Origin of the sequence: Rheinheimera sp. (assembly GCF_030690345.1) — a bacterium.
Classification (GTDB): domain Bacteria; phylum Pseudomonadota; class Gammaproteobacteria; order Enterobacterales; family Alteromonadaceae; genus Alishewanella.
On the sequence record NZ_JAUYGV010000006.1, the window covers coordinates 57,672 to 980,417 of the forward strand.

The following is a 922,746-nucleotide window of genomic DNA, read 5'->3' on the forward strand; positions in this document are numbered from 1 at the left end:
TATGTTCACTTATGCGTTACTGGCATTGGTTTCGGCCGTGGCGATGGCCAGCAGTGGCATTATTGCCCGCTTTAGTGGCTTGGCGGCGGCTGAGTTAACCTTTTACCGGCTGGCGGTTGGTGGCCTGTGTTTACTGCTGTTTGTCGGCTTAACCGGCCGTATCAGGCAACTTAAAGGCAAACCGGACTGGCGTATGGCGGTAAACGGCGTACTGCTGGCGGGGTTTATGCTGAGCTTTTTAAGCGCTATTGAGTATATCAGCCTGGCCAACGCCATTATGTTGGTGTACCTGGCACCGCCGCTGTCGGCCTTTATTGCGCACTGGTTATTGCAAGAACGGCTGGATTTGCCCGACAGCAGCCTGATAGTACTGTCGTTTCTTGGCTTTGCTATGTTGCAGCAATTTAAGTTTGATTTGGTGTTAGATACAGCGCAGCTACCCGGCTTGCTGCTGGGTTTATTGTCGCTATGTGCTTACAGCAGCTTTTTACTGCTAAACCGCCGTTCCTTGCCGGCGCATTCACAGCTGCAGCGCACCTTTTATCAGCTGCTAATCGGCGCTTGTTGTGTACTGCCGTTTTTAACCGGTATCAGCTTACCGCAGCCGGACGCTCTTATCTGGATAGCGCTGGCCGGCATTTTCCCCGGCTTTATCGCTATTTACTGCGCCATAGTGGCGCTGCAACATTTGCCCACCCGGGTGTACGCCACCCTGGCCTATCTGGAACCGGTTACGGTAATTCTGGCCGGCTGGTGGCTGTTTAACGAAAGCTTAAGCATGTTGCAACTGGCAGGCGTGCTGCTGATTATTCTTACCGGTTTGCTGCTTGCGCTGCGGCATAAACCGGCCCCTGCCGTGATTGTATTGGCTGAGCGTGCTCAGTTGTAATTGGCCGGCTGCTATAGTTACGTCACGGTTAACTAACGCAAAAACGGAGAACGGATGAAACCACTGCTGCTGGCAATAATGCTGCTTTGGCTGCCGGGTTATGGTCTGGCTATGCAGCAGAACGATGCTGAAGCGCCAATTAAAGTGGTTAATACTACAACCGATCAGGCAATTGCCGAACGGTTAAGCGCTATCACCGCGGCGATAGCCGGCATGGAGCTTATCGAAGTCAGTGTGCAGGCCGGCGTGTTGACGCTGAGCGGCGAAGTGGCCAATACCCAACTAAAAAGTGAAGCTGCCGCCATTGCCAGCCGGTTGGAAGGGGTGGTGTATGTACAAAACCGCTTGCAGGAACAGCTGGCGGTTCGGTCGCGGTTGGCGCCGGCGGCGGAAAAGTTCAGCGAAATGCTGACCACCACAGTGCAAATGCTGCCGCTGTTGTTAGTCGCGTTAGTGGCCCTTGTCAGTTTTTGGCTGCTCGGGGGCTGGGCGGCAAAACGTGGTGCCTGGTTACGCTATATTGGTTTGACAGAGCTGGCGTCTAATTTGGGTATGCGTTTTGTCCGTGTGGCTATCAGCGGTATCGGCATACTGATAGCTCTGGAGCTGCTGGATGCCACCGCCCTGGTTAGCGCGGTGCTGGGGGTGGCCGGGGTAATTGGTATTGCACTGGGTTTTGCTTTTCGCAATATTGTGGAAAATTATCTGGCCGGTGTTTTGCTTAGTACACGTAATCCGTTTGCCATCGGCGATTTTATTCAGATCGACAATATGAGCGGCAGCGTGGTGCGCTTAACATCGCGTGATACGGTGCTGATGACGCAGGACGGCAACCACTTACGTATTCCTAACAGCCAAATCATTACCTCGCCGATGACCAATTTCAGCCGCAACCCACTGCGCCGGTTTGAATTTAGCGTTGGTGTATCGGTAGATCTGGACCTTAATACGGTACGCCAGTTGGCCATTGCCACCTTACAGCAAATGCCGGGTATTTTAACTGACCCGATGCCACGGGTACTGGTGCAGGAATTGGGCGACAGTACTGTTACCGTGCGCGTACTGGCCTGGATAGACCAACGCGAAAGCGACTTTTTAAAAGCCCGCAGCGAAGCCATCCGGCTGGTAAAAGCTGCTTTTGATGACGCGGGTATTGAAATGCCGGAGCCGATTTACCGCATTCATATGGCTGACAAACCGGCGCCGCAAGTGCAAAGTGCCACATCTGCCGCGACCGCGCAACAGCCCGGCCACGCAGAACCTGCGGCGGCAGATGTCAGTACTGATAACACTATTGAACAGCAGGTGCAGGCAGAGCTGCACCATTCGGATGAAGAGAACTTGCTACCGGATAGCAAAGAGGCAACCAGGCCGGTGTCAGATTAGCTGGCCTAACTCCGTGGCACAAAATCCAGCACCGTGGCGTTAATGCAGTAGCGCGGCCTGCCGTTAGGGCCGTCGTTAAACACATGGCCTAAATGAATGCCGGATACTTTGGCGCGAATTTCAGTGCGTCGCATGCCGTAGCGGTTGTCCGGTTTTTCAATTACTGCGCCGTTAACGGCTTTGGTAAAAGACAGCCAGCCGGTGCCGGAGTCAAAGCGGTCGCGGGTGTCAAACAGCGGCGCGCCACTTAACTTGTCGGTAAACACGCCGTCCGGGGTGTTTTTGAAAATCTCATATTGCTGACAAAAGCGGCCGTCGGTACCTTCATCAAAGGCGACGTTAAAGGCTTCGCTGTCACCTAGTTTAAACTTGCCCAGCAACAGGTAAAATTCGGCCGGGCTTAAATAGCCCTGGCGGCCAAACACTTCTTTGCCGTTCTCAAGCAATATAATAGTCGGCGTAGCCCAGGTTGGTGAGCTGATACTCAGGCCCTGCAACTGACTGGCGTAGCGGTAATGCAGTGAAATATCGCCGCTGTAGCTGTTGCCTACATCAGCTTTAAATTTTTCGCAGTACGGGCAATAGCTCTCTGAATCTATCACCAAAATATGTTTACCGCTGAGCAGGGCGCTGTTATCCACCGCTGCGGTTTGCAGCTTGTTGTCGCTGGCAAAACGCACACCGGTACTATGATCCGGGCAATAACCGTTGGGGTTTTTCGCAATATAGTCTTGATGGTATTGTTCGGCCGGAAAAAACTCACGCAGCGGTTTTATCTGCGTGGTAATGGCGCCATAGCCGGCTTTAGTCAGCAGTGGTTGGTAAGCGGCCAGCACTTGTTGTGCGGTGTCATATTGCGCCTGGCTGTTGGTTAAAATAATTGAGCGGTACTGAGTGCCGATATCATTGCCCTGACGGTTTAATTGGGTGGGGTCGTGCATTTCAAAATAACGCTGCAACAAGGTGGTCAGGCTAATCACCGCCGGGTTAAAGCTGATTTTGACCACTTCGGCGTGGTTATTGGGATTGTGCTGATTACGTCGCTGCGTAATGGCGCGGTACGTCGGTTCTACGCCGGTGCCGTCTGCATAGCCGGACACTGCATCGGCGACGCCGTCCATAGCTTCAAAGCGCTTTTCCACGCCCCAGAAACAACCGGCACCCACTACTATTGAATCCAGATGCGTGGTGGCCGGCATAGCGTCGGCTTTTGCCTGCACTGTGGTACCAACAGTGCTGCCCAGCAGCAATGCGCCGGCACACAATTTTAATAAGGAAGATATGGCCATAGTTACCTCTGCCTGCTATCACGTGGTTAGTTATACGCAATAGACAGGCAAAGGGCGCAATTGCTTTCAACGGCAGCATAAGAGTCGAACCGGTTTACACACGCCAACACGCCGTGAACCCATCCATGCGTTCAACGGTTGCCTTAGCGTAAGCCGGTTCTCGTTAAGGTTGTTCAGCAAACTTTGCTACAGCCTGCAGCGCTTGCTCAATATCGGCGCTGCTGATATCCAGGTGACACACCCAGCGCACACGCTTTATCGCGCCGTCTGTACTCTGATAATTGCTGGCAGTAAGCCTGATGCCGCAATCGGCCAGATAAGGTAACAAGCGCTCAGCCAGCGCAAGGCTGATATCGGTAAACAAGATATTGGTTTGCACCGGTAATACGCTCAGTTGCCCCTGTAAGGCAGGAGTTTGCGTGGCCAATATGGTTAAACCATCGGCTAAGCGGCGGCAGTTGGCGTGATCATCGGCCAGCCGGTTAATATTGTTTTCCAGCGCATACAAGCCGGCAGCGGCTAAGATGCCGGTTTGGCGCATACCACCGCCGAGCATTTTGCGTACTCTTTTCGCGCGGCTGATAAAATCATTAGAGCCCAGCAGTAAAGACCCCACCGGGCAACCCAGGCCTTTAGATAAGCACAGAGATACCGAGTCATAGCCCGTGCACAGCTCGCGCGCCATCAGCTGCGGTGTTAAGCCATGTAAGGGCGCCAATGCCACAGCGGCGTTCATTAAGCGTGCGCCGTCGATATGGCAGTTTAAGCCTTTGTCTTTCGCTAATTGGGCGACATCGCGCATATATTGCAGCGGCAGTACTTTACCGCCGACACTGTTTTCAATCACAACCAGCCGGGTGCGGGCAAAGTGCGGGTCGTCCGGCTTTATCGCTGCGGCAATATCACTCAGCAGCAAAGTACCGTCGCTTTGCAGTTCCAGCGGTTGCGGCTGTATCGAGCCTAACACCGCCATGCCGCCACCTTCCCATTTGTAGGTATGCCACTGCTGGCCAACAATGGCTTCATCGCCGCGCTGGCAATGGCTCATCATGGCAATCAGGTTGGTTTGGGTGCCGCTGGGCGCAAATAATGCCGCTTCAAAGCCGAGCATATCCGCGGCATAGCGTTGCAACTCCAGCGTAGTGGGGTCGTCGTTAAACACATCATCGCCCAGAGCGGCGCTTAGCATGCGCTCTTTCATGGCAACAGAAGGTTGGGTTACGGTATCGCTGCGAAAATCCGCCATGTTGCACTCCATAATTATGCTGCTGACAGACTAAGGCGGCATGGAAGGTTGCGCAATCAGAATGGGTTAAATAACCGGATTTGTCGCCGGAATAAAAAAGGGCAGCTTAAGCTGCCCTTTTTTATTGCATCAGCGATTAATAAAAGCTGATTTTAAAGTCGACACCAAAGGTACGTGGTTCGTTAACAAAACCGGTCAGGTTGTTGAAGTCGACCGCGCCTTTTACATTGTCCTCGTCAGTAATATTGCGGCCGAATAAACCGACTTCATAGTTACCGTCATAGTTAATGTAAGCCACACGTAAACCCGCTTCGTGCTGGTTGTTGGTGCGGAACTCAGCCGATTCATACAAGAACAGGTTGGTTTTACCCTGTAGCGCGAAATCGGTATAAACATAGATTTCACCACTGGTAACCGGGTAGTCATAGCGGGCGTTTAACGTCAGAATAGTTTCCGGTGCCTGGGCAAAAGGGTTACCGTCAATAAACGGCCGGCCTTCGTTATTAACCGGATCCAGAATGGTACAGTTACCAAAGCCACAGCCACCTACTACAGTGTTGTTGTCTTTAAACTCGGTTTTGTTGTAGCTAAAACCACCACCCACGCTTAGGTTTGGCAAAACACGATAATCAAAATCTGTTTCGAAACCGTAACCTACACCTTTGTCGGCGTTATCCAGTGTATTGCCGTTCAGCTCACCGCCAATTACTGATATTTGCATATCGTCAATGGTGTAATAGAACACAGCGGCATTCAGGCGCAGGGTGTTATCCAGTAAGTCGCTTTTCACGCCAAACTCGTAGGACATAATAGTTTCTGCATCTGCTACTGTCGCGGGTTCTGCAAAAGCGATATTACGACCTTGAATAGACTGGGCGCGGAAACCATCTGCAATACGGGCAAACAGACTGGTCTTGTCAGTTAAGCGGTAGTTAGTGCTAAGCTCCCAGCTGATCTGATCATCTGATACCTTCAACGATTCATTGCCCGGCACTGTAGTGCTGAGAGTTTTAACATCATCGGTATAACGAATACCCGCAGTAACATTCCACTTGCTATCTATTTGGTAAGTACCCTGACCAAATAACGCCCAGCTGTTGTTGCCGTGAAATACCATGGCCGGATCAATTACGCCGCCAACAGTGTTTACGCCGAAGGTGGAATCGAAATAAAATCCGCCCACCTGCCAGCTAAGGGCATTGCTGGTATCACTGGCTAAACGAATTTCCTGAGTGTGCTGCTTTAAGTTACGCAACTCGTCCATGGTGTTGGACGGAAACATAATAACGCCGGGGCCATAGGTATCGGGGTCAGGGTTAACGAACAAACCACCATAACCGCCGTCTATATCACCACGTGAGAAGCCGGACGCTGTTTCATAAGCCGATATACTGGTTAAGGTCATGCCGTCCAGCATAAAATCAAGTTTCAGTGAACCGCCCCAGCTGTCGTATTCTTGCGGGTTATTGCTGGTGGCGTCGTAGTACACGGTATCACGGTCATAGTTCTCGTTCAGGTTGTTGCTACCTTTTGTGAACACATTGGCGCGAAATACCGAGGATGTGCCCTCATAATTGCGGCTGTGTAGATTCAGTAAGGCATTAACATCAGCGGTTTCATACAAAAATTGTACGCGGCCGGCACGTTCCTGATAACCACCCATGGCATCGCTCTCGCCCAGATAGGCATTATCAATCCAGTCGCTGCGGTTTTGTGATAACAGTGAAATACGCGCGGATAATTCATCAGTTAAACCGCCGCCTACAGCACCTTCAAGGTTAAACATGCCTAAGGTGCCGGCAGTGGTTTTAACATAAGCATCGAAATCCTGGCGAGGCTTTACACTGTCAAATTTAACGATACCGGCAGTAGTGTTACGGCCAAATAAGGTACCTTGCGGGCCACGGATCACTTCAACCTGCTGCACATCAAACAGCGGGAAGCTTTTTAAGATCACGTTTTCCATTACCACCTCATCCATGATAATGGATACCGGCTGTGAAGCGGCTAAGTCAAAATCGGTGTTGCCTAAACCACGGATATAAAAACGTGGGGCTACCCTGCCGTTAGACGATTCTGCGTAAAGGCCCGGCACCTTAATGGCCAGTGCGGTAATGTCGTCACCGGAGGAAAAAATCGCGTCCAACTTTTCGCCTGATAAGGTAGCGATAGAAATCGGCACTTCCTGGATACTTTGGCTGCGTTTTTGTGCGGTAACGGTGATGGTTTCCAGTTCCTGTTCTTTCGCATTTTGACCTTTGTCACTTTCCTGCGCTAATAACGCCGGAGAAAGGCCAACAGCTGCACTAAACAGGCCGGCCTGAATGGCCGCTGACAACACTGACTTAGTATATGGCTTCATTAAGGTGAACCTTATATTGATGATTTACGATGATTTGTGTGTGTTATGTAACGATTAGTTTGCTGGAGTGACCACAGCGAATCGTTTGGACAAACGTGGGCTAATATAGCAGTTTGTCGCACAAAATGCTCAACCTGGCGTAGTTTTGTCATCATTCTGTCAGCAAGATGAGCTAAAGCCGTGTAGTCTCGTATGGGTATTTATTCGCCAACCGTTGAGAGTGTTATGCGTAGTGTGATTTTTTTGCTGCTGTGCTGCAGTGTGCTCATCCCGGCCCATGCCGCCAGCAGTGGTTGGCAAACTGCAAAACATTTGCAGGCAGAGCTTATCAGTGAGTACCGGCAGGTGAGTGCCGGCCAGCAGTTGCAGTTGGCGCTGCATTTTGTGCCGGATGAACACTGGCATACCTACTGGCAAAACCCCGGTGATTCCGGTTTAGCTACCAGCTTAAGCTGGCAATTGCCGGACGGTGTTACAGTGGGCGATATTCAATGGCCGGTGCCGCAAGCGATAGCGGTGCCGCCGTTGATGAATTATGGTTTTGCAGGCGCCACTGTGTTGTTGTCAGATCTCAATATTGCGCCGGATTACGCCGCCAGCAGCATTGATATTCAGCTGCAGGCCGACTGGCTGGTGTGTGAAGAAGTATGCATTCCGGCCGAAGCGCAGCTTAGCCTGACCCTGCCGGTTGGCAGCAGCGCCGTAGTGGCGGCAGATTACGCGGCGCTGTTTCAGCAGGCGCGGCAGCAATTGCCGCAGACACTGCAGGCCAACGGCCGCTTTGATACCTCCGGTGGTGCTTTTTCTGCCACTGTCGACTTGCCACAACCGCTACAGATAGAGGCGTTTTTTGTCGCCGCGCCGGAGCTGGTCGATCACGCGGCGTCGCAGCAAATCAACCTGCAGGGCAACCAGCTGTTATTGCAACAGCCGCTGAATACGTATTTTTCCGGCGTAGCGCCGCAAATTGAATTGGTACTGGTCACCGCCGATGCGGCTTACAGTGTACAGCTGACACAGGCCGGGCAGGGGGCGGCAGAAATTCTGGTGACGCAGGGGCAGCAGCGCGACAGCGCGTTATGGCTGATCTTGCTGATGGCCGGCGCCGGTGGCCTGATCCTGAATTTAATGCCCTGCGTATTTCCGGTACTGTCGCTAAAAGCGCTGAGCATTGCAGCTAACAGCGCACAACAGGCACAGCAGCAACGTGATGCACTGTTTTACAGTGCCGGCGTGGTGCTGAGCTTTGTGTTGTTAGCACTACTGCTTATTGGCTTGCGCGCTGCCGGTGAAGCGGTAGGCTGGGGTTTTCAGTTGCAAAACCCTTACCTGGTGGCGCTGTTGGTGTATTTGCTGTTTGCGCTGGGGCTGAGTTTGTCCGGTGTGGTGCAGTTTGGCCTTGGCCTGATGAACACCGGCGGTGCCTTGGCCACGGCTAAAGGTGGTAAAGGCTCGTTCTTTACCGGGGTGCTGGCCGTGGTGGTCGCCAGCCCCTGTACTGCGCCCTTTATGGGCTCGGCTTTGGGTTATGCGGTAGGCCAAAGTGCGCCGGTGGCGCTGCTGGTGTTTACAGCACTGGGGCTGGGTATGGCGCTGCCGTTTTTACTGCTGGCTTTTGTGCCCGGTTTTGCCAAGGTGCTACCCAAGCCCGGGGCCTGGATGGATACACTGAAACAGTGGTTGGCATATCCGTTATATTTAAGTGCAGTATGGCTGCTGTGGGTGTTTGGCCGACAGGCCGGGGTGGATGCGCAGGCGCTGTTGTTAATCGGCGTGGTATGTGTGGCAGCAGCATGCTGGTTGTGGGGCCGCCGGCAATTGACGCAGCAAGGTGCTGCAACTGCCATCGCGGTTTTGTTGCTGCTGATAATTGCGCTGGCGTTACCGGCGCTGGCGCCGAAACCGACAGTTGATAACGCAACGGCGCAGACGCAAACGGCCGCTGCGCACTGGCAAAGCTGGTCGGCAGCCACCTTGCAGCAGTTGCGCTCTGAAGGCAAACCGGTGCTGGTGAATATGACAGCCGACTGGTGTATTACCTGCCTGGTGAACGAACGGGTGGCGCTGAACACCGACAGCAGCAAGGCGGCGCTGGCGCTGTATGATGTCACCTATTTAAAAGGTGACTGGACACTGCGTGATGCGGCTATAACAGAGTATCTGCGTTTGTATCAGCGCGATGGTGTTCCCCTGTATGTGTTGTATTGGCCGGGGCAGCCGCCACAAGTGCTGCCGCAAATTTTAACGCCCGATACGTTGTCGCAAACTCTGGCGCGGCTGAGTCGGCAACCGCAGTCTTAACGTTAACGGTCATAAGACCGATACTCAACAGGAGCAATACAGATGAAATTACATCAACTGGTACTGGCTGCATCGGCAGCTTTGTTGTCACTGGGGTTAGCTGCCGCGCCGCAAGTCGGCGCGCCGGCACCGGATTTCAGCGTGGTAGACTCCAAAGGGGCTAACCATAAGCTAAGCGATTTTGCCGGCAAAAATGTGGTGCTGGAGTGGACTAACCATGACTGCCCGTTCGTGAAAAAACATTATCAGGGCAATATGCAGGCGCTGCAGGCCGAAATGCAGGCACAGGATGTAGTATGGCTTAGTGTGATCTCATCCGCGCCCGGCAAGCAGGGCCATGTCAGTGGAACAGAAGCGGATGCGTTAACGGCCAGCCGCAGTGCACTGCCTACCGCTGTGGTATTTGATGAAAGCGGCACAGTGGGACAAGCCTATGACGCTAGAACCACACCGCATATGTATGTAATAGATAAAGCTGGCGTACTGCAGTATATGGGCGGTATCGACAGTATTCCGTCGGCTAAAGTGGACGATATCGCCAAGGCGACACCGCACTTTGCCAATGCTGCTAAGGCTGTGCTGTCGGGTGAAAAGCCGGACCCGGCGATAACCAAGCCTTACGGCTGCAGCGTAAAATACTAACTACCACGTTAAGGCTGGTCTTGCTGTCGCCGCTACCCGGCCGGCAGCAGGGCTAAGCTTGTTTGCGGTTGATATCACCTTGCTGCTGCGGCGCATTAAGCTGCAGCCAGCTGCCAAATTCCGCTATCGGCATGGCTTTGGCAAAATGCCAACCCTGGCCTAATTCAATGCCCAAAGCGCGCAGCAGGCTGGCCTGCGATAAGTTCTCTATACCTTCGGCAACGATGCTGTAATTTAATAACCTGGCGATATCGCGGATTTTCGGGATCAGCGTCGATTTAATGCTGTCAGCTTCCATGTCCTGGATAAAGCTTTTATCAATTTTCAGGTAGTCGGCATTTAGTGAACGCAAGCTGGTCAGGTTGGAGTAGCCGGTGCCAAAATCGTCTATTGACAGTTGCAGGCCGGCGGCTTTCAGCTCGGCCAGATGTTTGGTGGCACTGCTGAAGCTGAGCTCTTGTTGTTCGGTAATTTCCAGCACCAGCTTAATGCGGCGCTGCTGTACTTCCGGCAGCTGCAATAACTCCAGGATCTGGCCGCTGGCAATGTCATGCGGATACACATTCAGCGATAAATGAAACTGCTCAGGCAAGTCCTGTAATTGGCTGAGCTCTGTCAGCGCCTGTTTGGCAATAAAGCAGGTGAAACGGCCGCTTAAGCCCAATTGGCTTAACACCGGAATAAACTGCAGTGGGCACAAAGTGCCCAGCGGATCGCGGTAACGCGCCAGCACTTCACAGCCAATAAGACGGTTATGCTGTAAATCCATAATGGGTTGAAATACAACGGAAAAATAGTCTCTTCGCAGGCCGCTGCGTACGCGGTAACGCAAGCTGTGGCGGCGCACGGCCAGTTGGCGCCAGCCAAACCAGGCCAGCACACTCAGGGCGAGAATGGCCAGCAGCACAATAGCGCTTTGCAGCGGGTAGCGTTGCGCCAGGGTATAAAAGCTGAACTGTTGGCTCAGGCAGAAGCGCGAGTAGCTACTGCATTGCTGATAAAAATAATGCGGCCAGGCCAGCCGGGCCAGCGTAGTTTGCGTGGCAGAGGCAATATATAAGCCTGTGGTACCGGCAATATGGGCTGGCGTGCTGCCGGCAATATTCACCGTTTGCCAGCGCACATCGGAGCGCGGCGGGGCGCGGTCGATATCACTGACAATACTGACACTGTAGCGTTTTTGCCGCACCACTGTGCCGTTAACTTGTTGGCTGAAGTCGCCCAGCGGCTGATCCAGCCAGATGCTGCTGTTTTGCAGTGAATAAAAGCTGGGTTCACCGTGCGGTTGGGCCAAATCGAGCTTGCCGGAGCTGGCAGAACATAAAGCGCCGTTATCGCCATAGTAGCTAATATCGCGAATGTAGCGTGCGCTAATCAGCAAGCGGCGCATGGCGGCTAAATCTACTGCACTACAGTTGTGCGGCTGCCTTTGATTTAACTGATCCAGCGTGAGCTGGCTTTCGCGGGCAATGGCGTCCACTTTAAGCAGATAGCTGGTAGCACTTTGCTGCAGGCTGAAATGCACCGCCCGGCTCACGGCAAATGCCAGCAAGCAACTGAGACACAACGCTGCAGCCAGAGCAACAATGCCGGCAAAATACCTGTGATATACCCAGTGTGCCAAACTTACCTCAAACCACCAGCGGCAATCATAGTTGCCGCAGCTTATCTTGCTACTGCCGTTAGGGTACAGCGCTTAAGTGTAACTAACTGTTCACTACAATACTGTTCACTACAATATGTGCGCTGACGTCTCTGGAAGGTGTGCAACCATTGTTAGCAATAAGCGACATCTTATGATGTTTGCTTTAATTTTGTTGTTACTTCAGGTAACGCAGCAGGGTTATCAACTGATTTATACTGCTGAGCTCATGCCGCTGCATAATCAACTCGCGGCCCAGCTGCAGGGCTTTGCGCTCGCTGTGCGACCGGGTAGTGGTGTCAGTTATCTGCGTGAAATCGGCAACCTGTGCCAGGCCAACCGTACGGCGGATCAGTTCACAACCGGCGTACCCCAGACTGTCGGCTAAAATTTGCTGCATAAAGCGCTGCTGATACAGGCTGTTTTGCAGTGCCGGTTCACGGCATTCGTTGCTAAGCAACTGTTTAAACTGCGCTGCAAACTGCTGCCACAAGGTTTCAATCTGGTTAAGCAGGTAGTTTTGCTGTTGTTCGCGCTTGCTGTTGTCGGCGGTTAAGCCAAAATGACCAAGGTAGTTCAGCAGTAAATTACCGAGCAAGCTGCCAACATCAAAGCCAATCGGGCCGTAAAAGCCAAACTCGGCATCTATTACTTTGCAGTTGTCATCATTAACAAAAATACTGCCGCTGTGCATATCGCCATGCAGCAGCGCCTGCGGTTTAGATAAAAAGTCGGCTTTGAGCTGTGCCACTTCGGCCTGTAAGGCTTCGTCATGCCATAACTGCTGCGCCTCGCTGCGTATTTCGCCGCTGATATTATTACGCTCATGGTTGCAGTAAGGGTCGGTAAAGAACAAATCTTCGGTGATCAGACACAGCTCGGGGTTTAAAAAGCGGCCCACCTGCTGTTTTTTGTTCGGCCCGGTCAGCGCAAAATCGCTGGTGTAATACAGGGTGTTGGCCAGGTAAGTTGCTAACTGCGGCGCCAGATGCGGATATTGCTGCCCCGCCACCAATTCAGCGCGTAAAATGCGATAGTCTTTTAAATCTTCCATTAAAATAGCCGCCTGCACCGGGTCGTAATGCAGCACTTCTACCGTATGTTGCTGGCACAGTTTACGGTGGGCAATTAATACTTCAGCTTCAATCCGCGCGCGCTCTATGGTCAGCGGCCAGCTTTCTCCCACGCAGCGGGCATAGGGCAGGGCTTGTTTTACAATCAGACTGGTGCCTTTATCATTTTCGACCCGAAATACCAGATTCAGATTACCGTCACCAAACTCCTCACAGCTTAATTTACTGTGATCGCCAAATAAGCCGCTGTGCTCATCGGCAAAACGCATTGCATCATCAGTGGTAAAGGTGTGGTATCCGGCCATAGTGTGGTCTCTTAACTTGTGTTGAAAATAGCTGGGCTGCATAATCGCAAACCTGATAGACGTCTGCAACGCCAAACAGGAATAAGCTATGAAAAACTTAACCGCCTTAAGTCTGAAAACCGTACAGGGTGAGCTGTATGTGCTGGATCAGACGCAGTTGCCGCAGCAGCAATTGTGGTTACTCTGCCAAACGGTAGCGCAGATGGTTAGCATGATCAAAGCTCTGCAACTGCGCGGCGCACCTGCCATTGGCATCGGTGCCTGCTTATTACTGGCCTACCGCGCCGGTGTCGGCGACAGCCGCGAGCAATTGTTGCTGGATGCTGAAGTGCTGCGCGCCGCCAGGCCCACCGCGGTAAACCTGATGAATAACCTCGATAGCATGATAGCGGCGCTGCAGCAGCAAGATTTTAAAACCGCCGCCATAGCCTGTGCAGAACAGCTGTTTGCCGAAGATGTGGCACTGTGCCAGCGCATGGCGGCCCATGGCGCGGCCTTGGTGCAGGAAGGCGAGCAATTATTAACCCACTGTAATACCGGCGGCCTGGCGACTGCCGGTGTCGGCACGGCGCTGGGGGTCATTAACCTCGCGCATCAGCAAGGCAAAAATATCCGCCTCTGGGTAGATGAAACCCGGCCACTGCTGCAAGGCGGGCGCTTAACGGCGTGGGAGTGCCAACAACTGGGCATTCCGTATCAGCTGATCTGCGACAATATGGCGGCGATGTTAATGGCGCGCGGCCAGGTCGATCGCATTTTTGTCGGCTCCGACCGCATCGCTGCCAATGGCGATTTTGCTAATAAAGTAGGTACTTACTCGCTGGCGGTGTTGGCGCATTATCATAAGGTACCGTTTTATGTGGTAGCGCCGCACACCACGGTAGATTTAGCCTGCAGTGACGGCAGTGCTATCCCGATAGAGCAGCGTCATGCTGATGAAGTGCGGGGTGTTAGCGGCGGTTTTGGCAGCGCAATATGGGCACCTGAACAAGCACCGGTATTTAACCCGGCTTTTGATGTTACCCCAGCAGCGCTGGTAACCGGCTGGGTACTGGACAGCGGCGTGTACTCACAGGCAGATATCGTCAGAAGGGCGCTGGAACGACATATCTTATAAGTACACCCAACCTTGATAAACCTTGTTTATGAATTTGCAGATAACTGCGCTATTGATTTTGACCATCCGGAAAGTACTGGTTTTTTAATTTATCCAGGCTGCCGTCAGCAGTTATTTTTTGCCATGCCTGTTGTAGTTGCCGCAATTGCGGCAGCGTGACACTTTGTTTACTAAACGCAAAGTAGACTGAGTTCTGATGCAGAGTGAACGCAAGCTTATGTTGCTGAGGGTTTAATACACCTTCAAGATATAACTGCTGCAGATTGAGACTATCTTCGAAAGTAAACTGAACCCGTCCTGCAATAAATAAATCAAGTTTTTGCTGACTGGAGCTTACGTATATTAAGCGTTTAGACCAGTCTGGGTCCCGTGCAAGGGCTTGTTCAAACTGTTCGCCATAATAGATGCCCTGCATTACAGAAATGGCTTGCCCGCTTTGTAGTAACGCGGATAAATCTTTTACCAAGTTGGCCCCCGGGCTGTTGCTCAGTACCAAAATACGTTCTTGTTGGTGTGGGCCAACGAAATATGCATAGCTATCGCGCTCTGGGTTATGTGACATATTGCTCATGGCATCCAGCTCACCTGACGCTAATAGCTGTAAGGCCCGCCCCCAAGGCACTTCTATATAGTTGGCTTCACAGCCTGAATTTTTGGCTAGCAGATGGAACAATTCTGCATTAAATCCCTGCCAATACACTTTGCCGTCTGTATTCTGTTGTTTAATAAATCTGGGAGGATAATGCTGTGCCTGTATGCTGAGTTGGCAACTGGTAGAGGCAGATATCGCTGCTGGTAGCAGAATAAAAAATATGCTGAGGACTTTGAGCATGGTGTGCTACCCAGACTGCGGTATATTAATTATGCCGTTAAATCAAGTTCTGGCAACCTTGTTTTAGTTCAAGCCGGGGGCGTGTTATGCCGTGCGGGTTAAATATGCATCGCCAGTACTAATATTATGCAAATATCTAATAGGTGTTAGGTTGGGGTTGACATGACAATCAGTAAAATTGGGGAAACCAGTAACAAAAAAGCAGAGTTACACCGGGGAGTAGTAACTCTGCAGACACACGGGGAGGTGTAATCTTAACTAAACCGGCGTGGGTGCTTACTCCACACCGGGTAACTCAGGTAACAGCAGGCGCTTACTCTGCCGCTACCTTTAACGCTGTATCAGCAGGCGCTTACTCTGCTGATACTCTTTACGCTATATCCGCAGGAGTTTACTCTGCTGATACCATGGCAACATCCAGGCCGCTGTTGGCGTTGTTTAACGCCAGCTCTAAGCGTTGCAGGTTGTGCTGACTTACATCGCTGCGGTTTAATTCTGCCGCGCGTTTAAAGTCGGCCAATGCCGCCAGGTTGTTGTTTTGTAGTAAACGCAGTACGCCACGGTTAGTCAGGGCGTATGCGCGCATTTCGCGCTTGTCGCTGCTGCTGACATGGTGGAACTGCTGGGCGGCAGATACTGCGCTGTCGCATGCACTGCTGGCCTGCTCAAGTTTGCCGCTTTTGGTAAAACCAACGCACAGGCTCATTTGGCGGGAGAAGTTATCTACTTCTGCGCTGTTGCTGGCCAGTGTTTCACTGATACCCTGGTCAAATTGACCTGCCTGCAAGGCGGCCACGCCAGGTGTATCTTCAATCAGTACCATTTTATAGCCGTTGGTGGTGGCTGATGCGAGGAATGAACCTGAGGCCATCAGCATCAACGCCAAAGAACTGCCTAATTTAATTGCTCTCGCTTTCATAATGTGTTGCTCCCAATTTCCCATCCAGGCAGCCGCTATCGGTCTGCAGGTGTAAGTTTGAGCAAAAGCACTAAATCTGACAAACGATAAAAAAACACCTGATAAGTGAAATAAATTCATTTATCAGGCGCTAATGTTTTTCATATACGCAAGATCGCAGAAAATTACTTGTCCAGATGAAAGCTTTGCAGTATCCAGTCGATCAATAATTGAATTTCTTCGCGGTTGGCGTCATCGTCGTGCCGTACCAAATAGTAGCGGTCGCGGCTGAGCAGTTCCTGCTCAAATAAACGCTGCAAGCTGCCGTTGCTGAACCAGCTGCTGCTGATGGGCAGCGGAATGAGTGCCACCCCTAAACCCTGCTGCGCCGCGCGGGCTACGCTGAACATGCTGTCGAGCTGCATAATTTGTTTTGGTTGAAAATTATGGTAACCCACGTGCTCAGCCCATTGATGCCAGGCATGTGGCCTGGCCTGGTGCAATATCAGCGGCACCTGTTCTAAAATGCGGTAGCCTTTGCTATGCCATTTGTTGTACTGCGCGCTGTTGCAGGCCGGCACATAGCTGATAGGGAATAAATCGTAAGCGACGGCTTCTTCCGGCTTTTTACCGGACAGTATGATCGACAAGTCAGTGTACTTAGGGCTGTCGCGGCGTGATTTTACCGTTTCCAGCGTCAGGTTAATGTTCGGATATTGTTCTGACCAGCCAATTAACCTGGGCACAAACAGCTCGCTGGCAAAAAACTCCGGCATTGAAATGCTGACTTCCAACATGCGCTCTGCCTGGCTGAACTCGCCGATAGTGGTGGCTAATTGCTGCATCAGCGGCGCTATCGCCTGATAAAAGCGTTTACCGGTTTCGGTCAGCACTATGGCGCGGGTTTTACGCTCAAACAAGGCTAAATTAAGGTTGTCTTCCAACTGTTTAATCTGATGGCTAACGGCAGACGGCGTTAAATACAGCTTTTTGGCTGTCTCTTTAAAACTTAAACATTCGGCAGCGACACAAAAACAGCGCAGGCCGCGCATTGGTGTGTGCAGTGGTAACATAAATTATCCGCTTAACTGGCTAAAAAGTGGCAGCTGTAGTGTTACAGCCGAATATGACAAGCTTAAGCAATAGTTACACCAGCGCAACTGCTGTGGGTAATTAATTGAAAATAAACTTGTTATATCATGCAATTTTGCAGCTGCCATGGCGTATTGCACCAGCTGGGTGCAACCGGCGTGATGTTTACGTCAGCTGTTTACATTAATAACGGAAAACGCGTGGCAATATCACTACCACTGAAGTTAGCGACCCAACCATCGGGGTTATTGAATAAACGTATGGCACTGAATTCCGGTTCGCTGCCCATATCAAACCAATGCGCAGTGCCTGCAGGTATGCTGATTAGATCATTCTGCTGACACAGTACCTGATACACCTTGCCGGCAATATGCAGGCAAAACAAACCCTGACCGCGGACAAAAAAGCGTACTTCATCTTCACTGTGGCTATGTTCAGCGAGAAATTTCTGCCGCAATGCGGTTTTGTCCGGGTGATTAGCGCTTAACGAAATCACATCGACGGTAATATAGCCTCGTTCAGCTTTTAACCGGTTAATGTCGGCTGCGTAGGCTGCCAGAATCTCAGCCTGGCTGCTATGCGCGGTTAGCGGTGCATCAGCCTGCCATTGTTCGAAGCGAATACCGGCTTTGGCCAGCACAGCGCTGATTTCGCTGCTGTCACTGCTTTCAAACAGTGGTTGTGTGGCGGTATCCGCCGCAAACAGGCGTAAATGGCTCATTACTGCGGCTCCTTAATTTGTGTAAAACTGCTGACCGCAGGGTGTTCAGACGGGCTCTGGCCGTCGCGGATTAACTGCACCGTAGCGATACCCAGGACTTTGGCGGCATCCAGTTCGGCCGTCACATCAGATAAAAACAGCACTTGTTTTGGTGGCAACTGCAGCTGCTGCAAAATAGCGGCATAAGAGGATATATCGCGCTTGGCGCCAATGCGGGTATCAAAATAGCCACTGAACAGCGGTGTCAGATCGCCAAAATCACTGTATTGAAACAATAACTGTTGTGCCTGCACCGAGCCGGAGCTGTAAACATACAGCTTGATACCTTGCTGCTGCCACCGGGTTAAGGCGGCAAAAGCATCCTGATACAGATGGCCGCTAAAGGCGCCGCTTTGATAACCTTGCTGCCACACCATGCCTTGCATTGCTTTTAATGGCGTGATTTTCTGATCTTCCGCTATCCATTGCTGTAACTGCTCAATAATAGCGTCAACAGTGGCATCAGGCTGCTGCATCAGGCTGCGGCAAGCATCCAGCTCTGCGGCGACTGCTGCTTCGGTGGCGTTGGCGCGGATAAAACCCGGCAACTCGCGGGCGGCGTAAGGAAATAACACCTCTGTGACAAAGCTGATACGGCTGGTGGTGCCTTCAATGTCGGTAATAATGGCAGAGTACTTCACGGCTTACCTTGTTAGTTTTAATCTTTCCAGCTCGCAGTTTATAAGAAACTCCCAGCCTTCTAAATGCCTTTTTGCCTCATCCAGGCTATAACCCCACACATAGAGGCCATGGCCGCGCACTAATAAGCCAAAGTTTAAGCTCTGCCCGGCCCAGCGCTGCGCCACCTGTTGCGCTAATGCCGGTATGTCTTGGGTATTGTCAAATACCGCCAGCGGGCAGGGCGCGTCGTGAGTATTATTGCCGCGGATGGCTTTTTGCATTTCATAGCCTTGAAACAGGTAGCTGTCGTCGCTGATCAGCCGGGAAAACACCGTCGCCTGTACCGAGTGGGTATGCAGCACCGCCTTGATAGCCGGATCCAACTGATACAGCTGTGCATGCAGTGCGGTTTCTGCCGAAGGCTTACCGGGGCAGCTTAAACTGCCGTCTTGCCAACTTACCGGTAGCAAATCTTGCGGGCTCAGCTCGCCTTTATCTTTGCCTGAGGCGGTAACCAGGGCGCTGTGCTCTGAACTTCGGATAGAAAAATTACCGCCGGTGGCCGGTACCCAATGCCGGTTGGCGATCCAGCGCCCCAGCGTGCATAAAGCGATGGCGTTTGGATTAAGCTGATGCAGTTGGGCAGTATTATTCATAATAAGATAAACCTGGTTGCTATACGTTTGAACGTTTAGATGTCTATACATAAAACGGGCTAAATGATAGCATTCAAGCCGGTTTTAGCAACTTTTTCTTGCCGTTATGACACTCAAAAGCAAACTGCCAGGCGTTGGCACCACTATCTTCAGCCAGATGTCGCAACTGGCAACTGAGCAGCAAGCAATTAATTTATCTCAGGGTTTTCCGGATTTTGCCGCCAACCCGCGGCTGGTTTCGGCGCTGGCTGAATACAGCGCGCAGGGCCTGAATCAATATGCACCTATGCCGGGAATCGCGGCATTGCGGGAGCAAATTGCCGTGCTGGTACAACGCTGTTATGGCCGGGCTGTCTGTCAGGCAGAAGAAATTACCGTTACCAGCGGCGCAACCGAGGCGTTATTTGTTGCCATCAGTGCCACCGTAAACCCGGGCGATGAAGTGATTATTTTTGACCCGGCCTACGACAGCTACGCGCCGGCGATTCAGTTAAACGGTGGCAGCGCCGTGCATATAGCGCTGAATGCGCCGGACTATCGCGTTAACTGGCAACAAGTGGCCGCTGCCATCACACCGCGTACCAAGCTGATTGTGGTGAATAGCCCGCATAACCCAACCGGTATGGTATTTAGCCAGGCTGACTGGCTGGCATTACAGCAACTGGTATCGGCGCATAATTTGTACTGCATCAGCGATGAAGTGTACGAGCATATGGTGTTTGACGGCGCGGTGCAGCTAAGCGCCAACAACTTTGCTGAGCTCGCTGCGCGCAGCTTTATCGTGTCGTCCTTTGGTAAGACGTTTCATGTGACCGGCTGGAAGCTGGGTTATTGCGTCGCACCGGCGGCGTTGACGGCAGAGTTTCGTAAAATTCATCAGTACGTCACCTTTTCCAGCTTTACCCCGGCACAATATGCTATTGCCGATATGCTGAAGCAGCACAGCGAGCAGGTGCGCAGTTTGGCGGCATTTTATCAGCAAAAGCGCGACAACTTCGCCACGCTGCTGGCCAATAGTCGTTTTAAGTTGCTGCCCTGCCAGGGCACTTATTTTCAGTTAGCCGATTACAGCGCGATAAGCGAGTTGGATGATGTTGCCTTTTGCCGCTGGTTAACGATTGAGCACAAGGTGGCGGCGATACCCTTATCGGTGTTTTATCAAACGCCGCCGCAAAGCCGCATTATCCGTTTTTGCTTTGCCAAACAACACAGCACCTTGCAGGCTGCGGCGGAGGCGTTATGTCAGCTGTAAAGCCGCTTCGGGTAGCGTTGCTGCAAACAGAGCTGGTATGGCAGGATGCGCCGGCTAACCGCCAGCAACTGGCATTGCAGATAGCACAGCTTGACGCCGATCTGATTGTACTGCCGGAAATGTTTAGCAGCGGTTTTTCCATGCAAAGTCAGGATATTGCTGAGCCTGAAGCTGACAGCCTGGGCTGGCTTAAGCAGCAGGCGGCGCAAAGCGGCGCTGCCCTGTGTGGCTCGGTGGCTACCCGCACGCCGCGCGGCTGTGTTAACCGCTGTTATTTTGTTACGCCGGACGGCAACGTGAGTGTTTATGATAAAAAACATTTGTTCCGCATGGCCGGTGAGCATCAGGCCTATGTTGCCGGTGAGCAGCGGGTGGTAGTGCAGTACCGCGGCTGGCGCTTGTTGCTGCAGGTATGCTATGACCTGCGCTTTCCGGTATTCAGCCGCAACCGCAACGATTATGATATCGCGCTCTATGTCGCCAACTGGCCGGCTGCCCGTGCGCATGCCTGGCGCACCTTATTGCAGGCACGGGCAATAGAAAACCTGGCCTTTGTGCTGGGCTGTAATCGTGTTGGCAGCGATGGCAATGGCGTGGCTTACAGCGGTGATAGCCTGATTGTCGATTATTGCGGCCAGCCTGTCGCAGAATTGGCCCCGCAGCAAGCCGGTGTACTGTGTGCTACGTTAGACTATGCACAGCTGGTGCAGTACCGGCAACAATTTCCGGCCCATCTGGACGCTGATCCGTTTCAACCGGGCTAATCTTTTCCTACTTCTGCATTGTTAACATACCGGCATTAACGAGGAGCGGCTATGTCGCGCTTACACCCGACTGCGGTGATTTTCAGCGGTTTTTTCTTATTAGGTAACCTGATTATTCTCTGGGGCATGTTGCTGCCGGATATGGCCAAAAACTTACAAATGGCTCCGGCCATTAGCGGCGCGTTTTTCAGTTTAATGTCTGCCGGCACTATTATCGGTGCTGTTATCGGCGGCAAGTATGTGCAGAAGTTTCATTTTTTGCGTTTATTCGCGCTGTTGGCCATCAGTGAAACACTGCTGTTGCTGTTGCTGTCGCTGGTGCACAGCTGGCAACTGTTACTGCCGCTGATTTTGCTGGTCGGCCTGACTTATTCCATCATGTTTACCATAGGTCACACGCTGATCGCGCGGCTGTTTGCCAACAAACGCGCCGCCATGATGGGCTTAATGGATTTTATGTTTAGCCTGGGTACGTTAACCGCGCCGTTATGGGTGGTGATGCTGTATTGGTGGCTGGATGACTGGCGCTGGCCGGTGCGGATTATTGCTTTGTGTTTGTTACTGGTGGGCCTGTACAGCTGGTGGGTGGCGCAATTGCAGCCGGTGCTGGCGCCCGCACGCAGCAATAGCGGCCAAAGCCTGTCTTACGTGGCGGTGCTGCGCCAGCCGCTGTTTTTTATTATGCTGTTGGTGATGATAGGTTATGGTGCGGCGGAGTGGGGCCAGGGCAACTGGTTTGTTAGTTATGCCGTAGATGGTTTGGGCTATCAGGCCGAAAGTGCCCGCTTGTTGCTGGCGTGGTTTACCGGCGGCATGGTGTTAAGCCGGCTGGGCTTTGCGCTGTTGCTGCGCTGGCTGCAGCCCGGTCAGCTAATGTTGCTGCTGGGTAGTTGTGCGTTGGCTGGTGCTTTGCTGCTGATGTTGACACAGGGTTATGTGCCGGTGGCGCTGGGTAATTTAGCCCTGGGTTTAGGCATAGGTGGCTTGTTTCCGCTGATGTTATCTACCGCTATGGATCTGGATGCCGACAATGGCCCGGTGCTGTCAGGGCTGGCCAGTATCGGCACTTCAATAGGGTTTCAGTTTGCCGGTTTGGCAACCGGTGTTTGGGCGCAGCACTCTGGTATAGCACAAGCTTTTTGGCTGGTGCCGCTGGCGTGTGGCTGGCTGTTAGTGATGTTGTGGCTGTTTAGCCGCATGCTGCAGCGGCGCCGGCTGGTGTAACGGTATAAGCAATAGCGGCTGTTACGCCGCGCCTGCCTGGTCGCGGCACAATAGCCAAAGCCGGGTGTCCAGCTCCAGCTGGTGGTAAGCCGGCTCCATATGCTGACACAGTTTATAAAAGGCTTTATTGTGATCTTTTTCTTTAAAGTGAGCCAGTTCGTGCACCACTATCATGCGCAGAAATTCGGCCGGTGCGTCTTTAAACAGCGCGGCGACGCTGATGCTGTTATGCGCTTTGAGTTTATTGCCCTGAACCCGGGAGGCAAAGGTATGCATACCCAGCGCCTGCTTTAATACATTAAGCTTGCTGTCGTAGCGCACCTGGCTTAGTGGCGGGCTATTGCGCATAAAGCTGTTTTTCAGCTCATTAACGTACTGATACAGCGCTTTGTCACTTTGCACCTGATGCGGTTGCGGGTATTTGCTATCCAGGTACTGTGCCAGCTTACCACTGCTGAGTAATTCGGTTGCCTGTTGCTGGATCGATTGCGGATAGCCGGCCAGATAATTAATAGTGTGCAAAATGTCATCCCGGTTTAATGTCCCGGCCATTATAAGCCGTATTAAAGCCGGCGTCAGCCGCGACAGGCTTGACGCTGCCGCTTTTCGCAGTAACACTGTATGCCCATTACTAACATGAGTTTAACCAGTGAGCGAAATTAACTGGGTTGCCCTGCAACAGGCAGCACAACAAGCCGCCGCGCAGGCTTATGCGCCTTATAGCAAGTTCCCCGTCGGTGTGGCCGTGTTGGCCGACAGCGGCAAAATTTATACCGGCTGCAATGTTGAAAACGCTTCTTATGGCGGCACCGTGTGCGCCGAGCGTAATGCCATTGGTGCGGCAGTAGTGGCCGGCGAGCGCAAATTTACCGCGCTGTTGGTGTATACACCGCAAACCATGTTAACGCCGCCGTGTGGTATTTGCCGCCAGGTCATCGCTGAATTTTTCACACCTGATGCGCCGATCGCCAGTTGTAATCACTTACAGCAACAGCAAAATTGGACGCTGGGCGAGTTATTGCCGGCCGCTTTTACGCCTACTTATTTAGCCAACAGCACAAAAGTTGGAGCTTAACAGATGATCCCGCAAGAAATTATTAAAACCAAACGTAACGGTGGCTCTTTAAGCCAGGCAGAAATTCAGCAATTTGTTCGCGGCTTAACCGACGACAGCTTCAGCGAAGGCCAGGTGGCGGCGCTGGCAATGGCGATTTATTTAAACGGTATGCAAACCGACGAAATTGTTACGCTAACGTTGGCGATGCGTGACTCCGGCACAGTGCTGAATTGGCAGGGCAAGTTAAATGGCCCGGTGGTAGATAAGCACAGCACCGGCGGTGTCGGCGACAAAGTCACCTTAATGCTGGCGCCGATGGTGGCCGCTTGCGGCGCTTATATGCCCAGTATTGCCGGCCGCGGCCTGGGCCATACCGGCGGCACGGTAGATAAACTGGAAACCATTCCCGGTTACAGTTGTACCCAGAGCTTGGAAAAAATTCAGCAGTTATTGCCGCAACTGGGTTGCGTTATTGTTGGTCAGAGCAGCCAGCTGGCGCCGGCCGACCGGCGCTTATATGCCATTCGTGATGTTACTGCCACGGTGGAGTCTATTCCGCTTATTACGGCCTCTATTTTATCGAAAAAGCTGTCTGAAGGTTTAGATGCGCTGGTCATGGACGTAAAAATTGGCAATGGCGCCATTATGCGCACTGTGGATGACGCCTCGGCGCTGGCTACCAGCATTGTCAATGTCGCAAATGGCGCCGGGGTGCCAACACGGGCACTGCTGACAGATATGAACCAGATTTTAGGCAGCACAGCCGGCAATGCGCTGGAAGTGATGGAGACGCTGGATTATTTAACCGGCAAATACCGTGAGCCACGTTTGCATCAGGTTACGCTGGAGCTGGGCGCCAATATGCTGCAACTGGGCGGACTTTATCAGGACAAAGCCAGTGCGGTAGCCGCGCTGGAGCACAGTTTAAGCTCAGGCAAGGCGGCAGAGATTTTCGCTAAAATGGTAGCGGCTTTAGGTGGCCCGGCTGATTTAATGGAAAAGCCGCAGCAATATCTGGCCGCAGCGCCGCTGGTGCAGGATATTGTGGCGCCGCAAAGCGGCTATCTGCAGTACCACGACACTGTTGGTCTGGGTATGGCGGTAGTACGTTTGGGTGGCGGTCGTTCACACCCCAGCCAGCAAATTGACCCTGCAGTAGGCTTTAGCCATATTCTGCCGGCAGGTAGCAAGGTACAGCAGGGTGATGTGATTGCCAAAGTGCATGCCGCCAACACTGACGCTGCTGCAATAGCGACAAAGGAATATCTGGCGGCACTAAATGTGGCAGCCGCAGCAGAGCCCTGGCCGCTGGTACATCATACTATTGGCTGAATGCATGGCTGAATGAGCGGCTGATTGAGTTGTGCCCCGTTTTTGGCTACAGTTAAGGCAATTCATTTCGGGGCACAGCCATGTTACTACGTTGTTTGCTACTGCTGTTGGCCGGCAATGCTTACGCCAAGCCGCAACTTACCTGGCTGCAAACCGACTGGCCGCCGCATCAGATTGTCAGTGGGCCGTTTCAGGGCCAGGGTACCTTTGATTTGTTGTTACAGCAGCTCAGCACAGCGATGCCGCAGTTCGAACACCAAACGCGGTTGGTTAACCTGGCACGACTGGAACAGGCATTCTTACAGCAGGAGCCGGCGCTTTGTGCACTGGGGACCTTATACTCGGAACAGCGCGCGCAAAACCGGCTGTTTTCTGTGCCTTTGGCGGTAGGGCCGGCACTGGCAGTGGGCTATATTACCGGAAAATTAACGGCACATCCGGCGATGCAGGACAATGGTGCCGACATACATAAATTGGCGCTGGACAGGACCCTGACCGGAGCTTACCAACCCAACCGGCTTTATCCTGAGATTATTGAGCCGCTGCTGCGCCACCCTGATAGCAATCTGACCAGCCATGCCTTTACCAGTGAGGTGAATGCGGCCGGCTTGCTGGCCGGTAACAGGGTAGATTATGTGGTGGAGTATCCGGAGCGGATGCAGTACTACAATCTGTTGTTGCCGCAAGCGGCGACCCTCGAGCATCGGGCGATAGCAGGCGCCAATGTTGCCAGCGTGTCTTATATTACCTGTAGCACAGATGAGGTAGGGCAGGCAGCAATAACCGCAGTGAATCAGCTGTTACCGGCGTTGTGGCAACAGGCTGAGTATATACAGGCGATGCAGCGCTGGTTAGATGACAGTGCCCGGCGACGGCTGAGCACTGACCTTGAGCAGTTGCAACAGCAGGCGTTAATGCAGCTTAAGCCGCGGCCGGACGATGCGGTTGATGCGGGCCACTAAACTGATCACCAGCATTTTTATCCAACCGTGCAGCGCTACCTGATGCATGCGGTACAGCGAAATATAGGCCAGTCGTGCAATGCGGCCTTCTATCATCATGGCGCCGCCGACTAAGTTACCCATTAAGCTACCCACAGTACCAAAACGGCTGAGTGAAATCAGCGAACCGTGATCTTTATAATGAAAGTCCCGCAAGGCTTTACCGTGTAACTCCGCCACTATATTAGTAGCAACCAAGCTGGCCATCTGATGCGCCGACTGCGCCCGTGGCGGCACCCATTTATTATCCGCCAGCGGGCAGCCGGCACAATCACCGATAGCATAAATACGGTTATCCAGCGTGGTTTGCAGCTTGCTGTTTACCAGCAACTGATTGATACGGTTGTTTTCCAAGCCATCGAGCTGATGCAAAAAGTCCGGTGCTTTAATGCCGGCGGCCCACACCATCAGCTCGGCATCCAGATGCTCGTCGCCCAGTTGCAAACCAAGGGTGTCGGCAGCGGTAACTTTAGTGCTGGTACGAACTTTAACGCCGAGTTTTTGCAGCTCTTTTAAGGCAGCATTGGCGATACGCTCCGGTAGCGCCGGCAGAATACGCGGGCCGGCTTCTATTACACTGATATTTAACCGGTCTTTACGTAAGTCGGCAAAACCGTACAGGTTAAGCTCCGCTGCAGCATGATACAACTCGGCGGCCAGCTCAACTCCGGTAGCACCGGCACCCACTATCGCTATGTTCAGTTTATCTTTCGGGTGTCCCGGTGAATTCAGCTTTAAATAAGCATCCAGCAAATGGCGGTGAAAGCGCTGCGCCTGAGCCGGACTGTCTAAAAAGATACAATGTTCGGCGACCCCGGGTGTATTAAAGTGGTTAGACACACTGCCGATGGCCAGCACCAGGTAGTCATAGGCCAGCTCGCGCGCCGCCAGTACTTCTTCGCCATCATCGGCATACATTGCTGCCAGAATAACTTTTTGCTGCTGCCGGTTCAGGCCGTAAAAGCTGCCCAGCTGAAAGTCAAAGCCGTGTGTGGCGGCATGGGCGCGATAGCTTAGTTGGTCTATTTCTACGTCGAGGGTGCCGGTGGCCACTTCGTGTAATAAGGGTTTCCAGATGTGGGTATGGTTGCGATCTACCAGGGTGATATGGGCTTTGCCTTTACGGCCCAGTTTATTGCCTAAGCGGGTGGCCAGCTCAAGGCCTCCTGCGCCGCCGCCAATAACCACTATGCGCGGGCGTGTCATATGCTACTTCCTTCTGTGAAAAATAAAGCAGTGCAACGTCTTGCCGGTAACTAACAGGCAAGAAAAAACCGGCGCGAGGGCCGGTTTGGTCAGTTAACTCTTTTGCCGTTTCATGGCATCGAAGAACTCGTCGTTGGTTTTGGTCATCAACAGACGGTCTATCAAAAACTCCATACACTCGGTTTCATCCATCGGGTGCAGAATTTTGCGCAGGATCCACATTTTCTGCAGCTCTTCTGCCGAGGCCAGCAGCTCTTCACGGCGGGTGCCGGAGCGGTTAAATTCAATGGCCGGGAATACGCGCCGTTCAGCAATTTTACGCGACAGGTGCAGCTCCATATTACCTGTACCTTTAAACTCTTCGTAAATCACTTCATCCATCTTCGAGCCGGTGTCGACCAGCGCAGTAGCGATAATGGTTAAGCTGCCGCCTTCTTCAACATTACGTGCTGCACCAAAGAAACGCTTTGGTTTATGCAGGGCGTTGGCGTCAACACCACCGGTTAATACCTTGCCGGAGCTTGGGATCACGGTGTTGTAAGCACGGGCTAAGCGGGTAATAGAATCGAGCAGGATGATAACGTCTTTTTTGTGCTCAACAAGGCGTTTGGCTTTTTCAATTACCATTTCAGCCACCTGAACGTGACGGCTGGCCGGTTCATCGAAGGTAGAGGCAATCACTTCGCCTTTAACCAGACGCTGCATTTCGGTAACTTCTTCCGGCCGCTCGTCAATCAACAATACCATTAGCACGCAATCCGGGTGGTTGGCGGCAATTGACTGGGCGATATTTTGCAGCAAAATGGTTTTACCGGCTTTGGGTGGCGCCACGATTAAGCCGCGCTGACCTTTACCGATAGGTGAGGCTAAATCTAACACCCGGGCAGTGATATCTTCACGGCTGCCGTTACCACGCTCCATGCGCAAACGTGAGTTGGCATGCAGCGGGGTTAAGTTTTCAAACAGAATTTTATTACGTGCCTGCTCCGGGCGGCCGAAGTTAACTTCGTTTACCTTTAACAGCGCAAAGTACCGCTCGCCTTCTTTTGGCGGGCGAATTAAACCGGAAATGCTGTCGCCGGTGCGCAGGTTAAAACGGCGGATTTGGCTGGGCGAGACGTAAATGTCGTCCGGGCCGGCTAAATAGGAACTATCGCTGGAGCGCAGAAAACCGAAACCATCCTGCAGGATTTCCAGACAACCATCACCGAAAATTTCTTCGCCGTTCTTGGCGTGGGATTTTAAAATGGCGAAAATAATATCTTGTTTGCGCAGGCGGGCCATATTTTCCTGGCCCATAGACTCAGCCAATTCAACCAGCTCGCTAATTGGCTTCAGTTTCAGTTCTGTTAAATGCATATTGATTGGGTTTCTTGTTGATATATAAACAGGGCAATGCTTATCGGTTCGATAGTATAAGGTTTGGAAGTGGTTTTTCGACAGACAAGCGTGGTTTAGAACGTTTTATTGGCTACACAATAGCAGTTGACTACAGGTGCGTCCAGCGATGAAACAGAAAAAGGCGTATAAAAATACGCCTTTTTTCAGTTTATTCAGATGTTACCGTCTAAAAACTCTTTTAACTGGGTTTTAGACAGGGCGCCAACCTTAGTTGCAGCAACCTGGCCATTTTTAAATAACAGCAGGGTAGGAATACCACGAATGCCGAATTTTGGCGGCGTGTTCGGGTTGTGGTCAATATTTACTTTGGCCACAGTTACCTTACCGGCATATTCTTTTGCCACGTCTTCCAGAATAGGAGCGATCATTTTACATGGACCACACCACTCCGCCCAGAAGTCGACCAGTACCGGTGCGTCGGCTTTCAGTACGTCGGTTTCAAAACTGTCGTCAGAAACCTGTAAAATTTGTTCGCTCATTTATGTCTCCGCTAGTGCTATGCAGCCTTGCTGCAAAAAAGTGTTATCAATTTAAACGTGGCTGTTCCTTATTGCAAGCGTAACGGTTATGCTTAGCGCCGTATGAATAAAACACACTTAACTTCGCATAAATTCGCCGATTTCGCATTGGCGCCACAGGTTCTTGACGCGTTAACCGCGCAAGGTTACGGCTATTGTACGCCCATTCAGGCCCAATGTTTACCACTGGCACTTGCCGGGAAAGATATTGCCGGCCAGGCCCAAACGGGTACGGGTAAAACACTGGCATTCTTAACAGCCACTTTCCACCATTTGCTTACCCATGAACCCAAAGGTTCTGGTCAGCCGCGTGCCATTATCATGGCACCTACGCGTGAGCTGGCGGTACAGATCCATCAGGACGCAAAAATACTGGCTGACAAAGCCGGTTTACGTCTTGGCTTAATTTATGGGGGCGAGGGGTACGATACTCAACGCCAGCTGTTGGAAAATGGCGTAGATATTTTAATTGGTACCACAGGCCGCTTAATAGATTACTTAAAGCAAGGCTTGTACGACTTATCACAAATTCAGGTAGTGGTGCTGGACGAAGCTGATCGCATGTTCGATTTGGGCTTTATTAAAGACATCCGCTTTATGTTCAACCGTATGCCGCCGGCGACAGAGCGCTTAAGCTTGTTGTTCTCAGCTACCTTGTCTTATAAGGTACAGGAACTGGCGTTTGAGAAAATGAACCAACCGGTGCATATCCATGTTGCGCCGGAAGAAATGACCGGCAGCCAGATCAGTGAAGAGCTGTTTTATCCGTCAGACGAGCACAAGCTACCGCTGCTACTCACCTTGATGGAAGAAGAGTGGCCGGATAAAGCTATAGTTTTTGCTAACACCAAACATTGGTGTGAAGAAGTGCATGCCTGGCTGGAGGCCGATGGCCACCGCGTTGGTTTACTAACCGGTGATGTGATCCAGAAAAAGCGCCTGCGCATTTTAGAGGATTTCACCAGCGGCAAACTGGATATTCTGGTGGCTACTGATGTTGCCGCCCGCGGTCTGCATATTCCTAAAGTAAGCCATGTGTTTAACTATGACTTACCGGACGACTGCGAAGACTACGTACACCGCATTGGCCGTACCGGCCGTGCCGGCGAAAGCGGTAAAGCCATCAGCTTTGCCTGCGAACGTTACGCGCTTAACCTGACGGCGATTGAAGATTATATCCGTCATCCGGTACCGGTAAGCCAGTACGACGCCAGCGTGTTGCTGGACGATATTAAAACGCCCAAGCCGCGGGTACGTCGTCGCGCTGGTCAAGCCAGAACCGGCAGCCGTAGTGGCCCGGGTGGACGTAGCAGTAATGGCGCAAGATCTCCTCGCAACCGCCCTCGTTAATCCGGCCCTTACTGCCGGCCAATCACCGCATCAGGATATCTATGCGGTGATTGATCTTGGCTCCAACAGCTTCCATATGTTGATGGTAAAAGTGGTGGGCGGCTCGGTGCAGGTTATTGGCCGGGTAAAGCGCAAAGTACGCTTAGCCGCCGGCTTAAATGAAAATTTAGTATTAAGCCGCAAAGCCATGAAACGCGGTTGGGAATGCTTAGCGTTATTTGCTGAGCGCTTGCAGGACATCCCACCGCAAAATATCCGTATTGTCGGCACCGCTACGTTGCGGCTGGCGAAGAACGTAAAAACCTTTCTCAAAGAAGCTGAAGCCATACTGGGGCAAAAAGTTACCGTGATCAGCGGTGAAGATGAAGCCCGTATTATTTATCTTGGCGTAGCCCATACCTCAAACAGTGACAGTAACCGGCTGGTGATCGATATCGGCGGCGCCAGTACTGAAGTAGTGATTGGCGCCGGTTTTACTCCCTTGCTGCTATCCAGCCTGAATATGGGTTGCGTAACCTATCTGGAAAAGTACTTCAGCGATGATGAGTTGAGCGAAGACAATTTTAGCCAGGCCATAGCAGCAGCAGAGCAGCATACTCAGTCTATTGCACAGCAATATCAACACACCGGCTGGCAACTGGCGGTAGGTGCGTCCGGCACCGTGCAGGCAATGCAGGAGATTCTGGTAGCCCAGGGTAAAGATGAGGTGATTACGCTAAGCCGGCTGGAAGATATTATGCAGCAGGCGCTGGCGTGCGGCCGCATGGAACAGCTGAATATTGTGGGTCTGGCCCAGGAGCGTAAACAGGTGTTTCCGTCCGGGCTGGCGATTTTAATTGCCTTGTTCCGGCGCTTAAACATCAGCGGTATGACCTTGTCCGGTGGCGCGCTGCGCGAAGGCGTGTTGTACAGTATGCTGCCGCAACTGCAAAACAATGATGTGCGCCACCGCACAGTAAACAGCCTGATGGTGCGCTACTTTATTGACCAACGCCACGCCGGGCGCGTTGCAGAAATGGCCTGTGAGCTGGCGGAACAGTTGCAAAGCCGTTGGGATTTACACAAGTTTGAAGGCCACAGCATGCTGAAAAGCGGCGCTTTGCTGCATGAGTTGGGCTTATTAATCGAGTATAAAAATCATCACCATCATGGTGCTTACATTATTAACCACTCTGATTTACCCGGTTTTACCCGCGCTCAGCAGCAACTTGTGATGGCCTTGGTGCATAACCATCGTGCCGATATCAGCCGCGAGATTATTGCCCGCCAGACTATGACATCAGTACTGCTGACGGTGCGTTTAACGCGTATTTTGCGGCTGGCAGTGATTTTATCGATGCGTCGCCGGCACGAAGTGCTGCCGCAGGTGACTATCAGCAGCAAAGGCGAAGCGTTACTGTTGCAAATGCCGCCCGGCTGGCTGGAGCAGCATCCGCTGATGCGGGCGGAACTGGAACAGGAAGTACAGTATCAGCAACAAGCCGGCTGGGAGCTGACGATAAAGTGACACCGGGGCTGTTGAACGGGTAAATATTACCGCTGTGCTGTGTAATTTTTGCTTAGCAGCCCGCTGCCACTGCGTAGTGACAACGGGCTGTGCTGCATAACGTCGGTAGCTGCTTACTGCACGACGCCACACGCAATTGGAGCCCCGCTGTCGCCGGCCGGGTCTGTGCTGTAATCATCGGCGCCCTCGTGCACCACCAGCGCGCGGTTTTTTACATCATCCAAGCTGAGCTGTTTGGCGACAACGTCTTGCTGCAAGGCGTTATCTGTTATGCGTAGCCTGGGTAAATCACCAGGATGGCCATTCCCGTCCGGACCTGCATGCCGGTTAGTGTTGGCCGGATCGAAATGGCTGCCGGCGCCCGCTGCAGCTTGAGGTTTACCCTCTTTCATGGCGGGTTCACAACTGGGGTTTTCATGCAGATGAAAGCCATGCTCACCCTGCGCCAACCCTTGCAACGCGGGCGTAAACACCAATCCGCCCGGCATTTCAACAATGGTAATGCTGCCGGCACTGTCGCCCACGCCGTCAGCGCTGACTTTGTTCATTTGTACGGTAATGCTGTTACCACGCTGCTGAGCTGCCGGTGCAGGCGCAGCGACCGGAGAGGTTTCGCCCTTAGGTGCGCCCGGCGGCTTAGGTTGTGGATCGCAGCCTGACAGCAAGCCGGCAGTGACTATGGCCAAAATATACAGTTTCATAATACCTCCTCAGTTTTAACTCAGTGAAACAGCTGCTAAGCCAGTGCAAGTTCGGCGCCAGAACTGACAGTGGCAAGATGGCATGCGCTTTGCGTTTCATTTTTCAAACGCACTTTGCCAACGGAGTTTATAAATGCCTTACGCCAGGTTATCTGAGCTGCCAGATCCAGTTAAAGACAATTTGCCCAAGCACGCGCAGGAGATTTATCAGGCGGCGTTTAACAACGCCCGGGATGAATACGATGAGCCGGCTAAGCGGCGTGGCGAACAGAGCCGGGAAGAAGTTGCGCATAAAGTGGCTTGGGCGGCGGTGAAAAACAGTTACCACAAGACGATATCGGGTAACTGGGTAAGAGCGAGCGACAGGAGTACGTCAACGTGATACCCGGCACAGTACAGGAAACTAAAACAGCAGCTAGTGACGCAAAACCGCAGCGCAAAAGATCGGCACTGCTGGGGATGCTGGTCAGCGTGGTTTTTGTTACCGCTGCGCTGGCGATACTGGTGTATTTTGATGTGCACGAATACGTGTTGCAGTTACTGGAATGGTTTAAACAACAGGGGCCATGGGCACCGGTGCTGTTTATGCTGATTATGGCATTGGTTGTTATTTTACTGCTGCCGGGGGCGTTATTCACTATCGGCGCTGGCTTCGTCTTCGGCGTACTGCCTGGTTCGGTCTATGTGCTACTGGGCACCACTTTGGGCGCTGTAGTGGCGTTTTTGCTTGCGCGTTATTGTTTTGGGCAGCGGGCCAAAACATTTGTTATGGCCAGAGCAAAGCTACGGCTGGTAAGTGATGAGCTGACGCCAAATGGCTGGAAGATTGTGTTGTTAACCCGGCTGATCCCGTTTTTCCCCGGCAAAATTTCTAACTATTTTTTTGGTTTAACCCAGTTCCCGCTGCGGGGGTATATTGCCGGTTCCTTGCTGGGGTTTATCCCCTTTACCGTGCATAACGTCTATCTTGGTTCTTTGATTGCCGATATCTCCGGTTTTGATCTGACCTCGCGCCAGCGATCCGTCTGGGAGTGGGGCTTATACGCCGGCGGCCTGGTCGCTGCTGTGGCAATCATTGTCTATCTTAATCATCTGGCCAGCCGGGCATTGGCCCGGTACACCGACCAAAGCATGGATAAGGAGCCTGAGCAATGACCTGGTTAAAATGGCTGCCCTGGCGCTATGTGGTGCGTTATGTCGCCCACAAGCATGGTTTTATCGACCCCATAGCGTTACTGGCGCGGTTGCATAACTTCGCTCAGCCGTCAGAAGTGGGTGAGCCGATCGAGCTGCTGCGCGCCGGGGTGGTATTTCATGCCCGCGGCCTGATTAACAGCCGCGTGATCCAGCATAATTTAGACTGGGTTTGGCCTTATTGGATTGAGCGGCAATTTGACCCTTACGACGCCTCGTTTATTCCGCGGGCCTTTTCCATTACCCATATCAACCTGACGCACCGCAACTGGACGGCAATAGGGTGGCCGGACTGTGCGGAGTTACCGATAGTGGACCCCAGAGGCTTGCTAACCCCGTTTTTGGACGGCTGGTCGCTGGATGCGTGGATCATGCCCCGGCAGGGGGAATGTCTGCTGCCTTCCAGAGCACTGCAGTGTCAGCAGCAACAACGCATGGCCGGTAATGTTAGCATCCGCACAGAAACCTCGCTACAGGGCATGACATTGATAAGCCAGGCGTCGGTCGAGCTCGAAGACGGCATCGCGGTGTGCAAGCTGCGACTACGGGCAAAGTCAGACCGCGAAGGTCATCTGATCCTGGCGCTGCGGCCGCAGAACCCGGAAGGGGTCAGCTTTATTCATCGCGTAAAGCTAAATGCGCAACACACTGGCTGGCAGGTGGATGACAATAAACGGGTGTTGTTTAGCCGGGCGGCTGAGCGGCATCATATTTCTACCTATCAGCGCGGCGATGTCTATATTCATCTGAACGATGCGCAGGACCAGACCGAAGGGGTATGTGATGTCGGTATGGTTACCGCAGCAGCGCTGTTTACGCTGCCGGCTGACGAATGGCAGGAACTGGAGGTTTCTGTGCCGTTGACGGCGCAGCGCAACGCACAGCTGCAAGCGGACGCCTGGTCGCGGGAACAGCAGAAAAGCTGCAAGCTGATTTGCCCCGATAAGCACTATCAGTTTTTATATGATGCCGCCATTACATCACTCATTTTGCACTCACCGGACGATGTTTACCCCGGCCCTTATACCTATAAACGCTTCTGGTTCCGTGATGCCGCCTTTATTATTCATGCTTTGCTCTGTGCCGGCCTGACGGAGCGCGCCGAACGGGCTCTGAATCAATTTCCGCCACGACAGACTTTGCTGGGGTATTTTCGCTCGCAGGAAGGGGAGTGGGATGCCAACGGTGAAGTACTGTGGATCCTCAAACGCTATTTTGACATGACCGGCCGGCAACTGCCGGCAGACTGGCATAATCCGGTACAGAGCGGTGCCCGCTGGATTATCCGTAAACGGCTGTCCGATACACTGGATGCGCCGCATGCCGGCTTGCTGCCGGCCGGGTTCAGCGCTGAACACCTTGGCCCGAATGACTATTACTACTGGGATGATTTCTGGGGTGTCGCCGGTTTAGACGCGGCTGCAGCCTTGTTCGGTGCCACAGATTTGCGCCTGCAGCAGGAGTTTGCCAACGCTGCCGGCAGTTTTAGTACAGCGATAGACAACAGCCTGGCCCAATGTGCTGCGCGCTTAAAGCGGCCCGGTATGCCGGCTTCGCCTTACCGGCGAATGGACGCCGGTGCCATCGGCTCACTGGCCGCCGGTTATCCAACGCAGTTGTGGGCGCCGCACGACCCGCGGCTGCTGGATACGGTGGAGTTTCTGCTGCAGCGCTGCTTTGTTAAAGATGCGTTCTACCAGGATATGATCCATTCGGGTTTAAATGCCTATTTAACGCTGCACGTGGCACAGGTGTTGCTGCGGGCGCAGGACCCACGCTATCTGACCTTGATGGACGCGGTAGCCGCGCTGGCGTCGCCCACCGGACAATGGCCGGAAGCTATTCATCCGGCTACCGGCGGCGGTTGCATGGGCGATGGCCATCATGTCTGGGCAGCCGCAGAATGGTTGCTGATGCTGCGTAACTGCTTTGTACGCGAGGAAGGCCAACGGCTGGTATTAGGTAGCGGCGTGCCGCAGCGCTGGTTGGAGCAAAGCACCCCGATACAGTTTGGCCCGGCGCCAACCAGCTTTGGCAGTATCAGTATCAAGATCATCACTGATGCAGAGCATGGCCTTGTGGTGAACTGGCAAGCAGATTGGCATAACGACACTCCCCCTGCGTTGGACATTGCCCTGCCGGGATACCAGGCGGTCACTGCACAAGCTGCTCAGGGCTCTGTCACCTTAAACAGACTGGAGACATAAGCTATGAATATTGCCATCTTCACCAATACCTTCACCCCGCATGTTGGTGGGGTTGCCCGTTCGGTTGAAGCCTTTGTGGCTGAGTATCGCAAGCTGGGCCATAAGGTGTTGGTGGTAGCACCTGAGTTTGCCGACATGCCGCAGCATGAAACCGATGTGGTGCGTATTGCGGCAATTCAGAATTTCAATGCCAGTGATTTCTCCGTTGCCTTGCCGATCCACGACCAGCTCAGTGAGATACTGGATGCGTTTGCACCGGCCATTATCCATTCACAGCACCCGTTTCTGCTTGGCATGACAGCATTGCGCACGGCCCGTTACCGTAAGCTGCCGCTGGTATTTACCCATCACACCTTATATGAGCAGTATACGCATTACGTGCCGGGAGATTCGGCCACTATGCAGCGCTTTGCTATCGAGCTGGCTACGCGGTATGCCAATTTATGCGACCAGGTTATTGCACCCAGCCAAAGCATTGCTGAACTGCTGTCGCAGCGCGGCGTTGTTACGCCGGTTGAGGTGATCCCAACCGGTGTGTACCCGCAGCGTTTTGCACAGGGTGATGGCCAGGCCGTGCGCCGGCAACTGGCTATTCCTGCAGATGCCTTTGTGATTGGCCATATGGGACGGTTAGCGCCGGAGAAAAACCTGGAGTTTCTGGCGCATGCCGTGGCAAATGTCGCAGTTGAGCGCGACGACGTGCACTTTCTGGTAGTGGGCGCCGGCCCTTCTGAGCAGGCGATACGGGCTATATTTGCTCAGGCCGGTGTCAGTGACAAATTGCATATGGCCGGTATTTTGCAGCAACAACAGTTAACCGATGCGCTGCATGCCATGGATATTTTTGCTTTTGCCTCCGGCAGTGAAACCCAGGGCATGGTGCTGACAGAAGCCATGGCGGCCGGCCTGCCGGTGGTGGCATTGGATGCGCCCGGCGTGCGCGAAGTGGTAAAGCACGGCGATAATGGCTTGCTGCTGTATGACGACACCCCGCTGGCGTTCAGCGCAGCGCTGCGACAGTTGATTGATGCTCCGGCGCAACAACTGCTGGCCTTACAACAGAGTGCCCGGGCGACAGCTGAGGCTTTTTCCATGCCGCGCTCTGCCGCTAAAGCCCAGCAGTGTTTTCGCATGTTGCTGGACAGCCAGCCTGCCAGCGCGGGTGCGGAGCGTGACTGGGAAGATGTGCTGGCTTGGGTTAAAGCCGAGTGGGATATCCTGCGCAGCGTGGCGGGCGCGGGCTCCACTGCAGTCGGCAGCAGTTTGTTCGCAGACAGTGTAGAGTAGTAATGCTTGCCTGCTTACGTGGTCAATACGTAGCAAAACGGGAGGCTTATGCTTAGTCGGATCGAAGTCTGGTTGCGCTGGCTCCGGCGCAGCCTGAGCCGCAGCCATTGGCTGGCAAGGCTGTTGCAACTGCCTGTATCCCAAGGATCGGCGGTAAGGCCGGGGCTTATTATGCTGCAAATTGATGGCTTGTCGCAGCCCGAGTTGCAGCGGGCTTTAGCACGCGGTGAAATGCCGTTTTTACAACGTCTGTTAAAGCGTGAGCATCACACCCTGCATGCACATTACTCAGGTTTACCGGCGACAACGCCGGCGGTACAGGCAGAGCTGTTTTATGGCATTAAAACTGCGGTGCCGGCTTTCTCATTTTGTGACCACTGTTCTGGCCGTATCGTCAGGATGTTAGAGCCTGATGCTGCCGCTCAGGTAGAACAGCGGCTGACAAAAATGAGTGATGAGGCCTTGCTACAGGACGGCAGCGCCTATGCGAATATTTATACCGGTGGTGCGGCTGAGCCGCATTTTTGTGCGTCAGCACTGGGCTGGGGGCCGGCTCTGCGTAGCGCCAATCCGCTGGTGCTGGCGGTGCTTATTATTACTAATTTATACAGTGTGTTACGTATTATCGGTCTGTTTTTTTTCGAACTTGGCCTCGCGCTGAGCGACTTTGTCCGCGGCTTAGTCAAAGGACAAGATTTTCTCAGTGAGCTGAAATTTGTGCCTACCCGGGTTGCCATTTCTATAGTGTTGCGCGAGCTTTGTGTTATCGGCGGTAAAATTGACCTCAGCCGCGGTATGCCAATCGTGCATATCAACTTTCTTGGCTACGATGAGCAGTCACACCGGCGCGGCCCGTCGTCGCGGTTTGCGCACTGGACATTAAAAGGCATTGACGACAGCATCGCGCGGCTGTGGCGCGCGGCTAACCGTTCAGAGTGGCGCCGATACGAAGTGTGGATCTATTCCGACCATGGCCAGGCGAAAGTACGTCCTTATCATCAATTACAGGGCTATCCGTTACAGCAGGCGGTAGAGCAAAGCTTTGATAAGTTAAAAGCGCGCCCGGCCGCTGTCCGGCAGCAGATGGCTGACAGCATCCAAACCCAACGTGTCAGATTACTGGGTGGTAACAAGGTTCAGCGCTTGTTTGCGGTGCGTGATAACAATGCCAACGCAGCTAAAGATGGCGCAGTCAGCAATAGCGCCACCAAAGACAACGCAGCTGATATAGCGGCCATTCAGGTTGCAGCGCTTGGGCCGGTGGGGCATATTTACGCCCCGGCGCCACTGACTGCACAAGACAGTCGTTTTATTGCCACTGCTTTGGCGACAGAGCACAAAGTGCCGGTGGTGCTGGTACTTGAAGCTGTGGATCGGCTGCGGGCGACAACGGACGAAGGTGATTTTTATCTGCCGCAAGATGCTGCGCGATTATTCGGCGCTGAGCATCCGTTTCTGGATAGTCTAAGTGAAGACTTACTGAGGTTATGCCAACATGCTGATGCCGGTGATTTTGTCGTTATGGGCTGGCGCAACGGGGTAACCGCGCAGTCTTTTGCTGATGAGAATGGCGCCCACGCCGGCGCCACACCAGAGGAAACCAACGGCTTTGCCTTACTGCCGGCTGATGCCCCCTTATCCTCTGCCGTTAACAGCTATTTACGACCGGGCGATTTGTATAACGCCGCCCTGCATTATCTCGGGCGTAAGCAGCAACCGCCTGCGGAGCGCCGTTCTGCTGTGCGGAGCGAACAAACTGACATCTTACGGGTGATGACTTACAACGTACACAGTTGCATTGGCCTGGATGGTAAAGTGGATGTAGAGCGTATCGCCAGAGTGATTGCGCTGGCCAATCCGGATGTCGTTGCACTGCAAGAGCTGGATGTCGGGCGTGATCGCAGTTTTGGTTTGGATCAGGCTCAGCTGATAGCGCGCTATCTGGAAATGGAATTTCATTTCCATCCGGCGATGCATATGGAAGAGGAGCGCTACGGCGACGCCATTTTAACCCACCTGCCGTTACGGTTAGTCAAAGCCGGCCCTTTGCCGGGGCTGGCGGACAAACCGGAGCTGGAGCCGCGCGGCGCGATCTGGGTAGCGGTAGAGTGGCATGGTCAGGAGGTGCAAATTATTAATACCCATCTGGGTTTAAATAGTCGTGAGCGACTGGCACAAATTAATTGCTTGTTGGGACAAGACTGGTTACGCCACCCGGATTGTAACGGACCAGTGATACTTTGTGGTGATTTAAATGCGCAGCCAACCTCAGTGTTATGCCGCCGTCTTGGGGCTCAATTACAGGATGTGCAAACGGCAGTGGCGCAACACCGGCCCGCAGGCACCTTTCCCAGCCGGTTTGCCGCGCTGCGTATTGATCATATTTTTGTCAGCCAGGCTGTGGCGGTAACCGCCATTGATATACCCGGCTCACAGTTGGCAAAGGTGGCATCAGATCATTTACCCTTGCTGGCGCAGCTGCATATTCAGCGCCGCGGGAGCTAACGTTGCTGTAACCAGATCGCCGCTTTTTTTGCGAAGTAAGTTAAAATACCATCGGCGCCGGCGCGTTTAAACGCCAGTAAGGATTCCATAATTACCGGCTGCTCAGAGAGCCAGCCATTTTGAATAGCCGCCATATGCATCGCGTATTCGCCACTAACCTGGTAAGCAAAAGTCGGTACACCAAATTCATCTTTTACCCGCCGCACTATATCTAAATACGGCATACCGGGTTTTACCATTACCATGTCGGCGCCTTCTTCCAGGTCTTGTGCTACTTCGTGCAGGGCTTCATTGCTGTTGGCCGGGTCCATCTGGTAGGTTTTTTTATTGCCGCCTTTCAGATTACCAGCCGAACCTACTGCATCACGAAACGGACCATAGTAGCCAGACGCATACTTAGCGGAATAAGCCATGATGCGGGTGTTAACAAAGCCAGCGTCTTCCAGCGCTTCACGGATAGCGCCAATGCGACCGTCCATCATATCAGAAGGTGCTACGACATCGGCACCGGCAGCAGCATGCGACAATGCTTGCTTTACCAGTGCAGCGGTAGTGATGTCATTCATGACATAGCCGTTATCGTCAATAATGCCGTCCTGACCGTGAGTGGTAAAAGGGTCAAGCGCGATATCAGTAATAATGCCAAGTTCCGGCACATGTTGCTTTAACAGGCGCACGGCACGTTGTGCCAGGGCATCAGGATTCCAGGCTTCTTCGGCCTGCAGCGACTTTTTATCGGCAGCGGTGACCGGAAACAGCGCTATAGCCGGAATACCCAGTGCCGCGAGTTCTTTGGCTTCGGTCAGCAATAAATCCAGGCTCAGCCGTTCAATACCCGGCATAGAGGCGATGGCTTCGCGCTTGTTGTCACCTTCGATAACAAACATCGGGTAAATTAAGTCATTCACCGTCAGCTGATGCTCTGCCATTAAGCGACGGCTGAAATCGTGCTCGCGCATACGGCGTAAGCGGCTGGCGGGGAAAAAGCGGTTAGTGTTCATCTACGTCTCCTGTAACTGCTTCCGGTTGCTGCGGTACAGTGATGGGCGGATAGCTTTGCACCTGATCGCGGCCTGCCGCTTTAGCGCGGTACAGGGCTTTGTCGGCAAAGCCTATATATTCGTCGTTGTCGCTGTCCGGCCCCGGCACAGCGGCGTAACAGCCGGCGCTAAGGGTAATGGTCACGGCTTGCTGATTACATAGCAGCGGTGATGTCGCCAGTTGCTGACGGATCTGCTCAGCCAGCTGCACTGCGCCTTCCTTGCCGGTATTTGGCAGAATTAACGCAAATTCTTCACCGCCATAACGGCATAGCTTATCCGCCGGCCGTTTCAATTGTTGCTTAATCAGCTGCGCCACAGCGGTAATGGCCTGATCGCCGACCAGATGGCCGAAGTTGTCATTCAGTCGCTTAAAATGATCAATATCCAGCAGTACCAACGCCAAAGTGCGTAATTCGCGCCGGCTGCGCTTCAGCTCAGCACGCATCTGGCGGTCGAAATAAGCGCGGTTATATACCCCGGATAAAGCATCGGTCAGGCTTTGTTGTTCTAATTGCAGGTTCTTTTCTGCCAGTTCATCCAACGTAATTTGCAGCTCAAAACTATGTGAGCGCAGCTGGCATTCCAATTCTGCCGCGGTTTTCTGCCAGCGCAGTAATTTAATGGCAGCAGCTATGCCGGTCAGTGCAGCGCCGGCCACTATTCCTGCCAGAAAGTAGGGCAATATATCAGCCATGGCTCAGGCTCCTTTGCAACACATCGTCCGGCAGAGTGTTAAACAAACGCCGGCAGTTTTGCCATTGCTGCTGTGCCAGTTGGGTGATATCAGTTTGTCGCAACTGCGCTACCATGGCGGCGATGGCAGGCAGAAAGGCTGGCTCATTGCGCCGGCTGGCGGGTTTGGGAGCCAGATTACGTGGCAGCAAATAGGGGGCGTCGGTTTCCAGCAGCAGGCGATCGGGCGGAATATAGGCTACTGCATCGCGCAGTGCTGCGCCACGCCGCTCGTCGCACAGCCAGCCGGTAATGCCAATATACAGGTCTAAGTCGAGCCAGGCTTTTAACTGGCTGATATCACCGGTAAAACAATGTGCAACACCCTTAGCCGGCGGCTGTTCGTGCAGCATGGCTAACTGCGTATCAAAAGCATCGCGCTCGTGCAAATATACCGGCTTATTGGTCAGGCTGGCCAACTGTAACTGTTCGGCAAACACCGCTTGTTGCTGTGGTCGCGGCGAAAAGTCACGATTAAAGTCCAGGCCGCACTCGCCAATGGCAACCACTTCAGTTTCGTTGAGTAAAGCAGATAACTGCAGTAGCCAGTCCTGCTGCACCTTAGCGGCCTGATGCGGATGCACACCGGCGCTGCTAAAGCAGCCGCTGTGCTGGCGGCAAAAAATAACGTTTTGTTTGCTCTCGTCAATATCACTGCCAATTAGCAGCAACTGGCCAATGCCGGCCTGTGCTGCGCGTTCAAGCACCTCAGCGCGATCCTGATCGAACTGATTGCTGAACAAATTGACACCGATATCACACCAGATCATTTTTCGCGCCGTACGCGGATAGTGCGGTTACTGTTGTCGTTACCGAGGAAGAACGAGCTCAACACGCCTCGCTTAACATAATGCTGCTCGCCGGCGGCAATTTTATAGTACTCAGTACCGTTTTGCCGCCATACCTGGCCGTTATCAAACTCGACAATCAGTTCTTTGCGCGGGCTATACTGTACGCTCTTAACCTGCAGATAAATTTGCTCCGGTGCGCCTTCAGCGGTTTTACGGTGTTCGATACCAAAGTCGGCTTCAGCCGTAGTTGGTGCATCAGCTGCGGCAGCAACAGGCGCTGCCGTTGCCGGAGTAACCGGTGCTGCCGGCTTAGCACGGCTTGCAGCCGGGATAGCGGTTTCTGTGGCAGTAATAGCATCGTAGCAAGTAAGACGGCGCAGTGCATTTTGCTCAGCGCGGCACAGCTCCAGCGCCTGCTCAAGCGGGATGGCGGCGCCGGCACTTAGCGGCAGCACGGCAATAACAAAGCAACCGGCTAAAAAACGTTTCATAACTGTTCTTCCTGTTTTTCGGTATCTTCTGTCGAACGGGGTTGGTAAAACCGGCTTAATACTAAGCCCAGCTCAAATAACAACCACATGGGTACTGCTAACAAGGTTTGTGACAGCACATCCGGTGGTGTTAACAGCATGCCCAGAATAAAGGCGCCGACCACGATATAGGGCCGTTTCTCTGCCAGGGCATCGCGGGTGGTTACTCCGGTCCAGACCATTAACAGGATAGCGACCGGGATTTCAAACGATAAACCAAAAGCAAAAAACAGCTTGAGGACAAAATCTAAATAGTTGCTGATGTCGGTGGCGACGGTGACGCCTTCGGGCGCCACGCTGGTAAAAAAGCCGAAAATAATCGGGAATACCACAAAGTAAGCAAAGGCTATACCGCTGTAGAACAGCAGGGTGCTGCTGATCACCAAGGGTGCCATCAGGCGTTTTTCGCGACGGTATAACGCCGGGGCAACAAACTGCCAAACCTGGTACAGCACATAAGGAATTGCCAGGCAGATAGCCACAATAAAGGTCAGTTTAAACGGCGCAAAAAACGGAGCTGCAACATCGGTGGCGATCATACTGCTGTTTTCCGGCAATACTGCCATCAGTGGCTGAGCCAGCAGATGGTAAAGCTCCTGGGCAAAAGAAGCCAGGCCGGCAAATACGATGATTACCGCAATTACGCAGCGCAATAAGCGGTTACGCAACTCAATTAAATGCCCGAGCAGGCTGTCGGGGCTGGCGTTAAGACTCATGCTTTTTTTCATTACCGCTAGTGGATAAAGGCGCATTCACATCAGCTGCGGCTTGCTTTAATTCATCCAGTGCGGCTTGTTCCTGCGCCGTCAGATTAAGCAAACCCTTAGCTTCTGCATCTTTCAGTTTCTGGTGCAGCTCATGTGCGCGCAGATCAGAATTCAGCTCGGCCTGCATTTGTTGACCGAATTGCTTCACGCTGCGCACGGTTTTATGTACCGAGCGGATGGCACCGGGTAGCCGTTCAGGCCCCAGTACCAACAGGGCGACTACGCCAATAACGACCAGCTCCCAGAAGCCCATAACTTAGACTTTATCTTTTGTTGCAGTTTGCTGCGTAGCCGCGGTTTTACCGGCGTCAGTTTTGGCTTGTTCAGATAGCTGCGCCGGTGGCTCGTCATTGTCTTTGTCCGCGTCATCTTTGACTGAGCTGCGAAAGCCTTTGATAGCTGAGCCAAGATCTGAGCCGATGCCGCGAAGCTTTTTTGTGCCGAACAGCAGCACGATAATGGCTAACACAATAAGTAACTGCCAAATACTGATATTACCGAACATGGTTTATCCTCATTGAATACTAAATAACGGCGTAATCGCCACTGCTACTGTATGTCTTTATTGTGACAATCCGGTTATTTTCCTGCAGCTTTAATGCCGCAAACTACACTGAATAACAGCAAAGCGGCAGCCGTTAGTTGACTGCCATGAATGAACACTATACTAGCACTGATCAGGCCGGCGGCAGCAAAGGTTGCCGCAACTATTTGTGTTTTTGCCTGCTGCTGTTGCTGTGTCAGTTGTTGCAGCTGCAGTAGCAACTGACGTTGTTGTTTCGGCCCCTGTTCCAGATACTGATGCAGCAGATTAGGCATTTGCGGCAGCTTTTCTGCCCAAAACGGTAAATTGTCTTTTACCTGGCGCCATACGGCCGGTAAACCTACCTGCTGTTTGACCCAGTTTTCCAAAAAGGGTTTCGCTGTTTTCCACAGGTCAAGCTGCGGATACAACTGCCGGCCCAGGCCTTCAATATACAGCAGGGTCTTTTGCAGCAATACCAGTTGTGGCTGTACCTGCATATCAAAGCGTCTGGCTGTGCTGAACAGGTTCAGCAATACATTGCCAAATGAAATCTCTGCCAGCGGTTTCTGGAAAATCGGCTCACACACGGTGCGGATAGCACTTTCAAACTCTTCAACCTTGGTATGCGCCGGTACCCAGCCGGAGTCGACATGCAACTGCGCCACTTTTTTATAATCACGGTTAAAAAAGGCGACAAAATTCTCTGCCAGATAACGTTTATCTTCGGCGTTCAGCGTGCCGACAATACCACAGTCGATACCAATATACTTAGGGTTGGCCGGGGTTTCACGCGAGACGAAGATATTGCCGGGGTGCATGTCAGCATGAAAAAAACTGTCGCGAAATACTTGGGTAAAAAACACTTCCACGCCGCGTTTGGCCAGTAATTCCATATCGGTGCCCTGGGCTTGCAAGGCGGCAATATCGGACACCGGAATGCCGTAAATGCGCTCCATTACCATGACGTTGCTGCGGCTGTAATCGCTGTAAACAAATGGAATATACAATGAGTCTGAGCCATCAAAGTTGCGCCGCAGCTGAATGGCGTTAGCGGCCTCGCGTTGTAAATCCAGCTCATCGAGAATGGTTTTGCGATACTCTTGCACTACTTCACGCGGGCGCAGCCGTTTGCCGTCCGGCAAAAAGCGCGCGGCCGCATCAGCCAGGGTTTCCATTAATGCTAAATCGGCGAGGATTTGCCGTTTTATATCGGGCCGGATCACTTTAATAACCACATCCGCCAAACTGCCATCGGCCAGCGGTAATTGTGCCGTATGCACCTGGGCAATAGAGGCGGAAGCCAGAGCAGTTTGCTCAAATCCGACAAACAGCTGATCAATACTGTCCAATTCCAGCGCTTGCTCAATCAACTGCTGTGCCAGCCTGCCATCAAACGGCGGTACTTTGTCCTGCAATTTGGCGAGTTCATCGGCCAGGTGGGCGGGGAATAAGTCGCGTCTGGTAGACAACATCTGGCCGAACTTCACCCATACCGGGCCCAGGCTTTGTAATGCCAGCCGCAGGCGCTCGCCTACGGTCTTATCCCTGTGGCGGTTACGCAGCCAGAACAGGCTGTGGCGTAATACTTTGCCATACCAGGGCTGCCATTGCGGCGGAATGAGTTCGTCCAGGCCATATTGCAGCAAGGTTTTTTGAATGTGATAAAAGCGGCTGATACGCACTATGACTCCTGAGACTGTTGCCAGCGTTGCAGCAGCACATCAACTTGTGCCGCCAGCTGACTGACTTGCGTACTAAATTGCGCCATTTCAACGGGGGTGGGGCTTAGCTTCAGCTCGTCCTGGGCCAGTTCAGTGCCAAGCTGTTGCAAAGCGCTGCCTTTGCTGGCCAGGTACTGTTGCAACTGGCGCAGACTAAGGGCAATTTTATGTGCGGCGGCATCGCCAACATAGCCAGATAAGGTTTGTTGCCAGTCCGGATCCAGCTGTTGGAAAAAATGACTGTATTGCTGCGCGACCTGAATATCGCCGTCTATTTGCAATGCGTCGGCTTTGATCAATCTGGTTAGCTGGGCAGGCTCGCGCAGCAGCCGCAGGCTGGCCAGGTCGGTTTGAATGGCACAGTCGACGCTGTCGTCATGCTGGTTGAACAAGATAGTGTCAGCAGTGGCGCTTAATACCAGCGTCAGCGGCCATTCGCGGATGCGAAAAGATAGCTGCTTGCCCTGCAATCGCGCCAAGCCGGAGGCAGCCTGCGGGTCCATGGCAATCAGGCGTGCCACGGTTTTTTCTGCCACGGCGCATAGCAGCTGAGGCAGCAGCGGCAACATCAGAATTTATAGCCTCTGTGCAGCGCGACTATGCCCCCGGTCAAGTTATGGTAACTGACCTCGGCAAAGCCGGCATCCTGCATCATGGCTTTTAACGTGTCCTGATCCGGGTGCATGCGGATAGATTCAGCCAGATATTGATAACTTTCTTTATCATTCGCCACCAGCTGGCCCATAGCCGGCAGCAGCTTAAAGGAGTACAGATCGTACACTTTGCTCAGCCACTGTTGTTCCGGTTTGGAAAACTCCAGTACCAGCAGCCGGCCGCCCGGCTTTAACACGCGAAACATTGAGCGCAGGGCGGCGTCTTTGTCGGTCACATTACGCAAGCCAAAACCAATACTGATAATGTCGAAACTGTTATCGGCAAACGGCAGTGCCTCGGCATTGGCCTGCACGTACTCAATATTATTCACCAAACCTGAGTCGCGTAGTTTGTCGCGGCCCACATTCAGCATAGAAGCGTTGATATCGGCCAGCACTACTTTACCGGTTGGCCCAACCCGCTTGGAGAACAATGCCGTGATATCGCCGGTGCCGCCTGCCAGGTCCAGTACCTGATGACCGGGCCGCACACCGCTGCAGTCGATAGTAAAGCGTTTCCATAAGCGGTGAATGCCCAGCGACATCAGATCGTTCATCAGATCGTATCTGGCGGCAACAGAGTGAAATACATCTGCCACCATCGACACTTTTTGCTTTGCGTCGATAGTTTTAAAACCAAAGTGGGTAGTATTGTTGTTTTGCTCTGTCATGCAACTGGCCTGTAGGCAAATAAATGCGGCTAGTGTAAAAGATAACGGCGCAGTCGCCAACTTATCTGTTAGCTTTTCCCGCGTTTAGCCTGTCAGCATGGCTTCACTGGTTACCTGATTGCGGCCCAGTTGCTTGGCCAGTTGTAATACCTCTGCGGTGCGGCCGAGAAACTGATACCAGTTTTCGCTGTGCTGAAACAGTGACACGCCAAGCGAAATGGTTACTTTAGGTAAGGTTTTCTTGTTGCGGGACGACACAAAGCGCAGTTTTTCCACGCCGCGGCGCACTTGTTCGGCAATTTCGCCGGCGGTGCGCAGGTCAACGTCGGGCAGTAAGATTAAAAATTCTTCGCCACCGGAGCGCACCGGTAGGCCACTACTTTGCACATAACTGCTGATTTTTCGCGCCACTTTGGACAAAATCACGTCGCCGATAGCATGGCCATACTCGCGGTTAAAGCTGCTGAAATGATCTAAATCAACGGCAATAGCGGCAATACGCCGCTTCGGCTGCTCACTGAACCAGATATCCAACTGGTTTTGCATGGCCAGCCGGTTATATAAACCGGTAAGCGGGTCAAGTAAGCGTTGTTGTTTTAACTGTTCCAACTCGTGCCGTAGCTGGTGGCTTTGTTGGTGGGTTTGTTGTAACTGTTGTAAAAGCTGCTGTTGGCTCAGGCGAAACCCTGCAGTGAGTTGCTGTAATTGCTCCAGTGCCGGTAAGGCTGGTTCGCCATGTGTGGCGCAATGCTGCATCTGTGCTGTGCTGTGGTCTAATTGCTGCAGGTAATCTTCTAACTGCTCGGCCGCGATATCGCTGTAACCTGCCATACGACTTACCATGCTTGCAGCATCGTGCAGCAGCTGTTCTTGTTGCATATTTGCCGGGGTTAGAAAGCGGCTGTATAAATCCGCCATCACAAAATCGTCCAGCGGCACTTTTGCCAGCAGTTTCTGCTCAATGGTCCGGCACAACTCCGTGTTGTGGCCACTGACATATTCATAGCAAACGGCATAGTTGACCGGATGGGCAGCCAGCGCAACACGTTGTAAAAACGCTTTTACCTTCAGCGCTTTTTCGCCGGCTTGCTGCAGTGAATCCTGATACTTCATAAGACCACTTATAACTCCATTTGCCTTGCAGCAAGGCTGCTGCAAGGCATGATGTTAAGCTGTATAGACAACGCCATACTACGCGAATATTTATTACTGGCAACCGCTCTGTATCAGCAGTTACGTAAAGCGGCGAAAATGCCGGCAAAACGCCTGCTTTATCAGCACCACGCCTTATATGAGGGGGGAAAGCCGTGCCGGAAAAAACAAGATCAACGGCCAGGTTGGCCGGTTAAGTCTGCTGTACTCTGTTTGCAAAGCGGTTACAATCGACAGAGGTTTAACCGTGGAAGAACCAAAATGAAAAACACAGTTACAACACAAAAATTGCTGATTAACCTGGCTTTTGTACTGCTGTTATCCGGCTGTGCGTTGAGCCGGCACAACGCCGATCAGAATTTTACCGAACTGGCACAACAGTTATGGCAAGCAGAGCAGCAGCTGGCTGAAGCCGGGCCGGGAGAGTTACAGGATATGTCTGCCGCGGCATTGGAACGCCGCCAACAACAGCGCTTGGGCTGGCAGGCTAAGTTGCAAAAACTGGATGTAAGCGCACTGTCGGAACAAAACCGTATTAACTACGCCATTTTGCAGTACCGCTTAGCTGATGCCATTGACGAGTACCGTTTTGGTGCGCATTTGATGCCGCTAACGGCTGAATCCGGCTTTCATACTAACCTGGGCTTTTTGCCACAACGCAGTGTGTTTCGCAGCGTAGAAGATTACCGCCACTATATACAAAAGCTGGCGGCGATACCGCGCTATATGCAGCAGCAAACGGACTGGATGCAACAAGGCCTGGCCAGCGGTGTAACACAGCCCAAAGCCGTGCTTAAAGGCTTTGAGCAAAGCATTATCTCTTACGTAGTGGCTGACCCGACACAAAGCGTGTTTTACCGGCCGTTTTTACGCCAACCGGCTTTTATCAGCGATGCAGATTGGCAGCAACTGAGTACGCAGGCGGCAACGCAAATTCGCACAGCGGTAAATCCGGCCTATCAGGCATTTTACGACTTTATGCTGCAACAGTACCTGCCCGGCGCCCGTGACAGCATCGCTGCCGGTGAGTTACCCAACGGTGCAGCCTGGTACCAAAACCGGTTGGAACATTACACCACCTTAGCGCTGACACCGCAGCAGGTGCATGATATCGGCCTGAACGAAGTAAAGCGTATCCGCGCAGAAATGCAGCAGGTGATCGACGAGCTGGGCTTTAGCGGCAGTTTTGCTGACTTTGTGCAGTTTTTACGCACCGATGCGCAGTTTTATGCCAAAACACCGGACGAGCTGATGCGCTATGCGGCTTACTTATCTAAAAAGGCAGATGCAGAACTGCCTAAACTGTTTAAAACTTTGCCGCGTACTCCTTATGGCGTAGTGCCGGTGCCGGCAGAAATTGCGCCCAAATACACCACAGGCCGCTATTCCGGTGCTTCACGTGATGACCAGGCTGGTTTTTATTGGGTGAATACCTACGCGTTGGACCGGCGGCCGCTGTATGAAATGGAAGCACTAACCCTGCATGAGGCAGTGCCGGGCCACCATTTACAAATTTCGTTATCGCGCGAGCACAGCCAGCTGCCGGATTACCGGCGCAGCTTCTACACCTCGGCATTTGGCGAGGGCTGGGGCCTGTATGCAGAATATTTAGGTCTGGAAATGGGATTTTATCAGCAGCCGTACAGTAATTTTGGTCGCTTAACTTATGAGATGTGGCGCGCTGCACGTTTGGTTGTCGATACCGGTATGCACAGTATGGGCTGGAGCCGGCAGCAGGCGATAGATTTTCTTGCGGCTAACACCGCGTTGTCGATGCACAATGTGACCACTGAGATTGACCGTTATATCAGTTGGCCGGCCCAGGCGTTGTCTTATAAACTGGGCGAGATCACCATTAAGCGTTTAAGAGCCGAAGCAGAGCAGGCGCTGGGTGAGCGTTTTAATATTCGTGAATTCCACGATGTGGTGCTGGGTAACGGCAGTTTGCCGTTAGCGGTACTGGAGCAACAAGTACGGGCTTATATTGCGCAACAGCAGGCAGATAAGACAACAAAATAGAACATGGCGCTACGGCTGTCGTGTTCCGGATAACAATAAAGGAATCTACACAGCATGATCTGGATGTTGTTGATCGGCTTAATCGTAGTAGCCATGTTGTACATCCTGTGGCAGATGGAACAAATTGGCAAAACCAACAAAGCGCTGCAAGTTAAGTTACGCCTGCGGGACCAGGAGTTATTGAGGTTACAGCAGGCGGCATTTCAGCTGGCGGAGCAGCAAAAGTCTATGTTGGAGCAGCAGTTGCCGCAGTCAGAAGCGTCTTCTGTGCTGAATAAAGCCGAGCTGGAAGCTGTGCGGGTGTTGTGCCAAAACTTACCGCTGGTGGTAAAAGAATGTTGCAGCAGACCGGCGACACCACAGCAGGTGCTGAACAGCCAATTACGGCGGCAAAAAGGCATAGAGCCGGCGCAGATTGAGTTGATGATGAAAAAGCACAGCCGGTTAACACCGCTGTGGCAAAACAACAGTTTGATGTCGTATCTGCAGCTTTGCAGCGTAGCAGTAACTTTGGCCGGCGAACCGCCGGCCAAAGTCAGTAGTCTGTAGGTATTTGTCAGTGCCTTAGCACGACGGCAGGCTCTATATCGATTTGACCTTCCATATCTATGGCGGCCATTTTGGCACCGGCCGCCAACACAGCAATGCTGCCATTGGAAATGTGACGAACAAATAACAAATCGTAACCGAACCGTTGCAGTTCAGCGACGGAAAATTTTTGTGCCAGATTCAGATCGTCCCAGAAAAAGTGTATATCCTTATCCATCTGGCGCCTTTCGTTTGTCATAACAGGCTCCAACCATCAGGGATAACAGGTTTCAGGCGCAATCGGTTTGCCGGTTAATCCAGCGCCAATATTACTTGCCACTGTGTTTCAGTTACCGGCATAACAGAAAGTCTGCTGCCTTTTTGTACTAAAGGCAGCTCATTGAGCTTAGTCGAGCTTTTAAGTTTGTCCAGTGGCAGCAGCGTTGGCAGCTTTTCGACAAACACCAGGTCTACAGCTACCCAACGCGGTTTATCCGCCGCAGATTTAACGTCGAAATAAGCACTATTGCTATCAAATTGGCTGGGATCCGGGTACGCCTCGCGTACCACTTTAGCGATGCCGGCGATGCCAATCAACTTGCAACTGGAGTGATAGATAAACACCAGATCATGTTTTTTTACGTTATCGCGCAGCATATTGCGCGCCTGATAATTGCGTACCCCTTCCCACACCACTGGGGTATGCGGCGCGCGGGCAAAGTCATCGATACTGCACTCAGACGGTTCCGTTTTAAATAACCAATACGCCATCTTTGCTGATCTCCGTAGTTTGCGGCAGAATACCATTATAATTCAGCCAAACGAAACAGAGGGCGCGGCAATGCAGGTACTACAGAATTTACTGGCGTTATTAAAGCTGGAAACCATAGAGCAGGGGTTATACCGCGGCCAGAGCCAGGATTTAGGCTTTAAGGCGGTATTTGGTGGCCAGGTGATGGGCCAGGCGCTGTCGGCGGCCAAAGAAACTATTGCCGAAGATCGCAAAGTGCACTCGTTTCACTCGTACTTTTTGCGCCCTGGCGATGCCGCCAAACCTATAGTGTATGAAGTAGAGAATATCCGTGACGGTAAAAGCTTCAGTACCCGCCGCGTTAGCGCCATTCAGTTTGGTAAACCGATTTTTTATTTAACGGCGTCGTTTCAGGCTGAAGAAACCGGCTTTGAGCATCAGGATGTGATGCCACAGGTACCGGGCCCTGAGCAGTTAGTGTCAGATCTGGAATTTTATCAGCAGCATGCTGAGCTGATCCCCGAGAGCCTGCGCAGTAAGTTTATTTGCGAAAAGCCGATTGAAATGCGCCCGGTGGATTTTCAAAACCCGTTTAAGGCCCAGGTAAGCGCAGCGAAACGCTATGTTTGGTTTAAAGCTAACGGTGCTATGCCGGACGACCTTCGGGTACACAAGTATTTGCTGGCCTATGCCTCCGATTTTAACTTCCTGCCTACGGCGTTGCAGCCGCACGGCAAGTCGTTTATGGCGCCGAATATGCAGGTAGCAACCATTGACCATGCCATGTGGTTTCACCAGGACTTTCGCTTTGACGACTGGCTGCTGTATGCGGTAGACAGCCCCAGCGCTTCCGGCGGCCGTGGCCTGGTGCGGGGCCAGTTTTACACCCGCGACGGCAGGCTGGTAGCCTCGACTATTCAGGAAGGCGTGATCCGCTCTTACCCCACCAGCCGCTAAGCAGCGGCTGTAGGTAAAATGCTGTGAATACTTTGCACTACTTCATTGCGCAGCAGTTGGCTGACCGTATCATTCAACTGCTGTAACTGCGCCGTGGCGCTGACGCGGCTTTGCTGATCGGTGTGGGTGTAGCCGTTGTCTTTCAGCGCATTTACCAAAGTCGCAAACAGCTGTTTGTCGTAATATTCCGGCGCCGTAATACCGTGCAGCTGCAACAGGCGCTGGGCCAGCTCATGGCTGTGTTTTTCCAACTCGCCGCGGCTTTGCGGGCCCTGGCTGGTAATAAGTTGCAGCACCATGGCATAACGTTGCAGTGTGTGCTCGGCATTGTGTGCCAGCAAGCTCAGCATAAAGTAACCTTTACTGTGTTGTGCCGGTGCGCGGTAACTGTCGCCGTGCTGTTCGGCCAGGCCGCCGGCAGTCAGCTGCTGTAATATCGCCGCGCAGTAAGTGTCCACTGAACTAAGCTGCAGAAACAGCTCGTGTTGCAGTATCGGATACAGCTGCTGCACTATGGTGGTCAATTGCGCCAGGCTCAGGTTACGCTGATGCAAGATCGCACTGGCGACAATAGCCGGCAGCATAAACACATGCAGAATATTATTGCGGTAGTAACTGAGTAAAATGGCGTTATCATCACTCAAGCTAATCAAACTGCCGAAACTGTCGTTATGTTGTTGTACTTTTTGCAGGCTCAGCGCATGGTCTATCAGCTGCTCAGCGTTGTCTTCCGGCAGTGTTACCTGGTGGTGGTATGGCACTGTGCGCTGCAAGTCGAGATAAAAGCTGATTTGCTCTGTCAGCTCGGCGCGGGTTAGCGTATGTTTGTCTGTTGCCAGCAAACACAGCGCAATCAGGTTTATGCTGTTTAATGCTGCCGCTTGGTTTATTCGCTGCATCATCTGTTCAGCCAGCTGCGCCACCACCGGGTTAAGCCATTGCGGTTTTTGCACTTCCAGCGGATGAATGTCTTGCTTCCAGTCCGGCACTTGCTGGCTTAAGTAATTATTCAGCGTAACCGGCTCGCCGAAATTGACATAACCATAGCCATAATCCCGCAGGTTACGGATCGCTTTTAACACGCCCCACACTGATTCTTTTTGCTTACCTGAGCCTTTGAGTTCACGCAGGTAAGTGTTCACTTCCATTACATGCTCGTAGCCAAGGTATACCGGCACCAGGGTCACCGGGCGCTCTATACCGCGCAACATAGATTGCAGCGTCATCGCCAGCATGCCGGTTTTTGGCTGCAGCAAACGGCCGGTGCGGCTGCGGCCGCCCTCGCTGTAATATTTTATCGAATAGCCTTTACTGAACAGTTGGCACAGGTACTCACGAAACACGGCAGAATACAGCTTATTGCCACTGAAACTGCGGCGGATAAAAAAGGCGCCGCCACGGCGGAAAATAGGTCCTGCCGGCCAGAAGTTCAGATTTATACCGGCAGCGATATGTGGTGGTGCCAAGCCTTGCTGGTAAATAACATAGCTTAGCAACAGATAATCCATATGGCTGCGATGGCAAGGCACATAAACGATTTCATGGCCTTTTTGCGCCAAGTCACGCAGCATATCGGCATTGTTCACCTTGATGCCGGTATAGAGTTTATGCCACAACCAGCGCAATACCCTGTCGCCGACACGCAGGGTCGAAGCGCGGTAATCGGCCGCTATCTCCAGCAGTAGTTTACGCGCTTCCAGCCGTGCCGCCTTTACAGAAATGCGCTTACTTTTAGCTTCATCGTCAATGGCTTTTTTCAGCGCCGGCGCGGCCAGCAGTGAATTAAATAACTGCGCGCGATTGACCAGCTTAGGCCCGGTAGCCGCCAGGCGCTGGCGATAAAAGTGAAAGCGTGACATGCGCAGCAGCTTGTGGGCAGTGGCCGCTTCGGCGCCAAACTGGGCCGCCATTTGCTGCAGCGACACCGCCCGGCTAAAACGCACTAAGCTGTGACGGCCGGAAATCAGCACAATTAACAGTTTTGCCAGCCAGTTTGGTGCATGTGCTTCACCCAGCAACCACTTAATACTGTTCTCTTTACCCGGTGCGCGGCCCCATAACAGCGCTACAGGTACCAGTTGAGCATTTAACGCCGGATCTTGCAGGTGCGCCTGCAACAACGCCTGGCCTTGTGCCAGCGCTGTAGTCTTGCCACGCTTAAATAATAAGGTGTGCGGCTTTTCCAAAAATAACGTACGCGGGTGCTCAGTGCCGTTCAGGCTGACGTCGGCTGCCGGATCCGGTAAGTCCAACGCCGCGCAGACACGGCGTATTGTGGCCAAATCGGCGGCAGACTCTGTGCTGCAGACATAAAATAACGGGCGGCTTTTATCCAGCGCCAGTTCTTCAACCGGTTGTTCCGGCACTACTTTATACTTCAGTAACGGCCATAATGGCCATTTTAATAAAGCTGCAAACAATTTAACCGGCCGCAACATCGCCTCTACCCCCACTAAAAAAGGTGCTAAGCATAACACGGCAAAACCCCATGGAAAATTGCCTGACTACACAGAAACTTGCAATTGTAATACGCCTGTATATACTCACAGTATTCACTGTACAGGTAAACAGCACTATGAGACCACTAACGCCACGACAGGCAGAAATTTTACAACTGATTAAAGACTATCAGCTGGACACCGGCATGCCACCCACCCGCGCTGAAATTGCGCAGCAACTGGGGTTTAAATCGGCCAATGCGGCGGAAGAGCATTTAAAAGCGCTGGCGAAAAAAGGCGTCATTGAAATGATGCCAGGCACCTCACGCGGTATTCGTCTGATGGACAACGATGTGCCCGAGCAACTGGGTTTACCGCTGATAGGCAAAGTGGCTGCCGGCCAACCGATACTGGCGGCAGAGCATGTGCAGGATCATTATCAGGTAGATGCCAATCTGTTTAAGCCGCATGCCGACTTTTTGCTGCGGGTGCAGGGTATGAGTATGCAGGACATCGGCATCCTGGATGGTGATTTACTGGCAGTACATAAAACCAGCCAGGCGCAACCGGGCCAGGTGGTGGTAGCGCGGGTAGACGAAGATGTTACGGTGAAACGCTTCCAGCGCGACGGTAATACAGTGTTATTGCAACCGGAAAATAAAGATTTTGATGTGATCAAAGTTGACCTGCGGGCGCAACATTTTGCCATTGAAGGCTTAGCTGTGGGCGTGATTCGCAACGGAAGTTGGTTATAATTTGTACTAACCTCAATAGGTTAATTGTTAATAAGCGCTGGTATGACCACTAAGGTTTGCCGGCGCTTTTGCTATTTAGGGGTTTACACTGACCACAATTTGGATGATTCTTAGGCTGAAACTGATTAAAAAATAACAACAGGGTCAGTTTTGGTTTCAGCGCTAGCCCCGAAACCACAGGTAATAATAACAATAATAAACTGATGAAACTTCAGACATAGGTTCGGTGTGGGTGTGTAAGAACCGTGTAGTACTGTGTACTTGGTTTCTGCAGTTTGCTTTGCAAAATGACAGAGGAGAAGTCCAGTGACGAAAACGCGTAGTCTTCGTTGGTCGCTGCCAACCCTGCTTTTAGCTGCAACAGCTAATGCAACGGATATGCCCCTGAATATGACCAAAGGGGTAACGGAGATCAGTCAGCAGGTATACGACCTGCATATGACGATATTCTGGATTTGTTGTGCTATTGGTGCAGTGGTGTTCGGGATCATGTTTTGGTCCATCGTTCGCCATCGAAAAGCGCGTGGGGTGCAGCCAGCCCAATTCCATGAAAGTACCAAAGTAGAAATACTCTGGACTGCTATACCGGTAATCATTCTGATTATTATGGCCATTCCGGCCACCAAAACCCTGATTGCGATGGAAGACACCACAGAGGCCGACGTCACTGTATTGGTTACCGGTTCGCAATGGAAGTGGCATTACAAATACCTCGAGCACGATGTGGAGTTTTACTCGCTGCTGGCGACACCGAAAGAGCAGATCATTAACAAGTTTGCCAAAGGTGAAAACTATCTGCTTGAAGTAGACCGGCCTTTGGTGATCCCCACCGGCAAAAAAGTACGCTTTCTGATGACCTCTGACGATGTTATCCACTCCTGGTGGGTGCCGGCTTTTGCGGTGAAAAAAGATGCTAACCCGGGCTTTATTAACGAAGCCTGGACCCGTGTTGACGAGCCGGGTACTTACCGTGGCCAATGCGCAGAGCTGTGCGGTAAGGATCATGGCTATATGCCGGTAGTGGTAATTGCTAAAACGCCTGCCGATTTTGAAAGCTGGGTAAACGGTGAAGCTGAGCGTATTGCCAAAGCTAAAGCAGAAGAGCAGGAGCTGTTGGCAATGAATATGAGCCTGGAAGAGCTGATGAGCGTCGGTGAGCGCACCTATACCGCGTACTGCGCCGCTTGTCATCAACCGAATGGTGAAGGTTTGCCCGGTATTTTCCCGGCGCTGAAGGGTAGCGCCATGGCGTTAAATGATATGCCCGGCCATATTGATATAGTGCTAAACGGTAAAGCCGGTACCGCCATGCAGGCCTATGCTAAACAGCTTAGTTTAAAAGAAATTGCTGCGGTAATTACCTATGAGCGTAATGCCTGGGGCAATAGTACCGGTGAACTGGTGCAGGCGGCAGATGTGCATGCTGTGCTGCAAGGTAAAGGGGAATAACGGATGAGCGCAGTAGTTACCGATCATGAACATGATCACGAGCATCATGACCACAAGCCCAGCGGCATAAAGCGCTGGTTCTATACCACTAACCACAAAGATATCGGCACCATGTACCTGGTGTTCGCGCTGGTGATGTTTTTTATCGGCGGTGCTATGGCGATGGTGATCCGTGCTGAACTGTTTCAGCCGGGCATGCAGTTTGTTGAGCCGAACTTTTTTAACCAAATGACCACAGTGCACGGCCTGATCATGGTGTTCGGTGCGGTAATGCCGGCCTTTACCGGGCTGGCAAACTGGATGATCCCGATGATGATTGGTGCGCCTGATATGGCGCTGCCGCGAATGAACAACTGGAGCTTCTGGATCCTGCCGTTCGCTTTCCTGATTCTGCTGATTTCACTGTTTATGCCAGGTGGCGGCCCCAGTTTTGGCTGGACCTTCTATGCACCGCTATCCACCACCTACAGTGGCGACAGCACCGCATTATTTGTGTTTTCCGTGCATATCATGGGTATCTCGTCGATTATGGGCGCGATCAACGTTATCGTTACCATCTTCAACCTGCGCGCGCCTGGTATGACATGGATGAAAATGCCGCTGTTTGTCTGGACCTGGCTTATCACAGCATTTTTGCTGATTATGGTAATGCCGGTGTTAGCCGGTGCCGTAACTATGGTACTGACTGACAAATACTTCGGCACCAGCTTCTTTGATGCTGCCGGCGGCGGTGACCCGGTACTGTTTCAGCATATTTTTTGGTTCTTCGGACATCCTGAAGTGTACATTATGATCTTACCGGCCTTTGGTATTGTCTCCAGTATAGTGCCTACCTTTGCCCGGAAACCGTTGTTTGGCTATGCCTCTATGGTGTATGCCACCTCCAGTATCGCCTTGCTGTCGTTTCTGGTCTGGGCGCACCATATGTTTACCACCGGTATGCCGGTAGCGGGGGCCTTGTTCTTTATGTACTGCACCATGCTGATAGCTGTGCCGACAGGGGTAAAAGTGTTTAACTGGGTGGCGACCATGTGGCGCGGTGCCATGACCTTTGAAGTGCCGATGATGTTTGCGCTGGCCTTTATTGTGTTGTTTACCATTGGTGGTTTCTCCGGCCTGATGCTGGCGATTACCCCGGCCGATTTTCAGTATCACGACACCTACTTCGTGGTGGCGCATTTCCATTATGTGCTGGTGACCGGGGCGGTGTTCTCCATTATTGCTGCCGCTTACTACTGGTTGCCAAAGTGGACCGGCCATATGTATGACGAGAAGTTGGGCCAATGGCATTTCTGGTGCTCATTAATTTCTGTCAACCTGCTGTTTTTCCCGATGCACTTTGTCGGTCTGGCCGGTATGCCGCGTCGTATTCCGGATTATGCACTGCAGTTTGCTGATTTTAATGCCTTTATCAGTATTGGCGGTTTTCTGTTTGGCGCCTCGCAGCTGATCTTTGTCTGGCTGTTGGTGAAATGTGCCCGTGGCGGTGAAAAAGCTACAGCGCAGGTGTGGGAAGGGGCCGAAGGTCTGGAATGGGAAGTGCCTTCACCGGCGCCTTACCATACCTTTGAAACCCCCCCCGTGATTAAGTAGGAGCAGGCAATGGCACTGAAACATCAACCGTTAACCGTTAAATTAGCCGTCATTGCACTGGCAATGTTTGGTTTTGGTTTTGCTTTGGTGCCCTTGTATGACGTGTTTTGCGACCTGACCGGTTTAAATGGTAAAACCGCAGTAACTGCAGCAACAGCAGAAGCTGCGCAGATAGATACCAGCCGTGAAGTGGTGATTGAGTTTATCGCCCGGCCTAATAAACAGATGCCGTGGGTGTTTAAACCAGAAGTAACCCGCATGACGGTACATCCGGGTGAAATTCATATTATGAATTATCTGGCACAAAACCCGACCAGCCGCATGATAGTGGGTCAGGCTGTGCCGTCGGTATCACCTGGTCAGGCTGCATTATACTTTCACAAAATAGAGTGTTTTTGCTTTACCCAGCAGCAGTTAGCCGGGGGCAAAGATATGCTGATGCCGTTACAGTTTTATGTGGATCCGGCGCTGCCAAGCCAGTTTAGTACCATTACGCTGTCGTACACCTTATATGACGTAACCAGCGCATGGACCGGCGACAGTGCAGAGCCATCCCAACCCGGGGAATAACATGAATAAAACCTATGAAAAATATTATGTTCCCGCCCAAAGCCCATGGCCTATTGTGGGTGCGGTGGCGTTATTTTTAATTGCCTTTGGCGCAGGCAACTATGTCAACGAAGTGACGAAACAACAACCCGGTTTTGGCGGCTACATGCTGGCAGCCGGTTTTGTGGTGCTGATTTTTATGCTGTTTGGTTGGTTTAAAAACGTTATTGATGAATCGATGAGTGGCTTATACAGCGCCCAGATGGACCGCTCTTTCCGCCAGGGCATGAGCTGGTTTATTCTGTCGGAAGTGATGTTTTTTATGGCGTTCTTCGGCGCACTGTTTTATGGCCGGGTGATTGCGCTGAACTGGCTCAGTGGCGGCAGCAATAACGCCATGACCTTTGAGATCCTCTGGCCTGGCTTTGAAGCCATGTGGCCGTTACTGAAAACGCCGGGCGGTATTGAAACCCAAGCCATGCCGGCTACCGGTTTGCCGCTGATTAATACGGCGATTCTGGTGATTTCCTCTATTACCCTGCACTTTGCTCACACCGGGCTGGAACAGCAAAAACGTGGTCAGTTAAAGCTGATGTTACTGATCACTTTATTGCTGGGCGCAGTTTTCCTGAGTTTACAGGTATATGAGTATATCCATGCTTACCGTGACCTGGGGCTAACCCTGGCGTCAGGCTTTTATGGTAATACTTTTTTCCTGCTTACCGGCTTTCACGGTATGCACGTAACATTGGGCGCCATTATTTTGCTGTTTGTGTTCTTCCGCGTGCTAAAGGGGCATTTTACGCCGGAAAAACACTTCGCCTTTCAGGCCGCAGCCTGGTACTGGCACTTTGTTGATGTAGTGTGGCTGTGCCTGTACGTGTTTGTGTATGTGATTTAACGCTTAGTATGGCCTGGGGTTCGGTTCAATGAGCCCCAGTGCCTGAGCGATAAAGATCAGGATTAACACTACAGCAGAAAACAGCACGCGCCGGCCGAGATAACGCGACATTTTTACCTCAGGTTGCGGTTGTCTGACCATCACCAGCCCGGCACGAACCAGATTAATAACAATAAACAGTAGTAGTGCGATGACAATGAGTTTAATCAACATCTGCAACAGGCTCCGGAGTTTTACTGATGCGCATTAAACTGGCGAACCAGATTTTTGCGTTGAACAGAGTATGGTTGCTGCTCACTTTGACTGCTTTTGCCATATTAATCAACTTGTCCTGGTGGCAGCTGAATCGCGCCGCCGATAAAACCGCACAGTTACAACGCCTGGCCTCACTACAAGCTGCCGGCGCGCTGCAGCCGTCGCAATTAACCTTATTAACTGCAACTGATATTGATGCGGCCCCGCTGCAAGGCCGTGGTCGCTGGTTGGCACCTTATATCTGGTTACTGGACAATCAGATTGTCCGCGGCAAAGTAGGTTATGACGTAATAGTACCGGTACAGGCTGCGGGGCTGGCACAGCCGCTGCTGGTCAACTTAGGTTGGTTGGCCGCGCCTGAGCGGCGCGATAGCTTACCGCAGGTTGAAATAGCCGCAGAGTTTAACCTGGATGGGCTACTGCGTACCAAAGTAGATGGTTTAATGTTGCTGGGGCAAAACGCCGAAGACAGCGGCCAATGGCCAATGCGTATTCAACAGGTCAATTACGCACAGTTATCAGAGCAGAGCGCACTGCAATTGTATCCGGCGTTACTGTATCAGCAGCACGACAGCGCTTTTATCACGCATTATCAGCCGGTGGTATTGTCGCCGGAGAAACACCGTGGCTATGCGTTGCAATGGTTTTTACTCGGCATTGCGGTTTTGGGTGTCGCACTGGCGGCCAGTCATCAGGGAAAAGCAAATTATGAATAAGAAAAAATTTCTGTGGTTATTTGTGCTGTGCTGCGTTTTGCCGTTACTGGCCGCTAAGTTAGTGCTGGAATTCGGCTGGTTTAACCGTGGAGTATCGAGTAACGGCGAGTGGCAACAAAACGAGGTGTTTCTGCTGGCCGCCACCGCTGAAAAAGCCCATTGGCGTATTGGCGTGATGCCGGCAGCTGAGTGCGCACAGTTGTGTCTTGGTGCTTTGCATACTGTGCAGCAACTCTATGTAGGCTTGGGCCGCAAACAAGTGCAGGTACAGCCGGTATTTATCAGTACACAGCCGGTTGCAACAGAATTTGCTGCTTATACGCAGCAGCCGGCCATAGCTGTGGCGCCCCAAAATTTGCAGGACAAAATACTGCTGATTGATCAACAAGGCCTGGTGTTACTCAGCTACCCGATGCCGGCGGCAGAAGCGGATATGGCCGCCACCGCCAGAGCCATCCGCCAGGATTTACTTAAACTGCTTAACTATGATCGGACCAGCGTATGAAAACACCCGACAAGCGTATGAAAACGCAACAATGGCTGGCGACTATCGCTATTTTTCTCACTATGGGCGTGATCTTACTCGGCGCTTATACCAGGTTAACCGACGCCGGCTTGGGCTGCCCGGATTGGCCGGGCTGTTACGGCTTCTTAAAAGTACCGCAGCAGGAGCATCATGTTGCCGCTGCGCTGGAAGCGTTTCCGGAGCGGCCATTAGAGCCGCATAAAGCCTGGAACGAAATGATCCATCGCTATTTTGCCGGCAGTTTGGGCGTGTTAATTGCCGCTATATTTTTTATCGCCATGTTTAGCCGGCAAAGCGCTAAAGCAGTGCCGGCAGTATTGCTGGCGCTGGTGGTATTTCAGGCTGCACTTGGTATGTGGACCGTTACATTAAACCTGTTGCCGCTGGTGGTAATGGGGCATTTGCTGGGCGGTTTTACCTTATTAAGTTTATTGGCGCTGCACTGGCTGCGGCTACATCCGCAATACTACGTACATGAACCTGAATTAGCACCGTTAAAGCCGTTTGCTATGCTGGCTATTATAGTGCTGCTGGGGCAAATAGCCCTGGGCGGCTGGACCGCAGCCAACTATGCTGCGCTGGCCTGTATTGAGCTGCCCATTTGTGAAGCCGGTTGGCAGCAGCGGTTGAATATCAGTGAGGCTTTTGACTTACATCTGGGCCATGATGACTACGAATACGGCGTGATGTCGGCCGAAGCGCGGCAAACCGTGCACGTGTTTCATCGTATCGGTGCTGTGGTAACCCTGCTGGTGCTGGCCGGCTTTTTGCTACAGCTGTGGCGCCGTGCCGGCAGTAAAATATTAAAACGCCTGACACTCGGTGCGGCGGCGTTATTGCTGCTACAGTTTAGTTTGGGTGTGCTTAATGTCGTGCTGCATTTACCGTTGGCCAATGCGGTGGCACATAATTTTGTTGCAGCAAACTTGTTAATGTTGCTGGTGGTAATTTATCTGCAGTTACGCCACAGCAGTAAAACGACAAGCAAGGAGAGCCTATGACCGCCATACTCAGATCACAAACCGGCATCAGCCGCGCACGGGATTACCTTGAGCTAACCAAACCTAAGGTGGTGGCATTGCTGGTGCTGACAGCTTGGGTCGGCATGATGCTGGCGGTGCCCGGCTTGCCGGATTTACTTACCTTAGTGGCAGCAACCTTTGGTATCGGCTTGTTATCGGCGGCGGCGGCGGCGATGAACCATGTGGTCGATCAGCGTATTGATGCGCAAATGGCCCGCACTTACAGCCGGCCGGTGGCAAAAGGCCGTATCAGCACGGCGCAGGCCACCAGCTTCGCGTTTAGCCTGGCGTTATGCGGCTTTGTGCTGCTGTATCTGTCGGTAAATGCATTAACGGCCTGGTTAACCCTGGCCAGTTTATTTGGCTATGCCGTGGTATATACCATGTTTTTAAAGCGTGCCACGCCGCAGAATATTGTTATTGGTGGTCTGGCCGGCGCTATGCCACCGCTGTTGGGTTGGACAGCCATTACCGGCGAGATCCATGGCCACGCGCTGTTGCTGGTGATGATTATTTTTGCCTGGACGCCGCCGCATTTCTGGGCATTGGCGATTCACCGCCGCGATGACTATGCCAAAGTAAATATGCCGATGCTGCCGGTAACGCACGGTATTGAGTTCACTAAAAGCGTGATCTGTCTGTACACGGTGTTGCTGTTTATTGTTTGTTTAATGCCGTATCTGGTGGGCATGAGTGGTGCCATTTATCTGGTTGGCAGTGCGCTGTTAAATCTGCGCTTTATGCAGTATGCCTGGAAGCTGAAATTTAATGCCGATAGTGGCACGGCGATGGCCACCTTTAAGTTTTCTATCGTGCATTTAATGCTATTGTTCCTGTTATTGCTGGTTGATCATTATTTTAAGGTGTCGCCGATTTATGTTCCGTAACCTGAATATTATTCTGCTTGCCGCTGCCGCGCTGATTGCCGGTGTGCTGTTGTTCCGTGTCACACAATACAATGCTGAACCCAAATTGGCACTGGTTTATCCGCAGGCCAGGGTGCTGGCTGATTTTAACCTGACCGATCAGTTCGGCGAGGCAGTAAATCGCGAACGCCTGTACGGCCAGTGGACGCTGGCGTTTGTCGGTTATACCTATTGCCCGGATATCTGCCCGCTTACGCTGGCTAAGCTGGCCGGGGTGCAGCCGGAGCTGGCTGCGATGGTAGATCAACCGTTAAAAGTCTGGTTTATTTCAGTAGATCCGAAACGCGACAACACAGAGCAGCTGCATAACTATGTCAGCTACTTTGAACAGGAAAATGTGCTGGGTATGACAGCCGGGCATGAACAGCTGTTTCCCTTTGTGCGTCAGTTGGGCTTGATGTACGCCTTAAGCAGCACCACGGCAGAGGATTATCTGGTTGATCACAGTGCTTCAGTGGTGCTGATAAATCCGCAAGGCCAACTGGTGGCGATGTTTAAACCGCCGATGCAACCGGGTGAGCTGCCGGTGATTGATACCGAACAGCTACTGGCTGATTTTCCGCTGGTGTTGCAAAAGCTTAAGGCTGGTTAAGCCACGGCTGTGAATACCAATAGTAATAACCTTTTTTGCTAACCGAGGGCGCGGTGCAGTTATAGCGGCTGCGGCCTCTCGGCACGGGCTTTGTTGCTGTCACGCTAAAAGTGCTGTCATTCAGCCACTGCGGCTTAATTACCTCGCTGCCGGCAAAGCACTGCAACTGTGCCGGGTGAAAGTCTGCCACCTGCATTGATAAGGTCAGGGTTGGCGGGTTAGCAGTGCTAATCACCGGGTCAACCTTATGATCATCGGTAATATGAAACGCCAGTGTTTTGAGCTTTTGTGCTAAGTCTTTTAAGTTGGCATATTGGCCTGCTGCCGGAAAGCGCGGGATCCGCGTTAATACTGTGTGGTTGCCAATGGCACCGGATTGCTGGCCAATGCCGATAAAGCCTAATTCACTGACCAGCTGTTCCAGTTCGCGACTGTATTCACCATAAGGGTACGCCAACCACTGATGGCGTTGGCCGGTGTGGCGCTCTATCGCATCTTCAGCCTGCAAAATGCTCTGTTTCATCCGCTCACGCCACTGCTGAGCGCTTTCACCGGCATCCGGTTTGGCCATATGCTCATGCCACATCGCATGGTTAGCTACCAGTACGCCGTCGTCAGACATTTGTTTTACCTGGGCCCAGCTCAACAAGGGGCCATCGCGCTTATCTATACTGCCGGGGCTGATAAAGATGGTATAGGGGTAGCCGAATTCCTGCAAAATGGGGTGGGCAGTGCTGAAGTTATTTTCATAGCTGTCATCAAAGGAGATCACCAGTGCATTATCGGCAATGGCTTCGCCCTGCTGTAACTGACGTATTAATACATCCAGGCCAATGACCTGAAAATTATGGTCTTTAAAGTACTGTAAATGGCCACGCAGCTCGTCTGCTGTAACACTGCTAACCCGTGGTGTGTCGCTGGCAACATGATGATAAATCAGCATTACCGCAGCCTGAGCCGGCAGCAACAGGCTGAGCATGACAACACTGAATAAGGTGGTGATTTTCATAAGCAGTGACCCGCAAGCTAATAAAACAACGCGGTTTTATAACACAAGCGGGCACTAAACGCAGCTTTAGTCAGGTATAGCTTAGTAGTAAGAGTGTTCGCCGCGCTGATGTTCGGTAATATCGCGCACGCCGTTTAATTCACCGCTGAAGCGGTTAAGCAACTCTTTTTCGATACCTTCTTTTAAGGTTAAATCAACCTGCGAGCAGCCGTTACAACCGCCGCCGAATTGCAGTACTGCCACGCCATCCGGTGTCAGCTCCATTACCGACACGCGGCCGCCATGGTTAGCCAACTGCGGGTTAATTTCACTGTCGATAACGTACTGTACGCGCTCTATTAAAGAGGCGTCGTCGTTCACCTTACGTACTTTGGCGTTGGGCGCTTTTAAAGTCAGCTGAGAGCCCATTTGATCGGTAACAAAATCAATGTCTGCATCCACTAAGAACGGCTGACTTTCCTGATCAACAACAGCATCAAAGCCGGAAAAGTTCAGCGTTAGATCGGTGTCTTCCACGGCATCCGGTGGGCAGTAAGATACGCCGCATTCGGCTTGTGCCGTGCCCGGGTTGACCACAAACACCCGAATGTGCGTGCCGGCCGGTTGCTTCGACAACAGCTTGGCAAAATGCTGCTGTGCCTGTTCGGAAATCGTAATCATAAGAGTACCTGACTAAATTACTAGGTTAATAGCTATAATACTCCTCCTGTTTCGTTGATGCCAGCCCCGCTTGAGTTTTGCGCGTGATCTGGCTAACTTAGCGGCAGCTTAGAGGAATTAAACTATGAAATATTGTCTTTCGGTGGCGCTGTTGCTGCTGAGTTGTTTCGCCACTGCAGACATTACATATGTGCCGCAGGTTAAAGATTCAACCCTGCCGGCACCGCAACAGGTGTTGGGTTTTACGGTAGGGCAATGGCATGCGCGGCATGATCAGATCCAGCGTTATTTTGAGCAGTTAGCGCAAAGCTCAAACCGCGCGCAGTTAGAAGTGATCGGCTACAGCCATGAGCAGCGGCCGCTGTTGCAGTTAGTGATTTCGTCAGAGCGGAATCTGCAACGGCTGGAGCACATCCGCAGCCAGCATTTGGCTGCAGCCCGCGCCGGCAAGCCTCGTCAGGCAGATGCGCCGGTAATTATCTGGTTGGGCTACAGCGTGCACGGTAATGAACCCAGCGGCGCCAACGCAGCCCTGTTGCTGGCGCATTATCTGGCCGCGGCCGACAATGCCGAAGTGCAGCAATGGCTGGACAATGCGGTTATTTTACTGCAGCCCAGCCTGAATCCGGACGGTCATGACCGCTTTGCCAATTGGGTCAATATGCATAAAGGCGCCGCGCCGGTAGCCGATCCGCAACATCGCGAGCACAACGAGCCCTGGCCCAATGGCCGGCCAAACCACTACTGGTTTGATTTAAACCGCGACTGGTTATTGCTGCAACATCCGGAAAGCCGCGCCCGTATCGCGCAGTATCAGCAGTGGTTGCCCAATGTGGTGGCGGATTACCACGAAATGGGCACCAACAGCAGTTACTTTTTTCAGCCCGGCATTCCCAGCCGCAATTATCCGCTAACACCACAGCGTAACTTCGAGTTAACCGCGAAACTGGCCGGTTATCATGCAGCTGCTTTTGATCAGGCACAGCAACTGTATTATACCGAAGAGAGCTTTGACGATTTCTACGTTGGTAAAGGCTCGACCTACCCGGATGTCCAGGGCAGTGTCGGTATTTTGTTTGAACAAGCCAGCAGCCGCGGTCATTTGCAGGACAGCATTAACGGCCCGCTAAGCTTTGCCGACACCATTCAAAATCAGCTGACGGCGTCGTTGTCGACTATCCGCGGCGCCGTGGCTGAGCGGGACGCGCTGCTCAGTTATCAGCAGGAATTTTACAGCAGCGCCCGGCAACAGGCGCGTGGTGATAAGATCAAAGGCTATATGCTGACAGAAACGGCCGACAGCAGCCGCTTGGCGGCGTTGCTGGACGTGTTGCAGCGCCACCATGTTGAAGTATTGCAACTGAACCGCGACTGGCAGGATGATGACAATAAGTTTGCTGCCGGCAGCAGCTACTATATACCGCTGCAACAGCCACAATACCGGCTGATAAAAGCGATGTTCAGCACAGAGAAAACCTTCCCGGATAACACCTTTTACGATGTGTCGGCCTGGACGCTGCCTTATGCTTACAATATTGCTTTTACTGCGCTTGGCCGTGAGCCGGGCAAAGGCCAGCTGACCACGCAGTGGTTACCCGCCACAGCAAACCAGCTGCTGCCCGAAGGCGCCTATGCCTATGCCTTCGACTGGCGTGATCAACGAGCACCGGTATTGTTGCAGGCACTGTTGGCAGAGCAATTACAAGTGCGCGCCGCGCTGGATGATTTTACCGCGCAAACCAATACCGGCACTGTCAGCCTGGCTGCCGGCGCTATGCTGATCCCGGCGGCGCTGCAACAGCACAGCGATTGGTTTGCCAGGCTGCAACGGGTACAGCAAGAATTTAACCTGCCGCTTTATGCCATTAGCAGTGGCTTAACAGTGCAAGGCAGTGATCTGGGCAGCCATAAATTTACCCCGGTGACATTGCCGCGGGTGTTATTGCTGGCGGGGCCGGGTATCAATTCAACCGAAGCCGGCGAAGTTTGGTATAACCTTGAGCGCCTGGCCGGTATTTCACCGTCAATGGCAGAGCCGCAGCGCTTGCGTCGGTTAGACCTGAGCCATTACAGCCATATTTTGTTGCCGGACGGCAATTACGCCGACTGGCAGGACACAGAAATTAACCAACTAAAAGCCTGGCTGGAGCAAGGCGGTGTGCTGTGGGGCCATAAACGCGGTGCAGCCTGGCTGGCAAAAGCCGGTTTGTTAAAAGCGACATTGTGGCAGCCGGAGGAAATGAGCAGCCTGATCAGCGCAGATAACCTGCGTTATGCTGATAAAGAACTGCTGGCCGGCAAGCAACGCATCGCCGGAGCCATTTATCAGGCAGAGCTGGATCTAAGCCACCCGCTGACATTCGGTATTACCAATTCCAAATTACCGGTGTTTAAAAACAGCACCCTGTTACTGCAACCGGCGGGTACTGCCTTTGTGAATGTGGCCCTATACAGCCGTGCTCCGCAACTGGCGGGCTATACTGCCGCTGAATATATACCGCGCATTAGCCAAAGCGCGCTGTTGCTGGCGCACAATGTCGGCCGCGGCCGGGTTATCGGCATGACCGACAACCCGGTATTCCGTGGCTATTTTTATGGCTCCAGCCGCTTGCTGGTTAATGCGCTGTACCTGGGGAGCAGTTTCAGCACCAAGGCAGATTAATCAAACAAGGTTACGGCGACTGTCCATAAGCTAATATGGCGGGCGCCGTGACGGCGCAACAAACGGCATATTTCGTTAGCTGTAGCGCCGGTGGTAACAACGTCATCCACCAGCGCAATGCGCTGCGGTAACACTGTGGTTTTCGGCAGGCTAAAGGCGGCTCTGAGGTTGCGCTGGCGTTGTTTACGGCTTAAGCCAACCTGTGCAGTTTGATATTGCCGGCGTTGCAGCAGCGGTAGTATGGGTAATTGCAGTTGCCGCGCCGCTACCCGTGCTAACAATTCTGCCTGATTAAAGCCGCGTTGCCGTAATTTACGGCTGTGCATCGGCACATACACAATGGCCTGCGGCAATGTATTTTGATGTTGCCGGTATTGCTGCAATAAGACCGCAAATTGTTGCTGCAGCAAATCTCCGGCGCTATAGTCGCGGGCAAATTTCCAACGTTGCAGCCAATGCTGATAAGGCTGGTGGTAATAGCTGACGCTGAGCAGCTCATCAAACCGGGGTTTTGTTAAACCGCGCGCGACCTGCGGTAGCCACAGCAAGTTGTAATGACACAATGCCAGTGGCAATTGCGGCAGTGCTTGCTGGCAAGCAGTGCACAGCTGGCGGTCAAACTGTTGCACCGGTAAACTGCACCACAGGCAGGGCGTAGGCAACAGCAGGTGCCACAGTTGTTGCAGCTTACGCATTAAAGCACTAAGCAAACCAAAGTCCGTTTTAATTTACATTTTTGTAACTATGGCAGGGAAAATGAATTCCGACAAACCAACGCTGGTGTTGCTGCATGGCTGGGGGGTAAACCAGGGCGTATGGCAAAGTATTGCAGAGCAAATAGCGGATAAGGTGCAGCTGCTGACGCCGGATCTACCGGGCTTTGGCCGGCAGCAAAACTACCCGCAGCCTTATCAGCTGGATGTGGTGGCCGAAACGTTGGCCGCGCAAATACCGCGGCAAAGTTATGTCTGCGGTTGGTCATTGGGCGGGCTGTTGGCGATAGCGATAGCCAGGCATTACCCCGACAAAGTGCAGCAGCTTGGCCTGGTTGCTGCCTCACCCTGTTTTATCGCCCAGCCGGGCTGGCCCGGGATGGCAGAGCAGGTAATGCAGCAGTTTGCCCGGGCTTTGAGCGAAAATCTGCCACAAACGATTGAGCGCTTCTTAGCTATCCAGGCAATGGGTAGCAGCAGTGCCCGTGCTGATACCAAAGTACTGAAGCAGGCGATAATGGCTTATCCGATGGCGCAACCGGCGGCCGTGGCCGGTGCTTTGCAGTTGCTGAGTCAATCCGACTTACGCGCAGATTTCGCTGCTTTAACGCAGCCGGTTAGCGGTATTTTTGGCCGGCTGGATTCTCTGGTGCCGGTGGCTGCGGTCGCTCAACTGCAACAATTGCAGCCAGATGCCGACTTTATTGTGCTGGCGCATGCGTCACATGCGCCCTTTATTTCGCATCCGGCAGAGTTTTTGCAATGGCTGCAGCAGTGGTTAGGTCTGTCGGTTAAGCAAAGCTAAGGCTGTTAAAACCTTTTAGCCTAAGGCGGCGCTTCCTTTTAGCGGCGTTTTGGTTAATAATTAACCGGTATTTGCTAAGGTTACCGGAGTTGTATCATGGATATTCAATCTGCTTTGTATTCAGGTATGCAGGGTTTCTCCCGCGCCAGCGCCGGGGTAACGGATGCTACGCTGGATATCAACCGCCAAACCCGTGCCAACCGGCAAAATGAAACTGAGCAAGCTGTAGCGCAAACCGCAGCAGCGGAGCAACCCCGCACTGTGCAAACCGCGGAACAACCGGGGTCTTTAACCAACAGCTTAATACAGCTGGGGCAAGAGCAACGCAATGCCCAGGCCAATGTAAAAAGCATTCAAACTGCCGACGAAGTGCTCGGTAGCGTGATTGATATTCGCGTCTGATGACTATGCTGGTATCAAATTACCCTAATGTCAGTATCAATACGGCGAATCCGCCGACTGAAATGGCGCGGCGTGATGCGCTGCGCAGGGATTTATTTGAACCGGTAAAAGAACTTGAAAAATCGTCTGCAGAAAAGCCACTGGTTAGCGATGAAAAAGTCCGCAGTGCTAATGGTAGCCAGACCCAGGTAAATTTATATGACGCTAACGGCAAAGAAACCGAAACACAGCAAGCGGTAGAAGGTCGTGGCGATGAATCTGCAGAGCAGCAAGACGCTGAGCGTGAACAGCAGGATGCAAAACAACAGCAGGCAGAGCAGCAACAGGCCGAACAACAAGAACAAGCAGAAGTACGCGAGCTTAAAGCGCGCGATCAGGAAGTAAAAACCCACGAACAAGCTCATGCAGCCGTGGGAGGGCGTTACGCCGGAGCCCCGTCTTACTCCTATGAATTAGGCCCGGATGGTAAACAATATGCTGTCGGGGGGGAAGTATCGATTGATATTTCACCAGTAGCCGGCGATCCGCAGGCCACGGTGCAAAAAATGCAACAGGTGCGGGCAGCGGCATTGGCGCCGGCAGAACCGTCCTCTGCAGACCGCCGCATAGCTTCCGAAGCCGCGCAGCGGCAAATTCAGGCACAAGCTGAGCTGGTGCAACAAACCTCAGCGCCAGCGCAAACTAAGCCTGCTGATGCTAAATCGGTTGATACTGAGGCAACGGATACGGCTGACAGCGAAAGTGGCCGGGCCGGCTTTGCAGAACAAGTGCAGCAAACAGAAATAAGCTACCGCGTATCAGATGACAGCGGCAGCAATGCTATTGTCTACCCGCAACGCGATACCCTTGCCATCAGTGCGCAAATGCAGCTGCGGCGTGATGTTATTGCCGGTTTTTATCAGCGCGCTACCGAACCGCAAATCAAACAATCACTGCAGCAGGCTTAACAGCCGCTGCAGCTATGTCCGACAGCCGGTTTACTTCTTCAGTTTGGCAAAAGCCTCGGCAAAAGCATTACCCATAGCGGCATTGTTGTCGGCCGGTTTGGCCGGGCGTGGCGCTGCGGGTCTGTTACTTTGCTGGCGCGGTGCGGTTTTGTCGGCTGCTCTGTCGGCATTTTTCGGCGCCGGTTGTTCGTCCATCCGCATGGTTAGCGCAATACGTTTGCGTTCAATGTCCACATCCAGCACTTTTACTTTTACCACATCACCGGCTTTCACGACCTGGTGCGGATCACTGACAAATTTGTCGGTCAGTGAGGAAATATGCACTAAACCATCCTGATGCACGCCGATATCAACAAAGGCGCCAAAGTTGGTCACGTTGGTCACGACGCCTTCAAGCAACATGCCGGCTTGCAGATCTTTTAGCGTTTCCACTCCGTCTTTAAAGCTGGCCGTCTTGAACTCGGGGCGCGGGTCGCGGCCGGGTTTATCCAGCTCTTTTAAGATATCGGTGATGGTGGGTACACCAAAATGCGCATCAGCAAAGGCTTTAGCGTCAACACTGTTTAAAAAGCTGCTGTTGCCAATGATTTGATCAACGCTTTTCTGATGTGCGCGCAGTATTTTCTCGACCAGCGGGTAGGCTTCCGGGTGAACACCAGATGCGTCCAACGGGTTGCTACCGTTATTGATGCGTAAAAAGCCAGCGGCTTGTTCAAATGCCTTTGGCCCCAAACGTGGCACTTTAAGCAGTTCTTTACGCTCATTAAAACGGCCATTAGTGTCGCGGTGAAATACAATATTTTGTGCCAGGGTTTTATTTAATCCGGCCACCCGCGCTAACAGCGGCACAGAGGCAGTGTTTAAATCTACGCCGACGGCGTTTACGCAGTCTTCCACCACGCCATCGAGCGATTTGGTTAACAGGCTTTGGTTTACGTCATGCTGATATTGGCCCACACCTATGGCTTTGGGCTCAATTTTAACCAGTTCAGCCAACGGATCCTGTAAGCGACGGCCAATAGATACTGCACCGCGCAGCGATACATCCAGATCCGGAAACTCCAGCGCTGCCAACTCAGAAGCGGAATAGATTGAAGCGCCGGCTTCAGACACCATAATTTTCTGCAGGCTTTGCGCTGGCAGGGCTTTGATGACCTCGGCGGCCAGTTTATCGGTTTCACGCGAGGCGGTGCCGTTGCCAATGGCAATCAGCTCCACTTTATGTTGCTGACAAAGTGCCACGAGGGTACGCACAGACTTATCCCACATATTCTGTGGCGCATGCGGAAAAATAGTGTTCTGGCTTAGCAGTTTACCGGTTTCATCTATCACGGTAACTTTAACGCCGGTACGCAAGCCGGGGTCCAGTGCCAGGGTGGTGCGCATGCCGGCCGGTGCAGCCATTAACAAGTCTTTTAAGTTACGGGCAAACACTTTAATGGCTTCTTCTTCGGCCTTTTCACGCAGCTCGCTCAGCAGATCGTTTTCCAACTGCAAGTGCAGTTTTACTTTCCATGTCCACTGTACGGCGGTGCGTAAAAAGGCGTCGGCGGCACGGCCTTCGTCTTTAATATTAAAGTGGTTGGCGACCATTTGCTCGCACACACTGTGTGCTGTGGTTTCGTCTGCATCCGGCAGCAATTGCAGTTGTAAGAAGCCTTCATTACGGCCACGGAACATCGCCAGTGCGCGGTGCGACGGTGTGGTTTTCCAGCTTTCACTGTGGGCAAAGTAGTCACGGAATTTGGCGCCTTCCTGCTCTTTACCTGCCACCAGAGTGCTTTTTAATACGGCGTTTTCTGCCAGGTGGCGACGTAAGCGGGCCAGCAGGTTGGCATCTTCGGCAAAACGTTCCATTAAAATATATTTGGTGCCATCCAATACTGCTTTGATGTCGGCAAAGCCGGCTTCGGCATTGAGGTAAGCAGCCGCCTCGGTTTCAGGGTTCAGTGCCGGGTTAGCCTGCAGCGCATCTGCCAGCGGCAACAGGCCGGCCTCAATGGCAATCTGGCCCTTGGTGCGGCGTTTGGCTTTGTACGGCAGGTATAAATCTTCCAGCCGGGTTTTGTTGTCCGCCGCCAGAATGTCCTGTTTCAGTTCCGGCGTTAGTTTGCCCTGCTCATCAATGGTTTTTAAAATCACCAGCCGGCGATCTTCTAACTCACGCAGATAAATTAAGCGCTGGTCCAGATGACGCAATTGCGTATCGTCCAAACCACCGGTAATTTCTTTGCGGTAGCGGGCAATAAATGGCACGGTCGCACCTTCGTCCAGCAGCGCTATGGTAGCGGCAACTTGTTCTGGCCGCGCGGCAATTTCAGTGGCGATTTGTTTCACAATAATAGACATAAAAAGAAAGTTCCTGCTTTAAAAAACACCCGTTCGGCTATTAACCCTTAGAGTAAAAAACTATGGCAGACTGATTGTCCCCTGTACGTGAAAAAAAATCCAATCTGCGCCTTAACTATTTGCGGTTAGCTTAAAAGAGCATTTACATAATTTTTAAACCGTTAAGCACGGCGTTCAAGTTTATACATCTGATATGTTGAGATAATTTAATTTTTCTTTGCGACGGTTGTCATTTTATCTGAAAAATATTATTTCTTTCATCGTTGTGGTTATTCTGTGTATTCTCCTGTGAATTAAATGTAGACATCTGTGTATAACTAAGAATAAAATCTGCGCTTTTGTATGTGCTGTAACAACAAGCGTCGTATTGTTTTACTTGGTGGAAATAAAAATGCTGAGATGGGTCAAAGGATTGCCGCTTTCGCTTGCGAGTGTTTACTTCGTTACAGCTCAGTGTTTAGCGTCTCCGCTGCTGGATATTCGCGCAGACAGGCCATTGTCTGCTGATGCCGAGTGGCAATTTAGTTTCTCAGTGACTGATTGCCCCGCCATTGCTGAGGTGCAACTGGTTGCACAACCAGCAGTGAGTTTACAGCCGGTGCATGAAGATGTTGCCGGACTGCGTTGTGCTTACCGCTTCAGTTGGCCGAGTGCAAATAACCAGCCCACAGTAAATGTGATCTGGAAAGATGGCACCTCACAACACTACAGTGAACAATTCAGCGCTGAAACCAATAGCCCCCGCCTGCAGATCGTGCAGGTAGCAATAGAAAACGAAACCTCGCAACAACTGGTTGTCCGCTTGCTCGCAGAAGACGATAGTGACATTGCTTATGTTGCGGTAGACGTTGCCGGTATTACCGCGTCGTCGCTACGCCAGGCCGGTGGTGTGCTGGGGTTGGCAAAAAGCAGCTCTTTTGCTTCCAGTCAGGGTGTGCAGCGTTTATATCCTCAGGCCAATCAACAGCAAGAGTTTGAAATCCGCCTGCCGTTGTCTGCCAGCCTCAGTGCCGAGCAAATCGCCCGTGACGGTTTAGTGTTAATAGATGCCTACGCGATGGACGCCTTTGGTAACAGAGCGGCTGTGTCTTCAATTGAATATACCGGTGATCAGGTCAGCGAAACGCCGCTTAGTTGGCGGGTATTCCCTGAGCAGCTGGTGATCAATGATGTGCTGCAATCCATGACGATATTGCCGTACATCAACTATGAGTTTCGTGGTGAAACTCTGGCAGGGGGTGCCGGAGTAGGTGTCAGCTACAGCTCGTCACTGCCGGACAAAGTGAAAGTAACTGCTGACGGTGTAGTGTATGTCAGCTCTGATGTTGGCAACGTACAGGCAGATATCACCGTACAATATTACGGCTTGCCAGCGCTGACTGTGCCGGTAACGGTCGACTTGACTAAACGGCTGTCAGGTCTGAAGTTTGATACCGGCAGTGAGGGCGTTGCCCTGGCCAGCCTGAATAAGGCCTATACTTTGCCGCCACTACTGGCATTGTTTGATGATGGCACTACGGCGGCGCTGGGTGACCGTTACCCGGTAACGCTGTCACTGCCGCAAACAGCGCGGGGTTTACTGAAACTGCATGCTGATAGCCTGACAGCGCTGCAACCAGTCAGTAGCGACGCACCTTTTATGCTCAGCGCTGAACTCTCTGCCAATCCGCAAATTCGTGGTGAAGTTGCCGTTTCTGCCAGCGATGCCATACCGCAGTTGCAGCTTAACGTACCGGCTAAGGTTGAAGTGGATAGCCGGCTGGTGCCTGAGATTACGGCGCTGGATGATGTGGCAATACACAAAGTTGAAGTGTTTTTAAATGAGCTGTCAATTGCGCAGCTTTATCAAGCGCCGTATCAGGTAACGATACCGGTATCGCAAGACATGCTGGGACAAAGCCTTAAATTCTCTGCGATTGCGACCGACAGTGCCGGCCAGCGCTCAGTGATGGCACGGGCAGAGGCTCAGGTAGTGCTACCGGAAGCTGCACCAATACCAGACTATCAGTTTGAATTTCCAACCGAGAATCAGCGGCTGGTAGAACAGTCGCCGATGCGCTATCAGCTGGCGATACCTTTAGGGCCAATTCGCACTGCAGATGTTAACACCGGCATAGTCCGGGTTGAGTATTTTCTCGATGGCAACAAAGTAGGTGAGGCGGCAAGGCCAACCTTTGTGATCCGCGAGGTAGCAACCGGTCCGGGTAAAACCGAAGAACATATGTTCCAGTTATGGCAACTGGACGATCAGGTACCCTTGTCGTCATTGCAGCTAACCTCCAGAGCGGTGTTTGCCCGTATTCATATGAGTAATAATCAGGCTGACAGTGCAACCCGGTTGATCCGTATTCAGCAAAATCAGCCACCGACGCTGGTGTTACAAACGCCACAGCAGGATCAGGATGTGGTAGCAGGACAGCCGGTGAACGTGGTGCTGACCGTCAGTGATGATACTCTGCTGGCGGGTACGCAAATAAGCGCCCGTTTTAACAATAGCGAAGTATTTACCAAGCGCATTCAGGACCCTATCGCAATTGAGCAGTCTGCAACCAGCATAGCGGCGCAGCAAGTAAGCTTTGCGCTGAATATCCCACTTGAGCTATTGGGCTCGGTGCAATCGTTACAGTTAATCGCGACTGATTTTCATGGCCGGGAAACGCAGACAGAGCCGGTGCGGCTAAAAATCAAAACGGATCAACCGCCCACCGCGGCTATTACCCAGCCGGTTGCGGGCAGCAGCTGGGTGGCTGGCTTGCCGATTGAAATTATGGCCGCGGCAGCAGATGACATCGCAGTAAAATCCGTTGAATTCTATGTAAACGGCCAAAAGCAAGGTACGGCAGTGGTACCACCGTATCGCTATGTTTATCAAAGCCCGCAATTGCAGGGCAGTGCCCAACCTTTGCGTTTACACGTAGTGGCGACAGATGGCGCCGGCCAGCGTGCACAAAGCCAAACGGTAGAAGTCACCCTGAGCCAGGATGAGCAACCTCCCGTGACGCAGTTTGTCTCACCGGCGGTGAACCGGCGTCAGGGCGAAGTGGCGGTGTCTGAAGTTATTGAAGGCAAGCAGATTGCGCTGAAGGTATCAGGTTATGACAATGTCGGTGCCGTGGGGTATCAGATCAGTGGTTTACGCAAACAGGGCAACCGTTTTGCGCTGACCGGCAACGCCGCCGATGTGGTGTCGGCACAGGATGTGGCGTTGCAGCAAATCCCCGGTGGCAGCAATGCATTTTCTGTGTTGCTGCTGACCGAAGTACCGGCCTATAGTCACCAGCAGCAAGGGCCGGATCACTATGACGTCAGCGTCAAAGTCTGGGATCAGCGTGGCAATGAAAGTCAGGACCTGCGTCGTATTGCTGTAATAGCGGATGCCGCACCGGAAGTGACCGAATTAAGTAGCAGCCGCCAACAACTGACTGCTGCTGAGCAACTGACATTTTCGGTATTTGCCGTTGACGATATCGCTGTGTCTGCGCTGGCATTAAGACTGTTAAACGCCGACGGGACTGTATTGTGGCAGGCTGAGCAAAACGCTGACAGTGGCCTGGTTGCAGCGAATCGCAGCTTGGCACAGTTCAGTGTCGACTTTAGTACACTGGCATTGGCCAATGTCCAACAAAGCCTGACTGTTGAAGCCACTGCAACCGACAGCGCCGGCCAGACATCTGCTGCGCGCACTATGCCACTAACACTAACAGCTGATAATGACGGCCCGCTTAGCAGCATTAATGCACCGGTTCCGGGCAGCGTATTAACGGCAGAGCAGCCGATCAATATCCAGTGGGCGGTAAAAGATTTAAGCCCGATCAGCAAAGCCTCGCTCAGCGTTAATGGCGTAGTGCAGAAAACCCTGACCGGCCAGGCCAATAATTTTACCGAGACCACCAGCTATAGCGTCGGCAAGGTGGAGCAGCTAACACTTACACTGCATGCTGAAGATAAATTTGGTAATCGCAGTGAGCGGCAGTGGCAATACGCTGTGACAGCCGCCAGCGCGCCTGAAGTGAGTATACTGTCGCCGGCATCCGGCACGGCACTGATGGAGGGGGAAGCATTTGCAGTTAGCGTAAACGCTGCCGATCAGGGCTATGTGAAGACGCTGACGGTAGAGCTACTGGCTGATCAGCAACTGCTGCTGAAAAAAACGCTGAACAATACCCCTAACCCGTCTGATGCAGGCAAAGAAACCAGCCGTTTTGATCTGGATCTGCGTTTGCCGCATGTACCAGATGGCAAGGCTTTAACATTAAAAGCAACGGCAACCAATAACTTTGGTGTCAGCAACAATGATATTGCTGAGCTAACAGTCATCAATGACACCACAGCACCAGACATAGTGCTGCAAGCACCGACAGAGGCACAGGTATTACTACAGGGTGAGACATTCAGCGTGCAGGCGACTGCCAGCGATGATGTCTATGTGCGTGATGTCCGCCCGGTACTGGTTGATGCTGATGGCCAATATACTGCCATAGCGTGGCGCGGTTTAAGCCAGAAACGCAGCGTACGCTCGGTAACCGTGCCTAATCCGGTTACTATCGGCACTACCATAGTACGCGAGATAGCGGTGCTGGAAGTAAAAGGTGAGCTGGAGATCCCGCCTGCCTTATGGGGTGCCCAAGACAGGCAATACCGCTTTATGTTAATTGCCGACGATGAGGGCGTTAACAGCACTGAGTCAGCGGCTATTGATGTCAGCTTGCTGGCAGATCGCCAAGCACCACAAATCCAGCTGCAGTCGCCGCTGGGGAATCAGGTTGAACGGCAAAAAGTGTCGGTTAAGGTTGATATCAGCGATAATCTGGCGGTGGCCGGTTACCGTATTTACTGGCCCGGGCAGGCAGATCAGCCACTGGCAGCTGCCGAAGGTCTGGCAGTCGCCAGTATCAGCGTGGTGCCAGAGAACGATCAATCTGCACTAATCCTTGATCTGGCAGATTTTGCGCCGATCCCGCAGCAAGGCAAAGACATCCGGCTGGAAATAGAAGCCTGGGATATCAATAACAACCGCAGCAGCAAAACGCTGAGCTTTAGCATAGTGCCGGATCAACCTGCCCGCATCAGCCTGCAACGTGCTGTGCCGGTGCAACCGGTTCGGGGTGGCTACAGTTATTACCAATTATTACTCGAAGACGATTACGCCAGCAGCCAGCAGCCGGTACTCGGCGCAGCTTTACTGACTTCGTTATCTGGTATCGGCCAGCAGCGCAGCGTCACGGCTGACAAGGTACAGCAAAATAATCAAGCGAGCCTGAATTTCAATATCAGTTATCCCGAAGCAGACAGCAGCTGGCAGTTGCTAAGCAACGACAAGCTGTTGCTCAGTGTTGATGCGCAGCAGTTAAGTGCGCAACCGGCCGGGTTGGCCAATTTGACGCTGGGCAGTACCTTGCGTTTGCAGCAAGCCGGCGACTGGCAATTTGTGCTGCGTTGGCTTAATCGCAGTCAGTGTCCTGCTATGTGGCAGGAACACCGGGTGAGTGCTGCCACTGGTTTGCTATTGCAACAAGTACTAAGCGCCGACACAGCTGAGGCCATGCTGAGTATTGAGTCGCTGGCCGGTGTGCCCCACCCGCAGCTACAAAAGCTACATTTGTCGCTGAACAATCAGCAGACTGTCGACAGTGTAGTTGATGGTGTCAGCCTGCAACCTGTGAGTAGCCGTTCTGTGCGGCTGGGTATAGAGCTGGCAGATAGTCTGTCCGCCAGTGGCAGTGCCTTTATCGCCTTCAGTGCCTTGCACAACTTTACCGGCGAGCACAACAATACCGTGTATCAGGTGACCAACGAACTGGTGCCATTAACGGCGCTGGCGCAGCACCTGCAGTTATTTGCCGTGGCACTGGATCGCAATTTGGACAGCGTGACCTTGCAGACGCCGTTACTGAATACGCCAGTGGCGGTAGACAGTGAAGTACCTGAGTTACAAATCAGCCAGCCCGGGCTCGAATCTGTGGTTATTGCCGGGCAAAAATTATCGCTACAGGCTTTGCTGGGTGATAATGCACAACATCTGGCTGCATTGGAATTACAACTTAACGACGAGTTGGTATCGCAACATGGCGTAGCCTTATTTAGTGAACGTCAACAGCAAAAAGTGCAGTTGCCAGCCACGCTGGCAGCGGGCAGTGAGTTGTCATTGCTGTTAACAGCCACTGATCGCATGGGGCATCAGACTCAGCAGCAGCTGTTGTTACCGGTACTGGAGAATTTGCCGCCCGAACTGGCGTTAAAGCAATTCAGTGCCCACCGTGACATTATTGACCGGGCCCGGCTGGAATATGCTGAATTTTGGGTGCGCTCCGGTGCCGACTTTAGCATGACATTTCAGTTGCAGGATGATACCGGCCTGCAGCACTTTGTTATTGACCGTTTGCTGGCTGATGGCGGTCGGGTGAATGAGTTCAACCAGCATTTTGCCGTCAACTGTGACGCCGATCTGATCACCAGTGCAAACAGCAAGCCCAAGCTACGCTTTAGTTTTAACCAAAGCCAGGAATATGAAGCTGTGGTTACTGACAATACCGGCCAGCAGCGCAGCTTCCGTTTTATCGTACATCCGCAGGCCAATGTGGCACCTGGCATTAAAATTGTCAGCCCGGCCGAACAGCAATATATTGCCGCAGGTAGCTTTAACCTGCTGGTGCGCATGCTGGCCACTGACGATCGCAGTTTAGAAAAACAGCCGGTCACTATTTTTGCCGACGGCGTGCCAATGCGTATTCTCAGCGCCAACGCAACGGCATTCAATAAACTGCGTGACAGCGACCGGGTGGCGCTGGAACAGATTTATGATGATTACGAAGCACGCTATGGCACGGCCATCGCCGATGAGTTTGCCACCAGCAACAGCCCGCACATTCGTATTATCGAGGCGGTGCTGGAACTGCCTACCACGGTGATTAAAGCTAACCAGCAAGTGCGGCTAACCACGCAAATTACCGATACCGAGCAGGCAACCGGCGCTGACGAACTGCACTTCATCGGTGCCGCGGATGACATTAAGCCGCAGGTAGCATTGTTGTCGCCCGGTGCCGGCGCTCTGTTAACGGAAGCCAGCACGGTGCAGTTCGACTTCCGCGCCTTTGACAACGTTAAGGTCGAGCGGATAGAGCTATACCAAAGCTATGGTATGCGTAGCGCTTCCCAGTACCGTAAATTAGCCTATAGCAGTACGCCGCAACGGATTATTGACAATATTCCGGCCTTTGACTTTGAAGCGGTCACCACACTAAATATTGATACGCCGCTTTATCAGCAACCGGTAACTATTCCGCGGCTGGCGCAGCTGTATGCCATGTTTGATGGTGCTGTGGTTAATGACGCCGATAAGTTTGATATCTGGCTGTCGTTGGTGGCCGTCGATGTATCTGGCAATCGTTATCAGCTGGAACAGGCGTTTCAGCTTAAAATTGATGAGCGCCCGGTAGTCGATATTGTCAGCCCGCTACCGCAAGCGGCAGTAGTAGAGCACAGCCGTATTGCCGTTAATGTGCATGCCTATGACGATGTTGGCATTGATTCGGTAAGAGCCACGCTGCTGCGCGGCGATGAAGTGGTTAGCACACGACGCCTGACTGCGGCACCATACAGCTACGTGTTCGAAGCCCCGGCATTATCGGACAATGCCGCACTAAATCAGTTGAGTATTAAAGTGGAAGCGCTGGACAGCTATGGCGCGCGCTTTAACGATCCGGATAAGCATACCGCAATCGAAACAGTGAGTTTGCGTTTGGTCGGTGACGAAGTGCCGGTAGCCGAAATCGCCACGCCACTTAACGGCCAGCAGTTTATCGAAGGCCAGAATGTGCTGGTGCAGGTGAATGCAGTAGACGATATCGGCATCGCCAGTGTCAGCCTGACTGTGAACGGTTTGGTTACCGGGCCACTGACACTGAGTGATGTGCGCTGGCCATACGAATTCTTAGTTAAACTGCCTTATGGCCAGGCCGGACTAGATCTGCAACTGAGCGCTGAGGCGACTGAACTGCGTTATCAGGGTACGCCCCGAATAGTCCGTACGCCGGCGGTTAACCTTAGCGTGGTGCAGGATAGCCAGGCACCGGAGTTGATTATCCGTCAGCCGCAAAATGCGGCCATGGTGTCTGAAAATGGCCAGCTACCGTATTATCTCGAGGTGCTGGATAACGTCGAAGTGGGTGTAATTAAGCTGGGGCTGCAGATAGACAAAAATCGGGATAACCAATTTAGTGCTGAAGAAGTGATCAGCCAGCAGTTTCTGCTGACGGCGCCCTATTCTGGCGCCATAGATGTCGGCAGCTTTGCTCAATATGGGGTTACGGACGACAGCGTGCAGCAACTGGCTATGCGCTTACAGGTGGAAGCCAGTGATGGCGCCGGTAATAAGGTATCGGCTGCGGTAGACGCTGTGCTGCGGCGCAACAGCCCGCCGGTGGTTGACAGTATTATGTTGCTCGACAGCCGTGGCTTGTCGCTGGGCAATACCACGGAACTGACGCAGGGCCGTCGCTTCGTTGTCAGCGTTAACGCCACTGACGCGGAAAAAGGCGTGGATAAAATCCGGTTATTTCGCGCGGTAAATCCGCAAACCGAACAGGACTTCAAGCCGGTAGCAGAAGATGCCAGTGCGCCCTTTACCTTTGCCCAGGACAGCCAGCAGCTTAGTCCGGGCGATATCTTAGTCTATCGCGCCATCGCCACTGATATTGATGGCTACCAATCGGCATTGTCTGCCGAACGACGTCTTACTGTGGTGGCCGACACGCCGCCGCAGGCACAGATTGTGCAACCGGCCAATGACAACAGCTTTGTTATTCGCGGCCAGACGCTGGATGTGTTTATTGAAGTGACTGATGATCTTGGTTTGGAAGGCATCGATAGGGTACAGTTGCTGATAAATGACCGGCCTTATGTCACCCTAACCCAGAGTTATCAGGGCGGTGATGGCCAAAGCGGTATTAACAATCTGTTTTATGCCTCAGTAGCACCGCCGACAGACGCCGCCGGTATAGTGTTGCAAGCGGTTGCTTACGATAAGTTAAATCAGGCTGGCTATTCCCTGCCGGTACATATCGGTGTGGTAGAAGACACAGTGGCGCCGAAAATTGTCAATATTAGCCCTGTAAGCGGCGATATTATGCCGGCGGGCAAAACTGTCGTTAGTATGGTGACAGTGCAGGATATTGGCTCGGTTACCGAGCGTCGGGTGAGTCAGATGTGGACCCGTGAATATCAGGACAGCGCCGGTAACTGGATTACGCTGGCGCAAAATGAGCGCGAGCTAAGCTACGATGATCAGGGTGGCGCCCAGCTGGGGCTGGCGCCGAGTGATCCGGCGCGCCATACCTATGTGTACTGGAGCAGCTTTGCTGATGGCAATATCGTTAGCCGCCAGCAAAAACCCAATGAGCGGGTGCGGGTTGATACCCAAGTGCAGGCCGGTGCGCATACTGCTACGTATCGGGCAGTGTATGAAGTGTCGCTGGCGCAGCGCGAAGCCAGGTTCTGGCAACCAACGCTAAAAGCGCCGCTGCCATTGGAAGCGATGCCAAAAGATGCAGCCCGGCAGGTGTATTACAGCAAGCTGGCACAATTTGCCACCGGTGCCCAGCAGCAAAGTCTGGTTGCCGCCTGGTCGGTGCATGCGCCCTATAGCCAGGATCCGCTGCTGTCACCGTTAACCAGGGAGCAACTGACATATAAACCGCAGACCGGGCTATTCCTTGCCGATTATTACGAGCTGGAGCAACCTGCCGAACAAGGCTTGCGCTGGTTACACTCGCCACTGATTAATGGCAGTGCAGAAATTTTTGCCGGTACTATTACCGGGTTGGCTGCTTCCGACGGCATAGTCGTGGCGGCTAAAGCGGCCGATACCTGCGTAACCTGCCGTAACGAAGTCGATTTCTCTAAGCAATTGCAGCGCGATATGGCAGATTTCCCGGATACCGGCGCGCTGTATCAGGACAAAGCCGCTCAGCTGTTACTGTTCCACAAGCGTAATGAAGATGAACAGTTTGGCTTACCCTATGTATTGACCGGTCAGGTCGATTTACCCTACAGCGATACTTACAATGTCACCACCGCCGGTCAGCTGGCGCTGATTGCCAATGGCGCTGGAGGTGTGCAGGTAGTGAATATTGCCGACTTACAGGCGCCCTACCATGTCGGCTTTATCAAGCCTGATGGTTTTGTGCGTGATGTGCAGGTAAAAGGCCGCTATGCCTTTATAGCCGCCTCTTATCAGGGGCTGGTGGTGGCTGATCTGGCCAGCCCGGGACTACAAATAGTCGCAACGCTGGATACCGCCGGCATTGCCAATCAAATGACCATTGTTGGCGATAGCTTGTACCTGACCGATATGGCCGCCTGGCAGGGCAATGGTGCTCTGCATGTGGTTAATATTGCAGACCCACTGCAACCGCGCTTACAAAAAACCATAGAACTGCGTGCCGGGCGCAGCGATTACAGCAATGGCGGTGCCGGCAGTGTTGAAGTGGTTGGCAACAAAGCCTATGTCACCACCTTTTATCGCGACCAGGAAGGTATCGCGGTGGAAGGCTTGGCAGAAATCATTGATCTGGCGGTGCTAAATCCAGCCTTAACGGATAACAGCATACCGGTGCTGACGCACCGGCCGACCGCTGCTGATGACTTTGTCGCCACTGACGTGCAGTTTGCGCTGGGCCGGATGCAACTGGCTGCAGGCCGTCAGGGGATTATTGATGTCGACTTCCCTGAACTGACTGTCACCGGCCATACCCCGGCGCGGGATGCGCAGCAGGTTGATACAGAACAGCTTAGCATCCGGTTGGAATTCTCTGCTGCTCTGGCAGAAGGGCAGCAGTTAGCTGAGCTGGTGCGCTTTAGTCAGGGCCATCCTGATATTGGCCAGCAACTGGCAGAGTGGTTTGCCTGGCGTTTTGCCTTAAACCCGGATGGCAGTGACAATAAACGCATTATTATTGGTGAGCTGGTGGCCGGCAAAACACTGCAAAGCAGTGCCGATTATTATGTCACTGTTGTCGCCGGTACCAAGCCGTTAACCGGCTACCCGCTGCAGGCCGATTATCAGTTCCGCTTTATGACGCAACATGCCGAAGCGGGTTTAACACCGGAGTTTCTGGCGCTGACACCAGGCCAGGGCGATATCGGCGGTGGCACCGAGATTGAAATTCAGGGCCGTAACTTCTCGGCCGATATGCAGTTGGAGCTGGGCGGCCAGCCACTGCGGATTACCCGTTTTGTTGCCGCAGCGACAGCGCAAGATACTGACCTCATTACTGCCGTAACAGTACCGAATTATCCTGGCCCGGCCGCGCTGGTGCTGAAAAAGCCACACAGTGCAGAGCTTGTCGTGCCCGGCGCCTTTATTTATGTCGATATGCTGAAACTGACGCACGTCACACCGCCTTTTGTCAGCGCGTCGCAGCGCGGTGAAAACGATGTGGTTGAGCTGGCCGGTTACGGTTTTAGCCCCACTGTGGTGCTAACCGCCAGGCGCCATGACGGTCTGGGGCAGGCGATAACACAGCGGGTTGATAACGATCGGCTACGGTTATACAGCGCCCAGCGCATGCAGCTGCGAGTGCCGGACTTTGGCCAGCAATTCCGTGGTTTTGTTGATTTACAGCTGACTGACGAGCGCGGTCGCAGCTCGGTACTGCCCAAGGCGTTGTTCTACGGTGGCCTATCGGTTAACCGTCTGCTGGAAACCCGCCGCCCGCTGACGATGGAGCAAATTCAGGATTATAACAGCGGTAAACAAACCAACTATATTGACCCCTTGTTGCTGCCGCCGGGGCGCATAGCGGCACTGGCCAGTGACGCCAGACTGGGCTTGGCCTATGTACTGGGCAATGGTGTTAACGCTGAGATGGTGGACAGTCCGGAAGAAGTTACCGAAGCCAGCTATGTCAACCGTTACTATGCGCCGGGCTGGCTGGCGCTGGTGCATTATCGCCCTGATGCGTTGCAGGACGCGGCGCCGATGCACGGCCTGGGTTACTACAATTTCCCGCAAAGCCTGCAAGTACAGACACTGGCACTGGGAGCTGAACATGTTTATGTCAGCGCTAAGGGTGCTACTTTCCCGTTTATTGATTACCCGTACGAGAGCGATGTCTATTTGCTGGTGCTGGATCGGGTTAATCAGCTGCCGGATGGCGAGGGCGAAGACAACCGTGCCGTGGTTAACAGCATCAGGCTGCCATTAGAGGAGGCGCCAAAACAGCTGCTGGTAAAAGATAACCTGCTATTGGCGGTAACCGATAACAGCGTACTGGTTATCAATATCAGCGCGCCGGCTGAACCCTTTATCAGTGCGGTAATCGACAAAATTACGCTGGACGGCACTGTGTATACGCCACAGATCCGTCAAGCCAGCATCGCCGGCCACAGCCTGGCGCTTAGCGGCAGCTTTAATCTTGGTATAGCCTCACGTACCGGTACAGTGCTGCTGGATTTAAGCCGGCCGGAATTGCCGGTGCTGGGCTTTTCGGCATTAACACCGCAGGTTGCCAGCCGTTGGTTGTCAGAACACTATCTGGATGGCAGCGACCAGCTTAGTAGCTGGCGGCCAAGCGCGGCAAATAGCTGGCGCAAGGACAAATCCTATCAGGCGTTTGGCTTTAACCTGCCGGGCAAAGCTATGCAACTGGCCGCCGGTGAAACCACCGCGCTGCAGTTTATTAATACGCAAAAAGGTGGCGATCCGAACAATGGCTATCTGGCACTGTTTGATTTAACCGATCCACAGCGCTTGCCGCTGCAGGATGTGATGACATTATGTGACGCTGGCTGTAACTGGCAAACCGCGCTGCTTAGCCAGGATGCGGTGGCCGTTGCCAGCTATGACAAAGGCAATAGGCTGGCGTTGATTGATACCTATCTGCTGGATCTGGTGCACAGCTATCCACAGCCTGATGCAGCGGCAGTGCCGTTGGATGCGGCTATTCGCTTGCAATTTAACCGGCCACTGCCGTTTGCCGGCGAGGCAGATGCACAGACATTCCTTACCCAGTATGCGCGCCTGTACTGGCAAGACGGTACTGAGCAAGGCCAGCTAACGGCAGTGCAATACCAGTGGTCGGCACAACAGCCAGCCCATGTCAGCTTGATCCCGCAACAACCGTTACAGCCTGAGCAGCAATACCGGCTGCAGTTATCACAGCAGCCACTGAGCCGGCGCTCGGCAGGCTTGATGGACTATCAGCTGAACTTTACCACGGCGCTGGACAGCGGTAACGAGCCACAGATCTTGTCGATTGAACCGCACCGGGTAAGTACCGAAGGTGGTGAAGTGGTTGTCACCCTGCTTGAAGCTGCACAGCAGCCGCTATTTAGTATCGCCGGCCGTGCCGGCCGGGTGGTGTCGCAGCAGGGCAATAGTTACCGGGTTGCGGTGCCAGCCGGTAAAGCCGGCGCAGCCGCCATGCAGCTGCGCGACCAGCGTGGCTTTGTCACGCAAAAATTAGCCGCAGTTCAATATGTGGAACCACTGCGGCTAACGGCGGTGACACCGGCTGTTGGCGGCGTCGGCGGTGGCACTAAGGTGACGATCAGTGGTAAGGGGTTTGAGCCAGGTACTGAGCAGCTGCAACTGTGGTTTGGTGAGGTAGAAGTGCCTGCCACCAGTATTAAAGTGCTGGATACCGGGCGGCTTGAAGTGATTACGCCAGCCGGCTCGCTGGGTAAGGTGGATATCAGAGTGCGCTACCGCGATGGACGTGAACAACGGTTGCAGCAGGCATTTGAGTACCGGATGCTGGGCGCTTATCAGCTGGACGGTAAAGGTGCTATCTATGATCAATACCTTGACCCCAGCGCCAGCTACCTGTTTGCCGCTGCGGGTACGCGTGGCGTGTTGCTGTACAACTTACAGCAGGCACAGCAGGGCGAACCGGCGCTGGTAACTGAGTTGGCACTGCCAGATAGCCTGGCGGCCTTGGGGATCGACGGTTATTTTGAACGTGGTTACGATCGTATTTTTGTCAGCGCCGCCCGTTTGGATGCTGACGGCCAGCCTGAGGCTGGCTCGGCACAGCTACTGGTTTACGCCATTGACAACGATGATATAGCCCGGCTCACGCTGGTAAAAACGCTGCCGCTAGGCGCCCGTTTTGCTAAGGGGCTGTTGGCAGAAAACTATGCCGTAACGCTGGCCGCAGCAGAAACGGGCCTGGCACTGGCCGACGCTTATTTACATAACAAGTTATATATTGCCCAACAGGCTGCTTTGCCGGCACAGCATAGCGCCTTAGATGTGGCCGCAATCTGGCTGGGTGAGCAACAGCGCTATACGCTGGTTGCCGCCGGTGACTATGATTTCAGCGCCAGAAAATTACGCAGCAGCGCCGGTAGCAGTGGCGGCGTGTATTTATTTGCTCATCATGCAGAGCGCGGTTTACAGCTGGTATCCAGCGTCAACCTGCCTGGCAGCCGGGTAGTAGTGCAAGGCCAACTTGCGGTGGTAGCCGCCGGTGATGCCGGCGCCCTGATTATTGATTATGCTAACCCGCGTGAGCCGGTGGTGCTGGCCAGACTGGCTGAGTACGGCCATGTGTATGATGTGGCGTTAAATGGCAGCCTGCTGTATCTGGCACTGGGTGAAAGCGGTATTAAAGCCTTTGATATCAGCAATGCGAAGGCGCCAAAAGTGCTGCCCGGGCTGGTCAGCGAAGGCGCTGATATTCGCGTACTCACCGCCAGCTCTTACAGTGTTTTAGCTGCAGGCAGCCAGGCACAAGGCAGTCAGCACCGTATTCTGAGCTTTAACGATGTGGCGCTGACGGTAATTGGCCTCAGCCCGCTGTCGCGGCTGTTGGGCGCCGACGATATTATCCGGCTGCGGTTTAACAAAGCCATTGATTTATGGCCGGACAACCTGAACAAGTTTGTTGTCACTGATGAGCAGGGCCAGCGCATTGCGGCGCAGACGACTATTGTGAATAACGATGCTGAAATCCGCCTGACCGCAAACAATCTGCAATCTGGCCAGCTGCTGAATTTAACGGCACAAGCTGGGGTGAAATCGGTAAAACCATTAGGCGGCGACCGTTATCTAACCTTATACGAAATGACCAGCCGCCAGCAGTTCCGGTTGCGCTATGCCGGTGTGCAGCTTGAAGCGTTAGTGTTGCAGGATGTGCTGCCGCGCCGTGCTCAGGCTGGCATTGCTACGGCAATGACTTTGACTGTCAGTGGCTGGCCGCAGCGGCATGATACGCCACAGATCCGTGTTGGCGGTGTGGTTGCAGAACAGGTCAGCGTGCAGCGTAGTGAGCAAAATGAGCGTCTGGCGCTGTTGCACTTTAGCTTGCCGGCATTGCAACAACCCGGCTTGTACGATCTGGATATTAGCGTACCGGTGCAAGGTGTGGTACTCACCGGCCGCATGCAGGGTGCTGTAGTGGTAGATGCTGCCCTGACGGCAACCGGCGTCTTACCGCTATGGACCGATGTTAAAGGTGGTGACTGGATTGACTTATACGGCAGTGGCTTTGAGCCGGGTAACAGCGTGCAGCAAGGCACCAGTGTTACTGTAGGCGCCGTTAAAGCGTCAGGTGTACGGGTATTATCGTCAAACTGGCTGCGCTTTGTCGCACCGCGTAACCCATCCGGCCGTCACCGTATTACTGTCACCAACCGTACCGCCGAGCAGCGTGTTACCGATGAATCCCTGACTTTGGGTTACGGTATGGCACGGTTGTCTGGCGTCGCGATGGCGAACACTTCGCCGCACAAGCTGCTGCTGGATGCCTCGAGCGGCCTGGCATTTGCCGACGGCGGTTATTTTTCCCAGGGTTACAGCAACGAGACCTTTAATGGCTATACGCTGCCAGACAAGGTGCTGGCGATGAGTGTGGACATGAATAACCGCCACCAGCCGTTGCTGGTGGGCGGTGTGCCCTCTATTAACTTTACTAAAGCCGAGCAGGAGCAATTTGCCAAAGATCTGTTGAAGATGGCGCTGTTACGTAAGCAACTGTTGGGCGATCCACTGACTGAACAGGAAGAGGCGATGCTGGCCGAAGGCATTACGCCGCGCGCTTACAGCTTTGATGCCTTAAGTTTGCAGCAGTATCATCAGCCGTTGGCAGAGGCCGGTGAGCGGCGCAATTCAGTGTTAGTGGCAACCGGTAACGGTGGTGTATATCAGCTGGGTTCCGACGAAGCTAATGGTATGCCGATCCTGATGCGTGAGTTACTGCCGAAGCGCGGTGGCGAGCCGTTAACCTCAGCCGTTGCCGGACGGGATTACGCGGTTTTTGCTGCTGGCTTAACGCCGGGGGCCTCAACAGCCGATATTCCGGAGTGTGCTAATGTTACCGTACCGGCTGAGCGTGCTGCGTTAAATATGCTGAGTATGCTGGACAGCGCTGATCCGGTGTTATTGGGCGAAAAACTGGCAATACCTGGCTCACACAGCCTGTATCTGGCCGATGACGGCTGGTTGTACGCCGGTGGTTTGTATCAGGCGCTCGAGTGGCAACCGGCAGCCGGTTGTGAACTGCTGGATTTCAATACCATAGCGCCCGGCATAGACAATGCCGGCCAATTACATCAGGTGCTGGGTATTAACCTGTTCGACCCGCTATTGCAACGCTCGTTGCTGCTGGACAGCAACGTATACGACATGGTGTGGTTTGGCGATTACCTGCTGCTGGCCGCCGGTAGTAAAGGTGTAGCGCTGGTAAAACCAGAACGGCCGGAGCAGGTACGTTATCTGCAACTGACCAGCGCGGACCAGGCCCAGCCAGGCCGGGTAATCGGATTGGAACTGCTGGGCTCCAGCTTATTGGTCGCCAATGACGCGGGCGGGGTACTGCTGTTTGACCTCAGTGATCTTGACCGGCCACAATTGTTATCGGCCGGCACCCAACTGCAGGCGAAAGATCTCGCTGTGTTTAAAGACCGCGTAGTAGTGGCTCAGGGGCAGTCAGGCATTAGTATGCTGGATTTACCCGGCGCGCTGGTCACCTCAGCTTCGGTGGCAGAGCAGGGCATATTGGGTAATAACGTGCCGTTGCAAATTCAGTTTAATGAACTGATGTCAGTTGAGTCATTGCAACAGGCATTTAGCCTGCAGGATGTCACAACAGCAGAAACTGTCAGCGTGCAGTTGCTGGCAGATGATCTGCAAAATGGCGCCGCTTCACGCTTTACGCTGCAATTTAGTGCGCAAGATAATCATCAATATCGTTTATTGCTCAATACCGGTAAGAATGCCCGTGGTGGCCAGTTGCTGGCGCCGTTTGGTTTGCAATTCAGTTACCGTGATACGCCGCAGCCACTGCTTCATGCCAGCCGTAACGGTGCCGTGCGCCGCGGTGTGCCGGGCGAGATCAGTCTGCAGGGCGCCGCTATCCAAAGTGATGCCACGCTGTGGCTGGGCAGTTATCAGGTGCCCTTTAGCTGGCATGATGACAGCCATATTACCGTGTCCAGTCAGGCACTGGATATGTTGGGTATGGCACCGGGCAGCTACCCGGTTAAGTTGGAGCAAAACGGCTTAACGGCAACACTGTTCGGTGCTGTGATGCTGGCCGACAGTTATAGCGAGGCCAAGGTTAAACTCAGTGCTGAGTCAGGGCCATTAAACGGCGGCAACACGCTGACTATCAGTTTCGATAAAGCAGCACTGCTGCCGGGTACTAAGGTTATGCTGCAAAGCCGCTCCGGCAAGGTGGTGGAAACCGAACAAGCCGACGACGGCTATTATCTGGTCAACCTTGAAGATGACGTGCTAACGCCACACAGCTTTAGCTTCCGCTTGCCAATGAGTTTGCAACCAGAAGTCTATGATGTGTATCTGCGCCATGGCACTGAGCTGTTTAAAGCCGGCGAGTACTCGTATCAAATACAGCGTGGCCGCCTGATTGACTTGCCGAATTATCCGCCGATGACTATTGGTGCCATGGCCGTAAGGGACGAGCTGCTGTATGTCGGTGTCGGCCAGGGTGCTAACCCCAGCGCGGCTAACCCGTATTTAATGCCATATGGCTTTGAAGTCTATGATGTAAGCTTGGCAGAATTCCCGGTGCGGTTGGCACAGCTGCCGCTGAGCAGCAGTGTAACCGGTATGGTGTTAGCCGGCGAGCTGGCGGTGCTGAGTGCCGCTGAGGCGGGCGTATTGCTGATTGACATCGCTGATGCCAGCCAGCCGTATCTGATTAAAACCTTGCCACTTACCGGCTACCGCGCCAACGGTATAGCGCTCAATAGCGGCCAACAACTGATTGCTGTTGCGGCGGCCAGTGATTTGGGCGACGGCTTTATCCGTTTCCTCGATTTGCATTCGACTGAACTGGCACCGAAAAGCGGTTTTGCCACTATCCACTTTAATCAGGGGGAACTGCAGGGCCGGCCATTGCAATTGCAATGGCTGAACGATGAGCTGTATGTGGTATTTGAGCGTGACGGCCAGTTATATCTGGCGATATTTGACGGTTTTGGTGAGCAACTCAGCTACCGGGTGCAGGCAATCGATCGCGCCAGCTATGAGGGCGGAGCGGTGCAGCTGCTGGTGCAGCAGGATGGCATAAGCCTGAGTATGCAAGGTCGTTTGCTGCGGCTGAGCCGGGCAGAAGATGGCCGTTTTGTGACCAGTTATTGGGAAACGCTGCCAAACGGTGGCAGCCTGATGCAACACAACGGCTTTAGCTTTATTGCTACTGAACATGGCTTCCAGCAACTGATCACGCCGGGGCTGCGTCTGGTTGCTATGACGCCGCAAGCGGGTGCTGTGGTGGTACCGCATGATGTGCTGCGGCTGGATTTTGACAACTTTATCGTCACCAATGCGGCCGAACTGGCAGCTTGGGTCAGTATCACTGACAGTGCCGGTCAGCCATTGGCTGGCTATAGCCTGGAGGGCATTAATACGCTGACCGGTGGCCAGCTGTTTATTACCCTGCCAGACAGTTGGCAGCCACAGGACATCGTGCTTAAGCTTGATGCCGCATTGCAAAACCTGAATGGTCAAACCCTTGGCCGTCAGCTTAGCTATGGTTTCCAATACCGGCAGCAACTGCGGCCACAGTTACAACAAGTGCAACGACTGGACAGCAATGGCAAGCCGGTTGGCCGCTATTTCCATGCCGACGGCAGCGAACTGGCGGTACTGCAGGGCCGGGGTTTTGGCAGCGACGCGACAGCTGTGCAAGTGCGTATTGCTGGTCAACTTATCCCTGCTGACGCCATTACTGCGATTAACGACCAGCAGATCACGCTGCAAATGCCGAAACTGTATTTGGCTGAACCTACAGCGCCGATAACGGTAGCGGTGGCACGCTCTGACATTGTCAGTGAGTTGGTTGGTGCGGCGATAGTGATGCCTGCCGTCACGCTGCAGGACATATCACCGTTAACCGGCCCACCACAAGGTGGCAACTGGGTATCGCTGCGCGGCTATGGCTTCACGCCGCATACTCAGGTAACTGTCGGGGCTAACCCTGTCAATGCACTGCGGATCCGCTCGGATTATCTGCTGGAAGTGATGATGCCAGCCGGTCGTTTTGGTTATGCTGACATTTTGGTGAATAACCCGCAGTTCCCGGATGAATGGGCGGGCTTTGATCAGGCCTATTTCTATGCTGATGCCGAACTGGCCAGTGTCGACCTGGCCGACGACGCAGAAAACCCGGTCGCTGCCATGCTGGTGCGCGACCAGCTGTTGTACGCGGTTACAGGCGGTGATTACAAACTACTCGATACTGATGGCAAGCTGATCCGTCAATTTAGTACCCAAAATAGTGAGCTGCTGGTGCTGGATTTAACCGACCCGCTTAAGCCTGCAGTGATCGAGCGCGAATTTGCTAATGCCCGTTACAGCTACCATTTCAAAACTAAGCTGGCACCACAGGGCTTTGTTGCCATGGCGGCGTATGAACACTTCCTGTTTATTGCCGGTGATCGCAAACTGTATCAGTTCGACATCAGCCAGGGTGCTATGCCGGTGCTGTTGCAGGAATATCAGCTGGCTTCGCCGGTTAAAGCGCTGGAAGTCAGCAAAGGCGCGCTCTATGTCGCGACGACCACCTCAGTTGACGTACTCACCTTTACTGACGCCGGTGAGCTAAGGCTACTGACCCGGTTGAATAACAGTGCCCTGGGTGGCTGGGTGTCGCGTCTGGTGCTGACCGAGCAGCAGTTGTGGCTGTTGCAGCCTTCACAACGGCAGGTGCTGGCGCTGGAGCTGGACAGCGGACGTTTTGATATCGTGAAACGCATTACACTGACTGACCGCTTTAACAAGCGTTTGCCGGCAGCCGACATTTTGCCACTGGGCGATATCTTGCTGGTGTCTACCGCAGAGCAAGCCACAGTCGAAGTGTTTGATACCTTCTCTGGCCAGCATCTGACCGGGTTAAAGCTGGCCTATCTGCTGCGTAATGGTGAGCTGCATGCCGGCCGGTTATTACGGCAGGGCCAGCAGCTGTATGTGGCCGCCGGCCACGGTGATTTGCAGCAGTTTGACATTAGTGACTGGCTCAACGGCCGCTTTAACCGCGATATTGCACTGGGTAATTACTTTGCAGTCACCGGTGCGGTGAAAGAGGTAGTGGCACGGCCAGATACGCTGTTTGCCGGTGTGGCCTACCTACGTGACAATAAAGGCCAGCCGCAGGAAAGCCCGCAGCAACGGCCGTCAACTGCCAGCCATATTGGTGGTGGTGTCTATTCGTTCCGGAACGACAGCCTGCAGGTGCTGCAGCATCAACCGCTTGGTAACGGTATTTTACATCAGCAGCAAAGCTTACAGATCCAGTTCAACCGTCTGTTGGATAACCAGCAACTGACCGGGCAGCGTGACAGCCTGTTTGAAGTGACCTTAAGTGGCGCCAAAGTAGCGGGCCATTGGTATAGCGAGGTGCATCAGCTGGGTAGTTTGCTGCGCTTTGAACCGGCGCAGGGTTGGCAACATGAAAAAGAATATCAGGTCAGGGTGCGTGCTGTACTGCGTGATCTGAACGGCCGCACGCTGGGCAACGATTACCGTTTCCGTTTCCGCTATGATGACGCGCCCAAGCCGGTAATAGACTATCTCGAACCGGCTATTGGCAGCTGGCGTGGTGGTATGCAGGTTAAGCTGCATGGCCAGGGGCTGACAGCGCACACTGCGGTGGAAATTGGCGGACAACAAGTCGCGCCGGCAGATATCACCGTAGTGAGCGAGCAACAATTGTTGCTGAAATTACCGGCCTTAGCGGAAAAACCGGCACAGAACCGCGTGGTTGGCGCCCGGGTTAGCACTGGCTTGTCCAGTACCGTACTACCGCTGGCCTTTACTTATGTTACCGATCCGCTTATTGAGCGTGTTGGCCGCTATCAGGCTGGCAGTGGCCAGGTTAACAGTGCCGATCAGCAATTTGTGCTAAACGAAGACGCTATGCTGGGCATAGTAGGTCAGGGCTTTAGCCGTTACAGCCGGGTATTGATTAATGGCCTGCCGCAGGCTGATGTGCAGGTGAAATCTGATCAACTGCTGGTGCTGCCACTGCCAGCAGATATCTTAGGTACGCTTAATGTCAGTATCAATAATGAGTTTGATAAGCTGACGACAGCCAGCAATCAGCAGCTTAGCGTGGTGATTGGCCAAAGCGATCAGCAGCAAGGCGTTAAGCTGATGGCACGTTCCGGCCAACTGCTGGCATTGGCCAGCGCCGATCAGGTGCAGCTGTTTGGCCTGGGGGCGCAGCGGCACTATATTGGCCAGATTGCGCTGCCACACAGTGTCAGTGCGCTGGCGCTGGATCAGCACTGGTTGCTGGTACAAACCACAGATGGCAGCAGTAGCTTATATGATTTACGTGACCCTTATCTGCCACAGCAAGTTAATCGTCTGCAGCATGAGGGTATCAGCGGAGGCCAGTTGCAACTGGCCAGCGGCAACCTGTTGTGGAAGCTGCCGGAACAACTGCGACTGGGTAATCTGTATGCGCAGGATCTATTGGTTATCGATGGTCATTATCTGGATGCGATATTAAGCGCCGACCAGCTGATCGTGCTACGTAGCGACAAGCTGCAGGTCTATCGCTTGTGGCAACTGGAGCAACCGGTACAGGAACTGGCGCTGCCAATGCTGCAAAGCGGCCGCTTACAGCGCGATGGCAACCGCTTGTGGCTGGTCAGTGATCAACTGTTGAAACTTTATGATCTGTCGCCGCTGCCTGAGCAGGCACCAGGCGAAACCGGCAGTATGGCGCTATCGCCGGCACTGCAAATGTTACAGCTAAGCGGTGAGCTGGCGCTGGCGCGCAGCAATAACAGCTGGCAGTTATATGACATTGACTTATCCGGTCAGCAGTTAAGCTTACGGCCTCTGGCGGGCTTTGATTTTAGCCAAGCGCTGCAGCAGGTAAGTTTCAGCACCGATCTGGTGGAATGGTTGGATAGTCGTGGCTATGGTGCTGCGGCGCTGCCACTGGCTAATGCCTCGGCCTTTATGCCGCTACAGGCTCAGCATAATTTGCAGACCCTGCAGTTACAGTTGTCACTGTGGCGGCAGGACTGGCGTAATGTCAGTTTGCAACTGAGCGATCAACTGGCGCAACCGTTGCCTGGCTACACTGACTGGTTTGATCAAAGCCTGCTGTTTGAACCCTACAGCCCTGGCTATGTACTGGGCAACCGCTATCAGGTGCAATTACAAGGCCTGCCGCTATCTGCTGTTGCCGGCGCCGATGTCAGTTTCGACTTACCCTGGGCCTTTAGTACGCATACCAGTTTTGCGCAAGGACCGGCTCAGGCACAAAGGTTGATCCCGGCCAATACCATTGCCGGCCGGCAAACCAGCTTTACCGTGCAGGGCGTTAATCTGCACACCTTAACGTCACTGCAGTTGGGGCCGCTCACTGTGGACAGCAACAGTTGGCAGGTCAATGACAACGGTACTGAGCTGCAATTTAGCGCGGCGCTGGCACAAGCTGGCTTATTCAGCCTGCATTTGTATCAGGCACAGGCGGAGAGCTTCCTGCCAGCCGCTGTGCTGGTGGCCGAGGCGCTGGCAGTTGACAGCGTTGCGTCTGACAACGGCCGTGGTACAACGCTACTGTCAGACAGTGGCGGTAATACTCTGACGGTGCAAGGCAAGGGCTTTAGCGGTGATTTAACTGTGCACCTGCTGGCGCCGGCACGCTTTGATCAGCCCGGCCGGTCAAATCAGCTGAGCTACCGGATGGAAAACGGCCGGTTATTGGTCAGTACGCCGGCAACTGAGCCAGGGCTGAGTTATCAGCTGCATATTATTAAAGCCAGCACTGGCGAAGCGGTAACGGCTGATGTCAGCTTCACTGCTATCGATGATACGCCACCGCGCATCAGCCAATGGCAGGCGTTTGATTATAATAACGGCCTGACGTTGCATGGCTCTGAGCCACTGCGGGCGCAGCAGTTTAGCGTACAGCGGCAGATGCAGGACTACAGTGGTGCTGCAGCGGAAAATATCAGTGCCGATTTTGAGCTGGTTAGCCTGAATAACCGGGTAATACTGCGCTTAAAAGAAGGCCGTCAGCTGCTGCACAACGCCGTTTATCAGCTGACGATCAGCGGTATCAGCGATTTGGCGGATAACCTGGCTTTACCACTGAACAGCAGCATAGCGCCGTTGTTCAGTGCCGATGGTGCGGTAGCGCAAAGCTTTACCAGCCGCGATACGCTGGCGCCGCGTCAGTTACAACTGACATTGGCCGATGGCCGTGCCGCCACACCGGCAGTGAGCCTGACCCGTGGTCGCAGTTATAGCTTTATCGCCCAGGCGCTGGACAATATTTCTGCTAACAATCAACTGAAGTACAGCTACCGTCTGTCGCGCGATGGTGGTGTGCAGTTTGGTGCTTATCAGCCATTCACGGCCGGCTTTAACGTGCACATTGACAAAGATGTCAGTCAGTTAGTGCTCAGAGTCAAAGTAGTGGATGCTGCTGCCAATGTAACCGAACAGGACTACAGCCTGGCCGTGGTTGACCCGGTAGTGAATATCGGTGCGGTACAAACCACGCCGGCACAGGTAGAAGAGCTGACTGCGGCGACGATCCGCCTGCCGCTAAGCGGTGACACCGATCTGATCAGCGAGGTTAACCTGCAGCTGAATGGCCGCTGGTACCGGGCGCAATTACAACCGGGTGCTACCGAAGCCAGCGCCTCACTGTTGTATATGCATCCGCGGCTGGCCGAGCTAAATGGTAACGACCAGATGCAATTGCTGACGCAGGTTAAGTTTGGTTATGGTGCCAGCAAACAACAAGCCGACAGTTATCAGCTGTATCTGGATGTGACACCGCCGGAAGTGGCGATAGTGTCGCCGAAACAGGGCGATCGCTTACCGATTGGCGAACCTGCCGAAGTGTTGCTGAAAGTGTTTGACCGCTACGGCATTGAAACGGTTGAAATGGCCGTAAATGGCGGTGCCTTCCAGAGCCTGGCGCAAAGCAACCGCTTTAGCTTTACGCCGACGTCAGAAGATGCGGTAACCTTGCAAGCCAGAGCACAGGATCCGAACGGTAATATGGCGGTGTCAGAGGCCGTGACGATCAGGCCGTTTGATGCCAGCCGTGGCGAACCTGAGCTGGCGATCCTTAGCCCGGAAAATGGCAGCCAACTGCGCTCCGGTCAGCGTATTACGCTGGAACTGATGCTGCGCAATCTGCAGCAGGCCAGCCTGTCACTGCAATTGGGCGCAGATCCACTGCATCCGGCTAACCCGGCTGTGATTCAGCTAAGCCGCACCGAGCAGGAACCTGAGCGCTTTATGCTTGAGGTAACGTTACCGCAAACGGCAGAAGATGCGGTGGTATTGCTGTTGCTGCAAGATGGCGCACTGAGCGCACGGCGCTTTATCAATTTAGTGCCGGACGATGGCGTTAATGAACAAGCGCAGTTACAAACGTTGCCGCAGCATAAAGTGCTTAGCGGTACCGGTTTACGTGTTACTGGCGAAGTTCCGGCCGATATGGCCGATTACAGCGACCAATCAGAGCTGATTATCAGCGATAATGGCAGCCTGCATAGCTTACCACTGGCACCGCTGGCCGACATTGTAACGATACAGCCGCATGACGTTGCGGTTGCAAGCGGCGTGACGCTGCAAAGCGTGCTGCGTGATTTATCGGGCAATGAAAACCGTCAGCAAAGCGCGTTAGATTTACTGCCTTATCTGCAAGATGAGGCTGAACTGGCCGCAACCCAGCCGGCGGCAGATGAACAGTTGGTGCAACTGCTGCCGGTTCGCTTTGACGACCGGTTGGCGATGTTGTCACTGTATCAGCAAAATAACGGTGGCTACCGCCTGGCAGACGAGACCGGCCAGTGGTGGCACAGCAATAATGGCGCCAGACTGGAACAGGTGTTCGCCGGACGCAGTGCCCTGTTTATACAGGATAATCTGCAAGGCCAGCGCCGTTTGCTGCAGCTGCCTTATCAGGCGCAAGCACAGGCCACTGAACAGCCATTATTTGGTGAGCTGGTGGGCAGTATCGGTGACCACGCCATAGTGCAATATGGTCGTCTGTTAACACTGCAACAGCCAGATAATCCGCAACACCAGCTAACCGGCTATCAGTTTGACGATGACATTACTGCGGTAGCACAGTGGCAACACCAGATCTGGGTATTGGCGGGCGATACACTGCAACTGCTGCACTTGGATGCGCAACACAATGCACTGCGTGCGGTGGCCAGTTATACAGTGCCTTATAGCGACGGTCTGGCAGTACATGATGGCCAGCTGTATCTGTGGCAACAGCAATCACTGCAGGTATATCAGCAGGCTAATGCGGACTCACTGGCATTATTGTCCGAGCAGCAGCTACCCGGTCAAGTTGTGCAGTCGAGCGCCGAACAGGATTATGTCTGGCTAAAACTGCTGGATCCGGTACTGGGCTACTATTGGCTGGCGTTTGAGCAGCAAGATGTTGTTGCTGTGTTGCCGTGGCAACAATCGCTGGCCTTCGGTCATCAACAGCTGTATCGCTTTAGTGCCGGGCAGTTGTGGCAACAGCGCAAAGTTACAGCGGCAGCACCAGAGCCGGAAGATATAAACCTGCAAGCCTCCGCCACTGAGCTGGTATTGCAACTGCCGTCTGGCTGGACAGATGATTACCGGCTGCGCATCAGTAATGCGCAAGGCGATACCCTAAGCAGCCGCTGGCTGGACGTTGATCAACTGGCGGTACAGCGCCAGCACGCCGGCTCGACACTGACAGTACAGCTACTGACAGAAGCTGGCGTTGAAGTACAACAACAGCTTGTACTGGATAATTTGGCCTTTACTGCGCCAGCGATGTTGCAAAGCGCACTGCCGTCACGTCTGGCGCAAGGCGCGCTGGTACCCTTGTCACTGCAACTGTCAGATGAGGCCAGATTACTTAGCAGCAGCCTGGCCGATGGCAGCCCGTTATTGCGACTGGCCAATACCCTGCACAGTACCTACGCGGTAGCGGAGCAAGATGGTAGCGCAGAGCTAAGCTGGCAGCTAAATCAGCAAACTTTCGCCGCTCAGGTTGAACGGGTTGCCAATGACCCGGCACAAAGCCGTATTACCCTGCTGCAGCCGGACAACAATAGCGCCGTTGCCGGAGGTAAGCCGCTGCAGCTGCGTTATCTGGCCGAAGGTGTGGCAGAACACGAGCTGCGCTTTATTGAACTGGCGCTTACCGATGTAAACGGTACTGTGCTTAGCCGGCTGCTGAGTGATAAAACCAGCGGCGATATCAGCCTGCGTCTGCCGGTGGTGACTCAGGCATCTGCCTTCTATTTGCGTGCCCGGGTGTATTTTGGCACTGAGCATTATTACGCGCAGGACCGGGTAGGTATCCGGGTACAACCACAGCGTAATCCGTTGCAATTTGGCCTGCAGGGCATAGGCGACAGAGTCTATGCCGGCAGCACCGTTGAAGTAACGGCAGACCGTTCACTGGCCGCTGGCCAGCGCCTGACATTAACTGCTATAGACGCTGACGGTAACGTGCTGGCCAGCGCCGAACAACGCCTGCGCTTGCTGGTGCCAGACACCAGTACGCTACAGATCCGTGCCAGCCTTAGTGATGCGGCCGGCAATCAGCACCAGCTAGATAAACAGGTGCAGGTACTGCGTGCTTACAGCTTTAGCCAGGCCCCGGCGGGCCAGCCGTTTAGCCAGGTGCTGCAGACGACGGATGCGCTGTATCTGACCCAGCGCGAGCGCCTGTTGGATCAGCAGGGCACCTTGTTGCACCGCTTTAACGCCAGCGTCGATGCCCTGATCCCATTACAGGACCGTTGGCTGGTAGCACTGCGTGGCATGGGTTTGCAGTTTATTGACCCTGAGCAGCAGTATCAGGTGCTGGGGCAGTACAACAGCCAGCAACAGTTTACGCAATTAGCCAGTCTGGGCGAGCTGGCCTGGGCGGCAGATACTGCCGGTAACCTTGAGCAGTTTAGTGTGCAGGGTAATTCACTGCAGTTGCAGCAGCAACTGACGCTTGGTCAGGTATATCAGCTCAGCGCCGGTTTAGATGGCGTGCTGGCATTGACTGAACAGGGGCTATATCAGCTGCCCCTGGATGGCCAGAGCCAAAGCCGCTTGGTACTGGCAAACAACGCTCAGTTTAGCCACTTTGCGTTGCAGGACGAGGCAATCTGGTTAGCCGGCAACGCTAAACTGGTACGTATCGACCAGCAGGGTGAAACCCAGCAGTGGACTATGCCGTGGTCAGAGGCGCAAGCCTTGCTAAGCCGTGATAACGAGCTGTGGCTGTACGATGGTGCCAATCTGTTGCAGCTGGATATCCGCAGTGCACGCCAGCCTTATGTTATTGGCCGCTTCCCGCTGGCGTTCACCATGCCACTGCAGCTGAGCGCGAACAGCTTGCTGTCGGGCGATGGGCGTCAGCTGTCACTAACAGCACTGCCGGCAGAGGCGCGTAGCCTGTTTAAGACCGCACAAGCCAAAGGCAATACCCGGCAAGTGGCGATACAACATGGCCACTATCTGGCGGCTGCGCGCGGCTATGCGGTACAAAGCTATTATGACCTGCCGGCGCTGGATAAAACCGGCTTGTATCCGTCACCTTACAGCAGCGATTACCGCTTATTGCGCACCACCGCCAATGGCGTCTGGGGTTATGACGATATCAGCGGTAACCTGACTGATTTAAGCCAGGCGCGTTTAGTGTTAAAACAGCCGCAACTCAGCGATTTTGCTGCCGATGCACAGCGCCTGGTAATGGCAGTGGGTGATGCGTTACGTATTTACTCAGCCGATGGCAAGCAGGCGATTACTACTATTACTGTGAGTCAGGGTGATAATATCCGCGCGCTGGCGCTGTCTGAGCAGCTTATCTATGTGCTGACCGATGCCGGCACAGTATATGCGGTACAAACGGGACCCATGCCGTTTGACGAGTTTAACCTCGAGATCAAAACCCTGCTGGCATCAGCACAGCAAGCGCATACTATAGTACTGGCTGGTGACTATCTGCTGCTGGCATCTGCAGCGGGCTTACAGCGTTTGTCATTAGTGGACGCTGAGGTGCAGCCGTTAACGGTGGGTGCAGTGCAGGCGCTGGCGTATGATCAGGGCCGCGTCTGGTTTAGCCAGGGCAGTAAACTGTATCAGCTGCGCCTGGATAGCTTTAGCCAGCCACAACTGATGTATCAAGCGGCGCAGGATATTCCGGCCATTGCACTGGATAAAGGCGAAGTGTTGTTAGCCCAACAATTGGCCGGTATTGAACTGCTGTGGCTGGGCAATAACGCTGTTACGGCCTTGCCACAGATGCAAACGCCATTTAGTGGCCAGGTGTTCCAGAATGGCCAGCTGATCAGCTTAGCTGTCAGCGAAACAGATGCCCTGCAGGCGGTAGACTATCTGGTTAACGACGAAGTTGTCAGCCGTACGTCAGCGCCACCTTTCGATGCGCAAATTCTGGTGCCGTCTACTTTACACAATGGTAAAGCCTTTACTGTGCGCAGCCGTGCGCTGACGCAACAGGGTGAGATAGTGTACTCCTTGCCACGGCGGGTGATGCTGCAAAGCGACAACCTGCCAGTGCATGATTTCACTGTTGATTTGGCCTTTAACAACCCAAGTTATGTACCGACACCGCTGCGGGTGGTGGCAAACGTTAATAACGCCAGCTTGCCGTTGCAGCAGGTTGAGTTTTATCTGGCCGAGCAAAGCGATGGGCCCTACACCTTGATGCGCAAGCATTACGGCCCGGACTTTATTGTCCGGCTGGACTTAGCCCAATCAGCACAGCCGCGTTATATCAAAGCGCGGGCGGTTGATATCTATGGTAATCAGGTAGAGTCAGCGTCAATGCCAGTATCCCGTCTGGCCGATCAGGCCGCACCGGTGGGACAACTGACATTGCAGTCGACAATAGATGCACAGGACCAGGTGCCGGACAGTCAGCCGTATGCGATTGCGGTGACAGTGGCAGATATTGGCAGTGGCACCGAACAGGCCTTACTGAAACGCAATGGTCAGGTGATCTGGGCCGGCTTTGATAATGGCAGCTCTGTGGTTAATCAGGCTAAGCCTGTCTTAGGTCAACAGTACCTGTATCAGCTGGAGATGCGTGATAACGCTGGCAATACGGCCACGACCAGCCTGACGGTTGATGTGGTGGCAGACGCATATCCGCAACTGCAACTGCTTAACAGTCCGGCGCAAGTGCTGGAGCAAAGCGAATTTAGCGTCACTCTGGTACAAAGCGATGATGTCGGGTTGGCTAAGGTTAAACTGAGCTGGCCGGGCTTCGAGCGTGACTATGTGCTGGCAGGTAAAACTCAGCAGCAGACCTATCGCATTGCGGATCTGCGGCAGGACCGGTTACAACAAGCCGTGAACCAAACGCTGACGCTAACGCTAACCGATAATATCGGCCAGCAAACCACGCTGACGCAACCGATCCAGGTAGTGCCGGATTTACCGCCACAGCCGCAGCTGATGCAACTTAGCGTGCCACAAGCCGCAATTTACGGACGCAACCTGCCGCTGTCGTTGCGTGCGTTGGATCAGGTCGATGATGCCGGTGCCCAACAACTGGATACCCGCTTATTAGTTAGCTACAACGGTAGCGTACAGCAAGAGCAGCAGCTATGCCGGCCGATGCCAGGTCCACTGTGTTCAGCAAATATGTCCAGTCAGTTAGCCATGCCGGTAACTGAAGTACAGGGCGATCAAGTGCAACTGCAAGTCGCCTTTACCGACCGCATGGGCCAGCGCAGTGTCAGTGAGGCCGTCAGTATTAACCTGACACAGAAGCCTAACCTGATTGAGTTCTCTGTGGCGGGCGAGCCGGGTATTAACCCTGCTGAGCTCGACAGTGGTGCCTCGGGCAGTTATCAGGTGCGGGTGGCCGATATTGCTCAGCGGCCAGTAGCATTGCAACGGGTTAACTGGTTCAAGCTGGCGCCGGATGGCAGTGAAACCTATCTGGCAAGCAGCGAAACCGACGCTGCTGGTCTGGCGCGCTTTAGCTGGCTGACGTTGGGCGAAAAAGTGGGTGCTTACCAGCTTCTCACTAAGCTAGTTGACCACAACGCCATTCAACCGGCGGTGCACAGTGTGGCTATTTTGCCGGGTATGCCATTTGCGTTACAGGTATCGCACATAGCGCCGGTGCAGGCAGCTAAAACGACGCAGCTGCAACTGGAGCTGGTGGACGCGGCACAAAACCTGATTTACAACCGTGATGATTTCAATGTCACGCTGGGCTTTGATGCGCCTGGCTTCCACTTTGCCTTTGCCGATGGCCTGCAACTGCGTCAGCGCTATGATGACCAGGGTGTCTATCTGGGCGAAGCAGCACAGATCCGTCTGTTTGCTGGTAAAGCCGCTGTTGAAGTAACGGTGCCAGAACGTGCTGATGTCTATCAGTTGCAACTGCTGGCCAGTGAGCCGCCGGGTCTGCAGTTGCATTACCAGCCTTATCTGGCGCAGCCGCAATTCTCTGAGGTAGAGCAGATCCCGCTGCAGGTTATTGCTGCCGAGGCAGCGCTGCTTGAACTGAGTATTGCGCAGCTGGATAACCATCCGCTGGGCCGCCAAGATGTGCTGGAAGCCGGCGAACAGGTGCATGTTGCAGTGCAACTGACTGATAACTACGGTAATGCGGTTAGCCATGTTGTCGCCGACGGCCAGCCACAGGATGCCAATTTAACACTGCAGTTTGGTGTAACCGGCACCGCTTTATTTGCTAATGGCAGTAACAGTACTGAGCTGACGTTAAACGCCGGTTCCGGCCGGTTAACGCTGGGCAGTGAGCAGGCAGAGCAAGTGATAGTTAGCCTGCTATCAGAGCCGGGCTTTGCCATTAACGCCTTTGCTGAGCTGACGCTCGACTTTGTTAAACGCTTGCCGGCAGTGCAGCAGGTGATACTGGAAGCGGCGCATCAGAGCGAAATCACACCAGTGCTGTTGAGCTTTACTGAAGCGGTTACCGCACCCGTTGACAGCCAGTGGTTACGTATTACTAATCCGAATGGTGAGCTGGTGGCCGGCGAGTTTAGCCAGGATACGCCACAGCAACTGCGCTTTGTACCGGCACAGCCACTGACCTTGTATACGCAATACCGCTTTGATACCACAGCGTCAGCGCTGCTGGGCGAGCTGGAGTCCGATCCGGTACTGCCACAACAAGGTTCGTTCTTAACGGCTGCTATGTCGCTACCAGAGCAACAACAACCGTACTTATTGTCCGAAATACAGCAGCAACTGACAGTGAGCATAGGACAGGATGTGCCGTCGCGGCAACAGGTTCAGTTAGAGCTGCACATTGATGGTGAGCCGCAGAGCTTTAATGCGCAACAACCGCAGTATTTGGCACCGCGGACCAGCATTGAGCAGGAAGGCGAGTTGGTGATACTAGAAATACACGAGCCCGCTGTATTGCAACCTTGGGCAGTTGCTGCTGAGCAGCAACAAAGTCTGTTGGTAGCCAATACAATTGCTCTACCACGTCTTAGTCTTGAAGGTGATTATGATGCTGACGGCTTACCAAACCTGTTCGAGCATCAGTTGGGTTTAAATCCAACGCGGCGCGACAGCGATGGCAATGGTGTCGACGATGGTGATGAAGACTATGACAATGATGGCCTGAGCAACCTGCTTGAGCTTGAACTGGGCACCGACGCGCGCAATCCGGACAGCGATGATGACGGCCTTAGCGATGGTGCCGAATATCAATTAGGCACAGAGCCGTTGTTAAAAGACAGCGACGGGGATGGTATACCGGACGCGGTTGAAGTGCATTTTGGTTCTGACCCTACCCGGGCCGACAGCCGTGCCGTTGACCCGGCAGCGGTAACTGCCATCACCGTGACGCCAAAAGAGCTGGTGTATAACCTGAATCAGGACAGCGGCGACGTCTATCTGACGGTAAAAGCCCGCGTGTTGGTGGCAGGGCGCAGTTATGACATTGACGTCAGTGATGTTGGTTACTACGCGTTGCAACTAAGCTCGGCCGACGAAGCTGTTGCCTTGCCGGGCTTTGATGGTTTCACCCCGGTTGGCGCCGGTATCAGTACCTTAACTGTCGGCTTTGGTTTGCACAGCGATACGGCCAGGTTAACGGTGCTGCAGCGCAACTCCATGGGTGATGTCAGCTGGCAGGATGAAGATCCACAGTTTGACAGTCCCATCTCGGTGGACAATATGACTGCCAGTGGTCGGGTGAACCTGACTGTTGCCGGTGATATCACTGTTGATGGCAACCTGCTGCTGGAAGCCGATACTGAGCTGATGATTGAAGCTGACAGCCTGACTATTGAGGGCGATGTAATACTGCAGCCTGGCAGCAGGCTGCTGCTGTTGCTGAAACAAGATCTGGCCATAGCGGGTAGTGTTACCCAGGACAACGCGGTGATCGAACTGGCGCAATTTAACATTGATATTGGCGGTTCGTTGCAAATCAGCGGCGACAGCGAGCTTTATGCCCGCAAGCTGACAGTGCGCACGGATTCGGCGCTGTTGCCTGGCAGTTATCTGCTACTGGCGCTGACCGACGGCTGGCACACCACCGGTGATCAGTGGCTGTACGGCAATATTGAGGCTGCCCGTGCTGATGCAGAGTTACAGCAACTGTATCCGCTAGCCCTGCATGTCGGCCAGAAACTGACAGCTACCGGAGCTATCGATGCCGCAGGTGCCGGTTATCCGGCCGGTTATGGCGTCGGCTTTATTGAAGGCCGCTGTCTGGGCCGTCATGCCGATGACAAAATGCAGCAGCATGAAAGCGACAATGAAGAATACCGTCAACTGCAAATGGCCGGTATCAATGACATAGCAGCGCAGCGTGACTGTGCCTATGGCAATTACCGCCAGCCAATGTTGGCGGGTGCCGGTGGCGTGCAAGGTGCCGGCGGCGGTGCAGTGCATATCACTGCAAATCGCCTGTCGCTGGACCGGGACGATTACCGGGACTGGATCAACATCGCCGGTGGTACTGATGCTGCCGATGGCAGTGCCTTTATCGATGTCCACGAGCTGCAAGTGCTTAATGTCGGCAAGATGGTGCGTGGTAAAGAGATTTATGATTGGGACGAGCGCGATACTGCCGGTGGCGCCGGCCGGGCAGCGGTTAAGGCCGAGCTCTGGGATATTCAGCTGTCAGATGATGACTGTGATGGCTGTGAGCCACCGCCACTGATGCCGCAACGTAATACCACTGAGCTTGCCTCAGAAAGTGGCGCGCAACGGCAAAGCATCAACTTAGCTGCGCAGACTGAAGCTGATGTCGTTGTGGCGGCTAACAAGGTGTTAGGTCGGATCAGGCAAGCGGTTGAGCATTGTTATGAAGGTTGTGAACCACTTTCTGCAGGTACTGCGTTTGTTCAGGCCCCGGAGGATATTAGCCTGCTGGCAGTTGGTAAACAGCAGATATTTGCGCAACCGACATTAATGGGTCTGCAAAGCAGTGTTGCGCAAAAAGCTACAGTGTCAGCCAGCGCAATCACCCAGTCTGCTCAATCACTGGATGACTTACTCGATATAGCCGCAGATTATCTGCCAAGCCGTACCCGGTTATTAACTGTAGGCAAACACCAACTGCAGACAGTTACTGCACTGGGCGAAGGCCGTTGGCAGCTGCACGTTGACGGCCAGCCATGGCTAAGCAACAGCGTCGAATACGGCCGTGCTTTGACCGGAGCGACAGTGCGCTTAACTGACAGTCAGCAGCAAAGTCTGGATTTAACCATCGAGGCCAACAGCGCGAACAGCCTGACAGTGCACAGTGCAGAAGACCTGACCTCCTTTGGTGCGGCTCAAATTCAGGGTGTGCATAAACTGACAGAGCTCTGGCTGGATGGAACCTTGGATCTGGCTGATGACTTGCTCGAAGTTGGCCAGTTGTGGCCCGGTTACAATGCGGCACTGCGAGCGAGTCTGAGCAGCGAACACGTTCAGGGGTTACTTGACAGGGATGACATTACCGATTTTCTGCTGGCTACCGATCAGCCGTTGCTGCTGAACAGCGTACCGTCATATAAAAGCTTCACCCTCGTTGCACCAGTCATACGTGTCCTGAATGAGGTTGATTTGGCGCATGTACGCTTGATTGCCTCAGAGTTATTGCAGTTTGACCAGTCAGTAACCATTGATTCCTATGCCAGTGTCTTATCACAGGGTGATATCAGCATCGGCGGCGATTTGCATTATCAAAGCTGGACTGCAGAAAACTTTAGGTTGGCAGGCAAGCTAATTGTTGCCGGCGACGCCAATTTGTTTGGGCCAGTAACCTTTGATGGCGCCCTGGCAAAATCGGCTGTGCCGCTTAATGCTCAGGTTGAAGTCGGCGGCAAGCTGTATCTGGAGAGCTGGAGCGGCGATATTCGGGTGATCAATGGTGGTGGTAAGCCGATGACGACCGATGATGCTGATGCAACCTTGGCGGGCTGGCATGCCTCCGCGCCGATACCGGCAACAGAGTCAGCGCAGTCAATAGGTAACTACCGCCGGCCGCAGTCTTTTGGTTATGGTGCCCTGCTCAGTGCTGATTGCCATAACGATGCTTGTCCTGAGGGCGCCTATGGCGGTGGCCGTTTGCACATTAAAGCGGCAGAGCTGGAGCTGAACGGCAGTATTTCAGTAGATGCCAGTGCACAAGAGTGGTATCAACCATCAATGGTGCGTGCTTCTTTAGCCGGTAGCGACAACGTTAGTGCTGGCAACGCTGAAGCTAAACCAGAGCCGGCAAGTGCCGACGCAGAAACGACCGTGTTGCTGCCATCTGCTGGCGGCTCTGTGTTGATCGAAACCGGCCTGTTCAGTGGCGGTAGTAATGGCAGTATCACTGCCTATAGCACAGATTACTCAGAGCAAACCCCATTGGGTAGCGGTGGCCGTATTGGCATACTGGCAACTGAGAATCAGTTCGACGGTTACATAGGTATTGTATCCGATGCGAACACTAGCTTTACCACTGGCACCGTATTTATGCAGTCGGCGACGCAGCAATATGGTGAATTACAGCTGAAGGGTGTTTGGAATGACAGCGAGACGCCGTGGTTACAGCTTCCGACAGTAGGTCAGCATGCTATTAGTGGCGTTGAAAGCCTGCCGGCGCAGCAGTGGCGTATTACTGCCGCCGCGGCCAACTGGCCGCTAACACTAGATAACCAGCATGTCGGTCTGGCCGGTGCCTATGTAATGCTGGATGCCGCCCAAGCCGATGCAGCGCTGTATAAAGTGCTTAGCAGCACGGCCGATAGCCTGCTGGTTGAATCTGCAGCCGACCTGTCCGGTTATCACGGCAAAACCCTGCAGGGCGTACATGTATTTGACCGGATTGAGTTGGGTGATGCGGTACGGCTGGATATTGGCAACGACAGGTTGTTAGTGCTGGATATCGAAGGGTCCGAAATTGGCAACTATGTCAAATTGGTAGCAGCCGATGTCGCACCTGAGCTGGTACAGCGAATTCAGGATAATAACGGGGCAGTAATGCCGCGTAACCTGACATTAGACTCACTAACTTTGTTGAGCGGTAGCGAGCAAATCGCCGCCCGTCATTTAGTTATTAATGGCGATATTCAACTGCAGGGCGGTGCGCAGTTGACTAGTAAAGCCACCGACAGTCTAACCATAAACGGCAATGTGATCCTGTCTGATGATTCGAGCTGGCAACAGCAAATCGCTGGCGCCAAACTAAAAATTAGCGGCCAGGTACTGTTAACGGGAAATAGCCAATGGTTAATGACAACCTTGTTGCACAGTGTGGAATTGGAACAGTCGGTAACACTGAGCAATGCTGCCAGGTTGGTAATGTATGCTTCTGAGACTATTGAGCTAGCGGCAGATCTTGTCGTTGCCGGGCAGGCGTCAGCCCGCATAGCCACGCTAACTGATATTCATATTGCCGGTGGGCTGCAGATTAGCTCAACGGCAGATGACTCAGCCCTCCGGGCAGACCGGCTGACGGTTGGCGACGACCTGAGCTTGTCAGCGAACAGTAATCTGGGATTGGCTATACAACACGACACTCAGGTAACCGGCAATGTGTTACTTAATACCGGTAGTACCCTGGCGCTGTTAGACAGTCTGGGTGCAAATGAGGAGCAAGGCTTTGCTGCAGGAGAACCAACAAAGCTGCTTAAATTGGTGGTGCAAGGCAAGGTAGATATAGCGTTGGCCGCAAATGTTGATGCGAATGGCAAAGGCGACAGTTGGAGCGATAGCGATAAGCAGCGTTGCCATGCCGGTTTTACAACGCCCGCGACAATGTTCTGTAGCTTGGGTAGTTATGACCAGGCGTTAACTGCCGGCACTTCGGCAACGGGCAATAGCAAAGGCGGTGGCGTGGTCACTGTTAGCGCTGCCAGCATTCAACTTGATGGCAATATCAGTGCTGTTGGCGTAAATGGCAATAACAGCAATGCCCGCCTGGCCTATGGTAGTGGTGGCTCAGTCCGGCTGGAAACGCCGGTGCTGACCGGCGCGGGCCAAATTAGCACTATTGGTGCTCAGGTTGACCGCAGTGGTTTTGCCGGCTACGAAAGTGGCGGGGGGCGTATTGCGGTATTTAGCCCGGATAACCAGTTTAGTGGCCGCTATTTAACAGCGCCGGATGCTTTGGCAACCCAAGCTGCCGGTGCCGGTACTGTATATCTGGCCAGCAATGCTCAGTCAGCAGGCCAGCTGTTAGTGGATAATGGCCAACAAGCTACGTCGCTGGCCGCAGGGGCGGGCACGGCTTTGGCACAACCCATCGGTCGTTGGCAATTGGGCTGTGTGCGGCAGGAAGCCGGCAATCAGTGGCGTCTAATACCACAGGACTACTGTGATGGCGAATATGGCGATCTGTGGCCGGAAAATAGCCTGGAAAATCGCCAGATTAGCACCGATGCCGACAATAATGATGCGCCATTACTGCGTATTATTGCTAACAGCCGCACCAGTTTACTGGTTGAATCCGGGCAGGACCTTAACTACCTGGTGGGTAATTATATTGTTGGTGTCTATCAGTTCAGCAGCCTGCAGCTGTTAAACCACGCTTACCTGCAATTGGGTGAAGACCATCTGCGTGTACTGGATACGGCCAGCAGTGTGGTACACAGTAGCAGCCGTCTGGTGCTGGGTGGCGCCAATACGCAACTGCGCGATTTACTGGCCCAATCTGGTGCTGATGTACGCTATCTGGAGCAAGGCTGTGCAGATATCTACCGTGACAGCTATACCGGCTTACCAGACGAACTACGGATCGGTAGTCAGCAATATTATTCTGTCTCAATCAGTGATAATAACCGGCTGTTTAGTTTAAATGTGCAACCGGACACTGAATTTTTCAGTCTGTTAATCAGAGGCAGCCGAAACAGCTGGTATACGCCTTATAGCGATATGTATGTACGCTTTGGAGAGGCGCCAACTACTGCAGCCTATGATTGCAAAGCGGGCATCAGCACCAGTGCTGCCGAGCGCTGTCCTATAAATAATCCGGTTGCGGGTACCTATTACATTTTAATCAATGAAAGATCATCATCAACCTCCGGCTATTTAACGGCAAATGCCTATATTACTGGCTGTAAACAGTAAGTGTGGGTATTTAATAAATAGTTGTTGAAGGTGGGTTGGTGGTTAAATAGAATGAGCGGTTTGAAAAAACCATGTTGTATGATACTGGGGTAAGTATTTAATGAAAACGGTGATATTCAAAGTAGTAGTAGTACTGGTGCTGATCCAGATCAGTGGCTGCAGCAAGAAGTCAGAAAATTTCGCCACTGTAGGTGAACAGGATGTCACAGTTGCAGAAGTTAACGCTTATCTGGCCTATAAACGTATTGATGCCAATAATGTTGAACTGGCGGGCAAAGCCGCACAACATTATTTAAATAATCTGGCGTTGGTGCATGCAATAGAGCAGCAGGATAGTGTTGATATGCTGCGGATTAATGCCGAACTTTCTGAGCTGAAGAAAGATTTGTTGCTGAATACTTATTTACAACAGTATCTGGAACAAGCCGTGACTGACACTGCGATGCGTAATTACTACGCAGACAATCAGCAAAACTATCAGCAGCGTAGTGCCAGGGCCTCACATATCTTATTGCGGGTAACGCCGGAAATGACTGAAGCCGAGCGGCAGGCTAAATACAGCAAAGCGCTGGAAGCTTACAGTAAGGCCCGCACCGGTGAAAATTTTGCCGAGTTAGCTAAGGCATATTCTGAAGACAGTATTTCTGCCGCTAAAGGCGGACAGCTGGGTTGGTTGCAGCAAGGCGCAGTATCGCCGCTGTTTTCGGCACAGGTATTTGACAAACTGGCGGCAAATGAAGTGTCAGAGCCGGTGCTGACCGAGTTTGGTTATCATCTGATCAAACTGGAACAGGAACCCGGCATTGTAAAACAATCCTTTGAAGCCGTAAGCGGTGATATTCGTCGTATTCTGCGCGCCATGGCTAAAGATGCTGAGCTTGAGCGGCTGCGCCAGAGTGTTGCCGTTACCCTGCACGCTACTTCGCCATGAAGCGCCTGATCCCGCTACTGGCTGCAACGCTGTGGTTATCGGCGTGCAGTGATACGTCGGTGCAACAACCCGCGGCAGATACCGACCCTATATTGGCCCGCGTTGGCACAGACAGTATTAGTCGTCAGGAGCTGGATATTGCCATCAGCGACAATATTGGCCCATATGCCGCTTTGCATCTGGGGCCGGACGGCGAGCAAAAGGTGTTGCAAAGCCTGGTGATGCGCAAACTAATGAGCCAACAGCAGCTGGCGTTGTTAGATGCAGACGCCAAAGCGCTGTTGGAACTGCAGGTAAAAGCCTATCGTGAAGAACTGTTAACCAAACAATATGTACAACAACAATTGACACCAGAGCCGGTATCGGAGCAAATGGTGGCAGACTATTATCAGCGCTATCCACAGGAGTTTGGCGCCGCAGAGTACGCGAACTATCAGTTAGTGCGCGCTGATAGCGGTCAGGATGGCAAGCAGCGCCAGCGTGTGCTGTGGTATTTGGAGCAACTGACTGCAGCAGCTGACTGGCCTGAACTGGCTGCTCAGGCGCGTCAGGAAGGACTGGCATTTTATCTGGTAACAGGCACCAGCTCAGAGCAGGGGCTGATCCCGGAATATCAGGCATTAATAACACCGTTGGCCAGCGGACAAATATCGGCAGTGGCCGGGCTAAACAACCGCTTGGTTAAAGTAAAAGTGGTTGAACGTCATCGTATTGCTGCCAAACCCCTGGCTGACGTACGTGACGATATCAGAAAAAAGCTGGCCCCAATGCAGTTAAAGCGGGCCATTGAACAGGCAACGGACAACCTAAAGGCAAGCACGGATGTTGAAATTTACCCTATTCCCAACTAGCCGCAGTGTTGGCCGGGTTTGCAGTTGGTTACTGTTATCTGTTGTTGCCCTGTTAACAGCCTGTTCGGATAATTCAGCCCCACCCGAGCATATTAATGCCGTGCGTTACGCCTTGTACAGTGAGGCTAACCCACAATTAGATCAGCTGGCTCAACCCGACTATCAGGGGCTGGCGCCCTATATGACAGCGCAGCTGGCAGGGGCGCAGACTTTTAGCGCCGTTAGTTACGAAGGTTACTTTTTTAATCCACGACGCCAGCTGATTCAGTTACGCTGGCGGGCACCTGGCGCAGCACGCTTAACCTTAAATGGCCGTGAAATAAACAATAAACAGCTGATTAATATGGAAAAAGGTCAGCAATTGCTGAATTTTTCCCATTTGGCGCTGGCCGGGCAGAGCCCGGTAGTAGAATTACTGTTCATTGACACCGGCAAGACAGTGACGCTAAGTCAGGGCCAGTTATACCTGCCGCTATCCGGGTTGGCAGCCAGCGCGGCCACTGCGCCTGCACAAGGCACAGTTGGCTGGCATTATCGCTATGTTGAACAAGCCGCGCTCAGTTTCGCCGACTTGACACAGCTGACGGCTGTTGAATCGGGCAATATCAGTTCGTTACAACTGTCAGAGCGTAACCGGACCGAGGGTTATGGTTTTGTCTTTAGCAGTTATTTCAGCGCCCGGCAGGACACCCTCGTTAGTTTGCGGCTTAACAACAGTATGCCGGTCAGGCTGTGGCTGAACGATCAGTTGCTGCTGGACAACCCGGCAAGCAGTTTAACCCCGCAATTGGCATCGGCCTATATCAGCGCCGGTCAGCATAAGGTGCAAGTAGAAGTGCTTGGCCAACATGCCAGCGACACTATTGGCTTACACCTGGCTTTTGCTGACGCGCAGCAAGGTGCAATGCAGTGGCAAAACATTGATCAACTGGCCTTGCTGGCAGAAATTGCGCAGATGCCGGTGGTTGCACCGGCCGAGCCAGCGGCAGAGTTGGAAGCGGGCTTCAACGTACAATTATTTTCGCCGCAAGTCCAACCCGCAGCACAAACAATGCAAACCGCTGCCAGTACTGCAATGATGCCAAACTATGCCTTACGGGTAACACAGCTAAATGAGTTGAGCAGTGTTGAGCTGGCGCCACCGTACCGGGTACAAATTGAAAGTATGTTGCAGGTGCAAGATGCCGGCACTTACGTACTGTATTGGCAATATACCGATCCGGTTGAGCTACAACTGGCAGATATACCGGCAGAAGTATCGGCGAAGGGCCAGATAGCGCTGTTCCTGCAGCCTGGTTTATACCCATTTCGGCTTAGTTACCCGGTGAGTGCGCTGCCGGCTATAATGCCCACTTTGTTTATCGCGCCGCCGGGTCAACCCCGTCAGTCTATCAACACCTTTGTTTGGCTTAGTCCGATGCTAAACATTTCCACTGACCGCGATGGTGATGGCGTGCCTGATACCGACGATGCGTATCCGGATGACCCAACGCGCTGGCAGTTAACGGAGCCGGAGCCGGAACCACCCTTGAGTATTGCATTAACGCTTCAGGCTGCCAGTGACAGTGTTACGCTGTCCTGGCCGCGCTTTAGCCATGCCCGTATGACCCGTCTGCAAATTTTACGTAGTGAAGATAGTTTTCCTCTACAGCATTTAACTGATGTTCATCGTGGGTTCCAGTCGCAGTATAAAGATACCGGCGTTTTGAATGGACGTTACTACCGTTATCAATTACGTGCACTGGCTGCGGATGGCGAAATACTTGCGCAGTCGGCGGTGCTATCCGTCTGGCAGACGTACAATACGGCCAAGCTGTTTGGTTTTCAGCTCTCCAATCTGGATCAACAGGTAACATTGAGCTGGCAGCCGCCGCTGGTAGGCCAGGTGCTGATTGAACGACAGCAGGCCGGGCAGCCGTGGCAGACGTTACAAGACAATGCACAACCCGGATACACCGATACAGGTTTATTGCGGGGAGAGCAGTATCAATACCGGGCGCGTATCCGGCGTTATTTTACTCATCCTGTGAGTGGTGAAAGCCGCGCTGTTGACGGGCCTTTCACCCCTACTGCAGTGGTAACTATTCCACCGGCAATGCAGTTACGGCTGACGAACGCTGTTGAACAAGATGCTGATCACTTTATTCTGCGGGTGAACCCGCAACAGACCGCGCAGCAAGTTAGCGGTGAGGTAGCCGCCGCCGTCGGATCCGTGCTGTTGTACTGGCAACAACAGGAAACGGTTATTCAGCAACAAGCTGTCAATGGCGCTTTTGACACCGTTTTGCCGCTTAACAGCGACAACTCAGACTGGCAACTGTATGCAGAAAGTACCGCAGGCAACCAACGTCAGCGCAGCCGTTTGATTACCTTACAGTTGATTGCAGATGATGCACCGCCGGTTATTGTGCTTGAGCAAAGCAGTTTTACGACTGATACCGATCGCTTTGTATTGTCAGGTCACGTTGTGGATGACAGCTTACCGGTGACTCTCGTGCTAAGGTCTCTGTCGCCGTTGATGCCGGATGTACAGCTATTGCTGGACGAGCAAGGGTATTTCAGCACTGAGGTACAGTTAACCGGGTTGCAGCACAGTTTGGTATTTATCGGCACTGATGCTGTGGGTAATGGTGCCGAACTGCAGGTGCAACTGGAGCGTCAGCCGGCGTTGGCGCCGGAACTGCAGATCAACAGCCATCGGGATGGCGAGATAGTTACGCACCGCGATATTTTCGTAACCGGTTATATCTTTGGTGACAGTGCAGATATGCAGCTGACGCTGCAACCGGGCAATCTTACTACCGTTGCCGAACCTTTGTTTGCCGGAAAATACAGTTTCCGTTTCCCGGTACTGGCACTGCAAAGTGGCGATAACCTGCTCCGGGTTGAGCTGACTTCTGCTGCCGGGGTGGCACAACAGGTGCTGAAACTGGTATATCAGCCATTAGCAGACGTAGAGCCCCCGGCCATTTCGATCAGCACGCCGTTAGATGGCAGTTGGTTAAATGAGCGCCGGTTTGTATTAGGCGGAGAAGTTGTATCACGGGTGCCGCCGACATTGGATATTGACGGCAACGCTGCCGCACTGATAAGCATCGGCCAAAACCGCTACCGCTTTAGCCAGACCTTACTGCTACCGGCAGGGCAAAGCGAGGCCAGCTGGCAATTAACCGCCAGCAATGAAGCCGGTAGTGATAGCAAAAGCGTGCAATATCGCTTTGACGCCACGCCACCGCAGATCCAGATATTTGGCAACTTGGTGCCAGCCCCCGAGATAAATCAGCTGGTTAGCAATGCCCTGACGCTAAGTGGCCAGGTGTCAGATCAACAGCCGGTTACGCTGACTGTGGATGGTGCGCCGGTGTTATTACAGCCTGCCGATCAGTCTGGCCATTATCGCTTTGATATCTCTTTGCCACTGCCGGTGGCACAAACGCGCGATGTACAATTTGCCGCCCGCGATATGGCGGGAAATATCAGCCGTATCAGCTATCGGTTTGAAAATACCTCCGCCGCCAGTATCGAGCTGATAGCACCGGCAATGGATGCCAGCTTTATTACCGGGAATAACCAACTGGCCTTGCAATTGGTTGCCCGGGTGCAGCATCAGGCCAGCGCCCCGCGGCTAATGTTGCGCGTTAACGACGCTGCACCACAACAGCTGTCGTTAGTGGGCAATCTTGTTAACACCACTATCCCGCTTACCGGTATCTCGGGGCCGCAACGCTTATGGCTGGGATTATACGATGACAATAACCAGCTGACCGCCCAAACCGAGGGGCGCTTTAGCGTTACGGCGCTGTCTGATGTGCCGCTGACTGTGGTACAGCACGAACCACTGCATTTAGCCGAGCATATTGAGCGCAACGCCGCTGTGGCCTTATTTTTTAATAAAGCGCTGGACCCGGCGTTATTAACGGTAGAAGTGCGCCAGACGTTAAATGGCAAAAGCTATGTTAATACCGCCGCGCCCGGCGCCATGCTAACCGATCAGGCCGGCGAAACCTTGCAGCAGGTAAATCTGAATAACGAGGTGGTAGCAGGTGGCGTGTCGGTATTACCCGGCAATCACAGCTTTGCCTTTTACCCACAGCAGCCATTGGCTTATGGTGCCGGGGTGCGGGTAACAGTGCGTTATGACGGTGCCGAGCTTAAGCGCTTTAGTTACCGTGTTAGAAAACTGCCTACCCTGGTAGATGGTGCTCTGGCTGATGCCTTTGGCGAAGAATTGCCCGGCATACGGGTGGCACTAAAACCACTGGGCCGGCAGGAGGTTAGTGGCGACGGCGGCATTTTCTCTTTTGGTTATGTCGGTAGTGGCGAGCAAAATATCGCCTCGGGCAGTTACCAGCTTGAGATTAACCCCGGTATGGAAAACCCGGCCTTTAGTAATCTTATCCGTCATATCAGCCTGACCGAAGGTAACCGGCATGATTTGGGCCAGTTCAGACTGCTGCCGGTAAACAAGGACGTGGCGTTTACTAATATAGCCTCGGGTCAGAGCAAGGCTATTGCAGCCAATGGTGATGTTGAGCTGAATTTATCTGCTGCCAGTGTCAACTTTGGTCAGGGTCGCACTGAGGGGACAGTGCAAATCAGCCTGATTCCGTTTGAGGCCGTCAATGCCAAGGTGCGTGGCAATCTGGCACCACTATGGGCTTATGCGGCGGTGCCACAGGGCGTTACTGTTAATGGACATATTACAATGCGATTAAAAGCGCCTCGCCTGTACGGTGGTTACGACTATTTGCCCAACGAACAAGAGTATATGGTGCTGCTGGGCCGCCCTACCGGTACTGACGAACTGGAGACGGTTGGTGTGATACGGCGCCAGGGCAACTGGCTGGTGTCTGAAGGGCCGGTGGCGCTACAGCAACTGGATTATCTGAGTGTTGGCCGGGTGCATTTTATGCTGCAACCCAAAATGGCCGCATATGCCAAAGGAGAGCTGGCGTTAGTCCAGCTGCAGGCAGCATTAATGGCGACGAATTAAGCTATGAAAACTTCTTTTTATTTTGCTGTGGTATATCTACTGAGTTTGTTGTTGTCGCTGCCTGCCCATGCCTGGGGCTGGCTGGATATCTGGAAGTTTCAGCACGGCCATGTACTGGCACGTGGTCTGGTAATGGACGATAACGGCCAGTTGCAATACGTTGAATATGCTGAAGATGGCACCTTAGTTGAGGGGTGGTCACATAATGCCTCAGCGGATAACCCGGCTTATGTATTACCCGCTGCAGAGGTTGATGCTTCACGGCAAATGCTTAGCCAGGTACAGGAAGAGTATCAGGGCCAGGCCCGGCTGATGACAGCAGAAGAGTTTAACAGCGCTCAGTTTAAAACGGTAAGCGGTGCGGCGATCCCGGGTTTCAGTTTACCCCGCACTTACAAATCGGTGCTGGTTAAACCACAAAACCGCCTGCTAAGCCCGAATGATAATCCGGTGTTGTTATTGGCCAAATTTAACCTGAAAAGTGTTAGCAGCCCGTCTGGTTCAATCCGCTCTATGCTATTTGACCGCGGTGGTAATCTTATCCATCAGTCACCGTATAATATTGCTTTTAAATCAGCCTACTATGAAGGGCAAGATTTAACCGATCCACAAAAAGCGCAAATTCCGTCTACCTTTGTCCGGCTAAATGATAAGAAAAAATATGCGCCGGTAAATGCTGCCCTGGTCGAAGTGGAAACCGGTTATGTGCCGGGTATTACCAATACCGATCAGGACGGTAAATTTTTCGTCCGTTATGCCCATGTACCCTGCCCGTGTTTTGATTTTCACTACGACTTCTGGCTGACGATGAAGTATTACTACTCGCAGTTTACATCAACCGGCGTCAGGCCTGTGTTTTCTTATGGTATGAAGCAGGTGTATGACAGTTGTATTGGTTATGACGCTTGCCCTTTTGATCTCAGCCTTGGTGGGCAAATGGCTCGTGTCGCTGTTATTGGCATTCTGGCTGCTGCTCCTACACCCGCTGTACCGCCGATGAATTTTTATGTCGACACAGGCTTTATTGCCGGTGCCGGTTTACTGCAAAACCCCGACGGGGCTGTCGGTATTGGTGGTGCCACCCAATATGTGTATAAGGCGCCGGATTTAACACCCACAACGCAAACCAAATATGACTTTGATGGTGATGGTAAATTTGAATACAGCTTGTTGGGTAATTTGGTTGAAGGCCAATTTGTCTGTGTTGAGTCGGGAGCAGATGCTGAATATCAGGGCGTGTATTTTAGTAGCCTGCATAGCACTGTGCAGCATAGCTGTGCTGACAGCGACCCGGAGTTAACCCAGCCTGATGTATTACGCCTGGCCGATACCGCGCCTGATTTTAGCCCACAAGGCTTAGTGGGCCAGATTGCTACTGCCGATTTGCAGGACACCGATATTTTTGTATTTCGCGAGTCAACCGGCATGCTGATCACCCGGCGTCAGGGTATTACCGCCGGTGAATTAGCCAACAACAGTAGTTATTATGGTGTTGATGGCGATGCTTTTAATTATCAGATAATGATCCGCGCGCCAGCCGCTACGGCATTTCATGCCAGTTACCGCGGTGAAGAGGGCTTTGCTAAGTTTCAAAGTGCGGCCATGATGAACCCCGAGCTGCACCGGCGTGCGGCCGATCACTTAAAGCCAAGTGAAGCGATAAAAATCGTACTGCTGAACCGTAAAACCGGCTACATCGGCACCAAGCGTACGTCTTATGCCAATATTTATTCCAATTCGGTTATCAGCTTTCCGATAAACAACATCATCATGCAGCCCCCGAACCTGAAAATTTCGGTAGAGCGCCGTTTCAGTGTGCAGGAAGGCATGAGCAAAGACGACCCGCGTAATCATCTTATCGCTTACGAAAGCAGTGCCATGAGTAACGACGATATGCTGGTGTTGACGACCGAATGGTATGACGCTGATGGCACGCCTTTGCCCGATGCATTGGCTGACTACGGCTTTACCGGCCGCTTAGCGCGGGTAGCCGGGCCGGGGCAGCTGACTACCGGCGGCCAGCTGGGACATTTTGCTATTCGTCCTGGCAAACACATCGAGCATATCCGCTTGCAGGACGACGCCTTACCTGCCGATCACTATTATGTGCAGGTAAGCGGCCAGCCGTCGCACCAAAGCCCGGATTTCTCCGGCAGCGGTGCCGGTAATGGCCCGTTAGCGCAGCGTCCATCACACTATGTACCCTTTCTGGTGCCGGTGCTGGACGAAGCGGTAACCTTAGAGCAAGCCTGGTTGTATAAAAAACTTAAAGAACAGGGCCAGGCCAACGACATACCCAAACCCGAGCCGGTGTATCGCTGGGTGTACCGGCCGGAGCTGCAGTTTTCCACTTATCAGCTAAAGGTGCAGGACATTCTGCGTGAGCAAAGCGATGGCTTAAGCAGTAGCCTGTACGGCAACAGCGTGCCGATGATTGCCACGTCCGACAATCTGGTGCGGTTAATGTATGGCTTGCTGCAAAGCAACCAGCAGGCACTGGCCTTCCTCGGCGCCGGCCAGCAACTGGTGTTTGCGCTGGGTGAACATGAAATTAAAGTACGGATGGGCGATGGCCAGCAGCTGATATTCGACAAGCTGGAGCACTTGGCGTCGCTGGATGTCGCTGATTTTGTCACCTTAAGGCTGTACAACAACAATGACCCCACCAACGTGCTGTGGGAATACGCCTTTGAAACCCTGGCAGCTGATACCCGTACTGCAGGTGGCGACAATATTGATGAAGACGGCACCTACTATGTCAGCGCTGATGAGCCGGTAGTGCCGCTGCAGGCGGTGATCCTCGGCTATGCCAACCGCGAAAACAAGCAACCGCTTAATGTTAGCTGGACGGCCGAAGGCGCCGGTGCCATTAGTAATGTTGACTTGCAGTACAAAGAGCAGGGTGTGTTTCCGGCCGATATTGAGCTAATGCCTATTACCGGCTCACGCGCTGTGGCCAGCGCCGGGCTCGATGCCGGCAATCAGGTTAAGTTGCCGCCCTTTGTGGTGGTACCCGGTAAGCCCGCCAATATGCACGTTAGCTTATCTTCCGACAGCGTGCATATGCGCGGACATCAACAAATCAACGTGCAGGTGAGTGTTAAAGATGCGCATGGTAATGCGGCTGCCGATGGCACTTCGGTCAGTTTTGCGCTGGAAGGGCACGCGGTACTAACACAAAGCGATGAAGGCACTCAGGGCGGGGTGGCTCACGCAGTGATTATCGGCGGTAACCTGCCGGATAACGAAAGCGCGCTGATAGTGCGTGTAGCTGAGATGGAGCAGCGCCTGCCGTTTAGCGTTAAACCGCTGCAGGTGCAGCTGGATACTTATCCGCAGCAAATGCAGGCGCAGCAAAGTTATCCGGTAACGGCCACCGTAACCGATAGCGGCGGTGCTGCGGTGGGTGGTATCGATGTGATGTTTGTCGCCTCTGCCGGCCGTTTTGCCAATGGCATGCTAACCACCGATGGCAGCGGGCGCGCCGAAGCCCGTTTGCACAGTGGTTTTCATAATATCGCTAATGTAGAAATCGTCGCCATGGTTGGCCCTATAGTGTCGCAAAGCGCTACCAGCAGTGTGCGGCCAGAGGGTGATAACTACGCGCAAACCCATGAAACGGTGGTAATAGGCGATGAGGCAGCCTCTGGTATAGCCGAATATGAGCGTTTCGACGGCTTGCGTATGGGTATACCGTTTGAAACCCGCGCCGAAGTACAACTGATAGGTAAAGCCGGCGATACGCTGCAATTAGAGTTGGGTAGCTTAAGCGACCCCAACCTGCAACCCATCGCCAGTTACAACATGTCAGACTTACATAACGATGACGTTACCGAGCTAAATGGTTTGCATGGTGGTGTGGCCCGGCATATAACCTTAGTAGAGGACAACCCAACCCAAACCGGCAGCAGTTACCGTTTTGCCGCTCAGGCGTATTTAAACGTACTGGATGCCTGGGAAAGCAGCAGCATTAGCGTGCCAGCCAGCCCGCGTTTAAAACCGGCTAACAGCAGTGGTTTCAGGCTTGATATGAAGCTGGAGCAAGCCGGAGGCAGTATTTTCAGCCTCGAAGGCGGCGTGCAGCAGTTGCAGGTGTTGGAAAACGGCAGCCTGGAATACACGCTGTACACCAGTGCAGGCAAACAGACCGTAACGACCGAGCCACTGCAAAATGGCAAATGGTATACCGTAGCCGGGCGCTACAAAGATAACCGCCTCGAGCTTGAAGTAAGCGACCTGGGCCACTATCACACCGCGGCAACCGGCGGGCTGAAATACAGTATTAGCCAGCGCGGTTTAACCATTGGCGAAGGGCTTAGTGGCAACCTGTCGGCACTGAAGTTTTACAACTGGGACAGCGCGCCGCTGTTAACCTTTGCCGATGGCAGCACCCGTTTAAATCACACGCTGCAAAGTGTGGAAGACAGCATTGAAGTAGTAAGCACAGGTGCACTAAACCAAAATAGCGAACAACTGCAAATGCTGCGGGTGGGCTTTAGCGCCAACCAGCAGCAAAGTTTTGTTGGTGTGGTGAGTAAAGACTTCTTCAGTGAAATGATGGTGTTTTACGCCGAAACCAATAAGCCAGACGGTTACCCCGACTATGGCGCCTACAACCAGCGCTATACGCCGTTCCCGTTTATTGGTGTGGCAAACGCCTGGGGCTGGGATTACCTGATGGAAAAAGCCGGCAGTGTGCTTATTGCCGCTATTGGCTTAGCTATTCCGTATCAGGAAGCGATAGCGCTGTATAAACAAATCCGCGCGCTGGCCAAGGGCGAAGATGTGGATTATATGGACATGACGCTTAATGCACTTGCCGTTATTTCGGTCGTGCCGGGCGCACAGTTGCTGCGGCCGTTATCGAAGGGCCTGAAAGCCTTCTTGCCGACACTGCGCGCTAACCGCAAGTTCTTCAAAGCCATCGGCGGTGTTTTAAGCAAAATTGGCGACGATGTATTAAACCGGCGTTTTGATACAGTGATGACGTTATTGCCGTTTTTACTGGTGATTGGCGAAATGGTCGCCGACAGCGAAGCACGCGAGGGGGCGATGCTAATGTTTAGCTCCATCGCCAGTGCCGATGATATTTTAGCCTGGGCCGAATATTTCAGCCTGCCCGCCGACGGCTGGGACGGCGACGGCGAACCGCCAAAGGTAGATACCGACGGCACTGCAGCAGTAAGCCCGCACTTTGCCTATCCGTTTATGGGGCAGGCGTATGCGGCGAAGAAGTTGTCGCCGAACCGCGTTCGTGGTTTAGCTGTTGGCAAAGCGCTGCTAACCGTAGTAAGAAGAATACCCGGTATTGCGAATAATCCTGGCGCAGTTGCTCAGGCAATAAAAGGTTTGTCTAAAGGTGCAAAAGGAGCTCAAAATTTAACGATGCGCAAAATTATTCACAGCAATTTTGCGATGCTGGCGGCTGTTAAAGTGACGAATAATTTGCGCGGCGATGTCAGAGCGCTAATTGTAGGCCGCCCCGATCAAAGAGTTCGGCCTGAATTGATACTGGCTTCCATTTTGTATCTTGAACTAAACCGAGACGAGCTGTTTGCCGGCTCGCCGGAGCGGGATAAAAGTTTAAACGCCATGCTTAGTGTTTATTCCAAGCTATTTGTAAAACGCACTGACGAGTTTGGTGAAAAGCAGTATCACGGCGCCGCATTTCATTTATTAATGCTGGCGTTTTATCAGATGCAAAGTCAATTCGATGGTATGCCGAAGGCTAAGGCGATTGAGTCAATTCAGAGGATGGATTACGAGTCGGGTTTCAAATATCAACGCACAGTGGACATTCTGCTTGAAGCTGCTGGCGAGAAAACTATTGTTGAATTGAAGTCCTTTAAAGATTCATACGTGAATAAAGCTAGCCATAAAATTTGGAGTGGTAACAGTTCCGATAATAGGGCCCACTTGCACAAAGAGTTTTTCACCGATGTGCTGCATTCTCATGATGTGAATGCAGGTGATATAAAAATGCAGTGGCGCTTTCAAACCTTTGTCAGTAAAAATAAGGTAGCGCGGGGGCCGAAGGCAAATCAAATTCCGCCTTTAGTTAAACATCTGTGCCAGACGGCAACAGGTATTTCCAACAATGAGATTAAAGATAGAACAGGCTTAACCAAGACTGCTTTAGAAAGCAGCTGTGAACAGAACAGTAATGTAGCCTTGCAAAGTATGCGAACCTTAACACGAGACTTTATCCGAAACGGTTTATTTATGCAGATTGATGAAGAGAAACTGCAAGAGCTGTTAAATGACCTTGCTTCAGAGTGATAAAAATATGCCGGATATAAATAACTACTGGCTTGTTGATGACAAAAACTGGTTAGCACAACGCAAAGCGAGCTGGGATGCCTTAAAGGCGACCATCAAACACCATTACTCCGATGACTTCAAAAGTAAAACGTTGAAGGCTGCTGAGCGTTATTTTATCCGCGGTGAGGTGATAGCAGATGATTACGATGAACCATTAATAGATTGGTTTTTCCAAATTGCATGGCACCCAAGCGATGATGAGCAAGTGTGGCTGGCATGGCTACTGCAGTCTTGCCGGCAATTTGATCCTAAAGTGCTATCGAGCTTTTGGACCACCACTTTTTTTAATACCGCCATTATCAGGCCGGAAAAGAGCGATGTGGGTAACTCGTTATTTGTCGGACGAGAGCAGCATCTGGTTAGTTTTTTATTTGAAAACGAACAGCTTGAGGAGAAACTGACAGGTTATGCGCTTGGAGAGCTGCGAAAGCAAATTATCTTGAAGCTGATAAAAGATGCTGCTGATCTTATCAAAAAGTTTAGTTTAGGTTTGCCAGCGCCCGAGAATGGTAGTTGTTATTTTGCCAGCCTGCCGGTTCATGCTTTAAGTCACGCGCACAACATATACAGCTCAACACTGTATCTGGAAGCACAAAAGAAGAACTGGCGGTATTGGCAAATCCAACTAGACACTAATGCCGAAGTGTATGCAAACCTACAACGCTACACAGCACAGCAGCAACAAGTGGTTGAAACATGGGTAGCGCAAATAGAACAAAGTGCCCCAGAGTGGCAGGCGGCTTGGCGTGAGGCGAAAAAGGCCGCGCTTGCATTAGCTGAATCTGTAACAGAGTCAGCCGCTGAGTCCGATAGCGCTGCTATTGCTGAAGTTGCCGTCGCTGAAATACCACCACAGCGCAAGGCCGGGAAGCCAAGCGCTGATGACCTCAAGATACAAGCGTTGAAAACCCGGCTGATGGGTATGGGGTGCCCCGCATCAGTGCAAGCTGTAGACAATACCTATCCGGATGTACTGGAGGCCGCCGCTGCGGGTAAAACGTTTTTCCCTTTAACCTCAATTAATGAAAATGATGGCGACGTCGAGCCGCCCTATACCAACATGTTGCAACCATTGCGACTGTTATGCGAATGGCGCGGTGGACACGAAGTTAGTTACCGCTGCAAAAATGACAAGGTATTGATACTTCTTGATGGCGAGCCATTTGCCAAGGTGGATTTGACCGATGAATTTGATATAGGTGTGCTCCGGTTTGCTGCAGATGTTGTTGCACTGGCGCAACAGTGGTTTACGGGGCAGGTGTTTTGCAGCTTGCGAAGTGTTTATATATTACCTGCTGATCTGGTGCAGCACCTCGAGCAAGACTTTGCCGATATCAACGACGGCTTAGATTATTATGCCAAACAGCTAGCGGAAGAAAGTGAATAGAATTAACGCTGCGTTTAGTAGATAGACATCCTGCCTCCTGTGCTTGAAGAGCGTTTTGTATGACGATTTACGCATTTCTGGCGCTGGCTGCGGCGATGTGCACTGTGGGTGTAACCATAGGCAGGGCTGAGGCTGGCGGCGTTGCTGAGCCGTCTGAGCGTATGCGCTTACCCTTGATATCACTGGGCTTTTCTGCGGGGCTACTTAGCCTGCTAACTGGTTTGGCGCGTAAACGCCTTACTTAATCAGCTGCTACAGCGTAGCGAATGCTGTTGATAAACCACAATTTACTACCGGACGGTGTCGGCACCAGTGCTTCGTCATCTACGGCTTTTTTCAACAGCGCCCGTGCCATCGGTGAGTCGATAGAGATGTAATCTTTGCGGCCGTAGATTTCATCCGGCCCGACGATACGAAATGTCAGCTGTTCGCCTTGTTCGTTCTCAATTTCCACCCGTGCGCCAAAAAATACCCGGCCATCTTGCTGCGGTGAATAATCGACAATTTTCAGCACCTCCAGCCGTTTGCGTAAAAAACGAATGCGGCGATCGGTTTCGCGCAGCAGCTTTTTATTATATTGATAATCGGCATTCTCACTGCGATCGCCAAGGCTGGCGGCCCAGGCGACTTTAGCGGTGACATCGGGGCGTTTTTCACGCCATAAATAGTTCAGTTCTTGCTGCAGGGCTTCAAAGCCTTCGCGGGTAATTAAATCGGTGCGCATCTTTTACAGGGCTATATCAGGGTGAATTCCGGCCTGAATGGTAGCAGTTTTTACGTAGTTACTGCTATGTAGCCGTCATAAGTTTGACGACTTCGTTACCGGGTTAAGGCTGCTTAAATAATTAAATTGAATAAAATCAACTAATTAAAAAATTTATGAAATATTTCAGCACTGTCATTTAGGTGTAACAAAAATATGCTAGCCCACGGGGCCGCTCCTGGCTATAGTTGGTTTACCAGATAAAAGAGGTAACAGCGCATGAAAACAAAATTATTTAGCCTGGCGGCGTCACTGCTGATTGTTGCACTGGCCGGCTGTTCAACCGCGCCGGCAAAATATACTTACGTAGTTGACCCGGATTTAACCGAACAAGCTGACAACCTTACCCGCACCAGTGCCCATAACGGCCACGTAGTGTGGGTAAATCCGCCGATGAAACGGGTACCGGTAAGCGAACAAAAATAAACTGACAAACTTTGTAACATAAAGAACTGCCGTGGTTTTTCGCCAAGGCAGTTTTTTCGTTTATAGTGGAGCAAATATTATGGAGACTTCACTATGGCCGGTTCAGAAACGCCGAAAATTCTGGTTGTAGACGACGATATGCGCTTACGCGCTTTGCTGGAACGTTACCTGGTTGAGCAAGGCTATATAGTACGCAGCGTAGCGAATTATGAGCAAATGCAACGTCTGATGGAGCGGGAAAACTTCCATCTGGTGGTGCTGGATTTAATGCTGCCCGGTGAAGACGGTTTATCTATCTGCCGCCGGCTGCGCCAGCAGGAAAATGAAATCCCGATTATTATGCTTACCGCCAAGGGTGACGAAGTCGACCGTATTATCGGCCTGGAAATGGGCGCCGATGACTACCTGCCCAAACCCTTTAACCCGCGCGAGCTGCTGGCGCGCATTCGCGCCGTAATGCGGCGCAAAAGCAAGGAGTTACCCGGAGCGCCCAGCCAGGCGGAAAGCATGGTGGAATTTGGCCCGTTTAAATTTAACCTCGCCACGCGCGAGATGCGTAAGGGCGATGAACTGTTGCCGTTAACCAGTGGCGAATATGCGGTGTTAAAAGTGCTGGTAAGCCATCCGCGTGAACCGTTATCACGCGATAAGCTGATGAACCAGGCGCGTGGCCGCGATTACTCCGCCATGGAGCGCAGTATCGACGTGCAGGTCTCGCGCTTGCGCCGTATGCTGGAAGATGACGCCGCTAACCCGCGCTACATTCAAACGGTGTGGGGCCTCGGTTATGTGTTTGTGCCGGATGGCAGTGTGACGTAGATGCGCTGTTTTCCGCGCAGTGCCTTTGGCCAAACCGTATTCCTGATTGGCTTGTTGTTACTGATCAACCAACTGGTGTCCTACCTGTCGGTGGCGTTTTATGTGATAAAACCCACCACCCAACAAATTAACCACCTGATTGCCAAGCAAATTAAAGTGGTGTTTATTGATGTCGGCCATCAGCAATCGGTGCTATCAACCGAGCTGACAGAGCGTTTTCAGCAGGCCACCGGCATTGAGGTTTATACTGAACAGCAAGCATTGCAGCAGGGGCTGGCAGAGGCCAGTTATTATGCTTATTTTTCTGATTTAATGTCACGTGAGCTGGGCGGCGAAGCTGAAGTGCGGGTGGCGCAGGGCGCTACCTATGCCTTTTGGGTGCGGCCGCCACAAGCGCCACAGTATTGGGTAAAGGTGCCGCTAACCGGGCTGGATGAAACTGACTTTTCGCCGCTGACCTTTTACCTGCTGTTAATTGGTGTGCTCAGCGTTAGCGGCGGTTGGCTGTTTGCCAGGCAGCTAAACCGGCCTTTGAAAAGCTTACAGCAAGCTGCATTACAGGTAGGCCGCGGCGAATTTCCGCCGCCACTGGCTGAACATAAAGGCTCAACCGAAATTATTGCGGTAACCAAAGCCTTTAATTATATGGCGCGCGGTATCCGGCAATTAGAGCAAGACCGGGCCTTATTAATGGCCGGGGTATCGCACGACTTGCGCACACCGCTTACGCGAATCCGCTTAGCGTCTGAAATGATGCAGGAGCCGGATAACTGGATCCGTGACGGCATTATTAATGATATTGATGATATGAACGCCATTATCGACCAGTTTATTGACTACCTGCGTCATCATAAAGAAGAACCCGGCCAAAAAGAAAACCTGAATATTTTAGTTCAAGAGCTGATGCAGGCCGAACATTTACAGCAGCGGCATATTTCTGCTGATTTGGCAGAAAACCTGCCGGACACTATATTGCGGCGTATCGCTATTAAACGCTTATTAAATAACTTGCTGGAAAACGCACTGCGTTACAGTGACGGCGATATTGAAATTTCCACCGGCTTTGAGCGTAACCGTAAGCGTATTTACCTGCAAATTCGTGACCATGGCCCGGGCATTCCGGATGATCAGATGAAAGCCATGTTTGAACCCTTCACTCAGGGCGATGTTGCCCGCGGCAGCGGCGGCTCAGGCTTAGGCCTTGCCATTATCAAGAAAATTGTCGATATGCATCATGGTGATATTACTTTGCACAACCACGCCTATGGTGGATTGGTTGTAACAGTGTATTTGCCGGTGCGTTAACACACTTCGTTGTTGTGTTATGTCCAATGCAGCTTGCTACACGGTTGAACAACAATTGTTACCACTATTTTAAACGTAAAGTTGCAGTCTTAGTTATATATTAAGGTTGCTCTGTCAGAAAAATTTACTTTCAATAGTTACATTTCTTTACAGTTGTGATAATAGAGTAATGGCTCACGTAAAAAAATATATAAGTTGAGCTTTCGTATTATCAAGTTGAAGTATTGGAGTAGAACATTTTGAAAGAAATTAAAACAAGTGTAATCGCAACAGCGGTAGCGATGGCAATTGCAGGTCCCGTCTCAGCCGCTACCATAGATCAATTTCGTATGGGCGCAAAAGTATCTGTTTATGGTTCTGATCGTCAGGTATCTCTGTTACAAGGCCAGGATATCAAGCAGCAGCCTTCCGCGTATTTAGTTCAGTTACATACGAAGCCAACCAGTTCTGTTTTGTCCGGTTCAAAAGATAGTGTGCAGCGTGTACAACAATTAAAGCTTGAAATTGCCAGTGCTCAGCAGCAGGTGTCGACAAAATTATTTGAGCTGGATACGCAAGCTCAGGTACTGACTAAAACCAAACATCTGGCGGCCGCTATCGTAGTTAAAGCTGACGATGGTGCGCTGCAAGAGTTGAAAAAGCATCCTTTGGTAAAGCAAATTCTGCCGGTGTATGACAGCAAGCCTTTAGTTGTGGAGAGTCAGCAATATATTAATGCCAGCCCTATAGTGTCTGACGGTATTGCAACGGGCAACGGCATCCGTGTTGCGATCTTGGATACGGGCATTGACTATACTCATGTTGCTTTGGGAGGTGCAGGTACAGAGCAAGCGTATGCTAACGCCATGAGTAATCAGGGCAATGTGAGCTGGCCACAAGGAAAAGTTGTTGGTGGTTTTGATTTTATCAATAACGACCCTAACCCGATTGATCCGAGTGACGAGGGGCATGGTACAGCTGTTGCGAACTCGGTAAATGGTATAGCACCGGATGTTTCTTTTTATGGCTACAAGGTTTGTGCACCTGCTCCCGTTTTATGTACTGGTTTAGCACAAATTAATGCGCTGGAAGCAGCGATGGATCCAAATGGTGATGGCGATCTGTCTGACCGTGTAGATGTGATTAATATGTCTTTGGGTGGCGACTTTGGTTCTACTGATACCAGCAGTGGTACTCAATTGCTTATCCAGCGCGCAGTTGAGCTTGGTGTCAGCATGGTAGTATCTGCCGGCAATGATGGACCGAATCCGTTTATCGTTGGTGGCCCCAGTACCACACCAAATGCGTTATCGGTGGGTGCTATGACACATCCCACTGCAGCCTCTGCTGTGTTGCGTAATAGCAGAATTGCTGGTGAAGATGTTGAAATCATTGCTGCTGGCTTTAATCCTGTGTCTGTCTTTAGTTTCACCAATATTACTACACCTTTGTTGTACATCGCAGAAAACGGTGAAGCATGTGATGCTTTTGCTGACGACATCGACTTTACCGGTAAAGCTGTATTGGTTGACCGGGGCAGCTGTAATTTCACCCAAAAAGTACTGAATGCACAGGCCAAAGGTGCAGAGTTCGTTATTATTGCCAATAACGCTGCGGAAGCCGGCGCGGTTAGCGCAGGCGGCGCTGCCGACGGCCTTGAGATTCCTGCGGTTGGCATCTCGATGGAAGTTGGTGACCTTATAAAAGCCGCTCTGCTGGAAGATGGCGTAGTTGAATACAGTATTTCGTCGGAATCGTTGGTTACTGCAGGTGCTATTGCTGATTTTACCTCGCGCGGACCAGCTGTTGACGGCTTACTGAAGCCTGAAATTACTGCGCCAGGTGTTGCTATTATGGTGGCCTCAGCAGGTGCAGGCGATGGTTTAGCACCTGCCAGCGGCACATCTTTCTCTGGTCCTATTACAGCTGGTGCAGTGAGTTTGTTGCGTGAAGCGCGGCCTGAACTCAACGCTTTTGAAGCCAAAGCTATACTAATGAACACTGCTAATCTGGATGTTACCGCGCTGCCAAGAAGCATTCAGGCGGACGCACCCCTTGCCCCTATCAGCAGCATTGGAGCGGGTTTGGTTGATGTGCAAAAGGCCATTGCCGCTCCTGCTGTTGCCTGGGTATATGACGCTACCTTTGATACAAAGCAAGCCGCACTGTCATTTGGCTTGCAAACACTGACAGAAAGTACTCAGCTTACTAAAACGGTAACCCTGAAAAACTTCAGTGCGCAGGCACGTACTTACGCGTTAGCCTTACAAGATCGCTTCAGCAATGATACAAGCAGCGGTGCGTTAAACTGGGATATGCCACAGACTGTGGAAGTTGGTGCCGGACAGACTGTACAGTTTGATGTCACTCTGACAATTGACCCAACTAAGTTGCATAAATGGCAGCTGGCTAATGGCGGCGTAGCTGCTGAAAAGAACGATATATTGACCCTGCTTGAATATGATGGCGCCATTGTTCTGAATGACAGCGCCACAGATGCCGAAAGCGACCTGCACCTTGTGTATCACATTTTACCTAAAGCTAATGCGGATCTGAAAATCCGTTCTGACATTACCGAAGAGGGTATTCAGTATGTGGTGCGTAATGATGGTGCGATAGCGGCACAGCCTTTTGCGGCTCAGCTGGTGGCCACTTCTGCTAAAGATGATGTAGCCCATGACATTCGCGCTGTTACACTGGATGTGTTGGATATTAGTACAGACTATTGTGCATCAGGATATATGCTGGCTGCCGGTTTCAGGCTGGACAAGCCGTTAAGCCATATGCCGCAGGCGAGCTTTAGTGTCATTTTAGATATTAACAGCGATGACGCCTGGGACTACGAAATAAACAGTTTGTTGTTAAGTCGTTTGGGTAGTTACGCAGATAATCCGGCTTTCACCGGCTATGTCGGCAGTTTTATTACCGCTTATGACACTTTAAATGGCGCAGTAGGTGATGCTATTCATGTGTCAGGACAACGGAATGTGACTCTAACCAGTTGCCTGGATGATGTTGGCCTGACTAAAGCAGACTTAGGCAAATCTATCAAAATAGCCTATGCCACCTTTAATGACGGCTCTGCTATTGGTGTAAATTGGGGCTCGCCGATTGATGATTTGATAGTTACGTCGACTGCACTTTCCCTGGCACCTGAGGTTTTGATAACTGATGTTGAAGGCAAAGCTATAGATTCTCTTGCACCTGGCGAAACCGCGAAACTGTCGTGGGATAATGTTGGCGGCAACGGCTTTGTATTGTTGTCTGAATCTGGCGACGGCGTAGCGGTAGCAAATCTAACCCAAGGCGATCAGGCACCTGTTGTATTGTCGGAGCAAGTTATTTCTGTCGAAGAACATACTGCAACCGGCACTATTATTGGCAAAGTGGATGCAGAAGTTGATTTTTCTTCTCCGGTATCAGAGTTTGTTTTGGTTGCCAGTAGCTCCAATACTGTGGCTGTGTTAAGTAACGGCGACGTCGTTGTAAGTAATAGTGGGTTGTTAGACTATGATGCCGGCTTGACGGAGATACAGCTTGAAGTTATTGCGTTAGATACTGACGGCAATATATCTGCGCCTGAATTGGTTAGGGTTCAGGTAGTTAATATCGCTGATGAAGCCCCGGAGGTGAGTTTGACAATGAACCACACTAAGGTAGACGTAGGTACAGCGATTGGTAAAGAAATAGGTACTGTTGCTGTTGTCGTCAAAGAAGCAGATGCAGAGCTGTCAGGGGTACAAACTAGCAGTGATTTATTTACAGTGCAGGGCGATAAGCTAGTACTTAGCCGCGTACCGACTAAAGCAGATGCCAAAATACATAGTGTTGTGGTAACTGCGACCGATACCTCCGGTATGACGGGTTCTGCGACGGTAAGCATCACCGTAAACAAGCCCTCCGGTGGTAGTTTTGGTTGGTTCAGTTTGTTTATGCTGCCATTGCTGCTATTGCGTCGTAAACGTGCGTAGCAATTAACGCCGCTTCGACAAAAAAGCAGAGCTAATAACTCTGCTTTTTTCTTGACCTCAAGTTAACTTAAGATATTAGCCTTGCTTTTGTATTTTACTACTGCCAGCTTCTGGCAGTGGTTAAGCTAGACTAACAGCTACAAAGTGCTAAACAGAGGGGGCAAAGTGCAATCTATTATTCAGGTAAACAACTTAAGCAAAACTTATCCGTCCGGTTTTCAGGCGTTACAGCATATTCAGCTGGATATTCGCCGGGGTGAAATCTTTGCCTTACTTGGCCCGAACGGTGCCGGCAAAACCACCTTAATCAGCATTATTTGCGGCATTGTTAACCCAGGCGAGGGCACTGTGTTGGTCGATGGCCAGGATATAGTGCAGCAGTATCGTCAGGCCAGGCAGCGTATCGGCCTGGTGCCGCAGGAGTTGTCGGTGAGTATCTTTGAAACAGTATGGGATACCGTTAGTTTCAGCCGTGGCTTATTTGGTAAAGCAGCTGACCCGGCTTATTTGCAGCAACTGCTGCGCGACTTGTCACTTTGGGATAAAAAAGACAGTAAAATTATGACGTTGTCCGGTGGCATGAAACGCCGGGTATTAATTGCCAAAGCGCTGGCGCACCAGCCGCAAATTTTGTTTCTGGATGAACCCACCGCCGGGGTGGATGTAGAGCTGCGCCGTGATATGTGGCAGATGATCCGCAGGCTGCGCGACAGTGGTGTGACTATTATTCTTACCACCCATTATATTGAAGAGGCCGAAGATATGGCCGACCGCATTGGCGTGATCCGCGCCGGTAAACTGATATTGGTAGATGATAAAACCAGCCTGATGCAAAAACTGGGCAAAAAGCAGTTACTGTTGCAGTTGGCCGTGCCTTTAGCGCAAATCCCGGCTGCGCTAAAGGCTTATCAGTTACAGTTGTCCGCTGATCACAACCAACTTATTTACACCTTTGATGCGCAGCAGGATCAGGCCACTATTGCCGGTTTGTTACGTCAGCTTAATAGTCTGGACATAGAATTCAGTGATCTGCATACCAGGGAAAGCTCGCTGGAAGATATCTTTATCAGCCTGATGGGGGATGCCGCATGAATTTCTACGCCATTAAAGCCATTTACCTGTTTGAGTTAGCCCGCACCTGGCGCACGCTAATGCAAAGTATCGCCTCACCGGTGTTATCTACCTCGTTGTATTTTATTGTGTTTGGCTCTGCTATTGGTTCCAGGATGGTGGCCATAGACGGTGTCAGCTACGGCGCTTTTATTGTGCCCGGTTTAATAATGCTGACTGTGCTGACAGAGAGTACGTCGAACGCTTCTTTTGGCATCTATATGCCAAAATTCTCCGGTACTATTTACGAGATTTTATCGGCACCGGTATCGGCAGTAGAAATTATCCTCGGTTATGTGGGCGCGGCAGCCAGTAAGGCTATTTTACTGGGGTTAATTATCCTGTTTACGGCGCAGTTTTTTGTCGATTTCAGCATAATGCACCCGCTATGGATGCTGACATTCCTGGTGCTTACCGCCATCAGCTTCAGCTTGTTTGGTTTTATTATCGGCGTGTTGGCCAATAGCTTTGAACAGCTGCAAATTGTGCCGCTGATGGTGATCACGCCGCTGACCTTTTTAGGCGGCAGTTTTTATTCCATCAGTATGCTGCCGCCGCTGTGGCAGCAAATTACGCTGTTTAACCCGGTGGTGTACCTGATCAGTGGTTTTCGCTGGAGTTTTTACGGCGTAGCCGATGTGAATGTCGGCTTTAGCCTGGCGATGATCCTGCTGTTTATGGCCAGCTGTATTGCCGTGATTTGCTGGATTTTTCACAGCGGTTATAAGGTTAAGGTGTAAACCCGTTAGCAGCTGGCAGTAAGGCTGTCAGCTGCGTATTTAGTGCCGTGATAACCTTTTTTTCCTGCCAATACTGGTTATGCGACAACGGGTTCCAACTGGCGGCGAGCCAGCCAAAAAAACCGCCGCCGGCGTTCACTTCAATATCGGTTACCAGTGCCGCATAACCGGGTGATAAATCGGCCAGTGGCCAGCCCAGCACATCGTCTTTGTCGTAGTAGTTATGCCAGACAAAGTCGCGGTGCGGTTTGTTAAACGGCACAATTTGCTCCATGGCATGAGCGGCAACAAAGATCGGAATATTACAGCCGGTGGTAATAAGGCTTAGCAGCCGATCGCCACGTAAAAACGCGATATCCTCGTCTGTCAGCGGGTTATCGCCGCTGATGCCGGCCTGATAGCGTTTGATATCCCGCCAGATGCCGGCGGCGGGTTTAATGCCGGCTTTTGCTTGCTGCGCATCCCACAAGTAGCAGGACAACACATGGCAGCCTAACGAATGTGCCAGCAACACCAGCTTACCATCGGCCGTTAACTGCTGTTTTGCCAGATACAGCGCCCGGGCAATTTTCAGCTGGCTGTAATGGTACAGACTATGTGGTTGTTCTTTGCGATGCTCCAGTGCCGCGGCATCGGCAAAGCCAAATAACATAAAACGCCGCAGTTTGCTCCAGCGTAAACGTGAGCCCACCGCTTGCCACACCCGTTGCTCGTTATACAGCAACAAATCCTGATAATACACAGTGCCGCAATACAGCTGTGATGCATCAGCGCCAAGCCCCTGCCGCAACTGATTAAACAGTTTATCAGCATAGTCCGGGCGTGTTTCTCCCATGCCGTGAATACACAACAGTGCCACGTGTTTCATCTGGTTAAGCCATATTGTTCTGAACTTGATTGTTACTCAAGATAACGCTGCATCAACGTCAGGACAACAACTATGATGCAGCGGACTCAGTTTTAAGGTCTTAATTTCAATAACCTGATGGTATGTGTTTTAACGTCTTGTTCAGTAAAGCGTACAGGTTGCCAGTGTTGTTCGCTGAACTTCAGTGTTTGATCGACAAAATGTGGCGAGGCCGGATCGTGTGACTGGCTATAGGCATGCAGCATTTCTGCACGGGGGCCGGCCGGGGTAAACTGCAGGGCCATAACAAAGCTTGAACCGGAGTTTAACGTATAGCCGTGGCGTTCCTGCCCATCGACTGTATGAGCTAACAAAGGGGAGTCTGGTCGCGCTGCGCCGGTAATATTGTTCGCCAGCTCAGAACTACTACGGGATTTTGCTCCACCTTCGGCCATATTAAATGCGCCTTCATAAGAATAACCGCCGGCCATGGCTATGGGGCCGCTGTCTTGCGCCTTCAACAAATATTGTATCGACGCCAAAGTTGCATCCGGCGTTATGTTTGCTTCTGCTAACCGCTTTACAGCTGCAGCTAATGCCAGCAGAATCGGATCTTGTTCCGGCAACGCTGTCAGTTGCGCCAACTGGCCGGGCGTAGTCGCCGGGTATTCTGCAGAGAAAGGTTGAGCGAACAAGGTATCGGCCAGCTCGCGATGGTCAGGCACCCGAAACGCTGCCAGAAACTCACGCATGATGTGCGCGCCGCGGCTGTGCTTATTGTAACGGCCATCCCATTGCGCCAACGCCGAACAAGCAGGAGCTAAATCAACGGTTTGGTTGTCTACTTCAAGCTGCGGGAATTGACTGCAGCGGGCCACCAGTTGCTCGCGAAACTCATCAGCGAACAGACTGCCGTTATAATTGAACACTTGTTTTAACTCGTCGCGGCTAAAACGGTTATCATCACCGGCAATCCGGTCGCTACTGATCAACTGTGCGTTATAGCGGCTACGCGGGCTGCGAATGCTGCGCTCGGGCCCATACATCAGGCTAAAGCCCTCTAATGGTTGCTCAAGATTCCCCAGCCAGTGGCTGCTGTTGGCGTTAAACAGATAATCTGCCCGGCTCAGTTGTGGTGCCTGTTGCAACGGCACTAAACCCGGTGTAACAGTATTACCGGAATCAACCCACTCGAAAACAGGCTCACTACCGGGCAGCAGCACGGAACCGTCACCGCTTTGCCAAATTGGGCTCAGCTCCGGGCTTTGTGATGCCCGGGCCCAATAGGTCTCAGCAACGGGATGCAGTTGTGGCACCTGGCTCGCATCAATGTAATGGGCATTGCCCTGGTCATCACTAAGTAAAGTGTTGACCCATGGTATGCCCTGGTGCTGTTCCAAAGCCTGATAAAACTGATGCTTCGAGGTAGATTTCCCCAACGCCAGCCATTGTTGCAGCATGCGATAGTTGCCGGCGTTTGCATCGCGGAAAGTGACGGCTGACGCAGCGTTCCAGCTGAGTGCCGGCGATAACATCCCCAGCTCAAGCATCGGGCCGTAATGGCTGCTGTATAAGGTTTTCTCCAGCGGCACTAAGCTGCCATCCGGCATTTTTACCTCTATAGTGACATTTCTGGCGGTCATATCACGATATTCAGTGCCATAGCGATAACGCAGCGGGTTTTGCGGATCCAGCTCTAACTGGTAAAAGGTAAACCGCTTAGATTGCGATACAGTATGAGTCCAGCCAAGATGTTTATTAAATCCAATCAGCACTACGGGTAAACCAATAAAGCTGACACCGGTCACATCCAGCTCACCGGGTATGGTTAGATGTTGCTGAAAAAAGCGCAGCTCGCCGTCCCAGGGAAAATGCGGGTTGGCTAACAGCGAGCTGATAGCGCCCTGTGTTTTCTCGTGTCCCAAAGCCCAACCATTGCTGCCCAAACCTTTAGAGGTAAATACCTGTTCAGCGTCAAGCTGCGGCAGAACACGCATTTCTCCTGTTGCCTGTGGCGGCTGTGCTACGGCCATTGGGCTAAGCAAGTTACGGCTGCTGGCAAGTGCTGCCAAATCAAGATGATATGCCAGTACATCTGTAGCGCTAATGGGTTGAACCCACTGCGCATCCCGGCAGGGGGTTGGATAAGTTGCCGGCGTCAATTCTGACAGTCGCTGGTTATAGCCTGCAGCATATCCGGCTAACAAATCTTGAGGATCTTGTTCCAGCTCAGGAAAGAACAATACAGCTTGTGCAGGAAAATCCAGCGCTTTATAGCCCAGGTCTGACAGGATATTAGCCTGATCAGTGCCTGGGCCTAAGTAGCGTGATTTCTCCGACTTTAATTTCATTATCTGTTCGGCCAGTGTGCATAAGTTTTCTTCTGCATGAACATAGCCAACACCATAACCCAGCCCTTTATGGGAGCCGGAGGTGATATGAGGTACATTAAATTCGGTGTAGCGAATAGTTACATCATCTTTACAGCCATTGAGCAGAATCAGGCTGGTGAGTAATAATGGCGCAGTGCGAAGCATCCTTAACCTCTCTTGCGTTGTGTTATCCCTTTACAACTAAGGCGGGGCCTGTTTCGATTATGTCGCTAAAGCGGGTGTTTCGCCAACAAAAATTTTCCAAGGGTTAATTTTGCATTATAAATATGTATTTTTAGGTGCCTGTCATCAGTGCACTCGTATTAGTTGGCTTGCTGGCGCTGCTGCTCCAGATACGCATACAGCTGCTCGGTAAAAAAGCCGTGCATTAAAAAGCGCTGGCCTAAATTCCAGGGCCCGACTAAATAATGCGGGTATTTGTTATAGGCCATTTCGCTCAGAGACTTATCGCCAAGCAGATCGCCAACGCGGATAGCAATGGACTGGTCAAGGTTAAAACCGTTAATGGCATCGCGGTATTCCTCCCGCGTTAGCAGCAGGCAGAATAAGCACATAAACAGCGCATGGGCGCTTTCAAAATCCAGCCATTGCGTGCGTTTCTCAGTAAATTCAAACTGTGCCATATCAATGCTTTGCCAGTGCTGCCAGTTAAGCTCGTTTGCTGTTAACGGCTGCTTTGGGTGGTGCCAACTGCCCAGCTCCGCGAACAAGCGGAACAGCTGTTGGTCATGCTCGACAAAGCTGGCGTGTTGCATATCGGCAATGCTTTTGGGATACAGCTGCACCGGGTTAAAACCGCTGCCCGGGCTATTGGCAGCAAGAAAATTCAGCACATTAGATTCAGTAGCATAGTGGCGCAAAATCAGTAAATTGGCTTCTTTGCTGACAAAGTGAGTGCAAAACCAGCAAATCAGCTTTTGTAAGCTGTTGTGCGCACTAAACTGTGGCAGGGGTAAGCGCTTAAAAAACCAGGTGATATGCAGCAAAATAGCAAAGATAAACTGCAGCAGTGGCCGTACGCCCCAGCGCAGCGGGTTTTGTAAGTCTTTTAACCATAGATCCAGCGCCGCCTGCTCGATGGGCAGTGAGTTATCGTTAGCAATGGCTTTTAAATAAGCGCTTGGGCCGCGGCTGTTGCTGTTATGACGCTCAGTAGTCATGCTCAACCTCTTCCAGTTGCAGGCAGTATAACCTGGCGGTAACGCGGGCGGTACGTACTATGGCCGTTAGCTGCGCCGGGCTTTGGCATAAGCGGTCTATCAACTGATACAGCTTCTGCATATGGTCGTCATCATTAGCGCCGTGGTAGCGCATAAAGCGGGTATAGCTGCCATCACCGCCGCTAGTTTTGTCAATTTGCGCGGCCCAGTCGTTGGCCATTTTCTGCCCCAGGCCTTCAATGATCCACATGGCGCCGATTAAATCGACCGGATTAGGCTGACCGGCGCGATACATTAAAAAGCCGTGCAGTGCTTCGGTGCCGATATTGCGCGGCGCCTGCTGAATGTCGTTTAAGTTGCCACCGGCAGCAACATAATCGCGCTCCAGCATTTCATAGTCGCGGTGCTCTTCGCGGGCATGGCCGATGATGGTTGAACGCACGTCGCTGTAATCGCGATCGAAGCTGGAGGCGCAGCGGCTGATCCAGCGCGAGCCCTCTATCACCTGCTGGCGCCAATTCAGCAGCAACTGGCAATAGTCGGCTTTACTAAACTGGCCGCGCTCCAGCCGTTGCAACAGCGGCACGCGGCCCAGCTGGCGCTCAAACTCAAACCACACCCGCATCAGCGCCTGTAAACATTGTTGGCCCTGCGGGCTTAATACGTGCTCTGTCATTCAGGCCTCCACTACGGTCAGTTGCATATAAGCATTATTAAAGCGGCCGCTCTCCGGTACCATGCATACTATGGTATCGCCGGTTTTATAGTTTTGCGTGCGGCGAAACTCGTCCAGCATAATAAAAATTGAGGCACAGCCGGTATTGCCGCGGCTGTACAGGTTGGAATACCACTTATGTTCAGCGATGCCAACGCCGGCGCGCTGCAGCATATCGAAGATTTTGCCGCGAAAATAATGCGATGAGTAATGGCACAATACGTGGTCGACCTTGTCCGGTTGCACGCGGCCCTCACTGATTAAACGCAGGTAACCATCGACCCCCAATTTAACGATATTTTCCAGCAGGCGCACATCCTGGCGGATTAACAAGGCGCCGGCGGCTTCGGCTTGGGCATAGGTAGCGTAGTCCTGCCAGCTTTGGCTATGGTTGCTATCCGTTGGGTAACCTACGCTCATACACACCGGATAGGCATCGGCATGCGAAAAACTGCGGATCCAGTCAATACGAAAACACTGGCCGCGCGCTTGGGTTTCCAGCAGCAGGGCACCGGCGCCGTCGGATAACATCCAGCGCAGAAACTCGGCGTTAAAATCCAGTGCTGTGCCAGCGGCCTCATAACGGCTGGCTTTAAATAAGCGCGAGGTTAATTCGCTGGCCACCACTAACGCATTGGGCTGCTCGCCGGCTTTCAGGTTCGTAAAAGCCGCTTTTAGCGCCATCATACTGCCGGAGCAAATACCGTGGCTGCTGTGCAGTTCTATATCGCTTAAGCCCAATTCAGCCTGCAGCATAGAGCCAAAGCCCGGCAGCACCACATCGCCCTGGCTGGTGGCGGCGCTGAGCATCTTAATCTGGCGTTTGCCGATAAAGCTGTCGGTTAAGCAATGCTCTGCCGCCCGCGCTGCCATTGCGGCGTTAGATATGGTGGTGTTGTGGTTGGCATCGATAGCATAGTGCCGCGTATGAATACCGTTAGATTGCAAAATACGCCGTTTTAACCGGCTGGGTTTGCCATGCACTAAACCTAACAGCGGCTCCATTTCGTCATTGCTGATAGCCGGGCCGGGTAAAAAGTGGCCTGTGCTGTTGATATACACACTCATGCGTTCACCTTGCGCTGCTGCAGTGCTGCCTTTAAGCAGCGCAGGTTTTCTTCCATATAGGGCAGCACGCACACCAGCGCCATAAAACCCAGATAATACGGCAGGTAAGTGTCGCCGCCATGGGCGTAAGGCATGCGCTGAAAATAAAATTCGCCCTGCCAGTTAAATGTCAGCAGTTTCACCACCACCGGGTAGTTAATCACGGCAATTAACAGCAACATATACAGCGGCAAGGTGGCTAAATAATTATGTGCATGCATCTCCCACAAGCTGATATGGCGCTTGGGGGCGGCGTAATGCACGTCGTAGTGGGCTACGGCTTCATGTGCCAGCCAGGCGGCAATGCAGATCAGCATTATCAGCACATTTACCTTAAACAGCAGGCAAAGCAAAATCGGCACTGCCATCTGGATGCCCATTAACGAGTGAATAAGCGACTCTTTTAAACCCGAGGTATGTTCAATCCGGGTGGCGCGGTGGCAGCACCAGTCAATAAACCCGGCAATACCCCACAATGGCAGAAACACATACAACATTAACTGAATAAGCAACTGGCTGGTTTGCAACACCGCACTCCTTCTGGTGCTAATACTGCGGCGTACTATAGCGCAAGGTTAATGGTTTGTAGATTAATTTGTGCGGCTTGCCTGGTGGCGCGCCAGAAAATACAGTGCAGTACCCAGCAGCACAAATAAGCTTGTCGCCAGAATGGCAGACCAGCTGACCTGCAGTGCCAGCCAAATACAGGCAGTAATACCCAACAAGGGTATGGCGTAACCCAGCGGCAGCACAAAGCTGTCGCTGCCGGCCAGTTTGGGCCTTAGCAGCGGCACGGCGGCGCAGGTCAGGCCATACAGCAACAAGCGTGACACTACCGTTGCCGCGGCCAGCCATAAAAATGAGCCATATAAGGTTAACAGCAGCGCCAGGGCGCCAAAAAACACAATAGAGTTAGCCGGCGTTAAAAAGCGCGGTTGTACCGCTGCAAACCAGCGCGGCAGGCTGCCATCTTCTGCCAGCGCGAAGCTGGCGCGCGGTGTGGAGAATATTGCGCCGAGCAGGTTAGCGGCAACTGAAGCCACTACGCCCAGCATCAGCACTATAGCGCCCACCGGGCCAAACAACGCGGCGGCGACATCCAGTAACGGGCTGGCGGCGCGGGCAATATCCGGCACCGCCGCCACACTCACCAGCTGAATGCCGATATATAGCAAAGTCACCATTAACAAGCCGAAGATTAAAGCGCGTGGCATATCCCGCGCCGGGTTTTTCGCCTCCCCGGCTGGTACCACTACCGATTCAAAGCCGACAAAGGCGTAAATCAGCAATAAGGTGGCGCCGCCGATATCGTACGGGCTGCTAAGTACCGTCAGCGGATTAAACGCCGGCAGCAGTTCGCTGCCCAGCAAGGCTGCACCGGCAATCACCAGTAGCAACAGTACGGCAAATTTAACCAGGGTCAGCAGCGCCAGCGAGCGCATAGCGCGCACAGAACCCAGCACGTTAATTAACGTCAGCCCGGCGACAATGGCGCTTAACAGCACAACACGGGGTAAGCCTGTAGCCGCTGCCGGCCAGAAATAGCCAATACTGTCGACCAGCAAGGCGGTATTGGCGGCAAAAGATACTAAGCGGGCTATGTAGTACAACCAGCCGGCCTGAAAGCCGATAAAGGGGCCAAACGCTGCTGTGCCATAACGCACCGGGCCGCCGCTGCCGCGAAAGTAGCTGGCCAGCTCGGCCATACACAGCAATATGGGCAAAATCAGCAAAGCACAAAACAGATAAATTAACGGGCTGTACTCACCGGCTAATTTTGCCGCCCCGCCCGGCAGACCAAAAATGCCGGCGCCGATCAAGCCATTAACCACCAGCAACCACAGGCCGAGCAAGCCCAGATGGCGCGGCAGAGTGCGCTCAGATACAACAGTGTTGGCGTCAGGCATAACGGTTATCCGCAATTAACAAGGCCTTACTATAGAGTGAAACCCACTGACATGCACCCTATGCGCGCTGACGCACCGACCCTGGCTTAACATCAGGCTACAGTAAGCTTCCCGCCAGTGTAGTTCGCTACCGGCGCTACCTTCTAACGCACTAAAGGAAGACGAACATGCAAACATTAAACCGCAAGTTATTACTGGCCACGGCAATAACATTGGCGCTGGGCAGCAGCACATTGCTGGCCGATGACAAAATGGCTGCGAAAGAGCAGACCGGGCCGATCGTTAACGCCAGGCAGGAAGCGCAAATATGGACCACCTATGCGCTGAGCCCTTACCTCAGAGCCAATGACATCAGCGTTACTGTGCTGGATGGCAAGGCAACTTTAACCGGTAATGTGGCAGAAGATGTGCACAAAGACCTGGCCGGCGCCATTGCTGAAGGCGTCAAGGGTATTGATGATGTTGATAATCAAATCAGCGTAGATGCTGATTATAAAGCGCCGGATCGCAGCACCACCCGCGGTTACGGCGATGTGGTGGATGATGTCACTATTACCACCGCCGTGAAGTCTAAGCTGCTGTGGAGCAAGCACACCGAAGGCATGGACACTAAGGTGGAAACCAACAACGGCAAGGTTGAGCTAAGCGGCACTGTAGCAACACAGCAGGCGAAGCAGCAGGCAGAAAAGCTGGCGAAAAATACTGACGGCGTGCGCTCGGTAGATAACAAGTTGCGTGTCAGTGATAAAACCGCTGACGGCAAAAGCTATAAAAAAGCCGATGCGGAAAAAGGCACAGTGATCGCCGACAGCTGGATAACCACTAAGGTTAAATCCACCTTTTTGTATTCCAGCAATGTGGCCGGTGCCGACATTTCTGTTAACACCAGCAAAGGCATTGTTACGCTGGCCGGTAAAGTAGACAGCGGCGTGGAGCAGGCGCTGGCGATTGAGCTGGCGCAGAATATCCGCGGCGTAAAAAGTGTCACATCAAAGCAACTTATTTTCTGATTTGTTTCTTTTTAATCATCAATGTGTGCTAGCGCACATTGTTGTGTGACATTTCGGGTTAAGTTGGCTGCTGCAATTTAACCCGGCTGTTATTTATTCTACCTGAACTGCAAAAAGAACGGAGGCTGTTATGAATGAACCTCAGCATGCTAATCCGCATATAATGCGCCATACCGTATTGCAACTGCATTTTGATGCGCTGAGCTTTGAAATGGTGCGAATGCGCTGCGAAGTATTGTTGCAGCAGAATATCTGGAATGAGCAACAACAAAAATTACTGCGCGATAACCAATTGTTGTCTGTCGCGCTGTTGCAGGCCGGTGCCATGAATGCCAATACCAGTGCCCAACTGCAGCAACTGGCGCTGAGCAGCCAATGCGACGCGCTGACGCAAACCCTTAACCGCAGCATTATGCTGGACCGCATTAGCCAGGCTATCAGTATGGCAACACGCCAACACAGCCGCTTTGCGGTGCTGTTTATTGATTTAGATAACTTTAAGCCGGTAAATGACCACTATGGCCATGCCGCCGGTGATGCCGTGCTACAGCAAGTCAGTGCGCGTTTAACCACAGCAATACGTGACAGCGATGCGGTTAGCCGCCATGGTGGCGATGAATTTTTGCTGCTGCTTAACAATATTAAGCACGACCGTGATGCCGCGCTGTTTGCCGGCAAATTAGTGCAGCTGCTGGCACAGCCGTATCAGCTGGCGCAGGGCACGGTATCGTTGTCAGCCAGCATTGGTATTGCACAGTACCCCTTTGATGCCGACAATGCTCAGGCACTGATCAGCTATGCTGATGCCGCTATGTATCAGGTGAAGCAACAAGGTGGTGCCGGCGCGCGTTAGGGCGTCCGGCTGCTCCGCCGCTAAAATTCCGGCCGCTATGCGCGCCAGCGCACCGATAACCCGGCAGTACTGCGCCATAGTAGCGCAGGGCGCACCTTTGCTGCAGCCCGGTATCAGCAGGAGCTTCAGATGAATATTTCCATCAGACAAACCAAAATACTGCCTTTCACCAGGTTGCAACAGCGCGCTGTGCTGCTACTTAGCTCAGTAGTGTTAATGGCCGCCTGCGCCTCTGCGCCTGAGGCCCCGACAGCTGAATTGCTGGCCGCAGAGCGGGCTATTGCCAACGCTGAGCGGGCGCAGGTGATCCGCTATACCAGCATTGAACTGAACGCCGCCCGTAACGAGTTGACTGCCGCCCGCAGTGCCGTTACCGCGGAAAATATGCCGCAAGCACAGCGCTTAGCCATACAGGCTCAGCTAAGTGCTGAATTGGCATTGGCGCGGGCTGAACTGCTTAAAGCGCAAGCGGTAAACCAGGATATGCAGCAAAGCATTGATGCCTTGCAGCAGGAAGCGCAGCGCAACCTGTCAGGAGTAAAACCATGAAAGCACCTAAATACTTTACGAAAAACCTGCTGGGCATGAGCCTGGCCACGGCGTTACTGGCCGGTTGTGCGGCCGCGCCGAAGAGCCCCGATGGCGCCGCCAATGTGCGCATGCAGTTAACACAGCTGCAGGCCGATCAACAACTGGCTGTGTTAGCACCGCTGGCGATTAAAGATGCTGAAGAGGCGGTCCGGCTGGCTGAACAACCGGAAAAAAACAGCGCGCTGGCGGCGCACCGTGTAGTAATGGCGGAGCGCAAAGTCAATATGGCCGGCACGCAGGCGCAAACCCGGCAGTTGGAATTACAACGTGATGCGCTGAGCCAAAAACGCGATGATGTGCGGTTAAACGCCCGTACCCGCGAGGCTGCCAGTGCTCGGGCCGACGCCAGTGATGCCCGCAGTGACGCAGAATTTGCGCGGTCGCAGGCCAGCAGCGCCAGAGCCGATGCCAGCAGTGCAAGGTTGGCAGAAACTGCCGCGGTAGGGCGTGAAAGTGCAGCCTTATCTGCAGCTGCCAGCGCACAGCAACAAGCCGCTACATCAGCAGCTACCGCAACCGACTTACGGGCACAAATAGCCGAGCTGAATGCCAGGCCGACAGATCGTGGTTTGGTTGTTACCCTGGGCGACGTATTGTTTGATACCGGCAAGGCCGGGCTGAAAAACGGCAGCAGTAAACATCTGGATAAGCTGGCATTGTTTTTAAATGCCTATCCTGAGCGCAGCGCGCAAATTGAGGGCCATACCGATGATGTCGGCTCTGACGCGGCCAATATGCTGTTATCGCAACGCCGTGCTGATACGGTAAAAGCATTTCTGGTGGCGCAGGGCATTGCTGGCAGCCGGCTGGATGCATCCGGCAAAGGCGAAACGACGCCGCTGGCCAGCAATACCATGCCGGACGGGCGTCAGCAAAACCGCCGGGTAGAAGTGATTATTGCTAATCCGGAAAAATAGCTATTGGCGGCTAAGCGCGCTGGCGCACCGAATAACGCCGCAGCTGCAGGCATAATGCAGGTAAGACAACTGCAATCCGGCGGTTGTCGCTTATCAGCGGATTAATTATGGACAAGCCAATAGACACAAATACGGCCAATAACGCTTTTAACCGTGGCGTGGACGTTGCGTCCACCACTATGCACAACGCCATTAACAGCGCGTCTGATGCAGCATCACCGGCACTGAAGCAGATGGCAAACAGTGCTCACAGCACGGTGGATAAAATGGCCAATGGTGCCCACCATGCAGCAGAGGCCATTTCCACAAAGGGGGCACAACTGCATCAGATGCAACAGCAGTTGGCCGGCAACACCCGCACGCAAGTACGCAGCCATCCCCTGTTAGCGATTGGTATCGCATTGGCCGGTGGTGCGTTATTTAGCTGGTGGTTAAGTCGCCGCACTGTGCCGCGTGATGCATCCGGCCGTGACGCCGGTTAAGCCAAATGACACACCCGCAGCTGCGGGTGTTTTTTTGCCCTGCTGCTACACTAAGGCACGCTTTGCTGCAGTAACTGTTTAATATCGTCTTCTGTGCGGGGCTGTCCCAGCACGCTAAGGTATTCATCCAGCCCGGCCTGATAACATTCGCAGGCCACATTTTGCAGAGCCTGGCGATCTAAAATACTGATCATGCCTCTGCTGTAACTGATAAATTGTTGTTGTTGCATAATGCCGGCGGCCACTGTAACGCCGCTGCGACGTACGCCGAGCATATCTGCCAGAAACTGATGCGTCAGATAAAACCGGCTGCTGTGAGCGCGATCATGGCTCATCAGCAGCCAGCGCGCCAGCCGCGGGCTTAGTTCGTGAAAGTGCGCACAGGCAGCACTTTGCGACAGCTGGGCCAGTTGCACAAACAGGTATTGCTGCAGCACATGCTGTAACTGCGGACACAACAATAAAAATTGCTGTAAGTCGGCAACATCTATACGCCAGGCGGTACCTTTGCCTTGCACTACAGCCTGCATCGGCGCTGTGGTCATGCCCAGTGCCAGCGTTACCCCCAACATGCCTTCGTTGCCTATCAGTCCCATCTCCAGTGGCTTGTGCCCGGCCAGTTTGGTCACTAAGGAAATAAAACCACTGAGCGGGAAATACAGATAACGGTAGCGCTGATTCGGCTCGCACAAAATATCGGCAAACTGCAATTGCACCACGTCGCAGTATTGCAACAGGATGTGGCGATCTTTGCTACTGAGCAACTGCAACAGATGATTGGTGATAAGTGGTACGGTTGAAACAGACATAATATGAGCCCCCGGCACTGGCGTTGCCACTATGGCGCAAGACAGGTGCCGTGCAGCCTTGAACTGTCAGCATAGTAGGCGCCCGGGGCAGCGTCTGTGCGCTAAGGCACTCATTGCCAACACTTAAGCACTGAGCTTATTCCAGCTAAGCTGATGCGGCTTATCATCCAACGCCAAAGCTATGCAGTTGGCACTGATAAATACTGCTGAGTCAGCAGCAATCTCTTCACCATCCAGCGTCAGTGCCGCTTGCTGCGGCGCCAGGTTAGCCTGTTGGTTAATCTGCAGCGCATACCGGCTGCTGCCAATTGTTACCACAGCGCTAAAACCAGGCCAGTGTGGCGGCAGGCAGGGCGCAAGATGAATATGGTTGCCATGCCTGGTTAACCCCAGCAGGCTTTCTACGCCGGCGCGGTACATCCAGCCGGCGGCACCGGTATACCAGCTCCAGCCGCCGCGGCCAATATGTGGCGCCACCGAATACACATCAGCCGCCACCACGTAAGGCTCCAGTTTGTAACGGCTAACGTCGGCGGGAGTTAACGCATGGTTGAGCGGATTTAACATGCTGAATAACTGCTGAGCCTGGTCCGCCTGGTCCAGTTTGGCAAAGGCCATTACTACCCACATAGCGGCATGGCTGTACTGGCCGCCGTTTTCCCGCAGCCCGGGCGGATAACCTTTAATGTAACCCGGGTTGTGTGTGCCGGTATCAAACGGCGGGGTAAACAGCAGCAGCAACTGTTGCCGGCGTTGTACTAAGTGCTGCTCGACTGCCGCCATCGCTGTAGCGGCGCGCTGCGGGTCGGCCATGCCCGACAGTACGGCCCAGGACTGGCTCAGTGAGTCAAGCTGACACTCGTCGCTGTGCTGACTGCCCAGCCATGTGCCGTCATCATAGGTCGCGCGTTTGTACCAGTTATCGTCCCAGCCATAGTGCTCGATGGCGCTGAGTAACATATCGCTGTGGTGTTGCCATACGTCAGCGCGCGGGTCGCCGCGTGTTTGTGCCAGCGGTATAAAGCGGCGTAACGTGGTAAGCAGCAGCCAGCCGAGCCAGATACTTTCGCCTTTGCCTGCGCTGCCAACCTGATCCATGCCGTCGTTCCAGTCACCGCTGCCAATCAGTGGCAAACCGCGCGCACTGCTCAGGCTGATTGCCTGATCCAGGCCGCGGGCGCAGTGCTCATACAAGGGCGCGGCAGCGTCGGTGGGCATGGGTTGGAAAAACGCATCATGTTGGCCGGGCTCTAACTGCGGGCCCTGCAAAAAGCTGACGCTCTCATCCAGTACCGCGCTGTCGCCTGAAGTATCCAGATAGCGCACACAGGCAAAGGCCAGCCACACTCTGTCGTCAGAAATGCGGCCGCGCACGCCCTGGCCGCTGTGTGGCAGCCACCAGTGCTGAACGTCGCCTTCAACAAACTGGCGCTGTGCCGCACGCAATAAATGCGCCCGCGTCAGCTCCGGTGCGGCAAAACTCAGTGCCATCGTATCCTGCAGCTGATCACGAAAACCATAAGCGCCGCTGGCCTGATAAAAGGCAGCGCGGGCATAGATACGACAGGCAATGGTTTGATACAGCAGCCAGCCGTTGAGCATAATATCCATGGCGCGATCCGGGGTGGTTACCTGCACGGCCTGTAACAGCTGTTGCCAATGCTGCTGTACCTGTTGCAGCTCTGCCACTAAATCAGCCGCGCGATACTGCTGCACCAGCGCCAACGCGCTGGCTTTATCGTCGGTTTGGCCGAGAAAAAACACCAGCTCAATTTGCTCGCCGGGCGCCAGGCTAACGCTGTGCTGTAACGCGGCGCAAGGGTCCAGTGCGGCGCCAACCGCAGCGCTGAGCTCCTGCTGCTGTACCAGAGCCTGCGGGCTTTGCGTACTGCGGTTGCGGCCGAGAAACTCTGTACGGTCGGCGGTCCAGCCCGACAACGGCGTGTCAGCGCCCAGTGCGGCAAAAGCCACCTTGCCGGCAAAAGCGGTTTGCCACGGGTTTTGTACCAGCAATACCGCAGCTTCGTGCTCAAACTCACTGATTAAATAGGGCGCGCAGGCCGCACGGTCACGGCCCAACACCCATTCGGCATAGGCGGTTACCTGCAACTGCCGGCGTTTATCTGAGGTATTGCGCAGCGTCAGGCGGGAAATTTTAACCGGTTGCTGCAGCGGCACATATTGCAGCAGGCTTAACTGAATGCCCGCCGCCTGATGTTGAAACCGGCTGTAGCCAAAGCCATGGCAGGCGCTGTAATGGCCGCCGTCGTTGAGCGGTGCGCTGGTGGCGGTAAACAGTTGGCCGCTTGCCACGTCCTGTACATAGATGGCTTCGGCACAGGGGTCGGTAACCGGGTCGTTTGACCAGGGCGTCAGCTGGTTTTCACGGCTGCTTTGCGACCAGCTGTAACCGCTGCCGCTGGCGGACACCTGAAAGCCGAACTGCGGATTGGCAATCACATTCAACCAGGGCATGGGTGTGCGCTGGTTGTCGTTTAGCAAGGTTACATATTCGCGGCCGTTATTGGCAAAGCCGCCCAGGCCGTTAAAAAACTCCAAATTGGCACTGACATAATCCATGTACTGGTTATCGCTACTGCCGCTATTGCCGGCGGCGCTGTCTTTAACCGCGTTGGCAACTGCTGCGGGCGGCAAAGGTTGTGCAGTGGCTGTTGTTTGCGATAACGCCGGGGCCCGTGCCGGCATAGCAACCGACAGTGGTGCCAAACGCTGTAACTGGCGTTGTAAAGTGCCGCGTCTGGCATGCAGCACGACTCTGGCAATAGCAGCCAGCAAGCTGCGGCTGCCGACGCTGATTAAATCGGCGCGCAGGGTGTAGACATTACCGCGGGTTAATTGCGGACCATTGACCGTTTGCGGGCCGCTGGCTGTTTGTGGCGTCGGCCGGCTGCGGCTGCTGCGTACCAGAGCTTCTATTGCTTGTTGCAAGTCCTGCACGTAAGAGCTGGCGCGCTCGTTAACAATCACCAGATCAACCGGCAGCTGTTTCAAATGCCAGTATTCGTGCGCCCGCAGTAGTTGGCGTACGCTGTCGATATCTTCAATGTCGTCGATATGCAGCAGCAGTATCGGCAGATCACCGGATATACCGTGTTGCCATATGCCCGACTGCAGGCCGGCGCCACGACGAATAGCGGCCGGCGGAGAGCGAAAACGGCTGTCGTTGTGCAATAACGGTCCGGTAAGGCGCTGAAACAGCGCTGCTTCAGCCACCGTGATGGCCAGATAACGCAACTGCACCTGCGCCAGCGTCCAGGCCAGGGTGGCGGCGCGTTCAAAGGCGCTGTATTCGTTATGTTGGGTGATCAGTTGCAACAGTTCGTCACGCGAGCCGGCCAGCAAGGTCCAGAATGCCACTTTCAGCTGTTTGCCTGCGGCCAGGGTTACTGTCGGGCGCAAACACAAGATCGGGTCCAGCACGGTACCGCGGCTGTTGCTTAATGGCTGATGGCGCTGCATCGCCTGTGCCTGATGCAGGCTGGTGCCGCTGCCGAAGAACTGCGCGCGGTCGGTTTCATATTGCAAGGCTGTGCTGCTACCGCCTTCTACCACGGCAAAATGTGCCAGCCACAGCGGTGTTTCGTGCGGGGTCCGTGGGCGCCGGGTAGCAATAATGGCACCGCACTCGCTGACAAACTCCGTTTGCACAAACAACTTGGAAAATGCCGGGTGGGCGTTGTCAGCGGCGGCGTTGCCAAGCACCAGTTCGGCGTAAGAGGTTAGCTCCAGTTCCTGATCGCGCCGGCTATGGTTGCATAAGGTCAGGCAGCGTACTTCACCATTGTGTTCAGATGATACCACCACACTTAGCCGCGCGCTGATCTGCTGTTGTTCACCGAACTGCATACTGAATTCTGCCGCCTCTTCGCTAAAGGTTACCGCATGGCCGGAGGGTGGTGCGGCGGACGTTGCCGGCTGGCTGAGGGCACAAGGTTGCAGGCTGGTGGCGTAGAACTGCTTACTATTGCGCTCGCGCAGCAAAATATAGCTGCCGTAATTGTCCAGGCTGCTGTCGGCGCGCCAGCGGGTAATGGCAACACCGCGCCAGTGGCTGTAGCCGCTGCCGGCAGCGCTTAGCATTACACTGTAGTGACCGTTACTGAGAATGTGCGTATGTGGCGCCCCGGCGGCGGCCGGGTCGGGGCTGAGTTCAATCAGCGATTCGTTGCTGCTGCCGGCGGCAACAGTTACTGCTTCTGCTCTGGGGTGGGCATTGAGGACATCGCGCGGTACCCGCTCCTGCAGCAACAGTTCGCAGGCACTGATCATCGGTTCGCGGTGAAAACGGCTGCGCATCAGGCCCTGTTGCAGGGTGTTAAGCACGGCTACCAGCGTCATGCCCTGGTGGTGTGCCATAAAACTTTGTACCAACACCGGTTGGCCGGGGTCGGGTGAGCGCGATGGCGTATAATCCAGCGCTTCAAAAAAGCCGTAATCGCCCAGCGCGCCCAGTTGCTCCAGCCTGGCAAAGTTGCGGCAAGCCGCTGGTGCATCGACCATGCCGGCCAGCGCTGTAGCGTACGGCGCTATGACCAGATTTTGCGCCAGGCCGCGTTTTAGCCCCAACCCGGGCACGCCAAAGTTAGAATACTGGTAGGTTAAATGCAGATCGCGGGCATTGTAGGCCGATTCAGAAATACCCCATGGGATATTGTGCTGCCGGCCGTATTGGATTTGCCGCGCCACGATCAGCCGGTTGCTTTGCTCCAGCAGGCTGCCGGCCGCGGCGCGCATTACCAGTGACGGCATCAGGTATTCAAACATTGAACCCGACCAGGACAACAGGGCCGCTCCCTTACCCAGCGGTGTGGCGCCGCGACCCAGGCGGAACCAGTGTTTGCTGTCGATATCGCCCTTAGCAATAGCAAACAGGCTGGCAAGACGGGCTTCTGATGCCAGCAAGTCATAACAGCTGCTGTCAAGCTGGTTGTCGGCGACGGTGTAACCGATGGATAATAAATTACGTTCGGTATTGAGCAAAAAGGCAAAGTTCATTTGCAGTGCCAGCGCGCGGCTGTCTGCTGCCAGGTTGGCAAAGCGTTGGCGCAATTGCTGCTGCGCCGCAGTGTCGGCGAGGTTATCGTGCTGATGCTGCTGCAACGCATGCTGTAAGGCCTGCAGATAAAACTGCAGGTTGTCGCAATGCGCTTGTTCTGTTGCGCCGGCCGGTTGTTGGGCGGCCGCGCTTTGGTATTCTGCGTGCGCCTCTGCGGCCAGCTGAACTAACGCTTTATGCAGCGGCGCCGGGCGGTGCGTGGCATGCAGTAACTGCGACATTTTATCCAGCTTACTGCGCAACTGCCGGTTATGTAACAGGCTGTGGTCACACAGCCGCAGGCTAAGCTGCGCCAACGCCAGGGTATCGTTCAGCCCCTGCAGTGCCAGTGGCGCTGATAATTGTTGCTGCCAGTCCTCCAGGCTGTTGGCCAGTGCCAACAGATGCCCGGCCAGGTTGCCGCTGTCCACCGACGAGATATACGCAGGTAGCAAAGGCTGCAGCGTCTGCGTATCGTACCAGTTAAAAAAGTGGCCCTGATGGCGGCTGAGTTGGCCCAGGGTAACAAAGGTTTGCTCCAGTTTGCCGGCAGCGGCATGGCTACCCAACCAACCAAAATCCCGCGCGGTAACAACCGACAGCAGATACATACCAATATTGGTTGGCGAGGTGCGGTGGGCAATCACCGGCAGTGGCAGTTGCTGAAAATTATCCGGCGGCAGCCAATTGTCATCACTGCTGACGAAACGCTCGAAAAAACGCCAGGTGCGGCGCGCCACCAGGCGCAGGTTGTCTGCGTCGGGGCCTTGCAGTGGCTGCGTTTGCCGCAGGTTAGTGGGCAGGCTAAGCCAGTACATCAGCGCCGGTGCCACTTGCCACAGCAACAACAATGGCGCCAGTAAAGCCAGATTATGCGGCGCCAGCCACAGCACCAGCGCGCCGGTTAGCCAGGCCAGTATTAGTCCCGGCAGCATTTGGCGGTAATAGCCGGCCAGACTAAGTGGCCGCTTAGCGCTGTTTTGCGCCGTGGTAACCCATTGCAGCAAGTGTTTCCGGCTTAGCAGTAAGCGCCATAAGGTAACACCAATGGCGTGGCTCATGCGCCAGGCCTGGTCGGCCAGTAAGATAATTTGCAGCAGGCTTTGGCTCAGCGTTTGGCCCAGGTCTGCCAGCAGGTTGCCATATAAACTGCGTAGCTGAATTGCGCCGCCATGCTGCAAAATGCTGTGGCGGGGCAGCACACTGAAGCGGCGCATCAGTAACACAGGCAGCAGCAATGCGGCCAGTAGCAACAAGGTGGCGTTAAGTGCCGTCGGCCAGGGCAGCAGCAGTGCTGCGGTTAAGGCAACAAAGCCGGCGGGGGCCAACAAGGATCGGCGCAGGTTATCCAGCATTTTCCAGCAGCCCAGCAATGGCAGCTTCGCCGTTGCAGCCTGATGGCTGTTAACCGGGGCGCGGCCAACTATGGCGGGATCTGCTATGGCGCGATCGACTATGGTACGGCACAGCCACGGCAGTAACTGCCAGTCGCCGCGGGTCCAGCGATGCTGGCGTTTCACAGCTACGTCGTAGCGGGTGGGGAAATCCTCGACTACTTCGATATCCGACGCCAGACCGGCGCGGGCAAAGATGCCTTCAAACAGATCGTGGCTTAGCATGCTGTTGTCCGGTACTCTGCCGCTTAAGGCGGCGCTGAATGCATCTACATCGTAGATGCCTTTGCCGGTGAAGGAGCCTTCGGCAAATAGATCCTGATATAAATCCGATACTGCGCCGGCGTAAGGGTCGATACCGGCCGGGCCGGAGCTTAAGCGCAAATAGCGTGAGCCTTGCTCTGCCAGTGCCAACGCCGGTGTGACCCGCGGCTGCAAAATACCATAACCGGCAATAATACGTTGCTGCTGCGGGCAAAATTGCGCTTGGTTCAGCGGATGCGCCATTTTGCCAACCAGTTTAACGGCTGCATTGCGTGGCAAGCGCGTGTCGGCATCCAGCGTAATAACATAGCGTACCTGTGACGGCACAGCGTTGGACAACTGCGGATACTCTGCACTGGCGCCGGAAAAAGGCTTTGGCCCGCCGTTATTGCTGGCGGCATCTGCATTGCTGCGCAGGGCAGCGTTTAAATCACTCAGCTTACCGCGTTTGCGCTCTTTGCCCATCCAGCAGAGCTCCGTGGTGTTGTAGGTGCGCTGGCGATGCAATAATAAAAAACGCGGCCCTGCCGGGCCTGCGCCATAGTGCGTATTTAAGCTGGCAATACCGGCTATTGCCTGTTGCAGCAGCGCTTTGTCGGTGGGTAATTGTTGCAGCGGTGCGTCGGAAAAGTCAGACAGCAGAGCAAAGCTGATATCGCCGTTGCCGGCAGCCAGATAATGTTCTTCCAGCCGTTGCAGGTGCTGGCGCAGTTCAGTGGCATCGCTGAGCAATACCGGCACGGCAATTAAGGTACGCAGTTCGGTCGGAACGCCGTGTTGCAGCGCCAGCGCCGGTAACACCCGGGCTGTGCTGTAGCGGTTGGTAATATTTTGCAGCAGGGCGCTGGCCAGCTCGCTTAGCGGTACAGCGGCCAACAACAGTAACCATAGCCAGCCGGCAGCGCTGGCATCCAACAGCGCGCCCGCTACCAGCAGTAGAGCAACGCTAAGCAGCATAAACAGACTGATATAGCCCTTAATACCGCGACTGCTGATGCCATGGCGCAGCCGGTAACCGGTGCTGTGTTTTATGCCCAACTGCTGCTCAAACGCCGGCCGGCCATTGCCGAGTAAATGGTAACCACAGTCGGCTTCGCGCGCTGCCTGTACCGGATTATCGCAACCTGCGGCGGCACTATGCGCCGCCTGCAACACTGCTGCGGTAACCGTCAGTTCGCTGCACTTAGCGCGCCGGGCCAGATGTTCAATGGCGGTGCGGTAAAGGTTGCGGCTGGCAAAGTCCATTTCGCTAAAGCGGCTGCCGCCGGCCAGTTGCTGATCTACCAGGCTGACGCTCTCAAACAATTCTGTCCAGTCGATGGCAGACATCAGCCGCATGCTGGTTATAACATTACGTACGCTGACATTGGACGCGCCCAGCCGTTGTTGTGCCCGCAGTACCACATCATCAATATTATCATCCTGTGCGCTCAGTTGCCGGTTAAGCCAGCTTAACGCCGGCGTTACGCCAGGGTCCTGGTCGCGCAGGCGTTTGGCCAGCTGGGCGGCAAAATTATCAGTTAAGGTGCTGCTGTAGTTGGCTACAGCATGTTGCCAGTCTGCGCCGTTTAATTCTGTGCCGTTCAGTAAGGTATCGGCCAGTTGGTCGGCATCTGCGCGCTCGCGCAGACCTAAGCTGATTTGGTCGGTTAAACGGCGCAGATTCTCAATCAGCACAATGCGCAGCGTAATTGCCACAGCCCACAGCTCGCCAATACTCAGCGGCTGTACTTGCTGATAAGCGTTGAGAAAGCGTCGCAAAATAACCGGATCAAAATGGCTGTCGGTGTGGGCGACATAAGCCCAGGCGATACCCAATACCCGTGGGTAGCCGCGAAAAGGGCCGTTGGCCAGTTTCGGCAACTGGCGGTAATAACCCGGCGGTAAATCATCACGGATTTCACGAATTTGCTGCTCAACAATATGATAGTTATCCAGCAGCCATTCTGCGGCAGGTACTATACTGTGGCCGGCCTGCAATTCAGCCGCGCTGACGCGGTAAGCGGCCAGCAGGGTATCGGCGTTAGCGGTTAACCGGCGCTGTAATGCCGGCCGGCAATACTGGCGTAGCTGCTGTAACAGCGTAGTATCGCTGACAACAGGTTGCGCCGTTGCCAGGCTGAGCGCATGCAGTTCAAGCCGCTCAACACTAAACAATTCGGCCCGCACCGGCCGGGTTTGCTGCCATAATTCAGCAGAAAACCAGCTGTCGGCACCCCGGCGCAGCTTAGTCAACGGCGTTAACAAACGGCCGGAAATAACACGGCAAAAAGTACGATAAGTGGTACGGAAAAATAACAACACTGAAACAGACATAGCAACCTGCAGTATGGCTTAAGCGGTAGTGGCTTAGCCTATAGGGCGGTTAGTCTGTTGTCGGTGCGATGTCGTACATAAGCAGGGCCGGGGCGGGAGTTCAGTTTAACTGGTTGGTGCTAAGCGTTTTCTCACATTCCGGTTGCTGTTTATACAGCGGCAGCAAGCGGTCAGTTTCTGTTTTTACCACTTCATAGCATTCACAACTTAGCCGTTCCAGCTTTGGCCGGTTGGTTACCACTATATGGCCACGGCTGTAGTTAATCACACCTTGTTTATGCAGCCGGCCGGCGGCTTCGGTAACGCCTTCGCGGCGCACGCCAAGCATATTGGCGATCAGCTCCTGGGTCATCACCAGATGGTTATCTTTCAGCCGGTCCAGCGACAACAATAACCAGCGGCATAACTGTTGATCAATACTGTGATGGCGGTTACATACCGCGGTTTGCGCCATTTGCGTAATTAACGCCTGGGAGTAGCGCAGCATTAAATGCAGCAGCTCGCCGTGGCGGTTAAATTCGTCTTTCATGCGTTGGCCCAGTAAGCGATAAGCAAAGCCGGCACTTTGTACCAGCGCACGGCTGGTGGTGCTTTCGCCGCCCATAAACAACGCTACGCCAATTAAGCCGTCATAGCCGACTACTGAAATTTCAGCCGACGAACCGTTTTCCATCACATACAGCATGGACACTATGCAATTGGTTGGGAAATACACATAACGCATCACATCGCCGGATTCATATAACACCTTACCCAGCGGCATTTCTACCAATTCCAGGTGCGGGAATAAACGTTGCTGCACTTCAACTGACAGGGCATTGAGTAAATGGTTTTGCGTTGGTTGATGTTGCTTAGTGGACCTGCTTTGCAATGATGCCGGCTGCGGCATAAGGTTATCCTTATCATGGTATAAGATAATTATCAGTATAGTTGAACAGACTGTTAACTCTGTGCGTTAGCGCACATAGCGACAAAGACGCTATTTTACCTGCATCGCATTTTTTACTGAGGTAACGCCGGTAACTTCACGTGCTACCCGCATAGCGGTATTAATGTCGTCAGCTGAGCTGACAAAACCGCTTAGCTGCACTGCGCCTTTAAAAGTTTCAACATTAATTTCACTTACCTTAAGTGAGGCGGTGTTCAAAATAGCCGCTTTTACTTTAGTGGTGATTACCGTGTCATCAATATATTCACCGGTACCTTCACGGGTGCTGGTGGCGCCGCAGCCCGCCAGCGTCAGGCCGAACAGGCCGATAAAAATCAGAGCATAGATATTTCGTGCTGTCATGGTTAGATCCTCATTGGGGGTTGAAGTTCAAGCTTAAACCAGCGTGGCCGGCAGTTCTGTGCGTCAGCGCACGCAGCTGCAGTTTTGCCCGCCTACCTCTTACTTACGCGGTTTTTTTATCTGTTGTGTTGTGTAGCGCACATACAACAGTGCAACCCTGTCGCATAGTTAACTCCCTTATACCGTTAACAGGTAGAACCTTATGTTAGAAACCATCATTGTACTGCTGATTATTCTATGGGCGCTTGGGCTGGTGTCTTCCTACACCATGGGCGGCTTTATTCATATATTGCTGATTATTGCACTGGTGATAGTGGCCGTGAGGTTAATTCGCGGCCGCAGGATTTAAGCAGGAGAGCGGATATGCAGAACAAAGCCGGGGCTATCAGTCATATTCACTGCATGCTGCCGCAGCAGCCAAAAATACTCAGGCCGCCGCGGCGCAGCTATGCCGAGTTGCAGCAGGCGTTACAACGGGCAGAAAGCATAACCGAACGCACCTTGTGTGAATTGCTGGCGCTACGGCAAAGCCAGCAGTCGGGCAATGATGCCGATGCATCGGACACGTTGCAGGCAGAGCAATTGCTGCGCTTTATGCTGAAGCAGGCTAAGCGTTACAACAAAGGCTTTGCAGTGCTGTTTGTGCAATTGGACCATTATAAGCCGATCCGCGACAACTATGGCGCGCAGCTGGCCAGGCAGGTGAGTGACCTGGCGTTGGCGCGGTTGACTGCAGTAGTACGTGATTGTGACAGTGTGTGCCGGCAAGCTGATGATACGTTTTTACTGCTGATAAGCGATGTAACCCGTATTTATGATGCAGTACTGGTGGCAGAAAAGGTGATACAAAAACTGGCGTTGCTAAACGGGCTGGTTCAGGAGCAGCTGGCACTGTCGGTTAGTATCGGTATCAGCCGTTATCCGGAAGATGGCACTGAAGCGGCGTTATTAATTGAAAGAGCAGCCGCAGCCCTGCTGCATGCGCAAAGCTGTGGCGGCAATCAGTTTTCGTTGCTGCGTTAGCTGACATAACACTTAGCCTTATTAACGTAAGAACTTCTGCACATACGAGCAACTGGCATTAAGCTGATATTGCTGCGCTTTAGCCCACGCCAAACCGTGGCGTACCAGTTTTTCTGCCAGGCCTTTGCCGCGAAACGCCGGTGGCACAAAGGTATGATGAAAATTAATGCTGTTGCCGCTCAGGCTGTAATCCAGTACGGCTTCTGTGCCATCTAATTGCAGCACAAAGCGCTGCTGCTCAGTCTGATGTTGGATCAGCGGCGCTGTCATACGTCATCCTCCAGCCAGGGCGTTTGCGGCAGCTGTGCCAGATGGGCGGCATAACGGTCTAAATTAAAGCTCTGCTGGTGTTCAATTACATCCACCATTTCCGGTGCCAACGCACAAGCTATCAGCTCTATGGCATCTTCGCGGCTATGGCCGGTCATTCGCAGCCGCAGCAGGGTTTCGGTAACTTGTTTCGGGTAATTGTCAGCCAGTTGATTCTCTACCACTTCAAATAACATGGCCTGGTCGAGCAGGTCGTCGCTCATAAATGCCTCAGTGTTGCAATGCCGTAGCGCCAGTATGAAAGAATTGCCGGCGCTTGCCAATCATCAGCAGAAAATAGCTTACGCCAATAGTATTTAACCGGCGCTTTGGCTAAGCTGGAGCACAGTAAAAATAACCATACAGAACAATAACTATGCAACAACAATACAGCGGCTGGCGTGGCCGCCTGCAGGCACTTGGCCCCGGGGTATTAATGGCAACGGCCGCTATCGGTGGCTCGCATCTGGTGGCGTCGACTCAGGCCGGTGCCCTATTTGGCTGGCAGTTGGCTTGGTTGATCTTGCTGGTCAATGTGCTGAAGTATCCGTTTTTCCGTTTTGGTGTGGAATACACCCTGACACGTAAAGAGAGCCTGCTGGCCGGGTATCAACGCAAGGGCCGCGGTTATTTTTACAGCTTTATTGTGCTGAATATTATTGCTGCTGTGGTTAACACCGCAGGGGTGTTATTGCTGACCGCCAGTTTGCTGCAATACGCACTGCCGGGTAATTCATCCGTGACTTTATTGTGCTGGCTGATTCTGGCGGCCTGTTTGCTGATCTTGCTGCTGGGCCACTATAAAGCGCTGGATAATGTCGCCAAACTGATCATGCTGTTGCTGACTGTTACCACAGTGATTGCAGCCGTTATCGCTTGGCAAAACGGCGCTCAGGCACCGGCCGGTTATGTTGGTCCGTCGCCCTGGACCCTGGCCGGTTTAGGCTTTCTGGTGGCATTAATGGGCTGGATGCCGGCGCCGATAGAAATCTCCGCCATCAGTTCCTTGTGGCTCAAAGCCAAACAACGCCATACGCATATTACCCGCGCTCAGGGTCTGTTCGATTTTAATCTTGGTTATTGGCTTACTGCCGCCTTAGCGCTGGTGTTTTTGTCGTTGGGCGCTCTGGTGCAATACGGCAGCGAGCAGCCGATAGCACTGGCCGGCAGCGCCTTTGCTCAGCAACTGATGACAATGTATGCCAGCACCATAGGTGACTGGGCCAGACCTTTAGTGGCGTTAATTGCGTTTTTATGCATGTTTGGCACTACCATTACCGTGCTGGACGGCTATGCCCGCACCCTGCACGCCTCTTTTGAACAACTGGGCTGGATTAAACATAAATCGGCGTTGAACTACTGGCTGCTGGCGCAAGCCGGTTGCGGTATGGCGCTAATCTTGTTTTTTAAAGCCGCACTATCGCCAATGTTAACCTTTGCCATGACATTGGCATTTTTAACCACGCCGGTATTTGCCTGGCTTAATTACAGCCTGATGCGCGGTGATGGCGCCATAGTGCTCAGCACGCCGCTGAAATTACTGAGCTGGCTTGGTCTGGCGTATCTGATTGGCTTTGCGTTGTTGTTTTTATGCTGGTACACCGGCTTACTCAGTTATTAATACAAGGGTCCTGTTGATGTCTTTTAGTGCTGTGATGCTGTTCTTACTGCAATTGTTGCTGATATTACTGGCAGCGCAGTTGATGGGCCGGCTGGCCCGTTTTATAGGCCAGCCCAAAGTGGTCGGCGAAATGATCGCTGGTGTCCTGTTGGGGCCGTCATTGTTTGGCTGGCTGGCTCCTGAGCTGCAACAAAGTATTTTTACACCTGATACGCGCAGTTGGCTGTATTTTGGTGCTCAGCTTGGCGTGGGCCTGTACATGTTTCTGGTAGGGTTGGAGTTTAATACCCGGCTCTTTAAAACACATGCCAAAAGCGCAGTTAGTGTCTCGCTTGCGGGTATGATTGTGCCTTTTATCACTGCGGCTGTTCTTTGTCTCTGGTTGGTGGATGTGCCGGGGTTATTTGCCGAGGGTATATCCTACTACAACGCCGCACTGTTTCTGGGGGCAGCCATTGCCATTACGGCGTTTCCGATGTTGGCGCGGATCATTTATGAGCGTGGGCTGGCCGGTACGCCTCTTGGCACCATGGCACTGGCCGCAGGTGCAGTCGATGATGCTGCAGCCTGGTTGGTACTGGCGTTGGTGCTTGCCAGCTTTGGCGGTGGCAGTGAGCTGTTGTTTAAAGCATTGATAGGAGGTGGCTTATATGCGTTTTTAATGCTGACGAAAGTGCGGCAGTGGCTGCAACCGCTGGCGGATAATATTGCCCGCCACAATCGGATGAGTTACCCGCAATTTATTGGCATTATGCTGTTATTTGCGCTGTCGGCCTACAGCATGGATTGGGTGGGGCTACATGCGGTATTTGGTGGCTTTTTACTGGGTATTGCTATGCCACGTGGCATTATTGTAGAGCAGTTGCGTAAACGGCTGGAGAAAGTCACTATTCTACTGTTGCTGCCGATGTTTTTTACCTATTCCGGCCTGAATACCCGGCTGGACGTATTGGCTTCTGCTCAGGTATTTGCTGTAGCGCTACTGATTTTGGCGGCATCGGTGTTTGCTAAATTCGGCGCCTGCTGGGCGGCGGCGCGGTTAAATGGCTCAGATAACAGCACCGCGATGGCGGTGGGCGCGCTGATGAACGCTCGCGGCCTGATGGAGTTGATTATTATCAACATTGCCTTGAGCTATGGCGTGATCCAGCCCGCTTTGTTTTCGATTATGGTGGTGATGGCCATTGTAACGACGCTGATGGCATCGCCACTTTTTCACTGGGTCTATGGCAGACATCAGCCAAAAGCCGGGCCCGCCTGAGACGGCCCGGCAGAGTGCGGATTTACAGCGCCAGGGTTTTCTCACCGCGGGCGATGCCGGAGGCGCCACTGCGCACCACTTCCAGGATCGGCGTAGTGCCAAGTGCCTGAATAAAGGCATCCAGTTTGTCGCTGGTGCCCACCAGTTGGATGGTGTAGGTGCCAGGCGTCACGTCGATAATCTGGCCGCGGAAAATATCGGCGCAGCGTTTTACCTCTTCGCGCTGGTTGCCATTGGCTTTTACTTTTACCAGCATTAGCTCGCGTTCAATATGCGCCGCTTCACTGATATCTGACACCTTGACCACTTCAATCAGCTTATGCAGTTGCTTGCTGATTTGCTCAATCACCTGATCATTGCCCTGGGTTACCAGGGTTAAACGTGACAAGGTTGCATCGTCGGTCGGTGCTACGTTAAGCGAGTCAATGTTATAGCCGCGCTGGGCAAACAGGCCAACCAAACGTGCTAAAGCGCCGGATTCGTTTTCCAGCAGAACAGAAATAATATGTCGCATGTTAAGTCCTCTCTGTCTTGCTTAAAAACATATCGTTCATAGCACCGCCGGGTACCTGCATCGGGTAGACGTGCTCTTTCGGGTCGATATGAATATCTAAAAATACCAGCTGATCTTTCAGCGCAAAAGCGCGCTCCAGCGCCGGTTGCAGCTCTTCCGGTGTAGTCACGCGGATACCGACATGGCCGTAGGCTTCGGCCAGTTTGACAAAGTCGGGCAGGGAATCCATGTACGAGCTGGCATAACGTGACTCGTAGTTCATATCTTGCCACTGTTTAACCATACCTAAATAGCCGTTATTCAGGTTGATAATTTTTACGCCTAAGCCGTACTGCTTGCAGGTAGACAGCTCCTGAATATTCATTTGAATAGAGCCTTCGCCGGTTACGCACACCACGTCAGCATCGGGGTAATTCAGTTTTACCCCCATCGCTGCCGGCAGGCCAAAGCCCATGGTGCCAAGGCCACCGGAGTTAATCCAGCGGTTGGGTTTGTTAAACGGATAATACTGCGCAGCAAACATTTGGTGCTGGCCAACATCGCTGCAGACATAAGCCTCACCTTTAGTAATTTTACTTACCTGTTCAATCACATACTGCGGCTTTAACAGCGGAGCAGTGGTGTCGTAACGGCCGCCGTGCACTGCGCGCCACTGTTCTATTTGCTGCCACCAGCTTTGCAGCGCGGCGCTGTCCAACTTTTTCTTTTTCTGCTTCAGCAATGCCAGCATATCGCTTAGTACCGGTTGCACCAGGCCAACAATCGGAATATGCGCATTTACCGTTTTACTGATGCTGGCCGGGTCGATATCAATATGGATAATGGTGGCGTCGGGGCAGAACTTTTTCGTGTTATTGGTTACGCGGTCATCAAAGCGCGCACCAACGGCCAGAATAACATCGGCGTGGTGCATGGTTTGGTTGGCTTCATAACTGCCGTGCATACCCAGCATGCCGATAAACTGTTTATCGCCGGCCGGATACGCGCCCAGGCCCATTAGTGTATTGGTTACCGGCAGGTTCAGCAGTTGCGCCAGCTCGGTTAGTTCATTGGACGCGCCGCCCATAATTACCCCGCCGCCGGCGTATAAAATGGGTTTCTTCGCGCCGAGTAATGCTGTTACGGCTTTTTTAATCTGGCCGCTATGGCCCTGCTGTTTTGGCTGATAGGAGCGCAGGTTAATCTCAGTAGGGTAATGGTACGGAAACTTCTGGTTTGGCATGGTCATATCTTTGGGGATATCCAGCACCACCGGGCCCGGCCGGCCACTTTGCGCGATATGAAAGGCTTTTTTGATTAAATACGGAATATCTTCCGGGCGGCGCACAGACATATTGTGCTTACAAATTGGCCGCGAAATGCCGAGCATATCGGTTTCCTGAAACGCATCACCGCCAATTAAGTGGCTCATTACCTGGCCGGTTAATATCACCATAGGGATCGAATCCATATAGGCGGTGGCAATACCGGTAACAGCGTTAGTAGCGCCCGGGCCGGAGGTTACCAGTACCACCCCGGCCTTGCCGCTGGCGCGGGCGTAAGCATCGGCCATATGGGTGGCGGCCTGCTCATGGCGCACCAGCACATGCTTAACTTTATTTTGCTGAAACAGGGCATCGTAGATGTGCAGCACCGCACCGCCTGGGTAACCGTAAAGGTATTCCACACCTTCATCGGCAAGGGCGCGGATCACCATGGCGGCACCGGACAACATTTCTGTGCTGCGGTTTGGGTTGGCTGACTTATCGTCTGGCTGGGTCTGGCTGGTCATTTTCTGTGTCTCATAGTTTGCTGTGGCAAATAAAACAGGTCACGGCTTTGCTGGCAAAGTCGCGGCTTAATGTCACTAAAAGCGGCTTTGCAGCGGCTTTATACTGTTTGCTACGTGGACGGGTTAAACAGGCAAGGCTGTAAAACTCAAACTATGGCGCTATGGTTATTCGCTGCTGTGCAGTCATTTTTTTATGCGCAGAGTTAATTTACGTGATAGACGGCCGGATGTCGATGCTTTTTCCGCTGAATTTGCTGCTTTTGTCAGCATTCACAAGGCTTGCAAAGCCATGGCGGAGCCCACATAGTAATAGCTGACTGATTTTGATTACCCCAGCACAGGATTTACCTTTTTATGCAACACGCTATCGTTGATGTGTCACTAAATAACGCCCGCGAGGTGCTGGATGCCTCGATGCAAAAACTGGTGCTGTTTCAGTTCTGGTCGGCGCGCAGCGAAGGCTGCAAACAATTAAGCCCACTGCTGGAGCGTATAGTGCAGCAGTATCCGCAACAACTGCTGTTGGCGCGGGTCGATTGCGACAAAGAGCCGGATCTGGCGATGCAGTTTGGTGTGCAGTCGTTGCCAACAGTAATGATGATTAAACAAGGCCGGCCGGTAGATGGTTTTGCCGGGGTAGAAACTGAGCAAGCCATTCGCGACAAGCTGGCGGCCTATTTGCCCAAGCCGGAAGATGAATTACTGGCGCAGGCCGAACAATTATTGGCCGCGCAGGACTATGCCGGCGCTTATCCGTTGTTAAAAGACGCGCTGGCATTAGCGCCACAGCGCACAGAAATAAAATTGTGGCTGGCCGATGCCGCGGTAAGCTTAGGCCAGCTGCCGCAAGCGGAAGCCCTACTTGGCGAAATAAAACTGGCTGAGCAGGATGCGCTGTACAAAACGGTACTGGCGAAACTGCAGTTGGCCAAAGAAGCGGCAGATACGCCGGAAATTAAAGCGTTAGAAGCGGCCCTGGCGGCAGAGCCGGCCAATAACGAGCTAAAAGAAAAACTGGCATTGCAGTACCAGGCAGTACAGCGCAGCGAAGATGCGCTGGCGCTGTTACTGGGTATTTTGCAGCAGGATTTAAACTTTGGCAGTAGCAAGAAGTTGTATCTGGATATTCTGGCGGCCTTGCCCAAAGGCGACAGTGTTGCCAGCTTGTACCGGCGCAAATTATACAGCTTACTGTACTGATTTGGCCTGGTAGAACACGGCCGGGTTATTGCTGAAAGTCAGACCAGATCTGCCGGATTTGGTCTGACAGTGTCATTGGATCAAAGGGTTTTACCACCACATCAGCGGCGCCCAGCGCTTTATAAGACGCCACTTCGTTGCTTTGTACCTTGGCGGTCATAAACACCGCCGGTACCTGGCTCAGGTCATATTGCTGCTGCAATTGTTGCAGGGTAGTGGGGCCGTCCATTCCGGGCATCATCACATCAAGCAAAATCAGTTGCGGCGCAAAGGTCTGGTAGTCGGTCAACGCTTGCTGGCCGCTGCTGCAGGTATGTACGGTAAAGCCACCTACCGCCTCCAGGGCTATTTTCGCCACCTGTTGAATGGAAGGGTCATCTTCTACATGCATAATGCGCTGTAATTCTGTCATAGCGTTAGCTCCGTGGTGTCTGCAGTACTGATCAGTGGCAATAATAAATAAAACTCTGCGCCCTCGCCGGGTTCTGAATGAAAGCCAATTTCACCCTGCATCCGCGTCATTAATTGTTTACTGATAGCCAGCCCCAGTCCGGTACCGCCTTTGCTCTTAATATCAGAACTGTCTGCTTGGGAGAACTGATCAAAAATATACGGTTTAAAGGCTTCGCTGACGCCAGGGCCGCGGTCAATTACCCGCACCACCGCCTGTTGGCCTTGCTGCTGTACCTTAATAGTTACCGCCGCATCCGGCGGTGAAAACTTAGCGGCATTAGATAACAGATTGGCCATTACCTGCTGCAATCTCATACTGTCAATATTTACCCATAAATCAGCGTCGTCAACCTGCAATTGATAGCTTACCCGGTATTGCCTGGCATAGCTTTGGTTGTCGGCTAAGGATTTTTCAATCACCGGCAGCAGCGGTTGCGGCTGAATATCAAACTGCATTTTGCCGGCAATCAGTTTATCCATATCCAGCAGGTCGTTAATCAATATCTGCAACTTCAGCACATTAGCTTGCGCCAGTTGTGTCATCTGCGTGGCCTGCTGCGGTAAAGCACCGAATACTTCGCCATGCAGTAAACCAATGGCGCCGCTGATGGCGGTCAAGGGTGTGCGCAGTTCATGGCTAACGGTAGAAACAAACTCGTCTTTTAAGCGTTCAATTTTTTTGCGCTCGGTAATATCGCTGATAAAGCCATGCCACAGCACGCTGCCGTCGCTTTGCAACTCCGGCACTGAACGGCCGGTAACCCAGATCACTTCACCATCGCTGTAGCGGACGCGGTAATCCAGTTTCCACAACGACAGTTGCTGTGCCGACAGGCTTATGCTGTCTTCTACCCGCTGTAGATCGTCCGGGTGGATCAGGCTAAACACCGGTTGTGCACTGTGCTTTACCTGCTCCGGCGTTAAATGGTAAATATCCCGGATGCCGTCACTGCAATACGGAAAGCTGGCGGTGCCATCCGGCGCCAGTTTAAATTGAAACACCATGCCCGGTAGTTGGCTGGCAATTTTAGTCAGCAGTGCTGACGCTTTACGCTCTTCGCTGTATACCGTGTTTTGCTGTTGCAGAATTTCACGCATCAGGCGTCGGGTAACGCGCTGCATATCAGACAGTAACAGCAACAGCAGTAGTTCACTGACCAAAAAAGCCAGCGCCCATTTTTGCAGGACATCGGTTTCCTGCAGCCGCTGATAATCCAGCCAGCCGAGCCAGCCGAACAGTGCCAGCAGCAGCAGGCTGCCAAACCAGGTGATAAAATTGCTGGTACTGCTGACGCGTTGAATTATCATAGCGGCCTTAAATTAAGCGACAGCCTTACTATAAAGCACAAGCGCAAGCCTGGCAAAACGGCGGACAGTTATTTATGGGCACTTCGTTACAGCAGCAGTTTGAGCAACTCAGCGCGCTGTTGCAGCAGTACCGTCACTATTGGCAGTTGCTGCCGTTTGGCTGCAACAGTCTGCCGTGGCCGGATAGCAAGCTGCAGCAATGCCTGCTGGCCCTGGATGAGCAACAAGTAAAGCAGATTGATAGCAGCAGTGCACTGCAGCAGCAATACTTTGCAGATTTTTTTCCGGCCTTATTTGCTTTGCCGGATTTAACGGCAACGCCGCACAGTAAAGCGGTAGCGCCGTTACCATTTTGGCTGGAAAACGGTATTGGCGGGCGAAAACTGCAGCAAATAGATGCGCTGTGCCGGCAGTGGCCGGACACGGCTTTGCCGGTGCTGGAGTGGTGTGCCGGTAAAGGCCATTTAGGCCGTATCTTAGTACATCGCTTCGGCCAGCCGGTAACCAGTGTGGAATGGCAACAACAGCTGTGTGATGACGGCAGCGCTCTGGCGGCGAAGTATGAACTGCCACAGCAGTTTGTTTGCGCCGATGTATTAGCCACACCGCTAACTGCGGTGTTGCAACCACAGCAGCATATAGTGGCGCTGCACGCCTGCGGCCAGTTGCATATTACTATGCTGCAACAGGCTGTGCAGGCCGGTTGTCAGCAATTGCATCTGGTGCCCTGTTGTTATCATTTGATCCCGCAAGCGCAGTATCAGCCGTTGTCCGACGCAGGGGCAAAGCTGGATTTGCAACTGAACAAAGATGATTTAAAACTGGTGGTGCAGGGCCAGGTCACTGCCGGCGAACGCATTGAAAAGCTGCGTGCCACCGAAGTATTGTGGCGCCTGGCTTATGATGAGCTGCGTGCTGAGCTTAGCGCGCAGCCGCACTACCGGCCGCTGGCGTCGGTGGCTAAACACTGGTTCAGTGCTGACTTTGCCGCCTTTGCGCATTGGGCTGCAGAGCAGCATCAGTTGACGTTACCGGCGCAGGTGAATTGGTCGCATTACCTGCAACGGGCGACACAGCGGGCCGCGCTGGTGCAGCGTATTGAACTGGTGCGGCATTTGTTTCGCCGGCCGCTGGAACTGTGGTTGGCGTTAGACAAAGCGCTGTACTTACAGCAGCATGGTTATCAGGTTAGTATCAGTGCGTTTTGCGATTATCAGGTGACGCCACGCAACTTGCTGCTGCGGGCGTCAAAACAGCTTTAGTGTTTAACCGGCAGTTCCTGGCGCGAGCTGATACGCTGAAAGGCCGCTAAGTCAAACACCGGCAGAATAGCAAACAGCTTATCAAAAATATCTGCCTGAATGGCTTCGTAATTCAGCCAGTTTTTGTCGGCACTAAAACAGTAGATCTCAACCGGCAAACCTACTTCGGTTGACTGCAACTGGCGCACCATCAGTGTCATTTGTTGGTTAATCTTTTCGTGCCGGCGCAATATCCACTGCACATAAAAGCGAAACAGCGCAATATTGGTTACGTCGTCGCTGGCCAGCAAATCCAGCACTTCCTGTTGCTGAAAAAAGGTTTGCAGGCGGCGTCTTTGTTGCAATTGCTCCAACTCGTCCGCTTTAATAAAGCGGATGGTGCCGATATCAATATTAATCGCTCTTTTAATGCGCCGACCGCCGGATTGCTGCATACCGCGCCAGTTTTTAAACGAGTCAGAAATCAGCGCATAGGTAGGAATAGTGGTAATGGTATTGTCCCAGTTACGCACCTTCACTGTGGTCAGGGCAATTTCCAGTACATCGCCGTCGGCACCGTACTTGGGCATTTCTATCCAATCGCCGACATTAACCATATTGTTTACGGCGATCTGAATGCTGGCGACAAAGCCAAGAATGGCGTCTTTAAACACTAACAACAGCACGGCGGTTAACGCCCCCAAGCCGCTTAGCAGCAGGGTAGGCGATCGGTCCAGCGCAGTACTGACAATAAGAATGCTGAACACTATAAAAGTCAGCAGTTTCAGTAATTGTGAAATGCCCTGATACGGAATAGTAGGGTTAGGTGCCAGGTAAGCATAGCCTTTGGCGATCAGGGTAATAGCGGCGGCAATAGCCAGGCCAATAAACAGGTACAGATAGAGCCAAACTACCACGCCAAGCACAACGGCAAAATGCTCCGCCTGATTAAACAGTAACGGCGACAAGGCTTGCAACACCAGCGCCGGCACCAAATGTGCCATATGGCTGGCCAGTTTGCGCCGCTCGCGGGCCGTTTCATCTGTAAGGCGGCCGTCCAGTTTATCCAGCAGCTGTGCCAGCACCGGCCTTAGCCAGGCGCGGCTGAGCAGGAAACACACCGTTACCACAGCAATTGCCAGCAGCATATTGCAGCCCAGCAGAAACACGGCATGCCATTGCTGCGGCAATTGCAGTGCATGCGCCAATTGCGTCAGAACGTCGGTTAACATGGCAATTGCTCCGTACTGCGCTCAGGACTATCTGTCTGCAGGTAATGCAGCAACATGCGGTCTTTTTGCAGCCAGCGCTGGTTAAGCCATTGTTGAAATTGGTCGCGAAATTGCTCATCGTTAAAATAATCACCGATAACCTGCTGGTCTATCGGCAGCACTTCTATCTGCACAACCACCCGTTTCAGCTTACCCATTAACATATCCATGGCAACATGCTGTGGGTTGTCCGGGTACAACAGGGTGAAATCTAAAATGGCATTAAACTGCTCACCCATACTGGCCAGCGTAAAAGCAATACCGCCGGCCTTGGGCGGCAGCAGATACTGAAACGGGCTCTGTTTCTGTACTTTTTTATCTGCGGTAAAGCGGGTGCCTTCAACAAAATTAATAATAGTGGTGGGCACGGTTTTAAATTTCTGACATGACAAGCGGGTAGTTTCTATATCTTTGCCTTTTAACTCCGGGCGTTTGGCCAGTACCGCCGGGCTGTAGCGTTTCATAAAGGGCATATCTAATGCCCAGCAGCCGGTGCCTAAAAACGGCAGCCATTTTAACTCGTCTTTTAAAAAGAACTTCGGCTCGGGAATACGGCTGTGTGCCACTGTGCTGACAATAGGAATATCCAGCCAGCTTTTATGGTTTGAAATTAACAGGTACCAGCTGTGTTTATCCAGACTTTGCGCGCCGCTGACTTGCCAGTCTACCTGATTAAACAGGTTGATCAGGGCGGTGTTTACCGCAGTCCAGCCGCGATAGCAGCCTTTACCGGCATACGCCAACAAACGTTGGGCGGCGCTGAACGGCAGCAGCAGCTTCAGCAGCCCCAGCGGCGTAACCAGCAAGCCCCACAGGGCCAGATTTAACGCAAACAAGCTAAAACTGAACGGCAATAACAACCAACCGGGTAGAAAATGTAACATTACTGCTTAACTCCCTGCTGCAACTGCACCAGCTGTTGATCTTTTTGCTGCCACAGTTGATTTATCCACTGTTGAAAGCGCTCGCGGTACTGTGCATCGTTGTAATCACCCAGCAGCTCCGGGGTAATAGGCAAAACGTTAATCTGTACTGTTATATCACGGACCTTGCCGGAGATATAATCCCAAAAGCTGGGGATCCCTTGCGGATAGTGAATGGTAATATCCAGAATTTTATGCAGTTGTTCGCCCATGGCGCCCAGCACAAACGCTGCGCCGCCGGCCTTTGGCTTTAGCAAATGCGCGAAAGGCGACTGTTGCTGGTTGTGCTTTTCCACGGTAAACCGCGTGCCTTCAACAAAGTTCATAATGGCCGATGGTTTAAAGCGGAACTTGCGGCAGGCCTTACGGGTGGTTTCAATATCTTTGCCCTGTAATTGCGGATTGCGCTGCAAAAAGGCTTTGCTGTAGCGCTTCATAAAAGGGAAATCCAGTGCCCACCAACATAAGCCTATAATTGGCACATAAATCAGTTCTTTTTTCAGAAAGAACTTAATAAATGGAATTTTGCGGTTAAACACCTTTTGCAGCACCAGGATATCGGCCCAGGACTGGTGGTTGGCCAGTACCAGATACCAGTCTTTGCGTGACAGTTTTTCCAGCCCCGCCACATGCCAGCGGATGCGGGTAAATAAGCGGGTGGTAAAGTTATTGACGCTGATCCAGGACACCGCGCAGGCATCCAGCAGATAGGTCATCCAGCTTTGCCAGCGCGTTACCGGCGGCAGCTTCAAAATTGCTAGCAGCATTACCGGCACAAACCAAAACAGCGTATTAACGATATACAGCAGCAGAGAAAGCGCACCGGTTAACGGGCGGGGCAAAAAATGCAACATAATAAGTACCTGATATCTGTTACCGGTGTTGTTAGCGGCCGGCAAAAATAATAACAGCAGGCGAGCCTGCTGTTAACACATCCGATCAGCTACCAGTTTACCTTAATCTTCAAAATAGGTGTAACCATAAACGCCGGCTTTCAGTTCATCCAGCATTTCGTCTTTCTTGCTGTCGGTCATCTCTAACTTGGCCAGCTGCCGTGTGTAAGACGCTATCAGCTTATTCGCATCAAACTGCACGTAGCGCAGTACATCGGCTACCGTATCACCTTTGATAATGTTGGTCAGCTTGTAGCTGCCATCATCGGTCAGTTCCACATGCACCGAGTCGGTATCACCGAACAGGTTATGCAGGTCGCCGAGAATTTCCTGGTAAGCGCCCACCATAAACATGCCCAGCAGGTATTGCTGGTCTTCTTTATACAGCGGCAGTGGCAAGCTCGACTCAATACCATTGCCATCGGCGTAGCTTTTCAGCTGGCCGTCGGAGTCACAGGTAATGTCCTGAATAATGGCGCGATGGTTCAGCGGCTCGTTCATCCGCTCCAGCGGCATCACCGGAAACAGCTGGTCAATACCCCAGGCATCCGGCATGGACTGAAACAGCGAAAAATTAACAAATAACTTATCGGCCAATTTTTCATTCAGCTCATCGTGAATAGCGCGGTGTGACCTGGCGGATAAATCCAGATTGGCTTTTACGCGGTTGATGGTAGCAAAGTAAATTTGCTCCAATAACGACCAGTCCTGTAACGTCAGCAAGCCATGCACATACTGAGCATGCGCATCAGTAAAGTAATGCACAGCGTCGTGGTACGCTTCCACCGCGGTGCGCGGCGTAACATTTTGGTACGCTTCCCACAGGCCGAGGATCACGGTGGGGGAGTCTTCGCCAGGCTCCGGTAAGTTTACCAGGCCTGGCGCGCGTTCAATATCAATTGCATCGGTTACCAGCACAGCGTGGTGCGCTGTCATGGCGCGGCCGGACTCGGTAATAATGTTCGGGTGCGGTAAGTCGTACTCGTCACAGACTTCTTTTAAGCCGTTGACCACATTACGCGCATATTCGTACATGGTGTAGTTCATTGAACAGGCTGAGCGTGATTTCGAGCCTTCATAATCCACACCTAAACCACCGCCGACATCAACAGTAGTAATAGGCACACCTAAAGTGCGCAGCTCGGCGTAGTGGCGGGCACATTCGCGAATAGCGTTATGAATGTCGCGGATATTGGCAATTTGCGAACCTATATGAAAGTGCACCAGTTGCAACAACTCAAGCTTGCCGGCGTCGCGCAGTATATCAATGGCTTGCAACACCTGGGTGGCGGTTAAACCAAACTTGCCTTTCTCGCCGCCGGTGTTTTGCCACTTACCTTTACCCACAGAGTTTAAGCGGATGCGGATACCAATCCTTGGCGCTGTGCCTAAGTTATCAATTTCACGCAGCAGGGTTTTTAACTCAGACAGTTTTTCTACTACTACATACACCGTATGGCCCATCATTTGTCCAATAGTGGCTAAGCGTAAGAACTCGCTGTCTTTATAACCGTTACAAACAATTTGCAGCGGCTGATCGGTCACACCCAAAATAGCCATCAGCTCCGGCTTACTGCCGGCTTCCAGGCCCACTTTGCCGCTGTCATGGCTAATCAGTCGTTTTACCACCGAGAATTGCTGGTTTACTTTAATCGGGTAAACCGCGGTGTACTGGCCCTGATAATCTTTTTCTGCTTTGGCCCGCTGGAACGACTTAATCAGCGTATCAACGCGGTGCTGCAGAATATCAGTAAAGCGCACCAGCACCGGCAGGGTTAAGCCTTCATCTTTAAAACGTGCAGTAAGCTCAGGAAAACTGATGCCTGGTTTACTGTGGTCCTGATCCGGATAAGCCACCAGATCACCATCAGTATTAACATCAAAATACCCTTCACTCCACACTGCTACGTTATAGATAGAGCGTGCTTTTTCAGTACCCCAGTCGGCCATTGTCGTTCCTTTAAAATTAAGATGTGCATAGTTTAAAGCCAATGCTGTAAAGCTGCAGCAAAAAACGTCGAAATATTTGTCCTTGGCGGCGCAAGAGGGCAAAATATGCGGCTAATTTGTTTTGAGGGTAATACTATGTCTGGCGACAACACTTGGTTCACTGAAATTTTCGCTCCCAGCGGCAGCGCTTTTGGCCTTGCCATCACCAAAAAACTGGATGAAGTGCAGTCGCCATTCCAGCATATCGAAATGTTTGAAACTACTCACTTTGGTAACCTGATGGTAATTGACGGCGTTATTATGCTCAGCAGCCGTGACAATTTCCTTTACCATGAAATGCTTAGCCATCCGGTGCTGTTTACCCACGCTAACCCGAAGAACGTGGTAATTATCGGCGGCGGCGACTGCGGTACCCTGCGCGAAGTGTTAAAACACCCCGGCGTAGAAAGCGTGACGCAAATTGATATTGATGAGCAGGTTACGCGGATGGCAGAAAAGTACTTCCCGGAGCTGTGTGCCTCGAACAATGATCCGCGCGCTACGTTGAAGTTCGATGACGGCATTAAGTTTATGCGTGAAGCGGCGCCGGAGTCGGTGGATGTCATTATTGTTGACTCCACCGATCCTATAGGTCCGGGCGAAGGCTTGTTTAATCGTGCATTCTACGACAGCTGCCGTAAAGCGCTGCGCCATGGCGGTATTCTGGTGCAACAGAGCGAGTCGCCATTGATCCATATGCCACTGCTCAAAGACATGCGCGGCGCTATGCTGGATGCCGGTTTTGATGCCCTGCAAACGCTGCTGTTCCCGCAAATGGTGTATCCGTCCGGTTGGTGGACCTGCACCCTGGCACGTAAAGGCGCAGCCTTTAACGGTTTCCGTGAAGCAGATGCCGCTGTCGCGCCATTCAGTACAGAATATTACAATGTCGAAGTGCATAAAGCCGCTTCTGCCTGGCCAAATTTTATGAAAAAGGCGTTATTAGCTTAAATGTGCCGGACACCTTTATCAGCCTGATGAAACTGCTACACTAAATTTGCAGCTGAACAAAGAAATAAATTGCGAAGCCAGCTTGCGTATTTGGCAAGCTTTCTGTACATTTATTGCTCATAGGTGGGGTGAAAAATGATGAAATACTGTTACTTGTTGTTTTTAGGTGCATTTTCCGCGCAAGCTGCGGTGTACAAGTGTGAGCAAAACGGCGTAGTTGAGTTTAGCCAGTTTCCTTGTGCTGATGAAGCCGAGCAGGTAGACATGCGGCCACTCGGTACCGCGATGATAGGCACCCGCAGCGAATTTAAACAACAGGTAGACGCGCTGAAACGTCAGGGCCGTTTTGTTGAGTTTCAAATCAGCAAGCTGGAGCAGGAAAAACAACAGCAGCTGGATTTACTTAAGTCAGACTTGTACAAGTTGCGCCGTAGCTTCCCTAAAGCAGAAGAGCTTGCCACTTTACAGCAACGGATTGACCGGACAGAGCAGCAGTACGACGAGAAAATTCAGGCCGAGCGCAGCAATCTTGCCAGTCTGAAGTTAAAAACCGGTAACCTGGAACGGCAATACGCGCAAAACTAAGTATCCCCCTTCGACTAAAAAGCCCCGCAATGCGGGGTTTTTTGTTTCTATAATGGTTTCAAATAAGCATAAATTTATCATGATGATAAATTTATGCTTGCGATGTTAATTTTTGGCTATTTGTGCTAAACCTTGATTGCTGCTTAAGCAGTTGATGACTATACAAATAACAAAAAGGATGCATATGAAAACGTCATTTAAATACTCACTTTGTGCGCTGGCGGTAAGTTCTCTGGGTTATAGCAATGTCTCCTTCGCTCAGCAGAGCGACGAACAAACTGCACAGGTTGAGCGGATCGAAGTTACCGGTTCGCGCATTAAACGCAATGATTTGGAAGGTGCGGCCCCCATCGATATTATTAACCGCGATGAAATTGCGAAATCGGGTTTTTCTAATTTACAGCAGTTGCTGGAGCGTACGCCGGTTGCCGGTACGGGGACTTTCTCTACCCGCGGCAATAACCAGGATTCTACGGCGAATGGTGGCGCTGCCATTAGCTTACGTGGCTTTGGTTCAGACGCTACGTTGGTGTTAATAAACGGTCGTCGCGTGGCGGTCAGTGCTTTTGCCGAGAATATCGCCAACTCTTTTGTGGATATTAACTCTATTCCGGTTGCGGCAATTGAGCGGGTTGAAATTCTGAAAGACGGTGCCTCGGCGGTATACGGCTCAGACGCTGTAGCCGGTGTAGTAAATATTATTTTGCGTAAAGATTTTGATGGTGCAGAGCTGAGCGTAAGCCACGGTGGCACTACCGGGCCATCTTATGATGAAACCTCTGCCAGTTTAGTTTGGGGCACGGAAACGGACGATGCTAACGCTACGTTAATTCTGGATTATTTTAAAAATACCGTCATTACCGGCGCGGAAATGGGCCGTTTTGGTACGGCAGATCAAAGCCCGTACGGTGGCCAGGATTTACGTTCATCGCGCGGTTTCCCCGGTAATTTTATTGTTAACGGCGAAACCCGTATTGACCCCGGTTGTCCGGCCGCTCAGACTTTTGGTGAAACCTGCGTATATGATTATGGTCCCTCAGGTATGGTTATCCCCGCTGCGGAGCGGGTTGGCGCTATTTTCCAGGCCAGCCAGAGCTTTACTGATACCGTTGAGGGCTATGTCGAGTTATCAGTTCAGCATAACCGCTCGCAAGCCGCCGGTGCCGCGACACCTTTAGATGGCGATGCCGGGCTAACAGTGCCGGGCACGCATCCCAACAACCCCTTTGGTGTGGATATAGCGATAAACCGCTTCCGCACTGTCGATGCCGGTGCCAGGGTATGGGACATTGAGTCAGACTCTTTACGCCTGGTTGCAGGCCTGCGTGGTCAGCTAAAGGGCTGGGACTGGGATATCGCCGCGCAAAAAGGCCGCAGTGAATCTATGCAAACCGGCAGCAAGCAACAAGGCTGGGTGCGCACAGATTTCCTGCAGGAACAAATTAACCTGGGCAACTATAACCCTTTTGGCGGCACCTTTAATTCAGCTGAAGTAATTGATGCCATCACTACATCACTGGTGCGTCGTGGCGAGTCACATATTACTGCATACGACGCCAGCATCAGCGGAGAAGCTTTTGCCTTGGGTGATCATATGGTGTCAGTAGCGGCGGGTGTGGAATACCGTGAAGAAGATGCTTTTGACCAACCGGATGACCAGTTTCAACGCGGTCTTATTTTCGGTACTGAATCGGTGTCTGCGCAGGCACAGCGTGATCAATATGCAGCGTACGTCGAATTGCTGATCCCCGTGGCTGACGAGCTGGAATTTACCGTAGCCGGCCGTTACGACCATTACAGTGATTTTGGTTCTACCACTAATCCGCAGTTAACCATGAAATGGCGGCCCGTAGATAACTTCACCATGCGAGCCTCTTTTGGTCAGGGCTTCCGTGCACCGTCTTTGGCACAAATTGGCCTGGGCCCCTCACAGGAATCGGTGTTTTTCACCGACTCTTTCCGCTGTCCGACAGCTGATGCCGGCAACCCTGCCTGCGCGGCCACAGATTACACTATAGTGTTTGTAGGTACTGAGGGCCTGCAGCCGGAAGAATCAGAAACTTTCAACCTCGGTGCGGTATGGCAGGTTACTGATGAATTTGATGTCACAGTGGATATGTGGAGTATCACGCAAGACGGTAAAATAGATAAAAATGACTATGAAAACGTGTATAACGCAGAGTGTAACAATCAAAGCAGTACTGTTTGTCTGCGCTTGGCACCCTTGCCCGGCCAGACGCTGGGTGAGCTATCCAGATTGTTTAACAGCTACGTTAACATCAGCTCTCAGGAAGCCACCGGTATCGATTTATCTACATCTTACCGCTTAGCATTACAGGATATGGGGCAGGTGCGGTTCAGCCTGGATTGGTCTTATATCAGTAAGTTTGAAAAAGACGGTATTGATTACGCCGGTGAGTACAATTATCCGCAACACCGTTGGTTAGCGGCTGCAGACTGGAGCCATGGTGATTGGGGCGTGGTAACCAGCCTGAGCTATGTCGGCGAGTTTGAAGATTATGCTGCACCTGATGTAGTAGAGTCGACAACAACCCGCAGCATTGATGCGCAAATGCTGTTAGATGTGCAAGCCCGTTATAACGTTACTGAAAAATTGCAATTGTCGTTGGGGGTTAACAATTTACTGGATGAAGATCCGCCGTTTGCTATCGGCGATGGTGACGCTGACTTATATGGTTATGCCTCCAGGGTACATAACCCGCGCGGCCAATATGTTTATGGCAAAGTCAGTTATCGTTTCTGAGCATAAAACAAAAACAGCGCCAGGTGGCGCTGTTTTTTTCGGCGAGAGCTTATTCCACTATCGGTTCTATATGAATCTCTACCCGACGGTTTGATGTACGGTTGGCTTCTGAGGTATTCGGCACTACCGGGTAATTCGGGCCATAGCCCTGGGTTTCAACCCGAATAGGCTGTACATTTTGGGCAACTAAATATTGTTTTACACTATCGGCCCGTGCTTGCGACAAGTTCATATTGTATTGATACGGCCCGGTATCATCAGTGTGGCCGGCAATTACCAGCATGGTTTTTTCGTAGTCGCGCAGCACTTTGGCAATATCATTAAATACCGGATACAAATTAGAGCGGATATCCGAGCGGTTAACATCAAAAGTCAACTGAGCCGGAATATCCAACCGCAGTTTGTCGCCTTCACGCACTACTTTAACGCCACTGCCGCTGAGTTCTTCGTTCAGCGCCTTTTCCTGTTTATCCATATAACTGCCAACGGCAGCACCAGCTAACGCACCTACCGCTGCGCCGATAACCAAACGCTTGTCTTTGTGGTTGCCGGTTGCCTTGCCGGCCACGGCCCCTACCACTGCACCAATGGCGGCGCCTTTAGTGGTGTTGGAGTATTCATTGGATGCACAGCCTGCAATAACCAGGCTGGCAGAGACTAAAGAAATTAATAATGAGGAACGGCGCATATTACACTCCGGAAGGTTGGTTATAGCCAGCTTAGTTTAATCAGCTGAATTCGTGCTGAACTATAACGGCTTTGGCTTTGCTGTTTTGTTGTTTTTTTGTATATTTTTGTATGATTTGTTCACTTTACCAGCTTTTTTTTGTATTGTAGGCCGGTTTAGTTGCGCTCAGCATAGCTGAAGCGAATAAAAGGAATTGAATAATGAAAATAATAGCGCGCTTTTTAGTAGTGCTTGGCAGTGCTTGCATGATGCAACCTGTTGTAGCAGAAGTATATAAATGTACAGACAGCAGCGGTGAAGTGATATTTCAGGGCGAACCGTGCCGCAGTGGTGATGAAGTGAAGCTGGATATCCGCTTCGCCGAGCAACCGCAGCAAAGCGTGAATAATCTGATCGCCGGCAGTTGGTGCGAAGTAGGTACCTCAGATGTGCCGGATGGCGTGGTACAGCAAGATACCGCAATGCGTAAGACCTGGATTTTCAGCGAGCGCCAAATGGTGCAGCACATTAGCCAGGAGCAGCGGATGGACACCTTTAAATATCCTATCCGCCAGGCTCCGGGCTCTTTTGTGATCGACCACCCGGCTTTTGGCAGTGGCCAGGTAAGCTGGCAAGTAAAAAAACTGACCGATGAGCAGCTGGTGCTGGCCGCTTATGGTGGCTTTACCCACTTGTCCGCCGGCAATTGCGAAATTGCCATGGCCCGGACAAAGAATTGAATAGACATATAGACGCCCAAACTTTAAGCTGCTGACAATACCGCAGCGTAAAGGTGTGTCTATGTTGAATTCAGCCTGGCGGCGCATTGTTATTAAGGTTGGCAGTGCGCTGATTTCCCCCGATGCCAAAGGGTGTTCTACCCGCTACTTATTGGCGATTGCCCGTTTTATCAGTGAATGTCGCCAGCAAGGTACCGAAGTGGTGTTGGTGTCATCCGGCAGCGTTGCCGCCGGCCGCTCTGCTATCGCCTTTGCCCATCAGCCGTTACCGATCAATATCAAGCAAGCCATGGCTGCGGTGGGGCAAACGCAGATGATGGCGGCCTGGAGCCATCTGTTTGATTTTCGCTGTGCGCAAATTTTACTGACGCATGACGATTTAGCCGACCGCCGGCGTTACCTGAATATTGATAATACCTTACGTACCCTGTTAGCCAACCGGGTGCTGCCTATCGTCAATGAAAACGACAGTGTGGCTACGGTTGAACTAAAGGTAGGCGACAACGACAACCTGGCGGCGATGGTGGCGGTGCTGGTGGATGCCGATGCGCTGATTATTTGCTCGGACATTGACGGCCTGTACAGTGCCAACCCCAGAACCACGCCTGATGCCCGTTTTATCCCCAGAGTCGCGCAGATAGACGCCGGCATTTATGCCATGGCCGGTGGCAGCCATCATGCTATCGGTACCGGCGGTATGCTAACGAAGATTCAGGCCGCAGAAAAAGCCACTAAGCTGGGCGTCGATACCTTGATTATCAATGGCCAGAAAGCCGAAAGCTTTGATGTGTTGTTACGTGGCGAACAGGCCGGCACCTTGTTTGTCCGTCAACAGGACCGGCTTAGCGCAAAAAAGCATTGGTTGCTTAACAGCTTAAAAAGTCAGGGCAGTATTATGCTCGACAGCGGCGCCGTGCAGGCCTTGCTGCACAAAGGCGCTTCGCTGTTGGCCAGGGGCATTACTGCGGTGGACGGCCGTTTTGACAAAGGTGATGCTATTTGGCTGTGCGACAGCGGTGGCAAGCAGTTGGCCAAAGGTATTTGTCAGTACAGCGCGACCGAGCTGCAGTTAATCAAAGGCTTACACAGCCAGCAGATTGCTGATACGCTGGGTTTTTGTCCCAGCGAAGAAGTGGTACACCGGGATGATATTGCGCTGACAAGCTAAAGGCAGGTAGCGAATGAAAATTGCGGTAATTGGTGGTGGCATTAACGGTTTAAGCAGTGCCTGGCAATTGGCGCTGGCCGGGCACGAGGTTAGCTTGTTTGAGCGCGACAGCCTGATGCAGGCCACCAGCAGCGCATCATCTAAATTACTGCATGGCGGCCTGCGCTATCTCGAGCAGGGCGAATTTCGTCTGGTGCGTGAAGCGTTGCAAGAGCGGCGCTGGTGGCTGAAAAAAGCGCCACAGTTAACGCGGCGCTTGCCGATTTTATATCCTTTCTATAACGATTCACGCCGTGCCCGTTGGCAACTTAAAATTGGCCTCTGGCTGTACGACGCCTTTGCCGGTAGAAAAGGTATTGGCCGCCATCGCTGGTTAACGGCGCAGCAGGCGCTGCGCTGCTCGCCGCAGTTAAAGGCGGAGGGTTTAAGCGGGGCTTACCTGTTTTTTGATGGCCAGATGGACGACCAAAAGCTGGGCCTGTGGATGGCAGAGCAATGCACTAAAGCCGGCGTTGCGTTGTTTGAGCATAATCCGGTGCTGCAGGTGGCGGCTGATGCGCGGCTATTGCTGCACAGCGGCTGGCAGCAATTTGACCGTGTTATTAACGTGGCAGGGCCCTGGAGCCAGCAATTGCTTAAGCAATCCGGTTTAGTTCAGCAGCCGCTGGATTTAGTGCGCGGCAGCCATCTGTTATTGCCGCCAATCAGCCGCTATGGCCATATGCTGGAAGTGCCGGGCGAAGCGCGCATAGTGTTTGTGCTGCCGTATCAGGGTAAAACGTTGCTCGGCACCACTGAAGTGCGCCAGCAGTTAGATGAGGCGATTAAATGCTCTGCCGCAGAGCGCGATTACCTGCTTGGCGTATATAACCATTATTTTCAACCGCCATCTTCTGTTGATACGGTGTTGGCCGATTTTGCCGGGGTGCGGCCGTTACTGGGCGGCACTGCCAATGCCAGCAAAGCCAGTCGTGAATATCAGCTTAACTGGCAGGGCCGGCTGTTAACCGTGTCCGGGGGTAAATGGACCACGGCACGGGCGTTGGGGCAGCAGGTTAGTCAGCAAGTGGCGCAGTCAGTAGGGAAACGCTAAATCCTGCGGCAGCGCTTGATCCGGCCGGGTGTAATCACAAACACCAGCCGGAAAAACCGCCCGCAACTGTACAGCATAGGGTTGCATGTCCAGCGGTAAATAGTCGCCCCGGGCTATGGCAGCATCTACGCCGATTAAGGCACAGTTAAACATCAAACCATGTGCGGGCGCTCCGGCCTGTAACCGGCTGTTACGCAGCGGTGGATAGGCCAGTGCGCACGGCTGACCGGCTTGCCAGACTGTGGCACCGCCGGCAATAACATGGCCATCGGCAGCGAAACATTGATCTGTTGCCCCGGCCGGTTTTTGCTGTTGGCTCAGCCATAGATCCATCAACGCTATCGCCTCCGGTACCGGAGTATAGTCGGGGTGGCTGACCCAGATCAGCTGATTATCAGCATGGCCGTTGCGCTGTTGCAGGCGCTCACGTGCGGCAAATGACGGCTCAAGGTGATGCATATCCAGCTGCGGATCTAAATAGTGGCGCAAATCTAAAATGGGTTTGTCTGTCATGCCAAGAAACAGCTGGCCATAGCGGTAGGCGCGGCTAATGGCATCGCGGTTGGCCGCAAAGCGCGGCGCTGTGGCGTTGTCGCCGGAGCTGACAATATTATGCCGGCTAAAGGCGCTAAGCCACAGTGGCGCATCAAGCAACGGCAGGTAGCGAATGTGTTCGGCCTGTTTCTGATGTTGCGGCCGCCAACTGCCAATGGCACGATTTAATGCGATAAAGTCAGCGGGGCTTAATTGGCCGCTGGTTAAAGCGGTTAAACCATATTGCACACCGTTGTTATCCCACAAACTATGGCCAAAGCCATGTTGGTCTTTGCCATAGATGCCGGCCAGATCGCCCCAGTAACTCCAGTTTACCTGCGGCAGTAAGGGATCTGCAGTCAGCCGTTTCAGCTTGCCCTGCGTCGGATTATGCACCAGCGACGATAACCCCAGCCAGGCATTGTGGCACTGCGTAGCGCCGTCCGGCAGTGCCGGCCAAATACCGCTGCTAAGTTGCGCCAGTGCTACTTGCGGGCTGAACTTCAGCGAATACGCAGCAGAGACGCTTAAGCCCTCAAGCAACTGCCGCTGCGTTACCGATTGCCAGCGATCTTTGTCCGCGGCGCTAAAGTAGTAATAGTTATGCAGCAGGTCGCAGTCCAGCGCATACAGGGTTTGGCTGAGCATATCCGGATAGCTGTACAAAGCGATACCGCCATCGAGCAGCTCCGGGTGGTTTTGCAATAACAAATACTGCGCAATGCCGCCGCCGGAGCCGCCAATACCCAGGGTGTAGTCCGGCTGGCCGTACAGGCTGACAAACTGGCGTTTAACGCGGCTGGCGGTATCTTCAGCCAGTAAAAAATTATAGCCATAGCTGGTTTTATTAATGCTGGCGCTGACAACAGCAAAACCCTGGCGCAGCTCGGCCAGCCGGTCGCGGATCAGCCGCTCCGGTCGCAGATAACCCTGGCGGTAGCCAATGCCTACGCCGCCATAAAACTGGTAAATCAGCTTACGGTTCCATAGCGTGGCGCTGTTACGTGTCGTGGTTTCTGCTGCCTGCACCGGCATAAGCAGGTAATAAAAATGCCGGTTAATAGTGCCAAGCTCAAGCCGTACTAACAAATCGCTGGCGGCCGGCTGTTGTTGCCGATACCGGCTGATGCTGCCATCGGCACTAACATAAAAATACATTAGCTGCGCCGGGTGCAGGCAGTCCTTGCTGTAGCCGGCAATTTCACCCTGCTGTGTTACAGCTATGCCAAAACCTTGTTGGTTGTCGACCAGCGGCGCATCCAGCCCCTGCCTGACAAAATCACAATACAGCGGGTAGCTCAGGCCGCCGCTGTATAGCGGCATTAGCGGTCCGGGTTCGCCAAGTGGTATTGGATAAGGGTAGGGATCTTGCGGTCTGGCGGTAAAACGAATATGGCCGTTAATCTGTAATAACGGTCCGGGCTGCGCCGGCGCTATGCTCTGCACCGGGTTGGGCTCACGCCAGCGCTCGCCGGGGCTGGCGCTGTTGTAGTACACCAGGTAGAGCGGCAGCAATAGCAATAGCAATAGCAATAGCAATAGCCAGCCGGCTTTATAGCGTTTGAGTGAAGAAAGCATCTGACAGCTCCGTTGCCGGCTGCGGTCAGTTAAGCTTAGCTAAAGAATGTGCCGGCTGCCGCGCCATAGCCGCGCAACCGGCAGGGTGTTACAGGGTGATGGCGAGAATTTTTGAGCGACGCTGATAGTTATACAGCTGCTTTTTCTGTGCCGGTAAATCATCTACTGTCAGCAGTTCAAAACCCTGCTCTAAAAACCAGTGAATACTGCGTGTGGTTAAGGCAAACAGCTTGTCGTATTTGCGTTGTCGCGCTTGCTGGATCACCGCTTTGAGCAAGATGCTGCCGCGGTCGGCATCACGGTAGTCCGGATGCACCGCTAAGCAGGCAAATTCGCCGACATTTTCTTCCGGAAACGGATACAAGGCGGCACAACCAATAACCAGGCCGTCGCGTTCAATTAAGGTAAACTGGTTAATTTCCATTTCCAGTTGCTCGCGTGAGCGGCGCACCAGCAAACCTTGTTGCTCCAGCGGCCGGATTAAATCCAAAATACCGCCGATATCAGAAATGCTGGCGGCACGCAGTTTTTCCGCCGACTCGGTAACAATCTGCGTACCGATACCATCGCGGGAGAACAGCTCTTGCAGCAAGGCGCCGTCTTCATCGTAACTGACCAGGTGGCAACGCGGTACGCCCGCGCGGCAAGCAGTAATGGCAGCATGTAAAAACGCCAGCGTGCCGGGGCAGGCATCAGGTTGCTGTTCCATCTGCAGCATAATTTTTTCTGCCGCGTTGGGCATCAGTTCGGCGGTGATGTCGCCATTTTCACCAACAATGCCGCCAATTTCACTAAAGCCAATCATCTTGTCGGCTTTCAGCTTTACCGCCACTTGGGTAGCAATATCTTCGGCGGTTAAATTAAAGCTTTCACCGGTTACCGAGGCGGCTATCGGCCCCATTAATACTATGCCGTTGTTATCCAGCTGGCGGCGGATACCGGCAGCGTCAATGCGGCGTACGCGACCGCTGTGGTGGTAGTCTATGCCTTCATCTACGCCCAGCGGCTGGGCGATAACAAAGTTACCGCTGACCACGTTAATTTGCGCGCCCTGCATCGGGGTATTGCTTAAGCTCATCGATAAGCGCGCAGTAATATCCAGTTGCAGGGCGCCGGCCACCTGTTTTATCAGCTTGAACGAGTCATCATCGGTAACCCGCACACGGTTGTGGTAAGTGGGTTCCAGCCCGGCTTGCTGCAGCGCGGCGTTAATTTGCGGCCGTGCGCCATACACCAGTACCACTTTGATGCCCAGGCTGTTTAGCAGAGCAATGTCATTAATAATGCTGCGAAAGCCACTTTGACTAATAGCCTCACCACCGAGCATCACCACAAAGGTTTTGCCGCGGTGAGCGTTAACATAGGGGGCAGACTGGCGAAAACCGGAAACAAGTTCAGTAGTGCGCACGGGCGTTGGGCTTCCTTTTGATAAGACAATAGCTATATAGGACATAAAGATGGCAGCTGTATGACAAAATGCCAACTATAGCTGCGGCAAAGGCGGCATTTTAGGTGATGAGTGGGTTTATATCCACTTTTAAAGAATATTTATTCCGTATTATTGTGGTGTATTCTGGCCCGCTTGAATTGCAGCTGTCGACTGCTTATTGTAAAACGATGTAATTATGTTTTCACCGCTCGCTTAACCTCTGCAGAGCAGGAGCAACGGATGCAAAAACAACACAGTAAAGGCAGTAAAACGCCGGTCGGGGGTATCGCCAGTAACAATAGAACCGGTTACAAGGTGATGCTGGCTATGGGCGCGGTCTTTTTTGTTGTCGGTGTGCTCATCAGCTATCCGGCGCTGACTGAAGAGCTACCCAAAGCCAATTATGCGGTATTGCTGGTACTGCTGTTTCCGCTGGTAGGCGCCTTGTTGCTATGGCAAGGCCGCCGCAAGCTGCAGCACTGGCAGAAAATTGGTAAAACACCGTTTTTTGCTGAGCCTTTCCCGGGTAATGCCGGCGGTCAGGTAGGTGGCTACTTTACGCTGCAGCATGGCCGCTTTACACAGATGCCGCAAGCAGAGCTCAGTTGTCTGCATGTATATCGAAGCGGCAGTGGCAAAAACCGCACTACCCACCGTCAGCCGCTGTGGAGCGGGCAATGCGGTGTGTTCCGTATGGTAGACGGCAAACACTGGCTGATACTGGACGTGCCCGACACGCTACCGGCCACCGGCAAAGACCCGCGTTACAAAGGCCGGATAGAATGGCAGCTAAGCTGCAAAGGTCAGCTGCAGCAAAAGCAGGAACAGCTTGAATTCAGCCGGCAATGGACACTGCCGGTGATCGCAGGTAACGCACGTTGTAGCTGGCAGCCCGCTGCTGCAGAGCTTGAGTTGCAGCAACAACAGCGGCAGGTCGCGGCTTTTGACGCTGCGGCCAGTCAGATCCAGCAACAGGTGCAGGGCGATACCTTGTACTTAGTCAGCAAGGCCGGCCGCCATACCGGCACCGCTTTGTCGCTGATGTTATTTGGTGGCATTTTCACCGCCGCCGGCGTGTTTCTCACTTTTGAGGCACTCAGCCAGGGCGGTATGCTATGGCTAATGGCACTGGTGTTTACACCGATAGGCCTGTTGATTTTATGCTTTGGCCTGTTTTGGCTCGGCCGCAGCCTGCAAGCCAGTGTCGCACCCGGCGAAATACGGATGCTGCGTACTATGTTCGGACTCCGGCTGTATCAGCGCCAGGCAGCATTAACCACCCCGGAACAGCTACAGATTAAACAGACGATGGTGTCGACAAATGGCGAAGGCGAACGCACCGAATACTATCGGCTGCAAGCTGAGGTAGATGGTAAAACCCTGGTACTGGCAGAAGGCATAATCGGCCGCGATGCGGCTGAGGCGTTAAAGCAGCAGGTGCTTGAGGCGTTGCTGCGCTGATTATTGCAATGAGAACAGGCCGCGACTGCGGCCTGTGTTATTTCTACGTTATTAGCTTTATAAAGTAATTACCAACTACATAACTGCGTCCAGCTGCTGTCGCTGCCGGGCAAGCTTTGTGTCCACCAGTTGGCTTGATACAGCGCGTTTTGGTAAATCAGCTTATCGCTGGCAGCTGCATGGCTGGGTTGGCCTTGCCAGTCTGATTGCGGCCAGTTCGGGTAGCTGTTAATTGTGCTCAGGTCATAACCCGGGCAATTGCCTGGTGGATTATCACCGTCATCATCGCCGCCGTTATCAGCAGCCGGGCGCAGGTCGAGGTTATAAAAATGGCTGTTATCCCGCGCATAGGCGCGATTTGCTGCTAAATCACTGCTAAATTCCACATTATCGCCACTTAACAGCCCAAGTTGCAGCAGGTTGCTGTATTGGCTGTTTACCTGCGCTGCCAGCTTGGTGGCCCACAGCGCATTGCCGATATTGGCGTTGGTAATTTGCCAGCTTTCGTCGATAAGCTCCTGGCCATCGGCATTAAACAGCCGCAGCCGGGCATAACCGCCGACTTCAGCCGGCGTTTGCAGGTTAACGTAAGCGCCTTTATCAAACCACAGCGGCGCCGGCGTATCGCCGCCGCCATTCACCAGCTCTATGTCGGAGCAGTTATAAAAGCCTTCACCGACCACGTCGACCCGTTGCCAGCGGGTATACAACACAGCCGGCCCGCTGCGATCAGTTGGCAGTGGCACTTGTAAGGTGTAATAACCGGTGTCGGCGGGCACATCACTTTGCTGGTAAATCAGTTCCAGTTGGTTCCAGCTTAATGGAGTCGCTGCGGCATCGAAGCCGGGTTTGCTTAAGTAAATTTGCCAGAAACTGGGGTTATGCGGCGTAGTGGCGCGAAAGCGCAGCGTGAGCTCACTGCTTTGCGCCAGATCGATAGTGGTGCGCTGCCATTCGGCTGACGGAATATCGATACCGCTTTTGTTACTGTCGCCGGCGGCACACAGGCTGCCGTCACTGACTACGTTTTGCACTGCTGCCATATTGCGGTAGTCGCCGACGTTAGCGGAGAATTCGTGGTGTTGCGTTAGCATATAACCGCCGGACTCTTGGTAGGCAGCGCGGCAGGCGGCATTAGGCATACCACTGCCATCGGCCGGCCACCAGTAGCCACCGTCGTCTTTACAAATTTGCTGCCGCGCTTTGGGGTAGTCGACATAACCATGGCTGCTAGCCTGCAGACTGAACAGCAACGCACTGGAGGTGAGTAGTATCGGGAGTAGATTTTTGCTTTGCATAGTGGTTTCTCTTGGTTATCAGGCAAGGCGCTCCGGGTCGAAGTCCTTCTCAGGCTCGCCACAGCAACTCGCCCGCACTGGCGTGCGGACTCAGACACTCTGTGGCGCCCTGATAAGGCATCGACCCTCGCAAGGAAAAGCGGTAAGTTTGCGGCTCACCGTTTTGCGCTCTGTCGCACGTTATAAATTACAAATAAAACTCCAGCTGCCATCACTACCGGGCACCGAATTAGTCCACCAGTTGGCTTTATACACGCCACCCTGATACGACAGATGGTCGCCGCCGCTGGCATGGCTGGGGTTACCGGCCCAGTCGGTTTGCGGCCACTGCGGATAAGGGTAGATAGTGGCAGTAATACCACCGCAGCTGTCGCCGCCATCACCACCATCACCGCCGTCGCCGTCGCCGCCGTCACCAATGTCCACCAGCGGCAACTGTGGGTACTCTTCGGCAAAGGCATACTCGTTGCCGTTAGCGGTTAGCACCCAGTTCGACGGCATTGGCATCGGCAGCTGATAATTCAGCGTTACCGTAACGCTTTCCCCACTGGCAACTGTTAAATAAGCCGGCAGGGTAAAGGCGACGCGGTGCAGGTTATTCTCCAGGCCACCGATATTGTTGCCACTGGCGTTACGGCCACTTTCTATTACCGTTAAGCCAAAACCACTTTGATCGCTGATGCTATCCGGTATCGCGGTTGGCACATCAAAGCTGATACTGCTGCCACCCGGAATGGTGCTGTCGCTGTGGTTGGTAAGTGTAAGCTTGGGGTTGATCGGAAAGTTTTGATCGCCCAGTTTAAAGTCGCTGATACTCAGGCGGATATCTGCCGCCTGCGTTGGCATAGCGCGTTCAGCTTTTACCGCACCATAAGGGCTGGCGCCGTTAAAGCTGTTATAAAACTGCGTGGTTAGCGTATTGCCGATAAAGTACTCGCCTTTGGCAGCATCCCAGCCGTAGTCGCCGGCCAGCTCCCAAAACATTACACCACCAATGCCGTTGTCTATCACGTACTGTGCTTTGGCGGCGATGCTTTGCTCGGTTTCTACCGATAAAAACACCTGCTTTTGCGCGTTCCACAACCAGGGCGCCACCGCGGTAGCATCGTAGTGGCGGCTGTAACTGCCGGTCAGCTGATGCTCCGGGTTAGTCGGGTCCAGATCATACAGGCTGAAGTAGCTGGCGCTGATGCCTTCAGCCAGGTTCATGGTGTGCCACAATGGGTTTGAGCCGGCCGGCATTTCGCTGCCCATGGTGTTTTTGTCGTGCCACAGGTTGTCGATGCCGACGGCGCCGTTACCGCATTTGCTTACTGTGCTGCCGCCGGTGCCGGGTGGGCACTCATTCTGGTTCGGTAAGGCCGCGCTGCCCCAGAGGCCAAAGTTGCCGCCCTGCACATCTTTCCAGCCACGGCTGTAGTACGGAATACCAATGTTAATCCGGCCGGCCGGCATAGTGCCGCGGAAATAACGGTAAGCCCAATCGGTATTCAGATAACCGATATTTTGGTATTGCGCGGTATTGTAGTAGTTCCAGGCCACTAACTCGGCGTCTTCACCGGTATCGAACAATGCGGCGTTATGGCCGACAAACTGGTTCCAGGCGCCGTGCAGGTCGTAGCTCATAATGTTAACGTAATCCAGGTATTGGGTAACCTGAAACGCTTCCATACCGCGCAGCAGATAGCCGGAGGACGGTGAGGCGATGGTCAGCAAATAGTGCTTGCCGTCAGCCGCACCGGCGGCGTCCAGTTTCTGCCGCAGTACCTTCATCAGCTCAACGTAAGAGCGCATTAAACCACCGCGCAGGCCGTTGGCCAGGGCAAAGTCGTCCGGGTTACCGGCATCGTTCATGCTGGTAGGATATTCGTAATCAATATCGACACCGTCAAAGCCGTATTGGCGGATAAAGGCTACGGCCGAGTCGGCAAAGGTATTAATACCCTGATTATTAATGCTTAGGTCGCTGTTGGTGGTCATAGTATAAAAACCGCCACTGGCAACCCGATCACCGTCGGCGTCAAAATAGCCGCCGCTTTCTGCCCAGCCGCCAACTGAAATCAGCGTTTTAACATGCGGATGCTGCTGTTTGTACTTATTCAACAGGTTAAAGTGGCCTTTATACGGCAGGTTAGGGTCGAGCTCAGCGCCGGCAATACCGGGCCATTCCATACCGGTAGAGGCATTGTCGGGGGCGGCCGCATCGCCAACCGAGATTTGATTGGCGCCATTAACATGGGCAAAGGCGTAGTTTATATGGGTGATTTTATCCCACGGAATATCGGAGGCTAAATAGGCCGGCTGGCCGTTTTTGCCATGGCGCCAGCTGGTAAAGTAGCCAATAATGCGCCGTGGATGATCCGGGCTGATGATTTCACGGCCGTCGGCATCATACACACTGCAGTAAGGTACATTAACGCCGGGCGTTTGATACAGGCCATCGGGCCGGCAGCTGTTATCACCAGGTACGCCCGGACCGGGCTCAGGTTCGGGGTCTGGTTCAGGCTCAGGGTCTGGCTCGGGTTCGGGTTCAGGTTCCGGGTCGGGCTCTGGTTCCGGCTCTGGCTCAGTACCATCACAGCTGCCGAGTAAGCTCCATTCCTGGTACGGCGCAGAGTGGCTGAGCGGGTCCTGGCCCTGATTCCACCAGTTAGCCTGAAAGGCCTGTTGTTGCTGTTGTACCTGAGCGCCGCCGCTATAGGCCGCGTCGTTTTGCCACTGCGCCAGGCTACTGCAATCAACTGCGTGGGCAGAAAAAGCCGCTGTGCTGGCTAATGCCAGCAGCGACAAGGTAGTAGTTAGTTTCATATCAAAGTTCCTGCAAAATGCCGGCATACCCGTCGTGCTTGAAGCTGCAGCTTTGTTGACTTCGCTTGCTCGCCCCAATCACATAGTTTGTCTATGCTCATGGGGTCTCGCTCACTCGTCGCCTCACTGCAACTCCAATCACTTAGGCTATAGAGCCCGAGCCAACTGAGTAGCACAGGGCCGCGGCAATATTAGTTATTGCTGCGTATGGCCTAAGCCTTCGTGCATCGCGTTTAAAATATGGCCGTTGTCGGCATCGATTTCCCAGGCGAAAATACCGCCCAACTGATGCTGCAGAACATAGGCGCCTTTCTCGCGTACTGAGCGCTTGGTATCAATACTGATCAGCGTATTGGTAGCCGGGTTCCAGACATAACTGGCCTTGGCCGTGTCATCCCAGCCTACGGTAAAGCCGTTCACGCCACTGGCCTCCGGTCCGCCCATAAAATCGGCCTCGATTTTTTTGTAATCCATAATGCCCGGTTCCCAACCGCCGCTGATGCCCGCACTCCCGGTGCCGCTAAACGGATTATTGCCGGATACACCAGACACATTTTGCCAGCCGCGACCGTACATGGCGGCGCCCAAAGCGATCTTGCCAGCCGGTACACCACGGTTTAGCAGATACTGCACGGCTTCATCGGCACTAAAACCAACAATAGGTGAGTTTGGCGAAGGATACAGACCGGTTTGGTGGCCAAGTACACCATTCCAGGCGCCGTAGTAGTCGTAGGTCATCAGGTTGATGTAGTCCATATGCGGTGCGGCATCTTCCCAGTCCACCACGCTGAGTTTTTCCACGCCACCAGACATGGCTGCGGCCAGCTCGTATTCGCGACCGGTTTCCACTTCCAGTGCATCCAGCGCAGCGCGCAGTTCCTGCATTAAGGTGGCAAAGCCGGCGCCATCCTGTGGACTACCCAATTCGGGTGTGGCACCGCCGCCGCCCGGGAATTCCCAGTCGATATCAATGCCGTCAAAGAAATCGTAGGTGCGGATAAAATCGATAATGGAATCAATAAATACCGCCCGCGCTGCCGGGTTTACGCCAACCTGATACAGCGGATCGGATAAGGTCCAGCCGCCAACGGAAGGCAGAATTTTTACGTGCGGATGCGCTTGTTTCAGCCGGTACAGCTCAGCAAAAATACCGCGAATTGGCTGGTCCCAAACATCACCAGGATAGCCTTTTTCCAGTGCGGCAAACTTGTCGTGCACCACAACCGAGTAGTCCGGCTTACCGGCGCATTGGCTGTTCAGCGCGGCATAACCTTCCGGATTCGCAGCCTGGAGTGACGGGTTATCGCCACACAGCGGGATAAAACCATAGTAAATATGCGTCAGGTTTTGCGCCGGAATATCAGCCGGATTAAAAGCGCGGCCATAGATACCCCATTCAACAAAATATGCTCCGACTTTTTTACCGCTGGTGTTGTTATAAGCCACGTTATTTTGCTTTAACGGATGTGGCCAGGCGGTCATATCCAGATCGGTCCATGGGTCGAAGCTACCATCGCCGTCGCCACCATCACCACCATCTCCACCGCCAGAGCCTGCCGTTACTGCCACGGTTTTTACATCGCTGTCGGTGCACAGCAGGGCATCGCTGCTTTGCTGGCACAGACTAACAACAAAGTTGTAGTTGCCGGTGCTGCTGAAGTTAACGCTGGTGCTGCCACTTTGCGCGGCCGGGCTGGCGCTGCTGAGGCTGGCGCTGTGTACTACCACACCATTTTGTTTTAACTGCCACAGATTGCCGTTAGTGCCCCACCACATATTCCACGCCAGGTTCAGGCTGGCGCTGCCACCGTTTAACGTTACGCTGTTTTCGCTCCAGGCAAAAGCCGGTTTAGCAGGTAGCGCCGGGTCAGGTTCGATAGGGTCCGGGTCTACCGGATCGGGGTCAACAGGATCCGGGTCGACTGGATCAGGTTCTACCGGGTCGGGTTCGCCGCCGGTGCCGCTGATGTTTACGGTGGTAACGCCACTTTGCGCGCATTCTTCCGTGCTGCCGCTCACCTGACACAGGCTGACTTGCAGCTGATAGCTGCCGGGCTGGTTAAACGTCAGGCTGGTGCTGCCGCTTTGCGCATTCTGGCCATTTGCTGTCAGTGCAGCTTCAAAGACAACGCTGTCATTTTGATGCAAATACCACTTGTTGCCGTTGGTACCCCACCACATATCCCAACTTAGCGGTACTTGTACGCTGCCGTTTTGTAGCTGGTAATCGGCTGCCATCCAGCTGAGCACCGGGGCATTGGGTGTGGCCGCCTGAACACTGGCTGCCAGCAGTAGTAGCGAAACGCCACCACAGCTTTTAACTGCTTGTTTAAACATAACTTCCTCCAATGGTGTTGCTTATTTTGTTATCTTTTTTATTGAGGATGCGCTGCAAGTTACTGCAGTATGGCAACGCATTGCTTGGCACATTTTATTTGTTGTCGGCCTGACGCTACTGCTCCGTGTCGTTTAGAAAATGAGCGGTATTGACTATGGCAAAAATGACAGCGTTGTCAAAAATAACGTTGGATTTTTTGATGATAATTTTTTGATTTACACTTAAATGACTGAAGTAAGACGGAATTTTTTTACAGTATAGTGCCCGGTTCTTTTACATATTATCGGGCCAAAAATGGCGTTTATCGGGAAGAATGTTAAAGTTGCGCGAAGTGCTGTAACGGGCACTCCGCGCAAAATGGCAGCTTAGTCGAGAATAATATGCGGCAGAAAGCGTGAGCTGTCTTTGGTGATCAGGCTGTTATCTTCGCGGATGCAAATGCCGGCGGCACTGTCGCCAACTACCCAGCTGCCAATCAGCGTGTAGTTATCGCCAAATTTCGGCAACGCTGCCAGTTGCTGATGAATAAAGCCGCTGTCGTTGTAAGGGCCGTCTTGTTGTAATGCCTGGCCTTCAGCGGTAACTAGCTGAATATTAGCGCCTTCACGCGATAACAGTGGTTTGCGTACCCAGCCGTTTTGCAAGCTACTACCGTCATCAAAAAACGCCGGCAACAGGTTGGGGTGGCCCTGATACTTTTGCCACAGCAGTGGCAATATACCTTTGTTTGACAGCAGGCATTTCCATAGCGGTTCAATAAACCGGGTTTGACTGGTTAAAATAGTGCCGGCGAAGTCTTCCTGCAGCATAAACTCCCACGGATACAGCTTAAATAAGCCGTGAACAGGAAAGCCGTCTAAATCGACCAGTTGGCCATCGATATCGCCCAGTTGCTCCAACTGAATATAGCGGCAGTTAAGCCCGGCCTGCAGTGCGATATCCATCAGGTAATCTACTGTGCCTTTATCTTCTATACTTTCGGTCACACTGGCAAAGTAGAACGGCTGTGGCAGGTTAAGCTCGCCAAAGGCTTGCTGCAGCTTGTCTTGCAACGAGTTAAACTGATCGGCGCCTTGCGGTAACTCGCCGCGCATTAACTGATCTTCTAACCACACCCACTGGAAAAAGCCGGTTTCATACAATGAAGTTGGCGTGTCGTAGTTCAGCTCCAGCAGCTTGGCCGGGCCGCTGCCGTTATAGCTAAAATCCATCCGGCCGTACAAGTGCGGTTCTTTTGCGCGCCAACTGGCCAGCACGGCATCCCAAAACTGCGGCGGTATGGCCAGTTGCTGCAGCTTTTGCTCATCGCCAACGATATCGTCTACCAAGTCCAGCGCCATCTGATGCAACTCTTCAGTGGGCTGCTCGAGATCCTGCTCTATCTGCTCAAGGCTGAACTGATAATAAGCGCTTTCATCCCAATACGGCTCGCCGTCAAAGGTATGAAAATTAAAGCCAACGCTCTCGGCGAAGGCTTTCCAACCCAGCCTGGGGTTACTGTTAATACGTTTCATCAGCTATTAACCACCATAGCTGCCAACACTGCGCTTAGCCGCCTGAGCGCCAAAGCCGCCACGGCGTGCCATGCTGGCAGGTTTGGGTTGCACCGCCGACGGACGGATACTGGCGGCGCCGGGCTGTGAAGCAACCGGCGTGTTGGTGGCAGTGCGAAAGGTGCCGCGATCATCACGCGATTTATACAGTGGTTGGTTGGCAACCGGGCTGCGCGTGGCGTTAGCCGTTTGCTGCTGCGGTGCACCGGCCATACCACCGCGGTTTAGCATTTGACCGGCCATAAAGCCCATCATCATCGGCATAAAAAAACCGCTGCTTTGCTGGCTTTGTGGCTGAGTTTGCTCAGTGCCGTTTACTACTGCGGTATTATTTGCCGCCAGCACAGGGGCTGTTTCGCACTGGCCGCTACCAAAGTCGGTTTCACATTCCTGTTTGCTGGCATAGCGCGGGGCTACCTGCGGGTGCAATGCTTCAGCCTCGGCAAAAGCCGCTTTACATTCGGCTGGTGGATTGTAATAGGCGGCACATTCGTCCGGGGTATTAAAAACCTGTACTTCAACCGGTTTTTCACCACAGCCAGCCAACACCATACCTGCGGCGGGCACCATCATAATCAGCCTGGCAGTTTTGCTGCGCTTAAAAGTTTTGCTCATGCAGTACTCCTTAATAACTCATACAGGCGGCGTTTAGCATACCGACAGTAACAGAACAGGCGGCAGAGAAAATGCCGGCAGCCAGCTCGCCTTGCGTAATACGTTGTGGCAGCTGTTTTAGCGCGGCGCTGCTGATAACAAAAGTCAGCACCTGCACCACCAGGGCCACGCCGCCCCAAATGGCGCAATCGAGCAATGACATCGAATGCGTAATGGCGCTGGCAAGTGGCCAGGCAAAACCGATTAGCGCACCGCCAAAAGCAATGGCTGCGGCAGGGTTATTGGCGCGAATAAGGCCAAACTCGTCATGTGGTGTTACCCAGGTATACAGGCGGATAAACAACAGCAATAACACGATGGCCAGCGCAAAGTAGGCGGCAAAGGCGGGTAAACCGGCAAGTGAAGTTAAAGCAGTATCTAACATGGTAAGTCCTGTAGTTAAAACGTCTGGCGCTGATCCTGCGCAAAAACACTACGTAGTTCAAGTTAAATCGGCCGTTAACGCGCGGTTATTTATCGCAGCCAGCCTTGTGCTTAACGGCTATTGGCTGGACAGCGCTGATCCGCGCCCTACACTGGTGCGGTACTCAATAATAACAACTATGTTTGACCTAACCAGGAACCCAAAATGAAAAAAATCACCTCAGTCGCGCTAAGCGTAGCGCTGGCATTGAGTGCTGTTGGCTGCTCTAACAGCACAACATCGGCTGCCAATACCGCCGCAGAGCAAACTACCGCCAAACAGAGCCCAGCTGGTTTAAGCTCGGGCATTACACTGAGCAATATGGATACCAGTGTGGCGCCACAACAGGACTTTTTCCGTTATGTTAACGGCAATTGGTTAGAAAACACCGACATTCCGGCTGATAAAGCACGCTGGGGCAGCTTTGATGAACTGCGTGAAAACGCCGAAAAGCAAGTGTTGGCGATAGTACAGCAACTGGCTGCTGAGCAGCATGTTAAAGGCTCTGACGGGCAGAAAATTGCTGATTTATATCAATCGTTTCTGGATGAACAGTTAGCTGAGGTGCTGGGTTTAAATCCGCTACGCGGCGAGCTGGCAGCAATTGAAAACGTAAGTAACCATAAAGAATTAACCGCCTTGTGGGGCAACTGGCAGCGATATCGCGTCGGCACGCCGGTGGCGGTATATGTCGGCCAGGATCAGAAGCAATCAGATCAGTATATTACCGGCGCGTCACAAGCCGGTTTAGGTTTGCCGGACAGAGATTACTACTTAAAAGATGATGCCCGTTCAATCGAGCTGCTGCAAAAATATCAGGCGTTTATTGCCAAGCTGTGGACCCTGGCGGGTTTTGATAACGCAGAACAAGCTGCAGCCGATATCGTCGCGCTGGAAAAACAGCTTGCGACAGCGCAGTGGAGCAGAGTACAAAACCGCGATCGTAATGCCACCTATAATAAGCTGACTGTAGCAGAGCTGGCCAAACTGGCACCGGGCTTTGACTGGCAGACGTTTTTAGCTGCGGCAGATTTGGGCGACATTGAGCAACTGGTGGTGCGTCAGCCTACGTATTTTACCGCCTTTGCCAAACTGCAGACGCAAACATCAGTTGAGCAATGGCAACAGTATCTGAAGTTTCATTTACTGCGCAGCAATGCCAATAACCTGAACCAGGCTTTTGTTGATGCCAGCTTCGACTTTTACGGCAAAACCTTAAACGGCCTGCAGGAGCAGCGTAGCCGCGAAAAACGTGCCGTCAGTCTGGTAGATAACAACCTCGGCTTTATGGTGGGTAAAAAGTATGTCGAACAGTACTTTAAGCCGGAAGCCAAAGCGCGGATGGACCAAATGATTGAAAACCTGCGCGGCGCCTTTCGCCAGTCGATAGACGAGCTGGAATGGATGAGCCCGGTAACGAAAAAACAGGCACAAATTAAACTGGCCAAATTTAACACCAAAATTGGTTATCCGGATAAATGGCGTGATTACAGCTGTGTAGAGATTACCCCTGCCGATTTAATTGGTAATTTGCGCCGCAGTGCCGAATGTGAATACCAGCGCACTACAGAGCGTTTAGGTAAGCCGGTAGACCGCACCGAGTGGGGTATGACGCCGCAAACGGTTAATGCCTATTACAGCTCTACCATGAACGAAATTGTGTTTCCTGCGGCTATTTTACAGCCGCCGTTCTTTAACGTGGCGGCAGACGACGCCGTGAACTACGGCGCTATCGGTGGTGTTATTGGTCACGAATTTACCCACGGCTTTGACGACCAGGGCCGCCGCTCTGACGGTGACGGCAACCTGCGTGATTGGTGGACAGAGCAAGATGCCGCACAGTTTCAGCAACGGGCACAGTTGATGGTTGATCAATACAGTGCCTTTAATCCGATAGACGATTTACACCTGCAGGGCGCACTGGGCCTGGGTGAGAATATCGCCGACTTAGGCGGTTTAACGGTGTCGTATAAAGCCTATCAAAACTCACTGCAAGGTAAGCCGGCTGCGCTGATTGATGGCTTTAGTGCCGAACAGCGTTTCTTTATGGGCTGGGGCCAGGTATGGCGGATTAAATTCCGTGACGAAGCACTGCGCCAGCAGGTCATTACCGGGCCGCATTCGCCGGGCATGTACCGCGTACTGGGCACGCTGTCGAATATGCCGCAGTTTTACGATGCGTACGATGTAAAACCGGGCGATGGCATGTACCGTGACGACAAAGTACGGGTAAAAATCTGGTAAAGCCGACAATCTGGTAAAGCTGACAGTAAAAAGCCGCGATAAACGCGGCTTTTGTTTTAACGCACAGTTAGAATCTTACGTTTACACCAACCCAGAAGTTACGCGCTTTATCTTTATTGTTGTAGTCATCAACAAAGCTGGCGGAGTAACCGTTTTCACCATTATCATCGCGCACACAGCTGTCGGCTGTTTCGCTACATTCGGTAAAGGCGATGTTGTAGGTAGTAAAATCACGGTCCAACAGGTTGTTTATCCGCGCATTAAAGGTTACCGACTCGCTGGCTTGGTAAGAGGCACCTAAATGGAACACGTTGTAGGCTTTGTAATATAACGCTTTATCGTTCTCGACATCCCATGAACGGTAGCGCTTGGTGCGGTATTCTGAAGTCAGGAAGACGTTCAGCGCATCAGTTGCGTCCCAGCTTAAGGTCAGGTTGGCCATATGTTTGGCACTGCTGCCCAGTGGCCGGCCTTTGTTGGCACCGCTTTTTTGCTCGCTGTCGGTATAGGTGTAGTTAGCGCGCACTGCCAGGCTATCGGTGGCTTGCCAGCGTCCGGCCAGCTCTGCGCCCTGAATGGTCACTTTATCAATGTTGACGGTTTTGCTACTGGTGGCATAGCCAAGATCAGCATATTCACCGGTTGGCGCACATTCAATGTTGGTGCCGGTGCCACAAGGCTGCGAAGCGATTTTATCGTCAAAATCGTTCTTAAAGATGGTGGCATTGAAGTTATGGCCGTTCTGGTGTTGCCAGTAGGCGGCAATCTCGCTTGATATGCTGGTTTCTGCTTCCAAGTCCGGGTTGCCGAACATTGGCGAGGTACCCTGACCACCAAAACCAATTACACCGTTGTACAGTTGGGTGGTTTTCGGTGTTTTGTAACCGGTACTGACGCCACCTTTAATAGTCCAGCTTTCGTTTAGGGTGTATACACCATACAGCCGCGGACTGAGTTGGCTGCCGAACACTTCATGATCATCACGGCGCAAGCCGGCGGTAACAGAGAAATCTTGCGTAGCATCCCAGGTATCTTCAGCAAATACCGACCACATATTGTGTTCTTGTACAGCACCAGGTGTACCGCTTTCCATGCCAAAGACACCGTCTTCCAGCTCACCGCGGATCACCTGAGCACCTACCACCGCAATATGTTGGCCTGCCAGCTCAAACGGCATATCCAGTTTAGCATCCAGCGTATACTGATTGCTGGCCATAACCCGCTTTGCCCGCGGTAAGAAGGTGGCTTCAGCTAAGTCTTTACGCTCTTCTTCACTGATATCAGCATAAACACCGGTGCCATCAAACATCGCCAGCAACAACTCACGCTCTGCTGTAGTAAAGGGCAGGGTACGGCCATGGTTTTGTGTATCAACATAAGATAACGACACAAAGCTGTTACCAAAATCCCATTTACCTTCGTGCGTTATTGACCAGGTATCACGGCTGAACTCTTGGGTTGGGCTGTAACCGATACGTGGGTTAGCACGGCGTGCCCATTCTCCACCGGCATCAATACAGGCTTGCTCGTTTCGGCCTGCGGCACCTTTACAAAAATTAGCGGCAGCCCAAACGCTGTCGATATTATCTACGGTACCCACCGGATATTGTCTGGAACCATCGTCGTTAATCACCGGGGTGTTGTCGTACTGCTGCGTTGAAGTTTCAATATCAAACCAGATGCTTTGGTTGCTGGCCGGAGTCCAGCTTAAGCGACCGCCGAACACTTCATTGTCGTTGTCGACGGTTTTACCGCCGCTACCAAAACCCAGTGGGCGGTTACGTACTTCGCCATTAGGATATTCAATAGGCGCATACTGCGGCGTTGATGCCATACGGTTGTAAAAACTGCCGCGCAGTGACATACCCAACACACCCGGGATCAGCGGACCCATTACGTTAAAGTCAGTGGTAATATCTTCACCAAAGGCGTCATCGGTTTGCACGGTGCGGCTGTGGCTGACAGAGCCCATCCATTTATCGGTAACTTTTTTGGTAATAATATTGATAACGCCGCCCAAAGCATCTGCGCCGTATAAGGTAGATGCCGGGCCGCGGATCACTTCAATGCGGTCTACCGCGTCCAGCGGTGGTATATGGCCAAACTGGTTGCCGCCAAAGTTATTCGGGTAAATATCGCCATGGTTATTTTGCCGCTTACCGTCCACCAGTATAAGTGTGTAGTCTGACCCCATACCGCGCATACTAATGCTGCCCTGGCCGGTTTTATCACGGGTTTCACCTATATCCACACCTTCCAAATCGCGTACCGCATCCAATAAGGTGGTGTAAGGCCGTTTCGCCAACTCTTCCTGTGTAATAACCGAAATACTGGCTGGCGCATCCACCAGTTTTTGCTCGAAGCCCGAAGCGGTAACCACGATAACTTCCATATTGTAATCCGGCGCAGCGGCAGCAAGGTTAGCGTTGGCTGAAGGTAGCGCAAAAACAGCGGCCATGGCGCACGCCAGGGTGGTGGGGCGAAACAACATTTTTAACTCCTTTAACAGTGTTATTCAGGCAGGGATGCCGGGCTGGAACGTAAATTATTGTAAATAGTGTGGCGAATGATAATTATTATCATTGGTAAGATCAATCAATATATGCATTACCAATAAAATCTGCAGTTAGCAGCTGGCTGGTGCCATTGCGGGTTCTCAAATAATTAACGCAAATATTCAGCACAGAAATGCTCTGTATCCCCTATAGAAACAAGATATGAATACGATTGATTCGTATTTTTTACTATGTTCTAATTGCGCTACTTTGAGCATTTTGTTAAAAAATGGAGTTTGTATGGCCAAATTATCCCTGAGTCTGCTTTCAGTGGCAGTGGTATCGGCATGCACTGTGGCAGCAGAAGCAGAGCTAAGCACTATTGAGCGCGTTACCATTTTAGGTTCTCAGCAGGCAGCCGCTACTGTGCCTGGCTCAGCCAGCTATATTTCACAACAGGAATTGGAACAGTTCAGCTATACCGATATATCACGGGTACTGGCCACTACGCCGGGCGTTTATGTGCAGGAAGAAGACGGTTATGGCCTGCGACCGAATATTGGTATGCGTGGCACCGGCACCGGCCGTAACGACAAAATTACCGTAATGGAAGATGGTGTGCTGATCGCGCCTGCGCCCTATGTGGCACCTGCAGCCTATTATTTTCCTACTACGGGCCGGCTGGAAGCGGTAGAGATTATTAAAGGTTCGTCTTCGGTAAAATACGGCCCACGCAGCACCGGCGGCGTAGTAAACCTGGTATCACGCAGCATTCCGCAGGCAGCATTGGCCGGCCGGATTGACGGCGCGCTGGGTGAAGATGGTTTTCGTAAGCTGCATGGTTTTGTTGGCGGCGAGCGCGATAACTTAGGCGCCGTGATCGAAGGTTACCACTACGGTGCCGACGGCTTTAAAGACTTGTCCAATGGTGCCGACACCGGCTTTGAAAAAACTGATCTGCTGGCCAAGTTTGCCGGCCGTTTTGGCGCTAATGATGCACACAAGTTACAATTAAAGTTAAGTTATGCTGATGAAACTTCAGATGAAACTTATGCCGGCTTAACTGACGCCGATTATCAGGCGACACCTTACCGGCGTTATGCCGCCTCGCAAAACGATGTAATGAACACCGAGCATAAAGGCTACCAGTTAAATTATCAGTACGACCTGGCCAATGGTGCTCAATTCAGCACCACTGCCTACTTAAATGATTTCAGCCGCAACTGGTATAAAGCCAATCAGGTGGGGTTAGCTAATTTGCAGGCCTATTCTGCGTTTGAAGCTAGCCCCACAGCGGAAGGCATAAATGTCAGCATTCGGGCAAACAACCGTAATTATGAATCCAGCGGGATTCAATCCGAATTTACGCTGCCGCTGGCTAAGCATCAGCTGACCTTTGGTGGTCGTTTGCACCAGGATGAAGAAGACCGTTTTCAGTGGGATGATATTTACCTGTTACAGCAGGACCTGAGCATGACGCTAACCAGCGCCGGTGTGCCGGGTACCCAGGATAACCGTACGGCATCTGCGGACGCTTTAGCGTTATATGTACATGACGAGTGGACTATCGATAAGCTGGTCCTCAGTGGCGGCCTGCGCTATGAAGATATCGACACCGAAACGTCAAACTGGAACCGTGCACCGGATCGTAACGGTGCTGCCACTGTGCGTAAAGCCAGCGGTTCTATGCTGTTGCCGTCGGTTGGTATGACGTACCGCCTGAATAACACTATGGTGCTGTTGGCTGGTGTACAGAAGGGGTTCTCTCCGGCGGCACCGGCTAACGCCGAACAGGAAGAAGAAGAAAGTCTGAACGCCGAGCTGGGCCTGCGCTATCAGCAAGGCAGCCGCCGGGCGGAAGTGGTGCTGTTCAGCTCGCACTACGACAATATGCACGGCAACTGTCGGGCCAGCACCGGCTGTAATCCGGACAACATCGGTGATCAGTATAATTTTGGTGAAGTGCTGGTTAATGGGGTGGAATTCAGCAGTTATCATCAGTATCAGCACCAGCATTACCTGATACCGATAAAACTGAGCTATACCTTTACGGATAGCGAATTTCAGTCTGATTTTGACAGTGATATTTTCGGCTCTGTCGAAAATGGCGATAAGATGCCGTATGTGCCGCAGCATCAGGCCAGCCTCGAAACCGGTATGGTGGCAGAACGTTACTCTGTGTTGGCCCGGCTCAGCTATGTCTCATCGTCACATGCCAGCCTGGATGATGCCGGCTTAGATGCCATTGACAGCCGCACCGTGCTGGATTTGTCAGCTAAGTACAACCTGACCCCTAATCAGCAGCTGTATGTTAATGTTGATAACTTGCTGGATAAAACCTATATCGCTAACCGGGCTAACGGTGGTATCCAGCCGGGTAAACCACGCACCTTATCGGTAGGTTACCGGTTAGACTTCTAAGCCGGTTGCATTAAAAAAGCCCGTAAGGGCTTTTTTAATGCTCAACGCTGCGGCGGGCCGTAAATTTGCTCGGCAGTGTTAAACAAGATCCAGCTGGTTAAAATGTATTTATCGTTCGATACCGGGATACAACCGCGATGGGTGTGAGTAAAGTAAGCCGGTGCTATTACCATACTGCCGGCTTTGGGCGAAATACTTCTGTTCTGGTAATAAAACTCTGTTTGGCCTCCCTCGGCTACATCATTTAAATAGAACATAAACAACAAGGTACGGTGCAGCGGCTCGGTACTGCCCTGTTGTGGATACACTTCGCTGTGCCAATAACCGTAATTACCTAAACCGGCCTGGTACTTTTGCGCCTGAATATTACCCAGGCGAAATAAGGCGCGGATAAAGTCCATGGTTTTCGGCTCGCCCAACTCGGCAAAGTTATCGTGCGTAATAGCAACAGGTTGGCCGGTTTGCGGGTGGGCGATGGTTAAACCCAGCGGGCCAATCAGCGCAAAGTGGTACTTTTTAAAGTATTCACACGCATAGCGCGTAGTGGCTTCCCAAATAACCTTTAAAAACGGCTGGTACTCCGGGTGCTGATACAAATACAAGTCAGTACTGATTTTTTTACTGGTATCTACGCCAGAACCTGTGCGGCCGGCGGTGGTATGCGGGCTGGCATCAAAGGCATTAATCAGCTGTTGGCAAAACTCGCTGCTTAACGCATTATCGTACACCTCAATAAAATCAGTCATCAGGTAACCTTGTTATGTGGCAAGACATTTTCTCTCCGCGTTTTTCTGACACGGATGCGCTCGGGCATATCAACAATACCGTGTTTGCGGTGTGGTTTGAAGGCGCCAGGCAAGGCGTTTTCGAAATTTTTACCCCGCAGCTTAATTTAAAGCAGTGGCCGCTGATTGTTGCCAGTGTAAAACTGGATTATCACGCCCAAACGCACTACGGCACAGCGGTAGAAATACGCACCTATATCAGCCGTATTGGCGGCAGCTCATTTGATGTGTATCAGGAGGTCTGGCAAGCCGGTGTGAAAACCGTGTCGGGTACCGCGGTAATGGTACAGTTTGATTATGCCGGTAATAAGGCCGTAGCCATTACGGCTGAACAAAAACAACAGCTTAATCAGCACTTGCTGAATACGTAAACATCGCAGGCAGCGTTTCACTGGTCGTAAAGCTCTGGTATGGTACGTCGTGGCTGAGTATGGTCAAGATAACAAAAATAACGGAGTCTGCTATGAAAAGCCTGTTTATCGGTGTTGTTACCGGCTTAAGTTTGGTAATGACCACAGTGGCGCACGGCTATGACCGTATTACCGGTGCGGATTTTGCCAGCCGCTCTGAAGTTATAGCGCCTAATGTAATGGCGGCCACCAGCCAGCCGTTGGCAACCCAAATTGCGCTGGATATTATGCGCCGTGGCGGCAATGCCATTGATGCAGCCATTGCTGCCAATGCCGCGCTGGGCTTGATGGAACCCACCGGCAACGGCATCGGCGGCGACCTATACGCCATAGTGTGGGATGCCAAAACACAAAAGCTGCATGGCTTAAATGCCTCGGGCCGCTCACCACTGAGTTTAAGTTACGATATGCTGGCGCATGAGCTGCAAAAGCTTGGCCGCACCGATCTGCCGCCGCACGGCATGTTACCGATTAGCGTGCCCGGCGCCGTTGACGGCTGGTTTGAGCTGCACCAGAAATTCGGCAGTTTACCGATGGCTGATATTTTGCAACCGGCTATTGGTTATGCTGAAGCCGGCTTTCCGGTCAGCGAATTAATTGCTTATTACTGGGACCGCAGTGTGCCGGTGTTAAGTCCGCAACCGGGCGATTTTGCCGGTACCTTTACCCTGAATGGCAAAGCGCCGGCCAAGGGCGAAATGTTTAAAAACCCGGCGCTGGCCAATACGCTGAAACAGCTGGCCAGCAAGGGCCGTGATGCCTTTTACAAAGGCGATATCGCGGTAGAAATCGACCGCTTTATGCGCGCCAACGGTGGCTATTTGCGCTTTGCCGATTTTGCCAATCACCGCTCCAGCTGGGTTGAACCGGTAGGGGTCGATTACAAAGGCTATACCTTGTGGGAGCTGCCACCGAATGGCCAGGGCATAGCGGCGCTGCAAATGCTGCAGATCCTGAAGAACTTTGATTTAAAAGCCAGCGGTTTTAATACACCGCAAAGCCTGCACCTGTTGGTGGAAGCAAAAAAACTGGCCTTTGAAGACAGAGCCAAGTTTTATGCTGACCAGGATTTCAATAAAGCACCGATCCGCGGTTTGATCTCGGCAGAATACGGCCGTGAGCGCGCCAAACTCATTACCGATAAGGCCGCAAAACGCGTTGATGCCGGCAATCCTAATCTGTACGAAGGCGATACTATCTATATGACCACTGCCGACAAAGACGGCAATATGGTGTCATTAATTCAAAGCAACTACCGTGGTATGGGTTCAGGTGTGGTGGTGCCCGGGTTGGGTTTTGTGTTTCAGGATCGCGGCCAGCTGTTTTCGATGGATAAGCAACACGCCAATGTGTACGAACCCGGCAAACGGCCGTTTAATACTATTATTCCGGCTTTTATTACTAAAGACGACAAGCCGCTGGTGAGCTTTGGTGTAATGGGCGGCGCTATGCAGCCACAGGGCCATGTGCAAATTTTGATCAATATGGCCGATTACGGCATGAACCTGCAGGAAGCCGGCGACGCCGCGCGCTGGCAGCACCTGGGCAGCACCGAACCCACCGACGGCAGTGAGATGTACCTGCAAAACGGTGGTTACATTGAAGTAGAGCGCGGTGTGCCTTATGAAACTGTGCGTGAACTGATGAAAAAAGGCCACGATGTACGCTATGGTTTGGGCGGTTATGGTGGTTACCAGGCCATTATGCGCGACCATGCCAACGGTGTTTGGGTGGGCGCATCGGAATCACGTAAAGACGGCCAGGCAGCAGGTTACTGAGTATGACACTGGATTTGGCCGCGCTGCCGTCACCGCGCGAAGTCAGCGGTGTCACGGCCGCCAATTTCGCTGCTGAAATAACCGATATTTATCAGCCGGCAGTGCTGCGCGGTTTTGCCGGCCACTGGCCACTGGTGCAGGCGGCACAGCAGTCAGATGCTGATGCCGGCCGCTATTTACAACAGCACAGCCTGGATAAGCCTCAGGCATTGTTGCAGTTGCCGGCCCACCTGAATGGTCGCTTGTTTTACAATGACAGCTTAACCGGCATGAATTTCAGCGGTAGCCAGACGCGTATGACGGCAGCGATAGAACGGATGTTGCAGGCAAAACCCGACGGAGATCGCTATTGCCTGCAATGCGTGCCGGTGCGGGATAACTTTGCCGGACTGGCGCTGGATAACCCGTTGCTGAGTGCTGATACTAAATCGTTTATCTGGCTGGGCAACGGCATTACAGTGCCGGCGCACTTTGATGAAGCCAGCAATATCGCCGTGGTCGTAGCCGGCAAACGCCGTTTTACCTTGTTTCCACCGCAGCAGCTGGCCAATTTATATATTGGCCCGCTTGACTTAACCCCGGCCGGCCAGCCGGTGAGTATGGTAAATATGTTGCAGCCAGATTTAACTGCCCACCCCAATTACCCCAAAGCCTACGCTGCCGCACTATCGGTAGAGCTATACCCTGGCGATGCTATCTATATTCCGACACCCTGGTGGCACCATGTACAGTCGCTGTCGGCGTTTAATGTGCTGGTAAATTACTGGTGGAGTAATGTCTATGTCGCCAGTGCGTTGCCGTTTCCAATGCTGCTGCATGCGATCCTGGCATTCAAACATCTACCGGACGGCCAACGCCAGGCCTGGCAATATATGCTGCAGCACTACCTGTTTGCCGAAAACGGTGACCCGGCAGCATATTTGCCAGCTCAGGCGAAAGGTATTTTAGGCGAGATGACGCCACAACTTGCGCAGGGCCTGCAGCGCTGGTTAGCTGCGCAGTTGAAATAGCCTGATACAGCGCTAAGCCAGCTGCACCTGCACCTGATAATCGCGGCTTATCTGCGTTATGGCTTGCTGCATATCGCCGTCAAAATCGGCGCATAATTCGGCGTAGCTGTGGCGTAGTTTTAGCCGTTGGGTGGTTTTAACAAAGCGCAGCACTTCTTCTTTGCTGGTTAAAATCAACCGTGGCACCCTGGCATTATTGCCCAGTTCATCTTTGGCAATCATCGTAAAATACGATGAATTACAATGCTTTACTTTGCCGGTTTGAATATTTTGCGCTTCCACCCGAATACCCACCACCATCGAGCTGTTGCCGACAAAGATCACTGAGGCTTTCAGTGTTACCAGTTCACCTACTTCAATCGGGTTAAGAAAATCAACGCGGTCTACCGAGGCGGTAACACAATATTTGCCGCTGAACTTAGAGCCGCTGGCAAAGGCAATTTGATCCATCAGCGATAATAAATAGCCGCCGTGAATTTTGCCGCTGAAGTTAGAATGTGACGGCAGCATCAGCTGCGACAAGGTAACACGGGAGCTGCTGCTCTTTTTATACAGATCTGCCATAGTCTGTTTGCCTTTTAGTACAATAGGTTAGCTTCAGTGTAGCAGAGCTTTAGTTCAGCTCGTTAGGCAGCGGTTTATGCTGCACCAGCACCCAAGGCGAAATCACCACTGCCCACAGCTCGGTTTTATTATCAAACCATAGCTGCGCCTGCTGCTCTGTAGTGCGGCCCAGCATGCCAGCGGCCAGCCAGTCGGCAACGCGGGCTTTATCATCACAGCTAAAGGCAAAAGCAGCTTCAACCAGATCCAGTGCAGGCTCTACACTGATCACTGAGCCGGCGGCATAAAATTTTTGCAATTCCAGCCAGTTAATCCGTGCGGTTTCACTGACAATTTTTGCTTTTATCAGCTCGGGGTTGTGCTCGTCATCAATAAGATGGGCATCGGGTGGTGTGGTTATCGTCATAAAATGGCTTACTCAGTTTCATCGCCTTGCTCAGCTACCTGGGCGGCGCTGAGCTCATGCTTTTTCAGTAATTTATAAAAGTCGGTACGGTTGCGTCCGGCCAGCTCGGCGGCGCGGGTAACATTGCCTTCGGTCATTTGCAGTACCCGTATAAGGTATTGGCGCTCAAACTGATCACGCGCTTCGGTCAGGCTGGGCCAGTAGCTGCTGTCTTGTGACAGGGCTTGCTCTACCTGGGCAGCGCCTATTACCGGGCTGTGTGTCAGTGCGACACATTGCTCTACCACGTTTACCAGTTGGCGCACATTGCCGGGCCACTTGGCGGTAGCCAGCAACTGCATGGCATCATCGGAAAAACGCGTAACATCTACCTGGTGGCGCTCAACGCTTTGCTGCAATACATGGCGTGCCAGCAAAGGGATATCTTCCGGCCGTTGCTCCAGGGTGGGCAACTGCAGGTTAACCACATTTAACCGGTAGTATAAATCTTCGCGAAAGCTGCCGTCGGCCATGGCTTGTTGCAAGTCGCGGTGCGTGGCTGATAACACCCGTACATTGATCGGCAGGGTTTTGGCACTGCCCACCGGGCGGATTTGCCGCTCTTGTAAGGCGCGCAGCAATTTAACCTGCAACGATACCGGCATATCGCCGATTTCATCTAAAAACAGCGTGCCGCCGTCGGCCTCGCGAAACAGGCCGCCATGTTCGGTTACTGCCCCGGTAAAGGCGCCTTTGGTATGGCCAAATAATTCTGATTCCAGCAAATGCTCCGGCAGGGCGCCGCAGTTTATTGCGACAAAGGGTTTGCCGGAGCGCGGGCTGGCGTTATGAATAGCTTTGGCCAACAGTTCTTTACCGGTACCGCTGGCGCCGGTGATCAATACACTGACATCACGCTGTGCCACGCGATAGCTTTGCTCCAGCACCTCTTCCATCAGGCGCGAGCGGGTAATAATCTCAGCGCGCCAGCCGGCTTGCTCCGGTACGGATTGATGCACCGCATTTTGCAGAATATCGCGCAGTTCGTTGGTATTCAGCGGCTTGGTTAAAAAGCCGAATACGCCGCGCTGAGTCGCTGCCACCGCCTCGGGAATAGAGCCATGCGCTGTCATCAGCACTACCGGTAAGCCGGGGTAACGCTTGGCTATCTCGTCAAACAGGCTCATGCCGTCCAGCCCCGGCATACGCAGGTCGCTCAACACCACATCGACGCTGTGTTTGCTTAATAGCGGCAAGGCGGCTTCGGCAGAGTCGGCGCTGATCACCTGATAACCTTCACCTTCGAGGCGCAGTGTTAACAGCCGCAGTAAGCTGGGGTCGTCATCAACCAGCAGTAAGCGTGGTTTAGGGCTGGCCATTGTTGTCCTCCGGCTCTGGTACCTGTACCGGTTGATTAAGCTGGGCTTCAATTTGTGTCAGCGCGTCTATCTTCTTCTGTAACTCCCGGTTGGTCTTTTGCAAGCGTTCCAGGTTGTCATGTTGCTGGGCATTCAGCCGTGTCAGCGCGCTTACCGCCGACTCCGCTTCCAGCAGCTTTTGGTTAAACGCCAGATCCCAGCTTAGTAATGCGGCTAACGGTGCCGGCAGTTGTGCTAATTGCTCAGCCGATTGCATTTGTACCCGCAGCCGGGTTAAATAGGGTGTGTCGGGGTGCAGTTGCAATATAGTGCGTTTCAGTGCCCATATCTCGTCTTGTTCAGTATCGGCCAGCAACACGTCGCGCTCTTCGTTCATCCGGCCTAACATAGCGCCGCGGTAGTTTACCCAGGCTTGCAGGGTGGCGGCATCGTCGGCAATCGCCAGCGGCGCGCTAACCGGTTCCGGTACCGGTAAGGTTACCGGCGGCGGCTCCAGTGAGGTAACCGGCTCTGCCGGTGTTTCAGCCGGCGGCGCAGGTGGCAGCAACTGACAGCCGTTCAGCAGCAACAGCAAGCTAATAATGAGTCCGGTTTTCATCCGCTTTTTTCCTCTAACAAGGGTAGCCGCACCCGAATACAGACGTCGGCATAAATTACATCAACAATGTCGGCATGGCCGCCCAATAGCCTGGCGCAGTCTGCCACTATAGATAAGCCTAAGCCGGAGCCTTGCACCGCATCAAAGCGCGCTGTAGTGCCGCGTTGAAACGGCTCAAACAATTTCTCCCGCATTGCGGTGGGGATCGGGTTGCCGTTATTGGCGACATCCAGTACAAGTTGGTGCTCCTGCTGGTACAGTTTTACCCATACCGGGCTGTCCTGGCCGCCATAGGCCTGCGCATTGTTGATCAGGTTATCCAGTATACGCCGGAACAAGGTGGCATCGGTATAAATTGCACTGAGCTGACAACTGAGTTCTATGCTTTGACCGCGCTGTTGCAGTGATAACGCATGGTCGTTAAAGCAGTCGCTGAACAGTTGCTGTGGTGAGTGCCAGTCGGGCTCTGGCTTGGCTTGTTGCAGCAGGCGGTTGTAATCCAGCAGTTGTTCGGTCAGCACACTTAAGCGGTCGGCACTGCCGTTGAGCAGGCCCACCACTTCCAATTGCTGTTTATTTAACGGGCCAACCAGCTGTTCACTCAGTAAAGAGCAGCCTTCGCGGATGCTGGACAGCGGGGTTTTTAATTCGTGTGAGGCATGGCGCAGTAAAATCAGCCGCAGCGCTTCCAACTGTTGTAACCGTGAGCTGAGCCAGCGTAATTGTTCGCCCAATTCGGTCAGCTCGCGCGGGCCGGTGAGCTTTTCATCGGGGAACTGATGCTGCTGGCCAATAGCGCGGATCATCTTATCCAGCTTGCGCACCGGCGCGGTAATGCGGCCCGATGCCCACAACACCAGCAGCAGTGTCAGTAGCACCAGGGCTACCGTTTGCCACGCCAGTTGCTGTTGGCTTTCCACCACAAAGCGTTGTTGCTGCTGCAGGTTTTGCTCCAGCAATAACCAGATTTGTTGCGTCAGTTGTTGCTGTTGCTGGCGAAACTGCTGTACCACCGGCTCCAGTTGCGCGCCGCTGAGGCTGGCAAAGTTATCCAGTAGCAGGTTGAGCTGGTATTGTTGCTGTTGGCACAACTGTGGCTGGCCAATGTTGTCGCACACTTGTTGTAGCAAGGTGCCGTAGCTGTCTAGGTGGCTGCGGGCCACCCGTGCCAGCGCATCGGTTTTTACCACTGCATGCTGGCGCACCGCACGCTCAATATCCACCACCAGGTTTTGCATATTTTCGGCGCGGCGTACGCTGGCAACAGAAGCCTCCGCTTCAACCACCGCATTGCGGCTCACGCCGCTTAAAGCTTTATGGCTTTGCCACATTAATACCGCTACCGGAATTAAGGCAAGAAAGAAGCTCAGCAATACCAGTTGGCGTAACGAAGCCGTTTGAATCGAAAAGCGCATAATGTTCTGTCTTAGCCGCAGGGCTGCTAAGCATACCCTATTTTTGCGGCAAAAAAAAAAGGCCGGTGGGGTTCCGGCCTTACAAAAATTCAGCGGGATCCGCTGAACTCATGGGATCGTTAGCTAAAACAGCTTAGGCCGCTTTAGCCATATAGTCCGGTTGATACTGGCTAACCGGACGCGGTTGCACATAGGCCGGTTGGGTTGCTGCGATTTGAGCCTGTTCCCATGCCAGTACACTGTCATTGTTCAGGTTAACACGGCCCAGCATGCGAACTACTACAGCAACATTAGCCAGTAAAAATAACACTGTACCAAGTAAGAATAAGTCCATAACAACCTCCGTAGGGTGCAGCCTTTACTTCATTTTGCTGCGTTAAGACGGTTCAGAGGAGAATGTGGCAAAGGCAGCTTGCGGTGTATCTGGTTGCGCTTGCGACATTCTCCTGTAGCGTCGCTTGCTATAACATATACAAGGCCTGTGCCAACTTTTATAATTGTATTATTAACGTTATTAATCAACGGTTTAATTGTTTGTTGTGCGGCGTGAGGTGCAAGGGGGGCGATTAACTGTCGCTGTTTGGCGACAGTTAATCTGTTATAAATAAAATAATGATAATTTTCAATGGCTTATTGTGTAGGTGTTTTGCGACACCAGGCTTATCTGTTTGATTTTAATCAGATAAAACCATAACGTTTTGCTACGCGGTCAAAATACTCCAGGCAGTGCTTGGCATATTCGCGTTTCTCCACGTAAGTGCCGGGGAAAAAGCTTTTCTTAAAACCGTAGGCGACAATATCTTTTAACCGCTTCAGCGGAATATCAAAGTTATCCAGCGCCAGTTGGTATTCCTTGCTTACCGTGGTATTCGATACCAGCCGGTTGTCGGTGCAAATTACCGTAGCAATACGATTATCCAGCATATCTTTAAACTTGTGCTGGCTGATGTCAGTAATGGCCGGGTTGGTTTGCAGGTTACTGGTTAAGCACACCTCTACCGCTATGCGTTTGTCGGCAATATAGGAAGCCAGGTTACGGATATAGGCGGCTTTGTCGATGATGTCAGGGTGCGAAATCATTTCAGGGATAAACATCGAATAGCCATGGCCAATACGGTCGGCATAGCATTCGGTAATGGCTTCAAACACGCTTTCGGCGCCATAGGCTTCACCGGCATGCAGGGTTTTCAGCAAAAAGTGCTGGTGGGCATATTCGTACACTTCTTTAAACTTACCGGCCGGATAACCGGATTCCTGGCCGGCTAAATCCAGCCCTACTATCGGTATGCCTTCTTCGTCGCGCAGCCGCACACTGGCACGCACCAGTTCCATCGCCGCCAGTTTAATTACGTCTATCGGGGCAAAGTCGCGCATCAGCTGAAACAGGTTGGTGTAGTAGGGCGAAAAGCCCTTGTCGCCAAACATGCGCATGGCGCAGTTAATAATGCCATAGGCAAATGGCGGTTTCTGGCCGCTCATCACCACTTCGCTGCGGTTATACTCACTCATCGCCTGCTTTAAACCGTTATTAACCGCATGCATAACACGATCAAAATCGATACCGTTGGGCAGGTCAATTAACAGCTGCGGCGCAAAACGCACTTCAATATAGTTAACGCCTTCCAGCTGGTTATCTATTGCCAGCTCATAAGCGGCACGTTGCAGGTTTTCCATATCGCGCAACACCGCACAGGTGTATTGAAAACAATGCAGGTATTCACCCAGGTTGTTGTATTTGTCTTTAAACACCAGCTGCTTTAAGCCATCCACTGTGTCTGCCGGCAGCTTGGTACCGGTGCGTTTGGCCATCTCAATTAAGCTGCTAAGGCGCAGGCTGCCATCCAGATGCAGGTGTAAATCAGACTTGGGCATCTCTTTAATAAATTCAGCAGAATAACGTGGCATAGCGACTCCTTAACAAATACTTGCTGCTAAGTGTATCGCAATTTGCGTGGTTTTCGTTGGCAAAGCGGTTAGCCGGCGGCATATTTATTTAAATTGGCAAAGGCCATCAGTATGTCTTTGGCGTAGCTGACTCTGGGGTGTTTCAGTGCGCCCTTGCGCCAAACTAAATAAATAAAGTTTTCCGGCCCGGGCTCGCCAATGTGCACCAGCTCGCCGGCGGCTATGGCATCGCGGCATAAGTAATCCGGTAGCACACTGTAACCGATACCGGCCTTCACTATGCCGGCAATGGCACGAATGTCGGGGCAAATGGCAGCGATCGGCGACTGACAACTTTCATTAAACACGGTATTAAAGTAATGCCGGATCAGTGGCAGGGTTTGGTCATAACTGACCACCGGATACAGCCGCAGCCGCTCTGCACTAACGGCTTGCTGCGACAAATGTGCACCGGTAAAGCGGTTGGCCACCAGCATCAGTCGTTCGCTATCAATAATCTGGTAGTCATAGACTGCCGGATCCGGAGTTGAAGCAGTAATAGCCAGCTCTGCGGTGCCGTCGGCTAACAGCTGGTAAATACGCTCTTTATTGCCGATATGCACTACCAGATTTACCTCACCGGCTTGCAGTAAGTTCGCAAACTGCGCTCCGGCAATATGGCTGATATATTCCGCCGGGCCGGCAATATTTAAGGTGCCGTATACAGCATTGCTGCGGTTACGCACCGAGGCCAGTTTTTGCTCTACCGCATCCAGATGAGCGGACACCTGCAGCGCTAAATCGTGTGCCGCCGGTGTGGCTTCTACGCCGCGCGCTTTGCGTTCAAATAAAGCAAAACCCACCAGTGATTCTATGCTTTGAATATGTGCCGTCGCCGCCGGTTGCGACAAGCCTAAGTTAGCGGCGGCTTTGGTAATAGTGCCGCAGCGATACACTTCCACAAAGGTACGTAACTGCACAAAATACGACATAAAGCCCCAAGCCATCAGAAATGTGATGGCTGATAGTAAAAGAGCTGAGTTCTAACTACAAGCGAAACGGCCTAAGCTGGCCACCGTTATCCAGCGCTGAGCGTCAGCTTAGCCCTACCCCTGATGAGGAAAAATTGATGATTAAGCAAACTCTGTTAGCAGTGGCCCTGCTGGGCACTTTTAGTCAAACGGTTGTCGCGGCCGACAGCAAAGGCCAGATTTTGGTGTTGTTATCCAGCGAAAGTCAAATGCAACTGCAGGATGGCAAAACCCTGTCTACCGGCTACTACCTGAATGAATTTGGCGTACCGGCCGATGCTTTTATTAAGGCCGGCTACGAGCTGGTATTAGCCACGCCAAAGGGTAACGCGCCGGTGGTAGATGCAAAGTCGGTAACGGTGCAGTATTTCGCCGGTGATGTAGCTGAAATGCAACGTATCAGCCAGGTCGTTGCAGCTATCCCTGGTATTGACGATACGCTGTCATTAAAAGAGGTAATCGACGGTGGTTTGGCGCAATATGAAGCGGTATTTATCCCGGGTGGCCATGCGCCCTTGATCGATCTGGCCAACAATCCTCAGGTGGGCACTATTCTGACGCATTTTAATGCTGAAGCTAAACCTACCGCAGCCATTTGTCATGGCCCGATAGCGCTGTTATCAGCGCAGCAAAATCCGCAAGCTTTTCAGCAGGCGTTGATACATCAAAGCGAGGCTACGGCCAATAACTGGATTTATGCCGGCTACAAGATGACGATTTTTTCAGACGCCGAAGAAACCGTATTTGAAGGCTCATTAAACGGCGATAAGTTGCAATATTACCCGGGTAAAGCCATGCAACAAGCCGGTGGTGCTATGCAATACAGCGAAGCCTGGACACCCAATGTAGTGGTGGACCGCGAGCTGATCACCGGGCAAAACCCGTTTTCAGATAAAGCGTTGGCGCAAGCTGTGCTAGCGCAACTGCAACAACAGCGTTAATTGCCTAAAGCGAATACCGGAGTAGCTATGTTGAATTTTAATTTTAAAAATCAAACCGAAATCTTATTTGGCAAAGGCCAGATTAAAGAAGCGAAAAGCCGTTTAGCCAAAGATGCCAAGGTGTTGCTGTTATACGGTGGTGGCTCAATTAAACGTAACGGTGTGTACGACGATGTGGTAACGCTGCTGGATGGCGTTAGTTATCACGAGTTTGGTGGTGTTGAACCCAACCCGACACTCGAAACCCTGATGCAGGCGGTAGAGTTGGTGCGGGCGGAACAGCTTAACTTTATTCTGGCGGTTGGCGGCGGCAGTGTAATTGACGGCGCCAAGTTTGTTGCGGCAGCAGCGCATTTTGACGGCGAGCCGTGGCATATTCTGGCCAAAGGCGCTGCTTTTACCAGCGCGTTACCTATTGGTGCTGTGTTAACCCTGCCGGCCACCGGCTCAGAGAGTAACGGTAATTCAGTCGTTACCAACAAAGCCACGGCACAAAAGCGCGCCTTTGGCTCTGATCTGGTGCAACCGGTATTTGCCGTGCTCGACCCGGTGTACACTTTCTCGTTGCCGCTAAAGCAAGTCGGCAATGGCGTGGTAGATGCCTTTGTGCATGTCATAGAGCAGTACCTGACCTACCCGGTAAATGCGCCACTGCAGGACCGCTTTGCCGAAGGTATCTTGCAAACGCTTATCAGTGAAGGGCCAAAAGCGCTGGCCACGCCGGAAGATTACGACGTGCGCGCCAATGTAATGTGGTCTGCTACCATGGCGTTAAATGGTTTAATTGGTAAAGGCGTGCCGCAAGACTGGGCCACGCATATGATTGGCCACGAGCTAACGGCATTGTTTGGCTTGGATCACGCGCAAACGCTGGCCATCGTATTACCAACTTTAATGTACGTGCAGCGTGAGCAAAAGCGCAAAAAGTTGCTGCAGTTTGGCCAGCGCGTATTTAATATCAGCAGTGGCACTGAAGATGAGGTTATCGACAAAACCATTAAAGCCACCCAGGACTTTTTCGAGCATATGGGTGTAAAAACCCGGCTGTCGGATTACAACCTGGCAGAGGCCGATATCGATAAACTTATCGCCAACCTCGAGCGCAACGGCATGACTGCGCTGGGTGAGCATAGCGACATTGATTTAGCCAAAGCCCGGCAAATTCTCACTCTGGCGCTGTAACAACAGCCCGCGTAATCTCGTTCTACTAAAAGCGGCCATTACTGGCCGCTTTTGTATTCCGGGAAAGTAAGTTATTTGGGGGCAAATTTACTTGTTTTCGCCGACCTGGCGCCATATTTGCGCTGTCGTTGACTTGCGCCTTTCGGTTATCTGGCTTACAACAGATAAAACAACAAAAACAGGGGATTCAGATGAACGTGCATATTGCAGCAGTTGTATCAGCACTGCTTACAATCGGTGTCTGCCAGGCGAACACTGCAAGTTTTGCTCAGGGACGGCAGTTGGTAACAGCAGACGACTATCAGGTACTGTCGCCGCGCCAGCGCATAGCGCCGGAAAACCAGATCCTGAACCAGCGACTGGAGCAGCTGTTGCCACAACTGATGGCCGAATCTGAGCTTGATATGTGGTTGGTGATTAACCGCGAATATGCAGAAGACCCGGTGTATTTTACCCTGGTGCCGCAACCTGCCTTTGCCGCCAGGCGCACTACTATGCTGCTGTTTAGCCGTCAGGCCGATGGCAGCGTAGAAAAATTATCAGTAAACCGGTATCCGCTGGGGGCGCCTTATCTCCAGGCATGGGCCGGTGGTGACTTAGCTCAACAGTGGCAGGCACTGGCAGATGAGATTGTAAAGCGGGCGCCAAAACGGTTGGGTATAAATGTGTCTGAACACTGGCCGGTAGCCGATGGCTTAACTTCCGGCCTGCATCAGCAATTGCTGAAGGTACTGCCTGCGGAGTACCACAACCGTTTGGTGCCGGCAGAAAAGTTGGTGATCCGCTGGCTGGAACAGCGAACAGATGCCGAGTTAGCGCTGTATCCGCAGGTGGTGAGTTTGGCCCGCGCAGTAATCGCTGAAGCCTTTAGCAACAAAGTGATAACGCCCGGCGTAACCAGCACAGACGATGTAGCCTGGTATATCCGTGAGCGCTTTGAGAAACTGGATTTGCCGGTCTGGTTTATGCCATACGTTAACCTGCAGCGCGCCGGCCAAGCCTGCGAAGCCGATAGTCCGTCTTGCGGCGGTAGCGGCATTATTCAGCGTGGCGATGTGCTGCACACTGATGTCGGTATTTGTTACCTTAAGCTGTGCACTGACACCCAGGAAATGGCATACGTGCTGAAAAACGCCGAAACCGATGCGCCAGCCGGGCTGAAAGCCGCACTGGCCACGGGTAATCGCTGGCAGGACTTGTTAACCGGCGAATTTAAAACCGGCCGCAGCGGTAATGCCATTCTTGCCGCTACAAACAAGGCGGCTGTTCAGGCTAAAATAAACCACAGCACCTACACCCACGCACTGGGTTTTGTCGGCCATGCCCCCGGGCCAACTATTGGCATGTGGGATAACCAGGGCGACACCCCGGTGCAAGGTGATTGGCCGTTGCACGCTAATACCGCTTATGCCATAGAAGGCAATATTAAGCAGGCGGTGCCAGAGTGGAGCAAGCAGCTGGTACAAATAAAGCTGGAACAAAGCGCTTATTTTGATGGCAAGCAGGTTATTTACCTGGCCGGCCGGCAAACGCAGTGGCACCTGATCCGCTAAGTTAGTCTGCAATGTAAATATTGATATCAGCGGCTGTTCAAAAGACAAGTCTATCGCCAATCTCGAGCGCAACGGCATGACCGCCTTAGGTGAACATGCTGATATTGATTAGCCAAAGCACGGCAAATTCTAACGCTGGCGCTATAACGGCAGTTTGCTTGCAAGAAAAAAACCGGCGGCGTAGTGCCGCCGGAGTTTTAGTCAGTCTAATAGCTGGCTTGAGTGGGCTGTACTATCAGCTCATCCACATTAACATCGTCCGGCTGCGCAATCGCATAGGCAATAGCGTTAGCAATAGCCTCGGGTTTTAGTGCCACTTTACGAAAATCTTCCAACCAGGCTTTTGTTGCGCTATCTGTTGTGGTGTGGGCCAGCTCACTTTCCACTACGCCGGGCGAAACGGTGGTAACCCGCACCTTTTTCGTCTCTAAGCGCAGGCCGTTTGAAATGGCGCGCACCGCAAATTTAGTGGCGCAATACACCGCAGCGGTGGGGAACACGTTATGGGCAGCGATAGAGGCCACATTAATAATGTGCCCGCCGTGCTGTTCCATTGATGTTAAAACAGACTCAATGCCATTTAGCACACCTTTAATGTTAACGTCGATCATCTGGTTCCATTCGTCTGCTTTCAGCGCTGCCATCGGTGACAGTGGCATTAAACCGGCGTTGTTAACCAGTACCTCAATCGGGCCGAATTCCTCTGTTACCGCAGCAACCACCGCTTTGAAATTGTCGCGTGATGTCACATCCAGCGCATAGGCTTTGGCAATGCCGCCATCTTGCTTAATTATCCGGGTAAGTGCTTCAAGCCGATCAATGCGACGGGCGGCAACAATAACCGTATGCCCGGCTTTTGCCAGCACTTTAGCAGTGGTTTCGCCGATGCCACTGCTGGCGCCGGTGATCAGAATTACTTTGGCTTTATTAGTTGTCATAACAAGACTCCTTTATGGATAAACAGGAAATACTGCTGGTTAAATACGGGTTGCCCCGATGCCTGTTATGCTAACGGTATGAAGTGCTGTTATGGATACCCAAAGTTACGGTATCATTGCCTGATTATCCAACTTGTGCAGGTGAAAGACATGGAGGACGCTATGCTGCGGCAAAAACTGTTACAGCTGGTGCAGCAGGTTGCAGTGAACGAAGGCTTAAACAGCACAGCTATACCGAATGTGCTTTGCTATAAAATCTGCCGCCCCGGGGTTACGATGCCGGCAGTTTATGAACCTTGCTTGTGTATTATTGTGCAAGGCCGTAAAAACGTGCTGCTTGGCACCGATATGCTCAGTTATGGCGAACTGGAATTTCTTATCGCGTCAGTAGACTTGCCGATCCTTGGCACTGTGATGGAAGCGTCAGAGCAGCGGCCGTATTTTGTTATTCAGATAAATATTGATGTCCGGCTGCTTTCAGAGCTGCTGCTGCAAATGCAACATCTGGCTGTCGCCAACAAAACGGCGAAAAGCGGCCTGTTTATCGGCCGGGTAGATCGGCAAATGGGCGACAGCCTGCTGCGCTTATTTGCGTTACTGGAAGAACCCGACGATATTCCGGTGTTAAGCAGGGCGCTGATCCGCGAGATGCACTACCGCATGCTGCGCAGTAATTATGGCCGGGAAATTGCGCAGATTTCGCTAAAAGGCACACCGACCCAACGTGTCTCTGTCGCCATTCAAAAGCTGCGCCGTGATTATGCGCAAGCGGTAAAGATAGAGGAGCTGGCGGACCTTGCCGGTATGAGTGTGTCCTCTTTTCATGTGCATTTTAAATCTGTAACAAATATGAGCCCGTTGCAGTTTCAAAAATCAGTCCGGCTGGTGGAGGCGAGAAGCTTAATGATCTCACAGCAGCTGGATGCTGCCAGCACGGCGTATAAAGTCGGTTACGAAAGCCCGTCTCAGTTCAGCCGCGAATATGCGCGCATGTTTGGTAACCCGCCGGCACGCGATATCGCCGGAATAAAGCTGTGACATGTTGGCGCGCCAGCTCCGGTCGGTACCATTTGCTCTGTTGCATAGGGCAGCTATATCGTCTACTCTCTGAGACTCTGCATATTTAATAATCAATGTTGTAAATCTCCAAACGAAGTTTGCCCGAAAAACAATTAGTTCAAGGATATATCCATGACGAATAAACTTATAACAGCCAGCATCCTGAGTATGATGTTGATCTTCGGTCTGGGCCAGGCAACAGCAGGGGTATACAGTTCAGAGCAAGTTATTGCTGACCAACAGCACCATTACAACAAACAACAGGTATTGGCTTTTGTCGACACTGCAGAAGTACAGAGCAAGCTGATGGAACTGGGTGTAAGCCCTGATGATGCGAAGCAACGTATTGCCGCCATGACTACGGCAGAGTTGGATGCCTTAAACAACGAGCTTAACGATATGCCAGCAGGTGGTATTGTGGGTGTTATCGTAACTGTGTTAGTGGTAGTGGCACTGCTGGACCTGATGGGTATTACTGACGTTTATCCTTTTATCCGCCCAATCGGTTCGTAGTTTTTTATGCGTTTCCTATGGCAGGCCGGCCTGTTGGCTGGTCTGTTACTTACCCTGACAGCTTGTCAAACCCCACCGCAAACTAAACAATTATTGGCCGCACCGCCTGATATTGTCCGCCAGCATGTTATTGCACAGGTACCGTTTTATCCTCAACAGCAATATTTTTGTGGCCCGACTACCCTGGCTGAAGTGGCCGGTTTTTATGGTCTGGAGAAAAGTCCGCTCGATATTGCTCCGGGCACTTTTATTCCCGGGCTGGAGGGTACGCTGCAAATTGAGATGGTAGCCGCTACGCGGCAACTTGGCTTGGTAGCATATGAGCAAAAGCACGCCAACATGAGCCAGTTGTTAAGCCTGGTGGCAGATAATATTCCGGTGATTGTACTGCAAAACAATTCTATTGCCTGGTTGCCGCAGTGGCATTATGCCGTGGTAATTGGTTATGACATTGATACTGCTGAAGTGATTTTACATACCGGAGTCACACAAGCGCACCGGCTTAATTTTGCTACCTTTGAGCGCACCTGGCAGCGCGGAAACCATTGGCTGTTAGCCATGTTACCCGGCGACAAAACCAGTGCGCAGCTTGATCCCTTCTTATTTACTAAAGCCTGCCAGGATTTACTCAGCACCCGGCAATCCGACGCTGGCGTTGCGGCGTTGATAGCCGCAACCAGACAATGGCCGGACTACTGGTTACCCTACTTTTTACTGGGTAATCATTATTTTTCCAGCCAGCCTGTCATTGCAGCCCGATGGTTTGCTCAAGGCCTGCCTTTTGCGCAGCAAGAAGTGTCGTATCTGAATAACTACGCCGTGCTGTTAACTGAGCTTGGTTGCCACGCTAAAGCCACAGAACTGATTGTCGCGGCACTGCAGATAGCGCCGCAAGACAGCAATTTGTTGGATAGCGAACAGCAAATTCACGCGGCTAAGGCCCGGAATAGTAAAAATGAGTTTTTGTGTCAGGTAGAAACCGGCGACTGGAAATAAAGCGGATAAATGGTGCCCGGGGCCGGACTTGAACCGGCACGCCCTTTCGAGCGAGGGATTTTAAATCCCTTGTGTCTACCGATTTCACCACCCGGGCAGAGTCGTTCGCGTAAATGCGCTTGGTAAGACGGCGCGCATCTTATGTAACCTTGCAACAATATGCAAGTGATTTTCTACTTCAGGTATTAGTGTTAACTACTAATGCCGCATTTTTGTTAGTTATATTTCAAAGCTTTATTGATTTGCGCTGCTATGCTTATTTTCACAAGTTGTGTTTAAGTCGCAGTCGGTTAACGTCGCGTTGCTACTAAAACTTTGTCGTCCTGCCTGCATCTGATGGAGCAACCATGCACCAATTTAAACTGCGTACGGTATTTATTGCCTTTGTTGGCCTGGCGTTGGCGTTGCTAACGCTGGTTGCCACGCTGATCAATATTAACCAGTTTTCCGGCCTGTATTACGGCCAGACAGAAACCGAATATTTGCCTAACAGTGTCGGCCGTATTGGCGAGCAGGTGCGGTCAGAGCTGATGTACCCGATTACCTTGTCGGAAAACCTGGCCGGCAACAGCTTATTGCACCACTGGATGCGTGAAGGCGAAACCGCCGCGGCGAATCATGCTCAGGTATTGCGCTACTTTAAGCAGCAGCAACAGGACGCCGGCGCGTCGACGCTGTTTTGGGTGTCGGACTACAGCAAAACCTATTACACCGAAGGCGGCGTGTTTAAGACTATTTCAGCCAGTGAGCCACGTGACAGCTGGTTTTTTACTTTTTTAAACGGCAACGCTAACCGCGAACTGGCGATAGATGCCGATGAGCGCAGCGGCAAGCTGACGCTGTTTGTCAATGCTGCAGTTAAGGTAGAGGGCAAACGTGCCGGTGTGGCCGGGCTGGGTTATGACGTCTCGGCCATCGCCAGCCTGGTATCGGGCTATAAACTGGGCCAAAACGGCTTTTTGTTTTTGGTCGACGCCAACGGCATGATAGTGGTGCACCGCAACCTGGCGCTGGCGCGGCAAAATATTCAGCAGTTGCCGCAATATCAGGCTGTGGCGCAACAAATTAAGCAGCACAGCACCGGCTTTAGCCTGCAGCAAACCGAACTGGATAATGAGCCGGTGTATATCGGCGTACAGGATATTCGTGACACCGGGCTTAAGCTGGTGGCGGTGTTGCCGTCGGCGGAAATCAGCGGTGCCATTAACAGCGTGATCTCGTTTTCGGTACTTGCCAGTATTGTGCTGGCCGGCATATTTATTGCGCTGACAGTGGTGTTTGCCAACTCGTTGAGCAACTCGATTCGGCAAGTGGGAGAAAACCTGCTGCAGATGTCGGGTGACGGCGGCGACTTAACCAAACGACTGGACGACAGTCACGACAACGAGCTGGGTCATTTAGCTAAAGGCTTTAACGCCATTATTGGCAAAATCCGTGAGCTGGTCGCCGAGATACAGCACACTGAAACCGCAATGAAAGCCGGTATTGAACAGCTGGCGCAGCTGGCCAACGACACCTTTAGCTCGACTGAATTACAGCGGGCGCAAACTGATCAAGTGGCCACTGCTATTACTGAAATGGGCCAGACTATTGCTGAAGTGTCCGGTATTGCCCATCGCACCGCCAATGATACCGAAGCCGCTGTGCACGACACTCACAGTACCAATGACAATATGGCGCTGACATCGCGCACCATGCAGCAGCTGAATACGGTAATGGGCGATATTGAAACAACCATTGTCGATTTTGCCAACCAGGCGGCCGCCATTAACTCGGTGGTTGAAGTGATTAACGCTATCTCGGAGCAAACCAACTTACTGGCATTGAACGCGGCAATAGAAGCCGCACGCGCCGGAGAGCAGGGCCGGGGTTTTGCCGTGGTGGCCGATGAAGTGCGTAATCTGGCCAAACGTACTCAGGAGTCGACGCTGGAAATTCGCGACCAAATTACGCGGCTGCAGCAAACGGCACAGCAATCTACCGCAGCTATTCAGCAGGGCACGGCCAGCAGTAAGCAAGTTGCAGAGCGTACAGAACAGTCGGCCGCAGCACTGCTGAGTATTAAACAAAAATTTGAAGCGATCAGCGCCGGAAATCATCAGGTTGCGGCCGCGACAGAAGAGCAGGGTACAGTGGTAGAGCATATTAACGAGTCGGCACACTTAATCTCCGACAGTGCCGCCAGCATCCACCATAACGCCGAACAACAACTTAAAGCCATTAGCTTGCTGCAACAGCGGGCAGAACAACTGCGTACTCTGGTTACGCAGTTTAAGGTGTAAGAATGAAAACACATACTGTATTACTGCTGGTCGTGTTCAGTAGCCTGCCACTACAGGCTGAGGTGCTATGGCAGGATTTCAGCGTGACTTATTTAAACGGCAGCAACTACCGCGTTGATGGCCCGGATAAACAGGTGCTGACCTTTGAGCATGTTGCCGGTGCCAGCTGGGGCGACAGTTTTTTCTTTCTCGACCATCTGCGTGGCGATAACGGCAGCCGCAGCAACTATGCCGAGTGGTCGCCCAGGCTCAGTTTGGGCAAACTGCGCGATAAACCAATGCAATTTGGCGTGATCAAGGACGTGCTGTTTACCAGCACAGTGGAGATGTCGTCACTGAGCACGCATTTATTATATGGCGTTGCCACCGATTTAACCGTGCCGGGGTTTAATTACCTTAACCTGAATTTTTACCGCCGCAATAACGATGGTGTAGCTGACAACTGGCAGCTTACCACTACCTGGGCGGTGCCATTTAGTTTGGGCAAGCAGCAGTTTTTATTTGATGGCTTTATGGACTGGAGCAGCGCTACACAGGAGCAGAGTGCCAGTATGAATATGACATCGCAACTAAAATGGGCGCTGCATCCGTTGTTTAACTGGAAATCTAAACTGTATGTCGGCGTGGAATATGTCTATTGGCGCAATAAATACGGTATTGCCGACAGCCCGCAGTTTCGCACGCACGAGTCGAATATCAACCTGCTGGTAAAGGCGCATTTTTGATTATTTTTCCATTTAGCCATCTATACTGTTGCAGTTAAAAAATAACCATGCTATTACTATTGGCGTTTTGCTAACCAAAGTAACCAACAGAGCAATCAATGAATTTAAACCGTCGCGTTTCTACAATTAGCCTCCTCGTGCTCCTCACCGGCGCGCGGGGTGTCGCTTATTGGTAAAAACGTAACGAACCGATAAAGCTAAAACCCCGTGCCACTGGCCGGGGTTTTTTGCATTTTAAGCCCCCGCCACAGGTTGCAACCTAAACCGAGATAACGGAACAGGACAAACACGATGAGCGGCGACAATAAAATTTGGATCTTTGACACCACCTTACGCGACGGCGAGCAGGCCTTGCGCGCCAGCTTAAGCCAGAAGCAAAAAATTCAACTGGCGCATGCTATTGCCAGGTTAAATGTCGATGTAATGGAAGTGGGCTTTCCGGTCTCCAGCCCGGGTGATTTTGACTCAGTGCAGCGCATTGCACGCGAAGTAAAAGGCCCGATAATATGCGGCCTGGCCCGTGCTGTCAGTGCCGATATCGAGGCCTGTGGCGAAGCGTTAAAAGATGCAGAGCGCCGGCGCATTCATACCTTTATCGCCACCTCGCCGCTGCATTTACAGTATAAACTGCGTAAAACCCTGGCCCAGGCCAGTGAGCAGGCGGTGGCGGCGATTAAACTGGCCAGCCGCTATACCGACGATATCGAGTTTTCCTGTGAAGATGCCGGCCGCACGCCAATTGACGATTTATGCTGGATAGTTGAGCGCGCCATTGCTGCCGGTGCTACCACCATCAATATTCCGGATACCGTCGGTTACACCATCCCGAACGAATTTGCAGCCATTATCAGTACCCTGCGTAACAAGGTGCCGAATATCGATAAAGCCCGCTTAAGCGTGCATTGCCATAACGATTTAGGCTTGGCAGTGGCTAACAGCATCAGTGCTATTCAGGCCGGCGCGCGGCAAATTGAATGTACGGTAAATGGTATTGGTGAGCGCGCCGGTAACTGTTCGCTGGAAGAAGTGGCGATGATTATCAATACCCGCAAAGACGTGTTGGCGCCGCTGTATACCGATATTAAAACTACTGAAATTTACCGCAGCAGCCACCTGGTTAGCCAAATTTGTAATATGCCAATCCAGCCGAATAAAGCCATTGTCGGTGAGAACGCCTTTGCCCACAGCTCCGGCATTCACCAGGACGGTGTGTTAAAAGCACAAAACACTTATGAAATTATGGCACCGGAGCAAGTCGGCATTCGCCAGAACGAGCTGAACTTAACCTCGCGCTCGGGCCGGCATGTTATTTCACACCGCTTAGCCGAATTAGGTTATACCGACGGCGATTATGACTTAGAAGCGGTATACAAAAGCTTTGTTGCGTTGGCCGACCAAAAAGGCCGGGTGTTTGATTACGACTTAGAGGCGCTGGTGTTTTTTGAAAACATGCAGGAGCAAAACGACTACTACGCGCTGGAGTTTTTAAGCTCGTCCACCCATACCGGCCATGTGGCAAGCGCTACTGTGGGCCTGCGCTGTGGCGATAAAGTTTTTACTGAAGCGGCTACCGGCAATGGCCCGGTTGAGGCGGCCTTTAGTGCTATTGCCCGCATCAGCAAACTGAATATTAAGATGGTCGACTTTAACCTACAGGCCAAAGGCAGCGGCGAAGATGCGCTGGGGCAGGTGGATATTATTGCCGAGCATGAAGGCCGTCGTTTTCATGGTGCCGGTTTGGCTACCGACATAGTGCGCAGCTCGGTGCTGGCCTATGTGCATGTGCTGAATATGATCCAGCGTGCGCAAACCATTGACGCCCATAAACACGCCCGTCAGAACACCAACAAGATTGCCGCAGGGGAATAGTAATGAGTACACAGAGCAACAAGCATTATAAAATCGCGGTATTAGCCGGTGATGGTATAGGCCCGGAGGTAATGGCCGAGGCGGAAAAAGTGTTACAGGTAGTGGCGGATAAATTCCAGTTTGGCTTAACGTTAACACCGGCGTTAGTTGGCGGCGCTGCCATCGATGCCACCGGCGAGCCCTTACCGGCGCAAACCTTGTCGGTATGCCAGCAAAGCGACGCCATTTTATTTGGCTCGGTCGGCGGGCCAAAGTGGACCGGTTTAGCCCCGGATAAACAGCCTGAACGCGGCTCCTTGTTGCCACTTCGTAAAACCTTCGATTTATTCTGCAATTTGCGCCCGGGGCAAATTTACCCGGCCTTTGCCGACTTATCGCCGCTGCACCCGCGTGTCAGCAGTTTAGGCATGGATGTACTGTGCGTGCGCGAGCTGACCGGCGGCATTTATTTTGGCGAAAAAGGCCGCAGCGATACTGATGCCTTTGATACCCAGCGTTACAGCGTGGCGGAGATTGAACGTATTGCCAAAGTAGCCTTTGAAGCAGCAACAAAGCGCAGCAATAAGGTCACTTCTATTGATAAAGCCAATGTGCTGCAAACCAGTATTTTATGGCGCGAAACCGTAGAGCGGGTGGCGAAAGACTACCCGGGCGTAACGCTGGAGCATATGTATATCGATAACGCTGCTATGCAGCTAATTCGCAGCCCACAGCAGTTTGATGTATTGCTGTGCGACAACCTGTTTGGCGATATTTTATCTGATGAAATCGCTGCTATTGCCGGTTCGCTGGGCCTGTTGCCTTCGGCCAGTTTAAACGGTAACGGCTTTGGCTTGTACGAGCCGGCCGGTGGCAGCGCGCCGGATATTGCCGGCAAGGGCATCGCCAACCCGATAGCACAAATTTTAAGTGCCGCTTTAATGTTGCGCTACAGCTTTGGCGAAGAAGACGCCGCCCGTGCTATTGAGCAGGCGGTGCAGCACTGCCTGGAGCAGCACATAGTTACGCGCGATATTAATCCGAAATCCACTTATGGCACGGCAGCGGTTGGCGCTGCCATTGTTGCCACTTTGCGCCAGGAGCAAAACTAATGGCCCATGATTCTTTCGCAAAAACGCTATATCAAAAAATCTACGCCAGCCATGTGGTGGGCAAGCTAAACCCCAGCACCGACCTATTGTATGTTGACCGGCATTTAATTCATGAGGTCACCTCACCGCAGGCGTTTTCCGGTTTAAAGCTGGCGAACCGCAGCGTGCGCCGGCCGGATTTAACCTTTGCTACTATGGACCATAATGTGTCAACGCAGCGCCGCAGTATCGACGCCGCCGGTGAGACTTCGCGCAAGCAGCTGGAGGCCTTAGCCGCCAACTGCGAAGAAAACCGTATTCCGCTGCTGGATTTAACCCATCCGGATCAGGGCATAGTGCATGTGATTGGCCCCGAGCAGGGTTTAACCCAGCCTGGCATGATTATCGTCTGTGGTGACTCGCACACCTCTACCCACGGCGCCTTTGGCGCGCTGGCCTTTGGTATTGGTACTTCAGAGGTAGAGCACGTACTGGCGACGCAAACACTGCCGCAGCAGCAGGCAAAAACATTAAAAGTGGAGATTAATGGCGAGTTAAGCGCCTATGTTACGCCAAAAGACGTGATCATGGCGGTAATAGGCAAGCTGGGTACTGCCGGTGGGAATGGTTTTGTCGCTGAATTTAGCGGCAGTGCTATCCGCGCCATGAGCATGGAAGGACGGATGACGCTGTGCAATATGAGCATTGAAATGGGCGCTAAAGCCGGGCTGATTGCACCGGATCAAACTACTTTCGATTACATCAAAGGCAAGGCGCATGCGCCCCAATCACAGCATTGGGATGCCGCCGTACAGTATTGGCAAAGCCTGTATTCCGATGCCGATGCGCTGTTTGATCAGGTGGTGAAGATTGATGCCGCTGCTATTACGCCGCAAATTACCTGGGGCACTAACCCCGAGCAGGTAATGGCAGTGGATCAAAGCGTACCCTCACCAGATAGTTTTACTGATGCCACCAAGCGCGACGCCGCTGAACGGGCGCTGGCCTATATGGGGCTGGAGCCCGGGCAAAAGCTGACCGACTGCAGCGTGGACGTGGTGTTTATCGGCAGTTGCACCAACAGCCGGATTGAAGACCTACGCGCTGCCGCAAGTGTGGTGCAGGGCAAAAAAGTCGCTGCCGGCGTGCGCGCCTTAGTAGTACCGGGCTCAGGCGTGGTAAAACGCCAGGCTGAGGCTGAAGGCTTAGCCACGATTTTTAAAGACGCCGGTTTTGAATGGCGGGAACCGGGTTGCAGCATGTGCCTGGGTATGAATGATGACAGAGTGGAAGCCGGCCAGCGCTGTGCTTCTACGTCAAACCGTAACTTTGAAGGCCGTCAGGGCCGCGGCGCGCGCACCCATCTGGTTAGCCCGGCGATGGCCGCTGCAGCGGCGATTGCCGGTAAGTTTGTTAATATTGCCGCTGTTGCCAATGCAAAAGGAGATCAGGCATGAGTAAGATTTTTGCACAGGGCCTGGTGTGCCCGCTGGATAAAAACAACGTCGATACCGACCAGATTATCCCCAAGCAGTTTTTAACCAGTGTCAGCCGTGACGGCTTTGCCGAGGCAATGTTTTATGACTGGCGTTATCTGGCCGATGGTGCGCCGAACCCGGATTTTGTTGTTAACCGGCCGGAGTATAAAGGCGCCAGTATTTTGCTAACGCGGGCTAACTTTGGCTGTGGCTCCAGTCGCGAACACGCGCCCTGGGCGATTAAACAGTATGGCTTTACCGTGATTATTGCCGAAAGCTTTGCCGATATTTTCTTTAATAACAGCGTTAATAACGCCATGTTGTTAATTCAGCTGAGCAAAACCAATATCGACTTACTGTTTAACCGCTGCCAGCAAGGCCCGCAGCAGTGGCAAATTGACTTAGCCAGCCAGGAAATTATGTTCGGCAATAACGCGGCGATGGGCTTTAATATCGACGCCGATATTAAACAGCGGTTGTTATCCGGGCTGGATTTTATCGGCAGCAGCGAGCAGTTAAATTCGCAAATTGCCGACTACGAACAAAGCCGCAAAGCCAGCCAGCCCTGGTTGGGGTAAGCGAATGCTCTGTCAGCTGCGATCCAACGGGCTGACAGTTAACAAAAACACCTCAGCGGCATATCTGCCCTGAGGTGTTTTTTTATATTGTTGCCTGTGCTATCTACCTGCTATAAATTAGGGACTTAAAGCCGCGTTGCGCAGAAATATCACGCACAACCGCCGAAATATAGTGCATGCTTGTTTTTCCAGACTGTGACAATGGAAGTTGAAGATTTATGGTTATTTTTCAATAAATTATCAATTTCTGCTCCCTCTATCGGAATTGAGAAAACGAGCATGCTCAAGAATAAAATGTTAGGCATTCAGGAGGCTTCATGGTTGATTTGCAGTTTAAAAAATTTATGGCGTTTGTCAGATTGCAATCTAATAAAAAACTGCCAACTATCGGTGGGAAAAGTACATTTACTGTTGAAGTGGTTGGTGATGGTTTTGTGTTTACTCCAAACAGTTCGGGGACTCGCAGAAAATCAAGTAATGCCAAACTTTTTTTTGAGCGACATCGAGCGAATGGCTCATATAAAACAACAGATTACTCAGAGAAATCTGTAAATGCATCTTACTATTTATCACTGCTGAAAAGCTTTTATGCAGATAATAATAAAGTTGTAGAATTTGATAGTGTTAATTCCCCTAAAGCGATAGAAGGCTATCTGATAGATTTCCAATACTTTGAACGTAAGAGGAATAAAAACTTAGCTGATGAATGCAAGAAGAGGGATGATTATAAATGCCAAGCATGTGGATTTAAGCTAAGTGTTAATGGTAAATATGCAATTGAATGCCATCATAAGTTTCCACTTTCAGAGTCTGGGGAAACTACAACTCAACTAAGTGATTTGATATCACTATGTCCAACATGTCATCGTTTAACTCATTTACGACAACCAGCACTGTCTATAACTGAGCTTAAAAGGATGCTAAAGCATGCCTAACAATCGGCTGTTGTCGCGCCTTCGGCGCTGGGACGGCCTTTCCGCTGCGGCGCGGCTACAAGTCCGCCCCAAAGCCGGGCGTTATTTACCCGAGTTACCCATGAAGAATTTCTATTTTAGAAAGACAAATATACCTGAATTAAGCCTTTACTCTCAAAGTCAGCAGACTGAGATTCTAAAATCTATTGAGCCTCATTGGTTGGAGGTTGTAATTTTTTATACAGGTATAATTTTAACAATGTGGCTTGGTAAAGTAGTAGGTTTGATTGTATTTTCAAATACGAGCAATTATTGGTTGGCTGCAATCGCAAGCGGCTCTGCTGTTGCCGCTTTTTACTTTTTCTACGAGTTTATTTTATTGAATTTTTTCACTCGCCAAAGGGTTCTGGCAAAACTTGGCAACTAACAGAGGTTATCAGAGCCTCGCCCTTTGGGCGCTCGACTTGCAACAAGTAGCTCGCGCGTGTGGCGGGCGTTAGCGCTAAAATCGTTTCAAGTTCTAATCGCGGGTGACATGTTCAGTTTTTAAAATTAAACGGAATAATAATGAAAAAAACAATTTTTGCTTTAATGCTGCTTATTTTGGGGATCCACTGCAGTACTTGGGCAGCGGGGAATTACACTGAAATTCAACAGCTGGTGATTGACAGCACGGTGCTGGCAGAACAGCGTAACCTGGTGGTGTATCTGCCTGCGGGTTACCAAAACAATAAAGACCGTTTTCCGGTTTTATATATCACCGATGGCGATATACAAGGGCCTCATACGGCCGGCACTTTAGATTACCTGGCAAAATTCGATCAAACGCCAAAGATGATCGTCGTGGGTATTGTGAACCCGCCGCAGACTCGTGTCAGAGATCTGACTGTTACGGGTGCAGATAAGCAAAACACACAGCAGTTAGACAATGCAGATCGGTTTTTAGCCTTTATTGAGCAGGAAGTTATCCCTTTAGTTAAACAGCGATACCGTACTCTGGATTATCAAGCGCTGTCCGGCACCTCACATGGTGGTCAGTTTGCTATTAATGCACTGGTAAAGCGACCCGGGTTGTTCAATGGTGTTATAGCTATCAGCCCGTCTTTATATTGGAATAAAAATCAAATGCTTGGGTTGTCAGAAGCTGCTTTGAAGAGCCGGCAGCTGCAGGGGCGTTTATATGTTTCTATTGCCAATGAAGAGTCGACAATGACAGAACCCTTTCAGGGATTTGTCGAATTGACGCAACGTTACCCAACTGAAAAGCTGGCAGTGGTGAGCCAGACTTTTAGCAACGAAACTCATAACACAACAGTGTTGCAAGGGCAGTACTATGGTTTAAAACACTTATTCTCAGGTTGGGCCATCCCTGAATCGCCGCAAACCTTAGCCGATTTGCAGACTAACTTTGAGAAGCGTTCGAAGCTGCTAAATACTCCGATGGCTATTCCTGAAGACAGAGCCGCTGGATATGGCCAATGGTTACAATACTTAAACCGGCAGGATGATGCGTTGGCACTGCTCAAGTGGAATCGAAAAACTTATTCTCAATCCTTAAACGCACATGCCGCCTTAATAAAGGCCTACCTGCATTTTAAATTAGCGGATGATGCTAAAGCAGCACTTGAAGATGCAATTAAATCTATCGATGGGCTAAGCGCTGAACAAAAAGCACAGCTTGAAGGTTTATTTACTTAGCATGGCAATACCCTGTCAGCTTTGTATACTTAAGGCCGGTTTATGTTAGCGGCGGGGTAAATATATGCGTAGCAAAAACACGGCAATTACGGTTATCAGCGCTCTGGCGGCGCTACTGCTTTGGTTACCTGAAGCAGCAGCCCACCACGGTTGGAACTGGACCGAAGACAAACAAACAGAAATGACCGGCACTATCACCGAGGTTTTTATCGGGCCGCCTCACCCCCGGCTGATGATTGAGACCGATACCGGCCGCTGGCAGGTGGATTTAGGTAACCCGCGGCAAACTAAAAGTGCCGGTTTTGTTGAAGGTGAGGCCAAAACAGGCGACCAGGTACTGATTCGTGGCCACCGCTCTGCCAACAAAGCTGAACATATTATCAAAGCGGTACGTGCCACTATTAATAACAAGCAATATACCTTTTATCCGGAACTGCTGCGTGAGGACTAAGCTGTAATGCTGACGGCGTTGTTTCTGAGTTTGGCAGATACAGCATTAGCATCGGCATTGCGTCAGTCGGACATCGGCTATCCGCTGGTAGCCTCAGCACATATTCTGGGCCTGGCTTTGCTGGTAGGCAGTATCGTCACGCTCGACTTACGTATTTTAAACATCATTAAGCGTGGCAGCCTTAGCGAACTGGCACCCCTATTAAGCTCGGTTGCTGCGGGCGGGTTTATGTTGGCAATACTAACCGGGGTGCTGTTATTCAGCGTGCAGCCGGCACACTATCTGGGCAACAGCGCCTTTTTGCTAAAGCTGGCCCTGATCAGTCTGGCGCTGCTTAATGTGGCACTGGTACATAACCTGGCGTGCTGGCGCGCTATTCTGGCTGGCCAGCCAGCCACTTTACCGCTGAAACTCAGCGCCTTTATCTCGCTTACGCTATGGCTTGCCATTATCACTGCCGGCCGTTGGATCGCCTTTGTTTAGCGTTGACGCTAGATGCCGATTTGCAGCCGGGAAGGAGCTGTACCTTCGCCCAGTGCGGCAGTAAACTTATCGCACTCAACACTCAACACTCAACATTCAACACTGAGCAAGGTTAACCATGGCCAAACTATTCTCTTACGGCACTTTGCAGCAAAAAAACGTCCAGTTAGCCAACTTTGGCCGCGAGCTAAGCGGCAGTAAAGATATTCTGCAGGGCTATATTATCGGCGAAGTTGAAATTACTGACGAACGGGTGCTGCGCGAAAGCGGCAAGGCATTTCACCCGATTCTGCGATTTAGCGGCAATATTACCGATGAGGTGCCCGGCACCGTATTTGAGCTAACCGATGCTGAATTAGCGCAAGCAGACGACTACGAGGTTGATGCTTATGTGCGGGTAAAAGCGACGCTGAAGTCCGGTACTGAGTGCTGGATTTATGCGGCGGCTGAGCATGCTTGACGATGTACGGTGCTGCAGCTTGTGTGCAGCGCATTTACCGCTGGGGCCGCGGCCTATTTTGCAGTGGCACCCGCAAGCCCGCATTTTAATTGCCGGCCAGGCGCCGGGGCTAAAAGCACATGAGGCCGGTGTGCCCTTTACCGACGCCAGTGGCGAGCGTTTACGTGGCTGGCTGGGCTTAACGGCGGAGCAATTTTATAACCCACAGCTGGTGGCAATATTGCCAATGGGCTTTTGTTTTCCCGGTAGCGGCAAAAGTGGCGACCTGCCGCCACGGCCGGAGTGTGCGCCAGCGTGGCGCCAGGCGCTGCTGCAGCCGTTAAAAAATCTGCAACTGACGCTTGTGATTGGTAAATATGCGCAGGCCTGGCATTTGCCTGATAATAAAACATCGCTTACCCAAACCGTGGCGGCCTGGCAGCAATATTTACCGCATATCATCCCGCTGCCACACCCCAGCCCGCGTAATAATATCTGGCTGAAACGCAACCCGTGGTTTGCAGAGCAGCTATTGCCAGAGCTAAAGGCGAGAGTTAACGCTGTGTTGTCATAGCCGGCCGGTGAGTTGTGCCGGCCTGCACGGGAGACTCAACGTCATGGCGCTATAATGTTGTCGTGCTAAACTGGCATTGGTCGCCGGCCAGAAAAGCAGTCATTGTGCCGGAAAAGCTGTTTTATAGCTTGGTTATATGAATTTTACGCTAAGGAAGTCACATGAAAAAATTGATTGCAGGGATTTTATGTCTGGTAATGCATACGTCAGTTTATGCTGAATCAAGCAACAGGCAGAGCATAGAAGAGCTGCTGCAGCTAACGAACGCAGATTCAATGCTTGACGGTATCTATACCCAAATGGATCAAATGTTTGCTGGTATGGGACAGCAGATTGGCGTAAAGCCGTCTGAACAGGATATTTTTGATAATTTTATGCAGCAAGTTGGCGCTGTAGTTAAAGAAAAGATGTCTTGGGCAAAAATGAAAGACCCGATGATAGATATATATTTAAAGCACTACACTGAAAAAGAAGTTCAAGACATGCTGATTTTCTATCGTTCTGCAACGGGACGTTCACTGGTGGAAAAAATGCCGGCAATAATGAGTGAATCTATGATGCTTTCGCAAAAGATGATGAAAGATGTGATGCCGGAAATTCAACAACTTAGTGCTGAACTTAAACAAGAGCTGACGACGCGTCGTAGTAAAGAACAAAGGTAAAACTCTGCATAGGCGCCAGATACCACTAAGCGCAGGGTAACAGTGCGCTTAGCGGTAACAAACTTATAGCTGCATAGCAGAGTCTTCCGGTTTGATACTGCCGGCTTAGTTAGCTTTCAGTTGCAGGTTGGCGTATTCGATAATGGCTTCCGGCGTATCCAGCCCGGCTATCGGTTCACCGGTATACAGCTTTTCAAACTGTAACGGCTCGGCAAAGTTAAAGCTCAGTTCCAGCTTGCCGGGGTTATTGACAAAGGCTGTCAGGCTGTCTTTCATGCTCTGTGGTAATGGCTCCAGCATGGCAATATTCATCAGTGCCATACCTTTAATGGTGTCCAGATCCGGTGCCTGACCTTGCTCTGCGGCCATGGCAACGGTGCGCTCAATAAAGCCGTTGTTTTCAATAGTAACCGTGCCTTTGCTTAGTGCGCCGGTAACCAGTTTGGCCAGCATTTGCTCCATATAGGCATCATCGCCTACCAGTTCTTGTTGCTGCTCCGGCGGTAACTCGCTCAGCTCGCGCGCGTATTGCCAAAACTGCTGCATTTGCGCCAGGGTAAAGTCATAGCCGAGGCTGAATTCGTCGTTAATACGGGTTTGTTGGCTGAATAACAGCTGGCCGTCGGCCTGATATTCGTAGCTGTAATCACCATGCAGCGCCACGCTTTGCAAAAAGGCGCTGGCTTGCGGGGGCAGCATTTGTAACACGGCCGGGGCGGCTTTGGCGCCAATCATTTGCATGCTGCCTTTATCGGCCAGGCCCTGCGGTTTAACGCCTTTGGCAGTGATCAGATCGACGGTAGCAACAGTGCCCATTTCACCGAAAGATACCTCCAGGCCGCTGATGCTATAGCTGGACGTCAGCACGTTGGCCGATACATCCTTATAGTTCAGTTCAATTTGCGGCATCAGCCCGCTATCGGCCACGTCGCGGTAGCTTTGGTTAGCTTGTGCTATTTGCTGCTTGATGGCGTTTTCTGCCTGGCCATTGGCATAATACAGAGCGCCGCCGGCAGCTGCCGCTACTACAACCAACGCTATCACTGACTTGTTCATACTCATCCTTTAGGTGTGTTTGTTAATAAAACGGCAAAATGTTAACACATGCGGCGCTGGCCGAATAGTAAACACAGCGGCTTTTTTATAGTAAGGCGGCCTATTTACGCTGTTTCTAAAGCCTGTTAATTTGGCGGCTTAAACTAAGCGGCGGCGGCAGATATGGAACACTATTTTCATTGGTTTGATTTACTCGGTATCGCCGTCTTTGCCGTGTCCGGCACTCTGGCCGCCTGGCGCAAACAAATGGACGGTTTTGGCGTAATAGTATTGGCCAGTGTCACCGCTATTGGCGGCGGTACGCTGCGCGATTTAATCCTTAATGTCCCGGTGATCTGGATCAATAATAACAGCTACTTTTACGCTATCTTTATCGCTGCCGCAGCCACCATCTTACTGGTGCGCAACCGCTTAACCATACCGCATAACACCCTGCAATTGTTTGATGCGCTGGGGCTGGCGTTCTTTGTCATTATGGGCACGCAAAAGGCGCTGGATCACGGTACTTCCACCATGGTGGCCATTTTGCTCGGCACCATGAGCGGTGTCTGTGGCGGTATGATCCGTGATGTATTGTGCCGCGATATCCCGATGGTGTTTCGCGGTGAGCTATACGCGGTAACCTGCATCTTCGGCGGCGTGGTGTACACCGGCCTGCTGGCATTAGGTGTTGCGCAGTTGCCGGCCATGCTCAGCGGCATGGCAGCACTGTTGCTGCTGCGCTTAGCGGCGATGAAATGGCAGCTAACCATACCGGTATTCAGCAAGCATCATAACGAGCTGAACGAGCCTTAAGCCGGCGCCAGCTGAACAACAGCCCCAATAGTAATAACGCCAGGCTAAGCACGCCGGTTAGCAGCAACGCCAGCTGATACAAGGTGCCGCCCACCGCAGCGATATGCAGCGGGTAAAAAATGTTACGCAACCGCTCTGCCATTGCCAGCTCTGCCGCCGGCACGGCGTACAGCACGCTGTTATCCAATGGGTTAAGCTGCAGCACGCCACGGCCATTCGGGTGCCATTCGTCGCGGGCTTTGGCGCGAAAACTTATCGGATCAGTGTTTTTTTGCCGCAGGCTTACCAGCCGCAGTGCCTGCACGGGCCAATGCTGCTGTGCGCTTTGTAAGGCGGCGGTCCAGTTGGTGGCACTAAGCGGTGCCGGCGCAATATTGCGCAGCGGTTGTGCCGGCGGGGCAGAGGGCGGTACTAAGGTATGCAGTACGCTTTGCGTTTGCTTACTGAACACCATCATGGCGCCGGTGGCACTGGTTAGCAGCAATAGCGGCAACAGCAACAGTGCCAACACACTATGGTACTGGCGTAAGCTGCGCAGGTTGCTGTCCGGGCGTGGCAGATAAAACAGGCGGCGGCTGAAGCGGCGCGGCCACCATTGCCACAGGCCACTAAGTAACAGCAGCAGGCTAAACAGGCCGATCACGCCGTTTGCGGTATGGCCGGTTTCGCCGCCAAGCAAATGCAAATGAAAGTCGTACAGCCAATCCAGCCAATCGCTGTGCACGCGGCGGGTTAACAGCAGCTGGTGCTGCTGATTGTAATAGTGACGCTGGTTATCGAACGTCACGGCTTCCAGCCAGAGCGCATCAGCGGCGGGGAATTTTACATAACGAAACTCTGCATCTTGCTGCAACTGGTTAAGCAGCGGCCCCCAGTGGCTGATATCGGCCACCGCTTGGATCTGCTGCAACTGCGGATATTGCCAGCGCAGCAGCGGGTTTTTATACAACAACACCGCGCCGCTAACACAGAGCAATACCAGCCAGATGCCCAGCACCCAGCTTAGGTAGCGATGCAGCCGTGCCGCGGTGAAGGCCATTTAAAATAAGCCCATTAAAAGCTGTGGCTCCAGCTTAGGTTCAGCGTACGGCCAATACCGGCAAAGTAACGGCCATTGGCCGGCGTACTTTGGGCATAATAGGTAAAGTACTGTTTGTCAGCCAGATTTTCTATACCCAAGGTCCAGCGGCCGTAAGCGGTGTCGTAGCTGCTGCTGAAATCCAGCGTGGTATAGCCGTCAAATTGCTCATATACAGGTTCACCAGTAATTGGATTATTACCGATATGCAAGGTGTGGCTAAGCAGCACATTCGCCTGCAGCCGGCTGCTCAGTGTCGGTAGCCACTGCTGCTGCCAGTATAAATTCAGCCGCTCTGGCGCAATGTTTACCCCGCCTAAGTCTTTATCAACCACATTGTCATCGTTACTGTCGTAACGGCCATTAGTGCGGGCATAACTAAAGCCCAGCTGGCTGTCTGTGCTGAAATAATACTGGCCTTCAGCTTCAATACCGTCTATTTCCGTTTTCTCGCGCATTACGCTGTAAATACCGTCGGCATCGGGTTGCAAACGCGAGCCTAAATCAGAATCCGAGCGATAGGCGCTGGCGCGCAGTTGCCAGTTATCAAAGCTGAATTCCAGCCCCAGCTCCAGATTGTCAGAAATGACCGGCTGCAGGGTTAAAAAGCTCTCTACCGATAACCCCGGAGTGTTGATATCCCGCAGCACGCGGCCAACATCCGGCATACTAAAGCCTTCGCTGTAGCTACCGTACAACCTCATATTAGGGTGAAATTGCCATACCACACCGGCATTGCTCAGCAGCTCGTTAAAGTCCGGTTCGCCGCCCGCAACAAAGGTACTGTTGTATGACGCCAGGGTAGTAAAATCAGCGACTTTTAATTTGCCGTATTCATAACGGCCACCAAAGCTGAAGGTCCAGTCGGTTATTGCGCTGTAGCGTAATTGAGCAAAGGGCGCGAGATTGTTAAATTTCGCCTCCGGCACCCAGTTGCGGCCGGTCAGCGCCAGTTCCTGATAGGTTTCATCCTGTAACCAATCAAAGCCGGTGCTTAAGTCCAAGCCGCGTAATGCCAAATCAGGCTTAAACCAGGTTAAGCGGCTGCCGTACTTGGTGGATTTATTCTGTGATTGGTCATACAGGTTCTCACCGTAAGCCGGGTCCTGAAAGGCGTCGAAGGTGCCGCCGCCATACAAGGCGGCAAAGTCCTGTAAAAACAGTTGCCAGCTTAAACTGCCGCCCAACACGGCCTGGTGCTGGTAGTCCAGCGTAGCGGTAGTCACTTTATTTTGTGGTGCCCGGCCTTGCGTTTCACCGCGTACTGAAGTGGCCGCTACACCCAGTTTCACATCACCGGCAACCTGCACATAGTCGCCGTTACCGCGCAACTTATAATGGTTTACCATCAGCTGCAGGCTTTGATCGCTGCTTAATTGCTGCCGCGCTTTGATAAATACGTCAATACTGCGCGAGTCCATGGTATCGCCCTGGGTGCCGTCAACACCAATCAGCTTGCCGTTGCCATCGCGGTACATACCGGTATCGCTGGCCGCTACGCCGGCCACCAGATTAAGGTCCTGCTGCTGATAACTGTGTAAGTAACTGGCTTTATAGCTTTGGCTGTCGCTGCCGCCGGCCGTTGGCGTGGTAAAGCCGGCGCTGAGCTGATGGCGGTTGTCAGCGGCCGACTTGGTAATAATATTAATAATGCCGCCGCTGGCGCCCATACCCTGGATGGCATTAGCGCCGCGGATCACTTCAATGCGCTCTATCATTGCCGGATCGATGGTTTTACCATCGCGCGAGCCGTTACGCAGCGGGTTAGACTGTGGCACACCGTCAATCATATACAGCGGCTCACGGCCACGCAGGGTTTCACCGGCCGAGGTCAGCTTTTGCCGGCTGGGGGAAAAGCCCGGTAACAGGTTGCCCAAAATGGCCGAAATGTCCTGGGTAAAGGCCAGCTGACTGGCAATTTGCTCCTGCGTGATCACGGTTATGGTGGCCGGCACTGTGCTCACCGGCGCACTGCTGCGCGTGGCGCTAACCTGGATATGCTCGATGACATCCTCGTTGGCTTGCAGCAGCGGGCTGCATAATAACAATGCCAAAGCGATGCGGGACGGAGTAAAGCGGGGCAGTACAGACATAACCAACCTTGTTAACATGAAATGCAATGAGAATGGTTCGCATTTATAATGCTGTTGTTAACAAAAGTCAAGTTAACTGGATAGCAACCATGCCGGCTGCGATAGTTAACGTGGCTGAGCGCGACTTAGCGCTGATTGCCGCAGCCGGTGGCGCAGGCAAGGGCTGTCAGCACTTACGGTAGCTGCGCTCGGGCCGGCCGATGGCGCCGTAGTTTTGATCGACCATCAGCTCTGTGCTTTCCAGTAAGTACTCCAGATAACGCCGCGCGGTAGAGCGGCTGATGCCCAGTTGCTCGCCAATGCGCTGGGCGGTGTAGGCTTGCCCGGGTGTGGCACTGAAAACCTGTCGTACTTTTTGCAGCGTCAGGCTGTCAACGCCTTTGGGCAGGCGCACATTGGTATGGTCTTTACCGCTGTCTTTGGCATTGTCGGCTGGGTTTAAAAACAGCGCATCCACTACCGATTGGGTGACTTCTTGTGCGGCCGATAAATGCAGTTGTTTTTCTTCAAACCGGCTTAATGCCTGGTCCAGCCTGGACAACATTATCGGTTTGACCAGAAAGTCGCAAACGCCCAATTGCATGGCTTTTTCCAGCACCTGTACTTCTTTGGCGGCGGTTAGCAGCATAATTTCGCTGTTGGTATCGCGGGCGCGTAGCTCCGACAGTAAGGTCAGGCCGCTGCCATCTGGCAGGTACACATCCAGCAGGATCAACGCCGGGTTTAGTGCCGATAACACCGAGCGGGCCGTGGCCAGATCGCCGGCAATGCCCAGCACCTGATAGCGCGGAGCATTGTTACGGCGCTTATCCGGTGTCAGTAAGTATTGCGCCAGCAATTGCGCTACTTCTATTTCATCTTCCACTATCACAACGCTGTAGGTCATGCGTTTTGCCTGCCGAGTTTAGGGATAAACACACTGAGCCTGGCGCCGCCAAGATCAGACTTGCCCACTTCTAACGTGCCGTGGCAGGCATCAAGGTGGGTTTTTACCAGGTACATACCAATGCCGTGCCGGGCGTCGTCTTTGGAACTGTACTGCGGTGTGAAAATGGTGTCCAGATCGGCAGCCAGGCCAAAGCCGCTGTCTTCGACATCAAAAATCAGGTTAGTACCGACATCATCCAGCGTTACCCGCACTGCCGGGGCCCGAAAGCGCACCGCATGTTGCGCTGCTTCCAGTGCGTTGTCGATCAGATTGCCCAGAATAGACACCAGTTCTGCCATGTCTTTGCGCTGGATCAGCGCCAGCTGGCTGTCACTGCTGACTTCAAAGCGGATATTCATCTCGCGGGCTTTATGGTGTTTACCCAGCAGCAACCCGGCAATCAGTGGTTCGCTGACATGCTCGAGCAGGTTATGAATTTGTGCCTGAAAGCCTTGCGATTCCTGGCCAATCAGCTCTATGGCTTTATCGTAAGCGCCCATCTGGATTAACGCGCCCAGAGTGTTGAGCTTATTGGCGTAATCATGGGTTTGCACCCGCAGCAGCTCGGCAAATTCCTGCAATTTGGCCAGTTGCTGGCTTAAGTATTCCAACTCATCTACCGGGCGCATGCTAAGCAGTACGCCGTCGGTTTGGCCCTGTACCTGTAATACCGAGCGGCCCATTACAATGCGTTTACCGGCGGCAAACAGTTCGAAGCCACGGATCGGCAGGTGCTGATCGGCCAGCAAATAAGCGCTGTGGTCGGGCAGTACGTCATGCAGGCTGAGTTTGCCATTATGCCGTGCCGGCGCCAGTTCGAGGATTTCACAGGCGCGCTGGTTCAGCTTACGGATGCGGCCATCCGGGTCTACGGCAATAATGCCGGAGCGTACAGTGTTTAATATGGCTTCCTGTTCGGCAAATAAGCGGCCGATTTCATCCGGCTGTAAGCCAAAAATAGCATGGCGTACGCGGCGGCTGATCCATATAGAGCTGAATACGCCCAAGGCTACCAGTAACAAACCCAGCAGCAGTAACTGTAAGCCGTGGCTGTACAGCAAAGGCCGGATAGATTGCTGCAAATAGCCTACCGACACCAAACCAATAACAGCGCCGCTGTCGCTTAGCACCGGTACCTTGCCACGGACAGACAAACCTAAACTGCCGGTGGCTTCCGAGATATAGCGCTCACCGTTTAATGCACGCCGGCTGTCATCGCCTATCATAGCCAAGCCAATTTTGCTGTTGTCCGGGTGGATCAGCCGCCGCTGTAAGGTATCGCCAAGCACAATAAAATCGGCTTGGGCCAGCTGGCGTAATTGCTCTATAGCGCTAAGCAGGCGGCTGTCGGCATAGCCCAGTTGAAGTGCGCGTTGCACATCGGGCCGGCTGGCCACGGCGCTGGCCAGGGTGAGCGCGCGTTCGCCGGTTTGCTGCTGCAGGTTTTCTGCCAGCAGCGCATACACTATGCTGCCAAATACCAGCAATTGCAGCAGGCACAGGCCGGTAACCCAGAGAATTAACCTTGTTTCGAGCTTTTTAGGTCGTTTCATGCTGCTCCTGCTGTATATCCGGTTCTTTGTTACTACACCGCGGCCTTACGTAAGCGCAGAAAGCTTAGCAACGGCATGGCCAGTACTATTATGGCCAGCAGCATAATACCCAGTGTCAGCGGCTTATCCCAGAAGATACTCAGTGAACCGTCTGACGTCATCATGGCGCGGCGAACGTTACTTTCTATCATATCACCGAGGATAAACCCCAGCAGCAGCGGCGCCATCGGAAACGCCAGCAGGCGCAGCACCAGCGCAATCAGCGCAAAGCCAATCATCATAAACAGGTCAAAGGTATTAAACGACACCAGATAAACGCCAATCAGGCTGAAAAACAGGATCATCATGGTGAGGATAGCTTTGGGCATAATCAGTACCCGCGCCAGATACGGGATCAGCGGCAGGTTAAGAATAAGCAGTACTATATTGCCTAAATACATACTGATAATTACCGCCCAAAACACATCCGGGTTGTCCTGCATCAGCATTGGCCCTGGCTGAATACCATAGGCGATTAACGCACCCAGCATAATAGCCGTGGTGCCGGAGCCGGGAATACCCAGGGTTAGCAGCGGTACAAAAGAGCCGGTACAAGCCGCGTTATTGGCAGACTCCGGTGCAGCCAGGCCGCGCAGTGCGCCTTTGCCAAACTTTTCCTGCACGGCTTTGGGTGCCAGATTACGCTCGGCAGCATAGGCCATAAAGCTGGCAATGGTAGCACCGGCACCGGGCAGTACGCCGATAATAAAGCCCAGCAACGACGAGCGGCCAATAGTAGGGCTGATTTCTTTTACTTCAGCTTTGCTTAAACGGATAGAGCCAATTTGCATCGGTTGCTCGCTGTTGCCCTGTTTTACTTCCGGCTTCAGTACATTACTCAGGGCTTCAGCCAGTGCAAAGGTCGACATCGCAATCAGTAAAAACGAGATGCCGTCGAGCAAGTCGGTATTGCCAAAGGTAAAGCGCTCGGTGCCGGAGGATGGATCTATGCCTACGGTGGATAACGTCAGGCCGAACACTGTCATCATCATGGCTTTTAAAAAGGTGCCTTTGTTAGAAAACGCCGCTATAGCAGTCAGGCCCAGGCACATTAGCGCGACATAGTCGGCCGACTGAAAGCTCAGCGATACTTTTGCCAGCGTGGGTGCGGCCAGCATCAGCAATAACGCACCGATAGTGCCGCCGGTAAACGAGGCCCAGGCTGCAATGGCCAGTGCTTTGCCGGCCATACCTTGTTTCGCCAGCGGATAGCCGTCAAACGATGATGCTACTGTGCCGGCTACGCCGGGTGCGTTAATTAAAATAGACGAGGTAGAGCCGCCGAAAATAGCACCGTAATACACCCCGGCCATCAGGATCATGCCTGAGCTGGGGTCAATGCTGTAGGTGATGGGGATCATCAGCGCAATAGCGGTAATGGGCCCAAGGCCGGGTAGCATGCCGATAAAGGTGCCGACAAAGCAACCGGCAATAACGTACAGCAGATTTTGCCACTGCAGCGCGGTCGACAGACCAAGTAAAATGCCATCTAACATAAGTTAACTCCACAGCTCGCCGGGTACCAGATAGATCCCCAGCAACTTTGTCATGATCAGCCAGAACACCACGGCAACCGGCACCGAAGCCAGTAGCAACACGCGCCAGCGGCGTTCACCCATAATAAAAAAGCCGGCAGACAAAAACACAGAGGTAGCCAGCAAAAAGCCGATAGGTTCCAGTAAAGCGGTATAAACCCACATTAACAGCAGTAATACTGCGGTTTGGCCGATACTCCTGAGGTTAATCTGTGGCCAGCCTTCGCCGCTGCTATGCTGGCGCTTAATAGCTTGTGCCAGCAGTGCCAGCAGGCTGAACATCAGCCCCAGCACGGCATAAACTTTGGGGATAGACGCCGAATTAACGGCGTCCATTTCTTCAAATGGCAGCAACGGAATTTGCCAGGCAAACACCGCATAAGCGGTAAAAAATGCCAGAAAAATCAGTGCGCCTAACGTGTCGCGATTTAACATTGCTGCCTCTGACGGTTAGTTACGGATAAAACCCAGGTCCAGCATGACCTGCTTAAGTTCCTGCTCTTGTTCGGCCAGTGCGGCGGCAAACTCTTGTGGCCCCTGATACAGATTGAGCCAGCCGTTACGGGCGCGCACGCTTTCCCATTCCGGTGTTTGCAGCATTTTCTGCAGGGTGGCGTTGTAGGCTGCTATTTGCTCTGCCGGGGTGCCGGGCGCGGCGAAAAAACCACGCCAGTTAGTAAAGCTCATGTCATAACCCAGTGATTTCAGCGTAGGTATATCCGGGTAATCAGCCACCGGCTGCTCTGCGGTCATCGCCAGAATGCGCGCCTGGCCGCCGTTGGCCAGCTCCAGCGCTTCACTTAGCCCGGTAGACAGCAGCTCTACTTCACCTGACAGCAAGCCGGCTTTTGCCTGGCCGCCGGCATCATAGGGGATATAGCGCAGGTTACGGCCCGGAATACCGGCTGCAGCAATTGCCCGGGCTGCCACCAAATGGTCCATACTGCCGCGCGCCGAGCCTCCGGCAAATTTTAAGCCGGCCGGGTTAGCTTTCAGCTGTTCAATCACCTGCTGCCAACTGGTCAGGGGCGAGTCGTTACGCACCACAAAGGCACCATAGTCGGCTATCAGATTAGCTACCGGGGTCAGGTCGCGGTGGCTGTAGGGGATAGCGCCGGATAGCGCGCGGATCACGATAGGGGTAGAGTTCACCATCAGAATGTCGTTTTTCTTGTTACCTATTTCAATCATATAGGCAATGGCGCGGCCGCCACCGCCGCCGGACATATTCTGAAATGAGGTGCGGCTTTCCAGGCCGGATTTCATTAAGGCTTCACCTACACTGCGCGCTGTGGTATCCCAGCCGCCGCCCGGGCCGCCTGGAATAATAATATGCAGTTCGGCCAGCGCGCTGTGGCAAAAGCCGGCCAGTACCGCCGCCAGGGCGGATTTTTTCAGTAAGTTGATTATGTTCATCTTAAGGTTTCCTAGAATAAGTACTGGACGCGGGCGGCAAAACCGGTGCCGCTGTCTTCATCGCCGCTAAGTGCTTGCTGGCCAGCGCCGGACACACTGCTGTGCAGCAGGTTGGCCATAAATTTTACTTTCGGGTTCAGGTAATAAGCGCCACCGACGGTGTAAGTGGTGACATCGGTACCCTGGCCGGCGTTGGCGGTGTTAAGCCGGCTGACACGGGCGATCAGCTCCCAGGCGTTGCGGATGTCTTTCGGCTGGCCAAATACGGCTGAGCCGGCGCTGTAGGGGCGCTGCTCGCCACCGGGGAAAAAGCTGGCGTTAAGGTAATAACCGCTGTGGTCGGTGCCATCGAGCAGGCTGGCATTGTCGACGGTATCCAGGGTACGCATTGCGTATTCCGCTTCCAGCGTCAGGCTGCGCAGCTGGTAAGCCAGCTCCAACCCCGACTGGCGTAAACTGTCCAGCGCGACCACCTCGCCTCCGGCGGCATAATCAACCAGCCGTACTGCCGTTTCCCGCAGCTCACCACGGGCAACCCGTGCTGCCAGCTCATTGCCGGCCATATCGCGCTGCGAATGCCAGGCACCCAGATGCCATACCTGATCGGCAGAGGTGTTCGACCAGGTTAAGCGGCCAGTGTAGGCCAGCGCTAACTTACCGCTGTCGTCTTTACCATCGGCGCCAAAGGCATCGTTTTTATATAGCCCCAACGCCCAGCGCAGGCCGTTGTTTTTATTGTACTGATACGCCGAGGCGCCCCAGCGGAAGTAAGGTGAGAAGGTATCGGCCAAACTGCTGCGCTCTATCAGGCCGGTATTTTTGCTGCTGGTTAGTGCGTTAAGCGAGATATCTTCGCGTAACTTACCAAATTGCAGGCGCAGGCCATTGTCGAAACCGGAATAGCGCACCCGCGCCATAATAATTTCGGCCGTACCTTCGGCAAATTCCAGCAGTAAGCTGTGGTCCCAGTGTTCAAATTCTGAAGCTATCGCCGCCCGCACACGGCGTGGAAATAAATCACTGCCGCTGCTGCCGTTTTCATTAGCGTTGTAGGCACCGTTAAACCAGTTGTAATCCAGCTGCACGCGGCCGCTCAGACTAATAGCCGGGGAGTCGGCCTGTTGTTGTAATTCAGCTACCTGCGCGCTGAGTTTGGCAAGCTGTGCTGCTAAATCTTGTTCAGTTTCAGTGGCGTGCAGTGTTGGTGTCAGGCATGACAATGCCAGCACCGGCAAAAGTGTATTATATGGTTTCATCTATCCAGCCCTGTTGATCATAGTTTTAGTTTTTGTCGCGGCTGAACAGCAAATGAACTCAGGCCGCAGCGCAAGCCTGGAAGCAAAGGCAGTTTTGCTCAACATTGTGTGCTTAAGCTGCAATTAGAGCGTTTTGCTGATTTTGTGCATTTTGTGCATGCCCTTTAAGGGTTTGTTATATCCGGCGTGACGTTGCCCGGATAAGAACAACTTAACCAGCTGTTTTTCAATTGTTTGTTGTGTTTTCAATACAAATTAAAGATACTTTCTGTTCACTAAACTAAAACGAAACAGCAGCTGTTTTCACGCCTGTCGTTTCAGCAGGTTGTTTATGCAGCGTTTGCCTCAGCTCGATATCATTCGTGGTTTTGCCGTTTTGGGCATATTGCTGATGAACATTTTTGCCTTTGCTTATCCAATTGACTATGCGCACAACCTGATCTGGCATGAGGCCGGTGTCAGCTTAGCGGATACCGGCTTATATAATTTACAGACCCTGTTAATATCCGGCCGTTTTTTGACGCTATTTAATTTGCTGTTTGGTGTCAGTATGTGGTTGATTTTTCAACAGTATGGCCAAGGTTATCTGCAGCGACGGCTGTATTGGCTTTGCCTGTTCGGTGTGTTGCATGGTGTGTTACTGTGGAGTGGTGATGTTTTACTTTGGTATGCGCTGACAGGGCTTATTGTGCTGCAGCGGGGGTATTTACAACTGGATAGTGGCGCCTTATGGCGTAAAGCCGTGCAGTTTTTTGCTTATGGTTTGGTTTTGCCGCTGTTATATGTCGTTTATTTGTTGTTTGCTCAAGCTGAACCGCTGCTGCCTTTAACTGCTGAAATGGTAGCCGCTGAGCAACAGTTTTGGGCCGGGCCTTACCTTGAGCAGGTAATACAGAATGTGATTTATGCCGTGCTTATGCTGATAGCATTTGCATTGTCTTTGTATTGGCTGATGGCAGCAATAATGCTGTTTGGTGTTTCGCTGTATAAAAGTGCGTGGTTTGAGACAGGCTATAGCGCGGCAACGACAAAAATACTGTTCTGGCTTGCGTTTGCTATCAGCAGCGTCACCGTTCTGTCAGACCATGTTACCGGATATGGCTATGGCCTGAACACCGCACTGCCGTGGGAACAGATTGCTATGTTGTTAATGGCGTTGTCGTTTGCCAGCGTATTAATTCACCGGCGCGAAAATGCCTGGCTGCAACGATGGTTAGCGCCCTGCGGCAGGATGGCTTTTTCGCTTTATATCGGCCAAACGCTGTTGATGGTATTACTGTTTCGTGTAATACGGCCGGATTGGTTCGCCAGCCTCGATCGTGCTGCGTTGCTGGGCATTGCTATAAGCATGATTGTGCTGCAACCGCTGTTCTGCCGCTGGTACTTCAGCCACTTTAACCTGGGGCCATTAGAATGGTGCTGGCGCACCTTGAGTAAGAAGCCGGCAATAACCGACTAAGCCAGCGTTTTGCTGGCGTTTGTAACCATTCCGTGGATAATAACCGGCAATATTTGATACCCACCGCGCGCAATTTAAGCTTACAACAGCGCGGCTGACAGGATGCGCTATGTCTCAATTACTTCGTATTGTGCTGTTGCACACTCATCTGCCCGGTGTGGTGGAATTGCAGCTGGATCAGCACACTAATATTTGCGGTACCAATGCCTCGGGTAAAACCACACTGCAACGGCTGGTGCCGGTATTTTATGGCGAGCAGCCAAACCGCGTGGTACCGAAAACCCGTAAAAAGTTTGATGAATTTTATCTGCCGTTTTCCAACAGTTATCTGATTTACGAATATCAGCGCGAAGACGGTGCCATCTGCCAGGTGGTGTTAACGCGTAAAAGCGATGGTGGCGTGGATTACCGCTTTGTCGGCGCGCCCTACCAGAGTGATTTTTATCTGACGCAAAGCGAAGATGGCGTCAAAGCCATGAGCTACAGCGACTGGGCCGCCAGCATGCGCAGCCGGCCCGAGGTGCAGGTGTCGGCCAAAATCAGCGCTACCAGTGAATATCGCAGTATAATTCAAAACGATGCCGCTGCGCTGCGTGGTAATAATGCCGACAGCGTGAAATTACGCCGCTTAGCTGCCGGTTTTAGTTTGGTCAGCAGCGGTCATAAGCTGCGCCACATTGAAAAGCTGGTTAGTGCCGTGCACGCCAAAGAAGGCAAAATGGACACGCTAAAAGCGATGCTGGCGGCCATTTTTGAAGAAGACGGCGTCACCCTGCCGACGACGAAAGTGAAAAACACCAAGGCGCGCGAGTGGATCCTGCAAATGCGCCAGTCAATGCGGTTAGACAAACTGCAGCACGACTTTGAGCGCTTGCAACAGCTGGCGCAGCAACTGGACGCCAGCGAGGCGCAGTTAGCGGCCTTACTGCCGCTGTTACAGCAGGATGAAAGCGCGCAAAAGCAACGCAAAGCCGACGCCGAACAGCAGGTTAATACGCTGCGCGGTGAGCTGCAAAGTTTAAAAGAGCAATTCAGCCAACAGCAGCTGGAGCTAAACAGCAGCCTGGTAAAGGCCGAAGCTGGCTTACACGAAACCGGTGCGCGCTTAGATCAACTGCAGCAGCGCTATGACGACTTTGACAGCAAAGATATGCCGAAATTGCAGCGCGACAGCGATGCCTTGCCGCTGTGGCGCGAGCAGTTGGAAGAAACGCTGGAGCAATACCAGTTGATGGTAGAGCAGCATGGCGACTTAGAGCGCCAGCTGGAGCAGCGCAAAATCAAGCTGGCCGAGGCCTTTAACCGCTTAAGTGAGCAGCACCGCGGTAAAGCCCGCCAGCTGCAGCAGCAAAAAGATGCTACCCGCGAGCAACAAGACAACAAGCTGGCCGCGCTGGAGCAGGCGTTTCAAAGTCGTTTGCAGCAGGCGCAGCAGCAGTTTGCTGATCAGCTAAGCAGTATCAGTAGCAGCATAGCGGTACTGCAAAGCCAGTTAGCCGCATCACAGCTGACAGAAGAGGAGTTAGAACAGCAGCGCAGTGCTGAGCTGCGCCTAGAGCAAGCCCAGCAGCAGGCACAGCAACAAGGCCGCCAGTTACAGCAGTTACAACAGCAGCATCAGCACGCCCGCACTGCGCGGGATAATACTGATCAGCAGCTGGAGCACAGCCGCAAAGCGCTGCACAGCGCCTCGTATCAATTGCAGCAGCTACACCGCCAGCTGACGCCGGAGCAGGGCAGTTTGCGCCATTTCCTGCGCCTGCACTACAACGGCTGGGAGCAAAAGCTGGGTAAGGTGCTGGATGAGCGCTTATTAGAGCGGCAGGATTTACAGCCGCATTTGGCAGCGCTAACCGACAGCCTGTATGGCCTGCAACTTGAGCTGGCGGCAATAGACACGCCGGACTATGCCCAGGATGAAGCCGCTATTCGCCACCGTATTGCTGCAGCCGAACAGCAGCTGGCACAAGCTACCGCTAATAAAGCTGAGGCAGAAAAAGCGCTGCAACAGTTGCATGAGCAGGCTGAGCTTAGCCGTGGCCAGCTGGAACAGGCGCAGTGGCAGCTGACCCAGTATGAGCAGAATATCGAATACGCCCGTGATGCACGCAACCGGCTCCAGGCACAGCAGCGTGAACTGGTGGCAACACGCCAGGCCAGCGTTAAGACAGAGCTTAGCGCGCAGCAACAGCAGCTGGAGAAACTAAAACAGCAGCAACAGACCGATTTACAGGCACTGAAAGCCGACCATAACAGCCAGAAACTGGAACATAAAGCCGACTGGCAGGCCGAACTGCAGGTGTTTGACGAGCAAATCGACGAGCTGGAGCGCCAGTTGGAGCATAAGCGCGACGACAATAAAAACCAGATCAAAGAACTGCAACAGGCGTTTAACGAAGAGTTATCGGCCAAGGGTATCGATCCACGCCGGTTAACCGAGCTGAAGCAAAAGCAGGAACAGTTAAAAACCGGGATTAAAGCGGTAGAAGCGCGCCAGGATGAACTGACTGCCTGGCAGAAATTTATCGCGCTGGACTGGCAGCAATTACGGCCGGAACTGCTGGGCAAAGAAACTGAGTTAAAACAGCAGCTGCGTAGTGTAAAACAGGCATTGGAGCAGCAGAAAACCGATTACAGCGCTAACCAGAAAAAGCTCGAAGAGCAAAAACGCCAACAGCAGGAGCTGATGGCTCAAGCCGAGCAGTTACTGGCGCAGTTGCGGCCGGTGTTTGCCCGCTTTAATGAGTTGCATTTGTCCGATGTCAGCCCGGCCGGGTTTACTGCCCCGGGCGATATTATCGAACGTCTGGCCCGTGCCAACGAAGCGCTGGAGCAACGCAGCAAACTCGACAGTGCGTTAAAAACCGCGCTGGAGCAGTTTGAAACCATGCTGAGTAAAGATGCCGGGCCGGAGTTTTTAGACCGGCTGCAGCACGAGCGGCGACAACTGCCGGAATTTGCCGGTAAACGCCGGCAATTACCGATATTGCACAGCCTGCTGCAAATTTTAAAAGATGCGCAGCAGCAGTTGTTGGAGATGGGCGAGAATATTGGCGGCGATCTGAAAAAGTTCTTCACGGTGTTCAGCGATATTAACCGCCGTATAGCGCTGCAAAGCCGGCGTTTAAGCGAAGCGGTAGCCGATGATTTAGTGCTCGAAGGCATCAGCCGCTCTGAAGTACGCATTTTATCCACCATCGACGAGCTGGGATTCTGGCAGCCGTTAAAGCATTTCGCCAAACTGTATGACGACTGGGCCGCCTCGGGCAAAGCCTTGCCGTCGGAGCACTACCTTAATGCCCTGGCCGATGTGGTCGAGCTGCTGCGCGCCGATGAGCAATACAGCATTGAGTCTTTGCTGCGCCTTGAGCTGCATTTAAGCGAAGGTGGCTCTGAGCTGGTAATTAAAAATGACCGCCAATTACTTGAGTCGTCCAGCCATGGTATGGCGTACCTGATTTTATGTAAGTATCTGCTGGCCTTTACGCGGTTACTGCGTGGCGATGCCAAGGTGGCGATCCACTGGCCGATAGATGAAATTGGTACCCTGGCTTATCACAACGTGGAAAAGCTGTTTGCCGCCTGCAGCAGCAACAATATTGTGATTGTTGGCGCTTTCCCTAATCCGGAGTCAGACGTATTAATGCTGTTTTCGCACCGCTATTTAATTGAGCCCAGCCAGCAAGATCCCGGCAAGCGGCAGTTAAAACGTATTCAACCTAAAATCAGCCGCTTAGCCGAGCGATTGGCCGGCAAACAGCAGGAGGCAAGCTGATGTTGCAACACGGACCTTTACTTGAGCGCCTGCTGGCCGGCGATTTTATTTGCCAGGTCAGCGACGAAGATGGCTTTCGCCGGTTAAGCATTGAGCAAACCCAACAGGAGATTAACCACTACCTGCGGCCGTTAAACCGCCGCTTGGTGGCTAATGATGACAACAGCGTGTTTTTTCTTGGCTATCACGAGCTGACCAAAGAAGCACGCGAGCAGCTAAGCAGCCAGTTTGCCTTAACGGTGCAGTCGTTGCTGCCGCTGTTGGAGTGGTTGCAACTGGTGCAGGAAACCATGGGTCGCGATAGCGCCTTAACCGCCGGTGATACCATTAAGCTGCAGGAATTTATCCTGCGCACTGAGGATAACCAAAGCCTGCGCCAGCGCCTGAACCAGTTGGCCGGCGACCGCTTTTTTAACAGCCAGAGCGAGCAGCTGGATAACCAGATCAAGCTGATTTTCCGCCGCTTAAAAGAGCATGGCTACCTGCTGCAGCCACACCACGACCGGCAGTACTATATTGTTACCGGCAAGATTGATTATTTAATTGATGTTATCCGCTTTATCCGCGATGAAGAGCATCTGCCGGTGGACGATACGCCAACGCAGGAGGCGTTAATCTGATGGCGCCGACCGATTCGGGCAGCAGCACAAGCACAGCCTCTAACCTGTTTACTATCGGCGCCGAACGCTTAGCCTTATTGGGCAAGCACCACAAAGCGCTGATGCAGGGCTACTTAGATGGTTTTATTGATGAAACCGCCTTTAGCGAAGGCGCACTGAAAAAACTGATCGCGGCGCGGATTTTATGGCGGCCGGACGAGCAGCAAGCGCTGGCGCTGCGGCCTTTGGTCAGCGAGCTGATTGCCAGCATGGTGGCCGATGAAAACCGCCGGCAGATTAATGCTGATGTCGCCGAAAAGTTAGAGCAAATCCGCAACCGCGTGCAGGCTTACCGTGATGCGCAGTACAAAGGCGATTACAGCGTGGCTGAGCTGCAGCTACAGCGCTTAACCGAGCATGTGCACGATTTAAGTGGCCAGTTTGAAGAGGCGATAGACAGCTTATGGCACCGGCTAAACAGCGATTTTGGTTTTGTCGCCAGCCTGGATGATAAAATCCGCGAAAACGAGCGGGCACAAAAGCAATTGCGCCGTTTGCTCGATGGCTTGGTGCTGCTGGATTTCAGCGAATTAATTGAGTTGGCCGAGGGCAACAACCATCTGCGTAAGCTGCTGGTAAGTCAGCTGCAAAATCAGCTCAGCTCGCATCACAGTAGCTTATTAGAAGTGCAAAAGCGTTTAGTCGAGCTACTGGCCAAATTCCGCCAGCAGCAAGCGCGCTCAATGTTAATTACTAATATGGCGGCGTTTTTGCGTCAGCATCCGAAATACCAACCGGCGGATTACCCCAACCGCAGCGAGTTGCCACAACTGTTTAATCAGGCCGCTGCGATTAAGCCGCAGGCAGCGATAGCACTGGATAAAGCCAGCGAGCGGCAAATATTGGCTGAATTAGTGCGCGCGCTGCCACGGCATAAGGCGGTGCAGCTAAGCGACACCCCAGCGGCCAGTTTTGGCCAGCAATGGCAGGATGAAGCCATCGCCGCGCGGCAGCAGGCACTGAAAACCGACGTGGAGAACTTTTACCTGCGCGTTATCGACCACGGCGGCAAGCTCAGTGCGCTGGAGTATCTGGCGCAGCAGCAACTTGAGTGGGACAGCGAAATCTGGCTGTATCAGATCATCGCCGAATACCAGGCCCTGCCGCAGGAGGAAAAGCAGATGTTTGCTATAATCCGCGACGAAGCGCCGGCCAGCAGCATGAACCAGCTGTTGCTTATCCGTGATATCAGTTTGGGTTTAAAGGCAGCCTGATGAGTTACCCGCTAAGCGCCCGGGCGCTGCGCTACTTGCAGCAACTGCAACAGCGGCTGTGTCAGCAGTTAAAAGGGCTAAGACAGCAGAATATGCAGGGGATGACGCTTAAGCTTATTTCAATATGCTAACTACCATTGAAAATAACTGTAAAACTCTATTTTCAAATAAGTGACGTTATTGTATTTTGCCTCCTTAATTTTGTGCCGTTGGCACAGGTGATATTTGTATACTTCGCTAAATTGATTTGTGGCAAGTAGGGTCTTAAGGAATAAATAGTGGCGCCAAAGGATAGCAAAGTCAGGAAAGTATACCCCACGTTCACCTTTGCTTGCGGGCCAAAAAGCGCGGTGCTTTTTATACTTTTACATACTGCAACCATCATCCTGCTATTTCAGTATGGTTTAGTCTACTTCCCTAATGAATATGTAGAAATCGGGTTAAAACGGTTTTCTGATATCGACAAGCTTATATTTGCAGGATTGGCATCTTTGTTTGGCTACTTGCTATTGGAGTTATTGCTAACAGTTTTGTTTATAAAAAAATTAAGTAAACCCCTGATCTTAGGCAGCGATTATCTGATTATTCCTAAGTGGGCGATACGGAACTCGACTATTGGCAAAACCAAACAATCTCTGCGAATTGCAGTTGATGATATCTCTGATATAGAAACACGTTTTTCTGATGCATCAAAAGTGCCATTTTTACGGCACCTTATACCTCATCCGATGCTTCTAACCTTAGCAATGGGCACCAGCAGTGTAACTCTTGATCTAAAACACGTCGGAGTTTTTCAACCGATTAATGGCTGGCTAAAACTTATCAAGGTTCCGATGGGTAGAGGTGCATCAAATCTGCAACCGCACTTAAAGCACGCCAGTTTTAATAGTGTTATTTTGGCCTGTGTCAGCCTGTCTCTAATGGTGGCTTTTGTTATGCCGTTATTACTGTGGTCATTTAGCCCATAATTGTTTGTCAGCTGCATTAATTCACTTCAATACTGCCGTGCTTATTCTGGGTGTAAAGGGTGTAAGGCAATACCACGGTATCGGCGACTAATGAAAAAGTGCCATCAATGACGAAAAACGGAATATTGTTGAAAGAGTCACCAAGGTTTTCCTGTCGACTGGGCTCACCGTGCAGCTTGCATAAGTTGTAACTAAAGCCGCTGTATATCCGGGGTATGCTCTGACAGTAACTGCGCTTGCCGTGGTGCTCAATATTGACATGGGAGGTGGTTACAGGCAGAGTTTTTACTGTAGCACAGGCCGTCAGGCTCATTATCATCGCGAGTAAAAGCAACTTCATTGTCCGGTGTTCCTGCAGTAAAATTTGGCCGGAGTTTAATTTACTGTTTTACTAAAGTAAATTTTTATGCGCTGCGATGCCGGTTTATTCTGCGATAAAGCAGATAATCAAGGCAATGTTTGTCAGTACCATGCCCTGGCCGATGCGCAACATGGTGAGGTGGCCGGTTTGTTTCGCTTGTTTGGTGTAATCGCCGGTGAGCACTTTCCACTGTAAAGCAAGCGATAGCGGTATCATCATCAGCCCTCTGCGGTCGAGGCTGATTAGCCAATCCAGCTTTTTTGAGCCGTATGTTATTTGATCAGGGTAAAGGCTTGGTAGCAACATAAAGACAAGATAAAGCACTAGAATAGGCCAGTTAAACAAACCAAGAGCTATCAGCCAAGCCGTTTTTGTTGATGTCATTTCAGCTGCTGGCGCAGCCCCTTTAATACTAAAAACCTGTAAAGTGCTGCAGTTTTGTTGGCAAACTATGCCGCGCTCCGGCATCAGATAAAGCGTTAACTCAACGCCGCGAATTGTGGTAGCACGAACCTGGATGATTTTTTTCGGCATATAAAAATCTGCAAATACGTGCTGCAGCAGATTGATATTTAGTAGTGCTCGCTCGTGGGAGTCTAAACGTTTGGCGCTGACAGCCGTAAAAAAATCTTGCTGCATCTGTGTGGTGTCATGCATCAGGTGGCGCGCAGCTATCGAGAAAGGCCGGTTTAGTGCGTCAATCCATTGCTGGCCGGCAATAGGCGATAATCGATGGCCAGATGTATCACAATTAAGCTGGACTGATTTAAGTAAGAGTTGATTTTGTATTGTAGTCAGAGCTTGCGGAGGCAAATGTCTACAGTCTGCAACAGTTGCCTGTATCTGATACGCTGTAAATACAACAGTTAAAAAAGCAAAAAGCTGAAAGAATCTAATGATGTCGGCCATCCATGCCCCGTAAACTAACTTCAATTACAACGCGGGCGAGGATACAGACTGTTTACAAAAATCTCCAGCAATAATGGCAGCCTTTAAAGGTTTTGGTTGTTTGGTAATGCTAATTTTTGCTCTGCAATCACCTGCCGAAACCGCTCTGAAGTAGTAGCCCAGTCGACTAAATCGACTTTCCACGGCAGGTCTGACTCGCTAAAGGCTTCGGCTACCTCAGCCAGCAGCGCTAACGGCAGAGGTGTATCACTGATAATAGCTAAATCTAAATCCGAATAGGGTTTGGCATTACCTTTTACCCTAGAGCCAAAAGCCCATACTTCGTATTGCGACAGGTAGCGCTGCAAGATAGCGCTGACTTGCTGCCATTCACTATCGCTGATCTGTAACCCTGCAGGTTTAGCCACGAGCCAGGCGCTCTGTTAATTGTGATGCCAGAAACTGTGCCTCAGCAAGAAAAGCCGGTATGCCGGCTACAACCTGCAACGCAATATCTTCATCATAGGTGTGGCTGGTTTTGCTGCGCATATCGCGATAGCTGCGCCAGGTCGGCCAGTCGCCTTGCAGCAAGCCTTGCTCATTGGCGCTGCGGATCAGATCAGCAAAGGGCATTTGGTCGAACTGCTCTGGCGAAGTTGCGCTATGCTCCAGATAGTGTTTCAGCATCTTGTGGCTGATTTCATAGGCAACTTTAAAGCGCTGCACCAGGCCATCGCGGATCTGAATATCGCTGATATCCTGCTGATAACGCTGCCAGCCTTCTTGCAGCCGGGCAATAGCATTAAGTAACGGGCTGATATCTAATGACATGGTAATCCTGTATACGGCAAAGCGGTTTGCCGCTTAGCTTAACGCTGAGCTGTTGTGCTTGCCAGTGGCACTGCCTAACAACACTACGCCCAGCCAGCTAAACCAAATAAGCTGCGTGATGCCAAAAGCATCTTTCAGATAAGGCACTGTATGCAGCACAGTCAGGATACCTAAACTACCGACGACCAGCCCCAACAGATGCAACGCTTTGGCAAAGCGCTGCTGTTGCAGCCCGGCGATGCTAAACAGTAGCACCCACAGGCCTCCGACCAGCTCGATGCCGCCGCCCAGGGCGTTGGTTAACAGGTTGCCGGCGTTATAGAGCGCCAGTGCTTGCTCAGTACTGGTGTCGAGCAGGCGCAATGTCATATTCATACCAACTAACGCCACCATACCTGATGCCAGCATCAGCACCAGCCAGACATTGCCAAAGCGTTCAGCTAGCGCGGCGATGACCGGCTGGTTTTGCGGCATAGCCTGGCGTAATGCCTGCAGCAAAATCGCCAGCAGCACACCAAACAGCAGGTAACCAATGCCATAACCTATGGAAACCAGCAGGTATTGCTGCTGCAGGTAAAACTGCAACCGGCCAAGGCTATCCAGCCCCGGCGGCACAGTTAACAGGCCAAAGAAAATGACTGCCATGCTGATATAGCAAAGCGCCATACCAATGGCAGCATAGCCACCACTACGAAAAAGAGCCGGATTGGGTAACGCTTTGCTTGTCATAATAGCTACCTGCAGTGATAGGTTGTGCGGGAAAGACTATAAGATAGCCTGTTGTTTAACCGTTGGTTGTTTCTGGTTGTATCAAGGTGTGTTTAGCCGGGCCAGCACTGTCGCAGGCTGTGTTAGCGGTAGTGCGACAATAACCGCTTCACCGGAGCGCGGAAAGATGCCGGTAAGGGCGGTGAAATTGACCTGATGGCTGACCAGCACTGCCGGCTGTGCCAGCTGAGCTGAGGCAAATTGCAGAACTAAGGCCTGAGTTTGTTTATCGCCATCACCGCGGCCGGCAAAGAAGGAATTTAGCGCGGGTAAGGCGACCGGCCCGGCGCTATTCATCAGCCGGGCGGTATCCAGACAGCGGCACCACTGGCTGCTGTATATTGTTATTGCGCCGCTGTATTGCGTACGCAAAGAATCGCCCCAGCGTTTTGCCTGCTGCTGTCCTTCGCTATTCAGGTTACGCTGGGTGCTGCAGTCTTCTAATACAAAACCGGCCGGGTCACCGCTGCCGGGCGCTAAGGCATGACGCATGATCAGCAGCGCTTCGCCCTCGCGCCAAGCCTGCCAGGCGCCATCATCGGCAAAACCGGACGTTGGTAGCAATAACATTAATAGTACGCCTAACATTTTCATCTGGCCGGGTTCCGCTAATGTTGTGCTGCTTACTCTGTTGCGAATTATTACGTGGCGAAACAGCAATAAGTTTAGTCTGTTGTTACCCGGTCACTATTCAGTTTGCGCTGGTTAGCATTTGGCCCACTAGCGTAAAAACGAATTGAAATGATGCAAAAATTTCCGCGCATCGCCTCTACCGCGTCAGAAAATGCTGCGTTTACTCTTGCCAACGTTTATGAACAACTAAATTACGGCAAAAAAGTTGTTTAAAATTCAATTAGTTAATTCTTTCAGTTTAGTACGGATGTCTTTTTGAGTTGAACCTTTGGTGGTTAACTCTAACGCTTGTTGGTAACTCTTTATGGCAGTTTCTTTATCCGCGATATTGCTGTTGAGCTGGGCATAAAGCATTAAATAATCGACGTATTGCTCATCTTTTACTTTATCTTCGCTGAGTAATAAAGTGAGTGCTTCAAGTGCTTGGTGTTTGTCACCATAATCTTGTAATGCAAGATAGGCTGAAGACAGACAAGCCTCCTGCCACTGAGGGAGTTGTTCTGCTGCACTGGTTTTTACTTTACAACTATCCACAAACAATTGCTGAGCTTGAGGTTTTTCAGAAAACGTCCACAATAAATTTGCCGCGCGATTTAACAACACCATGTCATCATTAAACTCAGATCGGATAGTAGTGACCGTTTTTTTCGCGTCCTCTGCATCTTGTGTATTCTGCAAGTAATCCATCAACGCAAGGTAGTAACTGCGTTTATCCAGTTGTGCCAATTTGTCTACAATGGCTTTAGAAGCTTTTTTTTCAGCATCAAAAAAGCCACTTTTAATAGCAAGTGCTTTTGCGGCCTCAACGAGATATTGCGGATTTTCAGGCTCTAATTTCGCTGCAATAATATAGTTTTCGTTAGATTTACCCACCAGCCCGAGCTTATTAAAAAGGTTCGATTGCTGTTTTATTTGGTACCAAAGCTTACCTGCAACATAGCGTACTTGTGCGGTGTCAGGATGACGCGCTATCAAGGCTTCAAGTTGCGCTTCTTTGTCTTTTTGATTTGTGGCAACAGCGAGCGCAACCTGAAGAATTTCTATTCTCACATCTTTGCGGTTGAGCGTTTTAAGTTTACCGGCAAGGAAACTATATTGTCTGTGATAGTAAGCTTGCTCCAGCTCGTCATAACTCGTTTCAGCGGGGGCTGTCTGGGCAATTGCAGTGAAACAAATAGGTAGAACACAAGCTATTAATCTGGCTATATTATTTATCATCTTCTTTTCCTTAGATAATATTCAAGGTATCAATAGAGTGTTGCTAGTGCCTAGCAATAGCTCTTGTACCAGCTGTTGCTGTTGTGGCTTAACCTGCGCCTGTAGCGCCCGGACAAAATCCATCGAGGTGGCGGGTGTTTTTGGGTAAGCATGTTGCTGCCATAGCTGCCGCAGCGCCTGGCTGATTACGGCGTCACCCAATTGCTGACGCAAAATGGCAAACACTAAGGTAGCGCGGGAATATAAATCATGGCTTGCCGTGGCATCGACCAGAGCAGACCTTTGTTGTGTGCTGCGCCTGACGGCCAGCGCAAATCGCTCACGCTCATACTCTACCAGCGCTTGCATTGCTGCACTGCCATAGCGCTGTTCTATCAATACCAGCTCAACATATTTTGCCAGTGACTCGACTAAAAAGGCGCTGTCGGCCAGCACGCCGTTGCCAATATCATGGCCAAACCATTGATGTGCTGTTTCGTGCACGGCGCGCCGGTAGCGCTGATCAAAACCGGCATCTGCTGAGGGTTCTGCACGAAAGCCTACCCGGTGGTTGATCATAATCAGCTGTGGCAGGGCGTAGCCGGTTGCGCCCATATCGGGCATCGCCAGCAAACTGAGCGCTGTGCCGCGATAGGGCGCAATATGTTGCGTCATCCAGTCCAGCGTGTCCTGCATTGCCTGCATATTCAGCTCAGCTGCAGCGTTAATGAGCGGGCTGTACAGCGTAAGGCGGGTAGCGCCGTGTTGCCGGCTCAATGTCTGACCGGAAATAGAGTACCAGGCCAGAGCATTGCGGATGGGCCCGCGGGTTTGGAACTCGGCATATTGCCGGCCGTGCTGTTGCCACTGCCTTACCAGCTCGCCTTGTGCCAGCGGGGTCTGACCGATGTCGGTCGACACCACCGAGTGCAGGTTGACCCAATCGTACTGTGCAGTTGCTGCCGGGTGAACAGGCGCGATTCCCTGCGCTACGGCAAATAGCCGGGACGGTTTAGTCAGCTCCAGTGGTGCCAGGCCATATTGCTGGCGCAGCTCGGGGTTTCGCAACTGGTACTCAGTCTGAAAGCCAAGTGTTGGCAGCAGCGGTATGCCACGCAGATAACTAAAAGACGGTTTAACCAGCTGTGGCAACACTGCCGGCCAGTAGCTGGGTTGTCTAAAGTTCAGTTTACTGTGCATTTGCACTGTATCGCCGGGTGCCAGTGGCTGTGTTAACGTCAGTACGTATTGGCCAAGTTGCTGATCTGCCTCAATACTGTGTGGCACCGACAGGCGAAGCCCGGCAATAGTGCTAGCTGAGTAATTGCCTACCAGTAGTTTGCTAACCGGCTCAGCTGTGCGATTTTGCAGCGTGTAATTTAACGTGAAAACCGCCTCGCCCTGCTGCGGATAAATATCCACCTGCGCATCAATATGGCTGATACCAGGCTGGGCCACGGCTGCCCAGCTGGCATAGCGTTGTTCGTAATTTGCCCGCCATTGTTCACGCAGATCGGAGCTCATCAGTGGCCGTTCGGCGATGATATTAAGGTGCAAATGCACACCGCTCATTACCGCCAGTATCAGCAGCAGGCTGCTGCTCAGATTTAGCGTCCAGCGTTTGGCGTTAGTAAAACTGCCGCTGCGATGTGACCAACGCGCCGCCAGCCACAGCAGGCCAATGCTCAGTAACAACCAGAATGTCATAAAGGGCCAGAATACCGACTGGCTTTGCTCAAAGCGCCAATAGGCATCGGCCGGCTGCAGCGGAGAGCCGGCGATATTCCACATAGTATGGGTTAAGCCTAATTTGCCGCTAAGTGGCGTATATTTCAGCAGCAAGGTAACAACACAGCAGGCGGCAGCCGTTAACGGCGAGCGGCAAATGGTATGAAACACGCTAAACAGGGCACCAAGTAAGGTTAAAGGCAGCGCGACCTTGCCAAGCACCTCAGGGTAAAGACGGAGGTTAATTTCGCTGTTGGCCAGCCATTCTGCCGCCAGGCAAGCCAGGGCACTTAGCAGCATCATTAACAGAATCAGCGCGGTTAAGGCCAGCATATTGCCCGCCAGCAATATGCCAGAGCGTACCGGCGCAGCGGCAATCAGCTCGGCCATGGCGCTATGGCGGTTACGCCAGTTAAGCTGGTAGCTCCAGAGCAAGGTTAGCAGACTGCCGAGAAAGGGCAGCACATCATCGGCAATGCGATTAAGCGCATCCAGGCTGGTGGGATGAAGCACCGCCAGCGGCTCGGCATAGTTAATGCCAGACAGCACTTCGTTGCCCAGCAGTAAGGTCCAGCCCAGCAGGATAAATTGGTTTAGTCGCTGTTTAAGCAAGGTTGTTAGTGCCGTCCGCGTAAGCTGCCATAGCTGAAGCGCACCGACGGGTTTGGCTGTTACCGCGCGATAAGGCTGTTGTTGTACCAGCTGATGGCTACTACCGTCTGGCAGTGGTTTTACTCTGTCTTGATAGGGTTTTAGCCGTAGGCTGAGATAAAACAGCCCGGCGGTTAGCAGGCAATACAGTAGCCGGCTCAGATAAAAAATGCTGTCACCGTACAGTTGTGGTGGATTGTGCTGATACAGGGCAATCAGCGCGGTATTGCCAAATGGGTCCAACAGACGCATAACATTAAACAGTGCATCGCTGTTAATAGTACTGCCGGCTAACATGGGCGCACCGGTCATGCTGGCCAAAACCAGATACACTAACCACAGGCCGGCAAATACGGCGTATAGCACCACATTGCTGGAAAAACGCTGCGTCAGACAGCCGGCCAGCATGGCATAAAAGGCGCAAGCAGGCAGGGCCATAAAGGCAAAGTCCCACAGGTTTAGCCGCAGCAACGAGGCCTGAAAACCGAAATGCTGGCACAGCAGATAATAAATGATGCTAAAGCCAATCAGCATTAAACCGGCAAAGAGCAATGTTAATACAGCGGCCCGGGCCAGCAAGCGCTGAGCCAGCGGCACTGGTGTGCTGTGGATAAGCTCCGTCATGTCGTGGTTTTGATCGCGCAGCAACATCAATGGCGCCAGCGCGCCGCACAGCAAAGGCAGGTAGAACATCAGCAGGGTCATATGTAAGGCTTGCAGCCGTTTGTCGGCGATAGTGTCTATGCCGGTAATGCCGGTCGCAAAAATATAGGCTGCTAATGGCAGCAGTATTAACGCCAGCCACAGCAGCGGTTGGCGTATCAGGTAGCGCCATTCATTATGCAGCAGTTTAAGTAGCAACATTGTTAGCCGCCTTGTTGGTCAGTTCAAAGAAATAGCGATCTTGCAAAGTTGCCTCTACCGGCACTGCCGCGGCGCAGGGTTGTTGCTGGCTTAGCAGCCGGTATGTTGGGACACCAAAGCGGTAGCTTTCACTGAGCAGGACACTGCTGTCATCCGGTCGCAGCGGGCTTTGCCAGATCCGGCCTTGTAACGGCGTGAGCAGGCTGGGCACCGGGCCGCTTTGCACAATCTGCCCTTGATTGATTAACGCGACAAAAGGGCAGAGGTTTTCAATGTCCTCCACAATATGCGTCGATAGCAGAATAAGCTTGTCGTGGCTGATAGTGACCAGTAGAGCGTGCAAACGCTCGCGCTCGGCCGGATCCAGCCCGGCGGTGGGCTCATCCATAATCAATAACCGTGGGTTACCCAGCAGGGCCTGGGCAATACCAAAGCGCTGGCGCATACCGCCGGAAAAGCTGGCGACCTGTTTCTTCGCCACTGCGCTAAGGTTGGTCAGTTGTAGCAGAGTGTCAATCTGTTGTTGTTGCTCGGCTTTATTATGAATGCCCTTTAACACCGCCATATGCTGCAGTAACGCAATGCAGCTGATATGCGGATAGACGCCGAAATACTGTGGCAGGTAACCCAGTTGCTGACGCAAACTATCTGGTTGTTGTAGTACATCCAGATCAGCAAATCGTATCTGGCCGCTATCGGGTTTTTGTAGCGTAGCCAGGGTGCGCATTAGTGTTGATTTACCGGCGCCATTGGCGCCCAATAAGCCTACCATACCGGCGGGTAACTGCAGGTTAATATCCTGTAATGCTTTAGTGCCATCTGGGTAGGTGACGGAGAGTTGGTTAATTGTCAGCATAAGCGGTTCCTGTTAAAGAATTATGCTTCAGGCTAGGCAGTGCAAAGCTTCGCGACAATCAAACAATGACAAACTGGCTGATTAGGAGGACAAAAGACGCTAACGGCTTAACATGGCGGGCAAATTTACTTTCGTCAGCAAAAGCGCTAACTTCGTCATTCACTGGCTGACACTTGTGTCCTGTTGCGCCACGCTATGCAAAACTCTGGCAGGAAAACACCATGCGTAACCCGGCTGTTGCCAAAGCTAAACAAACACTTAATGCTGTCGCCGAGAATCAACTGGCGCTTGTGGCTGCGCTGTTGCTGGAAGCTTCTATCCGGCACTTTTCGCTGCATAGTCAAAGTGCAGCGGAGTTTTTACGCATTGTGCTGCAATTGCTGTTTGAAAGCTCGCCGCTGCTGCTGGCGCATTATTTTGCCGCGCGTGTCGCTGCCTGCACTAGCGCACAGCGGCGGCGTTGGGGGGCGGGCCTGATCTGGGCTGCTGGTTTTGTACTGTACCCGCTATGCTTGTTCTGGCTGGCAGAGCAGTGGCAAGCTTACGCTGTTTGGACTTTATTCTCTGTGCAAGGCTGGCTATTGTTACTGCTGGCCAGTAGTGGTTATGGCCTGAGTCGCTGGTTGGCGCAGCGCAATGCCAGTGCACGTTTTCAACTGATCTCCCGTTTGTTTTCCCTAAATTCCGTGCTGATTTTGCTGATGACAGCATGGGCAGTTGTTTGGGCGGGTATCTTTGCCTCTACCGACGATCCGGTGCGCAATCAGCCGCTGCAGGCGGTTATTAATAGCCATACTGTTATCGTTAATTTTGAGTATTTCCTGCACTACTTATGGCAATTTTTGCTGCTGGGCAGCTGTGTTTTGCTGATCTGTTGGCTCAACCGCTATTTGCTGATCCGCCAGTTGCTCGCCCGCAACGGCGTGTTTGCCTATATAGCCGGCTGCCTGATTAGCATTATTCTGCTGACGCCGTTATTGTCGGCCGTAGTGTTATGGCTACCGATGAATATTGCCGAATTTACCTTCCTGCCATCACAGGATTACAACATCTTTGCCGCAGATAATTTTCGCTTTTGCTTTGTGGTTTTACTGATCAGCACGCCGGTTATTTTGGCGTTTGAGCGCCAGCAACAAGAAAAAGCCCTGGCTGAAGTGGCGCAGCGGCAAAGTCAGACCGAACTGCAACTGTTGCAGCAACAGATTAATCCGCATTTTTTATTTAATACGTTAAATAACTTATATGCCCTGACTCTGGCAGGCTCTGCGCAAGCGCCAACACTGGTGCTGCAATTGGCCAACCTGCTGCGTTATACGGTATACGAGGGGCAAAATGCGCGGGTAAGCCTGGCGCAGGAAATTCAGTATCTGCAGGATTTTCTCGCGCTGCAGGCTATTCGCAGCGCTGATAAATGCCAGCTTGATGTTGTCTGGCCAACGCAGGCAGAGCAATGGCAGATCGCGCCGTTACTACTGATTACTGTGCTGGAAAACGCTTTTAAACATGGCGTAGAGCCAAGCCAGTTGCGTTGCAGCATCGAACTGAGCATCAGCGTGGAAAGCGGCTGGCTGCAGATGCGTTGTGTTAATAGCGTGCCAGCAACAACCGGGCAGCACCCGCCAGGTATCGGGCTGGATAATTTGCGCCGCCGCTTAAGTTTGTTGTATGCCGGTAAGCATCGTTTTAGCACAACTGGACAAGCTGGCATCTGGCGCACTGAACTGACACTGGAGCTGGAGCCGTGTTAAAGACACTGATAATCGATGACGAACCACTGGCGCATCAGGTGATTAAGCATCACCTGCAGGGCTGTGACGATATTAGCGTGCTTGCCAGCTGCTACAACGCGACAGAGGCGCTGCGCTATCTGGCGCAGCAGCAGGTAGATTTACTCTTGCTGGATATTAATATGCCGGCGCTTAGTGGTATTGAACTGCTTAGGGTGCTGCACAACCGGCCGGCGGTGATTATTATCAGCGCTTACAAAGAATACGCCGTTGAGGGCTTTGAACTGGACGTGGTGGATTACTTAGTAAAGCCGGTAAGTCCTGAGCGATTGTTTGCCGCGCTAAACAAGCTTCGGCGGCGCCTGGTGGCAGTGAAACCAGCGACAGAGCCTTATATCGCGCTGAAAGTGGACCGCGAACAACGTAAGTTCCTGCTCAATGACATTAGCTTATTGGAAGCCTACGGTAACTATGTAAAAGTATGGCAAGGTGAACAGGTGACCCTGGTGAGCAGCACCTTAAAGCGATTGCTGCAACAGCTACCGGGTCAGCAGTTTGTGCAGGTGCATAAATCCTTTGTGGTTAATAAAGGCAAAGTTTTAGCCGTAGAGCATGAGCTGCTTCGGCTGGATGGTGATCAACAGGTTAAAGTGGGTAAGCTCTATAAGCATCAGCTAATCGGCTTGCTGTAAGGTCTGCTGTTTGCCGTATTCACCGCAGCTTGGCGGTAAACCATAATGCTATCGACAGCATTAGTTACGACAGCAGTGGTGATGGCGATATTTTGCTGAAAAGTGGTCAGCAACTGGCGCTGTCGCGCCGGTATAAAGAGACATTCAGAGCGGCATTACAGCCGGTGCAGTCGGGCTGACAGTGCGCTGTAAAGTGCCGGCCGTGGTAAATTAAGGCCCGGGCCTTGCCAGATCTGCAGTAAAACAGTAGTGTTATCAGCCACATCGGCAAAACATCTGCTGATGTATTTTAAGGAGCGTTAACATGGCTACAGCTTATAAAGAATACAAAGTTATCCATATTGCCGAAGGCGGCTGTGGCACTATTTTTCTTGGTGCATCGGGCTTACCGCTGAAAAAAGTGGAGGCGGAGCTGAATGCTCAGGCAGCACAGGGCTGGCAGGTGGTGTTTCAGGTGATTGAGCATAAGCGCTTCTGGTTGTTCTGGAGCCGCGAAGCCATGATCGTTACGCTGGGGCGTTAACATGCAACGCCTGCTGTTGTGGGCGATAAGCCGGTATCGTAATACCGGCGGCGGTATGCGCTGGTTTGGCATTGATTGCAATTTCGAACCCAGCTGTTCTGCCTATACCTATACTGCCATTGCGCGCTTTGGCGCACGACGTGGTGTGGTGATGGGCTGGCAGCGCATTAAACGCTGCTCGCACCGTGACAGCTTTTGTAAATGTATTGAACCCGTGCCGGAGGCCGAAGATGTTGGATCAGCAAGCCGTTGATGCCGAAGAAGAACGCTTGCGTGAATTGGCGGCAGCCTTGCCGGACCTGCAGCGTCAGCAGTATTTCCAGCAATTAAAGCGGGAACTGCGCGACCCCGATACCTATGCGGCCCTGAACTGGTGTTTTCTTGCCGGCTTGCACCACTTTTACCTTGGCCAGTGGCGGCGCGGCTTAGTTAACCTGCTGGTGTTTCTTGCCGGGCTGGCATTGTTATTCAGCCCCTGGCCCTGGCTGGGCGTAGTGCTTATTGTGTTGATCAGCGTGGCTGAGCTGTGGGCCTTGTTTCGCTCACAAATTATTATTCAACACTGGAACAACCAAATTATGCGGCGCTTGCTGGAAGACACACAGCAGCGCTGAGTTATCAGCGCTGCAGAGCAACAATTAACGGCCGTCGTTAATTCGTGTGATCACCTTGGCCTGCATGGCCGGGTTGTCAATCTGCAGTTCAACTTCCTGCTGAAGAATAATGTTGCCTTCAACTACCGCATCGGCAGCGATATACAGTGTTGGCTTGGTATTATTGCTCCAGCCAAAGAAGGAGTTTTTCTTACCGCGTGGTTTATATACCAGGTCACCTTTTACTACGGTGTTGCCGCTTAGTTTAATATCGCCGTTTACGGTGCTGACATCCTGGCCTACTTCGCTGCTATTCAGCACAATGTCACCGTTCACAGTTGCAACGTTACCGCCAATTACTGCTTCAGCGCCCGGCAGAATTTTCCCGTTCACGGTGCTCAGTTCACCTGCTACCTGTAAACCCTTGCCGCTTTCAATACTGCCGTTTACGGTGCTGGCGCTTTGCAGTTTTACGTTATCGCGCAGGTCAATACTGCCGTTAACCACCGACACGGTTTTGGCACTGCTGTTGCTGGCCATCTGAATACTACCGTTTACCAGTGATATATCGCCGTAGTGCTGGTTGCTGCCTACTACGGCAGAGCCCAGTACTTTATCAATACTGCCATGCTCTGCAGCATAAGCATTAAGCAGACAACCTGATGCGATAACTAAACTTACTGTGGCAACAAATTGAGATAATTTCATGGTGATGTCCTTTTTATAGTTAGCTTGCCACAGGTTTTGCAAAAGTTTTGCCAGTTTTAATTTATTGAAATATATCAATTTATTCTATATTGGCACGGCGGCTGGCAGCCATTTTCGCCACATTGTAGCGAAAATGACTAATTGCTGACTGCGATGGTTTTACAAATGACGGGTTTCTGCCGGTGGTTGCCACCATAGGTTATCGCGGCCGTTAGCATAACGCACTTCAGCGCGGATCAATTCTTCCGGCTCAACATTGTCTAACGTCGCCAGTTGTACTGAAACGAAGTCACCGCCGATTTCTTCAACATAGCCTTTGCTAAACGGATGAATGCCACAGTGACGACAAAACAGATGATGGCAGGACTTGCCGGCAAACTGATAATCGCTCAGCGCGTCTTCGCCGCTTAGCAGGCGAAAGTCGGCTGGTTTAATCACCGCATTCCAATTGCGCATCTTGGTGCAGATAGAGCAGTTACATTTACCGCTGCCGGCCGTTAAATCAATATCCGCTTCGTAACGTACGGCGTTGCAATGACAACTGCCGGTATAAGTTTGTTTCATCGGTATGCCCTCAGTCAGGTTTAGGTTGGCGGCTCTTTCGCGCGGAAGGACATCAGCCGGGTGTTATGTTAGCGACACCGTACTGACAGAAGATGTCAGTAATGGACCTGCGAACAGTAAAAACTTATTACTTGAACCGACGTTATTTATACTCTATTTTGTTACTTAGTTTTTACGTTATGTTTAATTTTGCTGCTTTATCAGTGGTCAGTAGCATGTTCTGGCAAAGGAAATGTTTACCATGTCTCTAGTTCCAACCGATATTGATACCAATCTGAATCAACATATCAGCCATCTTTGTCCTTTCAGTCTCGGCAAAAATAATGGCCAAAACCACTGCGCACACTTTGTTTCTCATGTGATGGGGTATGAATTTTCGGGGCCAACCTGTAAAAACTTTACCTGGGACGATAAGCAAAAAGCGGACGCGGGTGCCACTATCCGTGTAGACGATATATTTAAGCGCTCACAGCAGACCGGCTTACTGGAAGATAAAAGTGCTGCTATGACTGAATGTCTGATTTTTGTTACGCTGGCGTCTAATGTAAGTAAGGTGGGTGGCTCTTTGGTGATGGGCAACCATCCGCGCAAGCATATTGGTATTTTATCGCGCGGTAAGGTGTGGAACTACAGTAATACCGGCAACAAGGTCGTAGCGGATACACTGGAAGCTTTTAAAGTTAAGTTTACTAACGCCTACAAAACTGCAGGCACTACGGTTGAATTTTATTACGGTAAATTTATATGAAAAATGTCGTTTTGCTTGCGCTGTTGTTTACCACTTGCGCCTGTGCCGGATCTGCAGCAGTAACACCGCCATCGGCAGAGCAGGTGTTTCAGGTGTTTATGCAGAACATGGCATTATCACTGAGCAGCGAGCCGAATTGCCAGCAGACTTCTGCTGCTAACCCGGCGCATAGCCTGACATTAGGCCAGCATTTCGCCACCAACTTATCGGTGAGTTATGGCAGCGATAATAACGTTAGTTTGAAGTCATCTTGTGCGGCTTCAAAGTTTGAGCAGGAAAATGGCCAGCTAGAGCCGGTATGGGATTGCAAGATAGAGCTGCAGGAGCAAGACACAAAGGGCGAATTTATTTCCAGCTCTATGACAGCATTTTACTTAACGGCAGACAGCAAAACCTTGTTACCGGGATCTCTACGCTGCTTTTAGCCAATACCATATAGCCGAAAAGCAATATATTTGCTCATGGCAATATGCAGGGTAAATTTGCCGTGTGCCGATTTACCGGCATGGCCCAGCAGAATAAAGTCGGCGCCGCTCAGGGCATCTAAGTCAGTCAGGTTAAAGCGTTTTACCAGGCTGCGACGCAGATCGGCGTCGATAAAAATGCTTGGTTCTTTGCGGTAATCACCGATATTCAGCCACAGCTCATCGTCATCAGGGTTGTCAAATTCGCGCTCGTTAACGTTATTGACCCGGCCCCAAAAAATATACAACGCTTCTAAATGCTTATCGCTGATGTCATTTACATGCACCACATAATCGGCCAGTTTGCCGGCCATCAGCTCGCGGCCGGAGGCAGCCAACACCTGCAGTTTTTGTCCCTGAACGGCAAAATCCGCATTGCGGCATAGATGGCTTAATAACTGCCGCAGTGCGCTGTTTACCTCGTAGCCGTCACTGCCGCCCAGTTGCGGCGCACTAATGCCTTGCCACAAGCCGGTCGGGGTATAACGGGCCGCGGGTTCCCGCAGGCTGTCAGCTTTTTTGCCGGGGCTTGCGTTATCTTCTGCGTTCAGGCGCAAGGTGGCGGCCTCGCAGCCGTGCTGATGGTGGGCGCCAAAGCAGGCGGCACGATTTACGTTGTCGCTGTTCACCGCTTTGATAAACCAGGCCTTTTCACCGCACAGCGGGCACAGCAACAGGCCGCGGTAGTGCTCTGCCGTGCTGAGGTAGTCTGTGGTAGTAATTAAACGCTGATCGCTAAGAAAACGGGCCTGCTGCAAAATAGTGTCCTGGCGCTGGTACGTTATTTAAGCTAAACATAAATGCGCTGCCAGGCAACAGCTTTGCGGAGGTTAGCCGTGGGTGTTAATCATCCTGCTCCAGCGCGCGCGCTTTGCGCTCTTCGGCTTCGGCAAAGGCGGCTTTTATTTGCTCTAATACGGCATCGACATCGGTTTCGCTGGTGTCGGCAATAAACTCGCCGCTCAGCTCCACTTCCGGGTGTAATTCACCGGCTTCATACAGCGCCCAAATTTCTTCAGCGTAGTTAGTGCTAAGCAGTGCCGGTGCATACTGGCCGTAATAATCGCGCATATTGTTTACATCGCGGCAGAACATCCATTTAGCGTTGTTGTTGGCGGCGGCATCAACCGCTTGCGGTAAATCAATCACTACCGGGCCGTGATCATCCACCAGCACGTTAAATTCCGACAAATCGCCGTGCACCAAGCCTTCGCACAGCATAATGACAATGTAGTGCAACATAGTGGCGTGGTCATTGATAGCTAAGTCGGCATCCATCGCGACATCAGCCAACCTTGGTGCCACCATGCCTTCGTCGTCGCACACCAGCTCCATCAGCAGGACACCGTCATAGCAGCCAAAGGGCTGCGGTACGCGCACGCCGGCTTTGGCCAGTTTAAACAGCGCGTCTACTTCGGCATTCTGCCAGCTTTCTTCCTGTTGCTTGCGGCCGAACTTCGAGCCTTTCTCCATCGCACGGGTGCGGCGGGTGCTGCGTACTTTACGGCCTTCCTGATATAACACCGCTTGTTTAAAGCTGCGTTTGTCGGCTTCTTTATATACTTTAGCGCAGCGGATATCCTCGCCACAGCGGACGATATACACAGAAGCTTCTTTGCCGCTCATCAGCGGGCGGATAACTTCATCCACCAGGCCTTCGTCGACCAGCGGCTGAATACGTTTCGGTATTTTCATTGCGCCGTTATACCTTAGTTAACGGCGCATAGAAATAGCTGCAGGGGGGCCGGGCCGGAAAATAATTGCTGTAATACAACGGCGCTGATCAGGCTAAGGTGTGGCGTAAAAAATACAATACAAGAATTGCCAGTGCAGACAATAATATAACGCCGAATGTCAGTAACATGCCAACCATGCGGTATTTCAGCGGCTCTTTTAGCTGGCGCACGCCCCAGGCGTGGCTTAACCGGCCCAGCAGTAATGCTATACCTAATATATGCAGGTACAGCGGCGCTAAACCGCTGTATTCGGCCAAAAACATCAGCAGCAATGCAAAGGGTACATACTCAGCAAAATTACCATGCACACGAACAGCGCGCTGCAGAGCCATTTCGCCCTTGCTGCCAATGCCAATCTGAAACTGCCGGCGTTTAGCTATCACTTTAATACTTAACGCAATAAACATCAGCCCGAGCAGGGCGGCATACAAAGCAGTGATCATAGTATTTCCTGTTAAAAAAAGCCCGTTCTACCGGAACGGGCTTTAGCATAGCGCTGTTTAAACCAATTTACAGCAACTTACTGCGGGCAGGCGCCGGGTTGCCAGTAACCACTGCTGGTTGAGGACAACAGGCTGATGCCCCAGGTAGAACCGCTTAGCGCTGCATTGCTGCCGCTGGCAAAGTAGTCCGGTGCATAAGGATTGCCGGTGCTGTAGGCACGCCCTGCCAGCTTATGGCTGTAGTTGTTAGTGCTGAATTGCACGCAGTCTGCTGCTGCCGGCGGTTCTTCTTCGCCGCCATCACCGCCAGCAGTGCTGCAGCTTTGGCCAGGGCCAAAACAGCTACCGTCATCGTCCTGCCAACGGCATTGGCCGCCGCTTAGCGCTTGTTCGCGCAAAATAAAGCTGGCTGTGCTGTATTCCAGATAACAGTTAGCGTAATTGGTGTAATCGAGCCGGCCGGCGCTGATATGCTGGTCCAGGGTCGCATTTTGCCCCGCGTCGATAGTAAATGTCAGTTGCTCTGTACTGAATAAACCGCCCAGGTCCAGCGCTGTTATCAAGGCGCTGTTTGCACCGCCTTGCAGGTTACATTGCTGTGCACTGAACACATCACCGCTTAAAGTAGCGCTGACAGTCGCAGTGTCGAATTCAACCGTTACCGACGCCAGATCACGGTTAACATCAAATACGCTGCCGCTTACCGTGGCGCATTGGCCGTCAATGTCTATAGCAAGATCGCTCAGCTGTGGCGCAGCTGCCGCCGGTGGCGGGCCAAGCAGCACCGACGTGCTGTACACCTCGCTGACCAGACCATTGCTGTCGCTGGCACTGACACTCACCTGATACCAGTCATCGGCCAGCGCCGGGCTGCTCAGGCTGAAATCACCTGAAGCGTCAGGTGTGCTGTTGGCGGTTTGCGTCTGGTTAAGGCTGTTAGTAAAACCGGCTTGGATACTGATGCTGTCGTCATCAGCATCGGTAGCGTTGCCGCTGATGCTGATCTGACTAGCCGCCTGGCTGATGCTGATATTACTCAGCTCTGGTGCACTGTTGCGGTTAACTCTTTGGTTATTATCACGAAAGTACTGCCCTAAATAGCTGGCGTAGTTAATGCTGCTGCCATTGATATAAGAGCCGCTGGCGCCCTGACCGCCGGACCAGGCGTGGTCGACACTATTAAACCACAGCATCGAGACCCGGCCGTCCTGCCACAGCGTTTCGTCAGCGCTGCGGCCGGCGCCTTCGCTAATCAGGTTTTCGCCGTTAATCCGCGCTACGTTATACAAACCGGCCATGCCGGTGGCATTTTGCTCGTTGTAGCACAGGTTTACCGTAGTATCGCTGCGGCCATGGGCAACAGAGGCAATCTGGCTGCTGAAGTGGCTGGCGTAGCTGCCGGCGTACTGGGCACAGCGTGCGGCTACGTCGGCGCTTTCGCACGGGCCAATCGCACCACTTGAGCTGGTGCCTATGCTGGGTCCGGCACTAATGCCCATACCGGCAAAAATATCCGGCGCCAAACAGGCGGTCGTATTTGCAAAGGCAGCGCCGGAGGATAGCCCGGCGATATACACCTGGTTCGGGTCGATCTGATAACTGCTGTTGGCAGTTAAGGTCGTGGCCAGGTTAATCAGGTTTTTGTAGTCGCCTGCCGTGCGGGCTTTGGTGCCTTGCCAGTAAGACCAGCAGCCAAAGCCGGCTTTGTTCATCGCGTCCGGTACCGCGATAACCAGGCCATATTGCTCGGCAGCCTGCGCGAGGTTAGCCGTTAAATAGGCATCGACCGATTGAGTGCAGCCATGCAGCACCAGCAGTAAGCCGCGACCCTGGCCGACAGCGGATACCGAATCCGGAGTATATAAATGCACTTTGTTAAAGCCGCCAACGGCGACATTTTGCTGCCAGCTACCGGCCAACACCGGGGTGGCCGCTATACCCAGTGCCAGGATAGCGGCCAGGTTGTAGTGATGTTTTTTCACGTCGTCTGTTCCTTATCATTATTGTTGTATTGAACACCGAAGCGACGCAGCCTCTCCCTGTCTGTGTTATGGCAACCGCAGCAGCAGGCCTCAGCGTGGTAAAAACTATAGGCGCCTGATAGCAAAAGTGGTTTAGTACTTTAGTGCAGCATGGTGCTGCAGCGGCCAATACGTTAAGGTAGGTTTTGACGGCGGCATGAGGTTGAATATGCAAAAAATATATCTGCTATGGCTGTGTTGGTATCTGGCAGGCGCGGGCACGGTGATGGCCGCACCTTTCAGCTGGCCAAATGGCGCTAAAGCAGCTGTCAGCCTGGCTTATGACGACAGCCTGGCTACGCAGCTGGATATTGCCCTCCCGGCGCTCAATGCTCATGGGCTTAAAGCCAGCTTTTACCTGCAATTATCCGGCCCGCTGATTAGCCAACGTTTAGCTGATTGGCGCGCGGCGGCAGCGCAGGGCCATGAGCTGGGTAACCATACCTTGTTTCATCAATGCTCGGCCGCCAAACCCGGCCGCGACTGGGTAGCGGCAGAAAATGATCTGGATAACATCAGCGCGGTACAACTGGTGCAACAAATCCGGCTGGCTAACAGTATGTTGTTTGCCATCGACGGCCAAACCGAACGCACCTTTACCGCCCCGTGCGGTGACGAGCTGGCTGGCGGGCAGGCCTATCTGCCACTTATTTACAGTGATTTTGTCGCGATAAAGGCCAAAACAGGGCCGATCATTACGGATATGACAAAGCTGAATGTGCATGCCGTAGAGGTAATAGCTCCGGTGGGCAGCAGCGGCGCTGAGCTTATTGCGCTGGTAAAGCAAGCCGCGCAGCACGGCACTATGGTGAATTTTACCTTTCACGGCATCGGTGGCGATCACTTAAGTGTGTCGGCACAGGCGCACGCCGAACTGCTGGCCTATCTGGCTGCCAATCGCGATATTTACTGGACGGATACTTTTCTGAATATTATGCAGTATGTAACAGCACAACAGGCTGGTGACTCTGCAGAGCGCTGATAAAGGCAAATAACAGATACGACGTTGTGGTAGCGGCAGTAACCACAACATTTATTGCCTCCAGTGCGCAGACCATGGCAGAAACCAGCAGCTGCAAACCGCCGGAATGGGGCATCAGCCGGATTGTTGCAATGTTGCGGTAACGCTGCCCGCGCCTATTAACATCGAGCCGCTAATTTTATTAAACACTTTCTGCACCTGTACGGACTTAATTTTGCTACGCAAGTAACCAGAAAATATTGAATAAAATGCCGCACTGAGAGCAGAAGCCATCAGGAATGACAGTGCCATAATGAGCATTTGTGGCAATACAGCTTTATCGGCGTCGATAAATAATGGAAAAAAGGCAATAAAGAAGATTATGCCTTTTGGGTTTAACGCAGTTACGACTAACGCCTGTTTGAATATTTTTCCGTTCCTGCCCAAAACGGGGTCTACATTCTCCACATCAAGCTTGCTGCGCCAGGTTTTAAATCCAAGATAAATTAAGTATGCTGCAGCTACCCATTTGAAAATACTAAATAAAACGGCAGATGTTGCCAGTAAGGCGCCTAAACCCAGCAAGGATATGCTCATGGCAATAACGTCGCCGGACAACACTCCGGCAACTAATGGAATGACGGATGTTTTGCCGTGACTTAATGATTGCCCCATAACCAGAAATACCGTTGGTCCGGGAGAGAAACACAATATCATCGAGGCCAATACAAATGACAGCCATACGTCAGTACTCATAAATACTCCTTGTTTGCCGGATAGTGCGATGGCGGCGCCGCAGCTATCGTTCGGGCAGTCGGCACTTCTGTAAGTTATTTGTTAGTAACTCTGCATGCATTTGGTGGGTAATTCAAGCCAAGATTGATTCTGATTTTATCCCAGGTCACTTCGCTGAATCAGATCACGCTTCGACGCGAGCAATGTAGGTAGCGAGGTTGGCAAAAGCTATAGAAACCACGAAGCCCGGCCACAGTAGAAGATGGTATTACATACTACTAATTGAGCAACAAGGAAACCGCCGCCGGTGCCGGCAATACCTGAGAATAACAAAGCTAATAGCCCAGTCATATGACGGTACCTGGCAACTGCTGCTGCAGCAAGTGCACCGGTCAGCGCACCAGGTAGAGATAAAAGATGACCGAGGCCAAGCATCCCTTCAGGCCTTGGCGAAAACCAGTTAATCGACAGATAGCTGATAAGAGATAGCGTAATGGCGATATTTACCCCCAGCAAAAACAGTGGTGCGGGGCGAAACAGGGCGCACAGGCCGGTTAGAGTTAAGGGCACTGCCAAATAGTACCAAAGACCAATGTAGAGAACGTCGCCCTTGACCATGATAGATACAACCAACAAAAGCAGTATTACGGCGATTGCGCTTAATTCAAAAATGCGAAAATTCATTGTCTTATATCGTTGGTCAGCCTGTAGATAGCATGCATATTAAGCAATATTTCTAACCCGGCACACTGTTTATTATTTGTTAGCAACTCTGCATGCTTTGGGCTGGTATTTCAATACAAGAGCAGCTTTGGCTTCCCGGCACTGATGCTGGCAAGGCTGATCGCAGTTAGCGCCAACGGCAGCGTTGATTTGCCTGTTAAATATGAATATAGCTTGCTTTTAGTTGTTGCTAAACGGTGCTTAATTAATGTATCTGTGTGCATCGGCAGCCGCATACGGCACAAGAGCTTTAGTACTACGGGTAATTACTATGGAATTGCATTTTTCAATCAGCGCTGCTCAGCTGGACGTTTTGGCCAGCCGCAGTAACGCAAAGCGTATTGCGGCAAATACACGTATGCAGTTGGGGTTACAAGCCTTTGTTGAGCGCGGCTTAATGTTATGGTTGCCACTGCTGGCGCCGTTGATGCTGCTGTACTTTTTCCCCGAAAAACGCCTGCCTGAAACTTATATCGCCATACTGATCTGCGCCGCGGCTTACTATGCAATATGGACATTGTATATAAAAAAGCAGTTGGCAAACCGCAGCAAGCCGGTTGCCCTGCAGCAAACTGCGCTGGACAGTGCCCTTGCAACTACAACCAGGCACAGGCTAAAGGCACTGGAAGGCAATTATGTTGCCGTACTTACCGCTGAAGCGCTCACACTAACCACGCCCTATGCAAAACAGAAAACTATGCCCTGGTCTGGCTTTTATCAGGTACAGCAAGATGATGATTTTTACTATTTATCAAACCGTTATATGCGGATATTCAGCACTGTTTATCTGATAGCAAAGCACGCTAAGGATACTGATACTGTGGCCTATCAAGCGGGGCTGGCTTATATGTTGTCCCGGCTTAGTGGCTACTTAGACCAGCCGTCAACAGCTGATAATGCATGAAGGCATACCGGCTTTTGCCGGGCTATTTTTTTATAAAGCGGCACATGCCTTTACCAAGTTCGGTGCCGTCCCGCTCAACAAAACCGTAGCGGCGGTAAAACGGCTCTTTGCCTTTGGCTGCTAATAGCCCAACGGTTGCACCGGTTGTGCATGCTGTGGCCAAATAAGCTTCTACTCTGGCCATAATTGCATGACCGATACCAAGGCCCTGATAGTCAGGGTCAACAATAACGTCCTGAATATAAAAATACATAAAGCCATCACCGACAACGCGCGCCATACCGATTAGTTGGCCATCGAGCCGCACTGTGGTGCTAAACAGAGAGTTATTCAGGCTGCTTTGTGCAATCTTATACTCCACGTTGTCCCAGCCAATTTTGCCGCGCAGGGCAATATACTCAGCGGCAGTGGGTGGCAGGTCACTGATAATATAATCAGATCTCAGCGATTCAGACGAAGGGTCAATATTTACCAAGGCTTACTGCTTATGTAAGGTAAACAATGTCAGCCCATGGCTTTCAGAGGGCTTGGCTGACAATATCTTGTAGTAACCCATAGCAATACCGTCTTTGGCAAAGGCATAGCTTAGTGTGTTGCTCTTTTTCGGGAATACCGTGCTTTCTTCAGCATACGGCAATTCAATATTTATCAGTTCTTCGTATATCCGCAGCGACGCCGGGGTTACCGCTAAACCATCAATGTGAATACTGTCCATCGTCACGTATCCTGTATATGCGGTGCAATTGATGCTGTTTATTATTTGTTTGCAACTCTGCATGCTTTTGGTGGGTATTTCAACACAGATCAGCTTTTGGCTTTTCATCGGGATGGTAATTTATTGATGAATAATGGTTAATTAATGGTTATTATGCCGGCTTTGTAACAGGGAATTGTGTATGAAAAAACTATCTGTGCTGGTGTTAATTGGCAGCTTAGCGGCTTGTGCCGCGCAAGCTACAACGACCTTGTCGTTTAGTGCTGATTTTAAAATTGCTTTACCGGCGTCGGTATTTGCCGGCGCTACGGTGTTTGCCGCTGATGAGCTGTCAGTCAAGACCGCGTCCGGCCAGTTGTTTTCCGGCAAAGTGCTGTCGGCTGAGTCTGAACAGTTACCGGCCGACTTTGATATGCAGCTGTATCCGGAATATGTGCTGAAAATCAAAGCTGTCAGCGGCTTAAGCGCACAGAACGCACAGCTGTTTAGCAACACCGCAGAAGAGATTAATTACAGCTTCGATTTGTCCGATGTCAGCACTGAACAACTGCAGGGCTGGACACTTTACAGCTTATGCAAAGCGCAGCGCTGCCTGGCATATGTGGTAAAACACAAAGCATCTGAATACATTTTGACCGTTCATGCCAATGGCATGAACAAAACGGAATTCACCGGTTTAGTAAAAGGAGGGTTGCAGTAACTAACGCTGCCATAACTACTTGCCGCCATTTAATTTTTTTTTCTGGCCCTGATTAATTTCAGACGCATTGAGGCTATACACCAGAGTTGTGTCGAAACACTGTTGGGTTTGACTCCCGAAGCAGTATGCGAATTTTAAACAAAGGAAGTAACATGAAACGAATTTTCGGTGCACTACTTATTGTTGGGCTGCTGACAATCAGCACCGGTAGTACCGCGTCTGAACCAAGGTGCTCAAAAGAGGCTTTTGTACAAGCTAAGAAACTGCTCGCCTTCCACTTTGGTGAGGATGACAGGATTGAAATCAGCCCTGTAGCCGATGAGCTGCCTTCTATCCGTAACCCGGTAAACAAGCAACAAAAATTTCAGGTGCTGCAGGTTGGCGGGCTAATATACCGTGCGGAATATCGCATGCGCTTTATTTATTACCACCTCGATAATAGTTGCCTTCTGATGGGGCAGGAAATATTGTCGCTTGCAGATATATAAGGCTCAAGCGGCCAGTGGCGCTTGTTAAATTTAAATGCGCTTGGTGTGCAAGTTTTGGAGATTAAATGAATAAAATAACGGCGTTTGTCTTTGCTATCGCGACCTTTCCTTGTTTTTCGCCACTTGCTTGCGAGCTGCCTGAGGCATTGTGTAGCGCGTTAACAGAGTATGAGTTGGCTGATAGTGAACTAAACAACACCTATCGCCGGATTATGCAAAAAATAGCGGCAGATGAATTTGAAGGCTACAGGGTTGCTAAAGCAGATATAAAAGACAGCTTAGTAAAAGGCCAGCGGGCGTGGTTAAAATATCGGGATGCCAATTGCGAGGCGTATTACACCTTGTTTAGCGGCGGTACATCGCGAAACGTCGACCGGACGCAATGTCTGACTGAAATGACTAATACCAGAGTGCTGCTGTTAAAGAAAGTGTATCTATGATTTCACCTTACCCCGCCGTGGCCAGTATAAATATGTAGTGTATTCCAGTATAAGCAATGGCGATTGGTTAGCTGATGGCATGCGCGACAAGATACAGCGGGCAGGGGTCTACGTGATTAAAAATGAGCGTGTGCTGGCGGATATACAATGCAAAAGCTTTGCCGGTAATAATTTTATCGGGCCGCTGGCGCCGCATGAAGAGCAAGAGTTCCAATACTACGAGTAGTCATCATGCAACTGCAGTTTTCAATCAGCGCCACTCAGCTGAACGTGTTGGCCGGCAGCATTACAGAAAACTATGCCCTGGTCTAGTTTTTATAAAGTACAGCAAGATGATGATTTTTATTATTTATCAAACCGTTATATGCGGATATTCAACACCACTTATCTGATAGCAAAGCACGCTAAGGATACTGATACTGTGGCCTATCAAGCGGGTGTGGCGTATCTGTTGTCTTGTGTTAGTGAGCTTTAGCGGTTAATGCGGCAATAAAGGAATGCTATTGATATCTATACGAAAATCCATTACAGACGCCCTCAAATGCATACAGTGCAAATCAGCTGATACAACTGAGTCTGCTCTGGCATTGCAGGCTTTGCTGATGCCTTAATCACTTGATCCAACTCGAAAAGAAAGCCCTTTCCAGGTGGAAAACGATCGCTCTCAAGGCCCTCTGCGATTATGTTACGCCAATAGGTCAGCTGTTCGCCTGCCATATAATATTCAACAAAACGCGACATCGCTGTATAACAGTCTTGCGAATTGGGCCATTGCATCATCAACCAGGCCGTTTATTCATGGCTGCCGCAACTGGTGGTTACAAAGTGGGAATAATCCAGCAGCACGTCCATGCTTGGATCATTAAACTCAGTGCGATAGGTACGGTTGAAGAGGTTCGCCAAATCCAGGGATGACTTGTTCGTTGTGCTATTGCTGGTGCCGAGTATCTGAAAGATCTCCATAATATTCGCGTACAGGCACTCAGCTTCCGGCTCTCTACAATACTGTGTCAGTTCCTCGCGGGCATTATTATTGCTGCTGCCGTTGGCGGTGGCCAGAAACCGAAGTACGCTAATATAGCGGACCATAACGCGCTGCGGATCATCTGGCACCGGTTCCATCGCGTCCAATACGGCATTGGCCTTATCGAAGTCACTAATGTTTTGGGTTTTAGCGCCGCGCAGAATTAAAAACCGCGCAATATTATTACCTACGAAATATTCGTGTTCGTCGCCGATTTTACGCACAGCGGCGAGCGCTGCATCTGCCCCGCTGGTGTTGTAGTGATACTCTGCACTGCAGATTTGTTCGTGCATACGGGCGTTATTATCGCTGCAAGCGGCGAGGAGGGTAACAAGGGACAGAACGAAGAGTTGCCGGTAGCGCATACAGGAATCCATTTTCTTAGTTGTCGCGGGCGCTTATAAGCGCCGTGCCAGTGTGTTGTCGGGGCAGCAAACTTATATGCGGTGCAATTGATGCTGTTTATTATTTGGTTGCAACTCTGCATGCTTTGGGCAGTGATTTCAAGAAAGACTTGTAGAACTATCAGCTGAGAAATGAGTGTAATGAAACTTAATTTATTGTCAGGGTGCCATACAAAGCAATTGCTACCTGCTGATTGCCGTGCTGGAGAATGCGCATCAAACCTATAGGTCAATGCCACTTTATCCGGTCGAACTTGGCGATGTTGCAGAGAAATAGCTTTCTACCTGCAGAGCTGAAAGATCATTTTGCAAAACAGCAATTATTGTTTAAAAACCTGATGGCAGAACCGTTGCAGCATTACCAGCTGTGATGGACTGTTTGCCAGTTCGGTGCATTAGCTGCTGATGGCCAAAAGAGCTGCTTAAAAATCACTTGAAACAATTGGAGTTGACCCTAAGTGTCCAGAGCTTGGTCAGCCATTTTTCTGTATTTGTTTATTTCTTTGTAATGACTAAAGCAAAACGGCTGTTTTGTATCCTCATCTTGATTCTCTTCGGTTAAAAATAAGCAAAGAACTCCTTGATCCAACTCCCCTTCAAAAACAGCTGCTTTATCTGTGCGCTCCCCTTCGTCTATGAAATGAGCAGTAACTTGGAAGCTGCGTTCTTTACTTTTGAAGCTATCTACTTTAAGCAATAGTCCAGCTTCTTCGCCATTAACTGCAATAAAAACACCATTGCCTTCTGAGTCAAAGGAGAGCAGCCCATAGGAGAGCACTTTGCCTAAATTCAATGCTTCCCATTTTCCCTGTATGTCGCCCGGTTGCGGATTTTCCACTCGGGTGTCCATTTGCTGACACCCAACCAGAAATAATACAAACAATAATGTTGATAGCTTTTTCATGGCTTTTTATGCATAACCTTTAGTTAAGGGGGGCCTTTAGCCCGCACCAGTGAGCGAAACGAGCACTTTGAATCCATTGTTACCGGCCAATTTACTGGCTGGCTTGTAAACCATAACCCGTCGGCTTATAGCCTAAGTTCCACTCGCGCTTGCCGCTAACGAATGGGTTGTCGTGGCCCATATGTTGGCTGATACGTTGGTTTAGCTCGTGCTCTTGCGCGGTTACCGGGTCTTGCTTGTGCCAGGCGATAAACAGCTGTTGCTGGGCGCGGGACAGGTTTAGGTTGTATTTGTCGGCCATGTAAAAGTAGATACGTGCTATATCACCACGTACCGGCGGGGCGGGCTCGAATACCTGTTGTTTAAAATCGACCTTTACCGGGCAGGCGCCATGCCTGGCCGGGGTGGAGGGTAATACACCAAAGCGGTAGTTGCTGCGATCGCCGTTTACTTCGCCAATGGCCGGTACCAGGTTGTATAAATCGGCCTCCATGGCGCGAAATACGCTGTCGGTTTTTACGCAGTTTTTCCGCCCGCCATCTTGCCAGCACTGGCGCTGGTGGCCAAAGTGATGCGCTGGCATAATGTGTTCCCACTCGATGCGGTTGGCGCGCGGGCCGTTTTTACGCACCTGATAACCACAGCCGGTTAAATCCGGTATGCCTTTTTTACCTTGCCAGCGAATGTCGCAGTCGCAATAAAAGCTTTTTGCCTCGGGGGCGTGAATACGCTGGGCTAAACGTTTGGCCTGGTCAAAATTGGCGGGGGCGGCTAACGCAAATACAGAAAACAGCAGCAAAAAGCTGCCGGTACAACAGGATAAAAACTTCATTCACTACCACTTACTTCAGTGAGAACAGCGGTGTAGCTGCTATGTTAATTTGTCTTTGCCGCTCAGCTTACTCAGCCGCGCTGAACAACCGCTGACTTAATGCGTTTTACCGGCATTTTGTTCAATATCCTGCTGCAGCGGTTTGCGCAGGCCGAGTTTAAAGCTCAGTTCGGCGACAATAAACAACGGGCCAACCAGCAAGCCAACTAAATCATCGACAAAGGCCGGCTTTTTGCCTTCGTAATAATGGCCGATAAACTGCAGTACCCAGCCCACGACAAATAACGCGATTGAGCTGCCAAGCCAAAGCCAGAATGGCAAAGCTGCCAGTTGCGCCGCCAACAGCAGGCTAATGCCGCTAAACAGCAGCATTATCAGGCCAAAACGCAGGTCCAGCCGCAGGTAGAACGCCATACCGCCGATAAACAGTACTAACGCCGGGGTAATAACAACACCGGCCAGGCTGAATAACGGCCAGTACAGCAGCGAAAATACCGCCACCAGGATCAGCGGTATACCGGCATAGTGGGTAAGAATATTGCGCTCGTCTCTGTGGTAGCGTGCGTACTGGCTTAAATGTTCGGTCAGGTTTTTCATGCTTATGTCACCTGCAGCTTTACGATATAAAGTAAGTAATTACTAAGCCTAAATCCACTGTGGCACGGGGTCAATGAGATACTTTGTTCCCGTTGTAGCTAAGTTGTAAATTTGGCGTATATGGGCAATAAATTGTGCGGTTAAAGGCGTAGGCTGATTGTGTGTTAACGGAGCCGGTAGTCAATAACACTTAGTGGTGCTGCTATCAGCGCACTGCTGCTCACTCACGGATGACTTGCATAAACTAATGACAATAAAGGATAGACTCATGCAAGTAATCAGTACCTTGTTACAGCGCCGGCTGGTATGGCTGGCACTGCTTGTTAGCTCAACGCTATTTACACCTGCCGCCAGCGCCGATGCAATTTTGCATGCCTTCGACTGGCATTATGATGAAGTGGCCGCCAAAGCCGGGGAAATAAAAGACTTAGGCTACAAAGCGGTGCTGGTGGCGCCGCCGCTTAAATCCAATGCGGCTAACTGTGCCTGGTGGCAACGCTATCAGCCGCAGGATATCCGCGTGATTGACCACTGCAAAGGCAATAAGCAGTCGTTTGTAAATATGATTAATGCGCTGAACGACGCCAACCCGGCGCGTAAAGTTGATGTGTACGCCGATATAGTGCTGAACCATATGGCGAATGAGCGCAATGGCGCTACGGATTTTCCGGGTCAAAGCACGGTTAATGACTATGGCAATAACAGCAGCTACTGGAACAACCAAAGCCTGTTTGGCAATTTAAGCCAGGGCTTGTTTGGTAGCGGCGATTTTAATCCGGCCAATTGCATCAGCAATTATAACGATGTGTGGCAGGTACAAAATTATCGCTTGTGTGGCGGTGGTGGTGATACCGGTTTGCCGGATCTGAACCCGAACAGCTGGGTAGTGCAGCAGCAACGCAGTTACTTAACCGCGCTGAAAAATCTGGGCGTTACAGGCTTTCGCGTGGATGCCGCCAAGCACATGACCATTTGGCATCTTAATGAAATTTTCACCACCGGTATTAAAAGCGGCATGTATTTGTTTGGTGAAATTATTACCAGCGGCGGCGCCGGTAATAACGAATACGACAGTTTTTTAGCGCCTTATCTGGCTTACACCGACCATAAAGCTTACGACTTCCCGCTGTTTAACAGCATTCGCAGTGCCTTTGGATTCGGCGGCAGTTTAAGCCAGTTGGTTAACCCGCTAAGCGCGGGCCAGGCGTTGCAAAACAGCCGCGCGGTCACCTTTACCGTTACCCACGATATTCCTACTAATGATGGTTTTCGTTATCTGATCATGGACCCGACCGACGAATATCTGGCCTATGCCTATGTGATGGGCCGTGATGGTGGTAAACCGCTTATTTTCAGCGACAGCACCGGCACCGATAACGGCCGTTGGGTTAACGCCTACAAAGCAGACCATATCGCTAAGATGCTGAACTTTCATAACCGTATGCAGGGCCAGGGCATGGAAATGCTGGCGTGGAATGATTGCGCCATCTTATTCCGCCGCGGCCAGGAAGGTGTAGTGGGCATTAATAAATGCGGCAGCAGCCAGAGCTTTAATGTTAATACCCATGGCCGCTTTTACTGGTACCGCAATTACCGCGACGTACTAAGCGGCGCCAACCTGGTGTATATCAACGGCGGCAGTTACAACTTCAGTATTCCGGCACGCCAGGCCAGAATGTGGTACGCCGATTAACACCGTGCTTCAGCGTTAGTCTGCACTAAACAGCGTCAGTAAGTCGTCGGCGCTGCCTTGCCACGGCTGGCCTTTGCCTCCGGCAAACAGCTGATCAGCCAGCTGGCGCTTATGTTGCTGTAGCAACTGCACTTTTTGCTCTACCGTATTGCTGGCAATCAGCTTATATACAAACACGGCTTTTTTCTGGCCAATGCGGTGGGCGCGGTCGGTAGCCTGGGCTTCAGCAGCCGGGTTCCACCACGGGTCGTAATGAATTACCGTATCGGCGGCAGTGAGGTTTAACCCGGTGCCGCCAGCTTTTAAGCTGATTAAAAACACCCGTGTTTCGCCGTTTTGAAACGCATCTATTTGCTGTTGGCGGTGCTTGGTTTGGCCGGTCAGTTTACTGTAGCTGATACCCAGCGCGTGCAGCTCGTCTTCTATCAGGGTTAGCATGCTGGCAAACTGGCTGAATAATAAAATATTGCGGCCTTCTTCCAGCATTTCCGGCAGGGTGTCGCGCAGCCATTGTAACTTGGCATTGCTTTGCACCGAACGGGCATGTTCTACCGGCACCAGCCTGGCATCGCAACAGGCCTGGCGCAGTTTTAGTAACGCATCTAAGAACTGAATTTGGCTGGCCGCCACGCCTTTTTGCACAAACAGCTCGCGCACCTTGGTTTCCATCACCAGCCGGATGCTTTCGTACAGGTTGCGCTGATCGCTCTCCAACTCCAGCAGCTGAATGATCTCGGTTTTATCCGGTAGCTCGGCAGCCACCTGGCTCTTGGTGCGGCGCAACATAAAGGGCGCAATACGGGCCTTTAACGCATGGGCGCGCTCAGTATCGCCGTGCTTTTCAATCGGTTTGCGGTACACCTGGTTAAAGTGGGCGTCGTTACCCAGCAGGCCCGGCAGTACAAAATCAAAAATCGATTTTAACTCGCCCAAATGGTTTTCCAGTGGCGTACCGGACAGTGCCAGTTTCATATCGGCTTTTAACAGCCGCACTGCCTTGGCGGCCAGGCTGCCGGCGTTTTTAATATGCTGGGCTTCATCCAGAATGACTGCGCTAAGCGGCTGGTTTTGATAGTACTTATGGTCGCGCACCACCAGCGGATAGCTGGTCACCAGCAGGTCGTAATTGGCCAGTTCATTAAACAGCGGTTGGCGTTTATTGCCGTGAATTTGCAGTACCCGCAGTTGCGGCGTAAAGCGGGCGGCTTCGGCCAGCCAGTTACCTAATACGCTGGTGGGGCAGATGATCAGCGCCGGGTGTTGCAGCTCACCACGCTGTTTTTGCAGCAATAACAAGCTTAAGGTTTGCAGCGTTTTACCCAGGCCCATATCGTCGGCTAAAATGCCGCCCAGGCCATATTCGCGCAGAAAATTCAGCCAGCTTAAGCCCTGCAGCTGGTAATCACGCAGCGACGCCTGCAGGCCCTGCGGCACCAGGCAGGGCGTAATGCCGGCAAAATTGTGCAGCAAATTGCTTAAACGTTGCACCCGCTGCGCATTTAAAAATTGGATGTCTTTGGCGGTTTCCGGCGGCAATAACGCCGCTTTAAAGGCCGGTAAGTCGAGGCTGAATTGCGGTTTATGCGGGTTTAACAGCTCAATAATGGTATCGATAAACGGCTGGATCAGCGCCAGCGGCAGGGCCAGTTTGCCCTGGGGTAACGATAACCAAATCGGTTTATCCGCGTCCGGCAGGCCGTGCTGGCGCAGCCATTGGCTGATCAGCGGCAGCAGCGGCACCTGGGTGCCGTCGATATCGACCTGTATCGCCAGCGCAAAGCCACCCACGGCATTGTCCTGCACCTGTAAATACGGGTTACCGGTTAAAATATCGAGATTAAAATTCTCATCACGTGCGATATGCCAGCCTTGTTGCTCCAGTTGCGGCAGCGCATCCAGCAGCGGTTGCCACAACAGCGGGTTATCCGGGCCTTCGCCGACAGCAAAGGCGCTTTGTTCGGCATAAGGCGGCGGCAGCGGCGGCAGTTGTAACAACTCCAGTTGCAGCAGCTGCTCCAGCGCTGTGGTTTCTGTGGCGCGGTCGCGTTTAATAAAAATGGTGTTGCTGTCGCGCGTCAGCTCGGTTTGCGCTTGGCTTAAATCCAGCGGCAGCAAATAGTCGGCATACTGAAACTGCAGCACGGCGGTGGGCTCGCTGCGGCCTTTGGCTTTGTGCGGCAGCATTTTCAGCTGCAATACCGGCTTGGGCGCGGTGCTGACTTGCTTGATGCCGGCTGCTTTGGGCAGCGGCAGGCTGGTTTGGTTAAACAACTGCTGTAAACGGCTGATGCCGCCGGCTAAGGCCTGTTGCGGAATAGGCGGAATTTTATTCAGCAACTTAAGCTGCTGGCTGCTAAGTGTAGTGTCCAGCTCGCCCAACTGGTAATAACTGGTGTCGAGGTAACACGGCGGATCGGTGTATACCAGCTCAAAATCGCGCTCGTTATCATCCAGCTGCCAACCCAGTTGCTGGCCGCCGGCGCTGTCCTGCCAGTTAAAGCTAAGCACTCGTTTCGGTCCGCGCTCCACCGCATAGCGCGCTTCAGAGAAAAAGCAGCGGCCGCTTTGCAGCAATTGTTGCAGCAACTGGTAACCCCAGTCGCCTTCCAGCAGCGGCAAATCGCGCAGGCTTTGGGCGCGGAAATAACTCAGCAGGCGGTAATCCTGCTCTTCTATCCAGTAAGGCACGCTGGGGCTGACTAAGTCGTATTTGCCAATGGCCACGCCCTTGGTAAAGCCGCCTTTTTTGCTCTCGCGCACGCGGCGCGGGCTCAGTTGTAACCCGGCCTGGCCGTAAGACAATAAGTACAACACTATGTCTTTATCTTGCTGCGGCGGTGCCAGCGATTGCTCTACCTGCTCAAACCATTGGTTAAGTGCTCGCAGCGGTTGCTGCTCCAGTTGTAATTTATGTTGTTGGTAGTCGCGCTGCAGCCGTAACAATACCGCCAGCACATGCTTGCAGTTGGCGCCCACCGGGCAGGTACAGCGGTTTTGCAGTTGCCAGCCGTCGCTGTGCTGTTTCAGGCTGATATATTGCCGGTACGGCGTAAAAGCGGCGCCCCACACCTGGGCGCTGATATCGGACAAGTCGCTGTTGTATTCCAGCTTTACCACTTTACCGGCCTGCAGGTACGCCTGAGCACGGTGAAAAGTCACCGCGTCAAACCAGAGTTCCAACTGTTGCTGGCTAAGGGGGAATGCTGTATCTGTTGTCATAACGCCTGAATGTTAAGCACAAAGGCGTAATGCTACCGCAGTTTTGCCTTAAGCCAAATGCGGTAGCGTGAAATAAACAAAATTTGTCTGGTTAACCGGCTTAATCGTTAATTTTTACCGGGCCGTTAATGGCATTCAGCTTTAAACCACCGGAGCCGCTGTCGAGAATGGTCAGGCCGCCGGCACCGTCTACGTTAATATCGCCGGAGCCGTCATCAATAGTGACGATACCACCCACCGCGCTGACGAAGATATCGCCGGAACCATCTTCAATGGTTACATCAGCGGCAACACGGCGAATGGTCAGATCACCGGAACCGTCATCTACCGTCAGTTTGCCGCTGACCTGTTCAATCAGTAAATTGCCGGAGCCATCTTCCACCTTTACGTTGGCACCGCCACTAATGCGTAAATCGCCGGAACCATCTTCTACCTGCAAATCGCCCTGCAGGCCATTGATGTCGGTATCGCCGGAGCCGTCATCCAGCGTCAGGCCGAAGTGTTCAGGTACCTTAACAACCACGTCGATATAGGGGCTGTTGCCGTTATAAAAGCTTTTGTCGAACCCGGCTTCCAGTACCGCACTATTGCCACTGGTTGTCAGGCTCAGGCGAATATCGTCAGCCTTGTAATAATAAATGTTGGCGACCATTTCTATTTCGCTGCGGCCGGCTTCACCGATAATATCCAGTTTACCGGCGCCGGTATCTGCCTGCAGTTGTTTTAAGCCAGCGCCGTTTAATGTCAGTTTGCGCTCTTCATGTTGTAAGTCACCGGCGTGACCGTTGCCAACATAAATAACACAGCCACTGAGTAAGCTGGCAGCGAGTACAGTAATAACAGTGCTTTTCATATGATGTCCTTGTTGTTTTTCTGGTTTATTCAATAATGGCTAAGTTTGCCAAAGCGCTTAACAAAAGCACTGCAAAATAAATGCCTTAATTTAAGTTGTTGTATTTAAACATTTATATTTTAAACTGGCGCTGGCGCCTGGCGGTTGTGACCACTATATGGCTGAATTGACGACACAAATAACGCTTTTGCTAACAATAACAGCCATCGCTGGAGTGTTAACAAAAATCGGGCTATGTTTAAGCGGGCCGGGTTTAAACAGGCGGCGTTTAAACAAAGGGTAACAGCGCCATCAGGCATTACAGCAGAATAATGCCGCAGCATAATAAGGATTGCTCACTATGTTAAAGAAAGTACTGATTGTGGTGTTAGCGTTGTTGGCGGTCCCCTTGCTGGCGGCATTGTTTGTGAAGCAGGATTATCAGGTTGAAGCCAGGGTGCAGATTGACCAGCCGGTAATGCTGGTATTTGACTACGTGCGCTTTGTCAGTAATCAGCAAAACTTTAGTGTCTGGGCAGCGCTGGACCCGAATATGCAAACGGCGTCGCGTGGCGTGGATGGCACTGTGGGTTTTGTCTCGTCCTGGCACAGTGACAACCCGGATGTCGGTACCGGTGAGCAGGAAATCATCGCCATTACCGAAGGCGAGCGGATAGAGCTGGAACTGCGCTTTTATGAGCCTTATAGCGCGGTATCGCCGGCCTATATGCAAACCGAAGCGATAAGCGACAGCCAAACCCGGGTTAGCTGGGGCTTTGCCGGCCATATGCCGTATCCGATGAATTTAATGCTGCTGTTTATTGATGTTGAAAGCATGATAGCTGACGATTTACAGCAAGGGCTGAATAACCTGAAACTGATTTTGGAAAGCCCCGCGCCTTGATGCCCGGCTAAGTAACACAAAGCCAGCGCAGTTATCCGCTCTGATGCGGCAAGCTGTGTTATTTTTTGGCAGCACGGTGTAATAAATGCTTCGTTTACTTGCATATATTTAACAATTGAATAAATATTAATTATCTTTTGATTGATAGCGGAGACAGGATGTCACTGGCCGTTGTTTACAGCCGCGCCCGCCACGGCCTGGATGCCCCCCTGGTTACGGTGGAAGTGCATATCAGTAATGGCTTGCCGGCATTTCAGTTAGTCGGCTTGCCGGAAACCTCAGTAAAAGAATCACGTGACCGGGTACGCAGTGCCATGGTGAACAGTGGTTTTGCCTTCCCCGACCGTAAAATTACCGTGAATTTAGCCCCGGCCGACTTACCCAAAGAAGGCGGCCGTTTTGATTTGCCTATAGCGCTGGGTATTATTGTCGCCTCCGGCCAGTTGGCAGAGAAAAGCCTGCACGGCTATGAGTTTTGCGGCGAGTTGGCGCTGTCCGGCGAGATCCGCAGCATAGTAGGGGAAATCCCGGTAGCCATAGCCTGCCGGGATGCCGGCCGCGAAGTGGTGCTGCCAATGTTAAATGCGCAGCAGGCACAACAAGTGCCTAAGGTGGCGGTGCATGGCGCAGAGCATTTGCTGCAGGTACACAGTTTTTTACTGGCACAGCAACCGTTGCCTTTGATCCCGGCGTTACCGGCGCGTGAACAACAACATTTACCGGATTTGGCCGATGTAAAAGGTCAGGCTCATGCCAAGCGGGTGTTAGAAATTGCCGCTGCCGGTGAGCATAACCTGTTAATGCTGGGGCCGGCCGGAACCGGTAAGTCGATGCTGGCGCAGCGTTTGCCCGGCATTATGCCACCGCTGACCGAGCAGGAAGCACTGGCCACAGCAGCGATTTACTCTATTGCCGGGTTAAAGCGTAATTTAACTGATTGGCAGCAACGGCCGTTCAGATCGCCGCATCACACCAGCTCTGCGGTGGCGTTGGTGGGTGGCGGTTCTGTACCCAGGCCGGGCGAAATATCGTTGTCGCACCATGGTATTTTATTTTTGGACGAGTTACCGGAATTTCCGCGCAAGGTGCTGGATGTGCTGCGCGAGCCGCTGGAAACCGGAGTGGTACATATCAGCCGCGCAGCGCGCCAGGCCGAGTTTCCGGCCCAGTTTCAACTGGTGGCAGCATTAAACCCCAGCCCAACCGGGCACCATCAGGACGGCCGTGCTACACCTGAGCAGGTAATGCGCTATTTAAACCGCTTATCCGGGCCTTTTATTGACCGTATTGAATTGCAAATTGAAGTGCCGCTATTGCCCAAGGGCATGTTAAGCCAGCAGACGCAGGAAGAAAGTAGTGCCAGTGTGCGTGAGCGGGTGCTGGCTGCCAGGCAGTTGCAGTTGGCGCGCCAGGGTAAGGCCAATGCCCGCTTAAGCGGCAGCGAAATTGCCGATTTTTGCCCGTTACAGCGAGCTGATGCGCAATTTTTGGAAGATACTATTCACCGCTTTAAGCTGTCGGCACGTACCTACCATAAGATTATTAAAGTTGCGCGCAGCATTGCTGATTTACAGCAGCAAGCGCAAATAAGCCGCGCGCATTTAATGGAGGCACTCAGCTACCGCGCACTGGAGCGGCTGCTGAGTTATTTAAAAAACTGAGCAAATCATCCAAACCGGGGAGAACAGTAATCGGTTTGCTCACGCCAACACGCCGTAAATACGTCCCTGTAGGCTCGATTCGGCCATCCTGGCCTGCAACGGTTAGCTTAGAGCAAACCGATTCCTGTCAATTGGAACATCAGTGTTACACCAATTTCCAGTTTAAGGTTTCGCCGGCATAAAACGGTACTATCGGGTTACCGTTTGGCAGGGTAATTTCATTCGGTACCTGCCACTGCTGTTTTTGCAGCGTTACCGTACCGCTGTTGCGTGGCAGGCCGTAAAAGTCGGCGCCGTAATGGCTGGCAAAGCCTTCCAGCTTATCCAGGCAACCCAGGTCATCAAATACCTGGGCATACAGCTCTATTGCGCTGTGGGCGCTGTAACAGCCGGCACAACCACAAGCAGATTCTTTGCGGTGTTTTTCATGCGGCGCGGAATCTGTGCCTAAAAAGAACTTAGTCGAACCGCTGGCTACAGCAGCACGCAGGGCTTCCTGGTGAGTGCGGCGTTTTAGTACCGGCAGGCAGTAGTTATGTGGCCGCACACCGCCAACCAATAAATCGTTGCGGTTTAACAATAAATGCTGCGGTGTAATAGTGGCCGCGACATTGGCTGAGGCCGTGGCAACAAAACTGGCGGCATCTGCGGTAGTAATGTGCTCAAACACCACTTTTAATGTCGGCAGTCGCGTAACAATATGCTGCAGATAGCGGTCGATAAATACCTTTTCGCGGTCGAAAATATCAATGTCGTGATCGGTTACCTCGCCATGCACTAACAACAACATGCCTTGCTCTGCCATGGCTTCAAATACCGGATACAGGCTGCCCAGCGCGCTTACCGCATCGCTGGAATTGGTCGTGGCACCGGCCGGATACAACTTGGCGGCTACCACACCGGCTGCTTTAGCAGCGCTGATATCGGCGGCGCTGGTTTTATCGGTTAAAAACAGGGTGACCAACGGCTGAAAGTCGCTGCCGGCCGGCCGTGCCGCTAAAATCCGCTCGCGGTAGGCAACAGCCATGGCGGCCGTGGTTACCGGCGGCACTAAGTTTGGCATCACAATAGCGCGGGCAAACTGGCGTGCGGTGGCTGGTACGGTTTCGCGCAGCATATCGCCGTCACGGAAATGTAAGTGCCAGTCATCCGGGGTTTGTAGGGTAAGCGTGGTCATAAGATGCTCCTGCAACTGCTGCGGCGAAAAAAGTGGCGCTATGATATCAAGTAACGGCCGCTAAGTAATTAGCGTCGTGCCGCTGACCAGGGTAGCAACAGCTGATAATAAGCCGGCGAGCGGCTTTAGTCTGCCGCCGGCCTTTGCTACACTAAGGGCGTTTAACAAAGGGCGTGTTTAACGCAGGAGAAATACAATGTCTGAGCTGGATTTTGATTTGGATCATCTGGACTTTGCTGCCGCTGAGCAAAATGTAGAACGTCAGCAGCAGGATGAACTTAACCGTGCTGACGCTCCGCAATATGGCGACGAAGACGACGAGTGCAGTGGGGGCGCCTGTAAGATTTAATCCGTTGTGGCGCTAACCGGTTGCTCTGCCGGTTTATGCCACAACTGACTTACCGCAATACACAATACGCCGGCCAGCATCAGTAATGAGAACGGCAGGGGTGTGCCGTTGTAAAACAGTGCCAGCAAGGGCCCGGCCAGGGCGCCGATGCCAAAGCGCAAGGTGCCGATAACCGCCGTTGCCGTGCCACTGTTATCCGGAAATTTCATCAGGATCATTGCATCGGCATTGGTGGCAATTAAACTTAAGCTGGCCATCAGCGGGGCAATCGACAGCACGGTGTATACCAGACTTAACTGCCAGAAATTAAACAGCGTTAACGCGCTTGCACTGACTATTGCCACGGCCAGGCCGGCGCGCAGCATACGTTGCGGTCCTAAACGGGTTACCAGCCGGCTGTTAATAAAATTGGCCAGCATCAGCATCAGCACGTTAAAGCCAAACAACAGGCTGAACAGCTGCTCGTCTACGCCGAAAAATTTGATATAAACAAACGGCACTGCGGTTAAAAAGCAAAAGAACGAAAACGAGGCGAACATTGAGGTGGCAATATCCGGCCGTGCAGAAACACGGGAAAATACCACCTTATAACCGGCAAAAAAGGCCATTTTTTGTACTGTGCCGGCTGGCTTAATTTCCGGTAAGTAGCGCCAGCTCAACAGCAAAATAACAACGCCGTACACAGCCAATGAGACAAAAATCATCTGCCAGTTCGCCAGCCACAGCACGCCGCTGCCAATGGCCGGTGCCAACAAGGGCGCCAGCATCATGATCATCGACACATAAGACATACCCTTAGCGGTATGTTCCTGATAAATATGCCGTACTATGCCTGGCACCACTACCGTTGCTGCCGCGCCACACAGCGCTTGCAGCGCACGCCAGAACAAAAACCACTCTATGGTACTGACTAAACTTAAGGCTATGCTGGCCAGCACAAAACCGGTTAAACCAAAAATAGCCAGCGGCCGGCGGCCGAAACTGTCGGCCAGTGGGCCGCAGATCAGCATGCTGATACCAAAGAAGGCGAGGAAAATACTCAGCGATTGCTGCACCATACCAATAGAGGTATTCAGTTGCTGTGCCATAATTGGCATTGCAGGCAGGTACATATCTATTGCCAAAGGGGTGGTAGCAACGACAGCGGCCAGTAATATAATGATCCAACCGGCGGGTTTTTGGGGCATGGGCATCAGGCTCTTAGTTCAGCGGCGCTATATAATACGCGGTTTTGCTGCCGCCGCCTAACGGCGCAATGTAAAAATGGGTTACTAAATATGTCTGTACCGGTCAGCGTAATTTGCATTTGCCGGCCCAAAGCAGTGTAATGCGATTAAATTAGATAAAGCTGTTGTGCCTTTATGAAATGTTGCCGCTACCTGATGATGCTGGTCATGTTATTGCCGCTTACGTTACTGCAGGCGGCACAGCCACTGCGTGTTGGCTTGCATTTATCCGCGCCCTGGTCGTTCTTTAATGCGCAAGGTGAGCCGGACGGCTATGAATATCGGCTGGTGTCACGTATTTTTGCTGAAGCCGGCTATCAGGTGCAGTATGAGTTTCACAGTTACAGCCGCTTGCTAAAGCAATTTGCCGATAAAAAACTTGATTGCGCTTCACCGGTGGCGATACCGGTAGCGGGCGCCAGCTATACAGAATCTTATTTACCGTTTCAGGATGTTGCTATTAGCCGGCAAGATGCCGGCTTGACGGTAAATAGCCTGCATGATTTGCGCGATAAGCGTATCGCCGCCTACCAACAGGCACAGCAGGTACTGGGCGCAGATTTTGCGCAAGCCGTCAGTACGGCGGCTTACCTTGAACTGGCTGAGCGGGAGCTGCAACTGGAATTGCTGTTCAGTGACAGAGTGCAGTTGGTGGTGGGGGAGCAGCGGGTGCTGCTGTATCTGGCGGCTAAGCTGGCGCCGCACATCAGCCTGACTATCCATCCGATATTTGCTGCCAAATCTTACCCCGCGGCTTGTTGGCAGCCGGAGCATACAGCGGCGTTTAATCGCGGACTGGCGCAGTTGGCGCAAAACGGCGCGTTAACCGCTATTCTGCAGTGGCCCGCACCTGCCGCTACAGTAGGAACAAAATAGCTTAACGAAGCGCATTGCGCTTATACTAATGTAACTAAGCAGGTTAGGATGCCACAATGAAAAAAACCAAAATAATTACTACAGATGAAATACTGCTGACACTATGTCAGTCTGTTACCAAGGTGCTGTCCGGTGCCGGTAACCATAATGTTGCTTACTCGCCGATGGTACAAAAAATTCAAAAAACCTGTCTGCGGCCTGATCTGGGCTGCTTTGTGTTGTTTGACGGCGGTTTCTCCGGGTTGGTGATTATTAATTTTACTGCCCAGGCGGCGATGGAAATTTATAAAAAATACCTGATGAGCATGGGCATGCCGGAAGAGGAACTGGCGCAGTTTCATACCTCGGACGAGGTCGGTAACGTAATGGGCGAGCTGATGAACCAGATCGTCGGCGACTTTACCAACACCGTGCGTTACGACTTACAAACCTCGATTAATCAGAGCCAGCCGAAAATGATGGCAATCAATAAGCAGGTGCAAATTCTGATTAATACCCAACTGGACCAGCCGCAGGCGCGCCGTGTGACTTTCAGCACGCCGGAACATAATATTTTTTATCTTGAGCTGGCAATGGATAAAACCGAATTTATTCAATTGCATGACTTTGACAAAGCCGAGCAGGAGCATCCGGACGACATTCTGGCCAATGCGCAGCAATACAAGCCGGAAAATACTGTTAGCGTTGAGATGGATGTTGACGACGACTTTATGAAGAACCTGGGTTTATAACTGAGCGGGGCGCCGCTGTGGCAGGCTAAGCACAAAACGGGCACCGCCCTGCGCTGACTCTGCCACTGTGACACTGCCCTGATGCCACTGCATTACCCGCTGTACTATCGCCAGGCCTAACCCAAAGCCGCCGCCCTGTTTATTGCGGCTGGCTTCAATGCGAAAAAACGGCTGTAAAATTTGTTGCCGCAGTTCTGCTGCTATACCCGGGCCGTCATCGTCCACTGTAATTTGCCAGTGTTGTTTATGCAGTGCCAGGCTTAAGCAGATATGTTTGTTAGCATATTTTTTCGCATTCACCAGCACGTTTTGCAATGCCCGCTCCAGATAATGGCCATCGGCGTACAGGATGGCACTGTCGGGCAGCTGTAAGCTGATATCGGCACCTGGCAAGGGCGACAGTTTTTCCCGCACATTGTTAATTAACTCAATTAAGTTAATTTGCTGCAGTTGCAGCGGCAACTGGCCGGTTTCCAGCCGTGCATAATCCAGAATTTCATCGACCAACTGTTGCAGCTCGCGCACGTCCTGTAGCATTAATTGCCGCTCTTGTGCCGGCAGTTGCTCCGCCATTTCCAGCGCAAAACTCAACCTGGCGATAGGGGTGCGCAGTTCGTGCGATACTGCATGGGTCATTTCGCGCTGCAGGTTCAGCAAGTCGCGGATGCGCGCACTCATATCGGCAAAGCTTTTTGCGATGGGGGCAATAAAGGAGCGCGCCGGCAGGGTTAATTCAATATCACGGTTGTCGGTAAAGCGCTGTAAACTGTGTTGCAGGCGGCGGATATCACGGGCTACCGGCCCTAACCATAGGGCGACGGCAATGGCCAGCAACAGAAAAAACAACAAGGTAAACCAGGTAGCGCCGTCGTTTTGCGTTAACGGCAAGGGGCCGAACCGCCAGAGCTGCTGTTGCTGCAGATAATAAAAATATACCTGGTTATCTTCAAACAGTGCCAGTACTTCACCGCGTTGCAGTTGTTGTTGCTCTTGCTCCAGCCAGCCAATACTGTTTGCTGCTATGGCAGTGTAAGGCAGTTGAATGGTAGCCGGCCAGCTGGTTTGTGGTTGCTGTACCTGCTGCTGCAACAAGCTGGTGTAGCTGGCAAGCCAGGGCGGCGCCGCGGCCGGTTGCCATTGCTGCCACAATTGCTCCACGGCCCAGCCAATACCCAGCAGCACCAAAAATAAAAATAAATAGAAATGCCAGAACAGCCGCTGCATATTATTGGTTTACACCGTGCTAGTGCCAGGCATCAGCAACAAACAAATAGCCTTTGCCCCACACGGTTTTGATCCGGAACGGTGTTTCAGCGTTGTCGCCGAGTTTACGGCGTAAATGTGAAATGCGTACATCCACGGTGCGATCAAGGCCGTCGTACTCACGGCCGATAATTTGCTGGTGAATGGCCTCGCGCTTAACCGTTTGGCCGGCGTGCTTCGCCAGCATCCAAAGCAAGTCAAATTCGTAACTGGTCAGCTCCACCCGCTCGTTATCGTACCAGGCTTCGCGCGAGCGCTGCTTTAACCATAAGCGGTTAAATTGCAGCTCTTGTTGCTCAGTCTTGCTGGCAGTTTGGGTACGGCGCAATAAGGCGTTAATACGTGCTACCAGCACCCGCGGCTCCACCGGTTTTATTACATAGTCGTCGGCACCCAGTTCCAGCCCCAGCACCTGATCAATATCGCTTTGTTTGGCAGTTAACATTAATACCGGGCCCTTGAACCAGGGGCGGATCTGGCGGCATACACCAAAGCCATCCAAGCCGGGCAGCATCAGATCCAGCACAATTAAATCCGGTTGAAACTGGCGGCAATGCTCTGCCACGGCATCGCCCTGGCTTTGCAGTTGCACCACAAAACCGTGTTGGGTCAAAAAGCTTTGGACTAATGAGGCCAGGCGGATATCGTCTTCGACCAACAGTATTTTTGCCATCAAAATATACTCCATGGGCTGCTTAATCGGCGTCGGGCGGGTTTGCGGCTTAATACCTGTAGATCGGTATGTAGCAGTACCCGGTTATCAGCAGTACGCAGTGTTAAGGCCGCGTTTTGCCAGGCCAACAGTTGTTGCCAGTGGCCAACAGTTTCGTCGTGCCAGCAATGCAGTTTTTGCTCAGCCAAAAATAAACAGGCGCTAAGCGGGGTATGGCTGTGCCAACTTAATTGTAGTTGGGTGCGGCAGCTTTGATCGCGTTGTTCTGTGACGCAAACTTGCGGGCTGACATCCCAGCATATCGCTGTGGCACAAGCAGCCGCCGGCACTTGTGGTGTTACGCCGTTAAGTAGCAACAACAACCAAAATCCGGGCATTAATAAAACCGGTAGCTTATGCCAAGAAACCAGGTAGTAACGTTGTCTGATTTAACCAGCGGGCTGTCAGTCATGGCATCGTCCAGTGATAAATAGCGCAAAAAGGTTAGCAGGCTGACACGCTCAGAGAGTGGCTTTTGCCAGCTCAGGCGCAATTCCGGTTGCCAACTGGCCTTGCCGTTGTAGCGCGGCAGATAGAAAGGCTCATTATTATCAATGCCATAGTAAGTATCAATCAGTTTGGCGCTTTTCCAGTGCAATTTAGCGCCCAGTTGCCAATTGCCAAACCGGCTTTGCCAGTTTCGCGCCATACTGACAGTGGCATGCTGGCCCTGATAAGTGTTGCTGACATCCTGCCACAGCACAGCTTGCAGCTGCCAATTAGTAGCAAACCAGTCCAGTTGCAGGCCCAAATCAAAGGCGGTGGGTCTTTTACTGATTTCCCGCACTGAGGCTTGCAGCGGGCCATAGCGCTCATCGGTAATACTGGCACTACCAGGCGTGGTACTGCTGAATTGAAACGCATTGCCGCCAAACCATTTTTGGAAATAGCCTTTTTCCTGATTAAACTGGCCTAGCAAGCTCAGGTGCCATTGCTCCGACAGGGCCCAGCCGGTACCCAATTTGCCGTTATCAAAAAACCAGTGTTCGGCGTAGTAATAAACATCGGGCAACACTACCAGCGGTAACTCTTCCCCGCCATATAATGGATTGCTGCGCTGACCGTAGCCCAGCGCAAAGCTTAAATGCAGTTCTTGCTCAGTCGCACACAACGATTCCTGATCGCAGCCAACTGTTGTATCGGCTGTATCGGCATTGGCCGTGATACTCAGCAGACAAAGTAGCAGTAACAAATATGGCAAGGTGCACCTTTTTTCAGACAGAATTTCAGCTGTGGGAGTGTAGCAAGTTGTGCCGCCGGACATAAGCCGGCATAACAATGTTTCACAATTTGCAGTGATTAAACAGACTAAGGCAAATGCTGATCTGGCCGGCATGTAATATGGTATAACTGCAGGTGGCAGGCACAGAACGAAATTGAATCCAGCGTCAATTCCCTCTATGATACCGCCATAACAATTATAAGGCGCTTGTCAGAGCTCGATCCGACTGCGCTGTATTATGCAGTAATTTCGCTGTCACAGCAGAGCACTCAGATGAAAGACAAAGCCACTTCATTCGACATTGCTTATATGGCCGGTGTGTCGCAGTCCACCGTATCACGGGCGCTGCGTAACAGCCCGCAGGTAAATAAAGCCACCCGCGAAAAAGTGCAGGCGATAGCGCGGCAACTGAATTATAAAGTCGATAAAAATGCCAGTAACCTGCGCCAGCAGCGCAGCAGTACCCTGGCCTTGCTGTTGTTTGAAGATCCCACCACAGATGAGTCGCTGATTAACCCGTTTTTCTTATCTATGCTTGGCAGCATTACCCGCGCTTGCGCCAAACGTGGCCAGGATTTACTGGTGTCGTTTCAGCAGCTAAGTGACGACTGGCATGCCGACTACGAAGACAGCAATAAAGCCGACGGCATTATTTTGCTTGGCTACGGTGATTACAAAGATTACGAAGAAAAACTGGCCAAGCTGCTGGCACAGGAAACGCATTTTGTTTGCTGGGGCGCTGAAGTGCTGGGCCATCCCGAGTTTACCCTGCGCAGCAACAACCGCGAAGGCGGCCGCTTAGCCGGCGAGCATTTATTGGCTACCGGGCATAAAAAATTCGCTTTTATCGGCAATGCCTCTGAGGGCAGCCCGGAATTCAGCGCGCGTTATCGTGGGTTTATTGATGCGTTAAATATGGCCGGTATTGACGAGGCTCAGGTACCGCATTTTGATGCGATATCAACCGAAAGCGCCGGCGATAGCGCCACCGAACATTTATTAGCCGCCGGCCATCAGGTGGATGCGATTTTCTGCGCCAGCGATCTTATCGCTATCGGCGTAATGCGCTGCCTGAAACGGCGTAATCTGCGCGTGCCGGAAGACATCGCTGTGATGGGCTTTGATGATATTCCGGTGGCGTCTTTTGCTACCCCGGCGCTGACCACGATTCAACAAGATACCACCCAAGCCGGCGAGTTGCTGGTGAATAACCTGCTGCAATTGATCAACAACCAACCTATCAGCGTCAGCCAGATCGAACCCAAACTGATTATCCGCCAGTCTTGTGGCTTTCATCTGAGTTAAGTGGCCGGCCGCTGCGGCCGGCGCGGCAATATTTACTAAATAATAACCCTGCTTACCTTGCTGCAGCTTTGTGTTAATATTCCGCGCCGGAATATTCAGTAAATCAGGAACAAAAGCATGCCCGCCCGTTTTTACTCTGCTGTACTACTGCTGTGTCTGTTTGTCAGCGCACCGTCCATAGCCAGCCAAACCTTAGCCAACCGGATGCTGGATGTACGCCAGGTTGAAGGCGTCGACGTGTACTATAACCTTAGCAACGGCTTGCCGCTGCAGGGCGAATACCGTCTGGTACGCGATAGCCAGGGCTATACTCTGGCCACCTTTGACCAGGGCCTGGTGCAGGGTAGCTGGCAGGTGTTTGATCAACGTAACCAACCTGTGCTTAGCGGTCACTATCAGGCCGGACGGCAGCATGGGCAATGGCAGTACTTTGCTGTCGATGGCAGCATTGAGCAAATTGAGCATTATGAAGCAGGTGTTGCCAGCGGTGAGTGGCAACGCTTTAACAGCCAGCGCCAGATAGTGGAAACCAGCCGCTTTGAGCGCGGTGAAAAAATTAATGTCAGCCGCTTTTATGATAACGGCAAGCTACAAAGTGTCGAAACCTACCAAAACAACCTGCGTCACGGCTCCTGGCAAACCTTCCACCTGAACGGCGCAGTAGCCGAGCAGTGGACCTATGCCAATAACCAGTTAACCGGGTTGTATCAAAGTAACGATGAGCAGGGTAACGTGTTGTTGCAGGGTGAATACGATGCACAGGGCCAGCAACACGGCCAGTGGCAGCAGTTTCACGCCGCCGGGGTGCCGGCTGCAAAGGTTAACTATGTCAGCGGCAAGCGTCATGGCAGCAGTGAGCAGTTCAGCACCGACGGTACTTTGGTCAGCAGCTGCAATTATCAGCATGGGGCACAACACGGCGAGTGCCGCGAGTTTCATGCTAACGGCCAGTTGATTGCGTTATCGTTGTATCAGCAGGGCAAATTGCACGGCGAACAGCAACGGCTGAGCGCAGAGGGACAACTGCTGGAAAAGCTGCATTATATTGACGGTATGCAAGCCGGCGAGCAATTGCATTATCACAGCAACGGTGAACTGGCGCAGCGCATTAACTACCACACCTCAGAGCGCAGTGCTAACGGTCAATTCCCGCTGCATGGTGTATTTCAGCGTTATCAGGACAATGGCCAGGCAATAGAGTTATCCGGCTATGTTATGGGCGAGCGTGATGGCGTGCATCAGCGCTTTCAGGCTGACAAGCTGGTAGAAGAGTCGCAGTATAAAGCCGGTAAACGCCATGGTTTGAGCAAAACCTTTTATTCCTCCGGTGAGCCGCGCGAGCAAAACAGCTATGTTGACGGCCAGTTAAGCGGGGCCTTTAAGAGCTGGCATATTAACGGCACCCTGCGCGAAGAAGGTGAGCGCAAAGACGGCCAACTTACCGGCCGTTACCAAAGCTTTTACGATAGCGGTAAGCCGCAAAAGCTGGAACATTATGCCGTTGAGAAAAAGCCGTCAGAGTATAAGTTTGCCCTGCACGGCAAATACCAGTATTGGGCCGGTAATGGCGATCTGACCGAAGAAGGCAACTACGTTAATAACAAACGTCATGGTAACTGGATCAGTTATTCGCAGGGTGAAAAAAGCAAAGAGCAGGAGTTTGTTGACGGTAAAACCGAAGGCCGCTTTGTCACTTATTATCAGGGGCGGCGCCGCAACAGTGGTTACTACCAAAACAACCAGAAAACCGGAGAATGGCTGGAATACTATTATCAGGCCGATGATCCGACGTACGGCTTTATTCCGGAAGGCACCATCAGATACAGAACACACTGGCTGGCCAATAAACAACACGGCAAGGCGGAGTTTTACACCGCGAAAAACATTTTGCATAAAGCTGAACAGTGGGAAAACGGCGAAAAAAGCGGTGACTATCAGGAGTTTTACGTTAGCAACGGTGAGCCGAAAATTGCCGGTAAACTGCAAAAGGGCGAGTGGTTTGGCTTGTGGCAGTCGTGGTTTGAAGACGGCACTTTAGCGCAGGCGGTACACTACGATGCCAGCCGTAAGCATGGTTTAGCGCAGGAATATTACGACAACGGCCAGCTGAAAAGCGAAATTGAGTACGAGTACGACAAGCCGCATGGCAACTACAAGTTGTTCCATTTAAACGGCCGGCCGCAGCAACAGGAACACTATGTTAAAGGCTTAAAAGAAGGCAAAGCCGAATACTTTCATCCGAACGGTAAACCGCTGCAGCAGGGCGATTACCTGCGCGATCGCAAAGAAGGCGAGTGGCTGGAGTACTGGCCCAACGGCCAGGTACGTACTCAGGGCGGCTATATCAGCAACCGTCCGTCCGGTGACTGGCAGTACTTTGATCAGCACGGCAAACTGATTAAAACCGAGCATAAAGGCTAACACCGCCAACGCTGCTGCCGGCAATGGTAGCAGCGTTTTGCCGCACAGTTTTTAGTTCAATTCCATTGTAATGGTAATTGTTATCATTTACACTTCGCAGCCTGTTTAATTCCTCTTGCGATACAGGTTGTACTATAATGTTGCCTTTTTCTGCTATAAGTCTGCGTCTCTCTGCTGTCAGTTTGCTCTGCGCCACGGCATTCTCTGCTGCTACTTACGCCAATACTGAAGCCACGACCGGCGCGGCGCTGGAGCACATCGAAGTAAAAGGCCGCGCACAAACCCTGTACCGGGTTAACTCTTCCAGCCTGGCCACCCGCACCGATACACCGCTGGATGAAGTGCCGCAAAATATTCAGGTATTGCCCGAAGCCCTGATCCGCGATCAGGCGGCGCGGCAAATTACCGACTTATATCGCAGCATGAGCGGGGTTAGCGGCTTTAGTTATTCCGGCGTGACCTTTCGTGGCTTTCGCCAGGACGAAATTTTATATGATGGTGTACGCGGCGACCCGTTTAACGGCTTCGCGGTGCCACAGCTGTTTAACGTAGCGGAAATTCAGGTATTAAAAGGCGCCGCCGGTGCGTTGTACGGCAGTATGGCGCCGGGCGGCTTGATCAACTACAGCACAAAAAAACCGACCGCCTTACCGGAGCGGCAGTTAAAGTGGGCACTGGGTAACGACAGTTTTTACAGTGGTTCGCTGGAGCTGAGCGGCCCGTTAACCGACGATGCAGCGCAGCGTTATCGTGCTGGTGTTTACAAAGACAGCGAACAGCCGTTCCGGCAAAATACCGACGTGGAAAACCAGATCCTCGATTTTGGCTATGCTATCGACCTGACGCAGGATACTACGCTGACACTGCAATACACCGACGTAGAGCAAGACTACGGCGGTGCCCGTTTACGCGGGGTGGTGGTGGATGACAACGGCAATTTTCTCACCGACCGCAGCTGGAACCATAACGAAAGCAGCGACTTTCAGCTGTTAACTGCCGAAGTGTACCAGGCCCGGTTAGAACAGCAGGTAAATGCCTACTGGAGTACCGATGTTACCGTGCGCGGTTATCAGAACCAGGAGCTGCAAAACTACCATGAACCGTTTTGCAGTTTTGATACTGATGACGATGGTGTGATCGATTACTGCGGCCGGCAGTTTCGTGACCAAAACCGCGAGAATGATTCGGTTAGCCTGACCTGGAATAATATTGTTGAGCTAAGCACCGGTGATATTCAGCATACGTTGCTGATGGGGGCCGATTACCTGCAGCAGGATTCCTTTTTCTCCGGCCGCAATGCCCAGCCGGTTGAAAGCGGTGGCGTGGTGCCGGGGCTTAGTCTGGTTAACCCGCAATACGGTTTAACCAGTGGTGCGGCTTATAACCTTGACGCCGTTACCCCTAACATTACGGATACGCAAACGGAGCGTAAAGGTGTGTATCTGCAGGATCAGCTGACACTGTCAGATAACTGGAATCTGTTGTTGGGCCTGCGCTGGGACAGCTTTGAAGACACTAATCAGCGTAATGGCAGCACAGTATCGGGTAACGATACTTCATGGCGGTTGGGTACTACTTACCAGCTAACCGATTATGCCCGCGGTTATCTGGTAGCCGCCACCGGCTTTGTGCCGCAGTCGGCGTCGTCGCAGGCGCCGGAAGTGGGTGGGCCCTTTGCGGCGGAAACCTCACGTTTATATGAAGCCGGGGTGCGTTTTTCGCTGTTAAATGACAGCGTGCGGCTAAATACGGCGCTGTATCAGATAACGCGGAAAGATATTTTGCAGGCGGACCCGCGCGGTGATGTCGGCAATGATGGCCGCGATGATTTACTGGCATTGGGCGAAGTACGCAGCCGCGGTTTTGAACTGGATGTGTTAGGTGATCTTACCGACAATTGGGTAATGAACCTGAACTACGCCTATAACGATACCCGGGTCATGCAGGACAGCAGCGGCATTACCAATGCGTTTAACGGCCGCTTTGCCAATGCTCCGCGGCATCAGCTTGGCCTGTGGAGCCGCTATGAATTGCCGGCACTACACTCATCTTTTGCCGCCGGTGTCGACTATGTGGGTGAGCAACAAAGTATTGGTGGCCAGCCGGTAAAAGCCTATACGGTGTTTGATATCAGCTGGCAAACTGAGTGGCAAAGCTGGCTGGTGCAACTGAACGTGAAAAACCTGTTTGATAAAACCTATGCCAGCAGTGGCTTTATCGACCGCACCGGGCATTTTCCGGGCGAGCCGCGCCGGCTGTATCTGACTACCACCTACAGCTTCTGATATGACCAACCGGCAATGGTTTGCGCTGCATTCCTGGGCAGGTTTTGTGCTCGGTTGTTTGCTGTTGTTGGTGTGCGTCAGCGGGGTGCTGGCGACGCTCAGCTATGAAATTCAGTATCTGAGCGATAGCAAATACCGCGCCCTGACACCACGCAGCGCGGCGGTAAACTGGGCACAGTTAGAGCAAAACCTGGCGGCGGCCTACCCGGACAGCCAGCTGATCAGTGCGCAGGTGCATCAGCAGCGTTACCTGGCCGGCGAAGCTGCGCTGGCCACGCCTACGGGTTTTCGCTTTGCTTATTTTGATCCGGCCAGCGGTGCCTTAACCGGCAGTGGTGACTGGGGCCGGTTATCACGCTTTTTGCGTAATCTGCATATGTATTTATCGATGGGCAGCAGCGGCAAAGTGATTGTGACCTCGCTGAGTTTTTTGCTGTTGATCTCAGTCATTTCCAGCTTTTTTGTCTACCGTAACTGGTGGCGGCAATGGTTTCGTCACCCGGGTACATGGCGCTGGGCGGTGCGTAACAGTTGGGCGTCGTGGCATAAGCTGATTGGCCTGTGGAGCTGGTGGTTTGTGCTGCTGATGACCGTTACCGGGTTGTGGTACTTTGCCGAGCATTGGTTGTTGCGCTCTGAGTTGGCGTACTATCCGCCGCCACCCACAGCGGCGCTCAGCGCCGCGCCGCCGGCAACGGCTGCTAACAAGCCTTTATCGCTGGCTGGCATTACTGCCATAGCACAGGCACAGCGGCCGGAGCTGGACATCCGCGCTGTGTTATATAACAGCCATGTTAAAGCGCCGATAGTGTTGAGCGGCCAGGATGACACTGTGCTGGTGCGCGATCGCGCCAACCGGATCTATCTCGACAGCAGCGGGCAACTGCTGGGCCGGCAATATGCCGCTGAGCTGGGCCTGTTGGCGCGGTTAAGTGATATGGCCGACCCGCTGCACTTTGGTAACTTTAGCGGCCTGACCGTTAAGCTGATCTATTCATTGTTTGGCAGCGGCCTGTGTATTCTGGTGGCCGGCGGTATGCGTATGCATTGGCTGCGGACTAAGCATAAACAGCCGCATTTAGCGCGTTGGTTAGGGGTATTTGGTTGGCTGGCACTGGCGTTGGCATTAAGCAGTATTGTTTGGACAGCGGCAACCTTTTCTAAGCGTGAGCTTAACCGGCTGCCGTTATCACCGCTGCTGGGCAGCGTATTACAGCAGCCGGCGGCTCAGCCGTCCTGCTCGTCCACCGCTGCGGCTTGCTGATACAGCACCTCAAGCGCTTCGCGTAGCGTCGGGTAAAAGCTCAGTACGCCCGGCAGTGGCTTAACCCCGGCGCGGGCTAAGGTTTTCAGCGGTTGGAATTGTAGATCGGCGATCAGCAGTTCGGTGTTATTTTTTGCGCATTTGCTGATCAGTTTATTCAGCGCCGCCAGGCCGCCGGCGTCCAGCAGCGGCACGCCGTCCATATACAACACTATGCCGCGGCTATGGCCGGTTAAGCGGGCGATATCGGCAAAAATGCGCTCGGCAGCGGCAAAAAACAGCGGTCCGCTGATTTTCAGCACCTGCCAGCCGTCGGGTATCGGCTGCTCTACCTGTTTACGGTTATTGCTGATATCGGTCACCTTGCTCATCTCAGCAATTTCTTTAACGAATAACAGCGCCGCCAGCAGAATACCGGTGGTAATGGCAATCACCATATCAAACAGCACGGTAAGGCTAAAGCAGGTGATAAACACCCAGATATCGCTGCGTGGTGCGGTTTTCAGCAGATGCAGCGCTTTGGGCGCTTCGCTCATATTCCACGCCACCATTAGCAGTAAGGCGGCCAGGGCTGCCATCGGCACATAGGACAACAGCTGCGCCAGCAACACCAGACCGAGTAATACCACCAGCGCATGAACGATGGCGGCAACGGGCGATTGCGCGCCGGCTTTATAATTCGCCGATGAGCGTGCCAGCGCCGCTGTGGCAGTAATGCCGCCGAAAAACGGCGTAATAATATTACCTAAACCCTGACCGAATAATTCGCTGTTAGCGCTGTGGCGCCGGCCGGACATGCCATCCAGCACCACCGCACACAATAGCGATTCAATCGCCCCCAGCATCGCCATGGCAAAGGCGGCGGCGAGTAAGTCTTTTACCAGCTGCCAGCTAAAAGCCAATACCGCGCCATCCGGGCCAGGCCGCAACCAGGGCCAGTCGAAATAGGGTAAATAGGGTGGAATGCCGCTGCCACTGCTGCCATCGGGCATGGTGTAACTAAAACGCGAGCCTATGGTGTCCAGCTCAGCACCGAAATTAAGCAACAACAACGCCAGCAGTGTGCCGATAAACAGCGCCGGTAAATGCGCCGGGATCACCGTTTTAAGTTTCGGCCATAACAACATCACCGCCAGGGTAACAGCGGCAACCAGCAGGGCGGGTAAGGATAACTGCGGTAAATGCTGCGCCAGCACAACAACTTTCCCGGCATAATGCTCAGGCATATCGGCTATCGCCAGGCCAAAAAAGTCTTTAATTTGCAAGGTAGCAATCACCACGGCTATGCCGGCGGTAAAGCCCAGGGTAACGGATTCGGGGATATACTCAATTAAGCGGCCTAATCGAAACATGGCCATCAGTAGCAGCATAAAACCGGACAATACCGTGGCCATTAGTAAGCCGCTTAGACCGTACTTTAACGCCACCGGGTATAGAATCACCACAAAGGCGGCAGTAGGGCCGCTGATACTGTAGCGCGCGCCACCGGTGAGTGCGATAACAAAACCGGCAATAATAGCGGTGTATAAGCCGTATTGCGGTGCGACGCCGGAGGCAATCGCCAACGCCATCGCCAGCGGTATGGCAATAATGCCGACGGTAATACCGGCCAGCAGGTCTTTACTGAGTTTATTCAGATCATAGCCTTCGGCCAGCACTTCGCGCAGCGCATGGCCCAGGCGTAGGGAAAACAGGTGGGAACGGTCAGACACAACAACTCCGCTACAGCAGAACAGTTGGCGTTAGTTTAGCAAATTGGTGTGCCGGCCGGTATGCGCTATTAGTCTGACAAATAACTATTTTTTTGCCGCTGTAGTTGGTTGCTACAGCGGCAGAATGGCTTACAGGTATTGTTTTAACCAAGCTGCAGTTTCCGCATCGGCTTCAGCGCGGTTTGGGTATAAGCCATGATCGGCGCCCGGATAGACCACTAATTTATGCGGATGGCCTTTTTCAGCCAGTGCTTTAGCTAAATCTTGCGATTGGCTTACATCGACCCGCCAATCTTTATCGCCATGCACCAGCAGTATCGGCAGCTGGGGTGGTAATTTGTCCAGCCAGTGCACAACCGATCTTGCCTGCAATTGTGCAGTTTTGTCTGTAGTGTAATTAGGGATAAACTTGGCCAGGACATTCTCCATTGTTGGGCGTACGGCGAGGGTGGCTTCTAAATCGGCAACACCTGCAGCAACAATCAGCGCTTTGAGCTGCGGCATATCGCGCGCGGCCAGATAACTCATCATGCCACCGCGACTGGCGCCTTTCATCGCAATCCGCTCGCTATCAGCATCGGACATACCCTGAATAATGGGTAGCAAATTCTTGATGTCATTGACATCATCACCACCAAACTGATCGAATTGAATTTCACCTGTTACCTTGGTTGGAAAGGCTTTAGCACCGCGATACTGGCTGGCTATCACAATATAGCCAAGCTCCGCCAGTGGCATCAAGTTGTGCTGAATAGCGCCATACACCAAGGTGCCACCCTTCGCATTGCCACCGCGGTTGTATATCACTACCGGCAATTTTGCATTTGCCGCAGTATTTTTCGGGCGCACCATTACGCCTTCTACCAGAATGCCGTCGGATTCATAAGTGAATACCCGGCAATCCAGCGTCTGCTGGCGGCGTTCAACATCGGCTCTGGGCAAGCGTTGGCTAAACATTTCAGCATTAAACTTTGGGTTTTTGCTCATCATAGCCAGCCAGCTGTCGTAGCTTGAAAACGGGCCACCATAGCAGCTGAAATTTTCCTTTAACGAGCTGGCGCTGGAAAACGCCGGTAATAACTCCGGGCCGGTTTTAGCTTTTGCCGGCTCAGCTTGTGCAGTAGCAGCCAGTAGTAAGCCACTGAGTAAAATCAGAAAAGGTTTCATGCACACTCCTTGTTAATTTCACAGGTACAATAAGTTAACAAGGATAGCTTGGCAAGCGGTAAAGAAAAAACCGCCGCTAAGCCAGCCGGCGGTTTCAGGGAGAACTTTGGTTATACACAAACTCAGGGGGCGCTGTGCAGTAGCAGTAAGCCGAATGGCGCCAGGGTATTGCCGTCCAGATCAAAGGCCCAGCTGGCGCTTAGACCGTCGCGGTTAATAGCACTGATATCGGCGGCGCTGTCGGTTAAATTCAACACAAACAGCGTTTTACTGCCGTTAAGCTCGCGGCTTATCTGTACCACACCGTTATCCAGCTGTTTAACATCATAGCTGCCATCGGTGCTAAGCTCGGGCCGTTGTTTTTTCTGTGCTATTAACAGCTTGTACAGCTGCCAGATTGAATCCGGCTGCGCTTGCTGTGCGGTGACGCTGCGATCTTCGGCCTGCAGTTGCCCGCTAAGAAAATCCGGGTACCAGTTCGGGAAGTCAGCGCCAAATAATTCCAGCTGTTCTACCCAGCTGTTATCTGCCGCAGTAAAACCTGCCTGTTGGCTGTTATCCCACAGCATAGGCGCACGTTTGTACACATCGTGGCCGGTACCGCCCTGGGTTAAGCCAATTTCTTCACCGTAGTAAATGTACGGTGTGCCGGGTGAGCTGAATAACATCGCTGCTGCCAGCTTGGCTTTGGCATCGTGCTGCGCCAGCTGATAAGCAATCCGCTCCTGGTCATGGTTAGTTAAAAACGGCGCGAAAAAGCTTAGCGGTGCGACAGAATCGCTGCGCTGCTGCACATTCTGCTGCAGCACCGTCGCATCAGCGACCTGCTGTGCGTTTGATTGCCCATTAGTCCGCATGGTACCAAACTGCGCCTCGCCGCTGGCGTCGGGTTTCAGCAGGCCAAGAATTTTATAGCCGACTTCAAAATCAAAGCCCTGGTCCAGCCCGGAGCCGTCGCCGTAGTAGCGCGCGGCAACCGGAATATCGACCCAGGCTTCACCCACAAGGTAAGCTTCAGGGTTGATGCTTTTGACAAACTGGTTAAAACTCTGCCAGTAAGCGATAGTTTCGTCTGTGTCAGCTTGTTCAAGCGGCCCGCCTTCCATAGCAAAGCGCACCGCGTCTAAACGGAAACCCGCCACGCCTTTATCGAGCCAGAATTTAGCCATTTTTTCCATCTCTGCCACCACATCCGGATGGCGTAAATTTACATCCGGTTGGCTGGCGCCAAAGGCGGCATAGTAGTAAGCGTTGCGGGTTTCGTTGTAATGCCATACTGCATCAGGCTTGTCGTTATCGCTCCAGGCATGACCCCAGCCGCTGCCGGTTTTTGGCATATCATCGCGCCAGATAAAGTAGTCTTTGTACGGTGTTTCGCCGGCTGCCGAGCGTTTAAACCAGTCATGTTCGCTGGAAATATGATTGATCACCAAATCCAGAATTACCTTCATGCCTTTGGCGTCGGCGGCTTTGATAAAGGCTTCAAATTCGGCCATAGTGCCGTAGTCGCTCTCTACCTGATAAAACTCTGTAAAGTCATAACCATGGTAGGACGGCGCTTCAAACATTGGTGTTAACCATAAGGCGTTAACGCCTAATTCGGCCAGATACGGTAATTTGGCAGTCATACCGTTAAAATCGCCGTGGCCATCGCCATTGGTATCATAAAAGCTGCGCGGCCAGATTTGGTAAAACACTGCATCCTGCCACCAGCTGCTGGCAGCTTCGTTCGCTACCTGAGTAGCGGCAGGGCTGACTTCTGCTGCAGATGAACTGGTTTGTGGCTGGCTGGTTTGTGGTTGGCAAGCGGCCAGTAACAATGACAGCGCTATGGCGCTTAGGCTAAAGGTTTTCATGTCGTCCCCGTGCTAATTATTGCGTGCACCATATTAACGCGCGGATGCACTGCTATGCTGATTAAGCCTTGGTATTAACGCCAAAACAGTGCGACAACAAGATGAATACGTATGCACAATTTTGCGCAAAATGGCCGCTATCGTGTAGCTTAGACCGATCTGTGCGCTTACACAGAATAATAAAACCATCCGGGGAGCGGATATGAAACAACCTAAGTTATCCTTCTGGCAGATCTGGAACCTCAGCTTCGGCTTTTTAGGCGTGCAGATAGGCTTTGCACTGCAAAACGGCAACGTTAGCCGGATTCTGTCAGATTTGGGCGCCGATTTATCGTCGCTGTCGTTATTCTGGCTGGCGGCCCCCATTATGGGCCTGCTGGTGCAGCCTATTGTTGGCGCGGCATCCGATCGTACCTGGAATAAACTCGGCCGCCGGCTGCCCTATATGCTTGGTGGCGCAGTCGTGGCGGCTGCGGCAATGATGCTGTTGCCCAATGCGTCGATGGTAGTGGCCTTTATTCCACCAATGTTATTTGGTCTGGTGATTTTCGCTATTAAAGACGCTGCCTTTAACGTTACTTTTCAGCCGTTTCGCTCTTTAGTATCAGACATGGTGCCGCCGGAGCAGCGTAATATTGGCTACTCGGTACAGACCTTACTGATCAATATCGGTGCGGTATTCGGTTCTATATTGCCGTTTGTGTTAACCAATGTGGTCGGGCTGGAAAACGCCTCTAAAGCCGGTGAAGTGGCGCCGTCCGTGATCTGGGCATTTTATATCGGCGCTACTGTGCTGCTGGGCTCTGTGCTGTGGACAGTGTTTCGCACCAAAGAATATGCGCCGGCACAATATTACGCTTATAAAGGCCTGGATGCCGAAGCGCAAACTCTGGCTGAGCAGGTGCGTAAGTCGCGCTCGTTGGGCGAGAAACTCAGCGACTTCTGGCAAACCATGCTAAGCATGCCACGCATTATGAAACAGCTGGCGCTGGTGCAGTTTTTCTCCTGGTTTGCGCTGTTTATTATGTGGACCTATTTCCCCGCGGCCATTGCACAAAATACCTGGGGTGTCGGCGTAGAGTGGTACGACGGCAGCTATATTGCGCAAATGGGCGGCGTACCGGCACATATTGCGGCCGCCAAAGGCGCGGCCGGTGATTGGGTAGGTATTTTATACGCCGGTTACTCGCTGTTTGCCGTGCTGTTCTCGTTAGTGATGGCCAAACTGGCTAACCTGTTTGGCCGCAAGTTGGTGTATTCGTTCTCGTTGTTAGCCGGCGGTTTGGGCTATATCAGCTTTGTACTGTTTACCGACCCAAGCATGACGCACGTAAACCTGCTGATCACTGAAGTAGAAATACCCAAAGGTGCACTGGGGCTAATGCTGCCGATGATCGGTGTCGGTATTGCCTGGGCTGCTATATTGGCCATGCCGTATGCGATATTGGCTGGCGCCTTACCGCCGGAGAAAACCGGTGTGTATATGGGCATTTTTAACTTTACTATTGCCGCACCGCAGATTGTGTCCGGGTTAATTGCCGGCTGGATCTTAGGCTCGGTATTTCAGAACCAGGCGGTGTATATCGTGATGCTGGCCGGTGCGGCTATGGTACTGGGTGCGTTGTCGGTATGGCTGGTAAAAGAGCAGGACGTAACAGTTACTGAGTAAAGCGGCTGGCTAACTTAAGTACTAACGGGCGTAATAAAAAGTAACGGTATTGCGCCCGTTGCGTTTTGATTCATACAGCGCTTCATCCGCCTGCTTTAGCAGGGTCTGGAAATCCATGTGGCTAAACTGCTGCACATAGATTGCGCCAATACTTATGGTCAACCCCAGCACCTTGCCATCAACAATACGCGCTTGCTGTTCAACTTGCTGGCGCAAACGTTGGCTGATCCTTTGTGCTTCGGCTTCTGCAGTATCGGGCATTACTATGGCAAATTCCTCACCGCCAAGACGACCGATAAAATCCGTCTTGCGCAGCTGCTGCGCCAAAATGGCGGCCACCTGTTGTAAGGCGACATCGCCGACGGCATGGCCAAAGTTATCATTAATGGCTTTAAAATGGTCCAGATCCAGCATCATTATGGATAGCGGCGCATCTGCCCCCTGCAGGCTAAGATAAGCGGCAGACTCGCGCAAAAAATGCCGCCGGTTTGGTAACAGCGTCAGCTCGTCCAGGTCGGCTTGCTGCATCAGCAGTTGTTCGCGGCTGATAAAAAACAGCAGTGGCAGCAGCACGGCGGCCATTGTGGTTAACAGTAAATGGCTGAGTAACATTAACTGCAGCAGCATTGCCGCTTGCGGCGGCAGTGCGCTGTGCCAGTGGCTCAGGTAAAGACCGATTTCGGCCAACATGGTTAGCGCATGCAGTGCCAGCACGGCTTGCAGCAGCCGGTTGACAAACTGTGGTTGCTTCACGCTTTGCAGCAACACCACGCACCAGATACACGCGGCAGCAATGGCCGCAGCATTAAGTAGCGTGGCGCTGTGTGACAGCGGGTAGCTGATGCTTAACAAAAACAGATAAATTGCAGCGCAAAAGCCTAAGGGCCTGAGCGGCAGTTGGTAGTGCGGGCCGTGAATAAAGTGAGCCAGGCCGCTGCCAACCAGCAGCGGCGGCAGTGCCAGCAACGCATGCGCAAGTACCACGCTGAGCAACGGCGGCACCTGATACAGCCGGCTGGCGGCTAACACACTGGCCAGCACAAAAATAAAGCATGACAAGGCCCAATGCCGGAAGGCTGTCTGTTGTGGCTGCAATTTCGCTAACAACACCATATAAGCAGCCACCAACAGGTTGATCACCAACGTCAGGGCAATTAATGTGGTTAAATCCAGCGTGGTTAAATCGATGTCCGGCATAGCCTGTCTGAAACGCGTAAAAGGCTTTCAGTGTAAACAGCCGGCTAACATTTAGCCAGCGTTTCTGTTGCAGGGGCAAAATATAATAGTGCTGTATATCAGCAATTTATGTTATTTCAGCGCTGCTGATCCAACATGATCTGGTTGCCGTCCGGTCTGGTAAGTGCTTCAGCTTATTTTTTTGCGCGATAATGCGCCACCAGCGCATTGGCGTGGCCATGGCCAATGCCATGTTGCGTCTTTAAAAACGCCACCTGAGCCATATGTGGCTGCTCCTGCACGTTATCCAGCAAGGTTAGCCAGTGTTGTATGCTCTGGCCGTATTTCTGTTCAATGGACGGGAAATAAGACGCCGGGCCTTTAACGGTTGCTGCTGTGCTCATAAGTATCTCCTGTTAGCTGAGTGTTGGCTGAGTGTTAGCTGAGTGTTAGCTGAGTGTTAGCTTAGTCATATCATAGTTTAGTCGTATCACAGCTACAGTATTCGACATCGCAATACAGCATTGGCAGTAAATAGTGCTGACAGCAAATATGCAACCATATGGTTGCATATTTGGTTGTGCTGTGCTTTTATTAAACCGCAGTGAAGATAAACTCAGCTACGGAGCAACTTATGCAAAACACTATTCAGCGCGAACTGACTATCAACGCCAGCGCAGAGCGCATATACAATGCCATCGCCACGCCGGAGCAGGTAATAAAGTGGTTTCCTGATAAAGTCGAAGGTGATTATCAGGTCGGTGGCCAGCCGGTATTCAGCTTCGGTGAAAAACACAGAAACAGCGTGTTTATACAAGACGCCATACCCAACAGCTATTTCGCTTACCGCTGGGTGCCCGGTGGTAACGACTTTATCGGTGATGTGCGCACCGTGCCCAATACCCTGGTTGAGTTTCGTATTACCGAACTTGCACCGGGCCGCTGTAAAGTCAGCTTAACCGAAACCGGCTTTGCCGATTTGCCGGTGGAAATTGCCGCAAGCAGCTTGCAACAAAACAACAACGGCTGGGATATTATGCTGGTGCGGTTGCAGCAATATTTCAGTATGGAGGCCAAATGAGTCAGGCTGCTGTAGCACAGCTGTTTAAAGCGTTGGGTGACCCCGTGCGGTTGCAAATAGTGCAGCGGCTGTCACAGGGCGCAGCGCTGTGTATGGGCGAGCTGTCAAAAGATCTCGGCATTTCCCGCCAGGGCGCGCGTAAGCAAATTCAGGCGCTGGTGTCGGCAAAAGTAGTACAGCTGCACCCGGCCGGGCGTGAAGTAAAGGTGCAGCTGGATACCGCTGCACTGCAACAAGGGCGCGATTTTATCGCTGCGCTGGAAGCACAGTGGGATCAACGCCTGCAGGCCTTAAAGCAGTTTACCGAGCAGTAAATGCCTGGTTTACGCCGCGCTGGCAAAAGGCAAAGCCTATTGGCGCAATATCTTTGTCAGTTCGTCTATCAGTTTGCCCAAATGTTGTAACTGCGTTGACTTTCCTTTGACAACATTACACAGAGTAAAGCACTTATGAGTTAAGAGGAAAGCTCACAGCTTTATTCAGGTTTGATGTTTTAATGCAAATTTGCCAGTGAGGTATTTATACCTTCCCAGAAATAATCTGGAGTAATACTCCATATGAAAATTTAATGTGACTCAGCATTGCATTGCCACATTAAATTTAAAGTATTTCTCTTAATGCTCAGATATCAAGCTGTAATTTATAGCTCTTGGCATTCAGTGCAATATGTGTATTTACATATCCAGCTACAATGTGGATTTCCAGCTATTGCGGCTGTTGAAGCTAATGCCGCAACTGCTGCAAGTGCAACTAAGATTTTTTTGCTACGTTTCATAAAAACTCTCCTTAGTTAAAATATTGAGAACATTCAAAAGCCATTTGCAATTGAACTGCATCGAATTTACACAGGGCAAATCCCCCGAACAATGCAAAGTTATATTTATCATATATTTATCAATTTTTCGTGAGTGTAACTGTATATGCCATGTAAAACTCGAGGGTGGCGTTTACTTTATTTGACTATTTTTCTTTGTTTTATAAGGGTTTTTGATTAAAAGCGCAGCATGTCAGTCCGCTTTACATCTGAAAGCTGTCAAACAATGAACCGCATCCATTTGATTGTTGCTATAGCTAAATTCTGTGGGGGCTTAAAGTCTTGTATGTGGTGGTGCTTGGGTTTACAAAAAATTTGATCCACTTTGCTCTTAGTGTAGTTTTTGCGCTTCGCTTTTTGTACATACAGCGGATAAGCTTTGGCAAAAGCCATACTGAAAATACGCTGTTCGGTCATTGATGCTGTCCTGTTATGGCAGTTACAACTGGCGCTCGCTGCATCAGACGCGGATCAGGTTGCCCTGGCATGGCCACATTTCAGTGGGCATTCACAGCTCTGATATAAAGCTTTGGGGTAATTCGGGTTTAGCGTAAGAAATTAACTAACGGTGCCCTTTTGCTGTTACGTGTTATATCGCATTTTCAATGAATTACTATATTCCCTGCCAGGCAGCACAATGCTTTAGTCAACCGACCACTAAACTCAAATATAAAGGACAGGATTATGACTCTGCATATTGACCTTATCCCGGTACTCTCCATTGTTGCCGGCATTCTGATACTGATCCGGCCTAAGATCTTAAACTATGTTGTGGCTATTTATCTGATCGCCGTTGGCGTAATCCAGATTTTTGATTTGCAAATTTGATTAGCGGGGCCAGATTATAATTAAATCTATAAAGATACTGATTTTAATTTGCTCTGGCCGTTTGCTCTTCATTCCAGCTGTTGCCACTTACAAAAGTGGACAGATCATTGCTTCTTACCCCCTGTTCACGCAGCACCTTAAGGACTTTTCCGGCCACCAGTTGGCGTAGATAGAATGGCTGATGCACCACAAAATGATGGATAGTATGGGTACTGCCAAAGTTACAACAAAATAGCTGCAGCGGCATAAAATACCAGCGATCCAGAATTTGGGTCTGCTGCAGCAAGTTATGTACGTTGCCGTAATAATGCATATGGGAAGTGATAAAGTTTAAGCAGGCTGAGCGAATTACGTTGGGGGCGATAAGCACCACCACAGCAAAATCAATGCCTTGCATCAGCCATGTCAGGCTGTCTGGATAAGATCCGCTAATTCCACCGAACAGGGCATCATAGGCGTGGAATAGCAAAAACAGATACCAACAAAGAAAATACAGGCTGGCCAGCGGAAAGCTTGCTTGCAGCAGCTTTTGTACGGAAAAGTTGTCTACTTCGCGGCGCAAAATAGCGCGACGTATAAACAGACCCGATAAACCGTCAAACATCACGATAAAACGACTAAAGCCATAGGCGATGCCATTGCCTACCAGGCGCTCTTCCATATCTTTGGCAGTACCGGAAACTTTGTGATGTAACAGGTGCATATCGCGCCTGTACCAGGGGTTAACTGTGTTAGGGCGCATCAACCAGGTTAGCAGCATCATGCCATGGTAGATGATTGGCGTGTTACGAAAATACTGACGATGGATCAGATCATGTTCAATTTCATGCGACAGGGATGCACACAGTGCGGCCACGATTATACAGGCCCAGGCCGGGATCAACTGCAGGTAATATAAACCGGCGGCAGTTACCATACCGGTTAGTGCAAATAATAATATACCCAGCCCAAGCCAGTCCTGGTAGCGCAGGATGGGGTAGCGTTCGCGCCAATATTGTTCTTCGGCACGAATAGCCTGAATAATGTAGCGGATGCGTTGCTGCGGGGATAGCGCATCTGATGCGTTGCTTACTGGCATGTATGTCGCCTTTCCAAATAGGCCAGCCTAACAGATAGTTCAGCTGATGGCTGGAATTAACGAACTATGAACTCTTTCTCTAAGCCTGACATGGCGCTGCAGCTTGCACTTTGCAGCGGGCTTCTGCTTCCTCAGCTGTGCTGCCGCCCATGCAGAAATCCAGCCGGATTAGCTTTTGCTCTGGTGCATTAGCTACACTGCTGTTGTTAACCCATTGCCATTTTTTAATCACCTTAATTGCTGGTTTAGCAATCACTTTGCCGGGCACTGAGTTAACCAGGCTAACGTTGGTGGTTTTACCGTTTTCATTAATTGTCACGTTAAACACACCACAACCGGCGATGCCTTGTCGTGCCAACTCTATCGGGTACATAGGGGTAACTTGTTTTTCTCTGCTCCAGATGGCATCAGAGGGGGCCGGTTGTAGCAGGCTTAGCTGCACGTCTGCATAGTTGTTAGCATCAGCCTGAAAAACGGCTGCAGCGAGGGCGATAGCCAATATCATTGGTAATTTCATTGGTTTTCCTTGTTGTTAAATCATGATATCTCCTTTAACAGACAATAAATGTACCAATTTTATTTACAAAATCAACCATCAAAGCCGGGACTTTAAACCCGGTTTATCGATACACCGCCGTCTACCAGCATGGCTGAACCCGTAGTAAAGCTCGATGCGTCAGAAGCCAGATAGAGCGCAGATTGGGCAATCTCTTCTGGCTTAGCGATACGTTTCAGCGCGTGCAGGCCGGCGACAAATGCTTTTTTCTCCGGCGTATTGGCAAATTCCTGCGCTGCTGCGGTATCAGTTCCACCGGGCAATAACGCATTTACCCGAATATTATAACTACCGTACTCGCTGGCAAGTACTTGGGTAAGACCAATCAGCCCTGCTTTGCTGGCCGCGTATGCAGACATTCCCGGCATCCCCGCGCTATAGCCAACAAAAGTAGAAGTAAAAATTATCGACCCGCCACCGCCCGCTAACATTGCTGGCAGTTGATACTTCGCCGCCAGAAAAGCGCTGGTCAGATTCGTTGCGATAACCTGATCCCAATCGTGCAAAGACATGTCGGTAACCGGCCCTATAGCACCCAATATGCCAGCATTATTAAAGGCAACATCCAGGCGGCCAAATTTGGCTAACGTCTGCTCAACCAGCGTTTTGGCAAATGCTTCTTCGCCAACATCACCCGCTATTGCCAATGCCTGGCCGCCTTCATCAGTAATAAGCTTAGCCAAAGCCTGCAGCTCGGGCTCTTTTCGTGCGGCCAGCACCACAGCAGCGCCTTCGCTGGCGAACAGGCGTGCGGTTGCCCGACCAATACCGGCACTGGCGCCGGTAATAATAACGACTTTATTTTTGAGAGTATGCATATTCGACCTCTTGGCTCTGTTTGAAATTAATGTCTAATCGGAACAGAGACAATTCTAAAAGGTCGCTACCGGCCTGCCGACCCGAATCTTGCTATGTTGTAACTGCTTAGCTAAATCCGGTGCCACAGGCAGAGCGCTGATATTTCAGGCTAGGCCCCATTTTCCTGCTCAGTGATTGTGGGTCTTTGTGCATGGAATGCCCCCCAGTCTCTCATCTGCATCAATAAGGGCGTCAGCGTTTTGCCATATTCTGTCAGCGAATATTCAACATGAGGAGGAACAACTTCAAACACTTGCCGCGCAACAACGCCGTCATCGACCAGTTCTTTTAGCTGCATGGTCAACATCCGCTGCGTAATGCCATTAATCATGCGTTTTAACGCGTTGAATCTGCATTTGTCGTTTTCTAACAGATTAAACAAGATAATCGGTTTCCACCTGCCACCGATCACCTTGAGAGTCGTCGTTACTGAGCAGCCAAATGGTTCATCGTAGTTCATATCGGCGGTGTTCTTAGTGGTATACAAATTGATACTACATTACAAAATTGTGCGTACTTATGCAAAGGGAACTTTCGATGTAGACTGCAGAAAACTCAAATTCGGAGATAAAAATGCAAGCTGTAGTGATCGAACAATTTGGCGCGGCAAGCGTGATGAAGCTGGTAGAGCAACCGACACCTACCCCGGCAGATGATGAAGTGCTGGTAAGGGTAAAAGCGGCGTCGGTGAACCCTGTTGATATACAAACCAGAAGGGGAGATTACAAAAGTATTGTTGCTTTACCCGCAAGGCTGGGCGTTGATTGTGCCGGCATCATTGAGAAAGTTGGCAAAGATGTGCATGACTTGCAGGTTGGCGATGAGGTGTTTTATGTGCCCAGATTACTGGAAAATGAGGGCAGCTATGCAACACACCACTTTGAGAAAGCCGCTATAGTTGCCAAAAAACCTGCCACCCTTTCTTTTGAGCAAGCGGCTACACTGCCTTTAGCCGCTGGCACCGCATGGGAGTGTTTAGTGGAGCGGGGCCGCCTGAAAAAAGGCGATAAAGTGCTTATTCATGGGGGGGCAGGTGGCGTAGGTGTGTATGCAATTCAGATTGCGAAGTTTTTCGGCGCGCATGTGGTAACTACAGCCAGTCTGCATAACAAAGATTTTGTCGAAATGCTGGGGGCAGATGTTAATTACGACTATCGCAGTGAGTCGTTGTACGAAGACCTGCAGCAGGATTACAGCTCTGGTTTTGACATTGTCTTGGACACTGTTGGTCAAAAGACAATAGAAAACAGTCTTGTATTGTTGGCAACCTCAGGGCGGTTGGTATCCATTGTCGATATGGCTGTGCCGCAAAATCTGATTGCCGGCTGGTTAGCCAATGCCGAGATCCATTTTGTGTTTACAACCCAATCAGCGAAAAGGCTTACTGAGATCGCAAAAGTGGTGGATGCCGGTGGTATTAAGCCAATCGTCGAGCGGGTGATGAAGTTAACTGACATAGTGGCAGCGCATGAACTTATAGAAATCGGAAACCGAAAAGGCAAGATTGCAATCTCGGTAGACTAGCGACTGGTTGGCGGTAAAGAAAGCTTACTGGCGCAGGTATATCGTGCGAAATGGCCGTAGCATAGCTGCCGTCAAGCGAGCGAAAACTGCCAGGCTTCTGTAAGCAGCTGCTCAATGTGTTTAAGCTCAGCCAGGCTGGCAATTTTCGCCACATGAGTCACTTGTTTGCCGTCAGCAACAATCTTAATAAACGCCGGGTTATCGATCCGGCGGCCAAGATGTATCGCCACCCGCACCGCGTCTTGCATAATCGACAGATCGACGAAAATGCGGCGGCTGCGAAACAACACATAGCGGTCGCGGGCCACGGTTTCTACTTTGCCAAGGTTATTAATAAAGTTTTCTAGTGCCCGGTAAACCTCAATAACCGCTGGCGGCCTGTCGCGCAGCACATCCGCATTATTGCCGGTGCCACAAGCATGGCGCTGATTTTTGCGGCTGAATTCGCGCACACATTTCGGGCATTGCCACATTTCCGGGGGCATTCACACCTCTGATGCAAGGCTTTAGGTAATTCGAGTTTAGCGTAAGAAATTAACCAGCTGCGGCCCTTTTCCGGCACGTTTACATCGCATTTTAATGAATTGCTATATTCCCAGCCAGGCAGCACAATGCTTTAGCTAACCCACCACTAAACTCAAACATAAAAGGACAGGATTATGACTCTGCATATTGACCTTATTCCGGTACTCTCCATCGTAGCCGGCATTCTGATACTGATCCGGCCGAAGATCCTAAACTACGTTGTGGCTATTTATCTGATCGCCGTAGGCGTAATCCAGATTTTTGGTTTGCAAATCTGATTAACTGGGGCAGATTAAAATTAAATCTATAAAGAGACTGATTTTAATTTTGTTCTGCCCACAGAGGTCTGTTCACACAAAGCCTTGAGGTGCTTGAACATAGCTTAACCAATATCAGAATAAATCCAGCCCGGGTATTGCTGCTGTTTCAGGATGCAGGCAGTGGTGCAAGAATATTGCCAGCCCGGCATCACCGGTCCATAAGGTAAATCGTCCCTGCCCATAGCGTAAACGGTCTCTTTGGCATTGTGCAATGGCATGCATAGCGAACTTTTTTGCTCTTTCAAGCCAAAGCGGGTTTCCCCACCGGTGATATAAGTACAAAAACGCATAACCATTGCCTGCGGTACCGTGGCAGATATTAGAACCTTTTACCAAAGGCCCTGCTAGCCACACCAGCTCACCGGTTTTTTCCAATAGCTGATCAAGCTGTTTAGATTCCTCAGAATCGACTTTCGGTGTTCTGGCCATTGCCGTAACAATGCCTGCCGCGCCGTGACACCATTGCACCAGCAGTTTTTCAATATTGGGTTTAGTGCACAGCGGCCAATTAGCTAAATCAGTGTCTTGCTTTGCTGAGATATTGAGTGTGGCAATAGTACGTTTCATTACCAATTCAACGTACCCATCTGGCAATAAGTCAGCGCCTTGCAACAGGACGTTGGCGTTGCCGGCGACACCATGACAAGCGCCGTAGTAATGCCGCTTCGGTCCAAACACCTGGCTTTGCCACAGCCACTCGCCGGTATCTGTATCTTGGTGCCAGTTGTCCATCAGTGACTTGGCGCCTTGAACGTACATACTGCGCCAGCGGTTGTCAGCCGTTTTACGATAAAGCGCCAACGCAGCATGCATCATGCCGGTTTGTCCGGACGTTATTTCGTACAGTGGCAGCGCTATAGTGGCTTCCATACAGCGCACAACGCGCTGGGCCAGTTGCTGATCTTCCGGTTGCGCTAATATTGCCGGCATTAGTATGCCAAGCTCGCCAATTTGTAAGCCGGGTTCAACAGCGACATCAGGTTCTTTAAGGAAAGATTGGTAAACGGTTTCAATGAAGCCGGATAAATCCCTGGCGTTATAGCCGTAGCGCCGCAGAATTTGCAGCGCGTGAATAGTCCCAGCGGCACCGGCGTAGGAGGCCCACTTTGGCCCCGGTCGGGGGTAGCTTTCTGCATCAAGCGAATGCGTAGGCCAGCAAGCTTCAGGTAACAATGCTTGCTCAATATCGGCAATAATGGCGGCAATTTCTGCCTGAGCCGTAGCTTCACACCATAGGTTATTGGTAAGCGGTTCATGGCGGCTGGTATCAAATAACGGCAGTAACATCGGCGTGATCACTTTTATCAAAACTGCAGGCAAGCTAGCGTATTAGTCAATGAAACACAAAGCTAAGTAACATTAACAAAGCTGATGTGAGGCAGTGGTATACCAAGATAGCCACCGAATACGCTCAGTAAGAAGGTAAGCGGCGCTAATCCGCAATGCTTTTGGTTGATGCCTAACGCTGCCAGCAACGGCCGGAGTGAATTGGCTGTTTTTTTTGCGGGTTTATGCAAAAAAGAAGACAATTTACGGAGGTCCGCTTGACTGGCCTTGTTAGGCCTTACTATGTCGTTCACCAAGCAAATTTTCGCAATCGCACAGTTTGTCCAAAATCCCACTTCTCAGAAGAAACGAAATCAGAAGTGAAACTGGAACACCGCTAAAAATTAGGGCATCTAACACAGAGTCCATTATCATTTCTTTAACGCCATTAAAACTTAGTAAAAGCGAAGCGCCATCCGCACCTAACGACATTTTCTGTTTATGTTCACAATATCGCCTGCAAAGGTCATCAATACCATTGCTTCCGGCCTCTTTTAGTTTAAACAGTATGTTCTCGATTTTTTCTCTAAAATTAAATGAATTAGAGGCGATTTCCCCAGTGACCCAATCTTTTATCGCATCGACTGAAAATTCTTCATCAATTAACTCCTCAGGCAACTCACCAATGGATAACAACCATTCCTTAAGTTCTAAATAGGCCATATATTCAAGCCAACGCTGCAAGGGGCCGCGAATTTCCCGTGAATCTAAAATTCCGACAGTCACTGCGATATTTTCTATCATCGATCTTGATATGGTTTCCATTTTCAATATTCCCCGACTAAATTTGGAATGATGATCTTTGTACGATTTATAGGCCTAACGCTTCAAGAACCGATGCAGCTTGCTGCATCCGCGTTTCTTGACTTGTTAGCTGCTGTTTCAAAATTTGCTACACGGTAGAAAAAAGCCACATACAGCAAAGATAATTCTCTTTGAGCTTTGTAAATGGGTTCCACGTGTTCAATACCCGAAGAATTGCCAGATAAATCAAATAAAGACAACGCTTCTGTAATCTTAATGTCAAGTTTAACTGCAAGCTCATAGCATTTGTGATCCTGCAAGTATTGGCAAATTGCAATAGCCTCTGCCAGTACAATCTTTCGACACTCAACTGAAAACGATACAAAATCTTCAACAAAATATTTTATTAAGTCATCTTGAATTTCTGAGCTTATTTTTTTATTAGAAACTAAACCACAATACACATGAATAATAGTTTCGAATTTCGCGTATAAAGGACTGTAAATCTCCTGCAGCTTTAATGTGGCTGCACTTTTAGATTTAAGTTTCTCCATTGAAATAAGAGACTTTTGTTGAAGTTTAACAATCTCAAGGTCTTTTTCTTTCGTAATCTCAGCTAGGCGCTTTGATTGAATAAATGCAAATAACATACCAGCCACTGCAACAAAATATGGTCCAATAGCCTTTACTAGCTCTATAAGATTTATGGATTGCTCGGTATTAGACATGAAACCTCCATGAGCAGCTAACAATATTATTAGAAGGAAAAATCCCTGCTTTCACCGCGGGATTCTCCCTTATATCCTGATTTTACATCCTGCTAAACTAGCCAACATTTTTCGCTAAATCAACCACATCTTGCTCCGTGCTTAATAAGCGCCTGCGTGAGAGCGGGGTTTAAGCTTCCGATTAACTTATTAACAAAAATAGCGCTGCTTTACAGTAGGTTATACAGTGCTTAAGTACTGTGTTTCCGCTAAAAAGATGGAGTGTTGAGAAGCCCCAACGGCTTTCGCCGCTGTGGGTGTGTTGAAGGTTAACGGATATCCAGCACCAAGGTACCGCGTGCTGGCACGGTAAGTTGTTTATCCAGCGTTATGCGTTTACCGGTTATGACTTCTGTGGCGGTTTTACCACGTGGCAGTACTTCATTAAAGCGGGCTAAGTCCAGTGTTACCGGCTGGTGTTGTTTATTCATTACCACCATTACCGTTTGCTTGTTGTTATAACGGAAGTAGGTATAAGTGCCGTTATCCGGTGCGAAGTGCATTAGCTTGCCGCTGTGAATAGCGCTGGCGGTTTTACGCCAGTTCAGCAGGGTTTTCACCAGCTGCTGGGCGCTTTTTTGCGTGCTGTTTAGGCCTTTGCCGCTAAAAGCATTAACCTTGTCGTTAGCCCAGCCGCCCGGGAAGTCGGCGCGTACTTTGCCGTCGTCGCGTACTTTGGGGCTGGTCATGGCGATTTCAGTGCCGTAAAACAGTTGCGGTATACCGCGCATGGTCAGCAGGTAGCTGATGGCCATACGGTATAAAGCCATATCTTCGTTAAGCAGCGAAAAAATCCGCGCGGTGTCGTGGTTGCCTTCAAAAGTCACCAGATTAAACGGCTCGGCGTAAATATGGTCATTGCTGAGCATCTCGTACAGGCCAATCCAGCCGCCGTTCCAGCTTTCATCATCGGTCAGGGCTTTTAACATGGCATCGTACAGCGGGAAATCCAGCATCGCCGGGGTGTGCGATACATAGCCATCTTTATTTTGCTTACCACGCTGCCAGTACGCCACGATAAGCGGATTCGGGCTCCACTCTTCGCCGACGATATTAAAATCGGGGTACTCCAGCATCAGGCGCCGCGCCCATTCGCTTAAAAACTGCTTGTCGGCGTAGCTGTAAGTGTCTTCGCGGATGCCGGCCAAATTGGCGTACTCCACCCACCAGATACTGTTCTGGATCAGGTAAGTCGCCAGCAGCGGATGGCGCTGGTTTAAATCCGGCATGCTGTCGACAAACCAGCCGTCGGTAAACTGCGCGCTATCAACGATGCTGGCGTACGGGTCTTGCACCGTGCTGCGGTTATGGTTAGTGCCAATAAAGGCGGTGCCGGTTAAAAAGCTTTGGTTGTTCAGCCAGTTGCTATCGGGCAGGTCTTTCAGCCACCAGTGTTCGTTACCAATATGGTTCAGAATAATATCCTGAATCACCTTAATGCCCCGGGCGTTGGCGGCAGCAACAAAGTCGCGGTATTGGCTGTTAGTGCCAAAGCGCGCGTCGATATTGTACAAGTCCGTTGCGGCATAGCCGTGGTAGGAATAAGCGCTTTGGTTATTTTCCGTCAGTGGCGTGGGCCAAATGGCAGTAAAACCCATATCCGCGATATAGGGCAGGGCGTTTTGCATACCGGTTAAGTCGCCACCGTGGCGGCCATTTGGATCCTGGCGGTTCACCTTGTCCGGCATGCCTGGCATATTGTCATTGGCCGGGTTGCCATTAGCAAAACGGTCTGGCGTGAGCAGGTAAATTACATCGGCCGGGTTAAAGCCCTGGCGGCCGGCAGAGGTTTCACGGCGCTGCAGCAGCGGGTAATTATGGCTCAGCACCGTTTCGCCGTTCAGGCTAAACTGCAGCGCGATATCGCCCGGCTTAACCTTGGCGTCCAATGTCAGATTTACAAACAGATAGTTTGGGTTAGCGCTGCGCTCAACACCGGTTACGCTGACGCCGTCGTAATTAAGCGCCGGGGTTAATTTGGCAATATCTTTGCCGTAAACCATTAATTGTAACTGTGGATGCTGCATACCGGCCCACCAGTTGGCCGGCTCCAGCCGTTCGATTTGAAAAACTTGTGCCTGCAGCTGACTGCTGAGCAGGCAGCCGGCGCTAATTGCCAGTAAGGTTTTAGCGTACATAGTTTATAGCGCCTTAAAACGAATGGCGGCGCCGCCACTGCCGGCCAGCGGCAGGGCCAGGCTGTCGCTGGCGGTTACGCTTTGCTGCTCTATTTGCATCTGGTACGGCTTGGTGCGCCAGTCGGCGTCTGTGCCATCGCGGTATATTTGCGCCGTATAACGCTTACCGGCCGGTAAAAAGTCCAGTTTTACGCTTAGCGTGCGCGCTTGCTCATCAGTCAGTGCGCCTAAGTACCAGTCTTCGCTGTGTTTATCCTGGCGGGCAAATACAACAAAATCGCCGACTTCGCCTTGCAGCGCTTTGCTTTGCGCCCAGTCGGTGGGTACGTCTTTAATAAACTGAAAGGCTTTGGGGTGGGCGTCGTAATGTTCGGGTAAATCGGCCACCATCTGAATGGGGCTATACAGCACCACATACAGCGCCAGCTCTTTGGCCAGGGTTGACTGCACGCGGTTTTCCGCGTCCAGGCCGTTATAGGCCAGATTAAAGATGCCCGGCGTGTAGTCCATCGGGCCGGATAACATGCGGGTAAACGGCAGCATAGCCGTATGCTCCGGCGGGTTAGGCGGCGAGCCCCAGGCGTTATATTCCTGGCCACGGGCGCCTTCGCGGCTAATCCAGTTCGGGTAGGTACGGCGCAGGCCGGTATCTTTAATCGGCTCATGGGTATTAATACTGAGCTGCCGTTTCGCCGCTTCTGTCACCGAATGCAGATAGTGGTTTACCATCAGCTGGCCGTCGTGCCACTCTTTGCGCTCTATACCGTGCTCATCAATGCGGGTGGCCTGGCCGCCATCGGCGACATAGCCGGTTTTAATCTGGCTGACGCCGTGTTTGGCATAAAGGTCATAGGCATCGGCCATTTGCGCTTCGTAATTGCTGATATGGCCCGAGGTTTCATGGTGGCCAATCAGTTTTACGCCTTTTTCTTTGCCGTAGGCGCTGATAGCCGCTAAATCGAAGTCGGGGTAGGGCGTGGTAAAGTTAAACACCGCGCCATTTAAAAACCACTCGCCGTCCCAGCCGGTATTCCAGCCTTCTACCAACACGCCGTCAAAGCCGTTTTGGGCGGCAAAGTCGATATAGGCTTTAGTGTTAGCCGTAGTGGCACCGTGCTTGGGCCCACTGCCCCAGCTTTGCGTTGCCAGATGCATTCCCCACCAGATACCGGCGTATTTACCCGGTTTTACCCAGGACACATCACCGAGTTGATTCGGCTCGTTTAAATTTAAAATCAGATCAGAATTGAGCAGGCCAACGGCATTGTTGGCTATCTGAATAGTGCGCCACGGCGTGGTAAAGCTGCCGGCCGTTTTTACCCGGATGCCGTCAGACCAGGGAGTGAGATCGCTTTTTAATACGCCATCGCGCTGCTGATCCAGCACCATGGCAGCAAAATCAACCAGCGCTGCCTCATGAATACTCAGGTGTACGCCGCCCGGCAGTTTAAAAGTAAAAGGCGTATGGGCGCGGTCAACTTCGTTTAGTGCTGTGGTACGGTACAGCATTTCATAGCGGTTCCAGCCGCGGCCAGTGATCCACCAGGCGGTGCTTTGCTTAGCGTCGCTAATACGAAATTCGGTCAGCTCGTCGATAATATCCAGCTTAGCCACACCTTGCTGCGGTACTTCGTAGCGAAAGCCGAGGCCGTCATTAAACAGCTTAAAGCGCAGCGTAAAAGGCGCTTTGCGCTTTGGGTGCTGCAGTGTTACGGTGAGTTCATTGTGCTGATCAACGACAGTTTCGCGCTCGCCCCATGGCTGCTGCCAGCTCTGGTTTACGCTGCTGCGGCTATGCTGGCTGATTTTATAGCCGCTGCCGATGGCCGGTAGCTGTAAAAAGCGAAAGCCCAGTGCGGATGGGGCGATAACCTGCTTACCGTGAAACTGCACCTGATAGGTCAGCGCCGTGTCGTCCAGCGTCAGTACGATATTGCCATCTGGCGAGCTGACATTCAGGCTGGCGGCAGACAGCGCCAATGAGCACAAAGACAAGCCGCTAAGCAATAACAGCTGATAACGCCGCAGGTTGGACATAGACATAAACAGATCCACTGACTTTTTTGGTGCTCTAACCCTAGAGCATTGCACCACGATGCAGCAAGGCAGATGCCTGAAATGCATACGTATTCAGCCACAGCCAGGACCAGTGCCGGTAGCTGTCAACTTTGTAAGGCAGTAATTTGCTGCTGTAAAAAGCGCTGCTCCGGTGCCTGTTTGCACAGGCTTAGCGCTTGTTGATAGGCACGCAGTGCGTCGCTGCTGCGGCCAAGCTGGCGCAGTAAGTCGGCTTTGGCGGCATACAATAAATGATACTGGCTAAGCTCGCCCTGTTGCTCCAGTTCGCTAATCAGCGCCAGGCCGGCGGCCGGGCCGTCACGCATGGCAATGGCCACGGCGCGGTTAAGCGCCACAACCGGCGACGGGTCGGCTTGCTGCAATAAATTATACAGGCCGCTGATTTCCTGCCAGTCGGTATCTGCCGCCGTCGCCGCTTCGCTATGGATGGCGGCAATGGCGGCTTGTAAAGTATAAGGGCCGATACGCCGCGTGCGCAGCGCCCATTGCACTAACTCACTGCCCTCACGTATTTCATCCTGTTGCCATAAGCTGCGGTCCTGCTGTGGCAGCAACACCAGCTTACCCTGTGTTGAGATGCGCGCAGCGCGTCTGGCATGTTGCAGCAGCATTAACGCCAGCAGGCCGGCGGTTTCGGCATCGGGCAGCAGTTGCAGCATCAGGCGGCCCAGCCGGATGGCTTCGTCACTTAAACTGATATCCAGCAGTTGCTCGCCCATCGAGGCGGAATAGCCTTCATTAAACAGCAGATAAATCACCTGTAACACGTTATCCAGCCGCTGCGGCAGCTCAGCCGCTGGCGGTACTTCATAGGGGATACGCGCATCGCGGATTTTGCCTTTGGCGCGTACTATGCGCTGCGCCATCGTGGTGGGGCTGGTTAAAAAAGCCCGGGCAATTTGCTCGGTGGTCAGGCCGCAGACTTCACGCAGTGTTAGTGCCAATTGCGCATCGGCGGCTAATCCCGGGTGGCAGCAGGTAAAGATTAACCGCAGTTGGTCATCGCTTATCGGCTCGGCGTCCGGGGCTTCTTCTGCGCTTAGCTGCGCCAGTGTTTCATCCGGCAAATGGGTTAAGCGCGCCGTTTTACGCAGCTGATCTATGGCTTTAAAGCGCCCGGCTGATACCAGCCAGGCCGTGGGGTTGGCCGGTATGCCATCTGTTGGCCATTGTTGCAGCGCGGCATGAAAGGCTTCGTGCAGCGCTTCTTCGGCTAAGTCAAAATCACCCAGCAGGCGGATCAGCGTCGCCAGTACCTTGCGTGACTCCTGCTGGTATAGCTTGCTCAGCCTGGCCCGGAACTGGCCACTGTGCGCGGGGTTGACCGGCATTGGTGCTTAAACGCCAGGCTCAGACATCAAGCTGGCGCACCGGTCGCACTTCGACCGAGCCGACCCGCGCCGCCGGTATGCCGCTGGCAATCTGGATCGCTTCGTTTAAGTCGTGCGCCTCTACCAGATAAAAGCCGGCCAGTTGCTCTTTGGTTTCAGCAAAGGGGCCGTCGGTAATGCTGACTTTACCGCTACGCACGCGGATGGTGGTGGCGGTGCTGACCGGTTGCAGTGCTTCAGCGGCCAGCATGCGGCCACTGTCCTGTACCTTTTCGGCATAGGCCTGGCACTCGCTGTCATGCGGGCTGTCGGGCAGGCTATGCAGCGTTTGCTCGTCGCTGTATACCAAACACAGATATTTCATCGTTGTGCTCCTTAAGGCGCTAAGTTTGACAGCATAGCACCGCTTTCCATATCAAATGGCATCGAGTAGTGCTCGTGTACTATTTTCCAGCCATCGCTGCCATGTTGCCAACACTGGGTGGCGCGCATCCAGCAGCTTTGCATTTCACCTTTGTCATTGGTGCCGCCGCAGTGAGTCAGGCTATGGCTAAACGCCAGTTGTTCGTTAGCCTGTACTTTCAGTTGATGCAGTTCAAACATCGATTCGCCGCTGCAAAATTCCATGCAGCGTTGCCAATGCTCGCGGTAGTCGGCTTTGCCTTTAAATTGCAACTGCGCTATCGCATCAAAAGCGACAATGTCGTTATGGTACAGCGTCATAATTTTGCTGACATCTTTGGCGCGTACAGCATTGGCCCAATTGGCAAGCAGATCGGTAATTTGTTGTACTTGTTGGCTGTGATTCATGATGTTGCTCCTGTTTTACCTTCAAAGGTATTACTGGTCGTTACAGCAACAATGAAATCGACAACCGCCGGCAGTTTTTACAAACTTTTTTTCGGCGGCAGGGCAACATTGGCAAAAATAAGCCCGGCTACCAGCGCCATTAAAATCAAGAAGGTTTGCTGGCCAACGCGGTCGGACACGACAAAATCCTGGCCGGAGATCAGCGAATTTAAGCCGATATAGGTTTTACTGCCCGGCACCAGCACAATAAGGCCATGCATGGCGACAATAACCGCCGGTGCATTCGCCAGCCGGGTAAACAGGTTGCTGTAGATGCCGACGGCAAAAGCCCCTAAAAAGGCGCCCATGGTGGCATCAAACAACGCAGCGCCGCTAATGCTGACGCCATAGGCAATAAAGCCGGCGGCCAGCGACCACAGCGTATACTTGCCACGGCTTTTAAACAGCACTATCAGCGAGCTGACTAAAATACCCACGGCTAACCAGGCAAAGTGGTGCGAGATTGGCGGCGGCTTAACAAAATCGACCACGCCAAACAGCGCAAAGCCGATGGCGATACCCAGCAGTGCGCCAAAGTACAACTTAAACAGCAGCATTAGCGCATCCATAATACGGGCATTACCCGATACCAGATGCCGTGCCGCCAGTTCGGCAAAGCCGATGGTGAGCGCTAAGCCCGGGATAAAAGAAATGATGGCCGATAGCACGGCCAGGCGGATATTAATACCGGGGTCGATATAGCTGCTGATGGCACAGGCGCCGATACCGGCCGCCAGCGCCACTAACGGCTCCAGCATATTGGCAATCCGCGGCGAGTGCGCGGCCCAGAGCATAAACAAATACACCAGTAAGGATAATAACGACGACCACAGCACATCATTCCAACTGGTCGCCATTAACATGGCAAAAGCGCCGCCGGAGGCCATCATCGCCACGGCGGTGGCCAGTTTACTGTATGAGCTGGGGCGCATATCGATGGCGTCGAGCAACGCATCGGCTTCATTAATGCTAACTTTGCCCTGCAACACCTGATCGACCAGCTCGTCGGTACGTGACAGCGCACCTAAATCCAGATCGCCCGGGTTAACCCTGGAAGCATGGGTGTACTCCTGCTCGTGGCCATCGGTCCACAGCACAAAGGTCATCGAAGTCGGCGAGATAATAAAGGAGCCTTTTAGCCCCAGGTGGGTAGTCAGCTCGGTTAAATGCGCTTCCAGCCGGTAGGCCGGGGTGCCGTACTTATGCAGCATCTTGCCCAGTTTGACGACAAACTTACGTTTATGATTAAAATCAGCTGTGTACACAAGCGACATCCATCAGGTGGGTAACTTGTTCATTGTAATGCAAAAGCGCGCTGATACCACCAGCAGCACCAGTTATTTCCTGCCGCAGAACAGTCTGAATATCCGCTAGTGTCAGGACGACTTTAAATGTTGCAGATTAAAAATCTGAGTCCAATAACACAGCTAAAAGAGCAATCTGATAATAAACAGTTTCCAATGCCTGTTTGGACCAATAGAATAAACGACATACAACTGTGTTTTTCATGCGGTGCCATGGGGATAACGTGAGTGAACTAATTCTTTACACTACTGAAGATGGCCAGAGCAAGATCCAGCTACGGGCGGATAATGGCACGGTATGGCTGACTCAGTTGGAAATGGCGGAGTTGTTTCTAACCAGCAAACAGAATATCGCCAAACACTTCAAAGCTATCTTTGCTGATGGAGAGTTAATCCAGGATGCAGTTGTCAACCAATGGTTGACAACTGCCAGCGATGGCAAGAAATACCGCGTAACGCATTACAATCTCGATGCCATTCTGGCTGTAGGCTACCGGGTGCGTTCGCCGCGTGGTGTGCAGTTCCGCCGTTGGGCCAGTACGGTACTGAGTGAATATCTGCACAAAGGTTTTGTCATGGATGACGAGCGGCTGAAAAATCCGGATGGCCGCCCGGATTACTTCGATGAGATGCTCGCGCGTATCCGCGACATTCGCGCCTCGGAAAAGCGCTTTTACCAGAAAGTGCGCGAGCTATTCTCCCTTAGCAGCGATTACGATAAAACCGACAAAAGTACCCAGCAGTTTTTCGCCACTGTACAGAATTTACTGTTATATGCGGTAACACAGCAAACTGCCGCCGAGCTGATTTGCGCCCGTGCTAACCCAGATGACAGCCACTTTGGTTTACTCAGCTGGAAAGGTGATAAGGTACGTAAACAGGATATTTTGATCGCCAAGAATTACCTGAGCGAAGATGAAATAGATACGCTGAACCGGCTGGTGGTTATTTTCCTCGAAACCGCTGAGCTTAGAGCGAAAAGCCGTATTGAAACCCGTATGGCATTCTGGCAGCAACGTGTGGGTGAAATTATTAGCAGTAATGGCTTTCCATTATTGGCAGATGCTGGCGTTATCAGCCATGCCAAAATGGAACAACTTACTCAGCAGCGTTATGCTGATTTTGACCAGCGCCGCAAAGCAAAAGAAGCTATTGCGGCCGACCTTACAGACGAGGCCGCACTTAAAACGCTGGAAGATAAACTGAAACGCCGACCAAAGCGATAAATCTGAGCTATCACCGGTGTGAACCGGTGGTAGTTGGGTATATTGTTACCTGATTTGCAGCTGTGTTTTATCTTCCTGCCAGTTAATTTTTACATGCAGCTGCTTAGCGGCCTTGTCGTACCAGGCCACATTTTGCATACGGTTAAAGCGTGTTTGCTGCGGCACCAACTGAATATAACGGCCATCGACACTGATATGCCTGGGTGTTGCGCTTTGGTTATGCACTACCAGGGTTAACTCGCGGCTCTCCGGCCTACCTGCATAGTTGCCGCTGCGGCGCAGTTCAAATTTCTGTTCGCCATCCTGCTGCAGATAATAGAAGTTCAGCAGCTCAAACTCACCTTTGTCTATCGCATCCGGGGTTTTACCATCGTCTTCATACATCTCGCTTTTGGCGCAGTCCACGCTGCTATCGGCGTAGTAATGCAACGTCAGCTTTTTGCTGCTGTAATCGCGGGTGCTTTGCACCAGTTCAGCCATTGGCACAAAGCTGCCGGCTTTTACCAGCACAGGTATGGTATTCAGCGTTACCGGCACCTCAACGTTGGCAGTACCTTGGTAACGTTTGCCGCTGAAATAATCAAACCAGACGCCGCCAGGCAGCTGCACCGGCCATGACGTGACACCGGGTTCGGTTACCGGCGCAACTAAAAAGGCATCGCCCCAGAAGTAACTGTTTTTCTCATCGATTAGCGCCGTATTATTCTGATCAGCAAAAAACAGTGGCCGCATTAATGGCATGCCGGTTACGCTGTTTTGATACGCCAGCGTATAGTTATACGGCAGCAACTGATAACGTAAATTCAGCCAGGGCCGCAAGGTTTCAATGGTGTGCTTATCATGAAATACCAGTTCCGGCGCGATATGTTCCTGGGCATGCGGCCGGTACACCGGCTGGAACACACCGTACTGCAGCCAGCGGATATACAGCTCTTTATCAAATTGCTCGCCACCGGCAAAGCCGCCTAAATCTGAGTGAATATAACCAAAACCAAACAGGCCCATGCTCAGCGCCAGCTCTACCTGCGGTTTTAAGCCACCCCAGCTGCGCTCGACATCACCGGTCCAGGGCACCATGCCAAAGCGCTGGCTGCCGGGTGCGCCTGCGCGCATCATAATAAAGGGTCTTTGCTCAGGGAAATCGCGGCGCATGCCGCTGTACACCATATCAGCCCATTGATGGCCGTAAGCATTGTGCACTTCGTTGGCCATGCCGATGGCATGCACGGTATCGTCCGGGTGCACTTCCGGTTCGCCTAAATCGCCCCAGACACCGGCCACGCCTTGTTCTGCCAGCCCCTGATAAATTTGCCAGAACCAGTCTTGCGCTTTGGGATTAAACACATCAATTAAGCCGGTATTACCAAAGTAAAAATCAAAGGTTTTTGGCTTACCATCCAGCCCCGGCGCTATGGCTCCGGCTGCTACCGCTTCCTGCCAGCGCTTTGAACTGGTCAGCACAAAGGGTTCAGTAACTAAAATGGTGTTGATGCCATCGGCTTTCAAATCAGAGAGCATTTTATCCGGCTGCGGGAAGGCGTTATTATCCCAGGCCAGGTTGCCCATATGGCCTTTAATATCCGGCCCGAACCAGTATAAATCCAGCACCAGCGCATCCAGTGGCAGTTTAAGCTGGCGGAATTTTTCTACTACGGCGCGCGCTTCGGTCTCGTTACGGTAACCAAAGCGCGAGGCATAGTTGCCCAGCGTCCAGCGCGCCGGCAGAGGCTGACGGCCGGTGAGGGCAGTGTAGTTGTCTATCAGCTGCGGGTAACTATCACCTGCCACCACCACATAACTGCTGCGGCCGCCTTGTGCGCTAAACTGCATAATGTCGGGTTCGCTGTGGCCTAAGTCGGCTTCGCCTTTGGCAGAGTTATCAAATAACAACAGGTACTTATTGCTCGACATTATCGCCGGCAGGCTAAAGTACATTTGGCTCGACTCAGTGCTGTAGCCATAATGCGCTTTGTTATACAGCGGGAATTTGTGGCCGCGTCTGTCCATGCCCAACACGCGCTGGCCACCGCCGAGCAGTTTTTCATCTTTACTTAACGCAAAGCGAAAGCCATGTTGCTGTGTTTGCTGTACATAGCCTTGCTCTTCGGCCAGCAGTAAGGTGTCGTCACGATAATAGCTAAGCTGGAGCGGGGCTTTATTAATCTTTAACGTCAGGCTGGCACTGCTCAGCGTCAGGCTGTTGTCTGTTTCAGCCAGGGTTAACGCCACGGCTTCAGGCTGTTGGCTAATCGAAAACGATGGCAGCTGTTTAACGCCGTCGGCTTGGTAGAAGGCTTCTACTACATCGTTTTGGTAGAAGGTCAGGCTAAGCTTGCCCTTATCGGTTTGGATCAGCAGGCTATTGCCATCGAACTGATGGGCCTGATATTGCGCCGCTGTGCTGCAAAAAGCGCAACAGAGCGTAATTAAAGCAAACAGTAACTTCATGGTTGCAGCTCCAGAATTACCGAAGCCAGCGGTGCCAGTTTAACCACCACGCTGCCAACACCGTGTTGCACTGTCAGAGTATTGTCGTCGCCGGTTAGCTTCTCACTAAGCCGATATTGGCCATCGGCCAGCTGCCACTTATTGATCAGCTCTGCCGGTACGGTTAGGGCAAAATTAACACTGTGGTCGCTGTTAAAGTGGCTGACAATCAGCAGTTTTTGCTCTGCGCTGTAGCGGGCAAACGCCAGTTGTTGCTCGCTGTAGGCGGTGCCGGCGGCCAGATTGGCACTGTGCAATTCAGTATATTCACCCATCAGCGCTGGTGCCGTGGCGGTAAAGCTAAGCAGAGTTTTATAAAAGTTATGCAATGCCAGCTCGTCAGCAGTTAAGCCACCGCCATCAAACTTGCCGGCGTTCATCCATTTCTGGTGCTGCGGCACCCCCCAGTAATCAAAAATAGTGGTGCGGCTGGCTTTACCAAAGCCGGCGTCGCCGGCACCCGGCTCGCCAACATCCTGGCCAAAATACAGCATAGTAGGTGAGGTGCTGATGGTGGCAGACACCACCATTGCCGGCATGCCTTTGCGCGCGTCGCCGGCAAATTCAGGGGCGGCAATACGCTGCTCGTCGTGGTTTTCTAAAAAGTGCAACATATGGTGCTCAATGTCGGCCATGCGCTGTTGGGTTTCAACCAAGGCAGAAGTAGGGCCCTTGCCCTGCATCACCAGTTTTAAGCTGTCGTAAAACTCGACCTTGTCGTACAGGTAGTCCATTTTGCCAAGCTTAATATAGTCGCGGTACAAATGCGGCTGATACACCTCGGCCAGCAAAAAGGCGTTGGGGTTGCTGTGTTTAATATGGGCGTTTAAATAGCTCCAGAATTCTACCGGCACCATTTCGGCCATATCGTAGCGAAAGCCATCGACGCCTTTGGCCAGCCAGTATTGGGTAATATCGCGGAATTTGTGCCAGGAGTCGGGCACATCTTTGCCCTGCCAGAAAGCGTAATGCGCTGGCCAGTCTTTGTCGGCGTAATCATCTGGTAGCTGGTCAAAGTCGTAGCTGCCGTCCGGCTTTACGCCATAGTTAATTTTTACCGTTTCGTACCAATCATCAAATGCCGGCTGAGCTGCGCGGGCGCCATTGCCGGTCCACTTGGCCGGATATTCAGCAAAATGGCCGTCGGCCAGCGGGTGAGCATCACCGCCCAACACTTTATAGCTATCGGGAAACGCCGGTACGCTAAAAGCACTACCGGGTACATAGTAAAAGTTATTGTCGCGCTGATATTCCACACCGGTTTTATCGTTGGCGCCAAAATCAGTAACACTGCCCGGGTTGGTGAGCGACTGGTACGAGCGTGCCACATGGTTGGGCACTATATCAATCAGCACTTTCATATCATGCTGATGGGTGCGGGCAATTAAGGCTTCAAATTCGGCCAGCCGCTTGGCCGGATCTGTGGCTAAGTCGGGGTTAACGTTGTAATAATCTTTTACCGCATAAGGCGAGCCGGCGCGGCCTTTAATCACGTCCGGATCGTCATTGCTGATGCCGTAAGCGCTGTAGTCACGTACCAGGGCGTGGTGTGGTACACCGGTATACCAGATATGGCTGACGCCCATGGCTTTAATGGCGCTAAGTGCTTGTGGCGTAAAATCGGCAAACTTACCGACGCCATTTTCTTCCGCGGTGCCCCACGGCTTGTTAGTATTGTTTTGATTGCCAAATAAACGGGTAAATACCTGATACACCACTATTTTGTTATCGGCTTTAGTGTTGCTTGCGACTGATGGTTGTGTGTCGGCTGACATAACCGGCTCCGGTGCTTTGCTGCAGGCCAGCAACACTGCGCTGGCAACGCTTAGCATCAGTATTAAGGTTTTTTTACACATAAATCTACCCTGTCTATTTTTTCTTGTCGCTTAAAGTAACCGGGATTATTAACGCCGGCCTGGCTTTTTTTGGTGCATACGTATGCAGCAACGTCGCTTTTGCTATACACGACTAAGGTCGCAGCCGGCTTTATTTCCTTATGATTTACACTATGCTGTAACGGAATCAACTTGTTATCGCTATTTTGCGGAGCCTGCCTATGTTCAATTTTACGCTGAAAAACAAAATGCTGCTGCTGGCGGTATTGCCGATGGTGACGGTAGTGCTGGCGCTGATGTTGCTGATTTACAGCCAGATGCGCGCCATGGGCGAAGAAGAAGTGGTGCAGTTTCGCGCTGATATGATGGCAGAGAAGCAAAATGCACTGCAGCACCATGTGGCCATTGCGGTAACAGCTGTGGCGCCCTATTTCGGCAGTGGTGCACCCTCCGCAGAGCAACTGGATGCTGCGAAAGCGGTGATCCGCGCGATGAAGTTCAGCGATGACGGCTATATGTTTGTTTACGATATGGACGGTGTGAACATAGTGCACGGTTCTAATGCGGCGCTGGAAGGGCGCAATTTAATGAGCCTGCAGGACCCGAATGGTATTTATTTGATCCGCGAGTTAATTGACGCCGGCAAAAAAGGTGGTGGCTTTGTTACTTATATGTGGGACGAGAAAACCCGCGGCGGCTTAACGCCTAAGCTGGGTTATGCCGCACCGATGTATAACAACCGCTGGGTGTTAGGCTCGGGCTTTTATATTGATGATATTGACCGCCGGGTAGCAGAGCAGGAAGCACAGATTAGCGAGCGTATCCGCGATACGCTGTTGCTGATTATCGGCGGTGCTGTAGTGCTGTTGGTGTTGGTGGTATTGCTGGCATTATTTGTGGCAAATTTGGTGGTGTCACCACTGCAAAAAGCCTCGGCGGCGCTGATTAACATTGGTCAGGGCGAGGGGGATTTAACCCAGCGGCTGCAGATAGAAACGGCCGATGAAGTAGGTGAAGTAGCGCGCGGCTTTAATGAGTTTGCGCAAAAAATTCAGCAACTGGTTAGCGAAGTAAAACAAGCGGTGCTGGCGCTGAGCCATTCGGCCAGTACCATGCAGCAAATTGTGCACTTAACTGACCAGGATGCCGGCACGCAAAAGGCCGAAACTACCCAGGTTGCTGCAGCGGTGTATCAAATGTCGACGGCAGTGCAGGAAGTGGCCAGCAGCGCCGGCTTAGCCGCCGGTGCCGCCCAGGACGCCGATAAAGAAGCGGTAGGTGGCCAGCATAGTGTGTCGCTTACCATCAGCTCGATTAACAAGCTGGCCGAAGATGTAAACCGTGCCGGCGATGCCATTGAGAAGCTGGGTGCTAACGCCGACCAGATTGGCTCGGTGGTAAATGTAATTCGCGGTATTGCCGAGCAAACCAACCTGCTGGCGTTAAACGCGGCGATAGAGGCGGCACGGGCCGGTGAGCAAGGCCGCGGCTTTGCCGTTGTCGCCGACGAAGTACGCACCCTGGCTACCCGTACCCAGCAAAGCACCAATGAAATTCAGCAGATGATAGATGTGTTCCAACAGGGCACCAAAGATGCGGTATTGGTAATGCAGCGCGGCAAGGAGCAGTCGGTGCAAACCGTGGCTCAGGCTGATAAAGCCAGCGAATCACTGCAAACCATTACCAAGTCGGTTAGCACCATTACCCAGATGAATATTCAGATTGCCACCGCAGCAGAGCAACAAACTGCTGTGGCGGCAGATATCAGCCGCAGTATTCATGAAATTGCCCAGTTGGCCGATCAGGCGGCAAATAACGCCTCTGAACTGGCCAAATCGACTGATGAGCTGGGCAGCATAGAACAGCGGTTAAGTGCTCTGGTACAGCGCTTTCGCGTTTAAGCCGGCGTAGCCGTGCTGGTTGCCGCCGGCAGTGCCGGTAGCGGCCGGCGCACAAACCAGCGCCCCAGATGCCAGAGTAACCACAGCGATAACAGCGGAAAGATCAGCGTTTGCAAACTGTACACTACAATCAGTTGGATCAGCTTTTCTACCATGTTGTCGGAGAAGCTTTTAACCGCGGCAAACATATCATTCGCCTGCGCTGCCATCTGGCGTAACCAACTGAATGAGCCTTCATCGGCACTTTGCAGCGGCTGATCCACCCGTTGCAGCGCCGCCGTTTCACCACTCAGTGCGGCCTCGGCGGCAATACGTTGTGGCTCTAATACCCAGTCTGACAGTTCGGCCACGCCAAAAGCCGCCAGTGGCACACCAATACGGATCACCAGCAGCAGGGCAATAAAAATGCGTAGCAGCCAGGTGCAGCTGGTACGCCAGCCGGCAGGCCCCAGTAACAGCAATACAGCAGACAGTAAAATACCGCCGCCAAATAGCGGCAAGGCGGCTAACTTGCCAAACTCAAGTAAAAACAGCTGCAGGCCGATGGATGTCATCGCCAAGACCATTAAATCGGAGTAACGCACCGCCATATCCTGCAGCGGCTTTAAAAACTGGCCGGGTTTAACACTGGCAACACCGACGCCGACTTCGGCTTCTGATACAAAGGCAATGCCACGGTCAATTAAGCGCGCAGTAGCAAAAGAAGCGCTGCTCAGCACCAGGCTGCGCTGCAGCGCGGCAGTGGCCCGGTCATCCAGTGGTGCAAGTAGCGGGTTCACCAGCCGTTGCTGCAGCAGGCCGCTGTAAATGCCGGCCGCCAGCACTAACAGACACAGCAATAACGCCACGCTGCGCTGTGCAGTACTGAGTTTGCTTAAAGATTTACTGAGTGAGTTCATGGCGGCCTCCGGTTAACAGCATGGCGGGCTCAGGCTTACGCCAGTATTAACCATTTCACCATGCAGTGAAAGCGGTGCGGCAAAAGTAAAGGCGCCCGCAGGCGCCTTAGTGCTGATTAAAAGGCGTAACTGACGCCAAGCATAATATTATCAGCTTTATTCCCTTCCAGATGATAGCGGGTAAATGTCGTACGCAGTGTCAGATGCTGGTCCAGCGCATAACCGGCGCCAAGCGCCCAATAGATGTCGGTATCGCTGGCTTTATAGCTGATAAGGTTATCGCCGGCTGTGCTGCGGGTTTCGCTGTTCCAGGCAAACACCCCGGTTTGTACCGTTGCTGACCAACCGGCATGCTGCCATACGTGGTAAGCCAAGCCGCTGCGCACACCTTTGGCCAGCATAGGGCCTATGTCTGATATGCTGCGGTGGAATGCTTGCGGAGTGAGTGTTTCGCCACGCATACTGACACTGGCATCACCTAAATCCACGTAATGCGCCTGTATTGCCAGCCGCGGCGTGAAGTAGTAACTCAGGCCCAGCGCCCAGCTTCTGCCGCTGTTGTCGTATTGCAGTAACTCGGCTTCCGCCGGCAGTTGGCTGCGGATCTCGCCGGTTGACTGTTTCGTCGTGCTTTTGCCGAAAAACGCATCAACAGACCAGTTAGCGCTGGCACTACAGCTCAGCGTTGCCACTAACATCAATAACGCTTTCAGCAGTACCCGACGTTGGCGCAGCAGTGCCAGACAGGCCAGCAATAGTAGCGGCCAGCCATTAGCAGCACCACCGGACGATTTATTTACCACTGTTATCACCTCATATGCAGTAACACTGATGAGCACTTCGCCGTTAACACTGCCGCCACGGTTATCGCTGACGGTAAAGCTGACGGTATCTGTGCCGGAGAACCCCTGCTGCGGCGTATAACCCAGGGTTTGCGCTGCAGTGATTGTTACCGTGCCATGTTGCGCGCTGGCGCTGCTGATAACAAGCGCATCGCCATCCGGATCGCTGGCATTGGCCAGTACATCAATATCGATTGCCGTTTGGTCATTGGTGTCGGCTGTGGCATTGGTTACCAGCGGCGCTCTGTTGTAATACACTGCCACGCTCACCGTGGCACCGGCGCTACCGTTATTGCCATCGTTAATGCCATAACTAAGGGTGTCAGTGCCGACAAAATCCTGCGCCGGGGTGTATAGCAACGTCAGGCCATCATCACTGATGCTAACACTGCCAAATGCGGCAGAGGCCTGGTTAATGCTCAGCGTATCACCATCTGCATCGGTGTCATTTTGCAGTACGTCCAGGGTATGGCTTTGGTTCCACTGTACCTGGTAGCTGTCGTCGGTTGCTACAGGCAGCTGGTTACCATTGAGGATAACGGCCACACCGCCCGGGTCAACAATAGTGCTGTTGGCCAGGCCGTCGGCGTCGTTAGCACCGCCATCTTCTATCAGTAACTGTACACACCAGTGGCCGGCGGTTAAGCCGTTTTGCCAGCTGTTGTCGCCAGGCGGAGGACAGAAACCCGGCTCGCCGGCAGCGCTGAACAACTGATTGCGCTCGTTTTGCACAAAGTTGCTCCAGCCATTGGCTTGAGTAAATTTACGGTACACCGCATTTTGCGGCACCGGCTGACGCTGCGGCAATACCAGACGATAACCGGCACCGGCAACAGGCAGGCTATGCAGCATAAAGTCGAAGCTGCCGCCGATATTAGCGGCCAGCATATCCGGCTCCAGAGCTTGTTGGTCTGCCGTTGTCAGCTGAATACCACCGGAGTTGCTCAGTGCTGCTGTTGTGCCTTTGCGCAGGCAGATACCGGGCTCGCCTTCAGCGACAAATTGCACAACGTTAGCCAGTTGTTCCGGAATGACGTTGCAGTCAAAGCCCGGATCCAGATAGTCAGGAATACCATTGCTGTTACTGTCACCGAAGCCTTCAACATTGTCAGCTATCAGGTTGTTATTGCTGTCGCTATCATCCAGCAGCGGCAAGCTGTCCTGCACCAGCAGGTAAATTTCGGCGGTGCTGCTCAGCGGCTCAACGGCATCATCAGTGGCTGTCAGCGCAATACGATAGACGCCGCTGGCCAGGCCTGCAGGGTCAAACACAAACTGCATCGCATCACCCGAGATATTGCTCAGCGCCGCATCAGCTTGCCATTGCAGACCGGCACTGTCACCCGGATTCGGATCGCTGACCTGCGCGGTAATGCTTGCTACGCCACCGGCTTTACTTAGTGTCAGGCGGTTTTCGCCCTGTTGCTGTGCATTCAGTACTACCACTGGAGCCAGGTTAGCTTCTGTAACGCTGATGGTAGTACTGGCGTTGGCTCCAAGGTTCAGGCCGGTATCCAGAGTAATCACAATATCTTTTTCTGCCACGCTGCTTAAATCAGCGAACAGGTTAAAGCTGAAGCTGGCGCGCAGCCCGGAGCTAATTTGTACCGAGCCTGCTGCCAGATCATGCTCGGTCAGGGCATCGGCAGAGCCGCTGACCGTGTAAGCCACCTCCAGCGGGTAAACCGGTGCCTGGCCATTCAGTATCACCTCTACTGTAACTGTGCTGTTGTTAATCACGGTTTGCGGTTTGCTTAACGACACTAACGGGTTTACCTGCAGTAACTGAGTCACAGTGCTGCTCTGGCCGCTGGCATCGGTTGCCCGCCAGTACAGTTCGTGGCTGCCGGCGGCAAACATTGGCAAGCCGTTAACCAGCGATACGGCCAGCCGGTTACCGTTAACATCAACTGCGGTCGCCACGCCGACATCGACCTTGGTAAATAAGCCGCTGGCATTGATGATCAAATCATCCGGTGCGGTAATAACCGGTGCATCCGGGTTACTGCCTGCAATTTGCAGTGTTACCTGCGCCATATCGCTTAGCTCGCCATCGCTGATGTTATAGCTGAAAGAGGTGGTACCACTGAAATTGTCCGGGGCAGTAAACAGCAGTTTATTATTCTGCACACTAACCAGACCAATACCGGCTTTAGCCGCTGTAATAGTCAGGCTGTCGTCGTCCGGGTCGGTATCGTTAGCGGCTACATCCAGCAGATAGGTATGGTTGGCGCTAAACGGTAGTTCAATATTGTCATCTACCGCTACCGGCGCGGCATTAACGTTAATAACTTCCAGGTTAAACGCATCCAGGCTGGCGGTAAATTCGCCATCAGACACACTGATCACAATACCGCTGGTAGTACCTACATGTTCTTTCGCCGGGGTGCCGGTTAACGCGCCGCTGGCAGAATCAAAACTTGCCCAGGTTGGTTTATTGGTAATGCTAAAGGTCAGGGTGTCGTCGTCGGGATCAGACACCGTTGGCTCAAAGTTGTAGCTTTCGTCCTGATTAACCGTGATAGCAGGTGTGCCGCTTATTTCCGGTGCCTCATTTACTGCGCTGACTTCGATGTTAAATGCATTCAGACTGGCGCTAAGTACACCATCACTAACACTGATAACAATACCTGTCGTTGTCCCGACATCATCCCGTGTTGGCGTACCACTTAATGCGCCGGTCGTTGTGTTAAAGCTGGCCCAGGCTGGTTTGTTGCTAATGCTAAATGTCAGACTGTCGTTTTCAGCATCAGTGGTAACCGGTGTAAACAAATATGCGTTGCCACGAGATACCTGAGTAGGTGGTATACCGCTAATCTCTGGTGCACTGTTTAATGTAATACTGTTGGACGCCGCAGAAGCTGCGCTGACGCCTGCTGAGTTGGTAGCAGTTACTGTGAAGGTGTAGGCCTTACCACCAGACAAACCTGTAACGGTTATTGGGGATCCGTTACCTGATACCGACAGATTATCCGGGCTGGACGTAACCTTATAGGAGCTGATAGCGCTACCACCTTTAAAAGCCGGAGCACTGAACGTTACGCTGGCTGCTGTGCCTGACACTGCAGTAGCTGAACCGATAGTTGGAGCGCCCGGCACAACAGCGGCAACGTTAAAACTGCGGTTAACCTGCGGTGCAGCAAGATAAGCGGCATTCCCCGCCTGGTCTGCATTAATCGAACAGCTACCGGTAGCGACAAAAGTTAAGGCGCCGCCGGAAGTTATAGTGCACACCCCTGTAGTCGATGAGGTAAAGCTTACCGTCAAGCCGGAGTTCGACGTCGCTGTCAGCGTTGGATTGGTACCAAAATTCTGCGCGCCGGGGTTAGCAAAGGTAATGATCTGAGCTGCCGCCGGTGTAGTAGCGTTAGATGCTGCCGAGGCAACACCGGTGCCGGCACTGTTAGTTGCCGTAACGCTAAAGGTATAAGCCGTGCCGTTAGTTAAACCGTTAACGACTACCGGCGAGCCGGCACCAACGCCGGTAAGGCCACCGGGGTTGGACGTAACCGTATAACCGGTAATATTAACGCCGCCATTACTCGCCGGGGCGGTAAAGGCAATGCTTGCAGCAGTATCAGCTGCAGTGGCAACAACAGCCGTAGGTGCACCGGGCACTACCGGGTTAACAATAAAGGTCCGGCTTACCTGAGGAGCGGGCAAGTAGCTACCATTACCGGCTTGATCGGCATTGATTGTACAGGTACCCGTGGTCACAAACGTCAGTGCGCCTGCCGCGGTTATAGTACAAACCGCTGGTGTTGAAGAGGTAAATACCGGTGTTAAACCGGAGTCGGTCGTTGCTGTCAGGGTTGGTGTAGTACCAAAGTTCTGCGCCCCCGGGTTGGCAAAGGTAATAGTTTGGATAGCAGCCGGCGTTATTGAGTTGGAGGCTGCCGATGCAGGGCCGGTGCCTGCAACGTTGTTTGCCGTTACGGTAAAAGTATAGGCCTGGCCATTGGTTAAACCGGCCACCACAATCGGGGATGACGCACCGAGTATCGGCGCAACATCTGCTGGGTTTACCGTTACTGTATAACCGGTAATCGCCGCGCCGCCGATATTCACCGGGGCCACAAAGGCAACACTGGCCTGGGTATCACCGGCGATTGCAGTCCCTATGGTTGGTGCATTGGGCACTACCGGGTTAACGGTGAAAGAGCGGCTCACTTGTAACGCAGGCAGGAAGGAGGAATCACCCGCTTGGTCCGCATTGATCGTACAAGTACCCGCCGCAACAAATGTTAGTGTACCACCGCTGGTGATGTTACAAACGCCGGTTGTCGATGAAGTGAACGTCACCGTATAGCCAGCTCCGGCAGATGAAGTGGCTGTAAGCGTTGGCGTAGTATTAAAGTTCTGCGCTCCGGGATTATTAAAGGTAATGGTTTGCGTGCCTTTGGGGATCACAGCATTAGATGGCGCTGAAGCAACGCTATTGCCTTTAATATTGGTCGCTGTCACGGTAAAGCTGTAGGAGGTACCGTTATCCAGGCCGTTTACGCTAATGGTGCAAGCTGCAGGGCCGGCACAGTTACCTGAGGCGCCGCCGGGGCTGGCAGTAGCGGTATAAGTGGTAATGGCCGAGCCGCCGTTATTGCCAGGAGCAGTAAAGGTTACACTGGCCTGGGTATTACCTGCAGTGGCTGTGCCTATGGTTGGGGCGTCGGGTACCGTTATACCATCCACCAGCACAGATGCTGTACTGCCGACACTGTTCAGTGTCAGATTCATATTATTGCCGGAACCGTCTTGCAGCGTAGCGTTATTGGCGTCAATCACGCCGGCGACAGCAATACCGTTAGCATCAAAGTCACCGGGCTGGGCGGTATAACGGAAGGTTAACCAGGGCGAAGCTGAACCGGAGATGTAGCTGGCGTAGCGCGTGCTGGCGCCAACCGTCAGTGCAATGCGCGGTGTGCCGCCATTAGTGTCGACAACAACATCACTGACAGCAGCAATATTAACCACAAAATCCAGGTTTTGCCCTGCAATATAGGTGGCATTGGCCGGCACACTAACGCTACCGACGACAGGGGCGGCATTATCCACAGCAGCATTGCTGGTATCGGCCCGGGTTGCGCTGTTACCGGCGTTATCGGTAGCGGTAACCGACACATTGCGGCCACCGGCTTCTATCGCACCGGCAACGACAGTGTAAGTAGCTGTCCAGGTGCCGGCGCTGTTGCTGGCGGCAACTGTACCGCCACCAAACTGACTGAAATTAACAGTCACGCCACTAATGGTATCGCTATTATTATCTCCGCCTGCGGTATTGTTCCAGCTGGCGGTGACAGTGTCGCCGACAATATAAGTTCCGCCAGAGCCGGTGCCGCCGGAAATACTGATCCGTGCATCAGTTACTGTTGGGGCTATGTTGTCGACAGTAGCATTTGTAGTGTCAGCAGCGGTGGTGGGGCCGTCTGCATTGCTGGCGGTGACGCTGATATTACGATTGGTAGTATCAATGGCGCCTGCCGTAATGGTATAGGTTGCGGTCCAGCTGCCGGCGCTATTAGTGGCAACCACTGCAGCACCGCCGCCAAACTGGGAAAAATCTGTCGTAACACCGGTAATGCCGGCGTTATTATCGCCGCCGCCGGTATTGTTCCACGTTACGCTGATGGTATCGCCAATTTTATAAGCACCACCGGTACCTGTTGCACCGGAAATGCTGATGTTGCCATCGGTGACGACGGGAAATGGGGCGTAGTTGGTGTCGGTAGTGCCACCGCCTGTGGTGTGTATCTGCGAGGTCGACACGCCGGCAGCGCCGTTTGAGCTGCTGCCATCGTTTGTTAAGCCAATACCACCGGCTGCACCAATATTGCCCGTTGCCAATGACGTGTTCGTAGCGGTGTCTATCTGAACGGTGCCTCCGGCATTCCAGATGGCACCAATACCAGATCCCGCATCGCCGCCATTACCACTGATACCACTAGTACCACCGCCACCGCCACCACCGCCAGCGCCGACGTTATTGGTGATACTGCTACTTGTGACGGTGAGCAAACCAGTGTTGTAGATGCCGCCCGTCGCATTGCCGGCCCGACCGCCTCCAAATGAGTAGCCACCGCCGCCGCCGCCGCCACCGATGCTAATCGAACCATTGCTGGCGGTGCCGCCATTGCCGCCATTGGTGTAACTGTTTCCGTAGGTTGCGCCCGTACCGCCGCTAGATGTGCCGCCACGCCCGACCAGGTTACCAAAGCCAGCACCGTCGCCCCCCGCGCCTGCCGAGGCCGAACCTGCCGTATGTGTCGGGTTAGTGCCGCCGGCACCGCCAAAAGTCGTGCCGAAACCACCACCGCCACCACCAGCACCGCCTCCACCTCCCGCGCCACCGCCACCACCACCGCCGCCAGCTGCTTTACCTGCGGTGATGGTAGAGTTAGTAATTATGAGCGTCCCGGTATTGCGGATATTGGCACCCAATGCATCGCCACCAGCAAGTCCGACACCGTTGCCCGGGGTATTACCACCGTTGCCGGTCAAGAAACCGTTGCTAATTGTCAGGCCACTGATAGCGACTTCTGAGCCTGCACCCGATGATGCAACATCCAGTACCCGCGTAAGGTTATTGCCGTTGAGCGTAAAGCCGCCGCCGACAATTGACATAGTCTTGCCATCGGTGACATTGATTGAAATGGCGTCAGCTGCTGAAGCGAAGCTGATATTACCGGTTAAAGTGATCACGTCGTCGAGGCCATCGGTGTTACCAGTGGCAATAGCGGCTTTAAGTTGTGCAACTGAGTTAACACTGGTTGTTACCAAGGTGTGATTGTAATTATCCAGTCGGTTTGCCAGCAACGCCCGGCCACTGTCAATCTTACCGGTGGTAATCTCCAGATCCCAGTTCCCGCCAGCAGTATTCCCCCCTGTTTTGTCATCAGATGCTGCAATATCGGCACCGGTTAACTGCGACAGTTGCGCCAGAAATGCAGCCCCTTTTGCGCCATTGGCAACATCACAACCATAGAGTTTGATATCGCCATTCTCTGTCAACGCAGCGCCTATAGACTGTAACTGGTTGCTGTACTGACTGATATTTTCCACTGACAGCGGCTCATTGCCCAGCAGCAGCGAACCTTTATCACCATGTGAAATGATATGAATGGCGGCTATATTGCGGCGCTGTTTTACATAGTTTGCTAGCTGCGCCACACCATTGCTGTCGGCGTCTATAAAGATAACTTCAGTACCTGGCTTTATAGCCTTGAGGATAGTACTGATGTCCGGTACTCGTGAATCAATAAACACCAGCTCCGGGCCTGTATAACCTGCTTCGATAAACGCTGCGGCTTGCGTGTTGTCTGAAATGCCGGAAAGTGGCAGAGCGAGTGCCACCTGCACTGAACTGGCCAGCAACGTTGTAACAAACAGCGTTTTGCATAGCGGCTTTGTAACAGTTGTAACGGGGGGTTGAACTGGCATAGTGCTTTCCTGCAAAGTTATGGCTGTTTAATTCGGATTACATTGGCTTGGCTGCTGGTATCTTGATCCCAGAAATTCATTGCAGCGTAACGGTCAAATAAATCGGGAGGTAATATGGTTTGTCGGGATGCAACCGCAACCTGGCTGCGGATCCGGTGTAGGCCAGATAAACCAAGATTTTGGTCAAATTCGGGAGTGTCAAAAGCAACATCGTCAAAACGGTGCTCGAACCAGGGCTCACCGATGAACTGATAAACTAACCTCAGCACTTTTTCCGGCGCCTCGGTTAGCAGCTGATAGTCAACCAGCAATACAGAGCTGGCGTATGGGCTGTAATATGCCTCTTTCAGTGCTGTCCAGGCAAAACCCACCATGCGATTAGACATTGCCAGCGTGTCTGTGCGGCTATATACCGTATTGCGCTCAGCCTCATCATTAAACAGTCGGCTGTTTTCAAAAGGGTCTGCACTATAAAGTCGTTCTAAACTGTCCATGATCCAAGCGACATTGCGCACGCAAGCAATGACTTTGCTTTGGGGAAATAACTTTTGCAGTAATGGTAAGCGCGCGCACCACAATCGGTTGGTGTCGAATATAACCTGCTTATCCTGCTGTTCGGTGTAATAGCTGGAAAACAGTCCTTGCAACAATGATTGGCGTTGTGCTGTGGAAACCAAAGATGCGTGTTCACTGCCGGCACTGAATTGCTGCAGCATACTCGTCAGTAATGGCGCTACCGGGCTGGAAATGCTAGCGTAAAATGCTGGGTTCTGTCGCAAAATTGCTGACAGCAGGGTAGACCCTGAGCGCGGCAAACCGGAAATAAAATGAAACTGTTGCGGCATCAGAAAAGCGCATCATTGTAGTTATTTTAGGCAATTCTGGGCTAAGAAAGCATTAGCTGCAAGTAATATATTCAGTTTGCGTTAAGTTAAAAAGCGCTGGCTGGTGTGAGAGAGCGCTGCGTTGCTTATTTAAGCAATATTAATGCTGTACCCGTTACTGTAAGCGCAGCCCCCAGCCAGGCGCCGGCAGCCGGGCTGCGTTTATACACCAACCATAACAGCGGCAATACCAGCACCGGGCTAACCGATGACAGTATCGCTACCATACCGGCATCGCCGTGTTTTAATGCCTGCAATATTAATGTCATGCCCAGTACCATCGACAGCGCGGCATTGGCCAGCACCAGCAGGAATACCTCCTTATTCAGCGGTAAATAAGCGCGGGCGATTTTAAACCCCAGCATAAAGATCAGTTGGTGCAGCACAAAAGCGGTGCTCATGCGTACGGCGCTGGCAGCAACAGCATCAATATTAGTTTCCATCAGCGGCTTTAGCATTAGCGTCGCTACTGCCTGACACAGCGCGGCCAGTAAACCCAAGACAACGCCGCTTTTCAACTGGCTTTGATTGGCTTCCCAGGCGTGCAGCTCGGTTTTGCGTTTACCGAAAAATATCGCTGTCATTACACCGCTGACTAATAAACTGCTGCCGATCAGCGTCCAGCCCCACTGGGTTTCGCCGAGGAAAATATACGCCAACACCACAGAAAACAGCGCATGAGTAGCAAACAGCACCCCGGCACGGCGCGGGCCGAGGCGGTTCATTGCGGCAAACAGTGCGGTGTCGCCGATAAAGATGCCGATAACGCCGGACAGCACCAGCAAACCCAGACTATCAACAGCCAATGTTACCCAGCCGCCGCTAACAGCAGCTATCAGCCATAACATTAGCGCAGCACATAACATGCGCCAGCGGGTAAAGGCAAAAGCGCCCAGATGGGTAGAGGCGGTGGCCGACATCAGGCTGCCGACGGCCCAACAGGCGGCGGCTAATAAGGCAAGGTATTCGTATGACAAAGAGGCGGTTACCGGCAATGACGTTGGCGGCATTATACGTCAGCCGCCGACGGTAGAAGAGATTATTCCGCTATACCTTAGCGCTTTTTTGGTATCCAGGCCCAGGTCATGTTGGCGTTTACCGGCTCAATGCCGGCGCTGTCGGTAATGGTTACCGCTACCGTTACTTCGCCTTTGTCCTCGTTATGCATGGCGGTGATTTGCTCGTCGGTTAGCGTGGCCACCGCAGTTAAGTCACCGGTTGAGCGCTTGATATAGTCAATTTGCATTTGTTTCAGCAGCGGCAGCTTGCTGTCAGGCAGGTGAATGCCAACTAAAAAGCCGGTGGCCGATTCGGCCAGTAAGCCGGTGGCGGCGGCGTGCACTGAACCGATATGATTTTGCGCCTTCTTGCGGTTTTTCAGCCGTAGCACTGAGCGTGCGCCTTTTAGCTCTAATACTTCTACCCCGGCGGTGCCGGCAAATTTAATCACCCGGCCAAATACCGTGCTTAGGGCAAAGGCCTGCAACGATTTTGGCAGTTGATAGCACTTAGTAACAATGCGCTGTAGTTTATTCGGTTTATGTTGGCTCATTGTGGTCTGACCTGTTGTGGCTTTTGCGCACTATGCCAACTGGCAGGCACAAATGCAAGTGGCCTAACACCACAGCTGGCTAACCGGCGTGTTTGGGCTAAAGCGTGCTGCCAATTGGGCGCGAAATAACTCGGCACAGGCCAGCGCATCGGTGGCGGCATGGTGCGGCCGGTAGGGCGGTAAGCCATAGCGTAAGCGGCTGTCTGCCAGGCGGATGGATAACTGCTGTTTACCACGCAGCTGCTGCCACAGGCTCAGCGCTTTGCGCCGGTGTAAGCGTGCTTCCAGCTCCATAGTATCAATCAGCGGAAAGTACACACCTTGCCCTAACCTGGCTTTAACCGCGGCATGCAAAAACGGCCGTTCAATACCGCGGTAATGCACTATCACCACTTTGCCGGCCAGCTGTTGCAGTAGTTCGGGCAATACCGCGCTGAGATCCGGCGCCTGGGCAATATCTGAATGGGTAATACGGTGCAGCGTAACCGAGTCATCGCTAAGGGCAAAGCGCGGCTTTAGCAGCCATTGCCTGGCGCGGGAGGCATAAATTTGGCTTAAGTCCATTGGCAATAAACCAATGCTGACAATGCCGCTGCTGGCAGGGTCCAGCCCGGTGGTTTCAATATCCAGCGCCAGCAAAGGCACCTCGCGAATAGGCGTGTCGGCGGCCACCATGCCGGCCTGATAAAACTGTTGCAGCAGCGCATGTTGGCTGCTTTGGGCCTGCTGTTGATAGTATTGCCGCCAGTTGCTGATGGCCGGATCAGATTGCCGGCCGGCGGGGCGTTGTAGTTCGGAAGGGCCCAGATACAGCATAGTCAGGCGCGCAGATGAAATTTAAGGAATTTTTGTGCGTTGCTTAACACCGAAAAGGCTTCTTTTAAGTGCTTGCGTTCAAACTCGGATAAGCGCTCCGGCACCACGTTGTTGTCCGGCGTTTCACCGGCCTGCAAGGCCAGCGCCTGTTGGCGGATACGGGTCATGGCAATCACTTCATAAGCGTCACGCAAATCTTCACCGCGGCCGTTGGGCAGTACTTTAGCAGCGATAATATCGCGCAGGCGTCCAAACGAGTTAACTGCTGTGGAGCCAATGGCCAGTGCATGCACGCGGATTAGATCCGCCATTGGTGCGGTGCCGCGGCGTTTAATATTCAGGCTGTTGTTTTGCCGGCCGTCGTTTTCCATCACAAAGTCTTTAAAAAAGCCCAGCGGCGGCGTGCGCTGCAGCGCGTTGCGTGTCATACAGGCGAGAAACTGTGGCCGGGCCCGGGCTTTTGCCGCGATCAACTGATTTAACTCATCGCCCCAGCGGGTTTCACCCCAGACCGCATCTAAATCGAAAAAGATATTGGCGTGCAGCAAACGTTCGGCATCGGGCTTTTCTATCCAGTCGGTAAAATATTGCTGCCATACCCGTAGCGGCTGACGCCACTGTGGGTTAGTGGCCATAATATTGCCGCTGCAATAGCTGTAACCGCAAGCGGCCAGGCCATCACAGACAAAAGTCGCCAGTTGCTGAAAATAGCCATCGTGCTGTGCCGGATCAAAGCTATTGTCCAGCACCAGGGCGTTGTCCTGATCGGTAACAATCAGCTGCTCGTCGCGCGCCATTGACCCCAGCGCTAAAAAGCAGTAGGGCACCGGCGGCGGGCCAAGCTGCTGCTCGGCCAGCTCCAGCAACCGTTGTTTAAAACTGCGACCAATGGCGGCCATGGCGCTGCCAATCATATGCGAGTTGGCGTCTTCATTTACCATCCGCACAAAGCAGGCTTTAACATCTTTGCCCAGGGCGCTAAGCTCGTCCAGCGAGTGCTGGCGGAAAATACTGCTGACGACAAACAGGCTGTTTTGTGACTCGTAACGGATAATATCCGACAGCGCCAGCACGCCCACCGGCCGCGCCTGCTGCAGCACCGGCAGATGATGCACATTGTGGCGCAGCATCAGCATCATGGCTTCAAACAGATACTGGTGTTGGTCAATGGTCACCAAATTGGTGGACATAATGTCACTGACACAGGTTTCTGACTTCAGCCCGGGCGCCACCAAACGTGAGCGGATATCACGGTCGGTAATAATGCCGGCCAGTGTACCTGGTTCAGCACCCGGTTCTGCAGCGGGTTCAGCAGCTTGCTCAGCGCCGTTATCGTGCAGGATCAGCAAGCAGGACACGCCATGTTCTGTCATGGTTTGCGCCGCTTGCCAGACACTGGCGCTGCTGGCCAGGCATACCGGCTCGCGTTGCAGCAGGGTGCTGATTTTTGCGCTGAGCAAATCGGCTTCGGCTTGTTTCGCTGCCTTGGTGGATTTACGCCGCTCGGTATCGCCGACTTCTACGTAATCGGCGAAAAACTCATTGCTGTCAAACAGCTGCTGAAATACCTGGTCGGGAATAAAGTAAATTAACGTATCTTCCAGTGCGGTCGCCGGAAAGCGCACCTTGCCGCCGCGCAGCAGGCCTTGTTCAGCAAAAATACCGCCTTCGCTTAAACGGTTATATAAATCACCGTTGCGACGAAAGGTTTCTACCGCGCCGCTGCGGATCAAATGCAGCGCCTGCAGCGGCTCGTTATAGCGCAGTATCTCGCTGCCAGCCTGAAAGTAGCCAACATTAATACTCTGCGCCAACAGCAGTTGCTGCTCCGGCGGCAATTCCTGAAACGGCGAATGCCGCTGCAGAAACTGCAATATTTCAATTTGCTCTATTTCCATCGTGTCTGCTGTTCTACCTGCTTATATGCCACGGCGTCAGGCTCTGGGTTCAGACAACAGGCCTTTTACCACCGCCACACAGGCGGCCAGTAATACCAGTGTAAACGGAAAGCCGGTAGACACCGCCATCGCCTGCAAGGCCACCAGGCCACCGCCTAAAATCAATGCTATCGCCACCAGGCCTTCAAAGGTGCACCAGAATACCCGCTGTGGCGTAGGGGCATTCACTTTACCGCCGGCCGCTATGGTATCAATAACCAGCGAGCCGGAGTCAGACGAGGTAACAAAAAACACCACTACCAGAATAATGGCAATAAAGGAGCTGATTTGCGCCAGCGGCAATACGTCTAACATGGCAAACAGCTGCAGCGGCAGCTCGGCGCCGGCTGCCACTTCGTAACCTTGTTGCACCACCTGGCTGATAGCGGTGCCGCCAAATACTGTCATCCATAATACACAGGCCAGTGACGGGATAAGTAATACCGAAATTAAAAACTCGCGTACGGTACGGCCGCGCGATACCCGGGCGATAAACATGCCGACAAAAGGCGACCAGCTGATCCACCAGGCCCAGTAAAAGGCGGTCCAGCCCTGCGAGAAATTAACATCTTCGCGGCCAAGCGGGTTGGCCAGCGCCGGTAAATGTTGCAAATAAGCGCCCAGGTTGGCAACAAAGCCGCTGGCGATGGCTAATGTTGGCCCGACAATAATAACAAACAGCAGCAGTAATGCTGCCAGCAGCATATTAATTTCAGACAGGCGTTTTACCCCGGCTTCCAGCCCGGCCAATACCGATACCAGGGCGATGGCGGTAATGCCGATAACCAGCAGGATTTGTGTGGTGCTGCCCTGCGGCCAGTCAAACAGATAATGCAAACCGGCACCGGCTTGTGACGCGCCCAGCCCCAGCGACGTGGCTAAACCAAACAGGGTGGCAAATACGGCCAGAATATCAATAATGTGGCCCGGCCAACCCCAGATACGCTCGCCCAGTAGCGGGTAAAACACCGAGCGGATGGTGAGCGGCAAACCTTTATTAAAAGAAAACAGCGCTAAACCCAGCGCTAAAATGGCATATATGGCCCAGGGGTGCAGTGCCCAGTGATAAATAGTGGCCGCCATACCCAAGCGCTCTGCGGCTAAGGCATCACCGGCAGCACCGGCCAGCGGCGCCCAGTCGGTGCGCACACCGTCGGTTACGCTAACGCCGCCGTAGGCGCTGCTAAAGTGCGATAGCGGTTCTGATACGCCGTAAAACATCAGGCCAATGCCCATACCGGCGGCAAACAGCATCGAGAACCAACCGGCGTAGCCAAAATCCGGCGTGGCTTCGGTACCGCCCAGGCGTACCTTGCCCAGCGGCGACACTATTAAACCTAAACACAGCAACACAAAAATATTGGCGGCGGAAATAAAAAACCAATCCAGATTGCTGGTAAGCCAGCCGCGCATGCTGCTGAATACCGGTTCGGCCTGTTGCTGAAAGCTGATGGTCAGTACGACAAACAGCACCACTACGATGGCAGAAATTAAAAACACTCTGTTATGAATGTCGAGGCCAAAAGGGCCGACTTTTACCAGGATATTGTCCTGGCCTATCTGGTAATCGGTATCTATCGGGTTAACTTTGCCGTCCGGGATCATCGGATCTTTATAATCTGTCATGCTGTTGTCCTTGTTTTGTCTGCAAAGCCGCAGCCTTTGTTAAAAGTAGTAGCCGATATTAATGTTGAAGCGGCGCTCGGTTTCATTGCTGTCACCGGCCGCACTGCCACCAACGAAGGGCTGATTTCTGGCATGCACTAAATCAAAATAGGTAAACAGGCCGCCGGCAGCAACGGAAAAGCCGGTGACATTCATCATAGTATCGCGGCTGTTATCAGATTTGTCGTACACCAGGCCGTAGTTGTTATAAAACTGCAGCCCGGTAACCGGGCCCCATTCAATCGGCAGGCTGTAAGCCAGATTCACGGTGCTGGTTTTGGCTTTGGCGGCAATGCTGTCGTAAAAGGCATAGGCGCCGACCGCCATACGCTCAACATCGTCGATGTTGTAATGGTATTCGCCGTGTTGCAGTTGCAGGTTCCAGCGCTGGTAATGGCTGTTTAAATGCAACGCCCAGGCATTGTAACTGCCGGCGCGCGAGCTGCCGTCATGTAAGCCGCCAGCGAGGGCGGATACGCCCAGCTCAGTGGTAAAGTCGCTGCTGTGCTCTAACTGATAGGCAAAACGGCCGGAGAAAGTATTGTACTCGCCCAGTGGCTGCGCAGGATCGTCATAAATGCCGTCATCGCCCTGGCGGTAGCCGACGATGTCGTAGGAATAACGATCAGCACGGCTACTGACATAGCCCTCAACACCACCCAGTTCGTCGTTCTTAAAAAAGCCTAAGTCCAGCTGCCAGTTATCGGCCAGTTGGCGCTTAAACATAATGCCGAGGTCGTGATCATCTTCCAACCCCAGGTAATAGTTAGTGCTGAAAAAATAGTTATGCGAATTATACGGCCAATTACCAAAAGGTACCTGAGTAATACCGGCCTGCACCTGCCAGTCTTCCGTTAGTTGGTAACCGACATAGGCATACTTAACCGCGGTCATATAATCGAAAAAGCGGATCTCGGCGTTTAGCAGCACATCACCAATGCTGCCGTTTAAATTCAGCCGGAAGATATCAAAAGCAAAGTCGCCGCCGCGGTTTTTATTGCCGTCGCTGTACGAGGTATGGCTGTAATTGGTACGGATAGCACCGCCGAGCTTTATGCCGTCTGTTTTCTCCGTACTGTCGTCAGTGGCTTCTACCTGCTGCTGTGCCAGCAATGCAGCGGCTTTTTCGCCGGCCGCTTCCTGTTCTGCCAGCCGTTGCTCCAGCGCAGCAATTTGCGCCTTCAGCGCCGCCAGTTGTTGTTTAATGTCGTCGGTTTCAGTGGCATGGGCAGAAAAATGGCATAGCCCAACGGCAGCGATCAGACTGATACTGCGAAGTGAGAACATAGTAAATCCTTATTTTGTATCAGATTTAAAGCAGAAGGGCTTTAAAGGATAGCGCAATCTGGCGCTAAGGCCAAATTAAGCGGCCAACAGAACGTTGGCCGGGGCAGGACAAAAACGCTACAGGCTAAAAAATACCGGAGGATAAATAGCGGTCACCGCGGTCGCAAATAATCGCCACGATCACGGCATTATCATATTGCTCAGCCAGTTGGATTGCCGCATGTACGGCGCCGCCGGAGCTGACACCGGCAAAGATACCTTCTTCGCGCGCTAAGCGGCGCATGGCGTTTAATGCATCCTGCTGGCTGATATCAATGATCTGATCGACGCGGCTTCTATCAAAAAAGCCCGGCAGATAAGCCTCGGGCCAGCGGCGGATACCGGGAATGCTGGCGCCTTCGGCCGGTTGCAGGCCAATAATTTGGATCGCCGGGTTTTGCTCTTTCAGGTAACGCGACACCCCCATAATAGTGCCGGTGGTGCCCATACTGGATACGAAGTGGGTAACTTGTTGCCGGCTTTGCTGCCAAATTTCCGGCCCGGTACTGGCATAATGTGCCGCCGGGTTATCCGGGTTGTTAAACTGGTCCAGCACTATGCCTTTGCCTTGCGCCTGCATCTGCAGGGCTAAATCACGCGCGCCTTCCATGCCTTGCTCTTTGGTTACCAGTATCAGCTCGGCGCCATAAGCGCGCATGCTGCTTTTACGCTCTTCGGTAGCGTTATCCGGCATAATCAGGGTCATGGCATAGCCTTTAATCGCAGCTGCCATTGCCAAGGCAATACCGGTGTTGCCGCTGGTGGCTTCAATAATGCGGTCACCGGGTTTAATCGTGCCGCGCTGTTCAGCCTGCACTATCATATTCAGCGCCGGCCGGTCTTTTACCGAACCGGCCGGGTTATCACCTTCCAGCTTGAGCAATACGGTGCTCTGGGTATGCGCCGCCATGCGCTGTAGCTTTACCAGCCGGGTGTTGCCAACAGAATGTTCAATAGTCGGGAAAGTCATAGCCAGCACCATGCATTAAGAAGCGAAAACTGCTGCCAGTGTAGCGCAAAGCCACTTAGCTGTTAATGCTTAAGCGCTGGGTTGACAGTCTGGACCTATGTAATAAAGTAAAGCGTCCAGCTACTGGAATGAGAGGTGAATTATGTATCCGTCTGTGAAAACAGTAGCGCCGCTGGATAATTATCTGTTGGCAGTGAGCTTTGATAACGGCGAAAAAGGCATTTTGGATATGAAACCCTATTTGGATTTCGGCGTATTTAAGCGGTTGCAAGATGTCGAAGCATTTAACCGGGTTCGGGTTTCATTTGACACCATAGAGTGGGACGCCGGAGTAGATCTTGCCCCTGAGTTTGTTTACAGCAAAAGCCAATGTTCAACAGCTGAAAAAGTGACGACAGTTACCGCTTAGAAACACTGTTAGTGGATTAAGGTTTAGATTTTCTATGATTTAAACAATAAACATATCTTAGTTACACTGCATCTAGGTTGGTTGAGACTAGATCTGCCCTCTACGCTTCTTGACCAAATTCATTTTTTAGGTAAATGTAACGCAAGTTTGAAATTAGCTAGCTTTACTCGGCGGCGGTTAAGCGGTTCAGGCAAGTTGTAACAATTGGATCTGACCCTCGAGATTTATAAAGGGAAGTGAATGCGCAAGAATCCATGGATGGAAAATTCAATTAAAAATCTCATACCACTTAGCGCTGCTAATGATTTTAAAGAAGCGTTGAAGGAATGGGAGTTTACTGGTGAAGTAATAGATCATCAAATCGCAGATGAAACCTGTGAGCTTTGCGAGCATGAGGAACTTCGGTATCATTTTGAAATAATAAATTATTTGAAATTGAATCATTTATGGGTCGGGTCTTCATGTATTCTAAGATTTCAAGAAATTGTTGTTTATGATGAATCTGGAATGCAACTTACCGATGCGCGCACACGTAAGCGAGAACTTGATAGGGCATTAAAGGATAAGCAAGTAGACATTGCTTTACAACCATTAAGGATACTATGGAAAATTGATAGGGAATACAGAAAATATATTGAGATGAGCGTTTCCCACTTTAAATCAAAAGGTGCTTTTACTCCTCAAAATTTAGTCGTTCTTTGCGAGAAAATGCATAAAAATGATATCAAGTATCAACCGTCCATGTTTCCTGTTTACCTACGAACTAGAGAATGCAAAGCATATCTTAGAACGTTAAAAGATGACCAGCTTAACTATGTTTTACAGTGCATGTCTTCTCAGCAGAGAGAAAGGTTTGCAGTGTAATAAACATAACACATATGAGCCTTCCCGGAGTCAATAGGTAAAACCGCTCTTCTGGCCGCGTTAGCGGCCAGTCTGTTTGTCCATCAGCAAGATAGACTGCTACATCTGCCATCATGGTTGCCGGGCGATAGCCTGCAACAAACGCATATCGGGGGCACCCTTACCTCATACTCCAAATAAGGGGCCGAAGATAATAATCGTCATATCTCTGCAAGGTGCCGAAATGCATAGTATTAACCTAGCTGGCTTTTAACTTTTCCCTTAAAAAAATTCCTTTAGCATCAAGTATACCAAAAATTAAGCGAACCAGGCCGTTCAACAGGCGTTTAGCCGTCACTGGACAAAGTGCCGGATAAAACGCTAAGTTGTTAGCCTAATATTGGAAAATTTAGTAATACGGTAGTGGTAAATGACACAAAAATCAGATGAAGTTGTTAGTAAAAGTACATTTCGCGCAAGTATTGCCGCGAGCATTGTTGCATCGATAATCTTTATTTCTTTGATACAGCCAGTGATGACATATTTTTGGAACGCTATTTCCTCTACAGGCAATGAGTATATTAATTACTATGTTGATCTTATGTACGAAAATGCAGCGTTAGGTGAAAGGAACTGGGTTGTTGTTACTGTTGTGATTTTAGGCATTTATTTGCCTTTTGTCCTGTTGCTTGGAAAGGGATTAGGGCAGTTCACAGCAAGGAAGATAGATAAGTCTATTCAAAGCTCAGATGATGACGTTGCGAAGAAAGACAAGGTTAACGGTCTATTGTTTAAGTTAAGGATTCTTCGTTGGTTATTGGTTATTGTTGGTTTGAGTTTAGCTACCATAATGGCTTCTTATATTTATACAGATCTCCAATTAAACGCATCATTTAATCAACGTCTTACAGTGTTAGCACCTAAGCTATCAAAAGCTGAATATCTTCAATACAGAGCAGATTGGGCATCAATGGCATCTAAGCAGGACTATAAGTTGCTAGAAAAAAGGCTACATAATCAAGCTCAAATTTTAGAAGTTCAGTTGCCATCACCGTTGTTAAAAGATTAGGCTAACAAAGCATTTAAGAGTGATTCCCAACGCTTGGCATTTTCAGTTCAACGTTGGGTTTAGTGTTTACGGCGCAATGGTTTAGTGCCGTGGAAGCGTTGCTCACATCTTAATGCGGCGTTAGGCCGCATAGGCACGAGGTTGAAGTACCATGGGAAAGATTAAATCGGGTCCAATCATCACATTCAGCAAGAGCAGTCGTAAAGGTGTTGTGGATATCGCTACGCCCGAGGATCTCTATGCAAAGCTAGAGCGCACCCTGCACAGGCGTGCAGCGTATGGCGATGACCAATTCGATTGGGTCTTTGATTTCAGCATCACCGCCTGGCATATGGTCGACTGGCTTGCTTCTCGGAACGGGCCTGCGGATCGAAAGATGCTGAGGACATTGCAGGAGCAATGCAGGGCAGATTCGGCAGAACTCGCGGTTTGCGAACAAATTGCGAATGGTGCAAAACACAAGACACTTGATAACCCGTTGTTGGCTCCCTTTGATCTTGTCTCTCACCTTTACTATTCAGGCGGCCATGTTGGGTGTGGCTATGTCACGGCCGTAGAGGACCATGAGGACCCCCCTGAATTCTCGGCTCCTGGTGCATCGGACTGGGTCGTCACACCAGCAGTGAACGTGATAGACCGAAGTGGCAAGGACTGGGATGTTCTCTTGCTATTCTTGGCCGTTCTGTATTACTGGAGGAAGAAGCTTGGTGTCCCCCCTGTACATCCAGAGGGGACTTATCTTGCAGTGTTCAGGACATCTGAAGACGTAGTTGTTGGCGCGGTCTAACCAGTCGCTCGAGCCGACTCGCATTGGCAGGCCGCCGCTCGCGGCTCAGCTTCAACGTTAACGCCCACTGTTGGTCGCAACTTCCGCTAGTGTTTACACCGCTAGTACTACTAACTTAGCCGCAGCAAATTATCACAGATTACCGCGGCAGCGATGCCGACATTCAGTGATTCTGCCTCGCCAAAGGCCGGGATGGTGATTTTGCGGTTAATTACGCCTTCTAACTCTGCGCTGATACCATTGGCCTCATTACCCAGCACGATAAAGCCACCTTGCTGTGTAAGTTGTAGCTGATGCACTGATTCACCGCCAAGATAGGCGCCGTACACCGGCAATATGCTGTGTGCCAGCAGCGGCTGCAGCGCCTGGTAATGCAGTTGCACCCGTAAAAACGAGCCTTTGGCGGCGGCTATTACCTTGGGGTTGTAGCAGTCTGCAGTATCCGGCGAGCAGACAATATGCTTGATGCCGTACCAGTCGGCAATACGGATAATGGTGCCCAGATTACCCGGGTCGTTGATCTGATCCAGCACCAGCACAAAACCGTGGCTATGTGGTACAAAATCGCTCTGCACTGGCATTTTTACTACTGCCAACGCCGCGTCATTGCTGGCAAAGGTGCCTACCTTTACCAGCTCATCAGCGCTGCATTGTTGCACCAGCGCTGCCGTTTTTACCTGCTGCGGATATTGCTGCAAGAACTTTTCTGTCGCGAACACCGCGTCGACCTGCCAGCCGGAGGCCAGTAGTTCTAATACGGCTTTTTCGCCTTCAACAAAAAACAGCTGCTCGGCTTTGCGGTATTTTTTTTGCTGCAAGGAGCGGATTAACTTGCTCCACTTTTGGCTGATCATTTAGTGAATACCTGCTTACCGTTAACCCAGGTTTGCTCTACCTCTGTCTGCCACAGCTGCTGTGGCGGGATGTTATAAATATCGCGATCTATCAGAATAAAATCGGCCCAGCTACCCGGCGCCAGCGTGCCCATGCTGGTTTCCTGAAAGGCGCCATAGGCGGCGTCTACGGTAAAAGAGCGCAGTGCTTCGGTTAAACTGAGTTTTTGCTCCGGCAACCAGCCGCCAACCGGTTGGTTATCCTGGCTTTGCCGCGTAACCGAGGCATGAATACCGTGAAAGGCGTTGGCCAGTTCGACCGGAAAGTCGGAGCCGCCAACAATAATGCTGCCCTGGTCGATAAAGCTGCGCCAGGCATAGGCACCACGCAGCCGTGCTACGCCCAAGCGATCGCCGGCCATGTTTTTATCTGAGGTGGCATGCACCGCCTGCATCGCCGGCAACACATGCAGTTTGGCAAAGCGCGGAATGTCTTTCGGTGACACAATTTGCGCATGCTCAATCCGGTGCCGGCTGGCGGCGCGTTTATCTTCCGGCACCAGCTGTTCAAAGCGGTCCAACGCTAAACGGTTGGCTAAATCGCCGATGGCATGCACATTGGTTTGAAAACCGGCATCTATCGTCATTTGCATTATTTGCGTTAACTGGTCTGGCTGGGTTACCAGTAAGCCTTTTTGCGATGGCTGATCGCTGTAGGGCTCAATTAAAGCTGCACCACGGCTGCCAAGCGCCCCGTCACCGTAGATTTTCACCGAACGGATATCGAGAAAATCTGTTGGGTCGTCAATAATGCCGGCTGCCAGCCACTGCGGCAGTTGCGGGTCGCGCGCCGATAACATCGGATAGATACGCAGCGGCAGTTTTTGCTCTGCCGCCAGTTGCTGAAACAGCTTAACGGTGGCGGTATCTACGCCGGCGTCATGTACGCTGGTAATGCCCAGTGCCAGTAAGTGGGAAAAGGCTACGTTTAACGCCCGCAGTGTGTCGTTTTTATCCGGCTCGGGTATATGTTGTTCTACCAGCGCCATGGCGTTGTCTATCAACACCCCGGTCGGGTTGCCTTTGCTGTCGCGGATGATCTCGCCGCCCGGCGGGTCTATGCTGTCTTTGGTAATGCCAGCCAGCGCCAGCGCTTTGCTGTTAGCCCAGCCGGCATGCGCATCTATCCGCTCCAGATAAACCGGTTTGTCGCTGATGGCCTCATCGAGTAAGGCGGTGGTAGGGAACTGCTTAGTAGGCCACAATACCTGGTTCCAGCCGCGGCCGATAATCCAGGGCGCGTCTTTATTGGCGGCAGCAAACTGCGCTACCCGTGCGACTGCATCCTGCTCACTGTTGCTGCCGCGCAGTTCTGCCACGGCTAAGTATTGCCCCAGCCCCAATACATGGCCATGGCCGTCAATTAAACCCGGTAGCAGGGTTTTACCGTTGCCGCTCAGCTGTTTAGCCTGTGGATACTGCTTTAGCAGTGCTGCATCACCACGCGCTAATACTTTGCCGCTGGCATCATCAAATACCAGCACGCTGAACTGCTGCAGCTGGCGTGCTGAATCGAAGCCGTAACCTTTAATATCTGACAGTACCACCGGCGCGGCACTGAGATTGCCGGTAACAAGGCCGGTAGTAAATAACGCACAAGCTAAGCTGGCAAAGCGCAACATAAGGTATTGTCCCTGTTTGGTTTTGCTGGCAACTATAGCAATAAAACCGCGCCGGCGGAATCCGGCGCGGTGGTTCAGTCGGTGTGCTGCTGTGTTGCCTGTTCTATACGCTCGCGCGTATCGGGGTGGGAGCTGAGGTATTTTAACAAGCTGGCGGACGTGTCATCGCTATCGCCGTGTTCGCTCAGCAATGCCGACATGGCGTCGGCAAAAGCAGACGGTGACTTACCCAAAGCTTTCAGTTGCTGCAGCGCAAATTGATCGGCTTCGCGTTCCATATCACGCGAAAAAGCACTTTGCAGCAGCACAGAACCCGAACCCAGCACCAGCTCAGCAATGCCTTCCGGGTCGCCAAACAAAATACCAAACACCAAAGCCGCGCCCAGTGACTGTGCGACTAAACGCACACTGTGCTGGCCTTCAACATGGCCGATCTCATGCAACAACACCGCCAGCAATGCATCCGGTTTGTCGTGCAGTAGTTTCACCAGGCCGTCGGTTACTACCACAGTGCCGTCGGGCAGGGCAAAAGCATTGGCACCGAAAAAGTCTGACTTATACAGATACAACTTATAGTTGCTCTGTTGCAGTGGTAGCTGCTGCAATGCCATTTGCCAGTGGTACTGCACAGTGGCTTGCTGTGGTGCCGCTAACTCTGTAGGCTGCAGCACAGTTTGTTGCAAACTGTAAAAAGTTTGCTGGCCCATTTGGCGTTTTACGCTGTCAGGCACCAGGGGTACGGCAGCACCGGCCGCCATCGGCATGGCATAGACAATAATCCACCACAGCAACAGCGGCGATAAAAACACCGCGGCAAGCATCGCCAGCTTGTGGCTTTCCAGCCAGGCGGCCAGTTTGGCTTTGGCACTAAGCTGTGGCCAGCGAAAACTGCGGTCATCCGGCACAAACACCGCACCATCACGCAGCTGCAGCTCTACTGCTAACCCCGGCAGCACAGTGCCGAAACGATAGTCGTCGACACCGGCCTGACACAGGCTGCTGTTATCCGCCGCACTGACGATGCTCAGCCTGCCGTTGGCACTGATGGTTGCCAGCGCAGCATACAAGCTGCTGCTGGCGGCATGCTGAAATTGCCCGGCAATCCGGTGGCTGGCGTGCATCAGGCTAAAGACACGTCGATATCAAATAGGCCGGCTGCTTCTTCGCCAAAGGCGCTGCTGCTCTGTTGTGCCTGATCAACCAGGGAGTCGGCTTGCGGATACACCGCTACGGTAGTAACGCCGGCAAAATAGCTGGCTTTACGGATCCTGGCCCACGGATACGCCAGGCCCAGCGTACAGATGATAGCCAGTAAGTTGGTGATGGTTAACCATAAAAACGGCATAACCCGGGCTTCAGATTTAAATTGTACAATCTGTGGCAATTCAGTGCGTTCGAATAAATGGTTGCGGATCATGGTTTGATAAATTGCACCGCTTAGTGTCAGCATTAAAAAGTACATAACGAAAATCAAAAAGCCGGTGACACCGAGCACACCATCTAAGCTACTTTGGGTACCGAAGGCTGTTGCGCCAATCACCAGCGCGGAGATAATACTGAAAGCGATACCGACACATATCACGGCGGCTATTGCCACCAGGGCAGCGATATAATAGTTGCCGGTTTCAGTGTTGGCCTGAAATTGCTTACCGCCATAGCTGATATTGCCGTAAACAAACTGGTCTATACGTTTTAACACCCAAGGCATGGCCAGATACAGCGTAAAAACTGCCAGCACCGGCAGCAACACAAAATGTTTAAAGGCACCGGCATAGTCACCGTTAAAAGCAAACCGCACATTGCGGTAGCTGGTCATACGCATATTGAATTTTAAACTTTGTACAATTAACCACGGCGAGGCGATTAAAAAAGCCAGTGCCAACACAACCGCAAATATTGGCGATACAGCGGATAACACAAAAAACAAAGCAAAGATAATTACCGCAATAATGCGGCCTTTTAAAATTTGTATCGGGCTGGCCAGGTAACGGAATGATTGGTTTTCTATGCTGGTGTGGCCATAAAAATACTGATTGGTGCGTACTTTAGCCCAGGCACTGTAGATACCCAAGGTAACAATGCTGAGTAACAGATTGACGATCCAAATACCAAAAAATTCACCGGCCTGACCGCTGAAGGCTACGTTACTGATGCGCGCCTGGTTGGGCTGCGGCGTGGTGGTGCCGAAGGTGTTTTCCATAGAACTGCTTCCCTTTTGTTGCTGCTGTGTAAAATAAAAGCGGCATTATAGCTGGCAACAATATGTAGTTGGCAATAGTTTTATTTATTATTTAACAAGATAGTGGCGCAATTGAATTGTCAATTGCGCCACGGCTTAGTTTATTGCTTAGGGCTGAGCTTCGTAGCCGCTGATATCACCAATCCCGGCCGGCAATAAGCCTTTTAACATATCGGGCGTGTAGGCTCCGGCGTCAGTCCATACTACCCAGTCGATATCACCGACGTAACTGCTGCCACCGGCATCGCCGATTTGCAGGTAATTGTCTGTGTTGTTACTGGCCGGGCGCATAGTAACGCCGTCCAGTTGCAGTAACGGCGTATTATTGCCTTCAACATACAGCGCCACGTTGCCGGTGGTGGGTGAGGTTAGCGCTACCGTAAAGTGATACACGCGGAACTGGCTCATATCCAGCGGGTCCGGCTCGTTGCCTTTGCCGGCGGTAATGGATGAGCCGTTGTTGGCATTTTCCAGTTGGACGCCGGAATTATTACCGTCATTGCGATACACAATTTTTAACCGGCTGCTGGCGCCGGTAGCGGCACTATCGCCCAGCGCAATTTCGGTTTCCAACACGCGGTTGCCACCGGCATTACCGGTAATACCCATCAGCAGGGTAAAAGATTTCGGATAAACACCATCAGCGGCAGCGACATTGTCCAATTTGGCTCTGCTACGGTCGGCGCCATTGGCGCTGCTGTCAAAGGTTACCGTACCATCGCCGTTAGCACTGAACCGGTTAGGCTCATCGACACCGCCACTTTGTTGTGGCAGAAATGCAGTTTGGCTGCCATCAGGCAGGGTAATGGCATTGGCGGCGAATGGCTGCAGGCTGCCGTCATAAGTACCCCAGTCTACGCTTAACGGCGGCTCTACCGGGTCAACCGGCACCGGCTCCGGCCCGGGATCGACCGGCTCCGGCGGCTGCGGTGCCGGGCATAAACCGGCACTGGGCGGCGTGTCTATTACGCCGACACCGGCATACGCCAACACTGTGGCCTTGACATTGTACACCGGTAACAAGCTGGCGCTGTAATCATAGGGCGGCTGCAGTTCGCCGGTAGAGCGGCCGTCTTCACTGGCAATTACGCCGTCGGCCGGGCTGTCCTGCCAACTGATATTGTCAAAGATATTGTCAATCAGCTGCCAATAACCTATCTCCTGGCTGTACATCGACATCACCGGATTCTTCATATCAGCAAAGTGGTTGTGCTCAATGCGGATCAGGGCCCCCATCCGCGAGTTAATGCCGCTTTCTAACGCGCCGTCGTAAAAATTATTGTAGATATGGCCTTTACCAAAGCGAAATAGTGGCAAGCGTGAATTGACGTTATACCAGTGGTTGTGGTGGTAAGTTAACGTGCGGTCGAAATTGTCGCTGTCGGACGAACCCACCAGCGAGGTTTTCCAGCTGTGGTGGAACTTGTTAAATGAAATGGTAATAAACTGCGCATCGCCTTTGGCGTCTACCAGGCCATCGTAATAATCTTTTACCTGATCTTCAGTCAGCGCCGGGTCATCAACGGTGAGGCTGTTATAAATTTCGTTGTGATCAATCCAGATATTGCGTACCGGGCCTTCCATACTGATGCCGTCGCCCGGCGCGCCCTGGTTGGCGCGCACATGATGAATACGCAGGTTACGGATAATGATATTTTCGGCGCGCACTATATTAAAGCCGATACCGGCCATTTCGCCCTGGGTACCCAGACCGATAATGGAAATATCCGACACATCCTTAATATCTATCCGCGTATCTTTGGCATTTTGCAGTGTAATACTACCGTTAACCCAGATGGTTAGGGGCCGGTTTGGGTCTTTATTTTTAATCGCATTAATCATTTCTTCGCCGGTACAAACGGTTACTTCAACCTTGTTATCCCCGCTGCCGCCGGTGGTGCCGCCGTTCTCAGCGGCATAACCGTAAACAGTATCCAGATCGGTTAAGGTGATAACACCGGTGTCAGGCCGCGGGATTTCAGTGCCTGTATCGGGCACTGCCGGCGGCTCATTATCGCTGTCGTTGCAGCCAAGCAACAAGCTGCTGCTTACCAATACGGCAAGAAGTGTTTTATTAGCTATCATATCGCTACCCTTTATCCGGGGTGCATGAACTGCCCGTACAGCGGGATCGGAAAGTGTAAGACACCCTGTTGATTTAAATTGTTATTTTTATAGTGCAGCGGAATATTGTAGTTTTGTCTACCGGTGGCATTTTTTGTGCGCACTGTGGCGGACATTATTGCTGCGCTATCAGTTATCGCTGACAGGCAGCAGTTTGTACAAGCTATACGCAGAAAAGTGATGCAGTTTCAGCTGAAATGTTCGTATTTGAACCAAAATACGTCAGGCTGCTACAGTAATGTGGCCTAAGCCACATTACCACCCTGACATAAGCGGGCCGGGTCCAGCAGTTGTTCCAGTTCGCTGCGGCTGTAGCTGGTGTGTTCCAGCGCAACATCCAGCACCGGTCTTTGTTGTTTATAGGCTTGCTTGGCTATTTCCGCAGCTTTGGCATAGCCTATCAGTGGGTTAAGCGCGGTAACCAGGATCGGATTTCGCGCCAGCGCTTTGCTGATATTATCTTCCAGCACAGTAAAACCACTGATGGTCCGGTCCGCCAGCGCGGTGCAACCATTGGCCAGCAGGCTGATGCTTTGCAACAAATTGTAAGCAATAAGCGGCAGCATTACATTTAGCTCAAAGTTACCGGACTGGCCGGCCAGCGTAATGGTAGTGTCGTTGCCAATCACCTGAGCCGACAACATGGCCACGGCTTCCGGGATCACCGGATTAACTTTACCCGGCATAATGGACGAGCCGGGTTGTAATGCCGGCAGCGCAATTTCGCCAAGGCCGGCCAGTGGGCCGGAATTCATCCAGCGTAAATCGTTGCTGATTTTCATCAAACTGACGGCCAGGGTTTTCAACGCACCCGAAGTGGCAACCGCGCTGTCCTGTGAGCCGATGGCGCTGAAAAAGTTGTCCGCCGGACGAAATGCCAGCCCGGTATCGTCGCTCAGTTGGCGGCAAAAGGCCGCGGCAAAGCGCGGGTCGGCATTAATGCCGCTGCCAACAGCGGTGCCGCCCTGCGCCAAAGCTTGTAATTGTTGCAGCTGTTGCTGTATGCCGTGTTCAGCCTGCGCCAGTTGCGCCTGCCAGCCACCCAGTACCTGGCTGAAATTTACCGGCATGGCATCCATTAAATGAGTGCGGCCGGTTTTTACAATATGGCCAATCTGTTGGCTTTTGCCTACCAGCACCGCTTGCAGATGCTGCAATGCCGGGATCAGCTGCTGTGTAATGGCCTGCACCGCGCTGACATGAATGGCGCAGGGTATTGTATCGTTGCTGCTTTGGCCGAGGTTAACATGATCATTCGGGCTAACAGCCAGGCCTGCTTGCTGCCCGGCCAGGGTGGCCAGCACTTCATTGACATTCATATTACTGCTGGTGGCGGAGCCGGTTTGAAATACGTCTACCGGGTACTGTTGCATGTTGGTGTCAGCCAGTTGTGCCTTAGCGGCATTAACTATTGCGCCGGCAATTTTGCTGTCGAGTAAGCCCAACTGCTGATTTACTGTGGCAGCGGCCTGTTTGATCTGCAATAAGGCGCGGATAAAGCCGACGGGTAAGGTCAGGCCGCTAAGCTGAAAATTCTGCACCGCGCGTTGGGTTTGTGCCTGGTACAGCGCGTTGAGCGGTACCTGCAGTTCGCCCATACTGTCGTACTCAGTTCTGGTTTTCATAGCCACTCCTTTAAGGTTGCTGTATCACACTGCTATTAGTTGTACTTGCTTTAGTGCGGTGTTGCCAGTTTAGTGTTGCGATAAACCTGTTGTCCTGCAAGGTGAAACTCTGTGCAGATGCGCTGTGGCGCGGCGTGATAAATAGACTTTTACGCTAAATCCCGGTATAAATACCGGCTTAACAACTGACAAGCTGATTTTTTGTACCCGCCCATGTTGCAAAGGCATTACGTCTTCTATGCTTAATTAACTGCCTTTGGATATCAACAACTTAATCTGTAAGCCAGGCGGTGCAGAATAGGCTGGCAGTAAGAATAATTTTAATAAGGATGCGCGACAGCTATGACACTTTTGTGGATTTTACTTCTGCCGCTGCTGGGGGCTTTGGTACCGGTAATCACTGCTAAGTGGAACCGCAGTGCCTGCGCCCTTGCTACTGCTATACCTCCGGCGTTCGCGCTGATGTTGCTGCTGTATCATGCCGAAACCATCCTGGCCGGCGAAAGCCTGCGCTTCTTTTGGCAATGGGTGCCGCTACTGGGCTTAGATGTCGTTATCCGCCTTGATGGTCTGGCGTTTTTATTCAGCCTGCTGATTTTAGGTATCGGCCTGTTAATTATTCTGTATGCCCGTTATTACCTGTCTGAGCGCGATTCGATGCCGCGTTTTTATGCTTATCTGATGCTGTTTATGACAGCGATGCTGGGTATAGTACTGTCCGGCAATTTGCTGCAATTGTGGCTGTTTTGGGAGCTGACCAGTATCAGCTCGTTTTTACTGATCAGCTTCTGGTGGCACAAAGCCGAAGCCCGCCGCGGCGCACGCATGGCATTAACGGTAACCGGAGCCGGCGGTTTAGCCTTGTTAGCCGCGTTTTTACTGATTGGCGAAGTCGTTGGCAGCTACGATTTGGAAGTGGTGCTGGCCAGCACCGATATTATTCAGCAGCACAGTTGGTATCCGTTGTTGCTGGTGCTGTTTTTACTGGGATGTTTTACCAAATCGGCGCAGTTTCCGTTTCACTTCTGGCTACCCAACGCCATGGCCGCGCCTACGCCGGTAAGTGCTTACTTACACTCTGCTACTATGGTAAAGGCCGGTATCTTTTTGCTGGCGCGGTTTTATCCGGCCTTATCCGGCACGGAATTGTGGTTTATTTTGGTCAGCTTAACCGGGCTGGCTACCTTGTTAATCGGCGCTTATCTGGCGTTGTTTAAGCATGATTTAAAAGGCTTATTGGCGTATTCCACCATCAGTCATTTGGGGTTAATTACGCTGCTGTTTGGCATGGGCAGCGACCTTGCTGCAGTAGCGGGGGTGTTTCATATTATTAACCACGCTACCTTTAAAGCGTCGCTGTTTATGGCCGCCGGTATTATTGATCATGAGTCCGGCTCGCGCGATATGCGTAAACTGAATGGTTTATGGCAATTTATGCCGATAACCGCCACCCTGGCAATGGTGGCTGCCGCAGCGATGGCAGGGGTGCCGCTGTTAAACGGCTTTTTGTCGAAAGAAATGTTTTTTGCCGAAACCCTGCACCAGCATTTGCTGGGGTCTTTATCCTGGGTGATCCCGGTGTTAGCAACGGTAGCAGCAGTGTTCTCGGTAGCCTATTCGATGCGCTTTATCCACGACGTGTTTTTCAACGGCCAACCCAAAGGTCTGACGAAAACACCGCACGAGCCGCCACGTTATATGCGGGTACCGGTAGAAGTGCTGGTAGCCTTGTGTATTTTAGTCGGTATTTTCCCGGGTTATATCGTCGGCGATTTGCTGCATGCAGCATCTGCAGCTGTGTTAGCCGGTGAGGTGCCACAGTACAGTTTATCTATCTGGCATGGCATTAATTTACCGCTGATGATGAGTGTGCTGGCGTTAGCCGGCGGCACGTTAATTTACGTTAACCGTAAACATTTATTCGATTTTCAGAATTCGTTACCTGATTTTGACGCACTGAACAGTTTTGAGAGCAGTATTAAGAAGTTTGCCGCCAGCTGCAACCGGCTGTATGACTGGCTGGATAACGGTTCCTTGCAGCGCTATATGACCTTTTTGCTATTTGCATTTGTAGTATTAGCCGGCATGCCGTTGCTGAGTTTAGATACGCTGTGGGGCGGACGGCAGGAGCTGGCAGTAGATGCCGTTAATGCAGCCGGTGCGGTAATGTTGCTGCTGGCAGCCTTTGCCACGGTTATTTGGCACCGCAAACGTGTAGTGGCCTTATTGATGATTTCTGTTGTTGGTTTAATGGTGTCTATCGCCTTTACCCGCTTTTCGGCACCGGATCTGGCGTTAACTCAGCTGTCGGTAGAAGTGGTGACCATTATTCTGCTGATGCTGGCGCTGTTCTTTTTACCGCACAAAACGCCGAAACAGTCGGAAGCCTCCAGGGTGGTGCGTGATATCAGTATTGCCAGTATGGTTGGGGTAATTGTCGGCAGCTTAAGTTATGCCCTGATGACGCGGCCGTTCAGCACCATTTCTGACTTCTTTATTACTAACGCCAAAACCGGTGGTGGCGGTACTAATGTGGTTAACGTTATCCTCGTCGATTTCCGTGGTTTTGATACTCTGGGTGAAATTACGGTATTGGGCATAGCGTCGTTAGGTATCTTCAAATTACTGACACGGATCCCGCTGTTTAAGCCCAGCAGTGACGGTGATGGCCGGCCCTGGGCCATTGAGCGCCATTCGCTGTTATTGTCTACCGTGTCACAAAGCTTGTTACCGCTGGCGATTATGGTGTCTGTGTATATCTTCTTCCGCGGCCATAACTTGCCTGGCGGCGGTTTTATTGCCGGTTTAGTTACTGCCGTAGCCATTATTCTGCAGTATATCGCCCAGGGGGTAGATTGGGTAAAAGCGCGAATGAATGTGGAGTATCAACGCGTGGTGGCGGTGGGGCTGTTGATTGCCCTGGGCACCGGCGTAGCCAGCTGGTTGTTTAACCGACCGTTTTTGACCTCCTGGTTCGATTACTTTGATATTCCGCTATTGGGCAAGATTGAATTGGCCAGTGCGATAGCGTTTGATTTGGGCGTGTATGTCACTGTAGTAGGCTCTACGCTGCTGATTCTGGCCAGTTTAGGCAAGATGACCACCAGCCACCGGCCTGTGCATAAGGATACGATCTGATGGAAACCTTATTTGCCTGTTGTATCGGTTTTTTAACCGCCTGTGGTGTGTTTTTAATGCTGCGTGGCCGCACTTTCCCGGTGGTATTGGGCCTGACCATGCTGTCGTACGCGGTTAACCTGTTTATTTTTTCTTCCGGTCGGCTGACGTTACGTGGTGCTGCCGTACTGGGCACTGCTGAGCAATATGCCGACCCCTTACCCCAGGCATTGGTGTTAACCGCCATAGTGATAGGTTTTGCCATGACCGCTTTCCTGGTAATTCTTGCTATCCGTGCCAGGGCCGATTTAGGTAATGATCATGTGGACGGTAAATTACCGGATGCAGCCAATATGAAGAAGGAAAGTCGTTAATGTGGCATTTGATTACGGCGCCGGTATTGTTGCCGATGCTGACAGCATTACTGATTATGTTGCCGCCAATTCATTATTCCCCTATGCGCCGGCGCTGGCTCAGCATGGTTTCTGCAGCAATCCAGCTGGTATTGGCGGTAATGTTATTATTGCAGGTACAGCAACAGGGCTTGCTGCACTACGCGGTCGGCAACTGGCAGGCTCCCTTTGGTATTATTCTGGTGGCGGATACCCTGTCAGTGGTGATGGTGTGTTTAACGTCATTTCTGGCATTAGGCGCTATTTGCTACGGCAGTGCCGGTGAAGATGAAAAGGGCTCTTTTTTTCACCCGTTGTTTCAGTTTCAGATCATGGGGATTAACGGTGCCTTTTTAACCGGCGATTTATTTAACCTGTTTGTATTCTTTGAAGTACTGCTGATTGCCTCTTATGCCTTGCTGATCCATGCCGGTGGCAAAAACAAAACCAAAGCTGCGGTGCACTATGTGGTGCTGAACCTGACCGGTTCAGCTATTTTTCTGATTTCGCTGGCAGTGTTGTACGGCACTTTGGGTACACTGAATATTGCCGATATGGCGTTGAAAGTTGCCGCCTTGCCAGCCGAAGATATGATGCTGGTAAAAGCCGGCGGCCTGATGCTGATGATTGTGTTTGCACTAAAAGCTGCCGTATTGCCGTTGCAGTTTTGGCTGCCTGCTACCTATTCTTCTGCCTCTGCGCCAGTGGCCGCGCTGTTTGCCGTGATGACAAAAATTGGCGTTTACGCTTTGCTGCGGGTGTACAGCACAATATTTGGTCCCGACGCCGGTGAATTAAGCGGCATCGCTGCCGACTGGCTGTTGCCGGCCGGGCTGGCCACTATTGCATTGGGCGCTGTTGGCGTGATGGCCAGCCAGGATTTTCGCAAGTTGGTGGCTAACCTGGTGCTGGTGTCGGTCGGTACCCTGGTTAGTTTAGTCGCGCTGCAAACAGAGCTGTCAGCCGCCGCCGCCCTGTATTATACCGTGCACTCTACGTTAGTTACTGCCGCACTGTTTTTGTTGGCCGATCTTATCGCTAATCAGCGTGGCAAGGCCGCAGATCGGCTGGTGTCGGGTCGGCGGGTGATCCAGCCGGTGCTGTTGGGTTTTATGTTTGTGCTGGCCGCATTAACGGTCGCCGGTTTACCACCGTTTTCCGGTTTTATTGGTAAGCTGATGCTGTTGCAAGCAGCAACAGAACCAACCAACCGGCTGTTATTGTGGAGTTTTGTGCTGGTAAGCAGCTTGCTGGTGATTATTGGTTTATCCCGTGCCGGCAGCACCTTATTCTGGCGTATCAGCGGCAGTGATGCTGCCGGAGAAAAAGCGGCGCCGCTTCAGGTGTTTTCGGTTTGCTGGCTGCTGCTGGCCAGCCCTTTGCTGGTGATCTTTGCCGGGCCTTTGACCGAATTATCACACCAGGCCGCGGCGCAGTTATATGATACCAGCGCGACTATTGAGATTATTTTGGGGCAGTCTGTTTCTCAGGGAGAAACGCCATGAGGTTTAAACCTAAATACCGTTGGTTGCCAACACCTTACCGCAGTATGTTGCTGCTTATCGTGTGGCTATTGTTAAACCAAAGCGTTGAAGCGGTACATGTGTTTTTCGGCATTATCCTCGCTTTGTTGATCCCGATGCTGACATTGCGTTTTCGTGATCCGCAGCCACTGATTGAACGGCCGCTATTGGCTTTACGCTACATACTGCGGGTATTCGCTGACATTATTACCGCCAACGCTCAGGTTGCGGTGTTAATTCTCGGGCCGAAACGGCGGTTAAATCCGGCATTTGTGCGCGTGCCGCTGGATCTGCAGCACGAGTTACCCATCACTATCCTGGCCAGCACGGTATCAATGACGCCGGGTACTGTCAGCGCAGAAATTTATCCCAGTGCCGAATTGCTGGTGCCGGGTGAGCCGTTGCCGCAACGTTGGTTGCTTATTCATGTGCTTAACATGGGTGATGAGGCGGAACTGATTGCCTCGATTAAACAGCGCTATGAGGCACCGTTGAAGGAGATTTTCCAATGCTAGATAACGTTATCATGCTGGTGTTCGCGATGATCAGTGTGGCCTTGTTGTTAAACCTGTGGCGTTTGCTGCGTGGCCCCAGCCTGCCGGATCGCATACTGGCGCTGGATACCATGTACATTAACAGCATAGCGCTGATTATCCTGTACGGCTTATTAATGGGCTCTCCGCTGTACTTTGAAGCGGCCTTGCTGATAGCCATGCTGGGTTTTGTCAGCACAGTGGCGGTGTGCAAATTCCTGCTACGCGGCGATATCATTGAATAGGAGCAACTGATGCAACATTGGATGGAATGGGCGGTAGCGTTTTTTCTGTTGTTAGGTGGCAGCTTTGTGCTGATTGGTTCTATTGGCCTGAGCAGAATGCCGGACTTCTTTATGCGGCTGCATGGCCCAACCAAGGCCACGACCTTAGGCATGGGCGGTATCTTATTGGGCTCTATTTTCTTTTTCAGTATTTCCGGTGATGTCAGTGTGCACGAATTGTTGATCACTATTTTTCTGTTGATCACCGCACCTATCAGTGCGCATATGTTGATTAAAACAGCGCTGCATCACAAGCTGAAAGCGATAGAGAAAACTGCTGGTTTGGAGAATATTCACCCGGCACAACAAAAACAACACGACCGGCAACCAAAACCCTAGCCGTTAGCTTTCGTCAAAACCGTTTTTGATCAGATCAACCACAGCGCTGAGTGCCCGCTCAGCGTCTTCCCCCTCAGCGCATACCTGCAGGGTTTTGCCTTTGCTGCTGGCCAGCATTAATAACGCCAGCACGCTGCTGGCATCAGCGGTTTTTTCTTCCTGCATCAGTTCAATCCGCGCCGTAAACTGCTGACACAGCTGGGCCAGTTTGGTAGCTGCTCTGGCGTGCAAGCCCAATGGATTAACAATGGTGACAGTTTCACTGAGTTTAGGCATGATCAAGCCTTATTATGATGTCTGACCAATTCGCGGTGACGCAGCTGTACATCATCGCGTGAACTGCGATAGCTTTCAGCCAGACTTTCAACCATGTAGACAGAGCGGTGCTGACCGCCGGTGCAACCGATGGCAATGGTCAGATAGCTGCGGTTATTACGCTCCAGGTGCGGTAGCCAGGTGCTGATAAAACTGTTGATTTGCCAAATATACTTCGCTACTACCGGCTGTGCTGCCAGGTAATCTTTTACCGGCTGATCCAGCCCGGTCAGTGGTTTTAAGTCCGGCTCCCAGTGCGGGTTGGGCAAAAAGCGTGCATCAAAGACAAAGTCGGCGTCTTTGGGAATGCCGTATTTAAAGCCAAAAGATTCAAACAAAATAACCAGCCGGCCGGTTTTTTGCCCGAGGATACGCTCGCGTAATTGCTCCGCTAACTGATGTACGTTCAAATCCGTGGTGTCGATATACAGATCAGCTCGGCTGGAGATCGGATCCAGCAGCTGTTGTTCACGCGATATGGCTTCATCCAGCGACATAGCTTGATGCGACAGTGGATGCAGCCGGCGCGTTTCACTAAAGCGTTTAATCAGGCTGGCATGGTCGGCATCCAGATACAGGATGGTTAAATCCAGTTTACGTGGCAGATAAGATAAAATGTCCGCCAGTTCGTCCGGGTCTTGTGGCAGGTTGCGCACGTCAATACTGACGGCGACACGCTCATATTGCCCCATCACAGTGGTCGCAAGGGTAGGCAGCAGGTTTACCGGGATATTGTCGACACAGTAGTAGCCAAGGTCTTCCATCACACGCAGTGCAACAGACTTGCCTGAGCCGGAGCGACCACTGACTACCAGCAGCTTCATTTTGCCGGTTCCATTGCGCTGTATTCCACTAACAGCTGATACAACTGCTGGTTAGTATCGGCATGGCGGATTTTTTTTGTCAGCTCTTTTTGGCTGAGTAACCGCGCTATGCCGGCCAGGGTGCTCAGATGCGCCTGGCACTGATCTTCCGGGATTAAAATGGCACAGAAGATATCCACAGGCTGATTGTCAATGGCATCAAACGGAATGGCTTCTTTACTTACTACAAACACCAGCATTGGCTGTGTTACGCATTTTAGCTTGCCATGCGGAATGGCAATACCACCACCTATGCCGGTTGAGCCGAGCTTTTCACGTGTCATCAGCGCTTCAAGAATACTGTATTCTGTCATATCCGGCAGTTGCTGGTGCGCCAGCTCAGCGATATATTCCAGAATGCGCTTTTTGCTGTTAAAAAGAACTGCACTTTTAGTGCAGTTCTCGGCAAGCATAGAGGTTAAATTCATCATCATCTAATCAGTGTCGGGCTATTTTCTCTTTATGCTTAATGACCTGGCGATCTAACTTGTCTATCAGCTGGTCAATTGCAGCATACATGTTCTCATTTTCAGATACGGCAAACACTTCGCCACCGTTCAGGTGCAGCTTGGCTTCAGCGATCTGCTTCAATTTTTCCACGTTTAGGATCACATGTACATTGTTTATATGATCAAAATGCCGTTCCAGTTTAGCGAACTTGTTGTCTACGTATTCTTTTAAGGCAGAAGTGATTTCAACATGACGACCGGTTAGATTGATTTGCATAGACATATTCCTTCTTTAGGCTTATTTACAGCAAGGTCTTGCGTTGATTTGACGGCGGAATAAACAAAGACTCGCGATACTTGGCAATGGTGCGCCGCGCAACGTTAATGCCTTGTTCCAGCAGAATGTCAGCCATTTTGCTGTCACTCAACGGTTTAGCCGGGTTCTCCGCCGCCACTAATTTCTTAATAAAAGCCCGGATAGCAGTGGAGGAACACTCACCGCCGCTCTCCGTACTAACATGACTGGAAAAGAAGAACTTAAGTTCAAAAATACCTCGTGGTGTATGCATATACTTGTGTGTGGTAACACGGGAAATGGTGGACTCGTGCATGCCTACCATTTCAGCCACATCATTCAGTACCATGGGTTTCATGGCTTCCTCACCGTGTTCAAAAAAGGCCTGTTGCTGCTGCACTATGCAGTTAGCCACCTTTAACAAGGTTTCGTTACGGCTTTCCAGACTTTTTAAAAACCATTTCGCTTCCTGCAAATGTGAGCGGATAAACTGGCTGTCAGAGCTGTTTTTTGCCGTGCGGGACATAGCGGCATACTGCTGGTTTATCCGTACCTTTGGCATGGCGTCGGGGTTAAGTTCTACCTGCCAGCGGCCCTTTACTTTTTGCACGCTGACATCCGGAATTACATACTGTTGCTCTTCACGGATAACATCGGCACCGGGTCTAGGGTTAAGGCTGTGGATCAGCCGCATCACTTCTTTTAACTCATCCTCTTTGAGTCTAGTCACTCGCATCAAAGAACGAAAGTCACGATTAGCTAAAAATTCAGTATGCTCACTGATCATGTTGCGGGCTTCAGCCAGAAACGGCGTGTCGGGGTCAAACTGGCGTAGTTGCACCAACAGGCACTCTTGTACCGAACGGGCGCCGACACCTACCGGGTCAAACAACTGAATACGTTTAATAACGGCTTCTACTTCGTCGGCTTCAATATCGTCGACGCCAAGTGATTCAAGAATCTCTTCGCAGCTGATGGTTAACAGGCCGTTTTCGTCGATGGCTTCGATGATGATTTCTGCGATGGCGCGGTCGGTGTCAGAGAAAGGGGTAAGTTGCATTTGCCAGCGCAGGTAATCCTGCAGGCTTTCACTGGTTTCGCCCTGATACACATGGTCCTCATCACCACTGTTGTTACCGGCGCTGACCGGGGCGGCACTGACTAAGTCGTCCCAGTTATTATCCAGCGGTAAATCTTCCTGAATATTTTGTTCGGTCATCGACTCGCTGCTGTCCGGCTCTGCCGGCTCGTAGCTGTCATCAGGGTTATGGTCGACGTCAGTACCGTTGTCAGCTTGTTGTTGTGGTTCCTTGGGGGCGGTGTCAAAGCTATCGTACTCGTCTTCTGCTTCCAATAACGGATTAGCATCAAGAGCTTCCTGAATTTCCTGCTGCAACTCAATCGTCGACAGTTGTAACAGGCGGATAGCCTGTTGTAACTGCGGCGTCATGGTTAGTTGCTGTCCTAAGCGAAGTTGCAAAGAGGGCTTCATCTACTTCTACCGTTCTCCTGAATGACACGCTGGCATTATTTTTTGCTAACTATAGCCTGAATTGCTCACCCAGGTATACATCGCGTACCTTTTGATTCGACAGTACTTCCTGCGGCGGGCCCGACGCAATCAACTCGCCGTGGCTGACAATATAAGCGATTTCACACACATCCAGCGTTTCACGCACATTGTGGTCGGTAATTAACACGCCGATACCGCGTTGACACAGATGCTGAATAATTTTTTTAATATCGAGCACTGAAATCGGATCGACGCCGGCGAAGGGCTCATCCAACAGAATAAATGCCGGGTTGGCGGCCAGGGCTCTGGCTATTTCTACGCGGCGGCGTTCGCCGCCGGACAAACTCATGCCAAGGCTGTTTTTAATATGGCCGATATGGAATTCTTCCAGCAAATCGTCTGCCACTTCTTCGCGTTTGGCTGGCGTTAAGTCTTTGCGGGTTTGTAAAATAGCCAGCAGGTTGTCATGCACAGTAAGCTTGCGGAAAATAGAGCTTTCCTGCGGCAGATAGCCAATGCCTTGTCTGGCTCTGGCATGGATAGGATCAAAGGTAATATCTTTGTCATTCAGGCTTATCGTGCCTTTGTCAGAGGGAACCAGGCCGACAATCATATAAAAGGTAGTGGTTTTACCGGCACCGTTAGGCCCAAGTAAGCCGACAATTTGCCCGGCATTTACCTCAAGGCTGACATCTTTAACAACCTGCCTGCCTTTGTAGCTTTTGGCCAGATGCGACGCAACTAACTTCATGGATTATTTTTTTCCTCTGGCGTAAAGATAGTGGTAACGCGTTTGGATTCATTGCTTTCGGCGCTAAGCTCCTGCTTCTCTACGTTATACCTTATTGTCGAGGCCTTTACTACGCTGCCACTTTGCGCCAGTTCGGCATCGCCGGTTAATGTCAGCATCCGGCTGGCAGGCTCGTAGCGTATTTCGTTGGCCTTGGCGGTGACCGGTTGGCCGTCTGCCAATAACTGCGAGTAGCTGACCGGACTGCCGGTGGCGATATAAACTTCTTTGCCCTTGCCGGCGCTGGCATTAATTTCCAGTTGGTCGGCTTTCATCTGCAACGAGCCCTGAGTAACCACTACGTTATTGCGATAGGTCAGCACGTTTTCTTTTAGCGACGCCAGGTTATCGGCATCTATCTGTATTTGCTGGCTGTAGTCGGGCTGTTGTGCCATGACCACGCTGCTGCTCAGCAGCAACAGAGCGGAGATTATTTTATTGCTCATTTTGATATACCGTTTGCTGGTGTTGTAACAGCTGCAAGCTGCCGTTGGTCAAATCAGCCCGCAGGCCACTGCCGTTGATATAGAAACCTTTGCCCTGAATGAATACCGGCGCATCGTTTTGCAAGGTATTGCTTGGAAACAACATCTCCAATGTTTCTGTGTCTATGCGCTCAATCAGCTCGTTCGGCATCAGGCTTAAGATACTGACCTGTTGCTCCAGAATCACTCTGTCTTGATTAAACCAAATGGCCTGACGGCTACTGGCTTTCCAGCCGGGCTGGTGTTCGTCGTTGTAAAGGGTATACACCGGGTTTTCGAATCGGGTGAAGCCGAGTAATTCGAAATGTTCCAACCGGTCGGCGCTGACAGTGTCGGCCAGGTAGCCTTGTGCATCATACAAACGGCGGGTCACCTTTTGCGCCACATAATCCGGCAACAGTTCCTGGTCGGTTTGTAGCGCATCATTGTCATCTGCTGGTTCAAACCAGAGATAAGCGGCGGTTCCTGCCAGCAGAAAGACAATAAAAACAAAAAACTTTCTCATGAGCTGCTGCCATCAAATAAGCCGAAACGGTTTTGGCTGATCAGCAATAAATCACACAGCTCGCGCACCGCACCATAGCCGCCGGGCAAGCTGGTAATATAATCAGCTTGTTGCAACAGGTAAGGGTGGGCATCTTTTACCGCCACCGCTAAGCCACACTGCTGCATTACAGACCAATCTGCCAGATCATCGCCGATATAGGCAATTTGTGCCGGTGTAAGTTGCAATTTCTGCTGTAAATCGGCAAAAGCAGCCAGTTTATTTTCCTGGCCCTGGTAAATGTACGGCACTGTAAGCGATGTCATGCGTTGTTGTACTATGGCAGAATTGCGGCCGGTGATAACCGCAACTTCTACACCGGCCTGGCGCAAGGCCTTAATGCCGTAGCCATCGCGGGTATGAAAGGCTTTCAGTTCTTCACCGTTATTACCAAGATAAATCCGGCCATCGGAGAATACGCCGTCGACATCGCAAATCAGTAACTTAACGGCGGCGGCTTTAGCGTTGATTTGCTCACTGACAGGCTGATATAAGCTATTAAATAATGTCATCTTACAGCACTCCGGCCCGCAGTAAGTCATGCATATTCATGGCGCCAACCGGTTTGCCGCTGTCGTCCAGGATAATCAAACCGTTTATTTTCTTCTGCTGCATAATTTGCAACGCTTCTGCTGCCAACATTTGCGGCTGCGCAGTAATACAGCGGCGGGTCATCACATCGGCAATCAGGTTGGTATGGATATCATAGCGCTGATCGAGAATACGGCGTAAATCGCCGTCGGTAAAGATACCGGCTAAGGCGCCTGCATGGTCGACGATTGCCGTCATGCCAAGACCTTTTTTTGAAATCTCCAGTAACGCATCTTTAATGGTGGCCGTTTCGGGCACTAGCGGCACTTCAGCGCCACGGTGCATGACATCTTCCAGCCGCAATAACAGCTTGCGGCCAAGGCTGCCGCCGGGATGCGACAGCGCAAAATCATCGGCAGAAAAGCCGCGGGCATCCAGCAGCGCTACCGCCAGGGCATCACCCATTGCCAGGGTGGCGGTGGTGCTGGCAGTCGGCGCCAGGCCCAGCGGGCAGGCTTCCTGTTCTACTTTAACGCACAGATGAGCATCGGCCAGCTTCGCCAGCGTTGATGCCGGATTGCCGGTCATGGCAATCAGTTTAATCCCCAAACGTTTAATTACCGGAATAATCGTCAGCACTTCCGGCGTTTCACCGGAGTTGGAAATGGCAATCACCACATCCTCTGCCGACAACATACCTAAATCGCCATGGCTGGCTTCGCCCGGATGAACAAAAAAAGCCGGTGTGCCGGTGGATGCCAGGGTTGCTGCAATTTTGTTGGCGATATGGCCGGATTTCCCCATGCCGGAGACTATGGTTTTACCTTTACTGTCGAAAATAAGCTGGCAGGCCAGGTTAAAGTCGCTATCCAAATACTGCTGCAACTGTGCTACAGCTTCAGCTTCGATGCGTATTACCTCGGCAGCGCGGATACGAAAATCAGTTGTCATATCACTCTCAGTTCAAGAAGCGGTCAGGGCATTAAATAGCAGGTACTGATAACCGACAAAGCCACATAGCAGTATTGCGCCTTCCGCACGGTTAATCCGTCTGATTTTACCCAACCGCAGTGACATCAGCAGCATTATTACGGTGGCGGCTATCATGACATAGCTGTCGCGGCTGCCGGCCATAGGATCTAAACCTGCAGGGCCTATAACAGCGCCAAGCCCCAATACCGCCAGAATATTAAAAATATTCGAACCGATAATATTGCCCAAAGCTAAATCATCTTCACCTTTAAGTATACCGATAATACTGGCGGCCAACTCCGGCAAGCTGGTGCCTATGGCGATAATGGTTAAACCAATCACTAAATCGCTGAGGCCTGCGTAAGTGGCGATGGTTACGGCGCCATGGATTAATAATTGTGAGCTGGCCAACAATAACACCAGGCCAATACCGAGCCAAACCATCGCCCTTAACGCTGAGATTTGTGCCGGCATTTCCGCATTAAGTTCAGCAATTAGCGGATCATCCGGTGTGGCATGTTTACCCCAATAAACCAGCAATGCCAGAAAAGCAACAAAGGCCGTTAATAACAGAATGCCTTCAAAGCGCGTTAGCGCGTTGTCGGAAATAAAGTAGTAGCCCAGCAGGGTGCACAACAGCAGCAACGGATACTCGCGCTTTAGCGTTAACGATGAGACTGCAATCGGTTTTAATAACGCAGCGGCACCAATAACCAGCAAGATATTAGTGATATTTGAACCGAGCGCATTACCGACAGACGTATCTAAGCGTCCTTGCCAGGCCGCGCTGGCAGATACCAGCATTTCAGGCGCCGACGAGCCCATGGCAACGATAGTCAGGCCGATAATCATCGGTGATATACCGGCGGTGCGGGCGATAGAGGACGCGCCGAACACAAAGCGATCAGCGCTCCAAATCAGTAACACCAGCCCGACAACGACAAAAATAATGGCGAGTAGCAAAGGTGACAATATGTATTTCCCTGTTCTGTGTAAGTCTTGTGTAAGGTATCGCGTGGTATTTTCCTGCTTATCGGTGCGAATTGCAAAAAAAGCTGTAGTTTCCGGCTAATATCGATTTTTCGCACAGTTTGTTACGATTTTTTGTAACGACTTTAGTGCTGGATCCGTTTACAATAATCCAACGTAAACCTCAGTATAATTGAAAACATACACTAATGTATGTATATTGCATTTTATACCTACCAGGGCACAACAGCACTGACAGCGGCGGAGAGCATTTAAGGTGTCAGATATACTAATCGATATTCAACAACTGACGTTTAGTCGCGGTGAGCGGGTGATCTACCGTGACCTGAATATGCAGTTTGTCCGCGGCAAAGTAACTGCCATTATGGGCCCGAGCGGCATTGGCAAAACCACCTTACTGCGCTTAATTGGCGGACAATTAAAGCCGGATAGCGGCCATATCTTGTTTGCCGGCGAGGATATTCCTAAGCTGTCGCGCAGTGCACTTTATGCTGCCCGTCAGCGAATGAGTATGCTGTTCCAAAGTGGCGCACTGTTTACCGATATGACGGTTTTTGACAATGTAGCTTTTCCTATTCGTGAGCATACCCGGTTATCGGAATCACTTATCCGCCTGATTGTTTTAATGAAGTTGGAAGCCGTGGGGCTGCGTGGCGCACGTGATTTAATGCCGGCAGAATTATCCGGCGGTATGGCAAGACGGGCGGCCTTAGCGCGGGCTATCGCCCTGGACCCGGAACTGATCATGTATGACGAACCTTTTGCCGGTCAGGATCCGATCTCGATGGGGGTGATAGTGCGACTGATCCGGTCCTTGAATAATGCGTTGAATTTAACGTCGGTGGTGGTGTCTCATGACGTCACCGAAGTGATGAGTATTGCCGATTACGTCTATGTGGTGGCGGAACAAACGGTTATTGGTCATGGTACGCCGGAGCAACTACGGGCTCATCCTTCGCCATTAGTGCAGCAGTTTTTGAAAGGCGAGGCGGACGGAGCCGTACCGTTTCACTATAAAGCGGCACCTTATGAGCAGGAATTAATGGAGTTGGTCGGGTGATTGCAGATAAGTTACAACAACTCGGCGCGGGTACCATCAACAATGTCCGCGGTTTTGGCCGCGCCGGCATTATGCTGTTTGGTGCCTTGCTGGGTAAACCGGATATACGCAAAGGTTTCCCGCTGCTGATAAAGCAGCTGTATGTAATAGGGGTGCTGTCGTTACTGATTATCCTGGTGTCCGGCTTGTTTATCGGCATGGTACTGGCCTTACAGGGCTACACCGTATTGGTAAAGTTTGGCGCTGAACAAATGTTAGGCCCTTTGGTGGCATTAAGTTTGTTGCGTGAATTGGGCCCGGTGGTGACCGCCTTGCTGTTTGCCGGTCGTGCCGGCAGTGCTATTACAGCAGAAATTGGCCTGATGAAAGCAACAGAGCAGTTATCCGGTATGGAGATGATGGCTGTTGACCCGTTACGGCGTATTATTGCCCCCAGATTCTGGGCCGGTGTTATCAGCATGCCATTATTAGCGCTGATTTTTACAGCGGTGGGCATTTTGGGTGGTCATCTGGTTGGCGTCGACTGGTTAGGTGTTGATGGTGGCGGTTACTGGTCTGCAATGCAAGCCAATGTCGATTTGTACCAGGATGTGATGAACGGTGTGATTAAAAGTGTAGTGTTTGCTTTGATCGTGATGTGGATTGCCCTGCACAAAGGTTACGATGCTGTTCCCACTTCGGAAGGGATCAGCCAGGCAACAACACAAACGGTTGTTACTACGTCGCTGGCCGTGTTGGCTTTTGACTTTATTTTAACTGCATTAATGTTTGGTGGATAACATGACCACGCGGAAAATTGAAATATTAGTAGGTGGCTTTATTGTGTTGGCGATAGCGGCGTTTTTAATGCTGTCGTTGCAGGTGGCAAGTTCCGGTGTTGCCGGCACAGGACAAAGTTATCGCCTGCATGCCAAATTTGAAAATATCGGCGGTTTAAAAGTGCGCTCACCGGTGAAAGTCGGTGGTGTGGTAGTGGGGCGTGTCGCGGCAATTGAGCTTGATACCACCTATTACCGGCCGGTGGTAACGCTGGAAATCAACAACAGTTACAGCAACTTTCCTGAAACCAGCACTCTGGCAATTTTAACCTCAGGCTTACTGGGGGAGCAGTATTTGGGATTACAACCGGGTTTTCTTGATGAAACTGTTGAGATCCTGGCTGACGGTGACTATATCGAAGATACCAAGTCAGCTTTAGTGCTGGAAGAGTTGATTGGTCAATTTTTATTTAACCGCGGGAATTAATATGAAACTTTATGCATTGATACTGGCCGGCAGCTTAACCTTGCTGAGCCTGGCAGCAACCGGGGTTCGCTCTGAAACTCAGACGTATACCGATCCATATAAAATGATGGAAGTGCTGGCCGACAATACCTTTAGCCGGATTGCCAAAGATCAGAGCAAAATTGAAGCAGACCCGGAAGTGTTGCGGCTTATCGTTAATGAAGAGTTGGTACCCTATATCGACAGCCGCTATGCTGCTCTGCGGGTAATAGGTAACAGTGCCGATCTAAGAAATACGCCGCGTGAAGACCTGCTGGCTTTCGTCGATGCGTTTCAAAACTATATGGTGGCTACTTATGCCGGGGTATTTACTCAGTATCGTGATCAGAAAGTAATGATCGAACCGGCACGTGCTATTGATAACCAAAAGATTATCAGCATTAAAACCAGGGTAATAGACCCGGGTAAGCCGGATATTAATATTGAATTCAAATTACGTCGTGGCAAGGATGCGGATACCTGGTTGGTGTTTGACATGGTCGCCGAAGGTATTTCATTGCTGGACAGCAAAAGAGCGGAGTTGAGTAACCTTATCCGCCAGCAAGGCCTGAAAAGCGTCACCGTACTGCTGACAGAGAAAGCACAGGCGCCTATCACCCGGCCGGAGGAAAAGTGACATTAAAGATCGCGCAGCAAGCTGACGCTTTACATTTTACCGGTGTATTAAATCGTGATACGTTAATGCTGTATTCACCCTTTACGCAGTTAAATAAGCTGTCCGGCAACGTAAAGTTTGACTTTAACACGTTGGATAATATTGATACCGCCGGGTTAGCCTGGTTACTGCAGCAGCTGTCCGAAGCTAAACGGCTGGGCATCACGATTACGTTATGTAATGTGCCGCAACAGCTGCTATCATTGGCCGACGTGACGGCGGTACGATCTCTATTGCCAATTATTGATTAAGGTTTAGCTTTGGACACCAAGCAAATTGAGCAGTTGCTACAACAACAATTGCAACTGGCCGAGGTGATTGTCAGTGCGGAAGGCTCTCATTATGCCGTAACGGCAGTGGGTACCTGCTTCGCTGATATCAGCCGGGTAAAACAACAACAAATGATTTATGCGCCTTTAATGGCAGCCATTGCTGACGGCTCTATTCATGCGGTCAGCATCAAGACCTTTACGCCGGAGCAGTGGCGTAGAGAAAAACTTCTTAACCCTCCGATGTAGTAATTTATGCAGCAATTTCTTGTTACAGGTGGTCAGGCTTTACACGGTGATGTGATTATCTCCGGTGCCAAAAACGCCGCTTTGCCTATCCTTTTTGCCAGCTTATTATCAGAAAAACCCACTACGATAACCAATGTGCCTAAACTAAAAGACATTGAAACGACGGTGAAGTTGTTACAGTTGTTTGGTGCCGATGTCAGTTTTGCTGACAACGTAGTGCAGGTTGATGCCGGTAAAGTTCACAATCAGTTTGCACCTTATGAACTGGTAAAAACGATGCGTGCCTCTATTTTGGCACTGGGGCCTTTGCTCAGTCGTTTTGGCAGCGCTGAAGTGTCTTTACCTGGCGGCTGTGCTATTGGTGCCCGCCCGGTTAATCTGCATATTGACGGCTTGCGCAAGATGGGCGCCGAGATTGTGGTGGAAAACGGCTACATTAAAGCCCACGCCAGCCGGTTAAAAGGTGCGCATATCATTATGGATATGGTCAGCGTTACCGGCACAGAAAACCTGATGATGGCCGCGGTATTGGCCGATGGTATTACTACCATTGATAATGCCGCCCGCGAGCCGGAAGTGGTTGACCTGGCGGTATACCTTAATACCATGGGCGCGAAAATTTCCGGTGCCGGTACCGACTCTATTGTCATTGAAGGTGTAAGTGCCTTGCGGGGCGGTGAACACAGGGTGTTGCCGGATCGCATTGAAACCGGTACTTTTCTGGTGGCGGCGGCGGTGTCCGGCGGTGATGTTACCTGCCGCAGTACCGACCCGGCCGAGCTGGAAGTTGTGCTGGATAAGTTGCGTGAGGCCGGCGCTGAGATCACGACCGGTACGGACTGGATCCGCGCCAATATGACCGGGCGGCTATTGCGGGCAGTGAATGTTAAAACAGTACCACACCCTGGCTTCCCCACTGATATGCAAGCGCAGTTTACCGTGCTGAATGTTGTAGCCGACGGTGTTGGCATGGTTACAGAGACGATCTTTGAGAATCGTTTTATGCATGTGCCTGAATTACAGCGCATGGGGGCAAAAATTAGCCTGGAAGGTAATACTGCGGTATGCCAACATACCGCCAAACTGATGGCGGCTCAGGTGATGGCCACCGATTTACGCGCCTCTGCCAGCTTAGTTATTGCCGGTTTGGTTGCATCAGGTACCACAGTCGTGGATCGGATCTATCATATTGACCGTGGTTATGAGCAGATAGAGCACAAGCTCAGGCAACTCGGTGCCAATATTGAACGTGTTAACGCGGCTTCTTAGCCGCGTTTTTTATCGGCGCAACTCACGGGTTATAGCATTGATGGTGAGTTGCTGACCACTGCGGTCTACCGTTAGTGCCAGACTGGTATTGGGCTCGGTTTCAGCAATCATGTTCAGCGCTTGCTGCACAGTATCAAACTGCCGTCCGTCTATTGCCTGGATAATGTCGCCTATTTGCAAGCCCGCCTCGGCCGCCGGGCCGTTGGCGTTTACTGCCGTAATACTCAGGCCGTATAACCTTTGCCCGGAGGAAATCAGCTTGTCGCCGGCGGCGTTTACTACCGCATCACCGGATACACCTAAATTACTACGGGTAACCTTGCCGTGTTTAATCAGTTTTTGCATCACATTCAGGGCCAGCCGATACGGAATGGCAAAGAAAATACCCTGAATATCCTGACTCTCCAATTGAAACGCTGCGGCATTAATGCCAACCAGGGTACCATTACTGTTCACCAAAGCGCCACCGGAATTGCCACGGTTAATGGCGGCATCCATCCGCATAAAATCGATATAGCCACGCGAGCTTAAACCGGTATTGCCATTGGCGCTGATAATGCCTTGGGTAATAGTTTGGCCCAGATTCAACGGGTTCCCTATCGCCAGCACAACATCGCCTACCTGAGGGTCAAGTTCGGCATCTTGCGGTATCACCGGCAAATTGTCCGCCTGTACATATAGTACGGCCAAGTCTGTCAGCTCGTCCTGGCCAATTAATACCGCTTCTAACCAGCGGCCGTCCTGCAGGGCAATTTCGATATGGTCTGCGCCATACACCACATGATAGTTGGTCAGGATATAACCCTGTGCACTCATGACTACGCCGGAGCCAAGCTCTTGCCGCTCTATAGTGCGGGGTCGTAAAGAACGTGGATCAACCAGGGTGCTGCGGGTATAAACATTGACCACCGCCGATGCTGCACGGCGCACTGCTTTAGCGTAGCTGACAACCGTTTCTTCTCTACCGGCATCGTTGTTGCCGAATAATGGGGTCGACAGATAGTTAAAAGATGGGAAAAACAACATCAGCACAAAGGCCAGCGCCAGCCCGTAGGCTATGCTTTTAAGCAAAAAAAACAAAAATTTAGCCACGGAGTCGGTGTTGTCTGTAAAATTCAGGTAGTGCTAGCATAGCATTAATATCGTTTAAGCAGTAGCCGTTGGCTACTGCTTAAACCTTTGCTATCAGCGAATTAACACATAAAGGTTAGTGTTGCCACGTTGGATATTTAATGCGGCTACACCGCTGCGGTTTTCCAGAGCTTTACGCAGCTCTGCCAGATTAACCACACGCTGCCGGTTTACACCGACAATGACATCATCCACCAGCAAGCCGATCTGCGCAGCAGCAGAGTTGTTGCTTACCGCATCCACTTTTACCCCACCGTCAGTATTTGACAGTTCGGCGCCGTCCAGCATTGGATGCATTTGATTTGCCGCTACCTGGCCGGAGGATAACTCCTGCAACTTAACCGTTACGCTGCGCTCTTTGCCGTCGCGTAAAATACCCAGCTTGGCGTCACGGCCCGCACCCAAGGTGCCAACTTTGGCACGTAGCTCCAAAAAGGAGTTAATCTTATTGCCATTCATGCTGATAATAACGTCGCCGGATTTCAAACCTGCCTCTGCGGCTGCGCTGTCGGGTAGCACCTCGTTAACAAAGGCGCCACGACTTACACTTAAGTTCATCGCTTCGGTTAGTTCGGCATTTACGTCCCCACCACGGATGCCTAAGCTGCCGCGACGAATTTCGCCATATTCCACAATTTGGTCGACCAGGTTTTTCATCATATTGGCCGGGATGGCAAAACCAATACCGATATTGCCACCGTTTGGCCCGAGAATCGCGGTGTTTATACCGATTAACTCGCCGCGCAAGTTCACCAGGGCACCACCGGAGTTGCCGCTGTTAATGGCTGCATCGGTTTGGATAAAATCTTCCAGCCCCTCAATACCCAGACCGCCGCGGCCCAACGCACTGATAATGCCGGAGGTAACGGTTTGCTCCAGGCCAAAAGGATTACCAATGGCAACGGCAAAATCGCCCACCCGTGTTTTGTCAGAGTCTGCCAGGGGAATTTGTACCAGATTTTTCGCTTCAATTTGTAACAGAGCAATGTCACTTTCCGGATCGGCGCCGAGTTTTTTCGCCTTAAAAGTACGGCCGTCTTTTAAGCGGACTTCAATATCGTTGGCATCCTCAATTACGTGATTATTGGTAACGATATAGCCTTTATCAGCATCTATCACTACGCCGGAGCCCAGACCTTTGAAAGGGCGCTCTTCGCGGTATTCGTTCGGGCCGCGTTGGCCAAAGAAATAACGGAAGGCTTCAGGTAAGCGTTGGCGTACTTCGCGGCTGCCTTCTACCGAGATGTGCACTACTGCCGGAGTAGCTTGCTCCAGCATTGGCGCCAGGGTGGGTATTTCCTGCTCAGATGAGAAAAACGGTATTCTGGCATCCGCGGGAGTGGCTGTTGTCAACAACAGGCTGGCTGTAACGGCGGCGCCAAGCAATGACAATTTCTTATTCATAGCGTAATAGTCTCCTTCAATGATCTGCGACTAAGAACGTGTAGCAATAAAAAAAGTTCAGCTGACAGTGCTGTACATATGTAACAAATTATTCGCCCGGTTTGCTGTGCTTACGCTCTTTAATCAGGCCGCTGGCTTCACCGGAGTAATCGCGCGGCTGCTGTTCGGCGTTTGAGTAAACGCGGCGCTTTTCATCAATTTGATTTAACGATTGGCGGATATAAGCTGCGGTGTCGCCTGACAGATAATTTATGTCCTGCCGCACCGATTCTGTTGGCCGCTCTACCAGTTGCATCTTTGAGTCAGCAATATGCCTTGCAATGCGGGAATAGTTATCTTGCAGTTGAGTCATTAGCTGATTGGTGGTTTCCAGGTGGCTGGATACATCCTGCCTGTATTGCGCCAACTGAGCCTGACTTTCTTCCAGTTCCAGCTGTAATTTATGCTGATTAAGCTGCTTTAATGTAATTAAACGCGCGATAACGGCGCCGATAACTAAGCCAGCGCCAAGCCAGGCTGCGGCGTACATATAGTCCATAATAACTCCTGCGGGGTAATATCTTCCAATAGTGTAACCTAACTTCTTATCCACAGTGGTAAGGCATGTTACTATTATCTCTCATATTTAGGGCTTATCAGCGCAGCTTTCAAGTAAGACTCAGATGACACCACTAGAAAAATACCGCCAGGACTTAACGCGTGACGATTTTCAGCATGACGCCGCGCAGGAATTCGCTGTTGTCCAACTGCAACGTTTATATGATGATTTCGTCATTCAAAAGCCTGCCTCTGTTTCGCTGTGGCAACGGCTGCGCGGCAAAACAGCAGTTCAGCCACCAATACAGGGTTTGTATTTTTGGGGGGGAGTTGGCCGCGGTAAAACCTACCTGGTTGATACCTTTTATGAGTGTCTGCCCGGCACACGCAAATTGCGCATTCACTTTCACCGCTTTATGCATCGCGTGCATGAAGAGCTTAAACTACTAAAAGGTGTTAGTGATCCGCTGGAGAAGGTGGCGGATAAGTTTAAGCAGGAAACCGATATTCTGTGCTTTGACGAGTTTTTTGTTTCTGACATTACCGACGCGATGATCCTCGGCACCCTGATGCAAGCTTTATTTGCCCGCGGTATTACCCTTGTGGCTACGTCAAACATCGAGCCGGATGGTTTGTACCGTAACGGTTTGCAGCGCGCCCGCTTTTTACCGGCCATCGAGCTGATTAAGCAACATACGCAAACGGTTAATGTTGACAGCGGCATAGACTACCGGTTGCGTACGCTGGAAAAGGCGGAAATATATCATTATCCGTTGGATGCACAGGCCGAGACGAACTTGTTGCAGTATTTCACCGCCTTGTCGGTTGAACCGCGCCAACAGCAGGCAGAGATAGAAGTTGCCAATCGAAAATTACACGCCAGGCACGAGGCTGACGGCATTGTTTGGTTTGATTTTTCTGAGCTGTGTGAAACCGCGCGCAGCCAATATGATTATATGGAATTAAGCCGCTGTTACCATACGGTGTTGTTGTCCGGGGTAAAAATCATGGGGCGGCAAAATGACGACGTAGCGCGGCGTTTTATTGCCCTGGTAGATGAGTTCTATGAGCGCCACGTTAAGCTGATTATTTCCGCACAAACTGCGCTGGAACAACTGTATAGCGATGGCATTTTAAACTTTGAGTTTAAACGCTGTATCAGCCGGTTGCAGGAAATGCAGTCGCGCGATTATCTGGCTAAAGCACACTTACCTTAACTTTTTTGCCAATTCAGTGGAATTTTTTAGACAAGGTGCTGATTTTTGCAATTGGTTAATATATAATCCGCGCCCGGCCTACGTTACAGCCTAATACTGCCGTTAGCCCGGTAGTTTTTGTACTCGAAGGGGTACGCTAACGACACAAGCTGCATCAGCCCTGCACTGTGTCAGGTGTAACTAAGTTATTTTTGGATAGATAAATGAAAACTTTTACTGCTAAGCCAGAAAGCGTAACCCGCGACTGGTTCGTTGTTGATGCGACAGGTAAAACACTGGGCCGTATCGCAACAGAAATCGCTGCCCGTTTACGTGGTAAGCACAAGCCAGAGTACACTCCACACGTTGATACCGGTGATTACATCATCGTGGTAAATGCGGAAAAAGTGGCGGTTACCGGCAACAAAGCACAGAACAAAATGTATTATTCTCACACTGGCTTCCCTGGTGGTATCAAGGAAATCAGCTTCGAGAAATTGATCGCGAAGAAACCAGAAATGGTTCTGGAACTTGCTATTAAAGGCATGTTACCAAAAGGTCCACTGGGCCGCGCTATGTTCCGTAAGTTGAAAGTTTACGCCGGCGCCGAGCATCAGCATGCTGCTCAGCAACCGCAAGTATTAGATATTTAATCGGAGCATAACATGGCACAGAATCAATATTACGGAACTGGTCGTCGTAAAAGCTCAACGGCCCGCGTTTTCATCAAAGCCGGTTCAGGTAACATCGTTGTTAATCAGCGCGCGTTAACTGAATACTTCGGTCGTGAAACAGCTTGTATGATTGTTAAACAACCATTAGAGCTGGTTGGTATGGTTGAGAAATTCGACCTGTACATCACTGTTAAAGGTGGTGGTATCAGCGGTCAGGCCGGTGCTATCCGTCACGGTATTACCCGTGCACTGATGGAATTCGACGAGTCACTGCGTCCGGCACTGCGTAAAGCAGGCTTCGTTACCCGTGACGCGCGTCAGGTTGAACGTAAGAAAGTGGGTCTGCGTAAAGCACGTAAACGTCCACAGTACTCAAAACGTTAAGCGTTTTTCAAGTACAAAGCCCGGCACCTCGTTGCCGGGTTTTTTTTGCCTGTATTTTACCGTCGGCAGCAGCGGCAAACCGGCTGCGAAACTTTGCCGTATAACGCAAAAGGCTAAGATAATACTGATTCAGTTTGCCTTAATCCTTGTGTAAAGCAGGGCTTTTCATTATGATCGGCGTTATTTTTTCGATTTATAATAATTGCTGAAATTCAGCCGCTTAAATTCTGTTTAAGCGTTAACGTGGAGATGAGTGGATGAGCAATGCGCCTGTAGATCATGGTCGCCGCCGCTTCCTTACCATTGCAACCTCAGTTGTAGGGGGCGTGGGTGCTGTCGGAGCTGCTGTGCCTTTTGTCGCGTCCTGGATGCCAAGTGAAAAGGCAAAACAGGCTGGGGCAGCGGTCAGTGCGGACATCAGTAAGCTTGAGCCGGGGCAACTTATCCGGGTTGAGTGGCGTGGCAAGCCGGTTTGGATCGTAAAGCGGCCTCAGGCTATGCTGGACGAGCTGGCCACGCACGAAGACAAGCTGCGTGACCCTGCATCTGAAGTTGAACAACAACCTGCTTACGCACAAAATCGTCATCGCTCGAAAAAGCCGGAGATTTTTGTTGCTGTAGGTATTTGTACTCACCTCGGTTGTTCTCCTACCTATATCGCGAATGATTTTGCCGCCCAGGTTGAAGGTGTCAGTTCAGGCTTTTTCTGCCCTTGCCACGGTTCTAAGTTTGATATGGCCGGCCGTGTGTTCCAAAGTGTACCGGCGCCATCTAACCTGCAGATCCCTCCGTATATGTTTATCGACGACAATACCATTGTGATTGGTGAAGATGAGGGGACTGTCTGATGTTTAAAAATCTGATGAGCTGGATTGAATACCGCTTGCCATTCATGGATAAAATGAATCTCCATGTAATGCAGTACCCGGCACCGAAAAATTTTAACTTCTGGTACTTCTTTGGCTCGCTGGCCATGTTGGTACTGGTAAACCAGATCCTTACCGGTATCTGGTTGACGATGAACTACGAACCTTCAGCCGACGGCGCTTTTGCTTCTGTTGAATACATTATGCGCGATGTTGATTACGGCTGGTTACTGCGGTATATGCACTCTACCGGTGCTTCTGCCTTCTTCGTTGTGGTTTACCTGCATATGCTGCGTGGCATGATGTATGGCTCTTACCAGAAACCACGTGAGCTGCTGTGGATTTTTGGTATGTTGATTTTCCTCGTGCTGATGGCTGAAGCTTTTATGGGCTACTTGCTGCCATGGGGCCAGATGTCGTTCTGGGGGGCACAGGTTATTATTTCTATCTTCGGCGTTATTCCCGGCATTGGTGAAGACTTAACGCTGTGGATCCGTGGTGACTATGTTATTTCCGGCGCTACGCTAAACCGTTTCTTTGCGTTGCATGTTATTGCCCTGCCGCTGGTGCTGGTTATTCTGGTATTCCTGCATATTATGGCGCTGCACGAAGTAGGGTCAAATAACCCTGACGGTATCGACATTAAGAAAGACAATGACGGTTCTGTTGTGCAGACTGAAGCGGATAAGAAATTCACTTTCCATCAATACTTTACCCGTGGCGGAAAGAAAGTAATTGTTGATGCAATCCCGTTCCACCCGTACTACACGGTAAAAGACTTAGTCGGCGTGGCAGGCTTCCTGCTTATTTTTGCCTGGGTAATTTTCTTCCTGCCGGAAGGTGGTGGTTACTTCCTTGAGCCACCGAACTTTGAAGCAGCTAACCCGTTGAAGACGCCTGCACACATTGCACCGGTCTGGTATTTCACGCCGTTCTACGCCATTTTACGTGCTGTACCTGACCAGTTGTTTGGCGCCATTTTTATGTTCCTGGCTATCATAGCACTGGCATTATTACCGTGGATTGATCGCGGCTCAGTGCGTTCTATGCGTTACCGCAGTGGTTTGCATACAGCTAACCTGATCAACTTCTGCATCAGCTTTGTAGCTTTAGGTGTATTGGGTGTGCTGCCTGCTGAGGGTATCTATACTTTATTAGCGCAGATATTCTCGTTTACATACTTTGGCTTCTTTATTTTGTTGTGGTTCTACAGCAAGAATGAAAAAACAAAACCATTACCAGTAAGGTTAACCTGATGATGAAGAACCTATTTTCAGTAATTGCTTTAGTGGCGTCGTCATGGGCAATGGCTGCCGGCCCTGCTGTTCATCTGGACAAGGCGCCTATCGATTTGACAGACAAAGCCTCATTGCAACATGGTGCTAAGTTGTTCCAGAATTATTGTTTGGGCTGCCACCAAATGCAGTACCAGCGTTATTCCCGTACCTTCCGCGATTTAGATATCCCGGAAGATGTCGGCATGGAAAACCTGATGTTTACCGGTGAAAAAGTGGGTGATCATATTAAAAACAATATGGCAACCAAGGATGCCGAAAAGTGGTTTGGTGCAGCGCCGCCGGATTTAACCAACGTGGCGCGCGTACGTGGCCCGGACTGGTTGTACACTTATTTACGCAGTTTTTATGCTGATCCGTCACGGCCGTTTGGGGTAAATAACGACGTATTCCCAATGGTAGGTATGCCGCATGTACTGCAGGAACTGCAAGGCATGCCATACAAAGCCTACGAGACGCGTTTGGTGGATGGTGAGTCAAAGCAGGTTTATGTTGGCATTAAAACCGACGGTACCGGTGAGCTGAGTACAGAAGAATATGATCGAGCTGTAGCAGATCTGGTAAACTATCTGGAATACGTTGGTGAGCCGACCAAACTGGAATCACGTGAGCTTGGTACCAAGGTTATAGTGTTCCTGCTGATTTTCTTTGTGCTGGCATACTTGCTGAAAAAAGAATATTGGAAAGATGTACATTAACTAGTTATTTCAACTAGATATGTTTACAGGGGCCTTAGCGCCCCTTTGCCGTTTTTTATTTTACCGGAGGAAGACATGGCGATCACTGCCAACAAACGCCCTGTGATGACATTGTTCTCAGCTGCTGATGACATGTTCAGCCATCAGGTACGTATAGTACTGGCTGAAAAAGGCGTAACTGTCGATATTCTTCAGGTCGCACAAGATAATTTGCCGGAGGACCTGTACGAAGTAAACCCGTATGGCAGCCTGCCAACTTTGCTTGATCGTGAACTGGCGTTGTATCAAGCCAATATTATTATGGAGTACCTGGACGAGCGTTTTCCGCACCCGCCGCTGATGCCGGTATATCCGGTAGCACGTGGCCAGGCGCGCCTGATGATGTACCGCATAGAGAAAGATTGGTACCGTCAGGCTGCTGCCATTCTCAATGGTGATGAAAACGCTGCCACGGCACGGCAGGAGCTGCGGGAAGGCTTACTGTCTATTGCACCATTGTTTAACGAAACGCCGTTTTTTATGAGCGAAGAGTTTGGCTTGGTTGACTGCTATATGGCAGCCTTGCTGTGGCGTTTGCCGTTATTGGGCATTGAGCTGAACGGCCCTGGTAGCAAAGAGCTGAAAAATTATATGACACGTATTTTTGAACGTGATGCGTTTCAGGCTTCATTAAGTGACGTGGAGCGTGAGATCCGCAGAGGAATGAAGTTTTAATGAAGATGACGCCAAACCGCCCGTATTTGCTACGGGCGTTTTACGAGTGGATTGTCGATAATAATGGCACGCCTTATCTGGTGGTAGACGCAACAGCCAGCGATGTAAAGGTGCCCACCCAGTTTGTACAGAATGGCCAGATAGTGCTGAATACTGCACCCTCTGCGGTAGGTAACCTGCAACTGGGTAATGATGCGGTAACCTTTAATGCCCGCTTCGGTGGTAAACCCTTTGCGCTGTACATTCCGGTAACGGCAGTGTTAGCGATTTATGCCCGTGAAAACGGCGCCGGCACAGTGTTTACGCTGGAAGAAGAAGAAGACGAAGCAGAAATCTTCAGTGATAGTCTGGATGATGAACCTGTACCGCCGGAACCACCTAAGCCAAAAAGAGCGTCACACTTAAAGGTTGTGAAGTAACAAAGTCATGAAGTAACAAAGTGGCGCTAGCGGCTGATCTCTGCCTTTGCTGTGGCAACTTGCCAAAATGCCTGAATAAGCGGTTCGTGCAGCCGCTTATTCAGCATACAAACCCCCAAGTCAAACGGCTCAAAGCGGTAATTCAGCTCCAATGCCCTGACGCGGTCTTTCACCGGGCTGTTTACTACCACTGCATCAGCTACCAGAGCAACACCGGTACCCAAGGCTACCATCGATACCATGGCTTCATGGCCATCCACCTTAGCGACAACCAGTGGTGTTATTGCCATATCGGCCAGCCAGCGGTCAAAGCGGCTGCGGGCCGGGCCATGTTCCGGCATAATCAGCGGTACCTTGTGCCACTGAACCGGATCTTGTTGCAATAAATCGTTCACTTTACAGGGAATAGTAGGGGCTATCAGCATCACCGGCAGGCTGGCAATGCTTTTGAACGCCAGGTTGGCCGGCAGATGAGCCGGGTGCGCTGCCAGCGCAATATCGGCTTCATCCAGCCGCACTTTCTCTATCGCCGAAGCGGCATCGCCGGTGGTCAGTTTTATTTCAGCTTTCGGACACAGTAAACGAAACCGATCCAGAATTGCCGGTAAATGGCTGTAACTGGCAGTAACGGTACAAAATAAGCGGATTTCGCCGGTTAATTCGGCGCTGGCCAGCTGCAAATCTACTTGTAGCTGATGCCATTCATCCAACCAGGTACGGACGAACCGTTGAAAACGCTGCCCGGCGGATGTGAGCCGAACAGAGCGTTTGTCACGGAAAAACAGCTCAGTGCCCAATTCTTCTTCCAGCCGTTGAATTACCCGTGTCAGCGTAGGCGGGCTGACATACATTTGTTCGCTGGTTTTACTGAAATTTAAACTGCTGGCCAAATGCTGAAACAATTGAGCACTACGGATATCCATACAAAAGCCTTTATTTCAAAATATGAAATACAGACTTCAGAATATATCACTTCACGCAACGAAAAACAGCAACTAGTATTAGCTCATTAAAGCAGACAGCCAGTGCTGCTTATGCTCACCAACAGGTTAGAGCGGTTACAACGAATTTAGAGAAGTATCATGACAAACTATTTTAATACGCTGAATTTACGTCAGCAGTTAGGCCAGTTGGCGCAGTGCCGCTTTATGGATAAGGCTGAATTCGCCAACGGTTGTGAGCTGTTAAAAGGTTGGAATATCGTTATTGTTGGCTGTGGTGCCCAAGGCTTAAACCAGGGCCTGAACATGCGTGACTCCGGGTTAAATATCAGCTACGCGCTGCGTGCAGAAGCGATTGCCGAAAAACGCGCGTCGTTTCAAAAAGCCAGCAGTAACAGTTTTACGGTTGGTACCTATGAAGAGTTAATTCCGACGGCAGATTTAGTATTAAATCTGACGCCTGATAAACAGCATAGCAGTGTGGTTGATGCTGTTATGCCGCTGATGAAGCAGGGCGCTACCCTGGCTTACTCACACGGTTTTAATATTGTTGAAGAAGGGAAGCAAATCCGGCCTGACATCACGGTAGTGATGGTGGCACCTAAGTGCCCGGGTACCGAAGTACGTGAAGAATATAAAAGAGGATTTGGGGTACCGACATTGATCGCGGTACACCCGGAAAATGATCCCAAAGGACAAGGCTTAGACATTGCCAAAGCATATGCATCGGCAACGGGGGGAGATAGGGCTGGTGTGCTGCAGTCGTCTTTCGTGGCGGAGGTAAAATCCGACCTGATGGGCGAGCAAACTATCCTGTGTGGCATGTTACAAACCGGCGCCATTTTAGCATTTGATAAAATGGTCGCCGATGGAGTGGAGCCAGGTTATGCCGCCAAACTAATCCAGTACGGCTGGGAAACCGTGACCGAAGCGTTAAAACATGGTGGTATCACCAATATGATGGACCGCTTGAGTAATCCGGCGAAAATCAAAGCTTTTGACTTGGCTGAACAGTTGAAAACCACACTGCGGCCTTTGTTTGAAAAGCATATGGACGATATTATCAGTGGCGAGTTTTCCCGCACCATGATGACAGACTGGGCGAACGACGATAAAAATTTGCTGACCTGGCGTGAGCAAACCCGCAGCAGTGGCTTTGAGCAAGCACCGGTGTCGGACGAGAAAATTGCTGAACAAGATTATTTTGACCGCGGTTTATTGTTAGTTGCCATGGTTAAAGCCGGCGTAGAGTTGGCATTTGAAACCATGGTCGATGCCGGCATAGTAGCGGAGTCAGCATACTACGAGTCGCTACATGAGACGCCGTTAATCGCCAATACCATAGCGCGTAAACGCTTGTATGAAATGAATGTGGTGATATCAGATACCGCTGAATACGGTAACTATCTGTTTGCCCATGCGGCGGTGCCATTACTGAAAGATATGGTTAATAGCTTAAGTAGTGAGTACATCGGTAAAGGCATCAGCGGCAGTAATGGCGTGGATAACCTGAAACTGATAGCGGTGAACGAGGCTATCCGCCAGCATCCGGTAGAGACGGTAGGTAAAAAATTACGTGGTTATATGACAGCGATGAAACGCATAGTGGAGTCAAATCAGTAACCGGAAGAATGACGTGGTTAAAGGTGTACGGCAAGCCAAAAGCGGCTGTGCTACCTGACCAATAATGATGTTATACGTGGACCTTGGTTGTTTTGCCCTGCTATGCAGGGCTTTTTTTTCGCGTTAAGCTAAGGTTTCTGAAACAGGAGCATGGCAAGATGAAAACGATAGCCCTGGTTGCACATGACGGCAAGAAACAGGCTCTACTGCAATGGGTGGCGGCGCATAAAGCGTTCTTTGCTGATAAGCAGTTGGTAGCAACCGGTACTACCGGTAAGTTAGTTGCAGCTGCGCTACAGCAGGATGTAGTGTGTCTGGCCAGTGGCCCTTTGGGTGGCGATCAACAAATTGGCGCTATGATAGCTGAGCAAAAAATTGACTGGCTGGTGTTTTTTTGGGATCCGCTGTCATCGCAGCCGCATGACCCGGATGTAAAAGCATTGATCCGTTTAGCGGTGGTGTGGAATATACCGGTGGCGTGTAATCAGGCTACAGCAGACTTTATTATCCATTCCAGTCTGTATCAGCAGGATTATCAGCGTGAAGTGCCGGATTTTTCGGTGTACCAAAAGCGGCTGGACAAACAGTAACGCTCTGGTAGCTGTACCAGGTTGCCCGTGCTAAGTGAAGATAATGAATGAAGATTAACTTACAGCGGTTGTTGCGGTATGGAGGAAGAAGGTAGGCCGCATACTGCGCGGCCACCTAAGGTCCTGTTTCGTCATCCTGTCGATACTGTCCTTAGCATATCATCCCTGGCTCCGTCCCGGAGTGTTCCTGAGGCATCCTGCCTGATCCTGTCATCCTTAAACATTATCATCCTGATAATGTGCTCTCATCCTGAGAGTGTCCTGTATCTTCCGTGCAATTCTCAGCGCCTGTGAAGAATCTGAAAAAAGGCCTGCTCGTCCTGAGCGTGTCCTGTTATTCATCCTTGTGCTATCCTAGCCAGACACTGCGTCCTGCAGTTACACCCTGTCATCCTGTCAGGGGGTCGATCCGTTGACGAGTTAAGTATGAACTCTGCAGCGCGATTTAAGCATGGCTTTTGAGAAAAAAGCACAGTGTAATATTATTGTAAAACATGATAACTATGCCATTTAACGATATTTATCATTAACTTATAAGTGTTTCTTGTTGTGAGTTTCCGGGGTAAATAGCGTTTAAGCTCACTCATTTGTGAGATATATCTCACAACAAAGCCTGCCGTTAGGGTGCGATATGTCGCAGCCGGGCTGAAAACCTGTGGTTACAAAAGGAATATTATGGCCAGAGAGCAACTGGGTGTTTGTGCTGAAGCGAATTTACATGGCAGTTATTTACTATTTAATGCATTAGAGGGGCATGAACGGGTGCTGCGGCACAAGCTGGCCCGTTTGCCGCAATTATTTGACCGGCTTGCTGAACATTTTTCTGAAGCAATGCTCACAGGGGTGGTCGCTATTGGCAGTAGTTTTTGGGATCTGCTGTATCCTGATGCCAGGCCGGCCGGCCTTACTGCTTTTCCGGATTTGAGCACTGAAGATATCGATTTGGCGCCGGTGCCTTTGGATATACTGATCCAAATTCGTTCAGACCGGTTAGACGTCAACATCATTGCCAGCCTGCAGGTACAGCAGATGTTGCAAGGTCATGTTGAATTACAAGACCAGTTACAGGGTTTCCGTTATCTGGATGGCCGGAACCTGAGCGGCTTTGTTGATGCACCTTATAATCCAAAAGGCCGTGCCAAGCGGCAGGCGGCTTTGGTGGATGCGGCGCAGCAACCGGTATTTGCCGCCGGCAGCTATGTCTATCTGCAACGTTTGGCTTTTGATGCTGTAGCCTGGCAACAACTGGCTGTGTCTGAGCAGGAAGAAATCATGGGCTACGACAAAGTCAGTGGCAAAAGATTAGCCGGCGCGATGCTGTTGCCTGACAGTCATATTACATTGATGCTGCCGGATCCGGACAGCTCATCGCGGGTACTGCAACAGAATATGCCGTTTTGTCTGCTACCACAGCAGGGGCTGATACAGCTGAGTTTCGCCGCAGATACGGCTGCGTTGCAGCAGCAACTAACGAACAGGCTTGGTCTGGCAACACAGGGGAGGGGCTACGATCTGTTGTTAAACTACTGCCGCATTGAGCTGAGTGCGGCTTTCTTTGCACCTTCAATCAGCTTTTTGGAGTTGTCTGCCAAAGTATAACGCGCTCTTCCGGTTATACTTTTTCGAACAGTTCGGTGACTTTCCTCAGTGTGAAGTCGATGTTTTTCACACTCTTTGGCGCAATAAAGATAGTGTCGTCACCGGCAATAGTGCCGAGCACGCCTTCAGCTTTGCCTACGGAATCCAACAAACGGGCAATTAACTGGGCAGCACCCGGGCTGGTACGGATAATAATCATCACATCATTGTGTTCTATATCCAGCACCAGCTGACGCAGCGGACTTTTGGTGGTAGGTACACCCAATTCTGGTGGTAAGGTATACACCATCTCTTGTTTGGCATTGCGGGTGCGTACGGCGCCATATTTGCTCAACATGCGGGACACTTTTGACTGGCTGATATTATCAAAGCCATCATTTTTAAGTGCTTCAACAATTTCGCCCTGAGAACCAAAGCTTTCAGTTTTCAACAGCGCCTTAAACGCCTGGATCAGTGCTTCTTGTTTCGCTTGCTTAGTCATACCACGCTCTTACCTGTTGTTTATTGCTGCTATCTTAGCAAAGTTCGTTGTCCGGTACACTTTGTGAAGTAAAGTACACTAAAATTCGCTAAAATGCTTAGACTTTAGGCTTAAGCTATTTGTATTTTCAACGCGGTTTCAGTATTGTTGGCGCGTTTTCATTCAACCGTTATCAAGGGAGATAATTATGAAAGTTGCCGTATTAGGTGCCGCCGGTGGTATTGGCCAGGCATTATCGTTATTGCTGAAATTAGACTTACCAGCAGGCACAGATTTAGCGTTATATGATTTGGCGCCGGTAACACCGGGTGTTGCGGTTGATTTAAGCCATATCCCTACTGCTGTTAAAGTAACAGGTTACGGTAAAGAAGACTTACACACTGCACTCTCTGGTGCAGACATTGTGATGATCCCTGCCGGTATGCCACGCAAGCCTGGCATGGACCGTTCAGATTTATTCAACATTAATGCCGGTGTGGTAAAAACCTTAGCTGAAGCTATTGTGCAACAGTGCCCGAAAGCGTTGGTGGGTATTATCACTAACCCGGTAAATACCACTGTGGCTATTGCTGCTGATGTATTCAAAAAGGCCGGTACTTATGATCCGCGTCGTTTGTTCGGTGTAACTACGCTGGATGTGATTCGTGCAGAAACCTTCGTTGGTGAATTAAAAGGTAAAAACCCGACTGAAATCACAGTACCTGTTATCGGTGGCCACAGCGGTACTACTATTCTGCCGTTATTGTCACAAGTTACCGGTGTAAGTTTCTCTGATGATGAAGTGGCATCTTTGACACACCGTATTCAGAATGCCGGTACCGAAGTGGTTGAAGCCAAAGCCGGTGGTGGGTCTGCAACATTGTCTATGGGCCAGGCTGCTGCGCGTTTCTGTATTTCCTTAATTAAGGGTTTGCAGGGCGAGAAAGTAACTGAATATGCCTATGTCGAAGGTAACGGCGAATATGCCCGCTTCTTCGCTCAGCCAATTACACTGGGTAAAAATGGCGTAGAGGCATTACTGCCAATCGGTACTTTAAGTGCTTATGAGCAAAAAGCCATGAATGATATGCTCGGCACGTTAAAAGCCGATATCACCTTAGGCGAAGAGTTTGTAAAGAATAACTAAGTTGTTCTGCAAATAAAAAAGGCGCTAAGGCGCCTTTTTTATTTGCAGCCGGAAAAACTTTAGTGGCTGCGCGATACTGCAATATCGGCCAGCGCCAGTAATGCTTGTTTGTAGTCTGATTCGGGAACGGCGGCAAGAGCCTGTCGGGCTTTTTCTGCTTCGGCCTCTGCCAATTGCCGGGTATAGCTAAAGGCGTTGGTTTCATGCAATGCAGCCATAATAGCGTCAAGCTGCGCCATGCCATTGCCTTCTTCTATCGCTTCACGGATCAGTGCTTGTTGCGCAGCAGTGCCGTGTTTCAGCGCATGAATTAATGGCAGTGTGGGTTTACCCTCAGCCAGATCATCGCCAATATTTTTGCCCAGCTCAGTGGCATCAGCCTGATAATCCAGTACATCGTCGATCAGCTGAAAAGCAGTGCCTAAATGCATACCGTACAGCTTCATGCTGTTCACTACAGCTTCAGGTTGCTGCGCAATAATAGCGGCTAATTGAGTTGCGGCTTCGAACAATTTGGCGGTTTTACAGTAAATCACCTGCATATAGCTTTGTTCGGTGGTGTCAGCGTCATTGACGTTCATCAACTGTAATACTTCGCCTTCGGCGATAATATTAGTGGCGTCAGCCAGAATATGCATAATGCGCATGTCGTTCAGCGATACCATCATCTGGAATGAGCGGCTGTATAAAAAGTCGCCTACCAATACACTGGCTTGGTTGCCAAACACTGCATTGGCCGTTTGTTTACCGCGGCGCAGTGTTGATTCATCAACCACATCATCGTGTAACAGCGTTGAGGTGTGAATAAACTCTATAATAGCGGCAACGGTAACATGAGCATTGCCCTGATAACCTAATGCCCTGGCGGCCAACACCGCCAACAGAGGGCGTAAACGTTTGCCGCCACTGTTAACTATGTAGATACCCAATTGATTAATCAGGGCCACGTCAGAGTTTAGCTGCGAAAAAATATGCTGATTAACAGCGGCCATATCCTCAGAGGATAGCTGCTGGATCTGTTCGAGCGTCATGAAAAACAACTGCTTAAACCTTAGAATGGCGATAATTCTACACTATCGGCGAGGCAGTCCCAAAGCAAAACCGGATCCTTTTATGGCATCAATGATCTTTTTTATATTACTACTTGCGGGGGTAGGGGAAATTGCGTACAATTCGCGCCCTGTGAATTGAATTAACACGCCCCTTAAAACAAGCGATGGCGTGCTTTGTACGGAGTTAACTATGTACGCGGTTTTCCAAAGTGGTGGCAAACAGCACCGTGTGACGGAAGGTCAAACTCTACGTCTAGAAAAACTAGACTTAGAAACCGGCGCAACAATCGAATTTACACCGTTGATGGTCGCTAATGGCGAAGATATCAGTATCGGTGCACCTTTAGTTGAAGGTGGTAAAGTAGTAGCGGAAGTGGTCACTCATGGCCGTGGCGATAAGCTTAAAATCGTTAAATTCCGTCGTCGTAAGCATTCACGTAAACAGATGGGCCACCGCCAGTGGTTCACTGAAGTGAAAATTACCAGCATCAGCGCGTAACAGGAGTATCGACACATGGCAAGTAAGAAAGGTGTAGGTAGCACTCGTAACGGTCGCGATTCAGAAGCTAAACGCTTAGGTGTTAAGCGCTTTGGTGGCGAGTCAGTTTTAGCTGGTAGCATCATCGTGCGTCAGCGTGGTACTAAATTCCACCCTGGCACCAACGTTGGTATCGGTAAAGACCATACTTTATTCGCTTTAACTGAAGGTAAAGTGAAATTTGAAGTTAAAGGTGAGCACAATCGTAGTTTTGTGAGCATCGTCAGCGAATAAGCTGTAAAACTTTAAACAAACCCCGCCTTGTGCGGGGTTTTTTATTAAACATTCTGCCTGATACAACCTAACAGGCATTTTGTGCACAGCGTGCAACAAGCTAAGTTATACTTATATGCCAGCCGTTTGCTGGTAGTTATTTAATATGGTTAATCAGGACGCACCCGATGAAGTTTGTAGATGAAGCGATAATACGGGTTGAAGCCGGCAACGGCGGCAACGGCATTATCAGTTTTTTACGTGAAAAGTTTATATCAAAGGGTGGCCCGAATGGCGGCGACGGCGGCGATGGTGGCGATGTCTATCTGGTTGCCGATGAAAACCTGAATACGCTGGTAGATTATCAGTTTGAAAAGTTTCACCGCGCAGAGCCCGGTGAAAAAGGTGGCAGTGTAAACTGTACCGGTAAACGCGGTAAGGACCTGGAGTTACGTGTGCCGGTCGGCACCCGCGCTATAGACGTTGATACCGACGAGGCGCTGGGCGATTTAACCCGTGCTGGCCAACGATTACGCGTTGCAAAAGGTGGTTGGCATGGTTTGGGTAATGCCCGCTTTGCTACCAGTACTAACCGTGCGCCACGCAAAAAAACCAACGGTACGCCGGGTGAAATCCGTAATTTACGCCTGGAGCTGCTGTTGCTGGCTGATGTGGGTTTGTTAGGTCTGCCAAATGCCGGTAAATCTACCTTGATCCGCGCAGTATCTGCTGCACGGCCGAAAGTGGCCGATTATCCGTTTACCACCCTGGTGCCGAATTTGGGCGTAGTGCGGGTTGAATCGCACCGCTCTTTTGTTATTGCCGATATTCCGGGCTTGATTGAAGGTGCTGCCGATGGCGCTGGCTTGGGCATCCAGTTTTTGAAGCATCTGGAGCGTTGTCGCTTATTATTGCACGTAGTTGATGTGTTGCCGGCAGATGGCTCAGACCCTGCGGAAAACGCCGTTACCATAGTGCAGGAACTGGCAAAGTACAGTAAGAAGCTGGCCGGTAAACCCCGTTGGTTGGTGTTTAACAAACTTGATCTGGTGATGGACGATGAGCTGGACGATGTTATTGCTCAGGTTACGGCCGCACTGGAATGGGATGGCCCGGTTTTCAAAATTGCTGCCGCCAGCCGTACCAACACTGAGCGTTTAGCGGCTGATATCCTTAATTATATTGAGTTACTACCGGCGGATAAGCCGGCAGAACAAGCCGCTGATCCGGTAAACTTTAAATGGGATGACAGCCCTGTTGATGCGCAGCATGTGATTGATGAAGATGACGATGATGACGACTTCGATGACGATGATTATGATGTGGAAGTGATTTATCAGCGCTAAGGTACGTTAATGATTATATCTATGGTGGCAGCTATGGCTGCCAACAGAGTAATAGGCAAAGATAACCGTATGCCGTGGCATTTGCCCGCCGACTTAAAGCATTTTAAACAAGTTACCTTAGGTAAGCCGGTAATTATGGGGCGTAAGACTTTTCAGTCTATCGGTCGTGTGTTACCGGGCCGGCGTAATATTGTGATCAGCCGCAGTCCTCCGGCTGATGCGCAAGGCGCTGAGTGGGTTACGGGATTAGAGCAAGCGTTGAACTTGCTGCAAGGTCAGGCGGAAGTTATGGTTATTGGTGGTGCGCAAATTTATCAGCAATGTTTGCCGCTGGCACAGCGCTTGTATCTAACCGAGATAGCGCTGGAGACGGAAGGGGATACTTGTTTTCCTGACTACCAGCCGTTCGGCCCCTGGCGCCTGGTTGATGAGTCAAACCATAACGCAGATTCAGTAAATCCATACGCCTGTCGCTTTGTAACATTGGAGCGTCAAAGTACGATTTAGGCCATATTTGCACCTGTCAGCACATGTTGTTAAGATGATTCAGGTTATATACAGCGAGGAGTAGTAAATGAGATTATTGCCAACTTTGTTTTGTACGGCAGCAGTGACGTTGTCATTACTGGTAGCGCCTGCTGCGGTAGCCGATGATCAGTTAGCTGCTTCTATGTGTGACTACGTAGCCGCGGACGATAAGAACCGCTTGCGTAAGGTATTAAGTGACTATCGCCTGCGCTTACGTAACATCTATGATGGTGTGATATGTAACGGCCAGAGCTTGATCCGGCATTCTTTTACCAGCAATGCGGCAGATGTCGGTGAGTTTATTGCTAAGCAGCTACCAGGCTCAGCTATTGCCGACTCCGGTGATATTGCCTGGGCTGAAGCGAACGGCTTTGCGGCATCACCGCTATTGGCCGTGTTGAAAGAGCGGGCCGGAAGTTAAAACTTCATTAAATAAAAAAACCGCCTGAGGGCGGTTTTTTTTATTGCTGTTGCTCTGCTTACACTTTGAATTGTTCGACTGATACACGCAGCTCTTCAGCTAAACGCGCCACTTCGTGGCTCGATTCAGAAGTCTGCTCGGCACCGGAGGCAGTTTCTTCGGCAATAGACACGATTGACTCCAACAACTTGCTGATTTCGTGTGATACCTGATTCTGCTCTTTTGCAGCGTCAGAGATTTGCTCACTCATATCGTGTGCCAGATGCACCGCGTGGGTGATGGAGTCCAGTGCTTTGGTGGCTACTTCGGTTTTCTCAACACAGTTTTCAGCTTGCTTGCGGCCTTTGTTCATGGCTTCTACCGCAGCTTGGGCGCCGCTTTGCAGCACCTGAATCATCGCCTGTATTTCTTGGGTAGAGGCCTGAGTTTTACTGGCCAATGAACGTACTTCGTCAGCTACCACGGCGAAACCGCGCCCCTGCTCGCCGGCACGAGCCGCTTCAATGGCGGCATTTAATGCCAGCAGATTGGTTTGCTCGGCTATACCGCGAATAACGTCGAGGATGCTGCCGATAGATGCGCTGTCTTTATGCAATTTGTTGATCACGGTAGAAGCTTGCTCAACATCTTGTGACAACTGCACGATGATGGCTTTGTTTTCCAGAGAAATGCCTTTAACCCGCTCTGCTTCATTGTCAGCATTCTTAATTTCTGCCACCGCATCGTTTGAACTTTGCAGTACCACTTGTGCTGTGCTGCTCATCTCTGTGGTAGCAGTTGCTGCCTGGGTCACTTGTGACTTCTGCTCACGTATAGCTTGGGTAGTCTGCACGGTAATGGCTGAGGTCTGCTCTGAGGCTGCAGCCAACTGCGTAGAGCGGGAAATGATGCCCTGAATCAGTTGCTGCAGGTTAGCTATAACCTTGTTGCAGTTACGCGCCAATTCGCCAAACTCGTCTTTAGCGCTGTCATCCAGTTTCTGCGTCATATCACCAGAGGCAACTACTCCAAGAATTTGGTTCACTTTGGCCAGCGGTATGGAGATGCTACGCACTGTTACTGTAGCGATAACCACAGACAGCAATATTGACCCCAGCACTACAACAAAAATCAGCGTTATGGCGTTGGACACTTGTGAAACGGAGTCCTGCTGAATCTGCTCTGCAGCGGCGCTGGCCTGGCTTAACAACCGCTGTAAACTGGACATTGCGTTGGCGGTTTGTTCTTCTGCGGCGGCTAAAGAAGCTGTAGCTTCTGCGGTGCGTTGCAGCCGTTGTAGTTTTAAGCCCGGAATGCTGTTGCTGCCTTCCAGTAAGTTGTTTATTTCATTTACTTTTTCTTCCAAGTCTGCCACCAGGTTAACCTGGCCGTTGGTTTCTGAACGGATAGTGGCAAACTGCTCATTCAAATCTTTCAGACGAAAGGCAATTTCGTTGCTGATAGTGTTAGCGGTAGTATCAGAGGTAGTACGGTTTAAATCCACCACATTGCTGATTAAGGTATTAATGCCGGTTTCTATACTGGTGGCAGCCTGATAAGAGCGGGGGAAACGCCGCTGTACGTCACGTACGTCAGTAAAATCAAGAATAAGCGACGCCATATCATCTGCATTCATTTCCAGATCTGACAATTTGCTGTCAATGGTGTCACGTAAGCTGAGATTGCTTTCCAACTGACTGAATAATTTGGCAGTAACCGGAGTAAAGTCAGTGTAAGCCTGGGCTACAGTATCTGCGGCAGACTTTAATGTCGGCTCGCCTTGTACTGCTGTTGTCAGTGTGTTTGCAGCCTTCTGATAACCTTGCTGCTGCTCAGAGAATTGTTGTTTCAAGGTTGCCACTTCGCTCAAGGTGGTGGCATAAAATGCTTGTAAGCTAAGCTTACTCATCGAAACGAATTCGCTTTGCATTAAAGCACTGTTTTCCAGTGCCGGAATGGACACCTGATTTACTTCGGCGGTCGAGGCACTGATATTGTTCAGGCTGACATAGGAAGCCACACCTATGATAAGCAGGAGCAGTGAAATAATACCGAACCCACCGATCACCCGCAATGCAACGGTTAACTTCATAATAACTCCCGATTTTTTTGCTTGATGTTCACCTTAACGTAAGATGAATAACTTCTCAAGTCTGGCCAAAGCGTGCAATTATACAGCGATTACTACAGGCCTGCCACACTATAACGTTGTTGTGTTTCTATGCAGTAAGCAGTCAGTGCATTACCCCAGACACAGCCGGTATCTAACGCATGAATATCTGCTACAGGACTATAGCCGTTTAATGCCGCCCAATGGCCAAAAAACAGCTCAGGATGCGGTTTATTACGCCAGAATTCATACCAGGGCACCAGCGCAGTCTGATAGCGCGGATGACCTTTTTCTTTCAATTCCAAAGTACCATCTTCGCGGCAAAAACGCATCCGGGTACAACTGTTAACAGTAAAACGCCAACGTTGTTCTGCGCTAAGGCCGGCGGCAAAAGAATCGGGCTGATTACCATACATAACGCCAAGCAAAGTCTGCGGGTCATCCCGTAACAGCTGCTGTACTTCGTTGGTTAATGTTATGGCGTCATTAAGTGACCACTGTGGTGCCAGGCCTGCATGTACCAGCAGGTAACGCTGATCAGGGCTGATATAAAGCAGCGGCAGGTGGCGAAGCCATTGCACCAGTTCGTCTAATTGCGGGCTATCCAGCAGCGGTTGTAACAAATCTTTGGCTTTAACGCTGTTAAAGCCATAGTAACAAGCAATAAAATGCAGATCATGATTACCCAGCACACATACGGCGTTATCCCCAAGGCTTTTTACAAATTGCAGACATTGTAATGACTGCGGCCCCCGGGCAATTAAATCGCCGCAGAACCAAAGCTTGTCCTGTGTCGGGTCGTAACTGATGCGTTGTAACAGGCGTTGCAACACATCATAGCAGCCCTGCAAATCGCCTATTACGTAAGTTGCCATCAGTTAAGAATGTTGGGCATGGCCAAACGAAACAACGGAATAGCTGCATGAAAACGCTCTTGCTGTGAGGTTTCCATTTCATAGTGGCCCTGCATGTTGCCAACCGGCGTTTCCAATACAGCACCACTGGTGTAACGATAGCTGCTTCCGGGCGCCAGCTGAGGTTGCTCGCCGACGACGCCTTCGCCTTCTACTTCGGTTTGTTTGCCATTAGCGTCGGTGATCAGCCAATAGCGGCGTAACAAACGCACAGCCTCACTGCTATGATTGCGAATCGTAATACTGTAGGCAAACACATAGCGTTCGGCAGCAGGGTCTGACTGCGCCGCAATATAAAAGGTTTCTACTTCAACCGGTACGTTGTAATGCGAACTCATAGCTGTGACTCTTTTTGCTCCAGCCACTGTGCAATGCGGACAAAATCATCCACTGACAGTTGTTCCGGACGCTGGCCGGGATCCAACCCCAATTGCAGCAAGTCTTCTGCGGTAGCAATATTACTAAAGCAATTGCGCAGCGTTTTACGGCGCTGATTAAAGGCCTCAAGGCAAACCCGGTTCAGGCTTTCGGCCGACACTAATGCTCTGGCTGATACCGCTTTAGGTATTAACCGTACCACTGCCGACTCGACTTTAGGTGCCGGCTTAAATGCGCCCGGCCCCACTTCAACCACCGGCATCGCTGTGCAATAGTACTGCGTCATAACACTTAAACGACCAAAGGCTTTGCTGCCATGCACAGCAGTCATGCGTTGTACCACTTCTTTTTGTAGCATGAAATGCATATTTTCAATTAAATCAGCATATTGAAAAAGATGAAACAGCAGCGGCGTTGAAATGTTATACGGCAGATTACCAAAGACTTTCAGTTTTTTCGTGCTGCTGCTCAGGCTGGTGAAGTCAAACTTCATCGCATCCGCCTGATGAATGGTGAGCTTCTCCGCCAGTTGCGGATGTTGCTGCAAACGCTCCGCCAGATCTCTGTCCAGCTCTATCACCGTTAAATGGCCGGCGGCTTCGGCGACCGGTTCTGTCAGAGCGCCTAAACCCGGGCCAATTTCTACGAGGATATCGTCTGGTTTGGGAGCAATGGCTTTAACAATACGGCCGATTACCTGAGGATCGTGCAGGAAGTTCTGGCCAAAGCGTTTGCGGGCGCGGTGGCCCTGGTGTACGTTATCAGTCATTAAGAGTCGTCGTTTTAGTGGCCAAACTAATGGCTTGGTTAACGGCATGGAACAGGCTGCCGGCATCAGCTTTGCCGGTGCCGGCTAAATCCAGCGCTGTGCCGTGATCGACCGAGGTACGGATCAGCGGCAAGCCCAAACTGATGTTGACCGAACGGCCAAACCCCATGTGTTTGAGCACCGGCAATCCCTGGTCATGGTACATTGCCAACACCGCATCGGCGTCATTCAGATACTTAGGCTGAAACAGCGTGTCGGCCGGTAAGGGGCCAACCAGTGTCATGCCCTGAGCACGCAACTCGTTCAGCGCAGGAATGATAATATCCAGCTCTTCGCGGCCAAGGTGGCCGTCTTCGCCGGCATGCGGGTTTAAGCCGCAAACGTAAATTTTCGGCCGCGCAATAGCAAATTTTTGCTGTAAATCCTGATGCAGGATACTGATAACTTTCAGCAGGCGCTCACGGGTAATGGCTTTAGCCACATAAGCCAGCGGAATATGCGTGGTGGCCAGGGCGACCCGCAGGCCTTCTGTTGCCAGCATCATCACTACATAAGGCGTATTAGACTGCAGGGCAAAAAACTCGGTGTGGCCGCTAAACGGAATACCGGCCTGATTAATAATGCCTTTATGCACAGGACCGGTAACAATGGCGGCAAAGTCACCACTCATCGACTTCTCGCCAGCGAAGCGCAGCGTGTCTATCACGTACTGACCGTTAGCTGCATTTAATTGACCGGTAACAACCGGCTCTGCCAGCTCAAAGTCTACCAGCGTCAGGGTGCCGGCGCGCTGCGCCACTGCCGGCGCTGTTGGGTCGTAAGGCAGTAAGCGTAACGGCAAATTAAGTTGAGCGGCGCGGTCGGTTAATAGTGCTGCGTTGGCGCACACCACCAGCTCAACCGGCCATTCCTGTTGCGCCATGGCGATAACCAGATCGGGCCCTATGCCTGCCGGTTCGCCGGGAGTAATACCAAGGCGCAGTGTCATCAGTCTTCTGCCATCACTTCAATATAGGCTTCGGTACGCAGCTCACGCAGAAAGTTGTTGGCTTCCTCGTTATAGCGGCGGTTAAATATCATGCGGTAAACCTGTTCACGTTTTTTATCTGCAGTGGCATCCACGGTGCGCTTGTCCAATACCTGGGCAATATGCCAGCCGTGTTCGGTACGAAACGGCTCGCTGATTTCATTTGGCTGCAAACGATTAAGGGTATCTCTGAACGCCGGTACAAAGACTGCAGGCTCACTCCAGCCTAAATCGCCGCCGTTCAGCTTTGAACCCGGGTCTTCAGAGTGTTGTTTAGCCAGTTCAGCGAAATCAGCTTCGCCGGCTCTGAGTTTGGTAACGAACTCTGCCAGCATACTGCGGGCGCGTTCTTCACTGAGAATAATCGACGGCTTGATCAGAATATGGCGTGATTTAACTTCGTTGATATCGGCCACGTTTTCACCGCGGATATCAAAGATAGTTAAAATATGAAAGCCGGCACCGGAACGTAATGGGCCAATCATATCGGTTTTTTTACGGCCGCGAATGGCTTCGGAGAACAGCGTTGGCATTTCATTAATATTCATCCAACCTAAATCACCGCCTTCCAGCGCATTGGAGCCGGAAGAAGAGGCAATAGCGATGCGCTTAAAGTCACTGCCGTCGCGCAGTAATTCCATTACTTTATCCGCACGTTCTTTCGCGGCATTGATGTCGTCTGTTGTTGCCTGGCTTGGGATCGCAATTAAAATATGGCCCAGATTGTATTGTTCGTTGCTGGCGCCTTGCTCTTCCATAAGCTTGAGCACGCTGTCAACTTCTTGCGGGCTGATATAAACCCTGCGTTGTACGTTGGCGCGTACCACTTCGCCGGTAATCATTTCTTCACGCAGCCGTTCGCGAAAGCGCTCGTAGTCGCCTTCTTCTGCTACCACTTGCTGACGGAACGCTTCCAGCGACAGATTTTCGTCTTGCGAAATATTGCGGATGGTATCATCCAACTGGGCGTCACTGATTTGCATACCCATGCGCTGCGCCAGTTGCAGCTGCAAACTGGTAAGAATAAGACGTTCAACAGCTTGAGTGCGTAAGGCTGCATCTGAAGGTAAGGTTTGCTGCTGTGCGGCAGCGTTACGTTTAACCCGGTTAACAACATCGTCAACATCGCTCTGCAACACCACGCTGTTATCAACAACGGCAGCCACCCTGTCAATTTCGCGTTCAGCCGCAGCGCCTTGTACACTGACGCAACATAAAAGTGCGGTCGCGATAATTTGAGATAACTTCATAAATTCCTGCATTAATTAGTAAGTAAATACGGCCGTCGATAGGTAAAGATACCGTTGGACAGCATATCAGACACGCCAAAACCGGCGCTGTCGCCAAAGCCTTTAAGCACAAACTGCAGGCCTATGCTGTTGTCCAGCTGGCTTGCTCCGGTAACATTATCTATCGGCAATTCAAGATCAGTCAGCAACTGGCGTTTGGCCACCAAACGCACAGCCCAACAGCAAGACTGATACTGCACACCGAAGCTGGCATCTATCATACGATTATTTGTCACATCACGATAGTAAGCACCAACCAGCTGCCAGTTGTCTGCCACCGGCACCGTGCCGAGCACGCCCAGTTGTTGGATCTGCAGACCTGAGACTGCGCGGCTGTATCTATGGTTCAACTGAAAGATGCTTTTGTCGCTGGCGCGGTAATCCAATGAGGCATTGCTTTTTATTACCTGCTCGCTGTCGATATCATATTGTAAAGCGCTGCTGAAGTACCATTTGCGATACCAGTGCCAGATCAACTCGGCCGCCAGCATAGACTCTGCAGAGCTTAAATCGTCCGGTTCATCCGGTTGGATGGTGGGGTCAGCCAGAAAGAAAATTTGCCCGAGGCTAAAGCGAAACAGCTCGTTATCTACGTTATCGTAAAAGCGTGTCGTCCAGCCCACAGTAAGCTGATTGGCTTCGTTGATGCGATCCAGCCCGGAATAACGGTTAATACGGAACAGACCGTAATAGTCATCCTGCAACCTGGTAGTGTCATACAGCCCGATAGCAGTTTGATCACGATACGGAATATACAAATATTGAATTTGCGGCTCAAAAGTCTGCAAGCCACTTTCGCCAAACCAGTCGTATTCCCGCTCCAGGTTTAACTTCGAATGCAGGCGGATTTTTGGCACTGTGCGGCTGGCAGTTGACGTTAGTACGCTGCTGTCATCGCCAAGGCTTTGTTGATAATAGGTGTAGAGTAAACTGGCTTGTGCCGTCAGCTCCAGTGCCGGTGTAATAAAAGGGATTTCAATGCCGGGTTCAATATGAATGCGGTCGGCGTCTGTAACATTGGCGCTGTCGTTGCGAAAATGAGCATATTGCGCCTGCCAGGAAAAATTGACACCCGGTAGCAGAGTCAGCGGTTTGGCAGAGGCAAGGCTTAATTCCGGTAAGGCACTGTAAGCCTTGTCATAATTACCCAGAATTTCAAAGCCTTGAACTCTCAGATGTGAGTTAACCTGCTCGCCGTAATAGCTTACTGTTGCTTCGCGCAGCAGCTGAGTATCACTTTGGTTGCTGTAGTCTGAGCCTAATTCACTCAGATAGGCATCATCACTGATATCGGTAAAGTCGATAGTGGCGCGCACTTCAGAAGTAAAATCGGTTAAATGACTCAGGTGGCTTAGGTAGCGGCTGCCGAAATTATCCGCTTTATCATTGTCTGAGTGCAGGTATTCCAGCTGCAAATTACCCTGATGCTGTTCGCTCAGATAACGGAACTGCGATTTAAGTTGGCTGCCGCGTTTACTCATATAACGTGGCGTCAGGGTTAAGTCGTAATTTTCTGCCAGGTTTAAGTAATAGGGCTGCTCAATATCGAGGCCTGATTTCTGCGAGCTGCCAAACTTCGGTAGCAATAAGCCGCTGCGGCGTTGGTCATTCACCGGAAAAGTCAGATAGGGTAGATAAAACACCGGAATGTCTTTAATTTTAAACACCGCATGACGGGCTTCGCCCCAGCCTTCATCGGCTTCGATATTAATTTCGCTGGCATGCAGCGCCCAACTATTATCTGCTGTCGGACAGGTGGTAAACAGTGCATTGCTCAGCACGACTTGTTGTTTGGACGCTGCCAGCTCGTCGGCATAACCGCGCCCGGCCTGCAGCCGGAATTGATAACTTGCGTCGTCCAGACTGGCGCTGTTTTGCTGCAAATCGGCACTGAAGCGGCTGGCGCTGACCTGCAAAGTATCATTAAAATAATCTATGCCGCCATCTGCATCCATGCTTTGCTTAGCGCTGCTGAAATTTGCTCTGGGCGCCAATAACAAGGTATCGCGGTAACCAATTTGCACATTGCCACTAAACGCCGCTTGCTGGTTATCGCTCAGGTTAACCTGATCTGAGGTAATACGAATAGTCGGATCATCCGCATCCAGGCTGTCGAGTGTGGCTGGTAAAGGGCTGGGCAGATAGCACATTGCTGCAGCGTGATCTTGTGCAAGAGCCGGGGGGCAGGCAGCCACAATCAGAAAAAAACATACTACAGCTAACCCATGCTTCATGCAGCTACTCTTGCCTTACTTTAGGTTGAAGATCGTTATACAAACAGCAGATTGGCTATGATAAATCAATTTTAGAAATCCTGCTAATCCGATATAGTGCAGCCAGTATGACAATAGACGGGTTTTGGCAGAGTTGGTTCAGGTTTTGCCAACAGCGTAAGGGTAAGATTGTGTGGGGTAAAATTCTCGGCGCGTTATTTGGTTTGGCATTACTTAAAGTGCCGGGGTTAATTATTGGTGTATTAATCGGCCACTGGTTCGATCGTGCCTTTAAACAGCAGTTTGAGATGAATGGCGGCTTTAGCGGACTCTTCACCGACAGCATTGATGAGCAAGGCTTATTCCGCTATACCACCTTTGCCACTATGGGCCATATTGCCAAAGCTACCGGGGTGGTGACATCAGCGCATATTCAGCAGGCTACGCAGTATATGGCGCAGCTTGGTTTAAGCGCCAACCAACAAAAGGAAGCCCAGGCCGCTTTTCGGGACGGGAAAGCGATTAATTTCCCATTGCGTGTGCAGTTGCAGCGTTTCTACCAGACGTACCGGCGGCGCAAAGATGTGCTGCAGCTATTTCTTGAGATTCAGTTGAGTATTGCCTGTGTTAACGGCCAAATGACAAATGCCCAATACGGTTTGCTGCAGCAGGTAGCCGGTTATTTAAATTTCAGTGCAGTACAGCTGGATATGTTACTGCAAGCATATCAGGCACAAAACCGCTTCTCAGGCCGCAGCCATAGCGGCAACCAGGCAGATAACCTGGCTGACGCCTATAAGTCGTTGGGTGTCAGCGCCGCGGTTAGCGACCCTGAGCTGAAAAAAGCTTACCGTAAACTGATGTCGCAGCATCACCCTGATAAACTGATGGCGCAAGGGGTGCCGGCTGAAATGTTGGAACTGGCCAAGCGGCGCACTCAGGATATTCAGGCCGCCTACGAGTTAATTAAACAGCGGCGCAGCCGCAGTTAGTGGTTTATAGCCCGACCGAAGTTAACCAACCGTAGATTTCCTGCACTACCCATTGTTGCACATCAGTGTTGTAGCCGGAGCCACTGAGGTAGCGCTGGCGATACACCGGCTTCATATGTTTATTCACCAATTGCCGGCGCAAGCGCAGCTGGCTGAGTACCTGATTATTGTCCTGCTGATGACTGATATCTAACGTTGGCACCTGATGCGTGGCAAGCGCTTTGGCGATCTGGCGGTTAAGCGCAGTATCGCTCAGATAAGCACCCAACATAATAAAAGCCGCCGGTTCAGTTAACTGTTGTGACGCGTACAGCTGGTTTAACAGCGCTGCGCTGCTGCCTTGCGCAATAATAATCGTCACGCCCGGGTTTTGTTGCGCCAATTGTTGTGCCGCGTTAAGCCGCGTAATTAATTGCTGTTGATAGTCTGCCAGTACGTCGTCTGCGGCGATATCCTCCGGCATAGCTGGTGGCATCATGGCCAGGGTGTGCCAGCCGTAGTCGTTCAGTTGTTGGCGCAAGGTATCAATATGCTTCGGACTGGCGGCATGTTCACTGCCATCCGGCAGTAAAATGGCAGTGCCTTTGGTATAACTGGTCATGGCTTCGCGGCGCAGTAACAAAAAACTCTGTTGTTGCAGCGGCACTTCTACCAACTCATCGGCGGTAATCTGCCGGGTTAGATCAGCAACAAAGGCTTGTTCAGCAGATAATGACACCGCTGTGCTGTGAAATGATACCAGCAGCAGGCTGTGAGATAACAAACAAAGATAAAACAGGTGCCGCATAGCCGGTGCTCATTACGCAATGATAACCGGCTATCGGCATATAGCAGCGAAACTTTAGTGTGTCTGCGCAGTTAAGGTGCCGGGCAGTACATATTTATCAAAGGTGTACAGTACCTGCGATTTGTAATCGAACTTGATATAGCCGGGCTGCTGTTGTAACACTGTTACTGTTGCCGCTGCCGGCAGGATAAAGCAGTACTTAGTGGCTTTAAATTCAACCAAAGCACGGGCCATTTCCTGCAGTTGCTCATTAGCCGCCAGCCGGGCTACCTCTGCTTCAGCATTACACACATGCGAGTTAGCGCTTAATGATACGGTTGGTGCCGTTTGTGCTGTGGTGGTAAAGGCTGCGGTAAAACCGGCGATACACAATACACTCAGCGGGCGAAAAAATTTAGGCATAACAAACTCCTGAACCCTGCATGCCGTTGCGCGCTCCTTGTAGCGGCGTAGCGGGTAATATTAACAGACAAGCAGTACAACCGGTGGCAGTAACATTGCGCACCGGACCGACATGCTAGCACAGCTTTTTTATCCCGCGCAGAGAGTTTTCACTGCTGGTTTCACGAAAATAAAAAAGCCGCTGATATACAGCGGCTTTTTTTTGCATAAACTTTAATCAGCGTAAAACAGGTTCTTTAATTTTTGCGGTAACTTTGGCTTCTATACGCTGGTTAGCCGCATGAGCCTCAGAGGTATTACCTTCAACCCGTGGTCGGGTAACACCATAGCCAACAGCACTGATGCGTGAAGGGTCGACATCGAAGTTGTTCTTCAGAATGTCAGCCACTGCATTAGCACGGCGCTCAGATAAGCGCATGTTGTACGCCGGGTTACCGGTATTTGAGGCATGACCTTCAATCATTACCGTAGACTCGGTAAAGCGCTGCATAAAGGCGCCCAGATTGTCTACATCAGCGCGTTGCTCTGCACCGACTACGGCAGAATCGAACGGGAAGCGTACTTCAATATCAATATCACCAACCGCGGCCATTTTCTCAACATACACAGTACAGCCTGATGCATCTACTTTGTGCACAGCCGGGGTGCCGGCACATTTATCCATATTGTCCGGTACGCCATCACTGTCGGCATCTGCCACTGCAACAGGTGCCGGTGCTACAGGTTCCGCCCTTACGGGTGCCGGCGCAGGTGCCGGAGTTGGCGCTGCTTTGGCTGCGGCAGTACCAAACAGGTAGGTCATACCCAGTTTAATGCCGGCATCACCGTAGCTTTCATCAATGCCCTGATAGCGGTTGGCTTCAGCAAATAAAGCAAAGTTCTGATTAAAGAAATGTTTGTAACCCAAGCCCAGATTGAATGCGGTAGTACTTTGCCCTGCATCCATGCGTTTTAAACCACCTACCAAATAAACAGATGGCATAGCCCCTAAATGATAAAGTGCATCAATACCGTAGCGGTTGCCATTAACATCTGAACCATCCAGTAGCGATTGCATTTCCATCCGGGCATATTCTGCACGCAGTGCCCAGTTCTCTGTCAGGTAATAACCTAATTCAACACCGTAGCCCCAATCTTTCTCCATGTAATCCCAGGCAGCAGATTCTGTTTTATCAGTATCCGGCATGTAATACTCACCAAACAGTGAACCGAATACGCGTTCTTTCAAGTCAGCGGCAGTTACTGCATCAGCAAACACATTAGCACTTAATAAAGGCAGGGTTGCAGCAACAGCTAAAAACGTTTTGTTAAGTTTCATCCATATCTCCTTAGGGTGACCCGACAACATAACTGCCACATTATTTTGTGCGGCATGTTAAATTGCGACATTTAAAATGTAGTACATTTGATAGCGTTAATAACATTATTTAATAATGATACAGCGGCCAGATGAACCTTAGGTTAATAAGAAAGCAGATTTTTATAATCAGAACGGGCAGGTTGAAATAAATTCCATCCGGCTGTTATCAGATGGATGTTGCAAACTGAGTTTTTCGGCATGCAGCTGTAAGCGGTTGGCCGTCTGCAGGGCAGGGAGATCAGCGTAAAACTTATCGCCGAGAATAGCGTGCCCCAGCCACTGCAGGTGCACTCTGAGCTGATGCGAACGGCCGGTAACCGGCGTCAGCCTGACACGGCTGCTGCCGCTGTCACGGCTTAACACCTGATAATGCGTCAGAGAGGGCTTGCCGTATTCGTAGCAGACTTTTTGCTTGGGCCGGTTGGGCCAGTCGCAAATCAGCGGCAAATCGATACTGCCGCAATCTGCAGCGATATGGCCGCTGACCCTGGCAATATAATGCTTTTCTGTTTCGCGCTGCTGAAACTGGCGGTTAAGCTCGCGCTGGCTGTCAGCGCTCAGAGCCATCACCACCACCCCGGAAGTAGCCATATCCAGCCGATGCACCAGGCGTATGCCGGGCCAAACCAGCCTGGCGCGGTATTCCAGGCTGTCTTTGTGCTCCGGCGCTTTGCCAGGTACAGTCAGCAAGCCGCTGGGCTTGTTAAACACCACCAGAGCTTCATCCTGATACAGGATATCCAGATAGGGCGACAGCGGTGGTGTGTATTGCAGCAGCATTATCAGTCGTGGCTCACAACTATCAGGCGGATAGCATCCAGCTTTAGTCTGGCTTTACTGATGTATTCTGCCAGCTGCCGCTGTTGTTGTGTCAGCGCGTCTATTTCATCCTGACGCACCGACGGGTTGTATAAGCGTAGTGCGGTTAAACGTTGTTGTTGCTCGTCCAGTGTGCTTGCTGCGCGCTGCTGCGCCGCCTGCAAAATAGCCGCTAACTGGCTTTCGGCGAAGCTTGTCGCTTTGGCAATTAACGGATGAATGGTAGTTTGCAAAGCGCCGGCCAGTTTGCTGCCGGTTTGCCGGCCAACCGGTTTAAGTTGCTTGTTTAACTGTTCAAAGCTGACTTTAGCCGACAGGTTATTGGCACTTTTATCCAGTAGCAACCTGATTGGCGTTGCCGGTAAATAGCGGTGTATTTGCAGTGCTGAGGGCGCGCTGGCTTCTACAATAAAGTTAAATTCCAGCAAGTAGCTGCCAACCGGCAATGCTTTATTTGCCAGTATGGCTACCGAGCTGCTGCCGTGCGGCTCGGTGGTCAGTATGTCCAGGGTGCCGCGTACCATAGGGTGGTCCCAGCTCAGCAGTTGTATGTCTTCTTCGGCCAGCGCGGTGGCGCGATCAAAGGTAACGGTAACGGCATCATCCTGTAAGCCAGGGTAGCTGCTGCACTGCATATGCTCTGACGGTGACAGAATAATACTGGTGTCGCTGCGATCCTCCTGATTAATGCCCAGCATATCCCAGGCTTTAAACATCAGCATAGGTAGTGCGGTGTCGTTATCCTGCTCTGCCAGCTGCGCTGCTAATTGTTTTGCCGCTGTGCCGCCGCCGGAGTTAATTTCCAGCAACTGATCACGACCCTGCTCTAATTGCTGTTTTAACTGTTGGTTCAGCTCGCGGCTTTGACTAATCAGTTGCTGCAGTGCAGCCTGATCAACACTTTGCTGAGCTAACAATGGCAGCAACTGAGGTGCGAAGCGCTCAAATACATTGCGGCCGGTTTGGCAGGTGTGCTCTAAGGCATCCAGGCCCTGCTGATACCACTGCAGCAGCACTTGTTGGGCATGATCGGCAAAATGCGGCAGGTGAAGTTGAATATCGGCCTGTTGGCCGATACGATCTAACCGGCCGATGCGTTGTTCCAGTAAATCCGGGTTCAACGGTAAATCAAACAGCACCAGATGATGAGCAAACTGGAAATTACGCCCTTCGCTGCCGATTTCAGAACACAACAGCAACTGCGCGCTGTACTCTTCCTGGGCAAAGTAGGCGGCGGCTTTATCGCGCTCCAGAATACTCATGCCCTCATGGAATACTGCTGCGCGGATACCTTCGCGCACCCGTACGGCCTCTTCCAGCGCAATGGCGGTTTCGGCACGGGCGCAAATCAATAAGAACTTTTCCTGCTTGTGGTTTTTCAGCAGGCTGAGTAAGTGCTCCACCCTGGGGTCAAACTGCCACCAGTTGCTTTGCGCATCAAGTTGCTGAAACACCTGCTCCGGAAACAGGTTAGCGCTGATGCGTTGCTGCTCTGTCAGTGCCGGGTTCAGACTGAAATGCACTTTCAGCGCATTATGGTATTGCTCCGGCAGCGGCAACGGAGTGATATGCGCATGGCGCTTGGGAAAGCCTTTTACGCCGGCGCGGCTGTTACGGAATAAAATGCGGCCGGTGCCGTGGCGGTCCAGCAATTGTGCCAGCACATGTTGCCGGGCTTGCGCCAGCGCGTCAGAGTCAGCTTGCTCGTTGCACAGTAAGGCCAGCTCAGCACTGAGATCTGTTTCGCGCAGCGCCTGTTGCAGTGCTGCCGCTTCAGTATTGGTGAGGCAGCGTTGCTGCAACAGAGGTTTGGCAATGGCAGCAATATGTTGATAGCCTTGCTCTTCTTGTAAAAAGGCGTCGTAGCTGTGAAACCTAGCCGGGTCGAGCAGTTTTAATCTGGCAAAGTGGCTCTCGTGGCCCAGTTGATCCGGTGTGGCGGTAAGCAGAATTACGCCGGCAGTATTGGCGGCCAGCTCGCTTACCCGCTGATATTCTTCGCTGGGTGCTTGTTCGCTCCACTGCAAATGATGGGCTTCGTCCACCACCAGTAAATCCCATTGGCTTTGCACTGCCATTTGCTGCCAGCGTGGCTGGTTCTTTAAAAAGGCTAAGCTGCATAGTACCAATTGTTCAGTGTCGAACGGATTGTCGCTGTCCAGCAGTGACTGCTCACAGCGCTCCTGATCAAAAACGGCAAAGTGCAGGTTAAAGCGGCGCAGCATTTCCACCAACCATTGGTGCTGTAATGATTCAGGTACCACTATTAGTACCCGGCTGGCCAGGCCACTGATCAGCTGCTGGTGAATAATAAAGCCGGCTTCAATGGTTTTACCCAGGCCGACTTCATCGGCCAGCAATACGCGCGGTGCATAGCGCTGCGCCACTTCGTTGGCAATGTGCAACTGGTGCGGAATTAAACTGACACGGGGGCCGGATAAACCGCGCAGCGGGTTTTGTTGCTGTTGATGCAAATGTTGCCACGCCTGGTAGCGCAGGGTGAACCAGTCAAAGCGGTCAATCTGGCCGGCAAACAGCCGGTCTTGTGGCTGGTTAAAGCTGATAAAGTGGTCGAGGAAGGTTTCACGCAGTTCAACATAGCTTTCATCATCCAACCGCGTGCCGCAGTACAGTAAAATGCCATGTTGTTCTTTTACCGCGCTTACCAGCAACTTAAAACCATCGGCGCTGTCAATTTCATCACCAACATTAAACTGCACCCGGGTTAACGGCGCTTCGGCCTGGGCATACAGCCGGGTTTCTCCGCTGGCCGGAAACAGTAAGGTTAAATGCCGGCCTTCCAGCGCGACTATAGTGCCTAAACCTAAATCGGATTCGGTATCACTGATCCAACGTTGTCCCGGAGCAAACTTCATCTTGTACCCTATCAGCTAAAATGGGGCGCTATGGTACCAGGGAACAGGCGGTACTGCACCTTGAATTAGTCACAAATATAACCTTATTGCGTGTCATAAGTTTGCCACACAGGCCTGGCACAGTGGTTAGTACCTGAGCTTGTTGTAAATTTTAGTTAATGGCTGAGCAAAGTGTGACAGTTGCACTATGCTTATTTTATGACACCGGTAAGCGGCCGGTGTCAGGCGAAGAGGAGCCCCGTATGGCGCGAAGAAAAAGCAAAGAAAAGAAAATTTACGTTCTCGACACCAACATCCTGCTGCACGAACCTTTTGCCTTCCTTAACTTCCAAGAACATGACGTTGTTATCCCGATGACGGTATTGGAAGAACTTGATCATATCAAAGATCGCAACAAAGACGTCAGCCGTGACGCCCGTGTTGCCATTCGTGCGTTGGAAGATGTGTTAAAAGATGCCTCTCCGGATCAGATGCTGCAAGGTGTGTCAATGCCGCGTCAGGATGAGCAGAAGCAGGGCGGGCATTTGTTTATCGTTAACGACCACCACATTACGGATGAAATACCGGGCCTGCCCGGAGGTGAAAACGATCATCTGATCATCAATACAGCCTTGTATCTGCAGCGGGAAAAAAGCCCGACTAAAGTGATCCTGGTCACCAAAGATATTAATATGCGGCTTAAAGCCAAAGGTGCCGGGTTAAAACTGGTAGAGGACTACCGCACCGATCAGCTGATAGACGACGTACGCTTTTTATATAAAGGCTACTACAAATTTCCCGGCGACTTCTGGAGCCAGGTGGGAGAGTGCCGCAGTGAAAACGCAGGCCGTGAAACCTATCATTATGTTAACCGCAGCGTACTGCCCAATGCCTATATTAACGAATATCTGATTGATGAAGTGGAGGGCTTTGCCGGCAAGGTGGTGGCCATTACCGACAAAGAAATCCGCATTCTCGATTTTGGCTATGAGCGCTTAATGCACCGCCATGCCTGGGGTATTCATCCGAAAAATATTTATCAGGCTATGGCAATGCAAGCCTTGCTGGATCCGCAAATGGATTTGGTGATCCTGACCGGCCCGGCCGGTTGTGGTAAAACCTTGATTGCGCTGGCGGCAGCGTTGGAGCTGGTGATAGAAAAAGGCATGTACGATAAGGTAATTGTTACCCGCAATACGCCGGAAATTGCCGAGTCCATCGGCTTTTTGCCAGGCACCGAAGAAGAGAAAATGGCGCCCTGGTTAGCTGCCATTACCGATTCACTGGAAGTGTTGCATAAAACCGATGAGCATCCGCATGCCAGCGTCAATTACATTATGGAAAAGGCCAATATTCAGTTTAAGTCGGTTAACTTTATGCGTGGGCGCAGCATTCAAAATGCCATTGTTATCCTGGATGAATGTCAAAACTTAAGTGCGGCACAGCTGAAAACCATCATTACCCGTTGTGGTGAAGGCACCAAGCTGATTTGTTCCGGTAATCTATCACAAATTGACAGCAACTATTTAACAGCTGTAACATCGGGTTTGACTTATATCGTCGAGCGGTTTAAGAACTTTGAAGGCAGTACCACCATCAACCTGAACGGTGTGGTGCGAAGCCGGTTAGCCTCTTTTGCCGAAGCGAATTTATAAGCTGTAGCAATACCGCCAAAGCCTGGTTGACTAATGCGGTAAATCAGCCAGGCTTTATGCTGTTCTTTTCCCGTACCCGTCCATATGGACATGCAAAGGAGTTGCATGCACAACCCATCCTATACTGAATACCGCAGAACCGGTCTGCTTGGGCTGATACTGGTGATATTACTGTCAACCTTTGCCGCAACCTTGCATTACCTGCGTAGTGTTGATGACAAAGTGGTGCAAACCAGAGCCAGGCTGGCTGCTGTCAGCACGCAATTGGACAGTCAGTTTGCGCCTGTACTGGCGTACAGCGAAGCGGTTATCAGAGCAGCGCAGCTTAAACTGGACGTGCCGGCGCTGGATACAGCAGACAGCATACTGCTGCTGGATTTAGACACTGAGCAAACGCAACAGCTGGCGCTGAGCTCAGATGACAACACGCTAACGGCAGAGCTGCAAATGTTGATGCGCCTACAGCCATACTTCGACATGGCCTCTGAAGCCTTACCCTCAGTTGTCGGTGTCTATTATTTATCAGAGCGCGGCTTTGCTTACAACGGCCAACCAAAATGGTCAGACTATATCGCCGATCATCTGTTGCAGTGGTATAAAAGTACGGCTAAAGAGCACGACTATGACCGCGGTATGGCATTTTATGCGGAGTTTATGCCACAACAAGCCGCGGTACTATTACCCTTGTATTCGGGTGAGCGCAGGTTGGGCAGTTTCCTGTTTGCTTTAACGCTGGAGCCAATGCTGGCGCCGATGTATAAGCAACATACCGATATCGACTTTATATTGCTGGACCAGGCCGGTAACCTTATCAGCCACTCCACAGCACAGCCGCCGCAAAGTACTACCGAGCATATGTTGCAAATACAACGGCTGAATACCATGCCCTGGTCATTGGCTTTGCTGGAGCAAAAAACCAGCTTATTTGCCGCCGGGCTAAAAGATTTCCTGTGGCATTGGTGCAGTTATGCCTTGTTGCTTGGCATCTTGTTATTAGCATTACAATATCGTTTTCGCCGTCGCACTTTGTCAGCCGTGCATCGGCTGACGGTACATTTAGAACGGCTGGCAAGCGGCCAATCGCATGGTGTACGCCATGTACCAAACGGCTGGCAGGATATTTTTGACCATATCTGTCAGTTGCAGCAAAAAGATAAACCCTCAGAGTAGGCGGTAAGAAAACTGATTGTTGCGGCTGTACAGTTGGTACTGCAGGCTGATGGTGCCGGGCAGCAGTTGTGCCGGCCCTGTCGGGTCTACCAGCAGATACTCGCGGCCTTCAATGGTCACTGTCATATCGTCCGCTTTTGCCGGCAATTGCACGGCCAGCATGGCATGTTGCGGCAGGTAAATCATCGCCAGCTTAACATCCGGCAATAACATGCGCAGCAGTGCCGCCAGCAATACGGCTTTGCTGTCGCAGTCACCGCGGTTTTCCTGCAGCATTTTCAGTGGCGGGCTAAAACTGGTGCCGGCGGCCTCGCTGCGGTCTGATAAATCCTGATAGGGTATTTGCTGTAACCAACTGCTGATATAAGCCAGTGAGTCACGGCTGGGGGTATTGGCCAATTTGGCGTGTAACGCCTGCGCCAGCGGCAATAAATCCGTTAAACTATCCGCCATCAAACGCTGATGATCAGGAATAATATATTGCTCCCCAAACAGCATAGTGTGACGGTAATAGTAGTCACGTTGTAAATAAAAGTCGGTGCGTTGTGCAGTGAGTTGCTGCAGCTCTGTGCTGAGCTTTTGCTGCAACTCTGTATCGGTAGTACGGATTTGGTAGCGCAAGCCGCTGTGTTGTGGCAAGCGCTTTAACCGGACATTAGGATACTGTGCAGCATGAGCCCGCAAATCCTGCCATAAATATTGCTGCAGTAACGCCGGTTGAAAACTGCGAAAGCTGCGAAAGTGTCCGGCCAGGGTGGCATTGCTGATAGCAAACTGCAGTTGCTGTGGCTGGCCGTTAAAATCAAATTGATAATTAAACTGCTGCTGTTGCGATTGTTGCGTTGTACTAAAGCGCAGTGGCGTAGCCGGTAATGCCGGCGTGCTCAACATAACGCCCAGTATAAGGCCCAGCAATCTCAGTGGTTTCATCGGGTTCCGGTAACATAACGGCGTTGCCATAACACTAAGCATAATGCCAGTAACAGTAAGATACCAGTGCTGCCGCCCGATACCTCCACCGTAGTGCTGCTGTCGATATAGCTGTCACGACCGTAATCTTCCAGCGGCAACAGATCCAGATTAATATCATCGAAGCCGGAGATCTCGGCCAGCAGGTAGCCGGTGGCCGCATCAAACAAACGGATGGTCAGCAGGTACTCATCTACCGCAAAGCGGTTTTCCAGTATGGTATCTATCGCCAGCCAGTCGTCAGCGCTGTCGCGGTACAGCTCAAACACGCTACTGGTATAAAAAATCCGTTCGCCACCGTAAGTGGGCAGCAGGCTGAACTCAGCAAACACCTGTTGATAGCGCTCTGAGGTGTCGGCATCCAGTTCCACTTCCAGCCGGTGGTAGTAACCATTATTGTTCAAATCACCGCTGAGAAATACCTCCACACTGTGAAACCAAACATGGCTTTGGTAACCCTGCACACTGACCGTTTGTGGCTTGTGGCTTTTCAGGCCGGCGGCCGCGTTGTTACCATGCCGCTCGGTAGTGCGGCTTTCTGCCGCCTGCGCCGGCAACGTAGCCAGTAATAAAGTGCAGCTAAGGGCCCAGATAATAATATTTTTCATAACGATATCTCCGTTTGCTTTGTTACTATTACAGGCTGTCGGCATGAATTTTGGCTGAACCCCAACGTAAAGGATGTGTAAAGCAATGAAGGTAGTACGCACTTTAGTGGCAGCAGGCGGCGATAATGCCATTGATTTGCTTAGCAAACATGTACCGGAGCTGTCCAAAGGCCGGCTAAAAGATGCGATGAGCAAAGGCGCGGTGTTACTAAGTGGCAAGCCGCAAAAGCGCTTGCGCCGCGCGCAAACAGCGCTGCAGGCCGGGCAGCAACTGCAGTTGCATTACGACGACGATTTGCTGCAGCGCCAATGTGCCGACGCCGTGCTGATCAGCGATCAACAGCAGTACAGTGTCTGGTTTAAACCCGCCGGTATGTTGTCGCAGGGTAACGAGTGGGGCGATCATCTGTCGTTAATGCGCTTTGCAGAGCAGCACTTTGCCGCTAAGCGCCAGGTGTTTTTACTGCACCGGCTGGACCGTGAAGCCAGTGGCCTGGTACTGCTGGCGCATACTAAAACTGCAGCAGCCGCGCTGAGTAAACTGATTGCTGAGCACAAGATCAGTAAGCAGTACCATATCCGCGTCAAAGGCCAGCTGAGTGACAGTTTATTACAGCAGGGCGACATTGGCTTACCGTTGGATGGCAAGCCTTGCCTGACGCGGTTCAATTTGTTGCAGTATGATGCAGAGCAGCAGCAAAGCTGGCTGAGTATTGCGCTAATTACCGGTCGTAAACATCAGATCCGCCGCCACTTTGAAGCCGCAGGGCACCCGGTAATGGGCGATCCGCAATATGGCAAAGGCAATAAAGACGCTGCCGGATTAGCGCTGCAGGCCGTTAGTTTAACGTTTACCTGTCCGCTGCAGCGTAAAGCTGTCAGCTTCAATTTGCCGCCATCCTTGCTGTTGTTCAGTGGCATGGCTTAATGGTTGACCGGCAAGCCGGCAGCTCTTAGCTCAGGTTGTCGCCGACAGTTGCCGGCAACTGCTCGTTATTGCAGCTGAGGCTAATGCTGCCAAGCCGGATCGCATTAAGTAAATCCTGCCGTACCATGCTACTGCGCCACTCACAGGCGCCTGGCTGCCCGCTGTTCAACAACAATAAGTGGCAGTTATCAATGGCATCTTGTTTTGCGGCCAGTGACCAGCATAGCCACAGTGCCTCACGTAGCGCACTGAGCTCTGATACCTGCCAGGGTTTGTCCAACAGCTCTGGTAAGGTTAAACGTAAACTTACCAGTTGCTGCAAAGCGGCCGTTTGCGGCAGCTGTTGCTGAAACTGTTGCGCCAGCTGTTGTTGCAGCACGGCGCCTTCTACCGCCGTAGTATTCACGGCCAGCCAAATCACGTCGTCCAGCAGGCAACTGGCCAGTATGTCGTCGGCCGGCAACTGCTGCAGAAAGCTGTGTGTGGCCAGGTGCAGCCGTTGTTCACCAAACTGCAGCTTCAGCTGTTTGCTGTCGGCGGCCGAAAACGCCATTAATGTCAGGTTTGCTTTGGCACTGTGTTGTTGCAAGCGCTGGCAAAAAGAATTCCAACCAGGCGAAAGCAGAGGCCGCACGGTGCCGGCCGGTTTGCGGCGGTACAGCAGTGCAGCGCCAAGGCTGAGACTCAGCAATAGCAGCGCCGCTTGTAACCACTTGATAGTGGCGCCCTGCTGTTGATTCAGCTGCTGTTGTTGCTGCATTTCGGTTTGATGTTGCGCGGCGGTAGCAACCTGCATCAGGCCGTTATTGATCATGTCCAGCTGTACTTTATTTTGTTCGGTAAACTGCTCAAAACGCAGGTTACCGGCCAGTTGCATATGGTGGTAACCTTGCTGCCAGTCACCGCGCTGCACCGCCAGTTGCGCCGCCAATTCGTTATAGCGAAACTTAAGGTAGGCCGCTGCCTGCTCCATCTGCGGTGTGATCTCGTGCAGCAGCTCTGCTGCGCGGGCAAATTGTTGTTGCTTGAATAACAATCCGGCCAGCGCGATGCTGCTTTCCTGCAGATAGGTTTGAATATTTTGCTGGCGAAACAACTGCAGCGCATCACTGAAGTACTGCCGCGCCTGCTCTGGTTGTTGTTGCAATTCAGCCAACCGGCCCAGGCCCTGCAGCGCAATGCCCACACGCAACAAATCATCCTGTTGCCGTGCCAGCGTTAGCGCTTCCTGTAAAAAACTGTCGGCCAGTGCGGCGGTGCTGCTATCTTCCAGGTAAGTTTCACCGATATAAATCAGCGTATAGGTATAGCTGGAGTGACGTTGTAGCTGATGATAACGCTGTTTTGCCTGCAGCAGGTGCTGCAAAGCCTGGTCATGGTCTTCAATTTTACGGTAGGCCATGCCAAGGCGCAGATGGATCGATGCCAGAGCTTCTTCATCCTGCAGGGCGGTAGCCAATATCAGCGCCTGATTTAAATGCTGGTAAGCCTGGCTGTAGGCATTATTTTGCAGCGTTAAGCGCCCCAGCGTAATGCGGGCTTTAAGTTCAGCCGCCGGTTGTTGGGTTTTTTCTGCCAATTGCAGGCTACGCTCGGCATAAGGAATAGCCTGTGGTATATCGCCCAGTTGATTGTACGCCTGAGCAAAGTTTTGCAGTACGTCACTGTACAGGTCGCGGCTGTGCATATCTTCTGCGTGTTGTATTAACTGACTGGCTTGTTCCAACTGAGTAATGGCAATAACGGTATCGCGATACAGAATGCCGTAGATTTGTGCTTTTAACAGGTAGGCCTGTGCCTGCAAATAGCTGTCTTGCGTTAACGTCAGCGCCCGGCCGGCGGCATCCATAGCGACATCTTTATTGCGCAGGCGCAACTGGGCTTTGGTTAACACCAACCAGTCTTCAGCGCTCAGCGTATCAGCCGGCTGCGACAGCAACAGGTTGCTGATCTGCTCGGCATGGGTGGACGCATATTCCAGCCGCTGCGCTAAAGGCTCTGCGGCTAAACTGCAGGGTAATAACAACAGCGCAATGATAAGACGCAGCAGCATAGTGGCAACAGTCAGGTGTTTTGCCGCAGTGTAGCCGGTATTGGGTAACACGGCTACACCTTATGCTGCGGCTGGCCGCTGAGAAAGGCCTGCACATTTACGGCCAATTGCAGCACCATCCGCCGGCGCGCTTCAGCACTGGCCCAAGCCATATGCGGCGTAATAATCAGGTTTGGTAGTGCCGTGTTGCACAAGAGGTCATCCGGCGCCGGCGGTTCCTGCTCCAGCACATCCAGTGCGGCGCCGCCCAATTGGCCGGTTTGTAACGCCGTTAGCAAGGCCGCTGCATCAATCAGGCCACCACGGGCGGTATTAAGCAGCAAAGCGCCGCGTTTTACGCCGGCAAAGGTCCCGGTGTTAAACAAATGCCGTGTGCTGTCAGTTAGCGGGCAGTGCAAGGAGATGACATCGGCCATGGCTAACGCAGCAGTAAAAGCGACGCGTCCCGGCCGGCACTCTGTTGCACCCGGTTGCTCGGCAATAATCACCTGCATACCAAAAGCGGCTGCCAGTTTAGCGCTGGCTTTACCCAGGGCACCATAACCGATAACCACAAAGCATTTGCCGGCCAGCTCGGTTACCGGGTAATCCAATAAACAAAAATGCGGGCTGCGTTGCCATTCGCCACGCTGCACAGCTTGTTGATACTGCTGCACTTTGTTGGTTAGCTGCAACAGCAGGGCAAACACATGCTGCGGCACTGCAGTGTCGGCATAACCCCGGACGTTGCATACGGTAATGCCAAGTGCTGCGGCGGCCTCCAGGTCAACATTGTTCACGCCGGTAGCAGCGACACAAATCAGTTTCAGCGCCGGCAGTTGCTGCAATATGGCCGCGCTGAGTTCGACTTTATTCACTATCGCGATAGTGGCGTGTTGCAGCCTGGGCAGGATCTGCTCTTTTCCGGTATGCGGATAACACACCAACTGCAGGTCAGGCTGTTGCAGGGCAGATAAATCAGCATCGCCCAGGGTAGCGGCGTCAAGAAAAACCATGGTGTGCATTATTTCGTTCCGTAGCAAGTTCTGTATCTAAATAAGGTGCAAAAGCAATGTCTTGCCGCGTTATACCAGCGCCTTGGCGCCTCGTAAACCATTGCACGAATAATTCATGCTAAAGTCGCATAGTCTGCGCTTTGAATGTTGCAGCCCAATGGTTTATTTCAGGAGTTTTCCTATGTTTCCAGCGCGTTTCCAGCCAGTGCTGTTTGCCTTTATTATGTCCGGTTTTATGGCTTTTCTGATGTCCGGCATTCTGACCTTTATTAATTTGGGCTGGTTTGATGCCTTTTTCAGTGCCTGGTTAAGAGCCTACCTGTATGCCCATTGCTGTGCCTTTCCGCTGGTGTTTATCTTTGCGCCGTTAAGCCGTAAGTTAGCCGCTAAGCTTAGCAAAGCCGCTTAAAATGGGCGTTTAGCGGCGCTTATTATTGTTAAGCCGGTGCGCCGTTAAACCAAAGCCGGAGTTGTTGTGGCAACCGTGCCAGCCAGGCATCCAGTTGCGCTGCTGTCATCGGTTTAGCGAAGTAATAACCCTGTACTTTGTCACAGCCGCAGTCTAACAGTTGTTGCAACCCGGCCTGATTTTCCAGCCCTTCAGCGGTGACCGAAAACCCCAGGCTGTGTGCCAGCTGGGTAGTTGCTTTAACAATTAATGCATCGTTGTTGTTATGCTCAATATCTTTGACAAAGGCGCGGTCTATTTTTACTTCATGCACCGGCAGCTGTTTTAAATACGCCAGTGACGACTGGCCGGTACCAAAATCATCTATCGATAGCGTAATACCCAATTTTCGCAGCCGGTGCAGTTGGGCAATAACGGTGTCGGTATCTTCCATCACCGCGCTTTCTGTGACTTCCAGCGCCAGTGCCGCCGCCGGTAACTGATGCTGTTGCAACAGCGCGGCAATATCGTCGGCCAACTGCGGGTTCAGCAGATCAAACACCGACAAGTTCACTGCCAGTTGCAGCGGAGTACCGCTTTGCCACCAATGGGCTGCCTGAGCGATAACCTGTTGTAACATCCATTGGCTGATCAGACCGATATTGCCGGAATGTTCGGCCAGTTTGATAAACTGATCCGGCGGTACCAGACCCAGTTGCGGATGTTGCCAGCGGATTAAGGCTTCGGCGCTGCTACAACCAGGCTGCTGAATATTCACTTTGGCCTGATACACCACAAAAAACTGACCATTGTGCAGTGCCACGGGTAGATCGCGGATTAACCCCAACTCGCGCTGATGGCTTTCATCCTGACCTTGTTGATAAAAGGCGATGCTCTCCGGCATTTGCCGTGCGTTTTCCAACGCAATATCCACACGGCGCAGCGCATCATTTACACTGAGCTGGCCGGCAGCAAAATTATAAATGCCGGCATACAGTTTCAGGTTTATCGCCGAGCTCTGCAGCTTATAGCTGTTAAGCAGGGGTTTTAGCAGTTGTTGTACTTGTTCGGTCAGCAACGTATGCGGGTACAACAAAACAAACTCATCGCCACCCGGCCTGGCCAACAATACCGGTGCCGGTACCAACTGTTGCAGGCGCTGTGCCAATTGCTGCAACAGTAAGTCGCCGTTGCTGAAACCCAGTACGTCATTAATGCTTTTAAACTGCTGAATATTTAGCTGCAGCAAGCTGCCGTCAAAGCTATTCAGCCATTGTTGCAATAAGCGCTCAAGAGCGGTGCGGTTATACAGGCCGGTAACGGAGTCATGCTCGGCATTAAACAGCAACTGCTGCTCACGCTGTTGAATATCCTGCTGCATAGTGCTCAGCGTCCGGCTGAGTAAGCCCACTTCATCGTTGCCACCAGGTGGGGCGGTGGCAGCAAAGCCCTGGCCGATCTGCCGGGCAAACTCGCTTAGTGCCTGCATCGGCCCGGTAATGCTGCGGGCAAAAATAAATGCTACTACCAGCGACAACGACAGGGCGGCGCCAAAGATGTAAAACAGCTGGCTGCGCAATTGCTGGTAGCTGCTGAGCCAGCGCTGATTTGATAAATGCTGCACCGCCCACAGTTGCTGTTGCTGATCCAGTGGGACAGCGACGGAGACGTAATCCTGTTGCGGGCTGCTTTGTACTGTGTCGGGCTGTGCGATAAGCGCACTGAGTAAATCGGGTAACTGCTGCTGGTGCGCAGAACTGAGTGTGGAGTTGCCGATGCGGTGCTGGCCGTCGCGAATGCCGGTAAAACTGATATCCAGCCCGGTAATGCCTTTTATCTGCTGTGCCAGCGGGCCATCAAGCGGAAAGCCCATGCCGACATGCGCAATCAGATTCGGCGCTTTTACCGGCGCCAGTACCAGCTGATAGGCTTGGCCGTTCAGGCTGACAATAGCTGCCACCGGGTTGTCACTGCCGGTGCCGGCTTGCTGAAACAGTGGGGTAATATCGCTCATATTCAGTGTCGGCGACGAGCTGGCCAGCAAAGTGCCATCCGGTGCCAGCAGCAACGTCAGACTGGCATTGATACGGTTACCATGGTTGTGCAACACCGACTCAATGGTTTCCTGTTCAGCGGTGGCCACGGCGCGGCGAAAGCCAAAATCAGCCGCCAGAATACGCACACTGTTGCTCAACTGCTCTGCACGGGTGTCCAATGCCTGGCGTAACACTTTGGCCGACACGTTCAGAATATGCTGCGCTTGCAATTCACTGTCACGTTTTAGTGTGGTTAAGGTAGCAAAGCCGGTCGCCAGCGCCAGTAAACTTAACATTAACAGCAGGATAAAAATCAGTTTGCCGCGTAACGACTTAAACCGCATAGGCTAGATACCGTATAACAACAGTGCACCGGGCAAAGAAACAGGCATAATGTGGCAGACCTTAACGGAAGATGTGGTTAACAATAGCAATAACCCGCAGCGGGCTCAAATACAATTGAATGCCGGCGGCAGAACAATGAGACGGACTGACAGTAAATGAAGACAGGGATCTTAAATACCTTGCTGGCTGCCAGCCTGGTATGCAGCGGTGTAGCGCTGGCTGACGATGTATGCCAACAGGCGCGGGCACAAAACCGCGATTGTGTGGCACTGGTACTGGGCGGTGGTGGCGCGCGTGGCGGGGCGCATCTGGGCGTAATAGAACAACTGGAACGACAGCAAATCCCCATAGACTTAGTAGTAGGCACCAGTATCGGCGCTTTTATCGGCGGCTTGTATGCCAGTGGCCACAGCGCAGAGCAAATTGCGCAGCGGCTGGAGCGCACGCCGTGGGCGGCCGGGTTTCGTGATCGCGTGTACCGCGATGAAATGCCGCTGCGGCGCAAGCAAATCAGTGACGACTTCCCGGTAAATACTGATCTTGGCGTATCAGCAGATGGCGTAAAGTTACCCAAAGGCATTTTAAATGGCCAGGCGCTGGCCGAAATTTTACACGGCACCTTTGGTATCTATGCCGATCTTAAACATTTTAATGACTTACCGGTGCCGTTTCGCGCCGTCGCCACCGATTTACTGACACAGCAGGAAGTGGTGCTGAGTAACGGCAGCCTGGTGCAGGCGGTGCAGGCGTCGATGACCATTCCTGGCGTAGTGCGGCCGCTGGAGTTAAACGGCAAGCTGCTGGTAGATGGCGGTGTGGTAAATAACCTGCCAATCAGCGTGGCACGTCAGCTCGGCGTCGACCGTATTATTGCCGTCAGTATTGACTCACCGCTGCTGCGGCGTGAGCAAATGGAATCGGCATTCAGCGTTACCGAGCAACTTACCAGCTTTTTAGTGCGCGCCGGCGTGCAGCAGCAATTGCAACTGCTAACCGACCGCGACTTATTGCTGCAGCCGGATCTGGTTGATATCAGCACGCTGGACTTTGACCGTATTAACGTTGCTGTAGCCTCTGGCCGGCAAAGCGCTATCCGTTTTGTGCAGGCGCTGGCTGATTTTAGCCAACCGCATAAAGTGTACAGCGACTGGTTTGCCAGGTTTGATCAAGCGTCCAAGCCGGCAATAGCAATAGACCGGCTGCAACTGCAAAATAATTCCCGGCTTGCTGATCAATTGTTGTTTGACCGGCTGGAGCTTAAACCCGGAGACTTTTACACTGAGCGCAGTATTCGGCGCGGTCTGCGGCAATTATACGGCCTGGATACCTTTGAACGGGTTAGCCAGCAACTTAGCGTAGAAGAAGACGGCAGCACCTTGCTTAGTGTCAAAGCGGAAGAAAAAAGCTGGGGTCCGGCTTATCTGAACTTCCGGCTGATGTTTGAAGATGATTTCCGCAATAACCATCAGTATCAACTGGCGGCAGCCTATACCCGCACCAATTTATCGCCATGGGGCGCTGAGTGGCATTCGGAATTAGCGCTGGGCAGCAATAAATACTTGTCGACAGAACTGTATTGGCCGCTGGCCAACAGCGGCCTGTATAGCAGCGCCGGTTACCGGCACCGGCGCGATGTACTGCGTTTGCAAGACGAATTACAGCTGTCGGCCGGCGAGCTGAAAAATATTGAACATGAATTGCAGCTCAGCAGCGGTTGGAATATCTCCGATCACGCCAGGTTGCAGTTGGGTTGGGTGTGGCGTGACGGCGAATACCAACTGCCGGCGGTATACGCGGCAGAGTTGTTAACATCCAGGATCGATTATCGCCGCAGCGGGCCTCAGGCCGAACTGATTTGGGATACGTTAAACAGCCGCAGTTTCCCCACCCGCGGTATCCGGTTGGCCAGTAGCTACCGCTTTTTAACCGACAAGGTATTGGGCTCAGAGTTAAACAGCACCAGCAGCAGTACCGAGTTACTCGCCGCTAAAAGCTGGCAGCAGCATACGCTACGCACCCGCTGGCGCTTTGATCACTACAAGCCTGAAGACGATACCGGTTTTGCGCTGGAGCAGTTCAGCCTGGGCGGCTTTTTGAACCTGTCCGGTTACCCGGCAGAGTCGCTGTTTGGCAGCCAAATTCAGTTTGGCAGCCTGGTGTACCTGTACCGGCTGAACGAGCAAAGCATTTCTTTTATTAATGCGCCGCTGTATTTCGGTACCTCGCTGGAGCGGGGCCGCGTGCGTAAAGATGTGTTTGGCGCTTCCGGCGGTGCTGACGCTACCGGTTGGCTGTGGGCCGGCAGTGTATTTTTGGGCTGGGATACGCCGCTGGGGCCGTTGTATTTCGGTGTTGGCATGGCCGAGCAGGGCCAGTCTGATTATTCTGATGCGGTGTACTTATCCTTTGGTAAAAACTATTAGGCCGGCATTTACATATTTGCTCACACTTTGCCGTTGGCGTGGCCGGCTTTGGCAATGATAAGCTAATGCAGAGTTAATAAGCAGGAAGCATAAATGCAGTTAATTGTTACCGCGATAAGTAAAGCCTATGCCAGTGTGCAGGCCGTGCAGCAAGTTAGTTTTCAGATTAACAGCGGCGAAATTTTTGCCTTGCTGGGGCCAAACGGCGCCGGTAAGTCGTCAATTATCCGCATGCTGGTGGGTATGACACAGCCGGACAGCGGCAGCATTATGATTAGCTATCAGGACGAGCACTTCGACCATGTGCCGCGACGTTTGCTCGGCTATTTGCCGGAAGACCGCGGTTTGTACCCGGACAAAAGCATTGAAAAAAACCTGCTGTATCTGGCGCAGCTGCATGGCTTAAGCAAAAGCAAAGCGCTGTCAGAAATGGACTACTGGCTTGATGTGTTTGACTTAACCGACCGGCGCCATGAAGACTTAAAGCAGTTATCCAAAGGCAACCAGCAAAAAGTACAGTTAATTGCGGCGGTGCTGCATCAGCCGGCGCTGGTGATTCTGGACGAGCCGTTCTCCGGGCTTGATCCGATTAATCAGGAAAAGGTGGTGCTGTTTTTAAAGCAGCTGAAAGCCAAAGGTATGACGGTTATTTTAAGCGCGCACCAAATGGCGATGGTAGAAAAACTGGCCGACCATATGTTGCTGATGGCACAAGGTAGGGCGGTGCTGGCCGGTACTTTGCAGCATATTCAACAACAAAGCCAAAGCCGGCGCCGGATGAAAATCGGCACTGTCAGTGCGGTAAGTGCCGAACAATTACAGCAACTGGATGCTGTATTAAGCGTTGAAGCACTGCAGGCGCAACATTTTTTACTCACCCTGGCCGATGATGTCAGTGTGTCAGACTGTTTAAAACAACTGCTGCTGCAGGTTGAGCTGACGCTGGTGGAAATGCAAACGCCGGATTTGCACCAACTGTATCTGGCGGCGATGGCGAAGCACAAACCGGAGGTGGCAGCATGATGTCGCGGCAAAGCTTAATCGTAGCCAAGTGGGAGTTTTTACGCTTTTTTAAGTGGAAGCAGCAGCTGATCTCTTACTTGCTGATGCTGGGGGTGATGGCCGCTGTGGCATTGTGGAGCTTTTTTACCGATGAAAGCCGGCAACAATACCGCATCGCCGTGCCGGCACAACTGGAAATCGCCAACACAGAGCAGTTTCAGTTTCAGCGGCCCGGCATCAGCTTTACTGAGCAATTGGCGCAAATGCGTAGTGACGACTCATGGCATGCTGTAATAAGTGAAGAGCAGGGCGAATTAGTGCTGCATACCCTTACCGGCAAAAAGTGGCTGGCGCAGTTAGAGACAGTATTACAGCAACATTACCGCCAACTGTCGGCGGCACAAATGGGGCTAAGCACTGCGCAGTTAAACCGGTTGGAACAACCGGTAGTGATTAACACGCGCTATCTGGATCAAAACTACAAAGGCAAAGATACGCCGGAGAAAATGATTGCGCTGGGGGCGTTAATATTACTGTTTGTTGGCTTGAGCACCGCCTTTGGCCAGGTGCTGATGAGCATTACCGGTGAGAAACAACAGCGGGTTACTGAACAATTGTACGCCATAGTCACACCGCAGCAGTGGATGGACGGCAAAGTATTGGGCCACAGTTTCAGTGCGCTCAAAGCCATGGTCACATCCGGGCTGGTGATGTTGCTGGCGTTTGCCGTGGTGAGCTTGTTTGCGAAAAAAGCTGTCGATTTAAGCTGGATTAATATCGGCGTAGTGTTGTGGCTTATTCCGTTTGCACTGCTGGGGGTGGTGCTGTGCGCCAGCTTTATGGGCGCGATAGCCGCCTCAATTGACGACCCGAATAACAGCGGCAAAAGTGCGGTGATGATGATTACCTGGTTGCCAATGGTGTTTACCTTTATGGTGATCGACAGCCCCGCCGGCTGGGGCATGACAGTGCTCAGCTTTGTGCCGTTAACCTCCTTTGCCGCCATGCCGGTGAAAATGGCGATGGTAACGGTGCCGTGGTGGCAACCGCTGTTGTCGCTGATGTTGTTGCTGGCGACGGTGTATTGGATGCGCCGCGTTGCCGGTCGGGTGTTTTTACGCGGTATGCAGATGTACGGCAAAGAGCCGTCCTGGGGCGAAATAGTGCGCTGGGCCGTCAGTAATAAAACAGAATAGTCAGTCCTGAGTCAGGGCGCGTTCTACATCAATACCGATGCTGAGCGCGCCGATATGCCGGCCGTCAGCATTTAACAGCGGCACACTCAGTTTTACCTGAAAGCGTTGGGTGGACTGGTCGTACTCCACCACATCAATAAAATAGTCATGTTGTTGCTCAAATACGCTGAGAAAAGGTGTTTCATCGCCCTGCCAATAGTCGGTGGTCATATCGCTGATAGCAACATTGGCGCCCTGGTTATCCATCAGAATCACTTCAGTAATTAACCCCGGGGTGTTGGCCTGCCAACTGCGCAGCAGCTCAGCTGTGGGCGAACTCAGCTGTGCTGCAGCCACAGCGCCGGCAGTACGCAGCTGTACCTTTTGCTGCCAAGCGGCATCACGCTGCATAATTTCCGACAAAGACAGCTGTTGCTGGTTTTGCTGTTGCACCGCGGCTATCAGCTTGCGATCCCGTGCCAGCTCGCGGGTGCTGTGCAGCAGTTGTGCCGCAATCAATTGTTGTTCCTGCTCTGCCAGCGCAAAGGGCGCCGATGCACACAAATGCACAGCGGCATTAAAACGCGGCATAAAATCCGGCTGTTGTTGTAACCGTGCCGAAGAAAAATACACCCCCAGCGGTATATAACGTAAAAACGCCTGGCGGTACTGCTGCGGCGGCAGTTTTAACCGCTGCACGGCGTGATTAAAGTCATCTAAATCTGCCAGTATTATATCAATACGGCCTATAGCCAGTAACTGCACTAACTGGGCAATATCACCCACTTCCAACTCGGGTTTATAATCGTTGGCGTTAAACCAATCGGCCTGATGGCTGCCGAGAATAGCGCCATAGCGGATCTTAGTTTGGCTGCGCAGGCCGGCATGGCGCTGATGCCAAAACCAGTACCAGTTCTCCAGAAACAGCGGCGCTGATAATTGCGCATAACCTTGCATACCTTCATTCGGAAAGGCGGTAAAATAGCCGTCAATCCGGCCCATCTTTACTTCTTGTTTAGCTCTGCGCCATGGCATCGACAGCAACTGATACGGCTGTCCGGCCTGCTGCATAATGCAATGTATTTGCTTATGATTGCTGCTTTCGGTTGTGGCGGGAATACTGGTACCAAGCAATAGCGGACTGTGCCCCGTTGTTTGAGACAATAACAACCAGCTACTGAGAAGAAGCGCGTTAAGCATAGGCGGCCATTAGCGGATAAAAGTCGGTTAGAAGTCGGCTGAAGTATAGCAGTATTAAATAATAACCAGGGCGAAGACTTGAACTTAGCCCTGTCCGACCAGACTAATGGCATAGTATCTGAATTGAGGTAGTTATGTTTTCATCATTTAAACAGCAAAGCAGTCAGTGGCAACAGCAGTTTGCCAGACGGCAAAGTGCCGGCCCGCTGCAGCGCCTGCTGGCCTGGTTGATCCTGGGGCTTATGCTGTTGGCCGGGGCGGCTATTTTGGTCTTTATGCTGCTGCTAAGCTGGATTTTAATTCCTATCCTGTTGTTTCGGCACCGCGCTAAAGTTAAAGCCTGGCAGCAACGCCAGCAGGGCGGTGCTAGCGGCGAAGCCGGCGCAGAGCAGCCACGCAGTGTGATTGAAGGCGAAGTGTTGCGGAAGCGGGAAGATTAACCCGTGTATACATAACAGAGACGACGGGCGGCAACCGGCTTGCTCTAAACCAACCGTTGAAGGCAGGGATGCCTGAATCGAGCCTATAGGGACATATTTACGGCGTGTTGGTGTGAGCAAACCGGTTGCCGCTCAAGCATAAGACCTTTATCAAGCACCACACACCGCCAGCTTGGCCTGAATATAGTCACTGTGGCGGATAAACAGTAAATCGGCAATTTTACGCAGCATGGCCTCTTCATTCGGGTCCAGCACACCGTCGGCGTAAGCCTGTTGCCATAAGCTATCCAGTAAAGCTAACCTGGCATCATAACTCAGCTGCTTTAGCTGCGCGGTAAACTCGTGCAGCGAAATAGCCTCTGTCGCCTGTTTCTCCGCTAACGCCACAACAGCGTTGGCGTCATCGTCAGATAAAGCAAACTCACGCTTTACATACTGCCGGGCTAACGCTAATTCCTCCTCTGCGCCGGCAAAATCGGCATGTGCCACCATCAACATTAACGACACGCAGGCAAGCTCAGCTTCGCTCAGTCCATAGGTGGTTTTGCCGGCCGGCGCTGTAGCTAAACCGTCGTTTACTTTATCCAACAGGGTTTTAAATAACTGAAACATCGTACTTCCTTTCTGGGTTACCGCCGTTAGAGCCGTATCGGGTGGCAAAGTTCGGTTGTTGCGGCCGCTGCTGTGCATGCTTGAAAAACCGCCATGCATGCCGCATTAAGTTCAAACCATACTATCGGCAGCATACTGTGCTTAACGCCTGAGGTGAAGCTTGGCTATCGTTATTACTCTGTTATTGGGCGCAGCGATCATCGCGCTGGTGTTACTGGCACCGTACCGGCAACGTCATAAGCGCCGGCAATTGATGGCTAAGCCGTTCCCTGCCGCCTGGCGCGATATTTTAAAACGCCGTTTGCCGTACTTTCGCGCCTTACCGGCCGATTTACAGCTGCAGCTGAAAAAGCATATGCAGGTGTTTATCGCCGAAAAGCAGTTTATCGGCTGTGATGGCTTAACGGTAACCGATGAAATGCGCGTAACCATAGCAGCCCAGGCCTGCCTGTTGCTGCTGAACCGGCCGGATTATTACTACCCGAAGCTCAAGCAAATTCTGTTGTATCCGGCCGCTTTTATTGTCAGCGGTAATCAGGCCGATGCGGCCGGCGTAATGCATGAGCAGCGCCGCGTATTGTCCGGCGAATCCTGGGGTCTGGGCAAAGTGATCTTAAGCTGGGCCGACACCCTCGACGGTGCCGCTAACCCGGGGGATGGCCGCAATGTAGTGATCCATGAATTTGCCCATCAGCTGGACCAGGAAAAAGGCATCGCCAACGGTGCGCCTTTGCTGGAGCGCAGCAGTGATTATCAACAATGGTCCGGCGTGATGGCGGCAGAGTTCAGTGCGCTGCAACACCAGGCGCAAAGTGGCGAAAGCGGCTTGTTTGATCACTATGGCGCTACTAACCCTGCCGAATTCTTTGCTGTTATCAGCGAAGTGTTTTTTGAACAGCCACAGCAATTGTCAGTGCAGCATCCACAGCTGTATCAGCAGCTAAGCCGCTTTTACCGGCTTAACCCGCTGAGCTGGTAATAAAACAGAAAAAAGTGATCTACAGCGCGCTTTGCGTCATACTCCTTAGCTTAACAAGAACAGTTCTTATTTAGTTGGGGAGCCTTATGCGTTGGCGGATAGCAGCAGCTTTATTGGGCACTATGGTAGCAATGGCGTTGCAGGCACAAGAACCGGTGCCGGTGCGGGTTGCTATGCCGCAGGAGAAAGGCTTGTCGCAACAGTTGCTGCTCAGTGGCAGCCTTACTGCACAACAAGACGCCGGCCTGTCCAGCCGCACCGCCGGCTTAGTGGCAGAGCTGTTGGTTGACGCCGGCAGCACGGTAACCAAAGGCCAGCCGCTGCTGCAACTGGACACCAGCCTGGCACAGCATGAACTGGCGCAGCGCAAGGCGGCGTTAGCGGCGGCGCAGGTACTGCAAAGCGAGCAACTACGGCTGGTTAGCGAAGCCGAACAACTGACTAAACAACAACTGTTCCCGCAAACGGAGCTGGCGCTGCGTCGCGCCGGGCTGGCACAAGCCGATGCCGCGCTGCAACAGGCACAGGCGGCGGCTGCACAGCAACAGGAAGTGCTGGCCAGGCATACCCTTACCGCGCCCTTTGCCGGCGTTATTGCCCAGCGCTACACCGATGTCGGGGAATGGATTGCGCTGGGCACTCCGGTATTGCAACTGGTTAGCTTAAGCCCGCTGCTGCTGGATGTGCAGGTGCCGCAGGAATATTTCGCCGCCTTACCCACCTTGCGCCGCATCGCGGTGCAGTCTGATTTACTGCCGGGCGAGAAGCTCAGCGCCAACCTGCTGGCCACCGTGCCGGTGGGCGACGCCGCGGCGCGCAGTTTCCTCGCCAGGCTGGCCATACAAGATAACAGCGTCACGCTGCTGCCCGGTACCTCAGCCCGCGCCACGCTGTACTTTGAACGTGATGATGCCAGCGCCTTAGTGGTGCCGCCGGATGCGTTACTGCGCCACCCGGATGGCAACTTCAGTGTCTTTGCCGTGCGCGAAGGCAAAGCCTGGCGCCACAATGTTACCCTGGGCCGCAGTAATGAGCAGGGCGTGGAAATTTTATCCGGCTTGCCAAAGCAGCAGCCGGTGGTGGTGCGCGGTAATGAAATTCTGCGTGACGGCCAACCGGTGCGGGTGCTGAGCGACGACAGCGCCGCGCGCAGCAATAAGGAGTAAGCCATGCTGGAAGCCGGTATTCGCCGCGGCACCATTCTTACCGTAGCTGTATTAATTATCTGTGTGCTGGGCATAGTGGCGGCGCTGCGCATTCCGGTGCAGATGATCCCGGATTTGGAAGTGCGTACCATCAGTGTGGTTACCGGTTGGCCGGGCGCCACGCCGCAAGATGTGGAAAAAGAAATTCTGATAGAGCAGGAGCGTTACCTGCGCACCTTGCCGAATTTAAAACGTATGGTATCGCGCGCCGGCACCGGCTCGGCAGAAATAGAACTGGAATTTCCGTTTGGTGTCGATGTTACCGAAGCTTTGATCCGCGTCAGCAATGCGCTAAGCCAGGTGCCGGCTTATCCGGAAAACGTTGACCAGCCGCGTTTATTCAGCAGTTCGTTCTCTAACAATGCCTTTATGTATTTTCGCCTGATGCCGCAAAGCGGTAATCCGCTTAAGCTGGATATGGATATGCTGCGCGATTACGCCGAAGACTATGTGCGGCCGCGTATGGAGCGGGTGCCCGGGGTGTCTGAAGTCGGCGTAAGCGGCGGTGCCGAGCGGCAAATTCAAATTCTCGTCGACCCGGCCAAACTGGCCCGGCGCGGCATTAGTCTGACGGATGTACGCGATGCTATCCGTGCCCGCAACCGCGATACTTCGGCCGGTGATATCGACAGCGGCAAACGACGTTATCTGCTGCGAATGGTCGGCCGCTTTGACCGTATCGACGAGCTGGAAAACCTGATTTTAACCCAGCAGGGCGATAGCCAGGTGCGGCTGAAAGACGTCGCCAGCCTGGTGCTGGACCATTTTGAAGTGCGCGACTTGTCGTTTGCCGATGGCGAGCGCACTTTGGGTTTATCGGTGCGGCGCGAGCCAGGCTCCAATGTTATCGACATTAAGCAGCAGATGATGCAGGTCGTGGCGCAGATGAATCAGGATATGCTGGCCGGCAACGGTCTTAAGCTGACACTGATCAGTGATGATGTGCGCTATGTTGAAGACTCTATTGCCAATGTCTGGACCAACCTGGCACTGGGCGCCATGCTGGCTACTTTAGTCATGTATCTGTTTTTGCGCTCCGGCCGCGCCACCTTAGTTGGCGTTATCGGCGTGCCCATTTGTACCATAGCGGCGTTTCTGGGCTTACTGGCATTTGGCCGTACTATTAACGTTATTTCGCTGGCCGGTATTGCCTTTGCTATCGGCATGACAGTGGATAACACCATAGTGGTGTTGGAGAGCATAGAGCAGGCGCGCCGCCGTGGTCTGGACCGCATAGAAGGCGCCATTGCCGGGGTGCGTGATGTCTGGCCGGCAGTGTTGGCCTCTACCCTGACCACTGTGCTGGTGTTTATGCCGATTTTATTTGTCGAGCAGGAAGCCGGCCAGCTGTACTCTGATATCGCCATTGCCATTGCTGCGGCCATTATTGCCTCTATGCTGGTGGCGGTATTTGTGGTGCCGGCGGCCATTGCCAAGCTGGGCTTTGGCCAAAGCGCGGCTATGCACCATCACAGTAAACAGCATGACGGCGGGCATAACGACAGCCCGGATAACCACATCACAGCTGCGCCGCCAGGTGCTATTTTGCGCCTGGTGCAGGCCATTGTCAGTAAGGGTGCTGTCCGCCGCCTTACGCTGGCGCTTACCGTGCTGTTAACCCTCGGCGCCGGCTGGTACCTGTTGCCACCGGCTGAGTATTTGCCGGAGGGCGAAGAGCCCAAAGCGTTCTCGTCGATGATAGCGCCGCCCGGCTACAATCTGTCAGAAATGGCCGCTATCGCTGAAGAAATTAAAGCTTTTTTAACGGCGCAGGTGGATGCCGACCCGGCGCTGTTTGACCGCGGCGAAACGGCAATGCCATCGCTGAAGTATTACTCGCTCAGCGTGTCAGTGGGGCGTATTCGTGTGCTGAGCGAACCCACGCGGCCGCAGGATATCAGCGCCATGATGGACGCGATGACCGCATTATTCCGCCAATACCCGGGCATGCGGGCGTTTTCGTCGCGCGGCTCTATTATCAGCAGCAATGATGGTGGCACCCGCGCCGTGGCGCTGGATATTTCCGGGCCGGATTTGGCCAATCTTTATACCACCGCCGACGCGGCTTATGTCGCTGCAGGCCAGCTGTTTGATAAACCGCAGTTAAACTCCGAGCCGGCGTCGTTATCGCTGGATCAGCCGCTGGTAGAGATCCGCCCGCGCTGGCAACGCCTGGCCGAGCTGGATTTCACTGCCGCCGACTTTGGTTTTGCCGTATCAGCACTGAGTGACGGTGCCTTTGTCGATGAGTTTTTTATCGCCGACGACAAGGTGGATATTTTTCTGTTCAGTAACGCCGGCGCACAGCAAAGCCTGGCCGGGCTGGCGCAAACGCCGGTATTAACGCCCAATGGTGCCGTATTGCCGCTCAGCAGCCTGGCAGAGCTGGCCGAAGTGGCCGACAGCGACACCCTGCGCCGCGTAGACGGCCGCCGCACTGTTACGCTGTATATTATTCCGCCGCGCTCGGTGGCACTGGAAACGGCCGTGGCCATAGTGCAGCAGCAACTGGTGCCGCAATTGCAACGCGACGGCGCAGTGGCAACGGACGTCACTCTGGATATTACCGGTGCCTCGGATCAACTGGACGAAACCCGCGCCGCGCTGGGCAGCAATTTTATTATTGCTATCGTACTGATTTATCTGTTGTTGGTGGCCATTTTCAGCCATTGGGGCTATCCGTTGTTTATTCTGGCTACGGTGCCGCTGGGGCTGGCCGGCGCCTTAGTGGGCCTGGCTGCGGTAAACGGCGTCAGCAGTGCGCTGGCGCTGGTTGGTTTGGGCGGCTTTCATCAGCCGTTTGATATGATCACCATGCTGGGGTTTTTAATTTTGCTCGGTACTGTGGTGAATAACCCGATTTTAATTGTCGACCAAAGCCGGCGTAACCTGCAAGCCGGCCATATGGCAGTATCTGATGCGGTATTGCAGGCGGTGGCCACCAGGCTGCGGCCAATACTTATGTCTACCGCTACCACCATTTTTGGCCTGGCGCCGCTGGTGTTAATTCCGGGCGAGGGTACCGAGTTGTATCGCGGCGTGGGTATTATTGTGCTCTGTGGTTTGTTGTTTGCTACCTTTATCAGTCTGACATTTTTGCCGGCGCTGCTGGTAACGGTACTTAACCGTGCTCAGGGAAAAACACATACTTAATCACTTGTGCCGCCACCAGCGCTATCATCAGCGGAATAATATAGCGGCTGAGTTTGGCGGTTTTTTCCTGGTCGCGGCTGCCGTATTTTTCCGCCAGCGTAACCAGAATAAACAGCGCGGCAAACAGCAGGGCCAAAATGATAATTAACGTTGTCATAGGGTGCTCCGTCAACAATATTGGCGCAGCTTAACCCGGTTCAACTTTAGTTTCAAAAACGCCTTGCGGCCGCTTCGCAGCAAAATAGCCGCATGCTATGCTGCGCGCAATTAACAACACTGATAAGGATAAACCCATGTTATTGGCTGTAGTCGCATTAATTGCCGGTTTGGCACTCTTGGTATGGAGCGCCGACCGTTTTGTCGATGGCGCGGCCGCAACCGCCCGTTACGCCGGTATGCCGCCGCTGTTAATCGGTATGATCATTGTTGGTTTTGGTACTTCAGCACCGGAAATGGTGGTATCGGCGATGGCCGCGGCTGATGGCAATCCGGCGCTGGCGCTGGGTAATGCCTATGGCTCTAACATTACCAATATCGCGCTTATTCTTGGCCTGGTGGCACTGCTCAGCCCGATTGCCGTGCACTCCCAGGTGCTGCGCAAAGAGCTGCCGATTTTAATGCTGGTAACCTTATTTGCCGGCTGGTTGCTGTTTGATCATCAGCTCAACAGCTTCGACGCCTGGTGTTTGCTGGGAGTGTTTTTTGCGCTAATGGCCTGGTCAATCTGGCAGGGCATGCGTAACCCACAGGATGCGCTGGCCACTGAAATGGACGAAGACCTGGCCGGTCAGCCAAAAATGACGTTAAAGCAGGCCATTATCTGGTTAGTGATCGGCCTGGTGTTGTTAATTATCGCCTCACGCATGCTGGTATACGGCGCAGTGTTTATTGCTCAGGGCCTGGGCGTCAGTGACCTGGTGATCGGCTTAACCGTAGTGGCAGTTGGTACCTCCTTGCCGGAGCTGGCATCGTCGTTAATTGCCATTAAAAAAGGCGAGCACGATATTGCGCTGGGTAACATTATCGGCTCTAACCTGTTTAATACGCTGGCGGTAGTGGGTATTGCCGCCATGATAGAGCCAATGGCAGTGGATGCCGTGGTATTAACCCGCGACTGGACGCTGATGGCCGTGCTGACCGCAGCGGTATTTGTGATGGGCTACGGCTATAAAAAGCAGGGCCGCATAAATCGCGTAGAAGGCGGCTTGTTGCTGGCAGTGTTTATCGGTTATACCGGTTATCTGATCAGCACCGTGATTGCTTAACGGCTGACGGATGCCTCAGCCACGCCCGGAGCTTGATAGCAGCTACTACCTGCAGCACTTTAACGAGCTGCTGCAGTTTGTTACGCAGCATTATCAGGGCGTGTTAAGCGCCGATAGCAGCGGCTTTATCGAATATTTTTATCAGCTTAGCCACAGCGCACAGCAACTGCTGGTGCGCATGCTGAACCGCAAAGGCAGCGTATTTGCTGATATCGAGCTTAGTTATGCTGAAATCGGCGCCACTGCGCCGTTGCTGGATGAGTTAACACAAGCCGGTTTTATCGCACCGTTAACAGAGGCTGATCTGGCCGATTTTTGGCTGCGGCTAACCAAAGACACGCTGTGGCAATTGCTGCAGCTGGCGCAAGCCGAACTGGCGCAACCTACAGGCGCAAAAAAAAGCCAAACCAAACCGCAGCTGCTGGGCGCGGCGTTAAAGCTGCCGGTTAACTGGCTGGTGCTTATTAGCAAACTGCCGCAGCGCTATGTCGCGCTGCGCCGCCAGGATGCACTGAACTATATTTATTTCCTCTATTTTGGCCGCATTGAGGCCAATTTGTCGTTATTTACCCTGCGCGATCTCGGCATCCGCCAAACCGGCCAGTTTAAGCAGCAGTTTAGCCCGCGTTTTACGGAAGCGGCGCAGGCACAGCTGGCGTATCAGCTGGCCAAAGCCAAACCGGCGATTATTGAGCTGGGCAAACAACTGAAAAAACAGTCGGATAAGGCAGAAACCTTGCTTAGCCAGTGGCTGCAGACGGTTATTGCCTGGCCGCAAACAGAAGATAACGCCTTATTGCTTAAGCGCAGCGAGCGCTGCTATCAACTGGGTAAACTGGCTGAGCAATACCAACTTAATGAGCTGGCGATCTGCTTTTATCAACACAGCAACGGCTTTCCAGCCAGTGAGCGGCTGGCCCGGCTTTACGCCCAAACAGGCGACGAGCAACGGTGCCGGCAATATCTACAACAGTTATTGGATGACCCCAGCTGCGATGAAGAATGGCTGTTTGCCGAGGATTTTTACCGGCGAAAATTTAGTCCCGGGCCCGGCGCTAAAGCTGCTAATAAACGCCGCTCGCAGCTTACGCAGCTACTGCACGACGCGCCGCTGGTGGGGGTTGACGAGCTGTATCTGGGCAAAGCCGAGCAAGGCTTAATGGCACATTATGCCGCGCAGGGTTACACCGTATTTCACACCGAGAACAACCTGTGGCTGGCGTTATTTGGCCTGTGGTTTTGGCATGAGTTGTTTGAGCATCAACACAGCAGCCTGCATAACCCGTTTGAACGCCGGCCACGTAATTTAGCTGCCGGCGGCTTTTATCAGCAGTTTGAAAGCGAGATAGAACACAAACTAAGCCAGCTGGCAGCGCCAGCTGCCGCCAGCACATTGCTTAGCGCTTTAACAGCGCATTACGGCAAAGCCAATAGTTTGTTTTACTGGCACAGCGATTTAGCTGAGCAATTGCTGCCGTTACTAAGCTTTGCGCCGAAAAAGACCGATGGCAGCAGTGCTTTGGCGGCAATACTGCGCGCCATGGCGCAGGATTTTCCCCGCCATAGTAGCGGTTACCCGGATTTACTGCTGATTAAAGAAAACCAGCTGGAGTTTATTGAAGTAAAGGCGCCGGGCGATAAAATACAACGGCATCAGTTAGCCCGGCTGTTAGCACTGAATAATGCCGGCTTTAACGCGCGGATAGAAAAACTGCAGTGGATAGCCGACCCCAACCGGCTTTACGTGGTGCTGGATGTGGAAACCACCGGCGGCAAAGCCGGCACAGATCGTGTAATCGAAATCGGCGCGGTAAAAGTGCAGGCCGGTGAGGTGTTGGATACCTTCAGCACCTTACTAAACCCGGGCCGTTATATTCCGTCCTTTATTACCCGGCTAACCGGTATCAATAGCAGTATGGTGGCTGACGCGCCCGGGTTTGCTGATATTGCCGGCCAGCTCGCCGAATTCCTGCAAGGCGCAGTCTTCGTTGCCCACAACGCCAAGTTCGATTACGGCTTTATCCGCGCCGAATTTGCCCGCTTAGAGCAGCCGTTTGATATGCCGCAGCTGTGTACTGTAGTTAATATGCGCCGTTATTACCCGGGGCTGGCATCTTACAGCCTGGGCAATCTGTGCACGGAGTTTGAGATTAAACTCACCAACCACCACCGCGCGCTGGATGATGCCACGGCTACGGTGGAGTTGTTAAAGCTGATTAATGCCAAACGGCAGCTGTTGTAGGCCATTAGCGGCAAAGTTAAAGGAGGGAGTGTGAACCCGGAGTTCTGGCAGGAAAAATGGCAAAAAAGAGAAATTGCCTTTCATCAGGCGGCGGCCAACCCTTTGCTGGTCAGTTGGTTTAATCAGCTGGCCCTCGCGCCCGGTGCTACCATTTTTCTGCCACTGTGCGGTAAAAGCCTCGATATACACTGGCTACTGGCGCAGGGTTATTCGGTCGTTGGCGCCGAGTTAAGCGAAATGGCAGTGCAAGAACTGTTCGCTGAGCTGGGGCTAACACCCAGCATTAGTAGCGTGGGTAACTTGCGACTTTATCAAGCTGACAAGCTGCAGGTGTTTGTCGGCGATATTTTTCAGTTATCAAAACACCCCCTCGGCCCAGTTGCCGCCATCTATGACCGCGCAGCGCTGGTAGCCTTACCGGACGCTATGCGACAGCGCTATGCGCAACACCTTATAACCATCAGCCAACGTGCGCCACAACTGGTTATTTGTTTTGAGTATGATCAAGCGCAGCTTGCAGGGCCGCCGTTTTCTGTTGATAGCCTGGAGATGCATAAACTCTACAGCAAGGTTTACAGCCTTAACTGCCTGGAAATACGTGAAGTACCCGGTGGGCTAAAACGAAAGTGCCAAGCTACTGAGATCGGTTGGCTGTTAACACTAATAAAGTCAGAGCAAAATTAAATTCAGGGCTGGCGTTTTATAGCTTGGCCAAGCTGTGCACCCCATTGGATAGCGCCACGGCAACGGCGGAATTGTTGAAGCTGATTAATGGCAGGTGCTGTACGCCAGAGCTTGCAACAAAATAAAACTGCTTGATTTGTATTCAATTAGCGCCATAGACTGGATGAAATTTTAGAACTTTCGGGATCTAAAACACGCAACTCGCGGGCTTTGATCCTTCGAGTAAGCTGTTAGATGCCTCAAGAGATATCTCCATGGAATACATAAACTGGATTCAGCGCGAGTGGAACAATATTGCTAACGCTCCATTTATTTACGCAGTCACTATAGTCATTGCAGTTTTTGCGACCGTGATTATAACAAAATCTATACTTGGCGGAGAAGCTGCCGCAGCCAAAGAGAGAAGTGAGTATTTAAAGCAAAAAATCACTGATCTCGAAGGAGAGAAATCAGCCCTAATGTCTAAGCTGGAGTCTTATGGTGAAGACATTATTAAGGTGAAAGAAGAACTCAGCGCCATGCCTAGAATTCATGTCAGCAGCTCAGAGCCGGAAAACTCAAAAGAAGGTGACATTTGGATTAAAACTTAAGCGACATCTAACAATGCGCTTAAATCGCTCACTTCGTTCGCTGGGATCGGCTAAAGCCGGCCCCTTAGCTTAATCGTTAGGCATAAAAGACTGTTATTGCTATGACCATATTTCTGCTAGTCATCGGGCTTTCTCTCATTTACGTAGGAGTTTTTCTCTACGAAGACGAAGAGGCATCAATGCAAAATAAGCTCGAGGAATGGTGGATACGCATAGCTGATTCATCGAAGAATCCCAAACGACACAATGTTTTCGTTTCCCAGTCAGCGGGATCGATGTTGCAGCTGTTCAATTCCGTTCTTGGGTCGAAAGCAATATCAACTCAATTAGTCTGGGTTTCTGCAATGTATAGTGCTGCGGCTAGTCACGCCGTCTATCTATACCTAAATGTAAATCTGGTATCGCTAACTTGGAACAAACTTACTCTAAATTTTGGACCAGCTGATATAGAGTTTCGAGGGCGAGCGCTTTTTACGATAGCTCTATGTATAACTTTGGGAACATTGTATTGGAGGCGTTTAACATTTCGTAGAGACAGTTGGTGGTTGATAATGATAGGTATATTAGTTCCATCTTTTGTCTTGCCTTTGGTGCCGTATACAATTACTGGTGGTTTGCGGTTAGCACTTGTATTGTTGTTTGCGACGCTTTGCGGTATGTCCTCAATAATTGTTACGCGCACTTTACTGGCGATCACATCAGAGACAGAATCAACTGTGAGGCAACTAGGTGCTCTAGCGGTAAACGCTTTATTTGTATTGCTCTTCGTAATGGCACCAGCACTCCTAATTTTCGTTCCATATGAATGGCGGCACACTTGGGTTTCTAGTGAGTTTTGGGTATTTGGCTGGGCAGATCTGGCATTTGCAAATACCATTACGGCGATACCTGCTGCGTTTTACATCACACTTTGCATTGTTCTTCTGACGCATCGATTGGTCTGGCCACTTATCGAAAGACCAATTTATGCGTTGCAAAGACTTGGGATTTTTAAGTATCGGAAAAGCATTGCTCTGAGTGGCGCTGCACTGATTGGCTGGGGTATGTTAGGCGATGTATCCGTACTGGCTGATTGGTTGCCACAACCCCTTTCAACGCTACTAAACTTGAAATAACAATTGGCAATCAATGTCCGAAAAGGGGGCGGAGACAATTAGAGGTATATCGGGCTAATTCACTATATTTCGGTGGTTGGCAAAAAATGGCGATTATTAGCTCCGTCACCTTTTTCAGCGAGTTATGTTAAGCAAGCAAGATTGAATCGCCACCACTAAACTAGACACTTCCCAGCCGTTATTGAGAACGGTTTTCATACTCCTCCAGTTATATTAAGGTAGAACGGTATCAATACGACTGTAACTGCAGTTGCTATCAAGGTGATAAGCAGAGTAATAAACGGGGGCAGATAAAAATTAAATTCCGATGAGGTATCAGATTTAATCTTTATCTGGCTCTAAGAATTAAGGAAGTGGAAATTGTCCAATATGTTAGAAACGCAGCAACTAGATTTTGAAATTAGTGAGCTGTTTGCGAGCGTAGATATTCAGCTGGCCGAGTCGATGAAGACTTCTAAGTGCCAACATACGTTAATACATTTGTATGGGTTGGTTGCTTCTTGTGAAGCAATTAAAAACGGCATCGCTGATGCATATGAATCACACAATGTTTACGTTTCTAAATCACTGTTAAGGGTTCTGGTAGAGCACTTTTTGCGCTTCAATTATCTTTTTCTCTCCTATATTCAAAACAGTTCAGATGCTACAGCTAGAGAGTTTTCTGAATTTTGTACTTTGAAAGAAGAGATGGATAGCATAAAAGCCAACAATTTTAAGAATAAAATGCTCGGTGTTGCTGAAGTAAATTTGAATAGTGCTCTTAGAGCCAAGTTTCCGCATGCAGGGGATTTATCTAACAGGAGAATTAGCAAAATCTCTGAAAAGTGGGCGTACAAGAACATCGTTGATCTCGTATCAACGTTTGATATCGACCAAGCCGCGAATATGTCCTCATTTCTTGCTGGTTTAGTTCCGCTTTATTCTGAACTATCTTCATTTGTACATGGTGGAATTAATGCCGCTAATTATGTTAGGTGCTTAACTGCAAATGACCAAGAACAAATAATAATTAGTGACGATTATCGTAGTGCCTGCAGGATTGCTGGGTTCACCAAAGTATTTTCTACCATGATTGCTGCGCAATCCAATGCTAGTTTGCTTCCTATCGTTCTGCAGTTGAATAAACTAATGGAACAGCTTAAATCTGGCGCGAGAGCAGGAGAATAGGAGAATATGGAGTCGTAGCTATTAATAGGTAATAGCTACGAGTTAGCTACTACCTTACTGCGCTGTTTCTTCTGTTAAACGCTGTTGCAGCCGCTGCTTTACTGCCTGTGAATACATCACACAGCCGTTAGCATCGGTTAAACCCGTGCTGCTTTGCAGCCGCGTGCGCATATCACTGGCCGACGGGTGGGGCGTAAGCAGTATTTGGCACTCCAGCGCCGCCAGTTTATCAAGCCCGGCGCGGTATGCTTTTAAGTAACTAAGATGCTGGCTAAAACGGTAACTGTCGCTGCTAACCGGCGATAAGCTGTCGGCATACACCAGCACCTGACACTGATGCGCTTCACAACTGGTCCACTGCCAGCTTAAGGCGCCGGGAGTATGCCCGGGCGTTGCCACCGGCAGCAGGCTTAGCTTGCCTAAGGTAACCGGTTGGCCTGCTGTAACCAGGCCATCTACCCTAACGGCCGGGAATGGCTCGTGCATACCGGCTTGCGGATCGGCAGCATCTACCACACCACTGCTTAACACCGGCGCTGCGACAGGCGATGCCAACAGCCTGGCGCCGCTAAGTTGCTGCAGCTGCGCTAAACCGGCAACATGGTCGAAGTGCTCATGGCTTTGCAGCAGCAATTTGACATCACGCAGTGAAAAGCCAAGCGTACGGATATTGGCGGCGATGACCTCTGCACCGGCTGCGGTGGCGCCATCGATCAGAATATGGCCGCTCTCACCGGTGATCAGGATAGCGCTGATGCCACAGGTACCGACATAGTAAGTGTTGCCATAAATTTGATACGGCGGCCCGGCTTTGTCCCACTTATCCCAGTCGGTACAGCTGTTAACCCAGTCACTTGCCGGTGGGGCGGGCGGCGTTACCGTTGCTGTGCTGCAACCGGCCAGCACGGCAGTAAAGCTTAATATGCTGACAAATGAAAAATAGTGAAAACGTTTAACCAGGGGCATAACCGGCGCCTTACTATGTGGCGGTGCATCGAAGATACGCCGCCGTGGCAAATTTAATGCGCCAAACATTAGCGGGCTTTAATCCGCTTTACAACCACGTGCAGGTTCGTGAAGGCAGAAATTGAATCAACAGGAGCAGTGTTATTGATTTGGCATAGAGAACGTTACCAGCGGAAATATCAATGTCACTGGCACATCGATTGGGAACAGCTTATCGCCGCCGCTGTCACTGAGACACAGACCGCTTTTATACCAGCCAGCGCTCATGAGGCAGTGGTTGTTATATTTTATTACAAACCAATCGATTTTTTTTAAACTAATCGCTTGATTAATTGATACCCTGAGGTATCATATGGTAGCTCTGGGTTTCAAGTGAGGCGCCAGGGTATCATTGATGTGTACTTGAGGAGTCTATCCATGACAACAACAAAATTAACAGCCGCAGAAAGCGAGCTGTCGTACTTAAAACACAATGCGGTTTTTTGTTTGATTTTCGGTTTGGTAATTTCCGGTGAATTTTTATACGCGTTGCTAAAATCACTTAGTGTTGCTGGCTGGGTTATATCGCTGGTGGCGTTGCTCTATGCGGTGGCGATACTGCTACTGGTGTTTACGCTATCTAAAGTTAGCCGATACAGTGGTGGCTCTACTAAAAGGGCGTTCTGGTATGGCGATTTTAACGATGAGTTTAGTGCTTTTTTAAACCACAAAGGTTACAAGTACAGTTTTTGTACCTTGTTCTTTGTGCTGGTTGCCACCTGGGTATTTGCCGGCATTGATGACTTTTCTACCTGGTTTAGTGCTGTGCCGTTAAAGCAATATGCTGCGGCGCTGACCTGTATCGGCATGTGGGCCTATGCGGTGCCGGTGTTGCTGGGGTTGAGGGCAGATTATGAATGAGGTATTGGATAATCATATTGCTAAGCTGCGCAGCAAGCGCAAGTTATCGCAGCAAGAGCTGGCCGATGCAATAGGAGTGTCCCGTAAAACCATTAGTACCGTGGAAACCGGCCGTTTTACACCTTCAGTGGTGATAGCGTTAAAGCTGGCGCAGTTTTTTGCCGTACCCGTGGAAGCAATATTTGCCTTGCTGCCGGCTGACGAATAACAGCCGGCTATTCCGTGTCTGACATCAATAATGACATGTGTACGCCAAAACGCCGCGTTTTACTCCGCCAGATAGCGTGTATCAGATCTGGTAAGCGCGTTACTGCAACCGGAATCAATAGGGCCAGTGAAATTGCTTTTTGTGTAACCTGATGCTTTGGCGCTGCCAGCTTTCTCAACCTTGAGTAGCAAAACCAATTAGTAATAAGCGGACAAGTTTAAGAGTAGGAGTGCTATGCGGTATCTGGTTTTAATCTTGTTTGTGTTGTTGTCACAGCCGCTGCCTGCTGCGCCACTGCTTAAGCATAACGCGGTAGATTTTATCGGTTGCCAGTGGCAGGTGGGTGATAGTTACAGCATGCAGACTGATGAAGTAGGTAACCTGTATTTTGCCGATGCCAGTGGCTATCAGCAGATAGAGTTTATGCAGCAGCCTTATAACCCACGCGGCGAGGAATACATAAATACGGAGTTTATGCAGGTAAAAAAGCTCAGGGTTATAAGCAAAGATAACCGTGAGATGCGCTTTTATCAGCTGACAGAGCAGATCCCGGAACGCACGGATTCGCCATTTATCACCTTTTTCGCCGTGGCCGAAGCCGCGGCAGGCCATGTGCTGTTTTTTAATCTACCCGACAGCGAAATTAGCCGGGTGTCTGCCGGCTGTTTTTAACCGGCAACAACAGGCGGGTGTTATTGCCGTGTTATATCCTATACTCTTGCCCGTGTTACAGGCGACAACCGCTTAATCTGACAAGAGAGGCTAAATGACACAACGTGAGCGCGGTTTTTTCGGTTGGGCCTGGCGTTTTGTGCTGCTACTTGCTGTGTTATTACCGCTATTGCTGCTGGTGCTGCGCTTTGTACCGCCGCCAACATCGGCCTTTATGCTGCAAAGCCCTTATCCGGTTACACAACAGTGGGTAAGCATTGATACGTTGCCGGCGCACGTGGCGCTGGCGATGGTGGCCTCAGAAGATCAGCGTTTTCCTGAGCATTTTGGTGTTGATTTTACGGCGATAAGTGATGCGCTGGATCAGGCCGATGATGGCGATGGCCTGCGTGGCGCCAGTACCATTAGCCAGCAAACGGCGAAAAACCTGCTGCTGTGGCCGGGCCGCAGCCTGATGCGCAAAGGCCTGGAGGCTGGGTTGGCTATGAGCCTGGAAGCGATTTGGGGTAAAAAACGTATTTTAGAGGTGTATTTAAATATCGCTGAGTTTGGCAAAGGCATTTACGGTGTAGAAGCGGCCAGCCGGCATTACTTTGGCAAACCGGCCAGCAGGCTAAGCCGAAACGAAGCGGCGCGACTGGCCGTGCTGCTGCCAGGCCCGCGCACGCGTGATGCCCGCAAGTTAACGCCTTACCTGCGCCAGCGGGTTGCCTGGGTGGAGCAGCAAATGCAACAACTTGGTGCCGGCTATTTACAGCCGGTGCTTCACTAACGCGGTATCAGGTACAGTAAACGGCGGGCATAGCTGATTAATCTTGCAACGGTTAGTAGTGCCTGAGAAAAACAGCATAAAAAACGGCGACCCAAGGTCGCCGTTTTTCTACTTAATCCTGCCGCTTGTATTACCGCGGAGGCAACATCATGGCCAGGATGTTTAGCGTCATGCCCTTATATGCAATCGACGGTAATGGTAACGTCGCCATCTACTGTACCGAAGCCATCAACTGGACCATCCAATGGAGCTTCATCCGTAATGCTGCAGGTGAAGCCGCCGGGCTGGGCAATGATACGGATATCAAAGATTTCGCCATCTAACATGGTGTTGGTGAACGAGCCGGTGCCGGTGGCAAAGGCTTGGTTTTCCTGCAGCCAGCGGCCATCTTCCGGGCCAAAAGCACGCATCGCAACGGTGGTGCCGTCCAGCGGTAAACCAATTACCGTCACCGATAAGGTGCGCGGCGTGGCAACCACGTCAGCGGTACAGTTTACCGTAATGGTCACGTTGCCATTAACAATACCCAGGCCATCAACAGCGCCATCTAATGGTGACTCGCCGGTGATGCTGCAGGTAAAGCCATCCGGGTCAAGAATTTTGCGGATATCAAAGGTTTCGCCATCCAGCATGGTATTGTCAAATGCCGCAGTGCCGGTAGCAAAAGCTTTGCTTTCGGTGAGCCAGCGACCATCCAGCGGGCCGGTAGCTTGCATGGCAACGCTGCTGCCGCCAGGTAAGCCGGTCACTGTTACTGACAGTGTGCGCGGAGGAACAACCACTTCCGCTTCGCAGGTTACGCTAACGCTCACGTTGCCATCGACGATACCTAAGCCATCAACTATATCGAACAGAGGCGCTTCATCAGTGATGGTACAGAAGTAACCTTCAGGTTGTGCCTGAATGCCGATAGCAAAAGGTTCACTATCCAGCAGGGTATTGCTAAAGGCGGCAGTGCCGGTAGTGAAGGTTTTATCTTCTAACTCCCAGCGGCCATCTTCCGGGCCAAAAGCACGCATTTCAACAGTGGCGCCATCGGTAAGGCCCGTTACCGTCACTGACAGTGAGCGCGGAGTTTCATTAGTGGTACAGCTAATTGGCAAGTCGACCGGGCCGCTTACTACCGGGTTAGTTGCCTCACCATTTTCATCGGTAAAGCTCACATTTAGCTCGCACACCTGGCCAACTGGCTGGGTTTGAATCGTCAGGCTGTACTCGTCTCCCTGGATAAACTCACCGGTAAAGCTAAAGGCGCCATCTTCATTAACCAGCAGCTCCTCGTCGCCCTGTTCACTGCTTAACAGCAGTTCCAATTCACCATTTAAGCCTTCTACAGTGCCGCTGATGTTGTAGGTATTAAATTCGCAGTCAACTATCAGTTCAACATCGGCAGTACCCATGGTGCCTGTTGCGGCTGACTCATCGCGTACACTACAGGTTTGGCCGGTCGGGTTAGCCAGTACCGCCACATCAAAGGCTTCGCCTTGTTGCAGCTGCGTAGTAAAGCTAAACGGGCTGCTATCTTCAGCTGCTGTGGATATACGCAGAATATCGGTGCCGTTATTACTTAATTGCAGTGAACCTTGCAGACCATAGACAGTGCCCGTCACGTCATAGCTTACCGGCGGTGCAGTGACGGTTAGGGTAAACTCTTGCGTAGCGCCGCCCGGAAGTGTCAGGGTAATATCATAAGTGCCGGCTTCAGTGGGGGAACCTACGAGGGTATTTTGTTGCACAGTAAAGGTTTTTAGCGTGCGATCTGCCTCGCTGGCCCATACCACCTGGCCAGAGCCGGTAACAGTAACGGCTGATGCAGGGCCAGCAATAATCTCACCTTCACGATACACTACTGTGCCAGATGAACTTGTATCGCTTTCACCATCAACAGCAACAAAGCGCAGGTTGCCTTGTTTCTGCTCGCCGTTGGAATAACAGCTCGTATTGGCAAAATAAGTGCCTTGATTGGCATAACCTGCCATACCCGCAGTGCAGGAGGCTTCGCTGCTTGTATACAAAGGACGGATAGCATTCGTAAGTTCGACCAGGAAATAACTAAAGTTATTAGTTGTGGCTACGTGGATAAAGCCGTAAGCATCCGTTCCCAGCGTCTGCCAGTTACGTTCACCAACAAGCTCTATAATCTTAGTTTTATCGTTGAATGAAAAGTACTTGCGGGTAATGCTGCCATCGGTCCAGTAAAGTGTGTCGTCTTTCACCGCGATAGATCGTGCATGTCCCGGAGCTTCTCTGATTACTTCCGGCTGTGGATTACTGTCAGCCAGATTAAGCTTGTGGAAAACCGTGGTTGCGTTAGCGTCCCGACCTTTATTCTCCGCGATGTAGAGCACTCTGTTGTTAATCGTCAGACCACCGAAACCCTCGAACCCTTCACTGGGGTTAAAGACAATTTGAGGCTCTTCGTTACTATCAATACGGGTTTTATAAATCCAAAAGCTGGGCAGCCCAAACGAGGAGGTGATTGCATAGAAGTAAATATCTTCACCATCGGCTGCCATATAAGGTACGACGCCTTCAAAGTTACCTACTTTAACAGGTTGTGCCGCTGCGGTTTGTAGTTCTAACCAATCTGGTGCTCCCTCAACAGTAATTTCATAATCTCGTGCTGTTTCAGGGGTTACGGTAATATTATAACGGTACTCTTGCCCTACTACTGCAGTAGTAGGCGCAGTACTGGAGAACTCAAGGGGCGTTCGGTTGCTCTTTTCAAAAATGCAGCCTGTCATCGTCATGGATAGCAACGCTACCATGATACTGCCGCTGATGTGTTTCATATCATTATCCTTTTTTCCGCGCACACTGCGCGCGCACAAATCCTCAGATTTGCGAACATCAGCGGCCTGATTAATTTTGCCTGAAAAAGCTAAACCATAATCTGAACTGAACCTGAATTAACGGCGTCTCTATAGCATGATTTAGCCGGACAATTATCGTGCAATACCCTGAATTAAAGCAAGATACGCTGTGGCAGAAAGTCTGGTTGGAGCTGATAGAATTAACCCAACTATATGACCAAAAACAACATTATTTGCCGTACGATAATGTGTTTTATCCGGCGATATCAGAGCGCTTTATATATGAGCAATGCCTGATTAACGAAATATAAACGCGCTTTTTTCCTTTTAACCAAATCCTGGTTGAGTTTAAACCCAAGTGATGTTTTGCTTATGCCGACAAGCCCTGAAGATGACGCAGGCATCTGATGGCGAGCTGTGGTTGGGCGATAAGCAGTTTGCTGCTACGCTAAGCATTGTCAGTAAACAGCAGCCGGTTGACAGTGAGCGGCAGCATGTCGAACAAAGGAGCCGGGCAATATGAGCAGCTATACATTAATCAGCACAGTGGCAATCGGCCTGTTGTTAAGCGTAAGCGCAGCCTGTGCTGACAGTCGCGCGGCAGAGAGTGCTGCACCTGCAAGCTATCGCCACGCCGGCGAGAGCATAGGCACAGTACGCCAGGTTTATGATGGCAAGCTGTACCCGGATATTCAGGTGAATACCTTTCGCAATATCGACCGGCTGTTCCCCACCCGCACGGTAGCGCGTGGCAAAACAGTAAGTACTTTGCCGCTGAGCAAGCAGCCATTGCTGGAGTTCACTTATCAGGTTGATGGCAAGACGTATGATTTATACGACGTGCTGTCGATGAACCGTGTCAGCGGTCTGCTGATTATTCAAAACGGTGAAATTTTATTTGAGAAATACCTGCTGGGGAATGACCGGGATACGCGCTGGATGTCGATGTCGGTGGTTAAATCGATCACCGCGACCTTAATTGGCGCTGCGATACACGACGGCCATATCAGCAGTATTGATGACCCTATTGTGAACTATCTGCCGCGTTTTAACGGCACAGCTTATGATGGCGTAACGGTTAAACACCTGCTGCAAATGAGTTCCGGCGTGGCCTGGAATGAAACCTATACCGACCCGACATCAGACCGGCGGCGCATGCTGGAAGCGCAACTAAGCCAAAAGCCCAGCGCCATTCTGGATCTGATGGCAGCGCTGCCGCGCGCCGCTAAGCCCGGCACAGTGTGGAACTACAGTACCGGCGAAACCCAGCTGGCCGGCGCTTTGGTGCAAGCGGCTAGCGGCAAGCCGGTGGCGCAGTATTTGTCAGAGAAAATCTGGTCGAAGCTGGGCATGGAAGCCGACGCCAGCTGGTGGCTGCAATCGCCCGATGGTCTGGAAATCGGCGGCAGCGGTTTGTCAGCCACTCTGCGGGATTATGGCCGGCTGGGTTTGTTTTGGCTGAATGACGGCGTGATTACCGTAGACGGCAAGCCGCAGCGGGCATTGCCACAAGGCTGGATGCAGGCCGCCGCCAGCCGACAGGTTATCGGCGGCAAGACAGTTGATTACGGCTATATGCTCTGGCCGATGCACGGCAACAGTTATGCGGCAGAGGGCATTTTTGGCCAGTACGTGTTTGTCGATCCGGATGCAAAGCTGGTAGTAGCGATGTGGAGCGCACAAGCCAAACCGCTTAACCGTGCCGGGCTGGATGAATATAGTTTCCTTGAAGCACTTTCCAATTATTTTCAGTAGGTTAGCTTTGCACTTGCTGTAATGTGGCGACTCACTATACTTTTTGTTTTAAACAAAAAGATGCTGAAAAATGATAAAAACGTTAACAATGTTGCTACTGGTGGCCTGCTGCCAGCTTGCGGCTGCCAGCAAACCTGAACTGTTACTGGCTGAAGTGTATAACGGCACTATCGCGGTGCAGCAGTATTGGGTAAGCGAAAAGCTCGATGGTGTGCGCGCTTACTGGGATGGTAAACAGCTGATCTCGCGCGGTGGCAATGTTATTGCGGCACCAGCGTGGTTTGTGGCGGATTTCCCCGGCCAAAAACTGGATGGCGAGTTGTGGCTGGGCCGTAATAAGTTTGCTGAAACCTTAAGTATTGTCACTAAACATCAGCCGGTTGATAGCGAATGGCAGCAGATCCGCTATTACATTTTCGAGCTGCCGCAAGCTGAGGGCAGTTTTACCGCTCGCGTTAATGCTATGCAAGCCCTGGTTCAGCAACACAACAGCCGCTATTTAACCCTGGTGCCGCAGTTTCGTCTGGCGGATAAGGCTGCACTGCAGGCCAAACTTAGCGAGCTGGAACAGGCCGGCGCTGAGGGGTTAATGCTGCACCATCAGGATGCGTTATATAAAACCGGCAGAAGTGCTGATTTGCTGAAGCTAAAAAGCTATCAGGATACTGAAGCCGAAGTTGTCGGTTACCGGCCGGGTAAGGGTAAATATCAGGGTATGGTGGGGGCTTTAGTGGTTAAAACGCCGCAAGGTAAAGAGTTTGCCATTGGCAGTGGTTTAACCGATGAGCTGCGCCGCACACCGCCACAAATTGGTGCTGTGGTGACTTACCGCTATAACGGCCTGACCAAACACGGCTTACCGCGTTTTGCGCGGTTTTTGCGCGTGCGGCAAGAGTTTTAAAACGACGTTAACTTAACCCGGCCCGGCTGCTGATGTGCAAAACTTGAACTTGACGACAAACTTTGCCAAACTGCGCCGGTTTTACCCTTCTGTTGAAGTGAGGACGACCTCACCGCTCTATCTCTATCGGGGACGGCCCCTGGATAAGATGGGGTGTGTCTGTGTACTGGTTTATTTTAATTATTGCCGGCGTGCTGGAAGCCGGTTGGCTGATTGGCATTGAGAAGTCCGCTGCGTTCAGCAAAATTCCGTATGTGATCTTCGCCGTACTGTGTATGACCAGCAGCCTGGTGCTGTTTGGTATATCACTGAAACAGATACCGGCCAGCCATGCCTATTTAGTTTGGCTGGCGGTGGGTGTGTTGTCTATTAGCGTTATTAAGTATTACTTTTTCGGCCAGAGCATCAGCGCCACGCAGCTGTTGTGCTTCGGGCTTATTGTGGCCGGAGTAGTGGGGCTGAAACTAACAGCTTAACTGACGACAAAGCCAGCCGAAAAACAAAACTGCGACATATGTCGCAGTTTTTGCTTGACTTAGCTGTGACATATGTCGCACTCTAGGCGTATTGATTTGTAGCTTACAGCAACCTTATGCAACAACCTACTGCGCCGGAACTGGAAATTCTTAAGTTACTTTGGTTAAAGCAACCGCTGACAGCGCGCGAGCTGCATGACGAGCTGGCACCTATGCTGGGCTGGGGCTATTCCTCTACCCGCAAAACCCTGGAACGCATGGGCGCTAAAGGTTTTATCGTCTGTGACAGCCAGGGCAATAAAAACCGTTATCGCGCCTTGCTGGACAAAATGCCGACGCTGGCCGCTTATGTGCAGGATTTTGCCAACCGGGTGTTTGAAATAAAAGGCCCGGTACCGGTGGCGATGTTTGCCAACAGCAAATTGATCAATGCCAGTGAAATAGCCGATTTAGAAAAGTTGCTGCAGCAGTTAGCCGGGCCAGAGCCGAAGCTACTGCAAGGCAAGGGCGACTAAGATGGCGCAGCAACTGCTGATATCGCTGCTACTTTGCAGTGTCTGGGCCGGGCTACTGTGGCTGGCCTGTAAGGTATTACTGAAGAAAATTCCGGGCTTACAGCAATGGCCAATGTTTTACTGGTGTGTGCTGGGCTTATGTTTTTTGCCGTTACTGCCACTACCACAGCTGGGCCAGCACTGGACTATTCCGTCTGCTTTGCTACAAGATACCGTCTATTCAATGCAAACCCTGGCCGCACAACCGGCACACCCCAACCTTAGCCGGCCGCCAGCGGTTAGGGCGCTGTTTTGGCGCATACTAATGGGGTTGGTATTATTGATCAGCCTGTGGCAGTTGTGGCGGGTGCTGCAGCAATGGCAGCGGTTACAACAGCTGATAACGCTGACCGAGCCACTAAACGCGGCAACCTTGTTAAGCCCGACGCAGTTGGCAGCGGTACCACAAAATATTGAGATCCGCCAAACTCAGGCGGCTATCTCGCCTTTTATTGCAGGCTGGAGCCGCCTGGTATTGGTGCTGCCAGCCTATATCTGGCAACTGTCTGCGCAGCAACGTCAACTCTTGGTAGCGCATGAACTGGTGCACCTGCACAGGCGCGATCCGCAGCAATTATTAATAATGCGCATTCTGGTCGCCTTTTTTTGGTTTAGCCCGGCGCTGCGGCAAATAGAGCAAGCGTTTATCCGCAGTATTGAACTGGCGGTTGATCAAGCGGTGTTAGCAAAACAACCGGAGCTGGCGGCCCTTTATGGTCAGACATTACTGAGCAGTTTAAAGCTGAGCCAGGCCGGACATTTATCCGCGTTAACAGCAGGATTTATTCACGACAATGCCGACACGAACTTTTACCGGCAACGTTTGCTGCAGTTATTTCAACCGGCACCGCGGCTGTCTGGCGGGCAAAGATGGCGTATCAGCATAGTGTTTGCCGGCGCCGTGTTTTCGCTGCAGCTGAGCAGCTCTGCGCTCAGCTACAGCGAGCCACCGCAACAATGGCTGTTGCCTGTTGGCAAGCAGCCGGTAACGTCTTTTTATGCGGAAAAACATCCGTTCCGGCAAAACCGGCCGCATCAGGGCGTGGATTTTGGTGCTGCAACGGGGGCAACTATTACCGCAAGCCAAAAGGGCAAAGTGTTAATTGCCGATGATAGCAGCCTGAACAGGCGATATGGCAAAGTGGTGTTAATTGACCATGGCCATGGCTATCAAACGCTTTATGCCCATCTGAATGATTTTCATATTATTGCCGGCCAGACTGTGCAAGCCGGCGAGCCAATCGGAACCGTGGGCACCACAGGCCGGGTAACCGGGCCGCACCTGCATTTTGAAATACTGCTAAATGGCCGGCAACAAAACCCGGCGGTTTACTTGCAACTGGAATAGCGCAGGCGGCCTTTTTCTGCGGTGAGCAACACAAGTCGATTAAACCATTATTAAACCAGGATGGAACACTACCCCATGGCCATAACTGTACCGCAGATTGCTGCGAGTCTTCCTCTGATGCACCGCCGCGCGATGTTACTACTTTTGCTGCTGTCTGGCGTTATTGTGTTGTGGCCTGGCCCGCGACATAACACCACACCGGCCTCTGCCGTAGTATTGCCCATTTTGATAACAGAAGGGTGGCAGCAGGCAGAGAACGTAAAGCACCAGATACAACAATTGCAGCACGTACTTGTGGCAGGGCTGAAAGTGCAACCCCAAGATGACCGGGTACGGCATTATGCCATCGGGCAGGGCGATAGCTTAAGCGGCATTTTTTCCAGCCAGGGTTTTAGCCAGCAACAAATGCAGCAGGTGATGGCTGCCGACCAATCGTTATTGGCGCTGGATGTGCTGCGCCCGGGCCATCGGCTGACATTTCAACTGGATGATCTGCAGCAGCTGCAAGCGATGGAGCTGTTTGTGCATGCCGGCAACCGGGTGCTGTATCAACGTGATGACGATGGTGAGTTTAGTTATCAGGAGCTGCTGAATGCCGGTGAGTGGCACAGTAGCATCGTAGCTGGCGTTATCAATGGCAGCTTTTATGCTTCAGCAAAACAGGCCGGCCTCAGCGATGCCGAAATTGCCACGGTGCATCAGTTGTTTCAGGATCGACTTAATTTTTCCCGCGATATCCGGGCTGGTGCCCGTTTTCAGGTAGTGCGCAGTGACAATTATGTCGGGGCTGAAGCCACCGGCCAAAGCCGCATTGACGGCGTGCGGCTGTTTAACCAGCGGCAACAGCTGAGTGCATTTTTGCATGACAACGGCCAGTATTATGATGCCAATGGCGAAAGTTTAGAACGTGCTTTTATGCGGCTGCCATTAGCCCGTAAGTTTCGCATCAGTGATCGTTTTAACCCGCGCCGCTTGCACCCGGTTAGCGGCAGGGTGCAGCCACACAATGGCACCGACTTCGCTACCCCTACCGGCACAGCGGTACTGGCTGCAGCTGAAGGTACGGTGATCCGGGTGGAAAAGCATCCGTTTGCCGGGCGCTACATTGAAATTCAGCACCATGGCCAATACAAAACCCGCTATTTGCACCTGAGTAACAGTCTGGTGCGTAAAGGCCAGCGGGTAGAGCGTGGCCAGCGTATCGCGTTGTCAGGCGCCAGCGGCCGTGTTACCGGCGCGCACCTACACTATGAGTTGCACATCAACAACCGGCCGGTAAACCCGATGACGGCCGACATTCCGCTGGCCGAGCCGATCCCGGATAACAGCCGCGCGGCTTTTTTTGAGAGCGTCAGTTTTATGATCAAACAAATGGATGAAGAAACCTTGCTGGCGCAGCTGCACTAAATATGCAGCGCCCGGCTATTGGCCCCACTTCATTTCGCCCATGATCACTTTGGCGCTTAAAGCTAAAATGCTGTCGCCACCGATCGCCGGATAAGAGGCTTTCATTTTGGCAATAAGCTCTGCCGAGTCAGCTGAAGCGGCCGCAGCGGCTTCAAAGTCGCGGATATATTGGCGGGTAAAGTCTACTGCTTGCATGGTTAACGGCTTATCGCCCGGCATATGTCCCGGGATCACCGTGTCCGGCTGCAGTTTTGCTATCACATCTAAGGTTTGATACCAGTTCTGCCGCGACTCTGCTGTTTGGCTGTCGGCTAAAAATACATGCATATTGTCAAATATGACCACGCCACCCAGTACCGTTTTGCCCGATGGTAGCCAAACAAAACTATGCTTAGGGTCGTGACCATTCAGGCCAACGATTTTAACCTGCTCGCCGTCAACCAGTAAGGTATCGCCTTGCAATACCTCTGGCACTATCAACTGCTGCGGTGCATTGTGTTTTAGAATTGGCCCCCAATAGGCTTTTTTCGGCTCCATCGTGGCTTTAATGTATTTTTGTGTTTCAGCCGAGGCCAGCACTTTGGCAGCGGGAAATGCAGCGCTGATCACATCTAAACCAAAGTAATAGTCCGGATCACCATGGCTGATATATATGCTGGTAAGCGTTTTGCCGGATTGTTTAATCAGCTCCACTACCGATTGTGCATCGTTGCGTTGAAACTGAGCATCGACGAGGATGGCTTCAGTTTTGCCGCTGATTAACACCGAACTGACCGGAAAGATACTTTTGTCTTGTGGATTAAATACTGTGGTTTGCAAGCTGTCGCTGGCGGCATGGCTTGACACCGATACCATGGCGGCCATGGCGCCGGCCTGAACTACTTTAGCTATAAATTTCATCATTACCTCTGCGGTGTTGGGTTGGCATTACGTGATGGCGCTAAGTGTAGGTTGCAAATAACTTGCAATAAACCGTAGATCTGGCAATAGTTAGTTGCATATATCGGACATATAGAGGCTTAGGTGGACAGAATTAAAGCAGCGGAAGTCTTTGTCAGCATAGTAGAGCAGGGCAGCTTAGTGGGCGCGGCGCAGGCGCTGGATATGTCGCGCTCTATGGTGACACGTTACTTAGCGGAAATGGAAACCTGGGCCAATATGCAGTTATTGCACCGCTCTACGCGCAAGTTAACCCTAACTGCAGCCGGTGAGAAAGCCTTTATCAGTTGCCGCTCGATGCTGGATTTTGCCAAAGAGGTGGCAACGCCGATAGCAGAGAATGTGGTAGCTCAGCCAGAGGGCACTATCCGGATTGCCTGTTCGCAATTTGTTGCCGCTGATTTATTGCCAAAAAGCATTGATGCTTTTTTAGATGACTATCCTAAAGTGCGGATAGATATGCATGTCAGTAATCAGGTAACGCATTTAGTGGAAGACAGAATAGATTTGGCAATTCGTATTACTAACGAATTAGATCCGAATATTATTGCCCGCCCGTTGGGTATCTGCCGCTCGGTATTGTGTGCTACAGAAGATTATTTAAGGCGCCATGGCTACCCGGTGTACCCTGATGATTTGGCTAAACATAACTGCTTAATGTACTCTAATTTTGGCAAAAGCTTATGGCATTTTACCAAAGACGGTCAGCCGGTGCTGGCTACGGTATCGGGCAATTACAGCGCTAATGAATCGTCGTTATTACTGCAAGCGGTGTTAAAAGGACGGGGTATTTCGTTGCAGCCACGGCATACCGTACAGCCGCTTATTGATGCTAAAAAGCTGCTGCAGGTATTACCAAATTATGAGCCGGTAGCACTGGGCATTTATGCGGTATACCGTTCCCGCAAACATCAGTCGCTGGCGCTGCGCACCTTAATCGACCGGCTGGTGCCTTACTTCGAAAACTTAGCTACCTGAGCAAGCTCACTAATCAGCATTTAGATCTTTAGCTGTGAAATAAAAGCTCTGCCGGCAGGGCCCGGTGGCGCATCTTTGCGATAAACAATCTTAGTGGTTAAATACATTGCCGCTGCAGGCATATTCTGCAGCGTTAATGACACCAGCAGGCCATCGGCAAGATCTTTTTCCACCATATGCTTTGGCATATGCCCCCAGCCAAAGCCGGCTTTTAAAAACGCATGTTTAGCGCCAAGATCTGCCAGACGCCAGGTAAGCGGCGACATCACGCCAAAATTGCGTCCGCTGGACAGCGCAGTACGGTCGGTCAGAATTAACTGCACATGCCGGCTTAATTCATCTGCGCTGATATCAACCGGCTGCTGCGCCAGCGCATGGCAGGGCGATACCACAGTGACAAACTGAATATTGCTCAGCGGCTCTACGGTTAACTCATCCGGAACCAGCGGCAAAGACCCGATAATGCCCAGCCGACAGGTGCCATCTATTACCTGCTGCGTAACGCCGCCAAGCGCTTCGACATACAGCCGCAGTGGCGTATGTTCAAAATGCGCTTTGCAATAACCCACGGCTGCTGTCAGCGTAGCCATCGGAAACATTACATCCACTGCTACCGACAGCTCCGGCTCCAGGCCTTCGGCCAATGAATGTGCCCTGGCTTTTAACAGATCCATACTGTCAATTACCGCTTTGGCATCCCGCAGTAACGATTCGCCGGCACCGGTAAGTTTGGGGTAGCGGTTGCTGCGATCAAACAATATCACGCCTAACTGCAGTTCCAGGTTAGCCAGGGTATGGCTTACCACAGACTGCGCCCGCTTTATTTTGCGCCCTGCGGCAGAAAAACTGCCTTGCTCTGCGGCGGCAACAAAGGTACGAAGTTGATCCAGGGTAACGGCGTCCAGCATGTATCTAAATTCCAGATGGTTTTCATCTAATCATATAGGCTATTTTGATGTTTTTCTATCGGTTATGCTTTTGTTCATCAACTGAGACACACTAAGCGGAGAGTAAAATGACTATTGGTATTTTAGGTTCAGGAGCCCTGGGCTCTAACGTGGCACGGGCACTGGCTAACCAAGGCTTAGCGGCCATTATTGCCAACCGATCCGGGCCGGAATCCCTGGCTACATTGGTAAAAGAGTTAGGGCCCACTATCACGGCGGGTACGCTGCAGCAGGCGGCGCAAGCTGACATCGTAGTGGTGGCCGTGCCCTGGGTTGCTATTGAATCTTTGCTGGGTAGTTTGCCGGATTGGCATAACCGGATTGTGATAGACGGTACTAACCCGGTGCTGTTTCTTGACCCTGATTCAGCTGATGCCAAAGACCCAACCAACCCATTAGCGGCTTACGGTATTAAGGCGATAGATTTAGGCGGTAAATCGTCAAGCGCGGTAGTGCAAGACTTAGTGCCTGGCGCCAGAGTAGTAAAAGCGTTCAACCATTTGGATGTAACAGTGTTGTCTGAGCCTGAAGTGGCGGGTGGCAAACGTACCTTGTTTTACGCCGGTGACGATGCCGCCGCTAAAGCTGAAGTGCGCAGCCTGCTGGAAACCTGTGGTTACTTCGCGGTGGATTTGGGCTCGCTCGACAGCGGTGGCCGCTTAATGGAATTACCCTTTGGCGCTCTGGCAACCCATAACCTGATTAAAATTTAAGCCAGACCAAGTGCAGCCGGCATCAGTGCTGATGCCGGCTGCGGCAAAGCTCAGAGCTATAGCCGGAAAATACCGCTTGCGGTTACGGCGCCAGCTGGGGCCGCGGGCTGAACAGCAAGGCTTTAATTTTAGCAAAGGGGGTTAACACCAGCGCATTGCCCAGCAGCACCAGCGCAAAGCCGGCAAAGGTGTAGCCGCTCCAGACAAAGTCTTCAAACAGGGTGCTTAGCACTACTGCTACCAGCGGAAACAGCACTATGGTGTAGCTGGCTTTTTCCGGCCCCATGCCTTTTAACAAGGCAAAGTAGGTAGCAAAGGCGATAACCGAGCCAAACACGGCCAGATAAAGCAGTGAGATAATAAAGGCCGGCGAGCTGCTGAAGGTAAACGGCGTACCGCTAACCAGTACCAGTAACGTCAGGCCGATGGCGCCATACAGCATACCCCAGGCATTCACCTGGGTAATAGGTAAGCCGGCGCGGGAGTTACGTACGCTGGCCATATTGCCCAGCGAAGCGCTAAGGGCGCTACCCAGTACCAGCACTAAGCCGATTAAACTGGCGTTGGTAAAATCCAGCCCGTCCAGGTCGGGGTAAAACAGCACTACTATGCCGGCTATGCCCATTAAGGCACCAAAATAAATCCGTTTGGCCACCGGTTTGCCGAAAAACAGCCGGGTATTAACGATATTCATCAGCAGCATAGTGGTAAAGGCAATGGCGGTCATGGCGGAGGTTAAATACTGCTGCGCCTGATAAATCAGAATGTAGTTCAGCGCAAAGTTAAACAGTGCCAGCAACGCAATAAAACCATGATCTTTAGCGCTAAAGCGCATTGGCAGGCGGCGCCACCAGCAAAACAACCACATCAGTAGTGCCGATAGCGCAAAACGGTACAGTAAGGATACTTCTACAGCCACTTCACCCAGCTGAAACTCAATGGCGAACCAGGTTGAGCCCCAGATTAAAACGGTAACCAGATACAGCAGAGAGTTCTTCATGGTGGATGGCATAGTAGATGGCATAGTGGGCGCAACCGGCAGCAACAGAGGCGCCGATCATAAAGCCTTGTGCGCGGTTAAAACAGTAGCCTGAACAGAAAATTTACAGCGTCTGGCGAAACCGCGCCACATCGGCTTTCGGCGGCGCGCCAAATAAGCGGCTGTATTCGCGGCTAAACTGCGACGGGCTTTCATAGCCTACCTTATAGCTGGCGGTGGCAGCCTCTAAACCTTCGTACAACATAATACGCCGTGCTTCATTGAGCCGCAGTTGCTTTTGAAACTGCAACGGCGACATAGAAGTTACCGCTTTAAAAGCCTGAAACAGCGCTGACTCACTTAAATGTGCTACGTCAGCCAGTTCTTTGATGCGTAGCGGTTGGTTAAAACGTTGACGCAGCGTATCAATGACTTTGCCGATACGGCTGGCTTGGCTGTCAAGCAACGTAAACTCGCGTAAATGGCTGCCGGCAGGACTTAACAGCAAACGGTACAGCAGCTCGCGTTTTAACAATGGATGCAATACTGCGATATCCTGCGGCCGTTCCAGCAAGGCAAAAATACGCTGAAATACCGACAGTAAATCAAGGTCGGCGTCGCCGATACTGATGCCACGGGCAGGCACCGGTTGGCGTGGTACTTTATCGCCCAGATCAATTACCAGCTCGGTCAGTTCACGTAAATCCAGACTGATGCTGACACCCAGATAAGGCTCGTTACTGCTGGCCCTGATAATTTTACCGCTAACCGGCAGCATCACCGGTACCAGCAGATACTGCAGCGGATTGTACTGCAGCATTTCTTCGCCAAGTAATATTTGCTTGTTGCCCTGTAGTAGCAGGCAAAGTGTTGGCTCATAAAGGGTGGGCGTTGCAGATGTTGGTGCATTGCTACGATAGAGTTTTAGCCCGGGTATACAGCTTTCGTTGACACCGGTGCTGGTTAGCTTAGCAAGCAGCGGTTGCAGCATTTGCTGGCGCAGAAGTTCGCGTTCGTCTGTCATAATGGCCCCCCGGCACAATGGATAAACGCAGTATAGGCAGCCGCTGTGGCTTTGCCTATTACTGCCGCACTGCTTTAGAGGATCAGGCAATAAGTGTGGAGTTTAAGGCAGGCAGCACCGGCTTAACCGGCGCGCGGGAAAGCCAGCAGCGTCATTTCGGCCACCTGGCGCAGTTGTTCAGAGCTTGCGCCGTTATTGGCCTGAACAGCCATGCCCTGCAATACCGTACCCAGGTAACGGGCGAGGGTTTCAGCATCGGCACTGGCAGGCAAATCACCTTCCTGTTTTGCCCGCTCAAACCGGGCACAAAGTTTTTGTTCGCCTTCTACGCGGCGGTTTATCAGTGCTTCTTTTACCGTGGCGGCGGCTTCACTGCACGACAGCGCACCTTGCACTACCACGCAGCCTTGCGGGTGGCTGGTGTCGGCCATGTTCATTGCCGCGCCATGCAGCATATGCTCGGCTACCTGATAGGCGGTGGGTTTTTCCAGCGCCGGCAAAAAGAACGAGCAGGGCCGGCTCTCATACATTTCAATGGCTTTTAAAAACAACTGCTCTTTGTTACCAAAGGCAGCATACAAACTGGGTTTATTAATGCCCATGGCTTCAGTGAGATCGGATAATGATGTGCCGTCATAGCCCTTGCGCCAAAACACTTCCAACGCTTTTTCCAGCGCGGTGTCGATATCGAAAGCGCGGGGGCGGCCAACACTTGGAGTACAATTTACTGCTGACATTGTTCAGCTCCTGCATTAAAACTTGCTCATATAGTAAACAGCAAAAGACCCCTTGTCCAGTAAGGGTTATTTACCGTTGAGTACAGATATCTTGCCACTGACATCCGCTAAGACCCCCAAGCGCTTGCGATGGTTCAGTAAAGCTGTGGTCACACCGCAGCTTCGGAGTTTCAGGCAAGAATGCGCCGGTATCCGGCATTAAACCCGGTAGGGTGGCGCCGTACAATGCTGACATAGCCTGACAGTAGCCTCTGCTAGCTTAGTGAAATCGTCCGGCTTAGTGAAGTCGTCGGCACTGCAATGGTGCTGTTTCAGTCTTAGAACAAATTCTTCTGTTGTAGAATTAAATTAATTTACCGCTCGGTACAGAAATCGGTTGACAGTTTTTTGCTGTCCTATATATTTACCGGGCGGTACAGAATAAACAAGTTTTTTTTAGCAACTTTTAGTAAAAACGTGGAGAGCAGCGTCATGAGCAGGAAAAACACGGTAAGAACTTTTATGTTAGCAAGCGTAGCTGCCCTGGTGCTGGCTGCTTGCGGCAATCCGGAAGCAGCAGGCCAGGCGCAAGCGCCGGCAGCCCCTGCGGTAAGTGTGGCGCAGGTTGTCCATGAACGTATTACTGAATGGGATGAGTTTACCGGCCGCTTGCAAGCGCCGCAAACCGTCAATCTGGTGCCGCGTGTTTCCGGTTATATCGAGCAGGTGCATTTTGATGAAGGTGCGCTGGTAAACAAAGGCGATTTGCTGGTGCAAATTGACCCACGGCCGTTTGCTGCTGAAGTAGCAAGGCTGAAAGCTGAACTGCAAAGTGCGCAAAGCGCTGCTGTGCAGGCAAATAACGAATACAACCGCGCAGAAAAGCTCAGCAGTGCGCGCGCGATTTCTGCCGAAATACTGGATAGCCGTTTAGCCCGTAAGCAACAAACTGCCGCTACGGTAGCTTCAGTACAGGCAGCGCTGCAACGCGCTGAGCTGGATTTAAGCTACACCCGCATTACCGCGCCTATCAGCGGTCGCGTGTCTTATGCCCTGGTTACCGCCGGTAACTTTGTTAATGCCGGCCAAAGCCAGTTAACCAGCCTGGTATCGACCGACAAAATGTACGCCTACTTTGATGTAGATGAGCAAAGTTACCTGAAGTACGCCCGCTTGAGCGAAGCCGGCAAGCGCGCCGATACCCGTGATGCAGCGGCGAACCCGGTGTATATGGCACTGGCCGACGACAACAGCTACCCGCACGTTGGCAGTGTCGACTTTGTTGACAACCGCATTGATGCACAAACCGGCACTATCCGTATTCGCGCCAGTTTTGCCAACAGTGACAACAACCTGTTACCCGGCCTGTTTGCCCGCATCAGAATAGTGGGCAGCGATTCATACGACGGCATTTTGATTGATGAAAAAGCCATAGGTACCGATCTGAACAACAAGTTTGTGCTGCTGGTAAACAGTAATAATCAGCTGGAGTACCGTGCGGTTAAGTTGGGTGAAAAAGTAAACGGCTTACGCATTGTTACCGACGGCCTGGCGGCGAGCGACAAAATTGTCGTTAACGGCCTGCAACGCGTGATGCCGAATATGCAGATTGAACCCAAACTGGTCGATATGGCCAGTGCAGAGCAAATAGCCGGCTTACGTAAAGAGCAACAACTGCTGGATCAAACCAGCACTGCGCTGACGGCTCAGGCAGACAGCGCAGCAGCAACAGTTAACGCCGGCAAAACGCCGGGACGCGGTTAAGGAAACATTATGTTCTCACAATTTTTTATCCGGCGGCCGATATTCGCCGCTGTTATCTCACTGCTGTTTTTTATTACCGGTGCGATAGCGGTGTGGCAACTGCCGATTACTGAATACCCGGAAGTGGTGCCACCAACAGTAGTGGTTACCGCAAACTATCCGGGCGCTAACCCGAAAGTCATTGCTGAAACGGTGGCCTCGCCACTGGAGCAGGAAATCAATGGTGTGGAAGACATGTTGTATATGTCTTCTCAGGCCACTTCTGATGGTCGCATGACATTAACTGTCACTTTTGCCATTGGCACTGACGTTGACTTGGCGCAAACCCAGGTGCAAAGCCGGGTAGAGCGCGCCAAGCCACGGCTGCCGCAGGAAGTGCAACGTTTAGGCGTGGTTACCGAGAAATCATCACCGGATTTAACCATGGTGGTGCACTTAACCTCGCCGGACGAGCGTTATGACATGCTGTACCTGTCTAACTATGCCTCGCTAAACGTAAAAGACGAGCTGGCACGGATTGAAGGCGTGGGCAGTGTGCAATTATTCGGTGCCGGTGATTACAGTATGCGTATTTGGCTGGACCCGAACAAAGTGGCGGCTTTGGGGTTATCGCCGGCGCAAATTACTGCCGCCATTCGCGAGCAAAACCAGCAGGCCGCAGCCGGTAGTTTGGGCGCGCAGCCAAGCGGCGACGCTGAGTTTCAGTTATTGATCAACGTGAAAGGCCGTCTTGCCGCGGTGGAAGAGTTTGAAGATATTATTATTAAGGTGGGTGGCAACGGCGAAATCAGCCGGTTAAAAGATGTTGCCCGCGTAGAGTTGGGTGCCTCTACCTATGCGCTGCGTTCTTTATTAAACAACAAAGAAGCGGTGGCCATTCCTATTTTTCAGGCTTCCGGTTCTAACGCCATTCAAATCTCCGACAATGTACGGGCGAAAATGGCCGAATTGGCTAAAAGCTTCCCGGAGGGTTTAGCCTACGACATCGTGTACGACCCAACGGTATTTGTGCGCGGCTCTATTGAAGCGGTAGTAAAAACCCTGCTTGAAGCCGTGCTGTTAGTGGTGTTGGTGGTGGTACTGTTTTTACAAACCTGGCGCGCTTCTATTATTCCGCTGGTGGCAGTGCCGGTGTCACTGGTCGGTACTTTTGCCTTTATGCATATGCTGGGCTTTTCGCTAAACGCCTTATCACTGTTTGGTTTGGTATTGGCCATCGGTATCGTAGTGGATGACGCCATAGTGGTGGTGGAAAACGTCGAGCGCAATATCAGCGAAGGCTTATCGCCGGTTGCTGCAACGCAAAAAGCGATGAAAGAAGTCACCGGGCCTATTGTAGCTACCACTTTGGTGTTGGCTGCGGTGTTTATTCCTACCGCTTTTATGTCGGGCTTAACCGGGCAGTTTTATAAGCAGTTTGCTTTAACCATTACCATTTCTACCTTTATCTCGGCGATTAACTCGTTAACGCTGAGCCCGGCGCTGTCGGCATTGCTGTTAAAAGGCCATGGCGAGAAAAAAGACGCGCTAACCCGCGGTATGGACAAGTTATTTGGCGGCTGGTTGTTTAACCCCTTTAACCGCTTTTTTGCCCGTTTATCGCACGGTTACGGCTGGCTGGTGAAAAAGGTGATCCGCTTTGGCGCTATTGTCGGCGTAATGTACGTAGTATTGGTGGGCTTAACCGGCCTGCAGTTTGCCAGTACACCTACCGGTTATGTACCCGGCCAGGATAAGCAGTACTTAGTGGCCTTTGCGCAGTTGCCGGATGCCGCCTCACTGGAGCGCACCGAAGCGGTAATTAAGGAAATGTCGCGCATTGCGCTGGAGTATCCTGGTGTTGCTAACTCTATTGCCTTCCCGGGTCTGAGCATCAACGGTTTTACCAACAGCCCGAACTCCGGCATTGTGTTTGTTGGTTTGGATGCGTTCGATGAGCGTGATAGCGCCGAATTATCCGGTAATGCCATAGCGGCGGCGTTAAACCAGCAGTTTGCCGGTATTGAAGATGCCTTTATTGCGATTTTCCCGCCACCACCGGTGATGGGTTTAGGCACTATCGGTGGCTTCAGGTTGCAAATACAGGACCGTGCTAACCATGGCTATGAAGAGCTGTACAAGGTCACCATGCAGGTAATGCAAAAAGCCTGGGCGACGCCTGAGCTGGCCGGGGTGTTTTCCGGTTATCAGGTCAATGTGCCGCAACTGGATCTGGATATCGACCGCACCAAAGCCAAACAGCAAAGTGTGGCGCTGGATGAAGTGTTCCAAACGCTGCAGGCTTATATGGGCTCGGTGTATGTGAATGACTTTAACCAGTTTGGCCGTACCTATCAGGTGAATATGCAGGCCGACGAGCAGTTCCGCCAAACACCGGAACAAATTGCGCAGTTAAAGGTGCGTAATACTCAAGGTGAAATGATCCCGCTGGGCTCTTTTATTAACGTGACCAATACCGCAGGACCAGACCGGGTAATGCACTATAACGGCTTTACCACCGCCGAAATTAACGGTGGCCCGGCGCCTGGTTACAGCACCGGTGAAGCGCAGGCGGCGATTGAGAAAATACTGGCTGAAACCCTGCCTAACGGCATGACCTACGAGTGGACAGAGTTGACCTACCAACAAATTCTGGCCGGTAACGCCGGGATGTTTATCTACCCGTTGGTTATTCTGCTGGTGTTTATGGTGCTGGCGGCGCAGTACGAAAGCTTAAGCTTACCACTGGCGATTATTCTGATCATTCCGATGACGCTGTTATCGGCCCTGAGCGGCGTACTGATCTACGGTGGCGACAACAATATTTTCACCCAGATTGGCTTAATAGTACTGGTGGGGCTGGCAACCAAGAACGCCATCTTAATTGTCGAGTTTGCCAAAGAGCTGCAAGACCACGGTATGAGCGCGATGGAAGCCATACTGGAAGCCGGCCGCCTGCGCTTACGGCCAATACTGATGACATCTATCGCCTTTATTATGGGTGTGGTGCCAATGGTTTTCTCCAGCGGTGCCGGTGCCGAAATGCGTCAGGCCATGGGGGTGGCAGTATTCGCCGGTATGATAGGCGTGACTATCTTCGGCTTAATTTTAACCCCGCTGTTCTACTATATGCTGGCCAAACGTGGCGACGAAAAAGCCAAACAGCCTGTATCAGAACAAGCAACAGATACTGTGGAGGCCAATCATGCGTAATAGCATAAAACTGTCGGCCATTGCTGTACTGGTGGCATCATTAAGCGCCTGTGCCGTAGGGCCGGATTACCAAACGCCGGTGAAGGTAGCCGATATCAGCTTTAACAGCCCGTATCAGCAGGCAGAGCGGGCACAAAGCTGGTGGCAGGCATTTGACGACGCCGTGCTAAACCAGCTGATTAGCCGTGCCCTGGTTGAAAACCGCACTTTGGCCCAAGCCCGTGCTAACGTCGATCGCGCTTATGCGGTGTTTCGTGATGCCAATAACGACTTTTTGCCCAAAGGCACCTTAGACGCCGGTTACCAGGCCAGTGAAAACCCTACGTTATCGCCAGCCGATGATGGCGTAATAACCCGCGGTTACAGCACCGGCGCTAATTTAAGCTGGGACCTGGACTTGTTCGGTAAACTACGCCGCGCCAGTGAAGCAGCAGAGGCCCAAGCGCAGCAGGCTGATATTTTATGGCACGATGCCCAGGTGCAGCTGATAAGTCAGGTGGCCACCAGTTATGGTGAATATCGCGGTGCCCAATTGCGCTTAGTGGTGGCAGAGCAAAACCTGCAAAACCTGCAGCAAAGCCGCGCCATAGTGCTGGCACGGTTAGAGGCCGGCATGGCCTCTGAGCTGGAGCTGGCACAAATTGACGTGCAGTTGCATCAGGTGCATGCCGCTGTACCGGCTTACCGTGTCGCACTGCTCACCGCAGATGCCACTCTGTCAGCCTTACTGGCACAGCGGCCGGGCCAGTTAAAGCTGGGTGCGGTGCCGTATTTACCTGAGCTGAAACAACCAGTTGCGGTGGTAGAAGGTGAGAATTATCTGCGTTACCGAGCCGATGTGGCAAGTGCAGAGCGTATCTTAGCTGCCCGGACTGCCGATATTGGTGTAGCAACGGCAGATTTATATCCTAACCTGTCGGTACGCGGCTTTTTAGGCTTTCTCTCCGGCCCGGGCTTAACCCTGGGTGGTGAGACGCAAAGCTGGTCGGTAGCACCGGCACTGAGTTGGCAAGCGGCAGATTTAGGCTCGGTAAAAGCGCGCATTCGCCAGGCTAAAGCCAGCTCGCAAATGGCGCTGGCGCAGTTTGAGCAGCAGGTGTTTGATGCCATCAACGAGATGCAGTTATCGCTTAACAGCTACAACTTAAGCCGTGAGCAGCAACTGAGCACTGAACTGCAATGGCAGGCCAGTAACAAGGCGGTGCAAATTGCCCGCCAGCGTTACAATGCCGGTACCGGTGAGTTCCTTGACCTGCTGGACGCCGAGCGCGAACTGCTGCGCAGCCGCGATCAGTTAGCGCAACTGCAACAGCAAAGCTTTACCCGTTTAGTCGGCATTTACCGCAGCTTTGGTGGTGGTATTCAGCTGATTTAACGTTGGTTTTGTAGTAATAAAGCCGGACTTGTCCGGCTTTTTCTTATGGTCTGCTATGAGCGGATCTTACCAAGCGATCTGTTGTTGTCCCACTATGTAACAGTGACAATGTAGTTGCTGCAATCAACATTTAAGCTGTTTTATATTAAAACACTTGAACCAGAGTTCAGCTATCATCAAAAAAGTTAGAGCTGGCTTACAGCAGGTAAAATGGCGAAAAGCGTGAAACTTTGCCCACGCCAAGGACCATTGCATAAACGGCGGTTATGGTTTGTCTAGTGTTATTCTCGCCACTCAACCCGGTGTTATTGGGTGAGTGCACCGATCACTTTTTGATATAAAGCGTTATGCGCATCATCGCAGGCTTGATAACCGTTGCAATTGACCAACATCGCCACAGTCGTTTTTGTGTCCGGGATGTAGAAGTTATAAGTTGCATAACCCAGTTCCCGGCCACCATGATGGATCACCTGTTTGCCATTGATGGATTCTTTAAATAAACCATAGCTGTATGACAGGGTATCAAGACCGGTACTGACAAAGCTGGTGTCGCTCATCAATAACTGATGGATGCTGTGACTGAATTGTTTACCCTCAACAATAAATTTCAGTATGTTAGCCATATCTTTGGCGTTGCCGACCACAGGTGCATCGGCAACACCGATGTTTTGATAATATTGCCGCGTGTTCAATACAGCGTCTGCTGTGTGAAAGTAACCCGGCGCGATGGGAGCGTAACTTTTTTCCAGGCCACCGTAACTCAGACTATGCAAGCCTAAAGGTTCGAAAATTTGCTGGCGCATGGCTTGAGAGTGGTGCGTGCCAAGCACCTGATCCAACACCAGCCCGGTTAAAATATATCCGGTATTTGAATAACTCCAGCCTTGGCCGGGGGCAAAATTGGCTGGCTGATCCAAGGCAAATTGTAAGGCGAATACATCGGTTTTTATGCTATCGGGCTCTGCAACCACGGCGTCATAAAATGCACCATTGGAATCGTTTAAATAATCAAATAGACCGGCGCTGTGCTGTAACATTTGCCTGATTGTCATACTGGCAGCGTTGGCGACTCTGCTGGTCATTTCAGCAGGCAGATAGTTGCTGATAGGTTGGTCTAAATTAAGTTTTTGCTGATCCACCAGCATTGCAGCCAGCAAAGCTGTCAGCTTTTTACCGGCACTGCCATTTGGGATCCGGGCATCTATTGGCATCGGTGTTTTATCGTTGAGATCAGCCATTCCAGCCGCACCGTAAAAATAAAATTGCGGTGACTCGATATAAAGCACCACACCTGGTATTTCGCCTTCGGCTGCTGCATTGAGTAAAGCCTGATAATCAAAAGGTTCAGGAAGGAGGTCATTGTTGGTTTTATGCTCTGAACCACAACCGGCAACTGCCAGCGCTAAACTGCCAATAATCATGCCAGACAAAAGATTGTTCACTTTCATGTTGATGTCCCGTGTTGATGAAGAAGCACCCACCTTAGCGGGTAGTACCATCGCGGGCTGTATCAGCTTCTAAACGGCTGTGTCAGCTTGTATCAAACTGTGTCTTATCAATAAATCTATGATTAACTTTGGTTTTAATGATACAGATTGATACATTTTTCTATATCCTGATACGGCTAAACTTGTACTGCCTCGATAAGCTAGACGCAAATTAACAACCAGAAGAAATAGCAACATGAAACACTATTACCTAACACCTCTTTTACTATGCAGCGCAGTGAGTTTGGCGAATGAGCAAACATCCGACACATCCTGGTATGATTTTCTACAGCAGAAACGTGATGCCGGCGGCTTTTTTTCAGCCGGTATTGTGGGTCAAAATAGTCAGGGCTTGTATCGGTCTGAAGACTTCAAAGTGTGGCCAGAGTTAAAGGGCGCATATTATTTTAACAATGGTTTATTTATTGAATATCCTGGTCTATCGGACAAGTTCGACAACCAATTTGCCGTGGGTTACAACCTGGGGAGTACCGAAAATTGGGAGTTTGATGTCTTACTGTCGATGGCGCATGGTGGTTTAAACTACTCGGATGCGCAAAGCAGCTTTAAAAAAGATGCCAGCCCCTATTTGGGCGTAAGGGCCATAGGAACGATTGCCGGGTTTGATACGATGTTGGTGTATGGCACCAACAGCAACAAGATGGACTACAGCAATGGGCTGTACGGTGCGGCGTGGCTCGGTAAAAGTTGGAATATTGACAATTGGCACCTTTACAGCTCGGTGGGGGCTCAGTATCGAAACGCTGCCATGTTAGATTTCTACTATGGTGTACCGGATAACCATGCAGGCTTGCCAGCGTATGACGCAAAAGGCGGCGTTAACTTCATTTATAAGGTGGGATTTAAAAAGCCGCTCACTGAAAATTGGCTGGTTGAGGGTAACTTTAGCATGACAGACTATGCCGATAGCATCATCGATAGCCCTTATTCACAGTCTATTCTGCAGCACAATGAAAATCGCAGCGATAATGGCAGAACAGTTAGCTTATCCATTAGTTACGTTTTTTAAGGCTGACCAATGAAGATGAGCATATTATCAGGCCTGGTCATTGCACTGGCTTTAATGAACCACTCCGGCGCGGCGGCTGAACAAAGCGCGGCAGCAGGTTTTACTGTGTCACCAAAACAATGCACCACGTTAAAGCAGGGCGAGATCTGCTACCTGAATTTACAGGTGTCCTGGCAACAGGCGTCGCAGCAGAACTATTGCTTGTTCGCCAATGACCAAAAATTACACTGTTGGCATAGTGTGCAACGAGGGCAATGGCAGCAAGATTTCGCGATGCAACAGGATTTAGTGCTAACGTTGCAAACATCGGATAGGCAGGTACTGCATAGTCAAACGATAAGGTATGCTTGGATGTACAAGAAAAACAACAGTAAGGCGATGCGCTGGCGCATGTTTTGAGCTTAGGCATGATCACAATTGCATTGGTAGAAGACGATAAAGAGCTGGCCGAGTGGATTTCAGATTACCTGTTAGCGAAAAACTATCAGGTAAGCATTTACCATGATGGCCAGCAAGCGTTAAATGCGTTCAATGTTGCTTTACCGGATCTCATCATCCTTGATGGTATGTTGCCATCAATGGATGGTCTTGAGGTATGCAAACAGTTACGTATGCGCTCAGCTGTTCCTATTATCATGCTTACGGCTCGTGATGAAGAAATCGATGAAATTCTCGGCTTAGAAATGGGTGCTGATGACTATATCACCAAGCCGGTGCGCGGGCGTTTACTGGAAAGCCGTATTAAGTCACTGCTGCGCAGGACCAGGGTTTCTGCCACGTCTATGGCACCACAGCAAATTGCACTGGGGGCTTTAGAGATCTGCAAATCTGACTTATCAGTGCATTTGCACGGTGTGTCGATGAAGCTGTCGAGCAAAGAATTTGAAGTGCTTTGGCTCCTGGCCGAAAATGCCGGTCGGGTTGTCAGCCGGGAAATGTTAAGCCAACAACTGCGGGGTTTTGATTACGATGGTTTTGACCGGACTATAGACTTGCGCATCTCCAGACTGCGCAAAAAGCTGTTGGACGATGCCACTGAACCCTACAAAATAAAAACCATTTGGGGTAAAGGATATTTGTTGGCAACAGAGGTATGGCAATAATGTGGCGCTTTGTGCTTGCCCTGCTGTTGGTGGTGATTGTTGGCAGTATCGCGCTGGGGCAGCTGTTTGATGCCCTGAACCAACAACAAAACGAGCACCAACTGAGTTACGAGCAGCAACATTTGCTAAGCCAGGTCGCGCTTATTCAAAGCGCCCTCGAATCGGGTATCGAGCCTGCGCAATTGTCCGGCTGGTTTGCCTTGGCCGCAGAAGCTTCCCCGGAGCAGAACAAACTGCAATACGAGCTGCAATCATTAAAGGACTACCCGTTACCCGATGCAGTCACGACACAAATTTATGCTGATAAATCGGTATTTCTGGAATCAAAAGATGGGCTCACCGCTTATGCGCTGCTCGATGCACAAACTGTGGTACTGGTGACCCGTGCCAGCGAGCCAGTCACAGGGGTAACAGATAATCCCTGGCTACTGACTGCCGGGTTTTACAGCATTTTGCTTGGCCTGTTGCTGGTCTTTTTGACACCCTTTCTCATCCGTTTAGCGAAGCTGCGCACTGCGGCTATTGCTTTTGGCGATGGCAAGTTAGATATCCGCCTAACCGTAGGCTCTTTTTGGTATCTCAAAGAAATTGAGCAGGCATTTAACCAGATGACTGAACGGCTTGAGCGCTTGATCCAGGATAATCAGTTGTTGTCAGCAGGCTTGTCACATGAATTACGCACACCACTTGCCAGAGTGAGAATGGGGCTGGATACACTTTGCGAAACAGCAGATCCAAATTTAAGGAGCCAGTACGAAGTCCGGGTTAATCAAAACCTCAATGATATGGAGGACTTAATCAACGCTTTGCTTCATTTTTCCCGCCTGCAACATTCACTCGATAGTACGGCGAAATCCAGGATTGATTTAAAGCCGCTGGTCTTGCAACAGCTGGAAAAAGCGAATGACCCGCGTCTGGAGCTGAAGACCGGACCAGGAAATTACTGGATTTGGGGAGATGAACGTCATGTCAGCTTAGTACTGAGCAATCTGCTCACCAACGCATTAACACACTGTCGGGATAAAGTGCAGGTGACACTGTCCGATTCAACTGCCCACTTCATACTTTGTATTAATGACGATGGTGCAGGTATTTCTGCTCAAGACGCGGACAAAGTGTTTCAACCTTTTGTCAGGCTAGCCGGAACAACCACAGGCCATAAACCAGGATTCGGTATAGGCCTGGCATTGGTCGAACGCATTACCAAATGGCTGGAGGGAGACGTTAAAGTAGTCAGTTGCCAGAACCTGAAAGGCGCAAGTTTTGTGGTTAGATTTCCCCATCATCCAGAGTAAATGATAATAAACGTGGTCAGATCAAAATTAACTGATTCCGATAGCAGCTTGACCCTAATTATCAGATGCTTACCAAGCTACTGGACGGAGAATGTTACTCTTCAGCGATACTGCGCAAGCTCTTCCTGAGTTTGCATAAACTCTTGCCGGGAGCCGGGTTGTAACTCACTTAATGCTCTGGCGATATTCACCTGCATGGTGACTTGTGCGACTTCGGCTATCTCTGGCGCTATGGCTTTATTTTGCTGTTGGCTAAACCAGTTAAGCACCTTGGTTAAATGCCAGATACTGCTGCTACCGCTGTGTAGCGGGGCGGGGAAGCTTTGCGTATGGTTTAACATAAGTTTGCGCATATTTTGCCGGCTAAAGCCGAGTAGATCGGCGATATCACTTAGCCCTACCAAGTCAGGCGTAGCTTCAGTCAGTTTGGCTTGTGGAATGGCAGTTTTTACATCTTTAATGGCAGAAGTTATTGCCTTAAAAGCAGTATTAGCTTCGCGGCTGAATTGCAGCGCTATACGTCCTGGCTGGCCGATACCAATAAGGGCGTCATCACAACCGGCCTGCGCCAGTGCTGCAATGTAATTTTCAGCATTCTGATTAGCATCTGGCAAAGTAAACTTTAAGGTAAACTCATATAGTTTCATTAGGTTAATCCTCAAAGTTATGGTTTTTTAATGCAGTGCAATTGTCTACAACCCGTTTGATCTGTCTGGCATGTGTAGTTCTTATCGATCCTGGTGGGATAAATAAAGGTTGTCAAATGACAACCCTTGTTTGTAGAAAATGGAGTCGCACTTTTTGACTAAAGTTAGCTCAGACCCTTTGCTTGGCTTTTAACGACAAAATGAAGCAAAAAAAGCTGCATTTGTAGCTTATTTTGCTTCGATTTTAATAATGAAACCTACACTGCGCTATTACCAGATAGCCGTCTATATAGGTGTAAACCAAGCGGTGCTCGCGGTCTATCCGGCGTGAGTAAAAGCCGGCGAAGTCGCCTACTAAACGTTCTGGTTTACCTTTACCCTCAAGCGGTGAACGCATGGCTTCTTTTATCAGCTCATCAATACGGGCACTTAGCTTTTTGTCGTACTGCTTAAAATATTGGTAGTCATCCCATGCGTTTGCATCAAAGGCGACACCGGGTTTAGTTATTTTTTTGCTCATCTAAAAAGGATTCCTTCAACTCGAAGGCGCCGGCTTTAATGCGTGCTACCGATTCCCGCAAACGGTTTGCATTATTCGGCGTACTGAGTAAGTACAGCGTTTCCTGCATGGCGTTGTAATCTTCCTGAGAAATCATCACAACATTACCAGACCGCTGGTTTGTCACAATCGTAGGTTCGTGAGTATCCAGTACAGTATCGATAACCGCCTTAAAGTTAGCCCGTGCTTCACTAACAGTAAGAATGTTCATATTCGGTTTAGCTCCTATTTTTCAACGTACCGTTTTTTAACTATCACAACTAAAACGGAATGCAGGGATGGTACCAATGTTTGTACAATTAGACAATTTAAATGTACTAACTTAAGTACAATGTTTTGCAATATGAACAAATGCATTGTAAGACAATCAGGTGAGGGCATATTTTACTAAGAGAGTCTTTTTACGAGGCTTAACACCCACTTACCGCAGCAAAAACTTAATATGATCAAAGCGGATGAAGTGAGGCTACCGGCCAGATATGTGGCCGGTTAAGGTGTGGCTGGCTGATACAGCCAAAAGTTTCAGGCTTGATCCGGTATTTCCGGCTCTGTTAACAAGGCCAGTAATTGCAGCGATTCCTGCCAGCCGGCGTAACAAAACTCAACCGGTATCGCATCCGGTATACCGCTTTGTTCAATATGCAATTCAGTGCCGCACAGTACCGGTTTTAACCGGATGGTTACCAGCATTTGCCCCGGCAGATTCGGGTCATCAAACTGGTCGTTGTAACGGATTAGCTCGTTCGGTTTTAATTCCAGATAAGTGCCGCCAAAGCTGTGGCTGCTGCCGGTATTAAAATTGGTAAACGACATTTTATAACCGCCGCCCACCCGCGCATCCATACTGTGTACCTTGCCGGTAAAGCCATGCGGCGGGCACCATTTCGCCAACGCATCGGCATCTAAAAAGGCGCGGTATAAGCGTTCAGGTGTGGCTCTGATAACGCGGTGCAATGTTACGGTATTGCCTGACATAACAAATCTCCTGTGTTAAACGCATTAGTTTGACGTATCACAGCTTAGTCGAAGCAGCGGGGCTGGATTCGACAGGTGGGGAGAAATTTGTTTGTGGCAATATTTTGCATCTGATATAAGTGCAATTATACTTGCACTTATATGTTAAGTCGGAGGTGCTTATGGCGCAAATTACTATTTATCTGGATGACGAGCTAATCCAGCAGGTAAAACAATCTGCGGCTGAGGCGAAGGTGTCGCAAAGCCAGTGGATTGCCGATCTTATTCGTCAGCACTGCCACAACGATTGGCCGCAGGCAGTGCGTGAAATGGCGGGCACTTGGCAGGTATTTCCACAGCAAGACGAACTGCGCGCTGAGCAAGGGGAAGATACACCGCGAGAACCATTATGAAATACGCGCTTGATACGAACACCCTGATTTACTTTTTCAAAGGCATGGGCAATGTTGCGGTAAAGCTGCTGGTGCAAGCTCCTGGCGATATTTTGCTGCCAGCAGTGGTGCTATATGAGCTGGAAACCGGTATTGCCAAATCACAGGCTCCGGCTAAGCGCCGTGATCAACTGAATGAATTATTAAAAGTTATTCAGATTATTCCGTTTGAGGCCAAAGCTGCGCGCATAGCAGCTGATATACGTGCTGATTTGGAGCAACAAGGCCGTATGATAGGCCCACTGGATAACCTTATCGCTGCCAGCGCACTAGCAACAGGAGCGATACTGGTTACGCGCAATACCAGCGAGTTTTCCCGAATTTCCGGGTTGATTGTAGAGAATTGGTTTGAGTAACTCTGACATGCTAATTTTATTATATGGATGATTTTGCCTGTTTATCGAGAACTTCTTACATAGCGCTTGGAGTACTCGTTTTTCAGTATATCCGCGATAATTGAATCCTTGTCATAAGAAAAGCCATTAACCATCTTTATATAAGATATTAATCTGGGGTCATTAAATCTATAATGACCTCTCTCAATCCTTGTTATTATGCTTAGTTCATTGTTTTTCACCCAGCGTGAAAGGCAGCTTTTAACTGCACCATCTCCAATGTCGGGATCTACCGCTTGGTTCTTCATTTCTAATAGCTCCGAAATGAGAAAACCTCTAGGATGACATAATGCAGCTGCTAAAAGGACTTTCTGAGATGTTTCGGTTTGCTTCTTAATTGCATCTTCATAAGATCTCCGCAAGTTTCCTTCCGAAAACTGAGCTGCTAGCTTCAGTGCTGATGTTAGATTATCTTGGGATATTTCATTCCTTTTTTCTAAAACAGCTTCCTCTGCACACTTCAGCGCAATTAAGTGGACAAAGTGAGGATATCCGCCACTGATATCTGATATATCATCTATAACGTTGTCATCAAATCTCAATGTGGTCTTACTTTCTCCGTTCTTTATAATATTCCTAAGTTCAGTAATTCCGATTGGTTGCAGCGATATCTCATTGAGACATCTTTCTATTGATTTATGGTTATTGACTAAATCTCTCCCTGTATCACTAATACCAACAATGAGCACTTTAAAAGTAGATTCGTAGTCACTTAAGTGTTTAATGAATTCTGCTAATTTCAATTTATCTTCGTTGCTGACTAATACATCTACTTCATCAACGACTAGCAATGTACGGCTGTCTTTTAATACGTTCGCGCCCCATGATGGGGAGGAGTATTGGGACTTGAAACTGAATTTTTCGGATTTTTTTCTGTGTGATTCTATCTTTGCACCCACGAACGGCACAGATAAATTAGCTCCGCCTCCTTCGGTGTGCTCGTTGGTCGATTCAACACAACGAGAATCATAGCCGTGAGATTCCAAAATCTCTGATATCAGGCTGGTAAAAGAGTCGTTTGAGCAGCATTTCTTTATGTAAACTGTGTAATTAAAGGAGTCTGCCGCTATTTTTGAAATAATATTAGCTAAAGAGCTCTTTCCGATTCCTCTTGCGCCATATATTAATGCATGTTGTCCAGGGGTGTTGATGCTAGCGAGAATGCTTGATATCTCTACGTTACGACCAGACAACAGTTCTTTTTGGTTAACAGGAGAAAATGGTGTGAAAATCTCTCTAATTTTGGACTCAGAGATCAAAATCTCATTTCTTACCAGGGTGTCCATCCATATTCCTTGAATAGTGGTGATGTTCTGAGTTTATTTTTGTCAAATGCTCTTAGCTATCAACTCGGCCTTGAGCAATCCGCCTTTGGTTAGCAGCTTAGCTGAAAAGTTGGGGCGGCGTTTGGCTTTAAACGCATGGTAAATTTGCTTTAAACCTTCCGCTGTTAACAGCGAAATATTTACTTCGGTATCCATCTCTGCTGATTCGATAAAATCTTGAGAGAAGCTTGGCGCGATGATAAGAACCTGTGCAACACGTTTTCCCTGATTTTCACAGCGGTTTACATAGGCTTTGATTTGTCTGGAAGTAGTGGAATATTTTGCGAAGTCGCCATTTTTACAGGTCTTCGCTTCACCAATGATGATGTCGTCATCGCTGATAGAAATAATAATGTCGGCTTTATCTTTCGCTGTGTTAATTGATTTTCGCAGTTCTTCATCAATGACCAAATCAAGCTGCTCCAGAATCGTTTTGGTTGCTTCTTCAAATTTCACACCAATGTCGGCTTCGTTAATTTCAATGCCAACGGCTTTAAGAGCAAGCAGGTCGCGTTTAGCCAGTGCGTCATAATTTTCGATCAGTTTATCGTTGGCGTTGGCAAAGGCCTGCAGAATGTTGGACCTGGGATTGCCTTTTTTCGGCAATTTCAGATTGTCCCGTAACTCTTTTACTTCTTCATTGTTCAGTAGGTACAACACATCGTGAGGTGTGATACTAAGAGCCCGCAGCCGCTCCACATTAATTTCTTCGTTTTCTTCCAGCTCATATTCTTGCCTGATGCGCTGAGGCAGCGTTTCAGGAGCGCCGTTAGCATCCAGCCCCTGAAAGTTTTGCACCAGTGAGTCGAACATCTCTTTATAGCCTGTTGCGCTGATAGCATCAAATTCACGGTCGGCCGCAGTATTCAGGCTCGCCAAAATCACATCGATGCGTTCATCCAGCGTGAAGCCGATTTTGTCTGCTTCAATATCCAGATCAGCAATCAGCTGCTTTAACCGCTCTTTACGTTTGTTCTGGTTATCTGTTTCGTCGTATAAATCACGCAATAACATATCCCTTACAGCTATACCACAGTGCAGAATCGTGCTGATTTTTTCGTTCCGGCTAACACCACGGATGCGCTTGCCGTAACTTTTTAAAATGTTCGATAGTTCGGCATCAGACAGTACCCGCAAGATCCGCAGCAAGTGTTTGTCAGCCAGCTCTTTGCCCTGAATTTGATTCAGTACGGCAACCACTTCATCAGGAATGAGTACCTCTGAGGTTTTGCGGTTGATGAACAAAACACCCATATCACGTAATTCCTGCAAGCAATTATCTACAGTTTGCTTGCCGGCTTTTATCGGCTCTGACAGGTGTTCAATAGCTACCAGTTCATCGTGGGAAATTTTCAGATGGTGCGCAAGCGTATTCAGAATACTGCGTTCATCATCAGTAATATTGGCCTGACGATTAATCTTCTCGTCGTTTTTATAGGCAACGTTCAGACAATCGCGGAAAATCTTTAAACGATGGGCATGGCCATAATCCTCTGCAGGATTACTTTCGATATCCAACTGAATTTGCCGGGCGAGTGTGTCTAAAGTCTCCCATTCACGGGCATAAAGTTGCTCTATCCAAGACGTTCGGGCTATGCCGTTACCGTCACGGGTAAGGATATTGACCAGCAATGCCATTGAAGCATCACACAATGCTAATTTCTCCCGAATGGAATCTTGGTATTGTGCTGCAACAGCGTTAAGTAGTTGGGTAATTTCACTGCCCGACGCATCTTTAATCTGGCGGTTTACTTTGCTCAGTGCTTTCGAAATTATTTCATCATCAGGTGCTGCAGATGAACATAGTTTATCCAGGCAAGTGATGAATTTGGATTTTTCTATTTGGTTTAGCACGGACAAAACGTGGTTCAGCTTCATAAGACTTCCTTTTCTTGTTGTTTTGCCAAATGAAGAGCTTCTTTCAAAAGTAATTGAAGTTCTTATTGTTTATTTGGATATATCGAGTACCCAATCTAGAACATAACATGCAGATGCGCAAACTTTGACTTGGCCGATGCCGACCAAGCTATTGGGTAGAGAATGATACTTTTCAGCGATACTGCGCAAACTCTTCCTGAATTTGCATAAACTCTTGCCGGGAGGTGGGTTGCAACTCGCTTAATGCTTTGGCGATATTTAAGTAATTTTGGCGCGTGGAATGGCGATTTTAATGTCTTTAATGGCAGAGGTGATTGCCGCAAAGGCAGTATTAGCTTTGCGGCTGAATTGCAGTGCTATGCGTCCTGGCTGGCCGATACCAATAAGGGCATCATCACAGCCGGCTTGCGCCAGAGCTGCTATGGAATTTTCGGCATTCTGATTAGCATCTGGCAAAGTAAACCTTAAGGTAAACTCATACAGTTTCATTGGCTCCATTCCTAAAAGTTGTTGTTTCTTGTGCTGCGCAGTGCTCTACCACTCACTTAACTTGTACGGCAAATGCAATGAAATAGTCTAAGCGCTACATAGCCGCTGCAGCTTAGACGTATCTATTTTCTGTCTGGCATGCCACAGATCATAAGCATCTTGCATGCCCATCCAAACACGCTCGGAGCTGCCGATCACCGCTGAGAGACGAATAGCCATTTCCGGGGAAATATCAGACTTACCGCTTATCAACCTTTGCACGGTAGAGGGCGCGACGTCTAATGCTAATGCCAGCTTACGGGCACTAACATCCAGCGCTTCCATGGCTTCTTTAATCAGTGCACCCGGATGGGGCGGGTTATTGATGCTGATTACCAAGCTGCTGCGTTTAAGGTTATTCATTTATCTATACAAATAAAGCCAGATTAAATGCAGCATAGCAGGGTGACGCGGATGCGCAACGTAGCAACAAAGCCAAGAATATCGCTTGGTGTAAGCGACATACTGGCAACTGCGCTCAGTTGACTAAAAACCCTGCTCAAACCTATTGCTGGTACTGATACAACCAGCCAGAATAGCGCTACTTTGCTGTTGAGGTTGCTATGGTTAATCTGGCCCTGATGGGTGCTTTTATTCCGACATTTTTATTTGTCTCGGTAACACCAGGTATGTGTATGACACTGGCGATGACCTTGGGCATGAGCCAGGGCGTGCGGCGTACTTTTTGGATGATGTGGGGCGAAATGCTGGGGGTGGCGCTGGTAGCCGTGCTGGCAGTGGGCGGCGTGGCGGCGGTAATGCTGCAGTTTCCGGCGTTGTTTCAGGGCTTTAAGATTATTGGTGCCTGTTACCTCGGCTATATAGGCCTGCAAATGTGGCGGGCCAAAGGTAAGCTGGCGCTGCCGCAGCAGGGTGAAGTGCGGCAGTTAATGGCGCGGCGCACCTTGTTTAGTCAGGGTTTTATTACGGCGGTGTCTAACCCCAAAGGCTGGGCCTTTCATATGGCGCTGCTGCCACCCTTTATCGACATCAAGTACGCTTTTTGGCCACAGCTGTTAGTGCTGGTGGCGATTATTCTGCTGCTGGAGTTTTTATCTATGCTGCTGTACGCCAGTGGTGGTAAAGCGCTGGCGCTGTTTTTCGGCAAAGCCAACCGTGTGCAGTATTTAAACCGTATCGGTGCCAGCCTGATGTTTGGTGTAGCACTGTGGATGTTGCTGGGTTAACTCAGTAAGGGTTCAGTTGGCGCCTGCGATACTGTAAGACGGTATCACAACAGGAGCCACTGATGTCTGAAGACCCGCTTAGCCACACGGATCCGTTAGCCAGCCACCATACACCGCAAAGTTTATCTGATCGTATTGCCTTTCGTTTAACCAAAATGCTGCGCTTTTGTGCCGATACCTTCTTTGCCAAACGCTATGGCCACCGTGCCGTTATTCTGGAAACCGTGGCCGGGGTGCCGGGTATGGTGGCCGGCATGCTGCGGCATATGCGCAGTTTGCGCCGGATGGAAGACGATCATGGCTGGATTAGGGTGTTGCTGGATGAAGCCGAGAACGAGCGCATGCACCTGATGACTTTTATAGAGATTGCCAAACCGAACTGGTTTGAACGCCTGCTGATCTTATTGGCGCAAGGCCTGTTTTTTACCGGCTTTTTATTACTGTATCTGCTGTCGGCAAAAACCGCGCACCGGCTGGTGGGCTACTTTGAAGAAGAGGCGGTATACAGCTACAGCTGCTATCTGGCGGAGATAGACAGCGGTGCGATAGACAATATTGCCGCGCCGCAGGTGGCGATAGATTACTGGCAGTTAGCCGGCGACGCCAGGCTGCGTGAGGTGGTGATTGCCGTACGTGCCGATGAAGCGGGGCACCGCGATGTCAACCATGATTTTGCTAATCAGCTGGCACAGTAGCAGCATGTTTTAAGGGTTGTTTTATCTGCTTTTTACGCAATAACTTGACCTGTCCGCTGATCTCATCTAGCTTAAGTAAGCGCTTACATTTCGCTTAAACATAACAATACTGTCTGTACCTCTGCTAACAAGAATGGGTAACAAGACAGAGCCGGTAAGCGCCTCAGGACAGGATAAAACATAACGTAATGCCACAGGCGGCAATGCCTGTGACAGCGATCGCCTGCACAAGATGCCGGCGCTGCGTTCAGTCTCACCCGCAAGATTGTTTTCACACTCAGCAAGCCCGGTCGGGCGCGCTACGGTATGTGGTTAATGCTACCGGCGTTGCCTGAAAGATGAATGTGCAACCTGTGGGTTATTGCAAATGAAACATACTAACAACGTTCGGGCAGGGTTAACGCCGCGCCCATGGTTTTGTGCTCTGCTTGGCTTATGTGCTTTGGCTGTGCCGCACAGCGCATTGGCAGATGTAACCAATCCGGTGATTGGTAACCTGCTGTTTGAGGACAACTTTAACAGCTTAAATAACAATACGTGGAACCAGATAGAAGGCGACGGCTGTGCTATTGGCCTGTGTGGCTGGGGCAACCAGGAACTGCAGTGGTACAGCAGCAACAACCTTAGCATTGAAGATGTACCCGGCGAGCCGGGTAATAAAGCGCTGGTATTTAAGGCCCAAAGCGACAACGTGGGCGGCCGTGCTTTTACCTCCGGAAAAATAGACAGCCAGAGTAAGCTGGCCGTGCAGTACGGCATGATTGAAGTGCGAATGCGGGTGCCGGATTTGGCCACCGGTTTATGGCCTGCCGCCTGGATGCTGGGCACCAGTACCGCCAGCTGGCCGGCCAAAGGCGAAATTGACATGATGGAAATGGGCCATCGTGCCCAGGGCAGGGCAGATGCTGGCCATCCGGGGGCCGATATCAACAGCTATGTCGGTGCTAATGCGATTTTTTATGCTGATGCGGCCTGTGTGCCGGAAAACCCAACCTGTGCCGCCATGACAGCCTGGCAAACCGACAACGCTTATGTGGCTGCCCAACCGCTGAGTAACCGCTTTGTAACCTACCGTACTTACTGGACTGACAGGCAGCTACGTTTTACCGTGGTCGACAACGGCGTTGAGTACGATATGTACGATGCGCCGATTAGCATTACCGAAGAATCCAGCGAGCTGCAACAGCCGTTCTATCTGCTGCTGAACCTGGCGGTAGGCGGTAACTTTACCGATGCCGCGACCAATGCCCAGGTTAGCGCGCCGTTACCGGCGAAAATGTATATCGATTATATCCGTGTATATCAGCTAAACGGCATGGGCCAGGTGTTTAACGGCAACGTTAAACCGCCACAAAGCGGCGACTTTGGCGTGTTTAGCGACACCACCGCAACGACAGATCAGCTGCAGGCCGGTGTCAGTTCCGATATTTACATCTGGAACCAAAATTCGGTTACTGCCGGCAGCACAGCACCACTGGAAGGCAGCAATGTTATTGCCTGGCATTATACCAGTCCGGGGCAATGGTTTGGTGGCGGTATTCAGGCGCGGCAAGTACGCGATATGAGCAACTTTGCCGATGGCACGCTGAAGTTCAGTATCAAAATTCCGGCCAATGTCAGCTTTAAAATTGGCATTGCCGATTCCTACAGCAATGAAAACTGGCTGAATTTCCCCGCCAATGAAAACCGCTATGGCTTGGTGCGTAATGGTGATTGGGCGCAAGCGAGCATTCCTATTGCCGATTTACGCGGCGAGTTAATTGCGCTGCAAGCATTAAGCGGCATGTTTTATATCGCCAGCATTGATGGCCAGTTACCCACCAACAGCTTTGAATTTGCAATTGATGATATTGTCTGGCAAGGCGGTGGTGGCGCTGTGATAGCAGACAGCGACGCTGATGGTGTGCCTGACAACCAGGATCAATGTGCCAATACCGCGCCTGGCAGTGTAGTGGATAACAACGGCTGCCCCACCGCAGCCGGCGCTTTTGGCGTAGCGCAAACCGGGGCTGACAGTGTGCGGTTTTATGTTAACAGCGGCAGTTGGGCCGATGTGCACTACCGCGTGAATAACGGCGGCCAGATTAATGTCGCCATGCAGCAGGCAAGTGGGGTAAACAGCTACCAGGTATCGGGTTTAGCATCCGGCACTGTACTGACATACTTTTTCACCTGGTGGGATACGGCAAATGGCTATGCGGTTGATACTGCGGTGCAAACTTATACCCTGGGCGCCGCAGTGGACCCGACACCCGACCCTGATCCCACGCCGGATCCGGACCCAACGCCCGACCCGGGCCAGGACAGTGATGGCGATGGGGTCAGCGATGAGCTGGATAACTGCCCGGGTACCCCGGCCGGCACCCCGGTTAATGCTAATGGTTGCCCGCTGACGTCGGTTAATGTGGTGCCGCTGTATAACAGTGCTACGCCGCTGGAGAGTGCTATTCAGTATGATCGCGGTGATGCGCTGGTGACCCGTTTCTCTGATCGGGCCCGTGACCGGCATGCCAAAGAAAACCATTTTCAGGCTTATGATCATTACCTGACGTTTTACTGGGAAGACAGAACTGCTGCGATAGAAATTGTCGACTACGTTGCCAAAGGCGGCAGCAGTATCCGCATGAATGTGGTGACGCAAAATAAACTGCATGATACGGAAGCCGAAAACCGCTGGTGGTATATCGGTATGAATACGCTGGCCGAGTTTTGCGGTAATGGTGTAATGAACATGGTAGATAACACCCATTACTGGAAAGAAGAAAGCTATAACTGCCGTGAAGGCCGGCCGATTCAGGTTGGTGATAAGCTGGAGTTTGAAGTCAGCCAGTTTCTTGATGGATCAACCCTGCCACGTGGCCGCGCTAACTATTACGGCACCACCTTTTTGTATATTGTTGGCCAGGGCATAGTGCCGTGGGATGTTACCGACAAAGAAGTATTTCAGCCCGGGCGCTATTTGCAGCGCGATTCAGTGCCGCTGCCTGCCAGCGCGCGTTTAGGCGGTGATACTACCTTGCATGTGCAAATGACCGCCGAGCCGGACGGCCATTTTCAACAAATGGCGACTAACCTGGGTTACGACAATGGCCAGCCCTTTGTGCTGGGGCGGCGGGTACACCATAGCTCAGTGCTGGATGGTAGCCATGACGAAAACGCTGAGAACGGTAGTTTTGCCGCTATGGCAGGTCTTGCCGGCTCGCACTATATTAATGACCGCTGCTCCGGCTGCCATGTGCGCAATGGCCGTGCGCCGGTAGCGGGTATTGGCGAGCCACTGGACAAATGGGTATTTAAAGTAGGCAATGCCGAAGGTTTATCGCACGCAGAGCTGGGCCGGGTATTGCAGCCGCGTGCCAGCGGCGGCGCCGGCGGAGAGGGCATGCCCTCTATCGCCTCTTTTACTGAAGTGAATGGCCTGCGTACGCCGAACTATCAATTCAGCGGCACTGTGCCTGATACGTTCTCGGCCCGTATTGCGCCGCAGTTAAACGGTATTGGTTTGCTGGAGGCGATACCTGAAGCAGCGATACTGGCGCTGGAAGATCCGGACGATGCCAACGGCGACGGCATTTCCGGCCGTGCCCATCGGGTGATTGACCCGGTGAGCGGTGAAACCCGCTTAGGCCGTTTTGGTTATAAAGCCGCTACCGGCAGTGTAAAGCATCAGCTGGCCGCCGCCTTTAACAGCGATATGGGCGTGATGACAGCAATGCTGCCGACACCGGACTGCGGTGCTAATCAAAGCGATTGCAGTGCCGGCCCGCAGTTGCCGGAGCAGCAACTGGCCGATTTGGTGAAGTACATTTCGTTGCTGGGCGTGCGGCCACAGCGTGATTACAACCAGCCGCAGGTGCTGCAGGGGAAAGCCGTTTTTAATGCTACCGGCTGTAACGGTTGCCATATTGAGAGCTTTCAAACCAGCGAATATCACCCGCTGGCAGAGCTGCGTAATCAGACGATACGACCCTACACCGATTTACTGCTGCATGATATGGGGCCGGGGCTGGCGGATAACTTAGCCGAAGGTGAGGCTGGCGGTAGCGAATGGCGTACCGCGCCGCTATGGGGCTTAGGGCTATCTGCCTGTGTTACCGGCGGTGTAGCAGGCAACACCGGTTGGGATGCGTTTGGCCTGGATGGCCATCAATACTGCACACCGGATGCAAACTATCTGCATGACGGCCGCGCCCGCACTATTGATGAAGCGATCCGCTGGCACGGCGGTGAGGCAGAAATAAGCCGGGTGAACTACCAGAACCTGTCGGCTACAGACAAAGATGCCTTGCTGGCGTTTTTAAACAGCTTATAGCCGTAACAACCCACTTAGCTGAACGGCACTTAATAACAGTGCCGTTTTTCTTACTTTATCTAAATGATAATTGTTATTGTTTGCGCTTTATGCTAATAATGCCGGCCTTGTTTATGGGGACGAAAACGCACAGTCGTTACCTCAGTGGTGACCTGATATGGCCGTGCATTAAAGGTAAGCCGAATGAAAGCAAGATTCCGCGACAGCATGACCTGGTTACACACCTGGTCCGGGCTGGTCGTTGGCTGGGTGTTATTTGCGGTGTTTTTCACCGGCACTCTGGCATTTTTCCAGCATGAAATTAGCGCCTGGATGCAGCCTGAACTGCAGCATAAAGCCCGGTCGGAACACAGCCTGACACAGGCGCAGGCGTTTTTGCAGCAAAAAGCGCCGGACTCTGCGCGTTGGTCTGTGTCCTTACCCGATCAGCGTTCTGCGACCACCAGCATATTCTGGCGTGATGCCGCCGCCGGCGGCCGTGGTTTCCGGCGCGCTACGCTGGATGGCAACGGTGAGGAAGTGGCGCTAAGAGACAGCCGCGGTGGCAGCTTCCTGTACCGTTTTCACTTTGATTTACACTATATGCCGGTGCTCTGGGCCCGCTGGCTGGTAGGCATTTGCAGCATGTTTATGCTGGTAGCCATTATCAGCGGCGTAATTATTCATAAAAAGATTTTTAAAGACTTCTTCAGCTTTCAGCCGCGTAAAGGCGCGCGCAGCTGGCTGGATGCGCATACCATTACGGCGGTATTGGCATTGCCGTTTCATTTAATGATCACCTACACCGGCCTGGTGACGCTGATGTTTATGTATTTGTCCTGGGCCATTTCGCTTGGCTTTGGTGAGCGCAATACCCTGTTTGAAAGCTTAACCCGGCAACCGCCGGTGCAGGTTGCCAGCGGAGAACGTGCTGCTATGCTGCCGCTGCAGCAGCTGTATCAGCAGGCAAAGTCTGAGCTAGACGGTGCGCCTGTTGCTTTTGTGGCCGTGAATAACCCGGGCGATGCTGCCGCCACGGTGCAGTTTACTGAAGGCAGTACGCAGTCGCTTATTGTGCCCGGTCGCACTGTAATTTACTCCGCAGTAACCGGCGAATTGTTGCACCAGCTGCAACCGCAGTTGGCCGCCGAGCATACCAGGCGCACTATGGTGAATTTACACGCCGGCCGCTTTGCCGGGCTGCAACTGCGCTGGTTGTATTTTATCAGTGGCGTAATGGGCACGCTGATGATTGCCACCGGCTTGGTGCTATGGTCAGAAAAGCGGCTGCAAAAGCCCGGCGCTAACCACAGCATAGCGCCGGGGCAGCAATTGGTACGCTGGTTAAATGTTGGTGTTATTCTGGGCTTGCCATTGGCCGTGGCAGCCTATTTTTACGCCAACCGCTTATTACCACTGGCGCTGGAAAACCGTGCTGAGATGGAAATTCACTGCTTTTTTGCCGGCTGGGCGCTAATGCTGTTGTATCCGTTGCTACGCGGCATCAGCAACAGCTGGCGCGAGGGCGCCTTGCTGCTTGCGCTGGCGTATTTAGTGTTACCGCTGCTGAGTATACTCACGGTGCAGCGCAATATGCTCAGTTACCGCTTTCCTGCCGATACCACCTTGCTGGCGGTTGATGTGATGCTGTTATTAAGCGCCGGCGGCTTTTTTCTGCTCAGGCGTTTTACCTTGCGCCGTGCGGCGCAGGCTAAGCACGAAGGCGATACCGCAAAGGAGCTGGCATGTCGTTAATATCACACCCCAAAGTGCAATTAAGCTACCGTTTGCTGCTGGCTATTGGTGGCGGCTTTTGTCTGAGTATTCTGGCCACGGCCGCTTTGCCGGCTGCGTTAACGCTGTTGGGGGCAGATAAAGCCGGCGCTTTTGTCTGGTTTATGCTGCTGAGCTTTGTCTGGTACAGCCTGATTATTCTGTGGGTAATCAGCACCAGGCGCTTAGCCAGAACCAGCCTGATATTGCTGCTGGTAGCGGCCGGCTTATATTTAAGCCTGGTTTACACCGCGCCGCCAGCAGATGTCAGCACCAAAGCGGAGCAGAGAAGATGATGTTGCTGTGGTTATTATGTTTGGCCGGTTTTAGCCTGCTGAGCCTGGCCATGCCACGCTATCGCCGGTTGTTTGGGCTGCGTCATTTAAGCGCCCGGACAGAGCGTATCTGGCGACTAAGCGGTTTTGCCTTGTTACTGCTGTCTTTACTGCTGGTGCTGCAGCGACAGCAATTGGCTGAAGACTTAGTAACCTGGTTTGGCATTTTGACCATGGCTGCACTGTTGGTTGCAGCGGTACTGGCATACCGGCAGCGCAGTAACTGAATATGGTTAGCGCTTATCGTGCCCGCTGATATCCAACCCGGCATTGCGGCATACCCGTTGCAGTAGACTGTAGGCTTCAGTGATGGCTTGTTCGCTGGCTTTACGCTCGCTGATATCCTGGTGGGTACCGGCCATCAGCCTGGGCTGCCCTTGTTCGGTGCGGCTGATCACTTTGCCCTGGGTTAGGATCCACACCCAATGGCCGTCTTTATGCTGCATGCGGCATTCCAGCTCATAAAAGGGTATTTCGCCGTCGAAATGGCGTTGCAATAAGCGTTCAGACTGTGCTTTATCTGTCGGGTGTACCAGTTTCAGCCAGGTGTCGACACTTAACGGCAGTAAGTCATATAAATCGTAGCCCAGCATTTGGGCCCAGCGTTCATTAAAAATGGCATCGCCGGTTTGCACATTCCATTCCCAGGTTGCCAGGCGTGAGCTTTCGATAAAGCCCGTCAGGCGTTGCCGGTGCTGCTCTACCAGTTTTTTGTCACGCTGTAATTGTGCCGCTTGCCTGGCTAAGGTGCTGCGGGCAATTTCTGTTTCCGCCAACGCTGCTAAATCCTGCAACAGTGTAAGCTGCAGCGCATTTAATTCGCGGGGGATGTCATCAATAATGCACAAGGTACCCAGCGGCAAACCATCGACAGAGTGCAGCGGTACTCCGGCATACAAGCGGATAGCAGGGGCACCGGTAACTAACGGATTATCGGCAAAGCGTTGGTCGGCGCTGGCGTCCGGTATATACAGCAACTGATCATTAAATACCGCATGCGCACAAAACGACACATCGCGCGGCGTTTCTGTTGCGGTAATACCGAGGCGTGATTTAAACCATTGCCGCTTCTCATCGACCAGTGACAACAGCGAGATTTTGCAGCCAAATAACGCCTGCGCCAGCCGGGTGAAGCGGTCGAAATCTGTATCAATATCGTTGTCCAACAAACCGGAATCGATAAGTGATTGTAATCGTTCTATTTCGTTATCAGGAATAGCAGGGGTTTGCATAGAAAGTGCTCATCAAAACAGTAACGACAAGGCTTAAAGTGTAAGCCAAAGCGTTACTCACCGCTAACGCTGTTTTGCCAAATTTGGCTGCCGGTCACCTTGTACCGTGTTAGCGGCACAAGGTGATTAACGGTTGCCGGTTTAATCTTTCGGCTGTTCCGGCGGTAGGCTGGTGCTGGCTTCAGCGTCTTGCTGAGGGCTGGCGAGAGTGGCCTGATCATTGTTGACCGGCATGGCGCGCGACTGCTGGTTAATCTGGTAAATTTGCTCGGTGTTGGATAAATCCTGCTGGTTTTTAATATTGGCAATGGTTTCACGCTGAGATAAAAAGCTTTGAATATCGTCCAATATTGCCTGCATTTCTTGTGGGTTATCCTGCATTTCCAGAATATGCCGCGGGTGCTCAACGTTTTTCGCGCCGCTGTCGGCAAAGGTGCTGCTCATAATGCGCGAGCTGATGATCCACGGCGTAAGTGAGGAGCGCATCACATAGTTCTCTGACGAGGTGGAATCGTAAATACCTTTACCGGTAGTCAGTTTACTTTGGGTGTAAGTGCCTTCGCATTTTAAGTACACCAGTAACGAATCAAAATTCAGCTCGGCCCAGAAGGTGTGGCTGTAGTTTTCCAGCAGGCGGCCAAAGCTGTGGCAAATTAACCAGCTGAAAATCAGGCTTAACATAAACTGGCTTTCATTAAACAGGTTAACCACAAAGCTTTGGGTTAGCGCGTCAGTGGGCCGCGCCAGTGCAGTGTATTCACGCACCAACGCCAGTACTGTTTGGGCTTCGAACAGTAAATAAAACAGAATAAAGGGACCGATTAACAGCAGGATCTGGCCGGCAACGGTGGCCCACAAGCGCAGCTGTTTAAACAGCGCTGTGTGTTCCAGCGGCGCATAGGCCGGCTGGGTTTCAATCATCACTTCACCGCTGAAATCGCCTTTGCTTTCCGATTGCTCGTTCAGGTTAGGCGTTAATTCGCGGTATACCCGGTTGGGGATTTCCTTGTAACGGCGGTTGGCCATTACAATATTGTCGATATTAACAAACAGCTCGCGCGGGTGAATATTTTCCTGCCAGTTGGCGCGGTACTCCGATACTTTGGTTTGTGCCTGTACCTTAGCGGTGCGCTGCTTTAACAACAAAAAGATAAAGCTGCCGCTGACCGCCGCAAACAGCAGCACCAGCAGTAATTGCGGCACCACGGCAAAGCTGTGTAACTCTGAGTTTTGCAGTTCGCTGACAAAATTTTGTATATCGCGCTGTTGCAGTAAGTAATTAATGGCTAACCCCAGCAGCACCGGCGCCAGAATGGCAAAGGCCATAATTTTTGCCAGTTTCAGGTTGCCCTGGGTTTCAATGCTTTTTTCTGCCTGACGAAACACCGTACTGGCGCCGCGCCAGCTTAGTATTAAATACACCACCAGCACAAAAGAGAAAAACGGCAGCAGAATATCACCGGTGTCACCGGCCAGCCCGGTTAAACAAACAAAAGCGGTTAGCGCATAAGCTACCAGCGCAACCACCGTGGCAATTAAGGCGCCGGCAAAACGTTGCGCCAGGTTGCGCAGCGGGTACGGCAGGAAGATCAGCTTGGGTACTAAGGTATGCACTAAGCGGGAAATAAAACCGTCCGGTTCAACAAAGGTTTTATTTTTGCGGCCCATCAGCATTTCTTCCAGATCAATGCTTTTATAGTGCGGCTGTTCCAGTTTGGCGGTTTCGCGCTCAGACTTGCTATAATTCGGCGCCAGTGAGGTAGGCACACTGCGGCCGACAAAGAAGCGCAGCATTTGAAAAATACCGCTGCCCAGCGCCCGTAAACCACCGGCCAGCAACACAAAACCCACCGCGGCGTAAATCCAGGCCAGGGGTTTATCCTGCTGTACCAGGCTAACCACCTGTAGCAGCGGGTAAATACCCAGCAAGCTTACAATTAAGCCACGTATAGCCCGCAGCAAGCCTTCGGCTTTAAACGGGTTACGGATCCCTAACGACTCACTACCATAATCATACGCCATGGTGACTTCCTTTTATAAATCAGATTATTAAAAACGCAGCTATCTTGCCTGACTATAGCCGTTTTGCAATGCTCAGCCGGATAGTTTTAGCGGAAAATATGGCGGTTGGCGAATAAATTATCCGGCGGGGAAAAAGGGCGCCCAATAGCTGCAGCGCCCACCAGGAAAATGCCGGCGTAAGCTAGTTAAGAAAGGCTTCGATTTGTTGCGCAACAGCGCTTATGCCTACCACGCCGTCGAGGTGGCCCCAACTGCCCGGAATTTCGGCATACTGCGGCGCATTGCCGGCGGCTGTCATCACGGTTGCGCTGTGTTGGCTTAAGGCCGGTGGCAGCAGTAAATCGCCGCTGGCCGGTAAAAACAGTGTTTTGGCCTTTACCCGGCTAAGGGCTTGTTGCCAGTTGTCGCCCATGCCGGCGCGCCACAACTGTGAGGCCCGCACCAGATACAAAATATGGTTGGCATCCTGGTAGGTGGCGCGCGTTTGGGCATGTTGCAGCAGTTGCTGCCACGCCTGTGGCAGCGCGGTTATGCTGTGATGCAAGCTGTTATCTGTGCTCATGGCGCTGTAACGCGGATTAAAACCATCCGGATGCAACGCATCCTGGGTAATATAGGCCAGCGCTGTGCTTAATCCCTGCAGCGGTTGGCCTTTGTTGTAGTAGTTGCCGTTATGCCAGGCGGGGTCTTGCAAAATAGGGTAGGCCCAACGCTGCAGTTTCACTGCGCTGTAAGTGTCGATATAAGCACTGCCGATCACCGGGATTAAGCGCTGTACGGCATCGGGATAGCGCACCGCCCACTCAATGGCCTGAAACGAGCCCATTGACGGACCAATTACCGCATACAGTTTGCTGATGCCGAGGCTGTCGAGCAGGGCTTTTTGCAGTTCAACAAAGTCGCCGATAGTCACCACCGGAAAGCTTAAACCGTAGGGTTTGCCGGTAGCCGGGTTAACGGTAGCCGGGCCGGTGGTGATAACATTTTTATCAAACGCATTGGCATTAACCAGGGTGTCGCTGCTGAGCACATAAAACTTGTTGGTGTCGATGGCTTTGCCCGGGCCAATAATGGCATCCCAATAGCCGGGCGCAGTGTCATCTGTATGGTATTTGCCGGCAGCGTGGCTGGAGCCGGAAAAATAATGTGTGATTAAAATGACATTGGATTTATCGGCGTTAAGGGTGCCGTAGGCTTCCCAGCCAACCGCTACCTGAGCAATAGTTTGGCCGTTCTCAGTACTGAAATTATCCAGCGTAAAGCGTTGTTTTTGCACTAACATCGCCTGGGCGGCGCCGGATACGATAACGCAGCAAAGCAGGATCAGCTTGATAAACATGGTGTTACCTCCGGTTAAAACCACTGGAACAGCGCTATCGCCAATATAGTGCCGAGCACCGGCATTAACACGCTAACCACCGCTACCGGCCAATAGGCGTTCTGGTGCGTTTCACCACAAATAGCACGAATGGTGGTAACCACATAGCCATTATGCGGCAGAGAATCCAGTGCGCCGGAGGAAATGGCTACCACGCGGTGCAGCTGCTCCGGGTCGACGCCGCGGTCCAGATAATGCGGCGCAATTTCCGGTAAGGCAATAACCTGGCCGCCTGAAGCCGAGCCGGTTAAACCGGCAATGGCGCTTACTGCCACTGCGGCGCCCACCAGCTCCGGCCCGGGCAGATGGGTCATATAGTCGACCACGCTGGCAAAAGCGGGGGTCAGCTTGGCTACCGCACCAAAGCCGACCACAGCGGCAGTATTACCAATGGCTAACAGCGCGCCCAGCACGCCTTCATTGGTGGCCGCTGCAGGGTTATGCAAGAAACGGAAGTTGAGTAAATACAAGCTGATAACACCACCGGACAGTGCAATAATCAGTGCTGCCTGCTGCAGGCTGTCATGCAGTAAGAACGAGGTAACCAATACCACTAACAACGGCAGCAGGCCGGTAAGCCAGTGCGGCAAGGGTTTGTCGGTTAACACCGGATCGCTGCTGCGGGCAGCAAACTGCTCACCTTTTTTAGTGGCTGATTTAATCATCCACATCAGGGCAAAATAGCCGCCCACGGCCATAAACAGCGCCACTATGATACTAACCTGCCAACCGGCGTAAGGCGTAGTGCCTAAATACGGAATAGGGATCCAGTTTTGTATTTCCGGTGAGCCTGCTGAGGTCATGGTAAAGGTCACTGAGCCCAGCGCCAGCGTAGCCGGAATAAAGCGCCGAGGCAGGTTGGCGCCTTTAAATAAGCTGACGGCCATTGGATAAGCCGAAAACGCCACCACGAATAAACTAACGCCGCCATAGGTAAGAACAGCACAGGCCAGCACGATAGCCAGCACGGCGCGGGTATGGCCTAAGCGTTTTACAATGGCCAATGCCACTGCATCGGCGGCACCGGTATGTTCCATCAGTTTGCCGAAGATAGAGCCGAGCAAAAACATTAGAAACCAGGCGGCGACAAAGCCGGCAAAACCAGACATATAGCCATGCACAAAATCAGCTTTATCGGCCAGTTGCCAAAACGGAATGCCGTTAGTTACTGCCACCAGCAGCGCACACAGCGGTGCTGTGATAAACAGATTAAAACCGCGCATGGTCAGTACGATTAACAGACCCAGCCCAAGCAGCAACCCGAGAAGACTCAACATCTTGTTATCCTTATTCTCATTTTCGTTTAGTCTGATACAGGACAGCGGGCATCACCATAGTACTAAGGTACAGGTTAAAAATTCTGCGTTTGCGCCTACAGTAAAGCCATACCAATAAAGACAAGATGATGTGACATCAAACAGCAGGAGAGCCAAGATGGCCCATAACTATAATAGTGATACACAGCACAAGTTTAGCCGTAGCCTACTTAAACCCAGCCTTATCGCATTGGCCATCAGCAGCTGTTTTGCCGGTTCTGCGCTGGCGCAGGAACAAGCCAAAGACGCCGAAGCCGACGTAAAACTGGAACGGATTGAAGTAACCGCCCGCCGTACCATTGAAAACCTGCAGGAAGTACCGGTAGCCGTAACCTCAATTGGTGCTGCCGATCTTGCCGAGCGTGGTATTTCAACCGTAGTGGAAATTCAGCAGTTTTCGCCCAATACCACCTTGCAGCAAAGCCGTGGCACTAACTCAACGCTGACCGCCTTTATCCGTGGTGTGGGTCAGGAAGATCCGTTATGGGGTTATGAGCCGGGTGTGGGTATTTATATTGATGATGTATATGTAGCGCGGCCACAAGGCGCAGTACTGGACATCCTGAATGTCGAGCGGATAGAAGTACTGCGTGGTCCGCAAGGCACGCTGTATGGTAAAAATACTATAGGTGGCGCGGTTAAATACGTTACCAAAGAAATGAGCGGTGACACTGAGTTTGCGGTAAACCTGACAGCGGGCTCCTATAAACAGGGGGATATTAAAGCCACCGGTCAGATCCCGTTGATCGATAACCAGCTGTATCTGGGGTTTGGTTATGCCAACCTGCAACGCGATGGCTACGGTAAATTTCTGACATCAGCCCTGAGCGGTCAGGATGGTGAAAACTACAACAAAGATATGCAGGCTTTTCGTCTGACGTTGGAATACCGCCCCTCCGACGATTTATTTTTCCGGCTGAACTACGATAAAACAGATGATAAATCTAACGCCAAAGGCGGCTATCGTTTATTACCCAGCTTATTAACTGATGCGCCGGTGCCGGACAGTGTGTTTGATTCCTACACCAGTTTACCGACGTGGAATAAAGTAGAAACCGAAGGTTTAAGCCTGACGGCTAACTGGGACATTAACGATAACTGGACGTTTAAATCTATTACCTCTCAGCGCGAAAGTTACTCGCCAACCAATATCGATTTTGATAATACTTCGTTGCAAATCTTTGATGTACCGGCTATTTACGATGACGAGCAGTTTACCCAGGAATTCCAGCTAAATTACCAAACCGACGGCTTTAAAATGGTATCGGGCGCCTACTACTACACAGCAGATTCGTGCGGTGTGTTTGATGCCATATTGGGTGTACTGGGTCAGTCACTTGGCGCTCCGGGTTTAACCCGTGAAGTTGGCGGCTGCAGTAACGGCGACAGTACGGCGCTGTATGCCCAGGGTAGCTACGATATTGACGACAAATGGTCAGTTACTGCAGGTTTACGTTACACCAAAGATGAAAAAGATGCGGTGGTGCGCAACGGCTTAATTTTTGACATTGTGTATCCGGAGTCCGGCTGGGTGCCGGGCTATGTGCGGCCGGATGGCTTAACCACACCGGTGGTGCTGGATGACAGCGAAAGTTGGTCTAAAGTGACGCCAAAGCTTGGTGTTGAATATCAGCACTCAAGTGATTTAATGGTATTTGCCAGCTATAGCCAGGGCTTTAAGTCCGGTACTTTTAACCCACGTGCGACAACTCCTGAAGAGGCTGCAGATCCGGAGAATGTTGATTCATTTGAAGTGGGTATCAAGAGCGATTGGAACGACCGTTTACGTGTTAATGCCACCTTGTTTATGTTGGATCATAAAGACAGGCAGTATATTTCGATTATTCCGGATGAAAACGATGCCACTGCGTTAAACCAACGACTGGGCAACGTTGGCCGCTCGGACGCTACCGGCCTTGAACTCGAGGTAACCTGGAAAGCCAGCCGCGAACTGGAGATTTACGGTAACTTAGGTCTGATTGACGCTTCCTTTAAAGAGGTTGAAAGTCGTGATGCTGTAGGCAATGTTATTGATATTTCAGATGGTTTTACAATCACGAACACACCAGAAACCACTGCCAATATTGGCTTTAGCTACAATATGGTTTTTGACAGCGGCGATGTGATATTAAATGGTAACTACAATTATCGCAGTAGTTACGATTTGACAGAGCAAAGCAATCTGTTGACGCAGGACGGCTATGGTCTGCTGAACCTCGGTGTAACTTGGCTAAGTAATGACGGCCATTGGAGTATCGCGTTGCACGGTAAAAACCTGACCGATGAAGAGTACCTGGTGGGTAACTATGCCTTTATCGCGCCGGACCCGGCTAACCCCGGTCAGTTTATTCCGGGCCTGGGCGGCGACAATACTCTGATAGGCTATTATGGTGCGCCACGTACCGTAAGCCTGAGTGTTGGTTACCGTTTCTGATTAATAAAACACTTGCCGGGGCGCAAGCCCCGGTACATTATGGGCCAAAAGGCTCAGAACCGGATTTATGATTGCTTTAATTGCTGACGACCACCCGCTGTTTCGCGTAGCATTGTCTCAGGCCTGTGCCAATATTCTTGGCAGTGATGCCTTATTGCTGCAAGCGCAGAGTATGCAACAATTGTGGCCTTTGCTGCGCCAACACCCTGATACCAACTTTATTTTCCTCGATTTACGCATGCCCGGCAGTGATGGCTTTACCGGCCTCAGTGCCCTGCGCACCGAGTATCCCGACGTGCCGGTAATTATGGTGTCGGCTGAAGAAGACCCGGTCATTATCAAACAAGCGCTGACATTGGGCGCGGCGGCTTATATACCGAAATCGGCCCCGTTGGAGCTGTTATCGGAGGCGATCGCGGCGGTATTAAACGGTGACAGCTGGTTACCGCCGGCGCTGGAAGCTGATGTGCGTAACGCTAAGGCGTTGATTGACGACGATTTTGCCGGCCGGTTGGAGCAACTGACACCGCAGCAGTTTCGCGTATTAAAAATGATTGCCGATGGCCTGTTAAATAAGCAAATTGCTTACGAGATGAAAGTGCAGGAAACCACCATCAAGCAGCATGTGTCGGCGATCTTGCGCAAACTCAATGTGAATAACCGTACCTTAGCCGGTATTTTGTTTGAAAAACTCCGGCTGCCACAGTAGCGTTGTTGCCTGATGACGCAGGGTATGCAGCCTTAAACGTCAGGCCATTTTACATTCATCTCCCGCTTTGCCTGGTTTTTCTAATTTAACTTCAATTAAAACAGCATGTTCTAATGTTGGCTTGTACTATGCACTGCGCATGGTTGTTATATTCCCTGCATATTTAGGTGTGATGTGGGTTTCTGCTTGATAGCAAAGGAGAAGCTGGCAATGAACAACCCTTATTTAATCCGGCGCGCTGGCGCCGCCATACTCAGTCTTATGTTGTTATTCAGTACCTTAGCAATTGCTGCGCCCAAAGCTGTGTTGTCCGGGCCATCGCAAGCTGTTGCCGGTGATATGGTAACGCTTAGCGGTAAGCACTTTACTGCCGGAGCCACCTTCACGGTGAAAACGCTGGTGGGTAAGCGCAGCAGCCAGGAGGTGGTTACTGCCGGCAGTGATGGAAGTTTGTCGTATCAACTGGTTACCGGCAACGCCGGAACATACCAGCTACAGGTACGTGACAGCCGTAACAGGCTGGTCGCGACGTCAGTAGTGATGGTGCACCCGGCAGGAGGTTAGGCTATGTCATTTTATCAAGATGCCGGCCTGATTACGCTGGTGTTGACGCTATGCTGTTGTGCAGCTGTTGCTGGCGGACCAAAGCCGGAGCTGGCGTTTGTGTCAATCCGCGACGGTAATGCGCACATTTACGTTACCCGTGGCGAGCAGCAACAAGCGCTGACCAGCGGTAACTCTGTCAACACTCAGCCGGCTTGGTCTGCCGATGGCAGCACTTTGGCATTCAGTTCGGTACGTGACGGCCAGTCGGCTATTTATCTGATTGGCGCGGATGGACAAAACCTGCGCCGGCTTAACTACAGCACACTGTGGCAAACGGCACCGTCCTGGTCGCCGGATGGCACGGCCATAGCTTTTCTGGCGCGGGATAACAGCAAAGCCGGGGTTGATCTGCATATAGTGCGGTTGTCTGATGCGGCGCTTACGGTGATCGGTGGCAATGCGCTGGAAAAAGGCCCGGATGCGCCGGTCTGGTCGGCAGACGGTAAACAATTGGCTTTTTTAGGTGCTAATGACGCGGGTAAAGCCGATGTCTGGGTAGTGCAGCGTGATGGCAGCGGGCTGAAAAATATCAGCCAGCAGGTGTCAAAGCGGCATAAAGCGCACCCGGCTATTTCACCGGATGGCCGTTATGTGGTGTATGTGGCTGATATGCGCGGCCACCTGGCGCTGATCCGCACCGATTTACAAAGCGGCGAGTCAGTCAATTTAACCGCCGATACACCTGCAGCCTACGAAACACCGCGTTGGTCTGCTGATGGCCGCCGGTTGGTGTTTGCCAGCAGCCGCGACGACCCGGGGTTAACGCGGATGGATATTTTCCTGATGAATGCCGATGGTTCAGCAGTAACTAACCTGAGCCGGCACCCGCATGAGGATTTTAATCCGCATTGGGCGGCAGATGGTCAACGCATTATTTTTACCAGTTTGCGCAGCGGTACCGCACAAATTTTTGCCTACGATTTGGCGTCGCAACAGGCGATGCGGATCACTGACAACCAATCGCATGATATGGACCAGGTGCCTCAGCCTGCAGCAGTACGTGCTTTGCAAACTGCGGTATCGGTAACACAAGGAGACCTGTCGTATGAGAACTGAACCTATCAGCCCCCTTAAAAAGGGCCTGTTTTGCCAACTGATAATTGCGGCATTCTGTTGTTACAGCAATACAGCACTGGCGGCAGATAAAACCTATACCCTGGATGCGGACTTTGCGCTGGGTTTGCTCGATGGTGTGAACTACGATGCGCCCAACAGTGATCAGCTGCAGCTTAATGCTGTGGGTACGACTTTCCCGGTAGCCTGGATTGCTAACGCCGGTGAAGACACAGTGTCTAAGTTCGATACAAATTTGAATAAAGAGGTTGCGAGGTACCGCACCTGGTTTGGCCCGGCGGGGCAGGCCGGCTTTTATAATCACCTGGGCAATGCTTATGACGGTGCTGCACCTTCGCGCACTGCGGTTGATATTAATGGTAATGCCTATGTGCTGAACCGGCATTTTAGCCAGGGTGTCTCCAGCGCCGGTGTGGTGCTGAAAATTCTGGCCGAAGGTTTTATTGACCGCAATGGTAATGGCGTAATGGACACCTCGCAGGATAGCAATGATGACGGCATTATCGACAGCAGTGAAATGCTGCCGCTGGCTGACAGCAATGGCAACGGCATCATCGATGACGCTGAAATTCAGGATGAGCGTATTGCCTGGGTAAAGCGGGTACCTGACGGGGTTGCTGCACCGCTGCGGCCCACCGGTGTGCTGGGGCGTGCCATGTGTATCGGTACTGACGGCAACCTTTGGGTGGGACTGTTTAATGACAGAACCTACTACAAAATCAGCTCAGCTGATGGCGCCACCATTACCGGGCCGGTGTCGACAGCGCCCGGCGCCGGCCAGCCTAATGCCGGCTCCTGGACGCCTTATGGTTGCCTGATTGATGCCAACGGCACTTTGTGGAGCGCGTCGTTGTCAGGCATCCTCGGCAAAATTACCAACACCCAAAGTGATACCGGCCCTTATACGGTGGCGTCTTTTTCCTCCGGTTTTAACTACGGTATAGGTTTAGGTAATGGCCGTGTGTATCTGGGCAGCTCTAACCAGCAGTTTGATCCCGCTACTAATACCTATTCTGCCATTACCAATATGACGGTTGGCAGTTCCGGTATCGTAGTTGACGGCAGTGGCAATATTATTGCCGGCAGTGCCACAGTGCGTAAAGTCGCGCCGGATGGCACTTTGCAATGGCAGGCACCGCTGCAGGCCGGCGGTAGCAGCTCAGTTGGTATCCAGGTTGATGCCAATAATGACGTACTGCAAATCGGCTTTACCAGCGCCGGCCGCATTCAAAAATACCGTGGCACTGACGGCGCGCCACTCGGTGTATTCCCGGTGGGCAATATGCCTTACACCTACAGTGATGCTACCGGGCTGGTGGCGCGCAATGTTACCAACCCTACCGGTACCTGGACTGTAGTGTATGACAGTGGCAGCAGTGGTACAGCCTGGGACAATATCAACTGGAATGATCTGACACCGCCCGATACTGCAGTTCAGGTGTCGTACCGTACAGCAGAAACCGAAGCCGGTCTGGCGCTGGCGAGCTATCAGGCGACGGCTAAGGGCGATACATTGACAGGTAGTGGCCGCTTTATTCAGGTGCAAAGCCGGCTTAACGGCAATGAACAGGGTGACACGCCGGTACTGTTTGATCTGACCATTAGTGCGGTTGATGCCGGTTGTGACGTTGATGGCAATGGCGCCACCGACTCTGCAGACGTATCGCTGGTGCGTGCGGGCATAGGTCAGACTCCGTTGCCCGGCGATGTCAGGGATCAGAACGGTGATGGCAAAATCACGGTAAATGATACCCGGTTATGTGCGTTGAAATGCAGCTTACCCCGCTGCGCCATTGCACCTTAAACCGGGTTTTAACATAAATAGAAGGATACTGTTATGAGTAAGTTTCTGATGTCTGTTTTGTTGGCATTGTTATTGGCCGCTGTGCCGGCAAAAGCAGCAATGATTTACCTGTCACCGGCCCAGCAACAGGTGGCCGTGGCTGATACGCTGTCGCTGGATGTGTTTGTGTCCGGTCTGGCCGGAGAAATTGTCTCAGGTTGGGATTTGAATTTGCTGTTCGACAACAACATTTTGCAGGCGACGGATGTGTTTTTTGATCTGGCAAACTTTACTGAAGATCCGATATTGGATGCTATATATGATGCCACTATTACCGGTGGGGAAATAAGCAGTTTTCTGGTGTCGTTTCTGACCGATGCGGAGCTGGCGCTAAAACAGACCGAGCCGGTAAGGCTGTTTTCAATCAGTTTTCTGGCGCTGACCGATGGCGTTAGTTTGGTGAACTTTGGCACAGACCCGGATTTTGCGCTTAATGTAGTCGGGCGTGATGGGGTCAGTTTGGATCTGGTAGCACGTGGTGCTTGTATCGGCGTGGGGCAAGGCCAGTGTGTGGTAACAGATGTTCCGGCACCGGCAACCTTGTGGCTGTTTGCCCTGGCTGCAATGTTACCGCTGAGCCGGCGGTTCAGGCTAACAGGCAACAGCTAAGTTTAATGTGCCGGCATAGCTTACGCAGTAGCATAGTTAACGCAGCAGGCGCTGGAAGAGTTTTCTCAGCGCCGCTGGCTTTAACGGCTTCAGTAAAAAGTAATAGCCGGCGTTTAATGCGTTTTCGCGAATGTGTTCACTATGATCCGCCGAGTGAATAACCACCGGCACATTTACCGCAAAATGCGCCGCCAGCTGATTGGCTACCTCTACGCCGGTGGCGCCATTATCCAGATGATAATCAAACAGCAGTAAGTCGGGCTTTAAGCCCTGTTGCAGCGCCTGTAACGCTTCTGCCGGTTGGCCAACAGCGGTAACGTCAATCTGCCAGCTACGCAGTAACTCGGCTACGGCAGCGCGCAGTTGTGGTTCGTTATCCAACAGCAATACCTGTTTTGCCGCAAAGCTGGCGCTAATGGCGCCCGGTACCGGTGTTAGTGCCGTTGCGGCTGGCTGCTGCGCCAATGGCAGGGTAACGCTGAAGCAACTGCCTTTGCCGGCTGCAGAATGCACGGCGAGGCGATGCTGCAAAATACCGCTGATGCGTCTGGCAATAGCAAGGCCCAAGCCCAGGCCTTTTTGATCCGGCTGCGAGCCTTGTTGGAACTCTTCAAAAATACGTTGCTGGTCTTGCGCGGCAATACCGACACCGGTGTCGATAACGCAAATTTGCAGCTCTGTGCCGCGCCGTTTTACGCCTAATATTACCTTGCCGCTGTCGGTATAGCGGATGGCATTGGCCAGCAGATTTTGGATCACGCGTTTAAGCAATTTTCGGTCTGTCATTACGGCCAGTTTTACCGGCAGGTAGTGAAACGCCAGGCCTTTTTCGGCGGCCAGCGCCGCTGCATCTTTAGCAATATCATCCAGCACCATGTTTACGGCAACTGCTTGCGGTTGGGCGCTGATCACGCCTGAATCCAGCTTGGTGAGCTCGAGAATAGCTCCGAGCAACTCTTCTGCCGAGTTAAGTGAGTTGATCACATTTTGGCTCAGCTGCTTTAACGCCGGCTCGGTCTGTTTATCGCGCAGCAGGCCGGCGAATAAAGCGGCGGCATTAAACGGCTGCATTAAATCGTGGCTGGCGGCAGCAAAAAACCGGGTTTTGGCGCGGGTGCTGGCTTCAATTTCCTGCTGTGCCAGTTGCAGCTTTTCGTTTAGCTGTTGCAGAGCCTGAGTGCGTTCGGTTACGCGCTGTTCCAGTTGTTGCTGGGTGTCGATAAAGGCACTGACATCACTGTAGGTGGTAACAAAACCGCCACCGGGCAGCGGGTTGCCCTGCATTTCCAGCACACGGCCATCTTGCTGGCGACGCTGAAACTTATAGGCGCTGCCTTGCTTTAAGTAGCTGAGGCGCTTTTGGATTTCAGCTTCAATATCTTCGCTGTCTATCAGGCCGCGCTGCAGGTTAAAGCGGATTACATCCGCCACCGGTTTACCCACTTCGACCAGGCCGGGCGGATAGCTGAACATATCAATATAACGCTGGTTCCACGCAATTAAGCGCAGATCGGCATCGACTACGCTGATACCCTGGCTGATATTGTCGATAGTGGCACGCAGTAAGGCCTGGTTAAACTGAAATACCTGGCTGGCTTCGTCGACAAAGCGGGCAACAGACTCCAGCGGCAGGGCGGCATGTTTACCACTGGCGTCCATGATCAGCCGCATCGACGCGCCACCGACCACTGCAGCTAAGCTGCGTTCAGCGGCCTGCAACAGATTGGCCGGTGCCAGTTGCTGCAGCTCGTGCGGCTCTTTTAAATTGCGCTGTAGCAGGCGTCGGGCTTCTTTTTCACCGGCAAAACGCTTAACCAGCAGGTAACAGTCCTGCACCGACAAATTCAGTGGCCGGCTGTGACGACTGTTAACCTGCAACCGCAAAAAGCGGCCGCTCTCCAGCCATTCGCCGACACGGGTCGCACTTAAGCGGCTTACCAGTACCACCAACAGGCAATTCAGGCTCAGACTAACCAGGACGCCAATGCTTATGACATCGGCATTTAAACCAAACAATTGCTGCGGTGCCAGCAGGCGAAAGCCAAACGGGCCCTGGCTAAGCCAGCTGCTGCCGATTAAACCGGCCCGGCTGAGCTCGGGCAGCAGAATAATATACGCCCAGGCGAAGGCGCCACCGCATAAGCCGGCAATAGCACCCTGACGGTTAATATTGCGACTGAGTAAGCCGAGAATTAACGCCGGCGCCAGCTGCGCCACCAGCGCAAAGGCCATCAGGCCCAACTGGGCGAGACCGGTTTCGGTACCAATCCAGCGGTAATAAATATAGCCCAGTGCCATTACCGTTAGCATGGCAATACGGCGCAGAGTAGACACTTTAATATGGTTGGGTGAGTCGACCCGACGCGCCGGCGTGCGGTACACCAGTGGTGCCAGCAATTCGTTGGTGATCATAATGCCCAGTACTACGGTGGCCACTACCACCATACTGGTTGCCGCTGAAAAACCGCCCAAATAGGCCAGCAGAGCAATATCGGTGCGCTGCGCTGCCAGCGGGATTTGCAACACCACCAAATCGATATTGGCGTCAGCGCCCAGCAGCATGACACCGGCCAGCGCCAGCGGCAGGGTAAACATGCCCATCAGCAATAAATACAGCGGAAAAATCCAGCGTGCACTGCGTAAATGGCCCAGGTGCTGGTTTTCAACAAAGGTAACGTGAAACTGCCGTGGTAAACACAAGGTAGCAGCAAAGCCCAGCAACACATGCAGCCAATAAGTGTGGGCCGGCAATGCGCCCTGCTGCAGTTGTTGCACCGCCGGGTGGGTAGCGGCCAGGGTGAAAATCTGGCCGATGCCGTCATACAACCCCCAAAATACAAAGGCGCTGATGGCCAGCAATGCCAACAGTTTTACCAGTGATTCAAAAGCGATGGCGGTCATCAAGCCGGGGTTAGGCTGGTGTGCTTTAGCACTTTTACTGACAAACAGCAGCGCAAACACCGCCATCCACAAGGTAACGTACAAACTGGTATCGGTATACCAGTGTGGGTCCGGCGCACTGCTCACCAAAGTATTAATACTGGTAGACACCGCATGCAGTTGCAGCGCGATATAGGGGATCACCGACATCAGCAGAATAAGGGTGGTAATAACCGCCAGTGCGCGCGAATGGCCAAACCGGGTGGCGATAAAGTCGGCGATAGAGGTAATGCGGTAGCGGCGACAGGCGATAGCGATGCGGGCGATCAGTTTAAAGCCAAACCAAAACAGCAAAAAGGAACCGATATAGGTAGGTGGCATCCACCAGCCGTTTACCGCGGCCTGGGCAGTAACGCCGTAAAACGCCCAGGAAGTGCAGTAAATAGACAAAGCGAAACTGAACACCCAGGGCGCCAACGGGTGCTTGCTGTTAATACGTTTGCCAAAATGGCCGACACTAAACAGGATCAGCAGGTAAACAAGAGAAAGCGCAGCTATGGTGCCAAGGCCAATGCTGCTGCCGTTTAATATCATAAGCTCAGGCGCTGTCATCTGTTCGCTAAGTCGCCTGATTGTGCCTGAGTTTTCTGCATGCGGCTAGCGGGCTGTCCAACCGCCGTCCAGCACCAGGGTTTGCGCAGTCATATGCCGCGCGGCGTCAGTGCAGAGAAATGCGGTAGTAGCAGCAATTTCATCGACGCCGATAAAGGCTTTTTGCGGCATTGGTGCCAGCATAATCTGCTCTGTTACCTGCTGCTCGGTCAGGTTATGCTCTTTGGCTTGGGCAGCAATTTGCTGTTCTACCAGCGGTGTTTTCACGTAGGCCGGGCACACTGTATTAATAGTGAAGTTGATATCGGCATTTTCCAGCGCCACTACTTTACTAAAACCAAGCAAACCATGCTTGGCGGCAACATAAGCTGATTTGAACGGCGATGCCACCAGCGCATGAATAGAGCCGATATTAATAATGCGGCCAAAATTGCGTGAGCGCATACCCGGTAGCATGGCGCGGCTAAGCATGGCCGGGCCGGTCAGCATCACATTGATTAACTGCTGCCACTTTTCTGGCGGAAAATCCTCCAGCCGTGCCACATGCTGAATACCGGCATTGTTTACCAGCACATCGGCCGGATACAGCGCAGCGCAATTAGCAATGGAGGCCGCATCGGTTACATCCAGCACTATGCCGGCGGCGGTAAAGCCCTGCGCTTGCAGTTGTGCTACTTTGTCGTCAATCGCGTTTTGGTGTAAATCTGCAATCACCACCTTGTGGCCCTGTGCGGCAAAATGGCCGGCAATAGCAAAGCCTATTCCACCGCTGCCGCCGGTAATAACAACCTGCATAGTACTCATCCTGTTATTCACTGTAATAGCTATCATGCTAGAAGCGGTTGCTGTGCGCAGCAACGCTACTTTAGTGCTATAGCAGCGTAAAAGGTGACAGCAGAGCAAAATATAAAATTGGCAAAAACAAACCGATACCGGTGCAGTAACCGCAAAATCCGCTGTATCGCTTTGTATGGCCCAGTGCTTATGATAAATTCGCTTCCAGTTTACAAAATTAGTGCCGGCCACAATGCGTTTTTACTGCATTAAGTAGTACTGACCTGGTGGCTATACAACTTAATTTGATTAAAGTACCTGAAAACAGTGGTTTTCTTTGTGCAGTACGCAGCAGTATTGCCAGGTGCGCTTTGATTTTAAGGATTAACGATGTCTGCTTCTGACAATGCTTCTGTTACCGGTGACGGCAAACGCGGCTGGTTTACCCGTTTTCTTGATACCGTAGAGTGGTTGGGCAATTTATTACCTCATCCGGTAACCTTGTTTGCCATGTTTGCTGTGGCGGTGGTGTTAGGCAGCGGTATTGCTGCTTACTTTGATGTCAGTGCCATAGACCCCAGGCCGGAAGGTACGGCTGGCCGCGCCGCCGATGGTGTGATCCGTGTGGTGAATTTGGTTAGTGTCGATGGCCTGCAGCGCATCGTGTCTAACCTGGTCACTAACTTTACCAGCTTTCCGCCACTGGGCGTGGTGTTGGTGGCCTTGCTGGGTGTAAGTATTGCCGAGCATTCCGGGCTGATTTCAGCCGCTATGCGTGGCCTGGTAATGGGCTCATCAAAGCGCATGGTTACTGTGACTATTGTATTCGCCGGTATTATTTCTAACACCGCTTCGGAGCTGGGATACGTGGTATTGATCCCGATGGCGGCGGTAATCTTCCACTCGCTCGGCCGCCACCCTTTGGCAGGCCTGGCGGCGGCTTTTGCCGGCGTGTCAGGTGGTTATAGCGCTAACTTGTTTATTGGCACAGTGGATCCTTTGCTGGCAGGTTTTACCCAGTCTGCCGCTAACTTAATAGACCCTAACTATACCGTCGGGCCGGAAGCGAACTGGTTCTTTATGATCGCCAGCACGTTTTTTATTGCTGGTTTGGGGGCTTTTGTTACCGAGAAAATAGTAGAGCCCAAATTGGGCAAATACGACGCCAGTGAAGCGGCGGTTGATTTAGGCAAACCGCAGTTAGACAAACTGAGCGCAACGGAAAAGCGCGGCTTAAAAGCGGCCGGCCTGGCGTTTCTGGCGCTGGGTATTTTGCTGGCATTAAGTGTGGTGCCGGATTGGGGGCCATTACGGCATCCTGAAACCGGGTTGGTTGCCGGTTCGCCATTTTTAAAAGGTATAGTGGTATTTATTTTTATCACCTTTGCTATTCCGGGTTATATCTATGGCCGCATTGTCGGCACGATGAAAACCGACCGTGATGTGATTAATGCGATGGCAAAAAGCATCAGCTCTATGGGCTTGTATATAGTACTGGTGTTCTTTGCCGCCCAGTTTGTTGCTTTTTTTGGCTGGTCTAATTTAGGCTCAATTTTGGCGGTGAATGGAGCTACTTTGCTGCAGGATATTGGCTTAACCGGGCCGGGGTTATTTTTCTTCTTTATCGGTATGTGTGCTTTGGTCAACTTGTCGCTGGGTTCAGCTTCGGCGCAATGGGCTATTTTCGCGCCTATTTTTGTGCCTATGCTGATGATTGTGGGTTACTCGCCGGAGGTGATTCAGGCAGCTTACCGTATTGGTGACTCGGTAACTAACCTGATCACGCCGATGATGAGCTACTTTGGCTTAATTCTGGCGGTGGCAGCACGCTATAAGAAAGATTTAGGCATTGGCACGCTGATTGCCACCATGCTGCCTTATACCATGGTGTTTTTTGTGGGTTGGACCTTACTGTTTTACGTGTGGGTGTTTGTGCTGGGCTTGCCGGTAGGGCCGGGTTCACCAACTTACTATCAGTTTGGTGGTTAAGCTCTTTTAGGCCACTAAAAAACCGCACGAAAGTGCGGTTTTTTATTACTCACTGACAGCGGTAGACTCACGCACTACCAGCTCGGGAATAAATACCGGCTGCTTGTCTGACAGCGTCTTACTGGCATTCGGTTTGGTATGACGGAATAACAGCTCTGCCGCTTGTTGCGCTATGGTCACGTTAGGTTGGTGCGCGGTAGTTAGCGGCGGCCAGGTTTGACGTGAAAACGGGCTGTTTTCAAAGCCGGCTATTGCCAACTGCTGCGGAATAGCAATGTTCATTAAGCGGGCACTGAATAACGCACCGGCGGCAATTTCATCGTTACAGGCAAAAATAGCAGTGGGCTTTTTACTCAGCGCCATCAGCTGTTTTGCACCCTGCACACCGGATTCAAATGAATAGCTGCCGGGCACAATAAATTTCGGATTTGGCGCAATATTACGTTTGGCCAACGCGGCCTGGTAACCGGCTAAACGCTCACCACTGGAGCTGTGTTCTTCATCACCGCATAAAAAGGCGATGTCGCTATGGCCCAGTTCCAGCAAGTGGGTGGTTATTTTAAATGCCGCAGTAAAGTCATCCACTAACACACAGTTACTCAGTTTCGGTGAGGGTGTTGAGCCGGAAATAATCCGCACAAAATGCACGCCTATACTTTCCAGTGCTTCGGCAATATGCGGCATTTCTGAAAACGGTGGCGTCAGTACCAACCCCGCCAGCCGTGATTGCTGCACTAAATCTATTACTTCTTGCACTATGCCCGGTGATTTGGCATTAGTCGGGTGGATCAGCAGTTCATAGCCGTGTTTGCGGCAAGCATCCAGTAAACCGCGCTGCATATCAATAACATAGTAGGCATTGGGGTTGTCGTAGATATAGCCGATGCTGAAGGAGCGGTTGCTGGCCAAATTACGTGCCGCAGCATTAGGCTGATATTGCAGCTCGTTAATGGCCGCCATCACCTTGTCGCAGGTATCCTTGCGCACTGACGGCTCATTATTCATTACCCTGGACACCGTTTTAATCGATACGCCGGCGTGGCGGGCTACATCATTAATGGTAACTTTCATGGCGTTTTCCGGGCCCCCGAAAATGGCTGATATGACGATAATAGCGCGTTCTTTATTAAGTCATAGTATAAATATGACAGCGCTGGTCATTAATTAGATCAAATTGAACTAATGGATACCTCTTTTTTGACCAAACGGCAAATACTAATTACAGAAATAAACGGCTATTTATACAACCTGTGTTGCGCTGATAGTGGAAATTGCTGCTTAATAATTGATATTAAATGGTATTATTTTCTTTTTGCTGTAGGTGACAACCGCGGCCTAAGCCATTAAAACCACTTTAGCTTGTAGTAGGCTAACGGCTGTAGTTTGTAATATTCGTTTAAAATTTCGTCGAATTGGGTTTGCAAAGGCGAAATTTTTTGTGTATGTTAAATTTCAATGACAGCGTTGTCATTAAGGTGTCCGGGAAATAAGACAACAAAATTACAGAACAGGAACGGGAGAAGCATATGCAGCACAATAAAATAAATAAATGTGCCTTAGCAGTGAAACTGAGTTTGTTAGTGGGTAGTGCCGCATTAACGATGCCAGCGTTCGCTGCTGATGAAGCAGCAAAGGAACAACAAGTAGAAGTGATTCAGGTGCGCGGCATTAAAGCCTCGCAGGAAGCCTCGCTGAATGTGAAGCGCTACGCAGTGGCCACCGTGGATGCGATTACATCGGAAGATATCGGTAAGTTTCCGGATAAAAATATCGCTGAATCGTTACAGCGTATCGCCGGTGTTGCCATTAACCGCGGCTTTGTTGGTGAAGGCGCGGAAGTATCCATTCGTGGTGTTGACCCGACCCTGACCCAGGTGCAGATGAACGGCCAGTTTGTGGCATCTACCTCCTGGTTCTCTCAAGGCGCAAATAAGCGCAGTTTTAATATGGATTTGATGCCATCAGAGATGATTTCAGATCTTGAAGTATATAAATCACCGGTAGCATCGCTGGATGAGGGCGGCGTTGGCGGTACCGTAATTCTGCATACCCGCAAACCACTGGATTTGGACAGCAACACCTTGTTTGCTTCTGTTGAAGCGAACCAGAACTCTCTGGCAGATGACACCGGAGTGGGTGCTTCTGCGTTATACAGCTGGAAAAATGACGACGAAACCTTTGGTGTGCTCGGTATGATTTCAACACTGGAGCAGATTGGTCGTGGTCGTAAAGCAGAAAACTACTGGGAAGAGGGCTGGTCAGCTGCCGGTATTGCCGGTTTTGACCAAGACCGTAAGCGTGACGCTTTTGATATCACTGCACAGTTTCAGGCAACAGATCAGTTAGGCTTTACCTTACATGCGTTTCGTACCAAGTTAGATGCCTTTAACACCAACCAGAACTTTTTAGTTATTGGAGCTGATCCGGCTTTTATGACCGATACCAGTGGCCGCGTAGCACCTAACGGCTTGCCGTTAACCGGCACCGTGACGCGCGCAGCCTGGTTAGCACAGGACACTAACACCCGTAATGCTGAAATGACCAGTGATGTACTGGACTTGCGTGTCGATTATGAAGCGGCAAATTACACCTTATCGGGTGTGATCGGTAAAACCTCTGCTGACGGCGGTAACGGCGGCAATGCCAACGGTTTATGGGGTCAGCCAATCGATGGTACTAACGGCATTACGGTTGATGTCGATATGGATTTAGCCAATAGCATGTTGTTGGTGCCAAATGGCGTAAGCTTGAGTGATGCGTCGTGGCAGGATTTCCAGGGCGGCTCCCTGGCTCGCACTGAACTGGAAGACGAAGAAACCTATGCCCAGGCCGATTTAAAGCTGGATGTGGATTTCGGCGCCATTCAGAGTATTGAAACCGGTGTTAAAATTCGCTCACATGAATTCATTTACAACTCTTACGGCGCTGAATTAGGCGATCATGGCATTACCAATATCGGCCAGTTTGAAGATGGCCTGTTAGAGGATTTTGATGGCGTGATGGCAGCCGGTTCACCAACCAGCTATGTCAAAATTGATGGCAAGGCTTACTGGAATGCATTAAATAATTCGGTAACAGCCTGGAACAGACAGCTTGCCAGTTTTAGTTCAGTGACTGAAGACGTATATGCCGCCTATGTGCAGGGTAATTTTTCCGGCGATAACTACCGTGGTAATGTTGGTGTGCGCTATGTGAAAACTGAAACGGATGGCCGGGCTTACAACGGTAACCTGACCGCTATCGATTCCTTTAAGGGCGATTACAGCGATTTTCTGCCCAGTTTAAACCTGGCTATCGATCTGTCAGATGACCTGATATTGCGGATGTCGGCCGCTAAAGTGATGACCCGTGCCGGTTATAGCCAATTAGCACCGGGTTATAAAGGTTTGCCGGACACGCCACCGGAAAGCGGCCGTTTGCAGGCTTCACGGGGTAACCCGGCGATAGACCCGTTCCGTGCAACACAAATGGATATTGGTCTGGAATGGTATTACGACGAATCATCGCTGTTATCTTTCGCCGTGTTTAATAAAGATATTGCCTCTTTTATCAGCACGAAGAAAATCATTGAAGATTTAGTTGATGTACCGGTGCCGGGTGAGTATGAGGTGTCTGTACCGGACCAGGGCCGAGGCGGTAAGATTGAAGGCCTGGAGTTCCAATGGCAAACCAACTTTGGTAATGGTTTCGGTGCCTTGTTTAACTATACCTATGTTGATGCGACCGGCGAGACCGACAACGGTGAGCAAATTATTCTGCCCGGCTCATCGCGTAACCAGTTTAACGTAACCGGTTATTATGAGCATGATATGTTCTCTGCCCGTTTGGCCTATACCAACCGCAGCGAGTTCTTCGCTGAAGGTACCGCTTTGGGTAATGGCAACGATTCTTTTGATGCGCAGGATTTCCTTGATGCGTCAATTGTATTCAAAATTACCGATCAGCTGGATGTGTCATTGGAAGGTGTCAACCTGACCAATGAGATCACTTACCAGCGCCACAGCACCGGTGCGGAAACGGTGCGGGTTATTACAGAAAATGGTCGGCGTTATGCGTTAAAAGCATCTTATCGCTTCTGAGCATGACACTAAAAAGGAAGGCATTTGCCTTCCTTTTTTTCTGCTTTGTAGTAACGTAAAACAGTTTCGTTTCTAAAGGTTGCAGTATGCAAACAGAGGCAATACGTTCAGTGCTGGTGGTTGGCGGGGGTACTGCCGGCTGGCTTACTGCGGCCAATCTGGCGCAGTCGTTTAACAGCGGCGCAGCGGGGGCTGTCAGTGTAACGCTGATAGAATCGCCGGATATTCCTACTATCGGCGTGGGTGAGGGCACCTGGCCCACTATGCGGGCAACATTGCAAAAGCTTGGCATAAAAGAAGACGACTTCCTGCGCAGTTGCAACGCCACTTTTAAGCAGGGCACCAAATTTATCAACTGGCAGCACAGCGAGCTGCCGGGCAGTTATCATCATTTGTTTACCTCCGTCAGCGACCCGACGCAATTTAACCTGGCACCTTATTGGTTACAGGGCCGCGCCGGCGACAATCTGTCTTATGCCAGTGCAGTAAGCGCCCAGGGCGTGATTGCGGAGCTTGGGCTGGCGCCGAAAAAAATCACCAACAAACCCTACGAGGGTGTACTTAATTACGCTTATCACCTGGATGCCGGTAAATTTGCTGAGCTGTTAAAAAACCATGCGCAGCAAAAGCTGGGCGTGCAATTTATCAGTGCTAATGTGCTGGATGTTACGCTGGCCGCGGATGGCAGCATCGCTGCCGTGGTTACCGACACAGCGGGCACGCAGCAAGCCGATTTCTACGTGGATTGCACCGGTTTTCAAAGCCTGTTACTGGGTAAAGCGATGGGTGTGGGGTTTCGCTCCGTCGCCGACACCTTATTGGCAGATCATGCCGTAACAATCCAGGTGCCGCATCCGGCGACGGATACACCGCTCAACGCCTGTACCCACTCAACGGCACAGGCGGCAGGCTGGATTTGGGATATCGGTTTAACTAATCGTCGCGGGGTTGGCTATGTGTATAGCAGCAACCATGTATCACACGATGAAGCCGAGCAGACCTTACGGCGCTATATTGGCCCGGCTGCAGAGTCGCTCAATGCCAGAAAGCTGGCAATGCAGGTGGGGTATCGGGAAAAGTTCTGGCATAAAAACTGTGCCGCTGTGGGCTTGTCTGCCGCCTTTGTTGAACCGCTGGAAGCATCGGCAATTTTTCTGATTGAGGCCGCAGCCAATATGCTGGCCGATCAGCTGCCGGCACTGAAACAAAACCTGCCACTGGCTGAGCGTAAATTTAACAGCTCGTTTTTGTTTCGCTGGCAAAAAACTATCGACTTTATCAAGCTGCATTATGCGCTGTCCGGCCGCACAGAGCCGTTCTGGCAAGCTGCGCGGGCAAAGTCATTAATACCCGAATCACTGCAGGACTTAATGCAAAGCTGGCAAACTCAGCCGGTTAGCGCCTATGACTTTGCCCATGTGTACGAGCCGTTCCCGATGGAAAGCTACCAATATGTGTTATACGGCATGGGCTTTAAGCAGCAACTGGCCGATCCGCAGCGTTACCGGCAAGCTGAGAAAGCCGGCATGTATTTTCAGCGGGTGCAGCAGCTGACCAGACAACTGCAACAGGAGCTGCCGCCCCAGCGCGAGCTGCTGGCAAAAATTTATCAGTATGGTTTTTCTGCGCTTTAAAGGCAGATGTTAAGCGGAAATAATAATAATGACTAATATAGTTGCGCTGGACAGCCAGCAACATCAGCAGCATAAATTACGCGAAGATCCGCTGTTCCCGCATATTGCGTCGGCACATATTTTGCCATTGGAAGTTACTGAGTTTGCCGCTGCGGCAGTAAGCTTCCCGATAGTATTTGTTAAAGACAGCGCTACAGGGCAGTTTCGTGCCTGTGCCCTGACCGGTTTGCAACCCGGGCAGAATTTGTATTGGCAGCCAAGCGGCTGGCAGGCCGCTTATATACCTCTGGCGGTGCGCAATTACCCGCTGCTGGCGGTACAGCCTGAGGCGCAATCCGGCGATTATATTATTGCGGTAGATGCCGATAGCCCGCTGTTTAATCAACACAGCGGTGAGGTCCTGTTTGCCGCGGATAAGGGCACTGCTTATCTGCAACAGCGGGCCCGCTCTGCCATTGCCCTTGCGCAAAGCAGCGCTTTAACGCAGCAATTTATTGCCCGCTTGCTGGAGCTTGAGCTGTTAGTGGCCCGAACCTTAACGCTGACACCTAAAGGGGCGGAGCCTTATGATCTGACCGGCTTGTACGGCATAAATGAGCAACGGCTGGCGCAACTGACGGCAGAGCAATGGCTGTCGTTGCGCGCCAATAATGGTTTGTTGGCTGTGCATGCGGTGCTGATGTCGATGAGCCAGCTGCCGTTGTTGGTTGGTCGCTTAGCACAATAGAGGAATAAGGCTATGTTAAAACCCACTTTGGACGACATTATCATCGTCGGTGGCGGCACAGCGGGTTGGTTAACCGCGGCGATACTGGCGAAAAAGCTTAATGCCGGTACAGCCGGCAGCGTGCAAATAACAGTAATTGAATCGCCGGATATTCCGATTATCGGCGTGGGTGAAGGTACCTGGCCAACTATGCGTACGACCTTGCAGAGCGTGGGCGTGGATGAAGGCGAGTTTATGCGCGAATGCGATGCTACCTTCAAGCAGGGCGCTGAATTTGTTAACTGGCAGCACACTCCGGCTGCCGGTGAGACCCACAGCTATTTTCATCCGTTAAGTGCGGTGTTTCATTCCTCCTATGATTTTAATCTGGCACCGTATTGGCTGCAGGGCGCATCTGAACTGCCTTACGATTTAGCCGTCGCATCGCAAAGCCGTATTTGTCAGCTGGGGTTAGCGCCGAAAAAAATTACGACCCCTGCGTTTGCGGCGCTGCAAAACTATGCCTATCACTTTAATGCGGTGAAGTTCGCCGCCTTTATGAAAAAGCATTGCACCGAAAAACTGGCAGTACACTTTATTGCCGCCAATGTGCAACAAGTGCGGTTGCATCCCTGTGGCGCCATTGCTGGGGTATTGACGGACAGCCATGGCGACATTAACGGCGATTTTTTCGTTGATTGCACCGGCAGCAAAGCGTTGTTGTTAGGCGAAGCGTTAGGCGTAGGCTGGCACAGCATTAATGACGTAATTTTTAACGATACTGCGCTGGCGATGCAGGTACCTTATCCGACAGCCGACTGGCCTATTGCTACGCATACCATAGCCACAGCGCATGAAGCCGGTTGGACCTGGGATATTGGTTTGCATAACCGTCGTGGTGTCGGTTACGTTTACTCCAGCGCGCACAGCACGGATCAGCGGGCAGAGCAGATATTGCGCCAACATATCGGTGAGCAGGCAGAGGGGCTGGAGGCGCGTAAAATAAAGCTGAACCTGGGGTACCGGCAGCAGTTCTGGCAGCAAAACTGCGTGGCCATCGGTATGTCCGCCGCCTTTATCGAGCCGCTGGAAGCGTCGGCAATTTTTCTGATAGAAGCCGCGGCCAATATGCTGGCAGAGCAGTTTCCGCGCAGCCGTGCCGCGCTGGGTTTTGTTGAAAAGAAATTCAACGATACCTTTAAGCTACGCTGGGATAAAAGCATCGACTTTATCAAATTGCATTATTGTATCAGTCAGCGCCGTGACACGGCTTACTGGGTAGACAACTGTGCCGACAGTTCCATTCCAGATTCACTGCAGCAGCGTTTAGCGCACTGGCGGCTGCACCCGCCCGGTAAGTACGATTTTGACTATGCGTTTGAACCCTTTGTGCTCGACAGCTATCTGTTTGTTTTGTATGGCATGAAGTTTAATACCGACCTCAGCCATAACCTCAGCAGTTACCCGGATAAACAGCGCGCGCAACAATTGTTTGCCGAAATTGACCGCACCACAGCATTGTTGCAACAGCAATTGCCAACGCATCGTGAGTTAATCGATAAGGTGTACCGCTACGGTCTACCCAAGCTGTAACGCCGGCTGGCTTATTTACTGCCGGCCACAACAATAGCGCCTTGCTTATCGGCGACCTGATGTTCTGCTGCGGCACTGCGCTCGCCCACCAGTTTTGCACCCCAGCGCCGCAGTTGTTCAAAGCCCAATAAACAAATGCCTACCGCCAGGGTGGATAACAGCATACCGCTAAGGCCTAAACTGGCGCGTTCGGAGTGCATCGTCCAGAAAAACTGCAGCACACATAAAAATGCCACGACTAACAATGTTGGTTTACGGCCAATCAGCGCAACGATAAATACCCCCAGCGGTGCGCCCAGCGCGACAACGGGCGCGGCGGCCAGCCAGTTTTCAAATACGCCCGGCTGCATGCCGGTGGTGAGGTTTTTTACGATCACGCCAAGCACTGAAGTGAAGGCCATAATGATCACTGAAGTGGGAATGGCAATTTTTAAATCGGTGCGGCACAGCAACACCAGGGCAGTATACAGCACCATATCGATGCCAACACCGGTAACAGAGGCTACGGCAGCGCCGGATAACAAACCAATCCAGCAGCCAACTTTAAAATCCCATTTTTCGTTAAATTCGGTCATGCCGCTGTGGCCGGCAATTTCGTTAACACGATACAGATGCAAAATGCCAAAGCTGGCCCAGACTACGGCAAACACCAGTTTGATCCATAAACCCGGAATATAAGGCGCTATTAACCAAATGCCCAACGGCGTGCCAATCAAGCTGCCAAGCATGGCGCCTTTGAGCATGGCCCAGGCAATGGGCTGGCGCCGCGCCAAAATAAAGATACTGGCGCTGGTCATGCCGATGGCTTGCACCGCAAAGCTGAAATCGCGTCCCAGGGTGGCGGGGAGTTCAAACAGCAATACCAGCACCGGAAAGCCCACAGTGCCGCCGCCCATCGGCGTAGAGCCGGCGGCATAGCTGCCTATCGCCATAGCGACAGCGATTGGCCAGTGCGCTTTGGCCTCCGGCCAGTACCCTAAGCCAATAACCAGATATAACCAGACGGCATAAAAGCTCACCAGCCAGAGTAACCATACCCACAAATATTGTTTCAGTTTTTGCTGCATGTACGCGGTCTATGCCGGTTGAAATTGTTGCTTTGTTATATCGGTTTCTCTGCTGTTTTACCAGTAGCAAAGCGGCAGGCTGCGGCTATAACGTAAAAAACAATATTGCATAACAGCGCTGGTAAAACGGTGTAGTGATAAAAAACTGATGGCAGATAACCGATTAGCTAATCTGCTGCGGTTTGCACCGGTGCGGCTGTTGATCCGGCCGCCGACTTAGCGCATGATAAGGCCGCACTGCTGATGGCAATCAGGGGACACAACATCAACGCCCTCAGCACTTCTCACATTAATGACTAAAATAAAGAGCAGTTTTATGACTTCAATTCCAAAGATTGTGCCGTTAAACAAGGAACAGCACGCAGATACCAAAATTAATAATAACAACGCCTTTTCTCATATCAGCAGCGAGCATATGTTGCCGGTGGTGGTGCATGAGTTTGTGGTGGCGGGTGCTGAGTTTCCAATCGTGTTTGTTAAAAACAGCGAAAACAATACCTATCAGCCGGTGGTAATGCTGGGGTTGTCGGCCAAACAAAACCTGTTTATGCAGGATGATAAATGGCAGGCGTTATATGTGCCCCGCGCTGTGCGTAACTATCCGCTGGTGCTGGTGCAGGATAAAGCCGAAAGCGAGCGTTTGCTGGTGGCTCTGGATGAATCTTCAGAGCGTGTTGGCCAGACAGAAGGCAATGCACTGTTTAACGCCGATGGTGCTGAAAGCGAGTTTTTAACTCATCGTAAGCAACAGATGGCCGAGTACCTTGAACTGGGGCAAATTACGCGTAATTTTGTTGCCAAATTACAAGAGCTGGAGCTGATTAAAGAGCAGGTGCTGACTTTAAACGTCAACGGTGAAGAGCGCCGCATTAACGGTATTCACCTGCTGGATGAGAAAAAACTGAACGAGCTTAGCGATGAGGTTTTTGTTGAGCTGCGTAAAAATGGTTTCCTCACTGCTATCTACGCCCATCTGATGTCATTGCAACACACGCAAAAACTGGTTAAGAAAATCGCTGACGCCAGTTAAGCGTTGCAACAGGTAACAGCAAAGGCTGTTACCTGTTTTATGGTTACTACCCGCCGTTTGTTACTTCTACTGTTCTGCTGTGTACCGCCTGATGCCGGCTGCGTAACCAGAGCGGTTTAGTGTCAATTGCCAGTGGCGCCTGATAAGGCTGCCAGCTTGCCCCCTGATCGGTGCTGAACTCGGTATACAGGCCGGGCAAGGCGTTATTTACCTCAATACCTGCTGCGGTTGTTCTTGCTCCGGGTGGTGGCAGATAAAAACTGCTGCCGTTGCCGGCTAACCGCGCTAACTCAATCTGGCCAAGCCGTGTTGCAAAGCCGTACCAGTCTTGTTGTCGCTGTTGCTGAGCCTGTTGCAGGTTGTTGCTTTGCTCCCACGTGGCTTTATGCCAGGCGCGTTCGGCCAGCGCCAGCATTCTGGGGTATAGCATCTGTTCCAACTGTTCAGCGGTGCGAACCGTTTCGCTCCAAAGCTGGCCCTGGATGCCGAGAATATTTTGCGTTTGTTGCAACGCCGGCATTTCGCGGCCAACCAGTGCTTCTAAATCGGTAATGGCGGCGCCGTTTCGGGTGGTATCGGCATTGGCATACAGGTTATCCGGCATAAAGCCGAACACTTTGTCGATGCTGCTAAAGCGGGTAGCCCAGTAGTAGCCGCGCTCAAGAGGGTGGGCTTCATGCGGATGATCAAAGTACAAATGTGTGCCGGGTGACAGCACCACCTGATAACCATTATTGGCCAGCCGGTAAGCACGGTCGGCCACGCCCCATTCCCAAATGTTATCCCAGGCATTGGCAATCACTTTGTCATTGGCAAACTGAGCACGGTTAAAGGTATTTTGCTGATCGTACATTAAGCCATCTTCCCAGCCGGCCAGGTTCAGACCGCGACGATGGGTAATTTCTGCTACCCGGCTGACAAACCACGGCTTTAAATCAGCGACACCGGCTATGCCGTTGTCCGCAATAGCAAACAATTGCTGACAGGCCGGCGAGCCAAGCCAGGAGCCGGCCGCCACTTCATCACCACCCATATGGAAGGTATTGAGCCTGACCCCTGCGCTGCGGTACATCTGCTGCAGCTCGTACACCACTTTCTCTACAAAGGCATAGGTAGAGGCCAGGCAGACATTAGCCGAACTGTCGGTATAGTTTTGCACGCTAAGGTAGCGGGAGCTGTCGGCAGGGTCTGATAGCAAGTATTGCGCGGCAGCCTCCGGTTGGCCCAACGCCTGCAGGCGGTTATAGCGCGCTTGCATCGCGACTATGGCCGCCCTGGCGTGGCCGGGTAAATCAATTTCCGGAATGACTTCAATGTGCCGCGCTGCAGCATATTGCAAAATCTCAATAAAATCAGCGGTGCTGTAGTAGCCGTTGCCGGATCCGGTTTTATGCGGCCCGGTGCCAAGCTGGGTTAATAAACACTGTTGCTCGGTTAAGTCAAAGCAGCGCTGGCCGCCGATGTCGGTCAGCTCCGGTAAGCCCGGTATTTCCAGCCGCCAGCCTTCATCTTCGGTTAAATGCAGATGCAGCTTATTCAGCTTGTAGCGCGCCATATTGTCGATCAGCCGCAAGGTTACGTCTTTGCCGTGAAAATTGCGCGCCATATCATAATGCATACCGCGCCAGGGCGCGCGTGGCTGATCAAATACCTTGCCTTGTGGCAGCTGAACGCCGTTATCTGCAGGTTGCAACAACGCCAGCAACGACTGCACCGCGTAAAACGCCCCGGCATTGTCTTTACCAATCAGATGGATATGTTTGTCGTTAATCTCCAGCTGATAACCTTCTGCCGGCAGCGGCAAATTACTGTCTACCGCTAAGCGGATCTGTGGAGTGTTCTTCGCAATGATGTTGGCACTGCTTTGCAGCGTCAGACCCGCTTGCTGCAGTTGCTGCTGTAAGTACGCCGCTTCGTTGGTTAAGCGCCCGCTATAACTGATTTGCCAGCTGTTGTTCAGCGTTAGCCGGCGCTTACTGAATTTGGCCTGTAGCGGTGTGGGGATAATCCGCTGTGCGATATCCGCTTCGCTGTTATGTGCATTAAGCTTAGCGTTGTGGGCAAAACGCGTGGCGGCGGTAACAACCGGCACTAAATCGGCTGCACCGCTGTTGCGCAATTGCTGTTGCGCCGTAGTAATAGGCGTAACAAAGCGGCTGAACTGTTCGGTATCGGTATTGCCAAATACCACCGGGGTTAGCCCTGCGGCGGTAATAAAAGCGCGTGGCATAAAGTCGCTGTAACTCACCACCCAGGGCGCTGAGGTATAGCTTATACGCAGGTGCTGGCCGGGCGCCAAACCGGCAAAGTTGCTATCGGGGCTTAACCGGTGCAGGTCGCCCTGAATATGTTGCAGTATCAGGCCTTGCTGCTGTGTGGTGTCAATGCGGCGGATGGAGTGAAAGTAAATTTGCCAGTCTGACTTACCGCGTGGCAATGCCTGGCCGGAGCCGTTGTGTAAGGTAATAGCCGCGCTGAAACGCGAGGCTTCTGTTAAGTGGTTCGACAGCACACTGAACATCAGGCTGCTGTCGTTGGCAAAATCAGCCAACTGTTGTTGTGTAAATGCCGTTGCTGCCAGCGTGGGTTGACAACAGCAAGTCAACAACAGACAAAACAGTACCCGTAGTAATGGCATAACATGCTCCCCTTTGTTTTGGCCGGTGTTTGCTGCTGCAGCGCCGTGCCGGCAGTATTTGCTACTGCGTTGTGGTTTTATTCGTCAGCTTAACAGCTCAGATCTCTTGGCTAAACTGCTGATTAAAATCTTATTTATATATGTATCTGTCGCAAACCGGCAAAATGTCCGTTTGATTTTTAAACAAGACACTTGTTATTTGTCAGAATTATTATATGCTGAATTTAAAAAATGACAACGCTGTCAATTCACTTGGTTGTTGATTAAATCTACAGCGCAGAGTATTGACCACTTCGCAGTTGGCCCCGGTAGCCGGCTGCATTACTTGTGACGAGGTTATAGGGATGAAAGCAATGCTGAAGGCCGATACGCCTTTGTATTTGGGGATAGACGGCGGTGGCAGCAAATGCCGCGCTGTTATTGTATCGTCGGATCAGCAAATTTTAGGTGAAGGTTTATCCGGCCCGGCTAATCCGCTGCGCGGCATGAAAGTTGCGACCGACTCTATTTTAAACGCAACCCAACAGGCATTAAGCTGTGCCGGGCTGACATTTAACGATATGTCGCGTCTGGTGGCCGGCGCCGGCTTGGCAGGGGTGAATATACCGCAGTATTTTCAGCTGTTTTCTGATTGGCAGCACCCGTTTAAAACGCTGCACCTGACCAGCGATTTGCATATCGCTTGCATGGGCGCACATCAGGGCGGTGACGGCGCTGTCATTATTGTCGGCACCGGCTCCTGTGGTTTGGCAGAAGTGAACGGCCAGCTGATTGAAGTGGGCGGTCATGGTTTTCCTTATGGCGATAACGGCAGCGGCGCCTGGTTTGGCATGCAGTTGCTGCACAAGGTACTGCTGAGTTTGGACAAGTTGGCGCCGGACACCATGTTAACTGATTTACTGTTGCAGGAGCTGGGGGCGACGAACAGCCTGGAGCTGGTTGCGCACTTTATGCATGCTACACCAACAACTTATGCTAAGTTTGCGCCCTTAGTGTTTGTGGCCGCCGAAGCCGGTGATGAAACCGCATTGCAGCTGGTGCAGCAAGGCGCCGGTTTTATTGCAGCCATTGCCAACCGCTTGCTGAGTATTCAGCCGCCGCGGCTATCTTTTATTGGTGGCCTGGCGCACAAGTTGCTACCTTATTTACCCGCGCAAGTACAACAACAGGTTACGCCGGCACTGCAAACGCCGGAACTCGGAGCTGTTTGGTTTGCCCGTTCACGCAATCAAACGCAATCTATCGCTATGTCGTTATAGGTAGGAAGTAATGAGCAACAGTATTATGGCGCTTGAAGCCAGAGAAGCCCCGCAACGTATCGCCGAACAACTGGCAGCCAACAAGGCCATGGTAGAGCAGGTGGTGCAGCAAATTCGTCAGCGCGCACCCAAGTTTGTCTATATGGTGGGGCGAGGCTCTTCCGATCATGCCGGGGTATTTGCTAAATATTTAATTGAGATAGAGGTGGGCCTGCCGGTGGCGGCGGCGGCACCTTCTATTGCCAGCGTGTATAACAAGTCACTGCAGCTGGCTGATGCGCTGGTGCTGGTGATTTCGCAGTCCGGTCGCAGCCCGGATATTCTGGCTCAGGTAGAAATGGCCAAACGCAGCGGCGCCATGGTAGTGGCCTTGGTAAACGATACGTCATCACCCTTAGCTGAGCTGGCGCACTATACGTTACCGTTGCACGTTGGGGCAGAAAAAGCCGTGGCGGCCACCAAAAGTTATCTGGCGACTTTAAGTGCTATCTTGCAACTGGTGTCGGTGTGGTCCGGCAATCAGGCATTACAGCAGGCGGTGCAACAATTACCGCAAAGTTTAACCGCTGCTATAGCGTTGCCGCAGCAGCTTACAGCGCAGGCACTGGAGCGGGTAGCGCATCTGGTGGTGTTGGGCCGCGGCTTGGGTTATGCCATTTCACGTGAAATTGCACTGAAATTAAAAGAAGTGTGCGGCATTCATGCTGAAGCGTTTTCCAGTGCGGAGTTTTTACACGGCCCGGTTACCCTGGTAAAAAACCAGTTTGCTATTGTCGATGTCAGTATTAATGATGAGAGCATCAGCGCGCACCGTGCTCAGGTAGAAGATGTACGTAGCCGCGGCGCTGCCATAGTGCAGTTGCACCATAGTGACATAGCAGCACATCCGCGGGTGTTGCCGTTATTGTTACTGCAGCGGTTTTATCTGGATGTTGAAGTGGTGGCCCGTAGCCGTGGCATTGACCCGGATGCACCCCCTGGCCTGAATAAAGTGACGAAAACGGTATAACGCAACTAACGGTAAACAGCGAATGCAGCAGTTAAGTGTCAGCCGGTTGTTTGACGGCGAAAATTGGTTTGAGAATGTTACTGTCGCTATTAAAGACGGGATTATTCAGGCGATCACGCCGTCAGTGGGCCAGGTGCAACCCGGTACCCTGGTGCCGGGTTTTATTGATGTCCAGGTCAATGGCGGCGGCGGTGCCTTATTTAATACCGCGCCGACGCGGCAGACGCTGCGCACTATGTTGCAGGCGCATGCCCGTTTTGGCACTACCGCTATGCTGCCTACGGTGATCACCGACAGTGTAGCGGTAATGCAGCAAGCCGCCGATGTGATTGCCTTGGCTATTGCTGATGCGGAACCCGGTATTATCGGCGTGCACTTTGAGGGGCCGCATTTATCGGTGCCGAAAAAAGGCGTGCATCCGCAGCAGCATATCCGCCAACTAAGCGCGGCGGAGCTGGCAATTTACGGCCGTGCCGATCTTGGCATTAAGCTGGTAACAGTAGCGCCGGAAAACATCAGCCCGGCGCAAATCCGCCAGTTAGTGGCACTAAATGTGATTGTTTGCCTTGGCCATTCCAATGCAGATGCGGCTACAGTGCAGGCCGCGCTGGATGCCGGCGCTACCGGCTTTACCCACTTATATAATGCTATGTCGCCGCTGACATCGCGCGAGCCTGGTATGGTGGGCGTAGCGCTGGCCGACCCGCACAGTTGGTGCGGCGTGATCTTTGATGGCCACCATATGCATCCGGTTGCTGCCAAAGTGGCGCTGGCGGCTAAGGCCAAAGGCAAGTTGATGATTGTTACCGATGCCATGTCACCGGTGGGCACCGATGATCGCGAGTTTGATTTATTTGACGGCAAAGTGCAGCGCGACGGCGATAAACTAACCGATGCCGACGGTCGTTTGGCCGGCTCGGTATTGGATATGGCAGGCGCCGTGCGTTATGCCATCGATTCCCTGGGTGTTGTGCCGGAAGAAGCGCTTAGGATGGCGTCGTTGTATCCGGCACAATTTTTAGCCCGCCACGGCGCCGGGCGCATAGTGGCAGGTGCACAGGCAGATTTAGTGTTACTGGATAACGATTGGCAGGTACAGGCCAGCTGGATTAACGGCCGGCCACTATTTAACGCTTAATATAATGATAACAACAACGGGGAAGGAATATGGAAATGACAGCTGAACAGTCGCAGCGGCGCAGCAGCCTGCTGCCGATGGTAATAGTAGCGATACTGTTTTTTGTGCTGGGTTTTGCTACCTGGCTGAATGGCTCTTTAATGCCTTATCTGAAACAGATGCTGCAGCTGACACCGCTGCAGGCGTCATTGGTCATATTCTCCTTTTATATCGCAGTAACCTTTACTGCGCTGCCATCGGCCTGGCTGATCCGTAAAGTCGGCTATAAAAACGGTATGGCGCTGGGTATGGCCACCATGATGCTGGCCGGCTTGTTGTATATTCCGGCGGCCCAGACACAAACCTTTGCTTTGTTTTTACTGGCGCAGCTGGTTATCGGTACCGGCCAAACGCTGCTGCAAACAGCGGTAAATCCCTATGTGGTAAAAATTGGCCCGGAAGAAACCGCTGCCGTGCGTATCAGTATTATGGGCATTCTGAACAAAACTGCCGGTGTGGTAGCGCCGATAGTGTTTACCGCGCTGATGGCCGGTAGCTTTGTTGTTACTGCCGATGTGGCATTAACGCCGGCACAAGTTGATGAGATGGCAGCACGTTTAGTTCTGCCATATTTAGGCCTGGCGGCATTTTTGGGCTTACTGGCGCTGGCAGTGAAGTTTTCACCACTACCGGAGCTGGCCAAGGAAAGCGGTGATGAGAATAAAGCCGGACAAATCAAAGCGGTGCTGGCTAAGCCCGGCCTGGTGCTGGGCGTGCTGGCGCTGTTTGTTTATGTCGCCGTTGAAGTTATTGCCGGCGACACTATCGGTTTATTCGCACTGTCGCTGGGTGTAGAGCGCTATACCGTGATGACGTCCTACACTATGGGCTGCATGGTGCTGGGCTATGTGCTGGGTATTTTGCTGATCCCAAGGCTGTTGTCGCAACAGGCGGCATTAGCGGTATCGGCGGTACTGGGTGTGCTGCTGACACTGGCAATAGTGCTGGGCGACAGCTCATCTTATGCTATTGCCAATACCGTACTGGTGCCGTTTGGTGGCACGGCGTTGCCGGACACCCTGTTGTTTATTGCGGTGCTGGGGTTGGCTAATGCCATTGTTTGGCCAGCGGTATGGCCGTTGGCGTTGTCCGGCTTAGGTGCGTTAACCAGTATTGGCTCAGCACTGCTGATTATGGGTATCGCCGGTGGTGCTTTTGGTCCGCTGTTCTGGGGCCTGGCCAGCGGCAGTTCGCTGGGCCAACAGGGTGCTTATATTGTTATGCTGCCCTGCTATGTGTTTATTTTGTTCTATGCGCTTAAAGGCCACAAACTGACCAGCTGGAAATAATGCAAAGCGGTACACGGTTTTACGCGCTGGATGCGCTGCGCGGCCTGGCAATTGCGCTGATGATTTTGGTCAACACACCAGGCTCGTGGCAGCATGTATATAGCCCGCTATTGCATGCACCATGGGACGGTTTTACCTTTGCTGATATTGTGTTTCCGGCGTTTTTGTTTGTAGTGGGTGCGGCAATGTTTTACTCGTTGCGCCACGCCGAATTGAATATGGCAACTCTGGCGCGCATTGCCAAACGCAGTGCGCTGTTGTTCGCCATTGGCGTGTTGTTAAACTGGTTCCCGTTTACTACTGATATTGCAGAGCTGCGTATTTTCGGCGTATTGCAGCGCATTGCGTTGTGTTATGCCGTGGCGGCAGTGTTGGTGTTGCTGCTGAAAGGCCGTTACTTGCCATTCCTCGCCGGCGGCATTTTGCTGCTGTATTGGGGCTTATTGCTCGGCTTTGGCACAACAGAGCCTTACAGCCTGAGCGGTAATGCGGTATTGCAGCTGGATTTGTATCTGCTTGGCGGTGCACACCTGTATCAGGGTTTTGGTATCGCCTTTGACCCGGAAGGGCTACTCAGTTCCTTGCCGGCGGTGGTGTCGGTGCTGGCCGGTTACTCTGTGGCGGCACAGCTTAAAGTGCGCAGCGCCCAAGCCGGTGCGCTTTGGTTGCTAAACGCGGCCTTAGTGCTGCTGTTGGCTGCATGGCTGTGCAGTATGTTCTGGCCGGTAAATAAAGCGCTGTGGAGTGGCAGCTATGTGTTGTTGTCTGTTGCGATACTGCTGCTGATATTGGCGGCTCTGGTTTGGCTTTGTGATGTGCGGCAGCAGCGTACTGTGCTGCAACCACTAATAGTGTATGGCAGCAATCCGCTGTTTATTTATATTCTGGCCTGGCTATGGGCGGTGTCAGCGACGTTAATTCCTGTAGCCGGTAGCAATCTGTACCAATACAGCTTTGAGCTGCTGGCGCAGATGTTTGCGCCCAAAGCGGCTTCGTTGCTGTTTGCCTTATTGCATGTGCTGTGGTTTTGGTGGTTGTCGCTGCTGTTGTACCGGCGCAATATCATTATTAAGTTATAACACCGGACGCCACCCGGTTTAACTCTGTCCTTAGAAGCGATATTCCCATGTCACAGCCAGGCTGCCGCGTTTAATGTGTAGTTCCGGTTGTGGCGATTTATCAAATACGCGGCCCTCAACGCTGAGCAAGCCTTTGAGCAAGGGTTGGCGGTATTCCAGCCGCAGTTGCCAGTTTTTTATGTCAGATGCGGCGGCAAGGAACTCACCCCGCAATACACTCAGCGCCCAGCTGTAGCCATCAAAGGTTTGGTAGCGGTAACCGGCAGACAGCACCTGTGCGTCGCTACCATAGCCACTACCTATAACGCGGCCATAGCGACGGTAACCCTGCGGATAAATGTCACCTTCGTAAGCGCAGTTTCCGGCAGTGGCTTGCTCTTCACAGCGGATGTAACTGTCAGACCATTCCAGATTCAGCGTATGCACAGCACTGGCGCTGCCAAAAAACGTGCGCATACCATACAGTTGCAGCGGTTTGCTTAGCGTACTGCCGCCGTTATCATCAGCTAATTCGGTATAAAAGCTGAAAGGGCGGTTAAACAAGTTGGTGTGAAACGTCAGATCAATCGCAGCCAGGTTGTCGGCGTTGTCATCATCGTTTAACAGCAGCATATCAGTAACAGCACCCAAGCCGTTATCCAGGTTATCGCCACCCCATTGGCTCACACGGGACAAGCCCAGTTCCAGTTGCGGCAGCGGACGCGCGCTGAAGCGGGCGCCAAAATGTTTAATTTGCCGTGGCATACTGCTGTGTTCGCCCTGGCCGATAAAGGCTGTAAAGCTCCACGGGCCTAACCAGCTAAACAGCATGTTATCGCTGGGCTGCCAACTATGGCGGCTTAAACGTAACGAGGGAATGGGCCGTGCGTTATTGCTAATCAGTAACGCGGTTTGCTGGCCCGGGCCCCACCACAACGGTTGCTGATCCAACGCCAGTACCCAATTGCCGGCAATAAATGCCAGGTAGCTGCCGTCATACGTCAGTTCCTGCTCGTTACTGCCATCCTCAAGCTTGCGGTAGTTCAGCTGTGTTTTCGCCGCCCAGCTATCACCCAGATATTCTTTAAATACGGTAGCGCCGGCTTTATCAAAATAGCTTTCGCCAAAGCTTTGATATAGCGACGGATCCGAGCTGGCTTTGAGTTTAATACCGGCAATGTAGCCCGCCTGGTTGGTATTCAGCGCGGCGCGGACATGCGCCAGGGCAAAGCGCAATTCTTCTGTTGGTTGTTCTGCTGCTGCGGCTAAATCAACCGCGATATTTTTCCACATTAACGGGTAAGTATTTACCGGGCCGGTTAATACACCAGCGTGGGCCAGCGTTTGCAGCGACTGGCGCAGGTAGTTATCTGTGGTATCTACCCAGGGCGCCGCAGCGGCAGGCAGTGCAAGCATCAGTACACTTAATAAACAGGGTTTAAAGGTCATAGTTTTAATTTGGTTTTCAGCGCAACTTCAACATGAGCCGGCACAAAGCTGGAGACATCTCCGCCGTGGCGACACACTTCTTTGACTAAGGTGGAAGAGATAAAAGTATTTTTTTCCGACGGTGTCATAAAAATGCTGTCCAGTGCCGGGTTTAACTGGCGGTTCATGCTGGCCAGCTGGAACTCATATTCAAAATCGGCGACGGCGCGCACGCCACGAAGCAGCACCTGTGCGGACTGATCTTCAGCAAATTTAGCCAGTAACCCGGAAAAGCCGATGACGCTGACATTGCTGATACCGGCAAAGGCCTGCTGCGCCAGTGCTACCCGCTCATCCAGACTAAACAGCGGTTGTTTACTGGGGTTGGCCGCGACTGCCACAATTACCTTGTCGAACATGCGTGCAGCACGCTGCACTAAGTCAGCATGGCCATTGGTTAGCGGGTCAAAGGTGCCAGGGTAAATTGCTTTAATTTTCATTGTATTGCGAGCTTTCCTTGGCGAGAGCTAAGCCATGTCCGGCCTGCTACTGGAGTTTTTAATCAATTTGGCGTTACTATAGCAAATTAATTTCGCGAAGAATAAGCCTGTTTAGCAGATGGAAAAAAAGTTAAGAACCAAAGATAAAATTCTGCAAGCCAGCATTGAATTGTTTAATCAGGTGGGCGAGCGTCAGGTTACTACTAACCATATTGCTGCGCATCTGGGCATTAGTCCGGGTAATCTGTACTACCACTTTCGCAATAAAGAAGACATCGTACGGCAGATTTTTAAAGAATACGCTAAGTTGCTGGAAACCCGCATTAAGCCGCCGTCGGATAAAGCGGAAGCTTTGGATGCGCTGGCCTGCTATCTGGATGCGGTGTTTGAGTTGATGTGGCGCTTTCATTTCTTCTATGCCAATTTGCCGGATATTTTGGCGCGCGATCCGGCCTTGCAACAAGATTATCTGCAGGTACAACATGGTGTACTAAGCCGCGTTATTGCGGTGCTCAAAGCGCTGAAACAATCCGGCGTGATCCGCATAGACGATGAGGATATCACCGACCTGGCGCACAGCATTAAGCTGTTAGTTACCTTCTGGATCAGTTATCTGAAAACCCAGGCACCGCACAAAGAGATTGATCAGGCCAGCGTGTATCAGGGCGTGTTAAAAGTGCTGCTGTTGTTTAAACCCTATGCCACTGAACAAGCTAAACCGCGCATTACCCGGTTACAACAGCATTACGAGGCGCTGGCGCTGTAACAACGCCGGTCTTTGTAGGCTAAACTTTACAGCAGCAGGTCTGAACAGCGCTTAAGTTAACGTAAAAGCGCTGCAGCCTTGCGCTATAAGCTTTACAATGGCGCCGTTTTTCTGATCCCTCACCCCCGCAACAGGAGGCTTTATGCGCAATGGCGCTTTTCTGCAACATCTACAACAACAACTAGACGATGTGAAAGCAGAAGGTTTGTACAAAGCAGAGCGTATTATTACGTCACAACAAAGCGCCGGCGTTACCGTTGGCGGCCAACAGGTACTTAACTTTTGTGCCAATAACTACTTAGGTTTGGCCAATCACCCCGACCTGATTGCCGCTGCACAGCAGGGCTTACAAAGCCATGGTTTCGGTGTGGCGTCGGTGCGCTTTATCTGTGGCACCCAGGATATTCATAAAACACTGGAGCAAAATATCAGTGCGTTTTTAGGCACTGAAGATACCATTTTGTATTCTTCCTGCTTCGATGCCAACGGCGGCTTGTTCGAAACGATCTTAGGCGCCGAAGATGCAGTAATTTCCGATGCATTAAACCATGCTTCTATTATTGACGGTGTGCGTTTGTGTAAAGCCAAACGTTACCGTTATGCCAATAACGATATGCAGGAGCTCGAAGCGCAGCTAAAACAAGCTGATGCCGATGGCGCGCGCTTTAAGCTGATTGCCACCGACGGCGTATTCTCGATGGATGGCGTGATTGCTGATCTGAAGTCAGTTTGTGACCTGGCCGACAAATACGGCGCCATGGTAATGGTAGATGACAGCCATGCTGTAGGTTTTGTCGGCAAAAATGGCCGCGGCACCCATGAATACTGCGATGTAATGCAGCGCGTTGACATTATTACCGGCACCCTGGGCAAGGCCCTGGGTGGCGCGTCCGGTGGCTATACCTCGGGTAAAAAAGAGGTGATTGAATGGCTGCGTCAGCGTTCACGGCCGTATTTGTTTTCTAATTCTTTAGCGCCGTCAATTGTTACCGCCTCTATTAAGGTGTTGGACATGCTGGCCTCGGGCGATGCGCTGCGGGCTAAGCTTTGGGATAATGCCAACTACTTCCGCGAAAAAATGTCTGCCGCCGGCTTTACGCTGGCCGGTAAAGACCACGCCATTATTCCGGTAATGTTGGGCGATGCCAAAGTAGCGGCAGAAATGGCCAAACGTATGCTGGCCGAAGGCATTTATGTGGTGGGTTTTTCATTCCCGGTAGTGCCAAAAGGCCAGGCGCGTATTCGTACACAAATTTCAGCAGCACATACAACAGAGCAACTGGATAAAGCAATTGATGCCTTTATCCGCATTGGTAAAGACATGGGCGTGATCGCATAAGGGCGGGGCGTGAAAATGAAAGCATTAGCAAAGTTAAAAGCAGAACCGGGCATTTGGCAGACCGAAGTCGACAAGCCACAAGTGGGCCCGAATGATGTGTTAATCCGCATCAAAAAAACCGCCATTTGTGGCACCGATGTGCATATTTACAAATGGGATGAGTGGGCGCAGAACACCATTCCGCATGGCATGGTGGTAGGCCACGAATACGTGGGCGTAATAGAGGGCATGGGCTCGGAAGTACGCGGTTTCAGCATTGGTGATCGTGTATCGGGCGAAGGCCATATTACTTGCGGCCACTGCCGTAACTGCCGTGCCGGCAGGGTGCATTTATGCCGCAACACTATTGGGGTTGGGGTTAACCGCGCCGGCTCTTTTGCCGAGTATCTGGTTATTCCGGCCTACAACGCCTTTAAACTGGCGGATAATATTCCGGATAATATCGCTGCTATTTTCGACCCGTTCGGTAATGCCGTGCATACTGCTTTGTCGTTCGATTTAGTCGGTGAAGACGTGCTGATCACCGGCGCCGGCCCCATCGGCATTATGGCGGCAGCCGTGGCGCGCCATGTCGGAGCCCGCCATGTAGTGATCACCGATGTTAACCCTTACCGGCTTGAACTGGCACTGAAAATGGGTGCCACCCGCGCGGTGGATGTCAGCAAGCAAAATTTGAAAGATGTAATGAAAGAGCTGGGCATGACAGAGGGCTTTGATGTTGGTCTGGAAATGTCCGGTGTGCCGGCGGCGTTTCGCGCCATGCTGGACACGATGAACCACGGCGGCAAAATTGCCATGCTGGGTATCCCGCCTTCCGACATGGCGGTAGACTGGAACAAGGTGATTTTTAAAGGCCTGGTGATTAAAGGCATTTATGGTCGTGAGATGTTTGAAACCTGGTACAAAATGGCCAGCTTAATTCAGTCCGGGCTGGATTTAACACCCATGGTAACGCATGAGTTGCCGATGGAGCGCTTTCAGGAAGGCTTCGACATTATGTGCTCCGGCCAATCCGGCAAAGTGGTACTAAACTGGTCATAGTCAGCCAGATCAACAACAAGGCGAACTCCGGTTCGCCTTTTTTATTGTCTGCTTTTTATACAGTAATCTGTGTTGCTCGCTACAAAACAAAGACAGCATGTCTTAAGTTATTGAATAAATTTGATATTAACAATTGGATTGCTTTATGCATTGCGTAATTTGCAAGCAATTGCATATCACATAATCAATAACAAAATTAAGAGGTAATCCATGTTGAAGTCTATTCTTATCGCCCTGTCTGTACTGATGCTCAGCGCTGTCACCTTGTCACAGCCGGCACAGGCAGGCCCTATACTGACTCAGGAGTTTTTGGCCGAAGATACTAACGGCAACACTATTTCTATCGGCGCTATCAGTTTTGACACTGACGACCTTGATGAATGGTTCCCGGGCACCGGCGACTTGCTGGCGTGGGAAAGTTTCACCTTGTTCGGCTATGAAATTGATACCAGCTTTTTCTTTGTCAGCCTCGGCTTTAATCCGGATAACATTTTTGCCGGACTGGAGTATATCAACTTTGATGTTACCGATATCGACATGACCATCGCCTTTCAGGGCTTTTTCGATCTGAATAACTCAGGCCTGCCGGCTGAATACACTACTTTTGATTTCGCTACAGGCGAGTTCACAGTATTCGCTAATTTCGCACCCGGCCGCGTCTCTGCAGTATCGGCGCCGGCTACTATTTGGCTGTTGTTTGCTGCAGCCGGTGGCTTGCTATTGCGTCAGCGTCGTCATAACGCGGCTTAAATCGGGATTGTCAGTTTTCTTTGCAAAAGGCCGGGCGATATACAAACCAGACTTATGCGCAGCGTCAAAGCTACGCTGTGTTTAGCTGCGCTCCCTGCTGTTTTTGCTAAACAATTGACTGTCCAAATTTTATACAGTTGTTGCCGGTGTGTTTACCCAACAACAAAGATATTACGGCTATATACATCGCTACAGCATGAGTTGGGCGGTTCCCGTAGTTACTTCTGTTGCACAGCGAGCTATAACAATAAACGGAGACATCAGATGCAATTTAACAAATTTATGTCCAGAACAGCCTGTGCAGTAGCGCTGGCTGTTGGCGGGGTCCACGCCGATACGATGGCCAATAATTATCAGATAGAAGTTGACCGTTCTGCGCTGCAACAAGCCGGTGAAGACAGCGCTGCAGTGCCCTATATCGTGCAGGTTAAGGGTAAAAGTGGCGTGGAGAAAGCTGAGGAGTTTGGCGAATTATTGCCGGCGGCACAATCTGTCACTGTTGGCCTGAACCGCTACAATGCAGCTTCAGCACGTATGCTCAGTTACACCAATGGGTTAAAACATTTTCATCAACAGTTAGCTGCGCAAAATGGTAGCGGCAAGCTGCTTTACTCCTACACCCACACTTTTAACGGTTTCTCGGCGAAAATGACACCCGCTCAGGCCGAGGCGCTGCGTAACCATCCCAATGTAGCCGGCGTCTGGCGCGATGAAGCTCAGCAACTGACGACGTCAAATACACCGGCTTTTCTTGGTTTGACTACGGGGCCGGATGGTCTGCATGTGCAGGGTGTTAAAGGGGAAGGTGTGGTTATAGGGGTAGTAGACAGCGGCATTTGGCCGGAACACCCTAGTTTTGCTGATGATGGCTCTTACGCGCCTTTAGCCGGCTGGGCCGGTACTTGCGACAGCGGTGAAGATGCCGATTTTAGTTGTAACAATAAACTGATTGGTGCCCGCTATTATAAAGAGTCATTTGAAAGCGCATATCAGTTACAACCCGGCGAGTTTGTCTCGCCACGGGATGCCGATAACCACGGCACTCATGTGGCCTCAACTGCAGGCGGCAACGAGGGCGTAACGGCGGTATTTAACGGTACTGAAGTAGCAACCGTGTCCGGTATAGCACCGCGTGCCCGCATTGCTATGTATAAAGCCTGCTGGAACAGCAGTTACACCAACCCGCAGGGCCAGCCGGAACGTGGCTGTTTTGGCGGTGATACTATGGCGGCGATTGATCAGGCGGTAGCAGATGGCGTCGATGTAATTAACTATTCTATCAGCGGTAGCTTAACTAATATCACCACGCCGCAAGCTGCGGCAAAACTACGCGCGGCTCAGGCCGGTGTCTTTGTTGCGGTATCTGCCGGCAATAACGGGCCGACAGCAAGTACTATAGGCACGCCGGCTCCCTGGGTCACAACAGTAGCCGCGTCAACTTATAGCGGCACCAGTATTGCCAATGGTTTGGAGGTTCTGGGCGGCCCTTTACAGGGAGTATATCAGGCTGTAGAAGGTGGCACTTCCGTACCGTTGAGTGAAGTGGGCGAGATTACTGCAGATGTGGCAGTAGCATCTCCGCTTGAAGCCTGTGAGCCGCTGGATAATGCGGCTGAACTGGCTGGTAAATTTGCCCTGATACAGCGTGGTACCTGTAGCTTTGATATCAAGCTGGGTAATGCGCAAGCGGCCGGTGCAGCCGGTGTTATCGTATACAACAACTCAGCAGCAGCACCGAGCACTATGGGAGGCACAGCCAGCTTTAACATACCGTCCGTAATGACCACTCTGGCAGCCGGCAGCGCTTTTAATGCAGAGGTAACAGCAGGTGGTGTGGTGACAGTAAAACTCAGCCCGTCGGTGTTCGTTGACGATGTGGTTGAAGTGGGTAACCTGATGGCCGGTTTCTCCTCCCGCGGCCCTAACCTGAATACATTAGATATTATTAAACCGGATATTACTGCGCCCGGGGTGAAAATCCTCGCTGGTGCCTCTGCACAGACAATGTTTGGTACACCAGGTACCAGCTTTACCTACCTGCAGGGCACGTCTATGTCGAGCCCGCACATTGCCGGTATTGCGGCGCTGGTTAAAGAGGTGAACCCGGGTTGGTCTGCGGCAATGATTAAATCTGCCATTATGACTACCGCCCGACAAAACCTGACCAAAGAAAATGGTTTAACTGCTGCAGATCCGTTTGATTTTGGCGCCGGCCATGCTGTACCTAACAGTGCGGTTAATCCGGGTTTAACTTACCCTATTTCCAACTTAGAGTATTTCGCCTTCTTGTGTGGTGTCGGTGAGGCTGCCTTCGTGCAAACTGCCAGTGGTTTTTCCTGCGCCGCCTTTGTTAACGCAGGGTACAGCACTGATGCCAGCCAGTTAAACCTGCCGTCTATGGCGATTGCTGAGTTATCGGAGCAGGAAACGCTGCAACGCCGTGTGATGAATGTCAGTGGTTCTGCTTCTGTTTATACCGCCAGCATTGAAGCGCCTGCCGGTGTGAATGTGTCAGTGGTTACCAATGACGGTGGCAATACCTTGTCGGTACCGGCAAATGCTACAGTACCTTACAGCCTGATTTTTACACCAACGCAAAGCGCAGTGATGAACCAGTGGGTGTTTGGTGCTATTACCTGGTCTGATGGTGTGCACAGTGTACGTAGTCCTATTGCCGTAAAAGTAGTGCCGCCAAAATTAATTCTGGCGCCGGCTGAGGTTAATGCTTCGGTAGCCGCCAAAGGTGGCCGTGTCAGCTTCCCGGTAACAATGAACTACAGCGGTTTAACCAGCACCACTATGGCCGGGCTTACAGCGCCATTTGGTTCATCTGGTGTAGTAGCGCAAGACGCCGACAGTACTTTTGCCTTTAACGAACCAGGCTTGGGCTTCCATACTTTCCTGATACCGGAAGGTACCCGCATGGTGCGTTTCAGCTTGTATGAAGAGTTAACCGATGTACCCGGAGCAGATCTGGATATGTTTGTTTATCGTTGTATTGCTCTGTCTTGCACTGCGGTAGGTTCTTCTGCCAGAGAAGGTGGTTATGAAGAGGTAAGCTTACGTGACCCTGCGCCGGCAGCCGATGGCGCAGCCGGTGACTTCTATCTGGTGTTTGTACATGGCTATTCGTTGTTTGGCGCAGAGCAGGCCAATTACACCATGCCGGTATGGGTAGTAAACGGCAATGAAGGTAACAGCCGCGTAGCCGCCAGCATGCGGGCAATAGCCGGCCGGCCGAGCAATGTCACCTTGATCACCACCGGGCTTACCGCCAGCCCGTTCCCGTATCTTGGTGTGATGTCATTTAATGACGCCGATGGTAATGAACAGGCAACCAGCTTGCTGGAAATTATTGCTAATTAACCATCAGTAGTAAAACAAGGGCCCGGTATTTATGCCGGGCTTTTTTTCAGTGAAAACAGTGGTCTTTACCCTGTAAATAGCTGACCTATACTGAATAGGTTACTTGCAACGCCAGATAGGCAGGAACTTAGTTGTGTGCAGAGCCAAATGCTATAAGAGCAGGTTGATACGGAAACAAACTAAGCTTTGCAGCGCAGTAGTGCTGATAAGTATTACCGGCAGCGGCATGGCCTCCGATAGTGATTCAGCCGCACAATTTTCCGGTTATACGCCGGCTGTTATAGCGCTAATGGTGTTATTTTTTGTCGTAATGGCATTACTTATTTTTGTGGTGTTGCGGTTTCGGCGTATGGCAGCGGCTTTACGTGCAGAGATTGCCCGTCACGCTGACACCGAACAGCAACTGGTGCAGCGTAATCAGGAGTTGTTGCAGTTAGCAAGTACTGACTTGCTCACCGGGTTGGCTAACCGGCGCGCTATTATGCAGCAAGCGATGGTCGAGATCCGTCGTGCCAACCGGTATCAAAAAGACCTGGCGGTGCTGATGTTGGATATTGACCACTTTAAGCAAATTAATGACCAACACGGCCACGCTGCAGGCGACAAAGTATTGGCCGAATTTGCCGATGTATGCCGGCAAAGTATCCGCGATACCGATTTAGCCGGGCGCTACGGTGGCGAAGAATTCTTTATCTTACTGCCGGAGATTGATTTGAAAACGGCTATTCTGTCTGCTGAGCGTATTCGTATGACAGTGGCCGAACATGCGTTTACCTTACGTGATAACACTGTGCTGAATATTACCTGCAGCCTGGGCATTGCCATGTATCTGCCGGACCGCGATGACCTGGACAAATTGCTGCTGCGCGCTGACCAGGCCTTATATCAGGCGAAACGTCAGGGCCGTAACCGCTGTTGTGTGCAGCAATAAGCTATATTGGCTAAGTAGAGAAATAATTCCCCCACTGTCATATTACTGCAATAAAAATGCAGCAAACTGGTCGGGTACATACTTCGGATAACCGGGAACCTGATATGAAACTGAATACTTTTTCCAGCCTGTTAGTGGCGGCTACTGTCGCTTTAACCGCATCAGCAACAGCACAGGCACAAAGCCGTGACACTATCCAAATTGCCGGTTCTTCTACCGTGCTGCCGTTTTCTTCTGTAGTGGCAGAAGAATTTGGTAATAATTTTGCTCAGTTCCGCACCCCGGTAGTGGGCTCAGGCGGCTCGTCAGGCGGTCTGCGCCAGTTTTGCCAGGGCGTAGGTGCTAACACTATTGATGTGGCCAACTCGTCACGTAAAATTCGTCCGAATGAAGTTGAAGCCTGTAAAGCCAATGGCGTAAAAGAAATTATTGAAGTAAAAATCGGCTATGACGGCATTGTGTTCGCTTCACGTGTAGATGCGGCAATATTTAAACTGGAGCCGGTTCATGTGTTCCTTGCCCAGGCAGCACAAGTACCACAGAATGGCAAAATGGTTGCCAACCCTTATAGCCGTTGGAGTCAGATAGATAAAGCTTTGCCGGACCAGGAAATTTTACTGGCCATCCCGGGCTCTAATCACGGTACCCGCGAAGTTTATGAAGAAAAGGTAGTGGTACCGGGCTGCGAGACCTTGGCTGAAGTAAAAGCTTTGGATAAAGAGGCTTCACATAAATTTTGTACTGCTATGCGTACCGATGGTCGGGTAGTAGAAATTGCCGGTGATTACACTGAAACCCTGGCGCGGTTACAGGCGCAAAAAGATGCGATTGGCGTATTTGGTTTAAGCTTTTATGAAGCAAACCGCGACCGCATTAAAGTGGCAACAGTATCAGGTGTAGAGCCAAACCTGGATACGATTATTTCCGGCGAATATCCGGTATCACGTCCACTGTATATCTATGTTAAAGGCGCGCATATTGGTGTTATCCCGGGCTTGCAGGAATATGCTCAGTTCCACGTAAGTGAAGGCATGTCTGGCTTTGGCAGCGTGCTGGAAAGTGCCGGTTTAATTCCGCTGGCTGACGATGAACGTGCGGCAATTATACAGAACATCCGGCTGAAAAAGTCGCTATAATCTGTCTGCTGTTATAAAGAGAACCTGTAGCGGGTTCTCTTTTTTGCATTCTTACTGTCATAAAAATGAAATATAAGCCGCTTACACTGCGCACCTTAGTTAGTATCACGTGTAAGCCGTTTACGGAGCGACCATGAGTAACCTTTCGTTAATTGTCGTGCTGCTGATCCTGATGGCATTGGGCTACCAACTTGGTATGACCCGCAGCCGCAAAGTAGCAACAGTTAACCCCGATTTGCGCATGCATTCCAGGCCACATCATTACGGTATGATGGTTGGTTTATGGGCCGTGCTGCCGGCATTTTTTATCCTGTTGCTGTGGCTGTGGCTGGCACCGGCAGTCATTAATTCTATGATGCTGGCACAATTGCCGGCTGATGTAGCTGCTTTAGCCGCCGATGAGTTGCGGGTGGTGTCGCAGCGTATCGGTAACTTAGCCGGTAACTTCGGTGTGGTAGCCGATGCTGCTGACTGGGAACTGGCGGCGGCGGAACACTTGCGCCAGCTTAAAGCCAACAGCGCCCTAGTATTGACCGCGTTAATGGCGGTAATAGCGGCAGTGGGTATGCTGTATAGCCTGTTGCGCATTACGCCGCGTTTAAAGGCCAGGCATCAGGTAGAGCGTGTCGTCAAAGCCCTGCTGGTACTGTGCTCTACCGTTGCTATTCTGACCACCATCGGCATAGTGCTGTCGATGCTGGGCGAAACCATGAAATTCTTCAGTTATATCCCGCCTGGCGAGTTTTTCTTTGGTACCACCTGGAACCCGCGTTTCTCTACGGTAGGTGTAGGCGAGCAGGGTGATTTTGGTTTAGTGCCGTTGCTGGCCGGTACGGCAATGATCGCCGGTATCGCCATGCTGGTGGCTATTCCGCTGGGTTTAATGGTGGCTATCTATCTGGCCGAATATGCGCCGGTTAAGCTGCGTAATACCGCCAAACCGGTTATCGAAGTGTTGGCCGGTATTCCAACCATAGTGTATGGCTTCTTTGCGCTGGTCACGGTAGGGCCCTTTTTGCGCGACTTGGGTGCCGCAGTAGGGCTGGATATTAATGCTACCTCGGCGTTAACCGCCGGCGTGGTAATGGGCATTATGATTATCCCGTTTATTTCATCCTTGTCAGACGACATTATCACCCAAGTACCAAAATCGATGCGCGATGGCTCATTGGGGCTGGGCGCGACCAAGTCTGAGACTATTTTAAAAGTGGTGCTGCCGGCGGCGCTGCCGGGCATTGTCGGTGCAGTGTTACTGGCAGCCAGCCGTGCTATCGGTGAAACCATGATAGTGGTACTGGCCGCAGGTAACAGCCCGTCGCTGACCGCTAACCCGTTTGAAGCGGTATCTACTGTAACGGTAACCATAGTTAATCAGTTAACCGGCGACAACGATTTTTCCAGTCCGCAATCACTGGTGGCCTTCGCATTGGGCTTAACCCTGTTCGTTATTACCTTGCTGCTGAACGTAATAGCGCTGGTGATAGTGCGTAAATACCGTGAGCAATACGAGTAAGTTATGACCATTATTGCAGAAAACCCGATTAAAGCTGTTGCAGCGCCCAGCCAGGTGCAACAAAAGGTAATAGCGTCGCTTAACCGCCGGCACCGTAAAGAAAATCTGTTCCGCCGTTTGGGGCTGACAGCGGTACTGATCAGCCTCGGGCTGGTTGCGGTGTTGTTTATCAATATTTTCTCCAAAGGATTACCGGCATTCTGGCAGTCGGCCATTACGCTGGATATCTACTTCGATCCGCAGATCATTAAGATCCCGCCGATGCCACAGCAGCGTGACGACGAGTCTGATAACGATTTCCGTCAGCGGCATATTGAATGGCAGACCGAAATTGGCTTTGTTAACTTTAACCGGCTGATCACCGACAGCTTGCAAAAAATCCTGCCCGATGCAAACAAGCACCGGCGCGATCTGGCGCGGGTGGTGACCTCAGGCGAGCGTTTTGCACTGCGCGATATGGTGGTAGCAGATCCGTCAATTATTGGCCAAACCCGCACGCTGCACCTGCTAACGGATGCCAATATTGATGTCTGGTTAAAAGGTAATATTGATCGCAGTCTGCCGGATGGGCAACAGCAGCTCAGCCCGAAAATGCGTGAATGGGTAGATAAGCTGTCCGCCGATGGTGTTATTCAGAATCGCTTTAGCCTGGCACTGTTTATGAACCCGGATTCGCGCAGCTCACTGGCATCTGCCGGTTTAGCCGGTGCTTTTATGGGCTCTTTCTACATGATGCTGGTGGTGATTCTGCTGGCGGTACCGATGGGGGTGGCCGCGGCCATTTACCTGGAAGAATTTGCACCGCGTAATAAAATTACTGACCTGGTGGAAGTAAACATTAATAACCTGGCGGCGGTACCGTCGATAGTGTTTGGTTTGCTTGGCGCCTCTGTGTTAATTGGCTGGTTTAACCTGCCGATGTCAGCACCTATTGTCGGTGGCCTGGTGTTATCACTGATGACCTTGCCCACTGTAATTATTGCTACCCGCTCCACATTAAAGGCAATACCACCGTCTATCCGTCAGGCGGCGCTTGGGCTGGGTGCATCAAAGATGCAGGCTATTTTCCACCATGTGTTACCGCTGGCCATTCCCGGTATTTTAACCGGTGCTATTCTTGGCGTAGCCCAGGCACTGGGCGAAACTGCGCCATTGCTGTTGATCGGCATGAAGTCCTTTGTCGCGTCAATTCCGGCTTCACCGTTTGAGCAAGCCAGTGCCTTGCCGGTACAAATTTACCTGTGGCAGGGCAACGAGTTGCGCAACTTTTTTGAAGCCCGCACCTCTGCCGCCATTATCGTGTTGCTGCTGATGATGATTAGCTTAAACGGCCTGGCCATTTGGCTGCGGAAAAAATATGAGAAGCGCTGGTAACCCAAGTCGTTAATTAAACCGCGCTCAACAGATTTAATTTTAAGGTAACGGATAAACAAATGAGTAATTCAGCTCCGGTAAAAATCAGTGCTACAGATGTAAAGGTGTTTTACGGCGATAATCAGGCGCTGCATGGCATCAGCATGGATGTGTATCAGAATGAGGTTATCTCCTTTATCGGCCCGTCGGGGTGTGGTAAATCGACCTTTTTACGTTGTATGAACCGGATGAACGATACCATAGAGCATTGCCGTGTTACCGGCAGTATTTTGCTTGATGGCCGTGATATTCATGAGCCGGCACTGGACGTGGTGCAACTGCGGGCGCAGGTGGGCATGGTGTTCCAAAAACCTAACCCGTTCCCGAAATCCATTTACGAAAACATCTCTTACGGACCGAAGTTGCACGGCCTGGCAGAGCGCAAAGCCGATCTGGATGACATTGTGGAGTCCAGTCTGCGTCGCGCTGGTTTGTGGAATGAAGTAAAAGACCGGCTGGACCAACCCGGCACCGGTTTATCCGGTGGTCAGCAGCAACGTTTGTGTATTGCGCGCAGCATCGCAGTAAGCCCGGAAGTTATCCTGATGGATGAGCCTTGCTCGGCACTGGATCCCATTGCTACCTCTATTATTGAAGAGTTGATTGACGAGCTGAAGCAAAACTTCACCATCGTTATTGTCACGCACAATATGCAGCAAGCTGCCAGGGTGTCAGATCGTACTGCCTTCTTCCATCTGGGTAACCTTATCGAGATCGGCAATACTAATGATGTGTTTACTAACCCGCAGCAAAAGCGCACCGAAGACTATATTACCGGCCGCTATGGTTAAGTGTTGTTAAGCGGCGACAGGATTTAAGCGGCGACAGGATAGTGGCGAAGACTAATTCAGGAGAGCGGCATTATGCCAAATAGCAAAATCGGCGGCCATTATTCACAGGCCTATGATGAAGAATTACAGCAGGCAGTAGCGCGTTTAATGCAGATGGCAGAGCTGGCGCAGCAACAGCTGGTCGATGCGTTGACGGCTTTTACCACCGCAGATATGAAACTGGCGCAACAGGTAAAAGACTTTGACCGGCGCGTGAATAATTTCGAAGTGGATATTGACGAGCACTGCCTGGATATACTGGCACGGCGGCAACCGGCAGCCAGTGACTTACGCCTGGTACTGGCCGTATTAAAAAGTATTAACGACGTTGAGCGTATAGGCGATTTAGCCAAACGTATTGCAAAAGCCTTGTTAAAAGAAGAGCCTGACAGCCGGCCGGCGACATCACAGTTGGATGCACTGGCGCAAATGGGACAAAAAGTACTGCAGATGTTGCAGCGTGCTTTAGCGTCTTTTGAGCAAATGGACGCGGAAGCGGCGCTGGCGGTATTGCGCGAAGATAAAGCCATCGATGATGATTACGCCCGCATTTTACAACACAGCCTCAACAGCATGATGCACGATGCCCAGCAAATCAGTGTCAGTCTGCAGATTTCACAAGTTGCCAAAGCGTTGGAGCGGGTGGGTGATCACGGGCGTAATATTTGCGAACATGCTATTTTCCTCAGTTTAGGTCGCAATGTTTCCCATCTTAGCGATGAAGAATTGCAGCAGGTCGTCGATAAAAAACGCAGTTAAACAACATTTTTTGCAAAAAAAGGGGCTTTAGCCCCTTTTTTTATAGCTGAACACGGCAGATTGCCGGCTATGCTGCTAATTTAATACATACTTTTCCTCAGAAAGTTCAAATTTTGGCTGTGGTCATAAAAACATCATTTAAAAGTCATAAATATGCCATCTTGTCATTTAACTGTCATGAAATGGTCATATTATGACGCCGTCATCAACAGCTGGCCGCTGACGATAGTAGCGATGAGCCGGTAATAACTCAGGTGCAGAGTATGAAAAAAACATCAGTAGCATTAATAATGGCAGTAGCAGGCGTAGCAACAGCGCAAGCTGAGCCGGTAACACTATATGGCCAGCTGAATGTATCAGCGCAGTCCACAGATGAAGGCGAAGGCCGGTTCTCGGAGTTAAAAAGTAACAGTTCACGTTTTGGTTTAAAAGGCGATTATGCGCTGGAAGACGGTCTTACCCTGGTGTATCAGCTGGAGTGGGGCGTGGATTTGGCTGATGTCGGCGACGGTGACAACATCACTTCGCGCAATCAGTATGTCGGTCTGGCCGGTAACTTTGGTGAAATCCGTTTAGGCCGCCACGATACTGCACTGAAAGATGCACAGGGTAAAATCGATTTATTCAGTGATTACGAAGCCGACGTAAAAAACCTGTGGAAAGGCGAAGTACGCGCCAGCGATTCCATCACATACTACACGCCTACGTATAACGGTTTTGGTGTGCACTTAACCTATGTAATGGAAGATGCCGCTGACGCTGAAGATGCATACTCTGCCGCTGTATATTATGGTGATGAAAACCTGAAAAACAGTAACTTCTATGCAGCAGTAGCAGTCGATTCTGAGGTAAATGGCTACGATACGCTGCGCTTACAGGCTCTGGGTAAAGTATCAGGTATCAGGTTAGGCGCTATATTTCATCGTCAGGAAGATATTATCACCGGGCTGGAGCAAGATGGCTGGTTGGTAAGCGGTGCTTATCCACTGGGTAAAACTGAGTTAAAAGCCCAGTATCAGACGCTGGAAGATGACAATGCGATAAGTGTTGGTGCCGATTATAAAGCCGGCAAAAATACCACTTTATTTGCCTGGTACAGCAGTTTTAACCTGGATACGCCAACACCGGACCGTGACTACCTGGCGGTGGGTATCAAGCATAAGTTTTAATTGAGCATAAGTTGTAATCTGCTTTGCAATAAAAACGCCGGCTGTCAGCCGGCGTTTTGAGTTAGCAGTAACCTGCTTAGTATTTGTACGAGAAGCTTAAGCTATAGCTTTGGCCTTCGATACGTTTTTGCAGTACTTCACCTTGCTGCAGAATTTCAACATCTTCATCCAGCAGGTTTTTCAGCCCCAGTTTCACTGTCATACTTTCCAGTGGCGTATAGCTGTATGTGAAATCCAGCGAGTTAAACGGTTGCTCATAGGCATCGTCTTTGTCATTAACACCGGCAAAAGCAATGCGTTTGCCAAACACGTTGTAGGTAAAGGTAGCGTTGTGCTGGTTGTTGTCTGAGTCAAAACCCAGTTGCAGGTTAGCGACATATTTTGAGTGACCGCTTAGCCCGCGCTCAAAATTAGTCAGGTCGGCGCCCGGGAATGACTGGATTTTAATTTCTGACTCACTGACTGTCAGGTTACCGGCAACAAAGAAGTTATCAGCCAGTTGGCCAAAGTCACCACCAAACATATCCAACTGTTGCAGAAACTCAGTTTCAATACCGTACAGGTTGCCGCTTTGTGCATTGCGGAACGACATTAGCAGGTTACCGTCAGAGCCGGACAGCTCTATGGCTTCAATCGGGTTATCCAGATCTTTGTAGAACACGCCAACACTGTAGTTACTGTTGTCGTAGTACCACTCTAAGCGGGCATCAACGCTGGTAATATCGGTGCTTTTTAAGCCGGCAAAACCGGTTACTTTAAAGTCGGTAAGCGGGTCAACGTATAATACCGGGGTGACTTCACGTAAGTCCGGCCGCACCACTGTCTGGCTGTAACCAAACCGCGCTTGTAAATCATCGTTTATAAACCAGGTTAAGGATAACGCCGGATAAAAGCCGTCTTCCTGTAATACTGAGTCGATGATATTGCCGCTGATTTCGCCATCTGCGGTTAACGGCAGTGAAATTTGCTTAAAGTCTTCATAACGCACGCCTAAGTTCAGGCGGAACTTGTAATCGTAGTTCAGCTCCAGTGCGCCATAGCCGGCATCAATCATCTGTGCTGCCAGATAATCATCCGCTTGTGTAGTCACGTTGGAGATCTTAAAGCCGTTGGCTGCGTCCAGAATATTGTCGTTTGAGAAAATCTCTGAGAAGCTGCCGGATAACTGCTCAAGGCTGTAACCTACGGTGTCAAAGTTAAAACGATCGGTTTGCGCGTTACGGTTACGTTCAAAGTAGCTGTAGCCGCCGCTTAAGGTCATTTCGGCTTTACCCAGCGTCAATGGCAATTTGGCATTCCAGCTTAAGTTTTCCGTGTTGTCTTTCATATCGCCGAAGCTGTAATTTACCGCATTTTGGTTACGGCGCAGGAAAGAAGTCACGGAACCATCAGCCTGAGTTTCATTCAGGTAGCGGTATTCTACTTCGCCCGGCGCATAGCGGCGTGCTTTGGCGTCGGTATACTGCCAGTCTACGGCTAAGTCCATCAGGAACGGAAAGTTATGTTTACCACGTACCTGATTACTTAACATGGTACGTTCTTCATACAATATAGAGGTGTCGGTGTTAGAGCGATTGTTCTCGTTTATCGTCTCTATACTGTCGCCGTTTTTAATTTTAATTTCGTCTTTGGTATCGCGCAGATAAATGGTGGCCGTTTCTAAGCGGTGATCCACGCCCAGCTCTAAACCAAAGTTCAGCATGCCGGACAGTTTTACCTGATGTTCGGTACCTTTAATATCGTCATAACGGTTTAGCGGCACCAGGTTGGCACCAGACACAGAGTAATAACGTTCCTGCTCGTCGATATTCTGCGTTGAACGGTCATAACTCAGGCCGGTCATTACGCCAAATACCACGTTTTGCGCCAGTTCAAAGCGGTCGCCAAAGGACACACTGCCGTCAAAATCCGGCTTTACGCTTTTGCGGCTGATATCAATATCGCGGTTAAAGGCCGTACCCAGCTCGCGTACTATGGTATCTGCCTGCGCGAGGTTGTCGGCGTTAATGCCACCTAAAGCTTCAGCAATATTAACCGGAGTTAAAATGCCGTATTGGGCCTGAGCGGCTGCCAGGTCAGGTGAAATACCGCGTAAGCCATCATCTTTGCCGCGCCAGTCATCGCCGCCACCGGCATAATCAAAGCCGTCGTCGCTGTTCAGGCTGTTATAGCCGGTACCAACAGAGATATTAAAACTGGTTTGCAGCGGAATGGCTGCGGTGCGGATATTCACATTACCGCCACCAAAGGCTGCCGGCAGTTCCGGCGAATAGGCTTTTTGTACCACTAAGCTTTCAATAATACCGGCCGGAAACATATCCAGCGGAATAACATTACGGGTAGGGTCCGGGCTTGGTACCAGGGCGCCGTTAAGCAAGGTGCTGGAGTAGCGCTCGCCTAAACCACGCACATAAATAAACTTATCTTTTACCAGGGTTAAACCGGTTACACGGCGCAGTGCGGTGGCGGCATTGCTGTCACCGGCGCGCGAAATTTGCTCCATGCCAAGCAGTTCGGCAACATAAGGTTGCTCACGACGCTCTGCTGCGGCAGAGGCGGCTGAACTCATCAGACGGCCGGATACAGAAATACGTTCAACATCTTCTTCATTTTGTGCCGGTTGTGGCTGTGTTTCCTGCGCTACAGCGCCCAGCGACACCAGCGCGGTTGCCGTGCTAAGGGCCAGCAACACACTGCGGCCAACACGACTGAAATTAAACTTTTGCATGCTGCTCATCTGAACTTTGTCCTATCAGCTTGTACTGTTACTTCTGCGTTGCACCAAACCGCTAACTGGCGGGCTCAATGCAGTGGAATAAAAAAACACTGCCAGGCAAAACCCGGCAGTGTTTGTTGCTGTTAGTCGTCTAAACCGACGGCCCAGCCTGCAGTCCAGTCATTAGCGGCATCTACTGCACCGATAAAGTCTACTGCTTCAAAGAAATCATCTACCGCAGTCATATCTTTTGGCGCCGTTGTATCGATAGTAAAGATACCGTCCAGTACCGCGGCCTGGTTAGCGGCCAGACTGTTACCGTCTTGAGCCAGGAACCATTGCTCTGTGGTGGTGCCGTTACCCAGGTCGCCCACGGTAGGTTCGTTACAGGCAAGAACCGAATTGGTCATTTCCAAAGAGCCATCGATAGCGAAAGCTTTAGTTTCGGTTGAATCAAGCTCCAGACATTCGCCCATGCCGGCAGGGCCGGTGATAACAAAGTTATGTAGCTTGGCATTGGTACCGGCGCGCAGTATTACCCCTTCAGAGTCATCCTCACCGTCAAAGTTATTACCAATAATGGTCATATTGGCGATAGTCGGGTTAGATACCGGTGTAGCAGTCAGATTGTTGGACTGGTTATCCGCTTCAATACCGCGGTTAGATTTAGAGTCATCTGCGCCGTGTTTTACCAGCACAAATTGCAGCTTACCGCGATAGCCATCGGCCCAATCTACTGAGTCATCACCGTTCGAAGTCAGTACCACGTTTTTACAGTTAACGGCGCCACCGAACATTTCAATGCCGTCATCCACGTTCTGATGTACCTGAATATTTGAACACTGAGTACCTGAACCAACACCGGCGAAAGTAATACCGTTTAACTCGTTGTCCGGGATAACTTCAAAGCCGGCGTGTTTTACTACTACGTAGTTTAGTGTGCCACTGTTGTCTTCCCAATCGCCGCCACCGTAAGGACCGGCGTTACCTTCAGCTTCAACTAAGCAGCTGTCTAAATCGGCCTGATCAGCGCACTTAGTGCTGGGAGCTTTACCCAGTAATACCAGGCCACCCCATTGGCCGGCAGCCGTTGGTGAACCGATAACATCCTGTACAGACGTCATTACTATAGGGTTAGTGGCCGTGCCGTTGGCTTCAATTTTCGAGCCGCGGGTTACCACAAGGAAATCAGCACCTGATTTACCGAAGATGGTTACGCCAGGTTGCACGGTTAAAGTAGCAGCGGTAGTGTTATCAACACCGATACGTACACGACCATCTAATACATAGTCTGCACCGGCAGCCAGCGTGATGTTAGTGGTAATATCGCCGGTTAACTGGCAGTTTAAGCGGCCGGTTAAGCTGTTTACTTCGTTGGTGCCGGCAGGGCAAGCCGCTAAGTCATCTTCCGGGTGTATGCCAACTGTCCAGCCGACAGTCCAGTCTTCTGTGCCGTCAAAAGCGCCGATATAGTCAACGTTGTCAAACCAGGCGTCAACGTTATTGGCTACGTTATAGCCGCCGCCTAAAGCCGGCGAATTTGGTGCCGGTACATAGCCACCTAATAATGCATCACCAACGATATTGCCGGGTTGGTCGCGGAACCAGGCATCAGCGTCCAGGGTTTCCACATCATTGTCGTCGACAGAGTTTTTAAATGGTTCAGCGCAGTCGATAATGGAGTTACGGAAGATGATTTCACCGTTACCGGCATTGGTAACAGACTCATCACTGTTGATTTCAAAGCACTCACCCATACCCGCCGGGCCGGTAATGATGAAGTTGTATAATTCACCGGCGGTACCAGCGCGCAGCAACACACCTTCTGAATCGTCTTCGCCATCAAAGTTATTACCAATAATGGTCATATTGGCGATACGTGGCTTGGATACCGGCTCAGCAGTAAAGTTACCTGACTGGTTATCGGCTTCAATACCACGGTTAGCTTTAGTATCATTTGGATTGTGGCGTACTAATACATGCTGCATACGGCCGCTCCAGCCATCTGCCCAATCCAGTGAATCGTCGCGGTTGCCGGTTAATACTACATACTTGGCATCTACTGTACCGCCGAAGAATTCCACACCGTCATCCAGGTTATTATGTACCTGGATATATTCCACTTCTGTACCACGACCAACACCGGCAAAGGTAATACCGTTCAGCTCGTTATCCGGAATAACTTCAAAACCGGCATAACGCACCTGCACATATTTCAGTGCACCGCTGTCATCATCTTCATCTGCGCCGCCGTATGGGCCGGCTTCGCCTTCGGCCTGAATTTCACAGCTTTCCAGTGCAGCCTGATCACATTTGTTACTCGGTGCATTACCCAGCAATACCAGGCCACCCCATTCAGCGGTAGATTCTTCATCCGACAAACCCAGCATATCGTTAACCGATGTCATTACGATAGGTGCATTTACTGTACCCACCGCCTGGATTTTTGAACCACGGGCAACTACTAAGTAATCAGCGCCGCTTTTACCAAATACATAAGTACCAGGCTCGATAGTTAAAGTAGCGCTATCGGCGTTGTCATTACCTACAGTAACCTTGCCGCTTAATGACCAGGCGATATCGGCGGTTAAACGGGTATCGCTGGTAATGGTGCCGCTGATTTCACATACGGTTTTATCTACACCTGCAAGGCTGCTGCCTTCAGTGGCAAAGGCAGGGCAATCTGCAGTTGGTGGTGGCGTGCCGCCATTACCGTTGTCATCGCCACCAGCATTCACTACCAAGTCGCCACCACAGCCAGCCAGTGCCAGTGCTGACGCTATCGCGCTTAGTTTTAATAGTTTGCGTAAAGCCATTACCATCTCTCCATTGAGTTGTTATAGGTCGTGCGTAATAAGTTGGGTGCACCCTACAACAGGGAAATGACGCTTTTATTACACTTTTGCGGCTGTCATATTACGGTCACAGCAGCAGCTGTTAACATTGGGGTGGCAGCGCGACTGTCAAAAAAAATTCATCTAAGTGTCACGGGATACGCCACAGCTGATGTTTAAATTTTGTGAATTATGTATTTTATTTGCGTTACTTTTGCGCTGAGGCCGGATGAGCAAAGATTAACCGTGTGTTTTCATAAAAATGTCATAAACTGCAGCAATACTATGCGCAGTAGATAGTTAGAACAGTGCCGGCACAGTAGCCGGGTAACAGAGTGTGGTGGATGCTATGGCAAGAAAGATCCTGGTGGTGGAAGATGAAGCCCCGATCCGCGATATGTTGTGTTTTGTACTGGAACAAAATGGTTATCAGGCAACAACAGCTGAAGATTATGATTCGGCAATTAATGCCCTGATGGAACCCTACCCGGATTTAGTGTTACTGGATTGGATGTTGCCCGGCGGCAGCGGTATTCAGATCGCGAAAAAAATGAAACAACACGAGCTGACGCGCAATATCCCGATTATTATGATCACCGCCCGCGGTGAGGAAGAAGACAAAGTACGCGGCCTTGAAGTCGGCGCCGACGACTACGTTACCAAACCGTTTTCACCGAAAGAACTGATGGCACGTATTAAAGCGGTGATCCGCCGCGTGGCGCCAACCAGCCTGGACGAAGTAATAGAAGTGCAGGGCTTAAAGCTGGACCCGGTATCGCACCGTGTGATGGCTTCCGATCAGGCACTGGATATGGGGCCAACCGAGTTTCGTTTACTGCATTTCTTTATGACCCATCCGGAGCGGGTATACAGCCGCGAACAGTTGCTGGACCATGTATGGGGCACTAATGTGTATGTGGAAGACCGCACTGTTGATGTGCATATCCGCCGCCTGCGCAAAGCGATTTCTATTGCCGGACATGATAGATTAGTGCAAACCGTGCGGGGCTCCGGCTACCGTTTCTCTGCCAAGTAAGGTTATATACCAACGCTATGCGTCAGCTGTTATCCAAAAGGAAGGTGTACATAAAGCTCTTCCTTTTTTACTGTTTTATTGCCCTGGTTGGCTTGGTTTCCAACAGCTTGCTGCTGGCGTTGCTGATATTCACCGTGGCGCTGTTGCTGTGGCATTACCATAATTTGTTTGTTATGGACAAATGGCTGTGGCGCGACCGCAAGCTATCGCCGCCGATCAGCGAAGGTATTTGGGGCCACTTATTCGAAGGCATTTACTACCTGCAGCGGCGTGACCGGCGTAAAAGGCGTGAACTGCGCAACGTAGTACGCCGCTTTCGTGACGGTGCCGAAGCCCTGCCGGAAGCCGTTGTGGTAATGCACCGCGACTGGAGCATTATCTGGAGCAACAAGCTGGCGCAGATTCTGGCGGGTTTGCATTGGCCGGCCGATGAAGGCCAGCGGTTGGATAACCTGATCCGCCATCCGGATTTTTTACAGTATCTCAAAGCAGGTAAATTCGAGCTGCCGATAGAGCTGCCCTCACCGGTAAACGACCAGTTAACGCTGGAGTTTAATATTATGGCCTATGGTGTAGAGCAGTACCTGTTGATAGTGCGTGACATTACCCAGCTGAAGCAACTGGAGCAAATCCGTAAAGACTTTGTCGCCAACGTATCGCATGAGCTGCGAACCCCGCTTACCGTATTGCAGGGCTACCTGGAGGTGATGGATGATGAGCACCTGCCGGATAAAGCCATGTGGAAAAAAGCCCATAATGTGATGCTGGACCAAACCAAACGTATGGATGCGCTGGTGCAGCAACTGCTGACATTATCGCGTATTGAAGCCTCAGCGCGGGTGCAGTTTGACGATGAAGTAGACGTACCGGCCATGCTGGTGCAGTTGGAGCAGGAAGCCCAGGCGGTAAACCGTGACAAACAGCATCAACTGGTGTTCGACATAGATCCACAGCTGAAAGTCACCGGAGTAACGGAAGAGCTACGCAGCGCTTTTTCTAATCTGGTGATTAATGCCATTAAGTACACGCAAAACGGCGGTGATATTTATGTCAGCTGGCAGCGGCAACACTTAAAAGCGGTATTTTCGGTCAATGATAACGGCCCGGGTATAGCGCCACAGCATGTAAAACGCTTAACCGAGCGCTTCTACCGCGTTGATGAAGCCCGCGCCCGCAATACCGGCGGTACCGGCCTTGGCCTGGCGATAGTGAAGCACGTACTGTCACGTCACAACAGCCGGCTGATGATTTTCAGCGAGCCGGGCAAAGGCAGTAGTTTCTCTTTTAGCTTGCCGCCTGAGCTGGTGCATGGCAACAACGCTAATACGAAAAAAAAGCGCAATATTAAACCGGTTTAACCGCCGCCTGGCGGCAATAAAACCATTGTCACAATTTGGCCCTATAGTTATAGTCTGTACCTCAGTAAGCGATTACATAAATAAGCCATGGAATTGGCAGGGCCTGAAAACATGAGCAAAGTAGTGAAAGCGGGGTTATTGCTGTTAGCTTTAGCTGGCAGCAGCGTATGGGCTGCTGAACCGGCGCAAAGCATTAACGTAGGGATTTACTACCCGCAAGTGCCACCGTATATGTACAAGTCTGACGCGGCCAGCCCGGTGCGCGGTGTTATACCTGAACTGCTGAATCAGTTTTTTTCTGCCAATGATATTCAGGTCAATTATGTTGAAGACAACCGCCAACGTGCCGAGCTTAAGCTGTACGACGGCGAGATAGGTATGATGGTGCTGGCCGAAAAATGGAGCAAGCAGCCGGAAAAAGCACTGTATAGCAGCGCCGTAATAACTCACCGTGATTTTATCTACACTATGCAACCGCAAAAGTTGCAGGCGTTGCATGCGTTAAAAAACAGCACCATTTGTTTGCGCCGGCATTATGTTTATACCGGTCTGCAAGAGGCGCTGAACAGCGGCCGGCTATTGCGGCTGGATTCTGACAGCGAATTTGATCAAATGAATATGCTGGTAAATGGCCGCTGTGATTTTGCTTACCTGAACGAGCATGTGGCGCAGTGGCTAAAGCTGCATCAGTTTGCCGATGCTGAGTTATACCGCTCGGATTATGTGGTGGATGAAACCGGCATGACGCTGGCTTTATCATTAGAGTGGCAGCCATTACTACCTAAGTTGAATACCTTTTTACAGCAAGCGAAAGAGTCCGGCCTGACAGACAATTTGTTACAGCAACATATCAATGGTTCCGCTGCCAACCAATAAGCATGGCAGACAGTAACCGCGCGGGATAAACCGGCAGTAAAATGGCTTTGTCACCGGCCACGTTAATTCCCGGTTAACGTACGCTGCTTTATATCTGCGTTATGAAAATAAAACGCTATTTACTGCTATTACCGGCGCTGTTATTGATAGCCGGCTTTATAATGCCGGAGCGGATCAGCATGCCTGTAGCCGGCGCCGCGTCGCGTGACTGGCACCCCGATTCTTTCTGGTATGAGCCCTGGGGCAGCTCTGGTGTGCACAAAGGTATCGATATTTTCGCTCACAAGGGTACTGCCGTAATCAGCACTACAACTGGTTTAGTGTTATATCAGGGCGAAATTGCCAAAGGCGGTAAGGTAATATTAGTGCTGGGGCCGAAATGGCGGCTGCATTATTTTTCGCACCTTAGCCGCATAGCTGTCAGCAGTTTTACAGCGGTAAGGGCAGGTGAGGTTATAGGCGCAGTGGGGGACAGCGGCAATGCCAAAGGCAAGCCGCCACATTTACATTATTCTATCGTCAGGCTAATTCCGGCACCTTGGGCGATAGATAGCAGCAGCCAGGGCTATAAAAAGATGTTTTATATTGACCCCGGTAATTATCTGGCTGGTAAATAGTGGCGTTTTTGATAAGTGTGTAGTAAGACCAACAAGTCTGCAATAAGGTCAAAAAGATTCAGTTTTAATAAAGCCCTGCAATTAAGTAATATAGCCTGGTTCAACATTAGCCCTATGCTTGCTTTTGGGTGTGATCAGATAGTTATTTGGGATTTAGAGGCGCAATGGACAAGCAACTTCGTCAAGAGTGGTTGGTATCCTTACTCGGTTGGAGTGGGGTGATCATATTTTTAAGCTTGATAGATACCCTGCATGATCTGTGGGTGCCTGACAGTAATAAACTCAATAATTATCCACTGTGGGCGTTGCAGGAGTGGGGCCTGTGGTTGCTGTTTACGCCGTTGTTATTTCGGCTGTTAAGTCAGTCTGCTGCCAAACATAAGTTAAACAATCGCCGCTATCTGCAAATTTGCGCGCTGATATTTCTCAATACCATGCTGTATCAGGCACTATTTGATTTAATCGTGCTTAACGACAGTATTGCCTACAGCTTGTTGTATTTCGCTCCTGTGCATCCGGTGGTTATCTTTATCAATGTTTATATTTGGCACCGGTACGTTGCTCTGCCACCAGTACAGTTAAAACAGTCTGACGGCATTCACTGCCAAACGTTGGCTATTGAACAGCCAACAGGGACTATTCAACTGCCCTGTGAAGACATCATCCAAATTAACGCTGCCAGTAATTATGTCGAAGTCTGCACAGCTGAGCGTAGCTGGCTTAAGCGGGCCACGCTGAAAGATATCGAAACTCAGCTACCGCAGCAGATGTTTATTCGCACCCACCGCGCCCATCTGGTCAATATTCAGCATATCGCCAGTGTAAGGTTAAAATCTTCCGGCAGTGGCTTTGTCGAGCTTAAAAGTGGCCGGGTGGTTGCGCTCAGTAAGGCGCATAAGCAGGCGGTCAGGGCTCGTTTGCAAAACGCTGCATAAGCCGCATAAGCCGCATAAGCCGCACAAATAGCGGCTATGTTAACCCTGGTCCGTTTATCCCTCAGCCTGCTGATGGTTGTACAGCAGCCGGTTCATTCATCCCCGGGCCTTACCAGTCAACACTTTAGCCTTGAGTGAGCCTTAGCGATTTACTCTAATAGCGCTGTCTAATGGGAAACAGCAGAGAGTTTATGTTACGTTGTAAACGAGTAATCCCGGTTATGGTTGTTTGCCTGATGGCTGCGTTGCAGCAGGTAAGTGCCGAAACCAATACCCACTATAGCCAGACTGAGCTGGCACAAATGTCCGGCCAGTCGGTGCTGGATATTATTGAGCAAGTCGCCGGCTTTCGGTTTATTGACTCAAACAGCCAGCGCGGCCTGAGTAATGCCAGCGGTAATGTGCTGATTAATGGCTTACCTGTGCTTAACAAATCGCAATCTCTGGCAGATATGCTGGCCGGGATGCCTGTCAGTCAACTTGGTGCCATGGAAGTGTATCTGGCGGGGCACCCGTTTACAGCGGCCAGTCAGTATACTCAGGTGATCAATCTGCTGCGGCATACTGTGCAGCGCCCAATCAGCTGGCGCATAGCAGCAGGGTCTGCTTTAGGTATGCAGCAACCGCAAACCTTATCGCTACAAAGCAGCACTGGCTGGCACGGCTGGGATCATCAACTGCAAGTCAGACGCGAAAAGGATTTGCTGCAAAGCCACAGCCGGTTTTTTCACACCGGCGCGGATAATAGCCCTTACCTTAGCGGTAGCGAAGATTACAGCGACAGCACAAAAGACAGCAATCTTGCGATAACCTCTGCCAGGCCGCTGCGCAATAGTTACTTGCAGCTCAATAGCCAATGGCAGGAGCAAGGTTATCAGGAGCGCTACCGGCGAAATTGGCAGCAAAATACTGCAGTAGAAACAGAAATCATCGATAGCCGAAATAAACAGCAGCAGTTCGAGTTGGGCCTGGACTGGCAACAACAGGCAAATGACGACGATGGCTGGTTATGGCAAGTTAGCGGGCTATACCGCCGGCAGCGTTCAGACTATCACTCGCAGACAGGTACCGCAGAGCAAGATAACAATAGCACTGAGCTGTTTAGCCAGCGTAAAACACTCACTGAACAAGTAATAAAGTTCAGTAGCCAACAAGCCACGCTGTGGTGGCAGCCTGAATTGGGGTTCGAGCTTAGCCTGAACCGGCTGGACGCCAACACGCTGGTGCAGGGCATGTTAACGACCACAGTGCGGGAATACCGGGCCGAGCCTTACATAGCCAGCAAAGTACAGCTGAATGACCATTGGCAATGGTATGCTAAATTAACCGGTGAATACGCCACGCTGCAAAGTGAAACTCAGCAGTATTATCAAACGCAAAACCGTTATGTAAAGCCGTTAATTAAATTAAGCCACCAGGCTAAAAACGGCCTGCAATCGACCTTTACGCTGCAGCGTAAGGTTGAACAGCTGGACTTTGCCGACTTTATTGCCGGGCTGGATAACGATTTCGGCCGCGAGCAAGCCGGCAATGCTCAGCTAAAGCCGCAGCAAAGGCTGGAACTGAGCTATGAGTTAAATTACGGCATGAGCGCTGATTGGGCGCTCAATACACAGCTATTCTGGCATAAAATTGATGATATTCATGAGTTTGTACAGTTTGATGCAGAAGCGTGGGGCATAGCAAACGCTGGCCGGGCAAGTTACAGCGGAGCCGATATCAAGCTTAACCTGAGCAGCCACTGGTTAGTGCAGGGCAGTGAAATAACACTGCAGTACAGTTTTCGCGACGCCCGCTATGCGGATCCATTGACCGGTAACCGCGCTATTTCCTGGCTAACACCCCACAGTGGTGACATTGAGCTGAGAAAGAACGCTGACGGCTATGCTTGGGGCTTGTTGATAGATTTTGCCAATATTGAAACGGCATTTTATCCGGATGAGGTTTACCGCCAGAAAAACAACGCGACTACCGATATCTACGCCGAGTTCAGCCTGCGCCGTGGTTTGACACTGGATATAGCAATAAACAACCTGTTCGGCGTCGGCTATAAGTATCAGCGCGACGTTTTTATGCCGGATCGCAGCAATGCAGTGGCGTATCGCTATTACAGCCTGGAGCGCAGTGATCCCAGCCTGGTGATCGCACTCAGTGGTAATTTTTAGCCGTGACTTTACGCCCGGGCGACACCGCTTTAATTACTGTGTTTACGAAAACAATCATTGTGATGATCATTCACCATACCGCAGGCCTGCATATGGGCGTAAATAATGGTAGAGCCGACAAACTTAAAGCCGCGTTTTTTTAAGTCTTTACTCATCGCGTCCGACTCCGGGCTGGTAGCGCGGTAATCGCCAGGGCCGGCAATACTGTTGAACTGCGGTGCGCCCTTTACAAAGCGCCACTGATAGTTACTAAAGCTGCCAAATTCGGCCTGTATTTCCAAAAATCGGGCGGCATTATTGATGGCGGCGGCTACCTTCAACCGGTTACGGATAATGCCGGGGTTTTGCAGCAGCTCTGCCGCTTTGGCCTCATCAAACGCCGCTACCTGCACCGGGTCAAAATTGGCAAAGGCGGTGCGGTAGTTATCGCGTTTTTTCAGCACTGTGTACCAGCTAAGCCCGGCCTGAGCGGCTTCCAGGGTTAAAAACTCAAACAGCTTGTTGTCGTCATATACCGGCACGCCCCACTCGGTATCATGGTAGGCAACGTAATCCGGTTTGCTAAGGTCAACCCAGTGGCAGCGGCACGGTGTGGTCATGGTTAGCTCCTTATTGCTCAAGTGTCGGCGGCTTGGCTAAGTAATCCAGCGCTAAACCGGTTAACGCCCGCACACCGTTTACCAAAGCGTCTTCGTTAACATCAAACATGGGTGAGTGGTTTGGCGGCACTTCGCTAAGGGGTTTACCGTCGGGCGAGATACCTAGAAAGAAAAATACGCCCGGAATTTGCTGCTGGTAAAACGAGAAGTCTTCGGCGCCGGTAATCGGCTTAATCGACGCCACGCCTTTATCGCCTGCGGCCCATTGCAAGCTTGGCATTGCCCAGTTAGTTAATGCCGGGTCATTCCAGGTCACGGCGGCGAAGTTATGCACATGAAAGTCGGCCTCAGCGCCGCTGGCTTTGGCAATATGCTCACTGGTGTGCGCCATGCGGGCAATTAAATCTTCGCGCATCTCACTGTCAAAGGTGCGAATGGTACCTTCCAGCTTTACGTCATCGGGAATAATATTCCAGCGGATACCACCATGCACCTGACCAAACGACACCACAGCCGGTGCTTTGGTGACATCAATCTGCCGCGCCGGAATAAGGTTTATCGCGTTAATCAGCTGGCCGGTAACGTTAATCGGGTCTATGCCACGCCAGGGGCTGGAGCCATGCACCTGTTTACCTTTGACGGTGATCTGAAAGCTATCAGCTGCCGCCATTATACCTTCGGTTTTTACCTGCAGCTGGCCAGGCTCGCCCGGCCAAACATGCAGGCCAAAAATCGCCGACGGGGTAGGGTTGGCAAATAATCCCTCGGCCAGCATCATCTTAGCACCGCCTTCCTCACCGGCTGGCGGGCCTTCTTCGGCCGGTTGAAACACAAACATAATAGTGCCGGCAATATCGGCTTGTTGTTTAGCCAGCACTTCAGCGGCGCCCATTAGCATAGCAACATGAGCATCGTGGCCGCAGGCATGCATAACGCCGGTTTGCTGGCCGTTAAACTCGCTGACTACTTCTGAGGCAAAGGCTAAACCGGTTTGCTCGGTCACCGGCAGTGCGTCCATATCGGCACGCAGCGCCACTACCGGGCCGTCTTTACCGCCCTTTAAAATACCCACCACGCCGATATGGGCAACGCCGGTGCGTACTTCCAGGCCGAGTTTTTCCAAATGCGCCGCTACTTTGGCGGCCGTGCGTACTTCACGGTTAGACAACTCAGGGTGCTGGTGAATATCACGGCGCCAGCTGATCACCTTTGGCATTACCTGCTCAATCTGCTTGCTTAGCTGTGGCCGTTGTTCTGCCTGTGCGTTCGGCGTGTGTAACAGCGGTAATAAAGCCAAACTTAATAGGGACCAGCGCATAGTAACTCCATCATTTTTATATAGTGTTACTACCTTAAGCGCTGCGCCGGTAAAAGCCAAGGGCTGATGTTAAATCGGTAGTTTATGCGTAAATTGCTGCTGGTAAAGTGGTCTTAGCTTAGGTAATGTCGGACCAGTTGGTTTTAATTGTCGGTATCCACAAACACATGCAGCTACACATTATTGAAGGCTATATTCAGCGTATTTATCTGGTCGAAGACAAGGCCGGCTTATTGCTGTTAGATGGCTGTAGTCGCGCTGACGTGTCTACCGTAGCTGATTTTATTCAGCAGCAACTTGGCCGTTCGCTGAGCGACCTTAAGTTGGTGGTGGTGACTCATATGCACCCGGACCACGCCGGCGGTGCGCATAAACTGCGGCGCTTAACCGGTGCCCGAATTGCCTGTCACCCCAAAGCGCCGCGCTGGTACGCCGGAGTGCTTGGCCGCACCGCGCATCTTATCGATGTCAGCTTGACCTGGTGGGTAGCCAGCCGCTTGGGTAAACCTAAGCGCCATATTTGGTACAACCCGATCTTGAAACCAGACATGTTGTTGCTGGACGAACAGCAGTTGCCAACTTTTCCTGACTGGCAGGTGGTGTACACGCCGGGCCATACTGATCATGACCTGTCGTTACTGCATACCCCCACCAAGCAGCTGTATATTGCCGATTTAATTGTCTCGGTAAAAAAGCGTTTGGTACCGCCATACCCGGTGTGTCATCCCAATCAATATAAACAATCACTGAAACGGGTTAATAGCTTACAACCCAACCAACTGTATTTTGCCCATCTGCCGCCGCGTGAGGGCTGCAGCATTAATTTTGACGATATTCTGGCGCAAGCGCCTACCTTGCCAAAAAACCACTGGCATTCGATGCGCAACCGCATTGTCCATGCGCTGGGCTGGCAAACCAACGCGCACTGAGTGGCGAAATGCCAGTTTAAAACAGTGAAAAGGCTTTGCTACTTCAAACAATAAAATTGGCGAAATACGCCTGATGCACCGGATGGCAGAGTGCCTTTGGCCTAAGCTGTTGCACCTGCGCTGTAGCGTCAGCTTTGCTGTAACCCTGCTGCGTCATCAGCATGGCGGCCATTAAACCGGTGCGGCCCGAGCCGCCCTTGCAGTGAATGGCTACCGTTTTGCCCGCTTGCAGCAGGCTGAGTATGTCGGCCTTATGCGCAGCAAAGGCTTGCTCAAACGGTTGTTGTGGGGCGCAATCATCTTCTATCGGTAACTGAAACCACTGTAAGCCCAATTCGCTACAGATAGCGCCGATACTATCCACATTATTTTGTGCCAGCTCATGCTGTGGCATCAGCGTAACAATAGCAACTGCGCCGGCGCTGTTAAGTTGCTGCACACTGTCGACAAGGCTGGTGCCTTTAGTGCCGGGGCAGGGGGTGAACATTAGCTTGCCGTTGTTTAGCGGCAGAATATCAAACGGATGGCTCATTGTTTGTCCTGTCATAGTGAGTTTTACAGTTAATTCAGTTAGCTAAACCAATGCCGGGTGCGGTTGGCAAACCACACCAGCGATAGCATTACCGGCACTTCTACCAGCACGCCGACAACTGCAGCCAGGGCCGCGCCGCTGTTTAAACCAAACAACGCAATTGCTACCGCTACTGCCAGTTCAAAGAAATTTGAAGTACTGATCATACAGGCCGGGGCGGCGATATTATGCGGCAGTTTCATTGCTTTAGCGGCAGCGTAGGTAATGGCAAAAATGCCGTAGGTTTGAATAAGCAGTGGTATGGCAATCAGCAAGATAATCAGCGGTTTTGCCACTATGGTTTGCGCCTGAAAGCCAAACAGCAGCATTACTGTGGCCAGTAAGCCAATCATCGACCACGGCTTGGCCTGAGTTAAGAATTGGCCAATACGCTGTTCACTGCTGCCGTTGTTCAGCCGCTTGCGGGTGAGCACTCCTGCGATCAGCGGCAGCAGCACATACAGCAGCACCGATAACAGCAAGGTTTGCCAGGGCACGACGATATCACTGACACCCAGTAGCAAGGCGGCCAGCGGTGCAAAGGCAAAAATCATAATAATGTCGTTTACTGACACCTGCACCAGGGTGTAATTGGCATCGCCTTTGGTCAGTTGGCTCCAGACAAACACCATAGCAGTGCAGGGCGCTACGCCAAGCAGAATCATGCCGGCGATATATTCATTCGCGCTTTGCGGGTCGACGATGCCTGCAAAAAACACTTTAAAAAACAACCAACCCAGTGCCGCCATAGTAAAAGGCTTAACCAGCCAGTTCATTATCAGCGTTAGTATTAAACCTTTGGGCTTTTTGCCAACATCTTTAATGGCGGCAAAATCAATTTGCACCATCATCGGGTAAATCATTAACCAAATCAGCAGTGCTACTACCAGGTTTATCTGGCTGTACTCCAGCGCAGCGATAGCCTGAAATACTGCCGGCAGCAGGTTGCCCAGCAGCACGCCGGCGACAATACACAGCCCCACCCACACCGATAAATAACGTTCAAAAATGCCCACGCGAAGTTCCTAATGTTTTAAAGGTGTTGCCATTTAGTCCGTCGTTATTTGTATTGATTAGTCATAATGGTATAGCGGCTCCGCTACGACATTGAGCGTTGCCGTTTTATGTAAGTCATATTTTTGCTGGCGAATTAGCCAAAACTGCGCGCTGATGCCGGTACCAAGCTCCAGTTTTTTCGCCAGTAGTACCGATACCGGGCTGTGGCCGTTAACAAACAGCGATAACTGCTTACGACTGATATGTAGCTTGGCTGCAGCCTCTGCAATGCTTAGCTTATGTGGTTGCAGACAGCGCTGCGGCAGCACCTGCCCGGGGTGTTGCACAGCTAACCCGGGTTAGACACTCGCCGGGCGGTATGGGTGTTAACCCGGTACCGCATCGGTTAAGCCCGGGCAATCGAGCACAAAGGCGATTTTTTTCAGTGCCTTTTGCTCCAACAGCAAGTCGGCGGCTAACAGGCTTTGCCGTGCCAGCCAGTCGGCGTCTAAATTCAGCTGCAGTGCCTGCATATCGGCAATGACACTGAGTTGGGGCAGGAAATCATCGCGACGTTTTTGGTTTAACAGCACCGCCAGGCGCAGTAATACCAGCAGGTGGACTACCTGCGATAGCTGATACAGGTTAAAAGCCGGCATTTCTTCCAGCCGGATCTTACGCCGGTGAAAGCGCACCAGGGTGGCGATAAGCTGTTGTTGCTCTTGGTTAAAACCCGGCAGGTTGGCGTTCTGTAAAATATACGCCGAGTGTTTTTGTACCCCGGACGAGTTAATGTGCAGCCCTACTTCGTATAGCGTTGCGGCCCAGCCCAGCAGCATGGCGTCTTCGTCGGTAAGCTGCCATTTACTGCGCACCTGGCTAAACAGCAGCAACGCGGTATCGCTGACCCGGGCGGCTTGCGCCATATCGACATCATAACGGCGTTGCATACTGGCGACGCTGTGCTCGCGGATATCCAGGTGCTGCAGGCGGTCGCTCATTTCGTACAGCACGCCTTCACGCAGCGCCGCATCAATATAAATAAGTTGCTCTATTTGCAGCAGTTGAAAGGCGGCAATTAAGATCGCCAGCCCGGAGCAAATCAGCAGTTTGCGATCATCGGTTAAACCGGGTAAATCCAACTGGTAGCTGTTTTCCTGCTCTATTAAATGCTGTTTTAACGCCAGCAGGTGTTCCAGCTCCAGCGCATTGTTGCTCAGGCCCATACCGACAATAATGTCGCGGATGGTTTTTACCGTGCCGGAGGTGCCTACCGCTTGTTGCCAACCGGCGGTTTTAAAACTGCTGACGATAGGCTCCAGCTCTTGCTCGGCCTGCAAAATAGCGCGGCTGAAACGTTTGTCACTGATACGGCCCTGGCCAAAGTGCTGCAACGCATAGCTGACACAGCCCATATTGCGGCTGCTTAACCGCAGCGGCTGCAAGCCTTCGCCAATGGCGAACTCAGTGCTGCCACCGCCGATATCAATCACCAGCCGGCGGCCGGAAAAATGCTCGAAATGCGCCACACCCTGGTAAATAAAACGCGCTTCTTCCTGGCCGGAAATCACTTCTATCGGAAACGGAAACACCGCTTTAGCGCGGCGTAAAAAAGTGGCGGAGTTGCGAGCACGTCGTAGGGTGTAAGTGGCAATAACCCGCACCGATTGCGGCGCAAACGGGGTGAGGGTATCGGCAAATTGCGCCAGTACGCTAAGGCCGCGTTCTATGGCTTCTTCACTTAGCACCAGTTGTTCGTTTAAGCCTTCGGCCAGCTGCACTTTTTGTTTTTCCCGGTGCAGCAGCTGAATATCGCCATCTACTACACGGGCTATCACCATGTGAAAGGAGTTAGAGCCCAGGTCAACCGCCGCCATATAGGCTTGGTTGTCCGGGCGCTCTGGTAGGGGCAAAGTATCGTTCATTAAGTCTCGGCGTCGTTATGCAGCCCCTGCTGACGGGCGAAATAATCGTAGATCTGCTGCTGTGAGCGGATGCTGCGTTTATTGCCGCGTTTTACATAGGCGTTGCTTTGTCTGGCATCAATAATACGTGCCTTTACATTGTCCCGCCACTGAATATCCAGCGTATCTAATATTTGCTGCTTTAAACGTATATCGTAAATAGGTACGCCTACTTCAACCCGTTGGTCGATATTACGTGTCATCCAGTCGGCCGAAGACAGGTATAAATCAGTCTCGCCGCCGTTATGGAACACATACACCCGCGCGTGCTCTAAAAACCGATCCAGCACGGAAATCACTTTAATATTCTGGCTTTTGCCGGCGAGCCCGGGCACCAGCGAGCACATGCCACGCACTATAATACGAATTTTCACTCCGGCCTGGCTGGCACGGTACAGCTGGTTAACAATTTGCTGATCAACAAGGTTGTTCACCTTAAGGAAAATTTCGGCTTTGCGGCCGCTGATAGCAAAATCGGTTTCGCGCTGGATCAGCGCCATTAAACGCGGCCGGCTCCAGGTGGGGGAAACAATCAGGTGGTTAAACTGATACGGCCGGTAGCTGTATTCAATAAACTCAAACACCTGGTCAATTTCAGCGGTAATTTCCTGGTGGCAGGTAAACAGGCTCATATCGGTATAAATACGCGCGGTCTTCTCGTTAAAGTTACCGGTACCTATATGGCCGTAGTGCACTGGTTTGCCTTTTTCCATCCGGCTTATCAGGCACAACTTAGAGTGAATTTTCAGCGTGGTTAAACCAAACACCACCTGAATACCAGCCTCGGTCATTTTACGTGCCCAATTGATGTTGTTTTCTTCATCAAAGCGCGCCTTGAGCTCTACCACTACCGTGACTTTTTTGCCATTGCGCACCGCATCCAGCAAGGAATGGATCACACGGGAATGCTTGGCCACGCGGTACATGGTCATTTTAATGTGGGTAACTTTGGGGTCGAACGAGGCCTGGCGCACCCATTCGGTAAAATAACCAAAGTTATGGTACGGGTAGTACAACAATATATCGCCGGCACGAATGGCATCAAAACTGGTGGTATGTTGCTCAAAGTCGGGGCTTTTCAGCGGTGGCATGGCCGGAAATTCCAGGCTTTGATGGCCGATATTCGGAAAGCCGATAAAGTCTTTAAAGTTGCGGTAACGGCTGCCCGGGATCAGCGAGTCTACCGAGCTGGTGCCCAGTTGCTTGCTCAGTACTTTGAGCATTTGCTCCGGCATTGCCGCATCGTACACCAGCCGCACCGGTTCGGACTTTAAGCGTTGACGAATACCCTTCGACATTTTATCAATCAGGCTTTGGTCTAACGTATCACTGATATTGTATTCGGCATCGCGGGTGAGTTTCAGCGAGTAAGCCTGAATATGATCAAACTCAAAGAAGCCGGCGAATAAGTCGGCAACACAGTGCACTATCACATCGTCCAACAATAATATTTGCCGGCGGTAGTGGCCGTTTTTCTTGCGGGTATTTAGGTGCAGTGGCAGCTCAATAAAGCGCGATAACTCATTGGTAGGTACCTGCACTATGGCATATTGCGGCTTGCCGCTGCCGGTCATTTCAACCATCAGGTAGGTGGTGTTATCTTCCAGAGCTTTGGGCAGGCTGACTTCTTCGCCGGATAAAATCATCGGTGATATGTGTTTAATCACCTCATCGCGAAAGTAACTTTTTACCCAGCCGGATTGCAGCTCGCTCAGCTTAAAGTTATCGATCAGCTCGATATTGTGTTTACGCAGCTCTAACTGAATATCCAGGTAGATGGCGTTAAAGCGGGTGCCCAGTTGCAGCACCTGTTGCTGAATTTCCTGCAGCAAATCTTCAGCATCTTCCTGTTCATCAGACTGGTATTTTTTCAGTAAAATACGGCGCTTAACATCTGCTACCCGGACGCGGAAAAACTCATCCATATTATTGGAGTAAATACCGAGAAAGCGTAACCGTTCTATCGGCGGGTTGCGCTCGTCCGCAGCTTCCTGCAGCACACGGCCGTTAAAGGCCAGCCAGCTTAGTTCACGCGGGTAGGTGGGGAATTCCAGAGTAGTATCTGTATGTTGCATGGTCCAGCTCCTGACTACGACTGGGCTTACTCTATGGCATTTTTATGACAAAATAGTGAAAGCCGCGGCCGGTGCAACAAAATGCTGCTACCGGCAGCGTATTTTGCGTCAATGTTCGGTTTCTACATCCACGACGATATCGGTGGCGATTGCTTCCAGTGCTTTTATCACTTCATCGCGGCTGACACTGGCCGGCAGTTCCACCGTAGCAATAGCATTAAACAGTGGCACCCCCCAATTCGGCGCGCTTTGTTTGCTGCTTTCAAAATGCACTATATTGGTGCCTTTGTGTTTAATTACTGAGGACAGTTCACGCACTATACCCGGCCGGTCATTGCCAGTGATCACAAATTTAAGATGTTGCTGTGCATTTAAATTGCCCACTATACCGTGTTGAATTTTAATATCTAAATCAGTGATTTGTTCCAGTGCGGTAGTGAGTGCCGGCAAATCCTGTTCGGCCACTTCTACCTGCAAAATACCGGCAAAATAGCCGGCTAAATGACTTAGATTGCTGGCCATCCAGTTACCGTTATGCTCGCTGACTACAGTGGCCAGTTTCTCGACTAAACCAGCTTTATCTTTACCTATTAATGTAAGTACTAACTGCTTCATTCAATTTATTCCTGTCATACCTGAAGTAAAAGTAACAGCGGACACTACTGCCACAGCCGGCTAAAAGGTTATTAACACTATCAGAGTGTAGCTGTTGCCGAAAAGTTTTAAAATGTACCGCTAACATTAATTGTAAATTTAATAGCTTAGCAACGTGCTTTCATCAGCCAATTTGCGGGGCTCAATGGCAGCGCAACAAAAATTTAGCGCTTGTTAGTGGTCTGTCTGCTGGTGCGAAGCTTAGCTTTCTGCCTATACTTAGCCGATAACAGCAGGTGAGATCCTGATATAGCAAACCAAACGGAGCCAGCAGTGGATAAGCTCAATTTAAGCAAACATATTTCCAGTTCTTTTAATGACGAAATTAACGAAGTGCGCAATCACGTAATGGCGATGGGTGGGCTGATTGAGCAACAGCTGAATAATTCGCTGATGGCAATAGCCAATGCTGACGCTGAGCTGGCACAACTGGTTATCGACACCGACTTAAAAGTAAACGATTGGGAACTGCAAATTGACAAAGAATGCACCAGCATTATTGTCAAACGCCAACCGGCCGCCAGTGATTTGCGCTTAATTATGGCGATTATGAAAACTATCGCCGATTTAGAGCGCATTGGCGATGAAACCCGGCGTATCGCCAGGGTAGCGCTGGAATCCTTTAACAGTGAACAGCAGGATTTACTGGTGAATCTGGACAATTTAGGCCGTCATGTCGGCCAGATGCTGCACGATGTATTGGATGCTTTTGCGCGGATGGACGTGGAAACGGCGCTGTTGGTACATAAAGAAGATAAAAAGGTCGACCGTGAGTACGAGGCCATTACACGCCAGTTAATGACTTATATGATTGAAGACCCGCGTTCTATCCCGAAAGTAATGAATGTGCTGTGGTCGGCCCGTTCGCTGGAGCGGATTGGCGATCGCTGTAAGAACCTGGCGGAATATATTATTTTCTTTGTTAAAGGCAAAGTAGTGCGCCACAGCAGTGCAGAGAAGCTGGAGCAGGAAGCACGTAGCTGATTTTGTGAGGTTTTTGTTTTAGTTAACCAACGCCCTGACCAGGCTTTTGCTCAGGGCGTTTTCATTTGGCGTTCATTTTTCGTTTTTCATGTGTCGGGAATGCCGCTACAATGCGCGCCGACTGTCGTCAAACCAACTTACGGGGCCAGGCTATGCCAGCTAGTACTTTTTTATCCGTGTTTGCCAAATCACCGATTAAACCGATAGAAGAACATATTCGCAAGGTACATCAGGCCAGCGAATTGTTACTGCCGTTTTTTGATGCGGTGTATCAACAAGATTGGCAACTTGCCGCGGATGTACGCAAAAATATCGTCGCGTTGGAAAAAGAAGCCGACAAATTAAAGCGCGAAATCCGCGTTAACCTCCCGCGCGGCCTGTTTTTACCGGTCGATCGCACCGACATTTTAGAATTAGTGTCGCAGCAGGACAAAATTGCCAACAAAACCAAAGATATTACCGGCCGTGTGCTGGGCCGCGAGCTGTTGATCCCACTTGGCTTGCAGGCAGATTTTAAAACCTACGTGCAGCGTTGTATTGACGCTACCGCCCTGGCCAGCGAAGTGATTAACGAGCTGGACGAACTGCTGGAAACCGGTTTCCGTGGTCGCGAAGTTGACCTGGTGATCAAGATGGTAGAGCAGTTGGATATTATTGAAAACGATACTGACGAGATGCAGATAAAACTGCGTAAAGCCTTACGTTTGGCAGAACAAGAACTGAACCCGATAGATGTGATGTTTTTATACCGCACACTGGAGTGGGTTGGTGATTTAGCCGACGTGGCGCTGAAGGTTGGTTCACGTCTCGAAATTATGCTCGCCCGTTAATTTTAAAAGGTTTTCCTGATGGATATTATTCAATCTTACGGCTTGATTCTGATTGTTATCGCCGCCGTATTCGGTTTTATGATGGCGTATGGTGTGGGTGCTAACGATGTAGCCAATGCTATGGGTACCTCGGTTGGTTCTAAGGCACTAACCATTAAACAAGCCATTTTTATTGCAGCTATTTTTGAATTTGCCGGTGCGTACTTAGCCGGCGGTTCGGTTACCTCTACCATTCGCGGTGGTATTACCGATGCGGCGTTCTTTGTCGATGCTCCGGAGCTGATGGTGTACGGCATGATAGCGGCGTTATTAGCAGCAGCCACCTGGCTGATTGTAGCCTCGTACTTTGGCTGGCCGGTATCGACAACCCATTCTATTGTTGGCGCCATTATTGGTTTTGCTGCTGTCGGCGTGGGTATGGATGCCGTGCATTGGGAGAAAGTTGGCGGTATTGTCGGCAGTTGGATAGTGACACCGATGCTGGCCGGGGTGCTGGCTTATATGTTCTTTATGAGTGCGCAAAAGCTAATTTTTGACACTGATGCGCCGCTGGCCAATGCAAAAAAGTACGTACCGTTTTATATGGCGTTTGCTGCCTTTATGATGGCGCTGGTTACTGTGCAAAAAGGCCTGGTACATGTTGGTTTGGATATCAGCACCGCAACCGGCTATTACATTGCGTTAGCTATAGCCTTGGTGGTTGGCGCAATCGGCAAAGTGGTGATCAGTAAGTTGAAGTTTGACCCTGCCGCCGATAAGAAAATGCAGTTTAACAATGTTGAACGTATTTTCGGTGTGTTAATGATTACTACCGCCTGTTGTATGGCGTTTGCCCATGGTTCAAACGATGTGGCCAATGCTATCGGACCTTTGGCTGCGGTAGTCAGTGTTGTAACCAGCGGTGGTGAAATTGCCAGCAAGGCTGCACTGGCGTGGTGGATACTGCCGTTAGGCGGTATTGGTATCGTTATCGGTTTGGCGACCTTAGGTGCACGGGTTATTAAAACCGTAGGTACGGCCATTACGCATTTAACACCAAGCCGTGGTTTTGCTGCTGAGTTATCGGCGGCGTCTACCGTGGTTATCGCCTCTGGTGCCGGCTTGCCTATCTCTACCACGCAAACCCTGGTGGGTGCGGTATTGGGTGTTGGTTTAGCCCGCGGTATTGCCGCGCTTAATTTGGGCGTGGTGCGTAATATCTTTATCTCGTGGATTATTACCTTACCTGTAGGTGCAGGCCTGGCGATAATATTTTTCTTTATTCTCAAGGCTATTTTCAGCATCTGAGCGTGCTATATCATTAACAGCCAAAAAAAAGCCCTCTTAATGAGGGCTTTTTTATCACTTGCGTTAGTAGTTTGTAATACGGCTTACGGTTGGTATTCGCTTACCAGGGTTAAACCGCTTACTGCACGGAAGGCATACACAGACAGATGCCAAACGCCGGCTTGCGGGTTGTTAATAACACAGGTTTCGCTGTTGCCGTTTTTATTCGGCCGGCAATCGTAGCTACCGCTGGTAGGCTGGCTGCCATGTTTAATGTATAAATCGGCATCACCACGGCCACCGCTGATCTCAACGGTTAACTGTGCCATACCTTCAGGCACTTCCAGCGTATAGTGCTGCCAGGCACGGCGGGCGATATTGATATCGGTAATGGTTTCACCACCGGCATCCGGTAAATCCGGGGCGGTAAAGCTACCGGTCAGGTTCACGTCAGCAAAGTCGGTATAGCCGATTAACTTCACATAGTAAGTACCGGCTTGCACCGGGTCGATAGCGCAGCTTTCATCATTACCCGCTTCATACGGCCGGCAATCCCAGTCAGATGCGCTGGGCTCACTGCCAAACTTAACGTACATATCCGCATCACCGCTGCCGCCATTCATCACAAATGACAGGTTGCCGGCACCGGCCGGCACGGCCAGGCTGTACAGCAGTTCTTCACCACCGGTACCGGTAATGCCGGACACGGTTTCAGCGTTGGTCAGTTCAGTTGCGGTTGGCGGCGGTGGTGGCTCAGTATCATCGCCATCGCAGCCAAACTCGGCCAGATAGTCCACAGCCGCTTTGGTTTGCACCAAGCCATGGCCGTACGACGTATCGCGACCCGGCGCGCCCAAATCTTCTGCCGTTGCAGCTAAGGCACTGCGGATTTGCGCATTAGTACAAGCCGGGTAGTGGCTCCATACTAAAGCCGCGACAGCGGCAACATGAGGTGACGCCATAGAGGTACCGCTCATCAGGCCGTAGTTTGCGGCACCGGCAAATAAGCTGGCATCGCTACCCAGTTGCGTCAGCAACAGTTGGCCATCTTCCTGTGACAGGCTTACCGCAGCTATGGTGGTAGTGGGGGCGTCACCTAAAGTACCGCTGAAATTACCCGGTTCATTGTTATAAATAATGGCGCCAATGCCACCACCGGCTTCGCACGATGCCACTTTTTGGCCAAAAGCCACTTCGCCGCGTTCAATTAAACAAATTTTATCGGCTACATCAGTACAGGTTTCCAGGCCTAAACCACAACCGGCCAGCTCAGCTGTTAAATCGGCGGTGCCGGAGCCCTCCATCGGGTTTACGCTGTACGCTGTCGCGTTTACCGTTAAGGTGGCATCCAGTGCCGTGCCGGTAGGATAAGTTGAGCGCACATCTACGCCCGGGCCCGCCAGTTCTACCTGCGCATTACGCTGCGAGAAGTCGGCATGGGTTTTGGTGTCGTCTACTGCGGCAATAGAAACCACCGAATCATAAGACGCCGGGTAAGACAGTGCCGTATTACCGTCATTACCGGCAGCAGCTATCAGTAGTACGCCGGCATCATAGGCCGCTTGCATCGCATTGCTTTCAGTGATATTAGAACCTGCACCGCCTAAACTCATATTAATTACCGTAGAGCCGTTTTGCACACAGGTATCAACCGCTTGTGCCAGCGTAGAGGAGTAGCCCCAGCCATCGTCATTAAATACTTTTACAATATGCAGTTTTACGTTGCCGTTTGGCAGCACACCGACAACACCGACATCGTTATTCAATGCGGCGATAGTGCCGGCTACGTGGGTGCCGTGCGGGCCGCCGGCGTCAAACCAGTTACCGGTGCCGATGTCATTGGTACCGCTGATATTGGCGTCGTTAAAATCTTCGTGCGGTAAACCCAGGCCCGAGTCGATAACACAGACGGTTTGGTTAGAGGCAAACTCATCGCTGACCTGGTCGGCCTGCACCATAGTGTAGCCGTAAGGCACTTGTTGCATCATCGGGAAACGCGGCAAATCACGCTCAACATATTCCACATTAGGATCAGCTTTCAGTGCTTTAACCGTGGCAGGGCTAAGCTCTGCGGCAATAGCATTACGTTTGGCCAGCACATGGTGAATACGCGCGCCCTGACGGCTTAAGCGCTCACTGCTGTTTGCCAGTGCCGACAAGCTGGCATCTTTCGCCACTTTGCTGCGACTTAGCAGTGGGTCTTTATTCAGGTTACTGTCTTTATATTTAACGATGTAGCGCTGGCTGCCGGCTTGCTCTGCCGCTAAGCGCACAGCGTCTGCCGGCGCGGCCATGGCGCTGCTGACAGCAGCGGCTAAAATGCTGACACCAGCCAGCAATAATTTGTTATGTGTTCCGGACATGTTCACCCTCCAGGTGATTGTTATAGTTTTCAGATGGCATACCCGATACAACGCGGACCGCAAAACTCGCAAGCGGGAGGTCATTCAATTATGTGAAATGTACACAGCTGCACCCGCAAGTGCGGTAAGAGGGACGCAGATAAGCGGGCTTAATACAATTCAGTTATTACGCTATAACAAAAGAAATTTTTATTCAAACTTCAATTTACACAAATGCGTAGTTTAAGAGCTAACTAATTGAAATTGTATTTACTATTTATTATCAGTTGTAATTTTGGTGACAATTTGACACGCAGTGCCTGCCGCTTGCATCGCTATGCTTTCCGGCGTAGAGTTTAAGCACTTATATTGGCTGTTCAGTCTTTTTTTAATCGGAATTAGTAATGAAGCGTTTGCCCAGTATTAAACAACTACAGTATTTGCTGGCGCTGCACGAGCACCAGCATTTTGGCCGTGCCGCCGATGCCTGTTATATCGGCCAGTCTACGCTGAGTGCCGCCATTGCTAATTTAGAAGAAACCATGCAAACGCAGTTGCTGGAGCGCGATCATAAGACTTTTATCTTTACCGCACTGGGCGAAGATGTGGTGCGCCAGGCACGATACATTATTGAGCAATGTGAAGAACTGACCGAGTTTGCCAAATGCCAGGGTAAACCAATGACCGGCCCCTTTCGCTTAGGCTGCATTCCTACTATTGCGCCCTTTGTACTGTCTGAGGTGATGGCGCTGTGTCGTGAACGTTACCCCGATTTACAGCTGTTATTGCGCGAAGATACCTCAGACAATTCCCTGCATGGCCTGGCCGAAGGCCGGCTGGATATGGTGTTGTTGGCGTTGCCGTACGAAACCGGCGCCTTTCATACCGAAGTGCTGGCGCAGGATGCGTTTAAACTGGTGCTGCATAAAGACTGGCAAGACAGGGGCTTTAATAAAGACATCAGCCAGTGGCCGGACGAAAGCATCTTTTTACTGGAACGTGAGCATTGCTTAACTAACCATGCGGTAAAGGCTTGTGAGTTGGAAGACAGCCGCAAGGTTAACCCGTTTTTTGCCACCAGCCTGCATACTCTAACGCAGATGGTAAACAATAAACTGGGCGTGACTTTTATGCCGCAAATGGCTATTAACAGCGGCGTGCTGGACGGCACCGGCCTGATGGCGCAGTCGCCGGGCAGTGCCGCGGCGTACCGTGATATCGGTGTGGCGTGGCGGCCCACTTCAACCAAGGCACGCAGCTACCGGCTGATGGCCGATTTGATCACCGAAGTGTTGCAACAAAAATGCCGCTAAGGCAGTTGTTCTGCTAAAATGCCGGCTGTTTTTTTACAGCCGTGCCCTCTGGTCGGTAAAGCCAAGGAATTCAAATGCAAGTTAAAGACTTCTCATTCGAGCTGCCCGAGCAGCTTATTGCCCGTTTTCCAAAAGCCGAGCGTTCATCCAGCCGTTTACTGGCAATGGATAAACATAGTGGCGAGTTACAACACCATATCTTTAAAGACTTAGCTGACTTTTTACAGTCGGGCGACTTACTGATATTTAACAATACCAAGGTAATACCGGCGCGGTTATTCGGCCAAAAGGCCTCTGGCGGCAAAGTAGAAGTACTGGTAGAGCGCATGCTGGATGACAAGCGCTTTTTGGCGCATGTGCGCGCCAGTAAAGCGCCTAAGCCAGGCACGGTATTAGTGCTGGAAAACAGCGCCGAAGTGCGGATGAACCAGCGCCACGACGAATTGTTCGAGCTCGAAGTGCTCAGCGATGAGCCGGTGCTGGCGATGCTGGAGCGGCTGGGCCATATGCCGTTGCCGCCTTATATTGACCGGCCGGATAACGAAGAAGATAAAGCGCGCTATCAAACGGTGTATAACGAAAAGCCGGGCGCCGTGGCCGCGCCTACCGCCGGCTTACATTTTGACCAGCCGCTGCTGGATAAATTACGTAGCAAAGGCGTTGAATTTGCTTATGTTACGCTTCACGTTGGCGCCGGTACTTTTCAACCGGTGCGGGTGGATAACGTGTTAGAGCATAAGATGCACGCCGAGTATATCGAGGTGCCGCAGCAGGTTGTGGACGCCGTTGCTGCATGTAAAGCGCGCGGTAACCGCGTGGTAGCGGTGGGCACTACGTCGGTACGTTCGCTGGAATCGGCGGCGCAGCAAGGCGGCGGTAACCTGGTGGCTTATAACGGTGATACGCAGATTTTTATCTATCCTGGCTACGAATTTAAGGTGATTGATGCACTGATCACTAACTTTCATTTGCCAGAATCTACGCTGATTATGCTGGTATCGGCATTCAGTAGCCGTGAAAATGTAATGAATGCTTATAAAACGGCGATTGCTGAGCAATACCGCTTTTACTCTTACGGCGATGCGATGTTTATTCGTTAAAGTTGTGTTTGGATTAGGCCTACAGCAGGGAAATTCTTATTTCGCCGCCTTCGACAGCACGTCCCTGTGCTGTCTCAGCCTCCGCGGCATCCCTGCCGCTGCTGCATAAGAACACCCTGCTGCAGCTTCAATAGTTCGCCACGCTTTGTTCAGCTTAGCTTCTGTCACTTAAGCTGCTATAATCGGCGGCGCAAAAAAGCCGGACTGTTTTTCCGGCGTATGAGGATAGTAATGAAATTTGAATTAGATACCACAGATGGCAAGGCCCGCCGTGGCCGGCTGATTTTTGAGCGTGGCGTAGTAGAAACGCCGGCGTTTATGCCGGTTGGCACCTACGGCACGGTAAAAGGCATGACACCGGAAGAGCTGGACGCTACCGGCGCACAAATTTGCCTTGGCAACACTTTTCACTTAATGCTGCGCCCGGGCACAGAGATCATCAAAAAGCACGGTGATTTGCACGACTTTATGCATTGGCATAAGCCTATTCTGACCGACTCCGGCGGTTTTCAGGTATTCAGCCTCGGCGAGCTGCGTAAAATTACCGAGGAAGGCGTTAAATTCCGCTCACCGTTAAACGGTGAACGCATTATGTTAACGCCGGAACGCTCGATGGAAGTGCAGCGCGATCTGGGCTCGGATATCGTGATGATTTTCGACGAATGTACGCCGTACCCGGCCACGGAGCAGGAAGCGAAAAAATCGATGGAGATGTCTCTGCGCTGGGCTAAACGCAGTAAAGAGGCGCACGGCGATAACCCTGCAGCATTGTTTGGTATTATTCAGGGCGGCATGTACCCGAACCTGCGTGATGTGTCGCTTAATGGTTTGGAAGATATTGGCTTTGACGGTTATGCCATTGGTGGTTTGTCGGTAGGCGAGCCCAAAGAGGACATGATCCGCATTTTAAACCACACCACCGGTAAAATGCCAGCCCATAAACCGCGCTATTTAATGGGCGTGGGCAAGCCGGAAGATATCGTCGAAGCGGTGCGCCGTGGCATTGATATGTTTGATTGTGTGATGCCAACCCGCAATGCGCGTAATGGTCATTTGTTTGTCAGCACAGGTGTGGTAAAAATCCGCAACGCCAAATACAAAGACGATATTGGCCCGTTAGACGCAGAATGCGACTGTTACACTTGTAAAAATTATTCCCGTGCATATCTACACCATTTGGACCGTTGTAATGAAATTCAGGGTGCCAGATTAAATACCATGCACAATTTGCATCACTATCAGAAATTGATGCAAGGATTGCGCGCGGCTATTGCCGCTGGTAACCTGGAGCAGTTTGTCGAACAATTTTATGCTAAACGTGGCCTGCCGGTACCGGTATTGGACGCGGTTGATACCAATACAGAACAACATTAATCACAATTAAGGGGACACAAATGAGTTTATTTATCAGCAACGCCTATGCCGACGTAGCCAGCCAGCCAGCCCAGGGCGGCGGTTGGGATTTAATTATTATGCTGGTGGCCTTTGGTCTGATTTTCTATTTCCTGATCTACCGCCCGCAAGCCAAACGTGTAAAAGAGCACCGCAACCTGATGTCAGCGCTGGGTAAAGGCGATGAAGTATTAACCCAGGGTGGCCTGGTGGGCCGCATCAGCAAAATTGCTGACGACAAAGATTTCGTCGTTATTGCGTTGAATGACAGCACAGAAGTGACCGTGCAAAAAGCAGCGATCAGTGCTGTATTGCCAAAGGGCACGCTGAAATCTCTGTAAGCCGGAAGAAAGGATAAACAGGTGTTAAATCAAAACCCCGTTTGGCGCTACTTTGTAGTGATCGGCATGTTATTGCTGGCACTGGTGTATGCCTTGCCAAACTTATACCCGGAAGATCCGGCGCTGAATATCAGCGCCACCCGCGGCGGTACGGTAGCCGAGCAAACCCGGCTGCAGGTTGAACAAAGCTTCACCGCCGCCGGTATAGCAGCAAAATCAGTGGTGTTAGAAAACGGCCAGCTACTGGCGCGTTTTAACAGCACTGAAGATCAACTGCAGGCGCGTGAAATTGCCAGCCAGCAATTGGGCGCTAACTACATTACCGCGCTGAACCTGGCACCGGCAACGCCGGATTGGCTGGCGGCTATCGGTGCGTCACCGATGAAGCTGGGTTTGGACTTACGCGGCGGTGTGCACTTCCTGATGGCAGTGGACATGAAAGCGGCGCTGGACAAAAATCTGAACGATATGGTGCAAACCTTTCGGGCTGACTTGCGCGAGGACAAAATCCGTTACCGCAGCATTCAGGCTGACCCAGCCAGTGGCCAGGTCCAGGTATTGCTGCGCTCAGCCGACGATGTGGCGGCAACTGAAGCCGCACTGAAAAAACGCGACCGCGAGCTGGTGTTCAGCCAGGGTAGCGATGAGCTGACCCTGCTGGTCAGCATCAGCGAAATTCGCTTAAAAGAAATTCGTGAATACGCGCTGGAGCAAAACATCACCATTATCCGTAACCGGGTAAATGAAATTGGTGTCGCTGAACCCTTAGTACAACGCCAGGGCGCAGACCGTATTGTCGTGCAACTGCCTGGTGTGCAAGATACCGCTACCGCGAAAGAAATCCTCGGTGCTACCGCATCACTGGAGTTTCGTCTGGTGGATGAAGAAGGTGATTTAGCCGCTGCTTTAGAGGGCCGTGTGCCGCTGAATGCTGAGCTGTATTACACCCGTGATGGCCGCCCGGTGCTGCTGGAAAAACGCATTATGTTAACCGGCGAGCACATTACCGGCGCTAACTCGGCGTTTGATGAGTACAGCCGGCCGCAGGTGAGCATTAAGCTGGATGCCAAAGGCGGCAATATGTTATCTGCAGCTACGCGCGATGCTATTGGCCGGCGCATGGCGTCGGTGTTTATTGAATATAAACCCGGCACCGAGCTTGGCCCGGATGGCAATCCTGTGCTGATTAAGCAGCAGGAAGTGATCAACGACGCCACCATTCAGGCGCGTTTAGGCCGGGATTTCCGCATTACCGGTATCGACTCGCCGGGTGAAGCGCAAAATCTGGCTACCTTACTGCGCGCCGGTGCCTTAATTGCACCTATTCAGATTATTGAAGAGCGCACCATAGGCCCAAGCCTGGGTAAAGAAAACATTGAGCTTGGTACCACAGCTATCCTCTGGGGTATGGTGTGTGTGCTGGTCTTTATGGTGATTTACTACAAAGCCTTTGGCTTGGTGGCTAACCTGGCGTTGGTAGCCAACCTGGTGTTAATTGTCGGCGTAATGTCGATGATCCCGGGCGCAACCCTTACCTTACCCGGTATGGCCGGTATCGTCTTAACGGTAGGTATGGCGGTTGATGCCAACGTACTGATTTTCGAGCGCATCCGCGAGGAATTAGCCGACGGGCGTTCTGTGCAGCAAGCCATCCACCATGGCTACGACCGTGCTTTTGCCACTATTGCCGACTCTAACATCACTACCTTGTTAGTGGCGTTAATCCTGTTTGGTATTGGTACCGGGCCGGTAAAAGGCTTCGCGGTAACCCTGGCCATTGGTATTTTAACGTCAATATTCACCGCCGTTGTCGGTACCCGTTTATTGGTTAATTTGTTCTGGGGTGGCCGCCGCGTGCAGTCACTGCCAATATAAGGGGTATGCAATGAGAATATTTTCCTTTAGCCAGCCGCTGAATTTTATGCGGTTAAAATGGCCGGCGATAGCGCTGTCGACTTTATTAATCCTCGGCTCGCTGTTGTCCTTTGCCACCAAAGGTATTAACTGGGGGCTGGATTTTACCGGCGGTACCGTAATTGAAGTGGGTTTTGCCCAGCCGGCCAACTTACCGGCGGTACGGCAAACGTTGACAGCTGCCGGCTATGGTGATGCGGTAGTGCAGTTGTTCGGCACCAGCCGCGATGTATTAATCCGTATTCCGCTGCGCACCGACGTTGATCAATCAGCACTGGGTGACAGTGTAATAAAAGCACTTAACGCGGCAGAAACCGAGCCGGTCACCATGCGGCGTATTGAGTTCGTTGGCCCAAGCGTGGGTGAAGAGTTAAAAGAAGACGGCGGCCTGGCGATGCTGGTAGCGCTGATCGGTATTTTGCTTTACGTTACCATGCGCTTTGAGTGGCGTTTATCTGTTGGTGCTGTAACGGCATTGTTCCATGATGTTACCTTAACCATGGGCTTGTTCTCGGTACTGCAGTTAGAGTTTGATCTAACTGTGCTGGCAGCCATTTTGGCGCTGATAGGTTACTCGATTAACGACACCATAGTGGTATTTGACCGTATTCGCGAGAGCTTCCGTAAGCTGCGCGATACCAGCGTGGATGACACCATTAATGATGCTATTACCTCCACTTTGAACCGTACAGTGATCACCTCATTGACCACAGTGCTGGTGTTAGTGGTGCTGTTTTATATGGGCGGGGCGTTAATTCATGGTTTTGCTACGGCCTTGCTGTTTGGTATCGCCATCGGTACTTACTCTTCTATCTATGTCGCCAGTGCGATAGCAGAAATTCTCGGTATCAGCCGCGAAGATATGCTGCCGCCACCGCCGGTAGAAAAAGAAGGCGAAAATACCGACGCCTTGCTGTAATTACGTTGCTAAAGATGTTAAAAATGCCGGTCAGTGACCGGCATTTTTGTTTTTCGCACCGGCAAAATAAGGATCAACAGCATGAGTAAACACCACGCACCGGGTTTTATTGCCCTGGTAGAGCAGGCCAAAGCGCAAATTAAAGAAATCGGTATTACTGAGTTGCTCGAGCATAATCAGCCTTATGTGCTGCTGGATATCCGCGAGGATCATGAATGGGCCGCCGGCCATTTACCCGAGGCGATGCACCTGGGTAAAGGTATTATTGAGCGCGATATTGAGCAAACCGTAGCGGATAAAAAGCAGAAAATTGTCTTGTACTGCGGCGGCGGTTATCGTTCGGCCTTGTCGGCGCAAACGCTGCAGCTTATGGGTTATCAAAATGTGTTTAGTTTAGCTGGCGGCTATCGTGAGTGGTGTGAACGTAAGCTGCCGGTAGAGATCCCGCCTGCAAAATAACAGGAGTAATAAATGGTTAAGTTAATCAGGCTGTGCTGTGCTACGGCACTGTTTTGCAGCGCAGCGTTGCAGGCTGACACTTCAGTGTGGCAAGTCAGTAAAGGTGCACAGCAGTTATATATCGCCGGTACCGTGCATTTATTGCCACCAGAGCAGTTTCCGTTACCGGCGGAATTTGCCGCAGCTTACCGGCAAGCCGATACCCTGGTGTTTGAAACCGATGTGCGCGAGTTAGAAACCGCGCAAGGTATGCAACTGCTGATGCAACAGGCGATGTACAAAGATGGCCGCAAGCTCAGTGGTGTATTATCGGCAACAACCTATCAGCAGTTACAGCAGTATGCCAGCACTCAGGGCGTTGATTTGGCGCCGCTAAACGGTTTTAAGCCGGATTTTGTGCTGCTGACCTTAATGCAGGTTGCGTTGCAAAAAGCCGGTATGGCCGGAGAGGGCGTGGATATGTATTTCCTCAAACAAGCGCTGGCGGATAACAAGCCGTTGCTGTTTCTGGAAACCGTAGAGCAGCAACTAAGCATGCTGCTGAATATATCCGCCAATAATGAAGATGCTTTTGTGCAGCAAAATTTGCAGCAGTTATCTGAGCTTGAAGCTGAACTGACTAAAATTATTGCCGCCTGGCGCAGTGGCGACACCGACACTATGGCAGAGCTGGCAATGGCCTTTACCGATACACCGGAAGGTAAGCAGTTTTACGAAGCGTTGCTGGTGCAGCGCAATAAAAACTGGCTGCCGCAAATACAGCAGATGCTGGCCACGCCTGAAGTGGAGCTGGTATTAGTCGGGGCTTTGCATCTGGCGGGGGAGAGTAATGTGCTGCAATTGCTGCGGGAGCAAGGCTACAGTATTACGCAACTGTAGCTCTATAGTCCGGAACCCCGATGCGCAGCCGGCGAGCGGGGCCATTGCCAGGTTACAACACCCGCTGTGCTCGCCAACAGCAACTCACAAGCCATCCCTGGCTTGTTCAGACACTCTGTGGCTGTGCATCGGGGTTCTAACCTGTGCTGTCGCGGTGTGTTGTACCTGACTTAACGAGACAATGTTTCTGTCAGGTGCGGGCGAATACCTTTGAGCATGCCGGCCAGTACTTTCGGGCTGGCGGCAACAATGTTGCCACTGCGCAGTTGGTTATTGCCGCCGACAAAATCACACACCAGGCCACCGGCCTCGCGCACAATTAACTCGCCTGCAGCGATATCCCACGGCTTTAAGCCAATTTCAAAGAAACCGTCAAACCGGCCGGCAGCCACATAGGCTAAATCCAGTGCGGCAGAGCCGGTGCGGCGAATGTCCGCAGCGTCGGCCAGTAAAGACGCTAACATGGCGCTGTGTGCCGGTAAGTGAGTTTTGTTTTTAAACGGAAAACCGGTAGCCAGAATAGTGCCCTGCATATCAGGCAGGTTGGTTACACGAATACGGGTACCGTTTAACTGGGCGCCACGGCCACGGGATGCCGTAAATAGCTCGCCGCGCAGTGGATCAAAGATCACTGCCTGGTCTAATTTACCCTGATGTTTTAACGCGATAGACACCGCAAAGTGCGGAATGCCTTTTATAAAGTTGGTAGTGCCGTCCAGTGGGTCAATGATCCATTGAAACTCACTGTCGCTGTTGCCGTAATCACCATGCTCTTCACCGACAATACCGTGGGTCGGGAACGATTTTTGTAACACCTGAACAATGGCTTGTTCAGCTTCTCTGTCGACATTGGTAACAAAGTCGTTGGTGCCTTTTTGTACTTTCTGAACCATATCTAACTGGCCACAGGCACGAGCGATCACGTTACCGGCGCTGCGGGCAGCGCGAACCGCGATGTTTAACATCGGATGCATAGCAATTACCTTATTTTGAAAAGAGCTGTGTAAATTTCGGTCAAAAGAGCGGCGGACATTGTAACGGCTGGCACGTAAAAGTAAAGGTAAAACCATCGGCGCCGCGTAATTTCATCTGTTTATGTTTGCTTACAAAGCCGTATTCTGCTGTTGTAAGTTTTAGTATAAACTCCGGTTAATTATTCAGATATGATTCAGCCCCGCGCGCCTAAATTTGGAGCAGCGCAAAGCGAAGTGATATCAGCACAGAGGATACCCAAGATGAAAACCCTGTTAATCAGCTCAGTGGCCGTTGTCAGCTTAGTGTTGGGCGGTTGCGGTGCATTGCACACCGCTGTGGCCAAACGTAATTTAGATGTGCAAACCAAAATGAGCAGCTCTATTTTCCTCGACCCGGTAGAACCGGAGCAGCGCACGGTATTTGTTGATATCCGCAATACCTCCGATAAACCGGAGTTTGATTTAAAACCTCAGGTAATCCAAAGCCTGCAAGCGCGCGGCTACCAGGTTATAGACAGCCCGTCACGGGCTAATTATTGGCTGCAAGCCAACGTATTACAGGTAGGCCGCAGCAATGCGCGCGCTACCAGCGGTGCGCTGGCAGCGGGCCCTGGCATGGCAGGCGGTGCGGTATCAGGTTATGCCATTCACCGCGCTACCGGCGGTAGCTCCGGTGGTGGTGCAGCTATTGGTGCAGTAGTTGGCGGTGCGGTAGCCGGTACCGTCATTGATGCGATGGTAGAAGATGTGTACTACAGCGTAATTACCGATATTCAGATTATGGAGCGCTTTGACGGCACAGTGCGCGAAAGCTCTGAGCATCAGTTGATCCAGGGCGATAGCGGCAGTACTACCTCCAGTTATCAGCGCCAGAGCGATATGCGCAAATATCAAACCCGGGTGGTTAGCTTTGCCAACCAGGCCAATTTAAAATGGCCGGAAGCCGAGCCGGAACTGACCCAAGGTATGGTGCGGGCGCTGGCCGGTTTATTCTAAATGCGTATAGCTTTCCTGCTACTGGCGGTATGGCTGCTGTCGGCTTGCACTGCAGTGCATACCTCGGTGGCAAAACGCAACCTGGATGTACAAACGCGGATGAGCCAAACGGTGTATCTGGATCCGGTCGAGCCGGAGCAGCGCACCATTTTTCTCGATATCCGCCAAACCGCTGCAGAGTACCAATTACCATTGGGCGACGATGTGCGCAACTTTATGCTGTCACGCGGCTACCAACTGGTAGCTTCGCCTATTAACGCGCAATACTGGTTGCAGGTGAATGTACGCACCGTATTAAAAGAGCGGCCGGACAAAGTACTGGCCGATGAATACGGTATGACTGCCGAAGAAGTACAGCAACTGCTGGACCCCGGCATGGCACCACCGCCACCGCCGGAAACACCGCAGCAGCGCAATCAGCGTTATAACCGCAATGCAGCAGTGTTTGTTGATACCTCTGTTGGTACCAATATCGACGGTAAAGACATCGCCCGCGCTTTAGTGGTACTGGCCGCCTTTGCCGGCGCTGAATATATCGGTAACCAGCTGGTGCAGGATAAGTACTACACCATGCTAACCGATATTCAGATTGCCGAGCGTATTTCGCCGGATTCAGAACAAAAAGTGCAGGAATACAGCGAGCATCAGCTGTTACAAGGCGACAGTGGAGCCTTTGAGCAGTTATGGCAGCGCGATACCGATATGCGCAAGTATCAGGTAAAAGTGGTTAGCTTTGCCAATAAAGCTAACCTAAGCTGGCAAGACGCCGAACAACCGCTGCATCAGGGCCTGCTACGCTCGCTGGCGGGTATTTTTTAGCGCGGGGTTTACCCTGCGCAGGCTACCAATACTGCTCTACGGTAATATTGCCGGGCTCACGGCGCAGGTTTTTCTTTAAGCCCATACTTTCCAGCATCGCTTTGCTATCTTTAATCATCTCCGGGTTACCGCACAGCATTACCTGTGAACGGTTGGTAAGTGACTGCTTACATATCGCTTGCAGCTCGCCGCTTTGGATCAGCAGCGGCAGGCGTTTGTGCGGGGCACCGGCCATTGGCTCGCGGGTTACTATCGGCTGGTAGTGCAGTTGGCCCGGGTATTGATGCTGGTATTGCTGAATAAGCTCGCGATAGGCCAAATCGGCGATAGTGCGCACGCTGTGTACCAGCACTATATGGTTAAAACGTTGCCACAGGTTATGTGTGCCCAGCATAGCTAAATAAGGCCCGATGCCGGTGCCGCTGGACATCAGCCACAGGTTGTCGCCGTCTGGTACTTCATCCAATACAAAAAAGCCGGAAGCCGGTTGGCTTATTTCCAGCGTATCGCCCATTTTCAACTGTTGCAGCAGCGGTGACAGTTTACCGCCGGCTACAGTGCTGACTAAAAACTCCTGCTCTGCACTGCCCGGGCTGTTTACCAACGAATAGGCGCGCTGCAAGCGGCCATCCGGGGTATCCAACGCCAGCCGGACAAATTGCCCGGCAGTAAAGTCAAAGGCGGGTGTTTGCAGTTTAATGCTGAACAAATTGGCATGCCAGTGCCGGTTTTCAGTTACTGTGCCGCTAAGCCATTGCGCCATAATTAGTTTCCTTAGTCCTGCTTTGGCTAAAGTCTGGCAAAGTTGCCGCGTTATTCAAGCCATATTGTTGCAGTTGTTAATATTAAAAGGGGCTAAACTAATGTGCTACAGCATGTTATGTTGTGTAGCAAAGCAATAATTACAAGTAGCTATGAGCGACACTTTCTTCTTTGCTGACTGGCAGGTAGACCCTGCCGCCAACAGCCTGCGCCGCGGCAAACAGCTTATTCAGCTCGAACCCAAGGCCATGGATGTGCTGCTATTGCTGTGTCGCCATGGCGGTGAGGTGCTTAGCAGCGATGATATAGTGCGTCACTGCTGGCCGGATACCGATACCGGCGACAACCCGTTGCACAAAACCATTACCCAATTACGCAAGGCACTGGGCGACAGCGCCACCAACCCGGTTTACATTGAAACCATCCGTAAGCGCGGTTACCGCACTCTGGCCGAAGTTCGCTTTCCGCTGGGGCAGCAGCAAAGCGTGCAGGCACAAAGCTGGCAGCAAGGCTCGCCGTTTCCGGGCCTGCAGGCGTACGACGCGCGTTACGCCAGTGTGTTTTTTGGTCGTGGTATCCAAATAAACACCTTGCTTAGCCGTATCGCGCAACAAATTAAATATGGCCGTGATTGTTGTTTGTTGCTCGGCCCCAGCGGCAGCGGTAAATCCTCGTTAATTAACGCCGGCGTGATGCCCAACCTGATGCAGCAGGGCGGTTATAACGGCATTCAGGTATTGTCATACAGCAGTCTGGATTTGGCCGATGTGGCACCCGGCCAATTGCTTACCGATTTAGCCGGCGCCATGCTGGACTGGGAGCTGGATGATGCACCGGTATTTGCCGGTGACAGTGCGCAAAGCCTTGCGGCACTGTTGGCAATGGATCCGCAGCAGGTAATGCAGCGCTGCCTGCAGCAATTGCCGAAAAACGCGCAGCTAAAGCAGCGTTTCGCCTTGTTTGTCGACCGTTTAGAGGTGCTGTTATCATCACCGTTATTCAGCTCAGAACAGCGCACACACTTTACCCTGCTGCTGGAGCAACTGGCCACCAGCGGCGCCGTGCTGGTGCTCAGTGCCTGTCGCAATGAATTTTATCCGCTGCTGGTTGATTACCCCAGCCTGATTGCCGGCAAAGCCAAAGGCGCGCATTTTGATTTGGCCGCACCAGGCCGCAGCGATTTGCTGCAAATGATCCGCTTACCGGCGCTGGCCGCAGGGCTGGGTTTTGATACCGACCCGGATACCGCTATGCCGCTGGATGAAATGCTCTGCAGTGAAGCCGCCAGTAACCCCGATGCGCTGCCAATGTTGCAATACACACTGCAACAGCTGTATTTACAGCGCAGCAAAGATAACAAACTCTTGCTGTCGGTTTATAAAGCCCTCGGCGGCATTGAAGGTGCTATAGGTAAAAATGCCGAGCAGGCCATTAAAGGCTTAAGCAAAGCCGAGCAAGACAGCCTGCCGCGGGTGTTATCAATGCTGGTCACCCTGCGCGAGGATGAAAAAAGCATTACCAGCCGCAGCGGCCGCGTGCAGCAGTTGCAAACCGACGCCGAGCGCACCCTGGTGCAAACCATGGTAGAGCAGCGCTTGTTTGTGTCGCACCTGCAAAATGGCGAGCCGTGTTTCAGCATCGCGCACGAAGCCCTACTGCGGCGCTGGCCGCGCGCTACCGCCTGGATTAGCGAACACCATGACAGCTTAAGCGTAAAAAGCCGGCTACAGCATTTAACCCAGCGCTGGCTGGCCGAACAGCAAAACAGTGCCTACTTGCTGGCAGACGGTAAACCGCTGCAGGAAGCGCAAACCTTGCTGGGTAACAGCTTGTTTTCGCTCGAAGCCGACGAGCGGCGTTTTATTCAGGTGTCTGCCAATAAAGCGGGGCTTAAACGCTGGACGTGGCGCGCCACCATCGCCATGCTGTGCCTGCTTAGTTTTACCGCTGTAACTATGAGTATTAAAAGCTTTAACGCCGAACAGCAGGCGCAGCAAAAGCGGCTGGCAGCAGAAAATCTGCTTGGTTTTATGGTGGGCGAGTTTGCCGACAAGCTGCGCAGCATAGGCCGGATGGATTTACTCGACGGTATCAGCAATAAAGCGCTGGAGTATTTCAGTGATTTTTCATCCGCCAATGATCACTTAAGTGCAGAGGCGCGGTTAAAGCACGGCCAAACCCTGGAAGCTATGGGCGAAGTAGCTTATTCCCGCGGCAAAATGGACGAAGCCACGGCAGCCTTGCAAGCCGCCAGAACCAAGCTGCTATCGGTATTGGCCGAACAGCCGGACAATCTGGAACTGTTAAAAACCCTCGGCGCTAACGCCTTTTGGCTGGGGCAAATCCACTACGACGCCAGCAACTGGCAGGCGGTGCAGCCCGAGTTTGAGCTGTATTACCACTACAGCGAGCGCATGTATCAGATAGCACCGGACGATTTAGACGCCATTATGGAGCTATCTTACGCCACCAATTCATTAGGCTCGCTGGCAATGAAGCTGCAGCAGTTTGATTTAGCGCGGAAGAATTTTGAAGAGTCGCTGCAGTTACGACTACTGGTGCAATCAAAGCAACCCGAAAACAAACAGCTGCTTGCTGACATTGCTAATACCCGCTCCTGGCTGGCAAGTGCATCGTTAGCTGAGGGAAAAGTGCATTTAGCAATAGAGATTCATCAGAGATTACAGGCTGATCTGGTAGATACTACTATAAAGCCTGAACCTTATTTACTTGATATTTTGTCAAGCAGCTATCAAAAACTTGCGGATCTGCTTATTTACCAGGGAAAAATAAATGAAGCTCAAACTGTTTCTAATCTAGGGGAGCAAGCTTTATCACAAGCAATAGAGCAAGACCCAGAAAATAGTAGGTGGCTGAGAAACAAAAGTTTTATTGATTATCAGAAGTTTAATATCAACCCCGGTTCAACTGCAGAGCAGATTGAGCATGACCTTAGTTTATTGACTGAGGCATTAAATAAGCAAAAAAATGTGCTGTCAAACACCAATATAAAAGATATGCAGGCAAGGCTGTGGCTATCGACTGCAATACAACTACAAGAGATTGATCATTTGGCGCTTAGTAAAAAATATGCCGATTTAGCTTATGCTTCTCTCAAAGCACTTACCGAACGACATAGGCAGAATTACAATTACAGTCTCGCTCTGGCCGACACTCAGCTACTACAAGCCAAAGTTTTATTGGCAACCGATAAGCGCGGTATGGCGGTAAATCTTTGTAATCAGGTTAAAGATAATTTATCTGTGATCACCGAGAAAAATAAAGAACCACGGTTCATCATTACCTTTGCAAAGGCGCTGAATTGCTTAGGGGAGTTACAAAACTATCCTGACATTCTTGCTATGTTGCAACAAAATAACATAGCAAATTTTAAATTTTAACCCACAACTATAAGGAAATACGTTATGCCTTTAACTCAAGCTGCCAGCTTAATTCAGGTTATTGTCAATCTGGAAAATGGTGAACCGGTATTTAGTTATCAAACTACCGGGGGCCAGCCGTTGCCCAACGGTGATGTTACCGTAACGGAAGCCGGTACCATTACTTATCAACTGGTAGACAATACCGGTAAAGGCCTGCGTTTTATCGGCGTCGGTTTTGTAACGCCGTTTGACGGCATTATCGATGCTATTACCGTCAGCAGCGATGGCCAATTAGTGCAAATGCTGGATATGGACCGCAGTGCCGGCACTACTAAATTTCAGTTTGTTCTAACCAACAGTACCAATACTTTGATGGTCCTAAGCCCGGATCCAGAAGTTAAAAATGATCCTGAATAGTGCTTTAATCAGTATTTGCTGATTCTGTTCTTTTGTTCTGACAAGCCCCGAAAGGGGCTTTTTAGTCTTTTAAAATCAAGCAATTAAATCAGAAGGTTGTCGGAAGGTTATGGCAATTAGTAAAGGCTAAAGTTGGCAGCAGTTAAGCCACTTGAGCGAGATAATCTGATGAGCACATCGCAACGCAAAACCAACCTGCAACCGCTGGCATTGAATGACGACAGCTTATGGTCTGACGATAGCGATATCTCCAGCGGCATCGACCTCGGTGGTTTTATTCAGTATCTGGCCGAGGCGGTGCTGATTGTCAGCCCGGATGGTGTAATTGAATGCGCCAATGCCAAGGCGGCCTTGTTGCTGAACTGTGTTGGCCAACCGCTGATTGGCCGTAAGTGGCCGGAATTTTTAGTTAGCCGCTGCCAGCAGCAGTACGAAGGCTTGGTAAAAATGGTAGCCAAACGCATACTGTCGTTGCAGGCCGGGCCGACAGAAATGGCGCTGCGCTGTGCCGATAACGCGGTAAAGGATATTGAGCTGTCGGTATCGTTTTTACCGGACCCGGAACCGCGGCTGGTGCTGGTAATGCGTGACCTTACGCACTACAAAGCCGAATGCGAGCAGCTGCGGCTGCAGGCCTCTACCGACGTGTTAACCGGGCTGGCGAACCGGCGCGGTTTTGATGAACAGCTGCAACAGCAGTGGCAACAATGCACAGACAACCGCCGGCCGCTTAGCGTGGTAATTATTGATATCGACTTTTTTAAACAGTTTAACGACCGCTATGGCCATATTCAGGGTGATGCCTGCCTGCGTAAGGTAGCCGGTGCCATAGTGCAGGCGATGCCGGTAGACGGCAAAATGGCCGCGCGCTACGGTGGTGAAGAATTTGCGCTTATTTTACCCAATCACAATGAAATTAACGCGCTGCAGGTGGCCCGCGATGTACAGCAGGCGGTGCGGCAGTTACAGTTTACCGATGCCGGTTTACCTGCTTCGCTTAGTGTTTCGGTAAGCCAGGGCGTGGCAACAGAGATTAACGGCCAGTACCGCACCAGCATGGCGCTGTTATGCGCGGCCGATACCGCGCTGTACCGCGCCAAGTCTGACGGCCGCGACTGCATTAATACCAGCAGCTGAGGCGCCTGCAGATTGCATCGGGCCGTGTTGGCTGCGGGGTTTCAGCTTGCCAGTAATGACGCCAGCATCTTCAGGCTAAGTAATAGCAGCAAAATGCCAAACAGCCGTTTTAAGGTGGTAACCGGCAGCTTGTGTGCCAGTTTGGCACCAAGCGGCGCACAGATAAAACTGGCCACCGACATCAGCAGCACTGCGGGCAGATATACCAGGCCGACAATAAATGGCAGGTCGGCGCTGCTTTGGTTATTTAGCAGATAACCGGCGGTACCTGCTACTGAAATAGGTAACCCGACAGCAGCAGAGGTGCCAATGGCTTTTTTAATGTCGATACTGCGCCAGCTAAGGTAAGGCACGGTAAGCGAACCGCCGCCGATAGACACCAGTGCCGAGATGGCGCCAATACCGGCACCGGCCGCTGCCAGCTCGGCCTTACCGGCCTGTTTGCCGCCGGCGGTAGGGGTTTTAGCCCGCAGCATGGTAAAGGCAACATAGCCCATAAACAGCGCAAAAAAGCCTGCCAGATACAGCGAGCTGATACGTGCCGCCAGAAAAGTTGCGGCAAAGGTGCCCACTATAACGCCGGGTGCCATCGCTTTAACAATCGGCCATAGCACGCCCGAGCGGGCGTGGTGGGCACGCATGCTCGACAGTGACGTCATCACAATGGTTGCCATAGAGGTGCCAAGTGCCAGATGTACCACGGCATCGGCGGCTATACCCTGCGCCAGGAAAATGCTGGTAAGCAGCGGCACCATAATGCCGCCCCCGCCAATTCCCAGCAGGCCTGCCATCACCCCGGCAAAACTACCCAATGCTAAAAAAGCCAGTATCCACTCTATTGCCATCTTTGCTCTCCGGCTGAAACTGGCAGCAACATAACCTGTATTAATCTTGCAGGCAAAAAATTCTCAACCGGTGCAGCCTTGCTATAGCCCCAATTGCGGCAATTATTATTTCTTAGTCATAAATTTGCTTTATCGTCGCAAAAGCAGGCTAACGGCCGGTATCTTACCAAGTCTGACGGCCGCGACTGCACCAATGCCGGTAGTTAATTAACAATGCCCGGCTTAGCCGGGCATATTTTACCTCGCTGAAGGCTGAAGGCTGAAGGCTGAATGCTGAAGGGTGTTAGAGGGTGTTTTTGTAAATCTTGCCGTCCTTGATAATTAACTTCAGGCTTTGCTCCGGTGTCGCCAGCAAGTTAATATTGGCCAGCGGATCGCCGTCTACCAGCAGTAAATCGGCCAGTGCTCCTTGCTCTACTACGCCCAGCTTACCTTTATAAGGGCTGCGCGGGCCGGATAAGGCCAATAGTTGCGCATTAACACTGGTGGCCATTGTCAGTACTTCGGCCGGTGTGTACCAACGCGTCATTTTCGCCAGCTGAGCGCCCTGGCGGGTAGTAAGTTTGGCGTCGAACAGGGAGTCGGTGCCCCAGGCTGTTTTCAGTTTGTATTTTTTCGCCAGCGCGATAGCGTTTTCGGTGCCTTTGGTCATTTGCAGTTGTTTTATGCGGTTTTCCGAGCCGGCCGGGAAAGGGTTGGCATCTTCATCATCTAAAAACGGTTGAATGCTAAGCCAGGTGCCGGTTTTGGCCATCAGTTTGGCTGTGGCTTCATCGATTAATTGGCCGTGATCTATCACTTTAACACCGGCTTTAATGGCCGTTTGTATTGCCCGCGGCGTATAGGCATGTACGGTTACGTAGGTGCCCCAGTTTTCTGCGGCATCAACCGCCGCTTTAAATTCGGCCTCAGTGTATTGGGCCACATCCAACGGATCATAATTGGATGACACCCCGCCACCGGCGGCCAGTTTTATTTGCGATGCACCCAGCATCAACTGCTCACGCACCCGTTTTAATACTTCATCGGCGCCGTCGGCTATGGCCGCACCGCCAATAATTTCCGAGTAGTGCAGGTGGTCAGACGCTGCGCGCGGCAGTTCGTTTAACTGGCGGTAGTCGCCATGGCCACTGGTTTGAGAGATCATTGCACCGGAGGGCCAGATACGCGGCCCGGTAATTAAGCCTTCGTCTATACCGCGCTTAATACTAAACACCGGCCCGGCCAGGTCCCGTACACTGGTAAAGCCGCGCAGCAGCGCATTTTTGGCCTCGCGGGCAGCCACCAGGTTAACGTAACCTTCGGGCCCGTTTAATGCCACATGCAGCGGTGTTGCTGTCATCATCATATGAAAATGCGCATCTATCAGCCCGGGCATTAAGGTACGGCCACCGGCATCAATAACGCTGGTGCCGGCTTCTGCGGTAATGGTTTCTGTACTGATTTGTGCAATAAGGTTGCCGCTAAGCAGCACATTAGAGGGCGCAGACAGTTTATTGCTTTTACCATCGAAAATACGCACATCGCGGATCAGGATATTGTCTGGTGTGGTTTGTTGTGCTGCAGCGGCAAACATACTGCTGCTGAGTAATATAAGCTGGACGATTTTTTTGCTTAGCGGCTGCATGCAAGCCCTCCCGGTTTGGCTAAATTTATGCGTGACAGTGCAGACAGCAACAGTGCCGGCAGCTGTCACATATTGCAGTGTAGACGGCAAAATCGGCCGTGCCGCTATGGCATGGTATTTTTTGCAGGTTTTTTATTCGGTTGAGCTATAAAGCGGAGTGTCATAAATTTGCCTTACAGCCATGCTATAACTGCGCCCGCTATGGATAAATACTTATATTTTTTACGTCACGCCACCGCAGAAATCATCCGGCCTAATCAGCTGGATATAGACCGTTGCCTGGTGGAAAAAGGCCGGCTGCAGGCGCGCCGCGTGGCGGCTTTTATGCAGCGCCACGCTATTACGCCAACAGCGGTATTCAGCAGCCCCTATCCGCGCGCTATGCAAACCGCCGCTATAGTGGCTAAAGAAGCAGGGCTTGGTGCGGTACAGGAATTACCCTGGTTGGCATTAGGCAGCGACAGCCAGGCGGCGCTGGCACAGTTACAGCAATTGCTGGTGGATTTGCCGCAACACAGCTTGCTGGTAGGGCACGAGCCGGACTTCTCCGCATTAATCAGCCGGTTGCTTGGCAGTGAAACCGGCCTGCTTAATGTGCGCAAAGCGTCGCTAAGCTGCGTTGGTTACTGTAGCGACACTAAGCAGGCGGAACTGCAATGGTCGGTTCCTGCGCGTTTTATGTAAGCGGCAGCTGCTGTGTTGAATCCAGCTTAGCTGCAAAAAGCCGGCGTGAAGTAACCCCGGAGTGGTGATTTTTGCTCAGTAAAAAGCCGAAGTAATTTAAGTTACTCCGGCTTTTTTTACGCTGAGGTTTAGAAGTAGTAATTAACGCCAACAGACAGGTTGTTTGATTCCAGTTTAAATGAATATGAGCCGTCCCGAAGTGTTTCATCCGGTAACATTACATATTCCAGATTGACGGCAAAGTTATTAGCAAAGCGGAATTCTGCACCTATACCCAGTGCTAAGCCGCTTAGTGAGTCAGTTTCGGAAAAAGAGTAAGACGGGCCGCTTTCTTTGTATTCAAACTCAGTTTTACTGTAACCAGCCAGCGCGAATACGGAAAACTCGTCAGACAGCTGGTAGCTGGCTTTGGCTATCAGCATGGTTTGCAGATCTACACCAAATGATTCTTTGTAACCATCTTCGGTATATGACTTATCGTTAATACCGGTACCAAGGCGGGCTTCAACGGCAATGTAGTTGTTGAATTTGTAACCCGCCAGAGCTGTCAGGCTGCCAAAATCAACTGAGGCCGATAAACCACTTTCTTTTTCTTCTAATGTGGTTTTATTGTACTGGCCACCAACGTAAAAGTTTTGTACGTCAGCTTGAGCTGCAAAGGTGCCACATAAGGCTACTGCTACCAGCATTTTTTTAAACGACATAAAACATCCTATTTTATTTAATTAACTGCAAAATGCGGCTGATTTATAACTGAAACTATTTTGTTGGTAAAGTGTTTTTACTAAGTATCAATAAAGGCTTTTTATGCAGCATTATCTATTTGTTTACGGCACCCTGCGGCAGAACGCCAACCACCCCATGCACCAATTACTGGCACAACATAGCTGTTTTGTTGCTATGGCAAGTTATCAGGCCAGGCTTTATCAGGTAGATTATTATCCTGGTGCAGTGCCATCCAATAATGCGGCCGAACAGGTAGTAGGAGAGCTGTATCAGCTGACACAGCCGGATCTGCTGCTAAGCGCGCTGGATAAGTACGAAGAATGCGGCCCGGGTTTTGCGCCGCTGCAGGAGTATCGGCGTGAACTGCAAAGCGTAATACCGGAGAATGGCGACAGTGTTGTCGCCTGGGTGTATGTGTATAACCGGGACACTGATGGGCTTACACAGCTATTATCAGGGGATTTTCTTAATACAGGTATTACATAAACAAGTAAAAAAAGGCCGCAACGCGGCCTTTTTCAACTTAAGCAATAGCTTAGTGGCGCCAGCTTTTAATGTCTAAAGTGACGCACGCCGGTAAACACCATGGCCATGCCGTGCTCGTCTGCTGCGGCGATAACTTCAGCGTCGCGCATTGAGCCACCAGGCTGGATCACGGCGGTAATGCCGGCTGCGGCTGCAGCGTCGATACCATCGCGGAACGGGAAGAAGGCGTCTGAGGCCATTACTGAGCCTTTTACTTCCAGCTTCTCGTCAGCAGCTTTAATACCAGCGATTTTGGCGCTGTAGACGCGGCTCATTTGGCCGGCGCCAACACCAATCGTCATGCTGTCTTTTACGTACACAATGGCGTTGGATTTAACAAACTTAGCCACCTTCCAGCAGAACAGTAAGTCTTTCAACTCTTGTTCGGTGGGCTGGCGTTTGGTGACGACTTTTAAGTCCGCAGCCGTAACTTTGGCCTGGTCGCGGTCTTGCAGCAACATACCGCCGTTTACCTGTTTAATATCTAATGCGGTAGCAGCAGTGCTGAACTCACCACATACCAGCAGGCGCACATTCGGCTTAGTGCCAACCACTGCTACGGCAGCGTCGGTAGCGGCAGGCGCAATAATCACTTCAACAAACTGCCGGCTGACAATTTCTTTCGCCGTGGTTTCATCCAGCTCACGGTTAAAGGCAATAATGCCGCCGAAGGCCGAGGTTGGGTCGGTCTGGTAGGCGCGGTTATAGGCCGCCAGAATCGAATCACCAATGGCCACGCCGCACGGGTTGGCGTGTTTAACGATAACGCAGGCCGGCTCACTGAATTCTTTTACGCATTCCAGCGCGGCATCGGTATCGGCGATATTGTTGTATGACAACGCCTTGCCTTGTAACTGCTTAGCGGTAGATACAGAGGCTTCCGTGGCGCCATCCTGCACATAGAACGCTGCGCTTTGGTGGCTGTTTTCGCCATAGCGTAAATCTTGTTTCTTGACGAACTGGCTGTTAAAGGTGCGCGGGAACTTAGTTGCCGGCTCGCTTGGTGTATCGTAGGCCGGTAACATGGCGCCAAAGTAGTTGGCTATCATGCCATCGTATTGAGCGGTGTGTTCAAAAGCGCTGATCGCCAGGCTAAACCGCGTCGCGTGGCTGGTAGCGCCGCCGTTAGCCTGCATTTCTGCCAGTACGCTGCCGTAGTCTTTGGCATTAACAACAATGGTCACATCTTTGTGGTTTTTCGCTGCCGCGCGCACCATAGTCGGGCCGCCGATGTCGATGTTTTCAACCGCATCTTCCAGCGTACAACCTGGCTTGGCTACTGTGCTGGCAAACGGATACAGGTTTACTACCACTAAGTCGATAGGGCCGATATTGTTGGCCGCCATTACGCTTTCATCTACGCCGCGACGGGCTAAAATACCGCCGTGAATTTTCGGATGCAGGGTTTTTACCCGACCGTCCATAATTTCCGGGTGGCCGGTGTAGTCAGATACTTCTGTAACCTTAATGCCTTGTTCGGCCAACAGTTTAGCAGTACCGCCGGTAGAGAGAATATCTACCTGTTGCGCGGCCAGCGCGCGGGCGAACTCTACAATACCGGTTTTGTCTGACACACTCAGCAGTGCGCGGCGGATGGGTCTTAATGTCGTCATGCTTAGACTCTCTTGTAGCTTGCAGAAATCAGATTTTAACCTAACCAATAAAAAAGCACCCGAAGGTGCTTAGTGGCGGGGCGCTGGCCCCGCAGTGGCATTAACTCATGCCGTACTGTTTCAGCTTCTTACGCAGCGTACCGCGGTTGATGCCCATCAGGTTAGCCGCGCGGGTTTGGTTACCGCGGGTATACTTCATCACTTCTTCCAGTAACGGACGCTCTAATTCAGATAATACCAGTTCATACAAGTCGTTAACGTCCTGACCGTTTAATTGCTGCAGGTAGTTAGCCACGGCTTTTTGCGCGGCGTTACTTAAAGCTTGTGGCTTTTCCTGCGTTTGTACGTGGGCGTTAGTAATAAATGGCGAAGTAACGTTCGAATTAAACATTGCTTTTCTCTTTTACGTTAGGTTGCTGCTAGTTGATGAAAATAGTCATTTAAGGTGTCAAGCTGCTGCTTAGCACACTCAATACCATTGAATTCACTACGAAACTGTCCGAGCGTGTCATGCTCGGCTAAATACCAGCCCACATGTTTGCGGGCAATACGGGAACCGGCCAGCTCACCATAAAGTTGGTGTAAACCCTGCACATGTTCCAGCATGATCTGACGTACCTCGGCAATGCCCGGTGGCGCCAGTTTGTCGCCAGTGGCCAGGTAATGCACCACTTCGCGGAAAATCCATGGCCTTCCTTGTGCCGCGCGGCCAATCATAATGGCGTCGGCACCGGTGTAGTCCAGCACATGGCGCGCTTTTTCCGCTCCGGTAATATCGCCGTTGGCAATTACCGGGATAGAAACACTTTGTTTAATGGCGCGGATGGTGTCATATTCCGCTTCACCTTTGTACATACAGGCGCGTGTCCTGCCATGTACCGCCAGCGCCTGTATGCCGTTATCTTGCGCGATACGGGCGATCTGAATACCGTTTCTGTGCTCAGGATCCCAGCCGGTGCGGATTTTTAACGTAACCGGCACCTTAACTGCATCGACCACAGCGCGCACAATTTGTTCCACTAACTCCGGATACTGCAGCAAGGCAGAGCCGGCCAGTTTTTTGTTCACTTTTTTCGCCGGGCAACCCATGTTGATGTCGATAATATCGGCACCTATGTCAACATTGTATTGCGCTGCCTCAGCCATTTGCTGTGGGTCCGCGCCGGCAATTTGTACCGAGCGGATACCTGACTCCTGTCGGTGGCCCATGCGATTTTGTGATTTTTCGCTTTGCCATACCAACGGGTTGCTCGACAGCATTTCCGACACAGCTAAGGCTGCACCAAAACGCCGGCAGAGCTCACGAAAAGTGTGATCGGTTACTCCGGCCATCGGAGCACAAATTACCTTGTTCGCTAATTGATATGGACCTATGCGCACCACTGAATCCAAGGCTCTACCCGTAAGGGGCGCTAAGTTTACGGATTTTTTCCGGCAAAGCAAAGGCTATTATTTAAACAAAAGTGTAAATTTACCGGCCTTTGCGGTCTTGACATTCGCTAAACGGCTGAAAATTGGTGTTTTGTAAAGCTGAGACAACAGTAGTATGCGGGGTGGCGAAAATGAAAATTGTAACGCTGTTGGTTTTATGACCAGGGAAATGATGTAGTTTTGATAACAATTCTGGTAGTTCCGTTGTAAACGCAAAAGCGGTATGCCCACACCAACACGCCGTAAATACGTCCCTGTAGGCTCGACTCAGGCATCCATGCCTTCAACGGTTGGTTTAGGGCATACCGCTTTTGCTGCCAGAGTATTGAGCTTGACGCCTAAGTACCCAGCCAATCTACCTGGCCGCGTGCCTGGCGCCGTTTAATCATCAGCTCTTCTATCAGCGGCGTTAAAATCAGCTCCATTGCCAGGCCCATTTTCCCGCCCGGCACCACCAGGGTATTAACCCGCGACATAAAGGCGCCGTTAATCATTTGCAGGTAGTAGGGGAAATCCACATGCTTAATACCGCGAAAGCGGATCACTACAAAGCTCTCGTCCAGCGAGGGTATATCTTTGGCACTGAAGGGGTTGGAGGTATCTACCGTAGGCACGCGCTGAAAGTTAATATGGGTGCGCGAGAACTGCGGCGTTATATGGTTAATGTAGTCATCCATGCTGCGCACTATGCTGGCCTGCACGGCTTCACGGCTGTGACCGCGCTCGGAGGTGTCGCGGATAATTTTTTGGATCCACTCTAAGTTCACTATCGGCACCATGCCAATCAGCAAATCGACATGTTGCGCTACGTTATGCTCGTCGGTTACCGCTCCGCCGTGTAAGCCTTCATAAAATAATAAGTCGGTATTGGCGCGTAAATCCTGCCAGGGGGTAAAGGTGCCCGGTAACTGGTTATAAGGCACTGCTTCATCGAAGGTGTGCAAATAGTGGCGTATTTTGCCGCCGCCGGTTTCACCATAGCTGGCAAAGAAGTTTTCCAGTGCGCCAAAATCGTTGGCTTCGGCGCCAAAATAGCTGATATGTTTGCCGGCTTCTTTGGCTTTGCGAATCGCCACTTCCATTTCCGGCCGGCTGAAGCGGTGAAAGCAGTCACCCTCAACAAAGGCCGCATCTATGCCCAGGGTGCGGAAAATATGCTGAAACGCCGTCGAGGTGGTGCTGGTGCCGGCACCGGACGAACCGGTAATAGCAATAATCGGGTTTTTGTGTGACATGGGCGCGGCTCGCTAAGTTAACTGAACCTCACCTTAAAGCAACTGGTAAAGCAGGTGCAACTGTTTCTTCTGCTATTACAGCAGTTACAGCCGGTAAGTTATTGAATTACCTTACCGGCTGCAGTAAAACCGCGTTAAAACTGAAAGGTGGCAATCAGCGGATCATGATCCGATGAGCGGTACGGCGTTGGCGCGTATAACTGTTGCTGCTGGCTATCGTTTTTAAATTCGACATTGTAATCCAGTAATACCGGCTCATCGGCATTAATGGCCCAGTGCTGCATGTTGTGCAACTGCGCGGCCAGCGCCGGGCTTGCCAGTGCATGATCCAGTGAACCGGTGCGGCCGCGATACACATAAGAGTACTGGCTGCCGTCAGCGGCACTGAGATAGTGCCAGTTGCGCTGCTCCAGTGCCGTGACCGGATCTTCCAGCCGGTAGGCATTTAAGTCGCCCAGTATCAGCTGTTTATCTGTGCTTACACCGGTAGGTTGTGTTGCCAGCCAATCACTTAATGCTTTAGCTGAGCTAACCCGCAGTGCATTCCAGCATGCCTGGCCGTCTTGCTGATCGGCATTGGCATCAGTGATATCTTTCGGGCAACTGCCCTTGGATTTAAAATGATTAATGCTTACGGTAACCAGCTTGTTGGAAGCCAGATGGCGAAAACTTTGCGCCAGCGGCGGCCGGCTGCCCCAGTCGAACGGTTTGGCCAGTAGCATGGCCGCTTTACCTTCCACACTGACGGCAGAGGGCCGGTACAGCAAGGCTACTTTAATCGCATCTGAGCCCGGTTGCTCAGTGGTAATAATAAAGCGGTAAGGTTTAGCCGCCACTTTATTTAATGCAACAGTCAGGTTGGCCAACGCACCTTGTTGGCTGTAGCCGTTATTCTCTACCTCCAGCAAGCCAATAATATCAGCATCCATTGCAACCAGAGCACTGACAATCTTTGCTTGCTGACGGGCCAATTCAGCCGGGCTGGTAGCACCACGCCGTGTCGGAAAGGCCGGGCTTTGGCCGCTGCCGTTAAAATAGTTCAGCACATTAAAGCTGGCGATACGCAGCGCTTTGGCCGGCTTGGCTTGCGGCGCGGCAGGGCGCGGGTTCGCAGCATGAAAATGCGGCTTTTGGGTTGGCAGCAGCCGGTAGCCACGCTCATCCTGCAGCAACACGCCTTCAATCTTACTTACGGTATCGCCTACCCTCAGGGTATTCGTTGCCGTAAGCAGGGTTTCGCCAAAATGCACCGGGTCGGGGTTTTGCTGATCGCTGCCATCGTCCAGCACCAGCATATGCCGGTGTTGCTGCACTGCGCTAAGTGTGGCCGCCTCTTTACCCGGCGCCATCATCTCAGTGGTTATCAGCAGACGTTTATCGGCCAGGGTAATTTCGCCGTAGCGGCCCAGGCTGTATGTGTCGTTTACTGTTAGTGTTTGCTCAAAACGCAGCAGTGTCCCTTCCAGTCGCTCCCAGCTTTGCTCTGCCGGCAAGGGTAAACGCAGTACAACCGGTTGTACTGTTGTGGTTTCGCCACACAGCTTGATTTCGCTGACCTGAGCTAAACTGGTTAACTGATTAATTTCTGCTACTGTACCGCTAACCTGCAGCAGTTGGCCGGGCCGGTAAATCGCCGCAGCTTCGCGATCGGCGATAAACAGACCGGCCGCCGCAGCGGTACTGTCGGCTTGCGTCGCGCGCAACATAATACCGGCGGCTTGGCTACCCGGGTAAACCACGGCTGTGACCACACCTTGAGTGATGAGCTGCTGCGCAAGCAGCGGACTGCTGTCGCCGCTGCCCTGGATAGCAGCAATGCTGGTGTATTTCGCATCGCAAATAGCTGCAACCGGCTGGCTGCATAGCAAGGCGCTAAGCAGTGAAAGCGATAAATAGCTGGATTTCATCTTATTTTTTCTCGTGCGACTGTTGCTCGCGGGCGATAGCGCGATAACCAATGTCGCTGCGGCAGAACATGCCATCCCAGCTGATTTTATCTACCAGTTTGTACGCTGCCTGTTGCGAAGCAGTGACATTGGTACCCAGCGCAGTAGCACACAGCACACGGCCACCGTTCGTTACCACAGCACCATTTTTCAGCTCAGTGCCGGCATGAAATACTTTGGCTGTGCTGCTATCGGCACCATCCAGACCACTGATAACCTTGCCTTTGGCATAAGCATCCGGATAACCACCGGCCGCCAGTACCACGCCTACTGCAGCTTGCGGGGTAAATTGAATAGCTTTACCGGCAAGTTCAGTTTTAGTTGCGGCCAGGCACAGCTCAACTAAATCCGATTTCAACCGCAGCATAATCGGCTGGGTTTCCGGGTCACCAAAGCGGCAGTTAAACTCCAGTACTTTGGCGCTGCCATCCGGGGCTATCATTAAGCCGGCGTATAAAAAGCCGGTAAATAGCGTACCTTCTGCTGCCATGCCGTTCACGGTGGGGTAAATAACGTGTTGCATTACCCAGTCGTGTACTGCCGGGGTGACTACCGGTGCAGGCGAGTATGCGCCCATACCGCCGGTGTTCGGGCCTTTATCGGCGTTATCGCGCGCTTTATGGTCCTGGGATGAAGCAAACGGCAGCGCCGTGGTGCCATCAACCATCACTATAAACGAGGCTTCTTCACCGGTTAAAAACTCTTCTACCACTACGCGGCTACCGGCATCACCAAACTTATTGCCGGATAACATATCGTCAATGGCGGCAGCGGCTTCGTCCTGTGTTTGCGCAATAATTACGCCTTTGCCGGCGGCTAAGCCGTCGGCTTTAATCACTACCGGTGTGCCCAGCGTTACCGCAAAGGCTTTGGCCGGCGCAGTTTCGGTAAAGGTTTGGTAAGCCGCCGTGGGAATGTTATGCCTGGCTAAAAAGTCTTTGGCAAAGGCTTTGGAGCTTTCCAACTGGGCTGCGGCTTTAGTCGGGCCAAAAATGGCTAACCCGGCGGCGCGAAACGCATCTACCACACCTTTGGCCAACGGCGCTTCCGGGCCAACAATGGTCAGCCCGATGTTTTCTTGTTGGGCAAAGGCCAGCAGGGCCGGCACATCATCTGCCGCAATGGCGACATTGGTCAGGGTGCTTTCGCGGGCGGTGCCGGCATTGCCCGGCGCAACAAATACCTTGCTGGCCAGAGGTGACTGCGCCGCTTTCCAGGCCAGTGCATGCTCGCGGCCACCGCCGCCAATTACCAATACGTTCATTTAGCTTTCCGTTAGTTATTCTACAAAAGGTTATTTAGTACAAACTTATTTAGTTACAGGCTTGCGAAACTTCAGTGTCATACGATCGCTTTCGCCAATCGCCAGATACTTGTCTTTATCCTGCTCTTTTAAGCGCAATACCGGCGGTAAGGTCCAGACGCCACCCGGATGATCAGCGCTGTCTTTCGGGTTAGCGTTAATCTCACTTTGCGCTTCGAAGACAAAACCGGCTTGCTCTGCCAGCTTCACTGCCAGTGCTTGCGGGAAATAGCCGCTTTTTTGCCAGTCTCCGCTCATTTTATCTGCCGGTAAGCGGTGCTCTACCACACCCAGTACGCCGCCCGGTTTCAAAGCAGTATAAAAGTCTTTAAAAATCGCCAACATGCCGGCGTCACCGCCGTTGCCATACCAGTTGTGCAGGTTGCGGAAGGTTAATACCACATCAGCACTGCCGGCGGGGGCAATGGCGCCGCTGTTGCCCGGGGCAAATTCGGTTAGTTGTACACGGTTGTAAACCGGGTTAGCTGCCAGCTTTTCGACAAAGGCAGCACGGTTACGTTTCGCGTAATCTGACGAGCTGTCGGCCGGGAAATGCGCGGCATAGTAGGTGCCGTGTGCGGCCAGCAGCGGCGCCAGAATTTCGGTATACCAGCCGGCGCCCGGCGAAATTTCTACCACAGTACTGGCCGGCGTTACCTCAAAAAACTGCAGCGTAGCAACCGGATTACGGTATTTATCGCGGGCTACATTGGCCGGGCTGCGGCTTTGGTGATCTACCGCCAGTTGTAAGGCTTCAGCTTGCTGCTTATCATTGGAGCCGGCAACAGCCAGTGGGCTTAACAGAAGAGCAGACAGCGCAACAGCGAGTTTTATGGTTTTCATCTTCGTGGTTCCCTGTGGTAAAAGTGGCGCTAGTGTAGCAAAACAATGTTAAAAAAGCAGGTTGCAGCGGCGGATTAATCTGCTTTATTCAGATGGCCAGACTGCTATTTTCTCGTCAACAAATGCCGCGGGCTATGCTAGAATGCCAGCCCTTTAACGCGGGAAGCCATATGTTAGACCAGATCCGTATCATTCTTGTGGGCACAACCCATACCGGCAATATCGGTTCGGTGGCCCGCGCCATGAAAACCATGGGCTTATCAAAGCTGTATTTGGTTGCACCGAAAGAACTGCCCGATGGCCAGGCCTATGCGCTGTCTGCCGGTGCCAGCGATATTTTAGCCAATGCCAAAGTGTTCGATACATTACAGGAAGCCATCAGCGATTGCGGCCTGGTGGTGGGCAGCAGTGCCCGCTCGCGTACGTTAAGCTGGCCGATGCTGGAGCCGCGCGAATGCGGTGTTAAAGCGGTGCAGGAGGCAGCCACACAGCCGGTAGCACTGGTGTTTGGCCGCGAAAGCAGTGGCTTAAGTAACGAAGAGCTGCAGCTGTGCAATTATCACGTTTGCATAGCGGCGAACCCGGAATACAGCTCGCTGAATCTGGCGATGGCAGTGCAGATTGTGACCTACGAAGTGCGCATGGCCTGGCTGCAACAAGCGTCGCAACAGCAAGCCGCAGCGCCAACTGTTGATGAAGTGGTTTACCCGAGCAGCGAGCAAATGAGCAATTTCTATCAGCATCTGGAGCAGACACTGAACGACACCGGCTTTATTATTAAGCAACATCCCGGTGTGGTGATGACCAAACTGAAACGCTTATTTACCCGGGCACGGCCGGAAGAGGCCGAATACAATATATTGCGCGGCATTTTAACCTCAGTGCAGCGTTATGGCCGCAAGGCGCAGGGCGAGAAGGAGTAGCGCATGTTTGCCGGTATCAAAGAAGACATCAAAAGTGTGTTTGAGCGCGACCCGGCTGCACGCAGCAGCTTTGAGATATTAACCACTTACCCTGGCTTGCATGCTATTTGGTGGCATCGCGTTTGTCATAAATTGTGGCGCGGTAACTGGAAATGGCTGGCACGGTTTTTAAGCACTATAGCGCGCTGGCTGACCGGGGTGGAAATTCACCCGGGCGCAAAGATCGGCCGGCGCTTTTTTATCGACCATGGCATGGGCGTGGTGATTGGTGAAACCGCTGAAATTGGCGATGACGTAACCCTGTACCATGGCGTTACTCTGGGCGGTACCAGCTGGAACCCCGGTAAACGCCATCCTACCCTGGCCAACGGCGTGGTGATTGGTGCCGGTGCCAAGGTGCTGGGCCCCTTAATGGTGGGCGAAAATGCCCGTATTGGTTCCAATGCTGTAGTGGTAAAAGATGTGCCGGCCGGCGCTACCGTAATAGGTATTCCGGGCCGCATTGTCGCCAAAGCCGATGTTGAAGTAAGCGCACAGCGCAAGCAACTGGCGCAAAAATTTGGTTTTGATGCCTATGCAGTAGCGGCAGATAATCCCGATCCGGTGGCCAATGCCATTGGCCGTATGCTGGACCATATTCAACTGTTGGATAACAAAGTAGGCGAGTTATGCCACAGCGTAAATCAGCTCGGCGGTAATGTCTGCGAAGAAGTGCCGACAGTAAATATTGACGAGGAAGACTTTAAGTTAGCGGAAAAGCGTGCGGCAGAAGCGCGTAAACGTGACGTTGAAGCCTTTGATCCGAACATTTAAGTTGAACCTGAAACACTAATACCTGACTAATACAGTAGGTTATTAATACTTGACTAAAACAGTCGGGAATGTACAATAGCGCCAGTGTTTTCAGGGAGCAAACTATGAGATTAACCTCGAAAGGCCGCTATGCGGTAACGGCAATGTTGGATGTTGCCTTACACACAGCAACCGGGCCGGTGCCACTGGCCGATATTTCTGCGCGCCAGGGTATTTCGTTGTCGTATCTTGAACAATTGTTTGCCCGCTTACGTAAACAAGGTTTGGTTAGCAGTGTGCGCGGGCCGGGCGGCGGTTATCAGTTGGGCCGTGAGGCTGGCAGTATTTCGGTATCAGACGTGATAAGCGCGGTGGATGAGTCGGTAGACGCTACCCGTTGTCAGGGCAAATCTGACTGCCACAGCGGCACCCGCTGTTTAACTCATACTTTGTGGAGTGACTTAAGTCACCGCATTGAAGATTTTCTTACCGGCATTACGCTGGGCGAGCTGGTAAACCAGCAAGATGTACAACACCTGGCAAAGCGGCAAAACAGCCGTATTGTAAAGAATCCGGCAACTGATATTGAAGTCAGCTGCCAGCTGTAGGCAACACGGAGCAAATAATGAAGCTACCTATTTATCTGGATTACGCTGCAACTACCCCGGTCGACGCCCGGGTAGCAGAGAAAATGATGCAGTTTTTAACAATGGACGGCGAGTTTGGTAACCCGGCGTCGCGTTCGCATCGTTTTGGCTGGCAGGCAGAAGAAGCGGTAGAAATTGCCCGCAGCCAGATTGCTGAGCTGGTAAACGCCGACCCGCGTGAAATTGTATTCACCTCCGGCGCCACCGAATCCAACAACCTGGCCATTAAAGGCGCTGCCGATTTTTACCGTAAAAAAGGCAAGCACCTGATCACGGTTAAAACCGAACATAAAGCCACGCTCGATACTATGCGTCAGCTGGAGCGTGAAGGCTATGAGGTCACTTACCTTGAGCCGCAAACCGATGGTTTGGTCACTGTTGCTATGTTGCAAGCCGCTATCCGCCCCGATACCTCTGTTATCAGCGTGATGTTTGTTAACAACGAAATTGGTGTAGTGCAGGACATCGCTGCCATCGGCGAGCTGTGCCGCAGCAACGGTATTATTTTCCATGTTGATGCTGCACAAGCGGCAGGCAAAGTCGATATCGACTTACAAGCACTGAAAGTCGATTTAATGTCGTTCTCCGGCCATAAAGCTTATGGTCCTAAAGGCATTGGTGCTTTGTTTGTGCGGCGTAAACCGCGGATCCGCTTAGAAGCGCAGATGCACGGTGGCGGCCACGAGCGCGGTATGCGCTCTGGCACTTTACCAACGCACCAGATTGTCGCGATGGGCGAAGCCTTCCGTATTGCCAAGCTGGAAATGCACGACGAAATTATCCGCATTACAGCTTTGCGCGACCGCTTATTAAACGGCGTAAAAGATATTGAGCAGGTGTTTTTAAACGGCAACCGTGAACAGCGCGTGCCGCATATCACCAATATCAGCTTTAACTATGTTGAAGGTGAGTCGCTGATTATGGCGCTGAAAGACATCGCCGTATCGTCCGGTTCTGCCTGTACTTCTGCCAGCCTGGAGCCGTCTTATGTGTTGCGTGCTCTGGGGATGAGCGACGAGCTGGCGCACAGTTCTATCCGTTTCAGTATCGGCCGTTACACCACCGAAGCGCAGATTGATCACACGATTAAAATTGTGCATCAGGCAATTGAAAAACTGCGCGCTATGTCGCCGTTGTGGGACATGTACAAAGACGGCGTTGATTTAAACACTGTAGCCTGGGTTGCGCACTAAGCGCGCCGGCTGCACATTGAGGTAACTATCATGGCTTACAGTAATAAAGTAATCGACCACTACGAAAACCCGCGTAACGTTGGCTCGTTCGACAAAGACGACGCCAGTGTTGCTACCGGTATGGTAGGCGCACCGGCTTGCGGCGACGTTATGAAACTGCAAATTAAAGTGAATGCCGACGGCATTATCGAAGATGCTAAGTTTAAAACCTACGGCTGTGGCAGCGCTATTGCGTCCAGCTCGCTGGTTACCGAGTGGGTAAAAGGCAAAAGCCTGGCTGAAGCGCAGCAAATCAGCAATACCGACATCGCGCAGGAACTGGCTTTGCCACCGGTGAAAATTCACTGTTCTATTTTGGCGGAAGATGCCATTAAAGCGGCTATTGCTGATTACAAGCAAAAGCACGGGGGCTAAGCGTTATGGCTATTTCGATGACAACGGCAGCCGCCGAACGGGTGCGCAGCTTTATGCAAAACCGTGGTAAGGGTGTGGGCTTGCGGGTAGGCGTTAAAACCACCGGTTGCTCGGGCCTGGCTTATGTACTGGAGTTTGTCGATACGCTGAATGACGATGACGAGGTGTTTGAGCACGACGATTTAAAGTTGATTGTCGATGGCAAAAGCCTGGTCTATATCGACGGCACCCAGCTGGATTTTGTCAAAGAAGGCCTGAATGAAGGCTTTAAGTTTAATAATCCGAATGTAAACGGTGAATGCGGTTGTGGCGAAAGCTTTACCGTATAAACACTTAACTTAAGCACTTAATGTAACTACTAAGGGCCGGATGAATTACTTTCAGCTGTTTAACCTGCCGGCGCAGTTCGACCTCGACTTAACTGAGTTGGGGTCGCGTTATTTACAACTGCAGCGCCGTTTTCACCCCGACCAGCATGCCGCCGGTTCGGAGCGTGATCGGCTGATGGCGGTGCAACAAACGGCCAATATTAACGATGCTTACCACAGTTTAAAGCAGCCATTGCTGCGGGCAGAGCATCTGCTGGCGCTGCGCGGCTTGAAAATCAGCCACGAACAGCGCAGCTTTACCGATCCGTCGTTTTTAATGCAACAAATGGAACTGCGCGAGCAGTTAGCCGAAATTGAGCAAAGCGACGATGCCGACGCGGTAATTGACAGCATAGAGCGGCAATTGCAGCAGCAGAAAAAACAGTTACTGCAGCAGTTGTCTGCAGCACTGCAAGCGCAAACTGCTGAGCAGGATCAACAGGCAGCCGACCTGATCCGTAAACTAAAATTTTTCTTTAAGCTGCAGCAAGAGCTGGAGCTGACAGAACAGCAACTACAAGACTAAACAACACTATGCTATTACAAATCGCAGAGCCCGGACAAAGCGCTGCGCCGCATCAGCACAAGCTGGCGGCCGGTATTGACCTGGGTACCACTAATTCTCTGGTCGCCACAGTGCGTAGCGGCGAAGCCAAAACCCTGGTCAATGCACAGGGCCGCGATATGCTGCCATCGGTAGTGCGCTATACCCGCGATGCCGTTATTGTCGGTGACGCCGCTATGGCTGCGGCGGTGGAAGATGCAGATAACACCATAGTGTCGGTTAAACGCTTAATGGGCAAAGGCTACGGCGAAACGCTGGCACTAAAAGACAAGGTGCCGTACCAGCTGATAGATCAACAAGGTTTAGTGGCGATTAACACGGCTCAGGGTATTAAAAACCCGGTTGAAGTATCGGCTGAAATTCTGGCTACCCTGGCTAATACCGCCAGCGAAACCTTAGGCGGCGAGTTAAACGGCGTGGTGATCACCGTGCCGGCCTATTTTGATGATGCCCAGCGCCAGGCCACCAAAGATGCGGCTAAACTTGCCGGCTTAAATGTACTGCGCTTATTAAATGAACCTACTGCTGCGGCGCTGGCCTATGGCCTCGACTCCGGCCAGGAAGGCATTATTGCGGTATACGACCTGGGTGGCGGCACTTTTGATATCTCGATATTACGCCTGCGCCGCGGTGTGTTTGAAGTGCTGGCCACCGGCGGTGATTCTGCGCTGGGCGGCGATGATTTTGACCATGTAATTGTTGGTTATTTGCAGCAACAGACCGGTGAAGCACAGTTATCGCACCAGGCAATGCGGCAATATTTAACCACCGCACGCAGCATTAAAGAACAGTTAACTGACAGCGATACGGTAAGTTTCAGCCTGCCAACCGCCAATGGCATGCTTGACGGTACGCTGAGCAAAGCGGAGTTTGAGCAGCTGATTGGCGCCCTGGTAAAGAAAACCATTCGTGCCTGTCGTCAGGTACTGCGCGATGCCGGTTTAACCAGTGATGAAATTGTTAAAGTAGTGATGGTAGGCGGCTCTACCCGGGTGCCGCTGGTACGCCGCGAAGTGGCTGCATTTTTTGCTACTGAACCGCTTACCTCTATCGACCCGGATAAAGTGGTGGCCATAGGCGCGGCTATTCAGGCCAACGTGCTGGTAGGTAATAAAGCCGACGGCGATACGCTGCTGCTGGATGTGATCCCGCTGTCGCTTGGTCTGGAAACCATGGGCGGCTTAACGGAAAAAATTATTCCGCGTAACACGGTAATACCGGTAGCGCGGGCGCAGGAATTTACCACCTTTAAAGATGGCCAAACCGCCATGGCGCTGCATGTGGTGCAGGGCGAGCGCGAACTGGTAGACGACTGCCGCTCTCTGGCCCGGTTTGAGCTGCGTGGCATACCACCAATGCCGGCCGGTGGCGCTCATATCCGCGTCACCTTTCAGGTCGACGCCGATGGTTTGCTAAGTGTTACCGCGCAGGAGAAATCCAGCGGTGTACAGGCCAATATCCAGGTAAAACCATCATACGGTTTAAGCGATGATCAAGTTGCCACTATGCTTAAAAGCTCGATGCAGTATGCACGCCAGGATATGCAGCAACGCTTGTTACGCGAGCAGCAGGTTGAAGCTGAACGCGTACTGGAAGCGGTGTCGCAGGCGCTGAACGCTGATGCTGAATTGTTAAGCACAACCGAGCTGGCCGGGATTAAACAAGCGCTGACAGCCCTGGCTACGGTAAAACAAGGTGACGATACTGCGGCGATCAAGGCCGCGATTGAGCAAACTAACAGATTAACTGACGACTTTGCCGCCAGGCGCATGGATCTTTCGGTCCGCAGTGCGTTGAAAGGCCATAACGTGGACGAGGTATAACAGATGCCACAGATTGTATTTTTACCCCATGCTGAACTGTGCCCTGATGGCGCGGCAGTGGAAGCTAAAGCCGGCGAAACGGTATTGGATGTGGCCCTGCGCAGCGGTATTTCTATCGAGCATGCTTGTGAGAAATCCTGCGCCTGTACTACCTGCCATGTCATAGTACGCGAAGGCTTTTACTCATTAAACGAAAGTGATGAGTTAGAAGACGATATGCTGGATAAAGCCTGGGGGCTGGAAAGCGAGTCACGTTTGGGCTGTCAGGCGCGTATTGCTGATGAAGATCTGGTGGTGGAAATTCCGAAATACACCGTCAATATCGTTAGCGAAGGTCATTAACTTTTTGCTTATTTATGTCGCTGAAAAATACTAACGGCCCGGGTGGCCGTTTTTTTATGCTAATTCACTGATCCAACTTAATAAAAAGCTAATATTCACTGGAGTAAGGTGGATCTTCAGCTAAAATCACAATGACAACGATAACAGACGGGGTAATTATGTTAAAAAAATCTCTGATAGCGGTAACGCTGTCAACGCTGTTGGCAGCACCGGCTTATGCTGACCTGACCATCAACGGTTTTGCTTCGATTAAAGCCGGCATGACACTGGATAGTGACGACACACTGTATGGCTATGATGACGATCTTGATTTTAGTAATGAAAGTTTATTCGCCGTACAGGTGATGTCTGACCTGGGCGAGAAGTTATCGGTTACGGCGCAGCTGATGGGTCGCGGTAATGATGACTTTGATGTCGATTTTGAATGGGCTTTTATCAGCTATCAGCTTAGCGACGATTTGCGCATAAACGCCGGCCGCTTACGCACGCCGTTTTATAAGTACTCAGATTTTCGTGATGTCGGCTATGCCTATGATTGGCTGCGGGTGCCGCAAGGTGTGTATGGCTTAGGCTTTGACAATATTGAAGGTATATCGCTTTATCACACCACTCAGTTAGGCAATTTTGATTCCAGCTTACAGTTGGTTGCCGGTGCATACGATGGCGATGCCCGCATCAGCGGCACTGATGTTACCGCTGAGATTCAAAATATTGTCGGCTTAACCTGGGAGCTAAGTCGGGACTGGTACAGCATGCGTGCAGCCTACCTTATCGGTGAGGTCAGTGTTGGTGCCGAAGCGGTGCAACTGGAACCTGGTGTAACCTTTGGCGACTTCTTTACGGGCTTATCAGGTGCCGGTTTTGGCGCTTTGGTTAATGAAATAGATATCAATGAAGAAGACGGCGCCTTTTTTGGTCTGGGGTTTACGGCGGACAAAAATGACTGGCTGTTAGTGGCTGAGTACACCCTGGTTAAAGTGGACAACAGCTTTATTTCTGATCAGAAAAACTTCTATGTATCAGTCGGTCACCGCTTTGACAGCGTCACGCCTTATATCTCTTATGAAAAAGAAGATAATGAAGCGAAAACAGAAATTTATACACCCTACCTTGCCACTTTGCCGCCGCAGTTGTTATTGCCGGTAGTGGGCATAGTGCAAAGTCAGGCCCGTGAAGCAACGACTTATAATGTTGGTTTGCGCTATGACTTCCATCCTTCGGCTGCATTTAAAGTGCAATACAGCTCTGAAGACAATGAAATTGCGGATCTGCGTCAGGACGTGTTGGCGTTTGGCGTAGATTTAGTATTTTAAGGAGGCATTATGCGTATAGTAAAAACTGCTCTGTTATTGACAGCGTTATTGTCCGGTGCAGCTGCAGCCGACATTGCTGTTGTGGTTAATCCTGCTAATGCCAATGCGGTGTCAGCAGATGATTTAAACCGGTTGTTTTTAGGCCGTGCCAGCAGCTTTGCCGATGGCAGTAAAGCCACACCGCTAAACCTCGCCGAAGGCCAGGCCGGGCGCGACGAGTTTGACAATAAAGTGCTGAACCGTTCTGCCGCGCAGCTTAAAGCTTATTGGTCCAAGCTGGTGTTTACCGGTAAAGGCACACCACCAAAAGAATTGGCCGATGACGCGGCGGTAAAAGCCGCCATAGCGGCAGATGCTACGGCTATTGGTTATATCAGCAGCGCCAGCGTGGATGGCAGTGTCAAGGTGGTTGCCAGCTTCTAGCCACGTTACTGTCATAAAAAGCCGCGATACTCCGGTGTGATACTGCAGTTCGCGGCTTTTTTGTCAGCAAAAATAGGTTTTTTTTTGCAACTAGCGTATAATTTGCCGCCTTAAATTTTAATCATTTAGTTTAAACCAACTTAATCAGGAGCCTGTTATGGCGTTAGAACGCACTTTTTCAATTATCAAGCCGGATGCAGTAGCAAAAAACGTTATTGGCGCTATCTACAACCGTTTTGAATCTGCCGGTTTACGTATCGTAGCGGCTAAAATGCTACACTTAAGCCGTGAGCAGGCTGAAGGTTTCTACGCTGAGCACAGCGCCCGTCCGTTTTTCGGCGCTTTAGTGTCTTTTATGACCTCTGGCCCGGTAATGGTGCAGGTGTTGGAAGGTGAAGATGCAGTACGTAAACACCGTGAAATCATGGGTGCTACTAACCCGAAAGATGCTGCTGCCGGTACTTTACGTGCTGACTACGCTGCCAGCATCGATGAGAATGCGGTACACGGTTCAGACGCTGCAGCGTCTGCCGCACGTGAAATTGCTTACTTCTTCACTGAAGCCGAGTTGTGTGCCCGTACCCGTTAAGCGTTAATCGCCTGCGGTAACGGACTAAGGGGGCAGCAGCCCCCTTAGTGCATGTTGGTACAGTGTTTTATGGCTATTGTTTATTGTGGTAAGGAGCGCTCTGCAAATGACTGAGCAGCATAACAAAATTAATTTACTTGATTTAACGCGCGCGCAAATGCAGCAGTTTTTCGTCGATATGGGCGAAAAGCCGTTCCGTGCCGATCAGGTAATGAAATGGATTTACCACTTCTGTATCGATGATTTCGATAAGATGAGCAATATCAATAAAGTATTGCGGGAAAAACTAAAAGCACGCTGCGTGATTGAAGCGCCTGTAGTGGTTACGCGGCAAGACAGCACGGATGGCACCATTAAGTTTGTCATGGGCTTAAGTGGCGGCCAGGAAGTTGAAACCGTGTGGATCCCGGAAAAGGACCGCCGTACGCTGTGTGTGTCATCCCAGGTGGGTTGCGCGCTGGATTGCTCGTTCTGCTCTACTGCCCAGCAGGGCTTTAACCGTAACCTCAGCGTGGCTGAGATTATTGGTCAGGTATGGCGGGTAGCACAAATCATCGGCAGTTACGGCGATACCGGCGACAAACCGGTCACTAACGTAGTGATGATGGGCATGGGCGAGCCGCTGCTGAACCTGAACAACGTGGTGCCGGCAATGGAATTAATGCTGGAAGACTTCGGTTTTGGTTTATCCAAACGCCGCGTTACCTTAAGTACCTCCGGCGTGGTGCCGGCGCTGGATTTACTGCGTGATAAAATCGACGTCGCGCTGGCTATCTCATTACATGCACCCAACAACGAATTGCGTAACGAGCTGGTACCGGTAAACCGTAAATACCCGATGGAAGAATTTTTAGCTGCCTCAAGGCGTTATGTGGCGAACTCTAAGGCCAATGACAAGGTCACAGTAGAGTACGTGATGCTGGATGGTGTGAACGACAGTATGGAGCAGGCGCATGAATTGGCACATGCGCTGAAAGATACACCGTCGAAAATTAACCTGATCCCGTTCAACCCTTATCCGGGCTCGCCATACAAGCGTTCGAGTAACTCACGGATTGACAGATTTAACAAAGTCTTACAAGAATACGGCTTTACTGTTATTGTACGGAAAACCCGTGGTGACGATATCGATGCGGCCTGTGGGCAGTTAGTGGGCGATGTAATCGACAGAACAAAAAGGCTGATAAAAAAGCAGCAAAAAGGCCAGCCGATCGCGGTTAAAATGCTGCAGTAAATCAAGGAAGCAGGTGTGGTGAAGCATAAAGTTCTCATTGGTCTATCACTTTGTAGCGTATTGCTGTTGACGGCCTGTGTGTCAGAGCAAAGCTATAAAGGCAGCGATAAACCGGTTTCTGACCGGACCTTTGACAATATAGAGGCGGCCCGCACCCGTATTTCACTGGGGCTGAATTACCTGCGCCGCGGCGACACGTCGCAAGCGAAGTATAATTTGGAGCGCGCCCGTAGCTTTGCGCCCAACTCAGCCGAAGTGTACGGCGCCCTGGCGTACTACTACCAAAGCGTTGGCGAGAACGCTCAGGCCGAAGACTACTTTAAGCAGGCTATCTCCAAAGACAACAATTACGCCGATGCCTACAACAACTACGGCGCGTTTTTATGTCAGATAGGCCGCTATGAACAATCAGAACAATTGCTGCTTAAAGCCATCAGCCGGCCGGGCTATATCCGCGTAGCCGAAAGCTATGAGAACCTTGCCCTGTGTCAGTTGCAGCAAAACAGCTTTACTAAAGCCAAAACCTATCTGGATAACTCGCTGAGCCACAACAGCACCCGCATCACCTCGTTAACCATGGCTGCCGGTTTATCTTACGCTATGGGCGATAATCGTCAGGCCAAAAGCCAGTTAGACCGTATTCAGCGCTTAGGCCGTGTCTCGGCCCGCACCGTGCTGCTTAGCTATTTAATTGCAGAGAAGAGCGGTGACCGTGAAACCATGCGTAACGCCGAGCAACTGTTGCTGACGCTCTATACCGACACGCCGGAAACGCGGTTGCTGCTGCAGGGCAAACTGCAGGACACCGAGTTTGAACAGCTGCGTGAGCGCTACAAAGACAGCCTGATGGCAAATATCGTGTTACCAGACGACACAGTATCAGCTGAGCGGCCGACCGCACCGGTGGCCAATCCGAAATTAAAAGTCGTGAAACGTAAAAGTGCTGACGGCTCAATAGCAAATGCAGCGCAACCGCTTGCCGACAGCGCTGCGGTGCTGAGCAATACTGCCAGTGCTATCGCCGGCAGCCTGACTGTGCCGGCGCAAACGGCGGTGGTGGCCTCGGCGACCGTGCCGGCAGCCTTGCCGGTTGAAACTATAGTGGCGCAAGCTGCGGCTATACCATCTGACGACGCAACCACAACCATGGCAGCTGAAGCAGAAGCGCAAACGCAAGCCGCGCAGCGTGCAGAACCTGCTGTGGACGGTGATGCTACTGACAGTTCAGCCGCCGCAGCCGGTAACGCCGCGCTAACGGCAGAGCAAGTTGATGCGCAAGTGGCACAAGACAACACTGATGCTGCGACTGAGATGGCTGCAACAGAGCAAGTTGAGCAAGCAGCTGAATTGCCAGCAGAGCCGCTGACAGAGCAACCGACAGAACAATTAGCAGAACAACCGGCAGAACACAGCATGGCGACTGAGCCAGCCGGCACAGAAGAAGTGCTAAGCGCAACGGCAGCTGATAAACAAACAGTGGCAGGCGATAGCGCCGATGCGCCCTTTCATATAGTGCAGGCGGCCGAATCGTTATACGCAATTTCGGTGAAGCACAATATTCGCTTACAAAGCCTGATGCAGTGGAACCAGCTAACCCCGGAAGCGGTGATAAAAACCGGACAAAAAATTTGGCTGGCCGAAGTGACGCAACAAGAAGTAACGCAGCAGCAAAAACTGACGCAGCAGCAAAAAGTAGCGGCGGCCGGTTTGGAAACGCGGCCGCAGGTTAGCGCACAAAGCCCGTATCATCTGGTGGCTGCCGGTGAAACCATGTTTGGTATTTCGTATCGTTACAATGTGCGGCTGTCCAGCTTTCTCAGTTGGAACAACCTGACCGAAAACAGCACCTTAAAGGTTGGCCAGCAAGTGTACGTTGTCGACCCGGCCAGTATTGCACAATGAGTACAGAACCCGCAGCCGTCATCAGTGCGGGCCAGTTATTACGCCAGGCCCGCGAGCAACGCCAACTCAGCGTACAGCAGGTTGCAGTGCAGTTGAACTTAAAACCGTCGCAGGTGGAACAGTTAGAGCAGGATCAACTTGACGGCTCTATGTTAGAAACCTTTGCCCGCGGTTATGTACGCGCTTACGGTCGCTTATTAAAGTTACCTGAAGCTGAGCTGATGGCCGCATTCAGCCGGCAAACCGGTTGTGTCGCCAGCAGCGCCAAACCGATGCGCACTTTTTCTAATCGTGAAGCGAAGCAAGCAACAGAAAACCGTTTTATGTGGTTAACCTACGCTATTATCGGCTTGTTGCTATTGTTGTTGTTTATCTGGTGGTGGCAAACGGCGCGGCCGGTTTCTGACAGTGCGCCTGTGCCGGTTGAAACCGTGGCCATACCTGAAATAGCCGCTGCAGAAGTGGCGCCGGTGGCAACGCCGGAGCAGCTGCATGAACTGCTGGATCAGTTAATGCCATCTGCGCAGCCGGTTGCGGCTGAACCGCTGGCGGAAGCGCAATTGCTGCCGGATCAGCTGGAAATGCGTTTTAGTGCAAACTGCTGGGTCGATGTGGTGGATGCTGAAGGTAATCGCGTGGCTTACGGCACTAAACAGGCCGGTTATGTGATGCAGCTTACCGGGAAAGCGCCTTTTGTGGTTACCCTGGGTAACCCCGGTGTAGTGCAAATCAGTTACAATCAGCAACCTTTTGATATGTCAGCGTTACCGGCTGGCAGAGTGGCAAAATTTTCTATTCCTGAGTCTGAATAACCATGTTTGCAGAAAACCCTATTAAACGCCGTCAAAGTACGCAAATTCGTGTTGGTAACGTGCTGATCGGCGGTGATGCGCCGATAGCAGTGCAGTCGATGACCAACACCCGGACTACCGATGTCGCCGCTACAGTGGCGCAAATTCAGGCGATTGCCAAAGCCGGCGCTGATTTGGTGCGGGTATCGGTACCTACCATGGAAGCGGCAGAGGCCTTTAAGCTGATTAAGCAACAATCGCCGATCCCGCTGGTGGCAGATATTCATTTTGATTACCGCATTGCCTTAAAAGTGGCCGAGTACGGCGTAGATTGCCTGCGGATTAACCCGGGCAATATAGGCCGCGAAGACCGTATTCGCGCCGTGGTAGATTGCGCGCGGGACTACAATATTCCCATTCGTATCGGCGTAAATGGCGGTTCACTGGAAGCGGATATCCAGGAGAAATACCGTGAGCCAACGCCCGAAGCCTTGGTAGAGTCGGCGATGCGGCATGTCGAGATTCTTGACCGGCTGAATTTCGATCAGTTTAAAGTCAGCGTTAAAGCATCAGACGTGTTTTTAGCCGTTGGCGCTTACCGTTTGTTGGCAAAGCAAATTAAGCAGCCGCTGCACTTGGGTATTACCGAAGCCGGTGGTGCCCGTGCCGGCGCAGTCAAATCAGCGATTGGCCTGGGCATGTTACTGGCCGAAGGCATTGGCGATACGCTGCGCATATCGCTGGCTGCGGATCCGGTAGAAGAAGTCAAAGTAGCCTTTGATATTTTAAAGTCACTGCGTATTCGCTCGCGCGGCATTAACTTTATTGCCTGCCCCAGCTGTTCGCGGCAGGAATTTGATGTGATAAAAACCATGAACCAGCTGGAAGAGCGGCTGGAAGATGTGATTGAGCCATTAACGGTATCGGTAATTGGCTGTGTGGTAAACGGCCCGGGCGAAGCCCTGGTGTCCGATTTAGGCGTAGCCGGTGCCAGCAAAAAAAGTGGCTTTTACATTAACGGCCAACGGCAAAAATTGCGGCTGGACAATGATCAGGTTGCAGATCAGTTGGAGCAACAGGTACGCGACTACCTGCAACAGAAAATTGCCGTGCGCCAGCTGGATTAAGCCCGGTAACAAGCTTGGTGTTTAGCCGTGTTACGCCTATAATCGCCACTGTTTTTTAACTCAAACCGATGGAAGTTTAATTTTGTCGAAGCAAATTCAGGCCATTCGCGGCATGAACGATTGTCTGCCGCAAGATACGCCGGCCTGGCAATATGTTGAGCAGGTGCTGCGTCAAACGGTTGCCAGCTATGGCTACAGTGAGATCCGTTTCCCTATCGTGGAAATGACCGAACTGTTTAAGCGCTCTATCGGCGAAGTGACCGATATCGTTGAAAAAGAAATGTACACCTTTGCCGATCGCAACGGCGACAGTTTAACACTGCGCCCGGAAGGCACGGCTTGCTGCGTACGCGCCGGCAATGAACATGGCTTGTTATACAACCAGGAACAGCGGTTGTGGTACACAGGGCCAATGTTTCGTCATGAACGGCCGCAAAAAGGCCGCTACCGGCAATTTCATCAGTTCGGTTTGGAAGCCTTCGGTATAGCCTCGGCTGATATCGACGCTGAAGTGATCATGCTAAGTGCGCGGCTGTGGCAGCAATTGGGTTTAACGCCTTACGTTAAGCTGGAGCTGAATTCGCTGGGTTCAAGCGAAGCCCGCGCGGCATACCGCGATGCGTTAGTGGCCTATTTAGAGCAACATAAAGCGCTGCTGGATGAAGACAGCCTGCGCCGTATGTACACTAATCCGCTTAGAGTGCTGGACAGTAAAAACCCGGCGCTGGCCGATATGTTAGCTGCTGCGCCTAAACTGGCAGACTACCTGGATGAAGATTCAGCCACTCACTTTGCCCGTGTGCAGCAGCTGCTGACGCTGGCCGGTATTGAGTTCACGGTAAACCCGCGGTTGGTACGCGGGCTGGATTACTACAACAAAACCGTGTTTGAGTGGGTTACCACTGAATTGGGTTCCCAGGGCACTGTATGTGCCGGCGGCCGTTACGATGGTTTAGTGGAGCAATTAGGTGGCAAGGCTACACCGGCAGTGGGTTTTGCGCTGGGGTTAGAACGGTTGGTGTTGCTGTTGCAAACGTTAGAGTTACTGCCACAGCTGCCGGCGGTGGCAGATATTTACCTGATGGCGCTGGGTGAGCAGGCGGAACTTGCGGCACTTTCTGTTGCCGAAAGGCTGCGCAACAACTTGCCCGGGCAGCGCATTATGGTGCATTGTGGCGGCGGCAATTTAAAGAAACAAATTAAGCGCGCTGATAAATCCGGCGCGGCCATTGGCCTTATCATCGGCGAAGATGAGTTGGCACGCGGCGAAATTAGCGTGAAGTGGCTGCGGCAAGATAAGCCGCAACAAACAATTTTATTAACTGATTTGGCCGGCCTTCTGGCCTGAGCAGCATTGACGGAGTAACGCAGTGGAAATTTACAGCAGTGAAGAACAACAGGTAGAAGCCATTAAACGTTTCTGGCACGAGTACGGTAAAGCTATTCTGGCCGGTGTGGTGCTGGGTTTGGCGGCATTATATGGCTTTCGTTACTACCAGGCCGAGCAGCGCAACACCGCTGAGGCTGCATCAACCGAATTCAGCCGTTTAGTTGAGCAACGCGGCGCGGCCGGCAGTGAAGACTGGCTGGCGCAGGCGCAGGATTTTGTTGCCACCTCTGATGCCAACAATTACGCCGTTATGGCGGCTCTGCTGGCAGCCAAAGATGCTGTGACGCTGCAACAATACGACAAAGCTGCAGAACAACTGAGCTGGGTATTGGCTAACAGCAAACAACCGGCATTGCTGGCCGTAACGCAACTGCGTTTGGCGCGGTTACAGCAAGAGCAAGGCAACTTTGATGCTGCCTTAACCACGTTAGCGCAGCCGGTGCCGGATAGTTTTGTTGCTATTCAGGCTGAACTGAAAGGCGATATTTTAATGCAGGCCGACAAGTTGCCTGAAGCTAAAGCCGCTTATCAGCAGGCATTGGCTGCTGCCGGTCAGAATCAGCAGTTATTGAAAATTAAGCTGGATGAGCTGGCTCACGTCACTGCAGTATAAATAGAGGTAAGCGTGAAATTACAGTTAAAACAGGCTTTATTGTTTACTGCGGTGCTACTGGCGGGCTGTTCTTCGAAAGAACCTTTAGTACTGCCACCGGTGCAAAACAGCATAGACCCCGATGTGGTCTGGAGCAAAAGTATCGGCTCCGGCGTTGAACATTATGAGTCGCAGCTAACGCCGATTATTGTCAAAGATACGGTATACGCCGCCAGCCGTGAAGGCCTGGTCGCCGCGTTTGACCTTAACTCCGGTAAACGTAAATGGCAGTTTGATTTACGCAAACCGGCCGGCAGCTCATTTTGGCAAGGCATCAGTGATGTCTGGTCCGGTGATAACGCCCGTATTTCCGGTGGTATCAGTTTTGGCTACGACAAGCTGTATTTTGGCACCGAAAACGGCGACGTTGTGGCACTGTCGGCTGATGGCGAGCTGGTATGGCGGGTAATGGTGAAAGGCGAAGTGCTGGCAAGCCCTGCTGTGGGCGAAGGCCTGGTAGTAGTGGCAACCGGCGCCGGTACCTTAATTGCGTTACACCCGGACAGCGGCGAGCAGCGTTGGGAGTTCGAGAATGAGCAACCGGCGTTAACGCTGCGTGGTGTCAGTGAACCGGTTATTGAAGCCGGTGGCGTGATTTACGGCTCCGGTAGCGGCCATTTGGGCGTGCTGATTGCAGATCGTGGTTATCAGGCGTGGGAAGAGCCTATCGCTGTGCCGTCGGGCTCTACTGACTTATCCCGCCTGGTGGATGTCGATGCCAAACCTGTAGTACAGGGTGGCACCGTATACAGTATTGCCTATAACGGTTCGCTGATTGCCCAGGAGCTGCGTACCGGCCGGCAAATTTGGAAGCGCGATTACGCCAGTTTCCGTAATTTCGCTATAGCCGACAGCATTTTGTACGTGGTCGATTCTGAAGGCCGCATTTATGCACTGGACACTGCCAGTGGCACTGAGCGCTGGTCGCAATTTGGCCTGAACAAGCATTACCTGACCGGGCCTGCGGTATACAAAGACTACCTGGTTATTGGCGACAACAAAGGCAATTTGCATTGGGTTAACCGTGCAACCGGTGATTTTGTTGCCCGTCAGAGTATGGATGGTTCCGGTTTTTATACCGAAGCGGTAAGCAATGGCGCCTATGTGTTGGTGCAAAGCCGTAACGGTGAGCTAGTCTTATTACAAACGCCTTAAACCGGGCTTAGCGGTTGAAGTTTTTAAACAGGCCTGTACCGGGCCTGTTTTGTTATTTTTGAGGTTCACATAATGTTGCCTGTCGTTGCCCTGGTAGGGCGAGCCAATGTCGGTAAATCGACACTTTTTAACCGCTTAACCCGCACCCGTGATGCGTTGGTAGCGGACTTCCCCGGCCTGACGCGGGACCGTAAATACGGTTCGGTCAATTTTGAAGGGCTGGAATTTATTGTGGTAGATACCGGCGGTATCGACGGCAACGAGCAGGGCATTGAAGTGGAAATGGCTGAGCAATCGCTAAAAGCCATAGATGAAGCCGATGTAGTGTTGTTTATGGTCGACGCCAGAGTAGGCGCTACCGTAGGCGACGAAGCCATAGCGGCGCATATTCGCAAAGTAGAGAAAAAGGTGTTTGTTGTTGCCAACAAAACCGATGGTCTGGATGCCGATACCGCCATTGCCGACTTTTACAGTTTAGGTTTGGGTGAAGTGTATGCCATAGCCGCGGCCCATGGCCGTGGCGTGTCGGTGTTATTAAACCAGGCGTTGATCCCGCTGCTAAGCGAAGAGCAGCAAAAGCGGCTGGCCGGTGAGATTGACGAGGCCGATGGCCCGGCATTAGAAACCCTGACTGAAGAAGAAGCCGATGCCGAAGCGGCGCGGCTGCGTAGTGAACATATTAAACTGGCGATAGTCGGCCGGCCGAACGTGGGTAAGTCAACACTGACTAACCGCATCCTTGGTGAAGAGCGGGTGGTGGTGTTTGATATGCCGGGCACCACGCGCGATTCTGTTTATATTCCGATGCAGCGTAACGAGCGCGATTACACCCTTATCGACACCGCCGGTGTGCGCCGGCGCGGTAAAATCGATGATATGGTAGAGAAATTCTCAGTAGTAAAAACGCTGCAGGCGATTGAAGACGCCAACGTCGTCATTTTAGTTGTCGATGCGCGGTTGGGCATTTCCGATCAAGATTTAAGCATCCTTGGTTTTGTGCTGAACTCCGGCCGCTCGCTGGTTATAGCCGTAAACAAGTGGGATGGCTTAAACGACAGTATTAAAGATGAAGTAAAACGCGAGCTGGACCGCCGTTTAGGCTTTATTGACTTTGCCCGCTTGCATTTTATTTCGGCGTTGCACGGCTCCGGCGTGGGTAACTTATTTGAATCGGTGGAAGAAGCCTTTGATTCTGCTACCAAGCGCCACAGCACAGCGCTGTTAACCCGTATTATGAAAATGGCGCAGGAAGATCACCAGCCGCCGTTGGTGCATGGCCGTCGGGTAAAACTGAAATACGCCCATGCCGGTGGTTATAACCCGCCGCTGATTGTTATTCACGGTAACCAGGTGGATGATTTGCCGGATTCCTATAAACGTTATCTGATGAATTACTTCCGCAAAACGCTGCAAATGATGGGTACGCCGATTCGTATCGAATTCCGCGAAGGTGAAAACCCGTTTGCACCGAATAAAAAGAACACCGAAACGCCGCTGCAAAAGTACAAGCGTGAGCGCTTGATGAAAGCACGCAAAAAGATGGACCAATAAGGACCAAGCGCATGAATTTTCGTTTCCCGGTTATTGTTATCGATGAAGACTTCCGCTCGGAGAATATCTCCGGCTCCGGTATTCGCGACCTGGCCCAAGCTATCAGCAGCCATGGCTTTGAAGTAGTAGGCTACACCAGCTATGTCGATTTAAGTGCCTTTGCCCAGCAGGCCAGCCGCGCTTCCTGCTTTATTTTGTCGATAGACGATGAAGAGTTTGGTAACGGTAGTGCGGAAGAGGTGGCCAAAGCCCTGGCTGAATTGCGTACTTTTATCAAAGAAGTACGCAAGCGCAACGCCGACATTCCGATTTTCCTCTATGGTGAAACCCGCACTACGCGGCATGTACCGAACGACGTACTGCGTGAGTTGCACGGCTTTATTCATATGTTTGAAGACACGCCGGAGTTTGTTGCCAAGCATATTATCCGCGAAGCGAAAAAGTACCTCGATGCGTTAGCGCCACCGTTTTTTAATGCCTTGATGGATTACGCCTCTGACGGTTCGTACTCCTGGCACTGCCCGGGCCACTCCGGTGGCGTGGCGTTTTTAAAAAGCCCGGTCGGCCAGATGTTTCACCAGTTCTTTGGTGAAAACATGCTGCGCGCTGACGTCTGTAACGCAGTAGATGAATTAGGCCAGCTGCTGGATCACACCGGCCCGGTAGCCGAAAGCGAAGCCAACGCGGCGCGTATTTTCAGCTGTGACCATTTGTTTTTTGTCACTAACGGCACTTCTACGTCCAACAAAATGGTCTGGCACTCAGTGGTGGCACCGGGTGATATAGTAGTGGTAGACCGTAACTGCCATAAATCGATACTGCACTCGATTATTATGACCGGCGCTATCCCGGTGTTTTTAATGCCGACGCGTAACCATTACGGCATTATCGGCCCTATTCCGAAAAGCGAGTTTTCGCCTGAAGCCATTGCGAAGAAGATAGAAGCTAACCCGTTTGCCCGCAATGCCAGGAACAAAAAGCCACGCATTTTAACCATTACACAAAGTACCTACGACGGTATCTTGTATAACGTGGAAGAAATTAAGCAAGAGCTGGGGTCTACCATCGACACGCTGCATTTTGATGAAGCCTGGTTGCCGCACGCCAGCTTCCATGATTTTTACAAAAATATGCATGCCATTGGTAAAGACCGGCCGCGCTCAGAAGACACCCTGGTATTTGCCACCCAGTCTACGCATAAGCTATTGGCCGGTTTGTCACAAGCGTCGCAAATTCTGGTGCAAAACGCGCAGAACCGTAACCTGGATACGCACCGTTTTAACGAGTCGTACCTGATGCACAGCTCTACCAGCCCGCAATATGCCATTATTGCCAGCTGCGACGTAGCCGCGGCGATGATGGAAGCGCCTGGTGGCACGGCGTTGGTAGAAGAAAGCTTAATGGAAGCCATCGATTTTCGCCGTGCGATGCGCAAGGTGGATGAAGAATTTGGTGATGACGACTGGTGGTTCCGTGTTTGGGGCCCGGACGAGTTACCCGAAGAAGGCCTGGGCACACGCGATAACTGGACTTTGCACGCTAAAGACAGCTGGCATGGTTTTGGTGCGATAGAGTCGGGCTTTAATATCCTCGACCCGATTAAAGCCACCATTATTACCCCGGGTTTAAACCTGCACGGCCAGTTTGACGACCAGGGTATACCAGCGGCTATCGTTAGCAAGTACCTGGCCGAGCACGGTATTATTATCGAGAAAACCGGCCTGTATTCGTTCTTTATTATGTTTACCATCGGCATTACCAAAGGCCGCTGGAACTCTATGGTTACCGAGTTGCAGCAGTTTAAAGACGACTACGATCAAAACCAGCCAATGTGGCGCATTATGCCGGAATTCGCCAAAAAGCATCCGCGCTATGAAAAAGTCGGCCTGCGTGATTTATGTCAGCAGATTCACAATATGTACCGCAAGTTTGACGTGGCCAAAGTTACCACTGAAATGTACTTATCCACTATTGAAACTGCGATGACGCCGGCTGATGCCTGGGCCAGAATGGCACACCGCGATATTGAACGGGTATCGATTGACGAGATTGAAGGCCGCGTCACCGCCATGCTGGTAACGCCGTATCCGCCTGGCATACCGCTGATGGTACCAGGCGAGCGCTTTAATAAAATTATTATCAGTTACCTGCAATTTACCCGCGCTTTTAACGGTGCTTTCCCGGGCTTTGAAACCGACGTACACGGTTTAGTGCGCGAAATGGTAGACGGCGAGTTGAAGTACTTTATTGACGTCGTTAAAGAGTAGTGCTTAGTGGTGAGTTTTTAGTGTTGAGTTTTTAAGGCTTAGTGCTGGCAACTAAGCTCAGCGTCTGCAAGACCGGGATGGTGTTATGCCTTCCCGGTTTTTTTATGCTTAATTACTTTTCGATAAAGGCTTGTTCAATCACGTAATGGCCCATAGTGCGTGAATTGGCTTTTGCAAAGCCGCGCTGCTCCAGCATGCCCATCAGCTGCTGCAACATGGCATCGTTGCCGCATAACATAAATCTGTCGTGCTGCGGGTTAAGTGCCGGCATGCCGGTATCTGCAAGTAACTTACCACTGTCCAACAGATCGGTAATACGCCCCTGGTGTGGCACGCCGTTTCTGACATAGTCTTCCCGTGTCACTGTGGGGTAATAAATCAGCTTGTCGCGAACTTCCTCACCAAAGTAAGGGTTGTTAGGTAATACCTGTTCAATTTCATGCTGGTATGCCAGTTCCGAGCGCCAGCGCGTGCCATGCACCAGGATAATTTTCTCAAAACTCTCATAAATAAACGGGTCGCGTATTATGCTCATAAAAGGCGCAAGCCCGGTGCCGGTGCTTAATAAATACAAATGTTTACCGGGAATAAGGTAACCGGGTACCAGGGTTCCCGCAGGCCGTACCGTTAGCATAATTTGGTCGCCGGCTTTGATATTCTGTAGCCTTGATGTCAGCGCGCCGTCCGGCACCTTGATGCTGAAGAACTCAAGCTCTTCATCATAATGCGGGCTGGCAATACTGTAGGCGCGCATTAAAGGCCGGCCAGCAACCTCCAGCCCAAGCATGACAAACTGACCGCTTTCAAAGCGAAAAGACGCCTCCCGCGTAGTTTTAAAGCTAAACAGCGTGTCATTCCAGTGATGAACATCGGTGACAATGGCATTGACAATATTACGCATCACAGTCCTTACTTAATGGCCTGAGCGCAATTATGCCATAGTGCATTAGGTGATAATAGTTATCATTTGCGTAAATAATACTTGCTGCCGCCAATGCTGTTAAAGCGACAGCGCTAACAACTGCCGCTCTATAGCAAATACATGCTCGTCATGCTCATTCATAGCACGCAGTGCCTGCGCCAGTTTCAGCACGTATTCACTATTTGGGCCGCTGGGGCCACGGCTGCAGGCAATATGGGCAGCAATTTCAACATCACTGGCAGGGCCTAAATAAGCCTCGTTATCGGCACTGGCTAAATACACCACGCCTTCTGTTTCACCGGGTTCATGCAACCAATGCAGGGGCGTAAATACACGCAGGTAACCGTTTTTCTCACGATGGTCTAAATGCTCAAAGGTATCCGGTGTCACCTGATACGCCATACCAACACAGCGCGCACCGGCTGCTGCAACCAGGGTTAACACCCGGCCTGGTGCCTCCGGCGTACCACGATGATCATGCGAGCCCTGCCAAAACCGGCGCTGCCAGCCATAAATGCAGGCGGGTTTAGCGTCCAGATAGGCAAAGTCGGTTTTATAAATCAGCGAGCCATAGCCAAACAACCACACTGAATCCAGGTGGTGCAACGGCTGGCGCTGTTGATTCAGGGAAATGGTGTTGTGCGACATAACACTCAGCTTAGCCAAAAACAGCATTGTATTTTTATGCAGCGACCAGTGAAAGTCTTTATTAGACGAGGATTTCCGTATTTGTCGATATGACTAAATTTAGATGTACCTGTAAGCCCTTGTAAATAATCCAGAACCGCTGTAATGTCATAAACACTAAGTTTACAAAGACGGAAAAGCCCGTGTTTAAATACGGATTTTTCGGCCTGATAAGCGTTATGCTTAATCAGTCTTCAAGGAAGGACTTATGAAAAGGTTTATTTTCGTTTCTCTGCTGCTAATAATTTCTGGATGTACGACCACATTACCCAACAATCAGAGTTATGGGTTGGAAATGGTTTCAATCGGTGAAAAAGGCGAAACACGACATATAAAATATAACAGGACTACCGGGGAAGCTTGGTGGGCGAGCGATACTGCATGGACAAAAATAACAGATCAAGAAACCCTTCCTGAATCTAATTATCTGATCCGTATAATCTCAACAGGAGCTAGTTGGCGAGCTCTAAGAATAGATACAAAATCAGGGAAAACATGGAAAAACAGCAAAGGGAAATGGGTTCCTTTCAAAGAATGAACAACGCAAAACATAACAATTGTAGACATCGTGACTCGCTAACGCTCGCGCATGCTAAAGACATTATGTGATGAGAAATACTTCACCATCCACAATATTGCCGCGAGTCAAATCGTCTTTCGCGGTGTTAAAACAGTGTTTGAGGTACGCTGTTTTAAACGCTTCTGGCTGCGCATCTTGTGGTAACTCATCGAAGTTTAAGCTGGTTTCGAAAAAAGGTCGGCGTAGATAATTAATCATATCGTTCACTCGATAATAGCGTGCATCACTGCCAGTACTTCATTGACGATGCTTTTTGGTGCGGTTTCCACTTTTTTGGCTTGCCTTGCCACCAAATCTGCCATTCTGATGCCGTTTACCAGCACAACACCCTGAGTTGCTGTACCGCTGCCCATTAATGGCACGGCAAAGCCGCGTATGCGGGCAAAATCTGCGCCTTGGGAAATAGGTGCTATTAATGTCATGCCCAACTGATTAAAAGCTTTTTGCGTTAAGACTAAACAGGGGCGGTAATCGCCTTGTATCTCTTTGCCCGCCGTGGGATTAAGGTTCACCCGAACAATATCGCCACGCTCGAATACTGCCATTACCACTCGTTTCCAACCGGTGCTACAGCTTCCCACTCAATAAGCTCTTCCGGCATAGCAGCGTCTTGATCACATTTGGCGATAAGCTCAGCCAGCGAGTATTTCGTTTTTGCTTTGGGGGCAATAACTAAGCGGCCGTTTTCAGCCACTACGTCGGCTTTGTCATCAATATCCAGCCCCAACTGTTTAAGCAGTGGTGCTGGTATCACCACACCCTTTGAGTTACCAATTTTACGGATAATAATTTCCATACCAAAGCCCTTTGTACTAACAATGTTATTACTTTAGCAGGCCGTGCTATGACGTCAATAATTTTTATCACTCAATCAGGTCGGGCTAGAAGATATAAATAAACCCAATGCCTACTTCGGCTTCATAGTTGCTGCGGGCGATGGGGCTATTGCGCACTTCGCTACTGAAATGCTCATATAGTGCCTCGGCGAAAATTTGCCAGTTGTCGTTGATATTATGCCGGTAGTTGTAATCAAGCCCGATGGAGCGTAAGCCGCTACTTAATCTGGTTTCGTCTAAGCCCGATGCCAGCGACTGCTGTGCAGTGATGCCGAAACCTGTATTGGCATATTTACTGTCGTGAAACACCGCCACCAGATTAATTTCAGATCCGGAACCGTCGGTTTTATCGCCGAAGCGCCGGCCGACGCCAAACAAGCCAAGGTTGCCGTTGTCTCCGCTCACCAGCCGGCTTACCAACCAATAACGCCAGTCGGTGTTAAACGCCCGCCGTGCCTGCAGCACTACTTCAAAACCCTCTTCGGTGTCACCCAGCCCGTCCAGACGACCATCGTCAGAGTCGCTTTCTTCGCGGCCCTCATCAAAGCCTAATAAGGCTTCGAGTAACCAGGTGTCAGAGCGCAGGCCGCGCCAGCCCAATGCTTCACCGGCAAAGTAGAAAATGTCATTGCCGCGGCGCCATTGCACCGCGCCTGCTGGCTGTATTTCGACACCAAATTCGTCCGACCCTTCATAGGCCGTTTCATATTCAACACCCGCGCCCAGCGCGAACGCCCAGCCATCATTACCTCTGGTAAAGTCGTCTACGGAGGGCAAAGGTACCAGCGCTACTTTATCGTCTTGCGCTAATGCGGTTTGAGGGAAAAAACCAAGTATTAAAATGGCCAACAGTAAACCGGTAAAGTTTTTCATATAAAGCTTCCTGTAAGAGTCCGGATAGCAGGCACCCGGGAGTATGTTCTTCAGTTGGGCTTTACGTGTACCCTTGGTCAATAGATCTTATCGGCGCACTTTTATTACTTAAGTTCATGCAGCTTTGTCACTTGCGCATCAAAACCGCCTTCGGCCAGTTTAATGGCTACCTTATCCCCGGCTTTTAGCTGGCTGCTGGAGGTGACCACCTGCTGTTTTTCATCAAAGGTAATACTGTAGCCGCGGGCCAGTGTTGCCAGCGGGCTTACGGTATTTAGCTGGCTGCTTAACTGCGCCAGTTGCTGTTTGCTTTGCTTTAACTGCAACTGTTGGGCATTTATAAGCCGGCGCTCCAGCTGAGTAATATGCTGCGTATGCGCCAATAAGGTTTTAGCCGGCGATAGCTGGCGCAGGCTTTTATCTAAGTACTGCTGCTGTTGCTGTGCAGCCTGCACAGTCCGTTTGGCGCTGGAGCTTAAGCGCAGTTGCAGCTCGTCGAGGCGTTGTTGCTGTTGCTGCAAACGGCGTTTCGGGTGCAAGGCTAGCAGGCGCTGGCTTAAATTTAACAGCTTAGGCGCGACCTGTTGCATGCGGCTGCGCTGTGCTTGTAGCAGGCGGTTTTTTAGCTGCAGTATGCGATCTAATACATGCGACTGATCCGGTGAGACTAATTCTGCTGCCGCCGAAGGTGTTGCCGCGCGCATATCGGCAACAAAGTCGGTGAGGGCAAAGTCGATTTCATGGCCTACGGCGCTGACAATCGGAATAGGGCAGGCGGCGACGGCACGGCATAAGGCTTCATCGTTAAAACACCATAAGTCTTCTAATGAGCCACCGCCACGGCCGATAATTAATGCATCTACTTCATTGCGCCGAATCGCTGTGCTTAGCATATTCCTCAGTTGTGCCGCGGCAGTTTCGCCCTGCACCTGGGATGGGTACATAATAACTTCAATACCCGGCGCGCGGCGGTTTAGCACGGTAACAATATCGCGCACAGCAGCGCCGGTGGGCGAGGTAATCACGCCAACACGCTGCACCCGGGTGGGCAGGGCTTTTTTCCGTGCCGGGTCAAATAAGCCTTCGGCCTGTAATTGTGCTTTTAGCTGTTCAAATTGCTGTTTTAATAAACCGGCACCGGCAGTTTCAATAAATTCGGCTAACAGCTGATATTCGCCGCGTGGCTCATACACGCTGATGCGGGCGCGAATAAGCACCTGCTGGCCATTTTGCGGCCTAAAGCTGCTGTTGCGGTTGGCCATTTTAAACATGGCGCATTTTACCTGGGCGGCGCTGTCTTTTAACGAAAAGTACCAGTGGCCACTGGCGGCCGCGACAAAGTTAGACACTTCGCCCTGCAGCCACAGCGTTTGAAACTGCAGCTCCAGCGTAAGGCGTACTTCACTGTTTAACCGGGAAACGCTATAGATATCGGGGTTTTGCATAAAAAACGTACCAGCAGCTGGCCTGACAACGAAAACGCTAGAGTAACATAAAACAAAAAAAGCTTTGTGATACGCACGCAAAACCGTTAAAATTGCGCCGCAACATTCCCTATCTTTTCAGCCACAGCGAGATTGTTGCAATGCTCAGGATCAAACAAGAAGCCCTTACCTTTGACGACGTGTTATTGGTACCGGCGCACTCCAGTGTTCTACCTCATACAGCCGATTTACGCACCCGACTGACTAAAAGCATCACGCTGAATATTCCTATGGTTTCTGCGTCTATGGACACAGTAACTGAAGCCCGCTTAGCCATAGCGCTGGCACAGGAAGGTGGCTTAGGTTTTATTCATAAAAACATGACCATTGAAGAGCAGGCCGCGAACGTTCGTAAAGTTAAAAAATACGAAAGCGGTGTGGTGTCAGACCCGGTAACGGTAACGCCGGATATGAGTATCCGCGAAGTGCAGGCGTTAGCCCAGCAGTGTGGCTTCTCCGGTTTCCCGGTGGTAGATGCCAGCAATAATCTGGTGGGTATGCTGACCAGCCGCGATATGAGCTTTGAAGCTAACAATAACGAAATCGTTTCCAGCCTGATGACGCCACGCGAGCGTTTAGTCACCGTGCTGGAAACGGCGCCACGTGAAGAAGCCTTTAAAAAGATGCACCAGCACCGGATTGAAAAAGTGTTGGTGGTCGACAACGACTTTAAATTAAAAGGTTTAATTACCGTACGCGATTATTACAAAGCCGCGAGTAAGCCTAACGCCTGTAAAGACGAGTTAGGTCGCTTGCGCGTAGGTGCCGCAGTAGGCGTGGGCCCGGGCACCGACGAGCGCATTGCTGCGCTGGTAGAAGCCGGCGTCGATGTTCTGCTGATCGATACCTCACATGGCCACTCGCAAGGTGTTATTGACCGCGTTAAGCAAACCCGTGCCCAGTACCCGGAGTTACAAATTGTTGCCGGTAATGTCGCTACTGCAGCTGGCGCCAAAGCTCTGGCGGAAGCCGGTGCCAACGCGGTGAAAGTGGGCATAGGCCCTGGCTCTATTTGTACCACCCGTATTGTTACCGGTTGTGGTGTACCGCAAATTACCGCGATCTCTGAAGCGGCGATGGGCGTGGCCGGCACGGATGTCACCATTATTGCCGATGGCGGTATCCGTTTCTCCGGTGACATTGCCAAAGCCTTAGTAGCCGGTGCCAACCTGGTGATGGTCGGTTCTATGTTTGCCGGTACCGAAGAAGCACCGGGTGATGTTGAGCTGTACCAGGGCCGCTACTATAAATCTTATCGTGGTATGGGTTCACTGGGCGCTATGGCACAGCGTAACGGCTCGTCCGACCGTTATTTCCAGGGCAGCAATAATGCCGAAAAACTGGTACCGGAAGGCATTGAAGGCCGTGTAGCCTACAAAGGCCCGATGGAAAACATTATTCACCAGCAAATGGGCGGCCTGCGTAGCGCCATGGGCTTAACCGGTTGCCCAACCATTGACGAGCTGCGCACCAAGCCGGAGTTTGTCCGGGTAACTTCTGCTGGTATGGGCGAGTCGCACGTACATGATGTGCAAATCACCAAAGAAGCGCCAAACTACCGCTTAGGCTAAACTGTTTTCTGTTAATGCGGCTGGGTGATACCGGCCGCTGTACTTTCTAAAGGTCGCTATGAACAAAAACATTCATCACCACCGCATCTTAATTCTCGATTTTGGTTCGCAATATACCCAGCTGATTGCCCGCCGTGTGCGCGAAATTGGCGTCTACTGTGAGCTGTGGGCCTGGGACGTTACCGAAGCGCAAATTCGTGACTTTAACCCCACTGGTATTATTTTATCCGGCGGCCCGGAAAGCGTACATGAAGCCAACTCACCACGGGCGCCACAATATGTGTTTGAAGCCGGTGTACCGGTGCTGGGCATTTGCTACGGCATGCAAACCATGGCCGAGCAACTGGGCGGCAAGGTGCAGGGCTCGGATATGCGCGAGTTTGGTTATGCTCAGGTAGAAGTGGTAGCAGCTAACGATTTATTCGCCAAAATTGAAGACCATGTCGGCAGCAGCGGCAATGCGTTGTTAGATGTGTGGATGAGCCACGGCGATAAAGTAGTACAGGTGCCGGAAGGCTTTATTACCTGCGCCAGCACCACCACTTGCCCGCATGCCGGTATGGTAGATGAAACACGCCAGTTCTACGGCGTGCAGTTCCACCCGGAAGTCACCCACACCCGCCAGGGCCAGCGTATGCTGGAACACTTCGTGGTGGATATCTGTGGTTGCGACAAACTGTGGACACCGGCGACGATTATTGAAGATGCCATTATCCGCTTAAAGCAACAGATTGGTGATGATCAGGTTATTTTAGGCTTATCCGGCGGTGTTGACAGCTCGGTCGTGGCGATGCTGCTGCACCGTGCTATTGGCAAAAACCTGACCTGCGTATTTGTAGATAACGGCCTGCTGCGCTTAAACGAAGGCAAGCAGGTAATGGATATGTTTGGTGACCATTTCGGCCTGAACATTATCAAGGTTGAAGCCGAGCAGCGCTTCCTTGACGCCTTAGCCGGTGAAAACGAGCCGGAAGCCAAACGTAAAATTATCGGTCGCGTGTTTGTTGAAGTGTTCGACGAACAAGCGCAAAAGCTGGAAAACGCCAAGTGGCTGGCGCAGGGTACAATTTACCCGGACGTGATTGAGTCAGCCGGCTCGGCAACCGGTAAAGCACACGTGATTAAATCGCACCATAACGTGGGTGGCTTGCCGGCACATATGAAGATGGGCCTGGTAGAGCCACTGCGCGAGCTGTTTAAAGACGAAGTGCGTAAAGTGGGTTTAGAGCTGGGCCTGCCATACGACATGCTGTACCGTCACCCGTTCCCGGGCCCGGGTTTAGGGGTGCGCGTACTGGGCGAAATCAAAAAAGAGTACTGCGACATTCTGCGCCGCGCCGATGCGATCTTTATCGAAGAGCTGCACAAAGCTGAGCTGTATCATAAAGTAAGCCAGGCCTTTGCCGTCTTCCTGCCGGTAAAATCGGTAGGTGTAATGGGCGATGCGCGTAAGTACGACTGGGTAGTATCACTGCGTGCAGTAGAAACTATCGACTTTATGACCGCACACTGGGCACACCTGCCTTATGAGCTGCTGGGTAAGGTATCTAACCGTATTATCAATGAGATCAACGGCATATCCCGCGTGGTATACGATATCAGCGGTAAACCACCAGCGACGATTGAGTGGGAATAACCCCGTCCAGCTAAATAAAAAAGGCCAGCGCAATGCTGGCCTTTTTGCTATGTTAATCAGCAATAATATAGCGGTCCGGGGATTGTATATGCGTAATGTAAAACAACTTCACTTTAGTATTGTGATTAATGCGCCGGTGCAAACGGTGTGGCAGCGGATGTTGTCTGACGTTGGTTACCGTAACTGGACCTCGGCTTTTTGCGAAGGCTCGTATTTTAAAGGCAGCTGGCAGCAGGGCGAGACGATACGGTTTTTATCGCCGTCCGGCGATGGCATGGTGGCAACCATTGCTGAACACAAACCGCTGGAGCTTATCTCGATTAAACATCTGGGCTTTATTGTCGCCGGTAAAGATGATTTTAGCAGCGATAATGTTACCAGCTGGGCGCCGGCATTTGAAAATTACCGTTTTGCCAGCGTAGCCGGTGGCACTGAAGTCAGTATTGAGCAGGATATAGCGCCTGAGTATGAGCAATATATGCAGGACACCTGGCCCAAAGCACTGCAAAAACTCAAGCTGTTATCTGAGCAAGCCTGAGTCTGCTGCCGCTGCAACTTTACGGCGATATACGTTTTATATATAATTCGTATATTCAATGGCCCGGCAGCGGAGTAAAACCTTGGGTATTGTTAAAATTGCAGATGAACTGCATGAGGAAATTCGTAAAGCCAGCGGCGCTATGTCGCGTTCTATTAATGCCCAGGCCGAATTCTGGCTGAAAATGGGCATGTTGGCGGAGTTGTACCCCACGCACACTTATCAGCAACTGGTGCAGATGCTGCTGCAACAGGCAGAGTTTAAACTGGCCGGAGGCAGCGATGAGCGCCGTTCAGCTTAAAACTGCCGCCGAGTTGGCACTGCAACGTGAAGCCGGCCGCTTGCTGGCACAGGTGTTTGCCATGCTGGATAATAACATTGTAGCGGGCATGTCTACTTTACAGATCAATGAGTTGGCCGAGCGTTATATTGTCGATGAATTGCAGGCGCGGCCGGCCAGTAAAGGTCAGTATGGTTTTGCCTATGTGTTAAATACCTCGGTCAATGACGTGGTGTGTCATGGCGTGCCATCAGCCACGCAGCTGTTAAAACACGGCGATATTATCAATGTCGATATCACGTTAGAAAAACACGGCTTTATTGCCGATTCCAGCAAAATGTATGGTATAGGTGAGCTAAGCTTCCCCGCGCGCCGTTTGGTAGATGACTGCTACAGCGCACTGTGGCTGGGCATTAAAGCGGTAAAACCCGGCGCCCGCTTAGGTGATATTGGCTTTGCCATTGAGCAGTTTGCCCGCAGCAAAGGTTACAGCGTGGTGCGCGAATATTGTGGCCACGGCATAGGCCGTGAAATGCACGAAGCACCACAGGTGCTGCATTACGGCGCGGCCGGCAGCGGTATGCTGCTAAAACCCGGTATGGTATTTACCATAGAGCCGATGCTGAACCAGGGCAGTGCCAAAGTAAAAACCAAAAAAGACGGCTGGACAGTGGTAACCCGCGATAAAAAGCTTTCGGCCCAGTGGGAGCACACCATCGCCGTAACCGACAGCGGGGTAGAAGTGTTGACACTGCGGCCGGAAGAGCAAGCACTGCTTTTGGCCTGACACATCCGGTTGCAGCAATAAACATAACCGCAACAGCAAAATTGAGCATTTATTCAAACGGGTACTAATGCTAGCCTGTAAGCACTTAGCCTGACTTAATGGACTTTCTATGCGTTGCTCCGCTTTTATACTGTGTTTATTGGCTGCTCCGGCACTGGCTGCCAACCCGCCCTGGCCGGCACAGCCGGTATTAATGCTTAAGCCTGATATGCAACAGGTAGTGGCTGCAGATGCCACCCTGGAGCAACTGGCCGAAGGCTTTCGCTGGGCAGAAGGACCGGTTGCTGAGCCCGGTAGCGGCGATATTTTGTTCTCCGATGTGCCGGAGAATAAAGTCTATCGCTGGAATAAAGCACAGGGTTTAACGCTATATTTGCAGCCCTCCGGCTATAGCGGTTTGTACCCGCAGAACAACCTGCAGCAAGGCGCCAATGGCTTGATTTTTAATAGCGATAATAAGCTGGTGCTGGCGCAGCATGGCGACCGCCGCTTAGCGCTGTTTAATGGTTTCGACAATGGCGTACCGCAGTATCAGACTTTAGTCACAAAGTTTAACGGCAAGCTGTTAAACAGCCCGAACGACCTGGTACAGCACAGCAGCGGAGCTTACTACTTTACCGATCCGCCGTATGGCTTAAAAGGCGGCGATAATTCAACAGAAAAACAGCAAGGTGTAAATGGCGTATACCGGCTGACGGCGGATGGCAGCATTACGCTATTGGCAGATAACTTAACGCGGCCCAACGGCCTGGCGTTTTCACCCGACGAGCAATGGCTGTATGTGGCTAACTCCGACTCTGCCGCGGCACAGTGGTGGCGCTATGCCGTCAACGAAGATGGCAGCTTGGGCAAGGGCGGGTTGTTTTTTGATGCCACTGCCGCAACCCAAACCGCCAGCGGCTTACCCGATGGTTTAAAAGTGTTGCCATCCGGCATATTGTTGGCCACCGGGCCGGGCGGGGTTTGGGTTTTAACGCCACAGGGCGAACATTTAGGCACGATACAAACCGGTGTCGCGGCGGCCAATGTAGCGTTAAGTAGCGACAACAGCTGGCTGTATATTACCGCCAGCAGTTATTTACTGCGGATTAAACTGCGGCCTTAGCGGTTTTAGTCCGGCGCCTGAGCCACACAATTGCGGCCGTTGGATTTGGCCTGGTACAGGGATTCATCGGCACGCTGGATCAGGCTGTGCAGATCGTCTGAGCTGCGACACTGTGTTACCCCTATGCTGGCAGTACAGTTTGGTATTAACGGGTTTTCAATGGTGTGCTGCTCCAATGTCAGGCGAATGCGCTCTGCCAGAGCGTAAGCACTGCTGATACCGGTGTCGGGTAAAATAACCAGAAACTCCTCGCCACCAATGCGGCCGATAAAGTCAGTTTTTCTCATCTGTTGTTTAAAAGTTTCGGCGGCGCTTTTTAAGGCACGATCGCCGGCCTGATGGCCAAAATTGTCGTTTACCGCCTTAAAGTGATCCAGGTCCAACATCATAATACTCAGTGCGGTGCCCTGGCGCTCAGCACGGGCAATTTCCAGCCCGAGCAGACGCATAATTTCGCGCCGGTTTAACAGCTCTGTCAGCTCATCCGTGGTAGCCATTTTTTCCAGTTGTGCCGTGCGTTTTTTTACCTCAGCTTCCAGCCGCTGATTTGATGCTTCCAGTTCATGTTCAGCCCGCATCAGCTCGACAATTTTAGCCTCCATAGCACGCTTACCCGGCAAACTTATCACCTGCGGCAACAAGTACCACAGTAGTATCGCTGTCAGCATAGAGATAATGCCTGTCATCGACTTTATAATGCCGTGAATATAGTAGTAGCCATGCCAGACATTGATAATGCCGAGAATATGGGTGGCGCCGCAGAAAAAAATAAAACCGGCAAACAGCAGAAAGATCCAGTCAAAGCGCAGATCATCCCTGGCTCTGACCAGCCTTACCAGGGCTATCGGGATCAACATATAGGCGATAAATGTCAATGTATCGCCACCCACATGTAACAGCAGTAAATCGGTGCGCCATAGCAAACAATGGCCATGTGGCATAAAGTCGCCGTTCAGTAACTCATTGAAAAACGCCATTTTTTAATCCTGTTTACGGTTACAGCTGCAAATCAGCTTAGTCAACCTTGGGCAAAGGTGTTGTAAGAACCGAAACAAAGATACCGCAACTGCAGCTATTAGCGCTACAGGGCTGATACAACGCGATCAGCCCTGTTGCCTGCTGCAGCCTTAGTGGTTAAGCGGTGAAAAGCGGCGTAAGCGCGGTTTTAGCCACTGCACGACATCATCTACAACGAGGTACACCACCGGAATTACCAGCAGGCTGAGAAAGGTTGAGGTAATAAGGCCGCCAATGACCACTATCGCCATCGGCGCGCGAAAGCTCGGGTCGCCGCCCATACCTAAGGCGATAGGCAGCATGCCGGCGCCCATGGCAAGCGTGGTCATGACGATAGGTCGTGCCCGTTTGCGACAGGCATCGATAATGGCCTCCCAACGGTTTAGCTGGTGCTCACTCCTGGCAATAATGATGTAATCAATCAGCAGAATCGAGTTTTTGGTGGCGATGCCCATTAACATTATTAAGCCAATCATCGCCGGCAGCGACAGCGCAGAGTTGGTTAAAAACAGCGCCAAAAAGGCGCCAGGTACGGAGAGAATCAGCGCGGCAAGAATAGTGACCGGCTGGACAAAGTCTTTTAGCAGCAGTACCAGCACCATATAAATACAAAATACCCCGGTTAACATCGCGATAGCGAAACCGCTGGCCAGCTCGCCCATCATTTCCGCATCGCCCAGTGCGGTTTGCGACACGCCGGGCGGCAGGCTTTTCAGGCCGGGTAATGCCATAACGGCTTGTTCAACCACACCCAGCGGCAGGTTATTCAGCTCTATGTCGAAGTTGATATTGCGCATCCGGTCAAAGCGGGCGATTTCTGCCGGGCCGCTGCTTATTTCCAGGCTGGCGACATTTTCCAGCGCTACCGGGCCGCGCGCACCCGGCACCGGCAGGCGTTTAAAGGTGTCAAAATCCTCGCGGGCGATATCGCTCAGGCGCACCACTACCGGCACCTGGCGTTCACTCAGGTTAAGTTTGGCCAGGTCCTGATCATAGTCGCCGGCGGTGGCAACCCGCAGCGTATCAGCAATGGCGGAAGAGGTAACGCCAAGGTCGGCGGCACGGGCAAAGTCCGGCTTGATCAACAGCTCCGGCCGCACCAGGCTGGCGCTGGAGGTAACGGCACCGATGCCCGGAATAGCCCGTAACTCGCGTTCTACCTGCAGCGCATGTTGCTGCAATATACGGCTGTCTTCGCCGGCCAGCACCAGCATATAGTTTTCACTGGTGCCGTCCATACCCACTTTAATTCTGGCGCCCGGCAGGGTGCTTAAGGCGTCGCGTAATTGCTGTTCAATTTGTTGTTTATGCATACCTGGTCGCAGCTTGCGGTGGCTTAGAGTTAGCGTAAGTACCGCTGAGCGCACACTGGCTGCAGCGCTGCCGGCGTCCTCTGATGCGCCTGAACTACCGCTACCGATAGCGGTGTAAATTTGTGTTACCTGCGTATTTTGCAGCAGCATTTGCCGTGCCTGTTCGGCCAGGGCAACGGTATCCTGCAGCTTAGTGCCTGGCTGCAGAGTAAGCCTAACCTGGGTTTGCTGGTTATCATCTGCCGGCATAAAGGCACCGGGCAGTGCCATCGCCAGCATAATGCCGCCGGCAAAAAATATCGTAGCAGCGCCCAGGGTCAGGCTTTTGTGCTGTAAACACCAGGTGACCAGATTCAGGTAGTAGCGGATCCAACCCGGTTCCGGTTTAACCGGCTGCTTATGCTGCTTAGGTGAGCGCAGCAGGTAGGCGGCCATCATTGGCGTAAGCAGCCGGGCCACCAGCAGGGAAAACAGTACCGCTATGGCTGCTGTCCAGCCAAACTGCACAAAGAACTTGCCGATTACGCCGCTCATAAAGGCGGTGGGTAAAAATACCGCTATCAGGGTAAAGGTGGTGGCAACCACTGCAAGGCCAATTTCATCGGCAGCTTCCATGGCCGCCTGAAACGGCGTTTTGCCCATCAGCAGATGGCGCTCGATGTTTTCTATTTCAACGATAGCATCATCTACCAGCACGCCAATTACCAGCGAAAGCGACAGCAGCGTAACGGTATTGAGCGAAAAGCCCATCAGATGGATCACCAAAAAGGTGGGAATGATCGACAGTGGCAGTGCCACTGCAGAAATAAAGGTGGCCCGCCAGTCGCGCAGAAACAGAAACACCACTAATACTGCCAGCAGGGCGCCTTCATACAATAGCTGCATGGAACCGGCATAGTTCTCCGCTACCGGGTCAATCAGGTTAAATACTTCAGTTATGCTGATATCCGGCTGCTGTACTTGCAGCTGTTGCAGCGCGGCACGCACCCCATCTGCTACTTCAAGTTCGCCGTAACCTATAGCGCGGGTTATCTCAAAACCCACCACCGGCTCGCCATTCAGAAAAGCGGCAGAACGCTGCTCTGCCACAGTGTCTGAAACGCTGGCTATCTGATCCAGCCGGATGCGGCGGCCATCCGTTAAGGTGATATCCATAGCGGCGAATTCCTCTGCCGACTGCACTGTAGCGATGGTTCTCACCGATTGTTCCATGCCACCAAAATGGGCACGGCCGCCCGCCGCTTCTTGCTGCACCAGCCGTAACTGACGGGAGATGCCGGCGGCAGTGGTATTGAATGCCAATAGGGCGGCAAAATCCAACTCAACGCGGATTTCGCGGTTAACGCCGCCCACGCGGGCTACCGCACCTACGCCTTTCACTGCCAGCAGGGCTTTGCTGATATCGTTGTCGACAAACCACGACAAGGCTTCGTTATCCATTTGGGCTGAGCTGAGGCTGTAGGTCAGAATGGGCGAGCCGGACAATTCCTGTTTTTTTATCACCGGATCGCGCAAGTCTGCCGGTAGATCAGCCCGAATGCGAGCTACCGCATCGCGCACATCATCAACGGCTTGTTGTATTGAGCGCTCTAAACGAAACTCAACCGAAATGCTGGCTTCGCCATCGGTCAGGTTACTGTAAATGTGCTTAACGCCTTGCACAGTGGCCAGTGAGCTTTCTATCTTACGCACTACATCGGTTTCAAGCTGGGAAGGCGAAGCGCCAGGTAAGGACAAACTAACGGTAACAGTGGGTAATTCCACATCAGGCAGATCCTGGATTTTCATCGCGCGAAAACTGCTAAGGCCGGCAAAGGTCAGCAGAATAAACAGCAGGATAGCCGGCGTAGGGTTGCGTATGGCCCAGGTTGAGATATTCAAATTCATTTTATACTCCGGCTTACATCGCGTCGTCTGACTGAGCAGCCAAAGCCGCTGGCGTCCCGGCTGGTTTGGCTGTTGTTACCGAAGGCTGCGCGCCCTGCTGGTGGGGCACAATCCGCACTAAATCACCATCGCCAAGAAAAGCGCCGCCCGTTACGACGACTTGATCCGCCGCTGTTACACCACTGCTGATTTCTACCAAATCAGCAGTGCGCCGCCCGGTGCTGACTTTGGTTTGCGTTACTCTGGCATCCTCGCCAACCTGCATCACATAGCTGAAACCATCGCGCAACAGCACGGCACTTTGCGGCAGAGTCAGTACTTCTGTTGTGCCAAGTTCAAACCGGCCACGGGCAAAACTACCGGCACGGAGGTTTTGGTCTAAAGGCAAGTCGACATACACCAGGGCATTACGGCTTTGGGTGTCTACCACCGGCGCGACCATGCGCAATGAACCGGTAATGGTTTCACCACCCACCGGTGTAACGTAAACAACCTGGCCCGGTTGCAGCTTGGGCAGATCTTGTGCTGACACCTCTGCCCGCCATTCCAGCCGGCCGCCCCTGATCAGCCGGAACAGCTGCTGGCCCGGCGGCAGCACGGCGCCAACAGTGGCGTCTCTGGCGGAAATAATGCCGTTGTCCGGTGCCAACACCCGGGTTTGCTCAAGGCGTAATTGTTGGCTGTGCAGGCTGGCTTGGGCTGACTGCAGCCGGGCCAGGGCGGTTTTTTCCGCCGTACTGTATTGCTGAATTTGTCGTGTCGACAGGGCACCGCTGGCTTGCAGCTCTGCAGCACGCTTTACGTCGTCTGTCGCTTCCGCCAGTAAGGCTTCAGCTTCAGCTACTGCGGCCTGGCTTTGCGCCAGCTCAGAGCGTACCGAGTCAGCAGCAAAGCTGGCCAGCAGCTGGCCGCGCCTGACGATATCACCAACATTAACCAGCACCTGGTCTAGCCTTAAATCATTGGTTTCATTGCCAATGCTGGCTTCCTGCCAGGCGCTGATATTGCCACTGGCCGACAAAGTCAGGGGTAATATGACCCTTTGTGGCTTGGTTAGGCTAACGGTAAGTGTGGGCTTAGCCGCTGCAACGGCAGTGTTATCTGCTGCTGCGTCAGTGCTGTCTGCAGCGACGATTATGGCGGCGGTAACGGCCACCACAAATACTGTGGCAAGCAATACAACCTGGTGAGACCTCTTCATTTTCTGCTTCCTTAATTTTACCTGGCATCAGCATTACTGTCGGTTAAATTGCCTTTCAGCAAACTTACTGAGGCAAAAACAGCAAAAAAATGTGTTGGTAAGTTTTAGGTAAGTCAGGCGATGGATGATGGCAGTTCTTTTACATCAAAATCATTTGAAAGGAACTGATCTATGCGCTCATTGATTTCAACCCCGCCTTATTTCAAAACTGTTAGGGCATATACTGAGGCGGCGTTGTTTATGCTGCTTGGCGGTTTACCTTTGACTGTTGCTGCACAGCAGCCGGATGATGATGCATCGTCATGGGGCTTGGGCGTGGCGGTTATCACCAGCCAGAAAGCCTATGCCGGTATTGACCGTGACAACAAGCTGTTGCCGATATTGTCATATGAAAATCGCTATATCCGTCTGACCGGGCCTGAGCTGGCGGTTAAATTGCCGGGTTATCAGTTTAGTGAGTCGAATAAGGTGAACTTCAGTATTATCGGCAAGTACGATTTTACCGATTACAAGCAAAGTGATGCGCCAATCCTTAATGGTATGGCAGACAGAGATGGTGGTTTCCGCGCCGGCTTTAAAGCAGAATGGCAAAACAGTATTGCGGATATCAGTGCTGAATATGTTACTGAAGTGTCAGGCGACAGTGAAGGCAGCGAAGTTAATCTTATGGTAGAGAAAACCTGGCATTTTGCTGAACACTATATGTTTACGCCCCGCATAGCGGTGAGCTGGCAGGACAAAAAACATATAGATTACTACTATGGTGTACGCAGCAACGAAGTGACCGCAGAGCGGGCGTTTTATCAGGGGGAAGCCGGAATGAATATTGAGGCAGGCGCACGTGTCGGCTATATGTTTAAGCAAAGACATATTATTTTTCTGGATGTCAGCCTGACCAGCTTAGCGACAGAAATAAAAGACAGCCCTTTGGTTGACCGCTCCACTGAAAACCGGGTATTTCTCGGTTATAGCTACAGTTTCTGATGAACCGTATCCTGCTGCTTGAAGATCATGAGCGCTTAGCCCGGTTGATATGCGAGGGGCTGGCGCCTGCCGGTATTGTCGCTGATGTGTTCAGCCGTATCGATCATGCGTTGGTGGCCTTGCAGCAAGTGCCGTATCAGGCGTTGGTGATTGACCGGGGCGTGCCGGACGGTGATGGCCTGTCGTTGTTACGGCGGATACGCGATGGCGGCAATACGGTTCCTTGCCTGGTATTGACAGCGCGCACCGCACTGAATGATCGGGTTGAAGGCCTGGATGCCGGTGCCGATGATTATCTGGCCAAACCTTTTGCTATGGAAGAAATGGTGGCGCGGGTACGGGCACTATTGCGCCGGCCGGCTGAGGTGCGCTCGCTGGAGCCGCAATGTGGCGACTTAACCTTGCGCCCGGCAGACAGCCTTATCTGCTGCGGTGATAACTGCGAGATCCTGGCGCCGGCAGAGCTGCAAATTATGTTGTTACTGGTGCGCAGATGTAATGAGTCGGTGCGTCACACTGCACTGGAGGCTGCCGGCTGGGGCTTTAGCGAAGCGGTTACGCCCAACGCACTGGATGTGGCATTGCACCGCATCCGGCGAAAGTTACAGGCCATTGGCTCGCAGCAGCGGATAGTAAATATAAGGGGTATAGGCTATGCGCTTCGGCACGATGTTTAATTTCAATAGTTTGCGACTGCAGATATTACTGTCTTATCTTGCCGGTATGATGCTGAGCATCACCTTGCTGGTGTTGGCTGCGGTTTGGGTGTTGCAAAATAATACGCTGGCCAGAATGGACCTGGCTGATGCAGCCGCCGGGATCGCAGACGATATCCGCTACAATGACGATGGCAAGCCTGTTGGCTTTGCGCCGAAGGTAGAGGACGTAACCTGGTTGTTTGAAAGTTTCCCGCGTGAAACGGCGTACCGGATCCTGGATGAAGCCGGCAACGTGGTGTTGCAGTCGGGTGGCGGTGAGTCTGTCTGGCCTGAGAGTAAAGAACTGCTCAGACTGGGGCGTGGCCGGTTTGATTTTGAGTCTGACGGCTTGACTATGCACGGAGCAACGGAGCCTGTCATGCTCAATGACAAAATCTGGTATTTGCAGCTTACCGCCAGCACAAGGTTTATGACGCTGATGCATCGCCGTATAGCCCTGCCGCTGGTGGGAACCGGTGTTACCCTGTTTAGCCTGGTGCTGCTGCTCGCTTTTGGTTTATGCGCTTACATCACGTTGCGCTACACGCTAAGGCCGCTAAAAGATATCTCCCGGTCTGCCTCCACTATTTCTCCTCATACTCTGGATGTTCGTCTGCCGGTTAAAGGCGTGCCTACCGAGCTTGCGCCGCTGGTAAACAGCTTTAATCAGGCCCTTGAACGGCTGGAGCATGGCTACCGGGTGCAGCAGGAGTTTTTGGCCACCGCCGCGCACGAATTAAAAACCCCGTTGGCGTTGATCAGCGCTCAGCTCGAATTGATGTCGCCAACAGAGCAGCGTAACTGGCTGCTGCATGATGTGCGCTATATGTCGCGCCAGGTGCAGCAGTTATTGCTGCTGGCCGAAGCCAGTGAGCAGCAGAACTACAGGTTTATAAAGCTTGACGTTACTGAGATTGCGGCCGAGGTTGTCGCTTATTTACAGCGGATGGCCGATAACCAACAAGTGAAATTGCGCCTGGAGCGGCATATAGCCAGCTTGATATTGCCGGCCGATAAAGGTGCGTTATTTACCCTGCTGAAAAACCTGCTGGAAAATGCCATTCAACATGCGCCGCCGGGCAGCACTGTGGCGGTAGATGTGTTCGCCGACTATATCAGCGTGCGCGATCACGGCCCGGGTGTAAGTGAGGCGCAATTGCCGCAGTTATTTAACCGCTTCTGGCGCGCAGAAACCAGGCGGGATAGCGGTGCCGGGCTGGGCCTGACCATTTGCCGCGAAATTGCGCTGGCGCATAGCTGGGTGTTATCAGCCCACAGAATGCAGCCGGGGTTAATGTTCCGGCTGCAGCTGGTTGCTGATAATGACGGTAATACTCCAGCCGGGTAAGCAAATTAGCGCAGCGTAACAAACTCTTCGGCGCTGGTTGGGTGCAGCGCTACGGTGTTGTCAAAGTCGGCTTTGGTGGCGCCCATTTTTATCGCTACGGCAAAGCCTTGCAGTACTTCGTCCATGCCCTCACCAATGCCGTGCAAACCGACCACTTTTTCGTCCGGGCCGGTGCACACTAACTTAAAGCGGCTAAGCGCACGATGCTCAGTAATGGCGTTGTACATGGCTGCGAAGTTAGAGCGATACACTTTGATATTAGCCGCGCCGTATTGCTCTATGGCTTCTGCTTCCGTTAAACCAATAGTGCCGATGGGTGGGTGGCTGAATACTACTGTGGGTATCAACGAGTAATCCATATGCGCGTCCGGCATGTCTTTGTTAAACAGCCGTTCGGCCAGCAGGCGGGCGGCTTTAACTGCTACCGGGGTTAGCTGGGCTTCGCCGGTAATATCGCCAACGGCATAGATGCCGCTAACATTGGTATTCTGGTATTTGTCGGTGCGGATATAACCGTCTTTATCAGTTGCCACGCCGGCAGCGGCCAAATTCAGCTTGTCGGTAGCGGGCTCACGGCCAATGGCCCAGATCAGGCAATCCACGTCAGTAAATACGCTGCCGTTATCGCAATGTACGCTTAAGCTGCCGTCACTCATTTTTTCTACTTTACTGACATTGGCCTGGGTGTGCAGCTGCAGCTTATCTTGCGCCATGCGCTCAAGCAGCATATCGGTAATATCGCTGTCAAAATTACGCAGTGGCCGATCTTTGCGTACCAGCAGGTGCGTGTCTGTGCCCAGCGCATGCAATACACCGGCGATTTCGATAGCGATATAACCGGCGCCGATTACCAGCGCTTTTTTCGGCTGGGTGGTTAGAGCAAAAAAGCCGTCGGAGTCTATACCGTGCTCTGCGCCGGGAATATCAGGCCGCGTCGGGCGGCCGCCTGTGGCGATGGTAATATGATCGGCCGTAATGCGCTCGCCGTTAACCTCAACGGTATGGGCATCAACAAAGCTGGCAAAACCGTTAATATAGGTGACCCCGTTATTGGTAAAGCCTTTTTCGTAACTGGCGTGAATGCGCTTGATATAGGCCTCGCGGTTTTTCACCAGGGTGGCCCAGCTAAAGCGGTTCTGGGTTATGTCAAAGCCGTAATCTGCGCTGTATTTCAGTGCTTCGGCAATATGGGCGCCATACCACATCACTTTTTTCGGTACGCAGCCGACATTAACGCAGGTGCCGCCCACTGCATTGGCTTCAATTACCGCGGCGCTGGCACCGCGTTGGGCCGCACGGTTGGCGCCGGCAATACCGCCGCTGCCGGCACCGATAGCAAGATAGTTAAAATGACGGGTCATAACGCAGTTCCACATTGCAGGTCAATGCACTGGTTATATGGGGTAAAGCGATGTTTTACAAGCCCGGCGTTACAGCTAAGTAAACGCCGGCCGGGGGAGTTGATTATTGCGCTGTTACAGCTTTTTCAGATCAATAGCATTGGCCAGCTTTAGCATAGTGCTTTGGGCGGCGCTGTCACCTTCCAGGCTAACCATGGCACCGCCCGGGGTAACAAACTGCAGCTCCATGCTGTCGCCGTCCAACTTTTGTACTGCCTGAATGCCCTGAATTTTGGTTAATTTACCGCCGGACATGGCAATCATTGACGGGTTGCTTAACATCATTGAAAACGCCTGCAGCATAGGTGAGTCCATCATTAGCTGCATTTCAATGCGGTGCTCATCGTTATAATAGGTGCGCGATGCGCTGATACCGCCGCCAAACATTGCAGCAGCGGCGACTTCGCTGTTGGCATCTTCGGCCTGCCAACCGGCCGGTGGTGGCGGAAACGCCTGTTTTACCTGTTCGCCTTTCTCCTGACGGATCAGCGTGCTGGCGTAATCCAGCTGGGCGATAGCTTGCGACAGCTCGCCGGCTTTGTAGTGTTTGGTGGCGGCGTCTATGGCGTCATTTATTTCGCTGTCGCTGGCGGCAAGGTTCAGGCTGGCCAGCAGCAGGGTGGCGATGGTGGTTTTTTGTAACATGCTCATATAAGTTCATTCCCTTGATTCACAAAACCGGCAAAGAGTATAGCCAGGCTTTATTTCCGCTGCCAATACCGTCAATACAGACAGTTGCGCCGGCTTTAGCATTGACAACAGCCCGGTTAGCCCCAACATTAGCCGTATTACTTATTCTGAGCAAAGGTACTTTATGTCAGCCAGCACCAATGTTTTATTATCTTTTCCGGCTTTGCCGCCGTTTTCGAAAATTACTCCTGAGCAGGTTAAACCTGCAGTAGAACAAGCCATCGCTCAGGCCCGCGATGCGGTAGAGCGTGCTGTGGCAGCAGCCGATGTCAGCTGGGACAGCCTGATAGCGCAGCCGGAGCAAGACGGTGACCGCTTGGGTAAACTGTGGTCACCGGTGTCGCATATGAACTCGGTAGTCAATACCCCGGAGCTGCGCGAAGCCTATGAAAGCTGCCTGCCGTTATTGTCAGACTTCAGCACCTGGCTGGGCCAGCATGAAGGCCTGTATCAAAAGTATCAGCAACTGGCACAAAGTGCGCAATACGGCAAGTTAACCGCGGCGCAGCAAAAGGTGATTCAAAATGCACTGCGCGATTTTAAGCTGTCGGGTATTGGTTTATCGGCGGAAAAAAAGCAGCGCTATGGTGAAATTCAAAGCCGGTTATCCGATTTAGGTTCGCAGTTTTCTAACAATACCCTGGACGCCACCCAAGCCTGGTTTAAGCATATTACCGTTGAGGCCGACTTAGCCGGTTTACCGGATGATGCCAAACTGGCCGCCGCCGAAGAGGCAAAAAGCCGCGAACTGGACGGCTGGGTATTTACGCTGGAATTCCCCAGCTACATAGCGGTGATGACCTACGCCAATAATCGTGAACTGCGTGAAGAGTTGTACAGTGCTTATTGCACCCGGGCGTCGGATCAGGGCCCAACCGCCGGTAAGTTTGATAACAGCGCCATTATTGAAGAAACCCTGGCACTGAAACACGAGCTGGCGCAACTGCTGGATTTTAACAACGCCGCAGAAGAATCGCTGGCGACTAAGATGGCACAAAGCCCGGCGCAGGTACTGGATTTTCTGCATGATTTAGCCCGCCGTGCCAAGCCGCAGGCCGGGCAGGATTTAGCTGAGCTAAGCGCTTTTGCACAAAGCGAATACGCAGTGACAGAGCTGGCCGCCTGGGATGTGACTTACTACGCCGAAAAGCTGAAACAAGCCAAATATGCCATCTCTGATGAACAGCTACGGCCGTATTTCCCGGAGCATAAAGTGGTGGCTGGGTTATTTGCTGTGCTGAATAAGTTGTTTGGCGTAACAGTGAAGCAGCGCGACGGTGTGGATGTATGGCATCCGGACGTTAAGTTTTACGATATTTTTGGCGCACAGGGCGAGCTGCGAGGCAGCTTTTACCTGGATTTATACGCACGGGCGAAAAAGCGCGGTGGTGCCTGGATGGATGACTGCCAGGGCCGGCGTATGTTGCCGGATGGCAGTGTGCAAACCCCGGTGGCTTATTTAACCTGCAACTTTAATAAACCGGTGGGCGGCAAGCCGGCGCTGTTTACCCATGATGAAGTGGTTACCTTGTTCCATGAGTTCGGCCATGGTATTCACCATATGCTGACCAAAGTTGATGCGGCAGCGGTAGCCGGCATTAACGGTGTAGCTTGGGATGCGGTAGAGCTGCCAAGCCAGTTTTTGGAAAACTGGTGCTGGCAGGCCGAAGCGCTGGCGATTATTTCCGGCCACTATGAAAGCGGCGAGCCATTGCCGCAGGATTTGCTGGATAAAATGCTGGCGGCGAAAAATTTCCAGTCGGCGATGTTTTTAGTGCGTCAGTTAGAATTCGCGCTGTTTGATTTCCGCCTGCATGCCGAGTATGACCCGGCGCTGGGCGGCCGCGTACAGCAAATGCTGGACGAGGTACGCAGCGAAGTATCGGTGATTATTCCGCCGCGCTTTAACCGGTTTCAGCATGGTTTCAGCCATATTTTTGCCGGTGGTTATGCGGCAGGCTATTACAGCTACTTGTGGGCCGAAGTGTTGTCGGCCGACGCCTTTGGCCGCTTTGAAGAAGAGGGCATTTTCAATGCCGACACCGGGCGCGATTTTTTACGCTGGATTTTAGAGCGTGGCGGTAGTGCCGAGCCGATGGAGCTGTTTAAAGGTTTCCGTGGTCGTGAGCCATCTAACGAAGCTTTGTTGCGCCATATGGGCATCGCTGGCTAAACCTGTTTGCTCAGCGCAGGCTAATAATTAATTTAAGCTTAACAATTCATTGCCAATTCAGACAGGCTCTGCCAAGCTGAACTGCAAAAGCGGAGGCTGAATATGTACAATAAAAGTGTGATGGTTATGCTGGTGGCACTAGGGTTGGCAGGGTGCCAACAAGGCCAGGCGGGTACTGATACCGGAGCTGAGCGTTTACCACCGAAAGCGGTGGTGGAGCCGATAGACCCGGTAACAGACCCGTTAGCAGCGGCAAAAGCGAGGAAACAGCAAATGGCACAGCAGGTCGATTTAAATGCTATGCGCGCCGATGTGATGGCGCTGATAGGTGATGCCAAAGCAGATAACGTGGCGCAGTGCCGTGTGGTTGGTTTTGGTAGCAAACCTTGCGGTGGTCCGGCGCGCTATATAGCGGTGTCGGTTAAAGACGGCGATGAAAATGAAATTATGGCTAAGATCGGCCAATATAATGCTGCAGCCAAAGCGGAAAACGAGCGGCTGGGTTTAATGTCGGATTGCGCGGTGGTGCCCAAGCCAACGGTGACGTTAAAAGACGGTGTCTGTACCTTGCAAGACAGCGGCAACAGTGCAACGTTTTAACCGTTAAACACAGCGCAGAGGCTGGCGTTAGTACTAAGGCAACAGTTACACTGTTGCCTTATTTTTTTGCTAAAAGGTAAGGTTAATCGTGAATACTGCTGAGCCGTTTGCGCGTATTTATCAGCGCGCCTGTGAGCGCAAAGGTGGTGCTGAAGCACTGGAAGCCCTGTTGGGGCACAGTGCTGCGCCAGAGCAAATTGCTGCTATAGCGGACAACTTACTGCTGGGCGAGCTGACAAAAAAAGTGTTTCAGTCCGGTTTTGTCTGGCGTGTAGTACGGCAAAAGTGGCCGGGCTTTTGTGAGGTGTTTTTTGATTTTAATATTGAAAAAATCCTGCTGATGAGCGATGAAATGCTTGAAGCCAAAGCACGTGATGAACGCATTATCCGCAACGCAGCTAAAGTGTTTACCATCCGCCACAATGCCATGATGATTGATGATATTGCCCGCAAACACGGCAGCTTCGCCCGCTTTATTGCCGACTGGCCCACCACGGATATTATCGGTTTATGGGCTTACCTGAAACAGTACGGTGCAAGGCTGGGCGGTAATACCGGACCCTATGCTTTAAGAGCGATAGGCAAAGACACTTTTATTCTGAGTGAGGATGTTGAAGCCTACCTGCGTTCCACCAACGTATTTGATGGCGGTGTCAGCAGTAAGCGTAGTTTAAATCAGATCCAGCAGCAGTTTACAGCGTGGCAGCAGCAATCCGGTCGCAGTTTGCAGCATATCAGCCAGATCATTGCCTTAAGCGCCGGTGAGAATTTTGTCGGAATGCAGCAGTAATGCCGCTGAATTTATTACACAGCCCTGAGCTTAATGCAGACTATGCTGCCAGCCTCTGTCAGCAGTTTGGTTTAACCTTAACCACTGAGATCAATGGCTGGCATCTGGCCTGGCTGGATGATGCGCTGGTACTGCGTCACAGTGAGTTACCTAAGCAGGGCGATATCCTGGTCGATTTTGCCGGCGGTGCCGCCAGTTACCGGCGCCAATATGGTGGTGGTAAAAGTGAAGCCATTGCCAAAGCCTGCGGCCTGAATAAAAAACGCGATCTAACCGTATTAGATGCCACTGCCGGGCTGGGTCGTGATGCCTTTGTGCTGGCCAGTCTCGGCGCCAGCGTTACCATGGTGGAACGTAACCCTGCGGTGGCCGCCTTGCTGCATGACGGTTTGCGCCGTGGCAAACAAAGCGCTGAACTTAGCTGGCTGGGCGAACGTATGCAGTTGGTGCACAGCAGTGCGCTGGATGCGTTACAGCAACAGGCTGCGGTTGATGTGGTGTATTTAGACCCGATGTTCCCGCCAAGGGATAAAACCGCACTGGTTAAAAAAGAAATGCGCGCGTTTCACGACGTAGTGGGCAGTGATACTGACGCCGATGCCTTGCTGGCGCCGGCGCTGCAGTTAGCGCAAAAACGCGTGGTGGTAAAGCGGCCCGGCTATGCAGAGTTTTTGGCGGCAACAGCACCCACTATGTCGGTGACAGGCAAGAATAACCGCTTTGATGTGTATATTAATGCAGCAATTTAATGCTATTTTGACAACAGTTTACTTTAACAGGGGAAGCAACATGATTAAAACCGGCGATAAATTGCCTGAGGTCAGTTTTTCACAATTGACCAAAGAAGGCGTAATGAACCCAACCACCAGCCAGATTTTTGCCAATAAAAAAGTGGTATTGTTTGCTGTGCCGGGCGCATTCACGCCTACCTGCTCAGCGGCGCATTTACCGGGCTATATTACCCTGGCCGATCAAATTAAAGCCAAAGGTGTGGATAGCATTGTCTGCACCGCGGTAAATGATGCTTTTGTGATGAGTGCCTGGGCTAAAAGCCAAAATGCCGAAGAAATTGTGTTTTTGGCTGACGGCGGTGCAGCGTTTCATAAAGCCATTGGCCTGACCATGGATACCGGTGACTTTGGTGGTGTACGCTCACAGCGCTACGCCATGATCGTCGAAAACGGTGTGGTAAGCCTGCTCAATGTAGAAGCACCAAAAACTTTTGAAGTCAGTAAAGCAGAAGTGATTTTAGCGGCGTTGTAATTAAAAACGCCACTTCAGCCGCGGTGGCTGAAGTGGCGGCGTGCAAAGCTGTCAGCTTGTTTGGCGCAATGCCACAATCTTCCAACCATCTGCGCGGTATTTGTCGACAATAGCGCTGCGGGTGCCACGGTGATCCTGAGTTTGATAAGTGGCCACTTTTAACCGGCCAACGGCCTTGCCGAAATCCGGCCTGCAGCACCATAAAGATTGGTCATGCTCAGGGTGCGGCGGCACTAAGGTTTTAATGCCGCCATGCTTCAACGCCATGTAAGATAAGTGAATATCTTCACCATTATCCCAAAATTCCGGCTCTTCTATCCACATATAGCGCACATAAGCTTTACGCATAAACCAGGCGTGGCCGACTAAATCTACCTCTGTTACGGCGCTGTTTTGTGCACCGTTCCAGCCGGCTTTGTTCTTGCTGGAGTAGCCACCGTCAGCAGGCAACAGCACGCCCGAGCCTCCCAGGATGCCGTCATGGCCGCTTTCAATAGTGTTTAAACAGTTTTCAAACCAGCGTGGTTGCGGCAGGATGTCATCGTCAAAAAAGGCGACATATTCAGTACGTACCAGGCTGGCCAGTGCAAAGCGGCCCCAGAATAAAAAGTTGGTGTTGGATACCACTACGCGATCAGCTAATGCCGATATATCCAGCAAGTCGTCTTCACTGCGGTTAGACCACACCCAAATTTCATCCGGCGCTATGGTTTGAGCGCGCAGTGCTTTAATTTGTTCAGCCAAATACTCTGCACGGCGGTAGGCGGTTAAGATAACCGTAATGCCACTTTTTTTGGCTGGCGCCATAGGCGGCGCATCGCGGTTAAACACTATGGTATCGGCGGGCGCTGCCAGTTTGCGTTTTACCGCCCCGGATAGTTTAACGCGCCAAAATCCCAAAACCCGGGTCGACCACCACCAGCGGATACTTTGTGCAATTGTTTTTTTACGTGCCATAACTGTCTCTGCTGTTGTTAGCGTTATTTATTAATCAGCGCTGATTTAACGCGGCGAATGGCTTTGCGGATAACCGAAATTTTACTGTCTTCTTTATAACGGCCTTTTTCAGCGTGGCGGATAAGCAACAGGTTTGGCAGCGCAACCGGGACGCCCTGAGTGCCTAATAACCAGCGCAATGCGCGGTCTTCGTAGGTTTTTGTCCAGTGATACTTCGGCTTTTGGTATACGGCTAAATCATCGCAGTAGCCGCATTGGCGGGCAACATCGCCATGAATAATCTGAATAGCCCCGGTGGCGCGGTCAAATTTGCGGGGCTTAAACTTGGTTTTATCCACTTCCAACAGCTCGGTATTATCTTTACCGGCTGAAATCATCGGATCCGCTTCGGTTAACAGCGGCGTTACCAATAAAGTATCAGGGAACAGCAGAATTTCCTGCCGGCCTTTTAACAGCTGCTGCAGCGTATCAAGGCAGCCTTCATGAAATACCATGTCGCAATCGGCAAACCAGATCCAGTCTGCAGTAGTATGTTTTGATGCATGGTTACGGCCTATAGCACGGCGCAGCAACAACGGCGTTGGTAATGCCTGAAAGTTCCACTCGACATTTGGCACACTGATGGTTTGAAAATGTTGCAGCAGTTTGGCTGTGGCCTGGTCTTCTTCTGAATAAAATACCGTAAAACGCACCTGCATATCTTTTGGCGGGTACTTTACCAGCGAGCTTAATTGATAGACAAAGAAACGGGCGTAGTTCCAGCAGTGGCTGACAATTTCCAGTTTAATATTGTCGTTTACCACGCGCAGGTTGGCTTTGTCCGGCTGGTTTTTAATAAAGGCGGTGGCCGGAAAATAACCTGAGGCAGCAAAGCGCAGTAAAAATTCTTTTACGCCATCCAGCATGGCTGGTTGCTGGTGTTCTGGTAACGCCATAGTTAAGCTCCAAGGATCAGGGGGCATTCTGCCTGAAAAAAGACAGTAATCTGACAACAAATAAAGTGGCTAGATTAGCATTTAATGTCGTTTTGAAACAGAATCTTTTGGTATCGCAGGGCTAATTTTGGCATTATGGCGGCGATTATAGCGCGCCTGATAAGGCGTAATGTTACTCATGCCTGACAGTTAACCGCAGGAACCTGTTAATGCCACAGCTGTTTGCCCGTTTTTGCTACAACGTCCTGATTTACCTCGCCATGCTGCCTGCGCTGTTGTATCTGCTGCTGCGCTCCCGCAAGGATCCGGCATACCGTGCGCGTATGGCCGAGCGTTTTGCCTTGCAGCAAGTGCCGGCTGCTGCAATGGGCGGCATAGTAGTGCATGCGGTGTCGGTAGGCGAAGTTGTCGCCGCCACACCGCTGATTAAAGCGCTGCAACAGCAGTATCCGCAGTTAACCCTTACCATAACCTGTACTACACCAACCGGCTCGGCACGTATTGTCAGCAACTTTGCCGACAGCGTGTATCACTGCTACTTACCGCTGGATACGCCAGGCGCAGTGCAACGCTTTTTACATAAACTGCAACCGCAGGCGGTTATCGTGTTGGAAACCGAATTGTGGCCAAATTTACTGCAGCAATGCCGCCGCGCTCTTATCCCCACTATCGTAGTGAATGCGCGGTTGTCGGCGCGCTCTGCCCGCGGTTACTGCCGTTATTACGCGTTCAGCCGGTTGGCGCTGGACAATATCAGTATGTTATTAGCGCAAGACAGCGCTACCGCACGGCGTTTTAAAGCGCTGGGCTGCAAGGCGCAGCTTAGCGTGTGTGGCAATTTAAAATACGATATGGCAGTGCCTGCCCACATCGATAGCCTGGTGGCGCAGTTCCGGCCGCAACTGAGCGGGCGCAAAGTGTGGGTGGCCGGCAGCACCCATGCCGGCGAAGATGAGCAGCTAATCAGCGCCTTTCAGCAGTTAAGTGCTGAGTTTCCTGACTTATTGCTGATTCTGGTACCGCGCCATCCGGAGCGTTTTGACGCCGTAGCGCAGCTGCTATCTGATACCGGCTTAAATATGCTGCGGCGTAGCGGGCAGCGCGCGGTAACGGCCGCGACTCAGGTATTGCTGGCAGACACCATGGGTGAGCTTCTGGCGTGGTATCAACTGGCGGATGTAGTGTTTATCGGTGGCAGCTTAATTGAGCGTGGCGGGCACAACCCGCTGGAAGCAATGTATTTTGCCAAACCGCTGCAAACCGGGCCGCATGTGTTTAACTTTGCCAAGGCTTACCAGTGGCTGGAGCAGGCTGGCGCAGTTAATTGGGTATCTGATACCACCACTTTGATCAGTAACACAGCACAGTTGCTGCGACAGCCACAGCAAACAGCAGAGCAGGGGGCAAAAGCGCTGGCGTTGTATCAACGTCACGGCGGGGCTTGCGCACGCATGAGCCGGGTTATCAGCGACTATTTAGCCGCTGACAGCGGTCATTTTCGTGTCCGGCAAGTGGGTAGTGTTGTGCAGTGGTATGACGCCCGGGTATTTCAGCAACCGGACGAGTTAAGCTTTAGCGCGGCGCATTGGCAACAGCAGCAGGCGGTTATCGGCCAGTCACGCGGGCGTAATATTGCCTGGTTTATCCGCCATAACGGCACGGCGTTGGTAATGCGGCATTACTATCGCGGCGGCCTGATTGGCAAGTTGGTAAAAGATAATTTTAGTTATCAAAACGTGCCCGAAAGCCGTGCCATGCAGGAGTTTAACCTGCTGCGCTATATGCGCCGCTGCGGCTTGCCGGTGCCGCAACCGTTAGCCGCGCAATACGTGCGCCGGGGGTTGTGTTACCGTGCCGATATTATGATAGCGCTGATTGCCGGCAGTCAGGATTTGGCAACTATACTGGCCAGCGGCAGCGTGCTTAGTTCATTACAGTGGCAGCAGGTAGGCCGGGTTATCGCGCGGTTTCATCAGCAGGGGGTGTATCACTCCGACTTAAATTGCCACAATATTTTGCTCGATAGTGCAGACCAGGTCTGGCTGATTGATTTTGATAAATGTGCAGTGCGGGCCCCCGGCGACTGGACGCAGCAGAATCTGGCGCGGTTACAGCGCTCACTGCAAAAAGAGCAGACTTTGCATGCTGCTTTTAGCTGGCAGCAGCAAGACTGGCAGGCACTGCTGCAAGGCTATAATCGGCAGTTTAACGATTAAAAACGGCCGTTTATCGCGGTTTTTGGCGTTTTATTCACCCTGAGTTCACTTTTAATCTCTGATTCGCCCTTGGTGTAAGTCACTTTCTTTGATATAACAGCTGTCAGTGAAAGGGGGCATCTATGCGGCTAAACAAAATAATAATAAGCTTAATGGCAGTCAGCTGTATGCTGTCTGCAGAACCGCAACAAAAAATTGCCGCAGCAAAAGCGGCTTACCAGCAGGGCGATCACGCTAAAGCCGCAGAACTGTGGCAAAGTCTGGCGCTGGACGGTAATGCTACGGCGCAGTTTGAGCTGGCAAAATTGTATTCTCTTGGGCATGGTGTTGAGCAAGATGCATTGCAGGCCGCTTATTGGCTGGAGCAAGCCGCTTCTGCCAGTACCGACTTTGCTGAATCCGCCAGGGCGCAGCGCGATATTGCCAATGGTTTAACACAGTTAAAGGCGCAACAGCAAGCCGCTGAGGTGGCAACAACCGCAGCAGTTACGGTAGCAACAGCTGCACCAACCGCTACCCCAAGTGCGCCACCACCACCTGTTGCCACCGTTACCGTTGCCGCTGCAGCAAAAGCTGCACCGGCGCAACGTGCGGTGCAAAAGGCGGCAGGACCGGAATTGCCGGTAAAAGAGCTTGCCGATGCCCGCTTTGACAGCGGTTTGCGCGCCTTTGAGCAGCAAAGTTATGCCGAAGCATTCAGTCATTGGTATCCGCTGGCAGAATCCGGCCTGGCCGATGCGCAATTTAATTTGGCGGCTATTTATGCCAATGGTTATGGTATTAATAGTGACCAGTTGGCTGCAGCGCGCTGGTTTAGCGCAGCAGCAGAGCAGGGCATGGCGCAAGCACAGTACCAGCTGGCGGTGGCGCATGCCAATGGCAAAGGTGTGGCACAGGATGATGCGTTGGCTGTGTACTGGTATCAAAAAGCTGCAGAGCAGCAATATAGCCTGGCGCAGTACAATCTGGGCTTTATGTATGCCACCGGTCGCGGCGTTACGCAAGATGAGGCCAGTGCCTTGCTCTGGTACGAGCGTGCGGCACAGCAGGGTGATGTGGATGCGCAATTTATTGTTGCCGGGCGTTATCAGGACGGGCGTGGTACCAAGGCTGATGTGAACAAAGCCATTGCCTGGTATCAGCGAGCATTGGCACAAAACCACAGCCGTGCAGCGTTCCAACTGGCGCAGCTCTATTTACAGGGGCTGGGTGTAGCGAAAAACGAAAGCCGTGCTTTTGAATTATTCAGCCGTGCTGCAGCCCAGGGCGTGGTGGAGGCTCAGCGCGAAACCGGTATCAGTTATTCGCTGGGTCGTGGTGTACGTAATAACGACGGCAAAGCCGTGGAACTGTTACAACAAGCCTGTAGTGCAGAGGATATGGCGGCGTGCTTTTATCTGGCGCAGCACGTTACCGAAGGGCGGGGTGTTAAAGCGGACGCTGCCCGCGGCATGCAGTTATTTCAGCAGGCAGCTAAAGCCGGCAATGCGGAGGCTCAATTCCGCTTGGGCCAAATGTTAAGCCAGGGTCAGGGTGTGGCGGTAAATGAAGCTGCAGCCTTTAACTGGTTTTTACAGGCGGCGAAGCAGGGCCATGCTGAAGCGCAGTATCTCAGCGGTTTACGCTTGGCCAACGGCACCGGGGTGACACAAAATGATGCTGAGGCGGTGAAGTGGTACCGCTTGGCAGCAGCGCAGGGCGTGCTGTATGCGCAATATAATCTGGGCTTTATGTACGGTGCCGGCCGCGGCGTACCGCAGGATGATGCTCAAGCGCTGATTTGGTATATCAAGGTAGCAGAGCAAGGCGATGCCGATGCGCAGTTTAACCTTGGCCTGCGCTTTGAAACCGGCCGTGGTGCACGCCAGGATGACAATCAGGCTGTAGCCTGGTATCAGAAAGCGGCAGCGCAGAACCATCAACGCGCCATAGCACACCTCGGCTATATGTACGAAAAAGGTTATGGCGTAAGTTTAGACGAGCGTAAAGCCTTTGAGCTGTATCAGCAGTCGCTGGCGGCGAAGGTACCACGGGCTTTAACCGCCTTAGGCTTGTTTTATAAAAACGGCCGCCAGGTAAAAGCCGATGATAAAAAAGCCGTGGAGCTGTTTGCTCAGGCGGCAGAGCAGGGTTACGCTAACGCGCAATATAACCTCGGCTGGATGTATGAGTATGGCCGCGGTGTCAGCAAAGATTTGGTGAAAGCGCGTGACTTATATCAGCTGGCAGCAGAGCAAAGCGAACCGTTAGCCCAGGCGCAGTTAAGTCGGTTATTGAATCCCTAGTATTCAAAAAATACTGCAGCGCAATAACAAAGGCCGGCATTATGCCGGCCTTTGGTTTATCAGACTAAGCTGATTGAGCTGTTACGGCTGATAACTGGTAGTTAACGTCAGGCCGCTTACTGCGCTGTAACCATACACTGAAATATGCCATACCGCTGCTTGCGGGTTGGCAAAGCTACAGCTTTCTGCATTACCGGATTTATACGGCCGGCAGTCATAGCTGGTGGTAGTTGGCTGGCTGCCGCGTTTAACGTACAGATCGGCATCACCGCTGCCACCGCTGGTTGCTACAGTAAGACTGCTCATGCCGGCCGGCACAGTAACGGTGTAGTGCTGCCAGGCGCGACGGGCAATGCTGATATTTGATTCTGTCAGAGTTGCGCCTTCGGCACCACCATCGCCGCCACCGGAGGCCGCAGTGTAATCTGCCAGCAAGGACACAGCGGAGTATGCGCTGTAGCCGTTAAGCATCACATGATAGGTACCGGCTTGAGCCGTAGCGAAGCTGCAGCTTTCGTTGTTGCCACCCTGGTAAGGCCGGCAATCATAACCCGAGCTGGTGGGCGCGCTGCCAAACTTAACATACATATCAGCGTCACCTGAGCCGCCGGACAGGTTAAATGTCAACTCAGTAGCACCGGCAGGCACGGTAAAGGTGTAGAAGGTATTGCTGCCCGTTGCACCAGACAGACCGGTGCTTGCTACGCCTTTTTCCAGCGCATTATCTGCCGGCGGTGGTGGCTCTTCACCGCCGTTACCGCTGCCGTCACAACCATTTTGCGCTATGTAGTCAAAGGCGGTTTTAGTGCGCACTAAACCGTAGCCATAGGAGTTATCACGGCCGGCAGTGCCTAAATCTTCAGCGGTGACCGCCAATACGTTACGGATTTGTGCATTGCTACATTGCGGATAGTGGCTCCACAGCAGGGCGGCGACACCGGCTACATGCGGTGATGCCATAGAAGTACCACTCATTAAGCCATAGTTGCTGGCGCCTGAGTTAAGGCTGGCGGTTTGGCCAAGCCGGCTCATTAATGCCTGACCAACGGCCTGGGTTACCGCCAACGCCGGAATGCTTGTGCCCGGGTTATCGCCTAAAGTACCGCCAAAATCACCGGCAGCATTGTTGTAGATAATAGCGGCTAAACCACCGCCGTCTTCACAAGACTGCACTTTTTGCACAAAGCTGACATTGCCGCGCTCAATCAGACAAATTTTATTCGCCACGCTGCTGCAGGTCGTTTCGCCCAGGCCACAGCTGGCTAAAGCGGCGTTGGCGCTGCCATCAGTTGAGTTGGTCATCGGGCTGCTGTCATAGCTGGTGCTGCCCACGCTTAACGTGGCTTCAAGACCTGTGCCTTCAGGGTAGGTCGAGCGGATATCGACGCCCGGGCCTGACAGTTCAACCTGGCTGTTACGCTGGGAAAAATCAGCCAGCTGTTTGTTTTTATCAATAGCGGCAACCGAAACCACCGCATTGTACGAGGCCGGGTAAGACATTACGGTATTGCCATCGTTACCGGCAGCAGCAATCAATAACACGCCCTGATCAAAAGCTGCCTGCATAGCGTTAGATTCTGTGGTACTTGAACCTTCGCCGCCCAAACTCATATTAATTACCGTAGCACCATTGCTGACACAGGTATTTACCGCGTTGGCCAGCGTTGAACTGTAGCCCCAGCCTTCTTCATTAAACACTTTGATAATATGCAATTTAATGTTGCCGTTTGGCATTACGCCCAGCATGCCGCTGGCGTTGTTCAGTGCGGCTATGGTGCCGGCGACATGGGTACCGTGCGGGCCGCCATTGTCATACCAGTTACCGGTGCCGGCGTTATTAGTGCCGGTAATGTTGCCGCTTAAGAAGTCCTCATGCGGTAAGTCCAGCCCCGAGTCAATAACACACACCTTCTGGTTCGAGGCAAACTGGTCGCTGACCTGATCGGCCTGCACCATGGTGTAGCCGAAGGGTACTTGCTGTGCCATCGGGTAGCGTTTGTAATCTTCTTCTATCAGTTCTACTTCGCTGTCGTTTTGCAGTTCGGCCAACTCAGCTGCATTAAGCTCGGCAGCCAGTGCCGACTGCGCCGCCAGCAATTGTTTAACCTTTGCACCGCGGCGTTCAATGCGCTGCTGGCGCCGCTCCAGGTTATAACGCCGGCGCTCGGCGGCATTAATATTAAACAAGCCCGGGCTGGCCGCATCCAACTGCTGTTGTTTGTATTTGATGATATAGCGTTTACGACCATCAGCTACGCTCTGGCTGGTTTTCAGTGTTGCCGCCAGCGGGCTGGCATAGTGGCTGGCTTGGTCGATACTGTTTTGGCTTTGTGCAGCAGCGCCGGTTGCCACCAGCAAAGTCGCCGGCAGGCACAGTAACGCCAGCTTGGTAAGTGTGAACTCAGGTTTTTTCATCTGTTTCTCTGCTTATTTATTGTTATATGTTCCCCGAAGGATGACAACTTATTGCAACCCTGCAATAACATCTGCCTTCGTTTTAACCAAACTGTAATTAAGTGTAAATCGGCGAAATGGTGACAATTGTTACAACAGGCGGCGGACAAAAATGTTGTCGGGAAAAAAGGTCTTTTTTTAAACACAGCAGAAAAGCCATACTGAGCGGCACTGCCGGCTGTAGCCGGATCTGCGATTTACCGGGCTTAGCGCTATATATCAAAAAGATATAATTTATACGCATTATTGCTATAGGCGCAGGCATAGATTGCATCCGCCGGCAGAGTCGCCGACAATAGCGGCTTTTGCGTCAGACAGGTAAACAGGCGTTATGCAGCAGTGGGATGTAATAGTAATAGGTGCCGGCGCAGCGGGCTTAATGTGCGCGATAGAAGCCGGTAAGCGTGGCCGCAAAGTACTGGTGCTGGATAACGGTAAACGCGTTGGCCGTAAAATTTTAATGTCCGGCGGTGGCCGCTGTAATTTCACTAATATCTATGCTGCGCCGGAGAATTTCCTGTCGCAAAACAAACACTTTTGTAAATCGGCGTTAAGCCGTTACACGCAGTGGGATTTTATCGCCCTGGTGCAAAAGCATGCTATTGCTTACCATGAGAAAACCCTCGGTCAGCTGTTTTGTGATGATTCCGCCAAAGATATTGTCGATATGCTGCTAAGCGAGGCTAAAGCCGCCAATGTGCAAATTGCGCTGCAGCAAAGCATTAGCGGCGTCAGCTTTGCTGACGGCCAATACACCGTTACCACGGCCGAACTTAGCCGGCAGTGCACAAGCTTAGTGGTCGCCAGTGGTGGTTTAAGCTTGCCGAATTTAGGCGCAACTGCCTTTGGCTTTCAGCTGGCCGAACAGTTTGGTTTAAAAGTGCTGCCACTGCGCGCAGCCTTAGTGCCATTAACCTGGCAACCGGCTGATAAAGCGGTATTTGAGGAAATCAGCGGTGTGTCCTTACCGGTAACGGCAGAGGCCAACGGCACGGTATTCCCGGAAGATATGCTGTTTACCCATCGCGGTTTAAGCGGGCCGGCCATACTGCAAATTTCCAGCTATTGGCAACCGGGCGATGAAGTAACAGTAAATATGGCACCGCAAACCGATGTGGCAGAGTTTCTCGCCACGCAGCAGCAGGCTCACCCGGAGCAGGAAGTCAAAACCGCGCTGGGCAAATTACTGCCGAAACGGTTGGTAGAAAAACTGCTGGAGTTAAATATCTTCACTAACCAGCCGCTAAAAGCACTAAACCCGAAAAGCATTAAACACATCGCTGACAGCCTGCACGGCTATGTATTTAAACCCAACGGCACCGAAGGCTATCGCACCGCAGAGGTGACCATCGGCGGTGTTGATACCGACTATTTATCCTCGAAAACCATGGAAGCGAAACAGCAACCCGGCTTGTATTTTATCGGCGAAGTAGTCGACGTTACCGGTTGGTTAGGCGGCTACAATTTCCAGTGGGCCTGGGCCAGCGGTTGGGTAGCGGGGCAGTATTGTTAAGGTAAGTGGTATTATGAAAAAACTCTCTAAAGTTCAACTTAAACAACAGGCCGCGGTGTTAGATGCGGTGACCAGGCTGGAGCAGCAAGCGCTGCTGGAATTGCCGGGCGCGGTGCAGTGTTGGTTTAGCCTGGAGTATGAAGCCTTTCCGGTGTCGCTGCTGGTGCGGTTGCAGTTTACTGAACAAGCTATGTTAGATGCGGCGCAGCCTCAGCTGCTAACGTGGCAAAAGCGCTTAAGCGGCTTATTGCTGAAAAAAGGTATAGTGCTGAAAGATATGCGTAAACACCTGGTATTTACCCTGAATAGCCCCGACGATTAAGCGTTAAATAGGACAAGCAAACGATGAAATACTACCTTGGCGCTTATGCCGTTTCACCCAATCACAGCGGTTGGCAGCCTGAGCTTGAAACTGCGTTTTATAACGAATTAAAAGCGCTGCCGAATATCAAAGGCCTGGAGCATCCGTTTTTAGGTGCTTTGCACCAGCATGATGACAACTGGTTTTTAGCGAATATTCAGCCGGATTGGGATTATGTGTTTACCTGTATTCCCGGCATTATGAATGCATTGGGGCAAAATCCGTTATTTGGTATTGCCTCGGATGACGAAGCCGGGCGCCAGGCTGCGCTGGATTTTATGCAGCAGGCCTGTGCTGCTATTGGCAAACTCAACGCCCATTTGGGCCGGCATGCGGTAACGGCAATTCAAATTCAAACCGCACCGGCACGGCATAAAGCGGCAGCATCTAAAGCCGCCCTTCAAGCTTCGCTTGAGACTATGTTGCAGTGGGACTGGCACGGCGCCCGGATTGTGATTGAGCACTGTGATGCTTATGTTGATAGCCACACACCGTCAAAGGGCTTTTTAGCGCTTGGCGATGAGCTTGAGGTAATAACACAGCTAAATACGCAGCTCAGCACAACGCAGCAATTAGGCATAGTGATTAACTGGGGCCGTTCGGTATTTGAAACCCGCCGTGTTGATGGGGCATTGGAGCATATTCGGGCCGTGCAGGCCGCTGGGGTGTTAAGCGGGCTGATGTTCTCCGGCGTATCTGACCAGCACAGCGAATACGGCGCCTGGCGCGACAGCCATCAGCCGCCACAGCAAAGCGCACTGGTACCACATGGTGAGCCCGGCAGTTGGATGACAGAGCAGGCCATGCATAACTGCCTGGCAGCGTGCGACTCCCCGGAGGCATTATTAGTGTTAGGAGCCAAAATTGGTATCCGGCCACTCAGCGCGTCAGTGGCGCAGCGTATCGCTACTGTCCGCGATACTCTGGCCATTTTAGATCGATACTTTGCAGCGGTATAATCAGCCGGTCGCCGTTAATCTTTATAAAATCTTTATACTGCAGCGCTAAATCTTTAGAAAAGCTTTACAACGGTGCAGGCGGGATAGCGTTAGGCTTGCGCTATCAATCTTTGCTGCAGTATATCCTGATGTCTGGTTATTCTTTTGTGCTTGGCGATACGGAAGTTGAAAACAAGCATTTCTTTTACCGCGTAATAGGTTATCTGCTGATTAGCCTGAGCCTGGCGCAGTTTGTCACTATGGCGGTAAGCTTTGCGCTGCAGGACCGGGCGTTCTGGAACTTTCTGCTGGCGGGAGCCATAACCCTCAGCGCCGGCGGCGTGCTGGTGCTGCGCTCCGGCAGTGCCGTACAGTTGAAAAAACGTTATCTGTTTTTACTCACCACTTTGTGCTGGTTATCGGTATGTCTGTTCGCTGCCTTGCCGTTTTATCTGAGTGTGCCGGGCCTTAGCGTTACCGATGCCTGGTTTGAAACTGTGTCGGCGATTACCACTACCGGCTCTACCGTGTTAAGTGGCCTGGATACCAAGCCAAGGGCCGTGCTGCTGTGGCGGGCGATACTGCAGTGGATTGGCGGCATTGGTATTATTGTCATGGCCATAGCGATACTGCCGGCGTTGAAAATCGGCGGTATGAAACTGTTTAAAACTGAAAGCTCGGATATTTCGGAGAAAATACTGCCGCGCAGCAGCAGTTTATCCAGCTCTATTTTAATGGTGTATTTGGGCATCAGCGTGGCGGCGGCTGTCAGCTATTATGCCGGTGGTATGTCGTTGTTTGATGCCATCACCCATGCCATGACATCGGCCGCCACCGGCGGTTTTGCCAATTACGATGCGTCCTTTGGCCATTTTAACGATAAACCCTGGTTACTCTGGTTCAGCAGTATCTGGATGGCGCTGGCAGCGCTGCCGTTTGTGCTGTTTGTAGGCATGGCACGCGGCGATAAATGGGCACTGCTGCGCGACCCTCAGGTAAAAGCCTTTATCGCTGTAGTGTTGGTAGCAGCTTTGCTGCTGGCCGGTTATCAGATAATACATGACGAGCGCGATTGGTTTTCGGCGCTAACCCACAGTGTGTTTAATGTGGTGTCGGTGATCACCACCTGTGGCTATGCCTCGGAGGATTACACTTTATGGGGCAGCATGGCGGTGGTGCTGTTTTTTTATCTGACCTTTAGCGGCGGTTGCTCCGGCTCAACCTCAGGCGGGCTGAAAATTTTCCGTACTCAGTTATCCGGCTATATGCTGCTGAAACAGCTGAACCTGTTAATTCACCCTAATGCGGTCTGGACGCAAAAATACGGCAATAAAAAAGTCGATGACAGCCTGCTCAGCGCTGTGCTGGCATTTGCGTTTGTGTATTTTGCTACTATAGCGGCATTGGCATTGGTGTTATCCATGTATAATCTGGATTTTGTGACCGCGTTAACCGGTGCCGCTACGGCGGTAGGTAATGTTGGCCCCGGGTTGGGCGATGTCATTGGTCCGGCCGGCAACTTTGCTTCTTTGCCTGATGGTGCAAAATGGTGGCTTACGCTGGGCATGCTGCTGGGCCGGCTGGAGATCCTGACCATGTTATTACTGTTTACGCCAATGTACTGGCGTTATTAAGGCCGCTGAACGATGAAACTGACCCACGCCAGACATTTTGCCCTGTGGCAGCTGTTGCTGCTGGCGCTGGTCGTACCGGTAGTTATTGCGCTGCTGTTGCTGCCGGCCAGAGCGCTGCTTAATACTACCGACGTTGCCATGCTGCAGTTATTGTGGGTAACCTGGGTGGCGCAACAAGCGGGCCAGCGTTGGGCAGTTATTACTACGGTTAGCAGCGTGCTGTTGCTGAACTGGTTTTTTGTCACACCTTATTACACCCTGTATATCCACCATATCGACTATCTGGTTACCTTTATTGTTATGTTGCTGCTTGGCAGTTTTATCGGCCGTTTATCGGGCCGGTTACGGATTGAGCTGGCGCGGGCAAAAAAGCATATGCGTCAGCGCCAGTTACTGGCCGGCAAAACCCGCCAGGCCAGATTCAGGGCTGAGCTGGAACACAGCCGCGCTATGCTGTTACGCTCCATTTCGCATGATTTACGCACCCCGCTGGCTACCATTATGGGCGCATCCAGCATGCTGGCCGATAGTGAACTGACATTGAGCAGCGACGAAATACGCGAGCAGGCGGCTAATATCTACCGTCAGAGCAGCTTGCTGAGCGAACATTTTGACAAGGTAATGGAGCTAAGTCGGGTGCAGCAGCCACAGCACACTTTGGCCCGTGCTGAGCTGGATGTGGCCGATGTGGTGTCGGCCGCTATCAGCCGCCGCGCACAGTTACTCAGCAATCAGCCGTTACAAATCCAGCTTAGCAGCAGTGCCCATTGCCTGGCCGACAGCACCCTGCTGGAAATTGCGCTGGCCAATATGCTGGAAAACGCCGTGCGTCATGGCGCAGCGCCGGTATCGGTAAGTTTTAATCAGGACAACGGCTACTACCATTTGCGTGTCAGCAATGCTATCGCCAGCCACAACAAGGCGCAGCGCGACAGCGGCACCGGGCTTGGCACCGCCATTTGTAAAGCCGTTATGCAGTTACACGCCGGCCAGTTCAGCCTGCACAGTAGCGATAATCAAACCATGCTGGCGCAACTGCGCTGGCCGGCAACAACCGATACCGTGGGGCAAAACGTTGGCTGAAACCATACTGGTGTTAGAAGATGATCCGGCGATGCAAAGCTTTCTCAGCACCTTGCTGAAAAGCCATCAGCATAAGGTGCTGAGCTTTACCGCCGGTTTGCCGGCCTTGCAATGTTTAGTGACTGAGCCGGCGGAGCTTATTTTGCTTGATTTGGGCCTGAGCGATATGGACGGTCAGGTCTGGCTGCAGCAGTTGCGTGGCTGGTGTGAGACCCCGGTGATCGTCATATCAGCCCGTCATAGCGAGCAGGATAAAGTGCAGGCGCTGGATAACGGCGCCAACGACTATGTAACCAAGCCGTTTAGTGCAGCCGAGCTGATGGCCCGCATTCGCGCCAATTTGCGCAAAGTTGCCAGTGCTCAGCAGGTGTTTGCTTTTGGTGAAGTACAGCTGGACCCGGTCAGCCGCACGGTGCAGCGCGCTGGCCAGCCGGTGCATCTGACCAAAACCGAATATGACATTCTGCTGTTATTGATGCGTCATGCCGACAAAGTACTGACGCATAACCAGATCCTGACTCAGGTATGGGGTAAAACCTACACTGAGCGGCCGGAGTACGTGCGGGTGCACATGGCACAACTACGGCAGAAACTGGAAGCGAACCCGGCGGCGCCGGCGTTTTTGAAAACTGAACCCGGCGTAGGCTACCGCTTAACCGTAGCCGCCACCGGGTTGTAGCCGCTTAGTTTGACGGCGTGCGGTATTTCTCAAACCAGGCCAGCATATACTCTACTTTTTCGATCATCCGGCCCGGACGGTTCGATATGCCGTGTGGTGAACCCGGAATGCGTACCATTGCCGTATCAATGCGGCGTAGTTTCAGCGCTTGATAAAACTGCTCTGATTCAGAAATCGGTGTACGGCGGTCCTGCTCACCGGTAATTAAAATGGTCGGGGTTTGCACATTGCCAACCAAGCTCAGCGGCGAGCGCTGCCAGTAATGTTCAACATTTTCCCACGGCACACCAGGGAACTGGTGAAAGGTTTGGTAAGTGTAAGAGTCGCCGGTCAGCACCTTACTTAACCAGTTAATAATCGGTTTTACCACTGCCGCCGCTTTGTAGCGGTTGGTCAGGCCAATGGCATAAGCGGTGGCAATACCGCCGGCCGAGCCGCCACCGATAAACAGGTTGTTCTCATCGATAAAGCCCAGCTGCAGCATGGCATTAACGCCGCTGTCATGGTCGGCATAGTCTTCCGGCGAGCTGTACTTATTGTGCAGTAACATGGCAAAGCGTTCACCATAAGAGGAGCTGCCGCGATGGTTATCATAAAACACCACATAACCTTCTTTGGCATAGCGCTGCATTTCGGCGCTCCACTGCGGGCCATAGGCTAAATGCGGACCACCATGAATTTCCAGCAACAGCGGGTATTTTTTTGCCGGGTCAAAATCCGGCGGTGTCATATACCAACCCTGAATTTCCTCGCCATCAAACGACGATTTGTAAATAATCTCATGCACCTGTGCCAGCTTTTTATGGCCGAGTAAATCCTCGTTCAACGCAGTAAGTACTGTGCTTTTGCCTTTTTGCACTACAGCGACATCGCTTGGGCGTTGGCTGCTGCCATGGGTATAGGCAATAACGCCATTGTCAGATACGCTGTACTGACCACTTAAATACGGCTGCGGTTGTGACACGCCGCCCAAACTGGCAGTCAGTTCAGTCAGTTTGCCTTTAGTGGTCAGCGTGCCAAGCTTACGTTGGCCGCGGTCATCGTACTGCACTACAAAGCTTGAGTTGCTCAGCCAGTTCGGGCTTTGAATACTGCGGTCAAAATCGGCAGCTATATCGCTGATAGTATTGTTGCTAAGCTGAAGTACTTTTAGCTTGCTGTTGCTGTAAGGCACCAAATCGTTGCTTTGCCATAAAAATGCCAGTTGTTTGCCATCGGGTGAAAATACCGGCGCCGATTCATCGCCGGCCATGGTAGTCAGGGCCTTCAAAGCACCGCTGGCTAAGTCTAACCGGTACAGGTTACTGTCGCGTGGCTGAAACTCCCACTCCGGGTCCAAATTAGCGGAGAACACCAGTGCCTGGCTATCCGGGGTAAAGCTTAAATCACTGCCGTAGTGAAAATCACCGGCGGTGAGTTGCCGCTCTGTACCGCCACTGACCGGCAAGACAAAAATTTGCCGGAACTGCGGTTTTAAAAAGCCCTGGCCATCGGCTTGATAGCGCACGCGATCAAGCACTATAGCCGGCTCTGACCATTTGGCACCGGCCGGCTTTTTCACCTTCTTTACCCGCTGCTTCACGTCAGCTTCGCTGGCGTCAACATTCATGGTAAACGCCAACTGCTTGCCGTTTGGTGCCCAGGTTAGGTTAGACGGGCTCTGGCGTAAATTGGATAACTGTGCGGTTTTATTTTCCGCCAGATAATGCAGGTGAATTTGCCGCGAACCACTCCTATCTGAGATAAACGCCAACTGTTGGCTGTCGGCTGACCAGCGCGGCTGGCTGTAGTTAAATTTGTCGGCAAACAACGGTAGCTGCCGGCCGGATTTTACGTCCAGCAGCCACAAGCTGGTGCGGGTGCTGTCGGTCATAATGTCGTTACTGGCACGCACATAGACAATTTTGCTGCCATCGGGTGAAATCTGCACATCGCTGGCGTATTCCAGCGCAAAAATATCTTCGGCTTCAAAATAGCTGCTGCCGGCGCTTTGCTTAACTGCGGCGCTGCGGCTAACCGGTTCTTCAGCCTGCAGTAACGGGCTGGTAAGCAGCGTGGCCAATATAACGGAGGTAAAAGTTCGCATAGTCTTCATCCGGATAAACGCTTTATAAATATTTGCGTATCAAACTACCCCGGACCCGGCATCAGAGCAAACCTAATAGCGGCAAAGAGCCGGTTTTCAGCGGCATAACGGCGCCAGGAGAAACTGAATAAAAACAATGGTTAGGTTAAAAAATGTACAGTCTTGTTAATTGCTGCCTATACTTGAACACTGAGACCTGCGCCCAAGCTTGGCGCACACGCCACAACAGCTGGTTTCTGACCGGAGGATAGGGTGATGTTAAGACGTTATTTTATCAGTGATGACCTGGACGATTTAGCTACAATTGAACAGGAGCTGGAAGCACAAGGTATAGCGACACCGCAAATACATGTGTTAAGTGAAAGTGATGCCGAAGTGGAGTTGCATCATCTGCATGAAGTTGCTCCGGTGCTGAAAAGCGATGTGGTGCATGCCACTGAAGTCGGTGCAGTTATCGGTGTCGTCGGGGCAATACTGGTTTTGGCACTGGCTTGGTTTATGGGCTGGACTAATACGGCAGCCGGTTGGATCCCGTTTATTTTTCTTGCCATAGTGGTGTTGGGGTTTTGCACCTGGGAAGGTGGCTTTATTGGTATTCAGCAACCTAATGTGAATTTTAAGCGCTTTCAGGAATTACTGCATCAGGGCAAGCATGTGTTGTTTATCGACATTGAGCCGGAGCAGGAAGTGGTAATGAAAAAGGTATTGGGTAAACATCCGCGCTTGCAAAGTGCCGGTGACGGCGAGGCGACGCCGGGCTGGGTGGTGCGCAGTCAGCAGTTTTTCCGCCGTTTTGTTAAAGCCATGCCTTAAACGGCATGGCATTGTATTAAACTGAACTCAAGCAGTACCCGTTCACTTTAAGCGTAAGGATCACCGGGTATGGCCATAATTATTGTCCTTGTGCTTCTGGTGCTGGGTTCTGTTGCCTTTCATTTTATCAGCCCCTGGTGGTTTACGCCGATTGCCTCAAACTGGCAGTCGATAGACACCACTATCAACATAACCTTCTGGGTTACCGGCTTTGTCTTTGTCGCCGTAAATTTATTCCTGGCCTATGCCGTGTTTCGTTACCGCTTTAATAAAGACCGCAGCGCCGCCTATCAGCCGGAAAATAAAAAGCTCGAAGCCTGGCTTACGCTGTTTACCACAGTAGGCATTGTCGCCATGTTAGCCCCCGGGCTTTATGTCTGGGGTCAGTTTGTTGAAGTACCGGACGATGCGACAGAGGTCGAAGCGGTAGGCCAGCAATGGCACTGGAGTTTCCGCTTGCCCGGAGAAGATGGCAAGCTGGGCGAAGTCGATCCGCGTTTAGTCAGTGAAGCCAACCCCTTTGGTATTAACCCCGCAGACCCGGCAGGCCAGGATGATATCCTGGTGCAAAGCAACGAGCTGGTATTACCGCTTGATAAGCCGGTTAAGGTGCTGCTGCGCTCTAAAGATGTGCTGCATAACTTCGCTGTGCCGCAGTTTCGGGTAAAAATGGATTTGGTGCCCGGCATGGTCACCTACCTGTGGTTTACGCCTACCCGCGAGGGCCGTTTCGACATTATGTGCGAGGAGCTGTGCGGCGTAGCGCACTTTGCCATGCGCGGCAAAGTACGGGTAACGGCTGAGGCAGAATACCAACAATGGCTGGCGGCACAACCCACCTTTGCCCAAAGCCAAAACCGCTATGCCGGTGATGCAGAGCTGGGCCGTGCTATGTATCAGGTCTGCGCAGCCTGCCATGGTGCAAACGGCGAGGGCAACAGCCAATTGAATGCCCCGGCGTTAGCCGGCCAGAGCCGCTGGTATTTAAAGCGCCAGTTGCAGCATTATCAACAGGGAATTCGCGGCAGCAACGAAGCTGATCTGTACGGTGCACAAATGGTGGCGATGGCCAATATGCTGCAGGATGAGCAAACTCAGGCCAATGTGCTGAGCTTTATTGATAGCCTGCCAGCGCCGGAAATAAAACGCGCAGATGGCGATATGCAGCGGGGCCGCGCCCTGTACCGTAATTGCGGCTATTGCCATGGCAGCAGGGCACAGGGCATTTACGCCATGAACGCGCCGGCGTTAACGGCGCTTGATGCCACTTATTTGCGCCGGCAACTGGACTACTTTAAACAAGGCGTACGCGGCAGCCACAGTGCAGATTTTTACGGTGCCCAGATGCAGCTGATGGCGCAGTCGCTGCACAGTGAGCAGGACTATGCCGCCATTATTGCTTACATCTCCTCTTTATCTAATACCGCCGGCAGTGATGCTGCCACGTTAAGGAGCGCACCATGAGCCATATTGCGGTGACCGACCAGCCGGACGAATCCAAACACCCGCACAGTTTTATTACCAGGTATATCTGGAGTCAGGACCATAAAGTGATTGCCATTCAATATGGCATTACCGCCATTTTTGTCGGCCTTATTGCCCTGCTGTTATCGGCATTGATGCGCTTGCAGCTGGGCTTTCCCGATACCTTCTCATTTATCGACCCGTCGGCCTATCTGCAATTTGTTACCATGCACGGCATGATAATGGTGATTTACCTGCTAACGGCGCTATTGCTCGGCGGCTTTGGTAACTACCTGATCCCCCTGATGATAGGTGCACGTGATATGGTGTTTCCCTATCTGAATATGCTCAGCTACTGGACCTATCTGTTGTCGGTCATTGTGCTGCTGGCCAGTTTTTTTGTGGTGGGCGGCCCCACCGGTGCCGGCTGGACACTGTATCCGCCGCAGGCCATTTTACCCGGTACGCCCGGTGCCGATGGCGGCATAGTGCTAATGCTGGTATCGCTGGCGATTTTTATCGTCGCCTTTACCATGGGCGGGCTTAATTACGTTACGACCATTTTGCAGGCCCGCACCAGAGGCATGACGTTAATGCGGATGCCGCTAACCATCTGGGGCATTTTTATCGCCACCATTTTAGGCTTGCTGGCGTTTCCGGCGTTGTTGGTCAGCGCCATTATGATGCTGCTGGATAAAGTAGCCGGCACCAGCTTTTTTATGCCGGCCTTGTTATCACTGGGCGAACAGCTGGATTACAGCGGAGGCAGCCCGATTTTATTCCAGCATTTGTTTTGGTTTTTCGGCCACCCCGAGGTGTATATCGTGGCCTTGCCGGCCTTTGGTATGGTGTCAGATGTGTTGGCCACCCATGCGCGGAAAAACATCTTTGGTTATCGCATGATGGTATGGGCCATAGTGGCAATTGGTGGCTTAAGTTTTGTGGTGTGGGCGCACCATATGTATGTCAGCGGTATGAACCCGTATTTTGGTTTCTTCTTTGCTACTACCACCTTAATTATCGCTGTGCCCACGGCATTGAAAGTGTACAACTGGGTGCTGACCTTGTGGCGCGGCAATATTCATTTAACCACCCCTATGCTGTTTGCTATCGGCTTTATTTTTACCTTTGTACACGGCGGTTTAACCGGGCTGTTTCTCGGTAATGTAGTGGTGGATTTACCGCTGTCCGACACCTACTTTGTCGTGGCGCACTTTCATATGGTCATGGGCGTATCGCCGATTATGGTGTTGTTCGCGGCCATTTATCATTGGTTTCCGAAAGTGACCGGCCGCTTTTTGCATGAAGGCTGGGGTAAATTTCACTTTTGGGCTACTTTTCTTGGCACCTATGCCGTGTATTTGCCGATGCACTACCTCGGTTTTCTTGGTGTACCGCGGCGTTACTTTGCCATGGGCGGCAGTGATTTTATCCCGGAGTCGGCACAATCGCTGAATGCCGGTATCACAGTGTCGGCCATTATTGTTGGTGTGGTGCAGCTGATTTTTATTGCTAACCTGATCTGGAGTTTACGCAAGGGTAAGCCGGCCGGCAGCAATCCGTGGCAGGCGACCACGCTGGAATGGCAAACCGAGCATACGCCGCCTGGCCACGGCAACTGGGGGAAAACGGTGCCGGTGGTGTATCGCTGGGCCTATGATTACAGCGTACCTGGTGTAAAGGCCGACTTTATTCCGCAAAACGTACCGAATGAGCAATTGCAGTATACCGATGAGCAGCTATACCGGGAGTCACAGCAATGAGCGTAATAAGCAAGCTGCGGGAAAAACCCTGGTTGGCGCACCCGGCCGGCATGGACCCGGCGTTGCAAACGACAGCGCAGCGCTGGCCACAACGTACGGCTTTACTTTTTATGTTGGCTATCAGCACTGTACTGTTTTTCCTGTTTACCATTACCTTTTTAGGCCGTACTCAGCTGCCGGACTTTCAGGCGCTGGCGGGGGAGCCGTGGCAGCCGCTGACCCGGCCGGGGCTGCTGTGGCTGAATACTCTGTGGTTGTTGCTCAGCAGTGTGGCAATGCAACTGGCGCTGTGGCAATCAAAGCGGTTACGGCAAAAGGTCAGCCCCTGGCTGGCGCTGGCTACGCTGCTGTTGCTGTTATTTTTAGCCGGGCAATGGCAACTGTGGCAGCAGTTGTTGGCACAGGGTTATGCGCTGCGCACTAACCCGGCCAACAGTTACTTTTACTTATTTACCGCCGTGCATGGTTTGCACTTGCTGGCAGGCTTGCTGGCACTGGCTAAAGTATGGTGGCAGCGCCGGGCGCCCGTGCAGTTCAGCCGCAGTTTGCAACTGTGCACCACCTATTGGCATTTTCTGTTTGTGGTATGGCTATTGTTGTTTGCGCTGTTAACCAGCTCTGCCGATACCTACAACACCCTTGCTGCTTTATGCGGCTTTTGAGGTGAGCGATGACAGCTGACAGCAACAGCAGCAGTAAAACCGCCGGCGGTTGGCCATCGGTGGTCAGTGACTGGAGTGCCGACAAAGAAGCCTTCCGCATGCCGTGGGGCAAGCTGATGATGTGGATCTTCCTGCTGGGCGACACCTTTATTTTCAGCATTTTTCTGGTTGGTTACATGAATGTGCGGATGTCGACCACTGCCGCCTGGCCCAACACCAGCGAGGTGTTTGCTTTAACGGTGGCCGGCCAGCATATTCCGTTGCTGCTGATTGCCATTATGACGTTTGTGCTGATCACCAGCAGCGGCACCATGGCAATGGCTGTGAACTATGCTTACCGCGGTGCCCGCAAAGCCACATTTTGGTTAATGGTAATTACCGCCATCTTAGGCGCATTGTTTGTGGCGATGCAGGCGTTTGAGTGGAGCAAATTAATTTCTGACGGCGTAAGGCCCTGGGGCAATCCGATGGGGGCGGCTCAGTTTGGTGCGGCGTTTTTTATGATCACCGGGTTCCATGGTCTGCATGTCAGTGCCGGGGTGATCTACCTGTTGGTAATTGCCAACCGCGTACGCAAAGGCCACTACGAGCAAAAAGGCTATGACATCGTCGAAATTACCGGTCTGTACTGGCACTTTGTCGATCTGGTGTGGGTGTTTATTTTCGCCTTTTTCTATTTATGGTGAGGTGAGTTATGACACAGAGCGTAAATCAGCAGCATCCAATCAGCCTGTATTTGAAAATATGGGGCTGGTTATTTGTGCTTAGCAGCCTGTCGTATATGGTGGATTATCTGCAACTGCAGGGGGCTTTGCGTTGGGGCCTAATTTTGCTGTTTATGCTGCTAAAGGCAGGGTTAATTATCAGCATTTTTATGCATGTGGCGTGGGAGCGGTTGGCGGTAAAGTTACTGCTGTGTTTACCGCCGCTGGCCATTCTGGTGCTGATAGGGTTAATGGCTATTGAAGCCAACTACACTTTTTTATCCCGGCTGCTGTTTTTCAGTCAACCGGGATAGTGCCGGTCTCAGGCAGTCAGGCTGTCGAAAATATGCAAAAAGGTGGGTGTTTGCTGAATGTGCAACTGCACCTTTAACCGGCGCGCTATATCCTGGGCGCTGATCACGCCGCGGATTTGGTGCGATTCGCGGTCTACCACCACACAGTGTTGCTCGCCGCTGGATTGCAGGGTATTTACCACATCTGCAATGCTACAGTGCTGCAGTTGCTGATACGCCAGCGCTTTAATGCGCTCACGCGGGCGCATTAAATCTGCCACTTTAATGTCGTCGCGGCTGTCGCCAAAGGCAACGCGGCGCATAATGGCCTGGTCTGACAATTGCTCCAGATGAATTAAACCGGCCAGTTCGCCGTCATGGTCCACCACCAGTTTAAGCTTGGCTTGCTCCTGCTGCATCATTTCCAGGGCGTCGCGGGCTGAGCTGGTGCTGCTGATCATATTCGGTTGGCTGTGTTTAAAGTCAGTGACCACACTCAGTGCCGGTGAGCTTAAGGTGGTACCGTCAAAATCGTCCGGTTGTACTAAATGATCAATGGCTTCAACAGCATATAAGGCTAATGTTTTCATCGTGTTTCCTCAGATACCGGTACGCAGAGGCCATACCGGCTAACAATAAATAATGAGTGTGAACAGCAGAGGCTGCCCGGACAAAACTTAGAGTGAGGAGATTACCGGTGGCGCACGGGCCTGCAGCGACAGCAGAACATAGCGCCACACTGAGGTGCGGCCGCCACTATAACTATTCAGGTACAGCGGCAGGTTATGTTTCAGCGCAATGCCGGGCAATGCAGGGTGCTGTTCTTCGCCGGCGTCTTGTTCAGTAGTGAACGCTGTCTGGTGCAGTAACGGGCTGATGGCCTGTAGCTGGGTTTCTGCCATTGGTGATAAGCGTTTATCGTGCACCGCAAAGGCTTGCGGCATACACAATAAGCTTAAATACAACAATATGGCAAAACTACTTAGCCAGCGCATAAAACCTCGTTACCTTATGACATAGCAGTGCATTACACACTGCGTCAAATGATAATGAGCGCTTGTTCAGCACCCCGCAAGGGGGCTGCTGCAAAAATAGTCGCTAAATGCGATTAACGGCGGGTTTTGGCCGACACTTTGCCGGTTATATACCTGCCAGCAGTGATTTAAGCAACAAGGCTACCAGCGTAAGGCTGCACAGGCCGGCCAGATACAACAGCAAAAACCATACGGCTTTGGGTAACGGGCGCTTTAGCATTAGTAACCCTCCTCGAAGTCTTCTACCTTACCGCGAAAGATATGATAGCCCCACAGCGTGTAGGCAAGGATCAACGGCACGAAAATCAGCACCCCGGGTAGCATAAAACTTAAGCTGGCATCCGGCGCTGCGGCGGCGTAAAAGCTCAGTTGGCGTGGCAGCAGGTAAGGAAATAAGCCAACCACCAGCCCGACAAAGGCCAGCAAGAACAAACTGGCCGCCAGCCAGAACGGCCGGCTTTCATGGCGGCGGTTAATATCGCTGTCGGCGGCAAACTGGCGTTGTACGCGGCCTAAGTCGCGAAATAATAAGCGCGCCGCTAACAAGGCCAACAATGGCAGTAACATCAGCGCCAGGGTATGCGCGCCGCCAAACCAACGCTGACGAATGTCCGGTTGCAGCCACAGTGTCCACAGGCTGACTAATAACATCGACAACATAACAAATAACAGCAGGCGTTGACCGTAGCGGGCTGCCTTTTGCTGAATGTCGCCACGGCTTTTCATTGTCAGATAGGTGCAGGCCAGCAAAGCATAACCGGCCATCACGGCAAGCCCGGTAAACAGGCTGAACGGCGTTAGCCACTGTAAGCTGGACAAGGCTATAGTGTCGCTGTCTACGCCCTGCACCAGCACGCCCAGCATTAAGCCCTGACAAAACGCCGCCAGGCTGGAGCCGATAGCAAAAGCCCGGTTCCACCACTGCCGTGAAGTGTTAGATTTAAAGCGATATTCAAAGGCGACACCGCGAAAAATCAAGCCAATTAACATCAGCATTATCGGCAGATACAGCAAAGAGGCAATAGATGCATAGGCTGCCGGAAAGGCGCCAAACAGAATAACGCCGCCAAACACCAGCCAGGTTTCGTTGCCATCCCACACATGCGAGATAGAGCGCATCAGATGATCATGCTCGGCATCGCTGTTAAACCAAGGATACAAAATGCCGATGCCCAAATCAAAGCCATCCAGCAGCACATACATTAAAATGGCAAAACCGAGCAGCAGAAAGTAAAACAGCGGTAAGCCTAATTGCAGTTCCATCAGTGGTGCTCCTGTACCGGTTTAATCTGTTTCGCCAGTGCTGCGGCATAGCCGGCAGCTTTTACGCCAATCAGTTGTTGTTGCAGTTGCTCCGGCGAGGGCGGGCCTTTGCGGATCAGTTTGCGCATAAAGTACAGATAAACGCCAAACAGCAGGCTGTAAGTCAGCACAAACAGCGTTAAAGAAAACAGCACCCGCTCGGCCGGCAGTGGCGACACTACCTCCATAGTACGTACCAGGCCCTGTACCAGCCACGGCTGGCGGCCTACTTCTACCACATACCAGCCGGCCAGCACGGCAATAACGCCACCAGGCGCCAGATAGCTGCAGGCAGTTAAAAACCAGCGGCTTTGATACAGGGTGCCACGCCAACGCAGGAAAGCGCCGGTTAATGCCACCAGTATCATCAGCATGCCAATGCCGACCATTACGCGGAAGGAGAAAAACACCACGGCGACATTGGGCCGCTCGTCTGCCGGCACAGCTTTTAAGCCCATCAGCTCGCCATCCGGGTCATGGGTTAGAATCAGGCTGGCCAGTTTAGGGATAGCAATTTCAAAGTGGTTTTTCTCTGCCGCTTTATCCGGAATCGCAAACAGCAGCAGTGGCGCGCCGGCTTCACGCTCCGGCCAAATGCCTTCCATCGCGGCCAGCTTAACCGGCTGATGTTCTTTCACGTTCAGGCCGTGCAAGTCGCCGACGTAGGCTTGTAGCGGCGTTAAAATCAGTGCCAGCCATAAGGTCATCGACAGCCCTTTACGCGCCATGGCTTTGTGCTCTGTATGCAACAGTTGCCAGGCACTGGTGGCCAGCACGACAAAGGTGCCGGTAATAAAGGCGGCCAATAGCATATGGCTGAAGCGGTAGGGCATGGAGGGGTTAAATATCACTTCCCACCAGCTTTTAACATGAAATACGCCGTCGACAATGACATAGCCTGCCGGGGTATGCATCCAGGAGTTTGCGGCAATAATCCAGAATGCCGATATCCAGGTGCCGACCGCCACCACCACAGTGGCAAAGAAGTGCAGTTTAGGCCCTACACGTTGCCAACCAAACAGCATAATACCGAGAAAGCCGGCTTCGAGGAAAAACGCTGTCAACACCTCGTATGCCATCAGGGGGCCGAGCACAGTGCCGGTAATACGGGAAAACTCAGAGAAGTTAGTGCCGAATTCATACGACAACACTATGCCCGATACCACCCCCATACCAAAGGTAATGGCAAATGGCTTGATCCAGAATTTGGCCAGTTGCAGATACACCGGCTTACGGGTTTTTAGCCACAAGCCTTCCCAAATGGCAATTAAGGTCGCTAGGCCAATAGTAATCGACGGAAAAATAATATGAAAACTAACGGTAAAAGCAAACTGCAAGCGCGATAACAGCGCGGCATCCAATTCCATGTCAGCGTCTCCGTTGTTGTAAATAACACCAGGCGGCGGGAGCCAGGGCTACGGCGATCATCAGGCTCAGGGCCAGTACTTCAGTTAATAACAGGCTACTGTTCATAAAGTTCTCTTTTACTGCTGTTGAAAAGCTGACTTAGCTATCTGCAGTACCCTATAGCAAGATGCTGACCAGCTTTGTTGGTTGTTTTTATGCTGTTGATTTTAAATGATTTTAATTTTTAACTTGAGCTAATTGTAAACAAGGTTTACGATTGTATTTCGCTTTAGCTGTTAACAGGGTTTACAGTGGATCTGTCGTTACTGTTTGAAATCAGCATGTTGCTAACCAGTGCTTGTGCCGTATTGCTGGCCGGTTGGTTACTGTGGCAGGGCCAGCGTCAGCGTGCTATGCCGGCGCTGGCCGGTTTTGCCGCCATGATGGCATTATGGTGTGCCGGCCATATAGCTATATTGCAACAGTGGCCAACGTTGGGTATGGCGCTGGTATTGGCTAATCCGTTGATGCCAATGTTTTTTCTGCACTTTGCCGTACAGTTTGTTGCCGACGGCAATAAGCCGGTACCGGCCTTGCTGCAACAGCGCAAATTTCTTCCCGTACTGTATGGCTTAACCGGCATCATTATTATGCTGAGCTGGGTTGCCGGCGGCGCTAAGGTGATCAGCAGTAGCGGCTTTGCGGCATTTTTTGTGTTTCAGGGCATGGGCTGGCTGAATCTGCTGTACACGGTAGCGCTGGGGGTGGCAGCACATATTGTATTGTGGCTGGGCTGGCGCGTGCACAGCGGCAATAAGCGCCGCTCTATCGTCGCCATGTTTCTCGCCGGAGGCTGGGGGTTGTTGCTCGCTACCAGCTTTGTGTTTCCGTCGCTGGGGCTGAACTGGTATCCGTACCCTATGCTGCTGTTGCCCAGCTACTTACTGCTGCTGGTGTACGGTGTGGTACGTTATCAGGTGCTGGCGATTAATGCTTTTGCTAATAAAGCGCTGCTATGGCTGGGCATGCTGTTGCTGGTGTTAGCGCTGATGGCGCTGGTCAGCGCTTTACTCGGGCAGTTGGGGATGCAAGCGTTGTCTGCGGTGCCTGCCAGTCAGCTGTGGTTGTATTCTGCGCTGTTACTGCTGTTGTCTGCGGCCTGTTATCAACCTTTGTCGTTGTTAGCCAGGCGGTTGATTTACCCCGGCGGCCAATTAAATGAAAGCCTGCTGGCGCATTGGCGCGCGCAATTGCAACAAGCGCAGAGCTGGCCTGAGTTGGCAACCCGTGCTGCAGGATTATTGTCAGGCCGCTTGCGCCGGCGCGTGAGTGTGCAACTGCCGGCCGCCGGTGATGAACGGGCAGAGCTGGATATTTTGTGCCGGCGGGATGACAGCGGTTGGCACTATCAATTACGCGGCTGGGATGATGTAACACCAGGCTACCGCTTACAGGGCGAAGTGTTTGCGGCTTTACTGCTGAGTAACTGCCGTATTCTGGAGCAGTCGTTAAAACTGGCGGATGCCGAGCGCAAACGGCTGGACCAACAACATCTGGTTGAGCTCGGCGCTTTATCAGCTGCCATGGCACATGAGCTGCGTAATCCACTGAATATTATTGCTATGGCTGCCGCTACCACGCCGGCAGAGACGCGCGCTCATATTCAGCAACAATTAAAACGCGCGGATCGTTTAATTGCGGACCTGCTCAGTTATTCCGGCCGGCTGCAATTGCAGTGCAGCCGGCTACCGCTAAAGCCGTTGCTGCAGGCGGTGATCAGCCAACAGGACTGGCACGGCGTGCAATGTCAGCTGCAGGTGGCAGATGAGCTGACGCTGTACGCCGACAGTTATCGTGTGCAACAGGTGTTGATAAACCTGATAGACAATGCGCTGGCATTTTGCCGCAACCAGCCGCAGGCGCTGATCAGCATCACCGCGCGCAGCGGCCAGGATCAGCTGTGGCTGTATGTGCATAACAATGGCCCGGCCATTCTGCCGCAGCAACAGGCCACGCTGTTTCAGCCTTTTGTCAGTAAGCGTGCCGGCGGCAGTGGCCTTGGCCTGGCCATAGTGCGGCGCATTATGCAGGCGCATGGCGGTGAGGTAAGGCACAGAACCGATCTGGGCTGGCCGGTAAGTTTTGAGCTGCAATTTAAGCATCAGATTGAACAACCGCATAAGCAACCACAGGATAACGCAGATGGCTAATGGCAAAATTTTACTGGTCGACGACGAGCCGGCGTTTCGCCAGCTGGCGCAAAGCTGGTTAAGCCAAACCGGCTATCAGGTAGAAACCGCAGCCGATCTCAGCGCAGCCCGCGCTCAGCTTAGCCGGTTTGACGCCGATTTAATTCTGCTGGATTTGTCCTTACCACCGCAATTTGATCCGCAACATACGCTGCAGGCATTGGCAGAGTTTAACAGCCGGCCGGTGATTATTCTTACCGGCCATGCCGAGCGCCAGTTAGCATTGGATGCCATAGCGCTGGGGGCGTGGGATTTTATTGCCAAGCCGGTTGATCCGGATTTACTGGCCGTAGTGATCAAGCGGGCACTGAGCAAGCATCAGTTGGACACCGAACTGCAGCAGCTGAAACAGCAGCAGCAAACCGATGCCGGCCTGCAGCGCTTAATAGGTGTGTCGCCGCCAATGGTTGCTATGCGCACTTTGATCCAACGCATTGCGCCGACCGACGTACGGGTGTTGGTTACCGGGCCGTCTGGTACCGGTAAAGAAGTGGTATCGCGTGCACTGCACGAACTTAGCCGGCGCGCGGCACAGCCCTTTGTGTCGGTGCATTGCGGTGCTATACCGGCAGAGCTGTTAGAAAGTGAGTTATTCGGCTATGTTAAAGGCGCTTTTACCGGTGCCGATAAAGACCGGCCCGGTTTACTGAAACTGGCTGACAACGGCACCTTATTTTTGGATGAAATAGGCGAAATGCCTCTGCCAATGCAGGTGAAATTATTGCGGGTGCTGCAAGAGGGGACTTATTTCCCGGTGGGCGGGCGCGAACAACATAAAATTGATGTGCGTCTGATCTCCGCCACCAATGCCAATTTACCGCAGTTGGTACAAAAAGGCCTGTTTCGCGAAGATTTATACTACCGTATCAAGGGCATTACGCTGGAAACGGTCGCACTGGCAGAGCGACGCCAGGACATACCGCTGTTACTGCAGTTTTTCCTTGAACAACTGCAGCGCCAACACCGGCAATTGCTTAAACTGGACAGCACCGCATTAAGCTGGTTTTTACAGCGCGACTGGCCGGGCAACATCCGCGAGTTGAAAAATACGTTGGAGAGTGTGGCGGCCGTGGCGCAGGGCGGCGTGATAAGCATGGCCGATATCAGCTTGCTGCATCCCGAAGCGGTTACTACGCCCTCAGTTGTCACAGAGATTGCTGCAGACTCTTTACTGCTCGATCCCGCAGTGCAACAACTGGAAATTCAGCTGATAACCCGGGCCATGCAGCAAAGCGGCGGTAACAAAACCCGCGCGGCACTGTTGTTGGGTTTATCCAGGCAAGGCTTGCTGAAAAAACTGCAGCGCTATAAGCTGACGTATCATGAGATGTAATTAAAGCGCAGTAGTATCAAGCGACTTAATGCAAAACTATAAGGGTAAAGCAATGAAAGCAGTAGGCTATCAAACCTCGTTACCGGCCACAGATCCACAGGCATTACTGGATATAGAGTTAGCGGATCCGGTGGCCACAGGGCGCGATATTCTGGTGCGGGTACAGGCCGTATCGGTTAATCCGGTGGATACCAAAGTACGCCAGCGCGCGCAGCCTGAACCGGGCCAATATAAGGTATTGGGTTGGGACGCTGCCGGTGAAGTTGTCGCCGTGGGCGAAGAGGTCACGTTGTTTAAGGCCGGTGATAAAGTATTTTATGCCGGCTCGCTAACCAGGCCGGGCAGTAACAGCGAGTTGCAACTGGTAGACGAGCGTATCGTAGCACTGATGCCGGACAACCTTAGTTACGCTGAAGCGGCGGCGTTGCCGTTAACTGCTATTACTGCCTGGGAGCTGCTGTTTGACCGGCTGGAAATACAACAAGCCAGTTTAAAGCATCCGCGCCCGGTGTTATTGGTCACCGGCGCTGCCGGTGGCGTAGGTTCGGTGCTGTTGCAGTTGGCGCGTAAGCTGACAACCGTTACGATAATAGCCACGGCCTCCAGGCCGGAAACGCGGCAATGGGTTACGGAGTTGGGTGCGCACTATGTGCTGGACCACAGTCAGCCGTTGTTACCTCAGCTCAAAGCACTGGATTTAAGCTGTGTCAGCCATGTTGCCAGCCTGACGCACACTGAGCAACATTATGCCGAACTGGTACAAATGCTGGCGCCGCAGGGCAAGCTGGCACTGATCGACGACCCGGCCGCTGGCATTGATATTATGCCGTTAAAGCAAAAGAGCATTTCGCTGCACTGGGAGTTTATGTTTACCCGCGCTATGTTCGGCACACCGGATATGAATGCGCAGCATCAACTACTGACCGATTTGGCACGGCTTATTCAGCAAGGCCAGATCAAAACCACGCTAAAGCACAGCGCCGGCAGCATTAACGCTGCCAACTTACGCAGCGCGCATCAGCTGCTGGAAAGCGGTACTGCTATTGGTAAGGTGGTACTGGAAGGCTGGAATTGATAAGTTGGAATTAACAAGCTGAAATTAACAAGCTACCGGGCAGCCCTTTGCGGCTGCCCGATATTTATCAGGCAATTTGCTGATCGTCGTTCATGCCGGAATACCAGGCTTTAAACAACACTTTTTCCAGCGCCTGTTGCAAGGCATCGTTAATGGGTAAGTGTTGCTTACCCAGTTCATAATCCAGCTCGTTTACCTGCTCTTTGGCCATAATCATCATCGGCGGCGGATCAGACTGCAGCGCTATCAGCGTATCCTGATACGCCTGCGGCCGGTCGGTTTTAATCACCTTGCACACTGATAACGAGGTTTTGCCTTGCTTGTCACGATAGCCCGCAGCGCCGAACAAGCGGCAAATAGCCGGGCGCTGCTGGTACACACTGCATTGACCCTGCTTGCCGTCAAACGACAGCTTCTGGTAAAAAAAACAGCCCTGAGGCTCTGTTAACTCTTCGAGTTGTGTCAGTGTTTGTTCTGCTTTACCTTGATCAAACAAGTGTAATGCCAGCGGCAACATTTCCAGCACCGTCGCTTCTATCGTCGGTTGCAAACAGCATTCACCGCAGCCGCTGCGGCAATTTAAGCCACGCTGTTGCTGATAAGCTGAAAACGTCGTCGCTATTTCGCCATACACAGCCTCAACACGACGCGATAGTTCACGCAGCCGTTGCATTAAAGACTCCGAACGAAATAAGTGTAAATTTGGGTTTGCCTGTTAAGGAGCGACGAGATGTCGCACCGGCATTGTACTGAGTTGGTTATTCTGTCAGCAATAGGGGCAGTAAAATATATTTTACCTCAGGTTAGCAGTGTGTTTAGCGGCATCGGCCGGGCGATAGCATAACCCTGGGCATAATCAATACCCATGATCTCCAGCGCGGCCAGTGTTTCTGCGCTCTCCACACATACGGCTATGGTTAACATACCCATGGCGCCGGCGACTTCGTGAATTGATTTAACGATAGCTTTGTCGTAATGATCGTCCAGTACATCACGCACAAAGTGGCCATCGATTTTAACGAAGTCGGCCGGGAAGTGTTTCAGGTAGCTGTAAGAGGAAAAGCCGCTGCCAAAATCATCCAGCGCAATACGACAGCCCAAAGCGCGAAAATGCTCAATAAAGGCGAGGGTGTTTTGCAGATTAACCAGAGCTGCGCTTTCGGTGATCTCAAAACAAATTTGCTGATACGGAATTTGAAAGCCGCTGAACAGTTGCTGCACGTCGTCTTTAAATGCCGGGTCCAGCAAGGAGCTGCCAGACACATTAATACTGCACAATGCCAACTGCTGCAGGTGCTCCGGATGTTGTTTTAACCAGCGGAAATAATGCCGGATCACCCAGCGGTCGATTTGCGGCATCAGGCCGTAACGATCAGCGGAACTTAAGAAACCGGCTGGTGCTATAAGGTGGTTTTCATCACCCTGCAAACGTAGTAACAGCTCGTAGTGTAAGCCGTTGCTGGTTTTGTTCAGCGCCTGCACGGACTGCTGGTGCAGCACAAATTTGTCGTCTTTTATTGCCTGACGTAGCTGTGATACCCACTGTACTTCAGCTTGGTGTTGTTGGGTATCTTTGTCATCCTCATCAAATAACTGAATACGGTTACGGCCTTTATTTTTCGCAATGCCACAAGCCGCGTCGGCTTTTTTTAACACACTGTCGGCCAGGCTATCGTCTGCGGCTATGTCAGCGATACCAATACTGGCACTGACAGGATAAATATTGTCTTGCCAGATAAAGCGGAATTCACGCATCGCATCAAGGATGCGGTAACCCAGCGCAAAGGCTTCGTTGGCATTTTTGCCAGGCAGCAGAATACCAAACTCATCACTGTCTAACCTGGCCAGTTGCCCGGCAAGGCCGGCAGTACGTTTAAACAGTTCACTGACTTGCTTAAGCAGCGCATCACCGGCGCTGTGGCTGCAACTGTTATTAATCACTTTAAACTGGTCAATGTCGATATACAGCACGGCACCTTTGTTACGGCCTGGCGTATCGCACAGCATTTGTAACTGCTGTTCAAAGTAAAAGCGGTTGTACAAAGCGGTTAAGCTGTCATGGTTGGCCAGGTAGGCCAGCTGTTCATGGGCCAGTTTTTGCCCGGTAATATCAATCACCGAGCCATGCACAAATTCCTCTTTGCCATTGTCTGAACGCGCCAACCGCACTGACATTAGCGCCCAAAACGGGCTGTTATCAGCGCGCAAGCCGCGAATTTCGAAGCTGTTCTTACTGCCCAGTTCAAGTTGGCGCAGCATATGTAGCCGCTCGCCGGGGTCTGCATAAAAACGGGCCATACCGGTACCGCTGATGGCTTGCTCTAAGGCGTTGCGATCGGGATAACCGAGAATATCCAACAAGGCTTGGTTAACATTGATTAAACGACCATCCGCGGTGGTGGTAAACATGCCTTCTACGGCATTGTGAAAAATATCATGGTACTGCTGCATCGACGCGCTGTGTTGCAGTGCAGGCTCGTTGGGCAGGCGGATATTCTGCAGATTAAAACTGGTTAAAGCCAGGCACAGCAGTACTAACGAAAATAAGATGTATAGCCAGTTAACATCAGCCCGCAAATACCCGGCCTGGTGCAGTGTCAGCAGCAAAGCGCTGCACAGCGTCAGCACACAAGCCCAGACAAAAGTGCGGGCGCGGGCATCGCCGGCCAGGCTGAAACTCAATGCCAACAAAAAATTACTGATTAATACCCAGCACAGGGCAAAAAACAGCAGATACAGCCGCAACTGGCCATCGGCAAACAGCGGGCTGAACAATAGCAGTAAGGCTGCAAAGCTGCTGATATGGCTGCAACGGCGCCACCAGTGGCTGGCATAGCTTTGCAGCGCATGGCTGGTAAACAGGTTCAAACATAGCAGAGCTGCGCCCACAGCAATATATAAAATGGCTTGGTTAACTTCCGGATATTCCGGCCACAACACCGCAAAGGCCATGCCGTTTAAAATGGCGACTACCAGCGCAAAGCTGACAAAAAAACCGGTGAAATACAGGTAATGCCTGGCTTTGCTGTGGATAAACAGCACCAAGTTATACAGGGCCAGCAACAGTAAGATGCCCTGCAATAAGCCATCCAGAATGGCGTTTTGCTGCATAGTGGCAACAAAGTGGTCGTGGCGCCATAACCGGATATCACCGGGTATCACGGCTGCATCTTGTATCTTGATATAAATATCGGTTTCTTCGTCCGGTAGCAGGGTCAGGCTTACGGCAAAACTACGGTAGGGCAGGGCGCGTTCGCTATACGGATAGCTGTTGCCGGAGCGGGTAAGCAGCTTAATATCTTTGCTTTGCTGCTGCAATTGGTACATTTCTATCTTATCTGCCAGCGGAAAGTCATATTCGAGAATGCTGTGCAACGGCCTGTTGCCGCTGTTATGTAATCTGGCAAACAGCCACACTGCCTGGTCTTCTTCAAATAGTAAACTCTGCTGCCGGGTTATCAGGCTAAAGCTGTGATGATGCACCGGGTCGGCCAATAAATCGTCCAGCGTCATGTCGGCCGGCGTGACAAAAAAGTATAGCTGGCGCAGGCTTTGCTGCCCGGTCAAAGGGCTTTGCAGGGGGTTAACTTCAGCGTGAAAGGCGTGGGCAACGCCGGTGAGTAAGCTAAGCAGCAGTATCACAATATGCATAGTGCTTCTCACGGCTACGGTGCTCCCCTGGGCGCTAAGAATGGTTGGCGGTCAGTATTGTTAATGTTTTAGCGGCGAACATTAACATAGAGCGGCTTATGGTGTCAGCAGAAAATCAAATTTTGCATGGCTTTGCGCCAGATCGGGCTTGTAGCCGTTTATATGGCTTGAGCATTCAGCAACTTAGGTTATAACTAAACGGTACAATAACAATAACGGAGATTCTATGAGACAGTGGATAGCGGGCGCCGCCCTGATGTTAACAGCTGTTGCCGCTCAGGCGGCAGATCTGCAACTGGGTAAAGCCAAGGCCGCCGTGTGCGCCGCTTGCCATGGCGCCAATGGCATTTCGATAATTCCGGATTACCCTAATCTGGCCGGGCAAAAAGTGAAATACCTGGAAAGCTCGATTAAAGCCTATCGTGACGGTGAGCGGAAAAACCCGATTATGTCGCCAATGGCGGCAGGCTTATCTGATGCTGATGTCGCAAACCTGGCCGCCTATTTTGCCAGTTTACCGGCCGGCGGCTGAGCTTCATCACTCAGGTAATCACTGATGGCGTCGATAAAATCGGCGCCGTAGCGGCTGAGTTTGGTTTGGCCCACACCGGAAATTGCCAGCAGGCTGCGGTTATCGGTAGGCAGTTGCTGGCACATTTCTATTAAGCTGGCGTCACTGAATACGACAAAAGGTGCCACGTCATCACGGGCGGCAATATGCTTACGTAGAGCTTTTAACTTAGCAAATAAGGCGCGGTCATATTGCTGCTTACTTAAGCGCTGCGGCTCGCGTTTTACGCTCTGCAACCTGGGCACCGCCAGCGACAATGCCGTCTCGCCACGCAGTACCGGCCTGGCGGCAGGTTGCAGTTTTAACACCGAGTGGGCGGTAATGTCCTGTTGCAGCAAACCAAAATGAATCAACTGCCGCAGTATGCTTAGCCAGTAGTCGTGGCTTAAGTCTTTGCCCAAGCCCCAGGTGGATAGTTTATCGTGCTGTAATTCAACAATTTTCTGATTCTGGCCACCGCGCAGTACATCAATAACATGGTGCATACCAAAGCTTTGGCCAACACGGTACACACAGGATAATGCCTTTTGCGCTAACTCGGTACCGTCAAACTGTTGCGGTGGTTGCAGGCAAATATCGCAGTTGCCGCAGCCTTGTTGCCGCGCTTCGCCAAAGTAATTCAGCAGCACCTGTCGCCGGCAAATTTGCGCTTCGGCAAAGGCTGCCATAGCCAAAAAGCGCTGCCAGGCCACTTCAGCGCGTTGCGGGTTTTCTTCGGCTTCCAGCCAGCGTTTCATCCGTGCAATATCGGCCGGGTCAAACAGCAAGATGGCTTCAGCGGCTACGCCGTCGCGGCCGGCACGGCCGGTTTCCTGATAATAGGCTTCAATGGTGCGCGGCAGTTCAAAGTGCACCACATAGCGGATATTCGATTTGTTAACGCCCATACCAAAGGCAACAGTGGCCACAATCAGCTGATAATCGTCGCGTTTAAAGGCGTCCTGCACCGCATTGCGCTGCTCGCTGCTCAGCCCGGCGTGATAGGCGGCTGCATTAAAACCGCGCTGTTTCAGCTGTTCAGTTAACTCATCAACTTTGCGCCGCGAGCTGCAATACACTATGCCACTGGCGCCGTCCTGCTGCTGTAAATAGGCGGTTAGTTGTTCTACCGGGCGAAATTTTTCCTGCACGGTGTAGCGGATATTGGGCCGGTCAAAGCTGCCAAGGTGAATATAGGGCTGCTGTAATGTCAGTTGCTGGGTTATATCCTGCCGCGTGGCGCCATCGGCGGTGGCTGTCAGTGCCATCAGCGGCACCCCGGCAAAACGCTGCTTCAACAGCGCCAATGCCATATAGTCGGGGCGAAAATCATGGCCCCACTGCGAAATACAGTGCGCTTCGTCAATGGCAAATAAGCTGACGCCGACCTCTTGTAACCGATCAAGAAAGTTGGGCTGTAACAAGCGTTCCGGTGCGACATACAGTAGTTTCAGCTCGCCGCGGCGCAACCTGGCAAACACCTGCAGCACTTCTTCGCGGCTTAAGCTGCTGTTAACAAATTCGGCGGCAATGCCGTTGGCTTTGAGTGCGTCGACCTGATCTTTCATCAGCGACATCAGCGGCGATACCACTATGGTAACCTGCGGCAACAGCAAGGCAGGTAATTGATAGCACAGCGATTTACCGCCACCGGTTGGCATCAGCACAAAACTGTCGCGTTGCTGCAGCGCCGCCTGAATGACTTCAGCCTGGCCGTCGCGAAACTCACTGTAGCCAAAGGCTTGTTTTAACAGAGGTAGTAAATCTTGTATCACGGTTTTATCACGTAGTGTGGTCAGCTGGCCCGAAACAGCCGCCATTCTAATCAGAAACGCGCCGTTCAGAAACAATAAAATGCGATTAAGCCTTGCCGGGCTGCCACTTATTTAGTTGGCTGACCGGTTTTTACCGTTCAGTGTCCTGCGCTTAGCAACAAAAGCGGCGTATAATAGTGGCTCATTTACCGGAGCCTGCCTGCATGTCGTTAAGCCGCGAACAAAAACTGGGTGGTATCTTTGCCGCCAGTGCCTACAGTTTATGGGGCGTGGCCCCGCTGTATTTTAAACAAATCGATTTTATTCCTGCCGCTGAAATTCTGATCCACCGTATTGTCTGGTCTTTTTTACTGTTGTTTATCGTGCTGCTGGCGTTAAGGCAGGGCGCCAAAGTGCTGGCAATATTGCGCCAACCGAAAATGCTGGGCTGGTTATTAGTGTCGGCGTTGTTACTGGGTGGTAACTGGGGGCTGTTTATCTGGGCGGTAAACAATAACCATATGTTGGACGCCAGCTTAGGCTACTACATTAATCCGCTGTTGAATGTGCTGCTGGGTATGCTGTTTCTCGGCGAGCGGCTGCGTAAGCTGCAGTGGGCCGCGGTCGCGCTGGCCACCAGCGGTGTGTTGCTGCAACTGATCACCTTTGGTTCTCTACCCTGGATAGCGCTGACGCTGGCAGGATCGTTCGCTATTTACGGCTTAATGCGCAAAAAGCTGGCGGTCGATGCCATCACCGGTTTGTTTTATGAATCGGTGTTGTTGCTGCCGCTGGCATTGTGGTACTGGTGGCAATTTGCCGACAGCAGTGCAGCCAATCTGCTGCAGAACAGCTGGCAGCTAAACGGTTACCTGATGGCTGCCGGCCTGGTGACTACAGTACCGCTGCTGTGCTTTATTGCCGGGGCGCGACGCTTGCAGTTATCTACTATGGGCTTTTTTCAGTATATCGGCCCCAGCTTTATGTTTGTGTTTGGTGTCTGGTTGTACCATGAACCCTTCGCGGCAGAGCGTTTTGTAACCTTTGGTTTAATTTGGTTAGCGCTGTTATTGTATACCGCAGATGCGTGGCAATTTAACCGCCGGCGCTATCTGCGCGGCGCTAAAATAGCTTAAGCTTGAAACGAACATAATAAGGGAACCCTTTAATGGAAAATACCATTGATTTAATTGCGGTTATCTGGTTTTTTGGCTTATGGATTGGTTATACATTATTTGCTAAACGCCGCGCTAAAGTGGTGAGTTGTCTGTCGTTTGAGCTGCGGCGTAAACGTAACGACTGGATGCAAAAAATGCTGCTTCGCGATAACAAAATGGCCGATGTCGGGCTTATTTCTACCTTAGAGCGCAATGTCACTTTTTTTGCTTCCAGCACCCTGTTAATTCTGGCCGGTTTACTCACGGTAATGACAGCAGCAGACAAGCTAAGCCTGATGTTGACCAACCTGGTGCCCTGGGCCAGCTATAGCGAAAGCGCGGTGCAGCTCAAGCTATTGCTGCTGAGCTTTATTTATGTGTTTGCCTTTTTCCAGTTTACCTGGTCATTGCGCCAATACGGTTTTTGCGGTGTATTAATTGGCGCGGCACCGGATGGCCGCGGCATGACATCAGACGAGCAACAGCTGTACGCCAACCGTGCTGCTAAGGTAATTGATCAGGCCGGCCATTCGTTTAACTATGGCCTGCGCTCCATTTACTTTTCATTGTCGGCGCTTACCTGGTTTATTGACCCAATCCTGTTTATGGTGGCGTCGGTGGTGGTGATGCTGGTAATGAAGCAACGCGAGTTTCACTCTAAGGTGCTAAAAGCGCTGCAGGAGTGTTAAGTATTCTTGGCCTGACAATAAAAAAAGGCAGCAATCGCTGCCCTTTTGCCATATGTGTTGCTCAGTTTTGCCGGATTTCAAAAGCACGTACCACGCGCGCTACACCATCAACGTGACGGGCAATATCTACCGCTTTGGCCGCTTCCTGATCATTTACCAGGCCCATTAAAAACACTTCGGCGTTTTCTGTTACTACCTTGATATTTAACCCGCTGACCTGCTCATCGGCCAGCAACTGGGTTTTTACTTTAGTGGATATCCAGCTGTCGCGGGTACGGGTGGTCATACCGGTATTGTTGCCTAAACGGATTTGGTTTTGCACGTCGCGCACACCGTCAATCTTGGCCACTAAGGCGCCGGCCCGCTGGCGCACTTGTTCGGTACGGGTTTGTCCGGTTAGCAGCATCACGCCGTTATAGCTGGTTACGTTAATATTGCTACCTTCGGCCGTAGCCGGGTCGTCGGCCAGTGCCCTATTGGCTTTTAACACCACGTTTTTATCATCAATTTGTGCACCCAGGGTACGGCGGTCATTGGCTGAGGTCACAGCGGTAGCGCCACCGGCGACCACCGCCGCTGCGCAGCCCTGCAGTAACGCCAGCAAGGTGCAGGCGCAGAGTAATTTTAGCGTGTTCATAGATCTCCTTGTTGTGGAAACAACGTCATATCAATCAGTTCGCACAGGCTGTGCAATAAGAAGGTGTAGCATTCAAAGATGCGTGCACGCCGGTGCGCCGGCACTTTTAATTCGACATCCTGTTGGTTCAGTAAGCCGGACAGTTCGCCGCTGCTGTCCACTGTCAGGGCAATAATTTTCATATCATTGGTTAGTGCTGCTTCGACCGCTTTTATTAACGCCGGTTCACTGCCGCTGAGTGAGATCACCAATAACACGTCGTTGTTTTGCCCCAACGCTTTAATTTGTCTGGCCAGATAATCCTGCTGGTGGTTGTGTTGCAGGCTGTTATTCTGCGGCTGTAAGGCCAGTGCCGGCAAACAAGGCCGTTCAGTTTCAAACTGGTCCAGCAGTAATTGGGCAAAATGGCTGGCCAGGGCCGCTGTAGCACCTTCGCCACAGCAGATCACTTTACCGCCGCTAACCAGGTTGTTAACGATAACAAAGGCGGCGTTTTCCAGCGGGCCGGCAAGGCTTTCACCGGTGGCGATCATGGTTTGAATATTTTCGCTGAACAGTTGGCGGATATGCTCTTGCATCACGGTTTCCTGTGTCGGTTACTACTGCGTAATCGCATTTTTTATCCATTGGTAACGGTACGGTGGCTGGCCTTCAATCGCCAGCACATCCAGCCGGCAAGCGTGATCATGCAACCGGTGTTGCTGTAAATACCAGCGGCTGCTGCGCAGTAATTTCTGCTGCTTGGCAACGGTGACTGCCGCCAGGGCACCACCAAAGGCGCTGCTGGCGTTCAACAAATACCAGGCTGGCACCATCGCGCATCACTAAATCTATTTCACCGGCTTTACACTGGTAATTCTGCTGCAGCAAGGTTAAGCCCTGCTGTTGCAGATACTCTGCAGCAAGTTGTTCATACAGCTGGCCGAGTTTATTCACAGTGTTTAGGGTTCCTGCACCGGTAACAGGCGGTTATTGCGGTAACTGGCCCAGCTGAGCCGGCGTACTATGCTGCCGTTGCTCTCCAGCCGCAACTGGCCGGTCAGGCCGGGGAACACCGTAGAAGGCAACTGTTGCTGTTGGCGCAGGCTGCCGACTAAGTTGAAGGCATCGTAGCCCATGGCAAACAGGCGTTGCAGCGTTTCGTCCTGCTCCGGAAACAGTTGCTGATAGGTGCTGCGCAACGCCACACTGTTTTGCTCACCCAGCATCCACGGCATTTCGGTAAAGGTTAAGCCGTTTAAATCGCGCAGGTCAGTGCTGTCCAGCCCGGTGCTGTGGCTGCGTGAACTGGCATATACCGGCACACGGGGCGCAGTTTGGCTAACTGAAACATCAACAAAGGGTTTAAACAACCGCGTTTGTACCGGGTCGGCAATCAGGTAAATGGCATCAATATCCAGCCGGCTATGCGGATCGGCCTCCAGCTTGGGCGACACCAGGCTGCTTAGTTGTTTTACCCGCTCACGGCTGCGGTCGGTTTCCAGTACGCGGTTAATTAAGCCTTCAAGCTCTTCTTTACTGTTAAAACGGTGCTGCTCCGGTGCGCTGTTACCCAGTTCCTGCCAGCGGGCAGCAAAGCGTTGCTGCATACGCACACTGATATTGTTGGCTGAGCTTATCACCACCGGGCGGCGGTAATTTTTCTGCTGGAACAAAGCCGCCATTTGCGCGGCTTCATCTTCCATACTCAGGGCAAAGTAAAACTGCTCCGGCTTGTGCTGATAGTTGCTGTCGCGGCTGTTTAAAAACAACGTAGGCCAGCGCCAGTCTTCCAGCCGGCTGATGGTATCAACCTGGTCCTTTAATAGGGGGCCTATAACGAAACCAGCTTGCGCCTGCTCTATCTGGCGCTGCAGTTCGTCGCTGTCCAGTTGGCTGTCGATAAACACCAGTCCGGTGGCGGAATCATTGCCGGCGGCGGCTAAAATACCGTATTGCACGGCCTGCGCATGTTGACGGAACTGGCCATTAAGCGGCAATAACACGGCAATACGCTGTGGTTGATAAGGCGTAAGGCTAAGCAGTTGTTGCACGGCGTCAGGTAGCTGCTGTGCCTGTGGCAGCATCGGGTAGCGGCGTTGCCAATCGGCAAAGGCTTGTTGCAGCGCCTGCGGCTGGCCAATGTAGCGCCGGCTTAGCAGCGCCAGATTTAACCAGGCACTGCTGATTTGGTTGGCGCCTGTCCGCAGTGTTTCTAACTGGCTGTCGCTCAGGGCAGACAGGTTTTGCCACAGCATATCGCCATGCTGCGGGTAACGCTGTTCGGCGTCGCTTTGCTGTGTCAGCTGTAACAGGTCGCGGCTGGCCGCCAGATAGCGCTGTTGTTGAGTCAGGTATTGGCTGCTAAGCCAGAGAAAATCGGTTCTGTCGCCGGGGTCTATGTCTGATAACGCCGTATTGTCGAGTAATTGCAGCAGGCTGTTTTGCTGCTCAGTGGCAAGATAAGCCTGCAGCAACACCAGTTTATTTTGCCGTTGGATCAGAGGATACGGGCTTTGTTTCAGGTTTTCGCTTATTGCCAGCGCCAGCAGGTAATCTTGCTCGGCTATCGCCTGGCGCGCGGCTTTAAGTAAATGATAATGCTGTGGCTCGGCCTGATAATTCGCCGCCAGCCGGTATAGCTGCCGTGCCGGCACGGCCGGAGTTTGCGGTTCTGTACTGTCGGTAGCGGTTGGTTGGCCGCTAAGCGGCGGTTTTACCGGGCCTTGGGCACAGCCGGCAAGCACCGTACACAGGCCGATAAATAACAGAGGCTTTAATTTGCTGGAAGTCACAATGCGCAGTACCATAGCGAGACAATGGTCTTATCTTACTGAGACTGCCGGTTAAGCTCAAACAAATAGCGTACATTAATCATCAAATGGCAAAAGAAAACGGTTTTTTATATGTAGTGGCCACCCCGATTGGTAATTTGGACGATATCAGCCAGCGTGCGATCAGCACCTTGCAGCAGGTAGATTGGATAGCAGCAGAAGACACCCGTCACACCGGGCGCTTGCTGTCGCATCTGGGTATTAACGCCAAAACCCTTGCCCTGCACGACCATAACGAGAAACAACGCGCTGCCGGCATTATTCAAAAGTGCCTGGCCGGTGAGCATGTCGCATTGGTATCCGATGCCGGTACGCCGCTGATCAGCGACCCGGGTTACAGTTTAGTGCGCCAATGCCGCGACGCCGGGGTGCGGGTTATTCCCATTCCCGGCCCTTGTGCGTTAATTACCGCCTTGTGCGCTGCAGGGTTACCGACCGACAAATTTCATTTTATCGGCTTTTTGTTACCGAAAAGCCAGCAGCGGCAAAACCAGCTATCCGACATTCCGGCCGGTGTCGGCACTATTATTTGTTATGACACTGCCAGACGGATAAAAGATACGCTACAAGATGTAGTGCAGGTGTTTGGCGCCGATCGAGAGCTGGTACTGGCCAAAGAGCTAACCAAAACCTTTGAGCATCTGGAATACGGCACAGCCGCACAGATCACCGCCTGGTTAGAGGCTGACCCGCAGCGCTGTCAGGGCGAAATGGTACTGATGATAGCGCCGACACCCAAAGCGGAAACTGAAGTAAGCGATGCTGAACTTAGCACCCTTAAATTACTGCTAACCGAGCTGCCATTGAAAAAGGCTGCCGCCTTAACAGCACAAATACATGGTGGCAAGAAAAACGCCCTGTATAAAGTGGCACTGCAATTGTCTGGTGAAAGCGAATAAAATGCGTATAATTGCGCCCGTGAGTTGGCCAAGACAATCGCTGCCTGCGCAAGCAGGGGGAGGAAAGTCCGGGCTCCACAGGGCAGGGTGCCAGGTAACGCCTGGGGGGCGTGAGCCTACGACCAGTGCAACAGAGAGCAAACCGCCGATGGCCCACGCAAGTGGGATCAGGTAAGGGTGAAAGGGTGCGGTAAGAGCGCACCGCGCGGCTGGCAACAGTTCGTGGCACGGTAAACTCCACCCGGAGCAAGATCAAATAGGCCCCCTTTGGCGCGGCCCGCGTTGGGGGCGGGTAGATTGCTTGAGGCTTAAGGCGACTTAAGTCCTAGAGGAATGATTGTCACTCTGGCAACAGAGCACAGAACCCGGCTTAACGGCCGGCTCACACCAAACACCACAAAAAACCGCAGCTGTAACAGGCTGCGGTTTTTGTTTTATAGCCCTTCATATTTACTGTTTCCGCTGTCGGAAAAATTATCAGCACTTAGCGCTTGATTTGTAAAGCTTGTTGCAAAATTGGCTAAAAAATAACTTGTCTATTTGTAATTATTTGTATATCTTGCAGCCGTTCAGCTTGCGTTAATGTAATTGCGTTTTCGTCTCAAGCTAAGACAATTAAAAGGCAAACTGTACCGAAAGGTCAGGACGCAAAGCCGCTGGTCTAATAACGTTCGTTACGAATGTTAATGATGGCAGTGGTTGCATTAGCTTAGTCACATCTGTTTGATGTCAATCATAACGGCATTTCTGCCGTTGTCTGATTATGCCTATCTATGCCGTCTGTCTTTATTCGTTGCGTGGCGCAGCCATTGCGACTTCTTCATTTTGTCTGCCATTGATGCCAAAGCGCATCGGGCGATGTTTTTTGTACGGAGAGTAATAAAGATGTTGAAAAAGAACTTAGCCCTGAGCGTAGTTTATGCGTTAACCCTGGCTGGCTTAACAGCCTGTGGTGGTGGCTCTGACAGTGGTACAGAAGCGCCGGTCGCAGTGCCAAATCCTACGCCAACACCAACACCAACACCAACACCAACACCGGAAGAAGAAGTGTTGCCTGAGTTTGCCTCGGCAACTTATATTGTTCAACAGAATGGTGAGTTGAGAGAAGTTGTTATTCTGAATAACAGTTTGCTGTACAGTTCGACAGGCTCGGTTTCGAATGCTTACGCTCGTTTTGATGATATAAGTAGCTTTGTTTCTGAAGGGCAAATTGTTGATGCAGAGGGTATTATTAAATCAGGTATCACCCCTTTTTTAGTTGATGCGACTTTCAGTGTCGATTTAAATTTTAATGACGAAGAGATTGTGAGCAGTCTGTCGAATGTCGCCATATCAAGTTCTGTACGCAACAGTTTTTCAACGGTAGCCATGGTAGCTGTGCAGAATTTAACTGACTTGTCATCGCTTAACCAGCAGTGGAAAACCAGTCATTTTTCTTCATTTGAGATTGATACCGCGCTGGTACTTAGTGCCACTGATATTAATAACTGCGATATCACCGGTACTTTGACAGAACAAGCTAACCAGGTGTTTTTAGCATCTCTGACGTACAGCGGCTGTGAGCAAGCTGGTCAATATGATGGTGCATTGTGGGCGTATGAGCTTGACGATGTTAAATATTTAAACTGGCTAGCCTTTAATGATGAGCGTCAATTCGTCACTGGCCGGATTGATAATGTAGAAAGTGCGCAGGAATATTTTGCTCTTAACGGCAATCTCAGAGCTGGGGTACATGTTAATACGTCACAAGAGATAATGCTTAATAAAGGCGACCAAATACATTTAATTAATTTATCTGCTGACAGTAGCTTTGCCTTTACGCAGAAGGCCGCTGATGACAGCACTAAGTTGGAAGCTGACGGCAAAGGGTTATATATGAGTAGATCTGCCGTTGCACAGTTTGAGTTAACTTTTTCTGCAACCGGCAATAACCTCGAGGGTGAGGTGACATTCGAAACTGACGATATCAGTAGTGATATTACAGTGAGAAATCTGCAACCTATATCTCAGAATAGAATGTTGGCATCCTTAGCCGGTACATGGAATACATTCTCTATTACGGACTCTGGCGAAGTTAGCGGAACTGTATCTGATTGCTCTGTAACTGGTCAAATTGTTGATTATCAGGCATCTGTTGCTGATATCAGTATGACATTAAGTGGTTGTGATCTCGCAGGTGATATCAATGGCATTATTGCTGCTTGGTCTCAGGATTCCGGCGAAGTGTTAGCACTGAGTTTATTTAATGAAGGCGCACAGGTACAACGAGTATCTGGCTTTATTGTAAGATAATTTTATTAACGCGTTTAAAAGCCCGGGTAGTTAACTACCCGGGCTTTTTTATACAGGCAAACCTGGCTTACATAAATTTATATTCCAGCAACAAGGTATAGGAGCGGCCGCGTGGGTCGGCTATACGGGTTTCCCAGCCTGCGCCGGCAGCAAAGTCGTTTTGGTGCGCGGTAAATGGCGGGTCTTCGTCAAACAGGTTTTTAATGCCAAAGGTAACTGTCATATCGTCAATACCGCTATAGCTTACGCTGTAGTTATAGGTGATATAGGCGTCTACTTTCGGATCCCAGCCGGCCGGCACATAACTGCCGTTGGCAACACTTACCGGCTCTTCGTCGGTATAACCGTCACGATATACCTGGGTTAAACTGTGGCTCCAGTCGCCCAGCAGGTAGCTGGCATTAAGCGTGTGTTTCCACTTTATCGGCAGGTTGTAGTAGCGCACATATTCGCCCACCAGGTTTTCGCTGTAGGGTAGTGTGTCGATGCCTTTGGTTTTAAAGGTGTCGATGTAACTGCCGTTGAGGTTAACTCTCCACGCGCCGCCGGCCAGCTCGCCGGTTAAGTTGGCGTCAATTTCAATGCCGCGGGTTAAGGTGCCGCCGGAATTAATGTAGCGACGGTCAATGGCTACTACATCACCGTCGGCATTACGCAGCCAGTTCGCGGTGAACAGATCGTAATTTTCAATCAGCACATCACGCGGTGCTGCACGGATGGTATCGGTGCGCTCAATTTCCCACCAGTCGACACTGATATTAAAGTAATCTACCGGTACCACAACAAAGCCAAGGCTTTTCTGTTCCGACTCTTCCGGATCCAGGTCTGTTTTACCACCGAAAATTTCCACCGGCTGAATAAGCTCACAACCGGCTACGTTTTCGTCGGCCACACCGCCCGGGCACGTTGCCGGGTCAGCTAAATCCAGCCCGGTATATTGTGACTCGGTTAAACCGTTGAATAGTTGATTAAACGACGGTACTTTAAAACCGGTGCTGTAAGCACCACGGAACATCAGCTCTTCTATTGGCCGGTAACTGAAAGACACTTTCGGGTTAGTAGTGCTGCCAAAACCGTCGTATTTGTCGTAACGGGCGGCGAGGGTAACATCGAGGTTATCCAACAGCGGCAGGTATACTTCGGTGAATACGGCCTTGATGTCACGGCTTACTTTGTCCAGCACGTTAGCGTTGTCAAACGGTGCCAGGAACACCGCACGCATATCGGCACGTTCGTCGCCGTTAAACTTAAACTCTTCGCGGCGTAAATCGGTACCCAGTGCCATCATAATATTGCCGCCGGGCAATTCAAATGGCAGCTCACCGGAGAAGGTGGCGTCAATTTGGGTCATGATGGATTCACCACCATACAGCTTTACACCCTGTGCTGAGGCAGCATTCAGTGCTGCCATGCCGGCGTCTGATTGGCTTTGTCCCGGTAGTAAAAACGGGTCAATCAGGCCGCTACCCAGCACTTGCTGCAGTGCATCCGTAAAGTAATAGCCATTACCCAACTCAGATTCAGATTCGCTGGAAGCGCGTGAAATGCCGACGTTGTAATCCCAGTCTGCTACCACACCTTCAAAGGCAGCCAGCAAGCGGTAAGACTTGGTCGTGGTGTCTATTTCACGGCCACCACAGGCCATGCAACGCCAACGATAAGCAATAGACTCACCGTAATTCAGTTGATCGGCACCAAAGTAACCGGCCAGCGCATCGTAAACACGGTCGTAGGATGCGCCGGTGCTTGGATACCAGGTATCCGGGCCAAAGGTTGAACTTGGCGAAATTTGGTAGGGTTCAAAGGCTTTACTGACATCAACCTGAGAGGCAACCAGCTCAAGGGTTGCCATATGATCTTCCGCCAGTTTAAAGCTGGCGCGGCCGATAAAGTCTACGCTTTCCTGCGGCTGCTGAATGCGCGCCGCGGCCGGATAATCCCAGGCACAGGCATAGCGTGATGACTCAGAGCTCCATAATTGGTGATCATAAGGCCCCATCAAATCGCCGCCGCTGGCACAACCGTCAGCACCGGGTAAGTCCAGAATGTTAACTGCAGCGATGGACTGGCCATCCAGCGGGTCAACCAGGCCGGTACCAATCAGGTTAGCGTCAGCTGCTCCGCGGTTAAAAATGGTAGCAAACGGCGTGCCGCGGGTATCGGGTGACAAGCCACGGTTTGGCTGAAAGGTATTGGAAAAATCGCGGTCTGTGCCGGCCAACAGTTCATTCTTCTTGTACGACAGAGTGCCGAACACATTCCAACCGTCTTTATTAATGTCGCCGGTACCCAGCAGCAGGTTAGTACGGTAGATATTACCGCCGCCGGCTTCGGTGTGGTCGGCAAAGGCCGAGACCTCGGCGCCGGTATAGTCGCGTTTGGTAATAAAGTTAATTACACCGCCGATAGCATCGGTGCCGTATACCGCTGAAGCGCCGTCGCGCAGCACTTCAACCCGTTCCAGCGCTGCAAACGGAATGGCATTTAAATCTACGGCGCGGCCTTTTAAGCCGTGCGTGGCCACGCGGCGGCCGTTTAATAACACCAGGGTGGCGTCGGCTCCCTGGCCGCGCAGGTTAGCGCCGGAAACGCCGTTATTGCCGCGCTGTTCCTCAGACACTATGCCGCCGTTACTGGCGAGGTTATCTGACGAGTTACCGGCAATATTCATTTGCAGCAATAACTGTTCGGCTGAGGTGATACCGGCTGCATCAATATCTGCCCGGCTAAACACTGTAATGGGTAAGTCACCTTCCAGTGCGGTACGTTTAATACTGGAACCGGTTACACGGATCCGCTCTATCTTGGCATCTGCTGCTGAGTCGTCTGCTTGCTGAGCGACGTCCTGCGCATACACTTGTGTACTCAGCCCCGCGAGGGTAAGGGCCTGAATGAGTTTATTCAACTTCATCACTATCTCTCCTGGAGTTGCGTTATTCTGTTTTTATGGCTATCCGTTACCCGGGTCTGATCGCCCGTTTTCTCTGAAAATGCAAAACGTTTATTTTCTGCACAAAATTAACATAGCAATATTTTATTTCTTTTGAAAATAATTTATGCTGAATTTTGAAAATAATTGGAATATTTCATTCCAAGACGCTATGTTGGCATACAGAGAGTGGCTGGTAACGTCGCAACAATAAGCCAGCTGAAGGAGCCGGCATGAAGAGAATAGTGTGGTTGTTATGCTGTTGCTGGCCGTTAGTGTTAGCGGCGGAAACAACAATAAAGTTTAGTTCTGATGTGCCCCTGCTGCAGGCAGAACAGATGAACCCACGGTTTTGGCAGACGAAATTAGCTGCGCCGGATCAGTTGCTGTTAACACCGGCTCAGATAGCACAGCGCAATACTGAAACCTTTAGTCTGCAAAGCGAGATGCAAAGCCTGCATAGCTTACCGGCGCAGTACAATAAGGCGGAGCTGACTGCCATTATCCAAAGCGTCAGCAAAGTAGCAACCACAGCGCGCTTTTATACTGACGGCACAGCCTTAACGCCGCAGCACTGGCAGCATTACCTTAGCTTATTGGCATTGGAGCAAGTGCAGGCAGTAAACCCGCTGCGTTTTGCGCTGGTGGTTAAACGCACGGCGTTGCGCGCCTTTCCAAGCCGCGACAGAGTAGTGAATGAGCAGGGCAACGCCGATTTGGATCGCTTTGCTGAAACAGCGCTGTTTCCCGCCGATGCGGTAGCGGTGTTACACAGCAGTGCTGACAAACAGTGGTTATTGGTACGCAGTTTTAATTATACCGGCTGGGTGCAAGCCGCTGATGTAGCTATCGGCAGCAAACAGCAGGTGCTGGCTTACACAGAGCAGCAGCCGTTTATTGTGGTTGCCGGGGCAAAGGTTTATACCGCGTTTAACCCGCAACAGGCGGCGGTGTCTGAGTTGCAACTGGATATGGGTGTGCGCTTGCCGTTACTCAGCGCCGCTGAGCTGGGCTTTAGTGTGCACGGGCAAAATCCTGTCGCCAGCCATATAGTGCAGTTACCGCTGCGCCTGGCCGATGGCAGCCTGAGCTTTAGCCCGGCACTGTTGCCGCTTAGCGCCGATGTACAGCAGGGCTATTTGCCCTTTACGCCGGGTAATATTCTGGCGCAGGCGTTTAAGTTTCTCGGCGAGCGCTACGGTTGGGGTCATGATTATAACGGCCGCGACTGTACCGGTTTTATCTCGGAGATTTTCCGCAGTTTTGGCTTGCTGATGCCGCGTAACTCGGGGCAGCAGGGCATGGGTGCTTATGGCCGCAATATCCGTTTTGGTGCTGACAGCAGCGCGGCGGATAAGCAGGCTGCATTAGCACAACTGCAAGCGGGAGATTTATTGTATTTCCCGGGCCACGTTGCTTTATACCTTGGCACAGTAAACGGCCAGCCGTTTATGATCCATGATGTTAATACGCTGCTGTATCCGCACAGCGATGGCAGCATTTACCGCGGTACTCTCAATGGTGTAGCGGTTACGCCGCTGTTGCCATTATATGCAACAGAACAACAATCCTATTTTGATGCAATGTACGCCATTAAGTCATTGCGCTAGCAGAGGTAACTATGAAAATAACCGATATTCGCCTGGGGATGTTACGGGTGCCTCTGAAAACGGCGTTTAAAACCGCGCTACGCACGGTTAGCAGCACAGAAGATGTGGTGGTGATAGTGGAAACCGACAGCGGCAATACCGGTTATGGTGCCGCGCCCGCCACGGCGGTGATCACCGGGGATATCCATGGCTCTATTATTGAAGCCATTCGTACTGTGATAAAGCCTAAGCTACTGGGCCAGGATATTGCCGATTTAAACCATATTATCCGCCTGATCCAGGGTTGTATTATGAAAAACTACAGCGCTAAGGCCGCAGTAGAAATGGCGGTGTATGATCTGTTTGCACAACTATATAAAGCGCCGCTGTATAAAATCCTCGGTGGCGGCGTGCCGAAAATCACCACGGATATTACCATCAGTGTCGACTATATCGACAAAATGGTAGCCGACTCACTCAGTGCCATCGACCGCGGCTTTGAAACCCTGAAAGTAAAGGTGGGTAAAGATATCGGCGTCGATATAGAGCGGGTAAAAGCCATTTACGCTGCGGTAGAAGGCAAGGCGCTGATCCGGCTGGATGCCAACCAGGGCTGGACGGCCAAAGAAGCGGTGTATGCGCTGCGTAAGCTGGAAGATGCCGGAGTGCGGCTGGAACTGGTAGAGCAGCCGGTAAAAGCCTATGACCTGGAAGGCTTAAAATACATTACTGAGCGCGTGCATACCCCGGTAATGGCTGACGAGAGTAGCTTTGGTCCGCGCGAGGTAATAGATCTGATTAAGATGCGTGCGGCTGACATTATTAATATTAAGCTGATGAAAACCGGTGGTATCGCCAATGCTATTAAGATTGCCGATATCTGTTCGTTCTACGATATGCAGTGCATGATTGGCTGTATGCTGGAGGGCAGTATCAGCGTAGCGGCGGCGGTACATGTGGCGGTAGCAAAATCGGATGTGATCACCAAGATTGATCTGGACGGCCCGTCGTTGTGCTTATTTGACCCGGTGACCAGCAGTGTAAGCTTTAACGATGCCGACATTACCATTGCCGATGCACCCGGGCTTGGTATTACCGCCATTGAGGGCCTTGAGATACTGGGCTGACGCTGCAGCTCAGGGCTTTTTCAACAAGCTCAGGGCTGTGAGTTTTGCTCAGGGCTGTTTTGCCTGGCTCACGGCTGTTCCAGCAAGTCCAGCAGCTTAGCGTTTTCTTCTAATTGGTGGTCGTTATTTTGCCGGCGGCACAACAGCAAATACAAAATATGACACAGGTGCTGCTGTGCCAGTTGCACTAAAATGGTATTCACCCGCACATTCTCATCGCCGCTCAGCGCAAACAGCGCCACATCGGCAGCCACACTCAGTGCATTGGTTTTATAGCTGGTCAGGCTGATAATGCGGATCTGGCGTTGTTTAGCGTACCTGGCCAGTTTTAACAGATCGGCATTCTGGCCGGATTCTGACACCAGCAACAAAATGCTGTCGATACTAAGCGTGTTGGCCAGTTGCAAGGCAATGGCCGGGTCGCTGTGCAACAGGGCCAGCTTGCCCAACTGTAATAAACGAAACTGCATATCGTGCGCGACAATACCGGATTTACCAAAGCCGGCTATCAGTACTTTATCGGCCTGTGCCAGCAAATCCGCGCTGTCTTGCAGTGCCTTTTCGCTGTTAATCTCCAAAATGCCGCGCAGATGGCTTTGCAGGCTGAATTGCAGGTGCTCGACCAGGTTAACCAAATCGTTTTGCGCCGGGCTGTGCTCGTTATTGTCACGGTTCAGTGTGGTAGCGGTGATCACCGCTTCGTTTACCGCCAGTTTTAAGTCCGGATAGCCTTTATAACCCAGCTTTTGGCAAAACTTTACCACGCTGGACTGGCTGGTGCCGACGGCATCGGCTAATTGCTGTGAGGAATAATCCCGTAGCAAATGGGCGTTATCCAGAATAAAATCTGCCAGCTTACGCTCGATAACCGACATTTGCTCCAGCATGCCGCGGATTTTCAGTAAACACACCATAAAGCCGGATCCTTGTATTGCTTAAACGAGGTGTAGGAATTTGTTATTAGTATACCAGCTCAGTATTGAATAATTTATTCTGCGTTGGCAAGTTAAGCGCAGAAAAAAGCAGCACAATCCAGGGTGCTGTACATATAAACAGGGCTATTCTCTATCGCTTTTGATCTGTCTCCACTTTTTCCCACCAAAATCGTCATCTTTGCTGCAGCGCTTATTTTTACTGAGATCGTAATCGATCGAACAGGCTGTTTTTACCTTGACAATGGCCAAAGCTGCGCCCTAAACTGTATCGTTGTGGGGATTTGTGGGTAAAAGTGGATCATTTTGCTTTATCTGCAAGCTAAAGCTTTAAAATCAGTTGCACAGGAAGCTTATGTTTCGTGGCTCATTTACGTTGACATTGGACGAGAAAGGACGGTTAGCACTACCTGCGCGCTACCGTGAATTTCTGCTGTCTGATTGTCAGGGCCATCTGATCTGCACCATTGATTTGCACGATCCCTGTTTATTGCTTTATCCGCTGGCTGAGTGGGAAGAAATAGAAGAAAAACTCAAACGCTTGTCCAGCTTAAACCCGCAGGAACGCCGCTTGCAGCGCGTGCTGTTGGGTAACGCCACCGACTGTGACATGGATAAAAGCGGCCGTATTTTACTGCCGGCTCCGCTGCGGCAACACGCCGGCCTGACTAAAGGCATCCGTCTGGTTGGTCAGTTAAATAAATTTGAAATCTGGGATGAAACTGCCTGGCATGAGCGTTTAGCGGCAGATATTGCGCTGGAACAGGCTCAGGCCGGTGATGTGGAGTTGTCAGAACGATTACAGGACTTTGCACTGTAAATGAATGCACCGGCACATATCTCCGTTCTGCTGCAAGAAGCGCTGGACGGGTTGGCAATACAGAGCGACGGTTGTTACCTCGACGGTACCTTTGGCCGTGGCGGACACAGCCGTGCCATTTTATCCTTACTTGGCCCCAAAGGCCGTTTATTTGCTATAGATCGCGACCCCACCGCGATAGCAGCTGCTGCGCCTTTGCAGGCAGACCCGCGTTTTCATATCACCCACAGCCCCTTTGCCGCCCTGGCATCTATTGCTGAACAGTTGCATATCAACGGTGCACTGGACGGTATTTTGCTTGATCTTGGTGTGTCTTCCCCACAATTGGACGACGCCGATCGAGGCTTTAGTTTTATGCGTGACGGCCCGTTGGATATGCGGATGGACCCAAGCTCGGGTATCAGTGCCGCCGACTGGCTGGCACAGGCCGATGTTGAAGACATCAGCTTTGTACTGCGCGAATACGGTGAAGAAAAATTCGCCTGGCGTATTGCCCAGGCCATAGTGGCCGCGCGTGCTGAGACAACAATTACCCGTACCGCGCAACTGGCGGCACTCATCAGTGCCAGTGTGCCGAAAAGCAATAAAGAGAAAAAGCATCCGGCGACACGCAGCTTTCAGGCGATCCGCATTTATATCAACAGTGAGCTGGAGCAAGTGAACCAGGCCTTACATGCCGCTATGCAAGTATTAAAACCCGGTGGCCGCTTAGTGGTGATCAGCTTTCATTCGCTGGAAGACCGGCTGGTTAAGCAGTTTATGCGCCGTTATTCCAAGGGCGAGCCAATACCGCGCGGCATACCGCTGACGGCAGCGCAAATGAACCAGCGCACAGAATTAAAGCTGATTGGCAAAGCCATTATGCCGTCCGAGCAGGAACTGCAGCAAAACCCCCGGGCCCGCAGTGCCGTGCTACGTATCGCCCAGAGGCAGCAGCATGAATAATATCAGCCTGCATCGTCTGATTGGCCAGGATTGGCGCCGGCAAAAGTGGCTGGCGCTTATGCTGCTGGCGTGCATGGCGTCGGCACTGACGGTGGTGCATTTTGCCCACCTGAACCGGCAGTTGACGATAGCTCAGGACGGTATGTATCAGCAGCGCGATCAATTAGATATTGAGTGGCGCAATTTGCTGTTGGAGCAACGGGCACTGGCAGAACACAGCCGGGTAGAAGATATTGCCCGTTCGCGGCTGCAAATGGTACGCCCTGCCGGTGAGCAAGATATTGCGGTGACCATCCGATGAGCCGCCAGCGTAAAGCGCCGCAAGCCAAAGCCAGAACAGTGCCGTCGGTACTGAGCTGGCGTTTTGCCTTTGTGTTGCTGACGCTGTCTGGTGTGTTTACTGCACTGGTAGTGCGGGCGGCCTGGCTGCAGGTGGTTGAACCGGAAATGTTAGTCAGCCAGGGCGATATGCGCAGCCTGCGTGTTGAAGCCGATACTGTGCTGCGCGGCATGATAGTAGACCGCCATGGTGAAGAGCTGGCCGTTAGTGTGCCGGTAGAAGCCATTTGGGCAGATCCTAAAGTCGTGATTGAACGCCATGCCGCGGCAGATGAGCGGCGCTGGCATGCACTGGCCGATATTCTGCAAATGACCCCGGCGCAGTTACTGCAAAAAGTCGGCGATAACCCGCAGCGGCGCTTTATCTATCTGCAGCGCCAGGTTAATCCGGCAGTTGTGGATTATGTGAAAAAACTGAACGTGCCCGGCATTTACTTTCGCCAGGAGTCACGCCGCTATTATCCGGCCGGTGAAGTGGCGGCGCAGTTGCTTGGTTTTACCAATGTTGATGATATCGGCGTAGAAGGCATTGAAAAGCGCTACGACGAGCTGTTAACCGGTACCGCCGGGCGCAAAGTATTCCGTAAAGATGCCAAGGGCCGTGAAATCGAAGTGATAGAGCGGGCACAGGCACAACAACCCGGCAATTTACAGCTGAGCATTGACCAACGTATTCAGTCGGTAACCTACCGTGAACTGAAAAAAGCGGTGTTATCGCACGGCGCCACCTCCGGCTCGGCCATAGTGGTAGATGTACAAACCGGCGAAGTGCTGGCGATGGTAAACAGCCCGTCATTTAACCCGAACAACCGCGGCAATGCACCGGCTTATCTGTTTCGTAACCGCGCCATTACCGACACCTTTGAGCCGGGGTCCACCATGAAACCGCTGGCGGTACTCAGTGCGTTGGAATTTGGCAGCGCCAGGCTGGATACGCAGGTCGATACTGCGCCCGGCTACATGCGCATTGGCGGCAGCTGGGTGCGCGATGCCAATAATTACAAAACTCTGGGGCTTACCGGCATTATTCAGAAGTCGAGCAATATCGGTGTCAGCAAGCTGGTGCTGGATATGCCGGTAGAACATGTTATCAGCCTGTACGGCAATATGGGCCTGGGCATTGACACCGGGCTGGGATTAAACGGCGAAAGCAGCGGCATGTTAAGCCATCGCCGGCGCTGGTCTGAACATGAAAGAGCGGCTATGTCGTTTGGCTATGGCTTGTCGGTTACTGCCGCACAGCTGGCCAGAGTGTATGCCACTATTGCCAATGGTGGTATCAGCCGGCCGCTGACGATTTTAAAAACTGACCAGCCCTATGCCGGTGAGCAGGTATTGGCAAAAGAGCATGCGCTGGCGATGCTGGAAATGATGGAAGCGAATATTCTGCCCGGTGGCACAGCGACCCGTGCTCAGGTTAAAGGCTATAGAGTTGGCGGTAAAACCGGCACCTCGCGCAAAGCTATTGCCGGCGGTTACGGCGAAGACTATGTCGCCTCTTTTGCCGGCGTAGGCCCGGTGTCAGACCCCAGGTTGGTCTGTGTAGTAGTAATTAATGAACCGGCCGGCGATTTTTATCACGGTGGTGAAATTGCCGCCCCGGTGTTCGCCAATATTATGGGCGCGACGATGCAACTGCTTAACTTGTCGCCGGACGATAAAACTCAACCCAGACTCTCAGCCGTAACGGGAGGCACTAATGCCGGTTAATGCAGCAAGCTGGTTAGCAAAGTACAGCAGCACAGTGCCGCAATGTCAGTTGCAAAGCATTCAGCTGGACAGTCGCAAAGTTAAGCAAGGCGATGTGTTTGTCGCCATTGCCGGTGTGTCGCAGCATGGCAAAGACTATATCGACCAGGCGCTTGGCAACGGGGCCGGCCTGGTGCTGACCGATGCCGGCGACTACAGCGACAGCCGTATTGTGCTGTTGCCTGAATTAGAACAAATACTGCCGGCGCTGGTGGCAGAGTTTTATCAACACCCTGCGCGGGCTTTGCAGCTTATCGGGGTTACCGGTACCAACGGCAAATCCAGTATTACGTTTTTTATCAATCAGTTGCTTGAGCAGTTGGCCGTTAAAGGCGCCGTTATCGGCACCCTGGGCTATGGCCATTATCAACAGCTGACAGCACTGCCGAATACCACACCGCATTTTGTTGATATTCAGCGCATTCTGGCCGGCTGTGTAACACAACAAGTGCAGCTGATGGCGATGGAAGTATCGTCGCATGCGCTGGTGCAGCAACGTGTAGCCGGCTTACAGTTTGATGTGGCTGTGTTTACCAATCTGACGCGTGATCACCTCGATTATCACGGCAGCATGGCTGAATACGGTGCGGCTAAAGCGCTGTTGTTCCGTGCCGGTGTAAGCCGTGCCGCGGTGATCAATGTGTCGGATGACTATGGCCGCAAACTGGCCGCACAATGCGAAATACCGGTATGGGCTTATGGCAAAGCAGAAGATTGCCATGGTTTTGCCAGATATCTGGCCTATGCCGATGTGCAGGCCACAGCTGGCGGTTATCAACTGCAGCTGAGCTCACACGCCGGCGACTACAGTCTGCATTTGCCGTTGCTGGGCGAGTTTAATATTCAAAATGTGCTGGCAGCGTTGCTGGCACTGACGGTGCAGGGCTACGACCTGACCAGTTTGGTCAATGCCTGCAACCAGTTGCACGCTGTGCCGGGCCGGATGGAGCAATTTGTGTTTGCGCAGCAATTTACTGCGGTAATTGACTACGCCCACACCCCAGATGCACTACAGCAGGCGCTGCAGTCGTTGCGTTTGCACTGTACCGCCAGGCTGTGGTGTGTATTTGGCTGCGGTGGCGATCGTGATCGCGGCAAGCGGCCGTTAATGGGCCAACTGGCAGAACTGTTTGCCGACCATGTGATTATTACCGCCGATAACCCGCGCAGTGAAGCGGTACTGGCAATTTGTGAAGAAATTGCCGCCGGCATGAGCCCGGATGCCAGCTATCAGATAGAGCCGGACCGCAAAGCGGCGATCAAACTGGCATTGGCCAGTGCTCAGCCCGGCGACATGGTGCTGATTGCCGGCAAAGGCCATGAAACCATTCAGATAATTGGCAGCGAACAGCGGCAATACGATGAGCGCGCCTATCTTCGTCAATTGGTAGCGGAGATGTCAGCATGATACCACTGAGCTGTGTTGAAATTAATGCCATGGTCAACGGCACCATGACCGGGCCGGATGTCAGCATTACGTCGGTTAGCACCGACAGCCGGGTGATCAGTGCCGGCGAGCTGTTTATTGCGCTGAAAGGTCCTAACTTTGACGGCTCGGCCTTTGTGGCAGACGTAAAAACCAAGGGCGCCGCTGCCGTAGTGGTAGAGCATCCGGTAGACACCGACATTACGCAAATTATTGTACCGGACAGCCGTTTGGCGCTGGGGCAATTGGCCGCAGCGTTAAAAGCCCGGCTGGCGCCGAAAACCATCGCCGTAACCGGCAGTGCCGGTAAAACCACAGTTAAAGAGATGATAGCGGCCATATTAAGCCGTTGCGGCAAAGTATTGTCGACCCGGGGTAACTTTAATAACGACATTGGCGTGCCGCTAACCATGCTGCGCCTGACAGAACAACATGATTTTGCCGTACTGGAATTAGGTGCTAACCACCAGGGCGAAATCGCCTACACCACGTCACTGGCAAAACCGGATGTGGCGCTTATTACCAATGTGGCCGCATCGCACCTGGAAGGCTTTGGTGACATGTACGGTGTGGCCCGTGCTAAAGGCGAGATTTTTAACGGTTTATCATCACAAGGCCTGGCCATACTGCCGGCCGACAGTGAATACCGTGATTATTGGTTACGCCGGCTGGACGACAAGCAGGTTATGCAGTTTTCTGCTACGACGCCAGCCGACTACTTTGCCGATAGCATAGTGCTGGATAACCAGGGTTGTGCCGGCTTTGAGCTGCATTGCCCGTCGGGGCATAAGTTTATTCAGCTTACGGTGCCGGGTAAGCACAACGTGGCTAATGCGCTGGTTGCTGCTGCAGCCTGTATTGCCGTGGGTGCCAGCCTGGCAGATGTGCAACTGGGGCTGGCGCAAATGCAGGCGGTTAAAGGCCGCACCAATGTCAACATGGTAACACCACAGCTGCGGCTGATTGATGACACTTACAATGCCAATGTTGAGTCGGTAAAAGCGGCAATTGATTTGCTGGCGTCGTATTCCGGCTACCGAGTGTTAATTCTCGGCGATATGGCAGAACTGGGCGCAGATGCGCGTTTATACCACGAAGAGATAGGTTTATACGCGAAAAAATCCGCTATTAATCTGTTGTTCACCCTTGGCGTGTTATCACAGAGCGCCAGTGACTTGTTCAATGGACAAGGCGCACATTTCAGTTCGCGTCAGGCATTATTACAACGCCTGATGCCGATAATATCGGAACAACAGGAAGTCACCCTGCTAGTGAAAGGTTCGCGCAGCGCGAAGATGGAGTTAGTTGTGCAGGACTTGCTCGAAAGATGTCAGCAGGAGAGTAGCCCATGCTAGTTTGGTTAGCCGAGTATTTAACCCAATACTTCAGTTTCTTTAATGTATTCAGTTATCTTACCTTCCGTTCAATTCTGGGTATTTTAACCTCATTGTTATTAAGCCTGTATCTGGGGCCGAAATTAATTGCTGCGTTACAACGTATGCAAATTGGCCAGGTGGTGCGCGGCGATGGCCCGGAGAGTCATTTCTCGAAAAAAGGCACGCCAACCATGGGTGGTTTGCTGATTTTAGGCGCTGTGCTGCTAAGCACTTTGTTGTGGGCCAATCTGGAAAACAAATACGTTTGGGTAGTGTTGTTTGTGCTGATCAGCTTCGGCTGGATTGGCTTTGTCGATGATTACCGCAAAGTGATCCGCAAAGACCCGAAAGGCTTAATTGCGCGCTGGAAATACTTCTGGCAGTCGCTGTTTGCCATCGCTACCGCGGCTTTTTTGTACTTTACCGCCGAGCGCCCGGCAGAAACCGCGCTGTTGGTACCGTTTTTTAAAGATGTGGTGCCGCAGTTGGGCTTATTGTTCCTGGCGTTAAGTTACTTTGTCATCGTGGGCACCAGCAACGCGGTAAACCTGACCGACGGCCTGGATGGCCTGGCCATAGTGCCGACCATTATGGTGGCGGCGGCTTTTGCCATTATTGCGTATGCCAGCGGCAACGTGAATTTCTCCGGTTATCTGAATATTCCTTATTTGCCGCATGCCGGTGAATTGGTGGTGGTATGTGCCGCCCTGGTGGGCGCAGGCCTGGGCTTCCTTTGGTTTAATACCTATCCGGCGCAGGTGTTTATGGGCGATGTCGGCTCGCTGGCGTTGGGTGCGGTGCTGGGTGTTATTGCCATTTTAGTGCGGCAGGAAATTGTGCTGTTTATTATGGGCGGCGTCTTTGTCATGGAAACCCTGTCGGTGATTTTGCAGGTGGGCTCTTACAAGTTGCGCGGCCAGCGTATTTTCCGCATGGCACCTATCCATCATCATTACGAATTAAAAGGCTGGCCGGAACCGCGGGTAATAGTGCGGTTTTGGATCTTATCCATCATGTTTGTGCTGGTGGGCTTAGCCACCCTGAAGTTGAGATAACTGATGCAAAGTTTAGCGAAAAAACGCATTGCTGTAGTGGGGCTGGGCCTGTCGGGTCTGGCCACAGTGCGTTTTTTACTAAGCAAAGGCATTAAGCCGGTGCTGATGGACAGCCGCAGCAAGCCGGCTGGCATAGAGCAGATTGCCGCGGAAAAAGTCGATGGTATCTATTTAGGTGAGCTCGACGCTAACCGGCTGGCGAAAATGGATATAATCGTGCTGAGCCCGGGCTTGTCGCCTACCCACCCGGCGATCCGCTTTGCGGTGGCCCAGGGCGCCATGCTGATGGGTGATGTCGAGTTGTTTGCCCGCTTTAACAGCAAGGCTGTGGTGGCCATTACAGGCTCTAACGGTAAGTCTACCGTGACCATGCTGGTAGAAGCGATGCTCAAATGCAGCGGCATTAAAGCCCTGGCGGCCGGTAATATCGGCTTGCCGGTGCTGGATGCGCTGGCACAGCCGGATATTGATGTGTTTGTGCTGGAGCTGTCGAGCTTTCAGCTGGATACCACTAACAGCCTGCACAGTGTGGCGGCTTGTATTCTGAATATCAGTGCCGATCATTTAGACCGTTATGCCGGTATGGCCGCCTATGCCGCCTCTAAGCAGCGGGTGTACCAGCATACGCAGTTAGCGGTGTTTAATCTGGATGATGCTGCTACCACGCCCGAGCAGGCAGAACATACGCTGGGCATTAAATTAGCAGACTCTGACTACGGTATTGCTGAGCACAACGGCCAGCGCTGGTTAAAAGTAGCCGGCGAGCCCTTGCTGCCGGTTAATGACATGACGCTGTTTGGCGCCCATAACGAATTTAATGCCCTGGTGGCCTGTGCTTTGGCGCTGGCAGCCGGTGCCAGCCGTGAAGGCCTGGTTAGCGCGTTGCAGCAGTTTGTGTCATTGCCACACCGCTGCAGCTTAGTGGCAGAAAAACACGCTGTGCGCTGGATTAACGACTCCAAAGCTACCAATATCGGTGCTACTTTGGCGGCCATTGCCGGCCTGCGGCCCGGTGTCAGCGGCAAGCTGATCCTGATTGCCGGTGGCGATGCTAAAGGTGCTGACGTGCGTGAGCTAAGCAGCGTACTGCAGCGCGACGTGCAGCAATTGATCACCCTGGGGCAGGATGGCCCGGCGATAGCAGCTTTAAAAGCCGGCAGTATTCAGGTGAAAAGCCTGCAAGAAGCGGTAAAGGTTGCCGCCAAACTGGCAGCACCGGGCGATATGGTGTTGTTATCGCCGGCCTGCGCCAGCCTCGATATGTTTAAAAGCTATGCCGACCGCGGCGAGCAATTCGCGGCAGCCGTGAAGGCGGAGGTGCTATGAAGCAACTGGCACTGAGCTTTTGGCAAAACCCGTTGCAGGGTTTAAATAACTGGTGGCGTGCCGATGACGGCGCCGCCTATGACAAATTGTTTTTAACCTTGCTGCTGTTAATTCTGGCGGTAGGCGTAGTGATGGTAACCAGCGCCTCAGTGCCGGTTGCCGCGCGTATTCATGACAATGAGCTGCATTTTACTATTCGCCATCTGGTGTATCTGGCGCTGGGCTTTTCTGCTGCGCTGGTGGTGCTGAATATTCCGGTGCAGTGGTGGCACAACAGCAATATGTTGCTGTTGTTCGCTGCGTTGGCGCTGCTGGTCGCGGTGTTGTTGTTTGGTCGCAACGTCAACGGCAGCACCCGCTGGTTGTCGATAGGCCCCATCGGCCTGCAGGCGGCAGAGCCGGCTAAGTTGTTCTTCTTTGTCTATCTGTCCAGCTATCTGGTGCGGCGCCATGAAGAAGTACGGGAAAACTTAAAAGGTTTTGTTAAACCCTTGCTGGTGCTGTTTGCGTTTGCCGTGCTGCTGCTAATGCAGCCGGATTTAGGCACCGTAATTGTAATGTTCGCCACGGCGGTAGCATTGCTGTTTTTAGCCGGCGCTAAGTTATGGCAGTTTTTTGCGCTGATTTTTACCGGCCTGATGGCGATAGGTGTGCTGATTGTTTACAGCGAATACCGCTGGAAACGGGTAACGGCGTTTCTTGACCCCTGGGCCGATCCGTTTGGCAGCGGCTATCAGCTTACGCAATCGCTGATGGCGTTTGGCCGCGGTGGCTGGTTTGGCCAGGGGCTGGGTAACAGCATACAAAAGCTGGAATACCTGCCTGAAGCGCACACCGATTTTATTCTGGCGGTGATCGCCGAAGAAACCGGTTTTGCCGGTGTAGCGCTGTTACTCGGGCTGATATTTCTGCTGGTGTACCGTGCGCTGTGGATTGGCCAGCGCGCATTAACAAAGAGTATGAGTTTCCATGGTTTTCTGGCCTATGCGCTGGCAATTTGGATCGGCTTTCAATCAGCGGTCAATATCGGTGTTGCCACCGGCGCCTTGCCAACCAAAGGTTTAACGTTGCCTTTTGTCAGCTCCGGCGGCAGTAGCTTAATTATTATGTTGGTTGCTGCGGCCTTATTGCTGCGCATCGACTTTGAAGTGCGCCTGAACGGCAAGCAAGCCATTAGCGGAGGCCGGCATGACTAAACCGCGCATTCTGATTATGGCCGGCGGTACCGGGGGCCATATTTTCCCGGCCAAGGCCGTGGCCAGCGCCCTGAGTGAGGCTGGTTGGCAAGTTCACTGGCTGGGCACCGCCACGCGAATGGAAGCGAGCTTAGTGCCGCAATTCGGCTGGCCGTTCCATGCCATAGATGTGGCCGGGCTGCGTGGCAAGAGCCTGTTTTCACTTATAAAAGCGCCGTGGATGCTGCTTAAGTCGGTGTGGCAGGCACGTAAAGTAATTAACACTGTGCAGCCGGATCTGGTGCTGGGTTTTGGCGGTTATGCCAGTGGCCCGGGTGGTGTAGCAGCCTGGTTAAAGCGCGTGCCGTTGCTTATTCATGAGCAAAACGCCGTTGCCGGCAGTACCAATCGCTTGCTGGCGGTGTTGGCAGAGAAAGTGCTGGTGGCTTTTCCGGCGGCTTTTGCCGGCCATGCTAAACAGCAGCTGGTAGGCAATCCGGTGCGGGCAGAGATTATTAATGTCGCAGCCCGGCATAACTATGACGGCAGCTTAAAGCTGCTGGTTGTAGGTGGCAGCCTTGGCGCAAAGGTGCTGAACGACACCTTGCCGGCAGTATTTGCCAAAGCGGCGCTACAGGGGGCGCTGCATGTGCGCCATCAAACCGGCAAGGCGGCAGAGCTGCCAACGGCGCAGGCCTATCAGGCACTGGCGTGCGACAATTTGCGGGTAGAGGTCAGTGCTTTTATTGACGATATGGCCGCGGCGTATGCCTGGGCCGATGTAGTGATTTGCCGCGCCGGCGCCTCTACTGTCAGCGAACTGGCTTGTGCCGGTGTGGCGGCAGTGTTTGTGCCGTTGCCGGGCGCCATTGACGATCACCAAAGCGCTAATGCGCGTTGGTTAACACAGCACGGCGCAGCCTTACAATTTGCCCAGCGCGATTTAAACGAACATAGCTTGTTGCCGCTGTTACAACAGTGGCTGCAAAGTAAAACAGCATTACAGCATATGGCCGCCAAAGCGCGGACCTGTGCTTTAGACCAGGCGACCGCGCAGGTAGTGGCGTTGTGTCAGCAGACAGTCGGTCAGACAGTAACAGGACAGCAGTTATGATTAGTACACCGCAACAGAAAAAACTGGCCATGCGCCGCGTAGAACGCATTCATTTCGTCGGTATCGGCGGCGCCGGCATGGGTGGTATTGCCGAGGTATTGGTAAACGAAGGTTATAACGTATCCGGCTCTGATATTGCCCCTAATGCAGTAACCGAACGCCTGATAACCCTTGGCGCCAAAGTGTGTTTTGGCCACGATGCCGCTTATATTGACGGTGCCAGTGTGGTGGTGGTGTCCAGTGCTATTAATACCGCCAACCCGGAAGTGGCCGCTGCCCGCGAATTACGTATTCCGGTAGTGCGCCGCGCTGAAATGCTTGGTGAGCTGATGCGCTTTCGCCATGGTATTGCCGTGGCCGGCACCCATGGTAAAACCACGACCACCAGCTTACTGGCGTCAATTTTTGCCGAAGCCGGCACTGACCCGACCTTTGTAATTGGCGGTTTGCTCAATTCTGCCGGCTCTAACGCCCGCCTCGGTGCCGGGCGCTATTTAATTGCTGAAGCGGATGAAAGCGATGCGTCTTTCCTGCATTTGCAGCCGCTGGCAACGGTGATCACTAATATTGAAGCCGATCATATGGACACTTACCAGGGCGACTTTGAGAAGCTCAAAGCCACCTATCTGGAGTTCTGCCATAACCTGCCGTTTTACGGCATTGCCGTGGTGTGTATTGATGACCCGGTGCTGCGCGCACTGATCCCGCAAATTGGCCGCACCGTGCTGACCTACGGTTTTAGCGAAGATGCCGATTTTGTTATCAGCGAATTTAACCAAAACGGCACCCAAAGCCGGTTTGTCATTACCGACAATACCAGTGGCGACGGCAACGGCAATCAGCGTGAAGTGGCACTGAATTTACCCGGCAAACACAATGCGTTAAATGCCACGGCGGCCTTTGCGCTGGCGCTGGACGAAGGTATCAGTGAGCAGGCGATACTGGCAGCCTTACATAAATTTGAAGGTATAGGCCGCCGCTTTCAGCAGTACGGCGAGTTTGATACCGGCAACGGTAAAGTGCTGTTGCTGGACGACTATGGCCATCACCCGACTGAGGTGGCGGTAACCATAGCCGCAGTACGTGCAGCCTGGCCGGAGCGGCGTTTGGTGATGGCGTATCAGCCGCACCGTTACAGCCGCACCCGTGACTTGTATGACGATTTCACCAGAGTGTTGTCCGGCGTAGATAAGTTACTGCTGCTTGAAGTTTATCCTGCAGGCGAAACCGCTATTGCCGGCGCCGACAGCCGTAATTTATGCCGCTCTATCCGTGCCCGTGGCAGCCTGGACCCCGTGTATATCGCCGAACCAGCTGAACTGGCACCGGCGCTGGCAGACGTGCTGCAGGATGGTGATGTGCTGTTAACCCAGGGGGCCGGTAATATTGGCGCCCTGGTAAAAAAGCTGGCCGCAATGCAGCTGAATATTGACCAATTAAAAGCCAGTGCAGGAGATAAAGCATGAGTAGTCAGGTGAATGCTTTGGCTAAAGTCGCCGTAATGTTTGGCGGTGTATCGGCCGAGCGTGAGGTATCACTGCGCTCCGGTAATGCAGTGCTCAAAGCACTGCTGGACGCCGGAGTAGACGCGGTGGCGTTTGACCCGCAGACACAGTCGCTTGCAGAGCTGGGTAATATGGGCGCGCAGCGGGTGTTTATTGTGTTGCATGGCCGCGGCGGTGAAGACGGCACTATGCAGGGCGCATTACAACAGCTGGGCTTGCCGTATACCGGCAGCGGCGTGCTGGGCTCGGCACTGGCCATGGATAAAATCCGCTGCAAGTGGCTGTTTCAGGCGCAGCAATTGCCTACTGCACCTTTTGCTGTAGTGCACAGTAACGACACCGATTTTGCCGGCTTACTGGCTACTTTAGGTGGCAAGGTGATGGTGAAGCCGGCCAATGAAGGCTCCAGTATTGGTATGAGCGCGGCCAGCACAGCAGCAGAGTTGGAGCAGGCTATTCGCGCTGCGCTGAAATACGACAGTGAAATTTTGGTAGAGCGCTGGATTGACGGGCGCGAGTTTACCGTAGCCATTTTAAATGGTCAGGTATTGCCGGTAGTGGAAATGCGCACACCACGCGCTTTTTATGACTATGAAGCCAAGTACCAGGCCAGCAGTACTGAATACTTATGCCCGGCGCCATTAAGCGCAGAGCAAACCGCAGCGATGCAAGATACGGCACTGAAAGCCTTTAACGCCGTAGGCGCATCAGGGTGGGGCCGTGTCGACATTATGCTGGACCAAAGCGGCCAACACTTTTTGCTGGAAGTGAATACCGTGCCAGGTATGACAGAAAAGTCACTGGTGCCGATGGCGGCAAAAGCTGCCGGAATGAGCTTTGGCCAGTTAGTGCTGGCCATTTTAACCCAGACAGAGGGCGGTAACTGAGTATGCAACTACGCTGGCCAACACTGCAATTTAAACAACGCCCGGCGTTTTACGCCGGTGTGGTGTTTTTTATTGTGGCGCTGCTGGCGTTGTTATGGGCAGGGCTAAAGATAGCAGATTGGGTACAGGGGCAACAAAGTGCCCCGGTACGCCAGGTGCGCTTATACGGTGATTTTCATCATATTAACGCCACGCAGCTGCATCAAACCTTACAGCAGCAGTATGTGGGTAACTTTTTTAGCGTGAATGTGGATCAGGTGCAGCAGTTCCTGTTGCAGCAACCCTGGGTGTATCAGGTGGCCGTGCGCAAACAATGGCCTGACGCCCTGGTTGTGGTTGTAACAGAACAACAGCCGGTAGCAGTGTGGAATCAGCAGCAATTACTTAATCAACAGGGTGATATTTTTGAAGCACCCTTACAGCAGCTGAAAACGGAACTGCCACAGCTAACCGGCCCGCAAGGCAGCCAGCAGGATGCCCTGACCATGTTCCGCCATATGCAGGGCTTATTGGCCCTGCATAAATTTAATGCCGTAGCGCTTGGCCTGACCGAGCGTTTTTCCTGGCAGCTAAAGCTGAGCAATGGCATAGCGTTACAGCTGGGCCGTGACGATACCTTGAAACGGCTGCAGCGCTTTATAGAGCTGTATCCGGTGATCAGTAAACATAAAGCCGACGCCGTAGCAGAAGTCGATCTGCGCTACGACACCGGCATAGCGGTGCGTTACAGCACTGAACAAAAGAGAAAAGCATGACTAAGTCGTTAGAACGGGACCTGATTGTCGGCCTGGATATAGGCACCGCACGCATTAAAGCGGTAGTAGGCGAGATCACTGCAGATGACCGGCTGAGCATTGTCGGCGTGGGCACCCACGTCTCGCGCGGCATGGACAAGGGCGGTGTTAACGATCTTAACCTGGTGGTGCAGGCGGTACAGCGCGCAATAGACGAAGCCGAGTTGATGGCCGATTGCCGCGTGTCGTCGGTTTACCTCGGTATTACCGGTAAACATATCCGTTGCCAGAACGAAAGTGGCATGGTGCCGATTAACGACACTGAAGTGACGGCAGACGATGTGGCTAATGTGATCCATGCCGCCAAATCGGTGCCTATCTCGGCTGAGCGGCGCATGTTGCATGTACTGCCGCAGGAATTCTCGGTCGATATGCAGGAAGGCATTAAAAGCCCGGTTGGTATGTCAGGGGTAAGAATGGAAGCCAGGGCGCACATTATTACCTGCGCCAATGACATGGCGAAGAACATTGAAAAGTGCGTTGAGCGCTGTGGTCTGCAAGTAGATCAGCTGATTTTTACTGCGCTGGCGTCCAGCTTTGCCGTGTTAACCGACGATGAAAAAGAGCTGGGTGTCTGTGTGGTGGATATGGGCGGCGGCACTATAGACCTGGCCATTTACACCAATGGCGCACTGCGTCATACCGCGGTTATTCCGGTGGCCGGTAATCAGGTCACCAGCGATATCGCCAAGATCTTCCGCACACCGATAAGCCACGCGGAAGAGATTAAAGTGCAGTACGCCTGTGCACTGCGCAGCATGGTAGGTAAAGAAGAAAGTATTGAAGTGCCCAGTGTCGGCGGGCGGCCGGCGCGGTCAATGTCGCGTCATACCCTGGCTGAAGTGGTTGAACCGCGTTATCAGGAATTATTTGAGCTGGTGTTGGAAGAAATCCGCAGCAGTGGTTTGGAAGAGCAAATTGCTGCCGGCGTGGTACTGACCGGCGGCACCGCTAAGATGGAAGGCGCGGTGGAATTTGCCGAAGATATTTTCCAAATGCCGGTGCGCGTAGGTGCGCCTATGCATGTCACCGGTTTAAAAGAATATGTGCAGGATCCGGCCTACGCCAGTGTGGTGGGCTTGTTACTGTACGGAAAGGATGCACGCACACAGCAGAAAAAAGCAGTTGATGTGCGCGATTCAGTAAGCAGCTTCGTCAAACGGATCAGCAGCTGGTTCAAAGGCGAATTTTAAGTTAGTAAGCGTAGAAACGGAGAGAGAGCTATGTTTGAGTTAATGGAAAACCACAGCGAAGAAGCTGTTATTAAAGTGATAGGTGTTGGTGGCGGTGGCGGTAACGCTGTCGAATATATGGTTGCCAGCAATATCGAAGGTGTAGAGTTTGTGGCGGCCAATACCGACGCCCAGGCACTGCGTAATTCATCGGCTAACATTACGCTGCAATTAGGCGCTAATGTTACCAAAGGCTTAGGTGCCGGGGCTAACCCGGAAATCGGCCGTCGTTCGGCGGAAGAAGACCGCGAAACCATCAAGAAAACCCTGCAGGGCGCGGATATGATTTTTATCGCGGCCGGCATGGGTGGTGGTACCGGTACCGGGGCAGCGCCAATCGTGGCCGAAGTGGCGCGTGAACTGGGTATTTTAACGGTAGCGGTAGTTACCAAGCCGTTCCCGTTTGAAGGCAAAAAGCGTACTGCTTATGCCGACGAAGGTATTTTGGAACTGAGCAAGCATGTTGACTCGCTGATCACTATCCCGAACGACAAGCTGTTAAAAGTACTGGGTAAAGGCACCAGCTTGCTGGACGCTTTTAAAGCGGCCAACAACGTGCTGTTAGGCGCGGTACAGGGTATTGCTGAACTGATTACCCGGCCGGGTTTGATCAACGTCGACTTTGCTGACGTACGTACCGTAATGTCAGAAATGGGTACCGCCATGATGGGCAGCGGCCGTGCCAGTGGCCCGGATCGCGCTGAAGAAGCTGCCGAGCAGGCTATTTCCAGCCCATTGCTGGAAGATATTGATTTATCCGGTGCTAAGGGTATTCTGGTTAACATTACTGCCGGGTTAGATATCAGCATTGAAGAGTTTGAAATTGTCGGTAATGCCGTCAAAGCTTTCGCTTCAGAAAATGCCACTGTAGTAGTGGGTGCTGTTATTGACCCTAATATGCACGATGAACTGCGTGTTACTGTAGTTGCTACCGGTATTGGTGCCGATCGTCGTCCGGATATCAGCCTGGTACATGGCAGAGCGCCGGTAGAACCGCAAAAGCCGTTTTACGGAACTCAGGGTGGTGCTGCGCTGCAGCCACAACATGAGACGCAAACCGTGAAGCAAGAGCAAGTTGCGCTGAGCAAGTCACAGGCACAACCAGAGAGCAAAGCGAATATCGATATTTTTGATATTCCGGCGTTTTTACGCAAACAAGCCGATTAAGTTTATACTTAGTTGGCTCTCTGGCCGGGCTTTGCGCCGTCAGCAGGGTTAAGCTGCTGTTCAGTGGAATTTGGCATAATTGCCACGTTATGCTATGCTTCGCCGCCATTTTGACATTGCTTATTAATTGAGCAGGAAGACATGATGATTAAACAACGTACCATCGGCAAAACAGTCAGCTCCATCGGAGTGGGATTGCACAAAGGCGAAAAGGTTACGCTTACTCTCCGACCTGCGCCGGACAACACGGGTATCGTGTTCCGTCGTGTTGATCTCGATCCTGTGGTCGACTTCAAAGTAGCACCTGAATTAGTAGGTGATACCGTGATGTGTACTTGTTTAATTAACGAAAATGGCGTGCGTTTATCTACCACTGAGCACCTGATGGCGGCCATCGCCGGTCTGGGTATCGACAATTTAATGATCGAAGTTGACTCAGCTGAAATTCCTATTATGGATGGCAGTGCCAATCCGTTTGTGTATTTATTGCTCGAAGCCGGCGTAGCAGAGCAGCGCCAGGCGAAAAAGTTTATCCGTATTAAGAAAACCGTGCGGGTAGAAGATGGCGATAAATGGGCCGAATTTAAGCCGCACCACGGTTTTAAAATTGATTTCGCTATTGAATTTGATCACCCGGTAATTGCTGAAACCACGCAGCATATGCAGCTGGATTTCTCCGCCGCCGGTTTTATTAAAGATATCAGCCGTGCGCGTACTTTCGGTTTTTTGCATGAAGTAGAGTACCTGCGGGCAAATAATCTGGCGCTGGGCGGCAGTTTTGATAACGCTGTAGTGCTGGACGAATACCGTGTGCTGAACCAGGACGGTTTACGCTACGAAGATGAATTTATTAAACACAAAATTCTGGATGCTATCGGCGATTTATATATGGCCGGCTACAGTATTTTGGGTGAGTTTAAAGCCTTTAAAACCGGCCATGCATTGAATAACCAATTGCTGTGTGCGGTATTGGCTAACCAGGAAAACTGGGAGTTTGTCAGCTTTGAAGATAAAGCTAAAATGCCGATTTCGTATCTGGCACCACAATTAGCCTGATTTAGTAGCAGTAACAAACAAAGAGTAGCAAACAGAGCCCGGTTTTTACCGGGTTTTGTGTTGTTGCGGTTCAGACTTTTTTACGCTCAGCGTTTTCTGCCAGCTTTAACAGCGCCTGTTTTAATGCGCCCTCGCTGCCTTGTGCTGCAGCTCTTAAGCTAAGCGCCGCTTGCTCTGATAATTGATGGCTGTTTTTTTCTGCCACCGGCACATTTAGCTTGTTAATCTGGCCGTTTGGCGAAGCTTCTATCTCAATTCCGGCTAAATCAGGCAAGATTTTTCGGCGAAAATTGTCTAGAATGGCGTCGCGCTGCATTTTTAACCGGGTTAGCCAGGGCGCCGAGGCACATAAGATCACCGCCCGGCCATCGCGGATACAGCTAACCTGACAAAAGCTGAGTTGCTCCAGTTGTAACACCTCTGCCAGCACTTTGTTTAACTGTTGCACCAGGCCTACCTGTTGCTGTTGTGACGCCAGGCTGCTGTGCGACAGCACTTTGCTGATATCCAGAGGTTTATGGGTATATCGGGCCATCGCCTTGTGCACCTGCAGCATGTGGTTTATTCGCGCAGTGTAGCAGCTTCTGCCAATACAGAGAATGTTACACCTTGAAAGCGTTAGCATCGGGCACCATATCTGGCGTAATATGCTGAGACGTTGATACTTTTTACCGGCCGGGCTTAGCACCGCCGGGGCTGCACTGCAGTTTTAACTTAACATGGTATTTGGATAATGTTTGGAAAACTTTTTACCAAATTATTTGGTAGCCGCAACGACCGCTTCTTAAAAAAATTAGAAAAACAAGTACAGCAGATCAATGCGTTAGAGGCAGAGTTCGCCGCCTTATCCGACGACCAGCTGCAACAGAAAACCGCCGAATTTAAACAGCTGCTTGCCGGCGGCAGCAGCCTGGATGACATCCTGCCACAGGCTTTTGCTACCGTGCGCGAAGCCAGTAAGCGCGTATTTGATATGCGGCACTTCGACGTCCAGTTGCTGGGCGGTATGGTATTGCACCAGGGCAAAATTTCCGAAATGCGTACCGGTGAAGGTAAAACCCTAACCGCGACCTTGCCGGCGTACTTAAATGCGCTAAGCGGTAACGGTGTGCATGTTATTACCGTAAACGATTACCTGGCACGGCGTGATGCGCAAACTAACGAGCCGCTGTTTGCCTTTTTAGGTATGACAGTGGGCGTTAATGTGCCTGGTATGGCGCACCCGGACAAACAAAAAGCCTATGCTGCCGATATTACCTACGGCACTAACAATGAGTTTGGCTTTGATTACCTGCGCGACAATATGGCGTTTTCACCGCAGGACCGCGTACAGCGCGATCAGGCCTTTGCCATTATCGATGAAGTCGATTCTATTTTAATCGACGAAGCCCGCACGCCACTGATTATCTCCGGCCCGGCAGAAGACAGCTCAGAGCTGTACAAACAAATTAACCTGCTGGTACCACAACTGGTGAAGCAGGAAAAAGAAGACGAAGAGGGCGCGCACGGCGATGGCCACTTTACCGTGGATGAAAAAGCCCGCCAGGTTTATTTAACCGAGCAAGGCCAGATCAAAGTTGAAGACATGCTGCGCGAGCACGGCATGATAGGCGAGCACGACACCCTGTTCTCTGCTGCCAATATTACCCTGTTGCACCATGTGTATGCCGCTTTACGCGCGCACCAGCTGTTTAAACGCGACGTGGACTACGTGGTAAAAGACGGCGAGATTATTATTGTTGATGAACACACCGGCCGTACCATGGAAGGCCGGCGTTGGTCTGAAGGCCTGCACCAGGCGGTAGAAGCCAAAGAAGGCGTGCGCATTCAGAACGAAAACCAGACGCTAGCCTCTATTACCTTCCAGAATTATTTCCGCCTGTACGACAAACTGTCGGGTATGACAGGTACAGCCGATACTGAAGCCTTTGAATTTCAGCAAATTTATGGCCTGGAAACTATCGTAGTGCCAACTAACCAGCCTATGGTACGTGACGATATGGCCGATCTGGTGTATTTAAACGCAGAAGATAAGTATCAGGCCATTATTGACGATATCGTCAAAACCCGTGATGCCGGCCGGCCGGTGTTGGTGGGTACCGCCTCAATTGAGAGCTCAGAGTATTTATCCGGTTTATTAAACAAAGCCAAAATTAAACATCAGGTGTTAAACGCCAAGTTCCACGCCAACGAAGCGCAAATTATTGCCCAGGCCGGCCAAAGTGGCACAGTAACCATTGCCACCAATATGGCCGGTCGTGGTACTGATATTGTGCTGGGTGGCAGCTTACAGGCGGAACTGGCCGCGCTGGGCGCTGAGGCAATTGCAGAGCAAATCGCTAAAGCAAAAGCGGATTGGCAAGTACGGCATGATGCGGTAATTACGGCTGGTGGCTTACATATTATCGGTACTGAGCGGCACGAATCGCGCCGTATTGATAACCAGCTGCGTGGCCGCTCCGGTCGTCAGGGTGATCCGGGTTCAAGCCGTTTCTATCTGTCGCTGGACGATGCCTTAATGCGTATTTTCGCCTCAGACCGTATGGCTGCGATGATGCGCCGCCTCGGCATGGAAAAAGGCGAAGCCATAGAACACCCCTGGGTGAGCCGCGCCATTGAAAACGCCCAGCGTAAAGTAGAAGCACGCAACTTTGATATTCGTAAGCAACTGCTGGAATTTGACGATGTTGCTAACGATCAACGTAAAGTGGTGTACGAGCAACGTAACGAGTTGCTGGATGCCACTGACATCAGTGAAACCATCAGCGCTATTCGCACCGATGTGATTGACGGTGTGATCAGCCAATATATTCCGCCGCAGTCGTTAGATGAAATGTGGGATGTGCCGGGTTTAGAGCAGCGTTTAAAGGCCGATTTTAACCTTGAGCTGACCATAGTGCAGTGGCTGGCGGACGATAAAAAACTGTTTGAAGAAAAGCTGCGCGAGCGCATTCAGCAGGAAGTGGAGCAAGCCTACAGCCATAAAGAGCAGATGGTTGGCCCGCAGGTGCTGCGTCAGTTTGAAAAAGCCATTATGTTGCAAAGCCTGGATACGCACTGGAAAGAGCATCTTGCGGCAATGGATCACTTGCGCCAGGGCATTAACCTGCGCGGTTATGCGCAAAAGAATCCGAAACAGGAATATAAGCGCGAAGCCTTCGAGCTGTTTTCAACCATGCTGGAAAACCTGAAAGTAGACGTGGTGGGCATATTAAGCCGCGTGCAGGTGCGGGCAGCAGAAGATGTTGAAGCGGTAGAACAGCAGCGCCGTAAAGCTGATGCGGTGCCACACGATTATCAGCATGCTGAAGCTGAGCATGTGGGTGGTGAAGTGCCGGCCGATGCGCCGCGTGGCCCTGTGTTCCGCGACCAGGACAAAATAGGCCGTAATGATGCCTGCCCTTGTGGCTCGGGCAAAAAGTACAAGCAGTGCCACGGTAAACTGGTTTAAGCACCGGTGTAGGTTAAGACAAAGTCAGCTTAGGCTGGCTTTGTCGTTTTTGGAGGTAAAATGCAGCACAAGGTTATTCATGTCGCCGTCGGCGTTATACTGCAGGGCCAGAGTATTTTACTGGCGCTACGCAGCAGCAAGCAGCATCAGGGCGGTAAATGGGAGTTTCCCGGTGGCAAAGTAGAGGCGGGTGAAACTGTGGCGCAGGCGCTTAACCGTGAGCTGCAGGAAGAGGTGGCCATTAACGTGACACAAAGCAGCGCCTTTATGCAGTTAGAGTACGCTTATCCGGAAAAAACTGTACTGCTGGACATCTGGTTGGTAACTGCTTTTGACGGCGAGCCGCATGGCCGTGAAGGCCAGCCACTGCGTTGGGTCGATATAGCAGAGCTTGGTAGTATTGAATTCCCCGATGCTAACCAGCCGATAGTGCAGCGTATTCAGCAGCAGTTTGCCGCACGCTAGTGTTGCCGGCTCTGCTGCAGTATTTTGCTAAAGGTGTTAGTGCTTAAAAAACTCATTATCCTGCGCGATAAACTCCTGCTCCAGCTCGGCTAAATATTGCTCTGACAGCGCGGCGTCTATCGGTGCTTTGTCCGGTATGCGGTGGTTCTCTGCTGCCCAGTCGCCCAAATCAATTAGTTTGCAACGTTCAGAGCAAAATGGCCGGAAGGGGGATGCAGCCGACCAGACTACCGCTTTATCGCAGGTGGGGCATTTTACGTTCATAGTTAGTCTCCGGGTTCAGCCGCACAGCAACACCGCGCAGGTTTTGCCATCTGCGGTTAATTACAGCTGTAAGTTTTATCAGTACAGGCCGTGGCCTGTTTGCCGCGTAGTTTAACCAGGGTTGCGTAAATTACCAGTATTAACAGCAGGCCAGTTTAAAGCTGATATCCTCTGCGCTGTTGCTACGGCCGCTGTCATCGCTCAATTGCATAAAGCGTATGGCATAACGGTACTTGTTGCCACTTACAGTGGGGTACACGCCGGCTTCCAGCGGATAGCGGATGCGCAGTAACTCATGTTGTTCGGTGTTGCTTTGATAAAAGCCGTTTTGTGCCACCAGCTCCTGGAACTGGCCTTTTTCGCGGCTAAAGCCCAGCACGAAACTTAAGGCCTGCTGCAATAAATTAAACTCGGCGCACCAGGCGGTAGCCATATGTTGGCGCTCTTGCAGCGGCAGGTTAAACCAGTAGTGCAGTTGTGGCACGTCAAAAAAGCAGGTGCCGCCCGGAATAGAAAAGCGCTGGCGCAGTGGAGCTAAAAACTTATCTTCTTTTAAGTTACCAACAAACTTGCCGCTGCGCAGCAAATCGCTTTGCAGCTTAACCGCCTGTTGTAATACCGGCTTTAATTTGTCATCGGATACCGAAGGGTGCTTAGCCCAGGCTACCAGTGCGGTTTCGCAGCGTTCGGTGTCTTTAATCAGATCCGGCCGCACATCGTTGCGGTCTAACACTTCGATTAAGTCGAACAGGCCGTTAAAGAAGGCTTGTTGTTGCCACTGCTCCGCCAGGGCCTTCAGCTGTTGCAGCTGAGCCAGCAAATGTTCCAGTCGCAGGTAAGTACGCAGTTTTTCGTTAAGCGGATGTTCGTAGGTAAGTTCTGTCATCGCGTTGCGGTTTCACACCCTGTTGCAACAGCTTGCCGGCTTAGTGCGCCTGTGCCAGCTGCAAATAACGTTGGTGCAGGGCGGCAACTTGCGGCGTTAAATCAGCAATACTGCTGTCGTTGGTAATAATGTCATCGGCCAGTTTCAGCCGCTCGTTACGGCTTAGCTGCGCCGCCATAATGGCTTTTATCTGTATCTCACCGGCGTTATCACGCGCGGCAGCCCGGCTTAACTGTAAGCTCTCGGGCAAATCTATCACCAGTACGCGTTGTACATACTGCTGTAGCTTATTCTCCAGCAACAACGGCGCTACTAACAGCGCGTAAGGCGATGTCAGGGCAGCTAACTGTTGCAGCAGCTGTTGGCGTATTGCCGGGTGTAATAATTGCTCCAGCCAGCTTTTATCTGCATTGTTGCTGAATATGCGTTGTCGCAAGGCGGCGCGGTCCAGTTCACCATTGCTTTGCAAAATACTGTCACCGAAATGCCGGCAAATGGCGTTAAGGCAAGCGGTGCCCGGCATTACCACCTCACGGGCAACAATGTCGGCATCAACATACTGTACGCCCAAATCTGCAAACATGGCGGTTACGGTGCTTTTACCACAACCTATGCCACCGGTAAGGCCAACAATGTAGCGCGACACCGGTTACAGGCCAAGATAACGCAGATAGCTGTTTGTTATCTGTGTGCCCCACAGCATAGCAATCCAGCCGGCCGCAGCAATATAAGGTCCAAACGGAATAGGAGTAGCTTTGCTTTTGCCCTGCACTGTTATCAGGGTTACACCAACTACAGCGCCCACCGCAGAGGATAGTAAAATAATCAGCGGCAACTGCTGCCAACCCAGTAAAGCACCGAAAATAGCCAGCAATTTAAAATCGCCGTAGCCCATACCTTCTTTGCCGGTCAGCAGTTTAAACAGCCAGTATACACTCCATAAGCTCAGGTAACCGGCAGCGGCCCCGACAATAGCCTGGGCCGGATTAACAAAGGCTGAATCAGTCAGGCTGAACAACAGCACCAGCCACAGCAATGGCAAGGTAAGCTGATCCGGTAGCAGCATTTTATCAATATCAATAAAGGTTAGCGCTATCAGGCCCCAGGTCAGCACTATCAGCAAGGCAGCCGGCCAACCAAAACCTAATTTAGCTGCTACCACGGCAGACAACACCGCAGTGAGGGTTTCAACCAGCGGATACCGCGGGCTTATCGGCGCGCTGCAGCTGCGGCATTTGCCTTTTAGCAGCAGCCAGCTCAGCAGCGGAACGTTATCGCGCGCCAACACCGGTGCATTACAAGCCGTGCAAGCCGAGCGTGGCACGGCCAGGTTAAACTTAGTTGCCGGCGCTGTATTGCTGTCGGGCTGAAAATAAGCCTGATATTCCTGCTGCCACTCGTTTTCCATCATCTTGGGCAGGCGGTAAATCAGTACATTTAAAAAGCTGCCGATAATCAGGCTTAACAATGCCGTGGCAACGATAAAAAGAGTTGGGTACGTAATAAAAAGCAAAGACACTTCGGACATAATTACCCTACTACCGAACCAAGTGAGAATATTGGTAAATACATCGCAACGATAAGGCCGCCAATAAGTACGCCAAGTACCGCCATTATTACCGGTTCCAGCAAGGCGGTTAAACCATCTACTGCGTCATCGACTTCTTGCTCGTAAATGTTGGCAACTTTAGACAACATACTGTCTAAAGATCCCGACTCTTCACCAATAGAGACCATTTGTACAACCATATCAGGGAATTGGTCAGTTTGTTTCATTGCTAAATACATTTGGTTGCCTGAGGAAACTTCCTCACGGACAAACAAAATTGCATTTTTGTATATTTCATTACCTGATGCCCCTGCAGCTGATTCCAGAGCTTCGATCAAAGGTACCCCGGCAGCGAAAGTGGTTGATAAGGTTCTGGCGTAACGCGCAACGGCAGACTTATTGAGAATGGCGCCAAGCACCGGGAGTTTCAGAAGCAGGCCATCAGCAGCGGTCCGGAATTTAAGATTGCTGGCATACAGCTTTTTAACAGTAATAAAAATGGCGATAATAGCCGCCAGCACTAACCACCAATATTCTTGCAATACCTCAGAAATGTTCATAACAAATTGGGTAAAGGCCGGTAACTCTGCACCAAAGCCTTTGAATATGTCGGCAAACTGCGGTACGACAAAGACAAGTAAAACAGAGGTAACAATAGAGGCAATTACTAAAACAGCAGTGGGATAAAACATGGCTTTTTTAATTTTTGACTTTAATGCTTCGGACTTTTCTTTATAAATAGCCAACCTGTCAAAAATTTGATCCAGGGCGCCGGACGCTTCGCCTGATTTAACCAGGTCACAATACAGCTCATCAAAGTACTTCGGGTGTTCGCGTAAGGTTTCAGATAACGGTAAACCGGCTTGCACTTTAACTGAGATTTTCTGCATCAGGCTGCGCAAACTATTGTTTTCCGAACCGTTGGCAATTAAGTCAATAGACTGCACCAGCGGTACGCCGGCACCGAGCATAGTAGCCAGCTGGCGGGTAACTATGGCAATATCCAGTGCGGTAATTTTCTTACCATCACCAAATAAGGATTTCGGCTTTTTCTTTACCCCGGATGGGGTAATGCCCTGTTGGCGCAGCAGCGCCTTTACTTCGGCGATGCTGGTGCCTTTAATTTCACCGTCGACTTTTTTACCGCGCCGGTTTACACCTTTATAAGTAAATGCTTCCAGCTCTTTTATTTTAATTTGTTGTGCCTGAGCCATAATGGTTTCCTGTTGCTGCGCTTGGGCGCAATGATAAAAATGTTATATCAGCTAACACGCAAAACTATAAATTCAACACTAAACACAGTGTTTAGCCCTTGGTTACCCGGTTTACTTCTGCCAGACTGGTTAAGCCAGCGGCTGCTTTAATTAAACCGGACTGGCGCAGGTTATTTACACCTTCTTTTTGTGCCTGGGTAGCAATATCCAGCGAGTTACCGCCCTGCATAATAATCTCGGCCATAACACCGCTTACCGGCATGACTTCGTAAATACCGACGCGGCCTTTATAGCCGTTAGTGCAATGGTCGCAGCCCACTGGTTTAAATACTTTAACCGTGGGTAGCTGTTCAGCAGTAAAGCCTTGTTTTAACAGCTCTACTTCGGGTAAATGTTCTTGTTGTTTGCAGTGACTGCATAAGCGCCGTGCCAGCCGCTGGGCAATAATCAGCGATACCGAGCTGGCCACGTTGTATGATGGCACGCCCATATTTAATAGCCGTGTTAAAGTTTCCGGCGCCGAGTTAGTGTGCAGGGTAGATAATACCAAATGGCCGGTTTGCGCCGCTTTAATGGCAATTTCGGCAGTTTCTAAATCCCGTATTTCACCCACCATTACTACGTCCGGGTCCTGGCGTAAAAACGATTTTAATGCCGAGGCAAAGGTTAAGCCGGCGCGCGGGTTAACCTGCACCTGGTTAACGCCCGGCAGGTTAATCTCTACCGGGTCTTCGGCGGTGGAAATATTGGTTTCGGTGGTATTTAAAATAGCTAAACCGGTATACAGCGATACCGTTTTACCCGAGCCGGTGGGGCCGGTAACTAAAATCATGCCTTGCGGCTGTGCTAAAGCTTGCAGATACAGTTGCTTCTGGTGTTCTTCATAGCCCAGCACGTCAATGCCGAGCATAGCGCTGTCAGAATCCAGAATACGCATTACAATTTTTTCGCCCCACAAGGTGGGCAAGGTACTGACACGAAAGTCGATGGATTTTTTTGCCGATAACTTCAGCTTAATACGACCATCTTGCGGCACGCGTTTTTCGGCGATATCGAGCCGTGACATTACTTTTAACCGTGCTGACAACCGGGTAGATAATGCCACCGGCGGGCTGGCAACTTCATGCAAAATACCGTCGATACGAAAGCGAATGCGGTAGGTTTTTTCGTACGGCTCAAAGTGTAAGTCTGATGCGCCCTTGCGGATAGCGTCCAGCAGCATTTTATTAATAAAGGCTATAATCGGCTGGTCTTCTTTATCAACCTGCACCCCGGCGCCGTCTTCGTCGTCGTCCTGGGTTATGCCCATTGAGCCTAAATCCCAGTCGCTGTTATCAAAATCGCCGCCCAGGTTGTTATCAAACAGCTTGTCAATCAGCTTATGCAGCTTATCGTATTCGACCACTACCACTTCGGCGTTTAAGCCGGTGTTAAATTCAAAGTCTTCAATGGTCTGAATATTGGTGGGGTCTACCACGGCCAGGTACATATTGCGGCCGCGTTTACCCAGCGGCAGCATATCGGTTTTGCGGATCAGCTTTTCGTTGCGTAAATCTTCCGGAACGCTGATAACGTCGTAATGTTCCAGGTCCATACTAATGGCCTGGCTAATGCCGGCGGCAGCACGAGCTAACTCTTCCGGACTGATTAGTTTTTCGTTTATCAGCAGTTCAGGCAGGTTTTTAAACTGGCTGCCCTTATCGGTAATAGCTTTAGTGGCCAGGTCGCCATTAAGAATGCCCAGCTGCACCAGGCGTTTAAATAGAGTAGAAGTGGTAGTTACGGCCATTAAGCGCAAACATCCTGATTTTGCTGATAAGACTGAAATAAAGTTAACTGATTATGCCACTTAGGGCGGTTTATTCAAGTTTAACTGAGGTATGGAATAGTTAGAATAAGATCTTACTCAATAAAAAAGCCCGCGAAGCGGGCTTTTTATAAGTAAAACTAATTAAATAACAGTACAACCACGTGGTGTAGCAGACGCCAACCAATCGCCAGTAACGGCCGCAGTGTTTATTTCACAAGTCCACACGCCGTCTGCAGGATTACGGTCTAACGTGATAACAGCACCATTTACAGATGGATTGCCGCGAACTGTGCCTGAAATAGAGTCTACTGCTAAAGCGTGCTCAATACATGCTTGAGCATTTGGTACGTTTACATCGGCTAATGCCGTAGTACCAGTTGCTGGTGTTATAGCGGTACCTTGGCTTACCAGAAACTCAAAACCAGCTTCGCCGTTCTTAATTTCTTTATAGCAAGAGGTTACTGCACCGCCTGCTGTATAAGATTGATACTGTGGAATAGCCACAGCAGCTAAGATACCGATAATCGCGATAACGATTAACAGTTCAATTAAGGTAAAACCTTGTTGTACACGTTTCATATTAGTCATTTCAACTTCTCCTGATTTTTATTTAGCCCTGTAGGCTGGGTGTTATTTTGAGCATTTTTACAAATGGCGCAAGCGAAATGTTAGTAATTCCATCGCATTTACCTAAATTACTGCTTTTTAACGCTATTTGCCTGGTAATTGAGCGGTTTTGCTGCAAGCTGTATAGTATAAAAGTACTAGTTAAGTTGCTCTAATTTTTTCTGCAATAAATCTGAATGCCGTTTATCGTTACTGAGGCGCCAACCAGCGCATTCAGTTTAGCAGGTGTTTGCGGTTTTTTTCGGCAGTTTTAGCCGGCCGGGCAACATATGGATTAAGAAAGATGCGGGGGTTAAGGCCATTGTTGGGCGGCGTGTAACACGCGCAGAACCGTAATGGCTGTGTCGGACTCTGTATACACCACAACATAATTTGCATGGGCCACCATTTCTCTGGTGCCCGGCACTCTGCCTATACGATACAGCTGAGGATGCGTTAGTAGCCTTACAGTTTTGGCTTCAATTTCGTTTTTAAGCTGCTGTGCCGCATCGGGGTTATCATCTGAGATGTAATCGACAATGGCGAGTAAATCTGCCCGTGCAGCTGTTTTCCAATTAAGCTTTAGCATGGCGTTTGCGGTCGATCAGCGCCTGAACTTCATCCATTACGGTTGTATGAGGCAAAGTTGCCGAGGTATCGTTAAGCGCTTCCTGAACCTTGGCTTTAAACCAAGTGTCGTAGGCTGGAGCGTCGGCAATAAGGCCGGGCGGCAAGCCCCCTTCTTTTGAAATTCGGGTGAGTAAAATACGCACCGCATCTGACACAGTTAAACCAGCATTAGCTAATTTGGCTGCTGCGTCGGCTTTTAACGCATCATCTACCCGTACATGTAACATTGAACTGGCCATATTGTTACCTTTTATCTTGCTAAAGATGTTAAGTATGTATCTCAATTGAGATACCGTCAACTTCTCAGGCTAGCCAGCCCACAATGCCATGCGGGCTAGAAATTGCTCACCCCAGGGCGATAGCAGCCAGCTAACTAACAAGGCGTTGCCGAGGATAACAAAGCCGAATTCTCGCCGGAACGACAGCTTGCTGCGCTTGTGCGCCAATTGGCGCTGCGCCAGGTAAGCGCCCGGCCAGCCGCCGATTAGCGCAAATAACTGCAGGCTTTGTTCTGCCAGCCGGTTGCCATGCCGGGCAATGGCGGCTTCTTTGTCGGCTTTGTACAGCCAGTAGGTAAAAATGCTGGCCTCTAAATACAGCAGCGGCAGCACATAGGGCAGTTGGCCGAATAGTAATGCCGCCAGCACGGCGATAAGAAAGGCAATACGAAACAACAACGCCAGTTGGTTGGCATAGTGAATGCTGTTGTCTGTCGGTTTGGGGCTGTGGCGAATATTGACGGCTGTGGCTGTGTTTTGGGCCGCGGTTTGGGTTGCGGTTTTGGTGCTACTCAGGCGCCAGGGCGCTGCAATGTCACGGCCGCGCTTATCTTTTGCCTGACTGAAATGCAGCTGATCGCCATTTTGCGGCCGGCCGCTAGTGCCGGTTTGATCGCGGATATGAAAAAACAGTTTTTGCTGCGTTTGCTGGCACAACACAAAGCCGAAGCCTTTGTCGTCACGCCAAAAAACTACGCTACCGGTTAATTGCATGAAGTATTCCTGCTGGCTTGTCTCGTTCCTTGAGACAGGCCCACTGTAGCAGAAGTTTAACCGCCAGACGTCAGACGAGTTGCTGTTTTGCTACTGAATATTTAGCCGCATAGATAAATCAATGGCTTGCACATGTTTGGTTAGCGCGCCGCTGGAAATATAATCGACTCCGGTGGCGGCCAGTTCGCTTAAGCGCTCGCTGGTAATATTGCCGGACACTTCCAGTTTGGCCTTGCCGTTATTGAGCGCCACCGCCTGGTTAATATCGGCCAGGCTAAAGTTGTCCAGCATAATAATGTCGGCGCCGGCGTTAAGCGCTTGTTGCAGCTCGGCCAGGTTTTCGGTTTCTACTTCTACCGGTTTGCCGGGAAAATTCTGCCGCGCTGTTGCCACGGCATTGGCAATAGAGCCGGCCGCGGCGATATGGTTTTCTTTAATTAAAAAGGCATCAAACAAGCCGATGCGGTGGTTTTTACCGCCGCCGGTTGTTACCGCGTACTTTTGCGCAAAGCGCAAGCCCGGCAGGGTTTTACGGGTATCTAACAATTTGGTGTTGCTGCCGTGTAAAAACTGCACATAGTAAGCGGTAGTGGTGGCGGTGGCGCTTAACAGCTGTAAAAAGTTAAGCGCGGTGCGCTCGCCGGTAAGCAGAATACGCGCCGGGCCGGTTAAGCGGCACAGCTGGCTGTTGGCGGCTACTTTGTCGCCGTCCTTTACCTGCCAGTTAATGCTTACCTCGTTGCCCAATTGGCGAAACACTTCATCAGCAAAGGCGGTGCCGCATACCACGCAATCTTCGCGGGTAATAATGGTTGCGCTGGCCTGTTGCGCTTGGGGAATCAAAGATGCCGTAATGTCGCCCTCTGCCAATGGCAAAAAGCCCAAGTCTTCTGCCAGAGCATTAGACACCGCGCGGATTATTTCCTGTTGCAGTAAGGTAGAAAAGTTAGTATGCATAGTATTTGCTATAGCCTTTGGTAAAACAGCCGTATGTAAAAGTTAGTTGCGCTGGATCAGCGTAAGCTGGTTGCCTTGTTGGTGGAATTCTAACTGTTTAAGCGCACTCATGCCCAATAATATCTCAGTGCCGCCCCCGCCACTGTTTAAACCGGGCACTATGCTGGCCGGAATATTATGCAGCACTATATCACCCAGCTGTAAGCGGTCGATACGGCTGCGCCAGGCATCGGCGATGCCGTTGGCGGTGTTGACTTTGATAGCCGTACCAAACGGCAGGCCGAGTTTTTCTGCCGTCGCAGCGGCAATGGCCACTGTGGTAGCGCCGGTGTCCAGCATAAAATCTACCGGTTGGTTATTTACCAGCAAGGTGCCGACATAGTGGCCGCTTTTGTTACGGATAAGCACGGTGCGGGTTTCGCCAGCGCTGCCTTGCACACTGCGCAGTTGCTGGTTCGGATTAAGCTGTTTGCTGATGGTGTCCTGAAAAAACACAAACAGCAGTGCCATTAAAATAAGCCAGGCAATGATGGCAAAGGTCTTACCATATTTGTTTGATGGTTCAGGCGCTTGCATTAACAGCCTCCGGCAGTGACAATAGCGCATAGCTTACTGACACCGCCGTACAAAGGCAAAATTTCTGATGAGCGTCGAATCTCCCGCTATGTTACTGCGGCCCAGCCCGCACTGTGATGCCCGCCCTGAGGGCGAGAGCATCAGCCTGTTGGTGATCCACAATATCAGCCTGCCGGCCGCTGAATTTGCCGCTGTGCCTGAGCAAAGCTTTGTCGACGCGCTGTTTATGGGCAGCTTAGATTGCAGCGTACATTCAACTTTTGCTGGCTTAGCCGGGCTTAGGGTGTCGGCGCACTGCGTAATTTGGCGTGACGGCCGTATTTTCAATTATGTACCTTTTGCTAAGCGCGCCTGGCATGCCGGGGTTAGCCAGTTTGCCGGCCGCGAGCGTTGCAACGATTTTTCCATTGGTATTGAGTTAGAAGGCACCGACAATTTGCCTTATACTGAGCAGCAATATCAGAGCCTTATTAAGCTGACTTATTTTTTAATGCAGCAACATCCGGCTATTACGCCACAGCGTATAGTGGGCCATTGTGATATTGCGCCCGGGCGTAAAACCGACCCCGGCATCGCGTTTGACTGGATGCGCTACCGCAGTACGATAGTAGAGTGGGATAAAAAGCGCGATAAAGGAGTTTTCTAAATGACATTAATCAGTATGCTGCTGGCGTTAATTATTGAGCGCTTAGCTGTGCGCAGCGATGCCTGGCAAGCCAGCCGCTATTGCCGTGCCTATGTGCGTTTTACCGCCGGCTCGGCATTGCACAAGTTGTCATCGCACAACTTAGGCCAATACCTGTGGTTGGCGTTGCCAGGCGGCGTGGTAATGTTGCTGCTGTGCTTGCTGAATAACCATTTGGTCAGCCTGGTGGTTAACACTCTGGTGTTGTTGGTAGCCATTGGCTGCTGGCATTACCGGCAGCTGTATAAGCAATACTTAAATGCGATGGAACGGGGCGACGAAGAAGCCGCCTTTATTACCATGCAGCAAATACGCAGTGATATGGGCAGCCAACGTGAGCAAAGCAGTTATGGCCAGTTGTTGGTGTGGTTAAACTTCCGTTATTACGCTGCTGTGGTGTTTTGGTTTTTATTGCTGGGTGCCTTTGGTGTGATTACCTATGTGCTGGTACGCCACTTACAGGAAGCAGTAGCGGAAGAGCATGCCGCCGACTATGCCGTTTGTCTGGGCGAAGATAACAAAGCTGTACACTGTACTGCGCACTGGGCGCTGTGGTTTCCGGCACGGTTGTTTGGTTTGGGTTTTGCGCTGGTGGGGCATTTCTCCCGCGCCTCTACCGCGCTGCTGGGGTACTTCCTCGATTTTACCGCCAACAACGAACAAGTGGTGGTGGATGTTGCTACCGCAGCAGAGCCGCTGCCGGCAGAGAGCTTAAATACCCTGGAAGACAGCAGCTATATGGTGCAGTTAGCCAAACGCAATATGCTGTTCTTCCTGGCCTTTACCGCCATTTTGACCTTAAGCGGCTGGTTGAGTTAACGCACAAAATCACTGTTAAGGCGCCGCTGTGGCGCCTTTTTTCTGCCTGATTTTTCACTTCACGCTGATTTCACACCGGCCATGACACCCTGGGTTGTACGTTAAACGCAACCTGAAGCAGGTGATTAAAATGAGCAAAACCGGAGTGAAGAAAATGCTGTTAACCTTAGGCGCTGTTATCACCGCACTGGCCGCCGGCTGGTATGCCTTATTTGGCTTAAAACCCTATACCGTCACGGCAAGCGATATTAGCCAGCGCTATGCTTATACGTTGTCGCAGCCGGTCGATGTAACACTGCAGCCGGATGACAACAACGGCTATCATTTCTACTACAGCAGCTTTGACGGCGCCAGGGTAAATGGCTACATGCGTTTACCCCAAACTGTTAGCGGCGCTTCACAACCGCTGCCGGTGCTGATTGGTGCCCATGCCATGGGGCGGGCTCATGTACGCTGGTGGCAGGATAGCTATAAGCAGCGGCCAACGCGGGAGAGTACCGACAAAATTACCGCCATGGCACTGGCAAAAGGCTATGCCGTGGTTACCATAGATGCCCGTAACCACGGAGAGCGGAAAGACCCGGAGCACAGTATCGTTGATATTATTAATAACCTGCATTGGTGGGGAGAGCGTGAGCCCTATGAGCAGATGCTGATAGATACAGTGCGCGACCACCGGGTGTTGCTGGATTGGCTTAGCAGCCAACCGCAATTTGATGCGACACGGATTGATATTGCAGGGTACAGTATGGGCGCTCAGGTCAGTTTACTGCTGGCGGCTGTTGACACCAGAATTAAGCGGGTTGCGGCAGTAGTGCCGCCGCATATGAGCAACCGTACCGCCATAGTCGCGCCTCTGAGCCTGCTGTCCGGCATGGCGGATAACCCGGTATTGCTGTTAAGTGCCAATGATGATGAGTACGCCAGTGAGAAGGAAAATATGCAGCTGTTTAATGCTTTACCCAATATCGATAAGCTGCACTATAAGTTTGCCGGTGGCCACTTATTGCCGGCCGGTTATGTGCAGCACTTTGAGCAATGGCTGTAATGACAACTGATAACAGGTTAACTGTGCTGGTAATTGAAGATAACCGCGCCATTCAGGCCAATATTGCCGACTACTTTACCATGCAGGGCGCTGTAGTTGATTTTGCTCTGGATGGTCGCCGGGGCGCTGAATTGGCTTTGCAGCATTATTACGATGTTATTGTGTTGGATTTAACCCTGCCCCGGTTAGATGGCCTCGATGTATGTACCTTGCTGCGCTGCAAAGCGTCGCGGCATATTCCAATCCTGATGTTAACAGCGCGCGATAGCCTGCAGCACAAGTTGGACGGTTTCAGCGCCGGCACAGATGATTACCTGGTAAAACCATTTGATTTGGCAGAGCTATGGGTCAGGGTCCGGGTGTTGGCCAGGCGTTATGTGCAGCAGCATCATCAGCTGGCGCTGGGCAATATTAGCCTTAACAGGCATCTGCATCAGGTGTGCTGCAATAGCCAACTGATAGAGCTAAAACCTATTGGTTTTCAGCTTTTGAGCATACTGTTGGAAACATACCCGCGCCCGGTGAGCCGCAGCGAGCTTTGCAGCAAAATTTGGGGCGATGAACCAACAGAGTCGGATGCGCTGCGCTCGCACTTGTACCAGCTACGCAAAATCCTGCAGCAGCATGGTGCTTCAGTTAGCATTGAAACCCAATCGGGTGTCGGCTTTGCATTAAAAGCAGAGTCTGTAACATGAAAGTGCTGTCACTGCGAAGTCGCATTCTGTTGGCCTTTATCGCTGGTTCGGCTTTGGTAGGGTTGTTGTTTGGTTTGAGTACCATTATTTTTGCTTATCATACCGAAGATCAGGTGTTTGAAACGCTGTTACAGGCTGAGGCGGCCTATGCAGAGCAGCAATTAGCAAGCGTTAGCGCGATACAGCCCCGTCTGCAGTTTGTAAGTTATTATGCTGATGTTTCAGCATTGCCGCAGCAAATCCAAGCCACGTTGCAACATGCGCCTTTGCGCAACGAATTTGCTTTAGACAGCGGGCAGCATTATCACCTGATCCGCTTGTCACAGGGCTTTTTGCTGGCGGATGTCACAGAGCAACTGGTGGTCAGGCAAATGCGGCCGCAGTTATCACTGTTTTTACTTACACTGCTGGCCATCGTGGTGCTTTGCTCTGCCGGCTTCGCTTACTTGTTGGCCAGGCGTGTGCTTAAACCCTTACATAAGTTAACGCAACTGGTCGACAGCACGGGCCTGAACCCGGACATGCCGTTAACCGGCAGCTTTGCAGATGACTTTGCGCCGGACGAAATTGGTCGTTTGGCACGGGCACTGCAAAAAGCCCGTCAGCGGGTGGCCGAATTCATCGGTCGCGAGCAGCAGTTTACTAAGGACGTATCACATGAGTTGCGCACGCCGGTTACCATCAGTCAGGGGGCGCTGACACTGTTGTGCCATACGCCGCTGACAGCGCAACAGGCGCAGTATGTTGCGCGCTTGCAACACGCGCAGCAACAGATCGCGCAGAGTATAGCGGTGCTGATGTTACTGGCGCGCGAGCAACTGCCAGCGTCACAGCGGGTGGCGCTGCTAGGCCCGGTAGAGCAAAGCATTTTGCAACAGCAGCATAAGCTGGAGGCAAAGCCGGTGCAGCTACAGCTGAATATCAGCGAGGACGCCGGTGTGGTAATAAATGACACTGTGCTGCTGATGTTACTGAATAATCTGGTGGCGAATGCGTTTGATTACACTGCCGCAGGTGTGATCAGTATTAGTTTCACCCGGAACATACTGACAATTCAGGATAGCGGCAGCGGCATAGACGCGGCGATCCGCGACCAGGCATTTGAAGCCGGTGTTAAAGGTGAGCGCAGCCAGGGTATGGGCGTAGGTTTATCTTTGGTAAAGCGGCTTTGTGACAAAGCGCAGATCCGCTATCAGCTTGAAAGTAGCGCAGCAGGCACCTGTGTCAGGCTGCAGTTCCCGCAATAGCTACCTGGTCAGACCAATTTTTTCAGCCACTGTCATGCCTGTGCATTATTGAGTTATTACTCTAACTATTTTCCGCTTTTGCCTTTGCATAGATTCTCTGCTTTATTTACTTGTTATGCAGAAACTGCTACCTTAACGCCACTAAAAATAAATTGGTAAGACCAATTTACAGTGAGCTGAAGCTAAGCTCTGCAACAGGCAAACATGGCGGCGCATGGCAGATTTTAAAATTAAACCGGCGAAACTCTCTGATCGCATAGTCGAGCAACTGGAAAACATGTTGCTCGAAGGCAGTTTTGCGCCGGGGCAAAAGCTGCCACCGGAGCGCGACCTGGCGGAAATGTTTGCCGTGTCACGGCCATCATTGCGTGAAGCGATTCAAAAGCTGGAAGCCAAAGGTTTGGTGAGCCGGCGCCAGGGCGGTGGTACTTATGTGTGCGATAACCTGGCCGTTGGCCTTACCGATCCGTTGTTTGAGCTGATTGCACGCCACCCCGAGTCACAATTTGATTTACTGGAGTTTCGCCACGCCTTAGAAGGCATTTGTGCTTATTACGCGGCACTGCGTGGCACGGCAGCAGATTTTGCGCAGATTACCGCACATTATGACGCTATATGTCAGGCACAGCAGTTGTGTGACATTGATGCAGAAGCCAAAGCGGTGGGCAGTTTTTATTTAGCTGTGGCAGAGGCGTCACATAATGTGGTTTTACTGCATTTAGTGCGCGGCTTAACGCCACTGGTGGAGCAGAATATCCGGGTTAACCTGGAAACCCTGCAGCAGAAGGAAGGCATTGTCAGCCAGCTGAACTCGCATCGGCAACGGCTGATGCAAGCGGTCATTAACGGCGAGCCGGAGAAGGCGCGCCAGGCCAGCAATGGTCATCTGGCCTTTATCGAAGAAGCCCTGTTGGATTTAGGTAAAGAGCGTTCGCGTATTGAACGTTCGTTACGTCGCACCCAACAAGGCTGATAACTCATTTAACGCACATGGGCATTTATAGCACAGGCGTGCATAACCAAAGGAAACCTCGATATGTCTGAAGTCAGTAAAGTTGACATCGACGCTCTGGAAACCAAAGAGTGGCTTGAAGCGCTGGAATCGGTTGTTCGCACTGAAGGGGTCGAGCGGGCGCAGTTCCTGCTGGAGCAGGTGTTAGAGCAAGCGCGGTTAGACGGTGTAGCCATGCCTACCGGCGTCACCACTAACTACATTAATACCATTCCTACGCAGCAAGAGCCGGCATATCCTGGCGATGTTAACCTGGAACGACGTATCCGCTCGGTGATCCGTTGGAATGCCATTATGATAGTGCTGCGCGGCTCGAAAAAAGAGCTGGATTTAGGCGGCCATATGGCGTCTTACCAGTCTTCAGCGGCGTTTTATGAAACCTGTTTTAATCACTTTTTCCGCGCCCCGAACGAGAAAGACGGTGGCGATTTAGTTTATTACCAGGGCCATATTTCGCCGGGTATTTATGCCCGTGCTTTTGTTGAAGGCCGCTTAACTGCAGAACAACTGGATAGCTTCCGCCAGGAAGTAGACGGCAAAGGCTTATCCAGCTATCCGCACCCGAAATTAATGCCGGAGTTTTGGCAGTTCCCAACCGTGTCTATGGGTTTAGGCCCGATAGCCTCAATTTATCAGGCGCGGTTTTTAAAATATTTACACGGCCGTGGTTTAAAAGACACCAGCGCACAGCGCGTATATGCCTTTTTGGGTGACGGCGAGATGGACGAGCCGGAATCACGCGGTGCGGTAAGCTTTGCTGCCCGTGAGAAGCTGGGCAACCTGTGTTACCTGATCAACTGTAACCTGCAGCGGCTGGATGGCCCGGTAATGGGTAACGGTAAAATTATTCAGGAGCTGGAAGGCTTGTTCCGCGGCGCCGGCTGGAATGTTATTAAAGTAGTGTGGGGCCGTGGTTGGGACAAACTGCTGGCCAAAGACACCACCGGTAAATTGCTGCAACTGATGAACGAAACCGTAGACGGCGATTACCAAACGTATAAAGCCAACGACGGTGCCTATGTACGTAAGCACTTCTTCGGCCGTTATCCGGAAACTGCGGCACTGGTTGCCGATATGACCGACGAAGAAATTTTCGACTTAAAACGCGGCGGCCATGAACCATCCAAACTGTATGCTGCCTTTAAAGCGGCGCAGGAATGCACCGACAAACCTACTGTTATCCTGGCCAAAACCGTAAAAGGTTACGGCATGGGTGAAGCAGCAGAGGGCAAAAATATTGCCCACCAGGTGAAGAAAATGGACCTTACGCACGTGTTGCAACTGCGTAAGCGTTTAGGCCTGGAAGATTATATCAGCGAAGAAGCGGTAGCCGACTTACCGTACATTAAGCTGCCCGAAGGCTCGCCGGAGCTGAAATACCTGCACGACCGTCGTGCGGCGTTAAACGGTTACACCCCGGTGCGTTTACCTAACTTTACCAAGCCACTGACGTTACCGGCGCTGAGCGCCTTTGACGGCCTGCTCGAAGAACAAAAGCGTGATATCTCTACCACCATGGCTTATGTGCGGGCGCTGAATATTCTGCTGAAAGACGAGCATGTCGGTAAGCAAGTAGTGCCGATTATTGCCGACGAAGCCCGCACCTTTGGTATGGAAGGCTTGTTCCGCCAAATTGGTATTTATAACCCGGGCGGCCAAACTTATACCCCGGAAGATCGCTCTGTAGTGAGCTACTACAAAGAAGATATCGGCGGCCAGGTACTGCAGGAAGGTATTAACGAACTGGGCGCTATGTCGTCCTGGGTGGCGGCGGCCACGTCGTACAGCACCAACGATTTACCGATGATCCCGTTCTACATCTACTACTCCATGTTCGGCTTCCAGCGGGTTGGCGATATGGCGTGGATGGCCGGTGATCAGCAAGCGCGCGGCTTCCTGTTAGGCGCTACCGCAGGGCGTACTACGCTAAACGGCGAAGGCTTACAGCACGAAGACGGCCACAGCCATATTCTGGCCGGCACAGTGCCAAACTGTATTTCTTACGACCCAACCTATGCCTATGAGCTGGCGGTTATTCTGCATGACGGTATTCACCGTATGTACGGCAAAGATCAAGAAAACATTTATTACTACATTACCGTAATGAACGAGAACTACCACCATCCTGCTATGCCAAAAGGCGCCGAAGAGGGTATTCGCCGCGGTATTTATAAGCTGGAAAGCTTAAACGGCGATCGCGGCAAGGTACAGCTGATGGGCTCGGGCACTATCTTAAACGAAGTGCGCAAAGCAGCAGAAATACTCAGCAAAGACTACGGCGTAGCGTCTGACGTGTACTCGGTAACCTCGTTTAACGAGTTAGCGCGTGATGGCCAGGACTGCGAGCGCTTTAATATGCTAAACCCGGATGCCAAAGCCAAAACGCCTTACATTGCTACGGTAATGAACAACGCGCCGGCAATTGCTGCGACCGACTACATGAAAAACTATGCCGACCAGGTACGGGCTTTTATTCCGGCTACGTCTTACAAGGTGCTGGGCACCGACGGTTACGGCCGTTCTGACAGCCGCGAAAACCTGCGCCGTCACTTTGAAGTGAACGCCGGTTATATCGTAGTAGCGGCACTGAGCGAGCTGGTAAAACAGGGCGAACTGAAAAAAGCGGTAGTGGCAGATGCGATTAAGAAATTCGGCATCGACGCTGGCAAAACCAACCCGCTGTACGCATAAGAGGATTGCACATGACTATTGAAATTCATGTTCCGGATATTGGTGCTGATGAAGTTGAAGTCACCGAAATCCTGGTTAAGGTTGGCGATAAGGTCGCCGCTGATCAGTCACTGCTCAGCGTAGAAGGCGACAAGGCTTCTATGGAAGTACCGGCCAATGACGCCGGCGTAGTAAAAGAAATTAAAGTAAAAGTAGGCGACAAGGTTAAAACCGGCAGCCTGATTATGACCTTTGAAGGTGAAGGCGCCGCTAAAGCAGACGCCGCACCGGCGAAAGAAGAAGCTAAAGCAGAGCCAAAAGCTGACAGCAAAACCGAAGCCAAAACTGAAAGCAAAGCAGCCGCCAGCGTGCAGGATGTAAAAGTACCGGATATCGGCGGTGATGCCGTTGAAGTTACCGAAATAATGGTGAAAGTAGGCGACACGGTAAGCGAAGATCAGTCATTGCTTAGCGTTGAAGGCGACAAAGCCAGTATGGAAGTACCGGCGCCGTTTGCCGGCAAGGTAAAAGAAATTAAAATCAGCGTTGGCGATAAGGTGTCAACCGGTAGCCTGATAATGGTGTTTGAAACCACAGGTGCGGCCGATGCTGCACCGGCAGAAGCTGAAGCAGCAAAAGCAGAAAGCAAAGCGGAAACTAAAGCTGAGGCTGCACCAGCTAAAACAGAAAGCAAAGCTGAAGCGGCACCTGCAGCCTCAGCTGCTGCAACAGCGGCCGATGGCTTTGTTGAAAACAGCGCCTATGCCCATGCCTCACCGGTTATCCGCCGTTTAGCGCGTGAGTTCGGCATTAACCTGGCCAAGGTTAACGGCACTGGCCGTAAAGGCCGCGTAGTAAAAGAAGATGTGCAAAACTACGTGAAGCAGCTGGTAAAACAAGCTGAAAGCGGTGCGGCGTCTTCAGGTTCTGGCTCAGGTAACAGCATGGGCTTTGACTTAATCGCCTGGCCAAAAGTAGATTTTGCCAAGTTCGGTGAAGTAGAAGCCAAGCCGCTGTCACGTATTCAGAAGCTGTCGGGTAACAACTTACACCGCAACTGGGTGCGTATTCCGCATGTTACCCAGTTTGATGAAGCCGATATCACCGGGCTGGAAGACTTCCGCAAAGAGCAAAACAGCTTAGCCGAGAAGAAAAAGCTCGGCGTTAAGTACACGCCGCTGGTGTTTATTATGAAAGCGGTCGCTAAAGCACTGGAAGAGTTCCCGACTTTCTGCAGCTCGTTGTCAGAAGATGGCCAAAGCCTGATCCTTAAAAAATACGTGCACTTAGGTATAGCGGTAGACACGCCAAACGGCCTGGTTGTACCGGTAGTTAAAGACGTAAACAAAAAAGGCATTATCGAGCTGTCACGCGAGTTACAGGACATCTCTGTTAAAGCGCGCGAGGGCAAGTTAACTTCTGCCGATATGCAGGGCGGCTGCTTTACCATCTCCAGCCTGGGTGGCATTGGCGGTACGGCGTTTACGCCTATTGTTAACGCACCGGAAGTGGCCATTTTGGGTGTGTCTAAATCGGACATTAAACCAAAATGGAATGGCAAAGAGTTTGAGCCTAAGCTGATGCTGCCACTGAGTGTTTCTTACGACCATAGGGTAATTGACGGCGCCCTGGCAGCACGCTTTACTGCCACCCTGGCCAGCTATCTGGCGGATATTCGTCAGATCATTATGTAATGTTTCGCTAAGAGCGAATTTTGTGTCCCGTACTGAAAAGTTACGGGACATCGCTCAGGCAGGATGTTAAAATTCTGCCACTTTTTTCGCCTGATAGCCGTACCCTACAAAGTGACGCTGTCAGAACACCGACTCAATGAAAAGGTAATACGATGAGCAACGATATCAAAACTCAGGTAGTAGTCGTGGGCGCAGGCCCTGGTGGTTATTCTGCAGCATTTCGTGCCGCAGACTTAGGTTTAGAAGTTACCCTGGTTGAAGCGCGCAGCACCTTAGGTGGCGTGTGTTTAAACGTAGGTTGTATTCCATCTAAAGCCTTATTACACGTTGCTAAGGTGATTGACGATGCCCGCGATATGGCATCACACGGCGTTACCTTTGGTGAGCCGAAAATTGATTTGGACAAAATCCGCAGCTGGAAAGACAAAGTAGTTGGCCAGCTGACTAACGGCCTGGCCGGTATGTCGAAAATGCGCAAAGTTAAGGTAGTTACCGGCTACGGTAAATTTACCGGCGCTAACACCTTACAGGTTGGCGACACCAAAATTACCTTTGAGCACGCCATTATTGCTGCCGGTTCAGAGCCGGTATCACTGCCGTTTATTCCAAAAGATGATGACCGTATTATCGATTCTACCGGTGCACTGGAATTAAAAGATATTCCGGGCGAAATGCTGGTATTAGGTGGCGGTATTATCGGCCTGGAAATGGGCACCGTATACCGTGCGCTGGGCTCTAAAGTATCAGTAGTAGAATTTGCTGATCAGTTAGTACCGGCAGCCGACGCCGACATCGTTAAAGCCTACACCAAGTACAACAAAGACAACTACAACATTATGTTGTCAACCAAAGTTGTTGGCGTAGAAGCGAAAAAAGACGGTTTATACGTTACTTTCGAAGGCAAAAACGCCCCGGAAAAAGCGGTACGTTACGACAAGATCCTGGTAGCGGTTGGCCGTAAGCCAAACGGCGCGCTGTTAGATGCTGCCAAAGCCGGTGTTAACGTAGACGAGCGCGGCTTTATCAATGTTGATAAGCAACTGCGCACCAACGTTGGCCATATCTATGCTATCGGTGATGTTATCGGCCAGCCAATGTTAGCGCACAAAGCAGTACACGAAGGCCACGTAGCGGCTGAAGTGATTGCCGGCCAGAAGCACTACTTCGACCCGCGCTGCATTCCATCAGTAGCTTACACCGACCCGGAAATGGCCTGGACCGGCGTTACCGAGAAAGAAGCTAAAGAGCAGGGCTTAAAAATTGAAACTGCTACCTTCCCGTGGGCAGCGTCAGGCCGTGCTATCGCTTCTGCCCGTACAGAAGGCTTTACCAAGCTGATTTTCGACAAAGAAACGCACCGTATTCTGGGTGGCGCTATTGTTGGTATCAACGCCGGTGAAATGCTGGGCGAAATCTGCTTAGCAGTAGAAATGGGTGCCGACGCTGAAGATATCGCGTTAACCATCCACGCGCACCCAACGTTGAACGAGTCTATTGGTTTAGCTGCCGAGATGTACGAAGGCTCAATCACCGACCTGCCAAACCCGAAAGCGAAGAAAAAGTAATTTTTCTAAGTTGAGTGTTTAGTACAAAGGCCGCAAATGCGGCCTTTGTTGTTTTTGTCAGCTTGTAATCTGCCTGCCTAAGTACCATACTACGCCTGTGCTTAATTATGTACATGATAATGTACTTTGAGGTGTTGCATGGCGTCACATGCTATTTTGGCGGAAAAGGCGGTTTCAGTATCTGAAGCCCGTAAGAATTTAAGCCAGTATTTTACTGATGAACCCGTGGCGGTGTTGTCGAATAACAAGCCTGCTGGTTATATGTTAAGCGCTGAGCTGTATGAAAAAATGCTGCGCATTATTGAAGCATCCGGCACCGTAGATCTGGGACTGTTTCGCCCGGCAGCAGCAAGGCTAAAAGAAATAAGCCGTGTCAGCGAAGAGCTGTTGTTAAACGCTGATAGCGCAAAGTTGAGTGAATTCAGTGAGTGATACGGGTTTTTACCAGCAAGGTATTAGATGAAGCACTAACGGCAGATGAGCGTGTTGCGTTAATCGCTGACTTTAAAAAGTACAAGGCAGGTAAGCTGCCCGCCTTGTTTGGTAAGGATGTGCCGTACGATCACCCGTTTAACCTCGACATTATCAAGCAAGAGCAGGTAAGGCATATTCACCTCGCGGCAAGCGGCGCTGGTTTTCCCATTTTTATTACACAGGCAAAGCGAACCAGCGATACTCACTTGGTTTACTGCCGCGGTTTCACCAACGAAAACTGCTATTTATTAATGGCCATTCTGCAACCCAACGCGCATGACTTGGCCAAGTCTAACCAATTGATGTATCAGCTTGGTCTGATGGCACAAGCGTTCCGGCAGCAGTTTTGAGACAACTTTCAATGCCTCAATCATCCAGCCAAAGACGCTGATGTGCGGCTGAGAACGGCTGCCGACCAACAAACAGTCGACCCTTGGCAGTTGAAGCGGTAGTTAGTTTTGCAAACTGAAATTTTGCACACTCAGCTCATTCTGTTGCTGTTACTGATGCATTTTTGTGGAAAGCTCTTTTTATGAACGCTAAAGACGAGGAGTTTAATGCAACGCCGCTGTCGTGCATTATAGCCAAGTCTAAGGGGGTGATGTTGTACCTTCTGCTATAGTAAAAGGCTATGCCGTTCATGATTGTATTTTCCAGTGCATGCCCTCTGTGTTTATCTGCATCTCCAATATGTGCATATGAATTGCTCTTAAAAGCCAGAGGAACCGAGCCCCCATATACTGCTTCTGCGAATGGTCCAGTAAAGTAAGGGTTACCATTAACAAAGCGAATATTGTTGTCATAGGTGGAATAATTAACGTTTTCAGTGCTGGACTGGGTATTAATATTAAGCCAACCACTGAAAGCCAAAGCGTGCCCTAGTTCGTGTATAAATACCGACATACTATCTATTTTGCCTACGGCTACAGGTTTCAATCGTTGATAAGGTTCTTCGTCCAACCACATGCCGTCCAGTGCTTTTCGATCTGTAGTGATTATAAGATCTGGTTCTGCACCGTTGGGGTCTATACCTGTTCGGATTTCAAACGCGACACCTTGTTCGTAAATTCTCTTGCCAGCTATAGTGCGTACATAATACGACCTCTTGCTATGTGCGCTGTGTCTACCCATATTGTCGTGTACAACTTGTACCAAGATCTCGATTGTTGCGCTGCCAGCCAGGTGTTGCTCCCAAGCTTTTCCTGCCGCTTTAATATTCTCAGCGTACAGTGTTTTGTTTTTTATTAATCCCTGTGGGTCCTTATAGCTAACGGTAAACGTTAAGCTTGCAGCAGTGCGATTAGATGCAAGTTCTACAGCCGGCTGCGTAGGCTTACCGTTGACGGTGCATTGCTGTTGATCGTCAGTGAAAATGTCATTTCCGTTTTTGTCTCGACACTTAATAAACTGTGACGCTGTTGATTGTGAAGTGATAAAAATAGCCAGCAATAGTGGCGAAAAAATAAGTAAAAACCGGCAGGGAAAGCTAAAGCGCATTTATTTTTTCTCTATATATTTTATGAAAGTGCGTAAATAGAGTTTTGCTTCTGACATTCGTTAAATTTTATGTTTGCCGCAAGCTGCTCGCGTTTATTATTACCTAAGTTATGGTCATCAAGCGAGCAATTGGCGATGCGTTTAAACCGTTCTTGCTTATGCGCTTGCTCCATAGCTTCTAAAATTCGGCAGTGTTGGGCTCGGGGCGATGGATTTTGGCCCTGAAAGTGAAGTGACAGCGGTGTTTTTACTCATACTGCTGGCATTCAAATACCAGCTGGCCCGTGGGATAGGGTTCAGCTTTATTGCCATAATGCAGTAGCTCCAGCCTGCTGTGATGTTTGCCTGTGCCCGGGCTGAAATAAGATGCACTAAACGCTCGTACCGGCGCAGCCGGGGCTGGAGGCTGTACCTCCAGATAAAAATCCAGAATATGCGGTATATCGGTAATATCTGTGCGGTTAACGCTAACGATAAAAGTATGGTCTTTTAAAGTGAAAAGTGGCTTGGCGGCAGGATTTGCGGCATCCAGCATTACTGTGCGTTCTTGTATGTCGTCCAGACTAAAACCGGGATAATCCAGCGGGATCAGGTTACAGTTAAGTTCCAGTTGTGTGAGGCCGGCGTTTGCAGTTGTGCTTAATAAGCCGAAAAGTGCAGTGATCAGGATTTTGGACATAAAGCAAACGCCATTATAAATTCAGAAATATCAAGCAGGATTATATTCCGGGATTAATCGCAACCAAGCTTATTCTGCTGAATAAAACTCTCAATATCAAAGTGGTTTACCTTGTCCAGGATCTGGCTTTTCGTGCCGATATGAAAGCCGCGAAAGTGGATGTTGCACTTCAGCTCTGAGCTGCTGTAAACGCCCGGGCCGCCGCCGAAAATGTAAGTATTGTTGTCCTGATACGCTTGTTCTGTATCTATGCTGGTTAACCAGCGTGCTGTTATCTCTGTCAGCTGCTCTGGCGTATCCCGGCGAAAAAAGCGCAGTTTATCGGCGGCAATGGCGCCCTCGCTCATCTTGGCTTGTGTTAACAATACGCCATTGGCCGGGATCTGATACCGGCGGGCGTCGTGTTGGTACTGCAAGGGCTCGCCGCTGGCTTGATCAAAAATAACGTAAAAGGCGCCAACATAATTTGCCGGCAGAATATAGTGCTCAGCCTCGCGCTGCTGCACCGTCTCACTGCAAGCGGTAAGTGAGTAGCATAAAAATAATGCGCTTGGGCAGCGTTTGAGCACTGCCATAATTAACGTGGTGCTGAAGAAACCGGGCATAACGCAACATCCTTGCTGTAGGTGGTAAATAATGCACTGTTTGGCATGGCTGATAGCCGTGTTGTTTCGGTTTGCTGTGTTCAGAGCCTGCAACCTGATTTACTTAAACCGCACTTGCTGCAAATGCGGATTAGCTACTGTGACTTCAAGCAGTGCTATATCCTCCAGCAGCACCAGTTCATCATTATCGTTTTGTTTGATAACCAAACATTCCTGCCGCTGGTCGTTATAGCGGGTGGTTAGCGCTGTGCCGCTAAGCACAGCACCGCTGCTTAGCGTTAGCTTTAGCGGATAATGGTACAAGCAGACAATTTCAATATAATCATGTAAGTCACATTTGAGCATTTCAGACTCCGGCAGCAGATGGTTAGCGTATTTTAGACATCAGTCTTTATTAAAGCAGTATCAGCGTTGCTGCGACTTTTGGATAAAAGCCATGATCTCAGGCTGATACTTATTACCCAAGCCGCCGTGGCCGGCGCCTTCAATTTTCAGGTGTTGATAGGCAAAAGGATACTGATGTTGTTGCAGGCGAGCCATCATCCGGTCGGACATTTCACTGGAAGGCCATACTTCATCGGCGGTGCCGGAAATAAACAGTACATCAGCCTGCATCTGCTCTACCGGAATTTTGGCTCGCTGATAGGCGCTGTGGTTCTGCATTGCCAGCTCGTAGCTGCGGCGTAAATCGCCGTGTACCAGCGTAGGCAGAACACTGCGCAAATCGATTGGTACAAACGAAACCGGTTGTTGTTGCCAGACCCAGGACGAGCTGGTGCTGTACCATTCTGAGCTGCCAAATACCGCATCGGCGCCGACCACGGAAACTACGGTACTAATATTGCTGTTGCGGCTGGCGAGCAGCAGTGCCAATTCTGCCCCTTTTGATGTACCAAGCAGCGTTATATTTTCAGCTCTTACGCCCGGTTGTGCCGCGGCGTTATCGATTGCAGCAATTATGCTGGTTAGTTCTATCCTGTCCAACCCTGCTGGTGTATCGGGTAGACCAAAATAGCCGATAGCCAGTAAGGCAAAACCGGCATCCAGATAATGCTGGCGCTGCGAAGCGCTTTTGCTGTGTGCCCAGGGTATGCCACCTTCTGAACCGCCAAATACAACGATTAATGGCGCTGGCTTATCCGGGCCTGCCTGGTCAGGCAGATAGAAATGGCTTTGTACCTTGCCCTGGTATGCTACCGGCCAAAATGTGGTGATCAGCAGTGGCAGCTGACTAAGCAGCAAGATGCTGCTTACCAGGGCCAGCAGTATAAATTTGCGCGAGCGGATAAACATCGGCATTGCCTCAGAAGCATAATTAACAGAGGCATTATTACTTAGCTGCGGCCAGTGGGAAAGGACACTTTGTCAGCAAAACTGCCTGACAACTGTCATGGCAAATATACCGGCACGGCTTTGACCTTGTAGTGCCGGCAACTGATACCTGCTTAGCAATTGCCGCTAAATAGCTCTGATGCGCAGATCCAGCTCCTGGTAATACAGCCGGGTCAGGCCTTCATAGCCGGAGTCTGTGCCGATAAATACCCAGATAGTACCATCAGCATTGCTGGTAAAGTGCAGCGGTGTGGCGCTGCTATCGGTCACGGCTTTGCTGGCAAATTTTTGGCCATCACAGCCTATATCCGCTGCGGCAATATTGCCGATCACGCGGCCCTGGGTGCCGTCCTGGCTTTGGTTGCCTTTATCGGCATTTAAGTAGTAACCGGCTTGTTTTGGCTCTGCGGCGGCGTAGCCAAACTTTAAGTAAACCGACTCACCAGGCGCACCGCCGATACCAACGCAATCTGTGCCGGCATCAGTTAAAAAGCGCACTGAAACCGACAGCTGGTAGCGGGTGGAGGGTTCCAGCCCGGTTATTTGTTTTTTGATGTACATAAACAAATCGTCGCTGCGGTTCATGCCGGCCAGATAAAAGCCTGTGCCGGAAAAGCCTGTTGGCAGTGGGCGGATACCGCTTTCAAGTTCAAAAATATCAGCGTTGTCGACGGGGTAATCAGAAAACCCCGGCTGCCACTGCTGAGCGCCATCGCGAAAATCATAATAGTGTGCCGGCAAGGTGCCGTATTCAATATCACAGCCGCTTAGCAGCAACAGGCTGCCAGCGAGCAGGGGTAGGGCGCTAATATTCATCATGCTATTCCTCAGCTATGGAGTAGCCTGGATGTTAGCGCGCCGCAAAGCTGCGAAGTGTAATTGATTGCAACCAAATTGCAGTTAAGTGTTAAGTGCTATCAGCTTTGGCTAAGGTAATGCTGTTGTTTAGCGGAGGCATTCGCCGGTTCGCGCGCCCGGCGCTTTGCTTTGGGTTGTGTTTAACTGTGGCGGCGGCTGCGGTTGTCGCGCACCAGCCACCATACCAGGTAGCCAAGGATAAGGTACGGCAATACGCTGAACAGCAGCGATATGCCAATGCCAAACAGGGTAGCTGCCACGCCAACCGCAATACCAAAGGCTGTTGCCATTAAGCCGATTAAGGTTGGAAAGCAGTAAATACCTAAGGCAACTAACAAGATAATGACGATGGTTCTGTTCATGTGCTAATCCTTTTAATGTTAAGCATGGCGTATTTCTACACTAGTTATTCATACACTGTGCCAAAATTTAAATTGATATAAATCAATTGGTTGAATTTAACCTTCGTTGTGTCACTAAACGAAAAATAAATATCCTGGTAAATTTGACCATTAGTTCGTCAGAACAGGTAACTGCGCGCATGGCTTTATCGGGGGCATTGGCCAGCTCGAATGCAGTTGTGGATAACGCTAAATAACGCATGCCAAGCGCTGCGCTACAGACTACAATTTGACGAGGCCCCCGACAGGAGTTGTGGCTATGGACAGTAGCACTGCTTATCGACATCGCAGGCAGCGCTGGATTATCCGGCACAGTTATTTTTTGCTAACCGGCTTGTTGCTGATGTTGTTTCAGTTGCATGCCCAGGTTCTGCGTGTGGTTGCGTCAGCCGAGGACTACCCACCGTTTTATTATCAGCAGGGCGAGACATTAAGCGGTTTTTCTGTTGAAGTATTACAGGCTGTAGCAACAGAGTTGCAACTGACACTACACTGGCAGCGTTTGCCCTGGAACCGAATGATGCAACATGTCGCCAGTGGTAAGGCCGACGTGATAAGCGTTTTTTATAAAAATCCGGCCAGAGCGTCACAATTCTACTTTAGTAACGAAAGCTATTATCGCGAGCCGCTGGTATTGCTATGCGCCCAACCTTGTCCGGTGCAGTATGATGGCCGGTTATCAAGCTTAGAGCAGCAAACCATCGCGGTAGTGCGCGGCTACTTCTACAGTATGGCGCTGGAGCAACTGCAGTTTAACAGGGCCGAAGTAGTAGATTCAGATACCATGCTATTTAAACAACTGCTAAACGGCCGCCTGCAGCTGGGTATTGCTTCGCTGGTCGTGGCGCAGCATACGCTGAAAACCGAGCTGGAAAACAACAAAATACAGGTGTTATATCCGGCGCTGGATTATGGCGAGATCTTTTTTGCTTTTAGCAAACAAAGCACCGTAACGCCGGCTTTTGTGGCCAAATTTGATCAAGCACTGCAGCACTATAAAGCATCGGCGGCATATGCAGCCTTATTGCAACGTTACCGACTGGATTAACTTCAGATCGCGATAATTGCTGCCGGATGAAAATTACTCCTGCTCTGCCGTTTTTAATTAGCACTTGCTGCGCGTTTAAACGTTTTCTCTTTTTGTTACGACTAACAGGTTTTAACAGAGAGAATAATAATGAAAAACCGCCTGCTAACCCTCACGTTATGCCTGCTCCTGACTTGCTTATCCAAATTTACTGCGGCAGAGGTTTTAAAACCAGATAGCCTTATTGCCCCGGAAGTCGCAATAGAAGACATAGATAAATGGCTGCAGTTTATTGAGTCAACCCATCCGGATTTGGCGTACACAGTTAAAAATCCGGCTTCGTTTTATCAAGACGTGGACAGGTTGAAATCCGGGCTGAATAAACCAATAACGCGAAGAGCGTTCTGGCTTGAATTAATGAAATTCAACAGCCGGTTTAATGATGGCCACCTGTCTGTTACGCCAAATTCCCTGGACGCGCTTGTTCGCCAAAGCATAGATGAAGGTGAAAGGGTGCTGCCTTTTCAATTTAAGATAAAAGACAACGCGCTTGTAGTGCTGTCCAGCCTCAATGGAGATGAGAGCAAACTAAAAGGCTATCAGGTGCTTAGCATAAATAGTGTGCCGGTAGCGTCAATTATGCCAGCCTTGTTACAGCTTACTCATGGCGATAGTGACACACACCGGGAAGCCATTTTATCTACCCGATTCTCAATCTATTACTGGTTGTTGTATGGCTTTGCAGATAAGTTTGTCTTAGATCTTAAGAAGGATATTTATTTAAAAGATGTTTCCATTGATGTGTCTGAACAAAAAAGTACAGATTTGTTACTGCCGGACAAGAGCTTTGCGGGCAACTTTACCGCCACTGTTCTGGATGACGATGCGGTACTGAAAATTAAGTCGTTTCGAAATTACGAAGAAAAAGAACAGTTTAAAGCTTTTTTTGATAGTTTCTTCACGTCAATTGCCGAAAAGAAAATCCGCCGTTTATACATCGATATCAGAGGAAATGGCGGCGGAGATGACACCTGGAAGCAGGCCATAATGCCCTATATAGCAAGTAAACCGTGGCGCTCAGGCTCAACGTATAAAGTAAAAATACTCAGTGGTCAGGGCAATGAAAAGCATGCTGTTGGTGATGTGGTAAACGGTGAAGTTGAAAGTTTTGAGAAGGTTAACAACGACTTGCCAAATAAGTTTAGGGGCGAGGTGGTTATCCTGGTCGATGGCTTTAGTTACTCTTCCGCCATATTGTTTATTAACGTAGTGCAGGATTTTTGCTTTGGCTCAGTAGCGGGAGACGCTATTGGTGGCAAGGTGGGACAAACCGGCGGCACGCAGCAGCTTATATTAAACAGCTCAGGGCTAAAGGCAATTAGTCCCAGATTTATTCTTAACAAGCCTAAAGGCGGTAACGGTCTGGACTTAGTAAATATTGATTTACCAGTCAACTATGACATAACAGAACCTGAAGAGTTAATTACCCAACTCAGAGAAATGGACGTCGCCGGGTTTTGTAACCAGCTATAGAAAGTGAGCTGCAAGGTCAGGTCTGATTTTTACCTGACCTTGCAGGTACAACACTCAGCAATGTCCACCTGAGTGTATCGGGCGTAACAACTAACAGCAGTTTTGCGGATTAGGGCAGGCGATCGCCTTGCCCTTGCGCTTTAATATTCCCACCAGCAGTCTTGCCACCAGTCTAAAAATTCAGCAAAGTCGATATAGCCGTTATTGTTGGTGTCGATAAGCTTAAAGCCTTCTTCAACATGACTGGCTTTGGTTTTCGGTGCCAGCGCAGTAAGCAGTTCAATAAACTCGGGTAAATCAATCCGGCCATTGCCGTCGCGGTCAAAAAAATCGAAGTTGTTTTTTATTTCTGCAATTTGTTGTTCAGACAAATTTTCTTTATTCACAGGTCTTGCCTTGTTTGTTAATGACATAGCGCTTCAGTGTACTGCGCCGGGAAATGCCTGTCTATGTTACACGCCGACTGTTGCTACGCTGAAAATGCTCCTGCTATTCAACAGTACTGCCGCCTGCTGTCATTTTTTCAACCAGATAATCGACAAAGACGCGGATCCTGGCAGGGATATTTTTGCCGCCGATAAACACCGCGTGAATGGCTTCACGGTCTTGCGGGTTATAGTCTTCCAGCAGTGCAACCAGCTGGCCGCTTGCCAGTGCCTGCTGTACGTGGAAACGGCCAACCCGGGTAATACCCATACCCTGCTGCGCCAGTTCCACCAGGGTTTCACCATTGTTGGCGATAATATTGCCGCTGACGGCCAGCATAAAGTCGTGGCCATTTTCTCTGAATGGCCAGCCGGGTTCTAAGCGGCGGAAACTGAAATCCAGGCAGTTGTGCCGGGCTAAATCGGCCGGCGTTTGCGGTACACCGGCTTTGGCCAGATACTCCGGCGAAGCCAGTATCACGCGACCGGTGTCACCGAGGCGGCGGGCATGCAGGCCGCTATCGGGTAGCTGACCGAAGCGGATAGCCACATCGACCTGGCCGGAGGCGACATCTCTGACCTGGTCGGATACATCAATTTCCAGTGTAATATCGGGATAGCGCTGCAAAAACTCTTTTAGCAGCGGCACTATCGTCAGCCGGCTGTGCGCGGTGGCAGTGGTTACTTTTATATTGCCGCTGGGGCTGCCGCGGTTGGCAATGGTCAGCTCGGTATCATCTAAATCTTTTAAAATACGCCGCGCCGCTAACGCATAAGACTCGCCTTCGGCTGTTAGTCGCAGGCTGCGGGTGCTGCGCACGATAAGCCGCACACCGAGGCGCTTTTCCAGCCGGGTCATCATACGGCTGACCGCCGATGGTGTTAGCGCCAGTTCACGCGCTGCTGCACTTAAACTGCCGGTACAGGCGACGGATAAAAAGGTGGCCATTTCGGCGGCTCTGTCAGTTTTTGTGATGCTCATTTGTAACCTGCTTATTGTTGATTCACTCATTTGTGAATTGAGCGCAAAGCTGAATGTATCGCCAGCTGGTTTTTCTGCGCTTTAAGGTTGCGTATATTCTGCGTCATCACAAATTAACGAGACTTGATATGAAAATCAATATTCCTTTGCTCGCGCTGGCGCTGGGTGCCTTTGGTATTGGCGTAACAGAGTTTTCTCCTATGGGCATGCTACCGATTATTGCCGGCGATCTGGGGGTATCTATTCCGACGGCCGGTATGCTGATCAGTGCCTATGCTTTTGGTGTGCTGCTTGGCGCACCGCTGATGACGCTGGTGTTTGCCAATATGGCCAGGCGTAACCTGCTGCTGTTATCGATGGCTATTTTTACGCTGGGTAATCTGATCTCTGCGCTGGCAGACAGCTATAACGTGCTGTTACTTGGGCGGATCATTACCTCATTTAACCATGGCGCCTTTTTTGGTGTCGGCGCTATAGTAGCGATGAACGTGGTGCCGCCGGAAAAGCGTGCCGGTGCGGTGGCGGCGATGTTTTCCGGCCTGACCATTGCCACCATCGGCGGTGTGCCGCTGGCTGCTTATATTGGTGAAGTAATTGGCTGGCGCCCGGCGTTTTTTGGCATGGCTGTTATCGGGCTTATTACTATGGCGGCGCTGCGGTTGTCGTTACCAGCGATGGTGAACGAACAAAAAGCCAATGTCCGCAATGAGCTTAGGGTGCTGGGCAAAAAGCCGGTACTGGTGGCGCTGCTGTTAACTGTTGTCAGCTCCAGCGCTATGTTCACGGTATTTACTTACATAGTGCCCATTTTGCAGGATGAAACCCAAGCCTCTACCATGTTTGTCACTGCGATGCTGGTGCTATATGGCGTTGGCCTGGCGGTAGGCAATGTGCTTGGTGGCCGTTTTGCCGACCGCTCAATGGATTTAACGCTGATTGCGTCGTTAATTGCGGTGATGTTGTTGCTGGTGATGCTGGCGTTGGTGATATCGTCGCCGCTACTGGTGGCGCCGCTGATCTTGCTGTGGGGTATTGCCAGTTTTGCCCTGGTGCCGCCGCTGCAAGCGATGGTAGTGCAGGAAGCCGCAGAAGCGCCAAGCCTGGCGTCGGCGATGAATATAGGCGCGTTTAACCTGGGTAATGCGTTAGGTGCTATGTTGGGTGCGCTGATGATTAGCGCCGGCTTTGGCCTGAACGCTGTGCCGCTGGCCGGTGCGGCCACTGCTGCGGTGGGGTTGGCCATGGTGTTGTGGTTCCGCCGCAACCGCTCAGCAAACGCGAACACAACAACGGCTAACGCCTGAGGTAAAGCCCGGTGCTGTTTTTGACACCGGGCCTGATGTTACAGTGACTGCAAAAATGCCAGCAGGGCTTCGCGATCTTCGGTGGGCAAATTAACAAAGCGGTTTTTAATTACTTCAGCTTCGCCGCCGTGCCACAAAATGGCTTCGGTTAACGTACGGGCGCGGCTGTCGTGTAAATAGCCCACAGGAGTGCCGGCCGCGACGTATTTGGTGTAGCCAATGCCCCACAGCGCCGGTGTGCGCCACATGCTGCCGCTGGCTAAGCCTTCGGCAAAGTTATCCGCCAGCTCTTCACCCATATCATGCAACAGCAGGTCGGTGTAAGGCCGGATAGTTTGGTTACGCACTTCGTCAAACGCTGAGCGGGCGCTGGTTTGCACTTCGCTGACATGGCAGGCGTTACAGCGGATGGTTTTAAATACCTGCTCACCCTGCGCAATTTTTGCCGGTTCAACATCCAGATAAGCCATTGGCGATACGCCTTTAGGGTAACCGCTGACCAGACTGCGCTGTGCCGGTACCGCTAACAGGTGCAGATATTCTGTCATTAACTGCAGCGCTTCATCCGGTAAGCCGGGTTCTGTGCCGCTGGCGGCGTCGCAGTGTGCTGCCCCGGCCAGACAATCACGGTTCGGGTAAACAGACGAGGTTACCGACATATCCAGTAAAGCGGCGTTGGCCACTTGGTGGCGCAGGCTGACTTTACCGGCTTTCCAGCCGTAGCGACCTAAACGCACGTCGCCGGTTTCAGGATCGTAAGCATAGTTGGCGGTACCCAGCACGCCATCAGCATCGGGGGTGCTGCGCACCCGGGCTAAAATGGTTTCGTCATCAATGGCTTCGAGCAGCCCCATACCAATTAATGGCTGAGCCGAGCGCACGGAGTAAACATCAGGTACCGGGCCTTCAAAGGCAATTTCCGGTTTACGCAGTTCCACTACAGTGCCATCGGCAAGTTGTACATTTTTACTGGTAAAACCGGCAACCACAGCGGCATTGCCCCAGTTTTGCACCGCTCCGGTGCTGGCAGAGCGCGCATTCATTTGCAGTGCCTGGCCGTAAACCGGGTGCGGCAGATAGTTACCGTTGGCGTCGGTGCCGGTGGCTCCGGTACGTATTGCCATGGTATCCAGCCGTTGGTTCAGCACCGTGGGGGCTACGCTGCGGCCATTGCTGATATGGCAGTTAAAGCAGGATGACTGGTTAAAGCGCGGGCCCTGCAGGTAGCGGCCATCATCATTGCGGTCATTACCATCTTCGTTATGCTCGCCGCTCCATAAGTTAGTGTGTAGCCAGCGCCGTCCTTCCATAAAGCGTTGGATATTTTGCATACCAATATTGTTGTGTGGCTGCTGAAAAATAAAGCTGGCATTGTCGGCGTAATCGTATGACACCGAGCCCAGGCCGCCTTGCAGGGTGCTGTCGGGCAGCGGCTGGTTCATTAAGCGCGGCTGCACGCCATACCAGGGGCGCAGGCCCTGGCCCATGACGTAGGTCAGCTCGTTAGTGTAATAACGAAAGGCGCCGTCATCGCCAATTGCATCCATGGCTTCACGGGTGGAAAAGAACGAGCCGGTAAACTCAATGATATCGCCTTTTTTCAGCGCTCTTGCTGCCACGTTACTGCCGTTTGGCACCAGTACGCCATCATCATTGGCAGACAGGGCTCGGTGGCCAGGGTAAGTATCAAACACCACGCTGCAGCCATCGTTGGCGCCGATAACGCCGTTAAAGCCGCTGTCGGGGCTTAACAGCACGCCATTGGCCGGCTTTTGCACCACCGGGCAGGGCGCACCGTCACTCAGATAAGTGGAGTCATCGAGTAAATCGCCCGGGCTCATCCAGCCAAAGCCGGTAACATTGGGCTCATCAAAACGGCGAACAAACGAGTGACCACCGCCTTTTTGCGCCTGCTGATAATACTGGTTAACGATAATCTTCGGTGCGCTAACGCCGGCGACATTGCTGTTATCAATAAATTCCACGCCCCAGGTGCGGTTTTTAAAGTAATTGGCAATAAAGTTTAAATGCGCGCCCGGGCCTTTGTCGGCAGGGTTGCCCTGAGCGTCGACGGTCTCGTTCAGGCCAAAACCGATTTCGTTCCATTCTTCGCCGCGCTCGCGGGCATGGCGTGAGCGGCCAACCATGCCAAACCGCGTTACCAGAGTACCGTCGGCCAGAGTAAAGCGCACGCTTTCAACCGGTTCAGCCGGAGCCGGCAGTGGCTGGCGGCCACTACCGCTTAGCGGGTAGGGTACATAGGAGGTATCCAGCACAGGCATCGAGTTGTCGCTGCCCGGGGTTTTAAACTCCACTTCAAACAAGGAATAGCCATATTGGGTGTGGCGGCTGATACCCTGCAGGCGAACATAGCGGGCATCGATATCCAGATTAAAAAACTCTTCCGTGCCGCCCTGAGCCCCGGCGATATAGCGCAGCTGATACCAGTTTTCAGCATCGTCAGAGATATAAATGGCATATTCTTCAGCGTAGGCATTTTCCCAGTGCAATTGCATATAGCCAATTGCAGTTTTGGCGCCAAAATCAAACTGTATCCAGGCGTTGTCAGCGTCGGCATTATTGCTCCAGGCGCTTTCCCAACGACTGGTTAAATCGCCATCGGCTGCTTTATCTGCGCTGTTATTGGTATTTTCATCGCCGGATGAGCTTACCGTAATGCCGGCAACAGGTTCAGAAGGGCCGCTTTTATCATAAGCCAGGCTGAGTCTGAGCGCGGCCGCTGGCGGCGGCAGAGAGGGGCCATCTGCCTTAGGCAGGGGGGATGTTTCGGCACCGGGGGCGGCTTCCAGCGCCGGCTCCGGTAAGTCCGCTCCGGGATCCGGTGTGGTAACAGGCGGTGATACCACCGGCGGCGTACCTGCTTGCGGATCTTCAGGCGCTGTAGCGCTGTCACTGCCGCCGCCACAAGCCGTTAGTGCTAACGCCAGCAATGGCAGCAGCAACCAGGTCGGTGCCGGCCTTTTTGCGGCGGATTTATTCACAGAACTCAGGTTCATAGCAATTACCCCAAATAGATACTTATAACAGCCAAGCCATTTTTTATTAAGTGACTTTTTACTAAAGTGACTTTTTATTAAGCGACGGTAAAGGGCATAACTATGAAGCAGTAACATAATGTTTTGTGTAATTAATTGTTTATCGCACAGCTGGTGTGACCTGGTGCCGCAGTTCCGGGCATGCAGTGACCGGCAAGTAATGACTGACATGTAATGACTGACATGTAATGATAAGTGCAGGCTGTACTGCTTTATTTTCATTTTCATCTTATCTGTACTGCTTTTTTTGTGCTGTACTGTGTATATTTTCTGCTGCGGGTGCGCGCTACTGTGACGGCTGAATACAAGCAAGCAGGAGTGTGCAGCATGGAATTATTTTGGACCTTAGTGTTTTTTGCCTTTGCTACCAGCATTACGCCCGGGCCGAACAATATTATGATTATGTCGTCCGGTGTTAACTACGGCGTGCAAAAAAGCCTGGCGCACCTGGCCGGTATTCAGCTGGGGTTTTTGCTGATGCTGGCAGCCGTGGGTTTAGGCGCCGGGCTGGTGTTGCAGCAACAACCGCTGCTGCACCAGCTGATTAAACTTATTGGCTCGGTATATTTGCTGTATCTGGCGTGGAAAATTGCCACGGCAGAGCCGGTGCAAATTAGCACCGGCAACAGCAAGCCGCTGAGTTTTACCCAGGCGCTGTTGTTTCAGTGGGTTAATGCCAAAGCCTGGGTAATGATCACCGGTGCCATTGCGGCTTTTACCAGCCTGCAGGGTGTGTACTGGCAGCAACTGGCGCTGATTGCGCTGGTGTTTTTACTGGTGGGGTTGCCCTGCACCGGCAGTTGGTTACTGTTTGGCGCCGGGTTAAAGCGGCTGCTAACGGCGCCGCAGCAACGGCGATGGTTTAACCGCACTATGGGCGCCTTGCTGGCGCTGTCGGTGATACCGCCGCTATGGCAGGCGCTGCAGGCTTTTTAACAGCAAAGGAGCGGATGTGAGCTTTCGTTATCAACAACTGGCCAGTGAGCTGCAGCAACAGATAGAGCAGGGCCAATATGCCTGTGGCGAGCGCTTGCCGGGTGTACGTGAGCTGGCCAAACGCCGCGCGCTGAGTGTATCTACCGTGGTGGCCGGTTACCGGCAGCTGGAAGCTGAAGGTTACCTGCAGGCAAACAGCCGCAGCGGCTACGTTGTTAAAGCGCGCTATCAACCGCCGCCGCTGAGCAGCGCACCGCTGCAGCACGCTGCCGCGCCCAGTGCAGTCAGTAGCCAGCACATGGCGCTGACGCTGTCTAAAGCTGCCGCCGACCCAGCCTATATGCGGCTGGGAGCGGCAGTGCCGGCGGCAGAGTATCTGCCACAGCACGCGCTGCAAAAGGCGCTGCAACAGGTGATAAAAGCGCAGCCGGCGCGTTTAATGTGTTACGAGGCCAGCCGCGGTGCAACCGAATTACGCCGTGAAATAGCCAGGCGCATGGCGTTGCATGGCGCCGTGGTATCGCCGCAGGATGTGATCATTACCAATGGTTGCCAGGAAGCGCTGATGCTGAGTTTAAAGGCCGTAACCCGGCCAGGCGATGTGGTAGTAATAGAGTCGCCGGCGTTTTATGGTTTGCTGCAGGCACTGGAGGCCGCCGGTTTAAAAGCCCTGGCACTGCCAACCGACGCCCAAAACGGCATTGACCCGGATGCGCTGGAGCAAGCGCTAACTCAGTGGCCGGTTAAAGCCTGTGTGCTGATCGCCAACTACAGTAATCCGCTGGGCAGCCTGATGCCGGATCAGCACAAAAAACGTATCGCCGCGCTGTTGGCTGAGCACGGCATAGCGCTGATAGAAGATGATACCTATGGTGACTTGGGTTTTAACGGGCAGCGGCCGGCCAGCTGCTTAGCGCTGGCACCGAAGCAGGATATTTTTTACTGCAGCACCTTTTCCAAAACGCTGTCGCCGGATCTGCGCCTTGGTTGGGTAATAGCACCCAAACACACGGCGAAACTGGAATACCTGAAGTTTATCAGCAATATCAGTACCGCCGCGCTGCCGCAATTAGCCGTAGCAAAGCTGCTGCAAAGCGGCCGGTTTGAGCGGCATTTACGCCAGGTGCGGCCGTTGTATCAAGCGGCGGTGCAGCGTATCAGTAGCAGTATCGGCCGGCTGTTTCCGGCAGGTACCCGCGTTAGCCAGCCGCAGGGCGGCTTTGTGCTGTGGGTTGAGCTGCCACAAGGCGTCGACGGTTATCTGCTGGCGCAGCAAGCGCTGGCGGAAAAAATCAGCATAGCGCCGGGTGCGATATTTTCACCGACGCCGCTAAGTGGCAGTGCGCGCTACAGTAACTTTATCCGCTTAAACTGTGCCGTTGCGCAAGACGCCCGGCTGGAGCGGGCACTGCAAACGCTGGCACAGTTGTGCTTACGGCAGCTAACGCCATAACAGTTTTGCCAGCACCGGTTAGTGCCCGCCGCCAAGTGATTTAATCGCCTGGATCATCGACACCATCACTTTTTGCGCGTCGCCGTACACCATCTGGGTGTTGTCTGCGTAAAACAGCGCGTTCTCCACGCCGGAGTAGCCTTTGCCCTGGCCGCGTTTTACCACGTATACCTGTTTGGCCATATCGACATTCAGCACCGGCATGCCGTAAATCGGCGAGCTTTTATTGGTACGCGCCGCCGGGTTTACTGTGTCATTGGCACCAATGACGATGGCAACGTCGGCTTCTTTAAACTCGCCGTTAATATCTTCCATATCAAAGATAATGTCGTACGGCACCCCGGCCTCGGCTAACAGCACATTCATATGGCCCGGCATACGGCCGGCGACCGGGTGAATGGCAAACTTTACCTCAACCCCGGCGTCCTGCAGCAGTTTTACCAGCTCATACAGCTTATGCTGTGCCTGGGCTACCGCCAGGCCATAACCGGGCGCAATAATCACCTTGCCGGCGTAGCGCATATTAATACCGGCGTCACCGGCATCAATCGGCTTCTGGCTGCCGGCAATATCAGCTTGATCTTCATCGCTTACGGCGCCAAAGTTAGAAAACAGTACATTGGCGACCGAGCGGTTCATCGCTTTGGCCATTAGCAGTGTCAGCAAAGAGCCGGCCGAGCCAACCACCATGCCGGCAATCATCAGCGCCGGGTTATTTAGCACATAGCCCTCAAAGCCAACCGCTAAACCGGTAAAGGCGTTGTACAAGGAGATCACCACCGGCATATCGGCGCCGCCAATCGGCATCGTCATCATGACGCCGTAAACCAGCGCCAGCGCAAAGAATGCAGCAAATACCGGCCAGGCCACCACGCCGCCGTGCCAGATAATGTAAGCGCCAATGGCCAACAGCACTAACAACAGGCTGCCATTGACCAGCTGCAGCGCGCTAAAACGTAAGGTGCCGTTAATCCGGCCATCCAGTTTGGCCCAGGCAATCAATGAGCCCGATAGCGCCATGGCGCCAATTAACCCGCCCAGCACCGCCAGACTAAGAGACACACTGCCGTGAGTTTTATAGCCAATCAACTCGATGGCAGCAATGGCCGCTGCGGCGCCGCCGCCCATACCGTTATACAGCGCCACCATTTGCGGCATTTCGGTCATCGCGACTTTTTTGCCGCTGCGCCAGGCCCAGCCAAGGCCCAGTGCCAGCGCAATCAGCGCCAGCGTCAGGTTAGTGCTAAGGTGCGGTTTGGCCGCTTCGTTGACATCCAGCGTATACAAAAAGCTGGCCAGCACAGCCAGTACCATGCCCCAACCAGCCACGACGATGCCGGAGCGGGCCGTTAGCGGTGACGACATACGTTTTAAGCCATAAATAAACAAAAAGGCGGCGATAAAATAGCTGCTGTCGATGAGTAAAGCTGCGTTCATGCCTTACTCCTTGTTGGTTTTGGTTGACGGTTTAAACATTTGTAGCATGCGCTCGGTTACCACATAACCACCGGCGGCATTGCCTGCGCCGAGCAGCACGCCGACAAAGCCGATGATTTGCTCCGGTAACGAGCTGGCGTTTAACAACGCCCACAGCGCGCCGACGACGACAATACCGTGAATAAAATTAGAGCCGGACATCAGCGGCGTGTGCAAAATAGCCGGTACACGGCCGATAATTTCAAAACCGGTAAAGGCGGCCAGCATAAAGATATACAACGCGACAAAGCCGGTTAAGATGGTGGTGGTGTAGTCCATAAGATCCCCCAATATTCTTGATTAATAAAAGTTTATTATTCTGCTGTCAGCGCAGCCTTGATCGCTGCCGGTTTGATCTCACCCTGATGCGTCAGCACGGTTTTCGCCTGTACTTCATCTTCCCAGTCCAGCTTAATGTCGCCGTCAATAATGAACTGCTGCAATAAATTCAGCAGGTTTTTGGCGTAAAGCTCCGAGGCATGCTCAGCCAGCATTGAGGGCACATTTAACGGTGCGGCTATGGTGATCTGGCCCTGCTCGATGGTTTCCCCGGGTACGCTGTATTCGCAGTTACCTCCGCCTTCGGCGGCTAAATCAATAATCACAGCGCCAAGCTTCATGCCATCGACCTGCGCCTTGCTAATCAGTTTTGGTGAGGGCCGGCCCGGTATGGCTGCCGTGGTAATGACAATATCGGCTTGTTGAATATGCCGCGTCACTACGCCGGCAATTTTGTCTTTTTCTTCCGGTGTAAGCTCGCGGGCATAGCCGCCTTCGCCGCGGGCATCTACGCCGGTATCGACAAATTTGGCACCTAACGACTCGGCCTGCTCTTTGGTTTCCGGCCTTACGTCATAGCCTTCAGTAATGGCGCCTAAACGCCGTGCGGTGGCCAGCGCCTGCAGGCCGGCTACACCTAAGCCCATCACTAAGCAACGTGCCGGCCGGATAGAGCCCACCGCCGTGGTCATCATCGGCAGAATGCGGGCAAGCTTAGTGGCGCCAAGCAGCGCGGCATAGTAACCGGCCAGCGCGGCTTGCGAGGACAGCGCATCCATCGCCTGGGCGCGGCTGATCCGCGGTACCTGCTCCATAGCAAAGCAGGTGATGTGTTTATCACATAATAAACGGGTCAGGTCGGGCTCTTTATGCGGGTAAATAAAACTGAGCAAAATAGTGCCCGGTTGCAGCAATTCAATTTGCGCCGGGGTTGGCGGTTGCACGGCCAGCACGATAGCAGCACCGGCCAGCAACTGCTGTTCGCTCTTTGCGATAGTTACGCCGGCATAAGCGTTGTCGGGCAGTTTACTGCCAAGGCCGGCGCCGCTCAGCATGCTGATACTACAACCGAGTTTGCTGAGTTTGTCGGCCACGGCCGGCACCATGGCTACGCGTTTTTCTCCCGGCCGGCTTTCCTGCAGCACGGCGACCTGTATTGACATAAAGCATTCTCCTTAAACTAACTGTTTGAGGAGTATAGTCTTTATTACAGGCTTTAGCGGATTGTCAGCAATGATGGCTAACATTTCGCCGGTGTATAAGGTGGGTTATGCTGCCGGGCTGCGCAGCGCCTGTTGCAGGGTATACAGAATATCGCTGCTTTTACGCAGCACGCGTAATTGCACAAATAAGTCGGCGGCTTGCGGGTACTGCAGTTTTAAGTAACTGAACCATTGTTTAATCCGGTTGCTGTAGTACTGGCTTTTATCACCGCACATTTCAAATTCAGAATACTGCATTAACAGTTCAAGCACCTGTGGCCACGGCATAACGGCATCAGCATCGCGAATGGTGCGGGCTAAGTTTGGCAGGGCCAGCGCGCCGCGACCGAGCATAATATCGCTGCAATCCGACTGTTGCCGGCAAAGGGCTGCATCGGTGGCATTCCAGATTTCGCCATTGGCCACCAGCGGTATACTCACTTGTTGTTTAATTTTAGCGATCCATGGCCAGTAAGCCGGCGGGCGGTAGCCGTCGCTTTTGGTGCGGGCATGCACGGTGAGCATGCTGGCGCCGGCACTGGCTATCGCAGCAGCATTCTCCAGCGTCAGTGAGGTATCATCATAACCGAGGCGGATTTTGGCACTGACCGGAAACTGCGCCGGTACGGCATCGCGTACGGCTTTTACAATACGATATAACTGGTTGGTTTCTTTTAGCAGCACAGCGCCGCCGCGGCTTTTATTTACGGTTTTGGCCGGGCAGCCAAAGTTTAAATCGACACCCGGCGAGCCCAGCTCGACCGCGCGTACGGCGTTTTCGGCCAGCCAGTGCGGGTCTTGCCCCAGCAGTTGTACCCGCACCGGCGTGCCGGCAAAGGTTTTGCCGGCGGTTAGCAGCTCAGGGCATAAACGGGTGAAAACGCGGGCTGGTAGTTTTTGGTCTACTACGCGGATAAATTCGGTAATGCATAAATCGTAACCGCCAATCCGCGTTAACATATCGCGCATCAGAGCATCGACCACGCCTTCCATCGGCGCGAGAATTATTTTCATTGTTTTTCGTTTCTGTCAGGGGTTTTGCTACGACGGCAACGCTCAGAGCAATAAATGACATTGTCCCAGTTACGTTGCCATTTTTTGCGCCAGCTGAACATTAACCCGCACACCGGACAGCGCTTTTGCGCCAGCAGCAGCTTGTTATGTGGCATGCTCAGACCGAATAAACAGTGCTGATTTGCTGGCGGTGCAGTAATTCTGCCAGCTCCGGCAGTTGCAGCGGCTCTATTTCCAGTACTTCTAGCATGGCGCTTTTGTACTGCTCCCATTCCGGGTCAAGGTTAATATCAAACAGCTGGCGACTTTCGCCGGCGAAATGTTCGGCCAGTTTTAACAGCGCAAACAGCTGCTTTTCTGTGTCGCTGTCAGACTCCAGCATTAATGCCGGGCTGTGATGGTAAGCAATAACATTACACAGTTGTGGCGTTAAGCCCCATGACTCGGCAATCAAAAAACCCAGTACTTCATGGCAAGTATGAAAGTGCTGCTCTTCAATTTCACTGTAACCCTGTTGTGCCAGTAAGCCACGTTGCATAATGTGCTCGTACTGCGTGGTTTGCTGGTGAATAAGCGCGATACCGGCGTTATGAAACAAGCCAAGGCTGTAGCAGTCATCCTGGATGTCCTGGGCAAAGTTAAAATGTTTGGCCAGTGTCATGGCAATATTGGCGGTTTGCAGCGCACTGGACCACAGCTTTAAGCTGAATTTGTCGTCACGGCCTTCAGCCAGGGTAAAACGCAGTAGTACGCTGCGTACCAGTTTCAGCACACGGTTAACACCGAGAAATTTACAGGCGTGTTCTACCGAAGTGATTTTTTGCCGCAAGCCGAAAAACGACGAATTAACCACTTTTAACGTAAAACCGGCGATGCCGATATCGAGGTTAATCAGCGCGGCAATGCGCTTAATGCTGGGCTCGGGCGAATCCAGCTGTTGTTGAATATGCTGCAGAATTTCCGGTTGCGGCGGTATGGTAAAGCCGTTTAACGCTTGTTCAATTGCCGACATATCAATGGCATGCGCCATAACGCTTTCTCCGGGATAAACTGCTGACTGCCAGGCTATAGTAAAAGCCGTCACAGTGAAATGCAAAGCTGTTTTACACAGCCGCGTTGTTATGAGTCCAGATAGGGCCGGCCAAGCATTAATTGCTGGGCTAATTGTTGCTCGGTTTGCTGCTCGGTAAGCTGCAAGTCATTAAACTGCACATCAAATTGAATAAGTTCTTCGTCATCTAAATGCTGGGCAATTAACCGGTCCGGCACCTGGCCTACCTGGCGATAAGCATTTATAGCGACCTGAGCGGCTTGTTCCATTAACAGCAAAAAGTGCCCCAGCGGAAATTGTTGGAAAATTTCGGCATCCAGATGCGCCCAACCGAGCAGATCACCGCTGATGCTCTCATCGGCATGGTCAGTAAATAACATTGATACGGCGGGGCAAGACGGGTTTTCGCCAGCCTGATATTGTTCAGCGTCCTGCTCGTTAAATACCAGCACGTAGCCAAAACCCGGGCTGCCTTCAGCATCCATCTCGTCAAATGACGTATCGTACATCAGAAACAATCGATTATCGGTCATGACGCTATTCCTGCTGAAAAAACGGGCGCTAATTCTACCTGAAATAACGGCAATGCTAAAGGGTAGCGGCTAATAATCGGCAGCTTAGCGACCATCGCCGGCGCTTTAACGACTAATAGCCTGTATTGGCTGCATTAATTATCTGCATCAGCCGGATAAGGGATTTCCAGCAACAGCGCCAATGCCAGCAGCAGGGCTTTTTCCTGTTGCACAATCAACTGATCCGCCCTTACACAGGCTTCTATGGCCTGCCATAGCTGCTGCTTAACCAACGGCGAGGCGGCCAGCAGCAGCGGTAAATGCCGGCTTAACGCGGCTAAGTCGATAGCCGGTTTGGCGGTATCTGCGCTTAACGCTAATTGCGCCAGGGCGGCCTGCCATGCTTGTTGCTGCTGCGCTGCGCTGCCGGCCACGCTGCTGATCAGTGCCAGTAACGGCAATACCTGCGCCTGCAACTGTGCCAACGGTTTAGCCGAGGTTTTGCGTACTATCTGGGTTTGGTCGTATTGCACGGCCACGCTGTGCTCAACGAACTGGCTGACCAGCCAGGGCGTAAGGCCGGCATCCGGTATCGCCTGCAGCAGTGCTTGTAACAGTTGCGCAAATTGTACAAAGCGCGCCTCGGATAAGCTTTTCAATGCCGGCATCAACCGTTGCAGCAGTTGTACCTGTTGTACTTCGTTTAGCATTGCCACAGCGTCGCACAGCTGGTCCACTTGTTGTAACAAGGCGGCAGAGCCCATTTCTTTGATCAAATGCAGCTGTTGGCTGCGTACGCTGTCGTCCTGCTGCAGTAGCAGACAACACACCAGGGCTGTTGCCGGTTCGGTTTGCCGGCTGCTGTGCAATAACAACAGTGGTAAGGCTTGCTGTAAGCGTTCGGCATTGGTCGGCTTAGCCGGTGCGGCTTCGCTGTCTGTTGTAGCTTCTGTAGCGGTTTGCGCGCTGCGCGGCGTGGGAAACTTGCCGTTCCAATGCGGTTCCAGCCGTTTAATCCGTGTTGCCAGTGGCGGGTGGGTGGCAAAAATGCTGGCCCAGCGGCTGATGGCTTCGCCAAAAAATAAATGGCTGTTTTCATCGGCGTTTTGGCTGCGGATCTGGCTGGAACTGCTGTGGCTGCCAATAGCTTTTAACGCACCGGCAATACCGCGCGGATTACGGGTAAACTGCACGGCGGAGGCATCAGCCAGAAATTCACGTTGGCGGCTGACGGCAGCTTTTATCAGATTACCGAAGAACGAGCCCATATAGCCGATGACGACTAAACCCAGAGCCAGGAATAACAGGCCGCTGGCATTTTGTTTATTATTGCGGCTGGTGCCGGCGCGGATGGCGCTGCCTCTGCTGCCTGCACGCAACATATAATAGCCAATATGGCCCAAAAATAAGATGCCGTTTAAGATCGCAATCAAACGGATGTTCATCCGCATATCGCCATTTAAAATATGGCTGAATTCATGCGCTACCACGCCTTGTAACTCATCGCGGTTTAGTTGTTCCAGGCAGCCTTGCGTTACACCTATTACCGCATCTGCCGGGCTGTAGCCGGCTGCAAAGGCATTAATGCCGCGCTCGGGTAACAAATACACCGCCGGCACCGGGGTATTGGCGGCCAGCGCCATTTCTTCTACCACGTTAAGTAAGCGTCGTTGCAGCGGCTCTTTGCTATCGGGCGATAACCGCACGCCGCCCAGTGATTCGGCAACTACCTTGCCGCCGGCTTTTAACTGCTGCCATTTTATCAACACGGCGATAGCAACAGCCGCCAGCACAGCCAGGCTTACCCAGGCAACCAGATGCCAGGGCAGGTTTTGCCAATTGCGGGGGCCGGAGAAAAAGCTGGGATCAATAAAACCCAGGCTAACCAGGGCGACGATATTGGTTAGCAGCAGTAACAGCAGTACGGCCAGGCTAAACAACGCAACCAGTACGCGGGTATTACGCCGCGCCAGGTCTTGTTGGGCAAAAAAGTTACTGCTCATATTTTGCCTTGTTAGCGATTAAAAACTGACTTTAGGTGCCGCCTGAATAGCGGCACTGTCGGCAAATTCGAGCAATTTGGCATCGGCGGCATGGCCAAAGCTGGCGGCAAAAATAACCGGCGGGAAGCTTTGCTTGTAGCTGTTATATTCGGTTACGCCATCGTTAAACGCCTGGCGGGCAAAGGCAACGCGGTTTTCGGTGCTGGTTAGCTCTTCAGATAACTGCATCATATTCTGATTGGCTTTTAAGTCCGGGTAAGCTTCCATTACCACGTTCAGCCGGCTCATTGCGCTTTGCAAGGCACCTTCTGCTCCGGCCAGGGCGCTAATAGCGCCGGCATCGCCGGGGTTGTTGGCGGCCACTTTTAAGCCGGCTAATGCGGCGTTACGGGCGTTGATCACCGCTTCTAAGGTATCACGCTCATGCGCCATATAGGCTTTGGCGGTTTCCACCAGGTTTGGGATCAGGTCATAGCGACGTTTGAGCTGTACTTCAATCTGGGCGAAGGCGTTTTGAAAGCGGTTTTTCAGTTTTACCAGATTATTGAAAATGCTGATAACCCAGAACACTATCGCAACAAGGATCGCCAGAATAATCAGGCTGGTCATGCTAACTCCGGTATTAGAGGGATAACTTTGGTTGCTATTGTTAACAATAGTTTAATCAGTGTCCAGCGTTTCTTGTCAAACTAACACTAAAGTACGGTGATTTGCGTTGTTCCGCCGGGGTGCTGTTAATTTGGCCGGGCTGCGGTATCATATTGCCGCTGAAACTAAGGGGTAAGTATGAGCGATTTTCAACACATTTCCGTTACACAAACCGCAGAGTTGCTGGCTGCCGGCAAAATTGTTATTGCCGATATCCGCGATGAACAAAGCTTTGCCACCGGCCATATAGATGGCTCTTATCATTTAACCAACGGCAGCTTAACCGGCTTTATGCAGCAATTTGAGTTTGACCAGCCGGTGGTGGTGGTGTGCTATCACGGTAACTCCAGCCAGGGCGCGGCGCAGTATTTGGCGCAACAAGGTTTTGAGCAGGTATACAGTATGGACGGCGGCGTAGAAAGCTGGCGTCAGCAGCTACCTGTAGTGAGTGGTGACAGTGCATAAATTTGCTGAGTTGAATTCGGCGCCGGCGGCACAGTTATTTGCCGGCTACTGTGTGGCGCAGGGGTTAGATGTCAGCGCTGTAGTTGTGCGCTCTGACCTGGCAGAGTTGTATGCAGCGGCTGAACAGTTGGGCCGCATTGAGCAGGAGTTTGCGCAGTTTTTGCAACAACCCGGCCATCCGCGTTATCAGGCTGCAGCCTGGCAGCTGAGCCAGCCGGTGGCAGTCAATTCGGGCCCGGCTTTTCCGCAATTTAACCCGCGTTTGTTATGGCGCCAGGCGCCGCTTACTTTGTTGCTGCTGTTGTTGTGTTTGTTGGTGTATGGATGGCAACAACTGGATTGGCGCAGCAGCAGTGGTTGGCTGCAACTGATTGATCCTACTGAGCTGTGGCGTTGGTTTACGCCGATGCTGCTGCATTTTTCACTGACGCATCTGGTGTTTAATCTGGCATGGTGGTTTTATCTCGGCAGCCGGTTTGAACAGCGGCTGGGGGCGGCTTTATTGCTTAATCTAACCTTGTCAGTAGCGCTGATTTCTAACGCGGCACAGTATTTTATGGTGAGCCCGCATTTTGGTGGTTTATCCGGCGTGGTGTATGGCCTGTTTGGCTATTTCTGGATTGCCGGCCGGCTGAATCCGGCGCAGGGGTTGCAGATAAGCCCGGGTTTAATTGGCTTTATGTTGCTGTGGCTGGTGTTAGGTTTCTTTGACGTATTGTGGGTTAGTATGGCGAATTGGGCGCATTTGGGGGGGCTGGTTGCCGGTATGGCCTGGGCCTGGTTATTGCGTAACAGGCCCGCGCGTTAATTAGCGTTAATAGTTATTACTGATACAGATATTTGGTGAACAGCAGATCCTGGATCATGGGTTCACCGGCTTCTTTTTTCATGCTTTGTTGCAGTTTGTCCAAAATAGCCAGGCGGATTTCTTCACGGCCGGTTAACGACTTAATTTTGTCTTCCGGCTGCTTGCTGAAAATGCCGATAATAATGTCGAGGATCAGCGGTTCATGATGCTCTATGGCCGGTAAGTACTGTTTGTCTTCGATCATCAGTTCAACCGTGACGCGGATATAACCTAAGCTGCGGCGGTTGCCGGAAATATAGTTGGTAACAATATCCGGGTCGAAGCCGTAATAGACAATTTCCTTCGGTTGATCTTGCGCTAATGCAGGCAGGGTGGCTAACAGCAGCAGGCTAAGCAACAGGCTTTTGATCATAAGTATCACTTTTGGTTGATAAAAAAATAGGCCAGCAAGGACACTAACCTTAGCGTTAAGCAGGGCATTTTACCAGCTAACGCTGTCAGCGGTAAGCCGTTTTCTGTGCTTATTACGGCTGAAAAAACACTGCAGAGTTGCTATGATGCCGCCAGACTTATTCAGTACAGAATGTGCTTTTGTGAATACACCGTTTATTTCTCTTGATGCTGACTGGCAGGCTGCCGGCTCGCAGCCGCTGCCGCCACAGTTGGCGCCATGGATCTTAGAACCCGCTTCGCTAACGGCGCGGTTAAAACGCCACTGCCGGCAATTTCGCGTGCAGGTACTTAACGAGCAGCGCTGCACATTACCGGCTTTTTTACAGCTTTTATTGCCGGAAACCCATACTGCACAGCTGCGTGAGGTTATTCTGTGGTGCAACGACATGCCCTGTGTTTATGCGCAAAGCTGGTTGCCACAGCGCACTATTGATGCGTTGCGGCCACTGGCTGATTTAGGCGAGCGGCCGCTGGGTGATTATATCTTTCAGCAGCCGGGCTTACAGCGCGGCATTATTGAAGCTACTCAACTGGATATAGCCTTGCCACAGTTATCAACAGCTGCACTTTGCTATGCGCGGCGTTCGGTGTTTACGCTAAACGGCTTGCCGTTGCTGGTTGCTGAAGCGTTTTTACCGGCGATGGCGTTACTGGATGAAACTCCGTTATGAGCCCGGCATTAAGCTGGCGTAACCGGTGGCATTATTTGCAGCTGATGCGGCTGGAAAAGCCGATCGGTACTTATTTATTACTGTGGCCAACCTGGTGGGCACTGTGGTTGGCAGCAGAGGGCGTGCCGCCGTTGCATTTGCTTTTGGTGTTCAGCGCAGGGGTGGTATTAATGCGCGCCGCCGGTTGTGTAATTAATGATTACGCTGACCGGCATTGGGATGGCGCAGTTGATCGCACTAAGCTGCGTCCGCTGGCCAGTGGTGCTGTTAGCGGTGCTGAAGCTTTGCAGCTATTTGTGCTGTTGTTGGCGTTGTCAGCCAGCCTGTTAGTGTTTTTAAACTGGCAAACTGTGTTGTTATCGCTGGTAGCAGTGCTGCTGGCGGCGGTGTATCCGTTTATGAAACGCTACACCCATTTACCGCAGGTGGTGTTAGGCGCGGCATTCAGTTGGGGCATGCCGATGGCCTTTATGGCGGTTCAGCTGCAACTGCCGCCGCTATTGTGGTTACTGTATCTGGCGAACCTGCTGTGGACAGTGGCGTACGATACCTACTATGCACTGGTTGACAGGCCGGATGATGTCAAAGTAGGTATTAAATCTACCGCCATTTTATTTGGCCGTTATGCTTTGCCCATTATTGCGCTGTTGCAGCTGTGTACTTTGCTGCTGCTTACTGTGGTGGGTTATTTGGCGCAGCTGCACTGGGTATATTACTTAAGCCTGTTTGGCGCCGCCGGCTGCTTTTTGTATCAATATCGCATCGCCCGTGCCAGCCATCAGGGCTGCTTCACGGCATTTTTGCATAACCACTACGTTGGCATGCTGGTATTTGCCGGCATTGCTTTAAGCTACCTGTTGCAGGGATAAATGATGATCAAACAACTTTTTGTAGTGCTGGCGCTGTTGCTGCCATTAATGGCTTGTGCTGCAGAGCAGCCGCGGGAAACCTTCAGCCTGGTGCCGTTGCAGGTGGGCGATACCCGGATTCAGGTGCAATTGGCTGATACAGCACAAAAACGTGCTCAAGGCCTGATGTTTCAGCAAAGTGCGGACCCGGGTATGTTGTTGTTATATCGTGAGCCAACGGCAATCTCTTTGTGGATGGCCAATACCGCTATGGCGTTGGATGTAGCTTATATTGGCGCGGACTGGACTATCGCCGAACTGATTACGCTGGAACCTTTCGATACTACGCCGGTGCCGTCGCAGCAGCCGGTGATTGCTGCACTGGAAATGCCACGCGGCTGGTTTGCCAAACACGGTGTAGCGGTAGGGCAAAAGGTGGCGCTGTTACCAGGCACCACCCGTTAAGCGCACTAGGTTACTGGCAAAGTACGGCGCAGCAACAGAAAATACAATACCGGCATTAGCAGCATCGACACCAGTGGCGCCGCTACCATGCCGCCCAGCATCGGCGCAGCAATGCGCTGCATCACCTCGTTGCCGGCGCCGCTGCCCAGCATAATCGGCAATAAACTGACAATAATGGTCAGCACCGTCATCGCTTTGGGCCGCACCCGCTGCACTGCGCCCTGCATAATAGCCTGCCATAGCTGCTGCTGATTTTGCGGCTTGATATCGTCGATTGCCCGCTTTAAATACAGCAGCATTACCACAGCAAACTCGGCTGCCACACCACTTAGCGCAATTAAGCCCACAGCGACGGCCACTGATAGCTGATAATCCAGCAGATACAGTAGCCACAGACTGCCACTAAGGGCAAACGGCAAGGTCACCAGCACCAGCAGTACGTCGCTAAAGCGGCGGAAGGTTAAGTACAGCAAAATCACAATTAGCAGTACGGTAAAGGGCACCAGTTGCTGCAGCCGCTGCGTTACGCGCTGCATATATTCATACTGGCCGCCAATGCTAACGCTGACCTGGGGCGGAAAATGTTGCTCTGCCAGCAACTGTTGCAGCTGTGCGATATAGGTGCCAAGCCGGGTTTCAGCGGGTAAGTCGATATATACCCAGCTGGTTAAACGGGCGTTTTCAGCGCGGATCATCACCGGGCCATTTACCACCTCCACCTTAGCCACCTGCTCCAGCAGCAAGTAAGCGCCATCGCGGCTTTGCAGCGGCAACTTGCGAATATCATCCGGATGGCTGCGGTAGTCAGGCGGGAAGCGCAGGCTGATATCGTAGCGCTCGCGGCCCTGAATACTTTGCGCTACCGGCGCGCCGCCAATGGCAAACGCCACATACTGCTGTAACTCAGTTAAGGTGATGCCATAGCGGCCCAATTGTTTTAAATCCGGGCTGATTTGCAAGTACAGGCCATCTTCAGCGCGCTCAGCAAATACCGAGCGGCTGCCCGGCAATTGCTTAATGTCAGCTTCCAGCTGCTGTGCTACCTCTGAGATAGTCGTTAAATCCGGCCCGCTGACGCGAACGCCAACAGGAGTGCGGATGCCGGTAGACAGCATATCAATGCGGGTTTTAATCGGTGGCAGCCAGGCATTGGTCAGCCCGGGCACCTGTACGGCGGCGTCGAGCTGCGCAATAATATCCTCCAGCGTAACACCGGCGCGCCACTGGCTTTGCGGTTTAAGCTTAATGCTGGTTTCCAGCATCGTCAGCGGCGCCGGATCAGTAGCAGTATTAGCGCGGCCACTTTTACCCAGCACAGTTGCTACCTCGGGCACTGTTTTTATTAAGCGGTCGGTTTGCTGCAGCAGTTTTGCTGCTGTGGCCGGGCTTAAACCGGGCAGGGTGGTGGGCATATACAACAGATCGCCTTCGGCAAAGGCCGGCATAAACTCGCTGGATAAACGCTGCCACGGCAGCAGGCTGGACGCCAGCGCCAGCACGCTTAGCAGCACCAGGATGGTCGGAAAACGCAGGCACAGTTTCAGCAGCGGGGTATACAGCGCTATCAAGACCCGGCTGAGCGGGTTGCTGTGCTCGGACGGAATTTTGCCGCGTAAAAAGTACAGCATTAACACCGGAATTAAAGTAATCGCCAGCACAGCAGCAGAGGCCATGGCAAAGGTTTTAGTGTAGGCCAGCGGGGCAAATAAGCGGCCTTCCTGCGCCTCGAGCATAAACACCGGTAAAAAGCTGACGGTGATCACCAACAGGGAGAAAAACAGCGCCGGGCCGACATCAAGGCAGGCATCGATAATGGTTTGGCGAAATTCAGTTTTATTCAGCTGCCTGCCATCGGCTCTGGCTTGCTCCAGCTTTTTATGGCCGTGCTCTACCATTACTATAGCCGCATCGACCAGGGCGCCGATGGCGATGGCGATACCGCCCAGGCTCATTACGTTGGCGTTTATGCCCAACAATTGCATCAGTAAAATACTCGCCAGCAGCGCCAACGGTAGGCTTATCACGGCAACTAAGGCTGAGCGGGCGTGCAGCAAAAATAGTAAACACACCAGCGCCACTACGGCCATTTCTTCCAGCAGCTTCTGGCTTAAATTACTGACGGTGTTTTCAATTAATTCCGAGCGGTCGTACACCGTCACCAACTCAACGCCATCGGGCAGGCCGTTTTGCAGCTCAGCCAGTTTGCGTTTTACCGCGGCTATAGTGCTAAGGGCATTTTCGCCGTGGCGCATGACAATAATGCCGCCAACCACTTCGCCGTCGCCGTTAAGCTCGGCAATGCCCCTGCGCGCTGTCGGTACTTGTTGCACGGTGCCGATATCCGCCAGGGTTAACGGATAGTCGGCGCTGTTACGCACGCCCAGTGGCACAGCTGCTAAATCCTGCAGTGACTGAATATAGTCGCCGGCTTGCACCAGCAACTCGGTTTCGGCCACTTCAATAATGCTACCGCCTTGTTGCTGGTTGTGGCTGTTAATCGCGCTGATCACTTGCGCCAGCGTAACGTTATAGGCACGCATTAAGCGTGGCTCCAGCTGCAATTGGTAAGTCAGCGCCATACCGCCAATGCTGGCCACTTCAGCCACGCCGGCGACACTTTGCAGCTCCGGCGTCAGGTAAAATTGCTGCAGGCTGCTGAGTTGCTCCAGCGACAGCTGCGCATTTTTTGCTGTCAGCGCGTACTGAAAAATCCAGCCCACGCCGCTGGCATCCGGCCCTAAGCTGGCTTTGGCGCCGGTGGGCAGACTAACGGTTTGCAGGTATTCCAATACCCGTGAACGTGCCCAGTAGGGGTCGGTGCCGTCTTCAAAAATGACATACAAGTAGCTGTCGTTTGGCATGGAGAAGCTGCGCACGGCTTTGGCTTTAGGCACGGCCAGTAAAGCAGTAGACAGCGGATAGCTCACTTGTTGCTCAATGGTTTGCGGTGTCTGGCCCGGGTAGCTGGTTTTAATGATCACCTGGACGTCGGATAAATCCGGCAGCGCATCGAGTTTCAGCCGCTGGCTGGCCTGATAGCCAAACAACGCCAGCGCCAGGGTGCTTAACAGCACCAGCAGCGAATTTTGCACTGACCAGCGGATAATGGCTTTAATCATCACTCCATCTCCTAATGCTGATGGCTGTCAGTGCTGCCTTGCGGCAACTGGCTTAAGCTGGCCTCGGCATCCAGTAAAAACTGGCCGGATACCACTACCTGCTCGCCTTCGTGCAGGCCGGATAACACCTGCACATAACCCTGAGCGCTGCTGCCGGTTTTAATTTGCCGCACACTGAAGTTATCACCATCCTGCACCACCACCCGGCTGCTATTGCCGCTTAGCAGCACTGCGTCGCGCGGTATGGCCAGCACATCTTTAAGCGGCCCGCCATACAGCCGCACCGGTAACAGCATATTGGGTTTTAGCAGCTGCTTGCTGTTATCCATGCTAAGGCGCACCTTGCTGCTGCGGCTTTGTGCATCCAATGCCGGGTAAATGTAGTCAACCTTGGTTTCAATGGCGCTAACCTGCTGTGATGGTATGTCGACTTCGGCGCTCATGCCGTTAAACAGCCAGCTTTGCTGCGCTTCGGCTACGTCGGCCAGCAGCCAGACGCGGTTCAGGCTGGTAAGCTCCATCAGGGTATCGCCGGGTTTGATATACATGCCATCGCGTACATTCAGCATGGTTACCACGCCGTCCTGGTGCGCGTACACGGTGATCTGGTATTGGCTTTGCCGGCTTTGCTGCAGCTGAGTAATGTCTTTGTCGGTCAGGCCGAGCAGACGCAGCCGGGTTTCGGCACGTTTAAGCAAACTGCTGCTGCGCTCACCGTTTTGTTTGCTAACCGATAACGCCTGCAGATAATCGTCCTGGGCGACCAGTAAATCCGGCGCATAGTAACTAAACAGCTTGTCGCCGGCCTTAACGCGTTGGCCCAAACTGCGTACATACAGCTGTTCTATCCAACCTTCAGCGCGGATATGGCTGTGGTGAATGGCATCTTCCGGGTATTGCACCTGAGCAAAGGTTTCGATAAAGCGCCACAACGTGCGCGCTGCGGCCGCTTCGGTGCGGATAGCCAATGCCTGTTGCATGGCGCCGTTTACTACTACCGCAGCGGTTGTTGGCCGGCGCTGCAGTACTAAATCCATGCCGCAGATCGGGCAGTTTCCCGCTTCATGTTGCTGAATATGCGGGTGCATCGGGCAGACATACAAGGGGTTGGCTTGCGGCAATACGCTGTGCTGCGCCGCCGGTTTATCAGCAGTTGTCAGCTGATGCTCACTGTGATCCTGAGCGGACAGGCTAAACATAGCCTGCACCACCAGCAGAGCTGGTAAATAAAACTTATGCATATAATTTTCCTGAAACAAAACCTGGTAGCGTGCTAAAGCACGGCATTAACGGTAGCGCGGTTTCAGGCGTTTATCGGTGGTGGCGGATCTTCGGCAAATAACCACTGCGGCAGGCGCACGGTTTGCTGTGCAACAGCGTTATCGGGACGGATATAGCGGAATAATTCAGTGGCCAGCAGGGCGCCGCTGGTGGCGCAATGCTTGGCACAGCAATCGCCTTTACATTGGTGTTGAGGTTGGTCGCAGCAGTCGTGTTCATTGTCTGCAACGGCAGCTTTTTTTTCGCTGTGGCATGGCATCTCTGTATCCGCATCAGCTGTTTGTTGCTGCGTTATGTCTTTGCTTGCTGCTTCATTGCTCTGCACTTGATTGTTCAGTGCTTTATGGCTGAGGGCATCGGCCAGGGTGTAAGCATGCGCAGCTTGCACCGATCCGGTCAGGCCGGATAGTGCCAACGTAAGCAATAGCAAATAACTGAATACAGTGCGCATGGCGCTAATCATAGGCGTTTTAACTTGCCGGGTCCAGCACGCCGTTAATGCTGGCATTTTTACGAAACCAGCCGGCAATGCTATAGCGGGTATCTATGGCCGGCAGCACCTGATGCGGGAAGCGCTCGCTTTCAAATAACACCAGGCTGCCGGCGGTGGGCAGAAACTTATTAATTAAATTGTCGTGTTCATCATACAGCGCCAGCTCGCCACCGGCGCTTACGCTGTTTAAATAGCTGACGGTGGTGAGTACGCGGTTAGAGCGGCCGCTAAAGGCATCGAGGTGTTTTTGGTAATAGTCACCCCGGTTATAGCGGGCAAAATGGCATTCAAAGTCGAACAAACCGAGAAAACAGCGGCGGTTAAATACCAACTGCAGCTGCGCCATCAGTGCCAGGTACTGTTGCTGGGCCGCGCTTTGGCCATCAAACCACTGCGTAGCATCACGGCGGATTTGCTGGTTTAACTGATGATCGCCAAGGCGGCCAATACCGGCCAGCGTCAGTTGTGCTTCATGTTGCGCTTCGTGCAGCAGGGCCGCATTGAGCTCGCTGCTAAGAAAGTTTGGCAGCCACACCCAGCCATGCTGATAAAAGGCGGCAATAATGGCATCGAAATTCAGCGCGTCGCTGGCTAACACAGAACCGGACATGGCAAGACTCGGTAAAAAAGTTATGGCTATTGTCGCTGAAAAGCTTACGCAGCCAAAGCGGATTTTGATAGGCTGGCAGCACCCCGCTTAACCTTGCAGATAATAATGTCCGACAGTATCTATTTTTATGAGCCGGCCAAAGGCCATGGCCTGCCGCACGACCCTTTTAATGCCCTGGTGGCGCCGCGACCAATTGGCTGGATTTCCTCACAGGATAGCGAAGGCCGGCTGAACCTGGCGCCGTACAGTTTTTTTAATGCCTTTAATTACACGCCGCCGATTATTGGCTTTGCCAGCACCAGCTACAAAGACACGGTGCGCAATATTGAACAAACCGGCGAGTTTTGCTGGAACCTGGTGACTAAACCGTTAGCGCAAGCGATGAACCAGACCAGTGCTGCTGTGGCGCCGGAAGTAGATGAGTTTGCTCTGGCCGGTTTAACTGCCAAAGCTTCCAGCCTTATTAAGGTGCCGCATGTGGCCGAAAGTCCGGTAACCTTTGAATGCAAGCTAAGCCAGATATTACAGTTAACTGCGGCTGACGGCAGTAAGATCACCACCTGGATGGTGTTTGGCGAAGTAGTAGGGGTGCATATTGCACGGCATTTGCTGGTAGACGGCATTTATGACACGGCGGCAGCACAGCCGGTACTGCGCGGCGGTGGCCCGGGCGATTACTTTGTGGCAGACGCTGCAACGCGGTTTCAAATGCACCGGCCGAAGGTTTGATATACATAGGTTTAAATCCTGGCACCTGAGTGAGAATCGGCTTGCCCTAAGCCAACCGTTGAAGGCATGGATGCTGACAAATTCGCCGGGAGCGAATTTGAACAGCTATGCTGGTCCGCAGGATGAACTTCATGGATGAAGTTCATAGTCGAGCCCCCAGGGATGGGTTCACGGCGCGTTGGCGTGGGCAAACCGGTTCGTTAGCTAACCGGCACAATCTGTGTGGTGAAATATCAGAACTGGTAGCTATTGGCTTTAGCCAGTAAATCTTTCGCCTTAATTTTCCCCGTCATGCACTGGTTAATATCGGCTTTTCTAACCACCCAGTAGTAACGGCCTTCGTTACCGCGGTTGTTCACCTGCAGCGTAACATATTCGTTATCCGGCATATCGCGCAGGCTGGCGCCGTAGTCACATAGCACTTGGCTGAATTTCTCGCCGACCGTTTTCACCATGGCTGCTGTTTGCTGCTGCTGCTCAGCTAATTGCTTAGCCCGCTGCTCTTCCAGTTGTTTGCGGCTCAGGCCGGCTTCTTTGGCTACTTCGGCCAGCTTTTCCTGCAACAGCTTGGTTTTCTGCTGTAACATCTGCAGCTCCTGCTGTTGCTCTTTATCCAGTGTTGTCAGGCTTTTATTAAATTCGATATCACGTTTTTCCCGCTCGGTATCACGCAGCTCACGCTCTATTACGCGTTGCTTTTCTGCAATGCGGTAGCTTTGCCGGTGTTGGTCGTGCATTTGCTCAGCCATTTCCTCCGCCGCTTCTGTTATTTGTTCAATATCACTGCTATCAAATTCAAACTCATATTCGCCACCCGGTAGTGGTGGTAATGGCGCTGCCGGTGCCGCCGGCATGGCGATATTTCTGAACTGAAACCTATGTCTGCTGCCGCTGCTGGCCTGAAATAATATGCCCTGGCCGCTTAAATAACTGTACTGCAGTGATGACAATCTGGCCTGCTCACTGTCTTTAAACGCGGTGTGCAAAATGGTCTGCAGGATGTCGGCATTTTTCTTCAAATTTGGGCTGACTTCCGCCGCAAGCAGCGGGCTATGACCGATAACAGCAGCACAAGCTGCAACAAGTAATGAGGTACGACGTAATGCAATCATGGTTTTACCACTCCGCTGTCAGTTGGGGTTAAGTAGTAGCTGTCGGCAGGACGGTAACCGGCCTGCATCGGTTGATAGTTTTCCTGCCAGTATTGCCAGTCGGACTGACGTTGCTGGTTCAGGTATTCCACCAGTTGCAGCATATCGCTGCGCTGGTCGCGTTTTAGCTCGTCCTGTAAGTAGTCTTTTAACAATACCAACTGCGAGCTGGTGTTTTGTTGCTGAAAATCCAGTTGCTGCGCCAACCATTGTTGCTGCTGGTGCTGATAGGCTGTCAGTGCTGTGCTGACGGCTGCTTCCACTTCAGCCTTAGGGTTGTGCCAGCTTAGTGTCAGGCTGCCATCCTGCAGGCGTAGTTGCGCCGGCGACAAGCTTACCAGCATAGCGGCGCACGATAACGCCAGGCTGACTTGCGGCCACCAGCTGCGTTTCGGTGCCGGCCGTTGCCATTGACTGGCAAACAGGGCGCTACTGTCCACCGTAGGGATGGCAGCAAACTGCGGTATAGTGGCATCAGCTTGCAGTGCCAGGGCATTTTGCAGCCGGCCATACCACAGTGGGTCATGCTGCAGCTGGCTGGCACAGTGCTCAGCGCTGATCTTACCCTCAAGCCAGTGTTCAAAAATTTGCTGATTGTTCGACATGGTCGTCCTCCAACTGCAGGCGTAATTTATCCAATGCGGCATAAAAGCGTGATTTAACGGTGTTACCGGAAATTGCCAATTGGCCGGCAATCTCGTCAAAGGTAAATTGCTGATAGAACTTCAGTTCCATCACCAGCCGTTGCTCAGGCGGTAAGGTAAGTAACTGCTTACGTACCTGTTGCTGCTGCCGGTTGTTGGCCAGTTGTTGGCTCAGTTCCGGCGCGTCGTCCGGCAGTTCTGCCAAAGCGTCGTCATTGTCGCTGTACTTACGTTTACGCAGCATGTCCATGGCACGGTAATTGGCGATGCCAAATAACCAGCTTTTAAAACTGCTGTCGCCGCGGTACTGCCCCAGGTTACGGCACAGCACCATCAGTACGTCCTGCAACAGGTCGTTAGCGTCTTCTTTTGAGCCCAGCAGGCGCAGGCCAAAGTAAAACAGCGCGCTCTGATGGCGGTTTACCAGTTGCTGCCAGGCGTGTTGGTCGCCATTTAACGCTTTGGCAATTAAGCTCTCGTCACTGCGTTTAAACACGATATTGTTATTCTCTGCTGGTTTTGTTTATAAGTCGGACCTACCGCAAATTTAGTTTGCTGCAGGCAAAGTATTTTTGCATTTTTTTGAGCTGGCCGGCGTTATCCATCGTAAGTTTGTTTAATTAAGGAGGCGTTATGCAAAAATTAGCGTTAATGGCCATTGCGGCTTTGTTGTCGGGCTGCAGTCAGTCGGTGTCGGAATACAGTAATGAGACCCCGGTGTTAAAGCTGGATCAGTTTTTTCAGGGTGAAAGCCGTGCCTGGGGCGTGTTGCATGATTGGCAGGGCAAACAAAGCGTACGCTTTACGGCCGAACTGTGCGGTAGCTGGCAGGGCAATAACGGCGACTTGTACGAGCTGTTTTATTTTAGTGACGGCCGCATTGAGCAGCGCCACTGGCAACTGCAGCAAAATGCCGATGGCAGCATCAGCGGCAGCGCCGGCGATGTAGTGGGTGAAGCCAGCGGGCAGTTGGCAGGGAACACGCTGTATTGGGAGTATACGCTGCGCATTCCGTATGATGGCGATACGCTGGATGTAAAAGTAAAAGATTGGCTGTACTTAATTGATAATGAAAACCTGCTTAACCGCACCACTTTACACAAATTTGGTTTAACGGTGGGCGAGCTGACGTTGTCTATTCAGCAGCAAAATAAAAACGCCGGCTGTGCGGCGTTACAACAAAAGATTCAGAAGTTGCTGCCGGACGCCGGTAATTGACAGCGCCGGCCGGCATTAATACCGCAGCGCTAAGACTGCGGTACCGTTTGACGGGTAGGATATTGCTGGAAAATCAGCCCAACCACATTGGCGATAGCTTGCTTGGGCTGCTCTAAGTCTTTTCTTTTCAAGGTGCCTTCAGACACGCCTTCCCAAATCAGTTGCTTCTTCGCTGCATCTACTACATCAATATTTACTGTGCCCACTTTATAATGCACGGTGTCAACGTCGTTAGTGTAGATAGGGAAGCCGGCATAGATGCCACGGCGGTAATGATAATAACCATAGTGGAAACTGGCTGATGGCATAGAGCGCACGTCGGTGCGGCTTTCTACGTTAGAATTAAAGTTAATCAGCAAATCGGCGTTGCTTTCAGCAAACTGATAACCCAGGGCGGTCATTTCTGCGCTGATAGCATCTTTAAAATGCTGGGTAACCAAAGTAGCGTAACCGGCTTTGTCGGTGGCCGGCTCCGGCATAAAACCAAAGGTTTTGTAGCTGCTGAAGTTAGTGTTTGCTGCAGCATCGCTGCGTACTTTTGGCCCGGTAGCGCAGCCGGCAATCACCAGGCTGGTAATTACGGTGCAAGCGATAATAAGACGTTTCAGGGTTTGGCTTAGCATATATATATTCCTATGGCTTAATCCGGGTAGGCGTCGCGTATGGCAACAAAGGCATCCAGATTGTTTAATAAAATATCTGCCAGCGCAGGATCAAAGTGTTGACCTCTTTCACGGCGGATAAGTTCGATAATTTCATCCAGCGGCCAGGCTTTTTTATAGCAACGGTCGCTGCCCAGGGCATCAAACACGTCGGCCAGCGCAGTTATGCGGCCGGCAATATGAATGTTATGCCCGCTTAAGCCCTGCGGATAACCTTTACCGTTCCATTTTTCGTGATGCTGCTGCGCTATGATGGCACCCATCTGCAGGATCTCGTTAGTGGAATGTTGTAAAATCTGGTAACCCAACTCTGCATGCTGCAGCATAATTGCCCACTCGTCGGCGTCATGTTTACCCGGTTTATTCAGGATATGGTCCGGAATAGCAATTTTGCCCAAATCATGCAGCGGCGACGCCAGTTTGATCACTTCGGCATCGTACTCCGCCAGGCCGGCTTTAATCGCCAGCAAATAACTGTAATTGGCCACCCGTTTTACATGGCTGCCGGTTTCCTTCGAGCGCTTCTCTACTGCTTCGCCCAGAATGTACGATAACTCACGCTGGCTGTCGCGCATCAGCTCGCGCAAACGGATATTTTCATAGGCAATAGCGATATTATGCGAGAAGTAGCTTAACAGATGATGATCGCTTTGCTCTAACTTACTGCTTTTACTCACATAGAGGAAGTTTTCATTGCCTTTATGGGTAGTAAAATAACCGATAAAGCAATCAGCGCCATGATACGACTGCTTTTGTTGCTGCACTTGCGTGATTTTTTCAATAACCTCTGCCGATAAACCTTTAACGCCACTCGGGCTGCTGCTGGCAATCACGTCCAGCGCCAAATTGTGCTGATTGGCGCTGTTAATGGCGGCGCAGCAATAAATTTGTTCCCGTTCCAACCCGAGCAAAAAGGCCACTTGCCCGAGGATCAGCGAAGCAAACTCTTTTAATGAGCTGCATTGCAAAAAGCTGGTAGTGCAGCCGATAATTTTTTCCAATCCGGCTTTGTGTTGTTCAATAATGCAAATATCGCGGTAAGAGCGCAGCCCGGCATAGAGCAGGGTTTTCAGCTTAATAGCGGTGACTTCGGTTTTGTTTTTGTAGTCGTTGATGTCGTAATCACGGATCACATGTTCTTCCGGTGCTTCGCCGGGTTGGCCGGTACGCAATACCAAACGCATGCGGCGGTTATTCAGTTGCTGGCGAATATACTTCACCAGCTCCAACCCGGCGTGCTGGGTTTCCATCACCACATCAATTATCGCCACGGCGATATCCGGTTGTTGCTGAATCATCACTTCTGCTTCGCGCGCACTGTGAGCATGCAAAAGTAACAGTGGTCGTTGCTCAAACTCAAAGTTGTTCAACACCAGTGACGTTATCTGATGGATGCTGTTGTCATCATCGACAACCAACACCAGCCAGGGCGGCGCAGTGTTTACGGCGGCACTGTCGCTACTGTCAGCGATGTCTTCATTAAACAGAAAGTCGTCGTTGCTCATATTGTCATCCGGTGCCGGCATCAACGAGGGTCAGCCGTTTTGCAGTGATTCCAGTTCTATATTTATCGCATCACACGAGATTTGGATCTCATATAAAGAATAGAGCAGACTGATTAATAAGCTAATCAGGCTGACAACGAACAACAACTGGCCAGCAATTTGCCACAACATAAATAAGCAAAACATGGCCGCGGTGCACAACACAAAGCTCAGCACACCACAGGCCTGCATAGTTTTGATCAGCACAATGCGCTTACGTAAATTGGAAATTTGCCGTTTGGCTAAATCGCGCACATTATCGCCTTCGCGTTGGTTTAGCTCGCGGATCAGCTGTGCCAGTACCAGAAAGCGGTTGGTGTAGGCTAATAACAGCAAAGAAATAGCCGGAAACAGCAGCGCGGGTGTTGTCAGGTCCATCATATTTAAGTTCCTGTAATGAGAAATTAAATGGCGGAGTTTCAATAGCGTTAGCTATCAGTGGCAAGTCATATTACACTAAATACCGGCATAGTATGTCATGGCGTAAATACGTGATAATGTGTGAGCCGGACTAACTAATCTGTTGACGTTGTAGCGATTGCAGCCCTTTGAGCGCAAGCGCTGCCGGAGTAAAGCGAGAGCTGATAATGAATGCAGTGAAAAAGAACAATAATAAAAACGAGCAGCAAGTTATTGCCGAATTAACCCAAGCGGCACAACAACAGCTGGAGGCCAGTTTGGTCGATTTTTCCAGCCAGCTGTTAACTACCCAACAGCAACAGCTACAGCTGTTTGCTGCCAAAGTGTTGGCCGATAGCCAGCAACAATGGCAGCAACGTTTAATTGAACAGGAACAAGCTTACCAAAAGCTGTTTAAAGACTGGCAGCAAACCAAGCAGCAACTGGATTTGGCTGTGCCGGTGGCCAGTGCCGATAACCAGGAACTGTCTAAATTACGCCAGCAGCATCAGTTACTGACCGACGAGTTGGCAACAACAACAGCGAAGTTAACTGCGTTACAGCAAGAATATGCGGCGGCGCAGCAACAGCATGACGCGCAGCATCAACAGTTAGAAAGGCTGCAACAGCAGTTAGCCGGTTTGCAGCAAGCCGGTACGGACAACGGCGCAGCAGAGAAAAAACTGCAGCAAGCTGAACATCAAATCAGCCAGTTGCAACAACAATTGGCCAGCACCGAAGCCGATACGCAGCAGGCAAAAGCTGCCGCGCATGAATTGAAACTGGCAGTACAGCAAAGCAAAACCGAATTAAAGCTGGCGACCGAGCAACAACAGAAACAACTGCAGCAGATCAATGACTTGCAAGCGCAGTACGAGCAGCAGTTGGAGCAGCTGCAGCAGCAACTGGCTGCCCAGGCTGACGACTTTGCCGCAGAGCGCGAACAATTAGCGGAACTGGAACATTCTCAGCAAGATAAGCTGCAGGCCATAGCCCGGTTGCAGCAGGAAGTGCAGGACAGGAAAAAAACGCAGGAATTGCAGCAACAAAAAATCCAGCAATTACAGCAAGAGGCAGCAGAGCACGCCGAACAGCTGAATGCGCAGCAACAACAGCTGGAGCAGCAATTAGCCGAAGCGCAGCTGCAGGTTAGTGAATCTCAACAACAACTGGCCGCGCTGCACGAGCAAAGCGGTGATTTGGGCTCTGATTTAACCAAATTGCAGGCCGACTACGTGAATTTGACCGAGCAGCATCAGCAGACGCAACAAAAAAGCCAGAAGCTGGAAGCTCAACTGGAACATGCACAAAACCGCCAGTTTGCTGCAGAGCAAAAGCAACAACAAGAAGCCGACAATAGCCGTGAGTTGATCCGTACCCTGCGTACCGAGTTGCAGCAGCAACAGGAAACGCATCAGGCACAAGTACAGGCGCTGGAAGAGCGGATGATGGAATTCAAACTGAAGTTTGAATATGCGCAAAAACAACTGCAGGTTACCGGCTAACGTGGAACTGCTGCACCCGGCGGATGTGCAGCAGTGGCTGCGGCTGTACCAGGCCGCAAACACTTTTGAAGCCGGGCTGGTACAGGGTTTATTGCAACAAGCGGCAGTAACAGTAAGGCTAAGCGGCGAGTATCTGGCCGGCGCCGCCGGTGAGCTGCCTCTGAACGATGTCGGTGTGCAACTTTGGGTTCCACAGCAGCAATTTACCACCGCACAACGTATAATCACTCACTATTTACAACAACTACAACATGAGCCGGCGCAGTGGCTATGCAGCTGCGGCGAACTGAACTATCAGAGTTTTGATATGTGCTGGTCATGTCTTCAGGACAAAGATGAAACAAAAAGCCAATAATTTCCAAGCCATGCGCGAGCTGAATTTCTATCAGCAGGCCGCAGTTGCGGCCACCTTGCTCGAACGCATGCTACCTAACTACCAGTTGTTTGCCGAAGTCAGCCAAACCGGCGATGCGGAGCTACCGCGGCATATTTTGACCCTGGTGTGGGAGTGGCTGACGGTTAAAAAAGCCAAAATTAATTTCGAAAAGTTATCGGAAGAGCTGGAGCTTATTACGCCGCAAGTCAGTGACTTTGATATTTTTGGCGTTTACCCGGCAGTAGATTGCGCCACCGCGCTGGATATGATGCTAAGCGGCATTGCCCAGCAAGACGCCGGCGAATTTATTAATGTGGCAAAAATTTCTCAGGCCACGGTGGCGCGCTTGATTGAACATGACAGCATTGACGATGACATTACTACCGAAGCTGAGTTGAAAAAAATTGTCCGCGAACACCCGTTGATGCAGTACGAAATGGACTGCCTGGCGGAGCTTATTGAGTTGGTGACGCCGATTAAGCAGTTTGGTCGTGAAGAACGGCAACTGCTGCAAAATTGGGTGGTTGAGCAGGGCCTGACCAACCTCGGTATGGAACTAAGCAGCGCAGAATAACAGCTGAAGCGCGGTATCAGCCGCGCTGATACAGCCGGTAAGCCAGCTGGCCGGCAATATTTTCTTTTAACAAACGCCAGCCGGCCGGTATCTCTGTCAGCGCCAATTCTTTCTCGGTTTCCAGATAAATTAACGCGTTATCCGTTAGCCAGCCGTGTTGCTGCAATGCCTGACAGCACGGTATGGCCAGGCCTTTGCGAAACGGCGGATCAATAAACACCAGGCTGTATTGCTGTGTGGCCGGGGCCGACAGCAGGCTTAAGCAGTCCTGATTAACTACCGTGGCGTTGTCGCAGCTGAGCTTTTGCAAATTCTGTTTCAGGTGTCTGGCCAAAGCGCTGTCGCGCTCCACCAGGGTGGCACCGGCGGCATAGCGAGACAGCGCCTCTATGGCCAAACTGCCACTGCCGGCAAAGCAATCCAGTACTACAGCGCCGTTGATATCATGCATTAACCAGTTAAACAGGGTTTCCTTTACGCGGTCTGTAGTGGGGCGTAAACCCTCAGCATTTAATACCGCCAGTTTACGACCGCGCCATTTACCGCTAATTACCCGCACTTCACCAGGCGCACCGCTAACAGCCGGCAGGCGTTTGCTGTTAACGCCCGGGCGTTTTACATTGCTTTTTGCTTGTTTCATCTAATCCGTTTTGCCTTTAACACAAAGGTGTTAGTATAACGGCCAAGTTTACCTTAGTTTTTATCTGCATACACTTGGGCTTATGAGCAAAAAAAATAAACTGTTTTCCTGGCTTGGCTTTGGTAAAGATGACAGCGCCGCCGACACAGCTGCACAGCAGCCGGAACCTGGCGTTGTTACACAAAGCGACGATAGCGCAGACACTGCAACTGCGGCGCCGATTGATATTGCGCCAGCTGTCAAGATTGAGGCTGTGGTTGAAGCCGCACCTGCCGCGGCCGACAACACTGACACAGCAAAGAAACCCGGTTTTTTTTCCCGTTTAAAGCAGGGCCTGGCGAAAACCAGCCAGAATTTAGGTTCCGGCCTTGCGGGCTTATTCAGTGGCCGCAAAATAGATGATGAGCTGTACGAAGAGCTGGAAACCCAGTTGTTACTGGCAGATGTTGGCGTAGATACCACGCAAAAGCTGATCCGCCAGCTGGAGCAACATGCCGACCGTAAATCACTGAAAGATTCCGGCCTGTTGTTTGAAAAGTTGCAACAGGATATGGCAACGCTGCTGAAAGATGTCGAGCAGCCGCTGCAACCGATAACGGCTGGCGGGCCTTTTGTCATTTTGATGGTGGGCGTAAATGGTGTAGGTAAAACCACTACTATCGGTAAGATGGCGCAGCAGTTTAAGCAACAGGGTAAGTCAGTAATGCTGGCCGCCGGTGATACTTTCCGCGCCGCCGCAGTAGAGCAATTGCAGGTGTGGGGCGAGCGCAATCAAATTCCGGTTATCGCTCAGCATACCGGTGCCGACAGTGCCTCGGTTATTTTTGACGCTTATCAGGCCGCCAAAGCGCGTAAGGCCGATGTGTTAATTGCCGACACCGCCGGGCGCTTACAGAATAAAGCCCATTTAATGGAAGAGCTGAAAAAAATTGTCCGCGTACTGCAGAAAATAGACCCGACTGCACCACATGAAGTGATGCTGACACTGGATGCCGGCACCGGCCAGAATGCGCTTAATCAGGCTAAGGTGTTTAATGAAGCGGTGCAGTTAACCGGAATCAGCTTAACCAAGCTGGATGGTACCGCCAAAGGCGGGGTTATTTTTGCCATTGCCGATCAATTTAAAGTACCGCTGCGCTACATTGGCGTTGGCGAAGGTATCGACGATTTGCGCGTGTTTAACAGCCAGGATTTTATCCGCGCGCTGTTTAACCGGGACCTTTAACTATGCTCGAGTTTGATCAGGTCAGTAAAAGTTACCCCGGCGGCTTTGTTGCGCTGGACCGCGTAAGCTTTAAACTGGAAAAAGGTGAAATGGCGTTTTTAACCGGCCATTCCGGCGCCGGTAAAAGTACTTTGTTAAAACTGATCAGCCTGATTGAACGCCCCAGTGTCGGCCGCGTGCTGATTAATGATGTCGATCTAAGCCGGATCAGGCGTAACCATATTCCTTATGTGCGCCGCGACGTGGGCATTATTTTCCAAAATCACCGTTTGCTGATGAACCACACCGTATTTGACAATGTAGCGCTGCCGCTGGTGATTGAAGGCTTCAGTGGTAAAGACATGGTCAAGCGGGTACATGCCGCGCTGGATAAAGTGGGCTTGCTGGACAAAGTACGTTGCCTGCCACACACCTTATCCGGTGGTGAGCAACAGCGGGTAGGTATAGCGCGTGCTGTTGTTAACAAGCCGCCGCTGTTGTTGGCAGATGAGCCGACCGGTAACCTTGACCCTGATTTATCCAAAGACATTATGCGGGTATTTGAAGCTTTTAATCAGGTGGGCGTGTCGGTACTGGTAGCGACGCACGATCTGGGCTTAGTGGCACGGATGAAGTACCGTACTTTAACGTTAAAACAAGGCAAGATGATTAACGACGGCCTGCTGCAGTATCAGGAAGACCCGCTATGAGTATTTTGTTTTCCGGCCGGGTAACCAGTGGTGCCTCAGCGCATAAAATCAGCGCGGCACGTCGTTTTGTAATGTTTTGGGTTAATCATGTGCGCCAGGCTTTATTCAGCCTTGGTGAACTGTGGCGCACACCGTCAGCGTCAATTCTGACTATTGGCGTATTAGGTGTGAGCCTGACATTGCCCGCCACTCTACACCTGCTGGTAAAGAATGTGCAGCAGGTTAGCGACAGCTTTACCCAGGCGGCGGAGATCAGCCTGTTTATTAAAGCAGACGCCAGTGCAACGCAGATCAGCAGCTTGCAGAAAATTCTGCAGGCAGATAAAGCCGTGGCGCGGGTAAGTCATATCAGCAAGCAGCAAGCGCTGGAAGAGTTTGGTCAGGTATCCGGCTTCGGTGCTGCACTGAATTATTTAACGGATAATCCGCTGCCGGATGTATTGTTGGTATTGCCAAAAAATACCGCGGCCGACAGCGCCCGGCAATTGCTGGAGCGGTTATCGAAAGAACGCATCGTGGAGTTTGGTAAGCTGGATATTGATTGGCTAACGCGGTTGGATGCGATTGTCAGCTTGCTGCGCCAGGCTGTATTAGTGATTGCAGTGTTATTACTGGGGGCGGTATTGCTGATCATCGGCAATACTATCCGCTTGTCGATTATGAACAAGAAAGATGAAATTGAAGTAATGAAGCTGGTAGGCGCCACCGACGCCTTTATTCAGCGGCCGTTTTTATACAGCGGTATTTGGTATGGTGTGTTTGGCGGCTTGCTGGCGTTTTTGATTGTTGAGGCCATGTTGTGGTGGCTGCAGGGCGCCATTGTCAGTGTTACCTCGTTATACGGTAGCGAGTTTCGCTTAATGGCGCTTAGCGTTAGTGAGTTTTTCAGCTTAATGTTACTGGCCGTAGTGCTGGGTTTAAGCGGTTCTTACCTGTCGGTACGGCGACATATCAGCGCCATTGAACCAACCGGCCCTTAATAGCGTTTAATTATTAATCCTCAGTTTTTAGAATAAGCAGATCTAAAAACTGCAGCAACTAAAATTAGCACTCTCTGTCAAAGAGTGCTAATATCGATGCACTTAGTTAAGCAAGGACACTCAAATGAGCGATACAGCAGAAATGATGTCACTACCGGTAGCGGCCAGCAGTAGCCTGGAAGCTTACACTCATGCTGTCAGTTCCATCGCCATGCTTAGCGCTGAACAAGAGCGCAGCCTGGCTGAACGCTTACACCAACATGGTGATTTAGAAGCGGCACGGCAATTAATTATGTCGCACCTGCGTTTTGTAGTGCACATAGCCCGCAGCTATTCCGGCTACGGTTTACCGGTCAGCGATTTAATTCAGGAAGGCAATATCGGCCTGATGAAGGCGGTAAAGCGCTTTGACCCTAATGTAGGTGTGCGTCTGGTATCCTTTGCTGTGCACTGGATCAAAGCAGAAATTCATGAGTATGTGCTGAAAAACTGGCGCATCGTTAAAATTGCCACTACTAAAGCGCAACGTAAATTGTTCTTTAACCTGCGTAAAGCGAAGAAACACTTAGGCTGGTTTAACCAGGAAGAAGTGAAAAACGTAGCAGAGTCGTTAGGTGTAGCTGAGCATGAAGTGCGTGAGATGGAATCACGTATGAGTAACTACGACATGCCGTTTGATGCACCGGACGATGACGACGAAGCCGCTTATACGGCGCCGGCTTATTACCTGCAGGATAAAGCCTCTGATTTAGCCCACCGCGTAGAAGAAGATCAGTGGGACAATGCTGCGGTAGACCGGTTACAGGCTGCTATGCGCACCCTGGACGACCGTAGTCAGGATATTGTGCGGGCCCGTTGGTTGGACCATAACAAGCTGACACTGCAAGAGCTGGCTGATCGCTACAGCGTGTCTGCTGAGCGTGTGCGTCAGTTAGAAAAGAATGCGATGAAAAAGCTGCAGGCGGCTATGAGCTAAGCTTGGCCCGCTGTTTAGCAGCGTTAAAAAAACCGCCGGTTGGCGGTTTTTTTATGCCTGATAGCCTGGTTATTCTTCGTCGCTGTCGGCTTCAATAATCACCGGAATAGGTTTGCCCATGCTGGTGAGGATCTGGCGTACTTCAGCCGGGATCTGATGCGGGTTGTCTTTGCGCAGGTCTTCATCGGCAGGCAGTGGCTGGCCGGTAAACGCATGCAAAAACGCTTCGCACAATAATTCGCTGTTAGTTGCATGTCGCAGGTTATTTACCTGGCGCCGGGTGCGTTCATCAGTCAGCACTTTCAATACGTTCAGCGGAATAGATACGGTGATTTTTTTTACCAGTTCTGATTTTTTACCGTGTTCCGCGTACGGGTGAATATATTCCCCATTCCACTTAGCCATATGGTTACCTTGTATTAGTCATTATGTTGTATTGCTTGCGCAAGTGGCGAAATTCTATCGTGTTATGCCGCTCAGTCAAATAGTGTGCAACAAATAATCATTATAGACGGCTAAATGGTTTGACATCTGTTTTTCTATCATTATACTTTTAGACGTCTAAACATCTAAATGAGGTTTCACCATGTCAAAGCGCCATGCCGCAACTATCGCTGCCCGAGCCGGTATTGCCCAGGACACGGCTTTTTCAGCGGTTACACCACCGTTGTATTTAACCTCAACCTACGAACTAACCGCCTTTAAGCAACCGGGCCAGTATGATTACTCACGCTCGAACAACCCGACACGGGATTTATTAGCTGAAACCCTGGCCGAGTTAGAAGGCGGGGTAAAGGCTATTGTTACCAGCACCGGTATGTCAGCGTGTTTACTGGCGCTGCAATTATTAACACCCGACGATACCTTGGTGATCCCGCACGATTGTTATGGCGGCAGCTACCGTTTATTTACTAACTTAGCGCAGCGTAAAAATGCCTTTAAGTTGTTAGTGGTGAATTTCCAGCAACCGGACTGCGCAGAGCGGATCAGTGCTGCAAGGCCAAAAATGATCTGGCTGGAAACGCCGTCTAACCCGTTATTACAAATTACCGATGTGCGTGCAGTGTGCCTGTTAGCGAAGAAACTGCGGGCACTGGTAGTAGTTGATAACACCTTTTTATCACCGGTACTGCAACAGCCGCTGGCATTGGGTGCCGATATCGTGGTGCATTCCACTACTAAATATATTAATGGCCACAGCGACATTGTTGGTGGTGTGTTGGTGTGTAACAGCCAGCAACTGGGTGATGAGTTAAAATGGTGGGCCAACTGCCTGGGTATTACCGGCGCGCCCTTTGACAGCTATATGACGCTGCGGGGGCTGCGCACGTTAGAGCCGCGCATTCGTCTGCAGCAGGATAATGCTGCGCGGGTAGTCGATTTTCTGGCCAAACAACCGCTGGTAGCGAAAGTCTATTACCCGGGCTTGCCGCAGCATCCGGGCCATGCCATTGCTGCGGCGCAGCAAAGCGGTTTTGGTGCCATGTGCAGTTTTGACTTAGCCGCAGATGCCGCCTTGTTGCCGGTATTTTTCTCTGCACTGCGTTTATTTACCCTGGCGCAGTCGCTGGGTGGTATTGAAAGCCTGATTTGCCACCCGGGTAGCATGACCCATGCCTCGATGGATGCGCAGGCGCAGCAAACCGCTGGTATAGGCCCGACGCTAATCCGCTTATCGGTAGGGATTGAACACAGCGATGATTTACTGGCAGATTTACAGCAGGCCTTTAATGCAGTGGCGCAGGCCAGCCAACAGGCTGCTAACGCCGGCATAGCCGGTGGCTCTGTAAAGCTAGAGCCTGAACAACAACAGCAGTTTCGGTTAAATCCGGCACTTAGCGCTTTTTGGTAATTAATTATGCACGTTCAAGTAAAAGCACAGCACAGCGCGGCAACGCAGGTTCATAAATTTGGCGGCAGCAGCTTAGCCGGTGCAGAGCGTTTTGCCGCTGTGGCCGATATTCTGCTGCAGCAAGACCGGCAGCAAGCGCTGTGGGTAGTGGTGTCGGCGCCGGGTGATACCACTGATGCCTTACTGGCCATTATAACTGCGGCAGAAGATGCCGCTGCGCGTGATGCGGCCCTGAACGCGCTGCAAGCAGAGCTGACGGCGCTGGTACAACAGACATTAGCGGCAGAGGCTGCGGCGATGGTAACCGGACAATTGCTGCAATGGTTGGCCGCGGTACCGGCTGCGCTGGCAAAACAGCAGCCAAATGATGTGCTGGCAATTGGTGAGCGCTTATCGGCCCTGTTATTAAGTGAACTGCTGAAACAGCGTGGGTTCAACGCTGCAGCACTGGATGCGCGCGATTTTCTGCACTTAAAACAGCATCAGCCGGATTGGCTGCAATCGGCCACATTGCTGGCAGAACTGACACTGCCTGATACCGTGCATGTGGTTACCGGCTATATCGCCCGCGATGAAAAAGGCCGCAGCATTACGCTGGGCCGTAACGGTAGTGACTATTCTGCTACTTTATTAGGCGCGCTGGTAAATGCTGCTGAAGTTACTATCTGGACCGATGTAAAAGCCATTTACAGCGCAGACCCGCGCAAAGTTAAAACAGCCGTGCCGTACCAGCAGGTAAGCTGGCAGCAAGCTTGTCAGCTGGCGCAGCTGGGTAACCCGGTACTGCATGCCCGTACCTTATCACCGTTAACAGGCACGGCAACGGCGTTGCGGGTGCGCAGCAGCTATCAGCCGCAACACGCCGGTTGTCACGTGGTACAGCAAGGCAGTATTCTGCAGGAAAGTACTCAGCAAGACGTTGCGCAACAGGGCTTTATCACCGAACTGGATAACGTTACCTTATTGACGCTGCATCAGGATATCGCTGTCAGTGCAGCGCAGCTGGCGCTGGAATTGCAACAGCCGGTTATTGCGCTACCGCAGCAAGGCGATAATCTGTGTTGGTTATTGCCGGCGGTATGCGCTGAGCAGGCGCTGGATTACCTGGCCGGGTTAAATATTCATGCGGTGTGGGATACACAGCGCTATTACGCGCTGGCTTGGTTAAAAGCAGAACATTCTGCGCATACTGAACCGGCAGAGCAACTGTTGCAGCAGCATGGCGTACTACACCGTTACGAAAGTGCACAGCAGCTGATCTGGTTATTGGCGAAGCCGCTGCCGGCACAGGCGCTGGAGCAATTGCATCAATACTTAATTCAGCCTGCGCCGCTGTTGCAGTTGCCGGTACAGTCAATAGTGCAGCCGGAGTTACAGATAGTTGTCGCCGGTACCGGCAATGTTGGCGCTGAGTTTCTCGCCATGTTGGCAGCGCAGCAGCAACGTTTTGTCGCTAAGCTTAAATTGAATTTGGCCGGGGTGTTGAACTCACGCCGTGCGGCGCTGAAGGACAGCATAACCATTACTGACTGGCAAACAGCACTGGCCGCCGGCGATAGCTGGGACGCAGAGCAATTAAGCGCTTATGTACAGGCGTTGCCGGCGCCCAAAGTGCTGGTAGATATTACCCCCAGTCGTGACTTCGCACAGTTGTATCCGGCGCTGATTGCCGCCGGCTGCGATATTATCAGTGCCAATAAGCAGGGCGTTACCCTGCCTGGTGCAGAGTATCGGCAGATCAAGCAAGCATTGGTACAGCATCAGCGGCAATGGCTGAGTAACACCACCTGCGGTGCCGGCATTCCGGTGCAGCGCACTTTGCAGGAATTATTAGACGCCGGAGATAGGATCACTGCAATTAGTGGTATTTTTTCCGGTACCCTGTCGTGGTTATTATGTAAGTATGATGGCAGCAAGCCGTTTTCAGATTTTGTGCTGGAAGCGCAGCAGGCCGGCTTAACCGAGCCGGACCCGCGTGATGATTTATCCGGCAAAGACGTACAGCGCAAACTACTGGTGCTGGCTCGTGAACTGGGCATTGCGCTGGAGCTGGACGATATTGAGCTGCAGCCTTTGCTACCAGCAGGGCTGGAGCAGGGCAGTTGGCAGCAATTCTGGCCACAACGTGCGCAGTTGGACAACGCTATAGCCGTATTGTTTGCCAAAGCTCAGGCTGAGGGCAAGGTGCTGCGGTATGTCGCCAGTTTAGAACTTGCGCACAACAAGCCGGTGGCTAAAGTGGCACTTGAAGCCGTATCAGCTGAGCATGCGCTGGCCGCCATTGCGCCTTGCGACAATGTGTTTGTGATCCAATCTGCCTGGTATGACAGTAACCCGCTGGTGTTAAAAGGCCCCGGTGCAGGTAAGGTGGTGACAGCCGGCGGCCTGCACGCCGATCTGGCGCAACTGATTAATCAATTTATTGGTCCGGCCACAACGCCGGCGCCACTGACGTAACAGAAAGAGAGTCGTTATGGCATTTGCAAATGCACAATATTTAGAAGCAATAAATCGCAACCTGCAGGATGTTGCCGGCAAGGTTAACGTCAGTTTTGAGTTTTTTCCGCCAAAAACGCCGCAGATGGAACAAACACTGTGGCAGTCGATTGAACGGCTGGCGCCGCTGGCGCCATCTTTTGTCTCTGTTACCTACGGCGCTAACTCCGGCGAGCGTGACCGCACGCACGATATTATCAAGTCGATTAAACAACGCACCGGGCTGGTTGCTGCGCCGCATTTAACCTGTGTCGATGCCACTAAGGACGACTTAATTGCCATCGCCAAAGATTATTGGCAAAACGGTATTCGCCATATAGTGGCGCTGCGCGGTGATTTACCGCCGGGTAGTACCGCAAAGCCGGATTTGTACGCCGCAGATTTAGTTGAAATACTGCGCTCTGTCGCTGATTTTGATATCTCAGTAGCGGCCTATCCGGAAGTGCACCCGGAGGCGCCTAATGCTCAGTTTGATTTACTGAATTTAAAACGTAAAGTAGACGCCGGTGCATCGCGTGCTATTACGCAGTTTTTCTTTGATATCGAAAAATTTCTGCGTTATCGCGACCGTTGTGCCGCTATTGGCATTGATGTCGATATTGTTCCCGGCATTTTACCGGTAACCAATTTCCAGCAACTGAAAAAGTTCGCTGACCTGACTAACGTAGCGGTGCCACATTGGATGCATAAAGCCTATGACGGCCTGGATAACGATGCCACTACGCGTAATCTGGTGGCAGCGAATATTGCCATGGAAATGGTCAAAGTATTAAGCCGTGAAGGCGTCGATCATTTTCACTTTTATACTCTTAACCGCAGTGAGCTGAGCTATGCAATTTGCCACTTGCTTGGTGTTAGACCGCAAGTTGCTCAATAAAGCCATAAGCCATTTGCCAGGTGTCAGACCGCAAGTTGCTCAATAAAGCTATAAGCCATTTACCAGGCGTCAGGCTGCATATAGCGCAATAAAGCCAAACGCCCGCTTTATGCGGGCGAGATTATTCCCGCCTGTCGGTATCAAATGTCACACAATTTCGTTTATAGTCTGATTGGCTGTTGCCGTAAATTGCGGTAAGCTGCTGGAAAAAATTTGCATTAGCAAATGCTGAAGGACTAGGGGCGTGCTGAGATGTCAGAAGTAACCGCCGCGGCTAAGGTAATGGCCCGAACTATACAATTTTTTCTGCGGCAGCAGCGATTGTTGCTGCTATTGGCTGCGATTTGCGGCAATATTTTTTTCGTTTATAGCAGCGCCGCCGCACCGGCTCGCTTAGCCGATTATTTCCAGGAAAACTGGACCACCCGTGACGGTTTGCCGCACAACACCATCAACAGTATTAATCAAAGCACTGATGGCTATTTATGGATAGCCACCTGGGAAGGTGCTGCGCGCTTTAACGGCCGTGAATTTGACATGTTCGGCCGTGGCGAACTTACCGGGCTGCCGGACTCCGGTATCCGTACCCTGACCAAAGATCGCAACGGTAATTTGCTGCTGGCCGGCTCCCGTGGCGGTTTAAGCCGTCGCTCGGCCGACGGCTGGCACAGTTGGCCGGCGTTTTATGTGCTGATCAATGCTGTTAGCCAAAGCAGCAATGATAGTTTGTGGCTGGGTACTGAAGGCCAGGGGCTATTTCAGCAAACCGCGGATGGGCGCAGAACGCAATACAGAGTTGCTGATGGTTTAGCCAGCGACGTGATCCACAGCTTGCTGACAGACAGCCATGATCGCTTATGGATTGGCTCCGGTAGGGGTTTAGCATGGCTGGATACTACGGCGGCAGAGGCCCGGTTTGTACCGGTCAGCGGCTTACCGGCAGTGCCGGTGTTTGTGCTGAAACAGTATGGTGACAGTGTTTTAATTGGTACTGAGCGCGGTCTGTATATTTGGCACCAGGGCACAGTAGAACTGTTTAATGCCGGTTTGGCAGATATGCCGGTATCAACCTTACTGATCCAGGACAAACAACTGTGGATCGGCACCACAGATCGCGGTTTGTTGCGTTACAGCGAGTGGGGGCTGGAAACCCTGAGTATGGCCGGTGGTTTGCCGAACAACCGTATTTTGTCGTTATATCTTGACCGGGAAAACAGTGTTTGGGTTGGCACTAACGGCGGCTTATTCCGCCTGCGGGATGCGCCTTTTGTTACCTATACCGCTGAAAATGGCCTGGTTGGCGACTATGTGCGTGCTGTAATGCCGCACTCTGACGGTTCAGTTTGGATAGGCACCAGTCAGGGGATCAGTCGTTACTCTGCCACCGGCATTGAGCATATCAATCTGGCTGAGGCCAGCCGTGGCCAATCGGTGTTGAGCCTGGCAGAGGCGGCAGACGGCTCTGTTTGGATTGGCACTTATTCTGACGGTGCGCTGCAGTGGCGTGATGGCCGCGTGGTGCGCCAATACGACAGAACCTCAGGTTTATTGGCGAACGAAATTCGCGCCATTTTACCGGATGCCAGCGGCGGCTTGTGGTTAGGCAGCGGCCAGGGATTGAATTACCTCTCTGCACAAGGCGATTTACAAAACTTCGGCACAGCAGAGGGCTTACCGGCACCTTTTGTGATGGCATTGTATCTGCACAAAGATGGCCGGCTGTTTATCGGCACCGGTGGCGGCGTGGCCATACGCCACCCTGACGGCAAGATTACGGCTGTGGCTCTGCCGGCGTTGGACGGCGCTGAATACGCCTTTGGTTTTACGCCTGATCCCCTGAAGGATATATTGTGGATGGCCACAGATCGCGGTTTGGTGGCGTATGATCTCAACAACGGCAGCTTACAAATGTTGGGGCGTAATGTCGGTTTGCCGCTTGATAAGGTGTTTCAGGCAGTAGTAGATCGGCAACACAACCTTTGGCTGAGCAGTAACCGCGGTATTTTGCGCTTTGAACGCAGCCAGCTTGACGAGATACTGGCGGCCAAGCGCAGCGAGCTGGATTATGAACTGTTTGGTGAAGGCGATGGTATGCAAAGTGCCCAGGCTAACGGCGGTTCAATGCCGGCCGCTGCGATGGCTGCCGATGGCGGCCTTTGGTTTGCCACATCAAAAGGCGCCAGTACGGTACAACCCACAACATTAAAGCGTTTTGCCGCCAATATACCGCCGGTGGTAATAGAAGCGCTGCAGGTTAATGGTGTAACCATGGCTCTGGAGCAAGGGCTGCGGCTGGCTGCCGGTGCCAACCGCCTGGAGCTGCAGTTCGCCGGGCTGGGCTATATTATGCCGCAACGTATTCAGTACCGCACCAAACTACACGGCTTTGACGCCGACTGGGTTGAACGCGGCAGTAATAACAGTGCGGAGTACACTAACCTGCCACCGGGACAGTATCAGTTCAGTGTGCGTGCATCTTATCCGCAGGGTGAATGGAGTGCGCAACAGGCCAACTTTAGCTTTGTTATTGCACCGTATTTTTGGCAACGACCCGGTTTCTGGTTGATTTTTGCCGGTGCCGGCTTGTTATTGGCTGGTATTATGCTGCGTTGGCGCCTTAACACCTTGCGCCGGCGTGAACAGCTACTGCGCTGGCAGGTGGCAGAGAAGACCGTTGAACTACAACAGCAGGCTGATCATTTGCGCGCCGTTGATAAAGAACGCTCCGAACTGCTGGAGCAAATAAAGCGCCAGGCACAGGATTTTGCGTTGCAGGCCAGGTTGGACGCCTTAACCGGTTTGGCTAACCGCAGGGCTTTTGATGAGTCGCTGGCGCGTGAGTGCGCCAGAGCCAGGCGCACTCAATTGCCGCTGTGCCTGGTGTTGCTGGACATTGATCACTTTAAGCTGGTTAATGATACTTTTAGCCACAGCATTGGCGATGAGGTGCTGAAGTTAGTCGCCGATACCATTTGCCGCCATTGCCGTGAAGAAGACACCGTAGCACGCTGGGGCGGCGAAGAGTTTGCCGTGTTGCTACCCAATACCTCTGTATATGCGGCGGAGGATATTTGTCAGCGGATCCGGCTGGCGATCATGCAGACAGATTACAGTACTCTTGCCGCTGACTTGCATATTACCGTCAGTATGGGCATTGCCGGCTTTGCCGGTGAAACGCAGCACGATAAACTGTTGTCACGCTCAGACAGCGCGTTGTACCGCGCCAAGCAAAGTGGCCGCAACCGGATCGATATTGCGGTATAGCCGCTGACGGCTAATTTTTTATTGTATAAAAATTCACTTAAATAGAATAATAATTCTTGAAACTGCATGGCAGCCGTTCTACACTAGCGGCTGTTTCGTGCTATACCTATACGTTATTTACTGTTCGAGAGCCGTATCCGATGTTATCAACTGACAAATCTTCTTCTTTAGTACGCAGCATTGTATTAGGTGCTGCCGGTTACAGCGGTGCTGAGCTGGCGGTAATTGTAGCGCGTAACCCTTATTTTGAGTTAGTGGGCGCCTATGCGTCGGCCGGCCGGGCGGCAGAGCCGTTTTCTTCTTTGTATCCGCGTTATAAACAGCAACTGGATATACTGGTGCAGCCGTGGACAGATGAGCTGGCTGCAGGCTTAAACGGCAAGATTGATGTGGCTTTTTTAGCCCTGCCGCATGAAGCCAGCGAGGCGGTAACGCCGTTGCTGTTAGCACAGGGCATAGATGTAGTGGATTTATCCGGCGCCTTTCGGTTAAAGCAGCCGCAGTTGTATCCGCAGTATTATGGTTATGAACACCAGCATCCTGAACTGTTAGAAGAAGCGGTGTACTCGTTAATGGAATGGCAGAGCACGCCATTGCCACGGTTAATCTCGGTACCCGGCTGTTATCCAACCGCCTGTACTTTAGCGCTGTTGCCGCTGATCAAAGCCGGTTTGGTGGCTGATAACTGCATTCCGGTGATCAACGCCACCAGCGGTGTATCCGGTGCCGGCCGAAAAGCGGCACTGAGCACGTCATTTTGTGAAGTAGGCTTAAATGCCTATGGCTTTTTTAAACACCGCCACCGGCCGGAAATAGAGCAGAATTTAGGTCGAAAAGTAGTGTTTACGCCGCATCTGGGTAATTTTAAACGCGGCATTCTGGCCACCAGTGTGGTCACGCTAAAAGCAGGCGTTACGCCAGAGCAGGTAACTGCCGCCTTCACTAACGCCTATAACGGTAAGCCGCTAGTGCGTTTAGTCGCGCATTCGCCCAATGTGGCTGATGTTGCCGGTACGCCGTATTGCGATATTCACTGGCAGCAGGATGGCGAGCAGTTAGTAGTGGTGTCGGCCATTGATAACTTACTAAAAGGTGCGGCAGCCCAGGCTATGCAAGCGGCTAACGTGCGTTTTGCTAAGCCGGAAACCGCCGGTTTATTTGCTGGGGTGAGCCATGAATAATACCCCTCTGGTACTGAAAATGGGTGGCCGCCTGTTGCAGGACGACAACGCACTGGATGCCTTGCTGGCTGTGTGTGCCGAATTAAAACAGCAGTATCCGCTGGTACTGGTGCATGGTGGTGGTGATCAGGTGGATCAGTGGCTGGCCAAATTTGGTTTTCACACTGAAAAGCTGGATGGCCAGCGTATTTCACCAGCGGAGCAAATGCAGGTGATCGCCGGTGCCTTAGCCGGCGCAGTAAATGCGCATATGGTGGCGCGTTCGGCACTGCAGGGCTTAAAACCGGTCGGTTTAACGTTGTCTGCCGGTAACAGCTGTCGGTTTGAATTAAATACTAGACTGGGTGCAGTCGGCGTGGCTAAGCCGCAAGACGGCACTTTACTGCAAAACTTGTTGGCAGGCGGTTTTACACCGGTATTCAGCTCAATTGGCCACGGCGAGCAAGGGCAGTTGTTAAATGTAAATGCCGATCTAGCTGCTGCGGCGATTTGCCAACTGGTACAGGGGCAACTGGTGTTGCTGACCGACGTACCGGGTATTTTAGATGGCGAAGGTAAGCTTATCAGTGAGCTTAACTCCAGCCAAGCCGCAGCATTGGTCACACAGGGCGTGATTAAAGGCGGCATGAAAGTAAAACTGGATGCCGCTTTAGACACTGCTCAGGCGCTGCGACGAAGTATTACCGTCGCGGGCTGGCAACACCCGCAAGATTTGTTAAATCTGATGCGACAGCAAGCAGTAGGCACGCGCATCGTCTGTTAGTCCCTTAAACAAGGATGCCGCACTGGCGGCAGGTCGATCGAAAATGAGTAAACTGAACCAACTATTGAGTCTGGCTGAATTAAGCCCGGCTACGCTTAACGATTTGCTGAATTTAGCCCTGCAGGTAAAACAGCAACCGCAGAAATACACTCAGGCGCTGGCGGGTAAAAGCATAGCGCTGATTTTTGAAAAGCCCTCGCTGCGTACCCGCGTTAGTTTTGATGTCGGTATTTATAAGCTCGGAGGCCACAGTGTTTATCTGGATCAGCAAAACGGCGCTATGGGCAAACGCGAAACCGTCGCCGATTTTGGCCGTAACCTGGCTTGCTGGACCGACGCCATAGTGGCACGGGTATTCTCGCAGCAAACATTAGAGCAGCTGGCGCAGGCCAGCCATAAACCGGTGATTAATGCGCTGAGTGATTTATATCACCCTTGCCAGGCACTGGCCGATTTACTGGCGCTAAAAGAGCGTTTTGGCGATTTAAGCAAGGTGCATCTGGCTTATGTCGGTGATGGTAATAACGTTTGTCACTCGCTGATGATAGGCGCTGCGCTTAGCGGTATGAAGATGACCGTGGTAACGCCACAGGGTTTTTCGCCGGATTCCCAGGTGCTGCTGAATGTGCAGAAAATTGCCGCCAACACCGGCGCCGTGTTGGAGTTGAGCCCGCATTTATCCGCCGCAGCGGGAGCTGATGCTATCTATACTGATACCTGGCTGTCGATGGGCGATAAAGCCGATCCTGAACTTATTGAACGGGTGTTTAAGCCGTATCAGATTAACACCGCCGTGATGCAGCGGCTGGCGGTAAAGTATTTTATGCACTGTTTACCGGCGCACCGCGAGCACGAAGTTACCAGCGAGGTACTCGACAGCGAGGCGTCACTTGTTTTACTGCAGGCGGAAAACCGCATGCATGCCCAGAATGCCGTATTAATCAGTTTATTTGCGTGAGGACACTATGAGTATTAAAAAAGTCGTTTTAGCCTATTCCGGCGGTCTGGACACTTCGGCTATCGTGCCATGGTTAAAAGACAACTATAACTGCGAAGTTATCGCCTTTGTCGCCAACGTTGGCCAGGGCGATGAGGAGCTGGCCGGTGTTGAGCAAAAAGCCATTAACTCCGGTGCCAGTTCTTGCCATATCGTAGATTTACGCGAAGAGCTGGTTAAAGAAGTGATTTACCCGACGCTAAAAACCGGCGCTGTCTATGAAGGCCAATATCTGCTGGGTACTTCTATGGCGCGACCGGTAATTGCCCGTGCTCAGGTAAAGCTGGCGCTGGAGCTGGGCGCCGATGCACTGTGCCATGGCTGTACCGGTAAAGGTAATGACCAGGTGCGCTTTGAAGGCGCCTTTGCTGCGTTGGCACCGCAATTAACCGTTATTGCACCATGGCGCGAGTGGCAATTTAACTCCCGCCAGTCACTGCTTAACTACTTAGCTGAGAAAAAGGTACCGACTACAGCCTCTGCCACCAAAATTTACAGCCGCGATGCCAACTTATGGCATATCTCGCATGAAGGTGGTGAGCTGGAAAACCCCTGGTGTGAACCGTCAGACCAGGTATGGATGTGGACCAAGTCACCAGAGCAGGCACCGGATCATGCTGCCTATGTTGAGCTGAGCTTTGATAAAGGCGAGCTGAGCAAAATTAACGGCCATGCCGTTGCCCCGGTGGCAGCGATTGAGTTATTAAACGAAATTGGCTCTGAGCACGGTATTGGCCGTATTGATATCGTCGAGAACCGTTTAGTCGGTATGAAATCGCGCGGCTGTTATGAAACTCCGGGCGGCACCATTTTAATGGCAGCGTTAAAAGGCCTGGAAGCGCTGGTATATGACAGAACCTCACTGAAATACCGTGAAGAAGTCGGCCAGGAATTTGCCCAACTGGTATATGACGGCCGTTGGTTTACGCCGTTAAAAGATGCGTTGTTAGCGGCTGCCACTTCGCTGGCCGAACAGCTAACCGGTGATGTGGTGATCAAGCTGTATAAAGGTAATGTTACCGTGGCCAAACGCCGCTCGCCTAACTCACTGTACTCTGAAGCTTTTGCTACCTTCGAGGGCGATGAAGTGTACAACCAGAAAGATGCCGCCGGTTTTATCCGCTTGTACAGCTTGGCCAGCCGCATCCGTGCGCTGCACCAGCAACAAAAGGGTTAATTATTATGGCGATGTGGGGCGGACGGTTTCAGGAAGCTACCCTGGCGGAGTTTCGCGATTTTAACGACTCGCTAAGCTTTGACTATTTGTTGGCGCAGCAGGATATTCAGGCCTCGCGCGCCTGGGCGCAGCAATTGGCGCAGGCCGGTATTATCAGCAGCGATGAAGCGGCGCAGCTCGATGCCGGGCTGGCCGATTTAGCGGTGGCGATAGATGCTGATGCTAAGCTGCCGCTGCAAACCAGTGAAGAAGATATTCATAGCTGGGTAGAAGCGCAGCTTACGGCTAAATTGGGTGCCGTGGCGAAAAAGCTGCACACCGGCCGCAGCCGCAATGATTTAGTAGCAACTGACTTGCGTTTGTGGAGCAAGGCGAATGCACAAAGTGTGCGTCAGTCATTATTGGGCGCAATAGCGGCCTTACTGACCTTTGCTGAGCGGGCTGGTACTGCGGTAATGCCCGGTTTTACCCACTTACAGCGGGCACAGCCGGTATTGGTGGCGCACTGGGCACTGGCTTATGTGGAGATGTTTAAACGCGATGTCAGCCGCTTAGACGATGCGCTAACACGGATGGATGTGTGTCCGCTCGGATGCGGCGCTTTAGCCGGCACCGGTGTCGCAGTTGACCGTGAACAATTGGCGCAGCGGCTGGGTTTTAGCAGTGCTGCACTAAATAGCCTGGATGCGGTGTCAGATCGGGATTACGTAGTGGAGCTATCTGCCGCTGCCAGTATCTGTATGACGCACTTATCACGTTTATCTGAAGATGTGATTTTCTTCTGCTCCGGCGAAGCGGGCTTTTTCAAACTGGGCGATGCGATAAGCTCCGGCTCATCGTTAATGCCGCAAAAGAAAAACCCCGATGTGTTTGAGTTACTGCGCGGTAAAACCGGCCGTGTGCTGGGCCATTTGGTCGCCATTTTACATGTACTGAAAGGCTTGCCGCTGGCGTACAACAAAGATATGCAGGAAGACAAGCAGGGCTTTTTTGACCTGATGGCAACCTGGCAGCAATCTTTGCTGGTATTGGCCACTGTATTGCCGCACTTAAGTGTCAACGAGGCGCAGTGCCGCCAGGCGGCAGAGCTGGGCTACAGCAACGCTACTGATTTAGCGGATTATCTGGTTAGCAAAGGTATGCCGTTTCGTGATGCACACGAAGTCGTAGGTGAGCTGGTAGTGCATGCGGCCAAACAACAATTGGCATTGGAAGCTTTGCCACTGGCTGAGCTTACGCAATTCAGCACATTAATTGCTGAAGATGTGTATCCGGCGCTGCAACTGGAAGCCGGGTTACAAAAACGCGCTGCCCTGGGTGGTACAGCACCACAGCAGGTGCTCGCGGCCCTGGCACAGGCGAAGCAATGGTTTGACGCTGTTTGATGCATAACAGCCTGCAGCTATAGGCTGCAGGCTGTGTTTTATGCCCGATTAGAAAAGATAGCGGTTAAAAACGTCAGGCCGTTAGAAACGCTACGCAGTTAAAAACGCTACGCAGTTAAAAACGATAGTTCAGGCCAACGGTCATCAGCGACACGTCAGACTTAAACAGGCCATCCTCTTCGTCTTCCAGCTCAGGCAGAATAGTGTAATCTGCTACTAAGCTCAGCCGCTCAGTCAGGTTAAAAGCTGCACCGGCACCGTAAATCAGGCCTTTTTCGGTGCTGGTTTCAGACCCTGTCAGGCCCGGAATATCATAGCTAAGGGCATAGCGGGTTTCGCCGTAACCGCCGGTAGCGAATATAGAAAAACGTTCACCCAGCGGAATACTGCCGCGTGCCATTAACGCCATATGGCGGTCAATTTCAAACTTTGCTGAATCGTTACCGTCAAAAATCTGTTCATCTTCTATACCTTCGGCATAGCGCGCTTCCAGCGCGAAGAATGGGCTCAGCTGGTAACCGGCGCTGACACCGGCTACGCCGAATTTCAGATCCGCATCGGCAATATCAGATTCCAGCTCTACTTTATGCTGTCCGTAGTGCCCGCCAAGATAAAAACCGCTGTCCTGCGTTTGTGCATAACCCGCCGCGGTAAAAAAACTACCTGCAAGAACGACGGTAGGGATTAGCTTAAACATAGTGACTCCTCATGTGAGTTTGCGAAAATCACTAACAGGTATAACAGGGGCTTAATGAATCTGAAGTTAACGAAATATTAAAATGTATAAAACAAAAAACCGCCCCGGGGCGGTTTTTTTACTTTGCAGACTGCATTATTGCCGTGCGTTTCTGATGGCGGCGATGAGTTCAAGCACATCACTGTTGGTTAAAACTTCATCAATGTTATGTGTCAGCTTTCGTCTCCAGTTCGGGTACTCGGTGCTGGTGCCGGGAATATTCACCGGGGTGGCCATCAGCAACAAATCTTCCAACTGGAATGCCAGTAGCTTAGCCGGCTGCCGTGCGGTAAATAAGTGGCTGGCGCGCACTAACTGTGCGTAGTCGCCGTCGCTCAGGTGCAAGCGCTCTGCCATCAGCTGCTTTTCATCGGCGCGCAGGTGATACAGGCTGTCAGCAACCTGTGGGTTGGGGAATAAATCCAACTTATGCCGCAGGGCTAAGTCGTGCTCTTGCCAGTAACCCACCAGGGTGGGCATATCGTGAGTACTGACTGTCGCCAGCGCCAGTTCCGGGTAGGTTTGCGCTGCATGATCGTAACTGCCGGCTTTTTGCTCCAGCATAAATACGCGGTACGACAACACCTGGTATTGCGCCATTAAATGGCTGATCTCTACCGGCACCGTGCCTAAGTCTTCACCGATAACCACACAGCTGTTGCGCTGGCTTTCCAGTGCCAGAATGGCAAATAAATCAGCCGCCGGAAAACGGATATAAGCGCCAGCCGTGGCATCAGCTCCGATAGGGCAACACCATAGTCGCAGCAGCGCCATCACATGGTCCAGCCGCAGAGCGCCGGCATAGCGCATATTGGCCTGGATCAACTCAATAAAAGGCCGGTAGGCTTTTTGCCGTAATGTTTGCGGGTTATAGGCTAACAAGCCCCAGTTTTGGCCTTTGGGCGCCATAATATCGGCCGGAGCACCTACGCTTAGATCCAGCAGATAATCTTCCGGCGCGCCCCAGCTCTCTGCACTGCTGCGGCTGGTACCCACGGCAACATCGCAGTATAAACCAATGGCCATGCCGTGTTGCTGGCACAGGCGTTTTACATCGGCTAATTGCAACTGCGCCTGCCATTGCAGGTATAACTGCAGCTGTATTGCATCGGCATGTTCGCAGGAAAATTCGGCTACGGCTGCGCCGTTGGGGTCGCGCAGTTCAGGTGGGAAGTTCTGCCAGGCGGCCATGCTCCAGTCTTGCGCAAATAACTGACCCTGCAGTACCTGGTGCAGCGCCAACTGGCGCAAACTGGTACCGGCTTGCTGCACAAAGCGATTAAACTCGGCTGCCCGGGGGGTGTTTTTTGCCAGCTGTTGCTGTTTAAATTGGGCAAACAGTAAGGATGCAATCTCCTTTTTAACAGCGGCAACGCCAATATAGTCTACATCTGTGGTGGCGCGCAGCTGCTGTAAGCGTTGCTGAAAACTTTCACTGTTAACCTGTTGCTGCGCCGCGGCGCACTGTTGATACTCTTCAGTATGTTCCAGCGCGACATATTCGGTATTCAGCCATAAGCGACTGTTCGGGCTGTAGGGGCTGCAATCCTGCGGCAGCTCCGGGTAGAGCGCATGCAAAGGGTTTAAGCCTATAAAATCAACACCTTGCTTAGCAAGGGGCGCAACCATTTGTTGCAGATCGATAAAGTCACCGATGCCCCAGTTACGTGCTGACTTTACTGCATACAGCTGAATGGCCGGACCAAAGGTTTTATGCAAAACAGCTTTGTCGTGCAGTTGAAAACAACGCTGCGGCGTAATGATCAGCTGCTGCTGATAGTGCGCTGTGCCACTACTCAGGGTTAGCTGATGATAGCCCAACGGCAGGCTCAGTTCTAAGGTCAGTTCTGCTGCTAATACCTCGCCTTTAGCTGTGCTGTGGCGCTCGCTGATATCTTTCGCCGCTATGGTCAGGTTACCGCTGAATTGTTGCTGCTCTTCGGTAACAATGTGCCACTGCCAGTCACTTTCAGCCTCAGCTTGCAGCTGCTGCAAGCGCAGCCGCAGCGGCTCGCCCTGCCGGCACACATTAACCGGTGCGATAACGTCCAGCCAGGGTTGCTCTGTCAGCTCAGCAATGTGTTGCTGTATGCTGTGCTCAGAGGATAAGTCGAAACCCATGGCCGACAATATGGCTTGCTGCTTGTCCAGGCTGATATGTTCAGTATGGCCCTGAGCATGCACGTAGCTGTCTTGCAGACCCGCCAGCGCGGCGAGTTGCTTAATTAATTCCATAATTCACCTGTAACAGCGCTTTGTGCGCGGGAAAATGATGTGTTCTGGTTGCCGGTGGCAACTTGCGTTGGCGAAATGCGCCGGGAGAACAGCCTTGCCAGCACTTAAACGCTTTTTGAAAACTACTTTGTTCTTCAAAACCCAATTGATAAGCAATTTGCTGCAAGCTCAGGCTGTCGTCGTGTAAGTACTGCTGTGCCAGCTGGTGTCTGCATTCGGTTACCAGACAGCGGAAACTGCAGCCGCTCTGTTGCAGTAGGCGTTGCAATGTTCTGCTGCTCATGTGCAACAACCGGGCCGCGTCAGATAACCGAGGTGCTTGAGGCAGCCTGCTGCAGATATAGCTGCGCAACGTGGTTGCGACCTGCAGCCCCGTGTGGTTGTTGAGTTGGCTTCGCTTAACAGCGGCGTCTGGCCTGGTGCTTATATTTGTCATAGTGTGCTCCGGCACGGCAGCAAAGCAAGATCCATACGTTTGCTACCGGCTGCCATATACTGGTGCAAGCATAAATCAGCCTTGTGCAATTATTAAACCTGTTGCATACGTATGCATTGAAAATATCGCTAAAACTGCCCCTGTCTCTTCTCTCCACTCTGCTATAACTAAGCGGTATAGCTAAGAAAATAAGGCGCTTCAGATGAAAGCGCATTTTTGCACTGCGTTAGTGCATTAAATTGAAACAATGCGCTGCTTTTGTGCGATTTAGCAATTATGAATACGTATTCATGTTGAGCTGTTGACCTAATAAGTTTAATAAATAGCCTTAGACAAAAGTCTGGTTGTACTGATACGGCTGCGCTTACAGCCAACAGACAACACAAACAACACACCGGGGATGAAGGACATGACAAAATTTAAACTCAGTATGCTGACACTGGCGCTGGCTGCAGCCGGTTCCGGTTCCGTGGCGTATGCGCAAACAGCAGAGCAGGCCAAGGCTGATGAACAAATTGAAGTGATTTCGGTAACAGGTTATCGCGGCAGTCTGCAAAAAGCGCAGGCGATTAAAATGAGTGAAAACTCTATCGTAGAAGTGCTGTCGGCCGAAGACATCGGTAAGCTGCCGGACACCAGCGTGGCAGAATCACTGGCGCGTTTACCGGGCTTAGCCGGCGAGCGTCGTAACGGCCGCACCAGCGGTTTATCGGTACGTGGTTTTAATGAAAACTATGTCGGCACTTCATTAAATGGCCGCGAACTGCTGGGCATGGGTGATAACCGCGGCGTGGAATACGATCTGTACCCGTCTGAAATTGTGTCTACCGCTTTAGTTTACAAAACTCCGGATGCCAGCCTGATGGCACAAGGCATTGGTGGTACTGTTGATTTGCAAACGGTAAAGCCGCTGTCAGCGGAGCGCACCATTGCCTTCAACGGCAGCTATGAGAAAAATGATCAGGACTCCGGCAATCCGGATTTTGATAACACCGGCCACCGTTTGTCATTTAACTACATTGATAAATTCCTTGATGACCGGCTGGGTGTTGCCCTGGTTGTGGCATCGCTGGAAACACCGCGTCAGGAACAGCAGTTCCGTGGTTGGGGTTATGCCGGGGTAAATTTAGGCCTGAATGATGAAGGCCAGTTGCAAAACCCACGTCGCGCGACTGATGAGGTCGACGTACCGGAAGGCACCGTTGTATTAGGTGGCCACGATTCCTTTACCCGTTCCGCGATGCTGGAGCGCGATTCAGTTGCTCTGGTACTGGAATATGTGGTTAATGACCGGTTGACTGCTACCTTCGATGCGCTGTATATCGATTTTAATGAGCAGGACGCCCGCCGTGGTCTGGAAGAGGGCGGTGCTGAGTGGGGTACCGGCGCTTATACTATTACCGGCGTAGAAAATGGCCTGGTTACCTCCGGCTATTACGACGGTTTTTATTCTGTAGTGCGCAACGATGTGCGCGAGCAGGATTCTGAGCTGAAAACCTTTGGCCTGAACCTGGAGTACCAGATTAACGATAACTGGACAGGGCAGTTGGATATTTCCAGCGGCAAAGTAACCAAGTCTATTACTGATATTGAAAGCTATTCCGGGGTTGGCCGTGCAACCTCTGAGGGCCGCCCTATAACTGCCCGCTCCTGGGTTATGACACCTGATGGCGCTTTTTACTCTGATCACCCGACTATCGCACCGGTAGATTTAACCGACCCAAGCCTGATTCGTTTAGCCGGACCACAAGCCTGGGGTGGCTCATTGGCACCTATTGACGCTTTTCAGGATGTAAACGGTTTTGGCCCAACGACTGCGCAGGATGGTTTTGTTAATAACCCGGATTTTGAAGAAACGCTGGACTCAGTGCGCCTGCAAACCAATGGTTATGTGGAATGGGGTATCTTTAATGAACTGGAGTTGGGCGTAGTATATAAAGAGCGCTCTAAAACCAAGATTAATAATGGCGCTTTCTTAACAGCAAACGACTGGCCTGACGCAGGCCCTATCCCCAATGTGCTGGGGGTGGCAGATTTAAGCTTTATCGGTATTAACGGTGTATTGGCCTATGACGCCCTTGGTCTGTACCGAAGTGGCTTTTACACTGAGACCAATGCGGCGTTGCTGGAAAACGGCCGCTACGGTGATACTTACAATATTGAAGAAAAGCTGACTACCTTGTACGGTATGCTGGATATCAGTACTGAGATTGGCAATATTGCCGTAAGTGGTAATGTCGGCGTGCAAATTGTGCGTGCCGATCAGCAAGGCCAGGGCTTTAGCGCTACGACTAACTCGCGTGGCTTTACCGAGGCTGTGCCTGTATCTGCCGGCACAGATTATACCGATGTATTGCCCAGCCTGAACCTGAGCTTTGAAGTTGCCGATCGGCAGTACGTACGTACCGGTTTATCTAAAGTGATGAGCCGGCCGCGGATGGACGATATGCGACCAAACTCGCAGGTAACCTTTGCCTTTAATGACACCAATATAATCTCAACTGATCCACTAAATAGTGCTTGGGGCGGTAATGGCGGTAATACTGAACTGAAACCTTTGGAAGCAGATCAGTTTGACTTGTCATATGAAAACTACTTCCATGATAATGGCTTCTTTGCGGCGAGCTTCTTTTTTAAAGATCTGAAAAACTGGCATCGCAATGACACCTTAATCGTAGATTTTTCAGATAATTATATTCCCGGATTCCATCAAACCAGCCCTGATCCGATTACTGGTGAAGTGAGAGAGCCTGGTACCTTTTTGGGTCGTTTAGATGTGCGTCAGGATGGGCTAACCGGCTTTGTGCGTGGTTACGAATTCCAGGCCAGTGTGCCGTTCGATATTATCCATGAAGCCTTAGATGGCTTTGGTATTGTTGCCAGTGCCACCTTTATGGATGGCAAACTGGATGACGGTGGCCGGGTGCCTGGTTTGTCTGAGGAGATTTATACTCTGACAGCTTACTATGAGTACAAGGGCTTTGAATTCCGTATCTCCGGCACTAAACGCGATGAGTTCCAGACTGAAGAGCGTGGTATCAGTTTGAGTTTGGTGCCGGTGAGCCGTCAGGGTACAGAGCTGTGGGATGCGCAAATTGGTTATGACTTCAGCGAGTCGGGCATCGACGCACTGGATGGTTTACGTGTTACATTGCAGGCACAAAACCTGACAGACGAGAAAGACATCAGCAACAGTGGTGATGATACCCGTCAGGTTGTAACCTATCAGAGCTTTGGCCGTAACTATATGCTAGGGTTGAACTATAAGTTCTAAGCTTGGCAGCCTTAGCGGTAAAGTGATTTACCGCTAAATATGTTATCGACAGCCCAACCAAGCTTTGCCTGGTTGGGCTGTTTTGTTCTGAAAGGTGCAACTATGCAGACTGTGCGTAAAGTCGTCATTTTAGGTGGTGGTACCTCAGGTTGGATTGCTGCCGCTTTGCTGAAAAAAGTGCTGGGTAACGTCGTCGATATCCAATTGGTTGAATCTGAGGACATCGGTACAGTGGGTGTTGGCGAAGCGACCATTCCGCCAATCCGTTTATTAAATAACGTGCTGGGTATTAACGAGGCGGAGTTTTTACGCGAAACCAAAGCCACGATTAAACTGGCGATTAAATTCGAAAACTGGCGGGTGCAGGGTGAAAGCTATTTTCATACCTTTGGCGCACCGGGTAAAAGCCTGGCATTCTGCCATTTCCATCATCTTTGGCGCCGGGCGCAGCAGTTGGGCGATACCACTTCGCTGTGGCAATACGACTTAAACTATCTGTGTGCTGAGGCCGGTAAATTTGCCGGCATTAACAGTAAAGATCCGGTACTGGAGTTACCCTACGCTTATCATTTTGATGCCGGGTTGTACGCGCGTTTTTTGCGCAAGTTTAGCGAGCAAATGGGCGTAGTTCGCCATGAAGGTAAAGTTGGCAGCGTAACCCAGCATGGCAATGGTGATATTCAACATCTGGTGTTAGAAGATGGCCGGGTACTGGCAGGTGATTTATTTATCGATTGTTCCGGTTTTCGCGGCCTGCTTATTCAGCAGAAATTGAATACCGGCTATGAAGACTGGAGCCATTGGTTACCCTGTGACAGAGCTGTGGCTGTGCCATCAGAGCGTTTTGAGCACACGCTACCTTATACCCGCTCAATTGCTCATAGCAGTGGCTGGCAGTGGCGTATACCGCTGCAGCACCGCAATGGTAACGGCATGGTATACAGCAGTGCGCATTATACTGAGCAGCAGGCAGCGGATATTTTGTTGGCAAACCTGGACAGTAAAGCCCTGGCGGAGCCTAAATTTATTCAGTTTAAAACCGGCCGGCGGCGCAAGCAGTGGCACCGCAACGTGGTATCAGTAGGTTTGTCGAGTGGCTTTTTGGAACCGCTGGAGTCAACCAGTATTCACCTGATCCAATCGGCCGTGGTGCGCTTACTGCAATTGTTTCCGCACCAGGGGGTTACCGCAGAGCTGGTAAATGAATACAACCGCCAGTCGCAGATCGAGTTTGAGCAGGTGCGCGACTTTATCATTCTGCATTATCATGTGAACGAGCGAACCGACAGTACGTTTTGGCGTGATGTACGGCAGATGGATATTCCGGCGACGCTGGCACGGAAAATTGAACTGTTTGCACAAAATGGCAGCTTATTCCGTGAGCAGAATGATTTGTTTCTGGAAAGCTCCTGGCTGCAGGTTATGTTAGGGCAGGGCATAGTACCAAAAGACTACCACCCGCTGGCGAACAGTTTCTCTGAAACTCAGTTAAAGCAGATGTTGCAAAGCATGCTGGCGATAAAACGCGATCCGTTGGCAAAATTACCGTCGCATGACGAGTTTTTGCGGAAAGTATGCGGTCAATAAAAACCTTTCGCTAATTTTGCCGCTGCGGCGCGTTGTTCCACAGGTTCTGGTGTTCACTCTGGCTGAAAAATTGCTCCGGATGCCAGCAACGCGGAATAAAGCGCCGTAGCTGGCCGGGCTCAAAATCGGCGCTCAGGCTGGCCAGAATATCCTGTAGCCGCTGCTGCGGCATAATGGCCAACCGGTCGCGTGCCGGCCGGAAATACAGGTTATGCGCTACGCTGATGCAACTGTTATGGCCACCACGACGGTACTGCAGATTACGGCTGACAATGCGGCACAGCGGCTCTTCTGCTTTGGCCGGATATAACTGATTAACTACAGCTAACTCGTACTTTTCCGCCAGGCTTAAATCGTTTTGCGCCGGAATAAATACCACACCGAAGCCTTGCGGAAATACTCCGGTAATCTTTAGTAAATGCCCGACAAATTGCGCATTTAACTCACCGCGTTTTACCGCGTCTTTCAGTACTAACGTGGCTTTAGGCAGTGCTTCGTAGGCAAAGCGCTGCCGGCCCGGCAATACAATAGAGCTGTATACCTGTGGCACTTTTAACAAGCTGCCCAGCGCACTGGCCGGGTCGTCAGTTGCCGCCAGCAAGCGTTCGGTAAAATCGAGCCGCTGTTGCTGTTGCGCCATATCCTGCTGTTGTTCCAGCTTGTTGTTGCTACGAAAACGCACAACGGCTAAGGCTTGGGCAAAAAAGTGCTGCCGTGCTTTAGCGCTAAGCTGCAGCAATTGCTGACGCTCATCCGCTTGCAACGGCCGGTGCGGATTAAGGTTGCCATTGCTGCCGGCCAATACCGCCAGAGCTTTGGGATGCAGCATACCCACATCCAGCAACAGCACTGCTATAACCATCGGCAATTGCACGTTTAAGCGGTACGGACAATCCGGGTCTTTTGTATCGCGCCGGGCATAGTGTTGTTGTATCCAGGGATCATTAAGCAGCTGTTGTTGCAGCATATGCTGCAATAAACGCAGCGATAACGTAGCGCGGTACAGGGCTTTGTAGCCAAACTGTACCTCGCGCCAGCGCCGCGGTGAGTCGGGTACGGTGAGCTGCAAGGTGCCGAGTAATCTGGCGGAGCGGTTCAGCGTTTCGGCTTCTGTTTGCCCTTCCGTTAGCAGCAGAATTTTTTCGGCCACAAAGGCCAGCTCGGCCATGGCTGCCGGCGGGGTAACGCTGCTGTGCGTGGCGCGGAAAAAGTCTGCCGCGATACTCACCAGCGACAACGCCGAAGCGGGCGTACTCAGGCTGTTAAGTACGCGTTTCAATTCGCGCATAAATACGCTGTCGGCGGTGCTGATACTGGCCTGGTTACGCAATGCTGATCCTTTAGTCCAAATGCGGCGCCTGGTCTGAAGTACGGCGCTGTAGAGGTTTACAATAGCGCAATGCGTTAACCGGATAAAGTACGGCTGTGGCTTTGCACCGCTAAAGTGCGCATTTTCCCGCTTTGCGCTGCTTTGGCGCAGCTGAATACGTATTCATATTGCGCCCTGCCCCAATTAGGTTAATAAATAAACTGCTTAAAAAGCAGGCTGCACCTCTCATGCTGCTGCATGGAACGCGCAACCACAACAATAAAAACATACGGGGATACAGGAGCATGAATAAGTTTAAGCTTAGTCTGCTCACGCTTGCTATGGCAGGGGTGGGTAGTCTGGCATGGTCTGCTGTTGCACAAACAGCACAGCAGACGCCACAACCAGCAAATCAACAAACCTCAACCGACAGCACAGTAGCTGCAGCGGCTTTGGATAGTGTGGAAGTGATTCAGGTGCGCGGCTTTGCCAGCAGCCTGTTCCGCTCACTGGATGCCAAGCGCTTTGGTGATACGGTATCAGAAACCATTTCGGCAGATGATTTGGGCGCGCTGCCTGATGTATCGATGGCCGATGCTTTAACGCGCTTGCCGGGTATTTCGGCGGTGCGTACCGGTGGTCAGGCGGCAGAGATTAATATCCGCGGTATGTCCGGTGGTTTTGTCTTTTCAACTTTAAACGGCCGTGAACAGGTGTCTACCAGCGGCAAACGCAATATTGAGTTTGACCAATATCCGTCTGAATTAATTAACTCTGCCGCCGTGTATAAATCGCCGAAGGCGTCGCTGATAGAAGGCGGTGTTGCCGGTACGGTAGAGCTGCAAACCGCCAGCCCGCTGCGCAACGAAAAACAGCATACCTTTACCGTTAATGCCCGCGGCATGTACAACGACCGCGCTGACGAAGTGCCGGATGGCGTCGATTTTGGCCATCGCTTCAGCTTGTCGTATCAGGGCAAGTTTTTAAATGACACTCTTGGTTTTGCTGCCGGTTATGCCCGCTTGTATCAGCCCAGCGTGGCGACACAATTTGTTGGCCTGGCCTATAACGGCGAGAAAGACATCAATGATGATGGTGTGAACGAATATATCAGCGAGGGTTTTGAGCTGCAGCACAAAGGCGGTGAAGAAACCCGTGACGGCTATATGGCTGCGCTGGAGTGGACGCCCCATGATGCTTTTACCTTAAAAGCCGATGCGTTCTTATCTAAATTTGATAAAGAAGCCTTTGCCCGTGGCTTACGGGTAAAATTTGGCGGCCCGACCGCTGCATTAGGTAACGCGGAGCTTAACGGTAGCTCGGTGATTGGCGGCACCTTTAACCGCACTACCACCAGCTTTACCCGGGTAGAAATTGTTAATGATGACAACCGCGATTACGACGAGGTACGCAGCTTTGGCATTAATGCCGATTGGGATGTCAGCGACAGTGTAAACCTGAGTTTTGACGTATCGCATTCCGGCGCCAAAAGTAACTTCCGTAACGGCCTGCTATGGGCGCTGGTAGCGGAAGATGCCACTGCAGAAACGCCGGTGCTGGATACCAATGTGTCCATCTCTTATCAGCTGAATAACCTGAACCTGCCGGGCGTAGGCTTTAACCAGGCTGCAGCATTTTCTGATATCGATAAGGTGATGGTGAGCAAATACGGTATTTACCCTTATGTTAACGAAGATGAAGTAAACGCTGTGCGCTTAGATGCGACCTGGATGTTGGATTTGCCCGTGGTTGCTTCACTGGAGGCTGGCGTACGTTACTCAGAGCGCAGCTACAAAAATGACCGCTCTATCTTTGAATATGGCAGTGATGGCGCTTTTCTTAATTCACAGCCGCCGCTGCGCCTGACGGCAGATATGACAGAAGTAGTGAATTTTCAGGGTGATTTTGCTGCCTACCCGGCCTATTTGTCGGTTGATCTGAATAAAGCGTTAGCGGCATGGTTTCCTGAAGGTATACCGCAGCCGGTACAAACCTGGGGCACCGGTAACCCGGATCTGGTGGAAGAGCAACTGGCGCAGAGCGGACCGAATACCAGTTGGTCAGTGCTGGAAAGCGGCGAAGTGTATGAAGATGTGCTGGCCGGCTATGTGATGGCGAACCTGGATACGGACGTTTTTGGTATTCCGCTAAGCGGTAATATCGGCGTACGTGTGGTGCAAACCGACCAAAGTGCTACTAACCTTGCCGATGTCAACGGCGACCCGCTGCGCGGTGCGCAAAATATTACCGATGATGCCGGCCTGGTTAATACCCGCTATGCGCCCGGCGTGCTGGGTGAGAAATACACCGATTTGCTGCCGCAGCTGAACCTGAACTTCGGCATTACCGACAACTCGCAAATCCGTTTTGCCGCGGCAAAAGTGATGTCGCGGCCACCGATTAACCGGTTGGCGTCTAATACCTCTATTAGCATCAGTGACGACGGTGAAATCAGCGGTAACAGTTCCAACAGCCCGTTCTTACGGCCGTTTGAAGCGACGCAGTACGATTTATCCTATGAGTACTATCTGCCGTCCGGCGCTATTGCTTTTGCGTTGTTTTACAAAGACATTAAGTCTTTTGTAAATGATTTTACCATTCAGCAATTTGACTTTGCCGGCGCCGGCTATGATGTACCGCTTGAAGTAATAGACGAAGACGGTATTCCGCGAGCCACCTTTAACGGTGCTTTTTCTACCGCGGTAAATAACGGTGAGGGCGGCTATATCCGCGGTGCCGAACTGGCTTTTACCAAGGTGTTTGATACCTTGCCTGAAATGTGGTCCGGCTTGGGTGTGCAGGGTAGTTATTCCTATACCGAAAGTGAAGTCAGCCTGATTAATGACTTAGGCGGCGCAGCCACTGAGACCAGCTTTGAAGGCCTGTCGCAAGATGTGTTTACCGGCACGGTATTCTGGAATTATCGCGGCTTTGATGCCCGCGTCAGTGCGCGCTACCGCTCGCCGTTTGTCTCGTCCCAGGTAGGTATTGACGAGCAAATAACCAACTTTGACAGTGAAACCGTAATCGACATGCAAACCTCGTATGACGTTAACGACCATTTCAAGCTGTTGTTTCAGGTAAACAACCTGACAGATGAACCCACTAAGAGCTATTTCGGTGACAAGGCGCAAACCGGCACGATCCAATTTTTTGGCCGCCAGTTCTACCTTGGCGCGGTGTACACCTTTTAACCGGATTTTGGAGCAACAAAGCAATGTCTACTATTAAAAAAATGCTGCAGCTCAGTTCATTGTTGCTGGCAGCCAATATGCTGGCAGCCTGTGGTGGTGCCGATAATACTGCGCCTGGCGAAGAGCTGTTAAGCTGCGATGTACCGCTGATCCCCGATGCCAGCGGCACCAGCTGTATTGATCCGCCGCCGATATTCTGCCCGGCGCCGCAAGTGCCCACTGCCAATAATGAAAGCTGTGAAATAGGTGAAAATCCGAATGCGCCGGCGCCGGTGGTGATGGCTGGTGCTAACGAAGCTGTGCTGTTTTATAAACGGCCGCAGGATGGGGTGTATGACGGTTACCGCTTACATACCTGGAACAATGAAACCTGTGATGCCTATGCCCCATCATCAGTTGCACCGGGCTGGGAAAACGGTTTGGTGCATAACGGTATTGACCCTAACTACGGTGCTTACTGGATTTTACAGTTAAAACCCGGCTATGCCGGAACGCCAGGCGCCTGCGGCAACTTTATTGTGCACATTGGTACCGATGATGCCGGTAAAGATCCCGGCACTGATATGCAAATGCCGTTATCCCAGGATCACCCGGATTTTGCGCGGATGAACTGGATTTTCTCCGGTGTTACCGGCGTGTTTGAATTTCCTATCGAGTCACTGGGAGTAAGTATTCAGGGCGCTGCCGCACATTGGCTGGACCAGAATACCTTTATTTGGAATAGCGGCATTGGCGCAGCAACGCCGGTTAAGTTGTACTTTGATGCCAACGCTGCTTTAGCCATTGGCCGTGACGGTAGCCTGAGCGGTGACAGCATAGAGCTGCTGCCGGTTGAGTTGACAGAGCAGCAAAAGGCGTTGGTGCCGCATCTGGCCGACAAACCGGCCTTTAGTGCCAACTTTACTGCCGATGAAGCCAAGGCCATGGTGAAAAACCAACTGGCGCTGGCAGCATTTGGCACCGACAATGCTTTACTCAGTGCAACCTGGGTGCAGGCAGCCAAAGTATTAGATGACTTGTACACTAAAGGCGATGCTGACGCCGATGAAGCCAGCTTGGGTGTAAGTTACGAAGACGGTGCTGTCAGCGCTGCAGTATGGGCGCCAACAGCCCGTGATGTGCAGCTTAAAGTGTATGACAGCGGCCGTAACCTCACTGCTACCCATGCGATGAGCCTTGATACAGCCAGCGGAATTTGGCGTTACAGTGGCAGTGATGCGCTGGACCGCCAATTTTATCGTTATGAAGTGACGGTATATCACCCGCTGACGCGCAAAGTTGAAACCATCGAAGCGACAGATCCCTATTCGGTTAGCGTGGCGATTAACGGCCGCTACAGCCAGTTTGTTAATCTGGCAGATGCTGACCTGGCACCGGAAGGCTGGAGCGAGCGCACTATTCCTACCGTCGCTAAACCGGAAGATATCGTGATCTATGAAGGCCATGTGCGGGATTTCTCTATCCGTGACCAAAGTGTCAGTGCCGCTAACCGTGGCAAATATCTGGCCTTTACCGAAACTGACTCATTACCGGTTAAGCACTTAGCCTCACTGGCAGAGCATGGTTTAACGCATTTTCATTTATTGCCGCTTAATGATCAGGCCAATATTAATGAAAATGCCGCCAGCCGGATTGAGCTCAGCGATACAGTAGGCAAACTTTGTGGGTTAAAAGCCGATGCGCCGGTGTGTGGCAATACCGATGAAAACGCTACCTTGCTATCGGTGCTGGAAGGCTATTCTGCCTTTGGCGAGAAAGCACAAGAGCTGGTGCAGGCCATTCGCAGCATAGATGGTTTTAACTGGGGTTATGACCCGCAGCACTTTATTGCCCCGGAAGGCAGCTATGCCTCCAACCCGGACGGCGTGGCACGCATTAAAGAAGTGCGGGCAATGAACAAAGCACTGAACGATATTGGCCTGCGTACTGTGCTGGACGTGGTGTACAACCACACCAGTGCATCCGGGCTGAGTACCACGTCAGTGTTTGATAAAATTGTGCCGGGGTATTATCACCGTTATAACGAAACTAGCGGTGCCATTGAGCGTTCCACCTGCTGTGAAAACACCGCGACTGAGCATCGCATGTTTGAAAAGTTTATGCAGGATTCTATGGTGATTCTGGCACGGGATTTTGGCTTTAACGATTTCCGCTTTGATGTGATGGGCCACCACCCGAAAGATAGCATTTTGGCTACCCGTGACGTGGTGCGCAGTGTAACCCCTGATGTGTACTTCTACGGTGAAGGCTGGAACTTTGAAGAAGTGGCCAACAACCGCTTATTTGTGCAAGCCAAACAACAGGACATGGCAGGCTCGGGTGTAGGTACCTTTAATGACAGGCTGCGTGATGAAGTACGGGGCGCCGCGCTGTTTAGCGGTAAGGCAACTGAAGATAACCTGCGTAAACAGGATATTATCCGCATTGGCCTGGCTGGCACCTTAAAAGACTATGTGCTGGAAAGTTATCAGGGTATTGCCGGCCCGGCATCCAGTTATACCTGGAACGGTCAGGCGGCAGGTTATGCCGAAAAACCAGCTGATATTATTAACTACGTATCCAAGCACGATAACGAAACATTGTGGGACAAACTGCAATATGGTTTAGACAGCAGCATGACTAATGCCGAGCGGGTGCGGGTACAAAATATCGCCATTGCCATTCCGTTAATGAGCCAGGGCATACCATTTTTACAAATGGGCGGCGATTTCCTACGCTCTAAATCGATGGATCGCGATAGCTACGACGCGGGCGATTGGTTTAACTTTGTCGACTTTACTATGCAAAGCAACAACTTCGGTGTGGGTTTGCCATTGGCAGAGAAGAACCAAGATAACTGGGAAGCCATAGCTGGCATTTTGCTGGATCCCAATGCCAAGCCTGAACCGGAGCAAATTAGTTTTGCCAGCGCAGTGTTTAAAGAGTTTTTAAGCATCCGCGCCGGCAGCCCATTGTTCCGTTTAGCCACAGCGCAGGACGTTATCGATCGCGTTGGTTTTCATAATACCGGCCAAAGCCAGACGCAGGGCTTAATTGTAATGAGCATTGATGACGGTACTGGCTTAACCGATCTTGATCCGCTGCATGATGCCCTGGTGGTCGTAATTAACGGCACAGCGCAAGAGCAAAGCCATACTATTCCTACTGCAGCCGGCTTTGATTTACACCCGCTGCAACAGGCGTCGGTAGATACCAACGTCAGTACCGCGGCTTTTGCCGCCGGTGTTGATGAAGGCAGCTTTACCGTGCCGGCTTACAGTATGGCGGTGTTTGTTAAAGCCCAGGGTGCCACGCAGGGAGCGGGCCTGGCAGCAGACGCCACCAGCGGTGCGCCGGATATCCCGCCATATGAAGCCAGCACTATTTATGTAAAAGGCGACATGAATGGCTGGAGTGCAGCAGATGCTATGACCTATGACGGCGAAGGCGTTTACTCACTGGTACTGGATTTGGCTGCCGGCAGTTATAACTTTAAAGTAGCGGACTTTGACTGGAATCCGCTGGTATTTGGCGCTGGTGCAGACGGCAACAGCGTGACCCTTGGTGCGGCAAAAACGCTGGCTAATCCCGGCGACAATCTTAATGTCGTGATCCCGAACACGGCAACCTATGTGTTTACGCTGGATGCCAATAATAAAGATGCGCCGGTGTTAACAGTGCAGGAGCTGCCGCCTTATGGTGTGGGCACTACGGTGTATCTGAAAGGCGAGATGAACACGCCGACGTGGTCAAATGACGACCCTATGACCTATATTGGCGGCAATGTGTACAGTGTTGATGTTGCACTTGCAGTAAACAACTACCAGTTTAAGTTTGCTGATGCCAACTGGACTACTGTGAACTATGGTGCGCAAGACGGTGCTTTTGTTCTGGGGCAGGGTAAAACACTTGAAGCTGACGGTGGCAACTTGTCGCTGAATGTCACCGAAGTGGGCACTTACCGCTTTAGCGTAGATGCCACAGACTCTGAAGCACCGGTGATGACCATCACTAAACTATAACCCGTTTTACCTCCGGCTGCGGCCGGATCTTCCTGGTGTTTAGCCGCAGCTTGCTGCGGCTTTTTTCATCTTTGTTGGTGCTCAGCGCGTTTTTGCTGTAAGCTGCGCGCCCCTCCGTTTGGGAGGCCACTGCAGCTGCGGCAGTTTTGTTTCGCAGCATTACCTGCGGGATATCGCATGCAATTTACTGATTTAAACTTGTCGGCTGCGCTGCTTAAAGCCATTGCTGACAAAGGCTATACCACTCCTTCTCCTATTCAGCTGCAGGCTATTCCTGCGGTGCTGGGCGGCCGCGACTTAATGGCCGCTGCTCAAACCGGTACCGGCAAAACAGCCGGCTTTACCTTGCCTTTGCTGCAATTACTGACTGACGGCGCTAAAGTACAACCAAACCAGGTGCGGGCACTTATTTTAACGCCAACGCGCGAGCTGGCGGCCCAAGTGGCTGAAAGCGTAGCGGTGTACGGTAAATACCTGCCGCTGAAAAGCGCCGTGGTATTTGGCGGCGTAAAAATTAACCCACAGATGATGGCACTGCGTCGTGGTGTGGATATCTTAGTGGCGACGCCTGGCCGCCTGCTGGATTTATACCAACAAAATGCGGTGCGCTTTACCCAACTGGAAGTGTTGGTATTGGATGAAGCTGACCGCATGTTGGACATGGGCTTTATTAACGACATTAAAAAAGTGCTGGCGCTGTTGCCGAAAAAACGCCAGAACCTGCTGTTTTCTGCCACCTTCTCTGATGATATTCGCAGACTGGCCAAAGGCCTGGTAAACGATCCGCTGGAAGTGTCGGTCAGCCCGGCCAACACCACGGCCGAGCGGGTAGAGCAGGTGATTTATCCGGTGGATAAAAACCGCAAAGCTGCGCTGGTAACCAAACTGATTAACGACAATAACTGGCAACAAGTACTTATTTTTACCAAAACCAAGCATATGGCAAACAAGCTAAGCCTGCATTTGGAAACTGCCGGGATTAAGGCGGCGCCTATTCATGGCAATAAAAGCCAGAATGCCCGCACCAAAGCCCTGGCTGATTTTAAAAAGGGTGAGATCCGCGCTCTGGTGGCTACCGACATCGCGGCCCGGGGCCTGGACATTGATCAACTGCCACAGGTGGTGAATTATGAGCTGCCCAATGTTGCGGAAGATTATGTGCACCGTATCGGCCGCACCGGCCGCGCCGGTGCCGCCGGCCACGCCGTATCGCTGGTATGCGCCGATGAAAGCAAAGAGTTAGCCGGCATTGAACGTTTGATTAAGCAAGAGCTGACGCGTCAGGTGTTGGCAGGTTTTGAACCGGTAAATGTGTTGCCCGGGTCTAAGTTAAATACTAAGCCTTATAAACCAAAGAAACCTAAAGCGGCGCGGCCGGAACATCGTGATGGTCAGCGCCCGCCACAGCAGCGTTCAGCGGCTAAACCTGCGCGTTAAGCTCGATGTGGTTTAAGCAAAAAGGCAGGATCTAAGCTGCTCTGCTAGAATGATATTTCCAAATGATGCCTGCTATTTTGCCGGCATTAAGCCGGAGATAAACAAAACTGTGAACAGCACACAAATAGCCTTAGTGTTTCTACCCGGTGTTTGCCTGCGATGAAATGGCTGTTACTGCTTTGCCAACTGCTGCTGTTGCCGCTTGAAGCGACGACTGTGGTGGTGCACAGCTCAGTGCCGGCCAATAGCCTTAGCCAAAGCCAGCTGCGGAATATTTTTACCCTGCGCCAGACGCAGTGGCCGGATGGCAGCCCGGTGAAAATCATAGTGCTAAACGATAACTCCCCGATACATCAGCGCTTTTGCCGCGAACAGCTGCGGCTGTTTCCTTATCAGTTAAACAGTATTTGGGATAAGCGTAGCTTTTCCGGCACCGGCCGCCGGCCGCAACAGGTAGACAATATCGCTGCTATGCTGGCGCTACTGCGCACTGAGCCCGGCGCCATCGGCTATGTGGAGCAGTATACTGCTGAGCCGGCCATAAAGGAGGTGCGCATTGAATAAGCAGCTACTTTGTACCCTGGCTTTAACCTGGTTTATGTTATTCAGCACAGCCGTAGCGGCGGACGACTTTGTTTGGCAGGGTTTTGCTGCCCAGGGGCTGATCCGCGCTGCCGACAGCAGTTATGTTAATAACAGCGGCAAAACCTCAGCGGCATTAACAGAGCTGGGGCTGAACGGCCGCTATCGTTTGGCACCTGACTGGCATCTGGCCGGCCAGGTGGTGTACCTCGATGGTGGCAATCGTTATCCGCAAGGGGGCAGGCTGGATTATCTGTTTTTGGATTGGGCGCTGTATAATGCGGCTGATTGGCAAGCGAATATGTACTTTGGCCGCTTTAAAAATCAGCACTGGTTATATTCCGAGACCCGGGACGTACCTTTTACGAGGCCGTCGATTATTTTACCGCAGTCGGTATATTTCGATAGTTTTCGCGATATTGCTGTCGGCACTGACGGTGTGGCGCTGCAAGTACGTAATTCGGGCAACTATGGTGATCTGACCTTCAACTGGAGTTTCGGTACAGTGCCGGTGTCGCGCGAGCAAAGCAGGCAGCTGCTGGGACAGCAAACCCGGGGTGACACCCGGATGAATCATGATCACAAAGCCAGTTTGTATTGGCAATCCCTGCAGAGCAGGTTTAGTTACGGTATCGTTATCCAGGAAGCGACCTTTGATTACAGGCGTGGTAGTACGGAATTACTCAGTAATGCCAGCTTTACTTCACAGCGGGTGATGCTGACTGCACGTTATCAGAGCCAGTACTGGCAACTAAGCGCTGAGCTACAGCAAGAGGTTGTTACGACAGAGGGATTTTTCCTGCCGCAATTTACACGTAAGCAGTTTGGTCAAGGCGGCTACGTTATGTTGCAGTACTATTGGTCGGCAGATCTGAGGTTGTTTACCACTATTGATTATGCCGTTATCGACAAAGATGATCGCCATGGTAAAAAGCTGCAGCAAATGACCGGAGGCGCCATCCCTTCGTACTTCGGCTATCAACATACCTTGAATGTTGGCAGCAGTATTGATTTGAACCAAAGTTGGCGGCTTAATGCGGAGGTGCATTGGGTAAAGGGCGCAGGGCGACTTGCCCCGGTCATTCAACCTGATGTTGCCCGTAACAATAGCGAGTACTGGCAGGTATTTGCTCTGCAGCTGATGTACCGGTTCTGATGATGCCGCGCTATCTGAGTTTATCCTGGAAAATTCTGCTGCTAATGCTCAGCATGTTGCTGCTGTTATTGCTGTGGTTCACCGGGCTGTCGTTATTGCATATGAATGAACAATTCAACCGGCAACAAGCCCAGCGTAAAGCCCAGGGCCAACAGTACTTTGAATTTTATAATCAGTCTTCTGCGCAGCAGTTGCTGACCTGGCTGCAAACGCACGTTGAACTGCAACAATTACATCTGGCGGACGATTTTGATCAGTTTGCTACTGGTTTAGCCACGCAACTGGAGCCTTTGCAGCAAAACTTTGCTGTGCGTCAGCTCAGTTTGTTTGGCCCGCAGCAGCAACTGTTGTATCGCAGCAACGCGGCCTTACCCGGCAACAGCAATGATATAGTGGCACGCACCCTGGCTGAGCATAGTCCGCAGACGCTGATAAGCTGCGACGTACAATGCGATAAACTGCTGACATTGCCGCTACTGGACCGCCATGGCGAAGTGGCGGTGTTACTGGCCACTACCGATATGACAGAGGTGCTGTTTAACCTGCATCAGGCACTGGGCGTTGAGGTGGCCATTTTACGTGACAGCACCGACAACAACGGCCTGCAACGTTTTACCTTGCTGCAGGCGTCAGACCATCAGCTGTTGCAACAGCTTTATCAAGTGCTGCCGGCACAGTTTGATATGGCGCAGGCGCGCCGCGACGGCCTGGTGTTAACGCTGCAACAGCACAGTTATTATCTGCATTTTATTACACTGGACCCGGCCGGCAACGGCTCTCATTTACTGTTGATGCTCGAAGATGTCAGCGCAGCGGTAACAGAAAACCGGCGCTATCAACGTCGTATTATCGCAGTGGCAGGGGGCTGTTTTCTGGCGTTGTTATTACTTATTACTCTGGTTACACGGCGTATCAGCCGGCGTATTTTGCAGTTGGCAAGAGCGTTGCCGCTGCTGGCGCAGCGCCGTTATGCCGCGTTTAGACAACAAAGCACCTTACAGCCGGGGTTATTGCAAGATGAACTGACAACCTTCGCTGACTCGGTGTTGACACTGAGTCATGAACTGGAAACTCTTGACCAGCAACTGCAGGAAAATACCACCAATTTGCAGAAAATGGCTATGTTTGACCAACTTACCGGGCTTGCTAATCGTAATATGCTGCAATATCAGCTTAATCTGGCATTGGCGGGGTTACAGCACCAGCCCGGCTATGTTGGCTTATTGTTTCTGGATCTGGATAATTTTAAAGACATCAATAACAGCCGCAGCCATGCGGTGGGGGATTTGTTACTTATTGAAACGGCACAACGCTTAAAAAGTCTGGCACAGCCGTCTGATGTAGTGTGTCGTTTTGGCGGCGATGAATTCGCCATAGTACTTATGCATATAAGTACACCAGAGCAAGCAGAGCAATTAGCAGCCAGAGTGTTAGCACTGTTTGATACCGGCTTTACGCCGGAACAAGGCATGGTGTCGCTAAGTGCCAGCATTGGCGTGGCCTGCAGCGCAGATGCCGGTTTTGCCGCAGAGGAGCTAATCCGCCGTGCAGATTTGGCTATGTATCAGGCGAAACATAACGGCCGCAATCGTTGCTTTGTGTTTGCTGAGCAGATGTCCTCCGATTTAGCCAACCGCATGCAACTGGAGGCAGAATTACGCCAGGCCTTGGCACAGCAGCAATTCAGCTTAAGTTTGCAACCACAGGTTAACTTAACCACAGGCATGCTCTGTGGCTTTGAGGCCTTACTACGCTGGCAGCATCCGCAGCGCGGTATGGTGGCGCCGGATGAATTTATCAGCGTGTTGGAGCAAGCGCAGTTGATGCCGGAAGTAGGTTACTGGGTATTTGAGCGGAGTTGTCAGCACTGCGTAGCGTTAAAAGAGCTGGGGCTGCCGCAGGTGGTGATAGCGGTTAACCTGTCGGCAGATCAGTTTCTCGACCGTAATCTGCCGGACAACTTTGCCGCCATTTTACAAAAGTATGCGCTCAGTGCCGGCCACTTTGAACTGGAACTGACAGAAAGCACCCTGGTGAGCCATGTCAGTGAAACACTGGATGTAATGCATCGCTTAAAAGCACAGGGTTTTGCCTTTGCTATTGATGATTTTGGCACCGGTTATTCGTCGCTGAATTATCTGAAACAGATGCCGGTAAGTACTATCAAGATCGACCGTAGTTTTGTCATGGGTATGCTGGATAACCCGGCAGATCATCAGATAGTGGCATCAACCATTGCCATGGTGCATAAACTGGGGTTGAAAGTGGTGGCCGAAGGGGTCGAGTCGCTGGCGCATTTACAACTTTTGCAGCAACACAGCTGTGATTTCGCTCAGGGCTATTATTTATCACGGCCACTGCCGGAAGCGCAGCTGGCGGATTTTGTGACTCACCAGGTGTTACAGCAGCAGTGGCCGGCGTCGTTATTGCCCTGACGCCGGCTGCTGCTTAAACGCCGCGCAAACTAGCTGCCTATCACACCGCCGTCATCTTTAGTAATCACAACCGTTGCCGAGCGTGGCCGGCTGTTGCCGCCGTCCGGCCAGTGGCTGGTGAACTCAGCCGGAGTTGAGCGATCTCCCGGATGTTGGATATTAACAAACAAGGTTTTCATATCCGGTGTAGCGCTGATGCCGGTTACTTCGCAATCGGTTGGGCCTACTAAGAAGCGTTTCATCTGCCGGGTTACCGGATCGGCTACCAACATCTGATTATTACCAAAAGGGCCTTCGCCTTGCTGTGAGCCGCTCATATCGGTTTGGATCCACAGCAGGCCGTTTTTATCAAACCATAAACCATCCGGGCTGGCCAGATGGTTGTCTGCCGTCAGCACCAGCTCAGTGTCAGGGGTTTCGGTTCCGACATCACCGGCCAGCAGGAAGATATCCCAATCAAAAGCGGTAGCGGACTGTGTTTCGCGCTCGTGCCAGCGGATAATATGCCCGGTCGTATTTGCGGCGCGCGGATTGGCAGCATCCGTTTGCTGCTCTGTACGGCGGCTGTTGTTGGTCAGGGTAAAATACACCTCGCCTGTGTCAGGGTGTACAGCGCCCCACTCGGGCCGATCCATTTTGGTGGCACCGGCAACGTCGGCAGCTAAGCGGGTATTTAGCAGCACATCGGCCTGGTCAGTGAAAGTGACGCCGGCGGTGGCGGCTTTGGCGGCAAAATCAGTATTGTTAATATCCAATGCTAACCAATCACCGCTGCCATCTTCGTTAAAACGTGCCACATACAAGGTGCCTTCGTTCAACAAATGGCCACCGGCAGTGTTTTTGTTATAAGGAGCAGCAGAAACGAACTTATAAATATACTCAAAGGTGGAGTCGTCACCGGAGTACAGCACCACCGGCTTGCCTTCTTCCAATTTGCCAAAAATAATGCCTTCATGGCCAAAGCGGCCCAGCGCGGTGCGTTTTTGCGGCACACTATCCGGGTTAAACGGGTCTATTTCTACTATCCAGCCAAAGGTATTGGGTTCGTTGCGATAATCTTCTGTAGCAGATGCACCGGTACTGCCAGCGTTAAAGCGCTGATACACATCGGCTGCAGGCGCAGCTGTTTCCCAGAAATAACGACCATTGGACGACGATACACCATACCTGCTGTGCTCACGTGGTTGTTCTGCATCGGCGTTAACAAAGTAACCTGCCCAGTTCTCTTCACAGGTTAAATAAGTGCCCCAGGGCGTAAAGCCATTACCACAGTTATTTAATGTACCGCGGGTGCGACTGCCATCCGGGCTGTATTTGGTGATCACTTTGCTGCTGCCGCGCACCGGGCCGCTTAGCTCCATTGGGGTAGCGCCGGTAATGCGGCGGTTAAACGGGCTGTTGTTAACCAATGCCCAACTGCCGTCGGTCTGCTGTTGAATGTGTGCCACAGTAACGCCGTGGGCGGCGACCTCTTTACGCACCTGGTCGGCAATACGCGGTACTGTATCTATGCCATTGGGATGGATCAGATTATGGTCGATATATTCATGGTTAAATACCAGTAAGCCTTCTGTTGAGCTGTCGCCGGCACTGCGGGTATCTATCGGGAAAAAATGCATGCCGTCGTGGTGCATGCCTACTTGTTGCTCTTGCTCAGCACCGCTATTGGTAGCATCGGCTAAAAAGGGCGGGTAGGTGCCGGCTAACGGTGTACCCCAGGGTAAAAATGCTGTTGCAGTATAACCGGCCGGCACCTGGATAGCATCGGCTCTGCCGGCGGCCACAGCAGTAAAACCTAATAGCGGCGCCGTGTTTACCGGCGGCACTACCGGTACAGGGTCGCCGTCACTACTGCTGCAAGCAGCAAGTGATCCGCCGATAATCGCCGCTACAGCTGCGCCGACGCTGCCTTTAAGGAAGCGACGCCGTGCCATCCGGCCTTCGACTATTGCTGCAAAAGTGGGATTCAGCGAGAAATTGCTTTGCGGGTCAACACCCGAGTTATCGATACTGACGTTGGTTTTACTGTCTGACATTATTATTGCTCCGGGATAAAGCGGATTATTAGGCCGCTACATTTAACCCGTGCTTAATGTCAAATTGGTTACAAAAAAATAGCATTTTTATGATGCTGCAGTCTGTTCAGTGCTGTGGAGCGCTATTTCTCTGTGGGCAGCAGGCTTTTACCTCTGGTATAGTGAGTGCTTTGTGTAGCGAGGGAGCGGGAACAAATGCAGTGGCAGGTATTGACCTTTAATGAATTAGACACTTATACGCTGTACGGCTTATTGCAACTGCGGGTAGATGTGTTTGTGGTGGAGCAAAATTGCCCGTATCCGGAACTGGATGACAAAGACCTGCATGCACAAACCCGCCACATTATTCTCAAAAAAGGCGATAAAGTTATTGCTTACTCACGCGTACTGGCTCCGGGCGTAAGCTTTGAAGGCTTTCCGGGCGTTGGTCGGGTTTGTGTATCGCAAACAGCACGGCGTTTGGGATTAGGCCAGGTGTTAGTGGAAAAAACCCTCAGCGTAGCAGCAGAGCTGTGGCCGGATACCGATATTCATATTTCTGCCCAATGCTATCTGCAGCAGTTTTATCAGGATTTGGGTTTTAAAGCGGCCAGCGAACCCTATCTGGAAGACGACATTCCGCATTTGAAGATGATAAAACCGGTGCAGTAACAAAAAGCCCGCTTAGCGGGCTTTTTGTTAAAACAGTTCTACTTCTTCTTCTTCGCTGCGTTTTTTATCGCTGCTTTTGTCAAAACTGATTTGCTGAATATCGGTGCCGGCATATTGTGTTGGTTCTGTGCCCGGTACGAAGTACTCAAAAGCACTGTTGTGGTCATTATTGCGGCTTAACAAACCGCTCTTCAAATCGATACGTACAGATGCCAAACCAACCGGCGGTGGTATTTGTTGTTCTGCTACCCCCTCCAGTACAGTTTGCATATAGCTTAACCAGGCCGGCAGGGCGGTGCGGGCACCTGACTCTGCTCCTGCGCTTTGCTGCTGCCCCATATTAGCGTGCCATTGCGCTCTGCCAAGGCTGCGGTTAGAGTCGTCAAAACCGACCCAAACTGTTACGGCTAACTCCGGAGTGAAACCGGAAAACCAGGTATCCTTAGAGTCATTAGTAGTACCTGTCTTGGCTGAAATATCACGTCGCTTCAAACTTTGCACACGCCATGCTGTGCCGTTCCAGCCGGTACCCCGTTGCCAATCACCTCCGCCCCAAACACTGCTTTTCAGCGCATCGGCAATCAGGAAGCTATTCTGCTCAGAGATAACCCGATCTGCTATCTCTGCAGTCTTCTGCTCTGCAGCAATATCCGCCGTCTGGCTGGCGGCTGCATCGGTTTCCAGAGTATTAAACAAATCGTTCAGTAAGGCTTCGTTATCGGTAGCGGCTTCAGCTTCAGCTTTTGGTTCTTCTAAGCAATCGTTGCAGGCAATGGCCGGCTGATGCTGGTAAAGCTCAGTGCCATCTTCATCAAGAATTTTGTCTATTACATAAGGCTTAACCAGATAGCCACCATTAGCAAATGCGGCATAACCGGTAACCAGCTCCAGTGGAGTCAGGGAAGCAGAGCCCAGCGATAAGGTTTCATTGCGTGGTAAGTCTGATGCGGCGAAACCAAATTGCTGCAAATGCCGGATAGTATTATCTACACCAACACCACGAAGCAAGCGCACTGACACCACATTTTTAGATTTCGCCAGCGCTTCTCTGATACGGATAGGGCCATCGTATACGGCAGGTGAGTTTTTCGGTCGCCAGGCAATACCGGCATTATCATCCCATTGATGAATAGGAGCATCATTCATTATAGAGGCAAGGGTGTAGCCGTGCTCCAATGCGGCCGAATATATAAATGGCTTAATATTGGACCCTACCTGACGCTTTGCCTGAGTGGCGCGATTAAACTGGCTTTGACTGAAACTGTAACCACCAACTAAAGATCGCACAGCACCATTGTGCGGGTCTATAGCTACGATAGCACTGCTGGGTATTGGCACCTGACTTAAGCGCCACTGTTGTTCAGATTCTCTTACCAGAATATGCATGCCCGGCGCTAAAATAGCGTAAGCCGTTTTAGGCGCAACTCCCTGACGCTCATCTGTAATAAAACTTCTGGCCCATTTCAGGCCATCCCATTCAAGCGTTACTTTCTGGCCGCCAGCCAACATAACATCAGCGCTTTGTGTGCTCACTGCAGTAACGACAGCAGGGTGCAGATCTTCTATGCCGGATTGTTGGTCCAGATAAGCTTTGATATCTGCTTCGCTAAGCGCGTCTGTTTCTTTATAGGTTGGTTCAGCATCTGCTGCTTCAGTAAGCTCTGCCGGCCACAATTGTGCAACAGGACCACGGTAACCGTGGCGCTCGTCATAATTGTACAGATTTTGTTGCAGCGCAATTTTAGCGGCTGCCTGCTGTTTACTTTGAATAGTGGTAAAAACTTGCAGCCCCGCGGAATAGGCTGTTTCTTCACCAAACCTGGCGACCATTTCCTGGCGCACCATTTCAGCAATATAAGGTGCAGAGGCGGTGATTTGGGCACCATGTAAACGGCTGGTAATTGGCGCCGCTATGGCTTGTTGGTAAGTGGCTTTGTCGATAACATCGGTATCCAACATCCGGCCTAATACAATATTACGCCTGGCCCTGGCGTTTGTAGCTGATCGCACGGGGTTTAATGTTGACGGCGCTTTGGGTAAGCCGGCAATAATGGCTATCTCGTCGACCGTCAGCTCATGTACGGTTTTACCAAAGTACACCTGGGCAGCTGCACCAACGCCGAATGAACGTTGCCCCAACTCTATTTTATTCAGATACAGTTCGAGGATCTGATCTTTAGTTAACAGTTGCTCGATATGGATAGCGAGAAATATTTCTTTGATTTTGCGAACAATTTTCTTCTCACGGCTTAAAAAGAAGTTACGCGCTAACTGTTGAGTAATGGTGCTGGCGCCCTGGCTGAAATCACCTGAAGAGGCTACTACTGTTACCGCGCGGAAAATGCCGATAATATCTATACCGGGATGTTCGTAAAACCTTGTATCTTCAACGGCCAAAAATGCTTGTACTAATAAAGGAGGCATTTCTTCCAGTTTAAGTGGAATACGGCGTTTTTCTCCAAATTGCGAGATCAGCTCGCCATCAGCTGTAAACACCTGCATTGGTGTCTGCAACCTGACGTCTGATAAGGTGGTGACGTCCGGAAGATCATCTTCGAGGTAGAAGTAGATCCCTGCGATCGTGAGAACACCAAGCAGGATCATGCCCAGACTGAGAATTAAAAGTTTTTTAACCCAAGACACTGAATAGCCCCAATTTTTACTCCCAATTCTGTTACAACGCTGCTAGTATATATTTATTAGCTTTAGATTAAACGCTTTTTCTTGCCAAAAATTAGCGACTGAGCTAACAATGAGACAATAATCATAACTATAAATTGGCCGCAGGAAGCTATGATAAATCGCCTGTTCAGTAAACAAACACCGATGATGGTGGGGATTGATGTCGGTGCCCACTCCGTCAAAGCTGTGTTGTTAAGTCAACACAACGGCGTGTGTAAAGTAGAAGCATTTGCCGTTGAGCCCATGATAAAAGGTGCTATGGCTGATCGAGAGATCCAGGATATAGAAGCCGTGGGAAATGTATTGAGTAAGATCCGTAAAAAGATCCCCCGCTCAGTTAAATTTGCCGCTACTGCTGTATCCGGATCCACAGTGATCAGTAAAGTGATCTTTATGGATGTGTCCTTAACTGATGCTGAACTTGAAAGTCAGATAGAAGTTGAGGCAGATACCCTTATCCCTTACCCGTTGAACGAGGTCAGTCTTGACTTCGAAAAACTCGATGTCAACGAATCAGATCCTTCTAAGGTTAATGTGCTGCTTAGTGCGGCTCGAACCGAGAGTATTGAAGCCCGCGTTGCTGCGTTAGATAATGGCGGCTTTGCTGCCAAGGTAGTCGACATAGAGAGTTATGCGCTAAGTCGGGCTGCTGAGCTGTGTTTAAAGCAATTGCCGGATGACGCTGCAAAAAAAGTGGTGGCTATGGTCGATATCGGCGCCACTATGACGCTGCTCAGTATTATCGAAAATGGCAAAACGCTGTATACCAGAGACCAGGTTTTTGGTGGAGATCAATATACCCGCAGCATTTTGTCCTATTACAATAAGAGTTATGAAGAGGCCGAGCTGGCTAAGGTAGCGGGTGATTTACCTCCCAACTACACTTTTGAAGTGTTGGCACCGTTTCAGACTATGTTGTTACAACAAGTGCGTCGCGGTATACAGATGTATCTGACCAGCAGCGGCAAAGACGCCGTGGACTATCTGATTATCTCCGGCGGTACCGCACTGATCGATGGCATTGATAAATTGCTGATCGATGAACTTGGTATTCATGCCGTAGTCGCCAATCCGTTTAAATCGATGGAAGTTGCGACATCTGTCGATCGTGAACAGCTGAACCGGCATGCTTCGCAATTAATGGTTGCCAGTGGTTTGGCGTTAAGGAGCTTTTCGTCATGGCATATATAAATCTGTTGCCGTGGCGCGATGCAGCGCGAAAAGAGCGGCAGAAACAATATCTTACTGTATTAACGGCGACTGCGATGTTTAGTTTTCTCATCGTGTTCCTGGTGAATATGGTGTATAGCGCACGCATTGATGGTCAGACGCAGCGAAATCGATTTTTAGAAAATGAAATCAAAGTGCTGGATCAGCGCATAGCTGAAATCCGCAACCTTAATGACACCAAAAAGAGCTTACAGCAGAGGATGTCACTGATTGCCCAACTGCAAGGCAGCCGTAATTTGGGAACACAAATTATGGATGAGATTGCCAGCGCGGTACCGGCCGGTGTTTATCTGACGCAGTTGGAAAAGAAAGGTACGTCATTGCTGCTTATAGGTAAAAGTGAGTCGAATAATCGCTTATCTAATATGTTGCGTGAGGCCGAAGACTCCGATTTATTGTCTGAACCTTATCTGGAGTTTATCGAAGCCGGTAAAGATTCGATCAGTCTGCTGAGCAACTTCAAAATGCATTTGACAGTTAAAGGCTACGAAGATGTGCAAAGCAGTGATGCTCCGGCAAGCGGAAAGCCTGGTAATGGAGGTGCTAAATGAGCATGAACATTAACCTTTCCGAAATAGATATTAATGATCTTGATTTTGAGAATATGGGCTCTTGGCCTGTTGCGGCGAAGATAATTTTTGCTGTTATTCTGGCTGTGCTGGTGTCAGTGCTAAGCTATTTCTTACTGGTTGACAGCAAGATTGATGAGTTAGCTGCAGCACAGAATAATGAAGTGCAGCTACGTCAGGTGTACCGGACTAAGTATGCCGCAGCGGTTAATCTTGATCTGTACAAACAGCAAATGCTTGAAATGGAACAAACTTTTTCATTCTTGCTAAAACAGTTACCCACTACTCATGAGACGCCGGGTCTGCTGGATGACATTACCTATGTTGGTACCACCAGTGGTTTGACTTTCATCCGGATTAACTGGGAACCGGAAATCGAGAAGGAATTTTACACCGAACTGCCAATTAAGATTGAAGTGATTGGTGATTACCATCAATTTGGTAATTTTGTCAGTGAAGTAGCTAAGTTGCCGCGTATTGTCAGCTTACACGACTTTTCTATTCAAACAGAGCAAGATGAACGTCTGCGCTTTAATGTAGTGGCGAAAACTTACCGTTATAAGGAGGTTCAGCCATGATAAAGCGTTTATCTGTAATGGCATTGACCTTGTTGCTGAGCGGTTGTTTCGATGATTTAAGCGATGTGCAAAACCATATTGCTGAAGTAAAAGCGAATACCCGTGCCAGGGTGGAGCCGCTGCCGGAAGTGCAGGAGTTTGTGCATATAGCGTATCGCTCTCAGGATGCCCGTAGCCCTTTTTCTGCGCCCAGACCGGAAGCAATTCAGGATAAGTTTTTGCAGGTGCAGGATTGTCTGCACCCGGATCCGCGCCGCAGAAAAGAGCCATTGGAAAAATATGCGCTGGATAACTTAAAGATGCGCGGTACTTTGGGCGATATAGGTAATATCTGGGCCTTAATTGAAGCGTCTGATAAAACTTTGCACAAAGTGACGTTGAGCAACCATGTCGGGTTGTTTCATGGCCGCGTAATAAATGTTGAGCCGACTCATATAGAGTTGCTGGAGCTTATTCCCGATGGTGCCGGTTGCTGGAAAGAACGGACGACCATGTTGCAGATGGCCGATGCGTCATCAGTAGCAAGTAATTGACAGGTATGCGAGTAAATCATGGATAAAATAATCAAAACAATGTCTGGCACAATCCAGCGCACGTTACTGTGCATTGCAGCCTTTACGCTACTTTCACTACCGGCGGCCGCAGTGCCGTTGTTATATGATGTTCGGTATAACCCTTTATTAACCGGCGAGACGGAAATAGAGTTCATTTTCGATGAAGAATTGTATGCTGATCCGAGCATTCAGGTATTTAATGAGCCGGCACGGATCGAGTTGTTTTTCGACGAATCTGATTACGAAGAAAAGCTTAAAGAAGTGCTGATAGATAAAGCCGGGGTTAAACGCGTTACTTCAGAGTTCGTCGATGATGGTTTCAGGACAGTAATTTACCTGGATTACCTGAAAATATACCGTACGCGGGTAAAGGGTAATGTATTTTATATTCACATTTCCGATAACCCGACCGCTGATCAGATTGGCCAGGCTGCCGACGTTAAGCCAACCTACATTAACCGTGTAAATGCGATAGATTTCCGTCGTGGTGATAAGGGTGAAGGTCGGGTACTAATTTTCCTGCGCGATAATACTGCAGCAGTCGATGTGGCTGAGCGGCTGGGTAAACTCGAAGTTGAATTTCACAACACCGACATTTTGGAAGAATTGTTGTATCAACTGGATGTGGTCGATTTCGGCACTATTGTTAAAGGCATTGAAACCTTTAAAGATGGCTCTTCTACTCGCTTAGTCATTGATACAACGGCAGAGTTTACCTTCACTTATCAGCAAATTGATAATATTTTCACCCTGAATGTGGAACGCGATACCACTAACCGCAGCATTTTGGGTGGTGGTAAAGAGTATAAGGGCCGGGCTATATCACTTAATTTCCAGGATATTGCTGTGCGCACAGTGTTACAGATTATTGCTGATTATAACGGCTTTAACCTGGTAACCAGTGACTCTGTTACCGGTAATATTACCTTACGTTTGGACGGTACACCGTGGGACCAGGCGTTGGACATAGTGCTAAGGGTTAAAGGCCTGGATAAGCGCATGGAAGGCAATATTTTAATGGTTGCGCCGACCGATGAATTAGCGGCTCGTGAAGCCCGTGAATTGGAAGCCAAACAAACGGTAGCTGATTTGGAGCCGTTGTATTCAGATTTTCTGTCGATCAACTATGCCAAAGCAGCTGATATTGCCGGTTTGTTGAGTAACAAAGACGCCACTCTGCTGTCATCTCGTGGCTCAGTAAATGTTGATGACCGTACTAACACTATCTTGATTAAAGATACAGCGGTAAATATTGAAAGCGTACGTAAATTGATTGAACGCTTAGATGTGCCGGTGCGGCAGGTACTTATTGAATCACGCATGGTTACTGTACGTGATAGTGTTACTGATGAGTTAGGCATTCGCTGGGGCTTTAGTGATCAGCAAAGCAGTAGCAGCTCTAATCAGGGCACTTCCGGTTCTGCTGGTGGCGCCAATACCATTGCCAATGGCACTATCCCTTCATTGGACGATCGCTGGAACGTTAATTTACCGGCCAGTAATCCGGCTGGTAGCATTGCTTTTCATATTGCCCGCCTGGCAGATGGCACTTTACTGGATTTAGAGTTGTCAGCGTTAGAGCAGGAAAATAAAGGTGAGATTATTGCCAGCCCGCGTATTACCACGGCGAATCAAAAAGAAGCCCGTATAGAGCAGGGGGTCGAGATCCCTTATGTGCAGGCAGCCTCCAGCGGTGCTACTACAGTTGAATTCAAAAAAGCGGTATTAAGCCTGACCGTGACGCCGCAAATTACACCGGATAACAAGATTATTCTTGACCTTGTTATTACGCAAAATACACGGGGTGAAACGGTACAAACGCCAACCGGGCCGGCAACGGCTATTGATACGCAACAAATACAAACTCAGGTATTGGTTGATAACGGCGAGACCATAGTATTGGGCGGTATTTATCAACAGCAAATCTTGTCTACAGTAAGCAAGGTGCCGCTGTTTGGTGATATTCCTTATCTGGGAGTGTTGTTCAGAACACACCGTGATATTAACGAAAAGAACGAGCTGTTAATTTTCGTTACACCTAAAATTATCACTGACGGCCTGTAATCTGTTTTCGGTACCGTTACAGACACTACTGTAGCGGTACCGCGTTTGAGAATTAGCTTGCCAACAAAAGGCTATTCCTGACATAATTCAGCGCTTCAAATTTTCGTGGGAGCCTTTTGGTCCTTGAATTCAACTTTTCACTGAGTTAGCTGATTAGTAATACGACTTATGGCAGAAAAACGTAATATCTTCCTCGTTGGCCCTATGGGTGCTGGAAAAAGCACAATTGGACGTCACTTAGCAGACATGCTTCATCTGGAATTCTACGATTCAGATCAGGAAATCGAACGCCGCACCGGTGCCGATATTGCTTGGGTATTTGATCTGGAAGGTGAAGAAGGCTTCAGAGTGCGTGAAGAGAATGTCATTCAGGATCTGACAGAGTTGCAGGGTATCGTACTGGCTACCGGTGGTGGTTCAGTGCTGAGCAAAGAAACCCGTAACCGTTTATCGGCACGCGGTATCGTAGTGTATCTGGAAACGCCTATCGAAAAACAGGTAGCCCGTACCCAGCGCGATAAACGCCGGCCCTTGTTGCAAACAGAAGAAGCACCAAAAGAGGTGTTGGAAAGATTGGCTGAAGAACGCAACCCACTGTATGCTGAAATTGCGGACTTTACCGTGCGCACCGATGAACAAAGCGCACGTGCTGTGGCCAGTCAAATTATCGACCAATTGGGTTTCTAGTCTATATCTATCGGAGAGCTGCTGATGCAAAAAGTTGAGGTACAACTTGGCGAACGCAGCTACAGTATCACCATCGCTGACAGCTTTGCCGGTATTGATGCCGGCATAGCAGCCAGTAAGCAAGTTGTCATCATCTCCAATCCCACTGTCGCGGCCTTGTATTTGCCTCAAGTGCAGGCATTATTCCCTGATGCAGCTGCGCAGCATTTTTTATTACCGGACGGTGAAGCTTTTAAAACGCTCAGCTCTTTTGAACAAGTGCTGGGCTTTTTGCTGGAACAACGCATGTCGCGCGATCTGTTGCTGGTCGCGCTGGGTGGCGGTGTTATCGGTGACTTAACCGGCTTTGTGGCAGCATGCTATCAACGTGGTGTCGACTTTTTGCAAATTCCCACTACCTTGCTATCTCAGGTTGATTCCTCTGTTGGCGGTAAAACCGCTGTCAATCACCCTTTAGGTAAGAATATGATCGGCGCTTTTAAGCAGCCGGTGCAGGTACTAATAAATACCACAGTATTAGCCAGTTTACCGCCGCGTGAGTTTGCCGCAGGCATGGCTGAAGTGATTAAATATGCGCTGATCAGTGACGCTGGGTTCTTCCGTTGGTTGCAGCAACACCATGCGCAAATCCAGCAACAGGACACGGCTATCCTGGCTGAAATGATTGGCCATTGTTGTCGGATGAAAGCGGACATTGTCAGCCGTGATGAAACAGAGCAAGGCGAGCGGGCTTTATTAAACCTGGGTCATACCTTTGGTCACGCCATTGAGGCCTGGCTCGGCTACGGTGAATGGTTGCATGGCGAAGCCGTTGCTGCAGGTATGGTGATGGCATCTGAGCTTGCAGCAAGCCGCGGTTGGTTAACGCCGGCAGAGGTGGTAAAGATACGTGATTTGCTGGCAGCATTCAGCTTACCTGTAGCAGCACCGGAAAGTATGCATATCAACGACTTTATACCCTACATGAAAACGGATAAAAAAGTGAAGCAAGGCACAATGCGGTTTGTATTACCAACTGCATTTTGCCAAACAGCAGTAGTTGACGATGTAACTGAAGCAGAACTGACAGAGGTGTTTGGCCATGGATACAACTGAACTGCAGGCAAAACTGGCATCCTTAAGCCACCTGACGCCGTCACAACATGAATGGTTGGAGCGCCTGTTGTTTCAATTGGCGTTTAACGATAGCAAACAGATCCAGGCTACCGGAGCGGTAGGCGCGGGTAAATCTACTTTAGCGATGGCAGTGGCTGAGCTGTTTTCCGGTCAATATAATGTGGCAATGCTAAATCCGCCACTTGATGAAGCTAAAGCGCAGCAACAGCTGATGCAGCAGTGGTTCGGCGCTGTTTGGCAAGCTGATAGCTCGCTGGCAGAACAGGTGAATGCGCAACCGTCGACGTTGCCGCTGCTGTTGATTATTGATGATGCAGAGCATTTTTCTAACTCTTTTTTACAGCAGCTCGAAGCACTGCCTTGTGTGCTGTTTTGTTTTTCCGTGCAGAAGGTTGCAGACAATGGCCTGGTGCTAACTTTAGGCCAAATTACTACGGCAGATGCAGAGTATTTGCTGCAGCATGAAAATCTTAACAGTATAGAGCTGGCGGCACGTCTGGCGTCAGCTGACGGCAACTTGCATCTGTTGCTGCAAAGCGCAGACAGCGGCAGCGCGGCAGAGGCGTCGCAGCAGCCACAGACAGGTTTTCGCCTATCTACTATGCAGTTAGCTTCCGGTGCTGCAGCACTGGTGTTCATTGCAGTGTTAGCCTTTGTGCTATGGCCGGAGCCGGAGAAGAAAGTCGTGCGGATACCTGTAGTACCCGCAGCGGTAATGCCGGCCTCCGAACCGGAAGAGTTGCTGCCCGCTGAGCCAATAGTAAGCGAAGAACCTGTGACAGAAGCTGATATAGCCGAAACGACGCCGCAACTCATGCCAACAGTACCAGATGAGATTGTTGTCGCTGAAATCGATGATGCGACGTCCGCAATAACGGACGACAACCAGGCTACTGTTGTAGTTGAACCCGCCGACGTTGAGACAGAGCCACAGGTGGCAGTAGATTACTTGTTTGACGAAGTGCAGTTGCTGGCAGCAGATAAACAGCAGGTGGCATTGCAATTAGCGGTATTATCGAGCGATGCAGCATTGCAGCGCTTTAAGTCAGCTTACCCGCAGCTGATGACATTAACTTATCAGCGTAGCTGGCAGGGTAAGATGCAGTTGGTGCTGCTGTTGGCACCTTTTACTAACGCCACCGAAGCTAAAGCTGAACGTGACCAGCTACCTGAAGCATTACAGGCTACCGGGCCTTTTGTTAAAACCATGCAAGCGGTGCAGGCGGAAATAAAAGCGCAGCAGCGTAATCAGCAAAGCGCCGGCATGGAATAGCGGGTAATGCAGGTAGCCAAGCGCAAAAGCCGTGCCTTTTTGAAGTGGGCCGGTGGTAAATACAATTTGGTTGACGCCATATGCCGTCATTTGCCGCACAGCGAGCTGTTGATCGAACCTTTCGTCGGTGCAGGATCGGTTTTCTTAAACACTGACTTTCCCCGCTATCAGTTGAATGATATCAATGCAGACTTAATCAGCCTGTATCAGCTAATCAAAACGCAGCCGGAGCGCTTTATCGCCGATGCCCGTGATTTGTTTACCCCATTAACGAACCAGCGCGATTGTTATCTGAATTTTCGCCAACAGTTTAATCAAAGTACAGATGTCTACGAGCGGTCACAGTTATTTTTGTATTTAAACCGCCACGGTTACAACGGCTTGTGCCGTTATAATTTATCCGGCAAATTTAACGTACCCTTTGGTAGTTATAAGAAGCCGTACTTTCCTGCAGCAGAATTATATTTCTTTGCAGAAAAAGCCCAGCGTGCTGAATTCAGCTGTACCGGCTATCAGCAGGTGATACAAAGTGCGGGTGCTGGTGCCGTAATATACTGCGATCCACCTTATGTGCCACTGAGTAAAACCGCCAGTTTTACCGGCTATGCCCGTGAGGGCTTTGATCTGGACGATCAGGCGCAGTTGGCTATTTTGGCTGAGCAGGCGCAGCAACGCGGTATCGCGGTGGTGATCAGTAACCATGATACAACCTGGACGCGGAAAATTTACCAGCCGGCGGTATTACACAGTTTGCAGGTGGGGCGCTCTATTAGTCAGAAGGGTGCCACTCGTGGCAAGGTGGCAGAGCTTTTTGCGGTATACCGGCCTAAGACAGTACCCATGACACCACAAGTAATAGTGTTACCACAAAAAGCAGGGTAAAAATGACCCCGGTAATAATGTAAGGTAACGGGCTGCCTGCAGCAAAATCCTGTTGGCGTTGTTGCTCAGATTGCACGCCGGCGAAAGCACCGAGTACTGCCTTAATAACCTGCAATATCCCCGGCTTTTTTCTCAGCGAAGGCTGATCTTCTTTATTATTGTTATGCGGCATCAGGGTTTTTGTGCTGGACTAAGTCTGCTTAACAGCTCCAGCAAGTCAACAAAATGGAATTGTGTCGAACGGCTTTTACCCCTGAACCAGCTTAACCAGCTTTGCTCTGTGGCTTTATAGCAATCTTCAATCGCAGAAGGTGTTGATAGCGACTGACATTGCGGATTCGTCGTGATGGATGGCAGTGAAATACAAACGGCTGCTGCAAAAAATGCGGCTGAAATAAACGCTGCTTTATAATAACTGGTAAATTTCATGTTAAATCCGTTTGTTTGTTAAAACGGTTCGATAATAAAACATTGGCGTTGTCGATACAAGCTGATTATTTATTCACCGCTTGCTAAGTTTGATGTTTATGAAAACTACCGACACTGTTAGCGCCGGTAGGTTATTCAATATCAGAAACTTTTTGAAATGGAGAAAATAACCCGGCTGTCTGCAAGGTAGGAACCATCAACGTCAGTATCAACATAGGCTAAGCTTAGACCTGCGCCCATTACTTCGGTGCTGACACCAACACTCCAGTCCAGATAGCTGGCACTGCTGTCATCATACTCATTTTGGCCCACATGCAAGTCCAGGCTCAGGTTTTCCATCAAGGCGTAGCTGTAGTTGGCATAAAGATAAAAGAAATCGCCACTGTTTAGGTAGTAATCATCGCTATAGGCTAAACCGAAGGTCAGGTCTTTATATGATAAAGAGCCATAAATTTCCCAGAAATTTGAGCCGGGGATGGCGGTATTTGGATAGCCGTAGCGCATAATGCCGACGTCGGTTGACCAATCGTCATTAATGGCGCCACTCCAACCTAACATTACATCCAGCTCTAAGGTACCTTCGGTCAGAAAATCAACGTTTGAACCCCAAACCGAAACATAAAAACCTGACTCGTCAGTGAGTGATAGCCCGCCTTGCAAGGCAGGTGCTTCTTCGGTTTGTGAAACACCTCTGAACGCATAGTCTGAGGCGAAAGTAATATCTCCGCTCAGTTCTACTGCGCTGGCAGTAAAGCTGCCGGCCGATAATCCAAGTAACATCATGCTTGTTGCTAACGTCGTCATTTTCGTTGCTGTTTTCATTTTATTTGCCCTTTTCTCTGTTCCCTCACTTTTAGGTTCCAAGATATATGCCATTTAGTTTTATTGTTTAAATTCATGTGGATAAGTAAGTCTGGTTTTAACTTATGTAACAGCTTGTGCTAAGTTGGTGCGCTACTGCTCGTTTTATGGGCGTTAATGCGCTGCGGCATAACAGTGCATTTTTATGTCAAATTCAGTAAAGTTCGCACACTGTGCTCAAACGGAAATCTGCTATGCAACCCTATTTAATTGCGCCTTCTATTTTGTCTGCTGATTTTGCCCGGCTGGGAGACGATGTGGCAGCAGTATTAAAAGCTGGTGCCGATGTGGTGCACTTTGATGTGATGGATAATCATTATGTGCCAAACCTGACTATGGGGCCTATGGTGTGTCAGGCACTGAGGAGCTACGGCATTACCGCGCCGATAGATGTGCATTTGATGGTAGAGCCGGTCGACTCCCTGGTGCCGCAGTTTGCGCAGGCTGGTGCCAGCATTATTACCTTTCATCCGGAAGCATCACGGCATATTGACCGCACCTTGCAGTTAATTAGAAGCCACGGTTGTCAGGCCGGCTTAGTATTTAACCCTGCGACACCATTGAGTTATCTGGACTACGTGCTGGACAAAGTTGACGTTATTTTACTGATGTCCGTTAATCCTGGCTTTGGCGGGCAAAAATTTATCCCCGCTACCCTGGATAAGCTGGCGGCAGCACGCAACATTATCGACGCCAGCGGTTTGCCCATCCGGTTGGAAATTGATGGTGGCGTCAGTGCAGATAATATTGCGGACATCGCTGCTGCCGGTGCAGATATGTTTGTTGCCGGTTCGGCGATATTTAATGCGCCGGAATATAAGCCGGTAATTGATAAGATGCGGCAACAGCTGGCAAAAGTGGCGCGTTAAGCGGCTTTTTTACTGTTGCAATGTGCTGATATGGTTATAATGCTGCTCTTCAAACCGGTTTGCACCGGCCTGTCATTAACAATACAGCCTTTAAAGTGGATACAACTATGAGCAATAAGCCAATTGTGCTAAGTGGTGCACAGCCGTCCGGACAACTTACCATAGGTAATTATCTGGGGGCGCTACGCCAATGGGACAAAATGCAGGATGACTATGATTGCTTATATTGTATCGTTGACTTGCATGCTATTACCGTGCGCCAGGAACCTGCAGCACTGCGTAGTGCCTCGCTGGACAGCCTGGCGTTGTATCTTGCCTGTGGTATAGATCCAAAGCGCTCTGCGGTGTTTATGCAATCGCACGTGCCGGAGCACAGCCAACTGGCTTGGGTGCTGAACTGCTATACCCAGTTTGGCGAGCTTAGCCGTATGACACAGTTTAAAGATAAATCAGAGCGCCATACGCATAATGTTAACGCCGGCTTGTTTACTTACCCGGTACTGATGGCAGCAGATATTTTATTGTATCAGGCTAATCAAATTCCGGTGGGGCATGATCAAAAGCAACATCTGGAATTGGCCCGTGATGTAGCCACACGCTTTAATGCGCTGCACGGCGACATTTTTACTGTGCCGGAACCTTTTATTCCGCCGGTAGCAGCACGGGTAATGAGCTTGCAAGACCCAACGAAGAAGATGTCTAAGTCGGATGAAAACCCGTGGAACTTCGTCGGGTTACTCGAAGATCCAAAGATGATTAGCAAGAAGTTTAAAAAAGCGATGACCGACTCTGAAGATCCGCCACGGGTGCGTTTTGATCTGGACGCCAAACCGGGCGTGGCCAACCTGCTGAGTATTTTAAGTGGTGTAACCGGCAAAACCATCGCCGCGCTGGAAGCGGAGTACGAAGGTAAAATGTACGGTCATTTAAAAGGCGATGTTGCCGATGCGGTAATTGCCTTGCTGGAGCCGGTACAAAAAACCTTTACCGAGTTACGCGCCGATCAAACTACCTTAACCACAGTAATGCGTGCCGGGGCAGAACAAGCCCGCCAACGCGCTACATTAACCTTGCAACGGGTCCATGAAGCCGTGGGTTTTGTTGCCCCCTGATACTGCCGGTCAATAAACACCGATGTTACTGTTAATTGATAACTACGACTCTTTCACCTGGAACCTGATGCAGTATTTTGCTGCATTAGGCCAGCAAGTTATTGTGCGGCGTAATGACGATATCAGTGTGGCGCAAATAGCGGCATTGGCACCGCAATATCTGGTCATTTCACCCGGGCCGAAAACACCCGATGATGCCGGCGTATCGTTAAACGCTATTGAGCAATTTGCCGGCAAAATACCCATTTTGGGTGTCTGCCTCGGCCACCAGGCCATTGCTCAGGTATTTGGTGCTAAAGTATTACGCGCCCGCCGGGTTATGCACGGTAAAAATTCTTTGATCCGTCATAATAACCGTTCGGTATTTTGCGGCCTGGCAGACCCGTTAGATGTGACCCGTTATCACTCTCTGGTAGTGGAGCGCGGCTCTTTGCCTTCAGAGCTGATAGAAACCGCCTGGACAACAGATACTGAAGGTCTGCCCGATGAAATTATGGGGTTTATGCACTGCAATCTGGCGTTGCACGGGGTGCAGTTTCATCCGGAAGCTATCTTAAGCCAACAGGGTAAACAGTTGCTGGCCAATTTTTTGCAGCTTAAGGTTTAATCCCCGGCGTAACTTGACTCAGCGCCCGCAGCGCTGCAGTATTGGCTGTTAGCAACTGCTAATGTAAATGGAATAATGCAATAGTGAGCAGCCCTTTAACTTCTGCACCGCAAGAGCTGGTGCAACGTTTCTTCGATCAGTTAGTTGGCGTTAATCCGGATGCTAAGCGGCTGGGCTATCAGATCCGCGCCGGAGTACAAAATCCTGAACGTAAGTTGCTGGAAGTAGAAGCCAAAGCGCAACAACTGCGCGCTGCCGGGGCCCAGGCTAAAGCCCAATTTACGGAATTTGCTCAGGCGCACCTGCATGATGAGGTGGCTGATGAACTGGTGCGCCGGCTGCACAATATCGAACAGGTGATGGCGTCGGTGTTTGACGCCGGTGCGGGCTTTTATGCGTTGCTTGATCAGCTAAGCGCCAAAGCGGTAACAGTAAATAAGCTGGACCCGCTGATCTCAAGGGTGCCCTGGCTGGTAGAAGATTTATTGCGACTGGTGAATCAGCCGCAGTACCGCAACCGCAGCACGTCCGGCGCTATGGTAAAAGATATCAAGACCGCACTGCGTTTTATCGGTGTGGAGAGCTTACAGCAAATTCTGCCGGTATATGCCATGCGCCGTATGTTGCCGCATTCGACCGATCCATTTACGGCACTGAAAACCCGGTTATGGGACTATTCACTGGCCGTGGCGATAGCGGCAAAGCGCCTGGCAGAACACAGTGCAGAGCACCCTTATAATGCCTTTTGTGTCGGCTTATTCCATACCCTCGGCCATGCCGTTGTCACGCGCAATTATCTGCGTACTTATCAGCAGGTACGGCAAGCTCAGCTGCTACAAGCAAGAGAAAGTCGCGATACGCAGTTAACCGATGCGCTGGACAAGCTGGAACCCGATGCCAGCTTCTTGTGTGAAAGCATGCATGAATTTGCTGCCGTACTCAGCGCCGATATTACCTCGCGCTGGCAGTTACAAGGCTTACCCTTGTGCCAAACGCTGGACCAGCTGGCAGAAGGCGTAGGCTTTGCCGGCTGCAGCCCCCTGGCCAAATTGGTGCAACAGGCGCAAACCTATGTGCAGTGGCAAGAGCTGCAACGGCGCCAACTGATCTCAGATACGGAAGCAAAAGCCTGGCTTAATGCCGTGCAGCTAAACGCAGAAAGCATTAATTTGCTGGCAAATACCAATTTAAAACGTCTTGGTATAGAAAACTGAGAAAAAAATCGCGCCATAAACATGCAGTTTGCGAGGTGGCGCTATTGATTGGGGCAGCAGTATGTCATCGCCCGTGGCGGCGTCTGGTTAGAAAAACCTCATCACGCCCGGCTTTTCTGCATAGTTGCGTACTTATTCATTTCGCGTGCAAATCTATCTGTAGCCCTTGTTTTTTCTGGCTTTGCGCCATGTTCGGGTGCAAGACAACCGTAGTTAAATCTGTAATAATGCCACGGTGCTCACTAAATAACGGGCAGTTCTGTCTATCTGTAAGATGAGACCGGGCTGCACCCTGAACTATAAGAGGAACTGAATATGACTGCTCAGCCGCAGGTAAACCGCGCTCTGTTTGATGAAGTAATGGTACCTAACTACGCACCTGCCGGGATTATCCCGGTGCAAGGTAAAGGTTCACGCGTATGGGACCAGCAGGGCCGCGAATATGTCGATTTTGCCGGCGGTATTGCTGTAAGTAGCCTCGGGCATTGTCATCCTGCACTGGTGAATGCAGTAAAAACACAAGCAGAGAAAATCTGGCATTTAAGTAATGTGATGACCAACGAGCCGGCACTGCGGCTGGCGAAAAAACTGGTTGATGCCACCTTTGCCGACAAAGTGTATTTTGCCAATTCCGGCGCAGAAGCCAATGAAGCAGCATTCAAGTTAGCGCGGCGTTGGGCATTGGATAAATTTGGAGCACAAAAAGATCAGATTATCTCTTTTGGTAAGAGTTTCCACGGCCGCACTTTCTTCACTGTCACGGTAGGTGGCCAGGCCGCATATTCAGACGGTTTTGGCCCTAAGCCGGGCGCGGTATTGCATGCAGAGTTTAATAACCTCGACAGCGTTAAAGCACTGATTTCGGACAACACCTGTGCCGTGGTGCTGGAACCGATTCAGGGTGAAGGCGGTATTATTCCGGCGACCGGCGAATTTTTGCAGGGTGTACGTGATTTATGTAACAAACACAATGCTTTGTTGATTATGGACGAGGTACAAACCGGGGTGGGCCGCACCGGTAAGCTGTATGCATATATGCACAGCGGGGTAACACCGGATATTTTGACCACGGCGAAATCTTTAGGTGGCGGTTTCCCTATTGGCGCCATGTTAACCACGGCAGACATTGCGGCGCACCTCAAAGTAGGCACGCATGGCAGCACTTATGGCGGCAATCCGCTGGCCTGTGCCGTAGCTGAAGCGGTATTGGATACTGTTAATCAGCCGCAAGTAATGCAACAGGTGCTGAGTAATGAGCAACTGTTTCGCCGTGAACTGGCGGCAATCAATGAACAGTACCAGGTATTCAGTGAAGTGCGTGGCCAGGGTATGTTATTAGGCGCGGTGCTGAACGAGCAATACAAAGGCCGCTCGCGCGACTTTTTTCTGGCTGCCGCCGAACATGGTGTGATGGCGCTGGTGGCAGGGCCGGATGTAGTACGTTTTGCACCGTCCTTAGTAATTACGCCGGAAGATATTGTTGAAGGTATGCAGCGCTTTGCGCTGGCGGTAAAGCAGGTAGTAAACAGCTGATACCGGAAATTAAGCAGCGTTAAGACTGCAGAATATGAAGCTAAGGGGCCACTGGCCCCGAAAACTATAAAGCAAAAGTGGAGTAAGCGACGATGATGGTGATTCGCCCTATCCGTGCGGATGATTACCCGGCGCTGTATGATATAGCGGTGGAATCAGGCCATGGTTTTACCTCCTTGCCGGTGAATGATGAGTTACTGATGCGCAAGATCAGCCGCTCTGAGCAGTCTTTCAGTAAGCCGGTAAATCAACCAGGCGATGAAGGCTATCTGTTTGTACTGGAAGACACCGTTAGCGGTGAAGTCTGTGGTACCAGTGCGCTGGAGGCCGCGGTTGGCCTGGATGATGCTTTTTATCATTATCATTTGGGCAAGGTAGTGCATAGCTCGCGCTCACTTGGCGTGTATAAAACGGTAGATATATTGACGCTGTGTAACGATTACACCGGTGTCAGTGAGCTGTGTACGCTGTTTTTACGTGAAAGCCGGCGTGAGAAAAACAACGGCCGTTTGTTGTCGAAAATGCGCTTTTTGTTTATGGCCGAATTTCCGCAGCGTTTTGCTGAGCGGGTCATTGCCGAAATGCGCGGTATCTCGAACGATGATGGCAGCTCGCCATTCTGGCAGTGGCTACAGGAGCATTTTTTCTCGCTGGATTTCCCCACCGCTGATTACCTTACCGGCATCGGCCAGAAGGTATTTATTGCTGAGTTAATGCCGAAGTATCCGATTTACGTCAGCTTACTGAGCAAACAAGCCCAGGCGGTGATTGGTAAAGTACACGATAAAACCAAACCGGCGCTGGCGTTGCTGCAGTCGGAGGGTTTTTCTAACCGGGGCTATGTCGATATTTTTGACGCAGGGCCAACGGTAGAGGCGCGGGTAGAGCATATCCGCTCAGTGCGCAACAGCCGGCGCTTACAAGTGGTGATTGGTAGCGTAAGCGGTGGCCTGCCGCATTTAATTTGTAATACTAAGGTGGCCGATTTTCGTGCCACCTGGCTGGCGCTGAATGTCAGCGAACAAAGCGAACAACTCACCTTACCGGCAGATGTTGCGGCAGCGCTGCAAGTTAGTGCCGGTGATTGGGTAAGAGTTACCCGCATATAATCAGGGGAATATAATGGAACACGCAGAACACTATATAAACGGCAATTGGGTTAATGGCGCAGGTAAGGCGTTTCAATCGTTAGACCCGGCGAAGAATAAACTGATTTGGCAAGGCCGTGCCGCCAGCGCAGAACAGGTTGACGCTGCGGTGCAAAGTGCGCGTAAAGCCCAGTATGATTGGGCCGGTTTAAGCTTTGAGCAGCGTGTTGAGGTGGTAAAAAAGTTTGCTGAGCTGCTCAGTAGCAATAAAGAAGCGCTGGCGCTTTCTATTGCTGAAGAAACCGGTAAAGCGCTGTGGGAAGCCCGCACAGAAGTGGCGGCGATGACCGGCAAAATTGATATTTCGGTGCGAGCGTACCAGGAGCGTACCGGCAGCAAAGAAAACCCGATGCCACAAGGCCGTGCTTTTATCCGCCACAAACCGCATGGTGTTGTGGCGGTATTCGGGCCTTATAATTTCCCCGGCCATTTACCAAATGGCCACATAGTGCCGGCGTTACTGGCCGGTAATGCCGTGGTGTTTAAACCGTCGGAACTGACGCCCAAGGTGGCAGAAGATACAGTGAAACTGTGGCAGCAGGCCGGTTTGCCCTCTGGCGTGCTGAGTTTGTTGCAAGGTGAGGTTGATACCGGTAAAGCCATAGCGGCACATGAGGGTATTGACGGCATTTTCTTTACCGGCAGCTCGCGCACCGGCCACTATCTGCATCAGCAATTCGCCGGCCGGCCGGATAAAATTCTGGCATTGGAAATGGGCGGTAATAACCCGCTTATCGTGCAGGACGTAAGCAATATTGATGCAACTGTACATGATATTGTGCAATCGGCGTTTATTTCTGCCGGCCAGCGCTGCACCTGTGCCCGCAAGTTATTTTTACCTGCCGGCGCTCAGGGCGATGCTATTTTAAGCCGCCTGTTGGAGGTTAGCCGCAATATTCAGGTAGGCCTGTATGATGCTGCCGAGCAGCCGTTTATGGGCTCGATGATTTCTGTCGCGGCCGCCAAAGGCATGTTAGCGGTGCAGCAGCAGCTGGTAGACTTAGGCGGCGAAGTGCTGCTGCAGATGCGCCACCTTGATGAGAACACGGCATTGGTTACACCCGGCATAGTGGAGTGCAGCAAGGTCGCTAACTTCCCGGACGACGAGCATTTTGGCCCGCTGTTAAAAGTGTTCCGCTTTACCGACTTTGATCAGGCCATTGATGCGGCTAACGCTACGCAGTTTGGCTTATCAGCCGGCTTGCTCAGCGACAGTGCTGAGTTATATCAACACTTTTTCCGCCGCATTCGTGCCGGTATCGTTAACTGGAACCGGCCGATTACCGGTGCCAGCTCTGCCGCACCTTTTGGCGGCATAGGCTCAAGCGGTAACCACCGGGCCAGTGCTTACTACGCTGCTGATTACTGTGCTTATCCGGTGGCATCAGTAGAACTGGAGCAGGTAGTGATGCCGGAACAACTGTCACCCGGCTTAAGTTTTTAAGCAGGGTTAAAATAAATATGATCGGGGCTTAGGCCCCGATTTGTTTTCTGCAGGAATTTTTGCTTAAATAACTATAACTTATTGTAATCTCATTTCTCACAGTCAGGTGTAAAACAGCCCATGGTCACAGATAAACCCGGATACGAGCATTTGATCCAGTTTCTGACAGAGCATTTGTCGCTGTTTGAGCAAACCGGCACCGGAGATGCGGATAAAACCATAGGTGAATTGCTGGAAGAGTCTATTGCCGAGCAGATTATCACGCTTTGTACCCAGCACACTGAACTGGAAGTAAATCACCGCAGTATGATTATTCGCGAAGTGGACGGCATTATGTATGACTTCCAGGAAGTGCTGTCCAGCGTACTGAATAAAAAAGCCACCCGCCAACAAGCCGAACTTATCAACGAAATTTCGCTGCTAATCAAAAACCTGTTCGACACCGCTGTAGCTGATCTGATGGATTAAGCCGGCGTCGGCTGCGAATTTGCTAGATACCTGCGCTGCTTTTACGTAGAATAGCCGCCTTATTTTTCGGCGGGAGATACCGATGCAAGCCAGCGTAAAATGGCACCACGATAATACCTTTGTCGGCACCTCTGGCAGTGGCCATGCTGTGGTATTTGACGGTAACAAAGACGATAGCGTAGCACCGAGCCCGATGGAAATGGTATTGATGGCCGCAGGTGCCTGCTCATCGGTTGATGTGGTCAGCATTTTAAAAAAATCCCGTCAGCAGGTGCTGGGCTGCGAAGTGAAGCTCAGTGGCGAGCGCGCTGAAACTGTGCCGAAAGTTTTTACCAAATTGCACCTGCATTTTGAAGTAACCGGCATCAATCTGAGCGAAAAACAAGTAGAGCGGGCGGTGCAGCTGTCAGCGGATAAGTATTGTTCAGTGTCCATAATGCTGTCTGGCAGCGTTACCATCACGCATTCTTTTAGCCTGAAGCCGGCGGATATTACTCCGGTAGCAGAATAATTGTAGTAATGAAGTCATAACCGGTAATCGGTTTTAAGCGGAGACGATGTTTAGTGGTTAAGCCTTTTGAAAAATTGAAACTACATGGGTTCAATAACCTGACGAAAAGCCTGAGTTTCAGTCTTTATGACATTTGTTATGCCAAAACTGAGCAGCACCGGCAGGAATATATTGAATATATCGACGAGCAGTATAACGCTGACCGTTTAACCGACATTCTGACTGAAGTAACCGATATTATCGGTGCCAACATTCTTAATGTGGCGCGACAGGATTACGACCCTCAGGGGGCCAGCGTTACTATTTTAGTCAGTGAAGAGCCGGTGTTGGTTGATCCTGACAACTCAGAAAACCCGGGACCACGGCCGGATGCCGTAGTAGCGCACCTGGATAAAAGCCATATTTGCGTACATACCTATCCGGAAATTCACCCGCATGATGGCATCTGTACTTTCCGTGCCGATATCGAGGTTTCTACCTGCGGTATTATATCGCCACTGAAAGCACTGAACTTCCTGATCCACAGCTTTGAATCTGACATTGTTACTATCGACTACCGTGTGCGTGGTTTTACCCGTGATGTCAGCGGCACCAAGCATTATATCGATCACCCTATCAGCTCTATTCAGAACTTTATGGACGAAGACACCAAGCGTGCCTTTCAGATGATTGACGTTAACGTGTATCAGGAAAACCTGTTTCACACCAAAATGATGCTAAAAGAAGCTGATTTGAATAACTACCTGTTTGGTATGGGCAAAGATTCAATGACGCCGGAAGAGCAAAAAACAATCAGCAAGAAAGTGTTCCGCGAAATGCGCGAAATTTTCTACGGCCGCAACCTGCCGGATATGAAGTAACTAATGACCATGCTTATCGACCATAAGTTTTCCATCGCCCCTATGCTGGATTGGACAGATAAGCATTGTCGCTATTTTCACCGCCTGCTGAGTCAGCATGCCGTGCTGTACACCGAAATGGTCACCACCGGCGCTATTATTCATGGCAGCGGTGATTATTTAGCTTTTAATGCAGAAGAGCATCCGCTGGTATTGCAACTGGGCGGCTCTAACCCGGCTGATATGGCGCATTGTGCCAAACTGGCAGAGCAGCGTGGTTATGATGCGGTGAATATTAATGTTGGCTGCCCGTCTGACAGGGTGCAAAACGGTATGTTTGGTGCCTGCCTGATGGCGCAGCCGCAGTTAGTAGCCGATTGCATCAAAGCCATGCAGGATGTGGTCAGCATACCGGTGACGGTGAAAACCCGAATTGGCATTGACGACTCTGATGATTATCAGTTTTTGCAGGACTTTGTCGCGACCGTAGCCGATGCCGGCTGCCAACAGCTGATTATTCATGCCCGTAAAGCCTGGCTTAAAGGCTTAAGCCCGAAAGAAAACCGTGAAGTGCCGCCACTGAATTATGCCCGGGTGTACCAGTTAAAGCGTGAATTTCAGCAGCTTAATATCAGCATTAACGGCGGCATTAAAACGCTGCAGCAGGCGCGTGAGCAACTGCAGTATCTGGACGGTGTGATGGTAGGGCGCGAAGCCTACAGCAACCCTATGCTGCTCAGCGATGTAGATGCGCTGATTTACGCTAAAACCGGTAACGGTCTTACGCCACAGCAGGTGGTGTTGGCTATGCTGCCTTATATCGAGCGGCAAATGCAGCAGGGCGCGCGCTTTTGGCATATTGCGCGGCATATGTTGGGGCTGTTTCAGGGCATGCCGGGGGCCAGACAATGGCGGCGGTTATTGAGTGAACGTGGCCATTTCGCCGACGCTAAGCCGGAATTATTACTGCAGGCACTGGCTAAAGTTACTGCGTTAGCGGATTTAACCAGCTGAGTAGTTAATTTCACTATTTTTTAGTTTTCTGTTAAAGGCGGGCAATGATCAAATTGGCCGCCTTTTTTATTTGTTGTTATAAATCATTATCTTGAATCTTGTTACTAACCTGGCACAGCACTTGAAACACTGAGGGTGTAGTACAGACTAACCACTTTCAAGGACAGGATAATGAACACACTGACTGCTTTAACCTTTACCGCTTGTGTCACCGCCGGCCTGTATAGCACTGTCGCCGGCGCAGATGAATTGACAGAACAAGTACGTGCTGCCGTGCCGTCGTCGCAGACAGAATTGCGTGTTACTACCGCACAACAAGCACAGTTGGCAATGCATAAAACCGTGATTGAACTGCTGGCGCGCCACAGTGCACAGCAAGATGCTCAGGCACTGCAGTTGGCTTATCAGGCGCCGCATAGCATCCGCGGCGAGGCGGAGTGAACCATGCTGTTATCACCCGGTTGGTTGTTAATTATTTACCTGAGTCCGGTGCTGAGCATTATCCCTGTGATGTTGCTATGGCTCAGCATGGCACCGGTTGCCGCCTTGTGGCAAAAAGTACGTTTGCCGGTGTAACAGGAGGCAATATGGATTGGGTAAGTATTGAATTGTTAAGCTTTGCGGTATTCGCCATGCCGGCACTACTGGCACGACGGGCAAACATGTACAGATCAGACAGCGAAGGAGTAATAAATAATGGCAGCATATGATACAGATCGTTGGTATTGCGCCCGTGCTTATCGCAAAGTGGCGGGCGTTTGCGCCGGGTTTGCCGGTTATTATCAACAGCCGCGTTGGTTAATACGTTTGTTGGCAGTTATTCTGTTATTGATGTTTCCGCTGGCAACTATTGTGGCTTATCTGGTGGCGGCGGCAGTGCTGCCTGATCGTTAGACCACGGCGGATACGCATTTTGCCTCAGGTTACCGGCTGTTAACTACGCTAAACTGGTGTAAGATAAGCCCGTGACTTACAAGGAGAAACAAAATGCGATTGTTAAGTACCGCGTTGTTGCTGTTGAGTATGAATGTATTGGCCGACAGCGGCGCAGCTGTCAGTGTAACGAATGAACAAATCCGCCAGCCAATGCCCGGACGCACTGTCACCGCAGGCTATCTGACCCTGCATAATCAATCAGCACAGGCTATTATTCTTAAGGGAGCCAGCAGTCCGGCCTTTGCCCGCACTGAGCTGCATCAGCACAGCCACAAAGATGGCATGATGCGGATGGAACAAGTAGAGCAAATCACAGTAGATGCCGGGGAGAGCGTTGAGTTTGCCCCGGGCGGTTTGCATTTGATGTTTTTTGAACCAACGGCAGCGCTGGAACTGGATCAAGCCGTGCCCTTATCTTTGCAGTTTGCTGACGGGCAACAACTAACGCTGACATTGCCGGTAGTGGCAATGCCGAAGCGCTGAGGAAAGATAATGTTAAATGCGAAAGTTGTCAGCGCCGCAGTAGCGGCGCTACTGGTTATTATGTACCTGACCGGCTGGTGGGTTAGCCGTGAACCGGCGCTGCTGGTGGACGAGATTCAACAAAGCCATCAACAACTGGGTGAGCGGGCGATAGTGGGCTACAGTACCACCACCGCGCTTATCCGTGTCAGTGAAACCCTGCTGGATAAAAGCGGTGGTTATCTTGCCAATGACATTATGCCGCCCTTTGTGCTGCTGGATAATATGCCGGCGTGGGAGCTGGGTGTGCTGGAAATGTCGCGTGATTTAGCCTTGGCGCTGCGCAAGGATTTAAGCCGCTCGCAATCGCAGTCAACTGAAAATCAGTTTCTTAAAGTCGCTCAGCCAATGTTTAACATTGATCATCGCAGTTGGGCAATTCCCGCGGCGGAATCAGAGTATCGCAAAGCGATAGCACAGTTATATCAGTATCGGGCAGAGTTAATGGACCCGGCTAAACCGGACAGCCAGTTTTATGCCCGTGCCGATAACCTGCGTGATTGGTTAAAAGCCGTAGAGAAACGGCTTGGCAGTTATTCCCAGCGTTTAAGTGCCAGTGTGGGCCAGGACAGGTTAAATACTGATTTAGCCGGTGACTCCGGTGCACGGCAATCAACCTCTTCTCCGGGCCAAAAGATGGTTAAAACCAGTTGGTGGAAAATAGACGATGAATTTTATGAAGCCCGCGGTGCAGCCTGGGCATTACTGCACTTTCTTAAAGCTGTAGAAACAGATTTTGCCGAAGTACTGCAACGTAAAAATGCTATGGTCAGTTTGCGACAAATTATTCGTGAGCTGGAAGCCACGCAACAGGCGGTGTGGAGCCCGATGATACTCAACGGCAGCGGTTTTGGGTTAATGGCTAACCATAGTTTGGTGATGGCCAATTACATTTCCAGAGCAAATGCGGCGCTTATAGATTTATCAGAACTACTAACACAAGGGTAAGAGAAAGCATGAAAAAAACAGTATTAATGCTGTCGCTCAGTGGCGTTTTATTAACCGGTACCGCTCAGGCTGATACCTTGCTGGGTTTATATATGGGCGCCGATGGCTGGCGCACATCAACGGATGGTAGTTTTGCCGGTAACGACCAGCAGCAAAGCTTTAATTTTACTGACAAAACGCAAACATCTTATTATGTGGCGTTAGAGCATCCACTGCCGTTGGTGCCGAATATTCGTTTGCAACATAACCAACTGGAGTCTGCCGGTATTACCGGTTTAACGGCTGATCTGAGTTTTGCCGGTGAGAGTTTCACGGTAGATACTGAAGTGCGAAACCAGGTAGATCTGACCAACACCGACTATGTGCTGTACTATGAGATTCTCGACAATGATCTGGTGAGCCTCGATCTTGGTGTTAACGGTAAGCATATTAACGGCACTGTTGCTGTAGCTGAAACTGCTGCTAACGGCATGGCGGCGTCGCAGCGTGTATCGCAGATTATTCCGATGGCATATGCTTCTGCTATTGTCGGTTTGCCGTTAACAGGCCTGGATGTATTTGCCCAGGGCAGCCTGATTTCCTACGATGGCAGCCGTCTTTATGATATGCAGGCTGGAGTAGCTTATGCGGTGCTGGATAATCTGGCGGTCGATTTACGTGTTAAAGTAGGCTACCGTGCGGTTAATTTGCGGCTGGACGATATTGATGATTTATATGCCGATATCGATTTTAAAGGCGTGTTTGCCGGTATAGAACTGCATTTTTGATCTGAAACACAGCGGTGCGCTAAGCTGCACCGCTGTCTGTTGCCTTCCTCTTCTCTTCGCTTGTGACTGTTATCAAATCGTTTTATAGTTATTGCACATATATGCAGCCCGGACTCCAACTTTGGTAAATTATTTCAAACAGTTAACCTTGCCATGGTTGATTGCGGTAGCTGCGATGGCGTTGGCAACGGGCCTGTGGTATCACTTTGAGACGCAAGGGCAACAGCGGGTGCAGATCCAGCAGTTTTCTGCCACCTTGCAATTGAGCGTAGGGGCTTTTGTTAATAATAAAGACCAGGAACTGCTCAGGGCACAGCTAAACCATATTCGTTACGCCAGTGCGATACCACTGCATACTGTTGCAGTGTACAACCAGTCCGGCAGGTTGCTTGCGGCCACAGATTCCCCCCCTGTATTGCAGCATTTCAAGGCGGCATTGCCGGTACGCAGTTTTTCGCTGCAGCAAGTTGAGCATCAGCTGTTAGCGCTGCAACCTTTGACACAGTTTGCCGCGCTGAATGATGGCGCATTGCGCCAACCGGACGCAGACAACAACTACTATTTGCTGCTGCTGTTTACACCGCAGACGCCTTACAGTGTTTGGTTAATTCCGGTAGCCATTGTTGGCATTATCGGTTGGATAATGTTGATGTTGATTCAGGGAACTTTGTCTCAGGCTGCGCAGCGCCTGCATACCGATATCAGCTTGTTGGTACACAAACTCAGCCAGTTAAAACAAGGCCAGTTGAATGCCCGGGTTGATGAAGAGCTGGTAGCAGAATTACTACCGCTGAAACAATCCGTTAATGACCTTGCTGCCCATCAGGCCGGGTTGCAGAGCAGCACTCAGCAACAGTTAAAGCAGCAGCAACAGCTGGCGACACAAGCTCAGGCTATGGCGGCGCAATTACAACAGCAAAATAGCGCATGGCAACTTGAAGCGCAGACACAAAGCCGCACGCAGCAGCGCCGGTTGATCAGCCTGCAACAGTTGCAACAGCAGTCCGGCGAACTGACAGAAGATGAGTTTAGCCGCGCACTGTCCGGCCAACTTACCCTGATGCAACTTGAGCTTAATGGCGAAAGTGCGCCGGCAACACCAATATTACTGACAGATTTTGTTGCCGCGCAGATACAGGATTGCCGGCAGTTGCTGACAAGCCGCGGCATAGAGCTGCAGTTGATAGAGGGCAGCAGTAATGCCGGCAGCCAGGTCCGGTTACCGTTGTTACCCTTATCGGCTCTATTGCAGGCGATGGTGCAGCTGGGCAGCCGCAGCGAAGCCTGTTCAGAGCTTACGTTGGCCGTGCGTGTTGTACAGCAGGCATCCGGCCCGCTGTTACAACTGAGTGTAACCAACAACGGCGAGGGCATATCGGCCAGGGTAAGACAACTGCTCAGCAGTAACGATATACAAACATTACAGTGGCACGAAAGTGATATTGGCATCTTAATTACACTGAAAAAACAACTGGGCGGGCAATTGTCGGTGCAATCGCTCGACGGTTTGGGCAGCACCGTAGCGTTCAATGTACCCTTAGCTGAGTTGACAGTGGTCAGTTACGCTAAGTTGCAACATGTGCTGCTGTTTGACGCCAACGCAGTGCTGCAGGCGGAGCGGACACAAGGTTTATCGGCTGTGGCGGCTAATGTCGCCGCTTGCAGCGACCTGTCTGAACTAACTCTGAAAAGCACGCAGTATGCCTATGAGCTGGTATTGCTGTTTTTACCAGAACCAGGCGAGCTTGCCGCCTGGCAGCAGCTGACAACTATGCTGGCCGGCCGTAGCAGGGTATTGTGTTACTGCGCTGTAGCCCATGTTGCTGTTTGGCGCGAAGCATTAAATATCGCCGTAGAGACCACACCTTTTTGTCTGGCAGCATTAAAAGCTATCAAAGATGACGCAGCGCCCCGGTCATATCCGCATTTACTGGTAGTAGACGATAACCCGACCAACCTGGCCTATATCCGTGTGTTGATGAAAACACAACCGGTGCAGCTGAGCACTGTCAGCTGTGGCGCAGAAGCGTTAAAGCTGTGCCGCAGTGAACGTTTTGATGTGGTGCTGCTGGATATCCAGTTGCCGGATATTAAGGGCACAGAAGTGGCCATGCAACTGCGGCAACTGGCTGGTTACCAGCAGATCCCTATCCTCGCATTTACTGCGCATGCGTTGGAAGATGAAGTAGCGGCCTACTTACAGGCCGGGATGAATGACGTTATTTTTAAACCGCTGGAACCGGCCAAGCTGCAGCAAGTGCTGAGCTGGTGTTCATCAGTGCGTAAAACTGATGATCTCAGCTAACAGCTGCCTTAGCGCCTGTAAATACTGCTGGTTTGGTTGGCTTGTTAACAGCGGTAGTAATTCGGCGCCGCTTGCGGTGTATTTATAGTACTGCAGCACCACATCTTTACTGGTAATAGTGCCGTTAATACTCAACTGCTGATATTGCCAGCTCAGGGCTTGCCCGGCAGGTAGCTCTCCGCTTTCTATCTCAGAATTGTGCAGTAAGCCAATATCCATCAGGCTGAGTATTTGCGGATAGGATAAACCAAACTGATTCAGATTCATCACCGCTTTACTGCGGCCGGTAAGCAAGCGCCACAGCGACGGTTTGCGGATATAGCCAAAATAAATCCGTGCACTGGGGTCTTGTCTGGTACGGCAGCTTAAATTGGCGGCCTGCTGTAAAGCCAGCGCTTCTTTGTAGCTCATACGTTGTAAGGTGTGCAGAGTTTTTAGCGAGAATTTGCCCGGGCTGGCAATTTCACCAGCCAGAATTTTCGCCCAAAGTTGCTGCATGCTTTTATTGGAAATCTCCAGCACCAGTTGGCAAAATTGCTGAAACCAGTCCGGGTCGACATCAAGGTTGGATACCTGCTCAGGACAATAGTCCAGTGCCAGCGTCATAATACTTTCCAGGTTATGCTGTTGCCGCTCGCGCTGCATTTGCAAGCGGCGCTCGGCACGTTGCGCCAGGCTTAGTCCTGCTGTCGAGGCGGCAGCGCCGGAGCGGGCAGCCAGATGCTGGTGTTTGTCGTTAAAGTGGCCCTGGTCCGCGGCAACGCTGCTGTCCGGCGCGGCATCGGCTACATTCATGGCGGTACCAAGCTGTGTTTTGGCCAGTTGCCGCAGACGTTGCTGACCACTTAGCGCATTAATTTTTGCCATTGCCCTGTACTGTATGTCACTGAATATTGCTTATCCTCGCATCTCACTAATTCGGCAGCAAGTAAGGTGTTACTTTTGGTGCAAAATAAAATCAGTGATAACTTACTCTTATGCAAATTAACCATGTATATTTAAACGGAATCATTAAATAAGGCTGAATGATGGTATCGAAAGAAACAGATGAGGATTTTCTGTTTTTAGCAGAAGACGAACCTGAAATAGCAGGGCCGGAGCAAACACTGGGTGAGTGGCATCTGTTAATCGTCGACGATGACGAAGAAATCCACACCGTGACTAAACTGGCGTTAAGTGATTTGACCGTGCTGGGCAAGCATCTGGTATTTCATCATGCTTATTCCGGCAAGGCCGCCGTACAATTTTTGCGCCAACATCCGTACACTGCCCTGGTGTTGCTGGATGTGGTAATGGAATCTGACGATGCCGGTTTAAAAGTGGTGCAGCAAATTCGTGAAGAGCTGGGTATGGACGAGATACGCATTGTATTGCGTACCGGACAACCGGGCTATGCACCTGAAGAAAGCGTCATTAAAGAATATGACATCAATGACTACAAGACCAAAACTGAATTAACCCGCAGTAAATTGGTTACCTCTATTATCGCCTCGCTGCGTTCTTATCAGCAAATCCGCACTATTAACCAAAGCCGTCGCGGTTTGCAGAAAATTATTAATGCCGGCGCTAATTTGCTCGAGCAACATTCGCTGCATGAGTTCTCCGAAGGCGTAGTGACGCAAATCTCGTCTTTAATCGGCTTACATGCTGAGGGCGTGTTGTGCGCACAGATAGAAGATGACGGCAGCGCCAGTGATAATATCTATGTGCTGGGCGCGGCCGGACACTATGCGCCTTACATAAAATGTCAGCTCGACCGGCTGGATAATCCGCGTATTGTGGCTCAGATCACTAAGTGTCTGCGCACTCGCCAGCACCTGTTTACCGATTTAGATACCGTACTGTACCTGGGCAACGACACCCACAGTGCGGCGGTGTATATCGAAACTAACCGGCCCATTGAAGAGCTGGATCGCCAGTTGATAGAAGTATTTCTCAGCAATATCTCTATAGGCTATGAAAACGTTACTTTATTTCAACAGCTTAAACATGCTGCCTATATAGACCCGTTAACCAAGACACCCAACCGCAACGAATTTATTCAGATTTTGCAGGATACCAAGCGCTATGAAGCGGCCGGTAATGTTGCTGTGCTGATAGATATCGATCATTTTTCTGACGTGAATGATGGCTTGGGCCAGGATGTTGGCAACGAGCTGCTGATAGCCGTCACCTTCAGGCTGATTGAGCATTTTGGCGTGTCTTGTCAATTGGGCCGTATCGGTGCAGACGTGTTTGGGCTAGTGGGGCCGCATACGGAGTTAACGCCGGAGCGGTTACAAGCGGCGTTTAGTGAGCCGTTTCATGCTTCAGAGCACGCATTGCAAGTTAATGCTACTTTTGGCTTTTGCCGCCTGACAGATACCTCAGAGCAAGGCCTGACGATATTAAAGCATGTGTATATTGCGTTGAATAAAGCTAAAAAACATTTGGGACAGAACTTCCAGTATTATCAGGCCGAGATGGAAGATGAAATGGCAGAGCGGCTGGCGATGCTGCGTATGCTACGACAAGATTTTGCCAACGACAAATTACAGCTGTGGTATCAGCCGCAGGTGTCGCTACAAGGCATGCAGGTTGTTGGCATGGAAGCGCTGTTGCGCTGGCCGCAGGGGCAGGGCCAGTTTGTATCACCGGCGGTATTTATTCCGCTGGCGGAATACTCCGGTTTGATTGTTGAAATTGGTGATTGGGTGTTGGCGCAGGCATGTTTGCAAATTAAACAACTGGCTAAACAAGGCTTTGACGGCTTGCGTATCGCGGTTAACGTGTCGATGCCGCAATTTCGCAATGCTGGTTTTGTGCAGTCGGTTATCGACTGTGTTAACCATTATCAAATTAATCCGCAGTTGCTCGAGCTGGAAATCACTGAATCGGTGGTAATGGACGAACCCAAAATCGTCATCGAAGCGCTGCAAAAGCTGAAAAGCTTTGGTATCAAAGTCGCGATTGATGATTTTGGTATCGGTTTTTCGTCACTAAGTTATTTACAACAGCTGCCGCTGGATCGGATTAAAGTGGACAGAGCCTTTATCCGTGATATTGATAAGGCGGCCGGTGAAGTGATTGCCGAGACCATTATCAGCCTGGGTAAACGCTTAAACCTGTCTACCATTGCCGAAGGGGTTGAAACCAAAGCGCAGGAGCAGGCCGTGTTGGCAATGGGCTGTGATGAGGTACAAGGCTTTATGTACGCCAAGCCTATGCCACCAACAGAGCTGTTGCTGTTCTTGCAACAGCAGAAAAAATAAAAAAACTGCCGTCAGGCAGTTTTTTTATTTCACAGAAACCGCGTTAATCTACTGTGGCGCTGATATGGCGGGTGCAGTATAGCCGGCCGCCACAACATCATGATTTTGCGGTAACAATTCAGAAATGCCTACTAATAACACGCCCTGTTTTTGCAGCTTAGGCAATTGCTGGCGTAAAAAGCGGTAGGTTTCCGGATAAGGGTGGGCAATGGCAATGGCGGTTTGCCGCTTGCGCGCAATACGCAGCAGTAAATCAAACTGTTTACCAATAGCCGTTTCAGTTTGCTCGTTATCCAAAAACACGTGCCGGCTCAGGTTGGTTACACCAAACTGACGCGCATATTTACCGGCCTTACTGCGTGACGTGGTCAGGCTGTCAACAAAGAACAGCTGCCGTTTACTCAGGTATTCCATGGTCCAGGCCATCGGCAGTTCCTGCTCGGTGTAAAAACTGCCCATATGATTATTAATACCAATAGCGTAAGGAATATCGGCCAGCGCGGCTTGCAGGGTTTGCTGTACCTGCTGTTTGGTCATGTTTGCCGTCAGGGCGCCGGGACCTAATGCCTTGCCGTTACTAGCCTCCATCGGCATATGCAGCATGACATCTTTTTGTTGCTGAAAAGCCTGCCGCGCTGCACGCTGGCCATAAGGCGTGTGTGGTAACACCGCATAGGTAAGCGGGAAAGGTAAATCGACCAACTGCAGGTCCGCTTTTTGATAGCCAATATCGTCGATAATAATGGCAATACGCACGTCGGGAACGGCGGATTGCAGCCGGACACTAAACATAACAATTAACAGAATTAAGACTAGTCGCACGTTATTATTATTCTCTTTTTGCGCAGGGTGCACGGCACCGCAGTATGGTAAAAAGTATATGCGTATCTTTGCTGCATTACATCAAAATTCTTATGGCCGGGTTTGACTTAGCCATTGCAGCGGATTAACTGCTTCCCCCTTGTCACGGATCTCAAAATACAGCCCTGCCGCGGCCTGGCCACCGCTCATACCCGCCAGCGCGATGGTCTCTCCGGCGTTAATCCGCGCGCCGGGTTGTTTTAATAAATTTTGATTATGGCCGTATAAACTCATAAAGCCGGCGCCATGGTCCAGTACAATGACCCAACCATAGCCTTTGAGCCAGTCGGCATAGATCACCTGGCCATCAGCAATCGCTTTTACCGCCTGGCCCTCACTGGTTTGGATCAAAATGCCGCGGGAGGAAATACCGCCCTGGCGATCTTCGCCAAAACGTTGCAACAAACTGCCGCGCAGTGGCCAGGTCAGCTGGCCTTTTTGCCGGCTAAGCCCTGCCAGTTCACGGGCTTGCTCTGCTAACTTACGCAGTTCGTTCAGAGTGGTTTGTAAACTGGATTCATTCTGCCGCAGGTAATCCAGCTGTTTGCCCTGTTGTTGCAGCATGGCTTGCAGCCTGGCGACAGCTTGCTGCTGTGACGTTTTCGCCAGGGCTGATTTTTGCTGCTGTTGTTGCAGCGTGCTGAGGGTATCGGCCAGCTGTTGTTGCTTCTGTGCCAATTCAGTTTGCACTTGCTGCAACTGCATAATGGTGCTGTTTAGCTCGGTCAGTTGCTTTAATCTGGCTTCGTTAAAATAGCGATAGTAACTGAGTACCCGCTCCAGTTTGCCGGCATCTTGTTGGTTTAACAGCATTTTACTGTAATCGTGCTGGCCCAGGCTGTAGGCACTTTTTATTTGTGTTGCCAACAGCTTTTGCTGGCTTTGCAGTTTTTGTTCCAGCTCTGTTTGTTGCAGCGCCAGTTGTTGGCTGCGGTTGGCTAACTCCTGGCGTTGCTGTTCGGTCTGGCGCAAGGCGGCTGAGGCTTCAGCCAGCGCACGATCAGACTGCTGCAGTTTCTGTTCAGCTTGATCCAGTTGTTGTTGTTGCTGTTTTACCTGGCGTTCAGTCAACTGGATTTGTTGTTTCAGCTCAGCCAGCTCTTGCTCTTGCTGCTGTTGCGCTGCTATCGGAGCGCAGCACAGCAACAGCAGCCAGTAAGGTTGCTTCAGTAGCCGTTTCAGTTTGTGCAGTAGCATTTACTTCGGCTGCATCAGAATTTTTCCGCTCATTTCTGCCGGCACCGGCATCCCCATCAGCGACAGCATGGTGGGGGCGATGTCGCTCAAAATACCGCCTTCGGTAACATTTGCCGGCCGGCCAACGTAGATCAGCGGTACCGGGCCACTGGTGTGGGCGGTATGTGCCTGGCCTGAGTCGGTATCAAGCATCATCTCTGCATTACCATGGTCGGCAGTGATCAGGCACTCGCCGCCCACTTCGTGCAAGGCTTCCACCACACGGCCAATACAACTATCTACCGCTTCTACTGCCTTAATAGCCGCGGACAATACACCGGTATGGCCTACCATGTCGCCATTGGGGTAGTTGCAGATAATAACGTCAAACTCGCCGCTGTGGATGGCGCCGACCAGTTTATCGGTCAGCTCAGTTGAGCTCATTTCCGGTTGCAAGTCGTAAGTTGCCACTTTGGGTGAATCAACCAAAATGCGCTGCTCGCCTTTGAACAGCTCTTCTCTGCCACCGCTGAAAAAGAAGGTAACATGGGCGTACTTTTCGGTTTCAGAAATACGCAGCTGAGTTTTGTCGTGTTTTGCCAGCCATTCTCCCAGCACATTATTTAAGCTCTCCGGCGGGTAAGCGCAGGGGGCGTTAATATCGGCGGCATACTCAGTCAACATAATAAAACTGCCGAGCTTAGGCCGGTATACGCGGGCAAAGCCGTCAAAGTCATCATTAATAAAAGCGCGGCTGAATTGACGGGCGCGGTCGGCACGAAAATTCATAAAAATCAGTGCATCGCCGTCCTGCATTTTAACCGGCTGGCCTTGTGCGGTTAAAATTGCGGTAGCCTTAACAAACTCGTCGTTTTCATCTCTGCTGTAGGCCTGTTCCAGCGCCTGCAGCGCATTATCCGCCTGATAGGCGGCTTTGCCGGTGGTGAGTAAATCGTACGCTTGCTGCACACGGTCCCAGCGTTTATCGCGGTCCATAGCAAAGTAGCGGCCGATAACCGAGGCAATTTGTCCGCTGCCGGTTTTATCAAAATGCGCCTGAATTTTTTGCAGCGATGCTTTAGCGCTGCGAGGCGGGGTATCGCGGCCATCTAAAAAGGCATGCAGGTAAATCGGGCCGGCGCCTTGCTGCTCGGCCAGTTTAATCATGGCTAACAGGTGATCTTCATGGCTGTGCACGCCACCAGGTGATAGCAGGCCCATAATATGCACGGCTTTGTTTTGCTGTTTGGCGGCAGTGACGGCTTGTGTTAACACCGGATTAGTAAAGAAATCGCCATCGCTAATGGCTTTGGTAATGCGGGTAAAATCCTGATAAACCACCCGACCTGAGCCCAAATTAACATGGCCTACTTCGGAGTTGCCCATTTGGCCATCAGGTAAGCCGACATCCAGGCCTGAGCCGGAAATCAGCGTATGCGGACAGCTTTGCCACAGTTTATCCATAACCGGTGTATTGGCCTGAGCAATAGCATTATTGTTGGTGTCTTCGCGATAGCCCCAGCCATCCAAAATTAATAATACTAAAGGTTTTTTGCGCGCGGCCATAAATACTCCGTTGTTAAGCAGGAAGCTAAAAAGACGAGTGGCTATATTACCGAAATTTGTGCAATTCTCCAGCTCTGTAATTGCAGCGGCAGGCCGACAGGGCTGCTTTCTGTTTTTAAACTGAGTATACTCAGCGCTGATTATTATTTTGTACAAGCAGAGTGAATATGCAGCAGTATATCGAATTTGTAACCAATCATCCGATCCTAAGTGCAGTGTGGGTAGTGTTATTTGTCTTGTTAGTGGCAAGTTGGCTGAAATCGCTGTTCTCTGCGGTAAAGCAGGTTACACCAACCGAGCTGACTTTACAGGTGAATCGTCAGAACGCTACGGTAGTGGATATTCGTACAGAAGCGGATTTTGCCAAAGGCCATATTACCGGTGCACGGCATTTAGCGTTGGCGGAGATTGAAAAACAGCAGCTGGCAGGGCTTGAAAAGCAAAAAGCTGAACCCATTATCTTGGTATGTCAGGCTGGCATGACGGCACAAAAAGCCGCGGCCAGTTTGTTAAAACAAGGCTTCACTACCGTGTCTGTGCTGCAAGGCGGCATGGGTAGTTGGACCGGAGCCAGTTTACCGCTGGTGAAATCGAAGAGGTAATGATGTCGCAAGTCACTATTTACACCAAAGCCTATTGTCCTTATTGTGTTCGCGCTAAGTACGTGTTGGACAACAAGCAGGTGAGCTATCAGGAGATACGCATTGACGAACAACCTGAACTGCGTCCGCAGATGATAGAACTTGCCGGTGGCAGAACCACAGTACCGCAAATTTTTATTGCCGGCCGTCATATTGGTGGTTGCGACGATATGTTGGCGCTGGATGCCAGTGGCCAGCTCGATACGTTATTAAATTCATAATTAAAATACAGTAGGAATTATCATGGCCGAACAACAAGCAAACGGCGTTGCAACTGAGCAGCAGGGTTTACAGTTTTCTATTCAACGTATTTTCGTAAAAGATATTTCTTTCGAAGCGCCTAATGCGCCGGCCATCTTCCGTAAAGAATGGAAACCGGAAGTTAAACTGGATTTGGATACCCGCAGTGAAAAGCTGGAAGACAATGTTTATCAGGTGATCCTGTCGCTGACAGTTACGACCACTGTAGAAGGCGAAACGGCGTTTTTATGTGAAGTGCAGCAAGCCGGTATTTTCTCTATTGGCCAGTTAGAAGATGCGCAAATGGCGCATATGCTGGCGTCATTTTGCCCTAACATGCTGTTTCCCTACGCCCGCGAAGCGGTGTCTAACCTGGTAAACCGTGGTACTTTCCCACAATTGAACCTGGCACCGGTTAACTTTGATGCCTTGTTTGCCCAATACCTGCAGAAGCGTCAGGCTGAAGTGCAGGATACCAGAGCAGACGCTTAAATAATGCAAGCTTCAGCTATTGCTGTAATAGGGGCGGGGTCTTATGGCACCGCTCTGGCTATTTGTCTGGCGCGTAACGGTAATTCCATCAGTTTATGGGGCCGTAACAGCGATGACATTGCGTTAATGGCGCAACAACGCTTAAACCAAAAATATCTGCCGGATATCCGTTTGCCTGATTCTTTGCAGGTTACTGATAACCTGGCAGATGCCGCAGGCAGCAGCCGCGACATTCTGCTGGTGGTACCAAGCCATGCCTTTGCGCAAACGCTGCAACAAATTAAACCTTTTTTGCAGCCCAATGCCCGTGTGGCCTGGGCCACTAAAGGTCTGGAGCCTGAAACCGGTCGGTTATTGCAGGACGTAGCGCGCGACATTTTGGGTGAGGCTGTGTCATTGGCGGTATTCTCGGGGCCAACCTTTGCCAAAGAGATGGCACTGGGCATGCCGACGGCCATTTCGTTGTCTTCTACTGACCCGGAGTTTATTACTGAGCTGTCAGACTTATTGCATTGTGCAAAAAGTTTCCGCGTGTATACCAATCCTGATTTTATCGGCGTGCAACTGGGTGGCGCCGTAAAAAACGTTATTGCTATCGGCGCCGGTATGGCAGACGGTATCGGTTTTGGTGCCAATGCCCGTACCGCGTTAATTACGCGTGGTTTAACAGAAATGTGCCGCTTGGGTTGTGCGTTGGGAGCAAAAAAAGACACCTTTATGGGTATGGCCGGGTTGGGCGATTTAGTTTTAACCTGCACTGACAACCAGTCACGTAACCGCCGTTTCGGGTTGTTGCTGGGCCAGGGCAAAGCAGTTGATGATGCGATGCAGAGCATTGGTCAGGTGGTTGAAGGCTATCGCAATGCGAAAGAGGTATTCAACCTGGCGCAGCGTGTCGGGGTTGAAATGCCGATCACTGAGCAAATTTATCAGGTGCTGTACCAGGGTAAAGACGTTAAGTTAGCAGCGCTGGATTTATTAGGCCGTGAAAAACGCGACGAAGTAAGTTAACCCGGGTTAACTTACTTCTTTGCGCACCAGCTTATTTTCTTTGGCCAATAACGCCGGGATTTCAGCAGCCGGCAGGGCCTTGCTGAACAAGTGCCCCTGCAAAATATCACAGCCCATCACATGCAGCAGATAAGCCTGCATCTCATTTTCAATACCGGTCGCAATAACATCCAGTTGTAAATAAGACGCCAGTCTGATCAGGCTGGCGGTGATATTGCGCTGCTGTTCGTTATGTTCCATATCTTTAATAAAGCCGGGCGCAATTTTAATACTGTGCAGCGGGTATTGACGCAGCACCGACAGTGAAGACACGCCCTGGCCGAAATTGTCCAGCGTTAAATGAAAACCAAGAGTTGTTAACTGCTTCAAAGTATTATGGATATTGGTGTCAGGCTGCAAAAAAATATCTTCGTGCAATTCCAGTTCAAACTGCTCTGCAGATAGGCCGGTTACGGATAACTGGTTACTGAGTGTGGCGACAAAATCGGCCTGACGAAAGCTCTGGCTGGCAATATTTAATGAAATACGGCCGCGATTAATGCCGGTTTGTTGCCAGTATTGTAATTGCTCACAACATTTTCTGAATGTCAGCCGGTCCAGCGCTATCAGTAAGCCGGTTTCATCAGCAACATTGAGAAAAGATGCCGGTGACAACACGCCGCGTTTCGGGCTGTGCCAGCGCAATAATGCCTCGTAGCCAACCACACGGTTGCTGCCGATGCTCAGCCTCGGCTGATAGTGCACATCAAACTCGCCCTGCAACAGCGCTTTTTGCAACTCGGTTTCTAAACTCTGATACTCCGGTGCCCGTTGCTGTACCCGGGTATTAGCAAACAGCAGCGCATCGCTGCCCAGTTTTGCCGCCCCGGTTAAGGCCCGCTCTGCTTCGGCCAGCAGGGCTGCCGGGGTGTGGCCATCAAGCGGATACAAGCTGATGCCGATCAGGGTTTGTAACGATGCCTTCGCAGCCGGCTCACCTAATTCAGCGGTTAAACCCAGTAGTTTATGTGCCAGCCGGTTCAGGCTTATTTCTACCTGACCGTCACACAGTTGCGGTGGCAACAGCACGGCTAAGGTATCCTGGCTGTAGCGCGCAGCAACACAGCCTTGAGGAATTTGTTGCAGCAATGTACCGCTGATTTTACCTATCACATTTTGCAGCAGTATATGTTGTTGGTTATCTGCAGCCAGCAGTTGGTTAAATTTAATTAACAGCAGCGCGCATTGCGGCTGCTTGCTGTTGCAACTACTAAGCAGGGTTTGCAGATAATCTTCCAATAACAATGGGCTGAGCAAACCGGTTTCAGCATCATGCATAATACGGTGCGTCAGTTCCTGCTGTTGTTGTTTCAAGCGGCTGATATTGCGGCCCACCAACAAATAACAAGCCGGCGGCTGTGTTGTGGCGGTGACAGACAGCGATAAAGCGATTCTGGGGCGGTGCTCACCGGCATCCAGCCAGGCTTCACCTTGCCAGTTACTGAGCTGGTTAGCATCCTGCAGCAACAGCTGTTCACCGTGAGCATTCTGATACAGTGCCAGCGGTGCTGATGGCGCTCTGTGTTTGTCAGGCAATAAAGCGCTGAAAGCCGGGTTGAGATAGCCCGGACTGAGATCCTCGGTAACAATGGCAATAAGATCGTCAGATTGCTGTAAAAAACCCTGTAACACACTGTGTTTGGCTAAGATGTCGTTATGGCGTCGTCGCAGCTTGCTGTTATATAACGTCAGCACTACGATTAGCAGCAGTAATACAGCTATGGCTATGCCATTTTGCCAACCTGTACCGGCTTGATTAGCAAAAGCCGGCATGGCGGGGAGCAGAGCAGACAAAAGCAGCCAACAATGCAGCGGCATAGTCTTAACATCCTTGTTATCGATTTAAACGCCATTAAATATAGCTGTAGTCTGTTTGGATATGCAAATGCAATAGCAGCCTATTTACGGCCGTGCGCCGCTATAACCGAGTTGGCGCCATGATTCGTATACAAAAACAGCCACCGCATTAGACAAATTCATTGAGCGGCTGTTGGCCGTCATTGGAATGCGCAACCAGTGCTGCGCCGGCATTTGTTGCAGTACTTCTGCCGGCAAACCGCGGCTTTCCGGGCCGAAAACCAGCGCATCGTTGGTCTGATACTGAACCTCACTGTGCTGGCGCTGACCTTTAGTGGTGCAGGCAAATATCCGTGGCGGTGCCACAGTGTTCACAAAATGGGCAAAATCCGCGTGGCGTTGCACTTGAGCAAATTCATGGTAATCCAGCCCTGCGCGTTTAATGCGTTTGTCATCCCAGGCAAAACCCAGTGGCTCAATCAGGTGCAACCGGTAACCGGTATTAGCGCAAAGTCGGATAATATTGCCGGTGTTGGGCGGAATTTCCGGTTCAAACAATACAATGTGCAACATGATAAACTCCAGAGTAACAAGGTGCGCAGTGTAACAAATTCAGTCGTGTACCGGCAGCGCTGCCAGAAAACTATTGATGGCGTTAATAGCCTGCTGCCTGAGCTCATCCGTTTCCATAAAAATTTCATGTCTTGCGCCGGCTAACCTGAGCTGTTGATGCAGTACCGTGTCAGGCAGTTGCCGGTACCACTGATTCTGCGCATGGTTGCTGACTACCTTATCTGCACCGGCCTGTAACAGCAGCACCGGGGTATGCCATTGTGCGGCGCTTTGCTGTAATTGCCGCATAGCTGAAATGGCCGCGCTAACCCATTGTGTGGTAACGCCTCCCAACTGAGCTTGCGGCAGTTCGCGATAGCGTTGCAGCAGCCACTGATAGCGCTCTGCACAGCTGGTTAAAGGGTTGTTGTTGAAGTCTTTTTCGCGATAATCACTTTGGCCGGGGAAGTACCACGGCTGTTTTGTCAGCGCGCGGTTTACTGCACCAAAAGCCAGCGCAATGGATTCTGCCAGCCGCGCCGGCACCAACCCGGTATAAATGCCCAGCATGGGTGAGGCTAAGATAGCGGCACAAAACGGATGCGTGTGCTGCTGCAGATAGCCGGCCAGAATAGCACAGCCCATCGAATGCCCCAGTGCTATATAGCGCTGGTGGCCGGACGGTATAACCACGTGCTCTACAAATTGCGCTAAATCGTGTTGATATAACGAAAAGTCGGCGACGTAACCTTTATGCGGGTTGCACAGTTCGCGTTGCGACAGGCCCTGGCCCCGATGGTCCAGCAGAAATACGCTGTAGCCGGCCTGTACCAGTTCAAAGCACAGCTCGGCGTATTTCACCGCCATTTCCATCCGGCCACTGCTGATCAGTACCGCATGTTTAGCGCCCGGCACCTGGTAGCAGTAGTAACTCAGTTGTAGCTGGTCATGAGTTGTCAGCACGGCACAGGTCATTTGCTGCCAAAAAGGCTGTAACTGTGTTTGCCAGCGTTCGCTCAGCTGTGCTGCCGTGCCCAAAGGTTGTACTGGTGCAAATTCAACAGTGTTGCTTGCCACCGCGCGGCTCCGTCTTGCTTAATCAAAGCCGCAGTTTAACGGTAACCGCAGCCTGATACAAAGTCCGCCGTCATTTCGTGTCTCTGCGCTGACGGTACCTTTATGCTGGCGCACTATCTGTGCCACTATAGCCAGGCCCAGCCCGGTGCCGCCGGTGTTGGCATTACGGCTGTTTGATACGCGGTAAAACGGTTCAAACACGGCTTCCAGTTGCTCTGCGGCTATGCCCGGGCCTTGATCACAAATGGTTAATTGCAACTGATGCTGTTGTTGCTGCAAGGTGCAGTTGATGTCGCTGTGCGCCGGACCATATTTAATGGCATTGCGCAGAATATTCTCTATCGCCCTGGCCAGTAAGCGGCTGTCGGCGATAATTTCTGTCACATCCGGAGCTGTCAGTTGAATAGTTTGCTGTTTGGCGTCGGCTTCTACTTTATTAACATCGATGATATCGGCCAGCAGTTCGCTCAGGTCAAAGCGCTGCAGTTGCAACTGATATTGGCCGGCATCGAGTTTGCTGAACGTCAGCAGCTCATCAAGCATGGCATCCAGCCGGTCCAGTTCCTGTTTTAACCGCGGTAATTGCTCCATGCTTTGCTGGCGCTCAGTCAGGCCAAGCGCCAGTTGCGCTCTGGCCAGCGGCGAGCGAAGCTCATGTGATATATCGCGCAGCAGCCGTTGCTGATTGGTCAGCAGGGCGCTGATACGCTCGGCCATAGTATTAAAGCTGTGGCCAAGCCGGCCTAATTCGTCTTTGCGTTTTATCAGGCCGCTGACTCTGCTGTTTAATTTACCATCGGCAAATTCCAGATTGCGCAGCAGTAGTTCACGTAACGGCCGCGAAATAGACAACGCCAGAATTAAACTGGCGACAGCAGAAATAAGCAGGGTGAACAGCAATAACACGTGTTGCGGTATTTCGCTTAAGCGCCACCATGGCTGGGGCGGGCGTTGGCGTTTTTGATACAGCGCCAGGTTCTCCTCGCCCAGTTGCAGTAAAAACGGCCCTGCCAGCGAGGTATTGTTGTGCTTTAGCCAGCGCGGCCGCGATAGCTGAGATAATTCCGTCAACCAGTTCTGATCAAAATCCCGCGGTAATAAACCGGGAGTTAACACGCTATTGCTGTCTGCGTTGATTACCAGCCAGCGGTTAGGCCGGTGTTGTTGTATCCTGGCAATCAGTTCACTGCTGTTACGACTGTCAGCAAACGGCTGTATTTGTTTTTGCAATTGTTGGGCAATATTGTGCGGCAGCCGGCGGATTTCAGTTTGTTCAACTAAAGCGCGCGACAGCGCCAGGGTGCCAAATACCGCCGTTAACAGCACCAGCCAGAACCAGAGAAAGATGCGCCCGGCCAGATAGTGAAATGGGTTTAAGTGCTTTAACCAGCTCATGGCTGCCCCTGTAAAAACAGATAGCCACTGCCACGCAGAGTTTGAATTTTTTCATCAGAGCTAAACTGGCCCACCTTTTTACGGATATTACTGATATGCATATCCAGGCTGCGGTCGTACATTTGCAGGCGTTTACCCAGAACCTCACGGCTAAGCTCGTCTTTACTGACTACTTCACCGGCATGGCGCATCAGCACTTCCAATAACTGAAATTCGGTCGCGGTTAACGCCACGGCTTGTCCGTTGCAGCTGAGTTGACGGTTGTGCGGGTTCAGTACCAGGCCATTAATGCTCAGCACAGTGTTTTGCCCGGGTGATGGTGCTTTGGTTAACTCTACGCGGCGCAAAATAGCTTTGATGCGGGCCACCAGCTCGCGCGGGTTAAACGGTTTAGCGAGGTAATCATCTGCGCCTAACTCTAAACCGACGATACGATCGACATCATCGCCGCGAGCCGTCAGCATCAGCACCGGACAATATTGACCGGTGCGCAGCGCTTTTAATACCGACAGACCATCCATACCCGGCAGCATCACATCCAGCAGAATAAGCTGATAATTGCCGCTTTGTGCCAGCTCCAGCCCCTGGTTGCCATTGTGGGCGGCACTGAACTGAAAACCGTCCAGCGCCAGATATTCAGCCACTAATTCGCACAGGCCGGTGTCGTCATCAATCATCAAAATTGCAGGCATAACCACTCCTTCTTTGTGTAGAGTTTACCCAATGTCAGCAGGCTGCAATATACCTTTACAGAATCTTTACCCTGAGTTTGCGCTGCTTTGCATTGGCTGTTTTATGCTTAGCCTGTCTTAATAAAGGAGTGTATCCGATGAAAGTATCAAAACTGATTTTTGCTTTAGGCTTACTTACTGCCGCCAGCCTGCCCGGTATTGCTGTAGCCCATGAACACAAAGCGGCAGGCTATGAACACGGCCGCCATATGCAGCATGCTCCTATGAAGCGCATGTTGGCCGGACTGGAACTGACTGATAGCCAGCGGGAACAGATCAAGCAACTGATGCAGCAACACCGTAGCGAACAAAAAGCTACCAGGGCTGGCAACACTGAGCGTCAGCAAATGCGTGATTTACTGGCTGCAGATACCTTTGATGAAGTAGCTGCACGTCAACTGATAGCAAAGCAGCAACAACAAGCAGCAGACAAACGTCTGGCGGCGATGAAATTACAACATCAGGTATTACAGCTGCTGACCGATGAACAACGTCAACAGCTCAATGAAAAACGGCAGAAATGGCAGCAAAAAAAGCAGCAGCGCAGCAATTCCTGAAATATTTACGTTGAGCACAACACAGTAGGCGTTTCTTACAGCAAACAGCAGGCCGGTGCGTTTTAACGCCCGGCCTTGCTATTTATTCTATATCCAGCTCTTTTAGTTTACGCGTTAGCGTATTACGCCCCCAGCCCAGGCGTTTAGCTGCTTCTTGCTTATGGCCGTGGGTGAACTGCAGTGCTTGTTGCAGCACTGTACGTTCAAATTCCGGCCCGGCTTCGGCCAGAATGTTCTCTTCGCCGGCATTCAGTTTATGGCTTATCCAGCCGGCCAGTAATTCCTGCCAGCTACCGTTGCTGCCGTTAATGTTAACCACCGGTGCTTTAGCGGGTGTGGTGAGCTCCGGTGGTAAGTCGGCAACCACTATATGTTTGCCGCTGGCCATTACGGTAAGCCAGCGACAGGTGTTTTCCAGCTGGCGTACGTTGCCGGGCCAATCCAACTGGCTTAAAAACTGTTCCGCTTCTTTGGTCAGGGTTTTGGCTTCGACATTCAGCTCTTTTGCCGCTTGCAGTAAGAAATGCTGCGCCAGTTTGGCAATGTCTTGCTTACGTTCGCGTAGCTGCGGTAAATGCACGCGGATCACATTCAGCCGGTGAAATAAGTCTTCGCGAAACTTGCCTTCGCTGACCAGTTGTTCCAGATTCTGGTGCGTGGCGGCAATAATACGCACATCCACACCAATGGCCTGATGGCCGCCAACACGATAAAACTGGCCATCGGCCAGTACGCGCAGCAAGCGGGTTTGCACGTCCAGCGGCATATCGCCGATTTCATCGAGAAACAAGGTGCCGCCGTCGGCTTGCTCAAAACGGCCTTTACGCAGATTATTGGCGCCGGTAAAAGCGCCTTTTTCATGGCCAAACAGCTCTGACTCAATCAAATCTTTCGGGATAGCAGCCATATTCAGCGCAATAAACGGCTGCTCGACACGCGGGCTGTGCTTATGCAAGGCGCGGGCAACCAGTTCTTTACCGGTACCGGATTGGCCATTAATTAACACGCTGATACTGGAACGGGCAAGGCGGCCGATAGCACGGAATACTTCCTGCATCGCAGGCGCTTCACCGATAATTTCCGGTGATAACGCCGGTGCAGCTGCTTTGTGTTTGGGCTGGCGCGCTTTAGCGTGCTCCAGCGCCCGGCTAATCAGCGCTACAGCGTCGTTTACGTCGAAGGGCTTGGGTAAATACTCAAAGGCGCCGCGCTTAAAGGCATTAACCGCGCTGTCTAAATCTGAATGTGCTGTCATGATGATCACCGGCAGCTCCGGTGCCAGTTCTTGCAGCCGGGTGAGTAACGCCATGCCATCAGTACCCGGCATACGGATATCCGATACCACTACCGCAGGCTGATCATACTCCAGCCGCTGCAACATTAAATCGGCAGAGGCATAGCTTTCACATAAAATATCCGCCCGTGCCAGGGCTTTTTCCAGCACCCAACGGATAGAATTGTCGTCATCAATAATCCACACAGTATGACTCATTAGTTCAATCCTCAGTGTCTGCAATTGGCAGGTATAGGGTAAATTCGGTATGGCCCGGCCAACTGTCGCAATCAATCCAGCCACCGTGTTGGTGGATCAGCGTTTGGCCGATAGATAAGCCCAACCCGGTGCCGCCGGCTTTACCGCTGACCATAGGGTAAAACAGGGTGTCTTTAATATCGTTCGGGATGCCCGGGCCGTTGTCGATCACGCGGATCAGGGCCACCAGTTTGTAGCGTTTGCCGTGCAGTGTGTGTTGGTGCAGTACTCGGCTTTGCAGGCAAATAGCCGGTTGCGGCGTATGTTCCAGAGCTTGCTGCGCATTACGGACAATGTTCAGTAATGCCTGTTCGAGCAACTCAGGGTCAAAAGCGAAATCCGGTATGCTGGGATCGTAGTCGCGGCTGAATTGCACCTGGCCCGGGTTATCCATCAGGGCTAACTGGCGCACTTGCTCTATCATCTGATGCAGGTTGCTCTGGACACGCTGTGCCGGACGATAGGGCCCGAGCAACCGGTCGACCAGGTTTCGTAACCTGTCGGCCTGAGCGATAATCAGTTGAGTGTATTCTTTTAACTCATCGGATAAGGTTTCTTCCAGCAATTGCGCCGCGCCACGCAGTCCGCCGAGAGGATTTTTTATTTCATGTGCCAGGCCGCGGATCAGCTCACGCGCGGCCAGGTGTTGGTGCTGTTGCAGGCTTTCCAGGCTGATTTTGCGTTGCTGGTCAACATGGCGGATTTCCAGTAGCAGGTGGCCGGCCGGGTTTTCACTGATGGTAACGGAGATATCCAGCAGCAAATGGCGACCATCGGCCAGCACCGCCTGTACATCACTGACACCAAAACCCTGTTTACTGCTCAGTGCGCTGGAAAAATGTTGGCTGCTGATATCGATGTGTTGAAACAGCTCAGGGAAATATTGCGCAGATAAACGTTTTTCACCCAACCCCAGTACTGCACAGCAGGCGGTATTAAAGTAACGAATGGTTAAATCCGCATCCAACAGCATTATTGCTGTGGTCAACTGCTCAGTAATGTGTGCGTATAGCTGTTCTGTCGGTATTGTTATATCAGTCACTGTTTCACCCTTTGCACCAAATTGGTGCGCTAAGTTGACAGTGTAATTCAGTTCAGACTGAATTGCATAGCATACGCACTAATTTGGTGATATTGCCGAGGCTCTATGTAAATAGAAGGTCGTTACAGGACTTGTTGCAATAAGCTTGCCGTTTTGATCAAAAAGTTCCATCTGCAGTTTATGTTCGCCACGTTCTACGTCACGCAGAATAAATACCGCATTGTTTTGTGGTTCTACTCTTGCCTGGCCATCAATTAATAAACGCACGCGAAGGCCACGTTGAAACATCGGACTGATTTTGCCGGAAACATATACCGAGCCGGTATTATCGCGCACTGTACCCTGATCTTCAGGTTGGACTATTTCTACGGTAAAGGGATCAACCGGCGGCGCTTTACGTGCCGGCAGGGTGGGATCTGTTGCTTCCATAATATTGGCACGGCTGGATAAATTCAGCTCTTCAGCGCCAGGCTGCGGGCTGTCAGAAAATACCAGCACGCCATTGGCGTCACGGGTAACAAAGACTTTTTTACTGTCCTGCGCCATTATCGGCATAGCAGCAAACAATAATATTAAAATAAACAATACTTTATTCATTGGTTAGCTGAGATCCATTTTATATTTATTATTGTTGTTCCATCGCGCTACTCTAGCTTGCTTTGTGTTATTTTTCTACAAAAAAAAAGCTCACCGAAGTGAGCTTTTTTATCAGCCTACGGCGTTAAACGCTGTAATACAGTTCAAATTCCAGCGGATGAACGGCAACGGCCACTTTGCGGGCTTCAGCGCGTTTAATGTCGATATAGGCATCGATCATCGCATCAGACATTACGCCGCCTTTAGTAAAGATAGCGCGATTTTTATCCAGCTCGTTCAGGGCTTCTTCCAGTGAGGTTGAAACCTGTGGAATGTTAGCTGCTTCTTCGGCCGGTAAGTCGTACAAGTCTTTATCCATAGCATCGCCGGGGTGGATCTTGTTCTGGATACCGTCCAGACCAGCCATCAACTGAGCTACAAAAGCCAGGTATGGGTTAGCTGCCGGATCCGGGAAGCGGCATTCAATACGACGGGCTTTGGCGCTCGGTACCAATGGAATACGGATAGACGCTGAGCGGTTTCGCGCAGAGTAAGCCAGCATTACCGGTGCTTCAAAGTGTGGTACTAAACGCTTGTACGAGTTAGTCGACGGGTTGGTAAAGGCGTTAATGGCCTTAGCATGTTTAATAATACCGCCGATGTAATACAAGGCTGTTTCAGACAGACCGGCATATTTATCACCGGCAAACAGGTTTACGCCGTCTTTTGCCAGAGATTGGTGACAGTGCATACCTGAACCATTATCACCTACCAAAGGCTTCGGCATAAAGGTTACGGTTTTACCGTACAGGTGTGCGACGTTATGAATAACATACTTAAGTTGCTGCACTTCATCAGCTTTCTTGGTTAAGCTATTGAATTTAGTTGCAATCTCGTTCTGGCCGGCAGTGGCAACTTCATGGTGGTGCGCTTCAACGGTTTGACCCATCTCTTCCAGCACCATACACATGGCGCTACGGATATCGTGGCCTGAATCTACCGGTGGTAACGGAAAGTAACCACCTTTTACGCCAGGGCGGTGACCTTTGTTGCCATCTTCATAGCTGGTGCCTGAGTTCCATGCCGCTTCAGTAGAGTTAATTTTAAAGAAAGATCCTGACATCGTGGTTTCAAAACGAATGTCGTCAAACATAAAGAATTCCGGCTCAGGGCCAAACAGCACAGTGTCGGCAATACCGGTAGATTTCAAATACTCTTCGGCGCGTTTAGCGATAGAGCGCGGGTCACGGTCGTAGCCCTGCATGGTGCTTGGCTCGATAACGTCACAGGTAATGTTTAACGTGGTTTCTTCAAAAAACGGATCCAGTACCGCTGTAGAAGCGTCCGGCATCAGGATCATGTCTGAGTCGTTAATACCTTTCCAGCCGGTAATAGAAGAGCCGTCAAACATCTTACCGTCCTCGAAAAAATCTGCGGTAATTTGGTTAACAGGAACAGTCACATGCTGCTCTTTACCTTTGGTGTCGGTAAAACGTAAATCTACAAACTTCACTTCATTTTCTTTAATTAAACTCAGTACAGATGATGCAGACATGCATTCCTCCAATTAATCTGTTTTGAACTGATTTAGCGGTGTTGCGCCATTAAATGCCAGATATATGCCAATCATCTAAGTGTTTGAATATAAATTATATTTATTGCCACGGTGCGCCATGCTGCAATTATGTTGCACCATTGTGGTGCTGCAGCGCTTTATTCTGGTGCGCGACAGGCAGGGGTAAGTGTAGCTGTATATTGCCCCGCTGATAAAAAAAATCGCCGAAACCGCAGTTGCTGTTTTTCTTTCCGGGTAAAAACAGAGTAGAATATGCGCCCTTTAGTTTCAGTTAGTTTTGCCTGGTGGTCATTACGGTCATCTAGTGCCACAGAGGATATATTTACATGAGCGTTACCGCGACCTACTTAGAAAAGCTGCGCAATGTTGCCATTATTGCGCACGTTGACCATGGTAAAACCACTTTGGTTGACAAACTGCTGCAGCAGTCTGGCACCTTCGACGCCCGCGCCAAATTACAGGAGCGCGTAATGGATTCGAATGCGCAGGAATCTGAGCGCGGTATAACTATCCTGGCAAAAAACACTTCGGTGCGCTGGAATGGTTACCACATTAACATCCTGGATACGCCGGGCCACGCCGACTTCGGTGGTGAAGTAGAGCGCGTACTGTCAATGGCCGATTCAGTATTACTGTTAGTTGATGCCGTTGACGGCCCGATGCCGCAAACCCGTTTTGTAACGCAAAAAGCCTTCTCGCACGGTTTAAAGCCGATTGTTGTTGTGAACAAAATTGACCGTCCGGGCGCACGTCCGGATTGGGTTATCGACCAGGTATTTGACCTGTTTGATAACTTAGGTGCCACTGACGAGCAGTTAGATTTCCCTATCGTGTACGCCTCGGCATTAAACGGCTGGGCAACACTGGACTACAACGAGCCAAAAACGGATATCACTGATCTGTTTGAAGCCATTGTAAAACACGTAGCACCGCCGTCAGTTGAGCTGGACGGCGAAACCCAGCTACAGGTATCACAGCTGGACTATTCCAGCTACCTGGGTATTATCGGTATCGGCCGGATTAAACGCGGCAGTTTAAAATCGAACCAGCAGGTTACCATCGTGGGTGCTGACGGCAGCAAACGTAACGGTAAAGTAGGCCAGGTATTCGGTTACTTAGGCCTGGAGCGCGTTGAAACGGCAGAAGCGAATGCCGGTGATATCGTGGCTTTTACCGGTTTGGGTGAGCTGAAAATCTCTGACACTATTTGTGCCACCACTAAAGTAGAGGCGTTGCCTGCACTGCAGGTCGATGAACCTACTGTTACCATGACATTCCAGGTAAATACCTCACCTTTCGCCGGTAAAGAAGGTAAGTTTGTTACCTCGCGTCAGATTTTAGAACGTTTAACCAACGAGCTGAAACACAACGTAGCCCTGCGGGTTGAAGAAACCGAAGATGGTGATAAGTTCAAAGTATCCGGCCGTGGTGAATTGCACCTTGGTGTACTAATTGAAAATATGCGTCGCGAAGGTTTCGAATTAGCCGTATCACGCCCTGAAGTAATCATGAAAGTGGTAGACGGCGCGAAAATGGAACCGATGGAAAACGTCACTATCGACTGTGAAGAGCAGAACCAGGGCTCTATCATGGAACGTATGGGCGAGCGTAAAGCTGAAATGACCAATATGCAGCCAGACGGTAAAGGCCGTATCCGGATGGACTTCCTGATGCCAAGCCGCGGTTTGATTGGTTTCCGTACCGAGTTTATGACCATTACCTCAGGTACCGGTTTGATGTACCACAGCTTTGACCACTACGGTGCGCACAAAGGTGGCACTATCGGTCAGCGCACCAACGGTGTAATGATTTCCAACGCCATGGGTAAAGCGGCCGGTTATGCTATTTTCTCCTTACAGGAACGTGGCCGGATGTTTATCAGCCATGCGGAAGAAGTGTACGAAGGTCAGGTTATCGGTATTCACAGCCGTAGCAATGACTTAACAGTTAACTGTTTGAAAGGTAAACAGTTAACCAACGTACGTGCTTCCGGTACTGATGAAGCCATCAACCTGGTACCGCCAATCCGTTACACCCTGGAGCAGGCATTAGAATTTATTGACGACGACGAGCTGGTAGAAGTAACACCTAAGTCTATCCGTATCCGTAAGCGTCACCTGACAGAAAACGATCGTAAACGCGCCAGCCGCGGTTAATTCCGTTTAGCGAGCTAACAAAAGCCGGCATTGATGCCGGCTTTTTTGTTAGTTTAAAACCCCATCTTCTATAGAAGATGGGGTTTTTCTGACAATACGGGAGTTGAACTACCGGCATCAGTAGCTATTTAATTGACTCAGTATATTGGCATAATCACTACCCTTTATCCGGCTGCGGTGCTGATCTTGCCAAGTGTTGTACAATGCTTGCGCTTGATTGGCAGCAAAATACTCACCATATAAAGCGAAATCAAAGCGCTTGCTGCGGTTGGAAAGTGAATCGGTTACGGTGTAAGCGCAGTTACGGCGAAATGAAGGTGTGACCTCGAAGTTATAGTCGTTCTCCCAGCCTGACGGTAGTTGCTCCTGTTTGGTTTGCTTGTCAGAATGAATTATTATTCCGCTACAATCGCCTGTCGGCCCGGTCAGAGTTATTGAGCGAGAGATTTTACTGTCTGCTGCAGAACCAAGCTGAGATAATTTAGTGGCAAGCGAGCGTGAAATTGTCCTTGCATACGCTTCAGAATATCTGTTCTTCAATACGTTTTCTGTCATCACCGACATGGTTAGCGCTGCAACTAAGCCGTAGCTGTTAGTCAAATAGAAACTGGTTGGATTATACTCAGTGTCAAATGCATGATGCAGCCGTAGGCTATTGACGTCATTTGACAACAAGGTAAGAAGCAGCAAATCCTCAACATCGTTATTAAGAATTTCGTGATAGTCATTTAGATTGGCCGATACTGTGTTGAATGCTGCGCGGAATTGCGCCACGTCAGAGCGTAAAATTGCGTCACGCACTATTGCTTGTATCTGAGCTAACGAGTCTTCATGTAACATAACAATGCTGGGACCAGCGGAACCGCCAGAGCCAAATAGCGCCTTTTTAATAAACGACTTCGCTTTTGATATTAAAGCACTTTTTGCTTCGGCCAGTATGAAAGCACCTACGGCTTGGATCACAGCAGGTTGTATCTGCTGAGTTTGTTCTGCTAAGGTCGTATTTTTTTGAGTTTGCAGTACTGTTGATTGATCTGCGTTCGTAAGAAAGCTAGCGGATAAAAACGTGGTGGCAATAGCTATTTTTTTTAATTTAAACATTGGGATCCCTAAATCATTTGTTCAGTTGTTAGTAAAGTTGTTTCGCCTAAAGAGGCGCTGAATACGTTATAGAAAATTCGACTCTATAAAATTATTTAAATGTGATTAAAATGTGATTAAAGTGTGATTTTTTGTTTCGACGCAATGCTCCGGTTACTGATGACTCACTGAGGAGATGCTGATTAGAGGACAGATTGTGTGGCAATCACGCCGTTACGTTATACAGGTAGGAATGAATGAATAAATTAAGCTGGTCAAACCGTCTGTCCATTGCTTTGCGTTTTATAAAACTCTATATCCAGCGTTGTCAGCAGGATCAAATTGGCATGATTGGCGGTTATCTGGCTTATATCTCGCTATTGTCTGTGGTGCCTTTGATCGCAGTAATGTTTTCCATGTTGAGTGCTTTTCCGATGTTTGGAGAATTTCGTCAGGCCATTGAAGCTTTTGTTTACGCCAATGTTATCCCTTCACGTGGCGAAGAAATTCAAACCTACATTAACCAGTTTATCGGCAATACCGGTGGCATGACGGCAATAGGCATCACGGCACTGGTGGTTGTTGCCTTGCTGCTTATTCATAATATTGATAAAACGCTGAATAAAATCTGGCGGGTAAGCAAAAGGCCAAGGCCGGTTATCTCATTTTCTATCTACTGGATGATTTTGACCTTAGGGCCCATTTTGTTTGGCTCATCCATCGCGGTAACATCTTATCTTATCAGGCTAACCCGCTTTGCTGAAGGTTACACTCCGGGGTTGTCTACCTTGCTGTTGGGTGTGGTGCCGTATCTGATGTCGTTACTGGCATTTTTTCTGTTGTATCTGGTGGTGCCGAATATCAAAGTCCGCAGCCGGCACGCTTTTTTTGGTGCCTTGCTGGCGATGATATTGTTTGAATTATCCAAACGCGGTTTTGCGCTTTACGTAACACATTTCCCGGCCTACGACACCATCTATGGTGCGCTGGCATTAGTGCCTATTGTTTTTGTCTGGGTGTACCTGTGCTGGCTGGTGGTGTTGTTGGGCGCTGAGCTTACCGCTTTGTTGCAGCAAATTGCCGCCGATACAGAAAAGGCCGACAGTGATGATCCTGATCAAAACAACCCGGATGATGAATCAGAGGTAGTAGTGTAGATGAAGGCACTTATTCAACGTGTTAGTGCAGCTGCAGTATGGGTTGAAGGCAATACTATAGCGCAGATTGATCATGGTTTACTGGTATTGCTTGGCGTTGAGGCCGGTGACGATGCGGCAACTACAACCAGGCTGGCGCATAAAGTTTGCCATTACCGCGTGTTTTCTGATGCTGACGGTAAGATGAATTTAAACGTACAGCAGGCCGGTGGCAGCGTGTTGGTGGTATCGCAGTTCACCCTGGCAGCAGATACCAACTCGGGCTTAAGGCCCAGCTTTACACCCGCAGCAGTGCCTGACAAAGCCGACCAGCACTACCTGGCCTTTGTGGCATATTGCCGCTCACTTGGCTTGAACACTGTTACCGGGCAATTTGGCGCCGATATGCAAGTTAGCCTGACTAACGATGGCCCCGTGACTTTTTTACTGCAGAACTGATTTTTCAAAACTGCACAGCTGATTTTCCGGAGTAGTACCTATGCGGCATTGGCAATTACGCTCACCTCAAACGCCAGAAGAATGGCAAGGTTATTATCAGCTACGCTGGCAAGTACTGCGTGCTCCCTGGCAACAGCCGCCCGGGTCGGAGCGCGACGAGCTCGAAGCTCAGGCTTATCATCTGATGTTGATGACAGCTGAAGGTAAGATTGCTGCTGTCGGTCGCTTACATCAGTTAGAGCAGGGCGGTGCCCAGATACGCTATATGGCGGTAGCCGAAGAGTATCAGGGTAAAGGGGCCGGCAGTAAAGTGTTAGCGGCGCTGGAGATGCAGGCGGTGCAATGGGGCTGTAGTTATATCAGCTTAAATGCCCGTGATACGGCACTGCAGTTCTACCAACGCCAGGGCTATCTGCAAGCCGGCGCTGCCCCACAGTTGTATGGTATTGCGCATGTTGTGATGCAAAAACGCATCCGGCTGGCAGGTACCGCGCAGCAGCATCAGTTGTGGTGCAAACAGCTGGCAGACACCTGGCAACGTACGATACCGCTAAGTCAGTATATGCAGCTTGCCATCAGCAACTTTGACGGCAACGAACTATGTTGTGAAGCACCGCTGGCGCCGAATATTAACCTGCACCAGACCATGTTTGCCGGCAGCATTTATGCGCTGGCGACCTTAACCGGTTGGGGCATGCTGTATTTACAACTTCAGGCGCTGGGATTGCATGGTGATCAGGTATTGGCGGACGCGAGTATTAATTATCGTAAGCCGGTTGCGGCAGAGCCGCAGGCGCGCTGTGCATTACAGCATTGTAGTGGGGCATTAACCGCATTAGCTGAGGGGCGCAAAGTGGTACAGCAAATCAAAGTACAGATTTTTTCTGCCGGCGAGCTGGCGGCAGAGTTTAATGGTCGTTACGCGGTGCTGCCGGCACACAGGGGAGCGCGATGAAAATTGTTATTGTCGGCTGTGGCTGGTTAGGGCAACAACTGGCAGCCGTGCTTAGCAGTACCGGGTATCAGGTATATGCCAGCCGACGCTCTGCAGCCGCATTAGCAGATTTACCGCCCGGTGTAACAGGTATAACGCTGGATCTGAACCAGGCCGTGGTTACCGATGCGGCGCTAAACAGCATTTTCCATGCTGCTGTTGTTATCTGTGCTATTGCGCCGGGCCGTCAGCAGCCGGGCAACAATTACGTGCAATCACTGCAGCGGTTAAACGCAGTGATGCAACAAGCTGGCAGCCGGGCCTTGCTGCATTTTAGCTCCAGCGGTATTTATCAGGGTCTGGATGGTGATGCGGATGAAACTGCGGAACTGCAATTGCAGCACCCCAGGGTACAGTTACTGGCCGGCGGTGAACAAGCATTGCAGCAATTCGGCTGTTGTATCACATTGCGTCTGGCGGGCTTAATGGGGCCGGGCCGCCACCCCGGACGTTTTGTCGCCGGTAAAACTTTGCCGGACCCCGATGCGCCGGTTAATATGCTGCACAGCAATGATATAGTCGCGGCAGTGCAAAGTATATTAGCGCAGCCGGCGTTCAGCCCCGCTATTTATAACCTGTGTTGCCCCGAGCCTGTATCCAGACGGATTTTCTATCAGCAGGCAGCGGTGCTGGCTGGCAGTGAGGTAGAGTTTGCATTACACACCGACACTCAGCGGCGGGTTAATCCACAGCGTTTTATTGCGCAATACGGTTTTCACTATCGTTATCAATCAGCTTGTGACGCTTTAACAGACTGATATTGCTGATATAAACAGCAGACAATGTTTTTATAATGCATTTATCAGCTTCCTGTTAAGAAAAATTCCGGCGCTGCGCTGATACTGAACGCTCAACAAAAGGGCGTTGAGGTCGTTATGAAAAATAAATGGTTGCTTGTTTCTTCTGTCAGTACCGCACTGGGAATTGTTGCGGGCACTGTGTACCTGTTCTTCGCTGAGCATTCTTTGCTGCAAAGCAACAACAGTTGGGTGCTGTCGGCATTCTGGTCTGCTTTTATGCTGTGGAGCTTTGTGCTGATGTTCGTTGTCGCACTTTTGTTTAATGTGTTGGCTTTTTTGGAACTGGATGAACAGCACAAGCTATTTGGTCTGGCATTGCCACTGCGGGCGTTTCTGTCTTCAGCTGACAAAAAGCAGCAGTTCTTGCAAGACGCAGAGCACTTTTTGCAGCGCTTAGGTAAATTGTCTCATTCCCCAAGAGTCAGCCCGGAATACCGCTGCTTACAAGCTGAGCAGGAGAAGCTGGTTTATTTGCAGCAAGACGACCAGGCAGTAGACATTAATCAGATCAGAGCTTTGTTTCAGCAGATGCTGGCAGCAGATTTCAGCAGTGGCATTATTGTCAGCTATGCCGGTTTCAGTAGCCAGGCGTGGATCTTTGCCCGCGAAGCCAATATTGAATTACTGGACGCCAGAAGTTTAAAGAAACAGCAAAAGTTACAGCGCCAACAACAATTTGCTATGGTTTAATGTCGATATCATCTTTTCATCGGGTTTTTTGTTGCTATTTTGGCACTATGGATAGCGAAAGGAATCAACAAAAAACACTGGGATGAGAAAATACTTCCTGCTGGCTGGACTTTGTCCAGCCTTTTTCTTTGCTATAACTTAAGTGACAAGTGACAAGTGACAAGTGACATGCATCAAAAGTATCAAAATATTGCTCAGGAAACTTTAAAGGCGCTGGCGGCTTTTGTCAGCCCGGCAGCGAGGGTAGATACGCCATCACTATGCTGCAAGGTACGCTGGGCTTTTTCGCTGCTAACCTGAGCAACTTCGATCATCTGTTGCATATTGCTGTTGATATCATTACCCAGCTTCAGCTGCGTTTCTGTTGCTGCATTAACGCGGTTGCTGATATCCCGGGTTTGCGCCAACGCCTGGTTAACCAAGCTTAAGGAAGCAACCAGATCCAGTGTTTGTGCTACACAGCTATCGGCATCAGCTTTGCCGTCGGTAATGGCAGCGACAGCTTGCTTACTTTGCAGCTGCAGTGTTTCTATCATTTGGCGTATTTCATCCGTGGCCTGTTGGGTGCGTCCGGCTAAAGAGCGCACTTCATCAGCTACTACTGCAAAGCCACGGCCTTGCTCACCGGCGCGGGCTGCTTCTATTGCAGCATTAAGTGCCAGTAAATTGGTTTGCTCGGCAATACCGCGAATGGTGGCCAGTATGCCACCAATGTTATTTGCTTCGTCATTTACTCTGCTCATCACCGCACTGGTTTCGGTCAGCTGGCCGGCTAACCGCGTGATCAGCTGTTTGTTTTTACCGGCAATAGCATCTATTTGCGTGCCTTGTTCCAAAGCTCGCTGCATAGCGCGGGTACTTTCGGTCGATTGCATGGCAATATCACGGGTACTGTCGGCTAATTGCCGCGTCACGTCATTCACCAGCTCTATTTGTTGCTGTTGGTGTTGCAGCGAGTCATTAATTTCGCCAACTTCATACGCGGATTGTTTGGCATTACCATTTAACTCCCCGGCATTATGCTGAATATTCACAATCAGTGCGCTTAAAGCGTTGGTCAGACTGTTTACTTTGGCGGCCAGGGCGCCAAATTCGTCCTGGTTGCTAATTATGAGTTTGCGGCTTAAATCACCTTTGGCTATATCGCCTAATACCTTGTTAATGCCGGCCAGCGGACGCAACATGGCATTAATGGTTAAGTATGCGGCTGCCACTGCCAGTATGATCAACACCAACATCAGGCTAAGGGTTCGGGTGTTGCCGGAGCTGACCGCATCAGATACTTTCTGTTGCAAGGCATTAAACTGTGCATCGGCTGCCGCAAGGAGCTGGTCCAGCGCCGAAATAACCTGTTCTACACTGCGCTCAGACAGGCTGAGTTGGTTGCGGCCTTGTTGTTGCGCAGCAACCTGTTGCAGTTTCAGGCTGGCCAGGCTTTCGCTGGCCTGTAATTGTGTGGTGAGATCGGCTAATTGTGCGGTGACATCTTGCCATAAGCCGCCGGTATCGCGGTTGGCTACCAGATTGGCCATATAGTCGATATTGACCTGCATATCGCTTAAGGCAAAACCAATATTCTCCTGTCCGGCTTCTGCTGCGGCCTGCTCAGTATAATTGCTTACCTCTTTTAAGGTATTCAGCAACCCCAGCAACTGGCCGTCAATACGGTTAGCTGTGCCGGCAATTAACTCCATTTGCTGCTCGCTGCCGGGCAGCTCCAGATAAGAAATATCCAGCAAATTGGCGCCAATATTATCGATAGCCTGCTCCAACTGCGAAAATTCAGCCAGCACGCGGTGCTGCAAAGCATTGCTTTGCAGTCTGGCATTAAACATGCTGCTGACAGCCGCGGCATATTGCTGATAGCGGTTGTCGGTATCGCTGAGAGTTTGGCTAAAGGTCTGGCTGCCGGCGGTAAGAGTGGCTAAGGTAGCCAGTTGCTGACGTAAAGTTTGGCTGCCGGTATTAAATTGCTGCTGATAGCTGCTTATATCGTCGTCAGTTTCTGCGGTATAACCCAGCGCTGATAGCTTGGCCAGTTTTAATAACTGAATTTGTGCAGCGTTACTGTGTTGCTGCACCGGCACGGCCAGTTGATTAACCTGATCTCCGGACTGGCTGATAGCCGAGAAGCTGAATAACGCCGAGCCACTGGACAACAACAGTAATATAGCTATAAAGCCAAAACCAATAATGACTTTATGCGCAACTTTTAATTTGATCACTGAGCTGAACTCCGCACTGTCGCTGAGCCTTAACCATAGACAGCAGCTGCTTGATAAACAAGCTGAAGTTAACAAAGAAAGCGGTACTGGTCCAGCCAGTAAAGAGGTACATGAACGAAAAGAGGGCGGCAGCACCAAAATGGTGCTGCCGTATAACTCAGAAGCTACATAACAGGTTTTGCGGTAACAGCGCGTTTAACTGACGCTGGCGCAGTAAGTTGGCGCTTTGTTCAATATCCGGCGCAAAGTAGCGGTCTTCACCGTAAAAACTTACCTGTTCGCGCAGGTAGTGTTTGGCTTGCTCGATAGCCGGGGTCGATTTTAGCGGAGCGCGAAAATCCAGGCCCTGGGCTGCAGCCAGATATTCTACTGCTAATACGCCAACGGTATTTTCCGCCATATCAGCTAAACGCCGTGCCGCAAAGGTGGCCATGGACACATGGTCTTCCTGGTTAGCCGAAGTTGGCAGGCTGTCTACCGAAGCGGGATGCGCCAGGCTTTTGTTTTCCGAGGCCAGCGCCGCTGCGGTTACCTGGGCAATCATAAAGCCGCTGTTTACGCCACCGTTGGGTACTAAGAACGCCGGTAACTTACTTAACGTCGCGTCAATTAACAGCGCCATGCGCCGCTCAGATATAGCGCCGATTTCGGCAATCGCCAGCGCCAGGTTATCTGCCGCCATCGCCACCGGTTCGGCATGAAAGTTACCGCCGGACAAAATGTCGTTGTCATCGGCAAACACCAGCGGGTTGTCGGTAACACCGTTAGCTTCCACAGCCAATACTTCTGCCGCCTGGCGGATCTGCGTTAAACAGGCGCCCATTACCTGCGGTTGGCAGCGCAGGCTGTAGGGGTCCTGTACTTTCTCGCAGTTATGATGCGCTTCGCCGATTTCTGAGGTAGTGCCCAGCAGGTGGCGGTATATAGCGGCGGCATCGATTTGACCACGCTGGCCACGGGCCTGGTGAATGCGGTCGTCAAACGGTGAGCGGCTACCCATGGCAGCTTCTACGCTCATGGCACCAATTACTGTGCCTGCGGCAAATAAGTCTTCTGCTTTAAATAAGCCTTCCAGTGCCAGCGCGGTAGATGCCTGGGTACCGTTAAGCAGCGCTAAGCCTTCTTTGGCTGCTAAGGTTACCGGCTCAAGACCGGCAAAACCCAGGCCTTCACGTGCATCATAAATTTGGCCTTTATAGCTGACTTCGCCTTCGCCAATCAGCGGCAACACCATATGTGACAGCGGCGCTAAATCGCCGGATGCACCTACGGAGCCTTTTTTCGGAATGCAGGGGTAAACTTCGGCGTTCACCAGTTTAATCAGCGCTTCAATCACCGACAGGCGAATACCGGAAAAGCCGCGGGCGAGGGAGTTAATTTTCAGCACCATTAATAGGCGGACTGTGCTGTCATCCATAATGTCGCCAAAGCCGGCAGCATGGGATAACACGATAGAGCGTTGCAGTAATTCCAACTCTTCGTTTTTGATCCGCGTATTGGCCAGCAAGCCAAAACCGGTATTAATGCCATACACCACACGGTTTTGTTTAATAATATCGGCGACACAAGCAGCGGATTTTTCAATACCGGCTATGGCAGAGTTGTCGAGGCTCAGTTCAACCGGACCTTGCTGTACCTGGCGTAATTGCGCCAGTGTCAGGGTGCCCGGCACTAAATTCAGTTTAAAACTCATGTTGTTACTCCGTTACCATTGGCAGGTCTAAACCCTGTTCAGTCGCACAATTAACCGCAATATCATAACCGGCATCAGCATGGCGCATAACGCCGGTGCCGGGGTCGTTCCATAATACGCGGCCAAGACGCGCGGCTGCTGCGTCGGTGCCATCGGCCACTATTACCACGCCGCTGTGCTGGCTGTAGCCCATACCTACGCCACCACCATGATGCAGTGATACCCAGGTAGCGCCACCGGCAGTATTAAGCAGGGCATTTAGCAACGGCCAGTCTGATACGGCGTCAGAGCCATCGAGCATGGCTTCGGTTTCGCGGTTCGGGCTGGCAACCGAGCCGGAGTCCAGATGATCGCGCCCAATCACGACCGGTGCGCTCAGCTCGCCGTTTTTTACCATCTCGTTAAAAGCCAGTGCGATGCGGGCACGGTCTTTTAAACCAATCCAGCAAATGCGTGCCGGTAAGCCCTGAAACTGAATGCGCTCACGCGCCATATCCAGCCAGTTATGCAGGTGCGGGTTATCCGGAATCAGCTCTTTAACTTTGGCATCGGTTTTATAAATATCTTCGGCATTGCCCGACAAAGCGACCCAGCGAAACGGCCCTATGCCTTCGCAAAACAGCGGCCGGATATAAGCTGGCACGAAGCCCGGGAAATCAAAGGCATTGGCCACGCCTTCGTCTTTGGCCATCTGGCGGATATTGTTGCCGTAATCGGTGGCGACAGCGCCACGTTGCTGCATAGTTAAGATTGCCTGCACCTGTAATGCCATCGACTGTTTGGCGGCTTTAACCACACCTGCTTCGTTGGTTTTACGTTGCTCAGCAGCCTGTTCCATGCTCCAGCCTTGTGGCAGGTAGCCATTTAACGGGTCGTGGGCGGAGGTTTGGTCGGTCACTACATCCGGTGTAATGCCGCGAGCGACTAATTCAGCAAACACATCTGCCGCATTGGCCAGCAAGCCAATTGACGTTGGTTTGCCTTCTGCTTTAGCTGCTGCCAGCATCGCCAGAGCTTCATCCAGTGAACGGGCCTTTTTGTCCAGATAACGGGTTTTTAAGCGGAAATCGATCCGGCTTTCATCTACTTCACAGGCCAGCATATGAAAACCGGCCATAGTCGCCGCCAATGGCTGGGCGCCGCCCATGCCACCCAAGCCACCGGTTAACACCCATTTGCCGGCTGCCTGGCCATCAAAGTGTTGTTTGGCAATAGCGACAAAGGTTTCATAGGTGCCCTGCACTATGCCCTGGGTGCCGATGTAGATCCACGAACCGGCTGTCATCTGGCCATACATCATCAGGCCTTTGCGATCCAGTTCGTTGAAGTGTTGCCAGTTGGCCCAGGCCGGCACCAGGTTAGAGTTAGCAATCAATACCCGCGGCGCGTCGGGATGGGTCGGGAATACGCCAACCGGCTTACCGCTTTGTACCAACAGCGTTTGGTTATCTTCCAGCCGGTTTAACACTTCAACTATTTTGTCATAGCACTGCCAGTTGCGTGCCGCACGGCCAATACCGCCGTATACCACTAAGGCTTGCGGGTGCTCGGCCACTTCCGGGTCGAGGTTATTCATTAACATGCGTTTGGCGGCTTCGGTCTGCCAGCTTTTAGCGGTGATCTTGCTGCCGCGATCAGCGCGGATCACCCGGCTGTTATCAATACGTGGGTCTGTCATCAGATAGTCTCTCTGCTGCTGGGTAAGGAAAAGTTCAGATGGCCGCCTAAACGGTAGCGGCTACCCGGTGAAGTTAAATACGCCAGGCTGACCGCGCCTTCACGGCTAAAGGTGCGGCGGGTCAAACGCAGGCAGGGTTCGGCTTTTTTCAGCACTAAATGCTTACAGGTAAAATCGTCCGGCCAAATGGCCTCAACTGTGTGTTCGGCTTCAGTCAGCGGTGCAATAAAGCTTAAATACTGGTGTGGTGTTTGCTGGTTAAAGTCTTGTTTTACGTAGTCCGGCACCAGTTGCGGGCTTACGTAACGCGCCTCCAACTGCAGTGGCTGGTTGTTCTCTAAATGCACTATCAGGGAAAAATACACCGGCTCATTGCGCTTTAATCCCAGCGCGGCGGCAATAATGGTCGGGCAGGGCAGTTCGGTCAGCTGCAATAAACGTGCACTGTAGGCATGGCCACGGCTGTTTATCTCGTCAGCAATATTGCGGATCTCCAGTAACGATGACTGCGATTTAAGCGCCGCAACAAAGCTACCAACGCCCTGGGTGCGATACAAAATGCCTTGTTCGGTCAGCTCCTGCAGTGCGCGCCGTGCCGTCATCCGGCTGACACTAAACTGTGCCGCCAACTCATTTTCCGATGGCACACGGCTGTGCTCCGGCCAGGCGGCAATTTCTATCTGGCTGAGCATGTACTCTTTAATTTCGGCAAATTTGGCAACCGCCATAACACCTCCGCTTATGCTGCATTAAAAAATAAGCTAATTTGGTTGTATATACAAGTTGTTGGTGTAAAATTATTTTAAAACCACTTACAGGATGCCCTTATGCAGCAGTTTGATGCTATCTGGATTAACGCCAATATCGCCACCATGACTGACAACGGCGGCGCCTATGGCAGCATAGAAAACGGTGTCCTGGCCGTTAAAGATGGTGTAATTGCTTTTGTCGGCAGTAAAGCGGATTTGCCGCCATTTGATGCCCTGGCTACCCCGCTGTATGACGCCAAAGGCCAGTGGCTGCTGCCGGGTTTTATTGATTGCCATACGCATTTGGTATACGCCGGTAACCGCGCCAATGAGTTTGAAATGCGCTTAAACGGCGCCAGTTATCAGGATATTGCTGCAGCCGGCGGTGGTATTAAAGCTACGGTAGCGGCGACGCGCGCGGCCAGCCACGAAGACTTATTTGTGCTGGCCAAAGACCGGCTTAACACCTTGCTGGAACAAGGCGTCACCACGGTAGAAATAAAATCCGGTTATGGCCTCGATTTAGCCAGCGAGCAAAAAATCCTTGAAGTCGCCGCTGAGCTGGATAAGCACCATCCGGCCAGCGTAAAAAAAACCTTTTTAGGCGCCCATGCTTTGCCGGCCGAATTTAGCAATAATGCTGATGGCTATATTGAGGCCGTGTGCCAGATGCTGCCGCAGTTGCACGCACTTGGGCTGGTCGACGCCGTGGACGTATTTTGCGAGGGCATAGGTTTTAGCCTTGAACAAACACGCAAGGTGTTTACGGTGGCGCAAACGTTGGGGTTACCGGTTAAGGCCCATGCCGAGCAATTGTCTAACTTGGGTGGCAGCGCATTAGTGGCAGAGTTTGGCGGTTTGTCGGCTGATCACATCGAGTTTTTGGATGAAGCCGGGGTGGCCACCATGGCCAAAGCCGGCAGCGTTGCGGTACTGCTACCGGGCGCATTTTACTTTTTGCGCGAAACTCAGCTGCCGCCGATTGCACTGCTACGTCAATACGGCGTGCCGATGGCGGTGGCCACCGATTTAAACCCCGGCACCTCGCCGCTGTGCTCCTTACCGTTAATGTTGAATATGGCCTGCACGCTGTTTCGTTTAACGCCGGAAGAAGCTTTGCTGGGGGTAACCCGGCATGCTGCCGCCGCACTTGGCTTGTCAGATCGCGGTACTCTGGCGGTAGGGCAGCGGGCCGACTTTGGCTGTTATGCCATAAGCCGCCCGGCAGAGTTATGCTACCAATTTGGTGTAAATTCACTTAAACAGCTGATTATTAATGGTAAAGAGGTTAGCTACCGCCGTTAAGCCGCTTTACATCGGGTTATTTTAGATTAAGCTGATAACATAAATTACGCTGGAGTCTCGCTGTGCATTATCGGCTGCTTAGTTTAACCCTGTTCAGTTTTCCGCTGGCTGCACAAACAGAGTCTTCTGCTGTGTCGGTTATCAGCTTGCTCAGTGGCTTGTTACTGTTGAGCTTTATTTATCTGTTTAAGCTGAAATTTGATTTACATAAACTGCGGAAAAGCCGCCAGACAAAGAAAGCCGGCCCGTTGGGGTTCTATTCGCTGCATGACGATATCAGCGGTTTGCCAAATAAATTCTTTCTGCAACAACAGTTGGAACAGCTGTTGCTGCGGGCGCCGGAACAGCAATATTCGTTGCTGCTGATTAAAATAAGCCGCTTTGAACACATTAACCAGTTGCTGGGGCACAGTAACAGTAATCTGGTATTGGCGCAGATAGCGCAGCGTATTAATGATCAACTGAAACCTGCAGAGCAGGCGCTGACCTTTGAGTTTCGCCAGCAAGATCCTATCCGGCTGTGCCATTTAGGCGGGGTAGATTTTGCTGTTTGGCTCGACAGTAGCGATAAGCCGCACATGGCGGAGTATTTGGCCGACAATCTGGAAAAAAATGTGCCGGAAGCCATGATAGTACATGGTTGTGCAGTGGACTATCGCTTAGTGTGCGGCATTGCGCACTACCCTGAGCATGGCGGCCAATTAAGCGAACTGCTGGAGCGCGCTTATCTGGCGCAGCAGCATCACAGCGTGCTGCAGGGGAAAAGCCAGGTATTTACTGCTGACATGCTGCACTACACCAGTGACCGGTTGGCGCTGATGGCCGGATTACGTCAGGCGATCACTGACGGCCAACTAACGTTATATGTACAGCCGCAAATTGATATGCAAAGCCGCCAGGTGTTAGCCGGTGAGGTGTATCTGCGCTGGCGTCATCCGACGAAAGGCTTACTGACACCCGATGTGTTTTTGGCGCTGGCAGAAGAGATGGGCGTGATATATTCGCTAACCCAGTGGGTACTAAATGAAGCCGTTGCTATGATTGCGACGCTGAATAAGGCACAGCTTGATTGCAAAATTGCGGTTAATATTTCCAGTAAAGATTTGCTGCATGACGAATTAATTGACAGCCTGGAACAGCTGTTCGAAAAATATAAGGTTAAACCACAGCAAATGATGCTGGAGCTGAAAGAAAGTGCGCTGGTGGCTAATCCGGAAAAAGCCATGAGTATGATGCAACGTTTGCACCGGCTTGGCGTGGAATTAGCGTTGGACGATTTTGGCACCGGGTTTTCGTCGCTGGCTTATTTACGGCAACTGCCCATTCAGCATGTAAAGGTAGATTGTTCTTTTATCAACGAGTTGCACAAGTCTGATATGCATTCGGCCATTACCGGCGCCATTATAGATATGGCGCGCAACCTCAGCTTAGGGGTTATTGCCGAAGGGGTGGAAGAGGTAGAGGTAGAGCAAAAACTACTGCGGATGGGCTGTAGCCGTGGCCAGGGCTTTTTGTATTCGCGCCCCTTTGAGTTAAGCGGCTTTGCTGTCTGGCTAAAACAGTGGCAACAAAATGAAACTACAACGCCGTAGCCTGATCCTGCTTGCCTTGCACAAAGGCATAAACCAGCGCGGCTAATACCTGGCCGGCTTCATTGCTACCGGCAGCCAAACCCGCCGGGTGCTGTGCCGGTGCGGCTTCGGCCAAATGCAGATAGCGGCTGCGCGGTAACTTCGCTAACTGATAAACAAACTGCTCAGCTGCTTGCACGCTGACACCGCAATTGGTAAAAGCACTGACCGGCATCAGGCTGATACTGTCGGTATCCAGTTCAATACCAATATCGCCCTGGCCTTGCACCACAAAGTCGATGCACTGCTCTAACGCTTGTTGATAACTTAGCTCCTGCCGCACAAAAATACGCTGATAGCTGCAATATTCTGCACCGGCTTGTTGCAGCTGAGCCAGGGTGGCAGCCGAATTTTTTAATTCATGTAAGCCCAGCACAAAATAATGCTGCAGGTAGCCGGCGTGCTGTGCATAGCTAAAACCATTACCGCTGTGGCGGCCTTCTAACGGGCGAAAATCGGAATGAGGGTCCAGGTTGGCACTATTGGCGCTGTGGCCGCTTACTGTTGCCAGGGCTTTAAGCAGCGGGTAGCTGTTATTGTGGCCACCGCCTATTACCACCGGCAATAAACCAGCGGCAAAAATGGCCTCTGCCACCGCGCTAACGCGGCTGTCTAAAGTCTCAACCAGTTGCCTGAGCTGGTGCACATCAGCGTTTTGCGCGCTTTGCTGCAGATCGTCACACAGGATATTGCCGAGCAACAGCATGTCCGCGGCGCGGATAAAACTATTGCTTTGCAGGTTGAGGAATTTCGTTAAGAACGCCTGCCAAGCGGCATCAGCACCGGGTTGGCCCAAATTGGCTCTGGGGCCGATATCTTCCGGTATGCCCAGTAATACAAAACGGCAACCGGCGGCTTTGGCCTGCGCCAACTGCTCCGCTAAATTAAGCTGTGGTTGTGCCAGCTGTATGGCTTCGCCAAGCCGGGTTTCGCCGCTACGGTTGCTGCAGTAGCGGCTAAGTTGCTGTTGATTAATCAGGTTTAGCATAACAAGGTTGCAGCTTATTCGATATCCAGCGCATCCGGCGACATAATAATACCGGTGCTGTCGGCATACAGGTGGTCGCCTGGTAAAAAGGTTACACCGGCAAAGTTTACCGGTACTTCGGTTTCGCCAAAGCCCTTATCGTCGGCGCCAACCGGAATAGCATTAACGGCGTGGATACCAATATCGAAGTCTTCCAACAGATCCAGGTCCCGCACGCTGCCATAGCAGACAATGCCTTCCCAGCCGTTAGCGGCAGCAACAGAGGCTAACTCGGCATCAATAATGGCACGGCGCGCCGAGCCGCCGGCGTCAATCAGCAGAACCTTGCCAACGCCCGGGTCCGCTAACATTTGTCTTACTAAACCGTTATCTTCAAAGCATTTAACGGTGTGGATCTGGCCGCCAAAAGAGCGGCGGCCACCGTAGCTGGCAAACAGCGGTTCAACCACATCGACTAAATCGGCGTATAGATCACATAATTCAGATGTGTTGTATTCCATGGTGCGCTCCGGCAGTGTAGGGATCTGCCTCACAGTATAGCGCTGACCTGCCTAAGCTCAAACTATTATTATTATTGGCTTTTCATACATTTCTGTTGGTGAGCTTATTGTCGCTGCAACAGATTATTTGCTAAGGTGTTCATCTGATACTCAACAGGTAACTGCTGTGGCGCCTGAATTATTTGCCAGAATGGCTATTTACATCACCCAACTGGGGGTGGCATTGCTTCTTAGCTATTTGTTGTGGAATTTCAGCCGTATATATCAACAAGCCTATATCAGATCCTGGTTTCTGGCGTTGCTGGCTTTTGCTGTCTACCAGCTTGGCGCGATAATACATGGTGCAGGTAACAGCAATGCGTTGTTCGACGCACTACTTTACTTCGTTGTTATCTGCAGCAGCTATGTGTTTGCGGTGTTTTTGTTGCGCGGCATGTTGCAGACCCGTGACAGCAGCAAGCAGGTGTTGTCGCAGCTGTCCGGAGCACAGCTATTACTGATAATAAGTAGCCTGGCTTTGCTTTGTGTGTTGCCTTTTGCCCTGACCGATACGCTGAGCGATTGGCAACTGTATTTTCGTGTATCCATCCGCTTGCTGTTGATGGGTATAATCATACTCAGTGCAGCCGTGGGCTTGTTGCCACGTATCGAGCATTCTTTAGGGCAAAAGCTGGCAGTGGCAAGCATGACACTATGGGGTCTGCTGTATATCAGTTTTGCCTTGTGGCAACTGTTTGCAGAACAGAACGTGCCGGCTTTGACATGGGTTTTGGTGTACAAATGCACAGAACTGTTTTTGCTATGTTGCTTAGGGCTGGCGTTGCTTATCTGGTTGCAGGAACATGAGCGTAATACCAATTTGCAACTTACCGAAAAGACCCGCTACCTGAACCATTACGACCAGTTAACCGGTGCGCTGAACCGTGATGCTTTATTAGTAAGGCTGGAAGAGGCTTTAGCCCAACAACCCGCCCCGATCTATTTGTTGATGCTGGGGCTGGACAAATTTAAAACCGTTAATGAATCTGTTGGTTTAAAGCAAGGTGATTTAATACTGCGCCAGCTTAACCTGCGTTTTGACAACAGTATTTTAAAACCAGCTCTGATTGCACGCACCGGTGGTGATATTTTTGCCCTGGTGCTCAACGATATCAGCAATGACATTCAGTTGCAGTTCGCGCTGCGTCATTTACAGCAACTGGTTGAAAAACCTTTTATGCTGGAAAACGGGCAGCTGAAACTGAGTTGTACTATTGGTCTGGCCTGCTCACCGCAAGATGGCAAGACTGCAGACAGTTTGCTGCAAAAAGCCAATATTGCTTTTCATCAGGCCAAACGTATACAGCAAAAGTGTTTGGCGTATCAAACCGGTATGGAAGATGAATCAGCGCGTTTAATCAGTTGGGAAAGTGAGCTGCTGGCCGGCATGCAGAACGATGAATTTGTGCTGTATTTTCAGCCGCAGCTGAATGTTCGTGACAACAAATTGGATGCATTCGAGGTGCTGGTGCGTTGGCAGCACCCCGGTCGCGGCTTTTTAATGCCGGGCCAGTTTTTACCTTTTGTCGAGCAACTGGGGTTAAGCCGGCAACTGGATTTTTGGATCCTGCACAAAGCCGTGGCGACACTGAGCCGCTGGAAGCAGCAGCAGTTACAGATCCCTTTTGCAGTGAATATGTCATCGTTACATTTTCAGCAAGATGGCTTAAAACAAAAAATCCGCCAGTTGTTGCAGCAATATCAGGTATCACCGGAGCTGCTGGAACTGGAGATCACCGAAAATACTGCCATGCATGATATGGAAAAAGGCTCGAATCACGTGATGGAGCTGCAGCAAATGGGCATTCGGGTATCCATTGACGATTTTGGTACCGGCTATTCTTCGTTGGCATATTTGCGCCGTATGCCGATAGACAAGATTAAAATTGACCGCAGTTTTGTTATGGATATGGCCGGCAATGATTCTGACATGATGATCGTTAAAACCATGATTAAACTGGCGCATGGCTTGGGCAAGCGTATTTTAGCAGAAGGTGTGGAGACTGCTGTGCAGTTACAGTTGTTGAAAAATATGTCGTGTGATGCCGTGCAGGGCTACTATATTGCCAAGCCGTTATCTGAGGCCGATGCGTTGGCGTTTTACCAGCGTCAATTGTCATTGTAGCGTCACAAAGCGGGGTTACGCTGTGTTGAGTCAGAGCAGATGACGAGGCACAACCATGCTACTGAAACGTCTGGAACAATGGGACCACAGCTTTTTTTGCCGGCTGTTCAGCCGTAGTACGTCGCGGCAGATGTTTATCAGCAGTTATTGGTTATCAAAAACTGCTGACGGCCCGCTCTATTTGGTGCTGGCCGTGCTGTTGGTCTGCTTTGAGGTGCTGGCTGCCGCCGATTTCACTTTGCTGCTGCTGGCTGCTTTCGCCGTGGAATTACCGCTGTATCTGATGCTGAAAAACAGCATCAAACGGGCACGGCCGGCAGATACGCTTACCGCTTTTATTTGTGCGCATATTACCCCGTCGGACCGCTTTAGTTTACCCTCCGGCCATACGGCTGGCGCCTTTGTCGTTGCTACCGCTGTTGCGTTGTACTTTCCGCTGTTTTTCCCTTTGGCGTTGTGTTGGGCAGTTTGCATTGGCATGTCACGCATAATGTTGGGGGTACATTTCCCGCTCGATGTCATAGCTGGTGCGGCATTGGGGACGGCTAGTTGCCTGGTTGCCTATTCCTTGTTCAACTAAACGTTTATCCGTGAAAAACAGCAGCTTTTTTCTCATGCCGGGCTATTCTCAAAGAAACTGTTAACAATTACCGGTGGTAGAAAAATGAGTCAGTTGCGACGATTGTCGATAAAACAACGTTTGTTTATAAATGGCGGTGCCTTGGTTGTGGCGATGGCCATTATGTTGTTTATTCTGTTTTATCAGGGCGGGCAACTGACCAGCCTGGCCCGAACCCAGCAGTTGGTTGAGCAAATCAGCACCGATGTACTGATGTTCCGCCGTCACGAAAAAGACTTTGTTATGCGCACCGAGCTGCGCTATCAGCAGCGGCTGAATGACCATTACCAACAAATGCAGCAACGCGCGACAGAGCTTGATGCGTTATTGCTGCAACATGGTATTGCGCGAGAACCACTGCAAACTTTTCTTGAGCTGACGGCCAGCTATCAGCAAACCTTTAATCAGTTGGTCAGTGCACAACAGCGGCTGGGCTTAACGCCTGAGGCGGGCTTAATGGGTGAGCTGCGCCAAACGGTGCAACAGTTGGAAGAGCGCTTTGAGCAATTAAACCGCGACGATCTGACGGTATTAGTGCTGCAGTTGCGCCGTGCTGAGAAAGATTTTTTGCTGCGTAAAGATTTGGCTTACAGCGAGCGTTTTGCCGGCATCTATACCCGGTTATCGCAGAGCCTGGCGGCAGACCCGGCCAGTAAAACGCTGGCCGATAGCTACAATCAACGTTTTATGGCTTTGGTTCAGGCTACGCAGCAAATTGGTTTGAGTGAAACCGAAGGCGCCACCGGTGAAATGCGCGCCGCTATTCACAGCACAGAAACCAGCCTGAAGCAGCTGTCTGAACAAACCGGTTTGGCGATCGTTGCTGCCGTCAGTGCAACTGAACGTTTGGCCATTGGCGTTTTTGTGCTGGTGCTGGCGGTGGTGTTACTGTTAGTCGGGTTAACCAGCCGCAGTATTCTGCGTCCGGTAATGGAGGTGTGTGCAGCTATAGGGCTGATCCGCGCCAATAATGATTTTCGCATGCGGGTGGCGGTAGACGGTAAAGATGAAATGACCACTTTGGCGACAGACTTCAACGCCATGCTGGGTGATTTCCAGGATTTAATTAAAACGGTAAATCAGGCGCTGGAAATGCTTGATACCGCCACTAACGAGCTGGCCCGTTCCACTGCTGATACCAGCCGCGGTATGCAGCAACAGCAAAATGAAACCGATATGGTAGCCACGGCCGTAACTGAAATGGGCGCTACTATCAATGAAATTGCCAGTAACACCGAGACTACGGCAGCAAAAGCCGAAGCGACCAATCAGAACGCACAAAGTGGCCGTGCTGAAGTGCAACAAACCGTACAGCGTATCAATGCGCTGTCAGAACGATTGCAAAATGCCACTAATGTTGTTTCTGAGTTGGAAAAAGACAGCAAAACTATCGGCTCAGTGCTGGATGTGATCCGCGGTATTGCTGAACAAACTAACTTGCTGGCGTTAAATGCTGCCATTGAAGCCGCGCGTGCCGGCGAGCAGGGTCGTGGTTTTGCTGTTGTAGCCGATGAAGTACGTAACCTGGCGATGCGTACCCAGGAGTCAACGCGGCAAATAGAAAGCATAGTAGGGGGCTTACAGGGCCGCACCAGCGAAATAGTGCAGGTTATTCAAGGTTGTCGTCAACAGGGTGCCGAAAGTGCAGAGCAAGCCAATGTGGCGATGCAACTGCTGACCGAAATTACTCAGGATGTTACCAATATTATGGATATGACCACGCAAATAGCGGCCGCCATTGAAGAGCAAAGCCATGTTGCGGCTGAAGTGAATAAAAACGTGGTGATTATCCGCGACTTGTCGGATGAAACTTACGGCCATGCCAAACACAATGCGGCGATAAGTGAAGAGGTCGCGCAGCAAGCTGCTCGTTTACATCAATCGGTCGACCGTTTTCAAGCCTGAGCTTTTTAGCGACGCACGCTAACCGGAATTAACGCTTCCCGGTTAGCGTTGGCATTGGCCAGTTGCTGTAAATAATCCTGCCACAAATTGCTTTGTTGCTGTGCCAGCTGGTGTAAATAGGGCCAACTATAAATGCCGCTGTCGTGGCCATCGTCAAACACCAGCTTTACCGCATAATGGCCAACCGGTTGCAGTTTGCTGATGCTAACCTGCTTTTTATTGCTCACCAGCTTCGGCTTACCGTGGCCACGCACCTCGGCCGAGGGCGAGAACACGCGCAAAAACTCTGCACTAAAACCCGCCACCGTGCCATCGCTGAACTTGACGTCCAGCATTCGGCTGAGGCGGTGGTAATGCAGGCTGCTCACTTGCAGTTGATTAGCTTGTACGCTGTGCTCTGAGTTGGTCATGGTTACAGAATAAACCGGCTTAAGTCATCATCTTTAACCAGCGCGCCCAGGTGTTTTTCTACATAGGCAGCGTCAACCGCAATATGTTCACCGGCGTGATCTGCCGCATCGTAGGAAATCTCCTCCAACAGCCGCTCCATTACGGTATACAGCCGGCGGGCACCAATGTTCTCGGTGGTTTCATTTACCTGCCAGGCCGCGGCGGCCAGGCTTTTAATACCTTCGGCATCAAAACTAAGCTTAACGCCTTCGGTCGCCAGCATCGCAATAGACTGCTCGGTGAGTGAGGCTTTGGGCTCGGTTAAAATACGTTCAAAATCGGCAGCGCTCAGGGCTTCGAGCTCAACACGAATAGGTAAACGGCCCTGCAGCTCTGGTACTAAATCGGACGGTTTACTCATTTGAAAGGCGCCGGATGCGATAAACAGGATATGGTCGGTTTTTACCATGCCATGCTTGGTGTTGACGGTGCAGCCTTCTATCAGCGGCAGCAGATCACGTTGCACGCCTTCGCGTGAGACATCCGGGCCACTGGTTTCACCGCGCTTACAAATTTTGTCAATTTCATCCAGAAACACTATGCCGTTTTGCTCTACTGCGTCTAATGCCTGCGCTTTCAGCTCTTCCGGATTCACCAGTTTAGCGGCTTCTTCTTCTATCAACTGCTTCAAGGCATCTTTAATCTTAAGCTTACGCTTTTTCTTTTTCTCACTGCCCAGGCTTTGGAACATGCTTTGCAGCTGAGACGTCATTTCTTCCATGCCAGGCGGTGCCATAATTTCCACACCGATATTCGGCTGAGCTAAATCCAGTTCAATTTCTTTGTCATCCAACTGGCCTTCACGCAGCTTTTTCCGAAACACCTGCCGCGTGCTGCTGTCGGTTGCCGGCTTGTTATCCGTTTCGCCCCAAGCCTCGCGCGCCGGTGGCAGCAATACATCTAAAATGCGTTCTTCGGCAGCTTCTTCTGCACGAAAACGGTTTTTCTCAATCGCCTGTTCGCGGAACATTTTTACCGCGCTGTCGGTAAGGTCGCGGATAATGCTCTCTACTTCTTTACCGACATAGCCCACTTCAGTGAACTTAGTCGCTTCAACTTTGATAAAGGGCGCGTTGGCCAGTTTGGCTAAACGCCGGGCAATTTCGGTTTTACCCACCCCGGTCGGGCCTATCATCAGAATATTTTTCGGCGTAACTTCCTGGCGCAGCGACGGCTCCAGTTGCATACGACGCCAGCGGTTACGCAGCGCAATGGCCACCGCGCGTTTGGCTTTATTCTGGCCGATAATGTGGCGGTCCAGCTCGTGAACGATTTCTCTTGGCGTCATGTCAGACATAATTTACCTGCCTATAATTCTTCAATGGTCTGATGCTGATTGGTGTACACACAGATATCACCGGCGATGGTCAGACTTTTCTCCACGATATCGCGGGCACTCAGTTCTGTATTGTGCAGCAGTGCGGTAGCCGCAGCCTGGGCGTAAGGGCCGCCGCTGCCAATAGCTATCAGATCATGCTCGGGCTGTATCACATCACCGTTGCCGGTAATGATCAGTGAGGTATTGGCATCGGCCACGGCCAGCAGGGCTTCGAGCTTGCGCAGCATACGGTCGGTACGCCAGTCTTTGGCTAACTCAACCGCTGCACGCATCAAATGGCCCTGATGCTGTTCTAATTTGGCTTCAAAACGCTCAAATAAGGTGAAAGCGTCAGCGGTGCCGCCGGCAAAACCGGCAATCACTTTGTTGTTGTACAAACGGCGGACTTTGCGGGCGTTGCCCTTCATTACGGTATTGCCAAGTGAGACCTGGCCATCACCGCCGATGGCGACATGGCCATCGCGGCGAACAGAAACTATAGTGGTCATAAATTGCCCTGTGGCGTAATTAACTCAGGGCTTAAGTGTGGCTGCGCCGCGGTTATTTCAAGACCAGTTCCAGATTTGGCAGGTATTAATATTTTGTTGCCGTAACCGGTTACGATCGGCCGTGGCCTGGCGTTTTGACTCGTAAGGCCCTAACACTACACGATACCAGACACCGCGCTCACCGTCGGTGCGGCGTACTTCAGAGGTAAAACCGGCAAAAGCAATTTGCGCTTTCATGGTTTCGGCTTGCTGTTGTTCACGGAATGAACCGCATTGCATTTGGTACGGACCGCTGCTTTGCTGTTGCTCTGCTACCTCAACCTTCACCTCTTTATTTTCCAACTCTTTGATATATTGGTACGGCTCTTCGGTTGGCTTGGCCGGTAGCTCATCTTTCTTCACGGTTTTGGCCGGCGGCTTTGCCGTTGGCGTAGAGACGGCAGGTTGTTGATTTAAAAACCATAAAAAATACACAAAGCCGCTGATCAGCACAAAGGTGACAATTAACAACAACCAGGGTTTACCCGGTGCCTGAGCGGCTGCTTTGGCGCTGCTACGGGCAGGCCTGCGATTAGCAGCATTGGCTTTGGGCCTGGCGGCTTTAACATAGTCTTTTTGTGGCATAAGGTGTTGTGGTTACTCTTACTACGCGGTGTGGCGCTATTCTACCAGGTTAGACAGAAAAAGAAACATAACCGCACTATTGCAGACAGTATTGCCGGCAGTGCTTAGCCGGCACTGGTTTAAGTTAAGTCGGTTGGGTCAACGTCCAGCTGCCATTTAACTTTGCGGCTAAGCGGCCATTGCGCAATAAGCTGTAATACTGCATCCAGAGCATGGTGCAGCGCCGGCCTGGCCGGGCTGTACAGTTGCAGTTGCCAGCGAAACTTACCGGCGCGCCGCTCCAGCGGTGCGGGTATCGGGCCCAACAACTGCAGTGATGCAAACTGCCGGGCAGCGTCAGCCAACTGCTGCAGCCACTGTTGGCAAAGCTCAGATTGATGCGCTTCTACACTGAATAACGCCAGGTGTTGAAACGGCGGCAACCGTGTTTGTTCACGTTCCTGCAGTGCACTGCGGGCAAAAGAGGCGTAACCATTTTGAATAATGTCCTGCAACAAGGCGTGTTCCGGGTAATGGGTTTGCAGCAATACGGTACCACCGCTGCTGCCCCGGCCTGCGCGGCCGGCAACTTGGGTCAGCAACTGCGCCAGTTGCTCCGGTGCGCGAAAATCACTGCTGTACAGTGCACCGTCGACATCGACAATCACTACCAGGCTGACATTGGGAAAGTGATGGCCCTTAGCCAGCATTTGCGTGCCGACAATTAAGCGGGCGCCATGTTGATGAATATCATCCAGCGCCTGATGTAAAGCGCCCTTGCGCCTGGTGCTGTCGCGGTCCAGTCGGGTAATGGCGGTGTCGGCAAACAGCTGCTGCAGGTTTTCTTCTAATTGTTCTGTGCCCTGGCCCAGTGGTTTTAGCTGTGTACTACCACAGCCACCGCATTGGCGCGGCACGGCTTTGCTGGCACCACAATGATGACATACCAACTGGCGGCTTTGTTTATGGTAGGTGGTAAAGGCACTGCAGCGGTGGCATTCGGTTAACCAGCCGCATTCCTGGCAACTGAGTGCGGGTGCAAAACCGCGGCGGTTTAAAAACAGCATTACCTGTAAGCCCAGCGCCAATTGCTGCTTAATTTGCGCCAATGTCTGGCTGGCCAGACCAAATTGCAGCACCTGCTGTTTTAAGTCGACCAGCTCAAATTTGGGCAGCGCTTGTCCGGCGGCGCGGTCCGGCAGTGGCAGGTGAATAAAGCGCTTATTCAGCGCATTGTGCAGACTTTCCAGGCTGGGTGTGGCAGAGCCGAGCAAAATAGGGCAGTGCTGCAAGGCTGCACGTTTAATGGCTAAATCGCGCGCATGGTAACGAAAGCCGTCTTGCTGTTTCAGCGATTGATCATGCTCTTCGTCAATAATAATCAGGCCGAGGCGCCAAAACGGCAGAAACAGCGCCGAGCGGGTGCCGATAATAATGGCCGCTGCACCGCTACCGGCCTGTAACCAGCAATGTAAGCGCTCGCTATCGGTTAACGCTGAGTGCCAACAGAGTACCGGCACATCAAAACGTGCCTGAAACCGTGCCAGGGTTTGTGGCGTTAAGCCAATTTCCGGCACGATCAGCAATACCTGCTGCTGTGTCTGCAGCAACTTGGCAATACTTTGCAGGTACACTTCGGTTTTACCTGAGCCGGTCACGCCTTCAAGCAATAAACGCTCAAAACGGCCACAGGCTTGATCCACTGCGGTAACAGCCAGCGCCTGAGCGGCAGTAAGTTTTAAGCCGTCAGCGACCTTGGTTGGCGCCGTGTAGGGCGTTGGCGGCACAATAACTTCTTCAGCCAGCTGTTTGTCCAGCAGTTGCTTTAAAGTAGCGCGGCTGTGTTGTTGCAACAGTACCGACTCGGTCAGTTGATGCAGCTGCAATGCCTGCCACAACGCTTGTTGTTTGGCGGCGCGTTTTAACGCTGTTGGTTCAAGTTGCTCTCCGGCGGCGGTCAGACGGTAAGCTTTGGGCTGGTAGTCAGTCAGATCACGACCTTCACGCAGCAAGGCGGGCAAGGCGCTGATGAGAACCTCACCCAGCGGGTGGTGGTAGTATTCGGCGGCAAAACTTAACAGGCGACACAGTAACGGTGGCAGTACCGGGGTGTTATCCAACAGTTTGAGTACAGCTTTTAATTTAGCGCCGTTAAACTGGTCTTGCGGCGCAACCTGCCAGATAATCCCTACCAGTTTGCGGTTACCAAAAGGTACCAGCACACGACAGCCCACCTGAGGTTGCTGCTCAGTGGCGACAAGGTAGTCAAAATGTTGTCTTAGCGGCACCGGCAGGGCCACACGTACTACAATCACAGCAAGTTCCCGTTATAACGCAGCATTCAAGTGTAAGGACCGGCCGCTGAAATGCCAAGTAAAACAAAATTTATCCCGGGACGCTTTGAAGCTGTTGCAACTTAGCCGGCTATCTATTAAGCTACGCGCCCTTAATTAACTGTAATTACGTATGGTGTCTGGCAACAATTTGACCGGATAGCGATACGGCCCTAACGAGGTAACCCATGAAGCCAGGCATTCACCCGGAATACAAAGAAATTACTGCTACCTGTACTTGCGGTAATTCATTCAAAACAAAATCTGCACTGTGTAAAGACATCCACCTGGACGTTTGCTCAGCTTGCCACCCGTTCTATACCGGTAAGCAAAAAGTGTTAGACGTAGGCGGCCGTGTAGATCGCTTCAAAAAACGTTTCTCTGTACTGGGCAACCGTTAATCGGTATTGCTACAGCGAAACTGAAAAAAGCACCTGCGGGTGCTTTTTTTCTGCCTGTTACTTAGTGCTGGTGCTTTTTTAAGCAAATAGTCGGTATTAGTAAAAAAAATAGTTTTAAATCCTGTATTTAGCCTTTATGCACGACAATATCACCAAAGCTGGATGGCTATACGCCTGTAGTTTCAGTGCGTTAGCTGGCAGGACTATTTTGGGCTGCGTCATAATAAACCACTAAGTGTGCGTATTTATCTGCATGCTTTTGCAGTGATGTGCAGATGGTTATGCATACTGCCGGTAATATTTTCCACTATTGGAACAGACAGAGTTTGGCAGGGGTTGGCGCTGTCGGCGGAACTTGCTATAACAATGTCCGGTTACGACTAAAGTGGTATAGCAGCCAACAGCTATTTACGCTGGTACGATCAGACTGATTGCGGTTCTCTTCCTTTGAGCAGCTCCGTAGAATATGCCACCTTCAGGTTTAACCGCATAACAATAACATTGCGCCCGACCCTACAACACAAACGGCAGGATAAAACAGATGTCAGATTTCAGAGAACAAGCGCTGCGTTACCACGCAGAACCCAAGCCCGGCAAAATCAGTATTGAAATCAGTAAGCCGGCCGAAACCGTGACAGATCTGGCATTGGCTTACAGCCCGGGTGTGGCAGAGCCGGTACGTGAAATAGCTGCTGATATCGACAACGTGTACAAGTACACCGCCAAAGGCAATTTGGTGGCGGTGATTACCAACGGTACCGCGATTTTAGGCTTAGGCAATTTGGGCCCTATGGCGTCCAAGCCGGTGATGGAAGGTAAAGCGCTGTTGTTCAAACGCTTTGCTAATCTGGATTCGATTGATATTGAAGTGTCGCATCGTACTACGGAAGAATTTATCAATACCGTTGCCAATATCGCTGATACCTTCGGTGGTATTAATCTGGAAGATATCAAAGCGCCTGAGTGCTTTGAGATTGAAAAAGAGTTGATTAAGCGCTGCAAAATCCCGGTATTTCATGATGATCAGCATGGTACAGCCATTGTTACCGCTGCCGGGATGCTCAATGCGCTGGAGATTCAGGGCAAAGATATTAAAAGCGCCATTATCGTCTGTATGGGCGCCGGTGCGGCGGCCATTGCCTGCATGGAGCTGTTAATAAAATGCGGCGCCCAGCGTGAGCATATTTATATGCTGGATACCAAAGGCGTGATCCACACGCGGCGTAATGACTTAAACCAATACAAGCTACTGTTTGCCAATAATACTGATAAACGCACGCTGGAAGATGCCTTAACCGGTGCCGATGTATTTGTTGGTGTATCCGGCCCCGATGTATTGCCACCGGAAGCGCTGAAACTGATGGCGGCTAAGCCGGTTATTTTTGCCTGCTCTAATCCGGATCCGGAAATTAAACCTGCGTTGGCGCATGCGATGCGTGACGATATTATTATGGCGACCGGCCGTTCTGATTACCCGAACCAGGTTAATAACGTGCTGTGTTTCCCGTTTATTTTCCGCGGCGCGCTGGATGTGCGCGCCAGTGTGATTAACGATGAAATGAAGCTGGCGGCAGTAAATGCAATTCGTAGTATTGCTAAAGAGCCGGTACCGCAGGAAGTATTAACGGCAGCAAAAGTGACGGAGCTGAGTTTTGGCAAAACTTATATTATCCCTAAGCCAATGGACCCACGCTTATTACCGCGGGTGGCCAAAGCCGTAGCCGAAGCGGCCGTTGCGTCCGGCGTGGCACGGCTGGAGTTGCCGGATAATTATTACTGTTAAACGCAATAGGTTAGCCCAACGCAGAAAAAAGCCGGTTTGTTTTAAACCGGCTTTTTTGTATTAGCACCAATGCACTCCGCCCCTCTGTTGAGTGAGTAAAATAGTTTAATGACGTTAATTATGTATATTTATTGTGATGCCTTAGTATTTATCCTCTTTAATGCCAGCTTTTGCGGTGCTTAAGGCATCTCGCCGTGGGGGGGGGGCATCTTGGAGAACAACGGGCGCGTAAGTGCCATTTTAATTCAAAGTATGCAAGTTTGTTAAGTGGGGAATCTTTGCTTTATAACTAAATTGTTTTTGAGTGATGACATATTTCTTGATAAGAAGTTGTGATCTTAAGTGGCCAATTTGTTTTAAATTTGATTAATATGATAGCTGGATTGAAATTAATATGTTGACGTAGAGGTTTGGTAGTGTAAATTTTACACAGTGTTTAAATTACCAATAGATAATAGCTATGTTTAGGATTGTTGTATTTTTCATTTTTTTTTCTAGCTGGAATGCTTTTTCAAGAGCGCCGGTTGTTGCGCCAAATGTACCAACGAAGCCAACCGTAAAGCTAACTGGATTGAAGGCGACAGTTACTTGGCCTACTATTCCAACTGTATTGTATTATCACTTACAACCAATTAAAAACGGTGTGGTTCTGCCGTTGGTGCTTTCAGATTCACCGCAAATCTTCAACGTTGCTCCTGGCGCTAGTTATCAATTTAAAGTGAACGCCTGTGTTGGTATTTACTTAGGCAATAGTCTCGCTGAAACTTCAGAGATGTTTGCCGCCGAAAGTAGCGATGATTCATCTATGCATGCGATTCAGCCGGCTGCTCCGGATGACTTGTTAATGCGCTGCTCTGCGTTGTCTGAAGCCAGCACTGCGCTTTATGTACCTATTATTCCGGCAATACCTAATATACCGTCTGTAAGTGTTGCAACAAATAGGGCCAATATTAGCTGGCCAGTCGTTACATCATCAAGTTCTTACAAAGTGTCGATTCTGAACTTGAGTTCGTCAATTTATGAAGAGTACCAAGCAGCTTCAAATAGTTATGCCCAAACGCTAACTTATGGCAGCTCTTACCAGGTTAGGATTGCGGCATGCAGTTCCTCCGGTTGTTCTGCATATTCCGTATCTAAAGCGTTCAGTATTCCACCAACATCGACTGCACTTAATATAGGTGTTTCAGCAGGTACATCTATGACAGTGAATTGGAATGCTGTAGCAGGTGCGACGTCATACAAGCTGCAGCAAAAAGTCAATGGAACCTGGCAGACAGAAAAAGATATCGGCACAGTAACCAGTAAAGGTTTTACCGGTAATTCAGGGAGTCATTATAGCTACAGAGTGAGAGCATGTAATGCCGGAGGTTGCTCAGGGTATTCAACAGAAAAGGGTGTAACTTTGATCCCCGCAGCACCTGTTGCCAGTCTGTCCACTTCAGGTATATCGATGACGGTCGGTTGGTTGGCTATAGCAGGTGCGACGTCCTACAAGCTGCAGCAGAAAGTCAATGGAACCTGGCAGACAGAAAAAGACATCGGCACAGTAACCAGTAAAGGTTTTACCGGTAGTTCAGGCAGTCATTATAGCTACAGAGTGAGAGCATGTAATGCCGGAGGTTGCTCAGGGTATTCAACAGAAAAGGGTGTAACTTTGATCCCTGCAGCACCTGTTGCCAGTTTATCCACTTCAGGCATGTCGATGACGGTCAGTTGGTTGGCTATAGCAGGTGCTACGTCATACAAGCTACAACAAAAAGTCAATGGAACCTGGCAGACAGAAAAAGACATTGGCACAGCAACCAGTAAAGGTTTCACCGGTAGTTCAGGCAGTCATTATAGCTACAGAATAAGGGCATGTAATGCCGGAGGTTGCTCAGGGTATTCAACAGAAAAGGGCGTAACTTTTATCCCCGCAGTACCTGATGCCAGTTTATCCACTTCAGGCATGTCGATGACGGTCAGTTGGTTGGCTATAGCAGGTGCTACGTCCTACAAGCTACAACAAAAAGTCAATGGAACCTGGCAGACAGAAAAAGACATTGGCACAGTAACCAGTAAAGGTTTCACCGGTAGTTCAGGCAGTCATTATAGCTACAGAGTGAGAGCATGTAATGCCGGTGGGTGTTCTGTGCACTCAGCTGTACTGACTAAAGAGTTAAAATTAGTTACTTATCTGCATACTGACTTACTGGGTTCAGTGATTGCAGAATCAGATAGCAACGGAAGCATTATAAAAAAAACAGATTATAAGCCGTTTGGTGACAGCGAGGTCCAGCAATGATTATTAGTATTGCTCAGAATTATAAAAAAGGTTATGTAAGATTGAATAAAGCAATAGTATTAATAGTATTGTTATTTTCCATCTCAGGTGGCTACGCACATGAAGATAATTTAATTGGGCCAGATGATCTTTCGGTACAGCAAAATTATGATGTGATGGCTTTACCTCCTCCTGGCGACGGAGGGGGCTCAACTAATTTTGATGCTTTTACCTCAGAAGAGCTGTACGCATTATCGGCTGATAACTTTGGTATGTTGGATCACTCTTTAATGGGTGACCAACATAGTTTGTATA

788 protein-coding genes, 1 tRNA gene, 1 other RNA gene, 2 pseudogenes and 1 riboswitch (2 of these 793 running past the window's edge) are annotated in these 922,746 nt (G+C 51.6%); of the genes and pseudogenes, 441 read left to right on the forward strand and 351 right to left on the reverse strand.

Translation table 11 applies throughout. The annotated features are described in order from the left end of the window. Together Q8O77_RS05080 and Q8O77_RS05085 are read left to right on the forward strand one after the other, a co-directional pair. Positions 1-889: the 3' portion of a DMT family transporter gene (locus Q8O77_RS05080; RefSeq protein ID WP_305551763.1), read on the forward strand. Its footprint begins 41 nt before the window's first position; 889 of the gene's 930 nt are visible here — the last part of the coding sequence; its start codon lies off the left edge, out of view; the stop codon is at positions 887-889. 54 nt (positions 890-943) lie between these two features. Then, positions 944-2,275: a mechanosensitive ion channel family protein gene (locus Q8O77_RS05085; RefSeq protein ID WP_305551764.1), complete on the forward strand. Its 1,332-nt coding sequence runs from the start codon at positions 944-946 to the stop codon at positions 2,273-2,275. A 5-nt stretch (positions 2,276-2,280) separates the two neighbouring features. On the opposite strand, the gene msrA is transcribed toward Q8O77_RS05085, so the two are convergent. The 3 genes from msrA to Q8O77_RS05100 form a co-directional block, all read right to left on the reverse strand. Then, on the reverse strand, positions 2,281-3,564 hold the full coding sequence (gene msrA, locus Q8O77_RS05090; RefSeq protein WP_305551765.1) for a peptide-methionine (S)-S-oxide reductase MsrA: 1,284 nt from the start codon (positions 3,562-3,564) through the stop codon (positions 2,281-2,283). A gap of 163 nt (positions 3,565-3,727) precedes the next feature. Further along, a complete protein-coding gene (gene ltaE, locus Q8O77_RS05095) occupies positions 3,728-4,810 on the reverse strand; it encodes a low-specificity L-threonine aldolase (protein ID WP_305551766.1) in 1,083 nt (360 codons plus the stop codon). Positions 4,811-4,946: 136 nt separating this feature from the next. After that, a complete protein-coding gene (locus Q8O77_RS05100; protein WP_305551767.1) occupies positions 4,947-7,172 on the reverse strand; it encodes a TonB-dependent receptor in 2,226 nt (741 codons plus the stop codon). Between the two features lie 225 nt (positions 7,173-7,397). Here Q8O77_RS05100 and Q8O77_RS05105 point away from each other — a divergent pair, with 225 nt between their 5' ends. Both Q8O77_RS05105 and Q8O77_RS05110 read left to right on the forward strand, forming a co-directional pair. Next, positions 7,398-9,473 (forward strand): protein-disulfide reductase DsbD, encoded by a 2,076-nt coding sequence (locus Q8O77_RS05105; RefSeq protein WP_305551768.1) that lies wholly within the window; start codon positions 7,398-7,400, stop codon positions 9,471-9,473. A gap of 42 nt (positions 9,474-9,515) precedes the next feature. After that, positions 9,516-10,115: a redoxin domain-containing protein gene (locus Q8O77_RS05110; protein ID WP_305551769.1), complete on the forward strand. Its 600-nt coding sequence runs from the start codon at positions 9,516-9,518 to the stop codon at positions 10,113-10,115. 52 nt (positions 10,116-10,167) lie between these two features. Here Q8O77_RS05110 and Q8O77_RS05115 read toward each other — a convergent pair whose 3' ends face one another. Together Q8O77_RS05115 and mtnK are read right to left on the reverse strand one after the other, a co-directional pair. Continuing rightward, positions 10,168-11,739 (reverse strand): EAL domain-containing protein, encoded by a 1,572-nt coding sequence (locus Q8O77_RS05115; protein ID WP_305551770.1) that lies wholly within the window; start codon positions 11,737-11,739, stop codon positions 10,168-10,170. Positions 11,740-11,935: 196 nt separating this feature from the next. Continuing rightward, positions 11,936-13,135: an S-methyl-5-thioribose kinase gene (gene mtnK, locus Q8O77_RS05120; protein ID WP_305551771.1), complete on the reverse strand. Its 1,200-nt coding sequence runs from the start codon at positions 13,133-13,135 to the stop codon at positions 11,936-11,938. 88 nt (positions 13,136-13,223) lie between these two features. Here mtnK and mtnA point away from each other — a divergent pair, with 88 nt between their 5' ends. Beyond that, a complete protein-coding gene (mtnA, locus tag Q8O77_RS05125; protein WP_305551772.1) occupies positions 13,224-14,252 on the forward strand; it encodes an S-methyl-5-thioribose-1-phosphate isomerase in 1,029 nt (342 codons plus the stop codon). A gap of 49 nt (positions 14,253-14,301) precedes the next feature. Here mtnA and Q8O77_RS05130 read toward each other — a convergent pair whose 3' ends face one another. The 6 genes from Q8O77_RS05130 to Q8O77_RS05155 all read right to left on the reverse strand — a co-directional run bounded on the left by Q8O77_RS05130 (position 14,302) and on the right by Q8O77_RS05155 (position 19,111). Beyond that, on the reverse strand, positions 14,302-15,084 hold the full coding sequence (locus tag Q8O77_RS05130) for an ABC transporter substrate-binding protein (RefSeq protein ID WP_305551773.1): 783 nt from the start codon (positions 15,082-15,084) through the stop codon (positions 14,302-14,304). Between the two features lie 391 nt (positions 15,085-15,475). Beyond that, on the reverse strand, positions 15,476-16,003 hold the full coding sequence (locus tag Q8O77_RS05135; protein WP_305551774.1) for a tetratricopeptide repeat protein: 528 nt from the start codon (positions 16,001-16,003) through the stop codon (positions 15,476-15,478). A 164-nt stretch (positions 16,004-16,167) separates the two neighbouring features. Beyond that, entirely contained in the window at positions 16,168-17,055 is an 888-nt protein-coding gene (locus tag Q8O77_RS05140) for a LysR substrate-binding domain-containing protein (protein WP_305551775.1), read from the reverse strand. Positions 17,056-17,252: 197 nt separating this feature from the next. Next, positions 17,253-17,795 (reverse strand): acireductone dioxygenase, encoded by a 543-nt coding sequence (locus tag Q8O77_RS05145; protein WP_305551776.1) that lies wholly within the window; start codon positions 17,793-17,795, stop codon positions 17,253-17,255. Continuing rightward, positions 17,795-18,475, reverse strand: coding sequence for an acireductone synthase (gene mtnC / locus Q8O77_RS05150; RefSeq protein ID WP_305551777.1), 681 nt, complete (start codon positions 18,473-18,475; stop codon positions 17,795-17,797). The genes Q8O77_RS05145 and mtnC overlap by 1 nt, the downstream gene beginning before the upstream one ends. 3 nt (positions 18,476-18,478) lie before the next feature. Then, positions 18,479-19,111 carry a methylthioribulose 1-phosphate dehydratase gene (locus Q8O77_RS05155; protein WP_305551778.1) on the reverse strand — a complete coding sequence of 211 codons (633 nt, stop codon included), beginning with the start codon at positions 19,109-19,111 and terminating at the stop codon, positions 18,479-18,481. Between the two features lie 106 nt (positions 19,112-19,217). Between Q8O77_RS05155 and Q8O77_RS05160 the strand changes: the two genes are divergently transcribed. Genes Q8O77_RS05160 through Q8O77_RS05170 form a run of 3 tightly spaced genes read left to right on the forward strand, consistent with a single transcriptional unit; the run spans position 19,218 to position 22,351 of the window. Continuing rightward, on the forward strand, positions 19,218-20,363 hold the full coding sequence (locus Q8O77_RS05160; RefSeq protein WP_305551779.1) for a pyridoxal phosphate-dependent aminotransferase: 1,146 nt from the start codon (positions 19,218-19,220) through the stop codon (positions 20,361-20,363). Beyond that, positions 20,351-21,127, forward strand: a complete 777-nt coding sequence (locus tag Q8O77_RS05165; protein WP_305551780.1) for an amidohydrolase — start codon at positions 20,351-20,353, stop codon at positions 21,125-21,127. Before Q8O77_RS05160 ends, Q8O77_RS05165 begins: the two co-directional genes overlap by 13 nt. A 51-nt stretch (positions 21,128-21,178) precedes the next feature. Continuing rightward, positions 21,179-22,351, forward strand: coding sequence for a sugar MFS transporter (locus Q8O77_RS05170; RefSeq protein WP_305551781.1), 1,173 nt, complete (start codon positions 21,179-21,181; stop codon positions 22,349-22,351). A gap of 21 nt (positions 22,352-22,372) precedes the next feature. Here the strand turns inward: Q8O77_RS05170 and Q8O77_RS05175 are convergent, their stop codons facing one another. Further along, on the reverse strand, positions 22,373-22,873 hold the full coding sequence (locus Q8O77_RS05175) for a M48 family metallopeptidase (RefSeq protein WP_305551782.1): 501 nt from the start codon (positions 22,871-22,873) through the stop codon (positions 22,373-22,375). A 127-nt stretch (positions 22,874-23,000) separates the two neighbouring features. Here Q8O77_RS05175 and Q8O77_RS05180 point away from each other — a divergent pair, with 127 nt between their 5' ends. The 3 genes from Q8O77_RS05180 to Q8O77_RS05190 all read left to right on the forward strand — a co-directional run bounded on the left by Q8O77_RS05180 (position 23,001) and on the right by Q8O77_RS05190 (position 25,702). Next, positions 23,001-23,426, forward strand: a complete 426-nt coding sequence (locus tag Q8O77_RS05180) for a cytidine deaminase (protein ID WP_305551783.1) — start codon at positions 23,001-23,003, stop codon at positions 23,424-23,426. Positions 23,427-23,429: 3 nt separating this feature from the next. After that, a complete protein-coding gene (gene deoA / locus Q8O77_RS05185; protein WP_305551784.1) occupies positions 23,430-24,740 on the forward strand; it encodes a thymidine phosphorylase in 1,311 nt (436 codons plus the stop codon). 80 nt (positions 24,741-24,820) lie between these two features. Beyond that, positions 24,821-25,702, forward strand: a complete 882-nt coding sequence (locus Q8O77_RS05190) for a hypothetical protein (protein WP_305551785.1) — start codon at positions 24,821-24,823, stop codon at positions 25,700-25,702. Here Q8O77_RS05190 and Q8O77_RS05195 read toward each other — a convergent pair. The 3 genes from Q8O77_RS05195 to trxA form a co-directional block, all read right to left on the reverse strand. Continuing rightward, positions 25,652-26,947, reverse strand: coding sequence for an NAD(P)/FAD-dependent oxidoreductase (locus Q8O77_RS05195; RefSeq protein ID WP_305551786.1), 1,296 nt, complete (start codon positions 26,945-26,947; stop codon positions 25,652-25,654). The two genes, Q8O77_RS05190 and Q8O77_RS05195, sit on opposite strands and share 51 nt — an antisense overlap. Before the next feature lie 93 nt (positions 26,948-27,040). Continuing rightward, positions 27,041-28,306, reverse strand: a complete 1,266-nt coding sequence (rho, locus tag Q8O77_RS05200) for a transcription termination factor Rho (protein WP_305551787.1) — start codon at positions 28,304-28,306, stop codon at positions 27,041-27,043. Between the two features lie 194 nt (positions 28,307-28,500). After that, positions 28,501-28,827, reverse strand: coding sequence for a thioredoxin TrxA (gene trxA / locus Q8O77_RS05205; protein ID WP_173501963.1), 327 nt, complete (start codon positions 28,825-28,827; stop codon positions 28,501-28,503). A gap of 102 nt (positions 28,828-28,929) precedes the next feature. On the opposite strand from trxA, the gene rhlB reads away from it, so the two are divergent. Further along, positions 28,930-30,216 carry an ATP-dependent RNA helicase RhlB gene (gene rhlB, locus Q8O77_RS05210; protein WP_305551788.1) on the forward strand — a complete coding sequence of 429 codons (1,287 nt, stop codon included), beginning with the start codon at positions 28,930-28,932 and terminating at the stop codon, positions 30,214-30,216. Continuing rightward, a complete protein-coding gene (gppA, locus tag Q8O77_RS05215) occupies positions 30,182-31,723 on the forward strand; it encodes a guanosine-5'-triphosphate,3'-diphosphate diphosphatase (RefSeq protein ID WP_305551789.1) in 1,542 nt (513 codons plus the stop codon). Before rhlB ends, gppA begins: the two co-directional genes overlap by 35 nt. A 113-nt stretch (positions 31,724-31,836) precedes the next feature. On the opposite strand, the gene Q8O77_RS05220 is transcribed toward gppA, so the two are convergent. Continuing rightward, positions 31,837-32,424: a superoxide dismutase family protein gene (locus Q8O77_RS05220; RefSeq protein ID WP_305551790.1), complete on the reverse strand. Its 588-nt coding sequence runs from the start codon at positions 32,422-32,424 to the stop codon at positions 31,837-31,839. Between the two features lie 133 nt (positions 32,425-32,557). Here Q8O77_RS05220 and Q8O77_RS05225 point away from each other — a divergent pair, with 133 nt between their 5' ends. From Q8O77_RS05225 to Q8O77_RS05245, 5 genes are read left to right on the forward strand one after another with little or no spacing between them, the layout of a single operon-like run. Continuing rightward, entirely contained in the window at positions 32,558-32,806 is a 249-nt protein-coding gene (locus Q8O77_RS05225) for a ChaB family protein (RefSeq protein ID WP_305551791.1), read from the forward strand. Continuing rightward, the gene (locus Q8O77_RS05230) at positions 32,803-33,579 is read left to right on the forward strand and encodes a TVP38/TMEM64 family protein (RefSeq protein ID WP_305551792.1); all 777 of its coding nucleotides are present in this window, start codon (positions 32,803-32,805) and stop codon (positions 33,577-33,579) included. The genes Q8O77_RS05225 and Q8O77_RS05230 overlap by 4 nt, the downstream gene beginning before the upstream one ends. Then, positions 33,576-35,825: a hypothetical protein gene (locus tag Q8O77_RS05235; RefSeq protein ID WP_305551793.1), complete on the forward strand. Its 2,250-nt coding sequence runs from the start codon at positions 33,576-33,578 to the stop codon at positions 35,823-35,825. The genes Q8O77_RS05230 and Q8O77_RS05235 overlap by 4 nt, the downstream gene beginning before the upstream one ends. Positions 35,826-35,828: 3 nt before the next feature. Then, a complete protein-coding gene (locus Q8O77_RS05240; protein ID WP_305551794.1) occupies positions 35,829-37,112 on the forward strand; it encodes a glycosyltransferase in 1,284 nt (427 codons plus the stop codon). A gap of 48 nt (positions 37,113-37,160) precedes the next feature. Next, on the forward strand, positions 37,161-39,617 hold the full coding sequence (locus Q8O77_RS05245; RefSeq protein ID WP_305551795.1) for an endonuclease/exonuclease/phosphatase family protein: 2,457 nt from the start codon (positions 37,161-37,163) through the stop codon (positions 39,615-39,617). On the opposite strand, the gene hemB is transcribed toward Q8O77_RS05245, so the two are convergent. The 11 genes from hemB to Q8O77_RS05300 all read right to left on the reverse strand — a co-directional run bounded on the left by hemB (position 39,614) and on the right by Q8O77_RS05300 (position 48,164). Further along, entirely contained in the window at positions 39,614-40,618 is a 1,005-nt protein-coding gene (hemB, locus tag Q8O77_RS05250; RefSeq protein WP_305551796.1) for a porphobilinogen synthase, read from the reverse strand. The genes Q8O77_RS05245 and hemB overlap by 4 nt on opposite strands. Next, a complete protein-coding gene (locus tag Q8O77_RS05255; RefSeq protein WP_305551797.1) occupies positions 40,608-41,354 on the reverse strand; it encodes a GGDEF domain-containing protein in 747 nt (248 codons plus the stop codon). Before Q8O77_RS05255 ends, hemB begins: the two co-directional genes overlap by 11 nt. Next, positions 41,347-42,162, reverse strand: coding sequence for a TatD family hydrolase (locus tag Q8O77_RS05260; protein WP_305551798.1), 816 nt, complete (start codon positions 42,160-42,162; stop codon positions 41,347-41,349). The genes Q8O77_RS05255 and Q8O77_RS05260 overlap by 8 nt, the downstream gene beginning before the upstream one ends. Continuing rightward, positions 42,159-42,674 carry a hypothetical protein gene (locus Q8O77_RS05265; RefSeq protein ID WP_305551799.1) on the reverse strand — a complete coding sequence of 172 codons (516 nt, stop codon included), beginning with the start codon at positions 42,672-42,674 and terminating at the stop codon, positions 42,159-42,161. The genes Q8O77_RS05260 and Q8O77_RS05265 overlap by 4 nt, the downstream gene beginning before the upstream one ends. Next, complete coding sequence (tatC, locus tag Q8O77_RS05270) at positions 42,671-43,429, reverse strand: twin-arginine translocase subunit TatC (protein ID WP_305551800.1); 759 nt, start codon at positions 43,427-43,429, stop codon at positions 42,671-42,673. The genes Q8O77_RS05265 and tatC overlap by 4 nt, the downstream gene beginning before the upstream one ends. Beyond that, positions 43,419-43,733, reverse strand: a complete 315-nt coding sequence (tatB, locus tag Q8O77_RS05275; protein WP_305551801.1) for a Sec-independent protein translocase protein TatB — start codon at positions 43,731-43,733, stop codon at positions 43,419-43,421. Before tatB ends, tatC begins: the two co-directional genes overlap by 11 nt. A 3-nt stretch (positions 43,734-43,736) precedes the next feature. Continuing rightward, positions 43,737-43,985 carry a twin-arginine translocase TatA/TatE family subunit gene (gene tatA / locus Q8O77_RS05280; protein ID WP_305551802.1) on the reverse strand — a complete coding sequence of 83 codons (249 nt, stop codon included), beginning with the start codon at positions 43,983-43,985 and terminating at the stop codon, positions 43,737-43,739. Between the two features lie 74 nt (positions 43,986-44,059). Beyond that, on the reverse strand, positions 44,060-45,688 hold the full coding sequence (ubiB, locus tag Q8O77_RS05285) for a ubiquinone biosynthesis regulatory protein kinase UbiB (RefSeq protein ID WP_305551803.1): 1,629 nt from the start codon (positions 45,686-45,688) through the stop codon (positions 44,060-44,062). After that, positions 45,688-46,296, reverse strand: a complete 609-nt coding sequence (locus Q8O77_RS05290; protein ID WP_305551804.1) for an SCP2 domain-containing protein — start codon at positions 46,294-46,296, stop codon at positions 45,688-45,690. The genes ubiB and Q8O77_RS05290 overlap by 1 nt, the downstream gene beginning before the upstream one ends. After that, entirely contained in the window at positions 46,296-47,051 is a 756-nt protein-coding gene (ubiE, locus tag Q8O77_RS05295; protein ID WP_305551805.1) for a bifunctional demethylmenaquinone methyltransferase/2-methoxy-6-polyprenyl-1,4-benzoquinol methylase UbiE, read from the reverse strand. The genes Q8O77_RS05290 and ubiE overlap by 1 nt, the downstream gene beginning before the upstream one ends. Positions 47,052-47,135: 84 nt before the next feature. After that, positions 47,136-48,164: a GGDEF domain-containing protein gene (locus Q8O77_RS05300; protein WP_305551806.1), complete on the reverse strand. Its 1,029-nt coding sequence runs from the start codon at positions 48,162-48,164 to the stop codon at positions 47,136-47,138. Positions 48,165-48,464: 300 nt separating this feature from the next. Here Q8O77_RS05300 and Q8O77_RS05305 point away from each other — a divergent pair, with 300 nt between their 5' ends. Further along, entirely contained in the window at positions 48,465-50,222 is a 1,758-nt protein-coding gene (locus Q8O77_RS05305; protein WP_305551807.1) for a DUF885 family protein, read from the forward strand. A gap of 54 nt (positions 50,223-50,276) precedes the next feature. Further along, entirely contained in the window at positions 50,277-50,771 is a 495-nt protein-coding gene (locus Q8O77_RS05310; RefSeq protein ID WP_305551808.1) for a hypothetical protein, read from the forward strand. Between the two features lie 7 nt (positions 50,772-50,778). On the opposite strand, the gene Q8O77_RS05315 is transcribed toward Q8O77_RS05310, so the two are convergent. Both Q8O77_RS05315 and Q8O77_RS05320 read right to left on the reverse strand, forming a co-directional pair. Beyond that, positions 50,779-51,009 (reverse strand): hypothetical protein, encoded by a 231-nt coding sequence (locus Q8O77_RS05315; RefSeq protein ID WP_173501979.1) that lies wholly within the window; start codon positions 51,007-51,009, stop codon positions 50,779-50,781. 53 nt (positions 51,010-51,062) lie between these two features. Then, positions 51,063-51,521 carry an EVE domain-containing protein gene (locus Q8O77_RS05320; RefSeq protein WP_305551809.1) on the reverse strand — a complete coding sequence of 153 codons (459 nt, stop codon included), beginning with the start codon at positions 51,519-51,521 and terminating at the stop codon, positions 51,063-51,065. 70 nt (positions 51,522-51,591) lie between these two features. On the opposite strand from Q8O77_RS05320, the gene tesB reads away from it, so the two are divergent. Continuing rightward, complete coding sequence (gene tesB / locus Q8O77_RS05325) at positions 51,592-52,458, forward strand: acyl-CoA thioesterase II (protein WP_305551810.1); 867 nt, start codon at positions 51,592-51,594, stop codon at positions 52,456-52,458. On the opposite strand, the gene plsB is transcribed toward tesB, so the two are convergent. Next, complete coding sequence (gene plsB, locus Q8O77_RS05330; RefSeq protein ID WP_305551811.1) at positions 52,455-54,935, reverse strand: glycerol-3-phosphate 1-O-acyltransferase PlsB; 2,481 nt, start codon at positions 54,933-54,935, stop codon at positions 52,455-52,457. The two genes, tesB and plsB, sit on opposite strands and share 4 nt — an antisense overlap. 98 nt (positions 54,936-55,033) lie before the next feature. Here plsB and lexA point away from each other — a divergent pair, with 98 nt between their 5' ends. The 5 genes from lexA to Q8O77_RS05355 all read left to right on the forward strand — a co-directional run bounded on the left by lexA (position 55,034) and on the right by Q8O77_RS05355 (position 60,143). Then, on the forward strand, positions 55,034-55,651 hold the full coding sequence (lexA, locus tag Q8O77_RS05335) for a transcriptional repressor LexA (RefSeq protein ID WP_305551812.1): 618 nt from the start codon (positions 55,034-55,036) through the stop codon (positions 55,649-55,651). A 378-nt stretch (positions 55,652-56,029) separates the two neighbouring features. Beyond that, positions 56,030-57,100: a cytochrome c oxidase subunit II gene (gene coxB, locus Q8O77_RS05340; RefSeq protein ID WP_305551813.1), complete on the forward strand. Its 1,071-nt coding sequence runs from the start codon at positions 56,030-56,032 to the stop codon at positions 57,098-57,100. A 3-nt stretch (positions 57,101-57,103) separates the two neighbouring features. After that, positions 57,104-58,693: a cytochrome c oxidase subunit I gene (ctaD, locus tag Q8O77_RS05345; protein WP_305551814.1), complete on the forward strand. Its 1,590-nt coding sequence runs from the start codon at positions 57,104-57,106 to the stop codon at positions 58,691-58,693. A gap of 9 nt (positions 58,694-58,702) precedes the next feature. After that, positions 58,703-59,263: a cytochrome c oxidase assembly protein gene (locus Q8O77_RS05350; RefSeq protein WP_305551815.1), complete on the forward strand. Its 561-nt coding sequence runs from the start codon at positions 58,703-58,705 to the stop codon at positions 59,261-59,263. A gap of 1 nt (position 59,264) precedes the next feature. Further along, positions 59,265-60,143, forward strand: coding sequence for a cytochrome c oxidase subunit 3 (locus Q8O77_RS05355; RefSeq protein WP_305551816.1), 879 nt, complete (start codon positions 59,265-59,267; stop codon positions 60,141-60,143). Between the two features lie 3 nt (positions 60,144-60,146). Here the strand turns inward: Q8O77_RS05355 and Q8O77_RS05360 are convergent, their stop codons facing one another. Next, complete coding sequence (locus Q8O77_RS05360) at positions 60,147-60,356, reverse strand: DUF2909 domain-containing protein (protein WP_305551817.1); 210 nt, start codon at positions 60,354-60,356, stop codon at positions 60,147-60,149. A gap of 26 nt (positions 60,357-60,382) precedes the next feature. Between Q8O77_RS05360 and Q8O77_RS05365 the strand changes: the two genes are divergently transcribed. The 5 genes from Q8O77_RS05365 to Q8O77_RS05385 are packed head-to-tail and all read left to right on the forward strand — an operon-like array spanning position 60,383 to position 64,180. Continuing rightward, positions 60,383-61,114 carry an SURF1 family protein gene (locus tag Q8O77_RS05365; protein WP_305551818.1) on the forward strand — a complete coding sequence of 244 codons (732 nt, stop codon included), beginning with the start codon at positions 60,383-60,385 and terminating at the stop codon, positions 61,112-61,114. Beyond that, positions 61,107-61,619 carry a hypothetical protein gene (locus tag Q8O77_RS05370; RefSeq protein WP_305551819.1) on the forward strand — a complete coding sequence of 171 codons (513 nt, stop codon included), beginning with the start codon at positions 61,107-61,109 and terminating at the stop codon, positions 61,617-61,619. The genes Q8O77_RS05365 and Q8O77_RS05370 overlap by 8 nt, the downstream gene beginning before the upstream one ends. Continuing rightward, a complete protein-coding gene (locus Q8O77_RS05375) occupies positions 61,616-62,641 on the forward strand; it encodes a heme A synthase (RefSeq protein WP_305551820.1) in 1,026 nt (341 codons plus the stop codon). Before Q8O77_RS05370 ends, Q8O77_RS05375 begins: the two co-directional genes overlap by 4 nt. Continuing rightward, positions 62,638-63,549: a heme o synthase gene (gene cyoE / locus Q8O77_RS05380; protein WP_305551821.1), complete on the forward strand. Its 912-nt coding sequence runs from the start codon at positions 62,638-62,640 to the stop codon at positions 63,547-63,549. The genes Q8O77_RS05375 and cyoE overlap by 4 nt, the downstream gene beginning before the upstream one ends. Beyond that, complete coding sequence (locus Q8O77_RS05385) at positions 63,539-64,180, forward strand: SCO family protein (protein ID WP_305551822.1); 642 nt, start codon at positions 63,539-63,541, stop codon at positions 64,178-64,180. The genes cyoE and Q8O77_RS05385 overlap by 11 nt, the downstream gene beginning before the upstream one ends. Here Q8O77_RS05385 and Q8O77_RS05390 read toward each other — a convergent pair. Together Q8O77_RS05390 and nfuA are read right to left on the reverse strand one after the other, a co-directional pair. After that, positions 64,167-65,189 carry a polysaccharide deacetylase family protein gene (locus tag Q8O77_RS05390; protein WP_305551823.1) on the reverse strand — a complete coding sequence of 341 codons (1,023 nt, stop codon included), beginning with the start codon at positions 65,187-65,189 and terminating at the stop codon, positions 64,167-64,169. The two genes, Q8O77_RS05385 and Q8O77_RS05390, sit on opposite strands and share 14 nt — an antisense overlap. A gap of 81 nt (positions 65,190-65,270) precedes the next feature. After that, positions 65,271-65,849, reverse strand: a complete 579-nt coding sequence (gene nfuA / locus Q8O77_RS05395) for a Fe-S biogenesis protein NfuA (protein ID WP_305551824.1) — start codon at positions 65,847-65,849, stop codon at positions 65,271-65,273. Between the two features lie 124 nt (positions 65,850-65,973). Here nfuA and Q8O77_RS05400 point away from each other — a divergent pair, with 124 nt between their 5' ends. Beyond that, complete coding sequence (locus Q8O77_RS05400; protein WP_305551825.1) at positions 65,974-68,511, forward strand: M14 family zinc carboxypeptidase; 2,538 nt, start codon at positions 65,974-65,976, stop codon at positions 68,509-68,511. Here Q8O77_RS05400 and Q8O77_RS05405 read toward each other — a convergent pair. After that, a complete protein-coding gene (locus Q8O77_RS05405; RefSeq protein WP_305551826.1) occupies positions 68,508-69,221 on the reverse strand; it encodes a ComF family protein in 714 nt (237 codons plus the stop codon). The two genes, Q8O77_RS05400 and Q8O77_RS05405, sit on opposite strands and share 4 nt — an antisense overlap. Before the next feature lie 46 nt (positions 69,222-69,267). On the opposite strand from Q8O77_RS05405, the gene bioH reads away from it, so the two are divergent. The 3 genes from bioH to Q8O77_RS05420 all read left to right on the forward strand — a co-directional run bounded on the left by bioH (position 69,268) and on the right by Q8O77_RS05420 (position 71,378). Further along, positions 69,268-70,029 carry a pimeloyl-ACP methyl ester esterase BioH gene (gene bioH / locus Q8O77_RS05410; RefSeq protein WP_305551827.1) on the forward strand — a complete coding sequence of 254 codons (762 nt, stop codon included), beginning with the start codon at positions 69,268-69,270 and terminating at the stop codon, positions 70,027-70,029. Between the two features lie 96 nt (positions 70,030-70,125). Next, positions 70,126-70,431: an excinuclease ATPase subunit gene (locus Q8O77_RS05415; protein WP_305551828.1), complete on the forward strand. Its 306-nt coding sequence runs from the start codon at positions 70,126-70,128 to the stop codon at positions 70,429-70,431. Beyond that, positions 70,431-71,378 (forward strand): putative metalloprotease CJM1_0395 family protein, encoded by a 948-nt coding sequence (locus tag Q8O77_RS05420; RefSeq protein WP_305551829.1) that lies wholly within the window; start codon positions 70,431-70,433, stop codon positions 71,376-71,378. Before Q8O77_RS05415 ends, Q8O77_RS05420 begins: the two co-directional genes overlap by 1 nt. A 30-nt stretch (positions 71,379-71,408) precedes the next feature. Here the strand turns inward: Q8O77_RS05420 and Q8O77_RS05425 are convergent, their stop codons facing one another. Further along, entirely contained in the window at positions 71,409-73,727 is a 2,319-nt protein-coding gene (locus Q8O77_RS05425) for a Tex family protein (RefSeq protein WP_305551830.1), read from the reverse strand. 496 nt (positions 73,728-74,223) lie between these two features. Here Q8O77_RS05425 and Q8O77_RS05430 point away from each other — a divergent pair, with 496 nt between their 5' ends. From Q8O77_RS05430 to Q8O77_RS05460, 7 genes are all read left to right on the forward strand, one after another. Then, positions 74,224-111,732, forward strand: coding sequence for an Ig-like domain-containing protein (locus Q8O77_RS05430; RefSeq protein ID WP_305551831.1), 37,509 nt, complete (start codon positions 74,224-74,226; stop codon positions 111,730-111,732). A gap of 100 nt (positions 111,733-111,832) precedes the next feature. Further along, positions 111,833-112,663 carry a foldase protein PrsA gene (locus Q8O77_RS05435; protein WP_305551832.1) on the forward strand — a complete coding sequence of 277 codons (831 nt, stop codon included), beginning with the start codon at positions 111,833-111,835 and terminating at the stop codon, positions 112,661-112,663. Then, positions 112,660-113,514, forward strand: a complete 855-nt coding sequence (locus Q8O77_RS05440) for a peptidylprolyl isomerase (RefSeq protein WP_305551833.1) — start codon at positions 112,660-112,662, stop codon at positions 113,512-113,514. The genes Q8O77_RS05435 and Q8O77_RS05440 overlap by 4 nt, the downstream gene beginning before the upstream one ends. Continuing rightward, positions 113,486-118,507, forward strand: coding sequence for a hypothetical protein (locus Q8O77_RS05445; protein WP_305551834.1), 5,022 nt, complete (start codon positions 113,486-113,488; stop codon positions 118,505-118,507). Before Q8O77_RS05440 ends, Q8O77_RS05445 begins: the two co-directional genes overlap by 29 nt. 3 nt (positions 118,508-118,510) lie before the next feature. Then, complete coding sequence (locus Q8O77_RS05450) at positions 118,511-124,786, forward strand: hypothetical protein (protein WP_305551835.1); 6,276 nt, start codon at positions 118,511-118,513, stop codon at positions 124,784-124,786. Next, complete coding sequence (locus Q8O77_RS05455) at positions 124,767-126,215, forward strand: hypothetical protein (RefSeq protein WP_305551836.1); 1,449 nt, start codon at positions 124,767-124,769, stop codon at positions 126,213-126,215. The genes Q8O77_RS05450 and Q8O77_RS05455 overlap by 20 nt, the downstream gene beginning before the upstream one ends. Positions 126,216-126,274: 59 nt before the next feature. Further along, on the forward strand, positions 126,275-126,460 hold the full coding sequence (locus Q8O77_RS05460) for a hypothetical protein (RefSeq protein ID WP_305551837.1): 186 nt from the start codon (positions 126,275-126,277) through the stop codon (positions 126,458-126,460). On the opposite strand, the gene greB is transcribed toward Q8O77_RS05460, so the two are convergent. Next, positions 126,457-126,939, reverse strand: a complete 483-nt coding sequence (gene greB / locus Q8O77_RS05465) for a transcription elongation factor GreB (RefSeq protein ID WP_305551838.1) — start codon at positions 126,937-126,939, stop codon at positions 126,457-126,459. The two genes, Q8O77_RS05460 and greB, sit on opposite strands and share 4 nt — an antisense overlap. Before the next feature lie 258 nt (positions 126,940-127,197). Between greB and Q8O77_RS05470 the strand changes: the two genes are divergently transcribed. The 6 genes from Q8O77_RS05470 (at position 127,198) to Q8O77_RS05495 (ending at position 135,328) form a co-directional block, all read left to right on the forward strand. Beyond that, complete coding sequence (locus Q8O77_RS05470) at positions 127,198-127,404, forward strand: hypothetical protein (protein WP_305551839.1); 207 nt, start codon at positions 127,198-127,200, stop codon at positions 127,402-127,404. A 93-nt stretch (positions 127,405-127,497) separates the two neighbouring features. After that, a complete protein-coding gene (ompR, locus tag Q8O77_RS05475; RefSeq protein ID WP_305551840.1) occupies positions 127,498-128,223 on the forward strand; it encodes a two-component system response regulator OmpR in 726 nt (241 codons plus the stop codon). Further along, positions 128,224-129,528, forward strand: coding sequence for a two-component system sensor histidine kinase EnvZ (gene envZ / locus Q8O77_RS05480; protein ID WP_305551841.1), 1,305 nt, complete (start codon positions 128,224-128,226; stop codon positions 129,526-129,528). Positions 129,529-130,001: 473 nt separating this feature from the next. Continuing rightward, on the forward strand, positions 130,002-133,478 hold the full coding sequence (locus Q8O77_RS05485; protein ID WP_305551842.1) for a S8 family serine peptidase: 3,477 nt from the start codon (positions 130,002-130,004) through the stop codon (positions 133,476-133,478). Positions 133,479-133,643: 165 nt separating this feature from the next. After that, positions 133,644-134,570, forward strand: coding sequence for an ABC transporter ATP-binding protein (locus Q8O77_RS05490; protein WP_305551843.1), 927 nt, complete (start codon positions 133,644-133,646; stop codon positions 134,568-134,570). Next, positions 134,567-135,328: an ABC transporter permease gene (locus tag Q8O77_RS05495; RefSeq protein WP_305551844.1), complete on the forward strand. Its 762-nt coding sequence runs from the start codon at positions 134,567-134,569 to the stop codon at positions 135,326-135,328. Before Q8O77_RS05490 ends, Q8O77_RS05495 begins: the two co-directional genes overlap by 4 nt. On the opposite strand, the gene Q8O77_RS05500 is transcribed toward Q8O77_RS05495, so the two are convergent. From Q8O77_RS05500 to Q8O77_RS05530, 7 genes are all read right to left on the reverse strand, one after another. Next, complete coding sequence (locus Q8O77_RS05500) at positions 135,318-136,196, reverse strand: hypothetical protein (RefSeq protein WP_305551845.1); 879 nt, start codon at positions 136,194-136,196, stop codon at positions 135,318-135,320. The two genes, Q8O77_RS05495 and Q8O77_RS05500, sit on opposite strands and share 11 nt — an antisense overlap. Positions 136,197-136,288: 92 nt before the next feature. Further along, the gene (locus Q8O77_RS05505) at positions 136,289-138,712 is read right to left on the reverse strand and encodes a penicillin acylase family protein (protein WP_305551846.1); all 2,424 of its coding nucleotides are present in this window, start codon (positions 138,710-138,712) and stop codon (positions 136,289-136,291) included. A gap of 158 nt (positions 138,713-138,870) precedes the next feature. Beyond that, complete coding sequence (locus Q8O77_RS05510) at positions 138,871-139,728, reverse strand: hypothetical protein (RefSeq protein ID WP_305551847.1); 858 nt, start codon at positions 139,726-139,728, stop codon at positions 138,871-138,873. Next, positions 139,718-140,404, reverse strand: coding sequence for an iron-containing redox enzyme family protein (locus Q8O77_RS05515; protein ID WP_305551848.1), 687 nt, complete (start codon positions 140,402-140,404; stop codon positions 139,718-139,720). The genes Q8O77_RS05510 and Q8O77_RS05515 overlap by 11 nt, the downstream gene beginning before the upstream one ends. Continuing rightward, entirely contained in the window at positions 140,405-141,511 is a 1,107-nt protein-coding gene (locus tag Q8O77_RS05520) for a beta-ketoacyl-ACP synthase III (protein WP_305551849.1), read from the reverse strand. Continuing rightward, positions 141,508-142,080: a diguanylate cyclase gene (locus tag Q8O77_RS05525; RefSeq protein WP_305551850.1), complete on the reverse strand. Its 573-nt coding sequence runs from the start codon at positions 142,078-142,080 to the stop codon at positions 141,508-141,510. Before Q8O77_RS05525 ends, Q8O77_RS05520 begins: the two co-directional genes overlap by 4 nt. A 60-nt stretch (positions 142,081-142,140) precedes the next feature. Next, a complete protein-coding gene (locus Q8O77_RS05530; RefSeq protein ID WP_305551851.1) occupies positions 142,141-143,457 on the reverse strand; it encodes an APC family permease in 1,317 nt (438 codons plus the stop codon). 167 nt (positions 143,458-143,624) lie between these two features. On the opposite strand from Q8O77_RS05530, the gene Q8O77_RS05535 reads away from it, so the two are divergent. The 5 genes from Q8O77_RS05535 to Q8O77_RS05555 all read left to right on the forward strand — a co-directional run bounded on the left by Q8O77_RS05535 (position 143,625) and on the right by Q8O77_RS05555 (position 147,310). Then, a complete protein-coding gene (locus tag Q8O77_RS05535) occupies positions 143,625-144,467 on the forward strand; it encodes a BON domain-containing protein (RefSeq protein ID WP_305551852.1) in 843 nt (280 codons plus the stop codon). A 130-nt stretch (positions 144,468-144,597) separates the two neighbouring features. Continuing rightward, a complete protein-coding gene (locus tag Q8O77_RS05540; protein WP_305551853.1) occupies positions 144,598-145,320 on the forward strand; it encodes a GGDEF domain-containing protein in 723 nt (240 codons plus the stop codon). 129 nt (positions 145,321-145,449) lie between these two features. After that, positions 145,450-145,869: a DUF4398 domain-containing protein gene (locus Q8O77_RS05545; RefSeq protein ID WP_305551854.1), complete on the forward strand. Its 420-nt coding sequence runs from the start codon at positions 145,450-145,452 to the stop codon at positions 145,867-145,869. Beyond that, positions 145,866-146,828: an OmpA family protein gene (locus Q8O77_RS05550; RefSeq protein WP_305551855.1), complete on the forward strand. Its 963-nt coding sequence runs from the start codon at positions 145,866-145,868 to the stop codon at positions 146,826-146,828. Before Q8O77_RS05545 ends, Q8O77_RS05550 begins: the two co-directional genes overlap by 4 nt. Before the next feature lie 107 nt (positions 146,829-146,935). Beyond that, positions 146,936-147,310 (forward strand): hypothetical protein, encoded by a 375-nt coding sequence (locus Q8O77_RS05555; RefSeq protein ID WP_305551856.1) that lies wholly within the window; start codon positions 146,936-146,938, stop codon positions 147,308-147,310. Between the two features lie 50 nt (positions 147,311-147,360). Here the strand turns inward: Q8O77_RS05555 and Q8O77_RS05560 are convergent, their stop codons facing one another. From Q8O77_RS05560 to Q8O77_RS05575, 4 genes are all read right to left on the reverse strand, one after another. Beyond that, positions 147,361-148,119 carry a Crp/Fnr family transcriptional regulator gene (locus Q8O77_RS05560; RefSeq protein ID WP_305551857.1) on the reverse strand — a complete coding sequence of 253 codons (759 nt, stop codon included), beginning with the start codon at positions 148,117-148,119 and terminating at the stop codon, positions 147,361-147,363. Positions 148,120-148,242: 123 nt separating this feature from the next. Further along, positions 148,243-157,149 (reverse strand): GH36-type glycosyl hydrolase domain-containing protein, encoded by an 8,907-nt coding sequence (locus Q8O77_RS05565; RefSeq protein WP_305551858.1) that lies wholly within the window; start codon positions 157,147-157,149, stop codon positions 148,243-148,245. Between the two features lie 100 nt (positions 157,150-157,249). Continuing rightward, the gene (locus tag Q8O77_RS05570) at positions 157,250-158,038 is read right to left on the reverse strand and encodes a Crp/Fnr family transcriptional regulator (RefSeq protein WP_305551859.1); all 789 of its coding nucleotides are present in this window, start codon (positions 158,036-158,038) and stop codon (positions 157,250-157,252) included. Between the two features lie 90 nt (positions 158,039-158,128). Continuing rightward, positions 158,129-158,440: a BON domain-containing protein gene (locus tag Q8O77_RS05575; RefSeq protein WP_305551860.1), complete on the reverse strand. Its 312-nt coding sequence runs from the start codon at positions 158,438-158,440 to the stop codon at positions 158,129-158,131. Between the two features lie 202 nt (positions 158,441-158,642). Here Q8O77_RS05575 and Q8O77_RS05580 point away from each other — a divergent pair, with 202 nt between their 5' ends. Together Q8O77_RS05580 and Q8O77_RS05585 are read left to right on the forward strand one after the other, a co-directional pair. Continuing rightward, positions 158,643-158,789, forward strand: coding sequence for a lmo0937 family membrane protein (locus tag Q8O77_RS05580; protein WP_305551861.1), 147 nt, complete (start codon positions 158,643-158,645; stop codon positions 158,787-158,789). A gap of 14 nt (positions 158,790-158,803) precedes the next feature. Beyond that, the gene (locus Q8O77_RS05585) at positions 158,804-159,463 is read left to right on the forward strand and encodes a GGDEF domain-containing protein (RefSeq protein WP_305551862.1); all 660 of its coding nucleotides are present in this window, start codon (positions 158,804-158,806) and stop codon (positions 159,461-159,463) included. 21 nt (positions 159,464-159,484) lie between these two features. Here Q8O77_RS05585 and Q8O77_RS05590 read toward each other — a convergent pair whose 3' ends face one another. Next, positions 159,485-159,733, reverse strand: a complete 249-nt coding sequence (locus tag Q8O77_RS05590; protein WP_305551863.1) for a GNAT family N-acetyltransferase — start codon at positions 159,731-159,733, stop codon at positions 159,485-159,487. Then, entirely contained in the window at positions 159,730-159,996 is a 267-nt protein-coding gene (locus Q8O77_RS05595) for a hypothetical protein (RefSeq protein ID WP_305551864.1), read from the reverse strand. The genes Q8O77_RS05590 and Q8O77_RS05595 overlap by 4 nt, the downstream gene beginning before the upstream one ends. Positions 159,997-160,148: 152 nt before the next feature. On the opposite strand from Q8O77_RS05595, the gene Q8O77_RS05600 reads away from it, so the two are divergent. Continuing rightward, a complete protein-coding gene (locus tag Q8O77_RS05600) occupies positions 160,149-161,393 on the forward strand; it encodes an NRAMP family divalent metal transporter (RefSeq protein WP_305551865.1) in 1,245 nt (414 codons plus the stop codon). 16 nt (positions 161,394-161,409) lie between these two features. Beyond that, positions 161,410-162,654, forward strand: a complete 1,245-nt coding sequence (locus tag Q8O77_RS05605) for a cation:proton antiporter (RefSeq protein WP_305551866.1) — start codon at positions 161,410-161,412, stop codon at positions 162,652-162,654. 22 nt (positions 162,655-162,676) lie between these two features. Here Q8O77_RS05605 and ilvN read toward each other — a convergent pair whose 3' ends face one another. Then, on the reverse strand, positions 162,677-163,168 hold the full coding sequence (gene ilvN, locus Q8O77_RS05610; RefSeq protein ID WP_305551867.1) for an acetolactate synthase small subunit: 492 nt from the start codon (positions 163,166-163,168) through the stop codon (positions 162,677-162,679). 1 nt (position 163,169) lies between these two features. After that, positions 163,170-164,939: an acetolactate synthase 3 large subunit gene (locus tag Q8O77_RS05615; protein ID WP_305551868.1), complete on the reverse strand. Its 1,770-nt coding sequence runs from the start codon at positions 164,937-164,939 to the stop codon at positions 163,170-163,172. Positions 164,940-165,293: 354 nt separating this feature from the next. Here Q8O77_RS05615 and Q8O77_RS05620 point away from each other — a divergent pair, with 354 nt between their 5' ends. Further along, the gene (locus tag Q8O77_RS05620) at positions 165,294-166,139 is read left to right on the forward strand and encodes a tetratricopeptide repeat protein (RefSeq protein ID WP_305551869.1); all 846 of its coding nucleotides are present in this window, start codon (positions 165,294-165,296) and stop codon (positions 166,137-166,139) included. 25 nt (positions 166,140-166,164) lie between these two features. On the opposite strand, the gene Q8O77_RS05625 is transcribed toward Q8O77_RS05620, so the two are convergent. Further along, complete coding sequence (locus Q8O77_RS05625) at positions 166,165-166,551, reverse strand: response regulator (RefSeq protein WP_305551870.1); 387 nt, start codon at positions 166,549-166,551, stop codon at positions 166,165-166,167. Then, positions 166,548-167,900: a cell wall metabolism sensor histidine kinase WalK gene (locus tag Q8O77_RS05630; protein WP_305551871.1), complete on the reverse strand. Its 1,353-nt coding sequence runs from the start codon at positions 167,898-167,900 to the stop codon at positions 166,548-166,550. The genes Q8O77_RS05625 and Q8O77_RS05630 overlap by 4 nt, the downstream gene beginning before the upstream one ends. Before the next feature lie 74 nt (positions 167,901-167,974). On the opposite strand from Q8O77_RS05630, the gene Q8O77_RS05635 reads away from it, so the two are divergent. Continuing rightward, positions 167,975-169,162 carry a methyltransferase gene (locus Q8O77_RS05635; protein ID WP_305551872.1) on the forward strand — a complete coding sequence of 396 codons (1,188 nt, stop codon included), beginning with the start codon at positions 167,975-167,977 and terminating at the stop codon, positions 169,160-169,162. Here Q8O77_RS05635 and Q8O77_RS05640 read toward each other — a convergent pair. The 4 genes from Q8O77_RS05640 to speA form a co-directional block, all read right to left on the reverse strand. Beyond that, the gene (locus Q8O77_RS05640; protein WP_305551873.1) at positions 169,159-170,373 is read right to left on the reverse strand and encodes a mechanosensitive ion channel family protein; all 1,215 of its coding nucleotides are present in this window, start codon (positions 170,371-170,373) and stop codon (positions 169,159-169,161) included. The genes Q8O77_RS05635 and Q8O77_RS05640 overlap by 4 nt on opposite strands. Then, positions 170,367-171,296 carry an acyltransferase gene (locus Q8O77_RS05645; RefSeq protein ID WP_305551874.1) on the reverse strand — a complete coding sequence of 310 codons (930 nt, stop codon included), beginning with the start codon at positions 171,294-171,296 and terminating at the stop codon, positions 170,367-170,369. Before Q8O77_RS05645 ends, Q8O77_RS05640 begins: the two co-directional genes overlap by 7 nt. Then, positions 171,296-172,189: an acyltransferase gene (locus Q8O77_RS05650; RefSeq protein ID WP_305551875.1), complete on the reverse strand. Its 894-nt coding sequence runs from the start codon at positions 172,187-172,189 to the stop codon at positions 171,296-171,298. The genes Q8O77_RS05645 and Q8O77_RS05650 overlap by 1 nt, the downstream gene beginning before the upstream one ends. 102 nt (positions 172,190-172,291) lie before the next feature. After that, complete coding sequence (gene speA / locus Q8O77_RS05655; protein ID WP_305551876.1) at positions 172,292-174,178, reverse strand: biosynthetic arginine decarboxylase; 1,887 nt, start codon at positions 174,176-174,178, stop codon at positions 172,292-172,294. Positions 174,179-174,313: 135 nt separating this feature from the next. Here speA and speE point away from each other — a divergent pair, with 135 nt between their 5' ends. From speE to Q8O77_RS05670, 3 genes are all read left to right on the forward strand, one after another. After that, a complete protein-coding gene (gene speE, locus Q8O77_RS05660; RefSeq protein ID WP_305551877.1) occupies positions 174,314-175,168 on the forward strand; it encodes a polyamine aminopropyltransferase in 855 nt (284 codons plus the stop codon). Positions 175,169-175,303: 135 nt separating this feature from the next. After that, the gene (locus Q8O77_RS05665; protein WP_305551878.1) at positions 175,304-175,753 is read left to right on the forward strand and encodes a DUF4124 domain-containing protein; all 450 of its coding nucleotides are present in this window, start codon (positions 175,304-175,306) and stop codon (positions 175,751-175,753) included. Between the two features lie 184 nt (positions 175,754-175,937). Continuing rightward, complete coding sequence (locus tag Q8O77_RS05670; protein ID WP_305551879.1) at positions 175,938-178,517, forward strand: TonB-dependent siderophore receptor; 2,580 nt, start codon at positions 175,938-175,940, stop codon at positions 178,515-178,517. 49 nt (positions 178,518-178,566) lie between these two features. Here Q8O77_RS05670 and Q8O77_RS05675 read toward each other — a convergent pair whose 3' ends face one another. Beyond that, complete coding sequence (locus Q8O77_RS05675; RefSeq protein WP_305551880.1) at positions 178,567-179,205, reverse strand: OmpA family protein; 639 nt, start codon at positions 179,203-179,205, stop codon at positions 178,567-178,569. 200 nt (positions 179,206-179,405) lie between these two features. On the opposite strand from Q8O77_RS05675, the gene Q8O77_RS05680 reads away from it, so the two are divergent. From Q8O77_RS05680 to Q8O77_RS05690, 3 genes are all read left to right on the forward strand, one after another. Then, positions 179,406-179,924, forward strand: a complete 519-nt coding sequence (locus tag Q8O77_RS05680; RefSeq protein ID WP_305551881.1) for a DUF4124 domain-containing protein — start codon at positions 179,406-179,408, stop codon at positions 179,922-179,924. A gap of 61 nt (positions 179,925-179,985) precedes the next feature. After that, positions 179,986-181,092, forward strand: coding sequence for a glutamate 5-kinase (proB, locus tag Q8O77_RS05685; RefSeq protein WP_305551882.1), 1,107 nt, complete (start codon positions 179,986-179,988; stop codon positions 181,090-181,092). 13 nt (positions 181,093-181,105) lie between these two features. Then, positions 181,106-182,185, forward strand: a complete 1,080-nt coding sequence (locus Q8O77_RS05690; protein WP_305551883.1) for a glycerol-3-phosphate dehydrogenase/oxidase — start codon at positions 181,106-181,108, stop codon at positions 182,183-182,185. Here the strand turns inward: Q8O77_RS05690 and Q8O77_RS05695 are convergent. Then, on the reverse strand, positions 182,168-184,297 hold the full coding sequence (locus Q8O77_RS05695) for a DUF6351 family protein (RefSeq protein ID WP_305551884.1): 2,130 nt from the start codon (positions 184,295-184,297) through the stop codon (positions 182,168-182,170). The genes Q8O77_RS05690 and Q8O77_RS05695 overlap by 18 nt on opposite strands. 88 nt (positions 184,298-184,385) lie before the next feature. Beyond that, positions 184,386-185,705, reverse strand: a complete 1,320-nt coding sequence (gene argA, locus Q8O77_RS05700; protein ID WP_305551885.1) for an amino-acid N-acetyltransferase — start codon at positions 185,703-185,705, stop codon at positions 184,386-184,388. A 261-nt stretch (positions 185,706-185,966) separates the two neighbouring features. Here argA and Q8O77_RS05705 point away from each other — a divergent pair, with 261 nt between their 5' ends. Continuing rightward, positions 185,967-187,187, forward strand: a complete 1,221-nt coding sequence (locus tag Q8O77_RS05705) for a hypothetical protein (RefSeq protein WP_305551886.1) — start codon at positions 185,967-185,969, stop codon at positions 187,185-187,187. Between the two features lie 68 nt (positions 187,188-187,255). Here Q8O77_RS05705 and Q8O77_RS05710 read toward each other — a convergent pair whose 3' ends face one another. The 6 genes from Q8O77_RS05710 to Q8O77_RS05735 form a co-directional block, all read right to left on the reverse strand. Beyond that, positions 187,256-188,485, reverse strand: coding sequence for a lytic polysaccharide monooxygenase (locus tag Q8O77_RS05710; protein ID WP_305551887.1), 1,230 nt, complete (start codon positions 188,483-188,485; stop codon positions 187,256-187,258). 180 nt (positions 188,486-188,665) lie between these two features. Beyond that, positions 188,666-191,293, reverse strand: a complete 2,628-nt coding sequence (locus tag Q8O77_RS05715; RefSeq protein WP_305551888.1) for a glycosyl hydrolase family 18 protein — start codon at positions 191,291-191,293, stop codon at positions 188,666-188,668. Positions 191,294-191,488: 195 nt separating this feature from the next. Further along, complete coding sequence (locus Q8O77_RS05720) at positions 191,489-193,630, reverse strand: glycosyl hydrolase family 18 protein (RefSeq protein ID WP_305551889.1); 2,142 nt, start codon at positions 193,628-193,630, stop codon at positions 191,489-191,491. 366 nt (positions 193,631-193,996) lie between these two features. Next, positions 193,997-195,145 (reverse strand): glutathionylspermidine synthase family protein, encoded by a 1,149-nt coding sequence (locus tag Q8O77_RS05725; protein WP_305551890.1) that lies wholly within the window; start codon positions 195,143-195,145, stop codon positions 193,997-193,999. A 6-nt stretch (positions 195,146-195,151) separates the two neighbouring features. Continuing rightward, on the reverse strand, positions 195,152-195,799 hold the full coding sequence (locus tag Q8O77_RS05730) for a DUF1190 domain-containing protein (protein WP_305551891.1): 648 nt from the start codon (positions 195,797-195,799) through the stop codon (positions 195,152-195,154). Between the two features lie 10 nt (positions 195,800-195,809). Beyond that, positions 195,810-196,223, reverse strand: coding sequence for a DUF350 domain-containing protein (locus Q8O77_RS05735; protein ID WP_305551892.1), 414 nt, complete (start codon positions 196,221-196,223; stop codon positions 195,810-195,812). A 204-nt stretch (positions 196,224-196,427) separates the two neighbouring features. Between Q8O77_RS05735 and Q8O77_RS05740 the strand changes: the two genes are divergently transcribed. Next, positions 196,428-198,506 (forward strand): M13 family metallopeptidase, encoded by a 2,079-nt coding sequence (locus Q8O77_RS05740; protein WP_305551893.1) that lies wholly within the window; start codon positions 196,428-196,430, stop codon positions 198,504-198,506. 67 nt (positions 198,507-198,573) lie between these two features. Here Q8O77_RS05740 and Q8O77_RS05745 read toward each other — a convergent pair whose 3' ends face one another. Further along, complete coding sequence (locus Q8O77_RS05745; protein WP_305551894.1) at positions 198,574-200,997, reverse strand: TonB-dependent receptor domain-containing protein; 2,424 nt, start codon at positions 200,995-200,997, stop codon at positions 198,574-198,576. A 304-nt stretch (positions 200,998-201,301) separates the two neighbouring features. On the opposite strand from Q8O77_RS05745, the gene Q8O77_RS05750 reads away from it, so the two are divergent. After that, positions 201,302-203,422: a TonB-dependent receptor domain-containing protein gene (locus tag Q8O77_RS05750; RefSeq protein ID WP_305551895.1), complete on the forward strand. Its 2,121-nt coding sequence runs from the start codon at positions 201,302-201,304 to the stop codon at positions 203,420-203,422. A gap of 41 nt (positions 203,423-203,463) precedes the next feature. Here the strand turns inward: Q8O77_RS05750 and Q8O77_RS05755 are convergent, their stop codons facing one another. Beyond that, positions 203,464-204,168: a 2OG-Fe(II) oxygenase gene (locus tag Q8O77_RS05755; RefSeq protein WP_305551896.1), complete on the reverse strand. Its 705-nt coding sequence runs from the start codon at positions 204,166-204,168 to the stop codon at positions 203,464-203,466. Between the two features lie 14 nt (positions 204,169-204,182). On the opposite strand from Q8O77_RS05755, the gene Q8O77_RS05760 reads away from it, so the two are divergent. From Q8O77_RS05760 to Q8O77_RS05770, 3 genes are all read left to right on the forward strand, one after another. Next, positions 204,183-204,578, forward strand: coding sequence for a thioesterase family protein (locus Q8O77_RS05760; protein WP_305551897.1), 396 nt, complete (start codon positions 204,183-204,185; stop codon positions 204,576-204,578). 92 nt (positions 204,579-204,670) lie between these two features. Continuing rightward, the gene (gene ggt, locus Q8O77_RS05765; RefSeq protein WP_305551898.1) at positions 204,671-206,395 is read left to right on the forward strand and encodes a gamma-glutamyltransferase; all 1,725 of its coding nucleotides are present in this window, start codon (positions 204,671-204,673) and stop codon (positions 206,393-206,395) included. 2 nt (positions 206,396-206,397) lie between these two features. Next, positions 206,398-207,405: a cupin-like domain-containing protein gene (locus tag Q8O77_RS05770; protein ID WP_305551899.1), complete on the forward strand. Its 1,008-nt coding sequence runs from the start codon at positions 206,398-206,400 to the stop codon at positions 207,403-207,405. 12 nt (positions 207,406-207,417) lie between these two features. On the opposite strand, the gene Q8O77_RS05775 is transcribed toward Q8O77_RS05770, so the two are convergent. The 8 genes from Q8O77_RS05775 to Q8O77_RS05810 form a co-directional block, all read right to left on the reverse strand. Continuing rightward, positions 207,418-207,969, reverse strand: coding sequence for an acyl-CoA thioesterase (locus Q8O77_RS05775; RefSeq protein WP_305551900.1), 552 nt, complete (start codon positions 207,967-207,969; stop codon positions 207,418-207,420). Between the two features lie 49 nt (positions 207,970-208,018). Then, the gene (locus Q8O77_RS05780; protein ID WP_305551901.1) at positions 208,019-208,375 is read right to left on the reverse strand and encodes a DUF2288 domain-containing protein; all 357 of its coding nucleotides are present in this window, start codon (positions 208,373-208,375) and stop codon (positions 208,019-208,021) included. A gap of 8 nt (positions 208,376-208,383) precedes the next feature. Further along, positions 208,384-209,733 carry a sigma 54-interacting transcriptional regulator gene (locus tag Q8O77_RS05785; protein WP_305551902.1) on the reverse strand — a complete coding sequence of 450 codons (1,350 nt, stop codon included), beginning with the start codon at positions 209,731-209,733 and terminating at the stop codon, positions 208,384-208,386. Continuing rightward, positions 209,720-210,331, reverse strand: a complete 612-nt coding sequence (locus Q8O77_RS05790) for a hypothetical protein (RefSeq protein ID WP_305551903.1) — start codon at positions 210,329-210,331, stop codon at positions 209,720-209,722. The genes Q8O77_RS05785 and Q8O77_RS05790 overlap by 14 nt, the downstream gene beginning before the upstream one ends. Next, entirely contained in the window at positions 210,328-211,746 is a 1,419-nt protein-coding gene (locus tag Q8O77_RS05795) for a HAMP domain-containing sensor histidine kinase (protein WP_305551904.1), read from the reverse strand. The genes Q8O77_RS05790 and Q8O77_RS05795 overlap by 4 nt, the downstream gene beginning before the upstream one ends. 133 nt (positions 211,747-211,879) lie before the next feature. Further along, positions 211,880-212,080 carry a hypothetical protein gene (locus tag Q8O77_RS05800; protein ID WP_305551905.1) on the reverse strand — a complete coding sequence of 67 codons (201 nt, stop codon included), beginning with the start codon at positions 212,078-212,080 and terminating at the stop codon, positions 211,880-211,882. Positions 212,081-212,424: 344 nt separating this feature from the next. Beyond that, positions 212,425-213,651 carry an adenosine deaminase family protein gene (locus tag Q8O77_RS05805; protein ID WP_305551906.1) on the reverse strand — a complete coding sequence of 409 codons (1,227 nt, stop codon included), beginning with the start codon at positions 213,649-213,651 and terminating at the stop codon, positions 212,425-212,427. A 68-nt stretch (positions 213,652-213,719) separates the two neighbouring features. Then, on the reverse strand, positions 213,720-214,622 hold the full coding sequence (locus tag Q8O77_RS05810; protein WP_305551907.1) for a LysR family transcriptional regulator: 903 nt from the start codon (positions 214,620-214,622) through the stop codon (positions 213,720-213,722). 137 nt (positions 214,623-214,759) lie between these two features. On the opposite strand from Q8O77_RS05810, the gene Q8O77_RS05815 reads away from it, so the two are divergent. The 3 genes from Q8O77_RS05815 (at position 214,760) to Q8O77_RS05825 (ending at position 218,337) form a co-directional block, all read left to right on the forward strand. Further along, positions 214,760-215,602, forward strand: coding sequence for a type 1 glutamine amidotransferase domain-containing protein (locus Q8O77_RS05815; RefSeq protein WP_305551908.1), 843 nt, complete (start codon positions 214,760-214,762; stop codon positions 215,600-215,602). 27 nt (positions 215,603-215,629) lie between these two features. Continuing rightward, positions 215,630-216,784, forward strand: a complete 1,155-nt coding sequence (locus Q8O77_RS05820) for an iron-containing alcohol dehydrogenase (RefSeq protein WP_305551909.1) — start codon at positions 215,630-215,632, stop codon at positions 216,782-216,784. 191 nt (positions 216,785-216,975) lie between these two features. Next, a complete protein-coding gene (locus tag Q8O77_RS05825; RefSeq protein ID WP_305551910.1) occupies positions 216,976-218,337 on the forward strand; it encodes a M24 family metallopeptidase in 1,362 nt (453 codons plus the stop codon). Positions 218,338-218,543: 206 nt separating this feature from the next. On the opposite strand, the gene Q8O77_RS05830 is transcribed toward Q8O77_RS05825, so the two are convergent. Continuing rightward, the gene (locus tag Q8O77_RS05830; protein ID WP_305551911.1) at positions 218,544-219,275 is read right to left on the reverse strand and encodes an SDR family oxidoreductase; all 732 of its coding nucleotides are present in this window, start codon (positions 219,273-219,275) and stop codon (positions 218,544-218,546) included. Positions 219,276-219,425: 150 nt separating this feature from the next. On the opposite strand from Q8O77_RS05830, the gene Q8O77_RS05835 reads away from it, so the two are divergent. From Q8O77_RS05835 to Q8O77_RS05845, 3 genes are all read left to right on the forward strand, one after another. Continuing rightward, positions 219,426-220,313, forward strand: coding sequence for an AraC family transcriptional regulator (locus tag Q8O77_RS05835; protein WP_305551912.1), 888 nt, complete (start codon positions 219,426-219,428; stop codon positions 220,311-220,313). Between the two features lie 153 nt (positions 220,314-220,466). Next, complete coding sequence (locus Q8O77_RS05840; RefSeq protein ID WP_305551913.1) at positions 220,467-220,847, forward strand: PA2779 family protein; 381 nt, start codon at positions 220,467-220,469, stop codon at positions 220,845-220,847. A gap of 6 nt (positions 220,848-220,853) precedes the next feature. Beyond that, positions 220,854-221,843, forward strand: a complete 990-nt coding sequence (locus tag Q8O77_RS05845; RefSeq protein WP_305551914.1) for a PA2778 family cysteine peptidase — start codon at positions 220,854-220,856, stop codon at positions 221,841-221,843. A 10-nt stretch (positions 221,844-221,853) separates the two neighbouring features. Here the strand turns inward: Q8O77_RS05845 and Q8O77_RS05850 are convergent. Next, a tRNA-Leu gene (locus tag Q8O77_RS05850) sits at positions 221,854-221,940 on the reverse strand. Between the two features lie 250 nt (positions 221,941-222,190). Between Q8O77_RS05850 and Q8O77_RS05855 the strand changes: the two genes are divergently transcribed. From Q8O77_RS05855 to Q8O77_RS05920, 14 genes are all read left to right on the forward strand, one after another. After that, positions 222,191-224,125 (forward strand): methyl-accepting chemotaxis protein, encoded by a 1,935-nt coding sequence (locus tag Q8O77_RS05855; protein ID WP_305551915.1) that lies wholly within the window; start codon positions 222,191-222,193, stop codon positions 224,123-224,125. A 2-nt stretch (positions 224,126-224,127) separates the two neighbouring features. Continuing rightward, complete coding sequence (locus Q8O77_RS05860) at positions 224,128-224,850, forward strand: DUF5020 family protein (protein WP_305551916.1); 723 nt, start codon at positions 224,128-224,130, stop codon at positions 224,848-224,850. Positions 224,851-225,141: 291 nt separating this feature from the next. Next, complete coding sequence (gene leuA / locus Q8O77_RS05865; protein WP_305551917.1) at positions 225,142-226,719, forward strand: 2-isopropylmalate synthase; 1,578 nt, start codon at positions 225,142-225,144, stop codon at positions 226,717-226,719. A 2-nt stretch (positions 226,720-226,721) separates the two neighbouring features. Next, entirely contained in the window at positions 226,722-227,810 is a 1,089-nt protein-coding gene (leuB, locus tag Q8O77_RS05870; protein WP_305551918.1) for a 3-isopropylmalate dehydrogenase, read from the forward strand. Then, entirely contained in the window at positions 227,810-229,246 is a 1,437-nt protein-coding gene (leuC, locus tag Q8O77_RS05875) for a 3-isopropylmalate dehydratase large subunit (RefSeq protein ID WP_305551919.1), read from the forward strand. The genes leuB and leuC overlap by 1 nt, the downstream gene beginning before the upstream one ends. Further along, on the forward strand, positions 229,243-229,845 hold the full coding sequence (gene leuD / locus Q8O77_RS05880; RefSeq protein WP_305551920.1) for a 3-isopropylmalate dehydratase small subunit: 603 nt from the start codon (positions 229,243-229,245) through the stop codon (positions 229,843-229,845). The genes leuC and leuD overlap by 4 nt, the downstream gene beginning before the upstream one ends. A gap of 317 nt (positions 229,846-230,162) precedes the next feature. After that, on the forward strand, positions 230,163-230,780 hold the full coding sequence (locus Q8O77_RS05885; RefSeq protein ID WP_305551921.1) for an HNH endonuclease: 618 nt from the start codon (positions 230,163-230,165) through the stop codon (positions 230,778-230,780). Continuing rightward, a complete protein-coding gene (locus Q8O77_RS05890) occupies positions 230,773-231,186 on the forward strand; it encodes a hypothetical protein (RefSeq protein WP_305551922.1) in 414 nt (137 codons plus the stop codon). Before Q8O77_RS05885 ends, Q8O77_RS05890 begins: the two co-directional genes overlap by 8 nt. Before the next feature lie 140 nt (positions 231,187-231,326). Further along, complete coding sequence (locus Q8O77_RS05895) at positions 231,327-232,457, forward strand: alpha/beta hydrolase (RefSeq protein ID WP_305551923.1); 1,131 nt, start codon at positions 231,327-231,329, stop codon at positions 232,455-232,457. Between the two features lie 64 nt (positions 232,458-232,521). Then, positions 232,522-232,908 carry a DUF6152 family protein gene (locus tag Q8O77_RS05900; RefSeq protein ID WP_305551924.1) on the forward strand — a complete coding sequence of 129 codons (387 nt, stop codon included), beginning with the start codon at positions 232,522-232,524 and terminating at the stop codon, positions 232,906-232,908. Between the two features lie 6 nt (positions 232,909-232,914). Next, positions 232,915-233,391: a DUF6644 family protein gene (locus tag Q8O77_RS05905; RefSeq protein WP_305551925.1), complete on the forward strand. Its 477-nt coding sequence runs from the start codon at positions 232,915-232,917 to the stop codon at positions 233,389-233,391. Between the two features lie 118 nt (positions 233,392-233,509). Then, entirely contained in the window at positions 233,510-233,851 is a 342-nt protein-coding gene (locus Q8O77_RS05910) for a gamma-glutamylcyclotransferase family protein (RefSeq protein ID WP_305551926.1), read from the forward strand. Next, entirely contained in the window at positions 233,844-234,404 is a 561-nt protein-coding gene (locus Q8O77_RS05915) for a uracil-DNA glycosylase family protein (protein WP_305551927.1), read from the forward strand. Before Q8O77_RS05910 ends, Q8O77_RS05915 begins: the two co-directional genes overlap by 8 nt. A 161-nt stretch (positions 234,405-234,565) precedes the next feature. After that, positions 234,566-235,066, forward strand: coding sequence for a DUF2059 domain-containing protein (locus tag Q8O77_RS05920; RefSeq protein WP_305551928.1), 501 nt, complete (start codon positions 234,566-234,568; stop codon positions 235,064-235,066). 105 nt (positions 235,067-235,171) lie between these two features. Here Q8O77_RS05920 and Q8O77_RS05925 read toward each other — a convergent pair whose 3' ends face one another. Continuing rightward, positions 235,172-236,122 (reverse strand): hypothetical protein, encoded by a 951-nt coding sequence (locus Q8O77_RS05925; protein WP_305551929.1) that lies wholly within the window; start codon positions 236,120-236,122, stop codon positions 235,172-235,174. Positions 236,123-236,284: 162 nt separating this feature from the next. Here Q8O77_RS05925 and Q8O77_RS05930 point away from each other — a divergent pair, with 162 nt between their 5' ends. Further along, positions 236,285-236,917: a trimeric intracellular cation channel family protein gene (locus tag Q8O77_RS05930; RefSeq protein ID WP_305551930.1), complete on the forward strand. Its 633-nt coding sequence runs from the start codon at positions 236,285-236,287 to the stop codon at positions 236,915-236,917. Here the strand turns inward: Q8O77_RS05930 and Q8O77_RS05935 are convergent. The 8 genes from Q8O77_RS05935 to Q8O77_RS05970 form a co-directional block, all read right to left on the reverse strand. Continuing rightward, complete coding sequence (locus tag Q8O77_RS05935) at positions 236,883-237,956, reverse strand: PepSY domain-containing protein (protein WP_305551931.1); 1,074 nt, start codon at positions 237,954-237,956, stop codon at positions 236,883-236,885. The two genes, Q8O77_RS05930 and Q8O77_RS05935, sit on opposite strands and share 35 nt — an antisense overlap. 14 nt (positions 237,957-237,970) lie before the next feature. After that, positions 237,971-240,088 carry a TonB-dependent receptor gene (locus tag Q8O77_RS05940; protein ID WP_305551932.1) on the reverse strand — a complete coding sequence of 706 codons (2,118 nt, stop codon included), beginning with the start codon at positions 240,086-240,088 and terminating at the stop codon, positions 237,971-237,973. A gap of 166 nt (positions 240,089-240,254) precedes the next feature. Further along, positions 240,255-240,974, reverse strand: coding sequence for a response regulator (locus Q8O77_RS05945; RefSeq protein ID WP_305551933.1), 720 nt, complete (start codon positions 240,972-240,974; stop codon positions 240,255-240,257). Beyond that, positions 240,971-242,569 (reverse strand): sensor histidine kinase, encoded by a 1,599-nt coding sequence (locus Q8O77_RS05950; RefSeq protein ID WP_305551934.1) that lies wholly within the window; start codon positions 242,567-242,569, stop codon positions 240,971-240,973. The genes Q8O77_RS05945 and Q8O77_RS05950 overlap by 4 nt, the downstream gene beginning before the upstream one ends. Before the next feature lie 32 nt (positions 242,570-242,601). Then, entirely contained in the window at positions 242,602-244,104 is a 1,503-nt protein-coding gene (locus tag Q8O77_RS05955; protein ID WP_305551935.1) for a tripartite tricarboxylate transporter permease, read from the reverse strand. Positions 244,105-244,107: 3 nt separating this feature from the next. Continuing rightward, positions 244,108-244,578, reverse strand: coding sequence for a tripartite tricarboxylate transporter TctB family protein (locus Q8O77_RS05960; RefSeq protein WP_305551936.1), 471 nt, complete (start codon positions 244,576-244,578; stop codon positions 244,108-244,110). Between the two features lie 15 nt (positions 244,579-244,593). Next, entirely contained in the window at positions 244,594-245,559 is a 966-nt protein-coding gene (locus Q8O77_RS05965) for a tripartite tricarboxylate transporter substrate binding protein (RefSeq protein ID WP_305551937.1), read from the reverse strand. 11 nt (positions 245,560-245,570) lie between these two features. Then, entirely contained in the window at positions 245,571-246,815 is a 1,245-nt protein-coding gene (locus Q8O77_RS05970; RefSeq protein ID WP_305551938.1) for an OprO/OprP family phosphate-selective porin, read from the reverse strand. A gap of 331 nt (positions 246,816-247,146) precedes the next feature. On the opposite strand from Q8O77_RS05970, the gene Q8O77_RS05975 reads away from it, so the two are divergent. The 6 genes from Q8O77_RS05975 (at position 247,147) to Q8O77_RS06000 (ending at position 254,890) form a co-directional block, all read left to right on the forward strand. After that, on the forward strand, positions 247,147-248,274 hold the full coding sequence (locus Q8O77_RS05975) for a DUF418 domain-containing protein (RefSeq protein WP_305551939.1): 1,128 nt from the start codon (positions 247,147-247,149) through the stop codon (positions 248,272-248,274). Between the two features lie 109 nt (positions 248,275-248,383). Continuing rightward, a complete protein-coding gene (locus tag Q8O77_RS05980) occupies positions 248,384-252,049 on the forward strand; it encodes an ATP-binding protein (protein WP_305551940.1) in 3,666 nt (1,221 codons plus the stop codon). After that, entirely contained in the window at positions 252,049-252,669 is a 621-nt protein-coding gene (locus tag Q8O77_RS05985) for a hypothetical protein (RefSeq protein WP_305551941.1), read from the forward strand. Before Q8O77_RS05980 ends, Q8O77_RS05985 begins: the two co-directional genes overlap by 1 nt. After that, the gene (locus Q8O77_RS05990) at positions 252,669-253,922 is read left to right on the forward strand and encodes a hypothetical protein (protein WP_305551942.1); all 1,254 of its coding nucleotides are present in this window, start codon (positions 252,669-252,671) and stop codon (positions 253,920-253,922) included. Before Q8O77_RS05985 ends, Q8O77_RS05990 begins: the two co-directional genes overlap by 1 nt. Continuing rightward, entirely contained in the window at positions 253,922-254,053 is a 132-nt protein-coding gene (locus Q8O77_RS05995) for a hypothetical protein (RefSeq protein ID WP_305551943.1), read from the forward strand. Before Q8O77_RS05990 ends, Q8O77_RS05995 begins: the two co-directional genes overlap by 1 nt. A 147-nt stretch (positions 254,054-254,200) precedes the next feature. Continuing rightward, a complete protein-coding gene (locus tag Q8O77_RS06000; protein WP_305551944.1) occupies positions 254,201-254,890 on the forward strand; it encodes a hypothetical protein in 690 nt (229 codons plus the stop codon). A 16-nt stretch (positions 254,891-254,906) separates the two neighbouring features. Here Q8O77_RS06000 and Q8O77_RS06005 read toward each other — a convergent pair whose 3' ends face one another. From Q8O77_RS06005 to Q8O77_RS06045, 9 genes are all read right to left on the reverse strand, one after another. Next, a complete protein-coding gene (locus tag Q8O77_RS06005) occupies positions 254,907-255,230 on the reverse strand; it encodes a YceK/YidQ family lipoprotein (RefSeq protein WP_305551945.1) in 324 nt (107 codons plus the stop codon). An 84-nt stretch (positions 255,231-255,314) separates the two neighbouring features. Further along, positions 255,315-256,160, reverse strand: a complete 846-nt coding sequence (locus Q8O77_RS06010) for a hypothetical protein (protein WP_305551946.1) — start codon at positions 256,158-256,160, stop codon at positions 255,315-255,317. 83 nt (positions 256,161-256,243) lie between these two features. Beyond that, positions 256,244-256,567, reverse strand: coding sequence for a nucleotidyltransferase family protein (locus tag Q8O77_RS06015; RefSeq protein WP_305551947.1), 324 nt, complete (start codon positions 256,565-256,567; stop codon positions 256,244-256,246). Beyond that, on the reverse strand, positions 256,560-256,970 hold the full coding sequence (locus Q8O77_RS06020; protein WP_305551948.1) for an HI0074 family nucleotidyltransferase substrate-binding subunit: 411 nt from the start codon (positions 256,968-256,970) through the stop codon (positions 256,560-256,562). The genes Q8O77_RS06015 and Q8O77_RS06020 overlap by 8 nt, the downstream gene beginning before the upstream one ends. A gap of 33 nt (positions 256,971-257,003) precedes the next feature. Continuing rightward, entirely contained in the window at positions 257,004-257,699 is a 696-nt protein-coding gene (locus Q8O77_RS06025; RefSeq protein WP_305551949.1) for a hypothetical protein, read from the reverse strand. 81 nt (positions 257,700-257,780) lie between these two features. Beyond that, on the reverse strand, positions 257,781-258,332 hold the full coding sequence (locus Q8O77_RS06030; protein ID WP_305551950.1) for a histidine phosphatase family protein: 552 nt from the start codon (positions 258,330-258,332) through the stop codon (positions 257,781-257,783). 255 nt (positions 258,333-258,587) lie between these two features. Next, a complete protein-coding gene (locus Q8O77_RS06035) occupies positions 258,588-259,589 on the reverse strand; it encodes a lipopolysaccharide assembly protein LapB (RefSeq protein ID WP_305551951.1) in 1,002 nt (333 codons plus the stop codon). Between the two features lie 21 nt (positions 259,590-259,610). Further along, positions 259,611-262,811: a M1 family aminopeptidase gene (locus Q8O77_RS06040; RefSeq protein ID WP_305551952.1), complete on the reverse strand. Its 3,201-nt coding sequence runs from the start codon at positions 262,809-262,811 to the stop codon at positions 259,611-259,613. Further along, complete coding sequence (locus tag Q8O77_RS06045; protein ID WP_305551953.1) at positions 262,798-263,667, reverse strand: ABC transporter ATP-binding protein; 870 nt, start codon at positions 263,665-263,667, stop codon at positions 262,798-262,800. Before Q8O77_RS06045 ends, Q8O77_RS06040 begins: the two co-directional genes overlap by 14 nt. Before the next feature lie 221 nt (positions 263,668-263,888). On the opposite strand from Q8O77_RS06045, the gene Q8O77_RS06050 reads away from it, so the two are divergent. The 6 genes from Q8O77_RS06050 to Q8O77_RS06075 all read left to right on the forward strand — a co-directional run bounded on the left by Q8O77_RS06050 (position 263,889) and on the right by Q8O77_RS06075 (position 267,223). Then, positions 263,889-265,415 (forward strand): sensor histidine kinase, encoded by a 1,527-nt coding sequence (locus Q8O77_RS06050; RefSeq protein ID WP_305551954.1) that lies wholly within the window; start codon positions 263,889-263,891, stop codon positions 265,413-265,415. Then, positions 265,409-266,086: a LytTR family DNA-binding domain-containing protein gene (locus tag Q8O77_RS06055; protein ID WP_305551955.1), complete on the forward strand. Its 678-nt coding sequence runs from the start codon at positions 265,409-265,411 to the stop codon at positions 266,084-266,086. The genes Q8O77_RS06050 and Q8O77_RS06055 overlap by 7 nt, the downstream gene beginning before the upstream one ends. Positions 266,087-266,103: 17 nt before the next feature. Further along, positions 266,104-266,265 carry a LytTR family transcriptional regulator DNA-binding domain-containing protein gene (locus Q8O77_RS06060; RefSeq protein ID WP_305552841.1) on the forward strand — a complete coding sequence of 54 codons (162 nt, stop codon included), beginning with the start codon at positions 266,104-266,106 and terminating at the stop codon, positions 266,263-266,265. Between the two features lie 125 nt (positions 266,266-266,390). Then, positions 266,391-266,609, forward strand: coding sequence for a DUF4177 domain-containing protein (locus tag Q8O77_RS06065; RefSeq protein ID WP_305551956.1), 219 nt, complete (start codon positions 266,391-266,393; stop codon positions 266,607-266,609). A 1-nt stretch (position 266,610) separates the two neighbouring features. Beyond that, complete coding sequence (gene yidD / locus Q8O77_RS06070; RefSeq protein WP_305551957.1) at positions 266,611-266,862, forward strand: membrane protein insertion efficiency factor YidD; 252 nt, start codon at positions 266,611-266,613, stop codon at positions 266,860-266,862. Beyond that, on the forward strand, positions 266,840-267,223 hold the full coding sequence (locus Q8O77_RS06075; protein WP_305551958.1) for a TM2 domain-containing protein: 384 nt from the start codon (positions 266,840-266,842) through the stop codon (positions 267,221-267,223). The genes yidD and Q8O77_RS06075 overlap by 23 nt, the downstream gene beginning before the upstream one ends. A gap of 24 nt (positions 267,224-267,247) precedes the next feature. On the opposite strand, the gene Q8O77_RS06080 is transcribed toward Q8O77_RS06075, so the two are convergent. Next, the gene (locus Q8O77_RS06080; protein WP_305551959.1) at positions 267,248-267,910 is read right to left on the reverse strand and encodes a hypothetical protein; all 663 of its coding nucleotides are present in this window, start codon (positions 267,908-267,910) and stop codon (positions 267,248-267,250) included. 159 nt (positions 267,911-268,069) lie between these two features. Beyond that, positions 268,070-268,474, reverse strand: a complete 405-nt coding sequence (locus Q8O77_RS06085) for a GFA family protein (RefSeq protein ID WP_305551960.1) — start codon at positions 268,472-268,474, stop codon at positions 268,070-268,072. A gap of 241 nt (positions 268,475-268,715) precedes the next feature. On the opposite strand from Q8O77_RS06085, the gene Q8O77_RS06090 reads away from it, so the two are divergent. Both Q8O77_RS06090 and Q8O77_RS06095 read left to right on the forward strand, forming a co-directional pair. Further along, a complete protein-coding gene (locus tag Q8O77_RS06090; RefSeq protein WP_305551961.1) occupies positions 268,716-269,222 on the forward strand; it encodes a hypothetical protein in 507 nt (168 codons plus the stop codon). Then, positions 269,219-269,647, forward strand: a complete 429-nt coding sequence (locus Q8O77_RS06095; protein ID WP_305551962.1) for a hypothetical protein — start codon at positions 269,219-269,221, stop codon at positions 269,645-269,647. The genes Q8O77_RS06090 and Q8O77_RS06095 overlap by 4 nt, the downstream gene beginning before the upstream one ends. Here the strand turns inward: Q8O77_RS06095 and Q8O77_RS06100 are convergent. From Q8O77_RS06100 to Q8O77_RS06115, 4 genes are all read right to left on the reverse strand, one after another. After that, the gene (locus Q8O77_RS06100; RefSeq protein WP_305551963.1) at positions 269,644-270,444 is read right to left on the reverse strand and encodes a hypothetical protein; all 801 of its coding nucleotides are present in this window, start codon (positions 270,442-270,444) and stop codon (positions 269,644-269,646) included. The two genes, Q8O77_RS06095 and Q8O77_RS06100, sit on opposite strands and share 4 nt — an antisense overlap. An 85-nt stretch (positions 270,445-270,529) precedes the next feature. Continuing rightward, entirely contained in the window at positions 270,530-271,381 is an 852-nt protein-coding gene (locus Q8O77_RS06105; protein WP_305551964.1) for a PA4780 family RIO1-like protein kinase, read from the reverse strand. A gap of 88 nt (positions 271,382-271,469) precedes the next feature. Further along, positions 271,470-271,865, reverse strand: coding sequence for an MAPEG family protein (locus Q8O77_RS06110; protein WP_305551965.1), 396 nt, complete (start codon positions 271,863-271,865; stop codon positions 271,470-271,472). 77 nt (positions 271,866-271,942) lie between these two features. Beyond that, positions 271,943-273,847 (reverse strand): PHB depolymerase family esterase, encoded by a 1,905-nt coding sequence (locus Q8O77_RS06115; RefSeq protein ID WP_305551966.1) that lies wholly within the window; start codon positions 273,845-273,847, stop codon positions 271,943-271,945. 208 nt (positions 273,848-274,055) lie between these two features. Between Q8O77_RS06115 and Q8O77_RS06120 the strand changes: the two genes are divergently transcribed. Beyond that, a complete protein-coding gene (locus Q8O77_RS06120) occupies positions 274,056-274,868 on the forward strand; it encodes a polysaccharide deacetylase family protein (protein WP_305551967.1) in 813 nt (270 codons plus the stop codon). 114 nt (positions 274,869-274,982) lie between these two features. Here Q8O77_RS06120 and Q8O77_RS06125 read toward each other — a convergent pair whose 3' ends face one another. Together Q8O77_RS06125 and Q8O77_RS06130 are read right to left on the reverse strand one after the other, a co-directional pair. Then, a complete protein-coding gene (locus Q8O77_RS06125) occupies positions 274,983-275,603 on the reverse strand; it encodes a LysE family translocator (protein WP_305551968.1) in 621 nt (206 codons plus the stop codon). Positions 275,604-275,810: 207 nt separating this feature from the next. After that, positions 275,811-276,266 (reverse strand): hypothetical protein, encoded by a 456-nt coding sequence (locus tag Q8O77_RS06130; protein ID WP_305551969.1) that lies wholly within the window; start codon positions 276,264-276,266, stop codon positions 275,811-275,813. Positions 276,267-276,576: 310 nt separating this feature from the next. Here Q8O77_RS06130 and Q8O77_RS06135 point away from each other — a divergent pair, with 310 nt between their 5' ends. Then, entirely contained in the window at positions 276,577-277,209 is a 633-nt protein-coding gene (locus Q8O77_RS06135; protein ID WP_305551970.1) for a hypothetical protein, read from the forward strand. A gap of 22 nt (positions 277,210-277,231) precedes the next feature. On the opposite strand, the gene Q8O77_RS06140 is transcribed toward Q8O77_RS06135, so the two are convergent. Both Q8O77_RS06140 and Q8O77_RS06145 read right to left on the reverse strand, forming a co-directional pair. Then, positions 277,232-277,684 carry a GNAT family N-acetyltransferase gene (locus Q8O77_RS06140; RefSeq protein ID WP_305551971.1) on the reverse strand — a complete coding sequence of 151 codons (453 nt, stop codon included), beginning with the start codon at positions 277,682-277,684 and terminating at the stop codon, positions 277,232-277,234. Positions 277,685-277,687: 3 nt separating this feature from the next. Further along, positions 277,688-277,924: a hypothetical protein gene (locus Q8O77_RS06145; RefSeq protein WP_305551972.1), complete on the reverse strand. Its 237-nt coding sequence runs from the start codon at positions 277,922-277,924 to the stop codon at positions 277,688-277,690. A 181-nt stretch (positions 277,925-278,105) separates the two neighbouring features. Here Q8O77_RS06145 and Q8O77_RS06150 point away from each other — a divergent pair, with 181 nt between their 5' ends. The 3 genes from Q8O77_RS06150 (at position 278,106) to Q8O77_RS06160 (ending at position 279,552) form a co-directional block, all read left to right on the forward strand. After that, a complete protein-coding gene (locus Q8O77_RS06150; protein ID WP_305551973.1) occupies positions 278,106-278,624 on the forward strand; it encodes a hypothetical protein in 519 nt (172 codons plus the stop codon). A gap of 152 nt (positions 278,625-278,776) precedes the next feature. Further along, positions 278,777-279,112 carry a hypothetical protein gene (locus Q8O77_RS06155; protein ID WP_305551974.1) on the forward strand — a complete coding sequence of 112 codons (336 nt, stop codon included), beginning with the start codon at positions 278,777-278,779 and terminating at the stop codon, positions 279,110-279,112. 65 nt (positions 279,113-279,177) lie between these two features. Next, positions 279,178-279,552: a lysozyme inhibitor LprI family protein gene (locus Q8O77_RS06160; RefSeq protein ID WP_305551975.1), complete on the forward strand. Its 375-nt coding sequence runs from the start codon at positions 279,178-279,180 to the stop codon at positions 279,550-279,552. A gap of 792 nt (positions 279,553-280,344) precedes the next feature. Here the strand turns inward: Q8O77_RS06160 and Q8O77_RS06165 are convergent. Beyond that, positions 280,345-280,941 carry a hypothetical protein gene (locus Q8O77_RS06165; protein WP_305551976.1) on the reverse strand — a complete coding sequence of 199 codons (597 nt, stop codon included), beginning with the start codon at positions 280,939-280,941 and terminating at the stop codon, positions 280,345-280,347. A gap of 190 nt (positions 280,942-281,131) precedes the next feature. On the opposite strand from Q8O77_RS06165, the gene Q8O77_RS20050 reads away from it, so the two are divergent. Further along, the gene (locus Q8O77_RS20050) at positions 281,132-281,257 is read left to right on the forward strand and encodes a hypothetical protein (protein WP_371133467.1); all 126 of its coding nucleotides are present in this window, start codon (positions 281,132-281,134) and stop codon (positions 281,255-281,257) included. 177 nt (positions 281,258-281,434) lie between these two features. On the opposite strand, the gene Q8O77_RS06170 is transcribed toward Q8O77_RS20050, so the two are convergent. The 3 genes from Q8O77_RS06170 to Q8O77_RS06180 all read right to left on the reverse strand — a co-directional run bounded on the left by Q8O77_RS06170 (position 281,435) and on the right by Q8O77_RS06180 (position 283,313). Continuing rightward, positions 281,435-281,884 (reverse strand): hypothetical protein, encoded by a 450-nt coding sequence (locus tag Q8O77_RS06170; RefSeq protein WP_305551977.1) that lies wholly within the window; start codon positions 281,882-281,884, stop codon positions 281,435-281,437. 91 nt (positions 281,885-281,975) lie between these two features. After that, positions 281,976-282,716: an endonuclease gene (locus Q8O77_RS06175; protein ID WP_305551978.1), complete on the reverse strand. Its 741-nt coding sequence runs from the start codon at positions 282,714-282,716 to the stop codon at positions 281,976-281,978. A 96-nt stretch (positions 282,717-282,812) separates the two neighbouring features. Further along, positions 282,813-283,313: a DUF962 domain-containing protein gene (locus Q8O77_RS06180; RefSeq protein ID WP_305551979.1), complete on the reverse strand. Its 501-nt coding sequence runs from the start codon at positions 283,311-283,313 to the stop codon at positions 282,813-282,815. Positions 283,314-283,581: 268 nt separating this feature from the next. On the opposite strand from Q8O77_RS06180, the gene Q8O77_RS06185 reads away from it, so the two are divergent. Continuing rightward, positions 283,582-285,006, forward strand: a complete 1,425-nt coding sequence (locus Q8O77_RS06185; RefSeq protein ID WP_305551980.1) for an alpha-amylase family protein — start codon at positions 283,582-283,584, stop codon at positions 285,004-285,006. Positions 285,007-285,021: 15 nt separating this feature from the next. Here Q8O77_RS06185 and Q8O77_RS06190 read toward each other — a convergent pair whose 3' ends face one another. Both Q8O77_RS06190 and Q8O77_RS06195 read right to left on the reverse strand, forming a co-directional pair. Continuing rightward, a complete protein-coding gene (locus Q8O77_RS06190) occupies positions 285,022-288,225 on the reverse strand; it encodes a DEAD/DEAH box helicase (protein WP_305551981.1) in 3,204 nt (1,067 codons plus the stop codon). A gap of 100 nt (positions 288,226-288,325) precedes the next feature. Then, entirely contained in the window at positions 288,326-289,078 is a 753-nt protein-coding gene (locus Q8O77_RS06195; protein WP_305551982.1) for a hypothetical protein, read from the reverse strand. A 340-nt stretch (positions 289,079-289,418) separates the two neighbouring features. On the opposite strand from Q8O77_RS06195, the gene Q8O77_RS06200 reads away from it, so the two are divergent. Both Q8O77_RS06200 and Q8O77_RS06205 read left to right on the forward strand, forming a co-directional pair. Continuing rightward, positions 289,419-289,961 (forward strand): SRPBCC family protein, encoded by a 543-nt coding sequence (locus tag Q8O77_RS06200; RefSeq protein WP_305551983.1) that lies wholly within the window; start codon positions 289,419-289,421, stop codon positions 289,959-289,961. Positions 289,962-290,119: 158 nt separating this feature from the next. Then, positions 290,120-291,622 carry a YifB family Mg chelatase-like AAA ATPase gene (locus Q8O77_RS06205; RefSeq protein ID WP_305551984.1) on the forward strand — a complete coding sequence of 501 codons (1,503 nt, stop codon included), beginning with the start codon at positions 290,120-290,122 and terminating at the stop codon, positions 291,620-291,622. 145 nt (positions 291,623-291,767) lie between these two features. On the opposite strand, the gene pyrC is transcribed toward Q8O77_RS06205, so the two are convergent. After that, positions 291,768-292,799: a dihydroorotase gene (gene pyrC / locus Q8O77_RS06210; RefSeq protein ID WP_305551985.1), complete on the reverse strand. Its 1,032-nt coding sequence runs from the start codon at positions 292,797-292,799 to the stop codon at positions 291,768-291,770. Positions 292,800-292,995: 196 nt separating this feature from the next. Between pyrC and Q8O77_RS06215 the strand changes: the two genes are divergently transcribed. Then, positions 292,996-293,148 carry a hypothetical protein gene (locus Q8O77_RS06215; protein ID WP_305551986.1) on the forward strand — a complete coding sequence of 51 codons (153 nt, stop codon included), beginning with the start codon at positions 292,996-292,998 and terminating at the stop codon, positions 293,146-293,148. Here the strand turns inward: Q8O77_RS06215 and Q8O77_RS06220 are convergent. Beyond that, positions 293,145-294,335: a Bcr/CflA family efflux MFS transporter gene (locus Q8O77_RS06220; RefSeq protein ID WP_305551987.1), complete on the reverse strand. Its 1,191-nt coding sequence runs from the start codon at positions 294,333-294,335 to the stop codon at positions 293,145-293,147. The genes Q8O77_RS06215 and Q8O77_RS06220 overlap by 4 nt on opposite strands. A 174-nt stretch (positions 294,336-294,509) precedes the next feature. Between Q8O77_RS06220 and Q8O77_RS06225 the strand changes: the two genes are divergently transcribed. After that, on the forward strand, positions 294,510-295,250 hold the full coding sequence (locus tag Q8O77_RS06225; protein ID WP_305551988.1) for an ABC transporter substrate-binding protein: 741 nt from the start codon (positions 294,510-294,512) through the stop codon (positions 295,248-295,250). Between the two features lie 56 nt (positions 295,251-295,306). Further along, positions 295,307-295,981, forward strand: a complete 675-nt coding sequence (locus tag Q8O77_RS06230) for a DUF3334 family protein (RefSeq protein ID WP_305551989.1) — start codon at positions 295,307-295,309, stop codon at positions 295,979-295,981. On the opposite strand, the gene Q8O77_RS06235 is transcribed toward Q8O77_RS06230, so the two are convergent. The 4 genes from Q8O77_RS06235 to Q8O77_RS06250 are packed head-to-tail and all read right to left on the reverse strand — an operon-like array spanning position 295,976 to position 299,157. Beyond that, positions 295,976-297,205 (reverse strand): ATP-binding protein, encoded by a 1,230-nt coding sequence (locus Q8O77_RS06235; protein ID WP_305551990.1) that lies wholly within the window; start codon positions 297,203-297,205, stop codon positions 295,976-295,978. The genes Q8O77_RS06230 and Q8O77_RS06235 overlap by 6 nt on opposite strands. 19 nt (positions 297,206-297,224) lie before the next feature. After that, on the reverse strand, positions 297,225-297,917 hold the full coding sequence (locus Q8O77_RS06240) for a response regulator transcription factor (protein ID WP_305551991.1): 693 nt from the start codon (positions 297,915-297,917) through the stop codon (positions 297,225-297,227). Beyond that, the gene (locus Q8O77_RS06245; RefSeq protein WP_305551992.1) at positions 297,917-298,294 is read right to left on the reverse strand and encodes a DUF3019 domain-containing protein; all 378 of its coding nucleotides are present in this window, start codon (positions 298,292-298,294) and stop codon (positions 297,917-297,919) included. The genes Q8O77_RS06240 and Q8O77_RS06245 overlap by 1 nt, the downstream gene beginning before the upstream one ends. Continuing rightward, a complete protein-coding gene (locus Q8O77_RS06250; RefSeq protein ID WP_305551993.1) occupies positions 298,294-299,157 on the reverse strand; it encodes a MipA/OmpV family protein in 864 nt (287 codons plus the stop codon). Before Q8O77_RS06250 ends, Q8O77_RS06245 begins: the two co-directional genes overlap by 1 nt. A gap of 294 nt (positions 299,158-299,451) precedes the next feature. Between Q8O77_RS06250 and Q8O77_RS06255 the strand changes: the two genes are divergently transcribed. The 4 genes from Q8O77_RS06255 to Q8O77_RS06270 all read left to right on the forward strand — a co-directional run bounded on the left by Q8O77_RS06255 (position 299,452) and on the right by Q8O77_RS06270 (position 306,453). Further along, positions 299,452-300,483, forward strand: coding sequence for a LacI family DNA-binding transcriptional regulator (locus tag Q8O77_RS06255; protein WP_305551994.1), 1,032 nt, complete (start codon positions 299,452-299,454; stop codon positions 300,481-300,483). 117 nt (positions 300,484-300,600) lie between these two features. Next, positions 300,601-302,904 carry a toxin-antitoxin system YwqK family antitoxin gene (locus tag Q8O77_RS06260; RefSeq protein WP_305551995.1) on the forward strand — a complete coding sequence of 768 codons (2,304 nt, stop codon included), beginning with the start codon at positions 300,601-300,603 and terminating at the stop codon, positions 302,902-302,904. 137 nt (positions 302,905-303,041) lie between these two features. Then, positions 303,042-305,189 (forward strand): TonB-dependent siderophore receptor, encoded by a 2,148-nt coding sequence (locus Q8O77_RS06265; protein WP_305551996.1) that lies wholly within the window; start codon positions 303,042-303,044, stop codon positions 305,187-305,189. A 1-nt stretch (position 305,190) separates the two neighbouring features. Next, positions 305,191-306,453: a PepSY domain-containing protein gene (locus tag Q8O77_RS06270; RefSeq protein ID WP_305551997.1), complete on the forward strand. Its 1,263-nt coding sequence runs from the start codon at positions 305,191-305,193 to the stop codon at positions 306,451-306,453. On the opposite strand, the gene dauA is transcribed toward Q8O77_RS06270, so the two are convergent. The 3 genes from dauA to Q8O77_RS06285 form a co-directional block, all read right to left on the reverse strand. After that, the gene (gene dauA / locus Q8O77_RS06275; RefSeq protein WP_305551998.1) at positions 306,417-308,165 is read right to left on the reverse strand and encodes a C4-dicarboxylic acid transporter DauA; all 1,749 of its coding nucleotides are present in this window, start codon (positions 308,163-308,165) and stop codon (positions 306,417-306,419) included. The genes Q8O77_RS06270 and dauA overlap by 37 nt on opposite strands. Before the next feature lie 129 nt (positions 308,166-308,294). After that, positions 308,295-309,332 carry a S9 family peptidase gene (locus Q8O77_RS06280; protein ID WP_305551999.1) on the reverse strand — a complete coding sequence of 346 codons (1,038 nt, stop codon included), beginning with the start codon at positions 309,330-309,332 and terminating at the stop codon, positions 308,295-308,297. 122 nt (positions 309,333-309,454) lie between these two features. Beyond that, entirely contained in the window at positions 309,455-311,188 is a 1,734-nt protein-coding gene (locus Q8O77_RS06285; RefSeq protein WP_305552000.1) for an alpha-amylase family glycosyl hydrolase, read from the reverse strand. Between the two features lie 202 nt (positions 311,189-311,390). Here Q8O77_RS06285 and Q8O77_RS06290 point away from each other — a divergent pair, with 202 nt between their 5' ends. After that, positions 311,391-312,857, forward strand: a complete 1,467-nt coding sequence (locus Q8O77_RS06290; protein ID WP_305552001.1) for an MFS transporter — start codon at positions 311,391-311,393, stop codon at positions 312,855-312,857. 21 nt (positions 312,858-312,878) lie between these two features. Here Q8O77_RS06290 and Q8O77_RS06295 read toward each other — a convergent pair whose 3' ends face one another. Next, complete coding sequence (locus tag Q8O77_RS06295) at positions 312,879-314,054, reverse strand: GGDEF domain-containing protein (protein ID WP_305552002.1); 1,176 nt, start codon at positions 314,052-314,054, stop codon at positions 312,879-312,881. 173 nt (positions 314,055-314,227) lie between these two features. Then, a complete protein-coding gene (locus tag Q8O77_RS06300) occupies positions 314,228-314,437 on the reverse strand; it encodes a DUF4287 domain-containing protein (protein WP_305552003.1) in 210 nt (69 codons plus the stop codon). Between the two features lie 230 nt (positions 314,438-314,667). On the opposite strand from Q8O77_RS06300, the gene Q8O77_RS06305 reads away from it, so the two are divergent. Then, positions 314,668-315,114, forward strand: coding sequence for an SRPBCC domain-containing protein (locus Q8O77_RS06305; RefSeq protein WP_305552004.1), 447 nt, complete (start codon positions 314,668-314,670; stop codon positions 315,112-315,114). Continuing rightward, entirely contained in the window at positions 315,111-315,428 is a 318-nt protein-coding gene (locus Q8O77_RS06310; protein WP_305552005.1) for a helix-turn-helix transcriptional regulator, read from the forward strand. The genes Q8O77_RS06305 and Q8O77_RS06310 overlap by 4 nt, the downstream gene beginning before the upstream one ends. A 326-nt stretch (positions 315,429-315,754) precedes the next feature. On the opposite strand, the gene Q8O77_RS06315 is transcribed toward Q8O77_RS06310, so the two are convergent. Together Q8O77_RS06315 and Q8O77_RS06320 are read right to left on the reverse strand one after the other, a co-directional pair. Next, complete coding sequence (locus Q8O77_RS06315; protein ID WP_305552006.1) at positions 315,755-315,889, reverse strand: hypothetical protein; 135 nt, start codon at positions 315,887-315,889, stop codon at positions 315,755-315,757. A gap of 258 nt (positions 315,890-316,147) precedes the next feature. After that, positions 316,148-316,345, reverse strand: coding sequence for a DUF2200 family protein (locus Q8O77_RS06320; RefSeq protein WP_305552007.1), 198 nt, complete (start codon positions 316,343-316,345; stop codon positions 316,148-316,150). Between the two features lie 267 nt (positions 316,346-316,612). On the opposite strand from Q8O77_RS06320, the gene Q8O77_RS06325 reads away from it, so the two are divergent. Then, positions 316,613-316,756: a DUF3096 domain-containing protein gene (locus Q8O77_RS06325; protein WP_305552008.1), complete on the forward strand. Its 144-nt coding sequence runs from the start codon at positions 316,613-316,615 to the stop codon at positions 316,754-316,756. A 43-nt stretch (positions 316,757-316,799) separates the two neighbouring features. On the opposite strand, the gene Q8O77_RS06330 is transcribed toward Q8O77_RS06325, so the two are convergent. The 4 genes from Q8O77_RS06330 to Q8O77_RS06345 all read right to left on the reverse strand — a co-directional run bounded on the left by Q8O77_RS06330 (position 316,800) and on the right by Q8O77_RS06345 (position 319,708). After that, positions 316,800-317,834, reverse strand: a complete 1,035-nt coding sequence (locus tag Q8O77_RS06330; RefSeq protein ID WP_305552009.1) for a fatty acid desaturase — start codon at positions 317,832-317,834, stop codon at positions 316,800-316,802. 79 nt (positions 317,835-317,913) lie between these two features. Then, positions 317,914-318,351 (reverse strand): energy transducer TonB, encoded by a 438-nt coding sequence (locus tag Q8O77_RS06335; protein WP_305552010.1) that lies wholly within the window; start codon positions 318,349-318,351, stop codon positions 317,914-317,916. A gap of 92 nt (positions 318,352-318,443) precedes the next feature. Continuing rightward, positions 318,444-319,208 carry an SDR family oxidoreductase gene (locus tag Q8O77_RS06340; protein ID WP_305552011.1) on the reverse strand — a complete coding sequence of 255 codons (765 nt, stop codon included), beginning with the start codon at positions 319,206-319,208 and terminating at the stop codon, positions 318,444-318,446. A gap of 149 nt (positions 319,209-319,357) precedes the next feature. After that, entirely contained in the window at positions 319,358-319,708 is a 351-nt protein-coding gene (locus Q8O77_RS06345) for a helix-turn-helix domain-containing protein (protein ID WP_305552012.1), read from the reverse strand. A gap of 155 nt (positions 319,709-319,863) precedes the next feature. Between Q8O77_RS06345 and Q8O77_RS06350 the strand changes: the two genes are divergently transcribed. Further along, positions 319,864-320,772: a zinc-binding dehydrogenase gene (locus tag Q8O77_RS06350; RefSeq protein ID WP_305552013.1), complete on the forward strand. Its 909-nt coding sequence runs from the start codon at positions 319,864-319,866 to the stop codon at positions 320,770-320,772. 71 nt (positions 320,773-320,843) lie between these two features. Here the strand turns inward: Q8O77_RS06350 and Q8O77_RS06355 are convergent, their stop codons facing one another. Continuing rightward, positions 320,844-321,257: a DUF5655 domain-containing protein gene (locus Q8O77_RS06355; RefSeq protein WP_305552014.1), complete on the reverse strand. Its 414-nt coding sequence runs from the start codon at positions 321,255-321,257 to the stop codon at positions 320,844-320,846. Between the two features lie 174 nt (positions 321,258-321,431). Between Q8O77_RS06355 and Q8O77_RS06360 the strand changes: the two genes are divergently transcribed. Then, positions 321,432-321,575: a DUF3096 domain-containing protein gene (locus Q8O77_RS06360; protein WP_173499862.1), complete on the forward strand. Its 144-nt coding sequence runs from the start codon at positions 321,432-321,434 to the stop codon at positions 321,573-321,575. A 114-nt stretch (positions 321,576-321,689) separates the two neighbouring features. On the opposite strand, the gene Q8O77_RS06365 is transcribed toward Q8O77_RS06360, so the two are convergent. The 9 genes from Q8O77_RS06365 to Q8O77_RS06405 all read right to left on the reverse strand — a co-directional run bounded on the left by Q8O77_RS06365 (position 321,690) and on the right by Q8O77_RS06405 (position 332,116). After that, the gene (locus Q8O77_RS06365; protein WP_305552015.1) at positions 321,690-322,904 is read right to left on the reverse strand and encodes a LanC-like protein; all 1,215 of its coding nucleotides are present in this window, start codon (positions 322,902-322,904) and stop codon (positions 321,690-321,692) included. Between the two features lie 270 nt (positions 322,905-323,174). Next, positions 323,175-323,708 (reverse strand): hypothetical protein, encoded by a 534-nt coding sequence (locus Q8O77_RS06370; protein ID WP_305552016.1) that lies wholly within the window; start codon positions 323,706-323,708, stop codon positions 323,175-323,177. A gap of 62 nt (positions 323,709-323,770) precedes the next feature. Further along, positions 323,771-324,415: a hypothetical protein gene (locus Q8O77_RS06375; RefSeq protein WP_305552017.1), complete on the reverse strand. Its 645-nt coding sequence runs from the start codon at positions 324,413-324,415 to the stop codon at positions 323,771-323,773. A 308-nt stretch (positions 324,416-324,723) separates the two neighbouring features. Continuing rightward, entirely contained in the window at positions 324,724-326,592 is a 1,869-nt protein-coding gene (locus tag Q8O77_RS06380; RefSeq protein WP_305552018.1) for a glycoside hydrolase family 13 protein, read from the reverse strand. Positions 326,593-326,595: 3 nt separating this feature from the next. After that, positions 326,596-328,635: a glycoside hydrolase family 97 protein gene (locus tag Q8O77_RS06385; protein WP_305552019.1), complete on the reverse strand. Its 2,040-nt coding sequence runs from the start codon at positions 328,633-328,635 to the stop codon at positions 326,596-326,598. A gap of 119 nt (positions 328,636-328,754) precedes the next feature. Beyond that, complete coding sequence (locus tag Q8O77_RS06390) at positions 328,755-330,002, reverse strand: RNA polymerase sigma factor (protein ID WP_305552020.1); 1,248 nt, start codon at positions 330,000-330,002, stop codon at positions 328,755-328,757. A gap of 19 nt (positions 330,003-330,021) precedes the next feature. After that, entirely contained in the window at positions 330,022-330,366 is a 345-nt protein-coding gene (locus Q8O77_RS06395) for a YciI family protein (protein WP_305552021.1), read from the reverse strand. Positions 330,367-330,377: 11 nt separating this feature from the next. After that, positions 330,378-330,812 (reverse strand): nuclear transport factor 2 family protein, encoded by a 435-nt coding sequence (locus Q8O77_RS06400; RefSeq protein WP_305552022.1) that lies wholly within the window; start codon positions 330,810-330,812, stop codon positions 330,378-330,380. A gap of 77 nt (positions 330,813-330,889) precedes the next feature. Further along, positions 330,890-332,116: a threonine/serine exporter ThrE family protein gene (locus Q8O77_RS06405; RefSeq protein WP_305552023.1), complete on the reverse strand. Its 1,227-nt coding sequence runs from the start codon at positions 332,114-332,116 to the stop codon at positions 330,890-330,892. A 263-nt stretch (positions 332,117-332,379) separates the two neighbouring features. Here Q8O77_RS06405 and Q8O77_RS06410 point away from each other — a divergent pair, with 263 nt between their 5' ends. After that, positions 332,380-333,381 carry a virulence RhuM family protein gene (locus Q8O77_RS06410; RefSeq protein WP_305552024.1) on the forward strand — a complete coding sequence of 334 codons (1,002 nt, stop codon included), beginning with the start codon at positions 332,380-332,382 and terminating at the stop codon, positions 333,379-333,381. Positions 333,382-333,426: 45 nt separating this feature from the next. On the opposite strand, the gene Q8O77_RS06415 is transcribed toward Q8O77_RS06410, so the two are convergent. After that, positions 333,427-335,829: a TIM-barrel domain-containing protein gene (locus Q8O77_RS06415; protein WP_305552025.1), complete on the reverse strand. Its 2,403-nt coding sequence runs from the start codon at positions 335,827-335,829 to the stop codon at positions 333,427-333,429. Further along, positions 335,826-337,724: an alpha-amylase family protein gene (locus Q8O77_RS06420; RefSeq protein ID WP_305552026.1), complete on the reverse strand. Its 1,899-nt coding sequence runs from the start codon at positions 337,722-337,724 to the stop codon at positions 335,826-335,828. Before Q8O77_RS06420 ends, Q8O77_RS06415 begins: the two co-directional genes overlap by 4 nt. A gap of 200 nt (positions 337,725-337,924) precedes the next feature. On the opposite strand from Q8O77_RS06420, the gene Q8O77_RS06425 reads away from it, so the two are divergent. Further along, positions 337,925-339,604, forward strand: coding sequence for a methyl-accepting chemotaxis protein (locus Q8O77_RS06425; protein WP_305552027.1), 1,680 nt, complete (start codon positions 337,925-337,927; stop codon positions 339,602-339,604). On the opposite strand, the gene Q8O77_RS06430 is transcribed toward Q8O77_RS06425, so the two are convergent. The 10 genes from Q8O77_RS06430 to cysM all read right to left on the reverse strand — a co-directional run bounded on the left by Q8O77_RS06430 (position 339,601) and on the right by cysM (position 357,929). Further along, a complete protein-coding gene (locus Q8O77_RS06430; RefSeq protein ID WP_305552028.1) occupies positions 339,601-340,503 on the reverse strand; it encodes a hypothetical protein in 903 nt (300 codons plus the stop codon). The two genes, Q8O77_RS06425 and Q8O77_RS06430, sit on opposite strands and share 4 nt — an antisense overlap. A 116-nt stretch (positions 340,504-340,619) precedes the next feature. Next, positions 340,620-348,698, reverse strand: coding sequence for a DUF4347 domain-containing protein (locus tag Q8O77_RS06435; RefSeq protein ID WP_371133468.1), 8,079 nt, complete (start codon positions 348,696-348,698; stop codon positions 340,620-340,622). 98 nt (positions 348,699-348,796) lie between these two features. Next, positions 348,797-349,624: a sulfotransferase gene (locus Q8O77_RS06440; protein WP_305552030.1), complete on the reverse strand. Its 828-nt coding sequence runs from the start codon at positions 349,622-349,624 to the stop codon at positions 348,797-348,799. A gap of 125 nt (positions 349,625-349,749) precedes the next feature. Then, on the reverse strand, positions 349,750-350,673 hold the full coding sequence (locus tag Q8O77_RS06445; RefSeq protein WP_305552031.1) for a DMT family transporter: 924 nt from the start codon (positions 350,671-350,673) through the stop codon (positions 349,750-349,752). Positions 350,674-350,717: 44 nt separating this feature from the next. Then, entirely contained in the window at positions 350,718-351,215 is a 498-nt protein-coding gene (locus Q8O77_RS06450; protein WP_305552032.1) for a DUF4442 domain-containing protein, read from the reverse strand. 63 nt (positions 351,216-351,278) lie between these two features. Further along, the gene (locus Q8O77_RS06455) at positions 351,279-352,031 is read right to left on the reverse strand and encodes a 3'-5' exonuclease (RefSeq protein ID WP_305552033.1); all 753 of its coding nucleotides are present in this window, start codon (positions 352,029-352,031) and stop codon (positions 351,279-351,281) included. Between the two features lie 2 nt (positions 352,032-352,033). After that, positions 352,034-353,929: a DUF294 nucleotidyltransferase-like domain-containing protein gene (locus Q8O77_RS06460; protein WP_305552034.1), complete on the reverse strand. Its 1,896-nt coding sequence runs from the start codon at positions 353,927-353,929 to the stop codon at positions 352,034-352,036. Between the two features lie 36 nt (positions 353,930-353,965). Next, positions 353,966-355,594: a BCCT family transporter gene (locus Q8O77_RS06465; RefSeq protein WP_305552035.1), complete on the reverse strand. Its 1,629-nt coding sequence runs from the start codon at positions 355,592-355,594 to the stop codon at positions 353,966-353,968. Positions 355,595-355,633: 39 nt separating this feature from the next. Continuing rightward, positions 355,634-356,920 carry a porin gene (locus Q8O77_RS06470; protein WP_305552036.1) on the reverse strand — a complete coding sequence of 429 codons (1,287 nt, stop codon included), beginning with the start codon at positions 356,918-356,920 and terminating at the stop codon, positions 355,634-355,636. 124 nt (positions 356,921-357,044) lie between these two features. After that, positions 357,045-357,929, reverse strand: coding sequence for a cysteine synthase CysM (gene cysM / locus Q8O77_RS06475; protein ID WP_305552037.1), 885 nt, complete (start codon positions 357,927-357,929; stop codon positions 357,045-357,047). Positions 357,930-358,071: 142 nt separating this feature from the next. Between cysM and Q8O77_RS06480 the strand changes: the two genes are divergently transcribed. The 4 genes from Q8O77_RS06480 (at position 358,072) to Q8O77_RS06495 (ending at position 361,037) form a co-directional block, all read left to right on the forward strand. After that, complete coding sequence (locus tag Q8O77_RS06480) at positions 358,072-358,338, forward strand: DUF2442 domain-containing protein (RefSeq protein ID WP_305552038.1); 267 nt, start codon at positions 358,072-358,074, stop codon at positions 358,336-358,338. Between the two features lie 240 nt (positions 358,339-358,578). Continuing rightward, complete coding sequence (locus Q8O77_RS06485) at positions 358,579-359,202, forward strand: hypothetical protein (protein WP_305552039.1); 624 nt, start codon at positions 358,579-358,581, stop codon at positions 359,200-359,202. 409 nt (positions 359,203-359,611) lie between these two features. Then, entirely contained in the window at positions 359,612-360,250 is a 639-nt protein-coding gene (locus Q8O77_RS06490; protein WP_305552040.1) for a hypothetical protein, read from the forward strand. Positions 360,251-360,401: 151 nt separating this feature from the next. Beyond that, on the forward strand, positions 360,402-361,037 hold the full coding sequence (locus Q8O77_RS06495; RefSeq protein WP_305552041.1) for a hypothetical protein: 636 nt from the start codon (positions 360,402-360,404) through the stop codon (positions 361,035-361,037). Between the two features lie 110 nt (positions 361,038-361,147). Here the strand turns inward: Q8O77_RS06495 and Q8O77_RS06500 are convergent, their stop codons facing one another. The 6 genes from Q8O77_RS06500 to Q8O77_RS06525 all read right to left on the reverse strand — a co-directional run bounded on the left by Q8O77_RS06500 (position 361,148) and on the right by Q8O77_RS06525 (position 369,540). Then, a complete protein-coding gene (locus tag Q8O77_RS06500; RefSeq protein WP_305552042.1) occupies positions 361,148-361,891 on the reverse strand; it encodes an RNA methyltransferase in 744 nt (247 codons plus the stop codon). Beyond that, entirely contained in the window at positions 361,888-363,552 is a 1,665-nt protein-coding gene (locus Q8O77_RS06505) for an amidohydrolase (protein WP_305552043.1), read from the reverse strand. Before Q8O77_RS06505 ends, Q8O77_RS06500 begins: the two co-directional genes overlap by 4 nt. A 74-nt stretch (positions 363,553-363,626) precedes the next feature. Beyond that, positions 363,627-364,673 (reverse strand): M48 family metallopeptidase, encoded by a 1,047-nt coding sequence (locus Q8O77_RS06510; protein WP_305552044.1) that lies wholly within the window; start codon positions 364,671-364,673, stop codon positions 363,627-363,629. Next, positions 364,673-365,752, reverse strand: a complete 1,080-nt coding sequence (locus Q8O77_RS06515) for a YjgN family protein (RefSeq protein WP_305552045.1) — start codon at positions 365,750-365,752, stop codon at positions 364,673-364,675. Before Q8O77_RS06515 ends, Q8O77_RS06510 begins: the two co-directional genes overlap by 1 nt. Before the next feature lie 147 nt (positions 365,753-365,899). Further along, complete coding sequence (locus tag Q8O77_RS06520; protein WP_305552046.1) at positions 365,900-367,876, reverse strand: polysaccharide lyase family 1 protein; 1,977 nt, start codon at positions 367,874-367,876, stop codon at positions 365,900-365,902. Positions 367,877-368,160: 284 nt separating this feature from the next. Then, a complete protein-coding gene (locus Q8O77_RS06525; protein WP_305552047.1) occupies positions 368,161-369,540 on the reverse strand; it encodes a lyase family protein in 1,380 nt (459 codons plus the stop codon). A gap of 342 nt (positions 369,541-369,882) precedes the next feature. On the opposite strand from Q8O77_RS06525, the gene Q8O77_RS06530 reads away from it, so the two are divergent. The 6 genes from Q8O77_RS06530 to Q8O77_RS06555 are packed head-to-tail and all read left to right on the forward strand — an operon-like array spanning position 369,883 to position 375,728. Beyond that, entirely contained in the window at positions 369,883-372,678 is a 2,796-nt protein-coding gene (locus Q8O77_RS06530) for a monovalent cation/H+ antiporter subunit A (protein WP_305552048.1), read from the forward strand. After that, the gene (locus Q8O77_RS06535) at positions 372,678-373,031 is read left to right on the forward strand and encodes a Na+/H+ antiporter subunit C (RefSeq protein WP_305552049.1); all 354 of its coding nucleotides are present in this window, start codon (positions 372,678-372,680) and stop codon (positions 373,029-373,031) included. The genes Q8O77_RS06530 and Q8O77_RS06535 overlap by 1 nt, the downstream gene beginning before the upstream one ends. Then, on the forward strand, positions 373,031-374,554 hold the full coding sequence (locus tag Q8O77_RS06540; RefSeq protein ID WP_305552050.1) for a monovalent cation/H+ antiporter subunit D: 1,524 nt from the start codon (positions 373,031-373,033) through the stop codon (positions 374,552-374,554). The genes Q8O77_RS06535 and Q8O77_RS06540 overlap by 1 nt, the downstream gene beginning before the upstream one ends. Next, complete coding sequence (locus tag Q8O77_RS06545) at positions 374,551-375,087, forward strand: Na+/H+ antiporter subunit E (protein WP_305552051.1); 537 nt, start codon at positions 374,551-374,553, stop codon at positions 375,085-375,087. The genes Q8O77_RS06540 and Q8O77_RS06545 overlap by 4 nt, the downstream gene beginning before the upstream one ends. Beyond that, entirely contained in the window at positions 375,081-375,350 is a 270-nt protein-coding gene (locus tag Q8O77_RS06550; RefSeq protein ID WP_305552052.1) for a K+/H+ antiporter subunit F, read from the forward strand. Before Q8O77_RS06545 ends, Q8O77_RS06550 begins: the two co-directional genes overlap by 7 nt. A gap of 9 nt (positions 375,351-375,359) precedes the next feature. Beyond that, positions 375,360-375,728 carry a Na+/H+ antiporter subunit G gene (locus tag Q8O77_RS06555; RefSeq protein WP_305552053.1) on the forward strand — a complete coding sequence of 123 codons (369 nt, stop codon included), beginning with the start codon at positions 375,360-375,362 and terminating at the stop codon, positions 375,726-375,728. A 3-nt stretch (positions 375,729-375,731) separates the two neighbouring features. Here Q8O77_RS06555 and Q8O77_RS06560 read toward each other — a convergent pair whose 3' ends face one another. The 11 genes from Q8O77_RS06560 to Q8O77_RS06610 are packed head-to-tail and all read right to left on the reverse strand — an operon-like array spanning position 375,732 to position 383,457. Then, positions 375,732-376,004: an HPr family phosphocarrier protein gene (locus Q8O77_RS06560; protein WP_305552054.1), complete on the reverse strand. Its 273-nt coding sequence runs from the start codon at positions 376,002-376,004 to the stop codon at positions 375,732-375,734. 2 nt (positions 376,005-376,006) lie between these two features. Next, the gene (rapZ, locus tag Q8O77_RS06565; RefSeq protein ID WP_305552055.1) at positions 376,007-376,867 is read right to left on the reverse strand and encodes an RNase adapter RapZ; all 861 of its coding nucleotides are present in this window, start codon (positions 376,865-376,867) and stop codon (positions 376,007-376,009) included. Next, a complete protein-coding gene (gene ptsN / locus Q8O77_RS06570) occupies positions 376,864-377,340 on the reverse strand; it encodes a PTS IIA-like nitrogen regulatory protein PtsN (RefSeq protein WP_305552056.1) in 477 nt (158 codons plus the stop codon). Before ptsN ends, rapZ begins: the two co-directional genes overlap by 4 nt. Positions 377,341-377,344: 4 nt before the next feature. After that, positions 377,345-377,632: a ribosome hibernation promoting factor gene (gene hpf, locus Q8O77_RS06575; RefSeq protein WP_173501607.1), complete on the reverse strand. Its 288-nt coding sequence runs from the start codon at positions 377,630-377,632 to the stop codon at positions 377,345-377,347. Positions 377,633-377,657: 25 nt separating this feature from the next. Then, positions 377,658-379,142, reverse strand: a complete 1,485-nt coding sequence (locus tag Q8O77_RS06580; protein ID WP_305552057.1) for an RNA polymerase factor sigma-54 — start codon at positions 379,140-379,142, stop codon at positions 377,658-377,660. A gap of 49 nt (positions 379,143-379,191) precedes the next feature. Beyond that, a complete protein-coding gene (lptB, locus tag Q8O77_RS06585; RefSeq protein ID WP_305552058.1) occupies positions 379,192-379,914 on the reverse strand; it encodes an LPS export ABC transporter ATP-binding protein in 723 nt (240 codons plus the stop codon). Beyond that, positions 379,911-380,399, reverse strand: coding sequence for a lipopolysaccharide transport periplasmic protein LptA (lptA, locus tag Q8O77_RS06590; RefSeq protein ID WP_305552059.1), 489 nt, complete (start codon positions 380,397-380,399; stop codon positions 379,911-379,913). The genes lptB and lptA overlap by 4 nt, the downstream gene beginning before the upstream one ends. Further along, entirely contained in the window at positions 380,389-380,943 is a 555-nt protein-coding gene (gene lptC / locus Q8O77_RS06595; RefSeq protein ID WP_305552060.1) for an LPS export ABC transporter periplasmic protein LptC, read from the reverse strand. The genes lptA and lptC overlap by 11 nt, the downstream gene beginning before the upstream one ends. After that, positions 380,940-381,494 carry a 3-deoxy-manno-octulosonate-8-phosphatase KdsC gene (gene kdsC, locus Q8O77_RS06600; RefSeq protein ID WP_305552061.1) on the reverse strand — a complete coding sequence of 185 codons (555 nt, stop codon included), beginning with the start codon at positions 381,492-381,494 and terminating at the stop codon, positions 380,940-380,942. The genes lptC and kdsC overlap by 4 nt, the downstream gene beginning before the upstream one ends. Position 381,495: 1 nt before the next feature. Further along, positions 381,496-382,464 (reverse strand): KpsF/GutQ family sugar-phosphate isomerase, encoded by a 969-nt coding sequence (locus tag Q8O77_RS06605; protein ID WP_305552062.1) that lies wholly within the window; start codon positions 382,462-382,464, stop codon positions 381,496-381,498. A gap of 12 nt (positions 382,465-382,476) precedes the next feature. Beyond that, positions 382,477-383,457, reverse strand: coding sequence for a calcium/sodium antiporter (locus Q8O77_RS06610; protein WP_305552063.1), 981 nt, complete (start codon positions 383,455-383,457; stop codon positions 382,477-382,479). A 274-nt stretch (positions 383,458-383,731) separates the two neighbouring features. Between Q8O77_RS06610 and Q8O77_RS06615 the strand changes: the two genes are divergently transcribed. From Q8O77_RS06615 to murA, 7 genes are read left to right on the forward strand one after another with little or no spacing between them, the layout of a single operon-like run. After that, entirely contained in the window at positions 383,732-384,535 is an 804-nt protein-coding gene (locus Q8O77_RS06615) for an ATP-binding cassette domain-containing protein (RefSeq protein WP_305552064.1), read from the forward strand. Then, entirely contained in the window at positions 384,532-385,314 is a 783-nt protein-coding gene (gene mlaE / locus Q8O77_RS06620; RefSeq protein ID WP_305552065.1) for a lipid asymmetry maintenance ABC transporter permease subunit MlaE, read from the forward strand. Before Q8O77_RS06615 ends, mlaE begins: the two co-directional genes overlap by 4 nt. A gap of 1 nt (position 385,315) precedes the next feature. Beyond that, positions 385,316-385,780, forward strand: coding sequence for an outer membrane lipid asymmetry maintenance protein MlaD (gene mlaD, locus Q8O77_RS06625; RefSeq protein WP_305552066.1), 465 nt, complete (start codon positions 385,316-385,318; stop codon positions 385,778-385,780). Between the two features lies 1 nt (position 385,781). Further along, complete coding sequence (locus Q8O77_RS06630) at positions 385,782-386,435, forward strand: phospholipid-binding protein MlaC (protein WP_305552067.1); 654 nt, start codon at positions 385,782-385,784, stop codon at positions 386,433-386,435. Continuing rightward, positions 386,432-386,725 carry a lipid asymmetry maintenance protein MlaB gene (locus Q8O77_RS06635; RefSeq protein WP_305552068.1) on the forward strand — a complete coding sequence of 98 codons (294 nt, stop codon included), beginning with the start codon at positions 386,432-386,434 and terminating at the stop codon, positions 386,723-386,725. Before Q8O77_RS06630 ends, Q8O77_RS06635 begins: the two co-directional genes overlap by 4 nt. A 9-nt stretch (positions 386,726-386,734) precedes the next feature. Next, complete coding sequence (locus Q8O77_RS06640) at positions 386,735-386,992, forward strand: BolA family protein (RefSeq protein ID WP_305552069.1); 258 nt, start codon at positions 386,735-386,737, stop codon at positions 386,990-386,992. Between the two features lie 6 nt (positions 386,993-386,998). Beyond that, positions 386,999-388,261 (forward strand): UDP-N-acetylglucosamine 1-carboxyvinyltransferase, encoded by a 1,263-nt coding sequence (murA, locus tag Q8O77_RS06645; RefSeq protein WP_305552070.1) that lies wholly within the window; start codon positions 386,999-387,001, stop codon positions 388,259-388,261. A 9-nt stretch (positions 388,262-388,270) separates the two neighbouring features. On the opposite strand, the gene Q8O77_RS06650 is transcribed toward murA, so the two are convergent. From Q8O77_RS06650 to Q8O77_RS06660, 3 genes are all read right to left on the reverse strand, one after another. Beyond that, complete coding sequence (locus tag Q8O77_RS06650; protein ID WP_305552071.1) at positions 388,271-389,341, reverse strand: trypsin-like peptidase domain-containing protein; 1,071 nt, start codon at positions 389,339-389,341, stop codon at positions 388,271-388,273. 105 nt (positions 389,342-389,446) lie between these two features. Then, positions 389,447-390,796 carry a Do family serine endopeptidase gene (locus tag Q8O77_RS06655; protein WP_305552072.1) on the reverse strand — a complete coding sequence of 450 codons (1,350 nt, stop codon included), beginning with the start codon at positions 390,794-390,796 and terminating at the stop codon, positions 389,447-389,449. 88 nt (positions 390,797-390,884) lie between these two features. Next, a complete protein-coding gene (locus tag Q8O77_RS06660) occupies positions 390,885-391,334 on the reverse strand; it encodes a YhcB family protein (RefSeq protein ID WP_305552073.1) in 450 nt (149 codons plus the stop codon). Between the two features lie 124 nt (positions 391,335-391,458). Between Q8O77_RS06660 and zapE the strand changes: the two genes are divergently transcribed. The 8 genes from zapE to Q8O77_RS06700 all read left to right on the forward strand — a co-directional run bounded on the left by zapE (position 391,459) and on the right by Q8O77_RS06700 (position 397,579). Further along, the gene (zapE, locus tag Q8O77_RS06665) at positions 391,459-392,550 is read left to right on the forward strand and encodes a cell division protein ZapE (protein ID WP_305552074.1); all 1,092 of its coding nucleotides are present in this window, start codon (positions 391,459-391,461) and stop codon (positions 392,548-392,550) included. 203 nt (positions 392,551-392,753) lie between these two features. After that, positions 392,754-393,182, forward strand: a complete 429-nt coding sequence (gene rplM, locus Q8O77_RS06670) for a 50S ribosomal protein L13 (protein ID WP_305552075.1) — start codon at positions 392,754-392,756, stop codon at positions 393,180-393,182. Between the two features lie 12 nt (positions 393,183-393,194). Continuing rightward, a complete protein-coding gene (rpsI, locus tag Q8O77_RS06675) occupies positions 393,195-393,587 on the forward strand; it encodes a 30S ribosomal protein S9 (protein ID WP_068233894.1) in 393 nt (130 codons plus the stop codon). A 257-nt stretch (positions 393,588-393,844) separates the two neighbouring features. Next, positions 393,845-394,435, forward strand: a complete 591-nt coding sequence (gene petA / locus Q8O77_RS06680) for a ubiquinol-cytochrome c reductase iron-sulfur subunit (RefSeq protein WP_305552076.1) — start codon at positions 393,845-393,847, stop codon at positions 394,433-394,435. Next, positions 394,435-395,709: a cytochrome b N-terminal domain-containing protein gene (locus Q8O77_RS06685; RefSeq protein ID WP_305552077.1), complete on the forward strand. Its 1,275-nt coding sequence runs from the start codon at positions 394,435-394,437 to the stop codon at positions 395,707-395,709. The genes petA and Q8O77_RS06685 overlap by 1 nt, the downstream gene beginning before the upstream one ends. A gap of 2 nt (positions 395,710-395,711) precedes the next feature. Beyond that, the gene (locus Q8O77_RS06690) at positions 395,712-396,446 is read left to right on the forward strand and encodes a cytochrome c1 (RefSeq protein WP_371133469.1); all 735 of its coding nucleotides are present in this window, start codon (positions 395,712-395,714) and stop codon (positions 396,444-396,446) included. A 75-nt stretch (positions 396,447-396,521) separates the two neighbouring features. After that, a complete protein-coding gene (sspA, locus tag Q8O77_RS06695) occupies positions 396,522-397,160 on the forward strand; it encodes a stringent starvation protein SspA (protein WP_305552079.1) in 639 nt (212 codons plus the stop codon). Between the two features lie 5 nt (positions 397,161-397,165). Beyond that, positions 397,166-397,579, forward strand: coding sequence for a ClpXP protease specificity-enhancing factor (locus tag Q8O77_RS06700; protein WP_305552842.1), 414 nt, complete (start codon positions 397,166-397,168; stop codon positions 397,577-397,579). A 26-nt stretch (positions 397,580-397,605) separates the two neighbouring features. On the opposite strand, the gene ilvY is transcribed toward Q8O77_RS06700, so the two are convergent. Further along, complete coding sequence (gene ilvY / locus Q8O77_RS06705) at positions 397,606-398,502, reverse strand: HTH-type transcriptional activator IlvY (RefSeq protein WP_305552080.1); 897 nt, start codon at positions 398,500-398,502, stop codon at positions 397,606-397,608. Positions 398,503-398,661: 159 nt separating this feature from the next. Here ilvY and ilvC point away from each other — a divergent pair, with 159 nt between their 5' ends. The 3 genes from ilvC to Q8O77_RS06720 all read left to right on the forward strand — a co-directional run bounded on the left by ilvC (position 398,662) and on the right by Q8O77_RS06720 (position 402,332). Continuing rightward, positions 398,662-400,143 (forward strand): ketol-acid reductoisomerase, encoded by a 1,482-nt coding sequence (ilvC, locus tag Q8O77_RS06710; RefSeq protein WP_305552081.1) that lies wholly within the window; start codon positions 398,662-398,664, stop codon positions 400,141-400,143. Positions 400,144-400,301: 158 nt separating this feature from the next. Beyond that, a complete protein-coding gene (locus Q8O77_RS06715) occupies positions 400,302-400,733 on the forward strand; it encodes a methylglyoxal synthase (protein ID WP_305552082.1) in 432 nt (143 codons plus the stop codon). Between the two features lie 675 nt (positions 400,734-401,408). Continuing rightward, on the forward strand, positions 401,409-402,332 hold the full coding sequence (locus Q8O77_RS06720) for a Dyp-type peroxidase (protein WP_305552083.1): 924 nt from the start codon (positions 401,409-401,411) through the stop codon (positions 402,330-402,332). 13 nt (positions 402,333-402,345) lie between these two features. On the opposite strand, the gene argR is transcribed toward Q8O77_RS06720, so the two are convergent. Next, entirely contained in the window at positions 402,346-402,813 is a 468-nt protein-coding gene (argR, locus tag Q8O77_RS06725; RefSeq protein WP_305552084.1) for a transcriptional regulator ArgR, read from the reverse strand. A 187-nt stretch (positions 402,814-403,000) separates the two neighbouring features. On the opposite strand from argR, the gene mdh reads away from it, so the two are divergent. After that, positions 403,001-403,939 (forward strand): malate dehydrogenase, encoded by a 939-nt coding sequence (gene mdh / locus Q8O77_RS06730; protein WP_305552085.1) that lies wholly within the window; start codon positions 403,001-403,003, stop codon positions 403,937-403,939. A 59-nt stretch (positions 403,940-403,998) separates the two neighbouring features. On the opposite strand, the gene ispB is transcribed toward mdh, so the two are convergent. After that, entirely contained in the window at positions 403,999-404,970 is a 972-nt protein-coding gene (gene ispB, locus Q8O77_RS06735) for an octaprenyl diphosphate synthase (RefSeq protein WP_305552086.1), read from the reverse strand. 211 nt (positions 404,971-405,181) lie between these two features. Here ispB and rplU point away from each other — a divergent pair, with 211 nt between their 5' ends. The 5 genes from rplU to Q8O77_RS06760 all read left to right on the forward strand — a co-directional run bounded on the left by rplU (position 405,182) and on the right by Q8O77_RS06760 (position 408,037). Then, on the forward strand, positions 405,182-405,490 hold the full coding sequence (rplU, locus tag Q8O77_RS06740) for a 50S ribosomal protein L21 (protein WP_068233856.1): 309 nt from the start codon (positions 405,182-405,184) through the stop codon (positions 405,488-405,490). A 15-nt stretch (positions 405,491-405,505) separates the two neighbouring features. Then, positions 405,506-405,763 carry a 50S ribosomal protein L27 gene (rpmA, locus tag Q8O77_RS06745; protein ID WP_305552087.1) on the forward strand — a complete coding sequence of 86 codons (258 nt, stop codon included), beginning with the start codon at positions 405,506-405,508 and terminating at the stop codon, positions 405,761-405,763. Positions 405,764-405,930: 167 nt separating this feature from the next. After that, the gene (gene cgtA / locus Q8O77_RS06750) at positions 405,931-407,088 is read left to right on the forward strand and encodes an Obg family GTPase CgtA (protein ID WP_305552088.1); all 1,158 of its coding nucleotides are present in this window, start codon (positions 405,931-405,933) and stop codon (positions 407,086-407,088) included. A 9-nt stretch (positions 407,089-407,097) separates the two neighbouring features. Continuing rightward, positions 407,098-407,595 carry a type 3 dihydrofolate reductase gene (gene folA / locus Q8O77_RS06755; protein WP_371133451.1) on the forward strand — a complete coding sequence of 166 codons (498 nt, stop codon included), beginning with the start codon at positions 407,098-407,100 and terminating at the stop codon, positions 407,593-407,595. 67 nt (positions 407,596-407,662) lie between these two features. After that, positions 407,663-408,037, forward strand: coding sequence for a DUF3718 domain-containing protein (locus tag Q8O77_RS06760; protein ID WP_305552089.1), 375 nt, complete (start codon positions 407,663-407,665; stop codon positions 408,035-408,037). Between the two features lie 58 nt (positions 408,038-408,095). On the opposite strand, the gene Q8O77_RS06765 is transcribed toward Q8O77_RS06760, so the two are convergent. The 7 genes from Q8O77_RS06765 to lptD form a co-directional block, all read right to left on the reverse strand. Continuing rightward, positions 408,096-410,108, reverse strand: coding sequence for a methyl-accepting chemotaxis protein (locus Q8O77_RS06765; RefSeq protein ID WP_305552090.1), 2,013 nt, complete (start codon positions 410,106-410,108; stop codon positions 408,096-408,098). A gap of 92 nt (positions 410,109-410,200) precedes the next feature. Further along, complete coding sequence (locus tag Q8O77_RS06770) at positions 410,201-411,001, reverse strand: symmetrical bis(5'-nucleosyl)-tetraphosphatase (protein WP_305552091.1); 801 nt, start codon at positions 410,999-411,001, stop codon at positions 410,201-410,203. Then, positions 411,001-411,378: a Co2+/Mg2+ efflux protein ApaG gene (gene apaG, locus Q8O77_RS06775; RefSeq protein ID WP_305552092.1), complete on the reverse strand. Its 378-nt coding sequence runs from the start codon at positions 411,376-411,378 to the stop codon at positions 411,001-411,003. Before apaG ends, Q8O77_RS06770 begins: the two co-directional genes overlap by 1 nt. Then, entirely contained in the window at positions 411,375-412,187 is an 813-nt protein-coding gene (rsmA, locus tag Q8O77_RS06780; protein ID WP_305552093.1) for a 16S rRNA (adenine(1518)-N(6)/adenine(1519)-N(6))-dimethyltransferase RsmA, read from the reverse strand. Before rsmA ends, apaG begins: the two co-directional genes overlap by 4 nt. Further along, positions 412,180-413,175, reverse strand: coding sequence for a 4-hydroxythreonine-4-phosphate dehydrogenase PdxA (pdxA, locus tag Q8O77_RS06785; RefSeq protein ID WP_305552094.1), 996 nt, complete (start codon positions 413,173-413,175; stop codon positions 412,180-412,182). Before pdxA ends, rsmA begins: the two co-directional genes overlap by 8 nt. Further along, entirely contained in the window at positions 413,175-414,464 is a 1,290-nt protein-coding gene (surA, locus tag Q8O77_RS06790; protein WP_305552095.1) for a peptidylprolyl isomerase SurA, read from the reverse strand. The genes pdxA and surA overlap by 1 nt, the downstream gene beginning before the upstream one ends. Before the next feature lie 11 nt (positions 414,465-414,475). Then, positions 414,476-416,653: an LPS assembly protein LptD gene (gene lptD, locus Q8O77_RS06795; protein ID WP_305552096.1), complete on the reverse strand. Its 2,178-nt coding sequence runs from the start codon at positions 416,651-416,653 to the stop codon at positions 414,476-414,478. 191 nt (positions 416,654-416,844) lie between these two features. On the opposite strand from lptD, the gene djlA reads away from it, so the two are divergent. Then, positions 416,845-417,708: a co-chaperone DjlA gene (gene djlA / locus Q8O77_RS06800; RefSeq protein ID WP_305552097.1), complete on the forward strand. Its 864-nt coding sequence runs from the start codon at positions 416,845-416,847 to the stop codon at positions 417,706-417,708. A gap of 4 nt (positions 417,709-417,712) precedes the next feature. Here the strand turns inward: djlA and Q8O77_RS06805 are convergent, their stop codons facing one another. From Q8O77_RS06805 to rapA, 5 genes are all read right to left on the reverse strand, one after another. Continuing rightward, positions 417,713-418,495, reverse strand: a complete 783-nt coding sequence (locus Q8O77_RS06805) for a DUF3530 family protein (protein ID WP_305552098.1) — start codon at positions 418,493-418,495, stop codon at positions 417,713-417,715. A gap of 54 nt (positions 418,496-418,549) precedes the next feature. Next, entirely contained in the window at positions 418,550-418,897 is a 348-nt protein-coding gene (locus Q8O77_RS06810) for a hypothetical protein (RefSeq protein ID WP_305552099.1), read from the reverse strand. A gap of 217 nt (positions 418,898-419,114) precedes the next feature. After that, complete coding sequence (locus tag Q8O77_RS06815; RefSeq protein WP_305552100.1) at positions 419,115-420,215, reverse strand: OmpA family protein; 1,101 nt, start codon at positions 420,213-420,215, stop codon at positions 419,115-419,117. 168 nt (positions 420,216-420,383) lie between these two features. After that, positions 420,384-421,037, reverse strand: coding sequence for a pseudouridine synthase (locus Q8O77_RS06820; protein ID WP_371133452.1), 654 nt, complete (start codon positions 421,035-421,037; stop codon positions 420,384-420,386). 2 nt (positions 421,038-421,039) lie between these two features. After that, positions 421,040-423,952: an RNA polymerase-associated protein RapA gene (gene rapA / locus Q8O77_RS06825; protein ID WP_305552101.1), complete on the reverse strand. Its 2,913-nt coding sequence runs from the start codon at positions 423,950-423,952 to the stop codon at positions 421,040-421,042. A gap of 242 nt (positions 423,953-424,194) precedes the next feature. Between rapA and Q8O77_RS06830 the strand changes: the two genes are divergently transcribed. Continuing rightward, positions 424,195-425,586, forward strand: coding sequence for a PhoH family protein (locus Q8O77_RS06830; RefSeq protein ID WP_305552102.1), 1,392 nt, complete (start codon positions 424,195-424,197; stop codon positions 425,584-425,586). A 105-nt stretch (positions 425,587-425,691) separates the two neighbouring features. Then, positions 425,692-426,756 (forward strand): hypothetical protein, encoded by a 1,065-nt coding sequence (locus tag Q8O77_RS06835; protein ID WP_305552103.1) that lies wholly within the window; start codon positions 425,692-425,694, stop codon positions 426,754-426,756. On the opposite strand, the gene Q8O77_RS06840 is transcribed toward Q8O77_RS06835, so the two are convergent. After that, a complete protein-coding gene (locus Q8O77_RS06840; protein WP_305552104.1) occupies positions 426,748-427,686 on the reverse strand; it encodes a transglutaminase domain-containing protein in 939 nt (312 codons plus the stop codon). The two genes, Q8O77_RS06835 and Q8O77_RS06840, sit on opposite strands and share 9 nt — an antisense overlap. Beyond that, positions 427,683-428,333: a choice-of-anchor H family protein gene (locus Q8O77_RS06845; RefSeq protein WP_305552105.1), complete on the reverse strand. Its 651-nt coding sequence runs from the start codon at positions 428,331-428,333 to the stop codon at positions 427,683-427,685. Before Q8O77_RS06845 ends, Q8O77_RS06840 begins: the two co-directional genes overlap by 4 nt. A gap of 85 nt (positions 428,334-428,418) precedes the next feature. Here Q8O77_RS06845 and Q8O77_RS06850 point away from each other — a divergent pair, with 85 nt between their 5' ends. Then, a complete protein-coding gene (locus Q8O77_RS06850) occupies positions 428,419-429,261 on the forward strand; it encodes an RluA family pseudouridine synthase (protein WP_305552106.1) in 843 nt (280 codons plus the stop codon). A gap of 25 nt (positions 429,262-429,286) precedes the next feature. Here Q8O77_RS06850 and Q8O77_RS06855 read toward each other — a convergent pair whose 3' ends face one another. Next, on the reverse strand, positions 429,287-431,365 hold the full coding sequence (locus tag Q8O77_RS06855) for a hypothetical protein (RefSeq protein WP_305552107.1): 2,079 nt from the start codon (positions 431,363-431,365) through the stop codon (positions 429,287-429,289). A gap of 2 nt (positions 431,366-431,367) precedes the next feature. After that, positions 431,368-432,318 (reverse strand): D-2-hydroxyacid dehydrogenase, encoded by a 951-nt coding sequence (locus Q8O77_RS06860; RefSeq protein ID WP_305552108.1) that lies wholly within the window; start codon positions 432,316-432,318, stop codon positions 431,368-431,370. A gap of 172 nt (positions 432,319-432,490) precedes the next feature. On the opposite strand from Q8O77_RS06860, the gene Q8O77_RS06865 reads away from it, so the two are divergent. Then, positions 432,491-432,718, forward strand: coding sequence for a DUF2798 domain-containing protein (locus Q8O77_RS06865; RefSeq protein ID WP_305552109.1), 228 nt, complete (start codon positions 432,491-432,493; stop codon positions 432,716-432,718). Between the two features lie 28 nt (positions 432,719-432,746). Here the strand turns inward: Q8O77_RS06865 and Q8O77_RS06870 are convergent, their stop codons facing one another. Beyond that, the gene (locus Q8O77_RS06870) at positions 432,747-435,077 is read right to left on the reverse strand and encodes an EAL domain-containing protein (protein WP_305552110.1); all 2,331 of its coding nucleotides are present in this window, start codon (positions 435,075-435,077) and stop codon (positions 432,747-432,749) included. A 156-nt stretch (positions 435,078-435,233) separates the two neighbouring features. Between Q8O77_RS06870 and Q8O77_RS06875 the strand changes: the two genes are divergently transcribed. From Q8O77_RS06875 to Q8O77_RS06885, 3 genes are all read left to right on the forward strand, one after another. Then, positions 435,234-437,501, forward strand: coding sequence for a patatin-like phospholipase family protein (locus Q8O77_RS06875; RefSeq protein WP_305552111.1), 2,268 nt, complete (start codon positions 435,234-435,236; stop codon positions 437,499-437,501). Between the two features lie 93 nt (positions 437,502-437,594). After that, on the forward strand, positions 437,595-438,524 hold the full coding sequence (locus Q8O77_RS06880; protein WP_305552112.1) for an ABC transporter ATP-binding protein: 930 nt from the start codon (positions 437,595-437,597) through the stop codon (positions 438,522-438,524). Beyond that, complete coding sequence (locus Q8O77_RS06885; protein WP_305552113.1) at positions 438,521-439,699, forward strand: ABC transporter permease; 1,179 nt, start codon at positions 438,521-438,523, stop codon at positions 439,697-439,699. Before Q8O77_RS06880 ends, Q8O77_RS06885 begins: the two co-directional genes overlap by 4 nt. Here the strand turns inward: Q8O77_RS06885 and Q8O77_RS06890 are convergent, their stop codons facing one another. Further along, positions 439,700-440,749, reverse strand: a complete 1,050-nt coding sequence (locus Q8O77_RS06890) for a hypothetical protein (protein ID WP_305552114.1) — start codon at positions 440,747-440,749, stop codon at positions 439,700-439,702. It abuts the gene before it with no gap. Positions 440,750-441,012: 263 nt separating this feature from the next. Between Q8O77_RS06890 and Q8O77_RS06895 the strand changes: the two genes are divergently transcribed. Then, positions 441,013-441,318, forward strand: a complete 306-nt coding sequence (locus Q8O77_RS06895) for a hypothetical protein (RefSeq protein ID WP_305552115.1) — start codon at positions 441,013-441,015, stop codon at positions 441,316-441,318. 150 nt (positions 441,319-441,468) lie between these two features. On the opposite strand, the gene Q8O77_RS06900 is transcribed toward Q8O77_RS06895, so the two are convergent. After that, on the reverse strand, positions 441,469-441,930 hold the full coding sequence (locus Q8O77_RS06900) for a TerB family tellurite resistance protein (RefSeq protein WP_305552116.1): 462 nt from the start codon (positions 441,928-441,930) through the stop codon (positions 441,469-441,471). A gap of 160 nt (positions 441,931-442,090) precedes the next feature. Between Q8O77_RS06900 and Q8O77_RS06905 the strand changes: the two genes are divergently transcribed. The 3 genes from Q8O77_RS06905 (at position 442,091) to Q8O77_RS06915 (ending at position 447,267) form a co-directional block, all read left to right on the forward strand. After that, positions 442,091-442,909 carry a zinc-dependent peptidase gene (locus Q8O77_RS06905; protein ID WP_305552117.1) on the forward strand — a complete coding sequence of 273 codons (819 nt, stop codon included), beginning with the start codon at positions 442,091-442,093 and terminating at the stop codon, positions 442,907-442,909. Positions 442,910-442,995: 86 nt separating this feature from the next. Beyond that, entirely contained in the window at positions 442,996-444,075 is a 1,080-nt protein-coding gene (locus Q8O77_RS06910) for an efflux RND transporter periplasmic adaptor subunit (protein WP_305552118.1), read from the forward strand. A 3-nt stretch (positions 444,076-444,078) separates the two neighbouring features. Next, positions 444,079-447,267, forward strand: a complete 3,189-nt coding sequence (locus tag Q8O77_RS06915; protein ID WP_305552119.1) for an efflux RND transporter permease subunit — start codon at positions 444,079-444,081, stop codon at positions 447,265-447,267. Here the strand turns inward: Q8O77_RS06915 and Q8O77_RS06920 are convergent. After that, a complete protein-coding gene (locus Q8O77_RS06920) occupies positions 447,236-447,424 on the reverse strand; it encodes a hypothetical protein (RefSeq protein WP_305552120.1) in 189 nt (62 codons plus the stop codon). The two genes, Q8O77_RS06915 and Q8O77_RS06920, sit on opposite strands and share 32 nt — an antisense overlap. A 136-nt stretch (positions 447,425-447,560) precedes the next feature. Between Q8O77_RS06920 and Q8O77_RS06925 the strand changes: the two genes are divergently transcribed. The 6 genes from Q8O77_RS06925 to Q8O77_RS06950 all read left to right on the forward strand — a co-directional run bounded on the left by Q8O77_RS06925 (position 447,561) and on the right by Q8O77_RS06950 (position 454,330). Then, positions 447,561-448,532, forward strand: coding sequence for a calcium/sodium antiporter (locus Q8O77_RS06925; RefSeq protein ID WP_305552121.1), 972 nt, complete (start codon positions 447,561-447,563; stop codon positions 448,530-448,532). Between the two features lie 10 nt (positions 448,533-448,542). Then, the gene (locus Q8O77_RS06930) at positions 448,543-450,774 is read left to right on the forward strand and encodes an exonuclease domain-containing protein (RefSeq protein WP_305552122.1); all 2,232 of its coding nucleotides are present in this window, start codon (positions 448,543-448,545) and stop codon (positions 450,772-450,774) included. Positions 450,775-450,804: 30 nt separating this feature from the next. Continuing rightward, entirely contained in the window at positions 450,805-451,458 is a 654-nt protein-coding gene (gene tmpT, locus Q8O77_RS06935; RefSeq protein ID WP_305552123.1) for a thiopurine S-methyltransferase, read from the forward strand. 254 nt (positions 451,459-451,712) lie between these two features. Then, complete coding sequence (locus Q8O77_RS06940) at positions 451,713-452,048, forward strand: hypothetical protein (RefSeq protein ID WP_305552124.1); 336 nt, start codon at positions 451,713-451,715, stop codon at positions 452,046-452,048. A gap of 551 nt (positions 452,049-452,599) precedes the next feature. Further along, positions 452,600-453,163 (forward strand): hypothetical protein, encoded by a 564-nt coding sequence (locus Q8O77_RS06945; RefSeq protein ID WP_305552125.1) that lies wholly within the window; start codon positions 452,600-452,602, stop codon positions 453,161-453,163. Positions 453,164-453,532: 369 nt separating this feature from the next. Next, positions 453,533-454,330, forward strand: a complete 798-nt coding sequence (locus tag Q8O77_RS06950; protein WP_305552845.1) for a DUF5677 domain-containing protein — start codon at positions 453,533-453,535, stop codon at positions 454,328-454,330. A 54-nt stretch (positions 454,331-454,384) separates the two neighbouring features. Here Q8O77_RS06950 and bla read toward each other — a convergent pair whose 3' ends face one another. Continuing rightward, positions 454,385-455,296: a subclass B3 metallo-beta-lactamase gene (bla, locus tag Q8O77_RS06955; RefSeq protein WP_305552126.1), complete on the reverse strand. Its 912-nt coding sequence runs from the start codon at positions 455,294-455,296 to the stop codon at positions 454,385-454,387. A gap of 417 nt (positions 455,297-455,713) precedes the next feature. On the opposite strand from bla, the gene Q8O77_RS06960 reads away from it, so the two are divergent. The 4 genes from Q8O77_RS06960 (at position 455,714) to mtgA (ending at position 457,848) form a co-directional block, all read left to right on the forward strand. Continuing rightward, positions 455,714-456,196: a hypothetical protein gene (locus tag Q8O77_RS06960; protein WP_305552127.1), complete on the forward strand. Its 483-nt coding sequence runs from the start codon at positions 455,714-455,716 to the stop codon at positions 456,194-456,196. Then, positions 456,189-456,404 carry a helix-turn-helix transcriptional regulator gene (locus tag Q8O77_RS06965; protein ID WP_305552128.1) on the forward strand — a complete coding sequence of 72 codons (216 nt, stop codon included), beginning with the start codon at positions 456,189-456,191 and terminating at the stop codon, positions 456,402-456,404. Before Q8O77_RS06960 ends, Q8O77_RS06965 begins: the two co-directional genes overlap by 8 nt. Before the next feature lie 234 nt (positions 456,405-456,638). Beyond that, complete coding sequence (locus Q8O77_RS06970) at positions 456,639-457,076, forward strand: hypothetical protein (RefSeq protein ID WP_305552129.1); 438 nt, start codon at positions 456,639-456,641, stop codon at positions 457,074-457,076. A gap of 94 nt (positions 457,077-457,170) precedes the next feature. Next, the gene (gene mtgA, locus Q8O77_RS06975) at positions 457,171-457,848 is read left to right on the forward strand and encodes a monofunctional biosynthetic peptidoglycan transglycosylase (protein ID WP_305552130.1); all 678 of its coding nucleotides are present in this window, start codon (positions 457,171-457,173) and stop codon (positions 457,846-457,848) included. Positions 457,849-458,024: 176 nt separating this feature from the next. Here mtgA and Q8O77_RS06980 read toward each other — a convergent pair whose 3' ends face one another. Next, complete coding sequence (locus Q8O77_RS06980; protein ID WP_305552131.1) at positions 458,025-460,640, reverse strand: hypothetical protein; 2,616 nt, start codon at positions 460,638-460,640, stop codon at positions 458,025-458,027. A gap of 158 nt (positions 460,641-460,798) precedes the next feature. Here Q8O77_RS06980 and Q8O77_RS06985 point away from each other — a divergent pair, with 158 nt between their 5' ends. From Q8O77_RS06985 to Q8O77_RS07020, 8 genes are all read left to right on the forward strand, one after another. Further along, positions 460,799-460,972, forward strand: coding sequence for a hypothetical protein (locus Q8O77_RS06985; protein ID WP_305552132.1), 174 nt, complete (start codon positions 460,799-460,801; stop codon positions 460,970-460,972). Positions 460,973-461,052: 80 nt separating this feature from the next. Further along, complete coding sequence (locus tag Q8O77_RS06990; RefSeq protein WP_305552133.1) at positions 461,053-461,184, forward strand: hypothetical protein; 132 nt, start codon at positions 461,053-461,055, stop codon at positions 461,182-461,184. After that, positions 461,181-462,416 (forward strand): serine hydrolase, encoded by a 1,236-nt coding sequence (locus tag Q8O77_RS06995; RefSeq protein WP_305552134.1) that lies wholly within the window; start codon positions 461,181-461,183, stop codon positions 462,414-462,416. The genes Q8O77_RS06990 and Q8O77_RS06995 overlap by 4 nt, the downstream gene beginning before the upstream one ends. 70 nt (positions 462,417-462,486) lie before the next feature. Continuing rightward, complete coding sequence (locus tag Q8O77_RS07000; RefSeq protein WP_305552135.1) at positions 462,487-463,317, forward strand: DNA ligase; 831 nt, start codon at positions 462,487-462,489, stop codon at positions 463,315-463,317. Between the two features lie 161 nt (positions 463,318-463,478). After that, a complete protein-coding gene (locus Q8O77_RS07005; protein WP_305552136.1) occupies positions 463,479-463,793 on the forward strand; it encodes a multidrug efflux SMR transporter in 315 nt (104 codons plus the stop codon). 116 nt (positions 463,794-463,909) lie between these two features. Beyond that, a complete protein-coding gene (locus Q8O77_RS07010; protein WP_305552137.1) occupies positions 463,910-464,308 on the forward strand; it encodes a BlaI/MecI/CopY family transcriptional regulator in 399 nt (132 codons plus the stop codon). Between the two features lies 1 nt (position 464,309). Next, a complete protein-coding gene (locus Q8O77_RS07015) occupies positions 464,310-465,695 on the forward strand; it encodes a M23/M56 family metallopeptidase (protein WP_305552138.1) in 1,386 nt (461 codons plus the stop codon). A 75-nt stretch (positions 465,696-465,770) separates the two neighbouring features. Beyond that, the gene (locus Q8O77_RS07020; protein WP_305552139.1) at positions 465,771-467,102 is read left to right on the forward strand and encodes a peptidoglycan DD-metalloendopeptidase family protein; all 1,332 of its coding nucleotides are present in this window, start codon (positions 465,771-465,773) and stop codon (positions 467,100-467,102) included. A 15-nt stretch (positions 467,103-467,117) separates the two neighbouring features. On the opposite strand, the gene Q8O77_RS07025 is transcribed toward Q8O77_RS07020, so the two are convergent. Then, entirely contained in the window at positions 467,118-468,005 is an 888-nt protein-coding gene (locus Q8O77_RS07025; RefSeq protein ID WP_305552140.1) for an MBL fold metallo-hydrolase, read from the reverse strand. Positions 468,006-468,125: 120 nt separating this feature from the next. Between Q8O77_RS07025 and Q8O77_RS07030 the strand changes: the two genes are divergently transcribed. Then, positions 468,126-469,019: a LysR family transcriptional regulator gene (locus Q8O77_RS07030; RefSeq protein WP_305552141.1), complete on the forward strand. Its 894-nt coding sequence runs from the start codon at positions 468,126-468,128 to the stop codon at positions 469,017-469,019. A 20-nt stretch (positions 469,020-469,039) separates the two neighbouring features. Here the strand turns inward: Q8O77_RS07030 and Q8O77_RS07035 are convergent, their stop codons facing one another. After that, positions 469,040-469,927: a LysR family transcriptional regulator gene (locus Q8O77_RS07035; RefSeq protein ID WP_305552142.1), complete on the reverse strand. Its 888-nt coding sequence runs from the start codon at positions 469,925-469,927 to the stop codon at positions 469,040-469,042. Between the two features lie 107 nt (positions 469,928-470,034). On the opposite strand from Q8O77_RS07035, the gene Q8O77_RS07040 reads away from it, so the two are divergent. After that, complete coding sequence (locus Q8O77_RS07040; RefSeq protein ID WP_305552143.1) at positions 470,035-470,679, forward strand: NADPH-dependent F420 reductase; 645 nt, start codon at positions 470,035-470,037, stop codon at positions 470,677-470,679. Positions 470,680-470,761: 82 nt separating this feature from the next. Here Q8O77_RS07040 and Q8O77_RS07045 read toward each other — a convergent pair whose 3' ends face one another. From Q8O77_RS07045 to Q8O77_RS07055, 3 genes are all read right to left on the reverse strand, one after another. After that, positions 470,762-471,703: a DMT family transporter gene (locus tag Q8O77_RS07045; RefSeq protein ID WP_305552144.1), complete on the reverse strand. Its 942-nt coding sequence runs from the start codon at positions 471,701-471,703 to the stop codon at positions 470,762-470,764. Positions 471,704-471,782: 79 nt separating this feature from the next. After that, positions 471,783-472,682, reverse strand: coding sequence for an AraC family transcriptional regulator (locus Q8O77_RS07050; protein ID WP_305552145.1), 900 nt, complete (start codon positions 472,680-472,682; stop codon positions 471,783-471,785). A gap of 122 nt (positions 472,683-472,804) precedes the next feature. Then, entirely contained in the window at positions 472,805-473,419 is a 615-nt protein-coding gene (locus Q8O77_RS07055; RefSeq protein WP_305552146.1) for a TetR/AcrR family transcriptional regulator, read from the reverse strand. Positions 473,420-473,920: 501 nt separating this feature from the next. On the opposite strand from Q8O77_RS07055, the gene Q8O77_RS07060 reads away from it, so the two are divergent. The 3 genes from Q8O77_RS07060 to Q8O77_RS07070 are packed head-to-tail and all read left to right on the forward strand — an operon-like array spanning position 473,921 to position 479,729. Next, positions 473,921-475,162, forward strand: a complete 1,242-nt coding sequence (locus Q8O77_RS07060; protein WP_305552147.1) for an efflux RND transporter periplasmic adaptor subunit — start codon at positions 473,921-473,923, stop codon at positions 475,160-475,162. Positions 475,163-475,168: 6 nt separating this feature from the next. After that, entirely contained in the window at positions 475,169-478,354 is a 3,186-nt protein-coding gene (locus Q8O77_RS07065; protein ID WP_371133470.1) for an efflux RND transporter permease subunit, read from the forward strand. Continuing rightward, positions 478,347-479,729: an efflux transporter outer membrane subunit gene (locus tag Q8O77_RS07070; protein ID WP_305552149.1), complete on the forward strand. Its 1,383-nt coding sequence runs from the start codon at positions 478,347-478,349 to the stop codon at positions 479,727-479,729. The genes Q8O77_RS07065 and Q8O77_RS07070 overlap by 8 nt, the downstream gene beginning before the upstream one ends. Positions 479,730-480,034: 305 nt before the next feature. Here Q8O77_RS07070 and Q8O77_RS07075 read toward each other — a convergent pair whose 3' ends face one another. Then, entirely contained in the window at positions 480,035-481,177 is a 1,143-nt protein-coding gene (locus Q8O77_RS07075; RefSeq protein WP_305552150.1) for a serine hydrolase, read from the reverse strand. 235 nt (positions 481,178-481,412) lie between these two features. Between Q8O77_RS07075 and Q8O77_RS07080 the strand changes: the two genes are divergently transcribed. Genes Q8O77_RS07080 through Q8O77_RS07095 form a run of 4 tightly spaced genes read left to right on the forward strand, consistent with a single transcriptional unit; the run spans position 481,413 to position 484,644 of the window. Then, positions 481,413-482,246 carry a MipA/OmpV family protein gene (locus Q8O77_RS07080; protein WP_305552151.1) on the forward strand — a complete coding sequence of 278 codons (834 nt, stop codon included), beginning with the start codon at positions 481,413-481,415 and terminating at the stop codon, positions 482,244-482,246. Between the two features lie 15 nt (positions 482,247-482,261). Next, positions 482,262-482,645, forward strand: coding sequence for a DUF3019 domain-containing protein (locus tag Q8O77_RS07085; RefSeq protein WP_305552152.1), 384 nt, complete (start codon positions 482,262-482,264; stop codon positions 482,643-482,645). An 8-nt stretch (positions 482,646-482,653) separates the two neighbouring features. After that, positions 482,654-483,349 (forward strand): response regulator transcription factor, encoded by a 696-nt coding sequence (locus Q8O77_RS07090; protein WP_305552153.1) that lies wholly within the window; start codon positions 482,654-482,656, stop codon positions 483,347-483,349. Then, on the forward strand, positions 483,349-484,644 hold the full coding sequence (locus Q8O77_RS07095; protein ID WP_305552154.1) for an ATP-binding protein: 1,296 nt from the start codon (positions 483,349-483,351) through the stop codon (positions 484,642-484,644). The genes Q8O77_RS07090 and Q8O77_RS07095 overlap by 1 nt, the downstream gene beginning before the upstream one ends. A 101-nt stretch (positions 484,645-484,745) precedes the next feature. Here the strand turns inward: Q8O77_RS07095 and Q8O77_RS07100 are convergent, their stop codons facing one another. From Q8O77_RS07100 to Q8O77_RS07115, 4 genes are all read right to left on the reverse strand, one after another. Further along, a complete protein-coding gene (locus Q8O77_RS07100; protein ID WP_305552155.1) occupies positions 484,746-485,291 on the reverse strand; it encodes an AlpA family transcriptional regulator in 546 nt (181 codons plus the stop codon). Positions 485,292-485,535: 244 nt separating this feature from the next. Continuing rightward, the gene (locus Q8O77_RS07105) at positions 485,536-485,811 is read right to left on the reverse strand and encodes a Txe/YoeB family addiction module toxin (protein ID WP_305552156.1); all 276 of its coding nucleotides are present in this window, start codon (positions 485,809-485,811) and stop codon (positions 485,536-485,538) included. After that, positions 485,792-486,061 carry a type II toxin-antitoxin system Phd/YefM family antitoxin gene (locus tag Q8O77_RS07110; RefSeq protein ID WP_305552157.1) on the reverse strand — a complete coding sequence of 90 codons (270 nt, stop codon included), beginning with the start codon at positions 486,059-486,061 and terminating at the stop codon, positions 485,792-485,794. Before Q8O77_RS07110 ends, Q8O77_RS07105 begins: the two co-directional genes overlap by 20 nt. Before the next feature lie 311 nt (positions 486,062-486,372). Beyond that, positions 486,373-486,825 (reverse strand): SRPBCC family protein, encoded by a 453-nt coding sequence (locus tag Q8O77_RS07115; protein WP_305552158.1) that lies wholly within the window; start codon positions 486,823-486,825, stop codon positions 486,373-486,375. A gap of 161 nt (positions 486,826-486,986) precedes the next feature. Here Q8O77_RS07115 and Q8O77_RS07120 point away from each other — a divergent pair, with 161 nt between their 5' ends. Then, positions 486,987-487,217 carry a CopG family transcriptional regulator gene (locus Q8O77_RS07120; protein ID WP_305552159.1) on the forward strand — a complete coding sequence of 77 codons (231 nt, stop codon included), beginning with the start codon at positions 486,987-486,989 and terminating at the stop codon, positions 487,215-487,217. Next, complete coding sequence (locus tag Q8O77_RS07125; protein ID WP_305552160.1) at positions 487,214-487,612, forward strand: type II toxin-antitoxin system VapC family toxin; 399 nt, start codon at positions 487,214-487,216, stop codon at positions 487,610-487,612. The genes Q8O77_RS07120 and Q8O77_RS07125 overlap by 4 nt, the downstream gene beginning before the upstream one ends. 41 nt (positions 487,613-487,653) lie before the next feature. Here Q8O77_RS07125 and Q8O77_RS07130 read toward each other — a convergent pair whose 3' ends face one another. The 4 genes from Q8O77_RS07130 to Q8O77_RS07145 form a co-directional block, all read right to left on the reverse strand. After that, positions 487,654-488,937, reverse strand: coding sequence for a hypothetical protein (locus Q8O77_RS07130; protein WP_305552161.1), 1,284 nt, complete (start codon positions 488,935-488,937; stop codon positions 487,654-487,656). 42 nt (positions 488,938-488,979) lie between these two features. After that, positions 488,980-490,854, reverse strand: a complete 1,875-nt coding sequence (locus Q8O77_RS07135) for a hypothetical protein (protein WP_305552162.1) — start codon at positions 490,852-490,854, stop codon at positions 488,980-488,982. Positions 490,855-491,112: 258 nt separating this feature from the next. Beyond that, positions 491,113-491,343 (reverse strand): hypothetical protein, encoded by a 231-nt coding sequence (locus Q8O77_RS07140; protein WP_305552163.1) that lies wholly within the window; start codon positions 491,341-491,343, stop codon positions 491,113-491,115. Between the two features lie 87 nt (positions 491,344-491,430). After that, complete coding sequence (locus tag Q8O77_RS07145) at positions 491,431-491,745, reverse strand: HigA family addiction module antitoxin (protein WP_305552164.1); 315 nt, start codon at positions 491,743-491,745, stop codon at positions 491,431-491,433. Positions 491,746-491,945: 200 nt separating this feature from the next. On the opposite strand from Q8O77_RS07145, the gene Q8O77_RS07150 reads away from it, so the two are divergent. From Q8O77_RS07150 to Q8O77_RS07175, 6 genes are all read left to right on the forward strand, one after another. Next, the gene (locus Q8O77_RS07150) at positions 491,946-492,569 is read left to right on the forward strand and encodes a LysE family translocator (protein ID WP_305552165.1); all 624 of its coding nucleotides are present in this window, start codon (positions 491,946-491,948) and stop codon (positions 492,567-492,569) included. A 62-nt stretch (positions 492,570-492,631) separates the two neighbouring features. Further along, complete coding sequence (locus tag Q8O77_RS07155; protein WP_305552166.1) at positions 492,632-493,264, forward strand: alternative oxidase; 633 nt, start codon at positions 492,632-492,634, stop codon at positions 493,262-493,264. A gap of 367 nt (positions 493,265-493,631) precedes the next feature. Further along, the gene (locus Q8O77_RS07160; protein WP_305552167.1) at positions 493,632-497,576 is read left to right on the forward strand and encodes a di-heme oxidoredictase family protein; all 3,945 of its coding nucleotides are present in this window, start codon (positions 493,632-493,634) and stop codon (positions 497,574-497,576) included. A gap of 183 nt (positions 497,577-497,759) precedes the next feature. Next, a complete protein-coding gene (locus Q8O77_RS07165; protein WP_305552168.1) occupies positions 497,760-499,310 on the forward strand; it encodes a PepSY domain-containing protein in 1,551 nt (516 codons plus the stop codon). Then, on the forward strand, positions 499,301-499,624 hold the full coding sequence (locus Q8O77_RS07170) for a hypothetical protein (RefSeq protein WP_305552169.1): 324 nt from the start codon (positions 499,301-499,303) through the stop codon (positions 499,622-499,624). The genes Q8O77_RS07165 and Q8O77_RS07170 overlap by 10 nt, the downstream gene beginning before the upstream one ends. Next, the gene (locus Q8O77_RS07175; RefSeq protein ID WP_305552170.1) at positions 499,621-499,890 is read left to right on the forward strand and encodes a DUF3325 family protein; all 270 of its coding nucleotides are present in this window, start codon (positions 499,621-499,623) and stop codon (positions 499,888-499,890) included. Before Q8O77_RS07170 ends, Q8O77_RS07175 begins: the two co-directional genes overlap by 4 nt. Before the next feature lie 6 nt (positions 499,891-499,896). Here Q8O77_RS07175 and Q8O77_RS07180 read toward each other — a convergent pair whose 3' ends face one another. The 4 genes from Q8O77_RS07180 to Q8O77_RS07195 form a co-directional block, all read right to left on the reverse strand. After that, complete coding sequence (locus tag Q8O77_RS07180; protein WP_305552171.1) at positions 499,897-500,895, reverse strand: PAS domain-containing protein; 999 nt, start codon at positions 500,893-500,895, stop codon at positions 499,897-499,899. A gap of 141 nt (positions 500,896-501,036) precedes the next feature. After that, positions 501,037-502,917, reverse strand: a complete 1,881-nt coding sequence (locus tag Q8O77_RS07185) for a hypothetical protein (RefSeq protein ID WP_305552172.1) — start codon at positions 502,915-502,917, stop codon at positions 501,037-501,039. A 181-nt stretch (positions 502,918-503,098) separates the two neighbouring features. Continuing rightward, on the reverse strand, positions 503,099-504,256 hold the full coding sequence (locus Q8O77_RS07190; protein ID WP_305552173.1) for a homoserine O-acetyltransferase: 1,158 nt from the start codon (positions 504,254-504,256) through the stop codon (positions 503,099-503,101). Between the two features lie 14 nt (positions 504,257-504,270). Then, entirely contained in the window at positions 504,271-505,572 is a 1,302-nt protein-coding gene (locus Q8O77_RS07195; protein ID WP_305552174.1) for a GntP family permease, read from the reverse strand. Positions 505,573-505,729: 157 nt separating this feature from the next. On the opposite strand from Q8O77_RS07195, the gene Q8O77_RS07200 reads away from it, so the two are divergent. The 6 genes from Q8O77_RS07200 (at position 505,730) to Q8O77_RS07225 (ending at position 512,886) form a co-directional block, all read left to right on the forward strand. Next, positions 505,730-508,045 (forward strand): TonB-dependent receptor, encoded by a 2,316-nt coding sequence (locus tag Q8O77_RS07200; protein WP_305552175.1) that lies wholly within the window; start codon positions 505,730-505,732, stop codon positions 508,043-508,045. Between the two features lie 67 nt (positions 508,046-508,112). Continuing rightward, a complete protein-coding gene (locus Q8O77_RS07205) occupies positions 508,113-508,754 on the forward strand; it encodes a response regulator transcription factor (RefSeq protein ID WP_305552176.1) in 642 nt (213 codons plus the stop codon). A gap of 210 nt (positions 508,755-508,964) precedes the next feature. Then, complete coding sequence (locus Q8O77_RS07210; RefSeq protein WP_305552177.1) at positions 508,965-509,318, forward strand: hypothetical protein; 354 nt, start codon at positions 508,965-508,967, stop codon at positions 509,316-509,318. 3 nt (positions 509,319-509,321) lie between these two features. Beyond that, positions 509,322-510,416, forward strand: coding sequence for a hypothetical protein (locus Q8O77_RS07215; protein ID WP_305552178.1), 1,095 nt, complete (start codon positions 509,322-509,324; stop codon positions 510,414-510,416). Continuing rightward, positions 510,406-512,238, forward strand: a complete 1,833-nt coding sequence (locus Q8O77_RS07220; protein WP_305552179.1) for a hypothetical protein — start codon at positions 510,406-510,408, stop codon at positions 512,236-512,238. Before Q8O77_RS07215 ends, Q8O77_RS07220 begins: the two co-directional genes overlap by 11 nt. 33 nt (positions 512,239-512,271) lie before the next feature. After that, entirely contained in the window at positions 512,272-512,886 is a 615-nt protein-coding gene (locus Q8O77_RS07225; RefSeq protein ID WP_305552180.1) for a hypothetical protein, read from the forward strand. A 36-nt stretch (positions 512,887-512,922) separates the two neighbouring features. On the opposite strand, the gene Q8O77_RS07230 is transcribed toward Q8O77_RS07225, so the two are convergent. Next, complete coding sequence (locus tag Q8O77_RS07230; RefSeq protein ID WP_305552181.1) at positions 512,923-516,378, reverse strand: PAS domain-containing hybrid sensor histidine kinase/response regulator; 3,456 nt, start codon at positions 516,376-516,378, stop codon at positions 512,923-512,925. Between the two features lie 45 nt (positions 516,379-516,423). Next, positions 516,424-517,173 (reverse strand): 3-hydroxybutyrate dehydrogenase, encoded by a 750-nt coding sequence (locus Q8O77_RS07235; protein ID WP_305552182.1) that lies wholly within the window; start codon positions 517,171-517,173, stop codon positions 516,424-516,426. Between the two features lie 369 nt (positions 517,174-517,542). Here Q8O77_RS07235 and Q8O77_RS07240 point away from each other — a divergent pair, with 369 nt between their 5' ends. Then, positions 517,543-519,141 carry an AbgT family transporter gene (locus tag Q8O77_RS07240; protein ID WP_305552183.1) on the forward strand — a complete coding sequence of 533 codons (1,599 nt, stop codon included), beginning with the start codon at positions 517,543-517,545 and terminating at the stop codon, positions 519,139-519,141. 45 nt (positions 519,142-519,186) lie between these two features. On the opposite strand, the gene Q8O77_RS07245 is transcribed toward Q8O77_RS07240, so the two are convergent. Further along, positions 519,187-520,212: a LacI family DNA-binding transcriptional regulator gene (locus Q8O77_RS07245; RefSeq protein WP_305552184.1), complete on the reverse strand. Its 1,026-nt coding sequence runs from the start codon at positions 520,210-520,212 to the stop codon at positions 519,187-519,189. A 455-nt stretch (positions 520,213-520,667) separates the two neighbouring features. On the opposite strand from Q8O77_RS07245, the gene Q8O77_RS07250 reads away from it, so the two are divergent. From Q8O77_RS07250 to Q8O77_RS07265, 4 genes are all read left to right on the forward strand, one after another. Then, on the forward strand, positions 520,668-523,220 hold the full coding sequence (locus Q8O77_RS07250; protein ID WP_305552185.1) for a TonB-dependent receptor: 2,553 nt from the start codon (positions 520,668-520,670) through the stop codon (positions 523,218-523,220). A gap of 86 nt (positions 523,221-523,306) precedes the next feature. Beyond that, complete coding sequence (locus Q8O77_RS07255) at positions 523,307-524,854, forward strand: tryptophan halogenase family protein (RefSeq protein ID WP_305552186.1); 1,548 nt, start codon at positions 523,307-523,309, stop codon at positions 524,852-524,854. Between the two features lie 28 nt (positions 524,855-524,882). After that, on the forward strand, positions 524,883-525,581 hold the full coding sequence (locus Q8O77_RS07260; RefSeq protein WP_305552187.1) for a SapC family protein: 699 nt from the start codon (positions 524,883-524,885) through the stop codon (positions 525,579-525,581). A gap of 12 nt (positions 525,582-525,593) precedes the next feature. Next, complete coding sequence (locus tag Q8O77_RS07265; RefSeq protein WP_305552188.1) at positions 525,594-527,153, forward strand: tryptophan halogenase family protein; 1,560 nt, start codon at positions 525,594-525,596, stop codon at positions 527,151-527,153. Positions 527,154-527,164: 11 nt separating this feature from the next. On the opposite strand, the gene Q8O77_RS07270 is transcribed toward Q8O77_RS07265, so the two are convergent. Then, a complete protein-coding gene (locus Q8O77_RS07270; RefSeq protein WP_305552189.1) occupies positions 527,165-528,220 on the reverse strand; it encodes a sulfite exporter TauE/SafE family protein in 1,056 nt (351 codons plus the stop codon). A gap of 316 nt (positions 528,221-528,536) precedes the next feature. Between Q8O77_RS07270 and Q8O77_RS07275 the strand changes: the two genes are divergently transcribed. Continuing rightward, positions 528,537-529,250 carry a SapC family protein gene (locus tag Q8O77_RS07275; RefSeq protein WP_305552190.1) on the forward strand — a complete coding sequence of 238 codons (714 nt, stop codon included), beginning with the start codon at positions 528,537-528,539 and terminating at the stop codon, positions 529,248-529,250. Between the two features lie 46 nt (positions 529,251-529,296). On the opposite strand, the gene Q8O77_RS07280 is transcribed toward Q8O77_RS07275, so the two are convergent. Continuing rightward, complete coding sequence (locus tag Q8O77_RS07280; RefSeq protein WP_305552191.1) at positions 529,297-531,888, reverse strand: family 20 glycosylhydrolase; 2,592 nt, start codon at positions 531,886-531,888, stop codon at positions 529,297-529,299. A 344-nt stretch (positions 531,889-532,232) separates the two neighbouring features. Here Q8O77_RS07280 and nagK point away from each other — a divergent pair, with 344 nt between their 5' ends. The 5 genes from nagK to Q8O77_RS07305 are packed head-to-tail and all read left to right on the forward strand — an operon-like array spanning position 532,233 to position 537,701. After that, on the forward strand, positions 532,233-533,147 hold the full coding sequence (gene nagK / locus Q8O77_RS07285) for an N-acetylglucosamine kinase (RefSeq protein ID WP_305552192.1): 915 nt from the start codon (positions 532,233-532,235) through the stop codon (positions 533,145-533,147). Positions 533,148-533,157: 10 nt separating this feature from the next. Further along, positions 533,158-534,156, forward strand: a complete 999-nt coding sequence (gene nagB-II / locus Q8O77_RS07290) for a glucosamine-6-phosphate deaminase NagB-II (RefSeq protein ID WP_305552193.1) — start codon at positions 533,158-533,160, stop codon at positions 534,154-534,156. A gap of 22 nt (positions 534,157-534,178) precedes the next feature. Next, on the forward strand, positions 534,179-535,294 hold the full coding sequence (gene nagA, locus Q8O77_RS07295) for an N-acetylglucosamine-6-phosphate deacetylase (protein ID WP_305552194.1): 1,116 nt from the start codon (positions 534,179-534,181) through the stop codon (positions 535,292-535,294). 35 nt (positions 535,295-535,329) lie between these two features. Then, the gene (gene nagP, locus Q8O77_RS07300; RefSeq protein WP_305552195.1) at positions 535,330-536,622 is read left to right on the forward strand and encodes an N-acetylglucosamine MFS transporter NagP; all 1,293 of its coding nucleotides are present in this window, start codon (positions 535,330-535,332) and stop codon (positions 536,620-536,622) included. After that, entirely contained in the window at positions 536,622-537,701 is a 1,080-nt protein-coding gene (locus tag Q8O77_RS07305; protein WP_305552196.1) for an acyltransferase family protein, read from the forward strand. The genes nagP and Q8O77_RS07305 overlap by 1 nt, the downstream gene beginning before the upstream one ends. Before the next feature lie 30 nt (positions 537,702-537,731). Here Q8O77_RS07305 and Q8O77_RS07310 read toward each other — a convergent pair whose 3' ends face one another. Both Q8O77_RS07310 and coaD read right to left on the reverse strand, forming a co-directional pair. Next, on the reverse strand, positions 537,732-539,096 hold the full coding sequence (locus Q8O77_RS07310) for a capsule assembly Wzi family protein (RefSeq protein WP_305552197.1): 1,365 nt from the start codon (positions 539,094-539,096) through the stop codon (positions 537,732-537,734). 29 nt (positions 539,097-539,125) lie between these two features. Next, positions 539,126-539,608 (reverse strand): pantetheine-phosphate adenylyltransferase, encoded by a 483-nt coding sequence (coaD, locus tag Q8O77_RS07315; RefSeq protein WP_305552198.1) that lies wholly within the window; start codon positions 539,606-539,608, stop codon positions 539,126-539,128. Between the two features lie 118 nt (positions 539,609-539,726). Between coaD and Q8O77_RS07320 the strand changes: the two genes are divergently transcribed. From Q8O77_RS07320 to Q8O77_RS07375, 13 genes and pseudogenes are all read left to right on the forward strand, one after another. Further along, a complete protein-coding gene (locus Q8O77_RS07320; protein WP_305552199.1) occupies positions 539,727-540,374 on the forward strand; it encodes a TetR/AcrR family transcriptional regulator in 648 nt (215 codons plus the stop codon). 142 nt (positions 540,375-540,516) lie between these two features. Further along, complete coding sequence (locus tag Q8O77_RS07325; protein WP_305552200.1) at positions 540,517-541,713, forward strand: glycine C-acetyltransferase; 1,197 nt, start codon at positions 540,517-540,519, stop codon at positions 541,711-541,713. A gap of 15 nt (positions 541,714-541,728) precedes the next feature. After that, complete coding sequence (gene tdh / locus Q8O77_RS07330; RefSeq protein WP_305552201.1) at positions 541,729-542,754, forward strand: L-threonine 3-dehydrogenase; 1,026 nt, start codon at positions 541,729-541,731, stop codon at positions 542,752-542,754. 210 nt (positions 542,755-542,964) lie between these two features. Next, a complete protein-coding gene (locus tag Q8O77_RS07335; RefSeq protein WP_305552202.1) occupies positions 542,965-543,504 on the forward strand; it encodes a PEP-CTERM sorting domain-containing protein in 540 nt (179 codons plus the stop codon). A 339-nt stretch (positions 543,505-543,843) separates the two neighbouring features. Next, positions 543,844-544,218: pseudogene (locus Q8O77_RS20055) on the forward strand (protease inhibitor I9 family protein); the annotation flags it as partial. Positions 544,219-544,311: 93 nt separating this feature from the next. Beyond that, positions 544,312-546,870, forward strand: coding sequence for a S8 family serine peptidase (locus Q8O77_RS07340; RefSeq protein ID WP_371133471.1), 2,559 nt, complete (start codon positions 544,312-544,314; stop codon positions 546,868-546,870). A gap of 226 nt (positions 546,871-547,096) precedes the next feature. Continuing rightward, on the forward strand, positions 547,097-547,801 hold the full coding sequence (locus Q8O77_RS07345; protein ID WP_305552204.1) for a GGDEF domain-containing protein: 705 nt from the start codon (positions 547,097-547,099) through the stop codon (positions 547,799-547,801). 104 nt (positions 547,802-547,905) lie between these two features. Next, a complete protein-coding gene (locus Q8O77_RS07350; protein WP_305552205.1) occupies positions 547,906-548,937 on the forward strand; it encodes a substrate-binding domain-containing protein in 1,032 nt (343 codons plus the stop codon). A 133-nt stretch (positions 548,938-549,070) separates the two neighbouring features. Beyond that, on the forward strand, positions 549,071-550,450 hold the full coding sequence (pstC, locus tag Q8O77_RS07355; protein WP_305552206.1) for a phosphate ABC transporter permease subunit PstC: 1,380 nt from the start codon (positions 549,071-549,073) through the stop codon (positions 550,448-550,450). A gap of 3 nt (positions 550,451-550,453) precedes the next feature. Then, on the forward strand, positions 550,454-551,824 hold the full coding sequence (gene pstA, locus Q8O77_RS07360; protein ID WP_305552207.1) for a phosphate ABC transporter permease PstA: 1,371 nt from the start codon (positions 550,454-550,456) through the stop codon (positions 551,822-551,824). Positions 551,825-551,883: 59 nt separating this feature from the next. Next, positions 551,884-552,654, forward strand: a complete 771-nt coding sequence (pstB, locus tag Q8O77_RS07365; RefSeq protein WP_305552208.1) for a phosphate ABC transporter ATP-binding protein PstB — start codon at positions 551,884-551,886, stop codon at positions 552,652-552,654. A gap of 72 nt (positions 552,655-552,726) precedes the next feature. Next, the gene (gene phoU / locus Q8O77_RS07370; protein ID WP_305552209.1) at positions 552,727-553,452 is read left to right on the forward strand and encodes a phosphate signaling complex protein PhoU; all 726 of its coding nucleotides are present in this window, start codon (positions 552,727-552,729) and stop codon (positions 553,450-553,452) included. Between the two features lie 263 nt (positions 553,453-553,715). Next, positions 553,716-554,621, forward strand: coding sequence for a porin (locus Q8O77_RS07375; RefSeq protein ID WP_305552210.1), 906 nt, complete (start codon positions 553,716-553,718; stop codon positions 554,619-554,621). Between the two features lie 76 nt (positions 554,622-554,697). On the opposite strand, the gene Q8O77_RS07380 is transcribed toward Q8O77_RS07375, so the two are convergent. Both Q8O77_RS07380 and Q8O77_RS07385 read right to left on the reverse strand, forming a co-directional pair. Then, on the reverse strand, positions 554,698-557,358 hold the full coding sequence (locus tag Q8O77_RS07380) for a TonB-dependent receptor domain-containing protein (protein ID WP_305552211.1): 2,661 nt from the start codon (positions 557,356-557,358) through the stop codon (positions 554,698-554,700). 122 nt (positions 557,359-557,480) lie between these two features. After that, positions 557,481-560,153 carry a hypothetical protein gene (locus Q8O77_RS07385; RefSeq protein WP_305552212.1) on the reverse strand — a complete coding sequence of 891 codons (2,673 nt, stop codon included), beginning with the start codon at positions 560,151-560,153 and terminating at the stop codon, positions 557,481-557,483. A 367-nt stretch (positions 560,154-560,520) separates the two neighbouring features. Between Q8O77_RS07385 and phoB the strand changes: the two genes are divergently transcribed. The 6 genes from phoB to Q8O77_RS07415 all read left to right on the forward strand — a co-directional run bounded on the left by phoB (position 560,521) and on the right by Q8O77_RS07415 (position 567,158). Further along, a complete protein-coding gene (gene phoB, locus Q8O77_RS07390; protein WP_305552213.1) occupies positions 560,521-561,207 on the forward strand; it encodes a phosphate regulon transcriptional regulator PhoB in 687 nt (228 codons plus the stop codon). A 17-nt stretch (positions 561,208-561,224) separates the two neighbouring features. Then, positions 561,225-562,565, forward strand: coding sequence for a phosphate regulon sensor histidine kinase PhoR (phoR, locus tag Q8O77_RS07395; RefSeq protein ID WP_305552214.1), 1,341 nt, complete (start codon positions 561,225-561,227; stop codon positions 562,563-562,565). A 111-nt stretch (positions 562,566-562,676) separates the two neighbouring features. Beyond that, entirely contained in the window at positions 562,677-563,441 is a 765-nt protein-coding gene (locus tag Q8O77_RS07400; protein ID WP_305552215.1) for an ABC transporter substrate-binding protein, read from the forward strand. A 179-nt stretch (positions 563,442-563,620) separates the two neighbouring features. Then, entirely contained in the window at positions 563,621-564,058 is a 438-nt protein-coding gene (locus Q8O77_RS07405) for a M23 family metallopeptidase (protein WP_305552216.1), read from the forward strand. A 164-nt stretch (positions 564,059-564,222) separates the two neighbouring features. Beyond that, positions 564,223-564,993, forward strand: coding sequence for a LytTR family DNA-binding domain-containing protein (locus Q8O77_RS07410; RefSeq protein WP_305552217.1), 771 nt, complete (start codon positions 564,223-564,225; stop codon positions 564,991-564,993). Positions 564,994-565,229: 236 nt separating this feature from the next. Beyond that, positions 565,230-567,158 carry a TonB-dependent receptor gene (locus tag Q8O77_RS07415; RefSeq protein WP_305552218.1) on the forward strand — a complete coding sequence of 643 codons (1,929 nt, stop codon included), beginning with the start codon at positions 565,230-565,232 and terminating at the stop codon, positions 567,156-567,158. 29 nt (positions 567,159-567,187) lie between these two features. Here the strand turns inward: Q8O77_RS07415 and Q8O77_RS07420 are convergent, their stop codons facing one another. Both Q8O77_RS07420 and Q8O77_RS07425 read right to left on the reverse strand, forming a co-directional pair. Beyond that, positions 567,188-567,757 carry a DNA-3-methyladenine glycosylase I gene (locus Q8O77_RS07420; protein ID WP_305552219.1) on the reverse strand — a complete coding sequence of 190 codons (570 nt, stop codon included), beginning with the start codon at positions 567,755-567,757 and terminating at the stop codon, positions 567,188-567,190. 10 nt (positions 567,758-567,767) lie between these two features. Continuing rightward, a complete protein-coding gene (locus tag Q8O77_RS07425) occupies positions 567,768-569,075 on the reverse strand; it encodes an amidohydrolase (RefSeq protein WP_305552220.1) in 1,308 nt (435 codons plus the stop codon). A 125-nt stretch (positions 569,076-569,200) separates the two neighbouring features. Between Q8O77_RS07425 and Q8O77_RS07430 the strand changes: the two genes are divergently transcribed. Then, positions 569,201-570,004, forward strand: coding sequence for an MBL fold metallo-hydrolase (locus Q8O77_RS07430; protein ID WP_305552221.1), 804 nt, complete (start codon positions 569,201-569,203; stop codon positions 570,002-570,004). A 43-nt stretch (positions 570,005-570,047) separates the two neighbouring features. On the opposite strand, the gene Q8O77_RS07435 is transcribed toward Q8O77_RS07430, so the two are convergent. The 6 genes from Q8O77_RS07435 to Q8O77_RS07460 form a co-directional block, all read right to left on the reverse strand. Next, positions 570,048-570,536 carry a dual specificity protein phosphatase family protein gene (locus tag Q8O77_RS07435; RefSeq protein ID WP_305552222.1) on the reverse strand — a complete coding sequence of 163 codons (489 nt, stop codon included), beginning with the start codon at positions 570,534-570,536 and terminating at the stop codon, positions 570,048-570,050. A gap of 38 nt (positions 570,537-570,574) precedes the next feature. Then, the gene (arsB, locus tag Q8O77_RS07440; protein WP_305552223.1) at positions 570,575-571,591 is read right to left on the reverse strand and encodes an ACR3 family arsenite efflux transporter; all 1,017 of its coding nucleotides are present in this window, start codon (positions 571,589-571,591) and stop codon (positions 570,575-570,577) included. Positions 571,592-571,648: 57 nt separating this feature from the next. After that, the gene (locus Q8O77_RS07445; RefSeq protein ID WP_305552224.1) at positions 571,649-571,918 is read right to left on the reverse strand and encodes a HigA family addiction module antitoxin; all 270 of its coding nucleotides are present in this window, start codon (positions 571,916-571,918) and stop codon (positions 571,649-571,651) included. Positions 571,919-571,957: 39 nt separating this feature from the next. Then, positions 571,958-573,496, reverse strand: coding sequence for an exopolyphosphatase (locus Q8O77_RS07450; protein WP_305552225.1), 1,539 nt, complete (start codon positions 573,494-573,496; stop codon positions 571,958-571,960). Beyond that, positions 573,496-575,610, reverse strand: coding sequence for a polyphosphate kinase 1 (ppk1, locus tag Q8O77_RS07455; RefSeq protein ID WP_305552226.1), 2,115 nt, complete (start codon positions 575,608-575,610; stop codon positions 573,496-573,498). Before ppk1 ends, Q8O77_RS07450 begins: the two co-directional genes overlap by 1 nt. 108 nt (positions 575,611-575,718) lie before the next feature. Continuing rightward, positions 575,719-576,225, reverse strand: a complete 507-nt coding sequence (locus Q8O77_RS07460; protein WP_305552227.1) for a glycine cleavage system protein R — start codon at positions 576,223-576,225, stop codon at positions 575,719-575,721. A gap of 312 nt (positions 576,226-576,537) precedes the next feature. Between Q8O77_RS07460 and phoU (Q8O77_RS07465) the strand changes: the two genes are divergently transcribed. From phoU (Q8O77_RS07465) to Q8O77_RS07475, 3 genes are all read left to right on the forward strand, one after another. Next, positions 576,538-577,248 (forward strand): phosphate signaling complex protein PhoU, encoded by a 711-nt coding sequence (gene phoU, locus Q8O77_RS07465; protein ID WP_305552228.1) that lies wholly within the window; start codon positions 576,538-576,540, stop codon positions 577,246-577,248. A 152-nt stretch (positions 577,249-577,400) separates the two neighbouring features. Next, positions 577,401-578,078 carry a TIGR00153 family protein gene (locus Q8O77_RS07470; protein ID WP_305552229.1) on the forward strand — a complete coding sequence of 226 codons (678 nt, stop codon included), beginning with the start codon at positions 577,401-577,403 and terminating at the stop codon, positions 578,076-578,078. 18 nt (positions 578,079-578,096) lie between these two features. After that, positions 578,097-579,365 (forward strand): inorganic phosphate transporter, encoded by a 1,269-nt coding sequence (locus Q8O77_RS07475; protein WP_305552230.1) that lies wholly within the window; start codon positions 578,097-578,099, stop codon positions 579,363-579,365. Between the two features lie 83 nt (positions 579,366-579,448). On the opposite strand, the gene Q8O77_RS07480 is transcribed toward Q8O77_RS07475, so the two are convergent. Then, the gene (locus Q8O77_RS07480) at positions 579,449-581,707 is read right to left on the reverse strand and encodes a S8 family serine peptidase (protein WP_305552231.1); all 2,259 of its coding nucleotides are present in this window, start codon (positions 581,705-581,707) and stop codon (positions 579,449-579,451) included. Positions 581,708-582,090: 383 nt separating this feature from the next. Here Q8O77_RS07480 and Q8O77_RS07485 point away from each other — a divergent pair, with 383 nt between their 5' ends. From Q8O77_RS07485 to Q8O77_RS07520, 8 genes are all read left to right on the forward strand, one after another. Beyond that, positions 582,091-582,999 carry a hydrogen peroxide-inducible genes activator gene (locus Q8O77_RS07485; protein ID WP_305552232.1) on the forward strand — a complete coding sequence of 303 codons (909 nt, stop codon included), beginning with the start codon at positions 582,091-582,093 and terminating at the stop codon, positions 582,997-582,999. Between the two features lie 74 nt (positions 583,000-583,073). Beyond that, positions 583,074-584,099 carry a tRNA preQ1(34) S-adenosylmethionine ribosyltransferase-isomerase QueA gene (gene queA / locus Q8O77_RS07490; RefSeq protein ID WP_305552233.1) on the forward strand — a complete coding sequence of 342 codons (1,026 nt, stop codon included), beginning with the start codon at positions 583,074-583,076 and terminating at the stop codon, positions 584,097-584,099. A 231-nt stretch (positions 584,100-584,330) separates the two neighbouring features. Continuing rightward, positions 584,331-585,473, forward strand: coding sequence for a tRNA guanosine(34) transglycosylase Tgt (gene tgt / locus Q8O77_RS07495; RefSeq protein WP_305552234.1), 1,143 nt, complete (start codon positions 584,331-584,333; stop codon positions 585,471-585,473). A 20-nt stretch (positions 585,474-585,493) separates the two neighbouring features. Then, positions 585,494-585,832: a preprotein translocase subunit YajC gene (yajC, locus tag Q8O77_RS07500; protein WP_305552235.1), complete on the forward strand. Its 339-nt coding sequence runs from the start codon at positions 585,494-585,496 to the stop codon at positions 585,830-585,832. Between the two features lie 21 nt (positions 585,833-585,853). Beyond that, positions 585,854-587,707, forward strand: a complete 1,854-nt coding sequence (gene secD / locus Q8O77_RS07505; RefSeq protein WP_305552236.1) for a protein translocase subunit SecD — start codon at positions 585,854-585,856, stop codon at positions 587,705-587,707. Between the two features lie 10 nt (positions 587,708-587,717). Continuing rightward, entirely contained in the window at positions 587,718-588,665 is a 948-nt protein-coding gene (secF, locus tag Q8O77_RS07510; protein ID WP_305552237.1) for a protein translocase subunit SecF, read from the forward strand. Positions 588,666-588,746: 81 nt separating this feature from the next. Beyond that, entirely contained in the window at positions 588,747-589,124 is a 378-nt protein-coding gene (locus tag Q8O77_RS07515) for a rhodanese-like domain-containing protein (protein ID WP_305552238.1), read from the forward strand. A gap of 12 nt (positions 589,125-589,136) precedes the next feature. Then, complete coding sequence (locus tag Q8O77_RS07520; protein ID WP_305552239.1) at positions 589,137-590,003, forward strand: TraB/GumN family protein; 867 nt, start codon at positions 589,137-589,139, stop codon at positions 590,001-590,003. 170 nt (positions 590,004-590,173) lie between these two features. On the opposite strand, the gene suhB is transcribed toward Q8O77_RS07520, so the two are convergent. Continuing rightward, on the reverse strand, positions 590,174-590,977 hold the full coding sequence (suhB, locus tag Q8O77_RS07525) for an inositol-1-monophosphatase (RefSeq protein WP_305552240.1): 804 nt from the start codon (positions 590,975-590,977) through the stop codon (positions 590,174-590,176). A gap of 261 nt (positions 590,978-591,238) precedes the next feature. Between suhB and Q8O77_RS07530 the strand changes: the two genes are divergently transcribed. Together Q8O77_RS07530 and traT are read left to right on the forward strand one after the other, a co-directional pair. After that, positions 591,239-591,973 (forward strand): complement resistance protein TraT, encoded by a 735-nt coding sequence (locus Q8O77_RS07530; RefSeq protein WP_305552241.1) that lies wholly within the window; start codon positions 591,239-591,241, stop codon positions 591,971-591,973. Further along, positions 591,974-592,792, forward strand: coding sequence for a complement resistance protein TraT (gene traT, locus Q8O77_RS07535; protein WP_305552242.1), 819 nt, complete (start codon positions 591,974-591,976; stop codon positions 592,790-592,792). It begins immediately after the preceding gene. 22 nt (positions 592,793-592,814) lie between these two features. Here the strand turns inward: traT and Q8O77_RS07540 are convergent, their stop codons facing one another. Continuing rightward, the gene (locus Q8O77_RS07540; RefSeq protein ID WP_305552243.1) at positions 592,815-593,555 is read right to left on the reverse strand and encodes a ferredoxin--NADP reductase; all 741 of its coding nucleotides are present in this window, start codon (positions 593,553-593,555) and stop codon (positions 592,815-592,817) included. Positions 593,556-593,706: 151 nt separating this feature from the next. Between Q8O77_RS07540 and Q8O77_RS07545 the strand changes: the two genes are divergently transcribed. The 3 genes from Q8O77_RS07545 (at position 593,707) to Q8O77_RS07555 (ending at position 598,491) form a co-directional block, all read left to right on the forward strand. Next, complete coding sequence (locus Q8O77_RS07545; protein WP_305552244.1) at positions 593,707-596,955, forward strand: winged helix-turn-helix domain-containing protein; 3,249 nt, start codon at positions 593,707-593,709, stop codon at positions 596,953-596,955. A gap of 24 nt (positions 596,956-596,979) precedes the next feature. After that, positions 596,980-597,354 (forward strand): DP-EP family protein, encoded by a 375-nt coding sequence (locus tag Q8O77_RS07550; protein WP_305552245.1) that lies wholly within the window; start codon positions 596,980-596,982, stop codon positions 597,352-597,354. A 168-nt stretch (positions 597,355-597,522) separates the two neighbouring features. After that, on the forward strand, positions 597,523-598,491 hold the full coding sequence (locus Q8O77_RS07555; protein WP_305552246.1) for a sensor domain-containing diguanylate cyclase: 969 nt from the start codon (positions 597,523-597,525) through the stop codon (positions 598,489-598,491). 41 nt (positions 598,492-598,532) lie between these two features. On the opposite strand, the gene Q8O77_RS07560 is transcribed toward Q8O77_RS07555, so the two are convergent. Beyond that, positions 598,533-599,336, reverse strand: a complete 804-nt coding sequence (locus Q8O77_RS07560) for a sulfite exporter TauE/SafE family protein (RefSeq protein WP_305552247.1) — start codon at positions 599,334-599,336, stop codon at positions 598,533-598,535. A 283-nt stretch (positions 599,337-599,619) separates the two neighbouring features. After that, the gene (locus Q8O77_RS07565) at positions 599,620-600,963 is read right to left on the reverse strand and encodes an amidohydrolase family protein (protein WP_305552248.1); all 1,344 of its coding nucleotides are present in this window, start codon (positions 600,961-600,963) and stop codon (positions 599,620-599,622) included. 201 nt (positions 600,964-601,164) lie between these two features. Between Q8O77_RS07565 and Q8O77_RS07570 the strand changes: the two genes are divergently transcribed. Beyond that, positions 601,165-601,647 carry a histidine phosphatase family protein gene (locus Q8O77_RS07570; RefSeq protein ID WP_305552249.1) on the forward strand — a complete coding sequence of 161 codons (483 nt, stop codon included), beginning with the start codon at positions 601,165-601,167 and terminating at the stop codon, positions 601,645-601,647. Positions 601,648-601,775: 128 nt separating this feature from the next. Here Q8O77_RS07570 and Q8O77_RS07575 read toward each other — a convergent pair whose 3' ends face one another. Next, entirely contained in the window at positions 601,776-602,351 is a 576-nt protein-coding gene (locus Q8O77_RS07575; RefSeq protein ID WP_305552250.1) for a porin family protein, read from the reverse strand. Between the two features lie 103 nt (positions 602,352-602,454). Between Q8O77_RS07575 and Q8O77_RS07580 the strand changes: the two genes are divergently transcribed. Then, positions 602,455-602,859, forward strand: a complete 405-nt coding sequence (locus Q8O77_RS07580) for a gamma-glutamylcyclotransferase (RefSeq protein WP_305552251.1) — start codon at positions 602,455-602,457, stop codon at positions 602,857-602,859. Between the two features lie 65 nt (positions 602,860-602,924). Here the strand turns inward: Q8O77_RS07580 and purH are convergent, their stop codons facing one another. The 7 genes from purH to Q8O77_RS07615 all read right to left on the reverse strand — a co-directional run bounded on the left by purH (position 602,925) and on the right by Q8O77_RS07615 (position 611,269). Next, positions 602,925-604,511: a bifunctional phosphoribosylaminoimidazolecarboxamide formyltransferase/IMP cyclohydrolase gene (purH, locus tag Q8O77_RS07585; protein ID WP_305552252.1), complete on the reverse strand. Its 1,587-nt coding sequence runs from the start codon at positions 604,509-604,511 to the stop codon at positions 602,925-602,927. Between the two features lie 100 nt (positions 604,512-604,611). Beyond that, positions 604,612-604,902 (reverse strand): DNA-binding transcriptional regulator Fis, encoded by a 291-nt coding sequence (gene fis / locus Q8O77_RS07590; protein ID WP_068228306.1) that lies wholly within the window; start codon positions 604,900-604,902, stop codon positions 604,612-604,614. Positions 604,903-604,919: 17 nt separating this feature from the next. Then, positions 604,920-605,891 (reverse strand): tRNA dihydrouridine synthase DusB, encoded by a 972-nt coding sequence (dusB, locus tag Q8O77_RS07595; RefSeq protein WP_082694694.1) that lies wholly within the window; start codon positions 605,889-605,891, stop codon positions 604,920-604,922. Between the two features lie 389 nt (positions 605,892-606,280). Then, a complete protein-coding gene (locus Q8O77_RS07600; RefSeq protein WP_305552253.1) occupies positions 606,281-607,177 on the reverse strand; it encodes a phosphoribulokinase in 897 nt (298 codons plus the stop codon). Between the two features lie 134 nt (positions 607,178-607,311). Continuing rightward, positions 607,312-609,084, reverse strand: a complete 1,773-nt coding sequence (locus Q8O77_RS07605) for an ExeM/NucH family extracellular endonuclease (RefSeq protein ID WP_305552254.1) — start codon at positions 609,082-609,084, stop codon at positions 607,312-607,314. Between the two features lies 1 nt (position 609,085). After that, the gene (purD, locus tag Q8O77_RS07610; RefSeq protein WP_305552255.1) at positions 609,086-610,387 is read right to left on the reverse strand and encodes a phosphoribosylamine--glycine ligase; all 1,302 of its coding nucleotides are present in this window, start codon (positions 610,385-610,387) and stop codon (positions 609,086-609,088) included. Positions 610,388-610,432: 45 nt separating this feature from the next. After that, complete coding sequence (locus tag Q8O77_RS07615; RefSeq protein WP_305552256.1) at positions 610,433-611,269, reverse strand: class I SAM-dependent methyltransferase; 837 nt, start codon at positions 611,267-611,269, stop codon at positions 610,433-610,435. 170 nt (positions 611,270-611,439) lie between these two features. Here Q8O77_RS07615 and trmJ point away from each other — a divergent pair, with 170 nt between their 5' ends. The 21 genes from trmJ to Q8O77_RS07720 all read left to right on the forward strand — a co-directional run bounded on the left by trmJ (position 611,440) and on the right by Q8O77_RS07720 (position 632,730). Then, positions 611,440-612,192: a tRNA (cytosine(32)/uridine(32)-2'-O)-methyltransferase TrmJ gene (gene trmJ / locus Q8O77_RS07620; protein WP_305552257.1), complete on the forward strand. Its 753-nt coding sequence runs from the start codon at positions 611,440-611,442 to the stop codon at positions 612,190-612,192. A gap of 3 nt (positions 612,193-612,195) precedes the next feature. Then, entirely contained in the window at positions 612,196-613,005 is an 810-nt protein-coding gene (gene cysE, locus Q8O77_RS07625) for a serine O-acetyltransferase (protein WP_305552258.1), read from the forward strand. A 104-nt stretch (positions 613,006-613,109) separates the two neighbouring features. Next, positions 613,110-613,592, forward strand: a complete 483-nt coding sequence (gene iscR / locus Q8O77_RS07630) for a Fe-S cluster assembly transcriptional regulator IscR (RefSeq protein ID WP_305552259.1) — start codon at positions 613,110-613,112, stop codon at positions 613,590-613,592. Positions 613,593-613,609: 17 nt separating this feature from the next. Further along, positions 613,610-614,824, forward strand: coding sequence for an IscS subfamily cysteine desulfurase (locus Q8O77_RS07635; protein WP_305552260.1), 1,215 nt, complete (start codon positions 613,610-613,612; stop codon positions 614,822-614,824). Between the two features lie 30 nt (positions 614,825-614,854). Continuing rightward, a complete protein-coding gene (gene iscU / locus Q8O77_RS07640) occupies positions 614,855-615,238 on the forward strand; it encodes a Fe-S cluster assembly scaffold IscU (protein WP_305552261.1) in 384 nt (127 codons plus the stop codon). 5 nt (positions 615,239-615,243) lie between these two features. Then, on the forward strand, positions 615,244-615,567 hold the full coding sequence (gene iscA / locus Q8O77_RS07645; protein ID WP_173502638.1) for an iron-sulfur cluster assembly protein IscA: 324 nt from the start codon (positions 615,244-615,246) through the stop codon (positions 615,565-615,567). 40 nt (positions 615,568-615,607) lie between these two features. Then, the gene (gene hscB, locus Q8O77_RS07650; RefSeq protein ID WP_305552262.1) at positions 615,608-616,132 is read left to right on the forward strand and encodes a co-chaperone HscB; all 525 of its coding nucleotides are present in this window, start codon (positions 615,608-615,610) and stop codon (positions 616,130-616,132) included. A gap of 8 nt (positions 616,133-616,140) precedes the next feature. Next, complete coding sequence (gene hscA / locus Q8O77_RS07655; RefSeq protein ID WP_305552263.1) at positions 616,141-617,994, forward strand: Fe-S protein assembly chaperone HscA; 1,854 nt, start codon at positions 616,141-616,143, stop codon at positions 617,992-617,994. 3 nt (positions 617,995-617,997) lie between these two features. Next, a complete protein-coding gene (fdx, locus tag Q8O77_RS07660) occupies positions 617,998-618,336 on the forward strand; it encodes an ISC system 2Fe-2S type ferredoxin (protein ID WP_305552264.1) in 339 nt (112 codons plus the stop codon). A 158-nt stretch (positions 618,337-618,494) separates the two neighbouring features. Further along, on the forward strand, positions 618,495-619,649 hold the full coding sequence (locus Q8O77_RS07665; protein ID WP_305552265.1) for a porin: 1,155 nt from the start codon (positions 618,495-618,497) through the stop codon (positions 619,647-619,649). A 9-nt stretch (positions 619,650-619,658) separates the two neighbouring features. Then, on the forward strand, positions 619,659-620,072 hold the full coding sequence (locus Q8O77_RS07670; RefSeq protein WP_305552266.1) for a phosphate ABC transporter substrate-binding protein: 414 nt from the start codon (positions 619,659-619,661) through the stop codon (positions 620,070-620,072). Positions 620,073-620,229: 157 nt separating this feature from the next. Further along, on the forward strand, positions 620,230-620,661 hold the full coding sequence (ndk, locus tag Q8O77_RS07675) for a nucleoside-diphosphate kinase (protein WP_305552267.1): 432 nt from the start codon (positions 620,230-620,232) through the stop codon (positions 620,659-620,661). Positions 620,662-620,767: 106 nt separating this feature from the next. Beyond that, positions 620,768-621,895 (forward strand): bifunctional tRNA (adenosine(37)-C2)-methyltransferase TrmG/ribosomal RNA large subunit methyltransferase RlmN, encoded by a 1,128-nt coding sequence (locus tag Q8O77_RS07680; RefSeq protein ID WP_305552268.1) that lies wholly within the window; start codon positions 620,768-620,770, stop codon positions 621,893-621,895. A gap of 18 nt (positions 621,896-621,913) precedes the next feature. Then, positions 621,914-623,797, forward strand: coding sequence for a type IV pilus biogenesis/stability protein PilW (pilW, locus tag Q8O77_RS07685; RefSeq protein WP_305552269.1), 1,884 nt, complete (start codon positions 621,914-621,916; stop codon positions 623,795-623,797). After that, positions 623,794-624,609, forward strand: coding sequence for a RodZ domain-containing protein (locus Q8O77_RS07690; protein ID WP_305552270.1), 816 nt, complete (start codon positions 623,794-623,796; stop codon positions 624,607-624,609). Before pilW ends, Q8O77_RS07690 begins: the two co-directional genes overlap by 4 nt. A 2-nt stretch (positions 624,610-624,611) precedes the next feature. Further along, entirely contained in the window at positions 624,612-625,715 is a 1,104-nt protein-coding gene (gene ispG, locus Q8O77_RS07695) for a flavodoxin-dependent (E)-4-hydroxy-3-methylbut-2-enyl-diphosphate synthase (protein WP_305552271.1), read from the forward strand. Positions 625,716-625,797: 82 nt separating this feature from the next. Then, positions 625,798-627,063, forward strand: a complete 1,266-nt coding sequence (hisS, locus tag Q8O77_RS07700) for a histidine--tRNA ligase (RefSeq protein ID WP_305552272.1) — start codon at positions 625,798-625,800, stop codon at positions 627,061-627,063. Between the two features lie 22 nt (positions 627,064-627,085). Continuing rightward, positions 627,086-627,718 (forward strand): tetratricopeptide repeat protein, encoded by a 633-nt coding sequence (locus Q8O77_RS07705; RefSeq protein ID WP_305552273.1) that lies wholly within the window; start codon positions 627,086-627,088, stop codon positions 627,716-627,718. Between the two features lie 12 nt (positions 627,719-627,730). Continuing rightward, entirely contained in the window at positions 627,731-628,912 is a 1,182-nt protein-coding gene (gene bamB, locus Q8O77_RS07710) for an outer membrane protein assembly factor BamB (protein WP_305552274.1), read from the forward strand. 72 nt (positions 628,913-628,984) lie between these two features. Next, a complete protein-coding gene (gene der / locus Q8O77_RS07715) occupies positions 628,985-630,463 on the forward strand; it encodes a ribosome biogenesis GTPase Der (protein WP_305552275.1) in 1,479 nt (492 codons plus the stop codon). Positions 630,464-630,474: 11 nt separating this feature from the next. Beyond that, on the forward strand, positions 630,475-632,730 hold the full coding sequence (locus tag Q8O77_RS07720; RefSeq protein ID WP_305552276.1) for an arginine/lysine/ornithine decarboxylase: 2,256 nt from the start codon (positions 630,475-630,477) through the stop codon (positions 632,728-632,730). A gap of 112 nt (positions 632,731-632,842) precedes the next feature. Here Q8O77_RS07720 and Q8O77_RS07725 read toward each other — a convergent pair whose 3' ends face one another. Then, positions 632,843-633,631 (reverse strand): ferredoxin--NADP reductase, encoded by a 789-nt coding sequence (locus Q8O77_RS07725; protein WP_305552277.1) that lies wholly within the window; start codon positions 633,629-633,631, stop codon positions 632,843-632,845. A 99-nt stretch (positions 633,632-633,730) separates the two neighbouring features. After that, positions 633,731-634,300, reverse strand: coding sequence for a gamma-glutamylcyclotransferase (locus Q8O77_RS07730; RefSeq protein ID WP_305552278.1), 570 nt, complete (start codon positions 634,298-634,300; stop codon positions 633,731-633,733). Between the two features lie 247 nt (positions 634,301-634,547). On the opposite strand from Q8O77_RS07730, the gene Q8O77_RS07735 reads away from it, so the two are divergent. After that, on the forward strand, positions 634,548-634,877 hold the full coding sequence (locus Q8O77_RS07735; protein WP_305552279.1) for a hypothetical protein: 330 nt from the start codon (positions 634,548-634,550) through the stop codon (positions 634,875-634,877). A 245-nt stretch (positions 634,878-635,122) separates the two neighbouring features. Here the strand turns inward: Q8O77_RS07735 and Q8O77_RS07740 are convergent, their stop codons facing one another. The 4 genes from Q8O77_RS07740 to xseA form a co-directional block, all read right to left on the reverse strand. After that, positions 635,123-635,464: a type II toxin-antitoxin system ChpB family toxin gene (locus tag Q8O77_RS07740; protein WP_305552280.1), complete on the reverse strand. Its 342-nt coding sequence runs from the start codon at positions 635,462-635,464 to the stop codon at positions 635,123-635,125. Then, positions 635,464-635,715 (reverse strand): AbrB/MazE/SpoVT family DNA-binding domain-containing protein, encoded by a 252-nt coding sequence (locus tag Q8O77_RS07745; protein ID WP_305552281.1) that lies wholly within the window; start codon positions 635,713-635,715, stop codon positions 635,464-635,466. The genes Q8O77_RS07740 and Q8O77_RS07745 overlap by 1 nt, the downstream gene beginning before the upstream one ends. 85 nt (positions 635,716-635,800) lie before the next feature. After that, on the reverse strand, positions 635,801-636,628 hold the full coding sequence (locus Q8O77_RS07750) for a MipA/OmpV family protein (protein WP_305552282.1): 828 nt from the start codon (positions 636,626-636,628) through the stop codon (positions 635,801-635,803). Positions 636,629-636,732: 104 nt separating this feature from the next. Then, positions 636,733-638,073, reverse strand: a complete 1,341-nt coding sequence (gene xseA / locus Q8O77_RS07755; protein ID WP_305552283.1) for an exodeoxyribonuclease VII large subunit — start codon at positions 638,071-638,073, stop codon at positions 636,733-636,735. Between the two features lie 140 nt (positions 638,074-638,213). Between xseA and guaB the strand changes: the two genes are divergently transcribed. The 6 genes from guaB to Q8O77_RS07785 all read left to right on the forward strand — a co-directional run bounded on the left by guaB (position 638,214) and on the right by Q8O77_RS07785 (position 644,029). Continuing rightward, positions 638,214-639,683 (forward strand): IMP dehydrogenase, encoded by a 1,470-nt coding sequence (gene guaB / locus Q8O77_RS07760; protein WP_305552284.1) that lies wholly within the window; start codon positions 638,214-638,216, stop codon positions 639,681-639,683. 58 nt (positions 639,684-639,741) lie between these two features. Beyond that, complete coding sequence (gene guaA / locus Q8O77_RS07765; RefSeq protein ID WP_305552285.1) at positions 639,742-641,319, forward strand: glutamine-hydrolyzing GMP synthase; 1,578 nt, start codon at positions 639,742-639,744, stop codon at positions 641,317-641,319. A gap of 88 nt (positions 641,320-641,407) precedes the next feature. After that, entirely contained in the window at positions 641,408-641,857 is a 450-nt protein-coding gene (locus Q8O77_RS07770; protein ID WP_305552286.1) for an SRPBCC domain-containing protein, read from the forward strand. A gap of 82 nt (positions 641,858-641,939) precedes the next feature. Continuing rightward, complete coding sequence (locus Q8O77_RS07775) at positions 641,940-642,158, forward strand: ParD-like family protein (RefSeq protein WP_305552287.1); 219 nt, start codon at positions 641,940-641,942, stop codon at positions 642,156-642,158. Beyond that, positions 642,139-642,924 carry a type I methionyl aminopeptidase gene (gene map, locus Q8O77_RS07780; protein ID WP_305552288.1) on the forward strand — a complete coding sequence of 262 codons (786 nt, stop codon included), beginning with the start codon at positions 642,139-642,141 and terminating at the stop codon, positions 642,922-642,924. Before Q8O77_RS07775 ends, map begins: the two co-directional genes overlap by 20 nt. Before the next feature lie 109 nt (positions 642,925-643,033). Beyond that, positions 643,034-644,029, forward strand: a complete 996-nt coding sequence (locus Q8O77_RS07785) for an SMP-30/gluconolactonase/LRE family protein (protein WP_305552289.1) — start codon at positions 643,034-643,036, stop codon at positions 644,027-644,029. 5 nt (positions 644,030-644,034) lie between these two features. Here the strand turns inward: Q8O77_RS07785 and Q8O77_RS07790 are convergent, their stop codons facing one another. The 3 genes from Q8O77_RS07790 to Q8O77_RS07800 form a co-directional block, all read right to left on the reverse strand. After that, positions 644,035-645,006, reverse strand: a complete 972-nt coding sequence (locus tag Q8O77_RS07790; RefSeq protein ID WP_305552290.1) for a GGDEF domain-containing protein — start codon at positions 645,004-645,006, stop codon at positions 644,035-644,037. Positions 645,007-645,156: 150 nt separating this feature from the next. Further along, positions 645,157-648,246 (reverse strand): efflux RND transporter permease subunit, encoded by a 3,090-nt coding sequence (locus Q8O77_RS07795; RefSeq protein WP_305552291.1) that lies wholly within the window; start codon positions 648,244-648,246, stop codon positions 645,157-645,159. A gap of 13 nt (positions 648,247-648,259) precedes the next feature. Beyond that, complete coding sequence (locus tag Q8O77_RS07800; protein WP_305552292.1) at positions 648,260-649,447, reverse strand: efflux RND transporter periplasmic adaptor subunit; 1,188 nt, start codon at positions 649,445-649,447, stop codon at positions 648,260-648,262. A 171-nt stretch (positions 649,448-649,618) separates the two neighbouring features. On the opposite strand from Q8O77_RS07800, the gene Q8O77_RS07805 reads away from it, so the two are divergent. The 3 genes from Q8O77_RS07805 to Q8O77_RS07815 are packed head-to-tail and all read left to right on the forward strand — an operon-like array spanning position 649,619 to position 652,477. Continuing rightward, on the forward strand, positions 649,619-650,431 hold the full coding sequence (locus Q8O77_RS07805) for a MipA/OmpV family protein (protein ID WP_305552293.1): 813 nt from the start codon (positions 649,619-649,621) through the stop codon (positions 650,429-650,431). Next, positions 650,431-651,108: a response regulator transcription factor gene (locus tag Q8O77_RS07810; protein WP_305552294.1), complete on the forward strand. Its 678-nt coding sequence runs from the start codon at positions 650,431-650,433 to the stop codon at positions 651,106-651,108. Before Q8O77_RS07805 ends, Q8O77_RS07810 begins: the two co-directional genes overlap by 1 nt. Beyond that, positions 651,086-652,477 carry an ATP-binding protein gene (locus tag Q8O77_RS07815; RefSeq protein WP_305552295.1) on the forward strand — a complete coding sequence of 464 codons (1,392 nt, stop codon included), beginning with the start codon at positions 651,086-651,088 and terminating at the stop codon, positions 652,475-652,477. The genes Q8O77_RS07810 and Q8O77_RS07815 overlap by 23 nt, the downstream gene beginning before the upstream one ends. A gap of 5 nt (positions 652,478-652,482) precedes the next feature. On the opposite strand, the gene gorA is transcribed toward Q8O77_RS07815, so the two are convergent. Both gorA and Q8O77_RS07825 read right to left on the reverse strand, forming a co-directional pair. Next, positions 652,483-653,838, reverse strand: coding sequence for a glutathione-disulfide reductase (gorA, locus tag Q8O77_RS07820; RefSeq protein ID WP_305552296.1), 1,356 nt, complete (start codon positions 653,836-653,838; stop codon positions 652,483-652,485). 114 nt (positions 653,839-653,952) lie between these two features. After that, positions 653,953-654,528: a hypothetical protein gene (locus Q8O77_RS07825; RefSeq protein ID WP_305552297.1), complete on the reverse strand. Its 576-nt coding sequence runs from the start codon at positions 654,526-654,528 to the stop codon at positions 653,953-653,955. 163 nt (positions 654,529-654,691) lie between these two features. Between Q8O77_RS07825 and prlC the strand changes: the two genes are divergently transcribed. The 5 genes from prlC to Q8O77_RS07850 all read left to right on the forward strand — a co-directional run bounded on the left by prlC (position 654,692) and on the right by Q8O77_RS07850 (position 659,393). After that, on the forward strand, positions 654,692-656,740 hold the full coding sequence (gene prlC / locus Q8O77_RS07830; protein WP_305552298.1) for an oligopeptidase A: 2,049 nt from the start codon (positions 654,692-654,694) through the stop codon (positions 656,738-656,740). Positions 656,741-656,842: 102 nt separating this feature from the next. Beyond that, positions 656,843-657,340, forward strand: coding sequence for a hypothetical protein (locus Q8O77_RS07835; RefSeq protein WP_305552299.1), 498 nt, complete (start codon positions 656,843-656,845; stop codon positions 657,338-657,340). Positions 657,341-657,428: 88 nt separating this feature from the next. Continuing rightward, positions 657,429-658,130, forward strand: coding sequence for a DNA-3-methyladenine glycosylase I (locus Q8O77_RS07840; protein WP_305552300.1), 702 nt, complete (start codon positions 657,429-657,431; stop codon positions 658,128-658,130). After that, complete coding sequence (locus Q8O77_RS07845; RefSeq protein ID WP_305552301.1) at positions 658,130-658,879, forward strand: class I SAM-dependent methyltransferase; 750 nt, start codon at positions 658,130-658,132, stop codon at positions 658,877-658,879. Before Q8O77_RS07840 ends, Q8O77_RS07845 begins: the two co-directional genes overlap by 1 nt. Before the next feature lie 40 nt (positions 658,880-658,919). Then, positions 658,920-659,393: a peroxiredoxin gene (locus Q8O77_RS07850; protein WP_305552302.1), complete on the forward strand. Its 474-nt coding sequence runs from the start codon at positions 658,920-658,922 to the stop codon at positions 659,391-659,393. A 51-nt stretch (positions 659,394-659,444) separates the two neighbouring features. Here the strand turns inward: Q8O77_RS07850 and Q8O77_RS07855 are convergent, their stop codons facing one another. Both Q8O77_RS07855 and Q8O77_RS07860 read right to left on the reverse strand, forming a co-directional pair. Continuing rightward, positions 659,445-660,350, reverse strand: coding sequence for a glycosyltransferase family 2 protein (locus Q8O77_RS07855; RefSeq protein WP_305552303.1), 906 nt, complete (start codon positions 660,348-660,350; stop codon positions 659,445-659,447). Positions 660,351-660,373: 23 nt separating this feature from the next. Next, entirely contained in the window at positions 660,374-661,285 is a 912-nt protein-coding gene (locus tag Q8O77_RS07860; protein ID WP_305552304.1) for a glycosyltransferase family A protein, read from the reverse strand. A 209-nt stretch (positions 661,286-661,494) separates the two neighbouring features. On the opposite strand from Q8O77_RS07860, the gene waaA reads away from it, so the two are divergent. Beyond that, complete coding sequence (gene waaA, locus Q8O77_RS07865) at positions 661,495-663,501, forward strand: lipid IV(A) 3-deoxy-D-manno-octulosonic acid transferase (RefSeq protein ID WP_305552305.1); 2,007 nt, start codon at positions 661,495-661,497, stop codon at positions 663,499-663,501. Positions 663,502-663,668: 167 nt separating this feature from the next. Then, on the forward strand, positions 663,669-665,786 hold the full coding sequence (locus Q8O77_RS07870; protein WP_305552306.1) for an SEL1-like repeat protein: 2,118 nt from the start codon (positions 663,669-663,671) through the stop codon (positions 665,784-665,786). Positions 665,787-665,867: 81 nt separating this feature from the next. Here the strand turns inward: Q8O77_RS07870 and Q8O77_RS07875 are convergent, their stop codons facing one another. Further along, on the reverse strand, positions 665,868-668,201 hold the full coding sequence (locus Q8O77_RS07875) for a S8 family serine peptidase (RefSeq protein WP_305552307.1): 2,334 nt from the start codon (positions 668,199-668,201) through the stop codon (positions 665,868-665,870). Positions 668,202-668,571: 370 nt separating this feature from the next. Between Q8O77_RS07875 and Q8O77_RS07880 the strand changes: the two genes are divergently transcribed. The 6 genes from Q8O77_RS07880 (at position 668,572) to Q8O77_RS07905 (ending at position 674,448) form a co-directional block, all read left to right on the forward strand. Then, positions 668,572-669,753 carry an NAD(P)/FAD-dependent oxidoreductase gene (locus Q8O77_RS07880; protein ID WP_305552308.1) on the forward strand — a complete coding sequence of 394 codons (1,182 nt, stop codon included), beginning with the start codon at positions 668,572-668,574 and terminating at the stop codon, positions 669,751-669,753. Positions 669,754-669,766: 13 nt separating this feature from the next. Further along, positions 669,767-670,075, forward strand: a complete 309-nt coding sequence (locus Q8O77_RS07885; protein ID WP_305552309.1) for a hypothetical protein — start codon at positions 669,767-669,769, stop codon at positions 670,073-670,075. A 23-nt stretch (positions 670,076-670,098) separates the two neighbouring features. Further along, positions 670,099-671,073, forward strand: coding sequence for a DUF4862 family protein (locus Q8O77_RS07890; RefSeq protein ID WP_305552310.1), 975 nt, complete (start codon positions 670,099-670,101; stop codon positions 671,071-671,073). 128 nt (positions 671,074-671,201) lie between these two features. Beyond that, positions 671,202-672,686, forward strand: coding sequence for a TrkH family potassium uptake protein (locus Q8O77_RS07895; protein ID WP_305552311.1), 1,485 nt, complete (start codon positions 671,202-671,204; stop codon positions 672,684-672,686). A 12-nt stretch (positions 672,687-672,698) separates the two neighbouring features. Further along, positions 672,699-673,769: a DUF4118 domain-containing protein gene (locus tag Q8O77_RS07900; protein WP_305552312.1), complete on the forward strand. Its 1,071-nt coding sequence runs from the start codon at positions 672,699-672,701 to the stop codon at positions 673,767-673,769. Then, on the forward strand, positions 673,762-674,448 hold the full coding sequence (locus Q8O77_RS07905) for a response regulator transcription factor (protein WP_305552313.1): 687 nt from the start codon (positions 673,762-673,764) through the stop codon (positions 674,446-674,448). Before Q8O77_RS07900 ends, Q8O77_RS07905 begins: the two co-directional genes overlap by 8 nt. Positions 674,449-674,452: 4 nt before the next feature. Here Q8O77_RS07905 and Q8O77_RS07910 read toward each other — a convergent pair whose 3' ends face one another. Then, positions 674,453-676,534 carry a S9 family peptidase gene (locus Q8O77_RS07910; RefSeq protein WP_305552314.1) on the reverse strand — a complete coding sequence of 694 codons (2,082 nt, stop codon included), beginning with the start codon at positions 676,532-676,534 and terminating at the stop codon, positions 674,453-674,455. A gap of 255 nt (positions 676,535-676,789) precedes the next feature. On the opposite strand from Q8O77_RS07910, the gene Q8O77_RS07915 reads away from it, so the two are divergent. From Q8O77_RS07915 to Q8O77_RS07940, 6 genes are all read left to right on the forward strand, one after another. Then, complete coding sequence (locus Q8O77_RS07915) at positions 676,790-677,347, forward strand: NAD/FAD-utilizing enzyme (protein WP_305552315.1); 558 nt, start codon at positions 676,790-676,792, stop codon at positions 677,345-677,347. 69 nt (positions 677,348-677,416) lie between these two features. Continuing rightward, positions 677,417-678,811: a cytochrome c oxidase subunit II gene (gene coxB, locus Q8O77_RS07920; protein WP_305552316.1), complete on the forward strand. Its 1,395-nt coding sequence runs from the start codon at positions 677,417-677,419 to the stop codon at positions 678,809-678,811. Continuing rightward, positions 678,808-680,574, forward strand: a complete 1,767-nt coding sequence (locus Q8O77_RS07925; RefSeq protein ID WP_305552317.1) for a cbb3-type cytochrome c oxidase subunit I — start codon at positions 678,808-678,810, stop codon at positions 680,572-680,574. The genes coxB (Q8O77_RS07920) and Q8O77_RS07925 overlap by 4 nt, the downstream gene beginning before the upstream one ends. Continuing rightward, positions 680,571-681,236, forward strand: a complete 666-nt coding sequence (locus Q8O77_RS07930) for a cytochrome c oxidase subunit 3 (protein WP_305552318.1) — start codon at positions 680,571-680,573, stop codon at positions 681,234-681,236. Before Q8O77_RS07925 ends, Q8O77_RS07930 begins: the two co-directional genes overlap by 4 nt. An 8-nt stretch (positions 681,237-681,244) precedes the next feature. Further along, entirely contained in the window at positions 681,245-681,922 is a 678-nt protein-coding gene (locus Q8O77_RS07935; protein ID WP_305552319.1) for a cytochrome c oxidase subunit 3, read from the forward strand. Positions 681,923-681,930: 8 nt separating this feature from the next. Next, a complete protein-coding gene (locus Q8O77_RS07940; RefSeq protein ID WP_305552320.1) occupies positions 681,931-682,254 on the forward strand; it encodes a cytochrome C oxidase subunit IV family protein in 324 nt (107 codons plus the stop codon). A gap of 8 nt (positions 682,255-682,262) precedes the next feature. On the opposite strand, the gene Q8O77_RS07945 is transcribed toward Q8O77_RS07940, so the two are convergent. The 4 genes from Q8O77_RS07945 to Q8O77_RS07960 all read right to left on the reverse strand — a co-directional run bounded on the left by Q8O77_RS07945 (position 682,263) and on the right by Q8O77_RS07960 (position 685,936). Beyond that, entirely contained in the window at positions 682,263-682,823 is a 561-nt protein-coding gene (locus Q8O77_RS07945; protein WP_305552321.1) for a CBS domain-containing protein, read from the reverse strand. 87 nt (positions 682,824-682,910) lie between these two features. Next, a complete protein-coding gene (locus Q8O77_RS07950; protein ID WP_305552322.1) occupies positions 682,911-683,228 on the reverse strand; it encodes a hypothetical protein in 318 nt (105 codons plus the stop codon). Between the two features lie 258 nt (positions 683,229-683,486). Further along, complete coding sequence (cydB, locus tag Q8O77_RS07955) at positions 683,487-684,530, reverse strand: cytochrome d ubiquinol oxidase subunit II (RefSeq protein WP_305552323.1); 1,044 nt, start codon at positions 684,528-684,530, stop codon at positions 683,487-683,489. Next, positions 684,530-685,936 (reverse strand): cytochrome ubiquinol oxidase subunit I, encoded by a 1,407-nt coding sequence (locus Q8O77_RS07960; protein ID WP_305552324.1) that lies wholly within the window; start codon positions 685,934-685,936, stop codon positions 684,530-684,532. Before Q8O77_RS07960 ends, cydB begins: the two co-directional genes overlap by 1 nt. A 291-nt stretch (positions 685,937-686,227) precedes the next feature. On the opposite strand from Q8O77_RS07960, the gene Q8O77_RS07965 reads away from it, so the two are divergent. Genes Q8O77_RS07965 through Q8O77_RS07975 form a run of 3 tightly spaced genes read left to right on the forward strand, consistent with a single transcriptional unit; the run spans position 686,228 to position 690,573 of the window. After that, positions 686,228-688,126, forward strand: coding sequence for a sensor histidine kinase (locus Q8O77_RS07965; protein WP_305552325.1), 1,899 nt, complete (start codon positions 686,228-686,230; stop codon positions 688,124-688,126). Then, positions 688,119-689,498 (forward strand): sigma-54 dependent transcriptional regulator, encoded by a 1,380-nt coding sequence (locus tag Q8O77_RS07970; RefSeq protein ID WP_305552326.1) that lies wholly within the window; start codon positions 688,119-688,121, stop codon positions 689,496-689,498. Before Q8O77_RS07965 ends, Q8O77_RS07970 begins: the two co-directional genes overlap by 8 nt. Before the next feature lie 52 nt (positions 689,499-689,550). Next, a complete protein-coding gene (locus tag Q8O77_RS07975; protein WP_305552327.1) occupies positions 689,551-690,573 on the forward strand; it encodes a zinc-binding alcohol dehydrogenase family protein in 1,023 nt (340 codons plus the stop codon). A gap of 67 nt (positions 690,574-690,640) precedes the next feature. Here Q8O77_RS07975 and Q8O77_RS07980 read toward each other — a convergent pair whose 3' ends face one another. Together Q8O77_RS07980 and Q8O77_RS07985 are read right to left on the reverse strand one after the other, a co-directional pair. Next, positions 690,641-691,246, reverse strand: a complete 606-nt coding sequence (locus Q8O77_RS07980; RefSeq protein WP_305552328.1) for a YkgJ family cysteine cluster protein — start codon at positions 691,244-691,246, stop codon at positions 690,641-690,643. 125 nt (positions 691,247-691,371) lie between these two features. Further along, positions 691,372-694,224, reverse strand: a complete 2,853-nt coding sequence (locus Q8O77_RS07985) for an EAL domain-containing protein (RefSeq protein ID WP_305552329.1) — start codon at positions 694,222-694,224, stop codon at positions 691,372-691,374. A 226-nt stretch (positions 694,225-694,450) separates the two neighbouring features. Here Q8O77_RS07985 and Q8O77_RS07990 point away from each other — a divergent pair, with 226 nt between their 5' ends. Next, positions 694,451-694,756, forward strand: a complete 306-nt coding sequence (locus Q8O77_RS07990; protein WP_305552330.1) for a cytochrome c — start codon at positions 694,451-694,453, stop codon at positions 694,754-694,756. On the opposite strand, the gene recQ is transcribed toward Q8O77_RS07990, so the two are convergent. Then, on the reverse strand, positions 694,726-696,594 hold the full coding sequence (recQ, locus tag Q8O77_RS07995; RefSeq protein ID WP_305552331.1) for a DNA helicase RecQ: 1,869 nt from the start codon (positions 696,592-696,594) through the stop codon (positions 694,726-694,728). The genes Q8O77_RS07990 and recQ overlap by 31 nt on opposite strands. 158 nt (positions 696,595-696,752) lie before the next feature. Here recQ and rarD point away from each other — a divergent pair, with 158 nt between their 5' ends. Beyond that, positions 696,753-697,664, forward strand: a complete 912-nt coding sequence (gene rarD / locus Q8O77_RS08000; protein ID WP_305552332.1) for an EamA family transporter RarD — start codon at positions 696,753-696,755, stop codon at positions 697,662-697,664. A gap of 32 nt (positions 697,665-697,696) precedes the next feature. Further along, the gene (locus Q8O77_RS08005; protein WP_305552333.1) at positions 697,697-698,374 is read left to right on the forward strand and encodes a DUF599 domain-containing protein; all 678 of its coding nucleotides are present in this window, start codon (positions 697,697-697,699) and stop codon (positions 698,372-698,374) included. 61 nt (positions 698,375-698,435) lie between these two features. Here the strand turns inward: Q8O77_RS08005 and Q8O77_RS08010 are convergent, their stop codons facing one another. The 4 genes and pseudogenes from Q8O77_RS08010 to Q8O77_RS08025 all read right to left on the reverse strand — a co-directional run bounded on the left by Q8O77_RS08010 (position 698,436) and on the right by Q8O77_RS08025 (position 701,785). After that, on the reverse strand, positions 698,436-699,011 hold the full coding sequence (locus Q8O77_RS08010; RefSeq protein ID WP_305552334.1) for a BON domain-containing protein: 576 nt from the start codon (positions 699,009-699,011) through the stop codon (positions 698,436-698,438). Further along, complete coding sequence (locus Q8O77_RS08015) at positions 699,008-699,589, reverse strand: SIS domain-containing protein (protein WP_305552335.1); 582 nt, start codon at positions 699,587-699,589, stop codon at positions 699,008-699,010. Before Q8O77_RS08015 ends, Q8O77_RS08010 begins: the two co-directional genes overlap by 4 nt. Before the next feature lie 21 nt (positions 699,590-699,610). Next, positions 699,611-699,947: pseudogene (locus Q8O77_RS08020) on the reverse strand (YraN family protein). A gap of 5 nt (positions 699,948-699,952) precedes the next feature. After that, complete coding sequence (locus Q8O77_RS08025; RefSeq protein ID WP_305552336.1) at positions 699,953-701,785, reverse strand: penicillin-binding protein activator; 1,833 nt, start codon at positions 701,783-701,785, stop codon at positions 699,953-699,955. 86 nt (positions 701,786-701,871) lie between these two features. Here Q8O77_RS08025 and rsmI point away from each other — a divergent pair, with 86 nt between their 5' ends. The 3 genes from rsmI to Q8O77_RS08040 all read left to right on the forward strand — a co-directional run bounded on the left by rsmI (position 701,872) and on the right by Q8O77_RS08040 (position 705,015). Continuing rightward, positions 701,872-702,723, forward strand: a complete 852-nt coding sequence (gene rsmI, locus Q8O77_RS08030; protein WP_305552337.1) for a 16S rRNA (cytidine(1402)-2'-O)-methyltransferase — start codon at positions 701,872-701,874, stop codon at positions 702,721-702,723. A 20-nt stretch (positions 702,724-702,743) separates the two neighbouring features. Next, an RNA gene (gene rnpB / locus Q8O77_RS08035) (RNase P RNA component class A) lies at positions 702,744-703,112 on the forward strand. A 222-nt stretch (positions 703,113-703,334) separates the two neighbouring features. Further along, a riboswitch (cyclic di-GMP riboswitch) is annotated at positions 703,335-703,430 on the forward strand. 178 nt (positions 703,431-703,608) lie between these two features. After that, complete coding sequence (locus tag Q8O77_RS08040; protein WP_305552338.1) at positions 703,609-705,015, forward strand: hypothetical protein; 1,407 nt, start codon at positions 703,609-703,611, stop codon at positions 705,013-705,015. Between the two features lie 67 nt (positions 705,016-705,082). Here the strand turns inward: Q8O77_RS08040 and Q8O77_RS08045 are convergent, their stop codons facing one another. Further along, positions 705,083-707,926, reverse strand: coding sequence for a TonB-dependent receptor (locus Q8O77_RS08045; protein ID WP_305552339.1), 2,844 nt, complete (start codon positions 707,924-707,926; stop codon positions 705,083-705,085). A 356-nt stretch (positions 707,927-708,282) separates the two neighbouring features. Here Q8O77_RS08045 and Q8O77_RS08050 point away from each other — a divergent pair, with 356 nt between their 5' ends. Together Q8O77_RS08050 and Q8O77_RS08055 are read left to right on the forward strand one after the other, a co-directional pair. After that, complete coding sequence (locus Q8O77_RS08050; protein WP_305552340.1) at positions 708,283-709,554, forward strand: NlpC/P60 family protein; 1,272 nt, start codon at positions 708,283-708,285, stop codon at positions 709,552-709,554. An 11-nt stretch (positions 709,555-709,565) separates the two neighbouring features. After that, complete coding sequence (locus Q8O77_RS08055) at positions 709,566-710,660, forward strand: dipeptide epimerase (RefSeq protein WP_305552341.1); 1,095 nt, start codon at positions 709,566-709,568, stop codon at positions 710,658-710,660. 68 nt (positions 710,661-710,728) lie between these two features. Here the strand turns inward: Q8O77_RS08055 and Q8O77_RS08060 are convergent, their stop codons facing one another. Then, entirely contained in the window at positions 710,729-711,574 is an 846-nt protein-coding gene (locus tag Q8O77_RS08060) for a MurR/RpiR family transcriptional regulator (RefSeq protein WP_305552342.1), read from the reverse strand. A gap of 373 nt (positions 711,575-711,947) precedes the next feature. On the opposite strand from Q8O77_RS08060, the gene mraZ reads away from it, so the two are divergent. The 16 genes from mraZ to lpxC all read left to right on the forward strand — a co-directional run bounded on the left by mraZ (position 711,948) and on the right by lpxC (position 729,558). Beyond that, positions 711,948-712,412 carry a division/cell wall cluster transcriptional repressor MraZ gene (gene mraZ / locus Q8O77_RS08065; protein WP_068233371.1) on the forward strand — a complete coding sequence of 155 codons (465 nt, stop codon included), beginning with the start codon at positions 711,948-711,950 and terminating at the stop codon, positions 712,410-712,412. Continuing rightward, complete coding sequence (gene rsmH, locus Q8O77_RS08070; RefSeq protein ID WP_305552343.1) at positions 712,413-713,357, forward strand: 16S rRNA (cytosine(1402)-N(4))-methyltransferase RsmH; 945 nt, start codon at positions 712,413-712,415, stop codon at positions 713,355-713,357. Next, positions 713,350-713,658 (forward strand): cell division protein FtsL, encoded by a 309-nt coding sequence (ftsL, locus tag Q8O77_RS08075; RefSeq protein ID WP_305552344.1) that lies wholly within the window; start codon positions 713,350-713,352, stop codon positions 713,656-713,658. Before rsmH ends, ftsL begins: the two co-directional genes overlap by 8 nt. Further along, complete coding sequence (locus Q8O77_RS08080) at positions 713,655-715,406, forward strand: penicillin-binding transpeptidase domain-containing protein (RefSeq protein WP_305552345.1); 1,752 nt, start codon at positions 713,655-713,657, stop codon at positions 715,404-715,406. The genes ftsL and Q8O77_RS08080 overlap by 4 nt, the downstream gene beginning before the upstream one ends. Continuing rightward, on the forward strand, positions 715,396-716,853 hold the full coding sequence (locus Q8O77_RS08085; RefSeq protein ID WP_305552346.1) for a UDP-N-acetylmuramoyl-L-alanyl-D-glutamate--2,6-diaminopimelate ligase: 1,458 nt from the start codon (positions 715,396-715,398) through the stop codon (positions 716,851-716,853). Before Q8O77_RS08080 ends, Q8O77_RS08085 begins: the two co-directional genes overlap by 11 nt. Further along, a complete protein-coding gene (gene murF, locus Q8O77_RS08090) occupies positions 716,850-718,226 on the forward strand; it encodes a UDP-N-acetylmuramoyl-tripeptide--D-alanyl-D-alanine ligase (RefSeq protein WP_305552347.1) in 1,377 nt (458 codons plus the stop codon). Before Q8O77_RS08085 ends, murF begins: the two co-directional genes overlap by 4 nt. After that, a complete protein-coding gene (gene mraY, locus Q8O77_RS08095) occupies positions 718,220-719,302 on the forward strand; it encodes a phospho-N-acetylmuramoyl-pentapeptide-transferase (protein ID WP_305552348.1) in 1,083 nt (360 codons plus the stop codon). The genes murF and mraY overlap by 7 nt, the downstream gene beginning before the upstream one ends. A gap of 3 nt (positions 719,303-719,305) precedes the next feature. Further along, positions 719,306-720,628 carry a UDP-N-acetylmuramoyl-L-alanine--D-glutamate ligase gene (gene murD, locus Q8O77_RS08100; protein WP_305552349.1) on the forward strand — a complete coding sequence of 441 codons (1,323 nt, stop codon included), beginning with the start codon at positions 719,306-719,308 and terminating at the stop codon, positions 720,626-720,628. After that, a complete protein-coding gene (gene ftsW / locus Q8O77_RS08105; protein ID WP_305552350.1) occupies positions 720,625-721,824 on the forward strand; it encodes a putative lipid II flippase FtsW in 1,200 nt (399 codons plus the stop codon). Before murD ends, ftsW begins: the two co-directional genes overlap by 4 nt. Further along, positions 721,817-722,917 (forward strand): undecaprenyldiphospho-muramoylpentapeptide beta-N-acetylglucosaminyltransferase, encoded by a 1,101-nt coding sequence (murG, locus tag Q8O77_RS08110; protein ID WP_305552351.1) that lies wholly within the window; start codon positions 721,817-721,819, stop codon positions 722,915-722,917. The genes ftsW and murG overlap by 8 nt, the downstream gene beginning before the upstream one ends. Beyond that, positions 722,914-724,383 carry a UDP-N-acetylmuramate--L-alanine ligase gene (gene murC / locus Q8O77_RS08115; RefSeq protein ID WP_305552352.1) on the forward strand — a complete coding sequence of 490 codons (1,470 nt, stop codon included), beginning with the start codon at positions 722,914-722,916 and terminating at the stop codon, positions 724,381-724,383. The genes murG and murC overlap by 4 nt, the downstream gene beginning before the upstream one ends. Then, positions 724,380-725,309 (forward strand): D-alanine--D-alanine ligase, encoded by a 930-nt coding sequence (locus tag Q8O77_RS08120; protein ID WP_305552353.1) that lies wholly within the window; start codon positions 724,380-724,382, stop codon positions 725,307-725,309. Before murC ends, Q8O77_RS08120 begins: the two co-directional genes overlap by 4 nt. 2 nt (positions 725,310-725,311) lie before the next feature. Then, positions 725,312-726,064, forward strand: coding sequence for a cell division protein FtsQ/DivIB (locus tag Q8O77_RS08125; protein WP_305552354.1), 753 nt, complete (start codon positions 725,312-725,314; stop codon positions 726,062-726,064). Further along, the gene (ftsA, locus tag Q8O77_RS08130; RefSeq protein WP_305552355.1) at positions 726,061-727,296 is read left to right on the forward strand and encodes a cell division protein FtsA; all 1,236 of its coding nucleotides are present in this window, start codon (positions 726,061-726,063) and stop codon (positions 727,294-727,296) included. The genes Q8O77_RS08125 and ftsA overlap by 4 nt, the downstream gene beginning before the upstream one ends. Before the next feature lie 30 nt (positions 727,297-727,326). Next, entirely contained in the window at positions 727,327-728,502 is a 1,176-nt protein-coding gene (ftsZ, locus tag Q8O77_RS08135; RefSeq protein WP_305552356.1) for a cell division protein FtsZ, read from the forward strand. A gap of 144 nt (positions 728,503-728,646) precedes the next feature. Beyond that, entirely contained in the window at positions 728,647-729,558 is a 912-nt protein-coding gene (gene lpxC / locus Q8O77_RS08140; RefSeq protein WP_305552846.1) for a UDP-3-O-acyl-N-acetylglucosamine deacetylase, read from the forward strand. A gap of 70 nt (positions 729,559-729,628) precedes the next feature. Here the strand turns inward: lpxC and Q8O77_RS08145 are convergent, their stop codons facing one another. Next, positions 729,629-730,093, reverse strand: coding sequence for a DciA family protein (locus tag Q8O77_RS08145; RefSeq protein WP_305552357.1), 465 nt, complete (start codon positions 730,091-730,093; stop codon positions 729,629-729,631). A 198-nt stretch (positions 730,094-730,291) separates the two neighbouring features. Here Q8O77_RS08145 and secA point away from each other — a divergent pair, with 198 nt between their 5' ends. Both secA and mutT read left to right on the forward strand, forming a co-directional pair. Beyond that, on the forward strand, positions 730,292-733,009 hold the full coding sequence (gene secA, locus Q8O77_RS08150; RefSeq protein ID WP_305552358.1) for a preprotein translocase subunit SecA: 2,718 nt from the start codon (positions 730,292-730,294) through the stop codon (positions 733,007-733,009). Positions 733,010-733,069: 60 nt separating this feature from the next. Beyond that, positions 733,070-733,474 (forward strand): 8-oxo-dGTP diphosphatase MutT, encoded by a 405-nt coding sequence (gene mutT, locus Q8O77_RS08155; protein WP_305552359.1) that lies wholly within the window; start codon positions 733,070-733,072, stop codon positions 733,472-733,474. 36 nt (positions 733,475-733,510) lie between these two features. Here mutT and yacG read toward each other — a convergent pair whose 3' ends face one another. From yacG to Q8O77_RS08215, 12 genes are all read right to left on the reverse strand, one after another. Beyond that, the gene (yacG, locus tag Q8O77_RS08160) at positions 733,511-733,738 is read right to left on the reverse strand and encodes a DNA gyrase inhibitor YacG (RefSeq protein ID WP_305552360.1); all 228 of its coding nucleotides are present in this window, start codon (positions 733,736-733,738) and stop codon (positions 733,511-733,513) included. Between the two features lie 139 nt (positions 733,739-733,877). After that, a complete protein-coding gene (zapD, locus tag Q8O77_RS08165) occupies positions 733,878-734,624 on the reverse strand; it encodes a cell division protein ZapD (protein WP_305552361.1) in 747 nt (248 codons plus the stop codon). Positions 734,625-734,664: 40 nt separating this feature from the next. Then, positions 734,665-735,270 (reverse strand): dephospho-CoA kinase, encoded by a 606-nt coding sequence (coaE, locus tag Q8O77_RS08170; protein WP_305552362.1) that lies wholly within the window; start codon positions 735,268-735,270, stop codon positions 734,665-734,667. 3 nt (positions 735,271-735,273) lie between these two features. Then, complete coding sequence (locus tag Q8O77_RS08175) at positions 735,274-736,152, reverse strand: A24 family peptidase (RefSeq protein WP_305552363.1); 879 nt, start codon at positions 736,150-736,152, stop codon at positions 735,274-735,276. Positions 736,153-736,154: 2 nt separating this feature from the next. Next, positions 736,155-737,387, reverse strand: a complete 1,233-nt coding sequence (locus Q8O77_RS08180) for a type II secretion system F family protein (protein ID WP_305552364.1) — start codon at positions 737,385-737,387, stop codon at positions 736,155-736,157. A gap of 91 nt (positions 737,388-737,478) precedes the next feature. Next, positions 737,479-739,176 (reverse strand): type IV-A pilus assembly ATPase PilB, encoded by a 1,698-nt coding sequence (gene pilB / locus Q8O77_RS08185; protein ID WP_305552365.1) that lies wholly within the window; start codon positions 739,174-739,176, stop codon positions 737,479-737,481. A 162-nt stretch (positions 739,177-739,338) separates the two neighbouring features. Beyond that, the gene (locus Q8O77_RS08190; RefSeq protein ID WP_305552366.1) at positions 739,339-739,785 is read right to left on the reverse strand and encodes a prepilin-type N-terminal cleavage/methylation domain-containing protein; all 447 of its coding nucleotides are present in this window, start codon (positions 739,783-739,785) and stop codon (positions 739,339-739,341) included. A gap of 331 nt (positions 739,786-740,116) precedes the next feature. Further along, positions 740,117-740,392 (reverse strand): type II toxin-antitoxin system RelE/ParE family toxin, encoded by a 276-nt coding sequence (locus tag Q8O77_RS08195; protein ID WP_305552367.1) that lies wholly within the window; start codon positions 740,390-740,392, stop codon positions 740,117-740,119. After that, complete coding sequence (locus Q8O77_RS08200) at positions 740,379-740,672, reverse strand: type II toxin-antitoxin system RelB/DinJ family antitoxin (RefSeq protein ID WP_305552368.1); 294 nt, start codon at positions 740,670-740,672, stop codon at positions 740,379-740,381. The genes Q8O77_RS08195 and Q8O77_RS08200 overlap by 14 nt, the downstream gene beginning before the upstream one ends. 69 nt (positions 740,673-740,741) lie before the next feature. After that, complete coding sequence (locus Q8O77_RS08205) at positions 740,742-741,425, reverse strand: cold shock and DUF1294 domain-containing protein (protein ID WP_305552369.1); 684 nt, start codon at positions 741,423-741,425, stop codon at positions 740,742-740,744. Positions 741,426-741,515: 90 nt separating this feature from the next. Continuing rightward, entirely contained in the window at positions 741,516-742,382 is an 867-nt protein-coding gene (gene nadC / locus Q8O77_RS08210; protein WP_305552370.1) for a carboxylating nicotinate-nucleotide diphosphorylase, read from the reverse strand. A 42-nt stretch (positions 742,383-742,424) separates the two neighbouring features. Further along, positions 742,425-742,958: a TIGR02281 family clan AA aspartic protease gene (locus tag Q8O77_RS08215; protein ID WP_305552371.1), complete on the reverse strand. Its 534-nt coding sequence runs from the start codon at positions 742,956-742,958 to the stop codon at positions 742,425-742,427. A gap of 67 nt (positions 742,959-743,025) precedes the next feature. Here Q8O77_RS08215 and ampD point away from each other — a divergent pair, with 67 nt between their 5' ends. The 11 genes from ampD (at position 743,026) to Q8O77_RS08270 (ending at position 755,217) form a co-directional block, all read left to right on the forward strand. Continuing rightward, positions 743,026-743,604 (forward strand): 1,6-anhydro-N-acetylmuramyl-L-alanine amidase AmpD, encoded by a 579-nt coding sequence (gene ampD / locus Q8O77_RS08220; RefSeq protein ID WP_305552372.1) that lies wholly within the window; start codon positions 743,026-743,028, stop codon positions 743,602-743,604. Then, positions 743,605-744,462 (forward strand): regulatory signaling modulator protein AmpE, encoded by an 858-nt coding sequence (gene ampE, locus Q8O77_RS08225; protein ID WP_305552373.1) that lies wholly within the window; start codon positions 743,605-743,607, stop codon positions 744,460-744,462. It abuts the gene before it with no gap. 130 nt (positions 744,463-744,592) lie between these two features. Next, positions 744,593-745,510: a S9 family peptidase gene (locus Q8O77_RS08230; protein WP_305552374.1), complete on the forward strand. Its 918-nt coding sequence runs from the start codon at positions 744,593-744,595 to the stop codon at positions 745,508-745,510. Continuing rightward, positions 745,510-746,205 (forward strand): response regulator transcription factor, encoded by a 696-nt coding sequence (locus tag Q8O77_RS08235; RefSeq protein WP_305552375.1) that lies wholly within the window; start codon positions 745,510-745,512, stop codon positions 746,203-746,205. Before Q8O77_RS08230 ends, Q8O77_RS08235 begins: the two co-directional genes overlap by 1 nt. Beyond that, a complete protein-coding gene (locus tag Q8O77_RS08240; RefSeq protein ID WP_305552376.1) occupies positions 746,202-747,452 on the forward strand; it encodes a HAMP domain-containing sensor histidine kinase in 1,251 nt (416 codons plus the stop codon). The genes Q8O77_RS08235 and Q8O77_RS08240 overlap by 4 nt, the downstream gene beginning before the upstream one ends. Before the next feature lie 214 nt (positions 747,453-747,666). After that, positions 747,667-748,425: a pyruvate dehydrogenase complex transcriptional repressor PdhR gene (gene pdhR, locus Q8O77_RS08245; RefSeq protein WP_305552377.1), complete on the forward strand. Its 759-nt coding sequence runs from the start codon at positions 747,667-747,669 to the stop codon at positions 748,423-748,425. A gap of 63 nt (positions 748,426-748,488) precedes the next feature. Further along, positions 748,489-751,155 carry a pyruvate dehydrogenase (acetyl-transferring), homodimeric type gene (gene aceE, locus Q8O77_RS08250; protein ID WP_305552378.1) on the forward strand — a complete coding sequence of 889 codons (2,667 nt, stop codon included), beginning with the start codon at positions 748,489-748,491 and terminating at the stop codon, positions 751,153-751,155. 11 nt (positions 751,156-751,166) lie between these two features. Further along, positions 751,167-752,828 (forward strand): pyruvate dehydrogenase complex dihydrolipoyllysine-residue acetyltransferase, encoded by a 1,662-nt coding sequence (gene aceF / locus Q8O77_RS08255; protein WP_305552379.1) that lies wholly within the window; start codon positions 751,167-751,169, stop codon positions 752,826-752,828. A 152-nt stretch (positions 752,829-752,980) separates the two neighbouring features. Continuing rightward, positions 752,981-754,393, forward strand: a complete 1,413-nt coding sequence (gene lpdA, locus Q8O77_RS08260; RefSeq protein WP_305552380.1) for a dihydrolipoyl dehydrogenase — start codon at positions 752,981-752,983, stop codon at positions 754,391-754,393. Between the two features lie 138 nt (positions 754,394-754,531). Next, positions 754,532-754,825 (forward strand): type I toxin-antitoxin system antitoxin YafN, encoded by a 294-nt coding sequence (gene yafN / locus Q8O77_RS08265; protein WP_305552381.1) that lies wholly within the window; start codon positions 754,532-754,534, stop codon positions 754,823-754,825. Beyond that, on the forward strand, positions 754,822-755,217 hold the full coding sequence (locus Q8O77_RS08270) for a type II toxin-antitoxin system YafO family toxin (RefSeq protein ID WP_305552382.1): 396 nt from the start codon (positions 754,822-754,824) through the stop codon (positions 755,215-755,217). The genes yafN and Q8O77_RS08270 overlap by 4 nt, the downstream gene beginning before the upstream one ends. A 136-nt stretch (positions 755,218-755,353) precedes the next feature. Here Q8O77_RS08270 and Q8O77_RS08275 read toward each other — a convergent pair whose 3' ends face one another. From Q8O77_RS08275 to Q8O77_RS08305, 7 genes are all read right to left on the reverse strand, one after another. After that, complete coding sequence (locus Q8O77_RS08275; protein ID WP_305552383.1) at positions 755,354-756,364, reverse strand: hypothetical protein; 1,011 nt, start codon at positions 756,362-756,364, stop codon at positions 755,354-755,356. A 247-nt stretch (positions 756,365-756,611) separates the two neighbouring features. Beyond that, positions 756,612-757,043 carry a hypothetical protein gene (locus Q8O77_RS08280; RefSeq protein WP_305552384.1) on the reverse strand — a complete coding sequence of 144 codons (432 nt, stop codon included), beginning with the start codon at positions 757,041-757,043 and terminating at the stop codon, positions 756,612-756,614. Positions 757,044-757,096: 53 nt separating this feature from the next. Continuing rightward, entirely contained in the window at positions 757,097-757,648 is a 552-nt protein-coding gene (locus Q8O77_RS08285) for a hypothetical protein (RefSeq protein WP_305552385.1), read from the reverse strand. A 99-nt stretch (positions 757,649-757,747) separates the two neighbouring features. Next, positions 757,748-757,993, reverse strand: coding sequence for a Rho-binding antiterminator (locus Q8O77_RS08290; protein WP_305552386.1), 246 nt, complete (start codon positions 757,991-757,993; stop codon positions 757,748-757,750). A 60-nt stretch (positions 757,994-758,053) separates the two neighbouring features. Next, complete coding sequence (locus Q8O77_RS08295; protein WP_305552387.1) at positions 758,054-758,941, reverse strand: acyl-CoA thioester hydrolase/BAAT C-terminal domain-containing protein; 888 nt, start codon at positions 758,939-758,941, stop codon at positions 758,054-758,056. A 165-nt stretch (positions 758,942-759,106) separates the two neighbouring features. Beyond that, positions 759,107-759,799, reverse strand: coding sequence for a hypothetical protein (locus tag Q8O77_RS08300; protein ID WP_305552388.1), 693 nt, complete (start codon positions 759,797-759,799; stop codon positions 759,107-759,109). 179 nt (positions 759,800-759,978) lie between these two features. Then, positions 759,979-760,200, reverse strand: coding sequence for a hypothetical protein (locus Q8O77_RS08305; RefSeq protein ID WP_305552389.1), 222 nt, complete (start codon positions 760,198-760,200; stop codon positions 759,979-759,981). 298 nt (positions 760,201-760,498) lie between these two features. Between Q8O77_RS08305 and Q8O77_RS08310 the strand changes: the two genes are divergently transcribed. Then, positions 760,499-761,287: an ABC transporter substrate-binding protein gene (locus Q8O77_RS08310; RefSeq protein WP_305552390.1), complete on the forward strand. Its 789-nt coding sequence runs from the start codon at positions 760,499-760,501 to the stop codon at positions 761,285-761,287. Between the two features lie 129 nt (positions 761,288-761,416). Continuing rightward, positions 761,417-762,799, forward strand: a complete 1,383-nt coding sequence (locus Q8O77_RS08315) for a S41 family peptidase (protein WP_305552391.1) — start codon at positions 761,417-761,419, stop codon at positions 762,797-762,799. A 140-nt stretch (positions 762,800-762,939) separates the two neighbouring features. On the opposite strand, the gene Q8O77_RS08320 is transcribed toward Q8O77_RS08315, so the two are convergent. Together Q8O77_RS08320 and Q8O77_RS08325 are read right to left on the reverse strand one after the other, a co-directional pair. Continuing rightward, positions 762,940-763,185 carry an EF-hand domain-containing protein gene (locus Q8O77_RS08320; RefSeq protein WP_305552392.1) on the reverse strand — a complete coding sequence of 82 codons (246 nt, stop codon included), beginning with the start codon at positions 763,183-763,185 and terminating at the stop codon, positions 762,940-762,942. 103 nt (positions 763,186-763,288) lie between these two features. Next, positions 763,289-764,206, reverse strand: coding sequence for a LysR family transcriptional regulator (locus tag Q8O77_RS08325; protein WP_305552393.1), 918 nt, complete (start codon positions 764,204-764,206; stop codon positions 763,289-763,291). A gap of 128 nt (positions 764,207-764,334) precedes the next feature. Between Q8O77_RS08325 and Q8O77_RS08330 the strand changes: the two genes are divergently transcribed. Beyond that, positions 764,335-765,510: an MFS transporter gene (locus tag Q8O77_RS08330; protein ID WP_305552394.1), complete on the forward strand. Its 1,176-nt coding sequence runs from the start codon at positions 764,335-764,337 to the stop codon at positions 765,508-765,510. A gap of 38 nt (positions 765,511-765,548) precedes the next feature. On the opposite strand, the gene Q8O77_RS08335 is transcribed toward Q8O77_RS08330, so the two are convergent. After that, positions 765,549-768,527, reverse strand: coding sequence for a di-heme oxidoredictase family protein (locus Q8O77_RS08335; protein ID WP_305552395.1), 2,979 nt, complete (start codon positions 768,525-768,527; stop codon positions 765,549-765,551). Between the two features lie 366 nt (positions 768,528-768,893). On the opposite strand from Q8O77_RS08335, the gene Q8O77_RS08340 reads away from it, so the two are divergent. Continuing rightward, a complete protein-coding gene (locus Q8O77_RS08340; RefSeq protein WP_305552396.1) occupies positions 768,894-769,502 on the forward strand; it encodes a LysE family translocator in 609 nt (202 codons plus the stop codon). A gap of 16 nt (positions 769,503-769,518) precedes the next feature. After that, positions 769,519-770,955, forward strand: a complete 1,437-nt coding sequence (locus tag Q8O77_RS08345; protein WP_305552397.1) for a PLP-dependent aminotransferase family protein — start codon at positions 769,519-769,521, stop codon at positions 770,953-770,955. Between the two features lie 18 nt (positions 770,956-770,973). Here Q8O77_RS08345 and Q8O77_RS08350 read toward each other — a convergent pair whose 3' ends face one another. From Q8O77_RS08350 to Q8O77_RS08390, 9 genes are all read right to left on the reverse strand, one after another. Next, a complete protein-coding gene (locus Q8O77_RS08350; protein ID WP_305552398.1) occupies positions 770,974-772,392 on the reverse strand; it encodes an NAD(P)(+) transhydrogenase (Re/Si-specific) subunit beta in 1,419 nt (472 codons plus the stop codon). A gap of 3 nt (positions 772,393-772,395) precedes the next feature. After that, positions 772,396-772,710 (reverse strand): NAD(P) transhydrogenase subunit alpha, encoded by a 315-nt coding sequence (locus Q8O77_RS08355; RefSeq protein WP_305552399.1) that lies wholly within the window; start codon positions 772,708-772,710, stop codon positions 772,396-772,398. Between the two features lie 35 nt (positions 772,711-772,745). Further along, a complete protein-coding gene (locus tag Q8O77_RS08360) occupies positions 772,746-773,873 on the reverse strand; it encodes an NAD(P) transhydrogenase subunit alpha (RefSeq protein ID WP_305552400.1) in 1,128 nt (375 codons plus the stop codon). A gap of 105 nt (positions 773,874-773,978) precedes the next feature. Further along, positions 773,979-774,926, reverse strand: a complete 948-nt coding sequence (gene dusC, locus Q8O77_RS08365; RefSeq protein ID WP_305552401.1) for a tRNA dihydrouridine(16) synthase DusC — start codon at positions 774,924-774,926, stop codon at positions 773,979-773,981. Continuing rightward, a complete protein-coding gene (locus Q8O77_RS20060; RefSeq protein WP_371133456.1) occupies positions 774,923-775,198 on the reverse strand; it encodes a DUF2256 domain-containing protein in 276 nt (91 codons plus the stop codon). The genes dusC and Q8O77_RS20060 overlap by 4 nt, the downstream gene beginning before the upstream one ends. Continuing rightward, positions 775,084-775,956, reverse strand: coding sequence for an HDOD domain-containing protein (locus tag Q8O77_RS08375; protein WP_305552403.1), 873 nt, complete (start codon positions 775,954-775,956; stop codon positions 775,084-775,086). Before Q8O77_RS08375 ends, Q8O77_RS20060 begins: the two co-directional genes overlap by 115 nt. Before the next feature lie 89 nt (positions 775,957-776,045). After that, positions 776,046-776,510, reverse strand: coding sequence for a hypothetical protein (locus tag Q8O77_RS08380; protein ID WP_305552404.1), 465 nt, complete (start codon positions 776,508-776,510; stop codon positions 776,046-776,048). 134 nt (positions 776,511-776,644) lie between these two features. Further along, positions 776,645-778,492 carry a M48 family metallopeptidase gene (locus tag Q8O77_RS08385; protein ID WP_305552405.1) on the reverse strand — a complete coding sequence of 616 codons (1,848 nt, stop codon included), beginning with the start codon at positions 778,490-778,492 and terminating at the stop codon, positions 776,645-776,647. Between the two features lie 18 nt (positions 778,493-778,510). Further along, on the reverse strand, positions 778,511-779,101 hold the full coding sequence (locus Q8O77_RS08390; RefSeq protein WP_305552406.1) for a LemA family protein: 591 nt from the start codon (positions 779,099-779,101) through the stop codon (positions 778,511-778,513). A gap of 177 nt (positions 779,102-779,278) precedes the next feature. Between Q8O77_RS08390 and glpE the strand changes: the two genes are divergently transcribed. Both glpE and glpG read left to right on the forward strand, forming a co-directional pair. Beyond that, positions 779,279-779,605 (forward strand): thiosulfate sulfurtransferase GlpE, encoded by a 327-nt coding sequence (glpE, locus tag Q8O77_RS08395; protein WP_305552407.1) that lies wholly within the window; start codon positions 779,279-779,281, stop codon positions 779,603-779,605. Then, positions 779,592-780,413 carry a rhomboid family intramembrane serine protease GlpG gene (gene glpG / locus Q8O77_RS08400; protein ID WP_305552408.1) on the forward strand — a complete coding sequence of 274 codons (822 nt, stop codon included), beginning with the start codon at positions 779,592-779,594 and terminating at the stop codon, positions 780,411-780,413. Before glpE ends, glpG begins: the two co-directional genes overlap by 14 nt. 16 nt (positions 780,414-780,429) lie before the next feature. Here glpG and Q8O77_RS08405 read toward each other — a convergent pair whose 3' ends face one another. Further along, on the reverse strand, positions 780,430-780,825 hold the full coding sequence (locus Q8O77_RS08405; protein ID WP_305552409.1) for a flagellar basal body-associated protein FliL: 396 nt from the start codon (positions 780,823-780,825) through the stop codon (positions 780,430-780,432). Positions 780,826-780,967: 142 nt separating this feature from the next. Here Q8O77_RS08405 and Q8O77_RS08410 point away from each other — a divergent pair, with 142 nt between their 5' ends. Genes Q8O77_RS08410 through Q8O77_RS08420 form a run of 3 tightly spaced genes read left to right on the forward strand, consistent with a single transcriptional unit; the run spans position 780,968 to position 782,850 of the window. Next, positions 780,968-781,537 carry a chorismate lyase gene (locus tag Q8O77_RS08410; RefSeq protein WP_305552410.1) on the forward strand — a complete coding sequence of 190 codons (570 nt, stop codon included), beginning with the start codon at positions 780,968-780,970 and terminating at the stop codon, positions 781,535-781,537. Then, positions 781,534-782,406 (forward strand): 4-hydroxybenzoate octaprenyltransferase, encoded by an 873-nt coding sequence (ubiA, locus tag Q8O77_RS08415; RefSeq protein WP_305552411.1) that lies wholly within the window; start codon positions 781,534-781,536, stop codon positions 782,404-782,406. The genes Q8O77_RS08410 and ubiA overlap by 4 nt, the downstream gene beginning before the upstream one ends. Before the next feature lie 3 nt (positions 782,407-782,409). Further along, positions 782,410-782,850, forward strand: a complete 441-nt coding sequence (locus tag Q8O77_RS08420; RefSeq protein WP_305552412.1) for a DUF192 domain-containing protein — start codon at positions 782,410-782,412, stop codon at positions 782,848-782,850. A gap of 5 nt (positions 782,851-782,855) precedes the next feature. Here Q8O77_RS08420 and Q8O77_RS08425 read toward each other — a convergent pair whose 3' ends face one another. From Q8O77_RS08425 to Q8O77_RS08440, 4 genes are all read right to left on the reverse strand, one after another. Then, entirely contained in the window at positions 782,856-785,969 is a 3,114-nt protein-coding gene (locus tag Q8O77_RS08425; protein ID WP_305552413.1) for an efflux RND transporter permease subunit, read from the reverse strand. An 11-nt stretch (positions 785,970-785,980) separates the two neighbouring features. After that, positions 785,981-787,210 (reverse strand): efflux RND transporter periplasmic adaptor subunit, encoded by a 1,230-nt coding sequence (locus Q8O77_RS08430; RefSeq protein ID WP_305552414.1) that lies wholly within the window; start codon positions 787,208-787,210, stop codon positions 785,981-785,983. Between the two features lie 62 nt (positions 787,211-787,272). Next, on the reverse strand, positions 787,273-787,701 hold the full coding sequence (locus tag Q8O77_RS08435; protein WP_305552415.1) for a hypothetical protein: 429 nt from the start codon (positions 787,699-787,701) through the stop codon (positions 787,273-787,275). A gap of 19 nt (positions 787,702-787,720) precedes the next feature. Further along, the gene (locus Q8O77_RS08440; protein WP_305552416.1) at positions 787,721-788,353 is read right to left on the reverse strand and encodes a 2OG-Fe(II) oxygenase; all 633 of its coding nucleotides are present in this window, start codon (positions 788,351-788,353) and stop codon (positions 787,721-787,723) included. Between the two features lie 105 nt (positions 788,354-788,458). On the opposite strand from Q8O77_RS08440, the gene Q8O77_RS08445 reads away from it, so the two are divergent. Next, the gene (locus tag Q8O77_RS08445; protein ID WP_305552417.1) at positions 788,459-789,082 is read left to right on the forward strand and encodes a flavin reductase family protein; all 624 of its coding nucleotides are present in this window, start codon (positions 788,459-788,461) and stop codon (positions 789,080-789,082) included. A gap of 233 nt (positions 789,083-789,315) precedes the next feature. Here Q8O77_RS08445 and Q8O77_RS08450 read toward each other — a convergent pair whose 3' ends face one another. Genes Q8O77_RS08450 through Q8O77_RS08460 form a run of 3 tightly spaced genes read right to left on the reverse strand, consistent with a single transcriptional unit; the run spans position 789,316 to position 791,373 of the window. Continuing rightward, positions 789,316-790,194 (reverse strand): hypothetical protein, encoded by an 879-nt coding sequence (locus Q8O77_RS08450; protein ID WP_305552418.1) that lies wholly within the window; start codon positions 790,192-790,194, stop codon positions 789,316-789,318. Next, complete coding sequence (locus Q8O77_RS08455) at positions 790,191-790,838, reverse strand: hypothetical protein (protein WP_305552419.1); 648 nt, start codon at positions 790,836-790,838, stop codon at positions 790,191-790,193. The genes Q8O77_RS08450 and Q8O77_RS08455 overlap by 4 nt, the downstream gene beginning before the upstream one ends. Beyond that, positions 790,813-791,373 carry an RNA polymerase sigma factor gene (locus tag Q8O77_RS08460; RefSeq protein ID WP_305552420.1) on the reverse strand — a complete coding sequence of 187 codons (561 nt, stop codon included), beginning with the start codon at positions 791,371-791,373 and terminating at the stop codon, positions 790,813-790,815. The genes Q8O77_RS08455 and Q8O77_RS08460 overlap by 26 nt, the downstream gene beginning before the upstream one ends. Positions 791,374-791,510: 137 nt before the next feature. On the opposite strand from Q8O77_RS08460, the gene Q8O77_RS08465 reads away from it, so the two are divergent. Next, positions 791,511-792,095: a DUF3833 domain-containing protein gene (locus tag Q8O77_RS08465; RefSeq protein WP_305552421.1), complete on the forward strand. Its 585-nt coding sequence runs from the start codon at positions 791,511-791,513 to the stop codon at positions 792,093-792,095. Between the two features lie 29 nt (positions 792,096-792,124). Here Q8O77_RS08465 and Q8O77_RS08470 read toward each other — a convergent pair whose 3' ends face one another. The 3 genes from Q8O77_RS08470 to Q8O77_RS08480 are packed head-to-tail and all read right to left on the reverse strand — an operon-like array spanning position 792,125 to position 794,682. Beyond that, positions 792,125-792,718, reverse strand: a complete 594-nt coding sequence (locus tag Q8O77_RS08470) for a DUF4136 domain-containing protein (protein ID WP_305552422.1) — start codon at positions 792,716-792,718, stop codon at positions 792,125-792,127. Between the two features lie 17 nt (positions 792,719-792,735). Then, on the reverse strand, positions 792,736-794,262 hold the full coding sequence (locus tag Q8O77_RS08475; protein ID WP_305552423.1) for a response regulator: 1,527 nt from the start codon (positions 794,260-794,262) through the stop codon (positions 792,736-792,738). A 30-nt stretch (positions 794,263-794,292) separates the two neighbouring features. Next, entirely contained in the window at positions 794,293-794,682 is a 390-nt protein-coding gene (locus tag Q8O77_RS08480) for a DUF2721 domain-containing protein (RefSeq protein WP_305552424.1), read from the reverse strand. A 206-nt stretch (positions 794,683-794,888) separates the two neighbouring features. On the opposite strand from Q8O77_RS08480, the gene Q8O77_RS08485 reads away from it, so the two are divergent. Genes Q8O77_RS08485 through Q8O77_RS08495 form a run of 3 tightly spaced genes read left to right on the forward strand, consistent with a single transcriptional unit; the run spans position 794,889 to position 797,155 of the window. Next, on the forward strand, positions 794,889-796,205 hold the full coding sequence (locus tag Q8O77_RS08485) for a hypothetical protein (RefSeq protein ID WP_305552425.1): 1,317 nt from the start codon (positions 794,889-794,891) through the stop codon (positions 796,203-796,205). Position 796,206: 1 nt separating this feature from the next. After that, positions 796,207-796,560, forward strand: coding sequence for a DUF2007 domain-containing protein (locus Q8O77_RS08490; RefSeq protein WP_305552426.1), 354 nt, complete (start codon positions 796,207-796,209; stop codon positions 796,558-796,560). Next, positions 796,541-797,155 carry a YjaG family protein gene (locus Q8O77_RS08495; RefSeq protein WP_305552427.1) on the forward strand — a complete coding sequence of 205 codons (615 nt, stop codon included), beginning with the start codon at positions 796,541-796,543 and terminating at the stop codon, positions 797,153-797,155. Before Q8O77_RS08490 ends, Q8O77_RS08495 begins: the two co-directional genes overlap by 20 nt. A gap of 16 nt (positions 797,156-797,171) precedes the next feature. On the opposite strand, the gene rsmD is transcribed toward Q8O77_RS08495, so the two are convergent. Then, complete coding sequence (gene rsmD, locus Q8O77_RS08500) at positions 797,172-797,795, reverse strand: 16S rRNA (guanine(966)-N(2))-methyltransferase RsmD (protein ID WP_305552428.1); 624 nt, start codon at positions 797,793-797,795, stop codon at positions 797,172-797,174. A gap of 82 nt (positions 797,796-797,877) precedes the next feature. On the opposite strand from rsmD, the gene ftsY reads away from it, so the two are divergent. The 4 genes from ftsY (at position 797,878) to rpoH (ending at position 801,665) form a co-directional block, all read left to right on the forward strand. Further along, a complete protein-coding gene (gene ftsY / locus Q8O77_RS08505; RefSeq protein ID WP_305552429.1) occupies positions 797,878-799,020 on the forward strand; it encodes a signal recognition particle-docking protein FtsY in 1,143 nt (380 codons plus the stop codon). A 2-nt stretch (positions 799,021-799,022) separates the two neighbouring features. Further along, on the forward strand, positions 799,023-799,709 hold the full coding sequence (gene ftsE, locus Q8O77_RS08510) for a cell division ATP-binding protein FtsE (RefSeq protein WP_173499388.1): 687 nt from the start codon (positions 799,023-799,025) through the stop codon (positions 799,707-799,709). After that, complete coding sequence (gene ftsX / locus Q8O77_RS08515) at positions 799,706-800,689, forward strand: permease-like cell division protein FtsX (protein ID WP_305552430.1); 984 nt, start codon at positions 799,706-799,708, stop codon at positions 800,687-800,689. Before ftsE ends, ftsX begins: the two co-directional genes overlap by 4 nt. A 124-nt stretch (positions 800,690-800,813) precedes the next feature. After that, positions 800,814-801,665: an RNA polymerase sigma factor RpoH gene (rpoH, locus tag Q8O77_RS08520; protein WP_305552431.1), complete on the forward strand. Its 852-nt coding sequence runs from the start codon at positions 800,814-800,816 to the stop codon at positions 801,663-801,665. A 69-nt stretch (positions 801,666-801,734) separates the two neighbouring features. On the opposite strand, the gene metJ is transcribed toward rpoH, so the two are convergent. Continuing rightward, positions 801,735-802,070, reverse strand: coding sequence for a met regulon transcriptional regulator MetJ (gene metJ / locus Q8O77_RS08525; protein ID WP_008217699.1), 336 nt, complete (start codon positions 802,068-802,070; stop codon positions 801,735-801,737). A gap of 181 nt (positions 802,071-802,251) precedes the next feature. On the opposite strand from metJ, the gene metB reads away from it, so the two are divergent. The 9 genes from metB (at position 802,252) to argH (ending at position 815,657) form a co-directional block, all read left to right on the forward strand. Next, complete coding sequence (gene metB / locus Q8O77_RS08530; protein WP_305552432.1) at positions 802,252-803,517, forward strand: cystathionine gamma-synthase; 1,266 nt, start codon at positions 802,252-802,254, stop codon at positions 803,515-803,517. A gap of 6 nt (positions 803,518-803,523) precedes the next feature. Then, on the forward strand, positions 803,524-805,974 hold the full coding sequence (gene metL / locus Q8O77_RS08535) for a bifunctional aspartate kinase/homoserine dehydrogenase II (protein ID WP_305552433.1): 2,451 nt from the start codon (positions 803,524-803,526) through the stop codon (positions 805,972-805,974). A gap of 16 nt (positions 805,975-805,990) precedes the next feature. Then, positions 805,991-806,890 carry a methylenetetrahydrofolate reductase gene (gene metF, locus Q8O77_RS08540; protein WP_305552434.1) on the forward strand — a complete coding sequence of 300 codons (900 nt, stop codon included), beginning with the start codon at positions 805,991-805,993 and terminating at the stop codon, positions 806,888-806,890. A 252-nt stretch (positions 806,891-807,142) separates the two neighbouring features. After that, positions 807,143-810,154, forward strand: a complete 3,012-nt coding sequence (locus Q8O77_RS08545; RefSeq protein WP_305552435.1) for a ligand-binding sensor domain-containing diguanylate cyclase — start codon at positions 807,143-807,145, stop codon at positions 810,152-810,154. Between the two features lie 140 nt (positions 810,155-810,294). Beyond that, the gene (gene argC, locus Q8O77_RS08550; protein ID WP_305552436.1) at positions 810,295-811,335 is read left to right on the forward strand and encodes an N-acetyl-gamma-glutamyl-phosphate reductase; all 1,041 of its coding nucleotides are present in this window, start codon (positions 810,295-810,297) and stop codon (positions 811,333-811,335) included. Next, positions 811,328-812,098 carry an acetylglutamate kinase gene (gene argB, locus Q8O77_RS08555; protein WP_305552437.1) on the forward strand — a complete coding sequence of 257 codons (771 nt, stop codon included), beginning with the start codon at positions 811,328-811,330 and terminating at the stop codon, positions 812,096-812,098. The genes argC and argB overlap by 8 nt, the downstream gene beginning before the upstream one ends. A gap of 43 nt (positions 812,099-812,141) precedes the next feature. After that, entirely contained in the window at positions 812,142-813,056 is a 915-nt protein-coding gene (locus Q8O77_RS08560) for an ornithine carbamoyltransferase (protein WP_305552438.1), read from the forward strand. A 7-nt stretch (positions 813,057-813,063) separates the two neighbouring features. Next, positions 813,064-814,272 (forward strand): argininosuccinate synthase, encoded by a 1,209-nt coding sequence (locus tag Q8O77_RS08565; RefSeq protein ID WP_305552439.1) that lies wholly within the window; start codon positions 813,064-813,066, stop codon positions 814,270-814,272. Positions 814,273-814,277: 5 nt separating this feature from the next. Then, the gene (argH, locus tag Q8O77_RS08570; RefSeq protein ID WP_305552440.1) at positions 814,278-815,657 is read left to right on the forward strand and encodes an argininosuccinate lyase; all 1,380 of its coding nucleotides are present in this window, start codon (positions 814,278-814,280) and stop codon (positions 815,655-815,657) included. 115 nt (positions 815,658-815,772) lie between these two features. Here argH and Q8O77_RS08575 read toward each other — a convergent pair whose 3' ends face one another. The 3 genes from Q8O77_RS08575 to Q8O77_RS08585 all read right to left on the reverse strand — a co-directional run bounded on the left by Q8O77_RS08575 (position 815,773) and on the right by Q8O77_RS08585 (position 819,064). Then, positions 815,773-816,354 (reverse strand): porin family protein, encoded by a 582-nt coding sequence (locus tag Q8O77_RS08575; RefSeq protein WP_305552441.1) that lies wholly within the window; start codon positions 816,352-816,354, stop codon positions 815,773-815,775. Between the two features lie 135 nt (positions 816,355-816,489). Beyond that, positions 816,490-818,628, reverse strand: a complete 2,139-nt coding sequence (gene malQ, locus Q8O77_RS08580; RefSeq protein ID WP_305552442.1) for a 4-alpha-glucanotransferase — start codon at positions 818,626-818,628, stop codon at positions 816,490-816,492. Continuing rightward, positions 818,615-819,064 (reverse strand): AraC family transcriptional regulator, encoded by a 450-nt coding sequence (locus Q8O77_RS08585; protein WP_305552443.1) that lies wholly within the window; start codon positions 819,062-819,064, stop codon positions 818,615-818,617. The genes malQ and Q8O77_RS08585 overlap by 14 nt, the downstream gene beginning before the upstream one ends. A gap of 409 nt (positions 819,065-819,473) precedes the next feature. Between Q8O77_RS08585 and Q8O77_RS08590 the strand changes: the two genes are divergently transcribed. Continuing rightward, on the forward strand, positions 819,474-822,338 hold the full coding sequence (locus tag Q8O77_RS08590) for a TonB-dependent receptor (protein ID WP_305552444.1): 2,865 nt from the start codon (positions 819,474-819,476) through the stop codon (positions 822,336-822,338). Positions 822,339-822,440: 102 nt separating this feature from the next. Then, positions 822,441-823,925, forward strand: coding sequence for a tryptophan halogenase family protein (locus tag Q8O77_RS08595; RefSeq protein WP_305552445.1), 1,485 nt, complete (start codon positions 822,441-822,443; stop codon positions 823,923-823,925). 10 nt (positions 823,926-823,935) lie between these two features. Here Q8O77_RS08595 and Q8O77_RS08600 read toward each other — a convergent pair whose 3' ends face one another. Continuing rightward, a complete protein-coding gene (locus tag Q8O77_RS08600) occupies positions 823,936-825,255 on the reverse strand; it encodes a hypothetical protein (RefSeq protein WP_305552446.1) in 1,320 nt (439 codons plus the stop codon). 284 nt (positions 825,256-825,539) lie between these two features. On the opposite strand from Q8O77_RS08600, the gene Q8O77_RS08605 reads away from it, so the two are divergent. The 6 genes from Q8O77_RS08605 (at position 825,540) to Q8O77_RS08630 (ending at position 838,039) form a co-directional block, all read left to right on the forward strand. Next, the gene (locus tag Q8O77_RS08605) at positions 825,540-828,428 is read left to right on the forward strand and encodes a TonB-dependent receptor (protein WP_305552447.1); all 2,889 of its coding nucleotides are present in this window, start codon (positions 825,540-825,542) and stop codon (positions 828,426-828,428) included. 23 nt (positions 828,429-828,451) lie between these two features. Next, positions 828,452-832,429, forward strand: a complete 3,978-nt coding sequence (locus tag Q8O77_RS08610; protein WP_305552448.1) for an alpha-1,6-glucosidase domain-containing protein — start codon at positions 828,452-828,454, stop codon at positions 832,427-832,429. A 177-nt stretch (positions 832,430-832,606) separates the two neighbouring features. Further along, positions 832,607-833,866, forward strand: a complete 1,260-nt coding sequence (locus Q8O77_RS08615) for a DEAD/DEAH box helicase (protein ID WP_305552449.1) — start codon at positions 832,607-832,609, stop codon at positions 833,864-833,866. A gap of 159 nt (positions 833,867-834,025) precedes the next feature. After that, complete coding sequence (locus tag Q8O77_RS08620) at positions 834,026-834,430, forward strand: substrate-binding domain-containing protein (protein WP_305552450.1); 405 nt, start codon at positions 834,026-834,028, stop codon at positions 834,428-834,430. Continuing rightward, positions 834,423-835,604: a hypothetical protein gene (locus Q8O77_RS08625; protein WP_305552451.1), complete on the forward strand. Its 1,182-nt coding sequence runs from the start codon at positions 834,423-834,425 to the stop codon at positions 835,602-835,604. Before Q8O77_RS08620 ends, Q8O77_RS08625 begins: the two co-directional genes overlap by 8 nt. Further along, positions 835,604-838,039: a bifunctional diguanylate cyclase/phosphodiesterase gene (locus tag Q8O77_RS08630; protein ID WP_305552452.1), complete on the forward strand. Its 2,436-nt coding sequence runs from the start codon at positions 835,604-835,606 to the stop codon at positions 838,037-838,039. The genes Q8O77_RS08625 and Q8O77_RS08630 overlap by 1 nt, the downstream gene beginning before the upstream one ends. Positions 838,040-838,068: 29 nt before the next feature. Here the strand turns inward: Q8O77_RS08630 and Q8O77_RS08635 are convergent, their stop codons facing one another. Then, the gene (locus Q8O77_RS08635) at positions 838,069-840,075 is read right to left on the reverse strand and encodes a PhoX family phosphatase (protein ID WP_305552453.1); all 2,007 of its coding nucleotides are present in this window, start codon (positions 840,073-840,075) and stop codon (positions 838,069-838,071) included. A gap of 195 nt (positions 840,076-840,270) precedes the next feature. Between Q8O77_RS08635 and Q8O77_RS08640 the strand changes: the two genes are divergently transcribed. Beyond that, the gene (locus tag Q8O77_RS08640) at positions 840,271-840,726 is read left to right on the forward strand and encodes a GNAT family N-acetyltransferase (RefSeq protein WP_305552454.1); all 456 of its coding nucleotides are present in this window, start codon (positions 840,271-840,273) and stop codon (positions 840,724-840,726) included. Positions 840,727-840,753: 27 nt separating this feature from the next. Here the strand turns inward: Q8O77_RS08640 and Q8O77_RS08645 are convergent, their stop codons facing one another. After that, the gene (locus Q8O77_RS08645) at positions 840,754-843,369 is read right to left on the reverse strand and encodes a penicillin-binding protein 1A (RefSeq protein ID WP_305552455.1); all 2,616 of its coding nucleotides are present in this window, start codon (positions 843,367-843,369) and stop codon (positions 840,754-840,756) included. Positions 843,370-843,519: 150 nt separating this feature from the next. Here Q8O77_RS08645 and Q8O77_RS08650 point away from each other — a divergent pair, with 150 nt between their 5' ends. The 9 genes from Q8O77_RS08650 to Q8O77_RS08690 all read left to right on the forward strand — a co-directional run bounded on the left by Q8O77_RS08650 (position 843,520) and on the right by Q8O77_RS08690 (position 852,361). Continuing rightward, positions 843,520-844,599: a pilus assembly protein PilM gene (locus Q8O77_RS08650; protein ID WP_305552456.1), complete on the forward strand. Its 1,080-nt coding sequence runs from the start codon at positions 843,520-843,522 to the stop codon at positions 844,597-844,599. Continuing rightward, complete coding sequence (locus Q8O77_RS08655) at positions 844,587-845,189, forward strand: PilN domain-containing protein (RefSeq protein WP_305552457.1); 603 nt, start codon at positions 844,587-844,589, stop codon at positions 845,187-845,189. Before Q8O77_RS08650 ends, Q8O77_RS08655 begins: the two co-directional genes overlap by 13 nt. Beyond that, positions 845,186-845,785 carry a type 4a pilus biogenesis protein PilO gene (locus Q8O77_RS08660; RefSeq protein WP_305552458.1) on the forward strand — a complete coding sequence of 200 codons (600 nt, stop codon included), beginning with the start codon at positions 845,186-845,188 and terminating at the stop codon, positions 845,783-845,785. Before Q8O77_RS08655 ends, Q8O77_RS08660 begins: the two co-directional genes overlap by 4 nt. Then, positions 845,782-846,318: a pilus assembly protein PilP gene (locus tag Q8O77_RS08665; protein WP_305552459.1), complete on the forward strand. Its 537-nt coding sequence runs from the start codon at positions 845,782-845,784 to the stop codon at positions 846,316-846,318. The genes Q8O77_RS08660 and Q8O77_RS08665 overlap by 4 nt, the downstream gene beginning before the upstream one ends. A gap of 111 nt (positions 846,319-846,429) precedes the next feature. Continuing rightward, positions 846,430-848,403: a type IV pilus secretin PilQ gene (locus Q8O77_RS08670; protein WP_305552460.1), complete on the forward strand. Its 1,974-nt coding sequence runs from the start codon at positions 846,430-846,432 to the stop codon at positions 848,401-848,403. Positions 848,404-848,571: 168 nt separating this feature from the next. Next, positions 848,572-849,090 carry a shikimate kinase AroK gene (gene aroK, locus Q8O77_RS08675; RefSeq protein ID WP_205309373.1) on the forward strand — a complete coding sequence of 173 codons (519 nt, stop codon included), beginning with the start codon at positions 848,572-848,574 and terminating at the stop codon, positions 849,088-849,090. A gap of 24 nt (positions 849,091-849,114) precedes the next feature. Further along, a complete protein-coding gene (gene aroB / locus Q8O77_RS08680) occupies positions 849,115-850,185 on the forward strand; it encodes a 3-dehydroquinate synthase (RefSeq protein ID WP_305552461.1) in 1,071 nt (356 codons plus the stop codon). Then, on the forward strand, positions 850,172-851,479 hold the full coding sequence (locus Q8O77_RS08685) for a hypothetical protein (RefSeq protein ID WP_305552462.1): 1,308 nt from the start codon (positions 850,172-850,174) through the stop codon (positions 851,477-851,479). Before aroB ends, Q8O77_RS08685 begins: the two co-directional genes overlap by 14 nt. 6 nt (positions 851,480-851,485) lie before the next feature. Beyond that, positions 851,486-852,361 (forward strand): Dam family site-specific DNA-(adenine-N6)-methyltransferase, encoded by an 876-nt coding sequence (locus tag Q8O77_RS08690; RefSeq protein ID WP_305552463.1) that lies wholly within the window; start codon positions 851,486-851,488, stop codon positions 852,359-852,361. On the opposite strand, the gene Q8O77_RS20065 is transcribed toward Q8O77_RS08690, so the two are convergent. The 3 genes from Q8O77_RS20065 to Q8O77_RS08700 form a co-directional block, all read right to left on the reverse strand. Next, complete coding sequence (locus Q8O77_RS20065; RefSeq protein WP_371133458.1) at positions 852,306-852,533, reverse strand: DUF2970 domain-containing protein; 228 nt, start codon at positions 852,531-852,533, stop codon at positions 852,306-852,308. The genes Q8O77_RS08690 and Q8O77_RS20065 overlap by 56 nt on opposite strands. Beyond that, the gene (locus Q8O77_RS08695; RefSeq protein WP_305552464.1) at positions 852,533-852,790 is read right to left on the reverse strand and encodes a hypothetical protein; all 258 of its coding nucleotides are present in this window, start codon (positions 852,788-852,790) and stop codon (positions 852,533-852,535) included. Before Q8O77_RS08695 ends, Q8O77_RS20065 begins: the two co-directional genes overlap by 1 nt. A 141-nt stretch (positions 852,791-852,931) precedes the next feature. Continuing rightward, positions 852,932-853,612, reverse strand: coding sequence for a TorF family putative porin (locus tag Q8O77_RS08700; RefSeq protein ID WP_305552465.1), 681 nt, complete (start codon positions 853,610-853,612; stop codon positions 852,932-852,934). Between the two features lie 233 nt (positions 853,613-853,845). Here Q8O77_RS08700 and rpe point away from each other — a divergent pair, with 233 nt between their 5' ends. From rpe to Q8O77_RS20070, 18 genes are all read left to right on the forward strand, one after another. Continuing rightward, on the forward strand, positions 853,846-854,520 hold the full coding sequence (gene rpe, locus Q8O77_RS08705) for a ribulose-phosphate 3-epimerase (RefSeq protein ID WP_305552466.1): 675 nt from the start codon (positions 853,846-853,848) through the stop codon (positions 854,518-854,520). Positions 854,521-854,627: 107 nt separating this feature from the next. Then, entirely contained in the window at positions 854,628-855,632 is a 1,005-nt protein-coding gene (gene trpS / locus Q8O77_RS08710) for a tryptophan--tRNA ligase (protein ID WP_305552467.1), read from the forward strand. Between the two features lie 22 nt (positions 855,633-855,654). Beyond that, positions 855,655-856,239, forward strand: a complete 585-nt coding sequence (locus Q8O77_RS08715) for an aminodeoxychorismate/anthranilate synthase component II (protein ID WP_305552468.1) — start codon at positions 855,655-855,657, stop codon at positions 856,237-856,239. 83 nt (positions 856,240-856,322) lie between these two features. Next, a complete protein-coding gene (locus tag Q8O77_RS08720; RefSeq protein WP_305552469.1) occupies positions 856,323-857,453 on the forward strand; it encodes an HDOD domain-containing protein in 1,131 nt (376 codons plus the stop codon). A gap of 315 nt (positions 857,454-857,768) precedes the next feature. Then, positions 857,769-858,986 (forward strand): aspartate aminotransferase family protein, encoded by a 1,218-nt coding sequence (locus Q8O77_RS08725; protein WP_305552470.1) that lies wholly within the window; start codon positions 857,769-857,771, stop codon positions 858,984-858,986. Positions 858,987-859,078: 92 nt separating this feature from the next. Further along, complete coding sequence (astA, locus tag Q8O77_RS08730) at positions 859,079-860,095, forward strand: arginine N-succinyltransferase (protein ID WP_305552471.1); 1,017 nt, start codon at positions 859,079-859,081, stop codon at positions 860,093-860,095. A 13-nt stretch (positions 860,096-860,108) separates the two neighbouring features. Then, positions 860,109-861,578 (forward strand): succinylglutamate-semialdehyde dehydrogenase, encoded by a 1,470-nt coding sequence (gene astD, locus Q8O77_RS08735; protein WP_305552472.1) that lies wholly within the window; start codon positions 860,109-860,111, stop codon positions 861,576-861,578. Between the two features lie 120 nt (positions 861,579-861,698). After that, positions 861,699-862,046 carry a DUF3802 family protein gene (locus tag Q8O77_RS08740; RefSeq protein ID WP_173499341.1) on the forward strand — a complete coding sequence of 116 codons (348 nt, stop codon included), beginning with the start codon at positions 861,699-861,701 and terminating at the stop codon, positions 862,044-862,046. A gap of 82 nt (positions 862,047-862,128) precedes the next feature. Then, entirely contained in the window at positions 862,129-862,557 is a 429-nt protein-coding gene (locus Q8O77_RS08745) for an OsmC family protein (RefSeq protein WP_305552473.1), read from the forward strand. Positions 862,558-862,610: 53 nt separating this feature from the next. Continuing rightward, entirely contained in the window at positions 862,611-863,417 is an 807-nt protein-coding gene (gene speD / locus Q8O77_RS08750) for an adenosylmethionine decarboxylase (RefSeq protein ID WP_068232775.1), read from the forward strand. A 3-nt stretch (positions 863,418-863,420) separates the two neighbouring features. Then, positions 863,421-864,410, forward strand: coding sequence for a tRNA dihydrouridine(20/20a) synthase DusA (dusA, locus tag Q8O77_RS08755; RefSeq protein WP_305552474.1), 990 nt, complete (start codon positions 863,421-863,423; stop codon positions 864,408-864,410). Between the two features lie 171 nt (positions 864,411-864,581). After that, the gene (locus Q8O77_RS08760) at positions 864,582-864,851 is read left to right on the forward strand and encodes a hypothetical protein (RefSeq protein WP_305552475.1); all 270 of its coding nucleotides are present in this window, start codon (positions 864,582-864,584) and stop codon (positions 864,849-864,851) included. Positions 864,852-864,854: 3 nt separating this feature from the next. Beyond that, entirely contained in the window at positions 864,855-864,986 is a 132-nt protein-coding gene (locus Q8O77_RS08765; RefSeq protein ID WP_305552476.1) for a hypothetical protein, read from the forward strand. A 120-nt stretch (positions 864,987-865,106) separates the two neighbouring features. Further along, complete coding sequence (locus tag Q8O77_RS08770; protein WP_305552477.1) at positions 865,107-865,304, forward strand: PspC domain-containing protein; 198 nt, start codon at positions 865,107-865,109, stop codon at positions 865,302-865,304. Positions 865,305-865,397: 93 nt separating this feature from the next. Beyond that, the gene (locus Q8O77_RS08775) at positions 865,398-865,829 is read left to right on the forward strand and encodes a copper chaperone PCu(A)C (protein WP_305552478.1); all 432 of its coding nucleotides are present in this window, start codon (positions 865,398-865,400) and stop codon (positions 865,827-865,829) included. Positions 865,830-865,838: 9 nt separating this feature from the next. Then, positions 865,839-866,816, forward strand: coding sequence for a DUF2333 family protein (locus Q8O77_RS08780; protein WP_305552479.1), 978 nt, complete (start codon positions 865,839-865,841; stop codon positions 866,814-866,816). 8 nt (positions 866,817-866,824) lie between these two features. Continuing rightward, positions 866,825-867,583, forward strand: a complete 759-nt coding sequence (locus tag Q8O77_RS08785; protein WP_305552480.1) for a TIGR04219 family outer membrane beta-barrel protein — start codon at positions 866,825-866,827, stop codon at positions 867,581-867,583. A gap of 1,771 nt (positions 867,584-869,354) precedes the next feature. Then, positions 869,355-869,888 (forward strand): response regulator, encoded by a 534-nt coding sequence (locus tag Q8O77_RS20070; protein WP_371133472.1) that lies wholly within the window; start codon positions 869,355-869,357, stop codon positions 869,886-869,888. Here the strand turns inward: Q8O77_RS20070 and Q8O77_RS08795 are convergent. Continuing rightward, positions 869,859-870,755: a TIGR03899 family protein gene (locus Q8O77_RS08795; RefSeq protein WP_305552482.1), complete on the reverse strand. Its 897-nt coding sequence runs from the start codon at positions 870,753-870,755 to the stop codon at positions 869,859-869,861. The genes Q8O77_RS20070 and Q8O77_RS08795 overlap by 30 nt on opposite strands. 158 nt (positions 870,756-870,913) lie before the next feature. Here Q8O77_RS08795 and Q8O77_RS08800 point away from each other — a divergent pair, with 158 nt between their 5' ends. After that, the gene (locus tag Q8O77_RS08800) at positions 870,914-873,139 is read left to right on the forward strand and encodes an EAL domain-containing protein (RefSeq protein ID WP_305552483.1); all 2,226 of its coding nucleotides are present in this window, start codon (positions 870,914-870,916) and stop codon (positions 873,137-873,139) included. A gap of 48 nt (positions 873,140-873,187) precedes the next feature. On the opposite strand, the gene Q8O77_RS08805 is transcribed toward Q8O77_RS08800, so the two are convergent. The 3 genes from Q8O77_RS08805 to gpmM all read right to left on the reverse strand — a co-directional run bounded on the left by Q8O77_RS08805 (position 873,188) and on the right by gpmM (position 876,742). Next, complete coding sequence (locus Q8O77_RS08805; protein WP_305552484.1) at positions 873,188-873,961, reverse strand: divergent polysaccharide deacetylase family protein; 774 nt, start codon at positions 873,959-873,961, stop codon at positions 873,188-873,190. Positions 873,962-874,051: 90 nt separating this feature from the next. Beyond that, the gene (locus Q8O77_RS08810) at positions 874,052-875,197 is read right to left on the reverse strand and encodes a murein hydrolase activator EnvC (protein WP_305552485.1); all 1,146 of its coding nucleotides are present in this window, start codon (positions 875,195-875,197) and stop codon (positions 874,052-874,054) included. Further along, complete coding sequence (gene gpmM / locus Q8O77_RS08815; RefSeq protein WP_305552486.1) at positions 875,198-876,742, reverse strand: 2,3-bisphosphoglycerate-independent phosphoglycerate mutase; 1,545 nt, start codon at positions 876,740-876,742, stop codon at positions 875,198-875,200. It lies immediately after the preceding gene. A gap of 167 nt (positions 876,743-876,909) precedes the next feature. On the opposite strand from gpmM, the gene Q8O77_RS08820 reads away from it, so the two are divergent. The 4 genes from Q8O77_RS08820 to gpsA are packed head-to-tail and all read left to right on the forward strand — an operon-like array spanning position 876,910 to position 879,126. Next, on the forward strand, positions 876,910-877,344 hold the full coding sequence (locus Q8O77_RS08820; protein WP_305552487.1) for a rhodanese-like domain-containing protein: 435 nt from the start codon (positions 876,910-876,912) through the stop codon (positions 877,342-877,344). 2 nt (positions 877,345-877,346) lie between these two features. Further along, positions 877,347-877,604, forward strand: a complete 258-nt coding sequence (grxC, locus tag Q8O77_RS08825; RefSeq protein WP_173499512.1) for a glutaredoxin 3 — start codon at positions 877,347-877,349, stop codon at positions 877,602-877,604. A gap of 22 nt (positions 877,605-877,626) precedes the next feature. Continuing rightward, entirely contained in the window at positions 877,627-878,115 is a 489-nt protein-coding gene (gene secB, locus Q8O77_RS08830; protein WP_305552488.1) for a protein-export chaperone SecB, read from the forward strand. A gap of 3 nt (positions 878,116-878,118) precedes the next feature. Further along, a complete protein-coding gene (gene gpsA, locus Q8O77_RS08835) occupies positions 878,119-879,126 on the forward strand; it encodes an NAD(P)H-dependent glycerol-3-phosphate dehydrogenase (protein WP_305552489.1) in 1,008 nt (335 codons plus the stop codon). 6 nt (positions 879,127-879,132) lie between these two features. Here the strand turns inward: gpsA and Q8O77_RS08840 are convergent, their stop codons facing one another. From Q8O77_RS08840 to Q8O77_RS08860, 5 genes are all read right to left on the reverse strand, one after another. Continuing rightward, a complete protein-coding gene (locus Q8O77_RS08840) occupies positions 879,133-880,983 on the reverse strand; it encodes a bifunctional diguanylate cyclase/phosphodiesterase (RefSeq protein WP_305552490.1) in 1,851 nt (616 codons plus the stop codon). Positions 880,984-881,067: 84 nt separating this feature from the next. Beyond that, positions 881,068-881,535 (reverse strand): tRNA (uridine(34)/cytosine(34)/5-carboxymethylaminomethyluridine(34)-2'-O)-methyltransferase TrmL, encoded by a 468-nt coding sequence (gene trmL / locus Q8O77_RS08845; protein ID WP_305552491.1) that lies wholly within the window; start codon positions 881,533-881,535, stop codon positions 881,068-881,070. A gap of 39 nt (positions 881,536-881,574) precedes the next feature. Continuing rightward, a complete protein-coding gene (locus Q8O77_RS08850; protein ID WP_305552492.1) occupies positions 881,575-882,591 on the reverse strand; it encodes an alpha/beta fold hydrolase in 1,017 nt (338 codons plus the stop codon). A gap of 18 nt (positions 882,592-882,609) precedes the next feature. Then, on the reverse strand, positions 882,610-883,986 hold the full coding sequence (locus tag Q8O77_RS08855; RefSeq protein ID WP_305552493.1) for an ATP-binding protein: 1,377 nt from the start codon (positions 883,984-883,986) through the stop codon (positions 882,610-882,612). Continuing rightward, a complete protein-coding gene (locus Q8O77_RS08860; RefSeq protein WP_305552494.1) occupies positions 883,983-884,678 on the reverse strand; it encodes a response regulator transcription factor in 696 nt (231 codons plus the stop codon). Before Q8O77_RS08860 ends, Q8O77_RS08855 begins: the two co-directional genes overlap by 4 nt. Positions 884,679-884,815: 137 nt before the next feature. Between Q8O77_RS08860 and Q8O77_RS08865 the strand changes: the two genes are divergently transcribed. Beyond that, positions 884,816-885,274: a Spy/CpxP family protein refolding chaperone gene (locus tag Q8O77_RS08865; RefSeq protein ID WP_305552495.1), complete on the forward strand. Its 459-nt coding sequence runs from the start codon at positions 884,816-884,818 to the stop codon at positions 885,272-885,274. A gap of 82 nt (positions 885,275-885,356) precedes the next feature. Here the strand turns inward: Q8O77_RS08865 and glnG are convergent, their stop codons facing one another. The 4 genes from glnG to glnA form a co-directional block, all read right to left on the reverse strand. Then, on the reverse strand, positions 885,357-886,766 hold the full coding sequence (glnG, locus tag Q8O77_RS08870) for a nitrogen regulation protein NR(I) (RefSeq protein WP_305552496.1): 1,410 nt from the start codon (positions 886,764-886,766) through the stop codon (positions 885,357-885,359). A gap of 4 nt (positions 886,767-886,770) precedes the next feature. Further along, positions 886,771-887,847: a nitrogen regulation protein NR(II) gene (gene glnL / locus Q8O77_RS08875; protein WP_305552497.1), complete on the reverse strand. Its 1,077-nt coding sequence runs from the start codon at positions 887,845-887,847 to the stop codon at positions 886,771-886,773. A 78-nt stretch (positions 887,848-887,925) separates the two neighbouring features. Beyond that, on the reverse strand, positions 887,926-888,444 hold the full coding sequence (locus Q8O77_RS08880; protein WP_305552498.1) for a DUF4124 domain-containing protein: 519 nt from the start codon (positions 888,442-888,444) through the stop codon (positions 887,926-887,928). Between the two features lie 124 nt (positions 888,445-888,568). Next, positions 888,569-889,978 (reverse strand): glutamate--ammonia ligase, encoded by a 1,410-nt coding sequence (glnA, locus tag Q8O77_RS08885; RefSeq protein ID WP_305552499.1) that lies wholly within the window; start codon positions 889,976-889,978, stop codon positions 888,569-888,571. 347 nt (positions 889,979-890,325) lie between these two features. On the opposite strand from glnA, the gene typA reads away from it, so the two are divergent. Further along, complete coding sequence (typA, locus tag Q8O77_RS08890) at positions 890,326-892,155, forward strand: translational GTPase TypA (RefSeq protein ID WP_305552500.1); 1,830 nt, start codon at positions 890,326-890,328, stop codon at positions 892,153-892,155. Positions 892,156-892,272: 117 nt separating this feature from the next. On the opposite strand, the gene Q8O77_RS08895 is transcribed toward typA, so the two are convergent. Continuing rightward, the gene (locus Q8O77_RS08895; RefSeq protein ID WP_305552501.1) at positions 892,273-893,256 is read right to left on the reverse strand and encodes a hypothetical protein; all 984 of its coding nucleotides are present in this window, start codon (positions 893,254-893,256) and stop codon (positions 892,273-892,275) included. Between the two features lie 236 nt (positions 893,257-893,492). Between Q8O77_RS08895 and Q8O77_RS08900 the strand changes: the two genes are divergently transcribed. The 5 genes from Q8O77_RS08900 (at position 893,493) to Q8O77_RS08920 (ending at position 897,314) form a co-directional block, all read left to right on the forward strand. Next, complete coding sequence (locus Q8O77_RS08900; protein ID WP_305552502.1) at positions 893,493-894,392, forward strand: virulence factor BrkB family protein; 900 nt, start codon at positions 893,493-893,495, stop codon at positions 894,390-894,392. Then, positions 894,393-894,830 carry a D-aminoacyl-tRNA deacylase gene (gene dtd / locus Q8O77_RS08905; RefSeq protein WP_305552503.1) on the forward strand — a complete coding sequence of 146 codons (438 nt, stop codon included), beginning with the start codon at positions 894,393-894,395 and terminating at the stop codon, positions 894,828-894,830. Positions 894,831-894,870: 40 nt separating this feature from the next. After that, positions 894,871-895,785 carry a bifunctional GNAT family N-acetyltransferase/hotdog fold thioesterase gene (locus Q8O77_RS08910; RefSeq protein WP_305552504.1) on the forward strand — a complete coding sequence of 305 codons (915 nt, stop codon included), beginning with the start codon at positions 894,871-894,873 and terminating at the stop codon, positions 895,783-895,785. Then, on the forward strand, positions 895,782-896,582 hold the full coding sequence (locus tag Q8O77_RS08915) for an NAD(P)H-binding protein (protein WP_305552505.1): 801 nt from the start codon (positions 895,782-895,784) through the stop codon (positions 896,580-896,582). Before Q8O77_RS08910 ends, Q8O77_RS08915 begins: the two co-directional genes overlap by 4 nt. 117 nt (positions 896,583-896,699) lie before the next feature. Then, entirely contained in the window at positions 896,700-897,314 is a 615-nt protein-coding gene (locus Q8O77_RS08920) for a restriction endonuclease (protein ID WP_305552506.1), read from the forward strand. Between the two features lie 194 nt (positions 897,315-897,508). On the opposite strand, the gene Q8O77_RS08925 is transcribed toward Q8O77_RS08920, so the two are convergent. The 4 genes from Q8O77_RS08925 to hutC all read right to left on the reverse strand — a co-directional run bounded on the left by Q8O77_RS08925 (position 897,509) and on the right by hutC (position 903,638). Further along, positions 897,509-899,539, reverse strand: a complete 2,031-nt coding sequence (locus tag Q8O77_RS08925) for a methyl-accepting chemotaxis protein (protein WP_305552507.1) — start codon at positions 899,537-899,539, stop codon at positions 897,509-897,511. A 157-nt stretch (positions 899,540-899,696) separates the two neighbouring features. Beyond that, positions 899,697-901,232: a histidine ammonia-lyase gene (hutH, locus tag Q8O77_RS08930; RefSeq protein WP_305552508.1), complete on the reverse strand. Its 1,536-nt coding sequence runs from the start codon at positions 901,230-901,232 to the stop codon at positions 899,697-899,699. A 4-nt stretch (positions 901,233-901,236) separates the two neighbouring features. After that, a complete protein-coding gene (hutU, locus tag Q8O77_RS08935) occupies positions 901,237-902,910 on the reverse strand; it encodes a urocanate hydratase (protein WP_305552509.1) in 1,674 nt (557 codons plus the stop codon). Further along, positions 902,910-903,638, reverse strand: coding sequence for a histidine utilization repressor (gene hutC, locus Q8O77_RS08940; RefSeq protein ID WP_305552510.1), 729 nt, complete (start codon positions 903,636-903,638; stop codon positions 902,910-902,912). The genes hutU and hutC overlap by 1 nt, the downstream gene beginning before the upstream one ends. Before the next feature lie 99 nt (positions 903,639-903,737). Between hutC and hutI the strand changes: the two genes are divergently transcribed. Both hutI and Q8O77_RS08950 read left to right on the forward strand, forming a co-directional pair. Then, positions 903,738-904,964 carry an imidazolonepropionase gene (gene hutI / locus Q8O77_RS08945; protein ID WP_305552511.1) on the forward strand — a complete coding sequence of 409 codons (1,227 nt, stop codon included), beginning with the start codon at positions 903,738-903,740 and terminating at the stop codon, positions 904,962-904,964. A 62-nt stretch (positions 904,965-905,026) separates the two neighbouring features. Beyond that, positions 905,027-906,556, forward strand: coding sequence for a bifunctional diguanylate cyclase/phosphodiesterase (locus Q8O77_RS08950; protein ID WP_305552512.1), 1,530 nt, complete (start codon positions 905,027-905,029; stop codon positions 906,554-906,556). On the opposite strand, the gene Q8O77_RS08955 is transcribed toward Q8O77_RS08950, so the two are convergent. Beyond that, positions 906,543-907,583 carry a formimidoylglutamase gene (locus Q8O77_RS08955; RefSeq protein ID WP_305552513.1) on the reverse strand — a complete coding sequence of 347 codons (1,041 nt, stop codon included), beginning with the start codon at positions 907,581-907,583 and terminating at the stop codon, positions 906,543-906,545. The two genes, Q8O77_RS08950 and Q8O77_RS08955, sit on opposite strands and share 14 nt — an antisense overlap. Before the next feature lie 14 nt (positions 907,584-907,597). Then, a complete protein-coding gene (gene rraA / locus Q8O77_RS08960; protein ID WP_173499304.1) occupies positions 907,598-908,083 on the reverse strand; it encodes a ribonuclease E activity regulator RraA in 486 nt (161 codons plus the stop codon). A gap of 166 nt (positions 908,084-908,249) precedes the next feature. On the opposite strand from rraA, the gene Q8O77_RS08965 reads away from it, so the two are divergent. The 3 genes from Q8O77_RS08965 (at position 908,250) to Q8O77_RS08975 (ending at position 912,771) form a co-directional block, all read left to right on the forward strand. Next, on the forward strand, positions 908,250-910,247 hold the full coding sequence (locus tag Q8O77_RS08965; RefSeq protein WP_305552514.1) for a bifunctional diguanylate cyclase/phosphodiesterase: 1,998 nt from the start codon (positions 908,250-908,252) through the stop codon (positions 910,245-910,247). Positions 910,248-910,302: 55 nt separating this feature from the next. Beyond that, the gene (locus Q8O77_RS08970; RefSeq protein ID WP_305552515.1) at positions 910,303-910,827 is read left to right on the forward strand and encodes a phosphatase PAP2 family protein; all 525 of its coding nucleotides are present in this window, start codon (positions 910,303-910,305) and stop codon (positions 910,825-910,827) included. A gap of 84 nt (positions 910,828-910,911) precedes the next feature. Next, positions 910,912-912,771, forward strand: coding sequence for a methyl-accepting chemotaxis protein (locus tag Q8O77_RS08975; RefSeq protein WP_305552516.1), 1,860 nt, complete (start codon positions 910,912-910,914; stop codon positions 912,769-912,771). Between the two features lie 5 nt (positions 912,772-912,776). On the opposite strand, the gene Q8O77_RS08980 is transcribed toward Q8O77_RS08975, so the two are convergent. The 5 genes from Q8O77_RS08980 to priA all read right to left on the reverse strand — a co-directional run bounded on the left by Q8O77_RS08980 (position 912,777) and on the right by priA (position 917,966). After that, complete coding sequence (locus Q8O77_RS08980; RefSeq protein WP_305552517.1) at positions 912,777-913,181, reverse strand: DUF971 domain-containing protein; 405 nt, start codon at positions 913,179-913,181, stop codon at positions 912,777-912,779. Positions 913,182-913,183: 2 nt separating this feature from the next. Then, entirely contained in the window at positions 913,184-914,518 is a 1,335-nt protein-coding gene (gene hslU, locus Q8O77_RS08985; protein ID WP_305552518.1) for an HslU--HslV peptidase ATPase subunit, read from the reverse strand. Positions 914,519-914,529: 11 nt separating this feature from the next. After that, a complete protein-coding gene (gene hslV / locus Q8O77_RS08990) occupies positions 914,530-915,048 on the reverse strand; it encodes an ATP-dependent protease subunit HslV (RefSeq protein ID WP_305552519.1) in 519 nt (172 codons plus the stop codon). Between the two features lie 57 nt (positions 915,049-915,105). Further along, a complete protein-coding gene (locus tag Q8O77_RS08995) occupies positions 915,106-915,672 on the reverse strand; it encodes an SPOR domain-containing protein (protein WP_305552520.1) in 567 nt (188 codons plus the stop codon). Positions 915,673-915,791: 119 nt separating this feature from the next. Beyond that, on the reverse strand, positions 915,792-917,966 hold the full coding sequence (priA, locus tag Q8O77_RS09000) for a primosomal protein N' (RefSeq protein ID WP_305552522.1): 2,175 nt from the start codon (positions 917,964-917,966) through the stop codon (positions 915,792-915,794). A 206-nt stretch (positions 917,967-918,172) separates the two neighbouring features. Between priA and rpmE the strand changes: the two genes are divergently transcribed. The 4 genes from rpmE to Q8O77_RS09020 all read left to right on the forward strand — a co-directional run. After that, complete coding sequence (rpmE, locus tag Q8O77_RS09005; RefSeq protein WP_092792296.1) at positions 918,173-918,385, forward strand: 50S ribosomal protein L31; 213 nt, start codon at positions 918,173-918,175, stop codon at positions 918,383-918,385. A 541-nt stretch (positions 918,386-918,926) separates the two neighbouring features. Next, positions 918,927-920,168: a malic enzyme-like NAD(P)-binding protein gene (locus tag Q8O77_RS09010; RefSeq protein ID WP_305552525.1), complete on the forward strand. Its 1,242-nt coding sequence runs from the start codon at positions 918,927-918,929 to the stop codon at positions 920,166-920,168. A gap of 460 nt (positions 920,169-920,628) precedes the next feature. Then, positions 920,629-922,452, forward strand: coding sequence for a fibronectin type III domain-containing protein (locus Q8O77_RS09015; protein ID WP_305552526.1), 1,824 nt, complete (start codon positions 920,629-920,631; stop codon positions 922,450-922,452). Next, positions 922,449-922,746 carry the start of an RHS repeat-associated core domain-containing protein gene (locus Q8O77_RS09020; RefSeq protein ID WP_305552527.1) on the forward strand. 4,082 nt of this gene lie beyond the right edge of the window, so the window shows 298 of its 4,380 coding nt (coding positions 1-298); the start codon lies at positions 922,449-922,451; the stop codon falls past the right edge of the window. Before Q8O77_RS09015 ends, Q8O77_RS09020 begins: the two co-directional genes overlap by 4 nt.

Excerpts from the sequence above, each read along its gene's own strand:
- yacG (WP_305552360.1), bottom strand. The coding sequence starts at position 733,738 with ATGAACGTAAAATGCCCCACCTGCGATAAAGCGGTAGTCTGGTCGGCT.
- Q8O77_RS05795 (WP_305551904.1), bottom strand. The coding sequence starts at position 211,746 with ATGCGCTTTTCGATTCAAACGGCTTCGTTACGCCAACTGGTATTGCTG.
- Q8O77_RS05665 (WP_305551878.1), top strand. The coding sequence starts at position 175,304 with ATGATGAAATACTGTTACTTGTTGTTTTTAGGTGCATTTTCCGCGCAA.
- Q8O77_RS05155 (WP_305551778.1), bottom strand. The coding sequence starts at position 19,111 with ATGAATAATACTGCCCAACTGCATCAGCTTAATCCAAACGCCATCGCT.
- Q8O77_RS06805 (WP_305552098.1), bottom strand. The coding sequence starts at position 418,495 with ATGCGGCACCTGTTTTATCTTTGTTTGTTATCTCACAGCCTGCTGCTG.
- Q8O77_RS07470 (WP_305552229.1), top strand. The coding sequence starts at position 577,401 with ATGCCAGCTAGTACTTTTTTATCCGTGTTTGCCAAATCACCGATTAAA.
- Q8O77_RS07925 (WP_305552317.1), top strand. The coding sequence starts at position 678,808 with ATGAGCCATATTGCGGTGACCGACCAGCCGGACGAATCCAAACACCCG.
- Q8O77_RS07240 (WP_305552183.1), top strand. The coding sequence starts at position 517,543 with ATGTCTGCTTCTGACAATGCTTCTGTTACCGGTGACGGCAAACGCGGC.
- Q8O77_RS05675 (WP_305551880.1), bottom strand. The coding sequence starts at position 179,205 with ATGCGCCGTTCCTCATTATTAATTTCTTTAGTCTCTGCCAGCCTGGTT.
- Q8O77_RS08200 (WP_305552368.1), bottom strand. The coding sequence starts at position 740,672 with ATGGCCAGTTCAATGTTACATGTACGGGTAGATGATGCGTTAAAAGCC.
- Q8O77_RS07420 (WP_305552219.1), bottom strand. The coding sequence starts at position 567,757 with ATGACCACACCGTGCCGCTGCCACTGGGTTGACCTTAGCAAACCGGAT.
- Q8O77_RS05100 (WP_305551767.1), bottom strand. The coding sequence starts at position 7,172 with ATGAAGCCATATACTAAGTCAGTGTTGTCAGCGGCCATTCAGGCCGGC.
- metF (WP_305552434.1), top strand. The coding sequence starts at position 805,991 with ATGGCATTTGCAAATGCACAATATTTAGAAGCAATAAATCGCAACCTG.
- Q8O77_RS07150 (WP_305552165.1), top strand. The coding sequence starts at position 491,946 with ATGGTTAATCTGGCCCTGATGGGTGCTTTTATTCCGACATTTTTATTT.
- Q8O77_RS05245 (WP_305551795.1), top strand. The coding sequence starts at position 37,161 with ATGCTTAGTCGGATCGAAGTCTGGTTGCGCTGGCTCCGGCGCAGCCTG.
- folA (WP_371133451.1), top strand. The coding sequence starts at position 407,098 with ATGATTATATCTATGGTGGCAGCTATGGCTGCCAACAGAGTAATAGGC.
- Q8O77_RS06865 (WP_305552109.1), top strand. The coding sequence starts at position 432,491 with ATGTTTCCAGCGCGTTTCCAGCCAGTGCTGTTTGCCTTTATTATGTCC.
- tatC (WP_305551800.1), bottom strand. The coding sequence starts at position 43,429 with ATGAGTCTTAACGCCAGCCCCGACAGCCTGCTCGGGCATTTAATTGAG.
- Q8O77_RS07450 (WP_305552225.1), bottom strand. The coding sequence starts at position 573,496 with ATGAACGATACTTTGCCCCTACCAGAGCGCCCGGACAACCAAGCCTAT.
- Q8O77_RS07460 (WP_305552227.1), bottom strand. The coding sequence starts at position 576,225 with ATGAAGCAGTTAGTACTTACATTAATAGGTAAAGATAAAGCTGGTTTA.
- Q8O77_RS06090 (WP_305551961.1), top strand. The coding sequence starts at position 268,716 with ATGTCTCTAGTTCCAACCGATATTGATACCAATCTGAATCAACATATC.
- Q8O77_RS07555 (WP_305552246.1), top strand. The coding sequence starts at position 597,523 with ATGAGCACATCGCAACGCAAAACCAACCTGCAACCGCTGGCATTGAAT.
- Q8O77_RS07010 (WP_305552137.1), top strand. The coding sequence starts at position 463,910 with ATGCAACAACCTACTGCGCCGGAACTGGAAATTCTTAAGTTACTTTGG.
- trmL (WP_305552491.1), bottom strand. The coding sequence starts at position 881,535 with ATGTTGCACATTGTATTGTTTGAACCGGAAATTCCGCCCAACACCGGC.
- Q8O77_RS08920 (WP_305552506.1), top strand. The coding sequence starts at position 896,700 with ATGAAAAATAAATGGTTGCTTGTTTCTTCTGTCAGTACCGCACTGGGA.
- Q8O77_RS08195 (WP_305552367.1), bottom strand. The coding sequence starts at position 740,392 with ATGCTAAAGCTTAATTGGAAAACAGCTGCACGGGCAGATTTACTCGCC.
- Q8O77_RS08635 (WP_305552453.1), bottom strand. The coding sequence starts at position 840,075 with ATGTCAGACAGTAAAACCAACGTCAGTATCGATAACTCGGGTGTTGAC.
- Q8O77_RS07805 (WP_305552293.1), top strand. The coding sequence starts at position 649,619 with ATGCGCTCATTGATTTCAACCCCGCCTTATTTCAAAACTGTTAGGGCA.
- nadC (WP_305552370.1), bottom strand. The coding sequence starts at position 742,382 with ATGCATACTAACTTTTCTACCTTACTGCAACAGGAAATAATCCGCGCG.
- Q8O77_RS05225 (WP_305551791.1), top strand. The coding sequence starts at position 32,558 with ATGCCTTACGCCAGGTTATCTGAGCTGCCAGATCCAGTTAAAGACAAT.
- Q8O77_RS07985 (WP_305552329.1), bottom strand. The coding sequence starts at position 694,224 with ATGCATATTGTGATACTGCTGCTTAGCTTACTCACCGGCGTTGCCCAC.
- Q8O77_RS05300 (WP_305551806.1), bottom strand. The coding sequence starts at position 48,164 with ATGAAGTATCAGGATTCACTGCAGCAAGCCGGCGAAAAAGCGCTGAAG.
- Q8O77_RS06170 (WP_305551977.1), bottom strand. The coding sequence starts at position 281,884 with ATGAAAAAGCTATCAACATTATTGTTTGTATTATTTCTGGTTGGGTGT.
- Q8O77_RS07930 (WP_305552318.1), top strand. The coding sequence starts at position 680,571 with ATGAGCGTAATAAGCAAGCTGCGGGAAAAACCCTGGTTGGCGCACCCG.
- Q8O77_RS07165 (WP_305552168.1), top strand. The coding sequence starts at position 497,760 with ATGAAAGCAAGATTCCGCGACAGCATGACCTGGTTACACACCTGGTCC.
- Q8O77_RS07690 (WP_305552270.1), top strand. The coding sequence starts at position 623,794 with ATGAGTACAGAACCCGCAGCCGTCATCAGTGCGGGCCAGTTATTACGC.
- Q8O77_RS06145 (WP_305551972.1), bottom strand. The coding sequence starts at position 277,924 with ATGGACAGTATTCACATTGATGGTTTAGCGGTAACCCCGGCGTCGCTG.
- Q8O77_RS07090 (WP_305552153.1), top strand. The coding sequence starts at position 482,654 with ATGATCACAATTGCATTGGTAGAAGACGATAAAGAGCTGGCCGAGTGG.
- Q8O77_RS06010 (WP_305551946.1), bottom strand. The coding sequence starts at position 256,160 with ATGGCCGACATCATTAGATTCTTTCAGCTTTTTGCTTTTTTAACTGTT.
- secB (WP_305552488.1), top strand. The coding sequence starts at position 877,627 with ATGGCCGAACAACAAGCAAACGGCGTTGCAACTGAGCAGCAGGGTTTA.
- Q8O77_RS06400 (WP_305552022.1), bottom strand. The coding sequence starts at position 330,812 with ATGAATCACAGCCAACAAGTACAACAAATTACCGATCTGCTTGCCAAT.
- Q8O77_RS06105 (WP_305551964.1), bottom strand. The coding sequence starts at position 271,381 with ATGAAAATACCGAAACGTATTCAGCCGCTGGTCGACGAAGGCCTGGTG.
- Q8O77_RS08495 (WP_305552427.1), top strand. The coding sequence starts at position 796,541 with ATGAAACAAAAAGCCAATAATTTCCAAGCCATGCGCGAGCTGAATTTC.
- argC (WP_305552436.1), top strand. The coding sequence starts at position 810,295 with ATGTTATCAACTGACAAATCTTCTTCTTTAGTACGCAGCATTGTATTA.
- trpS (WP_305552467.1), top strand. The coding sequence starts at position 854,628 with ATGAGCAATAAGCCAATTGTGCTAAGTGGTGCACAGCCGTCCGGACAA.
- Q8O77_RS05145 (WP_305551776.1), bottom strand. The coding sequence starts at position 17,795 with ATGAGCCATTTACGCCTGTTTGCGGCGGATACCGCCACACAACCACTG.
- ptsN (WP_305552056.1), bottom strand. The coding sequence starts at position 377,340 with ATGATGATGAATTTAACCTCTATGCTTGCCGAGAACTGCACTAAAAGT.
- Q8O77_RS05315 (WP_173501979.1), bottom strand. The coding sequence starts at position 51,009 with ATGACAAACGAAAGGCGCCAGATGGATAAGGATATACACTTTTTCTGG.
- traT (WP_305552242.1), top strand. The coding sequence starts at position 591,974 with ATGCGTATAGCTTTCCTGCTACTGGCGGTATGGCTGCTGTCGGCTTGC.
- Q8O77_RS05965 (WP_305551937.1), bottom strand. The coding sequence starts at position 245,559 with ATGAACATAATCAACTTACTGAAAAAATCCGCCCTGGCGGCGGTACTG.
- Q8O77_RS08910 (WP_305552504.1), top strand. The coding sequence starts at position 894,871 with ATGCGGCATTGGCAATTACGCTCACCTCAAACGCCAGAAGAATGGCAA.
- Q8O77_RS06020 (WP_305551948.1), bottom strand. The coding sequence starts at position 256,970 with ATGTCATTAGATATCAGCCCGTTACTTAATGCTATTGCCCGGCTGCAA.
- aroK (WP_205309373.1), top strand. The coding sequence starts at position 848,572 with ATGGCAGAAAAACGTAATATCTTCCTCGTTGGCCCTATGGGTGCTGGA.
- Q8O77_RS07670 (WP_305552266.1), top strand. The coding sequence starts at position 619,659 with ATGCGTATAGTAAAAACTGCTCTGTTATTGACAGCGTTATTGTCCGGT.
- rhlB (WP_305551788.1), top strand. The coding sequence starts at position 28,930 with ATGAATAAAACACACTTAACTTCGCATAAATTCGCCGATTTCGCATTG.
- Q8O77_RS08175 (WP_305552363.1), bottom strand. The coding sequence starts at position 736,152 with ATGTCCGAAGTGTCTTTGCTTTTTATTACGTACCCAACTCTTTTTATC.
- Q8O77_RS07305 (WP_305552196.1), top strand. The coding sequence starts at position 536,622 with ATGCAAAGCGGTACACGGTTTTACGCGCTGGATGCGCTGCGCGGCCTG.
- Q8O77_RS08055 (WP_305552341.1), top strand. The coding sequence starts at position 709,566 with ATGAAAATAACCGATATTCGCCTGGGGATGTTACGGGTGCCTCTGAAA.
- Q8O77_RS06295 (WP_305552002.1), bottom strand. The coding sequence starts at position 314,054 with ATGCCGGACATCGATTTAACCACGCTGGATTTAACCACATTAATTGCC.
- Q8O77_RS05935 (WP_305551931.1), bottom strand. The coding sequence starts at position 237,956 with ATGGCCTTCACCGCGGCACGGCTGCATCGCTACCTAAGCTGGGTGCTG.
- Q8O77_RS06305 (WP_305552004.1), top strand. The coding sequence starts at position 314,668 with ATGCAAAACACTATTCAGCGCGAACTGACTATCAACGCCAGCGCAGAG.
- rpsI (WP_068233894.1), top strand. The coding sequence starts at position 393,195 with ATGGCACAGAATCAATATTACGGAACTGGTCGTCGTAAAAGCTCAACG.
- Q8O77_RS08310 (WP_305552390.1), top strand. The coding sequence starts at position 760,499 with ATGGACAGTAGCACTGCTTATCGACATCGCAGGCAGCGCTGGATTATC.
- tatA (WP_305551802.1), bottom strand. The coding sequence starts at position 43,985 with ATGTTCGGTAATATCAGTATTTGGCAGTTACTTATTGTGTTAGCCATT.
- Q8O77_RS05690 (WP_305551883.1), top strand. The coding sequence starts at position 181,106 with ATGAAAATTGCGGTAATTGGTGGTGGCATTAACGGTTTAAGCAGTGCC.
- Q8O77_RS07380 (WP_305552211.1), bottom strand. The coding sequence starts at position 557,358 with ATGAGCAGCATGCAAAAGTTTAATTTCAGTCGTGTTGGCCGCAGTGTG.
- Q8O77_RS08590 (WP_305552444.1), top strand. The coding sequence starts at position 819,474 with ATGACAAAATTTAAACTCAGTATGCTGACACTGGCGCTGGCTGCAGCC.
- Q8O77_RS05780 (WP_305551901.1), bottom strand. The coding sequence starts at position 208,375 with ATGACGATAACCACACCACCCGATGCCCATCTTATTGATGACGAGCAC.
- Q8O77_RS06065 (WP_305551956.1), top strand. The coding sequence starts at position 266,391 with ATGGCTACAGCTTATAAAGAATACAAAGTTATCCATATTGCCGAAGGC.
- nagA (WP_305552194.1), top strand. The coding sequence starts at position 534,179 with ATGCAGCAGTTAAGTGTCAGCCGGTTGTTTGACGGCGAAAATTGGTTT.
- Q8O77_RS06540 (WP_305552050.1), top strand. The coding sequence starts at position 373,031 with ATGTGGCATTTGATTACGGCGCCGGTATTGTTGCCGATGCTGACAGCA.
- Q8O77_RS20070 (WP_371133472.1), top strand. The coding sequence starts at position 869,355 with ATGCTGGCCGGCCGTAGCAGGGTATTGTGTTACTGCGCTGTAGCCCAT.
- rpoH (WP_305552431.1), top strand. The coding sequence starts at position 800,814 with ATGAGCGATACAGCAGAAATGATGTCACTACCGGTAGCGGCCAGCAGT.
- mraZ (WP_068233371.1), top strand. The coding sequence starts at position 711,948 with ATGTTTCGTGGCTCATTTACGTTGACATTGGACGAGAAAGGACGGTTA.
- Q8O77_RS08640 (WP_305552454.1), top strand. The coding sequence starts at position 840,271 with ATGCAGTGGCAGGTATTGACCTTTAATGAATTAGACACTTATACGCTG.
- Q8O77_RS05995 (WP_305551943.1), top strand. The coding sequence starts at position 253,922 with ATGAGTTACCCGCTAAGCGCCCGGGCGCTGCGCTACTTGCAGCAACTG.
- ilvY (WP_305552080.1), bottom strand. The coding sequence starts at position 398,502 with ATGGATATCCGTAGTGCTCAATTGTTTCAGCATTTGGCCAGCAGTTTA.
- malQ (WP_305552442.1), bottom strand. The coding sequence starts at position 818,628 with ATGGAATTAATTAAGCAACTCGCCGCGCTGGCGGGTCTGCAAGACAGC.
- metB (WP_305552432.1), top strand. The coding sequence starts at position 802,252 with ATGTCAAAGCGCCATGCCGCAACTATCGCTGCCCGAGCCGGTATTGCC.
- Q8O77_RS07725 (WP_305552277.1), bottom strand. The coding sequence starts at position 633,631 with ATGCGTAATATTGTCAATGCCATTGTCACCGATGTTCATCACTGGAAT.
- Q8O77_RS05445 (WP_305551834.1), top strand. The coding sequence starts at position 113,486 with ATGTTGAAATTTACCCTATTCCCAACTAGCCGCAGTGTTGGCCGGGTT.
- glnG (WP_305552496.1), bottom strand. The coding sequence starts at position 886,766 with ATGAGTCATACTGTGTGGATTATTGATGACGACAATTCTATCCGTTGG.
- bla (WP_305552126.1), bottom strand. The coding sequence starts at position 455,296 with ATGCCCCTGGTTAAACGTTTTCACTATTTTTCATTTGTCAGCATATTA.
- hutU (WP_305552509.1), bottom strand. The coding sequence starts at position 902,910 with ATGACAGACCCACGTATTGATAACAGCCGGGTGATCCGCGCTGATCGC.
- Q8O77_RS08470 (WP_305552422.1), bottom strand. The coding sequence starts at position 792,718 with ATGCTAAGCCAAACCCTGAAACGTCTTATTATCGCTTGCACCGTAATT.
- Q8O77_RS05260 (WP_305551798.1), bottom strand. The coding sequence starts at position 42,162 with ATGATCTGGTGTGATATCGGTGTCAATTTGTTCAGCAATCAGTTCGAT.
- cyoE (WP_305551821.1), top strand. The coding sequence starts at position 62,638 with ATGACCGCCATACTCAGATCACAAACCGGCATCAGCCGCGCACGGGAT.
- Q8O77_RS05640 (WP_305551873.1), bottom strand. The coding sequence starts at position 170,373 with ATGTTAACCGACGTTCTGACGCAATTGGCGCATGCACTGCAATTGCCG.
- Q8O77_RS07040 (WP_305552143.1), top strand. The coding sequence starts at position 470,035 with ATGACTATTGGTATTTTAGGTTCAGGAGCCCTGGGCTCTAACGTGGCA.
- Q8O77_RS05130 (WP_305551773.1), bottom strand. The coding sequence starts at position 15,084 with ATGCTCAAAGTCCTCAGCATATTTTTTATTCTGCTACCAGCAGCGATA.
- ampE (WP_305552373.1), top strand. The coding sequence starts at position 743,605 with ATGACATTAATCAGTATGCTGCTGGCGTTAATTATTGAGCGCTTAGCT.
- Q8O77_RS08435 (WP_305552415.1), bottom strand. The coding sequence starts at position 787,701 with ATGCGCACTGTATTCAGTTATTTGCTATTGCTTACGTTGGCACTATCC.
- Q8O77_RS07485 (WP_305552232.1), top strand. The coding sequence starts at position 582,091 with ATGAAGCGTTTGCCCAGTATTAAACAACTACAGTATTTGCTGGCGCTG.
- Q8O77_RS08125 (WP_305552354.1), top strand. The coding sequence starts at position 725,312 with ATGCAACTACGCTGGCCAACACTGCAATTTAAACAACGCCCGGCGTTT.
- Q8O77_RS06185 (WP_305551980.1), top strand. The coding sequence starts at position 283,582 with ATGCAAGTAATCAGTACCTTGTTACAGCGCCGGCTGGTATGGCTGGCA.
- proB (WP_305551882.1), top strand. The coding sequence starts at position 179,986 with ATGTTGAATTCAGCCTGGCGGCGCATTGTTATTAAGGTTGGCAGTGCG.
- Q8O77_RS05920 (WP_305551928.1), top strand. The coding sequence starts at position 234,566 with ATGAAAAAATTGATTGCAGGGATTTTATGTCTGGTAATGCATACGTCA.
- Q8O77_RS07530 (WP_305552241.1), top strand. The coding sequence starts at position 591,239 with ATGAAAACCCTGTTAATCAGCTCAGTGGCCGTTGTCAGCTTAGTGTTG.
- ftsE (WP_173499388.1), top strand. The coding sequence starts at position 799,023 with ATGCTCGAGTTTGATCAGGTCAGTAAAAGTTACCCCGGCGGCTTTGTT.
- Q8O77_RS05495 (WP_305551844.1), top strand. The coding sequence starts at position 134,567 with ATGAATTTCTACGCCATTAAAGCCATTTACCTGTTTGAGTTAGCCCGC.
- Q8O77_RS08545 (WP_305552435.1), top strand. The coding sequence starts at position 807,143 with ATGTCAGAAGTAACCGCCGCGGCTAAGGTAATGGCCCGAACTATACAA.
- yidD (WP_305551957.1), top strand. The coding sequence starts at position 266,611 with ATGCAACGCCTGCTGTTGTGGGCGATAAGCCGGTATCGTAATACCGGC.
- Q8O77_RS07855 (WP_305552303.1), bottom strand. The coding sequence starts at position 660,350 with ATGGCACGTAAAAAAACAATTGCACAAAGTATCCGCTGGTGGTGGTCG.
- Q8O77_RS06205 (WP_305551984.1), top strand. The coding sequence starts at position 290,120 with ATGTCACTGGCCGTTGTTTACAGCCGCGCCCGCCACGGCCTGGATGCC.
- Q8O77_RS05370 (WP_305551819.1), top strand. The coding sequence starts at position 61,107 with ATGAATAAGAAAAAATTTCTGTGGTTATTTGTGCTGTGCTGCGTTTTG.
- Q8O77_RS06715 (WP_305552082.1), top strand. The coding sequence starts at position 400,302 with ATGAAAACGATAGCCCTGGTTGCACATGACGGCAAGAAACAGGCTCTA.
- Q8O77_RS07225 (WP_305552180.1), top strand. The coding sequence starts at position 512,272 with ATGAGTAAGTTTCTGATGTCTGTTTTGTTGGCATTGTTATTGGCCGCT.
- Q8O77_RS07085 (WP_305552152.1), top strand. The coding sequence starts at position 482,262 with ATGAGCATATTATCAGGCCTGGTCATTGCACTGGCTTTAATGAACCAC.
- Q8O77_RS06285 (WP_305552000.1), bottom strand. The coding sequence starts at position 311,188 with ATGAAAACCTTTAGCCTAAGCGCCATAGCGCTGTCATTGTTACTGGCC.
- Q8O77_RS08900 (WP_305552502.1), top strand. The coding sequence starts at position 893,493 with ATGAATAAATTAAGCTGGTCAAACCGTCTGTCCATTGCTTTGCGTTTT.
- Q8O77_RS07160 (WP_305552167.1), top strand. The coding sequence starts at position 493,632 with ATGAAACATACTAACAACGTTCGGGCAGGGTTAACGCCGCGCCCATGG.
- Q8O77_RS06465 (WP_305552035.1), bottom strand. The coding sequence starts at position 355,594 with ATGACAGATTATAAAGATCCGATGATCCCGGACGGCAAAGTTAACCCG.
- Q8O77_RS08650 (WP_305552456.1), top strand. The coding sequence starts at position 843,520 with ATGATAAATCGCCTGTTCAGTAAACAAACACCGATGATGGTGGGGATT.
- Q8O77_RS06390 (WP_305552020.1), bottom strand. The coding sequence starts at position 330,002 with ATGCCGGTCAACCCCGCGCACAGTGGCCAGTTCCGGGCCAGGCTGAGC.
- Q8O77_RS06280 (WP_305551999.1), bottom strand. The coding sequence starts at position 309,332 with ATGAAACCTTTTCTGATTTTACTCAGTGGCTTACTACTGGCTGCTACT.
- Q8O77_RS06200 (WP_305551983.1), top strand. The coding sequence starts at position 289,419 with ATGTTAAAGAAAGTACTGATTGTGGTGTTAGCGTTGTTGGCGGTCCCC.
- Q8O77_RS07405 (WP_305552216.1), top strand. The coding sequence starts at position 563,621 with ATGCCTGTAGCCGGCGCCGCGTCGCGTGACTGGCACCCCGATTCTTTC.
- phoB (WP_305552213.1), top strand. The coding sequence starts at position 560,521 with ATGGCAAGAAAGATCCTGGTGGTGGAAGATGAAGCCCCGATCCGCGAT.
- Q8O77_RS08880 (WP_305552498.1), bottom strand. The coding sequence starts at position 888,444 with ATGAATAAAGTATTGTTTATTTTAATATTATTGTTTGCTGCTATGCCG.
- Q8O77_RS07795 (WP_305552291.1), bottom strand. The coding sequence starts at position 648,246 with ATGAATTTGAATATCTCAACCTGGGCCATACGCAACCCTACGCCGGCT.
- tatB (WP_305551801.1), bottom strand. The coding sequence starts at position 43,733 with ATGGGCTTCTGGGAGCTGGTCGTTATTGGCGTAGTCGCCCTGTTGGTA.
- Q8O77_RS05190 (WP_305551785.1), top strand. The coding sequence starts at position 24,821 with ATGTTACTACGTTGTTTGCTACTGCTGTTGGCCGGCAATGCTTACGCC.
- Q8O77_RS06925 (WP_305552121.1), top strand. The coding sequence starts at position 447,561 with ATGTTATTGGCTGTAGTCGCATTAATTGCCGGTTTGGCACTCTTGGTA.
- argB (WP_305552437.1), top strand. The coding sequence starts at position 811,328 with ATGAATAATACCCCTCTGGTACTGAAAATGGGTGGCCGCCTGTTGCAG.
- Q8O77_RS05815 (WP_305551908.1), top strand. The coding sequence starts at position 214,760 with ATGATTAAGCAAACTCTGTTAGCAGTGGCCCTGCTGGGCACTTTTAGT.
- fdx (WP_305552264.1), top strand. The coding sequence starts at position 617,998 with ATGCCACAGATTGTATTTTTACCCCATGCTGAACTGTGCCCTGATGGC.
- Q8O77_RS08760 (WP_305552475.1), top strand. The coding sequence starts at position 864,582 with ATGAACACACTGACTGCTTTAACCTTTACCGCTTGTGTCACCGCCGGC.
- ubiA (WP_305552411.1), top strand. The coding sequence starts at position 781,534 with ATGAGCCCGGCATTAAGCTGGCGTAACCGGTGGCATTATTTGCAGCTG.
- ctaD (WP_305551814.1), top strand. The coding sequence starts at position 57,104 with ATGAGCGCAGTAGTTACCGATCATGAACATGATCACGAGCATCATGAC.
- Q8O77_RS05810 (WP_305551907.1), bottom strand. The coding sequence starts at position 214,622 with ATGTCGTATTTTGTGCAGTTACGTACCTTTGTGGAAGTGTATCGCTGC.
- Q8O77_RS05930 (WP_305551930.1), top strand. The coding sequence starts at position 236,285 with ATGGAACACTATTTTCATTGGTTTGATTTACTCGGTATCGCCGTCTTT.
- Q8O77_RS06005 (WP_305551945.1), bottom strand. The coding sequence starts at position 255,230 with ATGAAGTTGCTTTTACTCGCGATGATAATGAGCCTGACGGCCTGTGCT.
- Q8O77_RS08340 (WP_305552396.1), top strand. The coding sequence starts at position 768,894 with ATGGAATTATTTTGGACCTTAGTGTTTTTTGCCTTTGCTACCAGCATT.
- Q8O77_RS06550 (WP_305552052.1), top strand. The coding sequence starts at position 375,081 with ATGCTAGATAACGTTATCATGCTGGTGTTCGCGATGATCAGTGTGGCC.
- Q8O77_RS05590 (WP_305551863.1), bottom strand. The coding sequence starts at position 159,733 with ATGACAGCGCCGCTGATCCAACATCAGACTGAGCAGCAGCGCTTTGTG.
- Q8O77_RS05740 (WP_305551893.1), top strand. The coding sequence starts at position 196,428 with ATGAAAAAAATCACCTCAGTCGCGCTAAGCGTAGCGCTGGCATTGAGT.
- Q8O77_RS06195 (WP_305551982.1), bottom strand. The coding sequence starts at position 289,078 with ATGAAAAGCACTGTTATTACTGTACTCGCTGCCAGCTTACTCAGTGGC.
- Q8O77_RS08560 (WP_305552438.1), top strand. The coding sequence starts at position 812,142 with ATGAGTAAACTGAACCAACTATTGAGTCTGGCTGAATTAAGCCCGGCT.
- Q8O77_RS06040 (WP_305551952.1), bottom strand. The coding sequence starts at position 262,811 with ATGTTGCTACTTAAACTGCTGCATAATGAATGGCGCTACCTGATACGC.
- Q8O77_RS07185 (WP_305552172.1), bottom strand. The coding sequence starts at position 502,917 with ATGGCGTATGATTATGGTAGTGAGTCGTTAGGGATCCGTAACCCGTTT.
- Q8O77_RS05565 (WP_305551858.1), bottom strand. The coding sequence starts at position 157,149 with ATGTCTGTTTCAGTGTTGTTATTTTTCCGTACCACTTATCGTACTTTT.
- Q8O77_RS05910 (WP_305551926.1), top strand. The coding sequence starts at position 233,510 with ATGGCCAAACTATTCTCTTACGGCACTTTGCAGCAAAAAAACGTCCAG.
- Q8O77_RS06965 (WP_305552128.1), top strand. The coding sequence starts at position 456,189 with ATGAATGAGGTATTGGATAATCATATTGCTAAGCTGCGCAGCAAGCGC.
- Q8O77_RS08350 (WP_305552398.1), bottom strand. The coding sequence starts at position 772,392 with ATGAACGCAGCTTTACTCATCGACAGCAGCTATTTTATCGCCGCCTTT.
- djlA (WP_305552097.1), top strand. The coding sequence starts at position 416,845 with ATGACAATAGACGGGTTTTGGCAGAGTTGGTTCAGGTTTTGCCAACAG.
- Q8O77_RS05470 (WP_305551839.1), top strand. The coding sequence starts at position 127,198 with ATGAAAACAAAATTATTTAGCCTGGCGGCGTCACTGCTGATTGTTGCA.
- Q8O77_RS07565 (WP_305552248.1), bottom strand. The coding sequence starts at position 600,963 with ATGCAGCCGCTAAGCAAAAAAATCGTCCAGCTTATATTACTCAGCAGC.
- Q8O77_RS07665 (WP_305552265.1), top strand. The coding sequence starts at position 618,495 with ATGTTAAAAAAATCTCTGATAGCGGTAACGCTGTCAACGCTGTTGGCA.
- Q8O77_RS05975 (WP_305551939.1), top strand. The coding sequence starts at position 247,147 with ATGCAGCGTTTGCCTCAGCTCGATATCATTCGTGGTTTTGCCGTTTTG.
- murC (WP_305552352.1), top strand. The coding sequence starts at position 722,914 with ATGATTAGTACACCGCAACAGAAAAAACTGGCCATGCGCCGCGTAGAA.
- Q8O77_RS06315 (WP_305552006.1), bottom strand. The coding sequence starts at position 315,889 with ATGAAACGTAGCAAAAAAATCTTAGTTGCACTTGCAGCAGTTGCGGCA.
- mutT (WP_305552359.1), top strand. The coding sequence starts at position 733,070 with ATGCAGCACAAGGTTATTCATGTCGCCGTCGGCGTTATACTGCAGGGC.
- argR (WP_305552084.1), bottom strand. The coding sequence starts at position 402,813 with ATGACTAAGCAAGCGAAACAAGAAGCACTGATCCAGGCGTTTAAGGCG.
- Q8O77_RS07245 (WP_305552184.1), bottom strand. The coding sequence starts at position 520,212 with ATGAAAGTTACCATTAATGATGTAGCCCGCCACGCCGGCGTATCGATT.
- Q8O77_RS05915 (WP_305551927.1), top strand. The coding sequence starts at position 233,844 with ATGCTTGACGATGTACGGTGCTGCAGCTTGTGTGCAGCGCATTTACCG.
- Q8O77_RS05650 (WP_305551875.1), bottom strand. The coding sequence starts at position 172,189 with ATGTTGCATTTTTTGCCCCGCCCGTTAACCGGTGCGCTTTCTCTGCTG.
- rpe (WP_305552466.1), top strand. The coding sequence starts at position 853,846 with ATGCAACCCTATTTAATTGCGCCTTCTATTTTGTCTGCTGATTTTGCC.
- Q8O77_RS06150 (WP_305551973.1), top strand. The coding sequence starts at position 278,106 with ATGAAAAAACTATCTGTGCTGGTGTTAATTGGCAGCTTAGCGGCTTGT.
- gpsA (WP_305552489.1), top strand. The coding sequence starts at position 878,119 with ATGCAAGCTTCAGCTATTGCTGTAATAGGGGCGGGGTCTTATGGCACC.
- fis (WP_068228306.1), bottom strand. The coding sequence starts at position 604,902 with ATGTTTAATTCGAACGTTACTTCGCCATTTATTACTAACGCCCACGTA.
- Q8O77_RS07970 (WP_305552326.1), top strand. The coding sequence starts at position 688,119 with ATGGCTAATGGCAAAATTTTACTGGTCGACGACGAGCCGGCGTTTCGC.
- Q8O77_RS08605 (WP_305552447.1), top strand. The coding sequence starts at position 825,540 with ATGAATAAGTTTAAGCTTAGTCTGCTCACGCTTGCTATGGCAGGGGTG.
- pstB (WP_305552208.1), top strand. The coding sequence starts at position 551,884 with ATGAGTAATTCAGCTCCGGTAAAAATCAGTGCTACAGATGTAAAGGTG.
- Q8O77_RS07400 (WP_305552215.1), top strand. The coding sequence starts at position 562,677 with ATGAGCAAAGTAGTGAAAGCGGGGTTATTGCTGTTAGCTTTAGCTGGC.
- map (WP_305552288.1), top strand. The coding sequence starts at position 642,139 with ATGAGCGCCGTTCAGCTTAAAACTGCCGCCGAGTTGGCACTGCAACGT.
- Q8O77_RS07540 (WP_305552243.1), bottom strand. The coding sequence starts at position 593,555 with ATGGCGCAATGGCTTAGCGGCACAGTAACTGAAAACCGGCACTGGCAT.
- Q8O77_RS06490 (WP_305552040.1), top strand. The coding sequence starts at position 359,612 with ATGACACAAAAATCAGATGAAGTTGTTAGTAAAAGTACATTTCGCGCA.
- Q8O77_RS08360 (WP_305552400.1), bottom strand. The coding sequence starts at position 773,873 with ATGTCAATACAGGTCGCCGTGCTGCAGGAAAGCCGGCCGGGAGAAAAA.
- Q8O77_RS08740 (WP_173499341.1), top strand. The coding sequence starts at position 861,699 with ATGGTCACAGATAAACCCGGATACGAGCATTTGATCCAGTTTCTGACA.
- Q8O77_RS05710 (WP_305551887.1), bottom strand. The coding sequence starts at position 188,485 with ATGCAAAGCAAAAATCTACTCCCGATACTACTCACCTCCAGTGCGTTG.
- Q8O77_RS05635 (WP_305551872.1), top strand. The coding sequence starts at position 167,975 with ATGGGCACTTCGTTACAGCAGCAGTTTGAGCAACTCAGCGCGCTGTTG.
- Q8O77_RS08785 (WP_305552480.1), top strand. The coding sequence starts at position 866,825 with ATGAAAAAAACAGTATTAATGCTGTCGCTCAGTGGCGTTTTATTAACC.
- mdh (WP_305552085.1), top strand. The coding sequence starts at position 403,001 with ATGAAAGTTGCCGTATTAGGTGCCGCCGGTGGTATTGGCCAGGCATTA.
- kdsC (WP_305552061.1), bottom strand. The coding sequence starts at position 381,494 with ATGACATTATTTAATAGCTTATATCAGCCTGTCAGTGAGCAAATCAAC.
- Q8O77_RS06920 (WP_305552120.1), bottom strand. The coding sequence starts at position 447,424 with ATGACAACGTTAATTATCATTTTGGCCCTGCTGTTTGCCGCGCTGTTT.
- Q8O77_RS06910 (WP_305552118.1), top strand. The coding sequence starts at position 442,996 with ATGCGTTGGCGGATAGCAGCAGCTTTATTGGGCACTATGGTAGCAATG.
- Q8O77_RS06340 (WP_305552011.1), bottom strand. The coding sequence starts at position 319,208 with ATGCATACTCTCAAAAATAAAGTCGTTATTATTACCGGCGCCAGTGCC.
- Q8O77_RS07730 (WP_305552278.1), bottom strand. The coding sequence starts at position 634,300 with ATGTCGCACAACACCATTTCCCTGAATCAACAGCGCCAGCCGTTGCAC.
- Q8O77_RS07960 (WP_305552324.1), bottom strand. The coding sequence starts at position 685,936 with ATGGAATTGGATGCCGCGCTGTTATCGCGCTTGCAGTTTGCTTTTACC.
- Q8O77_RS05890 (WP_305551922.1), top strand. The coding sequence starts at position 230,773 with ATGCCTAACAATCGGCTGTTGTCGCGCCTTCGGCGCTGGGACGGCCTT.
- Q8O77_RS05730 (WP_305551891.1), bottom strand. The coding sequence starts at position 195,799 with ATGAGCAAAACTTTTAAGCGCAGCAAAACTGCCAGGCTGATTATGATG.
- Q8O77_RS08795 (WP_305552482.1), bottom strand. The coding sequence starts at position 870,755 with ATGGCAAAAATTAATGCGCTAAGTGGTCAGCAACGTCTGCGGCAACTG.
- Q8O77_RS05695 (WP_305551884.1), bottom strand. The coding sequence starts at position 184,297 with ATGCTTTCTTCACTCAAACGCTATAAAGCCGGCTGGCTATTGCTATTG.
- rsmA (WP_305552093.1), bottom strand. The coding sequence starts at position 412,187 with ATGACTGATAACGTACACCAGGGCCACCGCGCCCGCAAACGCTTTGGC.
- Q8O77_RS05820 (WP_305551909.1), top strand. The coding sequence starts at position 215,630 with ATGTTGAATTTTAATTTTAAAAATCAAACCGAAATCTTATTTGGCAAA.
- gorA (WP_305552296.1), bottom strand. The coding sequence starts at position 653,838 with ATGACCCGTCATTTTAACTATCTTGCTATCGGTGCCGGCAGCGGCGGT.
- rho (WP_305551787.1), bottom strand. The coding sequence starts at position 28,306 with ATGCATTTAACAGAACTGAAACTGAAGCCAATTAGCGAGCTGGTTGAA.
- glnA (WP_305552499.1), bottom strand. The coding sequence starts at position 889,978 with ATGTCTGCATCATCTGTACTGAGTTTAATTAAAGAAAATGAAGTGAAG.
- Q8O77_RS09015 (WP_305552526.1), top strand. The coding sequence starts at position 920,629 with ATGTTTAGGATTGTTGTATTTTTCATTTTTTTTTCTAGCTGGAATGCT.
- purH (WP_305552252.1), bottom strand. The coding sequence starts at position 604,511 with ATGACGACATTAAGACCCATCCGCCGCGCACTGCTGAGTGTGTCAGAC.
- rsmH (WP_305552343.1), top strand. The coding sequence starts at position 712,413 with ATGAATGCACCGGCACATATCTCCGTTCTGCTGCAAGAAGCGCTGGAC.
- Q8O77_RS07020 (WP_305552139.1), top strand. The coding sequence starts at position 465,771 with ATGGCCATAACTGTACCGCAGATTGCTGCGAGTCTTCCTCTGATGCAC.
- Q8O77_RS05305 (WP_305551807.1), top strand. The coding sequence starts at position 48,465 with ATGAAAAACACAGTTACAACACAAAAATTGCTGATTAACCTGGCTTTT.
- greB (WP_305551838.1), bottom strand. The coding sequence starts at position 126,939 with ATGCGCACCGATTTAATTACCCGCGAAGGCTTTGAAGCCCTGCAGCAA.
- sspA (WP_305552079.1), top strand. The coding sequence starts at position 396,522 with ATGGCGATCACTGCCAACAAACGCCCTGTGATGACATTGTTCTCAGCT.
- Q8O77_RS05885 (WP_305551921.1), top strand. The coding sequence starts at position 230,163 with ATGGTTGATTTGCAGTTTAAAAAATTTATGGCGTTTGTCAGATTGCAA.
- Q8O77_RS06075 (WP_305551958.1), top strand. The coding sequence starts at position 266,840 with ATGTTGGATCAGCAAGCCGTTGATGCCGAAGAAGAACGCTTGCGTGAA.
- pstA (WP_305552207.1), top strand. The coding sequence starts at position 550,454 with ATGACCATTATTGCAGAAAACCCGATTAAAGCTGTTGCAGCGCCCAGC.
- Q8O77_RS08050 (WP_305552340.1), top strand. The coding sequence starts at position 708,283 with ATGAACCCACGGTTTTGGCAGACGAAATTAGCTGCGCCGGATCAGTTG.
- ggt (WP_305551898.1), top strand. The coding sequence starts at position 204,671 with ATGAAAAGCCTGTTTATCGGTGTTGTTACCGGCTTAAGTTTGGTAATG.
- Q8O77_RS05800 (WP_305551905.1), bottom strand. The coding sequence starts at position 212,080 with ATGGACTTATTCTTACTTGGTACAGTGTTATTTTTACTGGCTAATGTT.
- Q8O77_RS08335 (WP_305552395.1), bottom strand. The coding sequence starts at position 768,527 with ATGAACCTGAGTTCTGTGAATAAATCCGCCGCAAAAAGGCCGGCACCG.
- Q8O77_RS07580 (WP_305552251.1), top strand. The coding sequence starts at position 602,455 with ATGCAGCATTATCTATTTGTTTACGGCACCCTGCGGCAGAACGCCAAC.
- Q8O77_RS06135 (WP_305551970.1), top strand. The coding sequence starts at position 276,577 with ATGGAATTGCATTTTTCAATCAGCGCTGCTCAGCTGGACGTTTTGGCC.
- Q8O77_RS08725 (WP_305552470.1), top strand. The coding sequence starts at position 857,769 with ATGACTGCTCAGCCGCAGGTAAACCGCGCTCTGTTTGATGAAGTAATG.
- Q8O77_RS08780 (WP_305552479.1), top strand. The coding sequence starts at position 865,839 with ATGTTAAATGCGAAAGTTGTCAGCGCCGCAGTAGCGGCGCTACTGGTT.
- pdhR (WP_305552377.1), top strand. The coding sequence starts at position 747,667 with ATGGCAGATTTTAAAATTAAACCGGCGAAACTCTCTGATCGCATAGTC.
- Q8O77_RS05715 (WP_305551888.1), bottom strand. The coding sequence starts at position 191,293 with ATGAAACTAACTACTACCTTGTCGCTGCTGGCATTAGCCAGCACAGCG.
- Q8O77_RS05945 (WP_305551933.1), bottom strand. The coding sequence starts at position 240,974 with ATGACCTACAGCGTTGTGATAGTGGAAGATGAAATAGAAGTAGCGCAA.
- dusA (WP_305552474.1), top strand. The coding sequence starts at position 863,421 with ATGACCATGCTTATCGACCATAAGTTTTCCATCGCCCCTATGCTGGAT.
- Q8O77_RS05135 (WP_305551774.1), bottom strand. The coding sequence starts at position 16,003 with ATGAAAGCGAGAGCAATTAAATTAGGCAGTTCTTTGGCGTTGATGCTG.
- Q8O77_RS05960 (WP_305551936.1), bottom strand. The coding sequence starts at position 244,578 with ATGTTAAATCGCGACACGTTAGGCGCACTGATTTTTCTGGCATTTTTT.
- typA (WP_305552500.1), top strand. The coding sequence starts at position 890,326 with ATGAGCGTTACCGCGACCTACTTAGAAAAGCTGCGCAATGTTGCCATT.
- Q8O77_RS06420 (WP_305552026.1), bottom strand. The coding sequence starts at position 337,724 with ATGTGTAAAAAAACCTTAATACTGATGCTAAGCGTTGCCAGCGCAGTG.
- nfuA (WP_305551824.1), bottom strand. The coding sequence starts at position 65,849 with ATGATTACGATTTCCGAACAGGCACAGCAGCATTTTGCCAAGCTGTTG.
- Q8O77_RS05620 (WP_305551869.1), top strand. The coding sequence starts at position 165,294 with ATGCAACACGCTATCGTTGATGTGTCACTAAATAACGCCCGCGAGGTG.
- Q8O77_RS05775 (WP_305551900.1), bottom strand. The coding sequence starts at position 207,969 with ATGGCAGATCTGTATAAAAAGAGCAGCAGCTCCCGTGTTACCTTGTCG.
- Q8O77_RS05785 (WP_305551902.1), bottom strand. The coding sequence starts at position 209,733 with ATGGCCAGCCCTAAACCACGCTTACTGCTGGTTGATGACGACCCCAGC.
- Q8O77_RS07600 (WP_305552253.1), bottom strand. The coding sequence starts at position 607,177 with ATGTCACACAAAAACCCGATTATTGCTATTACCGGTTCGTCCGGTGCC.
- surA (WP_305552095.1), bottom strand. The coding sequence starts at position 414,464 with ATGAAGTTATCTCAAATTATCGCGACCGCACTTTTATGTTGCGTCAGT.
- Q8O77_RS07615 (WP_305552256.1), bottom strand. The coding sequence starts at position 611,269 with ATGAAAACCATAAAACTCGCTGTTGCGCTGTCTGCTCTTCTGTTAAGC.
- leuC (WP_305551919.1), top strand. The coding sequence starts at position 227,810 with ATGGCCCATGATTCTTTCGCAAAAACGCTATATCAAAAAATCTACGCC.
- Q8O77_RS06320 (WP_305552007.1), bottom strand. The coding sequence starts at position 316,345 with ATGACCGAACAGCGTATTTTCAGTATGGCTTTTGCCAAAGCTTATCCG.
- Q8O77_RS05680 (WP_305551881.1), top strand. The coding sequence starts at position 179,406 with ATGAAAATAATAGCGCGCTTTTTAGTAGTGCTTGGCAGTGCTTGCATG.
- Q8O77_RS06215 (WP_305551986.1), top strand. The coding sequence starts at position 292,996 with ATGTCTGAGCTGGATTTTGATTTGGATCATCTGGACTTTGCTGCCGCT.
- Q8O77_RS08765 (WP_305552476.1), top strand. The coding sequence starts at position 864,855 with ATGCTGTTATCACCCGGTTGGTTGTTAATTATTTACCTGAGTCCGGTG.
- nagK (WP_305552192.1), top strand. The coding sequence starts at position 532,233 with ATGAAAGCAATGCTGAAGGCCGATACGCCTTTGTATTTGGGGATAGAC.
- Q8O77_RS06425 (WP_305552027.1), top strand. The coding sequence starts at position 337,925 with ATGTTCAATTTTACGCTGAAAAACAAAATGCTGCTGCTGGCGGTATTG.
- Q8O77_RS05365 (WP_305551818.1), top strand. The coding sequence starts at position 60,383 with ATGCGCATTAAACTGGCGAACCAGATTTTTGCGTTGAACAGAGTATGG.
- Q8O77_RS06025 (WP_305551949.1), bottom strand. The coding sequence starts at position 257,699 with ATGACAAGCAAAGCGTTACCCAATCCGGCTCTTTTTCGTAGTGGTGGC.
- Q8O77_RS08120 (WP_305552353.1), top strand. The coding sequence starts at position 724,380 with ATGAGTAGTCAGGTGAATGCTTTGGCTAAAGTCGCCGTAATGTTTGGC.
- Q8O77_RS06230 (WP_305551989.1), top strand. The coding sequence starts at position 295,307 with ATGAAAAAAACCAAAATAATTACTACAGATGAAATACTGCTGACACTA.
- Q8O77_RS06355 (WP_305552014.1), bottom strand. The coding sequence starts at position 321,257 with ATGCCCCCGGAAATGTGGCAATGCCCGAAATGTGTGCGCGAATTCAGC.
- hutC (WP_305552510.1), bottom strand. The coding sequence starts at position 903,638 with ATGGCGGTTGCCAAATTTGCCGAAATTAAAGAGTACATGCTCAGCCAG.
- Q8O77_RS07155 (WP_305552166.1), top strand. The coding sequence starts at position 492,632 with ATGTCTGAAGACCCGCTTAGCCACACGGATCCGTTAGCCAGCCACCAT.
- Q8O77_RS07990 (WP_305552330.1), top strand. The coding sequence starts at position 694,451 with ATGAGACAGTGGATAGCGGGCGCCGCCCTGATGTTAACAGCTGTTGCC.
- Q8O77_RS08190 (WP_305552366.1), bottom strand. The coding sequence starts at position 739,785 with ATGACTAATATGAAACGTGTACAACAAGGTTTTACCTTAATTGAACTG.
- Q8O77_RS05585 (WP_305551862.1), top strand. The coding sequence starts at position 158,804 with ATGCAGAACAAAGCCGGGGCTATCAGTCATATTCACTGCATGCTGCCG.
- pyrC (WP_305551985.1), bottom strand. The coding sequence starts at position 292,799 with ATGACCACGCTTACCCTACAAACCCCGGATGACTGGCACTTACATTTC.
- Q8O77_RS06930 (WP_305552122.1), top strand. The coding sequence starts at position 448,543 with ATGCCTCAGCCACGCCCGGAGCTTGATAGCAGCTACTACCTGCAGCAC.
- metJ (WP_008217699.1), bottom strand. The coding sequence starts at position 802,070 with ATGGCTAAGTGGAATGGGGAATATATTCACCCGTACGCGGAACACGGT.
- Q8O77_RS05720 (WP_305551889.1), bottom strand. The coding sequence starts at position 193,630 with ATGTTTAAACAAGCAGTTAAAAGCTGTGGTGGCGTTTCGCTACTACTG.
- Q8O77_RS06430 (WP_305552028.1), bottom strand. The coding sequence starts at position 340,503 with ATGAACTCACTCAGTAAATCTTTAAGCAAACTCAGTACTGCACAGCGC.
- rsmI (WP_305552337.1), top strand. The coding sequence starts at position 701,872 with ATGGCAAAAGAAAACGGTTTTTTATATGTAGTGGCCACCCCGATTGGT.
- Q8O77_RS08480 (WP_305552424.1), bottom strand. The coding sequence starts at position 794,682 with ATGATGGACCTGACAACACCCGCGCTGCTGTTTCCGGCTATTTCTTTG.
- der (WP_305552275.1), top strand. The coding sequence starts at position 628,985 with ATGTTGCCTGTCGTTGCCCTGGTAGGGCGAGCCAATGTCGGTAAATCG.
- Q8O77_RS08455 (WP_305552419.1), bottom strand. The coding sequence starts at position 790,838 with ATGTCGAACAATCAGCAAATTTTTGAACACTGGCTTGAGGGTAAGATC.
- Q8O77_RS08300 (WP_305552388.1), bottom strand. The coding sequence starts at position 759,799 with ATGATGAATATTAGCGCCCTACCCCTGCTCGCTGGCAGCCTGTTGCTG.
- rpmE (WP_092792296.1), top strand. The coding sequence starts at position 918,173 with ATGAAGCCAGGCATTCACCCGGAATACAAAGAAATTACTGCTACCTGT.
- Q8O77_RS05790 (WP_305551903.1), bottom strand. The coding sequence starts at position 210,331 with ATGAAAACCGGACTCATTATTAGCTTGCTGTTGCTGCTGAACGGCTGT.
- ftsY (WP_305552429.1), top strand. The coding sequence starts at position 797,878 with ATGAGCAAAAAAAATAAACTGTTTTCCTGGCTTGGCTTTGGTAAAGAT.
- Q8O77_RS07825 (WP_305552297.1), bottom strand. The coding sequence starts at position 654,528 with ATGAGCATGTTACAAAAAACCACCATCGCCACCCTGCTGCTGGCCAGC.
- Q8O77_RS06395 (WP_305552021.1), bottom strand. The coding sequence starts at position 330,366 with ATGAAATATCTGTGTTTGGTATACAGCGACGAGCAAACGCTGCATAGC.
- Q8O77_RS08375 (WP_305552403.1), bottom strand. The coding sequence starts at position 775,956 with ATGGCGCATGCCATTGATATGTCGGCAATTGAACAAGCGTTAAACGGC.
- Q8O77_RS05755 (WP_305551896.1), bottom strand. The coding sequence starts at position 204,168 with ATGACTGATTTTATTGAGGTGTACGATAATGCGTTAAGCAGCGAGTTT.
- Q8O77_RS06255 (WP_305551994.1), top strand. The coding sequence starts at position 299,452 with ATGAAAGACAAAGCCACTTCATTCGACATTGCTTATATGGCCGGTGTG.
- leuA (WP_305551917.1), top strand. The coding sequence starts at position 225,142 with ATGAGCGGCGACAATAAAATTTGGATCTTTGACACCACCTTACGCGAC.
- Q8O77_RS07550 (WP_305552245.1), top strand. The coding sequence starts at position 596,980 with ATGCCTTTAACTCAAGCTGCCAGCTTAATTCAGGTTATTGTCAATCTG.
- Q8O77_RS07190 (WP_305552173.1), bottom strand. The coding sequence starts at position 504,256 with ATGTTTATCAAGCTGATCCTGCTTTGCTGCGTTATCGTATCCGGCGCC.
- Q8O77_RS07110 (WP_305552157.1), bottom strand. The coding sequence starts at position 486,061 with ATGAACATTCTTACTGTTAGTGAAGCACGGGCTAACTTTAAGGCGGTT.
- Q8O77_RS07720 (WP_305552276.1), top strand. The coding sequence starts at position 630,475 with ATGAATTTTCGTTTCCCGGTTATTGTTATCGATGAAGACTTCCGCTCG.
- Q8O77_RS05605 (WP_305551866.1), top strand. The coding sequence starts at position 161,410 with ATGTCTTTTAGTGCTGTGATGCTGTTCTTACTGCAATTGTTGCTGATA.
- Q8O77_RS08355 (WP_305552399.1), bottom strand. The coding sequence starts at position 772,710 with ATGGACTACACCACCACCATCTTAACCGGCTTTGTCGCGTTGTATATC.
- Q8O77_RS06980 (WP_305552131.1), bottom strand. The coding sequence starts at position 460,640 with ATGAAACACATCAGCGGCAGTATCATGGTAGCGTTGCTATCCATGACG.
- Q8O77_RS05530 (WP_305551851.1), bottom strand. The coding sequence starts at position 143,457 with ATGCCTGACGCCAACACTGTTGTATCTGAGCGCACTCTGCCGCGCCAT.
- Q8O77_RS06820 (WP_371133452.1), bottom strand. The coding sequence starts at position 421,037 with ATGCTGCTGCAATACACACCACCGCTGTCGCCCTATCTGGATATCCTG.
- Q8O77_RS07130 (WP_305552161.1), bottom strand. The coding sequence starts at position 488,937 with ATGGACACCCTGGTAAGAAATGAGATTTTGATCTCTGAGTCCAAAATT.
- leuD (WP_305551920.1), top strand. The coding sequence starts at position 229,243 with ATGAGTAAGATTTTTGCACAGGGCCTGGTGTGCCCGCTGGATAAAAAC.
- Q8O77_RS07250 (WP_305552185.1), top strand. The coding sequence starts at position 520,668 with ATGCAGCACAATAAAATAAATAAATGTGCCTTAGCAGTGAAACTGAGT.
- Q8O77_RS06850 (WP_305552106.1), top strand. The coding sequence starts at position 428,419 with ATGAAGGTAGTACGCACTTTAGTGGCAGCAGGCGGCGATAATGCCATT.
- Q8O77_RS07045 (WP_305552144.1), bottom strand. The coding sequence starts at position 471,703 with ATGCCATCTACTATGCCATCCACCATGAAGAACTCTCTGCTGTATCTG.
- Q8O77_RS08865 (WP_305552495.1), top strand. The coding sequence starts at position 884,816 with ATGAAAGTATCAAAACTGATTTTTGCTTTAGGCTTACTTACTGCCGCC.
- rapZ (WP_305552055.1), bottom strand. The coding sequence starts at position 376,867 with ATGAAGCTGCTGGTAGTCAGTGGTCGCTCCGGCTCAGGCAAGTCTGTT.
- petA (WP_305552076.1), top strand. The coding sequence starts at position 393,845 with ATGAGCAATGCGCCTGTAGATCATGGTCGCCGCCGCTTCCTTACCATT.
- Q8O77_RS06815 (WP_305552100.1), bottom strand. The coding sequence starts at position 420,215 with ATGAAACTTAACAAAACGTTTTTAGCTGTTGCTGCAACCCTGCCTTTA.
- Q8O77_RS06050 (WP_305551954.1), top strand. The coding sequence starts at position 263,889 with ATGCGTAACCCGGCTGTTGCCAAAGCTAAACAAACACTTAATGCTGTC.
- mraY (WP_305552348.1), top strand. The coding sequence starts at position 718,220 with ATGCTAGTTTGGTTAGCCGAGTATTTAACCCAATACTTCAGTTTCTTT.
- Q8O77_RS07195 (WP_305552174.1), bottom strand. The coding sequence starts at position 505,572 with ATGTTGAGTCTTCTCGGGTTGCTGCTTGGGCTGGGTCTGTTAATCGTA.
- Q8O77_RS07880 (WP_305552308.1), top strand. The coding sequence starts at position 668,572 with ATGCAGCAGTGGGATGTAATAGTAATAGGTGCCGGCGCAGCGGGCTTA.
- Q8O77_RS07850 (WP_305552302.1), top strand. The coding sequence starts at position 658,920 with ATGATTAAAACCGGCGATAAATTGCCTGAGGTCAGTTTTTCACAATTG.
- Q8O77_RS07680 (WP_305552268.1), top strand. The coding sequence starts at position 620,768 with ATGACTGAGCAGCATAACAAAATTAATTTACTTGATTTAACGCGCGCG.
- glpE (WP_305552407.1), top strand. The coding sequence starts at position 779,279 with ATGAGCGATTTTCAACACATTTCCGTTACACAAACCGCAGAGTTGCTG.
- Q8O77_RS06690 (WP_371133469.1), top strand. The coding sequence starts at position 395,712 with ATGAAGAACCTATTTTCAGTAATTGCTTTAGTGGCGTCGTCATGGGCA.
- Q8O77_RS08955 (WP_305552513.1), bottom strand. The coding sequence starts at position 907,583 with ATGCTAAACCTGATTAATCAACAGCAACTTAGCCGCTACTGCAGCAAC.
- rarD (WP_305552332.1), top strand. The coding sequence starts at position 696,753 with ATGTCGTTAAGCCGCGAACAAAAACTGGGTGGTATCTTTGCCGCCAGT.
- Q8O77_RS06890 (WP_305552114.1), bottom strand. The coding sequence starts at position 440,749 with ATGCAGCAGGCCGGACAGCCGTATCAGTTGCTGTCGATGCCATGGCGC.
- iscU (WP_305552261.1), top strand. The coding sequence starts at position 614,855 with ATGGCTTACAGTAATAAAGTAATCGACCACTACGAAAACCCGCGTAAC.
- coxB (WP_305551813.1), top strand. The coding sequence starts at position 56,030 with ATGCCCCTGAATATGACCAAAGGGGTAACGGAGATCAGTCAGCAGGTA.
- Q8O77_RS06580 (WP_305552057.1), bottom strand. The coding sequence starts at position 379,142 with ATGAAGCCCTCTTTGCAACTTCGCTTAGGACAGCAACTAACCATGACG.
- Q8O77_RS07890 (WP_305552310.1), top strand. The coding sequence starts at position 670,099 with ATGAAATACTACCTTGGCGCTTATGCCGTTTCACCCAATCACAGCGGT.
- Q8O77_RS06990 (WP_305552133.1), top strand. The coding sequence starts at position 461,053 with ATGACGCAGGCATCTGATGGCGAGCTGTGGTTGGGCGATAAGCAGTTT.
- Q8O77_RS08915 (WP_305552505.1), top strand. The coding sequence starts at position 895,782 with ATGAAAATTGTTATTGTCGGCTGTGGCTGGTTAGGGCAACAACTGGCA.
- Q8O77_RS08080 (WP_305552345.1), top strand. The coding sequence starts at position 713,655 with ATGAGCCGCCAGCGTAAAGCGCCGCAAGCCAAAGCCAGAACAGTGCCG.
- Q8O77_RS08465 (WP_305552421.1), top strand. The coding sequence starts at position 791,511 with ATGCAAAAATTAGCGTTAATGGCCATTGCGGCTTTGTTGTCGGGCTGC.
- Q8O77_RS06485 (WP_305552039.1), top strand. The coding sequence starts at position 358,579 with ATGCGCAAGAATCCATGGATGGAAAATTCAATTAAAAATCTCATACCA.
- trxA (WP_173501963.1), bottom strand. The coding sequence starts at position 28,827 with ATGAGCGAACAAATTTTACAGGTTTCTGACGACAGTTTTGAAACCGAC.
- Q8O77_RS08810 (WP_305552485.1), bottom strand. The coding sequence starts at position 875,197 with ATGCTACTGCACAAACTGAAACGGCTACTGAAGCAACCTTACTGGCTG.
- gpmM (WP_305552486.1), bottom strand. The coding sequence starts at position 876,742 with ATGGCCGCGCGCAAAAAACCTTTAGTATTATTAATTTTGGATGGCTGG.
- Q8O77_RS07575 (WP_305552250.1), bottom strand. The coding sequence starts at position 602,351 with ATGTCGTTTAAAAAAATGCTGGTAGCAGTAGCCTTATGTGGCACCTTT.
- Q8O77_RS05630 (WP_305551871.1), bottom strand. The coding sequence starts at position 167,900 with ATGATAATTCAACGCGTCAGCAGTACCAGCAATTTTATCACCTGGTTT.
- deoA (WP_305551784.1), top strand. The coding sequence starts at position 23,430 with ATGATCCCGCAAGAAATTATTAAAACCAAACGTAACGGTGGCTCTTTA.
- purD (WP_305552255.1), bottom strand. The coding sequence starts at position 610,387 with ATGAACGTATTGGTAATTGGCGGCGGTGGCCGCGAGCATGCACTGGCC.
- Q8O77_RS07115 (WP_305552158.1), bottom strand. The coding sequence starts at position 486,825 with ATGTCAGGCAATACCGTAACATTGCACCGCGTTATCAGAGCCACACCT.
- lptA (WP_305552059.1), bottom strand. The coding sequence starts at position 380,399 with ATGAGCAATAAAATAATCTCCGCTCTGTTGCTGCTGAGCAGCAGCGTG.
- iscR (WP_305552259.1), top strand. The coding sequence starts at position 613,110 with ATGAGATTAACCTCGAAAGGCCGCTATGCGGTAACGGCAATGTTGGAT.
- Q8O77_RS08235 (WP_305552375.1), top strand. The coding sequence starts at position 745,510 with ATGACAACTGATAACAGGTTAACTGTGCTGGTAATTGAAGATAACCGC.
- Q8O77_RS07320 (WP_305552199.1), top strand. The coding sequence starts at position 539,727 with ATGGAAAAAAAGTTAAGAACCAAAGATAAAATTCTGCAAGCCAGCATT.
- hemB (WP_305551796.1), bottom strand. The coding sequence starts at position 40,618 with ATGAACACTAACCGCTTTTTCCCCGCCAGCCGCTTACGCCGTATGCGC.
- Q8O77_RS07515 (WP_305552238.1), top strand. The coding sequence starts at position 588,747 with ATGAGTAAACACCACGCACCGGGTTTTATTGCCCTGGTAGAGCAGGCC.
- hscB (WP_305552262.1), top strand. The coding sequence starts at position 615,608 with ATGAATTACTTTCAGCTGTTTAACCTGCCGGCGCAGTTCGACCTCGAC.
- Q8O77_RS05905 (WP_305551925.1), top strand. The coding sequence starts at position 232,915 with ATGCTGACGGCGTTGTTTCTGAGTTTGGCAGATACAGCATTAGCATCG.
- Q8O77_RS06225 (WP_305551988.1), top strand. The coding sequence starts at position 294,510 with ATGAAATGTTGCCGCTACCTGATGATGCTGGTCATGTTATTGCCGCTT.
- trmJ (WP_305552257.1), top strand. The coding sequence starts at position 611,440 with ATGTTAGACCAGATCCGTATCATTCTTGTGGGCACAACCCATACCGGC.
- Q8O77_RS08240 (WP_305552376.1), top strand. The coding sequence starts at position 746,202 with ATGAAAGTGCTGTCACTGCGAAGTCGCATTCTGTTGGCCTTTATCGCT.
- Q8O77_RS08425 (WP_305552413.1), bottom strand. The coding sequence starts at position 785,969 with ATGATTAAAGCCATTATCCGCTGGTCAGTGCAAAATTCGCTGCTGGTG.
- Q8O77_RS06190 (WP_305551981.1), bottom strand. The coding sequence starts at position 288,225 with ATGACAACAGATACAGCATTCCCCCTTAGCCAGCAACAGTTGGAACTC.
- Q8O77_RS06660 (WP_305552073.1), bottom strand. The coding sequence starts at position 391,334 with ATGGACTATATGTACGCCGCAGCCTGGCTTGGCGCTGGCTTAGTTATC.
- Q8O77_RS05240 (WP_305551794.1), top strand. The coding sequence starts at position 35,829 with ATGAATATTGCCATCTTCACCAATACCTTCACCCCGCATGTTGGTGGG.
- Q8O77_RS05615 (WP_305551868.1), bottom strand. The coding sequence starts at position 164,939 with ATGACCAGCCAGACCCAGCCAGACGATAAGTCAGCCAACCCAAACCGC.
- Q8O77_RS08380 (WP_305552404.1), bottom strand. The coding sequence starts at position 776,510 with ATGACCGATAATCGATTGTTTCTGATGTACGATACGTCATTTGACGAG.
- Q8O77_RS08660 (WP_305552458.1), top strand. The coding sequence starts at position 845,186 with ATGAGCATGAACATTAACCTTTCCGAAATAGATATTAATGATCTTGAT.
- Q8O77_RS08440 (WP_305552416.1), bottom strand. The coding sequence starts at position 788,353 with ATGTCCGGTTCTGTGTTAGCCAGCGACGCGCTGAATTTCGATGCCATT.
- Q8O77_RS07785 (WP_305552289.1), top strand. The coding sequence starts at position 643,034 with ATGCGTTGCTCCGCTTTTATACTGTGTTTATTGGCTGCTCCGGCACTG.
- Q8O77_RS08855 (WP_305552493.1), bottom strand. The coding sequence starts at position 883,986 with ATGAGCTGGTTAAAGCACTTAAACCCATTTCACTATCTGGCCGGGCGC.
- Q8O77_RS08385 (WP_305552405.1), bottom strand. The coding sequence starts at position 778,492 with ATGAGCAGTAACTTTTTTGCCCAACAAGACCTGGCGCGGCGTAATACC.
- Q8O77_RS07980 (WP_305552328.1), bottom strand. The coding sequence starts at position 691,246 with ATGCAACGGCTGCGTGAACTATCGCGTCGTGTTGAGGCTGTGTATGGC.
- mlaD (WP_305552066.1), top strand. The coding sequence starts at position 385,316 with ATGACCACGCGGAAAATTGAAATATTAGTAGGTGGCTTTATTGTGTTG.
- Q8O77_RS08585 (WP_305552443.1), bottom strand. The coding sequence starts at position 819,064 with ATGACAAATATAAGCACCAGGCCAGACGCCGCTGTTAAGCGAAGCCAA.
- Q8O77_RS08445 (WP_305552417.1), top strand. The coding sequence starts at position 788,459 with ATGTCCGACAGTATCTATTTTTATGAGCCGGCCAAAGGCCATGGCCTG.
- Q8O77_RS05925 (WP_305551929.1), bottom strand. The coding sequence starts at position 236,122 with ATGAACAAGTCAGTGATAGCGTTGGTTGTAGTAGCGGCAGCTGCCGGC.
- Q8O77_RS06045 (WP_305551953.1), bottom strand. The coding sequence starts at position 263,667 with ATGCTGACAATTAACCAACTCTCCGTCACCTACCCAGATGGCACTAAA.
- phoU (WP_305552209.1), top strand. The coding sequence starts at position 552,727 with ATGCCAAATAGCAAAATCGGCGGCCATTATTCACAGGCCTATGATGAA.
- Q8O77_RS05670 (WP_305551879.1), top strand. The coding sequence starts at position 175,938 with ATGAAAACGTCATTTAAATACTCACTTTGTGCGCTGGCGGTAAGTTCT.
- Q8O77_RS07265 (WP_305552188.1), top strand. The coding sequence starts at position 525,594 with ATGTTAAAACCCACTTTGGACGACATTATCATCGTCGGTGGCGGCACA.
- Q8O77_RS07560 (WP_305552247.1), bottom strand. The coding sequence starts at position 599,336 with ATGGCAATAGAGTGGATACTGGCTTTTTTAGCATTGGGTAGTTTTGCC.
- Q8O77_RS06810 (WP_305552099.1), bottom strand. The coding sequence starts at position 418,897 with ATGCCTAAATTTTTTCGCCCGCTGAGTGTATTGTGTATCGCCGGTTTT.
- rapA (WP_305552101.1), bottom strand. The coding sequence starts at position 423,952 with ATGAAGTTTGCTCCGGGACAACGTTGGATCAGTGATACCGAATCCGAT.
- Q8O77_RS07910 (WP_305552314.1), bottom strand. The coding sequence starts at position 676,534 with ATGCGAACTTTTACCTCCGTTATATTGGCCACGCTGCTTACCAGCCCG.
- Q8O77_RS06350 (WP_305552013.1), top strand. The coding sequence starts at position 319,864 with ATGAAGCTGGTAGAGCAACCGACACCTACCCCGGCAGATGATGAAGTG.
- ilvN (WP_305551867.1), bottom strand. The coding sequence starts at position 163,168 with ATGCGACATATTATTTCTGTTCTGCTGGAAAACGAATCCGGCGCTTTA.
- Q8O77_RS08685 (WP_305552462.1), top strand. The coding sequence starts at position 850,172 with ATGGATACAACTGAACTGCAGGCAAAACTGGCATCCTTAAGCCACCTG.
- Q8O77_RS06365 (WP_305552015.1), bottom strand. The coding sequence starts at position 322,904 with ATGTTACTGCCGTTATTTGATACCAGCCGCCATGAACCGCTTACCAAT.
- Q8O77_RS08015 (WP_305552335.1), bottom strand. The coding sequence starts at position 699,589 with ATGCAAGAGCATATCCGCCAACTGTTCAGCGAAAATATTCAAACCATG.
- Q8O77_RS07070 (WP_305552149.1), top strand. The coding sequence starts at position 478,347 with ATGCGTAATAGCATAAAACTGTCGGCCATTGCTGTACTGGTGGCATCA.
- Q8O77_RS06220 (WP_305551987.1), bottom strand. The coding sequence starts at position 294,335 with ATGCCCCAAAAACCCGCCGGTTGGATCATTATATTACTGGCCGCTGTC.
- Q8O77_RS08290 (WP_305552386.1), bottom strand. The coding sequence starts at position 757,993 with ATGCTCAAATGTGACTTACATGATTATATTGAAATTGTCTGCTTGTAC.
- Q8O77_RS06630 (WP_305552067.1), top strand. The coding sequence starts at position 385,782 with ATGAAACTTTATGCATTGATACTGGCCGGCAGCTTAACCTTGCTGAGC.
- ppk1 (WP_305552226.1), bottom strand. The coding sequence starts at position 575,610 with ATGCAACATACAGATACTACTCTGGAATTCCCCACCTACCCGCGTGAA.
- rplU (WP_068233856.1), top strand. The coding sequence starts at position 405,182 with ATGTACGCGGTTTTCCAAAGTGGTGGCAAACAGCACCGTGTGACGGAA.
- Q8O77_RS06545 (WP_305552051.1), top strand. The coding sequence starts at position 374,551 with ATGAGGTTTAAACCTAAATACCGTTGGTTGCCAACACCTTACCGCAGT.
- Q8O77_RS06440 (WP_305552030.1), bottom strand. The coding sequence starts at position 349,624 with ATGCCGCAACAGTTTCATTTTATTTCCGGTTTGCCGCGCTCAGGGTCT.
- Q8O77_RS05505 (WP_305551846.1), bottom strand. The coding sequence starts at position 138,712 with ATGCTTCGCACTGCGCCATTATTACTCACCAGCCTGATTCTGCTCAAT.
- Q8O77_RS05520 (WP_305551849.1), bottom strand. The coding sequence starts at position 141,511 with ATGAGTGTGTATATCAACAGCACAGGCCACTTTTTACCCGGCCCGGCT.
- Q8O77_RS06655 (WP_305552072.1), bottom strand. The coding sequence starts at position 390,796 with ATGAATAAGAAATTGTCATTGCTTGGCGCCGCCGTTACAGCCAGCCTG.
- Q8O77_RS05350 (WP_305551815.1), top strand. The coding sequence starts at position 58,703 with ATGGCACTGAAACATCAACCGTTAACCGTTAAATTAGCCGTCATTGCA.
- Q8O77_RS06030 (WP_305551950.1), bottom strand. The coding sequence starts at position 258,332 with ATGAAAATGTTAGGCGTACTATTAATGTTATTGCTACCAACGTCCGGT.
- Q8O77_RS06555 (WP_305552053.1), top strand. The coding sequence starts at position 375,360 with ATGCAACATTGGATGGAATGGGCGGTAGCGTTTTTTCTGTTGTTAGGT.
- Q8O77_RS06530 (WP_305552048.1), top strand. The coding sequence starts at position 369,883 with ATGACACTTTTGTGGATTTTACTTCTGCCGCTGCTGGGGGCTTTGGTA.
- Q8O77_RS06895 (WP_305552115.1), top strand. The coding sequence starts at position 441,013 with ATGTTTTCATCATTTAAACAGCAAAGCAGTCAGTGGCAACAGCAGTTT.
- Q8O77_RS07230 (WP_305552181.1), bottom strand. The coding sequence starts at position 516,378 with ATGACAGCGCCTGAGCTTATGATATTAAACGGCAGCAGCATTGGCCTT.
- Q8O77_RS07075 (WP_305552150.1), bottom strand. The coding sequence starts at position 481,177 with ATGAAAGTGAACAATCTTTTGTCTGGCATGATTATTGGCAGTTTAGCG.
- ispB (WP_305552086.1), bottom strand. The coding sequence starts at position 404,970 with ATGACGCTCGAACAGATCCAGCAGCTATCCTCTGAGGATATGGCCGCT.
- Q8O77_RS08280 (WP_305552384.1), bottom strand. The coding sequence starts at position 757,043 with ATGTCCAAAATCCTGATCACTGCACTTTTCGGCTTATTAAGCACAACT.
- Q8O77_RS06335 (WP_305552010.1), bottom strand. The coding sequence starts at position 318,351 with ATGAAATTACCAATGATATTGGCTATCGCCCTCGCTGCAGCCGTTTTT.
- tgt (WP_305552234.1), top strand. The coding sequence starts at position 584,331 with ATGAAATTTGAATTAGATACCACAGATGGCAAGGCCCGCCGTGGCCGG.
- Q8O77_RS05555 (WP_305551856.1), top strand. The coding sequence starts at position 146,936 with ATGGACAAGCCAATAGACACAAATACGGCCAATAACGCTTTTAACCGT.
- Q8O77_RS06525 (WP_305552047.1), bottom strand. The coding sequence starts at position 369,540 with ATGAAAACCAGAACTGAGTACGACAGTATGGGCGAACTGCAGGTACCG.
- Q8O77_RS06345 (WP_305552012.1), bottom strand. The coding sequence starts at position 319,708 with ATGAACTACGATGAACCATTTGGCTGCTCAGTAACGACGACTCTCAAG.
- Q8O77_RS05595 (WP_305551864.1), bottom strand. The coding sequence starts at position 159,996 with ATGAGCGACGACCTGCTCGACCAGGCCATGTTATTTGAAGTGGTAGAG.
- Q8O77_RS05580 (WP_305551861.1), top strand. The coding sequence starts at position 158,643 with ATGTTAGAAACCATCATTGTACTGCTGATTATTCTATGGGCGCTTGGG.
- Q8O77_RS08485 (WP_305552425.1), top strand. The coding sequence starts at position 794,889 with ATGAATGCAGTGAAAAAGAACAATAATAAAAACGAGCAGCAAGTTATT.
- Q8O77_RS08695 (WP_305552464.1), bottom strand. The coding sequence starts at position 852,790 with ATGAAATTTACCAGTTATTATAAAGCAGCGTTTATTTCAGCCGCATTT.
- Q8O77_RS07800 (WP_305552292.1), bottom strand. The coding sequence starts at position 649,447 with ATGAAGAGGTCTCACCAGGTTGTATTGCTTGCCACAGTATTTGTGGTG.
- Q8O77_RS07055 (WP_305552146.1), bottom strand. The coding sequence starts at position 473,419 with ATGTCAGCAGTAAATTGTACTCCAAGTGTTGGCCGCCCCCGCGCTTTC.
- ftsW (WP_305552350.1), top strand. The coding sequence starts at position 720,625 with ATGAAGCAACTGGCACTGAGCTTTTGGCAAAACCCGTTGCAGGGTTTA.
- Q8O77_RS08895 (WP_305552501.1), bottom strand. The coding sequence starts at position 893,256 with ATGTTTAAATTAAAAAAAATAGCTATTGCCACCACGTTTTTATCCGCT.
- astD (WP_305552472.1), top strand. The coding sequence starts at position 860,109 with ATGGAACACGCAGAACACTATATAAACGGCAATTGGGTTAATGGCGCA.
- Q8O77_RS07545 (WP_305552244.1), top strand. The coding sequence starts at position 593,707 with ATGAGCGACACTTTCTTCTTTGCTGACTGGCAGGTAGACCCTGCCGCC.
- cysE (WP_305552258.1), top strand. The coding sequence starts at position 612,196 with ATGTTTGCCGGTATCAAAGAAGACATCAAAAGTGTGTTTGAGCGCGAC.
- Q8O77_RS06700 (WP_305552842.1), top strand. The coding sequence starts at position 397,166 with ATGACGCCAAACCGCCCGTATTTGCTACGGGCGTTTTACGAGTGGATT.
- Q8O77_RS08995 (WP_305552520.1), bottom strand. The coding sequence starts at position 915,672 with ATGCCACAAAAAGACTATGTTAAAGCCGCCAGGCCCAAAGCCAATGCT.
- Q8O77_RS06495 (WP_305552041.1), top strand. The coding sequence starts at position 360,402 with ATGGGAAAGATTAAATCGGGTCCAATCATCACATTCAGCAAGAGCAGT.
- cysM (WP_305552037.1), bottom strand. The coding sequence starts at position 357,929 with ATGACTTTCCCGACTATTGAACATTCTGTTGGCAACACCCGGCTGGTA.
- Q8O77_RS06370 (WP_305552016.1), bottom strand. The coding sequence starts at position 323,708 with ATGGAAACCATATCAAGATCGATGATAGAAAATATCGCAGTGACTGTC.
- Q8O77_RS05510 (WP_305551847.1), bottom strand. The coding sequence starts at position 139,728 with ATGACTACTGAGCGTCATAACAGCAACAGCCGCGGCCCAAGCGCTTAT.
- Q8O77_RS06120 (WP_305551967.1), top strand. The coding sequence starts at position 274,056 with ATGCAAAAAATATATCTGCTATGGCTGTGTTGGTATCTGGCAGGCGCG.
- Q8O77_RS05105 (WP_305551768.1), top strand. The coding sequence starts at position 7,398 with ATGCGTAGTGTGATTTTTTTGCTGCTGTGCTGCAGTGTGCTCATCCCG.
- phoR (WP_305552214.1), top strand. The coding sequence starts at position 561,225 with ATGCGTCAGCTGTTATCCAAAAGGAAGGTGTACATAAAGCTCTTCCTT.
- Q8O77_RS08800 (WP_305552483.1), top strand. The coding sequence starts at position 870,914 with ATGATGGTATCGAAAGAAACAGATGAGGATTTTCTGTTTTTAGCAGAA.
- Q8O77_RS08005 (WP_305552333.1), top strand. The coding sequence starts at position 697,697 with ATGGAAAATACCATTGATTTAATTGCGGTTATCTGGTTTTTTGGCTTA.
- Q8O77_RS07480 (WP_305552231.1), bottom strand. The coding sequence starts at position 581,707 with ATGTCCGGAACACATAACAAATTATTGCTGGCTGGTGTCAGCATTTTA.
- Q8O77_RS08690 (WP_305552463.1), top strand. The coding sequence starts at position 851,486 with ATGCAGGTAGCCAAGCGCAAAAGCCGTGCCTTTTTGAAGTGGGCCGGT.
- Q8O77_RS05970 (WP_305551938.1), bottom strand. The coding sequence starts at position 246,815 with ATGAAACCATATAATACACTTTTGCCGGTGCTGGCATTGTCATGCCTG.
- Q8O77_RS07740 (WP_305552280.1), bottom strand. The coding sequence starts at position 635,464 with ATGGCAGTATTCGAGCGTGGCGATATTGTTCGGGTGAACCTTAATCCC.
- coxB (WP_305552316.1), top strand. The coding sequence starts at position 677,417 with ATGGCCATAATTATTGTCCTTGTGCTTCTGGTGCTGGGTTCTGTTGCC.
- Q8O77_RS08700 (WP_305552465.1), bottom strand. The coding sequence starts at position 853,612 with ATGAAAACAGCAACGAAAATGACGACGTTAGCAACAAGCATGATGTTA.
- mtgA (WP_305552130.1), top strand. The coding sequence starts at position 457,171 with ATGACACAACGTGAGCGCGGTTTTTTCGGTTGGGCCTGGCGTTTTGTG.
- Q8O77_RS05855 (WP_305551915.1), top strand. The coding sequence starts at position 222,191 with ATGCACCAATTTAAACTGCGTACGGTATTTATTGCCTTTGTTGGCCTG.
- Q8O77_RS07220 (WP_305552179.1), top strand. The coding sequence starts at position 510,406 with ATGAGAACTGAACCTATCAGCCCCCTTAAAAAGGGCCTGTTTTGCCAA.
- Q8O77_RS06470 (WP_305552036.1), bottom strand. The coding sequence starts at position 356,920 with ATGTTCTCACTTCGCAGTATCAGTCTGATCGCTGCCGTTGGGCTATGC.
- pilB (WP_305552365.1), bottom strand. The coding sequence starts at position 739,176 with ATGGCCGTAACTACCACTTCTACTCTATTTAAACGCCTGGTGCAGCTG.
- Q8O77_RS07605 (WP_305552254.1), bottom strand. The coding sequence starts at position 609,084 with ATGAAATCCAGCTATTTATCGCTTTCACTGCTTAGCGCCTTGCTATGC.
- Q8O77_RS07570 (WP_305552249.1), top strand. The coding sequence starts at position 601,165 with ATGGATAAATACTTATATTTTTTACGTCACGCCACCGCAGAAATCATC.
- Q8O77_RS07310 (WP_305552197.1), bottom strand. The coding sequence starts at position 539,096 with ATGCTTGCACTGCCTGCCGCTGCGGCGCCCTGGGTAGATACCACAGAT.
- Q8O77_RS05860 (WP_305551916.1), top strand. The coding sequence starts at position 224,128 with ATGAAAACACATACTGTATTACTGCTGGTCGTGTTCAGTAGCCTGCCA.
- Q8O77_RS06360 (WP_173499862.1), top strand. The coding sequence starts at position 321,432 with ATGACTCTGCATATTGACCTTATTCCGGTACTCTCCATCGTAGCCGGC.
- pstC (WP_305552206.1), top strand. The coding sequence starts at position 549,071 with ATGAGTAACCTTTCGTTAATTGTCGTGCTGCTGATCCTGATGGCATTG.
- Q8O77_RS07385 (WP_305552212.1), bottom strand. The coding sequence starts at position 560,153 with ATGGCTTTACGCAAACTATTAAAACTAAGCGCGATAGCGTCAGCACTG.
- Q8O77_RS05835 (WP_305551912.1), top strand. The coding sequence starts at position 219,426 with ATGGAGGACGCTATGCTGCGGCAAAAACTGTTACAGCTGGTGCAGCAG.
- Q8O77_RS07135 (WP_305552162.1), bottom strand. The coding sequence starts at position 490,854 with ATGAAGCTGAACCACGTTTTGTCCGTGCTAAACCAAATAGAAAAATCC.
- zapE (WP_305552074.1), top strand. The coding sequence starts at position 391,459 with ATGACACCACTAGAAAAATACCGCCAGGACTTAACGCGTGACGATTTT.
- Q8O77_RS05550 (WP_305551855.1), top strand. The coding sequence starts at position 145,866 with ATGAAAGCACCTAAATACTTTACGAAAAACCTGCTGGGCATGAGCCTG.
- Q8O77_RS07835 (WP_305552299.1), top strand. The coding sequence starts at position 656,843 with ATGTACAATAAAAGTGTGATGGTTATGCTGGTGGCACTAGGGTTGGCA.
- Q8O77_RS06445 (WP_305552031.1), bottom strand. The coding sequence starts at position 350,673 with ATGCCGCCAACGTCATTGCCGGTAACCGCCTCTTTGTCATACGAATAC.
- Q8O77_RS08420 (WP_305552412.1), top strand. The coding sequence starts at position 782,410 with ATGATCAAACAACTTTTTGTAGTGCTGGCGCTGTTGCTGCCATTAATG.
- Q8O77_RS05805 (WP_305551906.1), bottom strand. The coding sequence starts at position 213,651 with ATGCCACGTTATTCTGCTGAATTTATTAAAGAGATGCCCAAGTCTGAT.
- Q8O77_RS08820 (WP_305552487.1), top strand. The coding sequence starts at position 876,910 with ATGCAGCAGTATATCGAATTTGTAACCAATCATCCGATCCTAAGTGCA.
- Q8O77_RS07000 (WP_305552135.1), top strand. The coding sequence starts at position 462,487 with ATGATAAAAACGTTAACAATGTTGCTACTGGTGGCCTGCTGCCAGCTT.
- Q8O77_RS07415 (WP_305552218.1), top strand. The coding sequence starts at position 565,230 with ATGGCTGCGTTGCAGCAGGTAAGTGCCGAAACCAATACCCACTATAGC.
- Q8O77_RS07260 (WP_305552187.1), top strand. The coding sequence starts at position 524,883 with ATGACTAATATAGTTGCGCTGGACAGCCAGCAACATCAGCAGCATAAA.
- Q8O77_RS06970 (WP_305552129.1), top strand. The coding sequence starts at position 456,639 with ATGCGGTATCTGGTTTTAATCTTGTTTGTGTTGTTGTCACAGCCGCTG.
- Q8O77_RS06605 (WP_305552062.1), bottom strand. The coding sequence starts at position 382,464 with ATGACAACTGATTTTCGTATCCGCGCTGCCGAGGTAATACGCATCGAA.
- tesB (WP_305551810.1), top strand. The coding sequence starts at position 51,592 with ATGCAGGTACTACAGAATTTACTGGCGTTATTAAAGCTGGAAACCATA.
- Q8O77_RS07280 (WP_305552191.1), bottom strand. The coding sequence starts at position 531,888 with ATGCCATTACTACGGGTACTGTTTTGTCTGTTGTTGACTTGCTGTTGT.
- Q8O77_RS05770 (WP_305551899.1), top strand. The coding sequence starts at position 206,398 with ATGACACTGGATTTGGCCGCGCTGCCGTCACCGCGCGAAGTCAGCGGT.
- Q8O77_RS06880 (WP_305552112.1), top strand. The coding sequence starts at position 437,595 with ATGCAGTTAATTGTTACCGCGATAAGTAAAGCCTATGCCAGTGTGCAG.
- Q8O77_RS06560 (WP_305552054.1), bottom strand. The coding sequence starts at position 376,004 with ATGCCTAAACTCAGTGAAACTGTCACCATTGTTAATCCATTGGGCTTG.
- hutI (WP_305552511.1), top strand. The coding sequence starts at position 903,738 with ATGCAGCAGTTTGATGCTATCTGGATTAACGCCAATATCGCCACCATG.
- coaD (WP_305552198.1), bottom strand. The coding sequence starts at position 539,608 with ATGAAAATTAAAGCAATTTACCCTGGCACCTTTGACCCGCTAACCAAT.
- Q8O77_RS05600 (WP_305551865.1), top strand. The coding sequence starts at position 160,149 with ATGCAACAACAATACAGCGGCTGGCGTGGCCGCCTGCAGGCACTTGGC.
- Q8O77_RS06720 (WP_305552083.1), top strand. The coding sequence starts at position 401,409 with ATGGCCAGAGAGCAACTGGGTGTTTGTGCTGAAGCGAATTTACATGGC.
- guaA (WP_305552285.1), top strand. The coding sequence starts at position 639,742 with ATGAACAAAAACATTCATCACCACCGCATCTTAATTCTCGATTTTGGT.
- hslU (WP_305552518.1), bottom strand. The coding sequence starts at position 914,518 with ATGTCTGACATGACGCCAAGAGAAATCGTTCACGAGCTGGACCGCCAC.
- Q8O77_RS20060 (WP_371133456.1), bottom strand. The coding sequence starts at position 775,198 with ATGGGAGCAGTACAAAAGCGCCATGCTAGAAGTACTGGAAATAGAGCC.
- Q8O77_RS07100 (WP_305552155.1), bottom strand. The coding sequence starts at position 485,291 with ATGAAACTATATGAGTTTACCTTAAAGTTTACTTTGCCAGATGCTAAT.
- Q8O77_RS08010 (WP_305552334.1), bottom strand. The coding sequence starts at position 699,011 with ATGAACACGCTAAAATTACTCTGCGCCTGCACCTTGCTGGCGTTACTG.
- Q8O77_RS08330 (WP_305552394.1), top strand. The coding sequence starts at position 764,335 with ATGAAAATCAATATTCCTTTGCTCGCGCTGGCGCTGGGTGCCTTTGGT.
- Q8O77_RS08215 (WP_305552371.1), bottom strand. The coding sequence starts at position 742,958 with ATGCAAGCGCCTGAACCATCAAACAAATATGGTAAGACCTTTGCCATC.
- Q8O77_RS05110 (WP_305551769.1), top strand. The coding sequence starts at position 9,516 with ATGAAATTACATCAACTGGTACTGGCTGCATCGGCAGCTTTGTTGTCA.
- Q8O77_RS08745 (WP_305552473.1), top strand. The coding sequence starts at position 862,129 with ATGCAAGCCAGCGTAAAATGGCACCACGATAATACCTTTGTCGGCACC.
- Q8O77_RS05220 (WP_305551790.1), bottom strand. The coding sequence starts at position 32,424 with ATGAAACTGTATATTTTGGCCATAGTCACTGCCGGCTTGCTGTCAGGC.
- Q8O77_RS06950 (WP_305552845.1), top strand. The coding sequence starts at position 453,533 with ATGTTAGAAACGCAGCAACTAGATTTTGAAATTAGTGAGCTGTTTGCG.
- guaB (WP_305552284.1), top strand. The coding sequence starts at position 638,214 with ATGCTCAGGATCAAACAAGAAGCCCTTACCTTTGACGACGTGTTATTG.
- Q8O77_RS08430 (WP_305552414.1), bottom strand. The coding sequence starts at position 787,210 with ATGCATAAGTTTTATTTACCAGCTCTGCTGGTGGTGCAGGCTATGTTT.
- Q8O77_RS07035 (WP_305552142.1), bottom strand. The coding sequence starts at position 469,927 with ATGCTGGACGCCGTTACCCTGGATCAACTTCGTACCTTTGTTGCCGCC.
- Q8O77_RS08475 (WP_305552423.1), bottom strand. The coding sequence starts at position 794,262 with ATGAGCAACGACGACTTTCTGTTTAATGAAGACATCGCTGACAGTAGC.
- Q8O77_RS05455 (WP_305551836.1), top strand. The coding sequence starts at position 124,767 with ATGACCTTGCTTCAGAGTGATAAAAATATGCCGGATATAAATAACTAC.
- Q8O77_RS07080 (WP_305552151.1), top strand. The coding sequence starts at position 481,413 with ATGAAACACTATTACCTAACACCTCTTTTACTATGCAGCGCAGTGAGT.
- Q8O77_RS08450 (WP_305552418.1), bottom strand. The coding sequence starts at position 790,194 with ATGATTGCATTACGTCGTACCTCATTACTTGTTGCAGCTTGTGCTGCT.
- ftsX (WP_305552430.1), top strand. The coding sequence starts at position 799,706 with ATGAGTATTTTGTTTTCCGGCCGGGTAACCAGTGGTGCCTCAGCGCAT.
- yajC (WP_305552235.1), top strand. The coding sequence starts at position 585,494 with ATGAGTTTATTTATCAGCAACGCCTATGCCGACGTAGCCAGCCAGCCA.
- Q8O77_RS05725 (WP_305551890.1), bottom strand. The coding sequence starts at position 195,145 with ATGAAACGTATTAACAGTAACCCCAGGCTGGGTTGGAAAGCCTTCGCC.
- Q8O77_RS07235 (WP_305552182.1), bottom strand. The coding sequence starts at position 517,173 with ATGCAGGTTGTTATTACCGGCGGCAGCGGTGGAATAGGCTTTGCTATT.
- Q8O77_RS05460 (WP_305551837.1), top strand. The coding sequence starts at position 126,275 with ATGACGATTTACGCATTTCTGGCGCTGGCTGCGGCGATGTGCACTGTG.
- Q8O77_RS07345 (WP_305552204.1), top strand. The coding sequence starts at position 547,097 with ATGGCCTCCGATAGTGATTCAGCCGCACAATTTTCCGGTTATACGCCG.
- nagP (WP_305552195.1), top strand. The coding sequence starts at position 535,330 with ATGACAGCTGAACAGTCGCAGCGGCGCAGCAGCCTGCTGCCGATGGTA.
- hpf (WP_173501607.1), bottom strand. The coding sequence starts at position 377,632 with ATGCAAATCAATCTAACCGGTCGTCATGTTGAAATCACTTCTGCCTTA.
- Q8O77_RS06515 (WP_305552045.1), bottom strand. The coding sequence starts at position 365,752 with ATGGAAAACACCTTCGGCACCACCACGCCGCAGCCCAACCAGGCGCGC.
- aceE (WP_305552378.1), top strand. The coding sequence starts at position 748,489 with ATGTCTGAAGTCAGTAAAGTTGACATCGACGCTCTGGAAACCAAAGAG.
- Q8O77_RS06760 (WP_305552089.1), top strand. The coding sequence starts at position 407,663 with ATGAGATTATTGCCAACTTTGTTTTGTACGGCAGCAGTGACGTTGTCA.
- ompR (WP_305551840.1), top strand. The coding sequence starts at position 127,498 with ATGGCCGGTTCAGAAACGCCGAAAATTCTGGTTGTAGACGACGATATG.
- Q8O77_RS07105 (WP_305552156.1), bottom strand. The coding sequence starts at position 485,811 with ATGAGCAAAAAAATAACTAAACCCGGTGTCGCCTTTGATGCAAACGCA.
- Q8O77_RS07335 (WP_305552202.1), top strand. The coding sequence starts at position 542,965 with ATGTTGAAGTCTATTCTTATCGCCCTGTCTGTACTGATGCTCAGCGCT.
- ftsZ (WP_305552356.1), top strand. The coding sequence starts at position 727,327 with ATGTTTGAGTTAATGGAAAACCACAGCGAAGAAGCTGTTATTAAAGTG.
- Q8O77_RS07895 (WP_305552311.1), top strand. The coding sequence starts at position 671,202 with ATGTCTGGTTATTCTTTTGTGCTTGGCGATACGGAAGTTGAAAACAAG.
- Q8O77_RS06310 (WP_305552005.1), top strand. The coding sequence starts at position 315,111 with ATGAGTCAGGCTGCTGTAGCACAGCTGTTTAAAGCGTTGGGTGACCCC.
- gppA (WP_305551789.1), top strand. The coding sequence starts at position 30,182 with ATGGCGCAAGATCTCCTCGCAACCGCCCTCGTTAATCCGGCCCTTACT.
- lpdA (WP_305552380.1), top strand. The coding sequence starts at position 752,981 with ATGAGCAACGATATCAAAACTCAGGTAGTAGTCGTGGGCGCAGGCCCT.
- hslV (WP_305552519.1), bottom strand. The coding sequence starts at position 915,048 with ATGACCACTATAGTTTCTGTTCGCCGCGATGGCCATGTCGCCATCGGC.
- dtd (WP_305552503.1), top strand. The coding sequence starts at position 894,393 with ATGAAGGCACTTATTCAACGTGTTAGTGCAGCTGCAGTATGGGTTGAA.
- secA (WP_305552358.1), top strand. The coding sequence starts at position 730,292 with ATGTTTGGAAAACTTTTTACCAAATTATTTGGTAGCCGCAACGACCGC.
- Q8O77_RS06900 (WP_305552116.1), bottom strand. The coding sequence starts at position 441,930 with ATGTTTCAGTTATTTAAAACCCTGTTGGATAAAGTAAACGACGGTTTA.
- Q8O77_RS06240 (WP_305551991.1), bottom strand. The coding sequence starts at position 297,917 with ATGGCAAAAATACTGTTGGTCGAAGACGATATCCGCCTGGCCTCATTA.
- nagB-II (WP_305552193.1), top strand. The coding sequence starts at position 533,158 with ATGAGCAACAGTATTATGGCGCTTGAAGCCAGAGAAGCCCCGCAACGT.
- Q8O77_RS05840 (WP_305551913.1), top strand. The coding sequence starts at position 220,467 with ATGACGAATAAACTTATAACAGCCAGCATCCTGAGTATGATGTTGATC.
- Q8O77_RS05760 (WP_305551897.1), top strand. The coding sequence starts at position 204,183 with ATGTGGCAAGACATTTTCTCTCCGCGTTTTTCTGACACGGATGCGCTC.
- Q8O77_RS05540 (WP_305551853.1), top strand. The coding sequence starts at position 144,598 with ATGAATGAACCTCAGCATGCTAATCCGCATATAATGCGCCATACCGTA.
- Q8O77_RS06685 (WP_305552077.1), top strand. The coding sequence starts at position 394,435 with ATGTTTAAAAATCTGATGAGCTGGATTGAATACCGCTTGCCATTCATG.
- Q8O77_RS06455 (WP_305552033.1), bottom strand. The coding sequence starts at position 352,031 with ATGCTGTATCTGGGCCCTTCCGAACTACAACGCCCCGCCGGCCGGCAA.
- Q8O77_RS05825 (WP_305551910.1), top strand. The coding sequence starts at position 216,976 with ATGAACGTGCATATTGCAGCAGTTGTATCAGCACTGCTTACAATCGGT.
- ispG (WP_305552271.1), top strand. The coding sequence starts at position 624,612 with ATGTTTGCAGAAAACCCTATTAAACGCCGTCAAAGTACGCAAATTCGT.
- Q8O77_RS06520 (WP_305552046.1), bottom strand. The coding sequence starts at position 367,876 with ATGATAGCTAATAAAACACTTCTTGCCGTATTGGTAAGCAGCAGCTTG.
- Q8O77_RS06510 (WP_305552044.1), bottom strand. The coding sequence starts at position 364,673 with ATGCACGCCAGCCACCGGATTGCCGGGCAATTTCAGCATGCCGCCAGC.
- Q8O77_RS08620 (WP_305552450.1), top strand. The coding sequence starts at position 834,026 with ATGAAATGGCTGTTACTGCTTTGCCAACTGCTGCTGTTGCCGCTTGAA.
- Q8O77_RS20065 (WP_371133458.1), bottom strand. The coding sequence starts at position 852,533 with ATGCCGCATAACAATAATAAAGAAGATCAGCCTTCGCTGAGAAAAAAG.
- murD (WP_305552349.1), top strand. The coding sequence starts at position 719,306 with ATGCAAAGTTTAGCGAAAAAACGCATTGCTGTAGTGGGGCTGGGCCTG.
- Q8O77_RS06505 (WP_305552043.1), bottom strand. The coding sequence starts at position 363,552 with ATGTTGCGCTTTGCCAGCTTAGCTTGTGCGTTATTTACTACCGGCCTT.
- Q8O77_RS05195 (WP_305551786.1), bottom strand. The coding sequence starts at position 26,947 with ATGACACGCCCGCGCATAGTGGTTATTGGCGGCGGCGCAGGAGGCCTT.
- Q8O77_RS07770 (WP_305552286.1), top strand. The coding sequence starts at position 641,408 with ATGCGTAATGTAAAACAACTTCACTTTAGTATTGTGATTAATGCGCCG.
- ndk (WP_305552267.1), top strand. The coding sequence starts at position 620,230 with ATGGCGTTAGAACGCACTTTTTCAATTATCAAGCCGGATGCAGTAGCA.
- Q8O77_RS05985 (WP_305551941.1), top strand. The coding sequence starts at position 252,049 with ATGTTGCAACACGGACCTTTACTTGAGCGCCTGCTGGCCGGCGATTTT.
- Q8O77_RS07520 (WP_305552239.1), top strand. The coding sequence starts at position 589,137 with ATGGTTAAGTTAATCAGGCTGTGCTGTGCTACGGCACTGTTTTGCAGC.
- Q8O77_RS05440 (WP_305551833.1), top strand. The coding sequence starts at position 112,660 with ATGAAGCGCCTGATCCCGCTACTGGCTGCAACGCTGTGGTTATCGGCG.
- Q8O77_RS08230 (WP_305552374.1), top strand. The coding sequence starts at position 744,593 with ATGAGCAAAACCGGAGTGAAGAAAATGCTGTTAACCTTAGGCGCTGTT.
- Q8O77_RS05575 (WP_305551860.1), bottom strand. The coding sequence starts at position 158,440 with ATGACAGCACGAAATATCTATGCTCTGATTTTTATCGGCCTGTTCGGC.
- Q8O77_RS08060 (WP_305552342.1), bottom strand. The coding sequence starts at position 711,574 with ATGGTGTGTTTACTGAAAATCCGCGGCATGCTGGAGCAAATGTCGGTT.
- Q8O77_RS08410 (WP_305552410.1), top strand. The coding sequence starts at position 780,968 with ATGATGCCGCCAGACTTATTCAGTACAGAATGTGCTTTTGTGAATACA.
- Q8O77_RS05570 (WP_305551859.1), bottom strand. The coding sequence starts at position 158,038 with ATGCCGCAGCCGGCATCATTGCAAAGCAGGTCCACTAAGCAACATCAA.
- Q8O77_RS07475 (WP_305552230.1), top strand. The coding sequence starts at position 578,097 with ATGGATATTATTCAATCTTACGGCTTGATTCTGATTGTTATCGCCGCC.
- Q8O77_RS05355 (WP_305551816.1), top strand. The coding sequence starts at position 59,265 with ATGAATAAAACCTATGAAAAATATTATGTTCCCGCCCAAAGCCCATGG.
- Q8O77_RS06300 (WP_305552003.1), bottom strand. The coding sequence starts at position 314,437 with ATGAGCACAGCAGCAACCGTTAAAGGCCCGGCGTCTTATTTCCCGTCC.
- Q8O77_RS07885 (WP_305552309.1), top strand. The coding sequence starts at position 669,767 with ATGAAAAAACTCTCTAAAGTTCAACTTAAACAACAGGCCGCGGTGTTA.
- Q8O77_RS05705 (WP_305551886.1), top strand. The coding sequence starts at position 185,967 with ATGCAAAAACAACACAGTAAAGGCAGTAAAACGCCGGTCGGGGGTATC.
- Q8O77_RS08665 (WP_305552459.1), top strand. The coding sequence starts at position 845,782 with ATGATAAAGCGTTTATCTGTAATGGCATTGACCTTGTTGCTGAGCGGT.
- Q8O77_RS05750 (WP_305551895.1), top strand. The coding sequence starts at position 201,302 with ATGGCCAAATTATCCCTGAGTCTGCTTTCAGTGGCAGTGGTATCGGCA.
- Q8O77_RS08405 (WP_305552409.1), bottom strand. The coding sequence starts at position 780,825 with ATGATCAAAAGCCTGTTGCTTAGCCTGCTGCTGTTAGCCACCCTGCCT.
- tdh (WP_305552201.1), top strand. The coding sequence starts at position 541,729 with ATGAAAGCATTAGCAAAGTTAAAAGCAGAACCGGGCATTTGGCAGACC.
- prlC (WP_305552298.1), top strand. The coding sequence starts at position 654,692 with ATGTCAGCCAGCACCAATGTTTTATTATCTTTTCCGGCTTTGCCGCCG.
- Q8O77_RS05235 (WP_305551793.1), top strand. The coding sequence starts at position 33,576 with ATGACCTGGTTAAAATGGCTGCCCTGGCGCTATGTGGTGCGTTATGTC.
- Q8O77_RS08630 (WP_305552452.1), top strand. The coding sequence starts at position 835,604 with ATGATGCCGCGCTATCTGAGTTTATCCTGGAAAATTCTGCTGCTAATG.
- Q8O77_RS06860 (WP_305552108.1), bottom strand. The coding sequence starts at position 432,318 with ATGCACACCATGGTTTTTCTTGACGCCGCTACCCTGGGCGATGCTGAT.
- Q8O77_RS08045 (WP_305552339.1), bottom strand. The coding sequence starts at position 707,926 with ATGAAGTTGAATAAACTCATTCAGGCCCTTACCCTCGCGGGGCTGAGT.
- Q8O77_RS08085 (WP_305552346.1), top strand. The coding sequence starts at position 715,396 with ATGCCGGTTAATGCAGCAAGCTGGTTAGCAAAGTACAGCAGCACAGTG.
- Q8O77_RS06325 (WP_305552008.1), top strand. The coding sequence starts at position 316,613 with ATGACTCTGCATATTGACCTTATCCCGGTACTCTCCATTGTTGCCGGC.
- cgtA (WP_305552088.1), top strand. The coding sequence starts at position 405,931 with ATGAAGTTTGTAGATGAAGCGATAATACGGGTTGAAGCCGGCAACGGC.
- Q8O77_RS07975 (WP_305552327.1), top strand. The coding sequence starts at position 689,551 with ATGAAAGCAGTAGGCTATCAAACCTCGTTACCGGCCACAGATCCACAG.
- Q8O77_RS07435 (WP_305552222.1), bottom strand. The coding sequence starts at position 570,536 with ATGAGCCATCCGTTTGATATTCTGCCGCTAAACAACGGCAAGCTAATG.
- Q8O77_RS06940 (WP_305552124.1), top strand. The coding sequence starts at position 451,713 with ATGGAATACATAAACTGGATTCAGCGCGAGTGGAACAATATTGCTAAC.
- Q8O77_RS07735 (WP_305552279.1), top strand. The coding sequence starts at position 634,548 with ATGAAAAGGTTTATTTTCGTTTCTCTGCTGCTAATAATTTCTGGATGT.
- Q8O77_RS06330 (WP_305552009.1), bottom strand. The coding sequence starts at position 317,834 with ATGCCAGTAAGCAACGCATCAGATGCGCTATCCCCGCAGCAACGCATC.
- Q8O77_RS05625 (WP_305551870.1), bottom strand. The coding sequence starts at position 166,551 with ATGACAGAATTACAGCGCATTATGCATGTAGAAGATGACCCTTCCATT.
- metL (WP_305552433.1), top strand. The coding sequence starts at position 803,524 with ATGCACGTTCAAGTAAAAGCACAGCACAGCGCGGCAACGCAGGTTCAT.
- Q8O77_RS08285 (WP_305552385.1), bottom strand. The coding sequence starts at position 757,648 with ATGCCCGGTTTCTTCAGCACCACGTTAATTATGGCAGTGCTCAAACGC.
- Q8O77_RS06380 (WP_305552018.1), bottom strand. The coding sequence starts at position 326,592 with ATGTACGCTAAAACCTTACTGGCAATTAGCGCCGGCTGCCTGCTCAGC.
- rraA (WP_173499304.1), bottom strand. The coding sequence starts at position 908,083 with ATGGAATACAACACATCTGAATTATGTGATCTATACGCCGATTTAGTC.
- Q8O77_RS08145 (WP_305552357.1), bottom strand. The coding sequence starts at position 730,093 with ATGGCCCGATATACCCATAAACCTCTGGATATCAGCAAAGTGCTGTCG.
- Q8O77_RS05560 (WP_305551857.1), bottom strand. The coding sequence starts at position 148,119 with ATGTCTGTTTCAACCGTACCACTTATCACCAATCATCTGTTGCAGTTG.
- ftsA (WP_305552355.1), top strand. The coding sequence starts at position 726,061 with ATGACTAAGTCGTTAGAACGGGACCTGATTGTCGGCCTGGATATAGGC.
- Q8O77_RS08565 (WP_305552439.1), top strand. The coding sequence starts at position 813,064 with ATGAGTATTAAAAAAGTCGTTTTAGCCTATTCCGGCGGTCTGGACACT.
- Q8O77_RS08295 (WP_305552387.1), bottom strand. The coding sequence starts at position 758,941 with ATGTTTATCCGCTCGCGCAAATTTATACTGCTGGCCCTGGTAAGCAGC.
- Q8O77_RS06245 (WP_305551992.1), bottom strand. The coding sequence starts at position 298,294 with ATGCCCGGATTTTGGTTGTTGTTGCTACTTAACGGCGTAACACCACAA.
- Q8O77_RS07350 (WP_305552205.1), top strand. The coding sequence starts at position 547,906 with ATGAAACTGAATACTTTTTCCAGCCTGTTAGTGGCGGCTACTGTCGCT.
- Q8O77_RS07860 (WP_305552304.1), bottom strand. The coding sequence starts at position 661,285 with ATGGCGTTACCAGAACACCAGCAACCAGCCATGCTGGATGGCGTAAAA.
- Q8O77_RS06870 (WP_305552110.1), bottom strand. The coding sequence starts at position 435,077 with ATGCGGTTTAAGTCGTTACGCGGCAAACTGATTTTTATCCTGCTGTTA.
- waaA (WP_305552305.1), top strand. The coding sequence starts at position 661,495 with ATGCCACAGCTGTTTGCCCGTTTTTGCTACAACGTCCTGATTTACCTC.
- Q8O77_RS07140 (WP_305552163.1), bottom strand. The coding sequence starts at position 491,343 with ATGAAACTGTATGAGTTTACCTTAAGGTTTACTTTGCCAGATGCTAAT.
- murG (WP_305552351.1), top strand. The coding sequence starts at position 721,817 with ATGACTAAACCGCGCATTCTGATTATGGCCGGCGGTACCGGGGGCCAT.
- Q8O77_RS08325 (WP_305552393.1), bottom strand. The coding sequence starts at position 764,206 with ATGAGCATCACAAAAACTGACAGAGCCGCCGAAATGGCCACCTTTTTA.
- Q8O77_RS06085 (WP_305551960.1), bottom strand. The coding sequence starts at position 268,474 with ATGAAACAAACTTATACCGGCAGTTGTCATTGCAACGCCGTACGTTAC.
- Q8O77_RS08975 (WP_305552516.1), top strand. The coding sequence starts at position 910,912 with ATGAGTCAGTTGCGACGATTGTCGATAAAACAACGTTTGTTTATAAAT.
- Q8O77_RS06885 (WP_305552113.1), top strand. The coding sequence starts at position 438,521 with ATGATGTCGCGGCAAAGCTTAATCGTAGCCAAGTGGGAGTTTTTACGC.
- Q8O77_RS05955 (WP_305551935.1), bottom strand. The coding sequence starts at position 244,104 with ATGTTAGATGGCATTTTACTTGGTCTGTCGACCGCGCTGCAGTGGCAA.
- ltaE (WP_305551766.1), bottom strand. The coding sequence starts at position 4,810 with ATGGCGGATTTTCGCAGCGATACCGTAACCCAACCTTCTGTTGCCATG.
- Q8O77_RS05950 (WP_305551934.1), bottom strand. The coding sequence starts at position 242,569 with ATGAAACGACCTAAAAAGCTCGAAACAAGGTTAATTCTCTGGGTTACC.
- Q8O77_RS05415 (WP_305551828.1), top strand. The coding sequence starts at position 70,126 with ATGGATATTCAATCTGCTTTGTATTCAGGTATGCAGGGTTTCTCCCGC.
- Q8O77_RS07015 (WP_305552138.1), top strand. The coding sequence starts at position 464,310 with ATGGCGCAGCAACTGCTGATATCGCTGCTACTTTGCAGTGTCTGGGCC.
- Q8O77_RS05645 (WP_305551874.1), bottom strand. The coding sequence starts at position 171,296 with ATGTTACATTTTCTACCCGGTTGGTTGTTATTGCCGTTCAGTTTTAGC.
- Q8O77_RS06875 (WP_305552111.1), top strand. The coding sequence starts at position 435,234 with ATGAAGACAGGGATCTTAAATACCTTGCTGGCTGCCAGCCTGGTATGC.
- xseA (WP_305552283.1), bottom strand. The coding sequence starts at position 638,073 with ATGCAAAACCCCGATATCTATAGCGTTTCCCGGTTAAACAGTGAAGTA.
- Q8O77_RS06460 (WP_305552034.1), bottom strand. The coding sequence starts at position 353,929 with ATGGAAATAGAGCAAATTGAAATATTGCAGTTTCTGCAGCGGCATTCG.
- Q8O77_RS08655 (WP_305552457.1), top strand. The coding sequence starts at position 844,587 with ATGGCATATATAAATCTGTTGCCGTGGCGCGATGCAGCGCGAAAAGAG.
- lpxC (WP_305552846.1), top strand. The coding sequence starts at position 728,647 with ATGATTAAACAACGTACCATCGGCAAAACAGTCAGCTCCATCGGAGTG.
- Q8O77_RS05170 (WP_305551781.1), top strand. The coding sequence starts at position 21,179 with ATGTCGCGCTTACACCCGACTGCGGTGATTTTCAGCGGTTTTTTCTTA.
- Q8O77_RS06995 (WP_305552134.1), top strand. The coding sequence starts at position 461,181 with ATGAGCAGCTATACATTAATCAGCACAGTGGCAATCGGCCTGTTGTTA.
- Q8O77_RS07425 (WP_305552220.1), bottom strand. The coding sequence starts at position 569,075 with ATGCGCTGGTCCCTATTAAGTTTGGCTTTATTACCGCTGTTACACACG.
- Q8O77_RS05400 (WP_305551825.1), top strand. The coding sequence starts at position 65,974 with ATGAAATATTGTCTTTCGGTGGCGCTGTTGCTGCTGAGTTGTTTCGCC.
- Q8O77_RS07120 (WP_305552159.1), top strand. The coding sequence starts at position 486,987 with ATGGCGCAAATTACTATTTATCTGGATGACGAGCTAATCCAGCAGGTA.
- mtnA (WP_305551772.1), top strand. The coding sequence starts at position 13,224 with ATGAAAAACTTAACCGCCTTAAGTCTGAAAACCGTACAGGGTGAGCTG.
- lptB (WP_305552058.1), bottom strand. The coding sequence starts at position 379,914 with ATGAAGTTAGTTGCGTCGCATCTGGCCAAAAGCTACAAAGGCAGGCAG.
- Q8O77_RS08205 (WP_305552369.1), bottom strand. The coding sequence starts at position 741,425 with ATGCAATTAACCGGTAGCGTAGTTTTTTGGCGTGACGACAAAGGCTTC.
- Q8O77_RS06110 (WP_305551965.1), bottom strand. The coding sequence starts at position 271,865 with ATGATCACTGCTTTGTATGCCGCCCTGCTCGGGCTGATGTTTATTGCG.
- Q8O77_RS07750 (WP_305552282.1), bottom strand. The coding sequence starts at position 636,628 with ATGAAAAACTTTACCGGTTTACTGTTGGCCATTTTAATACTTGGTTTT.
- aceF (WP_305552379.1), top strand. The coding sequence starts at position 751,167 with ATGACTATTGAAATTCATGTTCCGGATATTGGTGCTGATGAAGTTGAA.
- Q8O77_RS07875 (WP_305552307.1), bottom strand. The coding sequence starts at position 668,201 with ATGAAAAAACCTGAGTTCACACTTACCAAGCTGGCGTTACTGTGCCTG.
- Q8O77_RS05385 (WP_305551822.1), top strand. The coding sequence starts at position 63,539 with ATGTTCCGTAACCTGAATATTATTCTGCTTGCCGCTGCCGCGCTGATT.
- bioH (WP_305551827.1), top strand. The coding sequence starts at position 69,268 with ATGAATTCCGACAAACCAACGCTGGTGTTGCTGCATGGCTGGGGGGTA.
- Q8O77_RS07810 (WP_305552294.1), top strand. The coding sequence starts at position 650,431 with ATGAACCGTATCCTGCTGCTTGAAGATCATGAGCGCTTAGCCCGGTTG.
- Q8O77_RS07215 (WP_305552178.1), top strand. The coding sequence starts at position 509,322 with ATGTCATTTTATCAAGATGCCGGCCTGATTACGCTGGTGTTGACGCTA.
- Q8O77_RS06450 (WP_305552032.1), bottom strand. The coding sequence starts at position 351,215 with ATGAGCCAACATAAACCGAATAAACTACAGCGCATTGTTACTAAGTGC.
- Q8O77_RS05940 (WP_305551932.1), bottom strand. The coding sequence starts at position 240,088 with ATGTCTGTACTGCCCCGCTTTACTCCGTCCCGCATCGCTTTGGCATTG.
- Q8O77_RS07180 (WP_305552171.1), bottom strand. The coding sequence starts at position 500,895 with ATGCAAACCCCTGCTATTCCTGATAACGAAATAGAACGATTACAATCA.
- Q8O77_RS07940 (WP_305552320.1), top strand. The coding sequence starts at position 681,931 with ATGACACAGAGCGTAAATCAGCAGCATCCAATCAGCCTGTATTTGAAA.
- Q8O77_RS06770 (WP_305552091.1), bottom strand. The coding sequence starts at position 411,001 with ATGGCAACTTACGTAATAGGCGATTTGCAGGGCTGCTATGATGTGTTG.
- Q8O77_RS07915 (WP_305552315.1), top strand. The coding sequence starts at position 676,790 with ATGTTAAGACGTTATTTTATCAGTGATGACCTGGACGATTTAGCTACA.
- Q8O77_RS06270 (WP_305551997.1), top strand. The coding sequence starts at position 305,191 with ATGACCAACCGGCAATGGTTTGCGCTGCATTCCTGGGCAGGTTTTGTG.
- ftsL (WP_305552344.1), top strand. The coding sequence starts at position 713,350 with ATGAATAATATCAGCCTGCATCGTCTGATTGGCCAGGATTGGCGCCGG.
- apaG (WP_305552092.1), bottom strand. The coding sequence starts at position 411,378 with ATGAGTTCGCATTACAACGTACCGGTTGAAGTAGAAACCTTTTATATT.
- msrA (WP_305551765.1), bottom strand. The coding sequence starts at position 3,564 with ATGGCCATATCTTCCTTATTAAAATTGTGTGCCGGCGCATTGCTGCTG.
- lptD (WP_305552096.1), bottom strand. The coding sequence starts at position 416,653 with ATGTGCTATCTGCCCAGCCCTTTACCAGCCACACTCGACAGCCTGGAT.
- Q8O77_RS05085 (WP_305551764.1), top strand. The coding sequence starts at position 944 with ATGAAACCACTGCTGCTGGCAATAATGCTGCTTTGGCTGCCGGGTTAT.
- Q8O77_RS08610 (WP_305552448.1), top strand. The coding sequence starts at position 828,452 with ATGTCTACTATTAAAAAAATGCTGCAGCTCAGTTCATTGTTGCTGGCA.
- Q8O77_RS07430 (WP_305552221.1), top strand. The coding sequence starts at position 569,201 with ATGTCGGACCAGTTGGTTTTAATTGTCGGTATCCACAAACACATGCAG.
- Q8O77_RS06840 (WP_305552104.1), bottom strand. The coding sequence starts at position 427,686 with ATGAAACCACTGAGATTGCTGGGCCTTATACTGGGCGTTATGTTGAGC.
- Q8O77_RS08575 (WP_305552441.1), bottom strand. The coding sequence starts at position 816,354 with ATGTTTAAGCTAATCCCTACCGTCGTTCTTGCAGGTAGTTTTTTTACC.
- Q8O77_RS06480 (WP_305552038.1), top strand. The coding sequence starts at position 358,072 with ATGTATCCGTCTGTGAAAACAGTAGCGCCGCTGGATAATTATCTGTTG.
- Q8O77_RS05160 (WP_305551779.1), top strand. The coding sequence starts at position 19,218 with ATGACACTCAAAAGCAAACTGCCAGGCGTTGGCACCACTATCTTCAGC.
- Q8O77_RS08715 (WP_305552468.1), top strand. The coding sequence starts at position 855,655 with ATGTTACTGTTAATTGATAACTACGACTCTTTCACCTGGAACCTGATG.
- astA (WP_305552471.1), top strand. The coding sequence starts at position 859,079 with ATGATGGTGATTCGCCCTATCCGTGCGGATGATTACCCGGCGCTGTAT.
- Q8O77_RS05360 (WP_305551817.1), bottom strand. The coding sequence starts at position 60,356 with ATGTTGATTAAACTCATTGTCATCGCACTACTACTGTTTATTGTTATT.
- Q8O77_RS06830 (WP_305552102.1), top strand. The coding sequence starts at position 424,195 with ATGGCGCGAAGAAAAAGCAAAGAAAAGAAAATTTACGTTCTCGACACC.
- Q8O77_RS08180 (WP_305552364.1), bottom strand. The coding sequence starts at position 737,387 with ATGGCTCAGGCACAACAAATTAAAATAAAAGAGCTGGAAGCATTTACT.
- Q8O77_RS06180 (WP_305551979.1), bottom strand. The coding sequence starts at position 283,313 with ATGAAAAACCTGACCGAACATTTAAGCCAGTACGCACGCTACCACAGA.
- Q8O77_RS05990 (WP_305551942.1), top strand. The coding sequence starts at position 252,669 with ATGGCGCCGACCGATTCGGGCAGCAGCACAAGCACAGCCTCTAACCTG.
- Q8O77_RS06385 (WP_305552019.1), bottom strand. The coding sequence starts at position 328,635 with ATGTCTATGTCCAACCTGCGGCGTTATCAGCTGTTATTGCTTAGCGGC.
- Q8O77_RS05830 (WP_305551911.1), bottom strand. The coding sequence starts at position 219,275 with ATGACAACTAATAAAGCCAAAGTAATTCTGATCACCGGCGCCAGCAGT.
- Q8O77_RS06160 (WP_305551975.1), top strand. The coding sequence starts at position 279,178 with ATGAATAAAATAACGGCGTTTGTCTTTGCTATCGCGACCTTTCCTTGT.
- Q8O77_RS08775 (WP_305552478.1), top strand. The coding sequence starts at position 865,398 with ATGCGATTGTTAAGTACCGCGTTGTTGCTGTTGAGTATGAATGTATTG.
- Q8O77_RS08860 (WP_305552494.1), bottom strand. The coding sequence starts at position 884,678 with ATGCCTGCAATTTTGATGATTGATGACGACACCGGCCTGTGCGAATTA.
- Q8O77_RS05290 (WP_305551804.1), bottom strand. The coding sequence starts at position 46,296 with ATGTTGCCGCTGCTGCCTCAGCTGCTATGCGCCGTGGCAGAAAAAACC.
- Q8O77_RS05900 (WP_305551924.1), top strand. The coding sequence starts at position 232,522 with ATGCGTAGCAAAAACACGGCAATTACGGTTATCAGCGCTCTGGCGGCG.
- Q8O77_RS06095 (WP_305551962.1), top strand. The coding sequence starts at position 269,219 with ATGAAAAATGTCGTTTTGCTTGCGCTGTTGTTTACCACTTGCGCCTGT.
- Q8O77_RS07270 (WP_305552189.1), bottom strand. The coding sequence starts at position 528,220 with ATGCAGCAAAAACTGAAACAATATTTGTGGGTATGGTTACTCTGGCTG.
- Q8O77_RS07900 (WP_305552312.1), top strand. The coding sequence starts at position 672,699 with ATGAAACTGACCCACGCCAGACATTTTGCCCTGTGGCAGCTGTTGCTG.
- Q8O77_RS07050 (WP_305552145.1), bottom strand. The coding sequence starts at position 472,682 with ATGACAGACGAACGCGAACTTCTGCGCCAGCAAATGCTGCAACCGCTG.
- Q8O77_RS07095 (WP_305552154.1), top strand. The coding sequence starts at position 483,349 with ATGTGGCGCTTTGTGCTTGCCCTGCTGTTGGTGGTGATTGTTGGCAGT.
- Q8O77_RS06035 (WP_305551951.1), bottom strand. The coding sequence starts at position 259,589 with ATGATAAATAATATAGCCAGATTAATAGCTTGTGTTCTACCTATTTGT.
- Q8O77_RS06260 (WP_305551995.1), top strand. The coding sequence starts at position 300,601 with ATGCCCGCCCGTTTTTACTCTGCTGTACTACTGCTGTGTCTGTTTGTC.
- Q8O77_RS07945 (WP_305552321.1), bottom strand. The coding sequence starts at position 682,823 with ATGAAAACATTAGCCTTATATGCTGTTGAAGCCATTGATCATTTAGTA.
- envZ (WP_305551841.1), top strand. The coding sequence starts at position 128,224 with ATGCGCTGTTTTCCGCGCAGTGCCTTTGGCCAAACCGTATTCCTGATT.
- Q8O77_RS07060 (WP_305552147.1), top strand. The coding sequence starts at position 473,921 with ATGTTAGCAAGCGTAGCTGCCCTGGTGCTGGCTGCTTGCGGCAATCCG.
- ampD (WP_305552372.1), top strand. The coding sequence starts at position 743,026 with ATGAGCGTCGAATCTCCCGCTATGTTACTGCGGCCCAGCCCGCACTGT.
- rsmD (WP_305552428.1), bottom strand. The coding sequence starts at position 797,795 with ATGAAACAAGCAAAAAGCAATGTAAAACGCCCGGGCGTTAACAGCAAA.
- grxC (WP_173499512.1), top strand. The coding sequence starts at position 877,347 with ATGTCGCAAGTCACTATTTACACCAAAGCCTATTGTCCTTATTGTGTT.
- Q8O77_RS07205 (WP_305552176.1), top strand. The coding sequence starts at position 508,113 with ATGATTGCTTTAATTGCTGACGACCACCCGCTGTTTCGCGTAGCATTG.
- Q8O77_RS07275 (WP_305552190.1), top strand. The coding sequence starts at position 528,537 with ATGACTTCAATTCCAAAGATTGTGCCGTTAAACAAGGAACAGCACGCA.
- Q8O77_RS07950 (WP_305552322.1), bottom strand. The coding sequence starts at position 683,228 with ATGCGCTGGCTAAGTAGTTTTGCCATATTGTTGTATTTAAGCTTATTG.
- lexA (WP_305551812.1), top strand. The coding sequence starts at position 55,034 with ATGAGACCACTAACGCCACGACAGGCAGAAATTTTACAACTGATTAAA.
- Q8O77_RS05895 (WP_305551923.1), top strand. The coding sequence starts at position 231,327 with ATGAAAAAAACAATTTTTGCTTTAATGCTGCTTATTTTGGGGATCCAC.
- rpmA (WP_305552087.1), top strand. The coding sequence starts at position 405,506 with ATGGCAAGTAAGAAAGGTGTAGGTAGCACTCGTAACGGTCGCGATTCA.
- Q8O77_RS06130 (WP_305551969.1), bottom strand. The coding sequence starts at position 276,266 with ATGAATTTTCGCATTTTTGAATTAAGCGCAATCGCCGTAATACTGCTT.
- Q8O77_RS08040 (WP_305552338.1), top strand. The coding sequence starts at position 703,609 with ATGTTGAAAAAGAACTTAGCCCTGAGCGTAGTTTATGCGTTAACCCTG.
- Q8O77_RS05420 (WP_305551829.1), top strand. The coding sequence starts at position 70,431 with ATGACTATGCTGGTATCAAATTACCCTAATGTCAGTATCAATACGGCG.
- Q8O77_RS06845 (WP_305552105.1), bottom strand. The coding sequence starts at position 428,333 with ATGAAAAATATTATTATCTGGGCCCTTAGCTGCACTTTATTACTGGCT.
- Q8O77_RS07025 (WP_305552140.1), bottom strand. The coding sequence starts at position 468,005 with ATGATGAAATTTATAGCTAAAGTAGTTCAGGCCGGCGCCATGGCCGCC.
- Q8O77_RS07325 (WP_305552200.1), top strand. The coding sequence starts at position 540,517 with ATGCGCAATGGCGCTTTTCTGCAACATCTACAACAACAACTAGACGAT.
- Q8O77_RS05265 (WP_305551799.1), bottom strand. The coding sequence starts at position 42,674 with ATGAAACGTTTTTTAGCCGGTTGCTTTGTTATTGCCGTGCTGCCGCTA.
- Q8O77_RS08770 (WP_305552477.1), top strand. The coding sequence starts at position 865,107 with ATGGCAGCATATGATACAGATCGTTGGTATTGCGCCCGTGCTTATCGC.
- Q8O77_RS07170 (WP_305552169.1), top strand. The coding sequence starts at position 499,301 with ATGTCGTTAATATCACACCCCAAAGTGCAATTAAGCTACCGTTTGCTG.
- Q8O77_RS08970 (WP_305552515.1), top strand. The coding sequence starts at position 910,303 with ATGCTACTGAAACGTCTGGAACAATGGGACCACAGCTTTTTTTGCCGG.
- Q8O77_RS06915 (WP_305552119.1), top strand. The coding sequence starts at position 444,079 with ATGCTGGAAGCCGGTATTCGCCGCGGCACCATTCTTACCGTAGCTGTA.
- murF (WP_305552347.1), top strand. The coding sequence starts at position 716,850 with ATGATACCACTGAGCTGTGTTGAAATTAATGCCATGGTCAACGGCACC.
- Q8O77_RS05425 (WP_305551830.1), bottom strand. The coding sequence starts at position 73,727 with ATGTCTATTATTGTGAAACAAATCGCCACTGAAATTGCCGCGCGGCCA.
- suhB (WP_305552240.1), bottom strand. The coding sequence starts at position 590,977 with ATGCATCCGATGTTAAACATCGCGGTTCGCGCTGCCCGCAGCGCCGGT.
- Q8O77_RS08980 (WP_305552517.1), bottom strand. The coding sequence starts at position 913,181 with ATGACCAACTCAGAGCACAGCGTACAAGCTAATCAACTGCAAGTGAGC.
- leuB (WP_305551918.1), top strand. The coding sequence starts at position 226,722 with ATGAGTACACAGAGCAACAAGCATTATAAAATCGCGGTATTAGCCGGT.
- dusC (WP_305552401.1), bottom strand. The coding sequence starts at position 774,926 with ATGAAAATAATTCTCGCGCCGATGGAAGGCGTGGTCGATGCTCTGATG.
- Q8O77_RS05255 (WP_305551797.1), bottom strand. The coding sequence starts at position 41,354 with ATGGCTGATATATTGCCCTACTTTCTGGCAGGAATAGTGGCCGGCGCT.
- Q8O77_RS05500 (WP_305551845.1), bottom strand. The coding sequence starts at position 136,196 with ATGAAACACGTGGCACTGTTGTGTATTCACGGCATGGGAGAAACACGC.
- Q8O77_RS06535 (WP_305552049.1), top strand. The coding sequence starts at position 372,678 with ATGGAAACCTTATTTGCCTGTTGTATCGGTTTTTTAACCGCCTGTGGT.
- Q8O77_RS05515 (WP_305551848.1), bottom strand. The coding sequence starts at position 140,404 with ATGACAGAGCACGTATTAAGCCCGCAGGGCCAACAATGTTTACAGGCG.
- Q8O77_RS06415 (WP_305552025.1), bottom strand. The coding sequence starts at position 335,829 with ATGAAGTTACTGTTTGCTTTAATTACGCTCTGTTGCGCTTTTTGCAGC.
- pdxA (WP_305552094.1), bottom strand. The coding sequence starts at position 413,175 with ATGACACTGCGCCTTGGTATTACTCCCGGCGAACCGGCAGGCATAGGG.
- Q8O77_RS06165 (WP_305551976.1), bottom strand. The coding sequence starts at position 280,941 with ATGCGCTACCGGCAACTCTTCGTTCTGTCCCTTGTTACCCTCCTCGCC.
- Q8O77_RS08390 (WP_305552406.1), bottom strand. The coding sequence starts at position 779,101 with ATGACCAGCCTGATTATTCTGGCGATCCTTGTTGCGATAGTGTTCTGG.
- Q8O77_RS07210 (WP_305552177.1), top strand. The coding sequence starts at position 508,965 with ATGAACAACCCTTATTTAATCCGGCGCGCTGGCGCCGCCATACTCAGT.
- secF (WP_305552237.1), top strand. The coding sequence starts at position 587,718 with ATGAGAATATTTTCCTTTAGCCAGCCGCTGAATTTTATGCGGTTAAAA.
- Q8O77_RS08315 (WP_305552391.1), top strand. The coding sequence starts at position 761,417 with ATGAAAAACCGCCTGCTAACCCTCACGTTATGCCTGCTCCTGACTTGC.
- Q8O77_RS07125 (WP_305552160.1), top strand. The coding sequence starts at position 487,214 with ATGAAATACGCGCTTGATACGAACACCCTGATTTACTTTTTCAAAGGC.
- speE (WP_305551877.1), top strand. The coding sequence starts at position 174,314 with ATGTCTGGCGACAACACTTGGTTCACTGAAATTTTCGCTCCCAGCGGC.
- Q8O77_RS07790 (WP_305552290.1), bottom strand. The coding sequence starts at position 645,006 with ATGGCGTTTTTCAATGAGTTACTGAACGGCGACTTTATGCCACATGGC.
- zapD (WP_305552361.1), bottom strand. The coding sequence starts at position 734,624 with ATGACAGAACTTACCTACGAACATCCGCTTAACGAAAAACTGCGTACT.
- Q8O77_RS07845 (WP_305552301.1), top strand. The coding sequence starts at position 658,130 with ATGCCGCTGAATTTATTACACAGCCCTGAGCTTAATGCAGACTATGCT.
- Q8O77_RS05545 (WP_305551854.1), top strand. The coding sequence starts at position 145,450 with ATGAATATTTCCATCAGACAAACCAAAATACTGCCTTTCACCAGGTTG.
- Q8O77_RS07175 (WP_305552170.1), top strand. The coding sequence starts at position 499,621 with ATGATGTTGCTGTGGTTATTATGTTTGGCCGGTTTTAGCCTGCTGAGC.
- Q8O77_RS07375 (WP_305552210.1), top strand. The coding sequence starts at position 553,716 with ATGAAAAAAACATCAGTAGCATTAATAATGGCAGTAGCAGGCGTAGCA.
- Q8O77_RS06765 (WP_305552090.1), bottom strand. The coding sequence starts at position 410,108 with ATGAAGTTAACCGTTGCATTGCGGGTGATCGGTGGGTTCGGTATTATT.
- Q8O77_RS07635 (WP_305552260.1), top strand. The coding sequence starts at position 613,610 with ATGAAGCTACCTATTTATCTGGATTACGCTGCAACTACCCCGGTCGAC.
- Q8O77_RS06125 (WP_305551968.1), bottom strand. The coding sequence starts at position 275,603 with ATGAGTACTGACGTATGGCTGTCATTTGTATTGGCCTCGATGATATTG.
- Q8O77_RS06960 (WP_305552127.1), top strand. The coding sequence starts at position 455,714 with ATGACAACAACAAAATTAACAGCCGCAGAAAGCGAGCTGTCGTACTTA.
- iscA (WP_173502638.1), top strand. The coding sequence starts at position 615,244 with ATGGCTATTTCGATGACAACGGCAGCCGCCGAACGGGTGCGCAGCTTT.
- Q8O77_RS08305 (WP_305552389.1), bottom strand. The coding sequence starts at position 760,200 with ATGAACAGAACCATCGTCATTATCTTGTTAGTTGCCTTAGGTATTTAC.
- Q8O77_RS05320 (WP_305551809.1), bottom strand. The coding sequence starts at position 51,521 with ATGGCGTATTGGTTATTTAAAACGGAACCGTCTGAGTGCAGTATCGAT.
- queA (WP_305552233.1), top strand. The coding sequence starts at position 583,074 with ATGCAAGTTAAAGACTTCTCATTCGAGCTGCCCGAGCAGCTTATTGCC.
- Q8O77_RS08595 (WP_305552445.1), top strand. The coding sequence starts at position 822,441 with ATGCAGACTGTGCGTAAAGTCGTCATTTTAGGTGGTGGTACCTCAGGT.
- Q8O77_RS05165 (WP_305551780.1), top strand. The coding sequence starts at position 20,351 with ATGTCAGCTGTAAAGCCGCTTCGGGTAGCGTTGCTGCAAACAGAGCTG.
- Q8O77_RS06080 (WP_305551959.1), bottom strand. The coding sequence starts at position 267,910 with ATGAAATTATCTCAATTTGTTGCCACAGTAAGTTTAGTTATCGCATCA.
- Q8O77_RS09010 (WP_305552525.1), top strand. The coding sequence starts at position 918,927 with ATGTCAGATTTCAGAGAACAAGCGCTGCGTTACCACGCAGAACCCAAG.
- Q8O77_RS08275 (WP_305552383.1), bottom strand. The coding sequence starts at position 756,364 with ATGCGCTTTAGCTTTCCCTGCCGGTTTTTACTTATTTTTTCGCCACTA.
- Q8O77_RS05375 (WP_305551820.1), top strand. The coding sequence starts at position 61,616 with ATGAAAACACCCGACAAGCGTATGAAAACGCAACAATGGCTGGCGACT.
- Q8O77_RS05980 (WP_305551940.1), top strand. The coding sequence starts at position 248,384 with ATGTCTCAATTACTTCGTATTGTGCTGTTGCACACTCATCTGCCCGGT.
- Q8O77_RS05390 (WP_305551823.1), bottom strand. The coding sequence starts at position 65,189 with ATGAAAATCACCACCTTATTCAGTGTTGTCATGCTCAGCCTGTTGCTG.
- Q8O77_RS05845 (WP_305551914.1), top strand. The coding sequence starts at position 220,854 with ATGCGTTTCCTATGGCAGGCCGGCCTGTTGGCTGGTCTGTTACTTACC.
- Q8O77_RS07815 (WP_305552295.1), top strand. The coding sequence starts at position 651,086 with ATGCGCTTCGGCACGATGTTTAATTTCAATAGTTTGCGACTGCAGATA.
- Q8O77_RS08840 (WP_305552490.1), bottom strand. The coding sequence starts at position 880,983 with ATGCCGCTGCATTGTTGGCTGCTTTTGTCTGCTCTGCTCCCCGCCATG.
- Q8O77_RS07145 (WP_305552164.1), bottom strand. The coding sequence starts at position 491,745 with ATGAATAACCTTAAACGCAGCAGCTTGGTAATCAGCATCAATAACCCG.
- Q8O77_RS06500 (WP_305552042.1), bottom strand. The coding sequence starts at position 361,891 with ATGATCAGCCAAAAGTGGAGCAAGTTAATCCGCTCCTTGCAGCAAAAA.
- argH (WP_305552440.1), top strand. The coding sequence starts at position 814,278 with ATGGCGATGTGGGGCGGACGGTTTCAGGAAGCTACCCTGGCGGAGTTT.
- Q8O77_RS05435 (WP_305551832.1), top strand. The coding sequence starts at position 111,833 with ATGAAAACGGTGATATTCAAAGTAGTAGTAGTACTGGTGCTGATCCAG.
- speA (WP_305551876.1), bottom strand. The coding sequence starts at position 174,178 with ATGGCCGACTGGGGTACTGAAAAAGCACGCTCTATCTATAACGTAGCA.
- Q8O77_RS06290 (WP_305552001.1), top strand. The coding sequence starts at position 311,391 with ATGAAACAACCTAAGTTATCCTTCTGGCAGATCTGGAACCTCAGCTTC.
- Q8O77_RS06265 (WP_305551996.1), top strand. The coding sequence starts at position 303,042 with ATGTTGCCTTTTTCTGCTATAAGTCTGCGTCTCTCTGCTGTCAGTTTG.
- Q8O77_RS07255 (WP_305552186.1), top strand. The coding sequence starts at position 523,307 with ATGCAAACAGAGGCAATACGTTCAGTGCTGGTGGTTGGCGGGGGTACT.
- hutH (WP_305552508.1), bottom strand. The coding sequence starts at position 901,232 with ATGAGTTTTAAACTGAATTTAGTGCCGGGCACCCTGACACTGGCGCAA.
- Q8O77_RS06375 (WP_305552017.1), bottom strand. The coding sequence starts at position 324,415 with ATGTCTAATACCGAGCAATCCATAAATCTTATAGAGCTAGTAAAGGCT.
- Q8O77_RS05450 (WP_305551835.1), top strand. The coding sequence starts at position 118,511 with ATGAAAACTTCTTTTTATTTTGCTGTGGTATATCTACTGAGTTTGTTG.
- mtnK (WP_305551771.1), bottom strand. The coding sequence starts at position 13,135 with ATGGCCGGATACCACACCTTTACCACTGATGATGCAATGCGTTTTGCC.
- Q8O77_RS06835 (WP_305552103.1), top strand. The coding sequence starts at position 425,692 with ATGCACAACCCATCCTATACTGAATACCGCAGAACCGGTCTGCTTGGG.
- Q8O77_RS05140 (WP_305551775.1), bottom strand. The coding sequence starts at position 17,055 with ATGTTACCACTGCACACACCAATGCGCGGCCTGCGCTGTTTTTGTGTC.
- Q8O77_RS06945 (WP_305552125.1), top strand. The coding sequence starts at position 452,600 with ATGATAGGTATATTAGTTCCATCTTTTGTCTTGCCTTTGGTGCCGTAT.
- Q8O77_RS05310 (WP_305551808.1), top strand. The coding sequence starts at position 50,277 with ATGATCTGGATGTTGTTGATCGGCTTAATCGTAGTAGCCATGTTGTAC.
- murA (WP_305552070.1), top strand. The coding sequence starts at position 386,999 with ATGCAGCAATTTCTTGTTACAGGTGGTCAGGCTTTACACGGTGATGTG.
- Q8O77_RS07200 (WP_305552175.1), top strand. The coding sequence starts at position 505,730 with ATGGCCCATAACTATAATAGTGATACACAGCACAAGTTTAGCCGTAGC.
- rplM (WP_305552075.1), top strand. The coding sequence starts at position 392,754 with ATGAAAACTTTTACTGCTAAGCCAGAAAGCGTAACCCGCGACTGGTTC.
- lptC (WP_305552060.1), bottom strand. The coding sequence starts at position 380,943 with ATGAGAAAGTTTTTTGTTTTTATTGTCTTTCTGCTGGCAGGAACCGCC.
- Q8O77_RS08615 (WP_305552449.1), top strand. The coding sequence starts at position 832,607 with ATGCAATTTACTGATTTAAACTTGTCGGCTGCGCTGCTTAAAGCCATT.
- Q8O77_RS05535 (WP_305551852.1), top strand. The coding sequence starts at position 143,625 with ATGCAAACATTAAACCGCAAGTTATTACTGGCCACGGCAATAACATTG.
- Q8O77_RS07745 (WP_305552281.1), bottom strand. The coding sequence starts at position 635,715 with ATGGAAATTATTATCCGTAAAATTGGTAACTCAAAGGGTGTGGTGATA.
- Q8O77_RS07870 (WP_305552306.1), top strand. The coding sequence starts at position 663,669 with ATGCTGTCTGCAGAACCGCAACAAAAAATTGCCGCAGCAAAAGCGGCT.
- recQ (WP_305552331.1), bottom strand. The coding sequence starts at position 696,594 with ATGGCGGCTGTTTCGGGCCAGCTGACCACACTACGTGATAAAACCGTG.
- ilvC (WP_305552081.1), top strand. The coding sequence starts at position 398,662 with ATGACAAACTATTTTAATACGCTGAATTTACGTCAGCAGTTAGGCCAG.
- Q8O77_RS06235 (WP_305551990.1), bottom strand. The coding sequence starts at position 297,205 with ATGCAGCGGCTGTTCTGGCATTTCTATTTATTTTTATTTTTGGTGCTG.
- Q8O77_RS07410 (WP_305552217.1), top strand. The coding sequence starts at position 564,223 with ATGGACAAGCAACTTCGTCAAGAGTGGTTGGTATCCTTACTCGGTTGG.
- cydB (WP_305552323.1), bottom strand. The coding sequence starts at position 684,530 with ATGGAACTGCAATTAGGCTTACCGCTGTTTTACTTTCTGCTGCTCGGT.
- aroB (WP_305552461.1), top strand. The coding sequence starts at position 849,115 with ATGCAAAAAGTTGAGGTACAACTTGGCGAACGCAGCTACAGTATCACC.
- ubiE (WP_305551805.1), bottom strand. The coding sequence starts at position 47,051 with ATGACAGAGCAAAACAACAATACTACCCACTTTGGTTTTAAAACTATC.
- Q8O77_RS06155 (WP_305551974.1), top strand. The coding sequence starts at position 278,777 with ATGAAACGAATTTTCGGTGCACTACTTATTGTTGGGCTGCTGACAATC.
- yafN (WP_305552381.1), top strand. The coding sequence starts at position 754,532 with ATGGCGTCACATGCTATTTTGGCGGAAAAGGCGGTTTCAGTATCTGAA.
- Q8O77_RS05745 (WP_305551894.1), bottom strand. The coding sequence starts at position 200,997 with ATGTTGTTTCGCCCCACCACCCTGGCGTGCGCCATGGCCGCTGTTTTT.
- Q8O77_RS07935 (WP_305552319.1), top strand. The coding sequence starts at position 681,245 with ATGACAGCTGACAGCAACAGCAGCAGTAAAACCGCCGGCGGTTGGCCA.
- Q8O77_RS06175 (WP_305551978.1), bottom strand. The coding sequence starts at position 282,716 with ATGAAGTTTTTATCCTGTTGTACCGGCAGCTTTTTGCTGCTGTTTTCT.
- hscA (WP_305552263.1), top strand. The coding sequence starts at position 616,141 with ATGCTATTACAAATCGCAGAGCCCGGACAAAGCGCTGCGCCGCATCAG.
- Q8O77_RS05735 (WP_305551892.1), bottom strand. The coding sequence starts at position 196,223 with ATGTTAGATACTGCTTTAACTTCACTTGCCGGTTTACCCGCCTTTGCC.